The 922746-nt window shown below is 57.7% G+C and carries 835 protein-coding genes, 5 tRNA genes, 11 pseudogenes and 1 riboswitch (2 of these 852 only partly in view); of the genes and pseudogenes, 376 read left to right on the forward strand and 475 right to left on the reverse strand.

The features are described 5' to 3' along the window. The 6 genes from ACWGXE_RS10475 to ACWGXE_RS10500 all read right to left on the reverse strand — a co-directional run. Window positions 1–173, reverse strand: the 5' portion of a protein-coding gene (locus ACWGXE_RS10475) for a hypothetical protein (RefSeq protein ID WP_447603513.1). Its footprint begins 253 nt before the window's first position; the window shows 173 of its 426 coding nt (coding positions 1–173); it begins with the start codon at window positions 171–173; its stop codon lies beyond the left edge, outside the window. Window positions 174–219: 46 nt separating this feature from the next. Continuing rightward, a complete protein-coding gene (locus ACWGXE_RS10480; protein WP_447603515.1) occupies window positions 220–462 on the reverse strand; it encodes a DUF2945 domain-containing protein in 243 nt (80 codons plus the stop codon). Between the two features lie 82 nt (window positions 463–544). Next, window positions 545–817, reverse strand: a complete 273-nt coding sequence (locus ACWGXE_RS10485) for a hypothetical protein (protein WP_447603516.1) — start codon at window positions 815–817, stop codon at window positions 545–547. 259 nt (window positions 818–1076) lie between these two features. Further along, window positions 1077–1379, reverse strand: a complete 303-nt coding sequence (locus ACWGXE_RS10490) for an addiction module protein (protein WP_447603517.1) — start codon at window positions 1377–1379, stop codon at window positions 1077–1079. 325 nt (window positions 1380–1704) lie between these two features. Then, window positions 1705–2433: a UPF0149 family protein gene (locus tag ACWGXE_RS10495; protein ID WP_447603518.1), complete on the reverse strand. Its 729-nt coding sequence runs from the start codon at window positions 2431–2433 to the stop codon at window positions 1705–1707. Window positions 2434–2749: 316 nt separating this feature from the next. Further along, complete coding sequence (locus tag ACWGXE_RS10500; RefSeq protein WP_447603520.1) at window positions 2750–2956, reverse strand: type II toxin-antitoxin system HicB family antitoxin; 207 nt, start codon at window positions 2954–2956, stop codon at window positions 2750–2752. Between the two features lie 424 nt (window positions 2957–3380). Between ACWGXE_RS10500 and ACWGXE_RS10505 the strand changes: the two genes are divergently transcribed. Then, window positions 3381–3779 carry a nuclear transport factor 2 family protein gene (locus ACWGXE_RS10505; protein WP_447603521.1) on the forward strand — a complete coding sequence of 133 codons (399 nt, stop codon included), beginning with the start codon at window positions 3381–3383 and terminating at the stop codon, window positions 3777–3779. Between the two features lie 148 nt (window positions 3780–3927). Here the strand turns inward: ACWGXE_RS10505 and ACWGXE_RS10510 are convergent, their stop codons facing one another. The 5 genes and pseudogenes from ACWGXE_RS10510 to ACWGXE_RS10530 all read right to left on the reverse strand — a co-directional run bounded on the left by ACWGXE_RS10510 (window position 3928) and on the right by ACWGXE_RS10530 (window position 6196). Beyond that, window positions 3928–4389, reverse strand: a complete 462-nt coding sequence (locus tag ACWGXE_RS10510) for a methyltransferase family protein (protein WP_447603523.1) — start codon at window positions 4387–4389, stop codon at window positions 3928–3930. Between the two features lie 374 nt (window positions 4390–4763). Further along, entirely contained in the window at window positions 4764–4985 is a 222-nt protein-coding gene (locus tag ACWGXE_RS10515) for a type II toxin-antitoxin system HicB family antitoxin (protein WP_447603525.1), read from the reverse strand. A gap of 399 nt (window positions 4986–5384) precedes the next feature. Then, window positions 5385–5735 (reverse strand): annotated as a pseudogene (locus ACWGXE_RS10520) (DEAD/DEAH box helicase family protein); the annotation flags it as partial. A 12-nt stretch (window positions 5736–5747) separates the two neighbouring features. Further along, window positions 5748–5942 carry a DUF2283 domain-containing protein gene (locus ACWGXE_RS10525; protein ID WP_447603527.1) on the reverse strand — a complete coding sequence of 65 codons (195 nt, stop codon included), beginning with the start codon at window positions 5940–5942 and terminating at the stop codon, window positions 5748–5750. Next, complete coding sequence (locus ACWGXE_RS10530) at window positions 5939–6196, reverse strand: DUF4258 domain-containing protein (protein WP_447603529.1); 258 nt, start codon at window positions 6194–6196, stop codon at window positions 5939–5941. The genes ACWGXE_RS10525 and ACWGXE_RS10530 overlap by 4 nt, the downstream gene beginning before the upstream one ends. A gap of 553 nt (window positions 6197–6749) precedes the next feature. Between ACWGXE_RS10530 and ACWGXE_RS10535 the strand changes: the two genes are divergently transcribed. Together ACWGXE_RS10535 and ACWGXE_RS10540 are read left to right on the forward strand one after the other, a co-directional pair. After that, window positions 6750–6959: an AbrB/MazE/SpoVT family DNA-binding domain-containing protein gene (locus ACWGXE_RS10535; protein ID WP_447603531.1), complete on the forward strand. Its 210-nt coding sequence runs from the start codon at window positions 6750–6752 to the stop codon at window positions 6957–6959. Then, the gene (locus tag ACWGXE_RS10540; protein WP_447603532.1) at window positions 6956–7327 is read left to right on the forward strand and encodes a PIN domain-containing protein; all 372 of its coding nucleotides are present in this window, start codon (window positions 6956–6958) and stop codon (window positions 7325–7327) included. The genes ACWGXE_RS10535 and ACWGXE_RS10540 overlap by 4 nt, the downstream gene beginning before the upstream one ends. Before the next feature lie 50 nt (window positions 7328–7377). Here ACWGXE_RS10540 and ACWGXE_RS10545 read toward each other — a convergent pair whose 3' ends face one another. From ACWGXE_RS10545 to ACWGXE_RS10610, 14 genes and pseudogenes are all read right to left on the reverse strand, one after another. Next, complete coding sequence (locus tag ACWGXE_RS10545) at window positions 7378–8082, reverse strand: hypothetical protein (RefSeq protein ID WP_447603534.1); 705 nt, start codon at window positions 8080–8082, stop codon at window positions 7378–7380. After that, window positions 8036–8488 (reverse strand): nucleotide pyrophosphohydrolase, encoded by a 453-nt coding sequence (locus ACWGXE_RS10550; protein ID WP_447603536.1) that lies wholly within the window; start codon window positions 8486–8488, stop codon window positions 8036–8038. The genes ACWGXE_RS10545 and ACWGXE_RS10550 overlap by 47 nt, the downstream gene beginning before the upstream one ends. A 19-nt stretch (window positions 8489–8507) precedes the next feature. Then, window positions 8508–9119: an HNH endonuclease gene (locus tag ACWGXE_RS10555; RefSeq protein ID WP_447603538.1), complete on the reverse strand. Its 612-nt coding sequence runs from the start codon at window positions 9117–9119 to the stop codon at window positions 8508–8510. 711 nt (window positions 9120–9830) lie between these two features. Beyond that, window positions 9831–13247: a DEAD/DEAH box helicase family protein gene (locus ACWGXE_RS10560; protein ID WP_447603540.1), complete on the reverse strand. Its 3417-nt coding sequence runs from the start codon at window positions 13245–13247 to the stop codon at window positions 9831–9833. Further along, a complete protein-coding gene (locus ACWGXE_RS10565) occupies window positions 13244–13579 on the reverse strand; it encodes a hypothetical protein (protein WP_447603542.1) in 336 nt (111 codons plus the stop codon). The genes ACWGXE_RS10560 and ACWGXE_RS10565 overlap by 4 nt, the downstream gene beginning before the upstream one ends. Before the next feature lie 223 nt (window positions 13580–13802). Then, window positions 13803–14969, reverse strand: coding sequence for a hypothetical protein (locus ACWGXE_RS10570; protein ID WP_447603544.1), 1167 nt, complete (start codon window positions 14967–14969; stop codon window positions 13803–13805). Then, window positions 14966–15586, reverse strand: a complete 621-nt coding sequence (locus tag ACWGXE_RS10575; RefSeq protein WP_447603545.1) for a hypothetical protein — start codon at window positions 15584–15586, stop codon at window positions 14966–14968. Before ACWGXE_RS10575 ends, ACWGXE_RS10570 begins: the two co-directional genes overlap by 4 nt. A 118-nt stretch (window positions 15587–15704) precedes the next feature. Beyond that, a complete protein-coding gene (locus ACWGXE_RS10580; RefSeq protein ID WP_447603547.1) occupies window positions 15705–16634 on the reverse strand; it encodes a CBASS oligonucleotide cyclase in 930 nt (309 codons plus the stop codon). Next, window positions 16634–17479, reverse strand: coding sequence for a hypothetical protein (locus ACWGXE_RS10585; protein WP_447603549.1), 846 nt, complete (start codon window positions 17477–17479; stop codon window positions 16634–16636). Before ACWGXE_RS10585 ends, ACWGXE_RS10580 begins: the two co-directional genes overlap by 1 nt. A gap of 157 nt (window positions 17480–17636) precedes the next feature. Beyond that, a complete protein-coding gene (locus ACWGXE_RS10590; protein ID WP_447603551.1) occupies window positions 17637–18194 on the reverse strand; it encodes a 7-cyano-7-deazaguanine synthase in 558 nt (185 codons plus the stop codon). 91 nt (window positions 18195–18285) lie between these two features. Continuing rightward, entirely contained in the window at window positions 18286–19413 is a 1128-nt protein-coding gene (locus ACWGXE_RS10595; protein ID WP_447603553.1) for a restriction endonuclease subunit S, read from the reverse strand. Beyond that, window positions 19410–20962 (reverse strand): annotated as a pseudogene (locus tag ACWGXE_RS10600) (type I restriction-modification system subunit M). The gene ACWGXE_RS10595 and the pseudogene ACWGXE_RS10600 overlap by 4 nt, the downstream one beginning before the upstream one ends. Before the next feature lie 328 nt (window positions 20963–21290). Next, window positions 21291–22049 carry a class I SAM-dependent methyltransferase gene (locus tag ACWGXE_RS10605; RefSeq protein ID WP_447603554.1) on the reverse strand — a complete coding sequence of 253 codons (759 nt, stop codon included), beginning with the start codon at window positions 22047–22049 and terminating at the stop codon, window positions 21291–21293. A 97-nt stretch (window positions 22050–22146) separates the two neighbouring features. After that, window positions 22147–22767 carry a CDP-alcohol phosphatidyltransferase family protein gene (locus tag ACWGXE_RS10610; protein ID WP_447603556.1) on the reverse strand — a complete coding sequence of 207 codons (621 nt, stop codon included), beginning with the start codon at window positions 22765–22767 and terminating at the stop codon, window positions 22147–22149. A gap of 129 nt (window positions 22768–22896) precedes the next feature. Here ACWGXE_RS10610 and aceE point away from each other — a divergent pair, with 129 nt between their 5' ends. From aceE to ACWGXE_RS10640, 6 genes are all read left to right on the forward strand, one after another. Continuing rightward, window positions 22897–25584: a pyruvate dehydrogenase (acetyl-transferring), homodimeric type gene (gene aceE, locus ACWGXE_RS10615; protein ID WP_447603557.1), complete on the forward strand. Its 2688-nt coding sequence runs from the start codon at window positions 22897–22899 to the stop codon at window positions 25582–25584. A gap of 31 nt (window positions 25585–25615) precedes the next feature. Continuing rightward, window positions 25616–27013, forward strand: coding sequence for a 2-oxo acid dehydrogenase subunit E2 (locus tag ACWGXE_RS10620; RefSeq protein ID WP_447603559.1), 1398 nt, complete (start codon window positions 25616–25618; stop codon window positions 27011–27013). A 19-nt stretch (window positions 27014–27032) separates the two neighbouring features. Continuing rightward, on the forward strand, window positions 27033–28451 hold the full coding sequence (lpdA, locus tag ACWGXE_RS10625; RefSeq protein WP_447603561.1) for a dihydrolipoyl dehydrogenase: 1419 nt from the start codon (window positions 27033–27035) through the stop codon (window positions 28449–28451). Between the two features lie 3 nt (window positions 28452–28454). Then, window positions 28455–29216 (forward strand): lipoate--protein ligase family protein, encoded by a 762-nt coding sequence (locus ACWGXE_RS10630; RefSeq protein WP_447603563.1) that lies wholly within the window; start codon window positions 28455–28457, stop codon window positions 29214–29216. Window positions 29217–29228: 12 nt separating this feature from the next. Next, the gene (locus ACWGXE_RS10635) at window positions 29229–29489 is read left to right on the forward strand and encodes a hypothetical protein (RefSeq protein WP_447603565.1); all 261 of its coding nucleotides are present in this window, start codon (window positions 29229–29231) and stop codon (window positions 29487–29489) included. Window positions 29490–29596: 107 nt separating this feature from the next. Next, window positions 29597–29881 carry a nucleotidyltransferase gene (locus tag ACWGXE_RS10640; protein ID WP_447603566.1) on the forward strand — a complete coding sequence of 95 codons (285 nt, stop codon included), beginning with the start codon at window positions 29597–29599 and terminating at the stop codon, window positions 29879–29881. A 13-nt stretch (window positions 29882–29894) separates the two neighbouring features. On the opposite strand, the gene ACWGXE_RS10645 is transcribed toward ACWGXE_RS10640, so the two are convergent. From ACWGXE_RS10645 to ACWGXE_RS10660, 4 genes are read right to left on the reverse strand one after another with little or no spacing between them, the layout of a single operon-like run. After that, on the reverse strand, window positions 29895–31184 hold the full coding sequence (locus ACWGXE_RS10645; protein WP_447603568.1) for a DUF2130 domain-containing protein: 1290 nt from the start codon (window positions 31182–31184) through the stop codon (window positions 29895–29897). Then, complete coding sequence (locus tag ACWGXE_RS10650; protein WP_447603570.1) at window positions 31181–31459, reverse strand: MoaD/ThiS family protein; 279 nt, start codon at window positions 31457–31459, stop codon at window positions 31181–31183. Before ACWGXE_RS10650 ends, ACWGXE_RS10645 begins: the two co-directional genes overlap by 4 nt. A 43-nt stretch (window positions 31460–31502) precedes the next feature. Next, window positions 31503–31751, reverse strand: coding sequence for a cytochrome c3 family protein (locus tag ACWGXE_RS10655; RefSeq protein WP_447603572.1), 249 nt, complete (start codon window positions 31749–31751; stop codon window positions 31503–31505). After that, window positions 31748–34591, reverse strand: coding sequence for an FAD-binding and (Fe-S)-binding domain-containing protein (locus ACWGXE_RS10660; RefSeq protein WP_447603573.1), 2844 nt, complete (start codon window positions 34589–34591; stop codon window positions 31748–31750). The genes ACWGXE_RS10655 and ACWGXE_RS10660 overlap by 4 nt, the downstream gene beginning before the upstream one ends. A 114-nt stretch (window positions 34592–34705) precedes the next feature. Between ACWGXE_RS10660 and ACWGXE_RS10665 the strand changes: the two genes are divergently transcribed. Then, a complete protein-coding gene (locus ACWGXE_RS10665) occupies window positions 34706–35671 on the forward strand; it encodes a 2-hydroxyacid dehydrogenase (protein WP_447603575.1) in 966 nt (321 codons plus the stop codon). 43 nt (window positions 35672–35714) lie between these two features. Here ACWGXE_RS10665 and ACWGXE_RS10670 read toward each other — a convergent pair whose 3' ends face one another. The 3 genes from ACWGXE_RS10670 to ACWGXE_RS10680 form a co-directional block, all read right to left on the reverse strand. Then, window positions 35715–37562, reverse strand: a complete 1848-nt coding sequence (locus ACWGXE_RS10670) for a tetratricopeptide repeat protein (protein ID WP_447603577.1) — start codon at window positions 37560–37562, stop codon at window positions 35715–35717. Between the two features lie 176 nt (window positions 37563–37738). Continuing rightward, on the reverse strand, window positions 37739–37957 hold the full coding sequence (locus tag ACWGXE_RS10675) for a cold shock domain-containing protein (RefSeq protein ID WP_447603578.1): 219 nt from the start codon (window positions 37955–37957) through the stop codon (window positions 37739–37741). A gap of 1407 nt (window positions 37958–39364) precedes the next feature. Beyond that, on the reverse strand, window positions 39365–40315 hold the full coding sequence (locus ACWGXE_RS10680; RefSeq protein WP_447603580.1) for an IS1595 family transposase: 951 nt from the start codon (window positions 40313–40315) through the stop codon (window positions 39365–39367). 147 nt (window positions 40316–40462) lie between these two features. On the opposite strand from ACWGXE_RS10680, the gene lptF reads away from it, so the two are divergent. The 5 genes from lptF (at window position 40463) to lpxD (ending at window position 45479) form a co-directional block, all read left to right on the forward strand. Beyond that, window positions 40463–41551: an LPS export ABC transporter permease LptF gene (gene lptF / locus ACWGXE_RS10685; RefSeq protein ID WP_447603581.1), complete on the forward strand. Its 1089-nt coding sequence runs from the start codon at window positions 40463–40465 to the stop codon at window positions 41549–41551. Then, window positions 41437–42645, forward strand: a complete 1209-nt coding sequence (gene lptG, locus ACWGXE_RS10690) for an LPS export ABC transporter permease LptG (RefSeq protein ID WP_447603583.1) — start codon at window positions 41437–41439, stop codon at window positions 42643–42645. Before lptF ends, lptG begins: the two co-directional genes overlap by 115 nt. A gap of 109 nt (window positions 42646–42754) precedes the next feature. Next, window positions 42755–44005 (forward strand): beta-ketoacyl-ACP synthase II, encoded by a 1251-nt coding sequence (gene fabF / locus ACWGXE_RS10695; RefSeq protein ID WP_447603585.1) that lies wholly within the window; start codon window positions 42755–42757, stop codon window positions 44003–44005. A 54-nt stretch (window positions 44006–44059) separates the two neighbouring features. Continuing rightward, complete coding sequence (locus ACWGXE_RS10700) at window positions 44060–44410, forward strand: acyl carrier protein (RefSeq protein ID WP_447603586.1); 351 nt, start codon at window positions 44060–44062, stop codon at window positions 44408–44410. Between the two features lie 4 nt (window positions 44411–44414). Then, window positions 44415–45479, forward strand: a complete 1065-nt coding sequence (lpxD, locus tag ACWGXE_RS10705; protein WP_447603588.1) for a UDP-3-O-(3-hydroxymyristoyl)glucosamine N-acyltransferase — start codon at window positions 44415–44417, stop codon at window positions 45477–45479. Between the two features lie 14 nt (window positions 45480–45493). Here the strand turns inward: lpxD and ACWGXE_RS10710 are convergent, their stop codons facing one another. Further along, window positions 45494–46024, reverse strand: a complete 531-nt coding sequence (locus ACWGXE_RS10710; RefSeq protein WP_447603589.1) for a hypothetical protein — start codon at window positions 46022–46024, stop codon at window positions 45494–45496. 104 nt (window positions 46025–46128) lie between these two features. Between ACWGXE_RS10710 and ACWGXE_RS10715 the strand changes: the two genes are divergently transcribed. Beyond that, window positions 46129–46257 (forward strand): hypothetical protein, encoded by a 129-nt coding sequence (locus ACWGXE_RS10715; RefSeq protein ID WP_447603591.1) that lies wholly within the window; start codon window positions 46129–46131, stop codon window positions 46255–46257. On the opposite strand, the gene ACWGXE_RS10720 is transcribed toward ACWGXE_RS10715, so the two are convergent. The 16 genes from ACWGXE_RS10720 to ACWGXE_RS10795 all read right to left on the reverse strand — a co-directional run bounded on the left by ACWGXE_RS10720 (window position 46254) and on the right by ACWGXE_RS10795 (window position 67476). Then, window positions 46254–48329 (reverse strand): HD-GYP domain-containing protein, encoded by a 2076-nt coding sequence (locus ACWGXE_RS10720; RefSeq protein WP_447603593.1) that lies wholly within the window; start codon window positions 48327–48329, stop codon window positions 46254–46256. The two genes, ACWGXE_RS10715 and ACWGXE_RS10720, sit on opposite strands and share 4 nt — an antisense overlap. A 166-nt stretch (window positions 48330–48495) precedes the next feature. After that, a complete protein-coding gene (locus ACWGXE_RS10725) occupies window positions 48496–49446 on the reverse strand; it encodes a hypothetical protein (RefSeq protein WP_447603595.1) in 951 nt (316 codons plus the stop codon). Between the two features lie 59 nt (window positions 49447–49505). After that, the gene (locus tag ACWGXE_RS10730) at window positions 49506–50990 is read right to left on the reverse strand and encodes a response regulator (RefSeq protein WP_447603596.1); all 1485 of its coding nucleotides are present in this window, start codon (window positions 50988–50990) and stop codon (window positions 49506–49508) included. Between the two features lie 10 nt (window positions 50991–51000). Further along, a complete protein-coding gene (locus ACWGXE_RS10735; protein ID WP_447603598.1) occupies window positions 51001–51420 on the reverse strand; it encodes a chemotaxis protein CheW in 420 nt (139 codons plus the stop codon). Between the two features lie 87 nt (window positions 51421–51507). After that, window positions 51508–52059 carry a chemotaxis protein CheW gene (locus ACWGXE_RS10740; RefSeq protein ID WP_447603600.1) on the reverse strand — a complete coding sequence of 184 codons (552 nt, stop codon included), beginning with the start codon at window positions 52057–52059 and terminating at the stop codon, window positions 51508–51510. 52 nt (window positions 52060–52111) lie between these two features. After that, window positions 52112–55489 carry an Hpt domain-containing protein gene (locus ACWGXE_RS10745; RefSeq protein ID WP_447603601.1) on the reverse strand — a complete coding sequence of 1126 codons (3378 nt, stop codon included), beginning with the start codon at window positions 55487–55489 and terminating at the stop codon, window positions 52112–52114. Between the two features lie 53 nt (window positions 55490–55542). Continuing rightward, window positions 55543–57417 (reverse strand): methyl-accepting chemotaxis protein, encoded by a 1875-nt coding sequence (locus tag ACWGXE_RS10750; protein WP_447603603.1) that lies wholly within the window; start codon window positions 57415–57417, stop codon window positions 55543–55545. A gap of 92 nt (window positions 57418–57509) precedes the next feature. After that, complete coding sequence (locus ACWGXE_RS10755) at window positions 57510–58055, reverse strand: chemotaxis protein CheW (protein WP_447603605.1); 546 nt, start codon at window positions 58053–58055, stop codon at window positions 57510–57512. 3 nt (window positions 58056–58058) lie between these two features. Beyond that, window positions 58059–58421: a response regulator transcription factor gene (locus ACWGXE_RS10760; protein WP_447603606.1), complete on the reverse strand. Its 363-nt coding sequence runs from the start codon at window positions 58419–58421 to the stop codon at window positions 58059–58061. A gap of 54 nt (window positions 58422–58475) precedes the next feature. Further along, the gene (locus ACWGXE_RS10765) at window positions 58476–59210 is read right to left on the reverse strand and encodes a Tll0287-like domain-containing protein (protein ID WP_447603607.1); all 735 of its coding nucleotides are present in this window, start codon (window positions 59208–59210) and stop codon (window positions 58476–58478) included. A 326-nt stretch (window positions 59211–59536) separates the two neighbouring features. Continuing rightward, window positions 59537–60121, reverse strand: coding sequence for a cob(I)yrinic acid a,c-diamide adenosyltransferase (locus tag ACWGXE_RS10770; protein ID WP_447603608.1), 585 nt, complete (start codon window positions 60119–60121; stop codon window positions 59537–59539). A 14-nt stretch (window positions 60122–60135) separates the two neighbouring features. Continuing rightward, on the reverse strand, window positions 60136–61683 hold the full coding sequence (locus tag ACWGXE_RS10775) for a cobyric acid synthase (protein ID WP_447603609.1): 1548 nt from the start codon (window positions 61681–61683) through the stop codon (window positions 60136–60138). A gap of 2 nt (window positions 61684–61685) precedes the next feature. After that, a complete protein-coding gene (locus ACWGXE_RS10780) occupies window positions 61686–63779 on the reverse strand; it encodes a TonB-dependent receptor (RefSeq protein ID WP_447603611.1) in 2094 nt (697 codons plus the stop codon). Between the two features lie 31 nt (window positions 63780–63810). Beyond that, window positions 63811–64056: riboswitch (cobalamin riboswitch) on the reverse strand. Between the two features lie 442 nt (window positions 64057–64498). After that, window positions 64499–65338: an ABC transporter ATP-binding protein gene (locus ACWGXE_RS10785; RefSeq protein WP_447603612.1), complete on the reverse strand. Its 840-nt coding sequence runs from the start codon at window positions 65336–65338 to the stop codon at window positions 64499–64501. 12 nt (window positions 65339–65350) lie between these two features. Continuing rightward, on the reverse strand, window positions 65351–66364 hold the full coding sequence (locus ACWGXE_RS10790) for a FecCD family ABC transporter permease (RefSeq protein WP_447603613.1): 1014 nt from the start codon (window positions 66362–66364) through the stop codon (window positions 65351–65353). Window positions 66365–66477: 113 nt separating this feature from the next. Then, complete coding sequence (locus tag ACWGXE_RS10795; protein WP_447603615.1) at window positions 66478–67476, reverse strand: ABC transporter substrate-binding protein; 999 nt, start codon at window positions 67474–67476, stop codon at window positions 66478–66480. 368 nt (window positions 67477–67844) lie between these two features. Here ACWGXE_RS10795 and ACWGXE_RS10800 point away from each other — a divergent pair, with 368 nt between their 5' ends. After that, window positions 67845–69281 (forward strand): hypothetical protein, encoded by a 1437-nt coding sequence (locus tag ACWGXE_RS10800; protein WP_447603617.1) that lies wholly within the window; start codon window positions 67845–67847, stop codon window positions 69279–69281. Between the two features lie 49 nt (window positions 69282–69330). On the opposite strand, the gene ACWGXE_RS10805 is transcribed toward ACWGXE_RS10800, so the two are convergent. Further along, a complete protein-coding gene (locus ACWGXE_RS10805; protein ID WP_447603619.1) occupies window positions 69331–69588 on the reverse strand; it encodes a SemiSWEET family sugar transporter in 258 nt (85 codons plus the stop codon). Window positions 69589–69729: 141 nt separating this feature from the next. Here ACWGXE_RS10805 and rpmB point away from each other — a divergent pair, with 141 nt between their 5' ends. Continuing rightward, on the forward strand, window positions 69730–69921 hold the full coding sequence (gene rpmB / locus ACWGXE_RS10810; RefSeq protein ID WP_447603620.1) for a 50S ribosomal protein L28: 192 nt from the start codon (window positions 69730–69732) through the stop codon (window positions 69919–69921). Between the two features lie 115 nt (window positions 69922–70036). Continuing rightward, a complete protein-coding gene (locus tag ACWGXE_RS10815; RefSeq protein ID WP_447603622.1) occupies window positions 70037–70408 on the forward strand; it encodes a hypothetical protein in 372 nt (123 codons plus the stop codon). Between the two features lie 235 nt (window positions 70409–70643). Here ACWGXE_RS10815 and ACWGXE_RS10820 read toward each other — a convergent pair whose 3' ends face one another. The 8 genes from ACWGXE_RS10820 to ACWGXE_RS10855 all read right to left on the reverse strand — a co-directional run bounded on the left by ACWGXE_RS10820 (window position 70644) and on the right by ACWGXE_RS10855 (window position 81616). After that, the gene (locus tag ACWGXE_RS10820; protein WP_447603623.1) at window positions 70644–70922 is read right to left on the reverse strand and encodes a transposase; all 279 of its coding nucleotides are present in this window, start codon (window positions 70920–70922) and stop codon (window positions 70644–70646) included. A gap of 150 nt (window positions 70923–71072) precedes the next feature. Then, window positions 71073–71345 carry a PRC-barrel domain-containing protein gene (locus ACWGXE_RS10825; RefSeq protein ID WP_447603625.1) on the reverse strand — a complete coding sequence of 91 codons (273 nt, stop codon included), beginning with the start codon at window positions 71343–71345 and terminating at the stop codon, window positions 71073–71075. A gap of 162 nt (window positions 71346–71507) precedes the next feature. Then, window positions 71508–73814 (reverse strand): GumC family protein, encoded by a 2307-nt coding sequence (locus ACWGXE_RS10830; RefSeq protein ID WP_447603627.1) that lies wholly within the window; start codon window positions 73812–73814, stop codon window positions 71508–71510. A 72-nt stretch (window positions 73815–73886) separates the two neighbouring features. Beyond that, window positions 73887–76439: a polysaccharide biosynthesis protein gene (locus ACWGXE_RS10835; protein WP_447603628.1), complete on the reverse strand. Its 2553-nt coding sequence runs from the start codon at window positions 76437–76439 to the stop codon at window positions 73887–73889. After that, on the reverse strand, window positions 76436–77593 hold the full coding sequence (locus tag ACWGXE_RS10840; protein ID WP_447603630.1) for a DegT/DnrJ/EryC1/StrS family aminotransferase: 1158 nt from the start codon (window positions 77591–77593) through the stop codon (window positions 76436–76438). Before ACWGXE_RS10840 ends, ACWGXE_RS10835 begins: the two co-directional genes overlap by 4 nt. Window positions 77594–77672: 79 nt before the next feature. After that, window positions 77673–79172 (reverse strand): VanZ family protein, encoded by a 1500-nt coding sequence (locus ACWGXE_RS10845; RefSeq protein ID WP_447603632.1) that lies wholly within the window; start codon window positions 79170–79172, stop codon window positions 77673–77675. Window positions 79173–79269: 97 nt separating this feature from the next. Further along, window positions 79270–80499, reverse strand: coding sequence for an SGNH/GDSL hydrolase family protein (locus ACWGXE_RS10850; RefSeq protein WP_447603634.1), 1230 nt, complete (start codon window positions 80497–80499; stop codon window positions 79270–79272). 73 nt (window positions 80500–80572) lie between these two features. Next, window positions 80573–81616: a glycosyltransferase family 2 protein gene (locus tag ACWGXE_RS10855; protein ID WP_447603635.1), complete on the reverse strand. Its 1044-nt coding sequence runs from the start codon at window positions 81614–81616 to the stop codon at window positions 80573–80575. Window positions 81617–83146: 1530 nt separating this feature from the next. Between ACWGXE_RS10855 and ACWGXE_RS10860 the strand changes: the two genes are divergently transcribed. Beyond that, window positions 83147–84085 carry a hypothetical protein gene (locus ACWGXE_RS10860; RefSeq protein WP_447603636.1) on the forward strand — a complete coding sequence of 313 codons (939 nt, stop codon included), beginning with the start codon at window positions 83147–83149 and terminating at the stop codon, window positions 84083–84085. Window positions 84086–85149: 1064 nt separating this feature from the next. On the opposite strand, the gene ACWGXE_RS10865 is transcribed toward ACWGXE_RS10860, so the two are convergent. The 53 genes and pseudogenes from ACWGXE_RS10865 to ACWGXE_RS11125 form a co-directional block, all read right to left on the reverse strand. Further along, the gene (locus tag ACWGXE_RS10865; RefSeq protein WP_447603637.1) at window positions 85150–86034 is read right to left on the reverse strand and encodes a glycosyltransferase; all 885 of its coding nucleotides are present in this window, start codon (window positions 86032–86034) and stop codon (window positions 85150–85152) included. A 161-nt stretch (window positions 86035–86195) separates the two neighbouring features. After that, the gene (locus ACWGXE_RS10870) at window positions 86196–87236 is read right to left on the reverse strand and encodes a Gfo/Idh/MocA family protein (protein ID WP_447603638.1); all 1041 of its coding nucleotides are present in this window, start codon (window positions 87234–87236) and stop codon (window positions 86196–86198) included. Between the two features lie 147 nt (window positions 87237–87383). After that, window positions 87384–88187: a class I SAM-dependent methyltransferase gene (locus ACWGXE_RS10875; protein ID WP_447603640.1), complete on the reverse strand. Its 804-nt coding sequence runs from the start codon at window positions 88185–88187 to the stop codon at window positions 87384–87386. A gap of 45 nt (window positions 88188–88232) precedes the next feature. Next, entirely contained in the window at window positions 88233–89336 is a 1104-nt protein-coding gene (locus tag ACWGXE_RS10880; RefSeq protein ID WP_447603641.1) for a lipid II:glycine glycyltransferase FemX, read from the reverse strand. Window positions 89337–89353: 17 nt separating this feature from the next. Further along, on the reverse strand, window positions 89354–91267 hold the full coding sequence (gene asnB / locus ACWGXE_RS10885) for an asparagine synthase (glutamine-hydrolyzing) (RefSeq protein ID WP_447603642.1): 1914 nt from the start codon (window positions 91265–91267) through the stop codon (window positions 89354–89356). Then, window positions 91255–92043: a class I SAM-dependent methyltransferase gene (locus ACWGXE_RS10890; protein WP_447603644.1), complete on the reverse strand. Its 789-nt coding sequence runs from the start codon at window positions 92041–92043 to the stop codon at window positions 91255–91257. The genes asnB (ACWGXE_RS10885) and ACWGXE_RS10890 overlap by 13 nt, the downstream gene beginning before the upstream one ends. A gap of 50 nt (window positions 92044–92093) precedes the next feature. Beyond that, window positions 92094–93272: a glycosyltransferase family 4 protein gene (locus tag ACWGXE_RS10895; RefSeq protein WP_447603645.1), complete on the reverse strand. Its 1179-nt coding sequence runs from the start codon at window positions 93270–93272 to the stop codon at window positions 92094–92096. Beyond that, window positions 93202–94470, reverse strand: a complete 1269-nt coding sequence (locus ACWGXE_RS10900) for an O-antigen ligase family protein (RefSeq protein ID WP_447603647.1) — start codon at window positions 94468–94470, stop codon at window positions 93202–93204. The genes ACWGXE_RS10895 and ACWGXE_RS10900 overlap by 71 nt, the downstream gene beginning before the upstream one ends. Window positions 94471–94478: 8 nt before the next feature. After that, window positions 94479–95264, reverse strand: a complete 786-nt coding sequence (locus tag ACWGXE_RS10905; RefSeq protein WP_447603648.1) for an FkbM family methyltransferase — start codon at window positions 95262–95264, stop codon at window positions 94479–94481. A gap of 248 nt (window positions 95265–95512) precedes the next feature. Then, window positions 95513–96310, reverse strand: a complete 798-nt coding sequence (locus ACWGXE_RS10910; protein WP_447603649.1) for a hypothetical protein — start codon at window positions 96308–96310, stop codon at window positions 95513–95515. Window positions 96311–96735: 425 nt separating this feature from the next. Further along, window positions 96736–96876, reverse strand: a pseudogene (locus tag ACWGXE_RS10915) (DapH/DapD/GlmU-related protein); the annotation flags it as partial. A 642-nt stretch (window positions 96877–97518) separates the two neighbouring features. Continuing rightward, window positions 97519–98862, reverse strand: coding sequence for a hypothetical protein (locus ACWGXE_RS10920; protein WP_447603651.1), 1344 nt, complete (start codon window positions 98860–98862; stop codon window positions 97519–97521). Beyond that, window positions 98849–100306 (reverse strand): hypothetical protein, encoded by a 1458-nt coding sequence (locus ACWGXE_RS10925; RefSeq protein ID WP_447603653.1) that lies wholly within the window; start codon window positions 100304–100306, stop codon window positions 98849–98851. The genes ACWGXE_RS10920 and ACWGXE_RS10925 overlap by 14 nt, the downstream gene beginning before the upstream one ends. 69 nt (window positions 100307–100375) lie before the next feature. After that, on the reverse strand, window positions 100376–101359 hold the full coding sequence (locus ACWGXE_RS10930; protein WP_447603655.1) for a polysaccharide deacetylase family protein: 984 nt from the start codon (window positions 101357–101359) through the stop codon (window positions 100376–100378). A 1-nt stretch (window position 101360) separates the two neighbouring features. Further along, window positions 101361–102155 (reverse strand): class I SAM-dependent methyltransferase, encoded by a 795-nt coding sequence (locus ACWGXE_RS10935; RefSeq protein ID WP_447603657.1) that lies wholly within the window; start codon window positions 102153–102155, stop codon window positions 101361–101363. Window positions 102156–102350: 195 nt separating this feature from the next. Continuing rightward, the gene (locus tag ACWGXE_RS10940; RefSeq protein ID WP_447603659.1) at window positions 102351–103022 is read right to left on the reverse strand and encodes a class I SAM-dependent methyltransferase; all 672 of its coding nucleotides are present in this window, start codon (window positions 103020–103022) and stop codon (window positions 102351–102353) included. A gap of 91 nt (window positions 103023–103113) precedes the next feature. Next, entirely contained in the window at window positions 103114–104697 is a 1584-nt protein-coding gene (locus tag ACWGXE_RS10945; RefSeq protein ID WP_447603661.1) for a Gfo/Idh/MocA family oxidoreductase, read from the reverse strand. 34 nt (window positions 104698–104731) lie between these two features. After that, window positions 104732–105862, reverse strand: a complete 1131-nt coding sequence (gene wecB / locus ACWGXE_RS10950; protein WP_447603663.1) for a non-hydrolyzing UDP-N-acetylglucosamine 2-epimerase — start codon at window positions 105860–105862, stop codon at window positions 104732–104734. Window positions 105863–105875: 13 nt separating this feature from the next. Further along, complete coding sequence (locus tag ACWGXE_RS10955; RefSeq protein ID WP_447603665.1) at window positions 105876–107228, reverse strand: NAD(P)/FAD-dependent oxidoreductase; 1353 nt, start codon at window positions 107226–107228, stop codon at window positions 105876–105878. A 22-nt stretch (window positions 107229–107250) separates the two neighbouring features. Continuing rightward, entirely contained in the window at window positions 107251–108288 is a 1038-nt protein-coding gene (locus ACWGXE_RS10960) for an NAD-dependent epimerase/dehydratase family protein (protein WP_447603666.1), read from the reverse strand. Beyond that, window positions 108285–109523, reverse strand: a complete 1239-nt coding sequence (locus ACWGXE_RS10965; protein WP_447603667.1) for a glycosyltransferase family 2 protein — start codon at window positions 109521–109523, stop codon at window positions 108285–108287. Before ACWGXE_RS10965 ends, ACWGXE_RS10960 begins: the two co-directional genes overlap by 4 nt. A 134-nt stretch (window positions 109524–109657) precedes the next feature. Beyond that, entirely contained in the window at window positions 109658–110725 is a 1068-nt protein-coding gene (locus ACWGXE_RS10970) for an SIS domain-containing protein (protein WP_447603668.1), read from the reverse strand. Continuing rightward, on the reverse strand, window positions 110719–111579 hold the full coding sequence (locus tag ACWGXE_RS10975; RefSeq protein WP_447603707.1) for an SDR family oxidoreductase: 861 nt from the start codon (window positions 111577–111579) through the stop codon (window positions 110719–110721). The genes ACWGXE_RS10970 and ACWGXE_RS10975 overlap by 7 nt, the downstream gene beginning before the upstream one ends. A 26-nt stretch (window positions 111580–111605) precedes the next feature. Continuing rightward, the gene (locus ACWGXE_RS10980) at window positions 111606–113699 is read right to left on the reverse strand and encodes a hypothetical protein (protein ID WP_447603670.1); all 2094 of its coding nucleotides are present in this window, start codon (window positions 113697–113699) and stop codon (window positions 111606–111608) included. A gap of 41 nt (window positions 113700–113740) precedes the next feature. Then, the gene (locus tag ACWGXE_RS10985; RefSeq protein WP_447603671.1) at window positions 113741–114613 is read right to left on the reverse strand and encodes an N-acetylneuraminate synthase family protein; all 873 of its coding nucleotides are present in this window, start codon (window positions 114611–114613) and stop codon (window positions 113741–113743) included. Window positions 114614–114719: 106 nt separating this feature from the next. Next, complete coding sequence (locus ACWGXE_RS10990) at window positions 114720–115475, reverse strand: acylneuraminate cytidylyltransferase family protein (protein ID WP_447603672.1); 756 nt, start codon at window positions 115473–115475, stop codon at window positions 114720–114722. 13 nt (window positions 115476–115488) lie between these two features. Further along, a complete protein-coding gene (locus ACWGXE_RS10995; protein WP_447603673.1) occupies window positions 115489–116529 on the reverse strand; it encodes a Gfo/Idh/MocA family protein in 1041 nt (346 codons plus the stop codon). A gap of 45 nt (window positions 116530–116574) precedes the next feature. Continuing rightward, the gene (locus ACWGXE_RS11000) at window positions 116575–117951 is read right to left on the reverse strand and encodes a glycosyltransferase (protein WP_447603675.1); all 1377 of its coding nucleotides are present in this window, start codon (window positions 117949–117951) and stop codon (window positions 116575–116577) included. Between the two features lie 62 nt (window positions 117952–118013). Next, window positions 118014–118778: a class I SAM-dependent methyltransferase gene (locus ACWGXE_RS11005; RefSeq protein ID WP_447603677.1), complete on the reverse strand. Its 765-nt coding sequence runs from the start codon at window positions 118776–118778 to the stop codon at window positions 118014–118016. 217 nt (window positions 118779–118995) lie between these two features. After that, complete coding sequence (gene asnB, locus ACWGXE_RS11010) at window positions 118996–120726, reverse strand: asparagine synthase (glutamine-hydrolyzing) (protein ID WP_447603679.1); 1731 nt, start codon at window positions 120724–120726, stop codon at window positions 118996–118998. Window positions 120727–120775: 49 nt separating this feature from the next. After that, entirely contained in the window at window positions 120776–121525 is a 750-nt protein-coding gene (locus tag ACWGXE_RS11015) for an acylneuraminate cytidylyltransferase family protein (protein WP_447603680.1), read from the reverse strand. Further along, the gene (neuC, locus tag ACWGXE_RS11020; protein WP_447603682.1) at window positions 121525–122676 is read right to left on the reverse strand and encodes a UDP-N-acetylglucosamine 2-epimerase; all 1152 of its coding nucleotides are present in this window, start codon (window positions 122674–122676) and stop codon (window positions 121525–121527) included. The genes ACWGXE_RS11015 and neuC overlap by 1 nt, the downstream gene beginning before the upstream one ends. A gap of 8 nt (window positions 122677–122684) precedes the next feature. Beyond that, the gene (locus ACWGXE_RS11025; RefSeq protein WP_447603684.1) at window positions 122685–123653 is read right to left on the reverse strand and encodes an NAD(P)-dependent oxidoreductase; all 969 of its coding nucleotides are present in this window, start codon (window positions 123651–123653) and stop codon (window positions 122685–122687) included. Further along, window positions 123653–124660, reverse strand: a complete 1008-nt coding sequence (locus tag ACWGXE_RS11030) for an N-acetylneuraminate synthase family protein (RefSeq protein ID WP_447603686.1) — start codon at window positions 124658–124660, stop codon at window positions 123653–123655. Before ACWGXE_RS11030 ends, ACWGXE_RS11025 begins: the two co-directional genes overlap by 1 nt. Window positions 124661–124751: 91 nt before the next feature. Beyond that, window positions 124752–125648, reverse strand: coding sequence for a glycosyltransferase family 2 protein (locus tag ACWGXE_RS11035; RefSeq protein WP_447603688.1), 897 nt, complete (start codon window positions 125646–125648; stop codon window positions 124752–124754). Window positions 125649–125711: 63 nt separating this feature from the next. Beyond that, the gene (locus tag ACWGXE_RS11040; RefSeq protein WP_447603690.1) at window positions 125712–126986 is read right to left on the reverse strand and encodes a DegT/DnrJ/EryC1/StrS family aminotransferase; all 1275 of its coding nucleotides are present in this window, start codon (window positions 126984–126986) and stop codon (window positions 125712–125714) included. A 98-nt stretch (window positions 126987–127084) separates the two neighbouring features. After that, on the reverse strand, window positions 127085–128821 hold the full coding sequence (locus ACWGXE_RS11045) for a CocE/NonD family hydrolase (RefSeq protein ID WP_447603692.1): 1737 nt from the start codon (window positions 128819–128821) through the stop codon (window positions 127085–127087). 157 nt (window positions 128822–128978) lie between these two features. Continuing rightward, the gene (locus ACWGXE_RS11050) at window positions 128979–130172 is read right to left on the reverse strand and encodes a hypothetical protein (RefSeq protein WP_447603694.1); all 1194 of its coding nucleotides are present in this window, start codon (window positions 130170–130172) and stop codon (window positions 128979–128981) included. An 8-nt stretch (window positions 130173–130180) separates the two neighbouring features. Continuing rightward, window positions 130181–131413, reverse strand: coding sequence for an MBOAT family O-acyltransferase (locus ACWGXE_RS11055; protein WP_447603696.1), 1233 nt, complete (start codon window positions 131411–131413; stop codon window positions 130181–130183). A gap of 243 nt (window positions 131414–131656) precedes the next feature. Beyond that, the gene (locus ACWGXE_RS11060; RefSeq protein ID WP_447603698.1) at window positions 131657–132880 is read right to left on the reverse strand and encodes a hypothetical protein; all 1224 of its coding nucleotides are present in this window, start codon (window positions 132878–132880) and stop codon (window positions 131657–131659) included. A 344-nt stretch (window positions 132881–133224) separates the two neighbouring features. Further along, window positions 133225–133947, reverse strand: a complete 723-nt coding sequence (locus ACWGXE_RS11065) for a class I SAM-dependent methyltransferase (RefSeq protein ID WP_447603700.1) — start codon at window positions 133945–133947, stop codon at window positions 133225–133227. 61 nt (window positions 133948–134008) lie between these two features. Continuing rightward, a complete protein-coding gene (locus tag ACWGXE_RS11070) occupies window positions 134009–134860 on the reverse strand; it encodes a phytanoyl-CoA dioxygenase family protein (RefSeq protein WP_447603702.1) in 852 nt (283 codons plus the stop codon). 43 nt (window positions 134861–134903) lie between these two features. Then, window positions 134904–136076, reverse strand: a complete 1173-nt coding sequence (locus tag ACWGXE_RS11075) for a class I SAM-dependent methyltransferase (protein WP_447603703.1) — start codon at window positions 136074–136076, stop codon at window positions 134904–134906. A gap of 54 nt (window positions 136077–136130) precedes the next feature. After that, window positions 136131–136832 (reverse strand): phosphoribosylglycinamide formyltransferase, encoded by a 702-nt coding sequence (purN, locus tag ACWGXE_RS11080; protein ID WP_447603705.1) that lies wholly within the window; start codon window positions 136830–136832, stop codon window positions 136131–136133. A 60-nt stretch (window positions 136833–136892) separates the two neighbouring features. After that, the gene (locus ACWGXE_RS11085; protein ID WP_447597830.1) at window positions 136893–138476 is read right to left on the reverse strand and encodes an MBL fold metallo-hydrolase; all 1584 of its coding nucleotides are present in this window, start codon (window positions 138474–138476) and stop codon (window positions 136893–136895) included. Between the two features lie 28 nt (window positions 138477–138504). After that, on the reverse strand, window positions 138505–139359 hold the full coding sequence (locus ACWGXE_RS11090) for a phytanoyl-CoA dioxygenase family protein (RefSeq protein WP_447597831.1): 855 nt from the start codon (window positions 139357–139359) through the stop codon (window positions 138505–138507). Between the two features lie 257 nt (window positions 139360–139616). Then, a complete protein-coding gene (locus ACWGXE_RS11095; RefSeq protein WP_447597832.1) occupies window positions 139617–140306 on the reverse strand; it encodes a GNAT family N-acetyltransferase in 690 nt (229 codons plus the stop codon). Between the two features lie 318 nt (window positions 140307–140624). Continuing rightward, window positions 140625–141932: an ABC transporter ATP-binding protein gene (locus ACWGXE_RS11100; protein ID WP_447597833.1), complete on the reverse strand. Its 1308-nt coding sequence runs from the start codon at window positions 141930–141932 to the stop codon at window positions 140625–140627. Window positions 141933–141939: 7 nt separating this feature from the next. Beyond that, on the reverse strand, window positions 141940–142791 hold the full coding sequence (locus tag ACWGXE_RS11105) for an ABC transporter permease (protein ID WP_447597834.1): 852 nt from the start codon (window positions 142789–142791) through the stop codon (window positions 141940–141942). A 49-nt stretch (window positions 142792–142840) separates the two neighbouring features. After that, complete coding sequence (locus ACWGXE_RS11110; protein ID WP_447597835.1) at window positions 142841–144262, reverse strand: hypothetical protein; 1422 nt, start codon at window positions 144260–144262, stop codon at window positions 142841–142843. A gap of 25 nt (window positions 144263–144287) precedes the next feature. Beyond that, window positions 144288–144929, reverse strand: a complete 642-nt coding sequence (locus tag ACWGXE_RS11115) for a polysaccharide biosynthesis/export family protein (RefSeq protein WP_447597836.1) — start codon at window positions 144927–144929, stop codon at window positions 144288–144290. Window positions 144930–144940: 11 nt separating this feature from the next. Beyond that, on the reverse strand, window positions 144941–145705 hold the full coding sequence (locus ACWGXE_RS11120) for a polysaccharide biosynthesis/export family protein (protein WP_447597837.1): 765 nt from the start codon (window positions 145703–145705) through the stop codon (window positions 144941–144943). A gap of 41 nt (window positions 145706–145746) precedes the next feature. Further along, window positions 145747–146376: a UpxY family transcription antiterminator gene (locus ACWGXE_RS11125; protein WP_447597838.1), complete on the reverse strand. Its 630-nt coding sequence runs from the start codon at window positions 146374–146376 to the stop codon at window positions 145747–145749. 529 nt (window positions 146377–146905) lie between these two features. Between ACWGXE_RS11125 and ACWGXE_RS11130 the strand changes: the two genes are divergently transcribed. The 3 genes from ACWGXE_RS11130 (at window position 146906) to ACWGXE_RS11140 (ending at window position 148649) form a co-directional block, all read left to right on the forward strand. Further along, the gene (locus tag ACWGXE_RS11130; protein ID WP_447597839.1) at window positions 146906–147607 is read left to right on the forward strand and encodes a response regulator transcription factor; all 702 of its coding nucleotides are present in this window, start codon (window positions 146906–146908) and stop codon (window positions 147605–147607) included. Window positions 147608–147708: 101 nt separating this feature from the next. After that, complete coding sequence (locus tag ACWGXE_RS11135) at window positions 147709–148320, forward strand: endonuclease/exonuclease/phosphatase family protein (RefSeq protein WP_447597840.1); 612 nt, start codon at window positions 147709–147711, stop codon at window positions 148318–148320. After that, the gene (locus tag ACWGXE_RS11140; protein ID WP_447603708.1) at window positions 148263–148649 is read left to right on the forward strand and encodes an endonuclease/exonuclease/phosphatase family protein; all 387 of its coding nucleotides are present in this window, start codon (window positions 148263–148265) and stop codon (window positions 148647–148649) included. The genes ACWGXE_RS11135 and ACWGXE_RS11140 overlap by 58 nt, the downstream gene beginning before the upstream one ends. On the opposite strand, the gene ACWGXE_RS11145 is transcribed toward ACWGXE_RS11140, so the two are convergent. The 7 genes and pseudogenes from ACWGXE_RS11145 to ACWGXE_RS11175 all read right to left on the reverse strand — a co-directional run bounded on the left by ACWGXE_RS11145 (window position 148646) and on the right by ACWGXE_RS11175 (window position 156849). Continuing rightward, window positions 148646–149755 carry a DNA topoisomerase IV subunit A gene (locus ACWGXE_RS11145; RefSeq protein WP_447597841.1) on the reverse strand — a complete coding sequence of 370 codons (1110 nt, stop codon included), beginning with the start codon at window positions 149753–149755 and terminating at the stop codon, window positions 148646–148648. The genes ACWGXE_RS11140 and ACWGXE_RS11145 overlap by 4 nt on opposite strands. An 8-nt stretch (window positions 149756–149763) precedes the next feature. After that, a complete protein-coding gene (locus ACWGXE_RS11150; protein WP_447597842.1) occupies window positions 149764–151899 on the reverse strand; it encodes a DNA topoisomerase VI subunit B in 2136 nt (711 codons plus the stop codon). Window positions 151900–152132: 233 nt separating this feature from the next. Next, window positions 152133–152392, reverse strand: a pseudogene (locus ACWGXE_RS11155) (GIY-YIG nuclease family protein). A 468-nt stretch (window positions 152393–152860) separates the two neighbouring features. Beyond that, window positions 152861–153307, reverse strand: coding sequence for a hypothetical protein (locus ACWGXE_RS11160; protein ID WP_447597843.1), 447 nt, complete (start codon window positions 153305–153307; stop codon window positions 152861–152863). Window positions 153308–153432: 125 nt separating this feature from the next. Next, window positions 153433–155010: a PAS domain S-box protein gene (locus tag ACWGXE_RS11165; RefSeq protein ID WP_447597844.1), complete on the reverse strand. Its 1578-nt coding sequence runs from the start codon at window positions 155008–155010 to the stop codon at window positions 153433–153435. A gap of 98 nt (window positions 155011–155108) precedes the next feature. After that, window positions 155109–155285 carry a hypothetical protein gene (locus ACWGXE_RS11170; protein WP_447597845.1) on the reverse strand — a complete coding sequence of 59 codons (177 nt, stop codon included), beginning with the start codon at window positions 155283–155285 and terminating at the stop codon, window positions 155109–155111. A 721-nt stretch (window positions 155286–156006) separates the two neighbouring features. Further along, window positions 156007–156849 (reverse strand): caspase family protein, encoded by an 843-nt coding sequence (locus ACWGXE_RS11175; RefSeq protein WP_447597846.1) that lies wholly within the window; start codon window positions 156847–156849, stop codon window positions 156007–156009. Window positions 156850–157243: 394 nt separating this feature from the next. Here ACWGXE_RS11175 and ACWGXE_RS11180 point away from each other — a divergent pair, with 394 nt between their 5' ends. Further along, window positions 157244–157570, forward strand: coding sequence for a hypothetical protein (locus ACWGXE_RS11180; RefSeq protein WP_447597847.1), 327 nt, complete (start codon window positions 157244–157246; stop codon window positions 157568–157570). Window positions 157571–157623: 53 nt separating this feature from the next. Here the strand turns inward: ACWGXE_RS11180 and ACWGXE_RS11185 are convergent, their stop codons facing one another. After that, complete coding sequence (locus ACWGXE_RS11185; protein WP_447597848.1) at window positions 157624–157827, reverse strand: dodecin family protein; 204 nt, start codon at window positions 157825–157827, stop codon at window positions 157624–157626. Window positions 157828–157899: 72 nt separating this feature from the next. Next, complete coding sequence (locus ACWGXE_RS11190) at window positions 157900–158769, reverse strand: MOSC domain-containing protein (protein WP_447597849.1); 870 nt, start codon at window positions 158767–158769, stop codon at window positions 157900–157902. Between the two features lie 370 nt (window positions 158770–159139). Here ACWGXE_RS11190 and ACWGXE_RS11195 point away from each other — a divergent pair, with 370 nt between their 5' ends. Next, a complete protein-coding gene (locus tag ACWGXE_RS11195; RefSeq protein ID WP_447597850.1) occupies window positions 159140–160141 on the forward strand; it encodes a sensor histidine kinase in 1002 nt (333 codons plus the stop codon). Then, the gene (locus ACWGXE_RS11200; RefSeq protein ID WP_447597851.1) at window positions 160141–161760 is read left to right on the forward strand and encodes a sensor histidine kinase; all 1620 of its coding nucleotides are present in this window, start codon (window positions 160141–160143) and stop codon (window positions 161758–161760) included. Before ACWGXE_RS11195 ends, ACWGXE_RS11200 begins: the two co-directional genes overlap by 1 nt. On the opposite strand, the gene ACWGXE_RS11205 is transcribed toward ACWGXE_RS11200, so the two are convergent. After that, window positions 161742–162059 (reverse strand): hypothetical protein, encoded by a 318-nt coding sequence (locus ACWGXE_RS11205; protein WP_447597852.1) that lies wholly within the window; start codon window positions 162057–162059, stop codon window positions 161742–161744. The genes ACWGXE_RS11200 and ACWGXE_RS11205 overlap by 19 nt on opposite strands. A gap of 200 nt (window positions 162060–162259) precedes the next feature. On the opposite strand from ACWGXE_RS11205, the gene ACWGXE_RS11210 reads away from it, so the two are divergent. The 3 genes from ACWGXE_RS11210 (at window position 162260) to ACWGXE_RS11220 (ending at window position 164672) form a co-directional block, all read left to right on the forward strand. After that, window positions 162260–162691: a VanZ family protein gene (locus ACWGXE_RS11210; RefSeq protein ID WP_447597853.1), complete on the forward strand. Its 432-nt coding sequence runs from the start codon at window positions 162260–162262 to the stop codon at window positions 162689–162691. Next, window positions 162681–163034, forward strand: coding sequence for a hypothetical protein (locus tag ACWGXE_RS11215; RefSeq protein WP_447597854.1), 354 nt, complete (start codon window positions 162681–162683; stop codon window positions 163032–163034). Before ACWGXE_RS11210 ends, ACWGXE_RS11215 begins: the two co-directional genes overlap by 11 nt. A 360-nt stretch (window positions 163035–163394) precedes the next feature. Further along, window positions 163395–164672 carry a DEAD/DEAH box helicase gene (locus ACWGXE_RS11220; RefSeq protein ID WP_447603709.1) on the forward strand — a complete coding sequence of 426 codons (1278 nt, stop codon included), beginning with the start codon at window positions 163395–163397 and terminating at the stop codon, window positions 164670–164672. 40 nt (window positions 164673–164712) lie between these two features. Here the strand turns inward: ACWGXE_RS11220 and ACWGXE_RS11225 are convergent, their stop codons facing one another. The 3 genes from ACWGXE_RS11225 to ACWGXE_RS11235 all read right to left on the reverse strand — a co-directional run bounded on the left by ACWGXE_RS11225 (window position 164713) and on the right by ACWGXE_RS11235 (window position 167358). Then, window positions 164713–166386, reverse strand: coding sequence for an OmpA family protein (locus ACWGXE_RS11225; protein WP_447597855.1), 1674 nt, complete (start codon window positions 166384–166386; stop codon window positions 164713–164715). 172 nt (window positions 166387–166558) lie between these two features. Next, on the reverse strand, window positions 166559–166795 hold the full coding sequence (locus ACWGXE_RS11230; protein WP_447597856.1) for a hypothetical protein: 237 nt from the start codon (window positions 166793–166795) through the stop codon (window positions 166559–166561). Beyond that, window positions 166792–167358 carry a redoxin domain-containing protein gene (locus tag ACWGXE_RS11235; protein ID WP_447597857.1) on the reverse strand — a complete coding sequence of 189 codons (567 nt, stop codon included), beginning with the start codon at window positions 167356–167358 and terminating at the stop codon, window positions 166792–166794. Before ACWGXE_RS11235 ends, ACWGXE_RS11230 begins: the two co-directional genes overlap by 4 nt. Before the next feature lie 224 nt (window positions 167359–167582). On the opposite strand from ACWGXE_RS11235, the gene ACWGXE_RS11240 reads away from it, so the two are divergent. Beyond that, window positions 167583–169205 (forward strand): DUF4403 family protein, encoded by a 1623-nt coding sequence (locus ACWGXE_RS11240; RefSeq protein ID WP_447597858.1) that lies wholly within the window; start codon window positions 167583–167585, stop codon window positions 169203–169205. Between the two features lie 141 nt (window positions 169206–169346). Here the strand turns inward: ACWGXE_RS11240 and ACWGXE_RS11245 are convergent, their stop codons facing one another. After that, window positions 169347–169766 carry a hypothetical protein gene (locus ACWGXE_RS11245; RefSeq protein ID WP_447597859.1) on the reverse strand — a complete coding sequence of 140 codons (420 nt, stop codon included), beginning with the start codon at window positions 169764–169766 and terminating at the stop codon, window positions 169347–169349. A 220-nt stretch (window positions 169767–169986) separates the two neighbouring features. Here ACWGXE_RS11245 and lnt point away from each other — a divergent pair, with 220 nt between their 5' ends. The 9 genes from lnt (at window position 169987) to ACWGXE_RS11290 (ending at window position 179811) form a co-directional block, all read left to right on the forward strand. Continuing rightward, window positions 169987–171624 (forward strand): apolipoprotein N-acyltransferase, encoded by a 1638-nt coding sequence (lnt, locus tag ACWGXE_RS11250; protein ID WP_447597860.1) that lies wholly within the window; start codon window positions 169987–169989, stop codon window positions 171622–171624. A gap of 219 nt (window positions 171625–171843) precedes the next feature. Then, a protein-coding gene (gene prfB / locus ACWGXE_RS11255) for a peptide chain release factor 2 (RefSeq protein ID WP_447597861.1) occupies window positions 171844–172981 on the forward strand; the annotation gives its coding sequence in 2 pieces (ribosomal slippage) (window positions 171844–171912 and window positions 171914–172981; 1137 coding nt in all). 98 nt (window positions 172982–173079) lie between these two features. Then, the gene (gene lysS, locus ACWGXE_RS11260; protein WP_447597862.1) at window positions 173080–174570 is read left to right on the forward strand and encodes a lysine--tRNA ligase; all 1491 of its coding nucleotides are present in this window, start codon (window positions 173080–173082) and stop codon (window positions 174568–174570) included. Continuing rightward, window positions 174571–175848 (forward strand): lipoprotein-releasing ABC transporter permease subunit, encoded by a 1278-nt coding sequence (locus ACWGXE_RS11265; protein ID WP_447597863.1) that lies wholly within the window; start codon window positions 174571–174573, stop codon window positions 175846–175848. A gap of 159 nt (window positions 175849–176007) precedes the next feature. Then, complete coding sequence (locus ACWGXE_RS11270; protein WP_447597864.1) at window positions 176008–176670, forward strand: ABC transporter ATP-binding protein; 663 nt, start codon at window positions 176008–176010, stop codon at window positions 176668–176670. A 98-nt stretch (window positions 176671–176768) separates the two neighbouring features. Beyond that, complete coding sequence (locus tag ACWGXE_RS11275; protein WP_447597865.1) at window positions 176769–177392, forward strand: hypothetical protein; 624 nt, start codon at window positions 176769–176771, stop codon at window positions 177390–177392. Window positions 177393–177667: 275 nt separating this feature from the next. Further along, window positions 177668–177931: a hypothetical protein gene (locus ACWGXE_RS11280; RefSeq protein ID WP_447597866.1), complete on the forward strand. Its 264-nt coding sequence runs from the start codon at window positions 177668–177670 to the stop codon at window positions 177929–177931. Window positions 177932–178042: 111 nt separating this feature from the next. Beyond that, a complete protein-coding gene (traF, locus tag ACWGXE_RS11285) occupies window positions 178043–179176 on the forward strand; it encodes a conjugal transfer protein TraF (RefSeq protein ID WP_447597867.1) in 1134 nt (377 codons plus the stop codon). Between the two features lie 38 nt (window positions 179177–179214). Further along, entirely contained in the window at window positions 179215–179811 is a 597-nt protein-coding gene (locus tag ACWGXE_RS11290; protein ID WP_447597868.1) for a hypothetical protein, read from the forward strand. A gap of 36 nt (window positions 179812–179847) precedes the next feature. Here the strand turns inward: ACWGXE_RS11290 and ACWGXE_RS11295 are convergent, their stop codons facing one another. The 11 genes from ACWGXE_RS11295 to ACWGXE_RS11345 form a co-directional block, all read right to left on the reverse strand. Further along, on the reverse strand, window positions 179848–181194 hold the full coding sequence (locus ACWGXE_RS11295; protein WP_447597869.1) for a cellulase family glycosylhydrolase: 1347 nt from the start codon (window positions 181192–181194) through the stop codon (window positions 179848–179850). A gap of 135 nt (window positions 181195–181329) precedes the next feature. Beyond that, window positions 181330–182130, reverse strand: coding sequence for a tryptophan synthase subunit alpha (trpA, locus tag ACWGXE_RS11300; RefSeq protein WP_447597870.1), 801 nt, complete (start codon window positions 182128–182130; stop codon window positions 181330–181332). Continuing rightward, entirely contained in the window at window positions 182127–183347 is a 1221-nt protein-coding gene (trpB, locus tag ACWGXE_RS11305; RefSeq protein ID WP_447597871.1) for a tryptophan synthase subunit beta, read from the reverse strand. The genes trpA and trpB overlap by 4 nt, the downstream gene beginning before the upstream one ends. Before the next feature lie 60 nt (window positions 183348–183407). Beyond that, complete coding sequence (locus ACWGXE_RS11310; protein WP_447597872.1) at window positions 183408–184040, reverse strand: phosphoribosylanthranilate isomerase; 633 nt, start codon at window positions 184038–184040, stop codon at window positions 183408–183410. Window positions 184041–184059: 19 nt separating this feature from the next. Further along, complete coding sequence (locus ACWGXE_RS11315; RefSeq protein ID WP_447597873.1) at window positions 184060–184374, reverse strand: hypothetical protein; 315 nt, start codon at window positions 184372–184374, stop codon at window positions 184060–184062. Beyond that, window positions 184371–185195 (reverse strand): indole-3-glycerol phosphate synthase TrpC, encoded by an 825-nt coding sequence (gene trpC, locus ACWGXE_RS11320; protein ID WP_447597874.1) that lies wholly within the window; start codon window positions 185193–185195, stop codon window positions 184371–184373. The genes ACWGXE_RS11315 and trpC overlap by 4 nt, the downstream gene beginning before the upstream one ends. Continuing rightward, window positions 185192–186211 carry an anthranilate phosphoribosyltransferase gene (gene trpD, locus ACWGXE_RS11325; protein ID WP_447597875.1) on the reverse strand — a complete coding sequence of 340 codons (1020 nt, stop codon included), beginning with the start codon at window positions 186209–186211 and terminating at the stop codon, window positions 185192–185194. The genes trpC and trpD overlap by 4 nt, the downstream gene beginning before the upstream one ends. Before the next feature lie 136 nt (window positions 186212–186347). Beyond that, complete coding sequence (locus ACWGXE_RS11330; protein ID WP_447597876.1) at window positions 186348–186911, reverse strand: anthranilate synthase component II; 564 nt, start codon at window positions 186909–186911, stop codon at window positions 186348–186350. Window positions 186912–188084: 1173 nt separating this feature from the next. After that, entirely contained in the window at window positions 188085–188534 is a 450-nt protein-coding gene (locus tag ACWGXE_RS11335; protein WP_447597877.1) for an HPF/RaiA family ribosome-associated protein, read from the reverse strand. Between the two features lie 99 nt (window positions 188535–188633). Further along, window positions 188634–190130 carry an anthranilate synthase component I gene (trpE, locus tag ACWGXE_RS11340; RefSeq protein WP_447597878.1) on the reverse strand — a complete coding sequence of 499 codons (1497 nt, stop codon included), beginning with the start codon at window positions 190128–190130 and terminating at the stop codon, window positions 188634–188636. Between the two features lie 269 nt (window positions 190131–190399). Beyond that, on the reverse strand, window positions 190400–191062 hold the full coding sequence (locus ACWGXE_RS11345) for a LysM peptidoglycan-binding domain-containing protein (RefSeq protein WP_447597879.1): 663 nt from the start codon (window positions 191060–191062) through the stop codon (window positions 190400–190402). Between the two features lie 228 nt (window positions 191063–191290). Between ACWGXE_RS11345 and ACWGXE_RS11350 the strand changes: the two genes are divergently transcribed. From ACWGXE_RS11350 to ligA, 3 genes are read left to right on the forward strand one after another with little or no spacing between them, the layout of a single operon-like run. Then, window positions 191291–192244, forward strand: a complete 954-nt coding sequence (locus ACWGXE_RS11350; RefSeq protein ID WP_447597880.1) for an AAA family ATPase — start codon at window positions 191291–191293, stop codon at window positions 192242–192244. Then, entirely contained in the window at window positions 192244–194145 is a 1902-nt protein-coding gene (locus ACWGXE_RS11355; protein WP_447597881.1) for a hypothetical protein, read from the forward strand. Before ACWGXE_RS11350 ends, ACWGXE_RS11355 begins: the two co-directional genes overlap by 1 nt. A gap of 51 nt (window positions 194146–194196) precedes the next feature. After that, window positions 194197–196224, forward strand: coding sequence for an NAD-dependent DNA ligase LigA (gene ligA / locus ACWGXE_RS11360; RefSeq protein WP_447597882.1), 2028 nt, complete (start codon window positions 194197–194199; stop codon window positions 196222–196224). Here the strand turns inward: ligA and ACWGXE_RS11365 are convergent. The 4 genes from ACWGXE_RS11365 to ACWGXE_RS11380 all read right to left on the reverse strand — a co-directional run bounded on the left by ACWGXE_RS11365 (window position 196199) and on the right by ACWGXE_RS11380 (window position 199227). Continuing rightward, entirely contained in the window at window positions 196199–197503 is a 1305-nt protein-coding gene (locus tag ACWGXE_RS11365) for a hemolysin family protein (protein WP_447597883.1), read from the reverse strand. The two genes, ligA and ACWGXE_RS11365, sit on opposite strands and share 26 nt — an antisense overlap. A gap of 279 nt (window positions 197504–197782) precedes the next feature. After that, window positions 197783–198460, reverse strand: coding sequence for a septal ring lytic transglycosylase RlpA family protein (locus ACWGXE_RS11370; protein ID WP_447597884.1), 678 nt, complete (start codon window positions 198458–198460; stop codon window positions 197783–197785). Window positions 198461–198466: 6 nt separating this feature from the next. Then, window positions 198467–198880 carry a hypothetical protein gene (locus tag ACWGXE_RS11375; protein WP_447597885.1) on the reverse strand — a complete coding sequence of 138 codons (414 nt, stop codon included), beginning with the start codon at window positions 198878–198880 and terminating at the stop codon, window positions 198467–198469. An 11-nt stretch (window positions 198881–198891) separates the two neighbouring features. Continuing rightward, the gene (locus ACWGXE_RS11380; RefSeq protein ID WP_447597886.1) at window positions 198892–199227 is read right to left on the reverse strand and encodes a cupin domain-containing protein; all 336 of its coding nucleotides are present in this window, start codon (window positions 199225–199227) and stop codon (window positions 198892–198894) included. 720 nt (window positions 199228–199947) lie between these two features. On the opposite strand from ACWGXE_RS11380, the gene ACWGXE_RS11385 reads away from it, so the two are divergent. Then, the gene (locus ACWGXE_RS11385; RefSeq protein ID WP_447597887.1) at window positions 199948–200226 is read left to right on the forward strand and encodes a hypothetical protein; all 279 of its coding nucleotides are present in this window, start codon (window positions 199948–199950) and stop codon (window positions 200224–200226) included. A 169-nt stretch (window positions 200227–200395) separates the two neighbouring features. Further along, window positions 200396–200662: a hypothetical protein gene (locus ACWGXE_RS11390; protein ID WP_447597888.1), complete on the forward strand. Its 267-nt coding sequence runs from the start codon at window positions 200396–200398 to the stop codon at window positions 200660–200662. A gap of 210 nt (window positions 200663–200872) precedes the next feature. Here ACWGXE_RS11390 and ACWGXE_RS11395 read toward each other — a convergent pair whose 3' ends face one another. The 4 genes from ACWGXE_RS11395 to ACWGXE_RS11410 all read right to left on the reverse strand — a co-directional run bounded on the left by ACWGXE_RS11395 (window position 200873) and on the right by ACWGXE_RS11410 (window position 206963). Continuing rightward, window positions 200873–204418, reverse strand: a complete 3546-nt coding sequence (locus ACWGXE_RS11395; RefSeq protein WP_447597889.1) for a vitamin B12-dependent ribonucleotide reductase — start codon at window positions 204416–204418, stop codon at window positions 200873–200875. Window positions 204419–204675: 257 nt separating this feature from the next. Then, window positions 204676–205047, reverse strand: a complete 372-nt coding sequence (locus tag ACWGXE_RS11400) for a DUF4359 domain-containing protein (protein ID WP_447597890.1) — start codon at window positions 205045–205047, stop codon at window positions 204676–204678. Window positions 205048–205171: 124 nt separating this feature from the next. Next, a complete protein-coding gene (locus tag ACWGXE_RS11405) occupies window positions 205172–206431 on the reverse strand; it encodes an AmpG family muropeptide MFS transporter (RefSeq protein ID WP_447597891.1) in 1260 nt (419 codons plus the stop codon). A gap of 127 nt (window positions 206432–206558) precedes the next feature. Then, entirely contained in the window at window positions 206559–206963 is a 405-nt protein-coding gene (locus ACWGXE_RS11410) for a hypothetical protein (protein ID WP_447597892.1), read from the reverse strand. Between the two features lie 207 nt (window positions 206964–207170). On the opposite strand from ACWGXE_RS11410, the gene mtaB reads away from it, so the two are divergent. The 4 genes from mtaB to ACWGXE_RS11430 all read left to right on the forward strand — a co-directional run bounded on the left by mtaB (window position 207171) and on the right by ACWGXE_RS11430 (window position 211449). After that, the gene (gene mtaB, locus ACWGXE_RS11415) at window positions 207171–208520 is read left to right on the forward strand and encodes a tRNA (N(6)-L-threonylcarbamoyladenosine(37)-C(2))-methylthiotransferase MtaB (RefSeq protein WP_447597893.1); all 1350 of its coding nucleotides are present in this window, start codon (window positions 207171–207173) and stop codon (window positions 208518–208520) included. Next, a complete protein-coding gene (gene miaB / locus ACWGXE_RS11420) occupies window positions 208517–209854 on the forward strand; it encodes a tRNA (N6-isopentenyl adenosine(37)-C2)-methylthiotransferase MiaB (RefSeq protein ID WP_447597894.1) in 1338 nt (445 codons plus the stop codon). Before mtaB ends, miaB begins: the two co-directional genes overlap by 4 nt. A gap of 409 nt (window positions 209855–210263) precedes the next feature. Continuing rightward, a complete protein-coding gene (locus ACWGXE_RS11425) occupies window positions 210264–210395 on the forward strand; it encodes a hypothetical protein (RefSeq protein ID WP_447597895.1) in 132 nt (43 codons plus the stop codon). Between the two features lie 67 nt (window positions 210396–210462). Next, window positions 210463–211449 (forward strand): hypothetical protein, encoded by a 987-nt coding sequence (locus ACWGXE_RS11430; RefSeq protein ID WP_447597896.1) that lies wholly within the window; start codon window positions 210463–210465, stop codon window positions 211447–211449. Between the two features lie 27 nt (window positions 211450–211476). Here ACWGXE_RS11430 and ACWGXE_RS11435 read toward each other — a convergent pair whose 3' ends face one another. From ACWGXE_RS11435 to ACWGXE_RS11450, 4 genes are read right to left on the reverse strand one after another with little or no spacing between them, the layout of a single operon-like run. Next, window positions 211477–212190 carry a 3'-5' exonuclease gene (locus ACWGXE_RS11435; RefSeq protein WP_447597897.1) on the reverse strand — a complete coding sequence of 238 codons (714 nt, stop codon included), beginning with the start codon at window positions 212188–212190 and terminating at the stop codon, window positions 211477–211479. Window positions 212191–212194: 4 nt separating this feature from the next. Beyond that, a complete protein-coding gene (locus ACWGXE_RS11440) occupies window positions 212195–212743 on the reverse strand; it encodes an N-acetyltransferase family protein (RefSeq protein ID WP_447597898.1) in 549 nt (182 codons plus the stop codon). Between the two features lie 33 nt (window positions 212744–212776). After that, window positions 212777–213196, reverse strand: coding sequence for a (deoxy)nucleoside triphosphate pyrophosphohydrolase (locus tag ACWGXE_RS11445; protein WP_447597899.1), 420 nt, complete (start codon window positions 213194–213196; stop codon window positions 212777–212779). After that, the gene (locus ACWGXE_RS11450) at window positions 213174–213899 is read right to left on the reverse strand and encodes an A/G-specific adenine glycosylase (protein ID WP_447597900.1); all 726 of its coding nucleotides are present in this window, start codon (window positions 213897–213899) and stop codon (window positions 213174–213176) included. Before ACWGXE_RS11450 ends, ACWGXE_RS11445 begins: the two co-directional genes overlap by 23 nt. Window positions 213900–213959: 60 nt before the next feature. On the opposite strand from ACWGXE_RS11450, the gene ACWGXE_RS11455 reads away from it, so the two are divergent. Further along, window positions 213960–214865: a DUF72 domain-containing protein gene (locus ACWGXE_RS11455; RefSeq protein WP_447597901.1), complete on the forward strand. Its 906-nt coding sequence runs from the start codon at window positions 213960–213962 to the stop codon at window positions 214863–214865. A gap of 21 nt (window positions 214866–214886) precedes the next feature. On the opposite strand, the gene ACWGXE_RS11460 is transcribed toward ACWGXE_RS11455, so the two are convergent. After that, entirely contained in the window at window positions 214887–215951 is a 1065-nt protein-coding gene (locus ACWGXE_RS11460) for a zinc-binding dehydrogenase (protein WP_447603711.1), read from the reverse strand. 21 nt (window positions 215952–215972) lie between these two features. Further along, on the reverse strand, window positions 215973–216335 hold the full coding sequence (locus ACWGXE_RS11465) for a hypothetical protein (protein ID WP_447597902.1): 363 nt from the start codon (window positions 216333–216335) through the stop codon (window positions 215973–215975). A gap of 584 nt (window positions 216336–216919) precedes the next feature. Here ACWGXE_RS11465 and ACWGXE_RS11470 point away from each other — a divergent pair. The 3 genes from ACWGXE_RS11470 (at window position 216920) to ACWGXE_RS11480 (ending at window position 219973) form a co-directional block, all read left to right on the forward strand. Continuing rightward, window positions 216920–217606 (forward strand): hypothetical protein, encoded by a 687-nt coding sequence (locus tag ACWGXE_RS11470; RefSeq protein ID WP_447597903.1) that lies wholly within the window; start codon window positions 216920–216922, stop codon window positions 217604–217606. Between the two features lie 25 nt (window positions 217607–217631). Then, window positions 217632–217793, forward strand: a complete 162-nt coding sequence (locus tag ACWGXE_RS11475; protein ID WP_447597904.1) for a hypothetical protein — start codon at window positions 217632–217634, stop codon at window positions 217791–217793. A 437-nt stretch (window positions 217794–218230) separates the two neighbouring features. Then, window positions 218231–219973, forward strand: a complete 1743-nt coding sequence (locus ACWGXE_RS11480) for a lipoxygenase family protein (RefSeq protein WP_447597905.1) — start codon at window positions 218231–218233, stop codon at window positions 219971–219973. Between the two features lie 116 nt (window positions 219974–220089). Here the strand turns inward: ACWGXE_RS11480 and ACWGXE_RS11485 are convergent, their stop codons facing one another. Next, on the reverse strand, window positions 220090–220257 hold the full coding sequence (locus ACWGXE_RS11485; RefSeq protein ID WP_447597906.1) for a hypothetical protein: 168 nt from the start codon (window positions 220255–220257) through the stop codon (window positions 220090–220092). Window positions 220258–220454: 197 nt separating this feature from the next. Here ACWGXE_RS11485 and ACWGXE_RS11490 point away from each other — a divergent pair, with 197 nt between their 5' ends. Continuing rightward, window positions 220455–220610: a DUF3309 family protein gene (locus tag ACWGXE_RS11490; protein ID WP_447597907.1), complete on the forward strand. Its 156-nt coding sequence runs from the start codon at window positions 220455–220457 to the stop codon at window positions 220608–220610. Between the two features lie 455 nt (window positions 220611–221065). Here ACWGXE_RS11490 and ACWGXE_RS11495 read toward each other — a convergent pair whose 3' ends face one another. After that, the gene (locus ACWGXE_RS11495; protein ID WP_447597908.1) at window positions 221066–222100 is read right to left on the reverse strand and encodes an IS481 family transposase; all 1035 of its coding nucleotides are present in this window, start codon (window positions 222098–222100) and stop codon (window positions 221066–221068) included. A 480-nt stretch (window positions 222101–222580) separates the two neighbouring features. Between ACWGXE_RS11495 and ACWGXE_RS11500 the strand changes: the two genes are divergently transcribed. Further along, entirely contained in the window at window positions 222581–222967 is a 387-nt protein-coding gene (locus ACWGXE_RS11500) for a response regulator (protein WP_447597909.1), read from the forward strand. 164 nt (window positions 222968–223131) lie between these two features. Here ACWGXE_RS11500 and ACWGXE_RS11505 read toward each other — a convergent pair whose 3' ends face one another. Both ACWGXE_RS11505 and ACWGXE_RS11510 read right to left on the reverse strand, forming a co-directional pair. Beyond that, window positions 223132–223482 (reverse strand): hypothetical protein, encoded by a 351-nt coding sequence (locus tag ACWGXE_RS11505; RefSeq protein ID WP_447597910.1) that lies wholly within the window; start codon window positions 223480–223482, stop codon window positions 223132–223134. A 455-nt stretch (window positions 223483–223937) separates the two neighbouring features. After that, window positions 223938–224657 carry an SDR family NAD(P)-dependent oxidoreductase gene (locus tag ACWGXE_RS11510; protein WP_447597911.1) on the reverse strand — a complete coding sequence of 240 codons (720 nt, stop codon included), beginning with the start codon at window positions 224655–224657 and terminating at the stop codon, window positions 223938–223940. A gap of 113 nt (window positions 224658–224770) precedes the next feature. Here ACWGXE_RS11510 and ACWGXE_RS11515 point away from each other — a divergent pair, with 113 nt between their 5' ends. The 3 genes from ACWGXE_RS11515 to ACWGXE_RS11525 are packed head-to-tail and all read left to right on the forward strand — an operon-like array spanning window position 224771 to window position 225557. Continuing rightward, window positions 224771–224974, forward strand: a complete 204-nt coding sequence (locus ACWGXE_RS11515) for a hypothetical protein (protein ID WP_447597912.1) — start codon at window positions 224771–224773, stop codon at window positions 224972–224974. Beyond that, window positions 224940–225239 carry a type II toxin-antitoxin system RelE family toxin gene (locus ACWGXE_RS11520; RefSeq protein ID WP_447597913.1) on the forward strand — a complete coding sequence of 100 codons (300 nt, stop codon included), beginning with the start codon at window positions 224940–224942 and terminating at the stop codon, window positions 225237–225239. Before ACWGXE_RS11515 ends, ACWGXE_RS11520 begins: the two co-directional genes overlap by 35 nt. Next, on the forward strand, window positions 225240–225557 hold the full coding sequence (locus ACWGXE_RS11525; protein ID WP_447597914.1) for an iron-sulfur cluster biosynthesis family protein: 318 nt from the start codon (window positions 225240–225242) through the stop codon (window positions 225555–225557). It abuts the gene before it with no gap. Between the two features lie 714 nt (window positions 225558–226271). Here the strand turns inward: ACWGXE_RS11525 and ACWGXE_RS11530 are convergent. Next, complete coding sequence (locus tag ACWGXE_RS11530; protein WP_447597915.1) at window positions 226272–226814, reverse strand: NUDIX hydrolase; 543 nt, start codon at window positions 226812–226814, stop codon at window positions 226272–226274. 19 nt (window positions 226815–226833) lie between these two features. Here ACWGXE_RS11530 and ACWGXE_RS11535 point away from each other — a divergent pair, with 19 nt between their 5' ends. From ACWGXE_RS11535 to ACWGXE_RS11565, 7 genes are all read left to right on the forward strand, one after another. Beyond that, the gene (locus tag ACWGXE_RS11535) at window positions 226834–228006 is read left to right on the forward strand and encodes a THUMP domain-containing class I SAM-dependent RNA methyltransferase (RefSeq protein WP_447597916.1); all 1173 of its coding nucleotides are present in this window, start codon (window positions 226834–226836) and stop codon (window positions 228004–228006) included. Window positions 228007–228163: 157 nt separating this feature from the next. Beyond that, window positions 228164–229693 (forward strand): alpha,alpha-trehalose-phosphate synthase (UDP-forming), encoded by a 1530-nt coding sequence (locus tag ACWGXE_RS11540; RefSeq protein WP_447597917.1) that lies wholly within the window; start codon window positions 228164–228166, stop codon window positions 229691–229693. Window positions 229694–229853: 160 nt separating this feature from the next. Beyond that, window positions 229854–231830 (forward strand): hypothetical protein, encoded by a 1977-nt coding sequence (locus ACWGXE_RS11545; RefSeq protein WP_447597918.1) that lies wholly within the window; start codon window positions 229854–229856, stop codon window positions 231828–231830. 172 nt (window positions 231831–232002) lie between these two features. Beyond that, on the forward strand, window positions 232003–234411 hold the full coding sequence (gene lon, locus ACWGXE_RS11550; RefSeq protein ID WP_447597919.1) for an endopeptidase La: 2409 nt from the start codon (window positions 232003–232005) through the stop codon (window positions 234409–234411). 132 nt (window positions 234412–234543) lie between these two features. Then, window positions 234544–234963 (forward strand): peptide-methionine (R)-S-oxide reductase MsrB, encoded by a 420-nt coding sequence (msrB, locus tag ACWGXE_RS11555; protein ID WP_447597920.1) that lies wholly within the window; start codon window positions 234544–234546, stop codon window positions 234961–234963. A gap of 119 nt (window positions 234964–235082) precedes the next feature. Next, entirely contained in the window at window positions 235083–236240 is a 1158-nt protein-coding gene (locus ACWGXE_RS11560; protein ID WP_447597921.1) for a hypothetical protein, read from the forward strand. A gap of 52 nt (window positions 236241–236292) precedes the next feature. Continuing rightward, window positions 236293–236700 (forward strand): hypothetical protein, encoded by a 408-nt coding sequence (locus ACWGXE_RS11565; protein ID WP_447597922.1) that lies wholly within the window; start codon window positions 236293–236295, stop codon window positions 236698–236700. A 175-nt stretch (window positions 236701–236875) separates the two neighbouring features. Here ACWGXE_RS11565 and ACWGXE_RS11570 read toward each other — a convergent pair whose 3' ends face one another. The 3 genes from ACWGXE_RS11570 to ACWGXE_RS11580 all read right to left on the reverse strand — a co-directional run bounded on the left by ACWGXE_RS11570 (window position 236876) and on the right by ACWGXE_RS11580 (window position 239696). Continuing rightward, window positions 236876–237628: an outer membrane protein gene (locus ACWGXE_RS11570; RefSeq protein WP_447597923.1), complete on the reverse strand. Its 753-nt coding sequence runs from the start codon at window positions 237626–237628 to the stop codon at window positions 236876–236878. A gap of 167 nt (window positions 237629–237795) precedes the next feature. Then, entirely contained in the window at window positions 237796–238617 is an 822-nt protein-coding gene (locus ACWGXE_RS11575; protein ID WP_447597924.1) for a cyclase family protein, read from the reverse strand. Further along, window positions 238614–239696 (reverse strand): aldo/keto reductase, encoded by a 1083-nt coding sequence (locus tag ACWGXE_RS11580; protein ID WP_447597925.1) that lies wholly within the window; start codon window positions 239694–239696, stop codon window positions 238614–238616. Before ACWGXE_RS11580 ends, ACWGXE_RS11575 begins: the two co-directional genes overlap by 4 nt. 317 nt (window positions 239697–240013) lie before the next feature. Here ACWGXE_RS11580 and ACWGXE_RS11585 point away from each other — a divergent pair, with 317 nt between their 5' ends. Further along, window positions 240014–240088, forward strand: coding sequence for a hypothetical protein (locus ACWGXE_RS11585; protein ID WP_447603713.1), 75 nt, complete (start codon window positions 240014–240016; stop codon window positions 240086–240088). Window positions 240089–240426: 338 nt separating this feature from the next. Beyond that, window positions 240427–242640 (forward strand): B12-binding domain-containing radical SAM protein, encoded by a 2214-nt coding sequence (locus tag ACWGXE_RS11590; RefSeq protein ID WP_447597926.1) that lies wholly within the window; start codon window positions 240427–240429, stop codon window positions 242638–242640. 81 nt (window positions 242641–242721) lie between these two features. On the opposite strand, the gene ACWGXE_RS11595 is transcribed toward ACWGXE_RS11590, so the two are convergent. From ACWGXE_RS11595 to rph, 9 genes are all read right to left on the reverse strand, one after another. Continuing rightward, window positions 242722–243357 carry a peroxiredoxin gene (locus tag ACWGXE_RS11595; RefSeq protein WP_447597927.1) on the reverse strand — a complete coding sequence of 212 codons (636 nt, stop codon included), beginning with the start codon at window positions 243355–243357 and terminating at the stop codon, window positions 242722–242724. Window positions 243358–243457: 100 nt separating this feature from the next. After that, on the reverse strand, window positions 243458–246580 hold the full coding sequence (locus ACWGXE_RS11600; RefSeq protein ID WP_447597928.1) for a DUF748 domain-containing protein: 3123 nt from the start codon (window positions 246578–246580) through the stop codon (window positions 243458–243460). A gap of 8 nt (window positions 246581–246588) precedes the next feature. Next, window positions 246589–246665, reverse strand: a tRNA-Arg gene (locus tag ACWGXE_RS11605). A 107-nt stretch (window positions 246666–246772) separates the two neighbouring features. Next, a complete protein-coding gene (locus ACWGXE_RS11610; RefSeq protein WP_447597929.1) occupies window positions 246773–247093 on the reverse strand; it encodes a hypothetical protein in 321 nt (106 codons plus the stop codon). Window positions 247094–247152: 59 nt separating this feature from the next. Further along, window positions 247153–247404: a GDSL-type esterase/lipase family protein gene (locus ACWGXE_RS11615; protein WP_447597930.1), complete on the reverse strand. Its 252-nt coding sequence runs from the start codon at window positions 247402–247404 to the stop codon at window positions 247153–247155. 643 nt (window positions 247405–248047) lie between these two features. Beyond that, a complete protein-coding gene (locus ACWGXE_RS11620) occupies window positions 248048–248233 on the reverse strand; it encodes a hypothetical protein (protein ID WP_447597931.1) in 186 nt (61 codons plus the stop codon). 449 nt (window positions 248234–248682) lie between these two features. After that, a tRNA-Pro gene (locus ACWGXE_RS11625) sits at window positions 248683–248759 on the reverse strand. After that, on the reverse strand, window positions 248750–249370 hold the full coding sequence (locus tag ACWGXE_RS11630) for an XTP/dITP diphosphatase (RefSeq protein WP_447597932.1): 621 nt from the start codon (window positions 249368–249370) through the stop codon (window positions 248750–248752). The genes ACWGXE_RS11625 and ACWGXE_RS11630 overlap by 10 nt, the downstream gene beginning before the upstream one ends. Continuing rightward, the gene (gene rph / locus ACWGXE_RS11635) at window positions 249367–250092 is read right to left on the reverse strand and encodes a ribonuclease PH (RefSeq protein ID WP_447603715.1); all 726 of its coding nucleotides are present in this window, start codon (window positions 250090–250092) and stop codon (window positions 249367–249369) included. Before rph ends, ACWGXE_RS11630 begins: the two co-directional genes overlap by 4 nt. Before the next feature lie 343 nt (window positions 250093–250435). On the opposite strand from rph, the gene ACWGXE_RS11640 reads away from it, so the two are divergent. Beyond that, window positions 250436–251572: an HD-GYP domain-containing protein gene (locus tag ACWGXE_RS11640; protein WP_447597933.1), complete on the forward strand. Its 1137-nt coding sequence runs from the start codon at window positions 250436–250438 to the stop codon at window positions 251570–251572. 82 nt (window positions 251573–251654) lie between these two features. Continuing rightward, window positions 251655–252152 (forward strand): hypothetical protein, encoded by a 498-nt coding sequence (locus ACWGXE_RS11645; RefSeq protein WP_447597934.1) that lies wholly within the window; start codon window positions 251655–251657, stop codon window positions 252150–252152. An 87-nt stretch (window positions 252153–252239) separates the two neighbouring features. Here the strand turns inward: ACWGXE_RS11645 and metH are convergent, their stop codons facing one another. Continuing rightward, the gene (metH, locus tag ACWGXE_RS11650; RefSeq protein ID WP_447597935.1) at window positions 252240–255944 is read right to left on the reverse strand and encodes a methionine synthase; all 3705 of its coding nucleotides are present in this window, start codon (window positions 255942–255944) and stop codon (window positions 252240–252242) included. A gap of 109 nt (window positions 255945–256053) precedes the next feature. Between metH and ACWGXE_RS11655 the strand changes: the two genes are divergently transcribed. From ACWGXE_RS11655 to ACWGXE_RS11665, 3 genes are all read left to right on the forward strand, one after another. Beyond that, complete coding sequence (locus ACWGXE_RS11655) at window positions 256054–256359, forward strand: hypothetical protein (RefSeq protein ID WP_447597936.1); 306 nt, start codon at window positions 256054–256056, stop codon at window positions 256357–256359. A gap of 20 nt (window positions 256360–256379) precedes the next feature. Then, a complete protein-coding gene (locus ACWGXE_RS11660) occupies window positions 256380–256661 on the forward strand; it encodes a hypothetical protein (protein WP_447597937.1) in 282 nt (93 codons plus the stop codon). 61 nt (window positions 256662–256722) lie between these two features. Beyond that, entirely contained in the window at window positions 256723–257508 is a 786-nt protein-coding gene (locus tag ACWGXE_RS11665; protein ID WP_447597938.1) for a hypothetical protein, read from the forward strand. A gap of 53 nt (window positions 257509–257561) precedes the next feature. Here ACWGXE_RS11665 and ACWGXE_RS11670 read toward each other — a convergent pair whose 3' ends face one another. Continuing rightward, on the reverse strand, window positions 257562–257930 hold the full coding sequence (locus tag ACWGXE_RS11670) for a hypothetical protein (protein WP_447597939.1): 369 nt from the start codon (window positions 257928–257930) through the stop codon (window positions 257562–257564). Between the two features lie 156 nt (window positions 257931–258086). Between ACWGXE_RS11670 and ACWGXE_RS11675 the strand changes: the two genes are divergently transcribed. Then, window positions 258087–258548 carry a hypothetical protein gene (locus tag ACWGXE_RS11675; protein ID WP_447597940.1) on the forward strand — a complete coding sequence of 154 codons (462 nt, stop codon included), beginning with the start codon at window positions 258087–258089 and terminating at the stop codon, window positions 258546–258548. On the opposite strand, the gene ACWGXE_RS11680 is transcribed toward ACWGXE_RS11675, so the two are convergent. Together ACWGXE_RS11680 and ACWGXE_RS11685 are read right to left on the reverse strand one after the other, a co-directional pair. After that, complete coding sequence (locus tag ACWGXE_RS11680) at window positions 258545–258787, reverse strand: putative signal transducing protein (RefSeq protein ID WP_447597941.1); 243 nt, start codon at window positions 258785–258787, stop codon at window positions 258545–258547. The genes ACWGXE_RS11675 and ACWGXE_RS11680 overlap by 4 nt on opposite strands. Before the next feature lie 296 nt (window positions 258788–259083). Next, entirely contained in the window at window positions 259084–259368 is a 285-nt protein-coding gene (locus tag ACWGXE_RS11685) for a hypothetical protein (RefSeq protein ID WP_447597942.1), read from the reverse strand. A 54-nt stretch (window positions 259369–259422) separates the two neighbouring features. Between ACWGXE_RS11685 and ACWGXE_RS11690 the strand changes: the two genes are divergently transcribed. Then, the gene (locus tag ACWGXE_RS11690; RefSeq protein ID WP_447597943.1) at window positions 259423–260175 is read left to right on the forward strand and encodes a TenA family transcriptional regulator; all 753 of its coding nucleotides are present in this window, start codon (window positions 259423–259425) and stop codon (window positions 260173–260175) included. A 128-nt stretch (window positions 260176–260303) separates the two neighbouring features. Further along, window positions 260304–261071: a formylglycine-generating enzyme family protein gene (locus ACWGXE_RS11695; RefSeq protein ID WP_447597944.1), complete on the forward strand. Its 768-nt coding sequence runs from the start codon at window positions 260304–260306 to the stop codon at window positions 261069–261071. 1 nt (window position 261072) lies between these two features. Here ACWGXE_RS11695 and ACWGXE_RS11700 read toward each other — a convergent pair whose 3' ends face one another. Genes ACWGXE_RS11700 through ACWGXE_RS11710 form a run of 3 tightly spaced genes read right to left on the reverse strand, consistent with a single transcriptional unit; the run spans window position 261073 to window position 262312 of the window. Then, window positions 261073–261780 (reverse strand): hypothetical protein, encoded by a 708-nt coding sequence (locus tag ACWGXE_RS11700; RefSeq protein ID WP_447597945.1) that lies wholly within the window; start codon window positions 261778–261780, stop codon window positions 261073–261075. After that, window positions 261749–262081, reverse strand: a complete 333-nt coding sequence (locus ACWGXE_RS11705) for a hypothetical protein (RefSeq protein WP_447597946.1) — start codon at window positions 262079–262081, stop codon at window positions 261749–261751. The genes ACWGXE_RS11700 and ACWGXE_RS11705 overlap by 32 nt, the downstream gene beginning before the upstream one ends. A 6-nt stretch (window positions 262082–262087) precedes the next feature. Next, window positions 262088–262312 (reverse strand): FmdB family zinc ribbon protein, encoded by a 225-nt coding sequence (locus ACWGXE_RS11710; RefSeq protein WP_447597947.1) that lies wholly within the window; start codon window positions 262310–262312, stop codon window positions 262088–262090. A gap of 72 nt (window positions 262313–262384) precedes the next feature. On the opposite strand from ACWGXE_RS11710, the gene ACWGXE_RS11715 reads away from it, so the two are divergent. The 3 genes from ACWGXE_RS11715 to ACWGXE_RS11725 all read left to right on the forward strand — a co-directional run bounded on the left by ACWGXE_RS11715 (window position 262385) and on the right by ACWGXE_RS11725 (window position 264435). Beyond that, on the forward strand, window positions 262385–262636 hold the full coding sequence (locus ACWGXE_RS11715; protein WP_447597948.1) for a hypothetical protein: 252 nt from the start codon (window positions 262385–262387) through the stop codon (window positions 262634–262636). 296 nt (window positions 262637–262932) lie between these two features. Beyond that, window positions 262933–264069, forward strand: a complete 1137-nt coding sequence (gene hemW / locus ACWGXE_RS11720; protein WP_447597949.1) for a radical SAM family heme chaperone HemW — start codon at window positions 262933–262935, stop codon at window positions 264067–264069. 171 nt (window positions 264070–264240) lie between these two features. Next, window positions 264241–264435, forward strand: a complete 195-nt coding sequence (locus ACWGXE_RS11725; protein WP_447597950.1) for a hypothetical protein — start codon at window positions 264241–264243, stop codon at window positions 264433–264435. A gap of 100 nt (window positions 264436–264535) precedes the next feature. Here ACWGXE_RS11725 and cax read toward each other — a convergent pair whose 3' ends face one another. After that, complete coding sequence (gene cax / locus ACWGXE_RS11730; RefSeq protein WP_447597951.1) at window positions 264536–265534, reverse strand: calcium/proton exchanger; 999 nt, start codon at window positions 265532–265534, stop codon at window positions 264536–264538. A 116-nt stretch (window positions 265535–265650) separates the two neighbouring features. Here cax and ACWGXE_RS11735 point away from each other — a divergent pair, with 116 nt between their 5' ends. Both ACWGXE_RS11735 and ACWGXE_RS11740 read left to right on the forward strand, forming a co-directional pair. After that, entirely contained in the window at window positions 265651–266376 is a 726-nt protein-coding gene (locus ACWGXE_RS11735; protein ID WP_447597952.1) for a hypothetical protein, read from the forward strand. A gap of 32 nt (window positions 266377–266408) precedes the next feature. Then, on the forward strand, window positions 266409–266693 hold the full coding sequence (locus ACWGXE_RS11740; RefSeq protein WP_447597953.1) for an ATP-dependent Clp protease adaptor ClpS: 285 nt from the start codon (window positions 266409–266411) through the stop codon (window positions 266691–266693). 23 nt (window positions 266694–266716) lie between these two features. On the opposite strand, the gene ACWGXE_RS11745 is transcribed toward ACWGXE_RS11740, so the two are convergent. Then, window positions 266717–267049: a hypothetical protein gene (locus ACWGXE_RS11745; protein WP_447597954.1), complete on the reverse strand. Its 333-nt coding sequence runs from the start codon at window positions 267047–267049 to the stop codon at window positions 266717–266719. Between the two features lie 270 nt (window positions 267050–267319). Here ACWGXE_RS11745 and ACWGXE_RS11750 point away from each other — a divergent pair, with 270 nt between their 5' ends. From ACWGXE_RS11750 to ACWGXE_RS11760, 3 genes are all read left to right on the forward strand, one after another. Continuing rightward, complete coding sequence (locus ACWGXE_RS11750; RefSeq protein WP_447597955.1) at window positions 267320–268000, forward strand: DUF3386 family protein; 681 nt, start codon at window positions 267320–267322, stop codon at window positions 267998–268000. 315 nt (window positions 268001–268315) lie between these two features. Further along, window positions 268316–268678 (forward strand): DUF5069 domain-containing protein, encoded by a 363-nt coding sequence (locus tag ACWGXE_RS11755; protein ID WP_447603717.1) that lies wholly within the window; start codon window positions 268316–268318, stop codon window positions 268676–268678. Between the two features lie 380 nt (window positions 268679–269058). After that, window positions 269059–269169 carry a TIR domain-containing protein gene (locus ACWGXE_RS11760; RefSeq protein WP_447603718.1) on the forward strand — a complete coding sequence of 37 codons (111 nt, stop codon included), beginning with the start codon at window positions 269059–269061 and terminating at the stop codon, window positions 269167–269169. A 1132-nt stretch (window positions 269170–270301) separates the two neighbouring features. Here ACWGXE_RS11760 and ACWGXE_RS11765 read toward each other — a convergent pair. From ACWGXE_RS11765 to ACWGXE_RS11785, 5 genes are read right to left on the reverse strand one after another with little or no spacing between them, the layout of a single operon-like run. Continuing rightward, entirely contained in the window at window positions 270302–271039 is a 738-nt protein-coding gene (locus ACWGXE_RS11765) for a TPM domain-containing protein (protein ID WP_447597956.1), read from the reverse strand. Beyond that, window positions 271036–271794 (reverse strand): hypothetical protein, encoded by a 759-nt coding sequence (locus ACWGXE_RS11770; protein WP_447597957.1) that lies wholly within the window; start codon window positions 271792–271794, stop codon window positions 271036–271038. Before ACWGXE_RS11770 ends, ACWGXE_RS11765 begins: the two co-directional genes overlap by 4 nt. A gap of 24 nt (window positions 271795–271818) precedes the next feature. Next, complete coding sequence (locus ACWGXE_RS11775; RefSeq protein ID WP_447597958.1) at window positions 271819–273105, reverse strand: FAD-dependent oxidoreductase; 1287 nt, start codon at window positions 273103–273105, stop codon at window positions 271819–271821. Window positions 273106–273112: 7 nt separating this feature from the next. After that, window positions 273113–273652, reverse strand: a complete 540-nt coding sequence (locus ACWGXE_RS11780) for a phospholipase D-like domain-containing protein (RefSeq protein ID WP_447597959.1) — start codon at window positions 273650–273652, stop codon at window positions 273113–273115. 20 nt (window positions 273653–273672) lie between these two features. Further along, window positions 273673–274050, reverse strand: a complete 378-nt coding sequence (locus ACWGXE_RS11785) for a hypothetical protein (RefSeq protein ID WP_447597960.1) — start codon at window positions 274048–274050, stop codon at window positions 273673–273675. A 193-nt stretch (window positions 274051–274243) separates the two neighbouring features. Between ACWGXE_RS11785 and thiS the strand changes: the two genes are divergently transcribed. The 9 genes from thiS to ACWGXE_RS11830 all read left to right on the forward strand — a co-directional run bounded on the left by thiS (window position 274244) and on the right by ACWGXE_RS11830 (window position 279894). Further along, complete coding sequence (gene thiS / locus ACWGXE_RS11790; RefSeq protein ID WP_447597961.1) at window positions 274244–274444, forward strand: sulfur carrier protein ThiS; 201 nt, start codon at window positions 274244–274246, stop codon at window positions 274442–274444. A gap of 2 nt (window positions 274445–274446) precedes the next feature. After that, window positions 274447–275370, forward strand: a complete 924-nt coding sequence (cysK, locus tag ACWGXE_RS11795) for a cysteine synthase A (protein ID WP_447597962.1) — start codon at window positions 274447–274449, stop codon at window positions 275368–275370. Window positions 275371–275484: 114 nt separating this feature from the next. After that, the gene (locus ACWGXE_RS11800; RefSeq protein ID WP_447597963.1) at window positions 275485–276306 is read left to right on the forward strand and encodes a HesA/MoeB/ThiF family protein; all 822 of its coding nucleotides are present in this window, start codon (window positions 275485–275487) and stop codon (window positions 276304–276306) included. 14 nt (window positions 276307–276320) lie between these two features. After that, entirely contained in the window at window positions 276321–277571 is a 1251-nt protein-coding gene (gene thrC, locus ACWGXE_RS11805; RefSeq protein ID WP_447597964.1) for a threonine synthase, read from the forward strand. Then, window positions 277568–277846, forward strand: coding sequence for a MoaD/ThiS family protein (locus ACWGXE_RS11810; protein WP_447597965.1), 279 nt, complete (start codon window positions 277568–277570; stop codon window positions 277844–277846). Before thrC ends, ACWGXE_RS11810 begins: the two co-directional genes overlap by 4 nt. After that, complete coding sequence (locus tag ACWGXE_RS11815) at window positions 277843–278082, forward strand: NIL domain-containing protein (RefSeq protein ID WP_447597966.1); 240 nt, start codon at window positions 277843–277845, stop codon at window positions 278080–278082. The genes ACWGXE_RS11810 and ACWGXE_RS11815 overlap by 4 nt, the downstream gene beginning before the upstream one ends. A gap of 69 nt (window positions 278083–278151) precedes the next feature. Further along, window positions 278152–278958 carry a molybdopterin-synthase adenylyltransferase MoeB gene (moeB, locus tag ACWGXE_RS11820; RefSeq protein WP_447603720.1) on the forward strand — a complete coding sequence of 269 codons (807 nt, stop codon included), beginning with the start codon at window positions 278152–278154 and terminating at the stop codon, window positions 278956–278958. Window position 278959: 1 nt separating this feature from the next. After that, the gene (locus ACWGXE_RS11825; protein ID WP_447597967.1) at window positions 278960–279472 is read left to right on the forward strand and encodes a Mov34/MPN/PAD-1 family protein; all 513 of its coding nucleotides are present in this window, start codon (window positions 278960–278962) and stop codon (window positions 279470–279472) included. Between the two features lie 92 nt (window positions 279473–279564). Next, window positions 279565–279894, forward strand: a complete 330-nt coding sequence (locus ACWGXE_RS11830; protein WP_447597968.1) for a hypothetical protein — start codon at window positions 279565–279567, stop codon at window positions 279892–279894. A 35-nt stretch (window positions 279895–279929) separates the two neighbouring features. Here the strand turns inward: ACWGXE_RS11830 and ACWGXE_RS11835 are convergent, their stop codons facing one another. The 13 genes from ACWGXE_RS11835 to ACWGXE_RS11895 all read right to left on the reverse strand — a co-directional run bounded on the left by ACWGXE_RS11835 (window position 279930) and on the right by ACWGXE_RS11895 (window position 293625). Continuing rightward, window positions 279930–280136, reverse strand: coding sequence for a hypothetical protein (locus ACWGXE_RS11835; RefSeq protein WP_447597969.1), 207 nt, complete (start codon window positions 280134–280136; stop codon window positions 279930–279932). An 11-nt stretch (window positions 280137–280147) separates the two neighbouring features. Beyond that, entirely contained in the window at window positions 280148–280384 is a 237-nt protein-coding gene (locus tag ACWGXE_RS11840; protein WP_447597970.1) for a hypothetical protein, read from the reverse strand. A 62-nt stretch (window positions 280385–280446) separates the two neighbouring features. Further along, the gene (locus tag ACWGXE_RS11845; RefSeq protein WP_447597971.1) at window positions 280447–282171 is read right to left on the reverse strand and encodes an ABC transporter ATP-binding protein; all 1725 of its coding nucleotides are present in this window, start codon (window positions 282169–282171) and stop codon (window positions 280447–280449) included. 23 nt (window positions 282172–282194) lie between these two features. Beyond that, a complete protein-coding gene (def, locus tag ACWGXE_RS11850) occupies window positions 282195–282725 on the reverse strand; it encodes a peptide deformylase (RefSeq protein ID WP_447597972.1) in 531 nt (176 codons plus the stop codon). 107 nt (window positions 282726–282832) lie between these two features. After that, the gene (locus tag ACWGXE_RS11855; RefSeq protein WP_447597973.1) at window positions 282833–283630 is read right to left on the reverse strand and encodes a HEAT repeat domain-containing protein; all 798 of its coding nucleotides are present in this window, start codon (window positions 283628–283630) and stop codon (window positions 282833–282835) included. A 62-nt stretch (window positions 283631–283692) separates the two neighbouring features. Further along, entirely contained in the window at window positions 283693–286779 is a 3087-nt protein-coding gene (locus tag ACWGXE_RS11860; protein ID WP_447597974.1) for an efflux RND transporter permease subunit, read from the reverse strand. A gap of 58 nt (window positions 286780–286837) precedes the next feature. Beyond that, complete coding sequence (locus tag ACWGXE_RS11865; protein ID WP_447597975.1) at window positions 286838–287983, reverse strand: efflux RND transporter periplasmic adaptor subunit; 1146 nt, start codon at window positions 287981–287983, stop codon at window positions 286838–286840. After that, the gene (locus tag ACWGXE_RS11870; RefSeq protein WP_447597976.1) at window positions 287980–289323 is read right to left on the reverse strand and encodes a TolC family protein; all 1344 of its coding nucleotides are present in this window, start codon (window positions 289321–289323) and stop codon (window positions 287980–287982) included. The genes ACWGXE_RS11865 and ACWGXE_RS11870 overlap by 4 nt, the downstream gene beginning before the upstream one ends. 110 nt (window positions 289324–289433) lie before the next feature. Next, window positions 289434–290510, reverse strand: a complete 1077-nt coding sequence (locus ACWGXE_RS11875; protein ID WP_447597977.1) for an ABC transporter substrate-binding protein — start codon at window positions 290508–290510, stop codon at window positions 289434–289436. Next, the gene (locus ACWGXE_RS11880) at window positions 290507–291283 is read right to left on the reverse strand and encodes an ABC transporter permease (protein ID WP_447597978.1); all 777 of its coding nucleotides are present in this window, start codon (window positions 291281–291283) and stop codon (window positions 290507–290509) included. Before ACWGXE_RS11880 ends, ACWGXE_RS11875 begins: the two co-directional genes overlap by 4 nt. Beyond that, a complete protein-coding gene (locus ACWGXE_RS11885; RefSeq protein WP_447597979.1) occupies window positions 291280–292173 on the reverse strand; it encodes an ABC transporter permease in 894 nt (297 codons plus the stop codon). Before ACWGXE_RS11885 ends, ACWGXE_RS11880 begins: the two co-directional genes overlap by 4 nt. Continuing rightward, entirely contained in the window at window positions 292170–293315 is a 1146-nt protein-coding gene (locus ACWGXE_RS11890; protein WP_447597980.1) for an ABC transporter ATP-binding protein, read from the reverse strand. Before ACWGXE_RS11890 ends, ACWGXE_RS11885 begins: the two co-directional genes overlap by 4 nt. Before the next feature lie 34 nt (window positions 293316–293349). After that, complete coding sequence (locus ACWGXE_RS11895) at window positions 293350–293625, reverse strand: hypothetical protein (RefSeq protein ID WP_447597981.1); 276 nt, start codon at window positions 293623–293625, stop codon at window positions 293350–293352. A 137-nt stretch (window positions 293626–293762) separates the two neighbouring features. Between ACWGXE_RS11895 and glgC (ACWGXE_RS11900) the strand changes: the two genes are divergently transcribed. The 3 genes from glgC (ACWGXE_RS11900) to ACWGXE_RS11910 all read left to right on the forward strand — a co-directional run bounded on the left by glgC (ACWGXE_RS11900) (window position 293763) and on the right by ACWGXE_RS11910 (window position 298022). Further along, window positions 293763–295001: a glucose-1-phosphate adenylyltransferase gene (glgC, locus tag ACWGXE_RS11900; protein ID WP_447597982.1), complete on the forward strand. Its 1239-nt coding sequence runs from the start codon at window positions 293763–293765 to the stop codon at window positions 294999–295001. Continuing rightward, on the forward strand, window positions 294976–296838 hold the full coding sequence (locus ACWGXE_RS11905) for a helicase-related protein (protein ID WP_447597983.1): 1863 nt from the start codon (window positions 294976–294978) through the stop codon (window positions 296836–296838). Before glgC (ACWGXE_RS11900) ends, ACWGXE_RS11905 begins: the two co-directional genes overlap by 26 nt. 116 nt (window positions 296839–296954) lie before the next feature. Continuing rightward, entirely contained in the window at window positions 296955–298022 is a 1068-nt protein-coding gene (locus ACWGXE_RS11910) for a DEAD/DEAH box helicase (RefSeq protein ID WP_447597984.1), read from the forward strand. 18 nt (window positions 298023–298040) lie between these two features. On the opposite strand, the gene ACWGXE_RS11915 is transcribed toward ACWGXE_RS11910, so the two are convergent. Continuing rightward, window positions 298041–299081, reverse strand: a complete 1041-nt coding sequence (locus ACWGXE_RS11915; RefSeq protein WP_447597985.1) for a hypothetical protein — start codon at window positions 299079–299081, stop codon at window positions 298041–298043. A gap of 527 nt (window positions 299082–299608) precedes the next feature. Between ACWGXE_RS11915 and ACWGXE_RS11920 the strand changes: the two genes are divergently transcribed. The 6 genes and pseudogenes from ACWGXE_RS11920 to ACWGXE_RS11945 all read left to right on the forward strand — a co-directional run bounded on the left by ACWGXE_RS11920 (window position 299609) and on the right by ACWGXE_RS11945 (window position 303206). Continuing rightward, window positions 299609–300208 (forward strand): hypothetical protein, encoded by a 600-nt coding sequence (locus ACWGXE_RS11920; RefSeq protein WP_447603944.1) that lies wholly within the window; start codon window positions 299609–299611, stop codon window positions 300206–300208. A gap of 8 nt (window positions 300209–300216) precedes the next feature. Then, window positions 300217–300393 (forward strand): annotated as a pseudogene (locus ACWGXE_RS11925) (hypothetical protein); the annotation flags it as partial. A gap of 33 nt (window positions 300394–300426) precedes the next feature. Beyond that, window positions 300427–301314 carry a hypothetical protein gene (locus ACWGXE_RS11930; protein ID WP_447603721.1) on the forward strand — a complete coding sequence of 296 codons (888 nt, stop codon included), beginning with the start codon at window positions 300427–300429 and terminating at the stop codon, window positions 301312–301314. 91 nt (window positions 301315–301405) lie between these two features. Beyond that, a tRNA-Arg gene (locus ACWGXE_RS11935) sits at window positions 301406–301481 on the forward strand. A 708-nt stretch (window positions 301482–302189) separates the two neighbouring features. Continuing rightward, complete coding sequence (locus tag ACWGXE_RS11940; RefSeq protein WP_447597986.1) at window positions 302190–302372, forward strand: DUF1059 domain-containing protein; 183 nt, start codon at window positions 302190–302192, stop codon at window positions 302370–302372. Window positions 302373–302726: 354 nt separating this feature from the next. Continuing rightward, window positions 302727–303206, forward strand: a complete 480-nt coding sequence (locus tag ACWGXE_RS11945) for a discoidin domain-containing protein (RefSeq protein ID WP_447597987.1) — start codon at window positions 302727–302729, stop codon at window positions 303204–303206. 608 nt (window positions 303207–303814) lie between these two features. Here the strand turns inward: ACWGXE_RS11945 and ACWGXE_RS11950 are convergent. Then, a complete protein-coding gene (locus ACWGXE_RS11950; protein WP_447597988.1) occupies window positions 303815–303946 on the reverse strand; it encodes a hypothetical protein in 132 nt (43 codons plus the stop codon). A 94-nt stretch (window positions 303947–304040) separates the two neighbouring features. Between ACWGXE_RS11950 and ACWGXE_RS11955 the strand changes: the two genes are divergently transcribed. From ACWGXE_RS11955 to ACWGXE_RS11965, 3 genes are all read left to right on the forward strand, one after another. Beyond that, complete coding sequence (locus ACWGXE_RS11955) at window positions 304041–304253, forward strand: response regulator (protein ID WP_447597989.1); 213 nt, start codon at window positions 304041–304043, stop codon at window positions 304251–304253. Then, window positions 304231–304374: a hypothetical protein gene (locus tag ACWGXE_RS11960; protein ID WP_447603945.1), complete on the forward strand. Its 144-nt coding sequence runs from the start codon at window positions 304231–304233 to the stop codon at window positions 304372–304374. The genes ACWGXE_RS11955 and ACWGXE_RS11960 overlap by 23 nt, the downstream gene beginning before the upstream one ends. Window positions 304375–304985: 611 nt before the next feature. Continuing rightward, window positions 304986–305780, forward strand: a complete 795-nt coding sequence (locus ACWGXE_RS11965) for an SDR family NAD(P)-dependent oxidoreductase (protein ID WP_447597990.1) — start codon at window positions 304986–304988, stop codon at window positions 305778–305780. A 67-nt stretch (window positions 305781–305847) separates the two neighbouring features. On the opposite strand, the gene ACWGXE_RS11970 is transcribed toward ACWGXE_RS11965, so the two are convergent. Together ACWGXE_RS11970 and ACWGXE_RS11975 are read right to left on the reverse strand one after the other, a co-directional pair. After that, window positions 305848–306138: a hypothetical protein gene (locus ACWGXE_RS11970; protein WP_447597991.1), complete on the reverse strand. Its 291-nt coding sequence runs from the start codon at window positions 306136–306138 to the stop codon at window positions 305848–305850. A gap of 1306 nt (window positions 306139–307444) precedes the next feature. Beyond that, on the reverse strand, window positions 307445–308344 hold the full coding sequence (locus ACWGXE_RS11975; protein WP_447597992.1) for a hypothetical protein: 900 nt from the start codon (window positions 308342–308344) through the stop codon (window positions 307445–307447). Window positions 308345–308928: 584 nt separating this feature from the next. Between ACWGXE_RS11975 and ACWGXE_RS11980 the strand changes: the two genes are divergently transcribed. Further along, window positions 308929–309303 carry a response regulator gene (locus ACWGXE_RS11980; protein WP_447597993.1) on the forward strand — a complete coding sequence of 125 codons (375 nt, stop codon included), beginning with the start codon at window positions 308929–308931 and terminating at the stop codon, window positions 309301–309303. A 241-nt stretch (window positions 309304–309544) separates the two neighbouring features. After that, window positions 309545–309973, forward strand: a complete 429-nt coding sequence (locus ACWGXE_RS11985; protein ID WP_447597994.1) for a VanZ family protein — start codon at window positions 309545–309547, stop codon at window positions 309971–309973. Here ACWGXE_RS11985 and ACWGXE_RS11990 read toward each other — a convergent pair. From ACWGXE_RS11990 to ACWGXE_RS12000, 3 genes are all read right to left on the reverse strand, one after another. After that, window positions 309957–310373 (reverse strand): glycine zipper family protein, encoded by a 417-nt coding sequence (locus ACWGXE_RS11990; protein WP_447597995.1) that lies wholly within the window; start codon window positions 310371–310373, stop codon window positions 309957–309959. The two genes, ACWGXE_RS11985 and ACWGXE_RS11990, sit on opposite strands and share 17 nt — an antisense overlap. Before the next feature lie 56 nt (window positions 310374–310429). Next, entirely contained in the window at window positions 310430–311284 is an 855-nt protein-coding gene (locus tag ACWGXE_RS11995) for a hypothetical protein (protein WP_447597996.1), read from the reverse strand. Between the two features lie 88 nt (window positions 311285–311372). Then, window positions 311373–313232, reverse strand: coding sequence for a SagB/ThcOx family dehydrogenase (locus ACWGXE_RS12000; protein ID WP_447597997.1), 1860 nt, complete (start codon window positions 313230–313232; stop codon window positions 311373–311375). 145 nt (window positions 313233–313377) lie between these two features. Between ACWGXE_RS12000 and ACWGXE_RS12005 the strand changes: the two genes are divergently transcribed. After that, window positions 313378–313815, forward strand: a complete 438-nt coding sequence (locus ACWGXE_RS12005; RefSeq protein ID WP_447597998.1) for a hypothetical protein — start codon at window positions 313378–313380, stop codon at window positions 313813–313815. A gap of 19 nt (window positions 313816–313834) precedes the next feature. On the opposite strand, the gene ACWGXE_RS12010 is transcribed toward ACWGXE_RS12005, so the two are convergent. Further along, window positions 313835–314560, reverse strand: coding sequence for a sterol desaturase family protein (locus ACWGXE_RS12010; RefSeq protein ID WP_447597999.1), 726 nt, complete (start codon window positions 314558–314560; stop codon window positions 313835–313837). Between the two features lie 74 nt (window positions 314561–314634). Here ACWGXE_RS12010 and ACWGXE_RS12015 point away from each other — a divergent pair, with 74 nt between their 5' ends. The 7 genes from ACWGXE_RS12015 to tadA all read left to right on the forward strand — a co-directional run bounded on the left by ACWGXE_RS12015 (window position 314635) and on the right by tadA (window position 319478). Next, the gene (locus tag ACWGXE_RS12015; RefSeq protein ID WP_447598000.1) at window positions 314635–315402 is read left to right on the forward strand and encodes a tetratricopeptide repeat protein; all 768 of its coding nucleotides are present in this window, start codon (window positions 314635–314637) and stop codon (window positions 315400–315402) included. Between the two features lie 68 nt (window positions 315403–315470). Then, window positions 315471–315788, forward strand: a complete 318-nt coding sequence (locus ACWGXE_RS12020; RefSeq protein ID WP_447598001.1) for a tetratricopeptide repeat protein — start codon at window positions 315471–315473, stop codon at window positions 315786–315788. 21 nt (window positions 315789–315809) lie between these two features. After that, a complete protein-coding gene (locus ACWGXE_RS12025; RefSeq protein ID WP_447598002.1) occupies window positions 315810–316010 on the forward strand; it encodes a hypothetical protein in 201 nt (66 codons plus the stop codon). 13 nt (window positions 316011–316023) lie between these two features. Next, window positions 316024–317109, forward strand: coding sequence for a hypothetical protein (locus tag ACWGXE_RS12030; RefSeq protein WP_447598003.1), 1086 nt, complete (start codon window positions 316024–316026; stop codon window positions 317107–317109). Between the two features lie 159 nt (window positions 317110–317268). After that, window positions 317269–317865, forward strand: coding sequence for a sigma-70 family RNA polymerase sigma factor (locus ACWGXE_RS12035; RefSeq protein WP_447598004.1), 597 nt, complete (start codon window positions 317269–317271; stop codon window positions 317863–317865). After that, on the forward strand, window positions 317862–318866 hold the full coding sequence (locus ACWGXE_RS12040) for an anti-sigma factor domain-containing protein (RefSeq protein WP_447598005.1): 1005 nt from the start codon (window positions 317862–317864) through the stop codon (window positions 318864–318866). The genes ACWGXE_RS12035 and ACWGXE_RS12040 overlap by 4 nt, the downstream gene beginning before the upstream one ends. Window positions 318867–319001: 135 nt before the next feature. After that, window positions 319002–319478: a tRNA adenosine(34) deaminase TadA gene (tadA, locus tag ACWGXE_RS12045; protein ID WP_447598006.1), complete on the forward strand. Its 477-nt coding sequence runs from the start codon at window positions 319002–319004 to the stop codon at window positions 319476–319478. Here the strand turns inward: tadA and ACWGXE_RS12050 are convergent. From ACWGXE_RS12050 to ACWGXE_RS12060, 3 genes are read right to left on the reverse strand one after another with little or no spacing between them, the layout of a single operon-like run. Then, window positions 319468–320220, reverse strand: coding sequence for a 4'-phosphopantetheinyl transferase superfamily protein (locus ACWGXE_RS12050; protein ID WP_447598007.1), 753 nt, complete (start codon window positions 320218–320220; stop codon window positions 319468–319470). The two genes, tadA and ACWGXE_RS12050, sit on opposite strands and share 11 nt — an antisense overlap. Window positions 320221–320265: 45 nt before the next feature. Further along, window positions 320266–321972 (reverse strand): cyclic peptide export ABC transporter, encoded by a 1707-nt coding sequence (locus ACWGXE_RS12055; RefSeq protein WP_447598008.1) that lies wholly within the window; start codon window positions 321970–321972, stop codon window positions 320266–320268. A gap of 27 nt (window positions 321973–321999) precedes the next feature. Beyond that, the gene (locus ACWGXE_RS12060) at window positions 322000–331347 is read right to left on the reverse strand and encodes an amino acid adenylation domain-containing protein (protein ID WP_447598009.1); all 9348 of its coding nucleotides are present in this window, start codon (window positions 331345–331347) and stop codon (window positions 322000–322002) included. 539 nt (window positions 331348–331886) lie between these two features. Between ACWGXE_RS12060 and ACWGXE_RS12065 the strand changes: the two genes are divergently transcribed. Together ACWGXE_RS12065 and ACWGXE_RS12070 are read left to right on the forward strand one after the other, a co-directional pair. Then, window positions 331887–332171 carry a hypothetical protein gene (locus ACWGXE_RS12065; protein WP_447598010.1) on the forward strand — a complete coding sequence of 95 codons (285 nt, stop codon included), beginning with the start codon at window positions 331887–331889 and terminating at the stop codon, window positions 332169–332171. A gap of 26 nt (window positions 332172–332197) precedes the next feature. Continuing rightward, on the forward strand, window positions 332198–332611 hold the full coding sequence (locus ACWGXE_RS12070) for a hypothetical protein (protein ID WP_447598011.1): 414 nt from the start codon (window positions 332198–332200) through the stop codon (window positions 332609–332611). A 207-nt stretch (window positions 332612–332818) separates the two neighbouring features. Here ACWGXE_RS12070 and ACWGXE_RS12075 read toward each other — a convergent pair whose 3' ends face one another. Further along, window positions 332819–333013: a hypothetical protein gene (locus tag ACWGXE_RS12075; protein WP_447598012.1), complete on the reverse strand. Its 195-nt coding sequence runs from the start codon at window positions 333011–333013 to the stop codon at window positions 332819–332821. 65 nt (window positions 333014–333078) lie between these two features. Here ACWGXE_RS12075 and ACWGXE_RS12080 point away from each other — a divergent pair, with 65 nt between their 5' ends. Together ACWGXE_RS12080 and ACWGXE_RS12085 are read left to right on the forward strand one after the other, a co-directional pair. After that, on the forward strand, window positions 333079–333552 hold the full coding sequence (locus ACWGXE_RS12080) for a hypothetical protein (protein WP_447598013.1): 474 nt from the start codon (window positions 333079–333081) through the stop codon (window positions 333550–333552). Window positions 333553–333880: 328 nt separating this feature from the next. After that, window positions 333881–333968, forward strand: a tRNA-Ser gene (locus ACWGXE_RS12085). 320 nt (window positions 333969–334288) lie between these two features. Here ACWGXE_RS12085 and ACWGXE_RS12090 read toward each other — a convergent pair. Continuing rightward, window positions 334289–334705 carry a hypothetical protein gene (locus tag ACWGXE_RS12090; RefSeq protein WP_447598014.1) on the reverse strand — a complete coding sequence of 139 codons (417 nt, stop codon included), beginning with the start codon at window positions 334703–334705 and terminating at the stop codon, window positions 334289–334291. 416 nt (window positions 334706–335121) lie between these two features. Between ACWGXE_RS12090 and ACWGXE_RS12095 the strand changes: the two genes are divergently transcribed. Both ACWGXE_RS12095 and ACWGXE_RS12100 read left to right on the forward strand, forming a co-directional pair. After that, window positions 335122–335895 (forward strand): phytanoyl-CoA dioxygenase family protein, encoded by a 774-nt coding sequence (locus tag ACWGXE_RS12095; protein ID WP_447598015.1) that lies wholly within the window; start codon window positions 335122–335124, stop codon window positions 335893–335895. Between the two features lie 420 nt (window positions 335896–336315). Next, window positions 336316–336447, forward strand: coding sequence for a hypothetical protein (locus ACWGXE_RS12100; protein ID WP_447598016.1), 132 nt, complete (start codon window positions 336316–336318; stop codon window positions 336445–336447). A 95-nt stretch (window positions 336448–336542) separates the two neighbouring features. On the opposite strand, the gene ACWGXE_RS12105 is transcribed toward ACWGXE_RS12100, so the two are convergent. Continuing rightward, window positions 336543–338078 (reverse strand): DUF2779 domain-containing protein, encoded by a 1536-nt coding sequence (locus tag ACWGXE_RS12105; protein WP_447598017.1) that lies wholly within the window; start codon window positions 338076–338078, stop codon window positions 336543–336545. A gap of 97 nt (window positions 338079–338175) precedes the next feature. Between ACWGXE_RS12105 and ACWGXE_RS12110 the strand changes: the two genes are divergently transcribed. Next, window positions 338176–339507, forward strand: coding sequence for an MATE family efflux transporter (locus ACWGXE_RS12110; protein WP_447598018.1), 1332 nt, complete (start codon window positions 338176–338178; stop codon window positions 339505–339507). 5 nt (window positions 339508–339512) lie between these two features. Here ACWGXE_RS12110 and ACWGXE_RS12115 read toward each other — a convergent pair whose 3' ends face one another. Continuing rightward, the gene (locus tag ACWGXE_RS12115) at window positions 339513–340874 is read right to left on the reverse strand and encodes a 2-dehydropantoate 2-reductase (RefSeq protein WP_447598019.1); all 1362 of its coding nucleotides are present in this window, start codon (window positions 340872–340874) and stop codon (window positions 339513–339515) included. A gap of 86 nt (window positions 340875–340960) precedes the next feature. On the opposite strand from ACWGXE_RS12115, the gene ACWGXE_RS12120 reads away from it, so the two are divergent. Then, window positions 340961–341692 (forward strand): SIR2 family NAD-dependent protein deacylase, encoded by a 732-nt coding sequence (locus ACWGXE_RS12120; RefSeq protein WP_447598020.1) that lies wholly within the window; start codon window positions 340961–340963, stop codon window positions 341690–341692. Here ACWGXE_RS12120 and ACWGXE_RS12125 read toward each other — a convergent pair. Further along, a complete protein-coding gene (locus tag ACWGXE_RS12125) occupies window positions 341681–342430 on the reverse strand; it encodes an HAD-IA family hydrolase (RefSeq protein ID WP_447598021.1) in 750 nt (249 codons plus the stop codon). The two genes, ACWGXE_RS12120 and ACWGXE_RS12125, sit on opposite strands and share 12 nt — an antisense overlap. A 166-nt stretch (window positions 342431–342596) precedes the next feature. On the opposite strand from ACWGXE_RS12125, the gene ACWGXE_RS12130 reads away from it, so the two are divergent. Further along, window positions 342597–343778: a response regulator gene (locus tag ACWGXE_RS12130; protein ID WP_447598022.1), complete on the forward strand. Its 1182-nt coding sequence runs from the start codon at window positions 342597–342599 to the stop codon at window positions 343776–343778. A gap of 25 nt (window positions 343779–343803) precedes the next feature. Here ACWGXE_RS12130 and ACWGXE_RS12135 read toward each other — a convergent pair whose 3' ends face one another. Further along, window positions 343804–343986: a hypothetical protein gene (locus ACWGXE_RS12135; RefSeq protein ID WP_447598023.1), complete on the reverse strand. Its 183-nt coding sequence runs from the start codon at window positions 343984–343986 to the stop codon at window positions 343804–343806. A gap of 256 nt (window positions 343987–344242) precedes the next feature. Between ACWGXE_RS12135 and ACWGXE_RS12140 the strand changes: the two genes are divergently transcribed. From ACWGXE_RS12140 to ACWGXE_RS12175, 8 genes are all read left to right on the forward strand, one after another. Further along, the gene (locus ACWGXE_RS12140) at window positions 344243–346999 is read left to right on the forward strand and encodes a valine--tRNA ligase (protein WP_447598024.1); all 2757 of its coding nucleotides are present in this window, start codon (window positions 344243–344245) and stop codon (window positions 346997–346999) included. Next, window positions 346996–347880, forward strand: coding sequence for a carboxylating nicotinate-nucleotide diphosphorylase (gene nadC / locus ACWGXE_RS12145; RefSeq protein ID WP_447598025.1), 885 nt, complete (start codon window positions 346996–346998; stop codon window positions 347878–347880). Before ACWGXE_RS12140 ends, nadC begins: the two co-directional genes overlap by 4 nt. Beyond that, window positions 347877–348713 carry a biotin--[acetyl-CoA-carboxylase] ligase gene (locus ACWGXE_RS12150; protein WP_447598026.1) on the forward strand — a complete coding sequence of 279 codons (837 nt, stop codon included), beginning with the start codon at window positions 347877–347879 and terminating at the stop codon, window positions 348711–348713. The genes nadC and ACWGXE_RS12150 overlap by 4 nt, the downstream gene beginning before the upstream one ends. A gap of 34 nt (window positions 348714–348747) precedes the next feature. After that, window positions 348748–349521, forward strand: coding sequence for a type III pantothenate kinase (locus ACWGXE_RS12155; protein WP_447598027.1), 774 nt, complete (start codon window positions 348748–348750; stop codon window positions 349519–349521). A 112-nt stretch (window positions 349522–349633) separates the two neighbouring features. Continuing rightward, window positions 349634–350206, forward strand: a complete 573-nt coding sequence (grpE, locus tag ACWGXE_RS12160) for a nucleotide exchange factor GrpE (RefSeq protein WP_447598028.1) — start codon at window positions 349634–349636, stop codon at window positions 350204–350206. Between the two features lie 57 nt (window positions 350207–350263). Further along, entirely contained in the window at window positions 350264–352180 is a 1917-nt protein-coding gene (gene dnaK, locus ACWGXE_RS12165) for a molecular chaperone DnaK (protein WP_447598029.1), read from the forward strand. Window positions 352181–352251: 71 nt separating this feature from the next. Further along, the gene (gene dnaJ / locus ACWGXE_RS12170) at window positions 352252–353373 is read left to right on the forward strand and encodes a molecular chaperone DnaJ (protein ID WP_447603723.1); all 1122 of its coding nucleotides are present in this window, start codon (window positions 352252–352254) and stop codon (window positions 353371–353373) included. 40 nt (window positions 353374–353413) lie between these two features. Beyond that, window positions 353414–354151, forward strand: a complete 738-nt coding sequence (locus ACWGXE_RS12175) for a 16S rRNA (uracil(1498)-N(3))-methyltransferase (protein WP_447598030.1) — start codon at window positions 353414–353416, stop codon at window positions 354149–354151. 18 nt (window positions 354152–354169) lie between these two features. Here the strand turns inward: ACWGXE_RS12175 and ACWGXE_RS12180 are convergent, their stop codons facing one another. From ACWGXE_RS12180 to ACWGXE_RS12240, 13 genes are all read right to left on the reverse strand, one after another. Beyond that, window positions 354170–355150, reverse strand: a complete 981-nt coding sequence (locus ACWGXE_RS12180) for a YCF48-related protein (protein ID WP_447598031.1) — start codon at window positions 355148–355150, stop codon at window positions 354170–354172. Beyond that, on the reverse strand, window positions 355150–356826 hold the full coding sequence (locus ACWGXE_RS12185; RefSeq protein ID WP_447598032.1) for an IPT/TIG domain-containing protein: 1677 nt from the start codon (window positions 356824–356826) through the stop codon (window positions 355150–355152). Before ACWGXE_RS12185 ends, ACWGXE_RS12180 begins: the two co-directional genes overlap by 1 nt. 303 nt (window positions 356827–357129) lie before the next feature. Then, complete coding sequence (locus ACWGXE_RS12190) at window positions 357130–357588, reverse strand: RidA family protein (protein ID WP_447598033.1); 459 nt, start codon at window positions 357586–357588, stop codon at window positions 357130–357132. Window positions 357589–357593: 5 nt separating this feature from the next. Next, window positions 357594–358748, reverse strand: a complete 1155-nt coding sequence (locus ACWGXE_RS12195) for a phosphopentomutase (protein WP_447598034.1) — start codon at window positions 358746–358748, stop codon at window positions 357594–357596. A gap of 93 nt (window positions 358749–358841) precedes the next feature. Further along, the gene (gene deoC / locus ACWGXE_RS12200) at window positions 358842–359531 is read right to left on the reverse strand and encodes a deoxyribose-phosphate aldolase (RefSeq protein WP_447598035.1); all 690 of its coding nucleotides are present in this window, start codon (window positions 359529–359531) and stop codon (window positions 358842–358844) included. Further along, a complete protein-coding gene (gene mltG, locus ACWGXE_RS12205) occupies window positions 359528–360625 on the reverse strand; it encodes an endolytic transglycosylase MltG (RefSeq protein WP_447598036.1) in 1098 nt (365 codons plus the stop codon). Before mltG ends, deoC begins: the two co-directional genes overlap by 4 nt. Then, window positions 360528–361127: a Holliday junction resolvase RuvX gene (gene ruvX / locus ACWGXE_RS12210; protein ID WP_447598037.1), complete on the reverse strand. Its 600-nt coding sequence runs from the start codon at window positions 361125–361127 to the stop codon at window positions 360528–360530. The genes mltG and ruvX overlap by 98 nt, the downstream gene beginning before the upstream one ends. Window positions 361128–361131: 4 nt before the next feature. Continuing rightward, window positions 361132–363762 (reverse strand): alanine--tRNA ligase, encoded by a 2631-nt coding sequence (gene alaS / locus ACWGXE_RS12215; protein ID WP_447598038.1) that lies wholly within the window; start codon window positions 363760–363762, stop codon window positions 361132–361134. 7 nt (window positions 363763–363769) lie between these two features. After that, window positions 363770–364219, reverse strand: a complete 450-nt coding sequence (locus ACWGXE_RS12220) for a regulatory protein RecX (RefSeq protein ID WP_447598039.1) — start codon at window positions 364217–364219, stop codon at window positions 363770–363772. Further along, window positions 364203–365315: a recombinase RecA gene (gene recA, locus ACWGXE_RS12225; RefSeq protein WP_447598040.1), complete on the reverse strand. Its 1113-nt coding sequence runs from the start codon at window positions 365313–365315 to the stop codon at window positions 364203–364205. The genes ACWGXE_RS12220 and recA overlap by 17 nt, the downstream gene beginning before the upstream one ends. A 347-nt stretch (window positions 365316–365662) precedes the next feature. Further along, a complete protein-coding gene (gene thpR / locus ACWGXE_RS12230; RefSeq protein ID WP_447598041.1) occupies window positions 365663–366274 on the reverse strand; it encodes an RNA 2',3'-cyclic phosphodiesterase in 612 nt (203 codons plus the stop codon). Next, window positions 366271–367548 carry a competence/damage-inducible protein A gene (locus ACWGXE_RS12235; protein WP_447598042.1) on the reverse strand — a complete coding sequence of 426 codons (1278 nt, stop codon included), beginning with the start codon at window positions 367546–367548 and terminating at the stop codon, window positions 366271–366273. Before ACWGXE_RS12235 ends, thpR begins: the two co-directional genes overlap by 4 nt. 61 nt (window positions 367549–367609) lie before the next feature. Next, window positions 367610–368206, reverse strand: a complete 597-nt coding sequence (locus ACWGXE_RS12240; protein WP_447598043.1) for a hypothetical protein — start codon at window positions 368204–368206, stop codon at window positions 367610–367612. A gap of 166 nt (window positions 368207–368372) precedes the next feature. Here ACWGXE_RS12240 and ACWGXE_RS12245 point away from each other — a divergent pair, with 166 nt between their 5' ends. The 6 genes from ACWGXE_RS12245 (at window position 368373) to ACWGXE_RS12270 (ending at window position 372979) form a co-directional block, all read left to right on the forward strand. Continuing rightward, complete coding sequence (locus tag ACWGXE_RS12245; protein WP_447598044.1) at window positions 368373–369080, forward strand: chlorite dismutase family protein; 708 nt, start codon at window positions 368373–368375, stop codon at window positions 369078–369080. 176 nt (window positions 369081–369256) lie between these two features. Continuing rightward, on the forward strand, window positions 369257–369826 hold the full coding sequence (locus ACWGXE_RS12250; protein WP_447598045.1) for a hypothetical protein: 570 nt from the start codon (window positions 369257–369259) through the stop codon (window positions 369824–369826). A gap of 76 nt (window positions 369827–369902) precedes the next feature. After that, window positions 369903–370115: a hypothetical protein gene (locus tag ACWGXE_RS12255; protein ID WP_447598046.1), complete on the forward strand. Its 213-nt coding sequence runs from the start codon at window positions 369903–369905 to the stop codon at window positions 370113–370115. Between the two features lie 20 nt (window positions 370116–370135). After that, complete coding sequence (locus ACWGXE_RS12260) at window positions 370136–371305, forward strand: hypothetical protein (protein WP_447598047.1); 1170 nt, start codon at window positions 370136–370138, stop codon at window positions 371303–371305. Between the two features lie 159 nt (window positions 371306–371464). Then, complete coding sequence (locus ACWGXE_RS12265; protein ID WP_447598048.1) at window positions 371465–371809, forward strand: hypothetical protein; 345 nt, start codon at window positions 371465–371467, stop codon at window positions 371807–371809. A 255-nt stretch (window positions 371810–372064) separates the two neighbouring features. Next, window positions 372065–372979 carry a substrate-binding domain-containing protein gene (locus ACWGXE_RS12270; protein ID WP_447598049.1) on the forward strand — a complete coding sequence of 305 codons (915 nt, stop codon included), beginning with the start codon at window positions 372065–372067 and terminating at the stop codon, window positions 372977–372979. Window positions 372980–373048: 69 nt separating this feature from the next. Here the strand turns inward: ACWGXE_RS12270 and ACWGXE_RS12275 are convergent, their stop codons facing one another. From ACWGXE_RS12275 to ACWGXE_RS12290, 4 genes are all read right to left on the reverse strand, one after another. Continuing rightward, window positions 373049–374404 (reverse strand): sigma-54-dependent transcriptional regulator, encoded by a 1356-nt coding sequence (locus ACWGXE_RS12275; RefSeq protein ID WP_447598050.1) that lies wholly within the window; start codon window positions 374402–374404, stop codon window positions 373049–373051. Window positions 374405–374495: 91 nt separating this feature from the next. Beyond that, the gene (locus tag ACWGXE_RS12280; RefSeq protein WP_447598051.1) at window positions 374496–374885 is read right to left on the reverse strand and encodes a hypothetical protein; all 390 of its coding nucleotides are present in this window, start codon (window positions 374883–374885) and stop codon (window positions 374496–374498) included. 401 nt (window positions 374886–375286) lie between these two features. Continuing rightward, complete coding sequence (locus ACWGXE_RS12285) at window positions 375287–375925, reverse strand: response regulator (protein ID WP_447598052.1); 639 nt, start codon at window positions 375923–375925, stop codon at window positions 375287–375289. Continuing rightward, window positions 375922–379107, reverse strand: coding sequence for a PAS domain S-box protein (locus tag ACWGXE_RS12290; RefSeq protein WP_447598053.1), 3186 nt, complete (start codon window positions 379105–379107; stop codon window positions 375922–375924). The genes ACWGXE_RS12285 and ACWGXE_RS12290 overlap by 4 nt, the downstream gene beginning before the upstream one ends. A 390-nt stretch (window positions 379108–379497) precedes the next feature. Between ACWGXE_RS12290 and ACWGXE_RS12295 the strand changes: the two genes are divergently transcribed. Next, window positions 379498–380175: a hypothetical protein gene (locus ACWGXE_RS12295; protein ID WP_447598054.1), complete on the forward strand. Its 678-nt coding sequence runs from the start codon at window positions 379498–379500 to the stop codon at window positions 380173–380175. A 56-nt stretch (window positions 380176–380231) separates the two neighbouring features. Here the strand turns inward: ACWGXE_RS12295 and ACWGXE_RS12300 are convergent, their stop codons facing one another. From ACWGXE_RS12300 to ACWGXE_RS12320, 5 genes are all read right to left on the reverse strand, one after another. Beyond that, window positions 380232–382730 carry a CHAT domain-containing protein gene (locus tag ACWGXE_RS12300; protein WP_447598055.1) on the reverse strand — a complete coding sequence of 833 codons (2499 nt, stop codon included), beginning with the start codon at window positions 382728–382730 and terminating at the stop codon, window positions 380232–380234. Window positions 382731–382744: 14 nt separating this feature from the next. Beyond that, complete coding sequence (locus tag ACWGXE_RS12305) at window positions 382745–384052, reverse strand: two-partner secretion domain-containing protein (protein WP_447598056.1); 1308 nt, start codon at window positions 384050–384052, stop codon at window positions 382745–382747. Window positions 384053–384199: 147 nt separating this feature from the next. Continuing rightward, a complete protein-coding gene (locus ACWGXE_RS12310; protein WP_447598057.1) occupies window positions 384200–385903 on the reverse strand; it encodes a ShlB/FhaC/HecB family hemolysin secretion/activation protein in 1704 nt (567 codons plus the stop codon). Window positions 385904–387504: 1601 nt separating this feature from the next. Then, complete coding sequence (locus ACWGXE_RS12315; protein WP_447598058.1) at window positions 387505–388107, reverse strand: HAD family hydrolase; 603 nt, start codon at window positions 388105–388107, stop codon at window positions 387505–387507. Continuing rightward, entirely contained in the window at window positions 388104–389321 is a 1218-nt protein-coding gene (locus tag ACWGXE_RS12320; RefSeq protein WP_447598059.1) for an acetate/propionate family kinase, read from the reverse strand. The genes ACWGXE_RS12315 and ACWGXE_RS12320 overlap by 4 nt, the downstream gene beginning before the upstream one ends. A gap of 208 nt (window positions 389322–389529) precedes the next feature. On the opposite strand from ACWGXE_RS12320, the gene ACWGXE_RS12325 reads away from it, so the two are divergent. Then, window positions 389530–390213, forward strand: coding sequence for a response regulator (locus ACWGXE_RS12325; RefSeq protein ID WP_447598060.1), 684 nt, complete (start codon window positions 389530–389532; stop codon window positions 390211–390213). Here the strand turns inward: ACWGXE_RS12325 and ACWGXE_RS12330 are convergent. Then, window positions 390179–390895, reverse strand: coding sequence for a response regulator transcription factor (locus ACWGXE_RS12330; RefSeq protein WP_447598061.1), 717 nt, complete (start codon window positions 390893–390895; stop codon window positions 390179–390181). The two genes, ACWGXE_RS12325 and ACWGXE_RS12330, sit on opposite strands and share 35 nt — an antisense overlap. Before the next feature lie 194 nt (window positions 390896–391089). Between ACWGXE_RS12330 and ACWGXE_RS12335 the strand changes: the two genes are divergently transcribed. The 3 genes from ACWGXE_RS12335 to glgX (ACWGXE_RS12345) all read left to right on the forward strand — a co-directional run bounded on the left by ACWGXE_RS12335 (window position 391090) and on the right by glgX (ACWGXE_RS12345) (window position 394414). Further along, window positions 391090–391602: a CBS domain-containing protein gene (locus ACWGXE_RS12335; protein WP_447598062.1), complete on the forward strand. Its 513-nt coding sequence runs from the start codon at window positions 391090–391092 to the stop codon at window positions 391600–391602. A gap of 110 nt (window positions 391603–391712) precedes the next feature. Next, a complete protein-coding gene (locus tag ACWGXE_RS12340) occupies window positions 391713–392246 on the forward strand; it encodes a ferritin-like domain-containing protein (protein ID WP_447598063.1) in 534 nt (177 codons plus the stop codon). A 20-nt stretch (window positions 392247–392266) separates the two neighbouring features. Beyond that, window positions 392267–394414, forward strand: coding sequence for a glycogen debranching protein GlgX (gene glgX, locus ACWGXE_RS12345; RefSeq protein WP_447598064.1), 2148 nt, complete (start codon window positions 392267–392269; stop codon window positions 394412–394414). A 135-nt stretch (window positions 394415–394549) separates the two neighbouring features. Here the strand turns inward: glgX (ACWGXE_RS12345) and ACWGXE_RS12350 are convergent, their stop codons facing one another. Further along, window positions 394550–394684, reverse strand: coding sequence for a hypothetical protein (locus tag ACWGXE_RS12350; RefSeq protein WP_447598065.1), 135 nt, complete (start codon window positions 394682–394684; stop codon window positions 394550–394552). A 349-nt stretch (window positions 394685–395033) separates the two neighbouring features. Here ACWGXE_RS12350 and ACWGXE_RS12355 point away from each other — a divergent pair, with 349 nt between their 5' ends. From ACWGXE_RS12355 to ACWGXE_RS12375, 5 genes are all read left to right on the forward strand, one after another. Then, window positions 395034–395261 carry a CsbD family protein gene (locus ACWGXE_RS12355; protein WP_447598066.1) on the forward strand — a complete coding sequence of 76 codons (228 nt, stop codon included), beginning with the start codon at window positions 395034–395036 and terminating at the stop codon, window positions 395259–395261. A 67-nt stretch (window positions 395262–395328) separates the two neighbouring features. After that, window positions 395329–395664 carry a hypothetical protein gene (locus tag ACWGXE_RS12360; RefSeq protein ID WP_447598067.1) on the forward strand — a complete coding sequence of 112 codons (336 nt, stop codon included), beginning with the start codon at window positions 395329–395331 and terminating at the stop codon, window positions 395662–395664. Window positions 395665–395726: 62 nt separating this feature from the next. Continuing rightward, window positions 395727–396884 (forward strand): DUF1207 domain-containing protein, encoded by a 1158-nt coding sequence (locus ACWGXE_RS12365; protein WP_447598068.1) that lies wholly within the window; start codon window positions 395727–395729, stop codon window positions 396882–396884. A gap of 202 nt (window positions 396885–397086) precedes the next feature. After that, the gene (locus ACWGXE_RS12370) at window positions 397087–397254 is read left to right on the forward strand and encodes a DUF1328 domain-containing protein (RefSeq protein ID WP_447598069.1); all 168 of its coding nucleotides are present in this window, start codon (window positions 397087–397089) and stop codon (window positions 397252–397254) included. A gap of 213 nt (window positions 397255–397467) precedes the next feature. After that, window positions 397468–397941, forward strand: a complete 474-nt coding sequence (locus ACWGXE_RS12375) for a hypothetical protein (protein ID WP_447598070.1) — start codon at window positions 397468–397470, stop codon at window positions 397939–397941. Here ACWGXE_RS12375 and ACWGXE_RS12380 read toward each other — a convergent pair. The 14 genes from ACWGXE_RS12380 to ACWGXE_RS12445 form a co-directional block, all read right to left on the reverse strand. Beyond that, complete coding sequence (locus ACWGXE_RS12380) at window positions 397932–399719, reverse strand: glycoside hydrolase family 15 protein (protein ID WP_447598071.1); 1788 nt, start codon at window positions 399717–399719, stop codon at window positions 397932–397934. The two genes, ACWGXE_RS12375 and ACWGXE_RS12380, sit on opposite strands and share 10 nt — an antisense overlap. A 131-nt stretch (window positions 399720–399850) precedes the next feature. Beyond that, window positions 399851–402658, reverse strand: a complete 2808-nt coding sequence (locus ACWGXE_RS12385; RefSeq protein WP_447598072.1) for a PAS domain S-box protein — start codon at window positions 402656–402658, stop codon at window positions 399851–399853. Between the two features lie 467 nt (window positions 402659–403125). Beyond that, window positions 403126–408678 (reverse strand): PAS domain S-box protein, encoded by a 5553-nt coding sequence (locus ACWGXE_RS12390; protein WP_447598073.1) that lies wholly within the window; start codon window positions 408676–408678, stop codon window positions 403126–403128. Window positions 408679–408693: 15 nt separating this feature from the next. Continuing rightward, a complete protein-coding gene (locus ACWGXE_RS12395) occupies window positions 408694–413973 on the reverse strand; it encodes a PAS domain S-box protein (RefSeq protein ID WP_447598074.1) in 5280 nt (1759 codons plus the stop codon). Window positions 413974–414003: 30 nt separating this feature from the next. After that, window positions 414004–414318: a hypothetical protein gene (locus tag ACWGXE_RS12400; RefSeq protein WP_447598075.1), complete on the reverse strand. Its 315-nt coding sequence runs from the start codon at window positions 414316–414318 to the stop codon at window positions 414004–414006. Window positions 414319–414476: 158 nt separating this feature from the next. Next, window positions 414477–416867 (reverse strand): ATP-binding protein, encoded by a 2391-nt coding sequence (locus ACWGXE_RS12405; RefSeq protein ID WP_447598076.1) that lies wholly within the window; start codon window positions 416865–416867, stop codon window positions 414477–414479. Between the two features lie 259 nt (window positions 416868–417126). After that, window positions 417127–417399 (reverse strand): DUF5985 family protein, encoded by a 273-nt coding sequence (locus ACWGXE_RS12410; protein WP_447598077.1) that lies wholly within the window; start codon window positions 417397–417399, stop codon window positions 417127–417129. 7 nt (window positions 417400–417406) lie between these two features. Continuing rightward, the gene (locus ACWGXE_RS12415) at window positions 417407–417670 is read right to left on the reverse strand and encodes a DUF5985 family protein (RefSeq protein ID WP_447598078.1); all 264 of its coding nucleotides are present in this window, start codon (window positions 417668–417670) and stop codon (window positions 417407–417409) included. Further along, window positions 417667–418059 (reverse strand): hypothetical protein, encoded by a 393-nt coding sequence (locus tag ACWGXE_RS12420; RefSeq protein ID WP_447598079.1) that lies wholly within the window; start codon window positions 418057–418059, stop codon window positions 417667–417669. Before ACWGXE_RS12420 ends, ACWGXE_RS12415 begins: the two co-directional genes overlap by 4 nt. A gap of 131 nt (window positions 418060–418190) precedes the next feature. After that, complete coding sequence (locus ACWGXE_RS12425; RefSeq protein ID WP_447598080.1) at window positions 418191–420311, reverse strand: response regulator; 2121 nt, start codon at window positions 420309–420311, stop codon at window positions 418191–418193. A gap of 212 nt (window positions 420312–420523) precedes the next feature. After that, window positions 420524–427090: a HAMP domain-containing protein gene (locus ACWGXE_RS12430; protein ID WP_447598081.1), complete on the reverse strand. Its 6567-nt coding sequence runs from the start codon at window positions 427088–427090 to the stop codon at window positions 420524–420526. Window positions 427091–427355: 265 nt separating this feature from the next. Continuing rightward, a complete protein-coding gene (locus tag ACWGXE_RS12435) occupies window positions 427356–427685 on the reverse strand; it encodes a hypothetical protein (RefSeq protein ID WP_447598082.1) in 330 nt (109 codons plus the stop codon). 5 nt (window positions 427686–427690) lie between these two features. Beyond that, window positions 427691–428116 carry a hypothetical protein gene (locus tag ACWGXE_RS12440; protein ID WP_447598083.1) on the reverse strand — a complete coding sequence of 142 codons (426 nt, stop codon included), beginning with the start codon at window positions 428114–428116 and terminating at the stop codon, window positions 427691–427693. A gap of 263 nt (window positions 428117–428379) precedes the next feature. Then, window positions 428380–428847: a hypothetical protein gene (locus tag ACWGXE_RS12445; protein WP_447598084.1), complete on the reverse strand. Its 468-nt coding sequence runs from the start codon at window positions 428845–428847 to the stop codon at window positions 428380–428382. Window positions 428848–429071: 224 nt separating this feature from the next. Between ACWGXE_RS12445 and ACWGXE_RS12450 the strand changes: the two genes are divergently transcribed. The 3 genes from ACWGXE_RS12450 to ACWGXE_RS12460 all read left to right on the forward strand — a co-directional run bounded on the left by ACWGXE_RS12450 (window position 429072) and on the right by ACWGXE_RS12460 (window position 430394). Next, window positions 429072–429377 carry a hypothetical protein gene (locus tag ACWGXE_RS12450; RefSeq protein WP_447598085.1) on the forward strand — a complete coding sequence of 102 codons (306 nt, stop codon included), beginning with the start codon at window positions 429072–429074 and terminating at the stop codon, window positions 429375–429377. A gap of 29 nt (window positions 429378–429406) precedes the next feature. Further along, entirely contained in the window at window positions 429407–429772 is a 366-nt protein-coding gene (locus ACWGXE_RS12455; protein WP_447603725.1) for a S16 family serine protease, read from the forward strand. Between the two features lie 163 nt (window positions 429773–429935). Further along, window positions 429936–430394 carry a hypothetical protein gene (locus ACWGXE_RS12460; protein ID WP_447598086.1) on the forward strand — a complete coding sequence of 153 codons (459 nt, stop codon included), beginning with the start codon at window positions 429936–429938 and terminating at the stop codon, window positions 430392–430394. On the opposite strand, the gene ACWGXE_RS12465 is transcribed toward ACWGXE_RS12460, so the two are convergent. Continuing rightward, a complete protein-coding gene (locus ACWGXE_RS12465) occupies window positions 430391–430783 on the reverse strand; it encodes a hypothetical protein (protein WP_447598087.1) in 393 nt (130 codons plus the stop codon). The genes ACWGXE_RS12460 and ACWGXE_RS12465 overlap by 4 nt on opposite strands. A gap of 702 nt (window positions 430784–431485) precedes the next feature. On the opposite strand from ACWGXE_RS12465, the gene ACWGXE_RS12470 reads away from it, so the two are divergent. From ACWGXE_RS12470 to ACWGXE_RS12500, 7 genes are all read left to right on the forward strand, one after another. Continuing rightward, complete coding sequence (locus ACWGXE_RS12470) at window positions 431486–432718, forward strand: two-component system sensor histidine kinase NtrB (RefSeq protein ID WP_447598088.1); 1233 nt, start codon at window positions 431486–431488, stop codon at window positions 432716–432718. After that, on the forward strand, window positions 432715–434088 hold the full coding sequence (locus tag ACWGXE_RS12475; protein ID WP_447598089.1) for a sigma-54-dependent transcriptional regulator: 1374 nt from the start codon (window positions 432715–432717) through the stop codon (window positions 434086–434088). Before ACWGXE_RS12470 ends, ACWGXE_RS12475 begins: the two co-directional genes overlap by 4 nt. A 185-nt stretch (window positions 434089–434273) precedes the next feature. Beyond that, entirely contained in the window at window positions 434274–434684 is a 411-nt protein-coding gene (locus ACWGXE_RS12480; protein ID WP_447598090.1) for a response regulator, read from the forward strand. Window positions 434685–434933: 249 nt separating this feature from the next. Further along, the gene (locus ACWGXE_RS12485) at window positions 434934–435200 is read left to right on the forward strand and encodes a hypothetical protein (RefSeq protein WP_447598091.1); all 267 of its coding nucleotides are present in this window, start codon (window positions 434934–434936) and stop codon (window positions 435198–435200) included. Window positions 435201–435443: 243 nt separating this feature from the next. After that, complete coding sequence (locus ACWGXE_RS12490; RefSeq protein WP_447598092.1) at window positions 435444–435959, forward strand: hypothetical protein; 516 nt, start codon at window positions 435444–435446, stop codon at window positions 435957–435959. A 42-nt stretch (window positions 435960–436001) separates the two neighbouring features. Continuing rightward, window positions 436002–436451 carry a DUF421 domain-containing protein gene (locus ACWGXE_RS12495; RefSeq protein ID WP_447598093.1) on the forward strand — a complete coding sequence of 150 codons (450 nt, stop codon included), beginning with the start codon at window positions 436002–436004 and terminating at the stop codon, window positions 436449–436451. Between the two features lie 20 nt (window positions 436452–436471). Next, window positions 436472–436888: a low affinity iron permease family protein gene (locus tag ACWGXE_RS12500; protein WP_447598094.1), complete on the forward strand. Its 417-nt coding sequence runs from the start codon at window positions 436472–436474 to the stop codon at window positions 436886–436888. On the opposite strand, the gene ACWGXE_RS12505 is transcribed toward ACWGXE_RS12500, so the two are convergent. The 8 genes from ACWGXE_RS12505 to ACWGXE_RS12540 all read right to left on the reverse strand — a co-directional run bounded on the left by ACWGXE_RS12505 (window position 436883) and on the right by ACWGXE_RS12540 (window position 443144). Then, on the reverse strand, window positions 436883–438052 hold the full coding sequence (locus ACWGXE_RS12505; protein WP_447598095.1) for an outer membrane beta-barrel protein: 1170 nt from the start codon (window positions 438050–438052) through the stop codon (window positions 436883–436885). The genes ACWGXE_RS12500 and ACWGXE_RS12505 overlap by 6 nt on opposite strands. 108 nt (window positions 438053–438160) lie before the next feature. Continuing rightward, complete coding sequence (locus ACWGXE_RS12510; RefSeq protein WP_447598096.1) at window positions 438161–438445, reverse strand: PepSY domain-containing protein; 285 nt, start codon at window positions 438443–438445, stop codon at window positions 438161–438163. Window positions 438446–438467: 22 nt separating this feature from the next. Beyond that, complete coding sequence (locus ACWGXE_RS12515; RefSeq protein ID WP_447598097.1) at window positions 438468–438713, reverse strand: BON domain-containing protein; 246 nt, start codon at window positions 438711–438713, stop codon at window positions 438468–438470. Window positions 438714–438833: 120 nt separating this feature from the next. Beyond that, window positions 438834–440552, reverse strand: a complete 1719-nt coding sequence (locus tag ACWGXE_RS12520) for an HAD-IIB family hydrolase (protein ID WP_447598098.1) — start codon at window positions 440550–440552, stop codon at window positions 438834–438836. Window positions 440553–440780: 228 nt separating this feature from the next. Beyond that, a complete protein-coding gene (locus ACWGXE_RS12525) occupies window positions 440781–441080 on the reverse strand; it encodes a hypothetical protein (protein WP_447598099.1) in 300 nt (99 codons plus the stop codon). 52 nt (window positions 441081–441132) lie between these two features. Continuing rightward, window positions 441133–441684: a Slp family lipoprotein gene (locus ACWGXE_RS12530; protein ID WP_447598100.1), complete on the reverse strand. Its 552-nt coding sequence runs from the start codon at window positions 441682–441684 to the stop codon at window positions 441133–441135. A 12-nt stretch (window positions 441685–441696) separates the two neighbouring features. Continuing rightward, window positions 441697–442263 carry a Slp family lipoprotein gene (locus ACWGXE_RS12535; protein WP_447598101.1) on the reverse strand — a complete coding sequence of 189 codons (567 nt, stop codon included), beginning with the start codon at window positions 442261–442263 and terminating at the stop codon, window positions 441697–441699. Window positions 442264–442292: 29 nt separating this feature from the next. Further along, entirely contained in the window at window positions 442293–443144 is an 852-nt protein-coding gene (locus ACWGXE_RS12540; protein ID WP_447598102.1) for a hypothetical protein, read from the reverse strand. 584 nt (window positions 443145–443728) lie between these two features. Here ACWGXE_RS12540 and ACWGXE_RS12545 point away from each other — a divergent pair. Further along, the gene (locus ACWGXE_RS12545) at window positions 443729–443920 is read left to right on the forward strand and encodes a hypothetical protein (RefSeq protein WP_447598103.1); all 192 of its coding nucleotides are present in this window, start codon (window positions 443729–443731) and stop codon (window positions 443918–443920) included. A 32-nt stretch (window positions 443921–443952) separates the two neighbouring features. On the opposite strand, the gene ACWGXE_RS12550 is transcribed toward ACWGXE_RS12545, so the two are convergent. The 15 genes and pseudogenes from ACWGXE_RS12550 to ACWGXE_RS12620 form a co-directional block, all read right to left on the reverse strand. Continuing rightward, entirely contained in the window at window positions 443953–445410 is a 1458-nt protein-coding gene (locus ACWGXE_RS12550) for an NADH-quinone oxidoreductase subunit N (RefSeq protein WP_447598104.1), read from the reverse strand. Further along, a complete protein-coding gene (gene nuoM / locus ACWGXE_RS12555) occupies window positions 445407–446906 on the reverse strand; it encodes an NADH-quinone oxidoreductase subunit M (RefSeq protein WP_447598105.1) in 1500 nt (499 codons plus the stop codon). The genes ACWGXE_RS12550 and nuoM overlap by 4 nt, the downstream gene beginning before the upstream one ends. Next, window positions 446903–448795 carry an NADH-quinone oxidoreductase subunit L gene (gene nuoL / locus ACWGXE_RS12560; RefSeq protein ID WP_447598106.1) on the reverse strand — a complete coding sequence of 631 codons (1893 nt, stop codon included), beginning with the start codon at window positions 448793–448795 and terminating at the stop codon, window positions 446903–446905. The genes nuoM and nuoL overlap by 4 nt, the downstream gene beginning before the upstream one ends. A gap of 86 nt (window positions 448796–448881) precedes the next feature. Further along, the gene (gene nuoK, locus ACWGXE_RS12565) at window positions 448882–449190 is read right to left on the reverse strand and encodes an NADH-quinone oxidoreductase subunit NuoK (protein ID WP_447598107.1); all 309 of its coding nucleotides are present in this window, start codon (window positions 449188–449190) and stop codon (window positions 448882–448884) included. After that, window positions 449180–449677 carry an NADH-quinone oxidoreductase subunit J gene (nuoJ, locus tag ACWGXE_RS12570; protein WP_447598108.1) on the reverse strand — a complete coding sequence of 166 codons (498 nt, stop codon included), beginning with the start codon at window positions 449675–449677 and terminating at the stop codon, window positions 449180–449182. The genes nuoK and nuoJ overlap by 11 nt, the downstream gene beginning before the upstream one ends. Next, the gene (gene nuoI, locus ACWGXE_RS12575) at window positions 449674–450255 is read right to left on the reverse strand and encodes an NADH-quinone oxidoreductase subunit NuoI (protein WP_447598109.1); all 582 of its coding nucleotides are present in this window, start codon (window positions 450253–450255) and stop codon (window positions 449674–449676) included. Before nuoI ends, nuoJ begins: the two co-directional genes overlap by 4 nt. A gap of 1 nt (window position 450256) precedes the next feature. Beyond that, entirely contained in the window at window positions 450257–451189 is a 933-nt protein-coding gene (nuoH, locus tag ACWGXE_RS12580) for an NADH-quinone oxidoreductase subunit NuoH (RefSeq protein WP_447603727.1), read from the reverse strand. Between the two features lie 23 nt (window positions 451190–451212). Beyond that, window positions 451213–453960, reverse strand: coding sequence for an NADH-quinone oxidoreductase subunit NuoG (gene nuoG, locus ACWGXE_RS12585; RefSeq protein WP_447598110.1), 2748 nt, complete (start codon window positions 453958–453960; stop codon window positions 451213–451215). 74 nt (window positions 453961–454034) lie between these two features. Beyond that, window positions 454035–455351, reverse strand: coding sequence for an NADH-quinone oxidoreductase subunit NuoF (nuoF, locus tag ACWGXE_RS12590; protein WP_447598111.1), 1317 nt, complete (start codon window positions 455349–455351; stop codon window positions 454035–454037). Next, window positions 455344–455808 (reverse strand): NADH-quinone oxidoreductase subunit NuoE, encoded by a 465-nt coding sequence (gene nuoE / locus ACWGXE_RS12595; protein WP_447598112.1) that lies wholly within the window; start codon window positions 455806–455808, stop codon window positions 455344–455346. Before nuoE ends, nuoF begins: the two co-directional genes overlap by 8 nt. Window positions 455809–455926: 118 nt before the next feature. Next, on the reverse strand, window positions 455927–457669 hold the full coding sequence (gene nuoC / locus ACWGXE_RS12600; RefSeq protein ID WP_447603729.1) for an NADH-quinone oxidoreductase subunit C/D: 1743 nt from the start codon (window positions 457667–457669) through the stop codon (window positions 455927–455929). Between the two features lie 115 nt (window positions 457670–457784). Then, window positions 457785–458411, reverse strand: a pseudogene (locus ACWGXE_RS12605) (NADH-quinone oxidoreductase subunit B); the annotation flags it as partial. After that, entirely contained in the window at window positions 458395–458862 is a 468-nt protein-coding gene (gene ndhC / locus ACWGXE_RS12610) for an NADH-quinone oxidoreductase subunit A (protein WP_447598113.1), read from the reverse strand. The pseudogene ACWGXE_RS12605 and the gene ndhC, both read right to left, overlap by 17 nt. A gap of 188 nt (window positions 458863–459050) precedes the next feature. Next, window positions 459051–459779 (reverse strand): PRC-barrel domain-containing protein, encoded by a 729-nt coding sequence (locus ACWGXE_RS12615; protein ID WP_447598114.1) that lies wholly within the window; start codon window positions 459777–459779, stop codon window positions 459051–459053. 253 nt (window positions 459780–460032) lie between these two features. Then, window positions 460033–460758 (reverse strand): PRC-barrel domain-containing protein, encoded by a 726-nt coding sequence (locus tag ACWGXE_RS12620; RefSeq protein ID WP_447598115.1) that lies wholly within the window; start codon window positions 460756–460758, stop codon window positions 460033–460035. A gap of 594 nt (window positions 460759–461352) precedes the next feature. Between ACWGXE_RS12620 and ACWGXE_RS12625 the strand changes: the two genes are divergently transcribed. From ACWGXE_RS12625 to ACWGXE_RS12775, 31 genes are all read left to right on the forward strand, one after another. Further along, complete coding sequence (locus tag ACWGXE_RS12625; protein ID WP_447598116.1) at window positions 461353–461553, forward strand: hypothetical protein; 201 nt, start codon at window positions 461353–461355, stop codon at window positions 461551–461553. A 2-nt stretch (window positions 461554–461555) separates the two neighbouring features. Further along, a complete protein-coding gene (locus ACWGXE_RS12630; RefSeq protein WP_447598117.1) occupies window positions 461556–462719 on the forward strand; it encodes an AI-2E family transporter in 1164 nt (387 codons plus the stop codon). A 133-nt stretch (window positions 462720–462852) separates the two neighbouring features. Then, entirely contained in the window at window positions 462853–463905 is a 1053-nt protein-coding gene (locus ACWGXE_RS12635) for an SDR family oxidoreductase (protein WP_447598118.1), read from the forward strand. After that, window positions 463902–464363: a hypothetical protein gene (locus tag ACWGXE_RS12640; RefSeq protein ID WP_447598119.1), complete on the forward strand. Its 462-nt coding sequence runs from the start codon at window positions 463902–463904 to the stop codon at window positions 464361–464363. The genes ACWGXE_RS12635 and ACWGXE_RS12640 overlap by 4 nt, the downstream gene beginning before the upstream one ends. Then, window positions 464330–465463, forward strand: a complete 1134-nt coding sequence (locus ACWGXE_RS12645; RefSeq protein WP_447598120.1) for a hypothetical protein — start codon at window positions 464330–464332, stop codon at window positions 465461–465463. The genes ACWGXE_RS12640 and ACWGXE_RS12645 overlap by 34 nt, the downstream gene beginning before the upstream one ends. Next, window positions 465460–466815, forward strand: a complete 1356-nt coding sequence (locus ACWGXE_RS12650; RefSeq protein WP_447598121.1) for a cytochrome ubiquinol oxidase subunit I — start codon at window positions 465460–465462, stop codon at window positions 466813–466815. Before ACWGXE_RS12645 ends, ACWGXE_RS12650 begins: the two co-directional genes overlap by 4 nt. Then, window positions 466812–467843: a cytochrome d ubiquinol oxidase subunit II gene (locus ACWGXE_RS12655; RefSeq protein ID WP_447598122.1), complete on the forward strand. Its 1032-nt coding sequence runs from the start codon at window positions 466812–466814 to the stop codon at window positions 467841–467843. Before ACWGXE_RS12650 ends, ACWGXE_RS12655 begins: the two co-directional genes overlap by 4 nt. 130 nt (window positions 467844–467973) lie before the next feature. Further along, window positions 467974–468729 (forward strand): SRPBCC family protein, encoded by a 756-nt coding sequence (locus ACWGXE_RS12660; RefSeq protein ID WP_447598123.1) that lies wholly within the window; start codon window positions 467974–467976, stop codon window positions 468727–468729. Window positions 468730–468786: 57 nt separating this feature from the next. Then, entirely contained in the window at window positions 468787–469071 is a 285-nt protein-coding gene (locus ACWGXE_RS12665) for a response regulator transcription factor (RefSeq protein WP_447598124.1), read from the forward strand. A gap of 179 nt (window positions 469072–469250) precedes the next feature. Then, the gene (locus tag ACWGXE_RS12670) at window positions 469251–469430 is read left to right on the forward strand and encodes a hypothetical protein (protein ID WP_447598125.1); all 180 of its coding nucleotides are present in this window, start codon (window positions 469251–469253) and stop codon (window positions 469428–469430) included. Continuing rightward, window positions 469420–469980: a hypothetical protein gene (locus ACWGXE_RS12675; protein ID WP_447598126.1), complete on the forward strand. Its 561-nt coding sequence runs from the start codon at window positions 469420–469422 to the stop codon at window positions 469978–469980. Before ACWGXE_RS12670 ends, ACWGXE_RS12675 begins: the two co-directional genes overlap by 11 nt. Window positions 469981–470271: 291 nt before the next feature. Further along, window positions 470272–470781: a DUF6335 family protein gene (locus ACWGXE_RS12680; RefSeq protein WP_447598127.1), complete on the forward strand. Its 510-nt coding sequence runs from the start codon at window positions 470272–470274 to the stop codon at window positions 470779–470781. 15 nt (window positions 470782–470796) lie between these two features. Next, entirely contained in the window at window positions 470797–471048 is a 252-nt protein-coding gene (locus tag ACWGXE_RS12685) for a DUF6496 domain-containing protein (protein ID WP_447598128.1), read from the forward strand. A gap of 25 nt (window positions 471049–471073) precedes the next feature. Continuing rightward, window positions 471074–472183, forward strand: a complete 1110-nt coding sequence (locus ACWGXE_RS12690) for a glycosyltransferase family 9 protein (RefSeq protein WP_447598129.1) — start codon at window positions 471074–471076, stop codon at window positions 472181–472183. Between the two features lie 27 nt (window positions 472184–472210). Further along, window positions 472211–473224, forward strand: coding sequence for a glycosyltransferase (locus tag ACWGXE_RS12695; RefSeq protein WP_447598130.1), 1014 nt, complete (start codon window positions 472211–472213; stop codon window positions 473222–473224). Continuing rightward, the gene (locus ACWGXE_RS12700) at window positions 473221–475158 is read left to right on the forward strand and encodes a glycosyltransferase (RefSeq protein WP_447598131.1); all 1938 of its coding nucleotides are present in this window, start codon (window positions 473221–473223) and stop codon (window positions 475156–475158) included. Before ACWGXE_RS12695 ends, ACWGXE_RS12700 begins: the two co-directional genes overlap by 4 nt. A 5-nt stretch (window positions 475159–475163) precedes the next feature. Next, entirely contained in the window at window positions 475164–475898 is a 735-nt protein-coding gene (locus ACWGXE_RS12705) for an SDR family oxidoreductase (protein WP_447598132.1), read from the forward strand. Next, entirely contained in the window at window positions 475895–476503 is a 609-nt protein-coding gene (locus ACWGXE_RS12710) for a D-glycero-alpha-D-manno-heptose-1,7-bisphosphate 7-phosphatase (RefSeq protein ID WP_447598133.1), read from the forward strand. The genes ACWGXE_RS12705 and ACWGXE_RS12710 overlap by 4 nt, the downstream gene beginning before the upstream one ends. Continuing rightward, entirely contained in the window at window positions 476500–477648 is a 1149-nt protein-coding gene (gene waaF / locus ACWGXE_RS12715) for a lipopolysaccharide heptosyltransferase II (RefSeq protein WP_447598134.1), read from the forward strand. Before ACWGXE_RS12710 ends, waaF begins: the two co-directional genes overlap by 4 nt. Beyond that, complete coding sequence (locus tag ACWGXE_RS12720; protein WP_447598135.1) at window positions 477629–479359, forward strand: carbamoyltransferase family protein; 1731 nt, start codon at window positions 477629–477631, stop codon at window positions 479357–479359. Before waaF ends, ACWGXE_RS12720 begins: the two co-directional genes overlap by 20 nt. Before the next feature lie 2 nt (window positions 479360–479361). Then, entirely contained in the window at window positions 479362–480435 is a 1074-nt protein-coding gene (locus ACWGXE_RS12725) for a glycosyltransferase family 2 protein (protein ID WP_447598136.1), read from the forward strand. A gap of 6 nt (window positions 480436–480441) precedes the next feature. Then, on the forward strand, window positions 480442–480987 hold the full coding sequence (locus ACWGXE_RS12730; protein WP_447598137.1) for a class I SAM-dependent methyltransferase: 546 nt from the start codon (window positions 480442–480444) through the stop codon (window positions 480985–480987). A gap of 16 nt (window positions 480988–481003) precedes the next feature. Beyond that, window positions 481004–481714 (forward strand): PIG-L deacetylase family protein, encoded by a 711-nt coding sequence (locus tag ACWGXE_RS12735; RefSeq protein WP_447598138.1) that lies wholly within the window; start codon window positions 481004–481006, stop codon window positions 481712–481714. Next, window positions 481711–482631: a glycosyltransferase family 2 protein gene (locus ACWGXE_RS12740; protein ID WP_447598139.1), complete on the forward strand. Its 921-nt coding sequence runs from the start codon at window positions 481711–481713 to the stop codon at window positions 482629–482631. The genes ACWGXE_RS12735 and ACWGXE_RS12740 overlap by 4 nt, the downstream gene beginning before the upstream one ends. 185 nt (window positions 482632–482816) lie before the next feature. Beyond that, window positions 482817–483194, forward strand: a complete 378-nt coding sequence (locus ACWGXE_RS12745) for a four-helix bundle copper-binding protein (protein WP_447598140.1) — start codon at window positions 482817–482819, stop codon at window positions 483192–483194. Window positions 483195–483378: 184 nt separating this feature from the next. After that, a complete protein-coding gene (locus ACWGXE_RS12750; protein WP_447598141.1) occupies window positions 483379–483813 on the forward strand; it encodes a CBS domain-containing protein in 435 nt (144 codons plus the stop codon). An 80-nt stretch (window positions 483814–483893) separates the two neighbouring features. Continuing rightward, window positions 483894–485132 (forward strand): zinc-dependent alcohol dehydrogenase, encoded by a 1239-nt coding sequence (locus ACWGXE_RS12755; protein WP_447598142.1) that lies wholly within the window; start codon window positions 483894–483896, stop codon window positions 485130–485132. Between the two features lie 346 nt (window positions 485133–485478). After that, window positions 485479–485796 (forward strand): hypothetical protein, encoded by a 318-nt coding sequence (locus ACWGXE_RS12760; RefSeq protein ID WP_447598143.1) that lies wholly within the window; start codon window positions 485479–485481, stop codon window positions 485794–485796. Window positions 485797–485805: 9 nt separating this feature from the next. After that, window positions 485806–487131, forward strand: a complete 1326-nt coding sequence (locus tag ACWGXE_RS12765) for an erythromycin esterase family protein (protein WP_447598144.1) — start codon at window positions 485806–485808, stop codon at window positions 487129–487131. A 13-nt stretch (window positions 487132–487144) separates the two neighbouring features. Further along, window positions 487145–487333 carry a hypothetical protein gene (locus ACWGXE_RS12770; RefSeq protein ID WP_447598145.1) on the forward strand — a complete coding sequence of 63 codons (189 nt, stop codon included), beginning with the start codon at window positions 487145–487147 and terminating at the stop codon, window positions 487331–487333. A gap of 30 nt (window positions 487334–487363) precedes the next feature. Then, complete coding sequence (locus ACWGXE_RS12775; protein ID WP_447598146.1) at window positions 487364–488011, forward strand: superoxide dismutase; 648 nt, start codon at window positions 487364–487366, stop codon at window positions 488009–488011. A gap of 184 nt (window positions 488012–488195) precedes the next feature. Here ACWGXE_RS12775 and ACWGXE_RS12780 read toward each other — a convergent pair whose 3' ends face one another. Together ACWGXE_RS12780 and ACWGXE_RS12785 are read right to left on the reverse strand one after the other, a co-directional pair. Continuing rightward, window positions 488196–488936, reverse strand: coding sequence for an endonuclease/exonuclease/phosphatase family protein (locus ACWGXE_RS12780; RefSeq protein WP_447598147.1), 741 nt, complete (start codon window positions 488934–488936; stop codon window positions 488196–488198). Next, window positions 488879–491041, reverse strand: a complete 2163-nt coding sequence (locus tag ACWGXE_RS12785) for a VTT domain-containing protein (RefSeq protein ID WP_447598148.1) — start codon at window positions 491039–491041, stop codon at window positions 488879–488881. The genes ACWGXE_RS12780 and ACWGXE_RS12785 overlap by 58 nt, the downstream gene beginning before the upstream one ends. A 320-nt stretch (window positions 491042–491361) precedes the next feature. On the opposite strand from ACWGXE_RS12785, the gene ACWGXE_RS12790 reads away from it, so the two are divergent. The 22 genes and pseudogenes from ACWGXE_RS12790 to ACWGXE_RS12895 all read left to right on the forward strand — a co-directional run bounded on the left by ACWGXE_RS12790 (window position 491362) and on the right by ACWGXE_RS12895 (window position 513278). Then, window positions 491362–491733 (forward strand): hypothetical protein, encoded by a 372-nt coding sequence (locus ACWGXE_RS12790; protein WP_447598149.1) that lies wholly within the window; start codon window positions 491362–491364, stop codon window positions 491731–491733. 11 nt (window positions 491734–491744) lie between these two features. Further along, window positions 491745–492794 carry an MBL fold metallo-hydrolase gene (locus ACWGXE_RS12795; protein WP_447598150.1) on the forward strand — a complete coding sequence of 350 codons (1050 nt, stop codon included), beginning with the start codon at window positions 491745–491747 and terminating at the stop codon, window positions 492792–492794. A 67-nt stretch (window positions 492795–492861) separates the two neighbouring features. Continuing rightward, entirely contained in the window at window positions 492862–493719 is an 858-nt protein-coding gene (locus ACWGXE_RS12800) for an SDR family oxidoreductase (protein ID WP_447598151.1), read from the forward strand. A gap of 53 nt (window positions 493720–493772) precedes the next feature. Beyond that, entirely contained in the window at window positions 493773–494387 is a 615-nt protein-coding gene (locus ACWGXE_RS12805) for a hemerythrin domain-containing protein (protein WP_447598152.1), read from the forward strand. Window positions 494388–494441: 54 nt separating this feature from the next. Then, window positions 494442–494783: a hypothetical protein gene (locus ACWGXE_RS12810; protein WP_447598153.1), complete on the forward strand. Its 342-nt coding sequence runs from the start codon at window positions 494442–494444 to the stop codon at window positions 494781–494783. Between the two features lie 125 nt (window positions 494784–494908). Continuing rightward, the gene (locus ACWGXE_RS12815; RefSeq protein ID WP_447598154.1) at window positions 494909–496057 is read left to right on the forward strand and encodes a baeRF3 domain-containing protein; all 1149 of its coding nucleotides are present in this window, start codon (window positions 494909–494911) and stop codon (window positions 496055–496057) included. A gap of 9 nt (window positions 496058–496066) precedes the next feature. Next, the gene (locus ACWGXE_RS12820; RefSeq protein WP_447598155.1) at window positions 496067–496630 is read left to right on the forward strand and encodes an HPF/RaiA family ribosome-associated protein; all 564 of its coding nucleotides are present in this window, start codon (window positions 496067–496069) and stop codon (window positions 496628–496630) included. Between the two features lie 219 nt (window positions 496631–496849). Then, window positions 496850–498055 carry a hypothetical protein gene (locus tag ACWGXE_RS12825; RefSeq protein WP_447598156.1) on the forward strand — a complete coding sequence of 402 codons (1206 nt, stop codon included), beginning with the start codon at window positions 496850–496852 and terminating at the stop codon, window positions 498053–498055. Window positions 498056–498393: 338 nt separating this feature from the next. Beyond that, window positions 498394–499329 (forward strand): radical SAM/SPASM domain-containing protein, encoded by a 936-nt coding sequence (locus tag ACWGXE_RS12830; RefSeq protein WP_447603731.1) that lies wholly within the window; start codon window positions 498394–498396, stop codon window positions 499327–499329. After that, a complete protein-coding gene (locus tag ACWGXE_RS12835; protein WP_447598157.1) occupies window positions 499329–499619 on the forward strand; it encodes a hypothetical protein in 291 nt (96 codons plus the stop codon). The genes ACWGXE_RS12830 and ACWGXE_RS12835 overlap by 1 nt, the downstream gene beginning before the upstream one ends. A gap of 66 nt (window positions 499620–499685) precedes the next feature. Beyond that, on the forward strand, window positions 499686–500489 hold the full coding sequence (locus ACWGXE_RS12840) for an SRPBCC family protein (protein WP_447598158.1): 804 nt from the start codon (window positions 499686–499688) through the stop codon (window positions 500487–500489). 99 nt (window positions 500490–500588) lie between these two features. Continuing rightward, window positions 500589–500996 carry a TraR/DksA family transcriptional regulator gene (locus tag ACWGXE_RS12845; RefSeq protein WP_447598159.1) on the forward strand — a complete coding sequence of 136 codons (408 nt, stop codon included), beginning with the start codon at window positions 500589–500591 and terminating at the stop codon, window positions 500994–500996. A gap of 86 nt (window positions 500997–501082) precedes the next feature. Continuing rightward, window positions 501083–502558 (forward strand): RecQ family ATP-dependent DNA helicase, encoded by a 1476-nt coding sequence (locus ACWGXE_RS12850; RefSeq protein ID WP_447598160.1) that lies wholly within the window; start codon window positions 501083–501085, stop codon window positions 502556–502558. A 43-nt stretch (window positions 502559–502601) separates the two neighbouring features. Next, a complete protein-coding gene (locus ACWGXE_RS12855; protein WP_447598161.1) occupies window positions 502602–503111 on the forward strand; it encodes a DUF2231 domain-containing protein in 510 nt (169 codons plus the stop codon). A 44-nt stretch (window positions 503112–503155) separates the two neighbouring features. Beyond that, window positions 503156–504822 (forward strand): annotated as a pseudogene (locus ACWGXE_RS12860) (alpha-amylase family protein). A 49-nt stretch (window positions 504823–504871) separates the two neighbouring features. Further along, the gene (locus ACWGXE_RS12865; RefSeq protein WP_447598162.1) at window positions 504872–506482 is read left to right on the forward strand and encodes an alpha-amylase family glycosyl hydrolase; all 1611 of its coding nucleotides are present in this window, start codon (window positions 504872–504874) and stop codon (window positions 506480–506482) included. Window positions 506483–506962: 480 nt separating this feature from the next. Further along, complete coding sequence (locus tag ACWGXE_RS12870; RefSeq protein ID WP_447603733.1) at window positions 506963–507991, forward strand: SDR family oxidoreductase; 1029 nt, start codon at window positions 506963–506965, stop codon at window positions 507989–507991. A gap of 216 nt (window positions 507992–508207) precedes the next feature. After that, entirely contained in the window at window positions 508208–509200 is a 993-nt protein-coding gene (locus ACWGXE_RS12875) for an SRPBCC family protein (RefSeq protein WP_447598163.1), read from the forward strand. An 86-nt stretch (window positions 509201–509286) separates the two neighbouring features. After that, window positions 509287–510459 carry a zinc-dependent alcohol dehydrogenase gene (locus tag ACWGXE_RS12880; protein WP_447598164.1) on the forward strand — a complete coding sequence of 391 codons (1173 nt, stop codon included), beginning with the start codon at window positions 509287–509289 and terminating at the stop codon, window positions 510457–510459. Window positions 510460–510508: 49 nt separating this feature from the next. Beyond that, window positions 510509–511687 (forward strand): hypothetical protein, encoded by a 1179-nt coding sequence (locus ACWGXE_RS12885; RefSeq protein WP_447598165.1) that lies wholly within the window; start codon window positions 510509–510511, stop codon window positions 511685–511687. Further along, a complete protein-coding gene (locus tag ACWGXE_RS12890) occupies window positions 511684–512415 on the forward strand; it encodes a ferritin Dps family protein (RefSeq protein ID WP_447598166.1) in 732 nt (243 codons plus the stop codon). Before ACWGXE_RS12885 ends, ACWGXE_RS12890 begins: the two co-directional genes overlap by 4 nt. Window positions 512416–512711: 296 nt before the next feature. Then, window positions 512712–513278: a type 1 glutamine amidotransferase domain-containing protein gene (locus tag ACWGXE_RS12895; protein WP_447598167.1), complete on the forward strand. Its 567-nt coding sequence runs from the start codon at window positions 512712–512714 to the stop codon at window positions 513276–513278. Window positions 513279–513353: 75 nt separating this feature from the next. Here the strand turns inward: ACWGXE_RS12895 and ACWGXE_RS12900 are convergent, their stop codons facing one another. Further along, entirely contained in the window at window positions 513354–513506 is a 153-nt protein-coding gene (locus tag ACWGXE_RS12900; RefSeq protein ID WP_447598168.1) for a hypothetical protein, read from the reverse strand. A 140-nt stretch (window positions 513507–513646) separates the two neighbouring features. On the opposite strand from ACWGXE_RS12900, the gene ACWGXE_RS12905 reads away from it, so the two are divergent. From ACWGXE_RS12905 to ACWGXE_RS12930, 6 genes are all read left to right on the forward strand, one after another. Further along, the gene (locus ACWGXE_RS12905; protein WP_447598169.1) at window positions 513647–513928 is read left to right on the forward strand and encodes a hypothetical protein; all 282 of its coding nucleotides are present in this window, start codon (window positions 513647–513649) and stop codon (window positions 513926–513928) included. 113 nt (window positions 513929–514041) lie between these two features. After that, entirely contained in the window at window positions 514042–514584 is a 543-nt protein-coding gene (locus ACWGXE_RS12910; RefSeq protein WP_447598170.1) for a hypothetical protein, read from the forward strand. Between the two features lie 326 nt (window positions 514585–514910). Next, window positions 514911–515351, forward strand: a complete 441-nt coding sequence (locus ACWGXE_RS12915) for a hypothetical protein (protein ID WP_447598171.1) — start codon at window positions 514911–514913, stop codon at window positions 515349–515351. A gap of 14 nt (window positions 515352–515365) precedes the next feature. After that, window positions 515366–515842 carry a hypothetical protein gene (locus ACWGXE_RS12920; RefSeq protein ID WP_447598172.1) on the forward strand — a complete coding sequence of 159 codons (477 nt, stop codon included), beginning with the start codon at window positions 515366–515368 and terminating at the stop codon, window positions 515840–515842. Between the two features lie 237 nt (window positions 515843–516079). Further along, window positions 516080–516607: a hypothetical protein gene (locus ACWGXE_RS12925; RefSeq protein ID WP_447598173.1), complete on the forward strand. Its 528-nt coding sequence runs from the start codon at window positions 516080–516082 to the stop codon at window positions 516605–516607. A gap of 138 nt (window positions 516608–516745) precedes the next feature. Continuing rightward, complete coding sequence (locus tag ACWGXE_RS12930; protein ID WP_447598174.1) at window positions 516746–517030, forward strand: DUF3175 domain-containing protein; 285 nt, start codon at window positions 516746–516748, stop codon at window positions 517028–517030. A gap of 5 nt (window positions 517031–517035) precedes the next feature. Here the strand turns inward: ACWGXE_RS12930 and ACWGXE_RS12935 are convergent, their stop codons facing one another. The 3 genes from ACWGXE_RS12935 to ACWGXE_RS12945 all read right to left on the reverse strand — a co-directional run bounded on the left by ACWGXE_RS12935 (window position 517036) and on the right by ACWGXE_RS12945 (window position 519040). After that, window positions 517036–517227 carry a DUF1328 domain-containing protein gene (locus ACWGXE_RS12935; protein ID WP_447598175.1) on the reverse strand — a complete coding sequence of 64 codons (192 nt, stop codon included), beginning with the start codon at window positions 517225–517227 and terminating at the stop codon, window positions 517036–517038. A 72-nt stretch (window positions 517228–517299) separates the two neighbouring features. Beyond that, window positions 517300–518010 carry a hypothetical protein gene (locus ACWGXE_RS12940; RefSeq protein WP_447598176.1) on the reverse strand — a complete coding sequence of 237 codons (711 nt, stop codon included), beginning with the start codon at window positions 518008–518010 and terminating at the stop codon, window positions 517300–517302. A 160-nt stretch (window positions 518011–518170) separates the two neighbouring features. Continuing rightward, on the reverse strand, window positions 518171–519040 hold the full coding sequence (locus ACWGXE_RS12945) for a hypothetical protein (protein ID WP_447598177.1): 870 nt from the start codon (window positions 519038–519040) through the stop codon (window positions 518171–518173). A 298-nt stretch (window positions 519041–519338) separates the two neighbouring features. Between ACWGXE_RS12945 and ACWGXE_RS12950 the strand changes: the two genes are divergently transcribed. Together ACWGXE_RS12950 and ACWGXE_RS12955 are read left to right on the forward strand one after the other, a co-directional pair. Then, window positions 519339–519617, forward strand: a complete 279-nt coding sequence (locus ACWGXE_RS12950; protein ID WP_447598178.1) for a hypothetical protein — start codon at window positions 519339–519341, stop codon at window positions 519615–519617. 871 nt (window positions 519618–520488) lie between these two features. Next, a complete protein-coding gene (locus ACWGXE_RS12955; RefSeq protein WP_447598179.1) occupies window positions 520489–521544 on the forward strand; it encodes an NAD(P)/FAD-dependent oxidoreductase in 1056 nt (351 codons plus the stop codon). Here the strand turns inward: ACWGXE_RS12955 and ACWGXE_RS12960 are convergent. The 3 genes from ACWGXE_RS12960 to ACWGXE_RS12970 form a co-directional block, all read right to left on the reverse strand. Further along, window positions 521476–521952 carry a hypothetical protein gene (locus ACWGXE_RS12960; protein ID WP_447598180.1) on the reverse strand — a complete coding sequence of 159 codons (477 nt, stop codon included), beginning with the start codon at window positions 521950–521952 and terminating at the stop codon, window positions 521476–521478. The genes ACWGXE_RS12955 and ACWGXE_RS12960 overlap by 69 nt on opposite strands. A 4-nt stretch (window positions 521953–521956) precedes the next feature. Continuing rightward, complete coding sequence (gene treZ / locus ACWGXE_RS12965) at window positions 521957–523777, reverse strand: malto-oligosyltrehalose trehalohydrolase (protein ID WP_447598181.1); 1821 nt, start codon at window positions 523775–523777, stop codon at window positions 521957–521959. A gap of 1038 nt (window positions 523778–524815) precedes the next feature. Then, on the reverse strand, window positions 524816–525835 hold the full coding sequence (locus ACWGXE_RS12970; protein WP_447598182.1) for an outer membrane protein assembly factor BamD: 1020 nt from the start codon (window positions 525833–525835) through the stop codon (window positions 524816–524818). 466 nt (window positions 525836–526301) lie between these two features. Here ACWGXE_RS12970 and ACWGXE_RS12975 point away from each other — a divergent pair, with 466 nt between their 5' ends. Then, window positions 526302–527924 (forward strand): alpha-amylase family glycosyl hydrolase, encoded by a 1623-nt coding sequence (locus ACWGXE_RS12975; protein ID WP_447598183.1) that lies wholly within the window; start codon window positions 526302–526304, stop codon window positions 527922–527924. 637 nt (window positions 527925–528561) lie between these two features. Then, window positions 528562–528897, forward strand: coding sequence for a hypothetical protein (locus ACWGXE_RS12980; protein WP_447598184.1), 336 nt, complete (start codon window positions 528562–528564; stop codon window positions 528895–528897). Between the two features lie 216 nt (window positions 528898–529113). Here ACWGXE_RS12980 and ACWGXE_RS12985 read toward each other — a convergent pair whose 3' ends face one another. Then, a complete protein-coding gene (locus ACWGXE_RS12985; RefSeq protein WP_447603734.1) occupies window positions 529114–529707 on the reverse strand; it encodes a hypothetical protein in 594 nt (197 codons plus the stop codon). 659 nt (window positions 529708–530366) lie between these two features. On the opposite strand from ACWGXE_RS12985, the gene ACWGXE_RS12990 reads away from it, so the two are divergent. The 5 genes from ACWGXE_RS12990 to ACWGXE_RS13010 all read left to right on the forward strand — a co-directional run bounded on the left by ACWGXE_RS12990 (window position 530367) and on the right by ACWGXE_RS13010 (window position 536716). Beyond that, window positions 530367–530999, forward strand: coding sequence for a response regulator (locus tag ACWGXE_RS12990; protein WP_447598185.1), 633 nt, complete (start codon window positions 530367–530369; stop codon window positions 530997–530999). A 297-nt stretch (window positions 531000–531296) separates the two neighbouring features. Next, window positions 531297–531650, forward strand: a complete 354-nt coding sequence (locus tag ACWGXE_RS12995) for a hypothetical protein (protein ID WP_447598186.1) — start codon at window positions 531297–531299, stop codon at window positions 531648–531650. Then, a complete protein-coding gene (locus ACWGXE_RS13000; RefSeq protein ID WP_447598187.1) occupies window positions 531637–532302 on the forward strand; it encodes a chemotaxis protein CheB in 666 nt (221 codons plus the stop codon). Before ACWGXE_RS12995 ends, ACWGXE_RS13000 begins: the two co-directional genes overlap by 14 nt. A gap of 155 nt (window positions 532303–532457) precedes the next feature. Beyond that, a complete protein-coding gene (locus ACWGXE_RS13005) occupies window positions 532458–535451 on the forward strand; it encodes a CheR family methyltransferase (protein WP_447598188.1) in 2994 nt (997 codons plus the stop codon). Beyond that, on the forward strand, window positions 535451–536716 hold the full coding sequence (locus ACWGXE_RS13010) for a PAS domain-containing sensor histidine kinase (RefSeq protein WP_447598189.1): 1266 nt from the start codon (window positions 535451–535453) through the stop codon (window positions 536714–536716). The genes ACWGXE_RS13005 and ACWGXE_RS13010 overlap by 1 nt, the downstream gene beginning before the upstream one ends. Before the next feature lie 125 nt (window positions 536717–536841). On the opposite strand, the gene ACWGXE_RS13015 is transcribed toward ACWGXE_RS13010, so the two are convergent. Together ACWGXE_RS13015 and ACWGXE_RS13020 are read right to left on the reverse strand one after the other, a co-directional pair. Further along, the gene (locus ACWGXE_RS13015; RefSeq protein ID WP_447598190.1) at window positions 536842–537462 is read right to left on the reverse strand and encodes a chemotaxis protein CheB; all 621 of its coding nucleotides are present in this window, start codon (window positions 537460–537462) and stop codon (window positions 536842–536844) included. A 6-nt stretch (window positions 537463–537468) separates the two neighbouring features. Continuing rightward, on the reverse strand, window positions 537469–537864 hold the full coding sequence (locus ACWGXE_RS13020; protein WP_447598191.1) for a hypothetical protein: 396 nt from the start codon (window positions 537862–537864) through the stop codon (window positions 537469–537471). Window positions 537865–538078: 214 nt separating this feature from the next. Between ACWGXE_RS13020 and ACWGXE_RS13025 the strand changes: the two genes are divergently transcribed. Together ACWGXE_RS13025 and ACWGXE_RS13030 are read left to right on the forward strand one after the other, a co-directional pair. Continuing rightward, window positions 538079–538651, forward strand: a complete 573-nt coding sequence (locus tag ACWGXE_RS13025; RefSeq protein WP_447598192.1) for an outer membrane beta-barrel protein — start codon at window positions 538079–538081, stop codon at window positions 538649–538651. Between the two features lie 130 nt (window positions 538652–538781). Continuing rightward, window positions 538782–538931 (forward strand): hypothetical protein, encoded by a 150-nt coding sequence (locus ACWGXE_RS13030; RefSeq protein ID WP_447598193.1) that lies wholly within the window; start codon window positions 538782–538784, stop codon window positions 538929–538931. Between the two features lie 140 nt (window positions 538932–539071). Here ACWGXE_RS13030 and ACWGXE_RS13035 read toward each other — a convergent pair whose 3' ends face one another. From ACWGXE_RS13035 to ACWGXE_RS13050, 4 genes are all read right to left on the reverse strand, one after another. Further along, the gene (locus ACWGXE_RS13035; RefSeq protein WP_447598194.1) at window positions 539072–539257 is read right to left on the reverse strand and encodes a hypothetical protein; all 186 of its coding nucleotides are present in this window, start codon (window positions 539255–539257) and stop codon (window positions 539072–539074) included. Between the two features lie 283 nt (window positions 539258–539540). After that, entirely contained in the window at window positions 539541–539972 is a 432-nt protein-coding gene (locus tag ACWGXE_RS13040) for an Hsp20/alpha crystallin family protein (protein WP_447598195.1), read from the reverse strand. Between the two features lie 205 nt (window positions 539973–540177). Then, entirely contained in the window at window positions 540178–540666 is a 489-nt protein-coding gene (locus ACWGXE_RS13045) for a J domain-containing protein (RefSeq protein WP_447598197.1), read from the reverse strand. Window positions 540667–540771: 105 nt separating this feature from the next. Further along, the gene (locus tag ACWGXE_RS13050; RefSeq protein ID WP_447598199.1) at window positions 540772–541230 is read right to left on the reverse strand and encodes an Hsp20/alpha crystallin family protein; all 459 of its coding nucleotides are present in this window, start codon (window positions 541228–541230) and stop codon (window positions 540772–540774) included. Window positions 541231–541454: 224 nt separating this feature from the next. On the opposite strand from ACWGXE_RS13050, the gene malQ reads away from it, so the two are divergent. Next, window positions 541455–543356: a 4-alpha-glucanotransferase gene (gene malQ, locus ACWGXE_RS13055; RefSeq protein WP_447598200.1), complete on the forward strand. Its 1902-nt coding sequence runs from the start codon at window positions 541455–541457 to the stop codon at window positions 543354–543356. A 507-nt stretch (window positions 543357–543863) separates the two neighbouring features. On the opposite strand, the gene ACWGXE_RS13060 is transcribed toward malQ, so the two are convergent. The 5 genes from ACWGXE_RS13060 to ACWGXE_RS13080 form a co-directional block, all read right to left on the reverse strand. After that, window positions 543864–544136, reverse strand: a complete 273-nt coding sequence (locus tag ACWGXE_RS13060; protein WP_447603736.1) for a DUF1722 domain-containing protein — start codon at window positions 544134–544136, stop codon at window positions 543864–543866. 75 nt (window positions 544137–544211) lie between these two features. After that, window positions 544212–545663, reverse strand: a complete 1452-nt coding sequence (locus ACWGXE_RS13065; RefSeq protein ID WP_447598201.1) for a cryptochrome/photolyase family protein — start codon at window positions 545661–545663, stop codon at window positions 544212–544214. Between the two features lie 34 nt (window positions 545664–545697). Beyond that, complete coding sequence (locus ACWGXE_RS13070; protein WP_447598202.1) at window positions 545698–546171, reverse strand: DUF4149 domain-containing protein; 474 nt, start codon at window positions 546169–546171, stop codon at window positions 545698–545700. A 41-nt stretch (window positions 546172–546212) separates the two neighbouring features. After that, entirely contained in the window at window positions 546213–547151 is a 939-nt protein-coding gene (locus ACWGXE_RS13075; protein WP_447598203.1) for a TIGR01777 family oxidoreductase, read from the reverse strand. 327 nt (window positions 547152–547478) lie between these two features. Beyond that, the gene (locus tag ACWGXE_RS13080; protein WP_447598204.1) at window positions 547479–547727 is read right to left on the reverse strand and encodes a hypothetical protein; all 249 of its coding nucleotides are present in this window, start codon (window positions 547725–547727) and stop codon (window positions 547479–547481) included. 238 nt (window positions 547728–547965) lie between these two features. Here ACWGXE_RS13080 and ACWGXE_RS13085 point away from each other — a divergent pair, with 238 nt between their 5' ends. From ACWGXE_RS13085 to ACWGXE_RS13135, 11 genes are all read left to right on the forward strand, one after another. After that, entirely contained in the window at window positions 547966–548733 is a 768-nt protein-coding gene (locus ACWGXE_RS13085; RefSeq protein WP_447598205.1) for a cobalamin B12-binding domain-containing protein, read from the forward strand. A 293-nt stretch (window positions 548734–549026) separates the two neighbouring features. Then, entirely contained in the window at window positions 549027–551159 is a 2133-nt protein-coding gene (gene katE, locus ACWGXE_RS13090; RefSeq protein ID WP_447598206.1) for a catalase, read from the forward strand. 39 nt (window positions 551160–551198) lie between these two features. After that, window positions 551199–551372, forward strand: a complete 174-nt coding sequence (locus ACWGXE_RS13095; RefSeq protein WP_447598207.1) for a hypothetical protein — start codon at window positions 551199–551201, stop codon at window positions 551370–551372. A 42-nt stretch (window positions 551373–551414) separates the two neighbouring features. Further along, the gene (locus ACWGXE_RS13100; protein WP_447598208.1) at window positions 551415–551993 is read left to right on the forward strand and encodes a lipocalin family protein; all 579 of its coding nucleotides are present in this window, start codon (window positions 551415–551417) and stop codon (window positions 551991–551993) included. Between the two features lie 40 nt (window positions 551994–552033). Next, window positions 552034–552492, forward strand: coding sequence for a hypothetical protein (locus ACWGXE_RS13105; protein WP_447598209.1), 459 nt, complete (start codon window positions 552034–552036; stop codon window positions 552490–552492). A gap of 56 nt (window positions 552493–552548) precedes the next feature. Further along, window positions 552549–553784, forward strand: coding sequence for a putative DNA modification/repair radical SAM protein (locus tag ACWGXE_RS13110; protein WP_447598210.1), 1236 nt, complete (start codon window positions 552549–552551; stop codon window positions 553782–553784). Continuing rightward, on the forward strand, window positions 553781–555250 hold the full coding sequence (locus tag ACWGXE_RS13115; RefSeq protein ID WP_447598211.1) for a UdgX family uracil-DNA binding protein: 1470 nt from the start codon (window positions 553781–553783) through the stop codon (window positions 555248–555250). The genes ACWGXE_RS13110 and ACWGXE_RS13115 overlap by 4 nt, the downstream gene beginning before the upstream one ends. 89 nt (window positions 555251–555339) lie before the next feature. Further along, window positions 555340–557151, forward strand: coding sequence for a circadian clock protein KaiC (gene kaiC, locus ACWGXE_RS13120; RefSeq protein ID WP_447598212.1), 1812 nt, complete (start codon window positions 555340–555342; stop codon window positions 557149–557151). Beyond that, window positions 557114–557422 carry a circadian clock KaiB family protein gene (locus ACWGXE_RS13125; protein ID WP_447598213.1) on the forward strand — a complete coding sequence of 103 codons (309 nt, stop codon included), beginning with the start codon at window positions 557114–557116 and terminating at the stop codon, window positions 557420–557422. The genes kaiC and ACWGXE_RS13125 overlap by 38 nt, the downstream gene beginning before the upstream one ends. An 81-nt stretch (window positions 557423–557503) precedes the next feature. After that, window positions 557504–557872, forward strand: coding sequence for a circadian clock KaiB family protein (locus ACWGXE_RS13130; protein WP_447598215.1), 369 nt, complete (start codon window positions 557504–557506; stop codon window positions 557870–557872). Beyond that, a complete protein-coding gene (locus ACWGXE_RS13135) occupies window positions 557869–559605 on the forward strand; it encodes a response regulator (protein ID WP_447598217.1) in 1737 nt (578 codons plus the stop codon). Before ACWGXE_RS13130 ends, ACWGXE_RS13135 begins: the two co-directional genes overlap by 4 nt. A gap of 33 nt (window positions 559606–559638) precedes the next feature. On the opposite strand, the gene ACWGXE_RS13140 is transcribed toward ACWGXE_RS13135, so the two are convergent. The 3 genes from ACWGXE_RS13140 to ACWGXE_RS13150 are packed head-to-tail and all read right to left on the reverse strand — an operon-like array spanning window position 559639 to window position 562121. Continuing rightward, a complete protein-coding gene (locus ACWGXE_RS13140; RefSeq protein ID WP_447598218.1) occupies window positions 559639–559779 on the reverse strand; it encodes a hypothetical protein in 141 nt (46 codons plus the stop codon). Between the two features lie 24 nt (window positions 559780–559803). Continuing rightward, window positions 559804–561519 carry a PQQ-dependent dehydrogenase, methanol/ethanol family gene (locus ACWGXE_RS13145; RefSeq protein WP_447598220.1) on the reverse strand — a complete coding sequence of 572 codons (1716 nt, stop codon included), beginning with the start codon at window positions 561517–561519 and terminating at the stop codon, window positions 559804–559806. 32 nt (window positions 561520–561551) lie between these two features. Beyond that, window positions 561552–562121, reverse strand: a complete 570-nt coding sequence (locus tag ACWGXE_RS13150) for an MSMEG_3727 family PQQ-associated protein (RefSeq protein WP_447598221.1) — start codon at window positions 562119–562121, stop codon at window positions 561552–561554. 654 nt (window positions 562122–562775) lie between these two features. On the opposite strand from ACWGXE_RS13150, the gene ACWGXE_RS13155 reads away from it, so the two are divergent. Genes ACWGXE_RS13155 through ACWGXE_RS13165 form a run of 3 tightly spaced genes read left to right on the forward strand, consistent with a single transcriptional unit; the run spans window position 562776 to window position 564915 of the window. Continuing rightward, complete coding sequence (locus ACWGXE_RS13155; RefSeq protein WP_447598222.1) at window positions 562776–562973, forward strand: hypothetical protein; 198 nt, start codon at window positions 562776–562778, stop codon at window positions 562971–562973. Between the two features lie 2 nt (window positions 562974–562975). Next, window positions 562976–564136, forward strand: coding sequence for a Gfo/Idh/MocA family protein (locus ACWGXE_RS13160; protein WP_447598223.1), 1161 nt, complete (start codon window positions 562976–562978; stop codon window positions 564134–564136). 2 nt (window positions 564137–564138) lie between these two features. Beyond that, window positions 564139–564915, forward strand: coding sequence for an ROK family protein (locus tag ACWGXE_RS13165; protein ID WP_447598224.1), 777 nt, complete (start codon window positions 564139–564141; stop codon window positions 564913–564915). A 68-nt stretch (window positions 564916–564983) separates the two neighbouring features. On the opposite strand, the gene ACWGXE_RS13170 is transcribed toward ACWGXE_RS13165, so the two are convergent. The 4 genes from ACWGXE_RS13170 to ACWGXE_RS13185 form a co-directional block, all read right to left on the reverse strand. Next, window positions 564984–566522 carry an FAD-dependent oxidoreductase gene (locus ACWGXE_RS13170; protein ID WP_447598225.1) on the reverse strand — a complete coding sequence of 513 codons (1539 nt, stop codon included), beginning with the start codon at window positions 566520–566522 and terminating at the stop codon, window positions 564984–564986. Window positions 566523–566606: 84 nt separating this feature from the next. After that, window positions 566607–567728: a class I SAM-dependent methyltransferase gene (locus ACWGXE_RS13175; RefSeq protein ID WP_447598226.1), complete on the reverse strand. Its 1122-nt coding sequence runs from the start codon at window positions 567726–567728 to the stop codon at window positions 566607–566609. 38 nt (window positions 567729–567766) lie between these two features. Further along, window positions 567767–570661, reverse strand: coding sequence for a molybdopterin oxidoreductase family protein (locus ACWGXE_RS13180; protein WP_447598227.1), 2895 nt, complete (start codon window positions 570659–570661; stop codon window positions 567767–567769). A 22-nt stretch (window positions 570662–570683) separates the two neighbouring features. Next, window positions 570684–571025 carry a cupin domain-containing protein gene (locus tag ACWGXE_RS13185; protein WP_447598228.1) on the reverse strand — a complete coding sequence of 114 codons (342 nt, stop codon included), beginning with the start codon at window positions 571023–571025 and terminating at the stop codon, window positions 570684–570686. A gap of 538 nt (window positions 571026–571563) precedes the next feature. Between ACWGXE_RS13185 and glgX (ACWGXE_RS13190) the strand changes: the two are divergent. After that, window positions 571564–573770 (forward strand): annotated as a pseudogene (glgX, locus tag ACWGXE_RS13190) (glycogen debranching protein GlgX). Here the strand turns inward: glgX (ACWGXE_RS13190) and glgB are convergent. The 16 genes from glgB to ACWGXE_RS13270 all read right to left on the reverse strand — a co-directional run bounded on the left by glgB (window position 573754) and on the right by ACWGXE_RS13270 (window position 598570). Further along, window positions 573754–575664, reverse strand: coding sequence for a 1,4-alpha-glucan branching protein GlgB (gene glgB, locus ACWGXE_RS13195; protein WP_447603737.1), 1911 nt, complete (start codon window positions 575662–575664; stop codon window positions 573754–573756). The pseudogene glgX (ACWGXE_RS13190) and the gene glgB overlap by 17 nt on opposite strands. A 120-nt stretch (window positions 575665–575784) precedes the next feature. Continuing rightward, window positions 575785–577404, reverse strand: coding sequence for a putative maltokinase (locus tag ACWGXE_RS13200; RefSeq protein WP_447603738.1), 1620 nt, complete (start codon window positions 577402–577404; stop codon window positions 575785–575787). Window positions 577405–577564: 160 nt separating this feature from the next. Next, the gene (locus tag ACWGXE_RS13205) at window positions 577565–579547 is read right to left on the reverse strand and encodes an alpha-1,4-glucan--maltose-1-phosphate maltosyltransferase (protein ID WP_447603739.1); all 1983 of its coding nucleotides are present in this window, start codon (window positions 579545–579547) and stop codon (window positions 577565–577567) included. A 351-nt stretch (window positions 579548–579898) separates the two neighbouring features. Continuing rightward, complete coding sequence (locus ACWGXE_RS13210) at window positions 579899–580603, reverse strand: mechanosensitive ion channel family protein (RefSeq protein ID WP_447598229.1); 705 nt, start codon at window positions 580601–580603, stop codon at window positions 579899–579901. After that, on the reverse strand, window positions 580596–581867 hold the full coding sequence (locus ACWGXE_RS13215) for a glycosyltransferase (protein ID WP_447598231.1): 1272 nt from the start codon (window positions 581865–581867) through the stop codon (window positions 580596–580598). Before ACWGXE_RS13215 ends, ACWGXE_RS13210 begins: the two co-directional genes overlap by 8 nt. A gap of 176 nt (window positions 581868–582043) precedes the next feature. Further along, window positions 582044–583243, reverse strand: a complete 1200-nt coding sequence (locus ACWGXE_RS13220) for a glycosyltransferase (protein WP_447598232.1) — start codon at window positions 583241–583243, stop codon at window positions 582044–582046. Window positions 583244–583284: 41 nt separating this feature from the next. Next, window positions 583285–584961, reverse strand: coding sequence for a maltose alpha-D-glucosyltransferase (treS, locus tag ACWGXE_RS13225; protein WP_447603741.1), 1677 nt, complete (start codon window positions 584959–584961; stop codon window positions 583285–583287). 43 nt (window positions 584962–585004) lie between these two features. After that, complete coding sequence (locus ACWGXE_RS13230; RefSeq protein ID WP_447598233.1) at window positions 585005–585682, reverse strand: DUF5752 family protein; 678 nt, start codon at window positions 585680–585682, stop codon at window positions 585005–585007. Window positions 585683–586002: 320 nt separating this feature from the next. Continuing rightward, a complete protein-coding gene (locus tag ACWGXE_RS13235; RefSeq protein ID WP_447598234.1) occupies window positions 586003–589644 on the reverse strand; it encodes a DEAD/DEAH box helicase in 3642 nt (1213 codons plus the stop codon). 582 nt (window positions 589645–590226) lie between these two features. Further along, window positions 590227–591654 (reverse strand): S8 family peptidase, encoded by a 1428-nt coding sequence (locus ACWGXE_RS13240; protein ID WP_447598236.1) that lies wholly within the window; start codon window positions 591652–591654, stop codon window positions 590227–590229. Beyond that, window positions 591587–592033, reverse strand: coding sequence for a hypothetical protein (locus ACWGXE_RS13245; RefSeq protein ID WP_447598237.1), 447 nt, complete (start codon window positions 592031–592033; stop codon window positions 591587–591589). Before ACWGXE_RS13245 ends, ACWGXE_RS13240 begins: the two co-directional genes overlap by 68 nt. A 286-nt stretch (window positions 592034–592319) precedes the next feature. Next, entirely contained in the window at window positions 592320–593318 is a 999-nt protein-coding gene (locus tag ACWGXE_RS13250) for a C1 family peptidase (RefSeq protein ID WP_447598238.1), read from the reverse strand. Window positions 593319–593332: 14 nt separating this feature from the next. Beyond that, complete coding sequence (locus ACWGXE_RS13255; protein ID WP_447598239.1) at window positions 593333–594901, reverse strand: hypothetical protein; 1569 nt, start codon at window positions 594899–594901, stop codon at window positions 593333–593335. Window positions 594902–596174: 1273 nt separating this feature from the next. Beyond that, entirely contained in the window at window positions 596175–597074 is a 900-nt protein-coding gene (locus ACWGXE_RS13260) for a thermonuclease family protein (protein ID WP_447598240.1), read from the reverse strand. A gap of 621 nt (window positions 597075–597695) precedes the next feature. After that, window positions 597696–598076, reverse strand: coding sequence for a hypothetical protein (locus ACWGXE_RS13265; RefSeq protein WP_447598241.1), 381 nt, complete (start codon window positions 598074–598076; stop codon window positions 597696–597698). Then, window positions 598073–598570, reverse strand: a complete 498-nt coding sequence (locus ACWGXE_RS13270; RefSeq protein ID WP_447598243.1) for a hypothetical protein — start codon at window positions 598568–598570, stop codon at window positions 598073–598075. The genes ACWGXE_RS13265 and ACWGXE_RS13270 overlap by 4 nt, the downstream gene beginning before the upstream one ends. Before the next feature lie 194 nt (window positions 598571–598764). Between ACWGXE_RS13270 and ACWGXE_RS13275 the strand changes: the two genes are divergently transcribed. Beyond that, the gene (locus ACWGXE_RS13275) at window positions 598765–599610 is read left to right on the forward strand and encodes a methyltransferase domain-containing protein (protein ID WP_447598245.1); all 846 of its coding nucleotides are present in this window, start codon (window positions 598765–598767) and stop codon (window positions 599608–599610) included. 70 nt (window positions 599611–599680) lie between these two features. Continuing rightward, the gene (locus tag ACWGXE_RS13280; RefSeq protein WP_447598246.1) at window positions 599681–600313 is read left to right on the forward strand and encodes a DedA family protein; all 633 of its coding nucleotides are present in this window, start codon (window positions 599681–599683) and stop codon (window positions 600311–600313) included. 313 nt (window positions 600314–600626) lie between these two features. On the opposite strand, the gene ACWGXE_RS13285 is transcribed toward ACWGXE_RS13280, so the two are convergent. Then, window positions 600627–602381: a serine hydrolase gene (locus ACWGXE_RS13285; protein ID WP_447598247.1), complete on the reverse strand. Its 1755-nt coding sequence runs from the start codon at window positions 602379–602381 to the stop codon at window positions 600627–600629. Between the two features lie 95 nt (window positions 602382–602476). Next, window positions 602477–602821 carry a hypothetical protein gene (locus ACWGXE_RS13290; RefSeq protein ID WP_447598248.1) on the reverse strand — a complete coding sequence of 115 codons (345 nt, stop codon included), beginning with the start codon at window positions 602819–602821 and terminating at the stop codon, window positions 602477–602479. Window positions 602822–603170: 349 nt separating this feature from the next. Between ACWGXE_RS13290 and ACWGXE_RS13295 the strand changes: the two genes are divergently transcribed. From ACWGXE_RS13295 to ACWGXE_RS13335, 9 genes are all read left to right on the forward strand, one after another. Further along, a complete protein-coding gene (locus tag ACWGXE_RS13295) occupies window positions 603171–604517 on the forward strand; it encodes a TolC family protein (RefSeq protein WP_447598249.1) in 1347 nt (448 codons plus the stop codon). Continuing rightward, window positions 604517–605644: an efflux RND transporter periplasmic adaptor subunit gene (locus tag ACWGXE_RS13300; RefSeq protein WP_447598250.1), complete on the forward strand. Its 1128-nt coding sequence runs from the start codon at window positions 604517–604519 to the stop codon at window positions 605642–605644. Before ACWGXE_RS13295 ends, ACWGXE_RS13300 begins: the two co-directional genes overlap by 1 nt. Before the next feature lie 12 nt (window positions 605645–605656). Next, window positions 605657–609358, forward strand: a complete 3702-nt coding sequence (locus ACWGXE_RS13305) for an efflux RND transporter permease subunit (RefSeq protein ID WP_447598251.1) — start codon at window positions 605657–605659, stop codon at window positions 609356–609358. Window positions 609359–609711: 353 nt separating this feature from the next. Then, window positions 609712–610620 carry a hypothetical protein gene (locus tag ACWGXE_RS13310; RefSeq protein ID WP_447598252.1) on the forward strand — a complete coding sequence of 303 codons (909 nt, stop codon included), beginning with the start codon at window positions 609712–609714 and terminating at the stop codon, window positions 610618–610620. A gap of 236 nt (window positions 610621–610856) precedes the next feature. Next, a complete protein-coding gene (locus tag ACWGXE_RS13315) occupies window positions 610857–611519 on the forward strand; it encodes a hypothetical protein (RefSeq protein WP_447598254.1) in 663 nt (220 codons plus the stop codon). Window positions 611520–611615: 96 nt separating this feature from the next. After that, window positions 611616–612377 carry a hypothetical protein gene (locus ACWGXE_RS13320; protein WP_447598255.1) on the forward strand — a complete coding sequence of 254 codons (762 nt, stop codon included), beginning with the start codon at window positions 611616–611618 and terminating at the stop codon, window positions 612375–612377. Between the two features lie 58 nt (window positions 612378–612435). Then, window positions 612436–612669 (forward strand): addiction module protein, encoded by a 234-nt coding sequence (locus ACWGXE_RS13325; protein WP_447598257.1) that lies wholly within the window; start codon window positions 612436–612438, stop codon window positions 612667–612669. Continuing rightward, window positions 612666–612962 (forward strand): type II toxin-antitoxin system RelE/ParE family toxin, encoded by a 297-nt coding sequence (locus tag ACWGXE_RS13330; RefSeq protein ID WP_447598258.1) that lies wholly within the window; start codon window positions 612666–612668, stop codon window positions 612960–612962. Before ACWGXE_RS13325 ends, ACWGXE_RS13330 begins: the two co-directional genes overlap by 4 nt. 385 nt (window positions 612963–613347) lie before the next feature. Continuing rightward, window positions 613348–614070 carry a DUF3313 domain-containing protein gene (locus ACWGXE_RS13335; protein WP_447598260.1) on the forward strand — a complete coding sequence of 241 codons (723 nt, stop codon included), beginning with the start codon at window positions 613348–613350 and terminating at the stop codon, window positions 614068–614070. A gap of 27 nt (window positions 614071–614097) precedes the next feature. On the opposite strand, the gene ACWGXE_RS13340 is transcribed toward ACWGXE_RS13335, so the two are convergent. Together ACWGXE_RS13340 and ACWGXE_RS13345 are read right to left on the reverse strand one after the other, a co-directional pair. Next, window positions 614098–615444, reverse strand: a complete 1347-nt coding sequence (locus ACWGXE_RS13340) for a hypothetical protein (RefSeq protein ID WP_447598261.1) — start codon at window positions 615442–615444, stop codon at window positions 614098–614100. Window positions 615445–615564: 120 nt separating this feature from the next. Further along, window positions 615565–616107 carry a group I truncated hemoglobin gene (locus ACWGXE_RS13345; protein WP_447598262.1) on the reverse strand — a complete coding sequence of 181 codons (543 nt, stop codon included), beginning with the start codon at window positions 616105–616107 and terminating at the stop codon, window positions 615565–615567. 225 nt (window positions 616108–616332) lie between these two features. Here ACWGXE_RS13345 and ACWGXE_RS13350 point away from each other — a divergent pair, with 225 nt between their 5' ends. Further along, on the forward strand, window positions 616333–616920 hold the full coding sequence (locus ACWGXE_RS13350; protein WP_447598264.1) for a sigma-70 family RNA polymerase sigma factor: 588 nt from the start codon (window positions 616333–616335) through the stop codon (window positions 616918–616920). After that, window positions 616917–617510, forward strand: a complete 594-nt coding sequence (locus ACWGXE_RS13355) for a cupin domain-containing protein (protein ID WP_447598265.1) — start codon at window positions 616917–616919, stop codon at window positions 617508–617510. The genes ACWGXE_RS13350 and ACWGXE_RS13355 overlap by 4 nt, the downstream gene beginning before the upstream one ends. On the opposite strand, the gene ACWGXE_RS13360 is transcribed toward ACWGXE_RS13355, so the two are convergent. From ACWGXE_RS13360 to ACWGXE_RS13380, 5 genes are all read right to left on the reverse strand, one after another. Next, window positions 617505–618359 (reverse strand): nucleotidyltransferase family protein, encoded by an 855-nt coding sequence (locus ACWGXE_RS13360; RefSeq protein WP_447598267.1) that lies wholly within the window; start codon window positions 618357–618359, stop codon window positions 617505–617507. The two genes, ACWGXE_RS13355 and ACWGXE_RS13360, sit on opposite strands and share 6 nt — an antisense overlap. A gap of 8 nt (window positions 618360–618367) precedes the next feature. Further along, a complete protein-coding gene (locus tag ACWGXE_RS13365; RefSeq protein WP_447598268.1) occupies window positions 618368–619129 on the reverse strand; it encodes a metallophosphoesterase family protein in 762 nt (253 codons plus the stop codon). A 223-nt stretch (window positions 619130–619352) separates the two neighbouring features. After that, window positions 619353–619676: a BON domain-containing protein gene (locus tag ACWGXE_RS13370; RefSeq protein ID WP_447598269.1), complete on the reverse strand. Its 324-nt coding sequence runs from the start codon at window positions 619674–619676 to the stop codon at window positions 619353–619355. Window positions 619677–619722: 46 nt separating this feature from the next. Then, window positions 619723–620100: a YtxH domain-containing protein gene (locus ACWGXE_RS13375; RefSeq protein WP_447598270.1), complete on the reverse strand. Its 378-nt coding sequence runs from the start codon at window positions 620098–620100 to the stop codon at window positions 619723–619725. Between the two features lie 207 nt (window positions 620101–620307). Next, window positions 620308–620736, reverse strand: coding sequence for a DUF2934 domain-containing protein (locus ACWGXE_RS13380; RefSeq protein ID WP_447598271.1), 429 nt, complete (start codon window positions 620734–620736; stop codon window positions 620308–620310). 685 nt (window positions 620737–621421) lie between these two features. On the opposite strand from ACWGXE_RS13380, the gene ACWGXE_RS13385 reads away from it, so the two are divergent. Together ACWGXE_RS13385 and ACWGXE_RS13390 are read left to right on the forward strand one after the other, a co-directional pair. Further along, on the forward strand, window positions 621422–622303 hold the full coding sequence (locus ACWGXE_RS13385; protein ID WP_447598272.1) for an SMP-30/gluconolactonase/LRE family protein: 882 nt from the start codon (window positions 621422–621424) through the stop codon (window positions 622301–622303). A 158-nt stretch (window positions 622304–622461) separates the two neighbouring features. Further along, window positions 622462–623604 carry a glycosyltransferase family 4 protein gene (locus ACWGXE_RS13390; protein ID WP_447598273.1) on the forward strand — a complete coding sequence of 381 codons (1143 nt, stop codon included), beginning with the start codon at window positions 622462–622464 and terminating at the stop codon, window positions 623602–623604. A gap of 4 nt (window positions 623605–623608) precedes the next feature. Here the strand turns inward: ACWGXE_RS13390 and ligD are convergent, their stop codons facing one another. From ligD to ACWGXE_RS13405, 3 genes are all read right to left on the reverse strand, one after another. Beyond that, entirely contained in the window at window positions 623609–626260 is a 2652-nt protein-coding gene (gene ligD, locus ACWGXE_RS13395) for a DNA ligase D (protein ID WP_447598275.1), read from the reverse strand. A 31-nt stretch (window positions 626261–626291) separates the two neighbouring features. Then, window positions 626292–627050: a Slp family lipoprotein gene (locus ACWGXE_RS13400; protein ID WP_447598277.1), complete on the reverse strand. Its 759-nt coding sequence runs from the start codon at window positions 627048–627050 to the stop codon at window positions 626292–626294. 76 nt (window positions 627051–627126) lie between these two features. After that, the gene (locus ACWGXE_RS13405) at window positions 627127–627750 is read right to left on the reverse strand and encodes an outer membrane beta-barrel protein (RefSeq protein WP_447598278.1); all 624 of its coding nucleotides are present in this window, start codon (window positions 627748–627750) and stop codon (window positions 627127–627129) included. A gap of 192 nt (window positions 627751–627942) precedes the next feature. Here ACWGXE_RS13405 and ACWGXE_RS13410 point away from each other — a divergent pair, with 192 nt between their 5' ends. Continuing rightward, complete coding sequence (locus ACWGXE_RS13410; protein ID WP_447598279.1) at window positions 627943–628599, forward strand: DUF4142 domain-containing protein; 657 nt, start codon at window positions 627943–627945, stop codon at window positions 628597–628599. Here ACWGXE_RS13410 and ACWGXE_RS13415 read toward each other — a convergent pair. Further along, window positions 628516–631668, reverse strand: a complete 3153-nt coding sequence (locus tag ACWGXE_RS13415; protein WP_447598280.1) for an FAD-binding and (Fe-S)-binding domain-containing protein — start codon at window positions 631666–631668, stop codon at window positions 628516–628518. The genes ACWGXE_RS13410 and ACWGXE_RS13415 overlap by 84 nt on opposite strands. 35 nt (window positions 631669–631703) lie before the next feature. Further along, complete coding sequence (locus ACWGXE_RS13420; protein ID WP_447598281.1) at window positions 631704–632855, reverse strand: enolase C-terminal domain-like protein; 1152 nt, start codon at window positions 632853–632855, stop codon at window positions 631704–631706. Window positions 632856–633289: 434 nt separating this feature from the next. Between ACWGXE_RS13420 and ACWGXE_RS13425 the strand changes: the two genes are divergently transcribed. From ACWGXE_RS13425 to ACWGXE_RS13460, 8 genes are all read left to right on the forward strand, one after another. After that, the gene (locus ACWGXE_RS13425; RefSeq protein WP_447598282.1) at window positions 633290–633808 is read left to right on the forward strand and encodes a cytochrome c3 family protein; all 519 of its coding nucleotides are present in this window, start codon (window positions 633290–633292) and stop codon (window positions 633806–633808) included. A gap of 81 nt (window positions 633809–633889) precedes the next feature. Beyond that, the gene (locus ACWGXE_RS13430) at window positions 633890–636094 is read left to right on the forward strand and encodes a molybdopterin-containing oxidoreductase family protein (protein ID WP_447598283.1); all 2205 of its coding nucleotides are present in this window, start codon (window positions 633890–633892) and stop codon (window positions 636092–636094) included. Between the two features lie 33 nt (window positions 636095–636127). After that, window positions 636128–636847 (forward strand): 4Fe-4S dicluster domain-containing protein, encoded by a 720-nt coding sequence (locus ACWGXE_RS13435; RefSeq protein WP_447598284.1) that lies wholly within the window; start codon window positions 636128–636130, stop codon window positions 636845–636847. After that, entirely contained in the window at window positions 636847–638181 is a 1335-nt protein-coding gene (gene nrfD / locus ACWGXE_RS13440; protein WP_447598285.1) for an NrfD/PsrC family molybdoenzyme membrane anchor subunit, read from the forward strand. Before ACWGXE_RS13435 ends, nrfD begins: the two co-directional genes overlap by 1 nt. A 31-nt stretch (window positions 638182–638212) precedes the next feature. Further along, window positions 638213–639169, forward strand: coding sequence for a quinol:electron acceptor oxidoreductase subunit ActD (locus ACWGXE_RS13445; protein WP_447598287.1), 957 nt, complete (start codon window positions 638213–638215; stop codon window positions 639167–639169). 75 nt (window positions 639170–639244) lie between these two features. Then, complete coding sequence (locus ACWGXE_RS13450; protein WP_447598288.1) at window positions 639245–640567, forward strand: hypothetical protein; 1323 nt, start codon at window positions 639245–639247, stop codon at window positions 640565–640567. A 153-nt stretch (window positions 640568–640720) separates the two neighbouring features. Continuing rightward, window positions 640721–642064: a cytochrome ubiquinol oxidase subunit I gene (locus ACWGXE_RS13455; RefSeq protein ID WP_447598289.1), complete on the forward strand. Its 1344-nt coding sequence runs from the start codon at window positions 640721–640723 to the stop codon at window positions 642062–642064. A 41-nt stretch (window positions 642065–642105) separates the two neighbouring features. Continuing rightward, window positions 642106–643482 (forward strand): DUF2254 domain-containing protein, encoded by a 1377-nt coding sequence (locus tag ACWGXE_RS13460; RefSeq protein ID WP_447598290.1) that lies wholly within the window; start codon window positions 642106–642108, stop codon window positions 643480–643482. Between the two features lie 31 nt (window positions 643483–643513). Here the strand turns inward: ACWGXE_RS13460 and ACWGXE_RS13465 are convergent, their stop codons facing one another. Then, complete coding sequence (locus ACWGXE_RS13465) at window positions 643514–644293, reverse strand: HAD family hydrolase (RefSeq protein ID WP_447598291.1); 780 nt, start codon at window positions 644291–644293, stop codon at window positions 643514–643516. Between the two features lie 154 nt (window positions 644294–644447). On the opposite strand from ACWGXE_RS13465, the gene ACWGXE_RS13470 reads away from it, so the two are divergent. The 4 genes from ACWGXE_RS13470 to ACWGXE_RS13485 all read left to right on the forward strand — a co-directional run bounded on the left by ACWGXE_RS13470 (window position 644448) and on the right by ACWGXE_RS13485 (window position 649455). Next, complete coding sequence (locus tag ACWGXE_RS13470) at window positions 644448–646778, forward strand: glycoside hydrolase family 65 protein (RefSeq protein ID WP_447598292.1); 2331 nt, start codon at window positions 644448–644450, stop codon at window positions 646776–646778. 25 nt (window positions 646779–646803) lie between these two features. Further along, complete coding sequence (locus ACWGXE_RS13475) at window positions 646804–647700, forward strand: universal stress protein (protein ID WP_447598293.1); 897 nt, start codon at window positions 646804–646806, stop codon at window positions 647698–647700. A gap of 195 nt (window positions 647701–647895) precedes the next feature. Beyond that, a complete protein-coding gene (locus tag ACWGXE_RS13480; protein WP_447598294.1) occupies window positions 647896–648816 on the forward strand; it encodes a hypothetical protein in 921 nt (306 codons plus the stop codon). Window positions 648817–649092: 276 nt separating this feature from the next. Beyond that, a complete protein-coding gene (locus ACWGXE_RS13485) occupies window positions 649093–649455 on the forward strand; it encodes a hypothetical protein (RefSeq protein WP_447598295.1) in 363 nt (120 codons plus the stop codon). Window positions 649456–649469: 14 nt separating this feature from the next. Here ACWGXE_RS13485 and sucB read toward each other — a convergent pair whose 3' ends face one another. Beyond that, window positions 649470–650639: a dihydrolipoyllysine-residue succinyltransferase gene (sucB, locus tag ACWGXE_RS13490; RefSeq protein ID WP_447598297.1), complete on the reverse strand. Its 1170-nt coding sequence runs from the start codon at window positions 650637–650639 to the stop codon at window positions 649470–649472. Beyond that, window positions 650629–653406, reverse strand: a complete 2778-nt coding sequence (locus ACWGXE_RS13495) for a 2-oxoglutarate dehydrogenase E1 component (protein WP_447598299.1) — start codon at window positions 653404–653406, stop codon at window positions 650629–650631. Before ACWGXE_RS13495 ends, sucB begins: the two co-directional genes overlap by 11 nt. 189 nt (window positions 653407–653595) lie before the next feature. On the opposite strand from ACWGXE_RS13495, the gene ACWGXE_RS13500 reads away from it, so the two are divergent. The 16 genes from ACWGXE_RS13500 (at window position 653596) to ACWGXE_RS13575 (ending at window position 668542) form a co-directional block, all read left to right on the forward strand. Beyond that, window positions 653596–654639, forward strand: a complete 1044-nt coding sequence (locus ACWGXE_RS13500; protein WP_447598300.1) for a hypothetical protein — start codon at window positions 653596–653598, stop codon at window positions 654637–654639. Window positions 654640–654823: 184 nt separating this feature from the next. Continuing rightward, complete coding sequence (locus tag ACWGXE_RS13505; RefSeq protein WP_447598302.1) at window positions 654824–655204, forward strand: response regulator; 381 nt, start codon at window positions 654824–654826, stop codon at window positions 655202–655204. A 173-nt stretch (window positions 655205–655377) separates the two neighbouring features. Further along, window positions 655378–658293, forward strand: coding sequence for a cbb3-type cytochrome c oxidase subunit I (locus tag ACWGXE_RS13510; protein WP_447598303.1), 2916 nt, complete (start codon window positions 655378–655380; stop codon window positions 658291–658293). 8 nt (window positions 658294–658301) lie between these two features. Continuing rightward, complete coding sequence (locus ACWGXE_RS13515) at window positions 658302–658502, forward strand: hypothetical protein (RefSeq protein WP_447598304.1); 201 nt, start codon at window positions 658302–658304, stop codon at window positions 658500–658502. Between the two features lie 132 nt (window positions 658503–658634). Continuing rightward, complete coding sequence (locus ACWGXE_RS13520; protein ID WP_447598306.1) at window positions 658635–658931, forward strand: c-type cytochrome; 297 nt, start codon at window positions 658635–658637, stop codon at window positions 658929–658931. A gap of 174 nt (window positions 658932–659105) precedes the next feature. Next, window positions 659106–659672: an NADPH-dependent FMN reductase gene (locus ACWGXE_RS13525; RefSeq protein WP_447598307.1), complete on the forward strand. Its 567-nt coding sequence runs from the start codon at window positions 659106–659108 to the stop codon at window positions 659670–659672. An 18-nt stretch (window positions 659673–659690) separates the two neighbouring features. After that, a complete protein-coding gene (ygiD, locus tag ACWGXE_RS13530; RefSeq protein ID WP_447598308.1) occupies window positions 659691–660485 on the forward strand; it encodes a 4,5-DOPA-extradiol-dioxygenase in 795 nt (264 codons plus the stop codon). Window positions 660486–660787: 302 nt separating this feature from the next. Continuing rightward, the gene (locus ACWGXE_RS13535) at window positions 660788–661129 is read left to right on the forward strand and encodes a c-type cytochrome (protein WP_447598309.1); all 342 of its coding nucleotides are present in this window, start codon (window positions 660788–660790) and stop codon (window positions 661127–661129) included. 14 nt (window positions 661130–661143) lie between these two features. Next, window positions 661144–662025, forward strand: a complete 882-nt coding sequence (locus tag ACWGXE_RS13540) for a hypothetical protein (protein ID WP_447598310.1) — start codon at window positions 661144–661146, stop codon at window positions 662023–662025. A 138-nt stretch (window positions 662026–662163) separates the two neighbouring features. Further along, window positions 662164–663711: an FAD-binding oxidoreductase gene (locus tag ACWGXE_RS13545; RefSeq protein WP_447598311.1), complete on the forward strand. Its 1548-nt coding sequence runs from the start codon at window positions 662164–662166 to the stop codon at window positions 663709–663711. A gap of 55 nt (window positions 663712–663766) precedes the next feature. Next, window positions 663767–664909, forward strand: a complete 1143-nt coding sequence (locus tag ACWGXE_RS13550; RefSeq protein ID WP_447598312.1) for an NAD(P)-dependent alcohol dehydrogenase — start codon at window positions 663767–663769, stop codon at window positions 664907–664909. Window positions 664910–664969: 60 nt separating this feature from the next. Then, complete coding sequence (locus ACWGXE_RS13555) at window positions 664970–665494, forward strand: hypothetical protein (protein ID WP_447598314.1); 525 nt, start codon at window positions 664970–664972, stop codon at window positions 665492–665494. A 61-nt stretch (window positions 665495–665555) separates the two neighbouring features. Then, the gene (locus ACWGXE_RS13560) at window positions 665556–667055 is read left to right on the forward strand and encodes an aldehyde dehydrogenase family protein (protein WP_447598315.1); all 1500 of its coding nucleotides are present in this window, start codon (window positions 665556–665558) and stop codon (window positions 667053–667055) included. A 64-nt stretch (window positions 667056–667119) separates the two neighbouring features. After that, window positions 667120–667278: a hypothetical protein gene (locus ACWGXE_RS13565; RefSeq protein WP_447598317.1), complete on the forward strand. Its 159-nt coding sequence runs from the start codon at window positions 667120–667122 to the stop codon at window positions 667276–667278. A gap of 15 nt (window positions 667279–667293) precedes the next feature. Next, window positions 667294–667572, forward strand: coding sequence for a hypothetical protein (locus tag ACWGXE_RS13570; RefSeq protein ID WP_447598319.1), 279 nt, complete (start codon window positions 667294–667296; stop codon window positions 667570–667572). Between the two features lie 328 nt (window positions 667573–667900). After that, a complete protein-coding gene (locus ACWGXE_RS13575) occupies window positions 667901–668542 on the forward strand; it encodes an NAD(P)-dependent oxidoreductase (protein WP_447598320.1) in 642 nt (213 codons plus the stop codon). Between the two features lie 167 nt (window positions 668543–668709). Here ACWGXE_RS13575 and ACWGXE_RS13580 read toward each other — a convergent pair whose 3' ends face one another. Beyond that, entirely contained in the window at window positions 668710–670158 is a 1449-nt protein-coding gene (locus ACWGXE_RS13580) for a B12-binding domain-containing radical SAM protein (RefSeq protein WP_447598321.1), read from the reverse strand. A gap of 443 nt (window positions 670159–670601) precedes the next feature. Between ACWGXE_RS13580 and ACWGXE_RS13585 the strand changes: the two genes are divergently transcribed. From ACWGXE_RS13585 to ACWGXE_RS13645, 13 genes and pseudogenes are all read left to right on the forward strand, one after another. Beyond that, complete coding sequence (locus ACWGXE_RS13585; RefSeq protein WP_447598323.1) at window positions 670602–671603, forward strand: lactonase family protein; 1002 nt, start codon at window positions 670602–670604, stop codon at window positions 671601–671603. A 171-nt stretch (window positions 671604–671774) separates the two neighbouring features. Beyond that, window positions 671775–672329 (forward strand): hypothetical protein, encoded by a 555-nt coding sequence (locus ACWGXE_RS13590; RefSeq protein WP_447598325.1) that lies wholly within the window; start codon window positions 671775–671777, stop codon window positions 672327–672329. A 111-nt stretch (window positions 672330–672440) separates the two neighbouring features. Further along, window positions 672441–672866, forward strand: a complete 426-nt coding sequence (locus tag ACWGXE_RS13595) for a CBS domain-containing protein (RefSeq protein ID WP_447598326.1) — start codon at window positions 672441–672443, stop codon at window positions 672864–672866. 59 nt (window positions 672867–672925) lie between these two features. Next, window positions 672926–673135 (forward strand): annotated as a pseudogene (locus ACWGXE_RS13600) (oxidoreductase); the annotation flags it as partial. 225 nt (window positions 673136–673360) lie between these two features. Continuing rightward, window positions 673361–674275, forward strand: a complete 915-nt coding sequence (locus ACWGXE_RS13605; RefSeq protein ID WP_447598327.1) for an NAD(P)-dependent oxidoreductase — start codon at window positions 673361–673363, stop codon at window positions 674273–674275. A gap of 234 nt (window positions 674276–674509) precedes the next feature. Further along, the gene (locus tag ACWGXE_RS13610) at window positions 674510–675340 is read left to right on the forward strand and encodes an ROK family protein (RefSeq protein ID WP_447598328.1); all 831 of its coding nucleotides are present in this window, start codon (window positions 674510–674512) and stop codon (window positions 675338–675340) included. Between the two features lie 20 nt (window positions 675341–675360). Next, window positions 675361–676740: a glucose-6-phosphate dehydrogenase gene (zwf, locus tag ACWGXE_RS13615; protein WP_447598329.1), complete on the forward strand. Its 1380-nt coding sequence runs from the start codon at window positions 675361–675363 to the stop codon at window positions 676738–676740. A gap of 150 nt (window positions 676741–676890) precedes the next feature. Continuing rightward, window positions 676891–678183, forward strand: a complete 1293-nt coding sequence (locus ACWGXE_RS13620) for an NAD(P)/FAD-dependent oxidoreductase (protein WP_447598330.1) — start codon at window positions 676891–676893, stop codon at window positions 678181–678183. 217 nt (window positions 678184–678400) lie between these two features. After that, the gene (locus tag ACWGXE_RS13625) at window positions 678401–679270 is read left to right on the forward strand and encodes an MBL fold metallo-hydrolase (RefSeq protein WP_447598332.1); all 870 of its coding nucleotides are present in this window, start codon (window positions 678401–678403) and stop codon (window positions 679268–679270) included. Window positions 679271–679596: 326 nt separating this feature from the next. Beyond that, complete coding sequence (locus ACWGXE_RS13630) at window positions 679597–682404, forward strand: cation-translocating P-type ATPase (protein ID WP_447598334.1); 2808 nt, start codon at window positions 679597–679599, stop codon at window positions 682402–682404. A gap of 79 nt (window positions 682405–682483) precedes the next feature. After that, window positions 682484–682705 carry a type II toxin-antitoxin system HicB family antitoxin gene (locus ACWGXE_RS13635; protein WP_447598336.1) on the forward strand — a complete coding sequence of 74 codons (222 nt, stop codon included), beginning with the start codon at window positions 682484–682486 and terminating at the stop codon, window positions 682703–682705. After that, on the forward strand, window positions 682702–682914 hold the full coding sequence (locus tag ACWGXE_RS13640; protein ID WP_447598338.1) for a type II toxin-antitoxin system HicA family toxin: 213 nt from the start codon (window positions 682702–682704) through the stop codon (window positions 682912–682914). The genes ACWGXE_RS13635 and ACWGXE_RS13640 overlap by 4 nt, the downstream gene beginning before the upstream one ends. An 81-nt stretch (window positions 682915–682995) precedes the next feature. Then, on the forward strand, window positions 682996–683448 hold the full coding sequence (locus ACWGXE_RS13645) for a DUF5069 domain-containing protein (RefSeq protein ID WP_447598339.1): 453 nt from the start codon (window positions 682996–682998) through the stop codon (window positions 683446–683448). Window positions 683449–684035: 587 nt separating this feature from the next. Here ACWGXE_RS13645 and ftsH read toward each other — a convergent pair. Further along, entirely contained in the window at window positions 684036–686177 is a 2142-nt protein-coding gene (gene ftsH / locus ACWGXE_RS13650; protein WP_447598341.1) for an ATP-dependent zinc metalloprotease FtsH, read from the reverse strand. Window positions 686178–686330: 153 nt separating this feature from the next. Here ftsH and cls point away from each other — a divergent pair, with 153 nt between their 5' ends. From cls to ACWGXE_RS13675, 5 genes are all read left to right on the forward strand, one after another. Beyond that, entirely contained in the window at window positions 686331–687770 is a 1440-nt protein-coding gene (gene cls, locus ACWGXE_RS13655) for a cardiolipin synthase (protein ID WP_447598342.1), read from the forward strand. A gap of 286 nt (window positions 687771–688056) precedes the next feature. After that, entirely contained in the window at window positions 688057–689010 is a 954-nt protein-coding gene (locus ACWGXE_RS13660) for an aldo/keto reductase (protein ID WP_447598343.1), read from the forward strand. Window positions 689011–689113: 103 nt separating this feature from the next. Then, window positions 689114–689374, forward strand: coding sequence for a DUF2630 family protein (locus tag ACWGXE_RS13665; protein WP_447598345.1), 261 nt, complete (start codon window positions 689114–689116; stop codon window positions 689372–689374). A gap of 101 nt (window positions 689375–689475) precedes the next feature. Further along, window positions 689476–690723 (forward strand): sulfite dehydrogenase, encoded by a 1248-nt coding sequence (soxC, locus tag ACWGXE_RS13670; protein WP_447598346.1) that lies wholly within the window; start codon window positions 689476–689478, stop codon window positions 690721–690723. Window positions 690724–690829: 106 nt separating this feature from the next. After that, a complete protein-coding gene (locus ACWGXE_RS13675) occupies window positions 690830–691291 on the forward strand; it encodes a c-type cytochrome (RefSeq protein WP_447598348.1) in 462 nt (153 codons plus the stop codon). On the opposite strand, the gene ACWGXE_RS13680 is transcribed toward ACWGXE_RS13675, so the two are convergent. The 4 genes from ACWGXE_RS13680 to nhaA all read right to left on the reverse strand — a co-directional run bounded on the left by ACWGXE_RS13680 (window position 691237) and on the right by nhaA (window position 695694). Next, window positions 691237–692322 (reverse strand): hypothetical protein, encoded by a 1086-nt coding sequence (locus ACWGXE_RS13680; RefSeq protein WP_447598349.1) that lies wholly within the window; start codon window positions 692320–692322, stop codon window positions 691237–691239. The genes ACWGXE_RS13675 and ACWGXE_RS13680 overlap by 55 nt on opposite strands. A gap of 51 nt (window positions 692323–692373) precedes the next feature. Beyond that, window positions 692374–693711, reverse strand: coding sequence for an amidohydrolase (locus ACWGXE_RS13685; RefSeq protein WP_447598351.1), 1338 nt, complete (start codon window positions 693709–693711; stop codon window positions 692374–692376). A 143-nt stretch (window positions 693712–693854) separates the two neighbouring features. Next, a complete protein-coding gene (locus ACWGXE_RS13690) occupies window positions 693855–694001 on the reverse strand; it encodes a Na+/H+ antiporter NhaA (protein ID WP_447598353.1) in 147 nt (48 codons plus the stop codon). Then, on the reverse strand, window positions 693958–695694 hold the full coding sequence (gene nhaA / locus ACWGXE_RS13695) for a Na+/H+ antiporter NhaA (protein WP_447598355.1): 1737 nt from the start codon (window positions 695692–695694) through the stop codon (window positions 693958–693960). The genes ACWGXE_RS13690 and nhaA overlap by 44 nt, the downstream gene beginning before the upstream one ends. Before the next feature lie 179 nt (window positions 695695–695873). Between nhaA and ACWGXE_RS13700 the strand changes: the two genes are divergently transcribed. The 6 genes and pseudogenes from ACWGXE_RS13700 (at window position 695874) to ACWGXE_RS13725 (ending at window position 702928) form a co-directional block, all read left to right on the forward strand. Then, window positions 695874–696137 (forward strand): ubiquitin carboxyl-terminal hydrolase 14, encoded by a 264-nt coding sequence (locus tag ACWGXE_RS13700; protein WP_447598356.1) that lies wholly within the window; start codon window positions 695874–695876, stop codon window positions 696135–696137. A gap of 167 nt (window positions 696138–696304) precedes the next feature. After that, window positions 696305–697228, forward strand: coding sequence for a DUF5996 family protein (locus ACWGXE_RS13705; RefSeq protein WP_447598357.1), 924 nt, complete (start codon window positions 696305–696307; stop codon window positions 697226–697228). 33 nt (window positions 697229–697261) lie between these two features. Then, window positions 697262–698020 (forward strand): pirin family protein, encoded by a 759-nt coding sequence (locus ACWGXE_RS13710; protein WP_447598358.1) that lies wholly within the window; start codon window positions 697262–697264, stop codon window positions 698018–698020. A gap of 38 nt (window positions 698021–698058) precedes the next feature. Continuing rightward, window positions 698059–699105, forward strand: coding sequence for an MBL fold metallo-hydrolase (locus tag ACWGXE_RS13715; protein ID WP_447598359.1), 1047 nt, complete (start codon window positions 698059–698061; stop codon window positions 699103–699105). A gap of 184 nt (window positions 699106–699289) precedes the next feature. After that, window positions 699290–702012 (forward strand): annotated as a pseudogene (locus ACWGXE_RS13720) (cation-transporting P-type ATPase). 70 nt (window positions 702013–702082) lie between these two features. Then, the gene (locus ACWGXE_RS13725; protein ID WP_447598360.1) at window positions 702083–702928 is read left to right on the forward strand and encodes a hypothetical protein; all 846 of its coding nucleotides are present in this window, start codon (window positions 702083–702085) and stop codon (window positions 702926–702928) included. Window positions 702929–702949: 21 nt separating this feature from the next. On the opposite strand, the gene tal is transcribed toward ACWGXE_RS13725, so the two are convergent. After that, complete coding sequence (gene tal / locus ACWGXE_RS13730; protein WP_447598362.1) at window positions 702950–704089, reverse strand: transaldolase; 1140 nt, start codon at window positions 704087–704089, stop codon at window positions 702950–702952. A 431-nt stretch (window positions 704090–704520) separates the two neighbouring features. On the opposite strand from tal, the gene ACWGXE_RS13735 reads away from it, so the two are divergent. Both ACWGXE_RS13735 and ACWGXE_RS13740 read left to right on the forward strand, forming a co-directional pair. Further along, window positions 704521–704709: a hypothetical protein gene (locus ACWGXE_RS13735; RefSeq protein WP_447598363.1), complete on the forward strand. Its 189-nt coding sequence runs from the start codon at window positions 704521–704523 to the stop codon at window positions 704707–704709. 45 nt (window positions 704710–704754) lie between these two features. Further along, entirely contained in the window at window positions 704755–705702 is a 948-nt protein-coding gene (locus ACWGXE_RS13740) for a universal stress protein (protein WP_447598364.1), read from the forward strand. 34 nt (window positions 705703–705736) lie between these two features. Here ACWGXE_RS13740 and ACWGXE_RS13745 read toward each other — a convergent pair whose 3' ends face one another. From ACWGXE_RS13745 to modA (ACWGXE_RS13805), 13 genes are all read right to left on the reverse strand, one after another. Then, entirely contained in the window at window positions 705737–707548 is a 1812-nt protein-coding gene (locus tag ACWGXE_RS13745) for a glycoside hydrolase family 15 protein (protein ID WP_447598365.1), read from the reverse strand. Between the two features lie 7 nt (window positions 707549–707555). Further along, the gene (locus ACWGXE_RS13750; RefSeq protein WP_447598367.1) at window positions 707556–707681 is read right to left on the reverse strand and encodes a hypothetical protein; all 126 of its coding nucleotides are present in this window, start codon (window positions 707679–707681) and stop codon (window positions 707556–707558) included. A 42-nt stretch (window positions 707682–707723) separates the two neighbouring features. Continuing rightward, on the reverse strand, window positions 707724–709967 hold the full coding sequence (locus ACWGXE_RS13755; RefSeq protein ID WP_447598369.1) for an amylo-alpha-1,6-glucosidase: 2244 nt from the start codon (window positions 709965–709967) through the stop codon (window positions 707724–707726). A gap of 22 nt (window positions 709968–709989) precedes the next feature. Continuing rightward, a complete protein-coding gene (locus ACWGXE_RS13760) occupies window positions 709990–710154 on the reverse strand; it encodes a hypothetical protein (RefSeq protein ID WP_447598370.1) in 165 nt (54 codons plus the stop codon). 55 nt (window positions 710155–710209) lie between these two features. Next, window positions 710210–710788 carry a hypothetical protein gene (locus ACWGXE_RS13765; RefSeq protein ID WP_447598371.1) on the reverse strand — a complete coding sequence of 193 codons (579 nt, stop codon included), beginning with the start codon at window positions 710786–710788 and terminating at the stop codon, window positions 710210–710212. A gap of 31 nt (window positions 710789–710819) precedes the next feature. Beyond that, window positions 710820–712571 carry a thiamine pyrophosphate-dependent enzyme gene (locus tag ACWGXE_RS13770; protein ID WP_447598372.1) on the reverse strand — a complete coding sequence of 584 codons (1752 nt, stop codon included), beginning with the start codon at window positions 712569–712571 and terminating at the stop codon, window positions 710820–710822. 119 nt (window positions 712572–712690) lie between these two features. Beyond that, window positions 712691–714709 carry an amylo-alpha-1,6-glucosidase gene (locus ACWGXE_RS13775; RefSeq protein ID WP_447598373.1) on the reverse strand — a complete coding sequence of 673 codons (2019 nt, stop codon included), beginning with the start codon at window positions 714707–714709 and terminating at the stop codon, window positions 712691–712693. 10 nt (window positions 714710–714719) lie between these two features. Continuing rightward, entirely contained in the window at window positions 714720–716630 is a 1911-nt protein-coding gene (gene treZ, locus ACWGXE_RS13780; protein WP_447598374.1) for a malto-oligosyltrehalose trehalohydrolase, read from the reverse strand. Window positions 716631–716871: 241 nt separating this feature from the next. Continuing rightward, on the reverse strand, window positions 716872–718866 hold the full coding sequence (locus ACWGXE_RS13785) for a TonB-dependent receptor plug domain-containing protein (protein ID WP_447598375.1): 1995 nt from the start codon (window positions 718864–718866) through the stop codon (window positions 716872–716874). A gap of 311 nt (window positions 718867–719177) precedes the next feature. Next, entirely contained in the window at window positions 719178–719999 is an 822-nt protein-coding gene (locus tag ACWGXE_RS13790; RefSeq protein ID WP_447598377.1) for a sulfite exporter TauE/SafE family protein, read from the reverse strand. 19 nt (window positions 720000–720018) lie between these two features. Next, complete coding sequence (gene modC / locus ACWGXE_RS13795) at window positions 720019–721110, reverse strand: molybdenum ABC transporter ATP-binding protein (protein WP_447598379.1); 1092 nt, start codon at window positions 721108–721110, stop codon at window positions 720019–720021. Continuing rightward, the gene (modB, locus tag ACWGXE_RS13800; RefSeq protein ID WP_447603742.1) at window positions 721107–721778 is read right to left on the reverse strand and encodes a molybdate ABC transporter permease subunit; all 672 of its coding nucleotides are present in this window, start codon (window positions 721776–721778) and stop codon (window positions 721107–721109) included. Before modB ends, modC begins: the two co-directional genes overlap by 4 nt. A gap of 19 nt (window positions 721779–721797) precedes the next feature. Continuing rightward, complete coding sequence (gene modA / locus ACWGXE_RS13805; RefSeq protein WP_447598380.1) at window positions 721798–722559, reverse strand: molybdate ABC transporter substrate-binding protein; 762 nt, start codon at window positions 722557–722559, stop codon at window positions 721798–721800. A gap of 421 nt (window positions 722560–722980) precedes the next feature. On the opposite strand from modA (ACWGXE_RS13805), the gene ACWGXE_RS13810 reads away from it, so the two are divergent. The 3 genes from ACWGXE_RS13810 to ACWGXE_RS13820 are packed head-to-tail and all read left to right on the forward strand — an operon-like array spanning window position 722981 to window position 728974. Beyond that, window positions 722981–726244, forward strand: a complete 3264-nt coding sequence (locus ACWGXE_RS13810) for an efflux RND transporter permease subunit (protein ID WP_447598382.1) — start codon at window positions 722981–722983, stop codon at window positions 726242–726244. Then, entirely contained in the window at window positions 726245–727501 is a 1257-nt protein-coding gene (locus ACWGXE_RS13815; RefSeq protein WP_447598383.1) for an efflux RND transporter periplasmic adaptor subunit, read from the forward strand. A 33-nt stretch (window positions 727502–727534) separates the two neighbouring features. Then, a complete protein-coding gene (locus ACWGXE_RS13820) occupies window positions 727535–728974 on the forward strand; it encodes a TolC family protein (protein ID WP_447598384.1) in 1440 nt (479 codons plus the stop codon). A 99-nt stretch (window positions 728975–729073) separates the two neighbouring features. Here the strand turns inward: ACWGXE_RS13820 and ACWGXE_RS13825 are convergent, their stop codons facing one another. Together ACWGXE_RS13825 and ACWGXE_RS13830 are read right to left on the reverse strand one after the other, a co-directional pair. After that, the gene (locus ACWGXE_RS13825; protein ID WP_447598385.1) at window positions 729074–731311 is read right to left on the reverse strand and encodes a hypothetical protein; all 2238 of its coding nucleotides are present in this window, start codon (window positions 731309–731311) and stop codon (window positions 729074–729076) included. Between the two features lie 49 nt (window positions 731312–731360). Continuing rightward, a complete protein-coding gene (locus tag ACWGXE_RS13830; RefSeq protein WP_447598387.1) occupies window positions 731361–731861 on the reverse strand; it encodes a hypothetical protein in 501 nt (166 codons plus the stop codon). Between the two features lie 500 nt (window positions 731862–732361). Here ACWGXE_RS13830 and ACWGXE_RS13835 point away from each other — a divergent pair, with 500 nt between their 5' ends. Continuing rightward, on the forward strand, window positions 732362–732712 hold the full coding sequence (locus tag ACWGXE_RS13835; RefSeq protein WP_447598388.1) for a hypothetical protein: 351 nt from the start codon (window positions 732362–732364) through the stop codon (window positions 732710–732712). Window positions 732713–733004: 292 nt separating this feature from the next. On the opposite strand, the gene ACWGXE_RS13840 is transcribed toward ACWGXE_RS13835, so the two are convergent. The 4 genes from ACWGXE_RS13840 to ACWGXE_RS13855 are packed head-to-tail and all read right to left on the reverse strand — an operon-like array spanning window position 733005 to window position 736875. Further along, window positions 733005–734519: a M14 family zinc carboxypeptidase gene (locus tag ACWGXE_RS13840; protein WP_447598390.1), complete on the reverse strand. Its 1515-nt coding sequence runs from the start codon at window positions 734517–734519 to the stop codon at window positions 733005–733007. A gap of 54 nt (window positions 734520–734573) precedes the next feature. Continuing rightward, complete coding sequence (locus tag ACWGXE_RS13845) at window positions 734574–734930, reverse strand: hypothetical protein (protein WP_447598391.1); 357 nt, start codon at window positions 734928–734930, stop codon at window positions 734574–734576. 6 nt (window positions 734931–734936) lie between these two features. Continuing rightward, complete coding sequence (locus ACWGXE_RS13850) at window positions 734937–735359, reverse strand: hypothetical protein (RefSeq protein ID WP_447598392.1); 423 nt, start codon at window positions 735357–735359, stop codon at window positions 734937–734939. Between the two features lie 22 nt (window positions 735360–735381). After that, window positions 735382–736875, reverse strand: a complete 1494-nt coding sequence (locus ACWGXE_RS13855; RefSeq protein WP_447598394.1) for a S8 family serine peptidase — start codon at window positions 736873–736875, stop codon at window positions 735382–735384. Between the two features lie 487 nt (window positions 736876–737362). Between ACWGXE_RS13855 and ACWGXE_RS13860 the strand changes: the two genes are divergently transcribed. From ACWGXE_RS13860 to ACWGXE_RS13870, 3 genes are all read left to right on the forward strand, one after another. Then, the gene (locus ACWGXE_RS13860; protein ID WP_447598395.1) at window positions 737363–738106 is read left to right on the forward strand and encodes a hypothetical protein; all 744 of its coding nucleotides are present in this window, start codon (window positions 737363–737365) and stop codon (window positions 738104–738106) included. A 199-nt stretch (window positions 738107–738305) separates the two neighbouring features. After that, on the forward strand, window positions 738306–738449 hold the full coding sequence (locus ACWGXE_RS13865) for a hypothetical protein (RefSeq protein ID WP_447598396.1): 144 nt from the start codon (window positions 738306–738308) through the stop codon (window positions 738447–738449). Window positions 738450–738602: 153 nt separating this feature from the next. Beyond that, on the forward strand, window positions 738603–738977 hold the full coding sequence (locus ACWGXE_RS13870; protein ID WP_447598397.1) for a response regulator: 375 nt from the start codon (window positions 738603–738605) through the stop codon (window positions 738975–738977). 31 nt (window positions 738978–739008) lie between these two features. Here ACWGXE_RS13870 and ACWGXE_RS13875 read toward each other — a convergent pair whose 3' ends face one another. From ACWGXE_RS13875 to ACWGXE_RS13945, 15 genes are all read right to left on the reverse strand, one after another. Next, entirely contained in the window at window positions 739009–739674 is a 666-nt protein-coding gene (locus tag ACWGXE_RS13875; protein WP_447598398.1) for a S16 family serine protease, read from the reverse strand. Window positions 739675–739891: 217 nt separating this feature from the next. Continuing rightward, the gene (locus ACWGXE_RS13880) at window positions 739892–741028 is read right to left on the reverse strand and encodes a DNA topoisomerase IB (protein ID WP_447598400.1); all 1137 of its coding nucleotides are present in this window, start codon (window positions 741026–741028) and stop codon (window positions 739892–739894) included. Between the two features lie 30 nt (window positions 741029–741058). Then, window positions 741059–741934, reverse strand: a complete 876-nt coding sequence (gene ku, locus ACWGXE_RS13885) for a non-homologous end joining protein Ku (protein WP_447598401.1) — start codon at window positions 741932–741934, stop codon at window positions 741059–741061. Window positions 741935–742308: 374 nt separating this feature from the next. Then, window positions 742309–743268, reverse strand: a complete 960-nt coding sequence (locus ACWGXE_RS13890; protein ID WP_447598403.1) for a YihY/virulence factor BrkB family protein — start codon at window positions 743266–743268, stop codon at window positions 742309–742311. Then, window positions 743265–744836, reverse strand: a complete 1572-nt coding sequence (locus tag ACWGXE_RS13895) for a DUF748 domain-containing protein (protein ID WP_447598404.1) — start codon at window positions 744834–744836, stop codon at window positions 743265–743267. Before ACWGXE_RS13895 ends, ACWGXE_RS13890 begins: the two co-directional genes overlap by 4 nt. A 39-nt stretch (window positions 744837–744875) precedes the next feature. Continuing rightward, window positions 744876–745388, reverse strand: coding sequence for a mechanosensitive ion channel family protein (locus ACWGXE_RS13900; RefSeq protein WP_447598406.1), 513 nt, complete (start codon window positions 745386–745388; stop codon window positions 744876–744878). Window positions 745389–745452: 64 nt separating this feature from the next. Continuing rightward, the gene (locus ACWGXE_RS13905) at window positions 745453–746124 is read right to left on the reverse strand and encodes a hypothetical protein (protein WP_447598407.1); all 672 of its coding nucleotides are present in this window, start codon (window positions 746122–746124) and stop codon (window positions 745453–745455) included. Further along, window positions 746088–746504, reverse strand: a complete 417-nt coding sequence (locus ACWGXE_RS13910) for a phage holin family protein (RefSeq protein ID WP_447598408.1) — start codon at window positions 746502–746504, stop codon at window positions 746088–746090. The genes ACWGXE_RS13905 and ACWGXE_RS13910 overlap by 37 nt, the downstream gene beginning before the upstream one ends. 4 nt (window positions 746505–746508) lie before the next feature. Beyond that, complete coding sequence (locus ACWGXE_RS13915; RefSeq protein ID WP_447598409.1) at window positions 746509–746814, reverse strand: hypothetical protein; 306 nt, start codon at window positions 746812–746814, stop codon at window positions 746509–746511. 26 nt (window positions 746815–746840) lie between these two features. Then, window positions 746841–747134, reverse strand: coding sequence for a hypothetical protein (locus tag ACWGXE_RS13920; RefSeq protein WP_447598411.1), 294 nt, complete (start codon window positions 747132–747134; stop codon window positions 746841–746843). A gap of 169 nt (window positions 747135–747303) precedes the next feature. After that, complete coding sequence (gene treY, locus ACWGXE_RS13925; protein WP_447598412.1) at window positions 747304–750207, reverse strand: malto-oligosyltrehalose synthase; 2904 nt, start codon at window positions 750205–750207, stop codon at window positions 747304–747306. Continuing rightward, window positions 750204–751460, reverse strand: coding sequence for a glucose-1-phosphate adenylyltransferase (gene glgC / locus ACWGXE_RS13930; RefSeq protein ID WP_447598413.1), 1257 nt, complete (start codon window positions 751458–751460; stop codon window positions 750204–750206). The genes treY and glgC (ACWGXE_RS13930) overlap by 4 nt, the downstream gene beginning before the upstream one ends. Before the next feature lie 76 nt (window positions 751461–751536). Next, entirely contained in the window at window positions 751537–751689 is a 153-nt protein-coding gene (locus tag ACWGXE_RS13935; RefSeq protein WP_447598415.1) for a DUF3309 domain-containing protein, read from the reverse strand. Window positions 751690–751819: 130 nt separating this feature from the next. Beyond that, window positions 751820–752194 carry a hypothetical protein gene (locus ACWGXE_RS13940; protein WP_447598416.1) on the reverse strand — a complete coding sequence of 125 codons (375 nt, stop codon included), beginning with the start codon at window positions 752192–752194 and terminating at the stop codon, window positions 751820–751822. Between the two features lie 124 nt (window positions 752195–752318). After that, window positions 752319–753449 carry a hypothetical protein gene (locus tag ACWGXE_RS13945; RefSeq protein ID WP_447598418.1) on the reverse strand — a complete coding sequence of 377 codons (1131 nt, stop codon included), beginning with the start codon at window positions 753447–753449 and terminating at the stop codon, window positions 752319–752321. Between the two features lie 508 nt (window positions 753450–753957). Here ACWGXE_RS13945 and ACWGXE_RS13950 point away from each other — a divergent pair. Then, window positions 753958–754033 (forward strand) — tRNA-Met (locus ACWGXE_RS13950). Window positions 754034–754244: 211 nt separating this feature from the next. Here the strand turns inward: ACWGXE_RS13950 and ACWGXE_RS13955 are convergent. Together ACWGXE_RS13955 and ACWGXE_RS13960 are read right to left on the reverse strand one after the other, a co-directional pair. Further along, on the reverse strand, window positions 754245–755279 hold the full coding sequence (locus ACWGXE_RS13955) for an IS481 family transposase (RefSeq protein ID WP_447598420.1): 1035 nt from the start codon (window positions 755277–755279) through the stop codon (window positions 754245–754247). A 482-nt stretch (window positions 755280–755761) separates the two neighbouring features. Further along, window positions 755762–756028, reverse strand: a complete 267-nt coding sequence (locus tag ACWGXE_RS13960; protein WP_447598421.1) for a hypothetical protein — start codon at window positions 756026–756028, stop codon at window positions 755762–755764. 626 nt (window positions 756029–756654) lie between these two features. Between ACWGXE_RS13960 and ACWGXE_RS13965 the strand changes: the two genes are divergently transcribed. After that, the gene (locus ACWGXE_RS13965) at window positions 756655–757056 is read left to right on the forward strand and encodes a hypothetical protein (protein ID WP_447598422.1); all 402 of its coding nucleotides are present in this window, start codon (window positions 756655–756657) and stop codon (window positions 757054–757056) included. Window positions 757057–758066: 1010 nt separating this feature from the next. On the opposite strand, the gene ACWGXE_RS13970 is transcribed toward ACWGXE_RS13965, so the two are convergent. Further along, the gene (locus ACWGXE_RS13970) at window positions 758067–758390 is read right to left on the reverse strand and encodes a hypothetical protein (RefSeq protein ID WP_447598423.1); all 324 of its coding nucleotides are present in this window, start codon (window positions 758388–758390) and stop codon (window positions 758067–758069) included. A gap of 388 nt (window positions 758391–758778) precedes the next feature. Between ACWGXE_RS13970 and ACWGXE_RS13975 the strand changes: the two genes are divergently transcribed. After that, window positions 758779–759075, forward strand: coding sequence for a YdhR family protein (locus ACWGXE_RS13975; protein ID WP_447598424.1), 297 nt, complete (start codon window positions 758779–758781; stop codon window positions 759073–759075). A 1282-nt stretch (window positions 759076–760357) separates the two neighbouring features. On the opposite strand, the gene ACWGXE_RS13980 is transcribed toward ACWGXE_RS13975, so the two are convergent. From ACWGXE_RS13980 to ACWGXE_RS14090, 23 genes are all read right to left on the reverse strand, one after another. Next, the gene (locus ACWGXE_RS13980; RefSeq protein ID WP_447598425.1) at window positions 760358–760822 is read right to left on the reverse strand and encodes a hypothetical protein; all 465 of its coding nucleotides are present in this window, start codon (window positions 760820–760822) and stop codon (window positions 760358–760360) included. 378 nt (window positions 760823–761200) lie between these two features. Next, a complete protein-coding gene (locus ACWGXE_RS13985) occupies window positions 761201–762247 on the reverse strand; it encodes an endonuclease/exonuclease/phosphatase family protein (RefSeq protein ID WP_447598426.1) in 1047 nt (348 codons plus the stop codon). Between the two features lie 381 nt (window positions 762248–762628). Continuing rightward, the gene (locus ACWGXE_RS13990; RefSeq protein ID WP_447598427.1) at window positions 762629–763579 is read right to left on the reverse strand and encodes a polysaccharide deacetylase family protein; all 951 of its coding nucleotides are present in this window, start codon (window positions 763577–763579) and stop codon (window positions 762629–762631) included. Between the two features lie 49 nt (window positions 763580–763628). After that, entirely contained in the window at window positions 763629–764750 is a 1122-nt protein-coding gene (locus ACWGXE_RS13995; RefSeq protein WP_447598428.1) for a GNAT family N-acetyltransferase, read from the reverse strand. Between the two features lie 2 nt (window positions 764751–764752). Continuing rightward, window positions 764753–766351: an exosortase W gene (gene xrtW, locus ACWGXE_RS14000; protein WP_447598430.1), complete on the reverse strand. Its 1599-nt coding sequence runs from the start codon at window positions 766349–766351 to the stop codon at window positions 764753–764755. Window positions 766352–766353: 2 nt separating this feature from the next. After that, window positions 766354–768546, reverse strand: coding sequence for a tetratricopeptide repeat protein (locus tag ACWGXE_RS14005; RefSeq protein WP_447598431.1), 2193 nt, complete (start codon window positions 768544–768546; stop codon window positions 766354–766356). Between the two features lie 117 nt (window positions 768547–768663). Then, complete coding sequence (locus ACWGXE_RS14010) at window positions 768664–768924, reverse strand: hypothetical protein (protein WP_447598432.1); 261 nt, start codon at window positions 768922–768924, stop codon at window positions 768664–768666. 181 nt (window positions 768925–769105) lie between these two features. Continuing rightward, complete coding sequence (locus ACWGXE_RS14015) at window positions 769106–770527, reverse strand: PEP-CTERM sorting domain-containing protein (protein ID WP_447598434.1); 1422 nt, start codon at window positions 770525–770527, stop codon at window positions 769106–769108. A 235-nt stretch (window positions 770528–770762) separates the two neighbouring features. Then, window positions 770763–771563 carry a PEP-CTERM sorting domain-containing protein gene (locus ACWGXE_RS14020; RefSeq protein WP_447598435.1) on the reverse strand — a complete coding sequence of 267 codons (801 nt, stop codon included), beginning with the start codon at window positions 771561–771563 and terminating at the stop codon, window positions 770763–770765. A gap of 423 nt (window positions 771564–771986) precedes the next feature. Beyond that, entirely contained in the window at window positions 771987–772652 is a 666-nt protein-coding gene (locus tag ACWGXE_RS14025; protein WP_447598436.1) for a CHASE3 domain-containing protein, read from the reverse strand. Between the two features lie 309 nt (window positions 772653–772961). Further along, window positions 772962–774251, reverse strand: a complete 1290-nt coding sequence (locus ACWGXE_RS14030; protein ID WP_447598437.1) for a 4Fe-4S dicluster domain-containing protein — start codon at window positions 774249–774251, stop codon at window positions 772962–772964. A gap of 117 nt (window positions 774252–774368) precedes the next feature. Beyond that, the gene (locus ACWGXE_RS14035; protein ID WP_447598439.1) at window positions 774369–777806 is read right to left on the reverse strand and encodes a molybdopterin-dependent oxidoreductase; all 3438 of its coding nucleotides are present in this window, start codon (window positions 777804–777806) and stop codon (window positions 774369–774371) included. Between the two features lie 444 nt (window positions 777807–778250). Continuing rightward, the gene (locus ACWGXE_RS14040) at window positions 778251–779693 is read right to left on the reverse strand and encodes a sigma-54-dependent transcriptional regulator (protein ID WP_447598440.1); all 1443 of its coding nucleotides are present in this window, start codon (window positions 779691–779693) and stop codon (window positions 778251–778253) included. 566 nt (window positions 779694–780259) lie between these two features. Next, window positions 780260–780805, reverse strand: coding sequence for a transcriptional repressor LexA (gene lexA / locus ACWGXE_RS14045; RefSeq protein ID WP_447598442.1), 546 nt, complete (start codon window positions 780803–780805; stop codon window positions 780260–780262). A gap of 805 nt (window positions 780806–781610) precedes the next feature. Then, window positions 781611–781814 carry a TOBE domain-containing protein gene (locus ACWGXE_RS14050; RefSeq protein WP_447598443.1) on the reverse strand — a complete coding sequence of 68 codons (204 nt, stop codon included), beginning with the start codon at window positions 781812–781814 and terminating at the stop codon, window positions 781611–781613. A gap of 78 nt (window positions 781815–781892) precedes the next feature. After that, entirely contained in the window at window positions 781893–782087 is a 195-nt protein-coding gene (locus ACWGXE_RS14055; protein ID WP_447598444.1) for a TOBE domain-containing protein, read from the reverse strand. Between the two features lie 504 nt (window positions 782088–782591). Beyond that, on the reverse strand, window positions 782592–782771 hold the full coding sequence (locus tag ACWGXE_RS14060; protein WP_447598445.1) for a hypothetical protein: 180 nt from the start codon (window positions 782769–782771) through the stop codon (window positions 782592–782594). 98 nt (window positions 782772–782869) lie between these two features. Then, the gene (locus tag ACWGXE_RS14065; protein ID WP_447598446.1) at window positions 782870–783169 is read right to left on the reverse strand and encodes a hypothetical protein; all 300 of its coding nucleotides are present in this window, start codon (window positions 783167–783169) and stop codon (window positions 782870–782872) included. A gap of 73 nt (window positions 783170–783242) precedes the next feature. Further along, window positions 783243–784022: a molybdate ABC transporter substrate-binding protein gene (modA, locus tag ACWGXE_RS14070; RefSeq protein WP_447603744.1), complete on the reverse strand. Its 780-nt coding sequence runs from the start codon at window positions 784020–784022 to the stop codon at window positions 783243–783245. 185 nt (window positions 784023–784207) lie between these two features. Next, the gene (locus ACWGXE_RS14075; protein ID WP_447598447.1) at window positions 784208–785938 is read right to left on the reverse strand and encodes a porin; all 1731 of its coding nucleotides are present in this window, start codon (window positions 785936–785938) and stop codon (window positions 784208–784210) included. 57 nt (window positions 785939–785995) lie between these two features. Further along, complete coding sequence (locus ACWGXE_RS14080) at window positions 785996–786694, reverse strand: hypothetical protein (protein ID WP_447598448.1); 699 nt, start codon at window positions 786692–786694, stop codon at window positions 785996–785998. 178 nt (window positions 786695–786872) lie between these two features. Continuing rightward, the gene (modA, locus tag ACWGXE_RS14085; RefSeq protein WP_447598449.1) at window positions 786873–787691 is read right to left on the reverse strand and encodes a molybdate ABC transporter substrate-binding protein; all 819 of its coding nucleotides are present in this window, start codon (window positions 787689–787691) and stop codon (window positions 786873–786875) included. Between the two features lie 38 nt (window positions 787692–787729). Further along, on the reverse strand, window positions 787730–788920 hold the full coding sequence (locus ACWGXE_RS14090; RefSeq protein ID WP_447598451.1) for a substrate-binding domain-containing protein: 1191 nt from the start codon (window positions 788918–788920) through the stop codon (window positions 787730–787732). 554 nt (window positions 788921–789474) lie between these two features. Here ACWGXE_RS14090 and ACWGXE_RS14095 point away from each other — a divergent pair. The 9 genes from ACWGXE_RS14095 (at window position 789475) to ACWGXE_RS14135 (ending at window position 796050) form a co-directional block, all read left to right on the forward strand. Then, complete coding sequence (locus tag ACWGXE_RS14095; RefSeq protein ID WP_447598452.1) at window positions 789475–789729, forward strand: hypothetical protein; 255 nt, start codon at window positions 789475–789477, stop codon at window positions 789727–789729. A gap of 29 nt (window positions 789730–789758) precedes the next feature. Continuing rightward, window positions 789759–790331 carry a hypothetical protein gene (locus ACWGXE_RS14100; protein WP_447598453.1) on the forward strand — a complete coding sequence of 191 codons (573 nt, stop codon included), beginning with the start codon at window positions 789759–789761 and terminating at the stop codon, window positions 790329–790331. Window positions 790332–790774: 443 nt separating this feature from the next. Continuing rightward, window positions 790775–790948, forward strand: a complete 174-nt coding sequence (locus ACWGXE_RS14105; protein WP_447598454.1) for a YezD family protein — start codon at window positions 790775–790777, stop codon at window positions 790946–790948. Between the two features lie 123 nt (window positions 790949–791071). Next, window positions 791072–792685, forward strand: a complete 1614-nt coding sequence (locus ACWGXE_RS14110; protein WP_447598455.1) for a hypothetical protein — start codon at window positions 791072–791074, stop codon at window positions 792683–792685. A gap of 42 nt (window positions 792686–792727) precedes the next feature. Further along, window positions 792728–793552: a molybdate ABC transporter substrate-binding protein gene (gene modA / locus ACWGXE_RS14115; protein ID WP_447598456.1), complete on the forward strand. Its 825-nt coding sequence runs from the start codon at window positions 792728–792730 to the stop codon at window positions 793550–793552. After that, window positions 793549–794283 carry a hypothetical protein gene (locus ACWGXE_RS14120; RefSeq protein ID WP_447598457.1) on the forward strand — a complete coding sequence of 245 codons (735 nt, stop codon included), beginning with the start codon at window positions 793549–793551 and terminating at the stop codon, window positions 794281–794283. The genes modA (ACWGXE_RS14115) and ACWGXE_RS14120 overlap by 4 nt, the downstream gene beginning before the upstream one ends. Continuing rightward, on the forward strand, window positions 794280–794651 hold the full coding sequence (locus ACWGXE_RS14125; RefSeq protein WP_447598458.1) for a hypothetical protein: 372 nt from the start codon (window positions 794280–794282) through the stop codon (window positions 794649–794651). The genes ACWGXE_RS14120 and ACWGXE_RS14125 overlap by 4 nt, the downstream gene beginning before the upstream one ends. A 12-nt stretch (window positions 794652–794663) precedes the next feature. Then, a complete protein-coding gene (locus ACWGXE_RS14130; protein ID WP_447598459.1) occupies window positions 794664–795398 on the forward strand; it encodes an aspartate/glutamate racemase family protein in 735 nt (244 codons plus the stop codon). Between the two features lie 97 nt (window positions 795399–795495). Then, on the forward strand, window positions 795496–796050 hold the full coding sequence (locus tag ACWGXE_RS14135) for a sigma 54-interacting transcriptional regulator (protein ID WP_447598460.1): 555 nt from the start codon (window positions 795496–795498) through the stop codon (window positions 796048–796050). Window positions 796051–796095: 45 nt separating this feature from the next. Here ACWGXE_RS14135 and ACWGXE_RS14140 read toward each other — a convergent pair whose 3' ends face one another. Continuing rightward, on the reverse strand, window positions 796096–798039 hold the full coding sequence (locus tag ACWGXE_RS14140; protein WP_447598461.1) for a cytochrome ubiquinol oxidase subunit I: 1944 nt from the start codon (window positions 798037–798039) through the stop codon (window positions 796096–796098). Window positions 798040–798126: 87 nt separating this feature from the next. Next, entirely contained in the window at window positions 798127–798318 is a 192-nt protein-coding gene (locus ACWGXE_RS14145; protein WP_447598462.1) for a hypothetical protein, read from the reverse strand. A 219-nt stretch (window positions 798319–798537) separates the two neighbouring features. Here ACWGXE_RS14145 and ACWGXE_RS14150 point away from each other — a divergent pair, with 219 nt between their 5' ends. Continuing rightward, on the forward strand, window positions 798538–798789 hold the full coding sequence (locus ACWGXE_RS14150; RefSeq protein ID WP_447598463.1) for a hypothetical protein: 252 nt from the start codon (window positions 798538–798540) through the stop codon (window positions 798787–798789). A 509-nt stretch (window positions 798790–799298) separates the two neighbouring features. Here the strand turns inward: ACWGXE_RS14150 and ACWGXE_RS14155 are convergent. After that, entirely contained in the window at window positions 799299–799766 is a 468-nt protein-coding gene (locus tag ACWGXE_RS14155) for a tRNA (cytidine(34)-2'-O)-methyltransferase (protein ID WP_447598465.1), read from the reverse strand. A 53-nt stretch (window positions 799767–799819) separates the two neighbouring features. On the opposite strand from ACWGXE_RS14155, the gene ACWGXE_RS14160 reads away from it, so the two are divergent. After that, window positions 799820–800185: a hypothetical protein gene (locus ACWGXE_RS14160; protein WP_447598466.1), complete on the forward strand. Its 366-nt coding sequence runs from the start codon at window positions 799820–799822 to the stop codon at window positions 800183–800185. Window positions 800186–800294: 109 nt separating this feature from the next. Here ACWGXE_RS14160 and ACWGXE_RS14165 read toward each other — a convergent pair whose 3' ends face one another. From ACWGXE_RS14165 to ACWGXE_RS14255, 19 genes are all read right to left on the reverse strand, one after another. Next, on the reverse strand, window positions 800295–801521 hold the full coding sequence (locus ACWGXE_RS14165) for a hypothetical protein (protein ID WP_447598468.1): 1227 nt from the start codon (window positions 801519–801521) through the stop codon (window positions 800295–800297). A gap of 452 nt (window positions 801522–801973) precedes the next feature. Next, window positions 801974–802681, reverse strand: coding sequence for a hypothetical protein (locus ACWGXE_RS14170; protein ID WP_447598470.1), 708 nt, complete (start codon window positions 802679–802681; stop codon window positions 801974–801976). 53 nt (window positions 802682–802734) lie between these two features. After that, window positions 802735–803241 carry a peptidylprolyl isomerase gene (locus ACWGXE_RS14175; RefSeq protein WP_447598472.1) on the reverse strand — a complete coding sequence of 169 codons (507 nt, stop codon included), beginning with the start codon at window positions 803239–803241 and terminating at the stop codon, window positions 802735–802737. Window positions 803242–803260: 19 nt separating this feature from the next. Then, a complete protein-coding gene (locus ACWGXE_RS14180; protein WP_447598474.1) occupies window positions 803261–804355 on the reverse strand; it encodes a ligand-binding sensor domain-containing protein in 1095 nt (364 codons plus the stop codon). Window positions 804356–804357: 2 nt separating this feature from the next. Continuing rightward, window positions 804358–805071: a twin-arginine translocase subunit TatC gene (gene tatC, locus ACWGXE_RS14185; protein ID WP_447598476.1), complete on the reverse strand. Its 714-nt coding sequence runs from the start codon at window positions 805069–805071 to the stop codon at window positions 804358–804360. Window positions 805072–805207: 136 nt separating this feature from the next. Next, window positions 805208–805450, reverse strand: coding sequence for a DUF465 domain-containing protein (locus tag ACWGXE_RS14190; protein ID WP_447598478.1), 243 nt, complete (start codon window positions 805448–805450; stop codon window positions 805208–805210). Further along, window positions 805401–805913, reverse strand: coding sequence for a ribosomal protein S18-alanine N-acetyltransferase (rimI, locus tag ACWGXE_RS14195; protein WP_447598480.1), 513 nt, complete (start codon window positions 805911–805913; stop codon window positions 805401–805403). Before rimI ends, ACWGXE_RS14190 begins: the two co-directional genes overlap by 50 nt. A 143-nt stretch (window positions 805914–806056) precedes the next feature. Beyond that, window positions 806057–806854 carry a tRNA (adenosine(37)-N6)-threonylcarbamoyltransferase complex dimerization subunit type 1 TsaB gene (tsaB, locus tag ACWGXE_RS14200; RefSeq protein WP_447598482.1) on the reverse strand — a complete coding sequence of 266 codons (798 nt, stop codon included), beginning with the start codon at window positions 806852–806854 and terminating at the stop codon, window positions 806057–806059. Between the two features lie 14 nt (window positions 806855–806868). Further along, window positions 806869–807753: a hypothetical protein gene (locus tag ACWGXE_RS14205; protein WP_447598484.1), complete on the reverse strand. Its 885-nt coding sequence runs from the start codon at window positions 807751–807753 to the stop codon at window positions 806869–806871. Beyond that, window positions 807737–809098, reverse strand: a complete 1362-nt coding sequence (gene radA / locus ACWGXE_RS14210) for a DNA repair protein RadA (protein ID WP_447598486.1) — start codon at window positions 809096–809098, stop codon at window positions 807737–807739. Before radA ends, ACWGXE_RS14205 begins: the two co-directional genes overlap by 17 nt. A 95-nt stretch (window positions 809099–809193) precedes the next feature. Continuing rightward, window positions 809194–810111 carry a hypothetical protein gene (locus ACWGXE_RS14215; protein WP_447598487.1) on the reverse strand — a complete coding sequence of 306 codons (918 nt, stop codon included), beginning with the start codon at window positions 810109–810111 and terminating at the stop codon, window positions 809194–809196. A 49-nt stretch (window positions 810112–810160) separates the two neighbouring features. Then, the gene (locus ACWGXE_RS14220) at window positions 810161–810940 is read right to left on the reverse strand and encodes an enoyl-ACP reductase FabI (protein WP_447598489.1); all 780 of its coding nucleotides are present in this window, start codon (window positions 810938–810940) and stop codon (window positions 810161–810163) included. 90 nt (window positions 810941–811030) lie between these two features. Next, entirely contained in the window at window positions 811031–811825 is a 795-nt protein-coding gene (locus tag ACWGXE_RS14225; protein ID WP_447598491.1) for a hypothetical protein, read from the reverse strand. A 128-nt stretch (window positions 811826–811953) separates the two neighbouring features. Then, on the reverse strand, window positions 811954–812193 hold the full coding sequence (locus tag ACWGXE_RS14230) for a hypothetical protein (protein ID WP_447598493.1): 240 nt from the start codon (window positions 812191–812193) through the stop codon (window positions 811954–811956). A gap of 42 nt (window positions 812194–812235) precedes the next feature. Then, on the reverse strand, window positions 812236–812724 hold the full coding sequence (bcp, locus tag ACWGXE_RS14235) for a thioredoxin-dependent thiol peroxidase (RefSeq protein WP_447598495.1): 489 nt from the start codon (window positions 812722–812724) through the stop codon (window positions 812236–812238). Between the two features lie 10 nt (window positions 812725–812734). Next, on the reverse strand, window positions 812735–813175 hold the full coding sequence (locus ACWGXE_RS14240) for a tetratricopeptide repeat protein (RefSeq protein WP_447598497.1): 441 nt from the start codon (window positions 813173–813175) through the stop codon (window positions 812735–812737). 33 nt (window positions 813176–813208) lie between these two features. Next, a complete protein-coding gene (locus ACWGXE_RS14245; protein WP_447598498.1) occupies window positions 813209–813484 on the reverse strand; it encodes a DUF507 family protein in 276 nt (91 codons plus the stop codon). Window positions 813485–813591: 107 nt separating this feature from the next. After that, complete coding sequence (locus ACWGXE_RS14250; protein WP_447598499.1) at window positions 813592–813873, reverse strand: DUF507 family protein; 282 nt, start codon at window positions 813871–813873, stop codon at window positions 813592–813594. A 20-nt stretch (window positions 813874–813893) separates the two neighbouring features. Then, window positions 813894–814280, reverse strand: a complete 387-nt coding sequence (locus tag ACWGXE_RS14255; protein ID WP_447598501.1) for a cyclophilin-like fold protein — start codon at window positions 814278–814280, stop codon at window positions 813894–813896. A 129-nt stretch (window positions 814281–814409) separates the two neighbouring features. On the opposite strand from ACWGXE_RS14255, the gene ACWGXE_RS14260 reads away from it, so the two are divergent. The 8 genes from ACWGXE_RS14260 (at window position 814410) to ACWGXE_RS14295 (ending at window position 826791) form a co-directional block, all read left to right on the forward strand. Next, window positions 814410–815195, forward strand: coding sequence for a ribonuclease H-like domain-containing protein (locus tag ACWGXE_RS14260; protein ID WP_447598503.1), 786 nt, complete (start codon window positions 814410–814412; stop codon window positions 815193–815195). A 13-nt stretch (window positions 815196–815208) separates the two neighbouring features. Next, window positions 815209–815985 carry a protein phosphatase 2C domain-containing protein gene (locus ACWGXE_RS14265; protein ID WP_447598505.1) on the forward strand — a complete coding sequence of 259 codons (777 nt, stop codon included), beginning with the start codon at window positions 815209–815211 and terminating at the stop codon, window positions 815983–815985. 151 nt (window positions 815986–816136) lie between these two features. Further along, entirely contained in the window at window positions 816137–816979 is an 843-nt protein-coding gene (locus ACWGXE_RS14270) for a nuclear transport factor 2 family protein (RefSeq protein WP_447598506.1), read from the forward strand. A gap of 90 nt (window positions 816980–817069) precedes the next feature. Continuing rightward, window positions 817070–818074, forward strand: a complete 1005-nt coding sequence (locus ACWGXE_RS14275; RefSeq protein ID WP_447598507.1) for a hypothetical protein — start codon at window positions 817070–817072, stop codon at window positions 818072–818074. Window positions 818075–818456: 382 nt separating this feature from the next. Continuing rightward, the gene (locus ACWGXE_RS14280) at window positions 818457–822605 is read left to right on the forward strand and encodes a PilZ domain-containing protein (protein WP_447598509.1); all 4149 of its coding nucleotides are present in this window, start codon (window positions 818457–818459) and stop codon (window positions 822603–822605) included. A 189-nt stretch (window positions 822606–822794) separates the two neighbouring features. Then, window positions 822795–824021, forward strand: a complete 1227-nt coding sequence (locus tag ACWGXE_RS14285; protein ID WP_447598511.1) for a two-component system sensor histidine kinase NtrB — start codon at window positions 822795–822797, stop codon at window positions 824019–824021. Beyond that, window positions 824018–825415 carry a sigma-54-dependent transcriptional regulator gene (locus ACWGXE_RS14290; RefSeq protein WP_447598513.1) on the forward strand — a complete coding sequence of 466 codons (1398 nt, stop codon included), beginning with the start codon at window positions 824018–824020 and terminating at the stop codon, window positions 825413–825415. The genes ACWGXE_RS14285 and ACWGXE_RS14290 overlap by 4 nt, the downstream gene beginning before the upstream one ends. Window positions 825416–825636: 221 nt before the next feature. Then, window positions 825637–826791, forward strand: a complete 1155-nt coding sequence (locus ACWGXE_RS14295) for an HD domain-containing phosphohydrolase (RefSeq protein ID WP_447598514.1) — start codon at window positions 825637–825639, stop codon at window positions 826789–826791. A gap of 4 nt (window positions 826792–826795) precedes the next feature. Here the strand turns inward: ACWGXE_RS14295 and recN are convergent, their stop codons facing one another. The 11 genes from recN to moaC form a co-directional block, all read right to left on the reverse strand. After that, a complete protein-coding gene (recN, locus tag ACWGXE_RS14300; RefSeq protein WP_447598515.1) occupies window positions 826796–828493 on the reverse strand; it encodes a DNA repair protein RecN in 1698 nt (565 codons plus the stop codon). Window positions 828494–828514: 21 nt separating this feature from the next. Beyond that, window positions 828515–828811 carry a thioredoxin gene (gene trxA / locus ACWGXE_RS14305; protein WP_447603746.1) on the reverse strand — a complete coding sequence of 99 codons (297 nt, stop codon included), beginning with the start codon at window positions 828809–828811 and terminating at the stop codon, window positions 828515–828517. 145 nt (window positions 828812–828956) lie between these two features. Further along, window positions 828957–829526, reverse strand: coding sequence for a hypothetical protein (locus tag ACWGXE_RS14310; protein ID WP_447598516.1), 570 nt, complete (start codon window positions 829524–829526; stop codon window positions 828957–828959). 39 nt (window positions 829527–829565) lie between these two features. Continuing rightward, window positions 829566–832031 carry an LPS-assembly protein LptD gene (locus tag ACWGXE_RS14315; RefSeq protein WP_447598517.1) on the reverse strand — a complete coding sequence of 822 codons (2466 nt, stop codon included), beginning with the start codon at window positions 832029–832031 and terminating at the stop codon, window positions 829566–829568. Window position 832032: 1 nt separating this feature from the next. Beyond that, a complete protein-coding gene (locus tag ACWGXE_RS14320) occupies window positions 832033–833325 on the reverse strand; it encodes a bifunctional folylpolyglutamate synthase/dihydrofolate synthase (protein ID WP_447598518.1) in 1293 nt (430 codons plus the stop codon). Window positions 833326–833349: 24 nt separating this feature from the next. Next, the gene (gene accD / locus ACWGXE_RS14325) at window positions 833350–834186 is read right to left on the reverse strand and encodes an acetyl-CoA carboxylase, carboxyltransferase subunit beta (RefSeq protein ID WP_447598520.1); all 837 of its coding nucleotides are present in this window, start codon (window positions 834184–834186) and stop codon (window positions 833350–833352) included. A gap of 7 nt (window positions 834187–834193) precedes the next feature. Next, a complete protein-coding gene (locus tag ACWGXE_RS14330) occupies window positions 834194–834985 on the reverse strand; it encodes a 3',5'-cyclic-nucleotide phosphodiesterase (protein WP_447598522.1) in 792 nt (263 codons plus the stop codon). Between the two features lie 179 nt (window positions 834986–835164). Further along, on the reverse strand, window positions 835165–835872 hold the full coding sequence (locus tag ACWGXE_RS14335; RefSeq protein ID WP_447598524.1) for a HoxN/HupN/NixA family nickel/cobalt transporter: 708 nt from the start codon (window positions 835870–835872) through the stop codon (window positions 835165–835167). Between the two features lie 53 nt (window positions 835873–835925). Next, complete coding sequence (moaA, locus tag ACWGXE_RS14340) at window positions 835926–836978, reverse strand: GTP 3',8-cyclase MoaA (protein ID WP_447598526.1); 1053 nt, start codon at window positions 836976–836978, stop codon at window positions 835926–835928. Continuing rightward, window positions 836975–837670: a molybdenum cofactor biosynthesis protein gene (locus ACWGXE_RS14345; protein ID WP_447598528.1), complete on the reverse strand. Its 696-nt coding sequence runs from the start codon at window positions 837668–837670 to the stop codon at window positions 836975–836977. The genes moaA and ACWGXE_RS14345 overlap by 4 nt, the downstream gene beginning before the upstream one ends. Before the next feature lie 24 nt (window positions 837671–837694). Further along, window positions 837695–838201: a cyclic pyranopterin monophosphate synthase MoaC gene (gene moaC / locus ACWGXE_RS14350; protein WP_447598530.1), complete on the reverse strand. Its 507-nt coding sequence runs from the start codon at window positions 838199–838201 to the stop codon at window positions 837695–837697. Window positions 838202–838323: 122 nt separating this feature from the next. On the opposite strand from moaC, the gene folB reads away from it, so the two are divergent. The 5 genes from folB (at window position 838324) to ACWGXE_RS14375 (ending at window position 843267) form a co-directional block, all read left to right on the forward strand. Further along, complete coding sequence (folB, locus tag ACWGXE_RS14355; RefSeq protein WP_447598532.1) at window positions 838324–839259, forward strand: dihydroneopterin aldolase; 936 nt, start codon at window positions 838324–838326, stop codon at window positions 839257–839259. Then, complete coding sequence (locus ACWGXE_RS14360; protein WP_447598534.1) at window positions 839256–840104, forward strand: PHP domain-containing protein; 849 nt, start codon at window positions 839256–839258, stop codon at window positions 840102–840104. Before folB ends, ACWGXE_RS14360 begins: the two co-directional genes overlap by 4 nt. Window positions 840105–840294: 190 nt before the next feature. Further along, window positions 840295–841698, forward strand: a complete 1404-nt coding sequence (locus tag ACWGXE_RS14365; RefSeq protein WP_447598536.1) for a serine/threonine-protein kinase — start codon at window positions 840295–840297, stop codon at window positions 841696–841698. Between the two features lie 7 nt (window positions 841699–841705). Further along, on the forward strand, window positions 841706–842521 hold the full coding sequence (locus ACWGXE_RS14370; protein WP_447598538.1) for a PP2C family protein-serine/threonine phosphatase: 816 nt from the start codon (window positions 841706–841708) through the stop codon (window positions 842519–842521). A 29-nt stretch (window positions 842522–842550) separates the two neighbouring features. Further along, window positions 842551–843267: an FHA domain-containing protein gene (locus tag ACWGXE_RS14375; protein ID WP_447598540.1), complete on the forward strand. Its 717-nt coding sequence runs from the start codon at window positions 842551–842553 to the stop codon at window positions 843265–843267. 5 nt (window positions 843268–843272) lie between these two features. On the opposite strand, the gene ACWGXE_RS14380 is transcribed toward ACWGXE_RS14375, so the two are convergent. The 3 genes from ACWGXE_RS14380 to ACWGXE_RS14390 all read right to left on the reverse strand — a co-directional run bounded on the left by ACWGXE_RS14380 (window position 843273) and on the right by ACWGXE_RS14390 (window position 845610). Then, complete coding sequence (locus ACWGXE_RS14380) at window positions 843273–843878, reverse strand: cysteine rich repeat-containing protein (protein WP_447598542.1); 606 nt, start codon at window positions 843876–843878, stop codon at window positions 843273–843275. Window positions 843879–844056: 178 nt separating this feature from the next. After that, the gene (locus ACWGXE_RS14385; protein WP_447598544.1) at window positions 844057–845070 is read right to left on the reverse strand and encodes a hypothetical protein; all 1014 of its coding nucleotides are present in this window, start codon (window positions 845068–845070) and stop codon (window positions 844057–844059) included. Between the two features lie 126 nt (window positions 845071–845196). Then, the gene (locus ACWGXE_RS14390; protein ID WP_447598546.1) at window positions 845197–845610 is read right to left on the reverse strand and encodes a secondary thiamine-phosphate synthase enzyme YjbQ; all 414 of its coding nucleotides are present in this window, start codon (window positions 845608–845610) and stop codon (window positions 845197–845199) included. Window positions 845611–845794: 184 nt separating this feature from the next. Here ACWGXE_RS14390 and ACWGXE_RS14395 point away from each other — a divergent pair, with 184 nt between their 5' ends. From ACWGXE_RS14395 to ACWGXE_RS14425, 7 genes are all read left to right on the forward strand, one after another. Beyond that, window positions 845795–847567 carry an adenosylcobalamin-dependent ribonucleoside-diphosphate reductase gene (locus ACWGXE_RS14395; RefSeq protein WP_447598548.1) on the forward strand — a complete coding sequence of 591 codons (1773 nt, stop codon included), beginning with the start codon at window positions 845795–845797 and terminating at the stop codon, window positions 847565–847567. 103 nt (window positions 847568–847670) lie between these two features. After that, window positions 847671–848342 carry a hypothetical protein gene (locus tag ACWGXE_RS14400; protein WP_447598550.1) on the forward strand — a complete coding sequence of 224 codons (672 nt, stop codon included), beginning with the start codon at window positions 847671–847673 and terminating at the stop codon, window positions 848340–848342. 137 nt (window positions 848343–848479) lie between these two features. Continuing rightward, a complete protein-coding gene (locus tag ACWGXE_RS14405; protein WP_447598552.1) occupies window positions 848480–849178 on the forward strand; it encodes an HAD family hydrolase in 699 nt (232 codons plus the stop codon). Window positions 849179–849194: 16 nt separating this feature from the next. Further along, window positions 849195–850130: a cobalamin-binding protein gene (locus tag ACWGXE_RS14410; protein WP_447598553.1), complete on the forward strand. Its 936-nt coding sequence runs from the start codon at window positions 849195–849197 to the stop codon at window positions 850128–850130. Then, window positions 850127–851002, forward strand: coding sequence for a presqualene diphosphate synthase HpnD (gene hpnD / locus ACWGXE_RS14415; RefSeq protein WP_447598555.1), 876 nt, complete (start codon window positions 850127–850129; stop codon window positions 851000–851002). The genes ACWGXE_RS14410 and hpnD overlap by 4 nt, the downstream gene beginning before the upstream one ends. Beyond that, complete coding sequence (locus ACWGXE_RS14420) at window positions 850966–852300, forward strand: hydroxysqualene dehydroxylase (RefSeq protein ID WP_447598556.1); 1335 nt, start codon at window positions 850966–850968, stop codon at window positions 852298–852300. Before hpnD ends, ACWGXE_RS14420 begins: the two co-directional genes overlap by 37 nt. 186 nt (window positions 852301–852486) lie before the next feature. Next, window positions 852487–853149, forward strand: a complete 663-nt coding sequence (locus ACWGXE_RS14425) for a uracil-DNA glycosylase (protein ID WP_447598557.1) — start codon at window positions 852487–852489, stop codon at window positions 853147–853149. Between the two features lie 63 nt (window positions 853150–853212). On the opposite strand, the gene ACWGXE_RS14430 is transcribed toward ACWGXE_RS14425, so the two are convergent. From ACWGXE_RS14430 to tldD, 4 genes are all read right to left on the reverse strand, one after another. Beyond that, window positions 853213–853674 (reverse strand): hypothetical protein, encoded by a 462-nt coding sequence (locus ACWGXE_RS14430; protein ID WP_447598558.1) that lies wholly within the window; start codon window positions 853672–853674, stop codon window positions 853213–853215. Window positions 853675–853780: 106 nt separating this feature from the next. Continuing rightward, window positions 853781–854485: a dienelactone hydrolase family protein gene (locus tag ACWGXE_RS14435; protein ID WP_447598559.1), complete on the reverse strand. Its 705-nt coding sequence runs from the start codon at window positions 854483–854485 to the stop codon at window positions 853781–853783. Window positions 854486–854635: 150 nt separating this feature from the next. Beyond that, window positions 854636–856036, reverse strand: a complete 1401-nt coding sequence (locus tag ACWGXE_RS14440) for a TldD/PmbA family protein (protein ID WP_447598560.1) — start codon at window positions 856034–856036, stop codon at window positions 854636–854638. Beyond that, window positions 856005–857441 carry a metalloprotease TldD gene (gene tldD, locus ACWGXE_RS14445; protein WP_447598561.1) on the reverse strand — a complete coding sequence of 479 codons (1437 nt, stop codon included), beginning with the start codon at window positions 857439–857441 and terminating at the stop codon, window positions 856005–856007. The genes ACWGXE_RS14440 and tldD overlap by 32 nt, the downstream gene beginning before the upstream one ends. A 200-nt stretch (window positions 857442–857641) precedes the next feature. On the opposite strand from tldD, the gene ACWGXE_RS14450 reads away from it, so the two are divergent. The 6 genes from ACWGXE_RS14450 (at window position 857642) to ACWGXE_RS14475 (ending at window position 866181) form a co-directional block, all read left to right on the forward strand. Continuing rightward, on the forward strand, window positions 857642–858427 hold the full coding sequence (locus tag ACWGXE_RS14450; RefSeq protein WP_447598562.1) for an isoprenyl transferase: 786 nt from the start codon (window positions 857642–857644) through the stop codon (window positions 858425–858427). An 8-nt stretch (window positions 858428–858435) separates the two neighbouring features. Next, complete coding sequence (locus ACWGXE_RS14455; RefSeq protein ID WP_447598563.1) at window positions 858436–859311, forward strand: phosphatidate cytidylyltransferase; 876 nt, start codon at window positions 858436–858438, stop codon at window positions 859309–859311. 35 nt (window positions 859312–859346) lie between these two features. Continuing rightward, window positions 859347–860507, forward strand: coding sequence for a 1-deoxy-D-xylulose-5-phosphate reductoisomerase (locus ACWGXE_RS14460; protein WP_447598564.1), 1161 nt, complete (start codon window positions 859347–859349; stop codon window positions 860505–860507). 24 nt (window positions 860508–860531) lie between these two features. Further along, a complete protein-coding gene (rseP, locus tag ACWGXE_RS14465) occupies window positions 860532–861923 on the forward strand; it encodes an RIP metalloprotease RseP (RefSeq protein ID WP_447598565.1) in 1392 nt (463 codons plus the stop codon). 6 nt (window positions 861924–861929) lie between these two features. Beyond that, entirely contained in the window at window positions 861930–863648 is a 1719-nt protein-coding gene (locus tag ACWGXE_RS14470; RefSeq protein WP_447598566.1) for a proline--tRNA ligase, read from the forward strand. Between the two features lie 220 nt (window positions 863649–863868). Next, window positions 863869–866181, forward strand: coding sequence for a GspE/PulE family protein (locus tag ACWGXE_RS14475; RefSeq protein ID WP_447598568.1), 2313 nt, complete (start codon window positions 863869–863871; stop codon window positions 866179–866181). Between the two features lie 49 nt (window positions 866182–866230). On the opposite strand, the gene ACWGXE_RS14480 is transcribed toward ACWGXE_RS14475, so the two are convergent. From ACWGXE_RS14480 to ACWGXE_RS14510, 7 genes are all read right to left on the reverse strand, one after another. Next, window positions 866231–867187: a tetratricopeptide repeat protein gene (locus ACWGXE_RS14480; protein WP_447598569.1), complete on the reverse strand. Its 957-nt coding sequence runs from the start codon at window positions 867185–867187 to the stop codon at window positions 866231–866233. Next, window positions 867184–868170 (reverse strand): MlaD family protein, encoded by a 987-nt coding sequence (locus ACWGXE_RS14485; protein ID WP_447598570.1) that lies wholly within the window; start codon window positions 868168–868170, stop codon window positions 867184–867186. The genes ACWGXE_RS14480 and ACWGXE_RS14485 overlap by 4 nt, the downstream gene beginning before the upstream one ends. Window positions 868171–868184: 14 nt before the next feature. Continuing rightward, a complete protein-coding gene (locus ACWGXE_RS14490) occupies window positions 868185–868916 on the reverse strand; it encodes an ATP-binding cassette domain-containing protein (protein WP_447598571.1) in 732 nt (243 codons plus the stop codon). Beyond that, complete coding sequence (locus tag ACWGXE_RS14495) at window positions 868913–869692, reverse strand: ABC transporter permease (RefSeq protein ID WP_447598572.1); 780 nt, start codon at window positions 869690–869692, stop codon at window positions 868913–868915. The genes ACWGXE_RS14490 and ACWGXE_RS14495 overlap by 4 nt, the downstream gene beginning before the upstream one ends. Window positions 869693–869885: 193 nt before the next feature. Beyond that, complete coding sequence (locus ACWGXE_RS14500) at window positions 869886–870215, reverse strand: PilZ domain-containing protein (protein WP_447598573.1); 330 nt, start codon at window positions 870213–870215, stop codon at window positions 869886–869888. Between the two features lie 49 nt (window positions 870216–870264). Continuing rightward, on the reverse strand, window positions 870265–870645 hold the full coding sequence (locus ACWGXE_RS14505; RefSeq protein WP_447598574.1) for a PilZ domain-containing protein: 381 nt from the start codon (window positions 870643–870645) through the stop codon (window positions 870265–870267). A 180-nt stretch (window positions 870646–870825) separates the two neighbouring features. Next, the gene (locus tag ACWGXE_RS14510; protein WP_447598575.1) at window positions 870826–871944 is read right to left on the reverse strand and encodes a hypothetical protein; all 1119 of its coding nucleotides are present in this window, start codon (window positions 871942–871944) and stop codon (window positions 870826–870828) included. Window positions 871945–872078: 134 nt separating this feature from the next. Here ACWGXE_RS14510 and ACWGXE_RS14515 point away from each other — a divergent pair, with 134 nt between their 5' ends. Beyond that, window positions 872079–873701 carry a tetratricopeptide repeat protein gene (locus ACWGXE_RS14515; protein WP_447598576.1) on the forward strand — a complete coding sequence of 541 codons (1623 nt, stop codon included), beginning with the start codon at window positions 872079–872081 and terminating at the stop codon, window positions 873699–873701. A 67-nt stretch (window positions 873702–873768) separates the two neighbouring features. Here the strand turns inward: ACWGXE_RS14515 and ACWGXE_RS14520 are convergent, their stop codons facing one another. After that, entirely contained in the window at window positions 873769–874140 is a 372-nt protein-coding gene (locus tag ACWGXE_RS14520; protein ID WP_447598578.1) for a PilZ domain-containing protein, read from the reverse strand. A gap of 101 nt (window positions 874141–874241) precedes the next feature. Beyond that, the gene (gene lpxL / locus ACWGXE_RS14525) at window positions 874242–875207 is read right to left on the reverse strand and encodes an LpxL/LpxP family Kdo(2)-lipid IV(A) lauroyl/palmitoleoyl acyltransferase (protein WP_447598579.1); all 966 of its coding nucleotides are present in this window, start codon (window positions 875205–875207) and stop codon (window positions 874242–874244) included. Window positions 875208–875347: 140 nt separating this feature from the next. On the opposite strand from lpxL, the gene ACWGXE_RS14530 reads away from it, so the two are divergent. Further along, window positions 875348–875896, forward strand: coding sequence for a hypothetical protein (locus ACWGXE_RS14530; protein ID WP_447598580.1), 549 nt, complete (start codon window positions 875348–875350; stop codon window positions 875894–875896). 163 nt (window positions 875897–876059) lie between these two features. After that, the gene (locus ACWGXE_RS14535) at window positions 876060–876527 is read left to right on the forward strand and encodes a DUF3015 family protein (protein ID WP_447598581.1); all 468 of its coding nucleotides are present in this window, start codon (window positions 876060–876062) and stop codon (window positions 876525–876527) included. Window positions 876528–876615: 88 nt separating this feature from the next. Here ACWGXE_RS14535 and ACWGXE_RS14540 read toward each other — a convergent pair whose 3' ends face one another. Then, complete coding sequence (locus ACWGXE_RS14540; protein ID WP_447598582.1) at window positions 876616–877203, reverse strand: hemerythrin domain-containing protein; 588 nt, start codon at window positions 877201–877203, stop codon at window positions 876616–876618. Between the two features lie 305 nt (window positions 877204–877508). Between ACWGXE_RS14540 and ACWGXE_RS14545 the strand changes: the two genes are divergently transcribed. The 4 genes from ACWGXE_RS14545 (at window position 877509) to ACWGXE_RS14560 (ending at window position 883349) form a co-directional block, all read left to right on the forward strand. Beyond that, window positions 877509–879248, forward strand: a complete 1740-nt coding sequence (locus ACWGXE_RS14545) for an ABC-F family ATP-binding cassette domain-containing protein (RefSeq protein WP_447598583.1) — start codon at window positions 877509–877511, stop codon at window positions 879246–879248. A gap of 288 nt (window positions 879249–879536) precedes the next feature. Further along, window positions 879537–880046, forward strand: a complete 510-nt coding sequence (locus ACWGXE_RS14550) for a hypothetical protein (protein WP_447598584.1) — start codon at window positions 879537–879539, stop codon at window positions 880044–880046. A 115-nt stretch (window positions 880047–880161) separates the two neighbouring features. Continuing rightward, the gene (locus tag ACWGXE_RS14555; RefSeq protein ID WP_447598586.1) at window positions 880162–881820 is read left to right on the forward strand and encodes an alginate export family protein; all 1659 of its coding nucleotides are present in this window, start codon (window positions 880162–880164) and stop codon (window positions 881818–881820) included. Continuing rightward, entirely contained in the window at window positions 881805–883349 is a 1545-nt protein-coding gene (locus tag ACWGXE_RS14560; protein WP_447598587.1) for a sigma-54-dependent Fis family transcriptional regulator, read from the forward strand. The genes ACWGXE_RS14555 and ACWGXE_RS14560 overlap by 16 nt, the downstream gene beginning before the upstream one ends. Before the next feature lie 810 nt (window positions 883350–884159). Here the strand turns inward: ACWGXE_RS14560 and ACWGXE_RS14565 are convergent. Both ACWGXE_RS14565 and ACWGXE_RS14570 read right to left on the reverse strand, forming a co-directional pair. Next, entirely contained in the window at window positions 884160–884504 is a 345-nt protein-coding gene (locus ACWGXE_RS14565) for a hypothetical protein (RefSeq protein WP_447598588.1), read from the reverse strand. Window positions 884505–884787: 283 nt separating this feature from the next. Next, the gene (locus tag ACWGXE_RS14570) at window positions 884788–885141 is read right to left on the reverse strand and encodes a c-type cytochrome (RefSeq protein ID WP_447598589.1); all 354 of its coding nucleotides are present in this window, start codon (window positions 885139–885141) and stop codon (window positions 884788–884790) included. Window positions 885142–885360: 219 nt separating this feature from the next. Between ACWGXE_RS14570 and ACWGXE_RS14575 the strand changes: the two genes are divergently transcribed. Continuing rightward, a complete protein-coding gene (locus ACWGXE_RS14575) occupies window positions 885361–886032 on the forward strand; it encodes an FKBP-type peptidyl-prolyl cis-trans isomerase (RefSeq protein WP_447598590.1) in 672 nt (223 codons plus the stop codon). 58 nt (window positions 886033–886090) lie between these two features. Here ACWGXE_RS14575 and ACWGXE_RS14580 read toward each other — a convergent pair whose 3' ends face one another. Beyond that, a complete protein-coding gene (locus tag ACWGXE_RS14580) occupies window positions 886091–886222 on the reverse strand; it encodes a hypothetical protein (protein WP_447598591.1) in 132 nt (43 codons plus the stop codon). 473 nt (window positions 886223–886695) lie between these two features. Between ACWGXE_RS14580 and ACWGXE_RS14585 the strand changes: the two genes are divergently transcribed. Further along, on the forward strand, window positions 886696–887109 hold the full coding sequence (locus tag ACWGXE_RS14585) for a hypothetical protein (protein ID WP_447598592.1): 414 nt from the start codon (window positions 886696–886698) through the stop codon (window positions 887107–887109). Between the two features lie 331 nt (window positions 887110–887440). On the opposite strand, the pseudogene ACWGXE_RS14590 reads toward ACWGXE_RS14585, so the two are convergent. Continuing rightward, window positions 887441–888390: pseudogene (locus ACWGXE_RS14590) on the reverse strand (type I glyceraldehyde-3-phosphate dehydrogenase). A gap of 261 nt (window positions 888391–888651) precedes the next feature. On the opposite strand from ACWGXE_RS14590, the gene ACWGXE_RS14595 reads away from it, so the two are divergent. Further along, complete coding sequence (locus ACWGXE_RS14595) at window positions 888652–889443, forward strand: hypothetical protein (RefSeq protein WP_447598593.1); 792 nt, start codon at window positions 888652–888654, stop codon at window positions 889441–889443. 320 nt (window positions 889444–889763) lie between these two features. Here ACWGXE_RS14595 and ACWGXE_RS14600 read toward each other — a convergent pair whose 3' ends face one another. The 4 genes from ACWGXE_RS14600 to ACWGXE_RS14615 all read right to left on the reverse strand — a co-directional run bounded on the left by ACWGXE_RS14600 (window position 889764) and on the right by ACWGXE_RS14615 (window position 894160). Beyond that, window positions 889764–890108: a hypothetical protein gene (locus ACWGXE_RS14600; protein WP_447598594.1), complete on the reverse strand. Its 345-nt coding sequence runs from the start codon at window positions 890106–890108 to the stop codon at window positions 889764–889766. Window positions 890109–890645: 537 nt separating this feature from the next. Continuing rightward, complete coding sequence (locus ACWGXE_RS14605) at window positions 890646–891167, reverse strand: Tgt2/MlaC family protein (RefSeq protein ID WP_447598595.1); 522 nt, start codon at window positions 891165–891167, stop codon at window positions 890646–890648. A 695-nt stretch (window positions 891168–891862) separates the two neighbouring features. Beyond that, entirely contained in the window at window positions 891863–892087 is a 225-nt protein-coding gene (locus ACWGXE_RS14610; RefSeq protein WP_447598596.1) for a DUF7661 family protein, read from the reverse strand. 165 nt (window positions 892088–892252) lie between these two features. Continuing rightward, window positions 892253–894160 (reverse strand): cobalamin-dependent protein, encoded by a 1908-nt coding sequence (locus ACWGXE_RS14615; RefSeq protein ID WP_447598598.1) that lies wholly within the window; start codon window positions 894158–894160, stop codon window positions 892253–892255. Between the two features lie 367 nt (window positions 894161–894527). Here ACWGXE_RS14615 and ACWGXE_RS14620 point away from each other — a divergent pair, with 367 nt between their 5' ends. Further along, complete coding sequence (locus tag ACWGXE_RS14620) at window positions 894528–895181, forward strand: Crp/Fnr family transcriptional regulator (RefSeq protein ID WP_447598599.1); 654 nt, start codon at window positions 894528–894530, stop codon at window positions 895179–895181. A 399-nt stretch (window positions 895182–895580) separates the two neighbouring features. Here ACWGXE_RS14620 and ACWGXE_RS14625 read toward each other — a convergent pair whose 3' ends face one another. The 5 genes from ACWGXE_RS14625 to ACWGXE_RS14645 form a co-directional block, all read right to left on the reverse strand. Beyond that, window positions 895581–895847: a hypothetical protein gene (locus ACWGXE_RS14625; protein ID WP_447598600.1), complete on the reverse strand. Its 267-nt coding sequence runs from the start codon at window positions 895845–895847 to the stop codon at window positions 895581–895583. A gap of 26 nt (window positions 895848–895873) precedes the next feature. Then, window positions 895874–896260 (reverse strand): Fe-S cluster assembly scaffold IscU, encoded by a 387-nt coding sequence (gene iscU, locus ACWGXE_RS14630; RefSeq protein ID WP_447598601.1) that lies wholly within the window; start codon window positions 896258–896260, stop codon window positions 895874–895876. A 16-nt stretch (window positions 896261–896276) separates the two neighbouring features. Continuing rightward, window positions 896277–897167, reverse strand: a complete 891-nt coding sequence (locus ACWGXE_RS14635) for a thiamine pyrophosphate-dependent enzyme (protein WP_447598602.1) — start codon at window positions 897165–897167, stop codon at window positions 896277–896279. Between the two features lie 208 nt (window positions 897168–897375). Beyond that, complete coding sequence (gene erpA, locus ACWGXE_RS14640) at window positions 897376–897696, reverse strand: iron-sulfur cluster insertion protein ErpA (protein WP_447598603.1); 321 nt, start codon at window positions 897694–897696, stop codon at window positions 897376–897378. 57 nt (window positions 897697–897753) lie between these two features. After that, window positions 897754–898959, reverse strand: coding sequence for a transketolase C-terminal domain-containing protein (locus ACWGXE_RS14645; protein WP_447598604.1), 1206 nt, complete (start codon window positions 898957–898959; stop codon window positions 897754–897756). A gap of 910 nt (window positions 898960–899869) precedes the next feature. Between ACWGXE_RS14645 and ACWGXE_RS14650 the strand changes: the two genes are divergently transcribed. Further along, window positions 899870–900229, forward strand: coding sequence for a hypothetical protein (locus ACWGXE_RS14650; RefSeq protein WP_447598605.1), 360 nt, complete (start codon window positions 899870–899872; stop codon window positions 900227–900229). Window positions 900230–900525: 296 nt separating this feature from the next. On the opposite strand, the gene ACWGXE_RS14655 is transcribed toward ACWGXE_RS14650, so the two are convergent. From ACWGXE_RS14655 to ACWGXE_RS14675, 5 genes are all read right to left on the reverse strand, one after another. Next, window positions 900526–900633 carry a hypothetical protein gene (locus ACWGXE_RS14655; protein ID WP_447598606.1) on the reverse strand — a complete coding sequence of 36 codons (108 nt, stop codon included), beginning with the start codon at window positions 900631–900633 and terminating at the stop codon, window positions 900526–900528. 1808 nt (window positions 900634–902441) lie between these two features. Beyond that, a complete protein-coding gene (locus ACWGXE_RS14660) occupies window positions 902442–903410 on the reverse strand; it encodes a hypothetical protein (RefSeq protein ID WP_447598607.1) in 969 nt (322 codons plus the stop codon). Window positions 903411–903550: 140 nt separating this feature from the next. Beyond that, a complete protein-coding gene (locus tag ACWGXE_RS14665; protein WP_447598608.1) occupies window positions 903551–903784 on the reverse strand; it encodes a hypothetical protein in 234 nt (77 codons plus the stop codon). Window positions 903785–904420: 636 nt separating this feature from the next. Continuing rightward, complete coding sequence (locus ACWGXE_RS14670; RefSeq protein WP_447603747.1) at window positions 904421–904591, reverse strand: substrate-binding domain-containing protein; 171 nt, start codon at window positions 904589–904591, stop codon at window positions 904421–904423. A gap of 726 nt (window positions 904592–905317) precedes the next feature. Next, entirely contained in the window at window positions 905318–905626 is a 309-nt protein-coding gene (locus ACWGXE_RS14675; RefSeq protein WP_447598609.1) for a hypothetical protein, read from the reverse strand. Window positions 905627–906513: 887 nt separating this feature from the next. On the opposite strand from ACWGXE_RS14675, the gene ACWGXE_RS14680 reads away from it, so the two are divergent. Continuing rightward, entirely contained in the window at window positions 906514–907860 is a 1347-nt protein-coding gene (locus ACWGXE_RS14680; RefSeq protein ID WP_447598610.1) for a sensor histidine kinase, read from the forward strand. A gap of 70 nt (window positions 907861–907930) precedes the next feature. Continuing rightward, window positions 907931–908071, forward strand: coding sequence for a hypothetical protein (locus ACWGXE_RS14685; protein ID WP_447598611.1), 141 nt, complete (start codon window positions 907931–907933; stop codon window positions 908069–908071). 93 nt (window positions 908072–908164) lie between these two features. Here the strand turns inward: ACWGXE_RS14685 and ACWGXE_RS14690 are convergent, their stop codons facing one another. After that, on the reverse strand, window positions 908165–916957 hold the full coding sequence (locus tag ACWGXE_RS14690) for a GH36-type glycosyl hydrolase domain-containing protein (protein ID WP_447598612.1): 8793 nt from the start codon (window positions 916955–916957) through the stop codon (window positions 908165–908167). A gap of 249 nt (window positions 916958–917206) precedes the next feature. On the opposite strand from ACWGXE_RS14690, the gene ACWGXE_RS14695 reads away from it, so the two are divergent. Continuing rightward, window positions 917207–917674 carry a hypothetical protein gene (locus ACWGXE_RS14695; RefSeq protein ID WP_447598613.1) on the forward strand — a complete coding sequence of 156 codons (468 nt, stop codon included), beginning with the start codon at window positions 917207–917209 and terminating at the stop codon, window positions 917672–917674. 125 nt (window positions 917675–917799) lie between these two features. Here ACWGXE_RS14695 and ACWGXE_RS14700 read toward each other — a convergent pair whose 3' ends face one another. Beyond that, the gene (locus ACWGXE_RS14700; protein WP_447598614.1) at window positions 917800–917970 is read right to left on the reverse strand and encodes a DUF1328 domain-containing protein; all 171 of its coding nucleotides are present in this window, start codon (window positions 917968–917970) and stop codon (window positions 917800–917802) included. Between the two features lie 235 nt (window positions 917971–918205). After that, window positions 918206–918433 (reverse strand): YgaP-like transmembrane domain, encoded by a 228-nt coding sequence (locus ACWGXE_RS14705; RefSeq protein WP_447598615.1) that lies wholly within the window; start codon window positions 918431–918433, stop codon window positions 918206–918208. A gap of 958 nt (window positions 918434–919391) precedes the next feature. Between ACWGXE_RS14705 and ACWGXE_RS14710 the strand changes: the two genes are divergently transcribed. Next, the gene (locus ACWGXE_RS14710) at window positions 919392–919658 is read left to right on the forward strand and encodes an RNA recognition motif domain-containing protein (protein ID WP_447598616.1); all 267 of its coding nucleotides are present in this window, start codon (window positions 919392–919394) and stop codon (window positions 919656–919658) included. A gap of 25 nt (window positions 919659–919683) precedes the next feature. Here ACWGXE_RS14710 and ACWGXE_RS14715 read toward each other — a convergent pair whose 3' ends face one another. The 3 genes from ACWGXE_RS14715 to ACWGXE_RS14725 all read right to left on the reverse strand — a co-directional run. Next, a complete protein-coding gene (locus ACWGXE_RS14715) occupies window positions 919684–920790 on the reverse strand; it encodes an META domain-containing protein (RefSeq protein WP_447598617.1) in 1107 nt (368 codons plus the stop codon). A 103-nt stretch (window positions 920791–920893) separates the two neighbouring features. Next, complete coding sequence (locus ACWGXE_RS14720) at window positions 920894–921064, reverse strand: hypothetical protein (protein WP_447598618.1); 171 nt, start codon at window positions 921062–921064, stop codon at window positions 920894–920896. A gap of 448 nt (window positions 921065–921512) precedes the next feature. Further along, window positions 921513–922746, reverse strand: the 3' portion of a protein-coding gene (locus tag ACWGXE_RS14725) for a TIGR03862 family flavoprotein (RefSeq protein ID WP_447598619.1). The gene runs 2 nt beyond the window's last position; 1234 of the gene's 1236 nt are visible here — the last part of the coding sequence; only part of the start codon is in view: it crosses the right edge, with 1 base visible at window position 922746; its stop codon occupies window positions 921513–921515.

The raw sequence follows: 922746 nt of genomic DNA on the forward strand, positions 1-922746 counted from the left end.
ACGGCCCGCGCACGCCCTTCGATCGTTACCACCTTGGCCTGATAGTCGGAGGGATGCTTTAAAATTTTGCTGATGAGCACCCGATCGCCGGCCGAGGCCACCGACACCAGTCCAAGTCCAAGATTAAGACCGAAGCACAGCATGCTGCGAGCGAGGGGAGGCAGTGCGGACATGTCGGTTTCTTCTCCTCAGACACCCGACTCTTTTTGTCTGCAGACGCTACTTCTCTTTCCTCTGACGGGCACCCCGCTTACTGATCTTTGTGAGAGCCGTACCCTTATGCATGGCGATGTGGTCAGTCTTGTCGCTCTTGATTTCGTACTGTGGTTCGTCCTTGCCGGCGTGGTGCGTATATCCCTTATGATCGAAATCTTGTGTGTGGACCTTCACGATTGTGCCGCTCACATGTCCGGCCTCTGAATTCCAGCGGACATGATCGCCGACTTTGAATTTCTTAGCCATGATGGACTGACCTTCCTTCCTCTCCCGCTTGCGTACAGATGCAATCGAACTGTCGTTCTAAGATGGGACCTCATCACTCGCCTTATCGCTGACGGTACCCCTTCCGTTCCAAGCAGTCATCAATGAAGGGCCCCGTCGTCTGACCTGTGTGAGGGTCCATATTCCTGGCTTGTTCATCGGCCTGCTGCGCACACTGCTGGTGGTCACGTTCAAAGCTGTTCATGGCGTTCGTCGGGTGTTCCCACCCCTTCGTCGCGCAGCCCATCGTGAAGAAGAGAATTGCAGTGATGTGCCACAGATGCACTGCCGCACCTCCATTCTTGGCCTCCCGTTCCAGGCGAGTAACTATGGACATGCTTCATTGACTTGATCAAGGCTGAGTCAATATTCCTGCGTCACGCGTTTCGCAAGAAGACATAGAAGACACCGCAACGAGAAATGGCTCTCGTACGGCCCTTCAGCCGGCTGCACGGGAGAGCTACAGGCGCCGTGGACACCTCGTGGAATAAGTTATAGGCGCTTAGGCTATTCTGAACGAGATTTCCAATACCCTGGCTCTCGCCGCAGGTGCATGACCGCAAGGATCTCAACGACCTCAGCTCGTGTTCGATAAATCAGTCCGTAAGGGAAGCGAGGGAGCTTGCGTTTGTGGATGTCGCCTTTGACCTTCGGATACATCTGAGGTCGGCGGCGTGCTTTTTCCGAAGTTCGCCCATCACAGTATCGGAATCAATCAGCTCGATTTCCCCGCGATCGATCTGCTCGATACGCCGCCGGATCTCGTCATGCCACGCTTGTGAAATCTCGAAGTCCTCCTCGAAGTCAAGGCTCTCCAGGAGTGTTTCAGCAATAAGAGCACGGGTGCCCGGCTCCAAGCGCATGGCTTCTTCCAGGATCTTCCTCGCATCAGGTTTCATGGTTTTGATCCTCCACCGCCGAACGTAAAGTCTTGATCCTCATTGCACGGCACGATTTGTCCCGCTCCTCGAACCACCGGAATCTCGTTCGGGATTGTATTATGCTTTGAAGACCCTTCCGGAGACAACCAATGCGCCTTTTCTAGGCCGCCTGCTTGCTGAGGGAGCATAGAACTTGCCCTTATTGAGTTCGGCGCACAGCATGCGATGGACGACGGGACGCATTGCGTCCGAACCTGGAATTGACGCCATCAGGCGTGATCACACGCCATTCGATCGAAGCGCGATCCCCGGAGGATGCGTTGTCTCATAAGGGCCTCTCATCTCAGTTCGCGCCGCAGCACTTCTTGAACTTTCTCCCGCTGCCGCACGGACAGGGATCGTTGCGTCCGATGCGCGGGCGACTCCCCGGCTCCGGGCCGGTTTCTCCCGCTTCCCGCCTGGCCTGATAGATCGCCCGTCCCAGATGGGCATACTCACGCATCGCATCGGGCAAGAGGGTCGCGACCGTGTGAGCCATCTCGTCCAGACTGGAGTGGCTCTTGGCCTCCTGTCGATAGGCCTCCGCCAGTTTCGGAGAGGCGAAGAATGTGAGCACCATCAGCACTGAGCCCAGGTCTCCGTCCAGTTCGTCTGGTGTGCACTCGTCCCAAATGCCCGACAAGTAGTCATGACCCATCGCAAAGCCTTGGGCCCACTGGCTCAGCGACGCATTCTCGGCTAGGTTGTCCTGCGGCTGCGGCAGGATCATGCAGCCCAACGGCAGCGCAGCACGCTCCGTCGTTCGGTCTCGGGCGCACTCGTTGTAGAGGGCCATCATGGCCTGGAGGACCTGCTCCGCTTCATCGAGACTCTCGTAGCCGGCTTCCTGGTCGTTGAACGCCATCGGCATCCACTCCGACGGAGGAATCAAGTCCGGCCCGTTCGCCATGCTGAACAAGAACCCCGCCAGTTGCGGATAGGTCAATGTGCCGCTGGGGCGTTGCGGCGACGACAGAAAGGTCCGCAAGAGTGCCGCATGGGTTTCGGTAAAGGGAGGGATCGCGCCCGGCATGATTGGACCCAGCTTTGAATCAGTATCTTAGCCGTGACGAATCGGCTTGTCGATGCGGCCATTATCAAGCGGTGAGCTCGACGGCTGCCAGTGACACCACGGTTCGCCTAGGATGGACTTTCCGTGAGATGTCTCACGTCAGGACAGAACCATGGTCGCATGCGGTTGGATAACGGATCGTCACGTGATTGATTTCTATAAGAGGCGAACAAACTCCTCGATCGTCAGATCCGCCTGACGAATGATTGCCCGGAGAGTTCCGCGGTCTAGCTCAGCGCCTTGATGCAGTCTCGTCCGGAGATCCGCGGCAGCTTGCTCATACAGCCATCAACACGGCATCAAACCGCTCTTCAGGCACAGCAAGTTTGTCCTCCTCCAGCGCGGCAATGTAGCCACGAATCGCTTCGCGGATATTTACGACCGCTTCTTCTTTAGATTGGCCTTGGCTCACACAGCCCGGTAGGCTGGGGCATTCCGCTACCCAATAGCCGTCTTCTCCGCGGTAAATGATGACTTGCCTCACGGGTCACCTCCTCAGTCGTTACGACTGCCATGATCTACCAGGATTAGGCTTTGAAGACAATTGCCTCGAAGGACACGCAAGGTGCCTCAAGGCGAGACAGGATCGTGGCGAAGGCTTCTTCGAACCGGCGCGGTGGAGGAACAGAGCGGCCGTATATGATTGCATGACCTGGCCCCCTAGACACTCGCGCTTGGCTTCTTCTGTCCCCTTTTTCTTTGCTGGTGTCACCGTCTAGTATGCGAGCGTCACCAAGAAGGCGTTGCTGACGAACCTCGCACTCCGTGAGACCGAATGAGTGGCGATCCAGGTGAAACTGGCACGGTGACGGTGCCCGACCGAAACAGTTCGCCAATCACTGCCTCCAGCGGCCGCGGCCAAGCCGCGCCGTTGGGGCGTAAACACTCAAACCATAATAGGAGGCGCAATGGGCAAGAATGGTGACATCGTGAAGGCGGTGTACGACGACTTTGGCAAGGGCGACGTGCCTGCGGTCCTGGGCGCGTTCGACCCTCAGATCCAATGGAGAGAGGCAGAGAGCCTCTTGTATGCCGACGGCAATCCCTATGTTGGACCACAAGCGGTGCTCGACGGTGTCTTTCACCGCATCCTCTCAGATGTGGAGCACTTCGCGGTCCTCCCCGAGCGATTTGTCGAGGGGGACGACGCGGTCGTCGCCGAAGGCCGATATCGGGGGACGATGAAAAAGACGGGAACGGCCCTAGATGCGCAGTTCGCGCACATCTGGCATCTGGGCCACGGCAAGGTCGTCCGGTTTCAGCAGTACACCGATACCAAGCAGTGGTCTGAGGCGGCCAGATCCTGAGTGTCGGAATCTTTTCCTGTCGATTCGAATCTGCGCGTCGTCGCACGATTCCTTTGCCATTCTTCCGAGCCGAATGGCCGTTGCCGGTTGACGCAGGCTCGGACCATCACGCCCTCATGATCATACAAAGCCGGCTATGAAGCCACGCTCATAACCACCGACGCACAGACCGCTCGTACTCAACGAAGCTCCGACCGAACGTTGTGCGTAAGACCTGTTCTTCCGGGATAATCTGGAAGCGGGTCATGTATACGAGAAACACTGGAAGAGCGAGGAATGCGAGCAGATTTGAGACGTATGTGGCCCAGGCGGCAAGCATCAGCAAGAAGCCGACATACATGGGATTTCGGCTGAAGCGGTAGATGCCGACGCGGACCAAAGCGACGGACTTCGTCGGGTACCGTGGATCGACGGTGGTTCGCGCCCGGCGAAACGCCACGACACCGAGCAGGGTGATGAGGGCACCGGCTGCCGCCAGGGCGCTGATCACCCACGATTGGCGCGGGAAGGAGAAAGAGAACGATGGTGCCAGTCGGGCGCCAAACCACATCGCTAGGGCCAGAATGACTACGAGTGCCGCTGGTGGGACTTTTAGTTCGAGGGTGCTCATGCTTGAGCCTGTGAGGGCTGAATCTCCCCTGCTCCTGTCGCATCCCCGCTCCGATGTGCTGTGCCGGGGCACCGCAGCGATGGTCGGATAGCACTTGCGACCAAGCGTGCGGGAAGTAAAGCCAGCGACCACTCGATCACAGCTGACACCGGCGCTCCACCTGTTCCGTAGGCCGGCAGACAGGGCTTCCAGCTCGCAGGACGACGCACGGGTCGACCTTGTGGTGCGGCCTGCCCACGCACCGTCCGATCACCAGGGCGTTGCCTCACCACCACTCCAAGAGGAATGCTCCGCCGATCCAGTCGTACACTACACAGAATGGGATATACCAATCCGGCCTGTCGGCGTGAGGACCGTGCCGATGACTCCTCCGACTACCGTGCCACCTGGTAAATGATTGGTCGGTAGCGCGGCACGGGGATCGGCTTCCCCTCGCGCTCCGCGGCCTCTAGCCAGACGGCTTTCGCACGCTCTACCTCACCGAGCGCCGCTTCCGGCGTCTGTCCGAAGGCTGAACACGACTCAAGGTCCGGGATGTCGGCGATGTAACCCCCATCTTCCTCGCTATAAAGAATATTGATGTGGTAGTCGCTCATGGCGTAACGCGCCTTCGGCCAACCTTTTGAGGAGTTTTTCGCTGTTCATCCCGCCAGAGATCGAACCATCGCTTGCACCTGATCATGGATGAGATCGTGCCCCGTGATCTGGATGACTGACACTCGACGAATTGAGGCATGCACTGGTCCACATCTATAAACCAGACGGTCCGAACTTTCAATTCACGGCCATCCAGGCGTGATCGGTCTTTCTTTGATGGCAGAGCAGCCCCCTGTTCAACTCGTTCGTGGGCGCAAGTGTGACGGCGAGCCGTCATGGAGTCCGCACCGCCCAGCGGAGGGCTCAACTCCGCCTACGAGTCGATGAGCTCTGGATGATGCGCCAGGCAGGCCTCGTGTGCATTTGCAAGACCTGACCCTTTGTCTTTCCGGGACTTACTTTGCGGTATTGGGGGTAAAGTCGGCGATGAGCTTGGTATAGATAGTCAGATTCGGAGCCAGGACAAAGAAGTGGTTGATGCCGTGGGCAAGATGAAGGTAAGTGATGAAGGCCCCCATGAGCCGGGTCTTGCCGACACCGGTGGCCAACGCAAAGCACAGGGACGGAAAGTCGCGTTCGAAATCCGTCACAGTTGAAAATTCCCGGTGGACGGCTTCCAGGGCTGTAGTCAGCGCAATATTCTTCTTCGGCGGGGCAAGCTCCGTCACACGATCGAGGATTTCGAGCGATCGTCGCTGCGGCGGCCGAAGACTTAATCGTCCGGCGATGGCGTTCACGTGGCGGTTCATATCGTGGAACCACTAAGCCACTGCATACTCGAGCGCACGCGGGTTTTCCATACGCTTCGAAGCATTCAAGATTTCGATCCCTACGATGTTGCCGTCTTTGTCATAGTCGAGAATGACGCCAGGCTTGTCCTCATCGCTCTCCTCAACCGGAGCACTACTCAACTGAATAGTCAGCACGTCCACTTCCTGGTCGTATTTCACTTTCATGGCTTCCTCCAATACTTGTTAATCTTTTTCGTGCGATAGGCCGTAACCACGATAGGCGGAGTCGCTGTTTCATTAACCATGACCCGCAACAAATATGGGCGATCATCAATTGTCACCTTCGACTGGAAGCAGGTAATGTTGTCAACTTCGGGCACTTTCTGCTCCGGCGATTGCAAAACCTGTTCAATAAGCGCTTCTGCAATTTTCCGTTTCTCCAGTTCCTCACGCACATGCCTCGACAAACGAAAGTTCATCGTTACGATCCAGGCTCACTAGGCTCGTAGTCGTCGTGCCCCCACTCGCAGCGGGACAGCACGATCGTCGGATTCGGATCGGCCCATCGCTTGCACCTGATCATGGATCGGTTCTTACATCATGACTTCGATGACTGGCACTCGGCGAATCGAGGCATGTACTGGTCCACATCTATAAACCAGACGGTCCGAAGTTTCAATTCACGGCCATCGAGACGTGATCGGCTTGCTTGTGATGCAGCGCAGCCTCGTGTCCAGCTCGTTCGTGGGCACAGGTTTGATGGAGAGCCTTCATGAATCCGGAGGGCCCGTTGAGGGTCCAATTTCGCGCACGAATCGATGCGATCTCGACGATGCGGCCGGCGAGGCCTCGTGTGCGTTTATAAGACCTGACCCTCTGATTCATAAAACCCATAAAACAACCGCACTTCCTGATCGGACCGGGAGACCCGATACCTCTTCGTGCGGTCGCGCGCGCCAGCGTAGTAAAGCTCCTTGACCGTGTCGTAGGATACTATTATGATCGATCATACATTGGTAAGGAGTTAAACATATGGCCACGACGACCATTTCTACGAAGTTCCAGATTGTGATTCCCAAAGAGGTCCGGGAGAAGCTCCGCCTGGCCCCCCACCAGCGGCTTCAGATTGTCGAAAAGGGTGGCATCATCACGTTGGTCCCCGAAGTTCCCCTGAAAACGCTCAAAGGCGGCCTCAAAGGCATGTCGAAGACAGGGATCCGTGAGAAGAAGGATCGCTTGTGAAGGTCTTACTGGACTCGAGTGGCTGGATCGAATTCTTTACAGACGGCCCCTTAGCCGGCCGATATAGCGGGTATCTCACACCCGAGCACGAGCTCATCACGCCCACCATCGTCCTGTACGAAGTGTACAAGAAGATCAAACGAGAGCGAGGCGAAGAATTGGCATTGGTGTACGCGGGGCGGTTAAGCGCAACTCGCGTGATTGACCTGACCCATTCCACTGCCTTGCTGGCGGCAGACATGAGTCTCAGACATGGCTTGGCTATGGCCGATGCCATCGTCTACGCCACCGCTCACGACCAACAGGCTGAGTTGATCACGGGCGACGCCGACCTGAAAGATCTGCCTGGCGTGGTCTACGTCAGGTAGATAGTGGGCATGGTTTCAGAAAAGCTCCATGCTTCCCTTGCCTGACCTTCCTAACCGATCGGCATGCAGTCCTTATCCAGAGCCTCCGAGTATCGCTGCCAATCGTCTATCGGTAAGCAATCGCTCATGAAGCCGGTGCTCTTCATCACTCTGAACACCTCTTCCCAGAGGAGAATGCCGAAACGGTCGGCCCATGGCTCGCTCTGGAACGATCGGCACTGCTTCGCTAGGTCATCACAGCAGCCGGCCGACTGAAGAATGAGGAAGTCGAAACTGATCTGTCGCTCGATAAGCCACCTGATCAATCGCGGATAGTTCTCGGCCTGATTCTCAGCAAGACGCGCCCCGTGAGTTATCTTGTTTTCGACGATTAAAAAGTATTCTCCGTTCTCATTCCGTGAGCGAACCAGAAGATCTGGGGAAAATCCTCCAATGTCTATTGGGAGGAAATCGGCAGTGCAAGGCCATGCTCTGGGTAAAGTCAAAGGCTGTACCGCAATGTCGTGAAAGGCTATGTTAGATAACCCCAGCATGGGGTTCTGGGTCCTTGGCGCGTACCATGGTGGTTCTGTGCCATCCGTGCACTGCCAGATGGTGAGGTGGCCGCGCGATGCTCTGCCGCCGATGTGCATGAGGAAAAGACTGAAGAGCGACGTCCAAAAAGATTCGGACGATGGTGGGCAGAATTTAGTCTTGTCTTCGAACAGATCAGTTGCATTTAGAACTCTCATATTTTTCTCCAATGTCTTCACCATGACCATTACTGCAATGGGCGAGGTTCAATAGCGTCTCAGAGGGCCTACCAGCATTGCATTCGTCCTTCGTCATACTTCCTTGCGTTGCCATAGGCCTCCTCGATGGGATACTTCGCTTCATTCTTCTGAAGTTTCGAGAGCACCGCTGCATCCATGTCAATGCCAAGTCGTGACAGAGGTACGACAGGATGATCGTCACGTCGGCGATCTCATCTTGGACCCGTCCTAGAAGATTGCCTTCCAACGCTTTGACGACCTCGTCATCCGTTTTCCATTGGAACAACTCCAGCAGTTCACTGGCCTCAACGACCAAGGCAGCGCCGAGCTCCTTAGGCCTGTGGAATTGCTCCCAATTGCGTTTCCGACGGAACTCAAGGAGTCTCGTGAGGACATCGTTGCTGATCATTACAGCGGTCTCCTAAGGATCATCCGAGAAAGACATTGCGATTGTGCCAGTCCAGAAACTCACGGGAAGGCTGATCGGTGACGACTGACGGAACGATCATGAGGCGTTTGCCATGAAGAGCATAGTAGTCTCTACCGTTCTCATACTTTTCTTTGATCTTGCCGCTGACTTCTATCGAGAGGTCCCGCGTAATTGAGAGGTATCCGAGGTCGAAGAGCCGATGGAGGTCCGATCGCAGCAATAGGCCGTTGGTTGTCCGGTGCGGACCTGATTTGGCAAAAGGCTTGATATGGGCGGCTTGGAGAGCTGGAAGGGTCCGTTCGCCCGTGACCGCGCATCGTCGCGTGTACGCGTCGGTCACAAGTACGCGGAAGGCTCCTTGGCCGAGCCTTGCTCTGGCCATAAACTCAGTCCCATATCGTGGAATCTCCTCTGCTTGTGGAGACGCACCTCCTGTCGTGGCAATGAACTCTTTTACAGTTTGCTTCTGCAGCCGATCTTGCACGCTTCGCCAGAGCGCTCCGCCCTCCGGCTCTTCTGCATCGTATCGTCTGCCCTGCACAATATTGGGCGCCCATCCCGCAGGAACGGGAATCCAATCCTCCCGATCAAAGAAGAATGGATCAGCCATAATCGTACAGCCAATGACGGGATCGTGTTCGTGAGGGCGATTGGATCTAAACTTGTCAATGAGCCTGGCACCTCCTCTATAGAAGAAGCACCGTTCTTTTCGCCAAAGGCTTCCCAAGCTAGTGAAAGCGGGAGATTGGAGTGTTTCACCAGGAAGCCGCCGCCGGCTATGAAGTTCTGAGGGCTGTGGAGCTTGAATAAGAATGGAGCCCCGGAAGGGATTGCTTGGAATGAACCGAACCCACTGGGTCTCCAGAAATTCACTTCATCCGGCTTCCGCCAAGCCAGGAACTCATACCATTTATTGTCGGTGACACCCACCCAGTATTTCATGCGATTGCTACAGTGGCCATGATTCCCTGTAGATGAATGAAGTCATATCCTAGGATATCGCATTGCTTTCATATAACGGTGCATTTGGCGTGCGATCTCTATTGCAATGCCTCGTCCAGTAACAAATCGCTTATGCCAACCTCGGATTGGTTTTGTGTCCTCGACGATGTCCTTGTTGAAACACTTATGGATGCATCTATCAATAAGGGCGTAGTCTTCTATAGGGTCGATTCCCTTTCCAATGCGCTTCACAACATTAACCAGTTGCTGTTTCGTATAGGGATAAGTCAGTTTGCGCGGCATTCCAAACCTCTTTCAGACAAGACGCCACTTCAGGCTCTTGAGCTGCTTAATCACATGACGGTGCTAAACTTACACGTCACACAGCCATCGCCGAAACCTTGATTCCTTGAAGAATGTGGACGAGATCGTCAATCTCTGCGGGGCTAAACAACCGGTCCGGTCCGTGCGCAGCCAGGTCGGTAAAGGGGGATTCGTACAGTGCCGACGCCTCGACAACACCATGCTCCGTCAAGCGGTCAACGATGAGGTTGACGAACTCGATTTGGTTCGCGTTGAGCCTCTTGTTCGCGAGAAACCCTGTCAGTGCCTGCTTTGCCGCCTCTCGATCCATCCCGATAAGGGACCGAACAAAAAGACCAAGCCCTTCAGATTCTGCCTTGGCACGGCTGATCTCTTCCTGACCTCCTATCCCGTTCTCGGTGAGCATGCGCTCAAGCTCAAGAAGGTCAGCGGACGTGAGGGGCTTGTTCATCCGCAGCTTATGTATGGTGATGTGGTCCTGATGGGCTCGAAGAAAAAGCAGTGCCTTTGCGCGGAATTTCTCAAAACCATCACCAGCGATGAAGCCTGGTAGATTCACCGCCGTCTCCTCACCCATCTCATCTTCGAAGTCCGTATAGATGGGCTTACGCTTTTCCTTCTCAATTAGTTGTACCAGACCGCGAAGTCGCCGACGCATGCTTTCCAGCATCGGACAGCTCACATCTTGCCACCATTCATCCGTCTGCAAATCCTGTATCAGTTCCAACTGTTCCCGCACCATGGGAATTGTGGACTTTTCCTCCAGTAAGGCCGCGAGTTCTTTTACCTCATCACGCAGGCGTCCAAAAGCGGGCTTCGATCGCAGGAGCGCTAATTCGAGGTTTAGGACGAGCAGATCGAAACGCTTTGATTCCTCTGATTCCGCTTCGATTTCGGACGGCAGGCCAGCAATCTGGTGCGAGAGTTCCTGCAACGAGTCAGCCGACAGGGTGACCCATGATTCAGCCCGGGCATATTTCTCCACAACACGCCGCTTGGGGCGAACAACAAAATTGTTGATGTTCATCGCGGCAACTTCCGTATGCAGCAGCCCTGCGACGATTTGCCGGACCTCCAAGTCAGTTGAGGGATCTCCGTAGACGGGAGCGGGTACCTTGATTCGGTCACTCTTGACCTGTCCCGCCAACTTCTTATCGAGTTCGACTATAAGATCGAGCCGGCCGGTGAAGAGACGTTTTCCAAGGGACTGGCCTGATGTGCCTTCCGTGGTCTCGGGATTCTGGCTGAAGAACTCCAGGTTCTGACAATAGTCAAAGAGGTAAAAGAACCGCTTATGCTGCCCGGGTCCGAACAGATCCGGGCACAGCCGGGTCCCACGCCCGACCATTTGCCAGAACTTTGTCTTTGAGCGCACCAACTTGAAGAACACCAAATTGACCACTTCGGGGATGTCGATACCGGTGTCGAGCATGTCAACGGAAATGGCGAGGTGGGGGGCCTTCTCCTTCTGTGAGAAGGTATCAATTAAACTCTGCGCATACTCCGTCTTGAACGTGATTACTCGGGCGAACTCGCCCTTATAGTGGGGATAGTTAGCGTTGAATCGCTCTGCAATAAAGTCTGCGTGAGGCTGGTTCTTGGCGAACAGAATGGTTTTTCCTAATCGATCCCCTCCGGCGACGGTGAGGCCGCGTGTCATTAAATGGGCCAGAACTTTATCGACCGTGTCCTCATTGAAGAGCCACTTGTTGACCGCTTCAGCTTCCACACGGTCGGGTACCTGGCCCTCGTCGTCCCATTCCAGCGCATCCCATTGGTCTTTTTCTTCCTCCGACAGCTCAGCATACTTGATGCCTTGACGCTGAAATTTCAGCGGAACCGAGACTGCCTTTGGCGGCACAAGAAAGCCATCTTTCACCGCCTCCTCAAGTGAATAGGCATCAGTTGGGACGCCGTTTTCGAGATCAAAGAGACGGTAGGTGTTGCGATCGACTTCATTTTTTGGCGTCGCCGTGAGACCGACGAGGAGTGAATCGAAGTAGTCGAAGATGGCGCGATACTTCTGAAAGACTGACCGGTGGGCCTCATCAATGATGACTAAGTCGAAGTGGCCGACCCCGAACCGACGGAGGCCGTCCTTCGCATCATCAATTAATCCCATCATCGTCGGATAGGTGGAAACATACACCCTCCCCTCAGCTTCCTTCTCGGTAACGAGGTTGACCGGTGACGCGTCTGGGAGGTGCCTCTTGAAGGCGTTTACAGCCTGGTTAACCAGTGCGACGCGATCTGCTAGGAAGAGAACCCGCTTGGCCCAGTTGCAGCGCATGAGAAGGTCCACCAGCGCAATGACGGTCCGGGTCTTCCCCGCGCCGGTGGCCATCACGACGAGCGCCTTGCGCTCATGATCGCGCTCGAAGGCCTCACAGACTCGGCGGATGCTTCGAGTCTGGTAATAGCGTTCAACGATGTGCGGATTGATCTCGGCTGCAGCAAGTGATTTACGGGTAGTCCGCCGCTGAATCAGCAGAGCGAGTTCTGCCTTCTTATAGAACCCCTGCACCTGTCGAGGCGGATAGTTCGCGTCGTCCCAAAACCAGTGATCATATCCATTGGAGTAAAAGATAAGCGGTCGTTGTCCATATCGCTTTTCTAGGCAATCAGCATAGAGCTTGGCCTGCTGCTGCCCGACTCGTGGATCCCGCCGGGTTCGCTTTGCCTCCACGAGCCCAAGCGGCATGCCATCGTCCCCCCACAGCACGTAGTCCACAAAGCCAGTGCCTTGAGCATTGGGCATCCCAGTGACTTCGAACTCGCGGTCTTCGTCCCGGTCTAAGGTCCAACCGGCTTCCTTCAGGAGCAGGTCAATGAAGTAGTCGCGTGTTTCGACCTCAGAATAGTCATGGGTGTCGGGATGAGCGGCGGCGGCCTTCTTAGCCTCGGCGACTTCTGCTCGCAGTCGCTTCAGCTCCGCATCGAGCTCCGACTTGTCCGCCAAAAGCGTCGAGAGCTTCTCATCTCGCTGGCGAAGCTCAGTTTCTAGTTTCTGCATTTGGTCGGCGGACTGCTTGGGGATCGACGCTTGCTTGGGTAATGCAGCCGCGTCAAACGCTAACCCTGGCGCTGGCTTTTCTCCTCGTGCGTACGAGCGAGCGAACCAGTAAGCAACGTGAAATAACTCACGCACCGCAGCGATGGCATCCGCCTCCGGAACAGGACGATGGCTGTGCACGGCACGGTTGCCGAGTGTATTGATCACCCGCGCTTTGCTGAACACGGCATCGCCGGCAGCCTGTTTAAAGCTCGGTTCATGGATCAAGGCGGAAAGGTTGTCTTGGTAAGGAAGTTTCAGGGCAGGATCGAACTTATACGCCCAATGCAGGGACAGTTCCAGTGCGCGCCTGGCGTAGAAGCAGGCTGTACGCGGATCGGCGTGCACGGCCGCTTCCGCATTCGTGGCGGCCTCGAAGATGGCGGCCCATTCGCGCTGGAGAAAATTGAACTGGCTCATTCGCCCCTGGACACGTTCGTATCTTTTTGTCGAAGCATCCGCTCGAACATCTGACCTTGGGATCTAGCATCATCAAGAGCGTTGTGGGTCTGTACCATAGGACCCTTAAAGGCGTCTGGAATCCGGCTTGATCGAGTATCTTCCCAGCTGCTGCCTTTCAATCCCATGAAGTACGCCTTGATATCGAGAGGACTGACGCCGAAGGGGTTTCTTCCCAAGTACGTGTGGAAGTACCAGTTTACGAACGCCCAGTCGAAAGCTGCATTGAAGCCGACGAACACCGCGCGTCGATCCCCGGAAACAGATTTGATCCATTGCTCGAACTCGGCCATGACAATCCTCGGGTCGTGTCCGTACTTGTTGAAATGCTCGAGCGGCTTTCCGACAACTCGTATTGCTTCCTCGACGACTTGGTCGCTGATGGGTCTCAGTTCGGCATAGAAGTCGCCTCGGCTTCTCCCACTACACACGCTCCGATGCTGAGCATGCAGAAGGCAGGCGGGAAGGGGCCCGACGTCTCTACGTCGACTGAAATATAGATTTCGGTGTTCGTTGTCATCGCCGCGAAACCAGAGGTGCTCGGTCGATGTATTGCGACCAGAACGCCTGGAACGCCTCCCTTCGACCCTCGACTGGGTCACCGTCATTCCAGAAGTGGCACGGGATGGCGTGTTGGTCGAACGGTAAGTTCGTGCCTTGCTCCGCCGTGCAGAGAACGTGGACTGGCCGCGCAAGTGCATACCCGAGTTCAATGAAGCAGTTCGGTCTTTCGCCCGTCACGTCAACGATGGCGACCGCCGAATGGTGCAAACGCTGGAAAACTTCGACGTTCAGAAATCCTGACTCCACGCGATCCTTCCCGAGATCGCCTCGCGCAAGCCCGCATTCCTCAACCACTGGATCGACGACGGTTCGGAAAAACCTCTCCACACGCTCGTATGCCTCGTGCGTGGAATTCAATAGGCGGACGTAGAACGCTGTCGGTCGTGCGAAGCTTGTGATTAGCTCGATGATCCCTGAGGCCACAACATTGACGGGAACCTTCCCTTGATTCGTGGCGATCTTCGCCAGCTTTGCACCTTCCGTCCCCGCCTCGGATTCCCGCAGGCGGACGAAGCTCAGAGGATCTGCCCTGGATTGTTGGGCGAGCCGCTCTGCGCCACCTGTGCCGTCGTCTCTGCTGGCTCCAAGCGGAAGATCAAGCGGGATGACCGCCTTGCAGGACTTTCTATAGCCATCCGCTAGATGTTCAACCCCGGTCCCGCCCCCGAGGATGAAGAGCGCATCGCCGTATTCCATTTGACGTTCCCGAATCATGGTCGCGGATCGTGCCCCGGCCATGATTCTCCGCACCTCGATCTTTCCGCTTCCCAAAAGCTCGTCCCAAAGGCCCCTTCTGGGATCGGGAATCTCCGTCTCTCCCTTTTCAGAGAGGACAACAACGACCGGACGACCAGCGCCGGTCGGCTCCGGGCAGGTTCCTGATCGGACGGCCTCCGCGATCAGTTCCAAAACCGACCAGTCGAAGACTTGTGCCGGCCCGTCCTCCAATTGCGGTTCCTTTCCTGCGCCGACGACAATTCCTCCTCCTCTTTCAAGCACTCCCCGCGTTACCTGACGAACAAGCTCATGAGCATAGTGGGCCAACGCGGTGTCCGTTTTAGGCCCAATGCTTCCAGCGATATGGAGCCGCTTTCCCGAAAGAGCTCGCTCCATCATCATGAGTGCCTCGCCCTTGAGTAAGAACCGTCCTGCAGGTCGGCGAACACCATCAGGTAGTCCGAGAAAAGCGTTGCGTATCTCCACAGCACCACATCCACAACCTGAACTGGCTCACCGAGGTGGTCAGATATCAGCTGGCACAATTCCAGGGGGGAACTGAATCCGGCCGCCGCAGCAATCCGTTGAAGGTGGCGATCAGGCTTCACCACGGGAAGGCCCAGATTCTTGGCAAGATGGAAAGCAGTGATTGACCCGATGTAAGGCAGGGTTTGGAGGAACCGCACGTCTTCCTGCTCGACCTGGCGGCGGACACGGTCGAACCCCATCTCGTCGACGATGGATGCGATATCAAGAATGGCATTTACCTTTCCTCGGTGGTTGAACACCCTGAGGCCAGCACGCCTGCAGCGGGCACGGTTCGCTTGGATCACGGACGCAGACCGCAGACCCAGAAAAGCGTCGCAGAGTGGCACAAAGAGCCGCCGCACGACTGCCTCCCGGAACCCTGCGGACAACACCGTCCATGCGGATTCACGCAGGAATTCGCACTCACTAATCCGATCGAGGCGTCTCTCCGTCTGCCAGTCGATCTCCCAGGCGAAGCCCTGGGCGACCACTGCCTCCTTCGCGGTGAGGTACGCGTCTAGTAGGGGGGCGGCGCCGTTGCCGCCAGAGCTCCCAGCCGTGCGCTCCGCACGTGCGGCACGCGCGTTCAGGTCCACTGGCCTTTGCACCCTATGTACCTCCCACCAATTCGGTCCAGGCATCCACGCTCTTCGAGGCGTCCGCATTCTGGAGCTTCCGCTGCACCCTCTGGAGAGCTTGAGAGGCGACCCGTCGCCCCTGGCTGTTCGCCGCACCGAGGTATTCATCGACGTACACAGATTGTCCGCTTCGATCCGTTATCGGCGCCTTCACCAGCTCCGCGGCTCGGTCGAAGAAATGGGCGACCATAGCCTTGTAGGTCCGCTGGCCCTCGTAGTTCTTGAAGGCTTCGATTGCTAGAGACTCCACATGGTAGCCGGTGAGCTGCTGCTGCTTCGGAAGCGTGGCGATGATCGCCTTCGTGATCTTGATCGTTGGGATGAGCTTCCCATCCTGCGATTTGTTGGCTTGGGTAAGTTTCTCGGCGAATGCACGCGGATTGATCCTCGACCATGACCTTCCATCGGTCGCAGCGATCCGAAATCGGTCGCCGTCTCGCATGGCTGGCAACAACTGGACCTCCTTCCCACGGACGGTCACAGTGATAGCCAGGTCGCCGACCTTCACGTTTTCGATTCCGTAGAGCTCACCCAGACGCTGTGCGAAGCGGTGCTTCAATCGTTCCGGCGACTTTCTTCCCACGTCGTCCGGATCGATGATCACCAGCGCGTCTGTGTCACTCAGCCCATCCAAGTAGGTATGGCGGGAAATCGACCCACCGTAGACCAGGTCCACGGTCCCGCCGATTTCATTTCCCAACTCCTTCTTGACGTCATCCAGGATCTCTCTCGTGCCCGCCGCATCGCGGGCGTTAAAATCCCTGAGAAATTCGCCGAGCTGCTGGTTCACGCCCGTATCGTACGTCGCATCTTGAGCCTGGGCCTCCGTCTCACGCAGTTTTCTAGCAAGCTCGCCAGGATCCGCGCGGCCACGGAAGTACCCCCCACCTGATCCTCCCATTACTCGCTCCTCTCCAGCTGACGTAGCATTCGTTCGGTGGCCGTCTGCACGAAGCCCCGGTTATCACTCAAGTAAGCCCAATCACGCGTTTCTGCCAATCGTCGGAGCGATCTTTCCAATTGATCCAGGTACCGCAGGTTGTCCTTGATGGTGCGCACCCGTGCCTCGTCGTCATTGACCTCCAAACCGTACGCGACCGTTGCGTTGGTATGGACGTAGACGCACTGCCCCGAGTTGTATGCGTATCGCGACCACGTGAGGCCATCGAACACCTCGGCGCCCGCAACGAAGTAGAGGCAGACCGAGAGAGGATCGAGCGCGCCGAACACGTGGATGGGGATTGGCATTGAGGCATTGTCGAGTGCTTGCCGAAGGCCGGCGATGCGGACCATTCGCTCCAGCGGGGAGTTGCCGAGCTCCTTTTCCGTCACCCCAACGAGCTGAAACCCGGCGAGTTCTCCAACATGGGCCCGGATCGCCAGGAGTGCGGGCCCCAGACTACGTTCTTCCTGAGCCTCCGGCTTGAGTAGGAACGAGTGTAGGTGACCTGGTTTGGCTAACGCGGCTTGCTTGGCGTCTCGCAGTTGTTCGCTCACGGGCCTTCTATGGTTCGAGTGGTCATAGCTGACAAGTACTGCCGGTATGCTGTCTGGCCAACGATCCCAAATAGCCTCCAGCTGTGCGGCGTCCCATTCCTCCGGCCGATGAACAGGTTTCTCAACCGCCGACAAGTCATGGTCAGCAGAGACCTCGTAACCACCGCTGTCTAGGAACATCAGGTCAGCGGACAGAGTAAGATTCTCTGGCTCGGGAATGTACCCATACTGGATATCGTAGGCGCTCACAAGGCACGTCCTCGTGATGAACTCCTGAGCGACATCAAGAACCCGATTAACTTCCGGTCTTCCTCTGCGTCCGAAGCCGAAAGCCTTACTGGAAAAGGAAGGGACGAGTAGCGGCGTCTCCAACGAGGCACCGGAGGGATGCACCAGCCTGGAAGTGTTACAGAGCATAGAGCGCCTCCCGATCCTTACACGAAAGACACTTGGCGCAGGGACGCACTCCGCCTCTCTCGCAGCTATATGTGGCGTTAACTGGCACTCTGGCATTCCTGCAGAATTCCCAGATGAGCTGCTTACCCCACTTGAGGAACGGAGCAGCGAGCTTGATCCTGCCCGCTGCGTAGCCGTCAACGATCATCTGCATGCTCTTAAGGAAGCCGTCGGTACAGTCGTAGTAGGGAAGTCCTTCGTGGATACCTATGGCAATAATCTCGGGCTTCAAGCCGAAAACGAGAACCGCGGTAAACACTAGGAAAGCGTTTCGCCCGGGGATTTCCCCGACAGAAAAAGCCACTCGCGACCGTACTGTGATTATCGAGAGGCGTACACCGTAGCGCTTACAGACTGCCCTGGCAGCGCGTAGTTCTTGCTTCGCCGCGGGTTGGCCGAAATCCACGAATAGCGGTAGGACCTCGACCCTCTCACGCAGGTAGAACGCTAGCAAGGCAGCAGAGTCGATCCCTCCGCTCGTCAGGACCACTACAGACGGCTTCTTCAAACGCGTGCTCGCCACCTGCGTGCGATGAGGATCGGATGGTCTCACGACATCGGTCCCTCGAACCAGACGCCGATGGACTCGCCGCACATGACTACAGTTCTCCCCGGAAGGCTCGGTACTGGAGGCAGGAGAAAAGTCCGTCCAGCTCCGCCAGCGCTGTGCGCTGGGCGATTCTCGGATTCTCCAGCGCTCTAACTCGCCTGGCGAATTCACCCTGCAACTCTTGAGGCGGAACTGGAACCCGAATTCTATTGAGCAATTCCAGCGTCAAATACTTTGTGCCTGTCCCCTTGGATATTCGCTTCAGTTCAGCCAAACGGTGTTCCAACACAAACCGCGAGTATTCATATGAATTGCGTTCGTCTCGAAGCGTGATGACGTAGGTTCGCTGGTAGGCGTTGAACTTGCCTTTATAGTATTTGACCGAATAGTCAGCGGTCGCGTTGTTGCCAGCAAGCAGGAGTGCCTCGCAATCAAAGGCAAATTTGTCGATCCAGGCGTCCTCTCTAGAACACGTGAAAAACGGATATTGCCCAGAGGCTACAGCCGCATTGGAATCGAGTTTGCCTGTCGTGAAATGAAAGAACGTCTCCAGTGTCTGCTGTGGCCATTTTCGCGGATTCGAAATCGGGTCGCCGAACATGTCGAGGAAGATGGATTGGGTGAGGGTGTCGAGCATGGCGAGGGCTGCACGGCGCTTAGCTCGCAGCGCATTGGCTTTGTCCAGGAGCTGCGCAATCCGCCGCTGCTCGGGGAAGGGTGGAAGGGGAAGTCGGACCTTTCTCGCGAAATCCCGGGAGATGCCGCCGACGGTTGCCCCTCGAAAGTCCAACGCGATTGCTCTCTGCCCTTGAGGCGAGCGAAGAAAATAGAACACGTACTCCGGGCACGCCTTGGATTGATCAACCCGCACGCAGAACACGTGCTCGTTGACCGCCGCCTCATGGAACGGAAAGTCCTCACCCACGAAGCTCGTCTTTCCAGTCGTTGCGCCGTCCTTCACGACAAGGATGTCACGACTCTCGATTCGCCCGCCCCTAATGCTCTCGAAAAAGGGTCGCGGGATTCGCTTTAGGGACAGGAAGTCGAATCCCCCATCCGCGTTCAAGTGTTCCCCGCCAAGACTGGGAATCTCGCCGGAGTCCACCGAGGCGCCGCCCGGTGGGCGGGCTCCACTCTCTAACGAAGCCAATACTGTTTCTAACGGGACGACGTTCACCGCAACATCGCCTCCAGCTCCTTCAACCCCCGCTGGATCTCGTCCTCCAGTTTCCACAGCTCGGCGAGGATCTCCTTCGGCGGGTGGTGCTCGACCGCCTCGTGCACCACCTCCTTGTAGCGGTTGAGCGAGAGATCATAGCCCTGCGTCGTGATGTCGGCTCTGGGTATGCAGAAGCTCTGTGCCGTACGTGGGCGTTCGCGTTCAGCACCGGTTCGCTGGCTCCAGCGTGAGAGCACATCGGGGAGGTTGTTCTTGCGCTGCTCGTCTTCGGACAGGGCGCTTTGTGGCACCGGACCCAGCTTGTCATCTGGTAATAGTGGCGTGCGTTTGTCGTCGAGAGTCCAACCGTCGGCCTCAACATCGTAAAACCAGACGAAATCCGTGCCGCCTGAGTTCGTCTTGGTGAAGACCAGGATCGCCGTGGAAACACCAGCGTATGGTTTAAACACACCCCCTGGCAGCTTGACGACGGCATCGAGCTTTTGATCCTCCACCAGGATGCGGCGCAGCTCCTTATGTGCCTTACTGGAACCGAACAGGACGCCGTCTGGCACGATTACCGCCGCCCGTCCCCCTGGCTTGAGGAGGCGCAAGAATAACGCGAGGAAGAGCAGTTCGGTTTTCTTGGTCTTTACAATCTGCAAGAGATCCTTGGCCGTGTTTCATAGTCCAGGGAGCCGGCAAAGGGGGGATTCGCCACCACGAGCGTGTACCGTTCGGCATCATCGGCATGATCTTGCGCCAGTGAGTCTCTATATCGGATGTCTGGGCTGTCGACCCCATGCAAGAGCATGTTCATGCTGCCGATGCGGAGCATGGTGTTATCGAAGTCATAGCCGTGAAACATAGCGTGATGGAAATGTTCTCGCAGTTTCGTGTCGTGCAGAATCTTTTGGCATCGTTCGCGCAGATACTCTCCTGCGGCGACCAGAAATCCCGCTGTGCCACAGGCCGGATCGCAGATAATGTCGGTGGGCTGTGGCGCTGTCATCTCAACCATCAATCGGATGATGTGACGCGGAGTACGGAACTGTCCGTTCTGGCCGGCCGTCGCGATCTTCGCGAGCATGTACTCGTAGATATCCCCCTTGGTGTCGCGCTCCTCCATCGGCACCTTGTCGAGCATGTCCACTACCTTCGCCAATAATGCTGGCGTCGGGATCGTGAAGCGTGCATCCTTCATGTGGTGCGCATAGGTGGAATTGCCGTTTCCAAGCTGTCGGGCGAGGTCGAGGCGCAAAAACGGAAACAAATGCTCGGCGACCACGACGTACATCTCGGCTGGAGAGAAGTGTTTGAAGTGGGACCAGCGGAAGTTTTCGTATGCCCGACCCTTGGCGTCGCTGCCCTCGGGAAAAATCCGGCGCTCCATCCCTTTCTTAAGCCGGTTCGCCTTATTTTCTTCGAGCGTGTGAAGGTCATCGAGACGGCGAATGAAGAGCAGATAGGTGATCTGCTCGATTACCTCCAGCGGGTTCGAGATCCCTCCGGACCAAAAGGAGTCCCAGATGCGGTCGATTTGGCTGCGAATATCCCCGGTAAGCATTAAGGTTCCATGTCTACATCGTGGCTATGGTTTGACTGCCATACTCATATCACTGCTTGATTGACCAGTTTTTGAACTTTACATGACCGAGGGCTGGGTTCCTAACTCGAGTCATTTGATAACAGCACAATCTCTTTCACGGCGGCCGCATCTTACCCATTTTCACGTAGTGGGACAAGTGAGACATGGAGAAAAAGTGATGTGTATCGGCCTGATGAATGAGTGCATTTCCGCACGAGCAGCGCGGCCCTGGTAAACCTACCTGGATCGTGGCGGCAATGGGGACCGAGAAATAATAGCTACCTAGTAGAACCGCGTCGTGCGGTCGTCAGGCTGCGCGGATCTCCACGAAATCCTGATGCACGGGAATCTTGAAGCCGCCGTCGGGGGTGGCGAAGTTGGCTTTCACATACGCCTCGACATCGCACCTCTTGGGCGGGGTCTTGATCTCCAAGAGATTCAGCATGAACTCGGCCACGGCGTAGGTCTCGGCCAGATCCGTCGTCTCCACGTGCGCGGGGTCCAGCGCGGTCGTAATCTCGTAGCGGTCGCCATGTTTGGCACGGAAAGTCTCGATTGTCTGGCGGAGTTCGAACCGGTGCCCGTAGAAATGATGGAGCATGTTCATGCAGCCGCTCTCGCGATACTGGAGCACGAGGATCGTGACGCCGGCCGGCGCCATCCAGGACACGAGCCGCTCGATATGCGCGAGCCACTCGTCCGCCGGGATGTAATAGAGCGTGTGCGAACAGAGCACGAAGTCGCCCTGTACGGTGGGCTGCGCCTCCATGATCGGCCGGGCGATCGCCTCGACCGCCGGCAGCGCCTGGCGGAGCTGGTTCAGGAGATACTCATTCGGTTCGATCGCGATGGTCCGCTCGAAGGAGTCGGCGAAAGTCCTGGCCAACTCCCCGTTCCCCGCTCCCGCGTCGATGAAGACGCGGCGATGTGGGAGCCCATCCACCAGCCGCTGGAGCCACTGTCTCGCGTTCCGCTTTTGGTCGGTATGGTCCAGAAAGATCTGAAACGCCTGTTTGTATGCCTGGCCCTGGCTGTCGAAGATGCGGATGCACTCCTCCCTCGTCATGACGGCTCCTCCCGTTGACGCGTCGGGACCCAGTCCCTTCGCGCGGCGCAGCATACAGATTTCTGAAGACGCCGTCCAATTGCGGGGCGGTTCCTTCTTATATCTTCGGCATCCGCAACGTCTTGCTGATCATCAGACTGCCGGACAGACCGAAGAGCAGTGAGAAGGGATGGAGGATTGCCGGCCCGATCGTCCAGCTGCCCCACCAGAGGTCGTCCCCCAGCCGGCTTTGCCAGGCCGCCAAGGCCAACACTGCCGTCAGCAGAAACGTCGTGGGAATCGGCGTGCCTTCGAAATAGGCCACCTTCTCTCCACCGGCCGACAGCGCGTCGGCCGTCACGTTGTACCGGGCGAGCCGGCTCACCCCGCAGCAGACGAAATAGATCAGGACCAGCCAATCCCAGCCGCCGCGCAAACCTGCCGCGAAACCGAGCACGGCCGGCGCGACGCCGAACGAAATGATGTCCGCGAGCGAATCCAGCTCGCGCCCGAGCGCCGACTGCTCGTGCCGCCATCGCGCCACTCTTCCGTCGAACCAGTCGAAGAGCAATGCCGCCGGGGTGAAGGCGGCGGCGGCGAGAAAGAATCCTGGCGAGCGGCTCTCCATATACAGGAGACTGAAGAAAATAGCCGCGACCCCGCTCGCGGCGTTGCCCAATGTGAGCACGTCGGCCAGGTGAAATTCGCGGATCATCGAGAAGTGTTGTTTCTGAGGCATTGCGGCTGATCAAAATCTACAGGCGACCAGCGAGGATGTCCAGGATGGAAAGTTGTCGCACCCTCATTTAGGTTTTGCTCTGAACTTGCCCGCTCGGTAAGATGAGGGAAGTTTCACCGAGGACACGATATGAACGACCAACATCCCATGCCTCAGATGCAGGCTGATCAGGATCCTGAAGAAACCCAGGAATGGCTGGATTCCCTCGAGTATGTGCTCGGATCCAAAGGCGTCGATCGGGCCGCCTATCTCTTCGAGCGTCTCCGTGACCGGCTCGGCGTGCGCGGCGCTCAGGTGTCGGCGCCGCTCAATACGCCGTACGCCAACACAATTCCTTCCACTCAGGAACCGCCGTACCCCGGCAACCTCGAGATCGAACGGCGGATCCGGAGCTTTATCCGCTGGAACGCGATGGCGATGGTGGTCAAGGCCAATAAGCAGCATTCGGGCATCGGCGGGCATATTTCGACCTTTGCCTCGGCAGCCACGCTGTACGAAGTCGCGTTCAACCACTTTCTGCACGGTAAGAACGCGCCGCAGGGCGGGGACCTGGTGTATTTCCAGGGGCACGCGTCACCGGGCATCTATGCGCGCAGTTATGTCGAAGGGCGCTTGCCGGACGAAGCCCTGCATCACTTCCGCCGTGAGCTCAGCGCGAGTGGGCGGGGTCTGTCGTCGTATCCCCATCCGTGGCTCATGCCCGATTACTGGGAATTTCCCACAGTCTCGATGGGACTCGGTCCCATCATGTCGATCTACCAAGCACGCTTCAATCGATATCTCCATGACCGTGGCCTCAAGGATACGAGCCAACAGCGCGTGTGGGCCTTCGTCGGCGACGGTGAAACAGACGAGCCGGAGAGTCTCGGAGCGCTGACGCTCGCCTCGCGCGAACGGCTGGACAATCTGATCTGGGTCGTCAATTGTAATCTTCAGCGGCTCGATGGACCGGTTCGCGGCAACGGCAAAATCATTCAAGAGCTGGAAGCGATCTTTCGCGGCGCCGGGTGGAATGTCATCAAGGTGATCTGGGGCAGCGACTGGGATCCGTTGCTGGCCAAGGACGACGAAGGCCTGCTGGTGAAGCGGATGGGCGAAGTCATCGACGGCTGGTACCAGAAGTACACCGTGGAAGGCGGCGCCTTCGTGCGAACGCACTTCTTCGGCGCCGATCCCCGCCTGCTCAAGATGGTGGAAACCTATTCGGACGAGCAACTCCACAAAATGATGCGCGGAGGCCATGATCCACGAAAAGTCTATGCCGCCTACCGAGCGGCCGTCGAACACAAGGGCCGGCCGACCGTGATCCTCGCCAAAACAATCAAAGGCTATGGATTGGGCGAAGCCGGCGAAGGGCGGAATGTCACGCATCAGCAGAAAAAAATGAACGAGCATGAGCTGCGCGAGTTCCGCACGCGCTTCGGCGTGCCGGTGCCCGATGACCAACTCGGGTCCACCCCCTTCTTCCGGCCGCCGGCCGGCAGCCCGGAGGCGCTCTACCTGGTCGAGCGAAGCAAGGCCATGGGCGGTCCGATTCCGGAACGCCGGGTAAAAGTCGAATCCCTCCAGACGCCGCCGCTCGAGCAGTTCAAGGAATTCATCGAAGGCTCCGGCGACCGCGCCGTCTCGACGACCATGGGCTTTGCCCGCATGCTCGGACGCCTGCTTGGACTCAAAGAGTTCGGGAAGCATCTCGTGCCGATCATTCCCGACGAAGCGCGTACGTTCGGGCTCGAGGCGCTCTTCCGGCAGTATGGGATCTATTCGCACAACGGCCAGCTCTATGACCCGGTCGACAAGAGCTCCCTGCTCTACTATTTCGAAGCGACCAATGGCCAGATCCTGGAAGAAGGCATTACTGAAGCGGGCGCGATGTCGTCCTTTATAGCCGCCGGCACCGCGTACGCGACGCACGCGCTGAACTTGATACCCTTCTATATTTTCTATTCGATGTTCGGATTTCAACGAGTCGGCGATTTGATCTGGGCCGCTTCCGACATGCGGGCTCGCGGTTTTCTGTTGGGCGCCACCGCGGGCCGGACGACGTTGGAAGGCGAAGGCCTGCAACACCAGGATGGGCACAGTCATTTGCTGGCGAGCGCCGGGCCTACGATGGCCGCCTATGATCCGGCCTTCATGTTCGAGCTGGCGGTCATTCTGCAGGACGGGATGAAGCGCATGTACCAGGATCAAGAGGAACTCTGCTACTACATCACGCTCTACAACGAATCCTACCGCATGCCGCCCATGCCGCCGCACGCGGAAGAAGGAATCCGCGAAGGCATGTACCGCTTCCGGCCGGCGCCGGACCGTGGCAAGCATCGGGCGCATCTGCTCGCGAGCGGCCCGCTGATCAATGAGGCGTTGCGGGCGCAGGATCTGCTGCTCGAACGCTATGGCGTGGCCGCCGACGTATGGAGCGTGACGAGCTACAAAAGGTTGCGTGCGCGGACGCTTGAGGCCGAGCGCTGGAACATGTGGCATCCGGACGAATCGCCGCAGACGAGCTACCTTCAGAAGACCGCGCGAGCATTTGACGGACCCTGCGTCGGGGTGAGCGATTACGTCCGCCTGGTGAGCCAGCAAATTGCCCCGTGGATCCCGGGCGGCCTGCTCGCCCTGGGCACCGATGGATTCGGCCGCAGCGATACCCGCCAGGCGTTGCGCCGGTTTTTCGAAATTGATGCCGAACATCTTGCGGTCGCCACGTTGTATGCGCTGCATCAACAGGGCGGGAAAATTCCGGCGCAGGCGGTCCGGCAAGCGGCGCAGGATCTTGGTGTGGGTGGAGACGATCAGGCGCCCTGGCATCGATGAGCCGGGCGGTCTACACAAAGGATGATGTCCTATGAGGGTGGAACTACCGTTTCTCGCGGACGGGGTCGAAGGCGGCGACGTCGTGCAAGTGCTCGTCCACGAGGGTGATCAAGTTACGGCGGGCCAAGCGCTCCTCGAACTGGAGACCGATAAGGCCACGGTGCCGGTGCCGGCGCCGTCTGCCGGGAAAGTGGCGCGCGTGCTCGTGCGCCAAGGCGATCACCTCAAGGTCGGGCAAGCGCTCGTGGAACTGGAAGGCGACGGTGGGGCGCCGTCCAAAAAGCCGGCCGCACCGGCAACACAGGAGTCCAAACAGCCTGCCGCTGCGCCGTCCCGGGAAGCCGCGCCGTCCCCACAACCGCCGCCGGCTGTCGAGGCCGCGCATGCGAAGTCCGTCGAAGAACGGGAAAAGCCGCCGGCTCAGCCGTCTACTGCGCCATCGCAGGCCGGCGCGCCGTCTTCGAAAACGGAACCGCCGGTGCAGGAGCCGCCCGGCAGCGAGCAGACTGAGCGCACTGCGTCCGCGGGTGCTGGGATCGCCGCCCCTCCGTCCGTGCGGCGGCTCGCACGTGAATTGGGTGTGGATCTCGCACAGGTGAAAGGATCGGAAGCCGGCGGGCGGATCACGGCCGAAGATGTGAAAGCCTATGTGCGCGAGCGGACGCGGCGCAGCGGCGCGCCGTCAGAGAAGGACGGGCACGGCGGGAACGTCTTTACGACGATGTACGGCAGCGAGCGGCGGGAAGCAATCCCTTCGCTCCGGCGGAAGATTGCCGCCACGGTCACGCAGGCCTGGACCACCATCCCGCACGTCCATCAGTTCCAGGATGCCGATATTACCGATTTGCTTGCGCTTCACAAACGCTATGCCCCTCAATTCAAACAGAAGGGGGCCACGCTGACCCTGACCAGTTTGTTCCTCAAGGCCGTGACGCACGCGCTGAAACTCTACCCGCAGTTCAATGCGACGATCGATCTGACCAACGGCGACATCATCTACAAGGATTATTACAACATCGGCGTGGCGGTCGACACGCCGGCCGGGTTGATCGTGCCGGTCGTTCACCACGTCGATCGGAAAGACCTCGTCCAGATTTCTCTGGAGCTGGCGGATCTCGCCGACCGCACCCGCAAGCGTGAGGTCAAGCTCGAGGAGTTGCGTGGCGCCACCTTTACGGTCAGCAATATGGGCGGGCTCGGCGCCGGTCCCTTCACCCCTATCATCCTTCCCCCGCAAGTCGCAATCTTGGGGGTCGGCAAGGGACGCCGGCTCCCCGTCTATCGCGACGGCCAATTTGTGCCCCGCATGATGCTGCCGATCTGCGTGGCCTATGACCATCGGCTGATCGACGGAGCCGACGGCGCGCGCTTTACCAACGAAATCGTCAAAGTTCTGGAAGATTTTCAGGCGATGTTTCTGGGATTGTGACCAAGCGGAGAAGACACCGATGGCTGATACGCACTACGACGTGGCGGTAATCGGCGCAGGACCGGGCGGCTATGCCGCCGCCTTCCAGGCGGCGGATCTGGGACTGCGCACGGCGCTGATTGATCAGGAAGCACAATTGGGCGGCGTCTGTCTCTTGCGCGGCTGCATTCCCTCGAAGGCGCTGCTGCATGCGGCCCGCTTGATCACCGAAGCGGAAGAGGCGGAGGGCTGGGGCATTCAATTTGACAAGCCCCGGCTTGACGTCGACGCGTTGCGCCGCCGGAAGCAGGCAATCGTCGGCAAACTCACCAAAGGTGTGCAGACCTTGGCGGGCATCAGGAAGGTCGAGGTGATCCAGGCGCGGGCTTCCTTCACCAACGCGACCACGCTGAGCCTGTCCGGTGTATCCGGCTCGAACGAGCGGCAGGAGGTGTCGTTCTCCCACGCGATTCTTGCCAGCGGCTCGCGGCCGGCGATTCCCTCATCTCTCAAGATCGAAGATCCGCGTGTGATGGATTCGACGGGCGCGTTGGAGTTGCCGGACATTCCGGGGCGCCTGCTCGTCGTCGGCGGCGGCTACATCGGGCTCGAACTGGGGACCGTGTATCAGGCCCTGGGCGCCGAGGTGACGCTCGTCGAAGCCTTGCCGCGCCTGCTCAACGGCGCCGACCCCGATCTGGTGCGGCCGCTCCAGCAGCGCATCCAGCGGCGCTTCAAGGCAATCAAACTCAATACCACCGTCGAGAAGCTCGATGCCCGGAAGGACGGCATCGCCGCGACCTGCACCGGTCCGGATGGAAGCACCACCGACGTGTTCGACCGTATCTTGGTCGCCGTCGGACGCAAGCCCAATACGGAGCAGCTGGGGCTCGAACACACGAAGATTGCGCTATCCCCGCAGGGGTTCATCCAAGTCGATCGACAGATGCGGACCGGCGAACCAGCGATCTTTGCCATCGGCGATGTGGTCGGCGAGCCGATGCTCGCGCACAAGGCCTCGCATGAAGGACTGGTCGCAGCCCGGGTAATCGCGGGCCGGCAAGCCGCATTCGACGCGACGATTCCCGCTGTTATTTTCACCGATCCGGAAATCGCCTGGTGTGGAGTGACCGAAGAGGCGGCCAAGGCCTCCGGGCAGGCGGTGACAATAGCCAAGTTTCCCTGGGCGGCTTCCGGTCGGGCCACGACGTTAGGACGAAACGACGGCCTCACGAAATTGGTGCTCGATGCCGAATCAGGCCGCGTCCTCGGGATGGGCGTCTGCGGGGTCGGTGCCGGCGAGTTGATTGCCGAAGGCGTGCTGGCGATCGAAATGGGCGCGGTCGCCGAAGACGTGGCTGCCTCGATTCATCCGCATCCGACCCTGACCGAGACGGTAATGGAAGCGGCCGAAACGTTCCATGGACAGGCCACACACATTTACCAGCCGAAGCGGTAATTCGTGCCCGCCTTCCGCCTTCTTGATCTGACGTTTCCTTCCCCCGAGGAGAACCTCGCGCTCGATGATGCCTTGCTCGAAGAACTGGATGAGCACGGCGGTGAGCCCGTCCTGCGGTTTTGGGAAAGCGACCGGTATTTCGTGGTGCTGGGCCCTAGTTGCCGACTCCTCGACGATGTCCATATCGCCGCCTGCGAGCAGGATGGAGTCCCGGTGCTCCGGAGGGCCAGCGGCGGCGGGACCGTCTTGCAAGGCCCGGGTTGTCTCTCGTATGCGTTCGTGTTGCCGGTGACTCTCCATCCGGAGTTGGCCGATATCCGATCGACCAACCGCTTCATTCTCGAACGAATCGCGCTTGGGCTCCATCGATGGGAACCGGCTACGGCCTTTCGGGGCATCAGTGACCTGGCAATCAACGGGATGAAAATCTCGGGCAACGCGCAACGACGAAAACGCAATGCGGTACTCTTTCATGGCACGATTCTTCATGCCATGTCGGGTGAGCGGATTGCGCGTTATCTGAGACAACCGGTGCGGCAACCGGACTATCGTGAGAACCGGCCGCACGGCACATTTCTCCGCACGATCAATGTCCCGGTGAAAGACCTGAAAGACGCGATAGCCGCGGCATGGGGCGCCGCCTCGCCGATCGATGTCTGGCCGGAAGCCCGAATGGCGGAGTGCATCCGGAAGGTCTTCCAGCGGACTGGGAACGAGATCAAGCCGGACGCGGCTACGGGCTGTTCGTCCGAGTCCGGAGGTTGAAGACTCCCTCCCATGGCTTCCGGCTTCCTTTGCCTTTCTGTCCGCTTGCTGTACAATCGCCGCATGGCCTTTGATCCTGCCAACCCGCCGATTTGGCTGCGCAAGCTTCACGTGACGGCGGCCCAGCTCGATCCAAGTGACTACGCCCCGACTCCGGAAGAAGGGATTCTCATGGTTTGCCGCCTATCCGATGCGCACCAAATTTTGGCAAAGGCCTTTGCCGATGCACTCTTTCCCGGCTCATCTGACGATGACCCGCGTGTCGATGACTAATCTTTGGGTAATAGAACAAGGATGGAGTCTCACGAACAAAGTTTTAATGAAGGATCGGTTATCGCAGAGTCACGCGATTTGCGGCTCGCGGACATCCTCTGTATCCCTTGGATATTATCTATGCATCAGACCAGCATGAACGCGAGGTGCTGAACCGTGCGCAGCAGACGACTCTGCTTGGTGTTTCATTTCCCGTGGTAAGCGCGGAGGATCTCATGCTGCTCAAGCTTAAGGCCGGCCGTCCAACAGATTTCGATGATGTGATCAGCGTCGTTAGGAACCCACGACGTCAGCTCGATGTAGATTATCTCTGGTCCTGGGCCGACAGGCTGGGCCTGCAGGGTGAATTGCACTATGTGCTTCAGGCCACGGGCGGACCGGCAGGCGGCTGATGTTAGTATCTGCTTACTCGTTTTGAGATTCTGACTCAGGGAATAACGGCTCCTGCAGAGCAAGCAGCTCCAATCCTTCGATCTCCTTCAGTGACTTCCCCGCGATGCCTTGCAGATCGCCGTACATCCCGACCGTTGCCTGCATGACGCGGTCGATCTGTTCTTCCCGCTTGGCCCATTGTTTGGTGATCGCCTTCTTCTCCTTATCGAGATCCTCATTCATCGAGGAGAACGCCTCGACAATCGCTTGCACTCGCTGGCGGAACCGCGGGCCGGTCAGATATTGGTAGACCATTTCCATCTTCGTCTGCTGGCCCTCGGATGACGTCCGGGCGCAGCCGACCTCCACCAATAACTGCCGTAGCGCCAGCGCGACCGGGATGAGGCAGCGCGGATGCGTGACCCAGACGCCTTCGATCAGATCGAACGTTTCGACGCCTTTCGGCACCGCCTGGCTCACAAGAACCGCCAGCTCCGCCTTGGCGGCACGCTGATCTTCGCGCAGCTTCACGAGCCAGCCGTCGCTCCAATTTTTTGTGCGTTTGGATTCCCAGAGGATGGCGCCGCAGGGGCGGCCCGCGGGACCCACAACAGATTGCAGCACATCGCCACCATATTCGCCCTTCGGCACCGGCGTGATGCGGTCCTGCGGAAACTTGGCGGCCAGCATCGCCTCTAATTGCAACTCCAACACTTCCCCTTGCAACTGCTGAGAGCCCTGCTCCGCCTTGCGGTGCAACTCCTCCAACTGCTTCTGCATCGAGGCGATGGTCTGTTCCTTCTCCAAGACTTTCAGTTTGAGCGTCTCCTCCGCTTCTTTCTTGGCTTGATCGCGCGCGGCCGACAGGGTTTCTTGGACGCGCTTTTCGATCGTGACCTCCAACTCGCGTTTGGCATCGTCCAGTTCCCGCTGTTTTCTCAAGAGATCAGCCTGCGCTTTTTGCGCCTCAGCCAGTTTGGTATTCCGTTGCTCAACGATCTCTTGAAGTTCTGCAATCGCCTTCGACTTGTCTTCCAGATCCTGGCCCAGCGCCAGTTTCGCCTTTCGCGCCTCCTCGGCCGCGATGGCGATCCGTGCCTGCTTGAGTTTTTCCGCGACTTGCTCATCCAGCGTGGCCTTTTCTTTGGCCAACACGGTTTCACGTTCCTTCAGCATCGCTTCATGTTTTGCGAGGTCGGCGTCTTTTTGCCGGAGTCGTTGCTCGTACTCTTTTCTGGTCGCATCCAGCAGCGGCGCGGCCAGAGACTCGGTGAGCTTGATCTCAACCCTACAATTCGGACAAGTGATCGTTGGCTCGGTCATGGATTGTGCCAGCGGGCGCCCTCGAAGGTTTGATTCGATTGATGCGAAAACTTGACGATGTCTCCATCCTTCACGGCGGAGGTCAGCGCACCGATCTTTTTGTTGACCGTGATCATCACCTCACCGTTATTCAGAAACGTCATCAACCCCGCCAAGCGATCCTGATTCGAAGCCAGCAGTTCCTGGACCGTCGTCGGGTGCGCAAGCTCGATGCCCAGTTCCGATTCCCCGATCGCATCCCGCAATGTCAATCCCAAAATCAACACGGTGACCATTCCTATTTCCCTCCTGATAGGCAACTCGTGACTGGGCGGCTTGTTACTCCTGCGCCCTCGCATGGCACTGAAAACAATCTTTCCGTTTGGGATGCTGGACCGGCAACGGCCGAGATCCGGTCGCCTGGTGGCACGTCAGGCATTCCTTTTCGTTCACCACCGCCCGATGCTCCGCATCGGCCGGGACCATGGGATTCCGATCGCGCGGCGACGGGAGCAGCGCGACGCCGCCGACGACCGCCACGGCCAGGACGACAAAGACGAGATCCACCCTGCGGAAGGAGAACCTCATGCCTTGAGCCGATCCGATCCTGCCGGCTCCGCCGCCTCGTACGATTCTTCGAGAAGTTGCGCGAGATGTTTCACCGTGATCTTGTCATTGCCTGAAAGACCGTTGCGAAGTTGAATCATGCAGGCGGGACAGCTCGTCGCCACCACGTCGGCGCCGGTCTCCGCCATGGCGCGCCGCTTCCGTTCGAAAATTTTCTGCGACGTGTCGTAATTCTTGACGAGATAGGTTCCGGCTCCGCCCGCGCACCGATCGGCGTCCGGCATCTCGACATAGTCCAGGCCCGGCAAGTTCGACAGGATACTCCGTGGTTCCTTCGTGACGCCGGCTGCCCGTAAGTGGCAAGAAGAATGGTAGGTGACGCGCCGGGTCTTAGAATCGGCGGCTGCCGCGGGCGGTTGATTTTGTGCGCGAGCCACAAACTCCGCGATATGGACCACCCGCTTCGCCAAATCTTCGGCGGCCCGCTGCTCCGGCGCGCCGCCAAATAACTTCACGTAATCCTTGAGCATGAGATGGCAGGAGGCGCAGCCGGTGACCACGGTCTCATAGCCGGCAAACGACTTGAGATTAAACCGCGCATGCTGCTTCACGAGGTCCACATGCCCGTAGGTCTCGATCGGCGTGCCGGAGCAGCGCTGAGGGGGGAGCGCCGGTTCCACTCCGTGTTTACGCAGTACAGCAATGACTGCGTCCCCGACGCCGTCATCGAAATAATTCGCGGCGCACCCGTGGAAATAGGCGACTCCTGCCGGTTTGCGGGACGCGCCGGCTTTGACCAAGTCCGGGTGCCGCTCGCGCAGGTGTCGTGTAGCCAGTTTCGGGAGCAGCATCTCGGCCGGGAGTCGCGCCGTCTCAGCAAGGCGCAGGAGAAACGGTTGCGCGAGCCGCTCGATCCAGCGGCGCGGCCCGGGACGATCCCACCAGGATTGAGTCTTCGCCAAGACTTTAAGGATCGGTTCAAATATCCATGGTCGCGCATGCACTGCAAATATCCACCCGGCCGCCCGATTCGGATGCTCAGCTCTGCGCTTCAGAATGAGATCGGAAACGTCGACGCCGGCCGGACAGATCGTGCGGCAGGATTTGCAATTCAAACAGGCTTCCACCACTCGTTTAGAGTCGAGATATCGATAGTCTTTGGCTGTGACGATCTCGAACCAGCCCCGCGAGCTCATGTCTTCCGACTGAAAGACATCATAGACCGGACAGACAGAGTTGCACTTGGCGCAGGTGGCGCATGACTTGGACAATCGCGTGTAATCAATGTGTTCGGTGAAAGACTTATTGCTGATCTTGATCCCAGGATTGAGAATCCCGCTCGGATCAAAAACCTGCTTCACCTGCACGAACAGGCCGTACAGTTCATCACCGAACATCTTTTGCACGTACTCCGCCCGAATCCGTCCATCGCCATGCTCACCGCAGATCGAGCCGCCGAAACGGTTCAGCACGGTCTCATGCACTTCACGGTAGGCTTGCACCATCTTCTCGAAATCCCGTTCATCATTGACGTCGAGCAGCGGCAGGACATGCGCGTTCCCATTTCCAATGTGACCGAAGATCGCGACCGGCGTCTTCTGATCGCCGAAAAATTCTTCCAAATATCGGATGAGTTCGCTGATCCGGCCGGCGCCAACGACCACATCATCCACGAAGTTGATCGGTTTCTTGCGCGTATCGAATCGATACAAGGTCGGATAGAGCGCCTTGCGGGCTTTCCATAATTGTTCGCGCTGCTCTGTATCGAAGGCGATGGCCGGCTCCGCGGCGAGTTGATACCGGCGGCAGATGGCCGCCATCCGATCCGACTGCTCGGACAGTTCTGTCCTGCTGTGGTCGGCTTCCAATTCCACGAGCAGGGTGGCGGCTGCGTCCGTGGGAATCCCGTGCCTGCTTCTGCCGATCAAGTTGAGCGTATTGGCATCCATGACTTCAAGCGCGCTCGGCGTGAGAGTCAGGAGATGGGGCACCGCCTCCCCCACGTCCTCCAGCCGCCGAAAATGGATGAGCGCCGTCAAGGTGCCGGCCGGACGCACGGCGAGCCGGAGCGTCGCCTCGCTGAAGATGCCCAACGTTCCTTCGCTGCCGATGAAGAGTTTCGGCAGATCGGCCATCCCTTGCTGCAGCCCGTCCTCCAGGCCGAAGAGGTTGTAGCCGCAGCTATTTTTGCTGACCGTCGGTCGTTTCCTGCTGATCACGTCGCGATTCCGAGTCACCATTTCCATCGTGTCACGAACCGGAGCATGGGCAGCCAGCAATTGCGCCCATGCCGGATCGCTCAATGAATAGGCTCGGGCGGCGAGCCAGTCCCCGGAGGACAGGCAGACGCGCAGATGCGAGACATTGTCCTTGACCGATCCGTATCGCAGGGTATGAGGTCCCGACGAATTATTCGCCAGCATGCCGCCCAGTTTGCACATCTCGCCGCTGGAGGGATCGGGACCGAATAGAAGATTCGCTTTCGCCAGGTGTTTGTTGAGTTCGGCGAGGATGATGCCGGGTTGGACGCGGGCCCATCGCTCTTCCCGATTGACTTCGAGCACGCGATTCATGCGGGAGACATCGAGGATAATGCCGGAGCCGATCGCCGAGCCGGTTAGATTCGTACCAGCCGCGCGCGGCGTCAATGGAATGCCGTGTGTGGTTGCGTATCGGATGAGCCGATGAATGTCGTCTTCGTGATCCGGCAGCGCCACGGCTTGGGGGGCCATGCGATAAATGCTCGCATCTACCGCGTAGGCAGTCAGAGATGGGCCGTCGTCCCGCACCTTGTCGGGGCCGATCAGGCCCCGAAGATCGGCCGCAAGCGCGCGGGACTTGTCAGGAAGTATAAGGGGCATGATGTTTTTATGATACCCGACCGCAGCGCATTCTAGATACTCGTCGGCCGAAGGACAAGCCGGTTGTTGATCATCGAGTGATCCGCTAAGATGCGCCTCTCTCGAAACGGAGTCATGATGGCACGGCGACCGACTCTCTATCTGTCCAGACTTTTACCGGATCCGGTGATGGCCGCGATCGGCGAGCGCTTCACTCTGATCGATCAACCGGGAGAGATCCCGCCGCCGGAGAGTCGGCTGTGCGAGGGACTGAGGGATGTCGACGCGGCTATCTGCACGCTGACGGAACAAATTTCATCGTCGGTGTTGGCGGGCGCCCGGAAGCTCAAGATCGTGGCCAACTATGCGGTGGGCTATAACAATATCGACCTCGCGGCGGCCAAGGCTCACGGGATCATCGTGACCAATACGCCGGATGTGTTGACCGACGCGACGGCCGATCTCACGTGGGCCCTCATCCTGGCCACTGGTCGCCGTCTCGTGGAGGGGGACCGGCTGGTTCGTTCCGGCCGCTGGGACGGCTGGCGCCCGACTCAGCTGCTAGGTCTGGATATCTCGCGGCGCACGCTCGGTCTCATCGGCATGGGCCGTATCGGCCGGGCGGTAGCGGAGCGAGCGGCAGGATTCAATATGCGGGTTCTCTACCATACTCGCCGGCCGTTGGAGGCGACTGAGCGGCGGGATACGTGGATCTCGTGCACGCTTGACGCCGTGCTGTCCGACGCGGACATCGTGAGTCTCCATGTGCCTCTGACACCGGACACCACGCATTTGATCGGCTCTACGCAATTGGCATTGATGAAGCCGACGGCAATTCTGATCAATACCGCCCGCGGCCCCGTGGTCGATGAAGCGGCATTGGCGGTTGCGTTGGAGCAAGGCCGCTTGGCGGGAGCGGGCCTCGATGTGTATGAGCAGGAGCCCATTGTTCATCCCCGGCTATTGGCGTGTGATCAGGTGGTGTTGGCGCCTCATATCGCGTCCGCGACATTCTCGACTCGCGTCCGAATGGGGATGATCTGTCTAGACAATATCGATGCGGTGCTGAGCGGACGAGCGGCGCCTTGCCGGGTCGCATAAGCAGGGGCGAAACGGGCCGTGGATCGGATAGACAATGGTCTGCTTACAGGGGACGGGAATCCTGCATGGCCCGAGGGCGGTGAGAGGCCTGGTGCGAGGCCGATGTCCCGTTGGCATTGGTTTCAGCTCGCAGGTTTTGAAGGCGTTGCGGGACGTCATAAAACGACGGGATCGATTGGTACATGGCAATCGCCCGATCGCGCGCTGAGATCTTCTCATAGAGAAGGCCCAATTCATAGCGCACGATCTGGACGTTCCCTTCGCGACAGCGAGAATCCGCCACCAGCTTTTCCAAGAGTTGAATGGCGTGATCGCACTGGTTCTGCTCCTTCAGACAGGAAGCCATCATGAGGCAGGAATCGACAAAGAAGGCCGTGTCTTTCATGGAGGTAAAGAATTCCTCCTTGGCTTCTTCCAGCAACCCCATATCCTTATAGGCCATGCCTAAGGCATAGCGCGTCTCCGCATCCAAGGACTGGACCGGCTCGGAGGCGGCGGCCTGTCGTTCGGAATGTGGAGCAATTGGTTCGGCCGGTATTGCCGGTTCAGTGAGGCCGTGGCCGGAGGAGCAGTGCATCGTCTCCAGAATCGGTTCCGGCTCGCCGGATTGGGGGCGAAACGGCGCATCGGCGACCGGTTCATCGGTCCGGGTCGGCGCCATGTCCACCGCCGGTGAGGCCGGCTCGGCCGCGGATGGAGCGTGGGCCGCTTGGTCGGGATGGAATGCCGAGGCAAGCTTTCTGGCAATGGAGCTACCGGGAGCGAGCGCCTGTACTTTCTCATACAGTTCCGCCGGCAAGGTGGGCATGCCGGGCTCCGGATGTTCAAGGAGAATTTCGACCGCCCGCCCATATTGGTCCGCAGCCGTCGCCCCGTCGCCCTTTTCCTCATAGAGCTCGCCGCTCAGTTCCAGCATGGGGACGGAATTGGGCTCGGCCTTCAGATATTCTTGAATCAGTGAGTCGGCCAACGGATAATCCTGCGCGCGCAATGCCGCTCCCGCGAGAAATCGATATTCCCCCAAGGCCACATTGAGATTTCCTTGCAGGAGATGCAGGCGGGCCAGCAGTTGGCAGATTTGCGGATTGCCGGGTTCGCGGCTCAAGAGTTGCGTGAGCATTGCTTCGGCGCCGGCATACTGGCCTTCTTCCATTCGTCTGGTCGCTTCGCCGAGCAGGTCGCCTGGCTCCGCCTGCTTGGTGCCCGCTCCCCCGGCCGGCTTGGATGGCGGGGTAGAAATCGTTTCCCCCTCCCCTTTCTTGACCATGTCGAGAATTTCTTTCGCTTCTGCGTTATTGGGATCCAAGCGGAACACGGCCAGATACGCGTCTCGCGCTTCGTCCAGGCGCTGCTGCGCAGACCGTTCACGCCCGAGCTGCAGGTAGACTGTGATCGCTTCGTCCTGAAGATTTTCCTGGACGCACAGTTCGGCTACCTGGCGTTGCGCATCGAGATTGGAGGGATCCTGAGTGACGATCCGGCGATAAATCTCGAGGGCTTGTTTGCTCTTCCCTTCTTTGAGATAGAACTTGCCGAGGGTCAGATAATCCTGCACGGCGCTGCTCAAGAGCCCACGCTCGGCGTTAAGGTCCCCCAAATGGCGGTAAACCTCGTGCCGGCTGGGATCGACCTTTAGAATTTTTTTGTACGCGGCAATGGCTTTCAGCGTGGAACCTTCGGTGCGGAAGGCGGCGGCGGCTTGGAGGAAAGCGGCGATGGCTTCGCCATTGGCGTTCCGCTTGAGATGCAAATCGCCGATGGAATTAAAAATGGTTCCGTCCGTTGGGCTGTCCGCCGTGAGTTTTCGCCATTCGGCGATGGCGGCATCGAACTGTCCTTTTGACGCAAACAGTTGGGCGTTTTGAAGCACCGTTCTCCGGTCGACGGCCACTGCCTACCTCCGCTGTCGCATGAGTGTAAACGCTAACAGTATCAATACTTTTTGTCAAAATAAATGACGAATGAACTGAGAGTGCGGAGGCGAGACAACGGCACGGCCGGTCCCAAAAGAAGAGGCGACCATCCCCCTCGGAGATGGTCGCCTCAATGAAAAAAAAGAAACCGATGTCAGGTGGCGGATGCGAGCATCTTCAGGACATTGGCCGCTTGCGGGCCCTTGGCTCCTTGCACGATATCGAACTCAACGTTTTCGCCTTCTTTCAGTGTTTTGAATCCATCGCCTTGCAGCGCCGAGTAATGCACGAATACATCTTCACCGCTATCGAGTCGAATGAACCCGAAGCCCTTGCGGTCGTTAAACCACTTCACTGTACCTTTTGTCTTCACACAGTCCTCCTTTCCTCAACAAACAGACCGAGTTACGCGCCAGCCAGAGGGGAATGACGCAGGATCACATGATGCAGCGATAAGGAATAATGATAGGGGGAAGCGCGACGGGCTCCTGAGGAGAGACGTTGAAGCAATGAGGGAACCCATCATGACCTACTGGAAAGTGCGCAGGCGAAATACCATATGACACTCAACCTTGTCAAGCTGTTCTTTTAGCATCGATATATTTGACTCAGTAGTGTGATCCTGTTATAAATACGCGCCTTGGTATGTGGCGTGAAATATTGCAGGGCTTGGTCGTTTGGGCCATCAGTAGCATTATCCTGAAAGCGTTTGACTGGCTTGTAGGGAGGCCGCATTTCGTGGAAACGATCTGGCAGAAGTTTATTGTCGAGCTATGGCCGGTGTGGATTGGCCTATCTATCGCTGCTGTTTACTCCTTCATCACATTTCTTCTTGGCACCCGTCGCATGGCTCAGCGGAGCCTACAGCTAACGGCATCACTTATTGAGCGATTGAACGCAGACGCAAATCGATAATGCTGTCCGCTAGACTTCCGCGTAACGATTCGTTACAATGTCAACTGAGGGCCTGATTCAGATAGGTGTGGGGATTGTGTTATCGGTGATAGCGCCGCTCGTAGACGCAACAGCGTGGAGGGCCGGACTTCTCATTATCGCTGGTTGTTGTTTTGGACTCGCCAGTTGGCAATATACCGAGAGCCACCAATGGCCTAGGCTGTATTTCATCCTTGCATGTATGGTGTTTGCTGGGGGGTTCAGCTATTTTTTTTCGTGGTCCACACCCCGGTTCATTAACCCACCACCGCAGCATGCGGACCAGACATCACGAGAAAATCTTGCGAATCTTATAGTTAAAAATCACTATCATACTGACCCGCCCATAGAACGTCATGCCAAGATTTTCATTCCGCAATGGCTGCAAATCATTACTAGTGTTTTGGAGGAAAGAACTGAGCATGACTTGCAAAGCGTTATGCAGCAATTTGGCAGAAGGCCCGTTGCCCTTTCCGGAGAAGGCCTAATAGCTGAGGCAAGATTTACACTGCTTTGTTTAGAGAAAGAGGGCTATATACGAATCAAGAACTCTGTACGGGGCGGGAAGTGGTGGGGCATTGAATTTACCAACCTTAACTTCGAATTCGTTCCCCAAAAGCTTGGGCAGGGCCTTTTGTAAGATTCAATGTTTTCTTGGCTTCTTTGGGGTTTTTGGCAGAGCGGATTTCGGCACTGCTAGAACCTGGGCAGCGAGCGCCTTAAACCGATCAAACGGCGTAAGCTTCTCAAATTTATCGGTTTTTTCTATTTTACGCTTGTGCATCAAGTGCTATACGCGCCGACATGGTACTGTATAACACGGCGGCATACAGTAGTCTACAGTGGGCTAGCTTCGCTCAGCTTGGCGTGATTCGCCTGTTAACTGGTGATAAGTAAGGCGCTTGCCTGGCACCAACGAAGCAGCCGCCATGAACCGCTCTTGGTCATTGCCTTTTCTTGCATTGAATCGAAACGTTTGCTCATCCAAGTAGCGGAACAAGTGAAACGGCTCTACGCTGACATAGGTTCCCTTTAACCCGCGCTTTAATAGGCTCCAGAAGTTTTCAATTCCATTCGTATAAATCTTTCCCTCTACATAGCGCTCGGCATGATTCACGACTTTATGGGCATAATCGGTTGCAAGCTTTTTATAGGCAAAGGATTGATCCGTATAGAGCGTAGAGCCAGGTTCAACATTCTCTCGTACCGCTTTCGTTATTAATCGCGCTGAGGCGCAATCAATAACCCGCGCTCGCACTTCGCCTTTTCGCTCTAATACACCCATCACGACAGATTTCCTGAATCCGCCTTCTGCTTTCTGCATCTTGCGTTGCCGTACCCAATGCATATTTCGAGCAACGCCACCAATGAACGTTTCATCGGCCTCAACTTCACCGGATAGCTTGGTATCGAATGAATTGTGGTGGAGAGCAAACCTAATGCGATGCATCATGAACCAGGCTGTTTTCTGAGTCACGCCTAAGCTGCGCGCGATTTCATGCGAAGAAATACCATTCTTCGCATTGGCAATGAGCCAGAACGCGCACAGCCATTTATCTAAATTAATCGGGCTATCCTCAAAGATGGTGCCGACCTTGACGCTATATTGTTTCTTGCAATCCTTGCACTCCCACAGCGAACGAGTCTTGATGAATCGATACTTTTTTGAGGCACAACGAGGGCAAATAGGGCCATTCGGCCATCGCAAGGACACGGCCACATTCAAGCAGGTATCTGGATCAGAAAAATAGCGAATCGCCTCTTGTAGCGTGGTCGGGAGTGGCCTCTTCTCACTCATCGCGCACCTCCAATCTATACGTAGCCTTCTACCCTACTGAGTCAAGTATGTCAATACCGTTCTTTTCCAGGCGGACCCTTCGTCTGTTTACAAGGCGGCGGCGGTCTTCTATAGTGGGGCCACCATTTTTGAATACCGCCGGCTCTCGTGCTTTTACATACCATCCTCGATCGCTATATTTTCCGCGAATTGCTCTCCCCGTTTCTCATCAGCCTGGGGGCCCTGTGTTTCGTCATGCTGACCAAAGAGCTGCTGCGGCTCGTGGAGTTATTGGTGTCCAAGGGCGTGAGTCTTTTCGCCGTCATGAAGGTATTCGGCCACCTGCTGCCTTCCTTCTTGGTCCTGACCTTGCCGATCGCCGGCATCATCGCGTCCATTACGGCGTTCGGACGGCTCTCCTTCGATAAAGAACTGGTCGCGATGCGGGCGGCAGGCTTGAGCCTCATGCGATTGGCGCACCCTGTCCTGCTGTTCTCGTTGCTGGTCTTTGGTCTGACGCTGATGTTGGCCCAGTGGGGACAGCCGTGGAGCAACGTCAATCTGAAGAAAGTGGCGTTGAATCTCCTTCGCGACGAACTCGTCCTGGAATTGGAGAAAGGCGTCTTTAACGAGACGGTCCCGAAAATGGTGATCTATGTCCCCGATGCGGGGCCCGAACGGGACAGCAAGGGCATTTTCGTATCGGACAACCGTAATCCGGACGATCCACGCGTCATCGTCGCCCGGCAGTATTTCGTCATGACCGATCCTAAAACCAGTCAGGTGGCGCTGCAGTTGGTTGACGGCGTCATCCATAGCCAGCCCGACAATGTTGAGCTTTACCAGAAAGTCGCCTTTTCCACCTACGATCTGAAGCTGACATTCGGTGAGAATCTGTACGGGGCGGAGGAGCGGTCCTCCTTGGATGCCATCATGGCCAAGTTGGAGGCGTCAAACTGGGAGGATCCGGGCGCGTTGCGACGGCTTATGGAACACTATAAGGATTTGGCCTTTCCGACTGCGTCGTTGGTATTTTGTATTCTGGGAGTGCCGATCGGGATCGTCTCCAAGCGATCCGGCCGGATGGGCGGATTTGCCGTGGGCGTGCTCGTCGTCGTGATCTATTATGTGCTGAACGTGGCGTGCGAATTCTTGGTCACGACGCTGCTGATTCCCCCGTTCGCCGGCGCCTGGTTGCCGAACGGGATATTTTTCGTGGCGACGATTATCTGGTTCGCCAATATGAACCGACGCTGACCATGACCATTCTCTTTCGCTATCTGCTGCGTGAATACCTCAAGATTTTTGTGATGTGCTTTTCGGGCCTCATGACGATCTATTTGGTCATCGATTTTTTCGAAAAAGTGCGCAAGTTTCTGCGCTACGACGCGAGCGCGGTCGACGTGCTGACCTATTTCGCGCTGCGGATGCCGGGGATCTCGTATCAGATCACGCCTCTTGCGGTCTTGATGGCGACGTTGCTTACCATCGGCGTGCTGTCCCGAACTCATGAAATCACGGCCATGCGGAGTTGCGGGATCAGCCTGTACTGGATCGCCTCCCCGTTTCTCTTTTTTGGACTCGTGCTCGGCGTGGTCCTGCTGTTGTTTACTTCGACGATCATTCCGCTGTCATCGGCCAAGGCCGACTACATCAAAGCCACGCACATTGAGAAAAAAGCGGCGCCGGTTTCGCTCAAGTCCCCGCATCCCTGGGTGCGGATCGGCAATCGCACGCTGATGAATTTTCAGACGGTCGGTGACGGCGGCACGGCGTTGCATGGCGTCCGGCTGTATCTGCTCGGCTCGAACTTCGAGTTGCTCCAGATTACCGAATCCCGGGTCGCGCGGTTCAGCGGCCGGGGATGGGTTTTGCACGACGGCACCAAGCGCCTGTTCCGAGAGGATGGCTCGCTTCAGGTCAGTAGTTTTGTATCGGAGCCGTTGCCGCTCGCGCAGATCCCGGAGGATTTCACAACTTGGTTTGAAATGGATACGGAGACGATGACGTTCAAAGACATACGGGGGTTCGCCGCCCGATTGAGCCAGGACGGCGCGGTAATCCCGCGGCTGCTGACCGACTATTACGGCCGCGTGGCCTTTCCTTTTGTGACGGTGGTCATGGTGATCGTCGGCATCGCTTTGAGTCTCCGCCGAAGCGGTGTGCGCGGGCGAGGCATGGCTATGGGCATTGGGCAGGCCTTGGCCGTGGGCTTCTTCTATTGGACGACCCATTCGGTGTCCATTGCACTCGGACGCGGTGGTGTGTTAATGCCCATGCTTGCCGGCTGGATGGCCAATCTGGTCTTCTTGGCTTTCGGCGGGTATTTGCTGCTCAAGGTGCGGTACTGATAATGATGTCCGGGACCATTCCATCGGGCTTGGCCAAGTTGACTGCCCGACGACCTTACGGTAAGAAGACGGGCATGCGCGATCCCTGGGGTTCAGCGCTCTGACTTGTATGATGCAACGTGTCGTCATCACGGGCCTGGGAGTCGTCTCGCCGATCGGCATCGGCGTGTCATCCTTTTGGAAAGCGGCGCTCGCCGGCCAATCGGGCATCAGCGCCGTCCGTGCGTTCGATCCGTTTCCGATGGACGGATATCGGTCGCGTGTGGCGGGCCAAGTGCATGACTTCGTCGTGGAACGCTACCTGACCGCCGGACAAGGCGATCGTGTGGATCGGTACGCACAGTTTGCCCTTGTCGCGGCGAAAGAAGCACTCGCCGACTCGGGCCTGCACATGGCGGGCAAAAACGCCTATCGCGTCGGCGTGATCGTCGGGGCAGGCATGGGTGGGATGGTAATGGGCGAACGCGAAATCACCCACCTCTACGAACAGCGGCGGCCCCACCGGGTGCATCCCAATTTCATTCCGGTCATCACGCTCAACAGCGCTTCCGGCATCGTCGCGATGGCGTACGGCGCGAAGGGACCGAACCTGACTATCTCGACGGCCTGTTCTTCGAGCGCTCATGCGTTGGGCCAGGCCATGAATGCCATCCGGCATGGCCAAGCGGACGCCATCATCACGGTTGGAGCAGATGCCAGCATTACGCCGCTTGTCTTCGCCGGATTTTGCTCGCTGCGCGCCTTATCGACTAAGTTTAATGAGACACCCGAACAGGCCTCCCGGCCTTTTGACAGCGCGCGTGACGGATTCGTCATGGGGGAAGGCGGGGGCGCGTTGATTTTGGAATCGCTCGCTCATGCGAAAAAGCGGCGTGCCCGGATCTACGCCGAAGTCGCCGGGTATGCGGCGACCAGCGAAGCTCACCATATGGTCATTCCGCGCGAAGATGGGACCGAGGTGGCGACCACAATGAGCCTGGCGTTGAAAGATGCCGGCGTGGCGCCGGGCGCGGTGGATTACATCAGCGCGCACGCCACGTCAACGAGCGTAGGCGACGCGGTGGAGATCAAGGCGATTCGCCAGGTCTTTCGAGGGCGAGCCGACAAACTGGCCGTCAACGCCGTCAAATCGATGATCGGCCATACATTGGGGGCGGCGGGGGCGCTGGCCGGGATTGCGTCGACGTTGGCCCTCCAGACGGGACACATTCATCCGACCGTCAATTACGATAATCCCGACCCCGCATGCCGCCTGCCCGGTATTTCGCGCGACCCGCAAGAACGGAAGATCAAGGTGGCGCTGATCAATGCCTTCGGATTCGGCAGCAACAATGCGGCGGTGGTGTTACGAGCCGTATAGGTCGGTGCCGAAGTGACCTCCGTCCCGCGCGCCGTCTATACAGAAGGACAGAATATGATGCAGTCAGAAGTGAGCCGGAAAATCACGACCGCGTTGGCCGACTATCTCAAACGGGATCCGGCTTCGATTCGGCCCGATTATCATCTGCGCGACGATCTCGGCTTGGATTCCATGGCGGTGATCGAACTCGTGTATCTGCTCGAGGAGACCTTTAATTTGCAGATCCCGGATGAAGATCTCGCCGGTCTGACATCCGTCGAACATGTCGTCCACTATATTGAAAGCCGCCTGAAGCCCCCCTCATCCTCCAAGCCGGCCGGCAGTAAGCCGGCCGGGGTAAAGACTCCGACGCCTAACGCAACCGGTTCAAAGCCATTGTCCAAAGGCGCCAAGAAACGGTCATGAGAGGATGACATACAGACACGCGCCACAGGCCGTGCCCTTGCGCGCCATTCAAGAACTGCTCGGCGCACAGCTGATCGGCAAGGCGGACACCGTCATTACCGGCCTTTCCAGCCTGGAAACGGCGGAAGCCGGCGATCTGGCTTTCCTGGCATCCGACCGGTTTTTAAAAGCGGCGCAATCATCACGGGCCGGCGCCTTGATCGCCGCTCGGCCGGTGCCCGATGTCCACTGTCCCCTGCTGGTGGTCGATCATCCCGCCTATGCCTTTGTACGTGTTGCGCAGCAATTGTTCGTCGAACCGTACCGGGCTCGAGGCATCGCTCCGGATTTGGTGCGAGGCGAAGCGGTGTCGATCGGTCCGGATGTGTCCATCTGGCCGCGCGTGACATTGGGGGATCGTGTGTCGATCGGGGCGCGGGTCACGTTGTTCCCCGGCGTGTTTGTCGGGGATGATTCGGTGATCGGCGACGACTCCGTCCTCCATGCGAACGTCGTTGTGCGCGAAGGTTGTACCCTGGGAGCGCGTGTGACCCTTCACAGCGGGACGGTCATCGGAAGCGACGGATTCGGGTATGTGCAGCACGGCGGACGGCATCACAAGATTCCGCAGCTCGGCGGAGTGGTCATTGAAGATGATGTGGAATTAGGCGCCAATGTCGCCGTCGATCGGGCGACGTTCGGCCAGACTCGGATCAAGCAAGGCACGAAGATCGATAACCTGGTCCAGATTGCACATAATGTGACGGTCGGAGCGCACAATATTTTGGTCGCCCAAGTCGGCATTGCCGGAAGCACCGCGCTCGGCGACTATGTCATGGTCGGAGGCCAGGCCGGTTTGGCGGATCATCTTGTCATCGGAGATCATGTCATGATCGCAGCCAAATCCGGAGTCACCCGCAGCCTCGAGGGCCATCAAATCGTCTCCGGCGCGCCGGTGATGCCGCATGCGACGTTCCTCAAGGCGCAGGCCGTGATTCCACAATTACCCGATCTTCGCCAGCGTGTCCGTGAGTTAGAGGAGCGGTTGCAGAAGATTGAAAAGAAACGCGGGCCAAGAAAGCGATCCTGAGATGCCGGATTTCGTTACCGCCCGTCTTTGATGACCGCCCGCCAGAAATAAAGCTTCGCCCAAAAAAATCCTCCCCACGGCATGAGGTAGGCCGCAACCGGATGCACGTGCCCTCTCTGCATGCTGACGGTGGACACGGCAATGAGGACTCCCATTCCGGCTACATACGCGAGCGGAATCCATTTGGATCCCGGGGCCTGGGGAGCCGGGATGGCAGGATCTTTCTTTGCACGCCCCGATCGTTTGGTAGATATGGGTTTCATCCGAGAGGCGAACACGTCCGGATACTTATTCAGAATGTATTGGTGATATCGGGTTTGTGCCCACCCCACGCATCCTCCGAAGATGAGCAGGCCGGAACTCATCCAGAAGGTCGCCCATGTGTAACTCTCAGTCGCAATGAGTTGGTAGCCGAGCGCGGCGGTGCCGGCGACCATGGTCACGAGGCCGAGGAAGCCCGACGGAAAAAGGATATAGGCTTTGACATAGTTCTTGGCTCTCTCGGTGGTATCTTCGAACTGCCTGACAGTCACGAGTTTCGGCATGGACGCTCCAACGGGACAAAGGTTCGTTCACTGACCCTGCATCACGGCTATGGCCAGGCAGGTGAGGCATTATAACGCGCAGATCTACGAGAGCAAACGATCAGATGAACAAGAAGGACGTGAGTATCGCGGTGAAACGGTGGAACGACGATGCCTGCTGCGGAAATATCGACGGTGTGAAGAAATGGGGAGAAGGCGGAGCGGGCCGGCGACGGCGTTGTGATGCGGGCTAGACGGGCAGGATGTCAATAATGGAGGCCCGCTCGATGCGGCCGATATCCACCCATTGTTTCGCGAGAGGCACCAGGGCGGTCAAGCGATCCTGTACTGCTTGCAATCGATGGGAGATGCTTGGTGGTTTGCTGCGAGCTGCGACCAGAAGGAATCCGCGGAGGCCTTGCAGAAACAGCATGATGGCGGCCGCGCTGACTCGTTCAGCGGATGCATGCAACTCTTCGATGTCCTGCATGACGGAGTCCAGCCCGTCGGTAAAAAGAGACGCGTGGTCGGGCCTTGCCTGGAGTCCGGCGAGTATTTTTACTATGGCCGGAACGCGTCCCGTGACGTGGTTCAAGAACTCGGTATCCACGAAGTCCAGATCGTTAAGTATGCGACCGATGGTTCGGACATCAATGGAATCGGTCAACGGCTCGAGCTGTTCCGCCCGGCGGATCACTTCCTCGAGGATATCGCGCATTGGCTGGATCGATCGCCCGCGAGCTTGGTGCAACCGCCGGAGCGCATCAAGGATCGAACCGGCCGGCTTCTCCGTCTCGGGAGTGACGTGATGTTCGGCAAGCGTGGAAGATGTTTCGATGGGACTCGGTGTAGCGGAGGATTCTTCGAGCGGTTCACTCTTCAGCCAACTGGGCGCTTCACAAGGCAGCTCGCGAACGGCCGCTGCGAGACGGGAGAGACCTTCTTGAACCATTTCAAGGTGCTGTGCCGCGATGGTGCGATGTTGCCTCCCGGCAGAATCAAGTAAGGGAATAAGGTCAAGGGCCATATGTTCGATGGCCGGGACAGGAACGGTCGCCGCGGACTTCGCCAGATTGCTCATCCCGTCCAGCATGATCTTGAGAAGTTCGGACTGGCATTCTTTTTCCACCGTCTGATCCAGCGCTACCAGGGCCACTTGGATCTGGCGGATCCATTCGCGGGCTTCCAAGGCGAACAGGCCCAGCACTTCCTTTTCGATCGCCGCATCCAGGGCCTGCTGGGCGCTCGCCTGAGCGGCGTCATGATCCGTAGAGGGCTTGGCGGCCGGCGGTGTGGAGAGACCGGCAACCTCCCTGGTATCGACGACTGTCTGAATGACATTGGCGATCGCATCGAGACTCTCCAGCAGTGCGGCAAATTGATCGGATGAGCGGACCGGTTGTTCCGCGGTGGCTCGTCCCCGTTCTGTGAACGTGGGCGTTATGTGCGACATGTCCGGCGGAGTCAGTGCCGCCGCGATCCATGCGGATGGCGTCTGGCTCAGGTCCACCACGCGCGGAGTTTCTGCGGTCTGCGACGCGGTGTCCCGGTCGAGCGTGATCAGAGGGCGACTTGGATATTTCGGATTGATTCCGATGACGATGCCTTCTTCTCCCGTATTCAATCGAACTTTTGTGCCCAGGGGATAGACCGACAGTTGTTCCACCAGGGCCTTGATCACTTCCCTGGGGAACGCATTTCGTTCGTTGATGAAGAGTTCTCGCATCGCCTCATGCGGCAGGAACCGACGGCGATAGGGGCGAGGACTGACCAGCGCATCAAAGACATCGACCACACCGATAATCTGTGCCAATTCGTTGATCTGCCTCCCCTTGAGTTTGTTTGGATAGCCTTGTCCCATCCAGCGCTCGTGTGCCTGAAGCACGACATCGGCAAGCCATTGATAGGATTCCCCGGACTGCCGGATGATCTCGGAGCCAAGGCGTGGATGCTCCTCGATGAGGACGCGCTCGTCAGGCGCCAACCGGCCTGTTTTCTTCAAGATGTTCTGAGGGATGGAGAAAATGCCGATATCATGGACGAGAGCCGCGATGGCGAGGCGTTGCAGATCGATGCCATAGTACCCGAGTCCCATTCCGATTTTGGTCGTCAGGATGCCGACATTCAGCAAGTTGGTGATGAGCGGCGGACCGGCCGGGCCAGATAGGGCCTCAATGACCAGGCGATCTCCTTTCTGCAATGAACCGATCAGTGTGGTCGCCAGCCGGGAGATCTCCTCAAGATTGAGCGGCTGGCGCTGCTGCACGCCGGTTGCCAGGCGAGACAATTCTTCTTGAGCGCGTTCGTACCAATCCGCATGCCTCATAGTCCCCGCATCCTCTCACACAACAAGCTGATCAACGAATTTTACACTCATCCCGACCCGTACTGTGCCGGGCGATACGATTTGGATCCTATTGAAGCCGCATGGGACCGGGCGCCGCCTCGATGAACGTTGGAATCCGCTGCGCGCGCGCCTCGACATCGATCGACTACCGGTCAGCCGGCAGAATTGCCACGATGGCCTCCCGCTCTTCTTGTCCGCTTTGAACCCACTCGTGCGTCATCTCCACCACCGCCATGATGCGAGCGGCGACGGCTTCCAGCCTGTTCGGCGGCAAACCAAGCTGCCGTTGGGCGACGAGCGTGAAGAAATTGCGCAGTCCGGCCAGAAACGTCACCAGTGTGACGGCATTGATATGCTGGGCTTTTTTATGAAGGCGTTCCACTTCATGTGCCCATGACATCAGGTCATCTGTAGCAAGGGGTCTGCAAGACGGCCGCGCCTTGACCGTATCAACCACGCGCTTGATATCCGGAAGCGCCCGTTGCACATCGAGATACAGTTCATCATCTGCTCCGGTCAGTTCCTCCAGCATCCGCCGGACCGCGTCTGGTTCGATCTGAGTCTTCCCCTCTGCCGCTTCCTGCTCCAGACGGCGGATGGCATTCTGGATGAGATGTCTAGTCCAGCTTCGCGTGCGGGCGCAGGTTTCCTGCAACTCGAGAAGGGAGTTCAAAAGCGAAACGACATCAATGGCGCCGGGAGCGGATACCGGTTGTTCGACCGGCCGATCGGGATCGAGCGCGATCCCCGTGGCAGTTCCCACCGAGGCTCGGACGAGGCTGAACTGTTGTCGGACGATGAAATAATCCTGATTGGTTGCCGTGGTTCTGTCCCGGATGATCTCGATGAACGGAAGCAGGGCGAACGTGGCGCGTTCGACATCGGGAAGGTTGATCGTAGCGGCGGACCCGCCGAGGCTTGTAATGGCCCGCACGATGGCCTCGACAAGTTGACTGTGGCGGTCCGATGCCGGCTGGCTTCCCAGTTCGGTCAGCGCCGCATCAATCTGGACGAGCCATTCCTGTGCTTCCTGTCCGAACAGTTCGACCAGTTCTTTCTGAAATTCATCCTCGTTGTTGTGGGTGTCGGTAGACACGGGGGATTGTCCTCATGATGAACGGGTGTCGGGACCGGCGATGAAGGAAGACAGAAAGATCAGCGTGCGCTCTGTCCCAATTGAGAGGCCAGGCCTGCAATCTCAGCCAGCTTCCGCGCCATGTCTTCCAGCCGGCGGTTCGATTGATCCGCCAGGTGTTCCGCTTCCGTGGCACGCTTGGCGAGCTGAGTGGACCGCTCGCGTTCGCTCGCCAAAACGGTGTCCAGCTCTCGCGCCCGGTTCACCGCCTGCTCGAATTCCGTCACCTGTTGGACGAGGATGGCAGCCTGCTGTCGTTCCGACGAGAGCGCGGTTTCAAATTGCGCGCATCGCTCCCGCTCCGCGATCAAGGCCGCGTCCAGTTCTTTGGCTCGCGTCGAATCTTGCTCGAGATCGACGATTCTATTGCGCAACTTGGCCGACTGCTCGCGTTCCGACGAGAGTCTCGCCTCCAGATCCTTGACCCGTCCTTCCAGATCCTCCAGCGCGGTGATTTGCTGCACGAGCTGTGTCGCCGCATCACGCTCGGCCGCGAGGGTGGCTTCCAGTTCACTGATACGGGCCGCCTTGCGGGCGTCCTCCGCGGACATATTGTCGGCGAGTAGAGCGGCCGCTTCCCGCTCGGTAGCCAGCGTCGATTCCATTTCTGCGAGACGGACTGAAAGTGGTTCGACTTCGGCCGCCCGCGCGGCGAGTTCCTCCGCGCGCCGTTGTTCATCGACCAGGCTCGCGGCGAGTTGCTCCGCCCGCTGGGAGGATTCCTGATTGCGCGTTTGTTCCTCCAGCAAGGAAGACCGTAGCGCGCGTTCACATGCTTCCCACTCGCGGCGCGCTTCGGCGAGAACCTTCTCCAGCTCGACTGCGCGCTCGATGAGCGGTTCCGCCTCCTTCCATTTGGTCTCGATCTGATGCGCGCGGTCACCGGCATCCTGAAGGGCGGCCTCGAGTTCCACGATGCGGGCCCGCAACGCGTCGCCGTCCGCGGCGGAGGAAGATTCCGGGATGGGGTTGGCCGGCTGCTGCGCCACGGCTGAAGGCATAGCCGGCTCCGGTTCGGTCTTACGATGGTCCGGAATCCGCTCCTCCGGATTCGGCATGCGATCCTGCTGGGTAACCTCGACATTGAGGTTGCCGTTGCTTGTGGCCGACGATGCCGCGTGCGCCTGTGCCTTGTCGCGGTGCTTCGAGAGGAGGTCTTGCACCCGATCTTTCAGCGAGGTTCCCTGAAAAGGCTTCTTCAGGACACCGTCTGCGTGACAGCACTCGGCTTGCCTCGTGACTTCGTCATTGACGATTCCAGAGATGAGCAGGACCGGGACAGCGGCCAGATTCGGCTGGGCTCGGACGAAGGAGCAAACTTCGTATCCGCTTTTGTCGGGCATGATCACATCCGACACGACCAAGTCGGGACACTCCCGTCCGAGAAATGCCATTGCCTCCGTCCCATTGGCGGCGAGCGAGACGACCATGCCCGCCTCAGTGAGGAGACGTTCCGCAACCTTCCTGACGGCAATGCTGTCATCGGCGATTAAAATCTTCGGCATGAATGAGTCCTCACACGTGGCTGTGATACCCGGAACCTTCGGCCAAGGCTCCCTTCCCAAGCCGGGCCAGGTGAATAATGCTGAGCTGTTCATCGCCGACCGAACAAATCCCGACGATGTCCGACTCATCACTGGGCCGTTCCTGAATGGTGGATGAATCCACCATGTGAAGCGATGGAATCGACGGATCGATACAGACCGCCAGAGGGCCGTCCTCGTGCTTGATAATCAGGCAGAGGGCGCCCACGGGATTGATGCGGCCATTCAGCTTCGCGGCCAGGTCGTATACCGGCAGGCATTCCTTATCGATTCGGATCAAGGATGTGACGAACGGGGTATTGCTCGGAACCGGCATCGCTTCGGGCCATGGACGCACCCCCGCGATTTCCTCCGTACGCGCGGCCACTTGCCGGCCGCCTACTGAGAACATGAGCAGCCCCCGATGTTTCCCGAGAGCCGTCTGTCGCTGGTGCGCGGGAAGTGACAGGCGCTGTTGAGATCGTAACAAGGTCTTCCCCTACTTTACCGGTTCGGCCGGAATCTGAACGTGTGGCACGCACGCCGCGGCGTCACAGGACGGCGTGTCTGTGCCATCCATCGTCATACAGGCTTGAAATGCGTCAATGCGGCTGTTCGTCTCAAGGAGCCACAAAGGATTCACAATTAATGCGATGGTGCTCTTATAGAACAGGATACCCGAGAGGCGGATTCGTTCAGTGCTCCTGAACTGTACCGGAAGAGGCTGCAGATCCATCCGGTTCGTATCGATTAATTCGAACACCCGGTCCACGGCAAACGCGCAGAGGCATGTTCCGCTTCCATAGAGGATGACACGTCTATCGATGGATTCCGCTGCCGAGGCGAGGAGGAGGCGGTATGCCAAATCCGTCACAGGATAAGTGGCTCCGGCCCACCGAACATCGTGGCCGAGGCCCGCTTCTTCGGGGGTCAGGATTCCGCGCACCCAGCCGGCGGGAAACGCCAAGACGTAGGGCCCGCATCCGGCTATCAGAAATCTGACGGCCGATTGAATGGCCGTGGCTGTTGGTTTATGACTGCGGAGCGCCATGACAGTCGTATTGTGTCAAGGAACGAAGAAATCACCAACGGTTTGCTTACTTTTAAACCGGACTCTCAATCCCGAGCCAATGCTGAATCTCTTGAATCAAAGCCCGTTCCTCAACCGGCTTTGCGATATAACCGGAGGCGCCGATGTTGATCGCCATTTGGCGGTGCTTTTCACCCGCCCTGGTCGTCATGACCAGAATCGGCGTCTGTTGGGTCTGTGGCCGGCCGCGCAAGGCCTGGATGACTTCAAATCCGTTCAGTTTCGGCATCTCCAAATCGGTGATGATGAGCCGGTAGGCCTGCGCGGAAGCTTTGCGAAGACCTTCCTCGCCGTCCACGGCCGTGTCCACCGTGTATCCGGCCGCTTCCAGCATGCGTCCGACAAACTTACGGATGCTCAGTGAATCATCGATCAGTAACAGCGGCCGATGTTGTGCCCGCGTTGGCGCTTCTGTGGGCGGCTCAGGAAGCCCATCCAAGGCCTCCGTGAGCGGGCCCATTGTCGCCAGAGGCAATGCGTCTCGATACTCGCGGGTGGTAAGCCGGCTGACATCGAGCACGAGGATGATTCGGCCCTCGGGATCGATGGTGGCGCCGCCGAACACCGAACGCTCAAAGGGCTTCAATGCGCCCAAGGATTTGATGACGATCTCTTGGCGTCCCAGCAACTCGTCCACGGCGCAGCCCAAGGGCCCGGTCGCGGTTCTGACGATGACGACGGGCGTGGCTTGATCGACAAGACCGGTCGCGCGCCGGAGCAATTCCGCGAGCGGATGGACTTCTATCGCTTCGCCCCCGACATGGAGAATGCTTCGGTCTCCCATTTGTTGCAGCGAGGTCGCCGATGGCATCGTGACTTCTCTGACGCTCGGAAGCGGAATGGCATAGCGCGCATTTTTGACCCGCACGAGGAGTGCGGTTGCAATCAACAGCGTCAGCGGCAAATGCATGGTGAATTTTGTTCCCTGCCCTTGCACCGATTCGACTTCGATATGTCCGTTCATGGTCTCAATGACCCGCTTGACAACATCGAGCCCGACCCCCCGCCCCGCCTGGTCCCCGACGGATTCGGCTGTGGAGAATCCCGGGACGAAGATGAATTTGATGACCTCCGATTCCGGCAGGGTGTCGGCCGTCTCTTGCCGGATGAGACCGAGACGAACAGCCTTCGCCTTGATCTTCTGGAGGTCCAGGCCGGCGCCGTCGTCTTCAACCTCGATAATGACGGAGTTGCCCCGATGCGCGGCGTGAAGATACACGGTGCCCGAGGTGGGCTTGCCCCGGGACAGGCGGACGGCGGTCGGTTCAATGCCGTGATACACCGCGTTACGGACGAGATGCACAAGCGGATCGACAAGGCGTTCGACAACCCCGGTGTCAATTTCCGTATGTTCACCGGAGGTGACGAGGTTGACTTCCTTGCCCGTCGTTCGGGCCATTTCTCGTACCGCGCGCCGGAAACGGGTAAAGGGGGTTCCGATCGGGACCATGCGGGCCCGGGCGATTTCGTCGCGCATGCTGAGCGTCAATTGCTGAAGCTGGCCCATGTCGTCCTGCGCCCGCCGAATGGATCCGCTCAGCTGTGACATGGATTCGGCGATGTCGGCGGTCACTTCGCTGATCCGCCTGGCCAGAATGTTGAAATCGTCATACTTATCCAGTTCCAACGTCCCGAATTCGCTCAGACCGGGAAGCGATGGAGATACGGCCGGCGCGGGAGCGGCCGGCATCGGCTGGAAGGAAAAGGAATGTTTGTCTTCGAAGGAACGCACGGCATCGATCAGGCGCGTTTTATTGGCCAGGACCTGGTGAGAGAGCTCCTCAAGCACGCGCAGCCGTTGCTCCAACCGACCACGATCGATCACCAATTCACCGACCAGATTCAATAATCGTTCGAGACGGTCGCGACTGACCCGGATGACCTCTCGCTCCTCAGCGGACTTGACGGCCGGCGCCTGCGTGTGGTCTGGGCTTCCGATGGAAGCAGCCGGCGCCCCGTCTACGTCTCGGCCATCCGGCGCTTCCACGAATCCTGAGGGCGGCGCAGCGCCCGGCATTTGTTCAAGCTGCTTCAATTCCCCCATGGATGCGCAAAAGCGCGTCCTTGTCCGAACAACGATGGAGGGATCTCGCCGCATCAACGTCTTGATCACGTCGATGGAACGGAGTAACAGATCCGTATGTCCCGGCAATACCTGTAAACGCCCTTCGCGCACGGCGCCCATGAAATCTTCGATGTGATGCGTTAGGTCGCCGATTGATTGAAATCCCACCGTATAGGCGGAGCCCTTCAGTGTATGGGCCGCGCGGAATAACTGATTGATGATATCGGGATCGCGTGATTCCTTCTCTAACCGCAGCAGCAAGCCTTCCAAGCTTTCGAGATATTCCTGGGCTTCCGGCGCGAAATAGGAAAGCACTTCTGCATCAAGATCGGGCACCAGATACTCGTCCGGATACGCTTCCTCCGGGTGACCGGCCTGCTGTTCCGGGTGGTCCATTGAGGCGTCCGTCTTGACCGATGTGCCGACGCCGCTTGCCTGTGCGGTGTTGCCGATCGATACAGTCGTGTCCGTTTCAGCCCCCGCTTCCAACCGACGTAACAGGACCATGACCTCAGTCAGTTCGTGTTTCAAGATGTCAATCCGGCTGGCGTCGCGCCGCATGAGGGACCGAATGAGCATCACGGCCCGCCTTATCCCGGGAATCCAAGTCGGCTTGATCTCAGTGCGCTTTTCGCGCACGGCAATCATGCAGGTTTCAAGCGGATGCACCACGTCTCCGATGACCTGAAATCCGACTGTGTAGGCCGAGCCCTTGAGGGTATGGCACACACGATAGAGTTGCTGAACGGCCTCCGCGTCTTGTGCGGCGTGCTCCAGGCGCTCGGTGAGAAGATCGATGGTGTTGAGATACTCTTCGGCTTCGGGCGCGAAATAGGACAGGACTTCCGCGTCCAATTCCGGCACCAAATAGGTATCAGAGACCTCCGCCCCAGCCGAAACCTGTGAAACCTGCGCCTCCACATGGGATTCACCGGATGAGAGGAATGCTCCGACTCGGCGCGAGAGATCCTCCAGTGGTTGAGCATTCTCGGTTCCGCCCTTACCGATGATCTCGATTTGTGCCTGGAATGAACGCACGATCTCTCGAAGCAACTCGACTGTGCCGGGCCAAGTTGCTTCCGCCATGGCTCCGGGGTCGTTGAGCAGCGTCTCGATGTGCTCGCCGAGCCGGCCGAGTCCCGGAAACCCATAGAGAAGGGCCGCTCCTTTGAGCTTGTGTCCGATGGTCTGATGGCCGCGCATGTCGTCCGGCGTCGGGTGGGACTTTCCGGCCGGGTGCAGCACGGCCGACAGCATGGCCATATCATCGCCGGCTTCCGCCACGAAGATGCCGACCAGTTGCTCGCGATCAAACTCATTGCTCATTCGAACACTCTGCTCCGAACGGCGATGCGGCCGCCGCTCTGCTGGGCGCTGATCTATGCGATTTTGAACTGCGCCACTGAACTGGTCAGTCCCTCCGCCAGCTTAGCCATGTCCTCGATCGTGAGTCGCGTGGAATCCGTCGCTTTCTGAGTCGCGACTGCGCCGCCGGTGAATTCCTTAATGGCTCGTCCTACCTTATCCGTGGAGGCTGTTTGTTCGGCCGCCGCGCTGGCGATGTTCTGAGCCAGTTCCGAGGACCGTTGAGCAATCGCAGAAATTTCCGAGAACACGTCGCCCGTCTTGAGGGCGGACGCCGATCCGGCTTCCACCGCTTGTGTTTCGTGCTCCATCGCCACGACGGCATCCTGTGTCTCCGTCTGAATCACTTTGACGAGATCGGCAATTTCGCGGGTGGCTTGAGTGGAGCTTTCCGCCAGTTTCCGAACCTGATCCGCGACGACCGCGAACCGGGCACCCGCTTCTCCCGCGCCCGCCGCCTCGATCGCTGCGTTGAGGGCCAGGAGGTTTGTCTGATTGGCAATGTCGCGAATGGTGGATACGATCTGGGAAATTTCGAGGGAGCGGTCTCCGAGGCCCTTCACTTGCTTGGACATCCGCTGCACGGCGGAACGGATACTATGCATGTCGCGCACGGTTTCCTGCACGGCGTCGTTTCCGCGTTCGGTGGCAGCCAACACCCGTTTGGCCGACTCCGAAGAGGCGCCGGCCGTATCGGCCACCTGGCGCATGGATGACGCCAATTGTTCGACGGCATTCAACGTCCGGACGGATTCTTCCGCCTGGTGGCGAGCCGTGCCGGACATCTGGCCGGCCGAATCACGCAATGTTCCGGCCGATTTATTGACGCGCTCTGCAGACTCGCGCACTTGCTTCAGGAGTTGCCCGAACCGTGCGGTCATCAAATTGAATGCGTCGGCGAGGTTGCCGAACATATCCGCCGTCACTTCGCCTCGTTTGGACAAGTCGCCTTTTCCGACCTCCGAGACGAGGACGAGAAACTGCATCAACCGCTTTTGCATGACATCCCGTTCTTCCTCGGTTTGCACCAAGGCCGTGATCCGGTCCAGCATGGAGTTGAAGGCCTTCGCCATCTGTCCCAATTCATCCTGCGAGTGCACCTTGGCGCGCGCCTGGAGATTTCCGCCGGCCGCTTGGGTCGCCACATTGGCGATATGGCTGATACCGCGCGCCAGAAACCGGGCCATGAGGTATCCGATGCCGAATCCCAACGCGACGGCGACGATGCCGCCGACCACGAGAAGGATCGTTCCGTTGGCAGCGGCCGCCTGAGCATCCTCGTTCAAGTCCTTGGCGACATCCTGCATGCTGACGACCTGTTCGCTGTGTCGCTTGATCGCCTGTTCAAACAGCGGCGTGAGATTGACCGTCAAAGCCAAGACGCCGAGGGCCCGCATTTGCTCAGCTTGTCCTGGAGACAGGAGTTTTTTATCGAAACTGTCGGCCATTGCGCTGAGCGCGCCCTGCGCGTCTTGAAAATACTGTTGCAGCGCAGACTCCAGTAGAGCCATGTCCTTCGCCTCATCCCGTCCGGACCGTGAAATCCGTAGCGTCGTCGCCTTGTAGTCCGCAATGTTCTTGGCAATGCCCTGCTTCAGCGGTTCGAGTTTGGCCGCTTCCTGAAGAAAGTCGTCTTGCTTTGTAGCTTGGGCGAGGTCCAACAGAATCTGGTGATGGCGCGTCAACGAGGTTCCGAGTTCGGCAAATTGCGCGAGCGGGACCGTATATTCCACATATACGGTCTGCGATTGGGAGCTCAATTGGCGCAGCGTGGCGATACCGACGCTGGCCATGACCATGATGATGACACTAACGATGCCGAAGCTCACCAGCAGTTTTGATTGTGTCTTAAGGTCTTGAAAGCGATGCATGACACCTTGCCCGACCATGGTTGCCTCCTTGTTCTAACTCGCGCCGGCGGCGGACCGGAGAGACCGACTGGAACGGCGGCGGGGTCTTCCTTTACGCGATTCATGTCCGATCATTGACTTTGAAGTACGGCTTCTCCTCCATCGATTTGCGCGAAGACTTGCGGCACCTCGATCACTCCTCCCAGCCGCTCTTCCAGACGGAGCACGGATGAGACGAATGGGCGCGCGCCGGCCGGGCCGGAATGCGCGGCCGGGAGGAGGTGCTCACGCGGGACGGATCGGATTTCGGGGACGTGATCGACCAATACCCCCACTTGTCGGGGACCATGTCGAATGACCACGGCAAACGGCAAGGAGACATCGGCGACCGACAGCCCCAGACTGGCCCGAAGATCGAGAAGCGGTATGACGGTGCCTCTCAAGTTGGTGACGCCGGTCAACATGCTGGGCATGCCGGGAACAGCCGTCACCGTTTCGACTTCGAAGACTTCGCGGATGTTGCGCAGATCGATGGCAAATAATTCCCCGCCCAGGCTGAGGACGCACATTCGCAGGGACATGTCGGGCCTGTGCGACGGTGATTCACCCTTCGAGTGAGAGACGAACGGAATGGCGGATGTCGGCCCATCCGCTCGCGGGGCAGGCAGGTCGGCCATCGGTCAGTTCATCGCTTTTTTGACGGCCGCCAACAGATCTTCCGCTTTGAACGGTTTGACGACATAGCCGTTGGCGCCTTGTTGTTGTCCCCAAAACTTGTCGCTTTCCTGTCCCTTGGATGTGCACAGCACGATCGGAATATTCTTGAAGCGATCGTCATTCTTGAGATCACGGCAAGCTTGGAACCCGTTGCGCCCGGGCATGACGACGTCCAAGACAATCACATCCGGCTTGTCGGCGGCCAGCTTGTCTTCCAGTTTGTCGGTATTGGGATAGGAGACGACGGTATGGTTGGCCGATTTCAAATAGCCTTCGATCATTTGCAGTTCCGCGTACGAATCATCGACGACGACGATCTTGCTCATGCGTGTTCCTCCTGGTGATTCCGATGTTGGGACGTGGACCGATGATTTCCCCTGCTACCGCATGGGAAGGACAATGCTGATGGCTCCCGCCAATTCTCCTTCTTTCCACCCTTCTTTTTTCATGCCGGTGATATCCCGCTCGCCTTTCGGACCGCCATGGCAGTTCAGGCAGGACGCCGCGGCGTATTCCGGGTCCATCATACGCAGGACCGGCTTACCGTCGATCATCGTCGCCTTGCTGTACGCCTGTCCTTTCGGATGGCGGGAATCGGCGAAAATGCGTAACACTTCGGACTCGAAATCGTCCGGCTTATTGCCGGGATACCGATAATCCGCGCTCGTCAATTTGAGACGAATCCCGGTTTTTCGGTAAAAGCGTTCACCGGCCTTTCGCGCAAACACGGCGGGAAGGAAGCCCTTGAACCCCACTCCGACTTTATTGATGACCGGTTGCGATTCATCGACGACTTCCTTTTCCGACTCCACGAGGGCCAGAAGGAGGCCGGCTTGCGGCAACCCGTTGGGGCGACTGAGATCAATGCGAGTCTGTTTACGGAAGCGCTCCATAACCTGTCCCGCGACGAAGTCTCCCGTAAAATTCTTATTGGCCTTGGCCGCATCATTGATCAGCGCCTGATGTTCAGACAGGACGCCGCGGCCGATTTGTAGCACCTTGATGAGCAACTCCGCGGTTTCAACCTCGCTGTTCGCCTGAGCGTGACTGCCCCAGCTCAGGACAGCACCCAGGAAGCCCGCGGCCAGAAATGTCATCCGGAAATGATTCACCATACCCTCCTCCTTCTCCCTTACTCATAACGCGGCATCATCATGCGACCTGTGTTCGGGCGAGGAACGACGCAGTCCGAGCAAGACCAGTTCGCAGCATGCACAGGGAGCTGTTCCGAATGTAGGCATACGTTGTGGCACCGGATCGACTTGTGCACGAACAGTGCCAGGGAAAACAATTACTTAGGTGGAGTTGAACGAAGAGAAGAAACTCTGTGATTTTCTCAGTGATTACAGAAGAACGGCCAAGTATAGCTAGTATAGGCGAGAGCGGGCGGTTCGTGCCCCTTCTTGTTCAATTCTTCAAAGGAATGACAAAATTTTGGCAATCATCCGGGCGACGGCTCTCGTTCCCAGAGCTGTTCCTTCTCGCCCTGGTGATGAGCGATCCACCGAGACAGCACGAAACAGGCGTCACTCAACCGGTTTAAGAATCGGACGATGTCCGGAGCGATGGATTCCTCCCTCCCCAACCGGACGCAGATGCGTTCCGCCCGCCGGCAGATCGTGCGCGCTTGATGCAGCAGGCTCGCGACTCGCCCCCCGCCCGGCAACACAAATTCCTTCAGCGGCTTCAAATCCATTTGGCAGGCATCAATCAGTTGTTCGATCCTGGCAATATGGTCTTGGGTCACCGTCGGCATATTAGGGAATGATTGCCCGGGCGCGGTAGCCAGAAGCCCGCCGATGTCGAACAGTTTGTTCTGAATCCATCGAAGTTCCTCTTCCAACCGCGCGGAAGCCGGTCCGGAGAGAGGAGCGTTAAAGGCTCGCACCACCCCGATCGACGCATTGAGCTCATCCACCGTTCCGTAGGCTTCAACCCTGAGACTGTCTTTCCAGACTTCCTGACCTCCGGCCAGTCGGGTTTGTCCGAGATCTCCCGCTTTTGTATACACTTTGGTAATGCGCATGTCGGACCTCCGTTTTACCGCAACCGCTCCCAGACGGGAGTGAGATTCATGTGTTGTTTGACGTGATCCGCCCACCGATCGAGTTCGCCCTGTTGTCGCCCCGTGGCGGCCTGCGAAACAGAGAGGTCCAATGGCGGTAATGCTTTGCGCTGCCGGACACGATTTAGCCAAGCTCGCCGAAATGCCGGCTCATCAAAGACTCCATGGATATAGGTCCCCCAGATGAGTCCGTCTTCGCGTACAGCCCCCTCCCATAGGTCATTTTCAGGAACGCTGCCCGGCTGGTGACCGGACACCTTCGTCAAGCGAAATGAGGGCCTATGCCGATGACGCAATGTCTGGCCCATGTGAATATGATACCCACGGACGGCAAGCGCAGAGGGCGGATCAATATGTAGTGCCACTCCTTCCACCACTGTCGTCGCTTTGTCGGTTTGTAGGGTGGTCGCAATGTCCAAGAATCCCAGGCCGCGCTCTTTTCCACCGGCCTCGACGGTATATGGATCGTCGATCCAGCCGCCCAGCATCTGATAGCCACCGCAGATGCCCACCAATTCCTTGCCACTCTGAACATGCGGCTGCAGGGCATCATGCAACCCATGCTGCTTCAGATATCGCAAATCGGCAAGCGTATTCTTGGTGCCGGGAATAATGATCACGTCCGCCCTTCGTAAGTGTGCCGGTGAGGCACCATACTGCAATGCGACATCCGGTTCATTCAGGAACGCATTGAAATCGGTGAAGTTGCTCATGTGGGGCAACAATAGCACCGCCACATTCACGAGTTCAGGGGCGAACGGCCCGGACCGGCGCAGGTCGATCTGCAGCGCGTCCTCCTGGTCCAGATGTAACGGCCGAAGGAAGGGAACCACACCGAGGACCGGAAGACCGGTGCGCTGCTCGATATAGGCCACACCGTCCTCAAACAATGCCCGATCGCCTCGAAACTTATTAATGACGATGCCGATCATGCGGCGCCGCTCTTCCGGGGTCAGCAGATCCAACGTTCCGATGACCTGCGCAAACACGCCTCCCCGGTCGATGTCCGCGATCAAGAGCACGCCGGCGTCGGCCAAATGGGCGACCGGCCAGTTCACCACATCGCGGTCTCGGAGATTGACTTCCGCCGCGCTGCCGGCGCCCTCGATGACGATCACCTCATACTGCCGCGCCAACCGCTGATAGCTGTCGCGCACGATCTCAAACAGCGGCACGCGGGCTTGAAAATAGGCGGTCGCCTCCAGCTTGGTCTGTACTTTCCCCCGCACGATGACTTGGCTGGAGGTATCGGATTCCGGCTTCAGCAGGATCGGATTCATGTCAACATGCGGTAAAATCCCGCAAGCTTCGGCTTGAAGAGCCTGGGCTCGCCCGATCTCCCCGCCCTCGGGCGTGACGGAGGAGTTCAGCGACATATTTTGGGCCTTGAACGGAGCCACTGCCCGTCCGTCGCGGCGCAGCAGTCGGCACAGGCCGGCAGCGAGAATGCTTTTGCCCACATCGGAGCCGGTGCCGAAAAGAGCGATCGCCTTGGTCTGCCGGCCGTGACGGGAGTTGCCCATCGTTACAACGCCTCGAATCGGTAACTCAGGCCTCCATAGAGAGCGATCCCCGGGGCCGGGACGACGAACCGTTCGAGTGCGCCTCCGCCGGTCAACACGTTTACCGCCATGATGCCGCTCGTGGAATATTTCTGATCCAACATATTATTGATCATCAAGAAGCCGGTCAGCCGGCCGCCGGGGACAGGGCGCTCATAGCTGATTCGGCTGTTCAGGACAAAGTAACCCGGCAGCCGGGGTTGAATATTATTTTCGTCGTTCAGGAAAAACTGTGTGCTGACATAGAGGCCGATGAGCGAGACCGTCAACCCTTCGACCGGATGTGCATTGGCAGTTAGACTTAATCGATGCTTCGGGACTTGCGGAAGCGTATCGCCGACTTCCACGGTTCGGGTGGAGGCCAGATTGAACGCCGTCCGATATTCCGCCTGAGTATAGGTGTAATTGATGATCCCTTCCAAGTATTGGTTCAGACGTGCCTTCACCGTTCCCTCGACGCCCCGGCGCCGCGTCTTATCGACGTTCCGGTTCTGGCCGTCGCCGAAACTGAAATCGCAGAGTTGGCACGTAAAAAGAATCTCGTCGCGAGTGTCGATCTGAAACAGTCCCAGGGCCGCCTCCCCCCATGTGCCGAGGGCCGTCTTTGCCCCGATCTCATAATTGCGCGTCTTGACCGGCTTCAAGTTCGGATTGGAGCCGAACGACGCGAGCGCAAACAGCTCCTGGAACGTCGGCACGCGAAATCCTTCGGTATAGTTGAAATAGACGCTCGTGGCCGGCGTCACCAGATAGGTGAGCCCTCCTCGCGCGGTCGTACGATTGAATCGCCGGGCTCCGTCATTGGCCGGCGTGATATTATCGCCGAAACCGATTTGATCGTGATCATAGCGGGCGCCGCCGGTCAGGATAAGGCGTGGCGTGAGATGCACCGTATCTTGAACATAGAGTCCGGTGCTGTCTTCGTTGGTGGAATCGACATTGGGAAAGACGCCGGGGAACCCGATAATCGTGGCGGCCAGCCGATTTCCGAAGTCATTCCGCTGGTACTCCCCTCCGAGCACGAGCTGATTGCGAAACCCCAACGGCGCGGACTCCTGCGTCAATTGAGCCGTCGCGCCTTTAGATTCCGTTTTTGTCAGCCGATTGCTGATCGAGGTTTGCCCGACCGTGAAGAGCTGTTGATTCAGATGGCGATAGAAGGCGTTGACATTTAGGGCGAACCCGAATGGCAGCGCCTGGCGCCCCACAAACCGAACGACGTTCGTTTCCTTGTCGTCAAAATCGCCGGGCGTGAAGTTCGCCTTGCGATCGAAGGCGGCCAGGCTCAGCGGCAGGGAGCCCGCTTGCAAGAGATGGTCGGTGACATAGGTATATGAAATGGAGAGATCCGTGCCGTCGGTCGGTTGGTATCCGATCTTGCTGAAGAATCGAGAGAGGCGCGCGTCGGACTGGTCGCGAAAGCCGTTTTCGGTCTCTCGGGTGAAGCTGGCAAAGTAATCAAATTTGCCGATCGGCCCGCTGGCGGTCACGTTGTAGCGTTCGCGATTAAAGCTGCCGAACATAGTTTCGCCGGTCACCTGCCGCTTTTCCGCCCCCCGCTTGGTGACGATGTTGATGACGCCGCCGAGAGCGTTTTTCCCGTAGATTGCGGCGTTGCCCGGCAGAATTTCGATCCGCTCGATTGATTCGAGCGGAATGAGATCAAAGTTGACCGTGTTGAAATCCGGCTCGTTCATCCGCTGGCCGTCGACGAACACCATGGTGGAGGGGACCGGTTGTCCGTTGAAGCCGCGCAAGTCGATCGTCTGTTGGAAGGCATTGCCGACTTGATCATACATCACGATGCCGGTCGCCCACTGGACGGCTTCCTGAATGGATTTGGCGCCGGTCTTTTTGATGTCCTCGGACGTGATGATGCTGATTTTGGCGGGCAGCTCTCTGGCGTTGACCGGCGAATCGGGAAGTCTCGTGCTGGTCACGACCACTTCTTTGGCTTCGATCGTCTCATCTTCCCGCGCGTCGGCAGGAACGGCCTGGAGAAGAAAACCCAGGGCGATGATCGCGCACGGATACAGGCTGGTCCATCGTGGTTTCACGGCCCATTGTCCCTTTCGCTCGAAGGGCTGAATGGAATAAGTTCGACAACCGGATCTCCTGACTTGCGGATCAACGCGTCCTCTGCGCCTTCCCAGTGGACCTGTTAGGCGTGAAGGTCGTCGTAAGCAAACAAACTCCTCACGCTTACGCCCTCACGCCCCACGATCCATACCAGTGGCCTGTGCAGAGTTACTTCCCGCTTACAGTGGCGGCACCGTGATGGCTTCACACCATCTTCCCCGATTCGTGAACGTTCCTTTACATACTCCCTTGTCGGTTAGAAGGCGGTACCCCAATCCCCATTGATACGCCGAGAGACCGGTACCTGATCTTTCGGCAAGCGCGGCGAATCGGCATTGACTTAGCCCGCATTATTCATGATCGCTTCTACATTCATGATCGCTTCTACTGCAACTGCGGATACGCCGCTACGACAAGCCTGGCCGTGAAGCCGGTGGCAAAAAACCTCTCCGCCGCGATTTGATCGAACGCGGCGGGTCAAGCGAAGCTTGGTATGGCGGGCGGGCTCGCCGCTCGGTGGCTCCAGCCAGCTCACCGTCTCGCTGGCGCGCACAAACGTGGCGCTCGTTCTTCCTCGCGCCGTGCGCCCCTCAACATCCACCATTTGGGAGTATGCTTCGGGGCCCTTGCATCTCCACGCGCCCATCTCGCCTAGCGTCTCCGCAGGTACGTGACGAACCGTCATGAATAATGCGACTCAGGATGTCGCCCGGCCCGGCAAACTCACTCGCGGGAGGCCGGTCTCGGGATGACAATCGATCAACATCCGGCACCCGTAGACCGGCTCAAGTACCTCCGCGCGGAGTACCATGGCCGGATGATCCATGGCCGCCAGCCGGCCTTGGTCCAACAACAGCAGTCGGTCGCAATACTGGCTCGCTAAGTTCAGATCGTGCGAGACAAGGATGATCGTCAGGTTCCGGTCCTGAACCAGAGTGGAGAGAATGCGGCTGATTTCGAGCTGATAGTTCAGGTCAAGGAACGCCGTCGGCTCATCGAGCAACAGGATTTCTGCTTCCTGCGCCAGCGCCCGAGCGATCAGCACGCGCTGCCGCTCGCCACCGGACAGGGCGATGATCGACTTTTCGGCCAGGTGGAGAACGTTGAGCCGGTCCATCGCATGATCGGCGGCGGCATAGTCGTCCTTTCCCTCCCAGCCCCAGAGGTCCCACAAGCCGGTGTTTCTATGCGGATAGCGTCCCATGAGAACGATATCTCGGACCGTAAAGGGAAAGGTTGCCTGAAACTCTTGCGGCACATACGCCAACATCTTGCCAATCGTGGTCCGCGACAGAGCCGCGAGAGGCCGGCCAAAGAGAGAAATCGTTCCCTGCGGTGGAACGAGGATCCCGGCCAGGAGCTTCAGAAACGTGCTTTTCCCCGACCCATTGGGGCCGATGACCCCCACTATCCGGCCAGCCGAAATCGTGACGGTGAGGTGATGGAAGACAGGACGCTCCGACTGCCCTGATCCGGCGGAGCGACCATAGGCGAATGACACATTATCGAGATGGAAGGCCGGGTTGGATTCGGTCATTGATCGCCTCAATTATGTCAGCGGCGAGCGTGCTCGCGTGGTCAACAAACCGATGAAGACAGGGCCTCCGAGCAGCGCCGTCACGACTCCGACCGGGATTTCAGCGGGAGCAAAAGCCGTCCGGGCAATGGTGTCCGACACCATCAAAAAGCAGCCGCCGGCAAGTCCCGACGCCGGAAGCAACAGCCGATGATCCGCGCCGATCGCCATCCGCAGCATATGGGGAATAATCATGCCCACAAAACCGATCATGCCGCTGACGGAAACTGCTGCCCCCGTCAGCAGCGCCGCAATCACCAGCACCGCTTTCTTGGTGCGTTCCACGTCCACACCCAATGTCAAAGCCGACTCCTCTCCCAAAATCATGATGTTGAGGCGGCGTGCATGCCGAAAGAGGAGAATAAAGCCGACGAGTCCATAACAACCCAGGACCAAAAGCGTGAGAAAATCCGGTGAATTCACATTACCCATTAGCCATGACATGATGCGAAAGAACCTGTTCGGATCGAGAATCGACGTAATGAACAGAATGAGCGCCGACAGCACGGCGTTCATCACGATCCCGGCCAACAGCAAGGTATGAACCGGGAGCCGGCCCTGAGCGAGGGCGATCCGGTAGACGACGACCGTTGCAGTGATGCCGCCGAGAAAGGCCCAAATCGGCAATGTAAGTTGGGCGACCAGGGAATGGGTCATGCCGAAGGCAACGACCAATGAGGCTCCCAGCGCCGAACCGCTCGATACGCCCAAAACGTAGGGATCGGCCAAGGGATTTCGCAGCAGCGCCTGCAGGGCGACACCGACGACAGCGAGGCAGGCGCCGACGAAAAATGCCAGCAAGACCCGAGGCAGGCGGACATAGATCAGAATCGTGCCCTCGATATCGCCCGCCACGGACGGCGCCTCTCCCTGTAACAAGCGGTCGAACACCCCGACCATCGCCGTGAACCCAATGGGTTGTGCGCCTGAATGCAGGCACAGGATTGCCACCGCGACGCTCCCCATCGCAATGAGGAGCAATAACATGATCGAGCGTCGAAATGCGAAATATGGTCCGTGAATAAAGAAATGAGGCTGACCAAGCAGGCCGCTTTCCGAGTGAGCAGAGCGGCCGGCCTGTTCGAGACCTCGCGGTGATTTCATGGCGAGGGCGGCACATGAGACAACGGAGCGTCGGGAAACGTTTCAACGTGGAGCAATGCGGCCAGTCGTTCCAATCCCTCGACAATCCGTGGGCCGGGCCGATCCATTAGGGCGCTGTCGATGTGATAGAGCCGCTTGGTGCGAACGGCGCTCATGCCTTGCCACCGTTGCCACTGCTGCTGTTCCTTTTCGGGAATTCCTTCCAAGGCGCCGACCGGAAAGAGGAGGACTTCGGGATCCTGCTTCAAGACATACTCCATGGAAATCCGGGGATACGCTAGTCCCGTCATTGCCCCGACATTTTCCGCCCCGGCGAGTTCAATGAGGTGATGAATGAAGCTTCCCGGCCCGACCGTCATGAGCGGGTCGCTGTTGAGCACATACAAGAGCCTCGGTTTGGGCAATCCGGCCGTGCGCTCCTTGACCAGCTGGATGCGCCGCCGCAACTCCGCGGTCAATTGGGTCGCCGCGGCGCTCCGATCAAGAATCCGGCCGATGGTATGGAGATGGGACAGTACGTCTTCGACCGTTTTCGCCTCCATCACGTAGGTCGTAATCTTCAATTGCTCGAGTTTGTCGATGAGAGCGGGATCGATGAAGGCGCGCGGAGTCAGAATAAGATCGGCTTTGAGCGTGAGCAACGATTCAATGCTCGGCCTTGCCCCGCCCACTTTCGGCTTGAGTGCGGCTTCGGGAGGGTAATCGCAGAATTGGGTCACGGCGATCACCCGATCAGCGGCTCCCACGGCATACAAGATCTCGGTCACGCTCGGCGCAAGCGAGACAATGCGCTGCGGAGGCTTGGCCAGATAGATTTTTCTTCCCAGATCATCGACAAATGTCCGGGCGGCGATGTTTGCCATGAAGGGCATGCCCGTCAAGATGCCCTGTTGTCGTCGTTTCATAGCAGGATGGTCCGCTGTAACCTCGTTGGCCGCAAACAGTGCTTGTGCCACGACCAGGAACAACGCCAGCAAAAGTATGGCGGGTCTCATTGGGCCGCGTCTCATGGCGCGCAAACAAAAAATCCCCAGGGCCTTATGATTGGACCCTGAGGATTGGCACCCGCAGACTGATCCTCGTCCGTTCCTCAGCCCTCGAAGGAACGAAGGTCACCTCGGAGCTGCGAGGGGTGTGCGCCCGAATGAAATCTAGGGAAGCAGCCGGATTTTGTCAAGTTCAATTTTGTCCCGACGTGATGCTCCGGCGCGTACATCTATCGCATCAGCGGCACCTCGCGCTTTGAAATCACGGGGTCTCTCTCCGTTTCATAGAGGTCCAGAGGTTGCCATGGACGGCACAAGGCTTGCTCAATTCGCGAAGGATTCTATGAACAAAGCAACTTCGGAGTCATCCTGACGGCATGCGTAATCTGTTCATCAGTCTTGCCATCATCGCCCTGTTCCTTGAGATCTCCGGACTGATCTGGTCGGCAAAGGATGGCCCGCCGAGCGAGGTTTACCGGCGGCTGTCGCAGCTGCCGGACAGAGGAATCGAGACACCGCTGACCAACGGCTACTTTCTGATGATCGGGTTCGCAGCCGCCGCGACGGCGGACCCGGTCCAAACGGGTTTTGATATGTGGCGCGAAGCCGAGGCCGCTTCCGGCCGGCGTCTGTTGGATTATCGCCGGCCCGGCCGCAGCGAATTGCGGATCGCGCTGGATGCGGGAGATGCGTTTCCGCCTTGGATCGCAGCGGACCCCGTGACGGAATTTAAAAAACCCGAGGCTCTTCTTCGCATGTCGATGGATCGCTATGCCAGATTGGTGAGCCGGTATGAGCGCTTTCTGGATATGCCTTTTGAAGACTGGGGATTCGGCCTTGACGGAAGCCCTCATTTCGAAGAGTTCTTGCTCATCCATCGCCTCTATGTCGCGGCCGGCTATGCGCAATCGACGCAGATCGGCTGGACTCGATTGCTCCAAGACATGCGAGTCTGGCGAACCGTGCTGGCGCAGGCTCGGACTCTGTCCGTGAAGACCGCGGCGTTGCTGATGCTCGATGATGACGTTACGTTTTTATCCAAACGGCTGATCCTGGATCGGGTGGCGCCCACGGACGAGCTGCTCGCGATGATTCAGCCGTTCACGAAAGACGAATATTCACTCCGATGGCCAATTCAGAATCAATTCGTGATAGGAGTTTCCCAAGGTCGTAGAACCGTACTGAATCCTGCGATGGGTATCGATGAAACGTCCCGTGAAGAAGCGTGGCTTGAGAAAAGTGCGCGGCTCGTTCCGGGGGCGTTTCAACGAGTGCAGCATCCGCCGCTGAAGACCATGCTGGAGACGACCGTGGCGTCGCAGCGGATGTGGGATATCTATGCCGCGTATTACGATGTGACGATCAACGCATCGGAATCCGTGCACAGCCCGCTGCCGAAACTGGACGACGTCGCTCGCTCGTCGTCCAGGACACTCATAGAAACACTGCTCCGCCCGCTGGAGTTTGAGCCCGATTGGGAGGTGTTCAGTCTGCGCCTGATGGAGACCGATGCGAGGCTACGATTGATGTCACTCCAGGTTCTCCTGCGACAACCGAGCCTATCCGCAACCGTTCCTACTCGCCTGGCCGAAGTCGGTTTCCGGTATTACGACCCCTTCACCGGACTGCCGATGCTCTGGAGCGAGACGCAGTCAATGGTCTATAGTGTAGGACGAGACCATATGGACGATGGCGGCGACCCACATTTTGATCTTGCCGTGCCGGTCGCGCCCGATGCTTTCAGACATCAAAAAATCCGCAGCCGCGCCGGTTCGTCCACCGCCACCACCAACCCTGAAAAACGCAAAACATAACGGACGGCTGTCGAAACTGCCTTGGACGCCTCGCCGCGGTTTGGGCCGGTCAGGAACGGTAGCGGATTCTTAATATCAGAATGGCGAGGGTCAAGAGCAACGTGATGAGATTCGTCAGAATGATCGGCAGCGAGTGGATGTAGAACCCGTAGAGCAGCCATAGAAACACACCGGTCGTGAATGTGACGAGCATGCCCAGCGAGAGATCATCGGCGGACCGGGTCCTCCATGTCTGCCGAAGTTGAGGCCAGAATGCGATCGTGGTCAGTGTCCCGGCCGTGAATCCCAATAGCATGCCGAAATCCATGTTGTCCCGCGCCTCCTAGCCCCGCGCCGCCTGTGCCGGTCAATCTTGTCACGAGCCGCGGCCCTATGGTAGCATGCGATTCGTTCAGGCCTCCAGTTCGGTGCGAATTCAGATTGTAAGATTTGATTGAAGGAGAACGTCGTGGCTTTTGTATGTGATGTATGCGGCAAGGGACACCAGTCGGGACATAATGTCAGTCACGCTAATAACAAGACCAAGCGGGTGTTCAACCCCAACCTACAGCGTGTGCGGGCGCTCGTGAACGGCAATACTTTGCGGATTCGCGTGTGTACCAGATGTTTGCGCTCGGGATTGGTGAAGAAGTCAGTATAAGGTTGAGCGGTAGTCCCTTTCCTCTGCTCCCTACCTCTCTTCTCAGCGCTATCAATGAACCGAATCGTCCCTTTTCGCTGAATTTCGAACCCACGGATGGTTCAGGGAGGGCAACATGGCGCTATCTCCCCTATTCATGTGGCTTTGTGTCGCGATGATGCTTTCTGCTTGCGCGGCATTCGAAGGCAAGGACGCCGCGTGGCTGGACGAAGCGCAAGGACACGCGACGCAAGAGCAGATCCGCGGACGGTGGGGTGAACCAGTCTCCATCCAAGCACTGGAAAGCGGAGAGTCTCGCTGGATCTATGAAAAGCGCGAGGAGCAGCCAGGTAATCGCTACACCGCGCCGGGTACCTGGTGCGAGCAGTATATCCTCAACTTCGATCGGCAATCAGTGCTTCGTAATTGGAATCGCAGAGAATATTTTCATGGCGGCGAGCTCATGCCGAAGGAATGCGTGCCGGAGGCCGGAACAGCGCAGCCCTAGTGAACGGATACGTGGCTCCTCGGAAGCGATTCCGAGAGCCGTATCTCGCCTTAGGCGTGTAGGGCACGAGAGAGTGGAGGCTTTGACGGGTGGCGAGGGACCGTTGGGATGGGGATGGTTATTGAGGAGACGGTTTGGCGGTGTCTGCGAGGCGGGCAAACATCGGCGTTCTCTTTTCAGAACTCCTGTGGCATTCGTGCGACGCCGTGACCAGCCGTCTACCGGTCGTCGGTGATCAACACTCGCGCCTGGTTTCATTTATCAGCGCCGCTCGAAGCGCATTGTAATCCAACGAGAGCTCGGCAATCTTGCGTTTGAGCCGGCGATTTTCACTCTCCAGGTCGTGAAGGCGCTCCAACGGCTTGGACATTTGTCCCAACATCCAATTTCTCCAACGATAGAACGTCTGTGGTGAGATGTGCTGACGCCGACAGGCTTTCTTCACAGTCAAGCCTACGTCTAGATCCTGAAGGACCCGAATCACTTTCTCTCCAGTGACTCGTGACATGTGCATGGCTAGTCCTGCGCTTGCCTCTTCGGCCGAGGTGAGCAGAAGGAACTCACACGCGCTGAAGGAGTTCATGAGGATTGGAAAGTGTGAGCATTCAGACCAGAAATGAAATTCAAGATAGTGGCATTGGACACACGATCGTCCATGACGCGCTTACGGCCAGAGATCCATTGCGACGCTGGCGGCCATCCCCGCCTCGGACGGCGGAGGTGGAATCGCATGGACCTCCCCTTTGGCGACACGGAGTGTGATCCCTTCGGTCTGAACGTCGAGGTTATCCCAGGGAATTCTGATGACTTTGCCCGTCTCGGCCAGAATAATATCGGCCTCTTTGATCTGTCTTGTCATGGGATCGATAATCAACCGTTTGATAAATCCCCACTCTTCTCCGCCGAGCGTCCTCACAACCCAGGTCTCTGTGTTCATATTTCCTCCTTACATCAAAGTTGAGGCGTCGCCGGAAGCATAATCCGGTTCATGCTTACACTCTCTCGCTATGTGATGAGGGGAGAGTTTTCTTCGGCGTGGCACAACTGAGCGGTGAAATTCTCGACGAAGGAATCCCCGGACGAACAACCGCGTCCGACATCACGAAGGAGCGGCTTTGGCTTCGGTATAGCCGTAGTCATACATGTAAGAAGGCAGGGATCCGCTCCCCACCCTGTTGAGGATGACTTGAACGGGCACGCGTAACCGCAACGATTTCATCGCGCGCTTCACGACCTGATGGGGTGTCGAGTTGGCCCGGATGACGAGCACGAGATGATCGACATGGCCGGCCAGAACGGTCATCGTGGCAAGCGGCAAAATAGGCGGTGTGTTGATCAGGATGTAGTCGAATCGCTCCCGTAGTTGCGCAAGAAGACTTTGCAGCCGCCCCGTTTTCAAGAGCTCGTTGGAATGGATGCGAGAATTCCCCACCGGCATGATCCAGCAGGGAACGTCCCCGAAGCTCGCGAGACAATCTTCCCACGACACATCGCTGATGAGGCAATCGGCAAGGCCCCACTCGGGAATCGTATCCGCATAGCGATGGAGCGTCGGCACGGTAAAGTCGCAATCAATCAGCAGGGTGCGCTTGCCGAGGTCTCTGGCAAGGGTATAGCCAAGATTGATGACCGTTGTGGTCTTGCCTTCTCCCTTGACGGCGCTGGTGATGGCGACGACGGTCGATGGGCCGGCGCTCTCAAGCAGCGCGATCCTTGTCGCCCCCACGCGGTATTGCTCCGCAACGAACGAATGCGGCATCCATTTCACAATGAAGTTGTCGTCCGTCCGCCTTCCACTACCGGCGCCTTTCTTGTGAGTACTCAAGCGCAAGACCCCTGTCGCCGTGGCCGCCTTGTCGGGGGGCATCAGGGTCCTGTGGGACGATGTCGGGAACAGCCGCAGCCAGCGCAATCGGTTATGTTCGAGCGTAAAGTCCGGAATAACTGCCAAAAGATACGGGCCCAGTATTTGTTCGACATCTTCGGGCGATCGAAACTGGGGGCGTCGATATTCGCACAATAAAGCCAGCCCGACGCCGACCGCGCAGCCAAAGAGAACCCCGAATATCATGACGCGGGGCTGATTCGGCTTTTCCGGTCTTCTTGGGAAGTTCGCCGTGTCGAGAATGCGAAATTGGGCTCCTTTTTGCCGCTTTTCGAGATTTTCCGCCACCCTGGCGTTCAGACGCTTGTCCAGCAGCGCGCGGTAATTGTCTTTCATATTCGCGTAGTCGCGCTCGAGGATCAACAGTTCCTGTTCAACCTGCGGTGCTTTTTCCACCCGCCTCTCATAATCCAATTTCTCGTTCTGAAGGCTCTGTTGACGTTGCCTCAGCAGAGCTAATTCGCTGTGCAGTTCACTGCTCTGCCTCTTGAGATCCCTGAGGTAAGGATCGACCAGTTTCTCACCCGGTTTGAATACTTCCGGGCCATACAATTCCGTGAGTTTGGCCTCAACTTCGCGCATTTCATCGCGTGTCAAGGTAACCTCTGGGTAAGTATCCCAAAATTCCGATTTGAGCTTGATGAGTTTTTCGCGGAGTTCTTTGTGCCGCCGAAACAACGGATCAGGCTCGCTCCCCCCAGACACCAGCGCGGGGTTCGTCGTCCCGGTGCGCTGGTATTCCTGAATCGCCTTATCCACCAGGGCCAGGCGATCCGAGGTCCGGCGGATAGTTTCATTGCCGGCGTTCAGTTCGCTCTGCAGCCGGTCCAGCGCGCGCAAATTCGGCTCGATTTGTTGCGGAAGCTTGCCCATATGAACCGACTTGAATTGACTGATTTCATCTTCCTTTCGTTCCAGCTCGGCTTTGGATCGAACGACTTCCTCATCAAAGAACTCGGTGGTGCCCTCGGCCGTTTGCTCGCGCATGCGCAGGTTTTGCTCGATGAACTTGGCGGCCACCCGCGCAGTCACCTGCATCGCGGTGCCCGGGTCTTCGTGGACGAACGAGACGGTGAAGGCATCAAGGCTGGTGCGTCCCACGAAGTTGGCACGGGGGCCCTTGCCGAGCATTTCGACCAGAATACTTGCAGCTAAGGTGGAAATGGCGGATTCCATGCCTTCGGTCGCCATGATATCGGGGTAGAGTCGGAACTCCTTGACGATGTCCGTCAGAATGGCGCGGCTTCTGACCTGCTTCTGGATCACGAAGATACGCTGCTCCAAATTGCCCTCATCGACTCCTTTCACAAAATTCTCCGGGATCTTTTGATCTTCCACCAAGATCATCGTTTCGGATCGGTATTGCTTCGGCGCTACGATGCAGTATATCGAGGCAACCATAACTGAGATGATAATGGACCCCACAATGGTCCATTTATGCTGCCCGGCCACCTTCAGGAGATCGGTCGGGATGGCAGTTGCGGATGCTCTTGGTTGCGGATCAAGATCCAAAGTTCTCATCCGTTGCTCCAAATTGTCTCTGAGATCCAGGCGGTCAAACGCTTTCCCGCGATCGGGATGGTGCCCGAGCGATCAATGAGCGACCTGCTCCCCTAAAGCGGCGACCATTGTGGGCTGTTGCACGACGTGAATGGCTTCCGGGGACTGGAACTCCGGCACCAATTCCCGCAGGCGGTCCAGCGCCCACTCCGTCTTGTTCAGATGCACTGCGGCTTCGATGGCCATGAGGTTGTTATGCAATGCCGAAAGATCCAGCGGCGTCGTCGCCTTGATCCGCAAAACGTTCTCTATGGGGGACGCTTCGGCGACTTCACCCTCTCCGACCAGCTTTTCGGCAAGCTTTTCTCCGGGCCGCAAGCCGACGAAGCGGATCGGGATTTCTTTGTCGGGGACGAATCCCGAGAGCCTGATCAGGTGGCGGGCTAAGGTCAACACGGGAATCTGCTCTCCCATGTCCAGTATATATGTCGCGCCTTGCTCTCCGAGCGAGGCTGCCTGCAACACGAGGTGCACGGCTTCTGGAATGAGCATGAAGTAGCGGCGCACGTCCGGGTGGGTGACGGTTACCGGACCGCCCGCCTTAATCTGTTCTTGAAATCGAAGCAAAACACTACCGTTACTGCCCAGGACGTTCCCGAACCGCACCGTGATGAAACGTGTCGGGCTTTGTCGAGCGATATCCTGGGCAATCAGTTCAGCGACTCGTTTCGTGGCTCCCATGACGCTGGACGGATTGACGGCTTTGTCGGTCGAGATCAGCACGAAGCGTTCCACTCCGCAGCGGTGGGCGACCTCCGCCGCCGTTCGGGTTCCTAAGCAATTGTTCTTCAGCGCCTCCGCCGGATTCAATTCAACCAGCGGAACATGCTTATGGGCAGCGGCATGAAAGAAAATGGCCGGCTGATGAGCCCTCAGCGTGGATGCGAGCCGCCGGACGTCGGTGACGTCCCCGATGATCGGATAGACAAAAGACGATGCATTGTTATCCTCGAGTTCCTTCCCGATGGTATACAAACTATTCTCATGCCTCTCGTACAGAATCAGCCGATCCGGATTCAACACCGCAATCTGCCGCGCGAGCTCTGAGCCAATCGAGCCTCCCGCCCCGCTGATCATCACGCGCTTTCCGCTGATCATGTCGCGCATCCCGTCCGTTTGGAGATTGACGGGAGCACGAGGCAGCAAATCGGCCAACGCCACGCTTCGCATCTGACTGACCGCGCTCCTATCGTTGATCAGTTCGTGCACGCTCGGCAGAGTTTTGATCGACACTTTGAAAGGTTCCAGCGCCGAGATGATATCCCTGAGCATCGAAGGTCCTGCATGCGACAAGGCCAGAATGACCTCTTCTGCGCGCTTTTCCGTGAGGATTCTCGGCAGATCACGCCGGGTTCCGCACACCTGAACGCCGTGTATGCGTTTACTCAACAATGTAGCTTCGTCGTCAATGAACCCGACTGGTTCATAGACCGACGCGCCGTTCGTCTTCATCTCCCGCACAATACGTTCGCCGGTATCGCCCGCTCCGATGATGAGAACCTTCTTTTTGTGCCGGTATATGCACTGCTCTTTCAACAAACGAAAGGGCAAACGGATGCCAGTCACAAAACCGATCAGCAAAAGCGCGTCGATGATGAGGATAGAGCGCGGGTACGAGGTGAGTCCCATAACCCCATACACCAAACCATAGAACGCCGCGGTGCTGAGCAAGACGCCGCTGATGATGTTCTGAAGATCCCAGATGCTCGTGTATCGCCAGAGCCCCTCGTTCAGCTTGAAGAATATGAACGCCGAAGACCGGATGGCAACCAGCCAGGGGAGGAGTTCGATAAAAAGCCTGTATTCGTGGTGCGGGATCTCGCCGTCGAAGCGAAGCCAGAAGGCCAGATAATTGGCCAGAACGATCATACCGATATCCAGGGCGATCACGATCGGCCGGCGCCATCGGATGATCCACGTGGGAATAGTTGCTCTCCAATTCCACATGCCGGCTCCGGATGAGCGCAACTCTGGTAAGTCATATAACGCAGCCGGCAAACCGGCTAGGCGCAACAGCGTCTGGCCGATAATGGCCAAATCAAAAGAAAATGAAGCGTGACGCAGGTACAACCGCGCTAATCGAATTTTTTCAGGAAGCACGGCGCGTAGGTATTCTTCATCCGCATTGCCGGCGCGGGCCAGCACTGCAGCCTCGTCGAAGAATTGGATGGAGGCGAGATCCGTGAGCCCAGGCCGAACAGACAGAATCTCGGAATAATCCGTCAGGAACGCTTCGACATATCGTCTTATTTCCGGCCGCGGCCCAACGAAGCTCATGTCACCCTTCAGAATGTTGACCAACTGAGGCAGTTCGTCTAGTTTGTATCGGCGGAGAACCCGGCCGATTTTTGTCACGCGCGTGTCCTCTCCAACGGTCAAAAGGCCACCCTTCGAAGAGGCGTCTATGACCATCGTCCTGAATTTATAGATTGAGAAGGGACGAAGGCCCCGGCCTACCCGCACCTGCCTGAAAAAGATCGGCCCAGGCGAATCCAGCCTGATCAGCATGCCAATAACCACGAAGAGCGGAAAGGCGACGGCGAGCGCCAGTGCCGCAAACAATAGATCAAATATTCGTTTTATCATCGGCGAAACCGTCGAATGAGATCGCGGACGACTGTGATCACGCGTTGGACATCAACTTCAGTCATCTTGGAATACAGCGGAAGGGAGACGATGCGTTCGTAGACCGCCCCCGCTACGGGAAACTGCGATGGATGATAGCCCCATGTATCGCGATAATAGGGATGCAGGTGGAGCGGAATGAAATGCACACTGCAACCGATATTCTGTGACTGAAGATGCTCAATGAATTCGTTTCGTCCGATACGCAACTGCTCGAGATTGAGTTGAATGACATACAGATGCCAAGCATGTTGCACATAGGGTTTAACCTCTGGGCGCGAAATCTCCCGAACCTCGGCGAAGCCCTCGTCATACAGCCCGGCATACCGTTCCCGGGCTTTCCAAAAGCGTTCCGCTTTTTGCAATTGAGAGATGCCCAGGGCGGCCGCAATGTCAGTCAGGTTGTATTTGAAGCCCGGCGAAAGGATCTCGTAGTACCAGGATCCTTCAGCGGTATAGCGCTTCCAGGCGTCGCGACTCAGGCCGTGCAACGCCATGATGCGCATCCGCGCCGCCCAGTCCGGATTGTCGGTCGTGATCATGCCGCCCTCTCCGGTCGTAATGTTCTTGGTCGCATAGAAGGAGAAGCATGTGCAGTCTGCGATAGTGCCCACCATCTTGCCCCGATATCGAGCCGGCAGTGCATGCGCCGCATCATCAATCACGCGCAAATCGTGCCGACGAGCAATGTTCATGATTCGATCCATTTCACAGGGATGGCCGGCAAAATGAACGGGAATTACCGCCTTGGTTTTTGATGTAATAGCCCGTTCGATCCCTTCCGGATCGATGGTGAACTCTCCCGGCATGCAGTCCACCAATACCGGCTTGGCCTTGAAATAGGTCACCACCTCGGCAGTCGCCGTGAATGTCATGGTAGGAACGATGACTTCATCCCCTTCCCGCAACCCGATGGCTTCCAGCGCCAAATGCAGCGCGGCGGTGCAGGAATTCACCGCGACGGCGTGCTGCGCGCCGACCATGGCGGCGAAGTTGTGTTCGAACTCCTTCGCCTTCAAGCCGGTCGTCAACCATCCCGAGCGCAGAACCGACACGACAGCCTCGATTTCATCTTCCCCTATTTCGGGGACGTGAAACGGCAAGAATGGTGTCATAAAATCCATCTCCCGATGAGCGATGTAGGCGCTTGCTAATGAATGCTAGACGGAAGGGCGCTCAACCAAGCGCCGCCTGTCAGGCGACTCCGAGCCGATGGCCTCGCTGACCGATCAGCAGTGTCGAAAGGAGAGATGTGCCGACCCCCAACACCACAAACGGCGTTTCAGCCGGCGCATTTAAAGTGACGAACCGTATGCCTTCAAGGAAGACAGGAAAAGACACAACCGCGGCGAGGGAAGACCATTTCCGCACCCGTGAAACAGGCTCATGTTTGCGAATACAGATGGACGTCATGTATCCCATTGGGAAAATCAGAGCCGAGTACAGGGGCCATTTGAACTGCTGTCCAAGGAAATCCGTGAGGGTATCGATCGACGCATTCCTGAATCGCCGCATCGTCGTTCCAAGCTGGACTCCATTTACATACGAAGTTTCTGCGCCGTCATTATAAGTGATGACCACATGTTGGGGAGATGCGCTCGTAACGTGCTTCGTCGGTAACGCGGCCTCATTGCTTCGTATGAGATCTGCGATCGTATTCTTCAATGGCGATTCCACTTCACGCTTCCAATCGGCGAATCTGAGAGCTGTCGGTGCAATGTTGTTTGAATACCACACGAGTCGAAAGGTCCCCCAGTCTTCACCCGATGGAGCGATCCACGCCTCTACTGAGAATCGAGTGTGCGCGGAAAATTGCCCGCCCGTTGGCGTGATCGTCGGCCGTGCGAACAAATGAACTGTCGTCCCGAGAACCGCCAAACCATTTGGTTTCAACGATCGGACACGGGTCTCATCTAGAATGTGAAGAGCAACAGGCGTACTCGAACCGACGGATGCGCGATGGGGGTCCTCTGGATCGGCAAAGAAATCATAGTGAAGAAGTTGCCCTTCATGAGTTCGCGGTAGCATTGATCCTCGAACATGACCCGCAGAGAAATTTGTCCGTACTTCCAGGTTGTTAAGGACGCGGCTGTAAAGGGCGATCAGGTAGATTTCCCCCTGCCAGAGGCTGTTCACGCCGCCAGCATTTCCAAGGTACAACTCAAATTCGGAATTCCAGCTGTCAAAATCTTCAGCCAGCGGTAGTGGAAAGGCGAACAGCGTGCAGAGAACCAAGCCATACATGAGTACCGGAACGGCGGATGCGGTTTGAAGGTGAAATCTGCGTGCAGGTTCTCCCAGGCGTGGATGGATTTGACTGTACGCAGCTCGGGCGAATCCTCCGCTCAGGGCGCCGAGCATATTGAAGACAATGTCTGCCACGGAAGGATGTCGCGCCAGCCAAATCTGGGCGAATTCGATCGCGCCGCTAATGAGTCCTGCCGAGAATGTGACGAGGAACAGTTTAAGCCACACAGGCCGGGCTGAGACAAAACCCTGTGTCATAAACAGAAAGCCGTAAGGTAGGAATAGCACGAGGTTCGTTGCGACGTCCCATAGTGTGACGCGAGAGAGCCCCTCAAGGCCTTCGACTGTTCCGTCAAAGGCAGTGAAACCGGGTGAGGGGTCCTTTTCCAGCATAGACGATGCCAGGCAAAAGACTATCAAGTATGTCAGGTAGACCGCAAAAACCACTCCACCTCCTGCTGTAATCGCATTACCTCATTTCCCGACGGGGCGGTTCTCACCCGGCGCAGTGTCGAGTGGGGTCAAAGCGCCGTCACACAGCGTCTCAGGACGGCGCACGAAAGTCAGCTGCGTCCGACTTCACACTCTGGCGCACGGCCTTTTTCTTCACAAGGGGCGTAATGTAACGCCCTAGTTCTGTTCCGGCTAGCGCAGCGCCTTTCACATTAAAATGGACATCGTCATAGAAGTATTCCATCGACTTCGGCAAGGCCCTTGCCAGGTCATACAAGGGAATGGAGTTGTCGCGGGAAACTCGGCGCATGGCATCGTTGAGCGATTCCAACGCCTCTTCCATGATCTGCTCACGATAGGTCTTTCCATTTCTGTACAGCATCCAATGCCAATCCCTCGTACTTGGATCGACTGAACTATTCCAAGTCGTTTGCTGGGTCATGAATACCAATTGTGCTTTATGTGCGTTTGCTATCCCCGCTATGCTCCTTAGATTCGTAAGATATCCCTTAACGTCTACTCTCGGCTGTTCATCAGAAACCGGAACGGACCTTCGCAGTGCCACCTTGCTTTTGTAATCGGTCTTCAACGGTATTTCTTCCAGCACGTCTCGATCACTTCGAGATAGCTGCTTTCGGGCATAGTACAGACGCCTCGGAATCTGAAATTCAGTAGCAAAAGAGGGAAACTCAACCATGAGAGATCGTACAGATTGAAGGACGGGCACTGAAGAAGCCGCCTGAGCCGGTTTCACATAGTGCAGGTAATCGTGATTGTATATGGACCTCGTCAGGTCATTTATGCCGGAGAACACAATGATGAGATCGGGCTCTAAATGCACAATGCGGTGCGCAATCATGGAGACATGATCGTCACTGGCGTCTCCTGACTTCCCCGCATTATAGACTCTGATGGATAAATCGAGATTGGTATGGTGTTGAACCTCTTTCTGCAACACCGCATTGAGCGCCTGCGAATCGTCAATGTAAAAGCATTCCGCGGTACTCCCTCCAACCAAGAAAATCCGAAACTCATTCACGGGCTTTGGAACCGAGAGATAATCACCCCTGAATCCCATATTGTTCGTGGTGAAGGTGTTCCTCCGTTGCATGCCGGGCAATTCTAAATCGACTTCTGTCATGACTCGATACCACGGAGGAAATTCTGATCTGATGTATTGATTCACTGCGCCCGTTTTCTGATTCTTATAGTTGGCATAGGGATCCGGTACCGGTGAGAACATCGCCAGAAGGATCTCACCGAAAATCAGACATCCCAACAGAGAACACAGCGGAACGCTTATGTAGAGAAGTTTCTTCATGGTCGATCCACCTCGGTGCCCGGGAAGCCAGCAGACTCTCTCGTCGAGAATCTTCCGTGTGTTTGTGGTCAGTTCATTCCCCGACAGAGCGTCTCGAGAGAGTCATTAAGGCTTGGCGCGGGCCTCGCCGGACAATGACAAAATCCCAAATGCCACGAAGAAAGCCGAGGCCATAACTGAAGTGATACGTGGCAAAAACTAATGGCAGGATGGGAAACAATCTCCAATTGTTGTGTCCTGCCACGAACATAGAAGCGGCAACGTTGCAAGCGGCATACAGAGCGCATAATCCGATTCCGCCCCAGAGAGCCGGAGACCACCATAGAGAAGCCATTGACAGCAGCATCAGCGATTGAAGAAAGCCGGCTGGGATCACATGACGGATCGAGGCCGGCAGATTATGCTTTTGGATCACACGGACCTTCCAATAGCCGTATTGTCGATACTGTCGAAACAAATCAATTAAACTTCCTCTCGTACGATACCAACTCTTAATCCGTGGAGATTGCCAGATTCTGCCGCCGCACCGCACCAGTCGCAAATTGAACTCATCGTCCTGATTACGGACAAGTTCCTCATCGAATAGCCCGATCCATGAGAATATATGGCGGGGCCAGCAACCGTAGGGGACGGTGTCAACGTAGCCTTCATAACAGGGATCGTGAAACTTCGCGCCACCAACTGCGAAAGGCGAATGATATGCGGCCGCAATAGCCGTTTGAATATAGCCTTGCGCGGATGTCAGCGCAGGACCCCCTACATTGTCCGCGCCCGTTTCCCGCAACACACCGAGGCAGTGATGGACGTAGTCCTTGGCATAGATGGTATGTGCATCCATGCGCAGAATAATTCGACCACGAGCGACCGCGATGGCGGCATTAAGACCGCTCGATACAATGCATCCCGGGTTATCGATTACACGGATACGAGAATCGTCTCGAGCGATGCGTTCGACAATGTCGCGTGTTCGGTCTGTTGATTGGCCGTCTGCGACAATCAGTTCGATTTCACCGGACAGGAACTCCTGCTTGAGAATCGAACGGACACAGTCTTCGATAGAGTTTTCTTCATTACGACAGGGCACAATCACGGATAGCTCTACATGATTATCTGACATGGATAGATCTGGAAAGCCGGACAACAAGAAAAAAGACCCACTTCCTGGGTTGACGCCTCTAGCCGGCGGATGTAATACGGCACTTCAACTCGACACCAGCGTGCACAGAGACAATTTCGCACAGCGGAAAACTAACCATGTAACAATGACTTAGGTATGTATCGGCCATAGGGTTACTGCTAAGCCATACAGGTAGACTGAAACCCTGTATGGGAAAGGCTGAAAAAATTTGGCAAATTCATCTGGCACATATTTGGCATACGCGTTCGTAAACGCGGAGATCAATTGCGCAGCCTAATTAAGAGATTAAGGCGGATCGGAAGAGATGGGTTGGCTCTCCTCCGCTAGGAAGGAAACATCATGGTCAAGTCGCTGAAACGGACCCTTCTGAAATTCATTGTCGCGGCGCTTCCGTTGCTAAGTCTTGGACTAGTGAACGAAGCGCAAACCTCTGCTGCCAGCTATACCGTCATTGCATCACCCACTACTGTGGCTCCAGGGGGCAATATCGTCGTTCAATGGCAGGCTCCGAGCACGCATTCCTCCCAAGATTGGATTGGTCTCTATCTGGTCGGGCTTACCGATCACAGCTCAGCCACCATTGCGTTCAAATACGTCCCCAGCGGCACGGGCGGCACCATATCGTTCAAAGCGCCCAACGTCCTGACCGCGCATATATATGAGTTTCGTTACTTTCTTAATAACGGCTACGCCAAGACCGCGACCAGCAATCCGGTTACTGTGACGCGACAAACATCTACCCCATCTACTCTCAGTCCCTCTCCCAGCCCTGCGTCACCACCTCCGCCACCATCCCCTCCTCCTTCACCAACATCTGTGCCCCCTACAACAACTAGCGGGACCTCCTCGCCAAGCCCTTCGCCTTCCCCGGCCCCTACGCCGCCGTCTACAACGCATACCGTCGTCGCATCTCCAGGAGTTGTGGCACCCGGCGGCACGGTGATGGTCACTTGGAGTGCTCCCGCCAATCATTCTGGCAAAGATTGGGTCGGCCTTTTTTTGGCAGGCATGCCGACCGCCAGCCACAGCACTATTGCATGGCGATACGTTCCGAGTGGATCCAGTGGAACCTTATCATTCACCGTTCCAGTTACGTCGGTCACGCAAACATATGACTTTCGCTATCTTCTTAACGATGGCTATATTCAGGCAGCGGGGAGTAATGCGGTCACCGTATCAGGAGCCGGAATGCCTTCCTTGTCTCCCACGGCTCCACCCCCGCCTCCTCCGCCCGCGCCATCTTCGGTCCCCACCTCATCCCCTCCTTCCACACCGCCACCACCGCCGGCGCCGAATACTGGTGCGGCGCCTTGCCCGGACGGAAAACAAATTGCCTTTCCCGGGGCGGAAGGGTTCGGACGGTGCGCACAGGGGGGACGAGGTGGGGTCGAGGTACCGGTGACGAATCTGAACAATGAGGGGCCGGGAAGCCTTCGCGAATGCGCCGAGGTGATGAGCGGGCCACGGACCTGTGTCTTTCAACTTTCCGGCACAATAGCCCTCTCGCCCGTGGTGGGCAACTGGTCTGACATTCAAATCAAGCATGACTATGTCACGATTGACGGCTCGACAGCCCCTGGTGGCGGTATTGCCCTCAAAGATGGCGGTCTCGCAATCCAGGCCTCGCATGTCATCGTGCGGCATCTGCGCGTCCGACCTGGTTCCAAATCGTGGGACGAGCGCGGCGTGAACGCCAACGGCATCATGATCATGGCCAAACCAGAGGGCGGCCCGCCGAATCACGACATCATCGTCGATCACTGCTCGACGAGTTGGGGCACGGACGACATGATCTTTGTGATTCAGGGCTCGGATCTCGTAACCGTGCAGTGGACGCTCATGTACGAGGCATTGAGCTGCGACACCTGCGGTGGCAAAGGTTTCTTAATGGGCTATGGCGCGAAACGCGTCTCCTTCCATCATAACTACTACGGCCACACCTTTCAGCGCTGGCCAGAGATCACGCAGGGCGACCTCGATTTTGTGAACAACGTCGCTTACGACCACAATGGCGTGCCGACGGTCGTGGACCCCTATCACGGCGCGGTCCGCGTCAACTTTGTCGGCAATGCGTTCAAAGACGGTCCCAACGTATGGACGCAGAATCAAAACTACAACGAGATTCGAACCATGGCGGGTCTTCCCTACAGCCCGAATTCATCGGTGTATGTGCAAGGCAACATCGGACGCTATCGGACGAAGAACAGTCAGCCCGAGACGGACATTCTCTGGCAGGATAACGGCGGCTTGCAGGTCAACGCGACGCGCTTTGATTTCCCAGCCGTCACCACGACCGATGCCTTCCGGGCCGTGGAGGATGTGCTGAATCATGCCGGCGCGTTCCCGCGCGATAGTGCGGATGCCCGCGTGGTGCAGCAATTCCGTGACGGAACCGGGACCTCGCCGCCAAGCCCTGCAGCGATCGGCGGTTGGCCTGTACTTAGGTGACATGGGCTGGAACGGCAGCGAGGGATCAAACCGAGGGACTCAATGATCACACCGGAGTCTTTTGGCCCTTGGAATCAGCCTGCGAATCAAGAAGGCAAGCGAGCATCCCGCTTGCCTTCCTGATGGGGCGGTTTCTCGGAAATAGGCGCTCCACGAGCCTAGCGCCGTGCAGCGTTAGACGGTTGGCAAGAGGGCGCAGTAATGGATGAAGGACAAAGGCCCTATGCACCGGGATAGCCTCAAAACCTACCTTCATTTTGTGGGCATGTAACCCGTTTCCATGTTGGCCCTCCTGAATGGAACTGAGGCCATAACTTACTATAGTAGCGGTTCCTTCAGTCAGAAACCGACGCAAGACAAAATTGACAAGACCATCAGCGGGGCAGGATGTCCGGTTGTCATTGTCCGAAAAGCATCCTTCTATTTCGACCCAGTTATCCACTATGGTCAAGGTCATGAACGCCGCGAGAGCGTCTTCTTTCCACGCTCCTACTGCGACATGGGAGGGGTTAGACGAAAAGCGCATCATCCGCCTGTAGAAGTGTTGCGGGGTGGTATCCGACAGTCCTATGCGTCCGCGCGTGTCACGGTACGCAGGAAATCCGGCAGCCAGCACGGTGGGCCAATCAATAAAACAAATCTGTAGATTACGATTCGCTCGTCTGGCGTCCCGCCGACCAGCGACATTCAGGTTCTCCAGCTTGTAGGATTTGTCCCGGCATAGGTAGAGGCAGGCGTTTTCCGAGTGACTCGAATCGGTCGGGATCAGATATGACGCCGCCGCGAACCGGCTCTGCCAAAGCACCCGCGTCACTTCATCATGTGACGGGGGCATCAGACAGAACGTGGGAATTCTCATCAAGGCCCATGACTCATAACATGCCCAATACGTGCCGGCGAAGCCTGGGACAAGGCGCGTTCCATGCCGCACCAGAGCTGAAGCATAGTCGTCGATTGTGATCATGAACATTCCGCATGATACTGTTGCAGGCATCGCTCCAAGGCCGCGATGCTCATGCGGGAGTATAGGTAAAGATGGAATGAGGAAAACGGCACGACGGATCTTAATCAGTGCGCATGGTAAAACGTTCTTGTTTTTTCGCTTCTGAGAGAACCATCTCGTACGTTTGCTTAATTTTAATAGCCACTCGCTCGAGCGACAGGCCTTGTATATGATCGCGGCCATCGCTTCGCTCCCGCCTGCTGACGATATGTTCTATTCGTCGGGCGAAGTCATCGGGATCTCGCGTGCAGACATAAGAGTTACGGACGCCGGCCAGCCGCTCGTGGGCATCACCGCAGGCGGTCGCCACGACAGGCAGATTACAGGCGAGCGCCTCTTTGATGGTGTTATTGGATCCCTCGTGGCGAGAGGTGATGAGTAAGGCGTCCGCAGCGTTATAGAGAAGCGGCATGCTCTTAGGAGATTCATTCTCTAGTACATACAATCGCAAGTCACCAATCTTCTTCTTTGCCGCCTCATATGCGGCGTAAGCCAGGGCTGGGTCTTTCACCCAGGCACCCTTCCTATCCATGAAAAGGATAACTGGATCACGATGATGCCATCCGAGTGCAGCCCGCGCTTCATCGCGAAGGATAGGTCGGAACAGGTCTAAATCGACACCGTTTGGAATGACCTCACACTTGTTGCGCAATCGAAGAAGCCATAGCGCATGTCTAAGTTCCTCGCTTTTCGCTATGGCGCGATGGCAGCCGATCGCACCTATGCGCGACAGGACTCCTGATAGCCAGCCTGACCATGTCTTTCGGCCTAGAGGGTCGTAATTGCCCAACAGATCGCTGCCACAGAATGAGATAATCACCGGTCTATCCGAAAAGACAACGCTCACAACGGCCTGTGCAGCGCCAAAATGCACATGAACGAGATCGGCTTCAAACTCACGTGCCTGACGCCGAATATCTAAACCGCCGCTTACCAGTCCGCCCAATGACCGTCGGTCCTTGAACAGGTACCTCTGAACTCCCACTCCCAAATTCCTCAACGACTCAATCTGCCGGTCTGCCCAAACGGCCGGCCTGTTTTCGGCAATCGGAGCAAGAACCATTAACACCCGCATAGGACTATTATTCCGTGCGCTGCTCGCCGTGCTCACAAGGCCACGGCGGCTTGTAACTGCGCGTGAATGCGATCGAAGACGTTTACGACACGCCGAGCGGATCGAGCTGAAACCGGGGTGGGAGAGCCTTGTTCAATGCTGCTATAAAAGGCGCGAATGAGGTTTCCCAGACCTTGATAAGATTTCAAGCGTCCGGATATCACGCTTATGGCGTTCGCTATTATGCCTGCGGTGATTTGCGTACTCGATTCTAGATTCATGACCGCACGAGTCATACAACCAGGAAGCGACCTCAAACGCTCTGTCCAAAGTATCTTGCTGGCGAGGTCGACATGAACGATTGCCTTGCTGCCGTAGAGACGCACAATGTGCACGTTCGGATTGATACCGAGCGATACCGCCACAGTCCCAATCACTTCCTTCCCCTCCAGTGTTATTCGCACCTCGTCGGGCTTGCCCGGGCCGAGCATCCCGGTGCTGAGCTTCGAAACCCGTACCGCCATCGGATCGCCAACAAGATCCAAGGCTAGATAAAGAGGATGCGGCGCAAGGTTCTGCAGCATCCCGCCCGGAAGTTCCTCCACCCAGTCTCGTGAAGAGGCGTGCGCGATATTGAATCCATAATGCACGTCGACGCCTATGAGTTTTCCCAAGCCCCCTGCTCGAAGCAAGGTCCACGCTCGCTGAATCACGGGATCAAAAAGGAGATTATGACTCACACAAAGCTTCACCGCATTGGCTTCCGCCGCCGCAATGATGCCGTCGGCTTCACGGGTGGAAAGAGCCATTGGCTTTTCAACAAGCACGTTACAGCCGGCCTCAATAAGAGGGATTGCAAGCGCGGCGTGTGTCTGTGGGGGAGTCAAGACATGCACAACATCTGGGATTTGCTCCTGCAGGAAAGAATTAATGTCCTCATACACTCCCGGGACTCCGAAGTCCTGAGCAAACGCCCGGCCTTTCTTGGAGTCGACGTCGCAAACCCCCACGAGGGTATGCCGGGTTTTGTATTGGCCGATATGGGTCGCATGCGCACGTGCGATATCGCCACATCCAATAAGACCTATCTTCATTGGATTCATCGCTCCCTGAGCAGCGCCATCCTTCAGAAGCCATTCGCTTCGTTGTCAGTCTACGCCACGGGATGACAGGAGAGACGTAGAGCACCATTGGAATTGCCGGGCTTCGCTATGCGGCAGTATCGTTGATACATCGCCGTTCTATACTCTTCTTCCGACCGTTGTGCCGGGTAAAGGCCCGTTGGGGGATGGGTCATATCGGTCGACCCCAGTTCCCGGCCCCCATTTCTTCACGCAATATTGGATGCTGGTCCAGTAATCTGCAAAGTTGTGAACCTCTTCTATTCTGGAATCAACCACGGTGCCTTCCGCTGCTTTGATGATTCTTATGACTTCTTCTTGCCGAATTGGATACGTTTCACGCCCATACTTGTTACGTCGGTAGAGATTGATCACCCAGGTGGGCGTGAGCCCCAGTATCAACCCTTTAACGGTTTTTTTCGGTACCGACGGCATGTTGAACAGCAACACGCCGTCTGGGACAAGAATCCTCATGAACTCCCGTATGTATTTCTCAAATATGCGCGGAGCGACATGCTGCAGTGTGCCGAAGCTGCATATGAAATCCACGCTTCGGTCTTCGAACATCATGAGGTCATCAGTGCCGTTCAGGACATATCTGCACTTCTGTGGATGCTGATTGTACGCACGTGCTAATTCCAGAATGGAAGGCGCGATATCAATTCCATGCACTTCCTCAAAGTACTCCGAGAGAGCCTGAGTCGATCTGCCGAGGCCACAGCCAAAATCCACTGCTCTGCGGGATCCGAGGCAAATCCCCAAAGAGGTCAGGAAGCTCATCATTTCCCCGGTCTGAGTCTTTCCGAAAGCAAAGTATTCGTCGATCTTCCGAATTTTTCCGCACACTGAAGCCGGCAGCATGGAGCGCAATGGCGCCTTCTTGCCTAATTGATCCCAGTCTGCTTGCACCTGTGCCAAGTTCATGTGAACCTCCTCGGACGGAAAGGCGGGGCCCCGGATAATGGATGATTAGAGTTCTCGTCCTTGGGGAAGTGGATCATTGAGCCGTCCGGTTTGCGGATGGGGTCCGGCGTTCGCACGATACCGCGCGAGCCAGCGGATGAACGGACGGCAATACGCATCTGTCATGCCCATCAGATGCGCCATTACAGGGCGGTAGACTTTAGTGCGTGGGCGCTGCCATGACTGGCAAAGTGGCCTGAACCCGGCTTTAAACTGAGAACCGCCGGCATCCCCCATGCTTGTGAAATCATATGCGTTGATGCCCCGCGCCATGGCATCACGTATAGCACGCCAGTGAAGCAGCTCAGCGGGACGGTGCTCGCTGTATTCGCGTCGTACGGCGCCGGTGATGTAATATGCAGTGCATCCAGTAAAGATGACGAGTATGGCTCCGGCCAGACATTCATTCCGCCACGCCTGGTAAAGGCATGCGCCGCCTCGCGGCGCAAACCATTCCCAGGCGGTCTTGACACTGGAATAAGGACGGGGGTGGTACCCTTTTAAATTCCCATGCTCCACCAGCAGGGCATAAATGGCATCAAAAGTTCGGCCGTCAACTTCTGTCCGTATCACCAGATCCCCGCTGAGCCCCTTTCGGATGTATTGTCGGGTCCTGGGACGAAAAGACATCAATAACTCGGCTTCTGTTTTATTTGTGAGATCGACTGTCACCGGTGTGCTGCTAAATCTGTGGCTCGTCAACATCGTGGAAGTGGTAAAGCCGAGTTCTTCAAACCGTCGAAACAGAGTCGTCTGATTCGCGAGCTCGTGGGGATAAACGGTTATAGAAATTGCCCGTCGTTCTCGACACAGTTGGTCGACTCGCTGCATTAAGGACATCCAACTGGGCCTATGCGGGTCGATGGGAAGCGGACCATGGGATAAGATAAAGATGCGCCAGGGCGCAAAGGGCACCTTAGCGCTCATGAAAGCCACGCCGCCCTGAATGGCGCCGTCCACCTCATAGGCAAGCACATGAGGCGTGAATCCCATCGGTTCATATGATTTGAGCCAGCCGTATGTTTGAAAATAGTGCGCGCCGGGGACCTCAGAGACATAATGATCCCATGACGCATATTCTTCGTTGGTCTGGAATAACCGTATCGGCATGAGGGAAGCGGAAGGGCTCAGACAGGCCGGGATTCCAATGCCAATTGAAGCGACAATAGCATGATGACCCTCTGATACAACCCCTGACGGGAAATACCCGGGCAGCGCCGTCGCTCGCAGAACGCCTCCACGACGGGGCCGTAGGCTTCGGGATGGAAAAAGTTTGGTAACAGGCTAGCGGTCCCAAGTAAACTCTCTCTGAGCCGATCTCTGAACCCCGCCTCAACCCATGAATCGATAGGTATCGAGAATCCTGCCTTCTGTTTATGAGCTACTGCGGGGGGCAGGCGGCGCTCGGCAACTGTCCGTAACACTTGTTTGCAAATCTTGCCTTGGACCTTGAGCCGGTGAGGAAGCGAGAGTCCGAACGAGAACAGGTCTTCATCCAGCATCGGTACTCGAACTTCGAGGCTATGCTTCATACTCGCGGTATCGACTTTGAAAAGATAGTCATTTGGCAGATTAAGTCGCACACCGGCTTCGGTCGCATAGGCCGATACGCGCTCTAACCGACTCGCTCTCTTGCCGAGTTGATAATCCCACTGTGGCTCAAACAGGCGGCGTATGGGAAGAACCTTGTCATAGTCGATACAAAGCCGACCAAGCTCTTTTTCTCTGATCCAACAGGACAACAAATGAACGATCGCCACGTCATCAGCGCCCGTGAAGTCATGCACCCGGGAAGCCAGGTGATCCGGGGCAAGCCCGACTGCAGCGAAGGCCGAAAGTGTTATCGCCGCGCCATACGAACAGTAACGCGGCAAGTATTGCATCCGCAGGATCCTATCGAGTTGCCAATATGTATTGTAGCCTCCGAATGCTTCATCACCGCCGTCCCCCGAGACGGCTACGGTCACATGGTTCCGCATCATCCGGCAAATGGCGCTGGTGGCAAACAAGGAGGTGTCGGCAAACGGCTGCCCTGCATGGAGAAGGAGATCTATGATCTGTGACCATGTCCCCTGAATGTCGTCCATATCGAGCACCGTATGATTGCTGCCGATATGGCGGGCTACGGCGACCGCCGCCCATGTCTCGTCGTAAGCTTCGTCAGAAAACCGCACGTTGAACGTTCGAAGAGCGCCTCCCAGCGAGGCCTGCGCGCCGCTGCTGACCAGGGAGGAATCGATTCCGCCGCTTAGAAATCCGCCGATTGGAACTTCGCTTTCCATCTGCCGACCCACGGCGGTCGTCAATAGCTGTTCAGTTCGATCGGCAGCCTCGTCGAGAGTCAGATCGTTGTCAATCGCGATCGACCAACGATGATAATATCGCTTCTTCCAATAGATCTCGTGGCCGTCGAGTCGGGCCTCCAGTAACTCGCCTGGTAACAGCGCGCGTATTCCGGTGTAGAACGTCTGCGGTGCCGGAATGTAAAAGAGCGCCGCGAAGTCATACACCGCTTGCCGGTCAGGCTGCCGGTCTACACCGGGTAAGGGAAGCAAAGCCCTGATCTCGCTTGCGAAGGCCATGCGTCCCACGGAAGGCGCGTAAAAAAGAGGTTTGATACCGAACCGGTCGCGTGCCAAAACTAAGGACATTGTTCGGGTATTGAGAATGGCCAATGCAAACATGCCGCGTAGTCTAGTGAGAAAATCCGGCCCATACTCTTCATATAGATGCGGAAGAACCTCCGTATCCGAATGCCCGCGGAAAACATGCCCTCGTCGTTCCAAATCCCGACGTAGATCATGGTGGTTGTAAATTTCTCCGTTGAACACCGTCCAGACCGTTCCGTCCTCATTCGCCATCGGTTGAGCTCCGGTCGTGGACAAATCGATGATGCTCAAGCGAGTGTGAATGAGCGTCGCTCTTGACCAGGATTGCATACCTGTGGCGTCCGGACCGCGATGGCGTAAAGCCTTCGCCAGACGCGCCGCGTACCATTCCGCCTCAGGTTGTGGGCCTAACCAGCCGGCTATTCCACACATTGAAGACGCCCTGTTAGAGGAAACTGCTCGAGTCGAGACGTGTCTGGGTCTACCCGCGCTCGGAGACGGAGAACAAAGTGAGAGCAGGTCAAGTACTGAACGAAACGGTTTGCGGTCAGTTTGGTGAATGGTTGGAGCGGTGACCAGCGCAGGTCTATGGTCTGGAAGCCGGCTCGATCGAGAACACTGATCCAGATACGTGGATTTTGATGCTTATGCCATTCGATCGAAGGAACGAATGGAGACCGCAGACCAAGCCGGACCCAGAAGTTATCCCGTCCGCAATCCGCAATGATGAGCCATCCACCGGACCGCATGCGCAATCGTAGGTCTTTCAGGAGATCGACATAGCGCGCTAGAGCGCTTTGATCGCGATCGAGGACTACCACCGCCTCTTCATCCAGATGATTGATCACGTTATACATGACCACTACATCATAGGGCCGCTCAGGCATCGGCAATTCATGCAGGAACGCGGCGTGTGCCTCAATCCGGCTTTCCAAGCCGAGCTCCGTAATGGAACACCGTAAATTATGGAGCGTGCCCTGGCTGCTTCCGTCAGCGCCTGGTTCGATCCCGACAACATGCTCGGCGCCATGAAGTGCCGCCCAGATGGCCCATGCTCCAGTTCCGCAGCCGACTTCCAGCACATGGGCGCCGAAGAGAGGGACTCCAGAGAACAGAAAATCCCCGCGCATCCGATACCGGGCTCCTGTCGCATAGCCGACAAGTCTTCCGGCCGCTTCCAGCTTCTGGCTCCTCGGCTCGATGCTCATTGTTATGATCTCCCCTACTCGCCAGCCTATTGCTGCGCGATCCATATGAACTAGGCGGACAAACAGGTCACGTCCCGCCAGCCAGCAACGCGATAGGCGCCTAACATGTCATCGACGAAACGCATCATCCCGAATTCCTGTTCTGCCTTTTGCCGTCCCAGCATTCCCATGCGGGCGCACAGTTCCGGGTCATCGAGGAGTCTTGCCATACGATCGGCCAATTTCCCAGTATCCTCGCAATCGACGACGAATCCGGTGCGATCGTCATCAACCAGATACCGCACATCGCCGACCCGGGTTGCAATGACGGCCCGTCCACACGCCATGCCTTCCATGACTGCATTGGGACACCCTTCCGTATCCGACACATGAACGAGAAATGTCCCCTCTGAAATGAATTGCGGAATATCGGTGACCTCGCCGAGAAATGTGACTTCCGCGCTGATGCCAAGTCTGGCCGTCTGCTCAAGAAGCGCACCGTGCAATGGTCCCTCGCCGGCAATACGGACCACAAAACGATATCCTTGGCACTTGAGACGGTAGGCGGCGGTCAGTAGACGATCCCAGCGTTTGACCGGAAGCAGCGATCCCACTCCAACAATAGTGTTCCCTAATTGGCTGTGGCGGCCGTGATCTCGAAAAAGCTGCAAATCGACGGCATTCCGCACGATATGAACGTGCTTGGGGGCGAATACCCTTTTCGCAAATCGCAGATGTTCGGCGGTGGTGAAATTATTGGACACCTGATGAGGCGGCCATCGTGCGCTTAAGAGTCCGATGGTTTTTCCCACGCGGCGGATGTCGGCATGTATGTCGCTCCGTAATGAGCCGATAGTTAAGGTCGACGTGCGCACTCCTGCGAGGTACGCTGCGCAATTGGTGTAAAAACTGAAGGAATGCACGACTTCTGGGCGAAGTTCCCGGACAATGCCACGAAGCGCGATCAACTTAGAAATCGGTGAGGAACCTTGGTCAAAAAGATAAAGCGGGACTCCCAAGGCGCGTAACTGCGACATGTACCCACCGGAACTGCCGGAGTTCCAAACCACTATTGCAGGACGATACTTTGTGCGATCCATTCCTGTGATCAGATAGTACAGTTGTCGCTCAAGTCCTCCGCGCGACAACTGCCCCACGACGTATAGGATTCGGCTCGTGTTAGGCCGTCTCTCCGATAACATCGAAGACCTCGACAGTCGGGGGCTGAGGTGTTGCGTAAACCACACCATATGGCCAAACCCATGTGCGCGCTCCCACGAGCAACCCGAGTCCCAAAGAGAATTCCTTTGAATACAAGTTATGGACGACCATGGAAAACAGCAGCAGGCCCACCCCTATGCCCAGTAGACAAAGCGCCGACGCCTCACGACTGCAGGCGCGAGGCACGCATCGATACGCATTCCAAAATACAAGAGCCAGGGCCGCCGCTCCCAGCATTCCCCAGTAGAGAGTTACCTGGAAAAAGCAATTGTGCGCGCCCCCGGTGCGTCCGTATGTGGCAAACTCGCTGCGCCGTCCCCATCCGGACCAGAAGTTTCCCGCCCCTACACCCGTAAGCAGGTAGTCCGGAAGATGATCTATCGCCGCTTGATAGATCAAGGCTCGTCCTTCAATTTTTCCCTCTTTTTCTTCAAACGAGAACGACATCCGTGACCACACTGCCTGAGGCACTACACTGGCAATTGTCGCAGCAATGACGACCGCAATGAGAAGCGCCTTGCCATGGCGGAGCCCGAACGCATACATCACGCTCACGCAGGATATAATAGTAATGGCGACGCCACCTCGGGACAAAGGCAAGAAGGCCCCTACCAGGCAGAATAGCCCGACACCGATAAACAACAGCCGAAAACGCGATTCTTGCCGAGAGAGTGCCCACGCGAGCGCGACGATTGCAGCCTGGCCCGCTCCGAAGGCCATGGTATTCAAATTCGCTTGCAAGGGATTCTCGTCAAAGGCCGCATCACGCAACTGAGACGCTTCATGGAAGTCACTAGCGGTGGCCGCATTGAGCGCGCCGTAGGAAGTCAGAAAGAGAAGGACTGACAACCAAACGCCGGCGACCAAATACCCGTAACAGGCCATCCGGATCGCCTGCAGGTCCCTGCAAATTGAGCCGATAAGGATACCGCCGAGGATCATTTGAGCGATCCGGATCAGTTCGCTATAGCTCGACAGAGGATGAGTGAACTCGATCAGACCTGCCAAGGCAAGAAACAACAGGCAGGCCAGAATGGTGGGTTGGCTCAGCGTGATGAGTAATTGCGCGAACCGGACCGCCAGGACATAGATCCCCAGGACAACAAACAAAAGAAACAAAATGCTATAGCCGGGGACGATACGAAAATGGTCGTCGGCGGGTAAGGCGACAATTGTGAGCAAGAGTAAAACTCGCTCGAACACCGATGTCGGAATGGAGTCTCTCATGCTGTCTCTCAAGCCTGAATGCGAATACCGACTGCTCTATCACTTCGGGATACTGTTTCTGTAGTTCCTGCGCTTGGACGGGCGACAAACTCATATTCCATTGTGGTCGAGAGCATGTATTGTTCGCGCGTCAGCAGCGATCCGTCAATCCTATGGACCGAGTATCCGAGACCTTGAAAGAATTCATAGATATCGTCCACCAGTAACCCATACGCGTCGAGATTTACCTGAGCGATTTCCAGGATCACGATCGGTCTGTGCCTCCTTAAGGTCTGTACGGCGCCTTTCAAGACCAACAGCTCTCCTCCTTCCACATCAATCTTCAACGCATCGACCCTCGTGACACCGACCGAATCGAGATAGCCATCGAGACTCATAGCTGTCACGGAAGTTCGCAAGGTCGGCCCCATCCAGCCGGTGTCCCGTATTCCATCATAGGCGGACTTATCCTGGTCGTGCACAAAGAAATCCACAGTGCCTTGCGTTTCGGACAGCGCAACCGGATTGAGCCTGACACGGTGCCCCAGGGCGTTATGTCGGATCGTGCGTTCCAGACAATGGTACGGAACGGGTGAAGGCTCGAAGCAATGCACGAAGGACTCCGGGACCATGTCGATGATCCCTAACGCAAACAGACCGACATTTGCTCCTACATCAACCACTACACTTCCTGGTTCTAAAACCGTCCGCGCATATTTCATGACAAGAGGTTCATACGCGCCCGAGGTGGCATAACGCATGACACTGTGATCGCCGGACGGATAGACCAGTGCAAAACGCCGGTATGACGTCATGAAAGGAGGGCTCCGGAAGGCTTCCCAGCGCAGGTGGAACCATGTGCGCTTTAACCAATACCATGCTTGCTTGATCGGGCGACCGAAGGCGCGACGTAGGGCTCTTGTGCATGGCCGGACAAGATCGTCCCCCGCGCAAGTGAAGCGACGATGGCCGTTGAACCGGCGAGCCTGTGAGCTGTCTGCATGAGTCGGTTTACGCGCCTCGCATAGGCTTCGATCGGCTGACGTATCGGCTGTAGGATTCGTCATGTTTGACTCAGGATGGAACGAAGCATTCCGGCTACGACAGGAGCACGAAACAGGGCCGCGGCTTTCAAGGCTTGGCGGACCAACGTGATGCGGAGATCAGCATCTTCCGAGAGACGCCGGATGCCGGCTCGAACTGACTCGACACGCGGCTCATTAACGATTAATGCGCATCGATATTGCTCCATAAAGCGCGTCAGATAACAATCCGCCGGTGCGTGCAACAGTATGGGACGTCCGCAAATCAAGTATTCAATTGTCCTTGTGGGAAAAATCGTGCGGTATTCCTCTTGGGACAATGGACCAGTGAACCCGTGAGCCAATAACACAATATCAGCTTCGCCGAGCCGCCGCACGATATCGTCGCGCGATACGGTCTCATATTGAACGCCTTCGCGGAGTATACCTAGTTGCTGCAAATACGCTCTTGGCGTCCCGGACAACACCGTCAATCTGCCGTTAAGTTGCGCCAGGGCCGCACAAGAACGTACGGCCGCATCCACACAAGATGCATTTATGTTCCCGGACAAGGTCACGCGGACTGGATCTCTCGCCCCAGGCGGAGAGAAAGCGGGGGCCTCGGGAATGTCGTCATTAAAGGAATGAACAAGGGCCGAGCAGCGAGTCACATGGGGATAGCGCTCGCGATAGAGGTCGACCATTCCTTGGCTCATTACAAAAACATGGCGCGCGTGATAAAACACCTTGGCCTGCAGCCAAGCGGCGAATCTATGAGCGACCCCGCCCGGTGTGCGCTGTTCCACATATGTATTGTGGAAATATGGATACAGTTTCATGCCGGTTATTCTCGTCAAAAGATACCCGACCAGCAGTATGTCTTCGCTCGGAAATATCAGAAGCAGCCGTGTACATCGACATCGTCGGACTATCCGCCAGCAGCGAAGAAACACGAACGGCAGCTGGCATCTTCGCCACCATCTCGCGCCGCGCCGCAAAGCCGGCCAGGCATTGTTGGTATAGACGATTTCGGGCCATTCATCCTTCCATACCACCGGCGGTCGATCGCACGGACGTTCTCCGGCGATGACCATCTCCGAACGCGTAAACTGCTTCGCAAGATTTCCTACTATGACAGCTGATCCAGTAGTTTCAGGAGGAACCGTCCACGATAGAAGCAAGATCCTGCCACCGCTGTCTTCACGCGCGCGTTGTCCCACAATCTGCGTCATACTTCCGGCTTCCGATGAACCGCGCCGATGGGTCTCGCGGGATTTCCCGCCACAATTTGCCCGGGTTCAATGTCCCTGGCCACCACTGCGCCCGCGCCGATCACCGCCGCGCTGCCGATTCTGACACCTTTCAAAATGATGGCACGGGCCCCAATGAATACGTCGTCTCCAATCCAAATTGGAGCACAGCGGGCATCACGTGTTTGGTTCTCATGGCGTCGCCACGGGTCGAGAGGATGGAAATCGGTATCCCAGATACAGGCTCCTGCTCCGACGAGAACATCCCGACCTATGGTGATTCCAACGCGCGCGACAATTGATGCTCCGGATAAACCGCTTCTCTCACCGATCGCAATAACGCTATCGGCTGACAATGCTGCAAGGATTGTTGGGTGAGGAAGGCCGGCCGGATTGCTGTCGAATCGACTAAACATCTTCACATGATCGCCGAGCGTAATCCTGGCACCCGAAACCAATGTCACGACCGGGCGGCCGACAAACGAACAACCAGCCCCGACCTGAACCCCAAGACAACGCAACCAGATCGGAACACCACATCGATCCACCAACAAGCGCATGCAGGTCCGAGGGCTTCGTCCAATCTTGAATATGACATGACGGCACTTGCGCAATGCGGCCGTCCCACGTGCCTCATATGCGCCGCTTGATATGTCTGCCGGGAGCCACCTATCCGGAGCCAACGGCGCCACCATTTAAGAATTCCTGCAAGGCCGATTGCCAAATCTCGGATCGTTTGTCGCGCAGCGTCCACTGGAGGCCGATTTGCAAACTACCGATTCCCGTCCGCCGGACGGTCAGTTCGCTTGCGAGAGAACAAAATCCGCCACCGCTTTAGTTGCACGACCGTGATTCGTGAATACTTTTCCTGTACTATCGTCGGCAAGCGGTTGCCGGTGTAACGGGTCGAGCATACGTTCGACCATCTGGCCAAGGTGCGCCTCAGAATAGATTCGCGTGGCGAGACCATCACGCCAGTTGGCGGCTAGGTCAGGCCATCCGTCCGCGTACAATTGCCAGACAGGTTTCTTGTACAAGAGCGCTTCATGCATGGCTGTGGAACAGAGCGAGGCCACGCAGTCGGAACCATCCAGAAGCAGATCAAGCTCAGGGCGATCTTTCGTCACGATCAGATGGGGACATTCTCCGTACAACGATCCATCTTCATTCGGATGCAGGCGCACAATGACATTGATCCGATCCCGGAAATGTCTTGCGACGCCTTCGAGCCAGGACGCACACTCCGCCGGGGCTCTTCCGTTGCGAAGTAGATCATTTCCGTTTGAAAAGAAGGCCAGTGTGAAATGGTTGTTGAGAGACAGACTGCGCGCGAGGAGGCGCTTTGCTTCACCGTCCGGCGACGGGCGCATGGTGTCGTGTCGCGGGCTTCCCAATGCCCGCACACGTTTCGGATCAAGTCCCAGCGCGGTAAGCGTATCGAGCGATGTTCGTCCCCACGTGCACATCACATCCGCCACCATGGGCAAATGAAACGGTTGTAAAAGGCCATGTTGCAGCAGGACCGTTCGGATCCCGTTTGCACGCGCTGATACCAGCAGGGCGGATCCACCCATCAGCTGAGTCGAGGCCGTGACAACCACGCGGGGCGTTATGGTTCCGAGCATGCGCTTCATCTCTTCAAGGCAACTCTGGACATTCGCGCAGGCGTAATAGAATGATCGCTCATGAGATCGATTTCTTAACCGTTGTTCTGTATCGCATAGAGCACTCCATGCCTCCCTTCCCCAGGAGGGAATGAAACAGGCGGCAGGAAATCGAAAGTTAACCGTGGAGACCGGCAGATGGTCGGGTCCGTTAAAGGAAACAAGCTGGACCTGCTCTTTCCGCTGCGCCAGCTCGAGGAAAACAGGCATTAAGGTATCCCGTATGATGTCGCGCGCACTTTCGATCCAGATAAGAATCGACCCTTTCTGCAGGACGCCGGCAGTGCGCTGTCTGTGCACGAGCGGGGCGATCCAGTGTTTGATGACTTCTTCTACTGGCAAGCATCGCGGCCGAATGAATAAGTCTTTGAAAATAAAGTGACGCAGGGGTTCGATCTGAGGAAACCGGGCAAATACCTCATTCGTCTTAACCGTAAAGTCGAGATAGCGCTGATCGAGGCTCTCACCGAAACTCATAGCTCGGCTCAACGACTGGGTGTTTCCGGCATAATTTCTCAACAATATAAGCGGTGCGCAAGCCGGCCTGGCCGTCGAGCGGACCGCAATCTTCTTTTCGCGCGCGGTCCCGGCCCGCGGCGTCCAGCGCCGGATTCTCCAGGTAACGGTTCACCAGCTCGATGCAGTGTTGGGGATCACGAGCCAGGCTGGAGGCTCCATAGGACATCATTTGTTTGATATCAGAACGCTTGTAGAAGCGTCGTGTCGAGGCGCCGGGGGGCAGCCCCGGCACTGAGTCGTAGTAGACGTTGACAATGGGCTTGTCGAGGATAGCCGAATCAATGTTCATAGTCCCGCAGACATTCACCTGGACATCCTGATACGCAAGCAACGATAAATGAACGGGTTCATCCTGAAGAATATGGCGCACGACATTAGCTTCGTGTTCCGGCCCTCCAAACACCGCCTTCGTGGGGGACGGATAGCTGCGGGCCTCGGGGTATTCGGTACGAAGCAACTTGATATCGGAGCCGAACATTCGCGGATGACCGCGAACCAATAATTGTGCCCCCCGGACGAAACGTCCGGCATGGGCCGCTTCCGCCAGATGCTGAGCGACCTCGATTTCATGGGCGATCACACCCGGCACACCCATGGTATACACGATCAATGGACGGTTCGGATCCAGACCTATTAATGCAAAGAAGTCGCTTCGCGATAAGCGATAAGATGAGTCCAAATGCCGGTCGAACTGCGGAGCTCCCGTTACATGCACGCGGTCGTAGGGAATTTCAGGGTACATGGCAAGCAGGTACTTCCGGAGGACATCGGACCATAGCAAGTACGCATCAGCGAAGGGAAGAAACGGAATCTTTGAGGCCAAATTGTCGCGGGATCGAATCATGACAACCGTCGGAATACCGAGAGAGTTGGCCGCTTCAATAACAGCCATTTCTCGAAACCCTTCGGGAGAGAAGCTGGCCACGACCGCCGCGCCCTCGCGTCGCAATCGTTGCCGGTAAATGTCTGTGATGGTGTGTTGTCGAAGAACAGAGGCGAACTTCTGCCGCCACCGCTGCGCCATGCCCGTCCGCCCCGCCAGCCAGAATCTAGCAAATCTTCCTGCGGCTCGTCCGGTACTCGCTGCTCGACGCAGCAGGTTTGTCGGATTGTTCCGATGGCTGCTGTACAGAAAATCCGCCCAGATTGTCGGGGGATCATAGTAGCATTTTCGCGCGTAGCCAACCCGTGCCAGAAACCTATCCAGAACGGCGTCCTGCCGAACATGAAACGCCTCGAGGCATCCGATTTCAGTGCCTTCCGGCTGGACGCAACGAGAACCGGGAAGATGCTGGGGATCCACCCATACCAGGATCTTCTCTCCCGCGAGCCATTGCCCCAGACCTCCGGTACGAACATTGCGAAGCGCCAGAAAACTATCACAACCGATAATAATGCTCATAATGGCGATCGATGAAGATGCCGCCGAAGGCCACCTATCGCGAGCCGAGGCGGCGGCGACGCATCACCGTCAGAACAAAGGATTGATGACCGGGAGACCAGGACGCTGACCCGCAATGGAGGCATGCCGGCGAAGCGTGACAACGGAAAACGTCGTCAGCAACTTGTGGAAAACATCGCTCACGAACTCCAACTTGCTCTCGAGGGGAAGCACCATTCCGGGAGTAATTGACAAGCCTTGTCCGTCTTCAAGACCCAAAAAGTCTGTCGGATGAAGCACCATAGACGGCTCCACGCCGGTCAGGCGGCATAGCCGTAGACCCAGGTCTAGGTAGCCAAGAGCAAGCTTACGAGATACTTGGTTCAGTGCGAGGAGATAGCTCATGTGCATGGGCAACTTGAAGCCAGGCAATGTTGTGACAGGAATTTCAAGTAGCTTCCGCCCATCCATATTCCAATAGTACGGTTTGTTGGGGCGCAGGCCGTCGCGCAATCTCCCGCCTAGCCACTTGCGCTGGCGCTTCTCTTCCGAGCTGAACTTTGCAGCAGCGAAATAAACCTGGCGGACGACTGGCATAAGAAACGTCGGAAACGTTGTTGCATCATAGAGATAGCCTCGCCGCGTCAATTCGCTGACAGTAGCCCGGGAAAGGCTGTAACCAGGTCCCCGAAATCCCACCGGCCTTTGACCGGTCGCCCGCTCGATGTGCTCTTCGCCCTTCGCGATTTCCGCCGTGGTCTCATGCTGTGAATAAAGGTGAAGCCAGGGGTCATGAAAGAATGAATGATGGCCGATCTCGTGGCCGTCGTCGGCAATCGCCCTCAGCAGCATACGATTTTTGTCAAGAGCTGCATCCTGGCCCACGATAAAGAAGGTGATCTTCACCCCCTGAGATACAAGAAACTTCAACGTCCGCGGTACGAGAAGCTCCAAATATGAAGGGAACGACCTCCAGCTTGGATCTCCATTTGTTTTCAAATAGGCCCATTTATCATCAAGGTCGAGTGATAGGCTTGCGACCCGCCTCTCGACGTCCGGGAAACCCGTTCTCATCTCATGTCCTGCATCTCTCACGCATGGTGTTTGTCGTCTCACATGTACCAACCCTCGCGAAGACAACCATTTCGTACCGACGGTCGATCAATCCGGCAGCCTTTTCTATCAGTGTGATCCCCAATTTTTGCAGTGGGGTGGCAAGATCAGAATGCTCAAAAAACGCCTCCTGCGAGTAGGAGTTAATGACCCGCATATCTAGTTCATTGAGTACCCTTATAAAGCCCTTTCTTGAGAAGAAATACGTGTGATAGGGGGGATGTAGAGCAAATGCCGGATACGAATAGCGCGACGCTGTTGCCTTATACAAAGCCAAGCCGGTCCTGGCAAGGAGACTGTCCTCGTCCGGCGTGCAAAAAATCAGAATCCCTCCGGGCCTGACCAATCCTTTGATCTTTAGCAAGCAGGCCATAGGGTCAATGACATGCTCAATTACGTCCCATAACGTGACAACATCGTATGCAGCTAGCGGTAACTGAGTATCTTCGAACTGTCCGTTCGCCACCGGCACATTTAGTTGTTGTCGGCATAACGATGCCAGTTTGGGACTGAGTTCGACTCCAGAGACATCCCATCCTCGTGCCTTGGCCATACCAAGAAAGACGCCTGCTCCGCAGCCAATATCGAGCAATCTGCCAGTCCCCTCCATCTTCTCTACATATTTCAATGCGCGGTCATAATCCTTGACTCTTCGCTGTGATAGCGTGATGTCACCTGACAACTCATCTGAGAAATAGTTGTTCTTCGCATACGACTCACTGCCATAAATTTGGTCAATCTTCGCCTTGCTATACATGTCGCTTCGCCACGAGTTGCGGCAGTATTGGCAGCGCACTACGTAAAACGTCGCGAAGTTATATACTTCGTGAGTAGCCTGATTCTTACACAACGGGCAGATCCGCAAAGGACATGGCTCCGCGGCAATCATGGCATGGTTCCTAAGACCACTGGGCGTCATCACAAGCTTCTCCTATATCAACATTCTGCTTGGCTAAGAGACTCCAAGCCTCATTCCTCGATAGAAAGTGCTTAACCTGCCGCCGATGCGGGGGGTAACCAATTCTTTTTGAACAACAAATGACTGCAGCAATGTAGGGATCAAGGAAGCTCTTCTATCCCCATAGTGCTTTCTCGGGCTCCTGCCGGTTAACAGCTTCACTCCAAGATCAATGAGAGGTGAGTCCCCGGGGGTGACAAAAATAAAACACCCGTCCGCTCTGAGGACTCTTTTGATCTCTCGCGCGACACCATCAAGTGGATCCATATACTCCAGACAACTCACGGCTACGATACAATCGAATGTTTGGTCATCGAAAGGAAGTGTAAACGCACTTCCGCACAACAATTTCGCGTCTACCTGATAGTGCCGAAGATTGTGCAATACCTGTGCTGCATTAGGGTGAATGTCAATCCCATACAGCTCATCACAGTGTTGTGCCAATTCGGGTAGCAGAATGCCACTCCCATAACCAACTTCAAGAAGTCGAGAGAGCCGCTGCCTCGGGAGGAGGGAAACAAGGAGCCAGAACCGCAGGCGTTGGATCAAGCCCAGCACATTGAACGTGGGCGGCTCTACGCTGCTCGTCTTTATCCGCGCAGCCCTAGGCAGCAACTTTGGGGAAAAAAGAGTGATGTTACCCTGCGGTGTGCTTGATATAGGCATCGTGAACGATCAGAAAAGTGTACCCACTTTTGAGCCGGTAGATGATTTAGGTGCTGGACATACAATTGGTTGATTGTGTCGAGTAAGCCCTCTAAGCGGGGACAGCGTCTTCGTGAAGTTGTGACAACTTATTGCCCGTCTTCACATATCGCCTTTGACAAATCCCGCAAGTCGGCGCGCACCCATTGTCTTGCAGCCGGATCCCGCAGACGCAGATCCAGCCCGCCTGCCGAGCCGGGTTTCCCATCACTAAGGCATAGGGCGGTATATCTTTCGTCACCACTGCGCCGGCCCCGACGAAGGCATACTCGCCGATCGTGATGCCGCACAAAATGGTCGAATTGGCGCCTAAGGTGGCGCCTTTCTTGACGAGAGTCGGTCGAAGCTCCGCCATCCGTGGAATGGCGCTCCGAGGATTGATCACGTTCGTGAAGACCATGGACGGACCGCAGAACACGTCATCCTCCAATACGACTCCCTCGTAAACCGATACGTTGTTCTGAATCTTCACTCCGTCGCCGACCATGGCGTTAGGGCCGATAACGACATTCTGACCGATGCGGCAATTTCGTCCGATGCGCGAGCCCTTCATGATATGGGAGAAGTGCCAGATGGCGGTGCGCTGGCCGATCTGCACATCCGCATCGATGCTGGCGGATTCATGAACCGTGTAATCCTGTGTCTTGACGGGTCGCGATAACGCCTTGCCGGGGTGACGGGTTTCCAGCTGTTGTTGACAAGCCTGCAGAATCGTCAGCACCCGCAGGCCTTCCTCGCCGTCGGTGCGCGGCCTGCGACGGGAATGGATACACTCAAGGAAATGTTCGCATTCGGATCGCAGCGGCTCGGCCGCCTCGAACTCGACCGGCTGCGCTTCCGCGCGGCTCGCAATCGGCATGTGGTTTTTCCAGTTGATTGCATGCGGATAGAGCAGCAGTTTGTCCTTCTTTTCGACATCATCGAACACGGCCATTTTTCGGTCTCCCACGACCACCAGTTTCTGTTCTTTGAACGGGTGCAGCCATGACACGAATACATGGGCCTTCACGCCGCTGGGAAAGGACAGGAGACTGACCGTGGCGTCTGCGACTTGCTGATGAAGGTAATTGCCGCCGTGGCAGAAAATCTCTTCCGGCATGTGATCGAGTAATCCCAAAATCACCGAGATGTCATGAGGCGCGAAGGACCAGAGGATATTTTCTTCTCGCCGAAACTTACCGAGGTTAAGCCGGTTGGAATAGATATACTGGATACGTCCCAGTTCTCCGTTGACGATCAGTTCCTTCAGTTTGAGAACGGCCGGGTGATACCAAAGCAGGTGTCCGACCATGAGGATCCGCTGTCGCTCGCGGGCCAGCGCCACCAAGTCTCGCCCCTCGTCGATCGAGAGGCACAAGGGTTTCTCGACGAAGACATCCTTGTCGCCTCGTAAAGCCTCGCGCACGAGCGATGCATGCGTCTCCGCCGGCGTGGCAATGGCGACGGCTCGAACGGAAGGGTCTTCAAGAGCAGCCTCATACGCGGAGACGTAACGACAGTCCGGATACTGTTGACGAAGGTCCTCCATGATCTCTGCCGAGGCATCGCACACGACCTCCAATGATCGCAGAGTATGGAAATTGCGCACCAGATTCCTGCCCCAATAGCCTGCGCCGATGACCGCGATTCCTCCCATGGCTCTTGCCCTCCCGATTGGCCCCTCTGTTCCCCTATCTCTTGCCGGAGTACATCCAGAGCGCATCACAGATCTGCTCGGCCGACCGGCCTCCGCCGAACGCGGCAAGCGTCTGCTCATCGGCGCGGTACGTTCTCGCCGACAACCGCTGTTGCCACGTCGCCACCGCCTCCTTGACCCGCGTGGCTTCCGTGCCGGCAATGATATTCGCTCCTCCCGCCACGCTTTCCACCCACTCGGTTTCCTCACGCAGCGTGACGCAGGGACAGTCGAGAAACAGCGCCTCTTTCTGTAGTCCGCCTGAGTCGGTCAGCACCATTCGCGCGGACTGTACGAGCTGCAGCATGTCGAGATATCCCACCGGCTCGATATAACGCAGACCGTTCGATTGCCTTGCCGACTTGGACATGTTTCCAATGACTTTGGCCGTCCTGGGGTGAATGGGAAAGATTAGTGGGAAGCCCCAGTGATCTGCAATTTCCTCCAAGGCGGTCAGGATTGCTCGCAGTTTCACCTGATCGTCCGTGTTCTCCGCCCGATGCACTGTAACCACTCCGTATGCGCGCGGTGACAAATCCAACCGTGAAAGCACCTGAGATTCCCGTACGGCGGCGGCACGCCATGTCAGCAAGGCGTCGAACATGAGATCTCCAGTCCAGACGGCCTGCTTTTCCAGCCCTTCTCTTCTGAGATTGTCCATCGCCGTGGGAGTCGGCGCCAGCAGAATGTCGGCAAGATGGTCCGTCGCGACCCGGTTGATTTCTTCCGGCATGCGGCGGTTGAAGCTTCTGACGCCGGCCTCCACATGCGCCACCGGAATGTGCAATTTCGCCGCTGCCAAACTCCCGGCGATCGTCGAATTCGTATCTCCGTAGACGACGACGATGTCCGGGCCGATCTCCATCAGCACCCGCTCGATGCTTTCCAGCATGCGGCCGGTCTGAGACCCGTGGGTTCCCGATCCGATCCCAAGATGATAGGCGGCTTCAGGAATTCCAAGGTCCTTGAAAAACACCGCGGACATATCCGGATCATAATGCTGCCCTGTATGCACGATAAGATGATCGAGGCGTGCACCGCGCTCTTGGCGGCTTCGGAACACCCGGGACAGGGGGGCCAGCTTGATGAATTGAGGCCGCGCGCCGACAATACTGACGATTTTCATGGCGTACTGAGCCCTAACCCATCGAAACGGCAAGCGGCGGGATCACTTCCCGGGATCGTTCGAGGCCGGCGCCGTACTTCGCCAGGAAATTGTCGACGGCACGAATGACCTCGTTGTTATTCAGCGTGGCGTTCACAAACTGCGAGGTGTTGAGGACGTAAAAGTCATCATGCTGCGTAGTGACTTGCGGCACGATCATCGAATAATTCACCACTTGCAAAGGCTGCACTCTCACGGCCCGATTGATGTGGGCGCCGACAATATCCTGCTCGGCGAGATCCGGATACATCAGGGTCACGCCCTGGAGAAACCGTTTTCGGAGCACGTCTTCCGTCTCTCTTAATATCGGGTCATCCGACAAGACATATTTCGGAAAATAGGTGATGTACAGACCGGCTGTCTCTTCGGGTGAAACGACGGTGCTCATGCCGATCACACCGGTAAAGGCGACGCGCGAATCGGCGATATTCAAGACATAGTAAGGAGTAATAGGCCGGCGGGTGATCAGGACGAGGCACACAACCCCCAAATATTCGACCTTCGTCCCTGACGCCGCCACCCGCAAGAGGTCGTCGCCTGCCAAACGTTGCAGCACATCGACCGGGCTCGTGCAAACGACTTTGTCAAACGATTCACGCCGACCGTCACAGTCGATCCAGAGACCTCCCTCCGGGCGCGGGCGTATCGCGTTCACGGCGGCCACCTGGCGTATTTCTCCGCCGTGCGAACGGATCAATTGTTCCAGCCGGCCGATGACCGTTTGGTAGCCTCCTGACACATGGCCGAGATGTTCGCGTTGCGCCGCCGTATCACGGGCCGAGAACAGTCGGGTAATGTAGGTCCAGATGAAGACGGCCGATACCCGCTTGTAGTGCTCCCCGAGCTTGGCCAACAGCAACGGTTTCCAAAACACCTCATACGTCCTTCGCCCGCATAGTTTCGTGAGCCAGGCTTCGACCGTGATGCCCTCCAGTGCTTTCCAATCGCGGATCCGCAGACAGCGTAGAACCGCCAGCGCCAGCCGCACCTTTCCGGCCAGTCCCACGAGAGGAAAACGCAGAAGCTCCATCGTATTGCTCAAGGAGTAGAACCGGCGATCCACATACAATCCGGTCCGCGTCGGGTTCCAGCGGAGTTGATCTTTCAGTCCGATCTCTTCGAGGAACCGAATCAAATGCGTATCAGAAGGCAAGATGACATGGTAGAAGCGATCCCAATGAAACGCACCGTAATTATGATAAGTCGAGAGGCCACCGAGTTGTTGATCCCTCTCGAAAACCGTGACCTGCAGCCTTTTGGCCGACAGACGGTGCGCGAGGGCGAGCCCCATGATTCCGCCGCCGATGATGCCGATTCGCGTCTGCATCCTTGTCGTGACTCCCAGCGGTTTAAGGTTTTGTCAGGACATCTAGCGTCGCCGCATCGGCGCCGGCGATCGAAGCGCGTGCAACCGAGCTTTGCCATTCGATCGTCTGCGTCAGTCCTTGTTCAAGCCCCACCTGAGCGGTGACGCCCAGAATCCGCTGCGATCTCGACACATCCGGCACCCGCCGACGCACATCCTCATACTTGCCGGCCGTGAAACTTTCGTAAGGGACGAACTTGATTTTTAATTGGCCGGGTACGTTCGAGAGGCGCTTGATGGTCCTGGCGAGCTCGAGAATAGTCACTTCATGGGTGCTGCCGATATTCAAAATCTCGCCGTTGGCCCCCGGTTCGATGATCGCGGCGTAAATGCCTGCGACGGTATCGGTCACAAAGGTAAAACTGCGCGTTTGAAGCCCGTCGCCGTGAATCGGGATCTCCTGATCGTTCAGGATAGCGTCGATGAAGACCGCTTGCGGCCCACCCCACCAACTCAGATGTTGCCGTGGACCGTATGCACCGAAAAACCGGAGGACAGTAACCGGGATCCCATAGGTATCCTGATAGGCAAACGCCATGTGTTCATCAAAAAGCTTGGAAACGGCATAACTCCACCGCGCCACCTTGGAGGAGCCGATGACTGAGTCGTCATCCTCGGAGAACGGGAGTTTCGGATTCCGTCCATAGACATCGGAGGTAGAGGCCAGGACACACTTGCAGCGAGCCCGTCTGGCGAACTCGAGGACATTCTCGCACCCTTTTGCGTTGATCCTGAGTGTTTCGAGCGCATTGCCATATCTCGGAATCTTAAACGCGGCGAGATGAACAATACAGTCGACATCCTCTCCGATTTCGCCGAATGTGGACGCCTCGGTGACATCCCGTCGGAGAAAACGGAATGAGGCATTGTCCAACTGCCCCAGCATGTTGTCCATCGTCCCCATGGAGAGATTGTCGATCCCGATGACTTGATGACCGCCCGCCATGAGCCTATCGAGGAGGTGCGATCCCAAAAACCCCGCCACCCCCGTGACAATTACGCGCAAGCATGATGCACTCATTGGCACCTCCCCTTGTCTTGTCGTGATCCGACGAGATCCCCCCCCGGCTCACTCTGTTTCATGCCGCGTTCCAGTTCCATGTGTTCGTTTGCGCCGGGGCCCTGGTCGGCCCTCGCAGCTCGCTCGCTCATGTGTTGGTACATGGAGGTACCCAGATGAAACATCTCTTCAAAATATTGCTTGCTCTGCAGCGATAGTACACCGAGGCTGATAAGCTGGATGGCCAGCATGGAGGAGAGTCCTCCGACGATAAATGTGTGAGGGAAGGCCTGATAGGCTTGTCCGACAGCGATCGAGGCCTTGGTAAAACCCCAACCGTACTGTGTCAGGGCCTGATAGTGATCATAGAAATGAATCAACATCCACGCATTCGTGTAGACGGCCAAGGTCAACAGCAAGAGGCCCGGCAGCATGAAGAACACAAAGGGGCTGAAGATGAAGCCTGTAAAGACCGTCGAGAGGATGTGCGGCAGGACCTTCATGCTCGAGCTTCGCCCGCCGTCCACCGTCCGTTGAAGCTTCCAGTCCAAATGGGCGGGAATCTCCTCGATCGGCGCGCGAAGCAGCAGGCTCTTGTAAATGATCTCCGGGCTGACCTCCATGCCGATGGAGCGCAGACTAAGGGCACGGATGAATCGGCCGTCGTACACCCGTACCATTCCGGTCAAGGTGGACAGGCTACAGCGGGCGACGCTCGAGAGAAACCGGTTCGCCCAGGCGCTCATGACTCGCCGCAGCCAGGGGACATAGGTCACTCTTCCGCCTTTGGCATAGGGGGATGCTCCGACGACCTTCGCCTGCGTGAGCCGGATTTGATCCAAGAGCAGACCGATATGGTGCGGCGCGTAGCTCAGGTCGGAGTCCAACACAACGACGTAATGTCCGCGACTGTTGTTGAAACCCGACCTGAGTGCCTGGCCCAGCCCGCGATTCTGTGGATGGTGGACGACTCGCACGCCGCTCCGCGACGAGGCAAACGTTTCGGCCAATTCGCCCGTTCTATCTGCGCTTCCATCGTTCACGACGATCACTTCCCACCGGTAGCGGTCATGAAGCGAATCCATATACCGGCAGACCGCCGTTAATGTGGCCCCCAACATGGCGGCCTCATTGAACGCGGGCATGACCACGGACACCAACGGACGGTCTTCAACCAGTCGTTCCTCGAGGAACGTTTCATTCGAGGCCATGTGCGGCGGCCCTTCGGACGGCCCCGTCGTGCTCCCCATGGTCATGACTGTCCTCCTCTCTGCTGTTGCCGGCTGTGAATCCGCCCGGCATCGCATACCTCGTCTGTGCCCGAGTGGCGTTCGTTGACCCAGAGTGGCCTAAGGTACGATGCGATCGTGAAGAGGGACCGGCCGGCGGTTTATGCGGTCTGAAGGAGTTCGCGCTCGGCGAGTTCACACACGGTATGCCAGGCAAGCAGGTGCAACTCTTGAATCCTGGGCGTCGTATCAGCCGGCGCCCGGAAACAGATGTCGGCATGCTCCTGCATCCCAATGCCGCCGGCACCGGTAAATCCGATCGTCATGGCCCCCCGTGCGCGGCCTGCTTGCAATCCCCGGATAACGTTCGGGGAGCGGCCGCTGGTACTGATGCCCACAACCAGATCACCTGGTTTGGTCAGCGCGCGTACCTGGCGGGCGAATACCTCCGCGAATTCCCAGTCATTGCCGACGGCGGTAAGGATAGACGTATCCGTCGTGAGTGCGATCACCGGCCACGGGTCGCTTTCCCGTAAGAATCGGCCGACCAGTTCACCGGCTATGTGTTGGGCATCCGCTGCGCTTCCTCCGTTGCCGAAGATTAGGATCTTGTTGCCGGTGCGAATGGTCCCCACGCAGGCTTGCATGACCTGCACGAGAGTCGGCAGGGACAGCTCCAACAGGCGTTGGTGTGCCTCCAGGCTCTGTTTCACGATGCAATACATGTCCTTTTCCAACACCCCGGAATTCTGTTCAAAAGCATGGTATTGGCTTATGAAAGCGCACGCCTCCGCTACCGCGCCATTTCCCCCGGCTCTCGCCAGGATTCGGTGCGCCGCCGCTTTCGCCAAGCGGGTCGCATTCTGAGGCGCTAAACCAAGCCCGACCCGTCGCAGCGCCGGAGCATCGCGGTCGCCGTCCCCCACGTAGCAAAACTCGTCGAGGGTTACCTCAAGTTCCCTGGCTAAGGCCTCAAGCGCAATCAGTTTGTCTTTCGCTCCCCTCTTGACCGTGTCGCAATTGAATCGTCGGCTGATCCGATCAACGGAGGACGTGTCTTCGGCCGTGACCAAGGCGACCGACAATCCCGAATGTCGGGCCTGTGTAACCGCGTCGAGGTCTTGAAAACTGAACCGTTTGTCCTCGTCGCCGAGATCGGATAATGCCGCCGTCCCGTCGGTGAGGACACCGTCGATATCCAGAGCCAGCACTCGAATTCTCTTCACCATATGGTCCGTCCTCCATCCATAATGATGTTCGCTCCCGTCATGTATGAGGAAGCATCCGACACAAGGAACACGACGGCTGCCTTGTACTCGTCCGCTGTCGCCATTCGTCCCATCGGAATCAGATTCGTCAATCGGGTGACAAATGCCTCGTCCTGTCCCGTGAACACCCCACCAGGTGACAGGGCGTTCACCCGGACTCCTCGCTCAGCCCAATATGTGGCAAGGTATCGGGTCAGGCCGATCAATCCATGTTTTACGACGGAGTAACTCACCGGTTTGACGGGCTGTTGATCGTCCGGGACACCCGGCCGGCGATAGATGCGTTGGTCCGGCGCGATCACGCCGAGATCCGAAGCGATATTTAGAATCACGCCCTGCCCCCGGCGAGCCATTTCACAGCCTATGTGCTGGCTACACAATAGGGCGCCGGTCAGGCCGACGGCGATGTCGAGCTGCCAATCGGCCAAGGAGAAATTCTCAAGCCGAGAGCCGACCCCAGAAGCAGCTTGGAGGTCTTCCTGCTTGGGATTGCGGGCCGCATTGTTGACAAGAATATCGATGCCACCGAAGTTCTTGACAACTTGCTCAGCCAATGCCGCTACCGCGTCACTTTGCGTGATATCGACCGAGAGCCCCAGCGCCTTGACGCCATAGCGGTCCGCGACATGCTGCGCCACGGCACAAGCCTGATCGCCGTCGATGTCAACCAGGACGGGCAGTCCTCCGGCTTCGGCGATAGCCTCTGCGTGGCGCGCGCCAAGAAACCCCGCCCCGCCGGTGATCACGGCCACACGTCCGCAGATATCGAACCGCGCACGCACGCCTGACGGCTGGGACTCGTTCGGGGGCGACATTGCTTCTTGCTGGAGATCCGAGCGGTTCATGGCGCTATACAGGTCGCTTGGGTTTGGCGTGCGGAGAGCGATCGCATTGGGCTCGCCCCCCTGCTGTCGCTGCTCGTCAGGACCGAAAGTAATCGGCACAACTCCGTCGATGCAATAGGCACGACTTGCTGTGACGGTCTTCTCTGCATACGAATCATGTCATTCGGCGTCGATACTGGCTGCACGGCAAGGATATCATCGATCATCCAGGCCATCAGGTCTTTGGCATCTTGAGGTCGCCCTGCCTGAAGGTAGCCTTCAACGACGGGAAGCCATTCCGTTGAATCGCCAGGCGCCAATCCCCGCTGGCGGGCTTCGTCGCCCAAGCGGGATACTTCCAGCCAGTCTTCCTGTTGCCTGGCAAGGTCAGCCTTTTGGAAGTAATAACACCAGGAATGGTCCGGTTCCGGACCGAAGATTGCTCGTGGAAGAGTGGCTGTAGTCGAGGGATTTGGGAGAATCCGGTCTATATGCGAGATGCTTCTCGCCGCCCTTGCCAATGGAGGTAACTGGGGCAATTCGTCTCTTGAGACATCGAGGAGACGCAAACAACTCGGCGGTGAAAACCAGAAGACCAAGCTCTTGGAGGTAGAACTGCCGAATGACAGGGTCCGGAATGAGTAGTGCCACGGTATTCCACTTTCCAGAGTACGCAGCTCATCCCCTAAGATTGTCGAGAGCGCGAAGAAGCCATAATCGAGATCGGTGGCTGAGTGATGCGGTGCATAGATGAAGTTGACCGGTCCGATGAAGCTGTGGCCTGCTGGAAAGGATACGACCGACTCGTCTACCAGGACCGCAGTGCCGGGCTTGAGGCCCGGCGCCCTCCAACTGAGTTGCCAAAATAGCGATTGCTGATTGGTCCAGTCCTGATGGAACTGCACGGTATTGCGGACATGCAGACCGATGGACAGCCCTACGAGAATGCTGACGATTGCAACCTGCTGAAGCGGTCTTCTCGTGATCGTACGCGTTACCCCGACCAAGAGCACGGCGCTGCCCAGCATGAGCTGCAGGCTATAGCGATCGGACAAGCTAGCCAGCTTGAGATCACGGTTGCCCAACCAGAACGGCAACCCTCCGGCCAGCATCGCGAACAACCCGAAGGCGATCGCTTGCCTGCTCCAGCTTTCTGAATAATCTTGAACTTCGGAAGTCGCTGCCTGGTCTGCGCAGCCCAACCGCCTTAGATAGGGGTAGACGATGGCGGCTCCAGCCGTAGCTACAACAAGGGTCAATGCGATCCAGCGAACGCTGGCGAATGTGAACACGTCGATCGACGCCGTGTGAGCCCACGCGATCACGCCGGCCTCGACCAGATCAGTCATCACCACGTAGAGCCGATGCAACAGAAAGTCCATCGGATCGGCGGTGATGACATTCAGCACCCGCCACTGGTCGTTGACTCCGCTGGGATGGAACAAGAAGACACGCCAGCACAGATATCCCACGAGGACTGTGAGATAGGGAGTCCACGCTCGTATGGTTCGAGTGAGCCGATGGAGGCCGCCGGACGACATCCCGTTGAACACGATCCACAACAAGACAGGACGTAAAAGCTCGAGGCCGACGAAATATTCAGAGATCAGCAGCGTGACGGCCGAGCTTAGAAGCCCGGACAAGGTCAACGGCCAGAACAGGCGCTCGCTGCGTTGCGCCCACACCATGGCTCCGAGTGAGAACATGAAGAGCGCAAAAATCACGAATACATGGCTGAGGGTCCAGGCAATCGGTTGGAGCGTAAAGCCGGGATACACGGCGAACAGACAGGCAACCATGGCCGCCTCCTGTCGGTTTTCCGGCCAAAGTCCCTGCAAAGTCCACCATGCAGCGACGGCAATTAGCCAGCGCGCGATCAAGGCGAAGGCATGCCACGCAGGTGGAGATTCACCGATCAGGGGATACGTGACCGAGTAGAGCCACCCCAGGAAAGGGCGGTCGGTGGACATGTAGTCCCGAATTCCCTCGCCCCCGAGCGAATGCAACACCCACATGGCGGGCCAATCATCCCAGTAGAATCCCAACCACGGAATTAGCGAGCCGTAGCTCAAGGCGCAGAGAAGGAATAACACGGGTGGAGTGATCCACATCTGGCAGCCAGTTCCACGTCGACTGAACGAATGCAGCAGTCTCACAATCCTACCCGGCGCAGCTTATTCATCACGGGAATCTCGCTGGGATAGAGACATTTTTTTCCGTCTCCCATGGCGCGTTCGATCGCCCGGACGTCCTTGACCAGCCGCCAGATCCCTTGCGGCTCAATGGACGCCGCTTGATCGCTTCCCCACATGGCCCGATCCAGCGTGATGTGCCGCTCGATCATGCAGGCGCCCATCGCGGCCGCCGCCACCGATGTGGCCAGTCCGACCTCATGACCCGAATAGCCGATCGGGACATCGTACCGCTCGCGGAGGGTTTGGATGCCGCGCAGGTTCAGTTCCTCCACGGAGGACGGATACGTGCTCGTGCAATGCAGCAGGATCAGGTCCGTGGTTCCCAGCACATCAACCGCGTGATCAACTTGTTGCAAGGTGCTCATGCCGGTGGACAGGATGATGGGCCTGCCATAGCGGCGGTGGTGCCGTAGCAACGCATCGTCGGTCAGCGATGCGCTGGCAATCTTGTAGCAGGGCGGATTGAAGTGCTCCATGAAATCGACCGACGCCTCATCCCAGCAGGAGGTGTACCAGAGAATGCCCTTCGCCGCACAATACCGGTTAATCTCCGCATATTGATCGTTCCCGAATTCCAACCCGCGTTTGAGGTCGCCGTTGGTCGGGCCGAAAGGATTCTCTCTGGGCTTGGCGAGTTCCTCAGGAGTGTAGACCACTTCCACGGTTCTCTTCTGGAACTTGACGGCGTCGCAGCCGCCCAAGGCGGCCGTATCGATCAATTTCTTTGCGATCTCGACGTTCCCGTTGTGATTGATCCCGATCTCCGCGACGATGAAACAGGGATACCCCTCCCCTATCGTGTACTTGCCGATGTGAACTGCATGACTCATCGTAGCCCTCCTTTGTACGAGGCAACTGTGGTGGTACCGGATGCGGCTCCGAGGGACACTGCTTCCCAAGGAGGCCGGGACTGTCCTTTAGTGTCGAGGTCAGGACTCAGACGGGATGGCGAGAGAGGCGCGTATGGTCCGGGAGCGTCTTTTGCTCAAGGCGTTTCAGGGCGTCTTCGACCAGAGCGATGTCTTCCGGGTAATCGACTTCGTACAATTGCTCGTCGATGAAGTACGGCAGCGCGCAGGTTCCCCACATGCTTGATTTTTCCAGAATGGCCCGTGGCCTCACGACATCCACATAACCATTCTGCCAATAGACAAGAGGCAGCCTTTGGCGCGGCGCCGACTGGCAATCCGGGATGCCTTGAATTTCCATCAGCGGCTTCAAATAATTGTCGGGGGTGACGAGCCACATTTTATAGGGCGTCTGGCGGGCCATGCTGATAGAGCGCACGGCATCAGCTTCCGGGTGGGATAATAAAAGTTCAATGGCTTCATCGATATGCTTTACCCGTCGGACCGGCCCGGGAGGCCGGAGATGCACGATAACTTCCGGTCGATATCCTTCGTGGTCATGCATCCACCCCAACGCATGGCGAAACACGTCGATATCCGGGGAGGCGTCCTGAGCACACCAGTCGGGCCGTATGAAGGGGACCTCAGCCCCCCACTCACGGGCAATCGCGGCGATCTCATGATCGTCGGTCGAAACGACGACTCTGTTGATCAAACTGGAAGACCGAGCCTGTTCGATAGAATAGGCGATCAGCGGTTTTCCGTTTATCGGAAGGATGTTCTTGCGGGGGACGCCTTTCGACCCTCCGCGGGCCGGAATCAACGCAAGGATCCGCGTCGACATGTCTCCGTTTGCATCAGTCATCGCACTGCACCACTGTTCCTTTGTGGAGCGACTCATCGGCGGCCAAAGAGATCCGCAAGCTCCGGACTGCCTCGTGCAAGTCTACGAGAGGAGGAGTATCCCCGTGCACGGCAGCCAGGAAATGTCGCAACTCCTCTACAAACATGTCGTTTCGATCAAATCCGCAGAACTCCATCACCTCACGTGTGCGGGCGTGAAGATCGAAGAATTCGATCGTATTCGCATAGAAGTCGTACCGGACTTTGCCGGCATCGCCGACCACTTCGCACATGCGCTGCGCCGGACGCTGCAGATAATCCAGGTGGATGTGAACCGGAAACCGCTTTCCGTGGTCTTCGCATGACAAGAGTATGCTGACCGAATCCTCCACATCGATTTCCAACTCGCTCAGGTGTCCCCCAACGGCATAGACGGATCGCGGCATTCCGAACAGCCACAGCGCATAATCGAGCTCATGCGTTTGGATCCGCAAGGACCCTCCTCCCAGCTCCCTCCGCGCCGCATGACTGAGACGATAATCTTCATAGGGATGCCAATCGGGAAGATATTCGCCATTCACGACGTGGGCGGCGACGATCCTGCCGAGCCGGCGTTCTTCCAGCAAAGATTTGATCCGACGCAGACCCCGATTGAATCGAAACTGGTACGCCACGAAAGTGACGAGCCGCTGCCGGTCCGTGATCTCGATCAGTTCCTTGACGCCGTCCAGGGAATCCGATAACGGCTTTTCAATGAATAAATGGCATCCGGCTTTCGCCGCTTCCAAGGCGACGGAAAGATGGAGACTGTTCGGATTTGTGATGAATACCGCGTCAGGTTTCGCGGCGAGCGCATCGTCCAATCGGCTGAAGGATCGAATATTGTAGGCCGCTTCCACGGTTGCATGGCGTCTCACCGTCATATCGGGGTTCAGCAGCGGGCTCTTGTTCACCGTGCGATACGCCGTGATCTCCACGGTTTCGCCCAGCAGGTGGCGCAAATTACGCACATGACGCTGTCCGATCGAACCAAGTCCGGCAAAGAGACATTTCATGTCGGCGACGCCGCGATGATTAGGAGGCCTGCAAGGATTCCACTTTTACGGCACCCTCTGACGCGATTCATGAAGACCGTGATAGAGGTCGAGATAGTTGGACGCTTGCACTCGCCGGCTATACAATCGCACCGCTCGTTCCCGGCAGTGTGAGCGCATCGTCGTGAGGCGATACGGTTGTTTGAGGAGCATTCCGATCTGCCCGGCGAGATGATCGGTTGCGCCCAGTTCGCTCAAGACTCCGGTCTGACCAGGCTCCACCATATCCGGCACACCTCCGATGTTGAAGCCTGCCACCGGCGTCCCACAGGCCAGGCTTTCCAAGACCACACTTGGAGAGTTATCGATCATTGACGTCATAAGGAATATGTCACATGCATTGTAGACTTTCGCCAAAGTCAGAGGGTCTCCAAGTTGTCCGATCACATAGACTGGTACGATACGTCGCAGCGCCATGAGCAGGTCACTTTGCAACTGCCCACCCACGAGGACCAACCCCACCTCTTCCACGCTTGTCATCTTCAGCCGCCGCAATAGTGGCTCGTAATAGTGCAACCCTTTTCTTGGAACAGCTAAATTACTGGCGACAGCCAGCAAGAGTTTTCCGGTGGCGGGCAATTGAAATTCGTTGCGACAGGATGGCGCAGGCATCGGGCAAAATGTTTCCGTGTCGACCGCGTACGGAATCAGCCGAAGTGTTTGCGATTTGGTGATGGGGGCTGAGGCGATGAAGTCGTACATCCATCGATTGGGCGCCACGATTGCGAGTCGCGTCGATGCCACGATGCTCTTTTTGCGTCCATAGACAAACCGCGTGCCGTCCAGCCACCAACCTTCCGACTTTACCTTGGGACAGCCACCACAGCCGATCCTCCACCGCTCGCAGCCATTCCACATTTCGGGGTATCCGCAGGCCCCGGTGCCGAGATGCTTGTCGTGCATGGTCCAGACAAGCACATGGTTGCGGTTTAGGCGCTTGAGCGCATGAAGGTTGAACCAACCGTTGTCCATTCCATGCAGGTGAACGATGTTGAAGTTTGCAAATGATCGGAGCAGAGAAGTGACATGCATCATGCCGGACAGCCCGATGCGTTTATCGATCCATCTCGTGAGGCGGTCGGCATACTCCATGATTGGATTTGAGGCTGAAAGGGGATAAATATGATCGAGACTCTCATCGCGGGGTGAGTGAGGCGACACAAACATTCGGCTCTCCACCCCCATATCAAGGAGTCCTGCATGAAGTTGTCTTGCCGCATTTGCAACACCGCCGTAAGCCGGGCTGAGATGAACCACGGTCAACGGAGGCCAATCACCTCTGCCGGCCTGAAGAGGCACGGTTGGGACATCGGATGTTTTCGGATAATCCGCCATTAACGCATTAAGCGGTGGGCAGGTGGGGCTCTGCGGCGTTTCAATCATGTCTTCCGTCTTGCCATTCTTCACAACAAGCCCCCGCGCCGCATCACGATATTCATGGACCACTATGCAGCTTTTTTCAGGAGGAATATGGTTTCCTCCTTGGCCGCGACAGAGGAGAACCCCAGGCGTTGGAAGAGCCATAACTTGGCAGCGGCGAGCGAGGCATTCTCGGTGTTGTAGACTCGTCGTCGAATTGGGTCGGGAAGCACTGAGGCGAGTCCTTTCATGGCGTGGCGTACCGCCACCCGCTTATGCAACTTCAGGCGACTGACAAGTTGCAGCTGGGCGGCGGCAAACGCGGCCTCCCACTCATACAATCTGTATTCATGTTCGCCGTTGTCTCGCCTGCTCAAGATAATGTCGGAAGGATAACAATTCGCGGTCAAGAATTCTGGTGAGTAGATGCGGGATAACATCTTATCCACTTCTTCGTCCGTTACGGAATTCGGATGGCAGCGATCGAAGCATAACAGCCAGCCGCCCGGCTTCAGAACACGGGCGCATTCACTGACGGTTGTGGACAGATTATCTGAGTGATGCAACGAATCGATTTCAATGACAAAGTCTATGGAATTGTCCGGCAATCGTAGATCATCGAAGGAACCCCAAACCGGTGTAATCTTTGTTTGTCCCCATCCCAGCACGTGAGCGGCTACTCGGGGGATGATTGACAGGGCCATTTTTTCGACCACTTCAAGCGCATAGATCTGCTTAATCGACTGTCCCCTTGCCACTAGGGATGAAAGAATCCCACAGCCCGCCCCGATTTCAATCCCGACCCCTTCCAGGGGCTTTGTCAGCAGACGTCGGGACGCCACTGCAATCATTCTCTCAACGTCCTCGATGGGCATGCCCGAGTATGACTGCACGATCTCCTGTACGCTCTTTGTGGTAAGCGCATCGGCAAACAAGTTGCGATAACGAACCGCAGCCGAAGCCGTAATCGACTCGGGTATCGGCCACCGCACTGGAGCGTGTATTCGGCTCCCTTCTCGTAGGTCAGTGAGGTCTGAGGATATTCGGTCGGAGCTGTAGGTTTCCGGCTCATAAAGACCGTGTGTAATCATGGTTGCAGCTCCTTGTAAAGCTGTGTGACGCTCGCAGCGTGTCCATAAATTGTTGATTAAGCGCGACGCTGATCCACTGCCACACGTAAAAGGAGTTGTCGCTCTTACCCGCAAGATAGCCATCCCATTGTTGCCACAGGCGTTCGGCATCAAACCATCCGCTGTGTGTAATCGCAGGATGATCGAGACACGCCTCCACCCATTCGCGTAACGGCCCTCTAAGCCACTCGCGCTGAGGCGTTTGTACGGGCCGCTTGGGAGCTTCTTGAAACTCTTTCGGAACCAGCGAGGCCACCATTCGCCGCAACAAATACTTGTGCTGGTTGTGGCGAATGAGCCGATGGGCGGGCTGTCGAAAAGCCAGTTCGACCAATCGGTAATCGAGGAATGGTTCCCGCAGTTCGCATGATACTTGAGATGAGGCCCGATCGTTAAAGCGAAGAGCGCGCGGAAGTTTCGTATAACGAAGATCCCGATAACGCAGGTTCGAAAGCCGATCATGGAAGGGAGCCGGGTAGTCGGGTTTCCCATGCGATGAATTAAAGTCCTCGGATAAGCAGACGCCGCCGTTGGTGACCCCATTTCGGCATCCCTGAAGAGGAAGCGACTCAGCCAGGATGCTGGCTGAACTGTCAGCATAGTAACTGTAGCCGGCCCATTGCTCGTCAAGCCCTTGCCCGTCCAGCAATACCACCGTGCCGGATTTCCTGGCGAGCTTAAAGAGTTCCGTCATGGCCAACGTCGGCAGGCCTCCGAAGGGCTCCTCCTGGTACAGGATCGCTTGCTCTGCTAGCGTGCGAACTTCATCCACTGAAATACGGGCGATATGCAGCGGGTACTCCGTGCCTTGAAGGAGGCGGCTCACCCAAGGCGTTTCATCATAGAGCGGATCACCGCATGCGAAATGATAGCTTTGGATTGGCTGTTCGCGGCCGAACACCTCGCCCAGAAGACCGATCAACGCCGATGAATCCAGGCCTCCGCTGAGGCATACTCCGACCGGAACATCCGACCGAAAGCGAATCCTTATCGCATCTTTCAGGAGTTCGTGATATTCCTCGCACACCGAGTCGTCGGAGCGCAGATCAGGCCCCCAAGCCTGTACGCGTGCCGCCAAATCGTACCAGCCATGTATGGAGTGGGACCCGTCCCGCCATACGAGACAATGGCCGGGCGGCAGCTTCCGGATGCCCTTAAAAAACGAGTTTGAGCCATGATCGTACACGCCATAGCGCAAGTAGGTGCTCCAGGTATCCGGTTCCGGCTCGATCGGTACCCCTGCTGCAGCGAGGGCTTTGACTTCAGAGGCAAAATGCAGCGCACCGCGCACCATCGCATAGTACAGGGGCTTGACCCCGAAGCGATCTCGGATAAGATACAGTTCGTTGGCGGCGCGATCCCAGATTGCGAAGGCGAACATCCCGTTCAGCCGGCGGACGCTGTCCATCCCCCAGCGCGCGAATGCCTCGAGCACCACCTCGGTGTCTGTACAAGTCTCGAACGCCATGCCGAGTTCGGCTTTGAGTTCAAGATAATTGTAGACTTCTCCATTATAGGTAATCGCGTAGCGCCCGTCCTGGCTGACCATTGGTTGGCCGCCGCGGGATGACAAATCCAAAACCGCTAAACGCCGATTTCCCAATACCACGCTGTTGCCGATCCATACGCCTTCGCCATCCGGGCCTCTGTGCGCCAGGGTGCGCGCCATTGCTCGTCCAATCGACCCAGCGACCGGGCCTTCCGAAACCGCATACCCGCTAATTCCGCACATTACTGAACTGTCCTCCTCCCTTGGTCAGCAGGCTTTCAGCCATAAGAAGGTCGGCCAATTTCAAATCAAGCTCCGTGTCGATACTGATTGATCTTTCCAGCGGCATGACATAGGGCCTGATGGTTCTTCCCCAGATTGAGCCTTGCTCCATCAGCACGTCCCGGCGGGTCAAATAAATGGCCCCATTGCGCATGTACGCAGGCGGGTCGTAGTCCTGCCGGCGAGTTCCTTCTTGTTCTTCCACGCAAAAGGGCAGCAGTCGGCCGTTCTCTATCCGTTTCATGAGAATCGGGTGGGTCGCAAATACCTGCACGACGCTGATCACCGAATCGCAGCCCCCTTCCCTCCCCAGGTCCAGACAGGCGCGAAGATCTGCAGCGGTTCGAAACGGTTCGGTCGGCTGCAGCAGGCAGATCCAATCAAAGCGCACGCGGTCCCGTTGCTCGATAAAGTTCACGGCGTGTTGTGCGACCGGTATCGCCGGTGTATTGTCCCGCGCCAGTTCGAAAGGTCGGATGAAGGGAACGTCTGCGCCATATTCTCGCGCGACAGAAGCAATTTCCTCATCATCGGTGCTCACGATGACGGAATGAAAGAGGTCTTGTGCTGACTGCGCGCACTCGATTGTGTAACTGATCAGCGGCCGGCCGCAAACGGAACGGATGTTCTTTCGCGGGACGCCTTTCGAGCCGCCGCGAGCCGGAATGAGCGCCAGGACTTTCAGCCGTGCTTCCATCAGTAAGTAATGCGCTTATCGACCTTCAGCGGTACCCGCGCAAGGATCCCGGCAATCCGTTCGCCCGCCTTGCCGTCTCCATAGAGCGGGCTGGAGGGATATCGACCGTTGGCTAAATGCCGGCGCACCGCCGCCGCAATCGCCTCTGAATCATATCCCACATCAGTGACGTTCTTTGCGCGGTCCCTTCCGCCTTGGCGGGTACCGATGTTCACGACCGGTACGCCCAGGTAAGAAGCTTCTCGGATCCCGACGCTGGAATTCCCGATCAGGCAGCGGGCGCCTATGAGCAGCCGGAGAAAATCCTCGGGTGCCATATTCTTGAAGAAGTAAATCGACGGGTTTGTCCGCGTTTCGCGAAACCGACGCAATGCCTTGGAAATGTGGTCCGACCCTGCGTCGACATTCGGCCAGAACCAGAATGTCGGCTCATTGAGGGACTCCATCGCATCGATAGTCGCCTGGATCTGCACGCCCGCGTCGCTATATTCCGTCGTGACAGGATGCTGCATGACGACGAGGTACCCGTCACGGACATCGAAACGCCTACCCACTCCCGCGTAGGACTGGAACGGATCAAACCCGTTCTTCATGCTGTCCAGGACGCGAGCCGCAATGTCGACGGATGGACATCCGGATATAAACACGGTATCCGGATCTTCTCCCATACGAATCACGCGATCTGCCGCCTGTACGTTCGCGACGAAGTGGAGGCTGGACAGTTTCGTGACTGCGTGGCGCACCTTTTCATCGATGGATCCCGTAACTTCGCCTCCCTGGACATGGGCAAGGGGGATGTTGAGATAGGAGGCGGCAATAGCGGTCGCGATCGTCTCAAACCGATCGGCTACGCTCACCACCACGTCGGGATGGATATTGTCGAAGATGGTGGCCAACTCCACCACGCCGAGCCCCGTGGACTTTGCCGTTGTGATTAAGTTTTCGCCTTCGAGCACCATATACACCACGGCATCCGGCTGAAAGCCGTCCGCTCGGATGACGTTCACCACTTCTCCGTACCGGTCCAACAGTGCGGATGCGCCTACGATAAGTTGGAGCTTCAGTTCAGGATGCGCCTGAATGGCCTGAAGAACGGTCTTGATCCGGGAATAACTCGGCCTGGCTGTAATGACGACACACACCTTGCGCATGTTTGCCCTCACGATATGGTGGCGCCGCGGCCCACAGCGAGAAAGTTCGCCAGCTTGTTCGCCATGAATACCTCTGTCTTCCGCATGGCCTCGGCGGTCGCGCCGCCGATGTGAGGAGTAATGAGCAGATTATGATGAACGCATGAATAGGCGATCAAACGACTCCTTCGACGGTCTTCGTCTTTTCGTTCCCCTGGGACGACATCCAGAGCGGCGCCGGCCAAGTGTCCGGAAATGAGCGCCTCCAGGAGCGCATCCTCGTCTATAACCTCTCCCCGCGACGTGTTGAGAAGAACGGATCCCTTTCGAAGCAGGGCCAGCTCAAGGCCACCTATAAGACCGATTGCCCCAGGGTGGAGGTTCACATGCACAGAAAGGACATCGGTATCCATCAGCAGCGCATGCAAGGAGTATTTCCTCTGCACCATGGGCGGCCAATACGTGACATATGGATCATACGCTGCAACAGTCATTCGAAACGCCATTCCATAATCGGCTACTTGACCACCCACCCGGCCGAGACCGACAATGCCCAATCGTTTTCCAGCCAGGTCTTGACCTCGTAACGCATCCCTGTTCCATACGCCGTTGCGAACGGAGGCATGCGCCTCAGGAATGTGCCGCATGAGAGCCAAGAGAAGGCCCCATGTCAGTTCTGCGGTGGCCGTGATACCTCGGAGAAAATCCGTCTCCCCCTGCAAACTCAGCACGGCGATGCCCCTTGTCGCCGCAGTCTCAAGATCGATATGGTCGAGCCCGGTGGTCGCCGACACGATGACCTTGAGTTTTGAACCGGCTTCAAGGACTTCGCGGTCGATCTGATGCCCCAAGCGGACGAGCAGAATATCGCAGTCCGGCAAGACGCTGAGCAATTCCGCCCTGGAAAGCGGCCCGTCGATGATCTGACCAAGCTCTTGGAGCCGTTTGCGGCCTTCGATGCTGTATCCCTCGGGCTCAACATTAAGAATACGAACCATCACTCCAGATCCCCTTCCGAGAGCAGCGTATCGGCCGCGACGGGTCTGCGCAGTACCCGCCCGACGATCGTGCCGACATGCTCGGCTGGAATACCCGTCCCGGGTTTTTTAAGCGCCAAATGCTCTTTCGCGAGCAACGTCCCGGCCGGGAGATCAACCGAGGCGACGATGCTTTTCATGAACAGACGCCGTAGTGGAACCATTTGTTCATAGACAGCATCTTTGTCTACTGGATGGTCCATCATTGTTTCGATCGCACGGATTCCCTGCACTAGCTGCCTCAGCTCCCCGCTCGTCAGACTGGCAGAAACGTCCGGCCCCGGCATCTCCCGGCTGAGGGTCACGTGAACTTCCAGCGCGTCAGCGCCGATTGAGGCAGCGGCCAGACCCGGGTAAACCGTGCCAGAGTGGTCTGAGAGACCTGCGGCGCACCCGTACCGCTCCCGGAACAGTGGAATGAGATTGAGGCCCGTTTTTTCCGGCGGACAGGGATATGCAGATGTGCACTGAAGCACCGTAATCGGCGCTCGATATGTCTGCAAAAGCTTGACCGCTCCATCAATTTCGGCCATCGGACTCATGCCGGTCGATACGAGGATGGGCGTGCCCGTCTCGGCCATAAATTCCAACAAGGGACGGTTCCCGATCTCGCCTGAAGCCACCTTCCAAAAATCCATGCCGACGCGGCGAAGCAAATGCGCCGCCTCGAGCGAGAAAGGGGAACTCCCAAATTGGAGGCCGCAGGCACGAGCATGTTCGCGCAGCGCCTTCCATTGTTCTTCGGTGAATTCCATCCGCTTCCAGTAGTCGTAGCGCGATTCGTCTTGACGACTGAATTTGACACGCCATTGTTCGCCCGGAGTGCTTTCGGCCAATGCAATATGTGTCTGAAATTTGACGGCATCGGCTCCGGCTTTCGCTATGGCGTCGATAAAGGCGAAGGCTAGTCCCAGGCTGCCGTCGTGAGCCTGGCCTACCTCCGCAATGACCATACATCGCCGTGACATCGTTACCCCCCGATTTCAGAGCAAGTGTTTAGAGGTTGAGAGCGGGCAGGAAGAATTACCAAACAGGATCACCAGTGATGACTGCATCGATTCAATCCGGTTGGCATATGGATCGCTCTTCTTCTCCCGGGCGAAGAGGCAAAAGCGTCACGACTTCTTGAAGGAAGCCCCCTCGCACCCCTGCATTGAACATCCTTTGCCAACGGAAGCCGTCACCTCCTGAGTTAACCTTCAGACAGCGTGCGTCGTACCTGAAGCACCTCCCCACGTAGGATCGGTACAGCACGGTCGAATGCGAAAATTGAGGCCATGCGCCGCCGCAGGGGAGCCCGCCTTTCTCAATCCATTTCCCCGGCGACAGTTCCAGTCTCGATATCCCGCTGACAAATTCATAATCCCCTGCTCGGCAATAGTTGAGCAGTTTCTCAATATGGTCGGGCGTAAACACGTCGTCGTCATCGAGATAAGCCACCCACGAACCACGCGCCAAATCATGAGCCAGGTTGTTCGCTTCCATTCCCACAACCTTCCACCGCTTCTGCTTATTACGCGGGTAGTGAGGGCGCCGGGGAAGATTGATGAATCGCACTCGAGGGTCGTGAACCTGAGACAGAAGCCTCGCCGTGTCGTCCGTGCAGTGGTCCCCCACAATGATCCATTCGAAGTTCTTATAGGTCTGCGCCAGAACCGCAGGGACTGTTCGTTCCATAAGCAGCTGAGCACGGTTATAGGTGGGTGTGGTAATGCTGACCAAGGGTTCCTTTTCATCCGCGTAACCTGCTCCCGCTCCGTTCCTGGCGCGAGCCAGTCGCGCCTTGTCTTCAATCGCGAGCTTTCTGTATATGTGCGCTGTCCGAACATCACGGAATATGCGATACGTTCTAATCGGTGTCCAGACGATGGGTCGGATGTAACTCTGATAAAACGATGCCTGTCTTACTGTTTCCACGCTTATCGGAACAGCCATGACCACCCCTTGGATATTCATAAGCGCACGTCGTGGTTAAGCGGAACCTATCCTCAAACCATGGTTGACGACGGCTCAGCTCGGTCAGCGAGAGACCCCTTCCAGTTCTTTGATCGAACTCCCGACCGGAGAGTCCGGGGATTTGCTGTCAAGATGTAGCGTTTGCTTCTGTAACAGGTCCCGAATCTCCCGGCCATGAGAGACGGCGAGACGCACCAGTTGGCTGATGGTCTGAATCGCTTCCCCATGGACGGCAGCGCCGGTCGGCATGACGATTACACGTTTGGCCATTTTTTCCGTCTCCTGCAGCCATAGCGAAGTCAATGGGAAATAGGACCGGTAGGGCTCCATATTGTGGCAGCCCGGATAGAAGTAGCGGCGTGCCAAGACGTTCTCGGCTCGGAGAATGTCCACCAGTTGATCTCTACTGAGACCCGTGACGGCTTCGTCCACCTCCAGGACGATGTAGTGATAATTGTTCTTTTCCTTTTCGTCGTACATGAGAAGCCTCAGGCCTCGGATTCCTGCGAGTTCTTTCACATAATTGTAATAGTTTCGGCGGTTGACATCGATAAACGTGGCGAGGTCATCAAGGGATGTAATTCCCATAGCCGCCGAGACTTCATTCATCTTGCCGTTGGTACCGATATAGATTACCTTGTCGGTCCCGCCGAACCCGAAGTTCGTCATCAAGCGTATCTTGGCGGCCAATTCATCGTTATTGGTGACGATCGCTCCCCCTTCGAACGTGTTGAGGCATTTCGTCGCATGGAAGCTGAACACTTCGGCGTCTCCGAAATTGCCTACCATCCGCCCGTTGTGGGAACACCCAAACGCATGAGCGGCGTCGAAGAGCAGTTTGAGATTCCAACGATCGGCGATCTCGGTCAGCGGTTCCACTTCGCAAGGGCGGCCCCACAGATGCACGCCGATGATCCCTGTCGTTCTGGGTGTAATCAATCGCTCGACCTTTGCGGGATCGAGATGAAATTCTCCCGGCGCGATATCGCAAAAAATCGGCCTAACCTCCTGCCACTGGAGGGCATGGACGGTTGCGATGAACGTCATTGAAGGTACGATGACTTCACCGGTGAGCCCGAGTGCACGGATGGCGATCTCCAGCGCTACCGTGCCATTGCACATGGCGATGCAATGTTTCACTCCCAACATCTCTTCGATGCGTCGCTCGAGCTCTTGGCTGTAGGGACCCATATTGGTCAACCAACGCCGGTCGAGGATGTCATTGATTCGAGCGAGCAAAGCCGCCCGGTTCCCAATATTGGGATATCCGACATGGAGCGGGGCGGAAAACGCCGGCGTTCCGCCGAAAATCGCCAGAGCTCCCAATCCGTTTTTCATCGAGCTCCCTCCTACCTGGTTGTTGTGACAACTTATTAAGGCCCAAGGTCAGGGCTTCAGACATTCGCGATTGATGGAGTCTTCCGCGATGAAGCTATTCAGCGGCGCGAGACGACCGGAAGAATGATGTGGGACGGCTTTGTCTTATCATGATAGACAGTCTGCTTCGCGGATTTTATCTCCTTGCCTATTCCTTGTTCACTCCCTGTATTGGGATTACGGTCATACAAGGGGAAGTTGCTGCTGGTGAGATGGACCTGGATTTTATGCCCTTTCTTAAACACATTACTGGTCGGAAGCAGTTCAAGTCGGTATTCGTAGGCCGTCCCCGGCACCAACAATCTCGGGGGTTCCCAGATCGACTCGCGGAACCTCGCACGTATGATGCCCTGGGTTAGATTGTATGCAGGTCCCTTAGGATCTACATCGATCAGCGTGGCGGTAAAATCCGTATCTTCGGCGGAAGAGGCCGCATAAAGTACGATAACGATTGGGCCGGTCACTTCGACGTCTTCGGCAAGTTCGCCGCTTGTAAACACCAGCACATCGTGCCTGGACTCATTAGGCCGTTGATCCACGGATCCGGCTCGAATTATGTGAGACAGGCTGTTGTCCGTGAACGAATGATTGCCTCCCAAGGTCGGCACCGGATCGAATGGGTCGTATATATAGGATGTCGGCTGCTCATCTCCGGGGAACTCGGGATTCAGCTTGCCCCGCCGGGAACCATCCTCACTATGAAAAAAATACTTGGTGAACTGAGTCCCTGCCAACGGCCATTCATACTCATGCCTCCATCCATTGGCTCCCATGACAAAAATCGCGATTGGAGGCTCACTCGCCATTCCATTGTCGAAACCTTTGACGACATAGTTGAGCCATCGGATGGCCAGAGTTATCTCATCTTTGATTCCCGCTTTTCCGAAGTCCCGATCTCCCGCCGTCCGATTGAGATGATCCGAAGCATCTACGACGATACGCAACTCCAGCGCTGGATTCAGTTCCTTAAGTTTCTGAAAATACGTCAACGCCGCGCCCGGATAGTTGTCGTACCATCCGGCCATGAAATAGACTGGAATCCGAACCTTGTCGTATTTCTCTCGAATGCTGATTTTGCGCCAGAAGTCGTCGTACCTCGGATGGGAAAGATAGTCGCGCCATAGCACGTTCCGGCTGGTCCCGGCTACAACGTCCAACGACATCAAAGGAAGATGGCGATACCAATTCATCCATCCAAACTGTTCGATCTTTTCCCTTCCGCCTGCATCGTAAATGCGCCGCGCCGTATGGGCCAGTTGGAGTGCACCGTGGTCCCAATATGAGCGCTCCCACAGATCCGGATTGATGTTCTGTGGAATGATCGCCTTCAAATTCGGATGCTCCAGCGGTGCGACGAGCCATTGGGTCGCTGCCCAATACGACTTGCCATACATGGCAATCTTGCCGTCGGACCATGGTTGTTGGCTGATCCACGTGAGAGTATTGTAACCGTCCTCAGCATCGTCAAAGAATCGATGGCGAACGCCCTGGGTTCCCTCCGATGGTCCATGTCCGCGCGTGGATTGACCGACATACGCATACCCCGACCGAACGAAAGGCTCTGCGAACGCCGCCGCGCTCGAGTTGTACCCTCGCGTCAGCACGGCGGGATAGCGGCCTGGCCCATGCGGCCGCCAGACCATTGTGTGCAATCTGACCCCGTCATGCATGAGTACCATGGCCTCTTCAACCACGTAGTCTCCTGCCCCTTGAAGCCTGAGGGCGTATACGGCCGCAGTCGTAATACCGATTGCTAGGCCGGCAGCAAGAAACCCCTTCGCTACAGCGGTTGCCATTCGACTGCCTCAAGTTCCACGATGGAGCCAGCTGTGCGGGGATGGCGCCAAGCGATTCATCAATGACCCATGCCCGAGACAAATGGGCACCTTGGTGCCACGGTCGCCGGCGAGTTGCAAGACTTTCCGGTGCAAAGAAATGTGGGCGAGAGCCGTATCAGGCGCCCGGGCGAGCGAACGGCCTGAACTCAAATCGCGCACCGCCAAGAATGGGACTCACCAAGGGCGGGCGCAGATCACCCTCGCTCAGTCGGGTGAATCCGTGGGGAACGGCTTCATTGGCCCGCTTAGCGGACGGCTGTAAGCTCGGTGTCTTAACCTGCAATGCGCCTCGCTCTCCAATGCTCAGCACATTATTGAAGAGCGGTGGGGAAACAGCATTGAGAATAGCTAATGTGGTGCTCGTCGCGCCTAAATAGAGATGATTACTGTCCCCAAAAAGGGCGTTCGGCAAGCACGAGATCGTTTCAATAACCTTCATACCCATCCTGGATTCCAGATCAGATAAGTAACCTTGAAAGTCGGTCTTAAACGAAGTCGGCAGATTTTTACACGAAACTTCGCTAAAGGGCATGGTGTACCAGAATACTTGGACATGGTTGGATTGTGCCAGATCAATCAATTTCTTCAGATAGAAGTCCAACAAATTGGATTTGACGAATTTACCTTTTTGTATTTCTTGATTAAGGTCCGTCGCGCCCGGCTCCGTTCCGTAATAATGATGACCATGCGAATCAGCTACCTGCGTATAAGTATCCTGGTTTGTGTGCCATCTTTTTTCTTTGATTGCCCGTCTCATGCTGTCCAAGTACGTACTGGGCAGAAAGAGATACTGCCATCTCCTATCCTTTTCTCCAAGCAGCTTATCGTCTAAGCGAGAAGAGGTGTCCATAACTTCGCGGTATTCTTCAGAGCTGAGGAAGTCATACTTCACCGTCATGTCCCAAAACCCATCCGCCACACCGAGATGAAATGGAGCATAGCTCACCACCAGTCGAGCGGGGGCAGGGTTATTCCGAAGATAGTTGGCCAAAAGATAATATCCCTCGATGGGCGTCTGCCCGGCGAGTGCAAGGTTCATCGTTCTCCTTGCAGTCAAGTGTGGTATATAGCCGGATTTGGCTCTGGAATCCCCGATGACTATCAAATCCTGAGGGCTTCGTGAGGCGGAAGTAATCACCTGTTTTACATGGAGCCACAGCGAATATTCACGGTCCAGAAACATCATCTTCGAATTATGAACGAACACCATGGTGGCAAGGTAAGCCAGCAGAAACGAAACGAATAGACCTGTGAGATACAAGCCGTATGCCAGGTTCTCAGAGGTATGTTGCGATGGATGTGTGCTCATCGACTGCGTCAAAATTGGAAATACAGAAATTCATTGCTTTTCGTAAGCGCCACTATCGCAAAATAGAACATCAACCCCACCGTCACCGCCCATCGCAGATTCGGTCTCCAGCAAACGGCCATCGCATAGCCACTCCTTACCTTGCCGAGTCTTTCAACTGATGCGTCACCGACTCGGTCCACCAGTTCTTGTGAATTTGGCGCACCCAGACAGATGAGCAATAAAAGGGGTGACACGAAATATCCGAGCATGCTCGTCGAAATGGCACCCGTACCGTTTAGACCGATCATTCCAGTCAACATGTTCATTGCACCAGAAAAGCTTGCAGCTCTAAACAACGTCCACGCGACGACAATGGCAAGCAACGTCAGCATTTGCGCACTTGCCCGTCCCCACCAAGTCGAATGTGTCAGGTCATGGCCCAATGCGGAACGCGCTGACCGCCAAGCATGATTGATAACCAAATAGATTCCATGCAATCCGCCCCACGCGACAAAAGTCCATCCCGCGCCATGCCACAAGCCGGCAAGCAGCATAGTGACCATCAAGTTCGCATATCGCCGAACCGGCCCTTTGCGGCTTCCACCTAAAGAAAAATACACGTAATCACGAAGAAACCGCGATAGTGTCATGTGCCATCGCCGCCAGAAGTCGATGATGCTGCAAGCCTTATACGGTGAATTGAAGTTCAGCGGCAGAGAGATGCCGAACATCCGGGCAATTCCGATTGCCATATCGGAATAGGCCGAAAAATCAAAATAGATTTGGACCGTGAAAGCGAGGGCTCCTCCCCAAGCCTCCCAAAATGTGAGTGCGACTTCCCCTTCCGCAGTCTGAAATACATGTGTGGCATAGGAGGCGACATGATCTGCTAAGATGACTTTTTTGAAGAATCCAATGACAAAAATCGTCAATCCAATGGCTACCTGCCGGGTGGGAAACGTGACACATAAATTTCGTCCGAACTGTGGCAGTACTTCTTGCGCACGAACAATAGGTCCCGCAATCAGCCGTGGGAAAAAGGTGACGAACAAGCAGTAATAAAGGAAGCTGGCCTTTGGCGCTTGGTCTCGGTAGGTGTCAACGAGATAAGCGATCTGTTCGAATGTCAGAAATGAAATCGCTATTGGGAGGATAATTTGAATATGCGGGATGGACAGAAAAGGCAAATTCTCGATTAGGAAATTCGCATATTTGAAGTATCCGAGCAACCCGAGGTTGAACGCGATGCCGGCCCCCAAAATCCACCTTTGTTTCCGGTCCCTCAATGCCACCGCGATGCAGTAATTGACTAGGATAGAAAGAAAGAGCAAAGGGAGATATGAAGGATTCCAGTATCCATAAAAGAAAACCGACGCCGCGATGAGCCAACCTATGGCGAATCGATGACACCCGGAGCGACAGAGCAGGAAGAATACGGCGGCCGTCCCAGGCAAGAACACAAATACGAATTCGAAAGAATTAAATAGCATGGAATACTGGCCCTATCCGGCCGGTCGTCTAGAAGGTTCGAGCGGCAGGCCAGGTTCGGCCGGAACGTTGCCGAACCTCCACGCGCCAGTAAAACAGGGGCGTGGCGGCGGCTCTGGGATGTTTCCTACCGTCAGGCCGGCCGATAGCTCCGCAAGGGCCTCCACCACCCTGACACCGGCATCAATGTGCAAGTTGGTATGGCCGGTAAGGCGGGTCTCATAGCCGCCCCCGCCGGGCCCCATTGCTTCCGGAGTAGGCAGGTAACCGCAGAACCCGTTCGCGAGGGACACGGGGAATGTGAATGGAAACTGACTCGCCTCCTTTAGGTCGAGGCCAAGCTGGCAGAACATCTCCCCAGGACTGCCGAGAAAGACGGCCGGACCAATTTGGATCGCTTGAACCTCGACCTCCGCTTCTCCCGCGCGATCGAGAAGGGCATCCAGGAGAACGATCTCCCGGGCAAAGAACCAGTCAGCGGCGTCTATTCCAGGTGTGTCGCATTGCACAATTTCTCGAGCCCGCTCTACCATGGCAGGGCACGGTCGACGACGAGGAATATGGATGACTCGGGACGCAGCCTTCACCGGCTGCAGTTCGCCGGGCATTTGGTCCAGTAGCGTCTTCACCGCCTCAGCTCCGATCCGCCCGCCTATTCTGCGGGCCCAGCGTTCACCGGTCTGAGCGGTGTATCGACTGAGCGTATCGACCGGAGCAATGTCACCGCAGGCTCCGTTGAGGAATACCACCACTGCAGCCGGTCCTAAGGCCGCTCGAATCACCTGTTCCAGATAGAAAATCCAATCTGCGGAGGTGCCGCCCGGTTTTGTGGTGGGATGGCAGGCGTAGTTGATCACACAGCCGCGAAGGCGGCCTTCTGCATCCCACGCTCCCACCGCCCCGACCGCCGGGTCGATGGGGCCCGCCGGTTCTAGAATGTCCGGGTTTCCCTGTCCCGGAAATGTGTACGTAAGACCGTTCCGCATACGGAACCGTCGATTGAACGCGGCCTTTGGTTCGCGGCCTGTGGCCACGCCGCATTGTGCTTCCCTCATTGTCTCGTTCGCCTCTGAAACGGCGAGGATAATCTGCTGCTCGACATGGTTTAGATAGATTGCATCTGCACAGGGAGAACGCTCGTAGGCCAGTCGTTGCACCCAATCAGGCGCGTGATCGAACTGGCCCGGTTGATACAAACCGAGGGGGCCGGCGCTGTGGGAGTGTGTGGCGGCAATCATGATTGATTCAGGCGAAATGCCGCAGCGATTCGCAATTCCGCGGCGGGCCCTGTGAACGAGACGGTCGGAGACGATGACGGCGTCTACACTGACTAAGGCAACGCGCGTTTCGGTGTCATCGAATACAGCCGCCCGCACTTTACAAGGATCGTGCATAGCTCCATTGTGAAACGTCCTGCGCGAGGCGCCGGGCATTTCCAAACCTCTATTCGGCGTGATGTCTCGTTCTGCGAATCCCGTTCTCATAGGTAAAATACGGTATGGCGCCTCGCGCACCGGCGCGCGCAATGACAGGGCCGTACGATCGTCGGCTTACGCTTCAGTCTCAAGAAATAGTCGCGTTTTCACGGCTTGACGACGTACGCTGAAGGCATCGTTGCAAACGTAAAGCTCTTGATCGGCACGTTGTCGGGCAGGTACTCACGTACCGCCCGTGTTTCGCCGGGCGCAATTTCGTGATTGAACTGATCGAATATCATCACCCCCCCGCTGACGAGTCGGGGCCAGAAACGCGGAAGGCAAGCACGGACGACCTCGTAGGCACCTGCGTCCATGAACACCAGCTTGAATTGTAGATGAGGATACTCGCGGAAGAACTGATCAAGCTCCTTGGTGACATCGAGCCTGTGTATGTAGGCGATGTGGTCCAGATTCTGAAGCGAGACGAGCTTGCAGATCCGCTCGTAGTCCACGGGACCGCAGGCATCCTGCTCCACCATCCGCTGCACTCGCGGCAAAGACTCATCGTCGCCGTTTCCGTGCTTGATGCCTTGGAACCAGTCAAACCCGTGTACCAGCGTAAGGGATTCAGGTTCGAAGATCTGTATCAGCTTGGCGAAATACAGCATGCTCGCCGCTTTGTAGACACCGACCTCAGCAATATGGCCCGCTAAGCCCAGAGTGCGTTTGTAGGCTTCATAGAGGGCCAGGTAGCGCGAGATGTTCATGTGTCCGGCAAAGGCGGGATTGTAATGGATGTAGTCCAGTTCCGTGAAACCAAGTTTCAGGATCTCTTTGAGCCCGGACCAGTAGGGATCTCGGCGTGTTGCGAACTTTGTGTATTCCATGAAAACACCTCACGCTAACGTCAAAGTGTGAATGCGTCGAAGCCCGATCTTGTGCGCCGCGCTACTGAAAAAGCCGTTTTACCTGCTCGGAGGTCGGAAACCCCGGATGAAGAGTTTGTGTCTCCGCATGCAACCGAAACGCGCACGGATAACCCCGTTCCACGAAAGTCGATTCCTCGAGGTTGTCGAACCGCGTGCCGCAGGCAATTCGTAGTCCAGTGCGGGTTCCTGACCCTGTGCGATGAACAAGAAGGCCTGAGAAGATCACGACGTCACCCCGTTCCATTTCCACGGGAACGAACGCGTTCTCGTCGAGCAATCCCGGCTCAATGGTGATCAGCGCTCCTCGGGCATTCGCGTTGCTCCTGTCGCCAGGAAGCACCCCCAATTTGTGGCTACCGGGAATGATTTCAATCGGATAAAAATCACGACCGACGTTCATCAAGGGCGCCCACAAGACAAACTGGTCAAGGCTCCCTTGAGCCGAACACCAATCTTGATGAGCGCCCCATCCAAAATAACCGCCGGGAATTCTGAGTTCTTCCGCTACGACGTGAATAGCTACGCCGCATGGCAGCATGCTGACTCGACACCCCAACTCGCCAAGGAGCCGCATCACGTTTTCGTGCATCGTCAGAGCATAGACCGACTGCAACTTACTGCCTAAGCGCAGAATGCTGAGATACAAGTCCCGGTCTATGTCGAAGACTGTCCGCAGCTTCTCCAGCAACGGTGCGTCACGCAGTTCCTGCGTCAAGTGCCCTTTCGACTCAAGGATTTGTATCGCAGCGAGATCAAGGTCTTCTATCACTTTCTTCATGACCTCATCCGGAATCACTGCTTTGGCGATCACGTATCCCTGTTCTTTGTAGGACGTTCGTAATAGGGTCTCGCCGGCTATCATGGTGTTCATCAGTTGTCCCCTTTCAAGACGGAGGGAGATGCCTGCCCTGATTTCATCGATCGATGAGATCGTTCCACTGCACGGCGTGATATCCGTCGCGGCGTAGGCGCTGACAAACTCTATCTTGTTGCCCGGGATTGACGGCCACGAGCACGGCGTCCGGATCCAGGTCACGCAGATTCGAATACTTGATCACGGGTTTGTTGAGATAGTTGGTTGCCTCGGGATCGTCGACAGTACAGGCTCGCACACGATCCCATATGGCCGGTGCATATCCAGCGAGGTTGCCGGACCAGCCGCCGGTCCCGAAAGAAACGAGGGTCTCCCCCTCTCTCATTCTTTCGTCCAGCTTCTCTTCAAGGGAGGACCAACGGCGTAGATACGCGTTCCGTTTCTGTTCCAAATGATCCACCTCATCCTGATCGAGCAGCGGCACCCTGTCGAATTCGCGTAACTTGGGATCCGAGACTGCGGTAGCGACCAGAAGTTGATTGAATTCGCGTGCTTCATCGAGAACAAATTCGTGTCCACCACGGCGAAGCAGCCCCGCCTTGGCCGCCACGGCGGCGAGATGACGAGGCGCGAATGAGAAGACATGATCCGAATGGATGATTTCAGCATGAGGGACCGCCCCGTTAGGACAAATCGTTACGACGATGCCTCCGGCCGCCAGACAGGCGGCTTGGGCGGCGAGAAAAGCTATGGGATCAGCCGTGTGCTCTATAACGTGGATGCTGAAGATGAGCTCAAAGGGCTCCTCCCTTATGTCCCTCAACGAGGATTCGACCATCTCCTCGATGACGCGATGACCTCTGGTTCTCGCGGCATCAGCGGCTTCGCGGGATGGTTCTGCCCCGACAGTTTCGGAGTGAGGCCACAGTTTCCTTATGGCGCTCAGCGCGCCCCCGTCTCCGCACCCGATCTCGAGAATTCGTCTGGGGCGAAGCGGGTCTACGGCGGCGGCAATGAGTTGGACCAACGCGGGATGACGGTGGGAGTTAAAGGCTTCGGCACCGGGGCGGTTGCTGTACAACGCGTACTGCTTTCGGTACAGCAACGCTAAGTCGCCAATGGGTGCTCGATAACCAAGCCCGCACACCTTGCAATGGCGCCTCCGTAGCGGCGACGGTTCCATGACGCCGTCGACGCGAACCGAACGAGTGGGATGCGGATCCACCAAGCCGGCCCATTGCTCCGATCCACAGACGACACAGGGGCGTTCCATGTGCGCGGTCTTCATGCCATTCAGAAAGCCGGGCCTGCTCGGGCAGTGACGATATCAGCGTGGCACCGCCGCGGCCTTTTGCTCTATTGAAGGCTCTTCCACCTGAAGTTCGATGGCCACTCGGTACTCCAACGCCGGCACAAACTCGAGGTCATGATACCGAGCCCCAACGATCGAGACTCGGTTCCCAGTGACTTTCACGCGATCCTCCGTGAGCCACTTCACGACCTGAAGCAAGGTCTTGCACTGCTGTTCGAAAATTCGGTGCCGCAAGGCCGCGCGACTCAGATTGGGATCGACCGCACAGGCGGTCTGCATGATGATCTTCCCTTCATCCATGACATCTTTGATGAATTCCACCGTGGTGCCGATGATTTTGGCGTGGTAGGCCGTTCCGTCGCCGAACCCATCCATGCCTTTGAAGGCCGGCAGGAGAGACGGGTGAAAGTTGATGATCCGATCAGCATAGGCGTCTCGAAAATCCTTGCTATAGAATTGGGTGTAAAACGAGATGACATAATCGATTTCATACCGCTGCATGTAGTCTGCGAGCCGGCGGCAGAAGGCCTCCGGGTCCTGCTCATCGAACAAGACCCCCGGCACTCCCCACGCCTTGGCTTTCTCGATTGCGCCGTTTGCTTGGTCTGCGACAACGGAATGGACCATGTTTCGAAGAAAGGCGTCGCTCAGCACGCAGTTCATCACCGATCCCGAAGTTGAGACGACAAAGACGAATCTGTTCTCATGCCTGGACATACGTCCTCCCGTTCCCACCGTCTCCGTGCGCCACTCTCGCCGACGTTGGCCGAATATCCATCACCGCACTGCGTCTGCCTCGCTCCTGATGGGACCGCCGACGCCGGCGCCTCTGCTGGATGTGTTTACGGCGCGGGTCTTCGCCTCACAACAAGACGCCACGACATGGGATGAGTTGACCTCTGTCTTGGAACCATTTCGGGGTTCCATCCACGGGAATTCCCAGTCGTCCTCGAATTGGACGGTTCCCCAATGCGGTCGGATCGTAGGACCGGTGAGATAGGGGTAGAGACGCGGTTCCATGATGGCTTGTGAATTCTTGTTGCCCAGATCGAGATTGTACTCGAGCCAGTACCAGAAGCGTCCCAGATCCAGCCGGTACGGCACATGTTCCTTGATTTCCGTCGTCCACTGGTACATACCCCACATGAGCTTGCCTTCCAGAATGGCGGCCCACAGCCGCTCTGGGACGTAGATCGACTGGTCAACAGGTTCGGCATCTTCCCAGTCGATCGCAAATCCATCCTGGGGGTCGGCCTTCAGGACAAACGAGAAATTGGAATGGTCCCCTTCCACGACGACTCGAAAACGCCCGCTGAAGACGATGCCGTCCTGCGTGATGTACTTATTGATGGTATCCGTGTGCAGGCGCGAGCGTTCGAGGAGGTTGGTCCGATCGGATGCATCGATCCACGCATTGTAGTAATCGACCTTCTTCTGGAGTTTCTGTTTGCAGATCTTGACGAAATCAAGGTGGCGATCCCAATCGATGTCTGGATGGTTGCGGACGATGCCGGTCGCCATGGACCAGGTGTCGGACGGGTACAGGGTGGCGACCTCCCGTTCAGGATAGTTCTGACGGATCCAATTTTCGAGAATCTTCGGGGTGGATCGTCCTTGCCAATTGTGGCTGAAGTAGCGGTCATCGTACCATCCAAAGTCCCCGGCAAACGGAACGATGCGCCTCAAGTGCAGCATTTCGATCAAGCGCTTGTGCAACGTAAAGGTCTCGCACTTGTTGCGAACGGCCTTTTCCTTATCCTCCTGCGACATGCGATAGCAAGCCGGAAACACGGTGGCGCTGGAGGTCTGGATGAACCCGATGTCGAAGGACGGCCAGCGAGAGTGAATCTCGGCACAGAGTTCTTCGTCGTCGCAGTTGTCGTTCATGTTGATGAGACGTGTTCCGGGATGATCGAAGACGATACCAGAATTCTCCCAGTCGTGAGAGCGCGACTTGGCCGATGGGATGACAGTCAAGTGCGCGCCGCCGCCGAGGGACACCGTTTCCCACGGCTGAATCTTTCTGATGCGATGAAAGCCCATTTCCCGCATGGTGCGCTCCACCAGCTGCGCCCGCAGGCACGGACGGTTGGAATATTCCGGCAGAAGAACCTGGATGTCACGGGAGATATGATTAATGGACGGGATGTGGAAGTGATCTTCGTGTGAATGCGTGATGTAGAGATAATCCAGGTCTTTCAACAGAACGTCCGGCGGGATCACCGCCGGAGGAAATTTCCACAACGCATAGTCATAGACCGGTTCGTTCAAGAACCACGGGTCGCACAATAGCGAGCCGAATTGACCGTCGATACGGAGGCAGGCATGCGAGACATAGGTGACCGTGAGATCCTTTTCCATGACGTGTTCCTCTCTGATCGTGACTTGGCTATCGGCGGTAGTCCGCCACTTGTTTCGGCAACAGCGCATACCCTCGTTTCATGTCGATGCCGAAATGTTCGTTGTCGTACGGGACCGAACAGTAGCCGAGCACGGCCTTTTCCCGATCGGAGAGGCGATCATACAATTCTTGAGGCAGATTGGCCGGAATATCGAACGCTTGCTTGATCCACCACCGACAGAATGTGGCGATCATGGCCCAGCGTGTGCCTCCACTGGTATTTTGGCGAGCGCCGTGCCAGATTCGACTGTCCCAGAAAACCAAATCCCCGGCGCTGGCCTTGATCGGAACAGCGGTTGGAAAGGCCTCTTGGACACAATATTTCCCCGAGAGATGAGAGCCTGGAATGAGAACCGTGCATCCGTTTTCTTCGGTTTGGTCCTCCAGCACGATCGAACACTGCATGATATAGCAGTAGGGTCCTGAGTATGGAATGAACGAATCAATGTGCAGTGGCATTTGGTGATTGCTACTCCGCGCCAAAAATGACCGCAGGATATAGTTCGGCGCGTCCGCCGGCATCGAAGTGAACCATCGATCGTTCAGAAAATGCATCAGGATCGATTCGATGAGTTCGTTACCGAGCACCATGCGGAGAAAGAAGAGATCCTTGCTTTGGAGATTGTAGACCATCGGCTGGTCCCGATTGAGGAACGGCATGCGATCGGACTGGCTGGCGACCGTGTTCTCATACCAGGTCCGGACGAGTTCCAATGCCTTGGATACCTCCTCCGTTGTGAACGCTTGAGGAATATAGCAATATCCGTCACGCTCGATCGCAGCGATATACCCATCGACTGCCGGCAGCACACTGCTTTTCTCCGTCATCGGTTGTAGTGACATACTGTCCTCCCGTAGATGCTCGGTCGCTTCGGTAGATCAATGCCTTAGGGATGGATGTGGCAAAGGCCTTTTTTCCGCCCGTACCGGATTGAACCGGATTCGATTGAAGGTCCAAAGAACGCGCGGCGAGACACGAACTGGCACTACTCATGCGTGTGCGATCATTTGTGCAGCCTTTCTCCGGCCTGATGGTGATGAAGAGTTGAGAAAGATCAACAGCTGACCGAATCGAGGGAAGTTCGGAACGTCTCCCGTGATTAGAGGAGTTCTCCGGCGCGATAGGCTGGGAAGTAGGTTGTTTCACCGTTACTGGACGCGCCGGTGAGTTCTCGATACACCGCATCGTTGAAAATTCGGCAGCAAAGATACACGGGGACGCTCCCCGTGCTCCAGCCTTGCTTGAAAACGGAGAGCCCATCGGTCCCGTCGGCTTTCGTCCCGGCTCCCCCGCCGAAGTCCACCCATCGGACTCGTCCCGCGAAATAGTTCAACACGAACCACTTCGTGGCGTAGGACGCCCTCACTGAATAGCCCAGTTCACTGAACGCCACCAGGTGTCCATACGCCACATCATCCTGGAGATACCATAGGTCCAATCCTACCGGCTCGTCGCCCGCGCGTGCCTCAAACATGACCATTCCGGGGATGGCGAACTGGGTGGCAAAAGCCCCGGCGGAGAATGCGCGAATTCCCGTGATTCGGTGACGCGCCGTTAAGGTCTCAAAGAACTTTATCCATTGTGTGAGCCGCGAAGCCGGATCAAGACAATGTGACACGCACACTTTCTTAATGACCCTGGCGACGGTATCTCTGTGAGACTTCTTGACAATCTGGTCGATCGGCCGGGTGAGATCGGCGACGTAATGAGACTTGAAGGGAATGACTTTGGAAAAGCACCGTTCGAGCAGTTCAGGATCATACGGATCGAACGGGGCCGGTACGATCATGAGACTCACCAGCTCCGTGCCGATCTCGTCGAGATCTTCCGCAAGGCGCGACCAGTGCCTGCAACTGAATAAGGGATACGGGCCAATGGCATCCCGGTAGCTCGTTCCAGGGATCTGCCGCTCTAAAATCCAACCGTCGCACCGTGGTAGATGACGGGGGGTGCCGAATTCGCTAAGTGAGGCCGCATATGCGGAATGAGCATACCCGAAGCGAGGCACCGTTTGAGACAGCCCGCAACGACTCTCTCCTATGTACGCTTTCGTTGCAGGCGATTGTTTCATTATCTGTGGCGGTCAGGGATCGGCTTATGCGGAGACTTAGTTCAGCTTCAGCACATGTGCGGTTTCAAGACGCTCGGTGATCCATTGGAGATGCGGACGAACCGCACCGGGCTCTCGCCCGTGCCAGCCCAATCGCCCTTTCCCTGTTTCCAGAACCTCAAATGACAAAGCATCTTCGTAACGATAAATGACTCGCGCGCGATTCTCGACCACGAGCACAACGACTCGGTGGACGCCGCTGTTCAGGAGCTTCCCCGGTATATAGCAGGTGCTGCGATAAAGTCCGATGTCCAAAGCATTGTCATCCGGCGCGTTCTCTGCCGAGCCAGTAGTGAACGCCAGGATCCCCTGCTCGGTGTACACGTGCAGTGTGATGTGCAACAAGACATCGGGTACGTAGGTCCAGTAGGTTACCTCGATCGTACAAGGCTCATCCGTGGTGATGTGGCGAGGCCGGTCATCTTCCGAGCCTTGAGCGCGTACGCGGTGAAGACGAACCTTACTATTGCCGGGCGCGTGGAGCGGATCGTCCCAAAGCTGCTCGGTCCGCTCCGTGGCGGCCATACGTAAATAATGAGTCACCACGGTGTCAGGTTTACCGTCCTCTACCACTTCCCCATCGTTGAGCCAAATCACCCGATGGCAAAGATTTTGAACGGCGATCATGTTGTGGCTGACGAAGAGGATGGTACGACCTTCCTTGGCCACACCCTCCATCTTGCCTAGACACCGTTTCTGAAACGCTGCGTCTCCGACCGCCAACACTTCATCGATAATGAGAATTTCAGGTTCCAGATGAGCGGCCACGGCAAACGCCAACCGTACGGTCATTCCGCTGGAATAGTGCTTCACGGGGGTGTCGATGAATCGATTGACTCCGGCGAATGTGACAATGTCGTCGAACTTGGTCTGAATCTCTCGTTGAGTCATCCCCAGAATGGCGCCATTCAAGTATACGTTCTCTCGGCCTGTCAGTTCAGGGTGGAATCCGGTACCAACTTCCAGCAGTGACGCTACGCGGCCGCAGATCTCGACAAAGCCTTCGGACGGCTCAGTGATTTGAGAAAGAATCTTGAGCAACGTGCTCTTGCCTGCCCCGTTCCGCCCGATGATTCCGACAACTTCACCGGGTCGCACATCGAACGATACCCCTCTTAACGCCCAGAGGGAGGTGTCAGTCTTATTGTCAGGACACGTTGAACGCCGCAACAGGCGCGACGCCCACAGCGCGGGACGGAGAAACGTTTTTGCCAACGCTTCCCGCAGAGTACTGTAGTCGTTTTGTACTCGACCAATCGTGTATCGCTTGCCGAGGTTTTGAACACGAATCGCAAGCTCATTCATGCATTGCTCATACGATGTCCGCAAAACTCCGTTCCAACCGACGGAAGAAATAAAATCCTGTGATCAGCAAAATGCCGGCGGTGACGAAAGAGACGGCTATCATTGGTCCGGGGGCCGTTTCCGTTCCAAGCAACGCCCATCGGAACCCCTCCACGACGCCGACCATGGGATTCAACCCGTACCAGGTACGCCACGGTTCTGACAGAAGGCTGCTTGGATAGGCGATAGGCGTGGCAAAGAGCCAGAATTGAATAAGAAATGGGATGGTATAGCGGACATCGCGGAACTTCACATTCATGGCAGACAGCCAAAGTCCGACAGCGAGTGCCGTTCCGCACGTAAGCACCGCAAGGAATGGAAGCCACACAATATGCGCGGTGGGAACAGTTCCATAAAAGAGCATCAATGCCACGAGTACTCCGAAGGCAAAGACAAAATCGACGACGCCGGCCAGCACGCTCGCAATTGGAATGATCAACCGAGGGAAATACACCTTCTTAAGCAAGTTCGCATTTTGCACCAAGCTGTTGGAGGACTGCGTCAATGCATTCGCGAAGAGAGTCCACGGCACCAATGCCGCATAAGCGAAGAGCGGATATGGAATCCCGTCCGATGGCACGCCCGCCAACTTCCCGAAAAAAATACTGAAGAGAACCATCGTACAAAACGGCTGGATGATGGCCCATAACACTCCTAGGACAGTCTGCTTATAGCGTACTTTGACATCCCGCCAGCTCAAGAAATACAGTAACTCGCGGTACTGCCAGACTTCTTTCAGATTAAGCCTGCTCCAGCCGACAGTGGGTTCCAACCGAACCCGCGGCCTCGCGCATAGAGCGGCGTGTACTATTTCTTCCATGCCTCAAGCCTTCAGCATAAAATCTCGGCCGACTCGTCTGCGCGAGACATCAATTCCACTTCCCTGTAATGGAAAAAATGACTACATGCCGGTTGACGATGTATCCGGCGAGGTCGGTCGGTGATGTGGTGGGATTGTTAAACTCGAAATACGTATAGGTATAGGCAAGGGAGGTGCTAACCGTTCGACTGACGTTATACGAGAGTTGTCCCGAGGCCGTGTACGATTCGAATGCCGAGAAACTCACCGGCGCTACTTCATTGTAGGCATAATTCGCGCTTCCGGTGAAACTTAACACTTTAGAGAATCGCTGCTGTATGGAAATGCCGACCGTCGTACTTATCAATGCTCCACCAGTGGCAAAAAACGCCGGTGCAAAACTCCTGGAGCCGATCGCCTGGAATGTGGTTGCCTCTCCATACTTGGCGCTCAAAGTAAGTGAACCAGTCGGATATGCCCGATTATCGACATCCAAAATGGTGGCACCGCCGCTCAAGACGGCCCCCCAATCTGCCGAGGTGGTCGCAAATGACGCTTCGAGGCCTTGTGCCAAAAAATCCGTTTCCGGGCTGTTCCCCGATGTCGCATTTAGAATATTCCTGCTTCCCCGATAAATGAGTCCAATATTTTCGGTCCGGGATAAACGCCAGGTCGGCCCAATCGACCATGCATGTTGATCAGTGTTGAAGAAGACTACTTGGCCCCCGATCGGTTGCCTGACGAAGATTTCTCCGATCCTAAGCAATGAGTATGAATAGTTGCCCTGAATGACAAGACCCGGGGTTACAGGATACGAGGCAGCAATCATCGCTATGTTGGTATACATGGTCGCCCGTACGGGGACAATACCACGAGCAAATGGATTATCGATCGCAGTTGGATTCGCTGCGCTCACGAAAGAAGGCGTCTCTGGCGAAAATCCGAAAGAGTCGGAGATTTGAAGCTTGCCGCCTCGAATAAACCCGTTGACCCATTTATCAAGCGCTGTCGTAGCGGTGAAATTTGTCGCAACAAAATTGAGGTCCGGGTTGTTGATAAACAAACTGCCGCTTGCGCCGCCGGTAAACGATGTATCCGTATATCGAGTATTGTTCACCAGCTCGATGGCCGATGTTGCCGTCGTGACGAAATCCCAGGGCGTAAGCCCGGTTTGAATGCCCGACGGAGCAAATAGAACGTTAGAGTCGTATCGCTGGTTCAGAGTAATCGATGGAACGATCTTTGTATTGCCTGAGGGTTTCCGTGTCGCAACCGGTGTTTTCTTTTCTGGTGTCGTAGGCGCTTCAGATTCCAGCTCCGGCTCATCCGGCTTAGGTTCCTCCTCGGTTACCGGCCCATCGGGTTTTCTTGAAGGGTATGCCGGATCCTCACTCGTCGGATTTCGATTCGCTTGGCCATACGCCCCAGGTGAAAGCGGTCCCATCGACTCGGCGAGAACGGCGAGACCAGCGAAGGTCATCGCCAGAACCATACGACGATGCTTTGACCGCATCCATTCACGGCACCACAACTGTGTCACCGGACAGCAAGATGATATTTCCCGGGTTGCCGTTTCCAGCGAGAAGATCGTCGTACCGTACCGGGATACGCATTTCATGAATCTTGTGGTCGCCGTTCGGTCGTATCCGTACAACCTGAAGGCGATTTTTTTTGGCGTACTCGGTGAACCCGCCCGCCATTGAGATCGCCTGCAATAATGTGACATAAGACTTGGCCTTAAACTTGCCCGGCTTCGACACTTCTCCCAGCACAAAGACGGAATAACTGTTGAGTTCCCTTACGCTGACCGAGACGGCCGGATTCCCCGCCACAAATTGCTTGAGGCGGTCCGCGATACGGTGCGCCAAAGCGTCGGCGGTAAGCCCGGCCGCTTGCACATCGCCGATGATGGGAATCGAAATGAGTCCGTCCGGACGAATCGCAGTGACCCGAGACAAGTCAGGATTCTTCCAGACTGTGATGTCCAAGACATCTTCCGGTCCCAGCAGGAATCCTGCGGGCATCTCATATTCCCGTTCTTCAACCACGGACTGCATGCACCCTGCCGTCATCCCATGCAGCAAGACAGTGCCACAGATCAATATGATCGAACTTGCGAGCCCTTGAGGGCGGCGGACATGGGAGATGCTCGATCGCATAGACACCTCACTTACTGGACACCGGGAAACACCACCATCGCTTCGCTCGGGACGACCACCGTATCGCCCGCCTTCAATTCCAAATTTTGGGCGATGACCCCGCGGAGGACGATGTCGTCGTAGCTTGACGTCAACGTTCCGTTTTCTCCGAACCGGAAGACGACGACTTGATTCCTGGCCGCAACCGGCGTAAAGCCACCGGCAATCGTAATCCCTTGAAGCAATGTCGTTCGGCTTTTCAGTGGATATTTGCCCGGCTTGACGACTTCACCCAGGACGAAAATACTGTAGCTATTGACTTCCTTCACACTGATCGCGACGACCGGATTTTGCACGTACTCCCTCAGCTTGCGCGTAATCTCGTCGGCAAGCTGAGAAGGGGTCTTCCCGACGGCCAGTACGTCCCGTATGACCGGCAGCGAAAATCGGCCGTCGGGGCGTACTTGAACGGTCTTGGAAAGATCCTGATTCCTCCACACAGTGATCTCCAAGACGTCTTCCGCTCCAATGGTATAGGCGTCACTGACGATATTGGACAACTTCTCGATCGTCTGAGTATGAGAGATGGCCGGAAGTGCCGGGCCGACCGTTGGCAGTGCCGGCCCTGCGTTCGGCGCTTCTTTCCCATTCATTTCTACGGGTTTATCAATGATGTGCGGCGGCTGCGGAAACAAGGGGGGGTCGGCCGAATAGAGAAGGCCGGGTAAAGTCAGCATACCTGCAGACACGGCCGCTAAGACGAACGTGAACATCTTAATGATGGATAATGAAGACATCGTACGCCCTCCGGTACATAAAGCAGACATGCAGGGCTGAATCATAAGACCGACACTCGGCTCACCGGTATGGGTTCCACCGGCATCACATCAGAGGCATCCACTTCCACGGCAACGGCCTGCTGAATCAGAGTGATACTCAAGACAATACGGCATTGCCGGGCATGCCGAACAAGCCGGCCTGTCGCCCCCTGGAGAGGTCCTCTGACGATTTCGACGGACATGCCTTCCTTCAAAAACGGATGCGAGTTATGCGGATACTGACTCTTCCAGAGGATTTGGAGGGATTCGATTTCGTGATCGGGAATCGGCTCCGGATAACTATGAGATCCGACGATCCTCACAACACCGGGCGCCTGAAGAATCGAGAGCCTCTTCTCGTACAGCGAAAAGCGGGCAAAGCAATAGCCGGAGAACAGTGGAAATTCAATGGTCTTCTTCCGATCTTTCCATTGACTCACGCGCCGGAGTGTCGGAAGAAAGGTTTCAATCGACTGCCGTTGAAGTTCGCCTTTCACCACCTTTTCGTGACGGGATTTGGTTTGGAGCGCAAACCACTGAGCCGCAAACAAATCCGTGGAAAGTTGGTCAAGATCGGCCTCCGGTGTATGGAGCTTCGCCCTCTGACTTACAGTCATGGTTCTTCCCCGTTCTACGGCTGGATACAACATGCTTCCCCTCCAGCCCAAAGCAGGCGCCACTTATACAGCGATGCCGTAGGTGAAACATCGGACAATTGTGCTTTTTTTAGTGAGTCACAAAATGACAGGACGGTGGCACATTTGTGCCTCACCCATCCATTGCAAATTCATGGAATTAGTTTCCGAGCCTCATTGCACGTATTTTTTCATTAAAGATTTCGCTATGCTTTCACTCAAGAATCTCTATATGTCGTTGCTTTGCTTACGTAGCACATCACTGTAAGAACCAATGAACAATTTTGAACATATGAGCTAAACATGCATAAAAATAATTCATACCGCCGAAATGGCACACGACCCTAGTAATTTTTAAGGTTGCGGAGTTTTTTACGATGTGCCAAGATGCGCGTGCGTGTAGGGCGAAGTATTCATATACATACACTAGTGCATCATACCTAGTATGTCTGCCTCTTCACCAATTGCAGTCCCATTCTCCGAGACGACAGATCAATCGATTCACGGCCGAGCGAGCCGCCCCTTGTAAAGAGAAGGGATGTCTATGAGCGGACTAAAACGAAAACCGGCGACAGTGACCAGTGTGGTGGTCAGCAGTAATCATCTCGTGCGGTTGGGGTTGCAACAAATCATCGGAACCACTCAACACATCCATCTGGTGGGCTACGTCAAGAACGGCACAGAGACGAGCGATTTGATCAGCCGGGAAAAGCCACAGGTGATTATTATTGACATGGAGCCAGAACTTGATATCCAGGCCCTTGTTTGCAAACTCAAGAACACCGCCCCCGCTTCGAAGATCATTTTGTTAAGCGGCTTTGAAGACAAGGAACGAACGAAGGAAGCGTTCCTCTTGGGCGTAGATGGAATCGTTCTGAAGGTTCAACCGCCCGCGGTCCTCCTCGCCGTTATTGAATATTTGTGTCAGACTCCCGCTGACTCTTGCGGGGACAAAGGAGGAATAGCGAGTTTCGCAGTGGCGGAGGGGACACACTCATCATTTGGCCATTCCGAGGCCCCCATCTTAAAATGGCCAGCCGCCTTGACCGAACGAGAACGTGAAGTCATTGCGCTTATCGGTCAAGGCCTCTCGAATAAAGACATCGCCGATCGTCTCTGCATTTCCGGGATCACCGTTCGCCATCACCTCACCAGTATCTTCGATAAACTTGGGGTCACCACCAGACAAAAACTGCTGATTCGCGCCCATCAATATGGTCTGGTAGAACTGACCGCATCCGCCTGAATACCCAGTTCATTGCTTGCTGCGGCCTTTATCGGTCGTCCGCAGCGGTGCGCGCAAAAGAAATACATTCGCAGTAGAATGGCCCCGGATTGGTGTGCGACATGAACATCACGACATGCACGCTGATTGCGGTGGCCGTGTTGTGTCTGGCGACTGTTCCGGCTACGCTGGCATTAGAACAGGATGCACCGCGCCGGCCCTTGCGCTTCGTGACTTTGAATATTCTGCACGACGGCCCCACCTCTGGCTTTCTCAACAACGGAACACGTCTGGAAGAGCGGATGGACTTGGTGATCCGCGAACTTCACCGATTTGATCCGGATGTCGTCGCATTGCAGGAAGCCTCTCACAGCAGGCGGCATGGCGATGTGGCGCAGAGGATGGCGGATGGGCTCGGCTTTCATAAAGTATTCGCTCCGGCGACCGAGCGCATCTTTTCGATCCCGATCATCGACAAACTTATCGTGGATGCCATGGGTTTCAAAGAAGGTCCGGCCATCCTCTCGCGCTTCCCAATCACGGCATCCTACGTATACGACCCCCTCGCTGTCGATCGCGTTTTGAGCCCCGCGTTCTCCTTCGTGCCGATCTCAAGACGCCCCACGGACCGCTCCACGTCTTCTCTACCCACACGGCACGAGGCGACGAATGCCAAATTGAGCGGGTTGCTCGGATCGTGCGGGAATACCGTGTGCCGGGTCATTCGATACTGATGGGTGACTTCAACACGGCCGAGACATCGAAAGTATTGACGATCCTGCGCGATGAGGCGGGATTTGTCGATGCCTTTCGAACGGCAAACCCGTCCGCGCCGGGTGCCACGGTGTGGCAACGTATCCATGTCGAGCAGTCGACCGTGTCCCGCCGCGTAGATTTTATCTTTTTATCGCCAAAGGAGAGATCGAGAAATGCCGTGCATTCAAGCCGTCTCATTCTCAATCAACCGGCTTGTCTTGCCGACGGTACGGTCCTGTGGCCGTCTGATCACTACGGTGTGTTTGCGGAGGTGGGGTGGGAAGCGAATGAGGATCGAGGTTTCTAATCCAGCCAGTCGTGTTCCTTCAGTTTGCGAGGAAGATACTTCTTGGTCAGATATTGGAAGTCTTTATTGGCGAGCGCGTCCAACTCGTATTTCAAGCCGTTGCTCAGCATTCGCTTGATCTCCTGCTGCCACGCCGGCTTTTGAAACCACTTATAGTTCAATAATTCGCGCGCGCGCGTGCTGTCCTTGTCGTTGAGTTTGATCCCGACGTTGCGCGGCAGCTCATATCGCTCAGGATCCGCGCTCGAGAGGCCGATGAATTTCGCCTTGGGAATCGCCATGCGCTGGCTCTCGAAGGCCAAGTTAATTGATCCCTGCTTGACGACCGAGTAAATGTAATATCCCCACGGATCGTTATCCACGAGGACATAGACCGGGAGCCGGTGCTCTTCGTGAAGCCGCCGCGCAAGCCGGCGGACACCGCGCGGCGGTTGCCCGTTACCGGTCAACAGGACGCAGTTATAGCGCCGCCAGAACTTATCTTCGGAGAGCCGATTCCATTGGGTGCCCTTCTCGACGAGCAGGAGAAAATCCGCGGTGCAGCGCCGGATTTCTAAATATTCCGGCTCGACGATGGAGGGCACCGAATACCCGCCCTTCCCCAGCCTGGAGCAGTCCACGCGATCGCCGTCGTCGCCAAAGACCACGGGTCCGACGATACTGCCGCTGTTCTCCGCTCTCACGTGAAGCTCTTCCCGCAGTGCCGCCAGCGAGACTTCAAGATCCTCGATCACGGGGTCGGATTCATCCTGCGTGTCGAAGGTATTCTCGTGCGAATTCTTGATGGTGTGTTTCGTTCGATAGTAAATTTCCCGGAGCGAGGTCGTGAGATCCGCCCGTTGCAACTCGGACAGCGCGTCCGCCACGAGGACCGTCTGCATGAACTTCTTGGCCATGCCGACGTTGAAGAATGAGCGAGCTTGTTTTTTGCTCCCCATTTCAATCATGCCCTTCCGCTCGTTGAACGACACGTTTGAAAGCGCGCGAATGGGTATGGCAAAGGTCGGATCTTTCGATTGTTGGGCCGCCGTGATAACGATGTCGGCCAAGCCGACGAGCTTCTTCTCGACCACTCCGTTGGATGCCTTCTGTCTCTTCCGTGCCATCTTCTGTCCTATTGCTTTCCAGCGCCGCGAGCGCGCTTCGGTTTATCCGTAGCGGGTGAAGCGGTGCGGCCTGCGGCCTTTTTCCCCGGAGACGTGGATTCCGCGAACAGCGGCAGTTGGTCCGCCTTGCGCTTCGATGTTTTGTTGCCGGATTCCGGCTTATGTGCCGGCGCTCGGTGTGCGGTCTTCGATTCTTTTTCCGCCGTTTGGCGCTTCTCCCGTTCCACCGGATCGCTGGCCGCTATATGCGGCGTATCCATGCCTTCGTCCCCAACCGACGCGGTGACCTCCTCGGCAATCGGTACTTCCCCTTCAATACCTTCCGGGGTGACGATGATGGAATTCGGTAGTCCTTCGGGCCCGGCGCCGGTCTTTCCAAGGGCCTCATCCGTTTTCAACCCGCCGGTCCGGGATGTCGCGATCTTCTGCAATTGTTCCTTTAGTTGCTGCTTCGGCAGCTTGCCGCCCTTGAGACGGTTGCAGGCTTCGACGACTTCCTCGATGTAGAGTTCAAAGATATTACGCCGCCTGAACTCACTCTGCGCCCGTTCGCGCCGGCGGAGAAACAAGCCCAGTCGCCTACCGCATTCGCGCAACGCCAGCGTGATTTCCTTCTGAATCTCGTCATAATCCGCGATCGCTTCCTTGCTCTCACTCGTGAAGGGCACCCACACTGACGCCATATGGACGAAGATCACCATCGGCCCGGCGGGCAAAGCTCCACGCGATTGCGTGACTCCATAATTCCGCCAGGTCGTGGCGAGTACGGCCTTGAACGTGGCGCAGGCGGATTGCTGGTAGAGCAAAGGTACCCGGTTCGCATAGCGAATCACGCGGGCCAATTCTGAGTCTTCATCGTGCTGTTCCCCTTCGGCAAGCGGGACCGCGGCCCGTTGCGGTTTCGTCGCTTCCTCCGGCCTGTTTCCAAATGCCAAGCCCGCCTCGATCGCGAACGGGTTTCCGCGATAGACGGCCGGCGGCCGGCTCACGGCCGTATAGAATTCTCCCTTGATCTGCTTGTAGAGCCCGGAAAGAATCGCCTTTTCGCCGATCGGCGAGAGGCAATTCGTCGGCGGCGCCATGATTTTGGTCGATTGGATCGCCTGGTAGAGCGCCTCGGCCGCAGTCCCATGAATGGCGCGAGGGCGAGCGTCGGGCGAAATCTTGGCGGTCTTGCAGATTTCCTCGGCCAGTGGCGGCGACACGCGGCAAAAATCGCTCGCGAGAAAGCCGGCGACGGTATGGCTCTTGGTGTCGTGCATCATCTTGAGCATCATGCCGAATTCGATCCCGTAGGGATGTGGCTTGATCTCTCGAGGCGCCGGCGGCAGCTCATGATACGTACGCGGATATTCCTTGGTCTCCCCGTCCGGCGCATGATAGACGAGCTTCACGTGCGGATTCGCGATCGACGTTTGCTCGAGGTACTCGTCCACCGAGGCGCGGCCCTTCTGATAGCGGCCCTCGACTTCGAGCGCGACCTGTGTGCCGCGCGGCTGGTCCCAGTCGATCTGCTTGTTCTCGTGGACCAGGGGCTCGTTTTTCTTCGTATCGATCTGGACTTCGAAATAATGCGCCGTGGTCCGAGGGCCGGTGCGGGAAATGATCTTCACCGGCTTTCCGGTCGTGAGTTGTCCATACATCCCTGCCGCGGAGATGCCGATCCCCTGCTGCCCGCGGCTCATGCGGAGTCGATGGAACTTGGACCCGTACAGCAGTTTCGCGAAAATCCGGGGAATCTGCTGGCGGACGATCCCCGGTCCATTGTCGGTTACCGTAATCCGGAACCGGCTCGCCTGGCTGGCCGGCGGCGGCATGCCTCCATTGGCTACGATGTCCAGTTGCACCGTCACATCGGGTAGAATGCCCGCTTCCTCACATGCGTCCAGCGCATTGTCCACCGCCTCTTTCACGCAGGTCAGTAGGGCTTTCCTCGGATTGTCGAATCCCAACAGGTGCCGGTTCTTCGTGAAGAATTCGGAAACGGAAATTTCCCGCTGGCGTGCGCCCATTTCCACCGCCGTCACCGTCTGCGCGGGACGAGCGCTACGGGCACCGGCCTTCGGCGTTGCGGGAGATTCAGCGGGAGAGGCGGCAGGAGATTGAGACTTGGGGGATGCTGCGACTGATTGCTTTTTGGCCATTCACCCTCTCATATCGGATACCCATTTGGAGGACTCCGTTCGACGGACGATCATGGTTACTGCCTGCGATAAAGATGTACCGGGGAATGGGCGAAACTGTCAACACCAAGCGATATTCTGTGGTCGCGAACAGCAGCAACTCATGGTCCCACTTACGGAATGATTCTCCTGGATTCCCATGTACACGGTGGCCGTCATTCCCGCGCAGGCGGGAATCCACGGCACTGCTTGACTCACAGGATCTCCGGAAAAAGATCCTGCCCCCTGCTATTGTGTCCTCCGATCAACGCTATCTTCCAAGCTCGATTCCACTTCTTTAATTGTCGTTCCCGCGTGATAGCCGTAACCATCTCTGTATGCAACTCATAAACCCCTCTATCATTCCGTGCTTATGCTGCCAAATCCGTTTACGGAGGTCGCTGGTGACCCCGATATACAATATACCGTTTCGTCGGCTAGCCAGAATGTAGAGGGCTGGTTGCTTAGGAAACATACGGGTAAATGGATTCCCCTGTTCACGGGAATGACGGATTGCCGCCTGGATTCCCGTGTTCACGATAATGATGGATCGTGCTCGTTTTAACGCAGGAATGGGAATAGGAAATGACAACCGCGCAAGGCCGTCCACTATAAAGCAGGCTCCGCTGTCAAATGACCCTCAGCAGAGAATGAAAGATATAGATAGGGAGAAGATAAGAATCCGGCGCGGTCCGTCAATTAGGTGGGAGGAGGCACGCACCTACCGAGGAGATGTAGGTACGGCGGAGATCTTGGTGGGACTTAAGGCTTCCCAGTCAAGCTGGGCCTGCACACCATCCCAATCGCTCGACCCCCTGTTTATCCAATATTCCCTCGGGGCGTTTCACTCCTCCCACAGCTTCACCATAAGCCTCTCAACCGACCGAGTCAAGCGAGGGGTGAGTTCCGAATTCAGAACTTCTTTTTCAAAACTCAGTGTGTCTTACCGATGCGTGAGGGAATAGCGATGCAGCCAAGCCGGCTCAATGCGCACGTCGGCTCCCACCGGGCAGTACACCGGCGCAGTGGTGTTGTTGCTTTCGACCCGCGCCGTCAGAACTCCGCCGGCCAGTTCCACAACCGCCAGATGTTCGGACACGTCTACGATACAAGGCGCCATGCGGGAGTCGCGATCGACCGCAACGGTTTTCGCCACGACCGGTTCGTGCAGCGTGATGAGGTCGTTGGGACGAAAATCAGGCCGCTCCACCAATTCCATACCGATCCATATGCCAGCTGCGATAACCGTTAAACCCACCAGCAACAAAATCTCGCGGAAGCGGCGAGGATACGTTCGTTTGAGCCATTGGACAAAGGCGAGTACGCCCATGGCGAGTAAGAGCCCGACAAACCCCAGCACGATGACAAGCAAAGCGCCGCGCGGGTTCATCGATCCGTGATGGGCCGACGGTTGCCGCCCTCGTTAGTAAACCGCGTCGGAACGGAAAGGCGGCATTCTTCGATCGAGGCGGGTCTGTGATGTGCAGCAAGCATGGCTTGGTGAAGTGGGCCGGATTAGGAAAAGCCGCCGGAAGGGATGTCCCAGCCCGACGTCACGACATAGACGCCGTTTTTGGTGGTGAGCGAAGTGAGGCTGATGTTGACCGAAAATTCCGAACCGTCCTTGCGCAGCCCGATGATGTCGCGGCGGCCGGCGGCAGTCCCCGTGCCAAAATGCGGCACGAAGGCGGAGCGGCTCCCTGATTCAGAGGACCGGAATCGTTCGGGAACCAACCGCTCAATCGATTGGCCGAGTAGTTCATATCGATCGTAGCCGAATTGGCGAGCAAACTGATTATTGGCGAGGAGAATGGTGCCGCCGGCATCCACCATAGCCATGCCGTTCAGCGCGGACTCCACCATGACACGCAGGCGCTCTTCACTTTCACGCAGCGCATCTTGCGTCTGTTTTTGTTCCGTAATGTCCTGAGCGAACACGAGGACACCCAGCACGTTGCCCTTCGGATCACAGTACGGAACTTTGTCGGTCTGCACCCAGCGCTTTTCGCCGGACCCCGTCCGATACAACTCGACAATCCCAAGTTTCGGCTGGCGGGACGCAATGACCTCCAAGTCGTCCCGGTGATACTTCTCCGCTTCATCCGGGTAGAATTCCGCAGTGGGCCTGCCCTCAATATCTGCTACGGTCTTGTTGATCGATTCGGCGGCGCGGCGGTTCGTCCGCAGGATGCGATTGTGCGGATCTTTGTACCAAACCATCGCAGGGATCAAATCCAACAGCGCCTGTTGTTCGATCTGCTGCTGCAGCAGGACCTCTTCCGCTTCTTTCGAAGCCGTCACATCCCGCACAATGCCGCAGTAAAACCTTCGCCCGTCGGATATCCAACTGCTGAGCGACATCTCGATTGGAATTTCATGATCATCCTTATGCAGCGCGTGCATCGCGACGGGTTTCCCGCCGAGACGAAAATCGCCGGTTGTGCGGACTCTGTCCAATGCCCGTCGGTGATCGGAGCGGTAACGCTCGGGCATAAGGCTCGAGAGATGGCGCCCCATGACCTCATCAGCCGTATATCCAAACAGACCTTCCGCCGCACCGTTCCATGACAAAATATGTCCGTCGCCATCGGAGAGGATGATGGCGTCCGGGGCGGTGTGAACTACTTCTCGAAACCGTTGTTCGCTGGCATCCAGAGCCTGTTTTGTCGCAGCCGCCTCGACGGACAGCCGTTTCGCAGCCACCGCTTTTCGGACAAGGGTTTTGAGCTCCTCGGCATCATAGGGCTTCGTCAGATAGCCGAACGCCCCGTCCGTCAACGCGCCGAACTTTCGAGCGACTTCCACGAATGCCGTCAACATGATGACCGGCATGAGGGGATCGTGTTCTTTAAGCAAGGTCAGAACCGACAATCCGTCCATGTCGGGCAGCATCAAATCCAACAGCACCGCGGCAAATGCTTCCGTCTTGGCCTTACTCAGCGCCTCAGCGCCGGTACCTGCGACTTGCACGCGGTATCCGGCATGATGGAGAAGATCATGGAGAGCCAGCACAATATCGGCATCATCGTCGACGATGAGGATTGCCGCCTGAGGCTGGGGCTCCGGAGACCTGGTCGTCGACATGGAGGTCATGGTTGTTCCACAGCGCGATGCGCGCAACACAGCTTGATGAACACAGTCCATTCTCCTATGTTTTTGATCAGGAATCCAGTGCGGGCAGGCTCGCCGGATCACTTTTTCCGATAGACATTGAGCCCGATCTTCTCCACCCGGTCCGGAATGGTTACATTTCCTTCCGTGGAGGCAATAATAATGGTTTTCCCCGAGGCCGATGGCCCGAATTCCTTGGACAGATCGACCTTGATGGTCAGCAGCGTTCCTTGGACGCTCAATTCGACGTTTTTCATGATGGCACTCCTTTGCTCCTACGAATAAGAATCGATTATCCCTACACAAGTCCGCCTATCCTAACCGTCGGCTCAGGTCCGCAAGCGCTCGCGTGATGGGTTGGCGGCGCAATTTGCTCGCCATGGTCGGCAAGATCGAGAATCGGATAGGGGTGCGCGTAGAGCGCCTGCATCACTTGATCTCCCGTCGCCCGCTTGCGCAGTTCAACACGAAAAAGGCCGCCCGGAGGGATCGCGCCACTGCATCGACTTCCGCTGGCGCCCCATTCAACCCGACAAACGAACTGATCGGATCTGCGATGACAAGCGCGTTCTTTTCACATGGGACGGATGGAGTCCGCGAACTCCGTCGTTTTCAGTTGGCGAAGCACGCCGTCTCGGCAAACGGCCGGCGCTCCGCCCTCCGGTGTGGGCGAGCCGCTCCCATGGACATCGTGCCGTCGCCTCATCCCAGGACAGGATGATGTCGTCCTGATCCGGCGCTTGCACTTTGAGCTGCTTCGGTAACAGCAACTCGAACAACATCCTCGAGCCGCCTGGTTCCCGTGAGTGGAACCAATCGCCTCTTCCGCGAATCGATCGACCAAGGTCCGCTGGTCGGCAGCAACCTGACTTCGTTGCTCTTGTGCCATTCATCGACCTCCAAGGCCAGTGAAGAATACGCCGTATGCTTCTTATCTGCGCGAAGTTCGGTTGCAGCGCACAACGGAACCGGCTTTCTTCATATCTCCGGCGATAAAAACGGCCGGTCGAATTTCTTCTGGTTCCCTTCCAATTGCGGCACCTGGTCATACTCACCTTTGAGCTTCGCCAGCGTGCGTGTATGGAGTTCGCGGTAGCTGAGCTTCCCCTTGGCTTCTTGGATGCTCTCGACCAGGAAGTATGTGAGTGCGCCGTTGTAGGTACCTTTAATGAAGGCGTCGGCAGACGTCTGCGTATCCCGGCAGCCGGTGATCAATAATTCGCAAATATCCGCATGCACCGCGTCGTTGCGCTTGCGTTTCGCGCGGGGCGACACGCGAAGTTCACCGGTGACCGTGCCGCGCAGCTTGCGGCCGGACTCCGCGGCCACCAGGTCCCAGGGGCTCGGCAGGTACCGTTCCTTGATCGGCGCATCAAACGGCAGAATGGCACGGGTATTGGTTCCCGAGTGACAGCAATCCATGATGGCGGTCAGACTGACGCCTGGCTTCAACTTGTCGAACGCTTTGCGCAGCCAATCGTCCCGGAGCGGATCCTTCCAATCGAGATCGGTTGGGCACAGTATTTCGTCCCGCTTGTCCGCTTCATCGCCATTGTCATCCGGGACATTTGAACCGTGACCGGAGTAATGCAGCAGTAGCACATCGCCCTTTTTCCCGCCGGCTACCAGCTTCTGGATCGCGGCCTGCATCGCCTTTTTGGTGGCTTTGAGATCGGTGAGCACCGTAATGTCCCTGCTCGCAAATCCATAATGATCCGTAAGCGCCTTCCGGAGATTTGTTACGTCGTTCACGCACCCCCGCAAATCCGCGCCGGGCACTTGATACTTGTTGATGCCGATGAGCACCGCTCGTTTGGCCATACTCTGTCCTTTCATGTGATGTGGTGGTTGAAAATGAGGATCCGTATCCTGTGGGCTGACCGCAGGAGAGCCGGCGATACGGCTGGATAGGGACTCAGGGCTGAGAAAACAATAGACGGCTGTACCATCACAGTGGGTGTGGAATGCAGTCTCTCATGAAGCGACCAGCGTGCGCCGAACGAAGGCAACGGGATCCGAAATTGGGTCACATGGTAGTCCGGATCGGACAATCTGTCCAGGGTGGATTCGGACAGAATGGATCCATTCGGCCTTACGCGCCGCGTCTGGATCCTTGCCTTGGCGAACTGTCTGTCTTGCTTAATGAACGGCGTCTGGTACAGAGTGGAGATGAAGTGGCCGGGGCGCGAGCCCCAAACGGTGAAAGCGAGGCACTGTGGCAATTCCGTGGGTGACCGCCCTTTACGTCTTCAAAAAAGTCTTACCTGTGGTGATTGATAAGGCGCCGGAGTTACTTCAGACGCTGGAGCGGCGCCGGACTGCGGCCGCCCCTTCAGAGTCGATAAAGAATGAATCTTCCCTCACGATGGTCCAAGAGCGATTGGGGGTACTGGAGCAGCTTCTGACCGCGCAAGGCGAAACGATCACCCGGCTCGAAGCGACACTCCGCTCGACGAGACGGTCGTTGGCGCTCGTCTGGGTCGCGCTTGCCGCGGCCGTGCTTGGCGCATCAATCGCTCTTGCGGCGCTCCTACGATCCTGAATCCATGAAGTAATCGCTACAGTGCACTGTTTCCATTCCTAATTCCTCACGATTCATTCCTTCAACACAAACGTAACCTTGAGCGCAACTCGATATTCTTTGATCCTTCCATCTTCGATCTCCACTTTCTGATCCTCGACCCAGGCGCTTCTTACGTTTTGCAAGGTCTTATTCGCGCGAGCGATACCGACCTGGATCGCGTCCTCAAAGCTCTTCGGAGATGCGGCGATAATTTCCGTCACGCGTGCGACTGACATAATGACCTCCCATGAATGGTTGCGTATCATCCCCCACAGTCTTCATCAGGCTAGGCCGTCCGGAATTTTCAGTCAAGGAGGAGAAAGGCGCAAGCGATCACCGTGCTTGATCGTGCCGCCTTGAAGAACCGCCGCATAGACGCCGACATGGCCATGATTATGTTGAACCGCCGTACGCAGGATGCCGGGATCCTTGGGCAGATCTCCCTGCGCCAGCGTCGTCATCACACAGCGGGCGCAGGGACCTGTCACGCGCAGACGAACCTGATCGCCGATCTGTAATTCCCGATCGATCCAGGCTTGTTCAACGAATCCCCTCCGCCCGCCGGCCAAACTCAGGACGATGTTCGGCCGAAAGCGCCGCGCCTCGAAACGTCCATGGGGATATAATTCGTGAAGCCGGTCAAGAGTGGCCGTGGTTACGATATGGACGATCGCACTGTCAAAGAATGTGCCAACGGGCAATTTGAAGTCCGTCACAATATCGCGATGGTCGCGTCCGTCGATGTCCGGCCAGTATTCCTCCGCCTTCGCCGCCCAACCGGCCGGCATCGGCGATTGAACACCGGAGATCCGGCCGCCTTCCGTGACGGTCAGGAAAACATTTTTCCCGAGAACTTTCGACAGGGTTTGATTCACGTCCTGTTGTCGACTGTTGACCGCCTTCCCGTCGGGCAATGTGATACGGATCGGAGGAATGGCCGCCTCATCACCCGTAGGCTGGAGGAAGGCGGCGTGGAAGGCAAATAGAGTCGGCCATTTCCCGGGGTTTTTGGCGGAGGCGATTTTGCCGTCGGATTCGGCGACCAAGGCGTAGGCTCGATCGCCGACGACTCCATATTCCTTCACCTCGGCAGTGGCGAGTTCCTCCCCCATCATCGATTTGACGGGATAGCGCCAGAGCGAGAAGACTGAGCCTAATTCGGGGTCTATAGGCGCCATAACCGAACCTCATAGTTGAAAGCGGAGTTATAAAGGAAGCACGGAGATATCCAGCGTGAATGATCAAGGGCGCATTATACGTCGGGGCACGGTGTGAGGCCACAGTCAAGATTGAGAAGCACGAATGAGGAATTGCTAAGCGGAACTCGGGAATGAGGAATGGCAAGTTACAGAATGGGGAATAGTTTGCTCCCCGCATACGCCAGAATGATGGTCGTTCTATTCCACAAGATTCCGTTTGCGGTTCTTGTCTGGAAAGAGTAGCCTTATCCGGCATTCGGCCCACCTGATCGGGGGGACTTGATGTCCGACCCGCTTCTGTTCCGTGCGATCCTTCCGCTTCACCTACTTGCCTCGCGAAGGACCAGCCATGCCTCCTGAGCACCTTTTGCCTTCATCATTTGATGAGTGGCGGCATGAGTTCGCGAGAGACCGGTTACGCACGCTATACTATCTCGGGCTGACGGCCAATCCTGCGTTTCTGCTGTCCGATCTCCTGTTCTATCGAGATCACTGGCCGGCGCTCCTTACGCTCCGCATTCTTCTTCAAACCGGCCTGCTTATTATGTTCCTTGCATTCGTGCGCCGCCGAACCGCCGTCAGTCCGCGTGTGCCGTTGATCGCCTGGGTGGTCATAGCCAATGTCTGCGTGTCGCATATGACGGTGGTCCTGGGCGGCTTTACCTCCGCCTATTACAGCGGTTTAAACCTTGTGTTGCTAGCGGCCGCTGTAATCGTGCCGGTTTCCTGGCTCAGCCACTTGTCGGCTCAAATCGTCACGCTGCTGTATTACTACGGGATTAACTTCCTGGCTTCTCAAGCACCCGGCGCGGAGTCGGCGGCTTTGCAGAATTCTTTCTTCCTTGTCTGGACCTGCATTGCCTGCCTGTTTTCTGTCTATCTCTATGAATCGCTACAGACGGCGGAGTTTCAGGCCCGGCTTTCCGAGCGCCGGGCGCGCGAGGAGTTGGAGCAATCCCATCGCCAGTTATTGGAACTCGACCGTTTGAAAGACCAGTTCTTCGCCAATATCAATCACGAGCTGCGAACGCCGCTCACCCTCAGCCTTGGTGCATTCACAACGTTGCTCAAGATGCCGCTAAGTCCGGAATCGCAAGCCATCGTGCAGCCGGGTCTGCGGAACACGTCGCGCTTATTGTTCCTGATCAATGAATTGCTGGAGCTGGCCCGGTTCGAAAGCGGGCGTGCCGACTTGCGTCGGGCCTGTGTCGATCTTGCCGCGCTGATTACGAATATCGCCGCCAATTTTGAATCGTCGGAACGTCGGCGGATCTTTCTTGACGGCATGGCGGCACCTGTCCCGGCGAAAATCGACGTCCGTCAGATGACGAAGTGTTGTCGAATGTACTAATGAACGCCTTCAAGTTCAGCGATCCCGAGCAGGGCAAGGTCTGGATCTCACTTGCCGCGCAGCCGAGCGAGGTCCTGATTACGATCAGGGACAATGGCATCGGCATTGCCGAGGACCACTTCGAACGGATCTTCGATCGATTTACTCAGGTGGAAGGACAGACCACGAGGCGGTTTGAAGGCAGCGGGATCGGTTTGGCCCTGGCAAAGGAAATTGTCACGCTTCACGGCGGGCGGATCGCCGTTCACAGCGTCATCGATGAAGGATCCACGTTCACCATTACCCTGCCGCGGGGTGAGGTGGAATCCCAGCCCCTTACCCCGCTCGATGAAGAAGATCTGATGGTGCCCCGCACGGTCGAGGAGCAGGTCGCGTGCGAGCGAGAAAGCGGACCGATACAAGCGGCGGCGGACTGCGAGCAGCCGCTGGTTCTGGTGGCAGACGACAATGCCGATATGCGGGCCTATCTCGTACGATTACTGGCAGATGACTATCGCGTGAAGACCGCCCAAGATGGAGCCGACGCGTTACGGGAGGCGCGCCGGTTACAGCCGGCGCTTGTGGTGGCGGATATCATGATGCCCGTCATGAGCGGGCACGATCTCTTGAAGGCTATTCGATGCGACGATTCACTCATGACAACGCCGGTTATCCTCCTCACTGCCCGGGCGGGAACAGACGCGCGGGTCGAAAGTCTGGAGGCCGGCGCCGACGATTATGTGAGCAAACCGTTCAATGAAGAAGAGCTCTTGGCTCGGATTAAAAATCAATTGCGCATCCACCGTCAAGAACGGGAGCTGGAGGCGAAGGCGACTCAGTTGCAGCAGCTCTATGCGAAGCTCGAGGCCACTAACTCGGAATTGCGGGAGCTGAGCGTGCGGAAGTCGGAATTCGTGTCGATCGTGTCGCATGATCTGCGAACGCCGCTGGCCGCTATCGGGGGCTTTGTCGAGAATCTGCTGGACGGCATTGCCGGGCCCCTTACCGATAAACAACGGCGGTATCTCGACCGGATCAAGAGCAACGTCAACCGGCTGGTCCGGATGATCAATGATTTGCTCGACTTATCCCGGATCGAAGCCGGAACCGCACGGCTCGACGCCGCAATCTTTCCTATCGCCGATCTGCCCGACAATCTCATCGACAACCTGCAGGGATTGGCTCGGGAGAAAGACCTTACCCTGCGTGCGATGACCCTGGACAAAGAACTGTTGGTGACAGGGGACCCGGACAAGCTTGCCCAAGTGCTGACGAATCTCATTCAGAACGCCTGTAAGTTCACCAAGGCGGGCGGCGATGTCCGATTGGAAATCATGCCTGGTGAAGCCGGTTATGCCCAAATCTGCGTCGCCGATAGCGGGTGCGGGATTCCGCCGGAAGAGGCGGCGCATGTGTTCGACAAGTTTTATCGGGGCAGTTCGTCCGCAGGGGAGGCGCGAGGGGTCGGATTAGGGTTGGCGATCGCCAAACATTTCGTCGAACTGCACCGGGGGCGCATCTGGGTTGACAGCGCGCCGGGAAAAGGCAGTCGATTCTGCTTCACCATTCCACTGGCACTCGGGACCTGCCCGCCTGAGCCCAAACCGCAGAAAGATCCGACTTACCGAGGCGTCCGCTGAATGGTCGAAGCATAGCCGTCGTCCGTCACGAACGCCTTCACATGATCCCCTTCGGTCACCGGGTCCATCTTCGTGTTGTCATTCACGCGAACTTTCATCGTTTCTCCGTTATCCTGTCTGATCGATACATAATTTTTGCCGACGTCCTTGACGTCACCTGTTACAGCGTCCCGAGTGAGGCGTTCGTTGAAATTCGGCTTGGCTGCGCGCCGTTCCGTCGCGGTCTGTGAACAAGCAGAGACGGCAAAGTTGCATCCCACGAAAGCAATAAGGATCACTCGCCCGAACCACCTCTCCATGACGCCACCTCCTTCTGCTTCTACGTTTCTTTGAATTTTACCGTAAGCCTTTTCCTCGCGATGCTAGGCGACACCCTGGCTGCCGACGCACAGCTCCTTCCGATCTTCCCCCCCGAAGCTCTACGGGGGCTACTCCGGTCTAGTGGTTATCGGTCATAGCCACCGGGTATCTTCCGGTCCTGATTTTTTCTGAACAAACGATGCCGCTTCTCTCCGCAGCGATTCTCGGTTATATGATTCTGCTGGTATTGATGGCCACTGCCTCGCCCGGCATCGGTTGGCTCGGGTCGGTCCTGCCGCTCTTTTCCAAACAATCCCTCGATTGCCTGCACGCACCTGCCTATGGGTTGCTCGCCTGGTTCTTCATCACCGGCTTGCTGAAGCGTGGCTGGCCTTCTTCCGCCGCGCTCACCGCCGGTTCACTGTTCGCCTTTGTGTTCGGATGCTGGACGGAGACCTTGCAGGTCTCCGTGCCGGGACGTGGACTCGAAGGTCGAGATCTCGTGATCGACACGATTGGAATTGTCTCGGCAGTCCTGATCACTCTCCGGCGATCAATCTCACTTCAGCCCGCTCCCAAGGACGTTCGAACCCGCCCATTGCCATGTTGGAGGAATGTGCATGACAGCTGACATGAACCCCAATTTTCGAGCCCGCACTCTGTGTCGGCAACTAATTCACTGTCCGATTGCCTATACCGACGGCATATTCTGCACCACCGGCCTGGTGGAGGATCTCACGCCACTCGGCGTCCGCGTGCGTGGAAGCCAACCGGTATGGGCTCAGATGAAATTGGTGGTGTTTCTCATCCCGCCGGGACGCGATTCCACCTTGTTGATACGGCGAGGAACCGTTCGGTGGGTCAGCGGAGGAACTTTCGGGATCGACCTTGTTGAAGTCTCACCCGCTTCGCATGCGGAATTGAGGCGTCTTGCCGCCCTTCATCTTCCCGGCCTCTGGTCGAACCAGAATTAGCAGCCGGTGGTTGCGTCGGGAGACAGGGTCGATTGATTGATTGACAGGCGCGCCATTGTCCTGTATGGTGTGTCGGTCACTGTCGAGACGGCCCGGCGACCGTGCCTCAGCCAGTTAACTACCGGGCCTCGTCATCGCAGCGCGATCAGATCCTTCTAGGAGCGGATTCCTCTCTGGTTCTCCCTTCCTCGGTTCTCTGACCTCGTTTTCATGCGATGCCAACAGGATTCTAAACAGCGGTTTGCCACCCTGTACTCCCGTGGGGGTTCACGGTGCCTGGTCCCTGCCTGTGTGCCGTCCTGAAGAACGCGGCCTTGAGAATCCTGCCTACAATCTCACAAAGGAGTGTTTTCTGTGTTGATGTCTACCACTGTGCCTTCCTCCGCTTCTGTCCCGCCCCCGGCTTCCACCGGAGCGACATTCCAGTCGCTTAGTCTATCCGAGGGCTTACTGCGTGACCTTGCCGGCGCCGGATACAAGGAGCCGACGCCGATTCAGGCCAAGGCGATTCCTGCCTGCCTCGAAGGGCGTGATGTGCTCGGATGCGCGCAAACCGGCACCGGCAAAACCGCCGCCTTTGTCATTCCCATGGTCGAGCGGTTGGCGCAACTGCCAGCCGGCACGCCGAGGGGTTTGATCCTCGCGCCGACGAGGGAATTGGCCTTTCAAATCCAGCGCACGGTGCAACAGTTGGGTCGCAGCCGGCGCGTTTCGGCCACTACCGTGGTCGGCGGGGAAGATATGAGCGCCCAGGTCCGCGGCCTGCGACAGCATCCGACCATCGTCGTCGCGACGCCGGGACGTTTGCTTGATCATATGTGGAACGGCACGATCAATCTGGCCGCGTTTTCGATTGTCGTGCTGGATGAGGCGGATCGCATGCTCGATATGGGATTTGCGCCACAGCTCAATCAAATTCTCGAGGCATTGGCCGAGGAGCGACAAACATTGCTCTTTTCCGCCACGATGCCGGCCGATCTCACTGCGCTCGCGCGCGCGGGACTCAAGAATCCGGTGCAGGTGATGGTGGATCGTCCGGCGACCGCCGCGCACCGGGTCACGCAAACGGTGCATCACACGAGTCACGGAGAAAAGACCTCGCTCTTGCTCAGTCTTCTTGCCGAGCCCTGTGACAGCGTGCTGATCTTTACCCGCACCAAGCACGGTGCGGATCGGCTGGGCCGGACTCTTGAAAAAGTCGGCCATCGAGTCGCGGTGCTCCATGGAGACCGCCGGCTGTCCCAGCGGCGCACGGCGCTCGAGGGATTCCGCCGCGGTACCTATCGGGTGCTGGTGGCCACGGATATCGCCGCCCGCGGCATCGATGTGGCCAATATCGGGCACGTCATCAACTATGATCTCCCGAACACGCCCGAAGATTACGTCCACCGGATCGGTCGGACCGGACGGATGAAGGCCAGCGGCCGGGCGACCAGCTTCGTGACTGCGGAGGATCACTATCAATTCCGCGCCATCGAAAAACTGCTGGGAACCCCGGTTCCTCGTGCAGCGGGAAGCCCGCCGCCGCCTCATAAGCCGGCGTCCGGACCACCGCCTGCCCGGCCGCGGCGTTCAGGCCATTCTCACCACGAGGGCCGTCGCCGCTCAAACGGCAATCATCGTCCCGCTAACAGTTAGCAGCGGAAGAACCCAGCCCCCGGTGATGAGATCGTTGTCGTCACCGCGGGGCCTCTTCTCGGGCGTCGGCCCGCAACTCATTTGCAATATTGGCCAAGTCTTTCGGATAGAGGACAATCTCGATTCGCCGGTTGGAGGCCTTTCCATCCTCGGAGTCGTTTGCCGCAACAGGTCTGGTATCGGCGTAGCCCGCTGCCGAGATCAGCTCCCGCCCCACACCGCCGTCTTCAACCAGATACCGCACCACGCTGGTCGCGCGTGCTGTCGAGAGTTCCCAATTAGTCGCGAACTTATCCCGCAGTTTCGTGCCGATCGGCACATTATCGGTGTGACCTTCGATACGTATCTGCTTGTCGGCGACATCCTTCAAAACATCGCTCACTTGTTTCAGCACCTTCAGACCCTCCGGCTTGATCTGCGCCTGTCCCGAATCGAACAGGACCTTCTCGACCATATTGATGGTGAGGCGGTCACGTACCTGCTGAATGGTGATCGTGCCCTTGTTGATCTCATCTTGCAGGGAATGAGTCAAATCGGCTTGCGCTTTCGTCAGCCTCTGAATCTCTTCCTCTTTGGCGAGCCGTTCCTTTTCGAGCCGGTTCTTTTCCGCCTCCTCCGCCCTGAGTCGATCAGCCTCTTGCTGAAGTCGTGCCAGCAGTTTCTCCTGTTCTCCGGCGAGCTGCGCCTGCCGGTCCTTTAATTGATCCCGTTCGGCCGCCAGCTTCGTCATGTCTCCAGTCAGCGAGGCGAGTTGCTGTGCCAAGCCGTCTTTCTCAATCTCTCCGGTTTTGACGCGATCCATTTCCTGTTGCAGTTTCGCCTGGAGTCGTTCTTGTTCATTCGCGAGGTGCGCGCGGCTCTCCTTAAGTTGGTCGCGTTCCTGTCCGAGCTCGGCCATTTCTTTGGTCACGGCCGCAAGTTGTGTCGCCAGGTTCTCCTTTTCCGCCGCGGCGGCTCGTAGCGCCGTCAATTCTTGCCCCTGATCGGCGGCTATCTGTCGTTGACGCGCGAGATCCTGTTCCCGTTCGTTCAATTGCCTCGCAAGATCATCGGCGCGGGCTGATACCGACTCCAATTCACCCGCCCGCTTTTGCAATTGAGCGATCACGTCCTTGGCCGTCGTGGTGCCGCTGAGAAGGCTGTGGTTCTCGTTTTGGAGGGAGCCCACTTGAGACGCGAGCGAGGCGACTTGGGCTTGGAGCTCTCGCTCTCGGTCCTGCGTGTCCCGGAGTGCGACGGTGAGGTCGTCCCGCTCTTTCTCCAGCGACGCGAGGCGCTCTCGCATAGCCTCCGCCTCTTTCTCCATGGTGGAAATGCGACCTTGAGCCGCTTGCTTCTCGAACTCCATTGATCCGAGTCGGCCCGCCGCCTCGTTATTGACCTGACTCAGGGCACGTACGCGGCTGTTCGCCTCACCGAGCGTCGCGGTCTTTCCTTCCAATTCACGTTGGAGATCCCCCAACTCCGATCGAAGAGAGGCCAGCTCCATGTGGGCGTCGCGGAGTTGTTGAGACAGCCTGCTTCGTTCAGCGTCGTTCGCTTCCGCCACAGCGGCTGCTTCCTTTTTATATGCGTCGAGCTCGTGGCGGCTCTGGAGCGTGGCGTGGCGCGCCTCATTCAATTCGCCCAGCGCTCGCGAGTGCGTGTCGTGGGAGACACAGGCTGAGGTGATCAATAAACAAAGCATCAATGCTGATGCGAACACACGTGTCATGAGAGCCTCCTCTTCTCTTGACATGGAATTGTGTGCTTACGGAACCTCCGTCGACTACAAGGCGGGAGTGCCTTGCGCGCCGAGCCCTGAGAGACCGAGGCATACGTGAAAGCAGTATATTGAGGCCACGAGGGGTGGCGGGTGCAGTAGAAGCGTTCATGAATAATGTGCACTAGGTCGGCATGTTTTTACCGATCAAATCACTGACCTTGCGCAAGGCTGCCGATTCCGCTTCTTCACTCGTTCGAAACGGAGCGGTTTGAAAGGTTGTTTGCCTCCTATTCTCCCCGACTCCGCATTCAACCGTCCCCGCGACCGTCCATTCGCACGAGTCCGTTTGCTGAAAATCCAGTCTGACCGGGCAGCCGGAAATGACCATGTCTTTGTTGAACGCGTCACGCGCTGTCATATCTTGCCCACAAGGTCCAGCCCGGGCTTGAGCGTCCGGCCGCCCGGTGTCCAGCTCACCGGGCAAACTTCCTCACCGTTGTGTTCACGGACGTAAGAAGCCGCCTGCAATTTGCGGAGCAGTTCGTGCATGTTGCGCCCGATGCTGTTCATGTGTACCTCGTAGGCGCACAGCTGACCGTCCGGGTCGAAAATAAAGCTGCCGCGCAGCGCGACTCCTTCCTCCTCAATATAAACACCCAGCTCGCGTGCGAGCCGTCCCGTCGGATCGCTGACCATCGGATATTGGATCTTTCGAATCGTCGGGGATGAGTCGTGCCATGCCTTATGAACGTACACCGAGTCGGTACTCACGCCCATGACTTCGGCACCGGTTTTCTGGAATTCCCCGTACAGATTAGCCAACTCTGCCAGTTCTGTGGGACAGACAAACGTAAAATCGCCTGGGTAGAACACCAGCACCAACCATCGCCCCCGGTATTCCGTCAGCGTAACGGGACGGATGCTGTTTTCGTGAAACGTCTGGAATGTTCCTTCAGGAATGGACCGGCCGATCAGCAGCATACAATATCCTCCTCTAGTAGTAGGCGTTCAGCACAGAAATTTTTGACCCGAACGGTCGGCTTGTTCAACACAAAAGTATGTGCCTCGCCGCCACCCATATTCACTGATTCGTCCAAGCCGAAGCTAGGGGGATGCCGAGTACTTCCTATGAGATGCCGAGAGTACGGTGAAATGACAGGGTACAAGGAAAGAAGATGCTTACACTCTCGACAGGAGGAACCCCTATGACACGCATGAACCAATTACTGAGACGCATACTCGTGGTGAGCGTGCCGATTGCGCTGGTGACGACGGGGTGCGCGGAAAATAAAATTCCTCGATCCTCGACAAAGCCAACCCCTCCGCCGCTGGCAAGCGCGATTCCCACGTTTGATCCGATACGGCAGCCCGTCTCCCAGCCGGTTGAGTCAAAAATGCCGTTCATCATCACCACGGACTTGACTCCGCTCCAGCAGGCCATCAAGGCGGCCGTACCGGAAGTGATTACCAATGCCAAACATCGGAGGGCCGGCGACGGCCGCTTTGATTTTGTCCGCGACGGCGAGCCCCAGGTCTCCATCCAGGACGGCTTGGTCGCCATTCGAGCGAATTACCGCGGCGATAATCAATCCTCGGCGTTGGCGCAAGCCTGTCGGCCGGAACAATATCGGGGAGTCCTCAACGGCAACGGGCAACTCAAGACCAAACAGCAGGATGATCTTCTCGTTTTTCAGCTCGATCCGTCACAGGTCAATTTCGACGTGACCAGCCCGATCGACTCGGCCTGTACGCCGTCGTTCATGCCGGCGAAAGAGCAACTGCCGCAGACTTTCGAAATAGTCGCCGTGCAGCAGGACCTGGCCGATGCCGTATCCCCTGAGACGTTTTCCATTCCGCTGAATCAAGTGTGGCAGGACTTGAGCAAGCCGGTTTCCGTGCCTGTGTCTTCGCTCAATACGCATCTATGCCTCTACGGGCAACCATCCGAGCTTTCAATAGGTCCGCCGCGCGGGACGATGCAACAGACCATGATTCACGGCGTTGCACGACAAGTCCCGACAGCTGCCTATGAGGCGCAATGCCAGATGACGTCCGCCAAACCCGTGAAAATTGCGACCACGCCCACAGAGGCGCCGGCGGTGACGTCCCCGCAGGAGAGGCCCTACAAAATCTTGGCTGCGGTGCCTGTGCCCTACGCCATCCTCAACCAGGAATTACAGAGCCGTCTGTTCCACAAATCCATCACGCTTGATCAGAATCGCGACTCGGCACTGATCGAGCGCGTCACCGCCTCGGACGCGAACGGTCGAGTACTGATGGCTGTGGAAACGACCGGGGGACTCGACGGAACTCTGTACTATTGGGGAACGCCTCAGTTTCAAGACGGAGGCAAGTCTATCCGCATTCCGGATCTTCAGATGGCCAATGAATCCAAGCGCGCGCTCGATTCCATGCAAATGGGGTCTTGGCAAATGGTGGATCGCCAACTGCGTGATCGGTTGCGCGATGCCGCGGTGATCGATATATCCAACCGGGTCGAACGGATGAAGACCGCCCTTTCAGGTCAACACCATGCAGGCGATCTCAACATGGATATGCTGATGGCACGGCAACAACCGGACCAGGTTCGAACGACGAAGGACGGCCTGATTGCGTCGTACTTTTTGGAAGGGACTGCAACCGCGACCGGTCGAGTACCCGTGACCAATGCAACGTCCTCCCCTCTCACGCGTAAGGACCGGCGCCCTGACCGGACGCACGAATCCGGTGGAATCCTGGCTCCAGCAGATCGCGGCACGACCGGCACTTCTGATCAACGAACGATCGTGCCGCCGGATCGAGAAACGATCTCCCCGTACGAACGCTAACGAATTCTGCCCTTCCCGGCATGCGGGTGGTCCGACTTAGACTAGCCCGCATGCCCCTCCATACCGGCATATCTTGACGACCCGGCCAGGCCGATTTTTTTCAACATTCCTGCCGGCAAGTCCGTACGGGTAGAAACCGGTTCAGGCGACGTGAGGGCGAAGGCTCGGAACCATATGATGCTGCAGATATCGAGGAAACCCGACGAAGGCCGGTTCATCCGGTGAAAGGGAAAACACTCCGGCGTTGCGCCCAAGCAACAGCAGCCATTCGGCCGCATGTCTGGCAAGAACTTCCTGGCTGAGACCGAGCCTTTGATAAGCGAACATGGCTTCGGTCGTGATTGACACCGTCAAATGAGCCGGTGTCGTTCCGAAGGTGAAACAATATTCTTGACCGGCGCGGAATACCAAATGGAGCCCGTCTCCGGCCATCAGCCCCGAATGGCCGCATTGGGGACAACGAATATGAGTGAGTCCCGTAGCGTCATTGATTCCCGCTTTGTAGAGCTGAACTTCGGGACGCATGTCTTGAATACAATTCAGATTCGGACAAGTCGGCATCGCCAATTACCTCGCAAAGTGCAACGCTTCGGGCTTTATACTGTAGGGACGTCCCTACAAGACCTGGGAGAATCCCTGGTTGTAGATTTTTTCTTTACAGGCCCTACTTTGTACCCGATTGCAATCCTGGCCGGGTCTACATCTTTGGTCTGAACACTCATTTGCCTTATTTGTACGCGAGGTTGAATCCTCAACAGGGTTTCGTTAAGTTAGGGTCCTGATGTCCCTCTCCCGCTCGCGTCTCATTCTCCTGGCCTGCGCGAGTGGTTTTCTTTATCCCTTATGCTTCCCCTCATTTAATCTCGGCTTTCTTGCCTGGATCGCTTTGGTACCCCTTCATTTCGTGATCGATTATGCCGCTTCGTCCCGGCAGGCTTTCAGGCTCGGATGGGTGTCTGGAACCATTGCCTTTACCGGCACAATGTTTTGGGTCATCACCGCAATGCATTTGTACGGCAAGGTGCCGTTACCCATCGCGGCGCTGATCATGCTGTTGTTGACTATTTATCTCGGTCTCTATTTTGGCCTGTACGCGGCGGGCCTTTCTTGGATCCGCAATACATTTCCCTCGTTGGGATTCTTACCCGCTCCGTTTCTCTGGGTCACTCTCGAGTTGATCCGGACCTATTTTCTATCCGGTCTGCCATGGGTGCTGTTCGGCTATTCTCAGCATCAATGGCTGCCCATTATCCAGCTCGCAGATCATTTTGGAGTCTATGGCGTGTCGTTTCTTCTAGTGTTGGTGAATGCCACCCTTGCCGAACTGCTGGTGTGGGGATTCAAGGTCTATCGCGGATTCGCCCTCCGATCATTCCCATGGCCTTCGTCCGGGGCCGCTGCGGCCGGATTGGGTGTCGCCTTTCTCTACGGCACAACAGTGCTTGCCGGCGCCGATCAGGTCCCGGCCCGCACCCTCTCAATTGGATTGGTACAGCCGAACGTCGATCAAGCGCAAAAGTGGGACGTGGCGTTCCGCCATGAGACACTCGACCGTTATGCACGGCTGACAGGCAGCATCGCCCACGATCTGGATCTGGTGATATGGCCCGAAGCGGCAACCCCGTTTCTCTTCGAGATGGAACCACAGTACCGCCACTTGGTCACCCGGATGGCACAGAATGCCGGCGCGCCACTGTTGTTCGGCAGTCCGGCGCTCCGGCGCTACCCCGACGGACGGCCCTACCTCTTGAACAGCGCCTATCTCCTGGCGCAGGATGGACAAATCCTCGGCCGCTACGACAAGCAGCATCTGGTGCCGTTCGGCGAATATATTCCATTTCATCACTCCCTCCTGTTTTTTCTCGACAAACTCGTCGAGGGGATCGGGGATTTTGAAGCCGGGCCGGGGTCAACGCTGTTGATGTTCAAGCCGAGGGAAAAGACGCCCCCTATGGCCGCCGCGGCCACCGTACCGGATTTCCACGTCAAGTTCGGCGTCGTCATTTGTTATGAAGTCATTTTTCCTAACCTCGTTCGCCAATTCGCCGCCAATGGAGCTGAATTCATGGTGACGATCACGAACGACGCCTGGTTTGGTCCTTCTTCTGCTCCGTACCAACATTTCAGCATGGTGGTGTTTCGATCGGTTGAGAACCGCCTTGCCTTTGCCCGTGCGGCCAATACCGGGATCTCCGGCTTCATCGATCCGTACGGGCGGGTCCGGGAAGCGACCCCGATTTTCACGCAGGAAGCGCTGCGCGGTACGGTCGAGGTCGGCTATCAGAAAACGTTTTACGCTAAGTACGGTGATGTGTTTGCCTATGGCTGTGCTATAATTACCGCGCTTTTGTGTCTGACAGGTTACTTCTCGCAGAGTACGGAGGCGGCCGGCGGCACGCCGGCCGGTCGACCAGCCTGACGGGCGCGTCAAAGTTTCCCTGAATAGCCGATGCATGAACGGTCGAGAAGAGACGAGGAATGCAATCGTAAACTGCTGCAGCAGGCTGTCGAAAAACTATCTAGACGAAAGTCGTTTCATGTGTGTGCACGGGCGCGAGTCGGTGAGCGACCAGTGTCTTGCGAACACAAAACTGGAGGACTTTTTCAACACCCTGCCAGCGATCGAAAGGATAATGTGATGCTGGAAGATACACGCACGCGGGTACGAGCGATTGGGGAACAGGTGGCCGAATTACGGGGGCATCTTTGACCTGGCTCGCATGACCGCGGAACTTAAAGAACTTGATGAGCACATCGGCCGTCCGGATTTCTGGAAAGACACGAAAGCCGCAGCCAAAATCACGCGCCGCAAAGCAACCCTCGATCGTGAATTGGCTCGATGGCAGGAGATCGAGCGGCGGCGAGAGGATCTCGGCGCGCTCATCGAATTGGCCGAAGAATCCGGCGATACCGGCGTGGAGCAGGAACTCGCAAGTGAGCTGAGCGGGTTCGAACATGCAGTGGAGGCGCTGCGGATTGAGTTGCTGTTGTCGGGAGAGCGGGATCAAAGCAATGCGATCTTTGCGATCCATCCGGGCGCCGGCGGGACGGAATCGCAGGACTGGGCGCAGATGCTCCTGCGCATGTACGTCCGGTGGGCGGAGCAAAAGGGCTTCAAGGTTGAAACATTGGATCTCTTGCCCGGGGACGAAGCCGGCATCAAAAGCGCTACCCTGTCGGTGACCGGCCCCCATGCCTATGGGTATTTGAAAGCGGAAGCAGGCGTCCATCGGCTGGTCAGGATTTCTCCCTTCGACGCCAACAAACGGCGCCATACCTCCTTCGCCTCCGTCTTTGTCTATCCCGAACTGGATGACGACGTAGAAATCGTGGTGGATGACAAGGACCTCCGGATCGATACATTCCGATCCGGCGGCGCCGGTGGACAGAACGTGAACAAGGTCGAGACCGCCATCCGTATCACCCACATTCCGACCGGCATCGTCGTCCAATGCCAGAACGAGCGGTCGCAGCTGCAGAACCGGAATGGGGCGATGAAAATCCTCAAATCGCGTCTGTTTGAGGTGGAGCAGCAAAAGAAAGAAGCCGAGTTCAACGCGATTGTCGGCGAAAAAAAGGACATCGCCTGGGGAAGCCAGATCCGGTCCTATGTGTTCCAACCGTACCAGATGGTCAAAGACCATCGGACCGGATACGAGATCGGCAATGTCTCATTCGTTATGGACGGCGGCATCGACGGATTTATCGAAGCCTATTTGAAGTGGAAAATGAGCGGAAGCAAAACGCCGATGGCGGCGAGAGAGGAAGAAATCTAGTGAAGCATATCTCGTGAAGCGTCGTTCCCGAACGACAAGCGACGAAATACCAATCACGAGATACGAACGATGAAGTACGAACGACGAGCGACGGATCCATGGACGAACTGAACGATCAACGACAGCAGCGAATCAAGAAACTGGAGAGCCTACGGAAGCTCGGCATCGCTCCGTATGGGACGAGATTCGAGGTGAAGGATCGTGCCGGCCGGTTGCTGCGCCTGCACGGCGACAAAACCAAAGAGCGGTTGGAAGAAGAGAAGATGTCCTGCACCGTCGCGGGCCGGATCGTCGGTCTGCGGCGATTCGGAAAAGCCGCGTTCGCGGTGTTGCAGGACGGCTCCGACCGGCTGCAAGTCTATCTCAAGAAGGACATCCTCGGTGAGCGGGCCTATGAGGTATGCGAGGGCTTGGATCTGGGTGATTGGATCGGCGTAACGGGTGTGCTCTTTCGGACCAAGACCAACGAATTGACGGTCGAGGTGCACGACCTGACGTTTCTAAGCAAGGCGCTCCGTCCGCTGCCGGAAAAATGGCATGGGTTGACGGACGTGGAAACGCGCTATCGGCAGCGCTATGTCGATTTAATCGCGAATCCGCAGGTCCATGAGATCTTCGCCATGCGCAGCCGGATAATTTCTGGGATCCGATCCTTTTTGCTCCAGCGCGATTTCCTCGAAGTCGAGACGCCGATGATGCATCCCATCCCCGGCGGGGCCACCGCCAAACCGTTCGTCACCCATCACAACGCGCTGGATGTCGATCTTTATCTCCGGATCGCACCGGAGCTGTATCTCAAGCGGTTAATCGTGGGCGGATTCCCGCGTGTTTTCGAGATCAATCGGAATTTCCGGAACGAGGGGATCTCGACGATTCATAATCCTGAATTCACGATGCTGGAATTCTACGTCGCTTACGCAGACTACCAGGACCTGATCGCCTTGACGGAGGAGCTTTGCGTCGGGCTGGCCAACGACATTTTGCGCACAACGACAATCGACTATCAGGGACGGCAGATCAATCTGGCCCCGCCTTGGCGGCGCTGGTCCTATCATAAGGCGATTCTAGAGGTCAACAAGCTGGACAAGGCGGTATTGACCGATCAACGAGCGGCGGCGGACGCGGCTGCAAAACTGGGACTCCCAATCGGGCAAACCGGCGCCCCGGCGCCTCTCCATGTAATTCTAAATGAAATCTTTGAGGAAACGGTCGAACCGCAGCTGCAGCAACCAACCTTCATCACTGGCTATCCGATCGAGATTTCTCCCCTGGCCCGCCGGAACGATCACGATCCGTCGCTCACGGACCGTTTCGAGCTGTACATCGCCGGAAGAGAGATCGCGAATGCTTTTTCCGAGTTGAACGATCCACTTGATCAGCGCGAACGATTCGAAGCGCAGGCGGCGCAGCGGGCCGCGGGCGATGAAGAAGCTCATTTGGTGGACGAGGATTTTCTCCGCGCCTTGGAGTACGGCATGCCGCCCACCGCGGGCGAAGGCATCGGCATCGACCGGCTCGTGATGCTCTTTACAGACCAGGCGTCCATCCGCGACGTCGTTCTCTTCCCCCAACTGAGACCGGAGAAATAGTTGGCCTTACCCTACGAAATCTTCATCGGACTTCGCTACCTCCGCGCCAAACGCCGCAATCGCACGATCTCCCTCAATACCGTCGTATCCATCACCGGTATCACGCTCGGAGTTGCCGCCCTGATCGGGACAGTCGGGATCATGACCGGCTTCAAAGAAGATATTCAAGCCAAGATCCTCGGGACCACCGCCCATATCCTCGTGCATGATCGGATGAAGGAAGCCATGGCGGATTACGACACGCAGGTGAAGCGTGTCGAAGAAGTTCCGGACGTGGTGGCCGCCACCCCGTTTGTTCTTCGCCAGGTGCTGCTGACCTCTCAGTCCGGCGTCCAAGGCGTCGTATTGCGCGGAATCGATCCGGCACGCGAAGGCAAGGTCACCGAGTTGGAAAAAAACCTCATCTCGGGGGGCATTCAGGACTTGTCCAAGCCGGTAAAAGTCGCGATTGCGGAAAAAGACCGGGAGCCGGGCGGTCCTATAGACACGCTGCGGCCCGGCATCATCCTCGGCAAGGAATTGGCCATGCGCCTCGGCGTCTATGTCGGAGACACACTGAACGTCGTGTCTCCCGTCGGCCCGGTAACGGGCGCGACCATGACCCCTAAGATTCGTCCGTTCGTAGTGGTCGCGATTTTTCAATCCGGCATGTACGAATACGATTCGTCGATGGCCTACATCGAACTGGCGGAAGCGCAAAAATTCTTCAACATGCCGACCACGGTGAACGGCATTGAGGTGAAGGTCACGGACGTCTTCCGCGCCGCCGACATCGCCCGTTCGATCGAACAGCAACTGGGATTTACGTTTTGGGCGCGCGACTGGATGCAGATGAACCGCAATTTGTTTTCAGCGCTGAAACTCGAGAAGACCATGATGTTTCTTTTGCTGGTGCTGATCACGATCGTTGCGTCGTTCAACATCGTCAGCACCCTCACGATGATCGTGACCGAGAAGCAGCGCGAGATCGCCATTCTGAAAGCTATGGGCGCGACGCGCAAAGGCATCATGCGGATCTTCATGCTCAACGGGCTCATCATCGGGTGCTCCGGCGCCGCGATCGGTGTCCCCTTGGGGTACACATTTCTATGGTTGATTCAGACCTTCTGGACCTTTGATCAAACCGTGTACTATATCTCGAAGATTCCCGTGCATGTGCTGGCTTCCGATGTCCTCCTCGTCGCAGGCTCCGCGATTCTCATCAGTTTTGCGGCCACCCTCTATCCGTCGCTGCAGGCCGCTAAGCTTGACCCGGCGGCCGCCCTCCGGTACGAATGATGTCCGAAGAATTGAGTCATCGTAGATCTTTCATTGCACCACTGAGACTAGGGCTTCAGGCCACCGAAATCATTGCCGATCCTCAATGATGCAATGTGCAATGGAACACTTCTTCCATAATGATTCAGTGATGCAACGGTGCAATGGAACAATTCTTCCATGATTAAAGTCGTCGAGCTCTCTAAATCGTTTCCCATGGCGGGAAAGGAACTCATCGTCCTCAATGGGATCAATTTGGAAATTAGACGCGGAGAGTTCATCGCTATCGTCGGGGCGTCCGGAGCAGGCAAGAGCACGTTCCTGCATATTATCGGCACGCTGGATCGGCCGACCAAAGGCACCGTGTCCTTTGAAGGGCAGGACTTGTTCCAGTTGAGCGAAGCGCAGCAGGCGGAGTTCCGCAACAAGCGCGTCGGGTTCGTTTTTCAGTTTCATCACCTGTTGCCAGAATTCAGCGCCTTGGAAAATGCCTGCCTGCCGGCGATGATTCAGAAACGGACGCAGGCTGAAGTGGAAGCCGAGGCGGCCGGCCTGCTCAAAGAGGTCGGACTGGGCGACCGGCTCCACCACAAACCCGGCGAGCTATCGGGCGGCGAGCAGCAACGCGTGTCCGTTGCCCGCGCGCTGATGCAGCGTCCTGATCTGGTGCTTGCCGATGAACCGACCGGTAATCTTGACACGCATACCGGCGAGGCGCTGTTCAATCTTCTCCGGCAGCTCAACCGTTCGCGCGGCACCACTTTCATCATCGTGACCCATAATGACAGGTTGTCCGCCCAAGCCGATCGCATCATCCATATGCAGGATGGCATGATCGTGTAGCCGAATCGAATGACGGATTTGCTCGTCGCATTGCACCGCTCGGCCGCCCATCATTCCCTGGACTTGACTCCTTCCCCCCGACAGCCTAGCCTCTCTCCATGACTCCGGCGGATCTCTTTATCGGACTCGGCTGGTTCTTTCTTGGAGCTGTCGCGATCACAGCCTTGCTCGCCTACCTTGGACGGGTCGTCCTCCGCTATATCCTTGCGGCCGAGCTTGAAATTTACAAACAGCAGCTTCAAATGGAAGGTGTAATGGCGATGGAGCGGCTGAGGGCCGAATTGCGCCGCAGCGCGCCCGATACGGAACGCCGCATCTCGAAGCTTCAGGACAAGCAGGCTGAGGTCATCGCGGAATTGTACAAGAGAATCGTCTCCTTGCGGAATGCCATGACAAGAATGGCAAGCGCGGGGCCCCAGGACCAGGCCGGTCAGGATGAGAAAGCCGCCGCGATGATGGCCGCGGGAGAGCAGCTCCGCGACTATTTCGACCAACATCGCATCTATCTCGACGAAGGCGTCTGCCGGAAATTTCACTCGCTCCAGGCGACGTTCTTCGATGCCTGGGTCAAGCACTCCTTTGCCGTTGCGAAGGACCAGTATGTTCGGCAGGGCAAAGTGCTGTCCAATGAAACCTGGAAGAAACTCAGCGAAGAGGTTCCGCCGCTGTTGCAGGATATCGAAGAAGACTTCCGAGCCATGCTCGGCCATCGGCCGTCCTGACGATTAGCACCAGGCCAACCAATTCCCTTGATCGGGTTCATGTCCCCCGCGGCGACGTGCGCCGACCTAGATGAAATACCAGGGTTCGCCCTAGTATGCTTACCAGTCACACGCTCCTATCCTGGCACCCCTGGTTTTTTCTGCACGGGATCCCAGAGTCCCGACTTTGAATTTTGATCCGAGAAGCGCCGGTATCCGATCTGGGTCATGGCAGACACAGGAACAATGGACTCGCGTGGCCGTCGACCTCGTCCACATGTGGGGGCGGATAGACTATGATTCGCGTTCAAATCGAAGTCCAACGCAAGGGCATCGGATGGTGCATCAGATTCTGCACGATCTACTTGGCTGATCGAATCACCATGCCGATCGCCATAACAGATCGGTCGTTTACCTCACAATACGGGGCCGTGAAGGATATGCGGCGCCAGGTGCTTGAGTATCTCATGGCCGAAGGCGCTCTTGATATGTCGACGCCCATCGATTGGCAGATTCTTCCCTGGGAACCGGTGGAGGCCGGTCCCCGCCGCACTCTCTAGGATCGCCTGATCCACCTGCCGTATCGCCTTGTAATTCTTGACGAACCGTTCTTCTTTTCGTAGACTCAGGCCGGCATTCGTACTATTTACCGGTTCCTCCGACCTATGCAGATGCCCTATTGGGTTCGACCAGTCGCTCTTGGACTTGTTCTGCTCATTCCTTACCAAGCCGCCGCAGTTGAATTCGTCTTTGTGGGCACCCGTCAGGTCGGCATGGGAGGAGCCGGCGTCGCCGCCACGTTCGACGCCACCGCCACCTATTGGAACCCGGCGGCCCTTGCCATGAGCAGGAAGGTCGATGTCCGGTTGCAGGGTACCTTGGGAGGCGTTGATCGGGGCGATGTGTTGGATACGATCAAGGAAATCAATCAATTCAATTTCTCCGATACGAGCGCGGCCAATCAGGCGAGGCTTCAATATCTCGTCGACAAGATCAACAAACCGACGACGAATTTGTCGTCGGCCGGATCCGGCGGCTTCTATTTGAAGGCGAATTTTGGCGAGCACGCCATCGGCTTTAACGTTTCGGATGTCGCCACAGGCGGTGCATTTACCCGCACGCCGGCGGCGATCACCGGAACTCCTGGGAATCAAACGGTGAACGGTCAATTCGGCTTGAACGGACTGGAGGCTCGGCAGGCGGCGATCTCGTATGCCTACGCGTTTGCCGACCGCATGTTCTCGATCGGCATCACCGGAAAATATATTCAAGGCGCCGCCTACAGCAGCACCACCAATATCCGCGGCGCCGACGACAACATCAGGATTTTCCAAGATCTCGGCCAAGCCAGAATCACCAGCGCGCTTGCCGTCGATATCGGCGCGATGTACCGGCCGTCATCCTGGCTCCGCTTCGGCATCGTCGCCAAGGACATCAACGCGCCGACCTTCGATGCGCCGAACGGCGAGCAATTCAAGCTGGATCCTCAAGTGCGGACGGGGTTCGCCTTCAATCCGTACAGTTCCTTGACACTATCGGCTGATGTCGACATTACCTCCAATAAGACGCTGACGCCGGGCGTTAAAAGCCAATACTTAAGCTTGGGCGCGGAGCAAACCATCCTCTCCGAGCTACTCTCGTTCCGCGTCGGCGCATTCAAAAACATGCAGGATGCTCAGACGCCGTTCATCCCGACGGCCGGGTTTGGTTTGAGGCTGCTCGCATTGCGAATCGATATCGGCGGTGGCTATGATTTTCGAGACCAGGCCGCGATCGCTTCCGGTTCGATCGGCATGACGTTTTGATACCGCGCAATCATCTGATAACCTTTCATGTGAGGCCTATGACACCGCGCATTTCCTTCTTCGTCTTATTTCTGTCGACTTCGCTGTTACTTGCCGGCTGCGGCGGGTTGCAGGAGATGTGGGAAGGACCGGCGGCGAGGGGCTTCATTCCTCAAACCGTGGCTATTCTTCCGATTTCCGGCGACTATGACAGCGCCCGGGAGGATGTGGAAGAAGTCGTCGCAAAAGTGCTGATCAAGAGCCGGAAGGTCGAAAGGGTCATTCCTCCCGAACAAGTTACCGATACCTTTCAGGCCACCAAGGAAGCGTTTGACGCGCTGGTCACCTATTTTTCCCGCATGGAGACAACCGGCCAGTCGGATAAGCAATCGGCGGTGCGGATCGGCCAAGCGCTGAATGCCGACTCCCTGCTCGTCGTGAAGGTCAATGCGTGGGAATACACGCGGGAAGAAGGAGATAATATTGCTCGGGTCGGTCTGAGTATGCGGCTGATTGACGCAATCAACGGAGCGATCGTATGGAAGGCCCGGCACCAACTCCAAGAGAGTTATCTCTTCATGCGGCCGGACATGCGGGAATTGGCCACAAAACTAGCCTCGGACATGATTAGATTCATGCCGCCACAGAAGCGCTAGACCCCTATTGCGCCGATACGGCGACCGAACCGACCGTCATGATCCCGACGGTGGCGGCGCATTGCGGACCAGGAACACGACCGCATCGTCCGGGAACGGCGCTTTCAGGGTCATCATGCCGTCCCGTACCGACGGCATGATGCTGGTATTCCCGCTCGCTGGTTCAAACCACTCCACCGACCATGCGCCTTCCGCACTCAGGTCGAGAGTAATGGTGCCGCCTCCCGGCGCAAATCCCAACACGAAATCAGGCCCCATCAAACAATAGCCCGTCGAGCAGCGCGAGGGATCCGTCACCGGAACCGAATTTCGCAGGTCCATCCGATTCGCATAGCTGCCGGTTTGCCCCATCCGCTCCATGACCGCCCCTTCGCTCGCATTGGGACGTCCGTAGCCCTGACAGTAGATGTACCAAAGATTGTGTCCTCGAGTGAATGCTTTCCAGGGCCAACGCGGGTCATTCGCTCCGGTGCACGGGACCATATGGTCCATATCCAGAATGCTGACCTGGGCTCCCGTGCTCGGCGGCGGCGTTTCTTCATAGGATGGACCGCCCGGAGCGACGAAATCGGCCACGCCGGAGGCCAGCACCCGGTTGTTGAAGTTTTGGAGCGAAGTCATGCCGACCGGATGGGGATAGAGTCGCTCGGACTCATATCGTTTGATGAAATCCACGAAGTGTTCCTGCCAGGCATTCATCGCGGGGCTGTCGTAGCATTCGTTACAGATCTCATAGAGCACATTGTCCAGGTCGCCCACCGTCTCGATCACCTGGCGCACATACGCTTCTTGGTACGGCGTAAATGACTGCTCTACGCTGCCAAGTTCAAGACCATGACCGTCTCCATCGACATCTCCGTTCACATCATTGATGTTGTTCCGGCTGTTGAAGGGATGCGTCTTCCACGACTTGCTGTCCGGTATCCGCAAGCCGCTCTCCCACCCGAAACTGTGCCAGAGCATAATCGATACATACACGCCCTCCGCTCTTGCCGCCAGCACGCGAGCCCGCATCCGCTCAAAGTAGGCATTCGCGTTGATATCGGGATTCGCGAGGTTACCGATATCCAGACGGGAGAGATCGAACTTGTTCGCTCCGTCCGCAGCACAACAAATTGGCGAGCGTACCCAGGGCATCTGCATCGCGCCTCGCAACTCGGGATTTCCGCTGCTGCTTTCGCTCGTCCACAGACGGAGCAGATTGCCGCCGTACCGCGACAACATGTCGAGCGCGGTTTGAAAATCGGACGTGGTGCCGCCGCCGAATACATAGTCCTGGAACTCCGATCCTTCGTAGCCGCCGCTCAAATAACGAATCCGCCCGTCCGGAGTCGCGAAATAACGTCCGTTGTCCGAGCTCTTGTGCAGGAGCAATGAACCCATCGGTGGGCACTGCGCGGAGGCCGGGCCGGAAAAGCACAGAGCGTGAATCAACCACAGAACGAGGATTCGACCGATATCACCGGTGGAACAGCGGAGAGTGAAGCGGGCAATCGCGCTGGTACGCAAGGTGGAGATCTACGCGGGCTGCAGGGCCTTCTTCAAGGAACCCACAAACGCGCCGACCTTTTCGATCATGCATGGGTCCTGGCCATACTGTTCTACTAGCCGAACGATGGCCGTACCTACGATCACGCCGTCCGCAACTTGCGCGACACGGGCCGCATCCTCCGGTGTGGCGACCCCAAATCCGACCATGACCGGCAGGCGCGAGTGCTGTTTGATCCTTTTGACATTGTCCGCGACACCGGCGACATCGCGAAGGCGGCTTCCCGTGATGCCGGTGAGCGACACGTAATAGAGAAAACCCCGTGATCGTTTGGCCACCAGGCCGCGACGGGCGGCCGTACTGGTCGGCGCCAAGAGGAAAATCAAATTCAGCCCGGCCTCGCCTGCGGGATCCGTCAATGGATCTGCTTCATCCGGCGGCATATCAGGCACGATCAGCCCGTCGACCCCCGCCTTTACCGCTTCCCGGCAAAACTCCCCTGCGCCGAAGGCGTAAATCGTATTGTAGTATGCCATGAGGACGATGGGGATCTGCGTCATGGTACGCACATGGGCGACGGAGGCCAAGATTTTGCGCAACGACGTCCCGCTTTTCAGTGCCCGATCGGCGGCTTGTTGAATGACTGGGCCATCGGCGATCGGATCCGAAAACGGCACGCCCAATTCGATCACATCCGCCCCTGCCCGCTCCAGCTCGATCACCAGTCGTTCGGTTTCATGGAGCGTGGGATCGCCGGCCATAATATACGCAACGAGCGCCTTGTGCCCGTCCGCTTTCAAACGACCGAATGTCGCCTCCAGCCGGCTCATGACACAGTGACTCCGCGCAACTTCGCCACCTGCTGCACATCTTTGTCGCCACGGCCTGAGAGATTGGCAAGGATCACTTGGCTCTTCTTCATGGCGGGCGCCAGCTTGACCACTTCCGCGATTGCATGCGCACTTTCCAAAGCCGGCACAATGCCTTCCTGGCGCGCCAGCAAATCAAACGCCGCCATCGCCTCGTCGTCGGTCGCCGAGGTATATCGAATCCGGCCCGTTTCCCGGTAATAACTGTGTTCGGGTCCGACAGCGGCATAATCGAGCCCGGCGGAGACGGAGTGGGTGAGATTGATCTGGCCCTGCTCATTTTGAAGCAGATAGGTCATGGTGCCTTGCAAGACTCCCGGACGCCCGCCTGAGAATCTCGCCGCATGTTTGCCGCTGGCAAGGCCGAGCCCGCCTGCCTCGACTCCCACCATTGCGACCCGCTTATCGCCGATGAATGCGTGAAACAGCCCGATCGCATTGCTACCCCCGCCCACGCAAGCCACCAGACAATCAGGTAGCCGGCCTTCTTGAGCCATCACTTGTTTCTTTGCTTCTCGCCCGATAACCGATTGGAAATCTCGGATCATCATGGGATAGGGATGCGCTCCCAACACGGACCCCAGGATATAGTGAGTATTCTGCACATTGGTCGTCCAATCCCGCATCGCTTCGCTGATCGCGTCCTTGAGCGTCCGGCTGCCGGCCTCGACTCCCGTCACCTTGGCGCCCAGGAGTCTCATGCGAAACACGTTCAAAGCCTGCCGCTCCATATCCTCGGTGCCCATATAGATTTCGCATTCGAGACCGAACACGGCCGCTACGGTCGCGGTCGCCACGCCATGTTGCCCGGCCCCCGTTTCCGCGATGACCCGCGGTTTTTTCATGCGCCGCGCCAGGAGGCCCTGTCCGATTGCATTGTTGATCTTATGCGCGCCGGTGTGAGCTAGATCCTCCCGTTTCAGATAGATCTTTGCCCCGCCCAATTTCTTCGTGAGCCGCTCGGCGAAGTACAGCGGTGTCGGCCGCCCCACGTACTGTCGTAGATATGCCTTGAATTCCGACTGGAACCGCGGATCGCGCCGCGCCTTGCCATATTCACGCTCCAGCTCCAATAAGGCCGGCATGAGTGTTTCCGGCACATACCGTCCCCCGTATTGACCGAACCGGCCTCGCTGGTCAGGCATCGCGGCCGTCATGGTTTTTGTTGCACTCGGCATGTCAGTGTTTGTCCGTTCCGGTAGACTATTTCCCAGCCTGTCGCAGTATAAGAAACCACCTCACGCCGAGGCAAGTTTCGCGGCCTGTACGAAAGCCCGGATCTTTTCATGATCCTTCTGTCCGGGACGTGTCTCCACACCGCTGCTCACATCAACGGCATAGGGTTTGACGGCTCCAACCGCCGCCGCGACGTTCTCCGGCGTGAGGCCCCCCGCGAGAATGACCGCCATCGACTTGGCGATTTCCGCGGCGATGGTCCAATTGGTCGTCTGGCCGGTTCCACCGTAGGCATCCGGCGCGAAAGCATCGAGCAGGAAGCCCCGCACCTGCGCCCTCCCCTTGTATTCGGCCAACGCTAGCAACGACGCGCAGTCTTTGAGTCCGATCGCCTTGATCACGGGACGCCCCAACGTTTCGCAATAGCCGGCCGATTCGTCTCCGTGCAGTTGAGCCAGGGCAAGGCCGCACGCATCCATGAGATCACGCACGATCTTTGGTTCTTCGTTCACGAAGACGCCGATCGGGAACACGAAAGGCGGTAGACCCGCGACAATGGCTTTGACCACCTGCGGCTCCACATAGCGAGGACTCTTCCGGTAAAAAATGAAGCCTAGCGCGTCGGCACCCGATTCGACGGCTGCAGCCGCGTCGTCCGGATTCGTGATGCCGCAGATTTTGACCCGGATCGTCATTGGATCTTCGTCAATCCCTTCACGAACAGGTCGTCGCGCTTTTCTGCCGGCCATAGAATCCGCGGTAGGCCCATTGGCAGGCTTTGCCTTTCGTATCAAAAGTCAACCCGATCGTTTCATTGCGTCCGTCCTGAGTCGGCACCGTCCACTCGCATACCTCACCGCCATCCGCGAAGGAGTGACATCTCGTGGGTATCCCCATTTCCCTGATCCGCGCATCCTTCGTGCTGCCAAGCCACTCGTCATACTGCTTTGAGTAGCCTTCCAGGTCCTGGCTGGCGCATCCACCGAGCAGCAAGAACGCCACCAGCATGAGAATCCCGCTTCGCTTCATGCCTCCTCCTTCTTGATGGGGTCTCCCAGCAGCTCTCTGATTTTGGCGCCGATATCGTTCGCGCGGATCAGCGATTCGCCGACGAGCATGGCATGGACCCCCGCCGCGAGCACTCGTTCCACATCCGCTCTGGTATGGATGCCACTCTCGCTCACGATCAGTTTGTCGGGCGGAATACGCCTGGCCAATCGAACCGTCACGGCCAGATCGGTGGTAAAGGTCTCGAGATTACGGTTATTGATGCCGATGAGGCGAGCCAAAGGCAGCCATTCGAGCACTGTATCCAATTCCCGCTCGTGATGGGTCTCTACGAGCACATCCATTGACAATTCGCGGGCGAGGGTGAAAAAGTCCACCAATTGCCGGCGCTCCAGTCCCGCCACAATGAGTAATACGGCGTCCGCCCCATTGGCCCTCGCTTCGTAAAACTGTATCTCGCCGACCATGAATTCCTTATTGAGAGCCGGAAGACCAACTTTCTGTTTCACTTGGGCCAGGTATTCAAGGCTTCCTTGAAAGAAATCCCGGTCCGTCAGGACGGAAACCGCCGTCGCCCCATGCTCGCGATAGGCCGTTGCAACCGCCACGGGATCGAATCGGTCCGCGAATTCCGGCCGGAGCAGACCCAAACTCGGGGAGGCTTTTTTGACTTCAGCGATCAAGGCCGGTTTCGTCGGGGTGCGGGTCGCGTCGATCGCCACGGCAAATTCCAACGGTGGTCCGGCGTCGCGGATTCGGCCTTTCAACTCCACCAGGTAGCCGCGACTCTGCTTATGCCGTAATTCCGCTTTCTTGTGCTCCAGAATCCGTTGAAGGATCACGCGGTTCCTCGATTGGTGAACGCGATGAGCTGCTCCATTTTCTCCATTGCCGCCCCCGAGTCGATAATGCGGCCGGCCAATTGATAGCCTTCCTGTAAAGTCTTTACTTTTTTTGCCGCGACGAAGGCAGGAGCCGCATTCAGGCAGACGACGTCGCGCTTTGGCCCTTTCTTGCCGCACAGGATGTCCCGCACGATCCGGGCATTGTCATCGGGCGTGCCGCCGGCCAAGTCCTTTGGATGGGCGCGGGGGATTGCAAAGTCCTTCGGATCAATCCAATAACTGGACACGACACCAGCCTTGCCTTCCGAGACCCTGGTGCGCTCCGTGATGGTCATTTCGTCCAGCCCGTCCAGGCCGTGCACGATGAAGCAATGCTGCGATCCGAGATGGATCAATACCTTCGCGAGGAGTTCGGTCAGATTGCCGTCGAACACCCCGAGCACTTGCACCGTGGCTCCGGCCGGATTGGTCAGGGGTCCCAGAATGTTGAGCAATGTCCTGATGCCCAGCTCCTGTCGCACACCGGCGCAATGTTTCATCGCGCTGTGATACAGAGGAGCGAACAGGAAACCTATCCCGACCTCATTGACACAGTCGGCCACACGGTCCGCAGGCAGGTCCAATTTAACTCCCAAGGCCGCCAGCACGTCGGCGCTTCCGCACTTGGATGAGACCGATCGATTGCCATGTTTCGCGACCGTGATTCCTCCGCCGGCCACGATAAAGGCCGTCGTGGACGAAATGTTGAACGTCTGCGCGCAGTCTCCGCCGGTCCCGCAGGTATCGACGACGAGAGGATCGGCTACTCGGATTTTTATCGCATGCGCGCGCATCGCCCGCACCGATCCAGCAATCTCCTCGACTGTTTCGCCTTTCATGCGAAGCCCCATCAAATAGGCGGCGATCTGAGCGGACGGAACGGCGCCGTCCATGATTTCCGACATCGCTTCCTCCGCCTCCTTTTCAGTGAGGCTGATTCGGTCGGCGAGCTTCGCGATAGCGTCTTTGATCATCAACTGAACCGTCCCTCGTCGCTCGTATTCTTATTTTGCATCGTATCCGGTGATGCGTATCTCCTCGCTCGTCAGCAATAAGTCGGGAACTTTTTCTTGCGCTTCACAGTTCACGCTTCACGAACGACGAGTCCGGCTAGAGCTTCAGGAAGTTTCGCAAGAGGTCTTTTCCGGAGGTCGTGAGGATAGATTCCGGATGAAACTGTACGCCCTCAATGCCCAGCCCCTTGTGCCGCATGCCCATGATTTCGCCTTCCGCTGTCTCCGCCGAGACTTCGAAGCAGTCCGGGAGATTGCGCCGATTCACGATCAGCGAATGATACCGGGTCGCCTCGAAGGGGTTGGGCAGGTTCGCAAAGATCGTCCTGGTATCGTGGCTCACCATCGAAGTCTTGCCATGCATCAACCGCTCGGCCCGGATCACTTCGCCGCCGAACGCCACGGCCAGAGACTGATGGCCGAGACAGACTCCCAACAATGGCAACCGCCCTCCAAAATGCCGGATAGTGTCGACCGACACCCCCGCCTCACGGGGCGTGCAGGGTCCCGGTGAAATGACGATACGGGCCGGCTTCAGGTCTTCAATCTGTTCGACCGTAATTTTGTCGTTTCTATAGACCCGGACATCTTCCCCCAATTCCCCAAAGTATTGAACCAGGTTATAGGTAAAGGAATCGTAATTGTCGATCATGAGGAGCATAACTGACTTAACCCGAATGTTTTATAGGATATAATTCTTTCCGTATCGCGTTTGGTACCCGCTGCTGTACCCATGACCTAATGTGCCTTCACCTGTAAAATCGTAGTTTGTCTCTCCACACAACTGTTTCGTAACACCGCTTCCAATCTGAGGGTGAAACCCTGCTGGACTAGAAACTTGGGATCAGTCCTATAGTTGTATATTTCACCACGACGATCCCCCTTCCGGCGATAGCACGATAGCAGAAAATGCAGTGCCCGCTCCAGTGCTATGACACGGCAAATTTTCTAGGCCTCGGTCGGATCGTACATTCCATAGTGTCGAGGCCGCCACTTCCTTCCTCTGACCGGTCATCGCCAGTCAACAATCATGGCAGCCCCAAAGAATGTGCCGCAGTCTACATCTCGTTATGCCCCTCGAATAACCTCTTGTCGGACGCTATTGCGAACCAACCGTCATTCAATTGACGCAGGGGAGCGCTTTCACCTTTGGTGATGGCAATACGGCAAGCGATTTACCCTACTCGGGTCAGAACCCCCAACCAGCCTGGGCGCGATTGTCGTAGGAATGGGTGCAAGCAGTCGTAAGGTAAGCGCATGGAAATCGGCGAGGTTCATCCGCTTATCCGGAGACGGCAAAATTATCATCACAGCGACTCGCCGTTTGGTAGAGATTGACTGTCCTGAGGAGCTTTCAATCGAGCCAGGGTCATTACTCAACAACCCACACGGCACACCCAACCGCCCGCTGCAACAGCCGCCGCGCGATGCCGCCGAAAAGGGGCTTTTTCAGGCCGGAACCTGACGAAAATCCAGCCCAGTTTCAACGGTGGGGGAAACAAGGAAGGTGCGCGGCGCGAGGGCCGGAATGGCAGATCGGGACCGTCGCGTTTCCACTGCATGGGACCTGTGTCATGCAGGCCCCACAAATCTTTCTAGAATAGAAACGCTTTCTCTCTGGTTGGGCGGTCGAAATGTTGTGCGCCCCATGATTCTGGATTCATGGACCCATTGCGCCAAGGCCGGCCTGATTGCCGAACGTCCTTCGATCAACCTTCGGCGGGTCATCACGGCCAGCTGACACAACGCCTGCAAACGACCGGTGCCTCGGAGACAGCGGTGGAAGCTGAGATTGATGCGCTCGCGATGGTTCGCTTCAATGGGTACTGGCACGTCAGCTGAGGCCGACTCTCGAGCGTGTCCCGACTTTGATCGGCTTCATACGTCTGCGCTGCAAAGTTCGGCGCACGGCCCGTTCTGTCCCGACGAGAGCGCTGCCGATCGCAACATCGAGGGTGGCGTCCTGCGCTTCGAACACCACGCTTGGAAGATTACTCAGGACTACTTTGATCCGGCAGATTTGATCGATACCGCCGCGGGGACCATTCACATCTGTTACACGCACACTGACCCGCTCGATAGAGTCGGCGAACTTTGCGAGCTTCCTCTCGAGCTTCTGCCGGATAGACGCCCGTTGGTCCTGGCTCAAATGAGCTCCCAACACCCGGATGTGAGCTGGAACCAGCCGTACATCTCTACGAGCGGATTTCCGCTTGGCCGCTTTGGGGATCCAACCCGGGAAGCGTGAACGTGGAGAACTGCGCCCACCTCGTGTTTCTTTCATATCTGCCTCTCCTCGCTCTCAGTACTCGGCACCGTGCTTGCCGGCGCCCGCGAGCCGCGGTTCTACCGCCGCTTGCCTACCTCCGCTTCAATTCACTTCCTACTCTAACCCCTGCTCCGCCAGTTCTATCGCTTTCATCATCGCCCTGGCTTTGTTACAGGTCTCCTCATATTCATGCTCCGGATTCGAATCGGCCACAATGCCGGCGCCCGCCTGAATATAAGCCTGCCGCCCCTTGATCACGATCGTGCGGATGTTGATGCACATGTCCATGTTGCCCGAGAAGCCGAAGTATCCGACCGCGCCGGCGTAGGGGCCTCGCCTTGCCGGTTCTAATTCCTCGATGATTTCCATGGCCCGGATCTTTGGCGCCCCGGAGACGGTTCCGGCCGGGAAACAGGCGCGGAGCACATCGTAAACGGTCTTGTCCCGATCCAGATCTCCCGTGACCTGGGAGGTGATGTGCATGACATGAGAATAGCGTTCTACCTGCATGAGCGTTTCGACCTGCACTGATCCCTTTCGGGCAACCCGGCCGACATCATTACGCCCGAGATCGACCAGCATGACGTGCTCGGCCCGCTCTTTTTCGTCTGCCAGCAGCCGGCGCGCCAACTGTTGGTCTTCTTCCGGTGTCTTGCCTCGCCGCCTCGTGCCTGCAATGGGACGGACGCAGATCTTGCCGTCTTCGCAACGGACCAATGTTTCGGGCGACGATCCGACCAGCTCGACGCCGGCGATCCGCAAGTAATACATGTACGGCGAGGGATTAATGACCCGTAACGCGCGATAGAGCTGAAAGGGGGTCGTGTGAATCTGGGTCTGCCACCGTTGCGACAGCACGGCCTGTACGACATCACCGGACCGGATGTATTCCTTGGTCCTGGACACCATTTTCTCAAAATCGGCCTGGTTCATGTTGGGCGTAAAGGTGATCGGCTTGCGTCGCCGCTTCGACCGGATGCGGCGCAACGGACGCTTGAGCCGGGCGATCATACCTTCGATGCGGTCGGTTGCTTCTTTATACGCCCTGCGAATATCCCGATCCTTGGTGGAGGAGACCTGAGCGTTGGCGACCACTTTGATCTTTTGGGACACATTGTCGAAGATGAGCAGGGTATCGGTGAGCAGAAAGGCCCAGTCGGGCAAGCCGAGGCCGTCTTTTCTCGGGGCCGGCAACTCTTCAAACGTTCTGACCGTATCGTAGCTGAAATAGCCGACTGCCCCTCCGACGAACCGCGGCAGGCCGGGGACTGCGACAGGACGATAGTCCTGCATGAGTTCGCGCAACCGCTCCAACGGATTGCCGCCGGAAGGAATCCGGCGGCTGGTAGTTCCGCTGGTGAGTAGGAGATCGCCGCGATCTTCATGCACCATCGCGGGAGAGCCGCTGCCCAGAAATGAATATCTCGCCCAATTCTCCCCTCCTTCGACACTTTCCAACAGGTACGCAGAGGGCCCGTGGTCGATTTTGGCAAAGGCCGACACCGGCGTCTCATAATCCGCCAGGATCTCGCGATACAGCGGGATGAGATTCCCCTCCTGTGCCAGCGATTTCAAGTCGTGGGTAGTAAGAGAGTATGAACGTTGAGTCATGCCTGCGCCTCAGCAGGATGTTGAAAAACTCCTCCCAGCGTGGTTCCCGGAAGACACTGGGCGCTCACCGACTCGCGCCCGTGCGCAAAGATGAGACGACTTATTCGTCGTCTCGCGCACCTCAGAGGCTCAACGTACAGAAAGAGTACGCTTCGCATCTTCACTGGCTGCGGCCGCGCTGGAAGGCTTTTTGAACATCCTGCATGGTATTCTCCCGTCACCCGAGAGAGCCATTTCTCCATAGTGGGAGATCGTTTTTCATCGACCTCTTAAGGTTGGGCGATGATGAGCTTTTGACCCACCTCGATGGTATCGCTCAGCAAATTATTCCATTTGCGTAATTTATCCACAGAGACATGATACTTCCGGCTGATCCGGAACAGCGTCTCGCCCGGCTGCACGGTGTGGACGCTCTCCGCCGACAGGTCCGCGGCCAAGTCCGGCGGGATGTCGGTCGCAATCCCAGGGGCGCTCTTCATCGAATTTCCAAACGTCGGTTCCTCAAATGCCTCGAGTGACGATTTCGGCGCGCTCAACGGCTCAGCCCGTTCCGCCTTCCGGGATTTTGAAGGGCCGGTCATCCGTTTCATGTCTTCGCGCGCTTTCCGTTCCAGCATCGCCGCTTCTTTCATCGCTTCCGCTTCTTCCTGAATCTGAGCGGCTTGCTGTCTGACCGCATCGACCTGCGCGCCGAGTTCGCGGTTCCGCGCCTCCATTTCAGACAACTCCCGCTTGGCCCGCTTCACCTCGCTGTCCAATTCGGCCGTTCGTTTCTCTTCCTGGGCGAGCAACCGCTGAAAATTGAGGCTCCGGGCCTTCTCGGCTTCGTACTTCTCGGACATGACGCATCCGGTTGAGAGCAGGATGCTCATGATTACAAGGGACGCCTTCGGCGCCATGGTGACAATCGTGTGCTGGGGCCCTGGTTTCATCGCGACTGTGCCTCCTTCCTACCGATCCTTCGCATCCCGCCACGCGCCCTCCGAAAGCCGGGGCCGCGGCAAATCCGCATCTCTGCCGCACGAGAGAGCTAGAATAGTGGCCAACGACGCGAATGTCAAAGCGAAAGCCCGTGCCGGGTTTGACCGCTTCCCCGCCCCTATGCTACGGTCCGGAAGGGATTTATCGCCGTCATTTACTGAACTCCTTAGACTGGAACTATGAGCCGGTCCACAAACAGGTCTGCGCCCAAAACTGTGCTGGTGGACGGCGTTACACTTCACCTGGCCAGGCCGATGACGTCGGCTCAGGAATGGATCGGTGACCGCGAAATTCTCAAGCAACTGCTCGCCTGTTGGCTCGTGATCGATGAGAGGGATCTTCCTCTCTCCCCGCGAATCACCGGTCAGCCGGGGATCGGCAAGACGACGCTAGCCATGACCGGCGCGGGCGAACGGCGTCAGGATCTCTATATCTATCAATGCACGGCGGATACGCGCCCGGAAGACTTACTCATCACGCCGGTCCTGGCCGAATCCGGCACGATCTCCTACCATGCTTCACCGTTAGTCACGGCGATTCTCACTGGCGCAGTCTGTGTCCTCGATGAAGGCAACCGCATGAACGAGAAGAGTTGGGCCTCGTTGGCCTCTTTGCTCGATCACCGGCGTTGCGTCGAATCGATCGTCGCGGGCATTCTGATCAAGGCGCACCCGGATTTCCGTTGCTGCGTGACCATGAACGAGGACGCTTCAACCTATGAAGTGCCGGATTATATCCTGTCCCGCCTGCAGCCGACCTTGAGCGTCGGGTTCCCAAAACGCAGCGATGAGTTGGCGATCCTGCGCTATCATTTGCCCTTCGCGCCGGCGGACCTGCTGACCCTTACGGTCGAGTTTCTGCAGGAAGCTCATCAACTGAACCTTGAATACTCGGTGCGGGACGGCATTCACCTCTTGCAGTACGCCCTGAAACGCCGTGCACAGGATCCCGACCATCCGCTCGCCAAAGACGAAGCCTGGCGCGAAGCGCTGATCAAGGTGTTGGGAGAAGAGGCGCTTGATCTGCAATCCTTGTCTCAGCGGCGAAAGCGGGCGCTCGGCGATCAACCTCTTCCGCAAGGCATGGGCGATTTCTTCTTCGAAAGCGACGATCCACTTCATCCCGGCCGCTGATGGGCTCCTCGGCTCCGAACATTGACCAGGTCTTTCGCCTGTCCCCGCAGATCCATGTCCTGCCGGTTCTCCATGGAACCGGCGATGTGGCTCAAGAAGTCCGCGAATTTTTGATCAGCCGTCCCGTGGATTGCCTGGCCGTGCCGCTGCCCCCTTCCTTTGAAACCGCGGTGGAACAGGCGGTCGCCGAATTACCGGCCATCCATGTCGTGTTGTGCCAGGAGCCGGACAACGGAGACGACAAGGTCGTGAATTATGTCCCGGTGGACCCCTGCCAGGCGGTGATCATGGGCATTCGGGTCGCCATAGGCGAGGAGATTCCCCGAGCCTATATCGATCGCGATGTCACGATCTTCGATTCGGGCCCGTTCACTGCTCCGGATCCGTTTGCGCTGAAACATGTTTCTCTGGCCGCCTTCGCCGCCGCCCTTGCTTCGACCCTCCCTGCTCCCGCCGTCCATTCTCAACAATGGGATCGCATTACGTGGATGGCGTTCCAACTTCATCAACTGGAATTGGATTACCATTCCGTCGTCTGTCTCTGCCACGTTCGCGATTGGCCCTGGCTGCGGCTCGCCTATCAAGAGCGCCGGCCCTATCGCGAACCCGAGTTGCCCGCGGCAAGGACGGAACAATACAGAGTCGAGCCGGACACGCTGTACTTTGCCTTGGGAGAGTTGCCGTTTGTGACCGAGTTGTATGAACGCCGCCGCGCGGAACTGCGTTCGGACCGATTCTTATCGATCGACGGGATCAAGGAATTGCTCTTGGAAACGAGAGCGCGATGGCAACGTGCGTCCGCCAAAGATGATCGTTCCATCCCGAATTGGGTGACGCCTCAGCTCCTCCAGCTGTATCTGCAGTATGTGAGAAACCATGCCTTGCTGGACCGCCGGCTGACGCCGGACCTCTATACTCTCGTCCTCGGGGCCAAGCAGATGGCCGGCGACCAGTTTGCGATCCATCTGTTTGAGACCGCGAAGAGTTATGGCTACCAGGATGAGCAAGCAGGAATGTACTCAGCCACCCTTTCCGCCGGGCTTGGACGATTTGAATTGCCGGACGGCGTGGTCGTGGCCGCGAAAAATCGCCTGCAAGGTCCGCCGTTGCAGTGGCGGTCCTTGTCGCTGCGCCCGCTCCCGTCGCGTACGAACCGCCGCCGCTGGTCCTATTTATGGAATCCCTTCCGCCAATGTTCCTGGCCGCCGGAAGACCAAAAAATTGAAAGCTTCAATACCCACGTGCGTGATCAGGCAAAAGCACTTATCGGCGCGGATCTCGCCAAAGTCGAAAAATTTACCACGTCAATCAAGGATGGGATCGACATTCGCGAAAGCTTGCGTCACTGGTACCGGCGTCATCGCGCGGGACAACCGGCCCGCATGGACATCTATGTCAGGGAAATCCCTCCCGGCCGCGGCAATGTCGATACGGTGATTTTCCTGTTCGATACTCCGGCTGATCCCGACCGGTATACCTGGCAGGCGACTTGGTTCGCCGAACATCAGGAAGAATCCACCCTGTGTTTCTACGCGACGCCGTTTCTCGATCAAATGGTCGGACCGGGCATCGGACAATCGAACTATGGCGGAGCGCTCTTTCTCTTTCCCCCTCGGCCGATTCCGGACATCTGGCAGGATCAGGCATTGGGCTTTGCCAAGACATTGGAAGAACGGCTGGTCGCCGCTGCTGCCGTCCATTCTCAAGAAACTCATGTGGCGCTGGTGTCCCCGATTCCTCCACGCGCCCGCTGGCGTCACATTGCGCGCCGATATGGGCGGCGCCTCGTCACCATTCCCTTGTCGCGGTTTTCAGGCCAGACCATCGAACGGCTTCGCCGCTTCCACGTTTTGAATGGGCATGAAATTAGGAGTTATGCGGCTAAATTCATTCGTGAATAACAACAAGGCGACCCATCGCCGGGACGATGTGCGACCGGAAGGCACGCAGCCATGACCGTCCCACACAGCGAGGCCGCCGTTCGGATTGACGAACTGCGGACTGCCATTCGCCATCACGATGAGCTGTACTACGTCAAAGATCGGCCTGAGATCTCCGATTTCGAATATGACCGGCTGTTTCAAGAACTGGTCGAGCTGGAAACAGCGCATCCGGACCTGGTTACCAAGGATTCTCCTACCCAAAGGGTCGGCGCGGCGCCCTTGGCCGAGCTGGGCAAGGTCCTTCACGAAAAACCGATGCTCAGCCTCGACTCCATCATGGACCGGACGGACGTGCTGGCTTTTGACGCGCGGGTGAAACGGGACCTCAAGGTATCGGCCGTCGCCTACACGGCCGAACCGAAATATGACGGCCTCTCGGTGGAGCTGGTGTACGACCGCGGACTCTTTGTGCGCGGCGCCACGCGCGGGGACGGAACCACCGGTGAGGAAGTCACTGTGAACTTGCGCACCATCCGATCTCTGCCGCTCCAACTCCGGAGTGGAACCGGCGTGCCGGATTATCTGGTCGTGCGGGGAGAAGTGTACATGCGGCTGGACGAATTCCAGCACCTGAATCGCCGGATCACGGAACGGGGTGAGGAACCGTTTGCCAATCCTAGAAATGCCGCGTCCGGCGCCCTCCGGCAGCTGGATTCGCGAATCACGGCGGGACGCCCGCTGGTCATCACTTGCTACGACATCATGGCGCTTTCCGGCGGATCCCTGCCGGGACATTGGGCGGAACTCGAAGCCTTGGCCTCATGGGGCCTCCCGGTTCCTCTCGACCGCCGGCGATGCGGATCAATCGAGGAGGTGATCGCCTTCCATGCCGAGATTGAGGCCATGAGGGAGAGTCTTCCCTATGAAATCGACGGCATCGTCGTCAAAGTCGATGACCGGCAGAAACAAGACCTGCTCGGCAGCAAGTCCCGCAGCCCGCGCTGGGCCATCGCCTTCAAGTTCTCACCCCGAAAGGAGATTACCCAAATCCAGGATATCGCCGTCTCGGTGGGCCGCACCGGCACACTGACTCCATTGGCCTTGCTCAAGCCGGTTGAAGTCGGCGGGGTGACGATCAGTCGGGCGACCTTGCACAATGCCGATGAAGTTGCGAGAAAAGACGTCCGGGTCGGCGATACGGTCAAGGTGGAGCGGGCTGGGGATGTCATTCCCGCGATTGCCGAACGAGTTCCCGTCGCCGGCGAGAGGAGAAGCGAGCCGTTTCGGATGCCGGACCACTGCCCGGTCTGCGGGTCCGCGGTGGCTAGAGAAGGGGCCTACTATTATTGTACCGGGCAAACCGTCTGTGTGGCGCAATTGAAAGGCGCCATTGAGCACTTTGCCTCCAAGACCGCCCTGAATATCGACGGGCTTGGGGAGAAAACCGTCGCGCAACTGGTCGATCGAGGGCTCGTCAAGAATCTGGCCGATTTATATAGTCTCGACAAGAGCCAACTCTTAACACTGGATGGGTTTGCCGATCGATCCGCAAGTCTCCTGTTGGAATCCATCGCTCGAAGCAAGCAAGCGCGGTTCGACCGGTTTCTCATGGGACTGGGTATCAGACAGGTCGGGCAGCATATCGCGCGGGTCTTGGCGAAACACTTCGGCGAGTTGCCGCCTCTCATGGCCGCGGGTAGGGAACGGTTGGAACAGATTTATGAAATTGGGCCGGAAATCGCCGGCAGCCTCGAGTCCTACTTTCAAGAGGAGAAAAATCGGCAGGTCATCGCCCAACTCCTCGAATACGGCATGCAGATCATGCCGCTGCCGGATGCAGCCGGGCCCCAACCGGCCGGCGCTTCGGTGATAAGCGGAAAGATTTTCGTGTTTACGGGTGGCCTCCAAAAATATGACAGAGAGGAGGCCAAACGCCTGGTGGAAGAACTGGGAGGAACGGTGACGTCCAGCGTCAGTAAGAAAACGTCGTATGTGGTGGCCGGAAGTGATCCGGGGAGCAAACTTGATCAGGCAAAGAAACTGGGCGTGAGGGTCCTATCCGAAGAAGAATTTACCGATCTCCTGAAGCCTGCGTGACCGGCACCGGTTCACCTACCACCGCCTCAACCGAATGAGGCGTTTTCTCTTCCTTGTAGATATACACGCTCTTGATGACGCGCGGGTCCGCCTCATGAATCACCAGCCGGCAATTACCCACGTGCACTTCTTCGCCCGCCTTCGGAATGCGGCCGAGTTCCTGTTGGATGAGCCCGCCTATCGTGATCGCTTCATCGCCGAGATCCACCTTTAAGAATTCATTGACTTTTCTGACCTCGGTCCGGCCATGCACCAGGATCTGGTTCTTTCCAATGCGCTTGATCAATTCCTCGGTAATGTCCGTCTCATCCACGATTTCCCCGACCACTTCCTCGAGTAGGTCCTCCAGCGTGATCAATCCCATGACCCCGCCGAACTCATTGACGACGACGGCCATATGCCGCTTATCCAGCTGAAATTGCTTCATGAGGTCATCGGCCGACTTGACATGCGGGACAAAGAGAGCCGGATGGGCGATGTCCCGCAACCTGATGTCGCTCTTTCCTTGAGCCAGCGCCGTCAAGGCCTTGGTCTTATAGAGGATGCCGATAATGTTATCGAGGGTCCCGTCATAGAGCGGGATCCGGGAATACTTGGACTTGAACAACATCTCCTGGGCTTCGTGCAACCGAAGGTTCGAGTCGAGCGCGAACATATAGATGCGCGGAGTCATGCAGTCCTCCGCCGTAATGTCCTTCAATTGAAATACGTTCTTGATCATCTTGACCTCTTCGGTCTCGATGACTCCCGCCCGTTTCCCCTCATCAAGCATGATCTTCAGCTCTTCTTCGGTCACGAACGGCAGGTTCATTCCCTTTCCACCGGTCAGCTTATTGATCATCGGCACCATGCCGCCAAGGATAGGGCTCAATACCTTTTGGACCCCGTACACGGGGTAGGCCATGTTCAAGGCCACGGGGACGGCATACTTGGCCGCCAAGGTCTTCGGCACGATGTCGGCAAACACCAGCAACACGAAGGTAAGGATTCCGACGGTGACCGCGACCGCCTCATCCAAATATCCCTTGTCGCCGAACGCGTTTAACGTAATGATGGTGGCGATCGAGGCCGTCGCCGTATCCACCAAGCGGTCTCCAACCAGGATGGTGGATAAGAGCCGTTGCGGGTCGTTCCGCAAGTGAAGCGCCATGGCCGCGCGCTTGCTGCCGCCCTGGACCAAAGCCCTGAGCTTGGTATCGTTGACGGAAAAGAAACCGATTTCGGCCGCCGAAATGATGGCCGATAAAATAATAAGAGCGCCTAGGGCAAGGAGGTCCATAGACTCGTCCGGATCAGCGCACTGTCAGAGGTTTGGTTGGGCGAAATGATTGGTCAGGCCGCCGCCTTCGTTGGAAAGCCGGGACCGCCTTGATAGGGAGTCGCTGCACGGTGAAGATGACCTGATAAGGTCCTATCGGGCCGCTATCATCCATCGCTTATTACATCTATCATAGGGAGCGAGCCTCATCAAGAGCAACCAACGTTCTTGCCGGCGAAGAAATATCTCAACTATCATGAGGTTATGCGACAACCGTGCCACCAAACCACGGAAATCGGCTCAATTATCATCGCGGATGATTAGCGGATCGTCGCCCCACCATGTCCGCAAGCGGAGCGCCGCCGCCTCTGCCTGAGCCTCTGTCTGGAAGCGGCCCGCCTGAACGCGGTACCGCTTGCCGTCCGGCAATTCGACCATGATGATCCTTATGTCGGAATAGGAAGGCTCGAGTCGATCGGCCAATGTGCGGGCATTGGCTTGGTCGGCGAAGGACGCAATCTGGAGCCTGAGCACGCCGGAACCGCCAGTTCTCCCCAAGTAGTCAATCACTTGAAGGTGGACTTCATCGGTTCCTCGACCGATCATTCCTAAGCCCTGGGCCCCCGCCCATGACAGATCCAAAACCCGCCCGTGAGCGAAGGGACCACGGTCATTGATCCGAACCGTCACTTGCCGCCCCGTAGTCAACGACGTGACCTGAGCGATAGAGCCGAGGGGAAGGGTTCGGTGAGCGGCAGTGAACTTATGCATATCGTAGATCTCTCCATTGGCGGTTCGATTCCCATGAAAGCCGGGACCGTACCAGGAAGCGGTTCCCTTTTCGACATATCCGACCGGATAGCCTTGGAAATGAGCGCCGCCACGAAGCGGCTGCCCGCTGCAGGATGCGAGACCTGTAAGGAGAAAGAAGCAGGAAAGAACAAGAAGAGGCCGAAGCGCTCTGCTTGATCTCCGCATCAGACTTCAGAATTCATCGAGAGACTGATTCCGCAACACGAGCAGCGCCTTTGAAGTGTTCGAAACGGTCAGCACGACGATCGCCCGCTTTCCTTCCCGCGAGGGAGTGCAGTAGCCGCTCTTCACATTGATCCGTGCTTTAGTTAGGGAATCAGCCACCTGCTTGAGAGCCCCCGGTTTATTTTCGAGGCTCAAGATGAGCGCCGTTTCCTCCCGGAATTTGATTTTGGCCTTTCTAAGCGCAGTTCTGGCATTGTCCGGATCCGCCACGATCAGGCGCAATTTTCCTTTTCCCGTGGTGACTTCAGGCGCCAGGAATGCCTTGATGTTCACCCCCGCTCCGCCGAGCACCGCCGCCACCTGAGCTAGAACACCGGGCTTGCTTTGCTCGCTGATCACAAATTGGGTTGTCGTCGGCATGAGAATCCCCCTTATCGAATTTCCATTGGCCGCTGCGTAGCCCGCTCGGGCGGCGACCGTTTATACCCGTACAACCACCGAGCCGTACCCTCTCCCACGTTTTCCACCGTATGGCGGGTCAAGGCGGGAATCAACACTTCTTCGCCGACCTCGGGACGGAACCGGCGCCCTTCGAACTCCAGTTCAAGCGTGCCTTCAACCAGCATGACCAGTTCATCGGTTTGATGGACGTAATCCTCCCATACTTGACCGGGTGGATCAACCCACAGGCCGCAAGAAAACCCGCGCTGCCGCCAGTTCAGTTCAATCTGTGCTCGATCGATTGTCGTGTTTCTATTCCCCGACATGGGGCCCGAAATTTTGGGGCGCCGGTGGCTACTCTTTCTTCTCTGGAAAAGACCACGATCGCATACCCACTGAAGCCGGTACTCCTATGATTTTGTTCTTACTGCAGTGTGCGTTCGTCGGATTATTATGGACAGAACTTTGACCCTGTATATAGTCAGCCCACCGCGATGTCAATATCGGGCTAGTCCATCGCATGCGATGTTCAGTTCCATATCACCGATCAACTTTGAGCAACCAGTGATTGATAGTGCGGTGGAGCGTTTGCTGACCACGCAGACTGGTTCGCCGATAGGCTGTTCGATCTTTGCGTCTAGGACGCATTGGGTTCCGCTCCGGTGAAACGCGGATGCGTTACGAAGCAGAGACCCGTTATGTAACGGGCGAGTACAGTGCTCCACATTCGCGGCATCCCGGCTATCCGGCCCTAGCTAGCGGTGGTAGCTCTTCCGCCGTCTACCATTACCTATTGCGGTCTAACATACCCGTCGACAAAACGACGCCATAAAATACGACACCGAAATTGGCATGATGGGCTATAGGCCAACCGGCCTTCGCCCTCTACAATCCGCCTCATAGCGCACACGACAGATTTTGTAATTCACCGCATTTCTATTTGAATTTCTCAACTCAGAGTCGTACAGATCCAAGGCAGCGACTTATCATGCCGATCCGCGCAGATAACTTCCGATACGCGAGCCTATTCGTACATAGGAGATATCATGGATAGATCTCATCATCTCGAAATGGCCATTTACCGACACCTTTATCGAATGTCCGAGTGTTCTTTTGAGGACCTGCTCGGCTCGCTGCCTCAGTATACGTGGAACGAGATGTTCGGCACGGTGGACCGGTTGAGCCGGGAGGGGCGCCTCACCCTTCGCCATCCGAGGCGCTTCGGATTTGTTATTTCGACGACAGAGCACACCTTTGAGCCGGGCCAGGCCCTCTGGGCGGAAGAGGAAAGGACTCAAGTGATACAGCCTCGGAACGCTGCCTAACCCATCGCGGTCATTGCCACTAGCCCCACGAACATTGCGAACTCTTGCAGCTGATTCTTCGCTTTCTACAAGCGGGATGACCCGTTTACATCTCGCTTGCGAGAAATTCAAATAGCCGCCTGCGACACGGAAGAGTAGACTAGGACGACGGCCTAGGAAATCTATTCCGATGCTCCGACTGGTAGGTGCACTCTTCGTACTGGCTACAGGGTTGATGGGATGTGACCTGGAACGTCAACGGTTGTTCGAGACGGAATATCCCTCCTATTCCGAACATGTGCGACGAGTCATTGCCAAGGAAAGTATCATGCGGGGAATGACGGAAAATCAGGTGTACCTTCCCTGGGACCTCCGGTCTGTAAAAAGGACATCGAATTTCAAGGAAGACCGGTACAAGTCTGGTTATACCCACCAATTGGGCGTGACGCCTGTATAACGGCCGACTTTCGGGTATATTTGGAAAACGGTCGAGTCACGACATGGGATCACTTCTTACGAGCCACACGCTTTACCGACCCACCCGGTGGCGTACGGGAATAGCTTGCCATAACCGGAGACCATCTCAAGCCTCACTCATAAGTCCAGCTGAGCATATGGTTTGATAGTCGGGCTTTCACAACTCCTGTCCACACCTTTTTTCTCTCCGTCACGAACAGCCGCTGGTTTCTCCACAGGTCATACATTTCAGACAGGTCCCGTTTCGGACCAAGGTAAATTGTTTGCAGTTGGCATTCGGACAGGGATCCCCCTCATACCCTTTGAGAATGGCCTCCTTATGAACCGATGTCACAGTCAAGGTCTCTCGCTCCCGCTTGAGCTCCAGGCGATGCGCGACGGTGCCGTTGCCGGATCCATGTCCGTTTCCATGAAGTCCGTTCTTTCTCGCAGGCAGATGTTCCGTCATGATCGACGATTTGCGCAGCGCCGTCATGTCGGCTTCTTCGGCGACACATTCCGGGTCCTGCTCATCCTTCTTCATGGAATCCATTCGCAAATCTTCTTCCTGCACCTGCGACAGGTCTTTCCGCTCCAAATAGGTAATGGCGAGTTCCCGGAAGATGTAGTCGATGATCGAGGTCGCCATTTTGATCCGTTCATTGAGCTTGACGGGACCATTAGGCTCGAACCGCGTGAAGACGAAGGCCTCGACAAACTCTTCGAGGGGCACGCCATGTTGGAGGCCAAGTGAAATCGCGATGGCGAAATTGTTCATCAGGCTGCGAAACGCGGCTCCTTCCTTATGCATATCGAGGAAGATTTCGCCGAGCGTCCCATCCTCGTATTCGCCGGTCCGCAAGTACAGCTTGTGCCCCCCAATGATGGCCTTTTGCGTGTATCCATTCCTGCGAGCCGGCAGCGGCCGCCGCTTCGCCAGGTACCGCACCAGCACCTTTTCCGCCACCCGCTCCGCCGCCGCCATGATCGGCGATGCGGCTTCCACCGTCTTGCCGCTGTCCGTCGAAGCATTCAGCGGCTGACTCAGCTTAGAGCCGTCGCGATAAAGCGCCACCGCCTTGACCATGCACCGCCAGGCCAGCAGATAGGCAGATTTCACGTCATCGAGGGTGGCGTCGGCCGGCATGTTGATCGTTTTGCTGATTGCGCCGCTGATAAAGGGCTGCGCCGCCGCCATCATCCTGATATGGGCCTCGACGGCAATGAACCGCTGTCCGAACCGCCCGCAGCGATTGGCGCAATCAAAGACCGGCAAATGCTCGGGCTTCAAATGCGGCGCTCCCTCGATCGTCATGGTTCCACAGCAGTAATCGTTGGCGCTCACGAGTTCTTCCTGGGTGAAACCTAAGGCCTTGGCCATGTTAAAGGTTGGATCGGCCAATTGCGTTTCGGTCAGCCCAAGTTTCTGGCGGCAGAAGTCCTCGCCCAAAGTAAATTTATTGAACGCAAACTGAATCTCGAAGGCTTGTCCCAGGGCGCTTTCCAACCGCTCCAGCGCCGCGTCGTCGAATCCCTTCTGTCGCAAGGTCTCGTGGTTGATGAACGGCGCGCCTTTCAGCGTCTGGTGGCCGGCGCAGTAGGCGACGATGTCCCGGATCTGCGTTTCCGTGTAGCCCAACGTGGTCAGGGCCGGCGGCAGGCTTTGATTGATGATCTTGAAATAGCCGCCGCCCGCCAGCTTCTTGAATTTCACGAGCGCAAAATCCGGCTCGATACCGGTCGTATCGCAATCCATCACCAGCCCGATCGTGCCGGTCGGAGCGATCACCGTGACTTGCGCATTCCTGAAGCCGTAGGCCGTGCCCAGCTCCAAGGCTCGATCCCATGACCGCCGTGCCGCGATCAGCAACTGGGGAGGACAGTGCTCGGGTTGGATGCCGGTCGGATGGACAGTCAGTCCTTCGTATTCGCTCGATGAAGCATGGTAAGAAGCATGCCGGTGATTGCGAATGACCCGCAGCATATGTTCGCGGTTCCGTTGGTACCCTGGAAACGGACCGAGTTCGGCGGCCATTTCAGCGGACGTCGCATAGGATTCGCCGGTCATCAAGGCCGTCAGCGCCCCACACAAGGCCAAGGCCTGCGGTGAGTCATACGGAATACCCTGGCGCATGAGAATCGTGCCGAGATTGGCGTAGCCCAATCCGAGCGTCCGATATTCATAACTCTTCTGCGCAATGGCCTTGCTCGGAAATGACGCCATGAGAACGCTGATTTCCAGGACGATGGTCCACAGGCGCACGGCATGGCGGAAGCTTTCCAAGTCGAACTCCCCGCTCTCCGTATAGAACTTGGCGAGGTTCAGCGATGCGAGATTGCAAGCGGTGTCGTCCAAGAACATATATTCCGAGCAGGGATTCGACGCATTGATCCGGCCGTCTTCCGGACAGGTATGCCATTCGTTGATCGTCGTATCGTACTGAGTTCCTGGATCGGCGCAAATCCAGGCCGCCCAGGCAATCTTATCCCAGAGGTCCCGCGCCTTGACCGTCTTGGAGACTTTTCCGTCGATCCGGCGTTTGAGCTGCCAGTCACCATCCTGTTCGAGGGCCTGGAAAAATTCGTTTGGAATGCGCACGCTGTTGTTGGAGTTCTGGCCGGAGACCGTTTGGTAGGCCTTGCCGTCCCAGTTCGTATCATATTCATGGAAGACGAAATGGGTGTAACCCTGCCTGGCGAAATCAAACATCCGCTGGATATAGGCTTCCGGCGTCGCATCACGGCGCGCCGCGACGATGGCCTCCCGTAAGGCGCTATTTTTCTTCATATCCAGATCGATCTTCGTCCTGCCTTCGCCGTCCGTCTCGAAACAGGCTTTGAGCACCGCATTCAGCCGTTGCGCACAGATCTTGGAGCCGGTCACCATGGCGGCGACCTTCTGCTCCTCCACGACCTTCCACTCAATGAATTCCTCGATGTCCGGATGATCCAGATCGAGACAGACCATCTTGGCGGCGCGCCTGGTGGTGCCGCCCGATTTGATGGCCCCGGCGGCCCGATCGCCGATTTTCAAGAAGGACATGAGCCCGGACGACCGGCCTCCGCCGGACAGAGGTTCGCCGTCTCCCCGCAGGCGGGAAAAGTTCGTCCCCGTGCCCGATCCGTACTTGAACAGCCGCGCCTCGCGGACCCAGAGATCCATGATGCCGTTCTCGTTGACCAGATCGTCTTCGATCGATTGGATGAAACACGCGTGAGGTTGGGGGTGTTCGAAGGCGTTGGTCGCTTTCACCACCGTCTTGCTATCGGGATCGACATAGTAATGGCCTTGTGCCGGGCCGGTCAGCCCATAGGCGTAATGCAGCCCGGTATTGAACCACTGGGGCGAATTCGGCGCGGCCATTTGATGCGCAAGCATGTAGCAGAGTTCATCGTGGAAGGCGGCGGCGTCTTCAGGAGTTTTGAAATAGTTGTAGGACTTTCCCCAATAGGTCCAACAACCGGCCAAGCGTTCGAAGACTTGCCGGGCGTCCCTCTCGCATCCAAGCACTTGCTTGCCGTCCGCCCCGACCACCGGGCTTCCATCGGCGTTGACTTGTGGAACCCCTGCCTTCCTAAAATACTTTTGCGCCAGGATATCGATGGCCAGCTGAGACCATGACTCGGGAATATCGATATCGGTCAGCTTGAAAACCGTCGATCCATCTGGATTTCTGATCTCCGAGGATCGTTTGACGAACGCCAGGTCCTCGTATGGAGTGCGGCCACGCTTCGTAAATCGTCTTTCTATTCTCACGTTCCCTCCTTACGATAACGGCTGTGCGAGAAGGTGGAGTCCCTGATTCAAATTTCTTCGCTTCGGCATTGCGAGCTACTACATATAGCTATTAAAAAATATTGTCAAACAAAATGTTGTGGGCTTGACTGTGAATGGCGGGGACAACCTGGTGATAACCGAATCCCCGCGACCGGTGCTCGTTTCAGGCCGGTATCGAGGGAGTTATCCACAGAGGAGCACTGATTGGTCTCGGCAACCTTCCCTACAGCGTTTCCCTAGAATGCCAGGCGGCCTATCTTGAGCGTTGCCTCTTCGACGCCGTGCAACGGGACAAACCACGTCGCCACACCGACCACGACCACCTCCTGGTCCAGAATTTTTGTTCGGTACATACTCCAGAGTCCCCAATTCTCTCGCTGCGTGGAGGAGCGGACGATGCCATCAACGAGCTGTTTCTTCTGGGACTGGAAAACGGCGCGGATCATGGCCTTCTCCGCCTCCGGTTGGTCCATGCGATCAAGCGCGGCCGCCAGCTTGAGTTCGATGAAATGCAGATACTCTTCCGTGGTCGGATTCGTCACCGCCAGTCCAATCGCGACGAGCAGTACAGCGACAATGATTCCCAGGTGCCAAGAAGTCACTACCATTCCGCGCCTCTTTAGCTTACGCCGGTTGCGCACGGCAATCCGTCAAGTCGCACCATCAGGAGGGACTCATGCTGGCGCTTGTCCCGTTCCGGCGACGACCGTCAAATAAAGAGGATGAGTCCGCTCAGGCCAATGCCTCGGCGCCGGCCCCATGAGGACTGGTTTTTTCCTCGACCGGCTTCCGGAGATGCCACAAGAGCCAGAGTCCCGGCAGAGCTGAAAGAAACGTCACGAGGAAGAACATTCCCCATCCCACCGACCCCACCAGTTTCGCCGCCGGCCATCCAAGAAACACCCGCCCGACCGACTCGACGGAGGACAGGAGCGCAAATTGTGTGGCCGTATAGCGATGATCGCACAGCGACATGACCAGCGACACGAACGCGGCGGTTCCCATGCCGCCCGTGAGGTTTTCAAACCCCACCGCGAATGCCATGGCCGCATAATTCTTTCCAACCCAGAACAGCACGAGAAAGGAGAGGTTCGATAGAGCTTGAAGCACGCCGAATACCAGAAGTGAGCGGAACAGACCCAGACGCGGCATCAGCATGCCGCCGATAAAGGCGCCGAGAATCGTCGATCCAAGGCCGAAGGCCCTAATAACCCCCACATCCGTCGAGGAAAACTCCAATCCGCGAATCAAGAACGGCGTGGTCAGGGCCCCGGCGAACGCATCGCCCAGCTTGTAGAGCACGATCAACCCGAGGAGCGCGAGCGCCATCGGTCTGGCAAAAAATTCCTTCAGCGGTCCCACCACCGCCTCTTGCATGGTTTTGGGACCCTGTTGTGCCCCGGCCGGTTCAGGACTTATGAAAATAGTCACAGTTCCCAACACCATCAGCGCGGCCATGCAGAGATAGGTTATCGACCAGCCCACTTGATCGGCCAGCACCAGAGCCACCGATCCCGACATGATCATGGCAAGGCGATACCCCATCACCCAAGTGGCCACGCCCAATCCCCGCTCATCCGGCTTCAGGACATCCGTCCGATAGGCATCGAACACGATGTCCTGCGAGGCGGACACAAAGGCCACGCCCAGGGCGATCGCCGCGAACACATGAGGCATGGCGGTCGGCCCGGTGAGAGCCATGGCGGTGAGGAAGCCGGCCAACCCAAGCTGCGTGACGATCATCCATCCGCGCCGCCGACCCAGCCATGGCGGCACCCACCGATCCATGACAGGCGCCCACATGAATTTGAGCGTATAAGGCAGTCCGACATAGGCGAAGAGTCCAATCGTCGCCAATTCCACATTCGCCATCGTCAACCAGGCCTGCAGTGTCCCACCGGTCAGCGCGAGCGGGAGACCGGACGCAAAACCCAGCGGCAACATCACGCCGAGGCGCGGAGTCAGGAGCGAACGGATTGTGACGGCGTTCATTGATGCATGATCTCGATCGGACAATCGTTCACGCAGGGCAGCATACCACCGGCGGGCAAGAGAGCGGCAGTAGAATCGACAAACGAAACGCGGGGATCATGCGATCATACGGCATGACCGGATGGGATCAGCAGGGCTGGCCGTTGAAGAGGCAAGGTTTGTATCGGGCGATGTCGAACTCGATATTCTCCTGGTAGACCTTTTCATTCCCGTTCACGCCGTCCTGCTCCGGATCATTCCACATCGTATGGTTCCACCAATAAAAGAGCGGATTTTCCTCGGTGTAATAGACCGGGTTGCCGTAGTTGCTGCGGGCATATTCCTGAACCAGACGGCCGGTGATGTAATCGATTGTCCCATCGCCCTTCAATGAATACAACATGATGAAGAGACGCGCCTCATGGTCATACAGCTCATCGATCCGCGTATTGAGATCCGGTTCGACCGGAAGCACTTCTCGGGAGGACGTATCAGCGGGGAAGGACATGATCGTCAGTAGGCCTGCGAGGGTTAGAGCAAAGAACCATCTCATGAGTCACCTCTCAGTCTGCTCATCGCGTACTCTAGCATCTTGAATTCATCAATGCAAAGGTCCGGCGCCGGCTCATGTTGATCTTCACGCGTTGAAGCAGAACGCGCGACGATGGATCATCATCATCACGGCGTCTCATTCGAGTCTGCGGACGATGATGAGACCGCTTGCTCATCGTGGAATCGGTCACCTATAATCGCGGTTTCCATGTCGCAGCACAGCACGAAACCTCGCGCCAGCCTCCACACATTGGGCTGCCGTCTGAATCAAGCCGAGACTGCCGTACTGGGCGACGTATTGACGCGCCAGGGCTACGACATCGTTCCATTTGGCCAATCGACGGATCTGCTCGTGCTCAATACCTGTTCCGTCACCGAGAATGCCGAAAAAGATTGTCGTTACGCGGTCCGCAAGACGCTGCGGCATTCACCCCACGCGTTCGTGGCGGTAACTGGATGCTATGCGCAGACAGGAAGCGAGGCGTTGCGCCGGGTGCCAGGAATCGACTTGCTGCTGGGAAATCAGTTCAAGCTGGATCTGCCGACGTATCTGCCTGCCTCCGGGTCGCTGCGGAAATTGCCTCTGGCGGAGGTACACCATACAAGAACGATTGCTCGCGAAGAGTTTACGCTGCCGGGCGCAGCCTATTCCGACTCGACCCGTGCGCTGCTGAAAATACAGGACGGCTGCGATGTCATGTGCAGCTTTTGTATTATTCCGTTCGCGCGCGGCCACGAGCGAAGCCGGATGATGGACGACGTGGTGCGCGAAGCGGAATTGCTGGCGGCCCGGGGCTATAAGGAGTTGGTGCTGACCGGGGTCAATATCGGACGGTATGACTATCGAAATAGGAGTTTCATTGATCTGCTTCGGCGCCTTGAGGCCGTCGATGGAATCGCTCGGATCAGAATCTCCTCGATCGAACCCACGACCGTCGGCCGCGACCTCCTTGAATACATGGCTGCGTCTCCCAAGCTCTGCCGCTATTTGCATATCCCCCTTCAAAGCGGCGATGATCGGATCCTTGACGCGATGAATCGTAACTACACCCTCCGGGAATATATTGATCTCATCGATACCGCCTGCGGATTGATGCCCGATCTCGGTTTGGGAACCGATCTCATGGTGGGGTTTCCAGGAGAAAGCGACGAGCAGTTCGACCGTACGATCCAGGCGGCGCGTGACCTGCCCTTCGCCTATTGTCATGTCTTCAGCTATTCGCGAAGGCCCGGCACTGCGGCGGCCAAGATGCGACAATCCGTGCCGGGCTCGACCATCAGGCGCAGAAGCCGCGCCCTGGCGAAGCTGTCTCGGATGAAGACGCTTGCACAGCACGAGCGGCACATCGGCAGGACCATGTCCGTGCTCTTCGAGCAAGGAGAACGGGACGGTTTCAGGCTGGGCTTGACCGAGCACTTTATGCGGGTCGGCGTAGCGAGCCAGGATGATCTCGCCGGCGCCTTGCGCGACGTCACGATTACAGGCGCGACCGAGGGCATGGCCTTGGGGCGCCTCGTTCCCGCGTCTCATCATCCATCAAAGGTACCTCTTTTATGAATCAGCCAGGCCGTCCTCACGCAGTCCACATCGAAACGTTCGGCTGCCAGATGAACGAATACGACACGGAACTCGTCCGTTCCTTGATGAAAGGCGCCGGGTTCGAGTTCACCACCGATCGGGAGCGCGCCGATGTGCTTCTCATGAATACCTGCGCGATCCGGGAGAACGCGCACAATAAAGTCTATGGACACCTGGCCGAATTGAAATCACTCAAAAAACAGCGACCACTTGTCGTCGGCGTGTTGGGCTGCATGGCTCAAAACCTCAAGGAGGAACTCACCGAGAAAGAGCCGCTGGTCGATGTGCTGGCCGGCCCCGACAGCTATCGGCAGCTTCCGGCCTTGATCAATCGGGCGCTCGCCTCCGAAGAAGCGGCTCTGAGCAAGCGCCTCGCCGTCGATCTTTCCGAGTACGAGACGTACGACAATATCCTTCCGGAGCGCGGAAATGGCGTCAACGCCTGGATCGCGATCATGCGCGGCTGTGACAATTTTTGCAGCTTCTGCGTCGTGCCCTACACGCGCGGCCGGGAACGATCGCGCGACCCTCAAGGTATCGTCCGGGAAGCCGAATCCGCGGTCGCCTGCGGTTTCAAACAAATCACGTTGCTGGGACAAAATGTGAATTCGTACCGGTTCGATGCCTGGGATTTCGCCCGGCTCATCACCGCAGTGGCCGACGTGCCGGGAGTGGAACGAGTGCGATTTACATCGCCGCATCCCAAGGATTTCCCGCCGGCTCTGTTGGACGCGGTCGCCGGACATCCCAAAATCTGCAAACATATTCACCTGCCGCTCCAGTCCGGAAACGATCGCATTCTGGAATTGATGAACCGAACCTACAGCAGGCGCGAGTTCTTGGCTCTCGTGGAAGACATCCGCGGGCGACACAACGGCATCGCCCTTTCGACCGACCTCATTTGCGGGTTTTGTTCCGAAACCGAGCAGGAATTCCTGGACACCTACCGGGCGGTTCAGGAAATCGGATTTCACTCGGCATTTATCTTCGCCTATTCGGAGCGAAAGAACACGATCGCGGCCAGGAAATATCTCGACGATGTGCCGGCGGCCGTCAAATCGGATCGAGTCACGCGATTGGTCGACTTGCAGAAACGCATTTCAGCCGAACTGAATCAACAGTTGGTCGGCTGCACTGTTGAGGCGCTCGTTGAAGGCGATTCGAAGCGATCGCGGGATCAATGGATGGGACGGACCGATTCCAATATCACGGTCGTCTGGCAAAAATCGGATGAACCGCACTGCGCCGGTTCGATCGTTTCCGTCCCGATCGAACGGGCCTCTGCCACCACGCTGTTCGGGAAAACCGGCTAAGCCGTTCCACCAAGCAGTGACTTCCTCCATCCCGCAGTGGGGCCGACCTGTACGGACAACTTTGTTCAGATCTGACAATTCCTGTCAGTTTTCCGACAGCGCAGCTCATTGTCGGTGCCCATCCTGGCACAGTTGGAGACACAGTATGCGAACGGATGGTCCCCCCGTATTTCCCTTGACGCCGCGCGATCCAGAATGTAAAAAGTAAACGAAATCTGATAACTTGTGACCGTTTCCTCTTCTTTTTATGCACCTTCCTTCTATGGATGCGGAACGCTGAATTCCTCGTCCAGGCCCTCTCCAATTGTCTTCACAAGACTCACAGCATAAAGGCATAAAGCTTGCTTCAACGCCTGCCTGCGACAACCATTTCAAAGAGCCGCTAACCTTTCGATCCGCTGAGGCCTCCATGAAAAAAGACCAGGCGCAAACGCAGGTGCAGCCACAAGACAAAGGAATCAGCCTCGAGACTATGATCGCCGTCGGAGTATTCGGCTGGCTTGCCATTGGCGTCGTGATGATGGGGCTCGGTATCTGGTAGAGCGCGGAACGCGCTGGCGCCGGGCCGCCTCCTGCCGCTTCTATTGATTCCTTCCGGAGGAACCGTCATGTGCCGACTGTCCTCGATATTCAGCCGGGCTCGCTATCTCATCGTCTTCATTTTCCTCTGTCAGCCCCTGCTGAGCCAAGGCTGTTCGGTCGGCTCCTCACCCGTCCGCCCTCAGCCCAGAGCCCCGCAATCCACCGTCTATTATGAAGAAGTAGCCGATTGGTCTTTCGAAGCGGCGCATCCGGCCACGATCGACCAAGCGATGATCAAGCAAGTCCTTCACGGAGTTTATGTCAGTGATCGTTCTCCCTCGTATACCGGTTCCGCGGATGGCGCCAAGCCGATGAAAGTATTCAGCGATGAGGATGTAGCGCATCTTGCTCCCCTGCTGGCCCACGCATTGTCGCAAGCGCAACCAGAGTATGTGGTTGCTTTTCGTCTATCCTCATCGGCAGGGTCAGGCTCTGAACCCACCGCGGGCACTCTCTATGTCAAAGATGACCTTCTCCACGTCACGTTGACGGCCCACCAAGGAACTCTTGCGAAGGAGGACTCTTCCGTCACGACTCAGGGGGCCGTGCGGGCGGTTAGCTTTGTCCCGGCAGCCGCCGGCCATGCACAGAAAGCCGATCCGACGATCGCGTTGGGACAGCGCGGTCTGATGACGCTCGCGATTGATTTTGATGTCCTGAACAAAAAAGTCGAGCCGGCGCCGGCACGGCCCGCAACCATCGCGCGATCAGATATGAGAACGTCCGAGATGCCCCGGCCGATGCTGATGGCCGGCGCTTCCCCTGATGATGTGAAGACCTCCGACATGGCGGCGGTTCAGGAAACGGAGATCACGAGCCTGAAAGAGCAGGAACTGAAGGAAGCGCAGCGGGCTATCGCCCGCAAAGATGCCAAGATCGATCAATTACGGCGTGATTTGGAATCGATGCGCCAGCAATTGGAAGCCAAGGACAAAGAACTCCGCCAGGTGAAGACCAAGCCCACCTCCACCAAGCGTGAAAAACGAGGTACGGCCGAAGTGGTCATTCGCTGAAATGTCTCCCGCTCAACGAGCTCCCATCTACCCCACATCGATCAATTCCTGGTTCAACAACACGATTTCGCGCGAGAGCGGTTGCCGAAAATTCATACGGCAATAACAGGCATAGGTGACGTAGGTGTCCTGAAGACAATAGAGTCCGATTTCCCTCCCCTGCCCCTGTTCCCACATCGCCGCGACTTGCTCTCCGCTTCCGGATTTGGTTTCCACGTTCAGCGCGCGCGCCAGCACATCGAGCTTGACCCAACCCCGATTGTCCCAATTGCTCCAGACCGCCATCGTATCGTAAACCGGTTCGGTCCGAAACTTGGCCAGATTGATGTCTACACTGGGCTTGATTTGCTGGATGACCGATCGCTTCCTGATAAACGGCAGGTCGAAACTCAACCCGTTATGCGTGATGAACAATCCAGGCCGATTCCGGCCAAGATGGGCCCAAAAGAGTCTGAGCAATTCCCGCTCATTTCCGCCGTACCAGGCGTAGGATCCGCGGGGTTCGAGGCTGTCGGATAATTCGATGATGCCGATGCAGACGATGCGGCTATAGGTGCCGTCGAATGCGCATTTGGCATACAGTTCGTCATCGGCCCGCCGTTGCTCATCCGCCGCACTCGCAGAAAAGAGATCCATGCACTCGTCCGAGGAAAGCAACTCACCGGCTGCCGGCTTCCCGGTCAGGCGGGCCCATTCTTCGCGAGACGGTTGAACGGTTTCAATGTCGAGGACGATCTTCATATCATCACATCAACGAACGGAACATGATGAGCGCGTCCTGATAAAAACCATCGTCCCTGCGAATCACGGAGGGCAGGCGCGCGATTTCTTCAAAGCCTAATTGCCGCCAGAGCGATCGGGCGGGCTGATTCTCGGCAAATACGAGATTAAAAATGACGCTCCGATAGCCCTGCTCTTTGGCGCAATCCAACATCGTCGTCCCCAAGAGCCGGCCCAGGCCGTGCCTCCTCCAGGAGGGAGCGACGATGAATCCGGCGTTCGCGACATGGCCGGCTCGCCCGGGCCAGTTCGGTTTGAGATAGAACGCGCCGGCGATCGGAACATCTTGCTCATCCTTATAGCAGGTTTGAGGGCCGGCCACGACGGTGAATTTTCCCGTAACCCAATAGTCGAGAAATTCTTGTTCGCTCAGGGCACGATCGTGTGGGTAGGACGCGCCTTCTTCGACAATCACGTCATAAAGGGATCGGAGGCCCGAAAAATCCGGCGGGCTCACCTGGCGAAGCTGAACCGGCATTCCGTCCTTGAGGACCGCATTTTCAGGAAGCGGCACCGCGGGGGTCCTTATCCAGCTATCGGCGACAATCTACACCTGCCGCAACGCAAGCAGAATCTCGTCATCTGCGGGAGGAAACCGGTATAGTGAGAATTCCTCGGGGTTCACCCATCGGATCTCGGCGCAGTCGCGAGCCTCGGGCTCGCCGGCCTGAATTGAACATTGAAAAAAATGGAGCTCGATGGTGTTATCCGCATAGGCATGGCGAATGGTCCGGAAGGGAACAGGCGTGGAGATCGTGACGTCCAGCTCCTCGCGCAGTTCACGAGCGAGGCAGGCTTCGAGCGATTCCCCCGACTCGCATTTCCCCCCGGGGAATTCCCAGAACCCGCCGAGATGCGTGCCCGGCTTGCGCCGGGCGATCAAATATCGGCCCTCGCGCGCGATGATCGCAGCCGCGACCAACAGGACATCAGGTTCAATCGGTTCATCCGCGGTGCCGGCCATCATACGGATAGGTCTTGCAGACTGTCTTCATAGGACAGAGCAGGCAATAGGGATCGCGGGCCGTGCACATCATCGCACCGAAATCCATGATCGCCTGGTTGAAATCGTAGCACTTGCCTCGCGGGATGAGATCCTCTGATAACTTCCACAATAAAGTCTTTTGGCTCTTGGGCTGCCCTTCGCCGACGAACACTCGGTGAAGCACGCGCATCACATTGGTATCCAAAATAGGCGCCGCTTCGCGAAAGGCAAAGGAGCGGATTGCGCCCGCCGTGTAACGACCGATACCTTTGAACGACAATAATTGCTCCGGCTCTTTCGGCAAGGCGCCACCGTATCGCGTCACCGTCTCGCACGCAATGCTGTGCAGGCGCTCGGGCCTGATATTATAGCCAAGGGGATACCAGGTCTTTCGCACGTCTTCGACCGGCGCCGCGGCCAGCTCGGTGAAGCCGGGATAGCGGTCGAGAAACTCATGATATTTCGGAATGACGCGGTCCACTTGCGTTTGTTGCAGCATGACCTCCGAGACAAGAATGTGATACGGATTGGAGGTGTTTCGCCAGGGAAGATCCCGGCCGTTTTCCCGGTACCATTTGAGCAGCCGCTGCTGAAAACGCCGCTTGTGAGAAGGTTCAATGGAGAAGATTGCGGCCTTCCGCTTGGCGCGTCGAACAGCTTTCCTGAGACGAGATTTGGCGGGCATGAAGCACTCGTTTTGTGGTGGCATTTTATGAGGTCGGCCGGTAGAAAGTAAACCTCGCAGATGGCGCTCTCTCCATTAATATTTTTAGGCACCTCGACTTGGACCTATGAAGGCTGGAAGGGGCAGGTTTACAACAAAGCTTATCCCAAGAGCCGGTTCAAACAGGACTGTCTGGCTGAATATGCCGACTACGAATTCGCCGGACAGAAATTGTTTCGCACGGTCGGCATTGACCATTCATTCTATGGGCCGCCCTCAGCCCGGCAACTGGCCCATTACGCGAGCTTGCTGCCGGCGGGATTCAAGGCCTGCGCAAAGGTGTGGGAAGAAATCACCGTACCGGCGTACCCGTCAGGCTTGCGGTATGCGAAAAAATCCGGAGCGAATCCTCATTTTCTGGATGCAGGCTATTTCATAGAGCAGGTGCTGGCTCCCTTCGCCGAAGCATTCGAAGAGCACACAGGCCCCTTCATTCTGGAATTTCAGCGGACCGGGATCGGAGCGAAAGAGTTTTTGCCGCGGCTCGACCGATTTCTCGCCCAAGTTCCGACGACATTCGACTATGCGGTCGAAGTTCGTAATCCCGCCGTCCTGAGCGCGGACTATCATTCCATCCTGAAGACGCACGGCGTGAGCCACGTCTATACCCATCTTTACGGCATGCCGTCTCCCGAACAGCAGCACACTAAGCTTGGAGAAACCTTCACGGCTCCCTTTGTCCTGATGCGGCTTCTCACGCCTCTTGATAAAAAGTACCATGATGCGGTCAAGGCCTATCAACCGTACGATAAGCTCGTGCATCCTCTGCCCGACATGCGCCGGCAAACGGTGACTTTGGTGAAGAGAGCCGTCGCGGATCAGCGGCGCGCTTATGTGCTGGTCAATAATCGTTCGGAGGGGAATGCGCCGGACACGGTCAAAGCGCTCTACGCCAGGCTGGCCGGATCGCAGCCCGAAGTAGAATAACCGGACAGTTTCCCCGGGCCTCTACGGTTTCACCGCAACTTTGAGAACTCCATCGCGGCGTTCGCCGAACAATTGATATCCTTCTTTGATTTCATTGAGTGAGATCCGATGGGTGAGCAACGGCGTCAGATCCACCCTGCCGCGCCGCACGATCTCCATGAGGCGTCGCATGCGATCCTTGCCGCCGGGACAGAGAGTCGTGACGATCCGATGGTCGCCCAAGCCGGCCGCAAATGCTTCATAGGGCATCTGAAGTTTTCCGGAATAGACTCCAAGGCTGGAGAGCACTCCTCCTGGCCGCAAGCAGCGCAAGGCATTTTCAAAGGTCTCTTGCACGCCGAGTGCCTCAATCGCCACGTCGACTCCCCCGCCCGTCAACCGTTTCACTTCGGCCACGACATCGTTCTCTCGATAATCCAGCGCGACATCGGCACCCATCTGCCGGGCCATTGTGAGACGCCGCTCATCCCCCTCCACCGCAATAATCAAGGCCGCACCTCGCAGCTTCGCCCCGGCGGTGGCACAGAGTCCGATCGGGCCTTGCGCAAACACGACGACCGCATCGCCGATGCGAACCTCTCCGGCTTCCGCTCCACTGAAACCGGTGGAGGCGATATCGGCCAACAACAGCACTTGTCCGTCGCTCAGCTCATCCGGGATCTTGGCGAGATTGGCCTGAGCGAAAGGCACCAGGAGAAACTCCGCCTGTGCCCCGTGGATGGTATTGCCGAACCGCCATCCTCCCATCGCTTCATACCCGGATCCATGCCCGCACTGAGCCCAGTGTCCCGAGAGGCACGCGCGACATTGCCCGCAGGGCGTGATAGCGCCGACCAAGACCCGGTCGCCCACGGTATACCCCGTCACGCCGGGGCCCAGCTCATGAACCACGCCGACCGGTTCATGACCGATGATTAATCCGGGCTTCACCGGATACTCGCCTTTCAGGATATGCAGGTCGGTCCCGCAGATAGTCGTCAGCGTAATCCGGATCACCGCCTCGCCGAACGAGGCACGAGGCCGTTCAACTTCCTCCACGCGAATATCGTTCGGAGCATGGAATACGGTCGCTCGCATCTTCATGATTCCTCCTTCAGCCGCGGTCCTTCATTCGCAGCCGACTCGTTTTCCGGATCGCACGATTCCTTCCTGATCGGCGAAGAAGTAGAGATGGCAGTTCTCAAAGCCGTACATCGGCAGCAACCCGTATTCATCGGCCTGGCCCGGCATGCGGTCAATACCAAAGTCCCAAACCATCTCGGTCATTCCGTCTTCCACATCATGGGGATGGAGATTGGGCGGCCCCAGCTCCAGGTATAGATCCGGGACCGGCTTGCCGAGCCACCGGTTGATGACGTCATCCCAGGTGTTATAGGGTCCCTTGACACCAGGATCCTTGCCGGACGCGCAACCGAGCACCAGGCAGATCACGCAACCGCCCACCGCCCGCCGCATAGAGGCTTGCTTCATCCAGCGCATCATCCTATCTCAGATTCGATCATACGCAGCGGGGAAGGATCTGGCAATCGAGAACAGTACGATCCGCGTGATCCCACATAGAATCGACCGTGACAGAGCAATGGTCTGTGCCGGATCCCTTCCCACACTTCAGCCAGGCTGGGTTACGGGCAACAAGACGTCTCCTCGGCTGCGTCTACTGGGCAAGTGGGATCGGGAAGCGGGCGCTTTTTACCGCCCCATAGACACATACCACGAAGCTCGCTCCTTCAAACCGCTATGGATTCAGAACCGGACTGTCGATTGAGTCACATCTCACAGAAGTCCGTTAATGGTTCGACGGCCTTTCCGATAAAGATGCGGTCGACGCTTACGGTGGACAGGTGAGCGTCGAGAGCGAAAGAGGAGCGGGAACGTCATTTCATATCGTGGGCGTATCGGCGACCCATAATTCTGTCATCCGCCAATGATTACTTTCGGCCATGCTCTGCACAATGGCCGGGGCTGCGTCCTCTATCGTTGTGGTCACGTCCAAGACGGGAGCAACTGCATGAGGAGCCCGAATTTGAGAGCCATCTCACCCAAGGAGGTCTGTCATGGCTCTACCATCATGTGCGGTGATCAAATTTACTTCGAAATTGAAGGATGCCGATGTGCAGGACGCGGTCCGCGTGATGAACCGGCAGATCATGGAAGATTTTATGCCCATTTGGGGGTATCGGCGCACGCTGAAGTACATTGCAGCAGGCTTCGAGCAAGCCGATGACAACACCTTGAAGGAAGAAAAGATAGCAGCCGACAGCGTGGTGTATTTGCTTGACGAGTCGACCTTGCCGGGCGCGTTGGGCTATCACGATCTTAACACGCGCGATATTCCGGTCGGATTCGTCTTTGTCTTGGACCCCAACGACTGGACAACCACGTTGTCACACGAGGTGTTGGAATTGATCCTGGACCCGACGGTCAACATCCTCATTCCTGGTCCCCATCCGAAAGATCCGCAAAACATAGTGCTGCACGCCTACGAGGTTTGTGATGCGGTGGAGCGCATGAGCTATAAAATCGACGGCATCGACGTATCCAACTTCTTGACAAATCTACTTTACGGTTGGAGAACAGATCGGATCCCGGAACGATTTTTTGGGAGTGGGCGTACCATCGTTCGGCGTGACCAAAGGAAGCCATATCGCGTTTTTCAATCTCCAAACCAACGAGTGGGAGCAAGTGATCGGCCAGCAGTCGTCGCCGGTGAGGGCACTCGCGCAGCGCGCGGAGCAACATGAGCATCCAAAGCCAAAGAGGGATGAATTGAAGCTGGCTTCCATCCTCGACGACTACAAGGCCAACTACAAGAAGCGGAGTGCTGCGCCGGCGCTTTCCGGTCTTCCGAAGCTGCGCGGTGTGACTCGCACGTCGCGTTACGAGGCGCTCGGGGAAAAGATGAAAGCGCAGGCAAAGGTCCACCGCTAAGGGATGACGAGTAGCCTCGATCCGTATCCAAAGCGATACAGGCCTGTATCCGATTCGGTACAGGCCCGTATCTTTTCACCGATACGAGGCGTAGGAAGATTGCTGTCGTCAGTACAGGATCCCCTATCTGCGACTCAACCTCCTGAGATACTTCGGCCCGCTGAGTAAGAGTCCCGTCGAAGATCAACCTCAGAGCAGTCAGCAAGAGCAATCACCAGCAAAAGAAAAGGATTTGTGATGGCTTAGCTCATCATTGGATCATCGTGTATCCTCGTATCCACAGTTCTGCCAAAGTAGAAGCGCACCCGATAAATCGGAATTGGCCGCCTCCAAATGCTGCACTAAGGAATAGCCGCAAACCCATAGATTTTGATATAAGCCAGGCAACGAGAACTGCGCAGTAATCGGGCCGATAGCTTGTCGACAAGGAGAATTTTATGACAGAAAAAGCAGCCGGCATTCCATCACCCTCACTGCCACAAAAAGACAACCCCTTCGAGCGAGCGGAGCGCGAAGCGCAATTGTTCAGTTCCCGCAAGGTCTATGAATACAGCAATGCGACAGGGCTCCCCATGCCAATGGCCGCAGCCAGGGCTGCAATTGTGCAACTGCCCGACCTGGTCGGCTGGATCGAGGGGCAGGGCATCAATCAGGCGAAAACCTTTGCCGATTTGGGAATTTGGAAACTGGAAACCGGCGGCTCGCCGGGCTTCTCCAGTTTTGCTGACTACGCCAAGGTCTTCACCATCTTCGAGGCGCCGGATATCATAGACACGTGGCAGGATGACAGAATCTTCGCGTCGCAGCGGATGGCCGGTCTTAATCCAATGGCGCTGAATCTCGTGACAAGTGACGGATCGGCGGGCATGGGCTGGGCGCAGCTTTCTCTCAAACTATCGGCAGCGATCAATGATCAGGCCATTCAACCACTGCTCGGCCCAACTGCCACCATCCAACAAGCGATTCAACAAAACAGACTTTTTGTGACGGACTTCGCGCCGCTGCAGGCAGCAGTGGCCAGTGAGACGGCGCCGGGTTGGCAGAAGGGCAAACCGCTCATGGCTCCCCTCGCCTTGTTCGTGAAGACCGATAATTTCCCAGGACTTTTGCCACTGGCCATTCAACTCGGCCAGAGTCCCGATAGTCCAGTCTACCTGGCCTCGGAAAGCAAAAACCCCGGCAAGCAATATCAATGGCTCATGGCCAAGACCTTCCTCCAATCGGCTGACCTGAATCTCAATCAAGTCCTCAATCATCTTTGTTTCACTCATCTGATCGAGGAAGCCTTTGCCGTAGCGATGCACCGTCGATTGGCCTGGCAGCACCCCCTGTACTGCCTGCTGCAGCACCATTTCGCTGCCTTGCTTGTGATCAATCAAGCTGGCGTGCTGACCTTGATCAACTCCACCGGAATTATCCAGCAGATCCTGGAGGGCGGCGTCAGCGGCTCCTTTCAGCTCATCGAGAACGCATATAAAGACTGGACCTTTGATGACATGGATTTCCTGGAGAACCTGAGAAAGCGCGGTGTGGACGACCCTCAAAAGCTGCCTTACTATCCGTACCGCGACGACGGCCAACTGATTTGGGATTGCCTTGGCAATTATGTGAAGGACTATCTGAGCATCTACTACTTGAGCGACGAGGATGTCGCCGCGGACTATGAGCTTCAGAATTGGGCCAAGCAATTGTCCGGCGATCTCGATTCTGCCGCAGGAATCGTACGGGGATTCCCAAAGTCGATTACAACTCGTGAACAGTTGTCTCAGATCGTCCAGCGAATCATCTGGACGGCGGGCCCTCAGCATGCCGCGGTGAACTTCCCTCAGGTGGACTTCACGACCTTCATTCCGAATGCCGTCGGCGCCACGTATACACCGCCCGTTCAAGGCGACGTGAGCGAGAAGATGTTGCTCGAGATGATGGCCCCCCAAGCGCAGACAGAGGTCCAGGTCCAGGCGAGCTACTCATTGGCGGGTTTTCATTACGACCAGTTGCTTGATTACACCCTGGACAGCCGAGATGGATCGACGGATATCGTCGAAAAGTATCGCCAACAACTCGTCACCGTAGTACGTGAAACGATCGTCGCCAGAAACCAGCAACGGTCAGGACTGGAGGGCTTGCTCGCTTATCCTTACTTCCTTCCGGAGAATATCCCGAACAGCACCAGCGTCTGAAGGGGGCGGTCTGAGAGCCGCCGCACACTTTTCAAATTATTGTCTTGGCTGCCGGCCTTCAGTGCTTTGGCACTGATTTTCGAGACCCTAAGACATCAGCGGACATGGCCCGCTGATTAAGAGTCCTGCCGGGGAGACTCCACCTCCTTGATCCCGCCACCCGTGCCCAGGATGACCGCCATATGGGAATACTCAATGCGAAGACCGAATCGCGCGCCGTCTTCGAGCGTTTGTTGGATCATGGCCGAGATGATGGAAGGTTGATAATCACGTAACCTGCTCATTGGCCAACTCGACGCAACAGAAATAGTGCGTTCCGATGCGCTTTCCCGGTTAGAGTTTGGACGCGCTTTGTGGCCCCGGCCTGTTAGACCTGCATATCTCATCAGCCAAGGGCTATTCCTAGTAGCCGGATAACAATAGTAAGTTATCCTAGGTATACCGTCATGATGACAACGTCGCAGAACCGGGGAGGTAGACGATGAGTACAATCCTATTGTTAATTTTGGTACTGGCGCTTGTCGGGGCGCTGCCGACTTGGCCCTATAGTCGTGGCTGGGGTTACTATCCGAGTGGGCTCGTCGGAGTTCTCTTAGTCGTGATCGTCCTGCTTGTACTGACTGGAAGGCTGGGATAACTATGTGCGATGCACCTAACAAGTGGAGGAAAACTATGCGCAACTTTATAGGAATAGTTTCAATGCTACGTCACTACAGGCTGCCGATCCGATGAAGGAGAAAGAGGCTAAACCATCTATGGGGGAGCGGCTGACGAAGGATGCCGTGAAGGCACATTAACGAAGATGGATGGAGAGTATTACGTCATAGAGAACACAGACGGCGAAAAGGTGAGAGTACACGTGGACAAAAGCACCAAGCTAGATAAGGTCGTGGTAGGTGACAAAGTCAAAGCGTATGTGACCGACCAGGGGCACGTCACCACGCTACAACGGCAAGAGAAATAAGTAAGCAGCTCCAAGACGTAGAGCGGCGGCCGGCTTGTAGCAGATGTCCGCCGCGTGGCCGAACCGGGGCATACTTTCAAGTGTATAACTCAAGACTTCATCTGACAGACAGCGAGTCCTCACCGGGTTTAGGCCGCTAACATTTTCTCCTTGGCCAGCGGCACACTGTCGATGAAGGTGTGCATGGGCGTCTTGCCATAGCACCAGCGGCCCTGATGAGGGCGCTGCTCGTTGTACTCCTGTATCCATGCATCCAGGTCGGCCTGGAGTTCCTCCAGCGTCCGATAGATCTTCTTCCGGAACGCCACGCGGTAGAACTCGTTCAACATCGTTTTGTGGAACCGCTCACAGATCCCGTTGGTCTGGGGATGCCGCGTCTTGGTGCGCGTGTGATCAATGTTCTCCACGGCAAGGTACAATTCGTACTCATGGCGCTCCGGCGCGCCACAGTATTCCGTGCCGCGATCGGTGAGCACACGGTTCAGCGGAATGTCGTGCTGCTCGAAAAACGGCAAGACTCGGTCATTGAGCAATTCCGCGGCCGTCACCGGCGTCTTTCGGTCGTATAGCTTGGCAAAGCCGACTTTGCTGTAGGTATCGATGAAGGTCTGTTGATAGATCCGGCCCACGCCCTTCAACGTCCCGACGTAGAACGTGTCCTGCGCGCCGCAGTAGCCGGGACATGCGCTCTCGAATTCCCCGTGCGCTTCTTTATCCGCGGTGGCCTTCTCGAGCGCCACCACTTGCGCATCGGTGAGCACCAGACCTTCTTGCGCCACCTTCGCTTCCAGCGCCTTCAATCGTTTCCGCATCGTTTCGAGATCATGGCGGAGCCAGATGCATCGCACGCCCGCCGGGGAAATCGTCAGGGCCTGCTTGCGCAGTTCATTGGCCACGCGGGCCTGCCCCCAAGCCGGCTGCTCAATGGCCATCTGCACAATCACCTGCTCCACTTCAGGCGCCACCCGATTCTTGAGGAGGGGTTTCTGTCGCGAAATCTCTTGGAGGGCGGCCTCGCCGCCCCTGTCGTAGAGTTCTTTGAACCGATAGAAACTATCTCGGCTATACCCCATCAGCTGACAGGCTTTGGAGACATTACCGAGCTGCTTCGCCAGTTCCAACACGCCGACTTTGGCCTTGATGATCTTCTGCTCCGTCGTCATTGTCCTCGCTCCTTTCGAAAGAAGGAGGACTCTACCTGACTGTCAGATTAAGTTCTAGCTTTCACATTTCAAGCTAGGCGTTGGGCTGTTTACCAGCACTCTTGCGCCGGACTCGCTGGCCACAATAGCGGCACATCCATAAGTCCGGGATATATCGCTGTCCGATCTTTGCCACGTCAAATCGGTGGGCACACAAAGTCCCACCTACACTTGTCCCCGCCGCTGTCCTCGCCGTCTGCTTAGTTTGCATGTCATCGACTCCTAAAAAAGATTAGCCGGTACTTCATCATCATAGAAGTATCCGGTCCTTTGGCAAGCTAGGCATACTCCTCAAAACAGGAGCAAGGTATCCCCGGTCCATTGGGGTACACAGATTTTTTTCACCTGGTTGGCCTTAAACTAGGGCCATGCCGAGGGCAGCGCGGTAACCTGGAGCGTTACCATAGCTCATACGGTGTACGCTCTTGAACAGGATCATTCATGCATCCCGCCCCGACAAAGACCGTGTTACTGGTCGATGATCAGCCGTTTATGCGGAAAGGTATTCGAAGCGTCCTTGAAGCCTATGAGGATATACAGATCGTTGGAGAGGCACGCAATGGACTGGAAGCCATCCAGTATGCTCGCATGCTAAAACCCCATGTTGTTCTCATGGACATCAACATGCCGCAGATGGACGGCATCCAGGCCGCGGGAATTATCAACCAAGAATATCCCGACACGATTATTGTCGGACTGACCGTTCTAGAACACGTCAGCATGCCGACTGCTCTCTTCCCTGCTGGTTTCACCAGGTATCTCGACAAAGATTGCATTGTGGAAGATCTCTACCCGACGATTACCCGATGTTGTAACCGCGCTGTCTAAAATTCGTCAGCCCAGCAACGGGGCGGCTATTCGCTCGGTGTCCGGTGGTCCTACCGTCATACAAACGCCCTGAGCATGAAGTGACCCACGAGAACAGCTTGTTTGTCATCTGGCAGCGTCGCAAAGAGCGTGACAGAGGTACCCTGGCTTCATCCCGTGAAAGCCTATTTAGTTGGTGATGCCGAGGAACAGGATCTCTTAATGAAGAGAGCGGTGTCATCGCGTACCTTTCGTTTAACCTGTTCTTCTTCATGTTGCCCTTGTGCCTGTAACGCCACGATCTGTTGATCCAGGCGGGAAACGCTGGTGAGCGCGTCTTCGCACTTACGTTCCATGCGAGCATGGAGGTATTGCTTCAGAACTTGGTGCTGCTTCTCATGGACTTGTTCGCGAATCGATTTGGCACCGGCCGTCATATTCAGCTCTTTTGTCAACTCGACGAGTTCAGGTGGGATTGGTTCATCCCCATATAAGCGGTCTAGTTCCTCCAGACTATGGGCTGATGCAGTGGTCATGCGCGGTACGCAAAACATCAGACTTAGAATGATAGAAGCGATGGTCTTACTCAGCATGGTGGCGGCGCGACCATACCAAGCGAATCAGTGCTCGGATACTGGGGAATTCCCCTGGTTCTGGACCCGCATTATCTTCAGATCGTAGTGGTCAGCCGACCTGACCCCCCTCTCTTGGTGATGAAAATCTCCCCGTACCCCGGCTATTTTTGGAAAGAGGAACTCCCTGATAAGGAAGCTACTTATGCTCGGCTAGGCATAGCAATAGCCGCCCTTGCTTGGCACAGTGTCACTGTAACCGTGAGTGTAACCGTCCAGGCACTGCCGAGCGCTACCAACCTGCAATGAATGCAGTCACACCCCGCCGCTATTTCGCGCATCATTCCTGCCATTCTTGCATTGGATCAGCATCGGACTGGTCTGCCATTTACTCCATATGTTGGTCTTGAAAACCTGACCTACCAATCCGCCCCCATCCGATCGACCACGATCTGTCGCACGATCGTGCGCGGTCCCAATGTCGCGAGGTACACCGCCGTTTCCGCAACATCGAAGGGATCGATTTTCTTGCTCGAGAGAATCTCTTCTTTCGATGCATCGACAAGTTCATCCGCCACGCCGCCCGGGCAGATTGCACAAACCTTGATCCCGTAGCTCTTTCCTTCGTCCGCCAACGTGTTGGTCAGCGCCATGATGCCGAACTTTGATGCGCTGTAGGCGCCGGTGCCGGCCCAAGCCTGGACGCCGGCGACGCTCGACATATTGATAATCACGCCTCCGCCACCCTTCTGCATAACTTTGAATCCCGCTCGGCAACAGAAAAACGTCCCGCGCAGGTTCGTATTGATCACTTCATCGAATGCCTGCGTGGTCGTCTGCGCCAGATGCCGGCCGCCAAAGATACCCGCATTGTTGACCAGAATATCGAGCCGTTGGTATCGCTTGACCGTTTCCGCGATCAATCGTTCGACGTGATGCTCCTCACCGACGTCCGTCTGGATCGGAAAGGCCTCCCCGCCCGCTTGTCTGACCTGCGCCGCGGTCTGCTCGCACAAAGTGTATCGACGCGCGGCGACGACAACTTTCGCCCCCTCCTGCCCAAACCGCAATGCGATCGCCTTGCCGATTCCGCTGCTGCTGCCCGTTACAATCGCGACCTTGTCAGCCAACCGCTTCATATCGGCTCCTTTCATCATTGCTTTCCCGCGCCGTCTCTCTCTAGACTGCGGGACGGCCGTTGCACAGAATATGGAATGTCCGCATCATAGGGCGTTGGAAGGAGAACAGTATCGTGGGCGTACAAGACTTAACGCTGGAGCAACTAAAAGAACTCGTGAAGGGCCTGGTCGATGATCGGCTCCGCGAATTGCTCGGCGATCCGGATCTTGGGGCGCCGATGGGCGAGGCGTTGCGCGAACGATTGAAACGGTCCTTGGCCTCGACCGGACGGATCAGTGGCGATGACATCGCCGAAAAGCTTGGGCTTCGCTGGTAACGCCATGGCTTGGTTCCGTCTTTCATTCCGGCCTGAAGTCGCCGATGATTTGCAACGGATCGAAAAACCCCTCGCGCAGCGGCTCTTTGAAAAGACCAAATGGCTGGCTTCGAACGTGGAAAACCTTCGCCATGAACCGCTCTCACCGGACCTCCCCGGGATGTCGAAATACTCAGTCGGTGAATGGCGCATCTTTTACTCCATCGATCGTGGCGAGCAGATGGTGGATATCCACTGTATCGCCCACGAACGGGAGATGAGGTGAATGCCGATGCTCAACGTGACCCTCTCGGCCATTGAGAAGCTGAAGACCCTTATCGAAGAACATCCGGAAGACCCGGTCGTTCGCATCACGCTTACCGATATTGACGAGACGCGGCTCTCTTTCAGTATCGTTTTGGATAATACCGCCCAACCAGAAGACGATGTGCAGGACTTGGATGGTGTGACGATTGCCATCGAAGGCAAGAGTGCGCCGCGCATGGACGGCATCACGCTTGATTATCGCGAACCGGAAGGTTTCAAGTTTCTCCATCCCAATGATCCCAACTTGATCAAACTGACCCTGCCGCAGTTGAATTAACCCTAAACCATTTTTTTACCAGTACAAGCTGCGCTTCTGCGCCAGCGACGCTCCGATAGGAAAACACACAAAGTACTTGGGCTTAAGCCTCAATTCGAGCAAGATGCGTCCGCTGGTAACTTGCGACTATGACAACCGGTGAGTTCTGCAATGATTAAACTTTTTCTTCCTCGCGGTGGTGCGAAGCGCCTGCGAACAGCCGAAATTCCTAATTGAACTGGTAAGGCGATTGCAGCACCGCGAACTGAGCAGGAAGAACTCCTCCAGTGCGAAGAACTGGATAAGTCCAAACAGCAATCCGGTGCAATCCTATTCTGTCGCATGAAGGGGGCTGAAGGACGCGGCCATCGCTCGCGTGACGGTTTTGTAGTGCTTCGCGATTGAAGACCCCCCATAAATGGCCCTTCCACCCGTCGCGGCACACCACCACAACATTCAGTGAAGAAAAGCGCCGGGCAAGGAAAGCTGGGACGCCGACATCACTGAAAGAGCGGGGGTGCCAAAAGAGGCCTTGTCGTGAAGGAAGACCGGTACTGACCACGGCACTGTGGTCGTTGGCGACCACAGCTACGGGAATTTCGGAAGGCTTCCGCACGGCAAGACCGGGAGGGCCGCTCCGAGGAGTGCGGAGCCGAGCCCGGCTTCCATTGCCCTAAACGCTGAATGACCCGGCTGCACATGCTGTTCCTCTATGGTGCGAATTCTGACCTGAACCTAGAACTTTTGCGGCGGCGGCACGTTATCGACGTGCACGGAGAAGCAACCCCGTTCAAGGTCCTGCACATAGCGCCTGAGCGCGTCGCGCACGACCTGAAACGCGAGCAGATCCCATGGGATGTCGCTCGGCTTGAACAATTTCACCTCCAGGCTTTCAAGGCCGGCCTTGAACAGCGGCTCTTGCATCATCCCGCGAAACACCATATAGACTTGGCTGATATGAGGGATGCTCAGCACGGCGTGTAAGGACAATACTTTGACCGTCGCATGGGCCTCTTCGAAAGTCTCGCGGGCCGCGGCCTCCTCCGTGCTCTCTCCGGTTTCCATGAAGCCGGCGGGAAAGGTCCACAGCCCGACCTTCGGTTCGATCGCCCGCCGGCACAAGAGAATCTGATCCTGCCATTCAGGAATGCAGCCGGCCACGATTTTCGGATTATGATAATGAATCGTCTGGCAGGTGTCGCACACGAACCGGGGCAGATTATCCCCCGACGGAATCTTTTGGCTGACGGCGCAGCCGCATTGGCTACAGAATTTCATAGACCACGATTGCTACAGAATGGATAGCACAAATCACCGCTTCTTTGCACCCTGCCCGCGCGGCCTTGAACCGGTTCTCGGCGATGAACTGCGGGAACTCGGCGCGCAGCAGGTCGCTATCACCGCGGGCGGCGCGGAGTTCGAGGGATCATGGGCGGTCTGCTATCGGGCGAATCTTGAAAGCCGGATCGCCAGCCGGATCTTGTGGCGACTGGGAGAGACACCGTACCGGACCGAAGCGGATATTTATCAGGCGGCGCACAGACTGAGGTGGCACGCCTGGTTCCCCGCACGGCGGACTATCAAGATCAAAGTCAGCGCGCAGGACTGCCCGCTCAAGAGCCTCGACTTCGTGACATTGCGCGTCAAAGACGCAATCTGTGATTGTTTCCGAATATCCGCCGGACGCCGGCCTGACGTCGACACCCGCAATCCCGATGTGCGCGTCGCGGTGTTTCTTGACCGTAACCGCTGCACCTTCTATCTCGACACGTCCGGTGAGCCTCTCTTTAAAAGGGGCTGGAGGCAGGAATCAGCGGATGCGCCGCTCCGCGAGAATCTGGCCGCCGGCATCCTGCGCCTGGCCGGCTGGCCTCACTATCAGGTGCTGTTCGATCCGATGTGCGGAGCCGGCACCTTCCCCATCGAAGCGGCCTGGATGGCGCAGCGGATCCCGCCGGGAGGCAAGCGGCGTTTCGCGTTCGAGAAGCTGCTGAATTTTGATGAACGAGCCTGGCGTTCACTGCGGGACTCCGGCATCGCCCGGCAATTGCCTTCCTGTCCCGTGCCGATTTACGCGGCTGACCGTGATAAGCGGGCGCTCGAATCGGCGGAAGCTAATCTTAAAACCGCCGGCGTCTCCGGGTCGGTGCAACTCTCTCATGGCGAAGTCCTTGACCAGCAGCCGCCGGCTCCCGCCGGGCTGCTCATTTCCAATCCATCGTACGGGCATCGAGTCGGAGAAGCTGAACTCTTGGCGATGTTCTATCCGCGACTGGGCGACTGGTTGAAACAACGGTTCGCCGGCTGGACTGCGTATTTTTTCACAGGGGATGCACGCTTTCCCAAGCTGTTGCGGCTCTCCCCGTCCAAGCGCACCCCGCTGTTCAACGGCGCCCTCGAATGCCGGCTCTACGAGTTCCGCATCCTCAGCGGCAGTCACCGCCGGCCGCATCGCATGAAACCGGACTAACCTATATTGTTCGCGAACGCTCCCGCTGCATTGCGATGTCGCTGCAGCGAGAAACGTTCGCGCGGCTAGGCCAGACCAATTCCGGGCTTGACAGTGTGCAAGCAGACTCTTATGGTGAAGCTTGGCATGCATCAGCAATGAGCGATGCATCCCTATTATGAGTTCATCGCAGGCGCCACTTACAGAGCTACAGCCGCAGGAGCCTTCCGGACTTTCTCGTCTGATCGTCGTCTCCAATCGGGAACCGTACGAACATCGCCATATCAAGGAACGGCTCGTCTGGGAGAAAACTTCCGGCGGCCTCACCAGCGCACTTGATCCCGTGATGAATCGACTGGGCGGCACGTGGATCGCGTGGGGCAGCGGCAAAGCCGATCGAGAGGTGGTGGATCATGAGATGACCGTCGAAGTGCCGCCTGATTCTCCAGCCTATCGACTCCGGCGTGTGTGGCTCGAAACCAACGAGGTCAAAGGCGGGTACCTTGGCTATGCGAATCAGGTGCTCTGGCCGCTGTGCCATATCACGCTGGACCGAGTCGAATACCGCAAGATCTATTGGCATGCTTACCAAGCGATGAATCGCCGCTTTGCGGAAGCGGTGCTCGCCGAGTTACAGGAACGACCGGGCTTCGTCTGGATTCATGATTTTCACCTGGCCTTGCTCCCGGGAATGATCAAAGCGGTCCTGCCGTCGCAACCAATATCGGTTTTTTGGCATACGCCATGGCCCGGTGCGGACGTCTTTCGGATCTGCCCGGAGCGTCGAGAAATCATTGAAGCCTTGCTGGCGGCCGATATTCTGACGTTCCAAACACCCACCTTCGGGCGAGCCTTCGTAGAGTGTGCGAAGGAATTCGTCGGAGCTGAATTCGACGCTTCCAATGAGCATCGGCTGCACTATCGAGGCCATACGACAGAGATCCTCGCGCGGCCGATCAGCATCAACTATCAGTCGCTCAATGAACGGGCACAGTCTCGCTCGATCGAGCGGACCATGGAGGATTTGCGAAAGCTGCATGTCTTCCACCCGGGCGTGCGGATCGGCCTCGGCGTGGACCGGCTGGACTACACGAAGGGTCTGTTGAAGCGCTTTTGGTCACTCGACGCTTTTTTTCAGCAGTATCCTCATTACCGAGGGAAGTTCACCTTCATTCAGATCGCCGTACCGACGCGGGGTGACGTCGAAACCTACCGCCGGTACCGTGAATTGATCCGAGAGACGGCGGAAGACATCAACAAACGGTACGGCTTTGCGTCCGGCCTCGGCAGCCAACAAGCGCTCCGCTGGCGCCCTATTGAACTGCGCGAAGGCCGGATCGGCCTCGACATCCTCGTGGCCTATTACCGGATGGCGGATCTCGCGCTCGTGAGTTCCGTGTATGACGGAATGAACCTCGTCGCAAAAGAATATGTGTCCTGTCAGGTCGATGAAAAGGGCGTGCTCCTGGTGAGTCAAATGGCCGGAGCGGCGGAGGAGTTGACCGAGGCGCTCGTCATCAACCCGTACGATCACGAAGGCGTGGCCGATTCCATCAGGGAAGCGCTAGAGATGCAGCCGGAGGCCCGGCGCGAGCGGATGCGCGGCATGCGCGCCTATTTAGAGACCCATGATATTCGAAATTGGGCCGACGATTGCCTGCGCGATGCGGGCCTGTTGTCCGAACAGGAGAACCACGTCGAGCGTTAACTGCCCTTCTAGTCGCTGTTGAGCTGCCGTCAATGATCGCGAGATGCCCTTCCGCCCTATCCGCAGCATTCGGTCCCACTTCCCATGTCACTTCTCAATGGTGATGAATTGGTTTTCCCACGGCCGGCCGGCCGGACATGTCATATTGAGTGTCCTCTGTATGCTGATCGTGCTCGCGACCGGCTGCACCATCATGCGCGATATGCTTCCCTCGGGCGCACGACAAAGCCCTCCGCCGCCGCACATGCGAGAATCCGTGATCGAGCGTGTTCAGGCGGCCGTTCGTCCGGATATTTCCCGACATCTCGGGGATCATGAGGCGACTGTGTTGCAGCAAATGGCTGAGGCCTCCCACAGGGCCGCTCAGTATAAGGCCGGCCTGTTGCTTCAAGGTCTGTCCGATCCCTGGACCGCCTTGACTACGCTCGAGCGCCACAGCCTCCTCGCAGCCGAAATGGCCGAAGGAAGCATCGAAAGCATTCCCGCTTTGCTCGACGTCCTGGAAGCCGGTTTGGATCGAACGGCCGTCTCCTTCGCTCCCGTTCCGTTTCCTCCTTCCATGGCCGGCGAGCAACTGCTCGACTTCTTCACAGATGTCCTGCAACAGGCCTACGAGGACCGTGAAAAGGCGCTCCGCAATTTGAGCCAGGACGAACGCGTCTTTCTCCATAACCATGCCGCGTCCATCGTCGAGCGATTCAGTCCGCATGCGTCGGAATTGAATCGCATGCAGGAGGAAGCGAAACGACAAGACATTGAATTTGTCCGCCTATTGATGGAGCGAATGGACTATTCCAGCATGATCGCCGCCGCTCAGCAGCTGACTCGTCTGGGCAATGAAACGTTCTTACGGCGGCTGACGGTGGCTTTCAGCAACAAGCGCCCGTTGTCTGACTCAATACCGGGCATCACAGGCGATGTGCTGCTGGCGCACCAGACTGCGTATGGTTTAATCGTCATCGGAGGGAGCGGCCCCAACACCTACAACCTCGATGCCCACTTCAGCGTCGTCATAGATCTCGGCGGCGCCGACACGTATCGCGGCGCCATTGGGGCAAGCCGAAACATTGAGCTCGGCCACAGCGTGGTCATCGACCTCGGAGGGAACGACCGGTACGATTCGTCCCCGCTTGGGCTAGGCACGGGGCGATTAGGTGTCGGCGTGGTCATCGATTTGGCCGGCGATGATGCGTATTACTTGGCACCCGGCAGTGGAGGAGCCGGATTTGCCGGTCTGGGTATTCTGTATGATGGGCGCGGCAATGATCGCTACATCGGCGGCCGCTTCTCGCTGGGAGCAGCCTTCGGAGGACTCGGCCTCCTGGTGGACCGGTACGGCGATGATGAATACCGCACCGATGGTTACGGCATCGGGCTGGGAGCGTCGCTGGGCGTCGGAGCCGTCATCGATGTCGACGGAAACGATGTTTATCGGTGCGGAGGGCGCTATCCCAGCAGCTACAATGAAGCGGAGCAACCGACTGCGCAGCCGGGCGATTCCGGCTTTCAATATGACTGCTTCGGCCTTGGTGTCGGAGTGGGAGCCCGTGTCATGGGGTCACGGGAGACGCAGTCGGGCTACAACCTCGCCGGCGGTTGGGGCTTGTTGCTTGATGTGGCAGGCAATGACCGGTATCAGAGCGACAATTTTTCCCAGGGCTTGGGATACTTCTTCGGCCTGGGCGTCATGATGGATCTCGATGGAGATGATATCTATACGGCCGCCCGCTATGGTCATGGGGCGGCGGCTCATTACGGCTTGGGGTTCTTTCTCGACCGGCATGGCAATGACCGCTATGAATCCTCCGGCCCTTTTTATAATGGCGCCGCCGCCTGGGATAAGAGCGCGGCCCTCATGATCGATGCCGGAACGGGTAATGATCAGTATCTCTTGGCCCTTTCAACGGGACTCGGCATCGCGGATCACGGGGCTTGGACCCTGTGCATTGATGAAGGAGGCGCCGATCGTTATCTCGTGGGACAAGGCCACGGATGGGGCCTGAACAAGAGCCTGGCAGGTTTCATTGATTTAGGCGGCCACGATACCTACCTGACCGGGTCGAGCCCGGGAACCGAAGGCCGGGGAAATTTCCGGACCCTCTTGCAAGGCGATCGCGGGCTTTTCATCGATAAATAGAGCCCCTTCGTTCTAAAAACCTCTGCCTTTCAGTCCGTTACCCGCCAACGGGTTGACTCACCGAGTCCTGTGGCTATCTCCCTTTCTTAGTACTCGTGCGAACTTTTTCTCGTGCGACTTGATTAATCGATGGGGAAGACTCGACCCCGGAATGGAGTCAACGGAGGGACCGATGACTGAAAGTCCACTGATTATGAATCTTCCTGTGCTGCCGGTGAAACGCACCGTGTTGTTTCCAGGTGTCTTGATGCCGTTGACTGTCGGCCGGCATCGCTCCGTGGCCGCGGTCGAGGCCGCGCTCAAGAGCGAAGATAAGACTGTCCTAGTCGTGGCTCAACGGGACGCGCATACCGAAGAACCGACTCTCGAAGACCTCTATACAATCGGCACCAAAGCCGTCATTAAACAGACCGCCCGGGGCGCCGAGGGACAACTGAACATTCTTATTCAGGGCTTGGAACGGTTTGTCCTGCTCAAGCTGGAGCAGAACGAACCCTATATGCTCGCGCGGGCGCGCCATCTTCCTGCTCCGTCCGACAGCGGTACGGAGACAGAAGCGCTGCATCGTGCGATTCTCGATGTCGTGACCGATCTTCCCAAGCTCATCCAGACACCCGGCATCCATGAAGCCATGCTAGCGCTGGGCGCGGAGAATGACCCGGTAACATTGGCTTACCGGATTGCGTCGCTGCTCAATTTAACCCTCGACGGGGAACAGAAGCTGCTCGAGGCTTCGTCTCGTGTCGATTTGCTGCGCAATCTGTACTCCGCCCTGTCCCGTGAAGTGCAGATCCTGCAGCTTCGCGACAAGATCGCCAGCGACGCACGGGAAAAAATCGGGAAAAATCAACGGGAATACATCCTGCGCGAACAGTTGAAGGCAATCCAGGACGAACTGGGAGAATCGAACGGTGAGGAAAGCGACATCGATCTCCTCAAGAACAAGATTGCCGAAGCCGAACTGCCCGATCACGTCCGCAAGGAAGCGGAGCGGGAACTCCGACGATTGGCGAAGATTCCGCCCAGTTCACCGGATCATCAGGTCATTCGAAGCTATCTGGAACTGGTGCTGGAACTTCCTTGGAAAAAGACCTCGGCCGACAGTTTGAACCTGTCCCGAGTTCGGGAAGTGCTCGATGAGGATCACTATGGGATCAAGGAAGTGAAGGAGCGGATTGTCGAGCATCTGGCCGTGCTTAAGCTGAACCCCGAAGCGAAGGCCCCGATTCTCTGCTTGGTGGGCCCTCCCGGTGTCGGCAAGACCAGTTTGGGCCAGTCAATCGCACGCGCCATGGGCCGCACGTTCGAGCGGTTCAGCCTGGGCGGATTGCATGACGAGGGCGAGTTGAGAGGACATCGCCGGACGTATGTCGGCGCCTTACCGGGTCGGATCATTCAAGCGGTGCGACGGGCCGGAGTCAACAATCCGGTTCTGATGCTCGATGAGGTGGACAAACTCGGGCGGGACTTCCGTGGCGATCCTGCGGCGGCACTGCTCGAGATTCTTGATCCGGCGCAGAACCATACGTTCCGGGATCATTATTTGGACCTGCCCTTCGATCTGTCGAAGGTCTTTTTCATCACGACGGCCAATACGCTGGACACGATTACCCAGCCGTTGCTGGACCGGATGGAGATCATCAGGTTGAACGGCTACAGCGAGAAGGAAAAACGCGAAATCGCGGTGCGCTATCTGTGGCCAAGACGGCTGAAAGAAGCAGGCATCAAAGGGGAGCAGGTGGACCTGCCGCACGAGGTGATCGACCATATCATCAGCCGGTACACCAGGGAGGCCGGAGTCCGGCAACTCGAACAGATGCTCGGACGGCTGACCAGAAAGGTCGCGATCAAATTTGCCGATCTGCCGGCGGAAGCGCCGCCGCAGACCATCGCGATCAAACAGGAGGATCTCGACGACTGGCTGGGACAAGAGCGGTTCATGCCGGAGGAAGCGAGAAAACAGCTGCCCCCCGGCGTGGCGACCGGTCTGGCCTGGACGCCGGTCGGAGGCGATGTGCTCTATATCGAGACGACGCTGCTTCCCGGTAGTCATGATCTCACGCTGACCGGCCAACTGGGCGATGTCATGCAGGAATCCGCGCGCGCCGCGCGCAGCTACCTGTGGAGTCACGCGGAAGCGATGGGGCTGGATATCTCGCGATTCAAACGAAACGGCGTGCATATCCATATTCCGTCCGGCGCCATTCCAAAGGATGGGCCTTCCGCCGGGATCACCATGGCGACGGCGCTGGCTTCGGTCTATGTCGGCAAACCGGTGCGGACCGATACGGCCATGACCGGAGAGATCAGCTTGAGCGGCCTCGTTCTGCCGATCGGCGGGCTCAAGGAGAAAGTCCTTGCCGCTCACCGAGCGGGCTTGAAGCGGATCATTCTGCCGAAGGCCAATGAAAAGGATCTCAGGGATATTCCCGAAGAGGTCCGGCAGGACTTGGAATTCATCCTGGTGCAGACCATTGATGAAGTGTTACGGGCCGCCTTCGACGGCAACGCCGAAGGCCTGTCCGAGACCAAACCTACCAATACTTCTACCGCCCCTCATACCACTGCCGCAGTCTCCTGACCCGCGTGGTCAGGCCCGGCGCCGACAGCGGCGCCGGGCCCAATCTCCCGGTAAGGTTCTGTCACGTTCTCCGACGGATATGTTAGAGTCTTTATCCGGCGGCTTTATGAGACCAGCTGATGGAGGTCTGTTATGGCACAGAAAACCGACGTGGGACCGATCGTGAAAGTCACCAGGAAAGATGACGAATGGCGGAAGCTCTTGACCGCCGACCAATACCAGATTCTGCGCCGCGAAGGAACAGAGCCGGCGTTCTACAATGCCTTACACGACAACAAGGCGACCGGCATTTATCACTGCGCCGGGTGCGATCTGCCGCTCTTCTCCTCCGAGCACAAATTCGATAGCGGCACAGGATGGCCGAGTTTCTGGCAGCCGCTCGCGCCGCAGGTCATCGGCACCAAGACGGATTTCAAGTTGATTCTTCCGCGGACTGAAGTCCATTGTGCGCGGTGCGACGGACATCAAGGCCACCTGTTCAAAGATGGTCCGCCGCCGACAGGCCTACGCTACTGTATCAACTCGGCGGCGTTGAAATTCGTCCCGGCTTGACCGGCAGGCGTCGAGGCGCAAGCCTCGACCACGCAGGCATCCTATTTCGCACCGGAGCCTCCGACAGGTTTGACTTAATCCCGGTGAAGATTTAGATTACGCATCCGAGATATTTCTTCATGCACAATCGTGTTTTCGGGCTGCCATTCCTTCTGCTTTCGACGGCCGTGGTCGCCTGCACGGCGCAAACCGACGCGGTTTCACAACACATCAATGCCTGTCTGCTCGTGACGGAAGCCGAGGTTGCGCTGGCGATCGGCACGCCCGTCTCGGCTCCTGAGAAACGCAGCGATACTCAATGCCTGTACCATGCCAAACGAAATGCCGACGAAACCGTGGTCGTGGAACTTGATCAGGCGCCAGATAAGGACAAAAAATCGCATTTCACCGCCGACCGGAAAAAGAATCAGCGGACATCGGTTTCTGATATTGGGGATGCCGCTTTCATCTCCGCCTCGCCACCGGGAGGGGTCCATCTGACTTTTCTGAAGGACGAGGCCCTGGTCACTCTGACGATCACTTCGCGGCAACAGGCCCCTCCTATTGAAGCCGTGACTAATTTGGGAAAAGCTGCGTCACGCCGGTTGGCTGCACACTTGCAGCCCGCTTCGGCTCCCTCGGCGGGCCTGGGCGCCATGGTTTCGTCTTCTAGTTGGACCGGAGATTGGTACGGATGTCGGCCTTTGGGATCGCTCAATGCAAGAGGACATCTCGTGCTCACACAGTCGGGCAACTGGTCATTGACTGCCGCGGTCGTCACACCCGGCACTGTTCTCGCCGATAAAGGCCACTGGCAGGTCGAGTCGTTTCAAGATATTCTTCACGGGACTTATCAACTCAATGGCAAGGAAGGCTTCTCCACGACCGGCATTCTCAATGTCAATTGGGATAAGGTAACCAAGGAGCAAGGCCCCTCCCGCTTTGACCGTATTCTGTACAAGTCTTTGACGGGAGTGCCGCACAAGGTGGCGGTCAAGCGTCTTCCTCCGGTAGAACCTGCCATGCTCGGGTCCTGGGAAGGATCAGCTAAGTATCTGGATCACCAGGAAGAGTTCGTCTGGTCGATCACGTCCAACAATGTATCGGAGTTCTATAAGGCGGTCATATGGAACGGCGAGATGGAGCGCGACGGAGATCGGTTCCGGCTGGTGACCACGCCGGTGAAGACCGCGCCATTCCAAATCAGGATGCTGAACGGCGAGCAACTTGAACTGACAGGCGGCGAGGACGCGCCCTCGCAATGGAGCCGCAAAGAATCCGTCCTTGCGCGCTGTTAATCAGTCCTCGGTGAACTTGATCCGGCTCGAATTCCGGCGTACACTCACTTCCATGAAAACATTCTTGGCAGTCATGCTGACAGTCCTCTTCGCGGGTCCTGTCTGGGCGGCGGACAAACGTCCGATTGCGGACGAAGGGGCCTTTGATTTTGATCAGCCCTTTGATATCGCAGTCAGCAAGCAGTTTCTACGTTCACTGCTCAACCGGGCCCTTGACGTGGTCGAAGATCATCTCGAATGGGGAGGCAACCTCCGGAGAGGGTCACAGGAGGGAGACCAGGAAGGCCGGTTTGAGCTCAAACTTTACCCGCAAGGCAAATCCCATTCGGAAGAGCACGTCGGCGCGGAAGGATCGTTTCGTTTCTCTCCGGAAGCCGGGAACAATGAATTCCATCTCCGTTTCAAATCCTCCAAAGAGCCGTCCGGTTCGTCCACGTCTGATCCAGCCGATTATCTGTAATTCGTTCGCCCAGCGTCCCTTCATTCCCTCGCCCTATCCTCTCACCGACTCAGCCGAGGAATCAGTTTCGTAAGAAACGGGTGACGAACGGCGCGCGGGCCCGGCTGCGCCATCATGCGTTGAGCTGGGACAAAAGGAGAATGTGGGCGGGCTCGGATTGAAATGCGGTGCGGATTTAAAAACGGAAACCGACGCCTCCCGAGACGATGTGAGTACGAAACGGCAAGGAGAATGACGGGCCGCCGGCTCCACCGGCCACTTCGCTTTCCCACTTATAATTGGCTACCATGTACTTGTACTCGCTGAAAAGAAAGAGCCGATCCGTCACGTTCACTCTACCTCCCCCAATCAACTGATACGCGAAGGCGGCATCCCCCGCATTTTCGTGAATCGTCCCCACCGAACTGTTCTGCACATTGATCGATCTGGCAAAGCCGCCTGACAGACCGACCCCCGCACCGACATAAGGTTGGATGACTTTGCCGGGATAGCGAAACAGCATGTTGGCCATGGCATTGAACACATTCAAACGAAAATCTGCGGTACGCGTGACTCCGCCGGAAACGGTCTGAGGCGCGTTGACCTTTCCGTTGAATCCGGACAATTCCGCTTCGAACCCGACGATCCGTCGGGCAAAAGCCGGGTAGATTCCGACCTTCAGCCCCCCGCCGAGCCCGCCTTCCACATTGGTATTGCTGTAGGGGTCGGTCTCGAACTTGAGCGCGCGATTGCTTGGAATAGTGCCGAGCATGAAGAGACCGACATACAATTCCCTCTTTTCCTCGGCCGTCTCCGACTGGTTCTGCTTCGCGGCTGCCGGAGGGGAAACCTTGGCATCCGGATCGGCTCCCATGGCTGGATGCATTGAGAGCGCGCACAATGCGACAATGGCGATCCCTACCCAAACAGCTCGTCCGATTACTGCCATTATTGGTCTCCTTCCGGCCGACATACCATACATGAACCAGGCGAACGCCGTTGATCGCCACCTGCTTGTCGTACCATGGAATCGGAATTGGAGAAAGGAATGACGGAGTTCTTGCAGGTCGCCCGGAAATCGGAAACGATCCCGGCGGTTCCGGCCGGCTGCGGCAGCTAAGGCAATAGGGCGATGAGGCGAACCGGCCCCCCGGTTCCATCCTTGATTTTCACCGGTAAGGCGATAAAGATTGCGCCGGCCTCCGGTACTTGTTCCAAATGAGCGATATTTTCCAATCCATAGAGGCCGGCGCCATTGATGAGTTGATGGACGATGAAATCAGACGATGGACCATGATCAATGCTGGCCGTATCGACTCCGATCCCGACGATCGTCCGCTCCGAGATCAAAAACTGTGCCGCGTCCGCCGAGAATCCCGGAAAATGGAGCGTGGCAGGATTGTCCGGTGTGATGCTGCCGAGATAACGGGCGCGGTCCGGCCATCGCGTTGCCCACCCAGACCGCATGACCACGATCGCCCCCGCCGGTATGCGGCCATGCCGCGCTTCCCAGGCCAGGACATCTTCTACGCGAAGGCGATAGTCGCCATCCCGCTCGACCGCCTCTCGCACATCGACGACGACGGCCGGAGCCACCAGGCGGTCGAGCGGAATCCTATCGACCGATGGCTGGTCCTTGGCAAAATGAATCGGCGCATCGATATGGGTTCCGGCATGTTCAGACACGAAGAAATCGGCCGAGGCATACCAATAACCCTGCGCGGTCATTCCCCAGGCCGTCCGATCTCGATGAAAGGGTTTATTGGTGGGCCATGCAATGCTGGAGTCGTCCAATGGGTAGGTGAGGTCGAGAAGCTTCCGCGCGTCGAGTTCCGCCGAGGCCGCGCTCCAAAGACACAGCACCAGAGCGGCCAACAAGCCGCCTCCGACCCGAATCAATGTCCCTTCTCTTTCATGTGAGCCGCTGCGCTTGTTCATGATTGCTCCAAGTTTCCAAATCGTTTCTCGGCCGCCCCTCGGTCGCACGACCAGAGACGATTGGTTTTATACTGTTCGAACCGACCGTCCGCCGCTTCCGACGAGACCCGCATCCGCAAGGCTTCCATTTCAGCCGCGGTCATGGGAACGAACCGCTGCACGATCCGGACGTTTTGCCGCAACACTTCAACCGAATCCACGCCGCTGACCAGCGTGGTGACGGGCAAGGACAGCGTATACCTGATCGCTTCCTCAGCCGACACAATCCCTGCGGCGACCGGCTTCCCGTTGCCGCAGAGAGACTTCATCGCGATCGGCGCGATGCCCTGCCGCGCGAGTTCAGGAAGCACCTGCCGCTCAAAGCTCCGAAATCCGGAGTCGAACACATTCAATGGAAGCTGGCATGTGTCGAACGGAAAGCGCTCACGCAGCAAAGCGAGATGGACGGAGGGATCCGTATGGCCGGTGAAGCCGATAAAGCGAACCTTTCCCTGCTGCTTGGCATCAACCAATGCCTCTGCCGGACCGCCCGGCCCAAAAATACGGGCCGGTTCATCCTCACACCCCACTTCATGAATCTGCCAGAGATCCAGATAATCCGTACCCAGGCGCCGGAGCGACTGCTCGAGATGAAGCAGCCCCACCTTCTTGCCGCGGCCATGGGTGCACATTTTGGTCATGAGAAACACTTGCTGCCGCTTACCTTTCAAGGCCTTGCCCATCGCTTCTTCGCTGCGATTGTCGGCATAATCCCAGGCGTTGTCCATAAAGGTGATGCCCGATCCAATAGCCTCGTCCACGACGCGCATCCCTTCCTCAGGGCTTTTTCTGAGCAAATGGCCGCCTCCGATCCCGAGAATCGGCACCTCGATCCCCGTTCGCCCCAATGGCCGTTTCGGAATGGCTCCACCAGAAGGCCGATGATCTTCAGGCCAGTCGGCATCGGCCCATCCTTCGGTCAGTTGCAATGCGCCACCGAATACAACCGTCGAACCGAGCCATCCAAGCCGTTTCAAGGCCTCTCTTCGATTGATGGCTGCGTCGCGTGTCGAATCGTGATTGTTCTCTCGTCCCGCCATGGAGGCCTCCTCTTTCGCCTTGAAGCGGTTTGTCGTTCGTCCAGCGACGTACCGTACGCCTCCCGCCGGCCGGACTTCAAGCCCGCATCATTCCGGGACGGGACGGACAGCGGGCCCACCAACATACTGAAATCGCACGGCTTTCGTCATCCTCAAGTTTCCCACTGTCCCACCGATACCATACCGGGCAGGTTCGTAGTATCCAACACTACGTAAGAAGATAGGGAATGCTTCCACGGCACCCGATGGCATCTTCGTTCGAGAGCAAAGAGCTACAATCGCTCCGATCCGTGCAGGTGGAGGACCTGCGCTTGGGCATGTACATCCATCTGAATTGCTCATGGTTCCTTCACCCCTTTTCTCGACAACAGAATTGTCCGACCGGAAGGTAGGATTGGTCCTCAGTCTGAATGCCGAGGCCCGGATGAGGCCGATGATCCTCCTCTATGACCCCTCGGCGACCGGCGATCAGCCCACTGTCATCGATTTGGCCGAGGCGCCGGCCAATTCATTGTCCGCGGCTTACCGAAACAGCACCTGACGCCGGCCATGGCGAGTTACTTGAGCTTCCATCGTTGGACCGGATACTTCATCGAAACCTCTCTCAAGACATTCAAGGATTTCGTCTAACGATCCAGTCCAGCCATCGATTTGGCCACGGCGCCGGCCGATTCATTGTCCGCGGCTTGCCGAAACAGCACCTGACGCCCTGGCGCGGCGGCGCCGTCGTATGGTATTCCCCTGCATGCCGACCGGCTCGATTCTGTTGCTGATACCCCCGCTCACGCAGCTGAACACCCCCTATCCGTCCACGGCTTATCTCACGGGATTCTTGCGCTCCCGAGGCTATGTCGTGTCCCAAGCCGATCTGGGCATCGAGATGATGCTGTCGGTATTTTCAGGCCCAGGGCTTCAACAGATTTTTGGCTTGGTCGGCGAGAGCGTAGCGCGCCTGCCTGGAGAAGCCCGCCAGATGCTCGCGCTCCAAGACGCGTACCTCGCCACCATCGATCCGGTTATTTCATTCCTGCAAGGGCGCGATCCCATGTTCGCTCCTCACCTCGCGCGAGAGGGATTCTTACCGGAGGGCCCGCGGTTTGCGACGGCGCGCGAACGCAATGCCGTCCGTCGTCAAGACATGTCACTGGCGGATGCGGCTCGTTACCGTGCCACTCTTTACCTCGAGGATCTCATGGACCTGGTCGCTGAAGTGATTACGCCGCATTTCGCCTTGAATCGCTATGCGGAGCGCATCGGGCGTTCCGCTTCATCGTTTGAGACGATTGAACGAGCATTGCAAGCCCCTCTTGCCTTGACCGATGAATTCCTCATTCAGGCCTTGTGGCGGCATGTGGATCGCCATAATCCTTCGATCATCGGCTTGACGGTTCCGTTTCCCGGCAATCTATTCGGCGCCTTTCGCATCGCACAATCACTGAAGAAACGCCGTCCGCATCTCACGATCGTCCTCGGTGGCGGCTATGTGAACACGGAACTACGCCGCCTCTCGGACCCCTCGATCTTTAACTATGTCGATTACATCACGCTGGATGATGGAGAACGGCCCTTCTTGTGCCTGCTGGAATACCTCGAAGGCAGACGCGACCCGGCGCTGCTCTCCAGGACCTACCGTCGCGAGGACGGACACGTCCGGTTCTCCAATGGCTGTCGAGAGCCGGACCTGTCGATGGAGGAGCTCGGAACGCCGACGTACGACGGCCTCAATCTCGACCGCTATGTCTCAATCCTCGACAGCGTCAACCCCATGCACCGGCTGTGGTCGGAAGGACACTGGAACAAACTCACGGTGGCCCACGGGTGCTACTGGAAACAATGCACGTTTTGCGATGTCGGGTTGGATTACATCAGTCGTTATGAGGCGGCCCCGACCACGATTCTTCTCGATCGCATTGAGACGTTGGTACGCGAGACCGGCCGGCGCGGGTTTCATTTCGTGGACGAGGCCGCTCCTCCGGCCGGCCTGAAGGCCCTGGCCTTGGCCTTGTTGGAACGGCGTCTCGCGATTTCGTGGTGGACCAACATCCGATTTGAAGAAGCCTTCACGACGGATCTTTGCCGGCTCCTCGCAGCATCGGGATGCATCGCCATGTCGGCCGGCCTTGAAGCTGCGTCCGACCGTCTCCTCTCGGCGATGAAAAAAGGCATCACCGTGGATCAAACCGCCGCGGTCGCTTCCGCCTTGCGGAACGCCGGCATCCTGGTCCATGCCTATCTGATGTACGGGTTCCCAGGACAAACGATTCAGGAGACGATCGATAGCCTTGAACGGGTCCGCCAACTCTTCGCAGCCGGCCTGTTACAGTCCGCATTCTGGCATGAGTTTGTCGCCACGGCGCATAGTCCCATCGGCCTCGCCCCCGCCGCCCACGGCATTACCGTCCATGGGCCCACCTTCGGCGGTTTCGCGGAGAATGACCTCCTCCACCAGGATCCGGCGGGCGCGCGGTCCGAATGGATCGGCCCAGCGTTGCGGACGGCGCTGTTCAATTATATGGAGGGAAACGGATTGGAAGCGGATGTGCGCTCCTGGTTCGACCGCCCGCTCGCGCCTCCGTCTGTCAGACGCAACTGGATCCGCCGGGCGCTCTCCGCCAAGCAGGACATTCCCGAAACCGCTCAGGAACGACGAGCCGTGTGGGTCGGAGGAAGACCGGTGTTCGAATCCGTGGGTCAAGCGCGAGCCAAGCTCATTTTGCCCACTCGCGGGGCAGATGTCGTACTCTCGCTTCCTCCAGCCCAGGCTCGCTGGCTTGCCGACTTGATTCGTGCAGCCACCCCCGAGGAGAGATCTCATCGTGCCGGCTATCCTCGGCTCATTGACATTCGAAAACAATTCGAGAAGGCGGTGCGGCAGGACTTCGGCGAATTCCGGAATGGGACGGCCTGGCAAAAAACTCGAAAGGCGGGACTGTTGTTGGTGTAGACCGCGATAACGAAGAGAAAGGTCCGATGAAAAGAAAGGGAGCCGGTGTTCGGCGGCTCCCTTTCTTGGACCGGCTGAAAACTATTTGTTAGGCTGAGGGGTGTACCGCAGATAGGGCTTGACCGACTTGAACCCTTTCGGAAACAGCGTCTTCGCTTCGGCGTCGCTGACCGCCGGGGTAATGATGCAATCCTGCCCTTCCTTCCAATTCACCGGCGTCGCGACCTTGTATTTCGCCGTCAATTGGAGGCTGTCCACTACCCTCAGCAACTCGTCAAAATTCCGCCCGCACGAAGCCGGATAGGTCAGCATGAGTTTGATTTTCTTATCCGGTCCGATGACGAAGACCGACCGCACCGTCATATTGTCGAGCGCGTTGGGGTGAATCATATCGTAGAGCGTGGCCACCTTTTTGTCCGGATCCGCGATCAACGGATAACTGACCGTGCAGTTCTGCGTCTCATTGATGTCCTTGGTCCACCCCCGGTGTGAATCGAGCGGATCCACGCTGATCGCCAGAATTTTCACTCCGCGCTTGTCGAACTCCCCCTTGATCCGGGCCATGTACCCGAGTTCCGTGGTGCACACGGGGGTGAAATCCTTCGGATGGGAAAACAGGATCGCCCACCCGTTGCCGATCCACTCATGAAAGTTGATAGATCCCTCGGTCGTTTCAGCCGTAAAATTTGGTGCCTCATCTCCCAATCGTAGAGCCATATCGTCCTCCTTCTGCCTAAAAGGTCATCTCGTTGTTGTGAGAAGATTGAGTACCCTACCGTGTCCACGATGCTTGGTTCAAGGGGTACCTGCGGCCCGTTCAGGCGCCCGACAAATTTAGCTTGCAGCGCACCTGCTCGCCGCCGGACGCGCCAAGTTCGACATCCAGCAAAAAGACACGGTCTTCACTCATATGATTGTCCTCTCGCTCCCGCTTCGGTTGCTGCTCCGCTTGTGCTCCTTTATCCTGATCGCTCGGGATGTCCTGATCGCTCTCTTTCAGTTGATCCGTTCGGTTCCCCTCATGCTGCTGTTTCGCTTGCGTTTCCTGATGCCCCTGATTTGCTGTTTCTCCAGGGCGCTCCTGGCCCGCGTGATTCTCCCCGACAAGGAATTCCCTGATTCGCACGGCCCGATTCTGCGCGAGCTGGCGGAGTTCGACCTCGGTGACCTGTCGGGTGGCAGCGAGTTCATTCATCACCTCCTCACCCGACATCACCCGTTCGACCGCCTTCCCCCTGGCAATTTCTTCCCGTTTCATCGGTTGTTTACCGAATTGTTCAATGTACAACTCGTTCAACAATTCCAATCTGCGATCGGCCGAGGGTGGTGACGCGGCGGCCTTCTTGTTCGTTTTCGCATAGCGTGCCAGCATGGCCGCTTCGACCTTTTGCTGTGCGAGAGCACGCCCGTCCAGCGATGGGTCCGCGCGGCCTTCCACTTCCAGACGCAATGCAGGCCGCTCATTCAGCGCCTTTTCCAGCGTCTGCAGCTTGCCGCGGTCTGCATCCGTCAATTCGGCGCTGCCCGGGTCGAAGGCTACATACTGAAGTTCCTCGCCGTTGCCGCCGACCAGATTGCCGATAGCGGCAAACGGCGACGCGGCGACCTTGGTAATCAAGTTGACCAATGCGTCCAACAGCACCTGTCCATACTTGAAATCCGGTTCATTCAAATCTCCCCGCACCGGGAGATCGATCTCGATTTTGCCCTGCCGATCCTTCAGCAAGGCCACCGCCAACCGGACGGGTAGCGAGGTCGCATCCGGGCTGTCGGTCTTCTCTCCGAAGGTGAATTGGTCGATCACCACCTTATTTTCCCCATGGAGCTGATTCTTTGAGACCTGATACATGAGATCCAGATAAAGTTTTCCCTTTGTGATGGGATATCCCGCGTACTTGCCGGCATAGGGCGAGGCGGCAATGAGATTCACATTGTCGAAGAGGACTTTGAGGTCCGTATAGGAGGTTTCGCTGAGGGGATTGATCTGTCCCTGGATCTTCATCGGCGCGATCTTATCCACCTTCCCGGCGAGCGACACCTTGGCTCGCGCCACCTCCTTGGACGAAAGGCCTTTGATTGTTCCGGTCAATTCCTGAATTCCCGTGATGACGGGAGGTTCAATGGATTGATCGACGAATGTCATGTCCATTTTGACTAACTTGACCGTATCGAAGGCGACCGGCGGCATAGGGGCCTTCCCGGCCGTTTTCACTTTTTTGGCTTTCGGAGGCTTGGCCGGAGCCGCGCCGCTCCCGCCGGCAATTCGGGACAGATTCAGCGTCCCGTCGGCGTCCTTCACCACCTGGATGGACGGCGCTCGCCATTCGATTTCGCCGACTTTGACCGAGGTCGGATTGAGCCGGATCGCCATTTTCGTCAGCGCAAGGGAATCCCATGAAACGGCTGGTTTTTTCGAGGCGCGATCGGCAAGTTCAAAGTCCGTGATGGACACCTTGCCGTCGTACGCCAGCAACGGTTCATCGACATGCTTTTCCGCATACCGGACTGCTCCGTCAAGGTGCAGCTCCCCGCCGTCTATATCCGCCTGCACAAACCGGTCGGCATAGGGCTGAAACGGCATGAGCCTGATGTGGGAGAGATTGAGGCGCAGATCCGCACGCATGGGATTCAGCCCCATTGAGCCTTCCGTTTCCACGTGCCCGGTCTTGTTGAGCGTAAGCCCCACCGCGACGTTCATCGGCTTCGCAAAAGGCACCCGCACATCCTTCACCGTTACCCGCATGTCCTCGATGCTCATCTGAGCCGTGGGAGACAAGGATCGATCTTCGAATGTGACCCCGTAGTCATTGACCTGAACTGTTTTCACCATAACGGACCAGGGTTCGGCTTCTTTTGTCTGGGCCGGCGCCTGGCCGGACGGGGGAGCGGGCACATCACGGTCTTCCGAATCAGGCGAGGCCAGAAGGGGGACATAATTTACCGAGCCATCCGGTTCAAGCCAACCGCGGATCCGTCCCTGATCGGTCTTAATGGTTCCCATCTTGATGTCACGGCCCGCCAGATCAAGGCGCATTTCGTCGATCTTGATCGATGGAATCGATATCAGCGGCTCCTTCCCGCCTCTCTCCGCCAATCGAAAATCGCGCAGCGCAAGCTTTCCGTCATTGACGCGAAAGTTGATGGGATCGGCCCGCAGGTCGAAGGAATACCGAATATCAAGGTCGAGCGCCGCCGACTTCAAATCAAATTTGAAGCGGTCTTGTACGCCGCGCCAAAAGGTCAGTAGATCGATATTGGCCAGGGATATTGTCCCATCCGATTCGAGTGGTTCAAGCGAGAATGTGCCGTTCCATGAAAAGGTCTCACCCTGCCCGAATTCAGCGGTAAACGCATAGGGATTCTCCTTGCCCGGCTTGGTGCTGAAATTGCGCAGCAGGATCTCGATCGGGACCACATCAATCATGACCGGCTTCTTCTTCGACTCGTCTCGGAACTCCAATACGCCCGATTGAATTTGAATCAAGCCGACTTGGACCAACGGAATCTCCGCCTTCTCTGCCCTAGCCGGCGGCGGCGGTGGAGTCTCGGATCGAGGTGGAAGCAGTCCAAGAAGATTCAGCTTTTTGTCGGGAAGGATTCTGGCCGACACAAACGGCAGTACCACATTGATTTCGTTGAAGGCATAGGCCTGCTTGAACAGCGAAATCAATGCTTCAAAATCGATGAACAACTCGTCGAAGCCAAGGATTGCCCTGTGATCAGGTTCCTGAATTTCGAAACCCGTGAGCCGGATCGATAGGGCGAAGGGGTTGATTTGTACATCGTGGAGCAAAACGGGTCGTTGAAGCTTTTCGGAAACGGCCTGAACGCCGTAGCGCTTCACGAGATAGGGCGCCACGACGAACCCGAGCAATGCGTAGAGACCCACCACCAGGATCAAGGTCAGAATGAGGTGTCGAAAGCGATAGAGCAATGTCATGGCATCATTGGTGCGCCCGGCTGGAATCGAACCAGCGACCCACAGCTTAGAAGGCTGTTGCTCTATCCGACTGAGCTACGGGCGCAGAATGTAAAAACGCGAGGTTGCGAGGGATGGCCTACAGCCTGATGCTCGATTTCGCTGTTTTGTGCCATTTCTTGTGCCATCCCGTCAAGCGCCGCATGACTCGGTTTACGACACGTCAAGCGTTCCAGCGATTGGACGGCGGTCCGCAAATGCATGGGACTGGGTCATAGTGAAACTCTTGTGGCTTAGAACCTCTTGAATCTCTTTCAGCGGCCGTCCGCGCATGATTGTATGGCTTGCTGCGGTATGCCATAAATCATGTGAATTGAAAATCAGGGTCAGCCGCCCGCTCCAGTGCGTTTTCACACGCGGTTCAAACCTGACCCACGCCTGGCCGTCTCGTCGTTTAGAGACTCTCCCTTTCCGTTGAATCGGGTCCGATTCAATTTCAGTAAGCGCACTGATTGCATCTTTATTCAACGGCACACCCCGAGGGTCACCATTCTCCGTATCGTAGAGGGTGATTCTCGCATTCCAGATCCTCTTTATGCTTCTCTTGCCAGCGCAGTCGCTATGGCCCGTTCCGCTAGACGTGCCATGACGGAGTACCCCTGGCGGTTAGGATGAACCCCATCATCACTAAGTTCGGACCTCAAAAGCCCTTGGCCATCATTCATAGCAGTGTAATAGTCCAAATACACCGCACTGTATCGATTAGCCAGGCCCTTGAGGATCTCGTTGAGTGCCTCGATTCGTTCAGGCGGCCGGCTTTGACTACGAACGAGAGGTTTGCCCACTTGATCGTGCCCATGATCATGCGTCGCGCCTGTTCACGTTCTTCCATGAGTGCCGATGTTGTCTTGATAATCCATTCAAATCGGCGCGTCTTCCGCCCAGCCCTGCACAAATTCCTTCTAGCCTGTACGGTTCGCCCTACAGTTCAATCCCGTCCAAATTGGTGAAGCGTTGATTGTATTGACGTATTGAACTCTCATGGATGCCCATCCGATGGCATCTTCATTGCTTGGGCTCGTCCCGGTATTCTTAGCGGGGGGCTCATCATGAAAGTTCGTCTATGCTGTCTGGTATCGGGCTTATCGTGTTTCTCCTGTCGATGACCATAGCCCCCCGAGGCCGAATCACGCCTGAGTCTTATGGTTTGTTGATATCTGGGGGCTGCTCGTTTGAGGAGAAGAAAGGCCTGACCATGCCGGTTCAACATGTCAAACCTTCGGTCTTGATACAGAAGCACCCGAATGCGGCTTGTGCGAATTGTAGGCGGGAAGCCTATGAGCACTCGGAAGATCGGCTTTGGACCATATGGACTCCTGCGATGTACTACTGCCCGACATGCGCTTCGGATGAAGGCATAGGACCAAACGATTACTGATCGCCCTGCCGGTACCACGCTCTCAACTGTCGCACCTGCGGCCGATCCGTTTATTTGGGGGAAGATTGAGACGGCGTTGGCTTGTCCAACGGCCGGGCCACCAATGCTCCGCATTCGCAACATTGCAGTGTGTTCGTGGTGTGGCCGTCCCGATCACGCACATGCTCTAAAAGCCGGGCATGCATGCAGTGCGCCGGATCGACCTTTTCTGCCGAAGCCTCACCGCCATTCGTCATAGAATAGGGCCTCCTAGCCATAGCGCAGTTCACTAAGCTGTTGGCCCCATGGTGGGGAAATACGTTCATTCTGTCAAGGAGCCGTTTGCCTTTAGCGTTATAACTTACTAAATCATGTTAGGTAGTTGTTCCAAGTTCAATCGGCAGCAAGAGGACGCTCTGCCTAATCAGGCGCGCTGAGTCACGAAGCAGATGGTTCACCGGAGGGCTTTATCCCGTCGCCACGACCCATCGAAGAAGGTTGCTGGCGGCGCTTATCCGGCGCCGGCAAATACGATGAAGCGATGAAGAGGCGACGGGTCGCACGAAGAAGTTCGCTGGACTCCAGGTCGAGCAAGCTCTGTTGTGCAAGGAATTATTCGGGCAGCATGAAGGGTTTATCTGCGGGCGTCAATGAAGAGAGGCTTCGCCTGAAATCCTCTCGACGCTCGATCTATATTTTCACACTATGGTCGGGGCGAGAGGATTTGAACCTCCGACATCCTGCTCCCAAAGCAGGCGCGCTACCGGGCTGCGCTACGCCCCGACTGTATGGCTGTCAAATCGCATGGTTCGGAGAAGTTCTTTAGCCTTCCCGAAAGCCCTAGCCCGATGGCTGACTCGATTCTTTTCTGCTTGAGACATCTGGGCCAATGTTTTCCCGGATTCTGGAATAAAGAACACCGGATCATAGCCGAATCCTTGCGAGCCGATTTCGCGGTCGGTAATGATCCCCTCCAACGAGCCTTCCACGGCAGCTGATTGGCCGGTGGGAAACGCGATGGCTGCGACGGTGATGAATCGCGCCCCGCGCCGTTCTCGCGGCACTCCTTCCAGTTCGCGCAGCAGTTTGGCGCAATTGTCCTTATAGGTGGCGGCTTCCCCGGCATACCGGGCTGCACGGACCCCTGGCTGTCCCCCCAAGGCCTCCACCATGAGGCCCGTGTCATCGGCGATGGCCGGAAGGCCCGTATGCCGTGCAATCTCCGTCGCTTTCTTTATAGCGTTGGCCTCGCAAGTCGCCCCATCTTCGACCACATCCGGCGCCTCGGGAAATTCCGCCAGGGTTCGGATAACGTAGCCCTCGCCTCCCAAGAGCGCCTTGAGTTCTTTCCCCTTATGCTGATTTCTCGTCGCCAACACGAGTTCGGTAATCATCCCAAGGGACCAACCAATGATTTCTGAAGTTCAACTAGTTCTTCGATCGCCTTCCATCCCAAATTCAGGAAATCATCCATATCCTTCTTATGAAACGGAGTCCGTTCGGCCGTGCCCTGGATTTCAACGTACCGGCCGGCGCCCGTCATGACGACATTCATGTCCACTTCGGCGAGAGAATCCTCTTCATACGCCAGATCCACCATGACTTCCCCGCCTACTTTTCCTACCGAAATGGCAGCCAAGTAGTCTGTCAGCGGAGTTTTTTTCAGCAAGTCCTTCTTCTTCAATACGGCAAACGCATCGGCCAGCGCAATGAATGAGCCGGTAATCGAGGCGGTCCTCGTCCCTCCGTCCGCCTGGATCACATCGCAATCGATCCAGATCGTCCGTTCCCCCATCTGCGACATGTCGGTCACGGCCCGCAGCGCCCTTCCGACCAACCGCTGAATCTCCAGCGTCCGGCCTCCTTGTTTGCCTTTGACCGCTTCACGCGGCGACCGATCATGCGTGGCGCGCGGAAGCATGGCATATTCCGCCGTCACCCATCCTTTCCCCTTGTCACGGAGGAATGGAGGAACCTTCTCTTCGACGGAAGCGGTGCAGATCACTTTCGTGTCGCCCATTTCCATCAAAATTGAGCCTTCCGCATGTTTGGTGAAATTTCTAGTGACCCTGACCGGCCGGATCTGGTCCTTCCGGCGCCCATCGAACCGTATCAAGTTTGATCCATTCCGTATCACGCCCACTCTCCTTCCAGCCAATGAAACGTGCAAATTATAGTGAAGGGGGTGCGAAAGAGCAAATAGCTGAACACCGGTGGGGCGGGTCTGTGTCAATTCTCTGGCACGCCGGCTTCATGCTTCTTGTAGTATCTGGAGCCAAGCCGTGTATAATCCGATCTGTACGCTTGGCTCTCGTTGCAGACTCAAACGGCACAAAAGGTGCAGTTCTGCTTCATCGACTCAGCGGCGGCCTCAAGACCCATAGTGATTATACCGATAATGAATCAGGCCGCATCTCGCACCATTCTTCCATTCTCACTCATGATCGTGGTGTAGAATAATGCAGGTAGAAACCGTTCGGACGGCAAATCACACGCTGATCGAGAACAGAAACATCTTAATCGTCGATGACGAGGAGGCGCTCCGGCGATTGCTCGGCTTCCTGCTCGAACCTCATGGCTATGCCATCAGCCTCGCCGCGGACGCGCGCGAGGCGCGTCAACACCTTGACCGTCAACCGTTCGCGCTCGTCCTCTGCGACGTCAATATGCCGGGTGAATCCGGCATGGATTTGGTCCGCCACATTCGGTCGCTCCATTCACACACCGCCGTCATTATGGTGACGGGACTCGACAGCCCGGTCCTGGCCAACGCCGCGCTCGAGATGGGGGCCTTCGGCTATGTCATTAAGCCGTTTGAATCCAATGAGGTCCTGATCAGCGTGGCGAACGCCCTGCGCCGGCGCAAACTGGAAATCGAGAACGGCATGCATCGCGAGAATCTCGAGGAAATGGTCAGGACCAGGACCATCGCATTGCAACAGGCGCTGGAATGGCTCGAGCGCAGTGAAAAGGAGTTGCGGCTCTCCCGTGAAGAGACGATTCAGCGCCTGGCCATCGCCGCGGAATTCCGGGACAGCGCGACGGCTCAGCACATCCAACGGATGAGTCATTATTGTGAACTACTCGCGCGCCGCTACGGCATTGCCCCGGACCGCTGTGATCTTATCAGGACAGCTAGCCCGATGCACGATATCGGAAAGATTGGCACCCCTGACCACGTGCTCCTCAAACCGGGAAAATTCACCCCGGAAGAGTTCAATGTGATCGCGCAACACGCCGAGATCGGCTATCGCATCCTGGTCGGTTCGGATGCGGAACTCTTGAAAGTGGCCGCGCTCATCGCTTGGACGCACCACGAACGGTGGGACGGCAGCGGCTACCCGAGAAAGTTGAAAGGTGAGGCGATTCCGGTGGAAGGCCGTATTGCAGCCGTGGCTGACGCGTTCGACGCATTGACGACGGAGCGGGTCTACAAGCCGGCGTTCCCCTTCGAGCACGCAGTGGAACTCATGACCAAGCATCGGGGCGAGCATTACGATCCGGATCTGCTCGACGTATTTCTGGCATCAATCGCTGACGTAAAGAAAATCCACGACCAATACGCCGATCGTTCGTTTAAAGCACCGGTGCGCTGACTCCCACGCCCGGACGTGATGGAAAGGCACGATGTATCCAGTATCATGGACCGGGGATTGCGAAGGGATGGAGAGGATAATCATGGCACGTAGGACACGGAATTGGCTCGCGTATCTCTGTGAAGCTCTCGCCTCAACCGGCATGATGCCCACCTGGGAAGCCGCAACGTACTTGACGGATAATCTCTTCGGAGAAAAGCCCAATCCCCGACTGTTGAAAACCAAAACGCCCTATGAAGAGACGACCCAGCTGCTCCAACGCCTCTATCAACCTTTGGTCGAGGCGGCTTCGCGCGACCTGTCGTTGCCGTCCCATTCCATGATCCACGTCTTTACCGACGTGAGCCTGACCGGAAATTCGGCCGTCTTGGTCGTGTATTTTCCGGGACATAACCTGCCGCATCAACTCTTGATGCTCGACGCGGCCAAGGCATGGGATCTGGTCTTCGATGACACGGAGACTTTTAACCGGTGGGCCGAGGAACGCTACCGCTGGGTCAAATCTTCACTGGCAGCCGTGACGAAGACGACAGCCTTGCCGCTGCCCATGCCGGCCACCGTCGCCGCTGCCAAATCGTAACGAAGCCGGTCGTCAAAATCTGGCCTGATACGTTGGTGATCTGGCGAAGTCTTTGACCTCACAAATCATAAATCACGAATTCATATTTCATAACGATTCCGGGTCGTAATTCAGATTCGGCGAGAGCCATCGCTCGACCTCACCCACCGCCATCCCTTTTCGACGGGCATAGTCTTCTACTTGATCGTGGCCGATCTTCCCCACAGCAAAATATTTCGCCTCCGGGTGGGCGAAATACAGGCCGCTGACGGAAGCAGCCGGATACATGGCGAACGAATCGGTCAACTGCATACCCGCGTGGCGTTCGGCCTCCAGCAGATCGAACACAAGCCGCTTCTCCGTGTGATCCGGACAGGCCGGATAACCGGGCGCCGGGCGAATGCCGCGATACCGCTCGCGGATCAGATCTTCGCTTGAGAGTTGCTCATCCTTTCCGTACCCCCATTCGCCACGTACTTGCTTATGCAACCATTCCGCAAAGGCCTCCGCCAACCGGTCGGCCAACGCCTTGGCCATGATCGAATTGTAGTCGTCGTGATCCCGCTCAAACCCCCGGCACAAGGGCTCCAATCCATGTCCCGCAGTCACCGCAAAAACACCCAGATAATCCGCTCGGCCGGACTCTCGAGGCGCAATGAAATCCGCCAGCGCGAGGTTCGGCTGGCCGGGCGGCTTTTCCAGTTGCTGCCTCAGCGTACGGACGGTCGCGGCGATTTGATCGCGTGCGCCGCCGGCATAGAGGACGATGTCATCCCCGATACTGTTCGCCGGGAAAAATCCGTACACGCCCTTGGCCTGAAGCAATCGCCCGTCGATGATTTGGCTCAGCAGCTTACGGGCGTCTCCAAAGACCTCCTGCGCCTTGGTTCCTACTTTTGAATCCTCCAGAATCGCCGGATATCTGCCCTTCAATTCCCAGGCGTGAAAGAAGGGAGTCCAATCGATATAGGGAACCAGTTCGGCAAGAGGCAGATCATCAATGACACGGATACCGGTAAAGGCCGGACTCGGGATATCAACGGCCTGCCAATCCGTTTGGAGATGCCGCGCTCGCGACTCAGACAACGACCGCAGTGTCTTGGCTCCGCGGTCGAAATGCGCCTGCCGGACCTGTTCATAGTCCAGTCGGACTTTGTGGACAAAGTCGCCATGCTGCTGCGGATTCAGCAGGGTCCCGACCACCGCGACGGCCCGTGAGGCGTCCAGCACGTGGATCGTCGGATTCGAATAGGAGGGCGCAATCTTCACCGCCGTATGAGCTTTGCTCGTCGTGGCGCCGCCGATGAGCAACGGCAGGCCGAACCCCTCCCTTGTCATCTCCTTCGCGACATGGATCATTTCGTCCAATGAGGGGGTGATCAAGCCGCTCAGTCCGATAATATCGACCTTCTGCTCGCGCGCCGTGGCCAAGATTTTTTCGCACGGCACCATGACCCCTAGATCCAGGACCTCATAGTTGTTGCAGCCCAGCACCACCCCGACGATGTTCTTGCCGATGTCATGGACGTCGCCCTTGACCGTCGCCAGCAAGACCTTGCCGTTGGCCTTCTGCCGACCCTGCTTTTCTTTTTCGGCCTCCATGAAGGGCATCAAGTAGGCGACGGCCTTCTTCATCACCCTGGCGCTCTTGACCACCTGCGGCAAAAACATCTTGCCTGAGCCGAAGAGATCGCCGACGACGTTCATTCCGGCCATCAAGGGTCCTTCGATGACATCCAGCGACCGCGCGCTTTTGAGCCGCGCCTCCTCCACATCCTGCTCAATATAGTCCGTAATCCCCTTCACCAGGGCATGGGTCAGCCGATCCTCCACCGAACCGGTCCGCCAGGCGTCGTCTTTTACGACCGCCTTGCCCTTCTGTTTCACCGTCTCGGCAAAGGTGACCAACCGCTCGGTAGCATCGGGCCGGCGATTGAGCAACACGTCTTCGACCAGCTCGAGCAGATCCCTTGGGATTTCCTCATAGACGGCAAGCTGTCCGGCGTTGACGATGCCCATGTCGAGACCGGCCTGGATCGCATGGTACAAGAAGGACGCGTGCATCGCTTCCCGAACCACGTTGTTGCCGCGAAACGAAAAGGAAATGTTGCTGACCCCGCCGCTGACTTTCGCGAGCGGCAGATTCTGTTTGATCCAGCGGGTCGCCCCGATGAAATCGACCGCGTAGTTGTTGTGCTCTTCAATCCCCGTCGCGACGGTGAGGATGTTCGGGTCGAAAATGATGTCTTGCGCCGGGAATGCAGCCTGTTCCATGAGGAGCCGGTAGCACCGCCGGCAGATCTCGATTCTTCGCTCCAGCGTGTCCGCCTGGCCTCGCTCATCAAAGGCCATGACCACCACAGCCGCTCCATACCGGCGAATGAGGCGCGCATGATGAAGGAACTGCGCCTCGCCCTCTTTGAGACTGATGGAATTGACGATGCCCTTCCCCTGCAGATTCTTCAGTCCAGTTTCAATGACTTCCCACCGTGAACTATCGACCATGACAGGGACGCGGGCGATGTCCGACTCGGCTGCCAGCAGACGCAGGAATTTTTCCATCGCCGCCTTGGAGTCCAGCAGCCCCTCGTCCATGTTGATGTCGATAATCTGGGCACCGCCTTCCACCTGCTGGCGTGCCACCGAGAGGGCGGCTTCGTAGTCTCCGGCCAATACGAGCTTGGCGAACGCCGGAGACCCGGTTACGTTGGTCCGTTCCCCGATATTGACGAAGTTGGATTCCGGGCGCAGTGTGACCGCCTCCAGTCCGCTCAAGCGCGTATAGGGCTCGACCGGCTTCGGCACACGCGGAGGCAGCGAGCGCACGGCTTCCGCTATGCGCGCGATGTGCGCCGGTGTCGTACCGCAACAGCCGCCCACGATATTGAGCCATCCATTTTTAGCCCATTCCGCCAATTGAGGGGCCAGCGTCTCCGGTGTCTCGGGAAACCCCGTGGGAAGCAGCGGATTGGGCAAACCGGCATTCGGATGGCTGCTGACATAGCAGGGTGCGAGAGCGGCCAATTCCTCAATGAGCGGGCGCATTTCCTTCGGACCGAGCGCGCAGTTCATGCCGACGCTCAAAAGCGGCACGTGCGAAATGGAATTCCAGAAAGCTTCCACCGTCTGGCCCGAAAAACCTCGATTGCTGCCCGCCTGGATGAAGGTCACGGACGCCATGATCGGAACGCGGCGCTCTGTCTCATCAAAGTGCTTCTGGATGGCGTAGAAGGCGGCCTTGGCATTGAGGGTGTCGAAAATCGTCTCGACCAGCAACAAATCGACGCCGCCGTCCAGAAGACCCTTAACTTGTTCCTCGTATGCCGAGACCAAGGCGTCGAACGTCGTCGCCCGAGCGGCCGGATCCAGCGGATCGGTCGAGACGGAGGCCGTCTTAGTCGTCGGGCCAATGGCGCCGGCCGCAAAGCAGCGCCGGCCGGGATCGGCGGCACAGACCTCTTCGATCGCCCGCCTGGCACATTCGGCTCCTGCCTTCGCCAAGTCATAGCCAAGATCGGCCATGTCGTAATCGGCCAGCGAGATCGCCTGGGAATTGAACGTGTTGGTCTCGATGATATCCGCGCCGGCTTGCAGATACTGCCGGTGGATGTCTTCAATGACGGCCGGCTGGGTGACATTCAACAGGTCGTTGTGACCTTTGAGATCCTTCTTCCAATCTTTAAATCGCTCTCCGCGGAAGGCCGCTTCATCCAGCTGATAGCGCTGGATCATCGTGCCCATCGCCCCGTCCAGAATCACGATACGGTCACGAAGCAGTTCGGGCAAAAGTGTTGCCGCTTGATGTTGTGGCATACTTGTCCTGTCTATTGAGATGGTGGCCTGATCCTACTGAAGAGTCCGGCTTCACGCAAGTTCTTGACAATTCGCGGTCCCAGCCGAACTTTGCTTCCGGCTCTGCGGGTTGCTCCTGCTCACGACCCCGCTTTTGGCCCCGTTCACGGTTGAAGCGCCCCCTTACTGGTCACGCTGGGATCGCCTTATTCCGGCCTGCGGGGAACTCCGGAACGCCGGGAACTTCGTGAAGACCTTTCATTCCCACCTGCGCCTGCGCGAGCACGATCTTATTGAAACCGATGCCGTGACGAAGGATCATCTGCTGCTGAGATGGCAGGACATCGCCTTCCCTCCTGTTGAGTTACAGATTCCTTCACAGCCAACTCCACATCCCATGGGACAATGGTGCGCCTCCGTTGGCTTGCGAATCTGATCTACTGAAGAGGCTATGACGTGGGCACGGTGCGGGCCGGCACCGTCCAACTCCATCTCATTCGCCGGTCCCAATCAATTCTCCATACGGTCACTTCGCGACAACCGGAGTCGGTCAAGCGGTGCATTCCCACACCGCTTCGCTCTGAGCAATGGCCGGCACCACCGATATTCCAGATCAATGTCGATGGCACGATTCCCCATCCTCTGGAACAATCCGTGACTGAATTGAACGTTATTCTGGCGAATGCTCCCCAGACCGGCTGCCCGCTCAGCCACGTCTCCTCCTTGGAAAAGCAGTGATAAATCGCCTCTCCCACGAAGATTGACATAGCCCCAAACGCAATCATAGGATCACAGTACTATGCGGGCCGGAGGAAGAAATGCCCTTCTCATTCATGGTTTCGTCCTGACGGTATTCTTGGGTACGTGGCTCATCCCGTCTTCCGCTGGGGCGGGAGCCTATTTTGCCGACGGCTACCTCGGTCTCACGCAAGCCGAGTTGCATGAGAAACTGGGCCAGCCGCAGGCGGTGCGTGATCGGAAATCCGCGCTGCGGGTCTTTACGTACTATCCGATTGCCGACTGGGAAAAATATTTCAAGAAATTGGTGTCACCGGAGAACGGGGAGGATGTCTATACCTTTCGCCGCGATGGAGTCGAAGTCCGGTATTCGTTCGGCTTCGCGGTAGACCCGAATAATCATGAGGAGGATCGACCGTTATACGTCCGGCTTGTCGATATTGAGTTTTCTCCCCCGGTTCCCCTCTCCAAGATCCCGGACCTCGTGCCCGAGTTCCGTCCGTCACAGGATCCGAACGCGCCGACCTTCCGCTCCAACGTCATGGTCTTGATGTTTCAGGGAGAGGCCTCGCCGGATGCCCGCTTCATCATCCGTGAGAAGGGAAAGGAAAGTCTCGATTGGAGCCTGGCGTTCCAGATGTTCTCGCTGCAGGGACTGCCCGATCCCCTGACGCCCAAGGCGTTGATCGATCGGGTTGAGATCAGCGCGCAAAGCTTGCAACTGGTCAAACAACGCCAGCGGAATACTCACGACCCGATTCTGAATCCTTACTCCAAGGAATTCGCGCAGCAGATCCCTCCGCCCCCGCCGCCGAAAAAGATTCCTATCCCGAAGTATGCCGATTGACCGGCGCCGACCTGCCCCTACTGGCCCATCCGATCCGCGTCAACGTCCGTTTTTCATTCCTGGCCGACGTCGCTGAGCCGAAGATCGCTGCCGTCTGCCACAGCCAGGTAGGGCTCACCCCATTGATGTGGGCTGTCAAGGTTCCAGGCTTCTTCCCGGCCGGTCGGTTTGAATCTGAGGCCGAAGATGCCTCCGTAGACCAGGTACGTCCGGCCGGCGCCGGAGTCTTCCACGGGACAAGACCAGGCAGGACAACAGGGTTGGTCCGGATCATCGCTCCAGCCCGTCACTTCGTACCACTCGCCTTCCGGCCGGCGGTCATAAAGCTTAATCTCTCGGATCAGCCTTGGACGGCTCAGTTCCTTGAAGCGTCCAAAGAACCCTTGCTCACAGTTCGGATTGGCTTCTACTTCAACGATCACCGATCCTGCCTCCTGACTACTTTATCCATGAGGGCTTCCGACGCATCGCATATTCATCGCGAAGTGTGGCGCATAATCCGGGCTTGACTCCCCGAAAAGCGATTGTTTAGCATGCAGCCGAATATGTCCAGGCCTCCCGCAGTCACTCGATCCGCCATGATGAATATACCGGCGCACGAAGACTCCACCGCCATCCCTCCGCCCGAGACATCGGAGAAGCCGTTTCTTTGCCGGCGCCCGGTGCGCATCGTTATCTATGCGTTTCTCGGTCTCTTTCTGCTGGCGATGCTGGCCGCGCGATTCGTGCCTTACTGGCTCGATCCCGACTTCAGCAAGCACATTGAAAGCCATCGGGTCATGGTCGGAATGTCACGCGAGCAGGTGCTGGAATCTTGGGGATCGCCGAACACCATCAATGTCTCTCACACAAGCGACGGGCTAAGACGCGAGGAGTGGATCTTCGAAGACTGGGAAAGCGCGGCTATCGTCAAGCACCGGTATTTGTACTTTGAGGAGGGCCGCCTCATCGGCGGTCATTTCTCCGGCTCCGACCAACGCGATCCCACGCTGACCACCCCCGATGTTCCCAAACGCTCGCCGCATCCGCCGAGAACTTAATCGTCCCGCGCCTCTTCCGCCTCTCGGATGTCCAGATGCAGCCGGCTCAACAGGACTTCGGCCCGGTCGCGCTCCGCTTCATCAACCATGACCCGTCCGCTCAAAAACGGAATTCCCGGGTATAGGCTGCTCACATGTTCATGATGTACCACATACGGAATGCCGCTGCCTTCGAGCAGGCTCTTGATCATGGCGAGTTCCCCCATGTCGCCTGCTTCCCTCAAAACTACCATTCCCATAGCGATTATCCTGCCCCCTGTAACCGTCTGGAATTGTAATACGCGTTGTGCACCGCATCGTAGACGACATGAGACAACCGGATGACCGGCCGCGGCTGCCTCATTCCCCGGAAGAACAGATCCATCAGGCGACGGCATGCCGCATAAAGCGCTCAGGAGGTGCCGACATCGATTCCGTGCCGACTCGCCGTGAACGCATGCTGCACGTGAAAGGTGTGATTCGTTGCATTTTTCTCGAAGGCTCCCTACACTCAACCGGAAGGCCGGGAGCCGTATCGGAGCGCAATCGGAAGCCATCACGGGGTTTCGGTGATTTGAACTCGTCGATCTTTTCCCAGTCCTCCCGAGACCGTCAAGACTCGTTTCCATTCACGGACTTGGTAGATTGCCCAGGCTTTCGGCTCGCCTTTAAAGTAGGCCTCGGGATCTTCTCCGGAGGCATTCAGATAAATCGGTTCGGTGAATCCCTCGTCCAGCACATAATCGAGCAGGCAGTCGGTGGTGAACCCGCGGCCGCGCAGCGACACATCCGCCAGGAAATTGAGGATGTCATCGGAATTCTGAATCGTGATCGGATCCATGTGTGAGCCCCACCTGGGCTGATTCTAACGATTGGTCGAGAAGGATGGCAAGCGATGCCGAAGAAAGCCTTCACTCCTGAACAGTTTCGTGAACGTCTCTTGGCGATCATGGACCGCAAGCACCACTGGGCTTGGCCCCTGCTGATGGGGCCGGGGACTGCCAAGCATCAACTCAAAATCCATTACCAGCAGGAATATCACGTCTACGTGCGGGATTTTCCCGTATTGTTGGCGCGCGTCCACGGTCAAAATCCACCGGCAGACGTGCGGAGGATGCTCGCGGAAAATATCTATGAAGAGGATACGGGCGGCCTGTCGTTCGGTCGCTCGCACCCGGAACTGTTCCACGAAATGATGCAAGGCTTGGGATTCGACCTCGATGCCTTTCAACGCGCGCGGCTCTTTCCCGCCAGCACGGCCTATCGAAGATGGCTCGATCGCATGACCGCCAGCCGCACATGGGTCATCGGAGCGGCCGTCATGGCGATTTTCGTGGAAGGCAGCGTCAAGGATCGCAAAGAAATCCTCGATCCCCCAAAGCCTCGTACACAAGAGGCGATCGAAGCCTATGTGGAAGCCCACCCCCTCGTGCGTCATCATGGAGTTGAAGCCCGGCATATGGATCTCATACGGGCTCATCAGAAAGTTGAATCAGGCCATCGGCAGGACGCCTATGATATGGTGATGCATTATGTGCCCACACGACGAGAACAAGACGCCGTAATCGCATGTCTCGTTACTTCCCTCAAACTGTGGCTTCGTTATCGAGATGCGGTCGCCCGCGCCTGCAAGATCCGAAAGCCCTGATTCGCCCGCCCGCAATAGGCTGGGCTCTTGTCCTCAGTGTTTTCCTGTTCCTATCTCCCGTTGCGCACAGCCTCGCTGACAACTCCTCCACCGGCGACATGGCGCTCGTGCCGCCGGGAGAATTTTCCATGGGAGCCCCAGCCGGCAGCCACGGACTGCCTGATGAACAGCCGGAGCGCCGCGTGTTTCTGTCGGGATTTTGGATCGACCGTCACGAGGTCACGAACGCCGATTATTTTGAGTTCGTCCAGGCAACGGGCCATCGCAGTCCCGCAAATGCCAACCCCGCTGCGACGCTCTGGGAATCGGGACACCCCTTACCGGGCATCGATCGTCATCCGGTGGTGAATGTCAGTTGGGACGATGCGGTGGCGTTTTGCCGTTGGCGCGGAAAACGGTTACCGACCGAAGCGGAATGGGAAAAGGCGGCACGAGGAACCGACCGGCGGATCTACCCTTGGGGAGACGAGTGGGATCTGAATCTAGCCAATAGCGCCAGCTATTGGGCCGGCCGCAAAATCGACTTTTCGAACGGCGCCGAATGGGATGAGTTTTGGCTTCGTGGTGAGGGCGCACGTATCTCCAAGGAACGAGGCCTCAAACGAGAGGTCCTCACCCTGCCTGTGGGCAGTTTTCCCGCCGGAGTCAATGCTTATGGCTTGTTTGATATGGCCGGCAATGCGGCCGAATGGGTCGAGGATTGGTACAATCCGAATTACTACAAGGACGCCCCCCTCTCGAATCCCACCGGACCGGACCGAGGCGCCATCAAAGCCATGCGGGGAGGTTCATGGCTGAAACCGGCCGTGAGTCTACGTGCCACCGATCGCGACTGGGGAACGATGGACAGCCGACCCAGCGGCACCGGCTTCCGCTGCGCCAAAGACGCGCTGTGAGTCACGGCTCCATGAGGACATAGTCAACCTGCTCGACCTGCACGACCGGCATGATGAGTCCCTGCCCCTCGTCCTCGTGGGAGAAGTCATAGATCACCGATTCCTCCGCGATCAGATGTCCGGTCATAGCGACTTTAATGTTGATTGCCTCGCCGTTCTCGATCCGGCTGATCAGACGTTCTTGCAGAGATGCCGCTGCACCGGCCGTCAGGGTCGGAAGATCCGCCGGTTTGAAGCGGACCACACCCCATCTGGTACGGACAAATTCCGGTCCCACCGCGACGGGAAAACCGTGCCGGTCAGGATCGAATTGCGACAGCCGCCCCGTCCAGAGAAAGGTCACCCGCTGTCCCAACGCGACCTTGTCCCGACGCCGCTCGTCACGGCTCCGGTTCAATTGAAACAACCGGTCATCGAACTCAGGATCATGATGTCCCCGGCCGTACACAACTGTCCAATCAGGGATTGTCTCCTCCAGGTCGGCCAGAAAGGCTTCAACCGGCTCCGATCGTAGAAGGAGACGGGAGTCTTGTGGCAGCACAGTCGGTAGCGCAGATTCTTCCGCGACGACTACTGGGCGGACATCGACCGCCGGCTCAGGCGACGCGGAGACGAATAAATCCTGCATCGCACGGCCGTGCCAGACGAACAGTGCGATGAGAAAAAGTGCGAAGGATTCACCGCGCCGCAGCCGCCAGGCGAGTCGCATAAAAAGTCTTCAGCTCCGCCAGCGCGCCGTGATCCTCCGCCAGGATCCCGGCTTCCACAAGAACGGCCAGCCGCGGAGAAGGATCCAGGCGGACGAGAGCAGCCGCGTCGAATTGATCGCCGGAGAGCACTTGGCGATAAATGGCCAGCCAGGATTCGGTCACCGCGCGCAATCCCGCATCGGTCGGTTTCATCCGCCTGAGCTTGACCTGCTCCAGCAATTTAAGAAGCGGATCCGATTGAGAGACTGTGCCGATGGCGAGGCGAAGGGCCTCTTCTTGAAGATTGGCCTGTTGATCCATGCCGCATCAGTTCATGGAGCAGGCGCCGGGCCCGCGAGGATCTCCGCAGCTTCCGCAAGCGCCGGGTCCACTTGAACCGGCCCAATCCGACGTGGCTCCCACCCCGAACGCCGAGAATTGTTTGTCAAGCGATGTCGCCTTGCATGAGGGACAAGCCGGCGCAGTCGAGGCTTGGACCAACAACTCAAACCGATGGTTGCATTCCCGACATACATATTCGAAGATAGGCATGGTCGTTATTCCTCCATCTGATCGACATTATAAAAAACGCCACACCCAATTCGCAATCAGGATGACCTGCCCATGCCACTGGAAGAAAAAAGCTTCGTATTTCGAATCAGTCTTGAAGCCGAATTTTCGGATGACTATGACGGCGACGCGGAAGAATATGCCTGGTTGGGCGATTGGGAACGCCGCATCAAGCCGGAGCTCATCAAAGCGCTCTTTGAGACGTTACGCCAATATCCGTCGTGGACCGTCCACGTGCGGAATCGCGGCAAGTCGCCTGCCGATGAAATCGAAGTGGCGATGAGGCGCGATTTTTCCCAACCTTAGCCCGCATTATTCATGAACAGTTCTACTGCAATGACGGATTCGCTACTGCGCCAAGCCTGCACACGGGTTCCACGGTGCGTAGGCGGGCGGGCTCGCCGCTCGGCCCCTCAACATACTGCCTCAAGTATGCTTCGGGCCCTCGCGCCTCCATGCGCAGGACACCGCCGCCTCACCGACTCGGCGGCGTCCACAAACGTGCCGTGCCTTATTCGGCACGGCGTGGACCTCGCGACGCGACTCCGCCATTTCGTGACGACCCGTCACGAATGATGCGGCTAGTTGCCCTGAGCGATCTTATGGAGTCGACTTCAGACAGAGGCTTGTACATCCACGTGCCCTTTTGCTGGAGCCGTTGTCACTTTTGTGCCTTCTATCTCGAAATCCATGACAAGGCGAAGGCCGCGGCCTATGTCCGCGGTCTTACTAAAGAGGTCAGGCTCCATCGGGCAAACCGGACGTTTCGAGATGAGGTCCTCACCTCTATCTATTTTGGGGGCGGCACGCCAACGACCTTGTCCACTGAACAATTGCGGTCGATTCTCGTTCTGATTCGAGAATCCTTTATGCTGGACCCGCAAGCGGAGCTCTCCATCGAGGCCCACCCCGATAGCGTGACTCCGGCGACGCTCGGTGAACTCGTCGAAGCGGGATTCAACCGTATCAGTTTTGGGGCGGAATCAATGAGGAAAGAAGAATTGACTCGCGTGGGACGACCTGGGTCACCAATGGGAACGGCGGTAGCCGTTGGAGCGGCCAGGCAAGCAGGCTTTTCCAATATCAGCCTCGATCTCATGTACGGATTGCCCGGACAGACTGCGGCAAGCTGGTATGCCTCGCTGGCAGAAATCATCGCGCTGAATCCCTCACATGTCTCCTGCTATGCGCTCACCGTGGAGGAAGGCACGAGGCTGGACAATGCGGTTCAAACGGGCGCACTTGCCGCGCCTGACGCCGATTTCCAGAACGAACTGGACGACCTGGCGGAACGAGTGTTGGCCAGTGCCGGATTTCGTCGCTACGAGATCTCGAATTATCATCGCGGCGATTCGCAGTGCCGCCATAATCTTTTGTATTGGACCGGCGGGTCATATCTCGGGTTGGGACCCAGCGCCCAGTCCTACGTTGAAAATAGACGCTACGGCAATGTCGCCGACCTTAAACAGTATACCGAGCTGCTGGATGCGGGCACATTGCCTCATGGAGAGACCGAATATCTATCACCTATCCAGCGCGTGCGGGAAGCAGTGATTTTCGGACTTCGCAAAACCACTGGAATACCCGTGGACTGGTTGCGCCTCGATCCTTCGCCAGACTGGGCCGTTACCGTCCGCCGACTGTTCGAGGAGCAGTATCTGGAGCAATCCGGTCAATCGGTCCGGTTGACCGCCCATGGAAGGCGATATGCCGATGAGGTCTCGGTGCAATTATTGTAGTCTGATTCTTTTCAACGCCCCTTATCCCACCGTCAGGCATGACACAACGGACATATTTCATAGCTGTCTGGAACTTATCACCGAGAGAAGTCGCAGCATTGACATTCCACCCGAGGCGGTAGGAAACTAATGATTGAACTTGAATGGAGTCGCATATATATGCCGGTCAACATGGATCCACGTAAACGCAAGCAAAAGCGGCCTTCCTCGCAGGAGGCGACCGATCAATCGGCGCCCGAAACTCCGGATACCGTGAAGAAACAATTCGGTGAGGAGACCGAACTGGATCGTGAAAAAGCCATTGCCGAAGCGGAGTGGAAGAATCTCTGGGATGCGACCGAAGTCATCGACATGGACAAGTGGTGACTCAATCTGAATGGGGAATTCTGAATGATGAATTGTGAACTCTGTAGCGCTACAGACCGACCATTCATCATTCCTCATTCAGCATTTATAATTCCCGGCGCTAGGCCGGCAGAAAAAAGAAGGCGATCGCAAGGATCAGATAGACTCCCAGCAGCATAATTCCTTCCAACCAGTGCGACTCTCCGTCCATCGAAACAAATCCGACGATCAATACCGACATCGTGACGGCAGCCACCTCAAACGGCGTAAAGATCAAATCCAGGGGTTTGCCGAAGAGATAGCGGGAAAACACCAACAGGGGCGCCACCAAGAGCACAATCTGCAAACTCGACCCGACCGCAATCCCGAGCGCCAAATCCATTTTGTTCTTCATCGCCACGATTACGGCCGTCGTATGCTCTGCCGCATTGCCGACCAGCGCGATCAGAATCACCCCGACAAACACTTGGGTCATACCCAATCGGCGGGCGGTTGGTTCAATCGCTTCGACCAGCAATTCGCTGAACAAGGCAATCAGCGCAGCCGCAATGGTCAGCACGGCGGCCGATTTTTTGATCGTCCAAGGATGCTTGTTTTGTTCCCTTTCCGCATGAGCGTCACCTGCAAAAAGATGCGAATGGGTCCGTAGCGAGAAAGCCAGGTTCAACAGATAAATCAGAAACAGGACGACCGAGATGGCGAAGCTCAATTCGCGCTCAATCGCAACGCCCCGCTGTGAAGCTGTAAAATGAAAGAGGGCCGGGACGACGAGACCCACCGCAGACAAAAGCAAGAGACTCGCGTTGGTGCCGGCGGCCGTCCGATTGAAGTTTTGTCGTTCATGTCGCAGACCGCCGGCGAACATGGCCGCACCTAAGACAAGCAGAATATTGCCGATGACCGACCCCGTGAGCGAAGCCTTGACCACATCGTGCAAGCCCTCCCGCAACGCGGCCAGCGCGATAATCAGTTCCGCGGCGTTTCCAAGAGAGGCATTCAAGAGACCGCCGATTCCGGCTCCGACGCGGGCCGTCAACTGTTCGGTCGCCGTACCCAATAGGCCCGGCCAAGGGAATGATACTGAGCGCCGACCCGAAAAAGATCCATACAGGATCGGCATGAATCACTTCCAAAAGAAGCGAGATCGGCGCGAAGATCAGAAGCGCATTCAGCCAGGATTCAAACAGGAAGCCCATCGCCGCCACCCTAGCATGGCCGTCGCACCGTGTCGATGAAATGACCGAGCATCGAAACGCCCTCTACTACCCATTTCATCTCTGCTCCGAGCAGACCCTGACATTGCTGCTGAAGCATTTTCACACGCTGCACTTTCGTGATTATATGGCGATTCAACTCACGCCATTCTTCGGCACGACCGCCTTTCAAGATCGCATGGGGGACGGACACTCAGAACTCGTTACCGCAGGCCGCATTATTCAAGGCCATCACACGAGCGGCACCCTGGATACCGAGCTTGAAGCAGCCATCGATCGAGATATGACGGACCCGATCTGGCGGACGTTGTTTCATCAGGTCTTGACGGACCAACGGAGATTTCAGCGCGGTCTATTTGACCCCTCGCATGGAATGATGATCGGAGATACGGTCGTGCCTGGACCGGCGGCTCTGTTATGCTTGATGGACGACTCCCGTGCCGTCCATCCCTATACAGTGGAGAATGTGCGGCGCATGAGTTCATCGCGGCCAACGCTTGCGGCAGGCTACGAATTCGAATACGGATTGGCATTGATCAAAACCGCCGCCTCCGGTATATGGACCCGGCGGCTCGCGCTTCACCATCGGTTGGCCGTGGTGACGGATTCTCCCGGGCATCACGCGCTCTTGCGGCGATCCTGCAATCGTGATGGGATAAACCTCGCTGATCATCTGCTGCTGAACGGAATCCTTCGAATAGGAGGAAAGAGTTACGTCTTGGACGAGGACGGCGGGTTGGGACTATAACAACGTATCAACGCGGATAGTTGGATACTCACATGATTGAAACAGTCACTCCTGATACCGACGAGATTACCGACGTGGGGACCGGAGACGACTTGGAGGCAAAGGTCGTCGTCTTCAATTGTGATTGCCATACCTATCAGCAGGTAATCACACTCTTTTGCCGGATCATTCCCGGGATGAGTTCATCCCGCGCGTTTGAGCTAGCTTGGAAAATCGACCATGAGGGTCAAGCCACGGTCTATGCGGGCAACCGGAAGGAAGCAGAGTCAATAGGAGCGCGCTTGGCCGGTGGAGGACTGAAAGTCGCCGTTCAATGAAAGAGTAGGGTCACTCAGAGTGGTCAACGCCCGCCTTTTCCTTTGGCGGATTGGGTCTTTGATGACTTCGAAGGCTTTTCTCCGGGCGTATGCCCGCTCTTCCGGCTACCGTGAGCCACTTTTTCACCCTTGCCGGATTTGGAAGACCCGCTGGCTTGAACAGATTTTTCCTGGCTGGCAGACTTATAATATGCGCGGTTCATTTTGTTGAGCATATCACCGCTTAATACACGCACCTGATAAAGCTCGAAAAGCTTGCTGATGGCCTTGGGATCGCCTTTCCTAGCCGAGGTGAGCAGGCGACGCCGCTGGTTCATCTCTTCTTCTTCGGTGTGCGAAGCTGCCCGTCGCTCCATACCGCTACCACTCCTTCTGGGTGCTGGGACCCCATCGCCGTCAATGTGAAGGTACGGCTTGTGATTATACAGGACGAAGGGGCATTTTTCCAAGTGGAAAAAACTGGTGAGTCCACGCGAAAACAGCCTGCTTCATCATTTATATCAAGTTTCACTTTAATTGGGGCTTTTAGCGCCAACTACAGAGTCTCCTATTTTCTTCCATTGTGCAATGCGTGAAGCGCCCGTATAATCACCCCTTTTCCACAGTTCCATAAAGGAGATCACGACATGGAAAGCACTACTTCCCAGCGCGAACAGACCCCAGTCACGGATGATCCGGCGGCGCGGTCACTCTTGCGTAGAGCTTTTGAGAATACCGCCCGTTGGCAACCAGATTTCAGGGGTTTCTCCGCCGACTTGACCGTGAATACAGACGGGAAGGAAATATCAGGGTCGGTGACGGTCAAGGGCGCGCGTGATGTGAGCGCCACATTGCCGGATGCCGACCTCCAAAAATGGACGCAAGACCAACTCGGAATGATCGCGGTTCATCGCGGACCCCGGAGCTTTGAAGAGTCGGATGGAAAGTATACGCTGACCATGGAAGATGACGGGCATCCGTTCGGGCCAAAGCTGATCATTCACGGTTCGAATTCATTCTATCGCCTCAAGGACAACCGCATTACTCAGATTAACCGCAAGATGGCGCATCCTGGCATGCAACCGTTTGCTTTTACGATTAACGTCGAAGAGAGCGCATTGACCCAAGACAAGAAGAATTTGACGACGAAGTACACCGTCTACTACTACGCTCCGGACAATGGAAAGCTGAACAACGTGGAAAGCTTCACAGATACCCATGTCCGTGTCGGCGCGTCTGATTTGCCCGAAACGAGGCGTATCATCTCCTATGAAAACGGACAGGTCGTGGTTCGCACGCTGACCTTCCGCAATCACAAGCTGCTGTAACCTAACGGGGTGTTTGTGGTCCAGCACGACCCGCGCTTCCCCACCTCCGGAGTGGCCCTTCCAGAGCTTGCCGGGGCGGAATCCTTCCGGAATTCCCGTGCCTGTGGTCATAAACCACAGTGGCATGGTCAGTTCCGGCCTTCCTGCCCCGCAAACCCTCGGTGGGCCCCTCACTCCTCTCGGCAATGGTCGCGCTTGGTCCGCCGGACCACTCGGAATATTTTGACTTAAGCCTAACTTCTCTCAATGGACTTGCGCCGCCAGCCGCCCCGTAGCCCGCGTGAACAATCGGCGGGCTACGTTCACTTGGGCCGAATGTTGGACAAGTGCCGGGCGACGCTCATCGGCACACAAGGCGACTACATTTATCCCTGCCCGATGGACCGACTCTTGTTGGACTTTACCGGAATTACCGCGGAGCAGCTCACGGAAGCGGCCAAGCGCGCATCGTCAGATGAAAAACTAGTGGAGTGGTTTTCTAAGACCGCCCACCCGCGCAGTGAAGCGGAGGTGGCGGAGTTCAATCAACGGCTGCTAAGCCATGCTCCGGACACCCCTGAAAAACTGGCCTCCTTCAAAAAAACGCGGGACACGATCGATGCCTCCCGCACCGATATTACAACCTGGGCCGATCTGCTTGATTTAGAGGAAGAGCGAGCGGTGCCGCGACGGTCATAACTCTTTCCCACCATTCCAACATCCCAAACATCCCAAACATCCCTGCCACCATTTCTTGCCCGAACCGGGATACTGTAGTTAGTCCACGGATGGATGACGTCTGGAAGGAAGATACATGGATTCAGAATGCGGGTGACGAACGGCGCGCGGATTCGGTCGCGCCATGATGCGTTGAGCAGGGGTTGCGCTGCGAACTTTCTTCTGTTTCGCCGAGCGCGCCTGATGCTGCGATGCAGCATCGCAATGCCGGCGCGTTCGGCACCACTGCCCTAACCGGACAGCCATGCCGCCATGCCGCGAACCTCACCGCGCATCCGTTCCACCCGCATCGACTCATTCACAAAACCTCAACGGGCATACTCGTATGAGATTAAGGCGCGATCGTCGTCTTCGAGGCTGGCTATTTTGCTAGCGCCAAAGGCAAGAAACGCGTCTTGATAATTCGGCAGAGCGGAACAAAGATGCCAGCGGACTTAGGAGGCGATATCTAGGCGTCGTTGGAAGACAAGGCTGACATTTCACCTGTCGAAGATACGGTCCGTCGGTTTCTGGCGGCTCTCTGACAAACATGGGAGACTACGTCTGGTCTGGTGTAATTCTCTGGCACAATGAAGATGGCGTCACGAAATAATAACCGTCAGGCCAGCGGCTTTTTATAAGCTCCGCGCTGCGGCGAACCCATCTATGGGCTGCATCTGAGTTTGTCCTAGATGATCATCAGTTTTCTTTAGGACATTCGTGCGGATCATCATGAAGCTCTATAAATGAGCTTGCCCACATTGTTTGGACGGTTTTTACCGAACACAAGTTAATGGATTTCTCTCGATCCTCCTCCTTTCCTTCTGAGTTCTCCTGGCTCCTTTTGTCTGCCTGGACCAGGAGGGCAGCTTTAAAGGAGCGCGCGGCAGACAGGCAATGAGCAATAGCGGAATCCAGCTCATCGCATTATGGCGAAATCGGAGCTGCCCACTCTTCTCACCCGCCCACCCCGGCGCGCCGAGACGCGCCTTTCCGCAGCGTCAGCCGGACGCTTCTCTTTCTTAGCATTCGCGGGTGGAACGGATGTGCGGTGCGCCTCACGACATGGCGATGAGCCTTTCCCGAATAGTGATGGGACGGTAAGACCTGCGTCGCGAATCGCGCGGGGGATCGGGGGGTCCGCGACGCGACGAAGAAGGAGCGTCATGTTGCGCACGGGCGCGAGACGGTGAGCGCCCAGTGTCTTCGAGTCTTTGCGGACGCCGGCGAGACGGTGAGCCGGCAGGGTGATTTCGCACTTGCCGAGCAGATGCGGTCGCGTAGCGGCGGCAAGCACTGTTCGACGTTACCGTTTATTCATCAGGACGCTGTCGTGCTGCGTGCGACCTTGCCGGAGGAACGGGGACCCACCGAGGCTTGGCCGAGAAGGAAAGCTGGAACTGACTGAAGCACTGCGATCACATGATCGCAGCTGAAGGAATTCCAGAAGGGATTCCGCTCGGCTGAGCCCGGAAGGGTCGTTCTGAGAGGTGGGGAGCACCGCACGCATGACAGCGGCCATCATTCGCTAAGTGCGGTCGATTCGATGCCGGTGGATTATCGCCTACGCGGGAATGACGGCTTGGAGCGCACTCTGCCGCGCGTTCATTTCAATCCTTCCCCGCTCATCCCCCCGCCGAAGCCGCCGAAGTTCCCCCCGAATCCTCCTTGCCCGCTGCCCCAGTATTCGCCGCGCCTGAGACGGCCGTACGGATGGCGAAGATCCGGTCTGCTCAACCACCAGAGAAATGAAAGCGCACCCACGGCGGTGAAGAGCGTCAACCAGAAACCCAGCCCCTTAAAATGTTTCTTGGCGAGAATACCGACGCGGATATCCTGAGACACCGTGGCCAAGCCAACCGCCGTTCGATACAATCCCTCGCCAAAATGTCCGTTCCGAATCGCCGGATCCAGATAGTCGGCGCCTATCTTGCGCACGACCTCGCCGGTGGTCACCGGCAGCATCCGACGGCCGACGGTCACCGCCGCCTGCCGTTCGTGGACGGACAGCAGCACAAGAATTCCATGCTCATCTTGGGCAGTTCCAATTCCCCATCGCTGATACAAGGTCGTCGCGTATTCGTCTGCCGTCTTGAACGGCTTCAAGGACGGCACAGTGACGACAATCATTTCCACGCCGGTCTTTCGCTCAAGATCCTGACAGACCGATCGGATCCTGGCTTTCCAATCCGGATCGATGATAGCGGCGTGGTCACTGACATATCCCAACGGTTCAGGCAAAGAAATCTTTTCATAGGGCCCGGCCTGCGCCGTTCCTCCAAGCGGGAGCAGTACGAACAGGCTCATCGACAGGAACGCCCACAATCCCCGCCTCCCTCTCATGTCCGGCTCCTCCGAGACGACTCGACCCAGTGAATCAACGCCTCCAGAGCGGCGGCGTAGCGATCGTACAGCCGCGGGACCTCGACCGGCCCGGGAGTAATAAGACCGCGCTTTAGATGCAGGACGTCCAAAAACCCCGAACAGTCCGCCTCTGTCACGTCCTGCCATTCGACCAACAGTTGCTCCGCCGACCCGGATGTTTTGCGTTGCGCCAGACGCTGAAGGCCCCGTATACAGGGAAGAACAGCTGTCAATGAAAGCGGGAGCAGAATCGTGATCGCCTCTTCGGTTCCTCCTCCTTCTACGAACCGCTGCCGCAGTCTCAGCAAATTCGCCCGCAAATTCTGTCGAATCTGAAGTTCCAGGCCCGCGGTATCGACATGCAATCCGATGAACGGATCACGGCCCGTCAGCAGGCGATGCTGTTCCTGGATCTCCATATACTCCAAGGGAAACAACGCGACGGAAGCGTTGAGCTCGGCTTCCGTCAGCAGCAACGGGACAATAACGTGCGCGCGCGCCCACTTCTTGTGGAGTTTTCCATAGGCGGCGAGTTTAGATCGATCATGCGCGGCCAGCAACAACAAGAAATTCAGATTGGACCGGCCCGGCAGAAAGTCGCCGCGAACCGCGCTCCCATACAGAATGGCGCCTTCCAGCAGCGTGCCGAATACAGTACTGATCTCTTTGGTATAGGATCGGATTGTGCTTTGTGTTTCGGAGGGCAACCCCTCAAAGACCGCAAAACTTGCCATGTCGGTATCTCCGCGTGACGAACATTAGCCGCCCATGTCGTGCGACGGCGTCGCACGGGCATTGGGATCCGGCCATAACCCTGCCGCAATGACGCGATCAACGAGAGAAAAAGGCGCAGCGGTCCGCAAGCCGGCGGTGGTCGCCAACACTCGGTAACGCAAGCGTGCGTTCCGGTCCAGCGTACGAAAGACTCTGTCCCGCAGCGAAGCCAGTATGGGATTCCCCGTGTTCCACCACATGACCTGTTCGTCGGCCAAGCGTTGCAACATTTCTACCTGCGGCCGCCGGGCATGCTCGTAAACCTTCAAGCGATCGGCCGACCAGTCGCCTGATTGCAGGCATGAGGGAATCAGATCAGCCAGCGTCACCGCATCCACCATCGCCTGCATTCGGCCTTGGGACGCATGGGGATTCATGGCGTGGGCGGCATCTCCCAATAATGCCGCGCCGTCCGCAACCCAAGTTTTCGTCTTCACCCGTCCGGTCGGCATGTAGGCGGTCTGATTCCAGTCGACGAGGCTTTTGAAGAGATCTTCGTCCGACGGCGCAATGGCCGTCCATGCTTGCTGCAGGGACTCGAGCCCCTTGGCCTTGATCTGATCGAACGACCCGGCGGGAATCATATAAAATAGGTACACCTTTCTGCCCGCCGCCGGAAAAAGACCAAGGATCGTCCGCTGTCCCACGAAATATCTTGCTTCAGTGTCGACACGAGGACTGTCCAGAATCGCAATCAGATACCCTTCGGAGTAGAGATGCATGTCGGCCTCGATGCGAAGAGACTGGCGCACCTTCGAGAAGGCGCCGTCGGCGCCGATGACGATCTTGGCTGTGATCTTGGTGGGTTCGCCGTCTCGTTCAGCCTCCAAGCCGACAACTTGCCGGTCCTTATAACGGAGGCCGGTGAACTGAGCGTCGTACCAGAGGCCGGAAGAGTTCGCCGCCTCCAGCTCCTTCAAAATGGCATGGTGCGCCACATTGGGCAAGGTGACCAGCGCGCGGTTATAGGGCGCCGGGAGATCACCGTAATCGACGGTGCAGAGTCGCTCCCCGCCGGCCCGACAGAAATGAAACAGCCGCACGGGTTTCACGGCATCCGCCGGAAGCCTGGCGAGCAAGCCGAGTCGATCTAAAACGCGCTGCCCGTTGGGCTGAAGGATTTCTCCGCGCAGCCCGGTCGGAGGGCCGGCGCTTCGCTCCAATACGATGGAGCGGACTCCCCGCTGGGCCAGCATCAAAGCCAATACCGCGCCGCCCCCGCCCGCGCCGACAATTGCCACATCCGTTTCAAACTGGGCATGGCGGGTCATGCTTGCATCACTTCCAATCGGAATAACGCACGGCATCCGTCCACATGGACAAGAACTTTTTCCGCGCTCGCGCCGTCACCCGCGCGTCGGTGATCACATCCAGGCGTTCATCATTGTATCGGTTGCCGCTGGTTGTGTGGTTCATCGATCCGCTCACGTTGATGTCATCGTCGATCACAACCTGCTTGAGATGCATCAACCCCTCGTGACGGCTGACCTTGATTGGCACGCCGGCGAGCCGCAACGTCCGGAGCGCTGTCTTTTGCTTGGGATCGTCGAGTCTGCCGCTATCCGTGATGACCCGGACGTCCACCCCGCGCTTTTTGGCCTCGATCAGCGCCTTGACCATGGACGGCGCGGTCATGCCATAGACCGAGACATAGATGGAACGCTTGGCCCGTCCGTAAAGATGAAGGACTCGATCCAGAGGCCGATCTTCCGGCGCATAATAGACTTCGATATCGCTTGCCGCATCGGCGTCAGTGCCCGCGATGAATGAAATTGGCGAGAGGGCGCTCAGCACAATGACGAGGGCGAGCAGACGCATGGACCGGAACGCAAGACCGATCACTCGGGATCGAAAAGAGTTCGGAAATGCTCATCCGATTCCGTCCAGGCGGCCGGCCCCTCCCGGCTCAACCAGTCCCGCAAGAACGTTTTCTGTCCCGGCGTCAGCATCTGCTTGATCTGATGAGTTCGGCCTTGCAGCGGTTGGAGGAACCCAGCCCGGCGCGTGAAATCCAACGTGGCCGTTCGCACATACAGGTTCGTGTACAAGGTCGGCTTTTCATCGTCACCTTCCCCCTGCACCCATACCGATAAGAATTTCTCGAGATGAAGTCCCGCACTGTCCAAAGCCGGTTCGGTATCATGAAACAGTTCGTTCTCCGATTCCTTCAACGGAGTGGATTCCTGCGCGCGGAAGAGGAAATTTTTTTTCCACATGGGAGTATCTCCAACCGGCTGCATACTGTAAGCGGCGAACAATGAAAGTCAAGAAAGCAGTGTTCCGGAAATCATGCGCGCGCGGTGTCTCGCGCAGAGATCACGGCGAACGTCGTCACCTTGACAAGGATTGATCCTCTTTGCTAACGTCTTGAAATTCTTTTGAAACTCTTAGCGGTCGGTAGGAGCCTGCATGCAAGTCACCATAAACGGCAAGGCGGAAGAGGTCACCGGAGGCAGCGTTCTCGATCTCCTGAAAGCCAAAAACATTGAACCTCAAATGGTCGCCGTTGAGATCAATGATCAGATGGTGGAGCGCGCGCATTTCGAAACCACTCACTTGAAGAACGGTGACCAGGTAGAATTTTTGTTCTATATGGGCGGTGGCCGGTGACTATGATCGCCCACAAGGAGATCACGGAACTCATCGGCAAGACCCCGCTCGTTCGGCTCAATCGACTCAGCAAACCGGGCAGCGCGAGCATCTATGCCAAAGTGGAATCCTACAATCCGGGCGGCAGCGTCAAAGACCGCGCCTGCCTCAATATGATCAATGAGGCTGAACGACAAGGTAAACTCAAGCCGGGCGGAACGATTGTCGAATCGACGAGCGGAAACACCGGCATCGGCCTGGCTCTCGTTGCGGCAGTACGCGGATATAAACTGATCCTGGTCATGCCCGAAAGCATGAGCATGGAGCGGGCAAGTCTTCTGTCTTCATACGGAGCCCAGTTAGTTCTGACCGCCGCATGGGAAGGCATGAAGGGCTCGATCAAGGAAGCGGAAAGCATTATCGCTCAGAACCCGTCCTACTTTATGCCGGATCAGTTCTCCAACGAGGCGAATCCGGCGATCCACCGGACGACCACGGGACCTGAAATTCTGGAAGCCCTCGATGGAAAGGTGGATGCTTTTGTGGCGGCCGTCGGGACGGGCGGCACGATCACCGGCTGCGGTGAAACGATCAAGGCGCGCAATCCTAAGGCCAAAGTGATCGCGGTGGAGCCGGCGGGATCTCCTGTTCTCTCCGGCGGAGAACCGGGACCGCACAAGATTCAAGGCATCGGCGCCGGGTTCATTCCCAAGGTGTTGAACCGAAAGATTCTCGATCGTGTGATAACCGTCACGGACGATGAGGCTTATCAGACGACCAAGCTGTTGGCGAAAAAAGAGGGCCTGTTGGTCGGTATCTCTTCGGGCGCCAATGTGTTCGCCGCGCAGAAGGTGGCGGAGGAGCTCGGCCCCGGTCAAAATGTCGTGACGATTTTGTGCGATACTGGAGAGCGCTATATCAGCATCGAGAAGTACTTCAATATCTGACACCTCGCAGCGTGGATGAAGTATGATTTCGCGGGTTCAGATTTGGTGAAGTGAGGCTTCGCCAGATTACCAAAATCTCCCAGTTGTACTTGCGATTGAGAAACGAGCGACTAAATGGAATTTACTGAATCACAGATAACCCGCTACAGCCGGCACATTTTGCTTCCCGAAGTCGGCGGCAAGGGTCAAAAGAAGCTCGCGAAGGGCCGCATTCTTCTGGTCGGAGCCGGCGGCTTAGGATCTCCGGCCGCCCTGTATCTGGCGGCGGCGGGAATCGGGACCATCGGCCTCATCGACAGCGACGTCGTCGATCTGTCGAATCTTCAGCGGCAGGTTCTGCATCACACGAGCGATATTGGTCGCCCCAAGGTCGTATCCGGGAAAGAAAAAGTGCAAGCTATCAATCCCGACGTCGAAGTGCGCCTTTACGAGGAACGGCTCAACGCGTCGAACGCCCTCAAGATCTTCGCGGACTACGATGTCATCATTGACGGCGTGGATAATTTTCCCGGCAAATTTTTGATTAACGACGCCTGCTTCTTTGCCGGCAAACCCTTAGTCCATGGCGGCATTCTGCGTTTCGACGGCCGCCTCACGACGATCATTCCCAAGAAATCCGCCTGCTATCGATGTATTTTTAAGGCTCCGCCACCGCCGGGTCTGGTAGCCTCCTGCCAGGAAGCGGGCGTGATCGGCGTGTTAGCCGGCATTATCGGAACGCTGCAGGCCACGGAGGCCTTGAAGCTGCTTCTCGGGATCGGCCGTCCGCTCACCGACCGCCTGCTCGATTTCGATGCGAGGCGCACCCATTTTCGGGAAATTAAAGTCAGAAAGAATCCCGATTGTCCGCTCTGCGGAGAGCACCCGAGCATCACGGAGTTGGTCGAAGAAGGTGACATCAATCCCAGTTGTCCGATGCCGGCCCACAGTAACTAACAGGTGGTGTTTCTATGGCTAAGATGAGAGCCCTTGTTTGTCGGGAGTGCGGGAAAGAGTATCCCGTGAAGGCCATTCACGTGTGCGAGATGTGTTTCGGCCCTCTCGAAGTGAAATATAACTACGACGAGATCAAGAAGAACATCTCGAGGAAAAAGATCGAAGACGGCCCTTTGAGCATGTGGCGCTATATCGATCTGCTCCCCGTCGAAGGCGTCTCGCTGGTGGGTCCTCATGCCGGGCTGACTCCGATGGTTCGGGCCAAGAATTTGGGCGCCTACCTCGGGTTGGACGAGCTCTATATCAAGAACGATACGGTGAATCATCCTACCCTTTCGTTCAAGGACCGGGTGGTGTCCGTGGCGCTCACTCGGGCGCGCGAACTGGGATTCGAAACGGTCGCCTGTGCCTCAACGGGGAATCTCGCCAATTCAGTCGCGGCGCATGCAGCCGCGTCAGGCATGCAGTGTTATGTGTTTATCCCCGCCGATCTGGAGGCGGCGAAGGTATTGGGTAATCTTATTTACAAGCCCAACGTCGTCGAAGTCGAAGGCAACTACGACGATGTGAACCGTCTCTGCAGTGAAATCGCGGCGGAACAGGGATGGGCCTTCGTCAATATCAACATCCGGCCGTACTATGCGGAGGGCTCCAAAACCCTGGCCTTTGAAACCGTGGAGCAATTAGGCTGGCGGACTCCGGATCAGGTGGTGATTCCCATGGCGTCGGGCTCGCTGTTGACCAAGATCTGGAAAGGGCTGCATGAGCTGCAGGCTTTGGGACTCATCGAAAACGTCCGCACGAAGATCAACGGCGCCCAGGCGGAAGGCTGCTCCCCGATCGCCACGGCCCATAAAGAGGGTCGGGACTTTTTCAAGCCGGTCAAACCCAAGACGATCGCCAAATCGCTCGCGATCGGCAATCCCGCGGACGGCTATTACGCATTGAAGGCGACCGCGGAGAGCAAGGGCGCGATGGACGCCGTTTCCGATGAAGAAGTGGTGGAAGGGATCAAGTTGCTGGCGCAGACCGAAGGGATCTTCGCCGAGACGGCGGGCGGCGTGACCATCGGCGTCCTCCGCAAACTGGTGAAGCAAGGACAGATCAAAAAGTCCGACGTGACGGTGGCCTATATCACCGGCAACGGACTGAAGACGCAGGAGGCGGTGGTGGATGCGGTCGGCCGTCCGTACCGTATCCAACCGAGTTTGGTGAGTTTTCAGAAAACGTTCGCGATAGGAAAACATGGTGGTGGTGACGCATGATTAAGGTTCGGATTCCGACGCCTCTTCGTCCGCTGACCAAGGGGCAAGGCGAAGTTGAAGCGAAAGCGGCGAGCATTGTGGATATGATCGGCTCATTGGATGCAACTTATCCGGGCCTGAAAGATCGGCTATGCGACGACAAGGGCGAGTTGCGCCGGTTCGTCAACATCTATGTCAATGAAGAGGACATCCGGTTCCTCAAAGGGAAGGAAACCTCATTGAAGGATGGCGACGAGGTGTCGATCGTGCCCGCCATTGCGGGAGGATCACGATGACCAGCCTACGGTTCCATATCCGGTTTCCGGAGAACAAAATCAAGGAACCGATCATTTATGAGATCGGTCATGAGTACAAGGTCGTCACCAACGTCAGGCGGGCGGACGTGCGCGAGACCACAGGATGGATGGATCTCGAACTGACCGGCGACACGGAAGAAATCGAGCGGGCGATCCAGGGCATCCGCACGAAAGGATGCGTCGTGGATCCGATCGAATTGAACGTGGTCGAGTAACCACGTGACCCGCGCCTCCTGAACGCGTCCCGTTCCACGTATGCGCGCTTCACGTTTCACGAGAGACGAATTATGGAATTTACCGATCAACAGATCCAGCGGTACAGCCGCCACCTCATTCTCAACGAGGTCGGCGGCAAGGGCCAGACGAAACTCTCCCACGCCAAGGTGCTGATAATCGGAGCAGGTGGATTGGGTTCTCCCGCCGGGTTATACCTTGCCGCAGCCGGCATTGGAACCATCGGGCTCGTGGACGGCGATGTCGTAGATCTCTCCAATCTTCAGCGGCAAATCCTCCACTCCACCGCGACCGTCGGCAAGCCGAAAGTGGAATCGGGGCAGCAGACGCTTACCGCCGTCAATCCCGATATTACCGTCAAGACCTATCAGTATCACGTGGACGCCTCGAACATCCTAGGGTTGATCCAAGACTACGATATCATCCTCGATGGATCCGACAACTTCACCACCCGCTTTCTCGTGAACGACGCATGTTTTTTCGCGAAGCGGACGTTGATCTCCGGCAGCATTTTTCGCTTTGAGGGACAACTGACGACCATCAAACCGCACGAAGGGTTTCCTTGCTACCGCTGCCTATATCCGGAGCCCCCTCCTGCAGGGCTGGTCCCAAATTGTCAGGAAGCGGGCGTGCTCGGGGTGCTGGCTGGAACGATCGGCGTACTCCAGGCGTCGGAAGCCGTCAAAGAGATCCTGGAGATCGGAGAAACCCTGGCGGACAAATTGCTGATCTACGACGCATTGGAAATGAAGTTCCGCAAGCTGTCCCGTCCGAAAGATCCGGACTGTCCCCTCTGCGGCAGCCACCCGACCATTACCGACCTGGGCGGCGATTACCAGGTCACTTGCGCGATCTGACGTGCCGGACCTGACGATTCCCCGACACATCGTGGACGGCATGATCGCGCACGCGCGTGAAGTGGCGCCGCACGAGTGCTGCGGCCTGCTGGCCGGCCGAGCGAAGCAGGTGACGCAGCTCTATCGCATCCGGAATATCGTTGCGATGGACGGCATTGAAAAGCAGTCGCCGTTTGATCCGGACAAGGCGGCGCACCTGCAACGGCTCTCCCCCGAAGAACGCGCCGAAATCGCGTTTGTCATGGACATGCAGGAGTTCTCGTACGCGAAGAAGGACATCCGAAAGCAAGGACTCGACCTCCAAGTCGTCTACCATTCTCATCCGAAAGATCCCGCGCGGCCCTCGATCACCGATATCAAGATCGCGACCGATTACGAAGAAATCTGGCCGCAGATCAATCTTCCCGTCCCCGCCTATCTCCTCGTGTCATTGATGAACGGCGATGATCCCGATGTCCGCACCTATTGGATCAAGGGCGGCCGCGTCACGCCGGCGGATGTGCTCATCGAATAGCGCCGCTGTCCGTCTCAGGAGAAATCCTCTACCAATCATGCACCGACGGTGCCATAATGCGCCGTCACCCTCAACCATAAGGGAGTGTGCACATGAGACCGCTTGTCGCCGTCGCGTTAATCGCCCTCATGTTCTTTACTATCTCAGCACCACTTCATGTTGCAGCCGAAGAAAAGGCCTACTACAGTCCGGTCATCTATGTGGACAAGGAAAACAATCGGATTTTGATCTCCACGTTGGGCTCGGTGTTTTGGGTGGATGTGCCGGACGCAGCGAAACCCCATCTGGACACATTACCAGTGTCGGGACTGGCGGACTTTGTGGTCGAAATGAGGCCGGGACAAGCGCCCTTACTGAAAACGTGGAAGTTCGCGTCGGGGGATACGCCCTGCAAATATTTTGACGGGCAAAACTGCAAATGACCGCACTCGGTACGCCGAGCGGCGCGAGAAGAATTTTATTCCGAGCTTCCCAGCATGTCGTCGATCAGCGGGCGGTTGATGTCGAGGCATCCGGGACAGATGACATCGAACAGAGTCTCGTAGTCCGCCACGAAATTGCGCTGGTCGACTATCTGGTCGTGCATGACTTCGTCATAGCACGTGTCGCACAGCATCATAAGCCCGCGCATCACCGATACCGTTCGCCGCCCCGTGCTTCCCATGATTTCGCTCCCTAGACCGACCCCTTTTGCCGGGCGATCCAAAAGTCTTCCCGCTCAAGCTCAACTCCGCATGCCGGACATTCATAGGGCCGGTCTTCCGGCGGCAGCATGAGTTCATTCCGATCAATCCGCCCCCGGCAAACATGATAGAAGCGTCCCCTTGCATCCTCGGAATCCAGGGGATCGTTTTCATACACCAACACCATCGTGTCGCCTCTCCTATTGTCGCCGACCGATCGATAGCGCACAATCCGTCATAATCACGAGGCGATAAGATCGCCGGTGCTTGACCATATCCGGCGAGACCATCTCAGATCTCGAATTGGGCTTCATACAGTCCGGCATAGAGCCCGCCGCCGCGCATGAGTTGCTCATGCGCCCCTTCTTCCACAATGCGTCCCTTTTCAACGACGATGATCCGATCGACATCGTGCAGTGTAGCAAGCCGATGTGCAATAATGAAAGTCGTCCGACCCTCCGTCAGTTCGTGGACCGCTTCGCGAATCTTCTGTTCATTTTCCGTGTCAATATTCGAGGTCGCTTCATCAAAAATGACAATCGGCGGATCCTTGAGCAGCACTCGGGCGATCGAGAGGCGCTGCTTTTGGCCCACCGACAGTTTGACGCCTCGCTCCCCGATCCAGGTTTCATAGCTCTCCGGGAGATCGATGATGAAGTCATGGGCGCGCGCGGCCCGCGCGGCCGCTTCAATCCGGGCCTGATCGGCGCCCCGATCGCTGTAGACGATATTTTCCCTCACGGTGCCGTTGAACAGAAACGGTTCTTGCTGCACCAGCCCGATCCGGCTCCTGAGAAAGCTCAATGGAAGATCACGCACGTCATGGCCGTCGATCAAGAGTTGCCCGGACCGGACATCGTAAAAGCGGAGCACGAGCTTTAACAGAGAGCTCTTCCCCGCTCCGCTCGGCCCCACCAGGGCGAGCCGTTCACCGGCCCGGACCGCCAGATTGATATCGGACAGCACCGCCGTCTCGTCCCGGTACCCGAAGGACACCCCGCGAAACTCGACTGCGCCTCGCAGCGGCTCGGCCGGAATGACCGCCGCAGGATTGTCCTGTACATCGGGGGTCGCGTCGAGGATTTCGAACACTCGTTCACTGGCGGCCAAGGCATGCTGTAACATATGATTGACCGAATGGATCTGATTGATCGGCGTATAGAACAGCGCCAAGTACGAGAGAAACATGACAAGTTCTCCGACGCTCAGCTGCCCGGACAGCACCTCACCCGCCCCATACCAGACGATCAAGAGCGTGCCGATGCTGCCCACAAAGACCATGCCGGGCCAATAGACCGACCACAGAAACATCGCACGAAGATTGCTGGTGCTGTATTCCTGGCTGAGCCGGGCAAACCGGTCCCGTTCATAGTCATGCTGGCCGAATCCGATTGTCTCCTTGATGCCCGAGAGCGCGTCCTGGAGATAGGCGTTCAGGCTCGCGCCGCTTCGCCTGATGTCGTGGTAGTAGCCGTGAACGCGCCTGGTGAACCAGGACGCGGAGAGAATGAGCACCGGGATCGGCACCATCGAGAGCAGCGCCAATTTCCAATTGAGGAAAAACAACATCACCGTGATCCCGGCCAAGGTCAACAAAGCCGTGAGCAATCCCTCGAGCCCGTCCACGAAAATGCGCTCCACATGCTCTGTGTCGCTCGTGACTCGGCTCATAATTTCTCCGGTCGAGCGGTTTTCAAAATAACTGAGCGATAATCGCTGCAGAGCGCCGAAGACTTGCGTCCTGAGCGTATGGACTGCCTTTTGTTCCAACATATTGTTGAACCGCACGCGCAGGCTGCTGCAGATATTTCGCAGCAGGTACGCGGCAAAGAGCGCGCCCAATACCCACCACAGCAATTCCGGCCGCTTGGCTTCGATGACGTCATCAATGACGATCTTCAACAGATAAGGAGGGACCAATTCCAGCGCGGTCGCGAGGCCGGCGAAGAAGAATGTCAGCACCGCCAGTAGGCGGAACGGCTTGAGATACGAGAGTACGCGAAGAAGGGATTTCACTGGAAATCGGTGAGAACCGCCAATTAGATCACGCTGGCCGGTTGTTTCTGCCAGAACTTCTCAAACTCTTCCAACTGCGTTAAGGTGGACAAATCCGTCATGCGATCGAGAAACACCTTTCCGATCAAATGGTCGAGCTCATGCTGTATACACACGGCATAGAGGCCGGTTGCCTCAAAATCCATCGGCTTCCCGTCGCGATCCAACGCTTGGACGCGAACCAGCGACGGACGCGTCACCTTTCCCCGCAAACCGTCCACGCTGAGACAGCCTTCCCAGGATTCGACTTGCTCGGGACCGTAGAACATAATCGTGGGGTTGATGAGGACCGTCGCCGGAAACCCGCCCTCGCCGGGACAATCCATCACCACCAGTTGCTGCGAACGCGCGACTTGGGGAGCCGCCAACCCGATCCCCGGCTCGTCATACATCGTTTCAAACATATCGTCGATCGCCTGCTGGAACGCCGGTTTGCGGATCTCGGCCGGATCGACAGGCATTGCACGTTGCCGGAGCAGCGGATGCCCGAGCTTAATCACTTTTAGTAGCGCCACTGATATCCTCGGTCAAAGTGTGGAACCATCGTTTCCTCATGCTTGTGTATCTAACACACCGTTTCAATCCGTCGCAAGGCAAGCGGCCCGCGTCCGGCTGCGGCGGATTAAGAGGCTCGGCGCCGCTTGATCTCCGGAATTTCAAACCCGTCCTTTTCGGCATTCCACCATTCGATCCATTCTTGAGACCAGGCCTGGCGATCTTGCTTGGAGGAAGCCTCCCAGTCATGAAATTCGGTTTCGTGTCTCGTCAACATCCAGAGCGATTGCACCGCCGAAATGGCCACATAGCGTTCGTCATCGGCGATGAGATCGATCAGCGGTTGAATCACGCCTTTATTGCGGACATACCGCGCCTCGAACGCGGCTGTTTTGCGGATGGCCGAGTTGGAGTCCTTGGCCATGACCTCGATCGCGGCCGGGGCCGAGGAGGGATCGAGCCTGATGGCCACGCGCAAGGCATGTTCGCGGATCCGCGGCAATTCACCGGACTGTTTCGCCGTTTCAAGGAGGGCCGGCACGGCCACCGGGGACTTCAGCATCGATAAGGTTTCGATAGCGTTATACCGGACGCGAGGTCCCGGCATCGTCAAGGCCTTGGTCACTACCGGCACGACCGGTTCTCCGAGATGGACAAATTCCCCCATGGCCCAGAATTCTTGTTTGCCTTCGAGGAGAGGAAGCAGCGCTTCGGCTCGTTGTAGTTCTTCGGGCGACAGCGGCTGAGTATTCGGCGGCACCGCCACATCGGGTACAGGCACCGCCCTCTCGGGAGGAGCTTCGTAGGGCATCTGCGCGAGCAGGAGATGATCCCCGACTTGTCCCGCGGCCCATCCTGAAGCGAACCCGATCAAACTCACCAAGATGAAGAGACAGATTGTCGCTGACCTCAAGCGCATCACCATGACCATGCGTCCTTTCTTGCTCGACCCATTACCAGTCGGAATGAAATAGTATACCCGATGCATTAGTCTTCTTGCTCGGCTTCAGATCGCCGGGCGGCGCGTCGATGTACGACTTCATACAGCAGCGGCAGAACGACGAGGATCATGACTGCCGCCGTCAGCATGCCGCCGACCACGACCCGAGCGAGCGGCTTCTGAGCCTGCGAGCCGATTCCGGTCGCGACGGCCGCGGGAAACAGCCCAATGGCGGCCGCCAAGGTGGCCATGAGAATCGGCCGCATCTGTACGTCGGCCCCCTTCAGAATGGCCTCACGCATGGCCAAGCCGCCGGTGCGATAGTCCTCAATCCGGGAAATCAACAATACCCCGCCCAAAATCGCCACACCGAGGGTGGAAATCACGCCGACGGCGGCTGAGATGCTGAAATGGGTGCCGGTCAGCGTCAGGGCCAGGACACCGCCGATCAAGGCGAACGGCACGGTCACGAGAACCAGCAGCGCATTTTTGATTGAATTAAAGGTCGTATACAAGAGGAACAGAATCAACACCAGGCTGAGAGGAACGATTTTGACCAGACGGGCCTGCTCATTCTTCAGTTGATCATACTGCCCCGCCCATTCCATGCGATAGCGCTCCGGCAGTTTCACGTCCTGAGTCAATTTCGCCTGCGCCTCGGTCACAGTGCTCTCCAGATCCCGGTCCCGCACGCTGAATTTGATCGGGATATAGCGCTCATTGTTTTCGCGATAGATGATAAAGGCGCCGGTCTGGGTGGTGATCGTTGCCAACTGCTTCAAGGGGATGCGGGCGCCGTTGGGCGTATTGACCAGAATATTTCCGATGGCCTCCGGATCCTGCCGGTACTCGGGAAGGAAGCGCACGACTAGATCGAACAGCCGCTCGCCTTCGTACACCTGCGTCACGGCTTGTCCTCCGATAGCGGCTTGAACGACCGCGTTCACGTCGGAGACCTGCAGGCCGTATCGGGCGCTCGCTTCCCGATTCACTTCGATCAACAGGTTGGGTTGCCCCATGAGACGCAGGATGCCCAAATCCTTCACCCCGGAAATGCCCTTCATGACCTTTTCGATTTCGACCGCTTTGGCTTCCATCATTTTCAAATCGTTCCCGAACAGCTTGATCGAATTCTCCCCTTTGACGCCGGACATGGCCTCTTCCACATTGTCCTGAATCACCTGGGAAAAATTAAAAATCACCCCGGGAACCGATTTGAGCCGACGCTCGATTTCTTCGATCAATCGGTCCTTCGTCAGACCCGGACGCCACTCGCTCGCCGGTTTCAGGTTGGCCAGGAATTCGGCATTGAAGAAACTGGTCGGATCCGTCCCGTCATCGGGCCGTCCCAACTGCGACACGATCGTCGAGATTTCCGGGGACTGCCGGAACATGCCCCTGATTTCTCCCGAGAGCCGCGCAGCCTGATCAAACGAAATATCCACCGGCATCGTCGCCCGTACCCAGAGGTTCCCCTCTTCCAAGGCCGGCATGAACTCACCCCCGATGAATTGCAGCGCCATGACCGTGAGGAGCATGGCCGCGACGGAGGCGCCGATGACGATGGTTTTATTCCTGAGGGCCCATTCGAGCGTGTGTCGATAGAGACCCCTGATCACGCGGACGAACTTCGTATCCTCTTCCTTCAACGGGCCCGTTAGCAAAAATGAGCATAAGACCGGCGCCAGCGTGAACGCCATCAACAGCGCCCCGAGCAAGGCGAAGCCGTAGGTGATCGACATTGGGGCGAATATTTTTCCCGGCACACCGGTCATCGTAAACAGCGGGATGAAGGCCACGACGATAATCGCGGTCGAGAACAAGATCGGCTGTCCCACCTGGCGTGCGGATCGGACGATCTGCTGATGAATAGTGAGCCCGGAGCGGCGGTCGTGCGCCAGATGGAAGAAAATGCTTTCGACCATGACCAATGTGGCGTCCACGATGATGCCGAAATCGATGGCACCCAATGAGATGAGATTGGCGGACTGGCCGGCGAAGACCATCATGGAAAAGGTGAACAACAGCGAGAGCGGAATGGTCAGGGCCACGATCATCGCCGCGCGAAAATGGCCGAGGAAAAAATAGAGGATGACGAACACAAGGATCATCCCGCTGATCAGAATGTCCCGCACCGTCTCGACCGTCGTGTGGATCAGGGCGGTTCGATCATAAAAAGTTTTGAGCTTGATGCCGGACGGCAGCTTCCAATTGTTCAACTCCGCCACCTTGTCCCGAACGCCGTCGAGGGCGGGCAACGCCTTGTACCCGCGCTGGAGCAAAATCACGCCTTCGACCACATCGTCCCGGTCATCGATCCCGACTTTGCCGAGCCGGACACGATTGCCGACCGTCACCTTCCCCAGTGTCCTGATAAAAATCGGGGTTCCTTCCTTCTCGGCCACCATCACATGCTCGATATCCTGGAGGCTGTTGATGAGTCCCAGACCGCGGATATTATAATTTTGGGCGCCCACGGTGAGGTAGTTGCCGCCGACGTTCGCATTGCTATTGCTGAGCGCCTCCATCACCTGCGTAAGGCTGACTCCATAGCTGATCAGTTTCCCCGGATCGATATCGACGTGGTATTCCTTTGTGGTCCCGCCGAATGCCGTCACGTCGATAACGCCGGGCACACGCCGAAACTCCCGCCGCACCTGCCAGTCTTGCGCCGTCTTCAGATCGGTCAGGCTGACGTGTTCGTCTCCGGCCAGCTCATATCGATATATCTCGGCGATGGCCCACCAGGGCGACAAGGTCGGAACGGCGCCGGGCGGAAGGGCGACGGCGGCCAGGCGATTCACCACTTCTTGTCGATCGCGAAAATAATCCGTCCCAAAATTAAAATAGACCTTGATATCGCTCAGCCCGAAAATCGACAAGGAGCGAATATCGCTCAGTCCCACCATGCCGTTGAGCGCGACTTCGATGGGAATCGTAATCTGGCGCTCGATTTCTTCAGCCGACCACCCGGGAAACTGGGTGATGACTTCGACCATCGGCGGCGAGGGATCGGGATACGCGACGATATCGAGCAGGTTGAACGCGTAGAGTCCGCCGAACAGCAGCGCAACACCGAGGGAGCAGAGAAGGAATCGCTGAACGAGGGAAATTTCGACGATGCGGGCGATCATCGGCGTGGATGGAGGCTCCTGAACCGGCTACACCCGGCTCTTGCATCCCGAACGAAGCTCACCCTTTCACCTCTTGACCTTTGACCAAGACCGCGCCCTTGGTCACGATGCGCTGGCCTGGCGATAGGCCCTGCAGCACGCGCACCATATCATTCGAGACGTTCGAGACACGCACTTCGCGCTTGATATATTTATCGGGCGATTCGACCAGATAGACGAAGTATTTTCCGTCCACCTCCACAACCGCCTCTTTGGGAATCGTCAAGAACGGGTTCGCGTCCCCGATATCGAGCCGGAGACGGGCAAACATTTCAGGCTTCAGGCGGTGATCTTGATTATCGACCCATGCCCGGACCTTGATGGTCCTCGTGTTGGGATCCACCACATCGCCGATGGCCGCTACCACCGCGGCGAAATCCGCATCCGGGTAAGCTTCCACGTTCACCCTGGCCACCTGACTGACCTTCACCAGCGCCAGATCCCGCTCATAGACGTCGGCGACCACCTGCAGCCGGTCCAGATCGGCCACCGTAAATAAAACTTGTCCCGCATCCGCGCTGACCGACTGGCCGGGCGTCACGGTCCGTTCCACCACCGTCCCGGTCAGCGGGCTCTTCATATCGAATCGCGAGGTGATGCGTTGCTGCGCCAAAGGCTTATCGAGCTCGACGCTGGGGACGCGGAGGGACAAGAGCCGCTCTTTCGCCCGCCGGAACTCCGCCCTGGCTTTAATGAGGTCATTTTCCGCCTGTTTGAGGTCTTTCAGCGCCAGCGCCTTGGTCTGATAGAGTTCTTTTGCGAGTTCATAGCCGCGTGTGGCGAATTCCAGTTCCGACGCCTCCTTGACGAACTCCGAATAGGCTTGCGTAATGTCGGGGCTGTCGATGATCAGCAGCGTATCGCCGGCTTTGACGCGGTCTCCCAAATGCGCCCGTACTTCCATGACTCGTCCCTGTAATGGAGACGAGACCTTTGAATACCGGTCTTCGCCGTACGCCACTTTGCCCGCCAGGATCAATTCCGGCTGCACCGATTTTACATCGATGACCGCCGTTTCAATCTGGCTGGATTGCGCGAACCGTTCGGCCTGCGGCTCGGCGGCCGATGTAGCCGCGTCCGAGGATGCCGGCTCCTGAGCTTTTCCACAGGCTGCCAAGCACAAGCATACGATGCCCGCCATCGCCGCGCCCCGCATGAGCCTCATGAAGCAATCTCCTGCCCGACCGCACTTTCGAGCTGAAACAAATTATGTTGGTACGTAAACAGGGCTTCAATGTAGTTCTGCTGGATGGCGCGCGACGTCCTGGCTGCGTCCAAGAGATCCAGGATCGTCGCGCCACCCCGTTCATAGGCCCGCTCGACGATCGTGAAGGTTGATCGCGCGTCATCGAGCACACCGGCCAGATACGCTTCCACCAAGCGGCGGCTCTGGAGCAGATTGTGGTAGGCCACGTCGACCTGATTCTCCACCTGGTTCACGGTCTTGTCCAAATCCGCCTGCGCCGACTGAGCCGCGACCTCCGCCTGGACCACGCCGCCCTGGTTCCGATTGAACAGCGGCAGCGGTACGCCAAAGTTCAACACCCCCATTTGCGGGTTGTCCGGTCCGCGAGGACCTTGCACGGCAAAGCCGGCGCCAATTGTGACGTCGGGATACCGATAGGCCTTGGCCAGTTTCAAATCGGCTTCCCGCTGCGAATAGGCCGCCCGCTTTCCGCGCAGATCCGGCCTCGCTTCGAGCGCCACCGACCGCAGTTTCCCGATGTCGGGGTCAACGCGGCGGAAATCCAGATCCGTCGTCAACTCAAGTTTGGTCAGCGGCGAGAGGCGAAGGAGTTGGCGCAAATCCGCTCGGGCGGACTCCGCTTCCTGGATCGCTTCGATGACCTGGGATTGAAAATCCACGACCTGCAGGCGAATGCGGATCAGATCGACTTCGGCAATGTAGCCTTTTTTGAACCGGATGGTATTCACTTCCATAATGCGTGAAAACCGATCCCGGTTTTCTTCCGCCAGTGCCAAGCGCCGTTGCGCCAGTTGCACTCGATAGTACGCATCTTTCAAGGTGAAACTGAGTTGCCGAACCGCATCTTCAAAGTTGGCCTCAGCCGATTGGGCGCCAAAGGCCGCGCTTTCGATGCGATATCCCCGCTTGCCCGCGATCTCGAAGAGTTGCTGGACCTGCGTCAGAATTTCGCCGCTTCTGGTGACGGTATTCCCTTGAGTCCAGGAACTGAGCGTGCCGACCGAGAACAATGGATTCGGAAACAGCTTCGCGGTAATTTGTTGTCCCCTGCTATATTCAATGCCGTATTTGGCAATCAGCAGATCGAGGTTCTGTTTGAGGAAGAGCGAGAGAGCTTCCGGAAGGCTTACCCTGACGCTGGCCGGCGAGTGAGAGCCGGCCTTGGACGGCTGATCGACTGACTGCGCGGCTGACGCGCCGTCCTTCGCGGAGAGAGAAGCCAGGAGAATAACGCAGAGGAAGGAGACGGCTCGCGCACGTCTCCACATATGTTCCAAGTCACACCCCGCAGTCACCATGCGCCGCGCTCGCTTGGATCGGAACAAGTCAGGCGGTCAGTCATGTAGCAAGCCGCTGTATTATACTGATTCTCCGCACCTTTTAAAACAAAGTCTACCACCGACTATTTTCATCGCATCTTCAGCTCGGTCCAGGCTCGGTCGTAGGCGCGAACAGCCGCTCCAACATCCTTCATCCACTCCAAGCGATTGAGGATCTCGTCCGGCGGATACACCGCGGGATTGTCTTGGACGCCAGGGGCCACCAACCCCTTGGCAATCGCCGGCGCCGCGGCAAACATCAGGCGTTCGGAGGTACGGGCCGCGACCTGGGGATCGAGCAGATAATCGATAAAGCGCATGGCGAGTTCCTTCTGGGGGGAGGTTTTGAGCACGACCAGGCAATCGGCCCAAATCGTTCCCCCTTCCTTCGGCACGACATATCGGATCGATGGCCGCTCCCGCATCGCCCGAGCGATGGGACCACCCCACCCGTGAGCCAGCACGACTTCCCCCGTGGCCAGCAATTGGTCATAGTGATCGCTCGTATAGGTCTTCACCAGCGGCTTCTGTTCGATCAATTTTGCCTTGGCGGTTTCAATCACTGCTTGGTCCGTGCTGTTCAACGACTGTCCCATCCATCGGAGCGTCGCTCCGAACACTTCCCGCTGATCGTTCAGCATGCTGATGCGTCCCTTGTACCGAGGATCCCACAGAATCGCCCAGCTATCGGGTGGGGTTTTGATCAAATTGGAATCATAGCCGATCCCCACCGTGCCCCAGAGATAGGGAACCGAATATCGCTGGGTTGGGTCGAACGGCAACCGTTGAAGATGCGCGTTCAGAGCCTTTGCGTTCGGGATGGCCGCCTGGTCCAGTTCCTCAAGCAATCCCAATTGCATGGCAATGGCCACCATGAAATCCGAAGGTACCGCGACATCGTACCCGGTTGCTCCGCTTTGGAGCTTCGCCAAAAGTTCTTCATTGCTGCTGAATACATCGACGACCACCCGTACCTGTTCCCGGCGCTCGAACTCGGCCAAAATCTCCGGCCCGACATAATCGGACCAGGTGAAGTAGTGGAGCGTCGGTCGTGATCCGTGATTCTGTGCCTCGGGCAGGCTTGGCTGCGGATCCTGAGTGCAAGCAGCGGCTAGAGCGACGATTCCCAAGCAAATCCCGATGGCCGGGAGCCGCTTCGTTCTCATGAGGAGGAGCGACGCTGGATCAAAAGAGAGATGGTAATCAGACCCATAGAGGCCAGCACCATGACTGCTGATAAGGCATTGATCTCCGGCGAAATGCCGGCCTTGATCATCGAATACACTTTGATCGGCAGCGTCGCCGCACCGGGTCCAGCGAGAAAGAACGTCACGATGAAATCATCAAGCGAGACGGTCAATGCCATCAAGCCCGCCCCTATCACGGCTGGTCGGATCATGGGTTCGGTCACTCGCCGGAAAACCTGCCATGTGCCGGCGCCCAAGTCCCGCGCCGCCTCAATCAGCCTGGGATCAAGCTTCCGCAGACGCGCCCTCACGATGACCATGACTAACGGCAGATTAAAGACCACATGGCCGATCACCACCGTGACCAAGCTCAACGGCAGTCTGACGGTAACGAACAGCAGCATCAAGGCGACGCCCATCATGATCTCAGGAATGATCAACGGCAACAGGATCATCCCGTCGAAGGCCGTCTGATAGCGGGCGGACAGCCGCTCGATGCCTAACGCTCCCATGACACCCAATATAAGAGAAATGACGGTCGAAAGACCGGCCACGATGAGGCTATTGAACGTCGCCTCCAGCAAAGCCTGATCTGTCAACAACAGCCGATACCACTCTAACGTGAACCCCTGCCAGCTCGCCGACAGGCGGGAGGCATTAAACGAAAACAGAATTAGGACGGCGATCGGCAGGTAGAGAAACAAGACATTGCCGGCCGTGGCGAGCTTCAGCCAGAAACCGCGCGGAGTCATTGCGACACCTGCGGCAGGCTCCATCGCCCATCGGCGCGAACATATCCTCTCAATAACAGGATGACGACGGCCATTAGGACAAACGAGAGCGCCGATCCCAATGGCCAGTCCCGGACGACCAGATATTCATGCTGTATCAGATTGCCGATCATCATCGTGCGGGCGCCTCCCAGTAAATCAGGCGTGATAAAGGCGCCGACCGTCGGAATAAAAACTAAGAGCGAGCCGGCCACGACACCCGGCTTGACGAGGGGCCAGATGACCAGACGGAACGTCGCCGTGCGTCCCGCATACAGATCGCGCGCGGCATCGATCAGCGTGGGGTCGAGCCGTTCGCACGCCACGTAGAGCGGCAAGACCATAAAGGGAAGGTATCCGTAGACAAGGCCGATCAGCACGGCGACGGGCTGGTAGAGCATGTGTATCGGCTCGTCGATCAGGCCCCAGTGGAGCAGCCACCCGTTGAACAAGCCTTCAGCGCGCAACAGAAACATCCAGGCATACGTCCGGACGAGAAAATTCGTCCAGAATGGCACGAGAATCACCAGGAGCCAGATTGATTGGAGATGGCGGGGTGCCCTGGCGATGAAATAGGCGAACGGAAAGCCGACCACGAGGCAAAGACATGTGGTGACGGCGGCGTACACGAGCGACTGGACGAAAATGACGACGTAGATCGAATGCAGCAATTCGCCGTAATTGGCGAGTGTGAATTCCCAGACCACCCCGCCATAGGCGCCCCGCGTCGCGAAACTCACGGCCAGCACGATCAGCAGTGGAGCGAGAAAGAAACAGCCCATCCATAGAGCGGCCGGCGCCAAGAGCCATCCGGAGTAGCCGAGCGGCGGTTCCGAACGCGCAGGTTGTGAGGGTGCCGAGAGATTCTTCACTCTGGAAAGATCAGTCCATCATCGGCGCGCCAGCTGAGGAATACCTGTTCGCCCGGCGCGAATGGTTTGTCGTCGCCACGCGGAGTGGCCGTCACGACTTTCCAGCACATCTCCTCGCTGACGCGAACCATATAATGCGTTTCATGACCGCCGTACAGGGCCTTTTCGATGCGGCCCGGCAACCGGTTATCGCAGGAGTTATGAAAGTCGCCGCGAAAAATCCGGAGGTGCTCGGGGCGAAGCGAAAGAACGACGTTCTGGTGCTGGGACTCCGACTTCCTTGCACAACGAGCCTTGATAGCCGGCGCCTGTATGAAGGACGGCGCCAACATCCCATACCCCCCGCCGATATCATGGAACAGTCCTGAGAGTTCGTTGGATTCCCCGATGAAGCGGGCGACGGAGAGGCTTGCCGGCTGGTCATAGACTTCGCGGGGAGTACCGACTTGAACTAAGCGACCTTGTTGCATCACTCCGACCCGATCCGACATGGCGAGGGCTTCCTGCTGGTGATGGGTCACACACACAAAGGTGATGCCGACCTGCTCTTGAATCGACTTCAATTCAACTTGCATCTCCTGGCGGAGTTGCTGATCGAGCGCGGACAGCGGCTCATCGAGCAACAATACGGCGGGCCGGTTGACCAACGCGCGGGCGAGCGCGACCCGTTGCTGTTCCCCGCCGGATAACTCGTGTGGCCATCGGTGCTCTTTTCCCGACAGTTTCACCATCGCGAGGATATCAGCGACCCGCTCGAGGATTTCAGGGCGGGGCCGGCGCTTCATTTCGAGGCCGAAGGCGATATTCTCGGCGACTCTCAGATGCGGGAAGAGGGCATACGACTGGAAGACGAGGTTCACCGGCCGCCGGTGCGCCGGCACGCCCGCCATCGATTGCCCTTCAATCGACAACGTGCCGGTGTCGGGCGTTTCGAACCCGGCGAGCATGCGGAGGATCGACGTTTTTCCCGCTCCGCTCGGACCCAAGAGAGAAAAAAACTCGCCTGGACGTATGCGCAGGCCTACATCATCGACGGCAACGACGGCGCCGTAGCGCTTGACGAGATGCTCGGCTTCAATACTGAATCGGCCGGGAAGGAGGCCTGGAGAAGAAGGGAGATCGGTAGACAATGACTCCGGCATCAAACGCAAACGGCTACATAAAGGAGAGACTCGTTCAGCTTTCCGCCCCGTTTTTCCAACTCACATCGCGCAAGTGCCGGCGCACGCGAACTTTCTGTTCATGCTTGCGCAGCAGCGAGCGGCGAATCACATCACGGTCCTCGGCGACGATCCGGACCAGCCGGTCATTATCTTCCGCGTGATCTCTGACCAGCTCGGACAGCTTCTGCACCTGCCGCTCCAGACGCTCGAGCCTCCAGATGATGTCTTTCATGGGATTGGCGGTTCCCGCGCTTTTCACCACCGATCGAACTACGGCTTGACGTTTCATAGGCACTCCTTGTCGCGGCGCCCCGGCGTGAGCTTATTTCCGGAACGCGCGCCTGGTCCTAGTATTATCTCCATCGGCGGCGAAGTCAACGTTTCCTGTTCCTTTCCATTTGTCTATGGTCCTGTTACAATCCCGACGTGAATAAAATCTTTACCATGGTGCTGGCGGGCGGAAAAGGGGAACGGCTCTATCCCCTCACCGAGCAGCGGGCCAAGCCGGCCGTTCCGTTTGGAGGCAAGTACCGGATCATCGATTTCACGCTTAGCAACTGCCTGAACTCCGGACTCCGGCAGATCGCCGTCCTCATCCAATACAAATCGCATTCGCTGGATCGCCACATTAGACGCGGCTGGAACATTCTGAATCCGGAGCTCGGTGAATATCTCGCCTCGATCCCGCCCCAGCAGCGCATTAGTGAAGACTGGTACAAAGGCACCGCCGACGCGGTCTATCAAAACTTGTTCCTGCTGGACCAGGATCCCCCTGATTTTCTGCTGATCCTGGCCGGGGACCACATTTATAAGATGAACTATGCCGACATGTATCACTTTCTGCTGTCGAAGCAGGCTGACGCCGTGGTCGGCGCCATTGAGACGCCGCTCCAAGACGCCAGCCGGTTCGGGGTCATCAGCGTGGACGAGGATTGTCGGATTCTGCGCTTTGACGAGAAGCCGGCGAAGCCCAGCCCCATGCCGGGTGACCCGACCCAAGCCTTTGTATCGATGGGGATTTACCTGTTTCGCACCGAGGCGGTCCGGGAACAATTGATCCGGGACGCCAAGGAAGGCACCAAACATGATTTCGGCAAAGATATCATCCCCCGCATGATCGAAGAACAAAAGGTGTATGCCTTCAAGTTTCAGGACGAAAACAAAAAGGCCGTCAAATACTGGCGCGACATCGGCACGCTGGACGCCTATTGGGAAGCCAATATGGATCTGGTGGCCGTAGATCCCCTGTTCAATCTCTATGATCAGGAATGGCCCATCCGAACGTATCAGGGCCAATTCCCTCCGGCCAAATTTGTCTTTGCGCAAGACTATCAAGGCGGGCGAATGGGAGTCGCCCTCGACTCCGTCGTCTGCGGCGGCTGCATTATTTCGGGCGGCCGCGTGCAAAATTCGGTGCTTTCCCCCGATGTCATCGTGCATGACCATGCCGACGTGCGGGAATCGGTGGTCATGGAAAATGTCGTGATCGGCGACCGCGCCCGGATCCGGCGCGCGATCATCGATAAGGATGTCGTGATTCCGGCGAAAACTGAAATCGGGTATGACTCCGCCGCGGATCGCCAACGTTTCAAGGTCACTGAATCCGGACTGGTGGTCATCTCGAAGGGTATGAAGCTCGATGCCTCCCTCCATTCATCCGGTTGATCTCATCGCCACGCTTCGGAACAAACATCTGACTCCCGCCATCGTGTTTCTCACCTCACGGCGTGCGTGCGACGAGGCGATGCAGGCTTTCGAGCACAGCCAGATCGTCTTGCCGGCAATCCGGCAACAACGCATCGCCGACGTGCTGGCGCATGTCATTGAGCAATTTCCGAGTATCGCGGAACACCCTCTCATTGCTACGGTTCAACAGATCGGTGTGGCCGCCCATCACGCCGGCCATCTTCCCTCATGGAAAATCGCCGTGGAGGAACTGATGCGCCATGGCTGCCTTGACGCCGTGTTTGCCACGACGACCTTGGCGGCGGGCGTCGATTTTCCGGCTCGCACCGTCGTGGTGACGCAATCGAGCATTCGCAAGGCGCGCGACTTTACCGATCTGACGGTCAGCGAGATCCAGCAGCTCGCCGGCCGTGCGGGACGGCGCGGCAAGGATCTCGTGGGTTTCGCGGTCGTTACCCCGTCCCCCTATATCGATTTGATGGCGATTGCCAAAGGACTCACGGGACAGCCGGAACCGATCGACAGCCAATTTGTCATCACCTATCCGATGGTCCTGAACCTGCTCAAAGCCCACCCGCTGGAGCAAATCCAATCCATCCTTGCCAAGAGCTTTGCGCAGTTCCAGTTGAATCGACGCGCAGAAGCGCTCGAGCAGAAACTCGACGGTCTCCGCAAGGACATGGAGCCCTATGGGCCCCGGGTCTGTTCCGACTGGATTACCCAATGGCAAGTCTTCGACCATGCCCGCAAACATAAGCCCCATCGGAGCCATGCGAAGGCGACCGAATCACCGGCGCTGGCCGCCCGACTGCATTTTCTGACTCCCGGCCGGGTGGTGGGTCTTTCCAAAGGCCGTGGCATTGTCCTCCGCCAGTACCGGAGTAAAGGCCAACGCAGTCCGATGGTCACTCTCTTGCGGCCCGGAGGCGGCATCACGGAATGCCCCGCCACTCATGTGGCTTCCATCTTTGATCGGACCTTCGAGTGCGTCGAATCGTCCGCCTATCCCTGGTGCACGCAGGAAAGTCTGGGACACCTCGTCCATGAACTGTCGGAGTTACCTCCTCGCCTGCCGCTGCTCCCGATCATCGCATCCAAGGAAGCGGAAGAAGCCATCGACGGGTCGATCGTGCAAACCTTGGGCGACTTTCCCTGTCCCACCTGTCCGTCGCGATACGCGTGCCAGAAGGATTACGCGGCCGCGCATCGTATCAGGCAAGATATTCACCGCCACACGAAAGCTATTCAGGCGCTGCATACGAGTATCTGGCATCGTTTTCAGGAACGGATGGAGGTGTTGCAGCAGTTCGGCTACCTCACGCCCACCGCCCATTTGACGGAAGACGGCGATTGGGCCAGGCTCATTCGAATCGACCATTCGCTCCTGATCACGGAATTGATCCGCGCCGAGGCGTTTGCCGGAGCGGATCCTGCGCTGTTGGCGGGCATCATGGCCAGCATTGCCCATGACGACGATCGCCCCGGCTCATTTCCCCGGGGTAGTGCCGGTTTGCTCACGCTGCTGTTTCAAGTTCGGAAGCTGGCCGAATCCCTCGCGCCTCACGAGGAGTCCCCGCTCCTGCGCGCCGACGTCGCCTCGCTCACGGAACGGTGGGTGAACGATCAAACACTGACATGGATCGGCCTGGCGCGCGTGACTTCGATGGCCGAGGGAGATATGTATCGATTGTTCGCCCGCACGCTCGAATTCCTCTCTCAACTCCAGTCGCTCAGAGCGAGTCATCCGTCCTTGGCGGAAACAGCCGAACGGGCCACGCAGGCGATGCGTCGAGGGGTGCTCGAGGAACTGCCCTAAGAAATTATGAATGAAGGATGAGGGATGGGGAATTGTAATGATGGGATCTAGGAATGGGGAATGATGAAATGAAGAATTTGAAAACACGAACGATTGAAGACAAATAACGAGGGCAGATGACGACCGAAGAACTTGAACGTCTGCTGGCTCAACAACCCGTCTCACTGCTGCATCGACTCGCCCGGGGGCGTGTGCCCCGGCATTTTCGAGCAGGAAAGCGACGGCTGATCGATCTGCTCCTGAGACATTCTGATCAGAACCGTCCCGGCCTGGAATCGGATCTTGTCACCCTCGTCCAAGATCGCCGGAACCGGCAGGCAGAACTGTCCGATCCGCGCCCAAAGATCCACCGTCCACCGCATGCCCCTCGAGCGGCAACAGAGCGGCGGGAGCAGAGGCAGGCAGAGCCGGAGCACCATAGTCCGCCGGTTTCGCTTCATGCGTGGCTGGAAGGTCTCGGCGTGCCGCCATCCCAGCCTTTTGTTCCAGATGCATGGCAGACGGAGGCCCTGGCCTGCCTGGCTGAGACCGACGTTATCGTGAGCGTGCCGACGGGGAGCGGCAAGACGTATGTCGCCGTCGAAGCAGCGCGCCGGGCCATGGAAGACAACCGCACCGTCATCTATACGTCGCCGCTGAAGGCCCTCTCGAATACGAAATATACGGAATTTTCAAAACTGTTCGGGCCGGAACGCGTCGGCATTCTGACCGGAGACCGGCGTGAGAATGCGCAGGCGCCTCTCTTAATCATGACGACCGAAATCCTGCGGAATCTTCTCTATGACGCGGCCGGCGGTGAGATCGATCTCAGGCTCGATACGATGGGTTTGGTCATTCTCGATGAATCGCAATATCTGGCCGATCCGGAACGCGGAGTCGTCTGGGAGGAAACCCTGATTTTTTGTCCCAGCCAGGCCCGCCTGCTTCTGCTCTCCGCTTCGATCGGCAATCCTCAAGACATCGCCGATTGGCTGAGCTCAATACGCTCGACGCCGTGCCATTTAGTTCGGCATGCCCGCCGGTCAGTGCCGCTTCGCGCGGGCTATCTGCATCCCAACGGAAAATTGACCCCGCTGTTCAGAACAGTGGGTATTCCGCAGGGACAACCCCACCTGCTGCATCCGGAAGCACGGCGATTATTCGCGGAGTATGAAGAGGAAACGTTGCCGTCACGGGGACGATAAGATACGCGGTCTTGGAACTCAGAACACGTATGTGAGTCCGACCGTCGGCCCGTGGCGCAACGTTTCAAATTCATTGAGATTCGCGCTTGCGCTCGATCCATTCGCCCCATAAATTTTCCAATCCCCGTCGGTGACCTTGGTCCACCAGACGCGATAGCCTCCCGTCAGATAGAGCCGCTGTATCAGCATCACCCGGACGTTGATATCGGCATTCGTGCCGATCCCGACTCCCGTCATTTTGAAACTGGGATCCTGCGCCAGATCGGTGCGCAAGTGATGCACATCTTCATTATTCAACCATGTGACGAGAAAGGCGGCCTTGGCATCAATATCGACCCGGGGCCAGAGCTGGTACCGGATCTGGCTTCCCAAGACCTTCAATGAAGTCCAGTGCACGGTATTGGTGATAACCGTCTGACCCTTGAACCGGCTCGTCCCCGCGGGAGGACAGCCGAAAGAGGGGTTCGGAGACGAAGCGGTGGTGCACTCGACTTGGAGCAGGCCGTTCGCAACCTGCTTCTCCCGCCAATATTGAAATCCGACAAACAAGTCCAGAAAACCCTTGTTGCGGCGGAACTCGTGCGCCAGGAATCCGATGTCGGCGTTGACGTACCACATATCGTCGCCGCCGATATCGCTGAAGGTCCGGGAGAAGCGCTGCGCACCCGGCATGCTCGCGCCGTTATTGGCGGCGCCTTGCGCGCTGAGGAAATCGTCGTCCGTTAACCGGCCTCCGCCGATCTCCGCAAAACCAAAATTCGCCTGCAGAAAAAGCCGGTTCTTGAATCGAACCTTCCCGGCCAGTTCCACGACATTGGTTCCTACGTCCTCATATTTCAATTTTGAGCTGGGATTCCCGAGATCCGGATCCAGATGGGACGCGTCATGGCTCCAGTCGGTCTTGCCCTGAGTGAACCACCCGGTCACGCCGACTTCGACGCTTTTCACCAGTGGATCCTTCGCTTCCGGTGTGTCCGCCCAAGCCGGTTCGATCAAGCCCGGCCATGCGGCAACAAGGAACACGCCGATGATCGCTCGGCGCCACCAACAAGTCGTCATCACGTCATTCTTTCTCCGTTGCAAGCCGGGTTTCAGGCCATCAATTTGGCGCCGGCACTGGGGCTGCCATCATCTAGTATATGTACTTAGTATACTACGGGCGCCGTGGCTTCTCAGATACCCGATCCTCTCCTATCGGGTCAACAACTATTTTCGTTCTTCAACCGGGCGTCACGGGATATTCCCGTTCTCAGTCCAAGTCCTTAGGAAATCTTTGCCGAGCATCACTTTTGTACACCCATGTGCCGGCCGCCTACACATGTCGCGCGGTGATAGACGGATCATTATCGACGGCGGAGCCCGGCGGTGTATGCAATTTCCCGAACAATATTTCTTGACCGCAGCGTCTATGATCCACTATGGTGCGGCGTCACCAACCACTTAGGGAAGATTTCGTCGGTGCGATTTCCTCTCGCATTGAGCGTGATCGCTTGCTCGCACCAAGCAACCGCCATGATGGCATGGCAGTTGCTCATGGACTGCTTTGCTCTGGGCGAGGTCGATCACTTCAATTGGAGGAGCCGTTAATGAATGCAGGTCTCTCTCACCACAAGCTGCGCCGAATTACACAGCCCCATGTGTCACGCGCAGGAGGAAAATTCTTCACGCGAATTTGCATCCTGACCACGGCATTGATCGGCCTTTTTGGCGCATCGGCCCTTGCGCAAAATATCCAAGTGTCCCCCGCCGCCCTGTCCGCAACCCTGGTGAAGGGGCAGAGCACGACCCTGACGCTCAACCTTCAAAAAAGCACCACCGAGCAGAATTTCTGGGAACCCAAAACAAGCGTGACGTGGATTGCTCTTTCTCCGGCCTATGGCAGCAGCAATACCATCACAACCGAAGTGGATCAGGTGCGGGTGACCATCAACAGCGCGAACATGACGCTCGGCACGAATTCCGGCCTCGTCTACATCATGCAGTCGGGTCCGGGTATTTCCAATTTTGTTACGGTCCCGGTGACGGTGACAGTCACCCAGTCCGGCACGACCACGCCGCCGTCTCCACCGCCCGCCTCACCACCGCCCGCCTCACCACCCCCGGCCTCACCACCCCCTCCCGCCTCGCCGCCCCGGCGTCGCCGCCGCCCGCGTCACCACCTCCGGCGTCACCCCCGAGTTCGCTGAACTCGAATATCACAGCCTGGCCCGCATCGCTTTCGGCGAATGTCGTCAAAGGGCAGACCACGACGCTCACGCTCAATCTCCAAAAGACCGGAGCCGAGCAACACGTCTGGGAGCCAAAGGCCAGCGTCGGATGGGTTACGCTTTCGCCGGCCTATGGCAGCAATAACACCATCACGACCGAACTTGATACCTTGCGGATCACTGTCAACAGCACCAACATGACCGTCGGTACGAACTCTGGATTGATCTATGTATGGGAATCCGGTCCCGGCGTCTCGCGTCTCATGCAGGTCCCCATAACAGTCATGGTCGCGCAAACCGGGACAACCACGCCGCCGCCCCCGCCGCCCGCGTCACCGCCCCCGGCGTCACCACCCCCAGCCTCACCACCGCCCGCCTCGCCGCCGCCGGCGTCACCGCCGCCCGCGTCACCACCTCCGGCGTCACCCCCCCCGAGTTCGCTGAACTCGAATATCACGGCCTGGCCCGGATCGCTCTCGGCGAATGTCGTCAAAGGACAGACCACCACCCTCACGCTCAACCTCCAGAAGAGCGGCACCGAGCAGCATTTTTGGGAGCCGAAGACCAGTGTCATGTGGGTATCACTTTCACCGGCCTACGGCAGCAGTAACAGCATTACGACGGAACTGGACACCGTACAGGTCACAGTGAACAGTTCTTCCATGTCGCTGGGTGCAAATTCCGGATTGGTCTATATCAGCGAATCGGGGCCGGGCGTCTCACGTCTCATCCAGGTCCCAATCACAGTAAACGTCCAGCAAACAGGCACGACCACACCGCCGCCGCCGCCCCCGCCGCCTCCTCCGATTGGCGGGGTCACCCCACCGCCTCCACCTCCGCCGTCGCCCACAAACGGCACGGCGACGGTGACCTGGGCGGCGAACAGCGAAGCCGACCTTGCCGGCTACAGGCTGTATATTGGAACAGCTTCAGGCGTCTACAGTCGAACGGTGGATGTAGGGAAGGTCACGTCCTATGTCATTACCTTGCCGAAGGGCGTGACCTATTTCTTCGCGCTCACGGCATATGACAATTCCGGAAATGAAAGCGGGCGGTCCGCAGAGTTGAGTCGAAGTCTCTTTTGATCGTCGGACGCGGCGACTTGACCCCTTTCCTCCAAGACCTGTATAACGAGCGCTGCCTTGCTGCTTTGCCTACGGAAGCAGCAAGCGCCTCGCGCCCGTAGCTCAATGGATAGAGCACCAGACTACGGATCTGGGGGTTACAGGTTCAAGTCCTGTCGGGCGCGCCACTTGCCACTTTGTGTGGACCCCGCTCGTCAGGCGCAGCCTCTCTTTCTTGCGCGGGCGGATACGACTCGCCGGCACGCTCAAGCTCAGCGCCTCTTACGCGTCGCACCGTACACCCTCGGCGGACCTCGCCTTTACCGCTTCGCGACGATATTGATGAATCATTCGTGCCGGCTCCACACTTCCGGTGAGCCGCGGGCTATCCAAGCGCAGCATCTCTTCCGTGTGCCCGCGTGTAAAAACCATAATTCGATTCCGCGCACTTGTACTTGAGGTAGGTCTATTACGCCCGTTCCACTTCTCAGGAATGCCCTGCCATTTACAATGACGAGATCTTAAGACCGCTTTCACGTGTGCTTACACAACTGCACGACCGCCAATGAAGTCATGCTTGTCGCGCTTACGAAGGACCTGCTGACCGCACTGCCGTGAGATCCACGAGTCCGGAATAAATAGCCCCTACTTGCGCCGTCTCAAATCGATGTTCGCACATGACGCGTGGGATACCAGAGTATGCCCGAACACCATCTAGCGCCCTTCTTCAACAAGCCAGGAAAACTCCAAGCAACTCAGCCCATGTTCCCCTAGGAGCTTGGCTGCTGCCGCCTCTTGATTAAAGTCTTCGATTGCGATTAGTAAGAGATCTTCGGCAGCACTCGCTTAAAGAATGTCCTTAAACGTCGGGCACGGCTCGAAAAGGAGCGATTACCATGGGCAAGATCATCGAGTGTGACAAGGTAGATCCGACATCCGGATGTAAGCAGGTCATCCGCGGAAACACCGAAGAGGAAGTTCTGAAGAACGCCATGGAACACGCGAAGCAACATGGCATTCGCGAGGCCACGCCGGAGCTCAAGGCAAAAGCGAAGGCAGCGATCCGGGACGAGAAGTAAAGACCTTTTGTTGAATCATTTGTGAATACAGCGTCCCGACTCAATGGCGAAGATGTGTTGCGCATCGCCTCATCCGATGGGATCAGATCCTATAAAGTCTTGATCCGCGGTGCCTTACTTACGACACAGCGCCATCCCCTCTGCAATTGCATCAGTTGCTGATTTATAAGGACATCGCCTCACGGATCAAGCAAGAACTTGCCGGCCTGTACGTACTGAGTCACGAGAATATCTCCTAGACCATTAACTAAGCCATACCATACCACCCCGCGGCATCGTGGAGACTCACCTCCTTGATTAAGCGTCAGGAAGTTGCCATGGTTGTTTATCTCCTCGTCGTATCGGAGGTGCTCTATGCGAACATGGATCCATGACTCATCCGAGACGTATCCGGAACAGGAAATTGCCGTCCTCGCCACGGCTACGGTAATAGCCAGTTCGGAAGCCGACGGCCATCCGGTGTCGCAGGTCTTCGATGAGCACCGGGGTCCCGGGGGGACTCAATGGATTGCCGGCGAACCTGGAGATCAGCACGTGGTCATCGCATTTCATCAACCTACCACCCTCCGGCGGATCACGGTGGAAATAGAGGAACGTGAAGTCCCTCGGACGCAGGAATTGCAGGTGAGCGTGTCCGGCGATGGCGGCCGCACGTACCGGGAACTCCGGCGACAGGAGTTTACTTTTAGCCCGGACGGAGCCACCTGGGAGTGTGAAGACTGGGCTGTATCCGAACTGAACGTGACCCATGTCAGGCTGATGATTCGGCCTGACAAAGGGCGCCCGGATGTATTTGCCAAGCTCACTTCTTGGGTCCTCGCAGATATTGACTGATGCTGCCAATATCAGGCCAGAACTCGCCAATCCCGATCAACTCGCCCTTTGCGTGCCATTGGTGCCTGCTTTCGCCTCCCTGACGCTCGATGCATGGAGCGCCAGGTATCTTCAAATATGGATAAGACCGCTATTGTCCTTCAAATGCTCGCCTACCCATCGCATGCTCCTCTTTCGATGGGCTGCTTGGCGTAGTTGATATAAAGCTCCCTCATAGGTTCAAGCAAACTTAAAAACTGGGGACAGTACCAGGCCCCAAAACCCGAAACCATCCATTACAGTGATACCATGGAAAATCGGAAGACTCTCATAGCTGGATTGATCCTGAATCTCGGGCTGCTAGCTCTGTTCATTGCCTACCTCGTGGCTGCGCTCCTTGCCGGCACGCCTTCTTAACGGTGGATCGCCCGAACCCTCTCATCAAAAATTTGTATCAGCGGCGTCCACAAACGTGCCGCGCCTTATTCGGCGCGGCGTGGACCTCGCGTGGCGTCTCCGCAGTTTCGTCACGAACCGTCATGAATAATGCGGGCTAACAGATCTCTTTCCCTCACCTCTTTCTTTGCGAGCAGGCGCATGGGACACCAGGAAGCACAGGCTCTGATGGCTCACCCCTCCAGTCTGAACAGCAGCCGCCGTTGCTCCGGATCGTACACCGGCAAAATGGCGGTATGAGGCGGAGGCGTAATCCAGAAGCCATGGCGCAAATCTAAATTCGCCACATCAGACGACATGCTCATTTTCAAGTCCACCGGTTATATCAGGGCTAAAAGACTCCAATCTAAAGCTCTCTTCGCACCCGTTATTCTCTCTGATACAGTTTGCTCATCGAACATGGCGGGTCTTGTGATTATTCAGAGCAAGGACGTGGTCCGCTCTCAGTACCGTGAACCTTTTGAGCGAGCCGGGTATTTCGTGCATGAGACCGCGGAGGGTTTGAAGGCACTCCGCGGCCTTCATGAACGGTCGATGGACCTGGTAATTACCGACATTCACCTCTCGGATTGCGATTCCTTGGAGTTCATTGCAAGCCCACGCCGGGGATGAGGACGCGCTCATCACATCGAAACTATTGGGCGCGGATGCCATTGTGCAAGACTCGTTGGACGAGAAGGCGCTGCTCCAAGCCATGAAACCGCAATTGGGGCCCAGAGGAGAGGCCGGATGACACAGCTCGCTATGGCGCATCTTCTCGTCATCGAGGATGAGGCACCGGTCCAGGATCTGCTTTCCATGATGCTGAGTCAGGAAGACCATAAGAAACCTGGTGATGATCAGAAGGGGGGTTGCAGTCTTACGAGGGCTAGGCGTTCACCAACAGACGACCGTGATTATTCTTACCGGATATGGATTTGACGAGGTGGAGGCGAAAGCACGGACGCTTGGCGCCCATCCGATATTCAAGCAAAGATTCTTGCTGCACGACCTCGCACCAGCCATTCATGCCATGATCAGCAGCATGTCGAGTCAGCGTCCCGACCATAGATCAGCGCCGCGATAGACGATTTGCTCTTCCGAGAATTTCGACCGCTTCATGGGTCCACTCCATTCGTCGAGCACCGCGGCGCCGGTGGTCTATTCCGGTTTTAGAGTGCCGTCGTTTTAGGGGAGACGTCCCGCTCGATACCGGTACCTCGCAGGAGGCCGGGGCATGCCTCCCCCAAGGACAGCCCCCTGGTGGCCGGCAAATATCCATTGTCTGCTCCGCAGACTTGGACAATAGTATTCAGTGATTTAGGATCAACTATCGGAAGAGCGGAAGGGAAGTCCACATCTGAAATGGAAATCAGCGGCAGCCTCGTCGTAGTGACCGGAGCCTCAGGAGGAATCGGGGCCGCGGTGGCCAGAGAATTGGCCAGAATGGGAGCCTCGGTCGTTCTGCTGGCCCGGCGAAAGGTGCAATTAGATCAAGTCGCGGCGGAAATCACCTTAGCCGGCGGAAAAGCATGGACATATAGCGTGGATCTGACCAACGCGGAGGCGGTTGCATTGGTGGCGGCCTCAATCAACAAGCAGTTAGGGATACCGATTATTTTAGTCAATAACGCAGGGGTCGGCACATGGCGGTTCACAGATGAAACGAGTCCCGCTGAGGCGATCACATTTATGGCGGTCCCGTATTTTGCGGCCTTCAACGTCGTGCATGCCTTCTTGCCTTCTATGCTGAGATGGAAAAAGGGCCACATCGTCAACGTCAGTTCCGTGGGCTCGCGGTTCACCTGGCCCGGAGCCACGGCTTATTTGGCTGCTCGTTGGGCCATGCGCGGCTTTACCGAAGCCCTGCGTGCTGATCTCGATGGATCCGGCATTGGTGTGACGTTGGTCGAACCGGGGGTAGTGAAATCGACATACTGGGAGCACAATCCTAAAAGCCGAGAGCGAGTTCCAAAACTAGCCAAGCTCATCCCGGAATTAACACCCGAGGATGTCGCCCAAGCGATTACCCGCGGCATCGAACGAAACAAACGGGCGATTGTGATTCCATTCATGATGAGATTAACCTGCTGGCTTCATGCCTTATTTCCGAGGCTGGTTCAATGGCTTATAAACAGGACAGGCTATAAGCGTCCTTGAAGCCATTCCGGATGAGTGATCGGTTGGAAGAGAATGTGTCTCTGAAGAGCAATCGCCCGAGGACGGTTCAGCAGGCTTGTTTCTCAAGGGATTTATTCGAGAAATAATACTGGCAAAAATTCGACAGATCCTCACTGGTCGTCAAATCCGCACTTCCGTTCTTCTGCCGACTGACCAAAACCCATTCGGTGACCTGCCTCGCCAACTCATCCGGATTCAGGCCCTCTCTTTGAAACATATGGATAGCCGTCATGGACAACGTGACACAGACGGTCGCTTTTGCCTCATTGTCTACAAAGACATATTCATTGCCACCGCGGAACACGAGAAGTATGTGGGTTGGACTGCCCGCCCGCATGCCGATCCTCCACTGATCCGCCATGACACAAGATACATTCAACTGCCGGCCCGATCGTTGCCATGACTGTTTTGGTGATTCGAGAAGTAATCGCCGATAACGGTGTTTGCCCGACGGATACATATAGCCGTGCTAAGGCAAACACCATGCCGCCATGTGCATAATTCTCTATGTATTGGAAAGAACGAGCGCCGGCGGCAAATCCATCTTCTGCGGCTTGGAAACATCGGCCCAATTGCGTATCCAAAACTCTATAGATGTATCTTTTTTGCAGAAACTGGAGGGCTCTCTTCTACGCAGAAAACTCCCGAGACCTCTGTCGCACTATAAGACAGTCGGCTCACTCCGGGCCTATCCGTTGCCTCTTCCCTGGCTTCTCAGCCGGAGGAAAAGATGGAGGTCAACCGGCAACGAATTTCTTCCGCCTGATACGTTGGCCGCAATAGCGGCATTCCCATAAATCGAGGATAAATTTACCCTCGACACACATGACATCGAACCGATGGTCGCAACCTTGTTGGCGCGCGGATATGTGACGCACTCCTGTTTGATTCATTGTCTCGCTCTCCGGCATCATGTCCCCCTCACAAAAAATACATGGTCGGTGCAATAGACCCATCGATATCTCGAAACAAGGTCCTACCTTCAGCCACAATGTAGATGATTGTCTCCACAGGAAGTATATCCGTTGGCGGAATGAAGCCGGTGTTCCAGTTCGCAATAGATGCAGCGCCCTTTTTCGATCACACTATACTTGTGACACCGTTCACATACTCGGGAATGGAACAGCAGCAGGCGCAGTCTTTTCAACATAGTGGCTCTCGGCTACGCCGGCATCTCTTGAGCAGCGGGATCGGCATGTGACTCGCTTTTCTTCATCGACGGCACTGGAACATGATCGACTCGTTACGCGGACACAGAACACTCAATTGCTGGACAATGTATGCGGGCAAGCCATGCCGGGGTATAGACGCTCCTTCAGAACTCCTGTCGATGATTTACGACACAGCCGTCAGGCAGGCCGGATCCTCCTTTGCCAAGGAAGTCGCTGGTCCTTGTGAAGCCTGATTGGTCCACAGCGTGGCGGCGGGTGGCGAGGGTGACCTATGGCATTTCAGGAGAGGACCTGCGCTTCAGTCAGATTATGAAAGCGCTGGATGCTTGTGATGAGGCGTATCTGGCGAATGACTGGGCCAATTTCAGGGAAGCGCAAAGCTGATTACACGAATCGTCGGCACATAACGGATTGCCTGACTCTTGTCTCGGTTCAACCAAACCGGACGCATGAACATCCTACGGATGCGACTTACCGAATCACGGTCACGTGCACATCGGCGGGGGCTGAAGGCCGACCATCCTTGGGAGGAGGAGCGGGAGCAGGACGCGAGGAGGCGTCACAGGGCAACGGGCAATTGGGCGCGCTGATGTGCAGCTGATCGATATATTGATGAACATCCACGGTCCGTCCCAACGCATTGCTGTGTCCGTCCCATGTCTGAGCCCAGACCCATTCATTCACGACCTTTGTTCCGTAATTGAGATTGGTATAGTTGCCGGCCAACTGTCCATCGACCCACCAACGCACGATCCCATTCCGGCAGGTAGGACAATTGCTTGCACGCACATAGGCTTCGATGCGATGCCAGCGTCCGAAATAGATATTTCCGCTTCCGACATTGGGATGGCAGACCAGACCCATATCAGAGTCACAGGCGTGGCTATTGTCGACAGAGCCTGTATTGTGACTCCATATGAGCTGCATGGGATTCCCATAGCCGTGTACGCCCCAGTACCCATTTGTTTTGGAACCTCCTTGAAGATCATCCTCCGCACGCAGAAAAAATATCTTATTGATTCCGACCATGTTCTGTTGCCAATCTTTATTGACCTTAAACCAAAACCCGGCATACATCTCTCGCAGAGGCGCTCGCTTCAGATAGACCAGCACAATTCCGCCGTGCGTGTTTGGATAAATGAGGCTGGCACGCGCCACCTTCGGCGGCGAACCAGGCGCGCTTTCATCCTCGACGATATCCCCTGATTTATACACGTTCACTAATTGGCCGCCGCAGTCGAGCGAGTCGAATGGACAATCCAGCAGAGTCGTTGAACCGGGCGGTTCATTCGGCCAGCCTGTGGCCGCAAAAACATTCGCGGACCAAACCATCACGATGAATACGAGAAGCAGAATCCAAGAGTGCCGCATAACAAACTCCTTGCATCAATGATTGAATCACACAGCATCGGCTCGTGACCGCAGAGGCAGATGAGCAGTCCATTATAATTCCGGCACTTTCGCTCTTGACGACTTTATTTGAACGGGGTACAAGAACGCTATCCTGACGGGTGCCTCCTGCAACGATCCCCGCCCCATACAGCTATGAATCCCTATAGCCAAACCGAAGTGTTGAATAGAAGATTCAAGCGCGTAGCTTGGTCAACGTCATTCCTGTTTCTCAGCGTGATAGCTCTTCTGATCATGGAACTCACCGGTGTGATTCCTGTCAGCCCCCTTCAACCGAACACCACAACCGGTACCAAAACTTCGTCGCCTTCCCAGGTCCTGCCAGCGAATCCCCCGCCCGACCCCGCATCCGGCGCCGCCAAGCCCTGATCTTGTTCCTATCCAAATATCGAGATGGGCCGGATTTGGTCCCGGTCGTTGCATTTGCGTCTTTGCTAGACAGACCGGCGCGCGGCAGGTAAGCTTCTCTTGCGTCCATAGATGGCGAGAGAGGATGACACGGTCCATTCAGCACCGCGGTCATGGTCGTGACGAAGGGATATCCTATGGCTACCATTCTGGTTATCGATGACGAGACTTCAATCCGCACCCTTCTCCGAGGGGTCCTTGAGCAAGCAGGCCATCGGGTCGTGGAAGCGCATGACGGTCGAGAAGCCATATCGCAGTATCAACAGAATCGGCCCGATCTGGTGATCATGGATTTGTTGATGCCGGAGGTCGACGGCCTCGAAGCCACATTGCAACTCAGCCGCGAATATGTCGATACGAAAATCATCGCGATGACCGGCGCCCAAGGGGATCGCAATTTTTTGGATGTCGCGCAACTATTCGGCGCCTGCCGAGCGTTCGAGAAGCCGTTCGATCTCCAGCACATGCTCCAAGCGGTGCAGGAAGAGCTCGCGGCTACCGGTTCCCGCTGACCCCTTCCTCCGTATCAATTCGATGCCGATTCTGCCCGGCAATCTCCTTGTCCATCCGCCGACCCGGCCGCGTAATTGTACGGTTAGAAGTGCCGCGCGTACCCGAGATAGATCGTGGCTGCACGACAGATAGTTCTGGAAAGAATCGAACACGTTCTGCGACAATTACTCTTTGTTCCTGGAAAACGCCGAGCCAGGTTGCGCTCTCATCGTGACGCTGATGTCATCAAAATGGTCGGTCATGTGGATTTCGTGGATCGTTGTTATCCTCATGGTCGGAGTGCTCCCGCTGAACAATTTCGTCGGACACTCCCACTGGGAATACATTAAATGGGTGCCGACCGCTGAACAGCTGACGTCCCCTCTTACGCTCATCGATCTCACCCTTGATGCGATCGCCAATATTCTGCTGTTCGTGCCGTTCGGTTTTCTCTACGCCGGCCGGGCGCAAGCAAAGGGCGCCTCACCTCTCGTCCTGATTCTCCTCGCTCTCGCGCTATCCTCGGGCATTGAATTGTATCAAGTGTACTGCCACAACCGAAGCACCTCGCTTCTTGACGTGATCGACAATGTGGCAGGAGCCTATGTGGGCCTTCGACTCGGCAGGCGATTCTTTGAAAAACCACTCTCGGTGGAGGCGCGCCACATTGCCACTATTCCCAGCCCATAGGTTCGTATCCCCGCTCCCGCAGGCAACGATCGACTACACGGGTATAGGCCGCGCCAGGCCGTGACTTCCTGAAGAGCCCCCGCAAGAAGCCGGCCGTCCCGCCACCGGCTGCTCCGACCTTTGCCCCGCGTCCTGGATTTCCAACCACCGCGCCTCCGACCGCCCCGGCTGCCGCCCCGATCGCTCCACCGGCCACGGTACCCGTTCCGACTTGAGCGCTTTTCCCTTGGGTCGGCGACGCGCCGGACGATTCCGCTATTTCTCGGCATGCCTCGATATCCGCCTCCACCACGTCGGGGCCGACCTGCTGATAATGTTGGTTCGGATAGAGGATGGGTTTTGACGCACTACAGCCGCTCACCGTGATCCACATGGCCCACAGGACCATGATGGGCTGCATACCATATCGGTTGAGTGGGTAACGGGATGACACGGCTTTCACCATCAAGGATCGGCCTAGATGCGACCGCCAAGTTCCTTTCTTCGGAGCCCGCGCATCATGGCGACATCGCTATAGCCGACTTCACTGAGCGCATCCATGATGTGGAGTCCTTTGGTCGCGACCAGTTCCTTGGCTTTCGCATATTGCTTACTGTTGAATCTGGCCACCGCCGGCTGTCCGTTGACGATCTGGCACGCCAGCACTTCCCCTCCGACCTCCAACGTCCCGCCTTCTTCGATGAGCGTTTTGGCCTGCGCAATTGGAATGCCATGCAAGGCGGCAAAATCAGCCAGCCCGCCGGTTTCAACCAGGCGTCCATCCGGCATGATGCAAAGCCGCTTGAAGTGAGGCGACCAATCCTTTCGGAAATCGATATATTTTATGTCGCCGCCTTTCGCCACCGCGTGGTCCAGCGTTCGATAGTCGAGGCCGAGATTCTTCTGGTCGAGTTTACGGCTTAGTTCCTCCGGGAGCGTCCGCCTGAATACGTCAAAGGCGGCGTCCTCCAACGAAAGGGATTGCGCGCGCGCCAATTGTTCGGCTTCGGCGAACTGCATGACATCCAATACCCACGTTTGCTTCGGCGCGCTTCCTGCCGCATCGATCCGGCAGGCAAAGAGTCCTCTCGTCACGATTCCACCGACTTGCGGATACACATAAACCCCGCCGTCGCTCAGCAACTGTGTCAGTACCTCCAACGGAATGTCATAACTTTCGGAAAGAATTTTGGCGTGAGCCGGCCCGTTCTCCTGAAGCGTCATGGCACAGACCGTCACGTTCCCGGGCGCATCAAACTCCGAGTAATCTTCGATAATGTTGTACAGAGCCGGTGGCTTCGCCGGAGCCGCCTTTTTCTTAATTTTAAACATGGGACCTTCAGTGTTATGAGTTCTGAGTTGTGAGTTCTGAGTTATGGATCAGGAGTTCTGAATTGCGAATGTTGAGTTGCCGCGTCTGTCACGACCGTGCGGTGATATGGTGATAGGGCGACAAGGTTTGCAACCTGATATCATCGACTGCTCCGCCGATCGTGAAATGGTACAATGACTGCAAAGTCAGCCCCTTGATATTGACGATCTCGTGGACCGGATCATCGAAGAAACATCCGATTCCCGTTCCTCGCACCCCGGCCACTTCGGCTTCGAGATAGAGAACTTGCCCGAGCAATCCGGCCTCCCAGAATAGGCGTGGATACCACCACGCGCCTCCCCGACGCAAGAGTCCTTCGAATTCGGCCAGCATACCGAGTGAAAAGGCGCTGTCACCGGCAATGTCTTGATGGCAGCTCACCTGAGCGGCGAGTTTCCTGGCGTCTCCCTGGAGTAACCAGTAGAGCGGCAAATCCGGTGGACAGTCGGGCGCGAGGGTCCATTCCAACTCCGGGTTCATCGCTTGCTGCAAGAGTGTGACCTTCCGCGGATCACGAGCCAGCACGTAGAGGCCCGGCATCAGCCCTTCGACTCGATGCACGAACAAGAGCAGATGAATCGCCGGATCCCACGGAAGGGCATCCCAGGGCATCGGACGCTCCAGATAGGAATGATCGGCCGACGGCATGACGCGCAGCATCATCCGAAAGAACGTAGCCGCCGTGATCGATGTTTTCCCGTCAAACGCCACCGCGCTTCGCCGCTGGCGGATGATCCGGCCGGCCGATAGACCCGCATCGTTCGCGAAGCGCGGCGTGTCGCTACCCCGAACGGCATGGTCGTGACCAGGCAACACGAGAGGGTTGCGCTCAATGGTATGTTTCCAGCTCGCAGCCGCGGCATCATCAATAATCTCCCAGTCAACGGGATTTTCCCGGCTCAACCGATTCGCTCGACCATGCCAGGCCGCATCTGAAAGAGGTTTCACCGAGGCAGGATCAATCCACAATGGAATCGAGCGATCCTCCCCCACCGCTGCCGCCTCGCCCCGACTGACTTCACCTTGCGCTCTCCCCTCTGCCGGATCACCCCTCCCGTCCTCCGGCTCGTACCTTACGCTTACCGCCTGGCGCTTCACGTCTTCGCTCGGCCACACCAGCGCTACGCAATCGGGATGTTCCGGTTCCGCGTTCACATAGTCTTCCGGGCGATCAGTCCCCAGCAATGTCGCGACCGTCTGCTGATCCGTGCCGTCAAGCACGATCAGGTTCCATCCGAGTGTGGCGGCGGCAATCCTCGCGCTTCCGATCGCATGGCCGACATCATGGTTGCAGTATCGGAAAGCCCGTTCTCCATACTTCCATGATTCGCGCCAATGAACCGACGTCAATCCGAGCAAAAAGGACGAACGAGGAAACCAACGGAACAGTTCGGCCGCCTGCTCCACTGAAAACTCCGCCCGCCGCTCCAGTCCATGTTCCTTGGGCGCATAGTGATAGAGCCCCGCGGCCAACTCCAGCCGGTCCACAGTCGGAAAGACGAGATAGCCTTCGGTCGGATGCAGATTCCCGGACGACGGATTGCTTCGTAACGCCCATTCCGTATCCCCGGCCCGCTTCCAGGCCGACAGGGCCAATGCCAGCTCGAGAAACCGTGACAAGGCGACAATGGTCACCGGATGGCTTGATACCGTTCCGTTCCGATACATTGCGTCATACGACGGAGACTGGGGCTCATCCTCCGGTTTCAGCAACGGCAGCGGGATCAGCGGCGCGCCTTCGAATCGCCGAAAGGGATCGGGCTGATTCGCCCAGTCCAGAAAGCCGAGCGAGCGCGCATAGCGATTGAAATGATGCTTAGTTCGGAGATGGTAGCGAATGACGCGATCGATGGGATCGGGCGAGGCCGCTTCGGTCGGTGCGGGCGAAAACGGCTGTTGGATGCTCATTCACCAAGTCTAGCGAGCGGGAAGATGAAAAGTAAATGTGCCTCTATTGACCTGCTTTCCTATCCCCGCGTATGGTGATCGCATGGTGCCGGCTCGCCGGTTGGAGATTAGGCGTTCGTTCTTTCATCGCGTATAAGAAATTGCCGTGGCCGATATGCAGTTCGATCCAGCCCTTGCCGCACAGGAGGCCTTCAGCCTGGCCGGAGCTAAGAATGAACTCGGGGTCGAGTGGGACCACGCGGTCGAGCTGGAAGAAACGTTTTCTTCCAATGCCGGCGCGACGGCAAGGGATGCCTATGAGCGCTTGCTCGCGCTCGGTGCCCGCTATCCACATGCCGCTGCCTTCCAGGCCTTTTGCATCTACATCACCTGGCAACAGGTCACGGAGGAAACGATCTCGCGCCATTTCCGGACCGGCCTGGAGCTTTGCGAAACCTACTTAGCCACGCAGGACGGAAAACATGCCCGAGACATCGAGCGGATCACCGAGCTCTACGGATCATTCCGCGACGGATTGGGATTGGACGAGGAGGACGACAGCCAACAGGAATTTCGCCGCGATACCGTGAAGGGGGGAGACTAATCCAATCGTTTTTCCGGCTTCAAATCCCGATCGCCAGACGAATCGGGCTGGCCGACTCTTGGATGCCGAATCGAACCTCCCGGCCGGCGACTTCAGGATCGGCGTAGGTGCCGAACAGACGATCCCAGAAGGTGAAAACCAGGCCGAAGTTTCGCATATAGCACCGCGGATCGTCGCCGTGATGGATATGGTGATAGCGCGGCGTGACGAATATCCATTCAAGCCGGCGCGACTGCCATGTGACATTCATATGCATCCAATTATTGGTGACAATTAAATAAACGGAATACAAGGTGAAGAACAGCGGGGGAACCGGCTTGATAAGCGGCAACCAGATCGTGAACGGAATAGCGGCCATGATCACCTGCGGCAAACTGGCTCGGATCCCGGCGAGCCAATACATGTAAGTCGGGGCATGGTGCCACTTATGAACCCGCCAGAACCAAGCCGTATGCCATAAACGATGCAGCCAATAGCCGCTGCAGTCGATCAGCAAAACAAAAACGGCCACCTTGACTGCGAACGGCAATGATTGAAACTGCCATGGCACATAGTTCGGGATTGCGATGCGATCGCTGATAAAGACAGCGGCCAGAAAAAAAAGATTGTAGGTGCCTAGGGCGAGCAGGTCCTTGGCGAAGACCATCCGGTACTGAACCGGCCTCGCAGGATATCGCCATTCAACGAGAAAAAACGCGGCGGCGATGCTCCAGTATATGAGATACGGTGTGTAATCAAAATCCATCTGACCACCGCCGCATGTCCCACGGCCATCCTACCATAAGCCGCGTTACAGACCACCGATTATGAGTTACGACGATGTCCGAACATGATAAACATCGGGCCCGCATCTTTCTCCATCGCGGAGATATTCGTCAGGCACGGGCCGCATGGGAATCGGCCGTCGCGGACGATCGAGTCGCCGGCAACCTGAAAGAGCTGTCGAACAGCCTCGGCAATCTGGGAAATGCATGGGCCCTGTCGGGTGAATTCGAGCGGGCGGATGCCTGCTACAAGGAAGTGCTCTCCATTCAACGAACCGAACAAGACGACCATGCCATCGCTCATACCTTGGTCAATCTCGGCAACCTGTATGTCGGGGCCGACCGCCATGAAAAAGCCCGCGCCTATTACCTTGAAGCACTGGACCTGCTCCAGCCGCTGAACGACCATCTCGCCCTCGGCATTCTCTATCATAATCTCGCGATGGATGAGGCCCGACAATACCATTGGGATGAAGCGGTTCGCCTGTTTGGGCAAGCCTTGGAGTCCCACCGAAAAGTCGGCAGCGAGGACGGGCTTGCCGCGACGTACAGCCAACTTGGACGAACTTTTCTCGGCAGCGGCCGTTCCACGGAGGCCGAACGTTGTTTCAGCAACGCGTCGGAACATTTCGTCAAACTCGGCAACCCGGTCGGCGAAGCGGCCGTCCTCCGCGAATTGGCGGATCTGTACGAAGAACGGGACGACCGCCTCTCCGCGATCAGATGCATCGAACGGGTGCACCACCTCGCGTTGGGCACCGGAACAGCCCCTTCCGAGGCCGACCGCGAACGACTCAAGAGGCTGCGGACCGCAGGTAGCTGAACGAGCGGCGCCGGTGGTACAATCCGCCGCAATCAAACCGACGAGAGTCATCCGGCAAGAGGAGACCAATGGATATCAACGCCTTTCGACAAATGGTCGAGAAGAACCCCAAGGGTTTTCTGGGCCGCTATGGTCTTGGAAACAAAATTCTCCAGGAAGGGGGAAGTCTTGCAGAGGCCGCAGAACACCTGACGGTGGCGACGGAACTCGATCCGACGCACGTGGCCTCTCACCTTGCCCTCGGACGAGCGCTGGTTTCTTTGGGAAACAAAGAAAGGGCTCGGTCTGTGTTAAAAGCCGGCATCGACGCGGCGCTTTCCGGCCGGTCGAACGGAGGCATGGACCTGGTTCCGGAGATGCAACATTTGATAAGTACCCTGGGATAGCACGCGACATGGAGGCCGGCTATGAATCTTGATGACGCGAAACAACGCATTGAATCGGCCATGACCCAATATGGCCAGCATGCCGCCGCGGCCATTGATCTGGTTATCAACGAAGTCCGGTCCGATCTGGGCCGTGAGGCCGCCAATGAGCTGATCGAGGAGTTCGACCTCGAACTGCAATACAACATCGCCCCCTCGGAGTCGGACCTCTCCAACAGTTGAAGGTTGACGCTTCTTGCCTTTGATCTGGTGCTCTATCTCAGGGCATGGATTCGGCCATGCCGCTCAAGTGGTTCCCGTCCTTAACCACCTCGGCCGATGTGTCTCTGATGTCACCGCCATACTCAATACATCGGTGCCCTCCTCGTTCTTTGAGGCACGTCTCAAGATTCCCTGGCGGCTCAATTCCACGCCGCAAGATATCGGTTGTGTGCAGGACGGCCCCCTCCGAATCGACGTACCGGCCACATGGGAGGCCCACTGGCGGTTTCATATGGACTGGGACACCAGAATCCAAGCGGAGGCGGCTCTGATCAAACAGTCTTCTCCGGCGCTGGTGCTGTCCGGCATTTCCCATATGGCGGTGGCGGCCGGAGCATCGGCCGGCGTCCCGACCGTCGCGCTCTGCTCCTTATCGTGGGACGCCGTGCTGGAACTCTATGAGCAACCCGGGGTCGCTTCCGAGCAGAACATCGTGCAACACATTCGCCGCGCCTACGCCGGAGCCGACTGCCTGATTCGTCCGACGCCCGGGATTCCGGTTACGGCATTTCGGCGGGTGGCGGATGTAGGACCCATTTGCGAACCCCATCGTCCAAAGACTCGAGAGCTTCGCGCCGTGCTCGAGGTACCAGACGATGACTGCCTCGTCTTGGTCGGCTTCGGCGGCATTGCACAGAGAGAGTTGCCGTTCGCGGCGTTGGACTCCATGGCGCCGTTCCGCTTTATCATCGATGGCGATGTGCCGCCGAACCTGACAAGGGTGGTTGCCACCAAGGATCTTGGCTGGCCGTTTCACACCCTCCTCGCCTCAGTCGATATGATTATGACGAAGCCCGGATATGGGACGATCGTGGAGGCGGTCGCCCTGCGGAAGCCCGTGGTATACGTCCGTCGTTACCATTTCGCCGATGAACAATCCCTCGTGGACTATTTGCACCGTTACGGCCGGGGGATTGAATTGGACAGGGAGGCCTTTGTCGCCGGTGTATGGCTGGAAACCCTGATGGCAGCCAGAGAATCACCGCCTCCGGTCCTCCCCGCACCCGCACCGACCGGCGGCGCGGACGCCGCCTCCCTCCTCCGACGCTACCTTAAGTAAACTCCAGCGTCCCTGCCCGGGTCTTCGTCGATTGACATCACCCCTTTATTTGGCCACGCTCTCAAACGCACATCCTTTTGGCGAATTATCCCGTAGAGTGATATAGTTGGGCCTGCATCGAGTAGCGACGGGAGTGAAGGAACCGCCAAGCCTCGCCTGATGGAAGCTGCTTCACGACAGGCCGCCACAATCATCGATCCCAAACTCCTTTCTCGAGTTGCGAAAGGAGACCTCGAAGCATTCAGCCTGCTGTACGATCAATCCAACGTGCTGCTCTTCACGCTGGCCTATCGGATTCTCGGCAGTCGCGAAGACGCGGCATTACTCCTTCAAGAGGTGTATCTCGAAGTGTGGAGAAAGGTGGTTCGCTATGATCACGGTCGCGGCACGCCGGTCTCATGGCTGGTCACGTTGACGCGGAGTAGAGCCATCGATCGAATTCGCTCCGGAGTATCCCGCGGATCGCACACCGTTGCCGATGCCCTCAACGATCCGTCCAGCCTTTCCCGCCGAGAGCCAATTTCGGCCGGCACGGCAATGGACGGCGAATTGCGACCACTACTGACCAACGCGATTGCGGAATTGCCTGTCGCACAACAGCAGGCGGTTGAAATGGCATATTATCAGGGGCTCTCGCATGCGGAAATCGCCGCGAAATTGAATCAGCCTCTTGGGACGGTGAAGACACGAATCAAGCTGGCAATGATTAAACTGCGTGCATCGCTCCATACGACGTTGGAACAACATCATCCATGATGACGCACGAGGAATTGGAGGAGGCGGTTCCGCTCTATGCCGTCGGCGCATTGGAGCGTCCGGAGCGCCAGGCTTTGGAAGCCCATCTCCTGTCCGGTTGCGCGACCTGCCATGCCGCGTTGAAAGATTACCAGGGAGTCGCGGCGCTCCTGCCGTTTACCCTCCCGCCGGTGGCGCCTCCCAGCGAACTCAAAGCGAAAGTTCTCGCCGCCCGCAATCCTTCCCCTCCTCCGATTGAAGAGACCAGACAAAGCGTGAAGCCGAGCCTGGAGCCCGGAGAATGGATGAACCATCTCTTCCCGCCCATCACCCCGGCTCGGTCATGGCCCTTTCAGCTTGCCTTTGGACTCCTGAGCCTGGTGCTTTTCGCGGGCGCCGGGTATTTCGCGTGGACGGCGCACAGCCGCTCGACGCGTGAGGTGGAACAAACCACCAACCTGCGAGAGATCCTTGAACAAGAGACGTCGAAAACGACGGCTCTCCAGCGGGACATCATCGAACGGGAGAACGCCATCAAGCAATTGCGTGATGAATTGGACGTCCGGCGAGCCGATCTCACCGAATTGAGAGATCAAGTGATCCAGCGCGATGCCGAACTGGACGATCTTCGCAGTCAACTGGCGCAGCGTGCCGTCCGCCAGCAGGACGAGTTTGCCGGTCTTTTGAAAAGCCCCTCTTCCAAAGTCATCGCTCTGTCAGGTACGGAACGAGCCAAGCAGGCCGGCGGGTTTGTCCTCTTCGATCCGACCGGGAAGAAAGCCTGGCTCTATGCATTTGATCTACCCGATTTGCCGGCCGGCACCGTCTATCAGCTCTGGGCGATCGACGAGAAACCGTTCAGCATGGGATTCTTCACGCTTGACACCGGTCGAAAAGGACGATTACTCATTAAGGGAATGCGGAACGTCTCGAAACTTAAGCAAATCGCGATCAGCATTGAGCCGGCCGGAGGCCGGCCCCAGCCATCGGGCGCCGTCTATCTTCTCAGCCAGACCTCATGAAAACCGATATGGTCGTTGACGTCGAAACGCCTGTCCAGAGACCCGTTCAATCAACGATGATGGACCGCCGATTCGCAACCAATGAATTCGGTGAAGGCCTCGCACAACTTGCCCGCTGACGCCGGATCGAGTCTCATGCTACCGGATATGGAATTCATGCAGGCGGCACTGGCCCTTGCCAAGCGAGCGGCAGCCGAGGGAGAAGTGCCGGTGGGGGCGCTCATTGTGGCCAATAATATCGTACTGTCCCAGGCCTACAATCGACGTGAGCAATGGCAGGATCCCACCGCTCATGCGGAATTGATCGCCATTCGGGAAGCGGCCGCTCGACTCGGCACATGGAGGCTGACGGAGACGACACTCTATGTCACCCTCGAACCCTGCACCATGTGCATCGGAGCGATTATTCTTTCGCGGATCTCACGGCTCGTGTACGGCGCGCCAGACCCCAAAGCAGGCGCTTGCGGTTCGGTGTTTGATATCCCGCCTGAACCGCGATTGAACCACCGTGTGGAGGTGCAAGGAGGAGTGGGCGAAAAGGAGAGCCAATCTCTGCTCCAAGAGTTTTTTCGAAGACTGCGTAAGAACGCGGAACTCAATACTATCCTCTAGCGCGTAGCGGGGCATAGTGGGAGATGGCGATGTCCCAGTCATCCCCTCGTGCCGCAACCGCGGCGGCCACCTCCTGCCCGAGCGACAGTTCCTTGACGGCCCACCGGACGACCTGACCGCTGGGATCACCCTTGCTGTCGCAAGACCTGATCACTCCGCCCGCGTCGAACCTGAGTTCGATCCGTTCCAAGCCGCTTGAAAGCCCCAGTCCACGCGCCTTGAGATAAGCCTCCTTGCACGCCCAATAGCGATAGAATAACGCCTGCCTGGCTTCTTCAGGCGCTTGCTTCAAATCTTCGTATTCCCGCCTTGCGAAGAACCGGTCCGCCAGTTGAAGATACTCGACATCCGACCGCATGACTTCGATATCCACCCCCACCTCTCGGCTTAGCGCAAACGCGCAAAGACAACAGTCTCCGGAATGAGACATATTGAAGCACAAGGAGTCGGAATCGTTCTCGTGTTCATTCAATATGGGTTTTCCGTGAGCACCATACCGAAAGATCAGGCCGGCCGGTTCGTGATTCAGATACTGTCCCAATAGAATGCGTAGAATCCCATGCGTCAGGACGAATCGGTGTCGATCCTGCTCAAAGACAAACCGTCCCGCCCGCCGGCGTTCTTCAACTGACAGAAGACCATGCAGCGCCTCCAAACTGCCCCGGACGTGAGGCAGAGAGATGCTCCACACCTGCACCAGGTGTGGAACGAGGCGTTCGACGGGAAAGTGCGGAAGATTCACGGGACGTAATCAGCCAATAGCGGCAATGGCAGGCAGGATCGCTCGTCAGTCGGCCGCGGCCGCCGGCCATACGAGCGCCGGCCGTTGAGTAGGTGGCGCCTTTTCATGCTGACGAGGCCACGTCTGTTCGGCCATACGGCCGTCCTCCAGTTTCAACACCCGATCTCCGAGATGGAAATATCGATCGTCGTGCGTCACGACGATCACTCCCTTGCCCTGCCGGCGAAGAGCGGGCAACAAATGTCCGTAAAATATCTCTTTATATTGCGGGTCCTGATCCGCCGCCCATTCATCGAACACATAAAATGGTCGATCATCCAGAAGCGCTGCGACCAATGCCAACCGCTTCTTCTGTCCTTGGGATAGATCCACGGTGGAAAAGCTGTCGCCCTCGATCCGGACCTTATGGTCGATCTGTAACAGCCTGAGGCAGTCTTGAGCCGATTGTCCCAGAACGGCCGGATCAATACCAAGCAGTTTCTTGAAGAGAAAGAAATCGGAGAACACCACCGAAAAGTGCTGGCGGTACCAGTCCTGCGTGGCGGCTGACATCAGTTCTCCATTGAGTCTAATTTCTCCGGATTGCGGCGGATAGAGGCCCACCAACATTTTCACGAATGTCGATTTGCCGCTGCCGTTTCCACCGATGACAAATACAATCTCTCCGGATTCGAGGGAAGCCGTAATTGGGCCCAATGCAAATCGCCTGTCTTGGGCCGACTGGCTCTCGTATTGGAATGACGCGCCCACGAGATCAACCCTCAGGGGACATGTGGCCGCCGGGCGCAACGGTTGAGCGGATTCTTCCTGCTTCGTCCCCTCGTCCAATTGAAAGCCCAACTCTTCCAACTTTGCGAGCGCCACCTGCCCCCGGCTTAAACTCGGCAACATCCCGATGAGCGCCCACATGGGGCTCACCATGTACAACATCGCGAAGACGTAGCCACGCAGTGATTCACCCGACAATGTCAGGATCTCGGGAAAGAGGAGCAGAATGATACCAATTAAGCCATAGAATAACGTTTGAGTCCACGCTTCCGCCGCCAGATAGTGTCGGGTCGCGAGAAAATTGTGATCCCGCAAGATGCGGGCGGTTCCTTCAATCTCCACTGATACAAACTCATCGCGGCGGGAACGATGGAGCATCAACTCCTTCATCCCATCGGTCAGGCCCCGGAAATGACCATACAGGGCCGCACGACTCTCCCGCACCGCCTGATTCGATTGCAGAAACCGTCGATAGAGGCGCCTATAGCCGGCGAAGCCGACAAAACTCAGCAGCAGGACGCCCATGAACGCCGGCCAGGACAACCAGGCGAGATACAGCGAACAGCCGACGAGGGTGGCGACGTTGATCGCCAACGCCGGAAGCGATTGTAGCGACCAAGCCAAGGCCCCGGTATCGTCGGTGAGCGTGGCCAAGACCTGTGGCGTGCCATGCCGTTCCAAAATACGGAGCGGCGCCCGGGTCACTTTGCGGCACAGACGAATCCCGATATTCAAGATCGCTTCTTGAGCGAACTTGACGAGGAGAATTTGCGACAGCCAATTGGTGAAGACCTTCACCATCACCAGGCCGGTAAACCCGGCCGCCAGGACAGCCGGCACTGATGCGGGGTCACTCAGAATGCGATTAATGATTGTGAGGAGCCCGACACTCGAGAGACCGGCCACGAGTCCCGTGACGGCCATAAGGAACACCATCGGTTTGGCGCCTTCGAGCAGAAATATGAGAAAGCGGGAAGTCCTCATGGTCGGAACTTGCGCCTCGAACATCTCTTACGCCGCTTGTGAAGGTTTCCCGTCGGGCGCGGCCGGCAAGGGTGCATCCGAACAGTTCTCGCTGTTCAGAAAAGTAGATAGATGTCCCGCCAGGACTTGAACATGCGGCGAGACGAACAGCCGCCCCGAATCTTCCGCCGCCACCATGACGGTTCGGCTCCCTTCCGCGGCGGCATCCGTGAATGCCAGCCGCGTATCCAGGCTGGGATCGGCCAAGGGCCGCCGTGATGCCACCACGTTGAGCAACCGTCCCCGATACGGTTTGAAATCATAGCGGGCCGCGGCATGGAATGTCGCATAGGTGACATAATCCCGATATGGCAGATACTCCGGCTGGGATGTTTCACCGACTTCCCATAGTGTATGCCATAAGGTCCGGAATTTCTTCCAGCCGTACTTGGGCCAATCCCGCACGGAGTAGCCGTTGAGCAAGCGCATATAGGCGGCAAACTTTCGGACGATGAACACCGCCGGCCATACCAGCTGTGGCGGACGTCTCCAATGAGTCCGGTATGAGCGGGGATGCCACGATTCCATGATCGCTAACAGCACCTCTTCGCCCTCGCCCACCAATTGCTGCGCCATTTCATAGGCGACCAGTCCTCCGGTGCAGGTGCCGCCGATTTGATAGGGCCCGTGTGCCTGAACCGTGCGGATTTCGGCGACATAGTGCCGGGCCATGTCTTCGATTCGTGTAAACGGTCTCGCCTTGCCGTCCAGGCCCTGCGCCTGAAGCCCGTAGAATGGTTGATCCTCTCCCAGCAGCCGCGACAAGCGGGCGAACACCAACACATTGCCGCCGACTCCAGGGACGACGAAGAACGGCCGCCTTGTTCCATGTGCCTGAATCGCCACCAACGATCTCCAGCGGACGGAACAGCCTCCATCGCGAAGGACATTGGCAAGGTGCTCGATCGTGGGGGCCTGAAACAGCATGGCCATCGGTAATCGCGTGCCGAAAATCTGCTCGATGGCGCTGAACATGCGCAATGCCAGCAACGAGTAGCCTCCCAGATCAAAGAAATTATCACGGACTCCCACCTGGCTGATGCCCAGCACCTGTTCCCACAAGGCCACGAGCTGCAGTTCCACTCCATCGCGTGGCGCCATCGGTTCTTTAGGATTCGGATTTAAGCCGTCAGCCGGCGCCGGCAGGGCACGGCGGTCTATTTTGCCATTGGGAGTCAATGGAAACTTCGCCATACGGACAATGGCGGATGGGACCATATAGTCTGGCACCCGATCCCGCAAAAATCTCCGCATCTCCAGAGGGTCGAAGACAACCGGCTCTTTCAAGGTGACGTATGCGACAAGGTGTTGCTCTCCGTCCATTTCCCGAACTGTCGCCGCCGCCTGGCTGACGGCCGGATACTGTCCCAATACCGTTTCAATTTCCCCCAATTCAATCCGGAATCCGCGAAGCTTAATCTGAAAATCCATGCGCCCAATGAACTCGAGCCGGCCGTCCGGCAGCCATTTGACGGCATCGCCCGTCCGGTAAAGCCGTCCGCCTTCCTCAAAAGGACTGGAGATGAATCGCTCGGCGGTCAACTGGGGGTTGCCGCGGTATCCGCGAGCCACCCCGGCGCCGCCGATAAAAAGCTCACCGGGAATTCCGATCGGCACAGGCTCAAGATTGGCATCCAGTACATATACGTGCGTGTTGGCAATGGGGCGGCCGAGTGAAACGGTGCGCTCGATCTGTTGCAGGTGTTCAATCGTGGACCAGATGGTCGTCTCAGTCGGGCCATAAAGATTCCATACGGCGGCGGCACGGGCGCATAAGTCCTGCGCCAGATCAGCAGACAGCGCTTCGCCGCCGCACAGGACCGTGATCTTGCGGGTTCCCCGCCATCCCGCCTGCACGACCATCCGCCACGTGGCCGGAGTCGCCTGCATGATGGTTGCCTCTCCTTCATCAAGCTGAGTCCGCAACCAAACTCCGTCCACGGCGCGGCGGCGGCCGGCCAGATGAAGAGTCGCGCCCGTGATCAACGGAAGGTAGAGTTCAAGGCCTGCAATATCGAACGACAACGGCGTCACGGAGAGCAGCACATCGTGTTCGGCGATGCCGGGACGCCGGCGCATCGACAGGAGTAAGTTGGTTAAGCTTCGGTGTTCAATCTCGACGCCCTTCGGAAGGCCGGTAGACCCGCTTGTAAAGAGTACATATGCCAAATGTCCGGCATCGGCCGATTGGGCAAGATTCTCGCCGCTCAGGCTGCCGATCGCGTCCGATGTTTCTGGCTGATCAATCACCACAACCGGAATCTGCTGCGAGGGAACGCCGGACATCAAATCGCTCGTCGTCACCAGGCAGCCGGTCTGGGCCGTTTCCAGCATCACCGCCATTCGCTTGGCTGGCAGCCCGGGCACCAGGGGCAGATAGGCCCCCCCGGCCTTCATAATGCCCAGAAGGCACGCCAAGAGATCCGGCGAGCGGTCCAGATGGAGCGCGACGACAACGTCCGGACCGACTCCCTTCTGTTGAAGATAACGAGCCACTTGGTTGGCGCGCCTGTTCAATTCCTCATACGAAAGCTGGCATGACTCGTCGATGACGGCCGTCCTCGTGGGAGACCGCCCGGCTTGCGCCTCGAACAGCTCGGAGACGGTACGAATCTCGCCGAACGTCGTGGTGGTCGCATTCCAGCCGGACGTAATCAGACGCCGTTCAACGGCCCGCAAGAGCGGCAAGCGCCTGATCGGCTCGGCCGGGTGGTCCACCATGGCTTCCAGCAGCGTGAGATAGTGCCGCACCCACCGCTCGGCGGTCTGCTTCTCAAATAAATCCGAATTAAACTCCAGGTAGACTTTTCTGGAGGCCATCGGATCGATGGATAACGTCAGATCAAACTGCGCGGCGCCGCGGCTGATCTCGTAGGGGGTCCACGACACATATTTAAAGTCCGTCCGCGCAAACGGCGTATTGGTAAAGTTGAACAGCACTTGGACAATCGGCAAGCCCCCTTGGCTCCGATCCGGCTGCAACGCCTCGACGAGTTTTTCAAACGGCAGGTCTTGATGCGCATAGGCATCCAGGCTGACGTCCCGCACCGATTTCAGGATCTGCCGGAAGTCCATTTCGCCCGAGATATCCGCGCGAAGCACGAGAGTATTGACGAAGGTGCCGATCATGTCCTCGATGGGCAGCCAGTTCCGATTGGCGATCGGGGTCCCGATCACAAGATCCCCTTGTCCGCTCAGTCGATGCAGTAGCGCAAAAAATGCGGCCAGGAACCCCATATAAAGAGTCGCGCCTTCGACGACGGTGACCTGTTTTAACCGGTGGACCAAGGACCACGGCAGCTCGATCGAGACCTGGTCTCCTTGGAACGAATGGCGGGGCGGGCGCGGACGATCGGAAGGGAGCGTAAGCGTGGACAGATTCACAAGGCGGCTCTTCCAGAATGCAAGTTGTTCGTTGAGAACTGGGCCGCTCAACCAGGTCCGCTGCCATTGCGCAAAATCGGCGTACTGAAATTCCATGGCCGGTTGAAGCGGCACCGTCCCTTCGCAATAGGCATTGTACTGAGCTACCAGTTCCCGCGCGATGACGCCATAGGACCATTGATCGGAAATAATATGGTGCGTCGTCAGCACGAGGACATGCTGTTCCTCCTCCAATTGCAGCAGCAGCACTCGAAATAAAGGCCCGGTGTGGAGGTCGAAGGGCCGCCGGGCTTCCTCGGTTGCCAACTCCGCCGCAAGACGCTCACGGCCGTCATGCGGCTCGGTGCGCAGGTCCTTCTCCTCCCAGATCGGATCAAGCGTCGCATGGATTTGCTGGACCGGCCGGCCGGCGACTTCCCCGAACGTGGTCCGCAGTGATTCATGCCGTCGCACCAATTCCGCCACACCGCGTCGGAGCGCCTCCTTGTTGAGCGGACCTTGAAGTCGCACGCTGGCGGGGATATTGTAAGCGGAGCTGCCGGAAGCGATCTGATGGAGGAACCACATCCGTTCTTGCGCGAATGACAGGGCGAGCGGCCTCGTTCGCGAAAGACGCGACATGGAAGGCACGTCCGGCTTCAAACCAGACACTCCGCTCGCTCCGATGAGCCGGCAGAGATTCGCGATCGTGGGAGCCTCAAAGATCACTCGCAGCGGCACATCCTGATGAAACAACCGCCTGATCCGGGAAACCAATTGGGTCGCCAGTAGAGAATTACCGCCGAGTTCAAAGAAATTGTCATGGATGCCCACATCCCGGACATAGAGAATCTCGCTCCACACCTGTGCCAGCATTTCTTCGGTCGTATTGCGCGGCGGCACGTAGGAAGAGGTCAAATCGAAATGGCTCGCCCGGCTGTCCCGCTCGACATGAAGGGCACGCCGGTCCAGTTTGCCATGTTCGGTGCGCGGGAGCGCGGTCAGTTCCACGAAGGCCGACGGCACCATGTAGCGAGGCAGCGTATGTTGTAAATCTTGCGTCAGCCGTCCAATGGTAAGGCTGCTGCCTGGACGCGGGACGATGAATGCCACAAGCCGCTTGTCCCCCGGCATGTCCTCCCGCACCTCTACCGCCGCCTGCAGCAGGTCCGGATGGGAACCGAGTACGGATTCAATCTCTTCCAGTTCGATCCGATGGCCACGAATTTTTACCTGACGGTCGACTCGTCCCCGGTATTCGAGCCAACCGTCCGCCCGCCACCTTGCACGGTCGCCGGTTCGATACAGCTTGTTCTGCACGGGCAGATCCGGCGGCGCCTTGATGAATCGCGCCTCGGTCAGATCGGGTTTGCCGACATATCCGCGCGCGAGCCCGATGCCACCGACGTACAGTTCTGCGGTGATTCCAATCGGGACCGGTCGCAAATTGCCGTCAAGCACAAAGACCTGGGAGCCCGGGATCGGCCGTCCGATGGAAACCTCCCATGAAGCATCTTTCATTGCTTCCGCAGGCTCCACATCGCCGATCGTGACGGCAATCGTGACCTCAGTCGGCCCATAGGTATTTACCAAACGGACCTCCGGCCGCACCATGGCGGCCCATCGTGCGGCGGCAGAGGGCAGCGCGCGTTCTCCGCCGATGACGACGACTCTGACGGCCGCGGGCAGTTCCAACTTGTCCTGATCCATCCGTGCGACCAGCTCATGCCAGAGGGCGGTCGGCAGGTCGAGCACGCTGATATCCCAGCGCCGGCAACTCTCGATAAACTGCGCCATCGAATCCATCATGGACACCGTACGCAACACCAGCGTGGCCCCGGCCGTCAGACAGGGAAAGATTTCCTCGGCTGCGGCGTCGAATCCGATCGAAGCAAATTGCAGGACGCGATCGCCGGGAGCCAGCTGTATGTGGCGCGTGAACGCCTCAACATAGTTGGCAAGGGACCCGTCCTCCACCATGACGCCCTTGGGCCGGCCCGTCGTACCGGAGGTATAGAGCACATAGGCAAGCTGATGCGCCTGCCTTTCTTCGGATGGCGGGTCATCGGACAGACGGGCTATGGCCGGCCATTCGGAATCGAGACAAATCGTGTGGGGATGGGCCGACGGCAAGCGCGTCAGTAGACCGCTATGGGTCAAAAGCACCCTAATTTCCGCATCCATCAGCATCTGCTCAAGGCGCTTCGTGGGATACTCCGGGTCAAGCGGAAGATAGGCGCCCCCAGCTTTCATCACCGCGAGCAAGCCAACGACCAGATCGATGGATCGGTCGAGACAAATTCCCACCACGACTTCAGGGCCGACCCCGCGCCCCCTTAGATACCGGGCCAGCCGATTGGCCCGTCGCTCCAAGTCCCGATACGATAGCTGCTGGTCTTCGTGAACAACTGCGATGGCATCGGGCATCTGTTGGGCCAGAGATTCAAACTGTCGCGTGAGACTGCCTATTGAAGGGCACGGCAAGGATGGTTGATTGAAGTCAGTGACAAGCCGCTGTCGTTCTGTCTCATCCATCAGCGACAACGCCTCGATCGGACTATTGAGATCCTCCAACATCCCTTCAATGATCCGGCAGTAATGTTTCTGCATGCGGATAATCGTGTCCTCGGCAAAGAGGTCGGAGTCGTATTCGAAGCATCCGCTCAGTTCCGTAGCCGCCTCGGACATTTCAATGCTGAGCGGAAATTGTCCGCCCTGCTGCGGAAGGACGTACCAGTCTTCCCCGAACCCATCCGGCCGAACCGGGAGCGGGCCCCCGCTCGCCATCCGCCGATCCGCGTCGGACAACAGCCGGAATTCTTGGAGGGCGAAGAGCACGTTGACGGTGGATGATTGACCGACGGCTTTTCCTTCGTTGTGGTCCTTCATCGCGAGCGCAAAAGGATAGTCTTGATGCTCCAAGGCGGCCAACACTCCCCGCCGGGTCTGTTGCAGCAGAGACTGAACGGTCATTTCCCCATCCAGCTGTTGCCGCAAAGGGACAATGTTGACACAGTCTCCCACGGTCTCCGCGAACCATGCGCGTCTTCTGCCCGACACAGGAGAGCCGATGACAATATCGTTCTGCCCGGTGTAGCGATACAACAATATTTGGAGTGCGCACAGGAGCAGCCCGTACAAGGTCACGCCATGAGCCCGCGCCGCATCCTGCAATCGCCGGCCGATCGCCGCATCGATGGTGAACGCCCGCCAGGCATAGCGCCTGACATCGCGCGATCCGCTCGGCCGGTCATAGAGTTCCTCGTAGCCGGGCCAGCCGTCTACGAGTTGTTGTCGCCAATAGGAGGCGAGCGTGCCTCCGTGCTCACCGGCCAGCATCTCGCGTTGCCACGATACAAATGACCGGTATGGCGGTGGCCATGTTGCGGGTGTGTCCGCTTCTCCCGATCGCATCGCGTGATAGAGGTGCCGTAATTCTTTTACCAAGACGGCCATCGAGGTCCCGTCGGCTGCGATATGGTGCGCCACGAGGAGCAGCACACTTCGATCTCGCCCGCGAAACGTACAGACGCGCCATACCGGACCTTGTTTCAGATCAAACGGCGTGGCGGCCGACGCAATCGCTTTCGTACGGATCTCATTCCACGTCCACTCCGCAGCGTCGATCACCTGCCAGTCAGGAGGAAGCGCCTCATGCACTCGCTGCAAGGGCTCCTCGGACCCTGATTCATACGTCGTTCTGAGAATGGGATGGCGCCGCCCCAATTCAAGCAGGGCGGCATGCAAGGCTTGTTGGTCCAATTCCACCGCTAAGGGCAGCAGCGCCGCCACGTTCGCGGCCGCGTTCAGCGGGTCCAGCTCATGATGAATCCACAACGCCCATTGATTGTAGGAGACCGGATAACAGACGGAGTGGGACTGGTCCGTCACTACAGGACCGGACTGGACCTGCGGCTCGCCTGAAAATCGAGAGAGGATCTCCGCGGCCAGATCCGCCACCTTACCCTCGCCCAATACCGAAGAAAGCGGGATCACGACGCGGAAGCGAGTCTCGAGATGATGCAGCAATTTGACCGCTTTCAACGAATCAATCCCGAGGCGATTCAGGGGTTCGTTGCCGATGAGGCTGTCTTCGCGGCCAAGCAGCGAGGCGATCGTCCTGGTCAGATAGGATTCCAACCACGGTCTCCGTTCCTTATCCGGTAAAGACAATAGATCGGCGATCGAAATTGATTCGGAACTGGTGCTTGCAGCCGACCGATGGATCCGGCTGACACCGACACACGGGAGATTTCCCGAGAGGAAGGCCTGTCGGCAGGCGCCGCGTTGAATTTTTCCGCTGGAGGTCTTGGGAATGGATCCCGGCTTCACCAAGGCGATGGCCATGACTTCCAGATCATGTTGATCGGCCACTGCCTGGCGGATGAAACCGGCCACGTCTTCCGGGTTCGGACCGTTCGTCACCCGTTCCATCTCCTGTACTACGACGAGTGCCTCTTCCTGATCGTCCACAACCGAGAACGCGACAGCGCTGCCTCTTCTGAGAGACGGATGACATTGCTGCACGGACTGCTCAATATCTTGCGGGTAATGATTTCTGCCCCGGATAATAATGAGATCCTTCAGCCTGCCGGTGACATAGAGTTCTCCATCGCGGACGAATCCCAGGTCGCCGGTCCTGAGAAATGGTCCTTCCTTCGTGTTCTCTATCACGGCCTGGAAAATCTCTTCAGTCTCCTGCGGTCTGTTCCAGTACCCCTGGGTGACACTCTGTCCGGCAAGCCAGATCTCCCCGACCTGATCTTCCCGGCAGCGTCGCCTCGTCACGGGATCGACAATCGCCACAACCGTGTCACCGACCGGACGGCCGCAGCCGACCACCGCCCGCGCCACCGCACTCTCGCCGGTTGCGGGCTCCACCGTTCCCTGTTCAAGAGAACGAGCATCGATCCACTGGACCTGCGGCCGTTCGCCGGGCGGCTTCAACGCGATCAGCAAGGTATATTCGGCCATGCCGTAGGCCGGATAGAAGGCCTCGGCCGTGAATCCGGCAGCCGCGAATGCCGTGATGAACTCTTCCATTGTCTGGCGAAAGATCGGCTCGGCGCCGCAACTGGCCACCCGCCAACCGGACAGGTCCAACTGCGATCGCTCCTCCGGCGTCGTCATGGCAACGCAATGACGGTAGGCGAAGTTCGGCCCTCCACTATGGGTCACGCGATGGCGTTGGATCGCTTGCAGCCAACGGAGCGGACGTTTGAGGAATGTGACGGCCGACATGAGATAGGCCGGCCTGCCGATCGATATCGGATGGAGGATGCCCTTCACCAACCCATAGTCATGGTAGTGGGGCATCCAGGACAGGGTCACCGCCTGTTCATCATATCCGCCTGCCGTCGTGATACACCGGCATTGGTGCACCAGATTTCCATGGCTCACCATCGCTCCCTTGGGCAGGGCCGTCGAGCCGGACGTGTATTGAAGATAGGCCAGATCTGAAACGGCGCAATCGGGGGTGCGCCAGGAATCTGCATCCGCAGTATCCAGCATCTCCGTGGCGATCCATTGATCGGGATCACCCAACAGCCCCTGATAGCGGGCCTCACGGCACAATGCGATCGTGTCCTGCACCGTCAGGAGGCCCGCTGCTTGGGCGTCCTGGCTCACTGCAGCCAGTCGGCCGGCGCTCTGTTTGATGCGAAAGATATCGGGCGGCGGAATGGGAATTGCCACCATTCCGGCGTACAGGCAACCCCAGAAAGCCGTAATAAAATCAAGGCCGGGCGGGTACATCAAGAGAAGGTGGGTCTTTTCGTGAAATCGTCGGCTTAAGAGCAACGCGAGTGATCGCGCGTGCCTGTCCAATTCGGCATACGTCAGGGCATGATCGGCAGCCATTCCGTCTTTCAGGAAGATATAGGCCGGCCGATCCGGTTCCCCCGATGCCCGGGAACGAAGCACATCGATAAGGGTATGGCGCGATGGGAGATCGGGGCCCGACGGTGTCGTCACAATAGTTTTGGGATGATTGCCTTATCCAATGGCGCGGGGGTTCTTGTCAGTCTATGTGTCTACCAGAGTCTAAGGCACCATCGAATCATCACAAAATGTAATCGCATTTTTCTCCTTCCATCTTGAACCGCTATAACGCATTGACTCCATCTACGGGTTTACCCTGAATTTCTCGCCTCGACCGCGACGTGAAATGGCTGCCCTTCGGCGTGGGCCTTCGGCATTTGTTAAAGGCCGGACCTCGGGATTCTTATCGGAGGCTGCCAGAGGCGGTAGGATGATCTGCAAAGAAGGGCGCATGTGTGCGCCGTAGAGATCCCATGCTCGGGATGAGTCCGAAGTTACCTCTCACCACATTTTGTGATGCCCTACGCCACAGCGGCACTTTTTCATTGTGTCGCCTAATGCCTCATGAGCAGGTGGATGCATAACTTTGTCGTATGATCTTCAGTTGCTTATGCGCGGCACGAAGTATGCGTGACGCTGATTAGCATCGTAGCTCATGGTGAGCTTCGGTGGAGGACACAAGGAGGTTTATTATGGATGCCGTTGTGGTCGCGCTGATTTGCACTTTCGTTGTCATGCTGGCTACCGGCGCCGTCGCCATGGGTCTCCAGCGACCGCCGGTGCACTGGGAACAGTTGACCTGTCCCGAAGATCACAGCCCCGCCCTCGTGGCGTTAGGGTGGAGGTCAGGTGAGCGCCAGATGTCGGTCGTGGGATGTGATCACCGCTGCTGGAGAGATGGACAGTGTCAGAAAGGATGTGAGCCATCCGTCCAGGCCGCCTTTTCCGAACTGATTCCCACGACTGTTGTGGTGTAGCGTCCTCTTTAACCGAAGGAGCTTTCATGAAACGAACCAGATTAGCTGTGTGCTGTCTGATCCTCATACTCGCGATACCGCTCTCCGCACGGGCCCAGGATAAGCAGACGATTCGCTTCAAAATCACAAAAGAAGGGTTGATAACCCGCGACATCAAGATGGATGGAAAGCGGTTCAGTGTGCCGCAAGGCGTGCGCCTCAAACTCATCTTTGAATATGCCGACACCAATGCTAATGCCCATCAGTTTACGGCGCTGTCGGCGGACACTGAGGTGACCGGCGCGCGTATGACCCCCGATGGGCCGAAGCTCTCGATGCTGGAATTCACCGTAGGCGACCGCGGGGAAGAATTCTATCGAATTTCCTGCGACCTCCCCTGCCTGGCAATGGAGGAACTGACCGACTACCTGTTGTTCGTGGATCGAACGAAACAGCGTTGACGTGCCTCGACCGGCACCCTTGACGGCACCCGGTGAAGTGCTGGCCAGGGGTGCCGATGTCTACGTCTCATTCGTAACCGAAAGTGGGTGCCTGCCGTGCCGCTTAAGGTATCACTCTGCTTCCTTCTAAAGACAGAAGACCAAGGTCATTTCGCTCACTCTCTACGTTCAGGACGGCGAACGCATCTCAGACACTGTTCAAGATCATTACTTCTGCTTCGCAATTACCTGGTCCCTGATCTTGTCATAAGCGCCTGTGGCACCACTTCTCCTGCACCAGATCGTCCTTCCTGCAAGGCGTCTTTTAATGATCTTGTCCGCATAGGCGCCATCGATGGCCGGCGGTGCTTTCAGCTGATCGGCGGTTGCCGTGTTGAGGTCCGGTGATACTGGTTTCGACATGCCGTCTCTTACGAGCGAGCGGTCCCTGTCATGAGCGCCGCAGTGCATTTTCAGATGATCCAACGATGCGGCATATCTTTGACTACATCGAACGCTGGCATAATCGGCGACAACGGCGACGCCTGGCGTTCCAGCAACTGCCGCAGAAACCTATAACTCAGGTGTCCGCGGAAACGGCAGTGCTGAAACACTTGTTCAACTATTGCCGAGGACCGAAGCTCTATGAGGGTGGGAATCCGGCAGAAGAAATTAAAATGGTGAAGGAACCGAAACGGCATCTCCGCTTTCTGGAAGCCGATGAGGAACAAAGACTCATCGAGGCCTCCACGTCACCATTGAAAGAACTGATCATCATTGGTATAAACTGCGAGCTTCGAACGAAGCGGAAGCGTTATCCATGCGGTAGCATGACATCGATTCCCGCCGCAGCCTCCTCACCGTTCAAGCCGCCTACGCGAAAAACGGCACATGAGGAGTATCCCGCTCAACCAGCGGGATCTCGACGCTTTGATCGAATTGAAGCAATGGGGAAAAGGTAAAATCGTGTTCAGCAGGCCGAACGGGCAGTCATATGACAGCATGGAAAAGCACTTCACTGTCCTCGTTCGCCACGCCCGCCTTGAGGGGACAGGTGTCTCCTTACGCACATCGCGACATACGTTCGCGTCCCGCTCGGTTCCCGGAGGATGGTCTAATCTCTCCTGTTACAGCGTTATGCCCATGTCGGGCCTAGCCAAAAGGCGGAAGCCGTGCGCCGAATCGGGAAACATTTCACAAGGTTTTTCACCACGCCGGCTCGGAGACGAAACGGATCACGAGCGAGAAAAGCGTGGCAACTGCATGATATATCTGTTAAATTTCTGATGCGGAGAGGTGCGAGAGCGGCCGAATCGGGCGGTCTCGAAAACCGTTGTCCCGTAAGGGACCGTGGGTTCGAATCCCACCCTCTCCGCCATACCTTGCTTGACCCGACCGGGATCCTCTCCAAATCGTTCTTGGCGTCCGGATAGAACCCAAAATGTGATTGTTTCTCTGTGCTCGACCCGAAGCATAGTACTCCTCGTGCGGGCCGTCGGCCTATCGTGCGCTTTCTTGTAATAGCGGCCGACAGATAAGCCCCTTCAGGTCGCCTCACTGTTTTACGAATGCTGCTCGACCAGAGCCTACTGCTTTTCCGGTGAGCCAACGGCTTCTTTCCCGATTTATTCGTCATGACGGCCGTTGGAGAAACCCTTTCTCGGCATACCCACTGCACCAGCCGTGGCCCAATTGGCATTAACGGGATGCCGGTACGTCGCCAATAAATCCATACTCTTGGACCACCCCGTTCAAGTCGTACACCACCCAGAACTGCCTGGTGCGAGCTTCACCATAAAAAGGGATCTTAGTATTCGACCTCGTGTAGAGATAGATGGCTTTCGTTTGTTTTGGCGGCTCATCGACATGCACGGTGGCGGTAGTGGTGTGCGATTTTCCGTCGACTTCAGCCGTCGTGGTCGTCGTCGAAGTCGTGCTGGAACGAAGAGGCATTTCAAACCGTGGTATTCCGAACCTCTCAACAATTTGGGTTCGTGTCGTCACCCCTTTTTCTATCCATGTTATTTCTTCTTCACTGATCGGTCGTCCATGCTCTTCTGTCGCGCATCCCAACAGTATGAGGCTGCTGATGATTACCCCATCGATCAGTCGCATGGTGGCCAAGGTCCGGTTATCTTGATGTTCGTTTGTCTATCGTCCTGACTATGGACTGACGTCATGCAACACATTGGCATACGAGTCTGCCTGACGCCGCTGCGGCCATGTCTATTTCGTTATCCTACACCCATTTTTCTTCCACTTATATCCGGAGAACCAGCCCAGTCACTGCCCGCGATTAAGAGTCCCGCAATGCCTTGCAGGACCGGCAATGGGCCGCTGCCGGCATTCCCGCCGTGACGAGCAAGGGGTACAAACGGACCTACCGGCTCTCTTATGGGCCGGAACTGTATGGGAGGGAGAGGTGCACCCAGGATATTCCCTATTGATTTTATCGCACGTTTAATCTAATAGGGTGTTCGCTAAGTCCGTTTGGTCCTACGCCATCCATCCTGTTATCGGAGGTAAGACCAATGGCCGACACTCCTGTCGTATCTGCCTCTGCCTCTCGATCTTCCGCATCCCATCACAGCAGCCTGCGGGCGCTCAGTAGACAAGAGTTGATCCAATTCAGCCAACAAGGGTTTCTGAAAATCACGGCCTTGGCACCGCCCGATGACATTCTGGAGGTGCGCAGGATAATTGACGGTGTGTACGCGCGCCAACAGAAGCAGTGTGGCTCCATTGATGGTCTGTTGGCCCTAGACCAGACTTTGAGGAATACGGCCACTTATAATTCCTGTCTGGGGATTGCTAAACAAATATTGGGACCCACCACGGGGTATGCCTGCGACAACGGCCTCTATAAGGAACCCCACGGAAGAAACGGTACCCCGTGGCATCAGGACGGGGCGTTTCATGGCAAATACTTCCCCAATAATACGCTGGCATTTTGGATCCCATTGCAAGATGTCACGTTAGAGAATGGGTGCATGCACTATATTCCCCTCCGCAAGGGACAAATTTTACTGCCTCACCGGCCTTACTATCCGAATGACTACCGGTCCGCGACAACAGACGGCGTTGATGCCACATTGGGAGTCGCATGCCCTCTTCGAGCGGGCGATGCGACCATCCATGGCCCGTTGACTCTGCATTCCGCCCTGGCTAACAGTACGGATTTCATCCGCCGTACCTGGCTATTGACGTTTAGACCTTGGGGAAAATGGGGATTTTTTGCCCCCTCCCGCCTTCTTCATCGGGTACGGGTGATTCATGACCGCCTGAGGTGGCGTCCCGATAGCTGAGAGTCGAACCCATTTAGTTACGCTGGAATTCACTTCCCGATCGGGCCATTGACCGGCCGATTTTCTTTGCATCTCGCAGTTCTCTTGTGCCACAGCCTACGAAGTACTCTGCCAAGCCTCTGACTGTGCCGTGCACTCAGGCAGTCGCGTCCCCGCTCCAGCTTCCTGATCCGGTCCTAGCCCACATCATTCATGAACACTTCTACTGCAACCGCCGAATTTGGACAGTGGGTGAGGAAGAAATCAGTCAAAGTGCTGCCCTGCCGCGAGATTAATCAGATAGCGCTCGATTATGCTAGCGCGGGGTTTGGTAGTGTAGTCACGAATCCATCATGAATAATGTGGGCTAGGGAACAGCCTAGCAGACACGGAACCTGGTTCCCTGCCATCATTACGCACCGCTCCCTATGGAGGTGGCCTATGCTTCAGTACCTGCGCTATTTGCTGTTCGGCCGGCAGCTTTGTGCAGCCTGTCATCGGTACAGTTCCATCCCCAAAGGTCTCTGCCTCTACTGCGTGATCAAGCAAAACTGGCTCAGGCGCGCGGCATAGGCGTGCCTTTCAGCCTATCGCAGAGCACGAGGGTCTGGCACGAGAGAGCAGCGGCGACGGCCTAAAAAGAAACCCTAAAGGCCGCCGTCTCGGCTTTACGGCAGGTTCGCATCGGCGGATCGCCGTAGTTTGGTCTTCAGCACTTTTCGAATCTCCACCATCGCCAACGTATCCCGGGCGCAATATCGTGACAAGGACTCGGCGATGCGTTCCTGTTCCACCCAATCGGCCTCATGAAAAATCATGCGGTAATAAGCCCGCGCCGCGCTGCTCCCATCCTGAAGATCCAGATCCTGATATCCCAGCGCCGGCACGATCGCGGGCAAGACCGTCTTGATGGAATAGGAGCCGGCAAAGGCCGGATGGTAGTAGTGCGCCTTGATGACCTCGTACAAATCCCACAGCCGCGCCATGACCTCCGTCAACGGCCGTTCGAAAGCGGGGAACGTCTCGGCCAATCTCTCCAAAATGGCCCGTTCATAGCCTGAGTACACACAGATACTGCCCTCTGTTCCGAGAACTGCGAGCAAGGCGGTCACGAAATCTTCACGCGGGTCTTTTGGATGGCGATAGAGGAATTCATGGTGGGCAATGGCGCCATCGGCGTATTCCACATGGTCGGACCACTGCATGGGAATGACCTGATACGGCCGCGTATCGCGAAATCTGGGTACAGGCGGCATAAACGTTTCGAAATCGAGATGGTGCACGGGATAACGAGCGGATTCCAGGGCGCCCGCCAGGTCATCGCTCAACCATTCGACATTGTCTCTCACCCGCCGCTGCACGACGGACAGGCGGGCGTCTGCCGGAATATGATCGATCGTCTCGATTCCTTGCGAAAGGAGCAACGCCGGGAGTTGCCCGCCGCCCGGCAGATAATAGATCCATCGAGGCGGCTTGTCCTTCGTGCAATAATTCCAAAACGGGCATTCATACGGAGAGTGACAATGGCTATCGGGAACGCGCTCGGGTGGAGCCGGTTGCGTCAACATGGTCTGAAAGGAAGCCAGACGATCGGGCACGGCGGCGACCCTCTCCTGTATTTCACTTGTCAGATCCCGCCACGTGAAAAGCTGCTCGACATCCGGTTCTCCACCCTCGTAGATATAGTGGCTATTCACATGCAGCAAACCCGTTTCAGCCACCGGCAGGCCGGCTTCCCGCGCGACATAGTATTGAATGGCTACATCATCGACATGCGTCTCTTTGGCTTTGGTCGAAGCCTTCACCTCAATGAGCCGCCATCGTGTCGAGCCGTCGGCTTCAATGATGCGCTCCAGAATGTCGACGCGGACGAATACGTGGTCAAAATACAAGGCCGCTTCGAAGATGGCTGGCACCTCTGGATCGGCAACCAGTTCGGCTGTTCGAGCCAAGGCTTCCTTCCCTTTTCGATAAGATGAGTCCACCAGGACGCCGCCCGGAAATCGCTTGCGGGCCACCACGCCGATTTCCGTCCCCATATCCAAGATCGCTTGATCGGCCGCGTCGGGACGCGTGGCTAATTCTGGATGATGAATAGCCAAATAGAGCCGCTTCTCACATTGCAGGGCGGCGAGGAACTTCGATTTCGAGAGACGATGGGGCGTGTGCGAAGGAGAAGAGACAGATTCGGGAATGATGACCATCCTAATGGTTCAGGCTACAAAAGCCGGCGGGGTTTGTCCAGTGCGCCCACAGCGGCATCCGATGCGACCATCGCCGATCTGTTAGGATGGCTCTCCTATGTCCGCTAGTCGCGCTGAAATCCGAAAGGCTGTCATGACCTTGGCGCTTCCCGTCACGGTGAGCAGCCTCCTTCAACGAACCGAGGGCATCATCGCAGTGTTTCTCGTCGGAGGTTTGGGTGCCACTTCGATCGCAGCGGTCGGCCTGGGGCAACTCTTGGCGTTCATCGGGACGACGCTGGCCTCTGGATTATCGGTCGGCGCCAACGTGATCGTCGCTCAACTGTGGGGCGCGCGGCGGACGCGGGACGCGAGCGAGGCCATGGCGCATGTGCTCGCGATCGGCGGATGTGTCTCGATGCTGCTGGTCGCCTTTGGCCTCACCTGCAACCGAGCCGGCATGAGGATGCTCGGGGCGGAAGACCCGCTGATCGAGCTTGCAGGACCTTACTCAGACATCATCTTCATGGTCATGCCGTTGACCCTGCTTCTGCATGTCCTGACGGCAATTCTGCAAGGAACCGGAGATACCAGAACGCCGATGTATGCCATGATGGCCGTCAATATTCTCCATGTACTAGCGGCCTACCCCCTGATCTACGGATATGGGCCTGTTCCCGCCCTCGGTCTGAGCGGAGCGGCCGTCGCCGTCGGTCTGGCCGAGCTGGCGGGCGCCGTTATTTTGCTGATTCGTCTAAAACCGCTTCTGGTCAAACCTCTGCGGGCGCGTCTGGATTTGGTGTCCTCCCTGTGGCAAGTCGGAGCCCCCGTCAGCGGTGAACGGCTGGTGCAGCAAGCGGGCATTCTTCTCTATACCAAACTCGTATTGCTGTACGGGACGGTGTCCTATGCCGCGCACCAGGTCGGTCTGTCGATTGAGGCCTTTTCCTTCCTTCCGGGATACGGGTTTGCCGTCGCTGCCGCGACTATGGTCGGGCAAAGTATCGGAGCCGGCCAGTATACCCGTGCCAAACACGAAAATTGGGAAGCCAATCGCATGGCCGCCTCAATCATGGCCGGGATGGGGGTCCTGTTCTTCTTTTTCCCCTATGCCCTGATGCGGGCGTTTACCAATGACGAAGCCGTGGTCGAACTCGGCACGACGTTCTTGAAAATTGTCGCCTTATTGCAAGTCCCGCTCGCTCTTACGATGGTGCTGGCCGGCTCCTTGCGAGGCGCGGGGGACACCCGCTTCATCATGTGGGCCACCATGGCCGGCATGTGGGGCATCCGCGTGCCGATCGCTTTTGTTGCGACTCTCTGGCTGAGGGTGGATATCTGGTACGTGTGGAGCGCAATGATTGTGGATTGGACGGTGCGGATGGCTCTCTTGCTCTGGCGCTACCGATCCGAACGTTGGCAGGAGATTAAAGTGATCGTTCAGGAGTAGTGACCCTAACAGTGTTTCCGTTCATCGGCAGGCGGGCGAGTATCCTTGCCCGACCCCGCTCGCACCTCAATCCGCCCCACTCCTTTGACGTGGGCACACAGATCTCCCAGCCCCGGCGCAATGAAACGGAACGGTCCGCCTTTTGAGTCGGGAATGGGTTTCCCCTCCATCTCGTATAACAGGAGACCATGCCGGCGCGCCTGCTCCAAAGTCAGCGTCGCGGCGTAGCGGCCATCTTGGGAGTGAATGGTCACATGGTCGGCATCAATTCCCAGGGCAGGGATCTCCAGCAGACCGCTCATGGTGACGGCACGACCCGCCATCCCGGGCGCTATGGTGCCGACATCGTCCACACGATGCTTTTCCGGCAGTTGCACGAAGGCTCGGCGATCCAGCGCAAGAGGCTGGACGACATCGCCGTCGATCCGGATGACATCCGGCCCCGATCGTTCCTTTGCCGTCAGGACCGTAATGAGCGCGGTCAAGGCCTCGTTGACCGGGGTCGGAATGCCGAATTCACGGCCCTGCCGGACGATGAATCCATTCAAGTAGTCGATCTCAGTCGGCCGTCCTGCCTTCCAATCATCGTACATCGAGGTATGGATGTCGCGGATCTCCTGCGTCCATTTGACCACCTTATCAGCCATATCCGAAGGCAGAGGAACTTTCATCGCAGCTGAAACCGCCGTGACTTCCCCGACGATCTGACGGATGACCTTCATCATGTCTGGATTGTCCAACGCCTTGGCCACCTGGTCGTTGATCAGCACGGTGATGGGATTAAAGACACAGTTCCAGCACATCTTTTCCCATTTGCTGCGCCTGATATCTTTTGAGAGCTGGCACGGAATCCCGGCGGCAGTGAAGAGATCACGGATCTGCAGCAGCCGTTCACTCTCGTGCCCCATGAACTCGCCGATCGCAACCGCGCCTTTCTTGTAATGGTCGATGACCCCCGGCTCGGCAATCTTGGAGTAGATGAAGGCGACGCCTCCCACGACGCAATCTCGTTTCAGCCGCGCTAGGATCCGGTCTTCGGTATCGATCCCGTTCTGCAACGTCAGGAGCACGGTGCGATCGGTGAAGACCGGCTCGAGCTGGTCCATGACCTCGTCCAAATCATAGGCCTTCACGGCCAGCACAATCAGGTCCGGGAGAGGCAGTGCACGCGGGTCGGATGCAGCTCGCGGCCGAACGGTGAACGATCCCCCGGCGCTCCGGATGGTAACCCCGCGCTGCTGCACCGCGGCCAAGGTCCCAGGTCGCAATAAAAAGGATACGTTGGGGTTCTGCTTGATCAGATGCGCGCCAAAAAATCCTCCGACCGATCCGGCGCCGACGATCATGATCTCTTGCATCTTCATCATTACTCCTACTGGTTGCACCATGGATGCGCTGTACTATAGCATGCTCCTCGCCGGCTCCAACAGCGGACGATTCGCACGAACACCGCATGATCGATTCCTCTTCTCTTGATCTTCTCAAGCAGCGAGTGGCATCGGCTCGCTCCGTCACGGTGATTACCGGAGCCGGCATTTCCGCCGACAGCGGCATTCCGACATTTCGCGGAACAGATGGGCTGTGGAAGAATTTTCGCGCGGAAGACCTCGCTACCCCAGAGGCCTTTGCGCGGGATCCCCGCCTCGTCTGGGAATGGTATGACTGGCGGCGCGGCCTCATTGCCGCTTGCCGGCCGAATCCGGCGCACGACGCGGTCGCGGAATTGGAGCGGCGCTCGCCCGATTTTTGGTTGATTACTCAGAATGTGGATGGTCTGCACCGGCAGGCCGGCTCTCGAGACCTCTCGGAGATTCACGGCAATATTTGGATGGTCCGATGCACCGGCTGCGGTCTAATCGAAGAAAATCGCGACGTCCCGCTTCCCTTGCTTCCGGCATGCCGGGATTGCGGCGCCTTGCTGCGGCCCCATATCGTCTGGTTCGGAGAATCACTGAATCCTCTCGACCTCGAACGGTGTGAGGCTGCACTTGGAACATGCGATCTCTGTCTGGTGATTGGAACATCCGGGGTGGTCTATCCCGCGGCTGGGTTCGCCTCACTCGCGAAGCAGTGCGGCGCCTACGTGGCCGAAATCAATCTCGATCCCACGCCGAACTCTGAATTGGTGGATGTGACGATTCGCGGGCGTGCAAAAGATATAGTTCCGCTTCTCTTATCCCCGTAAGAGCAACGGATAGAGCGCATCCAAGCTCCTGATCGCCGGCACGGCAGAGCCCGCCGGTTCACCTTCTCTGGCAAGCAGCACAGCGGCGAGCCCCGCCCGCCGGGCCCCCTCAGCATCTTCAGCCAAACTATCCCCGACATGGAGCGCGTCGTCCGGGTCTACCGCATGTTTGTCCAGCGCCTGTTTGAAGATCAACCCGGACGGTTTCGCGGCATGGGCCAGGCTGGAAATGGTCACGGTATCAAAAAATTCTTCGATGCCGAGCCCCCTCAGAATGGCAAAGAGCCTCGAATCGAAATTCGAAATGATGCCGAGTTCCAGCCCGCTGTTCTTCAGTTCTTTCAACACGGCCATCGTCTCCGGATAGAGCAGCCAGGTCTCGGCGCGCGCAAAGACGTCGAACACTTCCTCAAAGAAGTCATCGAACCGCTCGAACATGCCGACCCGGTAAAACACATTGTGCACGATATCGAACCACCAGAGGCGCTCGCATTGTTTGATCTCCACCGGCTCGGTCGCGGCAAATACGGGAGGAGGCGCGTCCCGAAACGCACGTGAGAAGGCGGTCTTCACGGCGGATAACGAAGCGTCGGTTTTTTTGAAACCATGGCGCTCCGCGTGGCGCACATAGATTTCCGCCACCGACCCGTTCACGTGGAACAGGGTGCCGGCGGCGTCGAAGAAGACGACGTGAAACCGATCAGCGTCCATCGCCTGCCTGCCTTGGTCCGATTTCACGGCATTTCCCCACGGATATGCGGATGCGCATCGACCGTCCCTCCCGACGGAGCTGAATTCTATTGAGCCGTTCCGTTGAAGTCAAAGCGTGCCGTTCGTACTTTTCTTTGACAGCTTGCAGACCCTTTGCTAGCTTCGCAACTATTGGACTCATCGGAGTCGTCGTATGCCCGCATCCATCTTCATCATCGACAGCAGCCCGGCCGTACGGCGCATGGTTGAACAGATCTCGTCGCCGCAGGGTCATGAGGTCATCGGGTTCCAGGACGGACCGGCCGCGCTGGAAGCAGCACGGCGAATCACGCCGGATTTGATTATTGTCGATTATCATCTTGCCAAGATGACCTTTTCCGGCTTCTGTAAGGAAGTCGCCAAGCTGAACAGCCTGGCCGAGACGGTCCTGGTGTGTTTAGTTGATGCCGCGGACCGGTTGGACGAACAGCACCTGCGCATGCTGGGCGTGCAGGCTAGCCTGAAAAAACCGCTCCAACAGGAACATCTCCTGGACGCAGTCAAGCAACTGAAACAACGATCGGCGCACCAGACCGCACCCGCGACATCCCTGAAGAAACGCGCTTGGCCCCCCGATTCAACCGCCACCGATACGGAGGACAAGACGGCGGCCTCCATGGACACCGAACAGGATAGCGTTGCAGAAGCTGATAGTCCTGTGCACGAGGAGTCGCCTATGACTTCATTCACTCCTATCCCGAGCACCGGCACAACGCCGGATGAGACAGCGGAAAACGCGCCTCGATCGAATGGAGCTGCGGCCGCGGTTGAGGCGATGCGAGGGTTCCTTGCTCACTTGCTTCAATCGGTCGTGCAGCAGGCAGAGCAGAAGGTGTCGGAACTCATTCCCCCCGTCGTCGCGAAGGAACTCACACTTCAGCTATCAAGAGCCGTGCAGCAAGAAGTACGTGATCAGATCACCGCGGCTCTCTCGGCGGATCGAATCGAAGCAGCCATCGGCGCGGCGCTCCAAAATGAAATGCCGAAGCAGGCGGCGTCACAGTTGGCCGTATTGGAGAATACCGTGAGGCAACATGTCGGGGAGGTCGCCGCGCCCCTCGTGGAGCAGACGAGCGAGAAACTGATTCGCGAAATGACCGCCGCCGGCCTTGAGAACCACGTGCCGCAGGCTGTCCGCGAGCACCTCGGACCGGTTGAAATGGTGATCAAAGATGAAGTGCGCCAAGCGGTTGCACGGTATGCTCAGCAGATCACCAAGGATATCGTTCGGGAAACGGCGCCGGAGCTGATCCAGAAAGCCGTTCACCTCATTGTTCCGGATGTGGCAGAAGCGCGGATCAAGGAAGAAATCGCCCGGCTCACCGCTCCCGAATAAGGAAAGGACCAGCCGCTTCGCTCGTCTACCGCTTCGCTTTTTTGGCCACCGCCCGCCTTGCTTTCACAAGATTTTTGACGCGCTGCACATTCTTCCGATGCTTCTTTCTGGTCTTCCGATCCTTCTCCCGTCCTCTCGGCATAATGATGGTCTCCTCGTTGGCGTCTCGCGTCGGCATGAGATTGCCGACGCGCGCGTTGTATATCATACGGCCCGCCGCACTCACAACCTCAGGCGTGAGCACGACCTGTCTTGTGAGGGCTCATTGCGCATGTTAAGATGCCGCCCGCAGACACAGCCGGCTCACAGGACACTGGTGGTCAGAAGACACGGCCCGCTCACTGACTCGCGGGCGTCCATAAACGTGGCGCTCAACATTCTTCGCGCCGTGGACCTCCCACCCGTGCACAAACGTGAGACGATTTATTCATCGTCTCGCGCACCTCGCCGCTTTATAGCGACACATGTCACAACCACAGCTCGACAAGATTTACGACCCTAAACAGGTCGAAGAACGCTGGTATCGCCGGTGGATCGACCTGGGATTCTTCCATGCCTCCATCACCGATCAGCGCCGGCCTTATTGCATAGTGATTCCTCCTCCGAATGTCACCGGTTCTCTTCACGTGGGCCATGCGCTGAACAACACACTTCAGGATATTCTCATTCGCCGGCGGCGCATGCAGGGCTACAACACCCTCTGGATGCCCGGCATGGACCATGCCGGCATTGCCACTCAGAATGTGGTCGAACGGCAATTGCAAGCAGAAGGGACCTCGCGGGAAGCCCTCGGCCGGGAAGAATTCCTCGAGCGCGTGCAGCAATGGAAGGAACGCTCCGGCGGCGTCATCATCTCTCAATTGAAGCGGCTGGGCGCATCATGCGACTGGGAACGGCAGCGCTTCACCATGGACCCGGGTCTCTCTGAAGCGGTACGGCTCGTCTTCGTGCGTCTCTACGAAGACGGCCTGTTATATCGCGGCGAACGGCTGATCAATTGGTGTCCAAGATGTCTGACGGCTCTGTCGGACATCGAGGTCGAGCATGAGGAGATCACCGGCAAGCTCTACACGATTCGCTACCCCTTGGCGGACGATCCATCCCAACATTTACTTGTGGCGACGACTCGTCCGGAAACCCTGCTCGGTGACACGGCCGTCGCGGTCCATCCGGAAGATGACCGGTATCGGCATCTCATCGGCAAACGAGTGCAGCTTCCATTGACGAGGCGTACCATCCCAATCGTAGCGGATCCTATTCTCGTCGATCGTGAGTTCGGCACCGGCGCCGTGAAAATTACACCGGCGCACGACTTCAACGATTTTGAAGCGGGCGAACGGTTGGACCTTAAGAACCGTATCAAAATTATGGATATTCATGCCAACCTTCAATTAGCAGGGGCGCTGGCAGAACCCGAGGTCATCCAGGCGGTCAACGGGCTTTCAGCCGCCAAAGCGAGACCCAAGATTGAGCAATTGCTGGCCGAACGCGGACTCCTTGAGAAACCCGAACCCCACAAGATGGCGCTCGGTAAATGTTATCGCTGTAAAACCGTCGTGGAGCCGTTCCTCTCGGATCAATGGTTCGTCAACATCAAGCCGCTGGCTCAGCCGGCCGTTGAAGCGGTCGTGGACGGTCGGGTCAGGATTGTTCCCGAATCATGGAAGAACAATTATCTCGGCTGGATGAGGGACATTAAAGACTGGTGCGTCTCTCGGCAAATCTGGTGGGGCCATCAGATTCCAGCCTGGTATTGCGAGAGCTGCCATGGCTCCGATTTTTTACGCCGCGCCTCGGATGGTCAACCGCTGATTCCTTCCGATGCCGTCCCGATCGTCGCGCACACGAAGCCGGCCACCTGTCCGAGCTGCCACGGTGCAAAACTCGTCCAAGACCCGGACGTGCTGGACACCTGGTTCTCCTCCGCACTCTGGCCTTTTTCGACGCTCGGCTGGCCGCGGCAGACCCCGGAGCTGAAGATTTTTTATCCAACTTCCACCCTCGTCACGGGTCTCGACATTCTGTTCTTCTGGGTCGCGCGCATGATCATGATGGGCCTCAAATTCATGGGCGATGTGCCGTTCCGAGACGTGTACATCCATGCCCTCGTCCGTGACGCGGAGGGCCAGAAAATGAGCAAGTCTAAAGGGAACGTCATCGATCCCCTCCATGTCATGGAACAATACGGCACCGATGCGCTGCGCTTTACCCTCGCCTCGATGGCGTCCCCCGGCCGGGATGTGAAATTGGCTGAGGAACGAATCGAGGGCTACCGCAACTTTGCCAACAAGATCTGGAATGCCGCGCGATTCATCCTCATGCATCTCGGCGGCAAGCGAGAGGCGAGCCCCCCGGAAGATCGATCCTTCGCCGACCGGTGGATCCTCTCGCGCCTCGAAGCGACGATTCGGACGGTGAATCACGAACTCGATCAGTACCGTTTCGACCGGGCGGCCGGTGCCCTCTACCACTTCATCTGGCACGAGTATTGTGATTGGTATCTCGAACTGGCGAAATTGCCGTTGCAGGATCCGTCTGGAGTTGATGCCGCTCGAACCCGCCAGACACTGATTGAGAGCTTTGAAACTGTGATGCGCCTGTTGCACCCCTTCATGCCCTTTCTTACCGAAGAGATCTGGCAGACGTTGCCCCATAACGGTGAGAGCGTCGTGATCCAACCCTATCCGGCGGAACGGCCGGAGTGGCGTTCTGAAGATGCCGAGTCTACCTATTCTTTCCTTGAACAAGCGGTATCCCTTATGCGGACTGGACGCTCGCTGCTGGATTACGCGCCAAGCCAATCCGTCGGCCTCCAGATCATAGCGGCGCAGGGGCAAGACCGCGCTCGATTGGAATCGCTCGCGCCCGCCATCGGACATCTGGCTCGAGGTCCGGTTTCTGTTACATCACACGTCGCGACCCCGCCCGCCGATTCGGGTCTGTTGAATTTGGCCGCCGAGGGACTCACGGTCGGAGTGGCCGTTGAAGGGGAAGTGGATTTGGTAAAAGCGCTGGATCGCATCAAGAAACAAAAGACCGAAGCGGGAAAAGAAATGAGCCGGCTCTCCGCCAAACTCGATAATCAAGGATTTGTGGAGAAAGCCCCGCCGGACGTGATTGAGGAGCATCGCGCGCGACTTCAACTGCTTACGCGGGACCACGGCATTCTGGACCGCAGCGAACAGCAACTTCAAGCCATCCTTCGCTCAAGGACGGCATGAGTCGGCCGCCTGTCCCATTTTGTCAGGACATTGTCCGCCAAGCCATCGCCGAGGATCTCACCTTCGGCGACATCACGACTTCTGCCCTGTTTCCCGCACCGCATCGGGCCCGCGCGACCATTGTTGCCCGCCATTCGATGGTCGTTGCGGGGCTCGCTGTCGCTCAGGGGGTCTTCTTGGCGGTTGATCCTTCGTTGAAGATTAGTTGTCCGGTTCGGGATGGACAATCGGTTCGAGGCTCGACCGCCGTCCTTGTCGCCTCGGGAGACGGCCGCTCCCTCCTGATGGCGGAGCGCGTCGCACTGAATTTCCTCCAGCGCTTGTCAGGCATCGCCACGCTCACGCGGGAGTTCTGCCTTACCGTCAAGGGCTTTCCAACCCGCATCCTGGATACCCGCAAAACCACGCCAGGCCTACGCGCGCTTGAAAAGTGGGCTGTCCGGTTGGGCGGTGGTCGCAACCATCGATTCACGCTCGGTGACGGACTCTTAATCAAAGACAATCACCTGGCGCTCGTACGGGCGGAAGGAGATGACGTACGGGACGCATGCCTGCGCGCCAAATCGGCGGGACCGCATGGGATCAGAGTCATCGTGGAGGCGCAAACCCTAGCCGACGTCAGACAGGCAATGAATGGGAAGGCGGATGTCATTTTGCTCGACAATATGTCCCCTTCTCATGTGCGCGCGGCCGTCGGTCTGATAAAGGGCAAGGCCTTGGTCGAGGTGTCCGGCGGCATCACTCTGGCCAATGCCAGGGACATGGCCCAAGCCGGAGCCGACTTCATTTCCATCGGGGCTCTGACCCACTCAGCGCCCGCCGCGGATCTCAGCATGGATCTGATTTCAGCCGCACGGAAGCGAGGCTCGGGACGCCGATGACCACTGGCTCGCTCCCGGCGTATGATATCGCCGCGATTCAAGAAGGACTCCGCACGGCGGCGTTCGGCCGCACCATCCGTTATCATACCTCCGTCGACTCCACGAACAACGTCGCCATTGCGTTGGCTCAAAGCGGAGTCTGCCACGGCACGGTGGTGCTCGCAGATGCTCAAAGCGCGGGCCGGGGACGGCGCGGGCGCCACTGGCATTCGCCACCGGGTCAGCACCTCTATTGTTCGGTCATTCTGCGTGGATTTCCGGAACAGACCGCTTATTTGACCCTCGTTCCCTTGGCGTCCGCCTTAGCCGTGGCTGATGCAATTTTCGATGCGGCGGCCATTCCATGCCGATTGAAATGGCCTAATGATGTTCTCATCGGAGAAAACAAAGTGGCGGGCATTCTGTGCGAAAGCGTGAGCCGGCAACCCACGACCATCGTCGTGGTCGGCATCGGCATCAATGTCAATGGCCGCCCGGAAGATTTTCCAGAAGACCTCCGAAAGACCGCCACGACGTTGTCAGGCGAACAAGGGTCGCCGATTAACCGGACCGGCCTCGTCTCGGCCTTGATGAATCGATTGGAAGAGCGCATCTCCCTGATCTCGCCGCAGACGGTCTCAGGCCTCCTCGATACCTATAGAACTAGGTGTTCCACGATCGGACAGGTTGTCCGGGCCATGCTCGGCCAAGATGATGAGATTCAGGGAATCGCGGAGGCGGTTGGGATGGACGGAAGTTTGCATATCCGACGTGGCTCACCGGCCGCCCCCGGTCGGCCTGATGAAATCGTGGCCGTACACAGCGCCGATATCGCTCACATTCGAAAACAGTGACCGGTGTGATTCCGATGGAGTAGACTGACGAACCATGCTTCTGGTGATCGACGTCGGAAACAGCAATATTGTCTGGGGTATCTTTGAGGGGCAGACCCTGCTGAGCCATTGGCGACTCGCCACGGACCAGCGGAGAACTGAGGATGAATACGGCACGCTCTTTTTGAGTCTGATGGAACGCGGCGGCTACACTGCCACGCAGGTCACCGGCGCAATCTTATCGAGCGTCGTGCCGGTCCTGACCTCGACGTTTGAGGACATGGTCCAGACCTATTTCCTGCACTCTCCCATCTTGGTGACTCCGGAGATCGACAGCGGACTGAGCCTGCACTATACGAATCCGAGAGAGATCGGCAGCGACCGCATTGTCAATGCCGCAGCCGCCCATCATCGGTACCATGCCAATCTGATCATCGTCGATTTCGGCACCGCGACGACCTTTTGCGTCGTCACCAGAGCCGGCGAATATCTTGGCGGGGCCATTGCGCCGGGTCTCGGCATATCCGCCGACGCCCTCTTTACCCGAACCGCCAAGTTGCCGAAAGTCGAAATCGTTCGTCCCAAGTCGGTTGTGGGCAACGATACCGTATCCGGCATTCAAAGCGGCCTGCTGTTCGGATACGTGGGATTGGTTGAAGGCGTGCTCCGGCGCATGGAACAGGAACTGGGTTTTTCCTGTCGCGTGATTGCGACAGGCGGGCTATCGACGATCATCGCGCGAGAAACGGAGTCCATTCATGAGGTAAGGCCGCTTTTGACCTTGGAAGGGCTCGAACTCTTGTATCGCAGGGCCACCGGGGCCGAGTAATACAGATCCGCTTTTCTCCGAAGTGACCTCGCGCTTTTTTGGGAAGATTTTCTATTGCTCCGGTTGACTTTACATCCCAGGTGGCTATCTCGCCTGATGAATAGGAATTCTCATGACCGATCAAGAACATAACCGCAATACAATCGACGATTTACCGCCGGATTCTGTACAGGCCGATGAGCTGGCCGACGACCAGAACATGCCCCTTGACGCTCTGAAGCGATCGCTGGAAAGCAAGGAAGCTGAGTGTAAGAACGCGCATGATAAGTATCTGCGGCTGGCGGCGGAGTTTGACAATTACAAGCGACTGGCCCAGCGCGATCAGCGCGACCAGATCAAATTCGGCAATGAGCAGATTCTTAAAGAATTACTTCCGGTCATCGATAATCTCGAGCGCGCCATCAAAGCGGCCAGGGACAACGGCGGCGGCGACGCCTTGGTCCAAGGTGTCGAACTGACTCTCAAGCAGTTCGTCGGCGTGCTCGCGAAATTCGGTGTGACCCCTGTGGACAGCGTCGGCCGGCCTTTTGAACCGGCGACTCAACAGGCGGTGACCCAGGTGGAATCCGAGACGGTGCCGGAACACAGCGTGGTCGAGGAATTCCAAAAAGGCTACCTGCTGCATGACCGTATTTTGCGCGCCGCGATGGTCAGCGTATCCAAAGGGCCGTCCGCGGACGCGTAGGCCGACGAGAAAGACATGTCATGGACTCATTGAGATTCTTGATGAAGGAGACAAGCCATGGGTAAAGTTATTGGAATCGATCTCGGCACGACGAATTCCTGCGTTGCCATCATGAGCGGCGGCGACCCGGTCGTCATCGCCAATGCGGAAGGCAGCCGGACCACCCCCTCGGTGGTGGCGATTACCGACAAGGGCGAGCGCCTCGTGGGTCAGATCGCCAAGCGGCAGGCCATCACCAATCCCGAAAATACTATTTTCTCGGTCAAGCGCCTCATGGGACGCAAGTTCCGCAGCCGGGAAGTACAGGATGCCATCAAACGGCTTCCCTACAAGATCGTGGAAGCGGACAACGGGGACGCGCACGTCGAACTACGCGGCAAACGCTACAGCCCGCCTGAAATATCGGCCATGATTCTCCAAAAAATGCGGCAGACGGCCGAAGATTATCTTGGGGAAAAGGTCACGGAAGCGGTGGTGACCGTGCCGGCCTATTTCGACGACAGCCAGCGGCAGGCGACCAAAGACGCCGGCCAGATCGCAGGGCTCAACGTGCTCCGCATCATCAACGAACCGACCGCCGCCTCGCTCGCATACGGCTTGGACAAAAAGAAGGATGAGCGGATCGCGGTGTACGACTTGGGCGGAGGCACCTTCGACGTCTCCGTGCTCGAAATCGGCGACGGAGTCTTTGAGGTCAAATCGACCAACGGCGATACCTACCTGGGCGGCGACGATTTCGACCTCCGGGTCATGGACTGGCTCGTCGATGAGTTCAAGAAGGACCAGGGAATTGATCTCCGCAAGGATCGCATGGCGTTGCAGCGTCTCAAGGAAGCAGCCGAGCGGGCCAAAATCGAATTATCCTCCTCGCAGGAAACCGAGATCAACTTGCCCTTTATCACCGCGGACGCGAGCGGGCCGAAGCACCTCGTTACCAAACTGACCCGCGCCAAGCTCGAGCAGCTGGTGGGCGATCTCGTGCAGCGGACGATCGATCCGTGCAAGAAAGCGTTGAGCGATGCCGGAGTCACGGCCAAGGATATCAATGAGGATGTGCTGGTCGGCGGCATGACCAGAATGCCTAAAGTCATTCAGGTGGTGAAGGACTTCTTCGGCAAGGAGCCCCATCGCGGGGTTAATCCAGATGAAGTGGTCGCCGTCGGCGCGGCCATTCAGGGCGGCGTCTTGAAGGGAGAAGTGAAGGATGTGCTCCTTCTCGACGTGACGCCGTTGTCACTCGGAATCGAAACGCTCGGTGGAGTCTTTACCAAGCTCATCGAGCGTAACACCACGATCCCGACCAAGAAGAGCCAGATCTTCTCGACGGCGGCCGACAACCAGACGGCTGTGACCATCAGGGTCTTCCAAGGCGAGCGGGAAATGGCCAACGACAACAAGCTCCTCGGTCAGTTCGATCTTGTCGGCATTCCACCGGCGCCACGCGGCATGCCTCAGGTCGAAGTGACGTTTGACATCGATGCCAACGGCATCGTGCATGTGTCGGCGAAGGATCTGGCGACGCAGAAGGAACAATCGATCAAGATCACGGCCTCCAGCGGGCTCAGCAAAGAGGAAGTCGATAAGTTGGTGCGGGATGCGCAATCCCATACGGAGGAAGACAAGCGCCGGCGGAAAGTCGCCGAAGCGCGCAACCAAGCGGACTCCTTAATCTACAGTACCGAGAAAAATCTGACCGATCACGGCGACAAGATCGGGGAGGATGATAAGACCAAGATTCAGGAGGCGATCGCTGAACTCCGGAAAGCGATGGAGGGAGACGATCCCGACGCCATCGAACGGGCGACCCAGACGCTGACCACGTCTTCCCATAAATTGGCCGAAGAGATGTACAAGAAAGCCTCTTCGGCAGCCGGTGCCGGTCCGTCCGGAGACAGCGGGCAAAGCCAACAGGGTAAGACGGACGAGAAGGTGGTCGACGCGGAATTCGAAGAAGTAGACAAAGACAAGAAGTAAGCTAGAATACAACGACAACGAGGCCGGGTCTCATGATGAATGAGACTCGGTCTCCCAGCTCTCGCCGGATAATGAGCACTGTGGGCAAACGCGATTATTACGAAACTCTGGGAGTCGAACGCAGCGCGTCGGATGACGAACTGAAAAAAGCGTTCCGAAAACTCGCCCGGCAATACCACCCGGATCTCCATTCTTCCCCCGAACAGAAGAAGACGTCGGAAGAAAAATTCAAAGAGATCAATGAAGCGTACGAAGTCCTGAGCGATCAGGACAAGCGCAAGCGCTACGACATGTTCGGGCATGCCGGCGCTCAGGGGGGCTCGCCCGGTTTTGAAGGATTCAGCGGCGGCGGGTTCGGCGATATCTTCAATGATATTTTCGAAGATTTTTTCGGCACGCCGCGCGGGCGCAGCCGCGCCGAGCGCGGCAACGATCTGCAATACAATCTCGATTTGACCTTCGAAGAAGCGGTGTACGGGAAGGAAGCGAAACTCAAAATCCCGCGCTGGGAGACCTGCGCGGAATGCAAAGGAACCGGCGCGCGATCGGCAACCGCCATCAAGATGTGCCCGAGTTGCAAAGGAGCGGGACAGCTCCGTTTTCAGCAGGGCTTTTTCAGCGTCAGCCGGCCCTGCGGCCAATGCGAAGGCAGCGGACAGATCATTACGGAACCCTGCGCCAGCTGCCAAGGTCGTCAGCGGGTCCATCAGGAACGCACGCTCTCGGTCCAGATCCCGCCGGGTATCGAATCGGGCATGCGACTGCGACTTTCGAATGAGGGCGAGCACGGAGTCCAAGGCGGCCCTCCGGGTGATCTCTATGTCGCCATCACCATCAAACCCCATCCAATCTTTCGCCGGCAGAACCTGGATATCGCCTGCGATCTACCGGTGAATTTTGTCACGGCGACGCTCGGCGGGAAGATCGAAGTCCCGACGCTCAAGGGCAAGACTGTCATGAAGATTCCCGCCGGCACACAGCCGGATAAAATTCTGAGATTGAAAGGTTTGGGATTCCCCAGCCTTAAGGGCAATCAGACCGGCGATCAGATTTTCAACGTGAAGATTGAGATCCCGACGAAGCTGTCCCCGAGGCAGAAGGAGCTGCTCCAGGATTTTGCCAAGGAGAGCGGGATGACTCCCGAGACCGACGGCGACGGATTCTTTGATAAAATGAAGACGTTTTTCGAATAGACCGATCCAAAAAAACTCCCCTGCCCGCACCTCTTTCCCTATGCCGGCCTATTTCATTCAGTCGCGGGATGTTCATGACGATGCGATCACCATCACCGGCGACTTACTGCATCATCTCCGTGCCAGCCTTCGCCTTCAACTTAATGAACCTCTTCACCTGACCGACGAGCGCCGCCGGCGGCATCATGCGATCGTCACCGGGATGACCCGCGACCGGCTTACGGCGAGAATTCTCCGCAGTATCGACGGACCGGAACGCCTCCCTCCAAGGCTCACGTTGGGACAGGCGCTCCTGAAAGGCGACCATATGGACTGGATCGTGCAGAAGGCGACGGAGTTGGGCGTCGATACGATCATCCCGCTCATCACTCATCGCAGCGTCGTCCGCCCGCAGCAGGCTCGTGTCGCCAACCAGACGGCACGCTGGCAGCGTATCGTCTGTGAAGCGGCCCAACAGTCCGAGCAATGGCAGCTACCGACCGTGCAGGCGCCGGTGAAGCTCCATGAGTTTGTCACGCAGTCAAGAGCAACGCTCCGGTTGATTCTCGTTGAACGGGCCGGCGCAAAAAGGCTTGGGGATATCCAATGTCCAATGGAGCCCGCTGCCTCCATCGCCGTCGCAGTCGGTCCCGAGGGAGGCTGGCAGACAGAAGAGGTGATGATGGCTGAGGAACAGAATTTTCAACCAATCACGCTCGGTGGCACGATCTTACGATCGGAGACTGCGTCGCTGGCCGCGCTCGCGATCATTCAACATCGCTCGGGCGCGCTGGGATGACCTGCCCTCCGTGGAACGTTACCGGGGCGGCTCGATCTGAATGATCGCTCCGTTTTCCCCTGCCGCCCATCCATGCGAAGAGTTGGGAAAACTGAGCCCAAGGAAGGACACTTTCACTGAATTAGGCTGTTCTATCCAATTGAATCCGGCGTCGTTCGTGCTCAGAATAAAGCCGCGTTCGCCGACAATCCATCCGGTTTGGGAATCAGTGAACCGGATACGGATCAAGTCCGTCAGCTTATTGCAGGTCCGTCCGCAAGGCAGCGTACGATCGGTCCAATGAGCGCCGGCGTCGGTCGTTTGAAAGAGTGCACCTGCATTTCCGACGGTCCAACCGTTGGCTTCATCGGTGAAGAACACGTCAAAAAATGTGGCCGAACTGTCCGTGCCTTGTGCCGACCAGGTGGCGCCCCCGTCTTCGGTAGACAATATCGTCCCTAATGCCCCAACCGCGGTTCCGCGCCGTTCATTCACGAAGTGCACGGCATGCAGGGCCGCGCTGGTACCGCTGGTCTGATCGGCCCAGGTCGCTCCTCCGTCCGACGTGTGAAGGATCGTGCCGGCCCCCCCAACAATCCAGCCTTGAGTCGGGGACACGAATACGATGCCATATAGCGGCGTTTGAACCGCAACGGGAACGGGAGTCCAGCTTTCCCCGCCGTCAATCGATCGCCGTACGGTTCCGTTCGCGCCAATCGCCCATCCCCGCTTGTCATCAATGAACAGCACAGCGGTCAATAGGGACCCGGTCCCACTGCTGACCCGCTTCCACCTTTTGCCGCCGTCCGCTGTTTTGAGAATCGTCCCGTTCGCCCCGGCTGCCCACCCCAGCATGGGATTCCGGAAATATAGGCCCATCAACATGGCCTGAGTGCCGCTCTTCTGCTGGACGATTGTGGCTGTTGACTCAGCGCCCGACGTGACCGAGCGCGGAGCGCAGACGAAGAGCACCATGAGACAGACCACGAGCGAGAGCCGCTGACTCATTGCATTTGCCATTACGGAGTCGTGGAGGCTTCGGGGCGGGTATCGGTAAAGAACCCTTGATCGGGAAGCCCCTTGGCTTCGATCGTGAACGTGCCGGCTTCGAGCGTCAGCCATTTCTTCTTTGTACAGCAAGACCCGTCGGGACGGATGTCCCAGGAGCCGCGCCGCACGACGAGCGGACCGACCGTCGCATCCGAAGTAAACTCATGTTTTTTGCCGACGCCGAACACATGGCGGTGGGGCACACGCACCTTGATTTCCGTATCGGTCCAGGACGTAATGATGGCGGCGATGTTGTTGAACAACACTTCGGTCCGGGACACGTTTTCATGGAGCTCCAGATCTCCTCGCTTGAAAATATCTTCCCGCAAACCGAGTTGTGCCTCTTCGCGGGTCTTGAGGAATGAACCGAACCCGGACCCCTTGATGGTGACGATGTCGTCCAATCCGGCCGAGGTAGGCTCATAGGAATCGATCTTCGGGGTAATCAAGGTGAATGTCCCGGCTTCAGTGGAAACCGTGCCCTGTTCTTCGCAGCAGCTGCCGTCCGCTTTAGGCTTCCCTGCCGCCCGCTGGACGACAACAGGACCGCTTTTCGCGCTGAACGGAACCCACACGTCGATCCGATCATCATGCCATCGATAAATTACGGCCGGCACGCCGCCGATAAGCACACGGTTGCCGGTTTCGGCAAAATCAATATAGTTGAACGGCGTCGAGCCGCTTTCCGAGTAGAATCCAAAGTGTTCACCGGAAATCCGCAGTAGAGATCCGATCGGGGCGCTGGTTGGACTTACCGCCGTCGCGTGGGGCACCTCGACCGTGAACGTCCCGAGTGCCCGCTCCTGTCCGTCGTGCTTGAGCACAACCGAACCCGTTTCCGATCCCAGCGGTACGTGAAAGACAATCATTCCATCGGTCCACTGGGCGATCGCCGTCGGCCGGCCTCCAAGGAGAACAGAATCCCCGGACGATTTGGCGGCCCCAAAATTTTGGCCGAACAACACGACCTTGGTCCCGACCGGACCATTCATCGGATCCATGCGAATGGACGGCAGCACCGTAATCGGGAGACTATTGCTGGTCGTGTATCGGACGGGCGCGCAGCAGGACCCATCCGGCTGCGGGTCCGTTGACGCCAGGCGGACCTGGATGTCGCCCGATGTCACATTGGCGGGCACCACGATGTCGATCTTGTCATCCCGCCATTTTTTGGGTCGCACAGAAATGCCTCCCACCGTCACATCATTCACGCCAAACAGGCTGTTGGGATCCCTCGGACCGGCGGTATTGCCGAAATGTCGCCCGATGATCTGCAATTCGGAGCCCGGCACGACATCGGCGGGAGAGACCGACAGGATGGTGGGCTGCAGGACGGAAAAGGTCCCGGCCGCCATCTTCTTCTTTCCAACGATCACCTCAACAGGACCGTTTTCGACGGATGACGGCACTTTGACTTCGATCAAATCCGGTTCCCACCGTTGGACCAGGGCGCTCACCCCGCGGAATCTTACTTGATTCGAGCGGGTGGATTTGAACGGGCCGAAGCCTTTCCCTGTAATCGACACCGTCGCACCGGGAAGCGCCGCATCAGGGACGACTTGCGCCTGTTGGGAGGCCGCATGGGAGGTAACACTCGTGATGATGAGCAAAAGCGCGCTCGCAATAAGGGATCGGACGGCTTGCATAGAAGAATGCTCCTTCAACTGCAGGAGATGACTTCGTGACCCGAAACACCGGGCCCGTCGAGCCATGACCATGTAGACATCGCGGTAGTTGCCCCACACGTGGCACAAAACCCCACGCGACTGAGGCATGAAGGCCGAAACGGGGGGCACAGCGTCAGGCGAAGGGACAACCGACTATAGCAAGCGCATTTTTTTCATGTCAAGAAGACGGCATCGCGTCGCCAGTCAGAAACGTGGGATTGGTGCGGCATTCGAGCCCTCGATGGACGGCGGCTCTGTGCGCCGCGCGGGGCCGGTGACCGGCTACGAGATTTCGATGATCAATTCGAGCTCGACGGGAGAATTCAACGGCAGTTCTGCAGCCCCCACGGCTACGCGGGCATGGCGCCCTGCCTCGCCGAATACCTGAACGAGCAAATCGGACGCCCCATTGATCACGGCAGGCTGTTGGATAAACCCTTCGGCCGAAGCCACATGCCCTACCATGCGCACCACTTTCTTGATGCGATCCAACGTTCCCAATTCTTGTCGCGCAATGGCCAACGCATTCATGACCGCAGTTCGAGCAGCGTCGCGACCTTGATCCGGGGTCAGCTCCCGCCCGACCTTACCCGTGAGCGTCAATTGTCCCTCTCGAAACGGAAGCACGCCGCTCAAAAACAGCAAGTTCCCCGACCGGACCGCCGGGATGTAACTGGCGACCGGTTTGGGCGGCGCTGGTAACTCGAGGTCTAATTCGTGAAGTCGTGCATCGAAAGACATCCGGCTTATCCCGCACGCAGCGAATCAAGAAAACTGTCACCGACCGGGATTTTGGCCGCACCGAGCGCCTCACCGATCGTTTGTCCCAGATCAGAGGCGGTAGGCCTTGACCCAAGGTTCACGCCTCTGGCGAGTTTTGGTCCTGTAACGAGCAACGGCACATATTCACGCGAATGTCCCGGCGTCGGCCGGCTTAGATCACACCCATGATCCGCGGTGATGATTAACGCATCACCCGGCTTCAATTGTTTTTGAAAGTCGGCCAGCCGCCGATCGACTTCTTCCAGCGCGTGAACCGAGTCCTCCAAACTTGGCGAGAGCACCTCGATCGTCGCGAACAGCAAGCCGCGCGGGACTCGGCTGAAGAGACCGAGCAACTCATCCAAGGCTTCGCGATACCCCGACACCAATGCCGAGCGCGTCACGCCGCGCCCGCTGAACAAGTCACCCACCTTTCCGATTCCAATGATCAATTGGCTGGCGCGGCTCAACTGATCCAACAGCGTCGCCCCGGGTGGTTCGCTCACAAAGTGCCGGCGGCGATCTTCGGATGACAAGCTTCCGGTATGGTGATTAAACGGATGAGTGACAATTCTCACGACAGGAAATCGGCTTTTCACGACACGGCGAACGTCTCGACCCATCCGGTACAATTCCTCGGCCGGCACAACCGCTTCATGGGCCGCCAAATGAATAGCGCCGACATCGTCGATCCAGGCCAGGGGCGCACCGGACCGCTTATGCTCGGCGATCAATTCGCTCAGAGAGCCGAGTCCTGATCCCGCCCCATTACCGATGGTCTTCCGGCCGATCGCGGCCGCAATCATTTCCACCAGCGCCGGTGTAAATCCGCCTCGGACTCCGCTTTCTTCATCCAAAGGACAACAGGCAATCTCCCAATGCCCTGCAACGGAATCTTTTCCTTTCGAGACGAATCCCATTCGACCGAAGCACCCTTCGGGTTGCGCAATCGGGCGAACCCCGATAAATGCACCTAGATGGCCGAGACCGAGACTCTCCAGATTCGGGAGGCGCACGCCCCCCGCCGCCTCACACAGATGCGCCAGCGTATTGCAGTCGGCATCCCCGTACTGCGCAGCGTCGGGTAAAGACCCGATTCCCACCCCATCCAGTACGAGAAGAAAAATCCGATTAATCATGCGGGGGCACTATATAGCAGAATCATGTCGTGAACAATATTCCGGCAGCTTCACCGGCACATCGATGCGAAATATCCTGAGTGCGGCCACCCCTCATCCATTTCGCGACAATCCGGCACGCCATTCTTCAAGAATCTTCACACTTGTGCTCGTGCCGATTCGATCGGCGCCAGCTTCCAGCATAGCTGCAAGAGTCTTCAAGTCACGGATGCCGCCTGACGCCTTTACTTTCGCACGACCGGCCACCGCCTCCTTCATCAACCGGACATCCTCGACTGTCGCGCCGCCGGGCCCGAAACCGGTGGACGTCTTGACATAATCCATGCCCGCCTCCACGGCAAGCCGGCATGCCGTGATTTTTTCGTCGCGCGAAAGGAAACAGGTCTCAAGTATCACTTTATGCCCGACTCGAGGCGTGGCCCGGACCACTTCGGCCATATCCTTGCGCACCAAATCCGTATCCCCCGACTTCAGACGGCTGACATTCAGCACCATGTCCAATTCTCCGGCGCCATGCGCCGCCGCTTCCTCGGCTTCCGCAACTTTGTTGGCCGTCGTCTGTCCCCCGAGTGGAAATCCAATGGGGATTCCGACTTTGATGGAGGTTCCGGCGACAGCCGCCACCGCCTCCGCGACATAACAGGGCGGAACGAAGATCACGACAAATCCATGCTGTTTCGCCTCTTCGCAGAGCCTTAGGACATCAGCCTTTGTCGCATCCGGCCTGAGAATCGTATGATCGATAACGCCCGGCAAGCCCTCAAGTAAAAGATTCGGAATCATGATGCACTCCATGAAGTTCTATCAAGACTCTCACCGCGACAGGCCGCTAGGCTCCGATGCGGTCTGATGCTGGCGCGGGACTGTTTGCGAAACGGTTGCTTTTGAAATCTCTCTACCGCGCGGTTGTGCTCCTCTAACGAAGAGGAAAAATAATGGGTGCCGTCATTGCGAGACACGAAGTACAGATAAGGAGTCTGTGACGGAAACAGCGCCGCCCGGATCGAATGGGCGCCGGGATTGGCAATGGGCCCTGGCGGCAGCCCTTGGACGCGGTACGTATTATAGGGACTGGGACTCGACAGGTCGCGCTTGCGTAGATTCCCGTCAAAGGCCGCCAATCCATAAATCACCGTGGGATCGCTCTGCAATGGGATTCTGCGCCGCAGTCGGTTGTGGAAGACGGCGGCGATCAACTCCCGTTCCTCCTGCACCCCGGTCTCCTTTTCCACCACCGAAGCCAGAGTCAATACTTCATGCAACGTGAGACTCAATCGCTTGGCCTGCTGTTGAAAATCATCCGTCCACACGCGTTTCACCCCATCCACCAGCGTTCGAATCACTTCCTTGGCCTTCGTCGCCCGCGCGAAGTAATAGGTGTCCGGGAAAAGGTACCCTTCGAGAGACGCGGCCTCGATGTCAAGCGATCGGATAAACTCAGCGTCCCGTACGAGGCGCAGGAACTCCGCCATGTCCGTCAACTCCAGTTGCCCCAGCAATTGTCCGATCTGAGCCATCGTAAAGCCTTCCGGAATTGTGACCGGGTGCAAGATCACCCGTCCGGCGAGCAGCTTGCTCAGAATCTGGTCGGCCGACATGGCGGCATTCAACTCATATTCTCCGGGGTGAATTTTGCGGTCGGCCGCCTTTGACTTACCCAGCAAGATAAAAGCGGCCCGGCTCTTGATCAGATGCTCGCGCTTCAGCAGACTGGCGACCTGTTGGTAGGAACTGCCCTCGGGGATGACAACGATCTGAGCAGGAGGCTGTCGGTCCGGACTAACAACCGGACGTTGAGCCCATCGAAGAGCCTGGTACCCCGCCACGCCGGCAAGGCACAGAACAATCAGGATCCATAGAAGAGGTCGATTCTTCATCCGCATCCTCGACAGCATTCTCCCCCTGATCGGTGCCGCCCTGTGCCGATCCTTCGCCGGAGAAATCCGGCGTCTCCGCCGGTTTGGAGCGGCTCTCAAGATAACTCTGAAGAAGGATCGCCGCCGCGATACGATCGACGGTGCCTTTTCTTTTTTTTCGACTGACATCGGCGGCGATCAGCACTTCTTCCGCCGACTTGGTGGTCATCCGTTCGTCCCAGGCCACCACCGGAACGGTCAAAACTTCTTCCAGGCGCTTCACGAATTGCTGCACCAATTGAGCCGCGGGGCCGATCTCCCCGTTGAGGCGCAGAGGCAGACCGATAACCACCTCCGCGACATTATGCTCGCGCACCAGACGATCAATATGCTTGAGATCGGCGTCCAGCGTGCGCCGCTCGTAGGTCTCCAACGGCTGCCCGGTCCATCCGAGCTCATCGCTGAGCGCGACGCCAATCCGCTTCGTCCCGTGGTCCAGGGCCAAAATACGTGTGCCTTGCATGAGTTTACCGCTCCAGCGCCGCTTCAACCAGTCCAAAAACCTTTTCCAACGCGGTTCCGAGTCCGTCGGGATTCTTGCCGCCTGCCTGCGCCATCTCCGGACGTCCCCCGCCCGTCCCGCCGACTTCCGCCGCCATCGATTTGATCAGGTCTCCAGCCTTGAGACGCGGGATGAGATCTTTCGTCACCAATACCAGCAGCGACACTTTTCCATCATTGACCGCGCCGAGCGCGACGACACCGCTGCGCAATTTATCGCGAAGCTGATCGCCGAGCGCGCGCATGCCGTTGATGTCCAAACCCTCCACTCGTTGCGCATGGACTTGGACTCCCCGAACGGTCCGCGCCTGCGCCTCCGTCGACGACCTGCTGGCCATCCGCAGCTTGAGCTCCTCCAGTTCGCGTTCCCTTTCCTTCAGTTGATTTGTGAGTTTTTTCGTTCGGGCAACGAGCTCGGAAGGACCTACTTTGAGCAGGTCCGACAATTCCCGCACATCCGCTTCAAGCCGTTTCATCGACTCCAGTGCGCCGCTTCCCGTGAGACATTCGATTCGCCTGACCCCGGCCGCCACTCCGGTCTCCGAGACGACGCGGAACAGGCCGATCTCGCCCGTATGCCGGCAATGCGTGCCGCCGCATAGTTCCTTGCTGAAGGAATCGATGCTCACGACCCGGACCTCGTCTCCATATTTATCGCCGAAGAAGGCAAGCGCTCCGGCAGCCACGGCATCTTGCACGCCCATCACATCGGTCTTCACCGGATCGTCACGGCGAACCTGCTCATTGACCACCGACTCGATTTCATCGATATCCCTGGACGACAGAGGCCGGAAATGAGCGAAGTCGAAGCGCAGGCGATTCGGAGCCACGAGGGACCCGTACTGTTTCACATGCGGGCCCAACAGATTACGTAGGGCTGCGTGCACCAAATGGGTCGCCGTATGGTTGCGCGCGGCCGCCTGTCTCGTCTGCCGGTTCACCGTCAGGAGCAGACGTTCGCCCTCTCGAATCGATCCGGTGCGAATCTGTCCCTTGTGCAGGATTAACGTCGGCACCGGCCTGGTTGTTTCACGAATTTCCATGCGACCATCGGATCCGACAAGCACCCCTTGGTCCCCAACCTGCCCGCCGCCCTCCGCGTAGAAGGGAGTGACGCTCAAAACCATCTCTACTTCGTCGCCTTCATGCGCCTCTTTAACCAGGCGGTCTCCTTTCAGGATGGCTTGCACGACACTCTCGGCTTCGAGCCGCTCATAGCCGACAAATTGTGTCTGGCCAACGCGGGCCGCAAGCTCGCTGACGGCAGGGCGGGCCGTCTCCGCCTCGAAGCCGCTGGTTTTGCGCGCGCGGTTGCGCTGTTCTTCGATTGCCGCGTTGAATCCGTCCTCATCCAATCGGATGCCTTGTTCGCGACAGGCCTCGGCCATCAGATCGAGAGGAAAACCATAGGTGTCATAGAGTTTGAAGACATCGCCGCCCGGCAGTATGTTGCCGCCGGTACCGCGGGCCTTCTCAATCATCTCATTGAGGATCGGTAGACCTTGATCCAGCGTCGCGATGAACCGTTCTTCTTCGCCTCTCGTGGCTTCCATCACCGTCTCTGCAGCTGATCGGAGATCCGGATACGCGGACACCATCTCATCCACCACCGTGCCGGTCAATTCGTAGAGGAACGGATCAACGATTCCTAGCAGCCGCCCGTGCCTCGCGGCTCGGCGAAGGATGCGCCTCAGGACGTATCCGCGCCCCTCGTTCGACGGCAACACTCCGTCGGCCATAAGAAACGTGACGGCGCGGAGATGATCCGTCACGACTCGCATCGAGCGGTCGGCGGATTCTTTGTCGCCGTATCGGAGACCCGCCCGCTGTCCGATCGCGGCCAACAGCGGCATAAAGAGATCCGTCTCGTAGTTACTGAACTTTCCCTGGGCCACCGCCGCCAACCGCTCCAACCCCATACCAGTGTCGATGCTCGGCTTCGGCAACGGATGTAACACCCCGGAGCTGTCGCGATTGTACTGCATGAAGACCAGATTCCAGATCTCGATGACCCGATCGCCTTCCCCGTTCGGCGTCGCATCGCCCGGCACGGAAGGTCCTTGGTCGAAATGAATCTCCGAGCAAGGACCGCAAGGTCCCGTATCCGCCATCTGCCAAAAATTATCCTTTTCGCCGCACCGCATGATGCGCGAGGCCGGCACACCGATTTTTTCCCACAGTTCATAGGCCTGATCATCTTCGCGAAAGACCGTCACCCACATCCGCTCTTTCGCCAATCTGACCGTCGAGGTGAGAAATTCCCAGCCGAATCGAATGGCCTCTTCTTTGAAGTAATCGCCGAACGAAAAGTTACCGAGCATCTCAAAAAAGGTATGGTGCCGGCTGGTATACCCGACGTTCTCCAGGTCGTTATGCTTGCCCCCGGCCCGCAGACACTTCTGCACCGTCACCGCGCGACTGTACGGGCGTGTCTCCTCGCCCAAGAAGACTCGTTTGAATTGGTTCATGCCGGCGTTCGTGAACAACAGCGTCGGATCCGCCTGCGGAATCAGCGGCGCGCTGGGCACGGCCTTGTGCCCCTGCTTTTCAAAGTACTGAACGAACGCCCGCCTCAACTCGTGCGCGCTCTGTGTCATGACGTGATCATTCCTCTGCCTCTATGTGAAGGACCCGTACGATTGTCTCGGAAGAGAATCCTCGCGCTTGGAGAAATCGACCCATCTGGGAAACGGACGGCCGGCCGCCGCGCAATGCGAGCGCTTGCGTGGCCAGTTCGGACTCATCAACCGTCGCATAGAGCTCTTGAATCGTCTCCTCCGCCAGTCGATCGGAAAACCCCCGGTTCAACAATTCTTGTCTTATTCGCAACCGCCCCGACGGCCGTTGGGCCAATCGCCGTTCGGCCCAGCGCAGGGCATGGGCCGCTTCATTCAAGTACCCGAGACGCTCCAATTGCCGAATGGTTCTGCTTGCGACGGCGCGGGATGCCCCCTGCCGAGTGAGATAACGAGCAATCTCGGCTTTGGATTTATCCGACCGTGCCAGATACCTGACGGCGCGGTCGAGAAAGACCTCGTCAGGCCCGAGCGCCATGAAGCCGCTTTTCCTCGTGGCGGCCTTCTGCTCGTTTCTCCTCTTTAGTTTCGGCACGCTTTTCGTCTTTCGCTTCGGGGCGCTTGTCGGCCGCGCGGCCCGGCAAGCCGGCCTGCTCGCGCAGGCGGTTTTCGATTTCGCGGGCGACGGCCGGATTCGTCTTGAGGAAATCCCTCACCGCCTCGCGTCCCTGTCCCAGCCGATCGCTCTTATAGGAATACCACGCGCCGGACTTGTCCAGGATCCGCTTTTCGACGCCGAGATCGACCAGTTCACCCATCTTGGAGATACCTTCGGCGAACATCACGTCGAACTCCGCCTGCTTGAAGGGAGGAGCGAGTTTGTTCTTGACCACCTTGACCCGCACACGGTTGCCGGTGACTTCCTGCCCTTCCTTGATGGATTCGATGCGGCGGATATCAAGCCGGACCGACGAATAGAATTTCAACGCGTTCCCGCCCGTGGTCGTTTCCGGATTGCCGAACATGACGCCCAATTTCATCCGGATTTGATTGATAAAAATAACGGTCGTTTGGGATTTGGCAATGGCGGCGGTCAACTTCCTCAACGCTTGGGACATCAACCGAGCCTGTAACCCCATATGCGCATCACCCATTTCGCCTTCGATCTCCGCGCGGGGCACGAGCGCCGCGACGGAATCGACCACGATCAGATCAATCGCGCCGCTCCTGACCAGTGTCTCGGCAATCTCCAACGCCTGTTCGCCGGTATCCGGCTGGGAGACCAACAGATCATCCGTCTGCACGCCGAGCTTTTTGGCATAGCTCAGGTCCAGCGCATGTTCCGCATCAATGAATGCCGCCACGCCTCCCGCTTTCTGGGCCTCGGCAATGGCATGCAGGGTGAGCGTGGTTTTGCCGGATGATTCCGGGCCAAAAATTTCTACGACACGACCACGGGGAAAGCCGCCGACTCCCAACGCCACATCGAGCCCCAATGAACCGGTCGAAATCGCCGGCACGTCGGCCGTCGCCTCAGCGGTCCCAAGCTTCATGACGGCGCCCTTGCCATATTGTTTTTCAATCTGAGCCAGGGCCAGGTCCAGCGCTCGTTTCCTGTCATCTTTTTCGGCCATAAGAAGACTCCTCTACCGGGATAATGAAATGAACCAGCCGCACTCTCGCGGTTCGTGCCGGCCCGTGAAGCCTGACGCGTGAATGATCGTGCGTGATCAATCAGGAGAGAGAACGGCCCACGGGGCGACCGGTTGACGCACAGTTCCGACACGAATAACCGCGCTTCGAACCACGCGTGAACGGGCGATTATACCGGAGTCGAGAAGCAGAAGCCTAGCCCACATTATTCGTGACGGCTCGTGACGAAACCACCAAGGCGCCAGGCGAGTGCCCACGGCGCGAAGAATAATGAGGTGCGCGACGCGACGAAGAAGGAGCGCCATGTTTGCGCACCGTGCGCCCCTCGTCAGCCGGCTCCTACGTTTATTTCCCACATCTTCGTATAGACCGACCCGGTCGGCCGCAGATCGCTTTTCAACAACACGACGGAATTCACCGCAAAGGATCCCAATCTCACCGGGTGGTCCATTACGCCGCTTCTCGCCAGCACATTGCCGGCATGCCGCTCCCCTTCTTTAATCCGTGCCAACGTGAGATGCGGGGTGAACGGTTTCACTTCACGAGGAAAGCCCAGGCTTTCGCAGGCCTGCTCGATCGACTGTTGAATCGCAGCCAATCGTTGAGCCTCGTCTCCCTGCTCCCATTCCTCTAACGGCCCTACCCAAAGCACGCGAGGGGCCTGGAGCCGAGGAAAAGCACCCAGCCGTTCCACCGGGACCACAAAAGGGGGCAAGTTTCGGACGGCCTCTGCGATGGTATCGCGCAACGGCGCCATGAGCTGCTCCTCGATGTCTCCGAGAAACTTGATCGTCAAGTGAATTGACCCGGGCTGCACCCATGAGATGCGCGCCTCCTTTGACCCCTCCTTTTGAAGACGCCGCTTCAAGTCATCCTGAAACGACGCGATCGCGACTCGAAGGTCCTCGGATAACTCAACGGCGAGAAACGCACGGATCATGGCTGTCCTTTGCTCAGCAGCCATCGGCGAAGAAGATCGAGCGCCCCTTGGGATGAGCGGGTCTTAATCGTGGAGCGGTCGCCATGGAAGCGAAACTCCTTGGTCTCCCGGCCTGCCTCTCCGGCATCGAGGCCGACATACACCAACCCCACCGGTTTCGCCTCGGTCGCCCCTCCGGGCCCGGCGATGCCGGTCACGCTGAGCCCCACCGATACATGACTCCGCTCCCTCACACCAGCCGCCATTGCAGCAGCCACTTCACGGCTGACCGCCCCATGCCGCGCGATTACCGCCCGCGGAACGCCGAGCAAGTCACTCTTGGCCTCATTGCTGTAACAGACGAGCGCGCGATCCAGATAGGCCGATGAGCCAGGAACCTGTGTGAGCCGATGGCCGATGAGCCCGCCGGTACAGGATTCGGCGATGGCCAGCGTGAAGCGGTGTTGGACGAGGTGATGTCCCACTACTTCCTCCATAGTTTGGTCCCCTTCGGCGAAGACCACATCGGTCAGCCGGGCGCGGACCTCCAGGAACAGATCTTCGAGAAGTCCGCCGTGATCTCCGCCGGCCTCACTGGGGCCGGTTAGTGAAACCAGCACCCCGAGGGGTGAACTCAACAAGCCAAGCCTGATCGGACTCCCTTTTGGGATGAGCGCCGCCAACCGGTGATTAATGTCGGATTCCGGCAAGCCGAATGTGTGGACCACCAGCTTACGAATCGGGATCGGATCGGATCGCCGGCCTGTCCGGGGAATGATCTGAGTCAGGCGCGGCAAGACTTGCGTTTCGAACATACGCTCCGCCTCGGCCGGGACGCCGGGCAAGGCAAAGATCAGCCGGCTCTTCCAGCGAACCGCGAAGCCGGGCGCCGACCCGATCGGATTGTCCAGGACATCGGCTCCCGCAGGAATCATGGCCTGCTTTCTATGAGCGCGCGTCGCTGTTCTCCCCCAGCTTGCGAGCCGGGCCATCAATATTTTGCTCGCCTCGGCCCGCTTCCGAAGCGGGCAGCCGGTCACACGCGCAATCGCCGGCCTGGTGCAATCGTCATCGGTGGGACCGAGTCCTCCCGTCAGAATGACAATGTTGACCCGGCCGGCGGCGATTCGCACCGCCTGCACGATATCATCTTTCTCATCGCCGACGATCGTCTTGAAGCGGAGAGGAATGCCGGCGCGCGCCAGCTGATCGGCCAGGAATAGAGAGTTCGTATCGCGCCGATTGCCGAGCAGCAGTTCGGAGCCTATGGCGATGGTTTCCGCTGTCAGCGGCATGCGGGGATTCACGATGGCGCGCTCATGATCGAGAGGAGAAGATCGGGGTGTCGATTGCCGTCTATTCGATTTCGGAAAAATCCAGATCGAAGCTGACTTCTCCACCGCCGGAGGGAAAGACCATCAACTTCGTCTTGGCGCGTGGGTCAAGATCGGCATACGCAAACAAGGCGACGATCTTCGCGCGAAAGGCCGGCCGTTGCGGCCAGACGGCGCTCCGTTCCGCCCTCGCGTCGAACCGCACGTTCTCGGGCTTGATCGTGCGCCCGTTCTGCTCCAGGACAACATAACTGTTCACGGCAAAGTTGGGCCGATCTCCGAAGATGACGACATTGACGAGGAGGCTCTTGTTGTCCAACACCTGTGCAATGTCCTGCGCGCTCGGTGTGAGAGCCCGGAGTGCCATATGGTTGGCGAGGACCACGAGGCTTCCGACCTTCGTCATCAAGAATCCGCGGGGCTTCAGATCTTCCTGCGAGCCGAAGGATGTATGCAGTTGATCGGGAGGGATCCGTTGTTCGGCCGCCAGCTGTCCCCGCCTGAGAGCCTGGTCCACTGCTTCAGCGCTCGGCGTCAATTCAATCGCGGTCGCCTGCCCGGCCCAGAGCAGGCCGCCTGTCATGACGGAGGGCATCAGCCATGGCAACACACCGTTCACGCGAGGCGTCCTCCATGCCGCACTGCTGCAAGTATCAGATCGCCTCTAGACTGTCAACGTGCCGGCCCCGGCTCTGTTGACAAAGCGAAAGTTGAAGTGCTAAAGAAATCAATCCTTTCTTGTGTCATCATCAACACGTTATCAACACGTTTTTCGGAGGGTGAGCATGTCCAGCCCAGAACAGACGGCCAAGCGCCAGTATGTGAATTTCGCGTTTTACAAACTAGACCCGGCTTGGCGCCGGCTTCCCGAGGACGAACGGACCAAGGGCAAACAAGAATTTATCCGCGCGATCGAAGATTACAGCGGCAAAGTACTCGTCATCGCGTATACGACGGTCGGCATCCGCGGCGACTGTGAGTTCATGTTGTGGCGCATCAGCTATGAACTGGAACTGTTCCAGGAAATGACCACCAAGATTCTCGCCTCCGGCTTGGGCAAGTATCTTTCAACGCCTTACTCGTATCTCTCCATGACCAAACGCTCGATCTACGTCGATCATCACACGCACGAGAACCAGGAGAGCAAACGCTTGACGATCGTGCCCGGCAAAGCCAAGTATATTTTCGTGTACCCGTTCCTGAAAACCCGCGAGTGGTTCCTTCTCACCAAGGCGGCCCGGCAGGGCATGATGGACGAGCACATTGAGGTCGGCCACCGGTTTCCGTCGGTGAAACTGAACACGACCTATTCCTTCGGCTTGGACGATCAGGAATGGGTGGTCGCATTCGAAACCGACAAGCCGGAAGATTTTCTCGACCTGGTGATGGCGCTGCGTGAGACCGAAGGCAGCCGGTACACCTTGCGGGACACTCCAATCTTCACCTGTCTCCGGAAAAGCCTGAAGGAGACCGTCGATACCCTCGGCGGATAAGCCTCCCGTATGATGGGCTACGTCATGCGGCCTTCGATCCTCCGCGATCGAAGGCCGCTCTCTTTTTCTCGTCTCGATTGATGTCCAGCGGCGCTTCATTCTTGTCCACGCCAAGCCCCATGGCCGCCCTCTTCTCTGCACTCATTCCGGGGTTAGGCCAAGCGATGCAGGGCCGGATGCGGCCCGGGTTCCTGTCGTTTGCCCTGTGCGTCGGCTTGGCGGTCTTTTCAGTGGCCATCGGCCGGCTGGCCGGCGCCGGAGCCGAAGTCTTCTTGCTGATGCTGCTCGCTCTACCCGCATGGATTTTTCAACTGTACGATGCCTACCTGTCCTTCACACCGGCGCCCGGCACCTTGCGCCGCACGTGGAGCATAGTCTGGCAGCGTGCCTATGACGTCCGCTACCTCGGAGCCCTGTTTCTTCTCAGTGCGGTCATGGACCTCTACATTATTCTGAAGCAGCCCGATTATGCCCTCTCAGTCTTTTGCACCAAGCCGGCAGGGCTGCCCGGGCTTCTTTTTAAAATCCAGTCCCCGACCATCCATACCCTGATCGGCTACGGATTTCTCCGATTGCGGCGCTGGGCACTCTTGCTCTACCTGGCCTATGCCGGTTTCGGGGTCATGAACGCCATGGCGAATTTCTCATGTTTCGGCTATGGACGCGTTCGAGCCGCCTTCTTCATCAGCCTGATCGGCTTTACCGCCTACGTCTGGTTTCGCCGACAAGCCTTCGATCGGCCGTGACTCGTCCGGGACCCGGCTGCTTTGACACCTTGAACCGGCGTGTGTTAGAGATGGCTGAGCTATCAGCAGGAGTGACATGGCGGAAAATAACGCCCTGTACGCCATCCGATTTCCGGATGGATCAGTCAGCCTCTACATTGACGAAGAATATGCCCTGGAGCGCGGGGTGGACCCGTCGAAGCTGGTTCGCGTAGAAATTCCACGGGACTTGTTCGTCAGCGGCACCGTCCAGCAAATTCGCGAGTACGTCGCCGTGTATCTTGAAACGAACCGCCAAGGAACCGCATAACCACATTGGAACATTCCGCCATGCCGTCCATCCTCACACACGAAGATATTCAGGCCGTGATCGACGGGTTGCCCATCCAAGGGCGCGTGATGCTGCGGCTCATGCTGCTCCAGCACTTTGATCTCCTGCAGGAGGATATTGAGTATATCGCCGCCGACCGCCCTGATCCCCGTTGTGTATCCGGGACCAAGCCGACGCAGATCCTCACCCGCGATGCCATCGCCTCCGTCGAGCAGCGCCGGGATCAATATCGGAAGCAGGTGCGCCTGCGCCGTGAACGAGTCTGGCTCCAAATCGAAACCCTCCGCAAGCTGATCCGCATCTGCGAGGCCACTTCCGCTGCGGCCAAACGCCTGCTTGCCGGAGCCGGGATGGAAGCAAGCGCCATCAATGATCTGATGCAGCAGGCGCGTACGGCCATACGCAAGCCGGCGATGCGTACTCTCGACCGCAGATGGGAAAATAACGAGATCACAGCCGAGGAATACCAGAAGTCCCGGCTCGCCATCGAACTCCAGGCTCAAATCCGCATGATTGAAAAATATCGCAAGCGCTTGGAGCTTGCTGAGCGCGAGTGGACCTCAGCCCATGCATCTCCCCTGCTGGATCATGAAATCGGGCACATCTGGGGCATCCCTGCCGGCAGCTTATTGGCCCGCAAGGTGAAGTATCTCCATCAATATCTTCAAGGGCTTCATAAACGAATTGCTTCGAAAGAGCCGGCGATGAACCCTGCCACGACCCCGCCGCTCGATTTGTGGAAGGAAACATTGGCCGTCCTTTCCGAGAGACCGGTGGAACGGTCCGTGGCCGCCTATGACGGCCTTGAAAAGACGGAAGAAAAACTCCTGGAGAAACTCCGGGCATTCGCCTCGGGTACGCTGCCGGAAGAAATCGAGGGAAAATTCTGGTTGTCCCTCGTCCACGGAGCCAGCTCGAATGCCGTGCTTTCCGAACCGACGCGGACCGTGTTTGGACTCCAACGGCTGGCCGCTATCCTCGGGGAAACGGATCTGGAGGGAGACGCAGTCGAACAGGATCTCCTGGCTCGGACGGCTCCGACGCCGAAGGAAGAAGCGGCATTGCTTGAAACATCCGGTGCCCCATCCAAGGAGAAACTTTCCGAGATTCAAGAACATATCTTGCGCAGTTTTGCCGGGGAAGACCGAAACGTTCCCCAAGGCTGGTGACCAGGACCACTCCACTGATTTTTTTCATCTCCCCGCTTTTCTGAAAGGTCTGAGTTTTGTATAATGAGCTGCATGTGGTTGCGCTCGCCCCTTCTCTCCTTCGCATCTAGACGGTCCTATTTGTCGGTCGTCGCCGCCTCAACGCTTGTGAGTTTGCTCATGATGGCAACGCTGTACGCCGCCGTCTTGACCGAGGTCACCGAATTATTGGCTCATCCCGATCAATACGATCACCAAGTCGTCGCCGTGAGCGGCAAGGTCGCCAATTTCCAGTTAGCCACCAACCGTGAAGGGCGCCCTGCGTATGGATTTCTACTCCAGTCCTCGGCCGGAACAGTCAAGGTGGTTGGGTTGGGAAAAGCTGAAGTGCGCGAAGGAGATTATGTCATCGTCGAAGGAATTTTCAGTCGCCTCCGGCAAGCGGGCCGGACCATCGTCTATAATGAAATTAAAGCTACATCTGTCCAATCCATGACTCGGATGAATCCCGATCTCGTCGGCTAGCAACCCCCAGTACATTCTCGCTTCCATTGCATCTTGGCTCGCTTCTCGGAATACCGTCACCGCACAGTACACCCGTTTCATCTCATCTGTACCGCACTAGCGAAATCCAGCCGCGTTTCCTGGGTTTGCCCGCATCCCGATAACGGCGTCCGATCCAGAGCGCCAGGGCTTCGTGCGGCAGGATGAATCGGTTGCAGCAGATTTGTCTCTAATTAAGATAGGAAAAGAGATTTTCACTATCCACGGAGAGGCAACATGTTGATGAACACAAGAGGCCTTACGCTCCGTCGTCGGGTACTGGGCGGTGCGTTGATCGGATTGGCCATCGTGGCGACGAGTCTCTTATCCGTGTCTGCTGTGCAAGCCGGCCTGACCGGCCGCATGCTGATTGCCGGGTATGGTCCTGAACTACACCTGTTTCAGGATCTCGGCAAAGCCTTTGAGAGGGCCCATCCAGGAACCGCCGTGGATTTTGAGTGGGATCGGAATGTCAAAGCGGCGGAGTTGGTTCTGGCCGGAGCAGCCGACCTTGCCGTCTCCGATCATTCAGCTCCTTCTCTTCGGGAGACTCAGATCGCGTGGGATGGAATCGCAGTAATTGTGAACTTCGCCAACCCAATCCGGGAGATAACCAGTCGCCAACTGCGGGACTTGTTCACCGGTCGCCTGGCTCGTTGGTCGGATCTTGGCGGATCACCGGCCAAGGTGGAGGTATTGGAGCGGCCCCCGGAGGATAACATTAAAGCCGGCTTCGAGAGCTCGCTCGATATTGCCGATCGTGTCTTCACTCCGGCGGCCGTCGTTAGGAGTGATCAAAAGGCGCTCCGTGCGGTGTCGGGGAACACGTCCGCCGTGACCTATTTGTCGCTTTCCGCAGCTTTAAAGGCACAGGAGGATGGAATCCCCATCCAGATCCTCACGGTCGATACGGTTGAACCGGGCCTTCCCACGGTCAAGGACGGCTCCTATACGTTGCGCCGCCCCCTGTATTTATTGAGCCGTGAACAGCCTGGTCCAATCGTGGAGGCCTTCCTGACTTTCGCTCAATCGGCCGAAGCAGCGGCCGCATTGAAGACGGCCTTCGTCCCGGCCCGTCCGCCATCCCGGGAAATCAAAGACCTCGGTCTCGTGAACACTACTACGCCCCCGGCCGCCGATAAAGGATCATGACGAACCGGCCCGCAAGAGGGTAAGTCGGGGGTGGGAGAAACGTGTCCGCTATTAAATCGGTGATTCCGGTCACGACAGGGCCACATCGGCGGCTCGATCCAATCCGTACTGGCGGATGCGCCGGTAGAGCGTCGAGCGGCTGATGCCCAATTCCTGGGCCGCGCGGCTCAGATTGCCGCGTGAAAGGGTAAAGGCCTTCATAATCAGATCGGTTTCAATGCGCTGTTGATTAACCTTGAGGGAGATGCTGTCTTCTTGCGTGTCTCGTTCGCCCGTTCGAAGATCGAGATCGGACGGCTCGATCAACTGTCCTTCGGCGACCACCACGGCACGCTGAACACGACCGGCCAATTCGCGGACATTATCCGGCCAACCGTGAGCGGACATGGCGGCCAGCGCAGCCTTTGTGAATCCGGCGAGAGGCGTGCTCCGTTGGCCGGCCAACCGCCGGAGAAACATCTTGGCCAATACCGGGATATCTTCCTCACGTTCACGTAGAGCCGGCAGGGTAATGTGAACCGGAAACCGCCGAGACAGTTCCGATCGAAACCGCTGTTCCCCCATCGGGGTCTTCGAGTCTGGATTTGAAGACGCCATAATCCGCACATCGTCCTGCTCGGATTGCCGCTCCAACACACGAAGAAAGGTCTCGTAAGACTCGGCCGGCACGTGGGTCATATCATCAAAAAATAAGGTGCCGCCTTTAGCCGCCGTCAGCTTTCCGCTTTTCCCGCCGGCGCTTGATGCAGCGGTTCCCAGCTCAACGCCGAAGAGTTCGGCTTCCAACAGAGCGTGGTTGTGCAAGGCTCCGTAGGCGACCGGCACGAACGGTTCGGTGGCGCGCGCACTTCGTTCATGAATAATCCGAGCAATAAACTTCTTGCCTGTTCCGGGTTCGCCTGTAATTAAAACCGGGACATCCGTCATGGCCGCTTGCCTGACCGCCTCATGGATCGGGGCCATGCTGGGACTGGTCCCCATGATTTCCTCGATATGATCGAAGGCCTGCGCCGGATCGATACCATCCTGCCGCGCTTCTTGTTCCAGTTCGGCAAGCCAGCCGGCTCGGCGCAGGATTGCCCGAAGGGTCGAGAGATCAATAGGCTTATACAGGACATCGAAGGCGCCGTATCGAACCGCCCGCACGGCCAAATCCCGCTCACTGTACCCCGTACAGACGACCGTCTTACACCGACCGCCGCTGCGCTGTATCGAGCGAAGCAGGCGGAAGCCCTGCTCAGGAGAACATTTGGGAGGAAGCCCGAGATCCAATAGCACCAGCCGTGGAGACTCCCGCTCGATCAGCAGAGATGCCTGCTCGACATTGTCCGCCACCATCACGTGAAATTCGTCGCTGAGCGTCGACTGCAGCAGCGTCACGATCGGTTCATAATCTTCGACGATCAACAGAGACGTTTTCGGCACGGATCACTCGCCTCCATGTGTTCCACATTCATTTCCACGTTTCCAATGCGGGCGGCACAATCACCGATTATTGACACGGCGGCAGGGATAACTATTGGAAAAGCCGCAGCGATTCGTCCTGATCCGATGGCCTGCACAGAAACACACCGGCCCCGGACGCTGTTAGTTGTCCGGCTTTCCATGTCGGACGATTGAAGCTCTCCGGCTGCGCCATCGCGATGATCGGCACATGAGGCAGGGCCGACTGGAGGCGCGAAAGAGCGCCTGGTTCGGCAGAGGGGTTAAGACTGAAGACGATCACATCCGGCTGGATATGCGGAAGATCCGGCTGAATATCCTCGATACGTCGGGTCAGGACGGCCTGGTACCCACGCATGGCGAACCAATCCGCGACTCGACAACCGATGGTCGGGTCCTCCTGGAGCACGATCACGCATCTTCGTTCGGCTGTGCCGTTCTCGTGAAGGGATGGCCTGTTCATTGAGGCGCCCCGCAGAAAGATTTTGAGATCGTATTTTCTTCATCGCTCCATCGATGCAGCCGGTCTTCCATCACCGGTCCCCACCATGTCATATCCTGGAGCAATGCGGCTTCAATTCCGCGCAACCGCGTGAGGGTACCGGGCCATGAGGGGCCGACTGCCTTCCGGGGACCTTGACAAAGTTCAGGAGAAACTCGATCGGTGTGGGAGCCACGGACTTCAGCCAAAACATCCCGCAGCGAGGAAACGCTGCCGGCCCATAAACCTTGCATGGTGGCGTATTGTACGTGGGAAAACCGCCTGAACTATCGGATTCCGTCTGATTGTATCGTCGCACTAATGTGAAAAGGCATGTCATCATTTGTACGATAAGCCGGGACATGATCCGCAGGCCTTGCCAATCACAGCACCAGCCCGTGTTGTATGGCATAGCGGGTTAACTCGGCGTTATTTTTTAAACTCATTTTTTCCAGAATGCGGGCCCGATATGTGCTGATCGTCGTGACGCTCAAATGTACCTCTTCCGCAATTTCACTCACGGTTTTTCCGGAGGCGATCAAGCACAACACTTCATATTCTCGATCCGATAACCGCTGGTGAGGAAGCTTCTCCGCGCCGCTCCGCACGGTCAAGGCCAGCGCTTCCCCGACTGTCGCGCTGACATACTGCCCGCCTGCCAACACTTTTTTTGCCGCATGCACCAATTCTTCCGGGGCGCTCGATTTCGTGAGATAGCCCGACGCTCCGGCCTTGAACATGCGAATGGCGTATTGATCTTCGGGATGCATGCTGAGGATGAGGACCGGCAAGGCGGGATTCAAGCCCTTCAGTTCCTTGAGCACATCCGGCCCGCTTCGTCCCGGCATGCTGATGTCCATAATGACCAGATCGAACGTTTTGGCTTTGATCTCCTGCAACATGTCCATCGCGTTCCCGCATTCCGCCACTACGGCTCCCTTGAATCCTTCCGCAAGGATGTCTTTGACTCCCCGTCGAAACGAGGGATGGTCATCCACAATCAAAAATTTTACCGTCGTCATGGTCGTTCTCCACCGCAACCATCCGCAAAACGCGGAAGCCGTAACACAATGGTCGTCCCGCCGTCCGAACCGGCCTGAATAGTCAAATCGCCTCCCAACAGGCCGGCACGTTCTCTCATTCCCTGCAATCCGAACGAGCGGGGATGGGAGAGCCGGTCTTCCGCGATTCCGCGGCCATTGTCACCGACCACCAGCCGAATGGTTTCCTCCAGTTCTTCCAATTCAACCAGCACAGAGGTGGCACCGGCATGGCGCGCCACATTCGTCAGCGCTTCCTGGCAGATTCGAAATACGGCAGTCGCCTGCTCCGGTTCGAGCTTTAAATCCTCATGACTGAACGAGCATTGGCAGGCAATCCCCGTCCGGCGTTGAAAATCACGGCACTGCCATTCAATTGCAGCCACCAGCCCGAGATCATCCAGAACCCCGGGCCGCAGTTCCGCCACGATTCGTTGTACCGAGGCGATCGTTGCATCCACCTGTTCCTTCATGGATCGAATTCGTTCATCCGCGGCCGGCCGTTCCCGGCTGCCAAGCTTTTCCCCGACCAGATTCCCGAGCCGCGACAGATCGATTTTCAAACAGGTCAGCCCGACGCCCAATTCGTCATGCAGTTCCCGCGCAATCCTGGTTCGCTCTTCTTCGCGAATCCCTTCCATGCGGCGCGATAAGGTGCGGAGCTGCCTGAACGAGGCTTGAAGTCGTTCTTCCGCCTGCATCCGCTCCGTGGTGTCCTTAAATACCACTACCACGCCGACCACCTCGCCTCGTTCTCGTATCGGAGTGCTGACATATTCCACCGGGAATTTTGTGCCATCCTTTCGCCAAAACACGTCGCGATCCGTATGAACCAGCCGGCCCTCCACGAATCCCGCCCGAATCGGACAGGCTTCGGTCGGAAAGGGTGCCCCGTCGGCGTAGGAATGATGCACCAGGTCGTGCATGGGGCGGCCGACGAGGTCTTCCACTTCCCAGCCCAGCATTTTGGCCGCGGCCGGGTTGATAAAGGTCGTCCGTCCTTCGCGGTCCGTGCCATAGATACCTTCACCGGCCGAGTTCAGGACAAGATGATGATGCCGGTTCAGGCGTTCCAACTCTTCTTCCGCACGCCGGCGTTCCGTAATATCGCGAATGATCAAGGTGAAAAAGAGATCGGTCTTGCCCTTCCAGGCGGCCAGACTCAACTCCATGGGAAATTCCGACCCATCCTTGCGCTTGCCGACTACCTCCAAACTGTTGCCGGCGGTGGAGGCACGGTCCAACAGACGGGCCCGCTGAAAGCTGTGTTGCAACAGCTCGTGATAGCGTCCGGGCAGGATTGTCGAAATGGGATGGCCGACAATATCCTGCGCGGCGTATCCGAATGCGGCTTCGGCTCCCTTATTCCAATAGGCGATTTTCATGAGCGCGGTGACCAAGACGATCGCCTCCCGCGTCGACTGGACGATGGAGCGCAGGCGCTCCTCACTATCGCGAAGCGCATCTTCGATCCGCCGCCGCTCGGTAACATCCCGCACCACCCCCAGGACTCCGACGATACGACCGTTCTGAATTTGCGGGGCGCCGACGAATTCGCCCAGGACGTAACCGCCTGCCTTCACCGTGAGGTGCATAGAGCAGGTGAGCGACGTGCCGCGTTCCAGGATCGCCTTGATGACGTCCCGGCAAAACGACACGTCGTCCGGATGCAGCAGTGAACTCAGCGGCTCGCCAATCCATTGCGCGCGGGACCATTGGGTGACCGTTTCAAACGCCGGATTCAGCGACGTGATCAAGCCGGCTTCGGACACCGTGAAAATCATATCCTGCGCGCCCTCTACGAGGCTTCGGAAGCGATGTTCCGATTCATACAGCGCCTCCTGCGCCTGCTTCAACCAGGTGATATCGTGAAAGACCGCCACGGCTCCCTGAGGCCGCCCATCGGTGGTTTTGATCGCTTGCGCATTGACGCTCACCCATCGGCCCGGTTCGCCCGCCGCCGGCCGTATGCACATCTCGGCCCAATCCACCTTTTCTCCCCGGAGTGCACGCATCAGCGGCCAATCAGAGGCGGGAAAGGGAGTAGCCCCGTCGCCAAGGAATACTCCAATCCGGTTCGGCCAGTCATTGGGCGGCATCTCGAGCGGAGACAACCCGACAATGATCTCCATCGCCGGATTCGCGAGAATCAGCCGCCCGTCGGCATCCGTCACCACCACGCCGTCGCCCATGCTGCGCAGAATGGACTGCACGATCTGTGTCTGTTCCTGTATCGCTCCTTCTGAACGCTGAAGCGCATCGGCTCTGTCCCGCAAGTCCTGATGGGCTTTGGAAATGCGTGCGGCTTGCGCGCGAACGGCGTCCTCATAAAACTCCAGCAACTGTTCCGTCACGCTTATGAACGGCGCCCGGTGCAATTGAGTCGAGGCGGACTCTACCCCTGTTCTGCCGTTCGCCGGTACGGTGAGAGATTGACCGGGCTGGATGCGGGGACTTTCGGCAAAGGGCAGGAGTGAGATCTTCACGCCGAGCGCCAGCGATTTGCATAGGTTGGCGGTTTCACGATCGATCGGAATTGCCGAAAACAGGATGACGGCGAATAAATCCTTGGGAGACAGGAGGCCGCCGAAGCAGAGGACCGATTCGATTCCGTGCTTGCGGACAAAATCTTCCTGCACCGGGACGTAGGGGCTTCCCGCGGCGGTCGGCACAAAAAATACGTTATAGGTCGTTTCTTCCAAATCCACCAAAAAATCCCGTTCCGGAGAAACGGCCGTTTCCAGCGACACTCCGAATTGATGCAGCAACTGCGAAAACATGGGAAGTTGCCGAACAAACGCCGGACTCACCAACGGAATGGCTCGATAACGCCGCGAGTTTTCCACCCTGTTCCATTCCGGTTGGACGCCGGCGGAAGCGATCAGCGTGAAACATTTGGTGTCCGGGTCGGGGGTCATGCCTCCGATCTTCTCGCGGGCCAGAGCCTGTGTGTCCGGATCAAGCGATTGGTATGAACAGGTCTTGAAACAGCGCACGAGCACGCAATCCCGGCGGCCAGTCGCCGCATCGCCGAGGTGCGCAAACAAATATCGCACGACGCGATCAGCCGCCTCTCGAAGCGTGGATGACTCCCGCCCCAGTCGCCTGAGGGCCGCCGAACATTCGATCATTTCCCGAAGAGAAAAACGGGCGAGGCTATACATGGGCTGGTCCTTCTCTATGCGACCGTCGTGGATGGGAGGGGCAGAAGAGAGACATGGGGATGTCACGGCTTATCTCGGCCCGCATCGAGAATCCGCCTCATGACATGCCAAACGAGAAGATATCTTGCTTCTCATTCCGTGCCGAGTCTAGTGAAGGGTCGGCACCTTGTCAAGGCGATGACCGGGCACGACAAACCGGTTCATCCGTCAATTGCGCAAACCGAGCTATCGGCGCCGCATGATTTTTTCCGAGTCGTCTCGTCCATCCAAGCGGAATTTATTTCCCAGCGACCGCCCCATTCTTGCCCAGGCGCCGAGTGCCGCGCGTCTACTGATCGATCGCCGATCCCTTGATTTGTCAAAAAGCGAGCCCTCATCTAGACTTGTTCCATGGCGATGGTGAATGGATGGTCCGAATCGGCCTTGAAGGCTGTCTGCGTAGGACTCCTCATAACGGTTGTGGCCGGCGGCTGGAGGATTGAGACCGCTAATGCGGCTCATGTCGTACAGATTCCGATTTCCGCCGCCGTTCGAACGGAAAGCGGCTCCGCCTTCAACGTCGTCGTCATGAGCTGGGATCAGCAGGAGTCGCCTAACCCGCTTCGATTACAGTGGAGCAGCAGTCACGTACCGGTTCGCGGCGCCGGGTTCGGATCTCTGGCCGGAGCATTCGCCTATGCACTTGACCGGCTCGGGGCGATGCACCGTCCGACCGGCACTTTATCCTTGTCCGTTCAATCCGTCACACCGATGAGTTCGGAGGCGCACGGCGCCGGGGCTGCGCTCGCGGTCGGATTTCTCGCCGTGCTCAAGGGAGAGCGGCTCATCAGCGGCATCGCGCTGACCGGCACATTGGAACCCACGGGACGAATCGGCTCGGTATCCCGCATGGCGGACAAGATGAAAGCCGCGGCTCAAGGCGGATATCGCCTGTTGCTCGTGCCGAGAGGACAACTGCCCGCTCCCCGGGTGAATCTCGTCCGTTTCGGCATGGAATCTAGCCTCATTCTCCAGGAAGTGGGCACGGTGGATGAGGCGTATGAGATTATGACCGGCAAGAAGCTTTAATAGGAAACCTTGCCGAAACAATTTGCCGTAACCCGCTAATCTCTTCCCCGGCTCGTTTACATCCAGTTGCTCAGCAGCAGAAACGGCGCCCAGTAGCCGGGATGGGTATGGCCCGGTTCGCTCAGCACTTTCTGCTGAGCCCGCTGAAGGGCGACGGCCTTCGATACGGTCGAATCCTGAAGCTGCCGGTAGAATTCCTCGACAAGATTCACGGTCGCCCGGTCATCGCTGACCCACAGGCTGGCCAGCGCGCTGCGTGCTCCCGCCTTGAGCGCAACACCGGTCAAGCCTAGAGCGGCTCGATCATCCTCAGCCGCCGTGTCGGACGCGCTCAGCGTCAATAAATCGAGCGGCCTGTTCCGATATTGCTGGCCTCCCACCAACTGCGACAGTCGATCCATCGTAATCTTGTCATCATAAGCCAGGACAAAAGAGCTCTTGGCGTCGCGATCGAGCACTCCATGAGCGGCAATATGTACGACCTCAAATTCTACGCTCTTCATTTCCTGTTCCATGGACCGCACCACGAATTGCTGATCGAGCAAGGAACGGCCGCCATAGAGCCGGTTGAGATACTCCACTTCCGCGGCGGCGTTCGGCAACGGAGGAAATCCCTGCACCGAGGATGTCAGACCCATGGACAGCAGATTGATCTGGCCGCGATCGGAGGCTTGCGCATCGGTCAATTCCATACCCGGCGTGACGGCGACCGCATAGCGATCCACGAGAAACTGTCTTCCGTCATGCAACGCCGCCAATGGCATCGTGCGCAACGGGCCGTCCGGCACAACCACCAGCGTGGTGACGCCGGACGCCAGGAGTTCCGGCTGCACCGGCGCAATCAGCCATGCGTACAGCGTTTGGGCCGGTCCCAGATAGGAGCGCGAGCCTCGATCCTGCACCAAACGCCTGAAGGATCGGATTTCCCGGGTGAGCTTGTCCACCGGAACCGCGATTCCGTGCCGCGTGAATCCACGATCCGTCTCGAGCAACAATTCGATCCGATCCGGCAGAAGAATCGGATAGAGGACCGCCGTGTCGCGAGGCACACGATTCTCCCGGTGTTTCGCTCGCGCGGTGGCGATGCAATCATCGTGGAAATAGTCTTGAAGCTCCGCGGCATGCGAGGCTTCGATCGTATCGCGCACCAACGCGAGCAACTGTTGTGTCTGCTCCGGCGTCGTTGCGACGGCTGCCCTCCGCAACAAGGTATCCTCTAATTCGGTGAACAACGGCGCGACGGCCTCACCGAAAGAATGATGGCGCCCTTGATAGCCGACCGAATACTCATACCGAATGGGTTTCAAGATCGCGACGGATTGCTGATAGGCCGTGAGCGACTCTTCGTCCTTGCCGGTCGCCTTCAACAGGCGGCCGGTTTGCCAGTGCCATCGGTACAGCGATTCCGGAATATTGCCCCGCTGCGCGGCAAACGCGGCTTGCCTCGTAAAAGTCAGCGCTTCCCCATATCGACGTTCTTTTTCCAATAAACGCCCCAAATAGCCCCACGCATAGGACTGCGCCCGTGGGTCCCCCAGGCGCGTCGCGACCTGAGCGGCCGACACGAAGGAATCGGACGCCTGGCGGAGCAAGCTCTGATCCGGCGGAGATGATCCATTACCCGGCTCTCCCCTTCCCCCTCCGATGGCCTTGGTCCCGCCGGCCAACTGCGGTCCCGCTTCAGCCATCATTTTCGGCGCCGACAAGGCTGCTTGGAGATCATCGTAGCCCAATCCGATGTTGAGCAGTCCATAGGCTTTGACGTACGAATCCTCCAACTGTTGAATATCGGAAGAGGCGATATCGAATTGCCTTTCCGCCTCAATGAATTGTTGATCGTCCAGAAAAGCCGTGGCCAAATTGATCTGTGCCGTCACCGCCAGCGCCCGCTGACCGGTCTCCAAAGCGAAGCGCCGGCTCTCGCCGTACACATCGATCGCCTCGATCGATTGGTTGCGCGAGGACAGCACATTCCCCAAGTCATTCAGCATCACCGCCACCAGGGTCGTGCTCTTTTCTTCACGCGCGATCGCGAGACCCTTGCTTAAATGGTCCACCGCTTGGTCGCCCTTGCCGAGACCATAGGCGGCGTTTCCCAATCGTCCCAGTATCGATGCGGTGAGCGGCCGGTTGCCTGCCTGTTCGGACAGATTCAGCGCGGCTTGCAGCGTCGCCATGGCTCTCTTGATTTGACCTTCCTGATGAAGGGCATGTGCGAGGTTGATCAAGGCCCGGCATTGCTCTTCCGTCCTTTCGTCTTCCTCGTAGAGGCGGGCGGCTTTCGACCAATGCACCGCCGCTTGCGCAAAGGCCCCTTGGTGGAAACGTGCGGTGCCGCGCTGCATTTCTTGATCGGCCGACGGGGAAGCAGCCTGTTGAACATTTCCATCAGCAGCCTGCGCCTCGTTTCCACACCAGCAATGGGCGCCGGCCACCCATATCGCGCAAAGGATCGCCGCCACCCCCGGCCGCACATGACCAAGCCCTACGCTCCGCTCGGATCCTGACCGCCGGTGCTCGCGGCCGTCGCAGGCACGTTGTGAACACGACATCATAGCCACCTCTCAATTTAAGATCCGCATCCCGAGCTCAGCCTGACCGCCGGATCGATCGATAAGATGCCGCCCGACTCGGTCCGTTGCGCCACCAACGGAGTGCCAACTGCACGAGACTGAGCCGCCGGTTCTTCCCAAATAAACGGGCTTGCCAGCGCGTTCCCTGGTTGCGGAGGAGTGATATCGCGGGATGCCTGAACAAACGCGCTGAACTCCCCCTTCTCGCCTCCGGCGCACCGGCTCGTCAGCAACGCCAGAGGAGGCGCCGGGGCGTCCTGGGGAAGAATCGTCGCGGCGCGATTCAAATACACTACGGGGTCAACGGGATTCTGCGTCACGACCGGCGCTTGCGTACTAGTATTGGCGGCGGGAAAAACGACCGGAGGCAACCCCGAGTTCGGGCCGGGCGGCACGCCGCCCGGACCGGCGACAACTTCCACACCGGTGAGGAATCCGAAGGGTCCCGTCGTCCGGTTGACCTGCGCTCCCTGCGGCACGACGATGGTGGCGGGGAACACTTCGGCCGAGAATCCTGCTTGGATTGAGCTACCCACCGAGGCCGAGAGCGTGCCGGCCGGAGTACTGCCGTTGAAGGAATTGCCCGCGCCGGGATCCACATTCACCTGCGCCCCCGCCCCGACCGCCCCAACGACAGTGCGCTGCGCAGAAATTCTGGCGCCGTCAAGCTGGACGCTGCCGCCTGCCATGAACAGCGTGTTGTCACTGATCTGCAGAGTCGATCCCGAGATGACGACGGGGGCGGGCGCGCCGGATCCCACGAATCCGAACGCCGCCGGCGCCGCGGTCGAGAGCGTGGCGTCGAGCGCCACCAGATTGGTCGAAAACGTCTTTCCATCTCCCAACAAGAGTTGCTGCGCGGTACTGAAGTAGGCCGAGCCTGACACATTCAGATGCGCCGACGGCCCGAAAATAATTCCGGAGGGATTCATGAAATAGAGATTCCATCCCAGCGCCTGGATGGTCCCGTTGATATTCGACGGAGACCCGCCGATGACTCGAGCGAGGACGCGACTGGCCCCGCCCGGGTTGATGAAGGCAGCGGTATGCCCCTGTCCGACCGAAAACTGATTAAAGCTATGAAAGACATTCGGCCCGTTGCCGGGCCTCAGTCCCCCGGTAATGTCGGTCGTATTGCCGGCCTGTGTCGCCACCGTGCCCAGCCCGCCGGTCCCGACTCCGCCGGGGGTGGGGACAATATTCGTCGCCTGCGCCGACGCATTCGTCGCTTTCCCCTGGAAGACACCCATCGCGAACAAGACGAGCCCGACGACGGCGGCGGCGTTGCAAAATCCGATTGCCATATACGTCTCCTTATTAGTACTCAATGGGAACGGCGGTCCTCTCATACTCCAAACGTACCGGCGGCGCAACGCGATGTAACTTATTAGGAATACATCCTAAGGATGAATGCAGCATCGCTCCTGTCGATGCCGGGGTCAGATACGCCATCAAAACGCCTCCACGACTAACTGGAGGTGAACTCCATGGTCCTGCAGGTTGTCTCTTCCGGTATCGAACTTCTTCAACTGTTTTCCCCAGTAGACTTCGAAATGGCTGCCTCTCCAGAAATTCCACATGGCGCCGATTCCGACGCTCGCGAGGGTCTGCGGGGGGGTGTCGGGTGTCGCAATGGTGGTCTCCCAGCCGTGGCCAATGTCAAAAAACGGTACGAAGAAGAACGTATCGACGCCGGCTGTGTTGGTATAGACCGGCACCCTCGTTTCGATGCTCGCCATCACGGCGTTGTCTCGAATCAGCGTGTATTCGCGATATCCTCGCACGCTGTATCGGCCTCCGACGGCAATTTGTTCCAGCGTAAACAAATGGTCGTTGGACAATTGGGCCACGCCGCGCGCCACTACTTGCGTTCGACGCCAGGGAAGGAGCCGAATGATTTGCGCTTCCCCCAACCATGAGAAGAATCTTGCGTCGGGCAAATTGGCATCGCCGTTCGCCGTGGCGCCCAAGGCCCCGATGCCGACCGAAAAGCGCGAGAGGGCGGCAATAACTTGTTGAGACGAGCGTCTCGTATACTCCTGTCCGAACCGCAGAGCCGATACCCGGAACACGCCTCCCGGCGAGCCGGCCACAAGCTCGGTGGGAACTCCTCCGACAAAGCTCTTGTTCTGCTCATATTCTCCGGTCAGCGACAACGCGAATTCTTGTTCCGCCGTTCGATAGACCGGTTGCCTGGCGGCGAGGCTGAAGATCTCGGCCTTGTTCACGATATCAAGCTGATCAAACGGGCTTTCTTCCACGGAAAATTCGAATCGCCGGTATTGGAACGACACGGTCGTATCCCGCGCCGTCACGGGAATGGCGTATCGAAAATTCAAGATAGGATTGACGCCGGCAGACCGCCCGTATTGCAAGCTCAATTGATCCCCGAGCCCGAGCAGATTTCGATGCGCGACCGTGACGAACCCCTGCTCCGCGCCGACCACGGGAGACTGATAGTTGTTAAACTCCAGCCATACCTTGAGCGGGTTGGCTTCCGTCACTTTGACATCCAGCATGCTCTCCCCTCTGGTGAGCCCGGGCCGCAATTCGGCGTTAATCCGCTGGACCCGCGGATCAGCCTGCAGGATTTGCAGCCGCTCCTGCAGTTCATTCACGTTCAAGGGAGGACCGGCCGCCAGATTGAGCCGGCGTTGAAAATAGGACGGCCTGAACCATTGCAAATCATCGACATTGATTTCGGCAAGCTTTCCTTCAACGATTTGCAGATCGAGAATGCCGTCCACCACGGTCTGTTCAGGTATTAATGCCCCGGAGGTGACGTACCCCCGATTGATGTAGTATGCAGTCAGCGCGAGCCTGATCGACTCCAGATCCTCCGCGGTCAAATCCCGATTCCTATATGGCTCCGTCACCTCGGCGAGCTCCCGGGAGCTGAACGCCGTATTCCCCGTCAATCGGATATCCTTGATGAAAATCTTGGGGGCGGTGATCGCTTCTCCTGGCTGTGCCGGTGGCCCCGGAGCAGGTACTTCAAGCTCGGGAGCGCGGGGCGGCGGGGGCGTGGGCGGTAACTGCGGCGGCTTCGGCGGCAACGGCCCGAGCTGCTGTTGGGTGCCCGAGGGCAATTGCGCCGCTCCCGGAACTTGGCTCCAAACCGGAGCGGCCGTGCCGATGAGAAGTATGAGAGCCATGGCTACGTATCGAAACTGAATCACAGAACTGTTGCCCGCTGGGCCCGCGCCATGGTCGCTCGATTGTTCTTCCAAATGGGTTTCTCCTCTCTCGCGTCTCATAGCTTTTACTTCGGCGCCTATGAAGGCAGACTGCCGCCGCTCCTCAGCATGCCACAAGCGAATCAGAGCGGACCAAAGGCGTGCGAATACTGCAGCGGCTTTCATGCAGCCACCCGCTTCGCTAACCAACACTACGTAGTTTACTGTATTTGTCAGTCGGCGGTGGATGCTTATACCACGCCGCGCGTAAAACTCCACAAGAAAATGGGCGGGACAGGCATATTTTTGGCCTGATTTATGGACCTATTGGTTATACCTACTCATTCCTTCGCCCGGAGGTGAACAGACGGAGGCGATCGCGTTTGTTCCGCGCTGCAGCGGGAAATCATCCGGCCTGTTGTCAGTATTGTCGGCGAATCTGAAACCGCGAAGGCCTGCCTGAGTCCGCTATTCCATCTTCGGAAACGAACAGGTTGTCGCAAAACTATTTTGGAGGTTACTGAGACAATCGCTGTCGATCGTTTCGGATGGTCAAAGAAGATCGTGTAGGACGTTCACAAAGACCCTTCCTCACACCCGCCCATCCCCAGTGCACCGAGATGACTGTTCCATGGTTCGGCCGCAGCAAGGTACAAGGCGCGAAGAATAATGAGCGCCAGGCTTGTGGACACCGGCGAGTCGGGCCGTACGTTGAGCCTCTGAGGTGCGCGCGAGGCGACAAATCAGTTGTCTCATGTTTGCGCAAGGCGGGAGCCGATGAGAGCGCCCGGTGTCTTCCGAGCACGAAGCTGGAGGACTTTTTCAACACCCTGCTAGGGCTCGAAAGACTGAGGATCGTCCGATGCGACAAGGATGGCAATCTTTTCGAAAGGGAGCGATCGAAGGAGGAAAAGGGGGACGCCGGGCGCCCCGCGGGATCCGGCGATCAGGCGCCTGGGTGAAGCCAGATCACCCACATCGCCGAACAGACCGAGTCAGCAACCATCGCTCGCTCAAATACCCATGACACGGACGCCGTGCCGTGCTCTATTCTTTCTTCCGTCGATCCGCAGATCATCCAATTTGACTCTATTCACACTGATGACTTGATCGACGATATTCCCGCACGCGAAACATTGCCAAGCGCCTGATCGGTCGGTTCCCCGGCCTCCTCCCCAATCCCGCAGCTCGACCGGAAACATTAAGTTGTGGCAACGACAGCAGCGCATATTACCTCGACAGCTCGCTGAAGGTTTACAGCTTTACGACCGTCGCCCGCGGCGCCCCGCTGATCAACCAGCCGGCCGGCGACCCCGATCCCATCTCTTCGCAGGTGGTCGCAGGCGCATGGTAGAAAATACTGAGTGGAGTCCATACTAGGAAAGGCCCTAGTGTCCAAATGATCCTACCCTAGTGCTCTCTTCGGGGAACGACTCAAGCGGCGACGGTTTAAGGAATGGGACAAATCCAAAAAGCGGTGGTACCGGGAAGGCCGATGCCGTTGCGGCGATGTTCCAAAGAATGCACGTATTCTCCGACCCCCCTCATTGCTCAACCCTTCATCGCTTGTGATGTCCCACTCACCGACTTGCCTTCAGCTGTTCAGCCAAATCTTCGCGTAGTTGCTCCGCGTTGACAAAATGTACCGTGCGCATGTTCAGCCGCCGAGCCGGTTCGAGATTCTCCGGCCGATCATCGATAAACACGCAATCTTCGGGTGGAGACTGGGTCAGTTGCAGCGCGAGTTCATACATTCTGTCGGCCGGCTTTCTGACTCCGAGATAACAGGAACTGAAAAAGCACCGGAAATACCGGCGTAAGCCGAACCGTTCGATCCGATACTGATTAATCGGCAAGGACTCGTTATTCAACGCCGCCATGAAGCAGGTCCGATTTGCGGCGCACTCCTCGGCGACCTTCAGCACATCGGGGAACGGTTCCGATCGTGAATACATGAATTCGCGAAAGGCCTCTCTGGTGAACTCCTGAGGACGGAAGAATATTGTTTCGATCATATACTCTTCCAAACCCATGCGGCCGGAATCAAAATCATCGATGACACGCGCATGGCGCGCCTCAAAGTCGGCCCGATCGAGGTGAAACCGCCGCACAGCCTCGGCTCGGGCATGCCGATCCCACCCGTTCGTCAGCAGAACTCCGCCAATATCCCAAAACAAATTCATCGCTCTCCCTCCAAACAGAGGACCGTTTCACGGGCAATAGCGGACTGTTCATCCACGCCCGCTACAAAAGCGGCCGGCATGGAGTCGCGCCGAGTGATGCGTGTAATCGACCCGCTCTGAAGTTTTGTCACCGCCTCATTGGCCTCTGGATCCAGGACGAGGCCCAACCATTCCATACCGGAACAGATTCGTGATCGGATACCGGGCGCATGTTCTCCGATGCCGCCGCTGAACACAATCGCCTCCACCGGGCCGAGTACGGCCAAATAGGCGCCCAGATATTTCCGCGCTCGATAACAAAAACTTTCCACCGCCAAACGCGCCCCCTGATGTCCGTCCCGTTCGGCTTGCAACAGAACGGCCATGTCGGGGGAAAGGCCAGACAGTCCAAGCAGCCCGGATTGTTCGTTCAGCATCCGTTCGATGTCTTGGCAGGAGCGGTCGGTGACCCGCGCAAGAAATGCCACCAGCGCCGGGTCAATATCCCCGCATCTGGTTCCCATGATCAAACCTTCCAGCGGTGTGAACCCCATCGACGTATCGATTGATTGTCCGCTGCGGATGGCGGTCGCCGAACAGCCGTTTCCCAAATGCAGCGTGATCAGATCGACCATGCCGGCCGGTTTACCGGCATGGTCGGCGTACAGAGCGGTGGATGACCCATGGGCCAACCCATGAAATCCGTACCGCCGGAGGTGGTATCGTTCGGTGAGATCATGCGGAAGCGCATAGGTCCGCGCATAGTCGGGCAAGTGCGAATGGAAGGCGGTGTCGAAGACGGCGACCATCGGCACCCGATCTCCCATGAGCGCTCTTGCCTCGCGAATCCCGGCCAGAGACGCCGGGTTGTGGAGAGGCGCCAACTCGGCAAGCTGGTCGAAGCGAGACAAGAATCGCTCGTCAATGCGGACAGTCTCCGTAAACCAATGTCCTCCATGGACCACCCGATGGCCGATTGCCTCGACTTCCTTGCCGGAGATGAGATGCAGCAGCAGGCGGGCAGCCTCATCATGATTTTTTACACCGGCCTCTTGTTCCTGCCATGCCGTCCCATGCTCTCGATATTTAAGGCTGGCACGCGAGCCGATTCCAGTAACGGCGCCGGTGAAGAGAGTGGTCAATGCAATGGATTTCGATGATCCCGGCTGGACGATTGCCTCGAACAACGCGCACTTGATCGAAGAACTTCCGCTGTTGACAGCCAGTACTCTCATCGATTGCCCCTTTCAATCAATCATCGGATGAGCCGCGCGGGCTCGGCAACAGGCCGTACAAGCCGTGAGCCGGTTAGCACATGCCAAATGGGCGGATATTGCGGCGTTTTTTCCCTTTGACTCACCCGCCCCATAAAGCAGTACAATAGCATTGGTTCCGTACTCGTGAAATCCCTAGATCCTTTAACCGTGCCTACTAGGTGACTTAATGAAACCTCGAGTGATCATTGCCGACGACCACGCACTTGTCGCAGAAGGGGTCACCAAATTACTCGAACATGACGTTCAGATTGCCGCTACGGTGGCGGACGGTCGGGCGCTGGTGCACGCCGTTGAGAAACACAATCCCGATCTTGCCCTCGTGGACATTTCACTTCCCTTACTCAACGGCCTGGATGCCTGTCGCCAGCTGAAAAAATCCAATCCATCGGTCAAGGTCATTATTCTGACCATGCACCTGGAGAAGCATTTCGTGACGGAAGCCTTTCGGGCCGGCGTTTCCGGCTACGTGTTGAAACAATCCGTCACAGATGAGTTGCTGTTTGCCATCAAGGAAGTGCTCAAAGGCAGAACGTACGTGTCGCCGTTGGTCACGCAGAGTTTGGTCGAACAGGCGCTCCAACCGTCGCCGTCACCGGCAGCCGTTGAACCGGCAATTCCGGCCGGAAACCTCAGCCTGCGCCAGCGGGAAGTGTTGCAGTTGGTTGCGGAGGGCAAATCAACGAAAGAAATCGCCTCCACGTTGAACGTGTCGATCAAAACCGTGGAGTTCCATAAAACTCGGATTATGAAGGAATTGAAATTACACAGCACCGCGGAATTGACGAAGCACGCCATCGCGATCGGGCTGGTCTCGGTCAACGAGGCGGTAACTTCGAATGCTCCTCGGTGATGACGGCTTCGGAAGGAGGCGGCGCATCCCCGCGTAATTCGTGAATCGACGTCAGTCCCTGCGCGATCGCATATTTCGTCAAATCCGACGCCGTCTTCAGCCCTAGTTTTTTCGTGATATTTGCTTTGTGAAACTCGACCGTTTTGAGGGACACATTCAATGAGCGGGCGATTTCTTTCGCCGCATAGCCGCTCGCCAGCAAGCGTAAGACTTCCACTTGGCGGTCCGTCAGCCGGCTCGTAAACCCCTCCGGGCGCATCCATTGGTGCTCGACGATTTCCCGCACTTCCGGCGCGACCTGCGGTGAGACGTACCGGCGGTTCGACAGGACCACCCGGATCGCGTTGACCAATTCGGCCGCCGCGCATTGTTTCAGCACATACCCATGGGCGCCCCGGCGAAACGCCTCACTGATATAGACGGGTTCCGTCATCATGGTGACAAAGACGATCTTGACGCTCGGCACGAGCTGCTTCAGACGTTGAGCGGCTTCAAATCCATTGAGTCCGGGCATTGAGACGTCCAGCAAAACTACATCGGGCGCCAAACGCGGCGCCATCTCCAATAACGCCTGCCCGCTCTCCCCGGTTCCCACCACCGTGAACTCCGTCTCAAGCAGCTGGCGCATGCCTTCCAACACTAACGCATGATCGTCAATCAACAGAATGCGGGCTGAATGCATGGGCGACAACCTACCTGGCCTCACATTATCGACTACATGAGCACTAGTCAATGAAGCAGGACGTTCCATAGCGCATTATTCACGACACGCACCGTACGTTTCGGTCTTACAGTCAGAGTAAATTCAACCCTGGGCATTGCATACTAGGGGGACCCCCAGTACGCAGGTTATGCTCCGCCGCTTATGATCGGCCCATGCCAGACGAGAAGCGTCCTTCCCACGAATCGGATTCCGGCCTGTTCGGTGAATCGACCAATGAAGAGCGTCACGGGCTCTTGGAAGGGGAACAACGTCCCATCCGTGACGTGATGGATCGGAACGTCCTGACCATGGATCCTCAAGAAAGCCTGTGGGAGGCCGCTGAGACGTTTCGACGGCTTCATGTTCAGGCTGCGCCGGTCTGCGCCCACGGCCGCCTCATCGGCTTGATAACAGAACGCGACATCGCGGTGAAAGGAGTCGTGAAGCCGGGCAGCCCCCGCAGTATTCCAATCCGGGAGGTCATGCAAACGGAAGTGCCAGCCTGTTCAGAGAACGATATTCTCGCTCGAGCGATCCGGCTCATGGTGGAACATCGCGTACGATGGCTTCCCGTCCTCGATACCACCCATCAGGTGGTAGGCCTACTGTCCGCCGATCAGGCGGCTGGTTCAGTGAGTCCTCGAGCAGCTGAAGCGCTCTTACAGCAACTGCCGCCGACGCAGTGAAGAATGGAATTGCACCATACATCAGTGAGTCATTCCACCTTGCTCGATTAAGGGTGCAATAACTCAATGCTGCAATCGTTTGCATGATTCAACATGAAAGGAGTTCGGACATGAAGCAGGATACCTTCACCATGGACATCAAAGCCATACGAGATCGCGCCCGCCAACACATTCAAGACGGCGCGAAGACGGCCGGGTATAAAGCGAAGATCGAAACCGTCATCAAGCTTCTGAATGAGGCGCTCGCGACCGAACTCGTCTGCGTCCTTCGATACAAGCGCCACTACTATATGGCGTCGGGAATCAATTCCGAAGGCGTCAAGGCGGAGTTTTTACAGCATGCGAACGAGGAGCAGCAGCATGCCGATCAAATCGCCGACCGCATCGTTCAACTGGGAGGGGAACCGAACTTCTCACCCGATGGGATTCTGAGTCGAAGTCATTCGGAGTACGTCGAAGGGAAGACGTTGGACGATATGATCAAGGAAGATCTGGTGGCGGAGCGCGTGGCCATTGACAGCTACCGCGGCGTGATCGATTACATCGGCAATGACGATCCCACGACACGCCGGATGCTGGAAGAGGTTCTCGCGAAAGAAGAGGAACACGCCGAGGATATGGCGAGCCTTCTCGCGAAACAATAAATACGGAGAATCGTGACATCATGAAGCATCGACTTGCCCTCCATAAGATCCGGCCGGGCCGCTCCTACCCGCTCGGCGCCACGTGGGACGGAGAAGGAGTGAATTTCGCGCTCTTCTCGGAGAATGCGACCGCGGTGGATCTGTGCTTATTCGACCGGGCAGACCAAGAAAAGGAAACACATTGCATCCGTGTTGAAGAGCGAACAAACCAGATCTGGCACGTCTACCTGCCTGAGGCCCGGCCGGGACTGCTGTATGGATATCGCGTACACGGGCCGTACGATCCCGCCGCCGGCCACCGCTTCAACCCTTCTAAATTGCTGATCGACCCTTACGCGAAAGCCCTCACCGGAGACGTGCAATGGTCCGACGCCATGTTCGGATATCGAATCGGTGATCCGGAAGCGGATCTTTCTTACGACGACCGGAACAACTCCGCCAATGTGCCCAAGTCCGTCGTGATTGAGCAAGCCTTCACGTGGGGAGACGACCGTCCGTTGCGACGAGCCTGGAACGAAACGGTGATCTATGAAATGCACGTCCGCGGCTTTACTCAACGCTGCCCGGACATCCCGGAAGCGCTGCGCGGCACCTACGCGGGTCTGGCGACCAGGCCGGTCATTGAATACCTTCAACAACTCGGAGTGACAGCGGTCGAGCTGCTGCCGGTCCACGCGTTCGTCACCGACAAGCACTTGCTGGATAAAGGGCTCACCAATTATTGGGGCTACAATACCATCGGCTACTTCGCGCCGGACCCCCGATACGCGGTCCAACCAGAGCGAGGCATCTGGCAATTCAAGACCATGGTGAAGACCTTCCACAGCGCCGGCATCGAGGTCATTCTGGACGTGGTATACAACCACACGGCGGAAGGCAATCATCTAGGACCGACCCTTTCCTTCCGGGGCATCGACAACGCGACCTACTACCGCCTCGTGCCGGACAATCAACGCTACTATATGGATTACACCGGCTGCGGGAACAGCCTCAACGTCCGCCATCCCCGGACGCTTCAACTCATCATGGATAGCTTGCGCTATTGGGTGCAGGACATGCACATCGACGGATTTCGCTTTGATCTCGCCTCCACCCTCGCCCGCGAGCTGCACGATGTGGACCGGTTGAGCGCCTTCTTCGATATCATTCATCAGGATCCGGTTTTGGCTCGGGTCAAATTGATCGCCGAACCCTGGGATCTCGGCGAGGGCGGATATCAAGTCGGGAATTTTCCGCCCGGCTGGGCGGAATGGAACGGCAAATACCGCGATACGATTCGACGTTATTGGAAAGGAGACGGGGGCCAGGTAGCCGAACTGGGCTACCGCCTCTCCGGCAGCAGCGATCTGTACGAAGGTAGCGGCCGCCGGCCGCACGCCAGCATCAATTTCGTCGTGGCGCATGACGGCTTTACGCTGACCGATCTCGTCTCTTACAACAACAAGCACAATGAGGCGAACGGGGAGGACAATCGGGACGGTACCGATGATAATCAAAGCTGGAACTGTGGAGCGGAAGGTCCGACTGACGACCCGGCCATCAATGAACTTCGGCAGCGGCAGAAGCGCAATATGTTGGCAACCCTGCTCTTATCCCAAGGCGTGCCGATGCTGTGCGTGGGCGACGAAGTGGGCCGCACGCAACACGGCAACAATAACGCCTATTGCCAGGACAACGAGATCAGTTGGTTCAATTGGAGCTGGTCGAAGGCCGACCAAGCCCTGCTGGAATTTACGACCTTTCTCATCGAATTGCGCCAGCAGCATCCGGTCTTCCATCGCCGGCAGTTTTTTCAAGGTCGGCTTATTCATGGCGCCGAAGTCAAAGACATTGCGTGGTTCCGGCCGGACGGCAAAGAAATGACCGAAGAGGATTGGAGCCAGGGATTCGCCCGCTGTCTCGGCGTGAGACTCGCGGGAGACGCGATCGCGGAGATGGATACCCAGGGTGATCCCATCAGAGACGACACCTTCCTCCTTCTGCTCAACGCGCACCATGAGCCGATCACATTCATCCTTCCCGCCCATAAGCGCGGCGTTCGCTGGGAACTGGTCTTCGATACCAGAGACGGGCTTCCCGGCCGAACGCGGAGCCAACATCTTAAAGGTGGCGCATCCTACGACTTGGAGCATCGTTCCATGGCGCTCCTGCGCGCCAAATCGAAGTAAGTCCTTTGCCCACATACGGGGCAAGTAATTCTTCCGTCCTTCAATGGGGATTTGGCCCAGCAAAAGGAGGCTGACAGCCACAAGCCCAAGATTGACCGCAATGAGGGTAAACGCCCAACTCAACGCAGACGATTGCTACCGACCTCCGTTGATCGTGCGCTCCCGGAGTCCGTCCACCAACCGATAGGCCGCTCGCGCACTGCGAAAGGCGGCGCGGACGGCACGGCATCTACTGTACCGCACCACGAAATTCCGTTTCAGCTGCACCATCGATCATGTGTCCTTGAGAGGGTGGAATAGGTGCGGTAAGGGAACTCTCGCGATACGTAGTCATGTTACTGTCACTTTGATCTGCGACCCCTCGCCGAATTCCCAAGGCCCTGATCGGTCGGACGGAGAATCTGAAAACCTCGATGGAGTGGGAATGACGTACCAACAATACGGCCTGTCCCAGGTTGTGGAAGGTTCAAGGAAAAGTCGCGCTGGGGAGCAGCCGGCCCACAACTAGGGCTTTGTCCAGTCGCGACTCAACTCCGCTCAAAGTACAACCATAGGGAGAGTCGAGAAGAGAGACTCGGGACAGCGTCGGTTTACTTTAGAGAGAGCAAGGAGGAGACACATGAACGCGGAGCAATTCAAAGGAAAATGGAATCAATTCAAAGGAGAGCTGAAGACAAAATGGGGAAACTTTACTGACGACGATCTTATGAAGATCGAGGGCGATTACGATAAGTTCAAAGGATCGCTGCAGGAACGGTATGGCGACAAAAAAGATGAGGTCTCGCGCTGGGCGGATGATTGGTACAACCGGCAGAAAAGCCCGGCGTCCACCCCGTCAGGCCGCTGATTCAAGGAGTCGCGGCGCCTCTTCGTTTGCAGCTGGCGCCGCGACCGTCACGGTCGGAAAGGTCACTATGCCGCCGCTCTTTCTCATCGCTGCTCTCTCCATCATCATCGGCCTCGGCCTTGCCGCTTCACCCGTGCAGGCAGCAAACATCGAGTCGGGGCTGTGGAGCAAGCCGGATCTGCTGTTCGTGCTCAGGCATGAAGAGCCCGCCGATACATGGCGACAGCTGACAGCCGAGTTCAAGCGCACCTGGGGATTCTTCATCGAGGACGACCTCCTTTATATCGAGGGACGCGACGGGAATCCCCACAGAAATGCGTCGGAACACTTCGGAGACTGGAAGACGGAGGTCGAGCTCTGGACGGGCCCATGGTCCAAACGGCCCGGCTTTGAGACGGAATGACCATGGCCATTGGCTGCTTAGGAATCATAGGATCATGATCGATCTTAGTTTCCATTTCTAACGTGATACGGAATCGTATCGTCCCATGGATTATCGGGCGTTTCGTCACAGGCTTTGTGTATCGTGTCGGACCGATTCTCTGCCTCGCCTTATGTGTCTTGACCGGGGAGGCAGCCGACGATTCCTACATAGCCGGGTACGCGGCGGCGGTTCTGGAACACGAATTCAGCGTAACGGACGCCGTCATCCAAGTCGAAAACGGCGTGATCACGGTTACAACCAAATCGATCGGGCATGTGGATCGCGGCAAAGTCATTTCGGCACTGAAGAAAATTCCCGGAGTTCACAACGCCGAGATTCGTATTCAAGCGCCGGACAGCATGCCTGCCACAACGCCCCCGGAGGGAGGCATCAGGGAGACCGAAGAGGGAGTGGAAACGGCTGTGCCGAGCCCGCAGCCCAAATGGCTGCCCCGCGGGCTGCTCTTTTCTCCGTTCCACGCCGATCCGCGCTGGCCTCATTTTTCAGCTCTGTACCGGAATTTTACCTCCGGTCTGAATCTCTCCGGGGTCTTCAGCGGAAATTTCGGCGAGACGTTTTCGATCTATCGCAACAAGGCCGCGTTCGGCGGCGAGTGGGATTTCGGAGTCCAAGGCGGAGTGTTCAGTATCTTTGACGTGAGCAAGCAATCGATTGATCTCGTCAATGCGGACTATCTGGTCGGATTCATGGCGAGCTATCGAAACGGACGGTTCTCCAGTTTCGTCAGGCTGCATCATCAAAGCTCTCACTTAGGAGATGAATTCATACTGAATAATCCGGGAGTGAACCGCATCAACCTCAGTTTCGAAGAGCTGGATGCCAAGGTGTCCTATGAGCCGGCGAGCTGGCTACGAGTGTATGGCGGCGGGGGATTCCTGGTCCACCGCTATCCGGACATTGGGCGAGGAACCAGCCAATGGGGTGTGGAATTGACGAGTTCACGCACCTATTTTGACGGGCGGTTGAGGCCGGTGGCCTATGCGGATTTCCAGGCCAATGAACGGGCCAACTGGAACGTCTCACGGTCTCTCATGGCAGGATTTCGATTTGAGAATGCGCGCATCGGCGACCGCCAAATCCAAATTTTGGCGGAATATTTCGCCGGCCCCTCGCCGGACGGCCAGTTCTATACGCAGAAGGTGGAATGGATCGGAGCCGGCGTGCATTTTTTCTTCTAGCAGGGGGCGAGGCATCGAGCCGGGCAAGGAGGAATCGCTATGACCAAACACTGTGCGCATCCGTCCTGTACATGCGAGGTTCCACCGGGCAAGGAGTTCTGTTCCGACCAATGCCGCGCCGCACAACCGATTACGGCCGGCCAGTGCCGATGCCAGCATCCCGGATGCCGCGCATCGGGTTCTCATCACAAAGGAGGCTAACATGCTGAGTTGGGCTGTGACATTTTTGATCATTGCGCTGATTGCCGGTGTGCTAGGTCTGTCGGGTGTGGCAGGCACGGCGACGTCGATCGCGTACGTGCTCTTCGTGGTGTTTCTGATCGTGGCGGCGGCCAGTTTCCTGATGGGCCGACGCCCGCCCGTCACGTAGGCTAGCGACAGCTGGCCCATGTCAACTACCTAAGCCGTCCCGCCGAGTTCCGCGAATTCCACTCGGCGGAACGGTTTGCTTTCGCTCAGTCACGAAAGGTCAGAAAAGGCGGAGCTCACTGAATATGTGAAATCGCCATAGCTCGGTTCGAGGGAAAGAGACGACCGCCAGGGACCGAGTAACGGCGACCAGAGCAGAGAATCGCGGCGGAATGTGAAAATTGCTGACATTTTACTCTGGGGATTACTCGCGACCGGACTGCTCACGACTCTCATGAGGGCCAGTCAGGCGCTGCACCTGACGAGGATGGATGTGCCCTTTCTTCTCGGCACAATGGTGACGCCTGATCGCGATCGCGCGAAAGTGATCGGCTTCATCATTCACTTCATCAACGGATGGTGGATGGCTTTCCTGTATGCCGCCTTCTTTCATGCCTTTGGTTATGCCTCTTGGTGGCTCGGATCATTGATGGGACTTGCGCACGCCGCGTTCGTCTTGATCGTCGTCCTTCCGCTTCTTCCGGGCGGCCATCCGCGAATGGCGTCCGATTACCATGGACCGACCCCGACACGCCTCTTGGAACCGCCCGGATTTCTGGCGATGAACTACGGTTACCAAACTCCCCTCGCGACCGCCATCGCTCACCTTGCCTACGGAATGGTCCTGGGGGCTTTTTATCATCCTTGATCGAGGCGCAAAGCCGCCCTGATGTGAGCCAGATGCGTCAGGGCCTGAGGGAAATTTCCGAGCATCCGGCCGGTCTTCGGATCCATCTCCTCCGAATACAGTCCGACGTCGTTGGCGAATTTCTGAAGCCGTTCAAAGAGCTGCCTCGCTTCTTGCCGTTGTCCGATCGCCGCTAAGGCCTCGACCAGCCAGAAGCTGCAGGGAAGAAATGCCCCTTCAGTTCCCGCTAAACCGTCGTAGCCGCGATAGCGGTACATCAGATCGCCGTCTCCTAGTCTGGCCCGAATCGCCCGTATCGTCGAAGCCATGCGAGGATCATCTCGTTCGATGAATCCCAGGTCTACAAACGTCAGGGCCGTCGCATCGACCTCCTCGCTCCCGAGCGACTGGACAAAACTTCCGAGCCTCTGTGAGTAGCCGGCATCGAAGACGGTTCGCCGGATCGCAGCCTTTGCGAACTGCCACGGTTCGAGGTTGGCCTGCATGCGGAGCTTCTGGACGATTTGCTCCGCGCGATCCAGCGCCACCCAGGACATGACTTTGGAATGGATGTAGTGCCGGCGTCCATGGGGAATCTCCCAGATCCCATGGTCGGGAAGGGTCCAGGCCGAACTGACGAAATCCGCCATCCGAAGCAGCCGCTGCCGCATCTCGCGATCGAGATCATGTCCCGCCTTGACGCATGTCCAGATGCCATCGAGTACTTCCCCGTACACATCTAACTGGAATTGCCCAACAGCCTGATTGCCTACGCGCACCGGATGCGATCCTTGATACCCTTCGAGAGAGCCCACATCGGCCTGGGAAAGAGAAGATTCACCGTAGACATCGTACACAACATTAAGTTCCGGATAGGTCAACGCCGTGGCGTGCATGAGCCATCGTATAAACGCCGTCGCTTCCGCCGAATAACCGATTCGGCTGAATACATGCGCCGTGTATGACGCATCGCGCAACCAGCAATACCGGTAATCCCAGTTGCGACTTCCACCGATGGCCTCCGGGAGCGAGGTGGTAGGCGCCGCGACAATGGCACCCGAGGGGGCGAAGGAGAGCAGTTTCAACGTCAGCGCACTTCGGATGACCGAGTGGCGGTACGGGCCGTCATAGCTACATGCGTCCGCCCATTGCTTCCAGACATCGACGGTCTCCCCGATCGCCGATTGCGCCTCCGACAACAACGGGTAGACGGCGGGAGCATCTTCCGAATACGTCAGCCACAAGGCGTGACGCTGGCCAGCGCCCACACGGACTCGCCCTTGCAACGCTCCCGGCCGTATGGAGAGTGAAAGATCGGTTGCCAATTGAAGAAGGCGGCCTCCCAGATCAACGCAATAGCCGCCGCGACGACGCAGGTTGAAAGCGGGCATCAGGCGGCCATGGTCGGGCCTGGGTTTGAAGACAATGTCCAGCTCGACCATCCCTTCCAGCCCCTCTATGTATCTAAGCACGCTTCGAAACGGATAGAGCCTCCTCGATTTCTCGACTTCCGGCAATACCGGCATGCAATCCGTGACTCTGACAATCCCCTCATCCGTCTGAAATTCTGTCAGCAGGACCGCTGTTGCGTCCCTGTATGACCGGCGGACGGCAAAAGGCTGCAGAGGCGCGACACCAAAATGTCCGCCATGCCAATGATCCAGCAAACGATTAAAGCAGGAAGGGCCGTCGAACTGAGGAAGGCAGAGCCAGTCAATTGAGCCGGCCTTGGAAACAAGCGCCGCGGTCCTGGAATCCCCGATCACCGCATAGTCTTCGATGTGGGACAAATCCGCCATCTAATGGGAACACATACAACTACCGGCTAGCCGGTCTCATCGATCGGCCTTTAGGCAACGGTGGCGGACCATATACCAGCCACGCGGAGGTCTGGTGGATCCGGCGCCACGTCATTCTTCATTCCACATTGTCATATGCTGCGGGCCATCATTGCCGAGCTGATCGCCTCATAGAGCTGGTCCACCGCGCAGTCTTTAGTGAGGAAGGCCGCGGCCCCGGCCGCTCTGATCGCCTGCTCAACCTGATGAGTTTGATGCACCGATAAGCCGATCACAACCGTGGATGGGTGGGCCTGGCAGATGTGCCTGGTCGCCTCGACACCGTCGAGCGACGGCAAGCTGAGGTCCATGACGACGACATCGGGACGCAGCTTGTCGGCCAAGGCAATCGCATCGAGTCCATCCCCCGCCTCTGCCACCACTTCCACATCACGATGATTTTCGAGCAAGCTCCTGAGCCCTTGCCGAACCATGGCGTGATCGTCCACGAGCAACACGCGGAACTTGGCGACGTGCTGCCGAAATGAGGAATGTGGAATGTTGAATGAGGAATGATCGGATTGAAGCTCGGCAGCCGGCGCGCTCTCATTTTTCATTTCTAACTCCTCATTCCTCATTCCTAATTCGCCGCGTGTCATCCATAAATCGGCCTTCGCCGACTGCGGCGTGAGCGGCATGATCAAAGTCACACGGGTGCCCTTTCCGGGCCGGGATGTCACCTCCACCATACCGCCCAATGATTCCATCCGTTCCCGGATACTGAACAGACCAAATGCATTTTTAAAGACTGCATTCTCTTTTGAAACGGAGGCGTCGAATCCTTGCCCCTCGTCCGCGACCGTCAATCTCAAGTCGCCGTTCTTCAATTCCAGTTGCAACCGCGCTTGATCGATCGCCGCATGTTTGACAACATTCAACAACAATTCCCGCGCCGACTGGAATAGGAGCACTGACTGATTCTCGGTAAGGTCCATAGGCGTGGCATCGATTTTAGAGATGACGGTGAGGCCGTGCCGCGGCATTTGTTCTCCCAACCATTTCAGGGCGGCCGGAAGCCCGAACTCATGCAGGACCGGCGGGCTCAATTGCGCGACGAGCGTCCGCGTATAGGTCAACGACTGGTCCAACATATGATCCACCTCGCTCAACACGTCAGCCTGCTTGGCCAATGAGCGCGCCTGACGGCCCTGGCTCAATTTCATTCTGGTCGCGACCAGCAATTGCGCGAGGTAATCATGCAACTCGCCCGCTATCCGCCGGCGTTCGCGCTCTTCGGCGACGCTTAAATCCGATGCCAATTTCCGCAGCCGGTTTTGCGAGTGGACAAGATCTCTCGTTCGGTCGGCCACCCGCCGTTCCAGATCCGCATTCAATAGATGCAACTGCCTTTCGGCCTGTTTCCGTTCCGTGATGTCCACCAGCATGTTGATCCCTCCGACGACCCGCCCCTCGCCGTCGCGCAACGGTGTCGGATACGGCATGAACCATATGCGCGTGCCGTCGGGCCGTTCGCCGATGGTTTCGGCTCCTCGAACGACCCGATTTTCCCTGAGTGCAATCGCCATCGGGCATTCCTCGTGAGGTAACGGTGTACCGTCGGAACGGTACAGCTTCCAGGTCACACACCACTGATCGGTTTCCAACAGGGGCGTGCGGCCCGACAATTCGACCGCAGCGGGGTTGAAGTGAGTCAGGCGGCCTTCTACGTCCGTCGTATAGACGGCGGCCGGAAGCGCGTCGATCATTTCACGAAAGCGCCGGTCGCTCTCGCGGAGCGCCTCCTCCGCCCGTTTACGCTCGTCAATGTCCTGAATCACCCCGATGATATGTTCGAGACGCCCTCCCGCGTCCCATAACAGCGCCAGGTACATGGACACCCATACGGAATGGCCGTCGCGCCGAACCAGACGCTGTTCGATCGAGACATCAGCCGCGCCTCCCAGTAACAAGCGGCCCATCGATGTTTGGTTATGGGGTCGGTCCTCCGGATGAGTAAGGTCAAGAAGCTTTCGATGGATCAAAGCGTCCATTTCTTCGCCAAGGAGGACACAGAGCTTTTGATTGACCTGAAGGAGGTGCCCCTCCGGGCTGATCAAACACATGCCGACGGCTGCCTGATGAAACATCGCGCGGAAGCGCGCTTCGCTTTCCCGAACGGCTATGTCGCGCATCTTCAGTTCGGTGATATCCCTGATGACTCCGTTCATGCGGGCGGCTTTGCCGTGCTCACTCATCGTCACCCGGCCGCGGTCGGCCACCCACCGTATCGATCCGTCGCTCAACACGACTCGAAATTCCTCATGGTAATCACGTCCCTCGCGCAGCGCGCGTTGGATCGCCGCGACGACGCGCGGCTCGTCCTCCTGATGCATGAGCGCGAAATATTCTTTGCTGCTCTGGAGCATCGTGCCTTCCGGCAATCCCAACACACGACAGGCATTGGACGACTGAATCATCACGTCGCTGTCCGGGTTCCAATCCCAGGCGACCATGTCGGCCGAATCCAGGCCATACTGGAGCCGCTCGATGAGACGGCGATTCTCCGCTTCGCGCGACCGTACACGCAGCAATGCGTTCACGTTCGCCACCAGTTCATTTGGTTCAACCGGTTCGGTCAAGCAGCCGTCGGCGCCTCCCTCGAAACCTTCCGCCTCGGCCCGGCCGAGGGTCTCCTTAGCTGCAATATGCACCACCATAATGTGCGCCGTAGCGGAGCCCCTCTTCAATCGACGGCACACCTCCGGCCCGGGAATATCCGGCAGCTTCACATCCAGCAGCACGAGATCGATCCTCTCGGATGCCGCCAGCCGCAACGCCTCTTCACCGCTGTTCGCTTCGAGTACCCGGTGTCCTGCGCGCGCTAGAGCATTGCTCCTGGCATGGCCGAACGCCCCGTCACCATCGACGTTAAGAATTGTGCCCGCCCAAGCTTCGCTCATGAAATCCTCCGTAGACACAGTTCTGAATTATGAATGCTGAATGATGACTGTCCGGGTTCCCTCCACTGAATGCCGAACGGGCATTCCGGGTTAGGAACTCGTATGACGCGATAAAGATCAAGCTCAGTTTGACCAAGTATTGGTCGGCGTCCACTCAAGGCCGCACGCGCCCTACCGCGCCATAGCATTCATAATTCAGCATTCACCATGCAGCCTTCCGCGCAACCTCCTGAAATGCGGATGTCCGACTGCTCGGGTTCCATTCATGAAATGGGACTCGTGATTCTGCATCCGCCAATCAGGCGCACATAGTCTACGACTCGCGCTTCGTCTGTTTTTACTAGGCGAAGCCCTAGTTTTATGGCCTGGGTAAACCTACGAACAATAGGGAGCAATGAGGTCTGCCGGAATGGGATGCGAACGCATTGTGCGAAGTAAAGAAATTCTAATTCCTCATTTCACATTCCTCATTCAACTGTTGGTTTGATCTGTCCCAAGGCTGCCTGAATGGCTACATAGAGTTGTTCCACCGCGCTGTCCTTGGTCAGGAATCCCACCGCGCCCGCATCCCGCATGGCTCGTTCGATCTGGGGATTATTGTGAACCGACAAACCCACTACGGCGATAGTGGGTTGTTCCTGTCTGAGTTGGCGGGTCGCTTCGATGCCGTCAACACCCGGCATATTGACGTCCATGACGACGACTTCCGGTTGGAGGGACTGAGCCAGCAGAACAGCCTGTTCTCCATCCGAAGCTTCACCCACGATTTCGACGTCCGCGTAGGCATCGAGTACACTTCTGAGCCCCTGCCGCAACATCGCGTGGTCGTCGGCCAGGAGGACCCGCACGGGAGAACGCCGGGAAAGTTCTGAGTTCTGAATGCTGACTCTTGAGTTCACGCGAGGCGCAGTAGCTGAGAAGACTTCAGAGTTTACCGACCTTTCAGATGCCGTCAATCCCGCTACGATCACTCCCATCTCAGAATCCGCAACTCTTAACTCAGAACTCTGAACATCTGACTTAGAGCACGCCGTTTGCAGCTCACCTGCTTTCCCCTCCGCCAATTCCTCATTCAACGTTCCTAAGTTATCATTCACCGTCTGCGGCGTGAGCGGCAGCACCAGCGTGGCCCGCGTCCCGCGTCCCGGCTCAGAATGCAAATCAAAATCCCCGCCCATCGCGCACATCCGCTCCCGGATGCTGAACAAGCCATAGTGAGAAGAGTCCGAGACGGTATTGTCGGCAGCCTGCGTTGCGTACAAGTCGAATCCCTTGCCTTCGTCCTTGACCTCAATACACAACATGCCGTCCGCTTCGCTGACGATCACTGTAGCACGATCGGTTCCGGCATGCTTCGAGACATTGATCAGGAGTTCGCGCACCGACTGGAACAGCAACACCGCCTGTTCTTCCGGGACAGAGGTCTCCTCTACGCACCGCTCCACAGACACGTTCAATTCATGCCGCCGCATCTGATCTGCAAGCCATTGCAGGGCGACCAATAATCCGAAATCCCGGAGCACAGGCGGGCTTAACTCGGCAATCAGCGATCTCGTATACGTCAGAGCCTGCGTCAGCGTGCTGTCCGCCTCGGCGATAAACTCAATGGACGACGGCGCCAAACCGGACCGTTTCGCTTGGTTGAGCTTGAGCCTGACGAAAACCAGCAATTGAGCCAGGTAATCATGCAGGTCTTCCGAGAGACGCCGGCGTTGGCGCTGTTCGGAGAGATTCAGTTCAGTCGCCAGCGCCCGCAACCTTGCCTGCGATCTGACGAGTTCCCGAGTCCGCTGTCTGACCCGCTGCTCCAGTTCGATACTGAACTCACGGAGCGCTTCTTCAGCCCGTTTACGATCCGAGATATCGGTGATCAAAATGTAGAATCCGGACACCGACCCGTCCGATTTTGTATCCGGCGTATAGGAGACCAACGTCGTCGCATCGCGCGCCTCTTGGGTAATCCGGTTTTCGAACGACACGGTTTCGCCCTTCAACACCTGCGTAATGAATGGCTTGAGCTGTTCATACCCCTCTCCTGCCAGTTCCTGGACCGAATGGCCGGTAATTTCCCGCCGGGACCGCGAAAACAGCGCCTCATACCCGGCATTCACGAACCGATATCGTTCATCGCGGTCGACATAGGCGATGAGACTAGGCACCGAATCGGTGATCACACGCAATTGTTCCTCGCGCTCCCGCAGTGTCTGTTCGGCCCGCTTCTCTTTCGTGATGTCCTGAATCTCCAGCACGGCGCCGATCGCGGCGCCGTCTTTGAGGATCGGCCGGATCGCGCAGCGCACAGGGTACGCGTGGCCGTCCTTATGCAGAAGCTCGTCCTCATAGCGCTGGATCGACTCGGGAGGCCGCAGGGCCGGATCAAAGGGGCTTCCGGCGTGAACCGGAGAGCCATCGGTCCGCTTGTGCCGGATCACCTCGTGTAAAACCTTCCCGATCAATTCTTCGGTCTTATACCCGGTGATGAATTCCGTCGCCGGGTTGGCAAACGTGCCGACTCCGTGCCCATCCATCATCAACAAGCACGAAGGGGTGTTGTCCGTGATGGTGTTGACCAAATTCAATTGATCCTTGAACGCTTCTTCGACCAGGCGGCGCTCCGTCACGTCATTGACCATGAGGATGAAGCCGCGAACCTTCCCTGAGGCGGCGCGATCCGGCGTATAGGTAACATCCACATGTCTTGTGCCTAGTTTCTCGTAGGGAATCTGAGCCTCAAAGTGCTGCGGCACGCCGGACAGTGCCAATTCGACGTGCAGCCTGAGTTGCTCATACGCCGCCTCGCCGACGATTTCACGCATGGCGCGACCGGTGATCTGTTCAAGCGGCCGCCCGAACCAGCGTTCGTAGCTGAGATTATTGAAGCGATATCGCTGATCGGCGTCGACATACGCGATCAGAATCGGCAACGAATCGGTGATCAGCTTGATTCTTGCCTCGTTTTCCCGCAGCCGCTCCACCAGAATCTGAAGCTCCTGCGCCCGGAGCCCCAATTCCCGATTGAGCTCGGCGATCCGTTCGTCCGCCCGCCGGCGCGCCGTGATATCAACGCCGGAGCCGACCATCCGAACGACTCGTCCTTGTTCATCCCAGACCGCTTGGCCGCGATCCTGGATCCACCGATACTCGCCGTCTTTGCAGCGGCTGCGATACTCACATTCGTAAATCGGGATTCGCTTGGCGAAATACAGCTGGAGCGTCCGCATCACGCGTTCCACATCGTCCGGATGAATCCGGGAAGACCATTCCTCTGCATCGTCGCCGATTTCTTCCTCCACATAACCGCGCAGCGCCTTCCATCGATTCGAGAGAAAGACTTTATTGGACCGCAGGTCCCAGTCCCACATCCCGTCGGTTGTGCCGTTGATCGCAAGTTGCCACCGTTCTTCGCTCGCGCGCAATGCCTCCTCTCCCCGCTTCCGTTCCGTGATATCAAACGTGAGGCCGCTGAGACGCACCGGGCGACCTTGCTCATCTCGATCGATCTGGCCCTTCCGCTGCACCCATCGGATGGTCCCATCCGGCAACTGAACCCGATATTCCAAGTCTTGGTCCTGCTGTTCCGTCAGGATTTGATCATACCGGGCTCGCATGACCTCTCGGTCATCTGGATGGACGCGAGCCAGCCAGTCCCCTACCATGGGCTTATTCCCCCGATCCAAATCGAACAGTTCATAATAGGCGTCGGACCATGCAAGCCGGCCGGTGCGAAGATCCACCTCCCACAATCCCGCCTTTGCCGCTCTTTGGGCCCGCAGCAACATATGCTCCCGGCGCCGGACTTCCGCCACCAGCCTGAGACGCTCTTTAGCCATCGCGGCATACCGGCAGAGGATGCGCATGAGGTCCGCATCGTCCCCGTCAAAACGTTCTTTGGATTTGCTTCCCAAAGCGAGGATCCCCAGGCATCGATCGCCCACCGTCAATGGATGACAGGCGTACGCACGAAAACCAAGCCGCGCCAACCTTGTATCGTACGGGTCCACCGACTCCTCCACCCGTTCGATCATCACGCACTCTCGCCGTTGCCATGCGGTGCCAATGGGTCCCTCGTCCAACTTGAAGCATTGGAACGGCGCCAGCGCGTCCGCTGGAATCCCGGCGGACCCGTCGAGAAGCATCACAGGCTCATACTCATCCACGGTGTAATTCAGATAGCCGTCCAGTCTCAAATCTTCGCGCATCATGTCGAAGAGGGATTGCATCATGGCGGTGGAATCCTGCGCGAGGAGCAGCGTCCCTTCCGCCCTCGCCAAGAGTTCCGATCGTTGATTTCGTTTCAGCAACCGCGCTTCGGCTCTGCTGCGCGCTTTGGCCAGGGCCACGTAATGAGCGATCGTGCCGAGAAATTCGATTTCCTCGCGCTCGAACGCTTCCCGGCGGCGACTGGCAAACCCCAACGTTCCGAGAAATTCCTCCCCCACAATCAGCGGATAGCCGGCATAAGCGCGATGCCCGTTCCGTTTCACCAGAGCGGCCTTGGGATCGCTGGATTCCTGGAGCCGCTCCACGATGATCGGCGTCCGAGCTTGAGCGCAGGTTCCGCACAAGGCTTCCCCGAAGCGCAAGAATTGAAAGGCCGGCGCCGTCTCCGCTGAAATGCCCGCCGAACCGGCCAGGCGCAGTCCATCGCCGGCCTCGTCACTGTCATAATCCCAATAGGAATCAAGCCCGAGGTGCGGCGCAAGGACGCCGTATAATTGTTCCATCGTCTTGGCCGAGCATTCCTGGGTCAACAGGCGTTCCGCCGCCTCCGCCAAGAGGGCCAACCGCGCCGCCTTATTCTGCAGCCGCTCTTCGGAGCTTTTCCGGTCGTGAATATCTTGAACCACACCGGTCATGCGCACCGGCCGGCCGGCAACGTCATAGTAAAATTGACCGGTCCCGGCCATCCAGCGGATCGTTCCATCCGGCAACACATAGCGATATTCGTCGGCGTACCGGGTATCCCGCCGGTCCATCGCCGCCTGGAGGTCATGCTTTACGCGCGGGCGGTCGTCCGGGTGCAGCACATTCAGAAAGTTGTCGAACTTCCCGGTGAAACTTCCCGGCCGCAGTCCAGCCAACCGCTCATGCGCGCCCAACCAGTCGAGCCGGCCGCTCGCGATGTCCCAATCCCACATTCCGCAGTGAGCCGCTTCCGTCGCATCCTGGAACTGCTGCTCGCCGCGTAACAGCCGGGTCTCGTTGGCTCGAACCGTCTCTTCCATGCGCTTGCGCTCGTTGATTTCCTGTCCCGTGCCCAACACTTCGACCACCCGCCCTTCTTCGTCCCGCCTGAATACGACATTGCGGGTCATAAACCAGCGCCATTCATTGTTTTTGTGCTTGAAGCGGCATTCGAACTCGACCGCGTCCCCGGAGATGCCTTCCAACGTCGCCAACAGGCCCGGAAGGTCATCCGGATGCACCAGCCGCCGGAGGAGATCGTCTGTCATCTGCGCCATCTCTTCCGGACGATATCCCAACGTTTGGCCTGAGGACGGATTCAGATAGACGGTCCGCTTTTGCCGAAGATCGTAAAGATAAAAAGTACAAGGCGCCGCGTCGATCAGGCTCCCGATGAATCGCTCGCGCTCCGCCATTTCGTCGAGCAACCGCCGATTCTCCTCCTCCCGTTGAGACAGGCGGAACAAGGCTCGCACGGCAGCCAACAGCTCATCAGTCTCGACCGGTTCGGTCAGAAACGTATCGGCGCCGCTACCCACGTCAACGATCCGGTCCGGACTGGTCATGCTCGCAGCGGAAATCTGGAGTACCATGATAGGGGCGGTCGCGGGAGCCGTCTTAATGGATCGGCAGACCTCCACGCCGGAAAGACCCGGAAGCTCCGCGTGCAGGACGACTAATTGAGGCCGTACTTCGCGGACAAGCCGCAGCGCCTCCATGCCGTCCGCGGCTTGCATGACCTGATACCCTGCGCGTTTCAGAATGCAGGTCCTGGCGGACCGGCTCGCCTCGTTCCGATCGACATTGAGAATAATGCCCGCATTACAGTCCGGCATGGCTCATCTCACGCTTCATCCGGGGTGGTCCCATCTTCGGCTGCTTGGGACGGCGATTTGAATCGTCTGATACAAATCCTCGACCGCCGCTTCCTTATTGATGAATGCCACCGCCCCGGCCTCCTTCACCGCGGCCTCCGCCTGCCCGGCGGTCTGAAGGGACAAGGCGATCACTCCGATGCCGGCCGAAGCGCGGACGATCCGCCTCGTCGCTTCGATGCCGTCCATCTGCGGCATGTTGATATCCATGAGGATGACATCGGGTTCGAGCTTCTCGGCCAAGGCGACTGCTTCCTCCCCGTTCGCCGCTTCCCCTATGATATGAATGTCGACATAGGCTTCCAATAGCCCACGCAACCCTTGCCGAACCATGGCGTGGTCGTCCACCAGCAGGACACGAATCTGCTTCGTGTCCTGCTGGACTGAGGAATGATCAATGGGCAATGAGGAATGGTGGGCTTGAGGACCGTGGTCCGGCGCGATTCGCGATCCCGATGCCTTCGCTTCTAATTCCTCATTCAACATCCCTAATTCATCCTTCGCCGTCTTCGGCGTCAGCGGCAACATGAGCGTCGCCGTCGTTCCCTTTCCCGGCGCGGAATCCAAATGAAACTCGCCCCCGAGGGCCGTCATGCGCTCCCGAATGCTGAAGAGCCCGAACTTTGAGGAGTGAGGGGTAATCGTACCAGCAGCAGCAGCAGCAGCAGCAAGATCAAAGCCCGCGCCTTGGTCGATAACCGCTATGCGGACATTGCCTTGTGCTTGCGCCACCCGCACTGTCGCTTCGTTCACGTGCCCGTGTTTCGTGATATTAATGAGCAACTCGCGAATTGATTGGAACAGCAATCGAGCCTGATCTTCCGGAATCGATGGAAGGCTCGCTTCCATGTCGAGCGTGACGTTCAAATTGTGAAGCTTCATCTGCTCTACCAGCCAATTGAGCGCAGACGACAGGCCGAACTCCTGCAACATCGGCGGGCTTAGCTCCGCCACCAGCGTGCGCGTGTAGGTGAGGGCTTGATCGAGGACCTGTTGCACCTCGGAGACGGCCGCCTCTACAGGCGGCAGCATGTCATGCCGCTTGGCCTGCGCCAATTTGATCTTGCTGAGTGCCAGAAGCTGCGCCAAATAATCATGGAGATCCGTCGCGACACGCTGGCGCTCGCGCTGTTCGGCCAGGTTCAGCTCGGCGGCCAACGCGCGCAGTCGCTGCTGCGAATGCGACAGCTCTTCCGTACGACGCTGAACCGTCGCTTCGAGTTTCTCCGCAAAAGACTGGAGGCGGCTCTGGGCTCCCTTTTGCTCGGTAATGTCATAATTGACCCCGACCATCCTGGTCGCGCAACCGTTATCGTCCATAACCGTTGCGCCATGACCGACGATCCAGCGTACGAGGCCGTCCCGACGGATAATGCGGAATTCCATATAAAATTGTCCGCTTGCCGTCGCCGCGACCATTCCCTGCTTTACACGAGCCACATCGTCGGGATGCACAGAGGCATAAAGTTCGTCCATCGTCTTCACCGCCGCGTCTCTCGGCAGTCCGTACAAATCACACTGCTTGGCGTCCCAGGTCACCGTGCCGGTCGCAAGCTCGATATCCCATGCGCCCATGCAGCTGGCCGCCATGGCCAATCGGAGTCGTTCCTCACTCCGGCGCAGTGACTGCTCGGCGATGGTACGTTCGATGCCCAACGCGAGCGTTCCCGCAATCGCCTGAGCCAAGTCGATCTCCTCATCGTTCATCACATGGGGGTGGTTGAAATAGACCATAAACTTGCCGAGCAGCCGGCCACCGTACATCAAGGGGATAAAGCTGAGCGCCTGAATGCCTTCCCGGCGAATGACCGATCGCAATCCTTCTTCAATCTTCGCCGCGGCGATATCGCCCATCACCATCGGGCGCGGAGAGCACGAGTCTCGCCGCCAAGGAGAATGGCCCTCGACGGCGCGACGGTACTGCTCCGACAAGCCGCGACTGGCCTTGAAGCGCATCACGCCGTCCTCCTCGAACAGCAAGATCGACGCACGATCGGCATTCAATGAATGGATAATGGCGTCCAGCGCCTTGTCATAGAGATCAGCGAGGACTCCGGCCCGATTCACGGCCTCGGCCAAGTCGTAGAGCAGACGCTGCTGGCGGCTCCGCGTGACCAGCGCCTGCTCCTGTCGTTTGTGTTCGGTGATATCACGTGCAATCTTCGAGGCTCCGACAACTCTGCCTCGGGCATCGACTATCGGAGATATGGTCAGCGAAATATCAACCCGCTTCCCATCTTTTCGCCGGCGGATCGTTTCAAAGTGCTGGATCCGTTCACCGCGGCCGATGCGCTCCAAAATGCCCGCCTCTTCATGCACGAGGTCGGGAGGCATCAGCATGGTGATCGGCTTGCCTATTGCCTCTTCCGCCGTATAGCCGAAAAGTCGCTCTGCGCCCGCATTCCAGGTTCGAATGATTCCGTCAAGACCCTTGCTGACAATCGCGTCTCCGGAGGACTCAACAATCGCGGCCAGCCTACTCCTGGCTTCATCGGCACGTCTGCGCTCCGTAACATCGCTGGCGACACCGATGATCTGTTTTGCCCGGCCGTCGGAAGTCCGCTCGAACACGGCCGCACGGGCGAGAAGCCGCCGATAGGACCCATCCACATGGCGGATGCGATGTTCATGTTCGAGAACATCGTCGTCCGCCACATCGTTGAATGACGCATACCAGGCCTTGACGCCGGCCAGATCGTCCGGATGCACCAAGGAATCGGTCGGATCCTGCGCCATTGATCGGAGGCCTTCAGCTGTATGGCCCATCACCGATTCCACACTGCGGTTGACGTAGATGTTTCTGCCTTCGATGATGTCGAAGACGAACAGCATGTCCGGCGTGGAGGCGGCGATCCGTTCAAGAAACAGCTTGCTGCGGCTGATTTCGGCCTGCGCTTCGCGGCGGCGCCGTGCCATGTCCAGATGGCTGCGCACCCTGGCGAGCAATTCCCGCGCGCTGAACGGCTTTATCAGATAGTCGTCGGCGCCCTGATCCAATCCTCCGACGCGGGCTTCTTCCCCCGCCCGGGCGGACAAAAGAATGACTGGAATCGTTCGCATGGCGGAATCGGCCCGCATGGCGAGAAGCAGGCCTAGTCCATCAAGGCGCGGCATCATGATATCGCTGAGCACGAGATCGGGCGGCGCCCTCCGTGCCGCTTCCAACGCCGCCTCTCCGTCGCAGGCGGCTACGGCTTTGAAGCCTGCGGCATCGAGAAGGCGCGTGACATACTCCCGCATATCGGCGTTGTCATCGACGACGAGAACACGGGGCCGCGCCGCTGGGCGTAAGTCTGCCTGCTGAGTGCTGAATGATGAATGAGCGCTCGCAAGAACTCCCCGCGATTCTTCATTCATCATTCCCAATTCACCAGTCGCGTTACTGTCGGGTAGCCATCGCAGCGCCTCTTCCGCATAGGGACCGGCGTCCGGAGAGACGACGGCGCCATTTTCGCCGGCGCCAATCCTGTCCGGTGGAAGGTGATCCAAACCCAGCGGTACAGTCACGGCGAAGATGCTTCCGTGCTCGCGGAGCCCACTTTCCATGGAGGGCTCGCCGGCGGCATCCTGGGGGACACTCTCGACGCGAACCGAGCCGCCGTGCAGCTTGACCAATTCCTGAACCAGCGCCAAGCCGATGCCGGTCCCTTCGTGGGTTCGGCTGCGGGCGCCTTTGACGCGGTGAAACCGGTTGAAGAGCCTCGGAAGCTCGTCCGGGGAAATGCCGGTTCCCGTATCCTGAACGGATAATTCCACGCCTTTCCTTGTATCCTCCTCACCCTGTCCGGCCAAAGAAACCGGCCGCAGCGTCACCGTGATCGTGCCTTCGAAGGTGAACTTTAAGGCATTGCTCAACAGATTCAGTACGATCTTTTCCCACATGTCGCGATCCACATACACCGCTTCCGACAGCGGGCTGCAATATACAATGAGGGTCAGTCCCGCCTTCTCCACCGCGGATCGAAACACCCCGGCGAGGTCGGCGGTAAACGCGGCCAGGTCGGTCGGTTCGTACAAGATCGTGGTTCGTCCGGCTTCGATCGATGAAAAATCCAGCAGCTGGTTCACGAGCCTAAGCAGACGCAGGCTGTTTCGGTGGGCAATTTCAAGGCGCAGCGCGTCCGGCCGCTCGCGCAATTCCTCTTCGAGCGGACCAAGCATGAGGGTGAGCGGAGTGCGGAACTCATGGCTCACGTTGCTGAAGAATACCGTCTTGGCGCGGTCAAGTTCGGCCAGCGCCTCGGCCCGGCGCTTCTCTGAAGCGTAGGCCCTGGCGTTCGTCAGGGCCGTTCCGATGTGCGACGCCACAAGTTGGAGGAAGTGCCGGTAGTCGTCATCCAACGGGTGGCGGGGATTTACACCGACCACCAGAACCGCCGCAGGATCCGGCTGTCCCGCGACAGTCACCGGCAGCATGAGCGCCTGCGTCGTAGGTTCCGGCCACTGGCCGCCCGGCAACGGTCCGAACCGATCGGTCACGTTTTCGACGATCAGCCCGCCCTCGCCGCGAAGGACGGAACCCACCGGCCACGTGCCCTCGTCGATCGCTGTAGTGAGGTCGATCCGACCCGGCCTGGCGCGGCTATCCTGAGACAAGCCGGTCGTCCCCATGAGCCGAGCCTGCCGGTCGCCCGCTTCGACGAGATACAGAAGCGCAAAAGGGATATCCGCCATATTGGATGCAAGGGCGGACAGGGCGAGCTCACCGGCCTCTCGCTCGCTCCGTCCCGAGCCGGACTGAGAGGCCAGTTCGCGCAGCAGCTTGGTTCTCCGCTCGTTCAGTACTCGATAGGTCGTCTCCTGGACGACATTGAGAACGCCTACGACAGTCCCGTTCTCACCTCGGATCGGATTGAAGGTGTAATCGAAGTAACATTCCTCCGTATAGCCGAAGCGCTGCATCGGCAGCAATTCATCGCCGCGCCATGTGGCTTGGCCGGTGGTCCGCACGCTCTCGAAGAGCGGCGCAATGGCGTCCCAGATCTCGGGCCAGACCTGACGAGCCGGCCGGCCGATGGCCCAGGGATGTTTACGCCCCAAAATCGGACGCCAGGCGTCGTTGTAAAGCAGGAACCCTTCGTCTCCCCAGTAGATCGCCATGGGAAAGCGGGCGCTGAGGCAGATATTTAGCGTAGATGCGAGCACCACCGGCCATGTTTGAACCGCACCCAGCGGCGATTGTGTCCAATCATGCGCGCAGATGAGCCGTTCCATTTCGCCGCCGGATAAGGACGGCACGTGGGATGACTGCTGCATCAGTTCTCAATACCTGTTTTCATGCTGTTCTCATAAGTTGCGCCGGATGCTCTGATACAGTTCCTGCACCGCCGCGCCTTCGTATGGAACGCCGTGGCGACCGCATCGCCTGCTCGATGTCCCGGCTGTGGCGAATCGACAAACCGATAATCTTGACATGGTGCTGCTCCTGCTGGAGCCGTCTGGTCGCTTGCCCCCCATCTTGGACATATTGACGTCCATGGCGACGACAGGGGGCTTCAATCGATTACTGAGCGCGACAGCCTCTTCCCCGTTCACCCCCTCGCCGACGATATGAATATCGGCGTACCCATCCAATAAGCCCCGAAACCGCTGGCGAACCATCAACGCCGCTCAGGGGCGGGTGATATCCCTATCGTTGGATCGAAGCACCGGGCTTCCCTGCGTCTTTCTCGAATTCAAGCGGATAGCGGATGCACTCGCCGAGCCGGCCACACAATTCATTGACTTCTTTCTTCAGCCCAATCATGCGCAACTCACGATCAACGGCGACCTGATTGAATCGCGCCAATTCCTCGGCTTGAGCCTGCAGATCCGCATGGGTCTCCTGTAGCGCCTCCTCTGCCTGTTTCCGATCCGTGATGTCGATCACCGACCCCGATGTAGCCCAAGAACTCGCCGTTCGGACCGAGGCGCGGAGCGGCGGAATCGATGACCCAGCGATAGTTCCCATCGCGGCGACGCAGCCGATACTCGAGCCGGAAGGCTTCCTGTTTTTCATTGGCGGCTACAAACGCCTTTTTCGAGGTTTCCCGATCTTCGAGGTGTAGCGCCTCCACCCATCCGAATCCCAATCCCGTTTCAGGCGTCTGGCCGGTAAACTCGTACCAGGACTTACTGAGGAAGAAACAGGATCCATTCGGCTCCGTCACCCACACCATAACGGGAGCGTTGTCCGCCATCTCTCGAAAGCGAGCTTCGCTCTCGCGCACCGCTTCCTCGGCCTCGCGCCTGACACGAGCCATGCTGGCATGCGCATCGACCCGCGCCAACAGTTCACGAGCGCTGAACGGCTTGATGAGATAGTCGTCCGCGCCGCGCTCCAAGCCGTGGACACGGGATTCCTCACCGGCACGCGCAGACAAGAGAATGACGGCCGTCGTTTTGAGAGCGGGATCGCCGCGCAGCTCCCGTAGGAGACCGAATCCATCGACCCGGGGCATCATGACGTCGGTGAGGATTAAATCTGGCCGCCGCATCCGGGCGGCGGCCAAGGCTGCTGCGCCGTCCGCCACCACCGTCACCTCATACCGATCTTTTAAGAGCCGGAAAAGATATTCCCGCATATCCGCATTATCATCGGCGAGCACAATACGCGGCCGGGGCGCGAGGCGTAATTCTACATGTTCAGTGCGCAATGATGAATGAGGGCTCGGAACGCTCTCCTGCGATTCATCATTCATCATTCCGAATTCATCATTCGCGTTAGTGTCGGGCAGCCACCGCAGCGCGTCTTCGATGAACGGAGAGGGTCCGTCGGCGGCGCCTGCTTGGAGATCGCCTGCGCCGATCCTGTCCGCCGGCAAATGCTCTGTTCCGAGTGGGACGGTCACGATGACGGTGGTCCCCTTGCCGATCTCGCTTTCGATCCGGACCGACCCGCCATGGAGTTTGATCAATTCATGGACCAGCGCCAGGCCGATCCCGGTCCCCTCATATGTACGGCTGCGCATGTTTTCCACGCGATAGAATCGCTCGAAGAGATGCGGAATATCTTCCTCTGGAATGCCCTCTCCTGTGTCGCGCACGCGAAGCGTGACGCTGGGAAGTGCTGAGTTCTGAGTCTTGAGGTCTGAGTTACCTGTCCTGCTTTCCCGGAAGCTAATCTCGATCTCGCCGTGGAACGTAAATTTAAAAGCGTTCGACATCAGATTCAGGACTACCTTTTCCCACATTCCGCGATCCACATACACGGGCCTGATCGAGCCCGGACAGTCCACCACCAGCCGCAACCCCGCCCGCTCCGTCGCCGATCTGAACATGCCGGCGAGATCCGCCGTAAAGGCGCCGAGGTCCGTCGGCTGGAAAAATGCCTGCATCCGACCCGCCTCGAGGCGTGAGAAATCCAGCAGCGTGTTGACCAGTTTGAGCAGACGCATGCTGTTGCGGTGAGCCACTTCCACATTCGGGGCGCCCGGCCGCTCGCGCAGCTCGTCCTCGAGCGGCCCCAACATGAGCGTCAACGGAGTGCGGAATTCGTGACTTATGTTCGAGAAAAACACCGTTTTTGCACGATCGAGCTCGGCCAAGGCCTCGGCACGCTTCCGCTCCTCTTCGTAGGCTCGAGCATTTGCAATTGCGGTGGCGATCTGCCCGGCCACTAAGTCGAAAAAACTGCGGTAGAAGTCGTCGAATTCTAACCTGGCACTGATCCCGGCTATCAAGAGTCCTGCAGGCTGATGGGCGATGTTGGAACGGAGCGGTAGCACGGCAGCCTGTCGAGGCGGGTCGGACCATGGGCCCCGTGGCACTGCCCCACCGAACCGGTCACCCAACTCCCCGACAAGTTGCATCGTATCCGAGCGAAGTGCCTCGAGCAGCGGCCAGGGCTGCTCTTGAGCGGGTTCTCCGACCAACTTTAGAACCGGCGGCACGATGCGACTCTCGCAATCAACTCCCATTGCGCCCGCCAGTCGCGCCTGGCTCCCGTCAGGTTCGATAAGGTACACCAGCGCAAACGGAATGTCCTTCACGTGCCGGGCGAGCGTCTTTGCCGCAGCGACACATGCCGCTTCCGCTGTTCTGGCCGTGGTTGCATGGGCACCCAAATCCCGCAATGCAATGACGCGACGCTCGCCGACCACCTTCTCGGTGATTTCATGCACAGTCGCCAGCACCCCGCCGATCCCATTGCTCACCGTCTCGTCAGGCACGGGGCTGTAGGCGATCGTAAAATGGGTCTCTTCGACAAAACCATGGCGATTGATCTCAAGATAAATATCGTCGTCCCAGGTCGGCGGCCCCCCCGTTGAACGGCGTATCGATCAGCGGCTTGAGAATGTGCCAGATCTCGCTCCAGCCATCGACAGTACGGTTGAGGCTCGGTATTTTATCCAGGTGGAAGAATGTAGGATAGGCACCCGGCGCTTGCTACTAGGGTTAACCCTGGCGGGAGACCTGATAGGCGGGCGGTTAAGCGGCTGTTCGGTTCTTGTCGATAATGGCGACGATAATCAGGCCATATGAAACTACGCGCAGGATATAAATGAACGGTTCGCTTTCCTGGGAAATCGCGCTCAAACCCATGACAATCCGGACCAACGCCTCCACGCCAAGCGCGACGGCGAAAAATAAAAACAATCGATCGCGTGTCGTCCGCCAGAATCGAAGGAAGAACAGGCCGGCCGTGAGGCATCCGACCGCCACGCCGCCTAGGATCAGAGTCTTCACCGCGACGATATCCATCGACATCCTAATCGCTGTTCCACACCAGACCGTACAGAAGTACGGCGATCGTGATCAAGGCCAATCCATAGCGCAACAGACTGAGGTCGATTTCGGTGGGGAATATCAATTTATCGACCACCAAGAGAATATTATTCACCGTCGTCAGCATAAAGAACAGGCTGCTCCAGAACAGCAGGCGATACCGGCTCCGGCGGTACGCGGTGAACAAGAGCCAGGCGCATGCGAACGCCGACAGCGCGCATAACCCATAGATCACCGCCGCAGTCATGAGTTGTCCTTTCTCAATTTGAAGGCATCGGCGAATTCCTGGACACGCAGGCGCGGTTTATCATGGATCAGTTTGGTGATCGGCACCAAATGTTTGGCATACTCCGCCGCCACACGGTCGGCGAGCGCTGCCAACTCGCTCGACGAAGGCCGGTACCTAAACTGTGCCTCCGGTGATTCGGTGCGCATGATAAAGCCGTCTGCGCATAAACGCGAGAGAAGCGGCGCAACTTCCTCGGGTTCCAAATATAGTCTTGCCGCCACCGCGGGCTGAGACCATTCCATGTCCGGATTGTCGCGGAGCAGTAAGAGCGCTTCCAGATGGGCGACGGAATCGATCCGCTTCAACAAGAAGCGACGCACATCGTCTGGGATGACATATGCGGGCATGATCCGCGAGAGTGTTCAACGCAACAGCGAATCATGAACCCGCTGCCACATCGAGCCGAGCCCACGGGTCGGTCCGGCCGGCGCCCGCAGGCGCGAACGTAACGGTATTGTCGGTATTGATGGCAGTAGACTCAAGACTGGTCTCGGAGGGGAGCGGCCGTAACCGTTTTGTCCGCCTGTCTTTCCCCGTCCGCTTTCACCGTTGCGATAATCGCTTCATACAGCCGATCGCCCGCCGAATCCTTGGACACGTAGCAACTGGCGCCGGCTTGAAGCAATAGCGGTTCCACCTGACCGGGATTGGAAAAGGAAAGGCCCACGATCAACACGCTCGGCCATTGAGCTTTGATGCGGCGCGTCGCTTCAATGCCGTCCATTTTCCCCATGTTGACATCCATTACGACCACGTCGGGAAGCAGCAATCTGGTGAGTTCGACTGCCTCTTCACCATCAGCCGCCTCCCCGACGACCGACACATCCTGATAGGCCTCCAGAATACTACGCAGCCCCTGCCGGACCATGGCATGGTCATCCGCCAATACAATGCGAAGAGTCCGGGCAGACGGACGAAGTTCTGAGTTCTGAGTTCCGAGTGTCGAGTTCCCCGAAGTTGCAGAGCCTGCCAACTCGGAAGTCAACACATCTGGCTCAGCACTCTTTCCAGCAACGTCTTCCAACTCAGAACTCACAACTCCGAACTCAAAACCTTTTTCATTCGCCGTTTTCGGCGCTGCCGGCCAATAGGGAAAAATCAACCGCGCGCTCGTGCCCTCTTGCGGCCGAGACTCCACTACCAGCCGGCCGCCCATGGCTTCCATGCGCTCCCGCACACTGAAGAGGCCGAAACGCTTTCGCCCTTCACTCTCACGAGACACGTCGGCCGGCTCGAATCCGGCGCCCTTGTCGGAGACGGTAATGACCAGTTCCCCTTGCTTGTCCGCTTTGACCGCCACCTCCGCTTCGCTCGTGCCGGCATGCTTCAAGACATTGAACAGCAGCTCCCGGACGGACTGAAACACCAGCACGGCCTGGTCGTCCGGCAGTAAAATACGTTGCAGCTGCTTCTCTATGGAGACGGCCAGCCCATGCGTTTTCATCTGATCGGCCAGCCACCCGAAGCCTTCAACAAGTCCGAATTCCTGGAGAGCCGGCGGGGCGAGTTCGGCCATCAAGGATCTGGTGTAATTCAATGAGTCGGTGATCGCCTGGTCCGCTTCTTTCAACAATGACGTCGCTTTCTCGTCTGAGACACGCGGGGCTGCTTGGCGGATTTTCATTCGGATCAACACCAGCAGTTGGGCCAGATAGTCGTGCAGGTCGCCGGCGAGTCGCTTACGCTCCCGCTGCTCGGTCAACGTCAATTCGGTCGCGAGTTCCCGCAGGCGCTGCTGCGACAGCACCAATTCCTGCGTCCGCTCTCCCACGCGCTGTTCCAATTCAACCGCGACTTCGCGCAATTGTTCCTCCGCCGCCTTCCGTTCGGAGAGATCGCGCGTCACGCGGGCAAAACCAGTGAGCTTGCCTGACTCATCCTTGAGCGCCGACATCACGACATTGGCCCAAAAGGTCGTGCCATCCTTGCGCACCCGCCAGCCTTCATCTTCGTGCTGTCCCACGGACGCTGCAATTTGCAGTTCCAATCCCGGATATCCACGCTGAATGCCTTCTTCCGTATAGAAACAGGAGAAATGCCGGCCGATGATTTCGTGCGCCTGGTATCCTTCGATCAATTGCGCGCCGGGATTCCAGCTCGTCACCAGGCCGTCCGGGCTGAGCAGGATAATGGAATAATCCTTGATGCTGTTGACCAGCAGCCGGAACTGCGCCTCTCCATGCCTGATCGCCTCCCGCTTGACTCGTTCCCGCATGCGGTACAGCTCGACGAAAACGGCGACCTTGCTCTGCAGGACTTCGGGCACGACCGGCTTGAACAAATAATCGACCGCCCCGCTCGCGAGCCCTCGGAAGACGTCTTCATCGAGCTTGTCGACCGCGGACAGGAAAATAATCGGAATATAGCGTGATTGCTCCCGCTGCCGAATGAGCTCCGCCGTCTCGAAACCGTCCACCCGCGGCATCCGCACATCCAGGAGAATCACGGCGAATTCATGACGGAGCACCTGGCGCAGCGCTTCCTGTCCGGAATCCGCTTTGATCACGATGCGGCCGGGGCCGGCCACAAGCGTTTCCATCGCCATCAGACTTCTGGCGTCATCATCGACCAGCAGAATCTTCGCGCCAATGTCGGGCATGGGATCTCTCCAAGGGAATTGCATCACTGAATCACTGTGCCATTGCACCAGCGATTCAGTTGATCAGTGCGCGAGTTAAGCATTGCACTATTGCATCTTTCACGAGCTGGTTCATCGCATCATTTCAACAGTGATTCAGTAGTGTAGCGACTCAATGTGCGACGTTCAAACGCTGCAATGATACAATGTTCCAATGGTGCAATCCTTCCGCTTCACCGCTTCATCGCTTTTTTTCGTCCGAACAGCCAGATCCGCAATAGGGCCAGCAGTTCTTCGGTATTGACCGGCTTCGCGATGTAATCCGAGGCACCGGCTTGCAGGCATCGCTCTCGATCCCCTTTCATGGCTTTCGCCGTCAATGCCAGAATCGGGAGAAGCCGGAGCTTTGGGTTCTTCCTGATCTGCTTCATCGTCTCATAGCCGTCCATTTCCGGCATCATGATGTCCATTAAGACCATATCCAAGTCTTCGTCCTGCTCGACCTTCTGAATCGCTTCCCGGCCCGTTTCAGAGCTCGTCACCTCCATGCCGTGCCGCTCCAATAGGCTCGTGAGCGCGAAAATGTTCCGGATATCGTCGTCCACCACCAACACCTTCTTGCCTATCAAGGCATCGTCGCTATGACGCACCCGTTCCAGCATCCGCTGTTTCTCCGGCGGCAATTGCGCGGTCACCAGGTGGAGGAAAAGACTGGCTTCGTCTAGCAATCGTTCGGGAGACTGGACCCCTTTCAGCACGATGCCCTGAGACAACTGGCGGAGTTGGATTTCTTCATCCTCCGTCAGGTCACGGCCCGTGGAGACGATTACCGGCAGGTCCTGCATGGCGGGCTGCTCGCGCATGCGCTCCAAGAGCTGAAAGCCCGACATATCGGGCAACCGAAGATCCAGCACGACGCAATCGAAGCGGCGCTGGGACAGCAATTCCCAGGCCAGCGCGCCGTTGTCGACGGCGGAGATCTCTACGTCTTGATGGCTGAGCAACTCGCCGAGACTTTGCCGTTCGATTTCGTTGTCTTCGACAAGCAGCAAATGTTTCCGCTGGGATTTGCTGAAGTCCAAGAGACGACCGAAGGTCTGGCCCAGGGCCTCGGTCGTGGTGGGCTTGATCATATACCCGAACGCGCCGTGCCCCAGCCCGTGCAGGCGTTCTTCCTCCACCGTAAGGATCTGGACGGGGATGTGACGCGTTTCCGGGTCCTGCTTGAGATGGCTCAATACCGTCCAACCCAGCATGTCGGGGAGGAAAATATCCAGCGTAATGGCCACCGGCTTGTATTTCTTCGTCAAGGCAAGCGCCAGCCGCCCATGGGCCGTGACCAGCCCCTTGAATCCTTTCTCGCGAACGCTGCCGAGCAAGACTCGAGCATAGTGGGGATCGTCCTCGACGATCAAGATCGCCGGTTCCCCCGGCATCAACGTTTCCCGGTCGTCCGGGATATCCTCCAATTGGTGCGCTTGCTGCACCAGCAGCGGCGCCTGCTCATGGAGCTTGATCTTGGGCGATACCAGATCGGCCGCCACCCCCATATAGAACTCCGGTAAATACAAGGTGAACGTGCTCCCTTCTCCCGGGCTGCTGACCAAGCGGATCTCGCCGCCCAGCAACATCGCCAGCTCCCGGCTGATCGCCAAACCCAAGCCGGTTCCGCCGAAGCGCCGGCTGGTGCCGGCATCCGCCTGTTGGAACGCCTCGAACACGATTTTCTGTTTCTCGACCGGGATACCGATTCCCGTATCGCTCACTTCGAATGCGACCACGGTCGGTACGGTGGCGAGAATCGGATGGTCATGGCTCCACCCGCCCGCCGCCCGCCTGACTCGAAACGTGACATGGCCGTGAGACGTGAACTTAAAGGCGTTCGACAACAGGTTTTTCAGCACTTGTTGCAGCCGCTTGAAGTCCGTCACCAAACTGCGGGGCAATTGGGAATCGATATCGATGTGGAAGGCGAGCTGCCTCGCTTCCGCCACGTGGCGGAAGCTTCGCTCCATGGCCTCCCGCACCTTCATGAACAACACTTCCTCCGGCTCCACCGTTACGGTTCCGGACTCGATCTTGGACAAATCCAAGATGTCACTGATCAGGTTTAACAGGTCCGCACCGGCCGCATGGATGTTCTTGGAGAACTCCACCTGCTTGGTGCTGAGGTTCTGATCCGGGTTCTCCGCCAGTTGCTGAGCCAATATCAAAATACTGTTCAGCGGCGTCCGGAGCTCATGGGACATGTTGGCCAGGAACTCCGATTTGTATTTCGAAGCGAGCGCCAATTCTTTTGCCTTGTCCTCGAGCGCATGACGCGCCTGCTCGATTTCACGATTCTTCCGTTCGACTTCGGCGTTCTGTTCGGCGAGTTGCTGGGCCTTTTTCCCCAATTCTTCGTTCGTTTGCTGCAGCTCTTTCTGTTGCGCCTGCAGTTCGGTGGCCAGATTTTGCGACTGTTGCAGCAAGCCCTCTGTCTGCATGGTCGCTTCGATCGTGTTGAAGACGACACCGATGGTCTCGGTCAACTGGCCCAGAAACGCAACATGAGTCGGGGTGAATTCGAACAGGGACGCCAATTCGATCACCGCCTTGGTCTGGCCTTCGAACAACACCGGCAGGACGATCACGCTTCGCGCGTGAGTTTGGCCCAATCCCGACCGGATCCGGACGTAGTCGGCCGGTACATCCGTCAGGATGATGCGGCGCTTTTCTCTGGCGCATTGACCGACCAGCCCGACGCCGACGGCCATTTCAATCGGCGCTTGTCCGCTTTCCCCGCCGGCATAGCTCGCCAACATCCGCAGAACCGCCTGCTGGGCCGCCGTCTCACGCTGATAGATCGCGCCATATTGTGCGTTGACGAGGGGCGCCAGTTCGGTGAGCAACATGTCCCCCACCGTCGTGAGATCGCGCTGCCCTTGCATCATACGGGTGAACTTGGCCAAGTTGGTCTTGAGCCAGTCCTGCTCGGTATTCTGGTCCGTCGTGGCGCGCAGGGTGCTGATCATGACGTTGATGTTATCCTTGAGCTCGGCCACTTCACCGCGGGCTTGAACCTGGATCGACCGGGTCAGGTCTCCTTGCGTCACAGCAGTCGCGACTTCGGCGATGGCGCGTACCTGCGTGGTGAGATTGGCGGCCAGTAAGTTCACGCTTTCCGTGAGGTCTTTCCAGGTCCCGGCCACGCCCGGTACCGTCGCTTGGCCGCCCAGCTTGCCTTCCGTTCCGACCTCTCGTGCCACGCGCGTCACTTCCGACGCAAAGCCGCTGAGCTGGGCCACCATCCGGTTGATTACATCTTTGATTTGGAGGATTTCACCGCGCACATCGACCGTGATCTGCCGAGTCAGGTCGCCGTTGGCGATCGCAGTGGCCACGTTCGACATATCCCGCAACTGTACGGTAAGGTTGCTGGCCATCGCATTCACGCTATCCGTCAAATCTTTCCACGTCCCGGCCACACCCGGCACGATCGCCTGCCCGCCGAGTTCCCCTTCAGTTCCCACTTCGCGGGCCACCCGCGTCACTTCCGCGGCGAAACTCCGCAATTGATCCACCATCGTATTGATGGTGTCCTTCAATTGGAGAATCTCACCGCGCACATCGGCGGTGATTTTCTTCGACAGGTCGCCCTTCGCCACCGCAATCGTCACGTCTGCAATGTTCCGCACTTGGTTCGTGAGATTGCTGGCCATCGAATTGACGTTGTCGGTGAGATCTTTCCAGGTCCCTGCCACGCCAGGCACCACCGCCTGGCCGCCGAGCTTGCCTTCCGTCCCGACCTCGCGCGCCACCCTGGTCACCTCGGCGGCGAACGCATTCAATTGATCCACCATGGTATTAATCGTGTCTTTCAATTGGAGGATTTCGCCGCGCACGTCGACCGTAATCTTTTTCGATAGATCGCCGCTGGCGACCGCGAACGTCACCTCTGCGATGTTCCGCACCTGCGCCGTCAGATTTCGCGCCATCGAGTTGACGCTGTCCGTGAGGTCTTTCCACGTCCCGGCGACACCAGGCACGATCGCCTGGCCGCCCAACTTCCCTTCCGTGCCGACCTCGCGGGCCACGCGCGTCACCTCGGCTCCAAAGCTGCGCAACTGGTCCACCATCGTATTGATCGCTTCCTTGAGCTGAAGAATTTCACCGTGGACGTCCACGGTGATTTTCTTCGACAAGTCGCCGTTCGCGACGGCGATGGTCACCTCCGCGATGTTCCGCACCTGCGCGGTCAGGTTGCCGGCCATTAAGTTCACGCTTTCCGTGAGGTCTTTCCACACGCCGCTCACATCACGCACCTGGGCCTGCCCGCCCAGCTTGCCGTCGGTGCCGACCTCGCGCGCCACGCGCGTCACTTCCGCGGCAAAACTCCGCAACTGATCCACCATCGTATTGATGGCTTCCTTGAGCTGGAGGATTTCGCCCCGCACGTCCGCCGTGATTTTTTTGGACAAATCCCCGTTGGCCACCGCGATGGTCACCTCGGCGATGTTCCGCACCTGGTCCGTCAGGTTGCTCGCCATCGAGTTCACGCTGTCCGTGAGGTCTTTCCACGTCCCGGCGACTCCGGTCACCGCCGCCTGGCCGCCCAACTTCCCTTCCGTGCCGACCTCGCGGGCCACGCGCGTCACCTCGGCTCCAAAGCTGCGCAACTGGTCCACCATCGTATTGATCGCTTCCTTGAGCTGAAGGATTTCGCCCCGCACATCCACGGTGATTTTCTTCGACAAGTCGCCGTTCGCGACGGCGATGGTCACCTCCGCGATGTTCCGCACCTGCGCAGTCAAGTTGCCGGCCATTAAGTTCACGCTTTCCGTGAGATCTTTCCATACCCCGCTCACGTCGCGCACCTGGGCCTGCCCGCCCAGCTTGCCTTCCGTTCCGACCTCACGGGCCACGCGGGTGACTTCCGCCGCAAAACTCCGGAGCTGATCCACCATCGTATTGATGGCTTCCTTGAGCTGGAGGATTTCGCCCCGCACGTCCGCCGTAATTTTTTTGGAGAGATCCCCATTGGCCACGGCCGTCGTCACGTCGGCGATGTTCCGCACCTGTGCCGTCAGATTGCTCGCCATCGAGTTCACGCTGTCCGTGAGATCTTTCCACACCCCGCTCACGTCGCGCACCTGGGCCTGCCCGCCCAGCTTGCCGTCGGTGCCGACCTCGCGCGCCACGCGCGTCACTTCCGCCGCAAAACTCCGCAGCTGATCCACCATCGTATTGATCGTGTCTTTCAATTGGAGGATTTCGCCCCGCACGTCGGCCGTAATTTTTTTGGAGAGATCCCCGTTCGCGACCGCCGTCGTGACCTCCGCAATATTCCGCACTTGGTTCGTCAGATTCGTTGCCATGGAGTTCACACTGTCGGTGAGATCCTTCCAGGTTCCGGCGACGCCCGGGACGACGGCCTGCCCCCCCAGTTTGCCCTCCGTCCCCACCTCACGGGCCACGCGGGTGACTTCCGCCGCGAAGCCGCGCAACTGGTCCACCATTGTATTGATGGCTTCTTTGAGTTGGAGGATCTCGCCCCGCACATCCGCCGTGATTTTTTTGGAGAGATCCCCATCGGCCACCGCCGTGGTCACCTCCGCGATGTTCCGTACTTGCGCCGTCAGGTTGCCGGCCATTAAGTTCACGCTTTCCGTGAGATCTTTCCACACGCCGCTCACGTCGCGCACCTGGGCCTGCCCGCCCAGCTTGCCTTCCGTGCCGACCTCACGCGCCACGCGGGTGACTTCCGCCGCAAAGCTTCGGAGCTGATCCACCATCGTGTTGATCGTGTCCTTGAGCTGCAAAATTTCTCCGCGCACATCGACCGTAATTTTTTTCGAGAGATCGCCGTTCGCGACCGCGATCGTCACGTCGGCGATGTTCCGCACCTGGTTGGTGAGATTGCTGGCCATGGAATTCACGCTGTCGGTAAGGTCCTTCCAGGTTCCCGCGACGCCCGGAACCACCGCCTGGCCGCCCAGCTTGCCTTCCGTCCCGACCTCACGCGCCACGCGCGTCACTTCCGCGGCAAAGCTCCGCAGTTGGTCGACCATCGTGTTGATCGTGTCTTTCAATTGGAGGATTTCGCCGCGCACGTCGGCCGTAATTTTTTTCGAGAGGTCCCCGTTCGCGACCGCAATCGTCACGTCGGCAATGTTACGCACCTGGTTGGTGAGATTGCTGGCCATGGAATTCACGCTGTCGGTAAGGTCCTTCCAGGTTCCCGCGACGCCCGGAACCACCGCCTGGCCGCCCAACTTGCCTTCCGTACCCACCTCGCGGGCCACACGGGTGACCTCCGCCGCGAAGGCATCGAGACGTCCCACCATAGAGTTCACCGTCTTGGCCGTATGGAGAAATTCTCCACGTAACGGATGGCCGTCCGCTTCTAATGCGACTGATTGTGTGAGGTCGCCCTTGGCCACAGCTCCGATAACTCGAGCCATTTCGGTCGTCGGACGGACCAGGTCGTCGATGAGCCCGTTGACCGCCTCGATATTGATCTTCCATGCTCCGATTGCTTCGGTCACCGACGCCCGCTCGGACAGTTGGCCCTTCTTACCCACGACGTGACTCACCCGCTTGAACTCATCGGCGAACATCGCGTTGAGTTCAATGATCCCGTTCAACTCATCGGCTATTTTCCCCATAAGGCCTGTCCATTCGACCGGAAGCCGTACAGAGAAGTCGCCTTTCTTGACGGCTTTGAGCACCTGGAGGATAACTTTTTCGTGACCCTCCTCCGGACCGGCTACGCCTGTACCGGTTCTACGTGTGGATCGAACAAGAGGCTTCGCGCCCATTAGACCCTCCCAATCACCTGAACAAGTGAATTTGGCGATCGCACTTTACACCGATGCATTACGGGCGACCAATGAACCCCGGAAATCCGCTGGGAATGGAAATTACCGAAGGACTATAATCTGAAGCAGATTAACGAATGACCTAGGAGGAACCCTAGTTAAAGGGTAAGACAGTCGAATACTTGCAGAGCCGGCACTTTCCCTTAAGAAGAACCCGGGCCGAGACCGGTAAAAAGGGATGAGCACCGGGCGGCAAGGTGGGATGTTAATTCGTAGGAGCTGGCAATTCCGGAATGGATTGGGACTCGATGGCTTTGATGGCGCGCCCGTGCTCATCCATTTGTATAGTGATCTCTTGCCCGATCGAAATACCTTGAAATAGTTCCGGTTTGACGATCTGAAAGAACACCGGCTTGCCGGCCGACGTGATCAGCATGCCCTTCTTAGCGGACAGGTCCAATTTCTCGACCATGCCTGTAACGGTGAGCTTTTTCTGATCGGCGGACGAACCGGCGGCCTCCCCCATAGCGAAACCCGGTGTTCCCACTGCGATGGCAATGAGCAAAGCACCGGCCGCCATGAGAGAGGACGTCATGGACATCACCACATTACGATCGCCCGCCAGCGATGTCCCAGTCCGGCGACGGGAACCGCGATTCGCGCCACGCCGTTCGCGACATGCACCGACGCCAATTCAATGTCCCCATCGGTCGGAACTGGGATGTAGCGTTGCATGGCGCCGCCCGAGATGATGACTCCCTGTTGCGCGAATTCCACCGTCACATGCTCGGCGTCAGGCACCATTCGAAAATCGGCATAGACAGTGAACCGTCCGTCCTGCTCAGATACTTCAATGATCGGCTGGGACTCCGGCGCCGCCCCCGGCAATGGCCGTTGACGTCCCGGTGTGCGATGCCGAGACAGTATCGCAGACTTCCCGCTTCGGTCGACATTGGCACTCGCTGCATGGCTGTCGATCATGATCACCCCTTTCACAAGACGATCTGTTCGTTGCTTGCTTTGCACAGTAGAGTTCTTTGCTCTTTCAAGCCACTAGGTTGGACCCTAGTTTCATTGTCGCTTATCGTCGACAGGGTATGGGTGCAAACAGAAGGTCACGGGTTTCCGTATGGCAAACGGATGAATCTCTGTTGATGAGCCACAAGCGGAAACACGGCGACACCGAAGAAGCGATACTCAGTCGGTCGGGAATTTAACCGTAATGGAAGGGAACAGACTTTGAAAGCAAAGGAGTGGGCGCAGGGTCTGACCCACTCCCGTTTTGCTGTTCAAACTGATTTGCGGACTTCGTGCCTTCTCTTGTCCGGCATGCTCATCGTGTACTGGCCGGGGCCTGCGGACGCTAGTTCGATTTCCCCTGTTCGGCTCAGGCGGTCGACCTCTAGAAAGACTTGGTTCCAGGTGTACTCAGGACAAGCGCGCACGAGCGCATCCAGGTTGCAATTGGGGCTGCGGCGTATGGTCTGCAGAATAAGGCCGGTGATGGTCAGGCCCGGCCGTCTGGCCCGTGACTCTTCCTCATAACTTTTCCCGATGGGCACGTACCGGTGCACGCAGACCGGACAATATGTGTGCGTGAGCCTGTAATCCGACCCGCGCAATCCGTGCCGATCTAAATAGGATCCGAGATCCGACCAGGGCTCGTCATCTCCGTTTCCTGTCTCTCCCGCCTCATCACGCACGAGCCCGCACACGCAGCAGATGGGAATAAACGGTTGGTTGGCGATGGCACTCATGGCAGCCCCTCCTTAGCTACGGATCAAAATCTACTGGACTCTAGAGCACCGCTGATGGGCGGACCACTAGGATGCTCCCTAGATTTTTAAACCAGGGCAACGACTGGACTGGGGACTTTTCCCTAGCTGCAAGGCCACGTTCACCCGCACGCATGGGGAAGAGACTAGTCCCGGATGGGCTCGAATTTTGATATCTCTCAAGGTAACGAAGGAGTAGAGGGACGATGAAGAGACGATTCCTGGATCCGTATGTCGTCATCCTTTTTCTTGTGGTAGGGCTGCTTTCGCCGGTGATGGCCGGCGCCGGGCTGCAGCGGGCTCAAATCATTCGGTTTCTGGGAGTGAGCGTGGCCCGCGACGTGCGGGATATGCGGCAAGGCGCGGTCGGGGAACTGGTGGTGGGATGGGAAGAGCGGTCGGATCAGCACGGCATTATCGTTAGTTTTCTGGAAGGGCCGGTGCGTTCAGCCCGGACACAGAACTTGCCATCCTTGGCGCAATCGACCGGGCCGCCAGAGCGGCCGGTTTAAAGACGGACTCATGGAGTGTGAGCTTGGCCGTGCACGAACCGGCAGGAATGATTTTCGGTGACAGTCTCACCGCCATGGTTGGATTAACCGTCGTGGCCCTGGCGAAGGGAGACTTCATCCCTCTGGATCGCACCATGACCGGCACCATCACAGCCGATGGGGGGATTGGGCCGGTCAGTTCCGTGCCCTTGAAAATCGAGGCTGCCTACCGGAATCACTTGAGGAGGGTCGTCGTTCCCGATGCGCTCGATGCAACCGATTCGGATTGGTGTACTCCATTCTTGATGCAAATCTCTCCCATTCATTCCGCCGCCGTCGCCTACCAAGCTTTGACAGATCATTCCTGGGTTTCGGCGGAGACCGACCGATTGTCGTCGCCGCCCGTCTCTCCCTAGTCAGAATGTCCGCGCCGGCGAGAATGGGAAGATCCGACGACCGTGGACAGATCAGCTCTGTTGCGGAGGGATTGATTAGCCATCGGTGCCTACCCCGATACGCTGATCCGGCTTACGGATCGGGGATTACGATGTTCAATGAGCGGAAGAAGGTTCGTGAGAGATGTCGTCGTTGCGAAGCCGGATTGACAGCACGACAACCGGGACAGGCCAGCATGTGCTCGCTTCGGTGGCTCAGTATCTGCCCCCGCGCGGTTGCGCGGGCGCCTCATACAACCAACACCGGAGTCCCGAAGCGACGCGGATCGGCCGAGGGAAGCAGTTTACACGGCCTCAAAAAGCGATTCCGCCGCCATCCTTCGGTCCTTCATTCGAAGCGAAGGATGAGACCATCGGCGCTCGCTCATGGACCGGTCGACCGGGCGGGCGATCGCGCCGTCCGGACCAGGGATATCGGAAATATGGCCGCAGTTTAGGCATCGCAACCCGTCATACGACCACGCTGATGTGCCTGCCGTCGTGCCATAAAAGTGATCGAAAATCTTCAATCCGCCGCATCGTTCACAGCTCATTTTTCAGTCCCTCCTTTGCGTCGCATCCACGCGGGATCGACGAGAATTAGTTTGGCCTGACTGTCTGACGAATCAACGACAAGAATTCCTTGTTCTGAAACGGCTTATTCACCCACTCGATCCAGAGCGCGCGGCTGATGGACGGAGGAGGCAAACCTCCGTCGCTTCGCGAAGGCGCACACATGCTCAACACAATCACCGGAGGCGGAGAATCACAATGTCGAAACCAGTCGCCCATCAACTTGAGCGCCGTATGATCCGAATAGAGTGGGATTCCGTCGACATCGATGACGACGCCTTGCACCCCGTTCGCCGGCAATTGACCGACTGCGTATTTCAACGAGTCTGCGATGCAGACTTCAAATCCATCATCGAAGAGCAGCTCACCCATTGCGCCGGCCAATTCTTCATCCGGTTCGACGATCAGGATCACGATCAAGATTCCCTTCTTCAGCCTCTCGCTCTCGTTGCGCACCCACGAAAGCATAAAGGTTGCCAGCGCGCGCGAAACCCGGTAACTGCCCGATTCTATTCGGCAATGGAGGCGCAGGCACCGCGCGCGACGCTCACATGGAAGAAGCCGTCGGCAGACGAAGTATCCCGCAACAGGAAAACCTGTCACATTCAGAAGGAAATGAGGATGAGAAATGAGCACTGAAAAATGACGGTCCTGAAAGAAAAACCTCGGACTCTTTGTCTCCTTCACGGGACAAGTTGTTCCCCCGGGCCGGTAAAAGGGGTTTACTAAAGATCGCGAAGACTCTAGGATTTTCTGGGAAATAGGCTGCCGACAGGCTGCCCATCAGCAGCTTTTCCCGGATAACCGAAGACAGGCTGGCCCTCCGCGATGCTGGGCCAATCCTGGCATTTCTCAGCGTCCAGGCTTGCTTGCGGGCGGATATGCGGCAGCCGCGTCTTCGATACATTGATCTGCCGGACTTTTGTCGCCGGAGAGTTCAACTGCCGCCAATTGAGACAGGCATCGCTCTCGCAATCTGTGCAGGGTTTATCGTATTAAGGTGTCGATCTGCCGGACCGGGGATCAAGCCGACGACAGTCCTGCAAACCTCGGAAACGTTCCCCTTGCGCTTGGAATCATCGCAAGGTCCGTACGGCAGCCGGAACAATCGGGGCCAAGGAAGTGAACAAGGAACGGGACCAATTGCTGGTCGAACAATTCGGCCGCCAGCGAGCAGAAGAGGCGTTACACGACGCACAGGTGCGGTTCCGGAGCATTTTCGAATCTTCCCACGACGGATTCGCCTACATGACGTTCGAGGGCGCCTTCGTGGAGGTGAACAGCGCCCTGGAGCGGTTGACCGGCTATTCGCGGGACCAACTCTTGATGAAGACACATGGAGATCTCATCGCGCCGGACTACCGGGCGATCGAGGAAGCCGAACGGCGAAAGCTGCTTAGGGCGGGCCAAGCGATTGAGTTTGAACTCCAATATCGCACGATGCGCGGTGAGCCGGTCCCGGTCTGCGTCAACATCTTCGTCGTGCGGGGCCGTGACGGAACCGCCACGGGCCTGGCGATGATCGTCAAAGATTTTACGGAGCGGAAACAAACCGAGATGGCGCTCAGGAGAACCGCCGAGGAGCTCCATAAGAAGAATGAGCAGCTGGCCCAAGCAAACCAACTGCTGTCCGCCGCTCAACGGACAGCGGCACGGGTCCAACGGCTGTCCGCCATCGGCCAATTCGCGGCCACCGTGGCCCATAAAATCGGCACGCCGCTGACCGCCCTCTCCGGTCACGTCCAATTGCTCAAAGAGGAGCATTCTCTGGCCCCGCATGTCCGTGCGAGGCTACAAATCGTGGAGACCCAGATAGAACGGACATCGACGATCATACAGGATTTGCTCGTCTACGCCCGCCGGCCCGATCCGGTCCGATCCATTATCGACATCAACGCATGCCTTCAAGATTCCGTTGCCTTGTTTCAAACAGAATGCACGCGGCTACAGGTCACGTGTACATTGACGCTGTCCCCTGATCCGGCTTTGGTGTCCGCGGATCGGCAACAGTTGCAGGAAGCGCTCAATCATTTAGTCGAAAATGCGCTGCAATCGATGCCGGCCGGGGGAGCTCTGAACATTCGGGCATACACGGCGGACGAAGGCGGCGCCGAATCGGATAAACGTGTGGGTATCGACGTCGCCGACACCGGTACCGGGATCGAACCGGAGCATTTAGCGCCCATCTTCCAGCCGTTCTTCACCACGAAAACCATCGGGCGCGGAACGGGACTGGGACTCGCCATCGTTCAAGAAACCGTCCGCGCCCACGGCGGACGAATTACGGTGGAAAGCGCGCCTGGCAAGGGCTCCCGCTTTACCATCCTGCTTCCGCTTGTGAGGTCATCGCTATGAAACTTGATCACTGCAATATTCTCATCGTGGACGACGACGCCGAAACGCTGGCCTTGCTCCATGAGATTTTGTCGAAAGAAGGCTATGCCATTTCCACGGCGCCCCACGCGAAAGCGGCGCTGGAACATATCCGGGAACATACTCCGGATCTGATCATGACCGATATTCACATGCCGGACATGGACGGGTTGGCTTTTCTCGCCGAACTGCGGACCCAACAGCTAGACATGCCGGTGATTTTGATGACCGCCTATGGGTCGCTCAAAACCGCCGTGGACGGCATCAAAGCGGGCGCTTTCGATTATCTCAGTAAGCCGTTCATCATTGATGAGGTCCGGCTGGTGGCCCGGCGCGCCCTGGAGCATAAATATCTCTCGACGCAAAACCAAGTCTTACGTGAGCAACTCAAAAGCCGCTACCGATTCGATAATCTGGTCGGTAGCAGTCCCGCCATGGTCGCTGTCTATAAGTCCATTGCGCGGGTGGCGCAGACCGAAAGTACGGTGTTGTTGCAAGGAGAAAGCGGGACGGGGAAAGAATTGATCGCCCGCGCCATCCACGCCAACAGCGCCCGAAGCGGCGGCCCGTTCGTCACGGTCGACGGAGGGTCACTTGCGGAAACCCTGTTGGAATCGGAACTGTTCGGACATGAGCGCGGGTCCTTCACGGGAGCCGTGGCCGCAAAAAAAGGGCTGCTCGAGAAAGCACATCTCGGTACCTGCTTTCTGGACGAGGTCGCTGACCTCTCCCCCGCGCTCCAAGGCAAACTGTTGCGGGTGATTCAGGAACGGGAAATCCGCCGGGTCGGCAGCACCGCGTCGATGGCCATTGACGTGCGCATTATCGCCGCGTCAAAGAAACAGCTCGACTCGCTGGTCAAGGCAGGCACCTTCCGCGAAGATCTGTTTTACCGGCTGAACGTCGTCTCAATCGATATTCCACCGCTCCGCGAGCGGGTTGAGGACATCCCGCTTCTCGTCCAATTTTTCATCCAGACCTATGGGGCGGCCAAAGAAAAGCCGGTCACCGGCGTCTCGCCCGAAGCGATGGAACTCCTTCTGCGCTACTGGTGGCCGGGTAACGTGCGGGAACTCGAGCATGCGATCGAGCGGTCGGTCGCATTGACGCCTCATTCCATTATTTGCCCGGAAGATCTCCCGGCGGCCGTAAAAAGCGCGACGGTCCAGACGGTCGCGCAGGCCCAAGGCTGGGTCACGCTGACGGACTTGGAGCGGGATCACATTCTCCGCGTGCTGGAGTCTCATGACCGGGACCTGGGTCGATCGGCTTTGATTCTGGGCATCCACCGCAAGACTCTGCTTCGCAAGCTGAGGCAATATGGGGTCGCCGCCCAGTTCGGAGTCGGATAACCCGCCGGACATCTTGTCTGATCCGGCTGCCAATCTGTCTTGCTGTCCCGCCTCCGCTTCCGCTGTAGGCGCCAAAATCCACCCAATTGCCTGAATTTCATCTCGCGTAGGCAGTGAAGGTCGCGGCCCACAATTTGCTCATCCATGGCTGCGGCGGATGAAACCCGCCAAGGAAGGGGGCCGGGATGCGAGGCGAAGATAAACGAATTCTGCTGGTTGAAGACGATGAGGATATTCGCTGCTTGCTGGCTGATTTGTTCCAGCAGGAAGGCTATCAAGTCCATCAAGCGGCTGACGGCCGCGAAGGATTGGCCGAAATGAAGAAGCGCCGTCATCATGTCGTGCTGTGCGATTACCATATGCCGAATATGGACGGGCTGACATTCCTAGACGTGAGCCGACTAGTCTGGCCGGACACGCCGGTCATCATGGCCTCATGCGATTCCGACCTGATGGAACGGAAAGACAGTCAGCCCTTGATGAGCGCCTATACCTGTCTCTCCAAACCCTTCGACTTGGATGAACTCGTGACGGCGGTGCAGGAAGCAGCGAGCCACACACACGAGTCACAGTTACGCTATACCGCATCACGGTGACCGCCGGGGACAACCGCACGAGCAGCCCCAGGCTCCGTCGCCCAAAAGACTGCCTGTCTCGGACGGAACATTCTTGCCGGGCGCACCGGACGAGATTCGCCATACCCGACATGAACATAATCTTGATCCCAAATATGGCGTGTGGCTCGCGCTTTGCACACAAGCAAATGTAACGGGGGATCAGGCCACAAACTGGCAGGCGAACGTGAAGAGTCGAACGGTACAACTCAAGCTAAAGGGGAGGCTCCCATGATGAAATTCTTTCAGAGCATTCCGGCGCTCGTCATCGGCATGGCATTGGCCGGACTGCCCGCCTATGCGACGGAGGCTGATAAGGCACCCAAGCAACAGGGAAGTGAAACAAAAACGCAGAAACAGGAACAGAAACAAAAACGCAGCGATACTGGTCCGCAGGGTGAAGAGCAGACCGGTGGCGCAGGTCCCAGCGGCCCGAGCAGCGGCGGCAACGTCAAGGCTCCGCAACATGAGGGAGCGGGCTCCAAACCTACGCACTGAAGGTTGTCGCATGATTCGTGACCGGCCGGCCGTAGTCCTAGCCTTGGCCATCGCCGTAGGCTTGGACTGGTTCTGCCTCCCGCGCTATGCGAGGCCTCAGTCCCAGCCGACACAACCTCGGCCGATTCCTCCTGCGCCGTCCCCACCTCCGCCGGCGCAGCCTCTGCCCCCTGCCCCTGTTCCTCCGCCGCTGCCGGAGCCCATTCCACCTGCGCCGCCCCCCTTGCCGCAATCGGCTCCATCATGAGCGCGCCCATCGTCCGAGTCGGTGATCTCGAGATCAATCAGGATCTTCCGGTCCAGCACCGCATGTGGAGGATTCAGCGCGTCGGATGGGCGGCAATGGGGCTGATCGTTCTGTCGGGTCTGGCTGGATTATTCGGTCACGGGCCTTTGAGCGACACAATCGCCGGCGACATTCATGGACCGCTGTGGGTGGAGTATGAGCGGTTTGGACGTTACGAAGGCTCCTCCGAGCTACGCATCCATGTGAAGCCCGGACAGGCGTCCAATGGCTCGGTCCGGATATGGCTCGGTCCGGACTACACCGGCCGCGTGAATATCCAGCGCATCACGCCGGAGCCGGTGACCAGCGGGATGGCTGATAACGGCCTCCTGTTCGAGGTGACCATGACCGGCAAGCAAGAATCGGGGATCATCACTTTGAACCTCCAATTTATCGATGTCGGCTGGGTGACTGGTGAACTCCGCTCGCCGGGCGTGGCCGCGATACCGGTGCGGCAGTTTGTCTATCCCTGAAGGACGAATGGACCGACATACAATACAACGGAAGGAGTGAGAATGGATGCTGTCTTACGGGCTCTCGCTGTCTATCTTTTCCTGCTGTTGATGTTTCGGCTTGCGGGGCGGCGAACACTCAGCGAAATGACGAGTTTTGATTTCGTCCTTTTGTTGATCATCAGCGAAGCGACGCAGAACGCGATGATCGGCAATGATTATTCGATGGTGAACGGAATGCTCGTGATCACGACGTTGGTCGGGTTGGACGTCCTCTTTACCAACTGGAAACATAGAAGCGCGTTCATCGAGCGATGGCTTGACGGGCTGCCCCTGGTCCTCGTGGAAAACGGACGGCCCTTGGAAGCATTGATGGATCGCGCGAGAGTCGATCGCGAGGATATCCTGGCCATTGCGCGGAAGACGCAAGGGCTGGAACGGATGGATCAGATTAAGTACGCCGTGCTTGAAGTGGGCGGCGGTATTTCGATCGTCCCGAAAAGTCAGGACTGATCCACGAAACGAGGCCTCCGATGGATACATCTGTAACGGAATTTTTTCATACCTTTGCAAAACGCGCGTCCATCTGGGTCGGGAGCCCATGGGCGTTCATTCTGGCCGTCTTCGTCGTCATCGTCTGGACCGCGACCGGTTCGCTGTTCGATTACTCGGACACCTGGCAACTGGTCATCAATACCGGAACGACGATCGTGACGTTCCTCATGGTATTCCTGATCCAGAACTCGCAGAATCGCGATGCGAAGGCGATTCATCTGAAGCTCGATGAGCTGGTCCATAAGATGAAAGGCGCGCGGAACAGCCTGATCGACCTGGAGGATTGCACGGACGAGGAATTGGACCGGCTTCAGGAGCAATTTGAAGCGCTGCGGCGTAAAATGCGCGGAGGAGAGCTTCATGGGGCGCTGGAATCGAGCCGAAAGCCGTCATGACTCGAACGCCCACACAAGCGAGAATAGGAGCAGATGTTGGCTCTGCACGAGCCGCGGAACCCCAGGGGCCGCATCCCCGCCGCGAAAGAATCCGCCTTCCTTGCCTGTCGAATTATCATACCGATATTCCAGGCGCGTGAGCCAAAGCTGCCGCCCGACGTGCCGCCGATATTCGAGCGTCGTGGTGACGGCCCATAGGAGCTGGCGCGCATCCGTCATGCGGCCATTGCGATCCCAGAATACTTCCGGCCTGACCGAAAGACTCCATGGCCCGGACAGATCCCAGCGCGTGAACAGCGCCGCTCCCATCCAGAACGTCCGCTCATGATTCGCCAAATCGGTCGCCCGCTCCGTTCCGATGTCATACGCGAGGGCCATCGTCAATCCATCGCCGTTCCATTGCAGCTGGGTGTCCGAAAAGAATCGCCAGAATCGGAGGGACGTGTCGGATTGGTCCGGCCCATAATACACATTCTGCGCCAGCACCACCCGCCTCGCCACCCGCCAGTCCACTTCCGCGCCGTAGCTCGGCAGGTTATTGGGGTGGGCCAGGTGCTGAAACCCGTTGATGACATGCAACCCGACATCGATGTTGTGGTTGATCGCGTAGCGGCTCCCGAGCCCGAATAGAAAATTCGGCGAATAGTCCGTGATGTAGGCTCTCGTATAGTTCAGATTATTCTTCGCGTAGAACGATTCGTAGTTGATGTAGCCTTGCATGAGTCCGGCGGTCAGCATCAAGCCGTTGCCGACAGGCGCCAGGTAACTGACGTTCGCTCGGGAGAGATGACGCAAGACATCGGCCCCCGGCACCGGCCTGCCACGTCCTTCCTGTTCATTGGGGACGAGCGCGTCCATGTCGTATCCGGCTTGGCCAGCGAGTTCCATCCCCCATTCCCCGGTGCGATGCGGTTCCTTGTGAAGATAGCCGAGCGCCATATTGGGTGCGAACTCATTGGTGCGAGGAGTCGTCTCCTTGCTGCGCCAGCGGTGATTTTCAGGAAAGTCAAAGTCGAGACCGTAACTGACATCGACCAGCGTTCCGTACTGCCAAGGATTCGGACCTACGGATGGAGCTTCAGATGCGGCGAGAGCCGGCCATGCGCGCCCCAGCAAGGTTGCGCACATGGCCGACATGGTGATAAGGGCGAGAACAGCGGTCATACCTACTGCCCGGGTTCCGCTGCACGCAACAGGTCGCGGACGCTGATCTCTGACGGCCTTCCTCATGAGGCTTGCGTGAAGAGCCTCCTCAGGCGGCATCGCGGGCGTTTATTTCAATTTGTAAACTTTTCCGGTCCCCGCGTCCACATAGACCTTTCGTTTGTCCTGTTTCGCGTCGATGAGCTCCACTTCATACATCGCGCGCCCGTCTTCTTTCTCCAATTCCGCTTCGACCGCGCGCCCGTCCGTCACGGTTGCTTCGGCCGTCCGGACCGCTTCAATCAACGAAATGTTCGTGCTGCCGACCAGATCCCGTTTGCTGCCGTGGCTACAGCCGCCGGCCATCAAAGCCATGCTTCCCACGACCATGGCCCCGAATACGATCCCTTTCATAACGCCTCCTTTTTGAGTGTGATTACTGCTCCACCTGCACCTTGTTGACCACCTTCGACACTCCCTCGATTTGTTCGGACAGCCGCTCGGCCTCTTCCTTATGGCGGTACTCGTCCACTTCTCCGCTCAAATAGATCACGCCTCTGTGCGCGCTGACATCGACCCGCAGCAGATTCACCGGTTCATGGTCATACAGTGACTGCTTGACCGCGCGGGCAATGCCGTCATCCTGCTCCCTCGCCATGTCGGCGCAACCAATGACTAGCACGTGCGCCGCCACAACAACCGCGAAAGCGATTTCTCTATCAATCCGGTATTCAGCCATCAGCCGGGGAGCCGCACATCGCGTCGACAATTCCTCATTTCTCATTCCTCATTCCACACGTCATCAATCCTTCGCGGGAACGGTGTAATGCTCCTCGATCGCCGTTCGCATGAGACGGCGGCTATCCTCCGGCGTGAGTGCGGCGTCATTTTCAATCCGCCTGGCTGCTTCGGCGAGCACTTCATCTTTGATCCCCTCTACAAACCATTGCGAGTAGTCCCCGCGTCGCAAGTGGTATTCCCACGTGGCGTCATCCACACCATCGGCGATCTGAGCGAAGAGGATCAGATTTTGAGCTCGAAGATTGAGGCGCCCGGACGGGCCGCGGAAGTAGAAACTGCGCTCAGCAGGCAGCTCCCCTTCCGCGTATTTGCGGCGGTGACGACGGCGGTCCATCTCGCTGGGCGCGATGCGCAACCGGAACGGCGGCTCTGTTGTTGCGCGGAGCCAGATAATCCCCTCGCCCGGCGAGAGGGATTGCTGCGGCACAGCCGGACAGGGTTCACCTATCGCCGTGCAGAAGCTTGCCATCGTCCGGTCCGGCGCTTCTCCAAGCATGATGGCTGTGTCGATCGTTTTCAGCACGGAACGCTCTATTTGTTCGGGATGGACGGTGACATAAATCATGCAGGACAACTTCTGCGCCAGGACGAGCGAGGCTGGGTTCCAGTCGGACGGTAACAGATGGTGGGTCTCATCCACCAGAATCCAGTGCGGCCGCCCGGTTTTCGCGCGCAGCTCCTGAAGGCGCGGGACAAGGCCAAGAAAAAACGACGGCCGGTCTTGAAGAGGCAAGCCGACCAAATTCACGACGACGTTGTTATCCGGCTTATCCAGGGCGGTAAGGATTTCCTGCACGCTCGGGCCCCGTTGCCCTGTGCCCAGAATGACAGCCTCGGTAAAGGCCTCATAGTCCCCTTCGGGATCGATGACACAGAATTGATAGCCGCGCTCGGATAAGCGCTCCAGAATGCCGGTCGCAACGGTCGATTTACCGCTGCCGGATGTGCCCGCCAACAGCACGTTGCCCCACGCGGGATGCAGGGTGACATCCGATCCCTCCTCGCGCTTCCCGAGCAGAATGCGATGGCGGCTCGGTTCATGCTGATCGCGCTGAAGATCATTTTCCAAAAGATCCGCGATTATTTCCTCCACTCCGGCGCCGCGGGCCCCCATCGTCGTACGATCCGCCGCTTCCTTCAGCATCGGCACCGCATTCGCCACCGCCACCGCGTACTCCGACAAACCGAGCAACGCATGGTCATTCTCTCCATCGCCGATCGCAACGATGTTGTGCGGAGAGAGATCCAACTCTTTCAGCGCCGCCATGAGCCCGGAGGCCTTGCTGATTCCGGTCGGCAAAATCATGACCGCGCCCTTATTGAATACAATCCGTAGCTCCAACCCCATGTCACGGATGACTTCCAGCGCGATCCGCTCATGCGGATGGCGCGTCGCCACAATCGACTGTCCGACGCTCACATCCTCGACGCCCCGCCGCCGCAGTTCCTCGACAAACGGCGCCGATGGAGCCGGCGCGAGCACATTCAGCTCCTTGGACGCCGGCCGATAGAGCACCGCGCCGTTTTCCGCCACCACTCGCTCGCACAGATCAAGCCGCGGAAAAATTTCCAAGAGATCAGGAAGCACCCGGCCTGTGACCAGGATCAGCTTCCGCCCCGACCCGACCAACCGCTCCAGGGCGGTGATGGTCTGGTCCGGCACGATCCCGTCCGTCGCGAGCGTGCCGTCATAGTCCGCCGCTAATGCGAGATACCGCATATCGATAAATAGATGATCCGGTGATGTGACAACTTGGCGAAGCGCGGCTTTTTAAGATGGCACGTCACAACATCCGCAATGCTTCGGACCCTCGCGTCTCCACGCAGAAGACACTGCCGCCTCACCATCTCGGCGGCGTCCGCAAACGTGACGCTCATTATTCTTCGCGTCGCGGACCTCGCGTGGCGTCTCCGCAGTGTCGTCACGAACCGTCATGAATCATGCGGGCTAAAGCATACCTACGGGTCGTTCTTCGTTGACTGTCAGTCTTAAGCGGCCCTGGCGAACCGGTTCGTCAGGGTCGCGGGTATAATGGGTTAAATCCTCCCCGATTTCGATGTCCCGTAACGGCAAGGTTACCCGTTGCTTCATATGGGGAGCGGCAGTCTCCAATGCGAGACTGACGACCTCATCCGTACAGTCTGTCACTTGCGCATTGAGATCCCGCTCGTTGAGGAAATCGACGGTGACCCGCTCCTCTTCATTAATCCAAGGCTTGATCATGCGAGCTTTTTCATCATTGTCCATCACACGCTCCCTCGCTCATCGTCGTGCTCCCGGATCTCGTTCTGTCCTACCGTCACTCACCGGAGACGCGGCGGCTGTCCCAGAAGATGAATGGGCGATACCCGACGAATGGCGAACTTAGAGGATATCGAGTCAGGCCTACCTGGCGTTCCCATACTGTCATATCCCGTATTAGCAACGCAGGCGCGTCATATGAGTCGTGATCAAGCCGGGAAGGGACAACCCCTTGGACTTCGCCGATGACCGTGACGAGCGTCCCCTTTTTCAGCGCGCCCGCGTCCTTCATGTCTTGCTTCGCATCGATCGCGAGAAACCGCCCTTTCGATGCGGCCTTGGAATCCAGCGGACGTAACGTCCGATCCAAGGGTAATTGGAGAATTTCGACCGTAATATTGTCTCTTCCGAGGGATGTGCTCAGGATTTCTCCCCCCCACACGACGGTCTCTCCCCGATAGGACTCAGGGGTCTTCTCGACCTGTTCCAACCCAATATCCCGGCGCACTTCGCCGTCCAGATGATCAGGAATCACCTCATAGGTCGAACAGCCGGTGACGGCAGCGACCATGATGCATGCCCCCGCCGTCAAGATCCGTGTTGTCACCATGCCTTACTCAACTCAACTGCCCGGCACTCTGGTCCCGTCCCAGAACACATACGGCCGGTATCCATAATAATAATGTCCGTAGTAAGGACCATAGTAGGGATACGCCATGGCCCTCGACATTTTTCTGTCCCATATCGTCATGTCTCGGATCTGGATCACGGGGTACTCGTGAGGCCCCAGATCCGAGACCAACGATTCAGTTCCCTGTATCTGTCCGATGATCGTGACCCTCGTTCCTTCATTCACCACCGCAGGGTCAAGAATCTCTCCTTGTGTATCGAAGGCCAGAAAGCGGCCGTTCGATTCCACGCGTTTTCCCGCCGGAATGAAATCATCGGTCAACGGCAGTTGCAGCACTTCAAGTCGCGTGCGGTTCGGCAACCGCGTCGCTTTCAACACCTCTCCTCCCCATACTACGGTTTCTCCCTTGTATGTCGCAGGACTCCCCTTCGCTTCCACGAATGAGAGCTTCTGGTTGACCCGTCCCTGGTATTCCTTTGGAATAACCTGATACCGATTGCAGCCCGCCAACGCCAGTATCGCCAGGACAATCACCACATAGGAGGCTTTTGGTGTCATAACGACTTCCTTCTCTACGGCAAGCGTTCTCAGCGTCCCTTCTGAGGCGGCACCGCAATATCAACCACCTTATTCTCGTTATCGACAAGAAGAATCACGGACTCCCCCTTTTGAAGCTTGGAGATGCGGTCTTGCATGATCTCGCGCACCTCGAACGGCTGCTCTCCTTCTCCCGTCTTGATCGTAATCTTATCGGCATGCAACGGCTCAACCACCGTCCCATCGACCCGACGATTCGCCCCTTTTATAGACGATTTATGAGCGGTGTCTGCCGGTTGCCCTTTGATGGCGTCCATGCTGGCGAACGTCCCGTCGCTGATTTTATTCGTTTCATCAATCAGAAATAACGCGGGCGTGCCCACAGGAATAGACGCGATCTTGCTGCGCGCCTGGGATCTGACTTCAAACGAGGATTCCTTTCCATTGTCCTCCTTGATCACCACCCTTTCCTGCCCGATCGGCATATCGTCCGCAATTTTTCCCCGCACGATCCTGTGATGGCTCGACGAGGGATCATCCAACGGATGATAGTCTACGATCAGATTTTGCCCGTTGACCGTAATGACGAGATCATCGCCGGCCTTGATATCGGGAAAGCCCTTTTCTTTTGCCTGGCTCAACGGCAGGAATCGAGGCTGCACTTCGCCGATATTGACTTTGATCTGGTCCGACGTGACCGCTTCGACTTTGCCAAGGACCGCTTGATTGCCCTGTAATAATTGTTGCTCCCCTTGGTCCTTCGCTTGCTGCGCGACCGTGCGGGCTTGCGCCGGATCGGTCACCTTGAGAGCTTGGTAATCGACCCCCTCACCGTAGGCCGGAGTAATGAGGGCCACGGACAGGGTGGCTGCAATCGTCAATGTCGTCTTGAGATCGTGCATGAATGAACTCCTTTGTTCGGTTATGGTTTGACGGCGACGGACATGCCGACTCGCCGCGATGCTCATTATGGGTTTTCGATCAGAAGCCTTACGCGCACCGTGTGGTTTCGTCCCGTCGTGACCTGAATCCGTCTCTTCATCGGCCGCCCACAATGCCTACGCGGCTTGCGCCCGGTGAATCGAACTCTCACTTGGAGGAGGCCGATTGTATCGTCACGGGCTCCGATAATAGCCGGTACATGACTCCGTACAATTACCGCATCGAAGTCTCTCCAACGCAAAATATAGACCTAACCGCAGGATCGATCAGGCCGCTGCGGCGGCGTGCCGCTTCTCCTACAGAGACAAGGTCGCAGGCTGCTTCTTTGATCTCGCATAAAGCCGGGCTTAGATCATTTCAACCACTTTGGAGAGGACAACTTGTCTCACGGGGGACAAGCCATCCGAGTTGAACGACAGATCCGTTGTACACGGACAGGACTATCGCGCGTGGGAGCACAATCTACTTGCTCCATCAGGCATTCATTTTGCTTTTTTTAAGATTCGGGCTCGGCCAGGACGGCAACATAGACAGGAAATGGCGTATGAACAGTATGATCGTAATCGTGCTGCTTCTGGCTTCGGCTTTAGCAGCCCCGTTGCTGGGTTCGGCCGTCGTGGCAGGGCTCGTTGCCGGTTTCAGTGTCGCGATCTTCTTGCTGTTGTTTGTCGCCGGGTGGGTGGCGCAGAACTACATCGACACGGCCGGCGCACGCCGCCCCACGTCCTATCCCTAATTTACTTCACGGCATACCGCGCGGGGCGGCTTCTAGAGTTTGCCCACGACGACCATCCGCACCACTCGAATGAGCGGCTCCGGATTGACGCCGATCCAGACGGTAAGCAGCGTCACCACCGCCAGCGACGTACTTCCGATCCAAAGGTAACGGGTGTCTGATTTGGTGCCGATCGGCTGCACCGCTGAGGACGCTGGCTGCAGCATCACCACGACAATCCGAAGATAATAAAAGAGGCCGATCACGCTGTTGGTCACAAGAATAATGAGCAAGACCCACAATCCGCTGCCTACACCGGCGGCAATCGCATAGAACTTTCCGATAAACCCGACGGTCAGGGGAATGCCGGCCAACGACAGCAACATGACCATCATGGCCGCGCTCATCCACGGCCGCCGCCAGAACAGCCCCTGATAGCGATCGAGGGGATCGGCATCCTCCCGGCTGGTCGAGAGCAGAGCCACCACGGTGAAGGCCCCGAGGCTCGTGAGGACATACGCCGTCAAATAGACCGTGACGGATTCGACCGCCAGAGATCCGCCGGCCAAAAACGCCACCAGGGCATACCCCAGATGGGCAATGGAAGAATAGGCCAGGATGCGTTTGACGTCGGACTGGAACAGCGCCAGTAGATTTCCCGCAAACATCGACAAGACCGCCACGATTGCAATCAGGTTCCAGAATGCGGCGTGCCGTTCGAGATCCATGGCTACGGTCAGGCGAAGCAGCAACGCGAAGACGGCGGCTTTGGAGCAGGTCGCGACGAACGCCGCAACAGGAGCCGGCGCGCCTTGATAGACATCCGGCGCCCACATATGGAACGGGGCGACGCCCAGTTTGAATCCGACGCCGATCAGAATAAAGCCGAAGGCGGCCAAAACGGTGAGCGAGACGCCCTCCTCGATCCGTTGCAACGTTCCCATCCTGCTGAACTCCATGGTCCCGCTGTGGACATAGAGCAGGGCCAACCCGAACAGCAAAAAGGCCGATGAGGCGGCGGACAAGACGAGGTACTTGATCGCCGCCTCAAGCGACCGCAACCTGGCTCGCAGATAACCGATCAGCCCGTACAGGGACAGGCTGATCAATTCCAGTCCAAGGAAAAAGGACGCCACATGATCAGCCGCGACAAGGACGCTAGCGCCGATCGTCGCCAGCAGAAGCAATACATAGAACTCCTCCGGCTGACTTTCATCGCTGGGCCGCATCAGGAGATAAGGCAGCGACATCGCAACCACCGCCAAGGAAGTCGCCAGGATCACGCCCATGTAAAACAACGCGTACCCGTCGATCATCAACAGCGACATCACCCGCCGCGCTCCCTCAGGAGCAGCCAAAGGCAGGCAGGCCAAAGCGGCGGCACAGGCGCCCATCGCCATCCCGGCTGTGATCAGATGGCGCCGATTCCATGCGATTTGGAGCATCATCGCCGCCGCAGCGATCGTCAAAATGATGATCGGCATCAGGGCCATGAGATCGGCCTGATTCATCCGGATCCTCTCTCGGCCGATACGACCCTCGGCTGCTCGATACCGGTGGCCGGCCCGAGCATCCGTAACAGCGGCTGCGGATAGAGTCCGAGCCAGACGAGAATCACTGCCATTGAGATGAGGGACCACTGCATCGGCTGCGACAGATCGACCACGCGGCGGTCCGGCTCGGGCTGACCATGCACCGTGTGTTGGACCATCGCCAGCGCATAGACCGCGGCCACCACGATGCCGGCGGTGGCGGCCACCGTCAGCACGGCATGCGGGGAAAACGAGCCCAGCAACACAAGAAATTCGCCGATGAAATTTCCAAAACCCGGCATCCCGAGGCTCGCCACCGCAAAGAACAACAGCAACGAGCTGAACACCGGGATCTGCCTCCACAAGCCGCCCATGTGACGGAGATCCCGCGTGTGCAGCCGCTCCTGCAGCACTCCAACCAGCATGAACAACGCCCCCGTGCTGATTCCATGAGCGATCATTTGCATCACCGCGCCCTCGAAAGCCGGATGAGTGCCCGCATACACACCGAGCAAGACGAAGCCCAAGTGACTGACGCTGCTATAGGCCACCAGTCGCTTGAGATCCGTCTGCGCAAATGCGAGCATCGCGCCATATAGAATGCCGACGACGCCGAGAAACATGGCGACCGGGGCAAACTCTCGCGAGGCCTCCGGAAACAACGGCACGGCGAACCGGATCAACCCATAGGCGCCGGTCTTCAACAACAGGCCGGCCAGGATGACGCTGCCCGCGGTGGGCGCCTCGGTATGGGCGTCCGGCAGCCAGGTATGGAAGGGGAACATGGGCAGCTTCACCGCAAAAGCAAGGAAGAAACCGAGCATCAGCCAGGTTCCGGCGGCTCCGCTCATCTGGATGGCGAGCAGATCTTGATAGTCGAATGACCAGATACCTTTCTGTGCCGCCTGGATGAAGGCCAGTGCGATGATGGCGATCAATAAGAGCAAGCTTCCCGCCTGCGTGAAGAGAACAAATTTATATCCCGCGCGGAGCCGGCCCTCATGCCCCCATAGAATGATGAGCAGGTACATCGGGATCAGCATGACTTCCCAGAAGAGAAAGAAGAGAAACAGATCCATGGCGAGAAAGACCCCGATGACTCCTGTGAGCGTCCACAGCAGATTAAAGTGAAAGAATCCGACTCGGTCCCGGATCTCGGTCCATGAACAGACAACCGCCATGATGCCGAGAAACGCCGTGAGCAGCAGCAATGATAGACTCAAGCCGTCGGCGGCCACATGCAATCGGATGCCCCAGCTGGGAATCCATGACCCGTTCCACTCCGCCACCCACGTTCCTGGCCGCGACAACGGCGTCGCATGGACGGCATCCAGCCACAGTACCCCGGCAAGCGCGAGCTCCGCCCCCAGACAGACCAAGACGGTCCAGCGCGGCCACTGAGGGCCTCGACGTTCGACCCACCAGGCCGCGCAGGCGCCGGCCATCGGAATGATGATCAGCCACAAAAGGATCATGTGAGCATGTACCAAATAAAGAGGACCCCGCTCCCCGCCAGCACCGTGGCATACCATCGCACCGATCCGGTTTGCGTGTCGCTCAGCGCGACATGCGCCCGCTCGACGACGCGTGCGGCGGCCGTATACAATGCATCGACCGCATCCGTCCGATTCATCCGAGCCATCTCAATGAACGGCCGGACGACAAACCGGTCATAGAGACGATCAAACTCCCAGCCTTCGAACCAGAAGCGGCGCAACGAGGCGGCCGGCCCGGAGCCGGCAAAGATCGCGAGACGCTCTGGCGCCGCACGATAGAGCCAATAGGCAATGCCGGTCCCCGCGAGGGCCACGAGCCCCAGCAAGCTCTGATGAATGGCTTCCACGGCAACCGAGGCCGGGGCAGCCGCATGAGCACGCGGCATCGCGGTCTGAAGAAACCCGCTGAACAACGGCCAATGGCCGAGCGTCCGGGGCAGTTCAAGAAAGCCGGCCACGAGGGATAATCCGGCCAGTATTACTAACGGCACGGTCATCATCGGCCCCGGCTTTCCGTGCGGCACCGTTTTCATGTCACCCAAGAAAACGAAATAGAATAGGCGAAAACTGTATAGCGCGGTGACAAAGGCGCCCGCCGCGCCGCCTATCCATAGCCAGGGTCCGCCCTGAGGCGAGATCCACGTCTCCCAGAGCACCAGATCTTTGCTGTAGAACCCGGCGGTGATGAGCGGCAGACCGGCGAGCGAGGCGACGCCGGCCAAAAAAGTCCAACAGGTCACCGGCAAGCGCCGGCGCAGACCGCCCATGCGAAATATGTCCAATTCATGATGCAGACTGTTGCTCACGGCGCCCGCTCCGAGAAACAAGAGCGCCTTGAAGCAGGCGTGGGTCAGGAAATGAAACATCGCCGCCACCGGAGCGCCGACACCGAGCGCGAGAAACATGTAGCCGATCTGGCTGATGGTCGAATAGGCCAGCACGCGCTTGATATCCCGTTGTGCCAACGCACTGAACGCGGCGAGCAGCAACGTCACCACACCGACCACCGCCACACAGAATTGAACGGCCGGGGCGAGTTGAAAGAGAACGTGCGTACGCGCCAGGAGATAGACCCCGGCCGTAACCATCGTGGCCGCATGGATCAATGCGCTGACCGGCGTCGGGCCGGCCATGGCGTCCGGGAGCCACGTCTGAAGCGGCACTTGCGCGGACTTGCCCATGGCGCCGATCAACAAAAGCGCGGCGGCGGCCGTCGCGATCGGTGAGCCTGCATCCCACCGTCCCGAGGCCTCGCGCATCAGGTCTTGGATATCGACGGTCCCGAACGAGGCAAACAACAAAAACATGCCGATCGCCAGCGCGGTGTCGCCGATTCGGGTAATGATGAACGCTTTTCTGGCCGCCCATCCATTGGCCGCCTGCTCGTACCAGAATCCGATTAGCAGATAACTACAGAGCCCGACCCCTTCCCATCCGAGGTACAACAGGAAAAGATTGTCGGCCAGGACCAGGACCAACATCGCGCCGACGAAGAGATTCATGTAGGCGAAAAACCGCCGGTAGCCTGAATCCTCCGCCATGAATTCCGAGGAGTAGACATGAATGAGGAACCCAACCCAGGTAATGACCAGCATCATCACGAGCGACAGGGCATCGAGATCGAACCCGAGCTGAGAGGAAAAAGGGCCTGCCTCCACCCAGGTCCAGAAATCCTGGGTGACGCGGCCGCCGGCGGGAGGAGACACGATGAACGAAATTGCAACCAGCCCGGCGACGATGGCCGAAAGCCCGACCGAGCCGACCCCGATCCAGGCGATCATCCGCCTGGACAGTCGGCCGCCGGCGGCGACGAGCATGAGGAAGCCGGCCAGCGGAAGCGCCGGAACCAACCAAAGCCATGTCAGCAATGACTCCATATCAACTGTGAGAGCCCGATTTAATGATCTGGTAAAGTGTGTACCTCACGAAATCACTACCTCACCAAATCGCACTTCTACCCCCGCATGCTGTTCAGCGCATCCACATCCATGGTGCGGAACCGGTCGTACATGAGGAGCACCAAGCCCAGCCCGACGGATACTTCGGCGGCGGCCAACGTCAGGATAAAGACGAACATCACCTGGCCGTCCGGCTGCCCCCAGGAGGCTCCCGCCGATACAAAGGCAAGGCCCGCCGCATTCATCATGATCTCGATGGACATCAACACATAGATGACGTTCCGCCTGACGAGCAGACCAACGAGGCCCAGCGAGAACAAGATGGCTGCCAGAATCAAGGCATCGGATGGCATGCTAGCGTTCACTCCATTGACGCCGGCCGAGATGGTAAGCGCCAATGATTCCCGGCAACAACAAGAGCGAGCCCAACTCCACCGCCAACAGATACGGTCCGTACAGGGCCATCCCGACTTCATGTGGACCGACCGCCGCGCGATCGCCGGATGGCGCTCCATTCCACAGCAGATAGATCACTTCGGCCAACAACAAAGCCGAGAGCAGCCCCGGACCCAGCCATATTCCTCTCGGAGCCCACCGCCGTTCCTGTTCAATCCCGCGGGCGCCCTGGTTCAGCATCATCACGACGAAGACGAACAGCACCATGATGGCCCCGGCATATACGATAACTTCGAGCGCAGCAACGAAGGGCGCGCCCAGCAGATAGAGCACCACGGCCACCGCCATGAACGAGACGATCAGATAGAGCAGCGCATGCACGACATGGAAGTGGGTCACGGCCCGAACCGTGGCAAGGACCGCGACCGCCGCGGCGATATAGAAAGGGATGTTCATGGCAGCAGGCTCCGTACATCCACTGGCGGCTGCTCGTTCTCGGCCTCGCCCTTTTCTTTGCCGCCGATCTGCACGCCGGCGACCCGATAAAAATTGTAGTCGGGATACTTGCCGGTTCCACTGATCAGCAAATCCTGCTTTTCATAGACCATATTCCGCCGCTCGTACTCGCCCTGTTCAAAGTCGGGAATCAATTGAATCGCATAGGTGGGACAGGCTTCTTCGCAATGGCCGCAATAGATACAGCGCGAAAAATTGATCCGGAACCAGGCCGGATACCGGCGGTCATGCTGATCGGGCGATTCCGTCGCCTGCAGCGCAATGCAATCCACCGGACAGGCGGCCGCGCAGAGATAACAGGCGACGCATCGTTCCTCACCGTCGGGATCGCGGGTCAAGACGATGCGGCCCCGCCATCGCGGCGGCAGATACGGCTGCTCTTCCGGATATTGCACCGTAATCGGGCGCCGGAATGTGCGGCTGAGCACTACCCCCAATCCCTGAATGAGCGACCAGATCGATGACCACACGGCCGGCAATCCGGCTGTCTGTCGGTGCGAAGAGCCGATGTCCGGCATGTCACGCTCCTTGTAAGCTCAGTACGACGGCGCCGGTGATCAGGAGGTTGATCAAGGCCAAGGGCAACAAGACTTTCCAGCCGAACGATAGGAATTGATCGAACCGGAGCCGCGGGAACGTCGCCCGCAACAGAATGAAGAAGGCGATGAAGACGCCGGTCTTCAGACAGAACCAGACCAGCGGCGGCAACCACGGTCCCTGCCAGCCGCCAAAAAAGAGCACCGTGATCATCGCCGAAATCAAGGCAATGCCCAGATATTCGCCGACAAAAAACATGCCGAATTTCATCCCGGAATATTCCGTGTGGTAGCCGCCCACCAGTTCGGCTTCGGCTTCCGGCATGTCGAACGGCGCCCGATGGGTCTCGGCGACTCCCGCGATCAGAAATCCAACAAAGCCGAGCCATTGCGGGATCACGAACCAACCCTCGCGTTGCGCCTCGACGATCCGGCGCAAATCAAATGATCCGGCTAGCAAGACCACGCCCATGAGAAAGAGGCCCATGAAGACCTCATAGCTCAACAGTTGCGCCGCCGCGCGCAATCCGCCCAGCAGCGAATACTTATTGTTCGAGGCCCAGCCGGCCAGGACGACGCTGTAGGCGGCCAGCGACGACATTGCAAGAAAGAACAGGACCGCGATATTCGAATCGGCGACGCCGGCGAATGGCCCAAATGGGACGATTGCAAACGACATGAGGGTGGTCGTGACGACGATCGTCGGCGCCACGATAAACACCCATTTGTCGGCAAAGGGGGGAACCCAGTCTTCCTTTGTAAAAATCTTGATCATGTCGGCCAGCGACTGGAACATGCCGAGAGGACCGACTCGATTGGGTCCGAACCGCTCCTGCCACAATCCAAGCAGCCGCCGCTCAACCCAAATCAACAGCGCGGCCAGGGTCAGTACCGCCGCCAATACCGCTGCGCTCATCGCCAATGACCATACCCACGAATTCACGGCGTTCCCTCTTTCTGAAGCTGGCACCAGCCGGGCAACGGCATGGATATGCATTCTTCAAGGCGCGATACCGTGACGGTCCCGCGAGGAACCGCTTCGTCCACGACCAGCGGCAACCGAATTCGTTCTCGATGAAGCGAAAGCTGCAATCGCTCACCGGCCGCCCAACCCATGCGACCGGCATCGTCCGGATGCATCGCGATCGACATGGAGGGAATGCGGGTTGACAAAGCAGCCGCCGAGGCGCTGAGTTCCTCGCTCCCGAAGATTTCATAACGAGGCAACGCGAGCCATTCCTCGGCACGAGGTCGAAATGCCGGGGGAACCGTGCCAATGCCTGGCGCGGATGACCCGCCGCTCACCGGCTCAATCAATCGAGGGCCGATCAGTTCGTCGCGCAGCGGCCCCCCCACCTCCTCCTGGAATTTGTTCAAGGCCTGATTGCTGTTCCACCCCGGCGCCCAGACCTGAGGCTGCAAGGACGGCGGCACGGTATTGTGCGAACCTTCCATCGTAAAGGCGAAGGGCGAATCGGGATCAACGGGAGGCGGCGGCTCGTGCATGGTGACATTGGCCACCATGGCCGTGCGGCCGCTGTAGCGCTCCGGCTGGCGTGGAATCTTTCGTCCCGCGATGCGCAGATTAGACGCAGGCAGTGTTTCCTCGATGGGCCGGAACACCGGCAATTCACGACAGAGGTCCCTTACGACATCATCCAAGCCGGTCCAGCCCACCATCGCTTCCAGTGAGGGCTGCCTGGCTCCGTCCAATCCGCGGGCGATGTCCCTCACCCAGCGCCAACTCTCCTGAACCATCCCGCCCGGGACGAAGATTTGATAATAGCGTTGCGCTCTCCCATCGTGATTGACCAACGTGCCGTCGCCTTCGGCGAACGTGGCGGCCGGCAACACGGCATCAGCGGCTCTGGTACAACCATTATCGAGATGATCGATCGCAATCCAGAAGACACCGTCATGAGCGGCACACCGCCCGTCCAATCGATTGGTTCTGATCACCGCACGGCGAGTCACATCGTTCTCCAACACGATGACGACGTCCGCCCGACCGGCATCGAGTGCGTCAAAGGCTGCTTCCAGCGGTTGTCCTCCCAGCAGGGCGGCTCCGGCGCTATTGCATTCGGGCATCACCATTGCGAGCTTCACCGGCTTTCCCCGTTTATGAAGAGCGAGCGCCACGCGCCACGCAGCGTGGACCACAGCAGGACTCAGCGCGCCGGTCCCCGAGACGACGGCCGGTTGTGTCGCGTGCAGTAAATCGGTTGCGATCCGCTGTGCGAGCCGCCGCTGGTCCTCATTCAAGTCGCCCACGGCAGGAGCGGTGGAATCCAATTCACGCGCGACGGCATATCCCAGGCGAGCTAGATCATCCGGCGCCGCATGGAAGACGGCAGTCGCATGATCCTCGATCCAGGTTTTCCGGTAGCCCGTCACGTAGAGCGGGCCGGTGCGCTCGTTGATGGCCTGGCGGATCGCTCCATCGTTCCACATGGGGATGTCCAAGTGGTCGATCGAGGCCACCGGCTGCCGCCGGACCGCCTGCAAGATCGCAAGCGCCAACCGGGGAGCGGTGTGCAGCACGTCTTCGCCGATGATGAAAACGGCATCCGATTGCTCCACATCTTCAATAGAGGCCGAAGTCAATGGGCCGTCGTGAAAGAACCGGAGCACCGTCCCCACGAGATCGGCCTCTTGTTTCGTCACGCCTTGATAAAACCGCTCCGGACCGAGCAGGTTACGCAGCGCAAAGTTGGATTCGAGCGAGGCGCGCGGGCTCCCGATTGCGATTGCACGTCCATGGGACAAGCGGGACCGGATCGCTTCGAGCACACCCGCCGGATCTCTCGGTTCCAAGGATTCCGCGCCAGTCACGCGCATCAACGGCCGGCGCAACCGCTTGTCGCTGTTGACAAATTCATAGCCGAAGCGTCCCCGGTCACAGAGAAAATATCCGTTGATCCGGCTGTTGTAACGATTCACGACACGCCGCAGCAGCCCGTACCGCTCACCCGGAGTTGTATTGCATCCCAAGCTGCAATGGACGCAGATCGACGGGGCGTTTTGGAGGTCCCATTTGCGCGTGTAATGGTGAAAGAACGTCTGGTCGGTAAACACGCCGGTGGGACACACCTCGACCAGGTTGCCGCTGAATTCGTTTTCCAGGATGCCGGGGCTCGAGCGCCCGAAATACACATGATTATGCGAGGCGAACACATTGAAATCTCGGCCCCCGGCGTACTCGCGATAGAACCGGACGCATCGATAGCATTCGATGCAGCGATTCATTTCGTGATGCACGAAAGGCCCGAGATACTGGTTGAGATACGTGCGCTTCGTAAACCGGTACCGCCGGTAGGCGTGCCCGGTCATCACGGTCATGTCCTGAAGATGGCATTCTCCTCCTTCGTCGCAGACCGGACAGTCGTGCGGGTGATTCGTCATCAGCCATTCAATGACGGACGCGCGAAACGCTCTCGCCTCTTCGTCTTCAATTGAGGCGCGGAGGCCGTCGGACGCCGGGGTCATGCAGGCCATCATGAGGCGGCCGCTGTGGTCCTTCTCATCCTTGAAAACCTTCACGGCACATTGCCGGCAAGCCCCCACCGATCCCATGGCCGGATGCCAGCAAAAGTACGGAAGGTTCAACCCACGAGAGAGGCAAGCGGCGAGCAGGTTCTGCCCCTCCGAGATCTCGTAGGAGCGGTTATCGACGTAGATCGTCGGCATGGTTCTGCTCAAAAGTACAACTTGGTGATTTCACCCGCCCACCCCGGCAGCGCCGAGACGCTGCCTTTCCCATCTCACCCGCCCACCCTGGCAGCGCCGAGACGCTGCCTTTCCCAAGGGCATCCTTTTTTCGTGACGTGCGCTTCGAAATCGTCCTTGAAATACTTCATCGCGCTGGCCAGCGGATCCATCGCGCCCGGCGCCAAGGCGCAATACGTATGGCCAGGACCGAGAAATTTGGTATGCATGTCAAGCAACCGGAGATCCTGATCGGTTCCGCGTCCCTCCTCCAGCCCCCGGAGTAGTTTGGCCACCCACGGAAGGCCGTCGCGGCAAGGGGTACACCACCCGCAGGATTCCTGCGCGAAGAACAGCTGTAGATTCAGCATCATGGCGACCGGGCACGTTTGATCATCCAGCACAATCATCGTGCCGGTGCCCATGCGGTTGCCGGTCTTGGCGATGCCGTCGAAATCCATCGGCGCATCCAAATGGTCTTTGGTCAGAAACGCCGTGGAAGCCCCGCCCGGAAGCAGGCCGCGAAACTGCACGGATCGCCGCATTCCGCCGGCATGATGGTCGAGAATCTCGCGGACGGTGGTGCCCATCGGAAGTTCCCAGGCGCCGGGCTTGTTCACTCTTCCACTCACGCCGTAGATTTTTGTCCCTCCATCGGTTGCTTTGCCCAATGCCCGGTACCAGTCCACTCCATGCAGCACAATGTGCGGCACGTTGTAGAGGGTTTCGACATTCTGCACGACGGTAGGTTTCCCCCAGAGACCGGTGACCTGCGGGTAGGGAGGCTTGGCGCGCGGAATGGCGCGCTTTCCCTCCAAGGCGTTCAAGAGCGCGGTCTCCTCTCCGCAGATATAGCGGCCGGCGCTCGTATGAAGAAACAGGTCGAAACTCCATCCCGAATTCAGAATATTCCGCCCCAAATAGTTTTGTTCATAAGCTTCGGCGATCGCGCGGCGCAGTCTGGCAGCCGCCAACACATATTCCTGCCGCAAAAATATGTACCCCACGTCCGCTTGGATCGCATAGCCGGACACCACCATCCCTTCGATCATCTGATGCGGGTCGCCTTCAAGCAAAAGACGGTCCTTGAACGTTCCCGGCTCCATTTCGTCGGCGTTCGCCACCAGATATTTGGGCCGCGGCGCGTCGGCGCCCATCGGGACAAAGCTCCACTTTTTTCCCGTCGGAAAACCCGCTCCGCCTCTGCCGCGCAGTCCCGACCGACTCACCAGATCCTGCAAGGCGTGGGGCTCCGTGCGTCCGACGGTATTGCGGACAGACTCATAGCCCCCGGCCTTCTCATAGTCGGCCAGCCAGAGCGGCTCATCCGACGGCTTGATGCGGCGGGTCAGCGGGTTGGTGAGATCAGCCATAGCGCTCCAGAATCCGATCGACCTTCTCGCCGTCGAGATCCCGATGCAGATCTTCGTCCACCATCATGACAGGCGCATGGTCGCAGGCCCCGAGACAGACCACCGGAAGCAATGTCAACCGTCCGTCGTTCGTGGTCCCGCCCAGTGTGATGCCGAGCTTGTGTTCTATCTCGCGCCGCAACGAATCCGCTCCCAACATCCAACAGCTGACGCTGTCGCACAACAGCACGACGTGACGCCCAACGGGTTTTCGAAAGATCAAACTGTAGAACGTGGCGACTCCATCAAGTTCATCGGCGGTCATGCCGAGCAAAGACGCGACGCTTTGGAGGTGTTCATCCGACACCCAGCCGTAGCGACGCTGCACGACCTTGAGCGCCTCCACACAAGCGGCCTGCTTGGTCGGATAGTGCTGCAATTCTTGCTCGATCTCGGCGCGTACGTCGTCGGACAGCATCGTTTGGCCCACCCTGACTTGGCGATTTCGCGATCTGGAGATTTCGCGAAGTTCTTCACTTCACCAAATCACCCACTCACCAAATCGTCCTTTTTACCAATCACCAAATCGTACATCCTCACCTGTCCACATCCGACAGCACAAAATCGACGCTCCCCAGGATGGTCACCAGATCCGATAGCAAGTGGCCGCGTGAAATATACGGGACCATCTGAATATGCGGGAACGACGGGGTCCGGATGCGGGTCCGGTAGCTGTTCTGCGTCCCGTCGCTGGTGAGGTAGTAACTGACCTGTCCCTTCGCGCCTTCAATCGGAACCGCCGCCTCCCCGGCCGGAAGGATGGGGCCCCATGTCACGCCGAGGAAGTGCGTGATCAATGTCTCGATGTCATGCATCGTGCGTTCCTTCAGCGGCGGCGTACTCAACGGATGCGACGACTTATAGGGTCCGGCCGGCATTGCATCGACACATTGTTGGATAATGCGACAAGACTGCCGCATCTCTTCGATGCGCACGACCGCACGATCATAGGAATCGCCTCGATGCGCCACCGGAATGTCAAAGTCAAACCGGTCATACCCCGAATAGGGTCGTTGCTTTCTTAGGTCCCATTGGAATCCCGTGGCGCGGAGGCCCGGGCCCGTCACGCCCCACTCCATGGCTTCATCCGTTGTATAGGTTCCAATGCCCACGGTCCTGGCGCGAAAGATCGCGTTCTTCATGACCAAGCGGTCATATTCATCGAGCCGTTTCGGAAAATATGCGAGAAATTGGCGCACCAGGCGGTCCCATCCGTCGGGTAAATCGTGAGCCACGCCTCCAATCCGAAACCAGTTGGGATGCATACGCGCCCCGCAAACGGCCTCCATGATGTTATGAATCCGCTCGCGGTCGTTGAACATGTAAAACACCGGGGATAACGCCCCCACATCTTGCGCAAATGTCCCGTACCAGACCAGGTGGTTGGCCAACCGATACAGTTCGCACAGCATCACGCGGATCACCTGCACTCGTTCGGGCACCTCGATGCCGGCCAGTTTTTCTGCCGCCAACACGTAGGGAAGCTCATTGAGCACCCCCTGGAGATAATCGACCCGGTCCGTATAGGGAATATAGGTGTGCCAGGTCTGGCGTTCGGCCATCTTTTCGGCCGCCCGATGATGAAACCCGATATCCGGTACGATATCGGTGATCATCTCGCCTTCCAGTTGCACCACCAAGCGGAGCACGCCGTGGGTTCCGGTATGGGCCGGCCCAAGATTCAGAAAAAGGTAATCGAACTCCGCATTCTTTTCCGTGCGGGCCATGCCCCACTCCTCCGGGCGAAATTCCAAGGCCTCCTGCTCTTTCTCCTGTTTTTCCTCCGGCAGTTGAAACAGTCCCATTTCCGTCGCCCGCGCCGGATGTTCCTTGCGAAGCGGATGCCCATTCCACGTGGCCGGCATCAATAGGCGCCGCAAATGCGGATGTCCTTTAAAGACGATGCCGAACATGTCCCAGATTTCGCGCTCATACCAGTTGGCGTTCGGCCAGAGGTCCGTAATGGAAGAGGCCGAGGGGGAAAGGCCGCGCAGAGGAACCTTCACGCGGAGTTCCTCATTCCGTCCGAACGATGCGAGGTGATACACGAGCGTAAAGTCGGAAGCCGGCTGGCCTCCTCGATGTTGCCGGAGCCGCTCGTCTACCGCGCTGAGATCGTAGAGCATGCGGTAGGGCTGCTCGATGTCCTCCTTGAGATAATGCAGCAGCTCAACGGATCGCTCCGGCGCGATCCAGAAGGTCGGAATCGCATCACGGGTTTCCTGACCCGTCAACGATTCCGCATCGAACCGGCGGCGGAGTTCAGTCCAGACCGGCATCTGTTCCAATATCAACACCGGTATGATCTCATCCGCCGGATGGCGGCTTGGTGCGTGGGCTCTTCTCTCCGGGACGCCGTTCACCGGGACGCCGCCATATCGCATCCGTGAGAGGAAGCCGGTCCATTTGTGGATAGTCGGTTTGAGTCGTCCTTTGCTCTCTCAACGCATCGCGACGAGAGGGCATGACCAAGGGCTGCACATCCTGTGGCCCGGCGATCCAACTCAGCGGCCGCCGCTGCGCGCCCACTTTTTCCTGCAACAACACGAGGCATTCCATGAATGCGTGGGGCGCAGGGGGACAACCAGGAATGTAAATATCCACCGGCAGGAATGAATCCACCCCCTGCACAACCGAATAGACGTCGTACATCCCGCCGGAATTCGAGCAAGATCCCATGGAAATTACCCAGCGCGGTTCCAACATTTGCTCATAGAGCCGCTTCACAATCGGCGCGACTTTCACGAAGACCGTGCCCGATACGACCATGACGTCGGCCTGGCGAGGACTGCCGCGTACCACTTCGGCGCCGAACCGGGCGATATCAAACGTACTCGTCAAGCTGGTCGCCATTTCGACATAGCAACAAGACAAGCCGAAATTGAGCGGCCAAAGAGAATGTTTCCGTCCCCAGGCGATCAAATCCTGCAGCCGGGCAAGGAGGACCGGTTGCCCGGGAAGGAGGGACGGGTCGAGATGTGCGTCCGGCCCGGAAGATGGGCTGCTACGCCACCATCGCACGCTGTTCCTCCTTCGCCCGTCTGCCGGCTCGTTTCGCCGGCAGGTGAGCCCCCTCGCGTCTCCAATCGAGGGCGCCGACCCGCCAGAGATAGACGAGCGCGATCATCAGCAGCGTGATGAATACGGCGGCCGCCACGAATCCCGGCCATCCAGCTTCACGCGCCGAGACTGCCCAGGCGTACAGGTAGACGGCTTCCAGGTCGAAAATCACGAACAACATAGCGACAAGATAATATTGGAGCGGGATGCGGAGCTTCGCATTGCCGGTCGGAGCGATGCCGGATTCGTAGGCCTGCCCCGTGCCTCGCTCTCCGCGTCGCGACGGCTTCCGTCGATGGCGTTCGCCGAGCAGGCCGGGCACGACAAGCATGGCCACGACCACCACACCGACGAGCAGCGAATAGAGAAACAGAGACCAAAACGGATCGTGGCTCATTACTACGTTCTCCATTCGGCTTCGGCTGGATGCGAGATCAAGTCACGCGGAGCATGCACATATCGACCATAGTGATTGATGTCGACTTAAACAATGGCTATGCGCACGTTTCTCTGTAGGAGTGAATGGGACGTCTCGTCGTCCACGGGCCGACCGCCGAGCCCCGGCGGTCGGCCCGTGTCTCTGCTGTGCGTCTCAATGAGTTATCGCTTGCTGCTGGGATTCCCGCCCTCCAGCTGAGGGGCTTTTCCACCGGGCGGTAATGCGCGCGGCCCTGCCGGTCCTGCGCCGCCTTCTTTGTCCTCACCGCCGAAGCCGCCCGAACCGGGCTGATCCGTGACGCCAATACCCGTTTCTCCTCCGGTCGGATTTTGCCGAACGGCATTGATCTCATTCATGTATTGAGAAATCTCCGGCGAGTGATCCTTGGTCAAGCCGGAGTTGACCGGGGCTCGGAGTTGGTCCTTGGTCGCGTTCAAAGTCAGCTTGTCGCCCTGCTGTTTGAAGAGACTCCATTGGAGCGGAAGTTGGAATTTGCTATCGGCCAACTCCAACACGGCATACTCCACCTTTCCGGTCTTGCCGTCCTTGAGCAACTTCTCGATGGTGCCGATCGTTTCGCCCTGCTGATTCTTCACTTCTTGGTCCAGCATGCCCCCCTCGGCGTCTTCCAACTCACCGCGGCGGACCGGGACGACATCATAGCGTTCCGGCAAGCTCGATTTTCCTCCCGTCATATCGATGGATCTTTGGTCCATCACACCCTTCTCCGGCTGGTTCATTCCTTGGCCGGGCGGCACATGCTCAGATGAGCCTCCCGGTTGATCTCCCGATTGTCCGGAAGCGCCACCGGACTGAGCGTAGACCGGGAGCCCCTGTCCTCCCATGAACAACACGGCGCTTCCAACAATTGCAGCTGTCAATGACCTCATGCCTCCTCCTTTTGTAATAAGCGATGGGATATCCCATCTGCCGTTAAGACCGATACTTCCATCAACGCTGCGTCGTGCCGGAAATAGCACACCGACATATGGGCCGGAGCGACGCATCTCTCAATTGAGAATCGGTAGTTTTCTGGACCGCGGAAGGATTGCTCTTAGAAACAGTTCGATTCCCGGCAAAGCCGCGAGGCAGGTGTCTCAGTACGAAACACCTGCCTCGCACGCATCACGGCACATGCATCAATTAGCGCTTGCTGCTCGGCTTCCCGCCCTCAAAGCCGGGGGCTTGGCCCTGCGGAGGCAACGCTCTCGTTCCCGCCGGTCCTCCTCCGCCAACATTTTCTTCGCCCATCGATCCGGCGCTGGCTGGTTGATTCGTAATCCCGATGCCTTTCTCTCCTCCGGTCGGATCCTGACGAACCCGATTAATTTCATCCATATATTGAGAGATCTCCGGCGAATGATCTTTCGTCAGGTCCGAATTGACCGGTGTCCGCAGTTGGTCTTTCGTCGCCTTTAAGGTCAGCTTATCCCCTTGCTGCTTAAAGAGGCTCCACTGAAGCGGCAATTGAAATTTGGTATCCGCCAGCTCGAGCACCGCGTATTCCACTTTGCCGGTTTTCGTATCCTTCAGGAGTTTTTGAATCGTGCCGATGGTTTCACCCTGCGGGTTCTTCACTTCATGATCCAGCATGCCGCCTTTTTCATCCTTCAACTCTCCGCGGCGAACGGGCACGACATCATAATGCTCGGGAAGGCCGGACTTACCGCCCGTCATATCAATGGATTTCTGATCCATGGCATGACCTTGGGGCGCGTTCATGCCTTGCCCCGGCGGGATGGCCGTCGATCCGCTTCCCGGTTGATCCCCTGATTGTCCTCCACTGGCGCCGGACTGGGCATAGGCTGAGAACACTTGCCCTCCAAGTAAGACCGCGCCGCCCAAGACGATTGCAGTCAATATCCTCATGTCTCTCCTCCTTTGTTTGAGAGATGGTTGCCCACCTCGACAATAGATAACCCGTGCGTTTGGTTCATCATGGGTTTGGTAAAGCTACCAATAGCTGGTCATGTAACCGTGCAAATTGCAGACCGATAGCACACGACGGCGGGAACACCAAGGCAGTGCTGAACAAGTCTCCATTTCAGTGTGGCGCGGGTCGAATCAACTCAACCGGTCGGGGACAAATTGTCTGAGGGGTCGGACAATTGGTCCAAGCTGAGGCCGGAAATGTTTACGGCGAATATTTTCGTACGCAGCACGCGCACTCACCCTATGACAGGGGCAAGGCATCCGGCTTGCACGACAGTTCGGTGCAAATGCGATGCACGCCTGGCGGAGGACGCCCTGCTCAGCACGATTGCGTTCGCACAATCATGAATGACGAATCGGGAAAGTTAGAAGTTAGAATCCGCGCGCCTAAAAGCCCGCGGAAGGATCCGACTCCCCGCGAACCGCCTCGGGAAGAACCATCCCGGGATGAGCCGCCGGTCGAGGAACCAAACGATGACCCTCAACCGATGAAATTACTGAGCAGTTCATTTCACATTTACAGGTGACGTGATGATGACCCTTCTTGCCGCCGGCATGCTGGCGCTGCTGATTTTGACGGCTCTCTATGCATTCGGCGTATTCGGAACGCCCTATCTGGACGCGTTCCGGTTCGCGTTCTATCTGATTCTGGTGATGTTCCTGGTGGTGATTGTCTTTACGTTGGGTGATTATCCCAATCAAGGCTACGATCCGACACCCAGCGGACCATGACAATGGCGGACCCCCTCGGCCCCATCCCGCCGGAACAGAGGCCCCGCCATTCGTTTCCCGAATCGGACACGAAAGCGGCCGTCGATCGGCATTTGTGGGAAATTACCGCCGTTCAAGATCTGTTGTGGTTGGCGGCGGGCGCGGCGCTTCTCTGGATTATATCCAGCCTCAGCTCGGTGTTCGTGCCTATCTTTATCGGGATCTTTCTCGCCTATTTGGCAGACCCACTCATTCGAGTGGCGGACCGGCAATGGCGGATACCCAGGCCGTTGACCGTGTCGCTCTTATTGTTGTTGTTTTCATTCGCCGCGGCCGGGCTCGTGATGGGAATCGGCCCGCTGTTGACGGAGCAAGTTCAGACCTTGGTGAAGAAAGCTCCCGCCTATGTGTCGAGTCTCAATCAGCGACTCGGCAATATCGACGGCCTGTCGGACCAGATTGACGCGACCTTGAGCACGTTCAAAGAAGATCCCCTCTCATTTTTACGGCCATTCTTCATCGGAACCGGCCAAGCCTTCGGGCTCCTGGGCACGGTGATCGGCAGGACCGTCAATTTCGCCCTCGCGTTCCTGCTGATACCACTCTACTTTTTCTTTTTCGGTTGGTATTTCGACCGGATGCTGCTTGCCCTGTCCCGCCTGATTCCCGCCAGCCGCCGCAATCGCGTGTATGGAGTGTTGAATCGCATGGATGCCGCCGTCAGCGGATTTTTCCACGAGCGCCTGCTGATCGCCCTCATCACCGGGGCCATGTACGCCGTCGGATGGCTCGCGGCCGACGTGCCCTATTGGTTTCTGCTTGGACTCGGAACCGGCTTGCTTACCTTGATCCCGTATGTCTCGGTCATAGGGTGGCCCCTCGCGCTCCTGTTGAAATATCTGGACTCGCTCACGGCGGGCGGCCAGCTCAGCTGGACCGGCATCCTGCTCTGGCCCAGCCTGGCGTATCTCGTCGTCCAGTTCATTGAAAGTTGGATCCTCACGCCGTGGATCCAGCAGCGATCCAGCGACATGAATGCCGTCACCCTGCTCATCGTCATGTTCATCGGTGGCGCGGCGGGCGGCCTGTTCGGCCTGATCTTCTGTATTCCGATCGCGGCCTGCATCAAAATCCTGTTCGAGGAATTCCTCATGCCGCGATGGACTCGTTGGGCGGAGAGCCAATAGGAAATGAGGAATGTGGAATTAGGAATTAGGAATGAGGAATTAGGAATGAGGAATGAGGAATGAGGAATGACGAACGAGGGGATCTGGAATGAACGATTCTAGGATTGCTTTCTGAGATTTCTAAAGAGATATCGTGGTTGTAAACAATAAGAAAAAGCGGCCGGAGATTGTGGTCATTACCGGGGCCTCCGCCGGAGTCGGCCGGGCGACGGTCCGTGAGTTCGCCCGGCATGGCGCGTGGCTTGGCCTGGTGGCCAGAGACCGGGATCGGCTTGACGCCGCCCGCCGGGAGGTGGAAGGGATGGGCGGCCGGGCGGTGGTCCTGACAGCCGACGTAGCCGACGATGTGCAGGTCGAAGAAGCCGCGGAATCGGTCGAACGGCTCCTGGGTCCAATCGACATCTGGATCAACAACGCCATGGTCTCGGTCCTGTCGCCGGCGCTCGACATGACGGCCGATGAATTTCGACGCGTCACCGATGTGACGTACCTGGGATATGTCTACGGCACTCTGGCCGCGCTTCGCCGCATGCGCCCTCGCAATCGTGGCGTGATCCTGCAGGTAGGTTCCGCGCTGGCCTATCGGGCCATTCCGCTCCAATCCGCCTACTGCGGGGCGAAACACGCCGTGGAAGGCTTCACCGAGTCGTTACGGTCGGAACTCATTCATGACGGCACCCTGGTTCATCTGACCGCCGTCCAGTTGCCGGCCGTCAATACCCCGCAGTTCAATTGGGTGAGATCGCGGATGCCGCGCCATCCGCAGCCGGTGCCGCCGATCTATCAGCCGGAATTCATCGCCCGCGCCATCTATTGGGCGGCGCACCATCGGCGGCGCGAGGTGAGCGTGGGGTGGCCCACCGTGCAAGCCATCGTCGGAGACAAATTCATGCCCGGCCTTTTGGATCACTATTTGGCTTGGATCGGATACGAGGCACAACAGACCGCCCAACCGGTTTCCCCCTCACGTCCCGATAATCTATTCGAAACAGTTCCCGGCGATTATGGCGCGCGCGGCTGCTTCAACACCGGGGCGCGGCGCACGAGCTTTCAATTTTGGGTCAATAAACGACGCGGTTGGCTTGCCATGGCCGGGTTGGGCATAGCCGGCCTGGTGGCTCTCCGTTCTTCCACAAGGGCCGACACACGGCCGTCCGTTCGACCACCAGAAAGGAGAACTTCATGACACGCTACAGCTTCATGATCCTGTTCGCGCTTCCCTTAACGATGAGCGTCGCTTGCCAATCTTCCTCACCGCCGGTCGATACCAAGCGCCATGCGGTTGCCGCCGGCGGCACGCCCGCGACTGCCGCTCAAAATGAAAGGCACGGCACCGATCAGGCTCCCAGCTTGCCGCAAGCCGATCAACAGATGCTCGAACAGTTGAAACGACAGGAGCCTCAATTCAAGGACCATTATGATCACCATTATGCCGATTCCGGATACGGCTATAACCAATATCGCCCCGCCTATCAATATGGCTACGAGTTGGCGATGGATACCCGCTATAGATCCATGGAATGGAGCATTCTCGAATTGCAAGCCAGGAAAGGATGGGATGAGAGCACCATGGGCCTGTGGGAACAGTACAAGGATGCGGTGCGGTTCGGATGGGAACGCGGGGTGATCGCGCAGCGAGGATGATCTTTCATTCCTTGCGCCGTGCGGTGCAGGCTTGGATCCGGACGCGATCGCACCAAGGATGCGTTCGGGCGGCCGGCTTGATCTTCGTAGCGGTCTTGCTCGTGATTGAGGCCGGCTGCGCCTGGACAACCGGGTATTCCGAACAGCGGACGACCAGCAGCAACGAGCGGCGTTGCGCGCCGACCCCGATCGAGAAGCAGCTTCGGGCCGTGTCGTTGGACGAGGTGGACCGCTCGTCGAACGATCTTCAGGCGGAAGCTGCTCAAACGGGATTACCGACTTCGTTTTCCTGGCGTGCCGTGCAGACGGCCAAAGCCATCGACATCCTACCTTTGTTAAAGCAAATCGAGGTAGTGGAGGAATCACCGAACCCTGATTCGTCGGCCCCGCTCACATTACTGTCGTTGCGGCAGGAGGCGTTGGGGCGTATATTGCTGGCTCTCATCGCCGTATCGAGCACCGTTGCGCAAGTAAGCTGCGAGATCGAGCGCACATACGAAGTCGCCGATCGTCTCAAGAATGCGGAAACCGCCCGCGTGAAGCAACAGACTCTGTGGGCCGTCATCATCGGCGCGGGAGCGGCAATCGCGACCGGGGGATTCAGCTTGGCGGCGACCGGTACGGTGGCGGAAGACATCGCCACGGTTGTTGGAGGCGCGGTAGCCGGCGCATTAGGTATTTCAGCACTGTATCAGGAGAGCGAGCACAGATTCGAACATCCGGATAATATTCTGCGAGAAATATGGGAACATCCCTCTCATCCGAATTACATCGCACCCTCGGTGTGGGAGTTCTTGAATCACCCCATGAAGGAGGAAGCGGGCAGCCGCAGTTTTCGCGAAGAACTCGTCAATGGTTGGAGACAGGAGGGGCGGCTCGGCGCGGAAGGCTCCAAGGAAGAACAGCAGCGCATCGCGCTGCTGTTCGGGGACGGCGGACTGTATCGCAGCAGCGATTTGATCGTGCGCGGGCAAATGCTCGACATGCTGCGTGCCACCGTCGGGCTCATGAATCAGGAGCTTGAGTTGCTCATTCGCGAACTGATGATTCGAATCGCATTGCGCAAGGAATCTTGGCAACAAGGCGGGAAGCAGGAATGAGCGACCTGCTCGCGGCCCGCAGCCAAATGGCGATGTCGCTCGGCTTCCATATCATTTTTGCCGTCATCGGTGTCGCCATGCCGCTGATGATGACGATCGCGGAATGGCGCTGGACGCGCACCAAAGATCCGGCATACCTGGCGCTGGCGCGGCGTTGGGCCAAGGGAGCCGCCATTCTCTTCGCCGTCGGAGCCGTCTCCGGCACGGTGTTATCCTTTGAGCTCGGACTGCTATGGCCGCGCTTCATGGCCTGGGCCGGAGCGATCGTCGGCCCGCTCTTCGCGCTGGAAGGCTTTGCATTCTTCACAGAAGCCATTTTTTTGGGGATTTATCTCTACGGCTGGCATCATTTGCGACCCGCCCTCCATATCGGTGCGGGTATCATCGTCACGGCAAGCGGGGTGGTGTCGGCCGCCGTCGTCACAACGGCCAATGCCTGGATGAATACTCCCGCCGGCTTCGAGTTGACGGACGGCTTGCCGCGCGATATCCAGCCCTGGGCGGTGATGACCAATCCGCACGCGCTCCATGAAAGCCTGCACATGGTGCTGGCCGCATTTGCCGCGACCGGCCTATTGGTCGCCGGCATCCATGCCTTCCTCATTCTGCGCGGCGCCCATGATAATTTTCATCGCTACGCCCTCGCCATCGCCCTCCTCGTGGGCGGCATTCCTGCTTTGCTTCAGCCGATCAGCGGCGATGCGTTGACCAAAGTCGTGGCGGCGCACCAACCGGCCAAGTTGGCCGCCATGGAAGCGGTGTTCCATACGGCTCCGGGCGCATCATTTCATCTCGGCGGTCTGCCGGACGAAGAGCGCGAATCGGTTCCGTACTCGCTGGAGATCCCGAAGTTGTTGAGTCTTCTTCTCTATCTCGACCCGCAGGCGACTGTCGTCGGCTTGGACCGGATACCCCGCCTGGATTGGCCTCCGGTCGCCGTCGTCCACGTGGCGTTTCAGATCATGGTGGGCGCCGGCCTGGTCATGATGATACTCGTGCTGTGGGCCGCATGGCGCTGGAAGCAAGGACGGCTGTACGCGGATCGTCTGCTGCTTTGGTCCCTCGTGCTCGGCGCGCCGCTTGGATTTCTCGCGATCGAGGCCGGATGGGTCGTGACCGAAGTAGGCCGCCAACCCTGGATCATCTATGGCATCATGCGAACGAGCGAAGCCGTCACCCCGATGCCGGGAATCGCTGTCCCGTTCGTCATGTTCACCCTGTTATATGGGGTGCTGTCTCTTATTGTCCTCTGGACGCTATCGCGCCACATCTCGGCGACGGAACGGCACGATCAGCCCGGCGGTCCCGAGCGACCGTTTCCGTCGCCTACCGAATCAGCGGAGACCCGATGACATTCGACATTCTACTTGCGGGAATGTTGCTCAGTTCGCTGGCCTTCTACGTCCTCACCGGCGGAGCGGATTTCGGAGCTGGCGTCTGGACGCTGCTCGCCCGTGGTAAACGGGGGCATCTCCATCGAGCGCTCATCGACCGGGCCATTGCGCCGATCTGGGAAGCGAACCACGTCTGGCTCATCCTCATCGTGACGATTTTGTTTGCGGGTTTCCCGCGTGCCTTCGCGGTGATCACCACCGCGCTGCACATCCCTCTTACAGCGTTGCTGGTCGCGATTGTATTGCGTGGCTCCGCCTTTGTGTTCCGGACCCACGATGTCCAACCGCGATCGGATCGTGACGCCTCGCAGGTCTTCTGGAGCCGGGTTTTCGCCGGATCCAGCATCGTGGCGCCATTAATGCTCGGGACGACTATCGGAGCCATCGCGTCCGGCCGTCTCTCGGGACAGCCCCCGTCGTTTTTCGATTTATTTATCGCTCCCTGGCTGGCGCGCTTTCCGCTGCTCGTCGGGTGCTTTACGTTAGCCCTGTTCGTCTTTCTCGCGGCCATGTATCTCATCTTCGAAACAACGGATCGCCCGCTGCAAGAGGACCTCCGACGGCGGGCGCTTGCCCTTTGGCTCATCGTGTCGTCGCTCGGAGCGGCTGTCTTGCTTGTGTCCCGAACCGGCGCGCCGATCATCTACGACGGATTGGTGTCTACGGGCGGCGGCCGCATCATCCTGGGTTTGACGGCGGGCGCGGGGCTGGTCAGCTTGGCCGCATTGGTCTTCCGCCGGTTCGGAATCGCGCGCGCCGCCGTCGTCGTACAGGTCATCTTGATCATTTTCGGATGGGCGATTTCTCAATATCCCTATCTGGTCGTCCCGGACGTCAAACTGCCCGAAGCAGCCGCTCCGGTTCAGATTTTGCGGCTGTTGGTCTGGAGCCTCGTGATCGGCGGCGCCGTCCTCTTTCCGTCCTTGTACTATCTCTATCGCCTTTTCAAGGGGCATGCGCTGTTCCCGCCGCCGGCGGACCGATAAGGCAAACTGTCCTCCCCTAGACATCCTGTCCGGCACCGAGGCGCTTCAGGATACCAAGACAGGGATGTGAAAGCGGCTCAACGTTTGCACATCGAGCAGGGCGAACCATGGACAGAGGAGGTCGATGAGAATGCAGCCCTCATTTTCGGCCCGGACGGGAAAGACCTCCGGCATGGCGAGTGGACATACGGAGCTCACCGACCTGGAACGATTGATTTGCGGCATGACGGGAGCCGCATTTCTACTGCATGGATTCAGGCGGCGCGGGTGGGACGGCTGGGTCACGTCTCTTGTGGGAGGAGCCTTTTTGTATATGGGCACGACTGGTCGTAACGCGCTGTATCGCAACTTGGGAATCCATTTCGTAAGGACCGTCGCCGGACGGCAACGTAACGAGGTCATTCGGAGCATGACGATCAATCGGCCGGTTGGCGAGCTCTTTGCATTCTGGAGAGACTTTAGGAATCTACCTAGAGTGATGTCACATTTGGAATCGGTGACGGTGTTATCCGAGAGACGTTCCCATTGGAAGGCGAAGGCGCCGGGGGGTTTCTCGATCGAGTGGGACGCGGAGATTGTCAACGAAAAGAAAGACGCCTTGATCGCATGGCAGTCGTGCGAAGGCTCATCCGTCGGCAACTGGGGAGCCGTGCGCTTCAATCACGCGCCCGGAGGTCGAGGCACTGAGGTAACCGTCGAGTTGGAGTATGAGCCGATCGGCGGCGCGACCGGGATTGCCGTGGCAAAATTGTTCGGAGAGGAGCCGTCGCAGCAAATTGAAGAAGATCTCAGGCGATTTAAACAGGTGATGGAAACCGGCGAGGCGCCGACCACCGCAGGGCAGCCGCGAGGAGGCCGGCGGGGTGCACGTTTCCAACGGGGATAAAAAGACCATACAAAGGGAATGACTATGAAGTCGGGAGGATCAGCGGCAAAAGCACTCATGGCGAGATCGAAAGGGGACATCAATCGGGGAACATCCATGCCGTCCCGCTCGACAGCGGGCCGAGCAAAGGGTAAAACGATTTTTCTTCCGACTCCACGCGAGCGCGAGGTCTTAAAGCTTGTGTGGACCGGATTTTCAAACCGCGAAATCGCGGAACGCCTGGGTATCTCATCGCGCACCATCGAGGCTCATCGCGCGAGTTTGATGAAGAAACTGCGGGTGGCGAATACCGCTCAACTCGTGCGGATCGCGATTGAACAGGGGTTGATTAAGGTGGGCTAAGTGGGAGTCACAAGGTACGGGTTAAAAGTAAATAGTTAGAAGCGTCCATTTTTCCATTTCCTCGTTTTTCCATTTCCTCAGCTTTCATTCCTCGTTTCCCATTCCTCCGGCACGGACATTGCTCCTTTCTTCGTCGCGACAAAGACAGCGGATCAACGCCCTATCAGGAGGAACACGTCATGACGAGATACCACGATGTGATTCGGCAACTGGACCCGCAGAAATTGAGAACGGTCACACCTGATTCTGGCGATGCTTGCTGGATGACGAGATTACACGTCAATGCGATGACCATTCCCACGTCGATGACGCCGGCGGATGCCGCTCATTCGGCCGGAAAGATGCATCGTGACGAGTAACATGCTCTTTGCCATTTTCGGTGCGTGCACACTCTTCGTTTCAAGCGGACTTTCCTTCGCACTCGAATTCGCGGCGGACCGGGTGACCCGCTCGGATCTACAGGTGCGCCACCAGCGGGTGTTCTATCGCGACGGCATGTGGCGGATGGAGCATAATGGGCCGGGCGCCGTCAATGTGACCATTGTCAGAAAAGATCAAAATCTGGTCTGGCATCTCTTGCCGGCAACCAGGCATTTCAAGACCATGGTCTTTTCCGCCGACTATGCGCTCATGATCACCGCGCATCTGGACGGAGAACTGTCCCGCGATATCATCGGCAGCCAAACATTGGACGGGCATCCGACCACTCTTTACGAAGTAACGGTGCGAGAACCGGGCGGCGGCACGGCGGCTTATTATCAATGGCTCGCCACCGATATCAATTTCCCGCTCAAGCTGGCCAAGAAGAACGGCGATTGGGCCGTAGAGTATCGGCATGTGAGGATCGGCCGCATTTCTGATATGCTGTTCGAACTCCCCCGTTCCTATCTGCCGCTCGAACCGCGATAAAACCACTCTATTGCCGGACCGTAGCGGCGTCGCTACACCACGACAGCCCACTTCCCCTTTTCCTACGCAGTATAAAGATTTTTCAATTAGTTAGACAGCCTGTCCAGGCTGGCGACAGCCTGTCCGATACCCCCTGTCCGAGTTGCCGCCCTTCCTCAATCGGACATCCGGCGGTATTGCCTTCAGTCATGCGGTGATCGGCGATTTCCCATCCGCTCCTTTCCGATCGGCCTGTCTGCGGCCCGTGCTTTGCATCGCAGAGCCGCCGTTGATGCACCCAAGGAGCTGCTGATGCCAAAGAAACCACGACATGGAACGATCGACGCGGACGAAGCGATCCGCCGTTACTACGAAGACGGGCCGGCTTCGGAAACCGAAGCCTTTCGAGACGAAACAGAACCGGTGACACCTGCTGATGAACGCATCGGACATCCGGTCGCCGATCGAGAAGCGGTCCGTTTGAGCGGAGGCGATGTGGACGCCTCCGAGCAGGACATCGATGTCGGAGCCGAGGCCCCCGGAGGGTCGAACCCGACGCCGGATCAGGACATCGTTGATGAGATCGGGAAGGCGGTCGGCGTGACGTATCAAGACAATGAGCCGTTGAAATTCGGAGACAAGGTCGGCGAGCGGGACGAGGACCGATGGGAGCTTAATCCCGCCTCGGCGGAAGATTACCAGGAACGGCGAGAGGAAGCGGCCGACGCCATCAAGGCCGCGTCCCAACGACCCAAGACGTCATCGACTACGAACAAGCCGGCGTCATCGCAGCGACGCCGAAGCAAACGGCCTAAATCATAAACCAGGGAGGCCGGCATGCCGGAGCGTAAAACCAAGCAGCGGGCCAGAAAGGCCAAGCGAGAAGGCAAGGCGCCGACGACTCAAGCCGGGGAATTTGTCCGGGAAGAGATGCATCACAAGAAAAGCGGCAAGCACCCGGTCAAGTCACGCAAGCAGGCAATCGCCATCGGGCTCTCCAAGGCGAGACGATCCGGCATCGATGTGCCGCGCAAGCGAAGCTCGCGTTCCAAGCGCCGCTCCCACGGATCCAAAACCCGAAGCAGGTAAGGACCGACGAACGGAATATTTTACCATGGCCTCATCGTCGTTTCAGCTCAAGAGCCGGTCCCCCCGAACCATTGCCGTGCTCCGCGCTCTCCAACTGGGGGATCTGCTCTGCACAGTCCCGGCATTGCGCTCGTTGCGCAGGGCCTATCCCGATTCTCACATCGCACTGATCGGATTGCCCTGGGCGCGAGACTTCGCCGCCCGCTATGCGGGCTATGTCGATGAATTCATCGAATTCCCCGGCTTTCCCGGCCTGCCGGAACGGCCCGTCCAAACACAATCAGTCCCAGGCTTTTTGGCATCGATGCAGCAGCGCCGTTTTGATTTGGTGCTGCAACTCCACGGAAGCGGTCATTACACCAATGAGATTGTCATGTTGTTTGGAGGCGCGATGACCGCAGGCTTTTACCAGCCGCCGGAGTACTGCCCGGATCCAAATCTCTTCATGACCTATCCGGATGGGCTGCCTGAAGTCTTACGTCATCTTGAACTCCTCCGGCATCTTGGAATTCCCGAGCAGGGACAAGACTTGGAATTCCCGTTGACCGACGCCGACCATGCGGCATTCGGCAGGCTCCGGGCGGCGGCCCCGTTGACGCCGGGAACGTTTGTTTGTGTCCATCCCGGCGGGAGAGGCCACAACCGGCGATGGGCGCCCGAGTCTTTCGGAATCGTGGCGGACCGGCTGGCCCGCGAGGGATACGACATCGTGATGACCGGCACCGCGGAGGAACGGGACATCGTCAAGGCGGCGGTCGCCGCCATGCGATCGGATGTGATCAATCTCGTCGGCCAGACCAATTTAGGGACCATGGGCGTCCTGTTGAGCCGTGCGCGACTGCTGCTCGCGAATGATACGGGAGTGTCCCATTTGGCGGCGGCCTTGAAAGTTCCGAGCGTCATCCTTTGTGTCGGCTCGGATCCCCACCGCTGGTCTCCTTTAGACCGTCATCAACATCGCGTCCTCTCGGGCGGTATGGCCACGGTCGATTCGGTGCTGGCAGAACTGCGGGATGTGCTGGATGGACCCGATAAGCCGATCACCGTCACGTTCGGACACAGCCCGGTGCCGCTCCCGATGAGCAATTCGGACGCGCTCGTTGCGCGGAACCACCAATACTTGACGGGGATTTGACGCACCACCCCAACCGCGAGCGAGCCCATGAGACCACTGCGCATCTTTACTTGGCATGTTCACGGCAATTATCTCTATTATCTGACTCACGCGCCGCATGAATTTTATCTTCCGGTCGGCCGGCCGGGACCGGGCTACGCCGGATGCGCACCCGGCTTTCCATGGCCTGACCGTTGTCACGACGTTCCTGTCGATCGAATTCCCTCGACCGATTTCGACGCCATCCTGTTTCAGTCACGCGCCCATTACATGACGGATCAATTCGAGATTCTTTCACAGGAGCAGCGCCGCTTGCCGGCCGTCTTTCTCGAACACGACCCGCCTCAAGAACATCCGACCAATACCCGTCATGTCGTGGATGATCCGGCTATGACGCTGGTCCATGTCACGCCATTCAACGCGCTCATGTGGGACAGTGGACGCACTCCGACCGCCGTGATCGAGCATGGTGTGCCGGCGCCGGACGATGTCTCGTACAGTGGCGAGATCGAGAAGGGCCTGGTCATCGTGAACTGTCTCCGCCGGCGCGGCCGGCGTCTCGGGTTGGACATCTTTGAGCGGGTACGAGAACGTATTCCGCTGGATCTGATCGGCATGGAATCGGAAGAACTCGGCGGGCTCGGCGACATTCCGCACGAGGCTCTCCCCCGAATGATGTGCCGCTACCGGTTCCTGTTCAATCCTATCCGCTACACGAGCCTCGGCTTATCCGTATGCGAAGCGATGGTGCTTGGCGTGCCGATCATCGGCCTGGCCACGACCGAGATGACGACCACGGTGGAAAACGGTCGCTCGGGCTATGTCGATACCGACGTGAACGCGCTGATCGAGCGCATGGAAGAATTATTAGGCAATCAGAAGGAAGCCCGCCGGTTGAGCGAGGGAGCGCGGGAGGCGGGAAGGCGGCGTTTCAACCTGACACGGTTTGCGAAGGAGTGGGACCGTCTCCTGACCGAGGTCGTGATGCGCCGCCGCGACCGGCGGACGGAGCCTCAGGTTTCAGCGCTTCAACCTCTTGCGGCAGGACGGAGTTATTCATGACCAGGCAAATTGCGTTGATCAGCGAGCACGCGTCTCCCTTGAGCCTCTTGGGCGGCGTCGATTGTGGAGGACAGAACCTGTACGTCGGCCAGGTGGCGAAATCCCTGGCCGCCGCGGGATACGATGTGGATATCTTCACCAGGCGGGACAGCGAAATCCTTCCGGAGACCGCAGAATGGGTAAACGGCGTGCGGATCATCCATGTGCCGGCCGGACCCCCTTCCTTCGTGCGGAAAGAAGATCTCCTCCCCTACATGAGATCGTTCACCGACTACATGCTGAAATTTTGCCGCTGTCAGCGGAAGGCCTACGATCTCATCCATGCGAATTTCTGGATGTCGGGCCTCGTGGCGGCAGATTTAAAAAAACAGCTCGGCACGCCGTTCGTCATTACGTTTCATGCGCTTGGACGCGTCCGGCGGCAGTTTCAGCGGCAGGCCGACGAATTTCCGGACGCCCGCTTCGAGATAGAAGACCGTATCGTGGCGGAAGCCGACCATATCATCGCGGAGGCGCCGCAGGATGAAGAAGACCTGATCAGGCTCTATAACGCGGACCCGGGGAACATCACCATGATTCCCTGCGGCTTCGATCCAACGGAGCTGTGGCCGATCAGCAAGGCATTGGCCCGGATTTCATTGGGCTTGACGCCGGATGAGCGGGTCATCCTGCATCTGGGCCGCATGGTGCCCCGCAAGGGGACCGAAACGGTCATCGAGGCCTTTGGCAGGCTCAGGCAGACCCATCAATTGGAGGCGCGGCTGTTGATCGTGGGCGGCGATAGCGACGATCCGGATCCGCAAGCGACGCCGGAACTCGCGCGGTTGCAGCGCATCGCCGAAGGGGAAGGAGTCTCGGATCGCGTGACGTTCGTCGGCCGCCGCGGGCGGGAAACCTTGAAGTACTACTACAGCGCCGCCGATGTGTTCGTGACGACTCCCTGGTACGAGCCGTTCGGCATCACGCCGCTGGAAGCGATGGCCTGCGGGACGCCGGTCATCGGGTCGAACGTGGGCGGCATCAAATTCACCGTACGAGACGGCGAAACCGGGTATCTCGTCGCGCCGAAGGATCCGGACGCTCTGGCGGATAAGATTGCGCACCTCTACGCGAACCCGAAGCTCTTAAGCGTGTTCAGCAGGCAGGCCATTCAGCGGGTGAACGATCTCTTTACCTGGACGACCGTGGCGAAGGGATTGAGCGCCCTGTATGAACAAGTGCTAAGCGAGAAACAGCCTGTCGGCACCTACCGCGCCGATGAACTGACACTCGTCGATGCGGGCTTTGATGCGGCGCTCGAGTCCATGCAGGAAACCAGGCGCCGGCTGCGGTCTCAACTCTTGGATGCGGCCCACCTGCTGGGAGATAGTTTTGCGCGAGGCGGGAAGGCCTTGATCTGCGCCTCGCCGGGCCAATCGTCCGCGGGGGAACAATTCGCCATGCAATTACTCCGGAGGACCTGCTGCGCCGACCGCCCCGGCCTTCCGGCCCTCTTCCTGACCGATGAGCCGTTTTCCACCGGCCTCTCCTTGACGGACGACGGCTTGGCGAAGCAAGTTGAGATCTTCTCACGGCCGGAGGATGTTCTGATCGGGATTGCGCTGGATGGAGTCTCTCCCGCCCTCTTGCGCGCGTTTGAGGCGGCGGACCGGCGCGGACTGCATTCCCTGGCCATCCTCGGCGTGGAGACGGCCGATGTCCGGCGGTTGGCGCACGTCACCCTCGCCGTCGCATCCCAACGCCGCGATGGAATCGCGCCGCTCTATCATGTCGTGCTTCAAGTCTTATGCGGGCTAATCCAACAACGAATGGCCGCAGCGGACGGCGCCGTCCAGTTCGCCGGCGCGCTCCATTCCATTGCAGAACTGCCTCGTCGGGCCAGAGCGTCGGCAACCCGCCGCCGCCCCGCGGTTCAACGGGCGGTCAGGAGGTAACCGTCGTGACGACTCCATCTCCGCTTTCAAACAAAGTCGCGCTGATCACCGGTGGGGCACAAGGCCTCGGCGAAGCGCTCTGCAGGACCTTGGGAGAAGACGGCGCAATCATCGCGATTGCCGATGTGCGGCATGACGCGGCCGAATCGCTCGCCACGAAACTGAAACATGATGGGATCGAGGCCACCGCCATGCCGCTCGATGTCTGTGATTCGGCACAAGCAGAGGCGGCGATCCGCCGGCTGCGCGAAGCCTATGGCGGGCTCGATATTTTGATCAATAACGCCGCGATCGACAAAACGGTATCGATCGACGTACTGACCGTCTCGGAATGGGATCGCATTCTCTCCACGAACTTGCGAGGTCCGTTCGTCATGTCGAAGTCGGCCCTGCCGGTCATGAGGGAACGGCGCGGCGGCCACATCGTGAACATCGTCTCGACCGCAGCGAAGCGGGCATGGACCAATGCGTCGGCCTACCATGCGAGCAAATGGGGGCTGCTGGGATTCAGTCATGCGCTTCACGTCGAAGCCAGACCCCACGGCGTCAAAGTCACGGCGGTCGTGAGCGGCGGCATGCGAACGCCCTTCTTGCTGGATCGCTTTCCCGATATCGATCTCGGCACCTTGCAGGATCCCCGGAACGTGGCGGAAACCGTGCGCTGCATTTTGCGGCTCCCCGCCGACTCCGTCGTGCCTGAGATTACCGTCATCCCCATGCGCGAGACATCGTGGCCATGAACGCCAAAGCGGTATTTCTCGATAAGGACGGCACGTTGATTCAAAACCATCCGTTTGACCGGAGGCCGGACCATATCCGGTTGTTGCCCGGCACCGTCGAAGGGCTGAAACTGCTGCACCAAGCCGGCTATGCCCTCGTCGTCATCACGAATCAGGGGGGCGTTGCGCATGGCTGGTTCACCTGGGACGCGATCACCTACGAAGAAATCAGCTTGCGTATCCGGCTGGCCACTTTCGGGATTCCGTTGGCCGGGTTTTACGTCTGTCCTCATCATCCTGACGGTACCGTCACCGAATATCGTCTTCATTGTTTGTGTCGCAAGCCGAAACCAGGTCTGCTGATGCAAGCGGCCTGCGAATTGAAGCTCGATCTCGGCCGCTCTTGGATGGTCGGTGATATTCTGCACGACGTGGAAGCGGGACGTTCGGGCGGGTGCAAGACCGTGCTCCTGACCAACGGCCACGAGACGGAATGGGAGATGACGCCGCTCCGGTGGCCCGATTTCATCGCAGACAATCTCCTGGAAACGGCCCATCTCATTATGGCGGCGGATGAGTCCTTCACGGGCGAAATGCCCCGGCCTCTGGAAACCGAGGAAGAATGATGGCGCAGAACAAGCCCGACGAGCTTCGTAAGGACGCTTGGCGCCGCGCGCGGCGAATTCTCTGTGTCCGTCTTGACGCGCTGGGCGACGTCATCATGACCGGCCCGGCCCTGCGCGCGGTCAAGGAGGCGGCGCCGCATCGGCAGGTCTCGCTCCTCACTTCGCCGAGCGGGGCGGAAGCCGGCCGCTTGATGCCATTCCTTGAGGAAGTGCTGCTCTATGAAGCGCCGTGGATGAAGGCGGGTGACGCACGGGATTCCGCCGCCTTGGATCGGCGCCTTATTGCGCAGCTCCGGGCTGCGCGCTTTGACGCGGCGATTATTTTTACCGTCTACAGTCAAAACCCCTTGCCGGCGGCGCTCCTGTGCTACCTGGCCGACATCCCGTTGCGCCTCGGCCACTGCCGTGAAAATCCGTATAAGCTGTTCACCGACTGGATTCGTGAACCGGAACCGGACACCTGCATCCGGCATGAGGTCCGGCGGCAACTGGATCTGGTCCAGTGGATCGGCGCCCATGCGGAGGACGAGCGCCTGACGCTCGCGATTCCTCCCGCCTCGCACGAGGCGATCGATTCCCTGCTTGCCTCGACGGTTCTCTCCGGAACAGACCGCTTCGTCGTGATCCACGCCGGAGCCAGTGCGGCCTCGCGCCGCTATCCGCCTGAACAGTTTGCCGTCGTCGCCCGCCGGGTCGCGGAGGATTTCGGTTGCGGCATTTTTTTTACCGGCACGTCATCAGAACGTGATCTCGTGGACGCAATTCGCGCCGCCGCCGGTGTCCCGTCCTATTCTTTGGTGGGGCAGCTCGATCTCGCAAGCTTGGCCGCGCTCTTGTCCCGCGCCCAACTCCTCATTTCAAACAATACCGGCACGGTACACGTCGCGGCCGCGGTCGGGACACCGGTGGTGGATCTCTACGCTCTCACCAATCCTCAGCATACTCCATGGCTGGTTCCCCACCGCGTGCTCTCGCACGACGTGCCGTGCAAATTCTGCTATCGCAGCATCTGTCCGGAAGGGCACCACGACTGCCTGCGATTGATTACACCCGACCAGGTGATGAGCGCGGCGGCCGAACTGCCGAGGCTCGGGCTTCTATCCGACAGGAGAGGAGGGACGCATTGTGTATACGCTCGGGATTAATGCAGCCTTCCACGATTCAGCCGCCTGCCTCGTGCGCGACGGTATCGTCATTGCCGCGGCGGAAGAAGAACGCTTCACCCGGATCAAGCATGCGAAGCGCCCCATCCCGTTCAGCGCGTATGAACTCCCGTTCCATGCCGTTGATTTCTGTCTGGCGGCGGCCGATATCGCGCTTCGCGACATCGATCATATCGCCTATTCCTACGATCCCTTTCTGATGCTCGGTCCTCATGCCGGCGACCGCAGCCTCACGCTTCCACTCGAGCCGAGCGCCCATCCCACGCCGGCTGAATGGGAGTCGGTATGGGATCCCTTGTTTCTCTCATCCATCGTCAATGCGCCCCGCCATCTGGCCTCCGGCGCGCCGCATCACCTTCGAAGCCGATTTGAGGGCGTGACGGCCGAAGGCCCCTGCATCTGGCATTTCGTCTCCCACCATCTCGCCCATGCGGCGAGCGCGTTTCTCGCCTCCCCGTTCGAAGAGGCCGCGGTCCTCACCTTGGACGGCCGGGGCGAACGAGCGACGACCACCTATCACGTGGGCGAGGGGTATTCATTGCGTCACATCGGGCAAGTCGAGTTCCCGCATTCACTCGGACTTCTGTACGAGGACGTGACCGCCTACTTAGGCTTCCTGCATTCCTCGGACGAATATAAGGTGATGGCGCTCGCGTCCTACGGCAAGCCGCGCTTCGTCGGAGACTTTCGAGAGATCATCAAGCTGTTGCCGGACGGGGGGTATCAGACCCAACCCGCTAGCCTGAAGGAGCGATTCGGTCCGGCGCGCCGCCGGGGCGAACCGTTGGAAGACCGCCATTACGATATCGCTCGGTCGCTTCAGCAAGCGCTGGAGGAAACGGTGCTGGAACTTGCAGCTTGGTTTCATAAGGTGAGCCGCAGTCCGAATCTCTGTCTCGCGGGCGGTGTCGCGCTGAACTGCGTGCTGAACGGCTCCCTCCGCGAGCGCGGCCCCTTTCGATCGATTTGGGTACAACCAGCCGCTGGAGACGCCGGCACCGCACTGGGCTCCGCGCTCCATATCGATGCGGCGCACCGGAAGCCGAGCGGGCGCAGAACATACCGCATGGATCATGCGTTCCTGGGGCCTTCCTTCTCGGAATCCGACATTCAAGCAACCCTGCATCGGGCAAAGCTTCGCTACCGGCGCTTGGAGAATGTCGCAGAAGCCACGGCGGATTTACTGACCAGGGATCGAATCATCGGCTGGTTCCAAGGTGCCATGGAATTCGGCCCCCGCGCCTTAGGAGGACGCTCCATTCTCGCCTCACCGCTCAGCCCGACAATGCAGGACCGCTTGAACGACATCAAGGATCGCGAAGACTTCCGGCCCGTGGCGCCAGTGGTGACGGAAGAAGCAGCCGGCCTGTGGTTCGATGGGGCCGGCTTCTCGCCCTTCATGTTGTTCACGTATCAAGTTTTGGCTCATCAGGCCCATCGGATCCCGGCCGTTCGTCACGTAGATGGCTCGGCTCGCGTGCAGACCATCAATCGCGCGCAACATCCGCTGTACTATGATTTGTTGAAGGCCTTCGAGCGACAAACCGGCGTGCCGGTGCTGGTGAATACGTCGTTCAATACGAGGGGCGAGCCGGTTGTCTGTACGCCGCGCGACGCCATTGAATGCTATTCCAGCTCGCCCTTAGATGCGCTCGTAATCGGCCCATTCCTCCTGGCGAAGGAGAATATGTAACCATGCCAAGCGTGAGTTCCACCGTCTTGTCCGGACAACGAGACTCATCCATCAAATCGACGAGCCGGCATCGCCGGCAGTCTGATGGTCCGCCTGGTCAGGCAGTCCGGGTTTCGGTCGTTATTCCGACCTACCGGCGTCCCGAATTGCTGCGGCGTTGTCTCTCTGCTCTGATTGCCCAGACGATGGATCCCGCGCTCTATGAAATTCTGATCGTGGATGACGGCGCCACTCACGATACGTGGAAGACGGTGAGAACCGCCGCGTCATCGCGCTCAATGCCGGCTATTCGTTATATCGCGGCGCCCAGCCGGCGCGGGCCCGCCGCCGCCCGCAATCTCGGATGGAAAGCCGCCCGCGGATCGATTGTGGCCTTCACCGATGATGACTGCATCCCCGTTCCGGAGTGGCTCTCGGAAGGGATGGCGGCCATGGATGATCCCGAATGTTCGGGCGTATGGGGCAACATTATCGTACCGCTGCCCGAGCAGCCGACTGATCACGAACTTACGACCAAGGGTCTCGAACAGTCTCCTTGCGCCACTGCCAATTGTTTTTATCGGAGAGACACGCTGACTTCGGTCGGCGGTTTCGACGAGCAGTTTACCGCCGCCTGGCGCGAAGACAGCGACCTACAATTCACGTTGCTGGAGCACGGCCATCGCCTGCACTCCTGTAAACGAGCCGTCGTCGTGCATCCGGCTCGCCCGGCTCCCTGGGGCATCAGCCTGCGCCAGCAGCGGAACAATGTCTTCAACGCCCTCCTGTACAAGAAGCATCCCCGCTTGTACCGGTCAATGCTCCAAGCACGGACTCCATGGCGTTACTATGCCGGCGTGCTCGCATTGCTCGGTACGCCGGCGGGAGCGTTCCTGTTCCAATCGATTTCGGTGACATTAGCGGCAGCGGCTGTGTGGATCGGCCTGACAGGCGATTTCTGCCGCCGCCGTCTCCGCGGGGCATCCCGCCGGCCGAGCCACGTAGCTGAGATGATCGTGACGTCCGCCCTCATTCCGCCGATCGCGATTTTTTGGCGTCTCCGGGGCGCAATCCGGTATCGCGTCCCGTTTTTATAAATGGCCATGCTGCAGGAATTCGGACGCCTGAACGTGGGATGCGGGCCCTGCGCGGCGCCGGGTTGGATCAACGCCGATGTGCGAGCCGGGCAGGGAGTGGATCTGGTCGGCGACATTCGGTCCGGGTTGGCGCTTGACTCGGACAGCATGCAATACATCGTCGCCATCCACGTCCTGCAAGATTTGTCTTATACGGATATCCCGATTGCGTTGAAAGAATTGCGGCGAATGCTCGTACCGGACGGCGTGCTTCGCCTGGGCTTGCCGGATCTCGATCAAGCTATCCGAGCCTATTTGGCCGGTGACCATGCGTACTTCTATGTGCCGGACTGCGATGCGCAATCGATTGGGACAAAGCTCGTCACCCAGCTGGTCTGGTACGGCTCCGTCCGGACGCCATTGACGTTCGACTGCATGGAGGAATGGTTGCTGCGGGAGGGATTCCACGACATCCGGCGCTGCGACTTTGGCCGGACGCTGAGTCCCTATCCGGACATTGTGAGTTTGGATAACCGGCCTCGCGAAAGCTTCTTCGTTGAGGCCCGTAAATAACGGACCGCTACCTGTTGTGCTTCCCGGCCCGCTGCAACGGTTGCTCGTGATTTCGCCGCATTGCGACGATGCGGTGTTTTCGTGCGGTGCGCTGCTCGCCGCCCATCCCGGATCGGTCGTCGTGACGATTTTCGCGGCGGGTCCGCCATGTCATGATCCACTGACTGAATGGGATCGAGCCGCCGGGTTCGAGCCGGGCGACGATGTCATGGCGCACCGGCGCGGCGAGGATGCCAAGGCATTGGCCCTGTTGTCCGCACATCCTCTCTGGCTGGACTTCTGCGATAGCCAGTACCAGCGAAGCCCAACCAGTGCGCGTGTCACCCTGGCGCTCGACGGCGTGATGCTAGTAGTACGGCCCCACAGCATCGTGGCGCCATGGGGCCTTTTCCATAGCGACCATGCGCTGGCTTCGGAAGCCTGCATGGGCTTGCGCTCCAAGTATCCAGGGCAAGGCTGGTTCTTGTATGAGGATGCGATCTACCGGCGCATTCCCGGTCTGTTGAGCGATCGTATCGCGCGGATGCGGGCTTGTGGCATCCGTGCCCGTCGGGTCGCAGTGGCTACAGACCCAGACAGCGCGCGCAAAGCCGAGGCAATCCATTGCTACCGCTCGCAGCTCCGCGCACTGACGTCATGCGGCCGGCCCGGCTACCTGGATGCGTTCGAGCCCGAACGGTTATGGGTGATTGAATCCGCGCCCGCGGCGCGCCGGAGCCCGGCATGACAGAATCGCGAGTCACGGTCGTCGTGCTGTCCTATAACCGTGTCCAAGAAGTGCTTCGGACGCTGCATCATCTTTCCAATTTGGAAGAGCACCCTCAGATTATTGTGGTGGACAACGGATCGAATGACGGAACCGCATCGCAGGTGGCCCAACGCTATCCGCGGGTGACGATCATTGGGCGAGACTCCAACATTGGGGCGGCTGCCCGCAATGCCGGCGTAGAGCGAGCGGCCACTCCCTATGTCGCCTTATGCGATGATGATACCTGGTGGGCAACCGGATCACTCAGGCGGGCCGCCGATGCGCTAGACGCACACCGATCCGTTGCGGTGATCACGGCCAAGGTCTTGGTCGGGCCCGAGGAACGCGAAGATCCGACCTCGACACAAATGGCAAATAGTCCCCTCCCCCGCCCTCTCGGGTCCCCCGGACCTCCGATTTTGGGATTCCTTGCCGGCGCCTCCATGATCCGCCGCGACGCCTTCCTTGGGGTGGGCGGTTTTGAACCGAGATTCTTTTTAGGCGGTGAAGAAGCGCTCGTCGCTTATGATCTCGCGGAGGCCGGTTGGACGATGATGTATCTGCCGACGGCCGTCGTGCATCATTATCCGTCCCGGCTGCGGGACTCCATTGCCCGCCGGCGCCTGCTTCTACGTAACGCCCTCTGGGTAGCATGGCTCCGGCGGCCGCTCGCAAGCGCCTGGCGCGAAACCGGAAATGCCCTGGCCCATCTCCGGACCGATGCGGGCCTTCGTCCGGCCTTCGTGGACGCGCTTCGGGGTATTGGATGGGTGGCGCGGAAGCGGCGGCGAGTCTCCGCTCGCATCGAAGAACAGATCAGACTTCTGGAATGCCCGATTGCTTCGAAGTCGACCCCGGACAGGATGTCTTCTCCGAGACAAAGTGCCTGCCATTGATATTCCCCAAGGGCGCAGCGTCATAAGATTTACGCCAATTAGCCCAAATCAGGACATCCGTCCAACGGGCTGTGACCGAGCAGCCGGTCCATGTTTTGCTATCCATTCGCCTAAGCGGTCACCGGGCGACTATTCCGTCCGCTGACGGACTCCCTCATCTCTTTGTCCAATAAAGGAGTTGTGCCATGCACCAAGACAACCGACAGCTGACCCGGCATTATCAAGACTGTATCGCCGCCTGCTGGTCCTGCGCGCAGACCTGCAACACGTGCAGTGACGATATGATCGGAATGGAATCACACGGCCACGACATGGCAATGATGGCCCGCTGCATACGCCTCTGCCGCGAATGCGGGGATATCTGCTCGCTGGCGGCGCAATGGATGAGCCGAGTTTCCGCGCTGTCGGAGGATATCTGCCGCTTTTGCGCCGACGTGTGCGACGCCTGCGCTGAAGTCTGCGAGCAGCATGCGCCGCATCACCCGCTGTGCGGTCCCTGTGCCAAGGAGTGTCGTCGCTGCGCCGGGCTCTGTCGAGAGATGGCCGGCGCCAAGGCGGCCTGAATCGGTTGACTCTGCACCGCTCCGACCGGCCGAAGAGGCCGGTGTTCGATGCGGATACCCATAATCAATCACGGACCGCCGCCGGAATGCGCGCGACGATGCGATGTGTGGCAATGAACGTGCCGTGTCGGACTGCGCGTTGCGACCAATGGTACGGCGTTCGGAGATTCGAAAGGAGGCTCACATGCCTACACTGAAAGAGATCATGACTCCGCAGGTTGATACGATCTCCCCTGACGCGACGGCTGAGGATGCATCGGCAAGGATGAAAGATCTTAATATCGGCGCCATTCCCGTGTGCGATGAAGACGGCTTGATCGGCATGCTGACTGATCGTGATCTAGTGGTGCGCGTTATGGCGCAACGCCGGGACCCGAAAGCGGTCCGTGTCGGTGAGGCGATGACGCCCGAAGTCTCCTATTGCTTTGAGGATGACGATGTGGAAAAGGCCGCCCAGCTCATGTCGCAGAAACAAATCAGGCGGCTGCCCATCCTCTCTCAATCAAAAAAGCTGGTCGGCATTGTTTCTCTCGGCGACCTGGCGGTGCATGGAATGGATACCAAAGCCAGCGGCAATGTCCTGGAGCAGGTCTCGCACCCGGCTCAGCCCCGTCGGTAGAGAGCGTGAACCGCATCACATGAGACACGACAGACCCAAGATCTTAGAAGGAGTGTGAGACCCACGAAAGGGGCAGAATCATGAAAGCCGTAGTGTTTTACGGCGTAGGGGATATCCGCTTGGTCGATCAACCGGATCCCCGTATCAAAGAGCGTACTGATGCCATAGTCAGAATCACGGCCAGCGCCATTTGCGGCACCGATCTTCATATGGTGCGCGGCACGTTGCCCGGTATGAAAGTCGGGACGATTCTGGGACACGAAGGGGTCGGCATTGTCGAAGAATTAGGCCCCGACGTCCGTAACCTGAAAGTCGGCGATCGTGTCGTGATCTCATCAACGATCGGATGCGGCTCATGCAGCTATTGTCGAGCCGGATACTACGCGCAATGCGATCACGCGAATCCCAATGGACCGAGGGCGGGCAGCGCGTTCTTCGGAGGACCGTCCGAAACCGGTCCATTCCAAGGCTTGCAGGCGGAAAAAGCCCTGATTCCGTTCGCGAACGTCGGACTCGTCAAACTGCCCGACGAAGTAACGGACGATCAAGCCATCCTCATCTCGGACATTTTTCCAACCGGGTATTTCGGCGCCGATATAGCGGAAGTGAAACCCGGCAATACCGTCGCCGTGTGGGGATGCGGGCCGGTCGGGCAATTTGCTATCTTGAGCGCCCGGCTCCGAGGAGCAGGACGGATTCTCGCCATCGATAACATTCCATCCCGCCTCGATATGGCGCAAGCGCAGGGAGCCGAGATCGTTAATTTCAATCAGGAAGAGCCGGTGGAGGCGCTCCTCCGGCTCACGGGCGGGATCGGGCCGGACCGAGCCATCGATGCCGTCGGGGTCGATGCAGTGGCGCCGTCCGAAGGTCCGGCCCGGCGACAGACTGCAGGCGAGTCCACGCAATTTGAAGCGGAGCGGCGCGAGATCACGCCCCGCAGAAATCCACAGCATGATAATTGGCACTCGGGAGACGCGCCGTCACTGGCGCTCTCTTGGGCCGTCCAGGCATTGGCGAAGGCCGGCACGCTTGCGATCATTGGCGTGTACCCGCAGACGGCGCGGGTGTTTCCGATCGGCGCGGCTATGAACAAGAATCTGACCATCAATATGGGCAATTGTAATCATCGGCGCTACATTCCCATGCTGCTTGATTGGGTTCAGAACGGCACCTGTCATCCTGAACAGGTCTTAACGCAAACAGGTCCTTTATATGCCGCAGTGGATGCCTACAAGGCTTTCGATACCAGGCAACCGGGCTGGATGAAAGTGAAACTGGAGCCGGAGACTGTATTGGCCGGCACACGCGGGCGCTAGCGGCGCCGGTTTTAGAGCACCGGCATGATCACCGATTGCTCCATGGAGGAGAGAGAAGGGTATCGAATATGAACAGATCGAGAGGGGCCGTCACCGACGACCGGCGGAGTCGGCTCATCACATTGTGTGTCATCCCTTTTGTGGTGCTTCTTTCTCTTCCCTGCACGGGAACGACGGACCCGGTGCCGGCTCCACAACCGGGACCCGGACCGACGGATCCGGTTCCGAAACCAACCGAACCGAAACCTGTGCCGCCGATTCCCAGCCCAGCTCCGCCGGCCCCGGCCCCTGCGCCCGTCCCAAGCCCGATTCCACCGCCGTGACCTAGGCCGCGGAGGATGAATGCATGGAAAGGGAGATGATGCGCACCCCCGAACCGACCTACGCGGAATTGCTACGGATGGGATGGGCGATGTTTTGGCGCGGGGTCGGAAGTTTTATCGTCCTCCTGTTCAGTATGAATGTGCTCATTTTGTTCCTTATGCCGGAATTGACCCGGACGGAACCGTCGTTCTGGGTTGCGGTGCTCCCGCTGGCGATGGTGACCGTCTTATGCACGTTTGTGATCATGCCGTATGTCGCTCGCAAGCTGGTCCGGACACCGTTTCGCGGATTTCATGTGCAGTTCGTGCGCGATGAACCGGCGAACCAAACCGTGGGGTGACCTTTGCGCATGAGCCCACAGGCGGCGGAAGTTCTCGAATCGCTCCACCCCTTATCCGAGTCTCCCGCGGACTTAGACGGCCTGCTGGATTGCATCGGGCAAGCGCGGATCGCGTTGATCGGCGAGGCTTCGCACGGCACGCAGGAATTCTATCGATACCGGGCGATGCTGACCAAGCGCTTGATCACCGAAAAAGGGTTCACCGCCGTGGCCGTGGAAGCGGATTGGCCGGACGCCCACCGGGTTCATCGCTATGTCACGGGACAGAGCCGTGACGTGACGGGGCTCGACGCCATGAGGGACTTTACTCGCTTTCCCTTGTGGATGTGGCGCAATACCGAAGTGCTGGGCTTTGTTGGGTGGCTGCATGCCCATAATGCGGCGCTTCCTCGCGACCAGGCTCCGGTCGGGTTCTATGGCTTGGACCTCTATAGTCTTCATGCCTCCATTCAGGCCGTACTGTCCTTCTTGGACATGGCCGATCCCGCGGCGGCCAAGCGGGCACGCGAACGCTATTCCTGCTTCGACCATTTCGGACGAGAATCGGATGACGGCTCGGCCGCGGTCGGCCTCGGCCTCTCTGCCGGATGCGAAGAGGAGGCCGTTTCCCAGCTGGTCGAATTACGCCGCCTGGCCGCTCGCTCCCCGGCTGCTGATCATGCCCCTGCGCGCGAGGAGATATTCTTCGCGGAGCAGAACGCGAGGCTGATCAAGAACGCCGAGCAGTATTACCGCACCATGTTTCACGCCGTATCCTCGTGGAACGTTCGAGACCGCCACATGGCGGAGACCCTCGAATCGCTGTTGCCCTATCTGTCCCGGCAGCACCAGCAGCCAAAGATTGTGGTCTGGGAACATAACTCCCATCTCGGAGACGCGCGAGCGACCCAGATGGGCGACGCCGGAGAAGTCAACGTGGGCCAGTTGGTCCGCGAACGACACGGGAGCGATGCGCGCCTCATTGGTTTCACGACTTATACCGGCACGGTGACGGCCGCGTCCGATTGGAACGGCGAGACCGAACGAAAGTCCGTACGGCCGGCGCTTCCGGACAGCTATGAAGCTCTGTTCCACGAATCCGGAGTTCCTTCGTTCTTCCTCACCTGGGACAATGACCGGACCGCCGACATTCTGCGGGACCGACGGCTTGAGCGTGCGATCGGAGTCGTGTATCGTCCGGAGAGCGAACGAATCAGCCACTATTTCTATGCGAGTCTGCCGGAGCAATTTGATGCCGTTATCCACCTGGACCGAACGACCGCCGTGACTCCCCTGGATCGGCCGGCGGGCTGGATCGGCGCCGACGTGCCGGAGACATATCCGAGCGGCCTCTAAGGCGGGCATAGCCATGAGCCCACGAATCGTTCCGACAACCAGGCGAGGGGCTGTAAGAACGAAGTCCGGCTCCAAGCAGAAGAACCGGCAACAAAGAGATGTCGTGAATTTGGTTGAGCAAGAAACGGAAGAAGCGAATCGGACGATCGCCGCCCCTTCTGAACGGCGCAAGGTCGTCCGAAGTCGTCCCTGTGTCGAATAAGAACCCTTTCACGTGACGAAGGAGACACCCATGTATTCCACGACCAGCATCCCCCCGTATCGGGTCCAGTCGTATGATCTACACGGTTTGACCGGCATCTCGGACAAGACCATGCAGACGCATTTCAAGTTGTATGAGGGGTATGTGAAGGAAACTAACAATCTGACCGATCACATCAAGGAGTTCTTAAAGGATGGCAAAGTGGATCAGGAAGAACTGCCCGCCTATTCCGAACTCAAACGAAGGCTCGGCTTCGAATATAACGGCATGGTGCTTCACGAATACTATTTCGAAAATCTGAAATCAGGCGGCTCCGGCGATCCGGTCGCGACCGGCTTGTTCCGAAAGGCGACCGAGCAGAGCTTCGGCTCATTTGAAACATGGAAAGTCGATTTCGTCGGCGTGGGGAAAATGCGGGGAGTCGGATGGGCCATCTGCTATTTGAATCCCAGCAACGGCCGCATCAGCAACCACTGGATTACCTTGCACGAAATCGGGAATGTCGCCGGCTTCATCCCCGTTCTCGTCATGGATGCATGGGAGCATGCCTTTATCCTCGACTACAAACCCTCGGAGCGAGGCGCCTATATCGACGCCTTTTTCTCGAACATCGATTGGAAGGCCGTGGACGAGCGGTTGACGCTCAGCAGGGCCCCTGCGACCCCGGCGGCGGTGTGACAATGAAGAAATGAGGAGTGATTAATGAGGAATGAGGGATGAATGATCCAGAATCGTTCATTCCTCATTATCAATGTTCCCGTCAGCATTCCTAGTTTCTCATTCCTCATTTCCCATTCCTCACTTCTCGTTTTTTATTTTTACTTTTCCATTCCTCATTCCTAATCCCTCATTTCCCATTTCGCTACCATTCGATCGTGGCTCTGAGCGGGAGATGATCGGAGGCCTTGAGCGAGAGCGCGGTCTTGTGCACATACATCTGCATGACGGTGGCGGCCGGCCGCACCCAAATGCGGTCCAGCGCAAACACGGGAAACGACGAAGGGAACGTCCGCAACGCCGGCGTGTGGCCGAAGATCGCCTTGATCCAGCGCAGGGGCCGGCCCCACAGAAACCACTCGTTTAAATCCCCCATCAGCACACAATGTTTCGTGCCGAAATGAGTGAGCAGATGCTCGACCTGCGCGCGCCGCTCCGACGGTTTCAGGCCTAAATGGGCGGCGATTACTTGCAACCGTTCTCGCTCGCAAAGAATATCGACATCGATCGCGCCCCGTGGTTCACGGCGCGGCTGGCTCAAGTCGATCAGCCGTACTTTCTCAGGCTCGCATCTCGTCAAAATGGCATTCCCGCGATGGCCCTTGCGTTCGAGCAGCGTGGGCCCCGCGATCGGCGTGAGTTTCACCTCCTCCGCCAACCGGTGCAGCAGTTCAAGCCCATGTTGCTCCGGTGTATCGACTTCCTGTAACGCTATTATATCTGCATCCAATTCACGCAGGACGCCGGCGATTCTTCCCGGATCATACCGCCCATCCGTGCCGATACAGCGATGAATATTGTACGTCGCCAGGGTCAACCGCATGAGAATCAATTCCCCGCGGGCTTGTCGTCGGAATGTTTCCGCAGCCAGCGACGCAGCATCCACACGCCGCCCACGATGATGATCGCGGAACCAGCCAGCAGCGCATAGCTACCGGGCCCCGGATGCTTCACCGTGCTCGTGATCTGGTCGATAAAAATAGACAAGGCGATGAGCCCCGGGAGCTCGCCGATCACCGTGCCGATTACAAAATCTCTCGCGCGGATATGGGTGGCGCCCGCAATCATATTCACGATGCTGAACGGAGCGACCGGCAGGACGCGGACCGTCACGACCGCCAGGATGCCCTTCTCCGCCAAGCGGCGGCTCAATCGGTGAAGGCGCCGGGACCAGCGTTCGACGATCTGCCGCCCGAGCAGTCGTCCGATCCCAAAAGTCAGGATCGCGCTCAACGTCATGCCGGCGAACGAGTACAGGAATCCATAGATCGGTCCGAAAGCGAGCACCGTGACGGTGATCAGTACTGTAACCGGGGCGACGAACAGTCCCCCGATCAGGAAACCGGCGATGGTGACAAAAGGAGCGGAGGGGCTCTCCGCAACCGTCTCCACGTACGAGAGGAGCCGCGGCACGTCCAACCATTCCGCCAGCGGCGACCACCGCCAGGCCGCCGCCAAAGCCACGACCGCCAGGAGAACGACGGCGCCGGTCACGATTTGGCGATGGGTACCGGAGCGTTGCTCATCCGGCACCAGATTCGTCTCGTAGGGATGCGACGGGTCCACAAAATCCGCATCCGGCACCAGTTCATCCACATCCGGCGGGATTTGGCCGTCGAATGGGTCAAGGGTGCGTTTCCCGCCGCGTAGGGATTCGATGGCCGCGATCAGCGACGGGTGCGAGGCGACGGCGCGTCCCACTTCCTCCACTGGGACATCGAGATGCTCGGCCAACAGTCCGTTTCGAAAGTCTTCGATCCGGCTCTGACGGCCGGGATTCCCCTCCGAGGACAGAGCCAGATCGCATTCCGAGTCGAATCCCATCGAACGATTGCTCAGATTGGCGGATCCGATCCGGACATAATCGAGGTCGATGACGCAGACTTTACTATGCATGCTGATGCACTGACCCTTCAAATCGGGAACCTGCGGGTAGTACAACCCCAGCCTGCCGAATCGATCCGCCGCCCGCAGGCGCTTCAACACCCGCCCGCGCAGAACGTCCATCGTGTGCTGCTCCAACCAGCCGTCGCTATTGGGATGGAGAATCATTACGACATCCGGTCCTTCCGGCTCCTGGAGCCGCGCAACCAATACCGCAGCCAGGATCTTCGAGGTGAAATATTGTGTCTCGATATAAATGCACCGGCGGGCCGTCTTGAGCAGATCCACGAGCAGAGTCTCGACTTCCCTGACCTCCGGCCTGCCTTCCCATTCGGGATATGTCCGCGCGATGGCGATGTCTACATCCTCCACCGCCGGAACCAATGAAGCGGGCCAAGGATCACGCGACAGGGCGGCGGGCGCCGGGGCGAGGGACCGCCCGCCGGCGGCTTTCCACCGCTCGCGGGCCAACCGGCCCAAGGCAGACGCTGCCGCTCCGTCTACGGCCATTTGCACGTCATGGAACGGCCGGCAGGGCGCGCCATCCGTCGAGAGTATCCGCGCCGGATGACCCGCGCGATGGGCGGACGTATCCCACCGGCATTGAGCAAAATCCAGTCCGCCGACAAACGCGACCGCGTCGTCGATGACCACGATCTTTTGGTGATGCGATGCGCCGACAGGATGCGTGCCGTCCTTGCGAAAATGAAGGCGCCTCTGATCGAGCAGATTGACGGGCAGCCACCATTGCCGCTCTCGGAAGTAAATGACATGGAAATCCCACGTGCACACATAGATCCGGAGCTGTTTTTGCTTGGCAAGCAGAGCGGAAAGGAAACGGCCCAATTGATCCGGAAATCCGTCCGGCTCCCGATCGATCAACGTGCGGATTCTGCTGTCGAAGTCCCACCCGAGAATAAAGATGGAATGCCGGGCTTGGATGGCGGCTTCACGAAAAGCGCGGAAGTACACGTCGCCGTCGACGAGAAACGCCGCCCGATTGGCACGCTCCACCCGCCAGCAATTGCGCCCCGGCTGAAATAAGGAATGGATTGCGGGTTTTTCCTCCACGTCCACGGAGGGCTTTGTGCTCTCAGGAGATCCCATGCATACTCCGTCAGTGTCGGGAGCGGTGCAAATAAAATGCCTTTCACCGAAGATGGTTCGTTGGCGGTCGGACTCTACTCCTTTCCATTGCCCCGACCGGATGCTTTGTCCTGAGACAAGACATGGTGTCTTCAATCATTCTGGATTCCTTTCGCTGCTTCTTAAAGCGGCACGTGTGGTCCATCCATTTTTACGCCCAGCCGCGAGTTTCCTTCGCCTATCTCCGCCGGTAAGACGATTTCTATCATGCAGGGTGGGGCCTGCCTTTTGCAAAAGCTTCCCCGTCGATGTCATCTCCATCTCTCATCAAGGAGGTTCACATGAAGACAGTACAGGTGTTCACGGTGGCTCTCGTAGCAGGAGGGCTGCTTGCTTTTACGGGGCTACCTTCACAGGCGCAACATTCGAGCGGCGGGACTTCGCCAAGTGTAACTGAAGGCAAAGGAACAGGATCAAGCGGGTCAGGCTCATCTGGCATGTCGCAGGGCCAGCATGAATCCTCCGGCAAAGTGAGCCCGGGCGACCGCATGGAAGGATCGGGCAGCCAAGGGCAATCACGAAGCGGGTCCGGCAGCTCCAGCGGCGGCTCCGGTTCATCCGGTTCCAGTTCAGGCATGGGATCGGGATCAAGTTCCGGAATGGGCTCCGGTGGCAGCGGGGGGACGGGATCGGGCGGCGGAGGCGGCAGGTAGTCCAGGATTACATGCCGGGGCAGGAGCCGAATATCGCTCCTGCCTTACGGTTCCAAGCCGGCACGATGGGTCACGAGCCGATCCTACAACGTCGAATGCTCCTTCAATTAGGGGGCCTGGCCGTCATGGCGGGGCTGATGAAAGGCTGTACGGGATTAATGGATGCTCCAAAAGGACAATCAGTGGACACCTATTCGGGGCTTCCGCAGGTCCAGCTTGCTCCGTTGGATGGCCAGGTAGATGTCACACAAGGCTCCCTTTATTTCATCGGCACGGCAACCGTGCTCATTCGCTATGCGGGCTTCACTATCCTGACGGATCCGAATTTCCTGCATCAAGGCGAGTATGTGAGGTTAGGGTATGGTCTCCGGTCAAAGCGCCTCACGAATCCTGCGATCCCCTTCGAGGCGTTGCCTCCATACGACCTGGTGTTGCTTTCGCACCTCCATGAGGACCACTTCGATCGCCGAGTTGAAACCCTGCTCAACCGAAGCACCACGATTGTTTCCACTCAGCACGCCGCGTCATCGCTGGCGGAGAAGGGCTTCCGGCGCAGTATGGGGCTTACAACCTGGCAGGACGTCGCATTTTCACGCGGTGGGATAACTCTTCGAATTACGAGCATGCCGGGTCGCCACGGTCCAGCGCTCGTGTCGGCTCTTCTGCCTCCGGTCATGGGCAGCATGTTGGAATTCATACAATCAGATCACATCCTACTTCGCCTCTATATTTCGGGCGATACGCTGATGATCGACGAACTGAAAGAAATCCGGAAGCGCTATGCGCATCTCGATCAAGCGATTCTGCATCTTGGAGGAACACGGATACTTGGCATCCTCGTGACCATGGATGGTGAACAGGGTGTCGAGCTTCTGAAACTGCTGGAACCAAAGATTGCCGTCCCGATTCACTACAATGACTACACCGTCTTCAAATCGCCTCTGTCGGATTTTCAGAAAGAAGTGAAGAGGGCCGGGCTGGAGGGCCGCATACGATATCTGCAGCATGGCGAGACTTATAAGTTCGATGTCCCCGTGCCGTCCGACAGGCCGATGAAATAACGCCTCAGTCTCACGACACCCGGCATTGCCCATGCACGGGTCTTAATCCCTGAAGGAGCGAACGACTATGGCAGAAGGATCCAAGCAACCGCCGCAGCAACAGGAGCGCCGTCCGGGCCTGGAATCGGAAATGACGCCTCGTCCGAAGACGGAAGATCGCAAGCACCACGGAACCGGCAAACTGCGGGGGAAGGTCGCCTTGATCACCGGCGGCGACAGCGGCATCGGTCGTGCCGTGGCCGTGGCCTTCGCCCGGGAGGGAAGCGATGTGGCGGTGGTGTATTTGAATGAGCATAAAGACGCGGAAGAGACCGCGCGGCTTGTGGAACAGGAAGGCCGCCGTTGTCTCACGATCGCAGGCGATGTCGGGACATTCAGGTTCTGCCGTGAGAGCGTGGACCGAACGCTTCGTGAATTCGGCCGGTTGGATATTCTGGTGAACAACGCCGCGGAACAGCATCCACAGGAGAGTATCATCGACATTTCACCTGAACAGCTGGAGCGCACGTTCCGGACGAACATCTTTTCGTTCTTTTACATGGCGCAGGCCGCCCTACCCCATCTGAGGGAAGGTAGCGCGATTCTCAACACAACCTCGGTGACCGCCTACAAAGGCAGCGCGCACCTGCTCGATTATTCCTCAACGAAGGGCGCGATCGTCTCCTTCACCCGCTCCCTGTCCCAGGCGCTGGCCGAAAAGCACATCAGGGTCAACGCCGTCGCTCCCGGCCCAATCTGGACGCCTCTCATTCCCTCCACCTTCCCCCCCGAGAAGGTGGAAAAGTTCGGATCCGATGTGCCGCTGAAACGAGCCGGCCAACCGGAAGAGGTCGCCCCGAGTTACGTTTTTCTCGCGAGCGACGATGGGTCATACATGACCGGGCAGGTGCTCCATCCCAACGGCGGGACCGTCGTCAACGGTTAGCCGGCATGGGGGTTCTATGAAATCATTAACCAACGAAAAACAAGGAGGTTCCTATGCCGAGACGGACACAAAGCGCGGCAGCTTCTAAGACAAGCTCCGGCAAACAGCGGGCGGCGGACGCCCTACAAATGTTGAAACAAGACCATGACAAAGTAGCAGAGCTGTTCGAGCGGTTCACCGAAGGGACTTCCACCGATAAGCAGCAGGTCGCGTCCCAGATATTCAAGGAGTTGGAGATCCACAGCACATTAGAAGAGGAAATATTCTACCCGGCATTGCAGAACCAAGGAGATCCGGATGAATTGGCGGTCCTCGAACACGGCGATGAGGAACTTGACGGAGAAGAGATCCTCGGCCGTGACGAATCCGACGAGGACGATGATGAGGACGAGGAAGAGGCCGCCTCGGATATGGATGAAGACGTCATTACCTCGGCCTATGAAGACCACCAGGCGGTCAAGGAACTGATCCACCGCCTGAAGGGTTTGGATTCCGGCTCATCGGATTTCCAACAAGGCATGATCGAGCTCCGCGAGATGGTGATCGATCATGTCGCTGAAGAAGAAGATGTGCTCTATACCGAAGCCAAGCTGAAGCTCGACATCAATAAACTCGGCGTGCAAATGCAGGAGCGCAAACAAGAACTCATGTCGCCGACCGCAAGCTAAATAGAAAGGATTGCCCGCATGAGAGACGAGTTACAGAGACGCAGGAGTGCGAGAGTGATAAGCGCGTGCATCATCGCGTTGGGCGCGCTTGGATTGGGATACACCACGCCCGTCTTCAGTTATGACCCGACTCAATCGACGGGAACCGGTACGGTTCAAGGAGAGGATGCGTCCATGTCTACCAAACGCGGCGGGAATACCGGCCCGACGACGGGTCGGAATGAACACAGCGGTTCCGGTACAGGCGCCGTGAGAGATGCCGCGCGCTCTGAACCGGAGCAGGATCGGAGCAAAGGCCCCAGCCAGTTGGGATCCGACTCCAGCCATGAAGCCAGTCAGCAAGAAGGAAGCGGCGACGAGGGTCGAGGCCAGGCCGGTGTGCGAACGAACAAGTAAGGCAGCCGCAACCGGACACAGCATGTGCCGACCGAGGTGATCGGCTTCACTCATGCCGATGGCGCTTCGGTCGGCCGTGTTCCGGATCAGGGTCATCGGGTAACGCGACGAGCAATTGGGAGTCAATGATGCCGACACTGTCTCATGAAGACCTCAAGTCTGTCATAGCTGCGGGACAAGCGCCCGCCGTCTCCATTTTTTTGCCGACCCACCGCGCCGGCCCTGAGATTCAACAAGATTCCATCAGGCTGAAGAATCTCGTGAAGCAAGCCGAACGCCAACTGCTCGCCGAAGGAAGCCGGGGAGCCGATGCGCGAGAGTTGCTGGCTCCCGTCACGGAACTGCTTGATGATACCGCATTCTGGCGACATCAAGGCGACGGACTCGCTATCTTTCGCTCTGAAGATCTCTTTCGAGTCTACCGCCTCCCTATGAACGTCCAAGAGTTTGTCGCGGTCTCGCACCGCTTTTATGTGAAACCTCTGTTGCCGCTGCTGATGAACAACGCGCGCTTCTATGTCCTTGCCCTGAGCCAGAAGGCGGTTCGCCTGTTGGAGTGTACCCGTGAGCAGGACCAAGAAATCGAGTTAGCCGGCGTCCCTCAGGGCATGCACGAAGCACTGCCGATCGGACCGGCTCCGGAATTTCAACGATACACGCTGCCCGTGGGCGGTCCTCAAGGCGGGCGATTGCACGGACATGGAGTCGGAGTGGACGATGCGGACGTCACAAATCTCAGCAGATATTTTTATCGTGTTCATGACGGGCTGAAGAATATCCTCAAAGAGGCCGATGTACCGATGGTGTTGGCCTGCGTCGAGTACCTGGCTCCCATCTTCAAAGAAGTGGCGAATTACCGGCATATTTTAGAGCCGATCATCCCGGGAAATCCGGATGAGATACGGAATGAAGAGCTTCGGCAGAAGGCATGGAAGATCGTAGAGCCGCACGTTCTCCGGGCTCAGGCCGCAGCGGCCGCGCAGTATGAAGAGGGCATCGCGAAAGGACGAGCCGGGAAACACCTCGCCGACATCCTGCCCGCCGCTCACCAGGGACGGATTGCCGCGCTGTTTGTGCCGCTTGGTGTGCGACGATGGGGCCGATTTCACTTCGATAGCCTGACGCTTGAAGAACACGATAAGGAAGAGCCTGGGGACGACGAACTCCTGGATCTGGCGGCCATGCAAACCATGATGCACGATGGGATTGTCTATGGTGTCAAACCGCAAGAAGTACCCGGTGATGGTTCAGCGGCCGCCGTCTATCGCTTTTAAATGGGTGGGATGATGGACCTCCAGATTGAAGGGCGCCATGTCGATGTGACGGCCGAGTTGAGATCCGATATTGAAGCGCGCGTGCAGGACCTGCTCCCAGGGCAAGAGACAACTCATGTCCGCGTCACATTGACCAAGCAGAATCACCGCAAGGCCGACGATTCCTGCGAGGTCCTGATCGTCATGCATATCCCAGGACATACGATCACGGCGAGAAAACACCAGAACACTTTCGAGGAGGCGCTCCGCGACGCATTTGCGGCCATGGAAACCGAATTGGAGACGATCCGCGGCAAACGAGCGTCATATGACATACGAAGCGCCGCCCCACCCCAGCGCGGTATCGTCAAGAGATTATTCGCCGATGAGGGCTATGGGTTTATCGCCATGGACAACGGCCTCGAAGTCTATTTCCACCGCAATGCGGTGCATGACATGGCGTATGAGGATCTCGACGAGGGTATGGAGGTCAGCCTCAATACCGAACCGGGCGAAAAAGGTCTCCAGGCAACGACGGTGAATCCCGTGCCTTCCGTTACCGAATACTATGGCAATAAAGGATCGACCACCTGAGCGGAGTCGCTCGCTGATTCCACTGTGTCTTGTCCGGCCTTTCAGGCAGTTTGTCCACCACAGACACCCTGTCCTCCACCGATATTCCAGCTTTCGGCGTCCCGGCCCTAACGTCTCAATTTCTTAATCGGTTACGCGTCTGTCACGGCGGGTTCGCATTTTGCTAGCGTAGTTTTTTATCAGCTTGATCGTCGACAACCGAATGAAAGGAGCGTTGTTATGCCTGATAAAACAGTCAAGACCATAGTTGTTGCGGCCGCCTGCGGCCTGTCGCTGCTCGGCGGCGTCAATGCCTTTGCCCAAAGTCGGGATGTGGCCGACACGGAGCGGGTCCAATACCGCAATACGGACCTGTCCGGCGGTTTTTACAACGATCGCGACACGACCACCAATTGGTTCTATGACTATTACGATACTCCCACAACCAGCACCGCGGACCGCACGGATGCTGTTTCCAAAGAGCGACTCACCCACCGGCGGGGGGATGACAGCTTCCTGCGCGAGAGAGATCGTCTCTCGGACGCGGCACGACCAGTCAAATCGGTTCAGCGGCGCAGCCTCCAGGACAATGTGTATCGAAACTATTACGACGAATCGTGGTTCTATGAGCCGCGGGACCCGGCCTACGGCATGCCGGCGAGCTCCGCATGGAATGACTCCTTTTCTACGAGCTCTCGCGACGAAGAGTTCATCAGGGGAACCATTCAGGCGGTGAAACAGGTAAGGAATAGGACAAACGGCGGGCAGAACACCGTTGCGCTGGTCAGAATGGCAGACGGTCGTCGCGTGATCGCGGACCTTGGTCCATCACAACGGACCCTGGATTTCGGTCTCACGCAGGATGACAACATCAAAATCTGGGGGCAACGGGAAACTATCGGCCCCTACTCGGTCCTGATGGCACACGACATCCAATCCGGCGCGAACCGGGCCAGACTGGATCGGGTCACCACCGAGCCGAACAGCGATTACCGAATCATTGATGGGCGAGTCGAACAGTTTCGCGACATTAGGGTCCGCAGCAATGGCGGTGAATTGCATCGGACGGCGGCCCTTCGCACGAGCGACGGCCGGTTGGCGATTGTGGATATCGGACCGAGCCCGGCTGAGAACGTCCCGGGCAACGCGGCGCCTGGAGACCGCATGACGGCGAGCGGTCCGGTAGTTCAAGTCGGCAACTATCCCGTCCTCCTTGCCGATCGCCTGGCGATCAATAACAGCATACCGGTAAAGGTTGTGCGGTCGGACGCGGAATATGTCGAGCCTTCCCGGCGGCCGTTTGAAGCGTCACAGGAAGAACGAAGCGCAGCAACCGATCCGACCTGTATCGGCGGTGGCTGCGAGGCAGGATCTGTGAATAGATCCACGCCGAGAAACCCGTTAAGCAACGCGATGGACGGCGATATCGGATCGGAACGCCGATAGGCCGGCACACCACTTCAATGCGTCGGCCAGTTATCGCGCCCTCTCCCCTCTCTGCGAGAGGGCGCGATCAATCCTCGCCGTTCAGACAGATTGTCCTTACCATTAGACAAGACTTCCGATCCGTCTGTTCTTCCCGCGACTGCTACAGACCGGAGACGCCGTTCCTTCCAACAAACCGCGCGGGTGCTCCTTTACTCGAATGACCATCCGCATTGGCCTTACATTTGCACACTGACCGTGTCACCAAAGAGCAACCATCCGGATGCATGGCGATCATGGCAATGATGCCGACTTTCATACAAGTTGAACCGGTGGGGCAATGCAATCTGTCATGCCTCATGTGTCCGGTCGGCGTCAGAACCGATCGACCGCCGGATGGCTCACCGGCCTTCATGACCTTTGAACAATTCGCCTCCCTTCTCGACGCATTCCCCGATCTCAGAGAATTGCATCTCCAAGGGCTGGGAGAGCCGATGATGCATCCGCGCTTTTTCGATATGGTGCAGCATGCCGCGGAGAAAGGCATCGCGGTTACGTGCAACTCAAATCTCACGCTGGTGAACGAAGCTCGCGCGGAGCGCTGCGTGACCAGCGGCCTGAAAGAGCTGCACATCTCGCTCGACGGCGCCACCGCCGAAACCTACGAATCGATCAGGACGGGCGCGCGGTTCGCTCGCGTCCTCGCCAATATTTCCCGCGTGCAGCAAACCCGGCAGCGGTTGAGGAGCGACACTCCCGAACTGATTCTGACGGCCGTGATCATGCGCCGTAATCTGCATGAACTGACCGATCTCGTCAGGCTGGCGCATGACCTGTCGATTCGCTCGCTCTTTGTCCAGCATCTGGGACAAGACTTTACCGAACCCTTGCTCAAACCTGCGTATCAGCCGTTTCGCATGTTCGTTCATCAGGAATCGCTGCTTCGCCACGACCGGCCGGCCATCGACACTGTGTTCGCTTCCGCTCGAACCTTGGCAGAACGCTTGGGCGTCATCCTGCGCCTGCCGCGGCTCGATGCCGTCGAGCCGCCCGAAGGCCGAAGCAGCCGGCGTTGTGATTGGCCGTGGAAGCGGGCCTATATCACCTACCGCGGAGCCGCGGTCCCCTGCTGCATGATCGCAACACCGGACCGCTTCCAATTCGGCAATGTCTTCGATCGCGGTGTTGAGGAGGTTTGGAACGGTCACGAGGCCGAAGAGTTCCGCCGCCGGCTGGATTCCGACCAGCCGCCCGATCTCTGCGCCTCCTGCGCGGTTTATAAAGGAGTCTTCTGATGGCCGACCAGCGGAGCCCCCGCGATCAAGGCACGGGCGGAAAAGACCCGGAGGATTATCCGCAAAACATGGGACCGGTGCCGGTGGGAAAGGCGCCGGTGAAGGCGGAGCAGGACAGCGATGAGGCGACGCTCGGCATCGCCCGTCTATTGACTCCGGTCGAGAAGCGAGAAAGAACCAAGGGCCTGGCCCGAGACGCTGTCGGGCCGGAACAATCACAAGAGCCTGGGAGGCGAGACGGCGGCGCTGAACCGGGAGACAAGGAAGCGGATCGCCGAGATCGAATATAGCGCGCCCTCGCTCAATTAGTCTCATGCCGGCGCCTGTCCGGCGACGGCCCGAAATAGGAGGCAACAATGGCACACATGCGTCGTGGAATTCGTACGTCGTCAATGAGCGGACGGGAACGGTACCGCACGAATACGCAGGACCTGGATTGGCCGGAAGAGCAAGCGGGCTGTCCACACCAAAATGTCGGCGATGTCGAACGCATCGCCTCCGGTTTGATTGGAGGGGGACTGCTGTTACGAAGCATCCTCCGCCCGTCCTGGCTAGCTGGAGGGATCGGCGCGTTAATCGGAGCCGCGCTGGTGCATCGTGCTGTCACGGGCTATTGCGCCGGCTACGGCGCCATGGGCGTCAGCACGAAAGAAGGTGATGATACGTCTTCTATTGGGCGCCGGAAGGTCCACACCGCTCGCGCCGTGAAGGTGGAAGAATCCATCACGATCGACCGGCCGCCCCGAGACCTGTACCGGTTCTGGCGTCAACTGGAGAATCTGCCGAAAGTCATGACTCATGTGCGATCCGTGGAGAGCGTGAACGACCGATTGTCCCACTGGGTCGTGAATACGCTTCCCGGCGCTCCATCGGTCGAGTGGGACGCGGAGATCATCAATGAAGTCGAACCCGAGCGGATCGGCTGGCGGACGCTCCATGGCGCCGCCGTGGATCATGCCGGTTCGGTTGAATTTCAACCCATCGGTGACGGTGCGAGCACGAGAGTGACCGTTACGCTGCAATATGATCCTCCCGCAGGCCCGATCGGGGCAGCATTGGCGACGTGGCTCGGCCAGGATCCGGGTCACACGATCGCCGAGGATCTCCATCGCTTCAAGCACGCGATGGAAACCGAAGCGCGTACGGCGGAGAAGGCGTGAATGAGAAATGATGAATGAGGATTGGGAATGGAATCATGAAGGGGGTTCCGAAATGAGGAGGGAAGAGTCGGGAATGCCGATTTACAGAAAGGGTGATCCATGAATCAAACGATACACGAAGGGCGGACAGAGCGGCTCCGCCAGTTGCTCATCGCCCGGCGACAGGAAATCCAGCATCAGATCGACGAATTGCTGGCCCAACATCGCGCCGATCAAATTCAATTGCGCGAAGAATCGGTCGCGGATGCCGAGGACCTTTCAACCCGGGACAGCGCCAGTCACCAGCAATTGTCCATCCTGGAGGTCCGGAACCAGATGCGGCTTCAGGTCGAGGCGGCTCTGCAGCGGCTGGACGAAGGCACCTACGGGGTCTGCGAGGATTGCCTGACGCCGATCAACGAAGAGCGCCTCAAGGCGATGCCGTTCGCCCGTCGCTGTATCGATTGCCAGCGCCATGCGGAATTGCTGGAGCAGATCGAGAAGAAAGAAGATCGGGAAGATATCTAGCCCCCGCCATGACGCAATCGAACCGAACAAGGGCTACGCCCAAAAACCAAGCCTGGTCCTGGTCGCCTGCCAATGAGCGCAAAGCCATGAAGCAACTCGGGGTCAAGGCGTACCGCCCGGGTCAACGGGCGCTGATTCAAGCCGTCATGGCTGGTCGCGATGCCTTGGGCATTCTGCCGACCGGAGGCGGCAAGTCGCTGTGCTTTCAATTGCCCTCATTGTTCTTGCCCCAGGCGGTGCTCGTCATTTCGCCGCTAATCTCATTGATGCAGGACCAGGGAGCCAAACTGCGCGCCCGCCGGATCGCCGCCGCCACGTTAAACAGCGCCGTCTCCGACGCGGAAGAGGCACAGTCGGTGCGGGCGATCCAAAACGGCGCGCCGGAAATGATCTATGTCACTCCGGAACGGCTCGAGCAACCTGCTTCTCTCGACATGCTGAAACAAAGTGGCGTGTCCCTGATCGTCGTGGATGAAGCGCACTGCATTTCCCAGTGGGGACATGATTTTCGCCCGTCCTATCTGGCGATCCGGGACGCCGTGCGCCGATTGGGCCGCCCGCCGGTGCTCGCCCTCACCGCCACGGCAACCCCCGACGTCATGACCGACATCGTCGTCCAGCTCGGTCTCACCGACCCCCTCATCATCAATCACGGCGTGGACCGCCCGAATTTGATCTTCGAGGTTTATCGAACGGTCAACGAGGAAGAAAAACTGGAGCGGCTCATGGAAATCCTCCGGACAGCACAGGACGGGCCGGGCATTCTCTATGTCGCCACGGTCCGGCAAGCCGAAGAGCTCCACGCGGAATTATTACGGCGAGGCGTCAGGGTGGGGCGCTATCACGGCAGGATGAAGACCGCGGATCGCCGGCAGACCCAAGAGTCGTTTATGCGTGATGAGTATGACATCATCGTGGCGACAAAAGCGTTCGGGCTCGGCATCGATAAGGCCAACCTCCGGTTCGTGGTGCACTATGCCTTTCCCGACTCGCTGGAAACTTACGTGCAGGAAGCGGGTCGCGCCGGTCGGGACGGCAACCCGGCACATGCCATGCTCCTCTACCGGCTGGAAGACCGACGGGTGCAAGCCTTTTTTCTGGGCGGTAAGTATCCAAGCCGAGACGAATGCCTGCGCCTGTACCGCGTATTCTCGGCTCTTGCCGATTCGTCGCCGATTCCAAAGGCGGCCACGATACAATCGCTCCAGATGACCACCGGCATCGGGAGCAGGCGGCTGAAAGTCATCGTCGCGTTATTGGAACGAGCCGGGATTCTCGTACGCGAACAAGGCGGTCTTCGCCCGCAGCGCACGTTTCGCAATGATGAAGACTTGGCGGCCTATCTCCGCGAGTACGATGACCGACAGCGCCGGGACGAAGGCCGGCTTGCCACCATGATGAAGTATGGCCAGACCACGGAATGCCGCGTCCGGTATCTCACCCGTTATTTTTCGCAGGAGACCCGAACGGATTGCGGGCGATGCGATAACTGCCGGAACAACGCCACTGAGCTGACTGTCGACATCCGCGACCTTCACGCCGGCGCGGCCATCGCCGTCTGAGGAGACACATCGGGCCATTTTGATACCCTGAAAGGAGTCACCAATGCCTCACACCACATTCGCGGGACATCCGCTCCATCCTCAGCTCATCACCATGCCGGCGGGCCTATTGCCCTTCAGCCTGGTGTTGGACCTTTTGCATATGAAGACCGGCCGCCAATCGTATGCCGACGCGGCGTACTACACAATGGTCGGCGGGCTCGCCGGAGGGCTGGCCGCAGGCGCAGCGGGAGCCGCGGATTACTTCACGATCCCGCCCGAGGACAAGGCCAAGAAAATAGCCGAGACCCATGCCACGCTTAATATCGGATTGCTGGCGCTCACCGGCTTGAATCTCGCGCTGCGCGGCAGGCGGCGGAAGTCCTGGAGCCTGCCGCTGCTCCTGTCCCTTGTCGGGAACGTTGGGTTGTTCGTTTCAGCCTGGTACGGGGGTCATCTGGTCTATGAATACGGCTTGCGGGTGAAGCCGGCCGGTCCCCCCAGTCATGAGCCGGAGCTGAAACTGCCGGGTGACGAGGGAATCGAACAAGCCATTCAGTCGTTCAGCGAATAGAACGGAGAGCGACCTATGCGACCACGACAGTGGAGGCCCGGCTCATGAATGATGACCGGCGGGCGTGCTGGTATAAGAATGCGATCATATATGGGGTCGACGTCGCGACATTCCAAGATTCCGACGGAGACGGAATCGGCGATTTCCAAGGCCTGTGCAAGCGGTTGGACTATCTCGCCGGGCTGGGAATTACCTGCTTGTGGCTCCTCCCCTTCTTTCCCACCCCCGATCGCGACAACGGCTACGATGTCCGCGACTATTTCTCGATCGATCCTCGGCTCGGCACGTTGCAAGATTTTCTAGCGTGCGTACGCGGCGCCGGCGAGCGGGCATTAGAATCATGATCGACCTCGTCATGGACCATACGTCCGATCAACATCCCTGGTTCCAAGCCGCGCGGCGGGACCGGGGCTCCCGCTATCGGCGCTATTACGTCTGGACCGACGCGCCGCCGCCGGTCGAACCGGGCAAGACAAACATTTTCCCAGGCGAGGAATCGAGCGTCTGGACCTATGACGAAGTGGCGGGACAATACTACTACCACCAGTTTTACCATTTTGAGCCAGACCTGGACGTCGCCTGTCCCGACGTTCGGGAAGAGATCAAGCGCGTCATCGATTACTGGCTGTCATTCGGGATATCGGGATTCCGCGTGGACGCCGTGTCCCATATGATCGAGCCGCATCAAGCCATGCAGCCGGCCACGCCCCATGATCCTCACTTCATCTTGCGCGAGTTGCGCGCCTACACCTCGTCCAGACGGGCCGACGCGGCCTTAATGGGCGAAGCGGACGTCGAGCCGGAGGAGTTGCGCGCCTTCTTCGGCGACGGCGACGAAATGCACCTCCTGTACAACTTTTATCTCAACAACTATGTGTTTCTCGCGCTCGCCACGGGCCAGGCCGAGCCGCTGCAACGGTGCCTCAGGCGTCTTCCTTCCATCCCCGAAGCCGGACAATGGGTCACCTTCCTCAGGAATTTGGACGAGCTGGATTTGGAACGGCTCACCGAGGAAGAAAGAGAAGCGGTGTATCGCGCCTTTGCGCCGGACCGGGACATGAGAATTTTCGGCCGAGGCATCCGCCGGCGGGCGGCGCCGATGCTGAACGAACGGCGCCGCCTGGAGTCGGCGTTCAGTTTGTTGTTCTCCCTGCCGGGCACGCCGCTCCTCGTGTATGGCGATGAACTCGGAATGGGCGAGGACCTGTCGCTCGCTGGAAGAAACGCGGTTCGGACACCGATGCAGTGGTCGCGCGAGCGGCACGCAGGATTTTCCACCGCTACCGCTCGCGCATTGCCGCTGCCCCTCATCACCGACGGGGCATTCGGCTATAAGGCGGTCAATGTCGCGGATCAAACGGAGGATGCGGATTCATTCCTGAACTGGATGAAAGACCTGATCCGCCTCCGCCGCCGGTGCCCGGAATGGGGATGGGGTTCCTGCCACGTGCTGGACTCAGGAGAGCCGACTGTGTTCATGCACCGCGTGGAGTGGAAGGGCCGCCGCCTCATTGCTGCCCACAACCTGACCGAGAAGACAGCGGCGGTGCGGTTGGAGAAAGAACCGGATAGCAGGTTGACGCTGCTCTGGTCCAGCCGACGCCGGGACGCCTCCCCGGACTCGCTCAAGCTCGACCTGGAGCCCTACGGTTACCGCTGGTACTGTCTGGAATCCGCCATCGGCGGACGCTCCTTACAGAAGACACAGTAGGTCATTCATCCACTGCCATAAACTCGCGCGGTTCAGTAGAATTTCGACCATGGGATCTGCACAGGAACGCGCCGCCGTGCGGTGGTGGCAGCGCGGCGTCATTTACCAGATTTACCCCCGGTCCTTCGCGGACAGCAACGGCGACGGCATCGGCGATCTTCGCGGCATCATCGAGAAATTGGACTATCTCCACTGGTTGGGCGTTGACGCGCTGTGGCTCTCCCCCATCTATCCCTCTCCGATGGCGGATTTCGGGTACGACGTCTCCGACTACATGAACATCCATCCGATGTTCGGCACGCTCGGCGATTTCGATCGACTGCTGTCCGCGGCCCATCACCTGGGGCTGAAAGTAATCCTGGATCTGGTGCCCAATCACACATCCGAACAACATCCCTGGTTTATCGAATCCCGTTCATCGCGCAAGAATCCCAAGCGCGACTGGTACATCTGGAAGGATGCTGCGCCAGACGGCGGTCCGCCGAACAATTGGCTCAGCACGTTCGGGGGAAGCGCCTGGGAATGGGACGAGTCCACGGAACAGTTCTACTATCATGCCTATCTCAAAGAGCAGCCGGATTTGAACTGGCGAAACAAGGATGTGCAGGCCGCCATCCATCGAGCCATGCGGTTCTGGTTGGACCGGGGCGTGGACGGATTCCGCGTGGATGTCATCTGGCACCTCATCAAAGACGATCAATTCCGATCCAATCCTCCCAATCCAGACTATCGCCCCGGTGAATGGCCATACCGCCAGCTGCTCGCCACCTACTCGACCGACCGGCCGGAAGTCCATGACATCATCGGCGGCATGCGAGCCGTGATGGATGCCTACGAAGACCGCTTGCTGATCGGAGAGATTTATTTGCCCTTGGACCGGCTGGTGACTTATTACGGCACGGCCGGTGAAGGCGTCCATCTGCCGTTCAATTTTCAATTGATCGAAGTGGCCTGGCATGCGCCGACCGTCGCGTCGACGATCGAGGCCTACGAAGCGGCGCTCCCGTCCCATGGCTGGCCGAATTGGGTCTTGGGCAACCATGACAAACCGCGTCTGGCTACGCGCGTCGGCGAAGCGCAGGCCCGCGTGGCCGCGATGCTGCTGTTGACGTTGAGAGGAACCCCGACGCTGTACTATGGCGATGAGATCGGCATGACCAATGTGCCCATCCCGCCGGACCGAATCAGGGATCCCTGGGAAAAGAATGTCCCGGGACTGGGACTCGGCCGGGATCCGGTCCGGACCCCGATGCAATGGAACGATACCGCCCAGGCCGGTTTTACCACCGGCACCCCGTGGCTCCCGGTGTCCGCCCAGGCGCTCGCAACGAATGTGGCGGCGCAACGGGCGGCCCCTTCATCTCTCCTCTGTCTTTATCGCCGATTGATCGCTCTGCGCCGGGCGGAATTGGCCCTAAGTCTGGGAGCCTACAAGCCGGGGCCTGCCACCGAGGAGGTGATGGTGTACTCGCGGGAGCTCGCCAACAGCCGGTTTTTGATTGCGCTGAATTTGTCCCACCGGCCGCAGAGCCTGTCGCTCGACGAACATGTTGCACAAGGTTCGATCGTCCTTTCCACGAATCTGGACCGGGAAGGAGAGCGATTCGAAAAGAAGCTCGACTTGCATGGCGATGAAGGGATTATTGCCAAGCTGCGGTAATCCGCCGCCGCTTTCCTGCCGGACAACGTGCGCAGCAGAGGACATATCAGCCTTCTGAGCTCACTCCCTCACTCTGCCTGCCTCTCTCCTTAACGGTTGCAATGTAACGGACATGCAGATAAGGCCGATATCCAGTCGCCTGGTACGGTGCTTGCGTCTTTCTGTTCAATGACAGCAGTCGGGCGCTCTTTTTTCATTCAGACCACTCACATCATTGTTTTCACCGTAGAAGTGCAACATCACGCCCCTTCCGATTTAGGTTGCACCATTGTGTCGCCCGTCTGCGCATACACAGACAAGGATGAAGCAGAGAAGCATATTCAACTCTCCAGCAGGCGACCGTTCTCCTTCGCAAGGTTCTTCCTGTAGTCGCGCAGTGACAACCTGACTAGGGAGTTGCCGGGATTCGGCGTCCATGCAGCCGTGCTAAGGACAATGGACGGTCGCGACGGATAAAAAAGAGAGGCGCACAACGTGAAGATGGCATTACGTCGTTTGCGGGACCAAGTCCTGGTGATTACCGGCGCATCGTCCGGCATCGGGCTGGTGACGGCCCGGATGGCCGCGCGCCGTGGCGCGCGGCTCGTCCTGGCGGCTCGGAGTCAGGACTCCTTGACGCGGCTGGAGCAGGAATTGGGACATGGCGACCGGCGCGCGGTGGGAGTGGTCGCCGATGTAGCACGACCGGAAGATGTACAGCGTATTTCCAGGGTCGCACGCCAGAAATTCGGCGGCTTCGATACGTGGATCAACAACGCCGGCGTCTCGATGTACGGGAAGTTGCTGGACCAGCCGATCGAGGACATGCGCCGTCTGTTCGAAACGAATGTTTGGGGAGTCGTCTATGGATCCCTCGAGGCGGCCCGGCATTTTCAGGCACGGGGTGAACCCGGCGCCATCATCAACATAGGGTCCACTTTCTCGGACCGAGCGATGCCGCTCCAGGGGATGTACAGCGCGTCCAAGCATGCCGTGAAAGGATTCACCGATGCGCTACGGATGGAATTGGAGCAGCAAGGCCTGCCGGTTTCCGTGACGCTGATCAAACCGTCCGCGATAGCCACGCCCTATCCGCATCATGCCAAAAACTTCCTTGAGGAGGAGCCGACCAACCCGCCTCCGATCTACGCTCCCGAGCTTGCAGCGAAGACGATTTTGCATTGCGCCCAACATCCTGAGCGAGACATGTTCGTGGGAGCGGCCGGCAAAGTCATCTCGACGATGGGAACATTTGCGCCTCGCCTGGCTGATTTCGTAACAGAGCGGATGTTTGCAGGCGGCCAGCGCACCGGCCGCCCTCCTCGGCCGCGCGAGGAACACGGGCTTGATCGGCCCTCAGGTCGGCTGGAAGAGCGTGGCAAGTACGCAGGCCACGTATTCGAAAGCAGTCTGTACACTCAAGGCTCGTTGCATCCCGTGCTGGCAGGCACAGCGTTCCTCGGCGCGGGCCTCGCGATCACAGCCTTGTGGCGAGCGGCGCGGGAGCCACACGACCGACGCCGAACGTAACACCGGTACGCCATGACGTGATATTGGCGCTATTGCCCATGGCAACCAGCACGTCAAGCTTCCAGCCAGGAGAAGCGGCCGTGAAGAACCATCCATTGAAACACGCGGCCATGTGGCTAACCACCTCGCGATGGCGGAGCAGCTACAGGGCTTACCGGCCATCTGACGCTGACGACAGCGCCGGTTCACGACGCAGACGCAAAGGAGACGCGATCCATGTCGAATCAACGTCATGCAGGCGATAGCATCACACTCGACTACGCAGACCCGCGCGAGGATAGCCGCGCGCGCCGCGGCTATGAACGGGGCAACCGACATCAAGGCTACGGGTGGCCGGAGGGCGCCACGCGAGCCACGAACGAGGCACTCGGTTGGTTCAGTATCGGGCTCGGTGTGGCCGAACTCGCGGCACCCCGCTTTCTCGCCAAGACTATCGGGGTTCCAGGTCATCACCCTCTGCTCTTCAGACTCCTCGGTTTGAGAGAAATTTCGAGCGGCCTCGGCATCCTCGCACGACGGCAGCCGGCCGTGTGGATGCGGTCACGCGTCTGGGGCGACATGATGGACCTGGCGCTTCTGGGCGCATGGCTCGCCGCGCCCCGCGGACGGCCGGAGCGCCTGCTCGCGGCCACGGCGGCGGTGGCCGGCGTCACATGGCTCGACAAGGTCTGTAGCCGCCAACTGGAAGCGAATCCGCACGCCATCAAGTCGGCGATTCACATGACGACGGCCGTGACGGTGAGTCGCTCTCCGGACGACCTCTATCGGTTCTGGCGGGACTTTCACAATCTCCCATCCATTATGCCTCACCTGGAGTCCGTGCAGGCCACGGACGGCGCTCGATCGCATTGGGTGGCAAAAGCGGCGCCCGGCTTGAATCTCGAATGGGATGCCGAGCTGATTGAAGACAAGCAGGGGGAATTGCTCACGTGGCGCTCTCTCGAAGGAGCGGAGATGGAGACTTCCGGAACGGCCCGCTTCGCTCGCGCAACCGGCGGACGGGGCACCGTGGTCTGGGTGGAGCTTCATTATGACCCGCCGGCCGGCCGCCTCGGCTCCTTCTTCGCCAAAATGTTGGGACGAGATCCCGCCGCAGAATTGCGGGAAGGGCTGCGGCGCTTCAAGCAGGTGATGGAGACCGGCGAGATGGCGACGACGCATGGACAACCTGCCGGGCATTCAGGGCTGGCGATACTGAGGAAGAATTAGGGAATGAGGAATGAGGACTTCGAAATGAGGAATGAGGGGCGGACGCGAAGCGGAGAATTTGTGAATCGCAAAAAGGGGGAATCATCATGAAAGCAGTCTGTTGGTACGGCAAGAACACCGTCGAAGTGGAAACAGTGCCAGACCCCGGCATTCTCAATCCGCGCGATGCCATCATTAAAATCACCGCAACGGCGATTTGCGGGTCCGATCTGCATCTGTACGACGGATATATCCCCACGATGAAAAGGGGCGACATTCTGGGCCACGAGCCGATGGGGGTCGTGGTGGATATCGGCAAGGAGGTCAAGAAGCTCCAACCGGGCGATCGTGTCGTTGTTCCGTTTACCATTTCCTGCGGCAAATGCTTTTTCTGCCAAAGCGATCAATGGTCACTCTGCGACAATACCAATCCAAACGCCTGGATGGCAGAGAAACTCTTCGGGACTTCGCCGGCCGGCCTCTTCGGCTATTCCCACATGACCGGAGGATATGCGGGAGGACAGGCGGAATATCTGCGGGTACCCTTTGCCGATGTCGGAGCCCTCAAAATCCCCGACGGGCTGCCGGACGAGCAGGTCCTGTTTCTCTCCGATATTTTTCCGACCGGATACATGGCGGCGGAAAACTGTGACATCGAAGCCGGCGATACGGTCGCGGTGTGGGGCTGCGGCCCGGTCGGCCAGTTCGCGATCAAGAGCGCGTATCTGCTCGGCGCGGAACGGGTCATTGCCATCGACCGCGTGCCCGAGCGCCTGCGCATGGCGCGGGAACATGGCAAGGCGGATATTCTGAATTTTGACGATCAGGATATTTTCGACAAACTCATGGAAATGACCGGCGGGCGCGGCCCCGATCGATGCATCGACGCGGTCGGAACGGAGGCCCACGCAGGGGGCAGCTTCGATGCCGTGTTGGACAAGGCGAAGGCCAGCATCTTCCTCGGCACTGACCGGCCTCACGCGCTTCGCCAGGCGATTCACGCCTGCCGCAAAGGAGGAACCGTCTCGATCCCCGGCGTGTACGGCGGTTTTCTCGACAAGGTGCCGTTCGGCGCGGCGTTCAACAAGGGCCTGACGCTGAAGATGGGGCAAACTCACATGCAGAAGTATATGAAGCCGTTGTTGGATCGCATCCAAAAACACGAGATCGATCCATCGTTCATCATCACGCATCGTCTTCCGTTAGACGATGCGCCCAGAGGCTATGAGATCTTCAAACACAAACAGGACGGCTGCATCAAGATCGTGCTGACACCGTAAACATTCAATTCAGGGCTGAGTGACGAGAAAACAACAGAAGGAGAGAACAATGGCGTTAAACCTGCTTCACGATAAGGGCCTTCCCATCGATCAACAGCGGTTCACGTGGAAAGATCTGGTTCAAGAACCGATCAGCAAGCTCAACGTGGACGCCTTCACGAGGGTGCGCATTATTCTGATGAACGGGATCGAGTCCGAAGCCGTGCGCTTCAGCCACTCATGCGCGCGAATGAATAAGGCATTACAAGTCCCGCTCGCCAAGGTCCGGCGGATTGAGCAACACCAGCAGACAGTCGTAAATTGGTTGAATCCGGCCGACCAATCTCCGCTGGAAACGACAATCGGCTACGAGCAAGTCGCGATCGAAGTGACCGCGTCACTGGCGCGGGTTGAGCCTGATCCCTATATCGCACAGGTTCTGCGGTACGGCTTGCTCGAAGATTTCGATCATCTCTATCGTTACTCGGCTTTGCTCGATCGCCTGCAGGGCATCGACGCCAATACCATTACTCAAGGCTATACCGACATTGTCCCCGGGAGACCGACGGTGGAGGAGCACCGCGATCCGATGGATGATCTGCGGAATCACTACGATAAGCGCGCGGCGCACCCCCTTACGAAACTGCATGCCTATACCATCATGGCGGGCGAACATCAGACTCACGACTATTACATGCACTACGGGCCGTGGTTCGCCGACCCGTTGGCGCGGGCGCTCTATGCGGAAATCGCGTCAATCGAGGAACAGCATGTGACCCAGTACGAATCGATCATCGATCCCACCGAACCGTGGTGTGAAAAATGGCTCCTGCACGAGGCGAATGAGGTCTACAACTACTATAGCTGCCTGTCTCAAGAGAGCCATCCCCATGTCAGGGCGATCTGGGAACGGTTCCTTGATTATGAATTGGGCCAGCTCCAGTACGCGATGGAGGTCTTCAAAGATACGGAACGGCGAGACCCGGCGGAAATTCTTCCCGCCGCGCTTCCTGAACCGATCGCATACAAGAGCAACCGTGAATACGTGCGCCAGGTTCTTCGCGAGGAGGTGAACTTGCGCGCCGACGGGCCTCGGTTCGTGGACAAGAATCAGGAGCCGGAGCGTTCCCTTGAGTATCGCCGCCACATGAACCGGGACGGCTCCCCGACACAGACCGTCGCCGCCGGCTGGAACTGGGCGCCCGGTGGAGAACTCACATCTCAACGAGGGTACAAGGAGGTTGCATGAAGAGTCCCGATTCCATAGGCATGAATCGAAGCGGCATTGATATGGCGCCACAGGGCGCCGACGAGATGGCGCAGGCCGTGCAGGAGTTCCCCCCCAGCTCGGCCGGCGATAGCCGGACGCTCGTAGACTTCCGCGCGTCCTATCTGGAGCAGGCGGATCCGATCGGCACCATCCCGGCGCCCGGCACGTTGAAAGGCACGGTGAAGACGGGCATGCAGAAGTTGATGGGACGCCATGCCGAAGTGCTGATCGACAAACTCGGCGGCCGGCTGGCGTTTGAACGAACCGGCACACGCCTGTACGACGCCCTGCTAGGCAAATGTCGGATCCGCGGCGATGAGGCCGCTTTTCTATCAATCGATCAGTTGGAACATTTCCGCTCCGCAGAAGCGGCGCACATCGGCATCGTATGGGACGCCTTGCGCCAGCTGGGCGCCGACCCCACATGCGTCACGCCGATGGCCGATGCGAACGGCGTCGCCTCGATCGGCCTGATGCAAATCATCGGCGATCCGCGTACGACGGTCCCGCAAAGCCTCCATGCGATTCATGTGGCTGAGTTGGCCGACAACGATGGTTGGCAGTTGCTTATTAAGCTGGCGCAGGAGATGGGCCAGGACGACATGGCGGCGCAGTTTCGCCAGGCGCTCACGGAAGAAGACGAACACCTCGCTGCCGTTCGCCGGTGGATGGAGGAGGCCGCGTTGAGCGAAGCAGGCGTGATGTGAGCCACGTGGATGAATGGACGGAGCCGGGCCGGCCCGAGACCACAGCCGAGTCCGGCCCTCCGTTCATATCGACATCAGACAGGAACTTACGAGGGGCTTAGGTCATGACATAAAGTGTGCCGCCCGCCCCTTCCACCGGAAGCGACCTGCACCGTCCAATGCCGACCGGAACCGGCGCCCGCGGCCGCGTGCAAGAACAAATGGACGAGCGAGATCGTCCCAAGTAGGGCAAAAGCGACGGCAACGTGACTTCAAGAAACACAGCATGCGCGGGTAAAATGAAAAGGAGCAACACAATGGCACAGACGTTACAGGACATGAAGGTGGCCATCCTGGTGACGGATGGCTTCGAACAAGTCGAGCTGACCGAACCGCGCAAAGCATTGGAGCAGGCGGGTGCGCAGGTGAGAATCGTCTCGCCTGCCAAGGGCAAGGTCAAAGGATGGAACCATACGGACTGGGGTAGTGAGATCGCGGTCGAGGAGCCGCTCGATCAGGCACGGGCTGACCAGTATGACGCGTTACTGCTGCCGGGCGGGGTGATGAACCCGGATAAGCTCAGGCGAAACGGGCAGGCGCTGGCCTTCGTCAAGGGCTTTTTCCACGAACAAAAACCTGTGGCCGTCATTTGTCACGGCCCTTGGACCCTAATCGATGCCGGCGTCGTCCGCGGTCGCCGGATCACGTCCTACCCGACCATCCGGACCGACCTGACAAACGCCGGAGCGGAATGGACGGATCAGGAAGTGGTCGTCGACCGAGGGCTGATTTCGAGCCGCAAACCGGACGACATTCCGGCATTCAATCGAACAATGGTCGAAGAATTCTCGAAAGCGCGCCGCCAACGAAGCACGGCAGCGTGACGGCGCATGGTGGAATCACGCGCCTCTTTAGATGAATACCCGAAGCGCACCCGGATCGAACTGCTGAGCGATTGCTTAGCCCGCATTATTCATGACGGTTCGTTGCGAATTGCGCAGTCGCCTGGCGAGGCTCACGGCTCGAAGAATAACGAGCGCCACGTTTGTGCGCGCCAGCAGGACGGTGAGCTGGCTGGAGCCGCCGAGCGGCGAGCCCGCCCGCCATACCAAGCGTCGCTTGACCCGCCGCGTTCGACAACGCGGCGGAGAGGTTTTTTGCCACCGACTTCACGGCCAGGCTTGTTTGTAGCGGCGTATACGCATTGCAGTAGAATTCATTCATACATAATGCGGGCTAGAGAAGGTCCATCATGCCGGAAAGCAGGTCACGGAAGGGTACACGGACCGTCAGTGCACGACGGGCCGAAGGTTCGCACGACAAGCGCCTCAATCAACAACGGCGTTTCGATGCCGAAGCGCTCCAAGCCGGTCGTATGATCGTGGAGTTCATGAAAACGAGCGCACGCGTGGAGCATTATCTCCAGAAGAAACGGCCGTTAACCGATTTGCAGTATGACAGCATCGCCACCACGGTCGAGGGCCTGCGGACATTCTTGCTGACGTGGCGCACTCACTTCCACAGCGTGAAATAGCCCATGATGGAAGAATGCCGCATGGAGGCGCGACTCGGTCGCCCGGCACCCGGTCCCACTCTTGCATCCATCGATACCATGTATGCTTTCACAATCTGACCCGGGAGAAACCTATGAAATACTCTATTGCGATGCCGATACTCATGGCCGCCGTCATTTCTGTTCCAAGCCAGTCTCCTGCCTCAGATTCCCCGGATGGTAATTCCGTCGAGACGCGTCAACAGATGACGGGCTCGCCCCTCGATTCCCGAGCTGTTGCGCGGCCGGATTGGACGCAGGTGAGCGGCGAAGTGGAAGACCAAGCAAAGAAGTCGCTGCAAGAAGGAGACTCTCCTCGCCTCATTGTCACACTGAAGACCGTGGAGGGAGCCACGATTAAGGCGGACCTGGGTGATGCGAACCAATTGGCGAATGTGGAGTTGCAGAAGCGCGACTACATCCATGTGCGAGGCCCCATGGCTCGACAAGGGCTGACCCAAGTCCTTGTAGCGGGAGAACTCATCGCCGACGGAAAGGTCTTTCGCATCGACCGGCAAGATTGGAACGCCAGCCAGCAACTGTTCCAAGATGACCCCGATGCGGCGAAGAAACCGAAAACGCCGCTGAGCCCCGCGGGCCCGGAGGGTCAAAAGGACAAGAAAAGCAGCCGTCGATAAGCGCCTCGTGTCTCCGGCTCGGAATTATGTTCGCGCGATTTGTCGACGAGCGGCGATGGCGGATTATTCCGGGCGCCCACCGAACTTGTCGAGCAGTCCGTTACGCAGTACGCCCGCCATCACGGTATGCCTGCTTGAAGCCACTGCTCTGTGCCGCGGGGCTACAGATCGCTGTAGCCCCGATGAGGGCGCGGTCGGCTTTGCTAGAAACGGTACGGTACTGACATCACACCTTGTAGGTCAGTGTGGAGACGAGTCACAAAATCTTATCTCTCTTCTCCGGATTGCTTTTGAGCTACGTTTGCATCGGATGCTCTAATGTCAACGTGCTGCGCCTAACGTCCCAGACATTTCCTCCCCGCTCTGTCGATGAAGTGGCGATTTTGAGTCGCGAACCGACTGCGGAACATATTCGGATCGCGGAGCTCAGCGAGACAGCCTCTTCCAGTGTAAATACACTCCAGCAACACCTTCTTAAAAAAGCAGCCCAATTGGGGGCGGACGCCGTCGTATTCGGCCCTTCTCACACACGCTCGGAACAACGGTGGGACTATCAGCCGTATTACAGTCCGTGGGGATTTTATGCGCCGTATTACTATGGCCCAGGCCCTTATGGATATGCGGGGCCTTGGGGATATCCGTACGGCGCATGGGGACCTTCATGGGGATATCGGCAGTATGCAGCCGTCCCCTACTCAGTTCGTCTCACGACGCTCAAGGGGATGGCCATCAGGTACACTGGGTCATCGCAGAATCCGGCACAATAAAAAGGAGGAGTACTGTGAACAGAGACGTGCAGGCGCTGGCGTGCCTGGTCATCCTCATGTTGATGGGATGCGCCGGCGCGCCTGTCATACAGGAAGAGCGACACACGGTGGATCCAGTCTTTAACATGCTGCACCGGGGCATCCTTGACTTGGAAGACAATGTGGAGGAACTCAACGGACGTATTGCCGAACTGCAGCAACTGCCGCCGGTGCCAGACCCCACCGTCCAGGAGTTGCGCGCGCTCGATCTCTCCGGATGGCAACTCCACCAACAGCAGTGGCTGGTCCAGCGCGAGCGGTTATTTTTCGCAGTACATCAGATTGAGCAAGCTCAGGCACACCCGTCCCAACGGGCTGATCTATGGGCTCAATGGACGGACCGACAACAGCAATTCCTGACTGCTCTGGAGAACCTCCGGGCTCAACGGCATGCCTTGGAACGGAAACGCTTGGACCTGGAATCCCAGCTTCTGGAGCGCTATTTTAAATAAGTTCGATAAGACTTCCCCAAGAAACATCAGACTATACGGAAAGCTTGAGACGTATGTGAGTGAGCAAATTTCAAGCAATATGCGGTGTGGCCGGCGGGTGATATATCGGTGGTACGAGCAGCTGCTCAATGCAGGAAAGAATGAGAGGACTTTACGCCTCTGCTGTTTGCATAAGCCGGCGCAATATGGAGTAATAAGGCTTGGAGCGGAAGGCGGAGCGCCAAGGAGGAAATCAAGATGTCACACTTTCACGTACAACTTCTCTGCTATGCCATCGTCTGGTGTTCAGTCCAAATTATCACGGCTTCGGCGCAGGAGCCTATTTTGCCTCACGGGGATCCGCGGGCGCAATCGTCCGAGGCTGATCGGGCGCATCGGGAAGACATTCGCGATAGGCATTTGAAACAGCAAGGCCAGGGATCGAATTATCGCATCGAAGGCGAACAGCAGTCTTCAGCCGGGGCGACCGGCTCCGCTTCCCGCGATACCGGCGGGCACAGCAGACAAGATACCGGTCTATCAGATCCGACCGTCAACCCGGGCCAGGCAGCCGGCATGAAAGCAGTGCAAGGGCGTATTGTTGAATCCGACGCCGGTCGCCATGTGGTCCGCCAATCTAACGGCAAGGAAATCAGCCTGGTCATCGACGCTCAGACGACGGGCGATACTGATCTTCATCCCGGAGATGTGATCAATGGTCTCATCACACCGCAGGGGCGAGCCACCGCCATCCGGAAGGAAGCGCAACCGGAACAGGCGCAATAGAGAAGGGCAGCGGTGCCTGGAAAACGGCTCCTGCGGTGAGCGGAACCGGCCGGATCGATTTGAGGAGAACTAATGGCCAAAACGGAGCGCCGACCAAACAGGAGGACTCGGAAGAGCCGAAAATGGTCTGCCGAGGTCATGAAGCATAGCAATGCGCTTGACCTCGAACCGGGTGTGTTTACTAAGTCGAGCCCGCAGGAGATCGCCGCCTCGCTGAAGAGCTCGGCCATGCGCAGCAAGCGCCGAAGGGGCACTCCCTATCAATCGGCTATGTCGATGCTCAATTTCCATATCAACCGGGCCGGCAAGGGGCTTAGCGCCGCGCAGAAGTCGCGACTGGAACGGGCCAAGGACGAACTGCGCAAATTGTTCGGCCGGCCTACGGCTTCTTTCGCCTCTTCGAGGCGCCGGCGAAAGGAATGACCGCTTCAACGACCCAGCCATGATTTGACTCGCTGCGCCAATACCGCCCCCGCAACGAGGAAGATCACGCAGATCGCCAGGAACAGGTAGAACAGCACTTTCGCAACGTCCGCCGCTCCTTCCGCCACCCCGGTGAACCCGAACGCAGCCGCAATGAGCGCAATCACGAAGAATATGGCTGCCCATTTGAGAAGCATAGAGATCCTTAACGGGCGGCCGCCTCACCCCGCTTGAGGCAGGGGCTCGTGCGGCCGCCCTTTCTTAAACATTTATCGACCGCTTCCCGAGCCCGATTCACCCTGCGCCATCTGTTTGATGGTCGTGGCCGTCCCCATGTCCGAGGCTTCGATGCGGACCTGGTCTCCGACCTTGAAATTGCAGCCTTCTTGGCCGCCGACGACAAAGCCGGAGCCCTTCGCCGTATCTTCCTTCGCAGACTGATCGGTCGTTCCCACCACGTCCTTCAACTGGCTGGGATCCTTGGATAGCTGGCCGACTTCCTTTTGAGTTCCGGATTCATGGAGCTGTTGCATCATTTCCTTTTCCGACGGAGCGCGGCCGCCTTTGCCGGCTTGCTGCTCCATGAATTGCGTCGGCGGAATTTCCTGCTGTTCCTCCGCCCCTTGTCGGCCGGTGGAGAATTTGGTTCCTTGACCCTGTGCGCACACAAGGTTGGTGTCCTTCGTGACCCGCAAACTGACTTCTTGACCTCGATCCCCTTGGATAGAATACTGATCGCCTTGGATCTTGCTGATCTTCCCGACAATAATGTCCGGCCCGCCCATGATGACATTGGACGACTGTCCGCCGGAACTGAGACCGCCGGCCGAGGAGCCCAGACCGACGCCCTGTTGCCCTTTCTGATCTGAAGTTTCCCCTTTCGCCGTGCCGTCCGCGGCGCCGGCCAACGCGGGAGCATACGCAGCCAGCATCGCGGCCAGCGCGATGCGTCCTACGAGTTGTCTACTATTCCGTTCCATGCTACACCTCCGGTTCATGTATGGTTCATCAAATCACGACGGACAATTCGTCCCCCGTGTCGTACGTAATAGTGGTTGCAATTCCCACGCCTTTGCCGGGCATTCTGGCGCTTTTCCATCGACCGCCCGTAGAACCCCTGGCTTCCTATTCGGCATACGGCTAAAAGTGAAGCGCCAAGCCGCCGATCACGTGGCTTGCCGTGTAGTTTCCACTGAGCCCAGCCGTCGAGCCCTGCGCCTCTGCAAAGTTGAAGTGCGCATAGTTGAATTTATATTCAGCGAAGACAGCGAGATTCCTGTTCATAAAATATTTCGCTCCAGCTAAGGCATTCAGGCCGACACGCCCGTTGTCGGTGCTCCGCCCGAATTGATTGGATGTCTCGGCAAAGAAAATGCCCGGACCTGCTCCGGCGTAAAGCTGCAGTGGGCATCTCAGGTTTTCGTCCAACGGAGACCATCGGTCCGCATCCCGGTCAGCCACTGTTCCGTCCCGGCGAACATCATCGCGATGCCGGCAGCCGAGCTTCGTGCGGGCAATCACATTGAATGCAAGGGTCGTGACGCGAAGGTGTGTACCGGGCAGCCCGTCTCCCTGCTCAATATGAGGAGTCGTGTTGAACGCCTCCACTTCCAAACCGAGCCAATTGAGCCGGCCGGGATGAAAATATCCGATCTTACCTCCGTAGACGGCAGAGTTTGCCAGATCCTGTCCCCCATAGTCCTGTCCCTTTGCGGTTCCGGTGCCGTCCGCGCTACCAAATTGGTGCCCCCAGGTGAAACCCCCAAAGCCGGCTACGTAGAGCTCTCCAACCCGTCGTCGTTCCACTACACGTTCTTCGACGATCGGCTGGTTTCCGGCCCGTTCCCGTTCTAGGGCTCGTTCCTGCATTATGCGATCGCTGGTTGGAGGTCCCACGTCGCGAGACCGCTCCTCTATTACCTGCGCATCAGATCGGGCGACACCGCTCATCATTGTCGCCAACGCGATTCCTGACACCGCCAAACATTGTACGAAACCCCTGCGTGACATACGTGACCTCCATAGTGAAAATTGAAGTGATAAATCGGCGGGCCACTCCCTGTGCAAGCACTGGACCCGGTGTTTCACCTGCACCGAATGGCAGGGGAACGTTTCCTCATTACGTGCATTACACGCCATCACAGCATGAATAGAGGCTGTTCGGAATGCGGGCTCACGATCGCCGTGTAGAAACGAAGTCCCGCCTACACCGCTGCGACGGAATGTTTGTCTCCGGACGACAGCTTGTCTTATGCAATGCGCCGCTGCAGTTCTCTTCATTGCAGCGCGAATCCGCCCCGTGTTCGCGATGAATCATGCGATTGCGGACATCGCCTGGGAGCCGCTCGGATGTCGTGAACTGCCCAGTACCATCCTGTATCCCGAAGCTAAAACGGAATCTTTACCGGACGAGAGCCGTGCGGTCTATGTTTGGCAACGTGACCACTTACCCATCACGGTTGATGATCCTGCGCGATCCGTCGCACACAACGCCTGGGAGGCTAGCATTTCGCGGCGCGAACGTCCGTCGCGTGATCTGCAATTACGTCCGTCGCGTGATCTGCAATTATTTGTAGTGTTTTGGTAACTGGAACGATTAGCAAGTTCACGACCCCTGTAGGACTGTGTATATCCAACGCACGGGACGACACGCGCACTATTTGCATAAGTTGACCCCGCTGTGAGGTAATAAGGCTGTGCAGCGAGGAATGAATCCCGAGGGTTGTCAAACTGTTTCGTGTGAGAGACATGTTGGAGGACATCGCGATGCCGAAGGCTCGAAGCGCGAAACATTGCGCGAGGTGCGAGGAACAGGATCGAGTCAGAATGACGTTCATGATTTGTAGTCGTTGCCGCCAGTACTTCTGCAGTGAACATGGCATGTCGGAGCTGGACCAATGCGAAATCTGCATTGAAGCCGCCGAGGACGCGGGTTAGGCGGAGGCTGCCGAATGAGACTGAATTGGCCGCCGCCCGGATTCCTATGGTCGGGCCTTGCCGGCTTCCTTATCTGGATGTGCGTGCGCCGCAAAAGTCCGGCCATCAGTGGAACGGCGTCCATCGGCGCCGGGTTCCTCATCACGCAACTCATCAACCGGGCCTTCGTTCGGTGGTTCCGACGACAGCCTGAACGGCCCGGCAGGGGCGACAGTATGACAATAAGGAAGCGTACAAGCGAAGCGATTGAAGGTGAGCATGGCGGCCACAGATCGATGTGGTGACGCCGGGACGCCCGCGCCGCGTGATTCGCCACAGTGGAATCGCCGTCTCCTTCTTGAAAGAGGTTCGGTCGTCGCTCCGGTTCCTTTCCGAGTCAGGTTAATTCACTGAACCGAGACAAGGCATTTCAGATGGAAGTGACACACCACGCGGTAGCCTTGGTCGAAATGGTCCGGCAGATCCGAAGCGGCCGTTATCAGAGGCCGGATCCCGGCCAAGAGCCCCCGCGCAAGGAGTAGATGGAAGACGCGACGGAGATCAACAACCGGGAAGTCATCATTATCGGCGGTGGGTTGGCGGGGCTGTCCGCGGCGATTTATCTCGGCCGGAGCCGGCGCGACACATTGCTCGTCCACACAGGCCGTTCCATGGCCAAATGGGAAGTCGACGTGCAGAACTATCTCGGCTTTCCGGACGGGATCGACGGCAACGAGTTACTCGCCAGAGGAATGGCGCAAGCTTCCCGCTACGGAGTCGCGCTTCTCGAAGATGACATTCAGTCGCTCAGCCGCGAAATGGACACCTTTCTCCTCCGCAGCGCCCACCATCACTATCGAGCCAAACGAGTCCTCCTTGCGACCGGGTTGACTCATCTACCCCCGGATATTCCCGGCGTCCGGGACTGTCTCGGCCGAAGCTTATTTTTTTGCAAAGACTGCGACGCCTATCGTGTTCAAGGCAAGCGGATTGCCATCATTGGCCGGAACAACGAGGCGGCCGATTACGCACTGGCGATGCTGCACTTCTCCCCCAGCGTGATGATCTGCACGAACGGCCGGGAGCCGAGCTGGGATTCAAACCATGAGAACTGGGTGCGGCGGTATCGCATTACAGTACGTCAGGACCGCATCTGCGCAGTCAAACATGACGCTGGGCAGCTCCTGGCTTTTATATTTGAACAGGGTGATCCAATAAATATGGAGGCGGCATTCACGACACGAGGGGATGTCTATCACAGCGACCTGGCGCAAACCGCCGGCGCCGCTCTGGACGATGAAGGCCAAATCCTCGTCGATGACCATCTGACAACCAGCGTGCCGGGCCTTTACGCAGCGGGCTGCGTCACACCGGCGAACTGCCAGATGATCATCGCCGCCGGCCAAGGGGCGATCGCAGCTCAAGCGATCAATCGCGATTTGTTTGAGGAAAGCCTGCGGCAACATACGTTGCCGGTTTCGGGCAGCCAGGCACCGGTCGAATCCAATCGGATTCCACCCCCTCCGGACTCATTCCGCCCCTGTCAGGATCAACCGAATCAAAATGAGGAGCCACGTCAGGATAAAGAGGAAAGGTAGACCGATAGGCGGGACCCTGCCCCATTTGCGAGATACATCGGATCCTTGAATGGCAGGAAAAAGCCTGGCGCTGTGGTCATCTTCGTCCCGATGTTTAGGGTAATGTTCGTAGAGCTGCCGCAAATATTCGATATTATAGAGCGACGCAACAATACTGATGCTCGCCAGGATGCCGGCCAGGAACGCCGCAATCGGGACTGCCCATAGTAGAAACTCCTGTTGCTGGGCGAACAAGTAATTTTTCGCCACTCCCTTCGCATTCAGCAGCGTGGCATAGGTACTGAAGAAAAAGGATTGCGCCAGAAGTTGCCACACGACTCGTATATTGATCAGTTCATCTTCATGCTCGATCTGGCTTTTCACCCGGTCATACAGTTCAGCGCTGGTCAAGGTACCGGATTCAGCCATATCTCTACGGTCTATTTGTGCTATCAGCCAATTGGAATTGGAGGTAGTGTTTCCAGTTCTCCGGGCCGTAGACCAAGCATTCAAACGGCAACAAGTTCGTCGCATCATTCGAGGGAGTGCGCCGGCCATCATATCGCCTGGATTCGGAGCTGAAGAGCACAGTAGTGTCATTTTCCACCGCCGGCAATGCCACCGTCTCTGCCGTCAAGTTACTAAATAGCTGCACGGTTCTGCTTGTCTCAGGTTCTACTCCCCCGCGTATGATTTCAAGCACCGCATGACCGTCTAGGCCGCGATGGATCTTTGCCGCTCGCTCAGCAAAATTGCGAAGGGCCGGCCACGATCGTCTAGCATCCAATAGGTCATGATACAAACACCTGAGTCCCTCTTTATGCGGCTGGACCCATGCCCAGGTTAATCGGGATTGTGCAAAGGTGAATTCCGATTGCGGGTCGGGCGCTATTGCTCCTTCTGCATGGAAGGCTTCAAATTCCTGTTTCCGGCCGCGACGCACGTTTTCGATCAACTCCGCTTCTTCGAATGAACAGAAATATTGGAAGGGATGCTCCTCGCCATATTCCTCCCCCATGAATAAGAGCGGCAAATGAGGGGCCATCAACAATAGCACTGCAGCCAGGCGCTGAGCCGGCAACGCGAGCAATGTTCCCAGTCGTTCTCCCAGCGCGCGATTGCCGACCTGATCGTGATTCTGTATGCAGACGACAAATCGATCCCCCGGCAACCCTTGATCAGGCCCGCCGTGACGGCGATCACGGTGCCCGCTGTAGCAACCGTCCAGGACAAAGGTACGCTCAACGGCTTTACACACGTGTTCCGGTTGTCCGTAGTCGGCATAGTATCCCTGCCGTTCCTTGGTCAACAGGGCATGGACCGCATGGTGATAATCGTCGCTCCATTGCGCATCCAAGCCATACCCGCCTCGCTCCACGGGCAAAAGAATACGAACGTCGTTAAGATCGCTCTCCGCTACAATATGAACCGGGAATGTCCGGTTTCCCGCAGACAGCTCGGCCGCCTCTTTGATATCCCGGAGGATGTGGCGTACGCCGCCATCATAAATCGCATGGACGGCATCGAGCCTGAGACCGTCCATATGATAGTCCTTGATCCACATGCGGACGGAGTCCAAAACAAAGCCGCGAACCGCATCGCTGCCGGGTCCATCAAAATTCATCGCGTGCCCCCACGGAGTCCGATAGCGGTCCGTAAAGTATGAGCCGAATTCCGACAGGCAGCTCCCTTCGGGGCCAATGTGATTGTAGACGACGTCCAGAAAGATGGAGAGCCCTTGCTCATGGCAAGCGTTCACCAGACGTTGAAGGCCATGAGGACCGCCGTAGCTGTTCTGAACAGCAAATGGATGGACCCCGTCATAGCCCCAGTTGCGGCAACCGGGGAATTGGGCGACCGGCATGAGTTCGATGGCAGTGATACCAAGATCTTGAAGAGAGGAGAGGCGAGGAATAATGGATTCAAATGTCCCCTCGTCGGTAAAAGTTCCCACATGAATCTCATAGAACACCAGATCTTGCCGCGCCACCCCTGACCACGCATGATCGGTCCATACGAAATCGGACGCGCGTAGCACCGCCGACGGCCGATTCACTCCGTCCGGCTGCCATCGTGACGCGGGATCCGGCCGATCCGGCCCATTGTCGAGGGAATAGACATACCGCCTTCCCTCAGGGACATTATCCTCTCTATATTGAAAATACTTATGGGATTCCGGCGCCATGCGTTGGATGCGCCGATATTCGCCATCGAGAAAGATGATATCGACTCGTCCGGCATTCGGGGCCCACACTCGCCATTCTACCGATCCGTCCGGCGATGACACTGCACTGCAACTAAACTTGAAGTCCATCAATGCCTTCCCATGCGGCACAAAACCACAATCCTACTCACTCCAAAGTGAAATCCTGTTTTATACGCTGCGTACCGGTTGGCGATGCAGCATCAAGATTCCTTCGTCGTGTATTGACCACATGGTAGATATGTCATTCTTGTCGGCTTTGAGGCAGGAAACGCATGAATCATCTCCTGCCTCTGCTCCGTCCAATCAGCCGCGTCATCCTTACCTTCCGCTACTGCTACCCCCGGACCCGGATCCCATGCCGCTACCCGAAGTGGAGCCGGAGCCTTTGCTACCAGACCCGGATGTCCCACTCGGCCCCATATGGCCGCCGGATTCCATATCTCTCTCCGAATGGGATCCCGATTCGAGGCCATACCCGGTTCCCTTGCTCGACTCCGGCGGGTTTGCCTCACCGGACCGCTTTTGAGAGTCGGACGACCCGCCTGTCATTCCCTGCGTACCTTTGGACCCTGCCTTTCCTTCAGTCACACTCGGAGAAGTTCCGCCGCTGGAGTGTTGTGCGCGGGAAGGTACGCCAGAGAAAATAATCACTGCTGCGGTCATACACACAATCGAGACCGTCTGTAAGACTTTCATTGTTCCTCCATGAAAGGTTTGGACGTTGAAGATTGAACTTGCCGACAACCACTAGCGCGGCTGCAAGATCAAGACCGACTCACCCTAGTATCGTGATCGCGAGCATCCGAGGGGCGCCACTATGACAATTCCTTGTCCTGGTCATTCTTTCACCATGAGGGCAGCTACCTACCCGCTCGGCAATCGCCCGATGCGGCCGGTTCGCCGACATGAGATTGAGGACAGCATGCCTTTGAGACGGACGAGGTGTCCTGATTAGGACTCCATCGCGCGACGCGGCACGTAGTTCTCCAACCATCTCTTGATGCGGTCGAGATTCTCATTGTTCCGGGTGCTGCCTCACTGCGGTGTAAACGCGTATCACTGTACCTCTCCAGGGAATCCGCAGCCTCAGCACCAAGCGCCGAGGCGGCAGGAGACGAAGCGCTGCGTCACTTTGGTCCCGGAAGTATCGGACAAGATCGGCGGTCGGCTGAGCGGAGTACGGAACACCGGTTGCGGCCGGGTATCGGCCAGAAGACTGGCGTTCGTCACGGGGGCCGGCGAAGCCTCCGGGAACTTCGCGACCGCGGACGGCGGCGATGCCGGCTGGAATGGCGCGCCGGCCGGTGAGGGCGGCGCGGCTTGCGAGTGCGCGACCATCGGCGCCGGCGGCGGGAGCTCTTTGGATTGCGCCACGACCGGCGGCGGATTGGTGGACTGGATCTTCGCGAGCAACTTCCTTCCGTCTTGTGCCGCCTCACTCTGCGGGTATTTTTCCGCCAGCATGATGAGTTTTTCGCTCGCCCAGTCGTTCGCGCCCATTTCCTTATAGCTCAGCGCCAAATAATACAGGGCGGCCGGGGCGACCGATTTGTCGGGATACTCCTTCATGATCTGATCAAACCGATGCGCGGCGGCCAGAAATGAGTCGCGACGATAATAAAATTGTCCGACGAACAGATGGGTCTGCGCCAACCAATCATGACAGTCCTCGATGCGTTGCACCGCCTGCGCGTCATACCGGCTGCCGGGAAATTCTTTTCGAAGACGTTCAAAGGCGGCGATGGCCTTATGAATCGGATCCGGGTCTCGGTCGATTGAGCGGGCGATTCGCAAATGGCTCTCCGCCAATCGGAATTGCGCGTAGGCGGCCAGCATGTGCGAACGGTGCAGATCCAGAAAATGTTGATACTCGACGATCGCCTCGGGGAATTCCTCCTTGTCGAAGAACGCCTCGCCGCGTTTCATGATCACATTGGGATCATAATTCTTTTCGATGGTGTCACCGAGAAAGATTTGTTCATCGGTGCTGCTGAGGACTTTTTTATCCGCGGGATTGCTCTTGGGAGTACTGGTGCAGGCGCCGAGCAGCCAGAGCAGGGCCCCCAACGCCACGCACGGTATGAGAAACGGCCAACGGTGCGGCATTCGTTTGTGTAACTAGACGGCCCGATGAATATGTTGCCGTTTTTTAGCAGAACAATACACGCGCTGTCGGCTCCGCACCTTCGGCATGCCTCAATGGGCAAAAAGGGAAAGAACTAAAATGGGGGCCCGCCATCTTCAATGACGAGCCCTCTCACGGCTGACCCGGAGATGCACGTCGGCAGAGGAGGATCCGACAACTGGGTCGGCCGAGACACAACACGCGTACCTTCCTTTTAAACCGGGTCGGGACAGGAATCGCCTCGGAGCGTCCCTAGAAGCGGAGTCAATTTGCAACTACATGCCAGTACTTAGCGGCTTCCCTCTTGCTTCCACGGCCAGGCTCGCTCCTCGGTGACCGGCATCGCGAAGTCGTCCGGTAAAGATGACGCGTAATGATTTCCGGCCGGGGACTTTCCCAGGTACGATGCGGTACCGCATCGGGCAGAATGATGCTGTGGAGTCACCGGTGCGAAGACAAGCGCCCTGTTCCCGAACCAGCCGTGATTCGTCGGCCCTCCAATGGTGGCAGCGGGCCATCATCTATGAGGTCACGCCGATTTCTTTCCAAGATTCAAACGGCGATGGAAGAGGCGATCTGCCCGGCCTCATCAGACGGTTAGATTATTTGGTGTGGCTGGGAGTTGATGCCGTGTGGCTGACGCCAATTCATCCCTCACCCATGTTGGACCTGGGTTACGACATCAAAGATTTTTACAACATCAACCCGCTCTTTGGCACTCTGGAGGACTTCGATCGATTAGTCGCTGTGCTGCATGAGCGCGACATGCGGCTTATACTGGATTTTGTCCCGAACCATACGTCTGACCAGCACCCCTGGTTCATCGAAAGCCGCTCGTCGCGGACGAACGCCAAGCGTGATTGGTATGTATGGGCTGACCCGGCTCCAAATGGCGGTCCACCGAACAATTGGCTGAGCCGTTTCGGCGGCAGCGCATGGGAATGGGATAAGCACACAGAACAATACTATTACCACTCCTTTCTTCTCGAGCAACCGGACCTAAACTGGCGGACTAAGGAGGTACGCCTGGCGATGGCCGAAGTGCTCCGTTTCTGGTTGCAGCGGGGTGTCGACGGTTTCCGCGTGGACGCTAGCGCCGTGCTGGTGGAAGACAAGCTGCTCCGCGATGATCCACCGAATCTCCAGAGTGACGCCCGCACGCCGCCCCCTCAACGGCTGAAACGCATCTTCACAGATGACCGGCCGGAGTCGATGAACTTTCTTGAGGACATTCGCAGCGTGGTTGACGAGTTCGAGGATCGGGTCCTGGCGGGTGAGGTGCAGGGCAAGACCGATCGAATCGGACACTTTTATGGGTCGAAAAAGCCGCGCCTGCATCTGCCGTTGAACTTCACGCTGCTTGATTCTCCGTGGGACGCGCTATCGCTCCAGGCCAATATCGACGCATACTTCAATGCCATCCCGGATACTGCCTGGCCCAATTGGGTCATCGGCGGACATGACAAGCCGAGAGTTGCGGGGAAACTCGGACAGGCGCAGGCCCGCATCCTTGCCATGCTCACTATGACGCTAAAGGGCACGCCATTTTTCTTTGCCGGCGATGAGCTCGGCATGGAACCGGTGCCCATCCCGCCGCATCAGGTTCAGGACCCATTCGAAAAGCTCGTAGGCGGCTACGGCCTTAATCGCGATCCGGAGCGGAGTCCCATGCGGTGGGATGGCTCCGAGGCGGGCGGATTCAGCTCAGGCGAGCCATGGCTTCCGATGGGAGCCGACATCGCGGAACGCAACGTGACGGCATTTCAAACAAATGAGCAATCGCTGTTATGGCTGTATCGCCGGTTAATCATGCTGCGGCGGGTGGAGCCGACTCTCGTGGCCGGCGACTACGCTTGCGTTCGAAGCCGTAACGATATTCTGATTTTTATACGGCGATCGAACGGCGAAGAGGTCTTGGTGGCACTGAACATCGCGGCGGAGCCGCGGAAGCTCGCATGGGCCGGCGAAGGTAGACTCCTCCTCACGACACATCTCGATCACGAAAGCGGACCGATTCCTACCATGTTGCGCGCCGACGAAGGCATCATTGTGAAGTTGAAAGGACAATGAATCAGGCGGAGCAGCCGCCCGGCGCATTTCATCGACGCGCCAGGCGGCTGCCACATGACTACAACCACTGCCCCCCTCAGCCGGCCGAATGGAGACCTTCGACATGAACCCTCGCCACGTCCTTCTTTCCCCGTTCAGCGTGAATTCTGCTCATAGCTACTTCCACCACATGCCGCATACAGGCCGGCGGTAGATACCTAAGCGGTTATGGCTTCATCGCGCAGTAGCCCATTGATGGTTGCATTCCCAACACCTCCAGGCAGGTGAGTCTGTCACTTTTGTATCGGCCAGCACCGGTCCAGCGACCGGTTGCGTCGATGACTCGACGGCTGTCACTCTCGTGCCGCGACATTTCGGACATGGCGGTGGAGTTTCTTTCTGCATTTGAAGTCCTCTCCTTCTTCGTTGTTCAGTACAGTTCAGTGGTACGAGTTCCCTTTAATGAACCTCGCTCGCCTATCACAAGCAGCGGTTATATTGGGATACCAGCCCTTACGCAGTGATCGACTCACATCGCCCTGTCTGTTGTAAAACGGCCCTTCTTTGTACCATGACATAGCGTGTATTTCCTTTATGCGGTTCAATGAGTTGTCGGGTTGATTTGGCAGCTATAACTTCCTCTGGGATTGAACGCGATGTGCTGCGGAATCTCGCTAAAAGCTATGGCGCGCAGCGCGTTTTTGTAGCCACTGCGGAAAAAAATGCGCATCCTTTAACTTATCGATATGCAGGATACAGTGAAGGCCCGCCCTGGCTGACGACGGTTTACGATCCGACGATTACTATTCGAACTCTAGGCGCCCGTGAGCCTATCGTCTATTGGACTGTCATCGCCGGTGGTTCGGCTCCAACATTTTTCTGGGGGCGCAGCCTTGGAGAAATCGTTGAGGCTGCACTGCAACAAGTGGAAGCCCGCGGTGAAGCGAATGTACAAGAGAAACTGAACTGCTCTATCAGCCATAAGGCCCGCTAACGCATGCTTAGGCCAATCCGCATACGACTGGCAGGTTCTTGTGAGAGCGGCGCTCGACGTAGCGGACGACGTTAACGGGATTCCGCAACAGGTGGCTGTGTTAAGGGAGACGCCATTCGGGCCAGTATGGTGCGCAATTCCGGGGTGTAGTTGACGCTACAAGCGGCGGCCTAGGGGGCTCCCTGAATATGCAGAGCCGCGGGCAACGACCTTTCATCATACGTCGCGGTCCCTGTGCATAAGTAAAGAAACAGATGGCCATAGTTTAATTACGTAGTATTGGATCCAAAAAACCCGAGCCGATCCGCTCACGCTATAGAATATGAACGTGTCAAGCCGCAAGATATGGGGGCTCCGGCCGGCCTCTCGATCTATGCTCAAGAAATAGGCAAGTTGACGAATCATGCATGGATGCCGAACATCGTGCGCGTCACCGGGCGATATCCACATCGTTATGCACAGATTTTGTGAACACCAGGGGTGCCCCCCTTCTAGCGCGATCGCGATACCATCTATTGGGGCGTGCGGATCGGAGAGAGGCTTGCAGCGCGCCCCGGGGTAAAGCGAAGCGACAACTTGCTTGCCGCCTATGAGCCACCAGCCGATAAGCAGCACGATAAAGCGCGCCTCATGCGCCTTTTGGCCACCTTTGAGGCTCGCCACACGGACCCCCTGCGGGACCGCGTGTTTCACCCGCTGATGGTAGCGGTCCGGCCGGCCAAAGGCTCCATGCGGATACGGGCGATACGTCATCGGTCGATCGGCAATCGCCGGCAAGAGAGATGGAGCGATGGCAATGTAATAGGCCATCAACCCGGCTTTCACCCCCTTTCTCGAAATCGAGTCCGCGCAGTTCTATCCATAGACTGACGCGGAAGACTGCGCTGTCATGCGCGATGGAAAAATATGACTCTTTTTAGTGACGTGCGCAGGAAATCGCAGACGATGGCTCTGTCACGATAAAACTACATAGTGATGCGTGAATAGGTTGCTGGAATAGACTGGGCGGGAATTAAGGTGACGGACGGAAATAGAATGAATGCGTTATGGAGCTTTTGGAGAGGGGATGTTAGCGGTGGGCCAACTAGGCCAGGTGAGACTTCCCCGCCAGCGTCACCCGCGCGACGAGTGAATACACCATCATGAGCAACATACACTCGGATCCCGATGGACGGCATTTGCCTGGCTCCTTATGTAGGCAGCGTATCAACCGGCTATTAAGTGGCGATTAATCTGAGCGTAAATAATACTTACAATAGTTGGCCGCTCATACAGAGAGGGATGTACCGACGTGCGCCTTTGTGCGCCATGAGCAGCCGCCCTATGTGGCGCTCTGCGCGCCATAGCGTTCTCCCTAGGGCACCCAATGAAAAAATACAGGCGCACGCTTGAACAGCCGAATGTGATGGCGTAGGTTTTAAACGAAAGAAGCCGTCAGCCACAGCACACTGACATAGTTCTGAAACGACATGGTACGGGTTCTCATCGGAGACGATCATTCGGTGTTTCGTCGCGGGATCCGCGAGCTATTGCACGAACATCTCGGGTCGGTGGAGGTGGGCGAGGCGGAATCCGGCGCAGAAATGATTCTCCTCGCGCAGGAGAAGCCGTGGGATCTCTTCATCATGGACATTACGATGCCGGGGACTTCCGGCACGGATCTCCTTCAGGAGTTGCGCCGCTTACGGCCGACCACCCCCGTGTTGCCGTTCAGCATGCACCCGGAAGCGACCTATGCTATCCGGATGCTCCGGTGCGGCGCGAGCGGCTATTTGAATAAAGCCACCAGCCCGAATCAACTGGTGACTGCAATCAAGACGATTCTGTCGGGGCGTCGATACATCAGCTCTCAGTTGGCGGAACGTCTCGTGGAAACGGTTCAGTGTGATGCTAACAAGCCGCCCCACGAATTGCTGTCAGACAGAGAATTTCAAATCCTGCGCCTATTGGCGACAGGGCAGCCCCTGAAGGAGATTGCGAGTCATCTCAAGGTAAGCCCAAATACAATCAGTACCTATCGTGCCCGCGTGCTCGGAAAGCTCGGCCTGAAAAGCAATGTAGAGCTGGCCCGCTATTCCATGGAACACGGCTTGGCCGACTGACCGCATTCTTGATCGTCCCACCATTCGCCAATCTTCAACCTTCCAAGAGGTATACAGGCGCATTCTGTCTAGGAGAGGACAACTCAGAACAGTGAGTGATCGGTGCACCTCTGGGGCAAGCGCGTTTATGCGTTTATGCGCAAGGACTGAGGTATCGATTTTGACGGCACAATCATTGCGAATGCGTATGCTTTAGGCGGACGACCCGGGGCCGGCAAGTTGCTAGGGTTCATCCTCGTATGCCGAGACCAGGCTTGGACATAGCATAGACCGCCCCTCGGCCGCGCGTGGCTCGTTATGGCGAAATCAAGACAAGCCAAGTCGGCGCCTACTGAATTATCCTGTCCCGATTGTATCGGCGTCTTGAAAGTGGTGCGCGAGAATAATGGACATCGCGACTACCGCTGCCAGGTCGGCCATCATTTTTCCACCCGAAGCCTGCTGATCGCCAAAGAAAAGGAAGTGGAACGGGTCTTATGGGCGTCGGCGGCACTGCTCGAACATATCATGCTGGTGTACGCCCGCATGATCGAGGAGATCAAAGGAGGCAAGGCAAATCACAAGCGCCGATTGCATCAGCGGATACGCGAGGCACGCCAACAAAAAGCCACGCTTACGCGCATGATCGAGCGCACCCATGCCTGGGAGTAATCTACGCCGGCACTGGCGCCACGACTTGGATGCCCTGCGGCTGAAAAAAGGTACCGGCATGCTGAATAGCAAAGGCATCGCCCGCAACGTCGTCGTCATTGGCGCATCAGCCGGGGGGATCGAAGTGCTGATCCGAATCTTCAGCCAAATGCAGCCGAACCTCCAGGCAGTGGTCGCCGTGGTCTTGCATCGCGGCCCGACGCCTAGTGAACTGTTGCAGGTACTGGGCAAGAGATCGACCCTGCCTCTGATCGAGCCGGAGCAAGATATGCGGATGACAAGCGGCACGATTTTCCTGGCGCCGCCGGATCACCACATGGAATTTAAACCGCCTCGCATCCTCATCCGGCGCGGGCCGAAAGAGCATAGCACCAGGCCTGCCATCGACCCCCTGTTCCGTTCGGCGGCGACATCATTCGAGACTCGTGTCGTTGGCCTGCTCTTGAGCGGGTGCGGGGACGACGGGGTTAACGGAATGGTGGCCATAAAGGAGAAGGGGGGTCTGTGCCTGGTGCAGGACCCACATGATGCCGACATGCCGTACATGGCGATGAATGCGATCCGGTATGATCATGTCGACGCCGTGCTGCCGGTCAAGTCCATCGCGCCAACCGTGAACCGACTCGTCGAGGGCCAGGTAATCGAATGTTGAAGGCTCATCCGACACCACGAAAGCTCCCCATCGTGTCGCCGATGTTCCGACTTGCTATAGCGCGGACGCCGCTCTACAATCCCAGCCTCCGTCACCGCGCCCGCCGTCCCGTCTATGGGTTTTTCGGGTGGTGTGATCAAAGAGGGACGCTCTTCATGCCTCCAAAGAAAACCACCGTCCCGCCGGCCCCACGGCGTCGAAAGTCGTCCACCTTCACGAGGCGGGCCGCGGCAAAAACTCCGGCCAAAGCGCGCCTGCCGTATATCGTCGGCATGGGAGGCTCGGCCGGCTCGCTGGAAGCCTTTGAGCAATTTTTTGCTCACATGCCTTCGGACAGCGGCCTCGCATTTGTCCTGATTCCTCATCTCGATCCCAGCCACAAGGGCATCATGCCCGAATTGATCCAGCGCAGTACCAAGATGACGGTGCGCCAGGCGGAAGATGGCCTGAAGGTCCGCGCCAATTCGATCTATATCATTCCTCCAAATAAAGACATGTCTCTTCTGCACAGCACGCTGTATCTCCACGAGCCGACGGCAGCGCGAGGCTGGCGGACCCCGATCGATTTCTTTTTCCGACACCTGGCGGAAGACCAAGGCGAAAAGGCGGTGGCGGTGATCCTATCGGGCATGGGGACAGACGGAACGCTGGGCATCAAATCGGTAAAAGAGCACCTCGGCCTGGTCATGGTTCAAGAATCCCGCTCGGCCAAATATGACAGCATGCCGAAGAGCGCCTTCGGCACCGGGCTGGTGGATTATGTCGCGCCCCCAGACGAATTGCCGGACAAACTCATCACCTATGTGAAGCATATTGCCAAACAGCCTCCGCAGCCGCTCGTCCAAGAAAGCACCGCCAGCGCATCGCTGGCGAAAATTTTGGTGTTACTGCGTTCACGGACGGGACATGATTTTGCATTCTATAAAAAGAATACGATCTATCGGCGCATTGAACGGCGCATGACCGTGAATCAGATCACCAATGTCGGAAAATATGCTCAATATTTACGAGAGAATCCGGCCGAGGTTGACCTGCTCTTCAAAGACCTGCTGATCGGCGTCACCAATTTTTTCCGCGACAGGTATGCGTTTGAGGCATTGAAGGACAAAGCGCTGCCCGACCTCATGAAAACCAAAACCAGGGGCAGTTCGATACGAGTCTGGGTACCCGGCTGCTCGACCGGCGAGGAAGCCTACTCCATCGCCATTTTGATCCGGGAATCCCTGGAGGAGCGGAAGCTGGAGGGAGCGGTCAAGGCTCAGGTCTTCGCCACCGACATCGACAAGGACGCGGTGGAGAAAGCGCGCCAGGCCGTCTACCCGAACACAATCGTGCAAGATGTGTCGCCGGACCGGCTTCGCCGGTTCTTTGTCAAGGAAGACGGCATCTATCGCATCCATAAGAATATCCGGGAAATGGTGGTCTTCGCGCCTCACAATGTCATCATGGATCCTCCCTTCACCAAGCTGGATCTGCTCTGTTGCCGCAATCTCCTCATTTATTTCACCGCCGAACTGCAAAAGAAAGTGCTGCCGCTCTTTCATTACACGTTGAATACCGGCGGCATCTTGTTCCTCGGATCCTCTGAGACGATCGGAAATTTCTCCGATCTCTTCGGGACTGTCGATGCCAAATGTAAGATTTTTAAGAAAAAGCAAGGAGAGGTCGTTACGCGCCCCATGGTGGACATTCCGACCGCCATCGTGCCGCACGATGCCAAGCCGCAGGATACCAAAGTGAAATCGACCATGGATGTCACATTTACGGATCTCTTTCGCCAGCTTCTGGTCGATCGCTTCGCCCCGCCTTCCGTGCTGGTCAATGAAAACGGCGACATCCTCTACATCCACGGGAAGACCGGACGGTATCTGGAGCCGGCGGCCGGAGAAGCCGCCATGAACATCTTCTCCATGGCCCGCGAAGGGTTGCGTCTGGAAATTGCCTCATTGGTCCGCCGCTCGTTCCTGCAACGACGCGAAATGCAAACCGCCGGTCTCCGGGTCCAGGGCAACGGCGCCCATCATATCGTTAATGTGTCGGTCCGGCCGTTGACCGGCGTCGCGGATATGCGCGGCATGGCGCTCGTCGCCTTCCAGGAGATCGACGAACTCAAAGGAGGGCATGCCGGGTCCTCTGGGCAGAGCTCCCACATCAAGCCCATCAAGGCGATCAAGCAACTCGAGCAGGAAATCAGGCATTTGAAGCACCAGCTGCAAATGAGCGTGGAGCAGATGGAGACGTCGCAGGAGGAATTCAAAAGCGCCAACGAGGAGCTGCAATCGACCAATGAGGAGTTGCAGAGCACGAATGAAGAGCTGACGACGTCGAAGGAGGAGTTGCAGTCGCTTAACGAAGAACTCGTCACGGTCAATTCCGAGCTCCAGCAAAAGATCGAAGACATCTCGCAGACGAACAGCGACATGAAGAATCTCTTCAACAGCACGGATATCGCGACGATCTTCTTGGACAACGACTTGAACATCAAGCGCTTTACGCCGCAGGCCGCCCGCGTCATCAATCTGATCGCCACGGACGTGGGGCGTCCCTTCAGCGACATCGCGACGAATCTCAAACACGAGGATCTCGTGCACGATGTCAGAGAAGTGCTCGACAACCTCATCCAGGTCGAGCGCCACGTGGAGGCTAAATCCGGCGAGTGGTTCCTCCTGCGGATTATTCCCTATCGCACGATCGAGAACGTGATCGACGGCGCGGTCTTGACCTTTACGAACATCACCGAAATGAAGAAGCTGGAACAGTCGTTCACGGACAGCGAATCACGGCTCCGCGCGCTATTCGCGCACATGCCGGTCATGATAGCCGCCCTGGATAAGGAGGGCCGGCTCGCCGCCTGGAATCACGAATGCGAACGGGTCACCGGCTACCAGGCGGCCGACATCATCGGCAAATCCGATTGGCTGAAGAAACTGTATCCCGACGACGCCTATCGTGACGAGATACGGACGGGCCTGGGAAAGGATTACCGCAACTGGGACTTGCGCTTGACCTGTAAGGACGGCTCTTCCAAAGTCATTCGATGGACCAGCATTTCACGGCAACATCCGATTCCCGGTTGGGCGGAATGGTCAATCGGTTTCGAAGCCGGCGAACAGCCGGTCGGAGGTGCCACCAAGAACCAAGGTGATTGATGAATTCTCCACGGACGAACGTCGAAGCGCTGCGCCGCAAAGCGGAAGATTATCTGAAAAAGGCCTGTGAGTCCGTCCGGCCTGATCGGATGAAACAGGACGCCATGACGCTCGTGCACGAATTGCAGGTGTACCAGATCGAACTCGAGATGCAATGCGAGGAGATGCGCCGGGCGCAACTGGACCTGCAAGAGAGCCGGGACCGATACGCCGAACTCTATGAGTCGATCCCGGTCGGCTATTTCACCTTCAGTCGGCAAGGCGTCATCGAGGAAGTCAATCCGGCCGGATCCGCGATGCTGGCTCGGTCCACGAATCAAGTTACAGGAAAGCGATTCCAATTGTTTGTCCCGCCCAGGGACCGGCGAGTCTTTACCGATTTCTGCCGGCAGGTCCTCGACCACCAGGAGAGCTTTAGCTGCGAGGTCAGGATTTCGCCCGATTCGTCGAACGACCCCGATGAGCAGGAGAGCGCGGCGAAGACCGTCCTGATCGAAGGCCGTCCTGTCAGAAGCGGCGAGGCTCCGCTGGAGCATCTGCGCGCCGCCGTCGTCGATATCACACTCCGGAAGCAGGCCGAACATCGCCTCGAGCGCCAGGAAGCAGAGTTGCGCACCAGCCGAGAGAAGCTGCAAGAGATGAACGCCAAAATCTTAAACGTGCGGGATGAGGAACGGCGGGTCATTGCGCGGGAATTGCACGACGATTGCTGCCAACAGCTCGCTTTGTCGATCATCACGACCAACGCGATCGAACAACTCTCGACCAAGCCGGTCTCGGACAAGCTCCGTACGCTCGGCACGCATCTCAAGCAGGTGTTGGATACCATCCGCCATGTCGCCTACGGCATGCACCCGGCCATGTGGGAAACGACCGGCATCGAAGAGGCCGCGCGCAACTACATCGAGGACTTCACCGCCGTGACGCAGTTGCCGGTCTCCTTCACCTGCCGCGATGTTCCGGGGCACCTTCCGCAAACGACTACGACCTGCCTCTTCCGCACGTTGCAGGAGGCTCTTCATAACGTGGTGAAGTATGCCCGTGCCTCGAAGATAACGGTCAATCTTGAAAAGGACGGCAATATGATTCGGATGAGCATCGCCGACGATGGCAAAGGATTCGATCCCAAGCATGCCGAGTCGCCCAGGGGCCTTGGCCTGATCAGCATGCAGGAACGCGTTCGATTACTGAACGGCGCCTTCGAAGTTCATAGCCAGTCCGGCAAAGGTGTGAGGGTTCACATTTCCCTGCCTTTCAACCGCTAGAGGTCGCCCGCTCCGGCTCCTAGCCCGCCTGGGTCACCACTACATAAGACAGGCCGGGTTTCGCCGGCCCCATACTGGCACGGCACGCGGCCTGGAAGCCCGACGACATAGCCGCGCTGGCATCATTACCCGCACGCGATGGATCGTCCCGAAGCAAGATCCTGGAGAAGAGTGGGAATCTCGCTCAGGGTCGTGACCATATCGACATGATCGTCGCGTAACGCGCGCACCGGCATGGAGGGATTGATCGCTTCCGTTGGATCCTGAATCACCGACAGGCCGCGGTGGAACTTCACGCACACCAGACCGCGCACACCGTCCGCCCCTCCGCCGGTCAAGAGCAGGCCCACGACCCTCATGCCGAAGGAGGATGCGGCGGAGACGAACAAGGGGTCGATCGCCGGGCGGGTAAAATGCTCCTTGGGACCGTGGCTCAGCTCAATGAGGTCGCGATGAAACAGCATATGGCGATCCCGCGGGGCGAAGTAGACGGTTCCCTGCCGTAACGGCTCTTCATGCGCCGGCTCGCACACACGAATTCTGCCGGCTTTCTCATAAATGGCCTGCGTGTCGATGTCATACATCGGACTCCGATGAAGGACCACTCCGATCAGGCCTGGAAAATCAGGCGGCAGCTCAGAGCAGAGCCATTTCAACGCCGCCACCCCGCCCATGGACGCCCCGATCACGATGACATCCCTGGCAATCCGTTCCCCATTAACTTGAGATGATCCATTGCCGGACATAGAGCCTCAGCCGATCGGGAAGGAGAGATTCGGCCGTTCCGTCTCTTCCACCATGGCCCGCAATTGCGCCGCCTGCCGCCGTCCCTGTGCCGCTCGTTTCTGAAGCGCCTCATGGACCTTATCGTTGTCCTGGCCCGGCTGCTCCAATAATTTCTGGATGACCATGTCGAGGTGCGCGAACAGTGCGACGACCGACCACATGGCCTTCTCCAATTCCTCTTCTTTGGCCTCCAGCAGCGAGTCGAAGGAAAATCTATGCCCCACGCTGCACATCAGATGCGGACGCAAGGATCCTTGATCTTTCCCGATGGCCAAGACTCCCGCGCAGGCCGGACACCCGATCATCGTGGCATCCAGTTCATCGTGTGGAGGCATACCCGTCAAACTGTATGGCTCTTCCATGGACACACCTCTATACGAGAATCAGCGCCCGCACCGACATTCCTTTGCTCATTCATCCATACTGCTCACGCTGAACATTTTGATCAAGGCCCTTGCACTATCATTCTTCCTAGTCTTGAATACGATTCGAAGAGTACGAGACCGCATGACGGTCCGGCGCTGCTCTTCCATGGTTTAACCAACTGCGAGGAACCCTGTCATGAATGCATCGATCATGAGACACGCAACATGGATGTTCATTTTCAGCTCTCTTCTGTTTCTACTTGCTGCCGGCGGCGGTTCTGCGGCCGAATGGAGCAACGACGGCATGGCGGAGCCTGGTAGGTGGACTACGGGTTTCCGCATCGGCCCAAGTTTCATCACGCAACGGAGCGTCCTCGATACAGCGGGACCGGCGCTGAATTTCCAAGGTCTGTACGGGATGAATCGGTGGTTCAGGCTGGGGGGCATGCTCGAATGGTCGAATCATGGATTCGACCGAGGTTCTGGTTCCGTAGACACCGTGACGTTGCTTCCAGTGCTCTTGGAATATCGCCCCGGCCACTTCGGCCCGGTGATCCCTTATCTCTCCACCGGCATCGGTGTTAATATCAACAGCAACAACGTCAGCGATTCGTTCGCGTGGAGAACCGCCGGCGGCATCGACTACGCCATGAATAACTGGTTTCCCAGTCTACCAAAGGGACTGATGTTCAATACGGAAGTCGCGTGGAACCGGAACCATACCAATGTCGGCGATCTTTCCGCGCTCACCATGCTGTTCGGCGTCCGATATACCTTCCAGTAAGCTGGGGTAACGTAGAGTATCTATGAGCATGTCTCGCGACAAGACAAGACGAGGACCCAGCTCAAGTCAAAAGCCCATTCAGAGGCTCGACAGGGCCCCGGTTCGGACAAACCGGATGGTCGCTGACTTCATGAAGGTAAGCTCCGATGTGGAGCGTTATCTTCAGCAAAAACAACCGTTAACCGATGTGCAACTTGAGAGCATCGCGACCACCATCCAGGGTTTGCAGACATTACTCGAGACATGGCGGACACACTTCGGGATCAAGCGGGGTTTGTGATGCTCGATCGCGTCGAGTGGAATACACAGAGAAAAAGCAGCGGACGTATCGTCAAGGGTGAGGCGCGGCCGCCAGATTCGCGTCACTTATCGAGGAGAGGGGGTCTCTCCTACCGAGGCCCCCTCCATGACCATGGGGAATCATGCCGCCTTGTGCCATACACGCGGGTATTCACCGGTTGCAGCTTCTGCACGTGAATCCGGGGCGACGAACGCGGTGGTGGATTCACTCCGCAAGGTGAAAATCCCCATAAAAAGAACCGCCATCATCCCTCCGAACGTCAAAGCCGCGTCAACGACTGAACTAAGATCCATCATCGTGTTCACCCCCTTTCCTCATCGTGGTCCTATAAACGTTTCATCAACGCGCCATACCTCCTGCAATGCTGGTATGACCAAGCCGAAATAAAGCCGGCCACCGCCGCTTCTTGAGTTGGTGAAACACTGTTCTGATATGTCTTGTCAACGTATGCCAGCCAGCTTCCATAACTGGTCTCTCCTTTCCGTATCCGTTATGGCTCACAGCGCTAATGATCGTCTCTTCACCAGCCCGCGCCGGCGCCCATCACTCTCGGAACGCCGGCGTGCATGGGCATACAATCACATATCCTTACCCGTCAATTTGAATGTGGCGGGCCTTGGCTTCTTCGCGTTTAGGGAATGTGATGGTCAACAATCCCTGATTAAACGAGGCCCTCACCTTCTCCTGGTCCGCGTAGTCGGGCAATCGGAATGAAGATGAAAAAGGGCCGGTCCCGATGCCCCGCTCATACCAGGTTCTTTGTTCCGATTCGTCACTGCTCCGCCCGCCCTGCACACACAACATCTGATTTTCCACCTGCACATCAAGCTCCTTGGCGTCCCATCCTGGAAGCGCCATCTGAACCGTGAAGCCTTCGTCGTTTTCGTACACATTGCAGGCCGGATTCCACCGCTTCGACCATTGGTTCACCGATTGAATCGCGTCGCTGAGAACACGATCAATTTGGGAGTCGAGAGACCCATTTCGAAACGGGACCGGCAATTCATTCAGGATCATCATACGATTACCCCTCCTTCACCATAGGTGAACGTTTAATGGTTATGGAAAAAGCTGGAGCTTAGAGTATGGAAGGGAGGGCCTGCGGGACATGCGGAACGACCGCTATTCCAGACAGTGAGCCCTCCATCCGTCCATCTAGTCCAGCCGGTCAATGTACGTCCCAGTTAATCCACGATTTTGTAAAGTCAAGAGCCGGGAAAGACGATTACAATCCATACTTTTCCACCAATTGCTCGAGATACAGACGGACAAATGCTTCCTCATCGTCGGTCAGTTCTGTCGACAGACCTATAGGGGAAAGCAGATATTCCGCGACACGAGCAAACTCGGAAACCTCGTAACGGATCAGCTTCAACAAAATGTCCTGGGCATTTGTATTTCCATCAGCCCGTAGCCCTTGGGTGCTGAACGGTTCCGGTCGCCGCAAAGGCCGCCTCGGCGAAAGAAGCGGTTCGGCATCGGTATGGATCGGTCGCTTACGCGCCAACAGCGTTTCGTCATATTGTTTTCTGCGTCGGGCATCGGACAAGACTTCGTAGGCTTCATGGACCGTTTGAAACCGTTCAGCGCCTTGTCCGCCGGCATGGTCCGGATGGCATTCCTTGACCAACCGGCGGTAGGCCTTCTGGATGCCTTCAAAGCTTTCCGTATGCGGCACCCCTAATACGACATAGTGATCGTGTGCCTGGTCCATACCGGCTCCCTTGCCATATCGGGTCCACCCCCGGAATCATCTGCGTCGAACAAGAATCGTTCCCGTCGCTTGCTAATCGACACCTGAACGGATCTGGGAGAAGCCCTAGCTGATTTTCACTTCAATGGATCTTGGTTTTGCTTTTTCAGATTTAAGAAGATGAATGATCAGAATACCGTTTCGGAACTCCGCCCCAACTTTTTGTTCATCGACCGCGTCCGGAAGAGAAAAGCTTCGAGCAAATCGTCCATATGACCGCTCGACGCGGTGATACCGCCGCTTCTCGTCCTTATCCTGGCCTCGTTGACCGGTTATCGTCAGCACTCCTGCTTCAACCGACAACTTCACGTCTTCTTTCTCGACGCCGGGAAGTTCCACAAGCAATTGGAACTCTGCGTCCGTTTCCACCACATCGACGATCGGAATCCAATCGGCCACTGCCATTGATTCCTCTCGGCTCCCACCGGGCATGTTGCGCCCGCCGAGAACCTTGTTAAGACGCTGCGACATATTCTCCAATTCACGGAATGAATCCTGGTCAATCATGGCTCGCAGAACATTCATGGCAGCCCTCCCTTCTGTAGAAATGTATTGCAGCCTCTTCGCTGACCTTGGCGAGCAGCTAATTCTTCAAGACCGTCGAGTCAAGAGGACATGCGAAAAAATGCTAACGTTTGTAGGATGCGCCGGAGCCGGGGACTTTCCTAGTTATTCATTGGCGTAAATCGAGATAGGGTACTGCCCGTTCACGGCGGCTTTTCCACGCACTTTTTAAGCGGCAAATCCCGATGACGACATCCAATCCTTGGGGAATCGATGCGACGTATGAGGACGCGGCCGGCGAGGTTCAACGCGTGTCCGAACAGACCATCGAGTCGATCCGCACCGCCATGGGAAGGCCCCCCGCGCAGGCGGGTTCCTTATTTGATGAACCTGTTCTTGTCATTGGGCAAAATGAACCGAAACCGCTTCCGGGTCCGGCTGAACTGATACTGGAAGAGGGTTCGGTCCTTCGGTTAACAGGCCGGCTTCCGTCAGATCTCCCGATCGGCTACCACCAATTGATACCGCGGATTGGCTCCTCCCGCCCGGTTCGCGTGATCATCAGCCCGAAGCAGTGTCATTTACCCTCATCTTTACGCGTGTGGGGATGGAGTGCGCAATTGTACGCGGCTCGTAGCCGACAAAGCTGGGGCATGGGTGACTTAGCCGATCTCCGACGCCTTACCGAATGGGCTCAGAGTCAAGGAGCCGGGCTCGTCTTGATCAATCCCTTGCACGCCACCGCACCGGTTCTGCCGCAGGAGCCGAGCCCCTATTCCCCTTCAAGCCGCCGGTACTTGAATCCGCTCTACCTACGGATTGAAGACATCCCCGGAGCCGCTCAGCTCGGACACCGGTTGCAGGAACTTGCCGCCCGCGGGCGCGCCCTGAATGACGACAGACTGATTGATCGCGATCAGGTGTTCCGGCTGAAGCGGCAAGCATTGCAGCTTCTGTGGCCTTCTTTTCATGGTGATCCGGAATTCGAGCGGTTTCGGACAGAGGGAGGCAAGACGCTCCGGGAGTTTGCCACGTTTTGCGCGCTGGCCGAACACCATGGCGCGGACTGGCGACGGTGGCCTTCACAGTATCGCCGGCCCGACTCACCGGCCGTGCAGCAATACGCCGAATCGGAATCGGACCGGGTCGGGTTTCATGAATGGCTGCAGTGGTTGATGAACCGGCAATTGGCTCGCGCGGCACAGCCGGTGCCGCTCATGCAAGACTTGCCGGTAGGATTTTCGCCTGACGGGGCGGACGCATGGATATGGCAGGATCTCATTGCAGGCGACATGAGCGTCGGCGCGCCGCCTGACCTCCATAACGCGGAAGGTCAAGATTGGGGGCTCCCGCCTTTTATTCCCCATCACCTTCGAGAAACGGCCTACGAGCCGTTCATCCAAACAATTCGCGCCGTGTTGCGCCATGCGGGAGGGCTCCGCATTGATCACGTCATGGGCCTGTTCCGGCTATGGTGGGTTCCTAGAGGAGGGACGCCGAAAGACGGGGCCTACGTGCGGTATCCCGTCGATGACTTGCTATCGATCATCGCGCTGGAAAGTCATCGCGCCGGGGCCGTTGTCGTGGGAGAAGATTTAGGCACGGTGGAATCCGGCGTTCGCGAGCGATTAGCCGACCGTAACGTGCTGTCCTATCGATTGCTGTGGTTCGAAGACCAGCCGCCCTCCGAATATCCGGAAAAGGCATTGGCGGCGGTCACCACTCATGACCTGCCCACGCTCGTCGGAGTGTGGACCGGGGCGGATCTCCGCATGCAGGAACGAGTCGGCGTGGAACCGGATCGGTCGGGACACGAGAAGTTCAGAAGCAAGGTATTGAATGCCAGCGAGGTCAAGGAAGAAGCGGACGTGGCGATTGCTATCCTCCAAACCTATGAGCAATTGGCCGAGGCGCCCTCTATGATTCTCATGGCCGATCTTGAAACGGCCTGCGTCACGGCCGAACGACCCAACATGCCCTCCGCGCCCGGCAAGTATCCCAATTGGTCGGTGGCCCTGCCCGTCCCGCTCGACACACTGGAGACGGCTGAGTTTCCACGCACCCTGGCGCAACTTCTTGGTCAACGGGGCAACCGGCGGCCTTCCCACAAGAAATCCGATCTGAATGCCGCACATCCGGATCAATAACTCACGATCTTTATAAGAAGGCTTCCACTAGTTTTCTCGCATATAGGAGAATCACTTCCTGCTCATGCGCTGTGAGAGGCGTTTCGCGGGAGTTCTTCAGCAATCGTTGGCATGCGCGGAGATATTCGACCACATCAGATCTGAAACAATAGTGAATGCTCGCTTCTTTCATCTACGTCCTGCCGTCGCTTCTCTTTAGCCGATCCTCGCGAATCAACCGAATGCTGTCTATCGACCTAAGATTCCGTCCCGAGCCGTGCGAACCCGTCGCGCGCCATACCGGAACCTGGCAATCATGGAACTGATAAATATTGCAACGGCCGTCAAATAGACCCGCAGCCCGATATGGTGCATGGCTGACTCCTTTGTTCAGCCACAGTAACAATCGAGGATTAGCAGGGCATTAGTCTGACCTTAGAAAAGGCTTATAACACCGGGTACACGTTTTAGTAATGAAGGGCGGAGCGACGACCGCGAGGAGGCCTCACGGTTGGTGCTGGACAATAATCATGTCTCATACACCGCCACGTAATGTTTCACGAGGGTGAGCGGTACCATTAGCGGTACGAGCCCGTGGTGATAGTCGGCAATAATATCTTCAAGCTCGGCCCGTTCAGCAGAGAGAAGTCTTGACTTGAAATAACAAGATGATTGAGCACGTTGACATGCTTGCGGGTCGTGGCCTTGACTCTGAGCGCCTCCATGAAAAGGATCCGCATCGCCCAAGCAAGTCCGCCGGCCGACCGTCCCGCTTATGGCCGCCATCATAGCGAACTGCATCACCCAGCAAGCGTCGGCTGATACCGAGCCGGAGAGAGACTGATTGCAGATACTCGTTCATTGGCATGATGCCCTTCAACGCCGCTGCTTGGCTTCTCTTGCCAATTCCAGGTATTCCTGTCTGGCGCGGCTATGGTCAACGATCGGCCTCGGATAGTCGCTGCCGATGCGGCAGGCGAAGCGCTGTTGCTGATCCGGGCTCATGAGGTGCGGTTCATGGATCAGCGAGGAAGGCACCCGAGCCAGCTCCGGGACGTAGGCTCTAATATACCGACCGTCGCCGTCGAACCGTTTACTCTGCAGAACGGGGTTGAAGATCCGAGCAGGGCGCATGGCGTCGGTTCCCGTGCCCGTACACCATTGCCAGTTTCCATTGTTGGCCGCCATGTCGGCATCGAGCAACTGCCGCATGAAATGCCGTTCGCCGCTCTGCCAATCCAGCCTGAGATCTTTGACCAGAAACGATGCGACGATCATCCGCACTCGATTGTGCATCCACCCCGTTTGCATCAATTGGCGCATCCCGGCATCGACGATTGGATACCCAGTTCGGCCGTTGCGCCAGGCGTCAAACAGCCGGTCGCGTTCGCGGCCCGGCTCTCTCGCCGGCGGCATCGCCGCGTCCGTACGAAAAGGGCCCGCGGCCACCGCGGGAAAGGCGGTCAGGACCTGCTGAAAGAAGTCCCGCCAGATTATCTCTTCGACCCATGTCAGCACGTCGGCTCGCGATACCGCGCCGCTTTTGTTCAAGGTCGCCATCGCCGCGTGGACAGCGGTGCGCGGCGTGATGGTACCGAAGCGGAAATACGGGGAGAGCCGCGAGGTGCCGTCTTCCGCGGGTAGGTTGCGGTGTCGGGCGTACGAATGGATTGGTCCGATCAGGAACCAGTTCAACCGTCTCCGAGCCGCATCTTCACCGGGAGCAATCCACGGCACAACGCTCGTGTATCCCAGATCCTCGGCGGAGGGCCATGAGGCAGCTCTTAAAGTTGCCGGATCAACAGGCCTCTGTCGGGGCGATGGTCTCGGTAATACAGAGGGGGCGGCCGTGCGCCATCGGTCCCACCAGCGCTTGCGGTACGCGCCGTAGCGCTGCAACGGCTTCCCTGTGGTCCCGCGGATCTCGTCCGCTTCAAAGATGACATGGTCCTTGAATGTTCGAACGGCGACCCCGTGCCGAGCCATGCACTGTTGCACGAGCCGGTCTCGCTGTAGCGCGCCAGGCTCGTAATCACGATTCCAGTAGATACGGTCGATGGCTCGTTCACGAATGGTAGCCGTGAGCTCATCGAGTGGCTCGCCTCTTCGCCACGTCAATTCGAGTCCGAGTTCCGACAGAGTGATGGATAATTCATGCAGTGACTGGAGCATGAAATTAACGCAAGGGGAACCGAATACCTGGGATCGCAAGAGCGGTTCGTCAAAGACAAAAAGCGGCACCACCTCTTTGCATTCTTCAACAGCCGCCGTCAGAGCCGGATTGTCCTGAATCCGCAGATCGCGCCGGAACCACACCAAGCCGCGCATCAGCGCAACTCCTCCGAGGCATCCGCCTCTCTCATCACTTCAGCCGGGCAGCCGTCCAGATTAAGATCAGACCAACGAGCAGCACGAGCGAGTTCAACACAACAGATTGCCGGTGAAGTCGATCCCACTTCTTCTTTAAGCCTGGATCGACGGCTCCATGCAATTCCTGTTGTTTCAATTGGTCGCGTATGGCATTGCTTTGCGGGGTCACCCATGAGCGGCTGTACGTCTCACTCGCCAGAACGCCGGCCCACAAGGCCATGGAGACAATCATCAGATAGCCGGCGCCATGAAGGACAGCCAGGCCCATGAGACTGGCAAGCGCGATTGCAGCGCTTCCCATACCGAGCAGGTAATATTCGGGAAACAGCCGGCGGACGGTCTTGCCGAATGCTTCTGCATCAAGCGTTTGGGCCATGATCGGCGCGACGACGAACGACAAGAATACGACCTTTCCAACTAAAAGACCGGTCGCCAGCTCATACAAGTAGTTCAGGAGCATATCCATCGCATTTGCCTACGTCATTTCGTTCACGGCGTTTTCGGGCCTCACGCGGCTCGCGCCTGTTTCACATTCCTACCCAAAATGGCCCGCAACGCCGGCTCCAATGCCGCATATTGAAAGGTATACCCTCCTTGCGCTGCAACGCGCGGCAGTACCCGCTGCCCCGTCGTCATGACGCTCCCCAGCTCTCCGAGGCCCGCGCGCACCATGAATTCCGGGACAGGAAGCCACGACGGCCGATTCAATGCCTTCCCCAGGAAACGGCAAAACGTACGCATCGTCACCGGATCAGGCGAGACGGCATTGACCGCTCCCGACACTCTGGGATTCTCGAGAGCCCACTGAATCAGACCGATCACATCCCGCCGATGAATCCAGGAGACCCATTGTGACCCCGGCATAATGTGCCCACCGAGGAATAGGCGAAAGGGCAATACCATCTTAGGCAACGCTCCTCCATCGCATTCCAACACCATTCCCAAGCGCAAGCGCACCACGCGCACCCCGGAGTCTTCCGCACGCCTGGCTTCTCGCTCCCACTCGACGCAAAGATCGGCCAGAAACCCGCTCCCCGCCCCGACCGTTTCATAAATAGAGATTCCATTGCTCGCGCCGTAGTACCCGATGCCGGACGCGTTCACCAACACACAAGCCTTGGTGGCACGGTTGCATAGTGTTTCCACGACCGCTCTGGTAGCGCTTACACGACTCTCCCGGATCAGCCGCTTCCGCGCGCCGGTCCAGCGCCGTTCCGCGATCGGTGCTCCGGCCAAATTGATCACGGCGTCAGCGTCTTCAAACACCTCCTGCCATCTATCGGCTGAGTGAGGATCCCAGCCGACGCACGCAACCGACCGGGAAAGCAGCGCTCTCACCGCGACTGGGTTTCTCGAGAGCACTGTCACGTCGTGCCCGTTCTGCCCTAGCTCATGAACTAGAGCGCGTCCGATAAAACCGGTTCCCCCTGTGACAATCACTCGCATAGTCCTTACTCCATTGCGATGTCACGCCGTAAAACATCCGACTGCTCACGCTTCTTCAGAGCATTATTCGTCCTCATCATCAGACACATCTGAAATACGCTTGCGCGTTGACTCGATTGGCACAACCCGCTGGCCGTACTTCCTCTGCTTGTTCCATACAGTTTGTTCCATACAGAAGGTTCAGAGCCGGTGCCCGCCGGTTTTCGAGGATCACCTGATCGATAACCTCGCCGCAAACCGTGCACCGCAGAACAGGAAAAACCAATTGGCCCGTTGACACCCTCCTCCCTCTTCAAGCACCCGCTTGGGGAACGCGGAAATCCATGGTTACAACTGCCACTGTTCGACGCCTCGCTCGGGATCCGACATGCCGGGACGGTGCGTCCGATTGAGTATGATCACGCGATCAACGATGTCCCCACATTGAACGCACCGTTCCGCTGTTGTTTCTGATGAACGAATATTCAGTTCCAACAAGAACTCCGGCACCAGCAGGCCCCCGCACCGCCGACAACGGCCTTGTCCATACGCGTCGCCGAGGAGAAGTACTGGTTGTTCTCTAGAAGAAGGTTTCATGTGAGCCCTCCTTTATGTCAAATGTCTGTCTAATGTATATCCACACTTGGTCTGTTGTGACAAGTATTTTTTGCAAATATGTTTGACAAACACTAGACATTAGACATATGATTGGGTACGAACATTTTATGAATACCCACAGAATACGGAGATTCGCGAAGCTGACGGGATTGTCCAAAGATGTGATCCGAGTGCGGTACGGAGTGTCGATCGGTATCGCACCTACACGGCTGAAGACGTGGCCTTGCTTCGGTACCTCAAGCGATCAATGGATCAGGGACAGTCGATCGGAAATTTAGCGGCAATGGGAAAAGATCATCTTATGAAGGCTGCGGCTGGAGCGGCGCATTCAGTCGCGGCCACCTTGCCACCCTGCGAGCGGGTGCTTCACGAGCTGATAGAGCTGCTCGACCCCTTGGATAAGGCCCCGTTCGAACGCCGGCTCAATGGAGCCGTGGCCGTTGTGCCGTTCGACGAGGCGTTACACGGCATTCTCCTACCGCTTCAACAGCGTATCGGGGATTTGTGGCATGAAGGTAAGGTGAGCGTAGCAGTGGAACACTACGTGACGAACCACGTCCGGCAGAAACTATTCACGGCAATGAACCAATTGCCGATCCATGAGCAAGGACCTCGCGTCATCCTCGCCTGTCCTCCGGGAGAATACCATGAGGGAGGAGCGTTGGCTGCCGCCTACATCTGCGCCTCCCGAGGCTGCCGTACGTACTATCTCGGGGCCAACGTGTCCTTCGAGGAATTGGCCACACTGTGCCGGCATATCGACCCGCACGTCATCCTCCTCTCAATCATCGCTATGCCGGCCCCCGAGGAAGAAGCCCGGCTGATGCAGGGCTTACGTGATTTAGCAGCGACGAATCGCTCGATCGTGCTGGGCGGGGCCGGGGCGCGGTCCCTTTCAAATTACTCGCAGAACATCGAAATCATGACCGACCTCGCCGAACTAGAGCGTCGCCTTCTTCTATTCTTCACCAATGACGCCTCTTGATTGGCTGACTTGTCGCGTCTCCATCGCAGCGGGTCTCACGCCGCGATGCAACAATGCAGATGGACCGGCTTAGACCAGGTACCACGCATTCATGGAGCCTCTATCTCTACGGGATCCGCCAATGAGCCCGGTGGCGGATCAGCAAGCACGGCATCTAGGTGTTCTCGTTCTGATCGCATTTAGTGAATGCTATCGTTCCTCCTAGTTCCTCGGAGGATATTCCCGACATACGATACGCTGCCAGGGGCTATCTGCAAAACACATGACAGCTCACTACCACCCAGGAGACCATTATGGCGAAAAAGCGCGGTTCACAGGCCTCCGAGGTCAATCGGCGACCGGCGCAGTATGCTGATCAGACCGTCTCGACCGGAACTGGAGGAGAAGTTCATCAAACAGCCGCCGGCGATATGCCGGTATTAACGACTCAACAAGGCATTCCCATCGCCGATGACCAAAACTCATTGAAGATTGGAGCGCGAGGTCCCACGGCGCTCGAAGATTTCCATCTTCGCGAAAAGCTCTTTCACTTCGACCATGAGCGCATCCCCGAACGCGTCGTGCACGCCCGCGGGTTTGGTGCGCATGGGTATTTCGAAACCTACGAATCGCTGGCCGATATCACGAAAGCCGACATTTTTCAGCGAGCCCGTGAAAAAACGCCCGCTTTCGTGCGCTTCTCCACCGTGGCCGGCAACAAAGGGTCGGCGGACCTGGCGCGGGACGTCCGCGGCTTTGCCGTGAAACTCTACACCAAGCAAGGAAACTGGGACATTGTCGGCAACAACATTCCCGTCTTCTTTATTCAAGACGCCATCAAGTTCCCCGACATGGTTCATGCCGCCAAGCAGGAACCGGACAGGGGGTTCCCTCAAGCGCAGACCGCGCACGATAACTTCTGGGACTTCATCTCCCTGACGCCCGAGAGCATGCACATGGCCTTGTGGATTATGTCGGACCGGGCGATTCCCCGCTCCTTCCGCTTTATGGAAGGGTTCGGCGTCCACACCTTCCGCCTCATCAATGCGGAAGGAAAATCGACCTTCGTCAAATTTCACTGGAAGCCGAAACTCGGGCTGCAGTCGGTGGTCTGGAACGAAGCCGTCAAGATCAACGGCGCCGATCCTGATATCCACCGACGAGATTTGTGGAATGCGATCCAAATGGGCGACTACCCGGAATGGGAGCTGGGATTCCAGCTTTTCGACGACGCATTTGCCGAGCGTTTCGAATTCGATGTGCTCGATGCCACGAAAATCATCCCTGAAGAGGATATCCCCGTAAGACGCGTCGGGCGACTCGTGCTCGATCGCTGCGTGGACAACTTCTTTGCCGAAACCGAGCAAGTCGCCTTCTGTACGCAGAATATCGTCCCGGGAATCGACTTTTCGAATGATCCGCTTCTTCAGGGTCGCAATTTCTCCTATCTCGATACCCAGCTCAAGCGACTCGGCGGCCCCAACTTCACGCACATTCCAATTAATGCGCCGAAATGCCCCTTTCATCATTTCCAGCAAGACGGGCACATGGCCATGACGAACCCTAAAGGTCGTGTAAACTACGAGCCGAATTCATGGGACGGTGAAGGCGGTGGTCCGCGCGAATCACCCGCCAGGGGTTTTCAATCGTATGCGGCCGAAGAAGGCGGCCCGAAACTTCGCATCCGGTCCGAAACCTTTGCCGACCATTACAGTCAGGCCCGGCAATTTTATATCAGCCAAACGGAGATCGAGCAGCATCACATCGCCGACGCATTCATCTTCGAACTGAGCAAGTGTGAACAGGTCGCCATTCGATCCCGCATGGTGTCGCATCTGCGCAACATCCACGCTGACCTGGCCAAACGCGTGGCTGAGGGACTAAGGCTTCAAGCCATGCCTCAACCGGCGGATGCCGCGAGGCCCACCAGGGAAGATTTGCGGAAGTCCCCGGCGCTCAGTATTTTCTTGAACGGACCGAATAGTTTCAAAGGTCGGAAACTGGGCCTGCTGGTGACCGATGGTATGAACCTTGAGATTTTTACCTCTCTCCAAGCCGCTGTCGAAGCGGAAGGCGCGATACTGGAGATTGTGGCTCCGCAGGTCGGCGGCGTGAAGGCAAGCGACGGTTCGTGGATCGAGGCGGCTCAAAAACTCAGCGGAGGGCCATCCGTGCTGTATGACGCAGTAGCGCTCGTGCCATCAGTGGAAGGCGCCGCCCTGCTGGCTAAGGAAGCGGCCGCACGCGACTTTATCGCAGACGCCTTCGCGCACATGAAATTCATCGGCTATGTCGAAGCCGCAATCCCTCTCCTAAAAAAGGCCGGGGTCGAGGAGAATCGAGACGGCGGATTTATCGCGCTGGAAGAGCCGGACAACTGCGGCAAATTTATCACCGCCTGCCGTCGCCTGCGGTTTTGGGAGCGCGAGGCGGCGCTGCAAGCATAGGATCGGCAAGCCAGACCGTGTTGGCGAAAGGAGCCTGCTATGGCCGCCAAACCGAAAACGCCGCCTTGGAAAAAGAATCCACCGTCCGGAAGGCGAAAGAAGACGCTCTCCAATTCTGAAAAGAAGAGGGCGCAAGCTGCCGCCAAGAAGGCGGGCCGCCGCTACCCTAACCTGGTCGATAACATGCGTGTCGCGGCGAAGAAGGGCCGATGACTATTGCATGGGATCGACTAATTGAATGTGGAGGAATAGCTGATGCCGTCCTTGGATACGCTACAACGGCTCTGGTATGCCGGCATCATGGGATGCCTGTTGAGCAGCGCCTGCGCAGGCCCGGACCCGAAAAGTGCTCACCCCCTCCCCGTCGTCTCGTCGGTCGATCTCGCCCGGTATGCGGGTACGTGGTACGAAATAGCGCGGTTGCCGATGTGGTTTCAGCGGCACTGCGTAGATTCCAAGGCCGTCTATACAGCCCGTTCAGATGGAACAATCGGGGTACACAATGAATGCGTCACCGACAATGGCAATACTGATAGCGCCGACGGCATTGTGACTGTAGTGGATACGGAGACAAACGCCCGGTTGAACGTCGTGTTCGACAATTGGTTTGCGCGGCTCTTCGGTTCATCCGATAACGGTAACTATTGGATTCTTGATCTCGATGCTGAATATCGCGCAGCGCTGGTGGGTACGCCGGATCGGCAATATTTGTGGATTCTCGCTCGCTCGCCGGGATTGGACGAGGCGACGTTCCAACGGCTGGTCTCAAAGGGCCGAGAGCTTGGCTTCCCTGTGGACAAGCTAATTGTAGACAAGCGAGGGAGCAGAGTTTAGTCGCTAACATGCGTGCTGCGGCTCAAAAGGGAGGCAGCCAATGTCCGTCACAGCCACCACAGTCGTACGTATCCTTAGGTCCGGAACCTATGCCGGTCTTTGCATGAGCACGGCCATCGGGCTTATTGGTAAGATGATGATTGGAACAACCGCGGCGCCCCTTAATGCCATCAGCCACATCGTTTGGGGTCATAAGGCTGCCTGCGCCAACAACTGGTCAATGAAGTATACCGGTTCCGGCCTGATCCTGAATCAATTGGCATGCCTCTTCTGGGCCGGTTGCTATGAGGCTCTGGTCGACGAGAAGAAGCCCGCTGGATTTTCCAAGGCTGCCGCTGTGTCGGCTGTCGCCTACCTGACCGACTATCACGCGGTGCCGCGTCGATTCACTCCCGGATTCGAATTCGTCTTCACGCGCCGCATGTTTCCCTTTCTGTATGCCGCGCTTGCGATCAGTTTGGTGGCCGGCGTCCGGATGCGGCGCTCGCTCGAAAGATGACCACGTCTCGGTACAGACCGGGTTCTTCCCGGGCGAAACAGACGTTATAATGACCCATGTCGCTTCAATCCAAGCTCGCGATTCTTGCCGACGCCGCGAAATACGATGTGTCGTGCGCCAGCAGCGGGTCGACGCGTGCCCCGGCTCCCGACCGTTTCGGCCATTCCGAAGGCAAGAGTATCTGCCATAGCTTTACACCGGACGGCCGGTGCGTCTCACTGCTGAAAATTCTCTTTACCAACCACTGCACGTACGACTGCGTCTTCTGCGTCAACCGTGTCTCGAGCGATATTCCCCGCGCGTGTTTCAGTCCCGAAGAGGTCGCGCAGGTGACGATGGACTTCTATAGGCGCAATTATATCGAAGGGTTGTTCCTGAGCTCCGGCATCTTTCAGAGTCCCGATTCGACCATGGAACAGCTCATTCGCTCGGTGCGGCTGCTGCGAACGGATCACTCCTTTAACGGCTATATTCACCTCAAGGCCATTCCCGGCGCATCGCGGGAGTTGATTCACGAAGCGGGGCGCTGGGTGGACCGCTTGAGCGCGAATATTGAGCTGCCGACCCAGGCAGATCTCACTCAACTGGCCCCGGACAAGAGGCATGCGGTCATCGAACAGACCATGGCACAGATTCACAACGGTGTGGTCGAGCACGCCGATCGGACGAAGCGGCCCGGCGAATCGTTTGCCCCCGCCGGACAGACCACGCAAATGGTCATTGGCGCGACCCCGGCTTCCGACGCCGATATTTTAATGAAGTCGGATCTCCTGTACCGCACCTATCGTTTACGTCGCGTCTATTACTCGGCCTTTAGTCCTTATCCCAAGGCGGATCCTAGATTGCCCGTGCATGCTCCCCCATTATTACGGGAACACCGGCTGTATCAAGCCGATTGGCTCATGCGGCATTATGAATTCACGTGCCAAGATCTGACTGAACAGCCCAATCTGAGTCTCGACTATGATCCCAAGCTTTCCTGGGCTCTCCGCCATCGGGACCGGTTCCCGGTCGATATTAATGAAGGGCACCGGGAGGAATTGCTCCGGATACCAGGAATCGGCTACAAGAATGTCGCTCGCATTCTGTCCATCCGGCGGTATCATCGCTTGGACAATGGAGATCTTCGGCGCCTCGGCATAGCTCTAAATCGAGCGGCGCCCTTTATCGTGACGGCCGATTCCGGCTCCGCCACACAGTTGGACCGCTCCACTCTTCCGCGCCTCATGCGCGCACCCCGGCAGTTGGAGCTGTTTGAGGCGGCGAGGGAAGCCGAGACCGGTCAACTGTGAACACCGTCGCCGCTTCCTCTCACTTTAAAATTTGGATCCAGGCCGCACAGTCCCTGCTTGACCAGCATACTCATCCCGATCAAATCTTCTGGGCCGACCAAACGTCGCAGCCGCTCCTTCCCGGATTGCTTGAAAGCGTCCCGCCTGCGGCCAGTCGCGCCGCTCCATCCCAACGTGGCCTCTCTCCTGCCTTCGAGGCCGCAGCGCGACAGGTCCTCGCCCATCGGAACAACGCCAAATGGCAGCTCCTGTATCGAATCCTGTGGCGTCTTCACCACGAGACTCCCCATCTTTTGCAAATCGAGTCTGATCAGGACGTCGCCCAGCTCCGCCGGTTGGAACAGCAAGTGCGACATGATACGTACAGAATGACGCAGTTCGTACGATTCAGGCGAGTCGAAGGCTCCGATCCCGAGCATTTTATCGCGTGGCACCGTCCTGACCACGATGTGCTACGGATGGCGGCTCCGTTTTTTGTCAAGCGGTTCGCCCGACAAAGATGGTCGATTCTTACGCCATTTTCTTCGGCCCATTGGGATGGAAACAAACTGATCTTCGCCGCGGGGGCAGCGCAACATGAGACACCCACGGGTGACGAGCTGGAATCGTTGTGGCGTACATACTATGCCGCCATTTGCAATCCCGCGCGCATGAACCCTCGTGCAATGTCCGCCCAGATGCCGGGCCGCTTCTGGGGACCGCTGCCGGAATCCGCCGAAATCATGACATTGCTGACTCAGGCGAACAAACGCGTATCGATCATGGTGAAAACGCAACAGAGCCAGTCCAGCGCCGCCGCTTTTGTTCCCCAGCAGGGAGATCTCGTCGCTTTGGAATACGCCTCTCGCTCTTGCCACGGGTGCGAGCTCCACATGGCGGCCACTCAAACGGTGTTTGGGCAAGGTCCATCACGGGCTCGGATGATGATAGTGGGCGAACAGCCGGGCGACGAAGAAGATCGGGAGGGAGCGCCCTTTGTCGGGCCGGCCGGTGACGTTCTGAATGTGGCCCTACAGGACGCGGGGTTGGATCGCGGCTCTCTCTATCTCACCAACGCCGTGAAGCATTTTCGATTCGTACCGGCCGGTCGCGCGCGGCGGCATCAAACGCCACGCCCCTCGCATATTACCGCCTGCCGTCCGTGGCTCGAAGCGGAACTCTCGCTCATTCAGCCCCGCTTGATTGTGTGTTTGGGCGCCACTGCGGCGAGGAGCTTGCTCGGCCACGCCGTTCGCGTGATGCAGAAACGCGGGACCATACAGCGGTCGGAATGGGCGCAAGGTCTCATGGTCACGATCCATCCGGCAGCGGTGTTACGCGCGGCCGATGGACAAGCTCGCCGGCATTTGTATCGATCCTTGGTCGACGATTTACAAACGGCGGCTCGATATTCGCGAGAGCCAGATATGAGGAGCGCTCCGTTCCCTGCTGAAAGTCGGCTCGTCAAGGGCTCGGATGAAGGCTAAGGGGGCAGGAGTGATTTTTGCGTGAATACCCATTGAAATATCATCCATTGTTGTACATCATTATCCCTTACGGCCAGCAAAGTGAAATCATGCCAAGACAGCATCGTGACCAGAAAGACCTTCCGTCGTTACCAAAAGCCCCGACCGGTATCATCGGGTTCGACGAGATTACCGGCGGCGGTCTCCCGAGGAGCCGTCCGACACTTATCACAGGAGGGCCCGGGTGTGGAAAGACCTTGTTCGGGCTCGAATTTCTGGTGCGCGGGGCGATGGAGTTTGCTGAACCCGGCCTCTTCATGTCGTTTGAGGAAACTGAGCAAGAATTAACGCAGAACGCGGCGCCCCTCGGCTTCGACCTGACAGATTTAGCAAAGCGGGGGCTGGTGACGCTCGATTTTGTGCGAGTCGAGCCGAGCGAGATAGAAGAGACTGGTGAGTATGACCTGGAAGGTCTATTTGTACGTCTCGGCCAAGCGATCGATCAGATCAGCGCGAAGCGGGTTGTGCTGGATACGTTGGAAGCGCTGTTCGTCGCACTGCCCAATCAGGGTATCCTCCGCGCGGAACTCCGGCGACTCTTCCGCTGGCTAAAGGACCGCGGTGTGACGGCGCTTATTACGGCGGAGCGCGGTCAGGGGGCTTTCACTCGACACGGGCTGGAAGAGTACGTCTCGGACTGCGTGATTCTGCTCGACCACCGGGTTGCCGACCAGATCTCAACCAGGCGGTTACGAGTGGTCAAGTATCGCGGATCCGCCCATGGGACTAATGAGTTTCCGTTCTTTATCGATCACAATGGATTTTCCGTGCTCCCGATCACTTCGTTGAGCCTTACTCACGATGCGCCGACCGAGCGCATGTCCACCGGCCTCAAAGAGCTCGATGCGATGCTCGACGGCAAAGGCCTCTACCGTGGAAGCAGCACGCTCGTCTCGGGCAGCCCCGGCTCAGGCAAGAGTTCACTCATAGCCCATGCAATCCATGCTGCCTGCCAGCGAGGCGAGCGCTGTCTCTATTTCCCGTTGGAAGAATCTGAGGCCCAAATCATACGGAACATGCAATCGATCGGCTTGGATCTCCGTCCCTGGGTCTCCCGCGGCCTCTTGCGGTTTCGGCCCGCACGTCCGCACCAGTATGGCTTGGAGACGCATCTGGCCGTCATCCATAAAGAAATCGCGGCGTTCGAACCGCAGGTCGTGGCCATCGACCCGTTAACGAGTCTCATGGAAGCGGGCAATCTATCTGAAACAAAAGCGATGTTAACCAGACTGATTGATTTCTTAAAGGTGCAGCGGGTCACCGGCATCTTCACGAGCCTTACCTCGGATTCCAATGATCCCGAAATGACACAGCTCGGCATCTCTTCGCTTATGGATACATGGCTGCTGGTCCGTAACTTGGAAAGCAACGGTGAACGCAATCGAGGTCTGTATATCTTAAAGTCCCGAGGCATGCCGCACTCAAATCAAATCCGTGAGTTTATCCTGACCGACCATGGCGCGAAATTAGTGGAGGTGTATGCCGGTTCGGCCGGGGTATTGACCGGCACGGCGCGAATCGTTCAAGAACAATCGGACAAAGCTCAGACGCTGGCCCTCCACGAGGAGATCGATCGGAAGCGTCGTGAACTCGACAGCAAGCGGATGGCCATGGAAGCCCGGATCGCCTTATTGCAGGCCGAGTTCGCATCAGAAGCGGCTGAACTGGAAACGCTCATCGAGCGAAGGGGTCGGGCCGACGCCGCGCTGGCGGAACAGCGCGCTCTTCTCCGAGGTCTGCGTGAGAACAGACCGCCCCATACGTTGTCCGATGACCGAAATAGATCGGCACATGAATCGCAGTCGCGACGCGCTGGGAAAAACAATGGACGAAACTCAAGCGCCCGTACCCAACGGAAATAAGAAGTGGCGACTGCGCCTCTATGTGGCCGGACAAACGCCTCGATGTTTGGCGGCATTGGCCAATCTCAGGGCATTTTGCGAGCGGCATTTGGAAAATGACTACGACATCGAGGTCATCGATCTGCAAAAACATCCACATCTGGCGAAAAGCGACCAAATCCTGGCCATCCCCACGTTGGTACGCAAACTGCCGGAGCCCATGCGAAAGATAATCGGAGACCTTTCCAATACGGACCGTGTGCTGGTCGGATTGGATTTGATTCCACGATGATGACGGATCGCATGGACCGTCTCAGACAGTCGGAACGAGCATGGCTCACCTGCGGAACACCATGAGCTCCCCGGATTTTCCATGAGCGAAGCAATGGCGAGAGCCGGTAACGATGCCGATGATGGGTCCGAAAAAGTCGGCGTGACGGACCACCAAGTCCCAGAATATGCTCTGCGGCTTTGTATCACCGGAATGACGCGGCGTTCACAGCAGGCGTTAATGAACATCAAGCATATTTGCGACAGCTATCTGAAGGGACGCTACCATCTTGAAGTCATCGATTTGTACCAACAGCCGGAACTGGCCACTCAGCTCCAAATTGTTGCGACTCCCACCTTGCTACGAGATCAACCGCTGCCATTGCGGCGACTGATCGGCAACCTATCGGACACCAAGCAAGCGTTGCGCCTTTTAGGAGTTCCGGTTCTAGAGGACGGGATTTCATCATGATGGATGCGGGCATGACGCCGTACGACGAGTTACTCCGTGAGAACCAACGACTCCAGGACCGCTTGGAGGAGGCGCATGAGATCTTGACTGCCATCCGAACAGGGGCCGTGGATGCCGTGGTTGTCGACGGCCCAGCCGGCGAACAGATCTACACATTGGAGGGAGCTGATCATCCGTACCGCATCTTCGTTGAGACCATGAACGAGGGCGCAGTAACACTGACCGCAACCGGCACGATCGTCTACTGCAACCAGCGAGCCGGCGATCTGCTCGGAATGCCGCTTGACCAAATTTTGGGCAAGGGCTTCGCCGATTTTGTGGGTTCAGCCGGCCGAGCGGAATTTGAGGCGATGCTTGCGCAGGCCGACGAGGCCGGCAGTCGCGGAGAATTCCTTCTCGATCAGCCCTGTTGTGAGCCGATTCCCGTGAGGGTGTCGGCTCGTCGTTTGCCCGAGGAATGTGGAAAGAGTCTCTGTCTCGTGATCACCGACTTGCGCGGACAAAAGCTGCGAGACGCGCTACAGCAGAGCCAGGAAGAGCTGCGGGCATTTGCGGGGCAATTAGAGCAGCGGGTCGAAGAGCGGACACAGGATTTGGTCGCTTCCCGCCAACACTTGCGCGCTTTGACCGCCGAGTTGAATAGAACCGAACAGCGGCTCTGTAACCGGCTGGCCAGGGAGCTGCACGATTACCTTGCGCAGTTGTTGGTTTTGGGACGGTTAAAGATCGGCAGTGCCCGGTCGCAATGGGACGGGACCGAGCCTTCAATGGTCAATTTTATTGGGGAGCTGGACGACATTTTCGCCAAGTCCATTGCCTACACCCGAACGCTGATGGCCGATTTGAGTCCACCTGTCTTACAGCTGGGCCTGCCTGCAGCTCTTAAATGGCTGAGCGAGCAAATGGTGAAGCATAAGCTCAACGTCACCTTCCATGCGGCGCAGGAGCAGGTGCCGTTGCCGGATGATCATGTAATGCTCCTCTATCAGTCGGTGCGTGAGCTCTTGATGAACGTCATAAAGCATGCTCATACGCCCCATGCCACCCTATCAATCGCCGTAGATCGCGGCGACTTATTAAAGATCAGCGTGCGAGACGAAGGGAAAGGTTTCAATCCACGGACCCTCGATCTTCAGCCCGCAAGCGAGCATTTCGGCATTTTGAGCGTGCGAGAACGTATGGAGGCGCTTGGAGGTCGGTGCCAAACCGACAGTGCTCCGGGCCGAGGAACCGAGGTAACCCTCACTGTGCCATTGCAAACCACCGTGGCGGTGGCACGGGGCGACACGGCGCGCGCGCTGAGTAGAGAACCTCTCGCCTTAGTGGAAAAGAACGGTCCCGTTCACCGGGTAGTCCTCGTGGAGGACCATGCCATGATCCGGCAGGGTCTGCGAGCAATCTTGGACGGATTCCAAGACGTGCTCGTCATCGGAGAGGCAACCAATGGTGAAGAAGCCGTGTCGATAGTGTCCGACGTCAGGCCTGATATCGTTCTGATGGACGTCAATATGCCCAAAATGGATGGCATCGAAGCGACCAGGCGCATCGTGACAACATTCCCCTCGGCCGTCATCATCGGGCTTTCCGTTAACGATTCGCCGCCGCTCATCGAGGCCATGAAGAAAGCCGGCGCGGCGGCCTTTGTCGCTAAAGAAGCCGCGGCCGAGCAATTGCACGATGCCATTGTCCGCTTTGCGCCCGTCATGGCGCGCTCTCCCCACGTGCCCTCTTGACCGCGCGGCATCCGGAAACAGCCGCATCAATGGTCATTCATTTTCGTCTCGTAGTTTCGGTTGGTCAAGGCGGTCCACCGGTACGGGAATCCGCTCTTCCGAGTTGTCTTCCTGGTAGCCCCCGATTTCGGCGCTCATATTGATCTCGACGTACGATGGCTTTTCCCAGGTCATTCGGTCCTCCTTTTTCCACCTATGTTAAGGCAGGGCAAAGACGAACAAAGCATTCCCTCGCGGCGCACCAATCAGGTTCGGAGCGAAGCCTTTGAGCCAGCCTCCCCATCCGGCCGGTACAGCGATGTACTGTTTCCCATTGACACTATATGTCACCGGGCTGCTATGAATCCCGCTGCCTGTGCGGTAGCGCCAGAGTAGTTCTCCCGTGCGAGCATCGAAGGCGTCGAACTCGCCTGTTGGTTCGCCCGCAAATACCAAGTCCCCGGCTGTCGTCAACACGGAACTCACCATGGGCTTGTCATGCTTCCACGCCCAAACCTCTCGGCCATCGAGATCAAACGCTTTCACCGCGCCGCCACGCTGATGTCCCATCACCATCGCTTCACCACCCCAGTAGGGCATGCCTTCTCGAAATTCGGCCGGCTTTAGAATATAGTTTGCGCAGGCATCAATGATCGGCGCATACAAGAGTTTAGTGCGGGGGCTGTAGGAGGCGTGCACCCATTCCTTGGACCCGGCCGGCGCCGGACAAATCACTTGTCCCTCCAGTGTCGGGATTTTCTCAATAGTCACATGGCCGCCGTCGTCAATGTGGCCCCAAGTCGGATTCCCGAAGGGGGTCACGCGGAGAAGTTTGCCACTCGTGCGATCGAGGACGAAGAAATATCCATTGCGGTCAAAATGTACGAGCAACTTCCTATCGCCGTCGTCCACCAAAATATTTTCGTTGACGCCGGAGAAATCCCATACATCATGCGGGGTCCACTGATAATACCAGCGGAGCGAACCATCGGCCGGATGTAACGCCAGCACCGAGTCGGTATACAGATTATCACCGGGTCGAACACCGCCGTCGAAGTCCGGCCCGGGGTTACTGGTCCCCCAAAAAAGCAGATCCAGTTCCGGATCATACGTCCCGGTAATCCAAGCACTGCCTCCGCCACGCGCCCAGGCATCGCTATTCTTTGGCCATGTCTCGGACCCCGGCTCTCCCGGCTTGGGCACGTTGTAGCGCCGCCATACCAACCGCCCCGTGTCCAGATCGAAGGCATCGATATGCCCCCGCACCCCGTATTCGGCTCCGGAATTTCCAACGATGACGAGATTCTTGACAATTAAGGGGGCGAGTGTCGCACTTTCACCGGCGCGAATATCCGCGAACGGTTTACTCCATACCTCTTGTCCATTGCGCGCATCGAGCGCAACCACGTAACCATTCTGAGTGGCAAAAAAAACTTTGCCTTTCGCGACGGCGACGCCGCGATTGATGTTTCCACAGCACAGCGGCGTATCGAGCGGGATTTCTCGTTTGTACCGCCATAACTCTTCCCCGCTTTCCGCATTGATGGCCCAGACATACCCGTCCCATCCTGACACGAACATCACTCCGTCAACGATCAATGGTGCCGCTTCAAAGGCATACGTCGCGGCGGTCGCAGGCAGACCGATTTGCCCGAATTGGAAAACCCAGGCCGGCCGGAGATCCTTGACGTTATCTCGGTTGATCTCACTGAGCGGGCTGTACCGCCAACCGTCGTAGGCGCCGTAGTACGTCAGCCAATTCTGAGGCTCGGAGCGTGCGCGGAGCAACCGCTCGAACGTCACCCCTTCGGCCACGGGAGGAGCGGACCCTTTCGTTCCGGCTAAAGATCCCAGGGACTGTCCTTCGGCGAAGAGCGGATAATCCGGCGTGGGATGATGGCAACCTTGCCAAGCAAGAATCGCCCAGGTACTCATCAGAAGGATCGTGACGAAACGACAAACAGCCATCATGGTCTTCGTTGAGGGGGCCGATCAAGCTTGGCGTCCGACGGTACGTCGCCCCGTACAAGAATTAATCCTAGCATGCCTCTGCCGACATGGTTTGCGACCGGACAGCCAAACCAATAATAGCCTGGCGCGTCCAGCCTGATTTTTGCGCGGCCCTTGGTATGGATCGGCAAGGGCAGATACTGCTTGTCCCCGTTGCTCGGCATAATGGCGGCATGGACCGACATGCCATCGTCGTTAAAGAACTCCACTTCCAAGTCTCCAGGATGTGGCATCACAATGATCGCCGGCTGCCAAATCATCTGTCCTTCGGGAATCCGGATTTGGTCATGCATCTTGCCATCCGCCGCTTCTTCGGCATGGGACAGCCCGCCGTGGGCAAAGAGCCTCCCGACGATATCCTCATTGGGTCGATCAACATTCGGCAGTTCATTTAGCAGGCGGACGACGTCGGGGTTGAGCTGCTTGAGCACACTCGGCCGGAACAGTTTGACGTACTCACACCCATCGAGACTAAACACAGTAATGCAGAGCATTACAAGAATCTTGATAAGGCGATCGGCTGTCATTCGCATGCTCACACGTGGTGACACGGTGTTTCGGTATTACATCCACTTATTCCGGCTGATCTGTTCAGCTCGGCTTCACGTATAGTACGCGTGCTATTGGGTTAGAACAAGCGACACTTTTCACGAGCTAAGTACGCTCCAGGTGTACCCACGATGAGCTTTCAGAGCGATGATACAGCCCTTCGGCCCCTTCGCTGACCAGCGTGGTTTTGCTTTCAATCTCTCCGCGGCCTGCGTCTATCGCTGGCATGAACCGACCCGATACGATGGCAGCGTGGCAGTTAGCGAGTTCCGTAAGATGCTGTCGCCGAATTGCCAACAATCGTGGTAATGCCTGACTAGCGCCTCTTCTGAGAGATTCCGATCAGAGGTTGATAGAGTCAAGCGTAGTCGCCTCGGATGACTCCTATACGAATACGAACGCGGTGGGATTACGGCTTGCCGGCGCCGCTCATCACCGCGCCGGAGCCGGGTCTGAACGTCCCGATCGCTTCACTCATTGACAAATTTTGAAGAAGCGGCTGCAGGTTCGCATAACAATGGTTGCATTCGAGCTCGGAAAGTCCTTGGATGCGCCGCTGCGGCACGCCGACTAGGGGAACTGCCAGGTCCTCCAGCCCATTGCTCCTGGTATTGTTTCTTGGGAGTTGGAATATGACGACGTTGAGAGAAAAGTTGCTGGTTGCCTTGGCCGGTACAATTCTTCTCAGCCTGACCGTCGTGTGGGACGCGCGAACAACCACCACCATCCGGGATGGAACGGGTCATATCCGCATTGAACCCTGTCCGGCTCCCGATTCCTATTCCACCGAGGTCCGTCCCGGGCCGTCTCTCTCTTGTCGAAACAGGTAATCGTGGCGGCACGAAGCGTTTCCACTAAATCCTCAACAATTCGCCGCACACCTCGACGCGCATTCACTGCCGGGGTCCGGTATGCGATCGTCGGCTTGGGACATATCGCGCAAGTCGCCGTGTTACCGGCCTTCGCCCATGCCAAAAAGAACTCCCACTTGACCGCGCTGGTGTCGGACGATCCGATCAAGCTCAAACAAGTCGGCGGAATGTATCGCGTTCCGTATGCCTATTCCTACGAGGAGTTCGACAAGTGTCTCCACGAGGGCCATATCGACGCCGTCTATATCGCCTTACCCAACAGCCTGCATTGCGACTATGCGGTACGGGCCGCCAAGGCCGGCATCCATGTCCTGTGCGAGAAGCCAATGGCGGTGACGGAACAGGAATGCCGGCGCATGATTACCGCCGCGGAGCACGGGCATGTCAAGCTCATGACTGCCTATCGGCTGCACCTGGAAGAAGGCAACATGAAGACCGTCCAGCTTGCCCAATCCGGTAAACTAGGCAATCTGCGTCTGTTCAACTCCGTGTTCAGCATGCAAGTGCGCGAGGGAGACATTCGAGTTCAGAAGGAACTGGGCGGCGGCACCTTGTACGATCTTGGCGTCTATTGCATCAACGCCGCGCGCTATGTGTTTCAAGAGAATCCGACGTCCGTGAGCGCCTTCTCCGTCGGTGGAACGGACAAGCGATTCCGTGAGGTCGATGAGATGACGGCGGCGTTGCTGCATTTTCCGGGCGACCGCCTGGCCACCTTTATCTGCAGCTTCGGTGCGACGGATGTATCGGCCTATGAGATCGTCGGAACGAACGGCCGGGCGCGGCTCGATCCGGCCTATGAATACGTCGGTCCGTTGAAGCAGCACGTCACGATCGAGGGCAAGGAGCAGTCCCGGGAGTTCGTCGCTCGGGACCAGTTTGCGGCGGAGCTGCTCTATTTTTCCGACTGTGTCTTGCAGGATAAAGAACCGGAGCCGTCCGGTCTCGAAGGACTGATCGACGTGCAGATCGTTCAAGCATTGTATCGCTCGGCCAAGACAGGACGGCCCGTGAAACTCTCACTGCCGTCAAAAAGCCGATGGCCCGATCCTCGTCAGACGCGTCAACGACCGCCGGTCCGCAAGCCGAAATTGGTTAAGGTGCAGTCTCCTTCGCTCTAAGCATGAAGACCAAGGCCGCCGCATCCCAACCCAGCCCGATGCCACCTCCCTCGGCCGTTGCACCGCACAAGCCCATTCGCACTTTTGTCGTCGATATCGGGGGCACCGGGATCAAGGCCATGGTTCTCAATGAGATCGGCGAACCGATCAAGGAGCGGAAGCGCGTGCCGACCCCGCGATCGGGCAAGCCCGAGGAAGTCATCCAAACGATCGAAAAACTGGCCAAGGAATTCGGGCCGTTTCACCGTATTTCGGTCGGATTCCCCGGGATAGTCCGGAGCGGGGTCGTCGTCGGAGGCGCAGTGAATCTCGCCCCGCAATGGAAAGATTTCAACTTAGCCAAGGCGCTCGAGACGAAGTTCAAGAAGCCGGTCCGCGCGGCGAATGACGCGGACGTGCAAGGCTTCGGCGCCATTTCCGGGAAAGGAGTGGAATTGGTCCTCACGCTGGGAACCGGCGTGGGGTCGTCCCTCTTCGTGGACGGACGGCTCGTGCCAAATGTCGAAGTGGGAAAAGCCAAATTGCGGGACGATGAACTGACCCGCATCGGCAAGAAGAAGTGGAACCGGCGCGTCGCCAAAGTGGTATCGAAATTGGACGCCATGTTTCACTACGACCGCCTTTACATCGGAGGTGGCAATGCGGCGACCGTGGATATCAGCTTGCTACCGGGGAATGTCACCATCGTGTCGAATCTGAACGGGCTACTCGGCGGCATCGCGCTCTGGAACGGCGGCCCGTCGCCCCTAATCGACAATCGATCTTCCTATCCCGCCTGACGTCGTTTTCTTCCCATCAGCAACACGACGGGGCCTCGCCTCCGTTCATGAAGTTCGGATCCAGACTCTCATTCACCGTTCACGCGCGGTAGGTCTTGATTCGCCGGCCCGTTGATGACCTTGCCGAACCTGTCGAAACGTGATCCGTGACAAGGACAATCCCACGTTCTTTCGTTCTGGTTCCATGCCACGATGCAGCTCAAATGGGTGCAGACCGCCGATCGTTCATGGAGCATTCCATTGTGATCACGGTAGACGGCCACTTTCCTGAGCCCCCGGCGGACGACGGCGCCGCTGTCGGTCGTGATCTCGTCAGTAGAGGCAACATCACCCCCGGTAACCCAGTCCGCATATTGAGACGCCACATTGACGTTTTCCTGGGCATAGACGCCGGCTGCGCCGGCAGTTTTGCGTGACGGCTCATACAGTGCCGCCCATGGAGAATCCCGCCCCATAATCAAATCGGTCAGGAGGATGCCGGCAATCGTCCCGTGCGTCATGCCCATGCCCGAGTCGCCCGTTGCAATATAGACATTCGCAGCATTGCCGGGATCTCGCCCGATGAAAGCCAGGCCATCCACCGGCTCCATGACCTGCCCGGACCAGCGATACTCGATCCGCTCCATCATGGGAAAGCGTTGTCTCGCCCATTGCTCAAGGCGAGCATATCGCTCTTCGGAGTCGTCGGCTTGTCCCGTCTTATGATCTTCGCCTCCTATGATGAGCACATCAGATCGGTTATTGCCGACCGACGATCCCGGCTGAAGCCGGACATAGTGATAGGGATCTTCCATATCCCAGTACAACGCTTGTGCGACAGCGCCGCACGGCACGTTTGCCCCGAGTACATAGGTGGTGTAGGGCGCCTGCTTGGTATGAATCGTGACAAGGTCAACGATGGGACTATTGGTCGCCACCACAACAGCTCGGGCCGTGATCACCGCTCCCTGCTCAGTTTCGACTCGGACCTTTGTTCCGCCTTCTATGCTGGTCACATGTGTGCCGGAGAAAATTCGGCCGCCACGCCGCGTGATGGCCTTTGCCAGTCCCGCCAAGTAGCGTAGCGGATGAAATTGCGCCTGGCGGGGAAATCGCAGACACGGCCCGGACGTAAGGCGCGCGACGGGCGGATGTTTCACCTTTTCGACGCCGCCCAGACCGGCGCGGACAGCAGCCAGGAACTCGCGTTCAAGCGCCTCTTCTCCGCCGGGCGTCGAAAACAAATAACCATCGAGCCGTTCAAAGTCGCAATCGATGTGTTCATTTGCGATAATTCGCTCGATCCGATCGATCGCCGCCGTGTGGCTGCCTGCGGCGAGTCCGGCGCCTTCTTCTCCATGCAATCGCTCAATCTCGGCATACCCGTCATCGATGGCATTCGACAGATGCGCGGTGGTTCGTTGCGTCATTCCACTTCCAATCCGCCCGTCATCCAGTACGACCACCGACTTGCCGTCCAGATTCAGACAATAGGCGGTTGAGAGCCCGGCTATGCCCGCCCCCACGATACAGACGTCGGCATCGAGCGATTGGGTGAGTCGCGGCTCGTCCGGCTCGGCCGCCGTCGCCATCCATACTGAAGTGGTCTGATCGCCCTTGTTTTCCATCCTTCGCGGGTTCCTTTCTTCACTATTGATTCATGTCTGTGTGACCGGCGCCCCTCGCCTGACGTCCAGCATGGCGATAATTCACTATGGCATGGCCGGCGCGGCGGACAGGAGATTCCGCGCGACACTCACCGGGGTCCGGGAAAGAGGCTTGCCGAGGCCATAATAGACATCCAACCATGGCGTGAAGCGGGTGCTGTCCGTGCTCCAAAGGGACTCCACGGCGCCGGCGCAGCGGCAGGACCACTTGGTCACTTTCTCCTCCACCATCGCCCAGGCCTTGGTATCCCGATCGGAAAGATTCATGAGCGTGTCGCGGGTGAACGCAAGCCGTCTAAAACCGTGCCGGCCCAGCAGCTGGTCCAGCGTGGAAATCGAATAGCCGTGGAGATAGGGAAATGCCAGGAGATTATTCCAGGCCAATGCTGCCACGATCCATTGATGCTCCATTCCTCGCCGCTCGAGAAGCTTCGCTCCCCACTGATACATGACGCCATTGGGAACTCGGATGATCAGCCGCCCGTCCTCCCGGAGGATGCGGCGTGCCGCGGCGAGGGTGGTGTCCGGATTCGGCAATTGATCGAACGTATTCCAGATCGCGACCGCATCCACGGATGCCGAGGCGATCGGCGCATCGGCTAACGTCCCGCCGTAAACCGAAAGTCCCAGCGCCCGGCAGAATGCCGCGACTTCTTTTCCCGGATCAATTCCCAACATGGACCATCCGCGCCGCCGCCCCGCATCCAGAAAGCCGCCGACGAAGCTGCCGACTTCCACGATCGTCGGACGATGACGCCATCGCGCGTAGCGGGCGAGGAACGCGGCCTTCTTCAGTGCCCATTGTCGCTGCGACAGAAATTCGGATCGAAGATGATCGTCACTATAGCGGTCTTGGACATACGCCCCCATCACCGCTGCAACAGAGGGCCGCGGAGTCCTGAAGAGAAACCCACAGGATCGGCATTTCGCAATCCGAGTCGCATAATCCTGGGTAAACTCCACTCGATCGGCCAGACCTGCACGCGCCTTCGTTTTGCGCCTGCACCGGTGAAACTGCTGTAGGAGTCGTTGCTGACCTTTAACGTCCGCCAGCGAGCCAACGGTGTCGGTCTGTTCCCCGCCGCAAATCAGGCAAGGGACTTCAATGAACGATTCCTCGGCGCCGAATTCTTCTGAAAGGTTGGTCTGCTGTGCAGCTTGCCTCATCGCCGCCATACATATGGGCCGAAGCCTTGGCGCTCTGTTCATGTTACCGTCAAGGCCTGCGGCGCCGCCTGATCAATCCTGGTCCGCAGCCAGGCGAGTTGCCGGTCGGTGTGCTGTCCCGATTGTTCGCAGAATGACACTAACGCCCGGTCGTGCAACGCCCTCCCCGCCTGCCTGATCGCTTCATAGCAGAGATGGACTTCCGCCGCCGCCAACCAGAGGTCATGAAGATCGCGCAGGAGCCCGACTCCGCCGCTTCGTGGACCCTCGAAGAGCGCGCGGCGCAGGCGATCAGGTTCCTTCTTTGATTCCTCTCGGTAGCGGGCGATGAGCGGGTGAAGCTTCTGCACATGTTCGGCGGACCAGCCGGCCATCAGCATGCAGGTCTCGTAAATGTCGGGACTCTGCCGGTGATGGTCGGCCACATTCTTGAACGCGTCCGACAGGTGCTCTTCGCTTCGGTGGAGCAATCCCACATATAACGACAGCGGCAGCCGATTTTCCGCCGCCTCCATGGCCTTCTTCAGCTTTGCCGGCGCTTCCTTTATGCCCGCCGCCACATGTTTGAGTTGAGCCCCGACGTTCTCCACTGCCTCCGCCGCCTTTGCCATGGCGGACTGAGGCTCAAGCTTTTGCAGGCTCGCGGCTGCATACTTGTAGTAAGGCTGCTTGCTGACAGGATCCCATTCAACGATGGTCAATTCGTTCGCGGCCCTGGCATGACCGGGATCGTCCCAATACCCGTAGTGAAACGGCACGAAGATGTGCCCGCGGATGATGTCGCCGACCTTCGCGGGCACGGTGATCCGGCCCCGTCTGGTTTCGATCGCGACAAGATCTCCGTCTTGAATCGCCAAGGCGGCCGCATCCTCCTCCGAAATCTGCGCGAATGCGTCCGGGGCGGCTTCGTTGAGTTCAGGCGCGCGCGCCGTCTTGGTTCTCGTGTGAAAATGGTAGAGCACCCGGCCGGTCGTCAGCCAAAAGGGATAGTCATGGTCCGGTCTCTCGTGCGGTGCTTGATAGTCGGTCGCGAAGAACAACGCCCTTCCCCGGGGATCGCGTGCTCGATACTCTTCCGGCGTATTCTCCGCCCCGGTGGTGAGGTCATGGCCGAACGTTTCGCAATAGTCCGCTGCGGTATTGAACCGTCCATCCACGTACAAGCGTTCGGCTCCGTCAGGAAATCGTTCGTTACAGGGCCACTGGATGCCCGACGTCCCGCTCAACTTTCCATAGCTCATGCCGCTATAATCACAGGGCCTGCCCTTCGAGCAGGCCTTCCACGCCTCGAAGGCCTCTTCCGGCGTGCGCCATTTGATGAGCGGCGCGCCGTCACGGTCGCGGAATTCCATCCGCTCGGCGTAATCCAAAAAAATATCCAGGTCGGACCGGGCCTCGCCCGGCGGATCGACGGCTTTCTGTGAGAGGTGCACCGTCCGATCGACGTTCGTGAAGCATCCGGTCTTCTCTCCCCACAGCGCGGTAGGCAGCACGACATCGGCATACTCGGTTGTTTCGGTGAGCCAGGCATCCTGCACGACGACGAAAAGCCCGTCCCCTCCGAGAATGCGCCGAATCCGCGGCAGGTCCGGCAAGGACACGGCGGGATTGGTCCCGCTGACCCAGAGCATTTTCAACGATCCCTGCTCGGCATAGCGGAAAATCTGCATCGCATGGGTCGGAGGCGCCCACGAGGGAATGATCGCGGCATCCACGTTCCAGAGCCGAGCGAGATCCGCAATGTGCCGCGGATTCTCCCAGTTGCGAAATCCCGGCAGATCCCCATCCGCGCCGCATTCGCGCGTGTTCTGCGCGGTCGGTTGCCCGTTCATTTGCAGCACGCAGCAGCCCGGCTTGCCGAGCAGGCCGCGCAGCAGGTGAATATTATTGACCTGGACGGAAGCGGCGGTCGCCTGATGCGATTGATACACGCCTTGCAAAACCGTGGAGATGAGCGAAGCCCTTTCACCGATGACGGCCGCCGCCGCGCGCAAGTCACGGGGTTCGATCGCCGCGACATCCCGAACATGCTCCGGCGTCCATTTCGCGACCATACGCTCCAACGCTTCGAAGCCTATCGTGTGTTCCTTTATGTACGTTTCATCCAGGCGGCCCGACGCGATGAGCAAATGTTGCAGGCCGTTCAGCACCGCGACGTTCGTGCCGACTCGAGGCGCAAGATGCACATCCGCATGTTTCGCCGTCTCGGTCGTCCGGGGATCGATGACCAGCAACTTGGGCCGGTTCGCGCTCGCAAGCCGGTCAAGAATCCGCATCCAGAGCACGGTCTGTTGCGAGGCGATGTTATGACCCACGTGCATAATGGCATCCGTCACGTCCAAATCCGCATAGGAGCCCGGTTGTCCATCCGTGCCGAAGGACAATTTCAGCGCGGCGGCCGAGGTGGCGGTGCACAGTCTGGTGTTACCGTCCATGTGCGGCGTCCCAAGGCCGGCTTTGCCGATCACACCCAGCGTATAATATTCCTCCAAGAATAACTGCCCGCTGGTATAAAAACCGATGGCGCTGCTCGTGTGAGCGTCGCGGACATCACGGGAGCGGCGAACGATGAGGTCCATCGCTTCGTCCCACCCGATCGGTTCTAATCGGCCATGGCGCCGGACCAACGGCTTCGTCAATCGGTCGGGACTGTGGTTGGCGATCCACCCGTGCAGCCCTTTCGGCCCCAGCCTGCCGTGATTGACCCGATCGCCTTCACGACCGCGGACGCCGACCATACGGCCGTCTTTCACGCCGATGTCGAGCCCGCATCCGTTCGAGCAGAGCAGGCAGGCTCCCTGCACCCACCGATCCGGCTCCTCAATGACATGCTCATCGACGCGAGCGGGCCAGATTCCATCCGCAGTCGGCGTCCGCTCGCCCCAGATGTCTCTAATACTGTCCCGCGTGGTGACGGCGATTTTGTGGGCCATGGCGTTCCCGGCGCTCCTTATTCTACTCTTCGTCTCTTCCGTGCACCTGAGCCGGAGGAGAGGTCGCCTCGATTGCCGTAAACGGTTCGAGGATCGTGTAGCAATGGCTCGCCCCTTTTGGGACAACCCAAGAGTCGCCCGGTTCGAGCAATACCATCTGGCCTTCCAGTTCGAGTTCCGCCCGCCCCTTGATCACATAGCCGACCGTTTCGTATGCGCGCTGCGTCGGTTCGGCCGGAGGAGCGACGGGCAGCGACTCCCAGAGCCGCATCGAAACATGGATGCCCGATGCCAAATAGGTTTGCCCCATTTCTCCTTTCGGCGAGTATTCGGATGTCACTTTCTTCACGCTTCGGTCTGCCATAATGCACCCCTTTACTCTGAGGACCCACACCTCTCCGCCGCTTTTCCGATGCAAAGCTTCAGCCAGGCCGGCGGAGCCAACTTTCGGACGAAATTATCGCTCTTTCAAGGCGATTGAGATGGAGCCGCGCAGAAACAATGCGGCCGATGAGCCGTATCGGAATGGTTGTCCTTTCATTGAGCACAGACTGTCCCGCGCCGCGGACTGAAATCCAGACTGGCTCTTAACAATCGCCGATCCCGATTCCTTCGCGCGACTACATAACTAGGGATGTGCCTAGGTCCAGGGTTGCGACATGAAGATAATTATTACGCCATGGCCACGGATCCGGCGGTTGCGACGACAAGCCCCATTCAAGCCGCTCGCTGTCCGAGCTCATATGGAAAAAGGAATCGCGCGATGGCAGCCGCGGGGTTATGGATGGACTGGCTCGGACTGCCGGTCGTGCTTCCACCTCTAGAAGAACAACACGATGTCGAAACTGCCGGCGACGCCGCACGCGCAAAAAGGTCACGGCCAGACACCGCTGCCGTAACGGATGAAAGGACTCGCAATGGACGATACAGGCAAATCTTTGAAGCAGTGGCCCGGATCTCCGTATCCTTTGGGGGCCACCTGGGACGGCAAAGGCGTCAACTTCGCGCTGTTCTCGGAGCACGCGACCGGGGTGGAACTGTGCCTGTTCGACTCGCCCGACGCTTCACGAGAATCGCAGCGCATACGATTCACGGAATATACGGATCATGTGTGGCATGCGTATCTGCCCGAAGTCCGGCCGGGCCAATTATACGGCTATCGGGTTCACGGGCCTTATGAGCCGCAGCAGGGACATCGGTTCAATCCGAATAAATTGCTGTTGGATCCCTACGCCCGCGCCATCGGCCGCGATGTGAAGTGGGCGGACGAGGTCTTTGCTTACTGCTTGGGCGATCAAGGAGGTGATCTCTCATTCGACGACCGGGACAGCGCCGCCTATGCTGCGCTCGCCATGGTGGTCGATCCGGCTTTTACATGGGGAAGCGACCGCCATCCCCGCACACCGTGGCACAAGACGATCGTATATGAGCTGCATGTAAAAGGGTTTACACAATTGCACCCGGCTCTTCCCGAGGAACTTCGAGTCACCTACGCGGGGCTGGCGTCAGAATCGGTACTCAAACACCTGGCCGGACTGGGAATCACGGCCGTCGAGTTGGAGCCGGTCCACTACTTTCTGAATGACCGCCACTTGGTGGAGCACGGGCTCACCAACTATTGGGGTTATAACACGCTGGGCTATTTTGCGCCGGCCAGCCGATACGCTGCGAAGCATATTCAGCAGAACGCGGTCCAGCAGTTCAAAATGATGGTGGCGGCGCTGCACGAGGCCGGTATCGAGGTAATCCTGGACGTCGTGTACAACCACACCGCCGAAGGGAATCACTTGGGGCCGACGCTTTCCATGCGCGGCATCGACAACAGCGCTTACTATAAGCTCACGGAAGCCGATCGCCGCTACTACATGGACTATACCGGCACCGGCAACTCACTGAACGTCGGCATCCCCGCGTGCTCCAACTCATCATGGACAGTCTCCGCTACTGGGTGACGGACATGCACGTCGACGGATTCCGATTCGATCTGGCGAGCACCTTGGCCCGCGAGCTTTACGAGGTCGATCGGCTCGGCGCCTTCTTCGACATCATTCATCAAGATCCGGTCCTCTGCCAGGTGAAATTGATAGCCGAACCCTGGGACGTGGGATCGGGAGGCTATCAAGTCGGGAACTTCCCCGTGTTGTGGAGCGAATGGAACGGCATCTATCGGGACAACGTCCGGCGGTTCTGGAAAGGCGACGGCGGACTTCTTCCCGATTTGGCCACCCGCTTGAGCGGCAGCAGCGATCTCTACAATGACGACGGGCGCAAGCCGTACGCCAGCATCAGTTTCGTCACCTGTCACGACGGCTTCACCTTGCACGATCTGGTCAGCTACAACGAAAAGCACAACGAGGCCAACGGTGAGAACAACCAGGACGGCGCCAACGACAACCACAGCTGGAACTGCGGGGCCGAAGGCCCGACCGATGATCCGGCGATCAATGCGCTGCGCGCCCAACAGAAGTGCAACTTCATGGCGACCCTCCTCCTGTCCGCCGGCGTGCCGATGATCCTCGCCGGCGACGAGTTCGGCCACACGCAACGAGGTACCAACAATGCTTACTGCCAGGACAACGACCTCACCTGGTTGAACTGGAATATCACGGACGAGCAGCGAGAGTTCATGGATTTCGTTCGAACGCTGATCGGATTCCGGCGGACACAGCCGGTCTTCCAGCGAAGAAAATTCTTCCGGGGTCGCCACATCGAAGGCGCCGACGTGCCGGACATCTCATGGTTCCAGCCCACCGGCGAAGAAATGTCCGATGAAGCCTGGAACTCCGGCTTTGCACAGTGCTTGGGCGTTCGTTTGCCCGGCGATCTGATCGGGGACGTCGATGAACGAGGCGAACCGATTATCGGTGATTCCATCGTCCTGCTGGTCAATGCACACCATGAACCGGTTCGGTTCACGCTCCCTTCCCGTGGCGAGAACCGGGAATGGGAGCGACAAATCGACACGGCTGATCCCGCGGCTAAAGCAATCAGAATCAAGGAAAACGATCAGTACGAGGTCAGGGGACGCTCACTCGTGGTCTTGCGGGCCAAACCGCCGGCCCAAACCGGCTCCCCCGCGCTGGTTCTAGAGGCTACCCCTGGCTCTTGAAGAACACGGCCGCCAGGGCCGGAACGGTGATGGTCAGAGAATGAGTGCGTGCGTGGAGCGGAACGGGCACGGCATGGACACCGCCGCCGTTGCCCCAATCGCCTCCTCCATACCAGGCGGAATCGCTGTTTAAGATTTCCTGCCAGTATCCCCCGCGCGGTGCTCCCACCCGATAGTTCGGACGGGGCGTCGGAGTGAAATTGCAGACCGCGAGGATGATATCCTGCGTCGAATGGCCCTTCCGGATCAGGCTGATCACGCTCGAGTCGGCATCATTGCAATCGATCCATTCGATACCGGACGGATTCAGATCGTCTTCGTGCAAGGCCACTTCCGACCGATAGACCCGGTTCAAATCCGCCACCCATCGTTGCACGCCGAGATGAGTCTCGTGCTGGAGCTGAAACCATTCCAGTTCGCCGTCATGCGCCCATTCCGACCGCTGTCCGAACTCGCCGCCCATGAAAATCAATTTTTTGGCCGCCTGAGCGTACATATAGCCGAACAAGACCCGGAGATTGGCGAATTTTTGCCTATCGTCCCCCGGCATTTTTTCCAGCAGCGAGCGTTTGCCGTAGACGACCTCATCATGCGAGAGCGGCAACACGAAGTTTTCATGGAACGCGTACAACATGCGGAACGTCAAGTTGTGATGATGATACCGCCGGTAGATCGGATCGAGCTCCATATACTTGAGCGTGTCATGCATCCAGCCCATATCCCACTTGAGGCCGAAGCCCAATCCGCCGACATACGTGGGACGGGAGACCAGGGGCCAGGCCGTCGATTCCTCGGCCGTCGTCTGGACGTCGGGATAGTGACGGTACACTTCCTCATTGAATCGCCGGAGAAACGAGATGGCGTCGAGATTTTCCCGGCCGCCGTATTGATTTGGAATCCATTGGCCTTCTTTGCGGGAATAATCGAGATACAACATCGAGGCCACCGCATCGACCCGCAAGCCGTCCGCGTGATATTTGTCGAGCCAGAACAAGGCGCTGCTGATCAGGAAGCTGCGGACTTCGTTTCGGCCATAGTTGAAGACGAACGTATTCCAGTCCGGATGGAAGCCTTGCCTCGGATCGGCATGTTCGTACAGGTGCGTGCCGTCGAAATAGCCCGGTCCATGTTCATCGGTGGGGAAATGCGACGGAACCCAATCGAAGATCACGCCGATACCGTGCTGGTGAAGAACGTCGATCAAATACATGAGGTCCTGCGGCGTCCCGTAATTGCCGGACGGCGCGAAAAATCCGGTCGTCTGATAGCCCCAGGAGCCGAAAAAGGGATGATCCATGATCGGCAGGAATTCCACATGGGTGAAACCCATGCGCCCGACATAGTCCGCCAGCGGCTGCGCCATTTCCCTATAGCTTAGCGAACGATGGCCTTCCGCCGCGACACGCCGCCAGGAGCCGACATGCATCTCATAGATGGCCATCGGCGCAGTGAGGGCATTATTCCCCTTCCGCCCCTTCATCCAATCCGCATCGTTCCATTGATAAGCCAGGTCCCAGACAATCGACGCGGTCTTGGGCGGAATCTCGTTAAAAAACGATAACGGATCGGTCTTATTGACCCGGTAGCCAAGATGGCGAGAGCGGATGTGATACTTGTACAGGGTGCCGACCCCGATACCCGGCACGAAGCCTTCCCAAATACCGCTGTTTCCGCGAGGTGACAGCCGGTGAGATTCCTGGTTCCACTCATTGAAGGTACCGACGACGGACACGTGCTCCGCATCCGGCGCCCAGACCGCAAAAAACGTCCCATCCCGGCCGCCCACGCGCCCCGGATGCGCGCCGAGTTTGTCATAGAGGTTGACGAGCGATCCTTCATTGAACAGATACAGATCCTCTTTCGTCAGCCTCGTCGGTTCCTCAACTGCCATCATGGCTCCCTGCTGTGTCGTCACGGCTTCCCTCATTCGTGATTGCCGATTGTCATTCCTGCTTCCCATTTCTCATTTCTAATTCCTCATTCCTCACTCCTCATTTCCCATTCGTCATTCCATTCATCCTTCCCAACTGCTGCCTCTCAACGAAGACGCCTCATTACCCACATCACAAAGTCGAAGGAGTCCCTGCAACGGAATCCCGGACCAGCTTGGCCGGTTATTGAGTTCATAACTCAATTCGTAACAGGCCTTTTCGATGAGATGGGCCTCCAACAACATGGCTCGCTCATCCGCTGCCGGCGGCCAAAACGGCGCGTCTGCGGCGACCGCTGCATATCCCGAGAGAAAGGCATCGGCCGCCGATTGAGACCAGCGCCGAGCCCATAGTTCCAGTTCCGTTCGTTGCCCGTGCTTGTGATGTCGCTCTCCTTGTCGTTGAAGCGCCGCGTAGGCCGCATAATCGAACGATCGAATCATGCCCGCCACATCCACGATGGGAACATGCTTGGCCCGCCGCTCGGCCAGCGGTCTCGCCGGTTCTCCCTCAAAATCAATAATCACGAAATCCACACCGGTATACAAGACCTGACCCAAATGATAATCCCCATGACATCGGATACGCCGGGCATCGAGATGCCGGTCCGTCAGCACTCCGACCCGGGACAATAGCTGCCGCTCCAGTTCAAACACGAGCGCCGCTTGACGCCGCTCGACGGAGCCGAGGTCGGAGAGTCGCCGGCGAAGTAATATGAGTGAGCTTTCAATGGAACGTTCCATTCGAGCACGCAGCGCGCGCCAATAGCCGGGCGTACAGGGCGCCGGCGCAAAGTCCGGATCGTCCGTCTCCTGCCCCAACACGAGATGTAAATCGGCTGTGCGCCGCCCCAACGTTTCGGCCAGATCCATATACGCTTGAGAGCCTGCCTTCTTGGCCGGTTCACCACTCGATGCGCGTGTTTCCGGAACGGAGTCGAGGTCCCGCTCCAACTCGCGCAACGTATATTGCCAGGCGTCCCCTTGATTCTCGATAAATGCTTGGACCAGCGCGACCGTGGACGCTTCGTGCGCCGGCCTGCTGTATTCCAACGAGCCGAGCAGCGCCGGACTGTGAGCAAACCCGCGCATCGTCAGAACCCGCCCCACGTCCAAATCCGGATTGATCCCTTCTTCAAAGCGGCGGTACAGTTTCAAGATCGCCCGCGCGCCGAATTTCACGGACGTATTGCTTTGTTCCCCCTTCATGACCGAAGGCTCCTCCGATGCCGCCTCCGATATCGATCGCGAAAAACCCCCGACCGTAGAGGCGATGAGCGAGCCCCCCTCGGTCTCAAACCGTGTCCCCTCTTGGATGGTAAGAAGCAGGGAGCGGGCGCAGGCTGGGTCCGAAAGCGCATCATGGAGGATGCCGCGACGTTCCCCGGTCTGTTCAACGACGTTCAAGTCCGTGAGGACCGCATCGGGATACCGGCGTGCAACGGTCTCGGCCCGTTCATCGAACGAGGCGGACAACAGCATGACATATGTCTCACGAGCGTCGTCCGCATAGGACACGTCGATCAACACCAGCACCATCTTCCCGCCTTCCATGCGGATCGGAATGGTTTCCTTGATCCGAGTAGAGGTGATGGTTCTCGCCTTGCCGCCAAACCATCGCGCGGCGACCAGGGCCGACGGAAGGCGCGCTTCCAGCGCGCCGACCGCATCGCGTTCGAATATACGTTCCCAATGATCTTTCACGGTCAACAATGTGCCTTCCCCTTCTATTCCATAACGACAATGAGCCGATCATGGGCCGTCACGCTCACGTACGATTGGTGATGTGGTAATCGGGTGAAGTCCGGTCTTCCCAACATCACCACATCACGAAAGCACACACCGTACTTCGGACGCCCGCCGCCTACATGAAGTAGTCGAAGTCTTGTTCGCTCCGTACATGACGCCGGACCACGAAGATATGCGCCGGAACGGAATGGGGATCGATCTGCACGTAGTTTCTCGATCCCTGCCAGGGATAATAGGCCTCCGTCAACAAGTCCTCGACCTGAAACGGCCGATCCGGCTCGATCCCCATGGCTTCGAGATTCAACTCGACCCACCCAGAATGCACGTAATGCGGGCTGAGATTGACCACAACGAGCACGATGTCCTCTCCATCCGGCGAGCGCTTGCTGTAGGCGATCAATTCTTCATTGTCCACATGATGAAAGGTCAGGCTCCGATCATTCCGCACGGCAGGATGGTCGCGGCGAATCCGATTCACCCGACCGATGAATTCCCGCAGGCTGTCCGGCCGATCGAGTTCCCAATGCCTGATCTCATACTTTTCCGAGTTCAGATATTCTTCGCTGCCGGGTTTCTGCGGTTGATGTTCGAGTAGCTCAAACGCGGGTCCGTAAATGCCGTAATTCGCGCCGAGCGTGGCGGCGAGCACCAGCCGGGACATGAAGGCGGGACGGCCTCCGTGCTGCAACTGGTCAGTCAGGATATCCGGCGTATTCGGCCAGAGATTAGGCCGGAAGAATTCGCGCACCTCCGTCTGTGTCAGTTCCGTGAAGTACTGCATCAGGTCTGCTTTCGTCTGGCGCCAGGCGAAATAGGTGTACGACTGTGTGAAACCCAACTTGGCCAAGCGGTACATCACCTTGGGACGAGTGAAGGCTTCGGCCAGGAACAACACGTCCGGATGATCGCGTTTCACCTGTCCAATCAGCCAATGCCAAAACGGGAACGGCTTGGTATGGGGGTTATCAACGCGAAAAATGCGCACGCCCTCCCCGATCCAGTGCAGCACGACGCCTTTGAGCTCCAGCCACAGGGCTTCCCATTCCGCGGTCTCGAAGTTCAGCGGGTAAATGTCCTGATACTTTTTCGGAGGATTCTCGGCATATTGGATCGTGCCGTCGGGACGTTGCACAAACCATTCGGGATGCCGCTTCACGTAGGGATGGTCGGGGGAACATTGAAAGGCCAGATCCAGCGCCACTTCCATTCCTTGCTCCCTGGCTTTTCCGATCAGCCGCCTCAAGTCCTCTGCAGAGCCCAACGCCGGATGAATTGCGTCGTGCCCTCCCTCTTCCGCTCCGATCGCCCAGGGACTCCCGATGGCGTCCGGCCCCCCGTCGGGCTGATTATTCTTGCCTTTGCGGAATTTCATGCCGATCGGATGAATCGGCGGCAAATAGAGCACGTCGAAGCCCATCTCCGCGACATACGGCAGGCGGGCTTCACAATCCTGGAACGTCCCGTGGCGCGCAGGATCATTCGTGCAGGATCGGGGAAACAGCTCGTACCAGGAACTGAACCCCGCCTTGTCCCGATCGACGACGACCGCCAACTCGCGATCATACTGGGTGGGCCAAGGCCGTTCCGCATAGGCCGCCATGAGACCCGTAAGTTCCGGCCCGAGCGCGATCTCCAGAGCCCGTTCCCGATCCTCGGGGTTTTCCAGTGCGGAGGCGAGGGTGGCAAGCCGGCCGGCATCGTTGTCCGCGGCGTGCTGTCCCGCCGCCTTGACGAGATCTCTGCCGATCATCAGGTCCACCGTCACGTCCTGACCGGCCGTGATCCGTTTCCGCATGTCCCGCTGCCAGGACTGAAAATGGTCCACCCACGCCGCGACGGTATAGTAGTAGAGTCCTTGTTCCGTCACCTCGAATGACGCTCGCCATCGATCATTCTCCACGAACACGAGCGGCACGTCGGTCCAAGTCTCCGTCGGTCCTCGACGGTATCGGAGCGCGCCGGCAATCTCATCGTGGCCGTCGGCAAAGACATCCGCCTCGACCACGACGGACTCACCGACGATTCGTTTGATCGGGAACCGGCCCGCGTCGATTTCCGGGCGGACATGTTCAATGACCACGCGGCGGCGGCCTTCCATGCCTGAAATAGCTCCGCCGGAAACCGGCCGGCTTCTTTTCTCCTGGGTCGGAACCGGCGCTTCTTTGTTTGCTGTTTTTGTCTGCCGCTTACCTTTCATGATGTCGGCCATCTCAGCATGTAGCCAGGATTCGCATCGTTGAACAAGCCCTTTGTATCGGCGCGGCAGAAGAGTTCAGACGCAGGCTTCACCGGAAAGCCGAAACTGACCACGGCACTGAGGTCGCCCACGGCGCCGTCAGCCACGGCATTTCGGAAAGCTTCCGCACGACACGGCTCGATGGGGCCGATCCGAGAGGTGCGGGGCGCTTAACTCTCCTGCCGCCACGAACTGGGAAGAATGCATTCGGACCTACAGATGCGACAGCTCGTCAAACTTTTCCTCCTTATGCCTCCCCAAGCGCCGCTCGATCGCATCCTTCATGAGATGTCTCGCCCCCAGGCCGATGGCCAGCGCCAGCGCAAACACGACGCCGCCGAAGGTGATGGAAAACGCGGAGATCACGATTTCTTTCGCGATGCCCAACTGGGTGAGCACCATCGCGAACGTGAACAATAAGATGCCCCACCGGACGAGGCTCGCCACGATACGGGCTTCCTGCAGTTGCGCGTTGACCGCCGCAATCAGCGCCGCCTCCGCAAAGAAATTCGCGGACAGGACCCCGATCAGCAGCACCAGCGACGCAGCCAGAACATTCGGCAGAAAACTCACAATCTGGCTGATCAGATTCGCCGTCGCCGGCAGATTGACGGCGTCCACTCCCATGAAGGCGAACAGAAGGAAGACCATCCAAAACAACACGCGGCTCACGACCACGGAGACCGGTTGCTTGATCCCGGCCTGCGCCAGCGGCTTGTTCATGCCGAATCGCTCGCAGATCCGGTCGAATCGGAAGGCGGCCAGCAGACGCACGGTCAAGGACTTGACCAGCCAGGCGAACACCAATCCCAGCGCCAGAAAGGTGAGCAGCGCCAACAGCCTGGGCAACACCAGAAGGATTTGCATAATCGTGTCACGGAACCCGGCCACCATCGTGTCACGCCAGAGATCACTCATCACGCCACCTCCATCGGTCCCTCAGATAAGGCTTCATGGCTTCGAAACGCAGGCACAGCGACTCGACGGCCGTCTCCACTTGCTGAGTGTCGCCGTGCTGGGTGTCGAGGACGAACGAAGCAGTCCGTCCGAGATACAGCGGGGTCAACGATTTCAAGATATGCTCACGGTGCAGGACTTGATCATGATAGGCGAGGGCAAATTCATAGACGACCTGCACCCAGAGATCGGGCGGGAAATGAAATTCATCCGATTCCTGGATCCCGATTGCCAAGATACTGCCTAAGGTCTCCGGCGACAAGATGACTTCCCAGAGAGGCAACAGATCTCGAATGCCCTGTCTTACCCCGCTTACCATTCGCGCGATGTGAACCGGCCCGGTGAGCGGCGCGTACTCGATGACTCCGTAGAGCGGCACATCGACGGGAGCATGCGTCTGCTCCCAGGCCGACTCGTAATCTTCCATCGAATGAAAAATAGATCCCACAGCGGGCGCGAGCACATTGGCCAGATCCGTCGAGCCCAACTTCAGGTCCTGATCCTTCGCCCCGAGAAACGCGTGACAGACCTGATACTCCTCGGCGAGGGCCACGGTGGTCAGCCACCCGTCCAGGCTGATGCGCGTCGCATCTTGGGACCAGAACGGCTTTTTGGTAAGTTCGCGGGCCAGCCTGCCGGAAAGGCCATACCCCCCGCCGCTCGGATACCGCAGCCGCTTACCATACAGCGCGCGCATCAGGGGATACAGCAGATTGGTGACCAGCGTGCCTTCGTAGCGGTGCCGCCGGAACAGCGGCACCACATAATCCATCTCATCCTGATAAATAGGCCGCCCGAGCAATTCGATCCACCGGGGCGTGAATGATCGGAGATTGCCCTCCACGATGAGACAGACTTTCGCCTGAACCTGTTGCGCCGTTTCACACAGACGGCGGACGTCTTCTTCGCGCCCAGACAGGCCGGAATCCGTTGCGATGCTCGCGAAGCGCCCGGCGGCGGCGGGGATGAGGCGCAGAGGAACCTGACCCGCGGCGAGACGTTCGATCATCTCCACCGTGCCGTCCTGCGACCCCGCATCGCAGTTGACGATCATCGCCGACGCATCCGAGAAAAACTGCCGGAGTCCCTCGAGCACGCCTTTCACCACATGCTCGATCGTGCCCGCATTGTTGAGGGTCAGGACCCCCACCACGACCTCCGCCGTCACGGCCGGCTTGGTCACGGTCTGTTCGGATGGCTCGCCCGGAACCGGTTCGTCCGTCATTGCCGACCTCGGCACCCGTCCCGGCGGCACGATACTGGTGCCTGCATATCAATCGCCGCTCGTCCCGTGACACGTATCTCGCTGTTTCCACAATTCATAACTCACAACTCAGCGCCTTGCGTCTGAATCAGGATCCCGGCTCAAGCCCGAGAGCATTTCTCAGAATTCGCCTCGCGTCACTGCGGCGGCATGATCTTCAACAGGGTGAGATAGTCCGCCAGTTGCCTGGTGATCAGGAAATTCCGGCGCACATGCTCGCGCGCCGCGGCGCCCATACGCGTGATCAATCCCGGGTTGTTCAGCAAATGGCGCATGCGGAATCCGGCGCCTTCCACCGAATGCACGACGTAGCCCGTCACTTCGTCGATGATCTGCGTCGCAATGCCTCCCGCCGTTCCGCCCACCACCGGCTTGCCTTTCCACATGGCCTCCGAGACCGTCACGCCGAACCCTTCCTTGATCGACTTTTGCAGGACGATGGTGGCGGTCCGTTGCAGCGCGTTGATTTCCAGGTCCGCCTCCGGCGGCAATTGGATCAAATAAATGTCCGGATCCCGGCCGGCCGCCTCGCGCAGTTCCGCGAGCACCGCTTCTCCTTCCGGATCATGCAGGACCCCGGACCCGGCCAGCACCAATTGGCAATCGTGATGTTTCTTGACGATTCGATAGGCTTGAATCGCGCCGAGCGGATCTTTGAACCGCTCGAATTTGGCGACTTGCAGCAACGTCGGCTTGGTTCGCGGAATGCCCAGGCGATCGACGATCTGGTTGATCTCCGATCGGGTCATCTCCCGGTTCTTCGGACTCAACGGATCGATCGAGGGGTAGATCAGAAATTTCGGAATCGGCAACCGCTGGGCAAAGTCCGACAAGGAGAAGATGGCCGCATCATATTTCAAGACATACCGCCTGAGCAGCGTCCAGGCGCGCCGCTGCGGCTGCGCCAGATCCAGATTGCAACGCCACAACCAGGAACCACGGGTCCGATACTCCACCATCCCGACCGGATGATGATCGTGGATCATCACCATGTCCGCTTCCAAGTTCAGCGCCTTGGCGTTCTGCTCATTGATGTCCCGGAAGGTCTGGTACATCTCCTCGGTGATTCTCTCGTCTCTCCCCTGCAAGGCGTTGGTCAACCGTTTGACCACCGCAAAATATTCCTGCGTGCCGGCGATCACTTCCCAGCGGGCTTCAATGCCCAGCGCCGTCATCATTGGGACCAATCGCCGCAACAGCTCGGCCGGGCCCCCGCCGTAGCGGACCGCATTGACATGCACCATGCTCCGGCCCTTCACCAAGTCGCTCAGACGGTATAAGAAGTCCACCGTCCCCTTCGGCGACACTTCATGGTATTCGTCCAGGGCGGTGCTCATCGCAAGGTCTTCCTCTGCCGGACCGCCCTTGTCTGCCGGTGTCAAATGGCGCTCCATTCAATGTTATAGGTGCTGTCCCAGGACCGGGCCGCCGGCAAACTGAACCAATAAGATCCGTAGGGGCCGAGGCTGAGCACATAGGGATGGTCGCCGATCTGGGGAAAGCGCGAATCGCCGAACAACTCGATCGGCACGATGCCTTTGAATCGGCTGAGATTCAGCTCCACGGCCTGCGCCGACTCCGCGAGATTGTGCACCAGGAGAACCGTCTGCTCTTCGTAAGTCCGCAGGTACGCCAGGATCTTTTCGTTCGACGGCGTCAAAAACTCCAGCGTCCCCCGCCCAAAGACCTTGTGCCGCTTGCGCGTGGCGATCATCCGGCGCGTCCAATGCAGCAGAGAATGCGGCGTCTGCTTTTGCGTGTCCACGTTGATCGATTGATAGCCGTAGACAGGATCGGTGACCAGAGGCAGAAACAGTTTCGCGGGGTCCGCCTTGGAAAACCCGGCGTTCCGGTCCGCGGTCCAGTGCATCGGCGTCCGCACGCCGTTGCGGTCTCCCAAATGGATATTGTCCCCCATGCCGATCTCGTCGCCGTAATAGATGATGGGGGTCCCCGGCAGGGTAAAGACGATGCTGGTGAGCAGCTCGATCTTCCGCCGGTCATTCTCGAGAAGCGGCGCGAGGCGGCGCGCGATGCCGATGTTGCGGCGTGCCTGAGGGTCGCGCGCATAGGCATAGTACATGTAATCGCGTTCTTCGCCCGTGCACATCTCCAAGGTCAGTTCGTCATGATTCCGAAGGAACAGGCACCATTGGCAATTCGGCGGGATCGCCGGTGTATGTTTGAACATATCCAGAATCGGCCGCCGATCCTCGCTCCGCAAGCCCATGAACAGGCGCGGCATGAGCGGGAAATGGAAGGCCATGTGAAATTCATCGCCGTTCCCGAAATAGGGACGCACATCGCTCGGCCACTGATTGGCCTCCGCCAAGAGAATCCTGGTGCTGTATCGCTCGTCGATCCGCTTCCGGATATCCTTCAGATAGGTATGGGTTTCAGGCAGGTTTTCACAGATCGTCCCCTCGCGCTCGAACAGATAGGGCACCGCATCGCACCGAAACCCATCCAGCCCATGATCGAGCCAGAACTCCATCACGTTCACCATTTCCTGCCGGACCGCCGGGTTATCGTAATTGAGATCCGGTTGATGGCTGAAAAACCGGTGCCAATAGTAGGCCTTCGCCTCGGTATCCCAGGTCCAATTGGACTTTTCGGTGTCCACGAAGATGATGCGCGCCTTGGCATACTTCTGATCGGTGTCGCTCCAGACATAGTAGTCGCGCATGGGACTTTGAGCCGACCGGCGGGACTCTTGAAACCAGGCATGCTGATCCGACGTATGGTTCAGCACGAGGTCGGCGATCACGCGCATGCCGCGCTGGTGTGCCTCATCGAGGAGCCGCCGGAATGTCTCCGTGGACCCATAGGACGGAGCGATGTTCCGGAAATCGGACACGTCGTACCCGTCGTCACGCAGCGGAGACGGATAGAAGGGCAATAGCCAGAGACAATCGACGCCCAACCATTCGAGATAGTCCAGCTTTTCGATCAGCCCGGCAAAGTCACCCACACCGTCGTCGTTGCTGTCGTAGAACGCGCGGACGTGCAATTCGTAGAACACGGCATCCTTGTACCAGAGGGGATCTTCGTTCAGCATGCCGGCGTTCTCTTGAAGTGGTGCTCTCTCATGGTGGTTCTCATGCGCGCGCGAGGAATTCGTCGCAGGCCGTAATCAAACTCGACCGCAGGCGTTCGAGACTGCCGAGATAGGGATTGATCGACCTGATGCAGTCCGCCAGATCCAATAATCCAAGGCTCAATCTGATCCACGACGAAAAGTCGCTTTCTTCACGCCCCAGCCTGAAATGGGCTTCGAACATGTGAAAATAAATCGCGCTCACGTCGACTTCGGCCACCGCTTTGCGAAATTCCGGCAGCGAGCGGGCTTCCAAGCCGATCGGCACTTCAAGGATGCGGGACCGCTTGAAGTGAAAGGGCTCGCCGAAGACCACGCGCGGAATGATTGACATGCGGGACAAATGATCATCGATGATCGAAATAATTTCTTCCCGCAAATCCTCCAGATTCGGATAGTCGAACGGATCGATGACGGCAAGCCGCTCGCCCAGCACATGGTCGCCCATCTGCGTCACCACCCATTGGGCAAAATCGTTGGGATAGGCCCGCTCAATGAAGCGATGGCGAAGAAAATAACTGTGGGTATGAAAGTGGATTGAGTCGAGCGGCACCTCTTCGACGATTTCTGCCAGTTCTTTCTCATCATCCGCCTGACGCCCGAGCATCTCTTGCAACTCGCTGCATCCGATGAAGGTGAAAGGTGATTCCGCGACCTTATGACCGGCCCGTTCACTCATAGGTTTGTAGAATCCTTTGTCTTGAGGGTGTCCTGCCTTCGCATGGTTTCAACCCCTGGTGTTCCACAACGAGACAGTCCGTTCTTCGAGATAGTCCGCCTCTTCCGGTGTGACTCGAATCGGCCGAGGCACTCCACGGAAGGAGAACCGTCTGGACAGCAGCCCGCCGCCTCACGTCCGACCCAAAGATGGCATGCATGAGAGAAGAAATCAATCGCGGCGGTGCATGCAAATGGAGCCGGGCCAGACTAACCTACAACCGATCCACCTGAACGACTGAAGAAGGGACAGCGCGAAGCGCATGTGAACTTACGGCACCGCTATCCAGACCCCGGCGACAACAAGAAATCGAAGTCGGCTCTCGTCAGCACCCCCTGTCCGGCGCCGCGTACCGTTCCGCGCATGACCGCTTCATACAGATCAAGCTTCCGCTGCTTCAGCGCGATCATCTTCTCTTCGATGCTGTGGCGCATGAGCAGCCGCACGATGGAGACGGTCCGTTGCTGCCCGATGCGATGTGCCCGATCGGAAGCTTGATTCTCCACCGCCGGATTCCACCAAGGATCCAAATGAAAGACGTACGTCGCCCTGGTCAGATTCAGCCCCTGGCCTCCCGCTTTGAGGCTCAACAGAAACACGCTCGGCTTGTCGGCAGCCTGAAACTTTCTCACTCGGACCTTACGCGCGGTCGGCGCCGTGGATCCGTCCAGCCGGTGGTATGGAATGGCATGCCGGTCGCATGCGTCCTGCACCAGGTCCAGAAACGTGGTGAATTGGGAGAAGACCAGCGCGCTGTGCCCCTCATCCAACAACACCGGCAGTTTCTCCATTAAAAAGCTCAGCTTGGGCGAGGACTCTTCGTCTCGTTTCGTCAACAGGCGCGGCGAGAGACAGATCTGGCGCAGTTTGAGAATGGCCGTCAGGGCGATGAACTGCGCCTGACCCGGCGTGCGTGTCCGGTATGCCTCGTCGATGGTGGAGCGGACGTGATCGACCGTCTGGCCATAGAGCGCCTTTTGCCGATCAGTCAAGTCGAGGAACATCTCACTCTCAATCTTCGGCGGCAAGTCATGGAGGATCTGAGTCTTGGTCCTCCTCAGTATAAAGGGCCGCGTCCGGCGAAGCAGCCGGTCCAGCGCTCCGTTCTGAAGACGTTTCACCTCCGTCTTGAACCGATCATACTCACCGAGAAGCCCGGGCAGGCACAGATCGATCACGGAGAAATATTCGCCGAGATGGTTTTCGATCGGCGTGCCGGTCAGGCCGATGGTGAAGTGACGCTTGAGACGGCGAACTGCGCCCGTCGTATCCGCATAGATGTTTTTGACCGCTTGCGCTTCATCGAACAGAACAACGTGAAACGCCGTTCGCTCCAATGCGTCGATGTGCCGGCGAACGAGTCCATAGGTCGTGAGGATGACTTCTCCATCTTCAACGTCGAAAGTTTGCTCACCGCCGCGGAAGACGCGGAGCCTCAATCCGGGAGCGAAGCGCGCCAGCTCCTGCTCCCAGTTGAACAACAGGCTCGTAGGCGCCACGACGAGATGCGGGCCTTTCACCTCAGCGGAAGGCCGGATCAGTCCTTCCTCGATGGCGGCCAACAGGCAAATCGCCTGGAGCGTCTTGCCCAACCCCATGTCATCGGCCAGGCAGGCACCGAACCGGTGTTCATAGAGAAATGCGAGCCAGCCGTAACCATCTCGCTGATAGGGCCCGAGCGTCGCGTTCACGCCACGCGGGAGCGGCGGCGCGGTGATCCGCTTAAATTCCAGCAGTCGGGCGAGCACCGCCTCGTCTTCCACCGGCAGAGAAACCGCGATTCCTTGCTCGCGCAACGCCAGCCAATCAAGAATTTGCAGCCTGGGCACGACGACGATGCGCGCCGACTCATGGCCGGCTTCGCTCTGTGAGGTGATGTCGATGATCGCGCGCAAGCGTTCCAATGTGGAGTGATCCAGCACGCGAAGGCCGGATTCCGTCTTCACCAGTCCGCCCTGTCGGAGAGCCGACCGCCACTCTGCTTCGTCCAGCGCCACGCCATCGCAACGGATCTCCGGGCGGATTTCGAACCAATCGATCCCGGTGCCGTCCGACGCACCCCGTTCCACATCTAAGGTACAGTCCCACCGGGAGATCTGGACCGGCTTGTCGCAATAGAGCAGTTGGATGCCGGCCGCCGTCAGCTTCTCCAACAATTCCGGTAGTCGTTGAAAGAGAACCGCTGGGTCGACGGCCATTTCGTCGCAGCGCTGCATCCCGCGAAAAATCACCGGACCGAACACCTCGCCGGGAATCCGATACAGCAAGGCCTCGCGGGCTTTGTCGACCGGCCGCAGCTCCCAACGTCCCGCATTGAACCCAAGACGGACGTCTTGACGTCCAAAGGCCGCTAGGGCGTTCCGGAGAATCCATTGAGCCTCGCTCATGACCGAGCGCGAGCGGAACTCATTCGAATGCAACGCATTCTTGATACGCCGGTCGAGCTCCTGCGGGCCGACGGCGGACAAGAGACTGAAGAAAGTTTCGTAGAGAATGGTCTTCCGCTTCCTGGCTCGCAGCGGGGCGGACAGGGTGCCCGATTGTTCCAGATAGGGAAAAACTCCGAAGACAGAGGCGCTAGGCGCCGTAGCGCGATCCCTCGACCGGTACTCGGCCCGCAGTCTGTACGGGACATTCGGTGTGGTTTTGGAAGTCGGATCGGGAGACGGAGGAGGAATCAGAACCAGCCGGTGCACCGGCCGTTCGTCCTCTGAAGCAAAATTTCGCCGGAGGCTCGACTGCGGTCGGCCGTCCACTGTCAGAATGATATCGCGCTCAATATTGTTCACTTGATGCAGAATGATGTCAATCTGCGCGGTCTGGAATTCACCCAACGAGAGGCTCATCGCCATCTTGTCGCTCCGGATCTCCCGGTGCCTCACGACGGACGGGTCCGGCAACAGGACATGCCGAACGCCATAGTCTACGATCTCATCATCTAAAAGACGGTAATTGCCGGCAGCGAGACATCGGTGAATCGCGAGCCATGGAGTCCACCCCTGCTTGTCCTCCAGGTGCATCAAGCGTCCGCTGTCCAGGTCGGCCACAAAGGACTGGAAATGCACGAAGCGCTTCACTTCGATGCCGCCCGCCAAGCAGACCGCTCTGATCGTGATCCGGTCCTCAGTCGCATCCAGCGCGGTCTTGCACAGGCATCTGGCCGAAGGGTTCCATCGGAGTGGAACGGTTTCCTGACCCGTTTCCAGAATCAATGGATAGAGGCCCTTATTGTGGCGCAGGTACCGCAACAGTGGATCTTCACCATAGCCCGGCCTGAACGTCGCGGCATGCAGCAACGGGATCAGTTCGGCCGGAAGGCGCTGGGCCGGGTTCAAGCTTGAAGACCAATTCACCTTGATCCCATCGCGCCGAAACGCAAGCGACGGCCGGTTGTGCCGCGCATCGATGACAATTTCTACAGTGGCCTTGGAGCCGACCGCTTCGCCGAAAGGCTGCCGGCGCTCAGAGCCAAGCAACTCGGCCTCAAGCCTGCCGCGATGCGGCCCCGCGAACCACGAGATGCGAAAGGTATCCGGCGAGAGCAAGTTCTTGGTCGTGAAGCAGGCACACAGAATATGTTTGCAGAGGCGGTCCGGTTCCCAAGCCGGACAGTTGCAGGAGGCGGCGAGAAACCCCTCGTCCAAGGAAAATACCACGGCGTACGGTAGGCTTGCCTGCCCTTGCACCGAGGCAGTGAGGCTATCGTAATGGGGACCCCACTCGTATTGACGAAGGCGCTGTTGCTTGTAATAGTCGTAGCCGCGGACGACGGACTCTTTTGGAGCCATGGTATAGACGTCGTTTGGCGAAAGAGCCCGCAAGGCGTTGAGGAGTGCAGGAGATTCGGCGGCGCGTGATGGAAGTTCTCTGAAATCGGTCGAGATGTCGCCGCCGGCAGTTCCCGTCTTCTTCTTTTTGGCCATCGGCGAGTCACTATAACGGGATGGCTGAAGGTCCTCAACCAGCATAACATCGCCGTGACGGTACATGTTCGGCTCGAATGATTCGTGGCGGTTCAGGTGGGGACACTTCGGTATCCATTTAATCGGATCCGACCTGAATAGAAGCAGTGCGGATCGAGAGCCCTGGAAAGGCAGCAATGCCGGATTATTGCAATTGGCTTATGCAGAGCGAAACATTGAACAAGCCTGGGATTCTATCATTCTCAATGGTATGCAAGGGGTAGCTGCCGGGCGGCTGTGACAGGATCGAGGTATGGGCCACTGTGATCAACCGCAAGGCCTCCGCCAACTCGCCGCCGTAGCGTGGGCCACAACAGAAGATGCCAATGATTCGGCATCAAGCAATAAGCGGCGATGCGCAGACGAGTCTGAGTATACACCTACGCGAGAACTTGTTCGAATGCCGCATAGTCTGCCGGTTTCTCAAATAAAGGCAGCCGCCCGATTCGGCGGTTCAAAACGATAAGCGAGATCGCCCACAGCGAGACGAGGCTGTAATGACGGGTTAGGCAGTTCCATGCAAGCAGACGCATGCTCTCACGATCATTGATGCAGTCTCTTGAGCGCATTTGCCAGATTTATGATGCGCGGTTCGGCTTGTCCCCGTGCCGGAGAAGCCGTTTCGCGTAGAAGCTTCACAATTTGGTCGGGCGAATTGAAATGTCTCTCGGAATAGATTCTGGCTGCAACGCCTGCACTGATTGCAGCCGAATACGAAGTGCCGGAACGAAGGGAGAATTCGGTTGCGCCAGGCACTTGTACAGGAAGCTGAACACCTGGGGCCCAGACCACCTGTTTGGAATTCGGAGAAAACTCGGCACGGCGGCCGTACTGATCAACTGCACCAGCAACTACCATGCGATCCAACAGATTCGTCCCCTCGAAAGAGATTGGCTCGTTGGGGGAATTGCCCGCTGCTTGCACTAAAAGTATCCCGCGCTCTGCCGTCTTTGACATCGCCCGCGACCAGATTTCTCCTCTCATCGGGCCAAATGTCCATAGGATTACTTGTGGCTGCGCATCCACAAGTTGATCAAGGGCACGTAGCAATTCTGAGTCTGAGAAAGCGCCTGAAAAGTCTGATTCCGACCGTAGCGGTGCGAAGACAAATCGGGCCTTCGGTGCGATAACGCGTACCCACTGAACCAGAGAATCAACATAATCTTCCATCATTGGATCGGATTTCGCTTTGGCGCTATCCGAACCCAAGATCGTATAGCTCTTTTCTGGAAGGTCATTCAATCGAGGGAAGCCGCCCGCGACAGCGATTAAAACCTCCTTCGGCATGTCAAGGCTCTCTACCCCCACCGATCTTAGGATTGATTCCGTGACTTTTGAAGCAAGAAGCTGCCGCAGGAGTGGGTCCTGCTCGATGATTTTTGACGACAGGTTGCGAGGGATCTGGGCGGAAATAGAGGCCTTACTCTTAGCAACCAATCTTGATTGCACTTCACTAACCCGCGTTTTGGTCTCGGTATACTTCAGATCCTTATCCGAAAGTACTGCCAATTCGCGCTGGTAGTACTGTAGAGCAAGCTGGTCATTCTCTGAGTTCTCAGCCATCTGACCTGCGATCCTCAGCAGCGCTACCCAGCGAGGCATTTTTTGAACAAGGGGGGCTAGCTGGTCTAATAAATCCACGTACGGTTTCGAGACTTGGGCACCGAGTGACAGCTGCGCGTTCATCTTGGCTGCGGCGTTTAGCGTCGTCAGTAGCGCCTTGAACTCCTTGACCGACAATGCTGAAACCTCAGGAACGCGATTTCCCATCTGTTGCTGCATGATGCTGTAGGCAAACGCATCAATGACTTCATGGTTTGTAGCACTTTCGACCTCCAAATGCACGGGAGGCTTATCTTCTCCCGGGGCGATCCCCGCAACGATCGCACGGTCGCTGAGAAACTCAATCGATACCCGAAATCCTCGATCCGCCGAAAAAAGCTGATGGAACCACGATATAACTGGGCCCACCTCCACTCCTCCAAGTGAAAAGTTTGAGGTCAAGCGGCTCGAAAATCTGCTCTGGAATAGTCAAGGCTCGATCGGGATTGATGTCCATGAGCTGTGCCCCTGAAGGAGCGACAGTAATCGACTTGGCTACTTTCAACGCCTGAGTGCTGGTTTCCATCTCTTGCTCGATACGGCCGACACGGGCTATAAGCATCTGCGCAAGAGTTTGCCCTAACTTGCCAGACGGATCGTCCTTGCCGATCACTTGAAATGGCATCAACACGGACCTTGATTCACCGAGAATCTGCTCAGTGGCGGCCCGTAGCAACCAGAAGGTCGCTGACAACACCGTCAGCGCCACTCCAATTAATAAGGCATAGCGAAAGAACATCTCTACCAAGCTCTCACCTCACTTTCAGCAGTGTTCACGGAATCGATTTGAAAGGTGAACACTTGGAGTCCTGTGATTGCCTTTGCGATCTAAGGAATCGAACCCGACGAACTCATTTGTTTCTCACTGATCTGGCAAAATATTCCAAGGACGCTTTGTTTTCATGTTGGACAGTGTTGGGATCCGAATCATGCTAACTTTATCGGGTTCGATGGGGTTCGACACTTTGCCCCTTTGTTTCTCTGCATCCAAAATGCCGCCCTAAAGCTTACAATTTCTTCCGTAGCCACCGGGCTTAGGAAAACATGCCATCCGCAAGCCATTCGGACCGATACACGGTCCAGAAATCCACGGCTAACCCATTCTCGACATATTCATAAGGTAGGTAACCATAACCATCGACGCCCCAGTCTTCGCCCCAGGAGTTGCGGAAGATCAAGCAGCCCTCGCTTGTCTTCTTGCCAAGAGGATCCTCAACTTCAATGTTATCGTCATAGCCCACCGCCAGAACAGCATGACCTCCCTGCAGCGTGTCTTTGGAAGTAGGATAGGGTACATATGGCGATTCGGTCATAGCATTGTAGACAGGAAAACCAAAGCTCACCACGAAGCCAGCCGCCAATGTCCGTTTTACTGAATCCAACGTGTGTGCTCCGGTGCTATTGTAGGGATCAAGACGTGCATACTTCAGTGCCTTAAAATTATTGGCATAGCTGTAGAGAAATGCATCCGGTTCTTGCTCATAACGACTGATGTCATAGGGACAATGCTCCTCAGGTGGCACGCCAAAGCAGGCGGCGGCCTTGATCGTAGTCCGAAGGTAAGCACCCGTGTCTCCGGTCCATCCCAGCAGCCGGCGGGTGACCTTGTACAAGAATAGGCTGGAGAGGTCTGTGTGCTCCCCGAGACCGCGGCGCATCATATACTCCAACATACCCACTACAGCGTGTGCGGTGCATGAACCGAGTGTGTCTTGATTTTCTATGGGGGAGCAATATTGCCGATTGTCCATTCGACTTGGAGCCTTGGCCTTAGGGACCGAGGCTAAGCGTGCGTTCGCCTGTCGCAGCGGTTGCTCGAACTCCTCCGTGTCTAGAGCATGATCGCGGCAATCCGGAATATCCGGTTGCCACCCGCCAGAGACTTGCCGCCGACCGGAACGTGGGATAATCGGACCGCCTCCCGCTCTCAGAATGACAACGCCACCACCAGCACGGGGGATAATAACACCACCTCCGGCGCGGGGAATGACAGGCCCTCCACCCGCTTTCAATCCAGCTTTTCTTTTGGCCATGTTGACACCTCCTCTCATGACAACTTGCGTTTGCCTAGATCATTCAAACGGAAGATACCGGGCTTGCCATCTACCGTCTCCAGGTCGGTAGAGGTGAGGCCGCGTAGTGCGACCATTGTGACTGGATCGCCGGCGCTGAGAATTGGCATGTTCGCCACGATCTCGGCTAAGACTTCAAGAATTGCAGCGTTCTTCGCTTCGGCGTTCCGTCGCTCCACTGTGCCAGGGCCCGCGGTAAGTGGGTCGATCTGTTGTACCCAGAACAGTGGGTAATCCAGCGATGTCCGGAAGGAGGGATCACGACCAACACGCCGTGTTGCCTCCGCCGCAATCCGGCGTTGTTCGAGCACAGACTTAAGAGATGCGGCGATGGCATCCACTTCTGGACCAATACGCTCGCCGAGGGATGCATCGGACGGATTGTCGAGCAGCTTGGTCAGCTGACGCGCATCGCGTTCAGAGGCGGCCTTAAGTGCCTCCGGCTCCAACCCAAGCGGTAGACCGGTCACTATGGAAAGCACAACATGGGTGCGATCGGTGAACCGCTGGCGAATGCCCTTGGTAACCGAAAAGTCCACGGTGCGGTTGGGCCCTGTACGGAGTCGGACCGTCGCGCGGTCTACGTCTTTTCCCGACTCAAACTCCCTGATGCCGGTGACGATCCGATAGAGATAGCCTCCTTGGTAGCGCAACACTTCGTTCACGTGATACTTCTTCCCATTTCCACCGAGATATTCAGAAACGAAGAACTCCTGTGAATAATCCATGTCGAATACACTGACTTCGGGGAGTGGCGCGCCCGTCCATGTCCTGAAATGCTCCCACGTACTGAATCGCTCTTCCAATTCACGTTTCATGATGGCGTAGAGACCTGTACGCAAGGGCAATACCATGGTCACTTGTTTTTCATGGCGCTGAACGGGCTCGCGGGCATCGTCCAGAACAGCATCGCCAGTGGAAGCCTTGCCGATGGAACCTACGGGGAATAGCGTCAAATCAGACCGAAGTTCAAAGTCATCTTCATTCATTGCGTTGATGCCCTTGGCGATCGCCACTGCGACCGCGATGGCCGGCGCTGCTTCGGGCTTCGCGGTGGCTGCCGTTGTACCCGCAGCATCAATGATCTTTGAAGCGAGCTCCTTCTGCTCCTTATCGAGTTCCACAACAAACAGTTTGATCCGCAGGGGGAAACCTTTGAACGGAGTGGGGCCGTATAGAACACGATCAGCTAAACCTAAGTTCACGCCCTCAGGCGAATTGCGTTCGTTATAGAGCACCTTCGTTACAGCGGTGTCGGCATTGTCCGTGCCATCATCGAAAATTTGGGCGTATACCAGCACATGTGGGCTGGCCCCTCCTTTGAGATATTTGATGAAGGCAGTATTGAGCACAAGTGTGATGATTTCACCCTTGTGTGGGATCACCAAACTGGTGTTCGTCGTGTCCGGTGTATCTCGATCAAGCACCTGCCCTTTGTCCGATGCGATCCCATAGACAAGAGGTTCACCCGTAATGACATGTTGGTTAGAGCAGGAGGCAAGAAATAGAGCGGAAATGAGTGAGAAAACAAATTGCCATTTCATCAAAATCTCCTTCTAAGGGGTAGATTCATCGCTATCGCTTCAGCTTCCTTGCGGTTGTATTCCGAGCTTTGCCGAGTCTGGAAATCAACCGGTCATCCCAGTCCCACGATCTTGAGAACGAGCGCGCTATCCGTGCCAAAAAAGACAGGTCGAACATCGTCTCTGGAATTCCGATTCCCGGAAAACCGTTTGTAACCAAGAGAGTCGCATAGGAAGCCAATGGCAATTTGTGGCTGATAATCTGAAAGCAAGGCGCTGCTCGCTATCGATTTGTCCCATTCACAGTCTCAACTCGCGTTTTCAATTGCTCGACGCGGGTGTCCCAATCATTACCCGGAGAATTATCATAATGGCAGCCGTGGTTTGAGCTGCGTCTCCGGATACAAAGGCTGAGCCGATTGTGCGCGCGAAGGGATAGCTGTTGCTAAATCTGAAGCTCGCCATAACAGGCAGTTTCTTGCCGTTGTCAACTGCGGCGTCTCGGTGCCTTCGAGGCGGGCTATGTGGCCAACTCCCCAGATGTGCTCCCTGCCGGTATCTTTATCGTAGTAATGAATGGCACATCCCATGAGCATGTTGGCTCCCAAGATAATACTCATCGGAGAGAAAACGACGACGCGTGCAAACGAGCGCGCATTCATTACGTGTGAGATAGTCTTTCGATGGACGACAGAAAAGTCTTTATTTTCATTCACTGAGCAAAACAGATACCACTTGGGGCTTTGCAGAATGGCGGGTAAGGATGCCTAATTATTTTAAATAGTTGGCAATTCCTGTGCGTGCGAGAACACTTAAACGCGTTATCCTTATGTATCTGATGAGATACGGCTAGGCATCCTTCTAGATACATAGAATGGCTCAACGGTGATGTGATATGGCATGGCACTGTTGACGCAGCCCCGCTCCCGACGACCAATTTCTTCTCGCTCTATCGCGCTAATTTTCTCGCGTAACGTAGCCATCAGGGCAGCGCCACATTAAAGTGGAGATTGTCTGAGAGGGCCCCGTTGATCTGGCTCACCAGGACCCATGTCGGAATGGAATGTCATTAAACGGCTGTAGCTTACCCTGTAAAGTTCGCTATTTGGCCAGAATCTAGACCTCCATCGGCCGTAATTTCACGCGCATCATCCGCGCCGGGCCCGTAGTAATCCCGCCGTCGATCTCGCGGATCTCCAGGTTGGATCGGGTTTTAACTGAATCAGGCGTGCATCCGCCTCTCCGCGGAAGCGGAGCAGTTTCGACCCCCTAACCAACACGCTGCGCCGGTTTCTCACGTCATCGGCGAATCCGCGATCTGAGTCGGAGACGTCACAATCATTTCCGGCTTGCCTTGGTACAATTTCAGCGGCCCGCGGACAAAGGCATAGCCTCTGCGCGGGTGGGTTTCGCCGGCTGCGATGTACCGGTTGTCCAGCAAGCGCAGGATGTCCTGTCCTGTCTCCACACCGTTGGGAATGAAGACTTGAAATGGCTGCTGAAAAGAGCCGATCGTGACCACGATATGCCGGCCGGCCATGCGATACTCCCGTAACTCGGTAAAAACGGTCGCTTCGGTCTCCGACTTGGCGAGCTCAAGGAGTTGCCGATAGTCCCGACGAGAATCCAGCAGATCGGGATTGGAGAGTTTGGCCGACCGGTAGTCGTCAATGGCATCCGCTCGAAGTTGCCACCATACGCCAAGCACGGCATAGTTCCGCGCTTCGTAGCCATTGACGGTGAATTGATCCCACATCCCTCGGTGTGCCGTCTGCGACTTTCGCTCAGCGGCCGTGTACCGGTCATGGTAGGCCGGGAAATCCGCATAGCCGTATTTCATGAAGTACGGACTATAGCCTTCATGAATCATATGTTCTTGCACATCCAATCCATCCTTGTGGAGATATCCCAACAGCCGGCCATAGTTGTCCCGGTGCTTCTCCCAGCATTCCTCGACTGGTTCACTTCCGGGAAACTCCAGCGTCACGGTTGCGCCGATAGGAAACATCTGCTGCGCTGCTTCCTTGGCCTTGTGCCCCCATGGCGTGACCGGTTTGTTGCTGCCCAAATTCGATTCTTCCGTATCGAGCGCGAGCAGCCGCACACTTTCCTCTCGCCCACCTGAAGTCAATCGGACCGTGTCTCCATCGATTGCCCGGACCACCGTTGCTGTGATCGCCGTGCCGAATAACATCTAAGCCTCCCGGGTGTGAATACTGGGATTTTGTCAGCTTCTGTTCACAGTTATCGAAAGGCAACTGGGATGCCACGCACGGGAGGAATCCCCTCCATTCGAAACCATGCCATCTCTCAACAACATAAGAGACGGCGTGTACTGTAAAGAGGATAATTCGCCCACGACCGGTATCTGAATAGATACGCCTTCGGCACGATTGGATACGCTGCCGATGCCCATTCGTCCGTTAGAGCAGATGAAGATCCTGGAGGCGTTTCGTACACGGTCCTCCCTCGCCTTTATCTATGGTGACTTGGTGCGGTCGGAGCCGATACTGCAGAGGGCGAAACTGTGCCGGAGAGAGATGTGTGAGAAAAGCCCTTGTCCGTCGGGAGAGCCTTCGAATTGCGCGACCGGTCTATTCTGCTTCTGCGAACCCGCTTCCTGCGGGCATTTATGGCCGATCCTTACTATCTCCACGCCGGTAATTCTCATCAAGCGATCACAATTACGGTAAAGCTTTCCGAAGTCGGTTGAAAGAAATACCGGGGGCCGTCATGGCATGACTTCCGCACCGGCGCAGAGAGCGGTGCTGCTCAAGTTTAATCAGCGAAGAGGCTGGTCTCTCATGCGTCTCTATCAATGCGGATCGAGTCCACGCTTACTATCACCGTCGATTTGAGCGCGCACCACCCTCGCCGCCATGCCGTCGATGTGTACCATCGTCCGGTAATACAGTCCCAAGTAGGAGGTGAGCACCGTCGTAATTTTGGCGTTGATGAGCAGTGTTCCGTCGCGGAGATTCAAGGCCTGACGCCTGACTTCTTCATATAATTGTCGATCGGCAGGCTTGGCCCACAGCAGCCCGCCTCTTGTGGCCGAAGCCGCTACGGCTCCGAGCACCTCGACGTGGTCGGTCGGCGCGATAATTCGATCCGTGGCGATATTCGTGCCGATCTTGGTCGTACAGGAGGTGAGGAAGATGACGAGGGGTGCCATCACCACAATTCGAAGGTTCATTGAGATATCATCTCAGGCGGAGCCGGCCGGCTTTCTCGACCATCAGCAACCGATTGAGGCGTTTCCGATAGGATCTTCGCGGCGATTCCTTCGGCTGTCCACGTCACCCACCATAGGCTGAGATCAACCACGAGCAGCCCGAGGGGCAATCTGGTGGCTCTGACCGAAAGCGTATAATGGATAAGAAGGTCGCCTTGTTTTGCTCTAATGGCCTCCTGCACCGCTTCAGCTTGAAGATTGGAATGTAAAAAGTCCGGCAGCCCTCCCCACGAAAAAAAGAAATCGCTGGCGGTCCCCTTCGTATCGCCGAGCGGAACGATCTGCGCTCCTTCAGCCGTGATATGCGATTGAGCGACAGGCCAGAGGCCCAGTCCCGACGAGCATCCGTTCAGCGCAATCGACGCAACCAGCAACGCCGGAGTGATACAGGCGCGCCGCAGGATGCGAAACACGGACCGGCCAAAATCATCACAATCCTTATTCGCAGTGTCCATGAGGATTCGACGAACGGGGATGCCGGCGGGCTCCGCCCGGCTTGTTACGTGGCATTCCACACCGGGACAGGCTATGGCTCCCACGGCTTCCGTTCGTTGCGCTTCCCTCAGCTCTGATCTATAGTTGATCGTCGGCAAGCGTCCGACTATAGCGTTCCGCACAGGGGATGTAAAATGGACGAAAGGAATGATTGATGCCGGAACCAACGGCTGATTCGTCTGGCATCAACGTCAAAGCCTTCGAGCGGATCGACGAGGCAGGTTCCGTACAGGACTACATCCGTATCCTGGATATCTTCGACGGCCTTGCCGGTATCCAACGATTGAAACAGGTCGCGATCGAGCAGTGCCGGCTCAAGCCAGGGATGTCGGTGCTCGATGTCGGATGCGGAACGGGTCTGGAAACAGTCAGACTCGCCAAGGTGGTGGCTCCGTCAGGCACGGTGGTAGGGATCGATGCGAGCGAGAAATTCTTGGTCGAAGCCCGCCGTCGCACGGCAGGACTTGGGCTGCCGATCGACTACCGGCAAGGCGACGCGCTGCAAATTCAGTTTCCGGAGAAAACCTTTGATGTCGCGCGAGCCGAGCGGCTCTTCCCCTATTTGGCCGCTCCCGAACGAGCCCTTTCCGAACTGATTCGCGTCACGAAACGGGGCGGCGTCGTCGCCTTGATCGAACCGGATTTCGAGACGGTGATGATCAACGTGAGCAATCGAACTCTCGTGCGAAAGGTTTTGCATTTTGACTGCGATCACCACACCAAGCACGGCTGGATCGGTCGGGATCTGCCGCGGCTATTCAAGGCGGCCGGGCTCGTGGACATCGCGATCGAAGCCGATGTGGTGATCTTCGAGCCGACCAGTTTCAGCGCCTATTTTCTGGAGATCGGCAGAGCGGCCCACCAGGAACAAGTCATCTCCGCCCTCGAACTCGATCAGTGGCGGCAGGACATCACTCGGCTCTTGAGCCGAGACGAACTCTTCTGCACGATCAGCTATTTCCTCGCCGTCGGCCGGGTGCCGGACCGACTTTCTTCTTAGGATGGTGTTGCCTCCTCATCTATAACCGGCCGCATAAAAACATTCCCCACGCTGTTCCGAATGAGCTCTTATGGACACCGGGTTTGAATGGATCTTGCGGTATGAGTATGCCGGGATTTTCCTGCTGCTCATGCTCGGCATCGTGGGCCTGCCGGTGCCCGACGAAACGTTGCTGACCTTCGTCGGGTATTTAAGCTTTAAAGGCGACCTTGCCCTTGTTCCTTCCATGGCCGCAGCCTTTCTGGGAAGCTCGACCGGCATTACCTTCAGCTACGGAATCGGGCGTGTCGCCGGGTCACGGGTGGTGATGAAGCTCAGTCCCCTGCTCCATCTGCGTCCTCAGCACATCGCGAGCGGACAGATGTGGCTCCAACGTTGGGGCAAGTACGCCTTGCTCATCGCCTATTTTGTTCCCGGACTCCGGCATCTCGTCGCCCTGCTGGCCGGCGCATCGGGTCTGCCACTGCACGTCTTTGCGCCTTTTGCCTATGGCGGCGCGTTTCTATGGTCGGCGACCTTCATCGGCATCGGGTACGGCCTCGGGGAGGAATGGCATCGACAGTCTCCGCTGGTGCACCGCGCAGTCGTAATCCTGGCGATAGTGGTCGGGGCTATGATTCTCGTTGGATTGCTTGTTATGCGCCGGCGGGTTCTGACCGGATCTCTCGATAACGCGAAGAGGAGCAAAAAAAACCAGGTATGAGGGTGTCACGGATGGACTTAGCTGGGCCGTCGCTACAGCCGGCGTCCTCCAAACAGGCAGCAAGCTATAAGCCGGATTGGCCTCTTCGCGGTTTGCCTGATACAAAACGTCCGACCGATATCCTGCCGCAAGGGTGAGACGCCCTAACTTCACCGGAGTGAATTTCATCAAACCGACGGCCGAGTACATATCGATGACGGATTTACTAGACTCCGCGCCGCGCCATCCTCGCGGCGGCCCGTTGTGGGCGGATGGCGCATCATCCGCCGGAGCGGACAGTGAGATTTCCCGGTACAGTGAGGAACTCGAATATCTATCTGCCCGGTGCTCGCGTAAACGTGCCCAATCCCTCCTGGTTCAGATTCTCGACGATCACGCTGGTCGCTTTGCCGTCCCCGCCTATGACAAAGGTGACGCCGCTTAAGCCGACTTCACTTTCACCGGTCGTGTCGTAGTAGAACGTATCACGGTCATAATGCGTCAACGGGTACGCCGACCTTCTTGGTCCGGCACGCATCATCAGCCTGCCGTCCTGGGCAATGATCTCAAGCTTCCCGTAGAAATCGTTCTCGTAGGCGCCGAGATAGATGACGTTCGGCAGCGCCGGCGTCCGCGAGGCGGGCGCTTTGGAATAGTCGATGGGACTGTGTCCCTCCAGCGCCATTTCCTCAAAGTACGGGTGATAAAGCGCGTACCAGTCATGTCGCACTTTGCCGTAGGTCGCCAGGTCGATGAAACTTTGCGCAAGTGCCTCCGGGAGGCCAAGCGGTTGAGCATTTGTCAGGACGACAATCCCCAGTCGGTCGGCCGGCACGAGGGAGACGGCCGTCGCGGCCCCCAGAAGGAACGCGCCTGAATGCCCTAACTTGACACGTCCCAACTCGTCATAGTCCACATTCCAACCTAATCCATAGAAGCCATATCGTTCCGCGGCTGGTTTGATGGGTTGAGCGTTGAGTACCATGTGGGGTCGATACGTTTCCGCCAACGCCTCCGCTGGGATGATAAGTTCGCCGTTGAATGTGCCGCCGTTCAACAGCAGGCGCATCCAACGAGCCATGTCGTTCACGCTCGAACTGGCGCCGCCCGCCGGTGATTGAGCATCGGGGTCACGCTGGTACTTGGCCATCCATTTACCGTCAAGCCACACGTGGCCCCGGGCCCGATTCGGGCGGGCCAAGAACTCGGACAGGCGCGAGCTTGTTGAACTCATGCCTATTCGTTTGTACAGCCGCTCTTCCGAAATCGTTTCCCACGATTTTCCGACGGCCTTGGAGGCGGCCGCCGCTCCTTCGGTCAGACCGAAATTGGTATAGGCGTAATGGGAGCGAAAGTTATTCTTGGTGGGAACGAAACGCAGGCGGCGCAAGACTTCGGCGCGGTCATACCCCATGTCTTCGAGTAAGTCGCCCGCGTGGTCCGGCAACCCGCTCCGGTGTGAATACGTGTCGCGGATGGTAAGCGCGGCCGTTACGGCAGGATCATGCATTTGGAATCCCGGGTCGTGATCAATGACGCGATCATCCCATTTCACCAGGTGGTCGCCGACCAACGCCGCGATTACCGTCGAGCCGAGCGGCTTGGACACCGAGGCGAGTTGAAACACGGTATCGGTGTCCACGGCATCGGGCTTGCCCGCTTCACGCAGGCCGAAGCCCTTGGCATAGACCACTTGATCCTGGTGCACCACTGCGATCGCCAAGCCCGGTACGCTTGTCTTCTTGAGCAGATCTGTGGTCAGCTTCTCCAGTTCCAGAAGCGCCGTCTTGACCTTATCCGGGGTAATCGCGGGTGCCAGAGGAGCACTGATCGGCTGAGCGGCGAATCCGACTTGCTTGCGGACCGGAGGGGAGCCCTCGCGATCTGAAGCACAGCCGCCTACGAATAGTCCGCCCAGAATAAGGGCGAGGGCACCGACCGCGACGTTGGCCAAGCGCGGCGTGGCAGCAAATGCCGCACTGGTGAGTGAGCCACCATAAATCTTCCTCAGCTGGTCGTTCCAAGACTGGTTTGGCTCGACGGAAATACTCAAAAGACTGTTGTTCTGCTTGCCTGACAAGCTTCCCATTGATGTGCTCCCTTGTATGATGTGCTTCCTCATAGTGCAACATGTTGCAGAGGCGTCGTACGGAGGATCGCTTTGGTGATGAAGCGATGTGGCCGTTACTTTTTTGCGCTCTCTTGTTCCAGACGTTCCTGGACCGCCTTGCGGCACGGAGCTGAGAGCTTGCTTTCGTTCGCCTCGATACATTTCTTGATCCGTCCGCCGCCGGGGAGGATGCCTCGGCAGAGTTGCTTCACCTCCGCTCGGCACTGTGGCGTGACCTCACGGTGCTCAGACGGGTCCTCGGTCTGGGTCGCCGGTGGAGTGGGCAGCTGAGAAAAAGACGACGGCGGGGCGGGATCCGCGGCTGAGGCCAGCGCCGGAGCACCCCACTCGAGCAAGAGGCCTAGGAACAGTCCGAGCATAAAGAACAACCGCTGCGGCTCAGGCCATAATCCTTTCATTCCCCTCCTCCTTTGGCCGCACCGGTATTATCGAAGGAACGAGACCAGCGGCCGGAAGCCATCTACTGACCCCAGAAAGGCGCGCATCGTACGCCACCAGGAAGGCGGTTGCAAGAGGGCACACTTAATACCTTACGTAGCAAGGCCGAGCATGGTAATGTCCATGCCGATTCCGCGATCGGACGTATGATCCGATGTGTAAGTTTGGCGAGCGCCCATCGACCGACGGTTGAGAGTCATGACACCGGCCATTCCTGACAAAGCGAAAGGAGCGCGCATGATACATGTTCCCTGCCCGAGCCACCCGCTTCTCCGCCGGAGCCGACCGCGGCCGCCATCGCCGAGCGCCATGAGGGCCGCACGAAAGCGCATCGTGACAGGCGGGCTACTCTGCCTCCTCGGATTGGGTTGGTACGCCACGCCTTCGGCGGCCGAAGTTCTGACCCTGGATCAGGCGATCGCGTTGGCTACTCAGAATAATCGCCTGGTGAAAAACTCATCACTCGACGTCGAGAAGGCGGTGGCGCAGACCGATGCCACCAAGACCCATCGGCTGCCGAGCCTGTCGTTCAAGGCGCAAGCCAACCAACTCTTGTCCCCCCTCGAGTTCACGTTTGCGCAAGGCGCCTTCGGCACTTTTCCGGCGACCGGGCCCGTTCCCGCTCAGGAAACCAAACTCCAGACGAGCCCGCGGATGACGGCCCTCCTGTACGCGACGATCTCACAGCCGCTTTTGGAACAATTCACCATCCATAAAAACATTGAGTTGGGAGAAGTCAACAAAGAGGTCGCGACGGAACAATTGCGCAGCCAGCGGCAAACGGTGATCGCCAATCTGAAACGCACGTATTTCGGCATTATCCAGACGCAGAGTTCGTTTGCTTCCGCTGTGGAAGCCGTTCAGCTCTATCGCGAACTCGAACGATTGGTTCGGGAACAAGTCCGGCAACAGAAGGCGCTTGAGGCCGACCACTTGGACATGAGAGCGCGGCTCGCCGAGTCGGAATACAACGCACTGGTGCTACAGAACAGCCTCACGGCGCAGAAAGAGCAGCTCAATGAACTGTTGGGCCGCGATGTGCAGACCGAGTTCAGCGTGAGCGAGGGACCGGAGGTGATCGAGGTGAATTATCCCGCGGAAACCGCGCTGGAACGGGCGCTCCAACAACGACCGGACGTAAGGCAGGCGCGGCTGCAAGTGCAGCAGGCCGAGTACGATACGGCGATCAAAAAATTGGAATATCTCCCGGCGCTCGACTTGACTTTCAACTACATCTCACTTCAGAACGTGGGCCAAGTGCTTCCCAGCCAAATCGTTACCGCCGGCGTGTGGTTGACATGGGAACCATTTGATTGGGGCCGCAAGCAACAGGAACTCGCGGGGAAGCGCCGGGCGCTCACGCAAGCCCAAAACGGCGTGGTCGAAACCGAGGCCCAAGCTCAAGTCGATGTCCGCAATCGATATCGGACGCTGTTGCAGGCCCAGGCGCTCCTGCCCGCCAAACGGCTGGCGAAGGAGACCGTCCAGGAGAAGCTGCGTATCACGAAGAATCGCTATGCGCAAAAGGCGGCGCTGCTGAAGGATGTGTTGCAGGCGCAATCCGATCTGCTCGACGCCGAGGCGCAATACAGCCAGGCCTTGAGCGGATATTGGAGCGCTAAGGCCGACTTCAGCAAAGCGATCGGGGAAGATTGATGAACCCGCACCGGCTGGTGATCGGTATCGCCGGCGCGCTGACGGCGCTCCTGGGATGCGGCCAAGAGCCGGCATTAGAGAAGCCGTTGACGCCGGTCACGGTCTACCGAGTTCAAGCTTCCTCCATGCAGGACGGCAGCCGCTATTCCGTCAGCCTCTCCCCCCTCACCCAAGTCGATCTGGCATTCAAGGTCGGCGGATACGTCAACGACATCCAGCGAGTCGGCGGGGCGGACGGACAGACGCGGATCATTCAGCCCGGCGATGAGGTCCGCAAGGGCGCGGTGCTCGCGCGGCTTCGAGAGTCGGATTATGCGGTCAAGCTGAATCAGGCAATCTCCAACGAAGCCGACGCCAAAGCCAACTTCACACAGGCTAAGCAGGACTTTGAACGGGCCAAAAATCTCTACGCCGCACAGAGCCTCACGAAATCCGATTACGATGCCGCGCGCGCCCGATATGATTCCGCTCAGGCTAAACTCCGGGGGGCGGTTGAGAGTCGAAAAGAAGCGGACATCTCCATGCAGGACAGTACACTGAAGGCCCCCTCGGACGGCGTCATCTTTAAACGCAATATCGAGGTCGGCAGCTTGGTCTCGGCCGGGACCGTGGCCTTTGTACTGGCCGATACCTCCGTGGTGAAAGCCCTGTTCGGCGTGCCGGACATTACGGTCCAATCGTTGGCCGTGGGGCGGCCTCTGGCTTTGACGAGTGAAGCGATCCCGGGCACCGAATTTCACGGGCAGATTACGAAGATCGATCCGTCGGCCGACGCAACCAGCCGGGTGTTTCAGATCGAAGTCAAGATCGCCAATCCTGACCACCGCCTCAAGCCCGGGATGATCGCCGCGGTGAGTTTGCCGGGCAACCATGATTCGACACCTCGGCTCGCCGTGCCTTTGTCGGCCATCGTCCGCTCGCCGGAACAAGACACGGGATATGCAGTCTACGTCGTGGACCCGCAGGAAGGCCGGGCCGTCGCTCGTCGCCGCTCCGTCACATTGGGACCCGTGTTGGGCAACAGCGTGATCGTCACTGAAGGAATCGCGCCGGGCGAAAGCATCGTCGTCAAAGGAACGACGGTCATCGTCGACGGCGAACAGGTTCGCGTACTCTCTGAGGGCTAGATACCGGCTGCCATGCCTCACAACATCAGCGACGGCGAATTCATTCGGACCCACCACAATCTTGCGCGCTACTGCGTCGAGAATCGCACGATCGCATGGGTGCTGCTGATCGCGACCGTCCTGTGGGGCGTCTACGGCTTCCTCGCCATGCCGCAACGCAAAGACCCGAACATCCCCTCCACCGAAGCCTTGGCGGTGACGCCGTGGCCCGGCGTGACGGCCGAAAAGATCGAACAGCTGGTGACCCGGCAAGTTGAAGACAAGATCGCGGAAAATCCGAATATCCATCGGGCGACGGCCGGCTACTACGGAATCAAATCCATGACGTTGTCCGGACGGTCGTTCGTTTGGGTGAACTTGGAGGATTCCGTCTCGGACACCAAGAAGGAATTCAACGACATCAATCTGAAGCTAAAAGATCTCGACGCCAATCTCCCCGATGGGGCGGGCCCGGTGCAATTCAAGAGCGACTTCGGCGATACCGCCGCGCTGATGCTCACGGTGGCCAGCCCAAAGGCCGACGCGATGGCGGTCGCGTTGCGGGCTCGATCCATCCAAGAAGCCATCGCCCCGATCCGCCGTGCCGCTGCCTCATCTTCGGCGCCTCGATTCACCATCGTGTACAACTTTCCGCCGTCTGCCAACCCGCGGCTGTTTCGAATGGCGAGGGATTTCTTCGGCCGTTTCACGATCGAACAGGGCGTAGCGCGCGATCTTCGCTTCATCGAGGGCACGGGATTCGTAGGCGTGGACGCCGAAGGATCGGCCGATGACGCTGCCATCATGGCGCACCTTGACCGGTTCGTGCAGGAACGGCTGCGCGGGTCGGAGATTCACCCGGACGCATGGAAGCCGGTCATCATTCGGAACCCGGAGGACACCGAGTCGATGTTGCTACGCGCCGCCGGCGATAAATATACCTACCGGGAACTCGATGATTTCACCGATCTCATTCAGCGTACGCTCCAAGGGATTCCACAAGTATCGAAAGTCACGCGGTCCGGTGTTCTGCAGGAAACGATCTATTTGAATTATTCCCAGGAGCGGCTGGCTGCGTACGGCATCGCGCTCACCGGCCTGTCCGATATCCTGCGCGCGCGCAACATCACCCAGCCGGGCGGCATGTTCGAGGTTCGGGGGAAGAACCTGGCCATCGCGCCCAGTGGCGAATTTCACAGCCAAGACGACATCGGCGGCGTGCTGATCAACGTATCGTCGAGCGGCAACTCCGTCTACCTGCGGGATCTGGTGGATATGTACCGGGGATATGAAGCGCCGCCGAAATTCCTGAATACCCATAGCCGGCGTACCGATACCGGCGAATGGGAGCGGACCAGGGCCGTCACCTTGGCGGTCCAGATGCGGCCGGGAGAGCAGATCGGCCGGTTCGGCCAAGCCGTGGATGCCGCCCTCGCCGAGTTGAAACACCGGCTTCCCAAAGACCTGATTCTCGCCCGCACCTCGGATCAACCCCGCCAAGTCGAAGAAAACGTCCATCTCTTTATGGACGTGCTGATGGACGCGGTCATCCTGGTCATTCTCGTGTCGTGGATCGGCTTTTGGGAATGGCGCTCCGCCCTGCTGATGGCATTGGCGATTCCCATTACGCTCGCCATGACGTTCGGGATGATGAATCTGCTGGGCATCGATATCCAGCAGGTCTCGATCGCATCGTTGATCATCGCCTTGGGCCTCCTGGTGGATGACCCGGTCGTGGCGGGTGACGCGATCAAGCGTGATTTGGCGGCGGGCCACCGTCCCGTCGTGGCATCCTGGCTGGGCCCGACCAAATTGGCGACGGTGATTCTCTATGCCACGGTCACGAACATCGTGGCGTACCTGCCGTTTCTCCTGCTGACCGGCAAAACCGGCCAATTTCTCTATAGCCTGCCGGTCGTGATTACGTGTTCGCTGGTGGCCTCGCGTCTGGTTTCGATGACTTTCATTCCATTTCTCGGCTATTACCTGCTGCGCCCGACGAGGGAACCGTCGCTCGAAGAACGGAAGAGGAAGGGATTCATCCGGCTCTATTACAAGGTGGGCGGATTTGCGCTCGATCATCGCTGGGCCGTCCTGGCCGGATCGGTCGCGTTCCTTGCGCTCGGCCTGCTCTTTCTGAGCCAGCTCAAAACGCAGTTCTTTCCCAAGGACCTGGCGTATCTCTCTTATGTCAATGTGTGGCTTCCCGCCGACGCGCCGCTTTCCGCGACGTCCGAGACGGCCCGCCTGACGGAATCGCTGATCATCCAAGCCGCGGCCGACTATGCCAGGATCCGTGAGAAGAATGGGGACCGGCCGCGAGACGTGCTGAAATCCTTGACCTCGTTCATCGGCGGCGGCGCGCCCAGGTTTTGGTACACGCTGGGGCCGGAACAGCAGCAACTCAACTATGCCCAGATCATCATGGAGACGGAGGATAAGCACGACACCACACCGTTCATCGACTACCTCCAGCCGCTTCTCTCTGCCGGCATTCCTGGCGCCCGGATTGAGGCCCTCCAATTGGAGAGCGCGAAACCGGTCGGCACGCCCGTGGCCATTCGCGTGTCGGGAGAGAATCTCTCCGTCCTGCGACGCTCGGCCGAGGAATTGAAGGCTATCTTCCGGTCCACTCCGACCTTGACCCGCATCAGGGATGACTGGGGTGAAGACACGTTTACCGTGAGGTTTGACATCGATCCCGATCGCGCGAATCTGGCCGGCGTCTCCAATTTTGATGTCGCAGCCTCGGCCGCCGCCGGTATCAGCGGCTACCAAGTCACCACCTTACGGGAAGGCCACCGCCAGATTCCGGTGGTCCTTCGCCTTCGCGTGGACGAGCGCGCGCAACTCGCCGACCTTCACAATCTCTATGTCTTTTCCTCGCAAGGAACCGCCAAAGTGCCGCTGGGACAGGTCTCCAACATCTCGTACCAAATGGAAGCGCAAAAGCTCAGGCGGCGCGAACACTTCAGGACCATTACCGCGGAGGCGTATCCAATTCCCGGCGTGCTGTCATCAGAGGCCATGCGGGCCATTCGCCCCCGATTGGCGGAATTCAAAAACACATTGCCGCCCGGCTATCAGATGCAAATCGGTGGAGAAGAGGAATCGCAGATCGACGGATTCAAGAACCTGGGGATTGTCATGGCCATTTCCATCGCGGCCATTTTTCTCGCGCTGGTTTTTCAGTTCAAGAACGCCGTCAAACCGCTCTTGGTCTTTGCGGCGATTCCCTACGGCATGGTCGGCGCGCTCGCGGCCTTGTATGTCATGCACACACCGTTCGGCTTCATGGCCTTCATGGGCGTGGCGAGCCTGGTGGGAGTGATCGTGAGCCATATCATCGTATTGTTTGAATTCATCGAAGAGCGCCACGCACTGGGAGAGCCCTTTCGCGAAGCGATGCTGGATTCGGGCATTCTCCGGCTGCGTCCGGTGTTGATTACCGTCGGCGCGACCGTGATTGCCCTCTTCCCCTTGGCCTATCGCGGCGGACCTCTGTGGGAACCGATGTGCTATACGCAAATCGGCGGCTTGCTGCTCGCGACCATCATCACCAAGATTTTGATCCCCGTGCTTTACGCCATTTTCGTACAGGATCTCAAGATCTTGAAATGGGAAGAAAAGAACCGGGCGGACATGGATGACATGGCATCAGGCGACGGCGATGGAGATGGCGCGCTCGTCCAGCCAGCCGCTGCCCTGCCGGCGGCGCCGTCACCGACGGCTTAGCGCGGGTATCGGGTTGGAAAGGGATCTCAACTAGACTGACATGAAGTAAGAGCACCTGCGTGCCCGCCAACGCGCTGGAACGGAAGAATCCGAACGTGCGTAGGGAGTAGGCCACGCCGACATGAAGACGACCGTCACCTACACCACGCGTCCTGCATCGAGGCAGCAAAGGTGTACGGAGTCCAGCCGATGCGCTTATCCAAAGTTGAGTCCTACGCAGCTATGACGAAACTATGCCGGTCGGTGTAGGTCGATAGAGTTGACAAGCCCATGAGCCCACACAATAATTTCGCTCACGTTGGCAGAAGGTAATTGCGTACTATGCCGTTCAGCGTGCTGAATAGTTAGGCCTCGTGAGATACATCGTCAGTAAGGCAGTGCTAGCACCCACCCCTGAGGTGGAGATCTCAGCAGAAGAGTATTCGCTTCTTGGCACGGCTCGAGGCGTTCTATCAAGCGCGCTTGCCATCGAGGAGAAGTACGAAATTCTGATTGCAAACTTCCTTGCGCTCGAGACACAGCTGCTAAACGTCGCTGCCACCAATGCAGTGCGGAACACCCTGACTTACTCAGGGTTCTTCGAGATCCGTTCGGCCCTAAACGTCCACGTCGTGAACCTGCTAACGGCTGCGCGACTTTATCTAGATCAGCTTCCACAGGACGTCGCAGACTGTCTACCCGAGAACGCTGACGCGGCGGATCGTGTGAAGGCGCGCTGTTCGAAAGAGTACGACGAACATTTCGAGTACCGCTTTATGGAGGCGCTGCGCAATCATGTCCAGCATCGCGGCATACCCATCCATTTCGTTAGACAGAACGCGCAGTGGACATCGATCGGGGAAGATGGCCGTATGGAATTTACTGTTGATATCGCCGCGCAGCGGCGATATCTCGAAGAAGATGAGAAGTTCAAGAAGGCAATACTTGATGAAATCGCGAGCGATGTAGATCTGAAGGCCGCATGCAGACGCTATGTCGAGTCGCTGAGCGTGATCCATGAGTTTGCACGAAACTTGATTGCGGAAGCCGCGAAGTCTGCACGCGCGAGACTTGAGTCCGTACACAAGCGGTATGCGGAGGTCTATTCTGAGAAACTCATAGGGCTTACCGCGTCAGCCATGGACGATGGACGGGAAATCTCTTCCGTGCCTCTGCTCCTGGATTGGGATGATGTGCGACTCGAACTCCAGAAAAGGAATTCGCAGCTCGTTAATTTGCATAAGAGATATGTGACAGGACGAGCGTTGAAGGATAAGAAATGACCCAATGGCACTCTGGGACGACGGGGCACAGAAATGGGGCACAGAAATCGTATCAGGAATCATTTCGTCCCATTCTCCCAGTCTGTCTGACCCACGGCTGCGCCATCATTCCACACGCGACAGAGCACAATAATTGTTCCTGAAACCATTCTGATTCCTGACATTCGCACATGGTATTTGCGTACTATGCCGGTCCGCATACTCAATAGTCAGAGCGCATCAAACACGACCTCGCCGTGTTGAAATCCCGCCAAAAAACCATTTCGATCATCGGATCGCAATATGGCCAACCGATCGCCGACCTGATCGGAGGCCTGATCGCGCGACCAAAACAATCGTCTGACCGCGTCTCATCGAATCACTTCGAAGGTGGATATGCTGCGGCCATTATTATTCTCCTCGCCGCGCACGTCGAATCATTCGTGCAGCGCGATCGGTATTTCTGTGTGAAGAAGAAACAGAGCAGGAGGGCAGGTCAAAGTGTCGCCCTGTACCTGAAGACCACATTGAAATATCGACGTTGGAATCATATTGAAGAGCTCTTCGAAGTACGGAATGCAATCGCGCACAACCATATCTGGGAAATTGAGTTCGAAACACCGAATTCCGGTGGACGCCGGCACAAGTCTTCGATCATCGTTCCATGGACCCATCGACTGAAGGTGGCGCCAAATCAGGCATCGAAGATTCATCGAACGAAACGCCTTCGTCTCCATCTCCTTCCGTCCCTACTCGATCGCCTCGACGTTTACCGTGCACTCCAAGCATCAATCCACGTACTAGATTTCATCTCACGAAAGGGGCACAATCCCGTTCCATTGACGAGGACGACCGTACACATCAATGGGAAAAGACTCCCATTCCGAGAGATATCGAGCCAGGTAAAAGGCGCGCTCTAACAAGCCGCTGAACACGGACGCACAAAGAGCGGTGTCCCGCTTGCTGTTTGTGGGCCGGTTAGCGGCATTCCGCCAGCCTTTGAGGAGGTAAGAGTGATGTATACGCCAACGGGTGAAAGCAGCGAACATGGCAGGCCGAAGATCGCTCTCTTCGCCGTCGACCCAGACCCTTGGCATAACGCATACCTGGATCGCGTGCCCATGCCCTGGTGCCTGTACGCCGACGGGTACCTGAAGGCGGCTACCCTCATCGTTGAGCGGTGCGAGACCTTCTATGATCGAAACACTCTCATATACCCGATGGCCTTCCTGTACCGGCAGTATCTTGAGCTTGCCCTTAAAGGTTTCATTCTCGACGGAAACAAGGTCATCGCGCAGCCCTTTGTCCTTCCGAAGCACCACAAGCTCGATCAACTATGGGCGATTGCTAAGGAGATCGTCCAAGAGCGGCGGCTACCGGTATTGCGCGCTGACATAGCGGCGATTGAACAGGGCATACGTGACTTTAGCAAGGTCGACCCGACATCTGAGGCTTTTCGATATCCCGTGGACAAGCAGGGGGCACCATCGGCGGTCTCCACCGCCACGTCGTTGAGTATTCGTGGGCTTGCGCAAGCGATGGAGGAGCTTGCCGCCGGCCTTCGGAAGCTCGACGGTCTCCTTGGCGGAGCGTCGCGACGCTTCGCAACTGGGAGCAGGGGCGACGCACGCCGGACGGTCCAGCGTTGGCTCTACTTCGCGTGGCTGCGAAGAACCCCAAAGCTGTTGCGAACGCACTGTACGGCGAGTCCAAGCGAGGTGCGGCCTAACCACCGGATGCACCCAATCGCTTTACGACGGGTGATCCTTGCACGTTAGCGGACCACATGGGGTAACTGGTAAACTAAGCGGCAGCAGAAAGCGGGAGGGAATAGTTATGGGCCGCGCAATTGAAAAGCTTGAGGAAGAGATTCGGTCGTTAAGTCCAGGACAGAAAGTGGAACTGCTCCGGTCGCTCATAACTGAACTCGATGCTCCGGCCGACCCCGACGTCGAGCAGGCTTGGCTTGAAGAGGCACAGAGGCGACACCGGGAACTCATCGAAGGAACGGTCACGGGTGTTCCCGGCGAGCGCGTGTTTGAGAATCTGCGGTCGCGTCTTGGTCGATGATCTATGAGTTTCATCCTGAGGCGGAGCAAGAATTCATCGAGGCCGCAGCCTATTATGAACAAAATGTCACGAGCCTTGGCGAACGCTTCGGGAGCGAGGTGCGCCGCACTATAGCCCGGCTCCTGGAGTACCCTGAGCTCGGCTCTCCAATTGATGCAGACTTACGCGGACTTAGATTGACTCGTTTTCCGTACTTCCTGATCTATAGCTTCACCTCAGAGTTACTACGGGTTGTCGCCGTGGCTCATGCGCATCGTCGCCCAGGTTACTGGCGATCTAGAGCCAACCGCTAACCTGGGATGGAGACCGGCACGCTGTGCGGCTCATCGCACTCGTTGGACTCCATACAATACAAGTTCTTCTCTAGCCCCGAGAGGCTCTTCGCAGATTTCCAGGCTGATATTGAGAGGTGAGACCATGAAAACGGCAACGCTTGAAATTCGCTCTCCCAAAGAGGCCATGGCTGCGTTGGCGCAGACATGGAAAACGAAGAAGCGTCAGAAGTCTGCGGCGTATTGGCTTTGCGTCACTTGAGCTTCCGTCGATGGTAAAATTCCGGGGCCCGATTCGGATGAAGGGCAATTCTGAGCGCAGCCGTCCGCCAGAATCGTAAAGAAGCGCGGCTTTGAACCACTCGTCTTGAGTTGAGCCTGTCGCATATAGATAAGGAGGTCTTCCATGGTCTTCTCGCTGTTCCGCGCCCTCGTACTCGTCATGGCAGCGTTGTCGGTCGGTTGTGCCTCGACCAAGCAAGCGCGCTCGATGGAGCAATCCGGCTTCCTCGGCGATCTCTACCCGCAGATGCAAAAAGGCAAGGATGGCGAGGCGCTGCTAGTCTACAAGAATCCGCGCGTGGCGGATATTGCGCGCGGCACGTATAGGAAGATACTCCTGGAACCGGTTACCATCTGGGGTCCGCCGGCTGCGGAGCACGATCCCGCCCGACAGAAAGAACTTCACGATATCGCCGACATGCTGTACAGCCTGATGTACGAGAATTTGTCGAAAGACTACGAGATGGTGTCGGCGCCGGGCCCCCACACCTTACGCATCCAAGCGGCGATCACGCACGCCGATCGGTCCTATGTCGTCCTGCGCGCCGTCTCCACCATCCCTGCTCCCATGAATGTGTTCGCCCTCGGCTCGCTGCTCAAAGATCTCGAGACCGGGAAACCGCTCTTCGTCGGAGAAGCCAGCATCGAAGGGAAGATTTCCGACGCGGCAACGGGTGAGATCCTCGCCGCCTCCGCCGATCGACGAGTCGGCAAGAGACATCTGGATTCGAAGTCCTTCGATTCCTGGGACGATGTCCATAAGACCTTGGCATTCTGGGCAGAACAGTTGCGATACCGATTGTGCCAAGAGCGCGGCGGAACCGACTGCACCAAGCCGAAAGAATGAGCGCCGCGCCAGGGTCTCTCCTTATGGCTAGGGGCTCCCCTTATAGAACGTCTCGTAGAAGTGGCGGTCGAGATGATGGGCTTGATAGGCCAGTAGCGTGCGGAAGGGGCCACTGTTGGCGGGAAAACGGCCGTAGCGCCGGTAGACGTAGTCGCAATAGGCGATAGTCGCCTCAATGGCTTCCTCGGAATAGGGAGGGATGCCGGCCTGTACTACTGCCCCATTCCGCCAGGGGGTGGCCGATCCTCCATCGCGCAATGTCCCTCTGCCTGTTCCATACTTATAGTCTACAAAAGCGAGCACCGCCTCTCTCATGCTGCGATAGTACGGCGGACAGAACGGCTTGAGCAGCACATCCCCTTGTCGCTCCAATCCTACGGCCGTCGGGAGTAGCTGGTTCTTTTTGAACAGATTCAACACCCATTCCTTCACCGGACCGGCGCCGATCGTCCGAGCAAACGGGACGTCTTCCATCCGAAAATTCAACGCCTGCATCCATCCGAAAGGATGAGCGGCAAAGTGGGGAAAGCCGCCGAGCCCCAAGGCTTCGGCCATCAAGGCCAGGTTTTGCAGCATCTGCCCCTGTTCGAACGACGTGAACTCATAGAGCCAGGTCTCCAGGACTGTGATCGTGGCGACCCGCCCATCCGCCGGATCGTCATGCAACGGCCCGCCGCGGCTGCGGGCAAATCGTGTGATACCGGCCGGCTGAAACCCCTGCCGCTCATCCACGAGAAAATATCCGAAGTCCTCGCTGAAGATGGACAACAGAATGTTGATATAGAGGGCCGTCAACTCGTTGATCGGCAGAAAATAGGTGGCGCCCGGCTGGTTCGCCGACCATTTATTGAAGGGCGGAACGTAAGGCAAGGTCCGAGGCACATCCAGCCGCCGGTCGGCAATCCGCACGCGGCTCTTTTCGTAGAGCGCGACAAATTCATGCGCCCGCGCCGCGTTGACCAGGCTTGGAATCTCGCCGCGCGGATAATCCTGCGGGCGTTTCAAGAGCCACACGCCGTCGTCGTTCAACACGAACAGCGTCACGGCATGAAGGGCGTCGCCGCTCGCGACGGTGCGTCCAATGAAGTGGATCAAAATATTTCCGCCGCCCGTTTCCGGTCCATCACCGTTTTGAAACGGCAGATCAGCCAGCGCATACCCGGTGACGCCGCACGCGGCGAATGCTAACATCGCTTCTTCTTCCACGCTCAACGGCTGCGGAGCCTCGGCGCTGGTAAATGACAGCGTCCCTCCGTTCAGACGCAGGCCCTTGGCAAAGCGGCGGGAGCGACGACTGAGCAAGGTTTGCAACAACGAATGGGTGGATGCCCTTTCGATTGTCGGGGAACAACAACCGGCCTGACCGAGTTCCATGCGAGTCTCCTCCTCTTTTCAGTTCGTGTCGCTCATCTCCTCTCCTCTATGATACCTCCGGCTTAATTTCGGCCCGGCAGGGAAGCCTAAGCAAGACACCCCTGCCTGATTCAGCGGATTCTAGCGCGCGACAGAGGCTCGTACGGTCCCGTCACCCGGTGACGCGTCGTGTGCGGACATCATCTCCATGGCCGGCAATGCGGCCATCGGCTTTTCAACGATGTCCTTCTTCATGGGGCCGAGCGCGCCCAGCAATTCGCTTTTCTCCCGCTCTCCCACTTTGAATTTGGTCAAGGTCGCCGTCAGATCGCCGACCAACGCGTCGAACTCCGTTCCGCTCACCCCCATGCCGGCGTGGGCGCTCTTCATATCGCGTCCTGTATACGTGCAGGGGCCGCCGGATGCCTGGCAGATCTGATCGACCAACATGGTTTTCAGCCGCGGGATATTGGCATTCGCGAATTTGCCGTTGATGCGGGTGTCCGCTGCGACCCGGGCGACAAAGTCGTCCACCACGGCCGTAATGGCCGGTTTGCCTCCCAATCGATCGTAAAGCGACTGTCCGGAAGCCATCGCCCCGTTTGATCCGCCCGTCGTATTGCAACCTGATACGCTCAATGCCAAACCGAACACGACAATTACTGCCGTCACACGTGGATACATAGTTGTCCCTCCTGGTTGATTATCCACACCATCTGTCTTGAGAAACGCCGGCGATCTGACTTTCTCTACGTAACCTGGAGTCGGATCGGATTGCTTCGCTCCAAACAGCCGGGTTGAGAGCTCCATACCCCGGTGCTATAGTCCAGTTACTATTCTCGTAACCCATACCATCTCTCCTTTGTTATCCGGATACATGGGAGAGACAGGGCCGATAACGGTCGTGGAATGGAACCTGCCCAGCGGCTGCAGCAACAGGAATGGGGCGACTTAATCGCGCGAACGGCGCAGGGCGATCATGCGGCTCTTGCGCTGCTGTACGACCGGACCAGCCCCTGGGTGTACGGCATGGCGATGAAGATTCTCGGCGATGGCGGAGCCGCGGAAGAAGTGACGTTGGAGGTCTATACTCAGGTCTGGCGCCAAGCATCCCTGTACGATGCCCAGCGAGGGACTCCGGCCGGTTGGCTCACGACCTTGGCGCGAACCAGAGCCATTGATCGCTTTCGAGCCGATTATTTGGAAAAGGGCCGCCGGACTCCATTGGACACCGCTGCGGATCTTCCGAGCGATGAGGGTGATCCCGAACAGGATACAATGGGACAAGAACGCCGGCGCCTCGTCCAAGCGGCGCTCGCCCTGTTGCCTTCCGAGCAGCGAGAAGCGATCGCCTTAGCGTTTTTTTGGGGACTGAGCCACCGCGAGATAGCCGAACAGGTGAAGGCGCCGTTAGGAACCGTCAAGACGAGAATTCGCATGGGCATGATCAAACTTCGTGAACATCTCGCCCCGCATGAGAAAGGGCTGGCATTATGACGCACCAGGACCCCGCCGAACAGAAGCGTGAACAGGCCGCTTTGTATGTGCTTAGCGCATTAGGCGATGAGGAGGCGCAAACGCTTGAACGTGAACTCGAAACCTCGCCTGCGCTTAAAAGCGAAGTCCAGGCGTTTCGTCAGATTACGGACGAGTTGGCCTTCAGCGCGCGGTGCATCACCCCGCCGCCGTCACTGAAGGAGCGCCTTATGGCCCGCCTGGCGCATGAACCGCGACAAGAAGACGATTCCGGGACTTTTACCTTCGTCCGATCAGGCGAGTTGGACTGGCGGAATATCGGGGTGGGCGTCGCGGTGAAAGTTCTCTTTTTCGATCCGGCTGCCGGCCGGCTGACGACGCTGATGAAAATGGCGCCCGGTTCCCGGTACGGCGCCCACGTGCATGCGCAGATGGAGGAAATCTATGTCGTCGAGGGCAGCTGTGTCTGCGCCGGCCGGCCGCTCCAAGCCGGCGATTATTTTCGGGCGGAGCCGCGCAGCACTCATTCGGCAACCTACAGTGAAGGAGGCTGCCTCGCTCTGATCATGACGTCAAGTAAGAACAAACCGATTGGCCCGACGGACTTATAACCTGCACTCCTCATCCGCCTGTTGGAACGGCGTGGGCGCATGATCACAGGCCCCGGCCTCCCGCATCAGCACGGTGGCCGCGTATCTGGTTTCCTGTTCCGTCAAGCTCCCTCGCGGAATATGGCGCGCATCATGGTAATCGCCCTGTTCGGTGTGCACCAGATATTGGGACCACGAGAGCAACGTGCCTTGGCACAACCGCGGATCGGGCGGGAGGCTGTTCATCTCCAACTCGACCCGGCGCATCAATTCCGTCATCAACCAGGACGGTATTTGCAGGCGATGGCCCGGATAGATGAAGCCGAACAACAAGAGATGACTCAGCAACACACGCCAGTGCCGATGAAAGCGCGAGAGTAGCCGCGCCCAGTCGAGTGTTTTGGCCTGCGCCCGGAAGAGATGCGCGATATCGCCGCCGTCAAATCGATCCCGCTCCATGATGAAAGCTTTCGACCAGATCATTTCCTCGGCCGGAACAATATCCACGCGCTGACCGAGCACATCGCCCGGCTTCGCATGCTCGAACCACAGATCGTCGACCTTGCACACCCCATTGCCGCTGTTGAAGACCACATCGATGAAGTATCCGCCCTTATACGCCTTCCCTAACCAGTGGGGAAACCGGAGCTCCGTCCGATATCCGCTGCGCCGTAACCGTGAGAGCAATCGGTCGCACTCGCCCGGCCGAACGAAAATATCAAGGTCTTTCGTCCGGCGCACGAGCCCCGTGTAGCTTTCGAGCGCAAACGCGCCTCCGATCAGGAACGGCACCCCGGTCTCTTGGAGAGCCGTGACCGCCTCCCGGTAAAAGCCTTGCGCCTCATCGTTGGTGAACCCGTTGGCCTGCATGGTCCGTCCTATTGCACTGTCGTCGTGACCCCGGTTGGAACTTCCAAAATCCTGACGGGACGCCGATCCGGAAATCGATGCCGCAGGAGCGGAAGCGCCACGTTATAGACCGGTACCCCTTCTCTGGTGCGGCCTTCCGGCGTCCCATGATGGGCATGCCCGTGAAATACTGCGGTCACGGCATAGCGGTTGATCGGCTCTTCCAGCCGGCTGGAGCCCAAAAACGGATGGATCTCCGCCGGCTCTCCCAGCAATGTCCCGATAATCGGCGAATAGTGGCACAGCACCATCCGTTGCGGCGTGCGCAGCTTGGCCAATGCGGATTCCAACTTGAGCGCTTCTTCCACCGCTTCATGGACAAACCGTTTCAACACGATCTCGCCCCATGGCTGCAGCGCCCGATCTCCGAATCCGCCCGCAAAGCCCTTCACGCCGGCAAACCCGATCCCCTTTATCTCGGTCGCCGTCCCATCCAGCAAGGTGACGCCGCTGCCGGCCAGGATCTTATTCACCTCTTCGTGCTGCTCGCATTCATAATCATGATTGCCGAGAACCGCCACGATCGGGATGCGCCCGCAGGCGGACAACTGTTGGGCGAATTGACGCGCCTCGTCCGGTTTCCCAAAATCCGTCAGATCCCCGCATAACAAAAGGATATCGGCGTGGTCCGACACATAGGCGAACAACCCATGCAATTCATCCGGAGACGTTCTCGGGCAGTGCAGATCGGCGACGGCGGCCACGCGCACCATCCCGTCATTCTGAGTCATCCGATCCTCCGGTGCATACTGAGTGTTGATTCAATACCGGCAACTCCTTTCTACCGGCAACTCCTTTCTAAATGGTCCGCGGCTGCCGCTGCCCGGACAGGGTTAGCCCATAATCCGTGCAGGCCACACCGGTGGCTGTCGCACATGGCCTTCTACAATTGTCGTCCGGGACTCCGAGACATAAACTGTCTCGGAGTCCCGCCGTGCTCGATGTATCAATACATCAATCGGATCGACTCGATTGTCGCTGAATCTGAAGGTTATTATTGACGCGGGTCACGCCGTTGACCTGACGGGTCAATTCTTCCGCCCGGCTTTTCTGCTCGGCGGATGCGACCACGCCGCTGAGGTTCACCACGCCCCGTTCCGTATCCACATCGACGCGGGTAAAGTTGGAAATCCGGTCCGCTGTCAGTTTACTCTGAACCGCCGCGGTAATCCGGCTGTCGGTCATGGTTTGCCCGGCCGTTTTGCCGGTCGTCGACTGACAGGCGCCGAGAGTAAGGGCGCCGATGAGAGCGCACGCCATTGCAAGGGTTCTGAACATATCGTTCCTCCAGTCCGATAAGAAAGACAGTGTCGGGTTGTTCTGCTTACATCCTATTGGCCGCTTCACGGCCGGCATCCTTGAACTTGGCAGCCGCTTCTTTCCCGGCTTCCTTCACTTTCTCCTGTCCGCTTTGCATATAATCCCGTGCGCTCCGACCCGCCTCCTGCAACGTCTCCTGGCCGCGCTCCATGTACTCCTTGCCCCGCTCCACTGCGGTATCCCAGGCTTCCCGGCCGCGCTCCATCATGTCGTCCTTGGCTCTCGACGCATAGTTGCGCAAAACACCTCGCAACTCCGAACCGGTCTGCGGAGCAAAGAGCAGAGCCAGACCCGCCCCAATGAACGCGCCGGCCAAAAAGGCCGACCAGCCGGCCGATTCACTACCATAATAATCTCCGCTGTAATAATCTCCGTTACGCATGCGTCACCCTCCTTGGTTGAATTGGCGATGTTTCATGTTTTCCAGCGCCTTCTGAAAACGACACAATTCCCTCTGCAAGCTATAGGCCCATTGTCACGCGCAATTCCTCTCGGATAGCGGCATATTTGGTGTGAATAGGGCCGCCCGGGTACGTTGAGTCGCTGAAGAACCAGCCACCGTGTCCCGTTCTTCGGACATTCTGTCCGTTCAATGGTCCCAATCGTTGTCGCCGGCGACCTCTCGTTCCGCTTCAAGCCAATGTTCGAGCGCCCGGCCCTGCTCATACCCCCCTGCCTCATACAGCGCATAGGCGCGTTGTGCAATGCGCTCTCGAGTTTGCCCGCTCTTCTGCATATCTTCGACTGCAAATGTCCTGCATGATTCTATGTCCTCGGCCTCCAAGCGCTCCGGCAAGACCTCGCCCATGCTTTGCGGAGAGGACTGGCGGTTCTCATTCTGATCAGTTCGATACTGGCTCGGCTCAGCTGCCGAAGGCCGACCATGAGGCGCCTGTGCCGGTTCCCTGCTCCTCAGGGCGGCGCTCTGTGACGGCTCCGCTGGAGCCTTTGGCGGATTCGAATCGGAAACTCCCTGGCCTGATGATGGTTTTCCTTTGGTGGATCGACGTTGTTTCATGAATATCCTGCCTTCGTTATGGTCCAAGCCATCGCTGCTTGTGATGGCGCCGTTGATGGTCGCTTTTGTTTCCAGCCTCGCCCGCCTTCTGATCCGCTCCATCTATTATGATTCGGGCCCGCTCGTGAATGGCGACGGTGAATCAATAGCAGAGACCCCGCATTCGTGGCTGTCTTTACTTTGGCGGCTCTTCTGTCCCTTGTGGGCCATATCACCGGTCCCGGATACAAGGAGGGGATTACTTAAGCTGACCACACCCGCCATTGTGACTACCGCCTTCACAATCCCTCTGAGTCGAGTCATCGCTTACCTCCGGCTCTCGGTTCACTTGTTGTGTGCAGCAGAGTGGGTTGCGCTTCTTCTGACGAATCCCCATGCGGGTCGCGCACCACCGGAATCGCGCGTGATTACTTCAGAGTTTCACGCAATCCCTTTGCACCATACCGCTCCCCATCATGCGAGGCTTCTGGGGATTACCCTAGTTTTGCTCTGCACATTGCTTGATGCATACTGGGGCCACAATTACGCGAGATTCACTCGCCTCCCTTCCAAAGATCACATCGGGCTTCGGCATCATGAGCAACGAAAACATTCTTTCCGTGTCATCGGCGACGCTCGATCGGGCTGCATGCGGGTTCTTCAATTCCGCATACGGATTAATCGATTCTTTGCCGGCAGGAATCCGATGACACGGGCGGCCGCTCAAGCTCCAACCGTTCTATCTGGTGAACAGGTTACAGTCGTCTTCGATGGAACCATGACGACGCCGCAACTCGATCATGCCGAAGGGTTGGCATTCGACCATGAAGGACAGTTGTATTGCGGGGGCGAGCGGGGCCAGATTTATCGCCTTTCCCTGCCGGATCGGCAATTCACGCAGGTCGGATCCACCGGCGGCTTTTGTCTGGGGATGGCGTTCGACCGGGCCGGCCGGTTATTCATTTGCGACTCACGCCTTGGAGCAGTACTGCGGTTTCATCCTCCCACCGGACGTATTGAGACATTTGCAACGCAAGCCGGCGGAGTGAAGTTGCGTATTCCAAATTTTCCGGCATTTGATGCGAAGGGCCGCTTATACGTATCGGACAGCTATGAGTATAAAGATCCCGGTCCCGGAATCTTCCGTTTCGATCCGGACGGGTCCGGCATCCTGTGGTGCCGCGAATCCCTCAACTTCGCCAATGGTCTTGCGCTGTCACCGGACGGCCGCTTTCTCTATGTCGTGGAGACCTTCGCCCGCGCGATCAGCCGGATTCCAATTCTCGACGACGGATCCGCCGGTCCCAAAGAACATGTCGCGCACGTCGGCGTTGTTCCCGATGGACTGGCATTCGATGAAGAAGGCCGATTGTATGTCGCCTGTTATGAGCCGAGTGCCATCTATCGAGTTTTGCCGACCGGCCAAGTGGAAACCGTGTGGTCCGATGAAGAAGCGCAACTGCTGTGTCATCCGACGAATTGCGCGTTTTGGAACTCCAGTCTCTACACGGTGAATCTCGGCCGATGCCATATCACTCGTCTGAATATTGGCGTCAGAGGCGTCGCACTGCCTCCTGTTCCAGTTTGACTACACCACATTTCACAAATACCGCTCTCAAAACTAGGACCATTCCTAGCTACCGCTCGCCCTGGCTCATCGCTATACTCCCCTACAGACTGGACCGATACTTACATTCATTATGGATAGTCCTCTTCTCCGATTTAACTTTTAAAAAGGAACAGAGTATGAAGATCGCACAAGTGGCACCGCTTTGGGAAAGTGTCCCACCGCAATGCTATGGCGGCACGGAGCGCATTGTTTCCTATTTGACGGAGGAATTGGTCCGGCTCGGCCATGATGTCACGCTGTTCGCCACCGCGGATTCCGTGACGGCGGCCAAATTGGAAGCGATTTTTCCCCAAGCGTTGCGCTTAGCCAACGGACTCTGTTGCCGGGAAGCGCCGATTTTCTTGGAGCTCGAGCGGGCATTCGGAGCGAAATCCGACCAATTCGATCTCATCCATTCGCATGTGGATATCACCGGATTTCCATTCGCCCGCCGTTGCCGCACACCGGTGTTGACGACGCTTCACGGACGTCTCGACTTACCGGAACTGCTTCCGATATTCCAAGAATTTCCTGAGATGCCGGTCGTGTCCATTTCCGACGCGCAGCGGCGTCCGGTCGGATGGTTGAATTGGCAGGAGACGGTCTACCATGGGCTCCCGGCAGACCTCTATGCATTTCATCCGCAACCGGGGAAGTATCTGGCATTTTTAGGCCGCATCTCGCCGGAGAAGCGCCCGGATCACGCCATCGCGCTGGCCAAGCAAGTCGGCATGCCGCTCCGCATTGCAGCCAAGGTCGATCCCGTCGATCGGGTCTATTTCGAGACGCAGGTCGAGCCGCTCTTGGACCATCCGTTGGTGGAGTATGTGGGAGAAATTACCGACGAGGAGAAGAATGATTTTCTGGGCGACGCGTATGCCTTGATCTGTCCGTATGATTGGCCGGAACCGTTCGGCATCGTGCTGATTGAAGCGCTCGCGTGCGGAACCCCGGTGCTCGCTTACCACCGAGGCTCGATTCCCGAAGTGATTGAAGACCGGACGACAGGGCTCATCTGCGAAGACCTGTCCCAAATGATCGGCGCCTTGGAATCCGTTGCGCAAATCGATCGCGCGCGTTGCCGCGAGAGCTTTGAACGGCGATTCACCGTCGAACGGATGGTGCAGGACTACCTCAAGGTTTACCAGCGGCAGGTGGAAGGAAGAAATCTGTTGCCCGGTGCGTCGCTTCCGGCCTCATTGGAGCAACCGCTCATGATTTCAGAGAGCGGGGCTCAGCCTTTGATGCTGTCAGAGGGAGGCATAATTGGAAGGACTTAGGAACCTACGGCGCACCTAGCACTTTTTTCATGCTCCGGGTCAACTTCTGTCTGATCGTAAAATAATCCCGCCAGGGATCGGACCTCAGACGGGCCAACCGAGCGGAAACATTTTTGACCGTAAAATGATCGGATCGAACCTCGTCCGATAATTCATCCCATGCGATCGGCACAGAGACGGGCGCCAGCGGGCGCGCGCGCGTGGAATAGGCCGCGATGGCCGTTGCCCCCTTCGCATTTCGCAGGTAATCGACATAAATCTTCCCCTTCCGTTTCTGCTTCGACATGTTGGCGATGAACCGGTCGGGGATCAACCGCACGAGATGCTCGGCAATCGCTTTGGCAAATTCCTTGACTTCATCCCAAGTATGGACGCGCTGCAGCGGAAAGGCCACATGCAAGCCTTTCCCCCCGGTTGTTTTGAGGAAGCACTCAAGATCCAATTCGTTCAGCAAAGTCCGGACCAGTTGGGCCGCTTCCATGACCGCTTTCCACGGCACGTCCGGATCCGGGTCCAGATCGATAATGATCCGATCGGGGCGGTCGAGAAGATCGCGTTTCGCTCCCCAGGTATGGAATTCGAGCACGCCCATCTGGACCAGTCCGACCACCGCTTCCAATGAATCGGCAACCATATATATGCCGGTCTTCTTGCCCTCGGGAATCTTCACTCGCCCGATGACCTCAGGCACCGACTCATTGGCATGCTTCTGATAAAAACAGTCGGCGGCATGGCCTTCCGGACAACGCACCAAAGTCAACGGCCGACCTTCCAGATGGGGCACGATCCAGCCACTGATCTGCTCGTAATACTGCGCCAGCGCCAGTTTGGTCAGACCCTGCTCCGGATAGAGAACACGGTCAGGATGGGACAACGTGACGCCGGCCACAACAGGGGGCTCAGCCGATGGGTGCCTGTTTTGCCGGGGCGCCGGTCCTTGAGGCTTTCTTTTCCGCCACCGCCTGGTCCGACGCGAACCGGCCCCCGCGGCACTTTCCGCTGGAATCTTTTTATCCGGACGCTCGTGAACCACAGACCGCGCATCCTTATCGTCACGCAGCCCTTGAAACGACGCCTGGCGCAGCTGCCCTTCATTCGTCCATTCGGCGAAGGCCACCTCCGCTACGAGGGTCGGCTTCACCCAATGCACGCCTCGCGCATCGGCCCCGGCGGGGGGATCGATAAAGGGCGGCGTCTTCTGTTCCAGCGGCGTGAGGCGTGTATGGAGTTCTTTCAAAGACCGCTCGGAAAACCCGGTTCCCGTTCTCCCGGCATACCGCAATTGTCCTTGGTCATCAAAGACGCCCAACAATAACGCGCCGAAGGCGACCCGCGAGCCGGACGGGTCGGTGAAGCCGCCGATAACGAATTCCTGTCGTTGCCCGCATTTGGCCTTCACCCAATTTCGATTCCGGCCTGCCACGTACGGCGCATCCGCACGCTTGGCGACCATACCTTCCATCCCGCGGCGGCACGCTTCCTCGAATACGATTGTGCCTTTGCCGGCAATGTGGTCGCTATACCGGATTAGGTCTTCCGCCGATTGGTCGTTCATGAGCGAGGCCAAGGCGCGCTTGCGGTCGAGCAAGGGAACCCGTCGCAGATCGTACCCGTCCAGATACAGCAGATCGAAGACATAGTAGATCAGATTGGTGTCGGATTTGACGTCGAACGCATTCTGCAGGACTTGGAAATTAATCGTTCCATCCGGCATGACGGCCACGACTTCCCCGTCCACCCAGGCCTGCTTCACCGGCAATGTTTCCGCGGCCGCGGCAATGCGCTTTAATTTTGATGTCCAGTCATTGCCGTTTCTAGTGAAGAGTCCGGCCTTGCCATTACGAATGGAGCAGAGCATACGATAGCCGTCATATTTCAATTCATGAAGCCAGTCGTCGCCTTCCGGCGCATGATCTACCAACGTCGCCAGTTGCGGCGTGATCCATGCTTCCTGGGAGGCTTTGGCGGCGCCCGGCAGCGTGGCGGGATCAATGGCATTACGCCGGGGCGAGGAGCGCTTCACGGGCCTTCCGCCGGTTGCGTCCTTTGTACCGGATTCGGCAGAACGGTTCGAATGCCAGACACGATGGCGGCCTTGGGCAATTTGCTCCATCGTGCGGCCGCTCGCCACACTGTCCGATTGAAGCGTGATATCGCCGTCATTGCCGCGGCGCGCTTCTTCATCGTTTTCTTTGATCAGGAGCCAGTTTTCCTTGTCTTCACCGGACCGCCGTCCCATCCGAACCAGATTCCAGGCGCCACGCAGTTTTTTCCCCGCTAGATGAAATTTCAAACGACCGCGGCGATATCCCGCCGCCGCATCCCCGATGGGTGACCAATAGCCCCGATCCCAAAGTAAGACCGTCCCGGCGCCATATTGCTTGGGCGGAATGATGCCCTCGAAATCCGCATAGTCCATCGGATGGTCTTCGACATGCACCGCGAGGCGCTTCTGCGCAGGGTCCAGGCTGGGGCCCTTCGGCACGGCCCAGCTTTTCAACGTGCCGTCCAACTCGAGGCGAAAATCATAATGCAGCCGACTCGCGGCATGCTTCTGTATGACAAACTGAAGGCGTGCGGAGGAAGGCTTCGGTGTTCCTCGGGGTTCAGGCGTCTCTTTGAAATTACGCTTCTTCCAATACCGCTGTAGGCTCATAGCCTCACAACAACCGTGTGTCCCGTCGCGATCAATCCCCTTTTCTGAATTGCGGCGGCGCCGAGGCCGGAGGGGGACCGCTGGGTGCGGCTGAGCCGCCGCGAAACCCAAAACCCGGCCCGAAATAATAAGGATATCCGTAGGGGTATCCATAATAGGGATAGCCTCCGTACCCGCCATACGGTCCCCAGTAAGAATACGGGTAGGCATACATCGACCTGCCGTAGGGATAGGCATAGGGAGCCGCGCGGACTTGCGGATTCACCTCATCCCAATCCACGACATGTTTGATCTCGACGACGGGATAGTGATAATCGCCATCATCCAGGGAGCGCGTCACGGCCTCCCGTACTTCACCGACGACAGTGACCGGCGTGCCGGCGTCGATCACAGCGGGATCGAGAAATTCTCCGCTCTTGAACGCCAGAAATCGTCCTTGGGATCTCGCGCGGTCCTTCGTCGGCGCCGCGCCGGAACCCGTCGGAATCTGCAGCACTTCGATCTCAGTGCGGTCTTTCACCCGTTTGCTCTTCAGAACAATGCCGCTCAGCATGACGGTCCTGCCTTGATAGGCGGAGGGATCCTCCTTGAGATCGGTGAACGACACGGATTCGTCGATCTGGCTCTGCAGTTGATCCGGAAGGATCTTGTCGAGCAGATCACGGCCCGATTGATGAGCGCTTTGGGCGCAGCCTGTCCCCCACAAGGCTACCGCCACGACACACAGAATACGAATCCGGCCGGCCCTGAAGTTCGATTTCGCGATCTGGTGATCTGGTGAAGTTTTCATGTTTTCAATCGGCACTTCATACTTTTGACTCAGCATAGTCTCTATTTTTTCAATCACGAAATAACCAAATCGCATGTTAGAAATGATACGAGACGCCAAACACCAATTGCTGGGCATGGTAGTTCCCGCTGAAGCCGCCTCCGGGCGGAAAGGCTCCGGCAAAGTCGAACGTTGATTGCGAATACTTATACTCGGTAAAGACCGCCGTATAGGGTGTGACAAAGGCCCTGATCCCCGCCAGAAGATTCAGGACGGACGCGACATCGGTATCAGCTTTGGTCGTGGCGGAATCCCCAATGCGCGCGATCAACGCGCCGGTGCCGATGCCGACATACGGTTGGAACGTCACGCCCGGATAACGGGCAATCACATTAACGCCGACGTTCGTCACGCGCATGTGAATGCCCGGCACGTCGTCGAGGTTCTTGATGTTCGGCTGACTGTTAAAGGCGTCCAACTCGACACCGAACCATCCGTTTCCAGGGAAGACGCCTACTTTGGCACCGTACAGCACCGCGTTCTTCAGATCAAAGTCCGGCGCGCGAAAGCCGGACAGGTTTCCGGTCCCGCTGATATCCGTCAGTCGATCGGCAAAATTGACCCCCACCTGCCCCGCGACGTACCATTCGGCCAAGGCCTGCCGCTCTGGATACGCCGTGAACAGACAACACACAAACAGCAATCTACCAATGCGTGTCACAACCGCCTCCTGTTGACCCGCCGGACCTATTCCGAGAAGATTCGCTCCGGCTTTCCATAGCCATTGTTACGTGATCCACCAGACTACGCAACATGCCTCCGCCGCTGGATGCCTTAGGCGCCGCTTTTGCAGAAACTAGCCGTGCTCAGGACCAATTGTCCTTTGTTAGCCGATTCAATAAGGAGGCGCACCATGTACCGGTCTCTTCTCCTCACCGTTTTGGCGGCAACAACTCTTTCGACTGCGTCATGTGCAACGTTCGAACGGGCCGCGCCCATTGTGTTGTCCGATGCCGACATCGTCTGGATCATGAACCTCGCCGACACGAATAATATTGAGCGCGGCCGCATGGCCGAAGCGCGGAGCCTCAATCCTAAAGTGCAGGGATTCGGCCGCACCATGATCGCCGATCACCGCACTCTGCTGAAAGATAGCACGACGCTCTCGCATCGTTTCAATATCAAGCCGGTTGCGCCGGCCTTGGGCGTACAGCTCGTGGAGAAACACCAAGCAGCGGTGAAACTCATGGAAGAGAAGTCCGGGACGACCTTCGATCGAGCCTATCTTGACCACGAAATCGACATGCATACCAGGCTGGTCGATTTGGCCGGCAAAGCCGCACACACCGTGAACCACGTGGCGCTCAAGGCATATCTCCATCAAGCCAAGCCACTATTGCAGAACCATTTAAATACGGCTCGCATCATTAGAAGGGACCTTGCCGCGCAAACCGACGAGCCAGCGCGGGCGACTCTCGTCCGCTCTTTATCGAGCGCTCGACTTGCGCTGACCCCTTCGCCGCATGAAGTAGAGAACCAAACCGAGCGCAACGAGACCGGTGATCCATAGACGACGCCGGGACCGACGTGAGGCGCCGCGGGCCGGCCGATTTCGATCCAGATAGTCCCGTTCCGGATAAGCCGATGCGCCATCGCCGCCGGTCTCCTGCTCTTCCTGTTGCATGGCCAAATGGGCAAGCTGAGCGATGTGCAGCCCGCGCCGGTCGGTCGTCTGCTCAATCTGCTGCCGGCAGCTGAACCCGTCCGCCAGGATAATCGCCGTCGAGTCCGCGGCCCGAACTGCCGGAAGGAGCGCCAACTCGCCGATCTGCACGGATAAGTCATCATGTTCTTCTTTGAAGCCGAACGATCCTGCCATTCCGCAGCAGCCGGTATCGGGAAGGTCCGCTTCCACGCCGAGACGGTCCAGCAGTTTCTGTTCCGCGCCCATGCCGATCACAGCCTTCTGATGACAGTGGCCATGCCCAAGCACGCGGCGCCGCATGCGGCCGAATCGGTGTTCGGTCATATAGCGATCGGCAAATTCAGCAAACGTGAAGGTCTGTTGCGAGAGGCGCTTGGCCTGTTCGTCGTGAGGAAACAGATTGAGCAGTTCGTCACGAAACACCGCGGCGCAGCTTGGTTCGAGCACCACCATCGGGACCCCGGCCGTAATGAACGGCGACAGTTCCCAAAGAATTTCCTGGAGCTGCCTCCGCGCCGACGCCAACATGCCGAAATCGTACAGGGGACGGCCGCAGCAGAGCGTTTTGCGCGGCAATTGAACATGGAAGCCCGCCGCGTGGAGCACCTCCGCCGCCGCCACACCGATCTCCGGCGTGAAGTAATTGGTAAATGTGTCCGGCCAGAGTAAGAGAGACGTGCGGCCGGTTTCGGGCCAATGATGTTGCCGGTACCATTCAGAAAACGACGTGTCCGCAAACGGCGGCATCCGCCGACGCAGGGAAATGCCGCCTGCCATTTGAACCAAGGAGCGAAGGCCCGGAGTCTGTGTCAACCGGTTGGCGAGCCGGGGAGCCATCGAAGCCAATCTGGCCCAGACATGGATCAACCCCATCGAATAGGCTGCGCGGGGCCGCAAGCGTCCTTTATAATAATGGGCGAGAAACTCCGCCTTGTACGTCGCCATGTCCACATTGACGGGACAATCGCCCTTGCAGCCCTTGCAGGCCAGACAGAGTTCGAGCGACTCTTTGACATGGGGATTACGCCAGCCGTGCCTGAGCGGATCTCCTTCAAGCATTTCGAACAGCAGCCTTGCCCTGCCCCTGGTTGAATGCATCTCTTCTCTGGTCACCCGGTAGCTGGGACACATCGTCCGGCCTTCTCCGCGCCGGCATTCCCCGACACCGACACAGCGCAAGGTGGATTGGGCGAAACTGTAGTCGTCATGCGGGAACTGGAAATAAGTTGACAGAACGGGCGGCCGATACTCGGCGCCCAGCCTGAGATTTTCATCGACGCGATAAGGATGCACGATCTTTCCCGGATTCACCATCCCGTGGGGGTCCCAGATCGCTTTGAATTCTTCAAATGCCCGCATCAACTCGGGACCGAACATCTTCGGCAGCAACTCGGCTCGCGATTGTCCGTCTCCATGCTCGCCGGACAAGGACCCACCGAAACTCAGCACAAGGTCGGCCGCCTCGAACAGGAACGAACGGAATGTGCGGACACCTTCCCGGCTCTGGAGATCGAAATCGATCCGCGTGTGGACGCACCCCTGTCCGAAATGCCCGTAGAGGGCGCAGCCATAGTGATACTTGTCGAACAACTTCCGCAGCTCGCGCAGGTAGCCGCCGAGTCGATCCACGGGCACGGATGAATCTTCCCATCCTTCCCACGTCACCTTTTCGCCCGGCACATGGGCCGTGGCGCCCAGTCCGGATTCGCGCACCCTCCAGAGAATCTGTTCTTCGGCGCGGCGGTCAAAGAGCTTCATGCTCGGCGGACTCCCTTGCGCCTTCAGCCGGTCCATGCAGCGACGGGCGCGATCGTCCGCTTCATCTCTTGTGTCGCCACCGAATTCCACCAGCAACCAGCCGCGACCTTCCGGCAGGAGGGTGACATCCTCCGGATGGATATGCATCTTGATCATGTCCTGCACCAGCCGGTCGTCCATGCCTTCCAGACCGATCGGCTCGCACTGGAGAATGTCCGGGATGTGGTCGCCCGCTTCGTACACCGTCGGATAGCCCAGAACCAAGAGCGAACGCCGCGGAGGACTCGGCACCAGCCGCACGGTAGCCTCGAGAATCGTGACACAGGTAGATTCGGAACCGACCAAGGCCCGGGCAACATGGAAGCCCCGGTCGGGCAAGAGCGCCGGAAGGTTGTATCCCGAAACCCGTCGTGGAATATCGGGAAAGCGAGCGCGAATGAGATCGCCGTACCGATCCCGTAACCCTCTCAACTTTCGGTAGATCTCGCCGCGGCGCCCGCCGGCCGCAACGATCTCATCCAGCTCGCGGTCGCTCGTCTGTCCCACTCGCATCCGCACGCCGTCATAGGTCACGATGTCGAGTGCTTCCACATTATCCGCCGTCTCCCCGGCCATCACCGAATGCACGCCGCAGGAATTGTTGCCGATCATGCCGCCTAAGGTGCAATGGGTATGAGTGGACGGATCCGGTCCAAACGTTAAATGATGCCGCTCGGCCTCATTCCGCAGCACGTCCAAGACAAGGCCGGGTTGGACTCGGGCCAGCCGTTGCTGCGGGTCCAAGTTTACGATCCGGCGCATATACTTCGAGCAATCCAGCACGACGGCATAGTTGCAACATTGCCCCGCAAGACTCGTCCCGCCGCCCCGCGCGAGTATCGGCGCGCCATGGCTGCGCGCCACCGCAATGGTGCGGATCACATCCTCCGCATGCCGGGGAATCACGACGCCGATCGGCACTTGCCGATAGTTCGATCCGTCCGTGGCATAGAGCGCCCGGCTGCCGTCATCGAATCGCACCTCGCCTTCGACGGCGGACCGGAGAGCCTTCGCGAGCGCCTCATGATCAATGCGTCGCGCATCTCGCTCCTGCGCCGCAGGACTAGGACGTTCGCCATCGAACGCCGGCCCCCTCCCTGATACATCGTGCCCAATCTGGATCAATGGTGTATCCATACCGTCCACCCTTCGCCCGTCCTGAATCATGCGGGTTATAGTTCGTAACGTTTGGCATCCCGATGCTTGAACTCCAGTCCTGTTCCGGGCCGAGAGAGATCCGGTCTGATTCGACCATCGACCGGCGCCAGCGCGCCGTCGAACAGCATGCCTTCGATCCTGACATGGTCGTGAAAATATTCGATGTGCCGGATCGGCTGAGCCGCGCAGGCCACGTGGGCATGGAGCGACGGCGCGCCATGCGCAGAAAGCGGTAATGAGCGCGCTTCGCATTGAACCCCGGCTTTGAGAAAGCCGGTGATGCCGGCGCAGCGGCTGGCATCGGCCTGTAACACATCCACCGCCCCCGCCTCCAACATCCGACGAAAATAGACCTGATCATATCCATACTCGCCGGCCGCAATCTCCATTGCGGCCGGCGCGCGATTGCGGATCAGGGCCAATCCGTCCAGATCATCCGAAGAGACCGGCTCTTCAAACCACGTCACGCCGCAGCGCGCGAACCGTTCGGCCAATCCCAATGCCTGTTTGCGGTTGTACGCGCCGTTCGCGTCCACGAACAATTCCGCCTTCTCTCCAATAGCCACACGGGCCGCTTCGACCCGCGCAGTGTCCTCCTGCGGATGGCGGCCGACCTTCATCTTGACCCGCGGAATTCCGGCCCCTACCCAGCCGGCGAGTTGGTCCTGTAGTTGCTTGATCGAGTAGGACGTAAAGCCGCCGCTGCCGTAGACGGGCGCGGCCTCTCGCACCGCGCCCAGCAATGTGACAAGGGGAACGTCGAGAAGCCGAGCCTTCAGATCCCACAGCGCGGCATCCACAGCGGCCACCGCCATCGAGACCACGCCGGGGCGCCCAAGATTCCGGATCTCATGGAGCATGGCGTGCCAGCATGCGGTAACCGCCATGGCCGGCCGGCCGCAGACGATGTCCACGAGCGTCTGTTTCACGAGCCGGGCGGTGGCCGTATCCGCATACGTAAAACCCACCCCCATCCGATTCCCCGCGACCGCTTCGACCAGTACCAGCGTCGTATGGTTCCAATCCAATGTTCCGTCTGCCTCGGGATAATCGGTCGGAATGCGATAGGCGGACACCGCCACGCGTTCGATCACAGGTCCATCGGAATCGTGGACCTGAGCCACGGATGTCGAGGTCTGTTCGGTTGGTTGGCTATCGCTCGCCATCTCGCCGTCCGGTTCTTTAATATTTGCGCTGCCGCGGTGTGCATACAACGTTCCATCGAACAGGCGGCGTGATGTGAAGGCCAAATCGTGCGGAACCGCAATCGGCGCTCACAGCGCGGCCTCGCCGTACTGAAGGTGAACCCAATCCGTACGACCCACGCGTCCGGTTTTGACGCGATTCTTGTCCGATTCCGGAGATGCCCCTCTCGCCCGCCGACCTTACCTCTCGGCGACCCCCATGGAAGTATTGTCTCGTAATGGACAAGGTGTCCACGATCTTGGCGGCACGCATCATTTTTTCACAGCCCGACACCGGTCATTTAACCGTTCCTTCTCGTAATCTTGACGGGCTCACCGGCATCCGACAAGGGCGTGCATATTGCACCACAACATCGCGCCGTGACGAGGAGTGGACACCCCTGCTGTAATGCACCATGAACAAGCGTGGCTGGATGGCGGCGGCCGTCCTCATTTCGACGGGAGCCCTGGCTGCCGCAATCGGCTTGCTTTATTCCAAGGGAAGCGCCGATCTGATCGGGAGTGATGAGCAGCCGTTACGCTTCAGCCATGAGCTGCACGCGGGACGACTGCACGTGGAGTGCTTGTACTGCCACCGCTCGGCTGAACAATCTACCGCCGCGGGTATTCCCTCTATGCAGCTATGCATGGGATGCCATCAGAACTTGGCCATGGGGACGAAGGACACTGCGACACTGGTCGAGCATTGGAAGCGGAAGGAACCGGTATCCTGGGTCCGCCTCCAGCGGCTGCCGGATTTCGTCTATTTCACGCATGAACGTCATCTGGCTCATGGACTGGAGTGCGTTACCTGCCACGGGCACGTCGATCAGATGCCGTACACACCCCGTGCGGCCACGTATGAAATGGGCTGGTGCCTGTCGTGCCATCAAGAACGAGGAGCATCCCGTGATTGCTGGACCTGCCACAAATAGTGAGCCCGAAGAAGCCGCGGTCACCCGACGTTCATTCATGACGAGACCCCCGACGATAATTTCCTAAGGCAGCCGGACTCGATGGACATCAAACGCCGCACATTCATCCAAGCATTGGGACTCGCAGCTACCGGCTCCCTGTTGCCGGGATGCGGGCGCGAGGTGGGCCGGCTCGTTCCCTATGTCTTACCGGACGACGAAATTGTGCCCGGCGTCGCCGACTGGTATGCCTCGACCTGCCGCGAATGTCACGCCGGGTGCGGGATCACCGTGCGAGTCATGGAGGGCCGGGCCAAGAAAATTGAAGGCAATCCCGGCCATCCGGTGAATCGTGGAAAACTGTGCGCTCGGGGACAAGCCGCTCTGCAACGACTCTACAATCCCGATCGCCTCACCGGTCCGCTGGGCCGAACCGGCTCGCGATTGACCGGCGACTGGACTTCGATTACGTGGGACGACGCGTTCGGGACGTTGAGCGAGCGCCTGCGGGCGAACGGCGCGGACACGATCATGCTGAGCCGGCCCTTGTCCGGCACGCTGGCGTGGCTGGTCTCCTCATTCATGCGCGCCATCGGAGGACGGTTATTTTTTTACGAGCCGGGCGCGGACTTACCGGTCAGAACCGCCGCGCGTGACGCCTTTGGAATCGAGGCCTGGCCGACCTACGATGTGGCGGACTCCGATTATGTCCTGTCATTCGGCGCGCCGTTTCTCGAACAGTGGCTTTCGCCGGTCTCTTACGGGATTGCCTATGGAGAGATGCGACAAGGACGACCTGCGACCCGCGGCCGTCTCGTGCATATTGAGCCGCGCCTTTCGTTAACGGCCGCCAGCGCCGACCGGTGGGTGCCGGTTCGCCCCGGCACGGAAGGACTCGCCGCGCTGGGAATCGGACAGGTACTTTTCAACGAAGGACGGTCGGCACTATCCGGAACCCAACGGCGAGCCTATGAAGGATTCTATGCCGGCATCCCGTTGGATCAGGTCGCCGCCACGACGGATATTCCTCGCGACCAGTTGATCCGGATCGCCCGCGAATTTGCGACCGCGGCCGCACCGCTTGCCATGGGCGGTGGCCCGGCCTGTGCGCACACCAACGGCACCGACACGATGCTGGCAATCCATAGCCTCAACGCCATCATCGGCAACCTCGGACAGCCCGGTGGTCTCCGGTTCTATAGGCCGCCCTTGTTCGACACAGGTCCACCTGTTCCGTGGCTGATCGAGCGGCGGCTCGCGCAATGGGCCGAAGGAGCGGAGAACGGCAGGCCGCCGGCTGTCTGGTTGCTGAACGATGTCAATCCATTGTTTACGATGCCGCTCTCGATTCCGGTCCGGCGTCTGTTCGAACGGGCCGAGTATCGTGCGAGCTTCAGCTCTTTTCTCGACGAGTCGACCGAAATGGCGGATCTGATCCTGCCGGATCACGCGTCGTTGGAGTCATGGGGAGATCATATTCCGCCCGTCTCGTCAGCCGCTCAGGTCGTGAGCCTGCTCCAGCCGGCGGTCTCGCCTCTTTATGACACGCGGGCGCTCGGGGATACGATTCTCCACATAGCGTCCCACCTGGGAGTCCCCGGCTTTTCCTCAAAAGATTTTCCCTCCTTGATTCAAGAGCGATGGCGGCATCATTTCGGCGGAGAGAGTCGGAATACAGATGATGCTCGATTTGAATCAGCCTGGATTGGTTTTTTACAGCAAGGCGGCTGGTGGAACAGCGCGGCTCCGGACATGGAACCGGCACAGTCGGCGCCTCCTCCTCGCTACGAGGCTGCCCATTTCGACGGCGATCAGCAAGAATTTCCGTTCTATCTCCTCCCATACCCTTCGATGAGCCTCGGGTATGGGCGGGACGCGAACCTTCCCTGGCTTCAGGAGCTGCCGGACACTCTGACCACTGCGATGTGGGGCAGTTGGGTCGAGGTCAATCCGGTCACCGCTCGATCACTCGGCATCACACCCGGCGACATGGTTCGCATCCACTCGCGTCACGGCTCGCTCGATGTCCCCGCATTGATCGTTCCAGGCATCAGGCCGGATGCGATCGCCGTCCCGATCGGACAAGGCCACGCGGACTATGGCCGGTATGCGAGCCGCCGCGGCATCAATCCCATTTCCATCCTGGCCCCGCTGTTCGATCACCGTTCCGGTTCACTGGCGACCGCGGGCACCAGGGTCCGGATTGAAACGACTACGGCGAAAGGGCCGCTGGTTCTCTTGGAGCGACCGGGAATGGAGCCAAGCCCTGCATTGTTGTCGATTCAACGCAGTCGTCCGGGAGCATAGAGAAGGAGAATTTTCCACCAAAGGGAGCCGCATATGGCCGACGAGAAGAAAGAGACGCGACAAACTCATGCCTATAAATGGGAAATGGTCATCGATCTTGATCGCTGCACCGGATGCGAAGCCTGCGTAGTAGCCTGTCACGCCGAAAATAATATCCGCATCTCAGGCGAGCAAGAAGCGGCCGATGGCCGCGCCATCAACTGGATTCGCATCGAGCGCTATTGGGAAGGCGAGTATCCGAACGTCAGCGCCAAATTCATGCCGGTGCTCTGCCAGCACTGCGGCGCCGCCCCCTGCGAGCCGGTCTGTCCCGTCTACGCGTCCTACCACACTCCGGAAGGTTTAAACGCACAGGTGTACAACCGCTGCATCGGCGTCCGCTATTGCGGCAACAATTGCCCCTACATGGCCCGGCAGTTCAATTGGTTCGATCCGCACTGGGACAAGCCGCTGGAGCAACAATTAAATCCCGACGTGACGGTCCGCCAGAACGGCATCATGGAGAAATGCACGTTCTGCATCCAACGAATCAGGCACGGCAAGGAACAGGCCGAGCGCGAGGGCCGGCGCGTGCGCGACGGGGACATCACGCCCGCTTGCGTCCAGTCCTGCCCAACCTCGGCGCTGGTTTTCGGAGATCGCCACGACCCGAACAGCCGCGTCGCACAATTGGCCGCGAGCGACCGGCGCTTTCATCTGCTGGAGTCTTTGGGAACCGAGCCGGCCATTACTTATCTCAAGCGAGCAACGTGATGAACGCCGCATCCTCCGTCTGGCGCGACATGCCGAAAATCAACCGCGACCTGCTGGCGCCGCTGGCCGAGACAGGAGGTGGATATCTGTTCCTGGTCTCCGTGCTCGTCGCTGTCGTGGCGGCGGGAGCCGGCGCCTGGGTCTATCAAATTGAAACCGGCATGGGCCGGACCAATATGCACCCGCCGATTTTCTGGAGTGCCTACATCGCCTCGTTTGTCTTTTGGATCGGGGTGAGCCACTCGGGCACCTTTATCTCGGGCGTGCTGCGCTTGAGCAAGGCGGAATGGCGCCGGCCGGTGACGAGAGTGGCCGAATTGATGACGATCATCTCGGTCGTGATGGCCACCATGTTTGTGTTCTATCATCTCGGTCGTACCTGGCGTTGGTATTATCTGATTCCCTATCCCAATCAGCGGGAGATTTGGCCCGATTTTCGATCGCCGCTCATGTGGGACGCGACGGCGGTCTTCACCTACGCGACGGCCAGCACGATTTATCTCTATTTGCCGCTGATTCCCGATTTCGCCTTAGCGCGGGATCGCATCACAGGATGGCGGAAGCCGCTCTACGCCTTTCTGTGTCTCGGGTGGCGCGGCACGCAGCTGCAATGGCAGGCGCTGAACACCGCCATCCGGATAATCACGCCCTTGATCGTCATGATCATGGTCTCCGTCCATTCGATCGTCGGCTGGGATTTCGGCATGTCGCTCGTGCCCGGCTGGCACACGTCGATCATCGCGCCCTATTTTGTCGTGGGCGCCGTGCATTCGGGCTTGGGCATGGTTGTGATCGGCTTGTATCTGATCCGGCGCGTGTATCGGCTCGACGAGTACATCCGGCTGGAGCATTTCGACAAAATGGGCAAGTTGCTGGTCGTGACGACGCTCACTCTGGCCTACCTTTATTTTGCCGAGCAACTCACCGTCTGGTACGCCCGCATTCCCGACCATATGGCCGTTCTGAATTCGATGATGATCGGGGCCTATGCCGTTCCCCACTGGACCATGATCGGCTTGATCTATGTGCTGCCGTTGCTCACCCTGACACTGCCGCCGTTCCGCAGGTGGCCGCTTGGGATGATGCTCATCGGCATCAGCATCAATATCGGCATGTACATCGAACGCATGCTGATCCTCGTGCCGCCCTTGGCCCACCCGCGGCTGACATACAATTGGAGCGACTATTTTCCCTCGGTGGTGGAGCTGACCATCATGGCCGGTTCCTTGTCATTGGCGATTCTTCTCTACGTGCTGGCCGTCAAATTCGTTCCGATCATTTCGATATGGGAAGAAAAGGAAGGGCGTCTCCATGGGCATGCCTCAGGCTCGTGAAATCTCCGCCCTCCTTCGGCCGGGCGCAGATATGTCCTCGATCATCGCACGACTTCAACAGTCCGGCGTGAGGAGAGAGGACATTGCGGTCTGCTCTCCTTTGCCGCTCGAGCACGTGTCGCCCGCGGCCACGTTTCCATTGGTGCCGTATCTCATCACGATCGCCGCCGGTCTGGTCGGAATCGGAGTCGGTCTGTTCTTTGCCGGTGGAACCGCGGTCCTCTACCCGATTGAGACAGGCGGGAAAGCCATCGTCGCCGCGCCCGTCGTCGGGATCATCTCGTACGAGACCATGATGTTGCTTGCCGTCCTCGCGACCTTTCTTACCATGATCGTCAGAATTGTCCGCGAGCAGGGCCGCGCCTCGACGCGGGACATGCGGGTCGACGACGGCATGGTGCGGATTATCGTCCCGCTCGTCCCATTAGGAGCGGAAACGGTACTGACGGGAATCCTAGAACAGGCCGGGGCCACGGATATTACGATCGGGTCACGCCCGAATGACCAGCCGGGATGGGAGCCGAGTGGACAGGCTTTGGCGGCGTGGCTGTCGGCGGCTATATGGTGTGCCTCGCTTGCCGGCTGTTCACGCGATATGCAAGACCAACCGTCCTATCAACCCCAAGAAGCGCCTCGCCTCCATTCTCCAGCCGGCAGCGTGCCGCGGGACAGTCGGGCAATCCTGTCTGCCGCAACGCACAACAACGCCCGAGCCTCTGTCTCAGGGGAGGATCTCTACCGGGTGAATTGCCTCCATTGCCATGGCCCCAGCGGCGAGGGAAACGGGCCGGTCGCGGCTTATCTCAACGAACGACCGGCCGATCTTCGGTCTCGCGCGGTGCAAGAGAAGCCACAAACCGAATTGTATGAGATCGTCACCGACGGCAAAGACATGATGCCCGCCTTTCGAGGAGAATTGTCGGCGGCGGAACGACAGGCAGTGGCCGCGTTCGTGAAGCACTTCCCCGAGCAAGTGTCTCATGAATGATAAATGTGAAATGAGGAATCAGAAATAGCGGGCTGGATCATTCCGAAATCTTCATTCTAACTTTAGCCACGTGTCATGGAACTCACACTGGAACGGCTTCATTTCCCGCTGCTGGGCAATAGCCTCGTGGTCGGCTTGTTCAGCCTGCTCCACATTGCGCTGGCGGGACTCTCCGTGGGTTTTATGGTCCTCGCGCCGATCTTCGAAGCCGGCGGCCGTTCCATTCCGTTCAATGTAGACCTGGCCCGGGCCGTCACCCGTTTCACGGTCGTAGTCTTCAGCGTGAGCACTGTCCTAGCGGTCATCATGGTCGAATTGATGATCGGCTTGTTTCCCGCGACCACGATGTGGATGTGGAGCCGGTTTCGCCTTCCGATCGGACTCGGCATCGCCGCGTTCATCCTGCAACTGCTCGTGCTCTACCCTTACTATCATTTTTGGGACAGCATTCGCGTACGCAGCGTGACTCTACATCTCTGGCTCGGCACGCTTGCCGCCCTGTTCATGCTGGTCTGGGTGATCGTCCTGGACGGGATGGGCTCGTATATGCTCACGCCGGCGGAAGCGGGGGCGTCAGGCGGATCGCTCTTGAATCCCACATGGCTGCCGCTCGTCGTTCATCGGTTCGTGGGAAATCTCTTAATCGCCGGATACGCCATAGCGGCATACGGCGCCTGGCGCGGCGGCCGCCCGCAAGATCGCGAGCATCCGGCGTACTATCGCCACCTTTTCACTACCGGGTGGAAAATCGGCGTGATCGGTCTACTCTTGCAACCGTTCACCGGCTTGTTCTATGCGCTGTCGATTCAGGATTCCGCACCTGCTGCTTACGAGCAGTTGATCCACGGTCCCTATCAACCGCTCCTCTATGTGCAATTCGGACTGATCGGCTTTTTGGTTGCCGGCAGTTATTTTCTCTTGCGATCGACACAGTGTGCGAGTCGATTCACATGGCTCGATGCGGCGGTCCCCCTTGCCGCGCTAGGCATGGTGCTCGCCATCGGCGAGACAACCGTACGCCGGGCTTTTCTCTATCTGTTGCTCGCGCTGTTTCTTTGGTCGCTGGCCCGATACGGACAGTCGGAACAATCGGCCGTGACTCGATCGAACCGACTGTTCCGCCCCCTCGCCATCTGCCTTGGGATTGTGTCGATCTTGATCTATCTGACCATGGGAATCATCAGAGAAACCGTGCGCCGTCCGGATACGGTGCGCGGGGTGATTTCATTGACCGATGAGCAGCGCCATCCGGCGGCGGACCGGAGAAGCCAAGAAAGCAGTGCTGAGTTAGGAGTTAGCCCTAAATATTGGGAGTGGTCCGGCGGACCAAGCGCGACCATTGCCGAGAGGAGCGGGGGAGCCCACCGAGGGTTTGCAGGGCAGGAAGGCCGGAACTGACCACGCCACTGTGGTCCATGACCACAGGCACGGGAATTCCGGAAGGATTCCGCCCGGCAAGCCCCGGAAGGGCCGCTCCGGAGGTGGGGAAGCGCGGGTTTCGCCGGACCAGTAATTTCGATTCACAACTCTTAACTCACTCCGTGAGGTTTCATGTCGCCTGATTCCGTGGATATCCCGATGGTGTACGGGCGGGTCGCCATTGCAGCGGCGGCGCTGACCCACGCGCTGTTTGCAACCTTCATCGTGGGATCGTCGTTGATCGGCGCAGCCTGCGAAACAATCGGATACCTCCAGGGCAAGGCTCGTTTCGAGCGATTGTCCCGTCACATTGCCTTTACGTTGATTTTTACGACGGCCGGCGTCTCCTTCCTGGGCGTGACGCTGATCTTCGCGCTGAATATTTTCTGGCCGCATTTCTGGAGCACGTTGTTCCGGATCATGTTCTGGCCGTTGCTGCTCGAGGCTTCCCTTTTCCTGTCCGAAGCGATCTTCGCTTATCTCTGGTACTACTCCTGGGATTGGGCCGCGGCCCGCCCGGCCCGCAAACGCCTGCACTTGTCCTTCGGCTGGATTGCGGCGATGTCATCGGTGATTGCCATGGTCATGATCGATATCGTGGCCTCCTACATGCTGACGCCGCGGCCGCCTGGCGATACATGGGGCAAGATTCTTAATCCGACCATGATCTATCTCGACACGCACCGTATCGTGGGCAACCTGACCTGGACCGGATTCGGGCTCGCAGGACTATGGGCAATCGCATATTTGCGAGCGGCCACCGCAGATGAGCGGGCCTTTTTCCGATGGGCCGGCGGCGTCTGCTTCGGCATCGGGTTCGGCGGCCTTCTCATCATGCCGGCTATCGGGTATCAATATCTTTTGAAGATCCGGTACACCGAGCCGCAGGCCTTTTATACGCTCATGCTCGGCCCGCGATCTTGGCTCTTCGATCTCGTCGCGCTACTGTACAGCGCCTTGATCGTACTCGGATGCTCCTACATCGGCCGCGCGATCCGGCCCGCCATGCCGCGCGAGGCAACCGCGCGCATCGTGCTGCCCGTGTCGCTGGCGGCCGTGGCGCTGGCCGGGCTGGTCTTTACCATGCCCTACCATCTGCAACATGTTCCGCTGCTGTCCCGCCTGACCGACATTGCGGTGAATCCGCTGGGCGCCATGCAGCCCAATAAGTACGTGGCCATTGCGGCGCTCGTGCTCTTCGGGCTGTTGAACTGGCTCTATTTTTTCCGGTCGTTTTCCGCACCGGCGCCATGGTGGAGAATCAAGGACGCTCAGAGCCCTGACCGTAGGAAGCCGACGTTGCTGATCGCCCTTTCGCTTTGCGCCATGTTGATGATGCTGGCGATGGGATGGGCGCGGGAAACCGCCCGCGCTTGGAACGGATATCTCATATACGGCGCGATGACATTCGATGACGAGGCATCACACTATCGGCCTTCCGCGGACACACAGGCGTCGGCACCGCTCGATGATTGATGCTCTACATACCTGTTTCATGCCGCCACAAAGGTGCGACAGTGCCCCGTGACGTGAACCGGGACGACCTTGTTGCGACCGTGAGCCGGGTCTGGCGCATGCTGAGCGCCAGTTTTTGGTTCCTTCCCACGCTCCTCACCGTAACGGCGCTCGTGATCGCCCCGATCCTCGTTCAACTTGACGAGCGGCTGCAAGCGGCCGGTCGGTCAGTAGCATGGCTCGAATGGATCTACGGCGGTGGGCTGCAAGGAGCGAGACGGCTCTTGTCCGCGATCGCCGCGGCGATGATGGCGATTTCCACCGTCATGTTTTCCAGCCAAACGACCGCTCTGACGTTTATCGGGCAGGAGTACGGCTCCCGGCTGTTGCGGAATTTCCTGGCCGACACGCGGAACCAGCTCGCCTTCGGCATCTACATCTCCACCTTCATCTATGCCCTCATGGTCTTGCGGACGATTCATAAAGACCCGGATGATGCCCCGGTTCCGCATCTGGCCGTATCATTCGGGATCATCCTGGCCATGGCCGGCTTGGGCGTCTTGATTTATTCGATGTATCACATCTCCCGATTTCTTCAGGCTTCCACGATCATCGGCTATGCGGCGAAGGACCTCGACAGCGCCATCGTCCGGCTGACCCCCGAGAAAACACCACGGCGATCGGGCGGGACCTTCGCCGGCGACGACGATGCCCAAGGCTCGTCCGCGTTCGACTTCAGCGGCGTCCCAATCATTGCGGAATCCACCGGATACCTTCAGCGGGTCAAAACAGCCCGTCTGGCTCGATTCTGCCGGAACGCCGGATGTCGCATCCGGATCGACCGGAAGATCGGCGACTTCGTCATGGCCGGCGCTTCTCTCGGAGCCGTCGCGCCGCCGCCTCCGTCCAACTCCGACTTATTCATGCACATTCAGCAAACCATTGTCCTGGGTCCTCAGCCCAATATCGATGAAGACCTGAGATACGCCGCGAATCAGCTTGTCCAGATCGCGCTCCGCGCCGCCTCCACGGATCGAAACGATTCGTTGACGGCGGTCATGTGCATCGATCGCATGGGAGCGGCCCTGTGTCTGCTGGGGCGGCGCATGCCGGCTGACGCGATCGTGCGCGACATGGACGGCGCCCCGCGGCTTAAACTCGAATCGGCGAATTTCGCCGACATGCTCGACGTCTGTTGCCGTCCGCTACGGGAGTACCGAGAAGCGAGCCCATCAGTGCTGGTTCATATGCTCACAACACTTCGCGCCGTCGCGGACTGCACGGAACGCCCGGAAGACCGCCGTGCACTGCGGCGGGAAGCCATGCTTTTCGCGGAAGCCGGATGTGACCAAGGAGGGATGGACCCTGCCGGGCGGAAGCGGATTGCGCGAGCTTATGAGGACGTGTGCCGCGCGCTGGATACTTTTCCTAGCGATTGAACGAGTGAGGCACGGCCAACGCCGCCAACGGTTAAACCGACAGTTCCGCCAGGTCGGACGTCACCACGTCGGCGCCGTTCTCCTTTAAATCGGCCGCATGCCCGGTCCGATCTACGCCGATCACCAATCCAAATTTCCCATTGCGTCCCGCCTGCACTCCCGCGATCGCGTCTTCGACAACGACGGCGCGTGCCGGCTCAATCCCCAGGCGCCGGGCTCCTTCGAGAAAACCATCCGGCGCCGGTTTCCCGGCCAAATGAAGTCGTTGACTTTCGATGCCGTCGACACGGGCATCGAAGCAATCGGTCAACCCTACCGCCTGTACGACCGCCGCCGTGGATTTGCTGGCGGATACGACCGCGGTCTTCAAGCCATGGGCGCGAACCGCGCGCAGGAACCGGACCGCATCATCGTAGACCTCGACCCCATGCTCTTTCAGGTGAGCCTGGAAATAGGTGTCCTTCTTATTTCCCAAGCCATGGACCGTTTCCTTCTCGGGGCCGTCGTGAGGCGACCCGAACGGCAGCGCGATGCCGCGCGAGTCGAGAACGCTTTTGACCCCGTCGTAGCGAAGCTTGCCGTCCACGTATCGTTGATAGTCCAGCTTGATATCAAAAGGCCGAAAGGACGTATGGTCGCGGGACGCTCTCGCTTGCAGATAGTCGTCGAAGAGTCGTTTCCAGGCCGCGGCATGCACCGCGGCGGTTTTCGTGAGGACGCCGTCGAGGTCGAACAGGACCGCGTCAAACTTAGCCAGATCTATGGATCGAGAGCCGGGTCGGTCCTGCTCAGAGAGGCGTGAAGGCGACATTCGTTCCTCCTTTCAGAACGACACATTCACAGTTGGAATGGAAACAGCATCTCTGTATGCTACATTCTGGACGTCGGTCATGTGAAGGGTTCGCTCTATGTTGGGCAGTCGCGCCAAATCGCTCCTGCACCTATCTACGCAGGATGACGCAGCCGTGAAACCGGCCGCGCGCTTTTTTGGAATCGATCCTCCTCTCGTCATTGATCCCGGTTGGATTCTCATCGAGAAAGGATTCCAGCTGGCGCGGGAACATGAGATCGAGTCGATCTTCACGGTGGCGAACGGCTATGTCGGGACGCGGGGCTCGCTCGCCGAACGTAACAGTCTGTCCCGCCCGGCTACATTCCTTGCCGGCGTATTTGAGGCCGGTGAAGAATCACCGGCCTCGCTCGAACTCGCGCGACTGCCGGACTGGACCCATCTGCGTATTTTGGTCGAGGGCGCCGCGCTGTCGCTCGACAAGGGAACCATCCTCGAGCATCGACGCATCTTCGATCTTCAGCATGGCGCGCTGTTCCGGCTCTGGCGGCATGAGGATCCGGCAGGCCGGGTGACCGCCGTCACGTTTGCGCGCACCGTCTCGCTGTATGATCGTCATTTCTTCTTTCAATCCGTCACGGTGACCCCCGAAAACTATGCTGGAACCGTGTCCATTGAATCGTCGCTGGAAGCGCCGGGGGCCAAGACGCAGTGGACACCGCAGACTCACGACGACGCGGCTCTTTTGGTGGGCATGACGACGAGAGGGACGACCATCGCGATGGCTCATCGTGGCGAGATCGAGTCCGGCCCGGCAAGTGAGCAAACCAGCGGCATTCGAGGCAAGAGCATCCTCCAACGCTGGACGTGGCCGGCCAGCCTGGGCGAGACGGTCCGATTCAATCGCTCGGTCGTCGTCTATTCATCGCGGGAGACAGGGGATCCGGCCTCTGCGGCTCGGCGGCATCTGAACACGGTTCTCGATGCAGGACCGGATGTGCATGTCCGTCACCATGCGCAGGCGTGGGAAGATCGCTGGCGCGCCGCCGGCCTGCGGATTGTGGGCGACGATGAAGCGCAGCGCGCGCTTCGGTTCGCCGTCTATCATCTCAACGGCGCGGTGAATCCGCATGATGAGCGTACGTCCATCGGCGCCCGGGCCCTGACCGGCAAGGTCTACAAAGGCCACGTGTTCTGGGATACGGAAATCTATCTGGTTCCGTTTTACCTCTTCACCGATCCGCCGGCTGCGCGTGCCCTGTTGATGTACCGTTTCCATACGTTGCCGGCTGCTCGTGCAAGAGCGCGAAGCCTGGGGTACGAAGGAGCGCTCTATGCCTGGGAGTCCGCCGACACCGGCGAGGATGTGACGCCCGCGTCGGTGGTCGCGCCGGACGGCCGAATTGTCCAAGTCCTCACCGGAATCCAGGAACACCATATCAGCGCCGATATCGCTTACGCGGTCTGGCAATATTGGCAGGTCACGGCCGATGAGTCCTTCTTCCTTTCGGCTGGTATCGACATCCTCATTGAGACGGCCAGATTTTGGGCAACTCGCGGCCGGCTCGAAGCAGATCGGCACTATCACATCCGAATGGTCATCGGACCGGATGAATACCATGAGAGCGTGGACGACAATGCCTACACGAATGTGATGGCGCAATGGAACCTGGAGCGGGCGGCCGACGCGGCCGAATGGATCCGCGCCCATCGGCCGGAAGCATGGGATGCCATCGCCGAGCGGCTACGGATCATGCCCGAAGAACCGGCCGTCTGGCGCCGGGTCGCCGGCGTGATGATCACCGGATTCAACCCCCGCACGAATCTCTTCGAGCAATTTGCCGGCTATTTTGATTTGGAGGACCTCGATCTCGACGCGTACCGCGCGCGGACCGTGCCGATCGACGTCATCCTCGGGCACGATCGGACCCAGAAATCCAAGGTCGTCAAACAGGCGGATGTGGTCGCGCTGAGTGCATTGCTCTGGGACCAATTTCCTCGTGCGGTCCACGACGCCAACTTCCGGTATTACGAACCGCGTACCGCGCACGGCAGCTCTTTGAGTCCCGCCTTTCATGCGCTGGTCGCCGCCCGGCTCGGCGACCGCGCTCTCGCCATGCGGTACTTTCATGAAGCCGCCTCGATCGACCTCTCCACTCATATGGGCAATGCGGCCGGAGGCGTGCACATCGCCGCTTTGGGCGGCCTCTGGCAGGCTGCGGTCTTCGGGATGGCGGGCGTCAGGCTGCGCGAGGATGGAGTCGTGCTCGATCCCCATCTTCCTCAAGCATGGAATGAATTTTCGTTTTCCCTGCAATGGAGAGGTCGCACGGTCGCCGTTGACTTGACCCGTGAACCGGCGCAGGTGGTCGTTACCCTCCGAACGGGCGACCCGATGACTATTGCGCTCGAGGGCGGCAAGGCCGCAGAACTCGATGCACAACATTCGTACGTCGCTCATCGCGCCGGATCCGATTGGGGCGATTGGCAAACCAAGAGGCGTTAACCCCGGATGTTTGGACAGGTGATTCGTGGAGAACGGACTCAATCGCGCCTCCTCAGTCTCCGGCGGCGGCTGGCGCCCACACGGAGGCGTTATTCTGGTGCCGCTCGATGGATCGGCGCAGGCAGCCGACGCGCTGCCGGTCGCGCAAGGGTTGGCCGCATTGACGGATGCGACGGTTCATATTGTTCACGTGTCGCCCCAAGCCGTCCCTATTCAAGAGATTCGTGACACCCTGCATTTGACGGCAGCCAATGTCACAGGCGCCGTGCTCGATCAACGAACCGGTTCCCCCGCGCCGGCCATCACCGGGGAAGCGGAACGGTGGCATAGCAATCTGATCGTCATGTGCTCCCATGGCAAGACAGAGCTTCAGCAAGGCGCATTCAGCGACATTGCCGAACAGATTCTGTTGCATACGCCCTGCCCCATTGTGTTCGTGCCGCGGGGCCGCGGTCAACGTCCCTGGTCGCTCCGGCGGCTCTTGGCCCCGCATGACGGCACGCCCACCAGCGCCATCCCGATCGGTCCGGTCAGTGACTTGTGCCACCACACCAGGGCCGAGATGACGATCCTCCATATCTCGACGGCCGCCGCCGAGCCGGCCGAGGACCGCGGCGTCCTGACCGCGCCACGCTACATGGACCAGCCGCAACATGAGTGGCCCGCATGGGGCGCCGAGTTTCTCGATCGTGTCCGGGCAATGGCAAAGCCGCCATGCGATCTCAAACTGCGGACCGTGCTCTGTACCGAGGAGATCGGACGGGCGATTGTGCGCTTCGCGGCGGAGCAAGACATTGATCTTATCATCATGGCATGGCGGGGACATCTCGAACGAAACCGCGCCCTCACCATAAGGACAGTCGTCGAGCAGGCGCCCTGCCCGGTCGCAATCCATCCGGTCACGGTGGATGAAGACCGGTGAGCGCGTCCTGATCCCGGGCTCTCGAGCAGGCGCGCGCGGCGGCCGCACGTCAGGATGGAAGCGGCTTCTGGATGAATCCGATGACGCTCATTGATGTCACACGAAGAAAAACTGTATAACCACATAGGGGGCCGGGGAAAATCTCGCTTTTCATGGCGGGGAGCATGTCAACTGATTACCAGGAGGAAAATGCCGATGCGCGCTAGAATCATCAGTTCCATTGCAGTGAGCCTGTTCCTGTTCTCCACGTCTGCGTATGCCGACAAAGGCGGAGGAGCGCACTCTCATCACGGGACCCATATGAAGGTCACCGGAGTGGTCTCCAAGGTGCAGGCGGATCTGATCACGGTGAAGACGCCGTGGGGTCAGATGCGGATCTCCTCCTCCACCGCCCCCAAAAATCTCGAAGTCGGCGAGGAAGTGGAGATGCAGGTCAACGAAAACAACGCGGTGATCGACGTCCATCGCAAAGGAGACCCGTCCCACTCCCACCGCTTTGTCTCGGGCAAGCTGGCCTATGTGTCAACGGACCGGAGAGAGATCAAGCTGTGGACCCCGGAAGGCGAAAAGAATTTCGATGTGCAAACGGGCCGGTCGCAACTCTCCGGCATCGATGAAGGGATGCCGATTGCAATCGAACTGAACGAACAAGGCAAGGTCATCGACATTCATCGCATGACGGTGGAAATGGAATTTGACGAGCATCCGCACACCAAGTCCGGCAATCATCTGACCTTGCATGGAGTCGTGACGAAAATTCAGTCCGGTTCCGTCTTCGTGAAGACTCCGGTCGGACAATACAACATCAACGCCAAGACCGCGCCATCCGATGCCGCGGTCGGCGACGAGGTCACGCTGTGGCTCAACGAAGAGAATCTCGTCATCGATCACCACGGCAAGCACAAGAACATGCCGGGTGCGCACCGCCTGATTACGGGCAAGTTGATCTACACCGGAGCGACTAAGAATCAAATCAAACTCTGGACCCCGGAAGGCGAGAAAGTGTTTCCCCTCGAGCGGATGGAAGTGAAGACGAAACCGATCCCGGAAGGCTCCATGATCACCGTGGAATTAGACGAAAAAGGGACTGTCATCGACCTCAAGAAGGCGGAGTGATTCAACCTTCGCACGAGGTATGAGATCAGGCAGCATTCAAGCAGCGGGCGCACCAGGTGTGTCCAGGTGTGCCCGCTCCACCGGCGACTACCAGGTTGTTGAAAAACAATTTGTGCACCACCGGGAAGTCCAGGATAGATAAAGGTGCCGAATGAGCGTCAATGCCGCCGCAGGATATTCACGGGCGCGAGTCGATGAGCGCCCAGTGTCTTCTGAGAACAAAGCTGGAGAACTTTTTCAACATCCTGCTACGCCGCCATGACAGGAGGAGAGCCCATGTTACCGTCTACGATTCGAGTTGCCGGCGCATTTTTGGCTCTTTTCGGGATCACCGCCTGCTCCACCATGTCATCGGACGATTCACAAGGCCCGGCCCCGGCCTCCACACCAACCGCCGAATCAAGCCAGCAAGACTTTGCCTCCGCCACAAGACAATACCGGCAACATGCAGCCGAGCTGCGGGAGATGGCCCGCCGCCGGATGATCGAAGCGGATGTTCTCGCGCAAAAAGACAATCCGGACATGGAAATGGTTCAGGCCAAGCGAGACCTCGCAAAAGATCTGCTGGAGGCTGCCGATCAGTCCGAGGCTAAGGCGAGGGAGCTACAGAAAAAAGTTCCTCACGGAATGGTGCAATAAATCACACCCCCCGATCAGATTCCGAGAAGCATCCGGGCGGGCTCCTCGATACAGACCTTGACCTGCTTGAGAAAGCTCACCGCCTCCCGACCATCCACGATGCGATGGTCATAGGTGAGGGCGACGTACATCATGGAACGGATCACGACCTGCCCGTCTCGCGCAACCGGCCGATCTTGAATCGCATGAAGCCCGAGGATGCCGCTCTGCGGCGGATTGACGATCGGAGTGGAGAGGAGCGAGCCATAAATCCCGCCGTTCGTGATCGTAAATGTGCCTCCTTGAAGTTCATCGACCGTAAGCTGTTTCGCCTGTGCCCGTTTGGAGAAATCGCCGATCGCCAGTTCGATTTCCGCAAAGCTCAGACGGTGGGCGTTCCGTAACACCGGCACAACCAATCCGCGGCCGCTTCCAATGGCGATTCCGATGTCGTAGTAGCGCCGGTAAATAAGATCCCGGCCGCGAATCTCGGCATTGAGCTCGGGAATCAACTTGAGCGCTTCGATCGCCGCCCTGACGAAGAAGGACATGAGGCCCAGCTTCACCGAATAGCGATGCTGAAACTCCTCTTGGTGCGTCTCCCTCAGAGCCATCAGCGCCGTCATGTCGATTTCATTGAAAGTGGTCAACAGGGCCGCCGTCTGCTGGGCCTGCACCAATCGCTCGGCCACGCGGCGACGCAGCGGGCTCATCGGTACGGATTCTTCTTCTCGCTCCCCGGCTAGCGCGCTTTCTTCCTTGCGCGACGACGGTGGGACAATGGGGGCCGGCTTCGATTCGAACGGAGACTCATCCTGGCCGCGACGGAGTTCAGTGATGATGTCTGCGCTCGATGGAGCCGGCAGCGCCTTCTCAACCGTGCGCTGATCTTCGGCCCGTGATCTCGGCGCCGCCTCCGGCCTCTCGGGCGATTGCGGCCCGGCGGCCGGCTCTTTCACGGCCGGCCCCTCTTCCAGCTGCGCGATCACTTCTCCGACTTCAGCCGTCTCGCCCTTCTTTTTGAGAATCTTACTGAGGACGCCTGACACGGGCGCGGGCAGATCAAGCGCGACCTTATCGGTCTCGATCGATACGACCGGTTCATCCTGCTGGACCGCCTCGCCCGGAGATTTCAGCCAGTCGGCAATCTGAACCTCTGTGATCGATTCCCCGATCGTCGTCGGGACCTTGAGTTCAATGGACATCGAACGCCGCCCTCATAAGTTTTGTCTGCTCTATTCTATGAAGCGAACCCCATCCTGTCGCAGGACTGGCGGAAGCCGGACGACATACCGCCGAGAACGGCCACCGGTCGAACAGGCATTCGCCGAACCGGGCGAACAAGTACCGCCATGCTCCCATATTGACCGGTTCCTCTTGAACCCACACCATCGGCGTCCTCGGGGAACACTCGGCCAGCGCCTCCCGGAGCTCGTCCTCGTGCAGCGGATAGAGTTGTTCGAGCCTCACGATGGCGACATCGCGACGATCGAGTTCTTCCCTCATCCGCACAAGCTCATAGTAGAGCTTTCCACTACAGAGCAACACGCGGCTGATCTGCTTCCGTCCGGCCGCCGCATCAACAAGAATGCGCCGGAACCCGCCGTGCTCCAGGTCCTCCAGAGGCGACACGGCCTGCGGATGACGAAGCAGACTTTTGGGGGTCATGATCACGAGAGGTTTTCGCCACCGGCGAAGCGCCTGGCGTCGCAGAAGGTGAAAGTATTGAGCGGGCGTCGTCGGGTTCGCGACTTGAATGTTGTCATTGACGGCAAGCTCCAGAAAACGCTCGAGCCTGGCGCTCGAATGCTCCGGGCCCTGACCTTCGAAGCCATGAGGCAAGAGCAGCACAAGACCGCTCAGCCGGCGCCACTTTTCTTCAGCGCTCACCATGAACTGATCGATGATCACCTGCGCGGCATTGACGAAATCGCCGAATTGCGCCTCCCATAGAACCAGCCCGTCAGGGTAATCCAAACTGTATCCATACTCGAATCCGACTACCCCCGCCTCGGAAAGCGGGCTGTTGTGGATCTCCACCGGCGCCTGGTCGGACGCGATATGCTGAAGCGGCATATACATCCGTCCGTTTTCGGTGTCGTGCAAGACCGCATGTCGCTGGCTGAACGTCCCACGGGGCGTGTCTTGCCCCGATAACCGGATCCGGGTCCCTTCTTCTGCGAGCGTGGCGAAAGCCAGCGCTTCCGCCGTCGCCCAATCAAGAGGACGTCCGCCGCCTGCCATTTCACGGCGGCGCCCCAGCCACTGGACTAACTTCGAATGGACGTGGAAGCCCTCCGGCAATCGCGTGAGCGTCTCGATCAATTTCATGAGTCTGGCTCGCTCGACCGCGGTTCGGATGTCGTCTTGATCGCCGCCTGGTCCGCCGTAGTAGCCGGTCCAGATCCCTGCCGGTTTTTCACGAAGCTGGACATACGCGGGACTGCGCGCCTCCGAGAGGTCCCGCTCAAGCGCGGCCCTGCGGTCTCCCGCGATTCGATCCGCCTCATCACGACTCATCTCGCCCAGACTCAGAAGATGATCGAGATAGTATTCGCGCAGAGGGCGCCGCTTGTCGATCCCTTGATACATCAGCGGTTGTGTGAAGGCGGGCTCGTCTCCTTCATTATGACCCTGGCGGCGAAAACAGTACATGTCGATAACAACATCGCTCCGGAACGTTCGACGGAACTCCATGGCGAGCCGCACCACTTGGGCCACCGCTTCGGGGACCTCTCCGTTGACGTGGAAAATCGGAATCTGAAGCATCTTGGCCACGTCGGTCGCGCGCGATGACGACCGTGCTTCCTCCGGCGGCGTTGTAAAACCAATCTGATTGTTGATGAGTATGTGCAGCGTCCCGCCCGTGTGGTAGCCTTCAAGCCGGCTCATATTCAGCGCTTCCTGCACGATCCCTTCACCCGCGAATGAGGCGTCTCCGTGGATGAGCATCGTCGTGACACGAGCGCGGGACTTGTCGCCCGCCCGATCTTGCTTCGCGCGTGTACGCCCCAGTGCAACGGGGTTCACGAATTCCAAGTGACTCGGGTTGAAGCAGAGAGACAAATGTACCCTCCGTCCGGACGCGGTCATCCAGTCCCCGCTGTGGCCAAGATGATACTTGACGTCACCGCGCCCCTCCGGGAGAGGATCGAGCACGTCTTCAAATTCATGAAAGATTTCCCGAGGACGCTTCCCGACAATATTTGCGAGTACGTTCAACCGTCCCCGGTGCGCCATCGCCAATACGATCTCTTCAAGGCCCTGCTCGCCGGCAGTCTCAATGGCAAGATCCAGCAATGGGATCAACCCTTCCGCACCTTCGAGCGAGAAACTCTTGGCGCCGGGATATTTCTGCTGAATGAACTCTTCGAAGATGACGGCGTCGGTCAGCCGTTCAAGGATGCGGAGCTGCTCGTCCCGCTTGAGATGGCTCCGGTTCTGTATCCTTTCCATCCGGTCCCGCAGCCATGCCCGCTGCTCCGGATGGTCGATGTGCATGAACTGCACGCCGATCGAGCTACAGTAGATCGCTCGCAGGCGTATCAAGAGTTCACGTAACGTGAGAAACCCTGTTTCCGCAAGCCCGTGCGCGAAGACTCGTTGGTCCAGGTCTGTCTCCGTCAAACCATAAAACTCTAGAGTCAACTCCGGATGAATGGGAGTGAGCCGCTCAAGGGGATCGAGTCGAGCCGCGGTGTAACCGCGAGCCCGGTACGCCAGCACGAGTCGAGTCACACGATCTTGCAACTCGGCAACGGCATCCAGAGAGAGCGAGGGAGCGACCTCGTTGCCAGGGCGTGCGCTATCGCCAATGCCCTCCATCGTCCGGCGGTCACCTTCGCGCTCCAACGTCTCGAAATAGTCCCGCCACGTCGAAGAGACCGACGACGGCTCTCGCACGAACGCGCCATACAATTCTTCGACGAAGGCACGATTCGCTGGATTGGGAAGGGATGTTTTCCGGCTCATGTAGTCCATACGGCGCAAAAAAATGTCACTCTACGCGCATCCACTGCGCTAAGCAAACATGCGTTACACTCTTAACCTGCCGCTTAGCTCCGGCCTAGGGAGCCGCCTAGCCTTCTCAAGGCCGCCGATTAAGGTATATATTCCTACGCAACGTGCACGGTCTATACCGGACTGCCCCTTTCACGGCATATGAAACGATTGATTGCCACGCTGTTGGTGTCATGCGCCTTGATTTCCGGCTGTTCTTCACTGCTCAGATCCGAACAGCAAGGCACCGCGACCGAATACAGCCAGCACTGCATCCCGACGGCCGCCAGGAAGCCGCATCGCTTCACTGGATTAATGAAAAGGGCTGCGCCGGTCGCTCCCTCCCCGCAGGTACTCGCGCGGTTCAGCCCGGAATCATTGCGTGTGGCTGAGTCAATCGGCGTGCTGTCTCTCTTGAATGACCTCACCGAGTTGACCGCATCCCATCCTGACAACATTCTGGGCATTCTCGTGCGCCGGCAATTGCTCACCGACCGAACTCAATTGGCTCTGCTGGAAATTGCCTCCACCACCGCGGAACTGGTGTGCGAGCGGGACCGGGCGGACCAACTGGCCGACCGCATCGACGAAGTGGACGGGACGCGTATCAAGCAGCTCACGATCGCCTCCATCGTGTTAGGCGGGGTCGCGGCCATCGTCACGGGAGGCATCGGGCTGGCCGGCGGCGCGAGCACCGGGGCGGACGCCTCGACGGTGGGCGGCGGCATCCTTTCCTCCTGGCTCGGTCTGTCCGCTCTGTTCGTCGAGTCCGAAGTCGAACTTCACCACGACCGCAATATGCTGCGCGAACTATGGGAAGACCCGGACGAACCGGAAATCTTTTCGCCCATCGTATGGCGCTATCTCCGCCGACCTGCCGACTCGACCCGCGACTCTCCCCGCATCGAAGTCATAAATGCGTGGCGCCAGAAGGGCCGCCTTGGGCAAGAAGGAACCGACGACGAAGAACAACGGCGGCAACTCTTCTTCAGCACCGGCGGCCGGTATGCCGCTACGGAGCTGCGTGCCCGCGCTTCCATGCTGGAAACCCTGGAAGCCTCGTTGCGCCTCATGCACGAAGAACTGGAGGTGCTGATCCGGGAGGCCTCCGATGTGACCGAACCAGTCTTGGCGCCGGTTACGATGGGCGGTGTATATCAGGATGGTTCTCTCACGAGCGGCCTTCCGTCTCTTAGAAGTCAATGACGACTCTTTCGCCGATCTCCATGGTTTCATTTGTCGCGTCTCACCAGAGCTCCGTCGAACCGGCAAGTTGAAACCCCCGCTTCAACTGTATTTGCTCCTACGTCTATGCATTAGGCCTTAATGCCCTCTTGCCTAGGCATTTTTCATGCTCTACGCTTGATTCATGGGAGACATGGGACCGAGAATGCCGGCTCGTATTCTGATCGTGGACGACCATGATTTAATGCGCCAGGCCATCCGTGAACTCGTGGAGACCTGCCAGGACTTCGAAGTCATCGGCGAAGCAAAAAACGGATTGAGCGCGGTGGAACTGGCCCGCCGTTTACACCCGCACATTGTTTTGATGGATTTCCACATGCCTGTCATGGACGGCCGCGAAGCGACGCGAGCCATCCGTCAAGAATTGCCCGACATTGGGGTCATCGGCTTGTCGGTGCATCCCCACACGGAGACGCTGATGCGTGATGCCGGCGCCTGCGCCCTCGTCCAAAAGACGGAACTCTTTACGGAGCTGTATCCCGCCATTTTCACCGCTTTAGAAGAGAGGCAGCGCCTGATTCATTGACCACGCCGCGTCATTTTTGTGATTGATCTATCTTCATCACCGCTCCACTATCGAGGAAGTAAGTAGCTTCGACTCCTTCGGCAATACCAATCGTCGGTGCCTTCCAAGCGGAGGTTTCGGACAGCATCGGCCTATGCAGTCATTGCCGGGCATCACGACGGAAAGATATGTCGATGTCCGATCGCGTTCAAACACAAGGCTCCGTCCTGGCTGGATCGAGCGCGGTCATGGATGAACTGGTCGATAAAGCGCTGGTGAGAGCGTGGGCGCGGTGGGCGCTGGTATGGCTCACCATTTTTCCCTTCGTCGGCATTCTGGTTTCCATTCAATTCCATAATCCCGAATTTTTGGGCGGCATCTCCTGGTTTACGTTCGGCCGGCTGCGCTCGGTGCATCTGGGCGGCGTGCTGTTCGGCTCATTCACCACGGCGTTCATCGGGCTTCTTTACTATTTTGTGCCGCGGCTATGCGGGACGCCGCTGTACAAGGTCGAGTGGGGGTGGTGGCTGCTGTGGATTTGGAACGCTTTCCTTGTGCTCGGTTCCCTGACTCTCCTCATGGGATACATGGTGGGCGTGGAGTACGCCGAGTACGAATGGCCCTTCAATCTGCTGCGGTTCCTCGTGGTGGCGGCCGTGGCCATTCAAGTCATCGGCACGATTTTTCGACGCCGCGCATCACGGTTCTACGTGTCCTTGTGGTACACGCTCGCCGCCGGCATTTGGACCGTTTTCAATCTGCCCCTGGGCGCGGCCCTGCTCCCCTACGGCCCCGTCAGCGGAATCAACAGTGCGGCGATCCATGGCCTCTACATGCATAATTTAGTCGGTCTCTGGATCACGCCGGCCGGGCTGGCGACCATTTATTATTTTCTGCCGCTGAGCGCCAAGAACGCGCTTTACAGTCACAAGCTGTCTCTCCTCGGCTTCTGGACGCTGGCGCTTTTCTATCCTCTGACCGGGACGCATCATTACCTCTACAGTCCGATTCCGCATTGGACGCAAACCGTCGCCGTCGTTCACAGCCTGTGGATGATCATCCCGGTCTTCACAGTGATCGTGAATTTCTTCGGCACTATGCTGGGACGCTGGGGCACGGTGCTCGGCGGAGGCGGAGCCGACAATTATGCGGCGAAATTCCTGATGATCGGCGTCGTCTATTATCTGATCGGCAGTGTTCAAGGCTCCATCGAAACGTTGCACCGGTTTCAGCAGCTGACCCATTTCAACGATTTTGTCGTCGGCCATGCGCACCTCACCGTCTTCGGCGCCATGATCATGTGGGTGGTGGGAGGGCTGTATTATCTCTGGCCCCGGCTGACCGGCCGGCAGCTTTGGAGCGATCGGCTCGCAAGTTGGCATCTCTGGCTGACCATCACCGGTTTTACGACGATGGTCCTCGGGCTGACGGCGCAAGGCTTTATTCAAGGGGCGATGCTGGACCACGGCGCGGACTTCGTGGACTCGGTCAGAGAGATGAGGCCGTGGTGGATCGCCCGCACGATCGTCGGCACGATCATGGATGTGGCGCTCGGGTTCATGGCGTACAATTTTTATAAGACCGTCCGCGAAGGGCAGCCGTTCGAAAGCGAGGAACGCGAACCGCTACCGAAGCTTAGCCAACCGAGTGCAATTGCGACAAGGAAGAATTGGATCGAGAATCCCTCGACGGTCGGCATCGTAGCCGGCGTGATCTTTTTCGTCGGCTCCTTTTTCCTTCTCGGGGGCCTTCCATGGCTCCAGGCCTCGACCCATTCGACGACGGTCGCCGACGCGGTAACCGGCCTGCCGATCAGGGTGAAGGATTACTCCCCGCTCGAACACCGCGGCCGCCAAATCTACATCCGAGACGGCTGCTGGCAATGTCATTCGCAATACATCCGTCCGGTGACCGGGGAAACGCTGCGATGGGGCCCCGTATCTCAGATAGGTGAATCGGCCTTTGACCGGCCCCATATGTTCAGCACGCGCCGCATCGGCCCGGATCTCACGCGGGTCGGCAGGAAATACGGCGATGATTGGCAGATCGCGCATCTCTGGAATCCGCAGGACGTGGTCGCCGATTCCATCATGCCGCGCTTCACCTGGCTCTTTGAAGAACAACAGGGCGACGCCCCGCCGCAACTGACGGAAGAAGGGAAAGCGCTCGTGGCCTATCTCCAACGACTGGGGACGTCAATCGGCGATTGGAGGACCGGCTCCCTGTCATCGACGACATCCGGAGCGGCCATGCTCCGCGGAACTCCGGAAGGTCGAGAGGAGATGCTGTCGCTTGGTCACTCGGTCTACGCGCGGCGCTGCGCAGGCTGCCACGGCGTCAAGGGGGACGGCAAAGGCCCGTCGGCTCAATTTCTGAACCCGAAGCCTCGCGATTTCACCACTGGCCTCTTCAAATTCCGCTCGACCGCCGGAAAGGATTCGATGCCCACGGATGCGGATTTATACGTCACGCTTACGCATGGTCTCTGGGGCACCTCGATGCCCGCCATGCATGAACTTCCTGCTCCGCAACGGTGGGCCGTCATCCAATATCTGAAGACGTTTTCCGATCGATGGGCCAAGGAGCCGGCCGGCCGGCCCATTGCCATTCCTCCGGAGCCGCCCGTCACACCCGCGTCGATTACGAACGGCGATACGCTGTTTCAAAGCAATTGCGCGCTTTGTCACGGGGAACAGGGCAAGGCGGATGGCGCGCTCGCCCAGCCCGGCATGCTGGTCGACGACTGGGGTGCTCCGATCAAACCTGCTCACCTCTCTCTTCCGGCCGGCGCGCCGGGCGGCGTGAAGCTCGGTCATGGCGGCCCGCGTTTGTATCAGACTATCGTTGCCGGAATCGGGGCGACCCCGATGCCCCCGTTCGATAGCCTGACCGAAGAAGAAGTCTGGGATCTGGTGCATTATGTTCAATCCCTGCGGGTCACGGCCAATGAGGCGGAACTCCTCGCTGCGGGACTTGAGGAGCAGGAGCGCGAGACTGCGCGGGAGAGAATTTGGGCGGCAATGTCCGGCCACGCGGCCGACACGAAGCCGATCGCCGATGATGAGTTACGACACAACGTTGTGTCGGGAAGGGCGCATCCGGAGCGTTGAGCAATCCTATGGCGAAACATTCCGCTCCATTCGACTCCACCAGTGCCGCGCCGACCGCCGGCACGGGGGACGAGCCGGATATCTATCGCTATGAGCCGTCGGGAATCCGCGAACGGAGCGGCCACATCCCGACTTGGCTCAAGCTGGTCATATTCGCACTGATTGTCTGGGGCCTGTATTACGGGATCCGCTATTGGAGTTCCTATTGAAAGACGGTTTATGAAACCCGAGTAACCTGACGCAACAACCAACGACATCATATGGAGGACGTGGCGATGACAAAGGTATACCGATGCGCAGTGGTGATGGCTTCCTTGTCAATGGCATGGGGATGGTCCGCGATGACGCAAGTGGTTTCAGCCGCCGGCGGCGACGCCGCCAAGGGCAAGTCCATCTTCCAGTCCAAATGCGTCTCGTGTCACGGACCGGAAGGCAAAGGCGACGGACCGGTCGGAAAGGCGCTGAAACCGCCTGCCGGAAACTTCTCGAGCCCCGAAAGCAAGAAGAAGTCCCCGGATGAGTTGCAAAAGATCATCGAGAACGGTGTGCCGAAGACCTCCATGGTGGCCTGGAAAAAACAGCTGAAAGAGACGGAGATTCAAGATGTCCTCGCGTATGTGCTGACCTTACGGAAATGACGAAGCGACGCCTCATCCGGCGAGAGAGACGCGAGAGCGCGGTGCTTCACATCTGAATTGTCGGGCATGATAAACCACATGACGGCAAAAGGAACTCTCCATGATGGACCAACTTATCACAAGCCCTCATGAGTCTTTTACCGTCAGTTCTTGATACGGATGGAAGGAGAGACCATGACTGAAGCGGTGAACATACTCGGATTTGCCGGAAGCCTGCGAAAACAATCTTACAACCGATCGGCTCTCCGGGCGGCGGTGAAACTCGTTCCCGCCGGCATCGCGCTTGAGACGTTCGATTTGAGCGGCATCCCGCCCTTCAATGAGGATCATGAGAGAGATCCGCCCGCGGCCGTGCGGCAGTTCAAGTCTGCGGTGAAAGCGGCGGACGCCATCCTGATCGTGACCCCGGAATACAATTACTCGGTTCCGGGCGTGTTGAAGAATGCGATCGACTGGGCCTCTCGCCCATACGGGGAAAGTGCGTGGCATGGAAAACCTGTCGGCATTATGGGCGCCTCGATTGGAATGCTTGGAACAGGCCGGGCGCAATATCACCTGCGCCAGATGTTTGTCTTTCTCAATATGTTGCCGCTGAATCAGCCGGAAGTGATGATCGCCAATGCCGACGATAAGTTCGACGACGAAGGCAATCTCAAGGACGAAAAAACGGCTCAGAAAATCCAAGAATTGCTGAAGGCCCTTGCCGACTGGGCGAGGATGTTGAAGAAGGCGAGGCCTTAAGAGTAAAGGCGGACTCACATGCCGGAACTGATGCCCGCAATCTTTTTTGGACACGGCAATCCCATGAACGCCATACGGGCCAACGGCTACACTGAAGCCTGGCGGCGTATCGGGTCGCGAACGCGCAAGCCGAAAGCCATCCTCGCGATCTCGGCGCACTGGTATGTGCCGGGAACGGGCGTGACGGTCAGCAACGCGCCCAGGACCATTCACGATTTCGGTGGCTTTCCACCCGAATTGTTCCGGGTACAGTATCCCGCCTCGGGTGATCCCCAGCTTGCCCGCCGGATCCAGGAACTGCTCGCGCCTCTGCCGGTGACGCTCGACAACACCTGGGGACTCGATCATGGGACGTGGTCGGTGCTCGTGCATGCCTATCCCAGGGCCGATGTTCCCGTCGTGCAACTGAGCATCAATGAAATCCAGCCTGCCGCCTTCCATTTCGAGCTCGGCAACAAGCTTACGCCGCTGCGCGACGAGGACATCCTAATCGTCGGCAGCGGAAACCTGGTGCACAATCTGCACAGCTACGCCTGGGGTCGGCACATGCCTGAGCCCTACGAGTGGGCGGTCGAGTTCGAGTTGGAGGCAAAGCGGATGATGCTCGCCGGTGATTCCAAATCGCTCATCAATTATGAAGAACTCGGCCCGTCCGCACTACTGTCTATTCCGACGCCGGATCACTACCTCCCGCTGCTCTATGTAATCGCGACCCGGCAACAAAGCGATAACATCACGTTCCCGGTCGAAGGCGTCGATGGCGGATCAATCTCAATGTTGTCGGTCTGTATCGGGCGAGCCGAAGCGACGTAAACACGGTTCAGGTGGAGAGCCGCCTCGCTCTGTTTCAAGAAGGCCGCGCTGATCAACTTCGTCGTACGCGCCGAAACGTGACTCGAAGTTGGAATGCACGCATTGCCCGGGACGGTAACGGTGGGTAACTCGATGGTGCGGTAGGCGCTGCGTGGAGAACGGATCGACCGGGGATCGGCGGTCTATCCGATCAGCTGTTCGATTCTCTTCGCTCAAGCAGGCGCGATGCGCGGGAGTGAGGAACCACGGCGGGGAAGTGACGGAGATCTAAACGGAAGGCATCACGGCAGGACGGAGGCGATATGGAAAAGACGACCACGGACAACGCGGCGGCCGCGCTGACTTTGACGGCGCTGGTCATTGCCGCCACGCTTGCGGGGGCGGCATGGGCTGCGCCGCAACAGCCTGCGGAGCAAGGGTTTGCGTGGAAAGACGGAGCGGAAGTGTACACGAAGATATGCGCGCTCTGCCATGAGACCAAAACGGGTCCGACCATTCGTGGCCGCGGCCTCGATCCCCTGTACATCAGCCTGATCGTGCGAAACGGGTATCGGGCCATGCCGGCCTTCCGCGCAAGCGAAATCGATGATGAATCACTCAAGAAGCTGGCCGAGTACATCTCAAAAACGGCAGCCGACAAGTAAGGAGGAGACGTTCCATGGACATTGATCGGCGCAGCCTCATGAAAGGATTGCTGGCAAGCGGGACTCTCCTGGCGCTCGGCACTCCACCATGGTCTTTCGCAAACTCCCCTGTCCGGAGACCTAAACAATGCATGTTGTTATTGGGCGGCAGTAGCGCTGATGAGGCCTTTGCGCATGGCTCCCAAACAGCTTGCGCCGCCATGGCGTGCGGCAGGTTACCGATCGTGACGCTGAAAGGCGCACTGCTTGCGGGGGACGATGAGGCAGTCACACTCTTGGAGCATAGCGTGGGGACAAGATGGATCACCGTCATGGACGACGCAGCCGCGATGATTTTTATCGAACTGGTGCGAACAACAGGAGCCACGCTGGTATCCATGGGGATGCACGCCTGTTCGCACGACGCACCCTGTCATCTCCGGCATGATTTCGCCTCGACCTCATCCGACCACGGGGCGGGAGGGCTGCTGGCTTCGCACTTCATGCAACAATCGGTCGGCTTTGCCATCACGGAACGCTTTCTTCAGGAACCGGCCGGGATGAAACACGGCGTTACGAGTTGGGGGGCGCCGGAATTCTTCTCTCACCGATTCACCGGATCGGACGCAGTCCATGTGCATTGTTCGGGTTGTTCTTTCCCGGCAGGGAGCCGACTCCTCGGCCTCGACACAACACAGAAGTGGATTCCGATTCCACCACAAGCCCGGGCCGGAGAATCGGTGACCTGGCAGTTCCGGAACTGGATAGAGTCCGTCGGTTACGCCGTGACGGCTTCGGCTTTGGGGGCGGCTTCTGTTCGAGAATCCTGCACGGGCCGTGCATTTGTGCGCCGGTTGAGCGATGAAAGAAGGACGCAGCCTGCGGAACGGTTCACCTCATTCATCTTGGATGTCTAACAAACACTGATGGGATCACATCCACCAAGATGTTCAAACCGGCCGCTGAACTCGCCCACGCACCCCGGCGTGCCGAGACCCACAAGGGCTGGGCTGGTGTAACAGCGGCTGTTTCAACATCCTGCGGAAGGAGAGAGCATGGCCAGCAAGTACATCGCGTTGCCGAAGGGAGTTTCGGAACAGACGTTTGATCTTGCCATCAAAGAGTTTCGACAGATCTTGGGCGACCGCAACGTGCTGACGGAGGCGGGACAACTAGCCCCGTACGCGAAAGTCATGATGCCGGTGTCCGAGGAAAACCATACGCCGTCCGCAGCGATTCTGGCGACGACGGTGGAGCAGATCCAGAAACTCGTCGGCGTGTGCAATAAGCACAAAGTGCCGATTTGGATCATTTCAACAGGTAAAAACCTGGGCTACGGCTCGGCCGGCCCGGCCGAACGGGGGCAGGTCGTGCTGGACCTGCATCGGATGAACCGCATTCTCGAGGTCGATGGCGACCTCTGTTATGCCCTCGTCGAACCCGGCGTCACCTATCGGCAGCTCTACGATTACTTCCAGGAACATAAATTGGCCCTGTGGTTGTCCGTTCCGGCGCCCTCCGCCATTGCGGGGCCGACCGGCAATACGCTGGACCGGGGCGTCGGGTATACGCCCTACGGCGAGCATTTCCTCAATGCCTGCGGCATGGAAGTGGTCCTCGCGAACGGCGAAGTCCTCCGCACGGCCATGGGTGGTTTGCCTAAATCAAACACCTGGCAGGTCTTCAAGTGGGGCTACGGCCCGTATCTCGACGGAATCTTCACGCAGTCCAATTACGGGATCGTCACGAAATTCGGCTTTTGGCTCCAGCCGGCGCCGCCGGTGTACAAACCTTTCATGATTCAATACCAAAACGAAGAAGACGTCGTGGAGATCGTGGAGACCATGAGGCCGTTGCGCCTCACGGGAATCATCCCCAATTCAGGGGTTATTGCCCATGCGCTCTACGAAGCGCCGTTGAAGGCCAAGAGGAGCGACTACGTGTCCGGGGCCGGTTCGATTTCGGATGAAGCGGTGCGGCAATTGGTCAAGGATCACAACATGGGGATCTGGAACGTTACGGCCGCGCTCTATGGCACGAAGGAACAGGTGGACGTGCATTGGAAAATCGTCACCGAGGCTTTCGGCAAGTCGGGCAAGGCGAAGTTCTTGACGCAAGAGGATGCCGGCGATGACTCTCAGTTCAGTTATCGGGCGGCCCTCATGCGCGGCGGGATGGACCTGAGGGAGTTCAATCTCTACAACTGGCGCGGGGGCGGCGGGTCGCTGTGGTTTGCGCCCGTGTGTCAAGCGCGGGGCAGCGAGACCCTGAAGCAGATGGCGATGGCCAAGCGCATCCTGACCAAACACGGGTTGGACTATACCGGCGAGTTTATCGTCGGCATGCGGGACATGCACCATATTTTAGATATGCTATTTGACCGCACAGATCCGGAAATGACCAACGCGGCCTATCAGTGCTTCGATGAGCTGATCACGGAATTTTCGGCCGAAGGATACGGATCGTACCGCACCAACACGGCGTTTATGGACAAGGTTGCGGGGACCTACGATCCTATTCAGCGGTCCGTCAATCGCGCGCTGAAGCACGCACTCGATCCCAACGGTATCCTGGCGCCGGGCAAATCCGGCATCAGGCTGTAACGGGCGAATCCGCGAAAGCAACCGCTTCACCACGGCGAGTCAGAGGACCACGGCAATGACAAGCAATGACAAGAGTCAAACCCAGGAGATCACGGCAGCGGTGATCCGCAAAAAGGGCGGCCCGTTCCAAATCGAAACACTGACGTTGGATGAGCCGCGCTCCAGCGAGGTGCTGGTGCGGATCGTGGCGACCGGCATGTGCCACACCGACATGGTGGCTCGCGACCAACTTTACACCGTCCCGATGCCGGTCGTGCTCGGCCACGAAGGGGCAGGCGTGGTCGAACAAGTCGGTGCCGGAGTCAAGAAGCTCAAGCCCGGCGACCACGTCGTGCTCACCTACATGTGGTGCGGCCACTGCATCCCCTGCCTGCGCAGCGATCTGACCTACTGCGCCAATTTTTATGCATTGAACTTCGGCGGCGCCCGCGAAGACGGGAGTACTGCCACTCATGATAAGCAAGGAGCGGTGCACGATCATTTCTTCGGACAGTCGTCGTTCGGCACCTTCGCCCTGACCCATGAGCGTAATGCCATCAAAGTCTCACACAATGCGCCGCTGGAATTGCTCGGCCCGCTCGGCTGCGGCATTCAAACCGGCGCGGGCGCCGTCATGAATGCCTTGAAAGTCAGTCCAGGGAGCAGCTTTGCGACGTTCGGTGGAGGCGCGGTCGGCTTGAGCGCGGTCATGGCCGCACGGGTGGCTGGGGCGACGATCATTATCGCCGCCGATGTCGTCCCCTCCCGTCTTGCTCTGGCCAAGGAACTCGGGGCGACCCACACCGTGAACAGTAAAGAGACCGACCCGATCGAGGCCGTCCGCAACATCACCGGAGGAGGCGCTGATTTCACGCTCGAATCAAGCGGCCGGCCTGCCGTGCTCCGTCATGCGATCGACGCACTCGCGATCCGGGGGACCTGCGGCATCGTGGGAGCGCCGGCGCTGGGTACCGAAGCGAGCTTCGACGTGAATGGGGTCATGACGACCGGCAAGACCATTCTCGGCATTATCGAAGGCGACAGCATTCCGGATCTGTTTATCCCGGCTCTCGTGGAACTCTACCAGCAGGGACGATTCCCGTTCGACAAGCTGGTGAAGTTCTACAGCCTGGACCAGATCAACCAGGCGGCGGAAGACAGCGAAAAGGGCGTCACGATTAAGCCGATTGTCCGTCTAGAGTCCGACCAGCGAAACTGACATATGAGGTTGGCGGCGAGGCATGCCCGCTGCTGCGGGCCACATATCAACGGAGGAATCATGCGACTGACACAGAGCATTGTCTCGATCGCTACGCTGGTCATCACGAGCCTCAGCCTCATTTTCGTCGCCGAGGCGAAAACCATCGAAGCGGGTGAAGCCACTGCGAGCTGGAATGGAACCGGGGTGATTCAGAATCTCGGAGACGCCGACCGGGTCTTTACCGGCGCCATCACGGGAACCATGTTCATCCGACATCCCCAAGGTGCCGGCCGTTCGCAAATCCATGCAGCCAAAATCGACTGCCAGGCCGTGGTTCGCATCACCGATAACAGGGAAGAGCGACAGGCCGCGCTCTGTATGATGTCGGCCCATGAAGGAAAAGATGTGGCCTATGGAGAAATGCGTTGCACCGGAAAGAAAGATGACTGCCGGGGCGAATTCTCATTTTCGTGGGGAATCGGCGCCTTCACGGGCATCACGGGGACGACGCCGTTCGTCGGCGGAATCAATATCGAGCGAAAAGAAGAAGGACGAATTTATGGTTATGCCGCCTGGCCGAACATGACCTACTCGCTGCCGTGACGTTCAACATGCTGCGCGCAAGTTCACTCGCAGAATGGGCCTCTAAACGAAGGAGTACATCATGGCACAGCCCGCCGCAACGAAGGAGCCGATCTTCGTGAGCGCCTATGACGGCTTCGACCGCATGCCCTTGAACGGCCAATGGCGCGGCGGACGAAGCGGTCGCGTGGCGGAAGATCGCGATCCCTATTCGGACGAAATCTTGGTCCGTATTCCCCTCGCCGATGAACAGGATCTGAACGAAGCCTACCAGGCGGCCGCTGCCGCGCAAGCGAAATGGGCGGCCACGTTGCCCGGTGACCGGGCTGCTATTCTCCGCCGCGCCGCGGATCTCATGGAAGCGCGCAAGGAAGAAATTCTCACCTGGCTCATCAAGGAATCGGGCAGCACGCGCCTGAAAGCAAACGTCGAATGGGGTTCTGCTCACGCGATCATGTTGGAAGCGGCGTCCGCTCCCTACCGGGTCCAAGGCCGGATTCTGCCCTCGGATGTTCCCGGCAAGGAGAACCGCGTATATCGGCAGCCGGTCGGCGTCGTTGGGGTGATCAGCCCATGGAACTTCCCTCTACACTTGAGCAACCGTTCGGTAGCGCCGGCGCTGGCCGTGGGCAATGCCGTCGTGATCAAGCCCGCCTCGGACACTCCGGTCACGGGAGGGCTCCTGCTCGCCAAGATCTATGAAGAGGCCGGCGTCCCTTCAGGAGTCTTGAACGTCGTGGTCGGCCCCGGGAATCTGATCGGCGATGCGTTCGTGCTCCATCCGGTTCCTCGCGTGATCTCGTTTACCGGCTCCACGCCGGTCGGCCGGCGCATCGCGGAACTGGCCACCAAGAGTCCCATGATTAAGCGGGTGGCGCTGGAACTCGGCGGGAACAGCCCGTTCATCATTCTGGGCGATGCGGATGTCGATCTCGCGGTCAACGCCGCCGTCTTCGGAAAATTTCTTCACCAGGGACAGATCTGCATGATCACGAACCGTCTCATCGTGGATGCCAAGATCTATGACCGGTTCGTCGAGCGCTTCTCCGCCCGCGTGCGTGGCCTCAAAATCGGCGACCCGAATAAGGCTGACACGGCAATTGGGCCGATCATCAATAAGTCCCAGTTCGAGGGGTTGATGAAACATATCGAAAACGCCCGGTCCGCTGGAGCCCGACAAACGGCCGGCGGCGATCCCACGGGTCTCCTGCTCCCGCCTCATGTGTTCGCCGATGTCACGCCCCACATGCCAATCGCGCAAGATGAAATGTTCGGCCCGGTCGTGTCGATTATCAAAGTGACCGGCGAAGAGGAAGCCATCCGCGTGGCGAACGACACAGAGTACGGGCTCTCGAGCGCAGTGTTCACGGGGAACGTCGAGCGCGGCGTCCGCGTGGCACTGCAAATCAAGGCCGGCATGACGCACGTGAACGACCAGCCGGTGAATGATCTACCGAACTGCCCGTTCGGCGGCGAGAAGAACAGCGGGCTCGGGCGCTTCGGCGGCGATTGGATTATTGAGGAATTCACCACGGACCATTGGGTCAGTGTGCAACACCAGCCGCGCCAATTTCCGTTTTGAGCGTGCCGTGATGTGACTGGCAAGAGCTGACTCACCGTGTGCGTCTAACCGAAGGAGGCCTGCCATGACACGACAACATTGGGTCCCGATTGCAGGTATCATTTTCACGCTGACCATGTTCGTCGGCGCTCCAGCGGAGTCGGGCGATAGCGACGCTCCCCTCTTACAAGGAGAACGTCACGTCAAGGGGACCGTCGAACAGATTAAAGGGGAACAACTTTAACTCAACACCGGCGAGATGGAGCCGCGTTATATCCCGTTGAAGGGAGCGACAGAGAAGGGATTTCCCGAAATCAAAATCGGCGCTGTCATGGAGTTGACCATCAACGATCAAAACCTGCTCGTAGATTATCACCTGCTGGATGAATCGGGGAAGCCGATAGGACACAAGCACCACATATTGAAAGGGCAGATTGCCCAGCCGCTGGTGATCGGTCATGACAGGGTGCTGATCCGTACCGAAGACGACAAAGAAACGAGTTACAAGATTCGCACCCAAGCACGGTCAAGAGCATGATTTTGAAGTTCGGCCTTCGATGCGGAAAAGGATCGGGGCCTTGCCTAAGGGAGAAGCGATCGTGTTGCTGATCGATGGGGACAACCGGGTGGCCGATGTAGCTGTTCCGCCTGGACAGAAGACGGGAGAGTAACCGGCTTGTCAGAGACAGCTTACGTCGGACGGTGTTTACGTTGCACGCTCCTGGTTGAAGATGCTGCCATGCCACAACCCTCGCGGCCTCACTGTGTCTGTGCAGATAAACTGTGGCGGTGAGGCCCCACACACCGATGACTCATAGCGGAGGAGTCGAAAGGCCGACACCGCACTGATTGAGAGGAAATGCACCATGAAACTCGCACTAATAGGGGCCACCGGCTTTGTCGGATCGGCAATCTTACAAGAAGCCTTGGATTGCGCCCATGAGGTCACGGCCATCGTTCGGCATCCGGAGAAGCTGGCGCCGCGTGCGAAGCTTCATGCCCGGAAAGGCGATATTTACGATGCAGATGAGATGGCAGGGTTGCTGGCCGGACAGGATGCCGTGATCAGTGCGTTTAGCCCGAGCAAGACGGACCCGGATATCAGGGAGAAACACGTGAGCGGGATCAAGGCGATGATCACCGCCATGAAACGGGCCGGCGTCAAGCGACTGCTCGTGGTGGGAGGAGCCGGGAGCCTCACTGTCAAACCCGGACTTCGCGTGATCGATACGCCTGATTTTCCTGAACAGTGGAAAGGGACGGCCCGTGCGACCGCCGATGTGCTGGACTTGTTACGCGGCGAACCGGATCTTGACTGGACGTTCCTCAGCCCCGCGGCAATGCTGCAACCAGGCGCGCGCACCGGAAAGTTTCGGCTAGGCACCGATCAGTTGCTCGCCGATCCGAATGGAAACAGCAGTATTTCCACCCAGGATTATGCCGTGGCCATGATTGACGAACTGGAACGCCCGGCCCATATCCGGCAACGGTTTACTGTGGGCTACTGAGCAACCTCCGACCACTAGGGAATCTCCCCTCTCTGGATAGAACGGGTGGAACGCCGGCCGCCGCTATCGGATCCGCCTGCGCTCCACTCTCGCGAGTACACAACAAACAAGAAAGGAAGACATACTGATAGCGTCCATACAGTGCTCACGATTCAGTCGATGAGAGCTTAGTGTAACGCGGGTTTCTTGAATCGCGAAGCAATGCACTCGAATGTTCCCCTCTTCGGGGGGTAAGGAAAACGGTACGCCACAGGCGAAGGCTGCGGAGGCAAGTGCTTGAGATCCCGGTAGACGTCAACCGACACTTCATCCATTGCGAGGCGAAACATGGAGCGATAGCCCAGCCCCGAGCCGAGCGTGTTGAGCAGCTCGTGAGGGCCGTTCTCTTTGGCTCGGCTCACCATCCGCCGGCCGATTGATTGATACGAATAGAAATGTCCTTTTGCCCATTTCTGTCCCCAGTACAATTCCTCAATCGTCATCTTCGCCGGACGATAGACGACATGTTCTCCGCTGTAGCAGGTCCAGTCCGTCGTCAAGAGCCGGCCCGCCGCTTTGAGCTCTTCAAATAGCCGCGTGCCCGGATAGGGAGTCAGGATGCGCCAGATTGCTCCGCACAACCCCATGCGAGTCGCCCATTCCGCCGTCCGCTCGAAGTCATACACATCCTCGTGGTCCAGACCACAGATGAAACCGGCATGAATATCCATCCCATGGCCGTGAATGCGGCGGATTAATTCTTCATAGAGATTTGCATTGTTTTGCTTGCCCACCGATTTGAGCGAATCCTGGTTGATGGACTCGATTCCCATGAACATCGCGGAGCAGCCGCTATCCGCAAGAGTTTTCAGCATTTCGGGATGATGCGCCACATAGGTCGCGCTCATCTGGCTCATCCACCGCCTGTTCAACGGCTTCAGCGCCAAGCACAATTCCTTGGTATAGGGCGGGTCCGAGAGAAGATCGTCGTCCCAGAACATGACCATCGGCCCTGTCATCTGTTCGACGAGCTTGACCACCTCGGCCGGAGATTTTCTGCGATAGCCGTACTGGCCGCCCCCCAGCGCCAAATGGATCGAGCAAAACGTGCAGCGATAGTTGCAGCCACGGGTGGCAGTCAACGCTTCCCGGAACATGTAACCCTTCGGCAGGAGATCCCAACGAGGAGGTCGCTGATCCCATTCCTGCACCATGTGGGGCATGCGATACAACCGCTCCAGCTTATTGTTCTTGAAGTCATTAAGGAGCCGCGGCAGCGTCAATTCCCCTTCCCCGATCACGACGGCGTCCGCATGGTGGGCCGCTTCTTCGGGCAGCGTCGAGGGATGAATGCCGCCTAATACGATCTTGGCGCCACGTTGACGGAAGAGCCTCGCGACCTCGTAGGCGCGAAATGCTACGGAGGTCGTTACCGTGACGAGGACAAGGTCATACTCGCGGGTAAAATCAATCGGCCCCACGAGTTCGTCTTGAATCTCGATGTCCCATTCCTCCTCGGGTATCAGTGCCGCGAGGGTGGGAAGATTCAAATTGGGCGTGCGGAACAGCTTCCAGACTGTGTCCCACTTCTGCTCTTCGGGATGCGGAATAATGAGACCGATTTTCTGGCGTCCCATGGTTCCCTCCGCGCGATCGTGGCGACAGGTATCTTTGTAGCTCTCGGATCATTCTTCCACGCGAGCCAGCTTCGATCAATGGCGCAATTAAAGATCAGGCGTACAAGTACGACGAGTCTTGCTCAAAGATGGCGCCGCGACTATCGTCATATGAAGGCTTTCACTCTGTTGGAACCGCCGGTCGCCGATCTCAGTAACAGCTGTCGTCGCACAAGGAGGTCATGACATGCCGACGTTCATGAAACCGTATGAGCCCCAGGCGTACGCCCTCCTCCGTATTGTCGCCAGCCTGCTGTTCATCTGGCACGGCAAGCAAGGATGCGGCGCGTGGCGAGACGGTCGGTTTTTCCAGAGCACCATCACCGATGACGCGATAAAAAGTATGAGCCGCGTGAAGCAAGGCAAGCAGTGTAACGGACTATGTGATAGGAGGAATTCCTCGCATGATCGCCTATGTCGCGAACGCCATCAGCCATGACATCTCCGTCCTGGAGCTGAATCAGCGAGACGGCACGATACGCCTGATAGAGAACGTCCCTGCTGCCGGAGAGGTCATGCACCTGGCGATCGATCCCGACCGGAAATACTTGTACGCGTCATTGACCTCGGACCCGCCTTCGGTGAGCAGCTGGGACATCGATTCGAGCACCGGCAAGCTGCGTCCGATACAAACCGTCCCTGCGGTCGACAAGATGGCCTATCTTTTCGTCGACCGGAACGGGCGCTACCTGTTGGGCGCCTCATATTTCGGTGATAAAATTGCCGTTAATGCCGTCGGTGCTCGCGGCGAGATCAGCCCGAAGCCGCAGTTCGTCATCCCGACCGGTAAGCATCCGCACTGTATCGTGACCGATCCATCCAACACGTTCGTATTCGTTCCCACCTTGGGAGCCGATGCTATCCTGCAGTATCGATTCGCCGAGACGACCGGGGAACTCACGCCGAACAGTCCACCGGCTGTTTCGACCCAAAAAGGAGCCGGTCCTCGTCATCTCGTATTTCACCCCGATCGCCGCCGGGCCTTTTGCACCAACGAGCTGAACGGCACCGTGAACATGTATGACCTCAGCAAGTCCGGCACGCTGACCCTGCTCGGCTCGGTATCAGTGATGCCTTCCGGTCACAAAAAAAAGCCATGGGCCGCCGACATCCACGTGAATCCGGACGGACAATTTCTGTACGCCTCCGAGCGCAGCTCGAGCACCATCGCGGCATTTCGAATCAATGACGGCACACTGACACTCATTGGACACTATCCGACCGAGAGCCAGCCGCGCGGCTTCACTATCGACCCCGAAGGTAGATATCTTCTTGCGGTGGGAGAACAGTCCAACGCCTTAAGCACATACGAGATCGACGGGCGGACGGGAGCGCTGCGGCAGCGTGCACGCGTGGATGTTGGTCGAGGGCCGAACTGGATCGAAATCATTGCATTGCCCAAGTGAGCGTTCCAATGCGCGGCGGGCAGAAGTCCGGAAGACACCTTCGCTCGACCTCACGATACCAACGGAACGTTACACGACCCGCCGTGAGCATTACTTTCTTCGCCGTTTCACAGGCCGGAAACAAGGACTGCTCGCGCGAATCATAAGCCAAGCACATGGAGGCTTTTTGCCGTGAAGTCTTTTTCGCATAACAGTTCTCATGCCGTAGCCGCCTATGTCCTGTGTGCGCTGCTCATAGGCTGCGGACGCATGTTGTCTATCGATTATGAACCAACCAATCCCTGGAAGGGGCAAGGCGCGCTGACGGTCTTGCCATTCCGATACCAAGCTGCCGAAAACGATCGAGTAAGACCTCGCGAAGTAGAAACCAACCGGGCCGCCAGGACGGAGTTGTTTCTTTCTCAGGAGATCAGCTCGTTCTTTACGGAAGCGCTCAAAGAGGAATTGGTTCATTCCGGTTACGCTATAGAGAAGTCGAGTCCGTTCGTCATCCGTGGTGCCGTTACACGGTTTTATGTCGATGTGAGAAATGGCGTTGAGCGATTCTTTGAATTGCACGCGACATATACTGTTCAGTCTCACTACCACGCTCCATTTACCTGGGAGTGCTCGTCGCTTCAGTCTGGACCTAATACGCTGGCACAAGACAGTATTCTGATTCGAAAAGGGACCGCGGACTGCATGACACGATTCATTCAAGCGGCGCTGGAGGCAAAGGTTTTATAACGCGTCCCGTCTATTGATTAGTCCCGTTAGGAATTGCAGACTCTCTCACACATGGAATGACAAGACCGTTTTTATCAAGGCGGCGGCATATCATCATAAGGAGGATGAGTAATGACAATACCAGGCACACCATGGGGCGGGATCAGCACGATCGGACAAATCTCCGGAACCCACACATTGCGCTTCCGCGCGAAGCAAAGCGGACTGGCCATCGCGGTCGAACTACTGGCCGCTCACAGCTCCGGCGCGCCGATCGTTGATGACGCGGGCAAATTTATCGGATTCGTCAGCGAGTTCGATCTGCTTGGCGCGATCGAATCCGGTCAGAATTTGGCCACGGTCACAGCGGATCAACTCATGAATAAGGAACACTTCGTCGCCGACGCCTCGACCACCGTTTCCGATGCCATCCGCCTGATGAAGGAAAAGCACTTGTTGATTCTGCCGGTGATCAAGCAAGGCAGAGTGGCCTATTCGGTTACCCGCCACGATTTACTGAGAGCCCGCATCGGTCTCGGGATGGGCATCGAAGTGTGATGCGGCGCGGATGTGCTGTGGTATCAACTCGCATAGACCTGCAATAACGGAGCGTGACCATGGCGCATCTTTTTGAATCGTTCACGATGCGGGACGTGACATTCCAGAACCGAATCGCCGTCTCGCCGATGTGCCAGTATTCCTGTGAGGACGGTGTGGCGAACGATTGGCACTTCGTGCATCTGGGCAGTCGCGCGGTGGGCGGAGCGGGCCTGGTCATGGCCGAGGCGACAGCCGTGACCCCTGAAGGACGGATCAGTCCGCAGGACAGGCCAATCTCGTGCTGCTTGCGCGGGAGTTCTTGCGGGATCCCTATTGGCCGCTGCACGCGGCGCGCGAACTGGGCCATGAGGTCCCTTGGCCCGTTCAATATCTGAGAGCCGCTCCGGACGGATCCCACGCGCGAATGCCGGTGGACCGGAAGACATTGAGTGGCTGCTTCGCTGAACACCATGCGGTGCCGGAAGAGAGCTAGGTAAGAGAGGCGCGGCATCATGGCGACTCGAATCGGGTTCATCGGGCTCGGGCGTATGGGACAAGCGATGGCGGATAATCTACTCACAGCCGGCTATTCGCTGTCCGTGTTTAACCGCACGCCGGAGAAAGCCGCCGGGTTAGTGGCGCGAGGGGCGACGCTCGCGGCTCATCCTACCCAAACGGCGGAGCCCGGCGGCATCGTCATTACCATGCTCGCGGACGATCTCGCGTTGGAGAGCGTTACGTCAGGCACAGACGGATTCCTCGCTCGCCTGGGCCCCCGCGGCGTTCATCTGTCCATGAGCACGATCTCTCCCCGACTTGCGCGTCGTCTCGCGCAAGATCATCACCGGTCCGAGGTCGCCTATCTCGCCGCTCCGGTGTTTGGACGGCCCGACGCAGCGGCAGCGCGCCGGCTCTGGATCTGTGTCTCAGGTCCTCACGAAGCGAAGCAACGAGTACGGCCCGTCCTGCAGGCAATGGGACAAGGCATTTTTGACTTTGGCGAAGAACCCGGCGCAGCGCACGTCGTCAAGGTAGCCGGCAACTTCCTTCTCGCCGCCATGATGGAAGCGCTGGCAGAGGCACTCACGCTGGGAGAGAAACACGGCATCGATCGGAGCGCACTGGCTGATATGTTCTCCAACACCTTGTTCGCCTGTCCTGCCTACCAGGTATATGGCAAAGCGATGGCCGAGGGGCGGTACCAACCTCCGGGATTTACGGTCACGCTGGGACTCAAGGATGTGAACCTCGTCTTGGACACTGCGGCGATGAGCACGATGCCGATGCCGTTGGCCAGTCTCCTTCATGATCGTTTCCTGGCCACGATCGCGAACGGATGGGGACATCTCGATTGGGCCGCCGTGGCATTGGCCGTGGCGCAGGACGCAGGCATGGCCTCTGCTCACATCGGAAAAGAAAAACAATGAGGCGACTGTACTGCCGGCTGCCTCGCTCCCTCAAATCACGGCGCTCCTTATCGGACTTCGACGGCCTGCGCACATCTGAGGCGTTGGTTCAATAGTCCACCGGACCGGCGGCGTTGAGCTGTAGCCTTGATCTTGGTCAAAAAGAACGGTATTGACGAGAGCATGGCGCATCAACGTTCGATGAGACCCTGTTCGCCTGCACAGCCGGAAGCTTGACACGGAAGGGAGAAGACCATGGCAGAGGGAGTGAAGAACAATGGAAAAGTACAGTCTCGTCTTCCCAGGGTGCTGGTCGTTGACGTGGGCGGGACGAATCTGAAAGTGATGGCTACTGGAAAACGCGCACCGCGAAAGGTGCGTTCCGGCCCGACCATGACTGCGCAACAGATGGTGGAATCGGTTCGGCAGCTCGCCGCCGATTGGTCCTATGATGTCATCGCGCTGGGATACCCGGGAGCCGTGCTGCATGGCAGGCCAGCTGTCGAACCGAAGAACCTAGGCGATGGATGGACAGGCTTGGATTTCGAGACGGCTTTCGGTTGTCCCGTCAAGGTGCTCAATGACGCCGCCATGCAGGCACTCGGCAGCTACGAAGGCGGCCGCATGCTGTTCCTGGGGCTGGGAACCGGTTTGGGCTCCGCGCTGATCACCGACGGCGTGCTCGTGCCGATGGAACTGGCGCATTTACGATACAGGAAAGGCCGGACGTACGAGGACTACGTCGGCTTGCGCGGGCTTAAACGGTACGGAAAGAAGAAGTGGCGCCGGTATGTGTGTGATGTGGTGGCGGCGCTCCGAGAAGCCCTCCAAGCAGATTACGTGGTACTCGGCGGCGGCAATGCCAAAAAACTCAAACATCTGCCGGAAGGCGCCCGCCTCGGCGACAACACGCATGCCTTCAGCGGCGGCTTTCGCCTCTGGGAAGAAGCCTGGCAGGACGAGCGTCCTGCCACTGTCGTGAGGAGCGGCCATATGGAAAGAGGCTCGGACGCGGGCCCGACTACGAGGCCATCTCGACGGGGACCCTTTGAGCGGAAGTCGGATGTGAGTCACTCAAGAAGGTAGCCGCTTGGAAAGGAGTACTCATGGTCACGGCGAAATCCGACGCAGTCGTCTTCTTCGGCGCCTCCGGTGATCTTGCATACAAGAAAATCTTTCCCGCTCTCCAAGCCATGGTACGGCGCGGCCATCTCGCGATGCCGGTCATTGGAGTCGCGAAGAGCGAGTGGAGCCTCGAACAATTCAGGAACCGCGCCCGCGATAGCGTGGTGAAGCATGGAGACCTGGATGAGCAGGCCTTCGCACGATTCTCGGGCCTCCTCCGATATATCAGCGGCGATTACCGCGAACCGGCGACGTTCGAGCGATTGCGCAAGGAACTCGGCGCCGCCCAACGGCCCTTGTACTATTTGGCCATTCCTCCGAGCATGTTTCCCACTGTGATCGAAGGCTTGGCGAAGTCCGGCTGCCTCGGAGACCACACGCGGGTGGTGGTCGAGAAGCCCTTCGGCCGAGACCTCGGTTCGGCCCAGGCTCTCAACCGCAAGCTGCGCACCCATTTCCCGGAACAGGCCATCTTCCGAATCGATCATTACCTGGGAAAAGAGCCGGTCCAAAACCTCATCTACTTTCGTTTCGCCAATCCGCTCTTTGAAAACGGCTGGAACCATCGCTACATCGAACGCGTGCAAATTACGATGGCCGAACGGTTCGGCGTGGCGGGCCGCGGCCGTTTCTATGAGGAGGCGGGGGCGATCCGAGACGTGGTGCAGAATCACATGTTGATGGTGATCGCTTCGGTGGCCATGGAAGAGCCGGCCGGAAATGACCATGAGTCGATGCGGGACGAGCGGGCAAAAGTACTGGAGGCGATCCGGCCGCTCAATCCATCGGAGGTCGTACGGGGCCAGTTCCGCGGCTACCGTCGCGAGGAAGGCGTGGCCTCCGACTCGCAGGTCGAAACATTCGCCGCGCTCCGGTTTCACATCGACAACGATCGGTGGGCGGGAGTGCCGTTTTACGTGCGGGCCGGCAAGTGCCTCCCTGTGACGGCGACCGAAGTGGTGGTGCAGTTGAAGCCACCCGCTTGCCCCGTGCTGGATGAAACTGAACGGCCGCTCGCAAATCATTTTCGTTTTCGGCTCAACCCCGACGTGCTGATCGCTTTGGGCACCAAGGCCAAGGTTCCCGGAGAAGCCATGAGGGGAGAACGGATCGAGCTCGTCGCGCGCCATTGCTCCGGCGACGAGATGGACCCCTATGAGCGTCTTCTGGGAGACGCCGTCAAAAGCGATCCCACCCTCTTCGCGCGAGAGGACGGCGTGGAAGCCGCCTGGCGTGTCGTAGAACCGATCTTGGGAGCCGTCACACCGCTGTATGAGTATGAGCCGAACACGTGGGGACCAAAGGAGGCTGATCGGCTCATTTGCGATAGCGGCTGGCACAACCCGCAAGCGGACGCGTGAACGGACAGCGCGTTTCACAGCATTCTCAATGGATTGTTCGGACTATTGAGCGGCGGTTGAAATGCCGGATGGATCATGTGCCTCATCACGCCCCGCTCATGTCCCGGCCACGCTGCCGAGCCGTCATGCATTGCTTGATAGGGATCGTCAATGAGCGTAAGTCCTCATCGTCCTCGGGTCGTCATCGTCGGCGGTGGGTTCGGCGGTCTTCATGCGGCCAAGGTCCTCTCCAATGAACCAGTTGACGTGACCCTCATCGACAGGAAAAACCACCACACGTTCCAACCGTTGCTCTATCAAGTGGCGTTGGGCATGTTGTCGCCCGGTGAGATCGCATCGTCCCTGCGCTATATCTTGCGTCACTCGCGCAACGTTCGAACCATTTTGGCCGAGGTCGTCGAATTCGATAGAGCCGCGCGCCTGGTGAAACTCAGCGACGGAGCTGAACTGCCGTACGAATATCTGATTGTTGCGGCGGGAGCGCGTCATGCCTACTTCGGGCACGATGAGTGGGAGGAGGACGCGCCCGGTCTCAAGACCATTGAAGACGCGGTAGAAATCCGCAAGCGGCTGCTGCTGGCGTTCGAAACGGCTGAACGCCACGCGTACGTGAGCGGGAGGCAAGCCCCGCTCAACTTCGCCGTGGTCGGCGGCGGTCCGACCGGCGTCGAGCTGGCAGGGGCGATTGCCGACCTGGCGCGACTCGCTCTGGCACGAGACTTCAAGGCCATCGATACGACCACCGCACATGTCCGCCTGTATGAGGGCGCCTCGCGCATCCTGGGAACCTATTCGGAAGAGTCGTCGAGGAAGGCCACCCGGCAATTGGAGCAGCTCGGCGTCGAAGTCCACACTGGGAGCATGGTGACCGGAGTCGAACCGGGGCGGATCAAAGTGGGAGACCACTGGATTCCGGCCGATGTGACACTGTGGGCAAGCGGGGTCGCACCCTCGCCGCTGGCCAAGGCGCTCACCACGGACACCGATCGCGCGGGACGAGTACTCATCGAGCAGGATTTGAGTCTGCCCGGACACCGTGAAATCTTTGTCATCGGCGATATGGCAGCGCTCACCGATGCGAATGGGATACCGGTGCCCGGTCTGGGCGCGGCTGCCTTACAGCAAGGGCAAGCGGCGGCAGAGAATATCCTGCGCGACCTGCGCGGCCAGGACCGTCTTCCGTTCCGCTATCACGATCGCGGCATTCTGGCGACGATCGGACGCCATCGCGCGGTGGCACAATTCGGACGCGCAAGCTTTTCGGGCTTGCCGGCCTGGCTCCTGTGGTCGCTGGTCCATATCTTTCTGTTGATCGGGTTTCGCAACCGGCTGGCGGTCATGGCGCAATGGATCTGGGCCTATTTCACACGCCAAGGAAGCAGCCCCTTGATTACGGAGCATTTGCAGAAGGAATCTGATGGCGGGCGAACGGAAAAGAAGTGACGCCATGCCGCTCTTTCGGCTCTGTGCCGCCATTTCGGCACTTCCTTTCGTCACATCCTTTCATTTCGTAGACCACCTCTATCAATCCAGGACTGATAACTTCGGGCTTTCAACGGCATACAAGGTGAATATGATTGCGGTTGATCGGCTGGAACGGCTCCTGCTGATGCGTAGTGGTACGTGGCTAAGGCGATCCTGATCTGAAATGGAGATTTCCATGCGTATCGTGAAGTGGTTCGCATTCTTGATGGTACTTGGCTGTCTCTTGGTGCAACGACCGGACGCGCCGGCTCAGCCGAGGGCGGACAATGAGATCACGAAATTGAGCGAGGGCCTCTATCTGTTCCGGCATCAATTTCACCAATCCATGTTTATCATCACCCCGCAAGGCGCCATCGTCACAGACCCGATCACTCCCGATGCGGCGGCATGGCTCAAAGCCGAGATCAAGAAGCTGACCGATCAACCGGTGCGCTATGTGATCTATAGCCATCACCATAACGATCATATCTCCGGAGGCGATGTCTTTGCCGACACGGCGATTTTTGTGAGCCACTGGGCGGCCAAGCGGCAGATTGAAAAGGAGCCGGATCCGCAGATCCCTGTGCCGGACATCACCTTTACGGATCGCCTGTTCATCGAATTGGGCGGCAAGCGCGTCGAGCTGATCTATACCGGGAGAAATCATTCCGACAACAGCATTGTCCTCCTCCTGCCCCAGGAGAAGCTGCTCTTCGCCGTCGATTTCATTCCGGTTGAAACCGTCGCCTACCGCACGATGCGTAGCGACTATCCCGATGACTGGATCGAGTCGCTCAAGCGGGTCGAACAATTGGATTTCGAGACGCTGGTGCCGGGTCATGGCAACATCGGGAAGAAGGAGCATGTGCGGTTGTTCCGCGGATATCTAGAGGATCTCACCGCCGCGGTGAAGGAGTCGATCCAAAAAGGAATGACTCTGGAACAGGCCAGAGATACCGTGCAATTACCGAAGTATGAGCAGTGGCAACGCTACAAGGAATGGTTTCCCGAGAACGTGGAGGGTGTTTACAGGTATTTCGCTCAATCCCAACGCAGCAACCAGTGACTCGCTCGGGATTCACCACGAATCGCTCGCTGTCATGTTTCGTCGTCCCGTGAAGCGGGACTCATGCGGTCACCATCAACCGTCCGGATGTCCTTAGGTCTCCCCGCCGGCATCTCCCACGCTTCCTTCGGCTTCTCATATCCCTGATCTATTCCGCGTTCAACGCGCTTCTCTTTCTCACCCGGCCGCGCAGCCTGGAAGCAGAAAATCCTTGCTTCGATTCACCATCCTTATCTGGTAGCTTAGGAGCCACGGATGCCTATGTTTCTCGCCTCTCTGGAGACGACCTCCATAAGAGCTGCGACAAGAGCTGCGACGAGACAAGAATGACCGCGACGACCCAACTTGAATCGACCGAAGCTTACCGGCAGAGCGCCGACCACCTGCTGGCCTGGTTGAACACCGATGCGCAACACGGCTTGAGTGACGAAGAGGCCCGCGCCCGCCTCGTGACGTACGGCCATAATGTCTTGACGGTTGAGAAACCCGTTCCTGCCTGGAAGAAGTTTTTCGCTCAATTTCTAGATGTCCTCGTCATTCTGCTGCTGGTGGCAACCGCGATCTCCGCAGGGCTGTGGGTCTATGAGCGGGACTCGGCACTCCCCTACGAAGCGATCGCCATCTTCATCGTCGTGCTCCTCAACGCCGTCCTGGGGTACATTCAGCAGGAACGGGCGGAAGAGGCCGTGGCGGCGCTCCGCCGCATGTCGGCGGCGCAGGCCCGAGTTATTCGTAACGGCGTACGCCACAGCATTCCGGCGGATGAGATTGTGCCGGGCGACATCATGCTTATCGAGGAAGGCGACACGATCCCCGCCGACGCGCGTCTGATCAGTTCAAGCTCCCTGCAAACGGCGGAAGCGCCGCTGACGGGCGAGAGCCTCCCCGTCTCCAAAGACACCGTCGCAATCGCCGAAGACGCGGAGGTGGGAGACCGTCACAACATGGTCTTCAGCGGCACGGCCGCTACGTACGGCCACGGGTGCGCGGTGGTGACCGCGACCGGCATGCAGACGGAGATGGGACGCATCGCCAAGCTGCTGAAGCAGGCCCCGGCCGAGATTACGCCCTTGCAATCGGAGTTGGACCATGCCGGCAAAGTGCTCGGTATCATTGTCGTCATCATCGCGATCGTGATGATCGCCACGATTATTTCAGTGGAGCATGTGCGCAGTCTCTCAGCGGTCATCGATGTCCTCATCCTGGGCGTGGCGCTGGCCGTCGCGGCCGTACCCGAGAGTCTTCCGACAGTGGTCACCGCCGTGCTGTCCATCGGCGTGCAGCGCATGGCGAAACGGAACGCCATCGTACGCCGGCTCGCCGCAGTCGAGACCCTCGGCTCGGCGACCGTGATCGCCTCCGACAAGACCGGCACCCTCACGAAGAACGAGATGACGGTACGCAAGCTCGTCACAGCCGGTGGGAGCGTCAGCTTCAGCGGCACCGGCTACGCGACCCGCGGCCTGGTCCAACCGGACGGCGGAGGATCGCTGGACGGAGCGCTGAGGTTCGAGGTCATGCGCGCGCTGGCGGCCGCCGACCGGGCCAACAATGCCGTCATCCAGGAACACAATGGGGCTTGGACAGCGCAAGGCGATCCGACTGAAGCGGCCTTGATCGTCGCGGCACGGAAGGCCGGGCTTGAAAAGGAACCGCTGGATGCGCGCTTCGCACGCCTGGCCGAAGTGCCGTTCTCATCCGAGCGCAAGCTGATGAGCACCATTCATAGCGACGCAAACAGGCAGGAACGGCTCCTCGCCTTTACCAAAGGGGCGCCGGATATTTTGCTCGCGCGCTGCCCGCATGAATTGGTCGGAGAAGAGACGCGGCCTCTCACAGACGCGCGTCGGGCAGAGATCTTGAAAACCAATGAAGAATTGGCCGGCGAGGCGCTGCGGACGCTTGCGCTGGCGTCCCGGTCCTTGCCGAAAGAGGGATTCAAGGCCGACGAGGTGGATCAACGAGTCGAACAGGACCTCGTCTTTCTGGGCCTGATCGGCATGATGGATCCGCCGCGCGAGGAGGCTCGGGCTGCCGTGACGCGGGCGAAGAACGCGGGCATCCGCGCCCTGATGATTACCGGCGATCATCCGGCAACCGCCGCCGTCATCGCTGAGGAACTCGGCATCGCGACGGCCGGGCGGGCCATGACAGGTGCGGAGATCGAAAAGATGCCGGATGAGGCCCTGGACCGGACCGTTCAAGAAGTGTCCGTCTACGCGCGCGTCAATCCGGAACACAAGCTGCGAATCGTCAAAGCGCTGCAACGCGACGGCAACACGGTTGCGATGACGGGGGATGGCGTGAACGACGCGCCCGCGTTGAAGACCGCCGATATCGGCGTGGCGATGGGAATGGCCGGAACAGATGTGTCAAAAGAAGCGGCCGACATGGTGCTGGCCGACGATAATTTCGCCACGATTGTCGCGGCTGTCGAAGAGGGACGCGCCATCTTCTCCAACATCCGCAAGTTCCTGCGCTATCTGTTGTCATCGAATATCGGCGAAGTGATCACGATGTTCTTCGGCGTGTTGCTGGCTGACGTGATCGGGCTCGCCTCCCAAGGCGACGGCGCCGTCGTGCTGCCGCTGCTCGCGACGCAGATCCTATGGATCAACCTCGTGACCGACGGCGCTCCTGCACTGGCACTGGGAATCGATCCGGCTGAGGCGGGGAACATGACTCGGCCGCCGCGCCCGCGCCATGAACGGGTGATTACTCGTGACATGTGGGCGGGCATTGTCTTCGTCGGCGCGATCATGGCGACGGGAACGCTCTTTGTACTCGATGCGAGCCTGCCCGGCGGCGTGATCGAAGGCTCCGGCACGATGCAGTACGGGCAGACGATGGCCTTTACCACGCTGATCCTGTTTCAGCTCTTCAATATCTTCAATGCGCGCTCTGATAGCGAAAGCGCTTTCGTCGGACTCTTCAGCAATCCGTGGCTCTGGGCGGGCATCCTGTTATCGCTCTTGTTGCAGATGGCCGTCGTCTACATCCCCTTTCTGCAGCAAGCATTCTCGACGGTGAGTCTGAGCGCAGAGGACTGGCTCCGGTGCACAATCGTGGCCAGCTCGGTCCTTTGGCTCCGGGAATTGAGCAAACTGATAGCGAGAGTCAGACGCTGGAAATAGCGCTGCCTGGTTCCTATGACTGCTTGCTTTTTCATGTGTCCGCGCTTAGCCTATCGACTATTAGAGCTAGATTGAATCCATGACCAAGACGACTCAATTAAAGATCGAGCTGGAGCAAGAGGAAGACGGTCGGTGGATCGGTGAGGTGCCGGCGCTGCCGGGGGTGATGGCTTACGGGGAGACGCGTGCCGGCGCGCTGGCCGCGGTCCAAGCCCTGGCTCTTCGCGCGATGGCTGATCGTCTTGAACATAGCGAAGCAGTCCCGGAGGAACTACTGAACCTCTCCTTCATCGCGGCATGAGCCGTTGGCCCTCGACACAGGCCTCCCGCGTTCTTTCCGCTCTTCTTCGCATCGGCTGGCAAGTCAAACGTACAACCGGATCTCATCGGGTCCTTCACCGACCTGGTTGGCCTGATGTAGTGTTCGCTTTTCATGATCGTGATGAAGTCGGCCCGCGCATGCTCGTCCGACTCTCGAAGGTAACTGGTCTCACACCGGAAGATTTGTAGATGGCGGCTCACGCCGGACAGTCCCACGTTTCCTGATCGCGCCTTCCTGTATCCAAACGTCTTCGACTCCTTAGCGATACCATGGCTCCTCCCAAAACAATCCCATTGCGATCTCCACGTGAATCGCTCGGCGGATATATTCTTCTACCACGTTTGATCGATAAGGTCCGCCTCTTCGCCAAAGGGGAATTGCCACAGGCCTACGCCGCCAATCTGCTGGGAGCGGACTACACGCTGGACGGACGATTTCTCGCGTTTACCGGGTTGAACGCCGAGGCATTACGCCAGGCAATTATGTCCAGCCGCTCCGATGATGAGGTGCTCGCCTGGGTGGAGGACCATGCGAAGCCGGCGACCCCGTCCGAAAAACAGGCATGGGCTGAACAAATCGAGCGCTATCGACCCGACGCAGCACTCGCGGGCTATCGGCGGCGTATGTATCCGGACCTCGCGTCAAAGATAGACGTCAATTCAATAAGTGTCCTGGATCTCATCGATCTGGACGAAGGCCGCCTGCCGGTCCAGAGAAGCTAAATTCCTCTGAAGCGAGAGCAAGCCGAGTTAGGCGCCTCCGCACTTCTCGGAGCGCCAACTTGTCCTGAGCATGAGAGGCCGCCAGCAGAATGTGTAGGGAGGCTTTCAAGGAAAGATGAGAATTTGTGATGTGAACCTCGCGAAACACCAGGAATCGAATGCATGCCTTTGGAGCATCATTCACCCGGTTTGCCGAGGCGGATGGCTACTTAGGTGCCGACTTCTGTAATGGAATGAGGTAATGGAACTTCATACGATCGAAGAACCGAAGTTAAAGCTTTTTCTGATGTCTGAAGTCGCCTTAATTTCCATCCCCCTAACTACGCCCGGTGGTGCGACAGGTCTTGCGCCCGATAAAGCCCGAAAGGGTCTGTTCCCATGCGCATGGCTGCTCTCCGGACAGTTCGAATCCACACTTAAAGTCTTTCCTTATGTGTGACTGAAATCATCGAACGTTTCCTACACTTACGATTCCACACAACATAATCAGGAGAGATGGCGGGCGAGAGTTGCAGGGACGGATGGCTGCTCAAACGTAGGCTTTTGTTTCGATATTGGCGACCAACTGAAGATGCAGGGGACCAAACTCAACTCGACCGATCCGTCGCCTGCGAACTCTTCTGTGTCACGCTTTCGTGAGCCGGGCTTCCGCTCTTCTTTTCCGCCGAGGGAATGGGCAGCATCCCGTTGTCCAGGGCCGGCGCAGGCGGGAGTCCGGTAACCTCCAAGATTTCCTTTTCATTGAGCGTCTCCCGTGACAGTAAGGCCTCTGCCAGCGCATCGAGTTGCTTCCGATGCGCGGTCAGCAGGCGCTTGGCCTCTTCATGGCTCTCTCCGATGATTCGCTGCACTTCGGCGTCGATGGTTTCAGCCGTCTGATCGCTGAACGGCTTGGCGCCGGTGAACCCGCCCGCGCCGCCGAGATAAGGATTATCTTGCGGCGCAAGCTGCACCAGCCCGAGCCGATCGCTCATGCCCCAGCGCGTCACCATCCGGCGGGCCAATCCGGTCGCCTGTTCAATGTCGTTTTCCGCTCCGGTCGTCCTGGTGCCGTAGACAATTTCTTCGGCCGCGCGGCCTCCCAGCATGCCGACAATTCTGGCGCGGAGATAGGCTTCCGGGTAATTGTACCGGTCACTCTCAGGACGCTGGTACGTCACGCCGAGCGCCTGCCCGCGCGGCACAATCGTCACACGGTTCACCGGATCGGCGCCTGGTACGACAAGACCGAGGATCGCGTGCCCGCCCTCGTGATAGGCGATCCGCTCCCGATCCGCCTGGCTCATGAGAATCGGCCGTTCCGGACCGAGCACGATCTTTTCCAGCGAGTCGAGAAAATCCTTCTCGCGCACCTCGTTCTGCTCGCGGCGAGCCGCCAACAAGGCCGCCTCATTCACGAGGTTCTTCAGGTCGGCGCCCGAAAGGCCGGGGGTCACGGCGGCAATGTCCGCCAGGATCGTGTCCTTCGCAAGCGGCACATTGCGGGTATGCACTTTGAGGATAGCCTCACGCCCCGTCTTGTCAGGGAGATTCACGACGACGCGCCGATCGAATCGTCCCGGCCGCAGCAACGCCTTGTCGAGCACGTCCGGCTGGTTCGTCGCCGCCAACACAATGATACCTTCCCGGCTCGAGAAGCCGTCCATTTCGGTCAGGATCTGGTTCAACGTCTGTTCCTGCTCGCTCGAACCGCCGATCGCCACCTGGCCGCGCGCGCGACCGATCGCATCAAGCTCGTCGATGAACACAATCGCCGGCGCATGCTCCCGCGCCTGCTTGAAGAGATCCCGCACTCTCGCCGCGCCGACCCCCACGATCATCTCCACGAATTCCGCCGCGCTCATCGAAAAAAACGGCACTCCCGCCTCGCCCGCGACCGCTCGTGCAAGGAGCGTCTTCCCTGTGCCGGGAGCCCCGACCAGCAGCACGCCCTTTGGGGCGGTCCCGCCCAAGCGCGTGTATTTCTTGGTATCCCGCAGAAAATCGACAATCTCCACCAATTCGTTTTCGGCTTCATCGATGCCGGCGACGTCATCGAAGGTGACTTTCGTATCCTTGTCCTGATCGTACCGGCGGGCCGTGCTTTTGCCGATGCCCATCAGCCCCCCTCCCATCAGGCCGCCTCCCTGCTGCGATGCCCGCCGGAAGATCCAGATGTAGAACCCGATGAAGAACAAAGCGGGACCGAAGCTGAACAGAAGCGTGGCCCAGAGACTCCCGCCTTCTTGTATCGGTTTCGCGCTGATCTCCACCTTGTTCTCGATCAAGAACTTTTCCAACCCCGGATCGACGAAGGCGGGCAGGATAGTCTCGAACGTGGTGACGGTGTTGGGCGAAGGGCCGCGAGGTCCCACGCCGCGCTCGCTCGTAGTCCTGGAACCACTGCCGGATGACGAGCCCTTATCGTTTGCCGGCGGATACGTGATCGGCGCCGTGAAGCGACCCGTAATAGTATCGCCCTGACTGTAAATCGCCTCCACGTTGTTTTTTCCCACTTCCTCTTTAAAGAGGGTATAGGGAACCGTGATCGGGGCTTCCGGGCTTGGAACGAGCATCCGCACCAATAAATAGTTGACCGCGAGGGCCAACATGAACCACAGCCACGTTTTGCCCGGCGGCATCTTCATCAGATCGCCCTTTGTGGAGCCGGATCCCCCGTCGGGCGGCTGTGCCCGCCCGGCCGGCTTGGAATCGCCGTTCCGTCTGGTCTGCGGTCCCGTTGAGTTCATGGTTGATTACCCTCCTCCGATACCCAGGGCGGGCTGCATACTGGGCCCACTGAATATGGACAGTATCACTGACACATTCTCATAACAAGCTGCGCCACCGCCGGTTGAACGATTCTCGAACATCTGCGCTAAATGGGCCTGGTGGACCATGTCGTGACATTCCTTACGACTGCGCTCGCGCTCTATGCGCTCCTGACGGGTGTGTTCCTCATTTTGGAAAATCGGCGGCCCCAAGCGACCCTGGCCTGGATGCTGGCATTTATCTTTGCTCCAGGCGTGGGCGTCTTGGTGTACGTGCTGTTCGGTAGAGATCGAAAAGCCTTCAGCAAACAGACCGAGCTGCTCCGGCAGGACCTTGAAGCGAACGCTCTCCCTCTGCTCTCGCCGGTACTGTCTCGCCAGGATACGGAGATCGCGCGCCTCGAAGGACAGAGCGCCGGCCGCCGAAAACTCATGACGCTCGTGAGGCGCAATTCCCATTCCGCGTTGACCAACCGAAATCATGTGGAGATTCAGCAAAACGCGTCCGAGTTTTATGCCAGCCTGATGAAAGACATGGAAGCCGCGCAACAGTCGATCCATCTCCAGTACTTCATCTGGGGCACAGACCCGTTCACCGAAACGTTGAAAGAGATCATGAAGGCGAAAGCGAAGCGGGGCATTGAAGTTCGGCTGCTCTATGATCCGATCGGCTCGCATGCTCACCTCACCCGCGCATATCTCGCGGACCTCCGAGCGGCTGGTGTCCACGTCGCTCCTACTTCGCCCCTCTACCGGTTCCATACCATCAGCTACCGCAACCACCGCAAAATCACAGTCATCGACGGATCGATCGGCTATACCGGAGGCATGAATATCGGACAGGAACACCTCGATGGAGGACCGGGGTTCGACTCCTGGCGTGACACGCAAGTGCGCCTCGTTGGCGAAGCGGCGGTTCTCTTACAGGCGGTGTTCATGGTGGATTGGTACAACGCCGTGAAGGAAAACCTGTTCTCACCCGCTTACTTTCCACCCCTCACGGCTGCCACCCCGCCGGGCGAGGTGCCGGTTCAGATTTTGACCTCCGGCCCCGATTCACAATGGGCGGCGATCCGGCAGCTCTACTCCTTCATGATCGTCTCCGCGCAGCGGCACGTCTACATTCAATCTCCCTATTTCATTCTCGACGCAAGCCTGGCCGAGGCCTTGAGCTCGGCCGCCATGTCCGGCGTCGAGGTGAAAATCATGCTGAGCGCCCGGCCCTCGGGCAACCGGCTGCCCGATTGGGCCGGCAACACCTATATGGCCGAAATCGTCGCAAGCGGCGCGCGTGTCTTCCTCTACCAAAAGGGCTACCTGCATGCCAAGACGATCAGCATCGATTCGAAAGTCTGTTCGATCGGCTCCGCGAATATCGACATTCGCAGCTTCAGTATCAATTATGAATTGAACGCCGTGCTCTACAGCGAGCGCTTCGTCAAAGAGTTGGAACAGGACTTTGAGCGGGACCTCGCCTTCTGTACCGAATTTGATGTCGCGGAATATGAGAAGCGAAGCGTCGCGGTTCGGCTCCGAGACTCGGTCGCGAGGCTGCTGTCTCCATTACTGTAATTCAGGGCCGTGATTCAGTCGTGATCCAATTGGACAGCGACGGCGGCACAGAATGCCTCGCATAGAGATATGCGTGCCCCTATACTGACCGTTCACCACGAGACGAGGATCTCCATGCGGGTATGACGAGAATCGTAATTATCGGAGGCGGATTTGCCGGCGTGGCGTGCGCGAGAACCTTGAGAAAGAAGCTCTCCCCGGAATCCTCCGCTCCCAAGTGAACCGATGAAGACGGCCGGGCCTGGTTCCTTGAACAACTAAAGAGCACGCGTGAAAAAGGAGCCTTATGGAAACACGACGAATCGGATCGCTCACCGTCTCGGTGGTGGGCCTTGGCTGCAACAATTTTGGAGGCAGGCTTGATGAACGCCGCACCGAGGCGGTGGTCAAGGCTGCGCTGGATGCGGGCATTACGTTTTTCGACACGGCCGACATCTACGGCGAAACCAAAAGCGAGGAATTTCTCGGGCGCGCGCTCGGCCGCCGCCGGAGCGACATCGTTCTGGCCACCAAATTCGGCATGCAGGTAGATGCTCAACGGACCGGCGCGAAACCGGATTATGTCCGGCAAGCGGCCGAGGACAGCTTACGCCGGCTGGGAACCGATTGCATCGATCTCTACCAACTTCATCAGCCGGACCCCAAGACACCGATCGAAGAGACACTGGGCGCGCTCGATGAACTGGTGCGGGCGGGAAAGGTGCGCGAGATCGGCTGCTCGAACTTTTCGACAGACGAGCTGCAGGCCGCCGAAAAGGCGGTCCGCCCGGGGGCGGCCCGGTTCATCAGCGTGCAAAACGAATACAACCTGCTCCACCGGGAACCGGAACGCGGCGTACTGGAAGAATGCCGCCGCGCCGGCTTGGCCTTTATTCCCTACTTCCCGCTCGCGAGCGGCCTCTTGACCGGTAAATATCGCCATGGGCGGCAGCCGCCGCAAGGAAGTCGCCTTGAATCCCGATTCGGCACAGAGCCCTTCACGGAAGAGAATCTGTTGCTGGTGGACTCGCTGTTGAAGTTTGCAACGTCGCGCGGCCGCACGCTGCTTGAGTTGGCCATGTCGTGGTTGGCTTCCCGGCCGACCGTCGCATCGGTGATTGCCGGCGCGACTTCACCCGACCAAGTGAAAGCCAATGCCGCCGCAGCCGGCTGGCGCTTGTCCGAGGCGGACCTGGCGGAACTCGAGAACATCTTATCGAAGCCGACCGGGAATCATGTTCATGCGGAACCGACGGGATGAACGCCCGTGAGCGAGAGCCCGCCTTCAACACGCCGCCTTTGCGTGACGTCGCCCTTGTTCAATGTTTCATGGCGGGCTAGGATTTTTTGGGGAGGACCTTTCCATGGACGACAAAGTCAAGGCAACAGATCAACCGGTACTCGCTCGGATCCAGCAACTCGTTGAAGACGAACATCGGCTCTATGAGCAGGGGGAACGGGGAATAGCCGGAGAAACCGATCGTCAATTGCTTGCCAATATTCAAGTGGAATTAGACCGCTGCTGGGACTTGCTGCGCCAGCGTCGCGCGCTTCGCGGAGCCGGTCTCGATCCGGACCAGGCCCAGGCCCGTCCGGCACAGGTCGTGGAGAACTATGAGCAATAGAGGCCTGCGCCCCTTTCGCATCCCAGCCGTCGATATATCTCGCAAGGAACGGTACTACGGCGTAGGACTCATCGACTCGGTGTGAGGAAGGAGCCAAGCAGATGAATCGGCGGAAGTTTTTGCGGCAGAGCGCGGGTCTCATGGCGGCGGGAGCGGCTGCCTTGATTCTTCCTGCGGCCCGCGCAGGAGAGACCGTAGTTCCGCAGGATCCCATGCGCGTGCCCGGCGCGTTACCTCGTCCATACGGCGAGCGGTCGCCGTTTGAGAAGCAGGAACGCCTCGGTGGAGCCGGACCGGGAACGCCCCATGGATGGGGCGCCAACGCTCCGAATAACTACAATTCGCTCACACCGATTCAAGATCTCCACGGGATCGTCACGCCGTCGTCGCTGCATTTTGAGCGACACCATAACGGCGTCCCCGCGATCGATCCAACTCGCCATCGATTGCTGATTCATGGGCTGGTGGAGAAGCCGTTGATCTTCACCGTCGAAGAATTGGAGCGGTTGCCCGCCGTTTCCCGGCTCGCCTTTGTTGAATGTTCGGGCAATACCTGGGACGGCTGGAAGGACGCGCAGGACTTTTCGGTTCAGGATACTCACGGGTTGACCAGCACGAGCGAATGGACCGGTGTGAAGCTGTCCACTCTGCTTGACTCGGCCGGCATGCGTCCCGAGGCCTCTTGGATGCTGGCTGAAGGCAGCGATGCGGCCGGGCTGAACCGCAGTGTTCCCCTCACGCCGGAGGTCTTGCAGGAGGCGATGATCTGCTATGGCCAAAACGGCGAGGCGTTGCGCCCTGAACAAGGATACCCCTTGCGGCTCCTTCTGCCGGGATTCGAGGGCAATATCAATGTGAAGTGGCTCCGGCGACTCAAGCTCGGGTCCGCCCCATTCATGACCCGCTGGGAGACGGCCAAGTACACGGATCTGATGCCCGATGGGAAGGCATATCAATTTACGCTCGTGATGGAAGCCAAATCGGTAATTACTTATCCCTCCGGCCGCCAGCGGATCCATCCCGGCATTCACGAGATCAGCGGCCTCGCATGGAGCGGCCGGGGGCGGGTCACGAAAGTAGAGGTCAGCTCCGATGGCGGACGAACCTGGCAAGAGGCTCGATTGCAGGAGCCGGTGCTGCCCAAATGCCATACGCGTTTCCGCCTCCCCTGGCGATGGAACGGCCAAGAAGCGGTCTTGCAAAGCCGGTGCGTCGATGAAAGCGGGTATGTCCAACCGTCGCGAGAGGAACTCGTGAAAGTCCGGGGAACCAATTCCATCTATCACTACAACGCAATCCAAAGCTGGAAAGTGGAGCAGGATGGATCGGTACGGAACATCTATGCGTGACGGGACCGTGAACAGGCCCGCCTGCTTCATACTCGCATACCTCGGAACGGCGGTGGTCGTGCTTGGTTGCGTGTGGCCCGGATGGTCGGGGGGCGAACACGGAGGGATGGATACAATCGGTCGCCCTGCGACCCAAGAAGAGATCCGAGCCTGGAACATCGATGTCTCACCGACCGGTGAAGGCTTGCCGCCGGGACAAGGCACGGTGCAGCAGGGTTCCCGCGTGTTTGCGACGAAATGCGCGGCCTGTCACGGGCCGACCGGGGTCGAAGGGCCGAAGGATAGGCTCGTCGGCGGGCAGAATACGCTGCAGGCCGCCAAGCCGGTCAAGACTATCGGCAGCTACTGGCCTTATGCGACCACTCTGTATGACTACATCAATCGCGCCATGCCGTTTGACGCGCCGCAGTCTCTCACACCGGATGAAGTCTACTCGGTGATCGCCTGGCTGCTCTTCCAAAATAAGATCATCGCAGAGGATATGGTGTTGGACGCACAGGCCCTGCCGACCATTCAGATGCCGAATCGAAACGGCTTTGTGATGGACCCAAGGCCGGATGTCAGGTAGCCAACCGCTGAACGCCGAGCAAACTCGACGTCCATCATTTCATCATAAGTAGAGATACAGCGCCGCCACGATGCCGAAGAACTCGGATGTGTTCCTGCCCCGCAGGCTGAACCAGGGGCCGGCAATGACCCGACATGTTGATTCCAGAGGTATTCGACAGCGGGCGCGAGGGTGAGCACTTCGCTATAGCCCTTTCCGACGGTCGCGGGCTCCGCCGTCACGCCGACACCAGGCGTTCCGGAAAAGCGGGTCGCCTCTGCCAACTGCACACTCACGTCAAGCGCCAGAACCAGATGGCGGGTCAGCGTATATTCGCCGGCGACCGTGAGCGTGGTCACTGATCCCGGCTCCACACGGCCTTCCGTCCCGAACCCTCCGCCGTACGAGTTGAACCCTTGCACGGTGACCGGTGAATAGAATCCGTAGGAGGCATTCAGGCGTCCCCTGAACACATGACCGTCGTCCAGCCAGAACAGCTTTTGCGCGCCGATGCCGAAAGTTGTGGCAAACGATCCGCCGCCTGTCCCACCCAGATGCCCTCGGGTCGGCTGCAACTTGCTATAAGTTCCCGTCGGAAATGTCTCTTGAACCCAGAGGCGGACATCGGGCCGCCATGACTGGACGCGGCCTCTCACCACTTGAAAGCCGATCTGAAGCGGAAAATCTCCAAAGCCGTCGATCGACTCGTCCTGGGAATGATTGCCGAGCCACTGCGGCGCAATTTCCACATCGATACGATCGGTCACGCCGTAGATGAAATAGGTTTGCGCCACGGTGGTACGGGTGGTGGTCGCCGATTGCAGCCGCCAATTGTTGTTGTACAGTCCGCCGAATCGGGTGAAGTAGAAGTAGGGCTCCACTACCATATGGCCGTGATCCATCGTACTGCCGCGGGTGGAGAGCAGCGTGCCCGTAAACAGCGGGGCTTCACGAACCGGCGCGCCGGCTGCGAAGTCGCCCGCCCATGCGGTGTCGAGAAGCATACAGCAGGCGGCGAGTAGACTTAGAAGGCACCATCGGGCAGGAATCATGTAACATGCCAACTCGTGCGCAAGGAAAAGCTGCGCCTCTTAAATCATCCTTTATTCTTTAGGCGGTGAGCTAAGGAAGTTCACGGCCAGGGAGGCCATGGTTCGAGTGCCGATCACCAAGGCGCTCTCATCGACAAAGAAACCGGGACTGTGGTTCGGCGCGGCCTTCGCGGGATCTTGATCGCGGGGCGTGATACCCATAAAGACAAAAAGGCCCGGCGTCGCTTCGGCAAAGAAAGAAAAGTCTTCGGACGCCCCCACCAGCGGCCCATGACGCAGCCGGCCGTCCGTTGCCCGGTGCAAGACTGGTCGAGCCCATTCAGCCAATCGCTCATTATTCACCGTCGTATTATAGATATTGACGATCGACACATCAGCTGTGGCTCCGGCACTCTCTGCAATCTTTTCCGCCGTGACTCGGCTGTCATGGTGAACGACTTCCCGTACACTGTCATCGTACGTCCTGATCGTTCCCGTCATATGCACCGTCTCAGGGATCACGTTCCCCGCTTCGCCCCCGGTGATCATGCCGATCGTGACGACGGCAGGTGAAAGAGCCAGGTTGGCCTTCCGGCTTACCACGGTCTGCAGGCCGGAGATGATAAGGGCCGACGTTGCGATGGGGTCAATGGAGTTCCACGGCATACCGCCATGCCCTTGTTTCCCGGTCACCGTGATGTCGAGAGAGTCACCGCTTGCCGTGGTTGCACCGCTGCGATAGAAAATTTCACCGGAGTGTCCCGGCATGACGTGTAAACCGAAGACGGCATCGGGTTTTGTCTCTGCGAAGACTCCTTCTTGGAGCATCAATTTGGCTCCCCACGTCTTTCCGGAGCCTGGTGCAAAGAGACTGGAGCCTTCCTCCGCCGGCTGAAAGATGAACTGGACCGTGCCGGGTAGGTCGTCCTTCAAACCGGCGAGCACCTCGGCCGCCGCCATCAACATGGCGGTATGCGTATCGTGCCCGCAGGCATGCATGACGCTGACCTCTTTTCCCCCATGCCGCCCTTTCGCCTGGGAGGCAAACGGTAACCCCTCCGGTTCCTTGACGGGAAGCGCATCCATATCAGCGCGTAGCGCCACCGTGCGACCCGGCTTGGCCCCCTTAAGAATGCCGACCACTCCCGTCCGCGCGATGCCGGTTTTGACCTCCAGCCCCAGGCTGCGTAAATGTTCCGAGACAAGGCGAGAGGTGCGGTTTTCCTGGTCCCCGAGTTCCGGGTGTTGATGAATATCTCTCCGCCAAGCGATCAGCTTGGCCTCTACCGCTGCGGCCCTCTCCCGAACCTTCGCCTCAAGAGAAGGATTCTCAGCCTTCCCTTCGTTCGGAATCGATATGGAGAACAGCACTCCGAAGAAAAGGCCGGCAGAAAGGGGGAGAACGTTCATCGGTTGTCCTTTCGACACTCACTGACTATCCAGGCGAGTCATGGACTCATTCCACCGACTACAACATCCACATAACTAGGTCAACTGGACAATCCGGAACGATGCCATAGGGCTTGCGGGGGTGCGAACCGAAATCAACTCGCTTATGCGGAGTTCCTTGCCCGGCTTCGCGGCGACAGGATCAGAACGCCCGCGACTCCGGCCAATAATGAAGCAATGAAGATCGCGATCTTGGCGGCCGCATAGTCAGTCGCGTCGGCAAATGCCTGGCCCGCGATGAACAGGGACATCGTAAACCCAATGCCGGCCAAGGCGCCGGCGCCGAATAACTGGCGCCATGAATAGGCCGCCGGCTTTACGGCAATGCCCCCAGCGGACCGCAATCCAGGCGGCTGAAAAGATACCCAGGGGTTTTCCAACCACGAGGCCAAGAATGATCGCTGCAATCAGACGTGCATGCCCTTCGAACACATCGAACGACCAGACTACGCCGGCATTGGCGAGGGCGAACAAGGGCAACACGACGTAGCTGGACCAGGGCTCGACCGATCGAAGCAGTTTGCTGGCCGGCGATTCGATCCGATCATGGATGACATCCATGGCCTGAATGGCCGGCTCGGACGGTCCGTGCCGCATGACGGCGTCTCCGGCGCGTTTGATTTCGGCGCGAAAGACTGCTTCGGCTTGCGCCAACAGAGCGCGGAGATTCGCAGGGGGCAGCGTGGGAGTCACGGCGGCGAGGATCACGCCGGCCAGAGTCGCATGCAGCCCAGAGCCATGCAGACAGGCCCATAAGACGACCCCGACAATTGCATAGGGCAACGAACTATACACACCCCCCTGATTAAACGCCGCGAGCAGCCCCGTGACGGCGAGTGAGGCAACCAGATATCGCAGGTCGAGCGCGCCCGTATAAAGCAAGGCAATCAGGGCAATCGCTACCAGATCGTCCATGATCACTGCGGCAGTCAGAAACACGCGCAGCTCCACCGGGACTCGATCTCCAAGCAATACGATCAATGCCACCGCAAAGGCGGTATCCGTGGCGATCGTCATTCCCCAGCCCGCATGCCACGGACCCGGCGGGACGACGAGCAGGTAAATGAACGCCGGTGCGATCATGCCGCCGCACGCGGCAAGGATCGGAAGCGCGGCGGCCCGTCTCGTGGCCAGGCGGCCTACTGTGAACTCCCGTTTGATCTCCAGCCCCACCACCAGAAAGAAAATGGTCAGCAATCCGTCATTGATCCACTCGAGGACGGGCAATGTGAAATCTCGGCCGCCGATGTGAAGGCCAAAGGGCTCGTGCCACCAGGAGGTGAATGCCGAGCCGATCGTCGAATTGCTGAGCAGAATCGCCACGACCGACATCAGCAACAAAGAGAGGCCGGCAGACGGCGCCCATCGAACGAAATCCACCGTCGCGCTGTGAAGCCGATGCCCCAGCGAGCCCAGCATGGCTTCGGCGAGCGAGTTCTCGTCCCACGCGCCCTCATACCGGCGGTTTTTCAGATAGAACGTCGGCGTTTCCCGCACGCCGCTGCGCTGCGCGCTCCGAACGTCCTCGGCAACTCGCTCACCGGCCGCTCGTCGAGTCCCCTCATCCCACGCCTCGCGCGGCGGCAGATCGAACTCGGAGGCAATCCGTTCGAGGTCTCCTTCATGGAACGTCGGCCCGCGCGTCATCAGAGCATCGTGAATCGGCCAGAATTCTCCGGTCGTCTGCGACGCATACTCCGCCAGTACCGCGGCTCGCTCGGCCTCGTCGCTGCCTGGAATGGGCCGATGCCGAAACACATATCGCATCCGGTCGCCGAACCGATCGCGCAGCCGGGCAATGATGTCATGCGCGGCATGGCAATACGGACAGGCGTAGCTGCCGTACTCGACCAGCGTCATGTCGGCATGGGAGTTTCCGAGGATGTGATCCCGTTTGCTGTCGACCGGCCGATCCAATTTGTGTGCGTGGCCATGAGTCATCATTGACCGGCCTTCCAGAGAGGAGAAAACGACAATGGCTTGTTTATACCATCCCGGCAAATATTTCGGAACGCCGTCCCGGCAGCCGAGAGCGAACCTATGAATTGTTCTCGATCTTCAGGGTTGATCTGAACCTGAACCGGGCGCAAGATGAGTACGTATGAAGAGAAGGAGCTGCGCTTATGGCAACCATTTGCACCCATCTCAATCAAATTCGTACTGTGGAACCGAGCGCCGAAGGGTGTGAGGACTGTCTGAAGACCGGAGATACGTGGGTCCACCTTCGCCTCTGCCTCACGTGCGGACACGTCGGCTGTTGTGACTCATCCAAGAATACCCACGCAACGAAGCACTTTCGCAAGACGCAGCATCCGATCGTGCAATCGTTCGAACCGGGAGAAGCTTGGCGCTGGTGTTACGCCGATCAGCTGATGATGACAGGGTAAGGGCCAATTCGTGGCGGGGTATTATGTTCTGGGAGAGCATAACCGACAAGTCCAGGCAGCGCGAGAGCGGTTGGCGAAGCCGTCCTCGCCGGCCTGAAAGTCATGTAACCGCAGAACAGGCATTGTGAGGCTGTTATGGAGGCCGCTTATTGACCGGCGAACGAACAATGACGGTTCCGAGAGACACGCCTGTCTGGCCAAGCCTGCCTTTGCAGGCGTGGCGAGAGACCTACGCGACGCTCCACATGTGGACGCAGATCGTGGGCAAAATTCGACTGGCGCTGGCGCCGATGATCTGCCAATGGTGGGAAGTGACCCTGTATGTCACCCCTCGCGGACTGACCACGTCGCCGATACCCTACGGGACGCGGGTCTTTCAAATCGATTTCGACTTTCTCGACCACAAGCAGATAATTCAGACCGCGGAGGGAGAGATTCGCTCGATCGCGCTCGTGCCGCGCTCCGTTGCCGATTTTTATCAGGATACGATGGCGGCCCTACGATCACTGGGCATCGAGGTGGACATCTGGACGACGCCCGTTGAAGTGGACGACCGGACGCCGTTCGAACAGGACCGGCATCACACCGCCTATGATGTCGACTACGCCCAGCGGTGTTTGCGTATCTTGCTGCAGGCCGATCGTGTGCTGACGGACTTTCGCGCAGGATTCGAAGGCAAAGTGAGCCCGGTGCATTTCTTCTGGGGAGCGTTCGACCTGGCGGTGACTCGCTTCTCCGGTCGCCCTGCGCCGCAGCATCCCGGCGCCCCCCACCTCGCGAAATTCGTGGCGCAGGAAGCCTATTCACATGAAGTCAGCAGCTGCGGCTTCTGGCCGGGCGGAGGCGCGGTGGATCAACCCTGCTTTTATGCTTATGCCTATCCGGAGCCCGAAGGGTTTGCCTCCTATCCTATCTATCCAGACGAAGCTTTCTATAGTCGGGACTTTCGAGAGTTCTTGTTGCCGTATGACGCCGTTCGCAGGGCGGAGGATCCCGACCGCCTTCTTCTCGCGTTTCTGCAAAGCACGTATGAAGCGGCGGCCGATCTTGGCAAGTGGGACCGGGCTGCGCTGGAGCGGAGGAGCAAGTGATGGACGGCTCATTCGCCACGAAAGGAAAGGATCATGAGCGGCAGACATGAGGCGGAGGCGGCCGGACCGGCGATCGACATTCGTCGTGCCGACGATCGATTCCACACGCAGATCAGCTGGCTCGATTCTCGGCACAGCTTCAGTTTTTCGAGCCACTATGACGCAGCGAATACGCATCATGGCCTGTTGCTTGTCAGCAACGATGATCGCGTGGCGCCGGACACGGGCTTTCGCACGCATCCTCATCGAGACATGGAGATTGTCACCTGGGTCCTGGATGGGGAATTGGAGCATAAGGACTCTGAAGGCCACAAAGGCATGATCTATCCTGGGCTCGCGCAGCGAATGAGCGCCGGAACCGGCATCTGGCACAGTGAAATGAATCCGATGAAGGATAAGGAGGTCCATTTCGTACAAATGTGGGTGCCGCCGGATACGGAGCGGATCAATCCCGGGTATGAGCAGCTCGATATCAGCAGAGAACTGAATAAGGGCGGCCTCGTGCCGATCGCGTCAGGCCGCGGACATCAGGCGGCGATTTCGATCAGGCAAAAAGGCGCGGTTCTTTGGGGCGGACGACTCAAGCCCGGCGAGGCAGTGCAAGTTCCCGACGCCCGATATGTTCACATCTTTATCGCCAAAGGAACCGCCGAACTGGAAGGAGCCGGATTGTTGCAAACGGGCGATGCCGTGCGGTTGACCGCAGCCGGCGGCCGGCGGCTCAGCGCCGGCATACCGGACGGAGCGGAAGTCCTGATCTGGGAGACCGCAGCCGGCCTGTCGTCCAGGTAACCAGACGGTCCTGCGCCAGCAATGGGGACTACACACCGATGAGTCGGCGGCCGGTCCTCTTGGCGGGAATCATTCTGTGCCTGGGTCTCTCGCCGGGATGCGGCGGAACTCCCGAATCCCCGCCCGGCGGCAAGGCGCATATCCTGAACAATGGTTTTCGCAACACCGATCCGGCATTTGTTCCGCCGAGCTTCTGGGAGCGCCTGACCTTCGTCCCGTCGCGAACATGGACAACGACGTTTCATCCACGAGTATCCAACCTCCCGGTCGTTGATCACGCCGCGACTGATTCCCTGCATCGGAATACCGGGACAACCGCGACCTGGTTCGGGCATTCCACACTGCTCATTCGATTGGATGGGATGACGATCTTAACCGATCCGCAATGGTCGGAACGGGCCAGTCCGGTCTCGTTCGCCGGACCGAAGCGAATGACGCCTCCGGGCGTTCCCTTCGAACAATTGCCGCCGGTAGACATTGTCCTGATCTCGCACGATCATTATGACCATCTCGATGTAGACACGGTTCAGCGGTTGGCACAAATTCACGACCCGCTGTTTTTCGTGCCCCTCGGCTTACAAGCATGGCTCGCAGATCTCGGTATCACGAAGGTGGAGGAACTGGATTGGTGGGAGAACCGGGAGATCCGCGGTCTGACCTTCTCCTGTCTTCCCGCTCAGCATTTTTCAGGACGCACGCTGTGGGATCACAATCGGCGGCTGTGGAGCACCTGGGCGGTGGCCGGCGCCGGGAAACGGTTTTTTTTCGCGGGGGACACAGGCTATTATTCCGTCTTCAAAGAAATTGGCACCCGCTTCGGCCCGTTTGACCTGGCCGCGATTCCGATCGGCGCCTATGTACCTCCCTCGATGATGCGGATGACACATATGACGCCCGAAGCAGCCCTGCAACTATTTGCCGACATTCAGGCCCGGAACTTTGCCGCCATCCATTGGGGCACGTTCGACATGACGGATGAACCGATTGCGGAGCCGCCTCTCCGGTTGAACGCCGAAGCTCACCGATTAGGACTCGATCCCGCCCGGGTGTGGGTCTTTAAACATGGAGAGACGCGCGAATGGTAACGTTCCGAACCAGCCCGTCTCATGCCGATGATCCGTGGGTGAGCTCTTCCCGCCTTCCGCTTCGGACACCATCATAGGCTAGTTATCTCTGGGCGAAGGTGAAGCCTGTAGACCGAAGAGACCCGTGCCGATTGCACAATACTGTGGAGGTCCAACTTAATGATTCCTGGGTCATGACTGGGCGATGAACCAGGCAATTTCATGGCACAGCCTCGACATCAACGAGGAGTTGAACGGCTGGAGAGCGATCGGCGCCGTGGACTGGCGCCAGCCGAAGCAACGCGACGACTAGCGGAGTACGGACCCAACCGGCTTCCGCCGCCACGCAAACATCCGGCCTGGCTGCGTTTCCTCCTGCAGTTTCATAACGTGCTGATCTATATGATGCTAGTCGCAACGGTGATCGCCTTCCTACTGAGTCACTGGATCGACGCAGCGGTACTCTTCGCAGCCGTCATCGTCAATGCCGTCATCGGTTTTATCCAGGAAGGCAAAGCCGAGAACGCCCTCGATACGATCCGCAACATGCTTACGCTCCAAACGACAATCCTTCGCGATGCGGAACCAATCGTGATGGCTGCCGAGGCTGTCGTACCGGGCGACATTGTGGTCCTCTCGTCCGGTGACAAGGTGCCGGCCGATCTCCGCCTCATCGCCGGAAAAAGCCTGCATGTGAATGAAGCGATCCTGACCGGTGAGTCCCAGGTGGTGGAGAAGTTGCCGGCGTCGGTGCGGGAGGATGCGGCGCTGGGCGATCGCCGTTGCATGTTGTATTCCGGCACGTTGATAGCATCTGGACAGGCGTCCGGGGTGGTGGTCGCGACCGGCATTCGAACCGAACTGGGCCGCATCAGCTCGATGCTGGAGCAGGTGCAGGAAGTGACGCCTCCCTTGCTGCGCCAGATGGCGGGGTTCAGCCGGTTCCTGGGGATCGCCATCGGACTGATGGCGTTGGCCACTTTTCTGATCGGAGTTCTATGGCGCGGGCACGCTCCCGATGACATGTTCATGATGGTCGTGGCCTTGGCCGCCTCCTCTATTCCCGAAGGCCTACCCGCGATCATGACCATTACGCTGGCCCTCGGCGTGCGGCGCATGGCCAAACGCAACGCCATCATCCGGCATTTGCCGGCCGTTGAAACGCTCGGGTCGGTCACGGTCATCTGCTCCGACAAGACCGGTACCTTGACTAGGAATGAGATGACGGTCCAATCGATCACCGCAGGCCACCATATATTTGAAGTGACCGGGGTCGGGTATGCGCCGGAGGGCGGATTCCATCTGGCGGGAACGACCGTCTCGGCAGGCGACTATCCGGAGTTGATCACGGCCGTGCGGGCCGGTTTGTTTTGCAATGACGCGCGCCTCCGCCGTCATGATGGCACCTGGCTGGTTGAGGGCGACCCGACGGAGGGAGCCCTGCTCACCATGGCAGCCAAAGCGGGCATCGATCGCGCTGCTGAGCAAGAGGCTCTTCCACGCACCGATGGTATTCCCTTCGAATCCGAGCATCGCTTCATGGCCACGCTGCATCACGACCATGAGCGCCACGGATTCATTTTTGTGAAGGGCGCGCCCGAGCGCGTCCTCGACATGTGCACGCACTATCGCTCCGGCGCTCACGATCTGCCCCTTGACCCAACCTACTGGCTCGCCCGCGCCGCTGATTACGCCGGCCAAGGCATGCGTATTCTGGCAATCGCCATGAAGCACGCTCCATCCACTCGCCACGATTTGCGGTTCTCGGAGGTTGAGACAGGCTGCACCCTTCTCGCCCTCCTGGGAATCATTGATCCGCCCCGGGATGAAGCGACGGCCGCCGTGGCGGAGTGCGCGTCCGCCGGAATCCGGGTGAAAATGATTACCGGCGACCACGCGGATACGGCGCGCGCCATCGGCGCGCGCCTCGGCATCGGCCACGACAAGCCGGCCCTCACCGGCTCCGCAATCGAAACGATGGACGACACGCAACTTCGACTGATCGTGCCCCAAATCGATGTGTTTGCGCGTGCCAGTCCGGCACACAAGCTGCGTCTGGTCCATGCCCTGCAGGCGACGGGCCAGGTGGTCGCCATGACCGGCGACGGGGTCAACGACGCCCCGGCGCTCAAGCGCGCGGATGTCGGAGTGACCATGGGTTTGAAAGGCACCGACGCCGCGCAGGAAGCAGCCGATATGGTGCTGGCCGACGACAACTTCGCGACGATCAGCAGCGCCGTGCGTGAAGGGCGCGGCATCTACGACAGCATCCGGAAATTCGTGCTATTCATCCTGCCGACGAACGGAGGCGAAGCGCTGGTCGTGACGGCCGCAATCCTGTTCGAACTGACGCTGCCGTTGACGCCGGCGCAGGTGCTCTGGATCAACATGGTAACGTCCAGCACGCTCGGCCTCGCCTTAGCCTTTGAACCGCCGGAATCCGATGTCATGCAGCGGCCTCCACGCGATCCTCGTGAGCCGCTCTTGTCCTGGTTGTTCGTATGGCGGATTCTGATGGTCTCCGTGCTGATGATGACGGGAGCCCTCGGGCTATTCCTCTGGGAGTTGAACAGCGGCGCCACCATTGAAACCGCACGGACCATGGCCGTGAGCGCGGTCGTGGCGGCTGAGATGTTCTACCTGATCAACAGCCGCCATATTTTCGGATCCGTGATGTCGTATGACGGACTGTTCGGAAACCTCTATGTCCCGATCGTGATCGTCGCGTGCGCGGCCCTCCAGGCGGCTTATGTGTATGCCGGTCCGCTGCAGAAGGTATTCGGTTCGACGGGTCTGACTGCGGGAGAGTGGCTCAAGGTGGGTCTGGCCGGCGCGCTTGTCTTTATCGTCGCCGAAATCGAAAAGGCGGTGCAGCGCAGGTTCAATCGAACCTGGCGCCGGCGGCCGGAGTCTCCTTCCATGGGTTGATACCGACCGGCCATGCGTGTAAATATACGTGCCCGAGCGCCTGCAATCGTGAACTGCTGGAGGACTTCTCATGAAGGTCAGCGGATTCACATTCATTCGCAACGCCGTGAAATACGATTTCCCCGTCACCGAATCGATCCGATCCGCCCTGCCGATCTGTGATGAGTTCATTGTCAATGTCGGACATTGCGAAGACGGGATGTTGGAACTCATCCGAGCGATCGGTGATCCCAAAATTCGAGTCATCCAATCGGTATGGGATGACACTCTCCGCAAGAACGGGCTGCTCTATTCGCAGCAAACCAACCTCGCGCTGTCCCATTGCACCGGCGATTGGGCGTTCTACATTCAAGCGGATGAAGTCGTGCACGAGGAGGACCTCCCCGTCCTTCGGGAAGCGATGACGAGCCATCTGGGAAATCCGCACCTGAAAGGCCTCCTGTTTCGTTACTTGCATTTTGTCGCCGATTACTGGTCGACGAATCCCTGGGCCTATCACAAGGCGGTGCGCATGATTCGGAACAACGGCGAGGTCGAGTCCTGCGGCGATGCGGTTGGTTTCCACGTCAAGGCGACCGGGCAATACCTGCAGAGCGGACCGCCGGAATGGCTGGCCTACTCCGGCGCCCGGATGTTTCATTATGGATGGGTGAAAGACCCGAAAACGATGGTCGCGAAAAAGCGGGAACAGGTCGCGGTGTACCACGGCGACCATGTCCCCGCCTCGGAAGCAGAACAATTGGCAGGCGAGACCTTCCGGTTCGAGAATTACTCGGTCCTAAAGGAGTTCAGAGGACGTCACCCGGCGATGATGCGGGACCGGCTCCAATCCGCCGGGCGCTGGGCGACCCGGCCAAGCCGATGGCTGAACCGGCCCTTCTACCGCGAAATTTTTCGGCGCGGCCTTCGCGGATGAAGGAGCCCGGTGACCGGCCGATTAGCCCGCCTTTCGCTTCTTCTCGATGGCCTGAAGGCAGGTGTCGTACGAATCGATGAATTTCTGAATGCCTTCGTTTTCCAACTGCCATGTCGCGCAGCGATAGTCAATGCCGACATTTTCCAATTCGCGCAACACCTCGAGCGCATCCTCCACATCGGCTTCCACCGAATCGGGGACGACCCGCCCATGGTCGGCAAAAGCTTTGATGGTGGCCTCGGGCATCGTATTGACGGTCTCCCGCCCCACCAAGGGCTCCACATACCCCACGTCGCTGTAGGCGGGATTCTTTCGCCCCGTGCTGGCCCACAGGACCCGCTGCACTCTGGCTCCCCGGCCGGCCAGCTTGTCCCACCGCTCGCCGGCAAACATTTGCTTAAAATACTTATAGGCCACCCGCGCATTCGCCACCGCCGCGCGCCCCAATAATTGAGCGGGCAAGGCGCTCTTGTCATCGCCATAAATCCGATGCGCCAATAATTGGTCGATCAGCGTATCCACCCGGCTGACAAAGAAGCTCGCCACCGAGGCGATCCCGTCGATGGCCCGGTTGTCTCCCACCCGCCGCTCCAACGCGCGCAGGTAGGCCTCCGCGACTCCTTGGTAACTCTGGATGGAAAAGAGCAAGGTAATATTGATATTGAGTCCCTCGTACAACATCTCTTCGATCGCCGGGATTCCGGCCGACGTGCCGGGGATTTTGATCATGACATTGGGTCGATTCACCACGGCGAACAGGCGTCGCGCATGTTCCATGGTCCGATAGGCGTCGTGCGCGAAATGAGGGGACACTTCCAGGCTGACGTAGCCGTCGACCCGTCCGGTAGACTCATAGACGGGCCGGAACACATCGCACGCGTCGCGCACATCAGTGGCCATGAGCGACTCGAACAGCTCCGTGGTGCTAAGCCCGGTGCGGGACAATTGTTCGATCTGCTCGTCATAATCCCGACCAGCCGTGATCGCCGCGTGGAACGTCGTGGGGTTGGAAGTCATCCCCCGCAAGCCTTCCTTCGTCACCCGCCGTTGCAACTCTCCGGTCCGAATCATGGATCGAGTCAAATTGTCGAGCCAATAGCTTTGCCCGCAGGAGGCAAGCTGAGAGAGCGGATTTTGAGTCAGCGTCTGTTGAGAAGTCATACTCCTCCAGGTGATGACAGGGTGATGAAATGATATTTTGTCATTCTGGCGCGTTCCCGATGGTTAGTTCAAGGGCGGCATTGAAATAAATCATGATAACTCGTTGAGGAAAGCGAGGAGCCGGAGCCCGACACAGAACGGTTGCCCTATTCCCGCAGGTCGTGCACACTGTCCCGACCGGGTACAATTATCCGGTTCAATCACTGACCGGCGAGATGGATGACAGAGACGATAAATGGCCGGCTGCCGATTCGGCAAGCGTATCAACCAGGACCTCTTTGTTCAACCGACGATCGACCGGCGCCCTGATCGGTGCGATGTGTTCTGTGATGTAGAAGGCGGCTCGCTCGTGAGGACCTGTTCTTGCAGCTCCTCCCTCGCGAAAGAACTCGACGGCGTTCCTATTGGAGAAGGTCGAACGGAGGCGGACTTTGTTGATAGACAAGCTATTCGGCGCCTACGTGGCCTATCTTCCCTGGTTTAGCCTGGCGGTCGGTATCATCTTGCTGCTCGTTGGATCGACTACCGGATCGCGAAGCCGGCGCCTGACGTTCATTGGACTCGGCGTGGCCGGCGTTTCGGTATTGTGGCTTCTCATCAGGATCTCGGCCTCAACATAAACGCGACACCGTCTGTGTTTTGTTCAAACATATAGGGATCATGCTATGAATAATCAATCGATGTGGCCAAGCCGGTTGCTCGGAGCAACGGATTTCAGCCGCGCGGCAGCTCTGGCTCAAGACTATGCGATTTTTTTAGCTCGTGCCTCAGGAGGTCGCCTTCATATTTTGCACGTGTCCCAGCCCTATCCGACGTTAACGCTGGATGCCGTGGCCGACACGAACCTGCTTGATCCCGTACGCCGGGAAGTCTCGATCGCCTTGGACGATCTGGCTTTGCAGCTGACACGAGACGGGGTGCAAGCTTCCGCGACGCAGGAAATCGGGACCCCGAGCGAAGAGATCATCCGCGTCGCGGATGCGGAGGCCGCTGATCTGATCGTCCTCGGCTCACAGGGACGGACCGGCCTGGAACATGTGCTGGTTGGGAGTACCGCCGAACGAGTGGTGAAAGGAGCCGCCTGCCCGGTCCTGACGGTTCGCGCCGAGGGGCCCCACCCGATGTCACCCGCGATCCGGCATCTTATCGTCCCGATCGATTTCTCACGCGGTTCGGCTGACGCCCTCGAAGTGGCCGTTGTAATGGCCCGGATGTTCAAGGCATCGATCACATTGGTGCATGTGCTTGAATGGTCCTGGCTGCGCCTTCACTACACCATCGCGGAACTTGCGGACGAAGCACGCATCAGGCGGGAGCTCCAAGGGCGTCTGGAGCCCTATGCGGAGGCGATTCGCTCGCAAGGGTTGACGGCCGACATTGTGACGCTCGGAGGAGGCGGACCAGCGGACTTCATCGTCGACACGGCCGCGAGCCGGAACGCGGACCTGATCGTTATGGGGACGCATGGACGGCGCGGCATCCAACGCGCGCTGATCGGCAGCGTGGCCGAGGGCGTCCTTCGACGTGCATCCTGCCCGGTCCTGACGATCAAAGAGTACACGCACGCACCGGGACGCCAGCGAACCGTTTCCATTACGGAACAGGCGATCTAAGCGTGCGGGCGAATCCAAGGCCGTAAGGTGACCGCTATACGGCGTCCTTCTCTCGAAGCACCCGCGCGAGGTTCACGCCGCTGGCAATCACCCCGATGTGGCTGAAGGCTTGCGGATAGTTGCCGAGGAACGCACCCGTCGTGGGATCGATTTCCTCGGGAAGCAAGCCGAGGTGTCCGGCTCTGGCGCAGAGGGAATCATACAGCTCCAAGGCCTCCTCCACGCGCCCTTGCCCGGCTAAGTTGTCGACGAGCCAAAAACTGCACAACAAAAACGCGCCTTCCTGCCCCGGGATTCCGTCCGGAGACTCCTCATGCCGGTACCGATACAGCAAACCTTTGCCCGCGCCCAGGCGATCGCAAATCGCCCGCGTTGTCGCCACCATCTTCGGATGGTCGGCCGGCACGACCCGCCGCAGCGGCAAGGATAGGAGGCTCGCATCCAACTTCCCGCCGCCCAGATGCTCGGTCAGCGTGCCGGCCTCTCGGTCCCACGCCTCCTCCAATATTGTTCGACCGATGTCGTCCGCCATCTGCTTCCATCGCTGTCTCGGACCAGGCAAGCCGAAACGTTCAGCCATCCGGGCCGCCCGGTCTACCGCCACCTGGCACAGCGCCGCCGAATATGTGAAGGGCCGCCCGCTGCTTCGTACTTCCCAGATACCATGATCGGGCGTTCGCCATTCCCGCGCCGCTGTCTCAGCCAAGGCACAGAGATGATTCCACAGCCGCTCCGGCATCGATCCGTGATGAGCCGTCCATTGATAGGCGCAGTCGAGAATCTCTCCATAGACGTCGTGCTGTGTTTGACCGGCTGCGGCATTGCCCCACCGGACCGGCTTGGAACGCCGGTACCCTTCAAGCTCCGGGTCATCGGTTTCATCCGGCGGTCTGCGGCCGTCCAAGTTGTACATGATCCGCGGAGAGCCAATACGCTCCACCGCTTCGAGCACCCACGCCAGAAACCCCGCCGCCTCATGCGAGAGACCGATCCGATGCAGGGCGTACACCGAAAAGGCGGCATCCCGCACCCAGGCATAGCGATAATCCCAGTTCCGAACCCCGCCGATGTGTTCCGGAAGCGAGGACGTCGGAGCGGCCACAATGGCCCCGCTCTCGAAATGATCCAAGAGCTTCATGGTAATGGCGGAGCGACGGACCAGGGCCTCCTGGGGGCCATGATACTGGACATGGGTCAGCCATTGTTTCCAGACGGACATTGTGTCGCGATACAGACGACGCGCATCGAACGGCGCGACATGGCCGTGAGACTGTCGCCACCGCAGCAAGATATGGAACGATTGGCCTTTTTTCAAAGTCACCACCGTGCGGAGCCCGTTCAACGGCGCGGATGACAAGACATGCAAGATGAAGTCGGGCTGGCCGGCGCACCGCACCCGAAGTCCACCGTCCCGGACCTCGGCCTCAGCACCTCCTCGAGGTTCAATATCGATCCGTAGACGCACCGTGCCCGACAGGACCTCCACACTTCTCAAGAGCTCTTCCCTGGTGGCCCGGATATCGTCGGTCAGGTCGGCCCCGGCCATAAGCGGGCAACAATCGGTGAGGCGGACCAAGCCTCCCGCGCTCTTCATCTCCGTTACGAGCACCGGGCTGTCCGGTTCGTAGAACTGTCGGGACTCCTGGAGGTCTTCCGGAGTAACGGCAAGATGGCCTCCCCGATCTCTATCCAGCAGGCTACAGAACAACGCCGGAGAATCGAATCGAGGCAGGCACAACCAGACGATTCGGCCGTCGCGGGCGACTAAGGCCGCGGTCGCGCCGTCTCCGATCAGACCATGATCCTCGATCGGCAAATAACCGTCGGTCCGATGCAGTGGTCTCATAGCCGGTTCAGCCATATTGCCCGTATTGCTTCTCCCTAGCGGCCTGCCTTCTTCCTTCTCCCTCCAGCGGAACAACAATGCCGATGATGCCGCTCAGCAGGGCCAACACACCCAGCACAGCCAATGGTTCCATGTTCTCCTCCGTCACAGCGCAGGATATGGGCGGGGATGACTCTTATCCGCCGGATACGGTCAGCGGCCCCTGGCAGCCCGTCACTTCATGCTTCAGCCGGCCCCCGGCGCCTCGCTCGAATCTGAGGTCCACCACTGCCTGCCCCACCCTCAATCGCCGCAACTCCAACCAAGTAACGAGGGCCGGCAAATCGGGATTCACGATGTCGAGCCGCTGGTCAAACGCATGAGGCTGCAGGCCCAGCATGGTCTCAAGCAGATAAGGAATTGATCCCGCCGCCCAGGCTTGCGGATGGCAGGCAACGGGATAATGAACCGGCACGCCATATTCTTCGCGCGCAAATCCGGCAAAGACTTCCGGCAACCGGTAATGATCGAATCCCATGGCAGCTTCCATGAGACCTTCAAAGATTTGTCTGGCGGCGGCGTCCGACCCGTACCGGCGGCAGCCGGCTGCGATCAACGCATTATCATGCGGCCAGACCGTGCCCAAATGATAGCCGATGGGATTGTACCGTCGCTCCTTTTGAGAGAGCGTGCGAATGCCCCATCCATTGTACATATCGGATGCCAGCAGCCGATCGACGACTTTCCCCGCCTTGCCGGGATCGACAATGCCGGTCCACAGGGCCTGCCCGGGGTTCGAGGAAATGACGGCACATGGACGGTCGCCGGATTCCAGCGCCAGCGCAAAAAACCCCTCGTCCTCCAACCAAAAATCCCGGTTGAACCGTGTCCTCAGGTCATCCGCTTGGCGACGAAGATTCGCCGCTTGTTCTGCCTCTCCGACCCGCTCGTACAGGTCCGCGATCGCATGCTTCGCCATATAGACATAGCCTTGGACCTCCACCAACGAAATCGGAGGCCGGGCCAACTGTCCGTCGGCCGTAACGATGGCATCGCCCGAGTCCTTCCAGCCCTGATTAATCACCCCGTGTTGCGTTGTGCTGTCGTATTCCAGATACCCGTCGCCGTCTCCGTCACCGTACCGCTCGATCCATTCGAGCGCGCACTCAACATGGGACCGCAGTTCCTTGAACAGACCCAAATCCCCGGTCCACTGGGCATGTCGGCTGATCAAGACAAGGAATAGAGGGGTGGCGTCGATGGTGCCGTAATAGGGCGTATGAGGAATCTCATGCAGCCGGGCCAATTCGCCGACTCTGAGTTCGTGAAGAATCTTCCCCGGCTGCTCATCTCTCCAATGATCGACATGTTGGCCTTGATACTGAGCCACCAGTCGCAGCGTGTCGCGCGCAATATCAGGATCGTAGGCCAAGGTTTGCAACGCCGTGATCAAGCTATCGCGGCCAAACAGGGTCACGAACCAGGGAACTCCCGCCGCGAAGAAGCGGCCGCCTTTCAGCGAGCTTTCCAGCACATGCAGGTCGAGCAAAGAACGACGCACGACCTGATTGAGCAGCAGGCTGTTGCTCTCAACGGCGGCTTCCCGACTCAACCAGTTTTCGGACGACCGGTCGAGCGCGTGCTTGATCGCATCGAGTTGCCGCTCGACCGGGCTGCAGGGTTCCGGGTGGCCCGGCTCACGGAACTCCGCGAGGGTCAACGACACGCCGAGCTCCCAGCTTTCCCCCGGCTGAAGCGCCATGGTAAATGCGGCCGTGACGCCGTTTTGCTGATCGGGAATGGGGGAAAAATGAATGGTGATCGTTCGGGAAATCTGATCCGCGCCGCGATAGGCAAAAAACAGGCAGCCGTCCTTCCATGCAGGCTGGTAGATCGTGCCGCGCTTCTTCGGCATCAGCCCGCGGACCGTGAACAGATCTTCGAAATTCGACCCGAACGTAAGCGAAAGGGGCAATTCCACCGGTGCTCGTCCTAAGTTCTGAATCGTAATCGTCTCCAGCAACGCCGGATCACGCCGTTCAACCATGCGTTCCCATCTCACGCCGATCGTCTCCCGGTGGATCGACTGTCCGTCCAGGCCGCGCATATCGGGCATCGTGAGCTGAAAAAGGGCCCGCGAACCAGGCTGCGCCGTCGCAGCGAGCGGCTCCGGGTGCACATTGCCGACGGTCAGCTCGTAGCGATTGAGGTACCGGCAATCACGATAATAGAGACCGAAACCATGGCCTTTCACCGGCGGAATCTCGCCGCCCCGCGGCGCGAGAAAAAACAGGTTGTCGTCTTTGATGACGATCGCATGGGCGATGCTCTGCACGACCGACGGCACACCCTTGGTCAGGACCTGTTGCTTCCGTTCGTCCTGCTTCTTCCGCGAACGAGGCCGCTTGGCCTCCTTGGCCGGCGTATTGGTCGTAGCCACGTTTCGTTCCTTTCAGCGCCTGCTATTTCGCGATGGCAATACCGGGCACCTGGGCAGCAATCGGCTGCACCATCATTTGGAAGAGCTGGTACAGCATGCCGAAGGCCTTGATATTCGAGATGCTGGACGGGTCGCCGGCGTCCGGCCGGCGGATCCCAAAGTAGCGGTCGGCATACCGTATCGTCACAGCAGCCTCATTGAGCGGCCGAACCGACTCTTCAATCATGAGGACATGACGTGCGTCAAATCCCCTCAGCGTGCCCGGCGCTTCGATCTCCGGTGTGGCTTTCAGGACGTCTTGGGTCGTCCGGGCGAGAAAATCGAGGACGCCGGAATTCCTCGTACTCTGCAATGCGACCCGGATCGTTCATATACACGTGAATCATTCCGTCATGATCAATGCGAAGCGAACTCGCAACCATACGCAGGGCCATGCCTAGGTCAGCGCCGACCTCAAGCAATTTTAAGAATCGAGTTTCATCCAACGGCGTCAGCAGTCTCGTGGTAAACTCCTCGCCGTCGATCGGCACAATCGTCACCGTGGGATTCTCCGCCATTGTCGCGCTAAACACCGGCCCAACCAGTCCGCGCGCGTCCCCTTCGGGCGGCGTAATGCCTGCGCTGACACGGAAGTCAAACGTCGCTGCCACACTCGATACTTTCGTAAAGTGTACCGGTTGATAAAATCGGGCACGGACAATGTTGAGGAGCAATTCTTCGCTGATCACCCGTTCGACGCTGCGATCATAGGCCAGAACTGCATGATGCATGGCGATCGGGGAAACACAGCCGGCCAAGGCCAACGCCATCAGCCCCGGCATGCATGCCAGAAGACGGCTCCGCCGCCGGCCCCTACACCACTTCACGGACGGTATTTTCAACCAGGGTCTTGATGATGTCCCACCGGTCCTTCTGCCCGCGGGCCATGGCCTTGGTGAATTGCCAGGCCTGCTCCGTGGTGATTTTTCCCGGCAAAGGCGGTTCATTGGGATCGACCACGGCTTGCACCAGCGCGGGCCCCGGTTCATCGAACGCCTGCTTCAACACGGAGCGCACCAGCGCCGGATCCTCGACGGTAAATCCCCGCACCCCGCACGCTTCGGCGTAGGCGGCAAAATCAATGGGGTGCAATTGCACGCCGTATTGCGGATTTCCTTCAAACGCGACTTGTTCCCATTTGATCATGCCCAGCACGTCATTCTTGATGACGATGACCTTGACCGGTAGCCGGTACTTCGCGATGGTGGCCAGTTCTCCCATCAGCATGGTGAAGCCTCCGTCTCCGGTGAAACACACGACTTGCCGCCCGGGAAACGCTGCCGACGCCGCCACGCTGTACGGCAAGGCGTTGGCCATGCTCGCCAACGTGCCGGACGCCGAAAACTGCATCTCGCCTTTCATCCTGATATGCCGCGCGGCCCAGGTGGTCAACGTGCCGGTGTCGCAGCAGATAATGGCATCGTTCGTCAGGAATTGGTTCAGCTCATGGGCCACGACCTGAGGTTTCATCGGCTTGTCGGATCTCGTACCCCGTTCCATCATGAGGTCGTTCCAACGCTTCATGCGGCTCTGGCACTGTTCGAGAAAGCGACGGTCGCTTTTCGACTGGATCAACGGCAAGAGCGCGCGCAATACATCCCAACATTGCCCGACCAAGCCGACATCGACCGGGTAGCGTAGCCCGATCCTGGCCAGATCAAGATCAATCTGCACCGCCTTGGCCTGGCCCGGCTTGGGATAGAACTCGATATAGGGAAAGCTGGTGCCGGCAATAATCAGTGTATCGCATTCCTCCATCGCTTCTTGAGATGGAGCCGTGCCCAATAGCCCGATGCCGCCGGTCGTGTAGGGATGATCGTCCGGCACCACCCCCTTGCCGAGCAATGGCTTGATGATCGGCGCGCCGACCCGTTCGGCCAGCATGATGATTTCATCCCGGGCCGTTAGACAACCGCGCCCCGCCAGGATCGCGATCTTGGATCCGGCATTGATGATCTCGGCCGCCCGCTCGAGCGCGGCCTTGGGCGGCAATGGATAGGTGTCGCTGACCAGTCCGCCGCTGTGGTGAGGAATGTTGGCCTTCGACCGAAGACCGTCCGATGTCCAACTCTGGATATCCTTGGGAATCGTAATATGCGCGACTCCCCGGCGCGCATGGGCCCGCTTCACCGCTTCGTCGACCATGTTACAGACGTGGGCTGGCCCCATCACGCGCTCGCTGAAGACCGCCACGTCGCTGAATAATTTGTCGAGATCCACGTCCTGCTGATAATGAGTGCCGATCAAGTCATGAAACGTATGGCCGGTGATCGCGAGGACCGGCTGCCCGTCAAATTTGGCGTCATAAAGGCCGTTCAAGAGATGGATGCCGCCCGGACCGGAGGTCGCCAGGCAGACGCCGAGTCGCCGCCGGAACTTGGCATAGCCGCAGGCGGCGAACGCGGCTGATTCCTCATGCCGCACTTGAATCAGTTTGATCTTGTCCTGTCTGGTGCGCAGGGATTCATAAATCCCGTTGATCCCGTCTCCCGGGAGACTGAATATCGTGTCGACGCCCCATTCGATCAATCGATCAACCAACAGATCGCCAACCGTTGCAGCCATGGGTCACCTCACACCTGCGATAAAAGTATGATTGTGTGATTTATGTATGACTTTGCGATTTATGATTGAATGATTTGCGATGTGATGACTGGGTCGTGGATCTTCGCTACATCACCAAATCAGCGAGTCAGCAACTGATATGCCCGCAATACTTCCGCGACGCTCCACGCCTGCGCAATGCAACCGCGCGGATGGTAGGGCGGCTCGGCATCAAAGATTTCGCTGATCGTCCCGACGCCCTCGTCGCGCAGTTGTTGCCTGAATCCTTCCAGCATGAACCGTGCCCTCTGTTTGTCTTTGTACACTCGCAGCCAGGCATCAATGAAATGACCGATCAACCAGGCCCACACCGTCCCCTGGTGATACGCGGCGTCCCGCGCGCGGAGGTCTCCGAAATACTTCGGCTTGTAATCACGTTGGCCGCGGGCGAGACTTCTCAAGCCGACGGGAGTCAGCAACTTCTCGATCACACAGTCCACCACCAGCCGCCATCGCTGTTCATCCAGCACCGGATGCCGCAAAGAGATGCTGAACATTTGATTCGGGCGGAGACTGGAATCATCGCCATGCTCGCCGTCCACGACATCAAACAGGCAGCCGGCCGCTGGATTCCAGAACCGTTCGTTAAATGATCGGCTTGTCTGCTCCGCCATGCGCAGCCATGCGTCCGGCCGTTCTCCCAAACTTTCCGCCCATTCCGCCATCAGGCGCAACGCGTTGAACCAGAGCGCTTGAATCTCGACCGGCTTCCCGCGCCGCGGCGTGACCACCCACCCGTCAACCTTGGCATCCATCCACGTCAGCTGGTACCCCTCGGAGCCGGCGTGCAGGAGGCCGTCCTTCGGATCGACCCCGATTCCAAAGTGTGTGCCTCTTACGTGGTGATCGATGACTCCCTTCAAGATGGGGTAGAGTGTCATCAAGGTGTCCCGATCTCCGGTCGCCTGGTAGTAGCGATCCAAGGCGTGGAAGTACCAGAGCGTCGCGTCGGCCGTGTGATACAGCGCTTTGCGCTGCCCTTCAGGAAAGAGATTCGGCAGCAATCCGTCGCGAATGTAATTGCCGAACGTCCGCAGGATCGCCCTTGCCTCCTTATGGCGGCCGGTACAGAGGGTGAGACCGTCCAGACTGATCATGGTGTCGCGGCCCCAATCGGTGAACCAATGATAGCCCGCGATGACGGTCCTCGCTTCATCGCCGGACGCCTGCGCCAGCGCATGTTCCTCCAGGCGACTGCCGGGAAAGACGATGAACTGATCGGCGGCCAAGACAAGAAGGTGTTCGAAGTCGTCAGGTTGCGCAACACTCGCCAGTGCGAGCAATTTCTGCACCCGTTGGGACTCTGCCTCGAAGATGGACCCGGCGTGAAATTCGAGCACCTCCCAGCTCTCGGTACTGGCCACAAAGGCGATCGGCCGGTCGGTCGTGATCTCCGCGGTAAAATATCCGGGGCTCGCCAGGTCTTCGATCGATTGGGAACCGCGATCCCTGTCGACACGGTAGAGAATGCCCCGGCTCATCTGATAGTCGGCGACGAAGCAGCCGCAGTGAGGGCGCAGGCACATTTTCAGCGCCGGCGCTCCTTCGCTCAGCTGCATTTCATAGCGGCCGCCGAGAATCGTCAGAGGAAACGGCGGTTGGCGCGCATCCTTGATTTGCGCATCCAGCATGCGAAACGTGACGAAAGGCCGCACATTCAACCGTACCGGACCGCCGGAGAGAAGTCGATATTCCACATAGACCGTATTCTGCCCATACGGCATGATGACCCGCTTCTCCACCTCGCGCCCATTGATAACCATTCGCCAGACCGGCGTCTGCCATTCGCGGCGGAATTCGCCGATCACCTTGGGTAGGTCGCTATCGAGCCGGCCGTCTTCATATTCGACCCCGCTCACCAGCACACTTCCCCCCTCGGTGCTGAGCTTTTCATCCAGCCGCGGCATGATGATCGTCCGGCCCCATGGAGACGGAAGGTCCGGCACGAATGTCCCGTGATAACGCCTGGTTGCCACCCCGTGGATCGTACTGGAGGCATATCCTCCCAAACCGTTCGTCACCAGCCACTCTTTCGAAAGCAGCGACGCGGAATCGCGCAATTCGTCGCGCGAGAAGGTGATGGTCAACTCAGAATTCATAATTCGGAACTCAGAACTTTATTTCCGTCTTGTACAAACATGCGGACATGCCGGGAATGGTCCATCCTTCGTCGGTCAATGGAGCGATGATTCCCGGTCCTCCATAGCGCGGATCGTCGCTGGACCAAACCAACCTCCAAGGTCCCCGTGGGCTTGGCGCGATCAGGGGCTCGGGCGCAGGCCGATAGCGGAGATCAGCGCCGAAATTGATTACGAGCAGTCGGTCATCGTCCTCATCCCCGAAATAGCGCAGCAGACACGCGTGCGGCCCGATCACGGCTCCATCCACGGCATCCCGTGCCTGCTTAGCAATCACGGTGTCTTCGCGACGAATACGCAAGAGATCTTGGTGAAGGGCATACCAAGGGGCATGGCGCTGTCGCTCCGAGAGATCCAACTTGGATCGTTCAAAGGTAGAGCGATCATTCGGGTCAGGGACCAGCGCCTGCGCGGCCTCGGACGCATAGCTGGGAAATTCAGCAAGGAATTTCCGCCGACCTTCGTGAACTAGCTTGGCGAGTCCGGGGTCGTGGTCGGTAAAGAAAAGAAACGGCGAGGAAGCGGCAAATTCCTGTCCCATGAATAACATGGGAGTCTCAGGCGCCAGCAGCAGCAACGCCGTGAGCACCCGCAGGACAGCGGGATTGGTCTTGGCATCAAGCCGATCGCTCCACAATTGGTTCGCCACCTGGTCGTGGTTCTGAATATAGAAGACGAAGGCCTGCCCCGGCTGGTCCTTGACCACCGTCCCCCTCGGCTTCCCCTGCCATTGGTACTGTTGCCCTTGATACAGGAACGCTCGTTTGACGGCCGACACCAGTTCCTGCGCCATGCCTCGGTAATCGCTATAGTAGGCTTCGTGCCGCCCGGTGGCCGCGACTCGACATACATGATGAAAATCGTCGCTCCACACGGCGTCCAATCCCCATCCACCGCGCTCAATTGGTTCGATGGTTTCGATGAGCTGCGATTCGCATTCGGCAATCAGGATGATCGAGCGCTCTCCTGCCGCCCGCCTGGCCTCCTGTGATAGCTCCGCGAGCACATGGACCGGGCTCGCATCATGGATCGCGTGGACTGCATCCAGCCGCAATCCATCCAGATGAAATTCGTGAATCCAGTAGGCGGCGTTTTGAACGAAAAATTCACGCACCGGCCGCGCATCGGGGCCGTCGAAATTCAACGCCTGTCCCCATTCGTTGCCGTATCGGTCGGTAAAGTATTCGCCGCTGTAGGTCGGCAGATAATTACCATCCGGGCCGATGTGGTTGTAGACCACGTCCAGAATGACCGCGAGGCCGCGGGCATGCGCTTCATCGACGAAACGCTTCAGCGCGTCGTGCTCGCCGTAGACGTGCGCGGGAGCATAGAGATCCACCCCGTCATAGCCCCAATTCCAGCGGCCCGGAAATTCCGCCACCGGCATGACCTCGATGACCGTGATCCCGAGTCGCTTGAGCTCATCGAATTCCTTGATCGCCGAATCGAACGTCCCGTCCGGCGTGAAGGTCCCGATATGGAGTTCGTAAATGACTTGGCCGTGCATATCCACGCCCCGCCACTGTTGGTCCCGCCATCGATAGGTTCCCGGATCAACGATGAGCGACGGGCCGTGCGGCCCTTCCGGTTGAAATCTGGAGCAGGGGTCAGGAAAAGAGTCATTCCCGTCCACGCGATAGCGGTATGTCATGCCGGCTTTCGCTTGGGGAACAAGGCTGGTCCAATATCCGGCATCATCCTTTTGGAGTTGATGGGCCGTGCCGTCTTGAAGAACGACCTCGATTCGTTTCGGCTTCGTGGCCCAGAGGCGAAAACGAACTCCATCCGGAGTGACTGTGGCGCCGAGATCCAACCGCCATGGCTTACCGCCTTGATCTTTCGACTGTGGTCTCCCGGGCAGGGTGTCGGAGCGGGACATCATGAGGCTCCTAGGTTAGCTCTCGAAGTAATCGTTGTCAGTTAACAGGTTATGAGTTTGACCCCAACTAGGAAGACCCCTAGCTAGCAGACTGACTGATTGTTCCATGAGCCAACAGGTCGCTCTCAAATTCACGGCACTGTTACATACACGTACCTGCTGATTTTCAGCAAGCGGGCCCGGCCTTGAGGAAGATCCGTGCGATCGGCCAAGGTGATCTTACGACCACGCTAAGCCTGAATGGTTAAAATCTCACCGTAAGCCATCCCATGATGCGCCTGCTGATGATATCCCCGAGCGGATGCTCTTTGTGCTGATCATCGAGCGCATTAAAGACAGAAACGGCGATCTCGGCATCACGAAGATAGCCGGCAGCGGCTTTTTGTTGCCAAAAGCGATAGCCGGCACGGAGGTTCAGCAATGTATAGCTGTCGACCTGCGGCGTGATGGGGGAAGAAAGAAGCGGCCCAAAAGCTGAAAAGAATTCGATTAATGGATACGTCGCTCCAGACACATAGTGAACGGCGGCCTCCCCGCTGAGGCCATTCTCCCATTCACCCCGGAGGCCGACGTTGGTCTTAAGATCCGGCGCCCCGCGACGCGCCACGCCTGTAAAGGTTTGACCGATTCGTTGATAGGTGATATTGGCGAAGCCGGTGAGCCAGCGAGTCGCGAGAAATTCGACGCCCCCCTCCGTGCCATAAATATCCGCCTGTCCGCCATTGACTAAAGTCCTTGTACCCCCGGCCGTCTCAAAATTGATGAGATCGGACAGATGATTAAAGAAGAGATCTAGTCGAGTGCGGAGTCGGTGCTTGAGCCACCACCCCTGATAGCCGAGTTCATAGGAAATAATTTGTTCCGGGCCCAATGTATTGGAGCCGAACAAGGGGAACGGCGCAAACAACGGTGGGCTCGTCGGGACAAACCGCAGGTCCAGATTCGTTTCAAACAGCGTGGGTGGTCGATAAGCCACCGACCCACTCAACCGGAAGGTATGATCCGGGGTGACACTATAGAGCAGTGCCACGCGAGGACTCCATGTTCCTTTGATTCTGGTATGCAGATCATACCGTACTCCGGCCACCGCGGTGAGAGATGGAAGAAACTTCCATTCATCTTGAACATAGAATCCTAGACGATCTTCTCGTCCCCGTTGAGACACGGCTCTGCCATCAACCGTATTATAGCGATAGTTCACCCCATAGGTGAGCCGGTTAGCTCGTCCAATATCGAATCCATGTTGCGCCTCGATATTGTAGGTATTCGTCGAAAACGAGAGATCATTGCCGCCCTGGGCGTTCGTTTGCCGAAGGAAGGGCGCGAGAAGCGGATAGGTGGATGATTCGACCGGAATATCATTCCCTTGCCACCATCCTCGAAGCACCAAGCTCCGATATTGATACTGGACATCTCCATACCCCTGATTAAACTGCGTCTGGGGAATCTGGACGTTCGACACAGGACCATCGAAACGGTTCGTATCGATGAATCCTCCCGCGACCTGAAGAGCCGAGTCCGGCGAGAAGGTATACTGTGTCTGTATGTTGAGTTTATGTGAACGATACGCGAGTGCATCTTGATCCCGCCACTGTTGGTTTTGATCGCGGCCCAGCGATAAACGATAGTCGAATTTGCCGGCAGATCCCGCATGAACGGCAGCACTGGAAATGGTGCCGAACTCTCCGCCGCCGAATTGCATGGTCGTACCCCTCATCTCCTGAGCAGATTTAGTAATAATGTTGACGACTCCATCAAATGCATTGAACCCATAGACGACAGATGCAGGACCTTTCAGCACTTCGATCCGCTTGATTTCGGGCAAGGTCACAGGGATGGATTTCCAAAACACGAGTCCCTGTCCGTCGATATAAATAGACCGGCCGTCGACCATAACGAGCAATTTGTTGGCAAAAAGCTGATTGTCGCCACGCACGCTGACATTGAAGTCGGCTCCCGTCATCTGCATGACATCGATACCCGGAATCCGCCTAAGCACCGTTGGTAGGTCGGTTGCCCCGGACTGTCGGATATCCTCGTCGGTGATCACATAGACGTTTGACGGAGCCTGTGAAATCGGCTGTTCGTGGCGGACGGCGATGCTGACTGTTTCTTCTTCTTTCAAAAGTTCGAGTTCCTGTGAGACCGATGAGGAAGAGGTCTGAGACCTCACTGGAACTGAAGACAGTGCCACGAGCACGCCGGGCATACAGAGGATGGCGATTAATGTTCTTCGCACGGCACGCATGGTTCAGCAGTTGAACGGGCAGTCGGGCGCCGCGGTACCAAATGCAAGCATTTATTGTGTTCGCAATGAACGAACTCGCCTCAGTGAAGTCGTGTAAGCAATGTTTGAGCCGCACACAGAAGAAACAGAATGCGTGGGAAATGGACTGCCCCTAGGAGAGAGAGGCGCATGTGTTGGAGTCTGCGTTGAGGCCGAACGAAGATGTATCTAATCGAATGCACTACCGTATCTGGAAAGATACAGTTTGTTCGCAGAAATCCATTGCGATATGCGAACTGTCTCTATGCTGAATCACAGAATGGTCAGCGACGGGATATAGCGGGACCGGACGGTTCCATGTTCTTCGGAGACGGCTCGCTTGCTGCCGAAAAGATGTTTAGCGAGGACAGGATCAGGATACAGCCCAGAAGGGTTTTTAGCAGTGAGGCTGAGACAATGCCGATCATGGCGGCGCCGGCAATAGAGCCGATGACCGACCCGATTCCCATCGGAATCACCATCTCCATCACATCGTTGTCATGGTAGCGTCCCTGCTTCCAATACCGGAATAATCCGACAAAGATTGTTACTGAGCTAATGAGAAGACTGGCGGTACCCGCTTCCTTGATTCCCAGGCCGAAGACGAGAATCAGCGCCGGGATAATCAATTCGCCTCCCGCGACGCCGAGGAGCGAGCTGATGATTCCGATGATCAGCCCGAATCCGACAGCTAAGGCGGCATTCGCAAGTATTCCTTCCGCCACACGATGGGTCGCAAAGTCAAAGAGCGACTCCGCAATGAGCAGGCCGCCGATCAGGATAAGAAGCACCGCGACGACCTTTTCAAAATGGGAATCATGTAATCGAAGGAGATAGCCCGTGCCGATATAGGCGCCGATCATCGAAGCGACGGCGAAGAGAACCAGGATAGGAAGCAGAGCAAGGACCGGCTCCCCAGCGGTCGTCACACGGGTCGCAGAGGCAGAGACGACGGTTACCAAACTGATCGCGAGATTGATCGGCACCGCGCGCTTCGCCGGATACCCGAACACCCGCATCAGAACCGGCAGTCGAAATTCCGCCCCGCCTAGACCAATCAGTCCTCCCAAGACCGCAATCGGAGCGGCGAGGAGGAAGGCTCTCATGCTGCTATTCGCCCCATCTCTATTCCGCCACGTCCTCGGCGAGCGCTACGGATTTGATGTGCGCATAGACCTGTTGTCCCGGCTTGAGGCCCAAGCCGGCCACTGACTTTCTCGTGATGCTTGCAACCAAGGGACAGCCGATATCCAACCGGATATCCACCGTCGATTGGTCCACTTCCTGGATCTCCACCACGGTGGCTGGAAGGACATTCAACGCGCTGGTCTGATGCCCGGCCTGTCCGACCGACAGACTGACATCGCTGGATAATATATGAACCCGCAAGGGATCGCCGATATTCAGTGATTGAAGCGGTACGTAGAGGGACTGCCGGTTGAATTCGAGACGAGTCAGGCCGAACTCCCGCTCATGACCGGCCACAGCCGTGTCGATGACCGAACCGATTAAATGCGGCCCCAGGTATCGATGTAAATCCAGACGCGAAAAGACCTCGTTCAGAGGCCCAGTCGCGATGCCCTTGCCGTTCCGCAACAGCACCACGATTTGTGCAAGCTGAAGAATTTCATGGAGGGAATGGGTGACATAGAGGATGGGAATCTTTAGTTCCTTATACAGCCGTTGAATGAACGGCATGATTTCCCGCTTGCGCTGACTGTCCAGCGACGAGAGCGGCTCATCAAGGAGCAACAGCTTGGGGCTGGTCAACAAAGCACGGCCGATCGCGACTCGCTGTTGCTCGCCGCCGGACAGTTTATGGGGACGCCGATCCAGCAGGGCCGCAATGCCCAAGACCTCGACCACCTGATCGACCGACAGCCGCCGTTCGCCGACCGGTGTGCGGTTGAACCCATAGACGAGATTTGATCGGACGCTGAGGTGCGGAAACAATCTTGGCTCTTGAAAAACATACCCGATGGGGCGGCTGGAGATCGGTTCGTACAAGTTGCGGCTCTCATCCTGCCACACGTCGTCACCGACCTGCATGAAACCGGTCGGTGATCGCTCGAGTCCGGCGAGACAACGAAGGAGCGTGGTTTTTCCGGAGCCTGATTGCCCGAACACGGCGGTGATGCCGGCCGCCGGCACATCGAACTCGACGTGGAGATGGAAGTTCGGGTACGAGACGTCGAACCGTCCGATGAGCCGGCTCATGACACGTGGAGAGGAAATTTGCGGTTCACGATGTACACACCGAGCAGAACCAGAAAGGAAAAGAGCAACATGGCGGCCGAGATGATATGCGCCTGCGTGTACTCCATCACTTCCACGTGATCGAATACCGTGGTCGAAAGGACGCGTGTTTTTCCCGGAATCGACCCGCCGACCATGAGCACCACGCCGAATTCGCCCATGGTATGGGCAAAGCCCAAGACGATGCCGGACACATACCCGCGAATCGCCATGGGAGACGCGACCGTCAAAAACGCGTCGAAGCGGGATGCCCGCAGGGACCATGCGGCTTCCAGCGGCGCCTTGCCGACCGCTTCGAAGGCCGCATGCAACGGCTGGATGACAAACGGCATCGAATAAAAGGCCGATCCGATCACCAGCCCCCAAAAGGTGAACGCCAAGGTCAGGCCGGTGAAATGTCCGATGGGGCCATAAGGTCCCAACGCGACCAATATATAAAAACCAAGAACGGTCGGAGGCAACACGATCGGGAGGGCGACTAAGGCTTCCACAACCACCCGGAAGCGCGATCGCGTATGGGCCAGCCACCAGGCGAGGGGCGTGCCGACAATAAGCAGCACCAGCACCGTGGCGCCGGACAAACGCAGGGTCACCCAGAGGGCGCTCCAATCCAGATCACTCAGCATGATATCGGGCGCCTCCCTGCCTTCATTTTTTCACATCATACCCGTACCGCTCAATAATCTGAAGCCCTTGGGGGCCGCGCATGAATTCCACCAAAGCTTTGGCGGCAGGATTATTCTGTCCTTTTGTCAGCAACACCACGTCCTGCGCGATGGGTTCATGGAGAGACGTTGGGACATCCCACCGGCTCCCTCTTCCCTTCAACGCGGGATCGAGCACCTGAGACAGGGCCAGAAAGCCGAGTTCCGCATTGCCCGAATCAATAAACCCGCTGGTCTGGCCGAGGTTTTCGCCCTGCACAATTTTCGGCTGCAGCCGATCCCAGACGTTGAGTTTCATCATGGCCTGCATGGCGGCGGTGCCGTAGGGCGCGGTCTTGGGATTCGCCATGGCGAGGTGCCTGAAAGTTTCGGACCGCAATGTCTCCTCTCCCTTCACCAACTCCGGGTTCGGGCTCCACAACACCAGCCGGCCGACGGCATAGGTGAATCGGCTGCCCTTCACGCCGAGCCCTTCTTCCTCGAGCAGCTTCGGCCGCTCGTCATCAGCGGAAAAAAAGACTTCGAAGGGAGCGCCGTTCTTGATCTGCGCGTAAAATTTCCCGCTGGAGCCGGCACTGAGTTGCGCCGTATGACCCGTCGCTTTCTGAAATTCCACCGCGATCTCCTTAAAAGGCGGGACGAAGTTCGCCGCGACTGCAACCTGCACCTGGCCGGCATGCGCCGGTGCGCCGGACAGACCTATCCAGGCGATGAACCCCGCGATTGTACCTACCATCCGGAGCATAGAAGGAACCTCCTTGCATCGGTCAAAGATAAAGGTCAGACTACTTTGATACGGGACGTGGTTTACTTGGGCGTCTCAGCAGTCCCTCACTCGATGAGGCGGATGCTAGCATAGTTATATATTATTTATCTATTATTGACGCTCGAATCAGGTCTCAGATATAGTGCCATCGACACTTTTGCACATGTTTTGTATGCAGGTGAGTATGCGTGCTGCCAGAAATTAACGCGGGCATCCGGCGCAGTTAACGAACCTGTAACGCCACGCCGCTATCTACCGCGCTGTTGAAGAATAGTTGTGCAGCAGATCGTTCGCTGGTCCCGGACCTCACGGAGATTTCATGGCCTTCTTGGTGTGTTTGGGTTAATCTAAGCCCTAGGGATTTCCTTACAGTGATGCCTCTCGTATCGCCTCCACCCCAATGCTGACTCGCGCCGCCCTGAAGAATCCCTATGCCCTCTTCGCCCTCTGCATGATCGCACTCGTGCTCGGAACCGTATCCTATAAAAAGATGCGGGTGGACATCTTCCCCGAAATCAAGCTCCCGACCATCCTCGTGACGACCTTCTATCGCGGCTTGAGTCCGGCTGAGATGGAAGGGGCCATCACCCTGAAGCTCGAACAACGATTGATTGAAGCCAGCTATATCGAGCACATTGAATCGCAGTCTCTGGCGGGGATGAGTTATATCAAGGTCTTTTTTCAGCCGGAGTACGGCATCGATGCGGCGCAGGCTGAGATCACGAGCCTCGCCTACAACGTGATCAGACTTCTCCCTCCCGGCGTGTTCCCTCCGTCGGTCTTCAAATTCGGGGCCTCCAGTCTTCCCATCGGCCTGCTCTCGGTGAGCAGCGACCGTCTGACCGCCAAACAGATGCGCGACCTGGCCTACTTTACGGTCCGCAATCAGATTGCAAGCGTGCCCGGCATCGCGTTCGGCTCGCCTTTGGGCGGGCAAGTGCGCCAAATTACCGTCTTCCTTGACCAACAACAAATGCTGGCGCGAGGCGTTTCTCCTTCCGAGGTCGTCAAGGCCATTAACTCGCAAAGCGTCATCATCCCGTCGGGCGATATCAAAATCGGCGATCTCGACTACTACGTCTATTCCAACAGCCTCATCGACGTAGTGGACAAAATCAATGACATCCCGATCAAGATCGTGAACGGTACGCCGGTCTTCGTCCGAGATATCGGCACCGCGGCGGACTCGGCGGCCATTCAAACCTCGGTCGTGCGCGTAAACGGCCGGGAATCGACCTACATTCCGATCACCCGCCAGGAAGGCGCGAACACATTGGAAGTGGCGGACGGGATCAAAGCGCGTCTCCCGAGCCTGACGGAAATTCCCGCCGGAACGGCGGTGAAATACATCTACGATCAATCGCTCTACATTCGGCAAGCCATCGCCAATTTGCAAAAGGAAGGGCTGTTGGGCGCCGGACTTGCCGGTTTGATGATTTTCTTGTTCCTTCGCAGTGTGAAGGCGGCGTTGGTCGTCGGCCTGGCCATTCCACTGTCATTGACGGCGGCGCTGGTCGCGCTCTACTTAAACGGCCAAACGGTCAACATCATGACCCTCGGCGGTCTGGCGCTCGTAATCGGGACCTTGCTCGACAACAACATCGTGGTGCAGGAGAATCTTCATCGCCATCTGGAAATGGGGAAGGACGGGCGATCAGCCGCCGAAGACAGCGCGACCGAATTGACCGTGCCGATCCTGGTAGCCACGATTTGTATTTTGATCGTCTATCTGCCGATCGTGTTCTTCAGCGGCATTATCAAGTATCTCTTCGTGCCGTTGGCCTTGACCGTCGCCTTTGCCATGCTGGCGGACTATGCGGTCTCCATGACGGTAACGCCGGTGATTCTCGCTCGCCTCTATCAAGGCGGCCACGGCGCCGACACAGAGGGCGCAGTAAACGCAGGATGGTTCCGTTACGTGCTTGCCGGCTACGAGCAACTCCTGCGGGCCGGTCTGCGGTTTAAGGGGCTGGTGATGGTAGTAGCGCTCGTTGCGCTGCTCGGGACCGGCTTTCTGCTCCTTCCACGACTCCCGACCGAGTTTTTTCCCAAGATTGACGCCGGCAATTTCACCATGCTGGTAACGGCGCCCGAGGGAACCAGAATCGAGAAGACCACCGCCATCGTGGCGCAGATCGAGCAACTGGTCCAGAACACCATCCCCGATCAGGAACTCGAGCAGGTGATTTCCAATACCGGCTTCTACTATGGGGACGCGGCCCGCTTCGCACCCAACACGGGAAACCATACGGCGTTTGTGCTGGTCAATTTGGTCACGGGACATGAGACTTCCACCGCTGAATACATCGGCCGACTGCGCGATAGACTCAAAGCCGAATTGCCTGGCATCGACGTGGCATTTCAGACGGGCGGAATCATCAGCGATGTGCTGAATTTCGGTCTTCGCGCCCCAATCGATATCCAGGTGCGGGGGCCGCAGCTCAATGTCCTCCGTCCGGTGGCGGAAGAGATTCAACAGAAGGTGGCAGGGATTCCGAATACTGCGGATGTCCGCATCAAGCAAGGAAAGGCCTATCCGGAACTGCACATCGATGTGGACCGGACCAAAGCCGCGTACTACGGGCTGACACAGGACCGCGTCATCGTCGATGTTATTACGGGCATCAGCTCCAACATCGCCCTGTCGCCGAACTATTGGCTCGATCCGAAGACCGCGAACGGCTACTATCTGCTGGCGCAGTACCCTGAGCAGTCGCTCACCAGCACCGAAGATCTCTTGAATATTCCGATTATCGGAGCAAGAACTCCTCTGTTGCCGACCGCAAGCCTGACGCCGGCCGGGGCGGGCGGATCCATACTGGCGCTTCAGAACACGCCGTTTGCCGGCCGCGCGCTGGATATGTCGAACGGCTTCTACGCGGGCGGCGATGAGCGTCGCGGCCCGCCCGTCTTGCTTCGCGACGTCGCTTCTCTCAAGTTCAAGACCGGTCCGGATTCGGTGGACCATTATGATCTCTCGCGACTGGTCGATGTGCTGGTGACGCCGGTCGGGAACGATCTCGGAAAAGTCGCGCGCGACATTGAGGCGGTGCTCGCCGGCATCTCGTTGCCCAAGGACGTGACGATTGACCTGCGCGGAGAAGTCGCGAACATGCGGGCTGCGATCGACAACTTCGTCTTGGCCTTGCCGCTGGCCGTGCTTTTGATCTATCTCGTCATGGTGGGACTCTTCCGATCGCTGATCGATCCCTTGATCATCCTTCTGGCGGTTCCTCTCGGATTGATCGGGACCGTGCTGACCCTGTACCTCACCAACACATCGGTGAACGTCGAATCCATGATCGGCACATTGATGATGATGGGCATCGTCGTGTCGAACAGCATCTTATTGGTGGACTTTGCGCACCGCATGGTACGGGCCGGAGCGACCGTTGAAACGGCCGTGTTGGAGGCTGGAAGACGCCGCATCCGACCGATTCTCATGACGGCGCTGGCAACGATCCTTGGACTATTTCCGCTCGCTCTCGGCTTCGGTGAAGGGAACGAGACGATGGTTCCGTTGGCCCGGGCGGTCGTCGGAGGCCTGGCGGTCAGCACGGTCATGACATTACTCGTGGTTCCCGTCATCCATAGTCTGGTCCTCGGGCGCCATACTCATCACAAACTTTCCTCGACACCCACGGCCATAGCGGAGAAGCCTTAGATGAATGAAGCCGATAAGCAAAAGGAGACGCTCCCGGCCTACCGGCGGTGGAGCACCTTTTTGGTGGGCGGAATGCTGATCCTGATCGCCATCGCCGCATATCTTCACTTCCATGGCCCGGACAACGGCATCTCCTCACCCCCGCCGGTCACTCATCCGGAGTCGTCTTCCGGCGCCGCCCAATCCCCGCCAAATGAAAACCGACCGATCGATGTGCAGATCGCCAAACCAATACGCCGGGATTTGGTCTACACCATCACGCTTCCCGCAAACATCGCCCCGCTCTATCAAACTACTCTGTACGCCAAAGTCTCGGGCTATTTGAAGTGGATCGGCCCGGACAAAGGCGACCTGGTCAAGAAAGGCCAAGTCTTGGCGATCATCGACGCACCGGAAGTGGAAGAGCAGTACCATCAGGCGGTTTCGGATTACAAAATCAAGAAGCTCACGTACGAGCGGCTAGCGAAGGTCTGGAAAGACTCGCCGGATGTCATCGCCAAGCAGGATGTGGACGTAGCCGAAGCCGCCTCCCAGGGAGCCCAGCACTCGATGGAGCAACGGGAAGTGCTGCGGGCCTACACAAAAGTCCGCGCTCCGTACGACGGGACGATCACCGCGCGCTTCGCCGACCCCGGTGCGCTGATCCAAGTCGCCACCGCGTCGGCCACGGGGGCCATTCCATTGTTTACCATCATGGATCTCAACACGGTTCGTGTCTATACCAACGTCCCGCAAGACGACAGTAGCTGGATCGTCCCCGGCCGGACGAAGGCGTCTCTTATCCTGAAGGAGCCGGCCGGCCGTACTTTCACCGGTACGGTCACGCGGACCACCTTGGCCCTGGATCCTTCGACGCGAAGTCTCTTGGTCGAGATCGATCTGCCTAATCCCGATCATGTGCTTCGTCCCGGCACATTCGCGGAAGTCGCGCTCGGGCTTCGTGAAATTCCGCAGGCTCTGGTGCTGCCACCCCAGGCCGTCAACGGAAGCGCATCGGGGCAATCGGTGTTCGTCATCGAGCAGGGGCGGGCCAAAGCGATCCCGATCCGCACAGGCATCACCGACGGCCGCTGGGTTGAGGTCACGTCCGGATTATCCGGGGGGGAAGATGTGGTCGTGGTCGGCAAACAGAAGCTGCTCGATGGGGTGCCGGTACTGGCATCGCCCTTTCGCCTTCCCGACGCGAAACCCGGACAACAGAAATTTGAACGGCGCTCCGCGGCGCTTCCTCCCCCGGCCCCGACTTCATCACGATAACCACCAACCACCGCCCACGAAGAGGAGATGTCTATGGAACGATCTCTGTTACGGTCACCTGTTCATTGCGCCTCCGTGTTGTTGTTCCTCTTGTTTCTCTTGCCCGCCCATCTGAACGCCCAATCCTCCACAAAGGCCGACCAATCCGGACGAGGGCGATTTCTCGGCCTGCAACATGCCCTTGAATTGGCGCTGACGAATCATCCCCTTTTGCAGGAAGCGTCCGCCAACTTGAAAGCTTCCGAGGCAAGGACGGAGCAGGCCCGTTCCCTGTACTATCCGCAGGTCTATGCCAATGCCAATACGGTGGCCGGAGCCGGGCGGTCCAATCCGAGATTTATGATCGGAGGAGGACTCCTTCAAGAGAATCAGACGGCGTTTGCAGGCGGCCTCATCGCCAACCAGCGGATCTACGATTTCGGCTATACGCAGAATCTGGTGGAATCGAATCAATTGGCTCAGCGGGCGCAACATGAAGATATCAATGCGCGCCGCGCCTTCGTGACGATGAATGTGCAGCGCAGCTACCTCAACAGTTTAAAGCGGCGCCGGCTGGTTCAGATCGCTGAAGAGACGGTGCGGGAACGAGGCGTGATCGCCACGCAGATTGAAGCCTTGCACCGGCAACAGCTCAAGTCGAAATTGGACTTCGACCTGGTGCATGTGGAGCTGGTCAACGCCGAATCTCTCCTGGTGAAGAGCCGCAACGATCTCAGGGCCAGCTTCGCCGATTTGAATCGTGCCATCGGGTTCGCCGGATCCAACGAATACGTGCTGGAGGATGTGTCGACGGATGTGCGGAGCACGAAAGCGTTGAACGATTTGATCAACGACAGCCTGTCTCATCCTGAACTGAAACGAGCGAAGGAACAGACGGCGTCGGCCGACGCCCGTATGCGCGCGGCCAAGCGGCAATTCCTTCCGACCGTGTCAGCCATCGCCAGCGGCGGAACCTATGACCCGTTTGATCCGCGCCAGAATCAGCAGACCGGCGGCTGGTGGACGGCCGGCGCATTGGTCTCTATGCCGCTCTTCACGGGATTCCTGATCGAAAACCAAGTGTCGGAAGCCAGAGCGCAAAAAGACGCGGCCGACGCCGCGACGGTGAATGTGGAACAAGCGTTGACTCAACAAGTCACCACCGCCTATCTCGACACAGTGACGTTTGCTCAACAGATCAAACTGGCCGAGGAACAGGTGAAGACCGCGCAGGAAGCCCTGCAGCTCGCCAAGCAGCGTTACAAGCTCGGCCTCGGCTCGGTGGTGGAGGTTACGCAATCCGAAGTCGCGGTCACCGCCGCCCAGACCCGGCTGGCCGACGCTCAGTATGATTATAAAATCGCCGAGGTGACGCTGGCCTATGCGACGGGCGGCGTGTCCTTATCGGCAGCCGGTCCCGCGTCTTCCGTGTTCGAGGGACCCGCGATAGAGTATCCGGGGGCAAGTGATACCATGCCTGAGCGGAAATACTAGAACCTATCTCCAATGGTTGTCTCTGCGATGAACCACTGGGTGAAATTTCCGACTACACCCAGCCGATAATATGTTCCACACACCGGACGGCTTTCGTGCTCATTCCTCAATGCGAGTAATAGCTTGGCCGCTTTCGTCATGCAAATCTTGCATCTTCGGCTCCATCGCTGAAACTGCAGCTTCAGCGAGGGATGCAACGCGCAGGCCGGTTCCGGACGGAATGAACGCTTCGACCAGTATCGTTCCAGAACTAAACTCCAGGGCGCCACCACTGACCCATATCTTCCAGTAAAAGGTGTGGTCGCCGGCCGGAAGTTTGATCGCGAACATGGATCCAAAATTCACCCACTGTTGCGCATGCTGAACGGTCACTCGTCGCAGGGAGTCGGTCCACATCACATTCGGAGCGACTTGATTGTAGAAGCCGGTCGTGAATGTAAGTGGTACAGCTTGGAGGCTTCGCACACTAGAATTAGCTGAGATATGGATTTCCATTGGTTGATCGAGGCGAAGTTTCACCTCTAGAATGTTGCTGTTTGCGTTGACGTGCTTTGCCGGCGTCCATGGAAACTGGGCTGATGACCCGGGAACACCGAGGATCGCAGCTGCAGCACAGTCAGACGGGCGCGGAATCTTTCGAGAGTCGGCTGCGGCTTGTAGCTCCTTCTGATGAGACGAACATGTACCCAAATTTCCATCGGTGTCGTCTGCCAGGAAACTCAAGTATACGGCATCCGGAATGTGAGAAGGATTCGCCGCCGCCGCCGCTATTATTAATTGCCCAGCTATATGGAAGGCTCCATCTTCAGAGAACGTTTTCTTAAGCTGCTGGACGAGTTCCCAGGTAAAGCCGGCGTATCTTCGACCGATTTGATGGACTCCCTCTCCGGACGATGGGGGCCACAGTATAAGATCGGTCGCTGGGCGAAGACATGTCCCCGCTCCAAAGAAATCCCGCCCAAGGCAAGACTGCCTTGTTCCAAGTATGGCCATCGCATCTCCATAACCTTCGCTGTATCCTCCGTCAAGGATGCCGCCTTTCTGGTGATCAATTCCATGACCATACTCATGAAGCACAACATCCGCATAAGCCGTATTTGGGCACCCACCACCGGCTCGAAAGAAATTAATCGAAGAAAAATCATAGAATGCGTTGCACGAAGCATTAATATTTACGCGCGTTGGTAGAGCTGCCAACTCTCCCGGAGCTAGAATGCTGTCCGCAAGACGATGCGCCGCATTCGTCCAGTAAAAAGCTGTGACCTGTGAAAACTCAAACTCGCTTGATGCACCGAAATTCAAGTCAATAGGGCTGACCGGGGTTCCGTTCTGCGTCGTGTTCATCACGGTACCGGCCATATTCTGGATAACAGCATTAGGACCGCTTAAGTTTGCGGTGATCGTTGCGTTCCCCGTACCGCTTGGGAACCCATATCGGCCGTCTTCCGCCGTAATCTGGGTGCCACCGCCTCCGCCGGTGCGGGCCAGCTCAAGATCACCCAGTGGACGATTTGCCGTCGTTTGAAGCGACGAATTTGGCCACAGCGTGCCGGACCCGGTGCCGAAATGCGTATGATAAATCGTATTTTCTTTATTAAGTACCTTCGGCTCGCCGACAGCCCCGACCCAGTAACGCCAACCACGTGGATTGGTTAAAGACCCTGATTCGACAATGAAGGTCCATGTCAGGTGGCCCATTTGCCGGTCATCAACCCAAATCTCCAGTTTGGGATCATTCACCTTAGCATCCTCGAGTGACGCGTCCTGCTTGGCAACCTCAATGGCCTTTTTCGCCGGCACAGTCGGTTCGGTTGCATCAACTTTTGCCGGCACATTCCTCTCTCGTGTTGCCAAAAGGCGCCCATCATTGCTTACGATGGCTAAGTAGTCGGCACCTTTAGATAGAGCGACGCCTTTATACGCGAGGGGATAGAGGATGATGGATTTCTCTGTGGAAGCTGGTTCCTCCTCAGTCTCTGTTCCGCGTCGTGACTTGCGATTTGGATCCAATGCCCCGGGCATGTCATGCATGACCCGGCTGGCGGCGCCCTCCTTTAATGTGAAACCTTCGGGAAGCCTTGATTGAATTTCTGCTGCCGCGGCGAAACCTAAGGCCGTCCCCCTCATACCGCGACGTGCCCCGGGTAGCTCTACACCGCCACTGATGGATTCATATTTGGACTGCAACCTTCCGCCGTTTGGATAGCCTTGTTCTGAGGCGGGTGCCCCGGCAAGCGGGGTCTGTGGAACTTCTGATAGCGATGTGTCGATGAACACAACCGGAGCGAACGATACTTGTACCAACGCGACCGTACTTATGAGTAGTTTCCTATTCATCTCATAACTCCTCTTCGACAGCTTCAGCAATTTAAAGAAACCGTAGAACCTAATTTCGAGCGTGCACGAGTGCCAATATTCCAAGCGCTATTTTGAGGAGCTTTGTTTTAGCGCTAGACGGGTCATCCTGACCGGCAGCGTCTTCCAGGCTTTGTCCCGGCTCGAGCATTAACGTCGAGGTCTTATTACCAAACGTGATGCTGACCCGGCGCGGATTGATGTGTACCTGGTTCTTTATGTCGGCAGGGAGTCCCAGAAAGTCTTCGCGTGCGAGAAGATGTCCAAGGGATGCAATTTCGTCCGCGTTGAGTCTTCTCATCGGGTACGGATCATCGGTTCGTTCGTTAACAAAACGATAACGCTCGACATTTCCTTCACGTGCTATTTTCCAGATGGTCCCGGTAATTCCTGCAAAGCCTTCCTGTCCGTCCTTTAACTCCAGTGATCCGCTTAACTCTCCGTTTGGAGTAATGAAAACATTTCTTTCATCCGCGCTCATAGCTAAATTAACAATAGCGCAACACAGCATGACAGCGATCAGCATTCGCATGCGTATACTGCTTCTCAGCAGCCTCCGTAGTTGATGATAGGCCTGCAAGGCACATACCGTTAGAGTCCCGCGGCCAATATATGTTAGGGAATTGAAAATCCATGCAAACGTATCTGTTGCAATTCTGCATGATTGAGATGCTGGACCAAAACCTGCCTGTTCTCTAAGTTGCCTCGTACAGGTCTAAATAGCGTGACCAGCGTTCACCGTCCAGTATCAAAACCGATACATTCTTTATCATTTTGGATACAGCGTGAGTCACCAAAAAATGCGCTCTGGTTTAGGAGCCGCGGCGTCGTCCCCATTAACATGACACGCTGTGCAATTCATACTTGCCACGGCACTTGTTGTGCTGCGCTCCCGGCAGCAACGGCGGCGGATGAATCACGCCGTTTGGGCATCTGTTTGCTCTTGATTTAGCGGCAAGGAAGCGCGAGATTGGGAGTGCTAAGATGTGAATCGGCGTGACATGCTCGGCGTAACCCCTCGAGAGGTTGAAGATGAGGATCGTTGTTGTCCTGCTTATGCTTTCCCTTGTGTTCTTACCAGCGGTGAGTGATGCCCGCTGTCGGACAATCCAGGAAAGTGCCAGCCTCGGATCTGAGAAGGGCACATTCCCTCTGTACCCGGCCGAACGCCTCGTGCAGATCGGCGAGCAACGGGATAATCCGGTTTTGATGTGGACAGGCTACATCATTGGGGTGCCGCTCTTTGTCCCGGCGGCGGCGACCGCCATGCTCGGGGCCGGTGTCGGCGCCCTCGCTCATCCTTGGACCAAGTGCATCGAAACGGACGAGCAGCGAATGCCGGAATGGCAGGCGGTCAAGGCGTTGGCGAAGTCGCAGGAATGAAAAACGATCGCACACCGCGGTTCAGTTCGATAACGGATCAGCCCGAGCAACTCTCCTGTATAACTCTTCGAGCCATCGTCGCGCAGTATCACTCTTGAAGAGACAATTCTGCAAGCCGCCATCCGGAGGTGCATACCATCCGGAGATACATACAATGTAGTCCAAAGATAAACAAACGGCTTTCCATAACGGCAGCTCCACAACTCTCACAACGCCATAGCCCTCGCTAACGAACGTCCTCTCGTCCGCCATTTTTTACGGTGTGCGGGTACCGTGCACTTGGCCGGCCTCTTTACCGCCTCATGTCGGTCTTCTTGGTCCTCTTGCTTTTCTTGGCCCGCTTGGTTTTCTTGGTCTTCACGCCGGCCGGAGGCGCGTCCAGTGCCTTAAAGACGGCTGTCAGCGGCCTGCCTTGTACCCGTTTGATGTCCGCGCGAACGGTATCGATGGCGGCCCTGAGTTTCTGGCTGGCAAGCTTTCGCACGACCGCAAGGGCCTCGTCGGTCTCGTCGAGATCCCTCTTCGTAACCTTTCGTGGCAGAACCTCATCGTGCTTCGAGAAGAAACGGCCGGCAATACGCAAGAGCGCGGCTCCGGCCTCCCGTGCCGCCTTGTTATTGATGACCAACCCGACCAGCTCCGGGGAATGCGCGCGGAGCATCCCTTCGTACCGAACTCCCGCGGCCGGTTTCAGCATGTACTGGTCCCGGAACTTTCGCATCGCGCGCAACGGAAAGAGTGCATCGATGAGCGCCTGTATGGCGTCGGCCGGACAGAGCGTCTCGAGCAGGCATTCCATGAGGCCGGCCGAGACTTCCGTGATCACATTGTTCTTCTCTGTGTCGGACGGTTGAAACTCCCTGGCGGTCTCCAGCGTGAAGCCGAGGATGCGGCGCCGCCCCGTATCGACGAAGTGGCGCGCATAGGCGTAGTCATGCGTCGTGGCGCTTGTGGGATAGAGGGCGATTCCTTGCTGCGCGGTGTAGACGCGTCCGCGGACGCCCGCGATGGCATCGCGAATCCGCTCGGCCATGATGACGTGATCATGCAGATCACCGGCCGGAATGTATTCCTTATAGCCGCTGCCCGCGATTCCGCGCTGACCATCGAACGCCGGATTCAGGAAATTCTGGTTGGGATCCGTGGTCTGGTTCTCGTCGTCGCCCCAGGGATACAGGACCAGCTCGCTGTAGGAGTGGATGTCGATCAAACAGGCTATGTTGCTAAAATTATCGATCATCCAACGCACGTTGCGTGTTTCCGGCTCCGAAAACGCGCCCGGGCCCTTGAAGACGTCGGTACAGGCATTACTGCTCGTGCCGATACCGCTCGACCAGAGAAAGTCATAGTTGCGGTTGAGATCAACACCGCGGCATGCGAAGCCGGGATGATTCGAACGGTTCTTGCGCCACCACGGGTCGCCGCCGGGCATCAGGCAGAAATGGCGGCCGTCGGGATTGACAAGAGGCAACATGAAGATGTCGAGGCCACTGACCACGGTTTGGATGGCGGAAGGCTCGAAGACCTTGGGCCCGAAGGTCAGGCCGGTATTATTGGTGTAGGCGTCGCAGAGCCGCAGCGTAAAACTCAGCACCGTCTCAGGATTCACGAGCTCGCGCGCATGGGTGCCGCCCAGAAACAGCACACCGGTGCGATTGGAGCCGGCTCCGTGCGCGACCTTCAAGGCCCTGATCGGCCGACCTTCGACCGAGGGCTCAGGCAAGGCAATGATCTGAGTGATGGCCGGATAGGTGCCGGCGATGTGATCGAGCGCAGCCGAAATGGCCCCGACTGACAGATAGGGCATGGATCGACCTCATGTCTTTCACGTACGAAAATAGCAGCTGCCGCACTGCACGAACTATTTGTGACGCCCGGGCTTCTTGGTTGTCTTCTTGGCGGCGTCCCGCTCCCGGGTCACTTCATTCTGCATCCCCTGCAACCATTGGGAAAACTCGGCGGGACTCTCGGCGCCGCGAGAGCGATTCGCGGCGGCATCCACCACATGTACCCGGTAACCCGCTTTCACGACCGTCTCGATTTCGGCCATGGTCAGGAGTCCATCGATGGAGAATGGAAACTCCTTGTCTCGGTCGGACCGTTTCGCCGTCTGCGGAAAGACATCGAGCTCGAATTGTTGCAGCGACCGCATGGCGTCGGCGTCGCGAGCAAACACCGCGACGAAATAGCGCTCCATTTCCTGCTCGTTACGTGCCATGGTTCCCTAATTCCCCGGTGCTTGCTCTCCGGTGGACTGATGAGGTTTGACCTTTGCCGAGAAGATCCATTCGCCTTGGTCCTGGCCTTCGACGACTACTGTTTGCCCTTCATACTCCTCCAGACGCATCTCGGCGTTCTCGGGGGGCATTGTGGCAAACACCGGGATGGTGGTCAGGCGTTTCCGTCGAGATTCATCCGGCCCCAGCGGCTGAAATTTTCCCTCTTTGACGATGCCGACATATTCCTTCACAAGCCGTTCCTCCTGAACAAAGTTTTCCGCACGTGATGGACTCAGAAAGGGCCCGACTAGACAACCGGTCACGACACACATTGCCGCGAACTGTATGGCAGATCGTCCCAAACTGTCATCGCCTGATCGCACAATCGAGGCGGGACATGTGGCTATCGTCCCACCCCGACTGTTCATGCGAAGTTCCTCCGTCTGATTGCTATGCGTCCACGTGTTCAAGCTCTTTTTCAATCTCCTCCAACTCAGCATTCACCTGTTCCATGGCCTGGTGATCATGCCGACCGTCGGCGCCCACTTCCATTCCTCGCGCGACCTCCTGAAGCGCTTTAATCCGGCCCAAGGTCACTAACTTGCAACTGTCCACCACGCCATAGCCATAGTCATAGTCGAACCCTGCTGCGCCACGGTCCTCCGCCGTGACACGAAGGAGCCGGCGCATGACCGACGGCCTCGAGAGGGGATTGAACCGATCAAACGGAATACGGGTGCGCAATGCCGCCACCACACCAGCGACGACCGGTGTAGCAGCCGAGGTTCCTCCGTCGGCAGGATACACGCCGGAGCCCTTAAAGTGGGTGTAGCCGCACACGTCCGGTTTTTTATTATACAGCCGCCCCGGGCCATTGTTTGAATACCCGACGCGCGTCTTCGTAATATCCACCCCGGCAATGCTCAACACACTGCGATGCGAGTTCGCTCCATAAATTGATCCGGTCACGCCTTGACACCGCCCGTCGGGACAGTCCTTCCCGCAGTTTCCCGCGGCGAATAGAATGTCGGCGCCCGCTCGTTCGAGTTTGCCGACCATGCGATTGAACGGATGGTTCGGATTGTCTGAGTAGTTGCTGGGGTGACCGACCGGGAAATCCCAGCTGGGATGGAACATGCCCCAGCTATTCGTCACAACCATGGAGGTGGCATCGCCGGGACGCTTTGGGGCGGCCATGATCCCAAACAGATGGGTATAGGCCGATACGGCATCGCTGAGCAAACCTTCCATGATTGAGCCACCGGTCCGATTCGACAATAACACGGCGACATCAAGCAGGATGGCATGCGGGGCTGCGATCATGACGTCGTACGCGCACATGGTGCCGTGATTGACGGGGAGGCTCCCTGGTATGAGACCCGGCTGAGGGACCCAGCTTTTCGCCGCATCAAAGTTGGCAATTTTTCCCTTGCTCTTCAGGTAGGCAATATTCATCCCTGTATCGACCACGGCTACCATGACGCCTTTGCCGTCCATGCGGTGCTGCCAGAGCTTTTCCACGCACAGCAGCTTTTCCACATCGGCATCCGTGCCTAATGGAGGGGAACCGGGACAAATCAAACATGGTTGGATCAGAGGATCCGAATACACACGAGCTCGACCTGAAGGAGTACGGATGGTTCCTTCTTCAGGTACGTGGTCCATTATCCCCCGAACCATATACGAGCTACTTTCCGGCTCGTTCGCCATAGCGTCGAATGCGGCACGCGCATCGTCTTGATTCGTCGGCTCGCGAGGGATCTGAACGACGCCAAACGACGCATCAATCTTGATTCCCGGTATGGCGGGAGTATTCGCGGCATCGAGCCGCATGTCCCGAGCCAATTCGGACGGTAATCCGACGGCCATTCGGGTTTTTGCCGCCGCCTCTTGAAGCTCTGGAGAATGATCGAACTCAATCATGACACGTTTACCGGTAGGCATGGGCCTCTCCTTTGTGAATGGTGAAATACCTGCATTATGTGGAACGACTACTTCATGCTCTGCGCTCGTTTGCCTTTGCAGACCGGCCTAACGCAACACCCGTGCCTTTGCATCTGTAGTGCGTTGATCTCATATGCTGTCGGAAAAGCAAGACTTGAACCCCACACGTAAATAATCAGTGAAGCCCCTTCCATCATAACTGTAGCTAATCGGATACGAGGTGTATCTAATTGTGAGAGACTTCGCGTAAGACAAAGTGCAAATACATGCAATATTCCACGGATTATTTGCCAACGCTCACTATATAGCCGTCGCTATGAGTTAGGTCGAAGGAGCACAACACGGCGAGCGCCTGATGCTTAGCCCAGATATTCTCACAATGTCGTATCGGTAGGGCTATTGGTACTTGATCGCTTTTTGAAGGTATTTGCCATATCCTTACGGTCCGTCCAGAGACGCACATCAATTCTCAATTAGAGGAGGTAAGATGATTTGGATCTCAATTTTTATCTTCCTTGTCGGCTTCCCTCCGATCGCGTCCGCCTTTCAAGTCAGCAGCGCAGCTTGGTCTGAATCGGTTTGGCAGGCGCACTGTAAGGATATTCGAACGAGTTATAACCCGAGCCACTCTCTCTCGACGGATGATCTTACCCTTACCCCGGATGATTCTCGGTTCAACGATTTTCTTTATTGGACATGGGCCAACAAAATTCTTGAACATCAAGTTGAGCAGGTCGGGGGAACGGAATGGACCGGACCAACGGACGGGGTCATTTTTCATTGGGCGCCCGGCTCCAGGTGGGAGACCCACACCGTCGCGCCGTTCGATCACGCGATCCATCACATCACGGATGAACACCAATGGCAGGACAATATGTTCAAAGACTTTTTTGAGAAGTTCGGGCCGGTCGAGGGCGTCAGTATTAAACAGCGGCTTTCAATGAACAAGCCGCCAACCTGGGCGCAGTTTCTCGAACACGTCGGGGGACCGGAAAGTCCGTACTACCGCTATGTCTTTCACCAAGAAAGTTCCATTGACGTCGAGCGTCGGATAGTGACTCTCTTTGGAGGCCAAGGAGTACACTTCGAATATTCATTTGAACGGTACCTGAACGAGGCTCGTGAAGTGCTTACGGATTGTAAGGCCTATCAGTTCTTTCAGCTGTTCGATATCTACGGAAAAGGATTTGCCTCGAAGATGGGATGGGCTGGACAACGTACGCCGCAATAACACCTCAAAAATTTGTCGAAGAAGGCGAGGACTTGAAACGATTCCTTCTCTTCGCTTCCAAGCGCGCCGCAGGTCTTTTGCGCATCTTCGGGAGAACCGCAACTGTGAGACTTGGAGTTGTTCATTTTTCCTCTTGCATAAAGTCCATGAGAGAGGCTGAATGGATCTATACTCAACCTCATAGCCCCTAGGAGGAACCATGGCTGTCGAATTTCTGGACGCCCGACAGCGCGATGAGCGTCGCTTCAAAAAAGTTGCGATCCTTTCGTTCGTTGTGTTCTTGTCTGTCTTGGCCGCATACGTGTTGCAGTGGATGAACTATTTCGATCTGACGCTTCGCTGAATCGGTTCTGACTGCTTCGTTTTAATCAGTCTATCCCCGTCATAGCCTGTGCAATTCGAATACTTCGGGCCAGGCGCGCCGGTAAATGGCGCGGAGCGTCCCTTAAGGGAGGCACACTATTTTTTGACTGTTCCAAGTAGAGGAGACACTTCCATGATCATGTTGTTGACACATCGAGCCGACCTCCGAGAACAGATTGCCACGTTATTAGAGGCGAAAGGACATCCGGTGTGTGTCCCGCCACATCGTACGGAGGTCACCACAGAACTGAAAGAATCTCAGCCGGAACTCGTCATACTGGATATGTATCTCGATAATCCTGCAGGTCGGCTGGTCCTCCACAATCTGCGTCAAGATGGGTTTCGAGGCACCGTCATCGCGTTATCCGGACCATCGCAAGCGGCCACCATACGAGACTCACATTCGCTGGGATTACACCGGGTACTTCAACATCCGGTACAAATTGCAGGATCATATGACTTACGAGAGTTGGAAACTGCGATCGAGACGGCATTGAATCCCGGTTAGCATGCCGCTGACCGAGCCTCTGCTGAAGATACTACGGCACAAGCGGCTCGCCGGTGAGGCCGAGGTAGGCCTGTTGGAGGGAACTGACCGGGCTCACTTGCATCAGGAAAGGCGTCTGCCAATCTCCATCATCGGGGCTGATTTCTTCCGGCACGAGCACGCGCTTGAAATGCGCCAGCCCCGCCGCTTCAACCTTTAACGGAATGCCGCCGACCGTGAGGATATGCCCGTCCGGCGCGATCCCGCCCGTCAAGACACGACCGGGCAGAATGGTTTGTCCTTTGGCTAGCGCAATGACCGTCAGGCCCACCATTGCTGAGAGGCTGTTGCCGTGAATGGTCATCCTCGGCTGATCCACGGCAACCATGACCGTCCAGGAGTCGGTGGACAGACCGGCGGCCCGCGCCGCTCTGTAAATGGCCTGCTCGGTGGATGTTTGGGCCATCGGAGAGAGTTTGCCGGCTCTGCGCGGGAAAATCACCGCCAAGCCGGTGGAATCGGTCCGTTCCGAAAACGAGACCGTAATGTGGGCCACGGTTCCGACGATCCGGTCTTCTTCAATCATGATCCCGAGAATCGGAATGCGTTGCTCCAACTGCCGGTAGGGATATCCAAGCGACTGAGCGGCTTGCGGCTCATTGCATAACTGAAACGTCAGAGCCAGAAGAAGGATCGCCTGAACGAGAAATTTGCGCATGTTGGCATTCCGTGGCCTGAATATCTGCAAGAAACAGGCCGTACAAAACCGTTGTTGCCAAGCGATTATGGACTGCAGCAGAGAGAACGCTGTAGCGAAACCGTACCAGGGCCCGACAGTTTGTCCCCAACCCGGCACAACAAATCGCCAGACAGCTTCAACGACTCGATCGACGCATCCTACTGCTCAGGATCTTTAACCAAAGTAATAATTGGACTCACCCGGCTTGTGAATGGTGTGGTCGGCGACTATCGGTTCTTACTCGCGACTGGAGGCAGGCAAGGACGGCCGCTTCCTCGAGCGGAAGTCGTCCGCCTGCGTGAGCCTGAACACGGCTCACACGTTGCCGAAGACGTCCGGCCAATGCGCCGTCCATGTATGCATCGATGATGTCAGGATGGATGTAGCATTTACGGCAGATGGCCTTCGTATTTCCCAGTCGCTTTGCGACGGCTTCGACCGCCGCGACGACATTGCGCTTGGCTTGCGCCGCCGATTCGTATGGCGGGAACTCCTGCAAGGCGGCGGCGGCCAGCACCGTACCAGCCCAGGTCCTGAAATCCTTGGCGGTAAATTCTTCACCGGCGACCTGTCGCAAATAGGCATTCACGTCCGATGAATCAATCGATCGTCGCGCACCCTGTTCGTCGATATACTGGAACAGTTCGTACCCGGGCAGATCGCGACTCTGCTTCACGATCCGGGCAAGTCGCCGATCCGTCAAATCCACCGCATGAGTGATCCCGCTCTTCCCGCGAAATTCGAATCGCACGGTCGCGCCGTTCACCTTCACGTGCCGGTCCCGCATCGTCGTGAGCCCGAAGGAGTCGTTCGCCCGCGCATACTCCTCATTCCCCACTCTGATCAATGTCGTCTCAAGCAGCCTCACGACTGTGGCCAGGATCTTATCGCGTGATAGATTCGGCGCGGCGAGATCTTTGGCGACCCGCCGTCTGATGCGGGGCAAGAGCCTCCCGAAAGCCAATAGCCGGTCATACTTCGTCTCGTCCCGCATCTGCCGCCAGCGCGCGTGATAGCGGTATTGCTTACGTCCCTTGGCGTCTCGTCCCACAGCCTGTACATGCCCGTCGGGATCCAAGCAGATCCAGACATCTTGCCACGCCGGCGGAATGACCAAGGTTCTGATACGTTTCAGCATAGCCGTATCCCGCACCGTTTTTCCGTCAGGTCCGACGTAAGAAAAACCCGACCCTTTGTTGACGCGGCGGATACCGGGGCCCGTATCGCAAATGTACCGCAGGCCGGCCGTTTTGGCCGAAGCCGCCACATCGGCGACGAGCTTCAATCCTCGCCTCTTGGAAATGGACCGGGACGCCGTCTTTCTCGTTCCCATCGAACTCCTCGATCCGCTTCCTTTATAGAGCTAGGCGCTTTTACGGCGAGGCGCCCGCTCATGGCGGCCGGCGGCGCGCTTCGCGCCGGAGAATTCCCTTTGTGTCTGCCCTTTTTCCTGCACACTGCGCTTCAGCAGGGCCATGAGGTCCACCACCTCCGCCTGCTTCGGCTTTTCTTCTTCCTCTTCCGTTTCCGTCACGACTTCCGTCTGGCCGGCCTTGATCCGTTTTTCAATGAGATGCATGAGATCTTCGTGATAGCTATCGTGATACCTCTCCGGGTCCCATGAGTCGGCCATTTCTTCCACCAGCTTGGTCGCCATCTCCACCTCCCGAGCCGTGACGCCGACGGCCTTCAGCTTGTCCGATGGGACGTCCAAGTCCTTGCTCGACTTCAATTCATTCGCATAGCGCAAGGTGTTGAGCACAATGACATCCTTATCGGGAATGAGCGCGGCGATATACTGCCTGGTGCGGATGACCACGGTCGCGATCCCGATCTTCTTCGTTTGCTTCAGCGTTTCCCGCAGCAAGGCATATCCCTTCTCACCCCGCTTGTCCGGCGCCAGATAGTAAGGGGTCTCAAAATAGGTGGGTGCAATTTCCTCGACATCGACAAAATGCTGGATATCGACTGTTTGCGTGGCCTCGACATTGGCCCGCCGAAAGTCTTCGTCGGTCAGCACTACATATCGCTCTTTCTCATACTCATACCCTTTGACGATCTCATCCCATGGGACATCCTTTCCAGTCTCCTTGTTGTACCGTTTGAACCCGACCGGCTTCATATTGCGGCGATCCAGCATCGTGAGGTCAAAGCTGTTACGGTTCTCCGCCGAGTACAAGACGACCGGAATGTTCACCAAGCCGAAACTGATGGCGCCTTTCCATAGGGAGCGCGGCATAATTCACCTCTATGCCAGGACGTTGAAAAAACCCGCCAGCTTTGTTTCCCAACGAAGTCGGAGACTCAGGACCTTCAACACAGAGCTGCAATGCGGTGCGGCCGAGTGCACGGCACGGCGTGTCTCGGCACGCCGGGGTCGGTGGATGAAATCGTCGGCCTTTTTGAACATCCTGTAAGCGGGACTCATTCAAATAGTTCCATCGCTTCCGCCATGTCTTTCGATACAAGTCGTACACACCGCCAGGACATCGCCGGGAATGAATAGCTCCCCGCAACAGTGACAGACCTCAAACACGATCTCGCCCGTCTCTTTACATCCGTCTGTGCGGCAGGTCGGGTCCGGGCACATCGCGCAATCAAAGGGACAGATCCTCACGCCGTCGCCTCACGATCACGCTTCGCCTGCCACGCTGCGCCAGCCGACTCCTTGGCCGACTGTTGAGAACGGGCCGCCTTCTCTATCTCCGCGTTGACTTCGCCGCCCAACAGAAACGTGATCCCCGACCAATATAACCACAGCATAAGAACGATCACGCCGGCGATGGAGCCATACACCTTATTGTAATCGCCGAAATGTTCCACGTACATTTTGAAGCCGAGCGAGACAAGCAGCCACATCAGAACCGCCAGCAGCGATCCCGGCGTCACCCATCGCCAGTCTTGTTCCACGTCCGGACAGAAGTAGTACAGGGCCGCCAAGGCAAACAGCATTAAGCCGACCGCCACCGGCCATTGCAAAATGACCCAGGCGAGCTCGAACAACCATCCCAACCCGACGAAGCCTGCGATCCAGGCGCCGATATGCTCGCCATAGAGAATCAACGTGATCGAAACAATGATGAAACCCGCCAGCGCGAACGTCAGGGCAATCGCGAGGAGTCGAACTTTCCAGAACGGCCTGGTCTCCTGCGCCCCATACACCGTATTCAACGATTCGATGATGGCGGTGACGCCGCTGGACGAGGCCCATAGCGCGCCCAGGAACCCCAGCGAAAGCAATCCTCCGCCGCTTCCGCTCACGACTTGCTCCAAGTATTTTTGCACCAACGATAAGGCGTCGGCCGGCAGTACATTTTGCAGATAGCTCATCAGCTCCGGCATCGCGTTTTGCAACGGGAAGAGACCCATGAGCGCAGTGAGAAAAATCAGGGCCGGGAAGAGAGCCAGGAGAAAGTAATACGCGAGTTGAGCGCCGCGTCCTAAAATTTCGTCGCGCTGAAACTCCTGCCACAGCCGCCGGCCCAGTTCAGCCAGAGTCAGGCCGCCCAATTTCCAGGGGTTGTGGGCCGGTGAGGAACTATCGAGCGCTGCGGCGGTGGAGATGGTCTTCATGCCTTGCCGTACTCCCTTTCGAGGCCAGGCAAAATCGCCTTAAAGAAAGCGTTCTGGATCAGGGTACCCACAATCTGCCAGGTGTCGGCTCGGGGGTTGGGTACCGGACCGGAGACATCGGTTTCCGCGGCCACCTGCTGGCGCGGCTCATTTTTCAGCAAGTCCACCACTCCTTCAACAACTGCCTCATAGACCTTTTTTGTCAAGGCCTTGTCGGTGTCTTGCTTGGGATCGTAGACTTCGACATCCTTGAAGATAGGTTTGACGTACCCTTGAACCTGGCCGTTTTTTATGGCCAGCTCGCTAAAAAATGACAGGTTGCCCTTGGCCACGTCCATGTCGGCGTATGCACGGAGGACATTGTTAAATGACTTCATCTCGGTTTTCACGATTTGCACACCGAGGTCGAAATCCGGGTTCGGCTTTTCGGGGCGGAAGGTTCCGGCGATGACGCTTCGGCCGGTGCCCATGAATTTGCCCGTTAGTTTCACGACGGCATCTCCGCCCTGGAGATCCTGCAGCCTGGTCGTAAAATGGTCGAGCTCCGCATTAACGTCGCCGACAAACACCCGGTAGTCCGGCTTGGCGGATTTGTTCACAAATCCGAACTCGCTATGCAGGATTTTTCCGTGCTTCACGGCCACGACAAGAATCGTTTTCTCTTTTACCTCTTTGGCTGCTTCGGCCGCCTCGGCGCGATGCTTCTCATCCCGCGGATGCCGCCGATAGACATAGTCCGCCTTCACATCCTCCACGAGCAAATCCTGGATATCCGCCACCTGTTTCCACGGCGAGTATTCCGCCCGCCCGCTGGCCCCCAGCACGCCGCCCTTGAGCATGACATTGTACCGGCCGGTGACGCCGATCAAATCTTCGACCGGAACGCGTTCAAGATTAAAGTCGACGTTTATGCCGAGAAACGGCTTGGCCAGGAAATTCGCTGTTCCATCCGCCTTGATATGTCCGTCCTTGAATAACTTGGCGTCCACATGCATCGTCGAAGGATAGTCTCCTTCCCGGTCGCGGTTGCTGATGTTGCCCGCTTCAAAGTGCACCTCCGTCAGTTCCAACGGCCTCGCTTTCGGATGGTCGAAATACGTAACCTCTGCGTCATTTACCGTCAGCTGATTAATGCGGAGCGGAAATATCTTCCGAAGCTCGTCCTGCCATACACTGCGCCGGGGATCACGCAGCTCGCTTTTCGCCTGAGGCCGGGTGACATAGACGGCGGGCCGTTCAATGACATGGTCGCTCACTAGATTTCCCTTGAACAACTGACCCCACTGCACGCTGGCATGCCACTTCGGCACTTGAACCATCGGCGGCTCCGGATTCCTGTTCTGAATGAAGGTCGCGTTTTCCAAATCGAGCGACAGCGTCAGCGGGTGCAGATCCAGTTTCCCGATTCGAAGCGTATATCCCTTCAAGCTTCCATTGACTGTTTTTTCGGCATACCGGCGTATGGGCTCGTCCATGAGAGCGGCCGCGATCAGCGACAGGACAACCAGGATGCCGACAATCGCTCCGGTCCACTTAAGCCATCGCGGAACTCTGATCGCTTGCGCCATGTGGGTCTCTCCCTTTCTCGATGCCATGCGACCGGCCGGTCATTTTTCCTGCACCAATCCGATCGTATTGGTGATCAACAAAGAATTGGGGATCAGAAAGGTCTGGTCGCCTTTCTCTAATCTGGTGTAGCGGAGGTCAATGTCGGTCACCAGGCCGTCCAACCCCGTCACGGTAATATGATCATTCACGCTGAATGGGCGATACAGCAGGATCAGCACGCCGGACACGAGATTCGAAAGGATGTCCTTCATCGCGAACCCGAGTGCAAATCCGGTCAAGCCGAGACCGGCCACGAGCGCAGATACGTTCACTCCCATCGTGCCGAGTGCCGTCACCGCTCCGACCAAGAGCAGAGACGTCGAGATCACTTTGGCTCCCATCCGGAGCACAAACTTCAGATTGGCATCGGCCCTGGATGCCACTCGTATGATGAAGTACCGTGCAACCGAGCCAGCGATCATGAACGCGGCGAAGACCACGACCGCCACGCCGACTTTCGGCGCCCAGGCCGTCACCTGGTACTCCAATTGGGCGAGAACTTTCTCAACCATGAGCGACAGTCTCTCGGTCCGGCATACGCCGGAATACACACATCGGGCGTGGACGCGCTGCCGCTCACCGATCGGAAGGATGGAAGGACGAGTCTCGTTCAGACGAACCGGCGCTCTTCATCACGCGATCCCCCAGGGTGTGAAGCAAAGAGGGAATGACATGAGTGCTCACATCGCGGAGAAAGACGCGGCCTGCTTCGATCACTCCGGCTTTGATGTGGTCCACTTCCTCCATCAATCCGTCGGCCACATCTTGCACGAACGACATGTGGGGTGCCATGGGCTTGGCTCTCTCGCTCTGCCGCTCCCGACCCGTTGGATAACCGGTCGGATAATAGGGATAGACGCCTTCGTCCGGGGCGGCCCGTTCCTGTCGCGGACCGGACGGCATGACGCTCGCTCCTTCCGCCCCCGGCGTATAGTAGGGATAGACGCCGGTCGCGCGCATCCGGCTCTCCACCAAGCCGGCGATATATCCCAACATGATGGCGCCACCCAACATGACCCAGGGCCGCTGGCTGAATTGATGAAGGGGATCTAATGTCGTCTTCGTTTTATCCATCAACCCCTCGACCACGCCGGCCGTATGATCCACCAGGTCCTTCACCGCGGTTCTGGACCGTTCCATCTTTTCCTCGACCCGGTGCTCGAGCAATTCCAATTTGTCGGAGATCGCCATACGGGTCTGCAAAATGTCTTTTATGTCTTGTTCGATATGATCGTCTGTTTGATCCATTGTGCGTCTTCCTTCATGGATTGCATGGTTTTTACAGGAAGGACGTGAACGCTGCCGCCGACCTTCACGGCCGACCACAGCGCGATGAGTCCTCCAATAGCTCCGGCTGTCGCCACGATCCCGTAGCAGACCCAGAGCGGCCATTCCGTCGACCACTGAACTAAGTGAACCAGCATGATGATGAAGAGCAAGCCGCTCACGGCAAGAATGCTGGCGCCTATGGCGACGGAGATTGTCGCGCGCTTCACTTTTTTAACTTCCCCCTCGATTTCGTGGCGCATCAGCTGAATATGCTGCTGCGTGAGCGTGCGGAAATCGTCGAAGAGCTCACCCACCAAACGAGCAATCGAGGGAACGGTATGAATGGTCTCAGGGGCCATAAGATCATCTCACTTTACTGCGGGACAGCAAATATCCCGCCGCGAACCCCAGCGCCAACATCGGCCAGGGGTTTCTTCGGACAAATGCTTCGATCTCATGCAGTACATCAACGACATCATGGAGCCGCACATCGGAAAAGAGGCCCCGGTGATCGACATCGAATGTCGGAGTCTGCCGTCCCGCGATGCAAGCGTCCAGATCAGCGTGGACGGCGTAGTCACTCCCCCGCGAATCCGGGCCGTCTCCAAGTCCCATCGCTCCCACCGCTCTCCCACTTCCTTCTCCCAGCTCATCAGCAGGCTGTTCCATACCGTTTCCTCCTGATCCGTGGACGTTCACCGCATGCTTGCTATTCCCGCGCCGATGGGACGATCAATAGAACGGGCTCCACAATCTCCTCGGTCAGGATGGCCGGCAGGGCCGGTGCGACCGGCCGGCCCATTGCTCGTGATCACGCCGCCGCCGGCCGGATGCAGATTGGTTGTCAGCACCAACGAAATGACTCCGGCCAAAAGGATCAGCCCTCCGATGAATCTTGTCTGGGCCCACGAATCCGCTGAAGATTCCAACAAGCGGCGGAGCCGGTTTCGGACCACTATCCACACGCGGCGCCTCTTGATGATCGTCATACGTCTCTCCGCGTCCATCCTCCCGCCACAGCGTTGCGTGTAAGCGCAACGAAATAGCCAGGTTTTACGGTATCATGCCCGCCCTTCAGTCCAACTCGGATAATCCCTAGTTAGGGACAACCTCGGAGTTCAGGCGTGGTTCGCCCGTCATATTCTTGGCGGGGATGACTCAGCGAATCGCTTCGAGCAGCGCGACGGGACAATCGCGTAAGATGTGCGCCAGGAGCAAACTCCGGCGGCCGTGGAGCAGGACTGAATCTACCGTTTGCCCGGTCAGCACATTGCGGTAAGTGGCGGCCGGCAGATCATCGGGAAGAGCGACCCATGTGTCGCGCCAGATCTCGTCTCCCAGCGGCGCAGCCGAACTATCCGGCATCAAGCTTCCGACGAGACGCGGCACCACCGCGAGCGCCGCATCCTGTTCGCACACCCGCGCAAACCCGAAAACGTGGTGTTCCTTCTCGCCGCCCGCCTCGAGCGCGGCATACCGACCTGCACTGAACAGCCGCCGGTGCATTCTTCTGCACTCCAACCCAGCCATCGCAACATAAAACTTGATGTGACCATTCGCCTTGTCGGCCAGCAACTGCCGAGCCAACTGCCGGCGGTCCGCCCCGGCAGCCTGAACGGCTTGCGTGAGTCCATTCAAGACCTGCATGCGCGCTTCATAATCCACCGGCCTCCGGTTGTCGGGATCGACCAGACTGAAATCCCACAATTCCGTTCCTTGGTAGAAATCGGGAATGCCGGGGGCCGCGATCTTGATCAACAGCTGGGACAGTGAATTGTAGAGACCATAGTGAGCGATGTCGGCTTGAAACGGCAGGAAGTCTGCGAGGAAGGCATTGTTCACATTACGATCCAGCACCGAGGCCACGAACATTCGCACGGCTTCGTCATATCCTTGGTGCGGATTGATCCAGCTCGTATGGACCTTCGCCTCGTAAATGGCCTTTCTCATATAGTTGATGACACGCTCGGTCAAGGTCCGATACTCATCGTCCCCTATCCGGCCGAGCGGCCAGACACCCAGCAACGTTTGGTACAAGAGGTACTCGTCGTTGCGATCCGGAGCCGGTTGGCCTTCAACTTCCCTCTTGTATTTTCGATTCCATTTACTCCAACGGGCGATGCAGTCCTTCCAGCGGGCGGGGAATTCCGACAACACGTTGATGCGGGCTCGCACATCTTCGCTGCGCTTGGTGTCGTGAGTGGAGGAGGCCGACAACGACAGCGGGTAATGCTCGTATCGGTCTCTCATACGATCATGGAAGGTCTCCGGGGTGACGCCGAATTCGTCGGATGTTCCACCGACTTCATTCAAGGAGACAAGCCGATTGTAGATGTAGAACGCTGTATCTTCGATGCCCTTGGCCGTCACAGGCCCCGTCGTCTGCTGGAACTTCATAATGAAGCGCAATTGATCGGCCCGCTCCTGGTCCGTTCTCGCATCAGCCTGTTTGAGCAAAATGGCGCGGATAAAATCAAATACTTGCCCGCTCAAGGCCGGATTACGCCGTTTCGCCCGCGCCACTGCCATATGAATGTAGGCGCGGTCTCGCTCCAGAATCGGCTCGTCTCCTTCCGTGATGTACGTCCGATACACGGGGAAGCAGGCGATGATCTCGCGCAGCGCGTCCGTCAAATTATTCAGCGTGAAATCCCGAGACCGCCGGTCTCGTTCCGATAGGAGATTCAGGAAATGCCCCAAGACATTCACTTCACTCGCCATGGACATGCGCATGATTAAATTCTTGGACTCATACACCAGATCATCATACGAGTCCCGCCGCCGCGTGAAGCGCTGATAGATATCGGTCAATTGCCGCTCGTGCCGTCGATCCACATAGAGACCGTTGACCAAATTCAGAAACCCATACCCGGTCGCACCGTGGACCGGCCAATTTACCGGCAAGGGTTCCTTAAATCCGAGTATTTTCTCCACGACGATGAAGAGAGGCCTGTTCACGTCGGCAAACGGCGGTTTGAGATGCTCGCGCGCCCATGTCTGAAGCTGCTGCACATAGGCGCCGGGATCGTACAGGCCGTCCACGTGGTCAATGCGGAGTCCCGTAACTTGTCCCCGTTCCACCAGCGACAAGACGAACCGATGAACGTCTTCGAACACCCGGGGATGTTCAACCCGAATGGCCGCCAATTCGTTAATATCAAAAAAGCGGCGATAGTTGATTTCTTCGGACGCCACTTTCCAAGACGCCAGGCGATAGGCTTGGCCGTTGAGCATGAGGTCCAATAAATCAAAGCTCTCCGGCCGGCCCTTCTGGCCGTTGAACCGGCGGACATTCTCGAGGATAAAGTCGCGGATATCGGCATGCTGTTCGACCAAGGTGGCAAGCCGGCGCTTAATGACGTCCTTTTCGCGGTACCGTTCCGCCACACGGTCCGGATCACGCTCGTGCTGGGACGGCAGATGGCGGAGACCCGTCAGAATACTCTGCAGCTCGATGACCTGAGGATCGCCGGTATTCGTCAGCCGCTCAATGTCATGCTCCAACACATGGATCCAGGATTTCGGCGCAAGTGGAAGTGTGTGGTCGGCATACTGCAACTGGAAGGCTCCGTCAGTGAACGTAATCTGAATCTCTTGATTCTCCAACACGGTTCCATACTGATCACCGAGAATGGGCAGCAACACTTTATTCTCCAACTCTCGTTTCACCGGATGCCAGTCGATATCGAATACGTCCGCATAGTGCGAGCTAGGGCCGTTCTCCAATACGTCTCGCCACCAATTGTTCATGGCCTTCCCGATGCCCATATGGTTGGGCACGACATCCAAGATCAGCCCCATGCCGGCGGACTGAAGGGCCTGGGCGAACGCGGTAAAGTCACTTTCCGTGCCGATCTCTGGATTCAACTGGGTGGGATCGATGACGTCATAGCCGTGGTTGCTGCCCGGCATGGCTCGTAAGAACGACGACGCATAACAATCGCTGATGCCGAATCCCCTCCAATAGGGAATGAGGCGGCGGGCGTGATCGAAGGTGAACGATCGGTTGAACTGAACACGATAGGTTGCAATGGGTTGACGCGCGGTAGACACGTCGATCACATTTTCGCCGATTCGGTCAGGTTCGGCAGGACGGATCTGAACCGATAGTTCCGCGGGAGGACGATCAGGCCGGACTGGGAGACATAGAAGCGTTCGCGGTCGACCGTCTCGCCATACCCCAGTTCAATGCCCGCCGGTATGTTGCTGAACCGATCGGCAATGACACGTCGCAGCCTGGCGCCGGCGCCAATGTGCACACCGTCCGCGATGACGCACTCGTCAAGCCGGGCGCCCGAACCGATTCGCACGCCCCGGCCGATGACGCTTCGCCGGATGTCCGCGTCGATAAACTGCCCTCCCTGGCCCACCATGGATTCGTCTACCGTGGTCCGCACCAGGCTCGCCATGGGTCCATCGTAGGAATCGGTCAAAATGGGCCACTTGGTATTCCGCAAATCGAATGTCGGCTGTTCTCCCAGGAGATCCATATGGGCTTGCCAATACGCGTCGAGTGTGCCCACGTCCCGCCAGTAGCCCGGCTCTTCGTAAGATTGCAGACCTGGAATAGAGTTATCTTGAAAGTTGTACGCCAACACCCGGTGGGACTCAAGCAGGTGCGGGATGATGTTCCGGCCGAAGTCATGGGATCCCGGCTTCGTGGCATCGTGTTCCAGGACTTCGACCAATAGATCCTTGTTGAACAGGTAGTTCCCCATCGAGGCGTACGCGCGGTCCCGGTCGTGAGGCATCGGATTCGCCTGTTGCGGCTTTTCCAGGAATCCCACGACCCTATCATCACCATTCACTTCGACTATGCCGAAGCTGCGGGCCTCGGACAGAGGCACCGGTAAGCAGGCGACCGTGACATCCGCCTCCCGTTCAGCATGAAAGCGAAGCATCTCGTTGATGTCCATTCGATAAATATGGTCTGCGCCGAAAACAGCGACCACGTCGGGGTCAAAGTCATACACCAGGTTCAGATTTTGATAGACGGCATCTGCCGTGCCCTCGTACCAGCCCTCCCCCGCCCGCATCTGAGGCGGGACCATCGTGATGAAATTGTTTTTGATTCGGCCGCCGATACGCCAGGCTTGCCGCAGATGTTCAATCAACGACTGGGATTTGTATTGCACCAGCACATAGATCGCCAGTACGCCCGAGTTCACGAAATTACTAAGAACGAAGTCAATGATGCGGAATTTTCCACCGAAGGGTACGGAAGGCTTGCTCCGGAACGCGGTAAGGGGCATTAATCTTTCGCCCTTCCCGCCGGCCATGATAATGGCCAATACCCGTTGTCTACGCCGTTGCATTGGCACGGATAATGGCTGAATAAGGCCGAAAGAGCACCTATGGAAAACCCTAGTTAGCCCGCAAACCCCCGCCTTCTCAGATTTTTCCCGTAACAGCGAGCAAGAGAATAATGATGAGTATTGTCCCGAGGAAGCCGGTCGGGTAATAGCCCCATTCCCGGCTATAGGGCCATGTCGGCAACGCACCGACAACGAGCAAGACCAACACGATCAATAGAATGGTACTCATGATCCGCCTCCTGTTCATCGGGCGCCGCAGTGGAAGTCAGCCCGCACAATCAGGATACTTCATTACCCTGGGCTATATGACTCGGAAGAGCCCCTGACCGATCACCGATTACAAGATCTGGTATGTCGAATCATTTAGCTATTTCCTCCTGGCCCCCTTGATGCTGGCTTGTTTCATGTTCCGTCGTCCTCCTGTCGATCATATTCATGAGGTTCGTACAGAGTGCCATCTCCTCCTTCAGTTCAGTCAACTTCATCCGGCTCAATTCCAAGACTGCCCTCATCCGAGCGACGTCGTGAGAACGTTGCGCATACTCCATTTCCACGAGAACTTCATCAATCGTATCGGCCACATTCTCATGCTGCTCCCGGCATTCTTTGACCATGAGCTTGGTCGCTTCGATGGACAGAGCGCCTGACTGGGCGAAGACCCAACCGTTCCACCACGCCGACAAGCCTATCCCGGCTGCAATGCCCCATATAATCAGCCAGCGATCTTGTCTCATCTCTTGCCTTACGATGACCGGATACCGTGCGATGCCGCCCGAAACATCTCCTGCCATTTAGCATGGACGCATATTTTGTAAAAGAGGGCGGCCGGTGGACGGAATGGCCTGAGTTCGGCATTTCTCAGTTGGTCTGAATCGTGAGCAATGGTGACGGAGCCTTCTCGCCTGGTTCGGCCAGCGTCAGCATGACGAGGAGGAAGGAAAATAAACCCTTCGACGAGAGATCCTCATTGTCGATCCAATACCATCGGTCGCCATAGTGCACCATCACAAAGGCATCGGTCGGCCGAGTTACGTCGCTTGCGATACGAATCAGCGGAGGCAGGGATTCCTGATCCTGAGACGGAATCACGGCATGGGGATAGGCACGCTTCTTCTCATGCTCCTCGGGAATCTGCACGTAGGACGCAAGCTCGATCAGGATCTGAAATCCCGAGCGAGTACGCACGGCCACGATATCATCCCGATCCGGCGGGACCGGGCCATAGATCACCGAAAACTCCGTCTTCTCAGGATTCAAGCCAAGGAGGCGTTTCACCATATCGCGATCTTCCTGAATCTTAGGCGGAACTTTTTTCGTCGCAAAAAACATTATGAGACCCTCGCCCTTCTTATCTTTGTCGGCATCGACGCGCAATCCCACGGCGCCGGACGCCTGGATCCGCCGGAGCGCTTTGACCAGTGTCGCGAATTCCGGATCGGCCGCCTTTCGCCCTTGCGACCCGCCCTTGCTGTTGGACAGTCCATTTATAGACTGCACCGCAACCATGAAGAGCCGGTCAGCCGGCCAACCGGCCTCGATCAGCTCGAACAGCCGGATCGGTGGAATCGGGGTCAATAGGGTCCGGATAAATTGAGACCCGGTCAGAGGTACGTAGGTGATCGTGGGGCGATCAGTGTATTGTCCCTGCGCGCCTACACTGAAGAAATTGTTGAGGGCCTTGCTTGGACCCGTTTCCAGGTTGGGGTAGATCGTCCCGCCGGCCTGGACGGTACTGACCAACTGATAGCCGCTGACAATCTGTCCGACATCGACGAAAATGGGAGTATCCGCGTAGCGTAGTTTGACGATATTGAGCAGCGTCTGTTGCTTCCAGGAATTCGCGACGGCCTGTGTAAAGTCGAACCGGTCACGGTCCAGCGTCAGCGCGCCGAAGTTCATGCAGCCCTGCAGATGGAGAAGCACCACGACTGTAACCCACGGCCGTATCCGGTCAGCCCAGTTACCGTTCGTGAGGCGTGCATTAGCCATTCGTTTCCTCCTGTGTTGAAGGTGAAGATATCGAGCGGCCTTTCCCGCGTCGCCGAAACATGTCCGTAATGCCGAGCAGGATTCAGTCCCCAGGTTCCCGATGGGAGGGCGCACATTACTGCCGGATGATTATTCGAGACTCCCTCCCTTCAGCCGAGGCCGATAGCGATACACCGAAAAAACCGAATGCTTTCGGAGTATAGAGGAGAAAAGATAAGAGAAGTAGTAGGACCATCAGAAAGAAATGCGAGGCTTGTTAACGAACCGCGAGGCAGGTAACCGATGCGAATATTCAGTGAAGGAATGGGCCATTGGAAAAAGCTTAGGTCTGTAATGGACAGGAGGTCGTCAGTGCGCGGACTATTGCGGGAAAGTTTGCACCGGGACCATGCTTCCTAGAAAGGAGGCCTTACCGTCCGGCCCCGACCGCTGTGCAATAAGCCGGGAGCTTTACGGCGTCCTTGTCGTGATGGTATATGGTATAAGGTGATGTTAACATCAATGATGCGGCGGTGTAGCTCAGTTGGCAGAGCAGCGGACTCATAAGCCGCGGGTCACCCGTTCGATCCGGGTCACCGCCACCAAACCATTCAACAACTTATGACTCGCTGCTCCGCGCTATCCACAGGAGGGTGCGCGGGGGGGTGCTAAGATGTATTTCGATGGGCTCCTGGCTCGATAAGCAACAAGATCAACGTATGCCGCAGATCGTGGAAGCGCACAGACCGAATCTCCGCCTTTTCTAAACTGTATAACTCAAGACTTCATCTGACAGACAGCGAGTCCTCACCGGGTTTAGGCCGCTAACATTTTCTCCTTGGCCAGCGGCACACTGTCGACGAAGGTGTGCATGGGCGTCTTGCCATAGCACCAGCGGCCCTGATGAGGGCGCTGCTCGTTGTACTCCTGTATCCATGCATCCAGGTCGGCCTGGAGTTCCTCCAGCGTCTGATAGATCTTCTTCCGGAACGCTACGCGGTAGAACTCGTTCAACATCGTTTTGTGGAACCGCTCACAGATCCCGTTGGTCTGGGGATGCCGCGTCTTGGTGCGCGTGTGATCAATGTTCTCCACGGCAAGGTACAATTCGTACTCATGGCGCTCCGGCGCGCCACAGTATTCCGTGCCACGATCGGTGAGCACACGGTTCAGCGGAATGTCGTGCTGCTCGAAAAACGGCAAGACTCGGTCATTGAGCAATTCCGCGGCCGTCACCGGCGTCTTTCGGTCGTATAGCTTGGCAAAGCCGACTTTGCTGTAGGTATCGATGAAGGTCTGTTGATAGATCCGGCCCACGCCCTTCAACGTCCCGACGTAGAACGTGTCCTGCGCGCCGCAGTAGCCGGGACATGCGCTCTCGAATTCCCCGTGCGCTTCTTTATCCGCGGTGGCCTTCTCGAGCGCCACCACTTGCGCATCGGTGAGCACCAGACCTTCTTGCGCCACCTTCGCTTCCAGCGCCTTCAATCGTTTCCGCATCGTTTCGAGATCATGGCGGAGCCAGATGCATCGCACGCCCGCCGGGGAAATCGTCAGGGCCTGCTTGCGCAGTTCATTGGCCACGCGGGCCTGCCCCCAAGCCGGCTGCTCAATGGCCATCTGCACAATCACCTGCTCCACTTCAGGCGCCACCCGATTCTTGAGGAGGGGTTTCTGTCGCGAAATCTCTTGGAGGGCGGCCTCGCCGCCCGTGTCGTAGAGTTCTTTGAACCGATAGAAACTATCTCGGCTATACCCCATCAGCTGACAGGCTTTGGAGACATTACCGAGCTGCTTCGCCAGTTCCAACACGCCGACTTTGGCCTTGATGATCTTCTGCTCCGTCGTCATTGTCCTCGCTCCTTTCGAAAGAGGGAGGACTCTACCTGACTGTCAGTTTAAGTTCTAGCTTTCACAGCTAAACAGCGATACCACCCTCGGCGCAGGTTCCGCTCATCCCACCGTCACTTTTTAGGTGAGAGAACACATAGGGCTCCATTGGCCTCCCCTGTGACATAGCATTGAGCTGCCGAACCTCCTTCAGGCGCTTTAAGGTATCCTGCAGTGCTGGCTCATTTCCACGCGGCGGATCTCCTGAAATTTCGTGGTCGTCTCCTGACCAACACCACACCATGCCGAATCTCGATGAACCGCCCGTGAAAATCTACGTCACCCCATTGGGCCCTATGAGTTCACCGGTCGTAGTCCCGCCCTGAGCGCAGAGCAGCACGGGATATGACACCGTGTAGTGTTCCGCTGCCGTTTGCAGCAACGCCCGGACTTCCTCACGCGTCAGCAAGGCTGAATGCGTGCCCGGCGGTCCTGATGCTTCTCTACTGCCCGCTTGTAACCCCGGAACGTGGACGCTTTACAATGCGGTGCGGTTGCGCGTACACCTGGAGCCAATCCGAAAGGTACGCCCCTGCCGTGGGCATTTTATTGTCCGGCTCCGACAGCACAATCGGCTCACCGCCGGTTTCCGCCCATTTCAGTCGTGCGCTGAGCTTTTCCGCGAACAGATTCGCCGCATTCTTGCCCTGTTTGCCCTCACCGAAGCACTTCTTAGTACGTTTGCCTCGATAGTTGATAAAGACGACCATCCAGGCTTATCGTCTCGCCTTCCGACCCGTACCGCCATGCGCGCCTCCTTTCAACTGTCAACGCACTTCTTTGACACCAATGATGTCGCGGAACGTCTCGTCCACCAGCTTGTTTAGATCCACTTGTGGGACCTGCCGTTCTATTCTCTGGATAAATTGGTCTAGGTCCTTCAGACGGATGAGACCCGTCCGCCCCTGCTTATTAGCACGTGCAACGAGACACTTCTGCCTAATCCCCCGTATGGGCGTGAGGAGTTCATGCGTGAATGCCTTTCCTTGGTGAAAAGGGGGTAGTTACGTCGCACTTTCGGAGAGGAAGTGCCTGTTTACGATTCGTGGGCATTGCCACGCTTTGGCAAAGCGGCCAAGCGATCAATGTCTAGGGGTATCCTGAGCACACATTGACAGAGTTTCATGTCATAGATACGCCATGGTTGGCTTTATTCAGCGTCGTCTCTATAAATTGCGAATCGGTACGCGCCCGTGCCGGATCTGTGATCAGCGGCAACCTTTACACGAGGGCCTTTGTCCCGACTGCAAGACCGTCATACGCGATTTCGTAGCCCGTCGCAGGCGGATCACCTGTACCTCACATTAATCTCTGCTCATTTCTAACTGGAGCGTTTATGTCAGTTGAAACACTCAAGCAAAAAGGCATGATGGCTCATCTCATCGATAGCCTCCAAACAAAAAAGGACATCGGCCACTATGGACGGCTCGTGCTCGCGATGGTGGCCCGGCATTTCTTGTCAGAATCCGAACTTATCACCCTGCTCCAACAGAACCCCGGCATCACCGAACACGAAGCCCGTTCGCTGTATCTTCAAGTTCAGGGCAAGGACTACAGCCCGCCCCGGCGTGAACGCATCCTTGAATGGCAAAAGGAACAGAACTTCCCTATCTGCCCGAATCCCGAAGATCCAGACGCCTGTAACGTCTACAAGGATCTAAAATTTCCGCCTGAGGTGTACGAACACATTTCAGGTTACTATGAGGGAAAAGCGGAGTCCTCACAGTCACATTCCTGATCGCCCCGCTTGCCCGTCACAGATTTATCTTTGCCCTGAAGTAGAAGCACTCCTGGATGCAGCGGACACTTTCCTGTCTTCGATCCTGCTTGGCTCACCGCTTCACTGAAAGGTTAGCGCGGCATGAATGAGCTTTACCTAAGTTTCCTTTAAGCAGTTGGCTGCGCCAGGAGGCGCATTCGCCGTACAGTGGAACCCTATTTGATTCCAGCATGGCAATTTCTAGTATTCCCCCCTTGACTACCGGGGCGCATTTTATGGTCGCTCTTGGTCCTGGTTCGATCGAAGGATGCGATCCTAAAGATTAGTTCCGTCAAGAAATAGAACATGCAATCCGTTTGAAGCGTAACATCATTCCGATTTTTCTAAAGAAATTCAGTTTTGATGACGACAACCCGCTTCCAGCTGGTCTACTCCATCATTGTCCTCGCTCCTTTCGAAAGAGGGAGGACTCTACCTGACCGTCAGATTAAGTTCTAGCTTTCACATTTATTCGATCGTCCTACATGTGATTATTCGTCCCTTTATGCCGGGCTACGCCGAGGTCTCGGGGAAAAAGAACTTTAACATCGAGCGATTCTCGCGTGACTTTCTCCTTCTTTGGTTTTTCCAAAAAAAGCTCGAAGGCAACAGAACCGTCCATATATGCCGTTGTGTCAAGAGGCGAGCTTAAGGCGTGCCCGAAATTATTCCTTATGTCACCGCCGAACCGCGACACATACCGCAAATTCCATGCAGCTAAGCCAGGCTCTCATGTCCGCTCTTTTTCGCCGCTTTCGTTTGATCCTGCAAGGGATTGCTGGGAGGCGCCGACTATTTTTCGCCATTAGGCGCTTCCCGTTGTGGTTTCTGTTCTTCTGTGGCCGGTTGCGACGCGGTGGATCAGGCGGACATGGTCTTTGTAAAGCGCAGGCCGCGGTATTGCTCTGAATGTAAGGGAAGTTAGAAAGCCCGACAGAGAAACGACTCTTGCCACTCCCCTGTCGGCTTACGTTCAACCCGGTTGGCGACTACACGGACCCAGCTCCATGTTCTTCATTAAGGAGCTCGAGACGCACCAGACGTTCGGCCTCCAACCAATCGTCTTTCTCTGTGAGAGCTTGGCGTTTTTGGTAAAGTTCGTAGGCTTTGTAGGCGATCCGGGCTCTGAATTCATCATCGGACAAGACGGCTCGCGTTGGGGACGACGGGGACTGCTTTTTGTCCTGCGTGAGCAGGCGTTCTTTCTCCTCCACTGGTGTCCGCGGGGTCACAACGTCATTTCGGGAAACTTTGACTTTCCCCGCCGTGCGCCCCGACCGCTTGTCGTCATTGTTCCTTTGGACACTTCGCATTGTTGGGTAACTCCTTGCTAATTGTTAGTGCCATCATCCAGCTCTTATAACAACAACAATAACGTGGGTCAAAAACATTCGGCAGCACAGCATAACAACAATTAACAGCGGGCTGACTCGCCGCCAAAAGCGTCAGATATGTCGGTCACGCAATTCAGGCTTTTTTTATTTTTTGCGAAGCGTACACTCGGTACCAATACCCGCACAGGAAGCCGGGGCCATGTCGTCGCAAGGGTGCCCCGTGGAAGAATCGCCGAAGATGAAGATGAAGCAATGACCTATCGCCCTAGCGGGCAACGAGTTAGACAGTCGGTTCACCGGACGTATCGTTGGGGACAAACATTGTGCCGTTTATATCCGCTAACGTCTGTGACGAAAGGAGTCCGACATGATCGGCGTATTTGTTACCTTTAGCTACGGGGACAATTTCGATGAGGACGCCATCCGAAAGATCGCCGAGACAGCGCGAGGACGGTTCGAGGGGATGCCGGGGCTGCGCTCCAAGGTCTTCACGGTGAATCCTAGCGCGCGTGAAGCAACCAATTTCTATATTTGGGACTCCGAGGAAGCAGCCAGAGCATTCTTCACCGATGAGCTACTTGACAAGGTAACAGCTCTTTACCGGATACGTCCTGCCATTGCCTTCGTGCAAATTGCCACTTTGGTGGAGAACCATTCTCGGTAGCAGTGACAGTCTTATGCATTTCAAAAAAGACTGATGAGGTGTTTTCGACGGCGAACCGGATCAAGCCTCCCCCGGCTTCATTAGATAAAGACCGTAAAACGCGGTACCTGAACCGCACAGGAAGGCGGGGGTGTCAGCGCCGATGGTATCAGTCCAAAAGTCACCGAACTGACAAGTCCTCTAAACACCGAGTCACAATGTCCCTTCACCGATCATCCAGACGGAGGAGGGACGATGCTATTATTTTTGACGATAGACTTGTGCCTTTGTCTCCCCGCCAAGCACCTATGTTGCCCAGTTCTCGAACTCGGCGGTAGTGTCGGATTTCGCTGTCCCCGACATAGAGCACATGGCCTCTGCCTCCGTTCCCCTCACAGGTTCCTGGGTTCGGCATCGCTAGGCGATGAGACGGGCAAGACATGTACCGTAACGGGATCTCAAGCCGATCAAACTTTATTTCGGTCTTTGCGATACAACCACGCACATGCGAATGGGGTCCATGAGCCATGTGTATCTGAAATTGGTCCGAGGTTTATCTGAAAGGATACAGCCAAAGGACATTGGAGCATATTGCCGAGGGGCATATGATGGAGGGGCCGACCCTTCGTGGAAGACTCTTCAAGATGACTCACTGTGCTATTGCGACTATGAATGAACCGCAGTGATGGCCTTCAATGAGTCTGACGAGCTCCAAGGTTGCGGTGCCAGATGATCAGTCATGCCACCCCCAAACTCGTGACGGCCAAGCGGCTCGGTTTCGCGGTACTCACTTGCGCTTGGGCCACCGAGAGTTTGAAATTCCCGCCGATGCCAGTGAGCCAGTTTTCACCAGCCGGCAAGCCTGTCAACGAGAAGTTCACTGGACACTATTCCTTGCCGCTAGGCGCCTGTCGCGGACGGGACTCTCTTCCCGGCAAAGGTCTGATCATTTGCCGCCGTAGCTGTTCAGCGACGTTCGTCAGATCCGCCTTCGCTTCGACTAATAGTTCCTTTCCTATGGCAGTAAGAACCGGCGAGACATCCGTGGATGCGTCGTTCACAGTTTTCATCATTTCTTTCGTAAACGCTTCTATTCTTCCAACAGAACTTGTCTTGCGATCGGTCCGTTTCGTTTCATGGTCCAATGCCATGCACGACGAACACACTATCGCAACTAGTCCCAGACAGAGAAGCGAGCACATATGACCTCCTCGGACGCGCATAGCGTAATGAACCGGCTTGAGATTGATACGGGGTTGGTCTCTCGCGACGCCACACCGGTCGGGCAGATCGCCGCCGAAACCTACTGTGAACCGCAGGCAGGGACGTCCTTGTCCTTTGCCGGGTCCATCGCCCTGCTGTTTATTTCGGAAACGGAAATAGTCACGCCGCTACTCTGTTCAACTGCTTGCTGCAGCAAAGGAATGGTTTCGCTGAGGATTGAATGATAGAGGCCAGCGAAGCGTTCTTCCGTGATTTGATCACCGGTCAGCCGAGATGCTATGTGTCGCCAATTCTTGTCAACTTCTTCGTTCATTAACTGTGACGACGGCGATGGCGTCCCCCGCGCCATGTCGGACCGGCTGGCGGCAATATAGTAGAGCGCTTCGACAGGCCTGTGATCCTTGGTGCAGGCCGTTGACCTGAACACCCGATTGTCGTGTTGATGAAAAACATCCTCATCAGACATGGTCAAGAAGGTTCCAGCCGTTGCGCTGCCTAAAACAACCGTGGCAAATACAACCTCACTATAGACAATGAGCTTCACGGCAGACCTTCGTTGTCACGATCACTTGTGGTAGGTTCACTCTCATGCTCACTCTATCAAACAGGAAAGCGGCCTGAATAGGGCGGTTCCTTCCAGACACGTCTGTGCGTCGTCGGCTTGGCCATCTAGTCGCCGCTATGCCGGGCGTAGGCGCGGTCTCCCGCTAGATGCCCAGAGATCAACCTAAGACGACGGATAGATGGCTGGTTCTAATGGTCCTGCCCCTGAAGTTCTTCGATCATATCGGCTGATAACAGACAACACATACCATCGCCTCCATGGGCTCTAAGCGGACCCGCTTTTTCGGCTTAACGTGCTCCGCGCCTTATACGGAGTGAACAAATAGTGTGCCGCTGGTCATAATTCTTTTGATCCCGATCAGCGGCTCAATGTAATTTCCGCCAAGACGCCGCTGTGGTCGGACACCGCGGGCTCGGATGGATCGATTGGACCAGTTGCTGTATTCCCGGGATTGAAGACTACTCGACTCAGGTGCACGGCATCGGCGTCGCGAAGGAAGAGATAATCAATTCGCGCAGGCTTGGAGAAAGCGGCGCCGGTTCGCTGAGCGATTAAGCCCTGTAACGGGCTCACGCCATCGGTGCAGTGGATGTCGGCCTTTCCATTCCAGCATAGAGTGTCAGGGGCGTCGCCGATTTGAGCTCTTCGGTATTCCGCATACACGTCGCGAAATCCGGCTCGTGTGATGATCTCGTATACCGCCTGTTCGGCTGCCCCCTTTGCGAGGTCCAGGTTCAGATCCCCACCGAGGATTACATGGCTGCCGGCTGCTTTACCTTCGACGCGCTCGACGAACTCGAGCACTGCGCGAACCTGCCGCTCCAACGATTCGCTCGAACAGGCGGCGCAGAAGTGCGTGTTATAGACATGGAGAGTGCCATATCCGGGCAGGCTCATCTGCGCGACTTGAACATTGCGCGTGATTTTGAGGTCAATCCCTTCAAATGCTTCTTCGGATTCGACAGGAAGAAATGCCGCGAAATGCCGCGTGACATCGCAGCGGCTCAGAATCGCGTTGGCGGTGGTCAGCACCAGCGGAACGCCGGTTTCCCAGGCAACCCGCAATTCATACGGCTCCGAGCTCCGTTCATTCAATGCCCGCTGCAGGTCGCGGGCACTGTCCGAGGTGCCCAAGAGTTTTTGAATACGGTCGACATCGCTCAACACTGCTTCTTGCAGCATGAGCACATGGATCTTGTTAACCGCGGCAAACTCGGCGATGTCGTTCCATGCTTTCTGCCGCATCGATGCCGGCGCATCGTAAAGTGTGTTAAGCGTCAGCACATTGAGCCGTCCCGTCGTGGCGATATCGGGACAGTCCGCCACGGGTTCCTGCGACCGCTTTGAAGCGCACCCGGAACAGACTAAACCAAGGGCGATAACGGCGAAAGCTAAACGCTTCATATGAGTTCTTGCTCCATGCGTGGCCGTAATCGGTCAGAGTCGATCTTCTAAAATTGCGGCTGGTCTCCGACACCCTTCGAGCAGATGTCACTGTGATAATAGCTCGTCCATTGAGGATGCACAACGGTCGATCACCTTGAGCCCCGCCTCCTCTGCCTCAAAACTGTTCGCTCTATAAGCCTGGGCATCTGGCTAGGCTTACTATACCGACATAGCCTTCGCCGGATTTACCGAGATTCGTCTTTTCGTCGAAAGCCTTGTAGTTGCCGGAATCGGCAGGTTTGATTTAGTTCTATCTGCGTCGGCGCCGGAACCAAGCGTGCTCCTACTTATTGGCTCCGAATTGGCAGGGCTCGTTATACTGAAACGCTGGCGGCTGGGCTAGCTCAGGACCTGCCGGCCATGTGAGTCAGGTATCCTTTCGGCCACCCGCTCCGCTGCGTCCGACAACGACACCGGTCTGATACCGTGGTTGCGGCAAAATTCCAACACTGTGCGCAGTGCTGTCATAAAACGATTCTTCTCCCTCCCGGTGCGCACAAATGGCGTGCAGCCGATTTGCAGAGACGGGGAATGAAAGAATAGATTGAGGATCTTGCAGCCTTCCCGCATCGACTGGCGCAGGAGTCTGATCAGCCGAGCCGGGGTTTCTCGTTCCGGCGACAGCCAGACTCTGCGCAGAAATCCCAGTCTTCCCAACAAGCCGGCCATGCGCAAATGCTGAAACGGCGGCTGTATGAGTTGTCGATGCAGTCGGTGACAGCGCGCAAAGCTCCCGCCGACATACCCGATCGTCACAGGCACTTCAAACATGTCTCCGTTGGGATCGTTCCTTGAAAAGTCCCCGCGCGAAAAAGCAAATGCATGGGGCGAGTAAGCTGAAAAATCCGGCCCCCCTGATGCCGTCCAAGAGGTGTATGGGGTGATGGAGGTATCGATCCGGCATCCCAGCCCGGCGAGGATGCCGGCTGCTTCACGGCCGAACCCCCATCGCCCACTTCGAAAAGCCAGTGGCGCTCGGTCGAAGCGCCGTTGAATCATCTCGTGCAGCCGTTTTAACTTCTCCATTTGCAGCGTCTGAGGCAGATTGCACAGCATGCTATTGTGGCGATTCAGCGCCTCCTCACGAGGCGGGGTGGTCCAAGGATGGCAGTGCATTCCGATCTCGCATTGTCCCGCATCCAGCAATTCCCGAAAGACCGCCACCGCCTTCTCGTCGTTCGCCACCGGATACGTGAGCAAATAAGTCGGCACAACATGATGGTCGTTCAACAAGATTTGGAGTGCCGGCACCTGCTGTATATTGGTGACGCTTGGGATCCCCGAAGGCACACCCCACTGATCCTCCTCCGCATCGATGGTGACGACGATTTCCAGCTCTCTACCTCACGAGGATTTTGACGGCCTGCTTCGCGCTCTCGATGACCTTGAGTAGAAGAGCTCGGCCATGGCGGTTATAAGCGCGCATTGTGACGGATCGCCTGATATCGTCAGCCCAGCGCTCTTTGTAATCGGCTCGTCCTTGCAAGAAGTCGAAGTGGTCGTCGCCTTCTTCGATAGCCTGTTCGATGCGATGGGCAAGTAACAGCATCCCGGGGCTGGCATGAGGCGCCGCCGTGGGATCGCATCCTGGCAAATAGAAATAGTACGTCCCCTCGTAGATGAAGCCGTAAATGCCGGCGATCGGCCGATCATCGAGGGTAAGCAGGCTCAGACTCAGCCATCCTGTGTTCTCGAAGGAGCTCACGATATCGTAATTGAAAGCGCGGAAACGCTCACGGCTGAACGCTCCTCCGCCTCTACCGGCGCTCATCCATTTGGTCTCATGAAGCGCAATGATTGCGTCAAACGCCTGACTCAACTCCGGTCCATTTTGGATATGGCGATACGACACCGGACCGAGCCGTTGCAGTGCTTTCTGCTTCCGTTGCAGGTTGTAGCGGCGATTGGCGCTCAATGTGCGTCGATATTCGACGCACGAACGCGGAAGATGGAGGATGGGGCAACAGGTGCTTCGTGTCATATCGATGACTTTGCCCGCCGCCTCAAAACATTCTCTAAGGATATCGACGCTTGACGATTCAGCCGGAATCTCTTCCAGCGTGAGCACATCCCATGCGTTCGCAGCCTCCTGGAACAAGAAACGGTAGAGGCGGCGCCACACCATTTGCTTGTCCGTTGGCTCGGCAATAATATCCAAATACGAGGAGCACACTTCCTCCGTGCCGAGAAATGCGATCTCCCGATACCGTGCGACGGAATCGAATCGAACCGACCGGATGTAGAACGGCGCGATCCCGCGCACATGATCGCCGTCATCCACGACGATGAGAATCCAGAGACGATTACCGCCGAGGAACCGCCTCGCCCATCGGTACAGCCATTCCCACGTCAGAAAAATTCCGTGAGGTCCGGACCGGTGCAAGAGATCGGTCCATTCTGATGCAAGCCGGCTGAATTCGTCCACGCTGCCGATGACACGAACCGAGAATTCACGAGACATAGTCATTCCGCCACGTAGCGCTGAATCACGGGAAACAGCGCCCGCGCGAATGCCTCAACCTCATCAGCTATGGCCTCTTTATTGCTTGCGTGAGGTTCTCCGCAAATCAGAACCAACGCGCCATTCGACCCTTCGTGCCTGAGCGCTTGGCCAATCGTCGCCGCTTTCGCTTCGTAACGGTCGGCAATAGACCGGCCGTTGACGGAATACCAAAACAGAATCGGCGTGCGGACTCCGTGTTCCTCCGCGAATCCGATATTCACCGTCCGGTGATGCGTGCCGATCCTCATCGTCGTTGCGGTCACCCTCCGATGGAGCGGCGCCGTTAGATAGCTCACCAGTTCTTTGCCCTGCATTTGGGAATCGAGATACGCGATGTACAGGCGAACGGCCGAGCCGCCGGCCTTTCGATATGTCCGGATCACTTCGTGATCAGCCCCGGCAATCTTCACGAGCGGCGATCCTCTCTCTGGTCCGTCGGCGGCCCATTCACCGATGGTCGATGGAAAGGTCGCGAAAGATTCTTTCGCGGCCACCGGACCGCGATCATAGCCATAGAGATAGACGATCGCCGGCAACAATATGGCTAGAAGCAGCCGCCACTGGCGCCTCCAGCTTTGCCACGCGGGAACCTTGCGTGGGACCGAGACTCCGGGGCGACCGGCCGGCACGATTGTCCCTTGTTCCATTTTCGACAAGGTCCACGCGCATACGAAGAGGCCGCCGAATCCGATCCAATACACCAACATGCCTTGCAGGATATGGAAAGGCCCATGCACTTGCGGGCCCCAGCCCCAGAGGTATCCAATCATGCCGATCAGTGCCACTCTCGCCCAGTTGGCCACGACGCTGATAAGAAGCGCCATCATGATGAGCACGAGTCTGCTCCGCCACCGGCACAGAGCGACTGAAGCCAGCGGCAATCCGATCGCGAGGACCGCGATCAAATACCCCGCCCCGCTGCATTGAACAGCCACCTCGAGCACGCCGTTCGGAAAATGAATGAAGGTGCCGTCGAGATAGATCGGCACACCCGCCGACTGGAACAACAGGCTCACTACTTTCGCGGCCAGGGCTTGCAGCGGCTGATGCAACGGCTCCACGACCACATCCAAGACCGGTGTCATGAACGTGAGGTAGATAATCGGAAACGCTAAGGCTTTTAGGCAGGGGCGGCCGAATAATACCAGCATTAATCCCGCCAGCATTCCAATGAACGACACGCTGCTGAGCGTGATGACGCCGCCGGCAATCCCAACAAATAGGGCGGCCAATGACAAAAGAACCAAGCCCGATCCAGGAACGGGCGCCGGCTTGATGGGAAGTTCGGCGAGGTCCGGCCACTTGGTTTTGGTCAGATAGAGACTCATGAGAGGAATCAAGAACCCGTGGGAATAGTCTTCACGAGTCATCCAAAGGTCCCAGAGCTCTCTGAAGACCGGCACATATAAGACAAACAAGGCAACACCAAGGAGAACGGCATAGAACCAAAGGCGGTTATCGCTCCCTCGCTCGCGAGGCAACACCCTACGAAATGTCGCGGCCGTCTCTGAAGAATCCCGTGAGACTGGTTCAACAAATGGATTGTCGAATGTGGGCATGTCTATTCGCGCAACTGAGCCAATGTGGTGGCCGCTTCCTTGGCGCCGGGAAAGGTTTTCGAAAGGGACAAGGCTGCTTCCAGTTCGGTTGCTGCCGAGACCTTTTCACCTCGTCGCGCCAAGATCATGGCATAGTGATATCGAACCGCCGGATTATCACCGAGCCCGCCGACGGCCGCGGTCAAGAGTGGATACGCCTCATCAAAGAGTCCCTTCTTGAAATAAATCCATCCCACGGTATCTTGAACCGCCGGAGAATTGGGGGCGGCAGTAATAGCCAGCCGGCCATACCGCAAGGCTTCATCCAGGTTCGCATCCTGATCGACCAGACTCGCGGCGAGGTTGTTCGCCGCCACATAATTTGTCGGTCTGAGTTCAAGCGCTCGCCGATACTCGGCATTGGCCTCTTCCATACGTCCTACCGATGCCAACAAAAGGCCCAGCGAGGTATGAGCGGCCTCAAAGGCGTCATCTTGCCGGAGTGCCTTACGGAGGGCCGCCTCGGCTGCCGCCGTCCTCTTCTGTGAAATATACAATTGTGCCAATTGATAGGTCGGCCGTGAATCGGAAGGCGCCAAGACCGCCGCCTTTAGTAACGCTTCTTCAGCCTGGGCAGGATGCCGCGCCGCAATATGAAATCGACCGGCGACTTCCCAGCGGACCGGGTCTTGAGGCCCCTTGCGGAGATAGTCTCTGAGCAAGCGTCCGGCTTTCTCTTGTTGTCCGGCCGCGATCAACGCAAGCAGATATTCGGACATGAGCCCATGATCGGCCGGGCTCCGTTTGACCGCCTCACCAAACAGCGCCGCTGCCTGCGATGACAACCCTTGTCGTTGTTTGAGCAGCGCCATTTTGGCCGGACCAATGGAGTCTTGCGGAAGCTGTGTCAGAATCGCTGAATAGACCGCTTCGGCCTTCCCCCAATCATCCCGAAGCAAAAAGGAATCCGCATACAGAACGGCTGCCTGAACATGAGCCGGATTACGGCGCAGGATCTCAAACGCCTCCTGCTCCGCCTTCGCAAAGGAGTTCTCTCTCAGATACAGCTCGGCCAGTACAAGATGTGCCTTGACCGTCGCCGGATCGAGCTTCACCGCTTCACGCAGCTGCTCTTCACCCGCGACGCGGCGTCCCTCCACGAGATCGAGTACCCCGAGATACAAGTGTGCCGCCGCCATGCCGGGCTCACGCTTGACGACCCTCTCGAAGAGAGTTCGGGCCTCCACGCGCTTCTGCTCGGCCAGCGCAAGACGTCCTTTCAGATAGAGGGCGGCGGAGCCCTGCTCCCCATGCTGCAGCACGGCCGCCACAAGGGGCTGGGCTTCGGCGACTTTCCCTAATTCCAGCTTCAATTCGGCCAGCAGGGCACGAGCTTTCCGGGATTTTGTTTCCTCCGCGAGGGCGGTCAATTCTTTCTCCGCGCGGTCCGGTCGGCCTTGCGTCAGATGGTGAACCGCAATAGCCAGGCGCGTATCCTGCGCCTCTTTGCTGAGCGCAATCGCCCGATCGAAATCCCTTTCACCGTCAGCCGGACGCCCTGCCGCAAAAAAATAATTCCCTCGCGCCACATACGCTTCGATCGAATCGGGATTGGTCTTCACGGCACGGTCATACCAGGACAGCGCCTGGACGGGGCTCTGCTGAAGGAAATACAGATGGCCCAAGGTCATCATTGTTTCGAACGCGGTTGGATCTCGTCGCACCGCTTCCTCGAAACGGGCGATGGCGGACGCAATATCCCCTTGTCCGGCCGCTAGGCGACCCTGAAGGATATAGCCGGTTGCGCGGTCTCCATGTTCCGCCGTCAACCGTTCCGCGATCCGAGCCGCCTCCCCGATTTTTCCGGTTGCGAGGTACATCTGTCCCAACAGGTCTTTCGCGTCGATATGGGAGGGGTCGATCGCCATGACTCGCTGGAGTTCGGCAATGGAGGTTTGACCATCTCGCACGGTCAGCGCGGCACGGGCAAGTTTCCAATGGATGGCGGCATCATTCGGCGCCGCCCGCGCCGCATTCTTATACTCAATGACGGCCTCCGCGTACTTCCGCTGCTCGGCATACCGGTCACCTCGTTCCACATGCTGGGCGGCCTGCTGCTCACCCGATGACGTACAGGACCACAAGACGGCACTCAGAGAAAGCACCACCCAATATCGCGCCGAGGGACGCATCGATTTATCAAGCTTGTGGCTCACAGAGCCTCAGGAAGGCACAGAAGTCGATCGTAGGTCCTGTTTTTTTCGTAGCGATTTTAGTAACCGTGCACAAAATGTTCAATACGCCTGTCACAATGGAAGCATTTCCTGCATCGATCATGGAGGATGACAATCCATCCCTGCCTGAAGTTTCAGGTCGGCGGGAAGCAGCACCGAAGGAACCTGGAACAACCGCGCAGCGATCCTGGACACCTGAATCAGCGGTCTTTCCCGCTTTTCAACATTATTCTTGTGAGATCGGGGATCGGAATCGGGACGGAACGATGTGTTCAATTGATACGCCGATTCGACCACCATGGTGATCGAATCGAGGTAATCCATCAGCGCCGGCGAAACAGATAAAATCTGCGGCCGCATTCCCGACATCGATAGGGATATCGCCCGATCAGGCTGTATAGAAAATCTTTGATGCCGTGTCGGGTCGAGCGATAAACGCGGAACCGGCATGCGCAATGGCGGACTGTCTCCGATTCTGAAGAACGATCCGCTTTGAAGCTGAGGAGTGGCATGGCATGGCTCAGGGCTTGAGTCTGGCTAATCATGAGGATCGGCGGCCATTGTGAGAGTCCGGTCGGCATAATGTCCGACGCCAGCCAGCCAATCCTAACAGCCCGGATCCCATGAGCAAGAGCGTGCTGGGTTCCGAAGCCGCGGCAAAGCCGAATCGAATCTCCGTAATTTGCGTAGACCAGGAGGTTTCTCCCGACGCCCACTCTTGAATCGTCCAAAACGACTTGGAGTTGGAGGGGTCCACCATCGTGGCGCTATAGTCTCCCCACAGGAGACGGCGATACGATGCAGCCCCTTCCCGCAGCAATAATGGATCGCCAAACACCGTTTTGCCGTTGATGGTCACCCCCGCCACGGCATAGGCGCTGGCGAACTGGCTTTTCCCAGATCCCGTAAAACCTATGACCACGTCCCCGCTTTTATTCACCGCGATTGAACCATCGAAAAAATCCAGTCCGGGTTTTTTGATCAAGCCTTCCTGCAATACTTTATTGCTGTCCCCATCGATTTGGAACCAGCGAAGCGCAGCCTGGCCGCTATCCGAGACTGTCTGGACGCCCCAGACCGTATTATTCTGCATGACGACGGTACTGCCGAGCTCGCTGCCGCCGCGAAGGTTCAAGTTTGGCGCCACGCCCGGCTGCGCCGCAGTGAACGTTGCCGGAAAGGGGGAGAGGGGGATGAAGCCGCCGGCGGTATTGAGGGTCGGCGATCGGATATCACCGACAATCTCAGACTTTTTCAGCTGATCGGTAAAGAGGAACGGACTCGATAAGAGCGCCGCCGATGATCGCTTGTTATCCAAATCGACAACAGGCTGTACGGCGAACCCCGTTTCGACTTGATTAGGGAATATGGTGGCATGCGCCACCGTGGGTGTCGGAGAAATTAAATCAGTTTTAGGCACCGCCACAATAGTATTGGTTATCTGGCCGACCTGGATGGGAAACATGTTCGCCGAAAGATAGACCCCTTCACGATTATAGCCCAGCGTCGGGAAATCGGCCGCACGCTGCCGAGTGGAATCACTCTGGATTGAAAATCCATTCCAGCCCAACGTCGGGTCGGATGATTTTGAAACGGCGAGCAGAAAGTTATTCGGACCATCGGCATTATCGACCGAGGCCGCCAGATAGCGTTCGCTGAAGGGATCGTACACCACACGCGGATCGAATGCGTACTTGATAGGAACGGCGCCTGCATTACTCCAAAATTGATCCAGGGTACTGCTTTGAATGACCGAGCCGGATCCCTTGTCGTAGACCGCATATCGCCCGTTCAGTATTTCGACAAAATTGGTCGGGCCGACCGCTCCGATCGTATCGGGCGGAATGAAGCCGCTGTTTAAAAAGCTGCTTCCCGTAAAGTTCTGTCCGATGCTGACCAGCTGGTCGCTGATCGAGAACGGGGCTGCAGGACACACTGAAACAGTCGCCACTTCAATCATCATGATCAAAAATCCGGCAGTGAAAGGCCGGGATGAGAAGCGGCGTGGCGTCACAGGCGCATCTGCATGCATTGAAGCAACCTGCCGACCTGAATCACGATTCGCTCGCCGGTAAACAAAGCCGACGAGAATCGTCCCGGAGTATAGACCTTAGCGGGATCGGCCGCAATCGGCTCTGTTGAGAATACGTGTATTATTCACGCCTCGTTCAACAAGCAGGCGACTGGCGGACGATCGGCTAGAGCAGTTGTCTCCACCGCCACCACGTCAAACCGGCGACACCGAACGCCATGAGAAACACGGTACCCGGTTCGGGAGCCGAGGCAGTAGGAAGAATAAGGATTTCTCCCACGCCGCCGCGGACACTCTCGTTCGCGAAGGTCAGACCGGGTCCGTCAGACGACTGGTAACCGAACACCGGGCTCGTCATTCCACCAGCAAATCCGCTGAACTGCCATCTCAAGACATTGCTGTTGGTTAAGGCCTGGCCGTCTGTGCTCATTTTGACCTTCGGCGACGGGTCCTGATTGATCGCAAGTCCGAAGCCCTTCGCTCTATCCAGATCACCCCCGGGCCCATCGCCGGCACAGGATGGAAATTTGCAGCCGGATATCAGAAAGTTCACGGTGCTGAGACGTCCCGTCGCATCAACCATTTTCCCTTGGTCGAGAAAGTCTGCACGTAATCCCTGAGCATCGAATGATCCCATGGCCGTGACTCTTCCCCTCGATTGGAATGATAAATCGGTGATGTCCGAAAACGGCGAGGCGCTTCCGTAATTGGTGACCTGATAGAGATAGGTGAACTGGTGAGGATTCAAATTGGCTCCAGAGCTTCCGCTTGATTGAAATAACGGAGTCAAGACATTGAGGAATGGATCGCCCGGCGGAAGCACGGCAAAATTGACCACACTGTTCAGATTCTCGCTATGGCCGGTGTATCCCGGCATGGGCACAGCGTATGACGGCGAGCATATCAACCCGAAGATGAGCGCGCCGATTACCAATCCCACACTTACAGCATGCATCTTGCCCGTCATGCGCCCTCCTCTCTCAATAACGGCCATCATGAACTTACCGACCAACGACGTTCGGCATGCGAAGGTCGCATAGAAATCCTGACGAATTGGTGTTCGATAGTTCGAAGCAGCGGGTGCAATCGCAGTGGCTATTTTCCCCTGGTGGAGAAAATCAAGCCCGAATCATTCGGCCCTAGCGTACCGGGCAGTATAGTAATCGGGACGACGGGTGGCAAGACAAACTTTTTTCAACACCCGTATTTGTGCGACTCGCTCACCGGCCTTGGACAAGGTGTCCATATGGTCCGGCGGGGAATTGAGAAGTTTATCCGTGCTGTCATTGCGCCTGCCCACCATTAGGTGATTTGGCCTAATCAGGCATCTGCGTCGCATATGTGAAAATGGATTGTAGTGAAGGATCGTTTAAAGGCGGTGAACCCGCTGCTATGGTTGGCGCGCCGCCGGCGCCGAGGGCAAGCCCGCATTCGAACGATTCATGGCGGACCGAAAGACCAGGCGCGCCACGACTATGCCGACAATGAGCATGGCGACATCAGCGATGAGAAGTCGCTGTATCGTTTGTTCCTTGAGCGATTGTTCTTCGAGGTCAACCTGTGCGAACTCATCCGCAAGCCGGCCTTCAAAATCCTCCACCGCCTTTTCGATGGTCTTCGACAATACCAATCCCTCTCCCGACCTGATGTACGACAACACGTCCTCCTGCTTTCCGTTATCAATCTGCATCGTCATCTTCCGCTTCGATTCCACCAGCTCGCGCAGCCGCATTGATAAGATTTTGGCCCGCGCCTGGAGGTGAGGAAATTTTTGGGTCAGCCGAAGGAGACGATCGACACTGTCTTGTACTTTCGCTTCACCCGTCACAACCGGCTGCAAAAACGCGGTTTGACTTGTGAGGACGTATCCCCGGAATCCATTTTCAATGTCCGCGGTCAGCCACTGGAGTCGCAGCATCTCTTCTTTGATTTGGTGCTTTTCCTGCTGGGCTTGATTTATGGCATGCCATTGCCATACCAGAGGAATTTGGGCGAGGACGAACAGTCCGACAGGGATCACCGCAGCCAGTACGTAGGTGAGGTACCGCTTCCGCACTCGACCCTCCCGGACAGACCAGACGCGGCTACGAGGCTTCCTTAATCCATACCACGACTTAAATAACAAAGGCAGGATGCTCTCTTACGAACATCCTGCCCTTGCTGTTCGGACACATGAGTCCTCTCGCCGGCTCGTATGACGACTGGTCTACGCTTCAACGCACGACCAATGCCTTCTTACCTAGAGAGAGGACCTAGACTCACAGTCTTCGACTCTACCGTTCTACTCGTCCTCCCGAACACCTGCAGCAGATAAGTCCGACAGGAAGAGGAAGGATAAATCCTTCCTCTTCCGCCGTCATGGGACTTAGAGCCACTGCACCCGTTCAGCGGGCCGGATGTAGATCGGCTCTTCGACCTGAATACGCGCCACTTCCTTCCCCGACTTGTTGAAGCCCAGCACGGTATCGTTGAACATCTCGAACCGCTTCCCGTGAATCTGGGTCTCGAACACCTTCGGGCCCGGAATGACGTCGTACCGGAAGATGATCTGCTGGCTCGCTCTCCAGAGTTGGAGCACGGCCAACAACTCCCGGCTCGGCACCAGGTACTTCTCGATCGCATTGTCCACGCCCGGCCCGAACATCTGCCGCGCGTAGCCCCGCGGGCTGTGCCGCGGCGGAATGTAGAAGCCGTTCGGCTCCGTGCCCCACTGCGGATACAACGGCAAGGCCACCTGCTCCACGCGAATCGCGTAGTACAACGGATGCCACCGATCCTCCGCCCAGAGGCCGTCTTCGCCGATCCGCACCAGGCTCTGCATCCGGATCTTCCCGACGCAGGCCGCCATGCAGCGCGTTTCCATCGGCTCCCCGCCCGTCAACGGATCCTTCCCTTCGATCCGCGGATAGCAGGCAATGCACTTCTCCGACACCCGGGTCGTCCCCCGGTACATCGGCTTCTTGAACGGGCACTGCTCCACGCACTTCTTGTACCCGCGGCAGCGGTTCTGGTCGATCAACACGATGCCGTCTTCCGGCCGCTTGTAGATCGCCTTCCGCGGGCACGCCGCCAGACAGCCCGGATACGTGCAGTGATTGCAGATCCGCTGCAGATAGAAGAAGAACGTTTCATGCTCCGGGAGGCTGCTCCCGGACAGCCGCCACGGTTCGTCCCGGCTGAAGCCCGACTTGTCGATGCCTTCCACCAGGGCCCGCATCGAGGTCGCCGTGTCTTCATAGATGTTGACGAACCGCCATTCCTGGTCCGTCGGGATGTAGCCGATCGCCGCCTGGCCCACTTTGGCCCCCGCGTCGAAAATCGTCATCCCTTCGAACACCCCGTAGGGCGCATGGTGCTTGCGGCCCACCCGCACGTTCCACACCTGCCCCCCCGGGTTCACTTGCTCGATCAACTGCGTGATCTTCACGTCGTAGAACTGGGGATACCCGCCGTACGGCTTGGTCTCCACATTGTTCCACCACATGTACTCCTGGCCCTTCGAGAACAGCCAGGTCGACTTGTCCGCCATCGAACAGGTCTGGCAGGCTAAACACCGATTGATGTTGAACACAAAGGCAAACTGCCATTTCGGATGCCGCTCCTCGTACGGGTACAGCATCTTCCGGCCCAGTTGCCAGTTATAGACTTCAGGCATTGTGAATCCTCCTTCTGGTCATGATCTCGTGGTTAGTCGTTCGCATCTCGTCCCTCGGCTCTCGCATCTCGTGATGCGTCCCTTGCGAGCGACGCGTCACGCTTCACGAGGTCCGCGTTAGACTTTGATCTTGATGTGCTCGCCTTTGAGCCACTTGATCATGAACTCGTTCTCCTGACCCGGCGTAAACCCGGTCCGGACCGGCTCCCATGGGCCCCGCGCGCCGATGCCGCCGTCTTCCGCCTTGGTGATACGGATCAAGCATTCCTTCGGCGTCGTATTGACCGCATGGTGGTCGATCGCATACCCCCACTTGAACTTCCACGCAATCGCGTGTTTGCCCGGTAAGCTGTCGGTCTGGTGCATCGGCATCAACCAGCTCCGCGTAAACGACTGCTGGGCGCCGTACCGGAAGTTCGACTGATACCCGGTATCGACGGCAATCGCGCGGCCGTCCGGCCTCGTCTCGTGCCCCTTCACCGACTTCGCCGTCGACACGTACGGGGCGTGCTTCGCCATCGTCACGTGGTACGGATACGCCGGGTTGTATTTACACCGGATCATCAACCGGCTGACCTTGTAGAACGGGTCCGACGGTTTCCAGCCGCGATACGGCCGGTCCACCGGGTTGCCGTCCACATAGCAATAGTCGCCGTCATTGATCCCGCGGTCTTTCGCCGCCTGCGGGTTGATGTGCAACTGGTGCTCGCCGACCCCCGGCGTCCGTTTGTCCATCCGGTACGGATCCCCGAAGTTCGACTCGTAAATCTGCACCCAGTCGTTCACCGACCACTGGCTGTGCACCCGATGCCGGGTCTTGGGCGTTACGCAGTAGAACTGGTAGCCCTTCTCCCACAACGGGTTGGCATGTCGCTTGATTTCTGCCCACGGCAGCTTGATGTTCCGCACGTGCTTGTCATCATGGTGCTGCGCCGTGATCGGAATCCCGTAGTCATCCGGCCGGATGTACGGGTTATTCGAGAAGATCGCGTTCGGCAGATACGGCGTACACTCCGGGCCTTCGCGGTGCACCACGAAGTTCTCGCCGTACTCGATCGCTTCCGGCTCGATCCGATAGGTCTCCAGCCGGCCCGACCGCGTCCATTGCGGCTTCGACTCGTTCGTCTCTTCCCACAACGGATGGCGCGGATAGGTGCGCGTCATCACCATCCAGCCCTTCTCCGACTTCAGCATGACGTCGGCGCTGTACCCGTACATCGTGGCGCTGGCATCCAGCATCCGCTGCGGATACACGTCCACCCGGTTCATGTACACAAAGTGGAATACACCCCGGATGCGGGCATCGCCCGTCATCTCGGAGAGCTTCGCCGCCACGCCCGCGAACGTATCGGCATCGTTGCGCGTGTCATACAGCGGCCGGATCCCGCCCTTCCAGATCTGCACCCACGGATTCGACACCGTGGCCGTCATCTCCGGATAGGTGAACTCCATCCAGCTGTTGCACGCAAAGGCGATATCGGCATGGTTCACGTCCGACGTCATCTCGATGTCCTGGGTCACGATCATCTCGATGTTCGGATCGACGTTCTTCACCATGTCATAGTGGTGCTTCGCGTTGTTCAAAATGTTCACGTTCGTGACCCAGCGCACCTTGCTCGGGCTCGGCATGTGGGTCTTGCCCGTGAACACCTTGCGGCCGTACTTCGGCGTATTGACGATCAAGGCGGTGTCGCCATGGTTCCAATAGCCGACTTCTTCGCCGTAGTAGTAGGATTTGGTCTTGACCTCCTTGCCGTGCGCATTCGGATCGAGGGTCAGATTGAACGGATCCTCGCCCGTATGCACCGCCAAGCCGGCGCCGGACCAGGGCGTCGCATTCCAGATGCCGGCCTTGTAGTTGCCGGACCAGGTATGGCAACCCGTCCCGAACTTGCCGTGATTGCCGGTATAGGTCAGCAACAACGCGGCCGCCCGTCCCATTTCCGTCATGTGGAAATAGTGGCAGACGCCTTCGCCGTTGTGCATCGCCGCCGGCTTCACGGTGCCGCTGTCCCGCCCCCATCGAACAATCAAATCCTTCGGCGAGCGAGTGATTTGATGAACGGTATCCAAATCATAGTCCTGGAGGTGGACTTGGTACATTTGATAAATCGGCGCCACGTCCACTTCGCGGCCATTGAGCAACTTCACGCGGTACGTCCCGGTCAGGGCCGGATCGATGCCGCTCTCGACGAAATGGAACCCGACCTGCTCCCGATGCAAGGGCACCGGCGCCTTCTTGTTCAGGTCCCAGACCATCATGCCGCCCAAGCGGTCAATTTGATCCGGCTTCAGCGCCTGCACCCGCCCCGAATAGCTCTTCGAGAAATCGGGGAACTTGTAGTCCGCGATCACGTCCCGCGGATCCAAATACTGCAACGTGTCCGTACGAATGAGAATCGGGAAGTCAGCGAATTGCTTGATGTAGTCGATGTCCTGCATATTTTCGTCAACGACGATTTTGCAGGCTCCCAGGAATAAGGCCGCATCGGTCTCCGGCCGAACCGGAATCCAATAGTCGGCCCGATAGGCCGTCGGGTTGTATTCGGGCGTGATCACCACGACGCGGGCCCCGCGCTCGATACACTCCAACTTCCAGTGCGCTTCCGGCATCTTGTTCTCGACAAAGTTCTTGCCCCAGCTCGTATTCAGCTTCGAGAACCGCATATCGGATAGGTCGACATCGCAGTTCTGCGTGCCGTTCCACCAGGGATGGCTGGGATCCTGGTCGCCGTGCCAGGTATAGTTCGAATAGTACTTCCCGCCCTGCGCCCGATCCGGATCGACCTTCCGAATCCAGCTGTCCAAGAGCGGCAGCACGCCGCCGTTGAAGCGGGTGTTCATCATCTTGCCGACGATGCCCAAGACCGGCATCCCGGCGCGATGCTTGAAGCAGCGCACCCCGGCGCCCTTCATCATCTCGATCATTTCCGGCGCATACCCCTGCTCCCGCAGACGGCGGGCGCCCGCCTCGCCGCTATAGCGCGTGGCAATGATGATGCAGCCTTTCGCCGCGTAGGTGAACGCCGTATCCCAGGAGACGCGCACCATGTCGTCGAGATACCGGCTGTCGAATTTATATTTCCGCTTCACGTCCGGGGTCAGCTCCGGGGAGCCGGCATCCATCCATTCTTTCCAGCCCTTCCGCATCAACGGCCCTTTCAAGCGATAGGGACCATAGACCCGGCGGTGGAAGGTGAAGCCTTTCAAACACATACGCGGGTTATGGCCGAACGTCCCGCGGTTGCCATACAGATCTTCGTAGGTTTGGTGGTCGTAGTTCTGCTCAACCCGCATCACCACGCCGTTTCGGACGAAGGCGCGGACGCGACACCCGTGGGTGTCGTTCGGAGAGCAGCACCAGGTGAAGGAGGAGTCATACCGATATTGATCGTGATAGACCCGCTCCCAGGACCGATCCGGATATTCGCCGAGTGGATTGCCGACCTCGACCACCGGCTGCAGCGCCGTCAGCGCCAAGGCCTTATCGGCCAAAGCCGCAACTGCGACGGTCCCAGCAGAAAATTTAAGAAACTGCCGACGTGATAACTGCATTGCGAACACCTCCTGCTTGAATAGACATTCTTCCTGTCAACGAAATTCCCTCGTGCCTTTCGCTCCGGGGTCTACCCTCACCTCCTTTCAAAATGCTCATTATTTGGCCTCCCGACTGAGTGACATAGAAGTATCGCGGCGGGAATCTATTACAACGATCATGCCGCGCAAGCAGACAAAACGCCAAACAGCTCATACGTTTTTATCTTGTTATTTCAATGGCTTACCAGCATTGCGAAACGAGTACTGAGCCGACTGGTGGCAGCTTGATAGGTCTATTGTCAGTGTACGCTGACCCGATTAGACACAACAATCATAAGTATTTGAAATACCTAATATTATTGCTGTCAGCAATTACTGACACCAAGGCGGATCTTGGGATTTCCGCATGAACACTGGGGATACCACTGGAAGGGGAGAATCAACTGTCAGAAAAAGCTGACGCTATTGATGACTATCCTTAATATAGCGGCGCATGATTTCGTGGAAGTATGATCGCGGCAAACCGGCATCGGTAGCCGCATGGGTCACATTGCCTTGGCGATGTTCCAGCTTACTGCTGATGTAGCGCCGGTTAAACTCTTCCAATACCTTTTCCTTGGCCTTCGCGTAGGGAAGATGCAGATAATCTTCTGTAACGGAATTGCGAGTCTCATCGGGAAACTGCAATAGACTCATGATCTCGCCGCGCCCGATCCGATCTCCCTTTGCCAGCATGACCGCTCGCTCCATGACATTTCGCAGCTCCCGAACATTACCCGGCCAAGGATAGGCCACCAATTCGGTGACGGCTGCTGGATGGAGATCATCCACATACTTACCGAACTCTCTGGCATAGCGGCCGATAAAGTGCCGTGCCAGGAGCGGAATATCCTGAGTTCGTTCTCGTAACGACGGGACTTTGATCACCATGACATTCAAACGGAAAAACAGATCCTTACGAAATTCATTACGTTTCACTCGCTCGGCCAGATCTTGGTTGGTTGCAGCAATGAACCGGACATTGACTTTTTTCTGATGGGTGCTCCCCACAGCCCGAACTTCACCCTCTTCTAAAACCCGCAACAACTTTGCCTGCAATGCCAGCGGCAGTTCCCCGATTTCATCAAGAAAAACCGTACCACCCACGCCCAATTCGATTAGGCCGGGCTTGTCCACAACGGCTCCTGTAAATGCCCCACGGACGTGACCGAACAGCTCGCTCTCCACCATACCTTCTGAAAACGACGTGCAATCCACGACCTGAAAGGGCCCGTTCTGATCAACACTTCGGTCGTGAATGGCCCGGGCAATCAATTCCTTACCAGTCCCAGTCTCGCCGATGATCAACGTCGTGGATGGTACACATGTCGCCGCCTCGATCATGGCCATTACGTTTTGGATAGCGGGGCTCACTCCGATGATATTCTTGAAGCTCTCCGTAGACACCGGATGCTGAGGCTCATATTGTGACAGAATTTCCGACATCCGCATGGCTCGATGGATCCGAGCGATCAGGTCGAGCCGCGCGAAAGGCTTTACAACGTAATCAAAAGCTCCGTGCCTCATGGCATCCACGGCTGTTTCAACGGCATCAATACAGCTCAGGATCATCACTGGGATCCGTCGATCCATCATCTGGACGCGCTGCAATAATTCAATGCCGTTCATGCCTGGAAGCCGAACATCCGTGATGACGAGATCGACACGTCGTTCTTCCAATATTTTGAGCCCACCCTCTGCACGAGCGGCAATAACCAATTCCACGTCCTCGTCTTCATGACGCGGTAGGTCGTTTTCCGCTGTGTGAAGGAACGTTTCCACATCCGCGCCGCTGTCTTCCACCAAGAGAATGGTAAAGACCTTTTGTGCGGCGGTCGGCTCACGTCGATCATGAACCCGCCTCATGCCTCTGCTCCTTGCCTGCGAAAAGCACCGGGGCTAACTGTGCATGGGAATAGTACCATGGCATGCGGGGGTTTCACTAGATTCCAAGAGCGGCGCGAGTACCCCGGACGGCTTCGATGGCGACGGGATAGTCATTTGCTAGCCGCAGCATCCCGACTGGAATTGACGCCGATGATAGAACCATACGAGACACCGGATGCACAGATGAAGATCCGTGTGGGACTCTTCGTCATGGAAACTTGTCCGGCGTGCGGCGACCTGACCGCAATCTGAGCACAGGCCGGCGGTCGAGGATTCTTTATCAGAAGAGAGAAGGGGCATGACGTTCTACCCTCCTATTTTGACGAACCATAGCAGCGGCCATCCCACTCTGCTTCCAGTTTCCAAACAGCGCACGGAGGCAAGACCCTTTCGGAAGAACGGAGCCTGCCGGCACATGCCCGCGATTTAGTTCCTGCTGTAGTCGGCTGACACGCTGGTCAAGCACCGCAATGGTCTTTTCCAGGTCATGCAGCCGCTCAAGGAATTGCAAACGTTCACCGGCTCCCATCGTTTCCTCCCTTCGCTCATGGTTCACAATGGCGAATGACTCCAATTACTACACCTTCAATTCTGAATTCGTCGTTGGCTCGGACAACAATAGAGCTCATCGACGTGTTCGCCGGATGGAGTTCAATGTGCCCCTCCTTTCGATGAAAGATTTTTACCGTGGCTTCGCGATTGACGATCGCCACGACGGTCTGTCCATTCCGCGCGGTAGCTTGTTTCCGGACGATCACGAAGTCACCGGAAAGAATGCCGTCCTCCTTCATCGATTCACCTTTTACCCGCAACGCGAATGTATCGCCGCCGCGTAGCATGCTCGGAGGAACTTCGACCGATTCCGATTGGGGCACCGGCTCGATGGGTAAGCCGGCCGCCACGATCCCCGCCATGGGTACCTCGATATTTTGAAGCAGTTGGCGAACGGCGACCTGTACGGCACCTCCGATCTTCCGGGCGCCGGTCTCATAGCGGGCAATCGACACACGAGTAGTTTGCAGCGCGTCAGCCAGTTGCTGCTGGGTCAGCCCCAGTTGCTCTCGAATGGCTTTTAGGTCGGCGGCCTTCATGGTGTATCCATTGGTTACATCATTCTCGCATTGATTGTCAAATCGATTTGTCTGGGTATCGCTTATCCCGATTCAAATTGAACACCTCTAATACTAATTCGTATGATATTCCTACACTTAGTAAGACAGCCCCAATATCTTGTAGTGTGAGTTACCGGCGGTTCAATGCCTAAAAATTAGGCAAGGTGGTCTTCAATGTCGCCCTGGACTGAGGCCTGACATGCAAGGAAGTCCTTTATCAACAGGGATATCCACAAAACTTGGGGAGAATAAGGGAGCAGATCAATATACTTGACCAGGAGGCAGGCAAGCTGTGAATGTAGAGAATCGTATTCTCATCACTATCAAGGCTACCGGCTGGTGAGCGATATCTTAGGAAGAACACTTAGAAGAGCTTGATGCAATGGGACAGGCCATGGGCGCCGGTGGAACACCGGCCGGTATGCCGGATATGAATGCAATGATGGCGACCGCCATCCGCAGGGCAGGCTACGCCGGGATGGCGCCGCATTCTGAAGTGAAGGATGTCTTGTATGTTTGTGGCCTCGACGTCCGAGTAACTAGGCGATCATTGATTTCGGGATAGCTCAAAGCATATCGTATGCGGTCCGTCGGCCAAGTGCTTCAAAAAGAACTCAATATCCAACAGGCGACGCCGATCGTGCGCGAAAAGCCCACGACCGGCATCGCCGGCCTCTTCTGACGGCGTTGTCAGCCCGACACTTCCTTTCAACCCAACTTTCGTCCCACGCGCAACCGTTTCTGATCGCGCCGAGCAGCGAGTGAATTGCACTGCGAAACAGGCTTATTTGCCGACCATCACTTCGGTTGCCTTGACCGCGATCGTCACCGAATCGTTCACCTTGAGTCCCATCTGTTTCACCGATCCTTCCGTGATCGCCGCCACAAATTCGAGAGTGCCCACCTTGACGGTCACCTCGGCCATCGCCTGACCCTCGGTGATTTTTGTCACCGTGCCCTGGAATTGATTGCGTGCGCTCAGTTTCATCCGAGACCTCCTTGTCCTGCGTAAATGGTTGCTCGACCGAATTCTCAGTGTTCTCTGATCAACATCACGTCGGTCGCCTTAATCAACGCCACCACATGATCGCAATTTGCAGCCCCAGCGTATCAAGACGTCGCGCGTGATGACCGCCGTCACCTTTTGATCCCCGACGTCAAGATTAACTTGCGCCAGGATGACGTCTCGCTTGATCGCCGAGACTTTCCCCACCAGCCTATTGCGGCCGCTGACATCTTCTCCCTCAGGCTTCTTCACCATGACCGCGATAACCTCTGGGAGGCCCACCGGCAACGTCGTGCATTATTCTGTCGCCTCGAACTGAGGCCGATGTCCCATTTCCCCCATACCGAAAGACGGCACAGCTGACATCCCAACGACGAGCGCGAGCGTTGCGCCTGCTCTGGCGATCTTGAATCGAGAGTTCGATGTCATGATCAATCGATCCTCCGGTGTAAAAAGAGTTTCGACGCCAGACGACCAATACAATTCTAGGAATCTTATGGAGCGTTTCGATATAAATCCAGCTGTTTCTACCGTCAATTTATGATTATTCTAGCGGCGGCGAAACCGCGCGGTCCCGCTCGTTTATAAAAACGAGGCAGGGTCAGTACCATGAAGGTGTGCTAGAACTCAACAGCGGATGGAGCAGGCTGGTCGGACCAGAAGAATCCGGTCATCGATGAGAGGACAGACTCGTGCTCACGAACAATCGCGAAAACATCTTGCGCCCTTATCCCGAGGATGCGTATGAGTCGGCCGTAATTAAACTGCCGACCACTTCCCCGCGAGCGCCGCGGAGACCTGGCCCAGTCGAAGACCGTTCACTATTCGGACTTCCCAGACATGCGTGGCACGTTGCATGTACTTCAGCACGAACCGCTCGACGATAAAATCATCCTGACCGCTTTCGAGCAGATGCTTCGGATTCGCGCAATCGCGCAATCGAGCGGCGTCGGAGCAGCCCCGGTACAAAAAAAGGCGTAGGAGATCCCGATGACCGGAGAAAAGATTCCCAATGGCCTGCTCCGAATCTTGGCCAATTACTTCGGTTGCTCACTGGTGTGATGGGCTCCTTCTGTAACGGCGCTGTCACCGTCCTTGCATTCGAACTGAATCCCCCATCGCGTTCCCCTGATTTCATCTTCCGTTCCTTCTACGATACCCATACCGGCGCTGCTGTACCCTCTCGCCTGCCCTTCTCGGATGATCCGGGAACCGGCTGGACACTTGCGCTTGATCAGATCCATCGCCTCCCGCCTGTATATCGACCCCACCGGCCCGCCCCGATCAACTTTATAAATGTAGGTAACCAGGCCGCCTTGGTCCGATTCCCGGTTCATCGTGACTGCCTCAGAACAAGCGACCGACGTTATGACGGCCGCCATACAGAGGGCCTCTCTGCAATATTTATATTTACTCCGGCAAGGCGAAGCCATAGAGACGCATGACCTCCTGACCATCGGCACCCTTCATGAACTCTATAAACTGCTGCGCAAGTTTCTGATTGGTCGAACGTTTCAGGATCACCGCCCCTTTTTCAATCACCGGATGGGCCTCGGGCGGGACTTCCCAATAATGACCAGCGATTTTCATATCAGGTGAAAGGGCCACAGAAAGGGCGATAATCCCGACCTCCGCCGCGCCGGATTCGACAAACTTCGCGGCCTGAAAGGTATTCTCCGACACGACCAATTTATCTTTCACCGCATCATAGACCTGAAAGTAGTTCATCGCCGACACCGCCGCTCGACCGTAGGGCGCATGTTTGGGGTTGGGGATGGAGACCTTTTGAATGCCGGAGTTCCGCAAAAGCTCCAGACCCTTTTCGACATCAAGTCGTGAACCATTTGGAACCCACAACACAAGACGGCCGACCGCATACCGATACAGCGTACCGGGCGCGGTCAGTCCCGCCTCCTCCAATTTCTTGGGATAGCCCATATCCGACGAGAAAAACAGATCGAACGGCGCATCGTTCCTGATCTGCGAATACAAATTGCCCGACGAGCCGATCGATACGTTGACTTTGGCGCCGCTGGCCGCTTCGAACTTGGCCGTCATTTCCTTCATGGCGAAATTGAGCGCCGACGCGGCCGCAATGGCCAACTCCTCGGCCGGCGCGGCGGTCGGCAGCGCCTGACTTCCGAATGCGAGGAAAAAGACAACAGTCAGGCAACGAACATATCCTTTCATAGTCGGCACACTCATCCCTCCTTGATACATACACACAGGAATCGATCTCATTAATCTGAGACGTGTGTGCCGACGATTCTAACATTCACTATCCCATCCTTTCAGCTTCTACTCGGCCTTCATCTCATTTCTTCATCACTCCCGCAGCGAAAGCTTCGCCGTACAACAAGACTGATCCTCTCGGACTAGAAGAATATCTGATACTGCACCCGGATCATGTTTTCGATCAATGTTCCGCCTCTCGCATCGAGCGGGACCGTTCCGGATAAGGGCGGCAGCGGGTTACTTCGCCCGATCGCATAGCCTCCCGTGCCCATTTGAATGTTGCTGTACGTGATCATGATCTGATGGTCGTAGGTTCCGCCGAGAAACCAGTTTATCGAGGCGTCGGTTTGGTAAATCAAGTCATCCGCCGCGTTGGTGTCCGGATCCCAATAGGCGAATCGGCCCGCGACTTCCAAATACCGGGGAATCAAATAGTAACCTGCCTGCACATACCAGCCGGTGGCATTCCCGAGAAGCCCCGGCGCCGTCAGCGTGCAAGCGGTATTCATGCAGGGCAGACCATGTTGGTGGCGGTCGATGTTCTTAAAGTACCACTCTCCTTGAAGCGAGAAGCCGCGATACTTGAACACGCCATCCACTGCATAGGTGAAGTAGTCGATCAGACCCCAGCCGAGCTGTCTGGCATTGCCGAACGCCGCGATCTGCCGGCGGAAATTGAGATTGGCCAGGTCCGTGCCGATGAACGAACTGTTTGAGCTCGCATTCACCGCCGGATTGTAAGCGACCCCTCCGCCGATCGCCATCTGCGGTGTCTCGGAATACTGATTGTCGCCTTCTCCATATCCGGGACGGCCCATAATATTCCAGTTCAAGCGGGCGGTGTACATGAGTTGATTGATGTCGTTCCGTAAATTCGCGTTGATATTTCTCTGGGGATTCGGGCAGCCTGGATCTGATGGAAATGGCGGCTGCCCGGTGGTGCCGCCTCCGCAGCCCTCGGTCGGCTGCTCGCTGAAAAATCCGCCGATCCGGTTAAAGCTCGGTCCGGTGCCGTTGAAGATCCCAAAGTAGTAATTCACGGGATACACTTCCTCATCATTCATGATCGTGATGCCTTTATCTCGTCGATCCAAGCCGCTGGCCGTGAAGGCGTCCATCACCAATGCGCGTTCGGCAAATTGCATGGAGGCCGTTGAATTGATCTGTGACCGATTGAAGTAGACCTTGAATTGACCGAATTGAAGATTGAAAAGCGGAAAGTGCGTGCTCGAAAAATTCAGGTCGAGGACCCGGACCGAGCCTGGTGATTGAGAATTCTCCTGCGTCTCCCCCGCGAGCTGTACATAGTACTTAAAGTCGGGGTTGAACAGGTGCCCCATAAAATACAGGCGTGTGCGCCGTACACTCATTGTCGACGCCTCGCTGTCCGAGCGGTTCGCCCGGTAATCGCCGAAGACTCCCAACAATTCCGGAAAGTTTTTCGCGTCTCCCGGATCCCGCCAGGCGTCATTACGAAAGCGTTGCGTGTATCGCAATTGCGTTCGGAATCGGATCTTGAGAAAGAACGCATTGTCGTTCATCGAGAGATTGAACCCTCGGTCGTACCACCCTCTGAAACTTGGCTGCAGCAGATAGTTCCGCTCTTCTGAGGCCTTCACGACCTCCGCATATTCTTCCTGCGTGATAATGCCCTGTTTCGCCGCGCGGTCGAGCAACAGCTTGGTCGCCGGATCCATGCTTTCGACGAACACGTATTTCCCGTCCTTTTCCACCAGTTTCCCCGTATCCGCCGCAATCGCCGCACCAATGCTGCCGAACGAGGCGCAGGTGATGAGCAAGATCAGACAAAACAGCCTGCCGGCATATATAGATATAATATATAAATTAATTATCAGTAATGGTCTCTTCATGGGTATTCTCCCGTTTGTTTGGATACTACTATTTCGCTGGATCGTGGAGATCAGAGGTTACGGAGCGCCGGCCGGCGGCAATTCTTTGGAACGGGCAGGACCCGCTTCTCCGGACTTGAGGAATTGCCGGAATTCAACGGCGTGGTTGCCTTTTTCGTCGGTGGTCCAAAATCGCCCCGGCTCGAAATAGAGAATGTAGTCCCTGGACGGAGGCGGTGGGGTGGGATAGTTGCGATCATAGAGATCGGAATGCCGGATCGGAATCGAGGTATGGAAATGTTCGACGGTGAGATAAACGTAGGGATCCCGCATCGCGACCCATCCCTCGACAATATCCCGGTCATATTGGGTCAACATCGGTGTCCGCACTTGGAAATGCGCCCGCTCATTCGGGCCGGCCTTCTGCAAGGCCTCGGAGAGATACGGCGCCAGGACGCGCACTTCATCGTCCCGAAGCAGTGGTTTCGGCGGCGCCTCCTCTGCAAACCATCTCAACGGCAGGCGTTGCTGCGGGCGAACGGAAAATCCCTTCAATATGCTGGCCACCTCTCCGGCCGTCAGTTGAACGGGGTGGGTATAGGTTCGCGGCTCAACTTCCTTTTGAAGCGTCACGACGACCTGTTCCTCCTGATGCACCGTCTGAGTGGTATAGGGCTGCCTTGCGCACCCGGCCATAAACAGATCCATTACCAGCGGCACAACGAGAGCCGAAAAAGCGGTCCATTGCGAATGTCTCCCCAGCCCTATTCCAGTCATCGATGTCCCCTCCTTCCCATAGAGCGTGTATGAATGATTGTAATAAATACTTGCATACTTGATCCCCATGAACCAAAAAGCTACAAAGCGGCTCAATATGAAATCCCTATTATAATTCATAAAGACTTGTATACTTGCACCAACAACCAAAAAAAATCAGAATCGGTTCATCCGCTTCTTAGTTTCCAGGCACATCATACCCGGCCTTTCGCACAAGAGTCTGTCCTTCGGCGCCTTGAATATAATCGAGAAATTGTTCGCACAGGTCCCTGTTGGGACAATACCGTTCCATGGCCATTGAGTGTACGGTCGGGTGATATCCTTCTTTGATGATCCCAACCACCCGCAACCGCTCCTGTTCTCTTGCCGCCTCATGTCCATAGATAATTCCTGCATCCGCTTCCCCGGCAAGCACATGATCGATGACTCCTCTGGAATCGGTGGCTTCGTCCAGACGTCCCTCAAAGGATGACGCGAAGCCCAAAGCACGCATGGCTTGTTGGGTCTGCTTGCCGAGCCTGGTTCGTACAGGTTCCGCAATGGCCAATCGGGCGGTTCCCCGGCTCATCGCTTCAAGGGATTCAGGAGCCTCTGACAATGACTCCGGGACGACGAGCACGAGTTGTTCCTGTGCATAGGGGCGTTGGGTTCCTCGCAGCACGTAATTTTTCATTTCTAATCTGGCGATTAACTCATCTCCTCCTGGAGCCACTAAGTTGATGGGGCCTGTCCCGATGAAATAACGGCCCACCATGCTGTTTTCCATGCCCGCAATGGTCTGTCTCAATTCCAGGCCGGAGTTCAAATAGAGTTTGACGCGGATGTCCGGATGCGACAGTTCAAAGCCCGCGGCGAGCTGTTCCAAGACGCCCTTCAGGCTTGGAGATCCCGCAATGACGAAATTTTCGGCAGCGATCGCGCGAGGCTCGGGCAGAACCGACAGCAACGCAAGAACTACCCCGACCAATATCTGACAATACCGACGGCTATTCCGCATGATGCACCCTTAGGTTGTCGTGATCTAGATTCTCTAGACTAGCTGGCGCGAAGGTGGTGAATCTTACCGGTCTGGCTCGTATCGTAACCGCCCAACGCTTCAATTTCGGTGCGAAAGGGCCGGCTGACAATCGTGTCGAGCAGTTGCTCCAGCCCATGATTCATTTTCAAGAGCTTCGTAGGAATCACCAGGTCATATCGCTCGACCTGCAAGGGAATGAAATCCAGCCCGAGGGCGATTGCGGCCGAGCGTACGCCGACGCCCGTATCGGCATGGCCCTCCGCGATCAACCGCGCAACCTCGAAATGCGACATGGCCGCATGGTCATAACCTTTGACCTGTTCGGACTTGATGCCGGCCTCCGTAAGTTTGCGATCCAGGAGCATGCGAGCGCCGGCCCCGACCTCCCGATTGATCAACGTGATGTCTTTTCTGGTCAGATCGCCGGCATCCCTGATGTTTTTCCGATTTCCGGCAGCGACGATCCATCCTTCTTCCCAGGTTGCAAATGTGATGACTGTGAAACTGTCGTCCTTGAGATGTTTGCGGAGAAACGGCAGATTGGACTCGCCCGATTTCGCATCGACCACGTGCAATCCGGCGACATGAACTTCACCCGCTTTGACTGCCTCCACCGCTGCCGCGCTTCCCATCGACCATCCGATGACGGTGATGTTGTTTTCCCGGCGTCGTAAATAGTCTCCGGCCAGGAAAATTGTCGGATCGCAACCGGCCACGGCAATTTCTTGCTCGACCGTTCGACGATCTCTCAGCAAACGGACCTTAACGCGAGGCGGCGACTTCCCGCCTCGCCGGATCGAGTCGGCATCGACGATCAGGCCGTCGGCCGGGACGGTGTAATTTAATACTTCGCCGAGCGCCGACATCGGACGCACGACAAATCGATCCCCGACCAGCGCCACCTTGACGCGGGCTCGATCAAGTAAGCGCCGCTGGGATGAATCTATTGAAATCAGATCGCCCTCGATCAAATCTCCGGTCGTAATCAGGCTGAAGAGATCTTCGACCTTACAGTGAAGCGCGCCGGCCAGACGCAAGGCGACGGCGGTCGTCGGCAGATACTGATTAGCTTCGATGGCGCAGACGGCCTGGCGGGTGATTTGAGCGGCATCCGCGAGCTGGCCTTGGGACCATCCTCGGGCCATCCGATGATTACGCAGACGATTCTCGATATTCTCGGGACGTTCGGCCTTGTGTTTTTCACCCATAGCGGCGGCTAAATACCATAATAGATTAATCGATGTCAACTATCCTGTTACAGTAAATTGCCTTACTCTAAAGAAACCCGCTTTACCCGAGGTCCATCTCTGAACTTCCACAGTCAGACAACTCTCTTTCAGATTATATTCCGCCGACCGGCCCATACGTCACTTCCACGGTATGGCCTGGAACCGTGCGCTGCCGATTGGCCCCATTTGTAGATGAACGATTGGATACCCCGTTCTTCCGTGACGGCGATATGAACTATCCATTTGCGTGACGTCAGCGTCACCATTGGCCCTGCACGGTGACACTAATTTAATAACTCTCCTTCGGATTCGCGGTCGTATGGGTGTCGACCCAACGAACCTCGCCGGTGATGTAGGGCATATTGGTCTGCCAGCTGATAAGGAACGCCTTCCACATCAGATCGTCCTCCTTTGTTCTACGGCGGATGGCCCCGATACAAGTATAGTTGACATTGTTTAAACTTTACTGATATGTTATCGATATTCTCACCCGATCCATGTCGATTCAATCCAGGCACAGCGGAGGAATGCGGATGAACGACTCACGACAAAGTCGATTGGCGGTGCGCCCATGCCCCGGGTGCGCGCGCGAAACGCTGGTCTCAAATGGAGCGTTCTGGGCTTGCGCCGGTTGTCGCTACGCCGTCACGTCAATGGCGCTGGCGATGGATCGCGCTGCACCGGAGAGACTCTTGAGAGGCCGGGAGAAATTTCCGCCACATGCCGTTCCAACCGCCGGCTTTGACGAGGCGGAATTGGAAACGGAAACGGCATCTACCGCACGCTAATCAGCAGTGAAATTGGAAAGGAGGTCCCCATGGCTCTGACGGCACACGGAATGGAACCGGCTCCCGATGTCCTGGATACACGCCTTTCTCACATCCGGATTAAGAACAGGTTGGTCGGAACAATTGTCGCCCGGCACCATCAGCATCCGCATTACCCTCTCGCCAAATATTCTGTCCGCTTGCTCGATAGGGGAATAATTGACTTTGTTTCCTCACCAGAGATGCAACAATCCAACGAACTCGACATCGGTCAGCAGGTCACGCTGGAGGTTCCTCCCGGAGATGTCCTACTCAGTCCTCCGCGATGGGTCAGCTTTTTAGAGGATAACTGCTGGCCCGCCCGCGTGGTCCTCGCAGCCAACCGAGAGTTCAAGTCCCTGCTGGTGCTGAAGCTTCTGGGCCGATGTTTGACGCTCACGACGACGGACAACATGTTCTGGCTGAATCGGCCGCCCCGGGCATGGGATCGCGTGACCATTCATATTCCTTTGAATGCCATCTCCATCAAACAGTGCTATCCCGGCCACTCTCTTCTTCGTCCGCGCCTGCTTACAGACATCACACGTGCAACCGAAGAGCAAGGCTCAACGCGGCTTATATGAATCAGCCCTGTGACCACAGCCGAATCGTTCAACCGATGTCGACAGCTTCGCGGTAGATTGCGCCTCATCAGGTCACTGGAAGAGCGGGATATCCCGCCCATCATATCCGCTCATCTGAGGCAGGAATGCACTCCTGTGTTCCTGCCCTCTCTTGTTAAGAGCGGGAACGGCCCTCGTTCGTAAATCGCTGAGCCCTTGATGTCCTGATAACCGCCAGGAATCGAGGAGCCGAAATGTCTTACGCCTCGTAAAATGACCGGGTTGACACTGGCCTGGCCGGCAACGGTTCCAAAATATTTCACCATATCGCCCAGTCGGCGTCCGCCCTGAAGTTTGAATTAATTGATTTTGCCGATATAATTAATACTTGACATTCTTATTCAAGTTTATTATTTATAATCCTCATCGGATTACTAATGATTATAAACATACGGAGATAAGCCATGCAGAGAAACGAATCGACCACCACCTATTCCTATGTCAACGAACAAGATCTCTCTCATATTGCTTTGGCTATCGAGGGCATTCGGTATGGATCGATTGAAATCACCATCCATGATTCACGCATCGTTCAAATAGAGCGGAAAGAGAAACTGCGTTTCGACCGCGAGCGTTGAATGCGCGTAGGTCGTTTCGACCTCGGCTGCCAGACTACTGGAGCCATATTTCGGCGCTCGACAATTTATTGCGGGAACTGACCGGACGACTGGAGGTTCTCATGTCAAGGAGGACATCGGGACATGAGGCCGTCTGCGTTGGTTTCTTTTCTTATCTTCGGATTCATAATATCGTCGGCCCCGATTATCCATGCTGTGGAAGAAGGCCAGCTCGTGAAAAAAGACGGCCGCTGGGAATATGTTTCCACAGAAGACCCGGGGCTGAAATATCTCTATCTCAAGGGCATCATCACCCAACAGGAATATGAACGCGGGCTGAAGGTGCTCGAGGCAAAAGAACATGCAGCCAAGCCAAACTACAGCGTGGATATCAATAACGGATTGAACATCCGTGTCGGCTCAAAATTTCTGCTCAAGATGCGACTCCTCACCCAGGCGCGTTACTCCTACAGCACCTACAATAACGCATGGTCGACAATCGGAGACTCGAGGAATCCTGAGATTTTGGGGGGCCAGGTCGAGTTCCGGGCCGTCAGGCAACAGAGTGATTCGAGCACCTTTACGGTTCCTCGGACGCGACTGCAATTCCTGGGGTATGCCTTCGATCCCGATCTTCGCTACAACTTTTCCGTCCAATTTGATCAAACGCCGTGGAACCAAGAGGGTGCCAACGGGACCGGCAAACTGCTCGATGCCTATGTGGCGTCCTGGCACATCCCCTTTGCGACCATCCAGGTCGGCCAACAACGCGTGTGGTTCAATCGCGCTCTGATTAGTTCAATTGCCACCTCGACGTTCGCGGATAATTTGATTGTCCAGAACGCGTTCGCCGCCAACCTGGTCAATAGACGAGATATCGGCATCACCATTCTGAGCGATGAGGATAACTATAAATTCAACTACGCGATCGGCGTTTGGAATGGAGCCGGGACGAATTTATCCCGAGAAGGTACGTCCGTCAGTCAGGCGCTTCCGAACAACGCGGACCTTCCCGCGGCGCAGCGCCGAACCTTCAATTACGATACGCGTTTCCTCACTGGCGAGATGATGTACACCATCCGATTGCTCTACAAGATTTCTGGCAATCCCGGGTACGGCCAGGGCGACATTCTCAACTCTCGCGTGCCGCAGGTGGCGATCGGCGCCGGTTACGCTTACAATCCCGGTCAAAACTATCTCAGCTCCACCCGATCCGACATTGTAGACCGCGCCTATCGCCAGGCTGTGTCGAGGAGCTACAATGGTCGCCTCCTTGGCGGCGGCATCTACGATTTCCAAACCTATGAAGTGGACTTCATTGCGAAGTACCAAGGCTGGTCTTTGCAGGCTGAAGGATACTACAGGCACCAGCGCGTGCGGAACGCTGAGTCCGGCACCGTTCCATTCGACCCGGCGACAGCCGTCGTCTTAGGGCCTCCCGTAGAATTGGGACAGGCTTACGGCTGGTATGCTCAAGTCGGAAAGTATGTCATCCCCCGCAAACTTGAGTTGGCCTTCCGGTACGGCTTTATGGATCCCTCCACGAAGCAGACCCACGACCTCGTCAAAGAATTCGGCGCCGCCCTCAACTATAGTTTCGACGGCACATACAATAATCGTCTAGTCGTCGACTATTCGAACATCACCTATGGCAGCGGCGGACGCGCGCCGGACAGATTCCCGTTCGAAAGTAACCCGGGATTCGGCAGTGATCTCATCGAAAATCGCATCAACGTCCAGTATCAGTTCTTTTTCTAAATCGCGCAGGGCAATCTCACCATAAGAGATAGGAGAACGGTCATGAAGCCACACAGGATGTCTCTCCCGTTTTTTCTTCTTGGTTTTGTATTGGTCTTCATTGGAATGACGGCCTCCGTCTCGGCTGAACCGACCGAGACCTTGACAATCGCAGCAGCCAACAGTCTTCGCGAGGCGCTGCGCAATGTGTTGCCTCTTTTTGAAAGCCGACACCCGGACATCAATATTCGCGTGGTATACGGCCCGTCCCAAACGTTACGGGACCAAATCACGCAGGGCGCCCCGGTGGATGTCTTTCTGCCCTCTCTCTTTGAGGAGATTGAACAGCTTGAAAAGAAGGGACTGATCATCCAAGGCACCAAGCGCCTCTATGCCGGTACAACGCTCGTGTTGATCACCAGCACGGCGCTCCCCGCCCCGATCGGAGTCATTCAGGATCTTCATAAGACCCCTATTCGCAGGATCGCCGTCGGAGACCCAAAGACGGCCTCAGTGGGAAAAGTCGCCGCGCAATTTCTCAAATCCACCGATCTGGAACCGCGATTGAAGTCACAGTATGTCTACGGCGAGCATTCGAAGGCGGTTCTCGACCTGGTCGCCAATGGAGAGGCCGAGATCGGCGTGGTCTACCGCACCGATGTCGCCTCGAATCCGAAGGTCCGCATCATCGACCAGGCGCCGGTCGGCTCCCATAATCCGATCCGTTATGGCGCCGCCACTGTCTGGACGGCGCGCAATATTTCGGCGGCGAAAAATTTCACGGAGTTCTTGCTCACACCAGAGGTGCACGCGCAGTTACAGAAATACGGGTTCGATCGCGTTCCCTCATCGCCCGGCCTTGTTCAACGGTGGGAGGCGCCACAATGACATTGGTCAGGAAGGAACCGCGCACAGTATGGATATCAGCTCGACTCTCGGCGGCGGTGCTTATTGCAGGGTTGTCCGTCATGACCGGTTGCGCATCGAGCAAGCCGGCACCGGCGCCCAAGATCGTGTATGAATCGGGGCTAAAGGTCGTGCACCTGGAACAGGACCCCAATTCGACATCTAATTCTCACCCTGTGGCCTTGACGCCGACTCAAGTGGGGACGCTTCTCCGCGGCGTCAGAACGTCTGAACGGCGGAATTTCATTCACCGGCTGTTTGCCGGCAAGGCGGATAAAACCAGGGCGTTTCGTGACGACGAAATTGCCGTTCTGGCGCCTCCTCTCTCAAGAGCCCTGGCCGAAGCCCAGCCGTCGGAGCGCGTGTATTTCCATCTCAGCAATCCCACTGAGGACGGTTTTGAAGAGACCACGACCGGGTGGGTGTCGATTCGGGATCCGATTTTCTATCTCTCGTTGAGCGAAGTGCACGACAAACATGGACCGGGTCCCGATATCAGCAAGTATGACCGACAGATGCCCAATGTCCCTCAGGTCTCGCCTGAATTCGATGTGATCTTCGAACCGGAAGAATACCTAGTCCAGGTGAAATCCGTGGGTCGCTTTTACGCCCCGGATCAGCGAGAGGAGTTGCAGATTCGGTATCGCGAAGCGCTTTCTGCAATGCCGGTCTACCCGGTAAAAGAAGAAAACAGAAAAGAATTGCAACCTTGAGTGCCGTACCCTTTGGCGACAACAAGAAAACCGGCGCAATTTCTGTTCACGACCAACAGGGGGGACAGTACCGGCTCAACATTTTCATCGTCGGAGTCGACTCGATCGGAATATTCCAACAGAGGAATGCACGGGGTCGTCGATCCGTTGCGCACTTCACTGGTCGCCTGCGGCGCGATCTGGCGAGGCCGATCCCGCGGCATACGGAAGCAGTCGTCGTGGTGCTGGACCAGGTAACCCATGCCTTAGCGCGAAAGATTCGCATCGAGGCCGGACGCCGCGGCCTTCCCATTGTGTACCAAAGTGCCCACATGAATGCAGCCGACGGTAAATCCCACGGCCTCGCGCGGTTGCGGGCACTCAAATAGAGGGAGATCGGAATGGACAATCATCGCAGCATTGCTGGCCAACATATCGGCATCGTCGCTGGCACGGCCGAAGGGGCCGCGCTCTGCTATCGGAGCATCTGCGTGGAAGCAGGCAGGCTTCTAGCCTCCCATGTTCACCCCGAGATCACCATGCATACGTTTCCACTCCATCTGTATTTGGAGGCGATCCAGCAGCAGGATTGGCATTCCGTCGCGGCGCTCATGTCCCGGTCGGCTGAGAAGCTGACTCTCGCGGGGGCAGACTTCATCATTTGTCCGAACAATACGCTGCATCAGGCCTTCGACTTGATCGATTCTCCCATCCCATGGCTGCATATTGTCGATGTGGTCGCAACCGAAGCCGCGCGCCGGGGCTTTCATCGAGTCGGTTTGCTCGGCACCCGCGTCGTCATGGAAGGATCCATCTATCCACACAGACTGGGACGACTGGGCATCGACCATGCCTTACCTGCCGAGCACGATCGAGCCAGATTACAAGACGTGATCCTGAATGAGTTGGTCGCCGGGGAGGTCAGAGAAGGGTCTCGGTCGTTCGTCTATGACGTTGTGGAGAGCCTGTACAAACGAGGTTGCGATGCCGCCATTCTGGCCTGCACAGAGTTGCCGCTCCTGGGTGTTTCTGAACAATCGGTCCTGCCGTTATTGGATTCCACGCGACTCCTGGCACAGGCTGCGTTGAGAAAAGCTGTTCGGAATCCATGCGCCGGCAGCATGCATGCCGCTTGATTCTCGTGATTGTGTGACATCCGAGACGCGTATTGCTATAGGTGGCGCACAGCGCCGGGATCAACTTCGCGGCCAAAGACAGGACGAATCATTCCCGATGTCGTGGAAAGAAAGCGAAATTCCGGAAGCTTTGCAGGGGTTGATCGCGCAAGCCGCCCGCTCAGACGCGCCGGTCCTCATTCTGGGCGGAACTAAGTCGGACAAAGAGGCGGTTGCGCGCCTGCTGCATACGCAGAGCCGCCGGGCCGGCGGTCCATTCGTTGTCGTCCATTGCGACCAGGTGAGTCGGGAACTGTTGGGAAGCGAGCTATTCGGCAATGAGACGGATTCATCTACCGGCGTCGCGGGCCCCACGCATCAGCTTCTCACCGCGGCTGAAAGCGGTACCCTCTTTTTCACCGAGCTTGGCGCTATGTCCGGACCAGTGCAGATCGGACTCCTGCGCCTTCTTGACCGAGGAGAATATCAGCCGGTACAAAGCTGGCGTAGGCTCCATGCGGACGTCCGCATTGTCGGCGCCACCGATCAAGACTTGCAAGCGCTCGTGCTGCAAGGACGCTTCAGTGATGACTTGCTCTACCGGATCAGTACGATTACGCTCCGGATCCAACCCTCATCACCGCAGGCTGTCGACAGCAACCCCCTGCGCTGACTAGACCTCCATAAGTTCTCCCCTCTGACTCCGGACACCGGTGTCTCACCGCCTCGCCGGCTGAGGCACCATGTTGGGTGTCGGCGCCGGATAGGTTTGGGTCGCCTTCTTTTCACCCAGCGACGCCAACCAAAATACGAAAAGAATGCTGACCCAGAAGAACAGCACGTTGAATGAAATCATGTTGGCCGCAAATCCCACGGTATGGGTGTAGGCCCAGGGACTGTTGTCGCGCATGATTTCGTTCACGTGCCAGAACAACCGGACCGACGAACGGATGTACCCCATCAACGCCATCATCCATGTAAATTCCGTCGCCAACATGATCAAGGCATATTGGCTACGCCCCGCCATCTTACCCCATTCCACCGGTCCGGCGAGCTTTGACCCGCGCAACATGAGAAGGTTGAGCGTGGTCATGAAGACCAGACAGGACAACGTGGTCGCCACCTGCGGCACAGACAGCCCCACCCGCACGTTCGCCGGGATGTAATAGCCATAGATCGCGAGCCAGATGATATTCAAAGCCCCGACGGCGAAGAAGCAGCCCATGAAAATGTTGCCGAACTTCGCCCAGGACACCGTCGGTACCTTGTTCCCGCGCTGATACCAGATAAAGCTCAAAATCGTTGCGACGATCAGGATATTGATCCCGCCGTTCTTGGCCGACATAACTCCAAAATTGCCCAGCACCGGATGCTGCTGGCCGCCCATCGCTTTCAACTCGGCCGGCGTCATGACCATCGTGTGCGGAGTGATGAACACGAGGAATCCAGCCACCATGACGAACAATACATACTTGATGTACTTTTGATAACGCTCCGCTCCGCGCATGCGATCCAGGCATTGCCAAAGATAGTAGCTCGACGTGAGGAACAGCGCGCCGATCATGGTGGCTTGGATGATAAAGAGCCAGGCCAGGAGACCGCCCATCAACGTGATCCCCATTTGCTGGCGATACGCGTAAACCTCGCGCATAAGCCAGTAGCCGGCGAACGGCAGCGGAATGAGGAATACGACCGCGATGAACATCGCGACATAGCCCATCCAATCGTAATGGGCCCGCTCCTCGCTGGTTTTCGCCGCCAAAAACCGGTAGGCCGCATAGGCTGCAACTACACTGCCGCCGAACGCCATATTGCCGAGAATCCGGTGCATGTTCAGCGGATTCCACAACGCCGTATGGATGACGTGCCAGATATTGCCCAGATAACGCCCCTGCTCGTCCACTCCAGCCGGAGACATCATGAAGCCGATCCAGGAATTGGCAAGAAACATGAGCACCGTGCCGATGGTATTCAAGGCGACCGCCAGGCTTAGGTGGATCCATTTAAGAAAGCCTTCTTTCATCTTGTCCCAACCATAATAGTAGACATAGAGGGTCCCGCTCTCGGCCACGAAAAGCAACGCATAGAGATGCATAACCGGCCTAAAAATGCTGGATAAATATCCGAAGAATGTCGGATATAGCGTCAGGAAGGTGAAGACGAGAATCCCCCCGAGAATCGCGGTCAACGAATAGGCCGTGAGACTAATCTTGACGAAATCGTACGCAAGCCGATCGTACCGCTGAGCCATGGTCTTGTCTTTGGCCACCATGCCCATGAACTCGATGATCATGCAAAAGATCGGCACTGCAAGGACAAAGCTGCCGTAATATAGGTGCTGCTGGTTAGCGAACCAGATCAGCACGCGACTTTCAAAGTTGTAACGAGGATAATCCTTCGGGCTATCGGTCGCCTGCGGAGCCGGCTCGCCCGACACGATTCCTTCCGTCTTGTAATAGACATCCCTCGCCTTTTCGATCTTCTGTTCATTGCTCGCGGCCGTTTCCGTCGTTTCGGATGATGGGGCATCGGATTCCGCAGCCACCGCAATCGACTGAGAGAGATCATCGGGCCAAGATAAGATGACTGGCATGACAAGCAGACAGAGGCTCATCAGTCCAATCGTGACAATCAGTGCTTTCAGGGTCGCGGTTCTATACATGGCTGAACTCCTTCATGTATCGTCCGTTCATGTATCGCTGGATTCTCCTGACTCACCACACCTCAGGCATGATCAGCCGCGAGGCAACTACCACCTCCATAGGTCATGCCTGGTGTAAATCTGCTTGACCTTTTCCTCCGCATGCCGATCAAGCGGCGAGGCGACCGGAGGAGGAGGAAGCGTGAGGCTATAGACCGCCAGTACGAATGCTCCAAGAATTCCCATGATCGCCAAGATGCCGCTCACCAGTGAGTTGTCCTCAAAAAATAGACCACCCATCGCCTAGCCCTCACCTTCTCGGTTCGCATGTGAATATCAGCCGACCGCTCTCGTCGCTCGAAGCTTCAATCTCGTCCGCCCGCTGGTGCCAAGCTGCATGGCTTGTACCAGGACAGGCTGTTCTCCATGGAAGAGTTAACCTGTCGCGAACATGAGTAGTTCATGGAAAGAGAACAATGCGACATGAAGGCTCACAGTGAACGGTCATGAAGACTCACCGTGAGAACGTTCATCGATCGTGATCTGTCGTGGGAGAAGGAAGGAGCACTCGGCAGCACCAAAGGACCGTTCGGAAGCGACTGTTGCTACGACTTGGCGCGCGCCGGTTCCATAACGATCACATTGGCCAGTTGTTCACACGCGCGGGAGGATTCACATCGAAGGGAGAACGCCGGCGCCCGCTCATTCACGCCGTGCGAAGATTGGCAATCCACCGAGTTGGGATTGACCTTCACCAATCGTGACGAATGATCATTCATGCAGGCGCCGGGCAACGGAGGTAGAGCGAGACATCTACCAAAGCAAAATGACGCCTTGCTCCACAGCTCCACCACGAGGCTCATTCCTCAGCGAAGGCCGCACCAGACGATTCCGGCAGATCACTGAATCTTCGATGTTGCCGCAGTTAACACAACGGGCGCCGAACTTTCCCACCCGCGTGTCCTCATGTTTCACATCGTACAATGACTCGATTATCATGAAACCATCACAGCGCGTGCATTTCATCGATGCCCCCTTTCTGAATGCCATGTGACATTGAACGCGTCAGTCACCAAGCGATATTGCTTGTCCGGCAAGCGATGCATGGCGCATACCATGACCGCTCGCGGTCGCAATAGCCGGGCTAAGCTATCGGCTTTCCGACGATTTCGGTGGAATTCGGATTCGACGGGGCAAGGCCCAAATCGGAGGACCATGAGGCGTCACGGCATCAATCGCTGATAATCGCGAGATGTCGTGGCGGAGAACGTTTCGCAGAGTCACCGATGAGGCGGGATAAACCCAACGTGCCGCCATGCTTCGTAAATGACCACCGCGACCGCATTTGATAAATTGAGGCTTCGGCTTCCCGGGACCATAGGTAAGCGAAGAAGCCGCTGCGCGGGGAATGTGAGGAGGATCTCGCCCGGCAGCCCGCGCGTTTCCGGACCAAACAGAAACGCGTCGCCCTCGGCATAATCATTCAGGTCATAGCGTTGCGTGCCCTTGGTCGAAACCGCAAAGACGCGGCGCTCCTTCAAGCTGTCGGCGCACTCGACCCAATTGTCATGCACCGTGATCGTGGCAAATTCGTGATAATCCAACCCGGCCCGCCGCAAGCGCTTATCGTCCAGCGTGAAGCCCAACGGCCTGACGAGATGCAGGGCGACGCCGGTATTTGCGCAGAGCCGAATGATATTGCCGGTGTTCGAGGGAATTTCCGGTTCAAAGAGAATAACGGCGAACATCCGCGCTGGAACTCACACCATCTATCGTTCGGTACCCAACCTGATTCAACTTCATGAAAACGGCTCGCCTTCGCCCTGTTTGGCGGGTGGCATCAGTAATTCTATTCCGGATCCGTTGGGGCGAACAAGACCACGGAAATGTCAGTTTCTCGGGCGAAGGGTCGTCCGCCGAGAAAGACATCGTCGGTTTGCCCGGCAGTCAGCGGGCGGCGGAGCATATAGAGAAGTTTGCGGGCAGGCAGGTAACCGAATGGGCCTTAGAATACAAGTGTGTGATCCGCGGTCGCAATGAGCTGGTGAATCGCCTCTGGGGCTTGTTTCTGCACGACAAGACCCGGCTGAGACGACGCGTGGAAACAATCCCGAATGAATCCAAGCCCGCCGCAGCCGTGATTTCATTTGCACGATATCCGGCATGACACAACGGCTTCTGCTATTCGATCATCCAAGCCCGGTCGCCAATTCCATCTTCATTCAACATTCAAGTTCGCATCCGTCCTGCCCTCTCCGGTTGCAAAAATCGACCTTTCACCTGGGCGCCGTCATTTCGTCCTGGGCCACGTGGCCGGTCATGGATTTCTCGATGATGTTGTGTTGAATTTCCGACGCGATGACGCGGGCAAGTTGGTCCGGAGACAGCGCGCCCATCGGCAAGCCCTTTGTATCGTGGTAAAACGGGTCGTCCGGAGCGGCCGTCCGATACGTATTCACCAAGATCGCGGCCGGTTGAAGCATTCGACCGACTTCTCCTACTGCCACGGCCTTGTCTTCAGACAACACTCTGGTGCGCGTGGCCCAATCGCGTTCATCAATCTTAACGAAGGCGACGTTCCAGACTGTGCCATCCAGCAGGCTCTTGACCGCTGTCGGCGTGCGATCACTGAAATACGCATCCTGCACGATTTTCTGCAGGGCTTCGCGGACCCGGATGTCGTAGAGCTTGATCGTTGAATCCGGTTGCGTCGGTGGAACCAGGGCGGTCGTCCCGATTTCATAATACGATTGCCCCTCCAGGCTCTTGTGGTCATCGACGGTTTTCAAGTAGGTGCTGAACAATTGCTGAATGAGGCGGGCGCGGTCGTCCCCCGACATCTCTCGGATCTCTTTGTCGCTGCGGATGGGGGCATGTTTGAGATCCCGTTCAACCGAAACTGTCTTGGGTTTAGGGCTCGTATCGGCTTTGCTGACCACCCATTGAAACTCTCTCGCAAGAACCGGGACAAGCCGGTCGGGATGACCCAGATAACCTTTCTCCTTCAATGAGGAGCCGTTGATCAACAGTTTGACCCGTCCCGGTTCTTTCGTGCGAGCGACCAGGAAAGGAAAGGACTTTCCGTCCTGGTTGACGACCGTCGATTCAATGATGACTTTTTCAAGCAGATTCTTCTTTACCGTTTCATCAAAGCGCTGATAGTCGGTCCGATGCTGGCTCATGAACGCGAAGGCATCCACGACCGTTTGGACGGCCGCATCGGCTTGAACCTGATCAAATCCATCACTTTCCGTCGTTGCTCGTCCCCTATCCAGAAAGACCTGAAAGGATACGCCCGGGATCGAATGGCCTGTTCCGGTCGTTTCATGGTGATTCTCGACCGCATGCTCGCGTCCTTGATGGTTTGCTCCAGCCGGCAACGATGAGACCGCCCCTGCCATCGCCAAGCAGCCGATTGCCAAGACACGTAAGATGGTGGGTCGGATCGATGCCCCCGTCTCATCGCGCTTTCTTTGACAGTCTTCACTCCTGAGCTTTTTCATGGTCATCTCCCGGCGGGAAAGGATTCATCACCAAAAAGCCGCGCGTATGTTGTCTAACATCCTACAGATTCACAGATCGCCTTGAGGAGTGCAAGACGAACAAATCCTTGCAAAGGAAAACTTGCATAAAAGCGTGCACACCACATGAGCGAACCTGCGATGGCTTTTCGCCTCCGGCGCCTATGTCGCCATGAAAAGTATACATAACCTGATACTTCATATTCATAGCGTTAACATATTGATACTATCGATGTACATTGATATTCATCAGGCATGAAGTCAGCCCGAGTAGGACCGCCCCAAACACGAACTCATTTATTTTCACAAGACGGTCAACAGGGACACCAGGCGACCTACCGTCACATTACACCCCCTCGCCATAGATTCCACGCACATCACGATATTTACATGCCGGCACGACGGAGATGATTGAAGATGAATACGATATGGATCTACACGGATGGGCTGGGAAATACCTTGGCGAGGTCGATGACCAGTTCGTCTTTGACATTGGCCAGGAGCCAATCCAAAAAACTGGTCTTCCGGCGTGTCATCGCGGCTTCCTTCTCAAAAAACAAATCGAACCCCTTCGCCGCAGTCGGGCTCATGGGATAGCGCCGGTCGTAAATCATGCCATAAGCCGGAATGCCGTAGACGATCTGCCAGTTCCCAAGAATGACATGCAGGTCCGTTCCCTTGATATACAACCCGCCCGACGTGATGATGCGCTTGATCGAAGTCTGAGGTTGACTGAGATAGAACGTGACCCGCTCGTTTTCCTTCGCCAGCGCCAGCGCTTCGGAAATCTGCGGCACCAGCAAGGCGATTTCATCGTCACGGAACACGGGTACGCGCGGCGCTTCCCCGAGAAACCATTTCTGCAGGCTGACACGGTGCTCTCGAACAGTGAGCGCTTTCAGAATCCTGCGTACCTGATCCTGGCTGAATTGCGCAGGGTGAGTAAAGTAACTCGGCGGCCATTCCGGCAATACGTTTTGATCCGTTTCCAGTCGAACATAATTCACAGGATCTTCGTAGACGATACGAGAGGGCACTTGCGGAATGGCGCAGGCGCTGAGCAGTAGAAAGAAAAAGGCGTGCAAAGCGTAAGGCATCCGGCGTAACACGGGGCCCGCGAAGGCCAGGCCAGCTTGACCCATGACGACTGAAACATGTCCGAATCTTCGCCTCACATCTTGGTCTTCATTGCACATTATTCGCCGACCGTCACGGTCATTTCGACCCGCTCCAATGGGTTGTCGCGGCCATCCCGCTTCGCATTGACGACTTTATCCGCCACCTCCATGCCGCTCTCGACTTCGCCGAATACCGTGTACTGCCAGTCCAGAAAATGCGAATCGGCGACGCAGATAAAAAATTGAGATCCGGCGCTATCGGGATCATTCGAGCGGGCCATGGAAAGGGTTCCGCGCTTGTGCGGCTTACTGTTGAATTCCGCCTTGACTCGAAATCCCGGTCCCCCCATTCCATGGGTGGCCCGGTCGGGATTCTTGCTGTTCGGGTCACCGCCTTGAATCATGAACCCCGGGATGACTCGATGAAAAGTCGTTCCGTTATAAAAACCTTGTCGTGCCAGCGTGGTAAAATTCTTGACATGATTGGGTGCCACATCGGGAAAGAATCGCAACACGATCACGCCCCACTGTTCACCCTTTGAACTCACGGTAATCGTCGCTTTCACCGCTCCGGTCTCGCTCATACGCTCTCTCTCCTCCCCTTCAAAATCGAAATGGCGCTACAGTCTCTCCTTGCAATCCTTCACTGACGGCCGTCCAACTCTGGCCGTCATCATCGCTCCGAAATACCCCGGAATTCGTCCCGGCAAACCAGGCTCCGTTTCCCGCATCGAGCAAAACTTGCACCGACAAGTTGCTCAAACCTTTGTTCAGCGGAGTCCATTGTCCGCCTTGATCTACGGTCTTATAAATGCCTCGGCCGGTGGCCACATAAATACCGCGATCGTTGCTGATCACGCCTCTGATTGAATCGTTCGGCAGCGCGCGACTGATCGGTGTCCATGTCTGCCCGCCGTCGCCACTGCGGAAGACGCCTCCGTCAAACGTCCCGGCATAGATTCCTTCATCCTTGTCGATCGCCAACACGCGAATGAAATTTTCCACCAATCCTTCATGATCCCGCAATCCCTGCCGCAATCTCGTCCATCCGGCGCTGCGTTCTTTGAAACGCAACACACCTTTACCCGACGTTCCCGCATAGAGAGTGCCGTCATTCGCCTTCGCAATTGCGTGGACGAGGATTTCGTCCAGACCTCCCGTCACCACATTCCACTTGGTTCCCTCTGCGTTCAAAATATAGACCCCATCCCCGGTACCCGCATAGATCGCGTTCGCCGTCACCAACAGGGTTTTGATTTCCAGTCGCTTCAATCCTTCGTTGAGCGGCTGCCATGTTTTTCCCTCATCCCGCGATCGGAACACACCTCCTCGAAAAGTACCGGCATAGATGACACCGTCTTTCCCGGTCGCGAGAGAAAGAATAAAAGGATCGGTCAAGCCCTCATTGGCTGAAGTCCAAACGTTCCCGCGATTATCGCTCCGAAAGATGCCCATGCCAAACGATCCGGCATACACGATTCTTTTGCCGACTGTCGTCAGCGCCTGAATGCTGGCGGCTTCGTCCAGTGAGGTTTGGCCTTGGGCGGATCCTTGACTCCCATGTCCACGAGGCGGAATAGGTGCGGCACCCGGCCCCGGCGCTCGCGGTTCGGCTTCGACAGCGGCAGCGGAAAGAATCGTCAGAAACGTGCAGGCCAGGAGCCGGAAAATAAGTGTATGGGAAGTAGACGGTTGCACGGTTACCGCACCCGATGGCCGGCCGTGTTGATAGGGATGTCCGGATCGAGCGGCAGATTCATATCAGGGTCGGGTCCGCCACGGCCGCACCAGCGGGCGCCCAAGATCCCAATCTCATAGAGGACCATCAAAGGAATCGCCATAAGCAGCATGGTGAACAGTGTCGCGTCCGGCGTGACGATGGCGGAAATCACCAGCGATCCCAAAATGGCGTGCTTGCGATAGCGGGCCAACATACCTGCGGATACCACACCCGCGCGCGCCAGCAAGGTCAATGCAAGCGGAAGTTCGAACGCGCATCCGAAAATCAGAAGAAACTTCACATTGAAATCAATGTAGGTGCCGACTCCCAGCGCGGGTGTAATATCCCGGTCCATGCCGAAACTGATGAAGAAATCGATAACCAGTGGCAGGATGACGAGATTACAAAAGACCAGTCCCAGAGAGAAGAGTAAGCCGGCCAGCATGAACAATGGAATCGCCCAGCGCTGCTCCTGCGGAAGCAGCGCCGGTTCGATAAATTTCCAGAAATGGTAAAAAATGATCGGGAGACTGAGCACGACCCCCGCCAAGAACGAGACCTTGATGGAGGCGAATAATGCCTCGGTCGGCCCGTAGAAGACGAGTTGGTTGGGAAAAGGCCGGTTCAACCAGGCGACCATGTCCGCCGAATAGGTAAAAGCGAGCGCGAACGCGACGCACAGCGTTACGGCCATGATAATCAGCCGGCGCTTCAGTGTTTGAATGTGTGCTGCTAACGGTGCAAGAATCGCCATGTCGGTTACATGCCGCTCGAGTCGTGCTGATCTCCGTCCGTTCCATCAGAGAATGGAATCGCGTTCTGATCGACGATCAATGAACCGTCGAATGTTCGTCCTGTCGTCTATAAAGGCGGATCAGTTCCGCCATCTTGTCCTTTTTGACGAGCTTTTCCTTCTGAAGCTGTTTCTTAACGAGTTCTTCCGCAGGAGTAAGAACGTGTCGTTTTTGAAGTTCCGCCAATTCATTATCCAGACGGTGATGAGACTCTTCGAGTTCCCGGAATTCAGTGCTGGATTGGCGTAACTGCTCGGCGATGGCACGTTCCGTCATCATGTCGCACCTCCTCAGTTGATAGAGTCAACCGTGGCTGAACTTCCTCCAATGATGCCGAAGAAATCGATCCGGCGGGGGCAGGCGGCCGCTGAAGGGACCCTATTTCCATAAGAATAGCGTCTTCAGTCGGGCGGGTATAGTAGTTGGTTCGAACGGAGGCTTCCCGGAATCCCAATGCTCCATACAACCGTCGGGCAGCCGAATTGGATGCGCGGACTTCGAGCAATCCCTTGACGGCTGATTTTTCGCGACCAATCTCCAGTGCCCGATCGATGAGCCGCCGGGCGATGCCTTGGCGACGGGCCGACGGGATAACGGCCACATTCATGATCCGCAACTCTTCAAAGACCACCCAAAAGCAAACATACCCGGTAAGGCGAGTGCCGACCGACGCGTGGTCGGCCGCCTGCTTGGCGACAAAAAACGATGAGAATTGATTGCCGACCAACTCGGCTTCCAACATTTTGCGCGTCCAAGGAGCCGAGAAGCAAGCTTCTTCAATACGGACAATCTCATCGACATCTACAGCCGTTGCCGGCTCGATTATTATAACTGACGGTGATTCAGCATTGCTCATACGATAGAGTTATTCAAGCCGTGTTTTTTTCACAGGGCACTGCCCGAACCTCGCCGGGAACCCGATCCGATATACTTTGGACGGGTTCGGCGCGCCGCTCGCTGTTTCCGCCGTTCGACGGGTGACATCCCGCCGCTTTGTTCATATTGAATATCCGCTTCAGCACGCTGCACATAGAGCGGGGCGATGCCGTTCCCGGCAAATTCCTTTCGGGCGAATCGATTCCGCGCGGCCAGGCCTACACTCACGGCAGACGGACGCATGGCTTCCGGCGGAGCTTCCGCCACGAGGCTGCTCCGGAAGCCGAGTTCTCTCCGTATCTCGGCGCCATAGGTTTGCCATCCGTCCCCGACGACCACGACCGGCTCCTGAATGGCCGCCAGCATCTGGTCCGGTGACGTTACTTGCTCAGCAACCAACCGGCGCAGCACGAGGTTCGGCATCCATTCATAGCGAGCCCAATACACTTCGTTTCTTCGGCTTTTCAGAACGGGGCAGACCTGTCCCAGAATTGAACTGAGATTCCAGGCCATGGCTTCCAGAGTGGGAACAGTCACCAACGGTTTGCCGACCACGGTCCGGAATCCCAACAATGTGGCGAGTCCTACTCGGAGACCGGTAAACGACCCGGGGCCGATCGATACCGCAAACCCGTCCAATTCATTGAGCGACAGGCCGGCTGTCCGGAGGGTCCTATCAATCGAGCCGACCAGGAATTTGGCATGCGAACCTTCCGCGTCCCGATTGAATTGCGCCAACACCGTCGCGCCGTCGAGAATCGCAACGCTTTGATGCGAAGTTGCGCTGTCGATCGCCAAGATCTTCATGATTTTCCGTCGCGCTACACGCGCCCTAACTCCGCCGGTTCCAGCGGGACGTTCGGGATAATTTCGTGGAAGGTGACTTGGACGGTGCCCTGTCCTCGTCCATCCTTCATCGACACCTTGAAGGGGCGCATCAACCAATCGCCATGAGCGGCGTCTTTGATACCCTGGTCGGCATTCCCCACGGATGACTCCCCGACCGGTCGGAAATCATCATACTGCATGATCGCGTCGATGTCGCCCGTTGGCGAGAGCCGCTCCTCACGGACCACCACCAGGAGGCGTCGATCGAACCAGATGCGTCGGGCAGGTGTCGGTGCGGCCACGGGATGGCCTTCAGCCGCATAGACATCCAAGCGATATTGTTCTCCCTCTTCAACCAACACCGCCCGCTCGGATGGGGCAATTGCGGTCGTTCCGATGACCCCGCTCATCGCCCATGCACTTAACTGGAAAGCGCGGGCCAGTTTGCCCATCTTTTCCGGTTCTGACCGCAGACCGTTGAATTCTCGGCCCATGGCCGGCAACCTCAGCCGATACTGATCATCGGCTTGGACGAATTCAAACAATTCACCGCCGAAGGCCGTGAATCCGCGTAATCGCATGGCATCCGGCTGCTGATAAAACACCGTCCCCTCGACTCGTTGGCCGATCGGAAGAATGCCTCCGGTGATCTTGGCGCTGAAGAGGCCCTTCAGGGAATGCATTGCCGCCTGTCGTTTCACCAGTAAAGCTGTGAGTTCTTGAAGGCTGGCTTCTTTGAGTGGAACTTCGTCGCGTGTGGCAAAGAGTCCGCAGGCAGCAAAGTTCAAACTAAAAAATGCAAAGGCAAGAGTACAGAATAGTTCCCTGCTACCTTTTCCTTTTACCTTTTTACCTTGTACTTTAGGCGAGTACGGCATCCAACGCCTCTCCTACTTCACGAATGCCGATGAGTTCAATGCCGTCAATCGCATCAAGCTTGGCCAGATTCCGCTCAGGCAAGAGACAACGGCGGAATCCCATTTTGGCTGCTTCTCGAATCCGCAACTCCGCCTGGTTGATGGCGCGGACCTCTCCTCCCAAGCCCACTTCTCCCATGACCATGGTGAAATGATCGATCGAGGTTTCCCGCAGGCTCGACGTAATCGCCGTGACCAATCCGAGATCAATCGCCGGTTCTTCGAGCTGGATACCGCTGACCACGTTCACATAGACATCCTGGCCTGAGAGATGCAAGCCCAGTCGCTTTTCCATGACGGCGAGCAGCAAGGACAGCCGATTCATCTCCACCCCATTGGCCATACGTTTCGGCATGGCGTAGGAAGTCGGGGACACCAGCGCTTGTAACTCCACGAGAATGGGACGGGTTCCTTCCAGACTGGACACTACCACCGACCCGGTGCTCTGCAGCGGCCGCTCAGCGAGGAACAATTCCGAGGGGTTGGCGACTTCGGCCAAGCCGCTATCCTTCATCTCAAATACGCCGATCTCGTTCGTCGAGCCAAACCGATTCTTCACCGCGCGCAGAATCCGATAGCTATGGCCCTTGTCTCCCTCAAAATAGAGAACCGTATCTACGATATGTTCCAACAACCGGGGGCCGGCGATCGCGCCCTCTTTGGTCACATGGCCGATGATAAAGACCGGCACGCTGCTGCGCTTGGCAAACCACATCAACTGACCGGCGACCTCCTGCACTTGGCTGATGCTCCCGGGGGCGGAAGTCAGTTGCTCGGTATAGACGGTTTGAATGGAATCCACGACGACGGCGGCCGGCTGAATCTCCTGAATAGATTTGAGGATCTGCTCGAGGGAGGTTTCCGCCAGAATCAACAGATTCCGATCTTCCACCCCAAGCCGTTGCCCCCGCATTTTGATTTGCCGCGGCGATTCTTCACCCGACACATACAGCACCTGCTCCTCCGAAAGTCCCAGACCCGGCAGGGCTTGCAGCAGCAAGGTCGTTTTTCCGATACCGGGATCGCCGCCGATGAGCACGAGTGAGCCGGGAATGACGCCTCCGCCCAAGACACGGTCAAATTCCCCCATGCCGGTCTTGCGACGGGTCTCTCCAATGACTTCGATGTCACAGATGGGAGTCGCGCCGGAACCGGCCGTCTTCACAATCGGTTGCCGTCCTTTGGGAGTAACCGGAACCCGCTCTTCTTTTAGGGTATTCCAGGCGCCGCAATCGGGACAACGTCCCAGCCATCTCGGAGCTTGGTGGCCGCATGCTTGACAATGAAAGCTAGTCTTGGCCCGCATCCGCCTGACGCCTTCTGAACGGGTCATTGGTAGAGAGTGACTCATCTTAAAGGAGAAATGAGGCAAAAGGAAAGGACGGCCCGGACCGGAAAGGTTTATGGAAAATAGACAATGACACGCCGCCTCGAATGCGTCTGCTTCAGGTGGGGCCTCCCGGCCGTGAAGGTCCACCAGTGCAGCGTTTCCGTAATCCAATTTCCTTGGGTATCATACGAATATTCGTACTGCTTTCGACCGATCAATCGGTTTTTCCGGTCATAGACGCGTTCCTCAGTCTGCTGACCGTGGAGATCGTAATCGAATTCGGATCGTGACTCCCGCACGCCGCGCAAAGCCGAGATGATTTTTTCGCCGACGAAACCGTTTTCATTGTAGCGAACGGTGACGTGATAGCCGGCTATCGCCTTCGGGAATTGACGCAGCTGCCCGGAACTATCCTCATACTCATAGTTTCTGCTGAAGATTTCGTCAACGATCCGCCCTTGGTCGTCGTACCGGTAGCGATTTTGATTAATCAGATTCGGCGCATTGAAGTGGAGTTCGCGAATGCGGTGCCCCTTGTCGTTATACTCGTAAAATGAGCTATTGACGAATACTCCATCGGCCCAGGCCGTGACTTCCGCCAGCCGGCGCCCCTGATCATCATGGACGTACACCGTGTGTTTGATCGGCGCGCCGGCATGATCACAAATCGTATCGAGCCGGTTCAAGCCGGTTGGATCGTATTCGGAGGTGACGGCGATCCGTCCAATCCCACCCTGTCCCGCCATCGGTTCCTGCACCCGCAGCAACAGGCGACCGGAACGATCATAGGAGTGAGTCTCCTTGACCAAATCCTCGATTGTCTCAACGGTCTTCACATTTTCAATCAGCCCGGCTTCGCCTCGATCGGTCCGAAGTTGGGAACGGGCGTAGACGGATGCGGCCTGCAGCGGGATGAGACTAGCCGCTACCATCAGGAGGAGGAGAATAAGGCCTTTGTGCCGAGACTCGCCGACGGATGGAATCAGCACGGCACCGATCGTAAAGAAGAATCCGGCGCGCGACGACTGAGGCGCGATGCTAGTCGGGTGAGGCAAGGGACCCGAGGATATGATAGCCGCCGTCCACATAGATCACCTCGCCTGTCACGCCACGACCAAGCGAGCTGATCAAATAGAGCGCCGTATCTCCCACCTCGGCTTGCTCAGTCGCTCGGCGTAGCGGGGCAAATTGTTTATGGTGATCGACCATCTTGGTGATTCCGGATACACCGCGCGCGGCAAGGGTTTTGATGGGACCGGCAGAAACCGCGTTGACACGGATATTTTTCGGACCGAGATCGTGCGCAAGATAGCGTACGGTCGCTTCTAACGCAGCCTTCGCCACTCCCATGACGTTGTAATGGGGAACAACCCGTTCGCTGCCCAGATAGGTCAACGTCACAATCGCCCCCCCCTGAGACATCAACGGCACGGCGGCTCTGCTCACCGCAACGAGTGAATAAGCGCTTACATCCAGAGCTGTGGCAAATCCCTGGCGTGTCGTGTTCACAAACTGCCCCGTCAATTCCTCACGGGGCGCGAAGGCGACGGAATGGATCACGAAGTCCAGCCGGCCGAATTTCGCTCCCACCTGCTTCATGAGCGCTTCGATTTGGCCGTCGTCGCCGACGTCGCAAGCCATGGCCCCTGAACCGGGCAAGCCGCCGACCAGTTCTTCGACATTCTCCCTCAACCGGTCATTCTGATAATTAAAAAAGAGCTGCGCCCCTTCCCGCGCCGCAGCCTGCGCGATGGCCCAGGCAATGCTATGCTTGTTCGCTACGCCGATAATTAATCCCTTTTTGCCGTCCAGCAACATGGTCGCCCATCTCCTGAAAAGTGAACATTCCCGACGGTGCAAGATAGCATGGCCGGAAGGCCGGAGTGAACCGCCCGCACGGGATGCGAGCTACAGTTTCTTACGAACGTCCTTCCAATCTTTCGCCGTTTTCGCTTTGCGCGGCACGTCGCCTTTGCTCGGCTCAGGCACCAGGACGGCTTCCATCCGGCGCTCTATCAATGTGGCGGCGAATGCGGGGGACCGGCCGATGCCGCTTTTCATCGCGGTCCAGCCTTCCTGTTTCAAGTCGTCCAGCATAGCGCCTAATCCCTTGGAGTTGATCTCGGCATGGGTGATGAGCCCGGCCGGAAATCCATGGTCGGACAACCACTGTCGGAATTGCCCGATCTTTGTCGGGGAGAACGGTCCCTCGTTCTGCGCAGCTACATAGATGACATTATAGTAGAACTGCGCCATGCGCCTGAGTTCGTCCGCCGCATCGGGCAATGGGTGTGGTAGGCCTACAGCAGGCTTCCCGAACGGCAGAGCCGGCGCAAGTGGGTCCGGCCCTTGTTCAGCCAATGCCGAAGCCTCTACAAGCAAGATCGGTCTCCGATGCTCCCATACCGCCAACAACCCCGCCGCCGAGGAGGCCTCGACCCGAGGTGAATTCGGAAGCGTCACGGCAAACGTCACATTCCCTCGCATCTTGGGCGTGTACTCAAAGTAGGCCCGTCCGTCTCCTCCCGTCATCGTTGTGGCCACAGCCTTGCCTGCGATCTCGAGTTGCAACGATTCACCACCCAGGCCAATTTCCCCCATCAGGCCCTGTTGTATCAACCGTGCCTCCACCTTGGCGGTTCGATTGGGTATCGTGAGCGCATCTTTGGTGAGGAGCATCCCCGTTATTTTGGATGCCGCCACGGCGGCCGTCCCGGATAAGACCCAGAACGTCACTAATACGATGAAAATCCGGCGTCTGATCAAGCAATGAAGGCATGGTTGCTGTCGAATAAAAATAGATCGACTCCGATGGAAGATAAAGGGAAATCTCACCATAAGCCTCGATCCCGAGTCACCAACAGATAGGTATCCCACGCTGAGGCCCCCGCCAGTCCGAGATACAACCAGGCCGCGGGCCACCAGATGAACAAGGCCAACCCGCCCACACCGATCGAAGTGGTAATCAACCAGTAGCCGCGCTTTTCTCCGATATAGAGATGGCCGAGACCGGGCAGCAGGCCTAACGATGCGGCGCGCGCGGCATGCCGTGATTTCTCAACAGCATCCATGATGAAAGCCGATTGGACTGCCCAAGTGAAGGAGCGCAGGAACTACGAGGTATTGCGAAGCGCGGCCAGGACCTCATCGAGGTGGCCGTCCACTTTGACCCGTTTGAAAATGGCCTTCAGTTTGCCGGCCGGATCGATCACAAAGGTTGACCGCTCGATGCCCCAATATTTCTTGCCGTACATATTCTTCTGTTTATAAACCCCATAGGCTTTGGACACATGCGCGTCACCGTCACTCAAGAGCGAGAAGGGCAGACCATATTTCGCAATAAACTTCTGATGGGAGGCTCCATCATCCAGACTGACCCCGAGCACCACGCCGCCGGCCTCCTTCACCGACCCCAGAGAATCACGAAATCCGCACGCCTCCTTCGTGCAACCCGGGGTATCGTCTTTCGGATAAAAATACAGCACGACCTGGCGCCCCTTGAAGTTCTTCAAAGCCACGGTCTTCCCGTCCTGGTCCGGCAGTGAAAACTCCGGTGCCTTGTCTCCGACTTCCAAATCTTTTGCCATCGTCTGGATGCCCATCCCCTCGCTTCTACCGAGGACCTCCGCCGAATACCGGCCGTTGTGTTCCGTAGGGATGTTCTCTGGCCGGACCTTTCGGCGCAGCCGGACTGCCGAACGGCCGCAATGCCGGCGAATCCCAGATTACTTTATCGCCGGGAGCCAAATTGGCCGCCTCGATGAATTGCTGATGCGCTTGCTCCGTTTCTCCGACGGCATTGAGCGCAAGCGCCAAATTATAATGGGCTGGGCCGGAGTCCGGAGCCGCCTTGACCGCTTGGTCAAAATAGGATTTCGCCTCCGCGAACTGGTTAGCCTCATAGGCTTCCGTGCCACGCTGCGTCAGCGATTGAGCTTCCGAGGTGGCTCCGGTTCCCAGATTCAGCGGCACCAATGGCTTGGGCTTGGATTTCGTGCATGAGACGACCGCCGCCACCATGAAGACCGAGAGAGAAACTATGATCCATTTCATAGGGCCACCTATAGACAACATCAAGACCGGTGATTACGGCTTCGATTGTTTGCGCTGTTCTTCCTCAAACGTTTTTCGGTACAGGACATCCCATTCGGCGCTGCCCTCGGCAATTGGGCGGGAATAGGATGCCAGCCTGGCTCTCACTTTACGGTCAATACTCTCTTCCAGAGCCATCTCGGACGCCAATACTCGTTTGATTTCCCGCAACACGCGTCCGTCTTCTTCTTTCATCCGGCACACTGCGCTCTTCTTGAGCGCGCCTAGGATCAGATGGGAGAGGTGGCTGGCTTTGTCTTCGCTCAGCATAGGCTCGCTTAACGTTCTGAGTCCTGAGTTATGAGTGTTGAATTTCGGGTCCGTACTTTTTGAGGTCAGTCTCACTCACGTAAAACTCTCAACTCAGAACCGAGAATTTACAGAATGATTCCGCGCTCGCGCACCAGCTTCTGCTTGATCATCGTAAACATCTTCTGATAGTCCGCCTTGCCTTGTTCGATTTCCCTCTCGTAGGTCTTCATGAGTTGCCGGACTTCCGCGTTCAAGCGGTCTTCGATAGCCAATTCCTCGGTGATTGTGTGCTGGATCGAGTCGCGTAAGGATTTCCGCTCGCCCGTGACCTCGATATAGCCTTGTTGTTCTAATCGGCTGATAAGTCCTTCGGCCATGTGATGGATACGTTCTTTGGCTAGTCGCATACGGAGTCCGGCCGGTTCTGTTAGAGCGGCTCGATGCGAATTCTTGACGACGCCATTGCTTGACGAAGCACCGTCGCGTCACCGAGGATTCGCCCCACGATATTGACGCGATCAGCCGGTACGGGGTCCGCTCCCATGCTCATGGGGGTCCGGCCGAAAAAAATGGTCAGGACTTGGCCTGCACCCCAAAATGCCACATCGCCGACCTTCACCTGCGTGGTCGCCGTTTCTCGATGATCTTTGACGCCGGGAATCTTGAAATGGAATTCTTCTCCCCAGACGTTGAGCTGATCCTCGATTGGCAATGCCTTATAAATTTCTTCCGCCGTTCGGCTTGTCTTGAGCTCTGCATCGACTTGAATACCGCCGACTCTGATTCGGATTCGCTTGTTTGTCGGTTCCGCCATACCGCCTGAATCTCGTTGACGATTTTGTGAGAAAGAATGGAATGGATTGTGTTCGCGTCGGTCGCCGACTCTAGCTTGTTTATCCTTTGAAATCAAGGCTACAATCCCGGCGCGGAGGACTCGCCTGGTATGTTGACATCGACCTTCGTGCATCTCAAGGGAATCGGCCCCTCGACGGAACGCCGCCTGTGGCTGGACGGCATTCGCAATTGGACGGCCTTCTTGCATCGGCGCGCCGTTTTCGGCATTTCCATGGAACGGAAAGGCTTGTATGACCGTCAGGTGAGCGACGCGACATCGGCTCTTGAGAAAGGCGATTCGCGTTATTTCGCCCGTTGTCTCCAGGCCAGAGAACACTGGCGTCTCTTCGAAACGTTCGGGCATCGTATCCTCTATATGGACATCGAAACGACAGGGATTTCTGTCTCCGACGGCTTTGTCACTATGGTGGGACTGTATCGGAACGGCCGCATGACCACGTTGGTCCATGGCGAATCTCTGTCGACGGATCGCCTGCAGGAGGAGTTCGACCAAGCAGATCTCCTGGTGACATTCTTCGGAAGCGTCTTTGACGTGCCCTATCTGAAAGCCAAGTTTCCGCAAGTGCGGTTTGATTTGCCCCACTTCGATCTTTGTTTTGCCGCCCGGCGACTCAAGCTGACAGGTGGACTCAAGGCTATCGAGCGCGAGTTCGGCATCATCCGTGATTCCGACATCAGTTCATTCGATGGCTGGGAAGCCGTGAGGCTCTGGCATCGTTGGCGCGCCGGCGAGTCTGCCGCGCTGGATCTCCTCATTCGATATAATCGGGCTGATACGCAGAACCTGGAGGCGCTTTCGGCATTGCTATATCGGCAGCTCATAACCCGCTATGGGCCGCCCCATCTTCATCGCAGCTTACCTGTCCCCGCGTAGGATTCCCTCATTTATGATGCAATGGAAGGGTCTGGGAACAAGCCATCAAGGATTTGCCCGCCCCACCAATCAGGATGCTTTCTTCATCAATGCCGACCTTCAACTCTGGGCGGTAGCCGATGGAATGGGTGGGCATCCCGGCGGCGATGTGGCAAGCCGTCTGGTCGTAGATACCCTCGCGGAAGAGGCGGTTCGCAAAGCGGCGCTTCTTCAGCAGCATCCACCCGAACAGGTCGAACCGGTGTTGCGTGGCATGGTGGAAGCGGCGCATCAGGCAATTCTCGATCACACCAGCCGGCATCCCGAACTGGCTGGAATGGGAACGACCTTGACCCTGTTGCATATTTCCTCTGGACCTTGTTCCGTCGCTACTATAGTCAATGAGGGAGACAGCCGCGCATATCTCCTGAGAGGCCGGACATTGAAGCAATTGACACGCGATCATTCGATGGTCGAGGAATATATCCGGCAGGGCCTACTCTCAACCGCACAAGCGCTCCGTCACCCTCAGCGACATGTGCTCTCTCGGGCGGTCGGTCTGGGGCCGCAATCCGATGTGGATGTCGTGATTCAACCTCTTGAACCGAGCGATGTCATTCTGCTCTGCACTGACGGCCTCACGAAAATGATCGAGGATGCGCGGATAGAGAGTGCGATGAACACATTTCCCGTCGAGCTCGAAGCCCTGTGTGGATCGCTGCTTGCCGCGGCCCTAGACGCGGGAGGGATTGACAATATCACCGCCGTAGTCATAAGCCGGCGGCCTGAACACGGTGGAAAAATCCATTGACAAGGCGCCGAATTCCCAGGTAGCCTCCTCAACTATTGTTTCCGCACTATTTCACCCGACAACACGTATGCTGAAGCGGACTCACACCCGAAGGTTCTGCCAATTTTTACAGTGCGGCGGTCTTGCTCTTGCCATCTTCTTAATCGGTGGCATGGTCCGTCCATCGTTTGCAGGCAAGGAATTGAGCCCGGAAGCTGTCATCCGCATGCTCGTTCAGGCGAACGCCGACAAAGACTTGGTTGCCATGGCAAAACATATGTCACATGATGTGGATGCAATCGGCTATAGCATCGGCGGCCGCAAGTACGTCGGGTGGGAGCCGTTCGCCGATGAGATGCGCAGCGAGTTCAATTCCGTTGTAAAACTCGAACTTCCCATTTTAGATCTCCAAGTATGGAGTCGAGGGGACGTCGCCTGGTTCGTCATGGAACTGGACTATATCCGTCACGTTGCCACGCATGGATTGAAGGAAGCTTCGAACCAACGAATGGTAATTCCATTGCGGGAAACCGGCGTATTGGAGCGGCGAGACGGCCAATGGATATTGGTATCCTGGCATGAATCGGCCCGAGTGGAAGGTACACTGGGTCACCCCGATACATCTCGCGATCTCAAGCATCGAATATCCGACGGTGTGTCTTTGTCGGACGCAGTCCCAAGCTATGACTTAAGTGGTGAATGGGAAATCCTCGAGATCGAGGACAATAAGACCTACCGCGCAACGTTGGATCGCCAGGGAAACGGGCCCTATACCTGGCAAGGGGGGCAATTCACCACCACTAATTTTAACGACCGTCGATGGCACGGCACGTGGAAACAAACCGGCAATGATCGCGAGGGCGGTTTTGAATTAGTCTTATCCGAGGACGGCACGCAGGCAAAAGGGATCTGGTGGTACGTGCGCGTGGGGGATAAGAATAATATTCCTCCCCGCCAACATGGCGGCACCTACGTATGGAAGCGGATCACATCTCCTCCGCCGAGTACTCAATAATCAATGCCGCGCTCTAGATGCACTTCCTGAGCACATATCACGTCTTAACAAAGCGATCATAGCCACCATCGACGCAAGGAGGAAGAAGGCATGCTGAAAACTCTGATCCTGTCATTGCTCGTCACATTTGGCTGGCAATCCTTCGCCTCTGCGTCAGGAGAACATGACCATCATGCGATTCCCACGATGCCGAGCAGAGCGGCCACGAGCATTACGATCGAGAATAATATCGTGGCTTTGACGTTCGGACCGGTGGATTTGCCGTCCGGCCATGACGGAGATCTGGCCGCCAGCATGCCCAAACACATCTTTCAGCTTCCTCGTGATATGTACATGACGGGATTCAAATCCGAGGTGTTTACCAAGGACGGAAAGCAGCTCCCGAGGAACTACCTGCATCATATTTTGATGCTCAACAACGACAAACCGAGTGTCTCCTGTGATGGAGAGCCGTTGTTCTTCGCCGGAGCGGGTCTTGAAATGACCGAGGCTCGCTTTCCGGACGGCTATGGTGTCAAGTTGGCCAAGGGGCAAAACCTCATGTCCGTCGTGGCTTTCTATCACAAGGCGCCCCCGACGAAGGATGTAATGGCACGTTTTACCATGTATGTCGCGCCCGAAGGGACGACCGTCAAGGAGATGGACGTATACCAGGTTGGGGTGAATATCGTTTGTTATAGCAAATTTGGACAGCGCGGGGCCGACCAAACCGACGAGGGGATAGAAATCAAACCCGGGGTCAACGTGCAATCAGCTCCACTGAAATTCAACATGGACGGTTGCGTCAAGTTTGCCTATCCCCACGGCCATGATGAACTGCTTCTCATTGCGCTTGAAAACAAAACCGAAGGTCGGACCCTCCTCCGCACTGTTCCCGCGGTTGATTCAGAGGGAACCTTTCTTGAGTTTCAGCCGCATCAAGTCTATCGAGACGCCCAAGGCTTCCAAGTGACTCGAAAAGATAACTATGAAATGATCATGGTGCATCATCATCCGTTACATAATCCCAATATTCACCATGGGATGGGTAACTACCTCCTCTACATGACGCCAGGCAACTGTGCCGATTCCACCAGTACGGCTGCAGCGCGATAGCACAGCATAATCTGGGAGGCGGATCGCGGCCGTCCGGCCGCATCTGCCTTTTGCTCGAATCTCGGTATGGCGTTCTGCGTTTGAGCCTCCGCCTATAGATCCTCGAAATCTCCCGTTTAATCCGCGGCCACTCCGTCTTGCCCTGACGTCTGTACAGGTTTGCGCCTTCATCGCTTGATTCCCTCCCAAAGTGTCACACGACCCATCGCGCTATGGGATGGGCATCCACGAGACTGTATGATAGTGAAACACTCTACGATGCGGGCGGGAAAAGGAGACGAAATTTGTACGTAGCCAATAGGAGGTCCCGTCCTTATTTGTACGGCATTGAAGCCTGCGGCTACGCCTGCCTCTTTATGCACCGTAATCCGGTCGGCACTCTATGACATCTGCCAGTCCTTCGCTGTCCGTCTTACTGGCAAGCGAACACGCCGAAGAAATCAAACTCATCTCGACCAGCTTACGCGGATTTTTTCCGGATTGCAGAATCGAAGCTGTGTACACTTCCGATGAGGCGGTGCAATGGTCGACAAGAAACGACTGGCATCTCATCGTGATTGATGAAAACCTTGGTCCTCGGAACGGTGTCGATCTCATCCCTGAATTGAAACGCAACTGCCCTCATGCCGCCATTATCCTCCAGACCGACCGCCGCGATTCCGCTACCGCCCTGCGGGCACTGCAGCAGGGAGCCGACTTCCTCCTCTTCAAAGATTCGCCCGGCTTTGCCACGGAATTGATATTCTACGCACAAGATGCAACAGAGAAACGAGAACTGGAAATCAAACTTGAGCATACATTCCAACGCCACCTCCGTCTGATCGAGAGTCTGAGTGACGTGGTGTATGAACTGGATCCGGATGGACGCTTCGTCTATCTGAGTCCGAATATCACGTCTCTGCTGGGCTATGCTCCTGAGGAGCTCGCCGGACGGCACTTCTCACTGTTGCTGCCCATAGCTCAACACCGAACCGCCTCCTACCGTTTCAATGAGCGTCGAGCCGGGACACGATCAATCCACCATCTCGAACTGTCTATCTTGGGAAAAAAGTCAGCCGGGACCGGGGAAGGGATTGTTCTTGTGGATCTCACCGCCAAAGGACTCTATGGTGAACACGGACAGTATCTGGGCACAGTAGGCATCTTGCGGAATCGTTCCGATTACCGCCAGCAAACCGAGAAAGTGCGAGAACTGGAAGTTCGACTTCGAGAAGCAGACCGTCAACTGGTCGCCGCACGCAATGCCGCTCTGGCCTCACGCCAGCTGCAGCAGCCTCTTTACACGCTACTGCAAGATTCTCATCAGTTGTTGGCGACGATGCAGAACATCCGGATCGATCAACACCTGACACAGTTGGCCCAATATGCGACTCAAGCGACGAAGTTGGCTCATGACGTATGGAAGTCAATCCATTTCAGAGGCCATGCCGGCGGCACGGTTTCGTTGAACTCTGAACTGGAACAGCTGCTGGCCGACCTTTCCCGGGACCAATCACTCCATCCAAACATGGTGGAGGCGCATATGAGTCACGCGCTGCCACATATTGCCGGCAACAAACATGAGCTCAAGGAGCTTTTTCGTATCTTGATCGCATACGCCCTCCAAGCCCTGACCGAAACGCCTGATGGAGGGCGACTCCTGGTTGAGACCTATGCGGAACAGCCGGCCGGTACGGCCGCCGCTCCTCCCCTTTCGTTTCCTCCTCCGCTTCTCTTTTCTCCTTACGTTGTGGTTGTCATTCGTCATCAAACAGCCATGGCTCCCCCAAAGGTACGACCCGTGGCCATGCACGTTACAGCCTCAGAGTTCCTACGGGCACATGATATTGTTCGACAACATAGTGGCTCGGTCGAATTCGGTTCCGCCCTCGATCCGCCTTTTCGAATCACTGTGCGGTTCCCCGGCATTCCGTTACAGGATTCACAACTAAAACCGGGTGAGTTCAGATCTCGGGAAACCCACCCCGTTACGTTTTCTCAAGCGCCAACGTCATCCTCTACCCATTCTGCCCCTTCCTCACCCGATCGGCGTCGCTTCAACAGAACCATCTTATCTTTATCCGTTGAACTCACTGTCGGGGAAATGGTGTGGCGGGGTACGACCGTGAACATTGGAACAGGAGGCATGCTCCTCATCTCTCCTCAGCCGGTCCCTCCGATTGAGAATCAACCGGTATATCTTGTCCTACGCACCTCAGTCGGTTTTCTCGAAATACAGGGGACAGTCCGTTATCGCCCTGAGCTTTTCACTCCTGAGATGGATTCGACAGGTTTTGTGATTGAATTTGCACCTCTCTTGACCGAGGAAGAGGCGGTGTTGAACTCATTTGTCGAAAGCTTCCCGGAATGCTTGATCCCAATCAAAATTGAAGGGCTCATACCGGAAACGACCCAAAACCGTCACGGTCTCCGAGCGGGGCCCTCCCTGCAGAAGGAACAAAGATGGCACGTTCGGATCAGACTGATGATGCCCATCCGCATTACATTCCCTTCTCAGAACCGGTATGAGCCACTATTTGGTTATCTCACGGATGCCGGGAAAGGTGGTGTTTGTGTACGAGTCATCGGCTCTTACGGAGAGGTCGGAGATGTACTGTTCGTTCAGCGCACGCCGACTCCCCAGTCCGGCCGGATTCTTTCCGGCGAATCGGCATTTCACAACGTTTCCGGCCGAATTGCATGGATTGTTCAAAACGACGCCGAAGGCAGCCGATGCATCGGCGTGCGTTTCGATAGGCTGTCCCTGGAATCGGAACAGAGTCTCGACTATTTTCTACATAATGAACTAATCAACGGTTCCCTTGCAGAAACAAGCTTTGGACAGAACACTCTAGACACCTCTCTCAGATTTCTTCGGAATCAGCACGGAAAAGCCCTCGCGCTGTCTCATGATCGGCTCACCGATCGGGTTATGAACGACTCTCCCATCCTGATTATCTCACCGGGCTACGGACAAGGTAGAGTGGATTACATCGGTATCGGCCGCCATCTCGGAACTCATGGGTTTCGCATTCTTCGCTATGATCCCACCCATGCTTTGGGATTAAGCGACGGAGAACCACACAATCTGACGATCGGGACGATGAAGGACGATCTGGAGACGGTGATCACGTTTGCGCGAGCCAAGTGGCCCCAAGCGTCGATTGCCGTGCTGGCTTCCGATCTTGCCGCCCGCGCCGCATTGAAGCTCTTCGGGCAGGTCCAAATACCTGACATGCTGCTTCTAGTGAACCCAATAGTGGACTTAAGCGATACCCTACGCGATATGCACCATCGCAATTTATTCGAGGAGCACCAGACCGGGGCACGATTCGGTCTTATGAATCTAATGGGTCTTCAGATCGATGCGGACCGCTTTCTACATGACGCCATGGTCAACGGATTCATGGATCTCGCGTCAGCAATGCATGACATCGGACGACTGCAATGCCATGTCTGCTTATTCGAGACCCCATCGCCAGGCCGCACCTTGAAACACTCCTCGTCAAAGGAGGCGGAACTCACCAAGCAAGCTATTGGACTCCTCGGCGCTCGCGGGACAGCAGTCACGTTATCTACGGCCGTTATTGATGACGGGCCCACAATTTCAGAGACGCGACGACAGAGCTTTCATGACATCCACGAGCGATGCAAGCGGCTTGCTCTGGACATTCACCCCGTTGAAGTGAACGGCGAAGCGGAGGCCGCGGAACTGGCAGGTCAGTACCGCCGGGAAGTTGAGCAGCTGCGCACAAAGCCCACTCATTCATATTTGCAACTCAGTGCCTTGTGGTTTAGGCATGCGGAACATAGCAGACAATTCAGCGACATCGCCGTCTCTCTCCAACACTCGTCGCGCCTTTATCACCTGCTTCGTCTTTCACGAAATCAGTATGACATTCTTGACGTGGGATGTGGCCAATACGGCTTCGCCCGCCTGTGGATGCTCAATGAATTCTACAGATCATGGTCCGTTCCTGTGCCCGATGATCACAAACGGCACTACACCGGCATCGATATTCTGCAGCGAACGATCAAATCGTCTCGAGAGGCGTTTACTGAAATACAGCGGCGGATCGGCATTGTGTTTCCCGGCATGCCTGGGGAACGGCCGCATATCATTCCGCGATGGATCGCCGGTGATACGGCCGCCTTTCCCTTTCCCGATGAGCGCTTCCATTACATTGTCTGCCACTTCGCGTTGAATTTTTCCGACAATCCCGTCATCACACTTCGGGAACTCTATCGGTTGCTTCGACCAGCCGGCATTCTCGTCGTTTCGTCCTACACCCCTATTGCAGATCCGGCAGAGCACTATCGCGCGCATCTCTCCGCCACACAACAACATGACCCATCGAACCGCGGCATACTTTTGGAATTGGCGCAACTCCGTGAAGCCATTCGCTGCCGGAGAGTACATTCATTCACAACCGAATCACTGACCGCTCTATTCCGTCAGATCACTACCCAGCCAGTTCTTCCGGTTCCAAGCTTCGAAAATCATGTCCTCATCGCCACCGTACAAAAGCCTGATTCAATTAGGCATATTTAAAACCGCGATGTATACTTCAGCCTCGTGAGACTGGAGGGAACTCCTGCCGACCATGGTACCTCTCTCGCACATTCTGTGTTTAAAGACATCCTTGCAGGCCGGCCGCCTATCACGATCATGATGGATAACCGTCGCTGCATTGCGCCAACCGGCCCGACATCTGACCTTCTCACCTTTCTATGCGATTTTATGAACAAGGTTGAAACCGCCGGGAATATCGACCGCATTCATCAATACATTCTTGAGACATTCTCCGATATTTCCTCCTCATCATCGACCGCGCTTTGGACGTTCGAAGTTGAGCACGGGGGATACCGGCTGCGCGGCCGTCTCGGCTCGTCGTGCCGGACCATTCCGAACATGCTGCCGGCGTCATTCGGCCTTCCCAACGCCTTGCCTGCCGTTCCATATTTCATCGAACGAAATACCGCGCCACATTTATTCGCTCCGGATGCCGAGGCCATCTTAGAAGACCTGTTCTCCGTTTCATGTTCCAATGCGGTCACCTTTCTGACCTATGAGGGAGGCACGGTCGGGTTTTGCACATTCCAACTGGAGACTCGAGCCGGCCTGCATGACCCCACCGCGGAATCCATTTTTCGACTGGCCGCACAAATATCCGCGGGCGTATTACACCGGTCTCTTGCCAAAGACAACCTTCGACATTCCCATACTCTTCTTCGTAGGACCGACCGTCTGCGGTCGCTTGAAATCATGGCCGGGGGGTTCGCACACGAAATACGCAACCCCCTGACATCGATCAAAACCTTCGTGCAACTGGCTCCCGAACGCCGCGACGATGCGCGCTTCATACAAGAGTTCAGTCGCGTGGCGGTGCAGGATATTCACCGTATCGAACACTTGCTTCAAGAGATTCTGGACTATGCCCGCTACCTTGTTCCCACTCCGACGGCAGAAGATCTCAATGAATTGGTAGCATCCTGTCTCTCGTTCATTTCCATGCGAGCCTCCGGGCGGGGCATCCAAGTGCGAACCGATTTCTCCGACCATTTGCCGGTGATGTTGCTCGATCGTCAGCAGATCAAGCAGGTGATCATCAATTTGCTACTGAACGCCCTGGATGCATCGCGAGACGAGAGCAAAGAGATCGTGGTGCGGACCTTTATCGAACAACGGTCCAACGCCGTCGGCGGCGTCTGCATTGAGGTGCAGGACGATGGGAAAGGCATCGCGGCCCAGGATAAGGAGCATATTTTTGATCCGTTCTTCACTACTCATCATTCGAATAGCGGCGGGGAGGTCAAAGGTCTTGGCTTGACGATCGCACATCAAATCATTCGCGAACACCAAGGAGACATCACCGTGGAAAGCAGGGAGGGCTTCGGATCAACATTCCGTGTTTCTTTGCCCATCGACGCGCGCCGGCATTCAAGTGACGGTACGGGAATCATATGAAAAAACGTGTCCTTCTCGTCGATGATGAGCCGCGAGTGCGCGCATCCCTGAAATTGGTGCTGGAGCCGGTCTATGACGTCCTGGAAGCCGCGGACGCCCAGGAAGGCTTGGAGTTCTTCAAGCGAGAATCCCCTGATCTTGTTCTTCTCGACGTAATTCTACCCGGGACTGATGGTCTGGCGGTCCTTCAAAACATGCGCACCGAAGAACCCAATACTCCGGTCATCATGCTTACCGGAACCAAATCGGTTAAGACAGCCGTCGATGCCATGAAGCTGGGCGCCGCGGATTACCTCTCCAAACCGTTTGATGTGGAAGAACTGCGTATTGTCGTGGACCGCACGCTGAACTCACAGGACCTGGAACGCGAAGTTCGTCAGCTGCGCGCTCAAATCGTGCAACGCTATGCCTTTCACAACCTAATCGGCAAAAGCCCCTCGATGCAGGAAATCTATGCCAAAATCGAGCAGGTAGCAGACAGTCGCACCACGGTCCTGGTGACCGGCGAAAGCGGGACCGGAAAAGAGTTGGTCGCCAAAGCCATTCATTATAATAGTTCACGCCGTGATCGCCCGTTTATCGCGCTTAACTGCGCGGCCCTTCCGGAAACGCTGATCGAAAGCGAACTGTTCGGCCATGAAAAAGGCTCCTTCACCGACGCGACGGCCAGGCGGGTTGGCCAATTCGAATTGGCGAACAGCGGAACCCTATTCCTCGATGAGATCGGGGATCTGAGTCCGGCTACACAGGCCAAATTATTGCGTGTACTCCAGGAGCGCGAGTTTACCCGTATCGGAGGTGTACAATCGATCAAGGTCGACGTGCGCATCATCGCTGCAACGAACAAGAATCTGGATGAATTAGTCCGCAAAGGAGCATTCCGAGAAGATCTGTATTACCGGATCAACGTCATTGCGCTGTACTTGCCTCCCTTGCGGGAACGCGGGGAAGATATCCCGTTGCTCGCAAAGCATTTTCTGGCTCGGCGCATCGAAGAAGAGAAGCGACAGGTTCAGGAATTTTCAAAAGACGCACTGGAAGTGATCGCCCGATATCCCTGGCCCGGCAATGTTCGAGAGATGGAGAATATCATCGAGCAGGCGTTTATCTGGTCCAAAGGATCCGGCATTATCCTGCCCGAACATCTCCCCACGATCGTGCGGACCGATACGCGCTCCACCTCTCTTCGGGATGATACGCTCGCCGGTCGCCTGTCGTTGGAGAAAGCCGTCATGGAATTTGAACGGGAGATCATCCTCGACGCGCTGAAGCGCACCAACTATATTCAAACCCACGCGGCAAGCATGCTGGGCATCAGTCGGAGAATGCTCAAGTACCGCATGGACACATTGGGCATCAGCCGGCCGGACAGCGCGCTTCCCGCCGAATCTTAACGGGGTATGGATGCAGGGGTTATCGGCTTTTGCATCGCGTTGTTCCTGTTTGACCAGACTATGAAGAACGGCCTTGACCTTCTTCTATGTAGAAGTCTATATCTAGCGTGCCGCGTGCAGCCGGCTCATCCATATTGGACCTAGGCGTATGTCATTGAGATGGCATCGGAATCGCTTGCGTGCAGTCAACTGCTTTGCAACTCACCCGTGGAGCGCGCCGCATGGGGATCCTACCTTCATTGGGTAATTCAGTAAGTAAACCTTCCGTTTTGGTCATAGACGATGAAACAGGACCTCGCGACGCACTCAAGGTCATTCTTCGCCCATTCTTTACGATCCACGCCGCCGAAAGCGCCCAGGCGGCTCTGCAAGTCCTCAAGCAGCAGCACATAGATTTGATTACCTTGGATCAAAAATTGCCGGACAGGCAGGGCATCGATCTACTTCAGGATATCAAGCAACAATATACCGACATTGAAGTCATTATCATTACCGGTTATGGAAGCCTCAAGTCCGCGATGGATGGCATTCGACACGGGGCGGCCGGCTATCTCCTGAAACCCTTTAATGTGACGGAACTCATTACGCTCATCAACCAGACGCTTGAGAAGAAACGCCGCTTGGACTTCCTTCGGTCGTTCCTGAAACATTCGTCGGCGTTGTGGGGCACGGAACAAGACATCGCTCGGGCATGGAAAGAAATCAAGGAGGGATACTTCGCGATCGGATTGGCGCAAAAAGGAGATATGCCTCCGCCCGACAAGGAGGCCGCCACATTGATCCCTCTATTGTCGGACCTGCTGGAAGCGAGGGACCGGCACTTACTCAATCATTGCAGTCGGGTGAGTTTCTATGCCTCTCTGCTGGCCAACCGCCTGAATCTTCCTGTTGCCGAGCAAAAATCCCTCTCGCTGGGAGCCTTCCTGCATGATATCGGAAGCATAAGCATTTCTTCACATTGCTTATCCGCCCACGAAGGGCTGGGTGGATCCGGGTCCGATGCCGCCCAGGAACATCCGGATGTCGGTGCGCGCATGATTCTTCCATTAGGGTTCGCTGCAGAGGTCGGGCAAATCATCGCCTACCATCATGAGCGGTTCGATGGACTGGGATACCCTCACGGTCTCCGCGGGGAAGGCATTCCCCTTCTGGCGCGGATTGTCGCGATCGCCCAAGCGTTTGACAGGCTCACGGTAGATATCCCAGGCTCGCATCCTCTCTCCATCGACGACGCGATCCGCCAAATCGCTCTTCAGGCGAATACGCACTTCGACCCAATGCTGACGGAATTGTTTACCCGGGTGGTCCAGGAATGTAAGTCCTCGCTCCCTGCGCTGGCCATCGCCGCTTCTCCAACCGGCACATCGGAACCTTGATTGATCAGCGGCCTTCGTCCTGATTCCGCTTTCGTACCGTCCCCATCATCTCTGCCGCAGCGGCGCGGACATTCTTCGTGACAGTGATCCCGCCGACCATCCTGGCGATTTCGGCCTCGCGTTCGGCGCCTTTCAGCTCCCGCACTCGCGTCAGCGTCCGAGCCTCCCTCACTGTCTTCTCAATCAAGCAATGCCGGTGAGCTTGGGCAGCAACCTGCGGCCAATGGGTCACGCATAAGACTTGGTGATGACTGGCAAGCCCGCGCAAGCGGCGTCCCATGAGCTCCGCGACGGCTCCTCCGACTCCGGCATCGATCTCATCAAATATGAGAACCGGCACGCGGTCTATTCCCGCCAGGATGGTTTTCAGCGCCAACATCACACGGGACAATTCGCCACCCGAGACGACACGAGCCATCGGCCGTAGCGGTTCTCCGGGATTCGCCGATAACAGCAACTGAACATGATCCTGGCCGCTTGGTCCCCTCTGTCCATCCGCAGTTTGTTCAACGAGGACCTCAAACCTGGTACGCTCCATTTTGAGCGCCGCCAGCTCACCGGCTACTTTCCGCTGAAGATCTCGCGCAACTCGCCTCCGCTCTTGCGACAGCTGCGCGGCCAGTGCTTGCTCACGACGCTCGGCTTGATCGGCAGCCCGGGCTCGTTCCGCTAGCCGCTCCTCCGCCGCATCGAGACCTGCCACGTCCCTCCGGAGTGATTCCGCCTGTTCCAAGAGCATCGCCAACGAACCGCCGTATTTCCTCTTCAATCGTTCCAGAACATCAAGCCGGCGTTCAACATGAGCCAACCGTTCAGGGTCATCTTCAAGGCGCCCCTCATAGTCACGCACCTGACCGGCGAGTTCCCGTAACTGAACCGTGGCGTCCTCGAGAAACGGCATCCATTCCTCCGGTACGGCGTCCAGAAGACTCAACTCGACCAGATGTTTCTTCACCTCCCCCAACGCCTTCAGTATGCCGTCCTCATCACCGTAGAGCCGCTCGTAGACGTCCGCCGCCAATTGGCGCAAGCGCTGAGTGTTCGCCAACCTTCGACGTTCGGTCTCCAACGCTTCGTCTTCCCCCGGTGCCGGATTCGCCTCGTAAATTTCCCCGACTTGATACCGGAGATAATCTTCACGCCGCCGTTGTTCACTGATCTCACGCTGAAGTTCCGCAAGCGATCGCCGATGACCCATCCATATCTCATAGGCAGCCTCATGCTCAGCCCGCAGATCCCGGAGTTGGCCGAACGCATCGAGCGTATCCAACTGCACGCCGGGGGCGAGGAGCGACTGCTGATCATGCTGCCCATGAATGTCCACGAGCGTCCCGCCCAGCCTTTCCAGGAGATGAACAGAAACCGGGTTGGCGTTCAAATAGTTTCGATTTCGGCCGGATGCCGCGACAACACGATGAATGGTCAGATCAGATGAGCCGGAATCGACATAATCGTCCCGTCTCAGCTCTTCCAGCAGCCGATCGTCCGAAGCGAGAGAAAAAACCGCCTCAATATGGGCTTCCTGCGCACCCGCGCGGATTTGATCGGCAGACGCACGGGCGCCGAGCAACAGAGCCAGTGCATCGATCAATAGAGACTTGCCGGCACCGGTCTCGCCGGTCAGGACGGTAAAACCCGGATGAAATTCAAGGGCGAGCTGGTCGATAACCCCGAAGTTCGAAATACGCAGCTCGGTCAGCATTGCTGCTGCAGGGGAACTTTGCTAAGCGGTGCCGGAATGCTGAGCTAACAGGGAATCGATGATTTCCTTGAACTGGCGCTTCGGTCGCGCTCCGACCAGGCGCTCGACCGCTTGCCCGCCTTTAAAAAAGAGGATCGTGGGGATGCTCATGACCTGGTAGCGACCGGCAATCTCAGGATTTTCGTCCGTGTTGAGTTTGCACACTTTCAGTTTCCCCGCATACTCTCCCGCCAGCTCGTCGATAATCGGCGCCACCATCTGGCACGGCCCGCACCATACCGCCCAAAAATCAACCAACACAAGTTCCGGCGCCTTCATCACATCGGTATCCCACGTCGCCTCGCTGACTTTTTGTGCCTCTCCTCCCACGGACAACCCTCCTTCCGGCTTTCAACTTTCAACCACTAGTCAAATGAACTCGTGCATCCTATACTACGCTTCTTTCGAGTGTCAATTCATCAGCCTACCATCGCCATTCCGGCGGCACACCGAACCACCAATCGAGCGGCCTGGCCTCCCGCCAGGCCGCTTGTTGCTTCCACAATTCCAGCACAAGAGAACCATCCAATCTTTTCGCCATGGCAGCCGCAATGTCGGCTTGTCGTTGCAATGCCTGTTGGACGACTTCTTTTGCGATGCGTGCCAAGACATCGGGCGGGTCCGTTAAATCCTCAACCCGTCCGGAGGCGAGATTGAGATAGACCAACTCAACCGTCACCCATTGATCGGTCTGCGCCAAATGATTCAAATACTGGTCCAGTGCGAGGTATACATACGTGAGGTACACATAGGCGGCCGCGGAAGGACGGATGCGAATCTCTTCCTGGCAGGCATCGATCGCCCGTCGATAATCGGCGGCTTGAAGAAATATTTTTGCCCGCTGAAGCTGAGACAGCGGTTCCTCCGCCTTGGCCGAAGCAGTCCCGTCCAACGCCCACCATACCAAACAGAGGACAAATAAGATCGCCCGAACACCCGGCGCACGATGAAGCCGTTGAAGGGCAGGCTCGTACTGTCCGTAATCTTCTTCCATAGCATCCGTCGCGTCAGGACATCTCTTCCTGTAACTCTCTCAGCGAAGGCTCGGCATCGCCGGCATCGGCAATGTGGTTTCGGCGCGGCCGTACGGTCCCCCCGGCGCAGCCCACGGCAATCCCCGATCCCCGACCAGAAGAGGACCTAACACCGTCCTTAAGACCGTGGTACCGAAATTCTCCGTCCATCCGACGCCCGTCATGCTGAACATGAAATTGTACTGAGCTCGATCGGGAAACTGAAGATAATAAAGTCCAAGAGACCAACATTTACAAGGGTTCTGATACAGTCCGACTACATCATATTCGGGACTCCTGCCGTTCTTGACATCGTAATAACCTTTCGCACCCACTGTCCATCCCCAAGGCGTCCGGAAACCGCCGCCGGCCGTGACAAACTCCACTTCCGCGGTCGGGGCGAAGACTTCATTAAAGGATATGGGATTCCAGATATCACCCCGCCGGACTCGATTGCCGTCCCGCGAATATCGCTGTCCGACCTCCACATACCAATAGTTCGACTGTTGCACACGGAAGTCCGTGTTCCACTGGCTGAATGTGCCGCGATACGGATCAAAGAATGCATCGACAATAAGATACTGGTTTCTCGGCGGAAGCAGTTGCCCTCCCATGGGCGACTGGGTAAAACTGGTCGTGAGACTCGGCGGACGGAAAAACTCAGGCGCGGTGTTTCCTACGACCGCGCGCAGCCAAAAATCGGAAAATCTTCTTCCTTGAATATCGACGGTCGCCGGCTGCAGCGGTTGCGTTACAGTGCCCAAAAACGGCTCGACACCGGGGTTAAAGTCCCTCGCCTTGGTCTGCACGCCGCCGACGTGATAGCTTTGGGCCAGTGTCAGATCCAGCCAATTGAACGATTTGCCGTCCACTTTTTGTTCCAGTAGCCGGCTGCGAACCGCGTAGGTCAGCAGGTTCTTCTTCGGCAGGTCGTCCACCTGATCAATCTGTGCAATTTGGGATTGATTGGAAGCCGGAACATACTCGTACATCATGCTTGGTTCGATGGTATGCAAGAACATGCCGCCGCCCTGCCCCTGACCGAATCGGCGACTGAGCTTGGATGTCGCCTCCAAAGCGGCCCAGAATGTCTCGCGACGGACCGTCTCGGTGGTCTGCGCGCCTCGCGTGTAATATACCTCACGCGCCTTGAAGTGCGGGGCAATGCCGACGACATGGCCAATATCCATAATATCGGTGGTCAAGCCCGGCACAAGATCCATGCGATTGAGGGTAAACCCCTGGTCGCGATAAAAATTGACGATATTCCCGTCAAAATTCACGAGAAACGGTAGGCTGGTCGGAGCGGTATTGGGCAGGACGTACCCGATTTCCGGCAGTCGTTGGAACGTGTCCGGACCGCCTGAATTGAGCGGTTGCAGGTACTGGGCAAGCATATAGGCGTTGCCGTATGGCAGTTTCTGTGTGCCAAGTAGACTCGATTCACCGCTTGGGGCCGCCCGTTGCGCGCCGGAATTACTCAGTTGCTGGAGGTATTCCCGATCCGTCACCAACGAAGCCTGGCCTTGGACCAGAAGCGTCGGTGTCACCTGTTGGATATGGGTGCCGCTAATCAGCGCCCGCGTGCGCCTGGCGTCCGAGGCGTTCTGATCCACGCCGGAGACATTCGGCAGTTCCGTCTGTTGGAGGGCGCTGACAAACCAACGACCTCTCGATCTGCGATCAAGGAAATATCGATATTCAAAATCGCTGCCGGAGCCAAGTTTGGAATAATAGAACGGTGCGATGGTCAGATCCTGGCTCGGATTAATAGCCCAGAAGTATCCCTGCTGATAACGCAGGCCGAAGCGATTGTCGTATCCGGGCGTCGGAATAAGAAATCCGCTTCGCCTGGTGGTCAACGGATATGTGAGAGTGGGAATCGGAATGACCCGCTGATCGTTCACACAGAGCCAACCGCCCTTCATGGCGACGCTTTCTCCCGTATTCACGTCGAGATCATCGAACTGAAACCGCCATGCCGGAATCTCTCCATCCTTGGCATCGCAATTGGTAAACGTGCCGTCTTTGATCCGATAGTGATCTTCCGAAAACCGTTGCAAAAGCCTGCCCGTCAAGTATGAATTGCTCGGTCTCACATATAAAGATCCGTTGGTCAGAATCCCCGCTTCGGTATTGACGTTGAGTTCAAGCCGTTCGGCGGAGGCGTCCGCGGTCGGATCTCCGAGCCGGGCATGTCCCACCGCGATCAGCAGGCCGGTCAAGGGGCGGATGGTCACATGGTCCGCCGTCAGGCGTATGGCGCCTTGAGTGACCACCACGGACCCCTCCGCTTCGTACACCTCCAGGTCCTGGAGGTAATCGATACGGTCGGCAGTAATATTTAGCGGTTGGCTCGTGCCCGGCTTGGCCGTGACGCTGGTTTGAGCCCGAATGTCGCCTTTCCACCAGAAAAGCGAAACTGCGAGACAGGCGACGAACGCGATGAAGAGAGAAGCGAGGCAGGAACGGAGGCGTTGCTGCATCTTATCCACGGACGGGCGAAAGGGTCCACCCGCGGAGTAATGCCTTCATATCACCCACCAGCATGAGCGATCCGGCGACACAAATAAGGTCGGCCGGCGTCACGAGACGACGCGCAAGGGATAAAGCTTCGCCGGGAGTCGCAGCCGTATGCATTGACGGCATGAGATCGGCCAGGCTTTCGCGAAGTTCCAGACAAGACGCCGCCCGTGGGATCGCGGCTTGCGTCACAATCAATTCGTCGATCGTCGATAAGAGCATTTGCACAAATGCACGATGAGCCTTGTCACGCATCATGCCGAGAATCAGCGCGACGCGACTTCCCGGATGTGAGGCGCGAAAATCGGCAAGAAAAGCTGCCAGCACGCTCGCTGCCGCAGGATTATGGGCCCCGTCCAAGACCACGGTGGGATTCCGATCCACCGTGTCGAGACGCCCTTCCCATTGAGTCGCGGCAAGGCCGCTTTTCATCGCCTGGTGGGGCACCCGCAATCCCGACCGTTCAGCCACCTCCATCAGCGCAAGCGCGCACGCGGCATTATCGAGTTGATGCCGACCAACCAGCCGACACGGCAAACCGCTATGGGTGACGCCGAGCCCTGCATACTCGAAGGAGGCCGAGTCGCCTCGTACATCGAAATCGATTCCCAGTTGATAGAGAGGCGCGCCCTGCGCTTCTGCAACTTCTCGAATCATCCTCCCCGCCTGTTGATCCAGTCGTCCGAGAATGACCGGAATCCCAGGTTTGATGATGCCCGCCTTCTCATAAGCAATTCGTTCGGTCGTATCCCCCAGATAATCTTCATGATCCAGCGAGATGGTCGTGATGGCCGCCGCAACCGGTTGCACGACATTGGTGGCGTCGAAGCGGCCGCCCATGCCGACCTCGAGCACGGCCACATCCACCTGCGCCTCGGCAAAATATTGGAATGCCAAGGCGGTCGTGAACTCGAAGAAGGTCAAGGAAGAGTCCGGGCCCTCCGATTCCTTGATGCGCGAGACCAGTTCGCCGACGCGGCGCTCCGGAATCATCGCGCCGTTTACCCGGATTCGTTCACGAAAATCCACCAAATGCGGCGAGGTGTACAGGCCGACGCGGTAGTCGGACGCCATCAACATCGAAGCCGCCATCGCCGCCGTGGACCCTTTTCCGTTCGTCCCGCCGATGTGAATCGCGCGATATCGCCGTTCCGGATGATCGAGCCTCGACAGGATCGCCCGTGTGCCGGCCAACCCCAACTTGATTCCGTGTTTTTGAAGGCCGTACAGATACTCGACAGCAGACGAATAGATCATTACGAGGTCCGAGGAAGGATGCCTTCAGAAGTGACTGACCAGCGTGCTGACCGCTTCTTTGAGATGCTTCCGCTCGACGATCATATCCACCATGCCGTGTTCCAGGAGAAACTCCGCCCGCTGGAACTGGTCCGGCAACTGCTGCTTGATAGTTTGCTCGATGACACGGGGGCCGGCGAAGCCGATCAGCGCTTTGGGTTCGGCGATAATAACATCTCCCAACATGGCGACACTAGCCGTCACGCCGCCGAACGTAGGATCCGCCAGGATGGAGATAAACGGCAATTTGGCTTCTCCAAGCTTCGCAATGGCCGCCGAGGTCTTCGCCATCTGCATCAACGACAGAATTCCCTCCTGCATGCGGGCTCCGCCGGACGCCGTGACAAGAATCAACGGCAACCGTCCGGCCAGCGCCCGGTCGACCGCGCGGCAGATTTTCTCTCCGACGACCGAGCCCATGCTGCCGCCCATAAAACTGAAATCAAACACGCACAGCGCGGCTTTGCGCCCGTTGATCTGTCCCTCGCCGATGACCATGGCGTCCTTGCGGCCGGTCTTGTCCTGCTGCGACTTGATCCGTTCCCGATACGAACGAGTGTCTTGAAAATGCAGCGGGTCCTGCGGTTCGAGATCGGCATCCCACTCTCTAAACGTGCCGAGATCGATCAGCAGATTGATGCGTTCGATCACCGAAATAGGAAAATGGTATTCGCATTTCGGACAGACCTTGTTATTCCGCTCCACCTCTTTGCGGTACACGATCTCGCGGCAGTGATTGCATTTGAGCCACATGCCCTCCGCGCCCTTGTTGCGTTTCGGCCCCTCGGCCTCCGGTGCCTTACTTTTCTTGAACCATGCCATACATCACCTACGTCAGAAAAAGCTCTTGTCCTTCCTCCAACACCGACAGCCGGGGCATATCAAGGCGGCGCAACTCTTCTCTGATACGGCCTTCGAATCGGGGTTTCATATGATATACATACACCGGCACCTCCGGCCGACCAAGCTTGTGAAGTTCCTTCGCTAAAAGGGCCGGCGTCAAATGTTTGCTTGCCCGAGCCAAGTCCAGCATGTCGTCCGGGAAAGAAGTTTCGACGAAAACGGCGGCAAGCGACGGTATTCGGGCCGCGGCGTCCCAGATCGCGTCGGTCACATACGTATCGCCACTGAAGAGCACCGCCCGCCCGCCGTCGATGATCAGGTACCCCATCGTTGGAACCAGGTGATTCACCGGAATCGGCGTGACATGCAGCCCGGCCACCATAGTCTCCCGTCCCGCATGAAGAGGCACAGCGCGAAGGACCGGGGTCCGCTCGTCGGGAATCCTGAAGAAATCCGGATACACCTCTCCATTGAAGATATGCGATTCGAGTCCTTTGAGCACCTCGGGGCTCGCGGCGACCTTAACCGGCTCCTCGATATCTCCGGTCAAATTGTCGGCGAGTGTCGGAAGATCTCGGATATGATCGAAATGAAGATGCGTCAAGAGTACCGCTTGGACCCGTCGCTGCTCATGTAGGTAGAGACGCGAGCCGACGGTCCCTGCATCCAGCAACACGGTGTCATTCAATAGAAATCCACACGTGCCGCACTGCACGGGACCTGCGGCCCCCCCCACCAATTGATCCGAGCCATGACAACCCAGCACACGAATCTTCACGCTCTTGCCTCGAAGTCAACATGCATGCTGGCCCACATGCCGCACGGTTCAAGCGACTGGGAGGATAACACACCCGCCAGAGCCGCGCACGCGGAATTGAGACTTGACCCGCGCATAGGATGACAAGGAGGCGGCACACTTCAATGTTCGAACCTGCAGGAGATTGACATCTCGATCGGTCAGAAACCAGATTCACCGAGGCTGAGACGCCACATCAGCAGCAGGCCGAGGCCGATGCTGCCCAGGCTGGCCAGGCCCTGAACCGCAATGAAGGCGCCGCGCCCAATCGAGAGCGACAACACAAATGGAAGGCTGATCGCCGTGCCGACGGCCATCATGCCGATGATGGAGCCGATACCGAAGATAAGGATATACCCGATTCCTTGAAACACTGTGCCGGCCGCCGAAACGACGATCAGCAACAACGCGGCCGACCCCGCCAACCCATGCGCCATGCCGATGAAGAGGGGCCGTCGCGCTTCTTGAATCCAATGGGCATGCGCATGGTCTTCCCGGAGCGCATGCCGGTGAAGATGCAAGTGGCGCCGGCCGCCATGTTCGTGCGGATGGACATGCCATTCTTCCCGGTACAGGCGGCGGGCCAAGCTGAGGCCGAGAACAACCAACATGAGCCCCACACAAAACTCAAACGCCACCGCCAGCGATTCCGGAATGGTGACCCGCAACGCCAGTACGCAAATACCCACGAGCAACAGCATCAGCGTATGGCCGAGTCCCCAGAATAACCCCACCACCCCGGACGCCCGTAAGCTGGGGCGTTCGGCGAGCACCGTGGAAACGGCGGCGATATGATCGGCATCCAGCGCATGCCGGAGACCCAACACGAAGCCCAGACCCATGATTGTGAGCCCATGCGAATCGACCATATGACCTCCGGAGTCAACTGGTGGGGACCCGTATCGGACGCGGCCCGCGTCCGTCATCCCCCGCGGGCGTGCATTTCGAGGTGGGGATCTTCTCGCAACTTGCCGATTTCGATCAGACGCTGCTCCCGCAAACCCAACGGTTCCAGGGCCTTCCGCTCTTCCGCGCCGCGATTGGTGCGGCCTCGCCAGGTGGAAGTGATTTGTGCTGCTATGGCTTCACGAGAAAGTCCCGATCGGAGGGGCGCTCTTAGATCGATGCCCTCCTTCGCGTAGAGACAGAGATACCACATCCCGTCCGCAGTCAGCCGGCTTCGGTCGCAGGTTCTGCAAAACGGCGTGGTAGTGGACGGAATAATCCCGAACAGGGTTCCATCAGGCAAGACGAACCGCTGAGCCGGCGCGGTGCTGTCCTCGATGACCGGTTCCACCCCGCCATAGTGTCGGCCCAATCGCTCCAGCATATCGGCCCTCGAAAGAACTTGGTTCATGGACCAGTCGGTGGCGCCGCCCACGTCCATATACTCGATAAACCGCACTTCCGCCTTGACCGTCTTACCGTACTCGATCATGTCTATCAGTTCGTCGTCGTTATACCCCTTGATGACCACCGTATCGAACTTCAATGAGGAGAATCCCGCCTGCACCACCGCCTTGATCCCGTCAAACACCCGATGGTGCAGATCCCGTTTTGTCAGAGCGCGAAACCGATCGGCCCGGAGCGTATCCAGACTCACCGTCACACGGTGGAGACCGGCGTAATACAGGTCGGCCGCCTGCTCCGCCATCAGTACGCCGTTCGTGGTCAGAGCAATATCGGTAATGCGGCGATTCTGCGTCAACATCCTGACAAACCGGGCAAGGTCCCGCCGCAATAACGGCTCTCCTCCGGTCAGCCGAACCTTATCAACCCCTACATCGGTGAAGATCTCCGTCATCTGAGCCATTTCTTCAAGAGTGAGGATCGTTTCGCGCGGCAGCCAGGCGTAATCCTCCTCAGGCATGCAATACTTGCAGCGCAGGTTGCATCGGTCGGTCACGGATAGGCGCAGGCTTTGGAGCGGCCGTCCGAAGGTGTCGTTCACCGACATGGGATTGTCGCGGCTCATGGATGTTCTTCGACCCACACGTCGCCTTCCGGCGTCTGTTCGCGTTTCCAGATCGGCGTGATCTGCTTCAGTTCATCGATGGCCCATTTGCAGGCTTGAAACGCCTGCGCGCGATGTTCCGCCCCGACCACGACCAGCACGATGTTCTCGCCGATCCCGATATCGCCGTATCGATGAAGCAACAGTACTTCGATGACGTCAAAATCCTTGAGCGCCCGCTCTCGTATCTCGCGCAGCTTCTTCTGAGCCATACCCTCGTAATGTTCAAAGGTGAGGCTCTCGACGTCGCGGCCTTTGGAGCGATCCCGAGCCGTCCCTAAAAATACGGCGATGCCGCCGATCCGCTTGGATCGTCGCCGGACGCGGTCGATCTCCGCATCGATGGAAAAGTTCTCCCGCTGCACGCGCACCAAGTTGTCGTCTATCTCACCCATGGTGGTTCCCCCTGCGAAGGGCGGGAGCAGCGCCACTTCATCCCCTTCTTTGATTTCAAGCTCCTCGTGGGCGATTTCCTGGTTGACCGAGACCAGAATTTTTTTCTTCCGAATGAGTTCTCCGATCTCTGGATACCGGCCATTCAACAGGCCGACGAGATCGCGGACTAGCCGCGTGCTGGCGAGATCGACCGACAGAGAGCCTTGATTCCCCGCCAATGATTTCGTCATGCCGAATAGGCGCACCGTGATCATCATGTCTTGGGACTCATTTCCAATTCCTCATTCCTCATTTCTCATTTCCCTAATATACGTGCCCGATTTGCCTCCTGATTTGGAGAGCAGACATACGTCGCTGAAGCTCATCCCGCGATCGATAGCTTTACACATGTCATAGATGGTCAAGGCGGCGACCGACACGGCCGTCATGGCTTCCATTTCGACGCCGGTAGGGCCCGTGGTCTTCGCGGTGGCGGTAATCAGGATCGAGCAACGCCCTTCCGGATTCGGCAGAGCTTGTTCTTTAAAGCCGATATCGACGCTGGTCAAGGCTACGGGATGACACATGGGAACGAGGTCCGGAGTCTTCTTGGCCCCCATGATACCGGCTACCTGGGCGACAGCCAACACATCTCCCTTGGCAATCTTTCCACGCTGAATTTTCTCGAGCGTCTCCGGCTCCAGCCATACCGTGGCCTGCGCGCTGGCAATCCGTTCGGTCGATGCCTTTCCTCCGACATCAACCATCCGGGCGCGGCCCGCATCGTTAAAGTGCGTGAACTCGCCCATTTCCCTTTGAGAATCAGTTGCTTGATCGGGTCAAGTGACCGAATTATAGGGGCCGCCCGAAAGGTGAGTCAAGCCGGCCGCTTTCTTGACAGTGCGAAATCCAATCCACGACAATGCCGGGCATGGTCAGCCAGATCATCATCGAGCGGCTTGAATGTGAGGGGTACTGCGGGGTGGAACGGGCCGAACGCGAACGCCCGCAGAAACTCGCGATCGATTTGGACTTGGAATTTCCCACCGGTCAAGCTGCGGACACCGATACCCTGGCGCAAACCGTGGACTATGCCGCTGTGGCGGAACGAGTTGCGGCGCTTGTCTCTCGACAACACTGCCGGCTGCTGGAAAGCCTGGCTGAGCATATCATAACCATGCTGTTTGAGGATTTTCCGATTGAACGGGTGCGGATTTGGCTGAGGAAGCTTCATGCGCCACTGTCGACCATCGCCGGATCGGTCGGCGTACGGATCGAGAAGGCGCGACCCGTAAGGCCGCGCGTTGTCGCCGAGCCGGAACCGGCGCCCTTTCTGGTGCAGCAGGCCCATCGATTGACGAAAGGCAAGGCGCTTGATTTAGCGGCGGGAACGGGCCGGAACAGCGTGTATCTGCTCCAGCACGGGATGGAAGTCGAGGCCCTCGATCGGGACGAGACGGCACTGAGGATTTTACGGTCGAACGCGCAGGCAGGCGGTCTCTCCCACCTTACTACCAGAGTGCTTGATCTTGAACAGCATCCCGAGAACCCGCCTGAGCTTGGCTGTGAGCAGTATGAGCTCATTATCGTGTTCTTCTATCTGTTTCGGCCGCTCTTTGCGCCGTTAATGCAGGCCTTGAAAGGAGGAGGGATGCTCGTGTACGAAACGTTCCTCATCGATAACTATTTTCGCCACCATCATCCGCGACGCTGGGAATTCTGTCTCGCACATAACGAGTTGCTGCGCTTGACCTCTTCGCTGCGTGTCCTCCATTATGACGAGGGGGAGCATCACGGTAGCAGTGGAACCGGTACCGCTTTCACCGCCCGGTTGGTCGCCCAAAAACCCGTCTCTTCCAAACTATGAGCCGCATTGACCTTCATCTTCACACGACCCATTCGGATGGAAGCTTTTCTCCCTCGGACGTGCTCGCCTTTGCGAAAACAGCGGGAGTGAGCGCACTGGCCATCACGGATCATGACATCGTGGCAGGAATTCCTGAGGCCATGGAGATGGGAGACCGCCTCGGCATTGAAATCATCCCCGGCGTCGAGATCAGTTCCCGCTACGGCGACAGCGAGTTGCATATCCTTGGTTATTGTTTTGATTGGCGGCAGCCCCAGTTGAACGAACGCATGAAGACACTGCGAGAAAGCCGTCACGACCGCAATCCTCGGATCATTCAACGGTTGAACGAACTCGGCCTCCCCGTGACCTACGAGGAAGTGCGGGACTTGGCCGGCACCGAATCCGTCGGCCGGCCTCATATTGCGCGCGTCCTCATGAACAAGAAACTCGTGAATTCGGCGAAGGAAGCCTTCGATCGATATCTGGCCGAAGGACGCCCCGCGTTCGTGCCTCGTCAACTGCCGGACCCGACCGAAGCGGTCACCTGGATTCGCGAGGCTGGTGGAGTCGCCGTGCTGGCCCATCCGACTTGGGTTAAAGAAACGCCCGAAGGGCTGAGTCGCCTTGTCGAGGAACTCAAAGAGGCGGGCCTGGGCGGCATTGAGGTTCACTACAGCACCCATAACGCCAAGCAGACGGGACAATATTTGAACCTGGCCAAGCGCCTCGATCTGCTTATCACCGGGGGGAGCGATTTCCACGGTGTGACCAAACCCGACATTTTCGTGGGAACCGGTCGCGGCGATCTCAAAGTATCCGACAAGCTTTTGGAGCCGCTCAAGAAAGCCGCATCACTGCACTGAGCGACCGCTCAGGTGTTCATTCCGTCCGAAGCGACCCGCGCTCTTCATTCATCCCTTGCCTGCGGGTCAAGAACTCTACTCTCCATCACTCTGATAACCGGAAATCGTGTATCAGCCCCTGTAAATTTCAGCGATTCGTTGACTCCTGCTTGTCTTCCGCTACACTGGGGCATACATCTGAATCCCACACATGGTTACTCCTTGGGGCTGGATCGGCCCATACATCGCCGTCATCGTTCTCATCATTCTGGTCAGTCCTCTTCTTGCCGCCCTTCCCATCTTTACGCGCATTTCTTTGCCTCCACTTGGAATCAACATGGCCCAAGCGCTGCGTCTGTTTGCGGACGGCGTTTGTCTGCTGATGATCTGGCTTGCGGCTCGCCGGGCGTATGGCGAGCTCGAGGAAACCGGAAAGGGCGAGACATTCGTCAGGTCGGTTCTCTATCCCGCGGCATGCTTCCTCATTATCATCGCAGGTCATAAGGCTTACGAAGTCCACGGCGTGCCCATTCTCGGCCATCCGACGCAGCCCTTCTACAGTTGGTTCTTCAGCGCGGCATTAATCGGCTCCGCAGCCTGGTTGACTGTCGCCTGGCTGCGCCACGCGGACGCACTGACTCGCAGCTTGGCTGCCACCGTTCCACGCCGGCGAGTCGCAGTTCAGAAGACAGGCGCGCTGGAAACAGAGGATGCTGACGCTTCCATGGCGGTATCGCCGCCTTCGGCCGCCGATCGAACCGTGTTTCTCCGAAATGGGCACGCGGCTCCGGAAGCGCTGGGACGCTACAAGATCGTGAAGGAAGTGGGTCGTGGTGCGATGGGGGTCGTGTACCTGGGCAAAGATCCCACCATTCAGCGTTTTGTCGCCATCAAAACCATGCGGCTCGACGAGCTGGACAACATGGACGAAGTCAAACAGTTCCGCGAACGCTTCTTCCGAGAGGCCGAATCGACGGGGCGGCTCTCGCATCCCAATATCGTGACTGTGTACGACGCGGGAGAACAAGAGGGCCTGGCCTTCATCGCGATGGAGTATCTGGAGGGGATGACGCTCAATACCTACTGCCAGAAGACCGTGCTTCTGCCAGCCAAACAAGCGCTCCAGATCATTGGGACCGTCGCGGATGCGCTGGATTATGCGCACAGCCAGGGCGTGATTCACCGGGACATCAAACCGGCCAACATCATGATCATGAAGAACCGCATCGTGAAAGTCATGGACTTCGGCATCGCCAAGCTGGCCAGCTCATCTAAAACCCAGGCCAGTATAATTCTTGGAACACCGCGCTACATGTCGCCGGAGCAGGCCATCGGGAAGAGCGTCGACGGACGATCCGACGTCTTTTCCCTCGGGATCGTCTTATTCGAACTCCTCACGGGGGAAAAACCGTTCGATGCGGAAAATATGCCGGCTCTTGTCATGCGCATCATGAAGGCGCCTCATCCTCCGTTGAATAAATATCGGCGAGACCTTCCGACCCGCGTTCAGACCATTCTTGATCGCGCTCTCCAGAAGGAAATCGCCAGTCGATACCGCCATGCTGCGGACATGGCGCAAGACCTGCGCGAACTGGCCCAAGTCATGCCGAAGTAAACTCTCGATGAACTTCCTCACCATGCAATATGGCGCGACTTCGGACACCGGCCTGAAACGCCGCCATAACGAAGACCGCTTTTATGCGGACCCCGCACTCGGGCTGTATCTAGTGTGCGATGGGATGGGAGGCCATCGAGCCGGTGAAATCGCCAGCGCCAAAGCGGTCGAGACCATTCGCGACCATATTGCCGCTGCCGCCCTGCATGCGGACTATCCGCTGGTCGGTGTCTACCGGCCGGAATTTTCCGGGCCCACCAACCGCTTGGCCAGCGCCGTTCGCGCGGCGAATCTCGCGATCTATCAGGAATCCCTGCGCCAGCCTTGCTATGCGGGAATGGGAACGACGGCGGCCTCGATGCTGATATCCGGCCACGTCGCCTCGGTCGCCCACGTCGGAGACAGCCGCGTGTACCTGATCCGGGACGGCACCGTTCAAGCGCTGACATGTGATCATTCGCTAATCTCCGATCAGGTCCGCGTCGGCCTTCTGAATGAAGAAGAGGCTCACCATGCCTCTCATAGACATGTCTTGACCAGAGCCGTCGGGGTGGCCGCTACCGTAGATGTCGAATTGGCGGAAGTGCCACTACTGAGCGGAGATCTTCTGCTTCTCTGTACGGATGGCCTCAGCGGCGTGACGCCTGCCCAGATTCTGCGGGTCACCCGGACTTGTTCCGACCCTCAGACTCTGTCGGATCAACTCATTGCTCTATCCAATGCAGCGGGGGGAGACGATAACATCACGGCGGTGGTGGTCGCGGTCATCAAATCAAAGGCCGGCGTCTGGGCCCGTGTGCAGAGCCATCTATTCAACACCTGAATACCGCCGCAAGCTAGAGGAGGCCAATCATGCCGCATCCCGGCGCCATATTTCCGCGGCTAATTGTAAAATCGCCCCAAGGCATGACGAAGGAGATCGAGATCGGCAAACCATTCTTCACGATAGGGCGAAAACCCGACAATGATCTATGCCTGGAAGATCCGGCCGTATCCGGACACCATGCCAGAATCGTCAAGATCCAGGAAGTGTTGTTTTTTGAGGACTTGGCCAGCACCAACGGTACACTCATCAATGAGCGCAAGGTGGACAGGAAGCAACTTCAGGACGCCGACATCATCAAGATCGGACTCTATCGGATCATCTATCGTCACGACATCGTGTCTACAGGACTTCCCCTCCCCTCATCTGCGGCATCCGGGACGGATAAGACGGTCGTATTTACCGGATCCCTGGAGCCCGACCGATTGCAGGCATCCCAATCTGTCGCAGTCGTTCGGGTCTTGTCAGGGAAAACCGATCATCCGGAATATCAATTGAGCAAGCAGCTTTCGGTAATCGGTTCGCAAGAGAACGCGGCGATCCGGCTCACCGGATGGTTCGCGCCGAAGACCGCGGCGATCATCGGACGGCGGGCAAACGGGTACATTCTTACCATGGCGGAAGGCGGCAAACAGGTCTACGTCAATGAACAACCGGTGAAGGGGCAGGCATCATTGGCGGACGGAGACGTGATCGAGGTCGCCGGCGTCAAACTGCATCTCTCCCTGAGGGAGGCGGCGGTCTAAAGTGCTTATTGCATCAGACGCCCTCGTTTTGGCAACGTCCTGAAACAGGGATCCGATACGTCCTGCGCATGGGCTTCGAGACATTGCAAGGTCGCTCCTCGTCCCAATCCCGGATCCGAACAGAATCGCCGCACATCGATCTCGCAGGCCGTCCTGATGTGTTGCAGGCTTATTTTCATGCGCGCCAAATGCTCGCGTGCCCGCTGCCGGCACGGAGCGGACAGTTGCCGCAATTTCCCCTGCATGCATTGACGGCGCTTTTCGAACGATCCTTCGGGGCAAGCCGATTCAATTTCCGCTTCGCATCTGATTTCAATATTCAGCGGTACCGCTGCAGCGGAATTGGGAGCCCGCTCGGCGGGAGGAGGTGCCGGAAGAGGATCAGGAGGCGGTAATGCGGTGAGGGAGGACTCTTCAGAAATCGAGGATGCCATCGAGATAGACGGAGCAGGATCCGGTCTACTGGTCCGGCTCGGCAAGGTTTGCGCCAAACCGATCGACTCATCCCCGTCGTGAGGCAGCAGGAAAATCACCGCCGCCCACACGCCCCCGAGGACAAAGACACTCAAGATACCGACGAAGAGAACAGCCGCAATACGTGGTAGCCGCAACGACGAAATCCTTTTGCCGTTATTCGCATGAATGATTTCAGAAAGAATACGGCAACCTCGAAAAAAAATCGAGGTTGCTCGCGAATTTCGCACTGCGGCATTCAAGAGGATATGGACTGGGAAGCGCCCATCAGGAGCAAGATCATCCGGGTCCAGTAGCCGCCCTGTTGAAGGCGGGTTAGTTGTCCGGAGTCTCGACGATATGATTCTCGAAGCGGGTACAGCCTTCAGCCAACAGGCGGTTCGTCACCATCTCGCCGGGCCATTCGATCGGCAAATCGGCCGTAAAGACCCAGACATCCGGCGAGGTCCAGACCGGACCATGATCTTCTGGCAGTTCGGGATCAAACAGATCCGTCCAGACCGGCATATAGACCCCGTTGCCGCATTGCGTATGAAGATGCACGATCGTCTTGGCGCGCACCAGCGGTTCCAGATCACGCCACACCGCCGCCGTCTCATCGGCCAACCGGTGCAGTCGCACGGCATTCTGCGCGTCGAACAACGCGTAGGAGGCATAGACCGGCGCTTCCAACATGTCGGGGGCGAGCGCCAATTCCGAGCACTGTTCGACGAGTCCTTCCAGAAGAGCGCGGCGATGGGCGTCATCCATCGACTCAGGCAGGGCCGGGTCTGGGATCCCGATCAACTGGAACAACAGGAACGCCGTATTCTCGACGGGAGTATAGAGCCGCGCCGCAATCGGTGGAGTGCGCTGATGATCGGCCACGCTCGTGAGATGTTCATTCAAGGCCTGAAGCGTCAGGACTTCCAACGTGGCATCGGTCAACAAGCGTGGTTCAACCCGCACCACCGTACCAGCCGGCACTTGCAAGTGCCGATGGAGGAGATCCGCGGTCGCTATCGGATCGATCTTCAGACCCAGTGGATGCGTCAAATTGGCCTGAAGCGGAAGCTCGAGCGCCGCCATGACAGCGTACACCGGTTTTTCGTCCACCGGTCCGTCCATCATGACCGAACAGGCGGCCTCCGCCACCAGATCGAACAGCCATTCCGCCATTTCTTCATCGAGCGCGGCCAGCACCGTGAGGAGGTCTTGTTCCCGCCCTTGCTCGATGAAGGCTTGCAACGTATCAATGGCGGCGTCGGTATCGCCATGATCATGCCGGCGCGCGTTAATCAGATGAATGAGATCGCGGGTCAGTGGGTCAGGCCGCGTCCAAGTTAACATCGAGGTCCTCCTGAATGGGCAACGCGAACGTCTCCGCCCTGCGCACGCCGCTCATCTTCATGTTGCCAAAGTTTCCAGACACTGGCAAGCAGCAACGTGCTTGCGGGTATGCTCCGTGAACTCTCATCACTCTCCGATAATTTTAACCAACACTCGCTTGCGGCGCCGGCCGTCGAACTCCGCGTAGAAAATCTGCTCCCACGGTCCGAAATCCAGCTTGCCGTCGGTGATCGCCACGAGAACTTCGCGGCCCATGAGCTGCCGCTTGATATGCGCGTCGCCGTTGTCTTCCCCCGTGTCGTTATGCCGGTAGGTCGCGTTCTGGGGAACGAGCTTCTCTAAAAATTCATCGTAATCGCTCAGCAATCCCGGCTCATCGTCATTGATATACACACTGGCCGTGATGTGCATGGCATTGACCAGCGCGAATCCGTCACGGATCCGGCTTTTTTGAACGGCGGCCTGGACCTGCGGAGTGATATTGATATACGCGCGTCTGGTGGCTGTCTCAAACCACAATTCTTCCCGATAGGATTTCATGACACCGTCCGCGCTTTCGCACAGCGATTCTGCATCGAGCTTGTTCGAAGATGCAAGCCCCTGAAGATTCTTCTTTCACAAAGACGCTCCCAGCCATACGCTGGGAACAACAACGTTCCGTAGTTGCGGCGCGCTCCATCCCATATAATCAACCGGTATAATGTATCGACGAGAAGAGATATCGATGCGGAGCAACTTTTCCACGAAACGGAGGCGGACGCGTACCGGCAGGGCCGGCCGGCTTTCGCAACATGCGCACATCATTTTGCGGCGCCGCTATCTCGCCAAGGATGCCCGCGGAATGGTGACTGAGACGCCGGATCTGATGTTCCGCCGGGTCGCCGCGAATATCGCCGCGGCGGAAGGCCTCTATCCGGTTTCCTCCCGTCTCGCCGATGCGGAAGAGCGTTTTCACGAGCTGATGAGCCGACTCGAATTCCTGCCGAATTCTCCCACCCTCATGAATGCGGGGCGAGGATCGCAGCAACTCTCGGCCTGCTTCGTCTTGCCGGTGGAGGATTCGCTGGAATCCATTTTTGACGCCATCAAGCAGCAGGCGCTGATCCACCAGTCCGGAGGCGGGACCGGTTTCTCATTCAGCCGCCTGCGCCCCATGAACGATCGGGTCGCCTCTACGAACGGGGTCGCATCGGGGCCCGTCTCCTTCATGCGGATCTTTAACAGCTCCACCGACGTCATCAAGCAGGGTGGAGCGCGGCGCGGCGCCAACATGGGCATTCTCTCTGTCGATCATCCGGACATTCTGGACTTTGTGGCGCTCAAGCAGGACCCACGCGCAATGACCAATTTCAACCTGTCCGTGGCCGTCACCGATTCCTTCATGAAGGCAGCGGAGCAAGACCGGCCGTACGGGCTCGTAAACCCGCGCACGGGCCGCACCGTGCGGCGTGAATCGGCTCAGCGCGTATTCGATCGCATCGTGCACGCAGCCTGGAATACCGGCGAACCCGGGCTGTTGTTTGTCGATACCATCAATCGGGCGAATCCGACACCGGAATTAGGCGCGATTGAGGCCACCAATCCGTGCGGCGAGCAACCGCTGTTACCGTACGAATCCTGCACGCTGGGATCACTGAATCTTGCCCGTTTCGTCACGGGTTTGCCGGGGTCCGCCTCCATCGACTATGCCGCGCTGTCGAATGCCATCATCGTAGCCGTGCGTTTTCTCGATAACGTCATCGACATGAATCGATATCCGCTGCCGGCCATTGAGGCGCGCACAAAGTCCACGCGAAAAATCGGCTTGGGGCTTATGGGCTTCGCCGACCTGTTGATCCGTCTGGACATTCCCTATGAGTCCGATGAAGCGATCAAGACAGGAGAACAGATCATGCGCCTTGTGCAAGAACAAGGTCATGCGGCTTCGCGCGAATTGGGAACGATCCGCGGTGTGTTTCCCGCCTTCGACGGGAGCCGCCTGGCCACCCAAGGCCTGCCGCGGCGCCATGCCACTGTGACCACGATCGCCCCGACCGGCACGATCAGTATTATCGCGGACTGCTCCCCAGGAATCGAACCACTCTATGGAGTCGCCTTCGCCCGCACCGTCATGGATAATGTGCGGCTCGTCTCGGTTCATCCCGAATTCGAGCAGCGCATTCGAAAGGCCGGCCTGTATTCCAAGAAGCTCTTGCAGGAAATCCAGGCCCATGAATCGATCCAGCATCTCACGCGCATCCCTGGTGAGATTCGGCGCCTCTTCCTTACCGCTCATGACATTTCGGTCGAGCATCACGTGCGCATGCAAGCCGCGTTTCAAACATATAGCGACAGCGGCGTGTCCAAAACGATCAATCTTCCCCATTCGGCGACCAAGGCCGATGTTGCTTCAGCCTTTCTGTCGGCCTACCGGCTGGGCTGCAAAGGGTTGACGGTATTCCGATCAGGCAGCCGCAACGCGCAAGTGTTCTCATGCGCCCGCATGCAAAGTTGCTGAACTTCGACCAGCCGGTATTCCGGTTAGAAAAATTGACAGCGTTGGGCCTTAGTGCTAAGTACTGTTTGACAGCGGCGGCCAACCTCGGACAGGAGGTTTCTCGATGTTCACCCCCATAGGAATTCCAGCCTTCGCCGGCATTTCCCTGAATTGGACGCTCTTTTTTGCACGCCAGCCGGAACCGGATTTGGAGTTTACCGAGGAAGACTTGGCCGACGCGGCGCCTCACCCGTCTTCTTCGATGAAGTCTCCCAAACCATCAAACAAGCGTCCCATCCTCTGGCTGCTCCTGCTGGCGGTTTTGGGAGGCGTCGCATACATCGCGATGGATCCAGACATGATTATGCGGGTTCTGGAACCTTATCTGGGAGAGAGCGAACCGAGCTCCGTATCGACCGTACCGCCGCCCCAAGCGAAGCAATCTCCGGCGGTCTCCCCTGCTCCGCCGCTGAAAAATGAACCGCCTGCCCCGCCTGCCGCCCAGCCGCCGTCGATGACGCAAACAGTTCCAAAGGGAGCTTCCCCCGCTGTCCCCGGACCATTGTTTGCGGAAGGACAAAAGGTTTCTGTCGTGCCCGATCCTGCGAGACCCAATGGGCCGGTCCTCTTGTTCGCCGATGCCGCCGGAACCAAGCCGGGTCCGACCGTTGCAGCCGGTTCGGCTCTGACCGTGCTGGATGGAGATCTGCAAGGCGCAAATTGGGTCTATGCAGTCGTCACGGAAGATGGACGGAAAGGATGGGTGGCGGAGAAACACCTGAAGTTCAGGCGATAGACCGCACGCTGCGCAGATGACCGCCGGCGGCGTCAGTCTTGTCCCATTCTGCCTGACTCGAAGTCCACTTCCTCTGTGCTATAATCCGCCCGCGCGGTGGCCCTCCCGCCGAGAACCTGTTTCATCCGGCACAACCCATGATCATAAACGATCTCCAGGCCATTATTTTTGATTTCGACGGCGTCATCGCCGACACGGAACCGCTGCACTACGCGGCGCTGCGCCAGGTATTGCTGGCCGAATTCGGAATCATCCTGACGATGACTGAATATTATACCGACTATCTCGGATATGATGACCGCGGTTGCTTCACGGCTGCATTGACCGCCCATCAACGTCCCATCACATCCGATCTGATCAGTGAGCTAGTCCGGAAAAAAGGTCTGGCCTATTTGGCAGCATTGAAAACGGATTTGAAATTCTTTCCCGGCGTCGGAAACCTGGTGCAGGAAGCAGCGCGGAATTATCCGTTGGCTATCGCATCCGGGGCGCTGCGACACGAAATTGAATTGATTCTGGAACAGGGCGGTCTACGCAAAGCATTCTCCCATATCACCAGCGCCGAAGATGTGTCACAGGGAAAACCGTCGCCGGAACCGTTCCTGCGAGCGATGGAGGGGCTGAACGCCATGGCGCCGCTTCCTTCCCTCAGTCCCGCCGGTTGTCTCGTCATTGAAGATTCGCTTCCGGGCATCCGGGGAGCTCGAGCGGCGGGCATGAAGGTCCTTGCCGTGGCCAATACGCATACCATGCAGGATCTCCATGAAGCCGATGCCGTGGTTTCCTCGCTGGAGCAGGTCAGAATATCGGCATTGGTGTCGGACCTATGGACATAACGGCGGCTCGCATCCGATGAGAATCTGCTCGCTGCTTCCCGGGGCGACCGAAGTGGTGGCCGTTCTCGGTCTCGCAGACCAACTGGTCGGCATCAGCCATGAATGCGACTATCCTCCGGGGCTCTCTGCTCCCGTCATTGTTGAACCGGTGCTTCCGGCCGAAGGCCTGTCCAGCGCGGAAATCGACCGCCGGGTTCAAAGCGCCTCGGCGGAACATCAGCCTCTCTATCGACTGTCGGCGTCGTTGCTCGCCGCCGCCCGTCCGGATCTGATTATCGTGCAGGATCTCTGCGATGTCTGCGCCATTACACCCGCGCAGTTCGATCAGCTCCTCTTGGCGCTGACACCCAAACCGCGCCTTCTAAAACTGCACCCTCGCACGCTGAACGATACGTTTGCCGACATAGTGCGAATCGGATCGGCAGTCGGAAAAGAAACGGAAGCCCGGCGTCTGAACGATGCCTTGCAACAAATCGTCGCCGGCATAAGACATCGAATCGGCTCGATCCGCGCCCGCCCGCGGGTGGCGTGTGTGGAATGGCTTTCGCCGCTCTATATCGCCGGCCATTGGGTGCCCGATATGGTGGATCTCGCCGGTGGAGTTGCCGTTCTCACTGGAAGCGGGGCGCCGTCTCGGCGTATCACCTGGGATGAGCTCAAGTCCTCCCTACCGGACGTCATTGTGATCATGCCGTGCGGATTCACCAAGGACCGCGCCGCCAGGGAGTTCAAGGGCATGATCGGCGAGCCCGAATGGCAGGAATTGCCCGCCATTCAAGCAGGACGAGTTCATGTTGTGGATGCGCTTTCGTATTTCAGCCGCCCGGGGCCGCGCCTCGCCAACGGGATTGCACAACTTGCGGCGCTGCTCCACCCCGCTCTCTGGCCACGGGATGCCATGCGTGACATGTGGCCTTCGTGGATCTCCGACTCAAATCCTGTGCGACCATGATGACCGTCGCAGAAGCCCAACAATACTGCACCGACCTGACCAAGAAGAGCGGGAGTAATTTTTACTACTCATTTCTGTTCCTTCCTCGCGCCAAGCGTGAAGCCATGTATACCGTGTATGCGTTTTGCAAAGAAGTCGACAACGCCGTCGATGAACCGCCGCCCGGAACGGATCCTCGGCAGCAATTGGACATGTGGCGGGAGGAATTATCCGCCGCCTACCGCGGCAAACCCTCTCTTCCCGTCACCCAAAGCCTGGCCGAGCATGTCCGGCGCCTGTCAATTCCGCAGACCTACTTCGAAGAGTTGATCAAAGGTGTGGAGATGGACCTCACCACCACCCGATACGCCACCTTCGACGCCCTCTCACTGTACTGTTATCGTGTCGCCTCAGTGGTGGGCCTGATTTGCCTGCATATCTTCGGCACGACATCGCCGCGCGCACAGGATTATGCGGTCAGTCTCGGGATGGCGTTTCAACTCACGAATATTCTGCGGGACGTTGGGACCGACGCCGCAAACGGGCGGATCTACGTGCCCCAGGAAGACCTGAAACATTTCAATTATTCGGAACAGGATCTCCTCAGAAAAACGTATAATCTCCCGTTCACCGACCTCATGCGATTCGAAGCGCAGAGAGCCCGGGAGCATTACGCCAAGGCGGAGCGGGCCCTCCATGCCTTGCCGTTGACAGAACGGCGCTCATTGACCGTCGCGGAAATCATGCGGGGGGTCTACAGTCGCATCCTCCAGCGAATCCAAGCCTCAGAATTCCGCGTGTTTGATCAGCGGGTCACCCTCTCGACACGGCACCGGTTGGCCGTCGCGGCGGCGGTATGGCTGCGCTCGCGGTGGCTCCCGCTTTCTCCATGAGCCGCACGGTTGCCGTTATCGGCGGCGGGGTCGCCGGCCTTACCGCCGCGCTTGGTCTGGCGTCGCGAGGCTATGATGTGACGGTCCTTGACGAAGCGGATCGGCTGGGAGGCCGTCTGACCACCGACCCGGTCCTCTTGTTATTCGGTTGTCACACGGCTACATGGGCCCTGCTCGAGCAATTGCACTCGGTTCCTCTGCTTCGGCCCCTCAAGCACACGCCGCTGGAATTTCTTCAGCCCAACGGCAGTCGCATCCAGTATTCGCCTCTTCCGCTTCCGACCCCATTGAATACGTTGATCGGGACCACGCTGTTCCAAGGACTCTCCATGCGGGACCGATGGCACCTGCTGGCATTCCTCGAGCGGACATGGGAACGGGATCCCCCGATGCCCGATGATCTGGAGATGCAGGCAGCCGAGCCATGGTTAGCCGGCATCGGCCAGTCGGAGACCGCTCGACACAGCGTCTGGAACCCGCTCAGCCGGCTGATGCTGGGCGGCGACCTGGAGAACGTCTCAGCCTCCCTGTTTATGCGCACGCTGCGGCGCTATTTTTTTACCGGCGCGCGAGCAAGCAAGATCATCGTGCCGTCGATCGACGTATCCCGGCTCCTTGTCGCGCCGCTCATCGAACGATTGACCGAGCACGGGGTATCCATGCGACTCTCCACTGCGGTCACCGGGCTGCGATTCTCGCATGATCGCGTGACGGCGGCCGAATTCGGAAACCGAGACATCTTTGCGGCCGACAGTTATGTCATAGCACTGCCTTTTCCACGTCTTCGTCGGCTCTTGCCTGAACGGATCATGACGCACTATGCCTATTTTCAACAACTCGGCCGGCTGCGGAGTTCCTGTATGGTGACGGTTCATCTGCAAGTCGCCTATTGCACGGCACGCTCCAGCGTCATTCTCCTACCCCAGGGATCGTTTCATTGGTGCATCGCACGGCCGGTGGTTGAAGGGAGTGAAGACGCAACCGACCTATATCTAGTCGCAACCGGGAACACCGGTCTTTTTTCATCATCGGACGCCGCGGTGCTGGAGATCGCGCGGGCCGACATGGCGGCCGCATGTCCGCCGCTGAGTACTCCGTCATTGACTCGTCATGCAATCACGCGGGACTCCGAAACCCTCCTATCCCTCAAGCCGGGAACCCAACAGTATCGCCCCTTGCAGCGAAGTCCCTTTCCGAATTTATTCCTCGCGGGAGATTGGACCGATACGGGCTGGCCGGCCAATCTTGAAAGCGCCATCGAAAGCGGAAATCGCTGCGTGGCGGCCATTGCGATGTAATGGCCCATCGGCGTCTCGCAAGGCGCATTCACCGAACGCCGTAGCGCGGGCACCCCGCTTTCATATCGATAAGATTTTTCTGGTTCCGGCGATCGGGACCGGTTCACACGGAAGTTTCGATGAATCGATCGTTGACAATGGAGCCGGTCGAGCCTAAGATGCCGTCCAATTTTTATCGGCATGGTCATGATGCCAACTTCTCTCACGCCGCTTCAGGAACTCGCCCAATCTCTCCACGATTGTGATCGGTGTAAATTATCGCGACTCGGGCGCAAACAAGTCGTGTTTGGAGTTGGGAACCCGCAAGCCTCCGTCATGTTCGTTGGGGAAGCCCCCGGATTCCATGAGGACCAGCAAGGGGAACCTTTTGTCGGCGCAGCCGGGAAGTTATTGAATGATTTGCTGCAATCAGCTGGACTCTCCCGGTCGGATATCTACATCGCGAATGTCATTAAATGTCGTCCACCCAATAATCGGGATCCGGAACCGGATGAAGTGGAGACCTGCAAGCCCTTTCTCTTGCGACAGATCGCTCAGATACGACCGAAATTGGTTTGTTCCCTCGGCAACTGGGCAACCCAGACCCTATTGGAGCGTAAGGTCGGCATCACAAAGGTTCGTGGGCAAGTCTTCAATCTAAAGGAATTCGCTTTATTCCCGCTCCTCCACCCGGCGGCGGCGCTCCACCAAGGTGGCATGTTGGAGCCGCTTCGGCAGGATTTCAAGAAACTCAGGGAATACCTGGATCGCCAGACCGCGATTGAGATGACTCAGGCAGTAGCCGTCAGGCATCCGGCACCCAGCCAGCCTTCCGCCACGCCTGCGCAAATGGATCTGTTTGCCTTTTGACGTGTGACGAAATCAGAAGCGAGGAACGAACTCTTCGGCGAGTCTCTTCTTCGTAGAGTTCGATTATACGTTATTCTTGTCCTGTAGTCCGTTGACCGGCTGGCTTCTTTCTTCGCTCTGGTGATCGCTTTCCGAACTTTCCTCTTCTTCCGGCTCTTCAAACCACGCAACCAACAGGTCTTCCCACCAAGCTTGATCGATCTCCGGACCCGGATCGGTGCCGAGTATGGAGACATCATCCTTTGTAACCCCGGCTCCGACCACGTTGGGCTGAAACTTGGCCCGTTCAATCACTTCCTTGGTGGCAAACCCTCCGACAATCCATGAATCGGGGTCCGCTCGGCGGGACTTATAGGCTTTCAACCCCATCTTTAAATACATAAATATCTGTCGTTGGCGTTCGTCCCCGACCCCGCTTTGGGGCAGGCTGAGGATTTTTTCGATCTGTTTTCGCCAGCGTCGGTCATCGTAGCGTGAAGTGATCAATTGAAGCATCTTCGTGCCAAGGTCCGCATCAAGTGCCATAGTCTCTGTGGCTCCTATCTCTCTTCATCTTCCGTGATCGAAACCGGGGCAAGGCCACCGCTTCAGCGTGTCTCATCCGGTTGGGCGGTCCGCGGGCCGCTGCGCCTTATGTCATGTGCTGCCGGAAAAAGGCCAAGGTGCGATTCCAAGCATCTCTCGCTTCAGCCGGTTTATACACGCTGGGATCGGTGTCCCGGAAAAAGGCGTGGCCGGCACCCGAATAGGTCTTGATTTCTCCCGGCTTGTTGTATTTCTTCAAGGCCGCCGCCAATCGCTGCACATCAGCCTTTGGAACAAACCCATCTTCTTCTCCATAGAAATACAGGACCGGACAGGCGAGGTTCTGAATCGGAGTGTCCGGATTCGGCACCCATCCGTAGAACGGCGCCGCAGCTTTAATACTTGGATTGATACAAGGAAGCATCAAGGCATATGAGCCGCCCATGCAAAATCCCGTGACCCCGATTTTCCCGGCCTCCACGCCGGGCAGCGTCTTTAGATACGTCACCGTGGCGTTCAAGTCTTTAAGGCCGTCCTCCTGCCTCAACTTGTTCATCAATTGGGCAGCTTCCGAGGAATCCGTGGCCACCCTATTGCCCAATCGCGAGTACAGGTCGGGCGCAATGGCCACATACCCCTCTCGGGCAAATCGTTGCGCCACGTCCTTGATCAGGTCGGTCAATCCCCACCACTCCTGAATGACAATGACGGCCGGCCGTTTCTCCTTCCCCGGCGGAGCTACCAAGTAAGCCTTGACCGTCGTGTTCTCGCTCGAATACTGGACCATCTCCCCGTTCAGTTCCTCAGCCATCGTATCACCTCTTAGAGGCCATGGAGATCGATCAATCAGCCGGTAGACAGGGGACCCTACGCGCGGCAGTCGCTCACATTAGCGCATCGACCCGGGTCAGAAGCGCGCAGAGTTGACGACCATGGAACCGGGGACGTTTTCAGGATCCTGCTAATTCCCCGCAATCGTCATCTCGGCAAGCTGAATAGTCGGACTGGCGATGCGGCCCCGAAAGACGAGATCGTTGCCCAGCGCCTCAATACCGGCGAACATCTGCTTGAGATTGCCGGCGATCGTAATCTCTTCAACCGGATAGGCTAATTCACCGTTCTCGATCCAAAACCCCGCAGCGCCGCGCGAATAATCGCCCGTGACCATATTGATGCCGAACCCTATCAAATCGGTCACGTAGAGTCCGCGCGTGATTGAGCCGATGATGGCTTCCGGCGTCGCCGTACCGGGCACCATGTAGAAATTGGTCGGGCCGACGGAGGGGCTATCACCGACGCTGCGTGCCGCATTGCCCGTTGAAGCCAACCCGAGCTTGCGACCGGAATAGGTATCGAGCAAATAACTGGAGAGGATTCCCCGCTCCACCACTGTGGTCTTTCGCGTGGCCAAGCCCTCGCCGTCAAACGGGCGCGACCCCAGTCCACCAGACATGCGCCCATCGTCGCAGATCGTCACGAAATCAGGGGCGAGCCGCTGCCCCAGCTTGTCGAGCAAAAATGAAGCACGCTTGTAAAGGGTATAACCCGACACCGCGCTGCACAGATTGCCCAGCAAACTCCCCGCCACTTCCGGATCGAACACCACCGGAGCCGTACACGTGGCGACTTTACGGGCCTTCAACTTCCTGATCGTGCGGCGCGCCGCCTCTTGGCCGATTGATTCCGGTTCTTCGAGCCTTGCAAATTTCCGTTGCACGCCATACCAGGAATCGCGCTGCATGGCGCCGCTGTCGGGATCCGAGGCGATGGGAGAGACGGACAACGAAAAGCTGCTGCTGGAATAATGTCCGATAAAACCGTGACTATTCCCGAGAATGACCCGTCCGGACGACGAATCACAGTCCGCCCCCTCGGAATTGGTGATGCGGGGATCGGACTCGAACGCCGCCCGCTCCGCACGCCGCGCCAGCTCGATTTGGTGATCCGTCTCCAGCCTTGTAGAATCGTAGATGTCCAATTCCGGCCGGTCCACCGCCATCTGGTCCCGATCGGGCAAACCGGACACCCCATCCTCGACCACCGCCTTGGCCAAGGCACAGGTCTCCTCGACGAATTGCTTCAACGCGGATTGGGCGAAATCGGAGGTGGAAGCGCTGGCCGACCGTTTGCCGAAAAATACACGCAGCCCCAGTCGTTTCTCCCTCGCCTTGGTGAGCCGATCTACGGCGCCCATGCGCACTTGGACCGACAGGGTCTCCCCGTTCGCGACGATCACGTCGGCTTCATCCGCTCCGCATTGCTTCGCCCGCGCGAGGAGATCCTGAGCAAGATTAATATAGGAGGAATCTTCGCTGGTCACCAGCATACTGTCACGCCTGAGTCCCGCCGACGGTGATTTCATCGATTCGGATCGTGGGCAATCCGACGCCGACCGGAACCGATTGTCCTTCTTTTCCACACGTCCCGATTCCTTCATCCAATTTGAGGTCATGCCCGACCATGGAGACCTTGGTCAGAATCTCCGGACCGTTGCCGATCAGGGTCGCACCTTTCACCGGCCGCGTGACGTGCCCATCTTCGATCAGATAGGCCTCGCTGGCGGAGAACACGAATTTCCCATTCGTGATATCCACCTGCCCGCCGCCGAACGAGACGGCGAAGAGACCTCGCTTGACCGACCGGATAATGTCCGCAGGATCCGATTCCCCCGCCAGCATGAACGTATTGGTCATTCGAGGCAGCACCACGCTCTGATAACTCTCCCGCCTGCCGTTGCCGGTGAGCGGGATTCCCATCAACCGCGCGTTCAACTTGTCAGTGATGTAGGCGCGCAGGATGCCTTGTTCAATCAGGACCGTCCTGCCGGTCGCGGTCCCTTCATCATCCATATTCAGAGAGCCCCGCCGAAACGGAAGTGTCCCGTCATCCACGATAGTGCAGACATCCGAGGCCACTCTCTTGCCCAGCAGGTTCGAAAAGGCGGAGGTCTTCTTTCGATTGAAATCCGCTTCAAGTCCGTGCCCGATTGCCTCGTGCAGCAAAATGCCCGGCCAACCGCCTCCCAACACGACCGGCATGATACCGGCAGGCGCATCCACGGCGCTCAGATTCAAGACGGCTTCCCGCGCCGCCTGCCGCGCGAAATGCAGATAGCGGGCATTCTCTTGAAAATACTCCAACCCGGCCCGGCCCCCGCCGCCGAAGGTCCCGATTTGCCGATTGCCGTTTTCTTCTGCAATGCACGTGACTTGCAAGCGGGAAAGCGGCTGCACGTCGCTGACGACCCGCCCGTCGGATGTCGCGACGACGACGATCTTGTATTCGGTATTAAAGGAAGCCATGACATTTTTGATACGCGGATCATACCGCCGCGCTTCGGCATCAATCGCATTCAGCAGAGCAACCCGCTCGGGCGTCGGGACCTCGATTTGCCGGCGTTCATGCGGATAGAGATCACGCGGCGGGCCCGACCGATGGGTGACCGAAATCAGCGCCTCCCCCTGGGGCGAGCTGGCGATGTACCGAGCGGTATCCGCGGCGATTTCCAAATCCCGCTTAGTCAATTCATCGGAGTAGGCGAATCCAGTCTTTTCACCGGCGATGGCGCGAACCCCCACCCCTTGGCCGACATTCTTGGTCGCCCGCTTGACCAGCCCTTCTTCCATGGAAACCGAATCGGTCTGGCAATATTCGAAGTAGAGGTCGGCGTAATCCACATCCCGGACCTTGACCCGTCCAAGCGCGCGCGCCACTTCCGCTTCTGAAAGACCAAACTGTGCCAATGCGCCCGTTTCCTGCAACGACATAGGATCCTTTTTCGATGATCAATACGGCGGATGCGAAAACCGAGTATAACGCATTCAATTCTCGCCGCGCAATGCGCTGAGCGCTCAACCCGCGGCAATACAAAGGAAAAAACAGGAAAGGTGTTTGACTTTTCGAGACCCCGTCAGTAGACTGGCCTCACCTTCCGAAGATTTCTGCGAAAGGGTAGTGAATCCGGTCCATGACGCATTCTCGATCGAGCGAAGCTGAGCATTCCTCAGACTCCGATCTCCTATCAAAACTAGATGCGGATCTCCTCCCCAAGCACCTGGCGGTCATTATGGACGGCAATGGACGATGGGCGGAACTGCGGGGACTTCCCCGGATCGCCGGCCACCAGGAAGGCATCAAGTCGGTTCGCGAACTGATTTCACTGTGCCTGGAATTGGGCATCAAAGTCCTCACGATCTATGCCTTCTCCCAGGAAAATTGGAACCGGCCTCCGCAAGAAATCAGCGCCCTTATGGGCCTGCTGGAGCACTATCTCTCCACCGAACGTTCGAGCCTCATCGAACAAGGGGTCCGATTCAAGGCCATCGGCCGAGTTGACTCCCTGCCGCCGACGGCGTTGCAATGGGTACGGACGACCGAACAGGAGACGGCACATCTTGATCGATTGATTCTCGCCGTGGCGCTCAGCTATGGGGGAAGGGCTGAAATCGTCGACGCCGCCCGACGGCTCGCTCAGCGCGCGAAAGAAGGTACACTGTATCCCGAACAGATCGACGAAACGTCCCTCCAGCAGGCGCTCTACACGCATGATCTCCCCGATCCCGATCTCCTGATCCGTACCAGCGGAGAGGCGCGGATCAGTAATTTTCTGCTGTGGCAACTCGCTTATACGGAATTGTACTTCACGCCCACCCTGTGGCCGGATTTTCGCAAACGCGAAACACTCATGGCCTTGCTCGAATACCAGCGTCGTGAACGGCGATTCGGCCGAGTCTTCACGACCGTCTCGTCGTAAGTCACATTGTGAAACCGGGAGCCTTCGGATGCCGCGTTGCGGAGACAGAGCCCGGCGGGACAACGTCCGGCAGCCGGGAGGCGGTGCGCCGTGTCCTAGCGACCCTGTTGTTTGCACCGCTCTTTTATGTCCTGGTCCGCTATCTCCCTCCGGTCGCCTTCTTTGGTTTGGTAACCGCAGCCGCATTGCTGGCCGTGGGAGAATTCTACCGGCTGTTCTTCTCCGAGCCGCGATGGCCTCTTGGGATGGGAGTCGGATGCACGGCCACGGCCATGCTCTTATCCAGCATGCAATGGCCCGATCTCCTGTCCGATCGGCTGGTCCTGCTACTCACCATGCTGACCGCCGCCTGCTTGCCGTTGATTGCCCGTCTCGATTTACACCGCGCCGTACTGCAGAGCGCCATCTTAGTCGCAGGCGTCATCTACGTCGGCCTGACATTGAGCTGTTTGCTTCTGACGCGCGCGCTGCCTCACGGAGAATTCCTGGTATTTTTTGTCATTTTGGTGACATGGGCAGGCGATACCGGAGCATATATCTCGGGGAAAACGTTGGGACGTCATGCGCTGGCCCCCAGCATCAGCCCGAAAAAAACCGTGGAGGGACTGATCGGCGGAGCGGTCTTGGCGTTGCTCGTCGCCCTCGCGTCACGCCTCTGGTTCCTTCCTTTGCTGACGTTGACGGATGCCGTTATCCTGGCCATTCTGCTGACAGCGGCCGGTTTGCTGGGGGATCTGGCAGAATCCGCCATCAAACGCAGCGTCCATCAAAAGGACTCTGGCTCATTGATTCCCGGACATGGAGGAATGTTGGACCGTCTTGATAGTCTCTTGTTCACGGGCCCTTGCTTCTACTACTATGTCGTTCTCCTCAAAGGAAGTTGAATCGAACACGTATTAGCTCTATTGTAAGGATTGCAATGAAATCCATCGTCATTCTTGGCTCCACCGGCTCCATCGGTTCCAACACCTTGGATATTGTCGAGCGTTTTCCGGAGGAGTTTGCCGTCGCGGGACTCACGGCCGGGTCGAACGATGAGAAGCTCGAAGAGCAGATCCGCAAGTACCGGCCTCGCATGGCCGCGCTATCCGATCACGCTGCGGCGGACAAGCTGCGCCGGCGGTGCGCCGGCCTGGGCGTCGAGGTCCTCGGCGGGCAGGAAGGCATTGCCGAGGTGGCGAGAGCCTCCACAGCCGATTTGGTTATTTCAGCCATTGTCGGGGCGGCCGGGTTGGTGCCCACCCTCTCGGCGATCAAATCAGGGAAAACCATCGCCTTGGCCAACAAGGAACCGATGGTCATGGCCGGCAAACTGATGCAGGACGAAGCCCGTCAGCGGGGCATCGCAATTCTTCCGGTTGACAGCGAACATAGCGCCGTCTTCCAGTCGCTGGTCGGCCATCGCCGCAACGATGTCCAACGCATCATTCTGACGGCGTCAGGAGGGCCCTTGTGGGACTTTCCCGCGGCGCAACTCCGCGATGTCACTCCCGAACGGGCCCTCCAGCATCCAAACTGGAAAATGGGAGCGAAGATTACGATCGATTCTGCCTCGCTGATGAACAAAGGCCTCGAAGTGATTGAGGCCCGATGGCTCTTTGATGTGCCCGAGCAGCGCATCGAAGTGCTGATTCACCGCGAAAGCATCATTCACTCTCTGGTAGAATATAATGATCGATCGGTAATCGCCCAGCTCGGGCTTCCCGATATGCGGACACCGATTTCTTATGCGATGCGATATCCGGAACGAATGCCACTCGATCTCCCGTCGCTCGATTTGGCCGAAATCGGCCGGCTGACCTTCTTCAAGCCGGATCACGATCGATTTCCTTGTCTCCAACTCGGGTACGAGGCGCTCGTGATCGGAGGCACCATGCCGGCAACGATGAATGCCGCCAACGAAATCGCGGTTGACGCCTTTCTTCACGGAGGGATCAGGTTCGTCGATATTCCAGACATCATTCGCTCCACGATGGATGCCCATCTTCCTAGGCAGATCGACAGCCTCGAAGTCGCATTGGAAGCCGATCGATCCGCGCGCGTAAAAGCCGAGTCTTTGGTCCATGCACTGGCTCGCTAATCAGCCGCACAAGGAGTACATACTGTGTTCAACGCGTTGACTTGGTCTCCCGATTCAGTCTGGCTGCTCCTTCAAAAAGCCTGGTGGTTCCTGATCGTCCTCGGCGTCCTCGTGGCCTTTCATGAACTGGGCCACTTCCTGGCCGCGCGATGGGTCGGTGTCAAGGTGCTGAAATTTTCTTTGGGCTTCGGTCCGAAGCTCTTTGGCCGGCAGGTCGGTGAAACCGAATACCTCTTATCCGCCGTTCCGTTGGGCGGCTATGTGAAGTTGTACGGTGAAGACGAACAAGAAGCCTCGAGTCCGGAGGACCAACGACGCTCATTCGCCCATCAATCGCTCTGGGGCAAGACGCTGATCGTTGCGGCCGGGCCGGGATTCAACTTCATTTTGGCGTATTTGATTTTTACCGGCTGGCTCGCCACCGGCTCGCCTCTCTTCGTGCCGACCTTTCGTGATTTGAGCCCGGATGTGGAAGCCCTCATGGCCAATTCGCCGGCGGAGAAGGCCGGATTGAAGGTTGGCGATCGAATCATCCGGGTGAATGAAAAAGATATCTCCACCAAGACAGAACTTCTCGATACCGTCGAGAAAAGCCGAGGCAAGCAGCTGACCCTGGACCTCAAGCGAAACGGGCAGATCAAAACGGTCCTTATCACGCCGGCGCCGCTTCCCGGCCAGAATCCGGCCGCCAAGGAGGTCGCTTATTACCTGGGCGTAGAAGAGCCGCCGCCTGTGGTGACGGCGGTTTTGAACGGCTCACCGGCCGCACACGGCGGCATCAAGGAAGCGGATCGCGTCGTCGCCATTGAGGACAAGCCGATTCAAACATGGTCGGAAATGACGACGATCGTGAAGGAAAGCGCTAATCGGCCGCTTCGATTTTCGGTGTTGCGCGACGGCTCTCCGATAGTCCTCACCATCACCCCCGCTTCCGATCATGCCGTCGTGAACGGCAAGTCCATCGAGGTCGGAAAAATCGGCATTTCGGGTCCAGGCCGCTCACTGGTCAAAGCGTCGAGCCCTCTGTTTTCTCTGTATCACGGATTGGAGGCCACATGGGGCTGGACTGAACTGACGGCCGTCGGCATTTACAAAATGATTGTGGGCGATATTTCCAGCAAGAATATCGGCGGGCCTTTGACGATTGCCAATATCTCAGGAGAAGCTGCGTCTCAAGGCGCATCCAGCGTGGTGTTCCTCATCGCCATCCTCAGTATCAATTTGGGCGTGCTGAATCTGTTGCCGATTCCGATTCTCGACGGCGGGCATCTCTTTTTCTTTCTCATCGAGGCGATCCTCCGAAAGCCGCTGGGAGAGCGGCAACGGGAGCTGGCGCAACAGGTCGGGCTGGTCTTGCTGGTCGGCATCATGATCTTTGCGTTTTGGAATGACCTTGAGCGATTGTTTTCCCGTTAGCCCGGCATGCGCACCTCCCAAATCCTCATTCCCACGCTGCGCGAAGATCCCGGAGAAGCCGAAACGGTCAGCCACAGGCTGATGCTTCGGGCCGGGATGATCCGCAAAGTCGCGGCCGGCATCTACACCTATCTTCCGCTCGGCCTGCGCGTGATCCGCAAGATCGAACAAATCGTACGCGAGGAGATGAACCGGGCCGGCGCCCAGGAGCTCTTAATGCCCATCGCCTCGCCGGCGGAACTCTGGCGGGAGACCGGACGGTGGGATTATTACGGGAAAGAATTATTCCGGCTCAAGGATCGCCACGATCGCGATTTCTGCCTGGGACCGACGCACGAAGAGGTCATTACCGACCTGTTTCGCCGGGAGGTCCGTTCCTACCGGCAACTTCCGTTGAACTTTTATCAGATCCAAACCAAATTCCGCGATGAAATCCGTCCCCGCTTCGGCCTGATGCGGGGACGCGAGTTCATTATGAAGGACGCCTATAGTTTTGACGCGGACGAGGCGGGAGCCAGAATCAGCTACCAGAAAATGTACGACGCGTACAATCACATTTTCTCGCGGTGCGGTTTGACCTTTCGTCCGGTCGAGGCGGACACCGGCCTGATCGGTGGAAGCTCATCCCATGAATTCATGGTGTTGGCGGACACGGGCGAGGAGACCGTCGTCTACAGTGAAACCGGCAGCTACGCCGCCAATGTGGAGCGCGCCGAGGTGGCTGCTCCGACCGAAATTGACCAATCCCCCATGCGTCCGATCGGCACGGTCACTACGCCAGACCGTCGAACGGTGGAGGACGTGACGGAGTTTTTGAAGATCAGCCCTCGCCGGCTCGTTAAGACCCTCCTCTATACGACCGACCGCGAAGACGTGGCGGTGTTGGTCCGCGGCGATCACGAGGTCAACGAGATCAAGATGAAGCGACTGCTCCACACCACCGACTTGGTGCTAGCCGGTCCTGAAAAACTTCAGGCGCTGACCGGAGCCCCTGTCGGCTTTGCCGGACCAGTGGGGCTAAAAGGGATCAGAATTATCGCGGATCAGGCCGTGAGGCCTATGCGCAATTTCGTGGTCGGCGCCAACAAGGCGGACACTCACTTTATCGATGCCAATATCGACCGGGATTTCAGCGTCGACCACTTCGGTGATCTTCGCAACGCCAAAGCAGGCGATCTCTCACCCCGCGGCGACGGAACCTTGCGGGTTGCCAAAGGCATTGAAGTGGGCCATGTGTTCATGTTGGGAACCAAGTATAGCCAGGCCATGTCTGCGACATTCCTCGATGCGCAGGGCCGCGAGCAACAGGCGGTCATGGGCTGTTACGGCATCGGAATCGGCCGGACAGCAGCCGCATCGATTGAACAAAACCACGATACGAAAGGCATTATCTGGCCGCTTCCCATCGCTCCATTTCATGTTCAGCTTATCCCGCTCGGCCAGTCCCAGCAGGTGTTGGAGCTGGCAGGCCGACTATATGATTCCCTCGGCGCGGCCGGCATCGAAGTCCTCTGGGATGATCGCGATGAACGGGCCGGTGTGAAGTTTAACGACGCTGATCTGATCGGCGCCCCGCTTCATCTGGTCCTCGGCGACAAGGGCCTTGCCCAAGGTGTGGTGGAGTTGAAAGCGCGGAAAACCGGGCAGACCACTCGTCTGGATCCGAACGAGGCGGTCGCGGCGATTCGGGAAGTCCTCGGATTGGCTCCCCAGCATTCTTCGTAGCGTTCTCCTCTCATTTACTCATGCTTGATGCTTGCCTCCCGATTCGATCGGCGGCGGAAAGCATACCGGTAAAAGCCGCTCAGAAACGGAGTTTTCCTTGCCTTGCCCGCCTCTTGCGCTAGACTGATCCCTGAGCGGCAGTCCAATTGCAACGAACCCGAGCCCGCTCCCCTTTTCACATCCATGCTGCTATCGGCCCTTACCTTCATGGAGAGTCGGCATGCTCGTCAAGACGACCGGATCTAGCCTACCCGATTCCCAACAAAAGGCGGAATTCGCCGAGCATGTCAAGCGGATCAAAAATCAGATCCAAACGGCCAGCGACATCGATCAGATTCTCCTCGACCTCCACCGGGATATCCTGAGTTTGTTCGACGCGGAAGATCTGACGCTATTCGCCGTCGATACGGAAAAAAAGGAAATCTTTTCAAAAGTTCCACACCTGGATACGGTCCAAGAGGTCCGCATCCCGATCACCGAGCAGAGCCTCGCCGGCTTCTGCGCCAAATATCTGCGTCCCGTGAACATTGCCGATGCCTACAGCCAGGTCGAATTGAGCGCCGTGCATCCGTCCTTGCTTCATGACACCGCGTATGACAAAAAGACGGGCTTCAAGACCAAGCAGGTGCTGACCTACCCGATCGTCGCCGACAACAAATATCTCATGGGTGTGATTCAGCTACTCAATAAGAAGAGCGGGGGCCGGTTCACCCGCAAAGACGAAGAATCGGTTGCTGAAATCGCCAAGGCGCTCGGTACGGCCTTCCACAATCTCCGCAAAACATCGAAAAAAGCCCCTTCAAAGTTCGACTATCTCGTGTCCAATCAGAAGATCCTGCAGCAGGATCTGGACAATGCGGTGGCGGAATCCCGGAAAGGCGTCACGGATCTCGAGAGCCTTCTCATTGAAAAGTACAAAGTCGTCAAGGCCGATTTGGGGAAATCACTGGCCCAATACCACAAGTGCCCCTACATCGAGTTCAGTGATCGCACGATAGTCGATATCGAGCTCCTCAAGAATCTCAACATCGACTACCTCAAGAAAAATCATTGGATGCCGCTGAAACGCGATCGATCCGCCATCGAGATCCTGACCGACGACCCAGGCGATCTCGACCGGGTGCAGGATATCAAACGGACGTTTCCCGGGTTGAACATTCGGTTCGCCGTGAGCCTCCGAAAGGATATCGCCCAATTTCTCGCCGCCTCAACCGGCCAGCCGGAAGCGACGGCCAAACTCAACGAGAACGTCTCTGATATTCTCGGCGATTTGGTGAACGAGTCCCAGTTGGAGGCGCAGGAAGAGGCCGCAAGCGCGGGCCTCGATGAAAACGACAGCGCCATCGTCCGGCTCGCCAACCAGATTATCGCGGACGCCTTCCGGCAAGGCAGCTCCGACATCCATATCGAGCCCTATGGCGAAAAGCGCGATACGCTCGTGCGGTTTCGAGTCGACGGCAATTGTTTCGAGTACATGAAGATCCCGTCCAGTTACCGGCGCGCCATCGTGTCCCGGCTCAAGATCATGGCCAGCCTGGACATCGCCGAGCGGCGAAAGCCGCAGGACGGCAAGATCAAGTTCAAGCTCGGAGAAAACAAGGAGATCGAACTGCGGGTCGCGACGATTCCGACCGCGGGCTATAACGAAGACGTGGTCATGCGGATTCTGGCGGCAAGCGAGCCGTTGCCGCTCGACAAAATGGGTTTTTCCGACCGTAACCTCCGCGAGCTTCAGAATATTGCGGACAAGCCATACGGCATCATCCTATGCGTGGGACCGACCGGTTCCGGCAAGACAACCACGCTCCATTCGGTCCTCGGATCAATCAATACGCCGGACATCAAAATCTGGACCGCCGAAGACCCGGTCGAGATCACCCAATACGGACTTCGGCAGGTTCAGGTCCATGCGAAGATCGGCTTTACCTTCGCCGCCGCGATGCGGGCGTTTTTGCGGGCGGACCCCGACGTCATCATGGTCGGCGAAATGCGGGACAAGGAAACCGCCGATACCGGTATTGAAGCGTCACTCACGGGTCACTTGGTCCTGAGCACGCTTCATACCAACAGCGCAGTTGAGACCGTGACCCGCTTGCTGGATATGGGATGCGACTCATTCAGTTTTGCCGATGCCATGTTGGGGGTCCTCGCGCAACGGCTGGCGCGGCGGATTTGCAAGGACTGCAAAGAAGCCTATCCTGGCTCGCAGGAAGAGTACGATGAGCTGCGAATGGGGTACGGGCCCGAATACTGGGACAAATTGGGCGTCAGGTTCGACGGCAATTTCCGACTCTATCGCGGAAAAGGCTGTGACGCATGCAATCGCACCGGCCTGAAGGGCCGGGTAGCGCTCCACGAACTGCTGCTCGGGACCGATCGCATGAAGCGGCTTATTCAAGCCAAGGCCAAAACGGAAGAGATGCTCGCGTTGGCGCTCAGCGAAGGCATGACGACCCTGGTGCAGGACGGAATCGACAAGGTGCTGAAAGGACAAACGACGTATAAGGAGGTCAAAGCCGTCGCCATCAAATAAACGCCATCGTCGCGCGGGACGCTGAGTTTCCTCGCGTGCGGCCGTCGATTTACCGGAGGGCCGGCCTACTTTTCTGGGACATCAACTCGGACTCGTAACGTTCCACTTCATCGAGCCTGTTTAACTTCCTGGCCAGTTCCACCGCTTTCGATAACGCTTCCAGCGCCCGATTGCCGTCCCCCTGAGCGGCATAGCTCCGATAAGCTCGGTCCATATACCGGAGCCCGGCTTCGGTAAATCCGCGCCGGACCGCCACACGCCCGAGGCTCGCAAGATCTGCCGCGATGCCTCGTCGATTCTCGACTTGTTTGTCCAATTCCAACGCGCGCGCGAACTCCCGATCGGCCTGTGCAAAGTCTTCCTGCGCCTCCGCAAGCAGGCCGAGATTGACATGGTTGCTCGCTTCGGCCTCCCCATGGCCCAATTCCCGGTTCATTTCGCTCGCCTGGCGATAGGCCTCTCGTGCCGCTTCGACGTCGCCCTTCCTCTGGCGCATCAGCCCCAGATTGTTCAATAAGACCGCCTGCGCTCCGCGATCCCGCTGTTGCCGGGCCAATGTCATGGCTCGGCCATACAAGGATTCGGCCGCCTCTGTGTGACCTGCACGATCTTCCACTGCCGCTAAGGCACCGAGACTCGCCATGATACGGTTTGTGTCTCCAAGCTGTTCCGCCAGATCGAGCCCTCGGCGATGCAACAGGATGGATTGAGAAACCAAGCCGTCATCCAACGCCAAGCCGCCCAGGTCATGAAAAATATCGGCCAGCGCCGGCCTGTCGTCGATGCTCTCGGCGACCACCTTAGCCTGCTCGAAAGATTGCCGCGCTCGGGCTCGATTTCCCTCGACGCGCCATCGACTCCCTTGCTCCTGAAGAGCGTCGACTTGAAGCGACAGGGCTCCTCTCTGAGGCGTAGGCGGGATTGAAGATGGGCCGGCGCAGCCCACGGTCAGGAATCCGGACAGACACGTCGCCAGGGCGATGGCTATGAAGGTCGTGCGGTTCACCGATCAGGACGGTCGGCGCGGAGGCTGTCCAGCGCCAGTCCGTGGGCAACCGCCGGGGAGGGGCCAGCATTCTGAACAAACCGATTGAACGGAAACGTATTCTTCGCCCCGCGAAGCAACAGAGACACATCCGCCAATGCCTGGTGCGCCGTCCGGACCGCTGGAAGCAATTCTTGATTCATCTCACTCACCGACGCCGTGAGGGTCTTCACGCTGTGCAAGACATCCTCCGTCGAATCAATGATGATTGGGAGTTTCATTGTAGCCTGCTGGACATCGACCGTCACGCGGTCCATCACGCCGAGCGTCCGCTTCACCGATCCGGTCATGTCCGGTAGCGACGCCGCGGTCCCTTCAACGGACGCGACGGTCCGCTGAACAGAGGCCATCAGCGCGGGCAGATCGCGCGTGGCCACGGCGACCTGTTCCAGGGCATGTCCGCCCGTCTTCACGGTATTCTGCAGATCCTGCGTAATCGTATCCACTCGGAGCAAGGTTTGTTTGACGGCGGCCAAGACCGGTTGAATCTCATTGATCATCTCTCCGATGTCCTTGGGCTCAACGACTTTCATGGTGTCGCCGTCCCGAAGGGCCGCGCTGTGTGCCGTCCCCCCCGCGATGTCCACCTGTGTCTGCCCCACCACAATGCCGCTCTTGGTCAGAGACAGTTCGGAGTTCTCCTTCACCATATTCTGATGCCGCAGCAACAGGCGCAGGATCACATCAACGGTCCCCCGCTCATTGAGATCCACCCGCTCCACCCGACCAATCCGGATGCCGGACACGACGACCGGAGCACCGGGCTCGAGGCCGTACGATTTGCTCAGGCTGGCTTTCAAGGTATACTTCCGCTCGAACACATGTTCCGTTTTCGCCATGAAGACGCCGGCCATGATTAACACAAAGAGCGGCACAAGAATAAAGGTCCCCACAATCTGGGCGATTCGATTCGCAGGCAATTGATGGGAATAATGCATCTTCATCGCATTCCCCTACCTTAGATGAGATACGTTTTCATAGAGGCGCAGGCTTCCTGACGAACGGCTTCACGCGGCCCGACGGCCTCGAGCCGGCCTCCACGCAGCAGCGCCACCCGATCCGCCCGATCCAGCATCACGGACGGCGTGCGCAGCGTGGCTACAACGGTCACGGCGCGCTTACGCCGGCATTGGTCGAGAGAGAGAGCGAGCAGCGACAGCATGTCTGCGTCGAGACCCCCGGCCGCATCGTCCAAGAGCAGCATATCCGGCTCCAAGATCATGGCTCGCGCAATCGCCGCGCAACGCGCTTCTCCGAGCGTCAGCTGAGCCGGAAATCGATTGCGCACTCCGGCCAATCGGAACGCCTCCAGCTCGGCCATGACGGCGGCATGGCGCTCCGTTTCTCTGACCGCGCTTCGATGGTACCGCAACGGAAGCGCGATATTATTGTAAACCGTCATATTGTTCAGCAGCCCTGGCTGTTGGAGAACCGTCCCGATGCGGAGGCGCATCGCGGTCCGCTCCACACCGCATAATGAGCTCCAATCGGACCCGAAGACGATGACACGGCCGCTTTCCGGATGTAGGAGCCCCGCGCATAATTCCACCAACAGGCTTTTTCCGGACCTGCTCGGTCCCATCACCAGTAGAAGTTCACCGACCGGTACTCGGAGGTCAATTGAGAATGTCCGTCCATTCCCTTCCATCTCACCGCTTACCTGATCCAGTACAAGAGCTTCATCCTTCATAGATACACCGGAATGGTCAGACAAACGTCAAGCAGGAGGCAGAGGACCAAAGAATTGATCATGGCCTTGGTGGTTTGTTGGGGAACTTCCGTGAAGGACGATCGAACGGACAGCCCGTGATGGCAGCAGACGGAGGCCACCGCCGCACCGAACATCGTTCCCTTGATCGCGGTCAACAACACGTCGGTAAAACTCAGGGCATGCAGGATGCCGTCGGCGAACGCATAAAAAGGCACCGCCAGTTGCACATTGGCGACCAAGTATCCTCCCAGAATGGCCACCAGGTCGAAATAGAGCGTGAGGCAGATCATGGACACGATCATGCCCGCCATGCGGGGCATCACGACAAAGCGACTGACGGGAATGCCCATGAGCCGCAAAGCGACCATTTCCCGATTGACGGACATATTGCCCAATTCAGTAGCGATGGCGGTTCCCGATCGTCCAATGACGACGAAGGCCGTAAGCAACGGGCCGAGTTCCCGAACCACTACCACGACAATGATGGTGCCCACGAGTCCGCCCGCGCCCAGCCGAGGCAACTGCGTCCCTGCTTGCGTAATAATAAGAATGCCGAGCAACAATGCGATCACGCTGGTGACCGGCAGCGCATCGACGCCCGTGAATAGAATCTGCCGTCCGATGACCCCAAACGATTCGCGCCGCCCGTGATGCTCCGGCGTCACGAAATCCAGAAAGGCTTGAGAAGAGAGCGTGGCAAGAGAGGCAAGATAGCCGTATCCGGCGATGGCTCGTTCCCCGATCCAACCGATCATGCCGTGGCTCGACCCATGCGCTGCGTCCGATCCTTCGCACCCGGTTCCGCCCTACACCGTCGAGACTGTGTGCGAAATTGTAGGAGAATGGTCGATGCAAAGCAACGCGCCGGCAGCGATTACAATACGAAGGGCGAGACTGAATCGGGACCGGACACGGCCGATAAGCCTCGATCATGGATAGGATTCGACGTCACCGTCTTTTCTTCTTCATGATCAGTTGTTGGATCCGATGTAGATGCGGCGGACGGATTGCAATGAATTCCATGCCGCATTCACAGCCTCGCACCCAACGCACGAGGGCTTCCTCAACCCTGACCGGCCACGTATGCTCGTCCGGCAAGAAAAGGGACAGCTTCAGTTTTCGGCCCACCTGCAGAGGTTCCATTGACCTCGCCATGCAGCCCGTGGAAGACAAATCCAGAAGCTGAGCCTCTCCCTCAAAATCATCCTCCCCGAAAAAGAAGAGGCGGCAGGTCAAACCGACTCGCCGTGCTTTCCGATCTTCTTTAGTCAGCGACATCGCCCCACCTCTCCCGGCCGGCAAGGCAGGCCCTTGTGTTTTCTCGAAGTCATGGCGTCGGCTTCGGTTGCTTCTCCATGTTTGCCAGAAACTCAAACAGTCGCGTGGACTCATTCGCGCCCATGGAGATGAATTCCAGGCCGAATGCAGCTCCCTTCACCCATCGCACGATGGCCAAGTCTACCGTGGTCGGCGTCTTCTGATCGGGTAACAGGAGAATCAACGACATCGCCTCAGATACCTTCACGGCGGCTTCGCTTTCGACCTTGCATCCCTTCGGGGAGAGATTCACGATAATTCCCTCCCCTTCGGCATCGCCGGCGACGGAAATAGACAGGGTGAATTGGGAAAACGAGAGCAGACAGGAGTCCGGAACGAACTGCCGCTCATGCCGACGCAATTCAATTCGATTACTGGCTGAGGATTCCATCACAGCCCCTTCTTATGAGACGCGAACCGAATAAACACTCCTTGACGTCTTCGTTGGTCTCACGGTTTACCATACACCCACTCCGCCGTCAGACCGAACAAATAATTATTAATTGACATGACGTGCGAGCGAAATAAGCTAGCAGGGGATACGTACGAAGATCCTGTTCTGGCCGCCTCTTCAGTTTTTGGCGTGCCCCTTTGCCTTTCCTTTGCTTCCTCCCAAATCTTGGAACACTTCACGCAGGAGAGATTGGCTGTTGATGCCGCCCGATTGGGTTGGAGTCAAGATGGATACAGTCGGCGTCTGAATAATCGGCACAGGCGCCGGCGGCGCCGCAGTTGTCGCTCCTCCACCGCTTACCAGGGGTCCGGCCGGCATTGCGGGCGCCAAAGAGGATGATGCAGTCGCCCCACCGCTTCCCGGAAAAGCGGCGATCGGAATGCCCAGGCTCGTGGAGACAATCGCTCCGCTCGTGTCCCTGGCCGGCCTATCCATTTCATTCCCCTCCCGAGACGGTTTGTTGATCCCCCGCTCGACCTCAAGAGCATGGTCCACATGAGTCCGCACCATGCGTTGAACCGCTGAGGAAGGCATCTGCTGATGGCCCGGAAGGAGAATCAACTTGCGGCCGTCGTTTACGGGTGACGGCCGAACCGCCTCACCTTGCGACATGGTTTGGAATTCATGTCCGACCTTCAGCAAAAAAGATTTCGCCCCAGCCGTGCGAGGCTCTATCTGCGCCTGTCCCTCGATCATGCGGAGCAGTTCGCCCGCTGTTGAAGCGGTTTTCCCCACGTGCGCGCTCTGCACCCGGCGGCCGATCTCCCCGGTCGGCGTAACTTTCGCTTCCAGAATCCCCCCTCTCAGCACCGCTCGGGCGGCAGGAGTCTGAATGGTTAGTGTATCGGTCGGATGTCCTTCGTTGTACGAATAGGCAATCTGAACTGCTCCGTCAAGGATATCCAATAGGGCCAGCCCATTTTTTGCCTCCCGCACGGCTATTCTGGTCCGTCCTTCCAAAGAAAACAGCGCCCGTCGCTCCCAGAGGATTTCCAACGTTCCGGTGGCGACAAACACCTCTTCTCCGACAGCCACGCGATCACCGATTCGCAGCTCACGAGAACCGCCTGGCGTGATGCCGGTGGCGAGGCCACTCAATCCCGTCACAATTCCGTAGGGATCCCCGGCATGGACGTCGGATCTGCCTTTCGATTCGGCGTGACCCAATTCCGGATTACTTAGGGTGGATAAGACACACAGGACGACGGGGAAAACGAGAAGGAGAGGTATACGCATAAAGCCTCCGACTAGCCACGTACCCGAGCCGATTCAACAGAACCTGCCGAAAATGGCTTTCTGCTTGGCTTCTCGGCGACGCGCCCTATGATAGGAGACGGTCTCAATATTATTCAAGAGTCCCGGGCAGAGCTTTGGGCACCTCTCCACTCCATTGGCCGGCCATTACCCTGATCGTGACCCTGTTCTATTGCGCCGGCGCTTATTCGGCATACGCCCAGCAGGCGGACGGCGATATTCTCGCGGCACAAGCCGCGCTGGCATACAACGAACAGCGTTACGAGGAGGCACTCGCGCTGCTGAAGAAAGCGCTGGCCTTCGACCCGCACAATCCACGGGCACTTTACTATCTCGGGCTCATACGTCTCGCCCAGGAGGAACCCGAACAGGCCATCGATCCGCTCACCACGCTGCATCGGCTTCGTCCGGCCGACCTCGACGTTTCCTATCAGCTCGGCTCAGCCAATTTCGCGGCCGGTCGTTATGAACAAGCCCGCCCTATACTGGAAGAACTGTTTCGGCGGCAACCGTCACGAGACAATCTGGGCTATTACGTCGGCTTTCTGCGATATCGCAACAAGGACTATGAGGGCGCCGCGGCGGCCTTCGCGGCCAATCAGTCCACCGACCAAACCATCAGACAACTGGCGCTCTTTTATCGAGGTCTCGCGCTTGGAACCCTCGGATTATCGGAACAGGCGCAGGCGGAACTGGAGTCCGCGCAACAGATCCAACCGATGTCCCCGATCACCGGCGCCTCAGTGAGGATTCAGGAGGCGCTTGGAACTGCGAAAAAGACGACGGATAGCAGGCGATTTCACGCCCAAGTCGGATTAGGAGGGTATTACGACGACAACGTCGCGGTGAACCCCAACTCCAGCCAAGATCCCATTGCTGAAGCCCTGCGATCCCGGCCGACTTCCTCGCCGGGCTTCCTGGCCACCATCCGCGCTGATTATGCCTGGTATCGTCACGGACCGATTGAATCGACCGCGACGTATTCGCTTTATCAGACCGTCAATACGAACCGGGGCGTGGGTGCGTTCAATATTCAAGACCACTTGGGCGGGCTTTCGGGTGTCTACCGGGGAGTCATCGGAACAATACCGTATGAAGTGGGAGGCCAGTATACCTACGATTATATGTTCCTCGATCTGAACGGCTTTCTATCTCGTCACAGCCTCACCTTTCCGATCGCGGTCGTCGCGCCAAATCTTTCGACGCCCGGCCTTGGCACTGTCGGCAATCTGACCACGCTCCTCTACCGCTATCAGGTGAAAGAGTTTTTCCGGGAACCGGCCAACACCGACGTCCGATTCGCGGCGGACTCACGCGACGCGTTCAACAACATGATCGGATTCCTGCATGTCTTTCGCTTCGCGCAGGACCGCTATCTGTTCAAATTGGGATATCAATACGACAACGAGGCGGCCGCCGGATCTGCGTTTACGTATACGGGCAATCGGCTGCAGATCGGGGGCGATCTGACGCTTCCCTGGCAGCAACTTTCCCTCCGGATGCAGTACGACATCCATTGGCGGGCTTATTCGCATCCGCAAGTATTGTTTGCCGATGAAGCCGGGAATCTGTCGCAGCGTTACGACATGGAACAGGATGTATTCGTCCAACTTTCAAAGCCTTTACCCTACAATCTCACCGCCGCCTTACAATATCTGCGCATCAGAAACGCGTCCAATATCCCGGTCTATGACTACACGAAGAATGTGGTGACCTTGCTGGTGACCTGGATCTATTGAGGTGCCTTGAAGCGGCATTCATCCCCGGAAGGACTGACGCGGCTTCTGCGTCCAGGCGTTGGGCGGGCTATTTGGCTTGCCGTCCGGCGATCGCAATGAACTTCCGAAGACGCATCTCCGCGACTGGCGAGAGATCCAAGAATTCAAGGCCGTAGGTCTGATCCCTTCCCCACCTGACCGCCACCTCTTCAACCGTCATGGGAGAAATCTGGTTGGGAAGACGCAGGCTGACCGACATGCGCTCACCCGGCTCAATCCCCGTCTCGCTCATGACTTTGGCTCCCTTGACCGACACATCGAACACCACGCCGAGCCCCTCATGATTACCGCGGATCCACTTCGTTAATCCGCGCCTCTGGAAAGAACAGGCAAACGGAGCGGGAATGCGAAGCCGAGGATGTTGGCGAAGGTCGAGCGGCTGCTGCGTCATAGCGTCCATACGTAGCCTCCCTTGCGCTTGCCCCACTGTACAATAGGACCGGCATTTCGAGAATACAATTATGCAACCGCGCAGATGCCTAAACTTGCAGATATACCTAGCTACCTTCTCTGACCTCTCTCTCCATAGAGCGGCGTGGCGCCGGCCGGCCTGCTTTTAAATCGCCGATGTTGCCACAGGTATTGTTCGGGGTGACGGCGAATCGCGGCTTCGATGAGTTCATTGACGCGGGCCGTATCAACCGTCAGATCACCGCTGGGATACCCTTCAAGCGCCGGTTCCACATGAATGTCATAGCCGGTCCGGTCGGCCCGCCTGAAATAGAAGCAGGGCACAACCGGCGCGCCGGTCAACTTAGCTAGACGCGCGGTGGCCGTCAATGAAGCAGCCGGCACGCCAAAAAAAGGAACGAAGACGCTTCGTTTTGTCCCGGCATCGATATCGGGGGCGTACCAGACGACTTCATTACGCCGCAACGCCCGGACAACGTTCCGCATGTCGCGATAGTGAATCATGTTGGGATAGTATGCCGCTCTGCGGCGATGGGCCACCGCCTCGATCACCCGGTCATTCTGCGGGCGAAAGATAATGGTGACCGGCTGTTCGAGCGCCATGAAGCGCCCAGCCAACTCGGCCGTATGCAGATGCGCGCTGCATAGTAGGACTCCGCGCCCGTTCTCGAGCGCCGCGCGGATATGGTCCAATCCTACGATGCGACAGGCGCAGCGCGCCCGCGGGTCATGAACCCACCAGGCTATGGAGGTTTCACAGAGGGCCATGCCGAGCGATTCAAAGCAGCGCTTGGCCAAGATCGCCCGCTCTCTCGCAGAGAGGTCGGGAAAGCAGGCGGCAAGATTAATATCGACGGTCTCGCGCCGTTTGTCGTGCATGAGCCGCAGTAACAGGCCCGCCCATCGACCCAGGATGCATTGCCAGCGGTAAGGCAACAGGGCCAGAGTCCGCATGCAGGCGACCCCGATCCAGGACGGCCAATAGAGCGGATGAAACAGATTCGCCGGTCGCTTCCTTTTCCGTTTCTTCTGCATCGAGGCGCGCGATTTGTACATAGGACTCCGGAAGAACACAAATGCCGCCATCCATACACCGCGCCCGGGCTGGTGACAAGCACGGAGGCGGGGATTATAATCCGTGAGACCCGCTTGCAGGACGTTAGAGTAACCGCCACATTTTTATCGCAGAGGCACTCATGGGACGGATACGATCATATAGTTTTGCAATGAGCGCTGTTGTGGGACTCGCCATGCTCGGCCTCTTCCCTCCCCAAGCCGAGCCGGTGCCGATGCAGGGGGACCCTAAGGGGTTCGAAGGAATTCCGTGGGGAGTCGCCTTTACGGAGTCGGACGACTTTAAGCTTGTAGAAAATGGCCGCAGGGTGAAAGGATATGAGCTCAAACAAGGTCCGTCGTCCTTCGGTCGGGCGCCAATCGATTCCATGCGGTTTGTCACCATCGACGGACAGTTCGGCCGGGTGACGATCCGCTATCACGGCCTGGAGGCCCACCAGCAAATTGTGGCTTTCCTTGAATCGAAACACGGTCCCCTCGATCGAACGCCGGGACAGATTGCGGGAAAGGCCGTCAAGCAAGGAAACTGGCGCGGCGAAGATACCGAAATCAATTTGACATTCGACAGCCGGACAGATCGCGGCATTATCTTTATCGAGAGCAGGTCGTTGGCGACGACATTCGCCGACGGTATGGCGGCAGAACCGGACCATCTGGGCGCCACATACTGAGCGGTCCTTCCGAAGGATTCCGCTTTCCCGCACCGGCCTCAATCTTATTTCTCGCTCTCGAGTTCAGGGTGTGAGCCAGGTCAAACTAGGGCGTTCCCTAGTACAGGCAATGAACCTTTCATTGAGATACTTCCGCTCATTCTGAAACCTTGGAGGGTTTACCATGCGCTATCGCCTATCTCTCGCTCATACGCTACTTCCTATCGGCTTTCTCTTCACTGCGTGCATTACGGACGCGACGACGGAACTCACTAAGGCTCCGTTCGACGCCACATCGGACATTTCGGGCGGTGTTAGCGCAGCCACATCAGAGTTCACGGAACCGACGAAAGAAGTGACGTCCAGCACGACGCCCGGAGCATGGTTTTCCGGGGACGGTCCGGTCAAGGCTGAGCACAAATTACGGGCGTTCACAGCCTACAGTTTCCAAAGTTTAAAAACCGATGTTGCGCAAGGACGCGGTGAATATCTCACATCGTTCGCCACTTTGCTGGAGATTCCTGAAGAGCGACGGGCGTCGTTTTTCGGCCATATGCAGCAACAGTATAGCGTTCTCTATGCCGAGCAGTTGACACCCGCTGAGTCGCTGAATCGGGTGTTGCTGAAGGCCAGCGCGTACGCGGCCGATTGACGGTGGTGAGCCGCACCTAGAAGCCACCCATGCCGGACTCGGCGAAGCAGCAATAGAAAGCGGCGGTGAGTTTAGTTCAGGAAGACTTTCAGCAGGTCGGACGTTTGGCCCGTTTTTTCGCCGTTCTTACGCGGGTCGATCGCGGCGGCATAGTCCGGCGACGCTCGCGTGTTGTGCCCGCATCGGTAGCGGGCCGCCCGTCCTCGACTCGCCGATTGAACATGGTCCGCCATGATGCTTTAGCACGCTCGATTTGTTTGCCCAGTGCGACAAGGTCCAGTTTTCCGGTTCGGGCACGGGCAAACAGTTCCGCTTCTTCTTCTTTGATATGGTGTGTTACATTTTCCGCCAGGACGCGGAACTTGGCGGCATACCGTTCACTGCCGGCGCCCACGTCCCGCAGTTCGGCGATCAACAGTTTCCTCACATGGTGCTCTTCCAGCGACTCGTCAAGGTTGGCCTTGGCATCAGGAGCATCCTCCAGTATTGCGGGATAAAACAGGTCCTCTTCCACCGCCGCATGCGCCTCCAATTCCATGAGGGCCTCTCCGACGATCGGCTGCTTCTCTCTGTCGGCAGCCGCCTCGAAATCACGAAACAGCGATTTCAGTTTTTCATGATCTTTGCGCAATAATTCCACGGCGCTGTCGTCCGGGCTCATGAATGGTAATACCATAGAGGTTCCTCTCCGCTGCTTTTGGTGTACGTTCGATCAGCTCTCAGATCAGGATACCCTCTCTCCGGTTCGGTGGGCACTGGCGCGTTCCCTAGGTGTCTCGGCGGAACAGGCTCTGGCTTCGCACACGAAGTAGCCCGTATACTCATTCCTCTCGGCCGGGCCGAATACAGTCACCACGGGTCAAACAGAACGGATAATGGATGGCGCGGACTATTCTGCTAAGTTGTGAATCGATCAGTAAAAGCTACGGTCCAAGGCCCCTCTTCACCGGGCTTTCTTTGGGGTTGAATGAAGGCGATCATATGGCAATTGTCGGACCGAACGGCTCAGGAAAGTCCACGCTGCTCAAGATCTTTGCCGGCATAGAATCCCCTGACAACGGCACCAGAACCGCGAGGCGACATCTGCGGATCGGCTACGTCGCACAAGACCCGATAGTGAATCAGACCCTGACGGTCGAAGATGAATTGTGTGAGGCCTTGCGCATGGCGGGGATGAACCCTCATGATCAGGCCGGCCGGCTCGCCAGAGCGTTGAGTATCGGTTGTTTCCGAGAGGCCGATCAGCCGGTCGCCGGCTTGTCCGGAGGATGGAGCAAGCGCCTGGCCATCATCAAGTCCTTGCTCCTGGAGCCGGATGTCCTGTTGATGGACGAGCCCACTAATCATCTGGATCTCGACGGCATCGTGTGGCTGGAATCATTGCTCAAGGCCCAAGCCAAAGCGTTTCTCGTGGTGAGCCATGACCGGCGCTTCCTCGAATCGATTGCATCGCGCATGGTGGAATTGAATCCGCGCTATCCCGGAGGCCTGTTCGAAGCCAAGGGACGCTACAGCGATTTTCTGGAGCAGCGGGAAGCCGCGCTACAGGTTCAGGCCGACTACCAGGCCTCGTTGGCCAATCGCGTCCGCCGCGAAGTCGAATGGTTGCGGCGGGGACCTAAGGCCCGCACGACCAAGGCGAAAGGCCGCGTGCAGGCGGCAGCCGCATTGATCGAGGAGGCGGCCCGCGGTAAGGCCCGGTCCGCCGCCTCCCGGGTCGACATCGATTTCTCTTCATCCGGCCGCAGGTCCAAGCAGCTGCTCGTCGCCACCGGTATCGGCAAATCGCTGGGGGGCAAGCCGGTGCTGACGGATTTGGATCTACGGTTGGGGCCGGGCCAGCGACTGGGAATATTGGGCCCCAATGGGAGCGGCAAGACGACACTGTTACGATTGCTGGCCGGGACGCTTGCTCACGATTCCGGCACGATCACTCGAGCGGAAGGATTACGTATCCTGTCATTCGAGCAGCATCGTGATTCGCTGGATCAATCGAGTACGCTGGCAAGCGCGTTGGCCCCGACCGGAGATGCCGTCATTTTTCGGGACCGCTCGATACATCTCGTGTCATGGGCCAAGCGGTTCCTCTTTCGCCCCGAACAACTTGATCTGCCCGTGTCCCGACTATCCGGCGGAGAGCAAGCTCGTTTATTGATCGCCCGCCTCATGTGCCAGCCCGCGGATCTGTTGATTCTCGATGAACCGACCAACGACCTCGATATTCCAACCTTGGACGTACTGGAAGAAAATCTCGTGGACTTTCCCGGCGCGGTCGTTCTGGTCACCCATGACCGGTGGCTGCTTGATCGACTCTCCACGGTCCTGTTAGCGCTGGACGGCCGCGGTGGGGCGGAGTGGTACGCCGATCTCGCGCAATGGGAGGCGGCTCAAAATCATAGCGCCTCTCCGTCTCATGATTTTACAAAACCATCTTCGGCATCGACCGCGACGGACAACCATCAGACCCGATTCTCACACAAACACAAGCTGTCGTATCACGAACAGCGTGAGTGGGATGCCATCGAAGAGAATATACTGAAAGCGGAAACGATGCTCGCTTCCTGTCAGACGAGCCTCGAAGATCCGGCCGTTGTCTGCAATGCCGCCGCGCTGCAAGAACGGCTTGGTGCAATGGAAACAGCTCGCGAAGAAGTCGAACGGTTGTACCGGCGCTGGGCCGAGCTTGAAAGCAAACAGGCAGGCGTTTCTTCATTGAGATAAAAATCGATACGCGCGTTCGACCACCCGGTCCGATTCCCAGCCCTCGCCAATTCTGCGGTATCCCGCACTCGAACCGTTGCCATTCACGGATTAACCGTTTTGTACAACGGTGAGGACCATGATGCCGGCATGGCCACTTTCACAATTCTATAATGAATTCACAATCTTACATTATTACTGGTTATGGCACGCTAGTTGCTGTGAATGACAACCAAGCAAGGCACATGTTTGTAGGCTGATTCAACGAAGTCAAAAATTAGGCCGATCGATATCTAAGGGAGGAATATCATGAAGCGTCAGATCACGTTTCTATCCACATGCGCGGCGTTGGCCGCGTCGGGCTTTTTGGGGCTCACTGCGGCCCAGGCCTTTTCCGAAACCAAACCTGTCATAGCTGAGCCGGCACTCTGGGGATCGACCACCAGCCAGAAATCCCCGGCCTGGTCGGAGGAACTTTTGGGCCAAGTCGTGACCTATCAGACGCTAGCGGAGAAAGGTGTCATCCCCGGCGACTTTGATCCGTTTCTGAAGCAACTTGGTAAGGTGCGCGAGGATCATCGCGCAGGGAATCGCCAGGCAACCTATGAAGGAGTGAACACCTTTATGGTCATGCTGGAAGCGCGTGTCGGCGGCATAGACGCGCACAGCGCAGACGCGCTCTGGGACTTCTGCTATAAGGTTACTCCTGACGAATTCCACGCCCGCGACCGGCATGTCCGAGCCAAGGGCGCCGAGGATGTGAAGAAGTATGAGAACTTCATCAGAGATATGGAGGAACGAGCCAGCATGGCGTTCTAACCGTTCGTCCTGTAGATCATCTCTGTCACAAGAACTGGAGTCGGCGCGACAGTGCCGGCTCCAGTTCTGCTTTATTCAGGACAGGCGGTTCTGAGGAAAACCCAGATGATGGCTCATGCGCCGGCCGGATAGCCCGTTCACGATCTTTTTTGTTCTTGCCACATTCGCCTGTGCTGCTTTTTGTGACCTGCGGCTACCATCGCTCCTTCAAGCCGCAGAATTGTCGACCGACTATGGGCCCATGCAGCCAGGCTATGTTCTTCCGAATGCCTGGCCACAGGAGGGTTATGAGGAGTATGACCCGCCGGCCCGGACCGTGTTCGATCTACGCAAATTTTGGATGCGGGCCGATCTCAGGGTTCGGCCTGAGTGGCGCAATGGAGTCTGTTTCGGCGGCGGAGCGCCGATGAATGGCTCCTGCAACAGCTTGGCTCCGGATGGGAGTGGAACCGGAGCCTTTCCCGGTCGCAGCGCCAGTGACTTTTATGTTCAACAGTGGGCGAGGTTGGGAGTCGGCTATGATCTCTCGCCGGACGCGAATTTCTACTTCGAGATTGAGGATTCAGCCACGTGGGGAGGAAACGGCAACCCCTTGAATGGGGGCGACGGCGGCGATCCACTGAACCATAATTGCGGATTTTCTCAGCCGGGCCAATGCCGTCTCGGCGTCCGTGCCGGCTATGTGCTCGTCCGCAATGTGGCCGGCATTCAAGGATTCAGTATCAAGGCGGGGCGTCAGTATTTGGTCCTGGGGAACCAGCGGCTCTTCGGCCACTTTGACTGGGCCAATACGGGCTATTCTCACGACGGCGTGATGTTGAGTTACGCAACCTCTTCATTCGATACAAAATTGGGATGGTTCCGGCATTCCGACACCGATCTGCCGCAGGCCGCACCATATGGAAGTGTCGGCCCGAACATTCCCACGCCGTTGCCCGGCTATGACGGCAATGCTGATGTGGACATGGTTGTTTTGTATAATCAAACACGAAGCGTTTCCGGCATGGTCATTGAGCCCTATTACGTGCTGTATCATAACCGCTTGTCGGAGCTGGCCAATCCAGGGCAATACAACCCCAAGTCTTCGTCCCAGGTTCGCCATATGATCGGTGCCAGAGCCGAGCTTCGGAAAGGGAATTGGGATTTCGTGCAGGAAATCGCCTATCAATTCGGGCGTGCAGCCGATGGCGCCGGGGACCACAACCGGGATAATCTCCGCATCAATGCCTGGGCATCGGGAACATGGTTGGGCTATACCTGGTACGACCACCGTTGGAAACCCCGCGTGGCTGCCGGATTCGACTATGCTTCAGGAGATGGTGACGCCAACTGCGTCACGCCGGGCGGCCTCGTGTCACGCAGCTGCGGAGGGAATGCCAATACGTTTGAAAATTTCTTTCCGACGAATTTTCTTCATGTCGGCTACATGCTGAACGGCGCATGGCGCAACAGTGTTCAACCGCATGTGAATTTTCAAGCCAGGCCGACGGCTCGTGATCATATCGAAATCTGGGCGTTACGGAAGTATTTGGCTAGTGCCCGTGATAACTGGTATCGAGGCTCACAGGGCCCGCTGATCTTTTCCCGTGCGGATAACACCGCCAACCATGTGGGGGACGAGATCGATGTGTCTTGGTCCCATTTTTTTGCAGACGGGAAAATATCGTTGGCCGTCATCTACGGCCACTTCTTTTCCGGCTCTTACATCCGAAATCAACTCGGAACCTCGGCCGACCAAGATTGGGGAATCGTGCAACTATGGACAAACTTTTAACCGACAACAAAGGCGCCAGCCTCAATCTCGAGACCCTGCTGGAAGTCACTAATGCGTTGAACTCTCAGCGGGATCTCGAAAGCCTGTGGCGGGTCATTGCGGATCAAATTCAAAAGGTGATTCCCTGGGATCGCGCCGGCATCACGCTCTACGAACCGGCAAACGATTCCTTTCGTTTCTATGCCGTGTTGACCAACATGGAGACCCCCGCGCTTCGTCATGATGCCGTAATCCCGCGCGACGGCAGCGCGGTCGGTTGGGTCTACTCGCATGGTCGCGTCCATGTGCGGCCCGACCTGCAGCGCGAGCAGGTTTTTCTGGAAGATGCGTACTACGTGCAGGAAGGGCTGGGACGGATGATCAATCTTCCCCTGCTCGTTCGAGAAAATTGTCTCGGCACTTTAAACATCGGCAGCGCCCAGCCCGGAGAACCAGACCCCGATGACTTGAAGTTTTTGCAGCAAGTGGCGACGCAGATCGCCTATGCCATTGATCACGTGTTGGCCTATCAGCAAATCAAGCAGCTGAGTGAAAAACTGCGCTTGGAGAACGAATATCTGGCCGAAGAAGTGAAGGCCAGTCGGAATTTGGGCTCCGTCATCGGCGAATCCCCGGCATTTCGCAAAGTCATCGAGCTGGTGAAAGCTGTCGCCCCGACTCAAACGACGGCATTGCTCTTGGGCGAAACGGGAACCGGCAAAGAGGTTCTGGCGCGGGCGATCCATGATTTGAGTCCGCGCAGCGACAAGCCGTTTATCCGGGTCAACTGCGCGGCCTTGCCGGCCGGCCTCATCGAAAGCGAACTCTTTGGTCACGAGCGGGGCGCCTTCACGGGCGCGGGCCAGCGGCGTGCGGGGCGATTTGAACTGGCAAACAAGGGCACTCTGTTTCTGGACGAGATCGGGGAGATGCCGCTGGAAGCGCAGGTCAAACTGTTGCGGGTGCTCCAGGATGGAATGGTGGACAGGGTCGGTGGTACGCAGCCGATTTCCGTCGATGTGCGATTGATTGCCGCCACCAATGCCGATCTGGCGGCCGGGGTGAGCAAAGGCCTGTTCCGGGCGGACCTATTTTATCGACTGCATATTTTTCCGATTTCGGTTCCCCCGCTCCGTGAACGCCGGCAGGACATCATCTTGCTGGCCCAACATTTTCTCAGCCGACTCGGCGTGAAAATGAATCGGCCTCAGTTGAAGTTTGACGCTCCGTCACTTCAGCGGCTCGTGGACTACAACTGGCCGGGAAACGTGCGTGAGTTACAGAATGTTATTGAACGGGCTGTCATTCTGTCTCATTCCTCCACCATCAGCGTGGACGAAGTCTTTCTTCCGGCTTCGACCGCGTCGCTCCCTCAGGAGGAACGTTCCCTCAATCTCGGCGAACTGGAACGGACCCATATTCTCAAGGTCCTGGAGCAGACAAACTGGCGGATCTATGGCACCGGCGGAGCGGCCGAACTCCTGGGGCTGAATCCGGAGACACTGCGCAGCCGGATCAGGAAGCTCGGGATACGCCGTCCCTCCCGGTAGCCGGCTGCGTGCAGTAATAGCCGTTGGACGCCTTTTCAGGGGGCGGCTCCCCTCGTGCTCTGATTGACTCCTTTTTGTTTAAATGGTAGGGTGTGAGTTCGTACGAGCCACGAGCGCTATCCTAGTCCTCGCGCATCCGAGCCATCCGGCATCCCCAGCGCGATTGGAAACCTAGTACGCTGCTCCTATGCGCCTGCCCCCTCCCCATGTGTCGTCAAGGGACTGGATCGAGGTTAGTTCGGCATTCACTGACTTTTCCGCGGGTAACCTGTCGAAAGGAGCACCATGAAAATGTCCAGCGTGTGGAGGAGAAATAAGACTGCGGCGAAAAAGAAACGCCCGGTTCACAAGCCCAAAATTTGTTGGGATACTCTGGGATTGCCCGCTACAACCCATGAATCCGCCGTTTCGATTGAGGAGATCAGGAGGCAAGTCACATCCTTGGCAAGTCGGGGATTTGGTCAAGGCACACGCTCGCGTTCAGAAGCGAAGGAGACGGGAAGCGCTCGCAGGCGACGAGGGGCGACCGAATAACTGCCCCGTGAAGGACAGCGGACGGCTCACCAAAGTATTCCAAGGAGGACGCCATCGGACGACCAGGCAAAACAACCGTCGCAAAGCGTGACCGCGAGAAGGCGAAACAACAGAAGCAACGCGAGAAAGATGCGCGGCGCGCCCAGCGCAAGGCAGAAAAGGACTCTCGCGGCCCCCGTCCCGAGGGGGAAGATCCGGATTTGGAAGGACTACACTGGGGCCCCCAGCCGCCGCTCTTTTAGCGAGCAGCCGGCCGAAGTCCAGCGGGACTCCCGCTCAGGATGACCCGATCTTGACGAATCGATCGTCAGCCAGCACCGCATGAAGTTGCTGGCTGACGTAAGACCGGTACTCCACCGCCTGCTTCGCGATCAAGACTAATCCATCCGCGTCGGTCAGGATGACCAAATCGTCCTCCACCGCCAAGGTTCGTTCCGGTTCCCCCACATTGATGCGATATTGCGTGCGCCCGTCAGGGTTGCGGCGCGACCCGGTCACCAGCTCCGTCAAACCATCGATCGTTCCGTCTCGTCCTCCTGCACCGACACGAACTTTGGTTCCGTTTGGAATTCGCACCCATTTCTTCTCTTCACGGACGGATTCACTGTTCGACTGCGTCATAACGGTATATCCTCCATTTGTGAATTGGGAAATCGCTGGTCCTTACTTAGGGCAAGGGTTATCCAACAGCGAGAACTGCAAAGACTCGGGGATCGATCGCGAAATGAATCCGGGCGAGCGCCAAGATAGCAGTCAGCACTGTTTCATGTAATGTCTTAGTATACCTGCCATCTCTTGCAGGAGAAAGCCCAATCTTCTCTCTTCACGTTCGTATCTACGGATCTCTCATCGACTCGCCGTTTCATTCCAGGAGGCGCTCTTACGTCTACAACCCGCTCGTGTCTTACTCGGCCAAGGTGCGGACATAAGCAAGGATGCTCTCTCGCTCGGATGCCGTCAGCGCAACGTCCCAGGGCGGCATGTTTGGTTTGCCATGGTTGATTGACTTCAGCAAATCCTCGTCCGTTTTCTCCTGGACTCGGGGCGAAGTAAGATCTGCGGGAGCAGGCCCCAACAACCGATACCCATCCCCCTTCCCTTTGAGGCCATGGCATCCGGCGCAGCGTGTGTGGAATATCTGCCGGCCTTCCTGTAGTGATTGCTCGCTTGATGATTCCGAAGCTTCAAGTATGCCGACGCCGAGCACCAAAAAGAACGCACATAGGCTCCTGCCTACTGCACAGACAGAGCTTCCCATAGCCGCTCCTCATGTTATGGCGATGAATGACATGTTTCTTTGTAAGTCAGTTTAGCCGAGCAGGCATCCAAGGGGAAGAGGACCACCACAGGTGTCGGCCCGAAGGTCGTGCAAATTTATCTTGTGCCCGTAGTGTAGGCTGGCCTACGTTACATCTGTGTTGCCATTACGAGGCAATCGCCCGGTCGCGGTTCAGCGACTCATGAGAAAGGATTCGTTATGCGTATCGTCGTTTCTTGTTGCTCGATTCTCCTATGGTTGATGGCATCCGGAGCATCAGCCGCTTCGGACCCCGCGTCAGACGAACAGAAAACATTCTATGCGTTGGGCATCGCGATCAGCCAATCGCTCGGCGTCTTCGGATTGAACGAATCCGAACTCGAATTCGTCAAGTCCGGTCTTTCCGACGGCGTCCTCAAACGCCCTTCAAAAGTTGAGCTCAAGACTTACGGCCCCAAGATCGAACAACTGGAGAAGACCCGGACCGCAGCGCTCGCCGAGGGAGAGAAGAAGGCCGGAGCGACTTTCTTGGCTAAAGCAGCCGCCGAATCAGGTGCGACAAAAACAGAGTCGGGCGCCATCCTGACGACGATCAAGGAGGGGAAGGGTGCAAATCCAAAGGCGACCGATACGGTAAAGGTTCACTACCACGGCACCCTGCTCGACGGCACGGTGTTCGACAGTTCCGTCAAGCGGGGCGAACCGGCAACTTTCCCGCTCAATCAAGTCATCAAGTGCTGGACCGAGGGCGTGCAAAAAATCAAAGTCGGAGGCAAGAGCCGGTTGGTGTGTCCGTCGAATTTGGCCTATGGAGACCGCGGCTCACCACCGACGATTAAGCCGGGTGCAACTCTGGTATTCGAAGTGGAACTGCTCGACATCGTGAAATAGGGATGTAAGAGCCGGTCCCGCGCATGCGCGGGACCGGCCTTTTTCCATGCAACCATAGTTACTGAGCCGGTAACGAGACATAGAACAGGACCGGAATGATAATAGCTCCCGCCCAGGTGAGCCACTTAGTATGGAAGGTGTCATGCAATCCGTAGATCAGCACAAATGCCATGAGGCTGTAATATAACATCGCATTGCCCCCGGGAATATCCGCTGACTCCCTCAGCCCACGCAACCGCCGGAAGCACTCCCGTTAGAAGCCCGAGTAAGATGGCAAGATAGCGTTTCATACGCGCACCTCCTTGTAGACATAGGGAACGATGCTACGTGGCCGATGCATCCGTTGAAATAAAAAACGCCTCCGGGGCAAACCCCGAAGGCGCATATACTGAACCATCACTATCCTGAGCGGAGGTTACCCCGGTTCCATGGCATCCTCCTGAATCAACCTTCTTCACTAGACCTTTTTGCCGGCCTTGTCAAGTTTCACCTTGCGGCTGCATGATGACTTATAGTACGGTGACACCTTTAGTTCACTGACATAGTGACACACCAGCCATGTTGTAACCCCGCCCAGAAGAAATTTTCCGGCCCACGACCTGAGCCTTGCCCAATCACCTGTTCCAGGTATGCGTCTTGGTCCATAGGAATGGAGCGCAAGTAATGATCAGTACCTACGATTTAGTTTTATTAGGCTTTCTTATCTCGCTCGGAGGAATCGGTTTTTTGTTCCGGGCATACCGGCGGCAATCAATCAATTCAAGACGCCATACCACCTTCGATAACATGCAGAAGGTCAGTGAAGACTCTCATGGCGATCATCATAGAGCAGAGTTCACGGCCGGTGTCCGTTGGCTGACTCTCGGAGCCTTGACCCTCTTGATCGGATATACTCGCGGAGCGGAATCAGGATATATCTTCGGCTTCTGGACCGATATTTTATTCCATGTCGGACTGCTGTCGGTCTGTTGGCTAGCGACTTTCTACCGGCTCAAGTACGTGCCCGGGAGAAGAAAACCTCTAGCCCAACCCCTTCCTACCAACATCACTACGGGACGCTTGGAAACCACCGGCTGATCTAGATCAGCGCCAATCCATGAGCGCGCGAACGAAAGCCGACCGATTGTGCCGCTGCGGACACAATAAACGTCAGCATCGTGTTGTAGCCGGCGCTCGAGGACTATGCCGGGACTGTCCCTGTCAACAATACCAACCTCGACAGAAACGAGCCCACGGTCGCCGTGCTCCATCGAAACAGCGCGGCCATCGAGGGTTGGGCCCCCGCCGCTAAGCGACGCTTACCAGACAGAACTGTTACACCGGAAACAATTGACCGCTTGCTCACAGAGAATGTTGCACAGGAAATGCGGCTTCACGGAGAGAACGGCTATCACTGGACGCCTTCGACTTAGGACACCCCGATTCTCACGGCTTCCCGAATCATCTGAGACGTATATCCCCACTCATTATCGTACCAGCTCATCACTTTAACGAGGTTCCCGTCCACCACCTGGGTCAACTGCAGATCCACGATCGACGCGCGTGGGTCCTGAATAATGTCCGAGGAGACGAGCGGCTCCTCTGTCACGCCGAGCACGCCTCGGTACCGGTCGCTCCCTGCCTCTTCCGCAAAGATCATGTTGACTTCATCAACCGTGGTGCGCCGGCTCGTGAGGAACACGAGATCCGCGAGGGAGCCGATCGCCAGCGGAACGCGAACGGCGAGGCCATCGAACTTGCCCGCGTACTGCGGCAGGGCTTTGGTCGTCGCAATGGCGGCGCCGGTCGAAGAAGGAATCACATCGCCGCGGCAGCCCGGCCCCGCCGTCGTTTCCTATTCGGCCGATCGACAGTCGCCTGGGTGGCGGTATAGGCATGCACCGTGGTCATGATGGCCTTCTCGACCCCGATTCTTCTTCCCATGACCTCCACTACAGGGGCAATGCAGTCGTGGTGCAACTGGCGCAGGAGATGATCCCTGTCGTCGGTCCGTTTGCCGTGTTCACCCGATGGACCATGGTCGCAATCTCCGGGCCTTTGGCGGATGACGGTCTTGGCGCCCGCCGCCAGGTGACGTTCCAAATCCGCCTGCTGGTTAAACATCCCCGTGCATTCCAGCACGATGTCGATCTCCAGTTTCTTCCAGGGTAACCTACCCGGATCTTTCTCTTTGAACACAGGATAGGTTGTCTCCTTGATCTTCAGGCCAGCGGGGACCGGTACGACCTTCTCATGGTAGCGCCCATAGACCGTATCGTAGTTCAACAAGTACGCAAGATCGTCGGCATCATTCAAGTCGTTGACCGCTCGAAGCGCCAACTCTGGTGTCTCAAGGATAATTTTGAAGGCTGCCTGCATTCAGGCACTTGCGACATGGAACAATCGCACACTGATGATGAATGACCAGAGAAAACCATTCTCGAAAGTGCGAAGCCGCACATGGTGTACAGTGCGAGCCCCGGGTTTTCCGGTCGGCCGCATGACCGACGATGTGATTAATCCGCTGTAGGCCATGGTACAGCAGTTGCTTAAGCGTTCTGATCATCGGCTCACGGCGTTGCGCTGCGGCAGTCTTTATCATTTCTGTTATCACACCACCGAATGAGAAAGGAAAGCGACATGACGCACAAGGCCTTATGGCGACTCACGCTCCTCACGATGTGGGCAATCACCGCGACATCCCTGACTTATGCTGCGGCTGAGTCAGGAGGAACCGCCCCCCAGCTCCTTTCCGGAGACCGCGTGCTGCTTGGCATCGTGGAAGACGTTAGAAGCGACCAGGCACGAATCGGTACCGGAGAGGTGCAGCCGCGGTTCATCCCCATGGGCGTGCGAAAAGAGAAGGCATTGCCTGAACTCAAGACAGGAGATCTGGTCGAGATTACGGTCAATGATCAAAATCTGCTGGTCGACGTACATCTGGCAGGCGAATCCGGCCACCATCATGTCGTGGTAGGGCAAATCGCCGAGCCGTTGGAGACCGGTCTCGATAAGGCAGTCATTCGCACCCCGGATGGCAAAGAACAATCTCACGCAGTGCGACCAGTCGCCAGAAGCAAAGTGGGCTCCGTTCCTGTGGGAGCTGACGTCCTTTTCCTCATCGATGAGTTGGATAAGATCGTTGATGTGACGTTCGGCAGCACGGAAGCCGTTCGGCGCGCCGCCGAACTGTCGCTAAAAAAGAGTCCCATAAAGGGCAACCTTGCGAGAGTGACGGGCATTATCGTGAAGCCGTTGAAGAACAACAGGATTGTCATTCAAACCGAAAACGGCAAGGAACGCTCGTATGAGGTGCGGCCGCTCATACAGGAACGGCTGGGAACGTTGGTTAAAGACGATGCAGCGGTGCTCTTCGTGGATGAAGAAAATAAAGTGACGGACGTCTCATTCGTGCCGGACCAACGAAAGTAACACAAGTCCACATATGAGGACCGGCCTCAGCAGCCTGAGGCCAGCCACTCGCGTGACTTCGTGCGTTCCCGCAGTCCGGCGTTTGGACTGGTCCTTCAGGCCGGTCCTTATAGACACCGTGCTCCATCGAAACAGGGCGGCCATCAATGGTTGGGCCCCGCCGCAAAGCGATGGGCTTTTCAGAAGTCTGTTTTCAGCAGGAACTTGGTGATAAGCGAAGGCGCGCGAAAGTATAGCGCGCAGAACCGAACAAGTATGTCCAATGGCTTGCAAACAAAGTCAAAAGAATGCCGGGCCCGAGACGAGTCTGTACTTTGTCTTTATCGCCATTTGCGATGTCGTTCACTGACATGCTCGACGCCGTCCGTTTTCTCAATCTCCCAGGGCACTTCCAATGGAACCTGGACAATTTTCAATGACGCCGCATGGCCATTGGCGTCAATCCCAAGCTCTTTCACGACCTGTACGAGGTTGACATCGTCCCTCGGCACCAGTTGCCCGCACCGGTTAAGACTCGGTTCATTCAATGGAGCCGCTTGCGGCCAGTAAGCTCCTTTGTCCGGTTCTCGCAGGGCCTCTGCTTGCCCCAGTTCTCGTAATCTCAAAAACGCCTTATGGCTGACGCAAAACTCTCCATAACTGGTATTAATGACGATCGATCTCATAATTGCAAATCCTTCCTTATCGGTCAGTCGTCGCTTATTGCCGTATGGACGCCTCCTTAACCATGTCGTTGTCGGCTTTCCTTCGACAGCCTAGCGTAGTCATAGATAAATACGTAAAGCGTCGCAGCGATTGTCAGTCCACCAAGACAAACAGCGGCGATCGTGAGCATGTCGTGAGGGAACCAAGGGGCCAGCACGCCAATCTTTACCATGAGTCTTCCTTTCATCGCGGTGGAATCCCACACCGTTTAGCCTTTGTCTTCGGCATAGGATGCCCACATTGCGGCGGCCCATGTGAAAAGCAATAGTCCGATCAGACTTAAAATTGGGTACATGTCTCTCACCCCTCACGAGTTGTAGAAGCAGAAATGTAGACTTTCGGGAGACGACCTCCTATCGGCGTCCGAAACGTTGCCCGTTATGTGACGGCACCGCGTCCCCAAACTTCGATGCATAGGAGCGACGGTGACTCGGGAATCGCGCGCGGCCGAAAGAGCACCCGGCGCGGCCCCTCGTGAAATTGAATGCAGCAAATCATTACGGACCGCTCCCTTCAAACATCTTCACCATCAACGTTCTCTGCTTCATTTTATCGATCAATCCGGCATACGAGATCTCTCGCATAACGGCCGAGAACTGCGCATGGTAGTTGTTGACAATGCTCGCTCCATCGACCACGACGTCATACAGCGGCCATCGTCCGGCCTGGTTTTTTAGACGAAACTCGACCGTTGTGTCGATTTTGTGACCCCATAATTTTGTGTCGACCTTCGCACAACCCTGGTCTCGCTCTTCCGAAAGGTAGGTCATTTGTTCATCGGAGTATTGAAACAGCCGGTTCGCGAGCGCATCACGCAGCATTTGTACAAATAGACCGACAAACTCGTCCCGTTGGGTGTTGTCCAATCCCATCCATGTATCGCCAAGACTGCGTTTTGCCATTTCATCATAGCTGACATGGCGCCTAATGATCTGTTCGATATCCCATCGTTGGTCCCACCGGTTCTGCTCGGATTGTCCTTTCACGATGTTGAACAACTCGGTAACCGTCGTCTTCACAGCTTGCAACGGGGAACCGCTTTCAGTCGCACGCGTAAGAGAAGCCGTCGCCAGTGTAGCGGCAAGCACGCCGATGAATAGGATCCGACAGCCGATGGGTCTCGAATCAATGCCACAGCTTAGGTGGCACTCCGGCGCGGCACATGGTATGAAGCGTGGATTCTGCTTCATGATGTACTCCTTGGTTTACCGGCTTGTGTGTACCGATCATTCGTCGCCCGTTGTCCTTTGCATAGCCATCGCTGTACGGATCGCATATTTTCGCCGTAACTCCCGCACAACAACTTTCTGCGGCTGAAGGGCACCGCCATGGCCCGAGGCTTTCTTTTTGCGCATGTTACAATCCACCAGCCCCCCACAGTTGACACAACGCAAGGTCCCGCTCTCCCCCTGCATGCATTCTAAAAGCCGGATGGGCATCAAAAAGCATAAGGCCACTGCATCGTCGGCCACCGCATCGCATGCCTCCCGTTCCAGCCAACACAAAATGACCAGCGTCTCATTGCACTTCAATCTTCGGTCATCATCCGATTAAACAAAACCGAAGAGAACCCCATCTCCGAAGCACTCGTTATATCTGAGGTCATGCTACCTCATGAGCGAATGATAAGCTGAGCAATATTGCTCAACCTCAAGCCAATGCGAGTAACAAGAAGAGCTATTATGGGGATTCACTGGTGTTCGGACGGGGCCTGTTAATCAATCCTGCGGACACGCGAGCGTATCGGCGTCGCGTATTGGTGAAACAGGTCGTCCAAGAATGAAAGCAATTGGTCCTCGGACAGGTCCGGCGGAACGATAGCTCCCCCGAAACGACGCTGCTTCCCTTCATTGCCTATCTCGAACAACTCCCAGCCGCTATGAGCCCGCATGGCTTGAATCCGCTTTCCGAATACATCAAACACAATGGGCTTGAACATAGTGCTATCGCTTTCTGTTGATGACAGGACCAAATCCCACTTTTTCATTGAGCTGGGCGCCACCGCCGATCACATCCGATCCACTGACTGGGCGGCTTCTAACCTATGAAAGCGGTACCCATAGGCAAACTCGTTAGGCTCGATCAATCGGGCAAGCTGCGACCATTATGCCTCTGATACTTCATTCGGCATGGAAGTTTTATTGATCGCGAGCTGATGTACCGACTGGTCGAACGCAGCCTTGAACTTCCGGTATTGGAGTTTCCCATAAGGGATGAGCGCTTTGAGCGCGTCGCCGTCCATCAATACTTTCAGGGCATCGGGAGTCGCGTGTTTCACATGTTCAAAATCGATAATGATGTCGAGCCCCGCTTTTTCGGCCGCTACGCTGAGTCGTGCCAACAGTTCCGCTGCATTTAACCGGTCCAGTGTGCCGTCAAGTTTCACCAGCAGTGCCGTAAACTTGTCGTATCGCTTGGCCGTTATGCTCAGCCATGGCGCATGGCTTGGAGCCGCCTGCTGGACCCCTGTCTGCACAAACGCATGCAGCGCATTGGGAATCAGATGATCGGTCTCCGATGAGGGCAAGGTGGCCTGTAAGGTTTTGAGGACCGAGGCGACCGGTGACAAAGTGCCGCGGGGACAGGATCGCTTAACCAGCTTTCGAAATTCTCGATTCATTTCCCAACGGGGGATGAAGCGCTGATTGGTGCCGGACAAACGTTTCCAAATTGAGCGGATCGAATACAATTGATGATTGGCCCAGTAGAATCCTTCCTGCAATTGCTCCGGAGTCATGCGGCTGGGATAGAACACGACATGTTTGCCGTCGTATTTCGCCCAGTCTCGATCAAAGATGCGTCCCGTTCGATTGTATCGCTCGTACAGCGTCGTCCCCGGAAGCGGAGTCAGCACGTTGAAATAGGCGAGTTCAACCCGGTTTTTATTGAGAAACTCGACGGCGCGCTCGAAGACCGATTCATCGTCATGGTCGAACCCGAACACAATGCCGGGATTAACCATGATTCCGTGGTCGTGAAACATCTTGATCTCGTCCGAGAACTTCTGCACACGGTTGAAGGACTTATTGGTTTCGTCCAGCGCATGCTCATCGAGCGATTCCATTCCCACAAAGACCGACACACAGCCGCTCTCGGCCGCCAGAGCGACCATGTCAGGATCATCACCGAGGAACATAGTTGCCTGGCAGCCCCACTTGATCTTGAGTGGCTTCAAGGCAGCCCATAACTCCCGGCAGTAAGCCCGGTTGCTGTTATGCAAATCATCGACGAACGCGAAGATCGTACCGTCTTCAATGCCCAGCCTGATGCGAAGCCCTGTGACAAGCGCTTGCGCGAGCGATCCTTTGGCCATGCGTTCCACGAGTTCGCTTCGAATCCATTGTTGAATCTGAGTCAACTCTGTAACAACCTCGTCGACCGGGCGCCGTCTCGTCATCTTTCCATTGAATGGAGACACACTGCAGAACTCGCACTCGAAATGGCACCCCCGCGTGGTAAAACTGCATTGCCGGGTCATGTACGCATCGGGGCTGAGCAGCTGGACGCGCGGGCTCTTGTAGTGATTCAGATCGGGAAAACGGCTCATGGCATAGATCCGCTTCATCGTTCCGGTTTCAAAATCAGAAAGCAATTCCGGCCATAGATCTTCGGCTTCTCCGCAGACCACCGCATCGCAATATTCCAATGCCTCGTCACGACAATAGGTAGGGTGCACACCGCCCAGCACGACCGTTTTCCCGCGCCTCCGAAATTCTGTGGCAATCTCATACGCCCGCGGCGCATAACACGTCATGACCGAAAGCCCGACAAGATCACAGGGTGCATCGAAGTCAACATCCTTGACCGCTTCATCTACGAGCTCGATGTCCCACGGTTTAGGCGTGTAGGCCGCGATGACGGGAAGGCTGAGTTTAGGAAACCAGACCGCGCGCCGTTCCGATGCCGTTAGGTAATAGGGATTACTCCTCGGGTACGGATCCACCAATAATAAGCGTCGTGATCGGGAATCTTCGATGCATAGAGATGGCTTCGCAGGTTTAATGAGATCCATCGTTCTCCTCGCAGATCATCAAGAGTGCCCATGCAGCTCGCCCCTTGAGTCACCGCCAGCGGCCGGTGACAAGACAATTCCGCCGCACGGATCTGTTATATGCGCGACACAGGCAAGGGGCAAATCGCCAAGCCTGGGCTTTTCCGATCATGCGTCCCAGTGTGGCTTGAAAACTCTTCGCCGTCTGGTCAAAATAGCTCATCAGCCCTTTACGAAGTGTCGCGCTGGCGCCTTGGGTCGCGCTGGCACCTTGGATAGAACCACTACAAGATGTATAATGGCTTCGCCTTAGTCGGCGACTTCTAGAAGGATTGTCCTGCCGTGCCTGGCAGGCATCCTTGTGCTGCCCAAAATACAGGAACTCTCCATGCCACAAAAACCACGGCAGCTGTTCACTCCCGAAACCTTCCTGGCAAAAATCGGTGATGGAAAGACTATTCTAGCCTCCAGGAAAAAACAGCGGATCTTCTCGCAAGGCGATCAGGCCGATGCCGTCTTTTACATCCAGGCCGGCAAAGTGAAGCTGACGGTTGTCTCCAAGCAGGGGAGAGAAGCGGTCATTGCAATGCTGGGAACCGGAAGCTTTTTCGGCGAATCATGTCTCATCGGTCAGGCGCTCCGTCTCTCCACCGCCACCGCCCTTGAAGCATCCAGCATCCTGCGCATCCCTAAAGAGACGATGCTTCAGGTGCTCAGCGAGGAACCGAGCTTTTCCAGATTTTTTACGAGCTACGTCTTGACTCACAGCATGCGCGTCGAAGAGGACCTCGTGGATCAACTTTTTAATTCCAGTGAAAAGCGATTGGCGCGCGCGCTACTCTTGCTCGCACGGTTTGGAAAGGAAGGCCAACGGGAATCATCTATTCCTAATGTCAGCCAGGAGACGCTCGCGGAAATGATTGGGACCACTCGGTCCCGCGTCAGTTTCTTTATGAACAAGTTCCGTAAGCTCGGCTTTATCAGTTACAATGGAACCTTGAGCGTGCACAGTTCGCTCCTCAATATCGTCCTCCACGATTAGCGGGCCCTGCCTACACAACACGACCGTCACGAAGCTCGTAAACGAATTGGATTATGTGAGTTCGCCCGCCGACAGCAGCCCGTCAACATCCGCCTCGTTGCACGTAAGATCGTTTCCCGTCAGATTAGGTGATCCAGCGTTGACCCGTTTGACTTTGGGTCGTGGCGCTGGTCGAATATTGTCTTCTTCCGACGTTGCGAGCGTGTCCATAGTCCTCTCCCTTCGTGAAGTGTCACATTAATCGCGACGGCGCGCGCACAATCCAAATCCATTCGCCGCCGCGTCCTGTTCTAGGATAGTCTCTGTCGCTATTCGGTTCTTTGACACCCCAGGGCTCGTCTCCTCGATAGAGTCGCTCCGGCGGCTCACAAACGGCGCGAACAAATGTATCTGCGCGTTTTAGCCCTGGCAGGGAATGTTGGCGTCGATGCCGGCATAAATTTCAAAGAAGGCATCAACACTTTCAAGCAACTGCGCTTTAATTTCATCGGCCGTGCCGTTGATGACATGCAATGCCATGCTTCCTTCCACTCCGCCCGGGAGTGTGACCTGCACCTGTGGGTGGGTCATGTCATCAACCGTGCCCTTCTCCAAACGCATGCCATAGTTGAGCGAAAATTTAGACTTCTCGAGTTTGTTATCGTTATCATGTTGAGCATTTGCCATGATTTCCTCTTTGCCATGGTTCATTTTCAGATGTGCAAAGCCGAGCGCCGCTTAAAGTCGGCCACGGCGGCTTTAATCGCGTCCTCGGCCAGCACGGAGCAGTGAATCTTGACCGGCGGGAGGTTCAATTCCTGCACGATGTCGGTATTTTTAATCATGCCCGCTTCCTCGACCGTTTTGCCCTTCAGCCATTCCGTGGACAGGCTCGAACTGGCAATCGCCGATCCGCAACCGAATGTCTTAAACTTCGCATCCACAATGGTGCCTTCCTGCACCTTGATCTGCAGTTTCATGACGTCGCCGCACTCCGGAGCGCCGACGACGCCGGTGCCCCCGCCGAGTTCATCTTTCTGAAAGCTCCCCATGTTCCGCGGGTTGCTGAAATGATCCACGACTTTCTCGCTGTAAGCCATGCTTTCTCCTTACGTGTCATGCCTTCGTGACGGCCGTAGCCGGCTGCGGGGGAAGCCCCTTGTAGCCGTATCGCTCGGCCAAATACTCCTTGGCGTCCTCGCTCATATACTCGGAAAATTTATACCGGTCGTCCTCGACGGCCTTCGCATCTTCCATGACCTTATCGGTCGGGATCGCATACTCGATATTGCACGAGGTATAGGCCTGCACATAGGTCGGGCCGATCTCGCGGGCAATTAGGACGGCCTTTTTGATGACGCTTTCCACCCGGCGTGGATTATTCGGCACGACGGTCGCGACATAGGCGCAGCCGGCGATTTTGGCCATGCCGACCATGTCCATTTTGTCGAATTTCTTTCCCAGCGGCGCCATCTTCAGCACCGCTCCTCTCGTCGTCATACCGCTTTCCTGGCCGCCCGTATTGCCGTACACCTCGTTATCCAGCATGATGGTGGTGAATTTTTCCCGGCGGAACCACGAATGCAGCGTACACGAAAATCCGATATCTGCCATGCCGCCGTCGCCGGCCATCACGACCACATCTTTTGGTCGGTCGCCGAAGCGTAGCCGCAAGGCGCGCGAAAGTCCGGTCGCCACGCCGTTCTGGTCGCCGTAATTGCCATAGACAAAGGGAATGGCCGCTTGCGAAATCGCCAGCCGGCCGCACCCGGCCGTTCCTACCGTAATAGTGTCTTCCGGATTCGGAAATGCGATGACCGCCAACCGGATTAACAAGGTCATGGCGCAGCCGGCGCACATGGGGTGCTCTTCCATGATTTCTTTGAAGCTGCCCATCTGAGACACCGTGGTTTTTTTTCCGAACGGTCCATTTGCCACCATGTCCCGATACTCTTTCGGCATGAACCGCTCGAACCCTGGAGTAAACTTCACATAATCAAGACTCATCGTAACTCTCCTTTAAGGCGGCAGGTGTGTGAGCTGGGCTGAATGCATTGACCAACAGGCCGGGAGACATCAGGTTTGCTTTATCGGGACAGCACGAATGCCAGTAGAAACGCGGCTGACATCCCGATCACAAACAACAAGACTGTGAGTTCCGGCGCCATGTCACGGATGAAACTCATTGCTCTCTCCTGGTATCGAAACGCAACAGTCACGCACTAAACGAACTGCCGCATCCGCAGGTGGTTTTCGCCTGCGGATTTTTGATCGCAAAGCCCGAGCCTTGCAGGGTGTCTACATAGTCCACGTCGACGCCCGCTAACAGGGGAGCGCTTTGCGAATCCATAATGATTTTGACGTTCCCTTTTTCGAGCACGGTGTCGTCCTCGCTCAACTTTGACTCAAACGCCATTCCATACTGGTACCCATGACAGCCCCCGCCTTTGACGAAGACTCGTAGCCCGATCGTGTCTGGTTCCTCCTGCATGAGCTCGCTAATTTTCTCTTCAGCCGCCGATGTCATTGTGATCATGCTGTCCTCTTTTCTAATCAATTGAGGCCGATGTCCTGACCGTTCCCTGCTGCCCGACTATCCGCGTCCAGTCAGCGCATGCGATCTCATGCCCAACACGGTTTTAATTTCCTCGACGATGATTTCGGGCGGCATCGTCATGCCGCCGCACACGCGTGGCCCGGCAACGACTCGTTCATGATTGGGAATCGTGGCTTTGATCTCACGCGCCATCCATCCGACCACATTGAACTCCGGAACGATGATGTGACTGGCGTGCTTAGTCGCTTCTCTGATCTCCTCTTCTGGCCAAGGACGGACGGTTTTGATCTTGACCAAGCCCACCCGGATGCCCTCATCCTCCAGAAGTCGAATCGCCTCCCGTCCCTGGGATACGGCCGTCCCCGAGGTCACGATAAGGATATCTGCGTCGACATTCTCGGTCTCGATCAGGCCGTCGAGCCACTTGATCGTGTGCTTGCGCGAGCGTTCCATGGCGGCCCAGATTTCCTGTTGCCAGCTGGCATGCGTGGCGTAACTAATGTAATTGCTTTTCATCACGAACGGATCGCGCATCATGCGGACCGGCGGGCATTCCATATCCATGCACGGGACCGGTGAACGATAGGGATCATAGGGCGGCAGACACATATCGGCCGGCGTCAGCTCGACCACGTCCTTCGTATGCGTGACAAAAAAGCCGTCGCAGCAGAGTGCCAGCGGCAGATGGACATCCGGTTCTTCCGAGACCATATACCCCTTCAGAATCCAATCGTAAAAGTCCTGCGCGGTCTCGGCATGCCACACCAGCATGCCGGTCTGAAGAAGATATGAGATCTCAATGGTATCCGGCTGGATCGATAAGGGCGAGTTAATGCCGCGGCACGTGACGATCATCTGAATGGGCAGTCTCGCGCCGGCCCACATGGGAAAGTTTTCCATGGCCCGCATTGTGCCCGGTCCGGCGGTAGTCGTAAACACGCGGGCGCCGCCGAAGGCAGCCCCGGCACATTGCGACATTACTGCAAATTCGCTCTCGCCACGGAAATAGTCGCCGATATACCCTTCGGCAAACAATTCGCCGATCAATGCCGCCGCTTCGCTCTGCGGCGTAATGGGATAGGCGATCATCACATCGATACTCGCGCGCCGGATGGCTTCCTTGATGACTTCGCTCCCTGTATAGAAACTCTGCGTGCGGGAAGCCTCATTCATCATGACCGCCGTATCCGTGTAGACCTGCCCTTTTTTATTCTTGGTTCCGATAACTGAAGTCGTTTCCATCCTGGCGTCCTCCTCAGGTTCAGTTAAGTCGCTTGGTTTCTTACGGTGCCATGCGACACGTTGTCCCTTAAGGGACCCGGCCCCAAAGCTCATTCAGACGATCCGGGACCACCTCCGCGGTCGTTCCCCACCCTAGGAACGACTTCCGGAACTGGAAAATGACAACTATGCTAGCCCCCGAAACGGAAGCGGGCGGCCTGCAGAGCATCGCACCATCATCTGAACAGGACAGAGTTTCGATTCAGACTAGTCGGCATGCTAGCAGCCATACGGATAACGGTCTGGTCAATATTGCTCACTTTTGAATGGCAGACACGAAGCCACCTTTCAGTGCCGCAGGCGGTGGCTCTTTACCGGTCGCTATATGCAATGAGTGATGTCCGCGCTGAGACTGGCAAAAATGTGATAGGATTAGGTTATGTTGAGTCATGGCTCTTATCCTCATCCCTCACGCAATAGCTTCTTCCTGCTGATTCCCTGTTCCTACGCAACTGATCGTTAGTCTCCGTAGTTTCCTCTTATCCTGAATCGTTCGCTGGTCGCATAAAATTCGTCGAGAGCCGGTTATCTGGTGTGTAAGAGATGCACTTAGCCCGACACACTGAAACTCTGTAATCTCAAAAAGGAGCGAGTATGCATTGCAGGCGATGTAATGGATTGATGGTCTCGGTAAGAATGAAAGAAGCCATGAGCGGCGAATCAGCAGCCGGATGGCGATGCCTGCTATGTGGGGAGACAACGGATGCCGGCATCGAAAAGAATCGGCACGGCCATAAGGAACCCGAACCGATCAGGGCACGGCTCCCGGGCGCTCCCATAGCGTCTCGACCCCATCTGCGATAAGAGGCGGGAGATGAGCCGCGCGGAGACGCCGACAAAGGCTTTTAGCTAGAAAGGCGACAACAACACCATGAACAAACCGTCCCAAAGGCAGCCACGAAGAACGACCTCATGGATACGCATTCCTGACGGCATTAAGGTGAGGCATCGGTACGAAGGCCACGATGGGTTTATCGACGGACTGACTGAGCTTGGTGTCGGGCCGAATCGGAATCCTGACGGGCAAACGCAGTATCGGCTGAACATCGGAGTTCCGGCCCGGCAACTGGTCACGGAAGACGAACTCTGCATTTTGATTGACAGCGAAAACCTCGTCATTATGGCCAGGGAGAAAGCTCCGTACCGTCGCTATATCACGGAACGCCTTCATGGTATCTTGACTGATGAACGGTTTATTCAGGTTCTTGAGACGCGTCGGAAGGCGAGTTGACCGATTCCGCGCCAAAGGGGTGCCGGAAAGCCGGCCCCTCTGGTAGGACAATCTCAGTTTCGATCTTTGCATGAATAGGCGATGCTGTATGCCAGGTGAATAATCAGCGGCGGGCTTTTCTTTTTATCGATATTTACACTCATATCAGCGAGCGCGATTCAAAGAATACGATTCACTCGGCGCGCTTGGCACGGCGGTTGTCTTGGTCCATTACAGATCCTCGAGGCCCTATTGGCTCTCCACCGTCGTTGTAGGCGGCCGTCACGTACTTCCATCCGCATCCTCGGAAGGCGAAACTACCCACGAAAGCTTCCATAGTCTCGCTCGATCCGATGATGTTTTGGTCCTTTGTCTCCCTTCTCGAACTTCCGTTCGCCGGAAATCGTCACGACATCATCCTTCACCGTGAGTCGAACGTCGTCTCTTTACTGTCCGACACTTCGGCGCTGATGAGTTATATTTTCTCGCCTTCTATAATCTCTACCAACGGCGACCACCCAGCCACGGTGAGAGCCTCCTTTCCACATTCCCGTCGCCTCCCGAAGGCCAAAGAGCGCCGCCAACCGGCTTTCTAATTCTATCCCGATCTTTCAACCGATTCTACCGAGTTTTGAAGGACCCCAGCGAAGAAGTATGTTCGTGGTATGGCTTCTTTAGCGACAACGGTGACGTGACCGGTTTCATGTTTAGGGACCCACCCAATTTCACGGAAGGGACCTACCCCGTTTCAGGTGGTCCCGTTCCGTTGTCCAGAAGCGCGGCGCGGTGGAGACCTACCGCCACTTGCATTGGCTCAGCCAGATGGTGCAGAGGCGTGCGTCATGCGAGTGACATTCTGTCTCTTTCTTTCACGGTAAGATTCGATTCTTCTTTGCCGATTTGGACCAATGGTGGGCATGAGGTCCGGCACCTGGCCGGTCGAAGAGACCACCTCTCATTGATCTAAGCATAAATACGGCTTTCGCCCACTGCTGAAATCGTCCCATGGCGAATCATACAGCCGGCTGAGTTCAGCGATCGGTACAGCAGGGACCGCGGCGAGCGGGAATAACTAGAAAATGTTTAAAGGAATAATGCCCAGCGATTGCAGTATATATACAGACAACACGCAGGCCGACAAAGCCATACTGATCAATGCCATCTTCCGAAACACACGGTTCCTATTTTCCAGACCGCTAAATGTTTCCATAGCGCAAACTTCAGTTCAAGTCTTCGATGAGGAATCAGACGCTTCCTGATAGCCTGCATACTGCCCGCTCCAATGGCAGTACCAGCGATGCGCCCACTTGTTAATCTCAGCTGCTTTTAATGGCCCGTAGTGCGCTTCGGCCACTGTATTGAACGTGTCCAGGTTTCCATTGATCCGCTGTGCGTCCTCCTCCGTCACTTTTAGCCATCTGGCTGGCACGTTCGAATTGTTCTTGATTCATCACTTTCCTCCTCGATGTTGAGTGCATACACGGACACCATTGGCCGTCCTTCGAGCGCGATACCACCTCGATCATTTTGAATCCATGGTATCCGTCGAGAGAATAATAAGCTGAGCAATATTGCTCAGCTCGGAACCAATGATCGGACGCAGGGCCGAGACGGGTTATGTCAATGGGCCCTTGAGATGGAAGGTAGCGGACGCCCGCCTCCTGTTTCCTTCCTTACCGGTGAGATCATTTCCCACCTCCTTCACTCCCTGACTCACCCAGGAAGTTCATGGAGCGTCCCAAACAGGCTTCTTAATGCTAAGGATGCTTCGATGGACTGACCGAATCGTTATCGGATCGAATCGGAATCCGGATGGGCGGACGCAGTACTGACTGAATATCTGGGGTTCTGACCAGGCAGTTCGTCACAGGAGACGACCTCTGGATTCTGATTGACCACGAGAACCTCGTTATTATGATCCGCGAAAGGCTCCGTACCGTCGCTGCGTTACCGAACAGCTTCATAGCGCCCTAGCTGACGATCGCTTTATCCAGGTCGGCTTAGAAGCGAGCCGGAACCCACGAGCGAAGCGAGGCTCGTCCTTTTGTAGCCGGCGATACGGTGAATTCAATGTGAGCACATAGATCTGTGGCGCGTGTTTCAGATGTCCTCCATGTTGTCTGTGCGGCCACGGTTCGATCGTATCCTGAGCAGACCGTCATTCTTCGTCGAACCGGAGGCTTCAGCACATGAAGCCTCCGGTACACCAATTTTCTCCCCTGAACGGACCCGCTCACACATTTACCGCCCGTCTGACATCTGAGCCGTGGGTTTCATCTTCTACCTCTCGCAATAACTCCCGCGCAACGCCAAGGCTTCCGCCGGCCAGTGACATCACCAGAGAGAGCACCGCAGAGAGAAACAGCCACCAGGCTGTGGACCCAAGGCGCGAGATTGCAGTATTGCCGATATCCATCGATTGCTCCTTCACACCTGTTCCCGCTTCTTTGATCGATGCAATGACCCCGACGGTCGATTGGGCCACGTCTTGAGCTTGCTTTTCGGACAGGCCCAGCTTGTGCACCATCACATTCATAGCCGCCTCGCGATCCATGGCGGAGAGCTTCTCCTGGATCTCGCTCACAACTGAGTCGGAGACTCTTTCCACGGACTGTCCGCTTTTCGCCTGCGCAGTCAACTTGTCGGCGTCTTTCGTGATCGCCGTGGGCTGCAGCTCAGGCTTTTCGGTGGCCTTGAGAATGGACTCGATCTGTTTGCGAAGATCGGCTGCTGATTTTGTGAGATTGCCGCTTTCCGTGGCTTTCGCAGCCACCGCAGAAACCGCCGACCCCGCTCCTTGACTCAGCACCTGCAGACCGGAGCCGAAGGCGCTAAAGAGCCCTCCCACCATGAAAGACAGCGCAGTCGTAGCCAGCCACGCAAAAGCCAGCCACGTCGCTCCCCACACGACAGCGCCGTGATACAGCCCATCCATGCGGAGGTAGGCTCCAGACAGTCGCGCCGTCACGTAGCCGCCGATGAACGCGGAGATGAGCATGGAGATGCCGGCCCAGAGGCCAGTCCCTAATGGAATCCCTTGCGCCGGTTGTGCATCTCGCAAATCAACTGACCACGCCCCGATCGCGAGCCCAAACAGCGTAAGGACCATTTGTACCGTCATGCCGACGGTAAGACCCGCGAAGATAGCGCTCCATTTAATCCGCACTCCACCGCGAGTCCAATGTTGAATTGTTGCCTGCATGTTAATTGTCGCTCCCTTCTGGCCCGTATATAAATGAAACGAGTTGCTGCACGCTTCCGGAAACTACAGTATGGGCTAGACGAGTAATGGCAGTCTGATCAAAACAGCTCACCGACGGCGCACTCACGCAGCGAAGACTCTCAAATCGTAGACTTAGAAGACGCGCCATATCCGTTGGATCTCCTGACAGTAAAGGCGCCTTCATCGTCCAAAGTCAGAAGCAGTCTCCCGTTCTCGCACAGACGGTTCACTTCGATGAAAATCTGATTCCAGGTGAGGTCAGGAAAGAGAGATTCCAAGTCCTCCATTCCACAACCAGGCTCCCTGGGCACCGCTTCGAAAATCCGATCCATGAGAGAGAAGTCCAATGTCATGGGAATGCCTCCGTGCTGAGACGCAAAATAGCGCATTTTATTCGATGGTCACCATATCGGCTGCATGGTTCTCTGGCACGCGCCAATAGGGTTAGTTCATGGCCAAAGATGGCCGAGAGTTCTTGTGTGTGGCATATGCGGTGTTTCGGAGATACTGATGAATTGGCGAAGACTGTTATCTCCAATCTTGTCGTACCTATGCCCGTTCATGACGTCGTGCCTTCGACCGCACTATATTCCATCTTGGACAGGGCCCAGATTGAACCATGAATACGGCCCGGCGGCACTAGAGGCAATGACCACTTCCATGTACCGAGAGCCACATCTGCAGCAATAGAACCTAATGACCTGGTCTGAAACGACCGGCTACTCGAAAAGTCACCGTGTCACTCGCTGTAACTTAGGATGACGGCGCCGAAAAGCTCAGATCGCAGCACGAATATGGCGAAGGACTCACGTAGAGTCCGGTCAAAATTGATCAGTTCTGTGGGTGGGTCAATAAAGTCCTGCATAAGGAATGTTCATCTTAGAATCACCCGCGTTGTATTCGGTAACCGGCCGTCAATCCCCAGGAATTCTTCAAAGCTTCGGCGGATATGCTGGTTCGGCGGGCGATCAATCGGATGGATCTCGATATCAGGGCCGCCCAGCCCACCGGGTAACAGCGCCAGTAAAGATTGCGGCGACTTCTTGCTTCATCAGCGCTTTGACGGGGTTCGTGAAGTCCACTACGACCGCAATGCCGTCCCAGGCAATGGGGGTTGTGGCTAGGCTTGTATCGAAATGTCCTGTCACAGCCACGTCCACATCCCCCGATTTAATCAAGTCGATCGGCTGGGAGGCGAGATCCCCTCGATTTGAACATAGCTGCCGAGGTGACGATCCTCAAAAGCTCGCGCCAGTTGTTCCATCACTTGTTTTTCAGGTCCGTTTCCAGCAATGGTCATCGAGCCGCATAAGGAATCCACGGCCGAAAGCAGCACGCCAGGGGCAGCAAGCGTCCATTGGTCGCCGCTGAAATCGGTAATCCTGTCCAGAACGATGACGAGAGACTCCCCATTAATGGATCAGCGGACAGGTTCTTCACGCTCACATCGAACAGGTATTCGCTATTGAAGTTGTCACGGCCTTGAGCGTGTCCACCGCCCGAGCCGCTTTGTCGGTCAAATCAAGGGAGTTGGTCCAATGTCCCGGTAAGTAAAGCCGTGCTCGTCGCCAGACACAGGAGGGCGGACCGTAATCCGCAACTGTAACGGCGGGTAAGTCGCCATTGGTGCCGATCCCAGCACTTCCCTTCGGCGCACAACACCAACCGTTGGTCCGCATACGGGCCCGCCACGGAAGAGCCCGCCCTGGTTGTTTAATGTCCATGACCTACCTCGGACATACTTCCTAGGAATGCAACCCGGGAATCAATCCCTTACCCGCCGCTTCGCAACTTCTCAACAGCACCCTCTGAACACGACTTTTCCCCGACAGCCAGCCACGGACAATTAGACCTCTACTAGACCTCTGAAATGGTTGTTATGAGCATTACCGACTCGCGGTACGCGCTTCGGGTTCGGACCGAAACGGTTGTCGATCATTTTCATCTCGCCAGCAGCCCTGCTCGGCGATCATCCGTTGACCGATGCTGGCGTCCTTCGGTATTCGCGCCATGCAGGCTTGTAGGGTGTCTTCAACCGCTCCTGCTGCTGCGTTCGGTTCGGTGATTGCCGCCGGACCTTGGACACCATTTTCCAGTTGCCGGTCTACCGCCTGTCCCATAACCGGTGCAAAGGACATGGCAATCATGAACGACGCCACGCCGATCGCGCATTTTATAGATGGAATCGTATTCATTCGTGTTCTCCCTTTTTACGAGAAGAGCCATGGGTATGACGCCGCATCGCAGACCCCCGTACGATTTGGCGCATGCTTGGTTGGAGGAGGGATGCCTCGCGGCCGTTCCTCAACCTCCATGCCTCACATTGTGCCTGAAAAGGCGATGATGAGCTGGTCAAGATAGCTCACAGACCGACATCAAGGCGTTCAAGATCACTTACCGCTGGTCAATTTTGCTCAGCATGATATTGGGGGTTCCGGCATCCTACACGGAGACAATGGTAGTCGGATGCAGCTCTCGTGTGTGAGGCTCGGCCGGCTGAATCATCCTGAGAATTCTCTATGAACAGTTTTCTACAACAGTGGTTTATCCCTTTTATGCTCGCAGCGGCATGCGTGGTTCTACTGTTTTTGTACCTGAGAGTGTATGGCTGAGGTGGAACCGATGCAGGTCGACAAGTGAAAGGAAAGAGACAAAAGTCGGACGGAAGGCATTTCTATGGCTACTTGCGACATCTGTAATACCACGGATCTCCATGAACTCCGTATCTATCTCGGAAAGGACATCCCAGAGCGTCTTATCGTGCACCAGCAATGTTCCCAAGGGCACAAATGGCATCTTGCTCTCACCGAGCTGAATAACCCGACAGGGAATACCGACACCGTGATGTGCGACTGTCTTGTATAGGGAGGATGAATGCAGCCTCTGCCACCACATGCAACCAGCCGCCACGTAGCAGGACCAATGCATAATCAGTCCTGACCGCAGAATCCACGGACAACATAAGCCGGCTACGCGGATCCTGGACAACGAGGAGTGGGTCGGCGTAAATCGCCTGTCTGGCTTTCAGCCTGAACCGGCAAGAGATAGTGCGGCATTCGCCATAACAATTGAAAGGATTATCATGGACCAACAGGCCGTCCTCACAACCGCTTTGGCTCAAACCGAGCGCTCCGAACGCTGCCTCCAGGCCCAGTACGCCGTGACCCGAGCATTGGCGGAATCCTCCACTTTAGAGGAGACAGGTCAGGCGATCCTGCGAGCCATCGGCGAGAGCATGGGCTGGAAATTAGGCATATTTTGGGGTGTGAATGAACAAACAGGGTCGCTCCGGTTTGTAAATCTTTGGCATGCGCCGCGTGTTGCGGCATCGGAGTTCGTGAGGGACAGCCAGGAAAGGGTTTTTGAACGAGGCGGAGGGCTCATCGGAAGTGTTTGGGCTACCGGCAAACCTATCTGGATTGCCGATGTTGCGACGGATTCCGCTTTTCGCCGGGCCCAAATGGCGGTGAGGGCCGGGCTTCATGGAGAATGTGCGTTTCCGGTGCGCAAGGGCGAGCGTATCTACGGGGTCATTGAATTCTTTAGTCAGGAGATCCGTGAAACGGACGAGGATGTGCTTGATATGGTCGCTGATATCGGCATCAAAGTCGGTCAGTTCATCGACCGCAAGCAGACCGAAGAGGAACTCCACCGAGCGGAGATCAAACTTTTCGAGGAAGCGAGGCTGGCCGAGGTGGCCCGAGTGCTCGGGGACATTGCGCATGATATCAATAATATGCTCATGCCCGTCGTAAATGGAGCCTCGCTCCTGGGGGATGAACTCAACGAGTGCTATGAACGATTACCGCAGCCTGTGGCTGCCGCGGCACAACGCAGCCATGCCTTGACCAAGGAACTCATCGAGATGATTCAGCATGGATCCGGGCGCGTCCAAGATCGAGTTCGAGAGTTCGCGGATTCAGTCAAAGGTCTCTCACGAACGCCGCAGTTTGGTCCCTGCCGCATTACCGACGTCGTCTCGAGCGTGTATGCGATTCTCCGGATCCCCGCCAGTGAAAGCGGAGTGACTCTCTGCGCCAGGGATCTGGAGTCCCTCCCTCTGATCCAGGCTGATGAGAACCGGCTGTTCAATGCCCTCTATAACCTCATTAACAACGCCATACCCGAAGTCCCGTCCGGAGGATCAATCACGGTTCGGGGCTGCATCCACGAAACCGGGCGCAGCATCGTCCTCTCGGTCATTGATACAGGCAAGGGCATGTCCTTCGAAGTCCGGGAAAGCCTCTTCACCTATCAGGCGATCAGCCGCAAAGTCGGCGGGACCGGACTCGGGACAAAGATTGTGAAAGATGTTGTTGACGCGCATGGAGGTAAGATTACGGTGGAAAGCGAACAAGGGATGGGGAGCTCTTTTCATATCACGCTGCCCGTGGAAGGCCCTCCTATGCTTCCTCGCAAATCAAGCTAACCTCCCGGAGCAACTGGTGAAGCCACTAGTTAGAGGCCAACGGCGTACAGCGTATGTCCGGCTGCCTCCTATGGCCATCCGTACGGAAGTGACGACGTTCGGCGCGGTAGCGACAACAGTCCTCTCGCCTGCGCTGCTTCAATTTCCTCTGAACGAGGAAGAACAGGGAATGATTCGTCTCTATCTTGAGGATCTCCAGGAGAAATATTGACCAATGCATGCGCTCTCGTGCTGTAAAATAGTACGACTGAACACCTCCTCCTATCGGGTATCCTGGGGGACTGCATTTCCGGAGCGGCGCTCATCACCCCAGCACAATCCGAATGCGGTGCTCTGCGCCATCCTCGAGCAGTGGAATATCCTGACCGGCGATCAGTGTCCTGCCGTCCAGCTCAATCAGCGTCACACCGCGGTTCACACCCCGCGGATTCTCCACCGAGATCTCATAGACCGCCGAATGATATCGGAAGCGGATACTGTACCCCGGCCAATGACGTGGAACGCACGGATCAATGCAGAGCTTGGTACCGCGCACCCGAAAGCCCAGCATCCATTCGACGCCGGCACGATAAAGCCAGCCCGCCGACCCGCTGTACCAAGTCCAACCGCCCCGCCCCACATGCGGCGGCTCCCCGTAGACATCCCCCGCGACCACATAGGGCTCGACCTTGTATCGATGCATTTTCGCCCGTGACCTGACACGCTGAACCGGATTCAACATTTGAAAGAACTCGCCGGCCCTGTCGCCATCACCCAGTGCCGCGAAGGCCAGGACCGTCCAGACGGCGGCATGCGTATATTGGCCGCCGTTTTCCCTGATGCCCGGCACATATCCTTTGATATAGCCGGGATCCCGAGGCATGTGATTGAACGGGGGTGTCAAGAGCAGAATCAACCCCTCTTTCTTGTTCACCAGATGCTGGTCAACTGCCGCCATGGCGCGCACGCGCCGTCCCGGGTCTGCGGCGCCGCTGATCACTCCCCACGTTTGGGCGATGCAGTCGATGCGGCACTCGGGGTTGATGGTGGATCCGAGCGGCGTCCCATCGTCAAAGTACGCGCGACGGTACCACTCCCCATCCCAGCCTTCTCGTTCGAGCGCAGCCTTCAGCGCGCTCACATGGAGCCGCCACGCTTCCGCTCGAGCATGCTCGCCGCGCCTGGCGGCCACCTTGGCGAACTCCCACAGCACCGTATGCAGAAACCAGCCGAGCCAGACGCTTTCTCCCCTGCCTTCTTGGCCGACACGGTTCATGCCGTCATTCCAGTCTCCGCCGCCCATGAGCGGAAGTCCATGGGTACCGACGGCGAGGCTGCGATCCAGCGCACGGGCGCAATGCTCAAAGAGGGTGGCGCACGTCTCAGACACTCGCGGCTCAAAATACGACTCATGTTGTCCCTCGGCCAGCGGCGGGCCATCCAGGAATGGGACAACCTCGTCCAGCACCGGCCAATCGCCGGTGGTCTCGAGAAACTGGATCACGGCATAGGGAAGCCAAAGCAGATCATCGGAAATGCGGGTGCGCACACCCCGTCCCGATGGCGGATGCCACCAATGCTGCACGTCTCCTTGCGTGAACTGACGGGCAGCTGCCCGCAACAAATGACCTCGGGTGAGCTGGGGTGCCGCCACGCTCAAGGCCATGCCGTCCTGCAGCTGATCACGGAACCCATAGGCGCCGCTCAATTGATAGAACGCGGCGCGTGCCCACACCCGGCACACCAGCGTCTGATAGAGCACCCAGCGGTTTAGTAGCACATCCATGCTTCGCTCCGGTGTACGAACCTGTACGGCGCCCAGCACGTCATCCCACCGGCGGATGACTTCCTCCAAGAGCGCGTTCGGGTCGGCGTCTCGATAGCGGGTGAGCAAGTCTCTCGCCTGTTCCCTTCCGTCTGCCTGACCAAGCAGCCAGACAATTTCTCGCTGCTCGCCTGCTCTCAACTCAATCGATACCTGCAGTGCCGCACAGGGATCTAGACTGGCGCCCACCTTTCCAGACAGCGCCCGGCCTAGTTCGAGCGCTAAGGGACGCTCGGAGGTCCCATTGCGACCCAGAAATTCTGTGCGATCACCGGTCCAGGATGTCTGCTTCCCGGCCAGATCGGAAAAGGCGATACGCCCGCCGAACTCGCCGCTCCACAGGCTCCGCGCCAAGAAAGCCCCGGTCTTCGAGTCGGTTTCCGTCACGATATATGGAGCCGAGCTATCACGCGAGCTGCCCAAGACCCACTCGACATAGGCAGTGATCGACAGACGTCGCGGCCGAGCAGACCGATTCTCGAGAATGAGCCGCGAGATTTTGACGGGGTCTTCCGGGGGCACGAACTGCACCAACTCGGCCCGAATGCCGTGGGAGCCATGCTCGAAACGGCTATAGCCGTGACCATGGCAAGCGATGTACGAGGCCGCGTCATCACGAATCGGCAGCGCCGTGGGAGTCCAGAGTTCCGCGCTGTCGTCGTCGCGAATATAGAGCGCCTCACCGGTCGCGTCGGTCACGGGATCATTAGACCAGGGGGTCAGCTGATTTTCGTGACTATTGAGCGACCAGGTGAACCCGGAACCTGATTCTGACACGAGAAAGCCGAATGATGGGTTGGCGATCACATTGATCCACGGCTGAGGCGTCCGCAGACCTTCACTCAAGGCTATGACATACTCTCGGCCTTCAGCCGCAAAACCTCCCAGACCATTAAAGAACTCAAGCTCCGGTATCGGCACCGGCACGTCCTCGCGTTCCTGTTCTGACCGAGGCTGCATGCTCGGACGTTCAGTACCGTCCAGACGTTGCAAGCGCGCCACCTGCTCGGACAACGTGCCCCGCCGGCTCAGGAGGACGACCCGGGCGACGCTGTGCAGTAGCACGCGGTCCTCCGAGGAGAGGAGATCGCTCCGCAAGAGAACGATACTGCCCCGTGCGCCGGCACTGTCCGGCAAGAGGCGCAACCGGCTGCCTCGCGCGAGCACTTCCAAGGAACCGTGCAAGTCCTGCTCGTAGGAGGCCGGCTTGTCGTTCAGAATGATCACGTCGGCGGACAATTGTTTCATCCGCCAGTATTCATGCGCCCGCAGCAGTTGCCGAATCGTGTCGATATCCTCCGCCTTGTCGATGCAAGCCAACACGATGGGCAGATCGCCAGAGATGCCTTGGGCCCAAAGCGCGGCACGGTGGAGAGAGCTCCGGCTGAGCACATCCGAAGACGGCCGCAGCGAAGCATCCGCGTACAACACGGCATTGGCTAGTCTCTGAAACAGATGTGCTTCATCGGGGCCGATACCAAGATGATGCAGTTGGACTTGGGCTTGGGTCCATGCCAACGACAGCGCGCGATCAAACACTCTCGGATCACTGTATTTCTCTGCCAACCCCAGAACCAACTCGCGGCTCGGTCCAATGATGGTCGAAAATACCACGTGCACCGTGGCGCCGGCCGGCACGCGCATTGTTCGGCGCAAGGTCATCACCGGATCGAGCACGGATCCGACAGTATTGGACAGGGGGCGGCCGTCGATCATGGCAGCAGGATTCCGTGTCTGATGGCCGCGCCCCAGAAATCGGGCACGATCCGTCTCATACTCCAGAGCGCCTACGATTTCGCCATCGGCTACAACAACCTGGGCGGCCCATACGGACATTTCTTGATCCGACCGCTGGCGGCGCGTCGCGAGCAGCACGCCGGCATCCGGCACGAACTCGGTCTGGATAAATAAATTGGAAAAAGCGGGATGAGCGACATCCGCAGCCTGTGGCGCCAGACACAATTCGGCATACGAGGTGACCTGCACATCGCGCGAGCGTGCCCCAAGATTCGTAATCGTGACCCTCCGCACTTCGGCGTCGTCCTCAGACGAGACGACGACCTCGCTGGTCGTGGCCCATCCATGGTCGCGCCGCACAATTTCGGCATGATCCTCATAGAAAGAAGCCTCATACTCGTCCGGTTCCACGCCACTGGGCTGGTATCCGGCGGACCAAAGATATCCCGTCGCTGCGTCGCGCAAGAAGATAAATGATCCCCAGGAATCCCGCGTCGCATCCTCGCGCCAGCGCGTGACCGCCATATCCCGCCATCGGCTGTATCCCGACCCCGCCGCAGTCAGCATGACCGCATAGCGGCCGTTAGAGAGAAGATGGGTCCGAGGCGTGGCATCATGCGGCGTCGTAAAACGACGCCGCACCGGAGGAACCATGTCGCGGACGTGCGCCGCCGCGGAGACTTCCTCCACGCGCGGACGCGCCACCGGGACGTCGCGCGGCGTGCGCTCCTGCAATAAGAGTTCGGTGGCGCGGATGATCGGCTCGGCGTGGAATCGGCTTCTCATTACCCCGTCGTTCACGGCATTCGCAATGGCGACTATTGACATCCCCTGATGATGTGACATGTACGCACGCACGACCGCCACCGTGTCGCCTTCGGGCACCCGCGCGCGGGTATAGTCCAGTGCTTCATAAAACCCATAGACTCCGCGTCCCCCTGCTACAGCGAGATCCAGAAAGTTGTGCGTAGCCGCGGCAGGGTCGATCATCGCGGCAAGCGCCGCTGCATAGGGCGCGATGACGATATCTTCGCTGAGGCCGCGCTTAAGTCCCAGCCCAGGCACACCGAAGCTGGAATATTGGTACGTGAAGTCGAGATCGCGCACATGATAGGCCGATTCCGAGACTCCCCAGGGCACTCCGCGTTCGGCCCCATAGCGAATCTGCCGGCGCACGATCAAGTCATACGTCCGGCTCAGCAAGCTCCCAGCCGGAGAATGCATTACCAAAGCCGGCATAAGGTATTCGAAGATCGATCCCGACCAAGAGATCAGCGCGGACCCATTGCCGACCGGCGTCAACGCCCGACCCAGGTGAAACCAATGGGACGAGGGGATGTCGCCTTTGGCGATGGCGACAAAGCTTGCCAACCGCGCCTCCGACGCCAGGAGATCGTAGCAGCTTGGATCCAGGCTACCCTCTGTCACTCGGTACCCGATGGATAACAGTTTCCTCACCGGATCAAATAGGAACGTGAAATCCATGACGCGCGCCATCTGCTCCGCCGTTCGCGCGATCGTCGACAGACGGCGAGTAAGCATCGCAACGTCCTCAGCCGATCGTCGTATGGCTTTAACCAGCATATCGATGCGCGCCAACGCGTCCTTGTCCGCAAATCCCCCGTCGAGCAAATCGGCCCGCACCGCATCGAGTGCCCGAAGCGACGCGGCGAAACGCTCCGGAGCGGTCAGCAGTGTCGGCACGGACTGCATCAACGGCTCGATCGCCGCCCACTCGGGGGTTTGTTCGCGGGAACGCTCAAACATCGCATCGATGTCTTTGGAGTCCAGTCTCATCCAGGGGATCAGCAATTCCACATCCCGAGAATGGCTTTCGACGCAGGCTTTGGCGGCATCGGCCCAGACGCGCAATTCCGAGAAGGATCCGTCCGAGTCTTCCAGCGCTAAGACCTGTGCCATATCAGCGAGGGTCTGGGTCGATTGGGTCATCTTGGTGAAGCAGGCAGTCCAAGCCATGGCATCAACCGGCGCTGGCCTTAATGAGGCGGCCAGTGCGTCGATGGCATGGCTCAGCTGTTTGCGCGTGACGGTATGTGTATATCGCCGCTCCGGCAAGGCAGCCAATGATTCACGCAGCAAGCAGACGACATCGCCCGCTCCGGAAAAAAGGTTCCGATTGTCGGCAGATGTCTGAAGCAGTTCGCGACACCCGTTGCCCAGTGTCAGCAGATGCCCTGCCAAATTGCCGCTATCCACGGAGGAGACGTACTTTGGCTGCAGCGGATGAAGGTCTCGTGTGTCATACCAGTTGTAAAAATGGCCGCGGAACAGTTCCAGGCGCCCCATCGTCGCCAAGGTGGTTTCCATCCGCTCGATGGCTTCGACCGTGCCCAGCCAGCCGAAATCACGCGCGGCTAATGTGGAGAGCAAATACAATCCCATATTCGTCGGCGACGTGCGATGAGCCACGACCGGCTTAGGGTCTTCCTGAAAGTTGTCTGGAGGCAGGCCGTGGTCCCGGGCAGATACGAAGGCCTCGAAAAATCGCCAGGTGCGGCGGGCGATCAGACGCAGCATCTGTGCATCGGCCGGCGTGATCGGCTCGGTTCCGATCAGCCGTGGAGGCAGGCTGACCCACCGTGCCACGGCCGGACCCAGGGCCCACAACAGGATGAACGGAAGAGCGGCGGGCCATGCCTCGTCTCCTGCCAGCATTACCATGACGCCCGCTGCAGCGGTAAGAATGAGCCCGCCCGCCATGCGCTTATACATCCCACCAAGTCGGCACGAGTAAGAGTCTCGGGCCTGCGCCGCCGTCACCCACTCCAGCAAATGGGTTCGCGTGATCACCAGGCGACCAAGGGTCCGAAGAATCGCGTCAGACATGAGCCAGGCCTGGTACGCCAAGAGAGAGACCGTCAAACCGGTCTGTGCCGCGCCAAGCGCCAAGTCGGCGACCACACCCCGCAGATGACTGCGCATGGATATGCCCCGTCGGCGAGGAACGAGACCGAGTATGGACGGCAAAAGGGACGGGATCGCGATCGTGACGAGAATAAAACCAGACCATGCCCAAGGCGACGTTCCGGGCAGGGTCCATCCGGCTACCAACGACAGAAATGCGGCGGGCGCCGATAAGGTACGGCGAAGGTTGTCGAGAATTTTCCAGCGGCCGACGGCTGGAATCACAACGGACCGACTCGGCTCCGACCCTGTATGCCGGCGTCCGAGAATCCAGGGCAAGAGCTGCCAATCGCCCCGCGCCCACCGGTGTTGACGGGCCGCTGCCACCTCATATTGTGAAGGAAACGCCTCAAACAGTTCGATGTCGGTCGCCAGTGCGACGCGAGCGAAAATGCCTTCAAATAGATCATGACTCAACATCGCATTGTCGGGGACCTTGTCTGCCAACGCCGACTCAAAGGCGTCGAGGTCATAAATACCCTTGCCGGTATAGGACCCTTCTTGGAAGAGATCCTGATACACATTCGAGACCGCCGATGCGTATGGATCGATACCGCTGGGGCCGGAGAAGGTTTTTTGGAAGCAGGTGGCATCGCGATCGATAGGCAGCGATGGTGTGATGCGCGGTTGCACCAGTCCGTAGCCCTCGACGACGCGCCGGGCACGATCGTCGAATCTGGGCCGATTGAGCGGATGAGCCATGGTGCCGATCAATCGCCGAGCAGCTCCCCGTGGCAGGCGAGTGTCGGCATCGAGCGTAATGACATAGCGGACGGCCGGAATGTCGTCAGGAGGCCGGCCGTCGAGAGAGATAAACGTTGTGTTCATTGCCCCGCGCAATAAACGGTTCAGCTCATGGAGCTTGCCCCGCTTCCGTTCCCATCCCATCCATACGCCCTCGGCCTGGTTCCACACGCGTCTTCGATGAAAGAGTAGAAACCGCGCGCCGCCTCCTGACGCCGAGCCGTATCGTCCATTCAATCGCGCGATGTACTCTTCCGCCGCCGCCAGCAGATCGACATCGTCTGGAAGAGTTTCGCTCTCGGCGTCCTTCCAGTCCGAGAGCAATGCAAATCGAAGCTCCTCTTCCGCATTCGCCAGATAATGGACTTCAAGTCGTTCCACCTGTTCCTCAATGTCATGCCGGCTCGTCAACAAGGTGGGCACGACCACGATCGCCCGTAATATACGGGGGACGCCGTCGCGCAATTCCATGCGGGGCAACTTTCGCGGCCCCAGCAGCCCCATTACGCTGCGGTTGACGAGGGCAATGGCGACGTCGGAGGCCGGTACCGCAGCGAGAAGACCGAGAAGCACGAGAGCGGCCGCAGTAACGCCAGCTTCACCAGCCTGCCACAAGGGCAGTGCCAGAGCCATCATCGTCACGACCGCCAGCGAGCCTAGGTAGCCCGGAACGGCAGCACGGACATACAGGCGCAAGAGACGGCACTTCCAGGATACCCGGTATCCGAGTTCTGACTCCAACGCCGTCCGCCCTCCGGAAATGAGGTAATAGCCCGGCTCCGTATGCCGACCCTGATGCAAATCCTGCCCGTCCTGCGACTCCATGCCGGCTCGTTCAGCGCGCCGCACGACATGGGTCGCCACCTCGATTTCCGAGAGGCTCGAGCCCCGGGAGAGATCTTCGATGGCATGGCGGTATGTGTCCCGGGTAGCAAAATCCATCTCGGCGTAAGAGGGTGCACGACGCAGAATCCCTTCCACCAGACTGACGCTTTCAAAAAACTCAGCCCAATCGAAGGCTGACGTTAGCCGCATGCTGGTGATGACATTACGCACCGTAACGTTCATGGCCGCCTGCTGCTGGTGCTCTGCGTGCACCATGTCGTCGGCGGTCGTGCCTTGAGCAGCAAGGCGTTCGTCCAGCCACTGCAGCACGGGCCGGACCTTGGGATCCAGGTCGCGTAGTCGCTGAACGAGCTGCACGGCAAACGCCGTCGCCAGGGGCGCCTTCTCAAAGCGGCTAAGGCTCTGGTCCGGGGAGACCGAGGACAATGCTCCATCGCCGAGCAAGCTATCAGCCAGCATATCGGCGGTCTGTCGCGCGGCACGGCTATGGACGATCCGCTCGGTCAGTCGCCGAAGGTTCTCCACCAGCACGGCGCGCAGCGTAATCGCGACGGCCCACAGCTCTCCGATGGTCAGCGGTTGTACCCGCTGGTAAGCCATCACAAAGCGGTGCAGCATCTCGGGGTCAAAGCGGCTGTCCGTATGCGCGACGAATGCCCAAGCGACCCCGAAGACTCGCGGATAGTTCTCTAAGTGACCAGAGGCAAGTTTGGGCAGTTGACGGTAATAGCCCGGCGGCAAATCATTGATGATTTCACGAACCTGTTCATCGACAATGTGGAAGTTATCGACCAGCCATTCGGCGGCTGGAGTAATGGCATGGTCGTCCCGCATCGCTTTGGTGATGGTCCGGTAGGACTCCACCAATACCCGGCCATTGTCCAGCACCCGAGGCATGAACCACCGACCCTGCCTGGAACCGCTGATGACGACCTGCGCTGTCGCAAGACTTTCAGCATGTTGCTCAAGCCGCTCTACGCTAAAGAGCTCGGCACGGATCGGCTCTTGCAACTCGGCATTAGGTAGACGTTCGATGTTCATGTGCCTTTAGATCGATTGCCGGATTCCTGTGATCCCAGTCTGACTCAGTGACGATGCCGAATTGGACCGCGGGCGAACAGCCCATTAGATGCTGAAGCGGCATTCATCCTTCCGAACGCTCCAGAGCAGACACAGAGCGCGACGTCGAACGATATGAGCAATATTGATCAGTATCTGGTGCGCGAGGCCTGCATAATGACACCGACGCGCTGTTCTACATTCGAAAGGTGACTTACCGCCTAAGCCTATATGAGTGATAAACGAATGCGTCGCATCTCGGTCATGTTGGCCCTCATCCTATGGAGCACGTGGGGATGCACCACGGTAAGGACTACTTCGTCCGCCGCCTTGCCGAGTAGTGCGTATTTTGTCGCTGATCCATCTGACTTAGAGGCGCTCCATACGCTTGCCCGTACGCAAGAAGCGCGCATGAGGGCCTGTCACAATCCTGTAGCCTGCGAGCAGGCCTCCTATACGCGGGGCCTGGTGGCACTCTTTGAAAATCGTGCGGATGCGATCAACATTTTTCAGGAACTTCACATCACGGTCCCGGATGGTCATTATGCAGCCGAAAGTCTCCGCTGGTTGTATCTCCTCCAGGAACGCTTCACGCCTTCTGTTCACAATACGGCTCTCCAAGCTCAACTGAGGCAGGCCGTTCTACGTGCCCTTCTCGATGGAACCGACGTGACTGTAAGCCGCCGTGGAAAACACTAGCCAGGCACTCTAATTGGCCTGGCTGGGAATCAAGAGGCCGGCTGCAAAGATGCATTCAGTTCTTGAATGGCCGCGCTACATCCTCTTCCATCGAGCCACATCGATCGCCGCCCATTATCTTTCGCTTACAAGACCTTATCGGCCGTCCGTCCGGTAATCAACGAAATCATGAGCAACAGGATCCCAATGGAAGACAACATCCATGAAATCTGTATCATGAACCCGGGCACGCCGGCCCAATAGGCGCCCCACGTAATCACACCGAGCACAAGGAAAGCCATTGCAAGATTCAACATGCCGCCCCCCTTTCTATCCAACTGACCCGATCTCTTCGCCACTGCCTGTCTCAACAAGACAACACTGGAAAGCGCGCCCAACAGCATTTCGGCTCGAGGTGTCGCCGTCGATCTGAATCAATAAGGGAATCCATCACTTCGCCACATTTCTTGCAATTCCATCCATACACGGACACTCCGCTCACCGCGTCTCTCATTTTGACCACCGTCATCGTGCCGACGCAGAAAGGACAGCTCACACATCACCTATGAGTATCACAAGAATGGCAACAATGCGCCGGCCCGATGTCCAAGGCATCGTAATTAGTGCAGTGAAAAGGAGAACCGTGCCGGCCACATACCCGGCCATTGCCTTCGCGATTGACGTTTCCTCTTGAGTGCTGAGTAGTATGAGCATCACGGCCAAAGCAATTCTGATAAGTCGTTCACTTCCACTCAGATTCGTATTCAACATGTCATACATCCGTTCCGTCCCGCAGAATAAGAGTCAAAGCCGCTCCGATGGTGTGAGTTGTCATAATCGCGAACTCGCGGCTCTCATCACCGGCTACAGTCATCCATCTATCATGACGCTACCACGCTCGGGAAGCTGAGCGGCCATAGCTGGCACCAAAACCGGTCATGGCGACTGATGTCCTGCGTCGCCGCGCGCGCCGGGGACAGCCTCGAATGGTTGCCGAGCGCTTTCATCTCGCATGCAACCTTGTTCCGCGATCATTCGCTGCCCTATGCTGGCGTCCTTCGGGATCCTGGCCATACAAGCCTTGAACGAGTCTTCAGCCGCACCAGCTGCTATGCCCGGTCTAGCGTTGGCTGCGGATCCCGTCTCACGCTTTCCTCTTGACTGGTCCGCCGCTTGGGCCGACACGAGCATAAGCGATGCAGCAAAGACTATCGGGATGGACAGGAGGGCGTACGTTTTCGGCATGCGTGTCTTCATTGTTCACCTCCTCATCGGTAAAGGACGTTGTCTGAAGCTGAATAAGATGATCGCTTAATTAATGACGGGATTCTGATCAAAACAGCTCACCCTTTCGGCATACCGCATTCACTTCAGACCGTCGGATGATTCATCCGATGACCAGTCGAACGCAATTGGCATTGACGCCGACCATTTCGCTCTGTATGGTGAAAAGGAATTCTTTTCTTTCCTTTCCTTCCTCCATATGACTTCCGCGTAGGTGACGGCCAGTGGAACAATCCGCTCTTCTCGGTGATCGGCGAGGTAGCGGTGTGCCCGGGCTTCCGCTCCTTTTATAGGCTCCGACGGCCTATTACGGTTCTGTTCCAAGGTCATTTAGTGTTCAAGGTCCGACCAGTCAGGAGAAGCAGATGCTGCTTGTTAGCTTAGAGACGGGCGCTGAAGAGATTTCCGCCACAGAGGATTGGCCGGCAGGCCGTGTCCTAGGGAGGACAGTCGCATGATGGGTTCAACATTGTTGTATGTAGGCGGGCTAACGGAACCGACAACGGCGGAGAATCTCCGTGAACTGTGCGCCCCGTTTGGCGTCGTGGAATGGGCTCATATCGTGACACACAAATTCAGCGGCAAAACGGCAGGGTATGGATTCGTCGAGATGGATACCGATGACCATGCTCTGGACGCGGCGAGGACTCTGGAAGGCACCGAGCGGCACGGTTTACGGTTGAGGGTCTACATCACGCCTTCTGCACACCAACGGGTATGAGCATGGAGCCGGCACGGATGTCGATCTAAGGTCGGTTTGTAGGTTTCGATTCAAAGCGACCGCGTACCTGACCATCCGCCCCATACAGTTCCAAATGGTTGCCGTGAATTTTCCACGTCGCCGCTAGGACTAAGGCGTTCAGGAACTCTTTCTCCTCCTCCATGAGGTCATCGCATGCCATACGGGTCGTGGCCAGATCAATGATTCGGATTCGCTTCTCCTCAAGCACATAGCCGCCCGTTAGGCGATTGCATCCCGCAAATCCCTGCAGTTTTTTTCCATCCGAGACCAGGCGCAGATACGTCTCCTGTCGTCCGGTCGGCCGCGAGACCGGGTGCCCATGAAGACGAACCAATTTCCAATCGGTGTTTTCGAGCTGAACTGCGGACACACTCTGACCGCATGTTTCGCCGGGCCATATATTGACGAACCGCTCGACTGCAACCACATGGTGGTCGCCGGAATCCGTATCGTGACGTTCGCTGATGCGGCCCTCTATCGTCGCCAGCAACGGCTCAATTGGCGTCAACCGCGCCCTGACATAGGCAGCCTCGAGGACACGCTGTTGAGCGTCTTCCAAAACGGAAAATTCCCGCTCAGTGAGGCATTCTTTGAACCGGCCCGCGCCGGACACCTTCGTATACATACCGTCAAGTGTCAGCCGTGGCTCAAACATCTCGAAACGCGGTCGCCGGACTAGATCAGCGTGCTGTCCTGAATTGATTTCCTGCCCGTCTACATTCAACCGTCGTAATCGAGTCGCGCTCTTGACGGCAAAGGAGTCGGAGAAGTCTCGGCCGGTTTGCAGGATGAACTTCATTCCGTCCGCGGTCACGGTCCAGCGGCCGATATCGTAAGAAGCGATGACAGGTTGACTTTTGCCATTCTCCTCCAAGGGGGTCATCCGGCGATAGAAAACACCATCCGGCCACAGATTAAGGATGGTTTTGATACCAGGGCAATCCGGACAAGGAAGGACCCCTTCGTAGGTCGCCGGGAGCGATGCCTTGGCAGGAGTGGGATTGGGCATCGATGAGACGCCGATAAGCCGCACATCGTCGGCCGCTTTCAAGGTACAGCCCAGACAGAGAAGGGACACTCCCAGCAGCACCAGGCCGGTTCTTATAGGCATGCTGACCCCTCCGCCTGAATCACGAAGTGACGTGTCGATTATGGGAAGGTCGCCGGCGGCCGGGTTCCCCCGACCGCCGGGCCATAAGTTACGGAGGACCCGATCACTTCTTCTTTGAACGGCGCGACTTTGCTTTTTTTGTTTTCGCGGCTTGCTTCCCGAGCGCGGTCCTGGTCTTCTTCGGCAACTTCTTCAGCGTCTGCTTACGCTTGGCCGCCGTCGTCGCTTTTTTGACGTTCCGTTTTGCCGTTGTCCGTTGTTTTGATGTCGCCACCGCCAGACCTCCTTGATGTGAGTGTGATCCACTGCTCCGTCACCCCGAGCAGAACCATAGGTTACGTAATACAACGTGATAGGCAGATTATGGACGAGCCGTATGATCCGCCGATCGACATGTCGGGACAGAATACCGACGTTCATCGCCGTTCGCTACAGAAAAGTGCGGCCTCATGCCAAGCCGGCGCTCGCCTCGTCAATCGGCGCGCGCGGTCGCTCCGCTTGATTCGACAGCGGTACTAAACAACTCTAAGGAAGCCGGTCGCCGATTGATGACGGCTCGCTCCCCGGAGCAGGCCAATCCTGCCGGAGCAGGTCAATCCTGCCTGTTTGACAAGCCCACTACCCAATTTCAATAGCTACAAGGCAATCGAGGGGCTTGAAAGCCGAGGAGTGCAGGGATCGTACGAGTAGACATCAAATGTGGCATCACAGCGCATGACGAATTACTGCCGCTTGGACTTGCTCGAGATGAGCCATTCCACCGCCCCGGTGCCGGCTGCGCGCCCGGTAGCAAAACAAGCGGTGAGCAGATAACCCCCGGTTGGAGCCTCCCAATCCATCATTTCACCCGCGCAAAAGACACCCGGTAAGGAACGGATCATCAACCGTTCATCGAGCGCTTCGAAAGCGATTCCACCGGCCGTGCTGATGGCTTCCTCCAGCGGGCGGGGCGCGACAACGGTCACCGGCAATGATTTAATCGCGGCTCCAAGGCGAGCCGGATTCAGAAACTCCTGCTTTGGAATCATTTCGCGAAGCAACCCCGCCTTGACTCCTTCGATATGGGCACGGCGTTGGAGGTGAGTCGCCATTGTCCGCTTGCCGCGCGGCCGGGAGAGTCCTTCGACGAGAGGACGCAACTCTCGATCCGGCGCCAGGTCGAGGCGAAGAGTGGCCGCCCCCCTTGCAACAATCTCATCGCGAAGAGCGGCGGACACGGCATAGATGACTCCTCCTTCCACTCCCGTCTCCGTGATGACGAATTCGCCCTGCTGACGAATCTCCTTTCCCTCTTTGTTTACCGCGGTCACGCCGACCGTCTTCACCGGATGTCCGGCATACTTGACTCGAAAATGTTCACTCCACCCGATATCAAACCCGCAGTTCGCCGGCTGAAGCGGCATGATGGGGATACTTCGCTCGGCAAGGATCGAAGTCCACTCGCCGTCGGAGCCGAGCTGCGGCCAACTGCCTCCACCCAAGGCAAGAATCACCGCGTCGGCCAGGACTGGCCGCATCCCCTGCGGTGTGTTGAACAACAGGACACCCCGTTCGTCCCAACCACGCCAGCGGTGACGCACGTGAAACACCACGCCGGCCTGTCGTAATCGGCGAAGCCAGGCGCGCAGCAACGGCGCAGCCTTGAGGTCGGTTGGAAATATGCGGCCCGATGAGCCGATAAAGGTGCCGATGCCGAGACCTTCCGCCCAATGGCGGACGGACTGGGCACCGAAGGAAGCCACGAGTGGGGCGAGCCGGCTGCGGCCCGCCCCGTACCGGGCTAGAAACGTATCAACAGGTTCGGAGTGCGTGAGATTTAAGCCGCCCTTTCCCGCGAGAAGAAACTTGCGGCCGACTGAGGGCATCGCATCATACAGGTCTACTTTGGCGCCGCCGGCGGCCGCGGTTTCCGCCGCCATGAGGCCGGCTGGTCCTCCGCCGATGATTGCGATTTCC

The organism is Nitrospira sp. Nam80, from assembly GCF_965152575.1.

Excerpts from the sequence above, each read along its gene's own strand:
- ACWGXE_RS12755 (WP_447598142.1), top strand. The coding sequence starts at position 483,894 with ATGAAAGCCGTAGTGTTTTACGGCGTAGGGGATATCCGCTTGGTCGAT.
- ACWGXE_RS14010 (WP_447598432.1), bottom strand. The coding sequence starts at position 768,924 with ATGCGGCCGCAGATTTTATCTGTTTCGCCGGCGCTGATGGATTACCTC.
- ACWGXE_RS12110 (WP_447598018.1), top strand. The coding sequence starts at position 338,176 with ATGTCCGCTAGTCGCGCTGAAATCCGAAAGGCTGTCATGACCTTGGCG.
- ACWGXE_RS12535 (WP_447598101.1), bottom strand. The coding sequence starts at position 442,263 with ATGACACCAAAAGCCTCCTATGTGGTGATTGTCCTGGCGATACTGGCG.
- ACWGXE_RS11405 (WP_447597891.1), bottom strand. The coding sequence starts at position 206,431 with ATGAACGCCGTCACAATCCGTTCGCTCCTGACTCCGCGCCTCGGCGTG.
- malQ (WP_447598200.1), top strand. The coding sequence starts at position 541,455 with ATGACGACATCCAATCCTTGGGGAATCGATGCGACGTATGAGGACGCG.
- ACWGXE_RS14315 (WP_447598517.1), bottom strand. The coding sequence starts at position 832,031 with ATGCAGCAACGCCTCCGTTCCTGCCTCGCTTCTCTCTTCATCGCGTTC.
- ACWGXE_RS12695 (WP_447598130.1), top strand. The coding sequence starts at position 472,211 with ATGAGACCACTGCGCATCTTTACTTGGCATGTTCACGGCAATTATCTC.
- ACWGXE_RS14470 (WP_447598566.1), top strand. The coding sequence starts at position 861,930 with ATGCGCACCTCCCAAATCCTCATTCCCACGCTGCGCGAAGATCCCGGA.
- ACWGXE_RS12790 (WP_447598149.1), top strand. The coding sequence starts at position 491,362 with ATGAAGACAGTACAGGTGTTCACGGTGGCTCTCGTAGCAGGAGGGCTG.
- hemW (WP_447597949.1), top strand. The coding sequence starts at position 262,933 with ATGGAGTCGACTTCAGACAGAGGCTTGTACATCCACGTGCCCTTTTGC.
- ACWGXE_RS12955 (WP_447598179.1), top strand. The coding sequence starts at position 520,489 with ATGGAAGACGCGACGGAGATCAACAACCGGGAAGTCATCATTATCGGC.
- ACWGXE_RS13025 (WP_447598192.1), top strand. The coding sequence starts at position 538,079 with ATGAGACACGCAACATGGATGTTCATTTTCAGCTCTCTTCTGTTTCTA.
- ftsH (WP_447598341.1), bottom strand. The coding sequence starts at position 686,177 with ATGAACTCAACGGGACCGCAGACCAGACGGAACGGCGATTCCAAGCCG.
- ACWGXE_RS12545 (WP_447598103.1), top strand. The coding sequence starts at position 443,729 with ATGAACAGTATGATCGTAATCGTGCTGCTTCTGGCTTCGGCTTTAGCA.
- ACWGXE_RS11480 (WP_447597905.1), top strand. The coding sequence starts at position 218,231 with ATGACAGAAAAAGCAGCCGGCATTCCATCACCCTCACTGCCACAAAAA.
- ACWGXE_RS14290 (WP_447598513.1), top strand. The coding sequence starts at position 824,018 with ATGAAAAAACGTGTCCTTCTCGTCGATGATGAGCCGCGAGTGCGCGCA.
- ACWGXE_RS11210 (WP_447597853.1), top strand. The coding sequence starts at position 162,260 with ATGCCGCTTCTCTCCGCAGCGATTCTCGGTTATATGATTCTGCTGGTA.
- ACWGXE_RS13305 (WP_447598251.1), top strand. The coding sequence starts at position 605,657 with ATGCCTCACAACATCAGCGACGGCGAATTCATTCGGACCCACCACAAT.
- ACWGXE_RS11035 (WP_447603688.1), bottom strand. The coding sequence starts at position 125,648 with ATGAATATCCAAGGGGTGGTCATGGCTGTTCCGATAAGCGTGGAAACA.
- ACWGXE_RS13080 (WP_447598204.1), bottom strand. The coding sequence starts at position 547,727 with ATGAAACCTTCTTCTAGAGAACAACCAGTACTTCTCCTCGGCGACGCG.
- ACWGXE_RS13000 (WP_447598187.1), top strand. The coding sequence starts at position 531,637 with ATGCCTGGGAGTAATCTACGCCGGCACTGGCGCCACGACTTGGATGCC.
- ACWGXE_RS11270 (WP_447597864.1), top strand. The coding sequence starts at position 176,008 with ATGATTAAAGTCGTCGAGCTCTCTAAATCGTTTCCCATGGCGGGAAAG.
- lpdA (WP_447603561.1), top strand. The coding sequence starts at position 27,033 with ATGGCTGATACGCACTACGACGTGGCGGTAATCGGCGCAGGACCGGGC.
- ACWGXE_RS10965 (WP_447603667.1), bottom strand. The coding sequence starts at position 109,523 with ATGACCATGGGGAGCACGACGGGGCCGTCCGAAGGGCCGCCGCACATG.
- ACWGXE_RS11025 (WP_447603684.1), bottom strand. The coding sequence starts at position 123,653 with ATGGTTCGTATTCTTAATGTTGAGCCCGAGGGATACAGCATCGAAGGC.
- ACWGXE_RS14245 (WP_447598498.1), bottom strand. The coding sequence starts at position 813,484 with ATGCTGAGCGAAGACAAAGCCAGCCACCTCTCCCATCTGATCCTAGGC.
- ACWGXE_RS14570 (WP_447598589.1), bottom strand. The coding sequence starts at position 885,141 with ATGGGAAGCTCTGTCTGTGCAGTAGGCAGGAGCCTATGTGCGTTCTTT.
- ACWGXE_RS11380 (WP_447597886.1), bottom strand. The coding sequence starts at position 199,227 with ATGTCGGGGAATAGAAACACGACAATCGATCGAGCACAGATTGAACTG.
- ACWGXE_RS13585 (WP_447598323.1), top strand. The coding sequence starts at position 670,602 with ATGATCGCCTATGTCGCGAACGCCATCAGCCATGACATCTCCGTCCTG.
- ACWGXE_RS11455 (WP_447597901.1), top strand. The coding sequence starts at position 213,960 with ATGGCGCTCTCTCCATTAATATTTTTAGGCACCTCGACTTGGACCTAT.
- ACWGXE_RS13745 (WP_447598365.1), bottom strand. The coding sequence starts at position 707,548 with ATGAGACCACTGCATCGGACCGACGGTTATTTGCCGATCGAGGATCAT.
- ACWGXE_RS12260 (WP_447598047.1), top strand. The coding sequence starts at position 370,136 with ATGCCGTCCATCCTCACACACGAAGATATTCAGGCCGTGATCGACGGG.
- ACWGXE_RS14090 (WP_447598451.1), bottom strand. The coding sequence starts at position 788,920 with ATGGGTGAAAAACACAAGGCCGAACGTCCCGAGAATATCGAGAATCGT.
- ACWGXE_RS14270 (WP_447598506.1), top strand. The coding sequence starts at position 816,137 with ATGGTCCGTCCATCGTTTGCAGGCAAGGAATTGAGCCCGGAAGCTGTC.
- ACWGXE_RS11595 (WP_447597927.1), bottom strand. The coding sequence starts at position 243,357 with ATGGCTCTACGATTGGGAGATGAGGCACCAAATTTTACGGCTGAAACG.
- ACWGXE_RS12140 (WP_447598024.1), top strand. The coding sequence starts at position 344,243 with ATGTCACAACCACAGCTCGACAAGATTTACGACCCTAAACAGGTCGAA.
- ACWGXE_RS11855 (WP_447597973.1), bottom strand. The coding sequence starts at position 283,630 with ATGGTGATGCGCTTGAGGTCAGCGACAATCTGTCTCTTCATCTTGGTG.
- ACWGXE_RS10505 (WP_447603521.1), top strand. The coding sequence starts at position 3,381 with ATGGGCAAGAATGGTGACATCGTGAAGGCGGTGTACGACGACTTTGGC.
- ACWGXE_RS13765 (WP_447598371.1), bottom strand. The coding sequence starts at position 710,788 with ATGCCGGGGCTGATGGCGTTGGCCTTGGCCGGCTGTGTTTCCCCGATC.
- ACWGXE_RS11980 (WP_447597993.1), top strand. The coding sequence starts at position 308,929 with ATGGCTACCATTCTGGTTATCGATGACGAGACTTCAATCCGCACCCTT.
- ACWGXE_RS11280 (WP_447597866.1), top strand. The coding sequence starts at position 177,668 with ATGATTCGCGTTCAAATCGAAGTCCAACGCAAGGGCATCGGATGGTGC.
- ACWGXE_RS12520 (WP_447598098.1), bottom strand. The coding sequence starts at position 440,552 with ATGCGGTATCTCGCATTAGCGGCGGACTATGACGGCACGCTCGCGACG.
- ACWGXE_RS11530 (WP_447597915.1), bottom strand. The coding sequence starts at position 226,814 with ATGAAATTCTGTAGCCAATGCGGCTGCGCCGTCAGCCAAAAGATTCCG.
- ACWGXE_RS14105 (WP_447598454.1), top strand. The coding sequence starts at position 790,775 with ATGCAGAGAAACGAATCGACCACCACCTATTCCTATGTCAACGAACAA.
- ACWGXE_RS14650 (WP_447598605.1), top strand. The coding sequence starts at position 899,870 with ATGAACAAACCGTCCCAAAGGCAGCCACGAAGAACGACCTCATGGATA.
- ACWGXE_RS11450 (WP_447597900.1), bottom strand. The coding sequence starts at position 213,899 with ATGCCCGCCAAATCTCGTCTCAGGAAAGCTGTTCGACGCGCCAAGCGG.
- ACWGXE_RS14390 (WP_447598546.1), bottom strand. The coding sequence starts at position 845,610 with ATGAAATCCTATCGGGAAGAATTGTGGTTTGAGACAGCCACCAGACGC.
- ACWGXE_RS11545 (WP_447597918.1), top strand. The coding sequence starts at position 229,854 with ATGCTGATCGTGCTCGCGACCGGCTGCACCATCATGCGCGATATGCTT.
- ACWGXE_RS13750 (WP_447598367.1), bottom strand. The coding sequence starts at position 707,681 with ATGGAACCATTGGCTGTGCTGGGTGTGTTGGCCCTGCTGAGCGGCATC.
- ACWGXE_RS11345 (WP_447597879.1), bottom strand. The coding sequence starts at position 191,062 with ATGAAACCAGGGCCCCAGCACACGATTGTCACCATGGCGCCGAAGGCG.
- ACWGXE_RS12945 (WP_447598177.1), bottom strand. The coding sequence starts at position 519,040 with ATGTCACGCAGGGGTTTCGTACAATGTTTGGCGGTGTCAGGAATCGCG.
- ACWGXE_RS14580 (WP_447598591.1), bottom strand. The coding sequence starts at position 886,222 with ATGTTATATTACAGCCTCATGGCATTTGTGCTGATCTACGGATTGCAT.
- ACWGXE_RS11120 (WP_447597837.1), bottom strand. The coding sequence starts at position 145,705 with ATGTCTTCATTATCCATCATTAAGATGTTCACGTTCGTCTTAGCGGCC.
- ACWGXE_RS14595 (WP_447598593.1), top strand. The coding sequence starts at position 888,652 with ATGACGCACAAGGCCTTATGGCGACTCACGCTCCTCACGATGTGGGCA.
- modA (WP_447598456.1), top strand. The coding sequence starts at position 792,728 with ATGAAGCCACACAGGATGTCTCTCCCGTTTTTTCTTCTTGGTTTTGTA.
- ACWGXE_RS11710 (WP_447597947.1), bottom strand. The coding sequence starts at position 262,312 with ATGCCTATCTTCGAATATGTATGTCGGGAATGCAACCATCGGTTTGAG.
- purN (WP_447603705.1), bottom strand. The coding sequence starts at position 136,832 with ATGTCCAGGCATGAGAACAGATTCGTCTTTGTCGTCTCAACTTCGGGA.
- ACWGXE_RS13965 (WP_447598422.1), top strand. The coding sequence starts at position 756,655 with ATGTCAGTTGAAACACTCAAGCAAAAAGGCATGATGGCTCATCTCATC.
- ACWGXE_RS14610 (WP_447598596.1), bottom strand. The coding sequence starts at position 892,087 with ATGTTCAAGCCCATTGTGTTTGATGTATTCGGAAAGCGGATTCAAGCC.
- ACWGXE_RS12525 (WP_447598099.1), bottom strand. The coding sequence starts at position 441,080 with ATGGACAATGATGAAAAAGCTCGCATGATCAAGCCTTGGATTAATGAA.
- ACWGXE_RS12385 (WP_447598072.1), bottom strand. The coding sequence starts at position 402,658 with ATGAGCGAAGCTTGGGCGGGCACAATTCTTAACGTCGATGGTGACGGG.
- ACWGXE_RS13580 (WP_447598321.1), bottom strand. The coding sequence starts at position 670,158 with ATGGGACGCCAGAAAATCGGTCTCATTATTCCGCATCCCGAAGAGCAG.
- ACWGXE_RS11685 (WP_447597942.1), bottom strand. The coding sequence starts at position 259,368 with ATGGATCCGATCACGATTCAGAATTCCGATGACATCCTCAATTTCCTG.
- ACWGXE_RS14625 (WP_447598600.1), bottom strand. The coding sequence starts at position 895,847 with ATGGCAAATGCTCAACATGATAACGATAACAAACTCGAGAAGTCTAAA.
- ACWGXE_RS11525 (WP_447597914.1), top strand. The coding sequence starts at position 225,240 with ATGCCGATGCTCAACGTGACCCTCTCGGCCATTGAGAAGCTGAAGACC.
- ACWGXE_RS11445 (WP_447597899.1), bottom strand. The coding sequence starts at position 213,196 with ATGATGGCCGGCACCGCGGATGAACCGATTGAACCTGATGTCCTGTTG.
- ACWGXE_RS14475 (WP_447598568.1), top strand. The coding sequence starts at position 863,869 with ATGCTCGTCAAGACGACCGGATCTAGCCTACCCGATTCCCAACAAAAG.
- ACWGXE_RS14365 (WP_447598536.1), top strand. The coding sequence starts at position 840,295 with ATGGTTACTCCTTGGGGCTGGATCGGCCCATACATCGCCGTCATCGTT.
- ACWGXE_RS10900 (WP_447603647.1), bottom strand. The coding sequence starts at position 94,470 with ATGAGAGACTCCATTCCGACATCGGTGTTCGAGCGAGTTTTACTCTTG.
- ACWGXE_RS13465 (WP_447598291.1), bottom strand. The coding sequence starts at position 644,293 with ATGTCGCCTTCACGCCTCTCTGAGCAGGACCGACCCGGCTCTCGATCC.
- ACWGXE_RS11015 (WP_447603680.1), bottom strand. The coding sequence starts at position 121,525 with ATGGAAGCACGGCTGAAAGTCCTGGCGCTCATTCCGGCTCGCGGCGGC.
- ACWGXE_RS11215 (WP_447597854.1), top strand. The coding sequence starts at position 162,681 with ATGACAGCTGACATGAACCCCAATTTTCGAGCCCGCACTCTGTGTCGG.
- ACWGXE_RS13485 (WP_447598295.1), top strand. The coding sequence starts at position 649,093 with ATGTTACCGTCTACGATTCGAGTTGCCGGCGCATTTTTGGCTCTTTTC.
- ACWGXE_RS11310 (WP_447597872.1), bottom strand. The coding sequence starts at position 184,040 with ATGACGATCCGGGTCAAAATCTGCGGCATCACGAATCCGGACGACGCG.
- ACWGXE_RS12485 (WP_447598091.1), top strand. The coding sequence starts at position 434,934 with ATGATGAAATTCTTTCAGAGCATTCCGGCGCTCGTCATCGGCATGGCA.
- ACWGXE_RS13555 (WP_447598314.1), top strand. The coding sequence starts at position 664,970 with ATGCGACTGACACAGAGCATTGTCTCGATCGCTACGCTGGTCATCACG.
- msrB (WP_447597920.1), top strand. The coding sequence starts at position 234,544 with ATGGCACAGAAAACCGACGTGGGACCGATCGTGAAAGTCACCAGGAAA.
- ACWGXE_RS11185 (WP_447597848.1), bottom strand. The coding sequence starts at position 157,827 with ATGTCAGTCGCACGCGTGACGGAAATTATCGCCGCATCTCCGAAGAGC.
- ACWGXE_RS13150 (WP_447598221.1), bottom strand. The coding sequence starts at position 562,121 with ATGACAGCCGATCGCCTTATCAAGATTCTTGTAATGCTCTGCATTACT.
- tal (WP_447598362.1), bottom strand. The coding sequence starts at position 704,089 with ATGACTTCTCAACAGACGCTGACTCAAAATCCGCTCTCTCAGCTTGCC.
- ACWGXE_RS14485 (WP_447598570.1), bottom strand. The coding sequence starts at position 868,170 with ATGAAGATGCATTATTCCCATCAATTGCCTGCGAATCGAATCGCCCAG.
- ACWGXE_RS12175 (WP_447598030.1), top strand. The coding sequence starts at position 353,414 with ATGCCGGCCTATTTCATTCAGTCGCGGGATGTTCATGACGATGCGATC.
- ACWGXE_RS11725 (WP_447597950.1), top strand. The coding sequence starts at position 264,241 with ATGGATCCACGTAAACGCAAGCAAAAGCGGCCTTCCTCGCAGGAGGCG.
- ACWGXE_RS14685 (WP_447598611.1), top strand. The coding sequence starts at position 907,931 with ATGGCCATCCGTACGGAAGTGACGACGTTCGGCGCGGTAGCGACAACA.
- ACWGXE_RS12100 (WP_447598016.1), top strand. The coding sequence starts at position 336,316 with ATGCTTCAGTACCTGCGCTATTTGCTGTTCGGCCGGCAGCTTTGTGCA.
- ACWGXE_RS11060 (WP_447603698.1), bottom strand. The coding sequence starts at position 132,880 with ATGATTGCCGCCACACACTCCCACAGCGCCGGCCCCCTCGGTTTGTAT.
- ACWGXE_RS11740 (WP_447597953.1), top strand. The coding sequence starts at position 266,409 with ATGATTGAAACAGTCACTCCTGATACCGACGAGATTACCGACGTGGGG.
- ACWGXE_RS14255 (WP_447598501.1), bottom strand. The coding sequence starts at position 814,280 with ATGGCGGAACCGACAAACAAGCGAATCCGAATCAGAGTCGGCGGTATT.
- ACWGXE_RS13095 (WP_447598207.1), top strand. The coding sequence starts at position 551,199 with ATGGCCGCCAAACCGAAAACGCCGCCTTGGAAAAAGAATCCACCGTCC.
- ACWGXE_RS12730 (WP_447598137.1), top strand. The coding sequence starts at position 480,442 with ATGCTGCAGGAATTCGGACGCCTGAACGTGGGATGCGGGCCCTGCGCG.
- ACWGXE_RS13290 (WP_447598248.1), bottom strand. The coding sequence starts at position 602,821 with ATGAAAGGATTATGGCCTGAGCCGCAGCGGTTGTTCTTTATGCTCGGA.
- recN (WP_447598515.1), bottom strand. The coding sequence starts at position 828,493 with ATGCTGACCGAGCTGCGTATTTCGAACTTCGGGGTTATCGACCAGCTC.
- ACWGXE_RS13505 (WP_447598302.1), top strand. The coding sequence starts at position 654,824 with ATGCCGGCTCGTATTCTGATCGTGGACGACCATGATTTAATGCGCCAG.
- ACWGXE_RS14615 (WP_447598598.1), bottom strand. The coding sequence starts at position 894,160 with ATGGATCTCATTAAACCTGCGAAGCCATCTCTATGCATCGAAGATTCC.
- ACWGXE_RS11430 (WP_447597896.1), top strand. The coding sequence starts at position 210,463 with ATGTGCCGACTGTCCTCGATATTCAGCCGGGCTCGCTATCTCATCGTC.
- ACWGXE_RS11800 (WP_447597963.1), top strand. The coding sequence starts at position 275,485 with ATGGAATTTACTGAATCACAGATAACCCGCTACAGCCGGCACATTTTG.
- ACWGXE_RS14505 (WP_447598574.1), bottom strand. The coding sequence starts at position 870,645 with ATGGAATCCTCAGCCAGTAATCGAATTGAATTGCGTCGGCATGAGCGG.
- ACWGXE_RS11315 (WP_447597873.1), bottom strand. The coding sequence starts at position 184,374 with ATGAAGCGAAGCGGGATTCTCATGCTGGTGGCGTTCTTGCTGCTCGGT.
- ACWGXE_RS13210 (WP_447598229.1), bottom strand. The coding sequence starts at position 580,603 with ATGAGTGATCTCTGGCGTGACACGATGGTGGCCGGGTTCCGTGACACG.
- kaiC (WP_447598212.1), top strand. The coding sequence starts at position 555,340 with ATGCCAAGACAGCATCGTGACCAGAAAGACCTTCCGTCGTTACCAAAA.
- ACWGXE_RS14110 (WP_447598455.1), top strand. The coding sequence starts at position 791,072 with ATGAGGCCGTCTGCGTTGGTTTCTTTTCTTATCTTCGGATTCATAATA.
- ACWGXE_RS13065 (WP_447598201.1), bottom strand. The coding sequence starts at position 545,663 with ATGCGCGGCTTGGTGTGGTTCCGGCGCGATCTGCGGATTCAGGACAAT.
- ACWGXE_RS12480 (WP_447598090.1), top strand. The coding sequence starts at position 434,274 with ATGCGAGGCGAAGATAAACGAATTCTGCTGGTTGAAGACGATGAGGAT.
- ACWGXE_RS11130 (WP_447597839.1), top strand. The coding sequence starts at position 146,906 with ATGAGCGGACTAAAACGAAAACCGGCGACAGTGACCAGTGTGGTGGTC.
- ACWGXE_RS13355 (WP_447598265.1), top strand. The coding sequence starts at position 616,917 with ATGACGCACCAGGACCCCGCCGAACAGAAGCGTGAACAGGCCGCTTTG.
- ACWGXE_RS12335 (WP_447598062.1), top strand. The coding sequence starts at position 391,090 with ATGCCAGACGAGAAGCGTCCTTCCCACGAATCGGATTCCGGCCTGTTC.
- ndhC (WP_447598113.1), bottom strand. The coding sequence starts at position 458,862 with ATGGAGAACGTAGTAATGAGCCACGATCCGTTTTGGTCTCTGTTTCTC.
- ACWGXE_RS10910 (WP_447603649.1), bottom strand. The coding sequence starts at position 96,310 with ATGAAACTGTATCCATATTTCCACAATACATATGTGGAACAGCGCACA.
- ACWGXE_RS12710 (WP_447598133.1), top strand. The coding sequence starts at position 475,895 with ATGAACGCCAAAGCGGTATTTCTCGATAAGGACGGCACGTTGATTCAA.
- ACWGXE_RS13040 (WP_447598195.1), bottom strand. The coding sequence starts at position 539,972 with ATGATGATCCTGAATGAATTGCCGGTCCCGTTTCGAAATGGGTCTCTC.
- ACWGXE_RS10550 (WP_447603536.1), bottom strand. The coding sequence starts at position 8,488 with ATGATCAGCAACGATGTCCTCACGAGACTCCTTGAGTTCCGTCGGAAA.
- ACWGXE_RS12805 (WP_447598152.1), top strand. The coding sequence starts at position 493,773 with ATGCCGAGACGGACACAAAGCGCGGCAGCTTCTAAGACAAGCTCCGGC.
- ACWGXE_RS11570 (WP_447597923.1), bottom strand. The coding sequence starts at position 237,628 with ATGGCAGTAATCGGACGAGCTGTTTGGGTAGGGATCGCCATTGTCGCA.
- ACWGXE_RS12135 (WP_447598023.1), bottom strand. The coding sequence starts at position 343,986 with ATGATATACAACGCGCGCGTCGGCAATCTCATGCCGACGCGAGACGCC.
- ACWGXE_RS11620 (WP_447597931.1), bottom strand. The coding sequence starts at position 248,233 with ATGACGAATGGCGGTGAGGCTTCGGCAGAAAAGGTCGATCCGGCGCAC.
- trpA (WP_447597870.1), bottom strand. The coding sequence starts at position 182,130 with ATGAGCCGGCTGGAGGCGACATTCGGTCGTTTGAAAGCGGACGGGCAC.
- ACWGXE_RS11335 (WP_447597877.1), bottom strand. The coding sequence starts at position 188,534 with ATGAAAGAAACACGAGGTGGGCGCAGTTCTCCACGTTCACGCTTCCCG.
- ACWGXE_RS13625 (WP_447598332.1), top strand. The coding sequence starts at position 678,401 with ATGCGTATCGTGAAGTGGTTCGCATTCTTGATGGTACTTGGCTGTCTC.
- ACWGXE_RS14695 (WP_447598613.1), top strand. The coding sequence starts at position 917,207 with ATGAGTGATAAACGAATGCGTCGCATCTCGGTCATGTTGGCCCTCATC.
- thiS (WP_447597961.1), top strand. The coding sequence starts at position 274,244 with ATGCAAGTCACCATAAACGGCAAGGCGGAAGAGGTCACCGGAGGCAGC.
- ACWGXE_RS12905 (WP_447598169.1), top strand. The coding sequence starts at position 513,647 with ATGCCGGAAAGCAGGTCACGGAAGGGTACACGGACCGTCAGTGCACGA.
- ACWGXE_RS12305 (WP_447598056.1), bottom strand. The coding sequence starts at position 384,052 with ATGGCAATCGGATTTTGCAACGCCGCCGCCGTCGTCGGGCTCGTCTTG.
- ACWGXE_RS12150 (WP_447598026.1), top strand. The coding sequence starts at position 347,877 with ATGACCACTGGCTCGCTCCCGGCGTATGATATCGCCGCGATTCAAGAA.
- ACWGXE_RS11175 (WP_447597846.1), bottom strand. The coding sequence starts at position 156,849 with ATGGCCAAACGAGCGGTGCTCATCGGCATCAACAAGTATCAAGTGCCC.
- ACWGXE_RS11195 (WP_447597850.1), top strand. The coding sequence starts at position 159,140 with ATGCCTCCTGAGCACCTTTTGCCTTCATCATTTGATGAGTGGCGGCAT.
- ACWGXE_RS13145 (WP_447598220.1), bottom strand. The coding sequence starts at position 561,519 with ATGAGTACCTGGGCGATTCTTGCTTGGCAAGGTTGCCATCATCCCACG.
- ACWGXE_RS13770 (WP_447598372.1), bottom strand. The coding sequence starts at position 712,571 with ATGGCTGCAACGGTTGGCGATCTGTTGGTTGATCGATTGATCGAATGG.
- ACWGXE_RS11750 (WP_447597955.1), top strand. The coding sequence starts at position 267,320 with ATGGAAAGCACTACTTCCCAGCGCGAACAGACCCCAGTCACGGATGAT.
- radA (WP_447598486.1), bottom strand. The coding sequence starts at position 809,098 with ATGCGGGCCAAGACTAGCTTTCATTGTCAAGCATGCGGCCACCAAGCT.
- ACWGXE_RS11085 (WP_447597830.1), bottom strand. The coding sequence starts at position 138,476 with ATGGAAAAGGATCTCACGGTCACCTATGTCTCGCATGCCTGCCTCCGT.
- ACWGXE_RS11770 (WP_447597957.1), bottom strand. The coding sequence starts at position 271,794 with ATGGCAAGTTTTGCGGTCTTTGAGGGGTTGCCCTCCGAAACACAAAGC.
- ACWGXE_RS14535 (WP_447598581.1), top strand. The coding sequence starts at position 876,060 with ATGCGCTATCGCCTATCTCTCGCTCATACGCTACTTCCTATCGGCTTT.
- ACWGXE_RS11930 (WP_447603721.1), top strand. The coding sequence starts at position 300,427 with ATGACCGTCGGTACGAACTCTGGATTGATCTATGTATGGGAATCCGGT.
- ACWGXE_RS13260 (WP_447598240.1), bottom strand. The coding sequence starts at position 597,074 with ATGTTATTCGGCACGGCGATCACAGCAACGGTGGTCCGGGCAATCGAT.
- ACWGXE_RS13005 (WP_447598188.1), top strand. The coding sequence starts at position 532,458 with ATGCCTCCAAAGAAAACCACCGTCCCGCCGGCCCCACGGCGTCGAAAG.
- ACWGXE_RS14175 (WP_447598472.1), bottom strand. The coding sequence starts at position 803,241 with ATGAGCGAGACCGGAGCGGTGAAAGCGACGATTACCGTGAGTTCAAAG.
- ACWGXE_RS14575 (WP_447598590.1), top strand. The coding sequence starts at position 885,361 with ATGCGTATCGTCGTTTCTTGTTGCTCGATTCTCCTATGGTTGATGGCA.
- ACWGXE_RS13915 (WP_447598409.1), bottom strand. The coding sequence starts at position 746,814 with ATGGAACAGCCTGCTGATGAGCTGGGAGAAGGAAGTGGGAGAGCGGTG.
- ACWGXE_RS11560 (WP_447597921.1), top strand. The coding sequence starts at position 235,083 with ATGCACAATCGTGTTTTCGGGCTGCCATTCCTTCTGCTTTCGACGGCC.
- ACWGXE_RS11695 (WP_447597944.1), top strand. The coding sequence starts at position 260,304 with ATGGGAGCCCCAGCCGGCAGCCACGGACTGCCTGATGAACAGCCGGAG.
- ACWGXE_RS11755 (WP_447603717.1), top strand. The coding sequence starts at position 268,316 with ATGTTGGACAAGTGCCGGGCGACGCTCATCGGCACACAAGGCGACTAC.
- ACWGXE_RS12995 (WP_447598186.1), top strand. The coding sequence starts at position 531,297 with ATGGCGAAATCAAGACAAGCCAAGTCGGCGCCTACTGAATTATCCTGT.
- ACWGXE_RS12495 (WP_447598093.1), top strand. The coding sequence starts at position 436,002 with ATGGATGCTGTCTTACGGGCTCTCGCTGTCTATCTTTTCCTGCTGTTG.
- ACWGXE_RS10805 (WP_447603619.1), bottom strand. The coding sequence starts at position 69,588 with ATGGATTTCGGCATGCTATTGGGATTCACGGCCGGGACACTGACCACG.
- ACWGXE_RS12950 (WP_447598178.1), top strand. The coding sequence starts at position 519,339 with ATGAATCATGCGATTGCGGACATCGCCTGGGAGCCGCTCGGATGTCGT.
- ACWGXE_RS13060 (WP_447603736.1), bottom strand. The coding sequence starts at position 544,136 with ATGCAGTTCGCTATGATGGCGGCCATAAGCGGGACGGTCGGCCGGCGG.
- aceE (WP_447603557.1), top strand. The coding sequence starts at position 22,897 with ATGAACGACCAACATCCCATGCCTCAGATGCAGGCTGATCAGGATCCT.
- ACWGXE_RS13360 (WP_447598267.1), bottom strand. The coding sequence starts at position 618,359 with ATGCAGGCCAACGGGTTCACCAACGATGAGGCGCAAGGCTTTTACCGG.
- ACWGXE_RS13855 (WP_447598394.1), bottom strand. The coding sequence starts at position 736,875 with ATGCCTACCGGTAAACGTGTCATGATTGAGTTCGATCATTCTCCAGAG.
- ACWGXE_RS11000 (WP_447603675.1), bottom strand. The coding sequence starts at position 117,951 with ATGATTGAAACGCCGCAGAGCCCCACCTGCCCACCGCTTAATGCGTTA.
- ACWGXE_RS12925 (WP_447598173.1), top strand. The coding sequence starts at position 516,080 with ATGTCACACTTTCACGTACAACTTCTCTGCTATGCCATCGTCTGGTGT.
- ACWGXE_RS13375 (WP_447598270.1), bottom strand. The coding sequence starts at position 620,100 with ATGCGTAACGGAGATTATTACAGCGGAGATTATTATGGTAGTGAATCG.
- ACWGXE_RS13960 (WP_447598421.1), bottom strand. The coding sequence starts at position 756,028 with ATGGTCGTCTTTATCAACTATCGAGGCAAACGTACTAAGAAGTGCTTC.
- ACWGXE_RS13975 (WP_447598424.1), top strand. The coding sequence starts at position 758,779 with ATGATCGGCGTATTTGTTACCTTTAGCTACGGGGACAATTTCGATGAG.
- ACWGXE_RS13520 (WP_447598306.1), top strand. The coding sequence starts at position 658,635 with ATGACGCAAGTGGTTTCAGCCGCCGGCGGCGACGCCGCCAAGGGCAAG.
- ACWGXE_RS12650 (WP_447598121.1), top strand. The coding sequence starts at position 465,460 with ATGAGCGACCTGCTCGCGGCCCGCAGCCAAATGGCGATGTCGCTCGGC.
- ACWGXE_RS13635 (WP_447598336.1), top strand. The coding sequence starts at position 682,484 with ATGACCAAGACGACTCAATTAAAGATCGAGCTGGAGCAAGAGGAAGAC.
- ACWGXE_RS10645 (WP_447603568.1), bottom strand. The coding sequence starts at position 31,184 with ATGACCGAGCCAACGATCACTTGTCCGAATTGTAGGGTTGAGATCAAG.
- ACWGXE_RS13565 (WP_447598317.1), top strand. The coding sequence starts at position 667,120 with ATGACACGACAACATTGGGTCCCGATTGCAGGTATCATTTTCACGCTG.
- trpE (WP_447597878.1), bottom strand. The coding sequence starts at position 190,130 with ATGACTCAACGTTCATACTCTCTTACTACCCACGACTTGAAATCGCTG.
- ACWGXE_RS13340 (WP_447598261.1), bottom strand. The coding sequence starts at position 615,444 with ATGGAACTCGGTCAGGCCGGTTGTTGTTCCCCGACAATCGAAAGGGCA.
- ACWGXE_RS10650 (WP_447603570.1), bottom strand. The coding sequence starts at position 31,459 with ATGGTCACCGTGTTGATTTTGGGATTGACATTGCGGGATGCGATCGGG.
- ACWGXE_RS14540 (WP_447598582.1), bottom strand. The coding sequence starts at position 877,203 with ATGGTATTACCATTCATGAGCCCGGACGACAGCGCCGTGGAATTATTG.
- ACWGXE_RS12990 (WP_447598185.1), top strand. The coding sequence starts at position 530,367 with ATGGTACGGGTTCTCATCGGAGACGATCATTCGGTGTTTCGTCGCGGG.
- ACWGXE_RS10760 (WP_447603606.1), bottom strand. The coding sequence starts at position 58,421 with ATGAGCAAGATCGTCGTCGTCGATGATTCGTACGCGGAACTGCAAATG.
- ACWGXE_RS14130 (WP_447598459.1), top strand. The coding sequence starts at position 794,664 with ATGGACAATCATCGCAGCATTGCTGGCCAACATATCGGCATCGTCGCT.
- ACWGXE_RS11145 (WP_447597841.1), bottom strand. The coding sequence starts at position 149,755 with ATGGCACGGAAGAGACAGAAGGCATCCAACGGAGTGGTCGAGAAGAAG.
- ACWGXE_RS11965 (WP_447597990.1), top strand. The coding sequence starts at position 304,986 with ATGGAAATCAGCGGCAGCCTCGTCGTAGTGACCGGAGCCTCAGGAGGA.
- ACWGXE_RS12740 (WP_447598139.1), top strand. The coding sequence starts at position 481,711 with ATGACAGAATCGCGAGTCACGGTCGTCGTGCTGTCCTATAACCGTGTC.
- ACWGXE_RS10870 (WP_447603638.1), bottom strand. The coding sequence starts at position 87,236 with ATGAAGATAGGTCTTATTGGATGTGGCGATATCGCACGTGCGCATGCG.
- ACWGXE_RS10995 (WP_447603673.1), bottom strand. The coding sequence starts at position 116,529 with ATGAAATGTCTCTTTGCCGGACTTGGTTCGATCGGACAGCGTCATGTG.
- ACWGXE_RS11135 (WP_447597840.1), top strand. The coding sequence starts at position 147,709 with ATGAACATCACGACATGCACGCTGATTGCGGTGGCCGTGTTGTGTCTG.
- ACWGXE_RS12930 (WP_447598174.1), top strand. The coding sequence starts at position 516,746 with ATGAAGCATAGCAATGCGCTTGACCTCGAACCGGGTGTGTTTACTAAG.
- moaC (WP_447598530.1), bottom strand. The coding sequence starts at position 838,201 with ATGGGCGAGTTCACGCACTTTAACGATGCGGGCCGCGCCCGGATGGTT.
- ACWGXE_RS14165 (WP_447598468.1), bottom strand. The coding sequence starts at position 801,521 with ATGAAAAAGCTCAGGAGTGAAGACTGTCAAAGAAAGCGCGATGAGACG.
- ACWGXE_RS10975 (WP_447603707.1), bottom strand. The coding sequence starts at position 111,579 with ATGTCGCCCCCGAACGAGTCCCAGCCGTCAGGCGTGCGTGCGCGGTTC.
- ACWGXE_RS14425 (WP_447598557.1), top strand. The coding sequence starts at position 852,487 with ATGATGCCAACTTCTCTCACGCCGCTTCAGGAACTCGCCCAATCTCTC.
- ACWGXE_RS13140 (WP_447598218.1), bottom strand. The coding sequence starts at position 559,779 with ATGACCTGGGAAAAGCCATCGTACGTCGAGATCAATATGAGCGCCGAA.
- ACWGXE_RS14055 (WP_447598444.1), bottom strand. The coding sequence starts at position 782,087 with ATGGTGAAGAAGCCTGAGGGAGAAGATGTCAGCGGCCGCAATAGGCTG.
- ACWGXE_RS10925 (WP_447603653.1), bottom strand. The coding sequence starts at position 100,306 with ATGAGCATTATTATCGGTTGTGATAGTTTTCTGGCGCTTCGCAATGTT.
- ACWGXE_RS13365 (WP_447598268.1), bottom strand. The coding sequence starts at position 619,129 with ATGACTCAGAATGACGGGATGGTGCGCGTGGCCGCCGTCGCCGATCTG.
- ACWGXE_RS13205 (WP_447603739.1), bottom strand. The coding sequence starts at position 579,547 with ATGGAAGGCCGCCGCCGCGTGGTCATTGAACATGTCCGCCCGGAAATC.
- ACWGXE_RS10830 (WP_447603627.1), bottom strand. The coding sequence starts at position 73,814 with ATGAGAACTTTGGATCTTGATCCGCAACCAAGAGCATCCGCAACTGCC.
- katE (WP_447598206.1), top strand. The coding sequence starts at position 549,027 with ATGGCGAAAAAGCGCGGTTCACAGGCCTCCGAGGTCAATCGGCGACCG.
- ACWGXE_RS10980 (WP_447603670.1), bottom strand. The coding sequence starts at position 113,699 with ATGTGGATCACTCCACCCGTGTTATTCCTTCTCTGCGCCTTGAGCTAC.
- ACWGXE_RS10745 (WP_447603601.1), bottom strand. The coding sequence starts at position 55,489 with ATGAGCAATGAGTTTGATCGCGAGCAACTGGTCGGCATCTTCGTGGCG.
- ACWGXE_RS11915 (WP_447597985.1), bottom strand. The coding sequence starts at position 299,081 with ATGACGACTTGTTGGTGGCGCCGAGCGATCATCGGCGTGTTCCTTGTT.
- ACWGXE_RS11990 (WP_447597995.1), bottom strand. The coding sequence starts at position 310,373 with ATGCAGCCCATCATGGTCCTGTGGGCCATGTGGATCACGGTGAGCGGC.
- ACWGXE_RS13970 (WP_447598423.1), bottom strand. The coding sequence starts at position 758,390 with ATGCGAAGTGTCCAAAGGAACAATGACGACAAGCGGTCGGGGCGCACG.
- ACWGXE_RS13515 (WP_447598304.1), top strand. The coding sequence starts at position 658,302 with ATGGCGAAACATTCCGCTCCATTCGACTCCACCAGTGCCGCGCCGACC.
- ACWGXE_RS11600 (WP_447597928.1), bottom strand. The coding sequence starts at position 246,580 with ATGACATTGCTCTATCGCTTTCGACACCTCATTCTGACCTTGATCCTG.
- nuoC (WP_447603729.1), bottom strand. The coding sequence starts at position 457,669 with ATGCCGGTCTGGACTGAACTCCGCCGCCGGTTCGATGCGGAATCGTTG.
- ACWGXE_RS11765 (WP_447597956.1), bottom strand. The coding sequence starts at position 271,039 with ATGAGAGGGAGGCGGGGATTGTGGGCGTTCCTGTCGATGAGCCTGTTC.
- ACWGXE_RS13620 (WP_447598330.1), top strand. The coding sequence starts at position 676,891 with ATGAGCGTAAGTCCTCATCGTCCTCGGGTCGTCATCGTCGGCGGTGGG.
- ACWGXE_RS14510 (WP_447598575.1), bottom strand. The coding sequence starts at position 871,944 with ATGCGTATACCTCTCCTTCTCGTTTTCCCCGTCGTCCTGTGTGTCTTA.
- ACWGXE_RS11090 (WP_447597831.1), bottom strand. The coding sequence starts at position 139,359 with ATGTCACTACAACCGATGACGGAGAAAAGCAGTGTGCTGCCGGCAGTC.
- ACWGXE_RS13235 (WP_447598234.1), bottom strand. The coding sequence starts at position 589,644 with ATGGCCAAAAAGAAGAAGACGGGAACTGCCGGCGGCGACATCTCGACC.
- ACWGXE_RS13285 (WP_447598247.1), bottom strand. The coding sequence starts at position 602,381 with ATGGGAAGCTTGTCAGGCAAGCAGAACAACAGTCTTTTGAGTATTTCC.
- ACWGXE_RS11975 (WP_447597992.1), bottom strand. The coding sequence starts at position 308,344 with ATGCGGCACTCTTGGATTCTGCTTCTCGTATTCATCGTGATGGTTTGG.
- ACWGXE_RS11040 (WP_447603690.1), bottom strand. The coding sequence starts at position 126,986 with ATGAAAAACGGATTGGGAGCTCTGGCGATTTTCGGCGGAACGCCGGCG.
- ACWGXE_RS11700 (WP_447597945.1), bottom strand. The coding sequence starts at position 261,780 with ATGCGACTCGCCTGGCGGCTGCGGCGCGGTGAATCCTTCGCACTTTTT.
- ACWGXE_RS13595 (WP_447598326.1), top strand. The coding sequence starts at position 672,441 with ATGACAATACCAGGCACACCATGGGGCGGGATCAGCACGATCGGACAA.
- ACWGXE_RS14160 (WP_447598466.1), top strand. The coding sequence starts at position 799,820 with ATGAAAACGGCTCGCCTTCGCCCTGTTTGGCGGGTGGCATCAGTAATT.
- trpD (WP_447597875.1), bottom strand. The coding sequence starts at position 186,211 with ATGATCAAAGACGCTATCGCGAAGCTCGCCGACCGAATCAGCCTCACT.
- ACWGXE_RS14310 (WP_447598516.1), bottom strand. The coding sequence starts at position 829,526 with ATGGAAGAAGATTACGGACAGTACGAGCCTGCCCTTCAACGGCTTCAT.
- moaA (WP_447598526.1), bottom strand. The coding sequence starts at position 836,978 with ATGAGCCGCGACAATCCCATGTCGGTGAACGACACCTTCGGACGGCCG.
- ACWGXE_RS11575 (WP_447597924.1), bottom strand. The coding sequence starts at position 238,617 with ATGAACAAGCGCAGCGGCTCACATGAAAGAGAAGGGACATTGATTCGG.
- ACWGXE_RS14545 (WP_447598583.1), top strand. The coding sequence starts at position 877,509 with ATGGCAATTGTCGGACCGAACGGCTCAGGAAAGTCCACGCTGCTCAAG.
- tsaB (WP_447598482.1), bottom strand. The coding sequence starts at position 806,854 with ATGAAGATCTTGGCGATCGACAGCGCAACTTCGCATCAAAGCGTTGCG.
- fabF (WP_447603585.1), top strand. The coding sequence starts at position 42,755 with ATGATGCAACGTGTCGTCATCACGGGCCTGGGAGTCGTCTCGCCGATC.
- ACWGXE_RS12390 (WP_447598073.1), bottom strand. The coding sequence starts at position 408,678 with ATGCCGGACTGTAATGCGGGCATTATTCTCAATGTCGATCGGAACGAG.
- ACWGXE_RS10850 (WP_447603634.1), bottom strand. The coding sequence starts at position 80,499 with ATGAAGAAACTTCTCTACATAAGCGTTCCGCTGTGTTCTCTGTTGGGA.
- ACWGXE_RS10855 (WP_447603635.1), bottom strand. The coding sequence starts at position 81,616 with ATGTCAGATAATCATGTAGAGCTATCCGTGATTGTGCCCTGTCGTAAT.
- ACWGXE_RS12855 (WP_447598161.1), top strand. The coding sequence starts at position 502,602 with ATGCCTCACACCACATTCGCGGGACATCCGCTCCATCCTCAGCTCATC.
- ACWGXE_RS12270 (WP_447598049.1), top strand. The coding sequence starts at position 372,065 with ATGTTGATGAACACAAGAGGCCTTACGCTCCGTCGTCGGGTACTGGGC.
- ACWGXE_RS14170 (WP_447598470.1), bottom strand. The coding sequence starts at position 802,681 with ATGGGTCAAGCTGGCCTGGCCTTCGCGGGCCCCGTGTTACGCCGGATG.
- ACWGXE_RS10720 (WP_447603593.1), bottom strand. The coding sequence starts at position 48,329 with ATGAGGCATGCGGATTGGTACGAACGCGCTCAAGAAGAATTGTCTCGC.
- ACWGXE_RS13680 (WP_447598349.1), bottom strand. The coding sequence starts at position 692,322 with ATGATTCCTGCCCGATGGTGCCTTCTAAGTCTACTCGCCGCCTGCTGT.
- ACWGXE_RS14565 (WP_447598588.1), bottom strand. The coding sequence starts at position 884,504 with ATGACGCAGTCGAACAGTGAATCCGTCCGTGAAGAGAAGAAATGGGTG.
- ACWGXE_RS12180 (WP_447598031.1), bottom strand. The coding sequence starts at position 355,150 with ATGGCAAATGCAATGAGTCAGCGGCTCTCGCTCGTGGTCTGTCTCATG.
- ACWGXE_RS13450 (WP_447598288.1), top strand. The coding sequence starts at position 639,245 with ATGGAACTCACACTGGAACGGCTTCATTTCCCGCTGCTGGGCAATAGC.
- ACWGXE_RS14020 (WP_447598435.1), bottom strand. The coding sequence starts at position 771,563 with ATGACGGGCAAGATGCATGCTGTAAGTGTGGGATTGGTAATCGGCGCG.
- ACWGXE_RS12670 (WP_447598125.1), top strand. The coding sequence starts at position 469,251 with ATGACGAGATACCACGATGTGATTCGGCAACTGGACCCGCAGAAATTG.
- nuoF (WP_447598111.1), bottom strand. The coding sequence starts at position 455,351 with ATGGCTGATCTCACCAACCCGCTGACCCGCCGCATCAAGCCGTCGGAT.
- ACWGXE_RS10655 (WP_447603572.1), bottom strand. The coding sequence starts at position 31,751 with ATGAGGTTCTCCTTCCGCAGGGTGGATCTCGTCTTTGTCGTCCTGGCC.
- ACWGXE_RS11050 (WP_447603694.1), bottom strand. The coding sequence starts at position 130,172 with ATGAGCACACATCCATCGCAACATACCTCTGAGAACCTGGCATACGGC.
- ACWGXE_RS11940 (WP_447597986.1), top strand. The coding sequence starts at position 302,190 with ATGGGCAAGATCATCGAGTGTGACAAGGTAGATCCGACATCCGGATGT.
- ACWGXE_RS11785 (WP_447597960.1), bottom strand. The coding sequence starts at position 274,050 with ATGTGGAAAAAAAATTTCCTCTTCCGCGCGCAGGAATCCACTCCGTTG.
- ACWGXE_RS13940 (WP_447598416.1), bottom strand. The coding sequence starts at position 752,194 with ATGAGACAAGATCGCTGGCTGATTATATGGGGCATTGCAGCCGGGATA.
- ACWGXE_RS12745 (WP_447598140.1), top strand. The coding sequence starts at position 482,817 with ATGCACCAAGACAACCGACAGCTGACCCGGCATTATCAAGACTGTATC.
- ACWGXE_RS12725 (WP_447598136.1), top strand. The coding sequence starts at position 479,362 with ATGCCAAGCGTGAGTTCCACCGTCTTGTCCGGACAACGAGACTCATCC.
- ACWGXE_RS14680 (WP_447598610.1), top strand. The coding sequence starts at position 906,514 with ATGGACCAACAGGCCGTCCTCACAACCGCTTTGGCTCAAACCGAGCGC.
- ACWGXE_RS13070 (WP_447598202.1), bottom strand. The coding sequence starts at position 546,171 with ATGGATATGCTCCTGAACTACTTGTATGAGCTGGCGACCGGTCTTTTA.
- ACWGXE_RS12550 (WP_447598104.1), bottom strand. The coding sequence starts at position 445,410 with ATGAATCAGGCCGATCTCATGGCCCTGATGCCGATCATCATTTTGACG.
- ACWGXE_RS12765 (WP_447598144.1), top strand. The coding sequence starts at position 485,806 with ATGAGCCCACAGGCGGCGGAAGTTCTCGAATCGCTCCACCCCTTATCC.
- ACWGXE_RS14120 (WP_447598457.1), top strand. The coding sequence starts at position 793,549 with ATGACATTGGTCAGGAAGGAACCGCGCACAGTATGGATATCAGCTCGA.
- ACWGXE_RS13135 (WP_447598217.1), top strand. The coding sequence starts at position 557,869 with ATGATGGATGCGGGCATGACGCCGTACGACGAGTTACTCCGTGAGAAC.
- ACWGXE_RS11100 (WP_447597833.1), bottom strand. The coding sequence starts at position 141,932 with ATGAATGAGCTTGCGATTCGTGTTCAAAACCTCGGCAAGCGATACACG.
- ACWGXE_RS13420 (WP_447598281.1), bottom strand. The coding sequence starts at position 632,855 with ATGGCGAGCGATAGCCAACCAACCGAACAGACCTCGACATCCGTGGCT.
- ACWGXE_RS11665 (WP_447597938.1), top strand. The coding sequence starts at position 256,723 with ATGCGGGCCGGAGGAAGAAATGCCCTTCTCATTCATGGTTTCGTCCTG.
- ACWGXE_RS13435 (WP_447598284.1), top strand. The coding sequence starts at position 636,128 with ATGGCCGACGAGAAGAAAGAGACGCGACAAACTCATGCCTATAAATGG.
- ACWGXE_RS11245 (WP_447597859.1), bottom strand. The coding sequence starts at position 169,766 with ATGCCGACTTGTCCGAATCTGAATTGTATTCAAGACATGCGTCCCGAA.
- ACWGXE_RS11950 (WP_447597988.1), bottom strand. The coding sequence starts at position 303,946 with ATGAGCATGTCGTCTGATGTGGCGAATTTAGATTTGCGCCATGGCTTC.
- ACWGXE_RS10940 (WP_447603659.1), bottom strand. The coding sequence starts at position 103,022 with ATGCCTATATCAAGCACACCGCAGGGTAACATCACTCTTTTTTCCCCA.
- ACWGXE_RS13675 (WP_447598348.1), top strand. The coding sequence starts at position 690,830 with ATGGATACAATCGGTCGCCCTGCGACCCAAGAAGAGATCCGAGCCTGG.
- ACWGXE_RS13125 (WP_447598213.1), top strand. The coding sequence starts at position 557,114 with ATGGACGAAACTCAAGCGCCCGTACCCAACGGAAATAAGAAGTGGCGA.
- ACWGXE_RS14260 (WP_447598503.1), top strand. The coding sequence starts at position 814,410 with ATGTTGACATCGACCTTCGTGCATCTCAAGGGAATCGGCCCCTCGACG.
- ACWGXE_RS10580 (WP_447603547.1), bottom strand. The coding sequence starts at position 16,634 with ATGGGAGGATCAGGTGGGGGGTACTTCCGTGGCCGCGCGGATCCTGGC.
- ACWGXE_RS12985 (WP_447603734.1), bottom strand. The coding sequence starts at position 529,707 with ATGGCCTATTACATTGCCATCGCTCCATCTCTCTTGCCGGCGATTGCC.
- ACWGXE_RS14360 (WP_447598534.1), top strand. The coding sequence starts at position 839,256 with ATGAGCCGCATTGACCTTCATCTTCACACGACCCATTCGGATGGAAGC.
- ACWGXE_RS12820 (WP_447598155.1), top strand. The coding sequence starts at position 496,067 with ATGATGGACCTCCAGATTGAAGGGCGCCATGTCGATGTGACGGCCGAG.
- ACWGXE_RS11390 (WP_447597888.1), top strand. The coding sequence starts at position 200,396 with ATGCTCCGACTGGTAGGTGCACTCTTCGTACTGGCTACAGGGTTGATG.
- ACWGXE_RS10565 (WP_447603542.1), bottom strand. The coding sequence starts at position 13,579 with ATGGCCGAGTTCGAGCAATGGATCAAATCTGTTTCCGGGGATCGACGC.
- ACWGXE_RS13630 (WP_447598334.1), top strand. The coding sequence starts at position 679,597 with ATGACCGCGACGACCCAACTTGAATCGACCGAAGCTTACCGGCAGAGC.
- ACWGXE_RS13535 (WP_447598309.1), top strand. The coding sequence starts at position 660,788 with ATGGAAAAGACGACCACGGACAACGCGGCGGCCGCGCTGACTTTGACG.
- ACWGXE_RS13335 (WP_447598260.1), top strand. The coding sequence starts at position 613,348 with ATGGTCTTCTCGCTGTTCCGCGCCCTCGTACTCGTCATGGCAGCGTTG.
- ACWGXE_RS11945 (WP_447597987.1), top strand. The coding sequence starts at position 302,727 with ATGCGAACATGGATCCATGACTCATCCGAGACGTATCCGGAACAGGAA.
- ACWGXE_RS11645 (WP_447597934.1), top strand. The coding sequence starts at position 251,655 with ATGGCACGTAGGACACGGAATTGGCTCGCGTATCTCTGTGAAGCTCTC.
- ACWGXE_RS13410 (WP_447598279.1), top strand. The coding sequence starts at position 627,943 with ATGTACCGGTCTCTTCTCCTCACCGTTTTGGCGGCAACAACTCTTTCG.
- dnaK (WP_447598029.1), top strand. The coding sequence starts at position 350,264 with ATGGGTAAAGTTATTGGAATCGATCTCGGCACGACGAATTCCTGCGTT.
- ACWGXE_RS11875 (WP_447597977.1), bottom strand. The coding sequence starts at position 290,510 with ATGAGAACGAAGCGGCTCCCGGCCATCGGGATTTGCTTGGGAATCGTC.
- ACWGXE_RS12320 (WP_447598059.1), bottom strand. The coding sequence starts at position 389,321 with ATGAGAGTACTGGCTGTCAACAGCGGAAGTTCTTCGATCAAGTGCGCG.
- ACWGXE_RS11425 (WP_447597895.1), top strand. The coding sequence starts at position 210,264 with ATGAAAAAAGACCAGGCGCAAACGCAGGTGCAGCCACAAGACAAAGGA.
- ACWGXE_RS12825 (WP_447598156.1), top strand. The coding sequence starts at position 496,850 with ATGCCTGATAAAACAGTCAAGACCATAGTTGTTGCGGCCGCCTGCGGC.
- ACWGXE_RS10930 (WP_447603655.1), bottom strand. The coding sequence starts at position 101,359 with ATGAGAACGGGTTTCCCGGACGTCGAGAGGCGGGTCGCAAGCCTATCA.
- ACWGXE_RS10620 (WP_447603559.1), top strand. The coding sequence starts at position 25,616 with ATGAGGGTGGAACTACCGTTTCTCGCGGACGGGGTCGAAGGCGGCGAC.
- ACWGXE_RS13995 (WP_447598428.1), bottom strand. The coding sequence starts at position 764,750 with ATGTCTCGTGAATTCTCGGTTCGTGTCATCGGCAGCGTGGACGAATTC.
- ACWGXE_RS11110 (WP_447597835.1), bottom strand. The coding sequence starts at position 144,262 with ATGGTTCTGGCGATGACCTTCGCTGGTCTCGCCGTTCTCGCCGAGTCG.
- ACWGXE_RS10515 (WP_447603525.1), bottom strand. The coding sequence starts at position 4,985 with ATGAGCGACTACCACATCAATATTCTTTATAGCGAGGAAGATGGGGGT.
- ACWGXE_RS11160 (WP_447597843.1), bottom strand. The coding sequence starts at position 153,307 with ATGAACCCGCGCGGCGCTTTGCTTGTCATCGTGCTGGGGTTTGTCGGG.
- ACWGXE_RS11065 (WP_447603700.1), bottom strand. The coding sequence starts at position 133,947 with ATGGAATACACAAAGTTCGCAACACGCCGAGATCCCTACTGGTCCGGG.
- ACWGXE_RS12075 (WP_447598012.1), bottom strand. The coding sequence starts at position 333,013 with ATGTCGAAACCAGTATCACCGGACCTCAACACGGCAACCGCCGATCAG.
- ACWGXE_RS13665 (WP_447598345.1), top strand. The coding sequence starts at position 689,114 with ATGGACGACAAAGTCAAGGCAACAGATCAACCGGTACTCGCTCGGATC.
- ACWGXE_RS10635 (WP_447603565.1), top strand. The coding sequence starts at position 29,229 with ATGGCTTCCGGCTTCCTTTGCCTTTCTGTCCGCTTGCTGTACAATCGC.
- wecB (WP_447603663.1), bottom strand. The coding sequence starts at position 105,862 with ATGAAAATCGTCAGTATTGTCGGCGCGCGGCCTCAATTCATCAAGCTG.
- ACWGXE_RS12400 (WP_447598075.1), bottom strand. The coding sequence starts at position 414,318 with ATGGTTCGCCAGCGGTTTCGGGGCTTATTGGATGGGTACGCCGATATT.
- ACWGXE_RS13775 (WP_447598373.1), bottom strand. The coding sequence starts at position 714,709 with ATGAATTCTGAGTTGACCATCACCTTCTCGCGCGACGAATTGCGCGAT.
- ACWGXE_RS12015 (WP_447598000.1), top strand. The coding sequence starts at position 314,635 with ATGTCCGAACATGATAAACATCGGGCCCGCATCTTTCTCCATCGCGGA.
- ACWGXE_RS11955 (WP_447597989.1), top strand. The coding sequence starts at position 304,041 with ATGGCGGGTCTTGTGATTATTCAGAGCAAGGACGTGGTCCGCTCTCAG.
- ACWGXE_RS10495 (WP_447603518.1), bottom strand. The coding sequence starts at position 2,433 with ATGCCGGGCGCGATCCCTCCCTTTACCGAAACCCATGCGGCACTCTTG.
- ACWGXE_RS10825 (WP_447603625.1), bottom strand. The coding sequence starts at position 71,345 with ATGAACACAGAGACCTGGGTTGTGAGGACGCTCGGCGGAGAAGAGTGG.
- ACWGXE_RS13280 (WP_447598246.1), top strand. The coding sequence starts at position 599,681 with ATGGACACCGGGTTTGAATGGATCTTGCGGTATGAGTATGCCGGGATT.
- ACWGXE_RS13400 (WP_447598277.1), bottom strand. The coding sequence starts at position 627,050 with ATGAAAACTTCACCAGATCACCAGATCGCGAAATCGAACTTCAGGGCC.
- cax (WP_447597951.1), bottom strand. The coding sequence starts at position 265,534 with ATGCCGATCCTGTATGGATCTTTTTCGGGTCGGCGCTCAGTATCATTC.
- alaS (WP_447598038.1), bottom strand. The coding sequence starts at position 363,762 with ATGACACAGAGCGCGCACGAGTTGAGGCGGGCGTTCGTTCAGTACTTT.
- ACWGXE_RS10815 (WP_447603622.1), top strand. The coding sequence starts at position 70,037 with ATGGCGCTATCTCCCCTATTCATGTGGCTTTGTGTCGCGATGATGCTT.
- ACWGXE_RS13890 (WP_447598403.1), bottom strand. The coding sequence starts at position 743,268 with ATGAAGACCATCTCCACCGCCGCAGCGCTCGATAGTTCCTCACCGGCC.
- ACWGXE_RS11105 (WP_447597834.1), bottom strand. The coding sequence starts at position 142,791 with ATGGAAGAAATAGTACACGCCGCTCTATGCGCGAGGCCGCGGGTTCGG.
- ACWGXE_RS13275 (WP_447598245.1), top strand. The coding sequence starts at position 598,765 with ATGCCGGAACCAACGGCTGATTCGTCTGGCATCAACGTCAAAGCCTTC.
- ACWGXE_RS14405 (WP_447598552.1), top strand. The coding sequence starts at position 848,480 with ATGATCATAAACGATCTCCAGGCCATTATTTTTGATTTCGACGGCGTC.
- ACWGXE_RS12080 (WP_447598013.1), top strand. The coding sequence starts at position 333,079 with ATGCGGCATATCTTTGACTACATCGAACGCTGGCATAATCGGCGACAA.
- ACWGXE_RS10660 (WP_447603573.1), bottom strand. The coding sequence starts at position 34,591 with ATGCCCCTTATACTTCCTGACAAGTCCCGCGCGCTTGCGGCCGATCTT.
- ACWGXE_RS14520 (WP_447598578.1), bottom strand. The coding sequence starts at position 874,140 with ATGGACGCTATGACGCAGCAGCCGCTCGACCTTCGCCAACATCCTCGG.
- ACWGXE_RS12220 (WP_447598039.1), bottom strand. The coding sequence starts at position 364,219 with ATGGCGCTCGGGCCTGACGAGGTCTTTCTCGACCGCGCCGTCAGGTAT.
- ACWGXE_RS13545 (WP_447598311.1), top strand. The coding sequence starts at position 662,164 with ATGGCCAGCAAGTACATCGCGTTGCCGAAGGGAGTTTCGGAACAGACG.
- asnB (WP_447603642.1), bottom strand. The coding sequence starts at position 91,267 with ATGTGTGGAATAGCCGGCTGGTTAGGCCCACAACCTGAGGCGGAATGG.
- tadA (WP_447598006.1), top strand. The coding sequence starts at position 319,002 with ATGCTACCGGATATGGAATTCATGCAGGCGGCACTGGCCCTTGCCAAG.
- ACWGXE_RS12350 (WP_447598065.1), bottom strand. The coding sequence starts at position 394,684 with ATGGTGCAGCTGAAACGGAATTTCGTGGTGCGGTACAGTAGATGCCGT.
- ACWGXE_RS14660 (WP_447598607.1), bottom strand. The coding sequence starts at position 903,410 with ATGCAGGCAACAATTCAACATTGGACTCGCGGTGGAGTGCGGATTAAA.
- lpxD (WP_447603588.1), top strand. The coding sequence starts at position 44,415 with ATGACATACAGACACGCGCCACAGGCCGTGCCCTTGCGCGCCATTCAA.
- ACWGXE_RS11385 (WP_447597887.1), top strand. The coding sequence starts at position 199,948 with ATGGATAGATCTCATCATCTCGAAATGGCCATTTACCGACACCTTTAT.
- lysS (WP_447597862.1), top strand. The coding sequence starts at position 173,080 with ATGGACGAACTGAACGATCAACGACAGCAGCGAATCAAGAAACTGGAG.
- ACWGXE_RS12630 (WP_447598117.1), top strand. The coding sequence starts at position 461,556 with ATGGCGGACCCCCTCGGCCCCATCCCGCCGGAACAGAGGCCCCGCCAT.
- ACWGXE_RS12785 (WP_447598148.1), bottom strand. The coding sequence starts at position 491,041 with ATGGGATCTCCTGAGAGCACAAAGCCCTCCGTGGACGTGGAGGAAAAA.
- ACWGXE_RS10800 (WP_447603617.1), top strand. The coding sequence starts at position 67,845 with ATGCGTAATCTGTTCATCAGTCTTGCCATCATCGCCCTGTTCCTTGAG.
- ACWGXE_RS11070 (WP_447603702.1), bottom strand. The coding sequence starts at position 134,860 with ATGAACACCATGATAGCCGGCGAGACCCTATTACGAACGTCCTACAAA.
- bcp (WP_447598495.1), bottom strand. The coding sequence starts at position 812,724 with ATGGGCATCCAGACGATGGCAAAAGATTTGGAAGTCGGAGACAAGGCA.
- ACWGXE_RS12680 (WP_447598127.1), top strand. The coding sequence starts at position 470,272 with ATGCCAAAGAAACCACGACATGGAACGATCGACGCGGACGAAGCGATC.
- ACWGXE_RS14635 (WP_447598602.1), bottom strand. The coding sequence starts at position 897,167 with ATGAGTCTTGATTATGTGAAGTTTACTCCAGGGTTCGAGCGGTTCATG.
- tldD (WP_447598561.1), bottom strand. The coding sequence starts at position 857,441 with ATGTCGTTGCAGGAAACGGGCGCATTGGCACAGTTTGGTCTTTCAGAA.
- nuoM (WP_447598105.1), bottom strand. The coding sequence starts at position 446,906 with ATGATCCTTTTGTGGCTGATCATCATTCCGATGGCCGGCGCCTGCGCG.
- mltG (WP_447598036.1), bottom strand. The coding sequence starts at position 360,625 with ATGAAGAATCGACCTCTTCTATGGATCCTGATTGTTCTGTGCCTTGCC.
- ACWGXE_RS14320 (WP_447598518.1), bottom strand. The coding sequence starts at position 833,325 with ATGATCTATTCGTCTGCTGTCGAGTATCTGTACGGCCTTCAAAAACAC.
- ACWGXE_RS11495 (WP_447597908.1), bottom strand. The coding sequence starts at position 222,100 with ATGACGACGGAGCAGAAGATCATCAAGGCCAAAGTCGGCGTGTTGGAA.
- ACWGXE_RS13170 (WP_447598225.1), bottom strand. The coding sequence starts at position 566,522 with ATGGAAAACAAGGGCGATCAGACCACTTCAGTATGGATGGCGACGGCG.
- ACWGXE_RS11200 (WP_447597851.1), top strand. The coding sequence starts at position 160,141 with ATGAACGCCTTCAAGTTCAGCGATCCCGAGCAGGGCAAGGTCTGGATC.
- ACWGXE_RS14075 (WP_447598447.1), bottom strand. The coding sequence starts at position 785,938 with ATGAAGAGACCATTACTGATAATTAATTTATATATTATATCTATATAT.
- ruvX (WP_447598037.1), bottom strand. The coding sequence starts at position 361,127 with ATGCAAGGCACACGTATTTTGGCCCTGGACCACGGGACGAAGCGGATT.
- ACWGXE_RS13605 (WP_447598327.1), top strand. The coding sequence starts at position 673,361 with ATGGCGACTCGAATCGGGTTCATCGGGCTCGGGCGTATGGGACAAGCG.
- ACWGXE_RS14250 (WP_447598499.1), bottom strand. The coding sequence starts at position 813,873 with ATGCGACTAGCCAAAGAACGTATCCATCACATGGCCGAAGGACTTATC.
- ACWGXE_RS11890 (WP_447597980.1), bottom strand. The coding sequence starts at position 293,315 with ATGCCGGAGTCATTGTCTACCGATCTCCCTTCTTCTCCAGGCCTCCTT.
- ACWGXE_RS11810 (WP_447597965.1), top strand. The coding sequence starts at position 277,568 with ATGATTAAGGTTCGGATTCCGACGCCTCTTCGTCCGCTGACCAAGGGG.
- ACWGXE_RS14715 (WP_447598617.1), bottom strand. The coding sequence starts at position 920,790 with ATGCCTATAAGAACCGGCCTGGTGCTGCTGGGAGTGTCCCTTCTCTGT.
- ACWGXE_RS14030 (WP_447598437.1), bottom strand. The coding sequence starts at position 774,251 with ATGCCTGAAGTCTATAACTGGCAACTGGGCCGGAAGATGCTGTACCCG.
- ACWGXE_RS10990 (WP_447603672.1), bottom strand. The coding sequence starts at position 115,475 with ATGTCGACGCGGATCCTTGCGTTGATTCCGGCCCGCGGAGGGTCGAAA.
- ACWGXE_RS14585 (WP_447598592.1), top strand. The coding sequence starts at position 886,696 with ATGATCAGTACCTACGATTTAGTTTTATTAGGCTTTCTTATCTCGCTC.
- ACWGXE_RS12360 (WP_447598067.1), top strand. The coding sequence starts at position 395,329 with ATGCCGCCGCTCTTTCTCATCGCTGCTCTCTCCATCATCATCGGCCTC.
- thpR (WP_447598041.1), bottom strand. The coding sequence starts at position 366,274 with ATGATCCGTGCGTTTCTCGCCGTTGAGTTATCCGAGGACCTTCGAGTC.
- ligA (WP_447597882.1), top strand. The coding sequence starts at position 194,197 with ATGACCGTCCCACACAGCGAGGCCGCCGTTCGGATTGACGAACTGCGG.
- ACWGXE_RS13860 (WP_447598395.1), top strand. The coding sequence starts at position 737,363 with ATGATTTGGATCTCAATTTTTATCTTCCTTGTCGGCTTCCCTCCGATC.
- ACWGXE_RS13850 (WP_447598392.1), bottom strand. The coding sequence starts at position 735,359 with ATGAACAGTCGGGGTGGGACGATAGCCACATGTCCCGCCTCGATTGTG.
- ACWGXE_RS12895 (WP_447598167.1), top strand. The coding sequence starts at position 512,712 with ATGGCACAGACGTTACAGGACATGAAGGTGGCCATCCTGGTGACGGAT.
- ACWGXE_RS10715 (WP_447603591.1), top strand. The coding sequence starts at position 46,129 with ATGAACAAGAAGGACGTGAGTATCGCGGTGAAACGGTGGAACGACGAT.
- ACWGXE_RS13550 (WP_447598312.1), top strand. The coding sequence starts at position 663,767 with ATGACAAGCAATGACAAGAGTCAAACCCAGGAGATCACGGCAGCGGTG.
- ACWGXE_RS13075 (WP_447598203.1), bottom strand. The coding sequence starts at position 547,151 with ATGCGAGTGATTGTCACAGGGGGAACCGGTTTTATCGGACGCGCTCTA.
- ACWGXE_RS14440 (WP_447598560.1), bottom strand. The coding sequence starts at position 856,036 with ATGAAATCACCGTCGGCGGGACTCAGGCGTGACAGTATGCTGGTGACC.
- ACWGXE_RS12795 (WP_447598150.1), top strand. The coding sequence starts at position 491,745 with ATGCCGGGGCAGGAGCCGAATATCGCTCCTGCCTTACGGTTCCAAGCC.
- ACWGXE_RS12380 (WP_447598071.1), bottom strand. The coding sequence starts at position 399,719 with ATGGCGGATTTGTCCCACATCGAAGACTATGCGGTGATCGGGGATTCC.
- waaF (WP_447598134.1), top strand. The coding sequence starts at position 476,500 with ATGATGGCGCAGAACAAGCCCGACGAGCTTCGTAAGGACGCTTGGCGC.
- ACWGXE_RS12840 (WP_447598158.1), top strand. The coding sequence starts at position 499,686 with ATGGCACACATGCGTCGTGGAATTCGTACGTCGTCAATGAGCGGACGG.
- ACWGXE_RS14410 (WP_447598553.1), top strand. The coding sequence starts at position 849,195 with ATGAGAATCTGCTCGCTGCTTCCCGGGGCGACCGAAGTGGTGGCCGTT.
- ACWGXE_RS12115 (WP_447598019.1), bottom strand. The coding sequence starts at position 340,874 with ATGATGAAGATGCAAGAGATCATGATCGTCGGCGCCGGATCGGTCGGA.
- ACWGXE_RS13705 (WP_447598357.1), top strand. The coding sequence starts at position 696,305 with ATGACGGTTCCGAGAGACACGCCTGTCTGGCCAAGCCTGCCTTTGCAG.
- ACWGXE_RS14065 (WP_447598446.1), bottom strand. The coding sequence starts at position 783,169 with ATGAACCGGGAATCGGACCAAGGCGGCCTGGTTACCTACATTTATAAA.
- ACWGXE_RS14490 (WP_447598571.1), bottom strand. The coding sequence starts at position 868,916 with ATGAAGGATGAAGCTCTTGTACTGGATCAGGTAAGCGGTGAGATGGAA.
- ACWGXE_RS11355 (WP_447597881.1), top strand. The coding sequence starts at position 192,244 with ATGGGCTCCTCGGCTCCGAACATTGACCAGGTCTTTCGCCTGTCCCCG.
- ACWGXE_RS14285 (WP_447598511.1), top strand. The coding sequence starts at position 822,795 with ATGAACAAGGTTGAAACCGCCGGGAATATCGACCGCATTCATCAATAC.
- ACWGXE_RS12510 (WP_447598096.1), bottom strand. The coding sequence starts at position 438,445 with ATGAAAGGGATCGTATTCGGGGCCATGGTCGTGGGAAGCATGGCTTTG.
- ACWGXE_RS10665 (WP_447603575.1), top strand. The coding sequence starts at position 34,706 with ATGATGGCACGGCGACCGACTCTCTATCTGTCCAGACTTTTACCGGAT.
- ACWGXE_RS12530 (WP_447598100.1), bottom strand. The coding sequence starts at position 441,684 with ATGGTGACAACACGGATCTTGACGGCGGGGGCATGCATCATGGTCGCT.
- ACWGXE_RS13415 (WP_447598280.1), bottom strand. The coding sequence starts at position 631,668 with ATGGATACACCATTGATCCAGATTGGGCACGATGTATCAGGGAGGGGG.
- ACWGXE_RS11540 (WP_447597917.1), top strand. The coding sequence starts at position 228,164 with ATGAGTTCATCGCAGGCGCCACTTACAGAGCTACAGCCGCAGGAGCCT.
- ACWGXE_RS14645 (WP_447598604.1), bottom strand. The coding sequence starts at position 898,959 with ATGGAAACGACTTCAGTTATCGGAACCAAGAATAAAAAAGGGCAGGTC.
- ACWGXE_RS12425 (WP_447598080.1), bottom strand. The coding sequence starts at position 420,311 with ATGCCCGACATTGGCGCGAAGATTCTGCTGGTCGATGATGACGCCAGA.
- ACWGXE_RS12355 (WP_447598066.1), top strand. The coding sequence starts at position 395,034 with ATGAACGCGGAGCAATTCAAAGGAAAATGGAATCAATTCAAAGGAGAG.
- ACWGXE_RS14190 (WP_447598478.1), bottom strand. The coding sequence starts at position 805,450 with ATGATGACGGAACGTGCCATCGCCGAGCAGTTACGCCAATCCAGCACT.
- ACWGXE_RS12040 (WP_447598005.1), top strand. The coding sequence starts at position 317,862 with ATGATGACGCACGAGGAATTGGAGGAGGCGGTTCCGCTCTATGCCGTC.
- ACWGXE_RS11225 (WP_447597855.1), bottom strand. The coding sequence starts at position 166,386 with ATGACACGTGTGTTCGCATCAGCATTGATGCTTTGTTTATTGATCACC.
- ku (WP_447598401.1), bottom strand. The coding sequence starts at position 741,934 with ATGCCGCGCTCCCTATGGAAAGGCGCCATCAGTTTCGGCTTGGTGAAC.
- ACWGXE_RS11030 (WP_447603686.1), bottom strand. The coding sequence starts at position 124,660 with ATGTCACGGCGATGTATGGTCATTGCGGAGGTAGGCCAGGCTCACGAC.
- ACWGXE_RS12185 (WP_447598032.1), bottom strand. The coding sequence starts at position 356,826 with ATGCAAGCCGTCCGATCCCTTATTGCGAGCGCGCTTTTGCTCATCATC.
- treZ (WP_447598374.1), bottom strand. The coding sequence starts at position 716,630 with ATGATGTCCCGCTCCGACACCCTGCCCGGGAGACCACAGTCGAAAGAT.
- ACWGXE_RS12750 (WP_447598141.1), top strand. The coding sequence starts at position 483,379 with ATGCCTACACTGAAAGAGATCATGACTCCGCAGGTTGATACGATCTCC.
- nadC (WP_447598025.1), top strand. The coding sequence starts at position 346,996 with ATGAGTCGGCCGCCTGTCCCATTTTGTCAGGACATTGTCCGCCAAGCC.
- ACWGXE_RS12295 (WP_447598054.1), top strand. The coding sequence starts at position 379,498 with ATGGCGATGGTGAATGGATGGTCCGAATCGGCCTTGAAGGCTGTCTGC.
- ACWGXE_RS11780 (WP_447597959.1), bottom strand. The coding sequence starts at position 273,652 with ATGCGTCTGCTCGCCCTCGTCATTGTGCTGAGCGCCCTCTCGCCAATT.
- ACWGXE_RS13445 (WP_447598287.1), top strand. The coding sequence starts at position 638,213 with ATGTCCTCGATCATCGCACGACTTCAACAGTCCGGCGTGAGGAGAGAG.
- nuoH (WP_447603727.1), bottom strand. The coding sequence starts at position 451,189 with ATGAGCGCAGCGGTATTGGCGGCGGTACTGACCCTGGCCGCGCTGTTG.
- ACWGXE_RS12800 (WP_447598151.1), top strand. The coding sequence starts at position 492,862 with ATGGCAGAAGGATCCAAGCAACCGCCGCAGCAACAGGAGCGCCGTCCG.
- ACWGXE_RS10480 (WP_447603515.1), bottom strand. The coding sequence starts at position 462 with ATGGCTAAGAAATTCAAAGTCGGCGATCATGTCCGCTGGAATTCAGAG.
- ACWGXE_RS11920 (WP_447603944.1), top strand. The coding sequence starts at position 299,609 with ATGAATGCAGGTCTCTCTCACCACAAGCTGCGCCGAATTACACAGCCC.
- ACWGXE_RS13910 (WP_447598408.1), bottom strand. The coding sequence starts at position 746,504 with ATGGCCCCTGAGACCATTCATACCGTTCCCTCGATTGCTCGTTTGGTG.
- ACWGXE_RS14240 (WP_447598497.1), bottom strand. The coding sequence starts at position 813,175 with ATGAAATGGATCATAGTTTCTCTCTCGGTCTTCATGGTGGCGGCGGTC.
- ACWGXE_RS14500 (WP_447598573.1), bottom strand. The coding sequence starts at position 870,215 with ATGTCGCTGACTAAAGAAGATCGGAAAGCACGGCGAGTCGGTTTGACC.
- ACWGXE_RS11470 (WP_447597903.1), top strand. The coding sequence starts at position 216,920 with ATGGCTCTACCATCATGTGCGGTGATCAAATTTACTTCGAAATTGAAG.
- lon (WP_447597919.1), top strand. The coding sequence starts at position 232,003 with ATGACTGAAAGTCCACTGATTATGAATCTTCCTGTGCTGCCGGTGAAA.
- ACWGXE_RS11275 (WP_447597865.1), top strand. The coding sequence starts at position 176,769 with ATGACTCCGGCGGATCTCTTTATCGGACTCGGCTGGTTCTTTCTTGGA.
- ACWGXE_RS11375 (WP_447597885.1), bottom strand. The coding sequence starts at position 198,880 with ATGCCGACGACAACCCAATTTGTGATCAGCGAGCAAAGCAAGCCCGGT.
- ACWGXE_RS13220 (WP_447598232.1), bottom strand. The coding sequence starts at position 583,243 with ATGAGCACCGCCCTGGACGAATACCATGAAGTGTCGCCGAAGGGGACG.
- ACWGXE_RS11230 (WP_447597856.1), bottom strand. The coding sequence starts at position 166,795 with ATGACAGCGCGTGACGCGTTCAACAAAGACATGGTCATTTCCGGCTGC.
- ACWGXE_RS12130 (WP_447598022.1), top strand. The coding sequence starts at position 342,597 with ATGCCCGCATCCATCTTCATCATCGACAGCAGCCCGGCCGTACGGCGC.
- ACWGXE_RS10545 (WP_447603534.1), bottom strand. The coding sequence starts at position 8,082 with ATGGTGAAGACATTGGAGAAAAATATGAGAGTTCTAAATGCAACTGAT.
- ACWGXE_RS13425 (WP_447598282.1), top strand. The coding sequence starts at position 633,290 with ATGAACAAGCGTGGCTGGATGGCGGCGGCCGTCCTCATTTCGACGGGA.
- ACWGXE_RS11880 (WP_447597978.1), bottom strand. The coding sequence starts at position 291,283 with ATGACTCCGCGCGGTTTCTGGCTGAAGCTCGCCACGGCCGGCAATGTC.
- ACWGXE_RS12370 (WP_447598069.1), top strand. The coding sequence starts at position 397,087 with ATGCTGAGTTGGGCTGTGACATTTTTGATCATTGCGCTGATTGCCGGT.
- ACWGXE_RS11410 (WP_447597892.1), bottom strand. The coding sequence starts at position 206,963 with ATGAGATGGTTCTTTGCTCTAACCCTCGCAGGCCTACTGACGATCATG.
- ACWGXE_RS11970 (WP_447597991.1), bottom strand. The coding sequence starts at position 306,138 with ATGCGGGCGGGCAGTCCAACCCACATACTTCTCGTGTTCCGCGGTGGC.
- ACWGXE_RS13560 (WP_447598315.1), top strand. The coding sequence starts at position 665,556 with ATGGCACAGCCCGCCGCAACGAAGGAGCCGATCTTCGTGAGCGCCTAT.
- iscU (WP_447598601.1), bottom strand. The coding sequence starts at position 896,260 with ATGGCTTACAGCGAGAAAGTCGTGGATCATTTCAGCAACCCGCGGAAC.
- ACWGXE_RS10920 (WP_447603651.1), bottom strand. The coding sequence starts at position 98,862 with ATGAGTTTCGGTGAGAGCCTCGATCAGCGCTATCTCGACTTTACGGTT.
- ACWGXE_RS13880 (WP_447598400.1), bottom strand. The coding sequence starts at position 741,028 with ATGGGAACGAGAAAGACGGCGTCCCGGTCCATTTCCAAGAGGCGAGGA.
- ACWGXE_RS12325 (WP_447598060.1), top strand. The coding sequence starts at position 389,530 with ATGAAACCTCGAGTGATCATTGCCGACGACCACGCACTTGTCGCAGAA.
- ACWGXE_RS14435 (WP_447598559.1), bottom strand. The coding sequence starts at position 854,485 with ATGGCTGAGGAACTGAACGGGGAGATGGTCCAGTATTCGAGCGAGAAC.
- ACWGXE_RS13875 (WP_447598398.1), bottom strand. The coding sequence starts at position 739,674 with ATGCGCAAATTTCTCGTTCAGGCGATCCTTCTTCTGGCTCTGACGTTT.
- ACWGXE_RS11505 (WP_447597910.1), bottom strand. The coding sequence starts at position 223,482 with ATGACCACTGCATCAGCCCATAGTCTGGAGGAACTAGACCGCTTATAT.
- ACWGXE_RS11860 (WP_447597974.1), bottom strand. The coding sequence starts at position 286,779 with ATGATCGCCCGCATCGTCGAAATTTCCCTCGTTCAGCGATTCCTTCTC.
- ACWGXE_RS12615 (WP_447598114.1), bottom strand. The coding sequence starts at position 459,779 with ATGAGGTCATTGACAGCTGCAATTGTTGGAAGCGCCGTGTTGTTCATG.
- ACWGXE_RS12340 (WP_447598063.1), top strand. The coding sequence starts at position 391,713 with ATGAAGCAGGATACCTTCACCATGGACATCAAAGCCATACGAGATCGC.
- glgX (WP_447598064.1), top strand. The coding sequence starts at position 392,267 with ATGAAGCATCGACTTGCCCTCCATAAGATCCGGCCGGGCCGCTCCTAC.
- ACWGXE_RS14080 (WP_447598448.1), bottom strand. The coding sequence starts at position 786,694 with ATGACTGGAATAGGGCTGGGGAGACATTCGCAATGGACCGCTTTTTCG.
- ACWGXE_RS14100 (WP_447598453.1), top strand. The coding sequence starts at position 789,759 with ATGGCTCTGACGGCACACGGAATGGAACCGGCTCCCGATGTCCTGGAT.
- ACWGXE_RS13430 (WP_447598283.1), top strand. The coding sequence starts at position 633,890 with ATGGACATCAAACGCCGCACATTCATCCAAGCATTGGGACTCGCAGCT.
- grpE (WP_447598028.1), top strand. The coding sequence starts at position 349,634 with ATGACCGATCAAGAACATAACCGCAATACAATCGACGATTTACCGCCG.
- ACWGXE_RS10785 (WP_447603612.1), bottom strand. The coding sequence starts at position 65,338 with ATGACCGAATCCAACCCGGCCTTCCATCTCGATAATGTGTCATTCGCC.
- ACWGXE_RS11365 (WP_447597883.1), bottom strand. The coding sequence starts at position 197,503 with ATGGACCTCCTTGCCCTAGGCGCTCTTATTATTTTATCGGCCATCATT.
- modC (WP_447598379.1), bottom strand. The coding sequence starts at position 721,110 with ATGAGCCGGCTCATCGGACGGTTCGACGTCTCGTACCCGAACTTCCAT.
- recA (WP_447598040.1), bottom strand. The coding sequence starts at position 365,315 with ATGGCCGAAAAAGATGACAGGAAACGAGCGCTGGACCTGGCCCTGGCT.
- ACWGXE_RS13130 (WP_447598215.1), top strand. The coding sequence starts at position 557,504 with ATGAGCGAAGCAATGGCGAGAGCCGGTAACGATGCCGATGATGGGTCC.
- ACWGXE_RS14140 (WP_447598461.1), bottom strand. The coding sequence starts at position 798,039 with ATGTATAGAACCGCGACCCTGAAAGCACTGATTGTCACGATTGGACTG.
- ACWGXE_RS14560 (WP_447598587.1), top strand. The coding sequence starts at position 881,805 with ATGGACAAACTTTTAACCGACAACAAAGGCGCCAGCCTCAATCTCGAG.
- ACWGXE_RS11045 (WP_447603692.1), bottom strand. The coding sequence starts at position 128,821 with ATGGCAACCGCTGTAGCGAAGGGGTTTCTTGCTGCCGGCCTAGCAATC.
- ACWGXE_RS14665 (WP_447598608.1), bottom strand. The coding sequence starts at position 903,784 with ATGACATTGGACTTCTCTCTCATGGATCGGATTTTCGAAGCGGTGCCC.
- ACWGXE_RS10700 (WP_447603586.1), top strand. The coding sequence starts at position 44,060 with ATGATGCAGTCAGAAGTGAGCCGGAAAATCACGACCGCGTTGGCCGAC.
- ACWGXE_RS12655 (WP_447598122.1), top strand. The coding sequence starts at position 466,812 with ATGACATTCGACATTCTACTTGCGGGAATGTTGCTCAGTTCGCTGGCC.
- ACWGXE_RS10935 (WP_447603657.1), bottom strand. The coding sequence starts at position 102,155 with ATGTATAGCAAGGCGAAGATTGACCAAATTTATGGCAGTGAGTCGTAT.
- ACWGXE_RS11590 (WP_447597926.1), top strand. The coding sequence starts at position 240,427 with ATGGTATTCCCCTGCATGCCGACCGGCTCGATTCTGTTGCTGATACCC.
- ACWGXE_RS11775 (WP_447597958.1), bottom strand. The coding sequence starts at position 273,105 with ATGACCCGCCATGCCCAGTTTGAAACGGATGTGGCAATTGTCGGCGCG.
- ACWGXE_RS10510 (WP_447603523.1), bottom strand. The coding sequence starts at position 4,389 with ATGAGCACCCTCGAACTAAAAGTCCCACCAGCGGCACTCGTAGTCATT.
- ACWGXE_RS14400 (WP_447598550.1), top strand. The coding sequence starts at position 847,671 with ATGTTCACCCCCATAGGAATTCCAGCCTTCGCCGGCATTTCCCTGAAT.
- ACWGXE_RS10840 (WP_447603630.1), bottom strand. The coding sequence starts at position 77,593 with ATGACACCATTCTTGCCGTTTCACGTCCCCGAAATAGGGGAAGATGAA.
- ACWGXE_RS10750 (WP_447603603.1), bottom strand. The coding sequence starts at position 57,417 with ATGGTCGGGCAAGGTGTCATGCATCGCTTTCAAGACCTTAAGACACAA.
- ACWGXE_RS14345 (WP_447598528.1), bottom strand. The coding sequence starts at position 837,670 with ATGATGATCACGGTGCGCCTATTCGGCATGACGAAATCATTGGCGGGG.
- ACWGXE_RS11830 (WP_447597968.1), top strand. The coding sequence starts at position 279,565 with ATGAGACCGCTTGTCGCCGTCGCGTTAATCGCCCTCATGTTCTTTACT.
- ACWGXE_RS10605 (WP_447603554.1), bottom strand. The coding sequence starts at position 22,049 with ATGACGAGGGAGGAGTGCATCCGCATCTTCGACAGCCAGGGCCAGGCA.
- ACWGXE_RS12700 (WP_447598131.1), top strand. The coding sequence starts at position 473,221 with ATGACCAGGCAAATTGCGTTGATCAGCGAGCACGCGTCTCCCTTGAGC.
- ACWGXE_RS14395 (WP_447598548.1), top strand. The coding sequence starts at position 845,795 with ATGCGGAGCAACTTTTCCACGAAACGGAGGCGGACGCGTACCGGCAGG.
- ACWGXE_RS11510 (WP_447597911.1), bottom strand. The coding sequence starts at position 224,657 with ATGAAGCGGTTGGCTGACAAGGTCGCGATTGTAACGGGCAGCAGCAGC.
- nuoI (WP_447598109.1), bottom strand. The coding sequence starts at position 450,255 with ATGCCGGACATCGGCTCTTCGCACCGACAGACAGCCGGATTGCCGGCC.
- ACWGXE_RS11435 (WP_447597897.1), bottom strand. The coding sequence starts at position 212,190 with ATGAAGATCGTCCTCGACATTGAAACCGTTCAACCGTCTCGCGAAGAA.
- ACWGXE_RS14460 (WP_447598564.1), top strand. The coding sequence starts at position 859,347 with ATGAAATCCATCGTCATTCTTGGCTCCACCGGCTCCATCGGTTCCAAC.
- lnt (WP_447597860.1), top strand. The coding sequence starts at position 169,987 with ATGTCCCTCTCCCGCTCGCGTCTCATTCTCCTGGCCTGCGCGAGTGGT.
- ACWGXE_RS12835 (WP_447598157.1), top strand. The coding sequence starts at position 499,329 with ATGGCCGACCAGCGGAGCCCCCGCGATCAAGGCACGGGCGGAAAAGAC.
- ACWGXE_RS14700 (WP_447598614.1), bottom strand. The coding sequence starts at position 917,970 with ATGTTGAATCTTGCAATGGCTTTCCTTGTGCTCGGTGTGATTACGTGG.
- ACWGXE_RS12095 (WP_447598015.1), top strand. The coding sequence starts at position 335,122 with ATGGCCGACACTCCTGTCGTATCTGCCTCTGCCTCTCGATCTTCCGCA.
- ACWGXE_RS12195 (WP_447598034.1), bottom strand. The coding sequence starts at position 358,748 with ATGATTAATCGGATTTTTCTTCTCGTACTGGATGGGGTGGGAATCGGG.
- ACWGXE_RS14155 (WP_447598465.1), bottom strand. The coding sequence starts at position 799,766 with ATGTTCGCCGTTATTCTCTTTGAACCGGAAATTCCCTCGAACACCGGC.
- neuC (WP_447603682.1), bottom strand. The coding sequence starts at position 122,676 with ATGCGCAAGGTGTGTGTCGTCATTACAGCCAGGCCGAGTTATTCCCGG.
- ACWGXE_RS13295 (WP_447598249.1), top strand. The coding sequence starts at position 603,171 with ATGAGGGCCGCACGAAAGCGCATCGTGACAGGCGGGCTACTCTGCCTC.
- ACWGXE_RS13480 (WP_447598294.1), top strand. The coding sequence starts at position 647,896 with ATGCGCGCTAGAATCATCAGTTCCATTGCAGTGAGCCTGTTCCTGTTC.
- ACWGXE_RS12290 (WP_447598053.1), bottom strand. The coding sequence starts at position 379,107 with ATGTATAGCCTCGCCCGTTTTTCTCTTCGGGAAATGATCGAATGTTCG.
- nuoJ (WP_447598108.1), bottom strand. The coding sequence starts at position 449,677 with ATGAACATCCCTTTCTATATCGCCGCGGCGGTCGCGGTCCTTGCCACG.
- ACWGXE_RS12940 (WP_447598176.1), bottom strand. The coding sequence starts at position 518,010 with ATGGAACGGAATAGTAGACAACTCGTAGGACGCATCGCGCTGGCCGCG.
- ACWGXE_RS12475 (WP_447598089.1), top strand. The coding sequence starts at position 432,715 with ATGAAACTTGATCACTGCAATATTCTCATCGTGGACGACGACGCCGAA.
- nuoE (WP_447598112.1), bottom strand. The coding sequence starts at position 455,808 with ATGCTGTCCGACGACGTACGCGCCGAGATCGAGCAAGAATTGCAGCAC.
- ACWGXE_RS13390 (WP_447598273.1), top strand. The coding sequence starts at position 622,462 with ATGAAGATCGCACAAGTGGCACCGCTTTGGGAAAGTGTCCCACCGCAA.
- ACWGXE_RS12845 (WP_447598159.1), top strand. The coding sequence starts at position 500,589 with ATGAATCAAACGATACACGAAGGGCGGACAGAGCGGCTCCGCCAGTTG.
- ACWGXE_RS13350 (WP_447598264.1), top strand. The coding sequence starts at position 616,333 with ATGGAACCTGCCCAGCGGCTGCAGCAACAGGAATGGGGCGACTTAATC.
- ACWGXE_RS14675 (WP_447598609.1), bottom strand. The coding sequence starts at position 905,626 with ATGAATACGATTCCATCTATAAAATGCGCGATCGGCGTGGCGTCGTTC.
- ACWGXE_RS12265 (WP_447598048.1), top strand. The coding sequence starts at position 371,465 with ATGATGGCAACGCTGTACGCCGCCGTCTTGACCGAGGTCACCGAATTA.
- ACWGXE_RS13020 (WP_447598191.1), bottom strand. The coding sequence starts at position 537,864 with ATGGAAGAGCCATACAGTTTGACGGGTATGCCTCCACACGATGAACTG.
- ACWGXE_RS11705 (WP_447597946.1), bottom strand. The coding sequence starts at position 262,081 with ATGGATCAACAGGCCAATCTTCAAGAAGAGGCCCTTCGCCTCGCCATC.
- ACWGXE_RS12310 (WP_447598057.1), bottom strand. The coding sequence starts at position 385,903 with ATGGCTCTCATACTTCTCATCGGCACGGCCGCTCCGGTTTGGAGCCAA.
- ACWGXE_RS14710 (WP_447598616.1), top strand. The coding sequence starts at position 919,392 with ATGATGGGTTCAACATTGTTGTATGTAGGCGGGCTAACGGAACCGACA.
- ACWGXE_RS14280 (WP_447598509.1), top strand. The coding sequence starts at position 818,457 with ATGACATCTGCCAGTCCTTCGCTGTCCGTCTTACTGGCAAGCGAACAC.
- ACWGXE_RS12830 (WP_447603731.1), top strand. The coding sequence starts at position 498,394 with ATGTGTCCGGTCGGCGTCAGAACCGATCGACCGCCGGATGGCTCACCG.
- ACWGXE_RS11735 (WP_447597952.1), top strand. The coding sequence starts at position 265,651 with ATGACCGAGCATCGAAACGCCCTCTACTACCCATTTCATCTCTGCTCC.
- ACWGXE_RS14145 (WP_447598462.1), bottom strand. The coding sequence starts at position 798,318 with ATGGGTGGTCTATTTTTTGAGGACAACTCACTGGTGAGCGGCATCTTG.
- ACWGXE_RS13250 (WP_447598238.1), bottom strand. The coding sequence starts at position 593,318 with ATGGCCAAAAGAAAAGCTGGATTGAAAGCGGGTGGAGGGCCTGTCATT.
- ACWGXE_RS12665 (WP_447598124.1), top strand. The coding sequence starts at position 468,787 with ATGGCGAGATCGAAAGGGGACATCAATCGGGGAACATCCATGCCGTCC.
- ACWGXE_RS10970 (WP_447603668.1), bottom strand. The coding sequence starts at position 110,725 with ATGGTGAAGAGAATTCGAGTGCTGGCTCTGGATATCGACGGTGTCCTC.
- ACWGXE_RS13185 (WP_447598228.1), bottom strand. The coding sequence starts at position 571,025 with ATGGCAGACCGAAGCGTGAAGAAAGTGACATCCGAATACTCGCCGAAA.
- ACWGXE_RS12640 (WP_447598119.1), top strand. The coding sequence starts at position 463,902 with ATGACACGCTACAGCTTCATGATCCTGTTCGCGCTTCCCTTAACGATG.
- ACWGXE_RS12685 (WP_447598128.1), top strand. The coding sequence starts at position 470,797 with ATGCCGGAGCGTAAAACCAAGCAGCGGGCCAGAAAGGCCAAGCGAGAA.
- ACWGXE_RS12660 (WP_447598123.1), top strand. The coding sequence starts at position 467,974 with ATGCAGCCCTCATTTTCGGCCCGGACGGGAAAGACCTCCGGCATGGCG.
- ACWGXE_RS14690 (WP_447598612.1), bottom strand. The coding sequence starts at position 916,957 with ATGAACATCGAACGTCTACCTAATGCCGAGTTGCAAGAGCCGATCCGT.
- ACWGXE_RS13685 (WP_447598351.1), bottom strand. The coding sequence starts at position 693,711 with ATGAACGTTCTCCCCCTTTCTGCCGGCCTTTTCTTCGGAGTGCTGTTC.
- ACWGXE_RS11190 (WP_447597849.1), bottom strand. The coding sequence starts at position 158,769 with ATGGCGCCTATAGACCCCGAATTAGGCTCAGTCTTCTCGCTCTGGCGC.
- ACWGXE_RS13900 (WP_447598406.1), bottom strand. The coding sequence starts at position 745,388 with ATGGTTGAGAAAGTTCTCGCCCAATTGGAGTACCAGGTGACGGCCTGG.
- tatC (WP_447598476.1), bottom strand. The coding sequence starts at position 805,071 with ATGGCCGTAACGCTGTGCGTCGCGTTCGCGCTCGCTTTTACCTATTCG.
- ACWGXE_RS13640 (WP_447598338.1), top strand. The coding sequence starts at position 682,702 with ATGAGCCGTTGGCCCTCGACACAGGCCTCCCGCGTTCTTTCCGCTCTT.
- ACWGXE_RS14370 (WP_447598538.1), top strand. The coding sequence starts at position 841,706 with ATGAACTTCCTCACCATGCAATATGGCGCGACTTCGGACACCGGCCTG.
- ACWGXE_RS13015 (WP_447598190.1), bottom strand. The coding sequence starts at position 537,462 with ATGTCCGGCAATGGATCATCTCAAGTTAATGGGGAACGGATTGCCAGG.
- ACWGXE_RS12850 (WP_447598160.1), top strand. The coding sequence starts at position 501,083 with ATGAAGCAACTCGGGGTCAAGGCGTACCGCCCGGGTCAACGGGCGCTG.
- ACWGXE_RS12960 (WP_447598180.1), bottom strand. The coding sequence starts at position 521,952 with ATGGCTGAATCCGGTACCTTGACCAGCGCTGAACTGTATGACCGGGTG.
- lexA (WP_447598442.1), bottom strand. The coding sequence starts at position 780,805 with ATGAAGGCCGCCGACCTAAAAGCCATTCGAGAGCAACTGGGGCTGACC.
- ACWGXE_RS12250 (WP_447598045.1), top strand. The coding sequence starts at position 369,257 with ATGCGGCCCGGGTTCCTGTCGTTTGCCCTGTGCGTCGGCTTGGCGGTC.
- ACWGXE_RS13710 (WP_447598358.1), top strand. The coding sequence starts at position 697,262 with ATGAGCGGCAGACATGAGGCGGAGGCGGCCGGACCGGCGATCGACATT.
- ACWGXE_RS10530 (WP_447603529.1), bottom strand. The coding sequence starts at position 6,196 with ATGAACTTTCGTTTGTCGAGGCATGTGCGTGAGGAACTGGAGAAACGG.
- ACWGXE_RS12540 (WP_447598102.1), bottom strand. The coding sequence starts at position 443,144 with ATGCACGATCTCAAGACGACATTGACGATTGCAGCCACCCTGTCCGTG.
- ACWGXE_RS14265 (WP_447598505.1), top strand. The coding sequence starts at position 815,209 with ATGATGCAATGGAAGGGTCTGGGAACAAGCCATCAAGGATTTGCCCGC.
- ACWGXE_RS11675 (WP_447597940.1), top strand. The coding sequence starts at position 258,087 with ATGATGAATATACCGGCGCACGAAGACTCCACCGCCATCCCTCCGCCC.
- ACWGXE_RS11220 (WP_447603709.1), top strand. The coding sequence starts at position 163,395 with ATGTCTACCACTGTGCCTTCCTCCGCTTCTGTCCCGCCCCCGGCTTCC.
- thrC (WP_447597964.1), top strand. The coding sequence starts at position 276,321 with ATGGCTAAGATGAGAGCCCTTGTTTGTCGGGAGTGCGGGAAAGAGTAT.
- ACWGXE_RS12280 (WP_447598051.1), bottom strand. The coding sequence starts at position 374,885 with ATGAACAGGCCATCCCTTCACGAGAACGGCACAGCCGAACGAAGATGC.
- ACWGXE_RS14035 (WP_447598439.1), bottom strand. The coding sequence starts at position 777,806 with ATGCAGTTATCACGTCGGCAGTTTCTTAAATTTTCTGCTGGGACCGTC.
- ACWGXE_RS13830 (WP_447598387.1), bottom strand. The coding sequence starts at position 731,861 with ATGCGAATGCTGATCGCTGTCATGCTGTGTTGCGCTATTGTTAATTTA.
- ACWGXE_RS14205 (WP_447598484.1), bottom strand. The coding sequence starts at position 807,753 with ATGCCGTACTCGCCTAAAGTACAAGGTAAAAAGGTAAAAGGAAAAGGT.
- ACWGXE_RS13105 (WP_447598209.1), top strand. The coding sequence starts at position 552,034 with ATGTCCGTCACAGCCACCACAGTCGTACGTATCCTTAGGTCCGGAACC.
- traF (WP_447597867.1), top strand. The coding sequence starts at position 178,043 with ATGCCCTATTGGGTTCGACCAGTCGCTCTTGGACTTGTTCTGCTCATT.
- ACWGXE_RS11095 (WP_447597832.1), bottom strand. The coding sequence starts at position 140,306 with ATGATCGTACCGGCCCCGTTCGATCCGTATGATCCTGAACTGCTCGAA.
- ACWGXE_RS10905 (WP_447603648.1), bottom strand. The coding sequence starts at position 95,264 with ATGACGTCATACCGGCGTTTTGCACTGGTCTATCCGTCCGGCGATCAC.
- ACWGXE_RS12460 (WP_447598086.1), top strand. The coding sequence starts at position 429,936 with ATGTCGTCGTTGCGAAGCCGGATTGACAGCACGACAACCGGGACAGGC.
- ACWGXE_RS10770 (WP_447603608.1), bottom strand. The coding sequence starts at position 60,121 with ATGCGCATTACCAAAGTGTATACAAAAGCGGGAGATCTCGGACAAACC.
- ACWGXE_RS11485 (WP_447597906.1), bottom strand. The coding sequence starts at position 220,257 with ATGAGCAGGTTACGTGATTATCAACCTTCCATCATCTCGGCCATGATC.
- miaB (WP_447597894.1), top strand. The coding sequence starts at position 208,517 with ATGAATCAGCCAGGCCGTCCTCACGCAGTCCACATCGAAACGTTCGGC.
- ACWGXE_RS14385 (WP_447598544.1), bottom strand. The coding sequence starts at position 845,070 with ATGTTAACTTGGACGCGGCCTGACCCACTGACCCGCGATCTCATTCAT.
- ACWGXE_RS12285 (WP_447598052.1), bottom strand. The coding sequence starts at position 375,925 with ATGACGACGGTAAAATTTTTGATTGTGGATGACCATCCCTCGTTTCGA.
- ACWGXE_RS13370 (WP_447598269.1), bottom strand. The coding sequence starts at position 619,676 with ATGTTCAGAACCCTTGCAATGGCGTGCGCTCTCATCGGCGCCCTTACT.
- ACWGXE_RS13345 (WP_447598262.1), bottom strand. The coding sequence starts at position 616,107 with ATGTATCCACGTGTGACGGCAGTAATTGTCGTGTTCGGTTTGGCATTG.
- ACWGXE_RS11680 (WP_447597941.1), bottom strand. The coding sequence starts at position 258,787 with ATGGGAATGGTAGTTTTGAGGGAAGCAGGCGACATGGGGGAACTCGCC.
- ACWGXE_RS13180 (WP_447598227.1), bottom strand. The coding sequence starts at position 570,661 with ATGGCCCACAAAATCGCCGTCACCACGCGGGACAGTATTAGAGACATC.
- ACWGXE_RS11580 (WP_447597925.1), bottom strand. The coding sequence starts at position 239,696 with ATGGCGGGACGAGAGAACAATCACGATTCGACACGCGACGCAGCCATC.
- trxA (WP_447603746.1), bottom strand. The coding sequence starts at position 828,811 with ATGAAGGCGCCGGAACTTGTGTTGGTTGATTTTTGGGCGGTATGGTGC.
- ACWGXE_RS11535 (WP_447597916.1), top strand. The coding sequence starts at position 226,834 with ATGGATAGCACAAATCACCGCTTCTTTGCACCCTGCCCGCGCGGCCTT.
- ACWGXE_RS13840 (WP_447598390.1), bottom strand. The coding sequence starts at position 734,519 with ATGCCCTATCTGTCAGTCGGGGCCATTTCGGCTGCGCTCGATCACATC.
- ACWGXE_RS13540 (WP_447598310.1), top strand. The coding sequence starts at position 661,144 with ATGGACATTGATCGGCGCAGCCTCATGAAAGGATTGCTGGCAAGCGGG.
- ACWGXE_RS12505 (WP_447598095.1), bottom strand. The coding sequence starts at position 438,052 with ATGACCGCTGTTCTCGCCCTTATCACCATGTCGGCCATGTGCGCAACC.
- ACWGXE_RS10895 (WP_447603645.1), bottom strand. The coding sequence starts at position 93,272 with ATGGTGTGGTTTACGCAACACCTCAGCCCCCGACTGTCGAGGTCTTCG.
- ACWGXE_RS12890 (WP_447598166.1), top strand. The coding sequence starts at position 511,684 with ATGAAGAGTCCCGATTCCATAGGCATGAATCGAAGCGGCATTGATATG.
- ACWGXE_RS12885 (WP_447598165.1), top strand. The coding sequence starts at position 510,509 with ATGGCGTTAAACCTGCTTCACGATAAGGGCCTTCCCATCGATCAACAG.
- ACWGXE_RS12420 (WP_447598079.1), bottom strand. The coding sequence starts at position 418,059 with ATGCCCGCATATGTCATCCCAGACGATGTGCGTCGCTTCTTGTTGAAG.
- modA (WP_447598380.1), bottom strand. The coding sequence starts at position 722,559 with ATGCTCCGGATGGTAGGTACAATCGCGGGGTTCATCGCCTGGATAGGT.
- ACWGXE_RS13905 (WP_447598407.1), bottom strand. The coding sequence starts at position 746,124 with ATGGATCAAACAGACGATCATATCGAACAAGACATAAAAGACATTTTG.
- ACWGXE_RS13790 (WP_447598377.1), bottom strand. The coding sequence starts at position 719,999 with ATGAGAGCCTTCCTCCTCGCCGCTCCGATTGCGGTCTTGGGAGGACTG.
- ACWGXE_RS11985 (WP_447597994.1), top strand. The coding sequence starts at position 309,545 with ATGTGGATTTCGTGGATCGTTGTTATCCTCATGGTCGGAGTGCTCCCG.
- ACWGXE_RS13500 (WP_447598300.1), top strand. The coding sequence starts at position 653,596 with ATGAAACGATTGATTGCCACGCTGTTGGTGTCATGCGCCTTGATTTCC.
- ACWGXE_RS11235 (WP_447597857.1), bottom strand. The coding sequence starts at position 167,358 with ATGCTGCTGATCGGCCGGTCCATTCCTGAAGGAACATTCCAGACGTTT.
- ACWGXE_RS13385 (WP_447598272.1), top strand. The coding sequence starts at position 621,422 with ATGACACGGGCGGCCGCTCAAGCTCCAACCGTTCTATCTGGTGAACAG.
- ACWGXE_RS14050 (WP_447598443.1), bottom strand. The coding sequence starts at position 781,814 with ATGAAACTGAGCGCACGCAATCAATTCCAGGGCACGGTGACAAAAATC.
- ACWGXE_RS13300 (WP_447598250.1), top strand. The coding sequence starts at position 604,517 with ATGAACCCGCACCGGCTGGTGATCGGTATCGCCGGCGCGCTGACGGCG.
- ACWGXE_RS13725 (WP_447598360.1), top strand. The coding sequence starts at position 702,083 with ATGAAGGTCAGCGGATTCACATTCATTCGCAACGCCGTGAAATACGAT.
- ACWGXE_RS12410 (WP_447598077.1), bottom strand. The coding sequence starts at position 417,399 with ATGGATATCGTCGCGGTGAAGACTCTGATCCTAGGCGGCGTGGCGGTC.
- ACWGXE_RS12020 (WP_447598001.1), top strand. The coding sequence starts at position 315,471 with ATGGATATCAACGCCTTTCGACAAATGGTCGAGAAGAACCCCAAGGGT.
- ACWGXE_RS12645 (WP_447598120.1), top strand. The coding sequence starts at position 464,330 with ATGGGAACGCGGGGTGATCGCGCAGCGAGGATGATCTTTCATTCCTTG.
- ACWGXE_RS11490 (WP_447597907.1), top strand. The coding sequence starts at position 220,455 with ATGAGTACAATCCTATTGTTAATTTTGGTACTGGCGCTTGTCGGGGCG.
- ligD (WP_447598275.1), bottom strand. The coding sequence starts at position 626,260 with ATGAGCCTACAGCGGTATTGGAAGAAGCGTAATTTCAAAGAGACGCCT.
- ACWGXE_RS10820 (WP_447603623.1), bottom strand. The coding sequence starts at position 70,922 with ATGCACATGTCACGAGTCACTGGAGAGAAAGTGATTCGGGTCCTTCAG.
- lpxL (WP_447598579.1), bottom strand. The coding sequence starts at position 875,207 with ATGTACAAATCGCGCGCCTCGATGCAGAAGAAACGGAAAAGGAAGCGA.
- ACWGXE_RS11690 (WP_447597943.1), top strand. The coding sequence starts at position 259,423 with ATGCCGAAGAAAGCCTTCACTCCTGAACAGTTTCGTGAACGTCTCTTG.
- ACWGXE_RS10945 (WP_447603661.1), bottom strand. The coding sequence starts at position 104,697 with ATGGGAGGAATCGCGGTCATCGGCGCAGGCTATTGGGGCAGGAATCTG.
- ACWGXE_RS14555 (WP_447598586.1), top strand. The coding sequence starts at position 880,162 with ATGCGCCGGCCGGATAGCCCGTTCACGATCTTTTTTGTTCTTGCCACA.
- ACWGXE_RS12760 (WP_447598143.1), top strand. The coding sequence starts at position 485,479 with ATGGAAAGGGAGATGATGCGCACCCCCGAACCGACCTACGCGGAATTG.
- ACWGXE_RS13945 (WP_447598418.1), bottom strand. The coding sequence starts at position 753,449 with ATGGCTAATGCACGCCTCACGAACGGTAACTGGGCTGACCGGATACGG.
- ACWGXE_RS12000 (WP_447597997.1), bottom strand. The coding sequence starts at position 313,232 with ATGAGCATCCAACAGCCGTTTTCGCCCGCACCGACCGAAGCGGCCTCG.
- ACWGXE_RS12770 (WP_447598145.1), top strand. The coding sequence starts at position 487,145 with ATGAGCCCACGAATCGTTCCGACAACCAGGCGAGGGGCTGTAAGAACG.
- asnB (WP_447603679.1), bottom strand. The coding sequence starts at position 120,726 with ATGGCGCGCACCCTGGCGCACAGAGGCCCGGATGGCGAAGGCGTATGG.
- ACWGXE_RS12935 (WP_447598175.1), bottom strand. The coding sequence starts at position 517,227 with ATGCTTCTCAAATGGGCAGCCATATTCTTCGTGATTGCGCTCATTGCG.
- ACWGXE_RS11500 (WP_447597909.1), top strand. The coding sequence starts at position 222,581 with ATGCATCCCGCCCCGACAAAGACCGTGTTACTGGTCGATGATCAGCCG.
- modA (WP_447598449.1), bottom strand. The coding sequence starts at position 787,691 with ATGCGGAATAGCCGTCGGTATTGTCAGATATTGGTCGGGGTAGTTCTT.
- ACWGXE_RS10560 (WP_447603540.1), bottom strand. The coding sequence starts at position 13,247 with ATGAGCCAGTTCAATTTTCTCCAGCGCGAATGGGCCGCCATCTTCGAG.
- ACWGXE_RS13320 (WP_447598255.1), top strand. The coding sequence starts at position 611,616 with ATGTATACGCCAACGGGTGAAAGCAGCGAACATGGCAGGCCGAAGATC.
- ACWGXE_RS11630 (WP_447597932.1), bottom strand. The coding sequence starts at position 249,370 with ATGATTACCGAACTCGTGTTGGCGACGAGAAATCAGCATAAGGGGAAA.
- ACWGXE_RS13510 (WP_447598303.1), top strand. The coding sequence starts at position 655,378 with ATGTCCGATCGCGTTCAAACACAAGGCTCCGTCCTGGCTGGATCGAGC.
- ACWGXE_RS11165 (WP_447597844.1), bottom strand. The coding sequence starts at position 155,010 with ATGACCTCCATGTCGACGACCAGGTCTCCGGAGCCCCAGCCTCAGGCG.
- ACWGXE_RS13165 (WP_447598224.1), top strand. The coding sequence starts at position 564,139 with ATGAAGACCAAGGCCGCCGCATCCCAACCCAGCCCGATGCCACCTCCC.
- ACWGXE_RS14530 (WP_447598580.1), top strand. The coding sequence starts at position 875,348 with ATGGGACGGATACGATCATATAGTTTTGCAATGAGCGCTGTTGTGGGA.
- hpnD (WP_447598555.1), top strand. The coding sequence starts at position 850,127 with ATGATGACCGTCGCAGAAGCCCAACAATACTGCACCGACCTGACCAAG.
- ACWGXE_RS13865 (WP_447598396.1), top strand. The coding sequence starts at position 738,306 with ATGGCTGTCGAATTTCTGGACGCCCGACAGCGCGATGAGCGTCGCTTC.
- ACWGXE_RS10570 (WP_447603544.1), bottom strand. The coding sequence starts at position 14,969 with ATGATGATGGAGCGAGCTCTTTCGGGAAAGCGGCTCCATATCGCTGGA.
- ACWGXE_RS12620 (WP_447598115.1), bottom strand. The coding sequence starts at position 460,758 with ATGAGGATATTGACTGCAATCGTCTTGGGCGGCGCGGTCTTACTTGGA.
- ACWGXE_RS12315 (WP_447598058.1), bottom strand. The coding sequence starts at position 388,107 with ATGAATTTGTTTTGGGATATTGGCGGAGTTCTGCTGACGAACGGGTGG.
- folB (WP_447598532.1), top strand. The coding sequence starts at position 838,324 with ATGGTCAGCCAGATCATCATCGAGCGGCTTGAATGTGAGGGGTACTGC.
- ACWGXE_RS12445 (WP_447598084.1), bottom strand. The coding sequence starts at position 428,847 with ATGAGTGCCATCGCCAACCAACCGTTTATTCCCATCTGCTGCGTGTGC.
- ACWGXE_RS14420 (WP_447598556.1), top strand. The coding sequence starts at position 850,966 with ATGGCTGCGCTCGCGGTGGCTCCCGCTTTCTCCATGAGCCGCACGGTT.
- ACWGXE_RS11075 (WP_447603703.1), bottom strand. The coding sequence starts at position 136,076 with ATGGAACGCCCCTGTGTCGTCTGTGGATCGGAGCAATGGGCCGGCTTG.
- ACWGXE_RS10890 (WP_447603644.1), bottom strand. The coding sequence starts at position 92,043 with ATGAGCATCGAGCCGAGGAGCCAGAAGCTGGAAGCGGCCGGAAGACTT.
- ACWGXE_RS14430 (WP_447598558.1), bottom strand. The coding sequence starts at position 853,674 with ATGGCACTTGATGCGGACCTTGGCACGAAGATGCTTCAATTGATCACT.
- ACWGXE_RS10790 (WP_447603613.1), bottom strand. The coding sequence starts at position 66,364 with ATGTTATTGCTCCTCATTGCGATGGGGAGCGTCGCGGTGGCAATCCTG.
- ACWGXE_RS10960 (WP_447603666.1), bottom strand. The coding sequence starts at position 108,288 with ATGAGTGCATCATGCTTGCGCGTAATTGTCACGGGGGTGGCGGGGTTT.
- ACWGXE_RS14550 (WP_447598584.1), top strand. The coding sequence starts at position 879,537 with ATGAAGCGTCAGATCACGTTTCTATCCACATGCGCGGCGTTGGCCGCG.
- ACWGXE_RS12035 (WP_447598004.1), top strand. The coding sequence starts at position 317,269 with ATGGAAGCTGCTTCACGACAGGCCGCCACAATCATCGATCCCAAACTC.
- ACWGXE_RS13270 (WP_447598243.1), bottom strand. The coding sequence starts at position 598,570 with ATGGACACTGCGAATAAGGATTGTGATGATTTTGGCCGGTCCGTGTTT.
- ACWGXE_RS13030 (WP_447598193.1), top strand. The coding sequence starts at position 538,782 with ATGAAGGTAAGCTCCGATGTGGAGCGTTATCTTCAGCAAAAACAACCG.
- ACWGXE_RS12010 (WP_447597999.1), bottom strand. The coding sequence starts at position 314,560 with ATGGATTTTGATTACACACCGTATCTCATATACTGGAGCATCGCCGCC.
- ACWGXE_RS14375 (WP_447598540.1), top strand. The coding sequence starts at position 842,551 with ATGCCGCATCCCGGCGCCATATTTCCGCGGCTAATTGTAAAATCGCCC.
- glgC (WP_447598413.1), bottom strand. The coding sequence starts at position 751,460 with ATGCAACGGCGTAGACAACGGGTATTGGCCATTATCATGGCCGGCGGG.
- ACWGXE_RS14230 (WP_447598493.1), bottom strand. The coding sequence starts at position 812,193 with ATGGATGCTGTTGAGAAATCACGGCATGCCGCGCGCGCCGCATCGTTA.
- ACWGXE_RS13380 (WP_447598271.1), bottom strand. The coding sequence starts at position 620,736 with ATGAAACAACGTCGATCCACCAAAGGAAAACCATCATCAGGCCAGGGA.
- ACWGXE_RS10730 (WP_447603596.1), bottom strand. The coding sequence starts at position 50,990 with ATGCCGAAGATTTTAATCGCCGATGACAGCATTGCCGTCAGGAAGGTT.
- ACWGXE_RS11125 (WP_447597838.1), bottom strand. The coding sequence starts at position 146,376 with ATGTTGTATCCAGCCGTAGAACGGGGAAGAACCATGACTGTAAGTCAG.
- ACWGXE_RS10835 (WP_447603628.1), bottom strand. The coding sequence starts at position 76,439 with ATGATAAAACGAATATTTGATCTATTGTTTGCGGCACTGGCGCTCGCC.
- erpA (WP_447598603.1), bottom strand. The coding sequence starts at position 897,696 with ATGATCACAATGACATCGGCGGCTGAAGAGAAAATTAGCGAGCTCATG.
- ACWGXE_RS12190 (WP_447598033.1), bottom strand. The coding sequence starts at position 357,588 with ATGTCTTTCGATGCACGACTTCACGAATTAGACCTCGAGTTACCAGCG.
- mtaB (WP_447597893.1), top strand. The coding sequence starts at position 207,171 with ATGTCGCAGCACAGCACGAAACCTCGCGCCAGCCTCCACACATTGGGC.
- ACWGXE_RS12070 (WP_447598011.1), top strand. The coding sequence starts at position 332,198 with ATGAAACGAACCAGATTAGCTGTGTGCTGTCTGATCCTCATACTCGCG.
- ACWGXE_RS12330 (WP_447598061.1), bottom strand. The coding sequence starts at position 390,895 with ATGCATTCAGCCCGCATTCTGTTGATTGACGATCATGCGTTAGTGTTG.
- ACWGXE_RS12880 (WP_447598164.1), top strand. The coding sequence starts at position 509,287 with ATGAAAGCAGTCTGTTGGTACGGCAAGAACACCGTCGAAGTGGAAACA.
- ACWGXE_RS13660 (WP_447598343.1), top strand. The coding sequence starts at position 688,057 with ATGGAAACACGACGAATCGGATCGCTCACCGTCTCGGTGGTGGGCCTT.
- ACWGXE_RS12415 (WP_447598078.1), bottom strand. The coding sequence starts at position 417,670 with ATGACTGCGGCGGTGATCTATGGGTTATGCGCGCTGTCGGCGTTCGCA.
- ACWGXE_RS11350 (WP_447597880.1), top strand. The coding sequence starts at position 191,291 with ATGAGCCGGTCCACAAACAGGTCTGCGCCCAAAACTGTGCTGGTGGAC.
- ACWGXE_RS10535 (WP_447603531.1), top strand. The coding sequence starts at position 6,750 with ATGGCCACGACGACCATTTCTACGAAGTTCCAGATTGTGATTCCCAAA.
- ACWGXE_RS10735 (WP_447603598.1), bottom strand. The coding sequence starts at position 51,420 with ATGTTCTCAGTAGGCGGCCGGCAAGTGGCCGCGCGTACGGAGGAAATC.
- ACWGXE_RS13050 (WP_447598199.1), bottom strand. The coding sequence starts at position 541,230 with ATGAATGTTCTGCGAGCCATGATTGACCAGGATTCATTCCGTGAATTG.
- ACWGXE_RS12775 (WP_447598146.1), top strand. The coding sequence starts at position 487,364 with ATGTATTCCACGACCAGCATCCCCCCGTATCGGGTCCAGTCGTATGAT.
- ACWGXE_RS11330 (WP_447597876.1), bottom strand. The coding sequence starts at position 186,911 with ATGCTCCTCATGATCGACAATTACGATTCCTTTACCTATAACCTGGTT.
- ACWGXE_RS12450 (WP_447598085.1), top strand. The coding sequence starts at position 429,072 with ATGAAGAGACGATTCCTGGATCCGTATGTCGTCATCCTTTTTCTTGTG.
- ACWGXE_RS13495 (WP_447598299.1), bottom strand. The coding sequence starts at position 653,406 with ATGAGCCGGAAAACATCCCTTCCCAATCCAGCGAATCGTGCCTTCGTC.
- ACWGXE_RS11640 (WP_447597933.1), top strand. The coding sequence starts at position 250,436 with ATGCAGGTAGAAACCGTTCGGACGGCAAATCACACGCTGATCGAGAAC.
- soxC (WP_447598346.1), top strand. The coding sequence starts at position 689,476 with ATGAATCGGCGGAAGTTTTTGCGGCAGAGCGCGGGTCTCATGGCGGCG.
- ACWGXE_RS12870 (WP_447603733.1), top strand. The coding sequence starts at position 506,963 with ATGGCATTACGTCGTTTGCGGGACCAAGTCCTGGTGATTACCGGCGCA.
- ACWGXE_RS11815 (WP_447597966.1), top strand. The coding sequence starts at position 277,843 with ATGACCAGCCTACGGTTCCATATCCGGTTTCCGGAGAACAAAATCAAG.
- ACWGXE_RS12300 (WP_447598055.1), bottom strand. The coding sequence starts at position 382,730 with ATGATGTCGTGTTCACAACGTGCCTGCGACGGCCGCGAGCACCGGCGG.
- ACWGXE_RS13525 (WP_447598307.1), top strand. The coding sequence starts at position 659,106 with ATGACTGAAGCGGTGAACATACTCGGATTTGCCGGAAGCCTGCGAAAA.
- ACWGXE_RS13895 (WP_447598404.1), bottom strand. The coding sequence starts at position 744,836 with ATGGCGCAAGCGATCAGAGTTCCGCGATGGCTTAAGTGGACCGGAGCG.
- ACWGXE_RS10740 (WP_447603600.1), bottom strand. The coding sequence starts at position 52,059 with ATGGCGCTCCGCAGTCATAAACCAACAGCCACGGCCATTCAATCGGCC.
- ACWGXE_RS11170 (WP_447597845.1), bottom strand. The coding sequence starts at position 155,285 with ATGAAAAACGTCGAATTGAGCGTCCAAGGAACGCTGCTGACCATCAAG.
- modA (WP_447603744.1), bottom strand. The coding sequence starts at position 784,022 with ATGAAAGGATATGTTCGTTGCCTGACTGTTGTCTTTTTCCTCGCATTC.
- ACWGXE_RS12105 (WP_447598017.1), bottom strand. The coding sequence starts at position 338,078 with ATGGTCATCATTCCCGAATCTGTCTCTTCTCCTTCGCACACGCCCCAT.
- ACWGXE_RS11370 (WP_447597884.1), bottom strand. The coding sequence starts at position 198,460 with ATGCGGAGATCAAGCAGAGCGCTTCGGCCTCTTCTTGTTCTTTCCTGC.
- ACWGXE_RS12245 (WP_447598044.1), top strand. The coding sequence starts at position 368,373 with ATGTCCAGCCCAGAACAGACGGCCAAGCGCCAGTATGTGAATTTCGCG.
- ACWGXE_RS11745 (WP_447597954.1), bottom strand. The coding sequence starts at position 267,049 with ATGGAGCGACGGGCAGCTTCGCACACCGAAGAAGAAGAGATGAACCAG.
- ACWGXE_RS13645 (WP_447598339.1), top strand. The coding sequence starts at position 682,996 with ATGGCTCCTCCCAAAACAATCCCATTGCGATCTCCACGTGAATCGCTC.
- ACWGXE_RS14220 (WP_447598489.1), bottom strand. The coding sequence starts at position 810,940 with ATGTTGCTGGACGGCAAAAAGGGATTAATTATCGGCGTAGCGAACAAG.
- ACWGXE_RS14015 (WP_447598434.1), bottom strand. The coding sequence starts at position 770,527 with ATGATGATTGAAGTGGCGACTGTTTCAGTGTGTCCTGCAGCCCCGTTC.
- ACWGXE_RS14095 (WP_447598452.1), top strand. The coding sequence starts at position 789,475 with ATGAACGACTCACGACAAAGTCGATTGGCGGTGCGCCCATGCCCCGGG.
- ACWGXE_RS11465 (WP_447597902.1), bottom strand. The coding sequence starts at position 216,335 with ATGAAGCAAGCCTCTATGCGGCGGGCGGTGGGCGGTTGCGTGATCTGC.
- ACWGXE_RS10755 (WP_447603605.1), bottom strand. The coding sequence starts at position 58,055 with ATGGCCGACCTGCCTGCCCCGCGAGCGGATGGGCCGACATCCGCCATT.
- ACWGXE_RS13935 (WP_447598415.1), bottom strand. The coding sequence starts at position 751,689 with ATGAGTACCATTCTATTGATCGTGTTGGTCTTGCTCGTTGTCGGTGCG.
- ACWGXE_RS14275 (WP_447598507.1), top strand. The coding sequence starts at position 817,070 with ATGCTGAAAACTCTGATCCTGTCATTGCTCGTCACATTTGGCTGGCAA.
- ACWGXE_RS13155 (WP_447598222.1), top strand. The coding sequence starts at position 562,776 with ATGACGACGTTGAGAGAAAAGTTGCTGGTTGCCTTGGCCGGTACAATT.
- ACWGXE_RS13815 (WP_447598383.1), top strand. The coding sequence starts at position 726,245 with ATGAATGAAGCCGATAAGCAAAAGGAGACGCTCCCGGCCTACCGGCGG.
- ACWGXE_RS13325 (WP_447598257.1), top strand. The coding sequence starts at position 612,436 with ATGGGCCGCGCAATTGAAAAGCTTGAGGAAGAGATTCGGTCGTTAAGT.
- ACWGXE_RS12490 (WP_447598092.1), top strand. The coding sequence starts at position 435,444 with ATGAGCGCGCCCATCGTCCGAGTCGGTGATCTCGAGATCAATCAGGAT.
- ACWGXE_RS10610 (WP_447603556.1), bottom strand. The coding sequence starts at position 22,767 with ATGCCTCAGAAACAACACTTCTCGATGATCCGCGAATTTCACCTGGCC.
- deoC (WP_447598035.1), bottom strand. The coding sequence starts at position 359,531 with ATGATTCCGAATCTTTTACTTGAGGGCTTGCCGGGCGTTATCGATCAT.
- ACWGXE_RS10955 (WP_447603665.1), bottom strand. The coding sequence starts at position 107,228 with ATGCAGACGCGAATCGGCATCATCGGCGGCGGAATCATGGGGCTCGCC.
- ACWGXE_RS12435 (WP_447598082.1), bottom strand. The coding sequence starts at position 427,685 with ATGACGTCCTCTCTCATGGCGGCCGGTGCTTTGCTCATTGCCATCGCA.
- ACWGXE_RS13690 (WP_447598353.1), bottom strand. The coding sequence starts at position 694,001 with ATGTCCCTGTTCATCGCGGGCCAGGCATTTGCCGACGCGACTGACTAT.
- ACWGXE_RS11865 (WP_447597975.1), bottom strand. The coding sequence starts at position 287,983 with ATGAGGCTCATGCGGGGCGCGGCGATGGCGGGCATCGTATGCTTGTGC.
- ACWGXE_RS12430 (WP_447598081.1), bottom strand. The coding sequence starts at position 427,090 with ATGGGCGCGAAGCCTCTTGTTCGATCCACACGTAGAACCGGTACAGGC.
- ACWGXE_RS11520 (WP_447597913.1), top strand. The coding sequence starts at position 224,940 with ATGACATCGCCGAAAAGCTTGGGCTTCGCTGGTAACGCCATGGCTTGG.
- ACWGXE_RS12120 (WP_447598020.1), top strand. The coding sequence starts at position 340,961 with ATGATCGATTCCTCTTCTCTTGATCTTCTCAAGCAGCGAGTGGCATCG.
- ACWGXE_RS11895 (WP_447597981.1), bottom strand. The coding sequence starts at position 293,625 with ATGAAACGTCAAGCCGTAGTTCGATCGGTGGTGAAAAGCGCGGGAACC.
- ACWGXE_RS12025 (WP_447598002.1), top strand. The coding sequence starts at position 315,810 with ATGAATCTTGATGACGCGAAACAACGCATTGAATCGGCCATGACCCAA.
- zwf (WP_447598329.1), top strand. The coding sequence starts at position 675,361 with ATGGTCACGGCGAAATCCGACGCAGTCGTCTTCTTCGGCGCCTCCGGT.
- nrfD (WP_447598285.1), top strand. The coding sequence starts at position 636,847 with ATGAACGCCGCATCCTCCGTCTGGCGCGACATGCCGAAAATCAACCGC.
- ACWGXE_RS11565 (WP_447597922.1), top strand. The coding sequence starts at position 236,293 with ATGAAAACATTCTTGGCAGTCATGCTGACAGTCCTCTTCGCGGGTCCT.
- ACWGXE_RS12815 (WP_447598154.1), top strand. The coding sequence starts at position 494,909 with ATGATGCCGACACTGTCTCATGAAGACCTCAAGTCTGTCATAGCTGCG.
- ACWGXE_RS10795 (WP_447603615.1), bottom strand. The coding sequence starts at position 67,476 with ATGAGACCCGCCATACTTTTGCTGGCGTTGTTCCTGGTCGTGGCACAA.
- ACWGXE_RS13215 (WP_447598231.1), bottom strand. The coding sequence starts at position 581,867 with ATGACGGACGAACCGGTTCCGGGCGAGCCATCCGAACAGACCGTGACC.
- trpB (WP_447597871.1), bottom strand. The coding sequence starts at position 183,347 with ATGCCGAGTGCAACAAAAACCATGACGGCCGCGATGCCTGACCAGCGA.
- ACWGXE_RS14450 (WP_447598562.1), top strand. The coding sequence starts at position 857,642 with ATGACGCATTCTCGATCGAGCGAAGCTGAGCATTCCTCAGACTCCGAT.
- ACWGXE_RS12625 (WP_447598116.1), top strand. The coding sequence starts at position 461,353 with ATGATGACCCTTCTTGCCGCCGGCATGCTGGCGCTGCTGATTTTGACG.
- ACWGXE_RS13715 (WP_447598359.1), top strand. The coding sequence starts at position 698,059 with ATGAGTCGGCGGCCGGTCCTCTTGGCGGGAATCATTCTGTGCCTGGGT.
- metH (WP_447597935.1), bottom strand. The coding sequence starts at position 255,944 with ATGCCACAACATCAAGCGGCAACACTTTTGCCCGAACTGCTTCGTGAC.
- ACWGXE_RS13810 (WP_447598382.1), top strand. The coding sequence starts at position 722,981 with ATGCTGACTCGCGCCGCCCTGAAGAATCCCTATGCCCTCTTCGCCCTC.
- ACWGXE_RS12255 (WP_447598046.1), top strand. The coding sequence starts at position 369,903 with ATGGCGGAAAATAACGCCCTGTACGCCATCCGATTTCCGGATGGATCA.
- ACWGXE_RS11290 (WP_447597868.1), top strand. The coding sequence starts at position 179,215 with ATGACACCGCGCATTTCCTTCTTCGTCTTATTTCTGTCGACTTCGCTG.
- ACWGXE_RS12970 (WP_447598182.1), bottom strand. The coding sequence starts at position 525,835 with ATGCCGCACCGTTGGCCGTTTCTCATACCGTGCGTGGCGTTGGGGGCC.
- ACWGXE_RS10880 (WP_447603641.1), bottom strand. The coding sequence starts at position 89,336 with ATGCCGATACGGTTATTCCAGACCAACGAAGAATATGCGTCATGGGAT.
- ACWGXE_RS11870 (WP_447597976.1), bottom strand. The coding sequence starts at position 289,323 with ATGGTGACTGCGGGGTGTGACTTGGAACATATGTGGAGACGTGCGCGA.
- ACWGXE_RS12055 (WP_447598008.1), bottom strand. The coding sequence starts at position 321,972 with ATGAGGACTTCCCGCTTTCTCATATTTCTGCTCGAAGGCGCCAAACCG.
- ACWGXE_RS14620 (WP_447598599.1), top strand. The coding sequence starts at position 894,528 with ATGCCACAAAAACCACGGCAGCTGTTCACTCCCGAAACCTTCCTGGCA.
- ACWGXE_RS12500 (WP_447598094.1), top strand. The coding sequence starts at position 436,472 with ATGGATACATCTGTAACGGAATTTTTTCATACCTTTGCAAAACGCGCG.
- ACWGXE_RS10485 (WP_447603516.1), bottom strand. The coding sequence starts at position 817 with ATGTCCATAGTTACTCGCCTGGAACGGGAGGCCAAGAATGGAGGTGCG.
- ACWGXE_RS12155 (WP_447598027.1), top strand. The coding sequence starts at position 348,748 with ATGCTTCTGGTGATCGACGTCGGAAACAGCAATATTGTCTGGGGTATC.
- ACWGXE_RS12865 (WP_447598162.1), top strand. The coding sequence starts at position 504,872 with ATGGGATCTGCACAGGAACGCGCCGCCGTGCGGTGGTGGCAGCGCGGC.
- ACWGXE_RS13985 (WP_447598426.1), bottom strand. The coding sequence starts at position 762,247 with ATGAAGCGTTTAGCTTTCGCCGTTATCGCCCTTGGTTTAGTCTGTTCC.
- ACWGXE_RS14495 (WP_447598572.1), bottom strand. The coding sequence starts at position 869,692 with ATGATCGGTTGGATCGGGGAACGAGCCATCGCCGGATACGGCTATCTT.
- ACWGXE_RS10555 (WP_447603538.1), bottom strand. The coding sequence starts at position 9,119 with ATGGCTGATCCATTCTTCTTTGATCGGGAGGATTGGATTCCCGTTCCT.
- ACWGXE_RS14040 (WP_447598440.1), bottom strand. The coding sequence starts at position 779,693 with ATGAGGCGGGTTCATGATCGACGTGAGCCGACCGCCGCACAAAAGGTC.
- dnaJ (WP_447603723.1), top strand. The coding sequence starts at position 352,252 with ATGAGCACTGTGGGCAAACGCGATTATTACGAAACTCTGGGAGTCGAA.
- ACWGXE_RS11400 (WP_447597890.1), bottom strand. The coding sequence starts at position 205,047 with ATGGTAGTGACTTCTTGGCACCTGGGAATCATTGTCGCTGTACTGCTC.
- ACWGXE_RS13570 (WP_447598319.1), top strand. The coding sequence starts at position 667,294 with ATGGAGCCGCGTTATATCCCGTTGAAGGGAGCGACAGAGAAGGGATTT.
- ACWGXE_RS10875 (WP_447603640.1), bottom strand. The coding sequence starts at position 88,187 with ATGAACTTGGCACAGGTGCAAGCAGACTGGGATCAATTAGGCAAGAAG.
- ACWGXE_RS13870 (WP_447598397.1), top strand. The coding sequence starts at position 738,603 with ATGATCATGTTGTTGACACATCGAGCCGACCTCCGAGAACAGATTGCC.
- ACWGXE_RS13740 (WP_447598364.1), top strand. The coding sequence starts at position 704,755 with ATGAATAATCAATCGATGTGGCCAAGCCGGTTGCTCGGAGCAACGGAT.
- ACWGXE_RS13825 (WP_447598385.1), bottom strand. The coding sequence starts at position 731,311 with ATGAATAGGAAACTACTCATAAGTACGGTCGCGTTGGTACAAGTATCG.
- ACWGXE_RS11005 (WP_447603677.1), bottom strand. The coding sequence starts at position 118,778 with ATGATTGCAGTGGCGTCCCGACGTCTGCTGACAAAGCCCCTGGAAGGG.
- ACWGXE_RS13455 (WP_447598289.1), top strand. The coding sequence starts at position 640,721 with ATGTCGCCTGATTCCGTGGATATCCCGATGGTGTACGGGCGGGTCGCC.
- ACWGXE_RS13955 (WP_447598420.1), bottom strand. The coding sequence starts at position 755,279 with ATGACGACGGAGCAGAAGATCATCAAGGCCAAAGTCGGCGTGTTGGAA.
- ACWGXE_RS10490 (WP_447603517.1), bottom strand. The coding sequence starts at position 1,379 with ATGAAACCTGATGCGAGGAAGATCCTGGAAGAAGCCATGCGCTTGGAG.
- ACWGXE_RS10525 (WP_447603527.1), bottom strand. The coding sequence starts at position 5,942 with ATGAAAGTGAAATACGACCAGGAAGTGGACGTGCTGACTATTCAGTTG.
- ACWGXE_RS14295 (WP_447598514.1), top strand. The coding sequence starts at position 825,637 with ATGGGGATCCTACCTTCATTGGGTAATTCAGTAAGTAAACCTTCCGTT.
- ACWGXE_RS13255 (WP_447598239.1), bottom strand. The coding sequence starts at position 594,901 with ATGAAATGGCAATTTGTTTTCTCACTCATTTCCGCTCTATTTCTTGCC.
- ACWGXE_RS12875 (WP_447598163.1), top strand. The coding sequence starts at position 508,208 with ATGTCGAATCAACGTCATGCAGGCGATAGCATCACACTCGACTACGCA.
- ACWGXE_RS11150 (WP_447597842.1), bottom strand. The coding sequence starts at position 151,899 with ATGGCCAAAAAGCAATCAGTCGCAGCATCCCCCAAGTCTCAATCTCCT.
- ACWGXE_RS13835 (WP_447598388.1), top strand. The coding sequence starts at position 732,362 with ATGAGGATCGTTGTTGTCCTGCTTATGCTTTCCCTTGTGTTCTTACCA.
- ACWGXE_RS10775 (WP_447603609.1), bottom strand. The coding sequence starts at position 61,683 with ATGGGCAACTCCCGTCACGGCCGGCAGACCAAGGCGATCGCTCTTTTC.
- ACWGXE_RS13820 (WP_447598384.1), top strand. The coding sequence starts at position 727,535 with ATGGAACGATCTCTGTTACGGTCACCTGTTCATTGCGCCTCCGTGTTG.
- ACWGXE_RS13045 (WP_447598197.1), bottom strand. The coding sequence starts at position 540,666 with ATGGACCAGGCACACGATCACTATGTCGTATTAGGGGTGCCGCATACG.
- nhaA (WP_447598355.1), bottom strand. The coding sequence starts at position 695,694 with ATGATGACTCATGGCCACGCACACAAATTGGATCGGCCGGTCGACAGC.
- ACWGXE_RS13610 (WP_447598328.1), top strand. The coding sequence starts at position 674,510 with ATGGCAGAGGGAGTGAAGAACAATGGAAAAGTACAGTCTCGTCTTCCC.
- ACWGXE_RS11240 (WP_447597858.1), top strand. The coding sequence starts at position 167,583 with ATGACACGCATGAACCAATTACTGAGACGCATACTCGTGGTGAGCGTG.
- accD (WP_447598520.1), bottom strand. The coding sequence starts at position 834,186 with ATGGCATGGTTCAAGAAAAGTAAGGCACCGGAGGCCGAGGGGCCGAAA.
- ACWGXE_RS12065 (WP_447598010.1), top strand. The coding sequence starts at position 331,887 with ATGGATGCCGTTGTGGTCGCGCTGATTTGCACTTTCGTTGTCATGCTG.
- ACWGXE_RS11995 (WP_447597996.1), bottom strand. The coding sequence starts at position 311,284 with ATGTTTAAAATTAAGAAAAAGGCGGCTCCGGCGAAGCCACCGGCTCTG.
- ACWGXE_RS13920 (WP_447598411.1), bottom strand. The coding sequence starts at position 747,134 with ATGACGATCATCAAGAGGCGCCGCGTGTGGATAGTGGTCCGAAACCGG.
- ACWGXE_RS13100 (WP_447598208.1), top strand. The coding sequence starts at position 551,415 with ATGCCGTCCTTGGATACGCTACAACGGCTCTGGTATGCCGGCATCATG.
- ACWGXE_RS13175 (WP_447598226.1), bottom strand. The coding sequence starts at position 567,728 with ATGAGGCAAGCTGCACAGCAGACCAACCTTTCAGAAGAATTCGGCGCC.
- rimI (WP_447598480.1), bottom strand. The coding sequence starts at position 805,913 with ATGTTGGAAGCCGAGTTGGTCGGCAATCAATTCTCATCGTTTTTTGTC.
- nuoG (WP_447598110.1), bottom strand. The coding sequence starts at position 453,960 with ATGCCGACGATCTACGTCGATAACCGCTCCTACGAGATCTCGGAGGGG.
- ACWGXE_RS10765 (WP_447603607.1), bottom strand. The coding sequence starts at position 59,210 with ATGGTGAATCATTTCCGGATGACATTTCTGGCCGCGGGCTTCCTGGGT.
- ACWGXE_RS12690 (WP_447598129.1), top strand. The coding sequence starts at position 471,074 with ATGGCCTCATCGTCGTTTCAGCTCAAGAGCCGGTCCCCCCGAACCATT.
- ACWGXE_RS13845 (WP_447598391.1), bottom strand. The coding sequence starts at position 734,930 with ATGGCACGTAACGAGCAGGAAATGGAGCGCTATTTCGTCGCGGTGTTT.
- ACWGXE_RS14135 (WP_447598460.1), top strand. The coding sequence starts at position 795,496 with ATGTCGTGGAAAGAAAGCGAAATTCCGGAAGCTTTGCAGGGGTTGATC.
- ACWGXE_RS11115 (WP_447597836.1), bottom strand. The coding sequence starts at position 144,929 with ATGCGATCGAGCATCTCCCATGTCCGCCGCCCTCAAGGGCTCGCAAGT.
- ACWGXE_RS14600 (WP_447598594.1), bottom strand. The coding sequence starts at position 890,108 with ATGAGATCGATCGTCATTAATACCAGTTATGGAGAGTTTTGCGTCAGC.
- ACWGXE_RS11295 (WP_447597869.1), bottom strand. The coding sequence starts at position 181,194 with ATGGGTTCATTGCTCCTGCACAAGAGCTCGGACAACGGACGTTATTTC.
- ACWGXE_RS14705 (WP_447598615.1), bottom strand. The coding sequence starts at position 918,433 with ATGTATGACATGTTGAATACGAATCTGAGTGGAAGTGAACGACTTATC.
- ACWGXE_RS10985 (WP_447603671.1), bottom strand. The coding sequence starts at position 114,613 with ATGAGTCATGCAGTTCACATCGGCAAGTACACGATAGGGGAGGGGTAT.
- ACWGXE_RS12090 (WP_447598014.1), bottom strand. The coding sequence starts at position 334,705 with ATGCGACTGATCGATGGGGTAATCATCAGCAGCCTCATACTGTTGGGA.
- ACWGXE_RS13700 (WP_447598356.1), top strand. The coding sequence starts at position 695,874 with ATGGCAACCATTTGCACCCATCTCAATCAAATTCGTACTGTGGAACCG.
- ygiD (WP_447598308.1), top strand. The coding sequence starts at position 659,691 with ATGCCGGAACTGATGCCCGCAATCTTTTTTGGACACGGCAATCCCATG.
- ACWGXE_RS13330 (WP_447598258.1), top strand. The coding sequence starts at position 612,666 with ATGATCTATGAGTTTCATCCTGAGGCGGAGCAAGAATTCATCGAGGCC.
- ACWGXE_RS13265 (WP_447598241.1), bottom strand. The coding sequence starts at position 598,076 with ATGAACCTTCGAATTGTGGTGATGGCACCCCTCGTCATCTTCCTCACC.
- ACWGXE_RS13010 (WP_447598189.1), top strand. The coding sequence starts at position 535,451 with ATGAATTCTCCACGGACGAACGTCGAAGCGCTGCGCCGCAAAGCGGAA.
- cysK (WP_447597962.1), top strand. The coding sequence starts at position 274,447 with ATGATCGCCCACAAGGAGATCACGGAACTCATCGGCAAGACCCCGCTC.
- ACWGXE_RS11835 (WP_447597969.1), bottom strand. The coding sequence starts at position 280,136 with ATGGGAAGCACGGGGCGGCGAACGGTATCGGTGATGCGCGGGCTTATG.
- ACWGXE_RS14335 (WP_447598524.1), bottom strand. The coding sequence starts at position 835,872 with ATGGTCGATTCGCATGGGCTCACAATCATGGGTCTGGGCTTCGTGTTG.
- ACWGXE_RS13230 (WP_447598233.1), bottom strand. The coding sequence starts at position 585,682 with ATGAGTGAACGGGCCGGTCATAAGGTCGCGGAATCACCTTTCACCTTC.
- sucB (WP_447598297.1), bottom strand. The coding sequence starts at position 650,639 with ATGTCCATTGAACTCAAGGTCCCGACGACGATCGGGGAATCGATCACA.
- ACWGXE_RS11905 (WP_447597983.1), top strand. The coding sequence starts at position 294,976 with ATGCCTCCCTCCATTCATCCGGTTGATCTCATCGCCACGCTTCGGAAC.
- ACWGXE_RS11910 (WP_447597984.1), top strand. The coding sequence starts at position 296,955 with ATGACGACCGAAGAACTTGAACGTCTGCTGGCTCAACAACCCGTCTCA.
- ACWGXE_RS11205 (WP_447597852.1), bottom strand. The coding sequence starts at position 162,059 with ATGGAGAGGTGGTTCGGGCGAGTGATCCTTATTGCTTTCGTGGGATGC.
- glgB (WP_447603737.1), bottom strand. The coding sequence starts at position 575,664 with ATGATGGCAGTTGAGGAACCGACGAGGCTGACGAAAGAGGATCTGTAT.
- ACWGXE_RS13575 (WP_447598320.1), top strand. The coding sequence starts at position 667,901 with ATGAAACTCGCACTAATAGGGGCCACCGGCTTTGTCGGATCGGCAATC.
- ACWGXE_RS12235 (WP_447598042.1), bottom strand. The coding sequence starts at position 367,548 with ATGCCGCTGACAGCGGAAACCATCGCCATAGGCTCCGAACTGCTGCTC.
- ACWGXE_RS11715 (WP_447597948.1), top strand. The coding sequence starts at position 262,385 with ATGCCACTGGAAGAAAAAAGCTTCGTATTTCGAATCAGTCTTGAAGCC.
- ACWGXE_RS12910 (WP_447598170.1), top strand. The coding sequence starts at position 514,042 with ATGAAATACTCTATTGCGATGCCGATACTCATGGCCGCCGTCATTTCT.
- ACWGXE_RS12395 (WP_447598074.1), bottom strand. The coding sequence starts at position 413,973 with ATGCAGCAGTCATCCCACGTGCCGTCCTTATCCGGCGGCGAAATGGAA.
- ACWGXE_RS13110 (WP_447598210.1), top strand. The coding sequence starts at position 552,549 with ATGTCGCTTCAATCCAAGCTCGCGATTCTTGCCGACGCCGCGAAATAC.
- ACWGXE_RS10710 (WP_447603589.1), bottom strand. The coding sequence starts at position 46,024 with ATGCCGAAACTCGTGACTGTCAGGCAGTTCGAAGATACCACCGAGAGA.
- xrtW (WP_447598430.1), bottom strand. The coding sequence starts at position 766,351 with ATGCCCACATTCGACAATCCATTTGTTGAACCAGTCTCACGGGATTCT.
- ACWGXE_RS10680 (WP_447603580.1), bottom strand. The coding sequence starts at position 40,315 with ATGAGTGAGAAGAGGCCACTCCCGACCACGCTACAAGAGGCGATTCGC.